At 70.9% G+C, this 922,746-nt stretch carries 815 protein-coding genes, 2 tRNA genes and 25 pseudogenes (2 of these 842 cut by a window edge); 402 read left to right on the plus strand and 440 right to left on the minus strand.

The features are described from left to right. The 10 genes from ACQEVC_RS31675 to ACQEVC_RS31720 form a co-directional block, all read right to left on the minus strand. Positions 1-1,176 carry the 5' portion of an FAD-dependent oxidoreductase gene (locus tag ACQEVC_RS31675; protein ID WP_432884894.1) on the minus strand. 804 nt of this gene lie to the left of the window's left edge, so only the first 1,176 of its 1,980 coding nucleotides appear in the window; the start codon lies at positions 1,174-1,176; its stop codon lies off the left edge, out of view. Then, complete coding sequence (locus ACQEVC_RS31680; RefSeq protein ID WP_432884896.1) at positions 1,173-1,967, minus strand: SDR family oxidoreductase; 795 nt, start codon at positions 1,965-1,967, stop codon at positions 1,173-1,175. The genes ACQEVC_RS31675 and ACQEVC_RS31680 overlap by 4 nt, the downstream gene beginning before the upstream one ends. Beyond that, positions 1,964-3,112: an acyl-CoA dehydrogenase family protein gene (locus tag ACQEVC_RS31685; protein ID WP_432884899.1), complete on the minus strand. Its 1,149-nt coding sequence runs from the start codon at positions 3,110-3,112 to the stop codon at positions 1,964-1,966. Before ACQEVC_RS31685 ends, ACQEVC_RS31680 begins: the two co-directional genes overlap by 4 nt. After that, on the minus strand, positions 3,109-6,072 hold the full coding sequence (gene aroA, locus ACQEVC_RS31690) for a 3-phosphoshikimate 1-carboxyvinyltransferase (protein ID WP_432884901.1): 2,964 nt from the start codon (positions 6,070-6,072) through the stop codon (positions 3,109-3,111). Before aroA ends, ACQEVC_RS31685 begins: the two co-directional genes overlap by 4 nt. Before the next feature lie 22 nt (positions 6,073-6,094). Beyond that, positions 6,095-6,934: an SDR family oxidoreductase gene (locus ACQEVC_RS31695; protein WP_432884904.1), complete on the minus strand. Its 840-nt coding sequence runs from the start codon at positions 6,932-6,934 to the stop codon at positions 6,095-6,097. Continuing rightward, the gene (locus ACQEVC_RS31700) at positions 6,931-7,188 is read right to left on the minus strand and encodes an acyl carrier protein (RefSeq protein WP_318396979.1); all 258 of its coding nucleotides are present in this window, start codon (positions 7,186-7,188) and stop codon (positions 6,931-6,933) included. The genes ACQEVC_RS31695 and ACQEVC_RS31700 overlap by 4 nt, the downstream gene beginning before the upstream one ends. Positions 7,189-7,217: 29 nt before the next feature. Continuing rightward, entirely contained in the window at positions 7,218-8,348 is a 1,131-nt protein-coding gene (locus tag ACQEVC_RS31705; RefSeq protein WP_432884906.1) for a radical SAM protein, read from the minus strand. 138 nt (positions 8,349-8,486) lie between these two features. Further along, on the minus strand, positions 8,487-9,206 hold the full coding sequence (locus ACQEVC_RS31710) for a Phenylacetic acid catabolic protein (RefSeq protein WP_318396977.1): 720 nt from the start codon (positions 9,204-9,206) through the stop codon (positions 8,487-8,489). A 144-nt stretch (positions 9,207-9,350) separates the two neighbouring features. Next, a complete protein-coding gene (locus ACQEVC_RS31715; protein ID WP_432884909.1) occupies positions 9,351-10,913 on the minus strand; it encodes a class I adenylate-forming enzyme family protein in 1,563 nt (520 codons plus the stop codon). Continuing rightward, positions 10,900-11,154: an acyl carrier protein gene (locus ACQEVC_RS31720; RefSeq protein ID WP_432884911.1), complete on the minus strand. Its 255-nt coding sequence runs from the start codon at positions 11,152-11,154 to the stop codon at positions 10,900-10,902. Before ACQEVC_RS31720 ends, ACQEVC_RS31715 begins: the two co-directional genes overlap by 14 nt. Positions 11,155-11,353: 199 nt before the next feature. On the opposite strand from ACQEVC_RS31720, the gene ACQEVC_RS31725 reads away from it, so the two are divergent. Beyond that, on the plus strand, positions 11,354-12,439 hold the full coding sequence (locus ACQEVC_RS31725) for an IS630 family transposase (protein WP_432884913.1): 1,086 nt from the start codon (positions 11,354-11,356) through the stop codon (positions 12,437-12,439). Between the two features lie 146 nt (positions 12,440-12,585). Here ACQEVC_RS31725 and ACQEVC_RS31730 read toward each other — a convergent pair whose 3' ends face one another. From ACQEVC_RS31730 to ACQEVC_RS31740, 3 genes are all read right to left on the minus strand, one after another. Continuing rightward, the gene (locus ACQEVC_RS31730; protein ID WP_432884915.1) at positions 12,586-13,281 is read right to left on the minus strand and encodes a hypothetical protein; all 696 of its coding nucleotides are present in this window, start codon (positions 13,279-13,281) and stop codon (positions 12,586-12,588) included. A gap of 358 nt (positions 13,282-13,639) precedes the next feature. After that, positions 13,640-14,665, minus strand: coding sequence for a sensor histidine kinase (locus ACQEVC_RS31735; RefSeq protein WP_432884917.1), 1,026 nt, complete (start codon positions 14,663-14,665; stop codon positions 13,640-13,642). Continuing rightward, positions 14,658-15,353 carry a response regulator transcription factor gene (locus ACQEVC_RS31740; RefSeq protein WP_432884919.1) on the minus strand — a complete coding sequence of 232 codons (696 nt, stop codon included), beginning with the start codon at positions 15,351-15,353 and terminating at the stop codon, positions 14,658-14,660. Before ACQEVC_RS31740 ends, ACQEVC_RS31735 begins: the two co-directional genes overlap by 8 nt. Before the next feature lie 136 nt (positions 15,354-15,489). Here ACQEVC_RS31740 and ACQEVC_RS31745 point away from each other — a divergent pair, with 136 nt between their 5' ends. Further along, positions 15,490-16,569 (plus strand): NAD-dependent epimerase/dehydratase family protein, encoded by a 1,080-nt coding sequence (locus ACQEVC_RS31745; protein WP_432884922.1) that lies wholly within the window; start codon positions 15,490-15,492, stop codon positions 16,567-16,569. Here ACQEVC_RS31745 and ACQEVC_RS31750 read toward each other — a convergent pair. After that, positions 16,541-18,031: a hypothetical protein gene (locus ACQEVC_RS31750; protein ID WP_432884924.1), complete on the minus strand. Its 1,491-nt coding sequence runs from the start codon at positions 18,029-18,031 to the stop codon at positions 16,541-16,543. The genes ACQEVC_RS31745 and ACQEVC_RS31750 overlap by 29 nt on opposite strands. A gap of 149 nt (positions 18,032-18,180) precedes the next feature. Between ACQEVC_RS31750 and ACQEVC_RS31755 the strand changes: the two genes are divergently transcribed. The 6 genes from ACQEVC_RS31755 to ACQEVC_RS31780 all read left to right on the plus strand — a co-directional run bounded on the left by ACQEVC_RS31755 (position 18,181) and on the right by ACQEVC_RS31780 (position 23,670). Beyond that, positions 18,181-18,858 (plus strand): glycosyltransferase family 2 protein, encoded by a 678-nt coding sequence (locus ACQEVC_RS31755; RefSeq protein ID WP_432884926.1) that lies wholly within the window; start codon positions 18,181-18,183, stop codon positions 18,856-18,858. Beyond that, on the plus strand, positions 18,855-19,538 hold the full coding sequence (locus tag ACQEVC_RS31760) for a TIGR04282 family arsenosugar biosynthesis glycosyltransferase (protein WP_432884929.1): 684 nt from the start codon (positions 18,855-18,857) through the stop codon (positions 19,536-19,538). Before ACQEVC_RS31755 ends, ACQEVC_RS31760 begins: the two co-directional genes overlap by 4 nt. Then, the gene (locus ACQEVC_RS31765; protein WP_432884932.1) at positions 19,535-20,257 is read left to right on the plus strand and encodes a class I SAM-dependent methyltransferase; all 723 of its coding nucleotides are present in this window, start codon (positions 19,535-19,537) and stop codon (positions 20,255-20,257) included. Before ACQEVC_RS31760 ends, ACQEVC_RS31765 begins: the two co-directional genes overlap by 4 nt. A 74-nt stretch (positions 20,258-20,331) precedes the next feature. Beyond that, positions 20,332-21,441: a molybdopterin-dependent oxidoreductase gene (locus tag ACQEVC_RS31770; protein ID WP_432884935.1), complete on the plus strand. Its 1,110-nt coding sequence runs from the start codon at positions 20,332-20,334 to the stop codon at positions 21,439-21,441. Continuing rightward, on the plus strand, positions 21,438-21,929 hold the full coding sequence (locus tag ACQEVC_RS31775; protein ID WP_432884938.1) for a hypothetical protein: 492 nt from the start codon (positions 21,438-21,440) through the stop codon (positions 21,927-21,929). The genes ACQEVC_RS31770 and ACQEVC_RS31775 overlap by 4 nt, the downstream gene beginning before the upstream one ends. A 289-nt stretch (positions 21,930-22,218) precedes the next feature. Beyond that, positions 22,219-23,670, plus strand: a complete 1,452-nt coding sequence (locus tag ACQEVC_RS31780; protein WP_432884941.1) for a glycosyltransferase 87 family protein — start codon at positions 22,219-22,221, stop codon at positions 23,668-23,670. Between the two features lie 27 nt (positions 23,671-23,697). On the opposite strand, the gene ACQEVC_RS31785 is transcribed toward ACQEVC_RS31780, so the two are convergent. Further along, a complete protein-coding gene (locus ACQEVC_RS31785; RefSeq protein WP_432884944.1) occupies positions 23,698-24,378 on the minus strand; it encodes a TetR/AcrR family transcriptional regulator in 681 nt (226 codons plus the stop codon). Between the two features lie 101 nt (positions 24,379-24,479). On the opposite strand from ACQEVC_RS31785, the gene ACQEVC_RS31790 reads away from it, so the two are divergent. Together ACQEVC_RS31790 and ACQEVC_RS31795 are read left to right on the plus strand one after the other, a co-directional pair. Further along, the gene (locus ACQEVC_RS31790) at positions 24,480-25,508 is read left to right on the plus strand and encodes a medium chain dehydrogenase/reductase family protein (protein ID WP_432884946.1); all 1,029 of its coding nucleotides are present in this window, start codon (positions 24,480-24,482) and stop codon (positions 25,506-25,508) included. 98 nt (positions 25,509-25,606) lie between these two features. Further along, on the plus strand, positions 25,607-26,170 hold the full coding sequence (locus ACQEVC_RS31795) for a hypothetical protein (RefSeq protein ID WP_432884949.1): 564 nt from the start codon (positions 25,607-25,609) through the stop codon (positions 26,168-26,170). Positions 26,171-26,174: 4 nt separating this feature from the next. On the opposite strand, the gene ACQEVC_RS31800 is transcribed toward ACQEVC_RS31795, so the two are convergent. Next, the gene (locus ACQEVC_RS31800) at positions 26,175-26,477 is read right to left on the minus strand and encodes a metal-sensitive transcriptional regulator (RefSeq protein ID WP_101365859.1); all 303 of its coding nucleotides are present in this window, start codon (positions 26,475-26,477) and stop codon (positions 26,175-26,177) included. Positions 26,478-26,602: 125 nt separating this feature from the next. Here ACQEVC_RS31800 and ACQEVC_RS31805 point away from each other — a divergent pair, with 125 nt between their 5' ends. From ACQEVC_RS31805 to ACQEVC_RS31815, 3 genes are read left to right on the plus strand one after another with little or no spacing between them, the layout of a single operon-like run. Further along, positions 26,603-26,812: a heavy-metal-associated domain-containing protein gene (locus ACQEVC_RS31805; RefSeq protein WP_318402370.1), complete on the plus strand. Its 210-nt coding sequence runs from the start codon at positions 26,603-26,605 to the stop codon at positions 26,810-26,812. A 33-nt stretch (positions 26,813-26,845) separates the two neighbouring features. Further along, a complete protein-coding gene (locus ACQEVC_RS31810; protein ID WP_432884953.1) occupies positions 26,846-27,841 on the plus strand; it encodes a hypothetical protein in 996 nt (331 codons plus the stop codon). Positions 27,842-27,855: 14 nt separating this feature from the next. Then, complete coding sequence (locus tag ACQEVC_RS31815) at positions 27,856-30,147, plus strand: heavy metal translocating P-type ATPase (RefSeq protein WP_432884956.1); 2,292 nt, start codon at positions 27,856-27,858, stop codon at positions 30,145-30,147. A 27-nt stretch (positions 30,148-30,174) separates the two neighbouring features. On the opposite strand, the gene ACQEVC_RS31820 is transcribed toward ACQEVC_RS31815, so the two are convergent. Beyond that, complete coding sequence (locus ACQEVC_RS31820; RefSeq protein WP_432884958.1) at positions 30,175-31,287, minus strand: geranylgeranyl reductase family protein; 1,113 nt, start codon at positions 31,285-31,287, stop codon at positions 30,175-30,177. A gap of 156 nt (positions 31,288-31,443) precedes the next feature. On the opposite strand from ACQEVC_RS31820, the gene ACQEVC_RS31825 reads away from it, so the two are divergent. Then, positions 31,444-31,680 (plus strand): hypothetical protein, encoded by a 237-nt coding sequence (locus ACQEVC_RS31825; protein ID WP_432884960.1) that lies wholly within the window; start codon positions 31,444-31,446, stop codon positions 31,678-31,680. Positions 31,681-31,993: 313 nt separating this feature from the next. Further along, positions 31,994-33,364, plus strand: a complete 1,371-nt coding sequence (locus ACQEVC_RS31830; RefSeq protein ID WP_432891805.1) for an MFS transporter — start codon at positions 31,994-31,996, stop codon at positions 33,362-33,364. 55 nt (positions 33,365-33,419) lie between these two features. Here the strand turns inward: ACQEVC_RS31830 and ACQEVC_RS31835 are convergent, their stop codons facing one another. Further along, the gene (locus tag ACQEVC_RS31835; RefSeq protein ID WP_432884962.1) at positions 33,420-34,016 is read right to left on the minus strand and encodes an MBL fold metallo-hydrolase; all 597 of its coding nucleotides are present in this window, start codon (positions 34,014-34,016) and stop codon (positions 33,420-33,422) included. 147 nt (positions 34,017-34,163) lie between these two features. On the opposite strand from ACQEVC_RS31835, the gene ACQEVC_RS31840 reads away from it, so the two are divergent. The 5 genes from ACQEVC_RS31840 to ACQEVC_RS31860 are packed head-to-tail and all read left to right on the plus strand — an operon-like array spanning position 34,164 to position 36,655. Further along, the gene (locus ACQEVC_RS31840) at positions 34,164-34,352 is read left to right on the plus strand and encodes a hypothetical protein (protein WP_346263139.1); all 189 of its coding nucleotides are present in this window, start codon (positions 34,164-34,166) and stop codon (positions 34,350-34,352) included. 58 nt (positions 34,353-34,410) lie between these two features. Then, positions 34,411-34,905: an Asp23/Gls24 family envelope stress response protein gene (locus ACQEVC_RS31845; RefSeq protein WP_318402384.1), complete on the plus strand. Its 495-nt coding sequence runs from the start codon at positions 34,411-34,413 to the stop codon at positions 34,903-34,905. After that, positions 34,902-35,477: a hypothetical protein gene (locus tag ACQEVC_RS31850; RefSeq protein WP_432884966.1), complete on the plus strand. Its 576-nt coding sequence runs from the start codon at positions 34,902-34,904 to the stop codon at positions 35,475-35,477. The genes ACQEVC_RS31845 and ACQEVC_RS31850 overlap by 4 nt, the downstream gene beginning before the upstream one ends. Before the next feature lies 1 nt (position 35,478). After that, on the plus strand, positions 35,479-36,030 hold the full coding sequence (locus ACQEVC_RS31855; RefSeq protein ID WP_432884969.1) for a DUF6286 domain-containing protein: 552 nt from the start codon (positions 35,479-35,481) through the stop codon (positions 36,028-36,030). Between the two features lie 22 nt (positions 36,031-36,052). Beyond that, complete coding sequence (locus ACQEVC_RS31860; protein WP_432884972.1) at positions 36,053-36,655, plus strand: hypothetical protein; 603 nt, start codon at positions 36,053-36,055, stop codon at positions 36,653-36,655. A gap of 124 nt (positions 36,656-36,779) precedes the next feature. On the opposite strand, the gene ACQEVC_RS31865 is transcribed toward ACQEVC_RS31860, so the two are convergent. The 7 genes from ACQEVC_RS31865 to ACQEVC_RS31895 form a co-directional block, all read right to left on the minus strand. Continuing rightward, on the minus strand, positions 36,780-37,382 hold the full coding sequence (locus tag ACQEVC_RS31865; RefSeq protein WP_432891808.1) for a response regulator: 603 nt from the start codon (positions 37,380-37,382) through the stop codon (positions 36,780-36,782). Between the two features lie 77 nt (positions 37,383-37,459). After that, on the minus strand, positions 37,460-38,977 hold the full coding sequence (locus ACQEVC_RS31870; protein WP_432884975.1) for a sensor histidine kinase: 1,518 nt from the start codon (positions 38,975-38,977) through the stop codon (positions 37,460-37,462). A gap of 27 nt (positions 38,978-39,004) precedes the next feature. Next, complete coding sequence (locus tag ACQEVC_RS31875) at positions 39,005-39,844, minus strand: ABC transporter permease (protein ID WP_432884977.1); 840 nt, start codon at positions 39,842-39,844, stop codon at positions 39,005-39,007. Beyond that, complete coding sequence (locus ACQEVC_RS31880; RefSeq protein ID WP_432884979.1) at positions 39,841-40,836, minus strand: ABC transporter ATP-binding protein; 996 nt, start codon at positions 40,834-40,836, stop codon at positions 39,841-39,843. Before ACQEVC_RS31880 ends, ACQEVC_RS31875 begins: the two co-directional genes overlap by 4 nt. A 149-nt stretch (positions 40,837-40,985) precedes the next feature. After that, positions 40,986-41,405: a hypothetical protein gene (locus tag ACQEVC_RS31885; protein ID WP_432884982.1), complete on the minus strand. Its 420-nt coding sequence runs from the start codon at positions 41,403-41,405 to the stop codon at positions 40,986-40,988. After that, positions 41,405-42,490 (minus strand): trypsin-like serine peptidase, encoded by a 1,086-nt coding sequence (locus ACQEVC_RS31890; protein WP_432884984.1) that lies wholly within the window; start codon positions 42,488-42,490, stop codon positions 41,405-41,407. The genes ACQEVC_RS31885 and ACQEVC_RS31890 overlap by 1 nt, the downstream gene beginning before the upstream one ends. A 134-nt stretch (positions 42,491-42,624) precedes the next feature. Next, complete coding sequence (locus ACQEVC_RS31895; protein WP_432884987.1) at positions 42,625-43,422, minus strand: SAM-dependent methyltransferase; 798 nt, start codon at positions 43,420-43,422, stop codon at positions 42,625-42,627. A 266-nt stretch (positions 43,423-43,688) separates the two neighbouring features. Between ACQEVC_RS31895 and ACQEVC_RS31900 the strand changes: the two genes are divergently transcribed. From ACQEVC_RS31900 to ACQEVC_RS31915, 4 genes are all read left to right on the plus strand, one after another. After that, the gene (locus tag ACQEVC_RS31900; RefSeq protein ID WP_432884989.1) at positions 43,689-44,894 is read left to right on the plus strand and encodes an amidohydrolase; all 1,206 of its coding nucleotides are present in this window, start codon (positions 43,689-43,691) and stop codon (positions 44,892-44,894) included. 27 nt (positions 44,895-44,921) lie between these two features. After that, positions 44,922-46,088: a DUF5937 family protein gene (locus ACQEVC_RS31905; RefSeq protein ID WP_432884991.1), complete on the plus strand. Its 1,167-nt coding sequence runs from the start codon at positions 44,922-44,924 to the stop codon at positions 46,086-46,088. Positions 46,089-46,123: 35 nt separating this feature from the next. After that, positions 46,124-47,551: a hypothetical protein gene (locus ACQEVC_RS31910; RefSeq protein ID WP_432884996.1), complete on the plus strand. Its 1,428-nt coding sequence runs from the start codon at positions 46,124-46,126 to the stop codon at positions 47,549-47,551. 268 nt (positions 47,552-47,819) lie between these two features. Continuing rightward, entirely contained in the window at positions 47,820-48,527 is a 708-nt protein-coding gene (locus tag ACQEVC_RS31915; protein WP_432891810.1) for a YceI family protein, read from the plus strand. Positions 48,528-48,563: 36 nt separating this feature from the next. Here ACQEVC_RS31915 and ACQEVC_RS31920 read toward each other — a convergent pair whose 3' ends face one another. Beyond that, positions 48,564-49,250 (minus strand): glycoside hydrolase family 11 protein, encoded by a 687-nt coding sequence (locus ACQEVC_RS31920; RefSeq protein ID WP_432884998.1) that lies wholly within the window; start codon positions 49,248-49,250, stop codon positions 48,564-48,566. A 155-nt stretch (positions 49,251-49,405) separates the two neighbouring features. After that, entirely contained in the window at positions 49,406-51,097 is a 1,692-nt protein-coding gene (locus ACQEVC_RS31925) for a cellulose binding domain-containing protein (protein WP_432885001.1), read from the minus strand. A gap of 574 nt (positions 51,098-51,671) precedes the next feature. On the opposite strand from ACQEVC_RS31925, the gene ACQEVC_RS31930 reads away from it, so the two are divergent. After that, positions 51,672-52,751, plus strand: coding sequence for an NAD-dependent epimerase/dehydratase family protein (locus ACQEVC_RS31930; protein WP_432885004.1), 1,080 nt, complete (start codon positions 51,672-51,674; stop codon positions 52,749-52,751). Between the two features lie 28 nt (positions 52,752-52,779). On the opposite strand, the gene ACQEVC_RS31935 is transcribed toward ACQEVC_RS31930, so the two are convergent. Next, entirely contained in the window at positions 52,780-54,075 is a 1,296-nt protein-coding gene (locus ACQEVC_RS31935; RefSeq protein WP_432891813.1) for a glycoside hydrolase domain-containing protein, read from the minus strand. A 545-nt stretch (positions 54,076-54,620) separates the two neighbouring features. Then, the gene (locus ACQEVC_RS31940) at positions 54,621-54,794 is read right to left on the minus strand and encodes a hypothetical protein (protein WP_432885006.1); all 174 of its coding nucleotides are present in this window, start codon (positions 54,792-54,794) and stop codon (positions 54,621-54,623) included. A 56-nt stretch (positions 54,795-54,850) separates the two neighbouring features. Here ACQEVC_RS31940 and ACQEVC_RS31945 point away from each other — a divergent pair, with 56 nt between their 5' ends. Genes ACQEVC_RS31945 through ACQEVC_RS31955 form a run of 3 tightly spaced genes read left to right on the plus strand, consistent with a single transcriptional unit; the run spans position 54,851 to position 58,130 of the window. Beyond that, positions 54,851-55,939: a Bug family tripartite tricarboxylate transporter substrate binding protein gene (locus ACQEVC_RS31945; RefSeq protein WP_432885009.1), complete on the plus strand. Its 1,089-nt coding sequence runs from the start codon at positions 54,851-54,853 to the stop codon at positions 55,937-55,939. Beyond that, complete coding sequence (locus ACQEVC_RS31950) at positions 55,939-56,586, plus strand: tripartite tricarboxylate transporter TctB family protein (RefSeq protein WP_432885012.1); 648 nt, start codon at positions 55,939-55,941, stop codon at positions 56,584-56,586. Before ACQEVC_RS31945 ends, ACQEVC_RS31950 begins: the two co-directional genes overlap by 1 nt. Beyond that, positions 56,583-58,130: a tripartite tricarboxylate transporter permease gene (locus ACQEVC_RS31955; RefSeq protein WP_432885015.1), complete on the plus strand. Its 1,548-nt coding sequence runs from the start codon at positions 56,583-56,585 to the stop codon at positions 58,128-58,130. Before ACQEVC_RS31950 ends, ACQEVC_RS31955 begins: the two co-directional genes overlap by 4 nt. A 16-nt stretch (positions 58,131-58,146) precedes the next feature. Here ACQEVC_RS31955 and ACQEVC_RS31960 read toward each other — a convergent pair. From ACQEVC_RS31960 to ACQEVC_RS31970, 3 genes and pseudogenes are all read right to left on the minus strand, one after another. Continuing rightward, positions 58,147-58,422 (minus strand): annotated as a pseudogene (locus ACQEVC_RS31960) (NAD-binding protein); the annotation flags it as partial. Continuing rightward, a pseudogene (locus ACQEVC_RS31965) lies at positions 58,391-58,630 on the minus strand (NAD(P)-binding domain-containing protein); the annotation flags it as partial. The pseudogenes ACQEVC_RS31965 and ACQEVC_RS31960, both read right to left, overlap by 32 nt. A gap of 20 nt (positions 58,631-58,650) precedes the next feature. Further along, positions 58,651-59,580 carry a helix-turn-helix transcriptional regulator gene (locus ACQEVC_RS31970; protein ID WP_432885018.1) on the minus strand — a complete coding sequence of 310 codons (930 nt, stop codon included), beginning with the start codon at positions 59,578-59,580 and terminating at the stop codon, positions 58,651-58,653. A gap of 458 nt (positions 59,581-60,038) precedes the next feature. Between ACQEVC_RS31970 and ACQEVC_RS31975 the strand changes: the two genes are divergently transcribed. Further along, a complete protein-coding gene (locus ACQEVC_RS31975; protein ID WP_432885021.1) occupies positions 60,039-61,445 on the plus strand; it encodes a lyase family protein in 1,407 nt (468 codons plus the stop codon). A 204-nt stretch (positions 61,446-61,649) separates the two neighbouring features. Here ACQEVC_RS31975 and ACQEVC_RS31980 read toward each other — a convergent pair whose 3' ends face one another. The 5 genes from ACQEVC_RS31980 to ACQEVC_RS32000 form a co-directional block, all read right to left on the minus strand. Beyond that, positions 61,650-62,837: a low temperature requirement protein A gene (locus tag ACQEVC_RS31980; protein WP_432885023.1), complete on the minus strand. Its 1,188-nt coding sequence runs from the start codon at positions 62,835-62,837 to the stop codon at positions 61,650-61,652. Positions 62,838-63,228: 391 nt separating this feature from the next. Beyond that, entirely contained in the window at positions 63,229-63,936 is a 708-nt protein-coding gene (locus tag ACQEVC_RS31985) for a type 1 glutamine amidotransferase domain-containing protein (RefSeq protein WP_432885026.1), read from the minus strand. Positions 63,937-64,399: 463 nt separating this feature from the next. Then, positions 64,400-65,416: an alcohol dehydrogenase catalytic domain-containing protein gene (locus ACQEVC_RS31990; protein ID WP_432885028.1), complete on the minus strand. Its 1,017-nt coding sequence runs from the start codon at positions 65,414-65,416 to the stop codon at positions 64,400-64,402. Positions 65,417-65,845: 429 nt separating this feature from the next. Next, positions 65,846-66,520, minus strand: a complete 675-nt coding sequence (locus tag ACQEVC_RS31995) for a response regulator (RefSeq protein WP_432885031.1) — start codon at positions 66,518-66,520, stop codon at positions 65,846-65,848. Next, positions 66,517-68,175, minus strand: a complete 1,659-nt coding sequence (locus ACQEVC_RS32000; protein WP_432885034.1) for an ATP-binding protein — start codon at positions 68,173-68,175, stop codon at positions 66,517-66,519. Before ACQEVC_RS32000 ends, ACQEVC_RS31995 begins: the two co-directional genes overlap by 4 nt. 185 nt (positions 68,176-68,360) lie before the next feature. Between ACQEVC_RS32000 and ACQEVC_RS32005 the strand changes: the two genes are divergently transcribed. After that, complete coding sequence (locus tag ACQEVC_RS32005) at positions 68,361-69,389, plus strand: Bug family tripartite tricarboxylate transporter substrate binding protein (protein ID WP_432885036.1); 1,029 nt, start codon at positions 68,361-68,363, stop codon at positions 69,387-69,389. 29 nt (positions 69,390-69,418) lie between these two features. On the opposite strand, the gene ACQEVC_RS32010 is transcribed toward ACQEVC_RS32005, so the two are convergent. From ACQEVC_RS32010 to ACQEVC_RS32030, 5 genes are all read right to left on the minus strand, one after another. After that, complete coding sequence (locus ACQEVC_RS32010; RefSeq protein ID WP_432885039.1) at positions 69,419-73,489, minus strand: trypsin-like peptidase domain-containing protein; 4,071 nt, start codon at positions 73,487-73,489, stop codon at positions 69,419-69,421. Between the two features lie 48 nt (positions 73,490-73,537). After that, positions 73,538-73,864 (minus strand): trypco2 family protein, encoded by a 327-nt coding sequence (locus ACQEVC_RS32015; protein ID WP_432885041.1) that lies wholly within the window; start codon positions 73,862-73,864, stop codon positions 73,538-73,540. A gap of 487 nt (positions 73,865-74,351) precedes the next feature. Continuing rightward, complete coding sequence (gene erm / locus ACQEVC_RS32020) at positions 74,352-75,140, minus strand: ErmE/ErmH/ErmO/ErmR family 23S rRNA (adenine(2058)-N(6))-methyltransferase (RefSeq protein WP_432891815.1); 789 nt, start codon at positions 75,138-75,140, stop codon at positions 74,352-74,354. Positions 75,141-75,709: 569 nt separating this feature from the next. Continuing rightward, positions 75,710-77,881, minus strand: coding sequence for a putative bifunctional diguanylate cyclase/phosphodiesterase (locus ACQEVC_RS32025; protein WP_432885044.1), 2,172 nt, complete (start codon positions 77,879-77,881; stop codon positions 75,710-75,712). Then, positions 77,878-78,684, minus strand: a complete 807-nt coding sequence (locus tag ACQEVC_RS32030) for an SAM-dependent methyltransferase (RefSeq protein ID WP_432885047.1) — start codon at positions 78,682-78,684, stop codon at positions 77,878-77,880. Before ACQEVC_RS32030 ends, ACQEVC_RS32025 begins: the two co-directional genes overlap by 4 nt. Before the next feature lie 267 nt (positions 78,685-78,951). Here ACQEVC_RS32030 and ACQEVC_RS32035 point away from each other — a divergent pair, with 267 nt between their 5' ends. Next, on the plus strand, positions 78,952-79,323 hold the full coding sequence (locus ACQEVC_RS32035) for an FKBP-type peptidyl-prolyl cis-trans isomerase (RefSeq protein WP_130462889.1): 372 nt from the start codon (positions 78,952-78,954) through the stop codon (positions 79,321-79,323). 109 nt (positions 79,324-79,432) lie between these two features. On the opposite strand, the gene ACQEVC_RS32040 is transcribed toward ACQEVC_RS32035, so the two are convergent. The 5 genes from ACQEVC_RS32040 to ACQEVC_RS32060 form a co-directional block, all read right to left on the minus strand. Beyond that, positions 79,433-81,286 (minus strand): Xaa-Pro dipeptidyl-peptidase, encoded by a 1,854-nt coding sequence (locus tag ACQEVC_RS32040; protein ID WP_432885051.1) that lies wholly within the window; start codon positions 81,284-81,286, stop codon positions 79,433-79,435. A 310-nt stretch (positions 81,287-81,596) separates the two neighbouring features. Then, positions 81,597-82,343 carry an FHA domain-containing protein gene (locus tag ACQEVC_RS32045; RefSeq protein ID WP_432885054.1) on the minus strand — a complete coding sequence of 249 codons (747 nt, stop codon included), beginning with the start codon at positions 82,341-82,343 and terminating at the stop codon, positions 81,597-81,599. 4 nt (positions 82,344-82,347) lie between these two features. Then, the gene (locus tag ACQEVC_RS32050; protein ID WP_432885056.1) at positions 82,348-83,640 is read right to left on the minus strand and encodes a VWA domain-containing protein; all 1,293 of its coding nucleotides are present in this window, start codon (positions 83,638-83,640) and stop codon (positions 82,348-82,350) included. Continuing rightward, complete coding sequence (locus ACQEVC_RS32055; protein WP_432885058.1) at positions 83,637-85,595, minus strand: PP2C family protein-serine/threonine phosphatase; 1,959 nt, start codon at positions 85,593-85,595, stop codon at positions 83,637-83,639. Before ACQEVC_RS32055 ends, ACQEVC_RS32050 begins: the two co-directional genes overlap by 4 nt. After that, positions 85,592-87,742 (minus strand): tetratricopeptide repeat protein, encoded by a 2,151-nt coding sequence (locus ACQEVC_RS32060; RefSeq protein WP_432885061.1) that lies wholly within the window; start codon positions 87,740-87,742, stop codon positions 85,592-85,594. The genes ACQEVC_RS32055 and ACQEVC_RS32060 overlap by 4 nt, the downstream gene beginning before the upstream one ends. On the opposite strand from ACQEVC_RS32060, the gene ACQEVC_RS32065 reads away from it, so the two are divergent. Beyond that, positions 87,726-88,247: a hypothetical protein gene (locus tag ACQEVC_RS32065; protein ID WP_432885063.1), complete on the plus strand. Its 522-nt coding sequence runs from the start codon at positions 87,726-87,728 to the stop codon at positions 88,245-88,247. The two genes, ACQEVC_RS32060 and ACQEVC_RS32065, sit on opposite strands and share 17 nt — an antisense overlap. Before the next feature lie 49 nt (positions 88,248-88,296). Here the strand turns inward: ACQEVC_RS32065 and ACQEVC_RS32070 are convergent, their stop codons facing one another. The 4 genes from ACQEVC_RS32070 to ACQEVC_RS32085 form a co-directional block, all read right to left on the minus strand. Next, on the minus strand, positions 88,297-89,613 hold the full coding sequence (locus tag ACQEVC_RS32070; RefSeq protein ID WP_432885066.1) for a hypothetical protein: 1,317 nt from the start codon (positions 89,611-89,613) through the stop codon (positions 88,297-88,299). Positions 89,614-89,704: 91 nt separating this feature from the next. Next, on the minus strand, positions 89,705-90,697 hold the full coding sequence (locus tag ACQEVC_RS32075; RefSeq protein WP_432885069.1) for a glutamate ABC transporter substrate-binding protein: 993 nt from the start codon (positions 90,695-90,697) through the stop codon (positions 89,705-89,707). Next, positions 90,694-92,055, minus strand: a complete 1,362-nt coding sequence (locus ACQEVC_RS32080) for a hypothetical protein (RefSeq protein ID WP_432885072.1) — start codon at positions 92,053-92,055, stop codon at positions 90,694-90,696. The genes ACQEVC_RS32075 and ACQEVC_RS32080 overlap by 4 nt, the downstream gene beginning before the upstream one ends. Before the next feature lie 371 nt (positions 92,056-92,426). Next, entirely contained in the window at positions 92,427-92,990 is a 564-nt protein-coding gene (locus ACQEVC_RS32085) for a snapalysin family zinc-dependent metalloprotease (RefSeq protein WP_432885075.1), read from the minus strand. 529 nt (positions 92,991-93,519) lie between these two features. Between ACQEVC_RS32085 and ACQEVC_RS32090 the strand changes: the two genes are divergently transcribed. Then, the gene (locus ACQEVC_RS32090) at positions 93,520-94,536 is read left to right on the plus strand and encodes a LacI family DNA-binding transcriptional regulator (protein ID WP_432891818.1); all 1,017 of its coding nucleotides are present in this window, start codon (positions 93,520-93,522) and stop codon (positions 94,534-94,536) included. A 113-nt stretch (positions 94,537-94,649) separates the two neighbouring features. On the opposite strand, the gene ACQEVC_RS32095 is transcribed toward ACQEVC_RS32090, so the two are convergent. After that, on the minus strand, positions 94,650-96,239 hold the full coding sequence (locus ACQEVC_RS32095) for an amidohydrolase family protein (RefSeq protein WP_432885078.1): 1,590 nt from the start codon (positions 96,237-96,239) through the stop codon (positions 94,650-94,652). 344 nt (positions 96,240-96,583) lie between these two features. Here ACQEVC_RS32095 and ACQEVC_RS32100 point away from each other — a divergent pair, with 344 nt between their 5' ends. Then, positions 96,584-97,114 (plus strand): DinB family protein, encoded by a 531-nt coding sequence (locus ACQEVC_RS32100; protein WP_432885081.1) that lies wholly within the window; start codon positions 96,584-96,586, stop codon positions 97,112-97,114. A gap of 54 nt (positions 97,115-97,168) precedes the next feature. Here the strand turns inward: ACQEVC_RS32100 and ACQEVC_RS32105 are convergent, their stop codons facing one another. From ACQEVC_RS32105 to ACQEVC_RS32120, 4 genes are all read right to left on the minus strand, one after another. Beyond that, positions 97,169-97,792, minus strand: coding sequence for a GyrI-like domain-containing protein (locus ACQEVC_RS32105; RefSeq protein WP_432885084.1), 624 nt, complete (start codon positions 97,790-97,792; stop codon positions 97,169-97,171). Between the two features lies 1 nt (position 97,793). Further along, positions 97,794-98,615: a MerR family transcriptional regulator gene (locus ACQEVC_RS32110; RefSeq protein WP_432885087.1), complete on the minus strand. Its 822-nt coding sequence runs from the start codon at positions 98,613-98,615 to the stop codon at positions 97,794-97,796. 129 nt (positions 98,616-98,744) lie between these two features. Further along, entirely contained in the window at positions 98,745-99,260 is a 516-nt protein-coding gene (locus ACQEVC_RS32115; RefSeq protein WP_432885090.1) for a GNAT family N-acetyltransferase, read from the minus strand. A 46-nt stretch (positions 99,261-99,306) separates the two neighbouring features. Next, complete coding sequence (locus ACQEVC_RS32120) at positions 99,307-100,161, minus strand: helix-turn-helix transcriptional regulator (RefSeq protein WP_432885093.1); 855 nt, start codon at positions 100,159-100,161, stop codon at positions 99,307-99,309. Between the two features lie 143 nt (positions 100,162-100,304). Here ACQEVC_RS32120 and ACQEVC_RS32125 point away from each other — a divergent pair, with 143 nt between their 5' ends. The 4 genes from ACQEVC_RS32125 to ACQEVC_RS32140 all read left to right on the plus strand — a co-directional run bounded on the left by ACQEVC_RS32125 (position 100,305) and on the right by ACQEVC_RS32140 (position 103,469). After that, on the plus strand, positions 100,305-101,393 hold the full coding sequence (locus tag ACQEVC_RS32125; protein ID WP_432885095.1) for an NAD(P)/FAD-dependent oxidoreductase: 1,089 nt from the start codon (positions 100,305-100,307) through the stop codon (positions 101,391-101,393). Positions 101,394-101,601: 208 nt separating this feature from the next. Further along, positions 101,602-102,096, plus strand: coding sequence for a SigE family RNA polymerase sigma factor (locus tag ACQEVC_RS32130; RefSeq protein WP_432885097.1), 495 nt, complete (start codon positions 101,602-101,604; stop codon positions 102,094-102,096). After that, positions 102,093-102,905 (plus strand): hypothetical protein, encoded by an 813-nt coding sequence (locus ACQEVC_RS32135; RefSeq protein WP_432885100.1) that lies wholly within the window; start codon positions 102,093-102,095, stop codon positions 102,903-102,905. Before ACQEVC_RS32130 ends, ACQEVC_RS32135 begins: the two co-directional genes overlap by 4 nt. 177 nt (positions 102,906-103,082) lie before the next feature. Beyond that, positions 103,083-103,469: a hypothetical protein gene (locus ACQEVC_RS32140; protein WP_432885102.1), complete on the plus strand. Its 387-nt coding sequence runs from the start codon at positions 103,083-103,085 to the stop codon at positions 103,467-103,469. A 307-nt stretch (positions 103,470-103,776) separates the two neighbouring features. Here ACQEVC_RS32140 and ACQEVC_RS32145 read toward each other — a convergent pair whose 3' ends face one another. Both ACQEVC_RS32145 and ACQEVC_RS32150 read right to left on the minus strand, forming a co-directional pair. Then, a complete protein-coding gene (locus tag ACQEVC_RS32145) occupies positions 103,777-104,904 on the minus strand; it encodes a Kelch repeat-containing protein (protein WP_432885105.1) in 1,128 nt (375 codons plus the stop codon). A gap of 165 nt (positions 104,905-105,069) precedes the next feature. Continuing rightward, positions 105,070-105,240 (minus strand): hypothetical protein, encoded by a 171-nt coding sequence (locus ACQEVC_RS32150; protein ID WP_432885108.1) that lies wholly within the window; start codon positions 105,238-105,240, stop codon positions 105,070-105,072. Between ACQEVC_RS32150 and ACQEVC_RS32155 the strand changes: the two genes are divergently transcribed. Both ACQEVC_RS32155 and ACQEVC_RS32160 read left to right on the plus strand, forming a co-directional pair. Beyond that, the gene (locus tag ACQEVC_RS32155; RefSeq protein WP_432885109.1) at positions 105,239-105,529 is read left to right on the plus strand and encodes a hypothetical protein; all 291 of its coding nucleotides are present in this window, start codon (positions 105,239-105,241) and stop codon (positions 105,527-105,529) included. The genes ACQEVC_RS32150 and ACQEVC_RS32155 overlap by 2 nt on opposite strands. An 8-nt stretch (positions 105,530-105,537) precedes the next feature. Further along, positions 105,538-106,482 carry a LysR family transcriptional regulator gene (locus tag ACQEVC_RS32160; protein WP_432885111.1) on the plus strand — a complete coding sequence of 315 codons (945 nt, stop codon included), beginning with the start codon at positions 105,538-105,540 and terminating at the stop codon, positions 106,480-106,482. Positions 106,483-106,700: 218 nt separating this feature from the next. Here the strand turns inward: ACQEVC_RS32160 and ACQEVC_RS32165 are convergent, their stop codons facing one another. Continuing rightward, positions 106,701-109,613, minus strand: a complete 2,913-nt coding sequence (locus ACQEVC_RS32165) for an aminotransferase class I/II-fold pyridoxal phosphate-dependent enzyme (RefSeq protein ID WP_432885114.1) — start codon at positions 109,611-109,613, stop codon at positions 106,701-106,703. Positions 109,614-109,907: 294 nt separating this feature from the next. Here ACQEVC_RS32165 and ACQEVC_RS32170 point away from each other — a divergent pair, with 294 nt between their 5' ends. Further along, positions 109,908-111,023 (plus strand): LacI family DNA-binding transcriptional regulator, encoded by a 1,116-nt coding sequence (locus ACQEVC_RS32170; RefSeq protein WP_432885117.1) that lies wholly within the window; start codon positions 109,908-109,910, stop codon positions 111,021-111,023. A 108-nt stretch (positions 111,024-111,131) separates the two neighbouring features. Then, positions 111,132-111,443 carry a hypothetical protein gene (locus ACQEVC_RS32175; RefSeq protein ID WP_318402480.1) on the plus strand — a complete coding sequence of 104 codons (312 nt, stop codon included), beginning with the start codon at positions 111,132-111,134 and terminating at the stop codon, positions 111,441-111,443. 9 nt (positions 111,444-111,452) lie between these two features. On the opposite strand, the gene ACQEVC_RS32180 is transcribed toward ACQEVC_RS32175, so the two are convergent. Next, entirely contained in the window at positions 111,453-114,731 is a 3,279-nt protein-coding gene (locus ACQEVC_RS32180) for a BTAD domain-containing putative transcriptional regulator (protein WP_432885121.1), read from the minus strand. A 285-nt stretch (positions 114,732-115,016) separates the two neighbouring features. Between ACQEVC_RS32180 and ACQEVC_RS32185 the strand changes: the two genes are divergently transcribed. The 6 genes from ACQEVC_RS32185 (at position 115,017) to ACQEVC_RS32210 (ending at position 122,154) form a co-directional block, all read left to right on the plus strand. Then, the gene (locus tag ACQEVC_RS32185; protein ID WP_432885123.1) at positions 115,017-115,892 is read left to right on the plus strand and encodes a hypothetical protein; all 876 of its coding nucleotides are present in this window, start codon (positions 115,017-115,019) and stop codon (positions 115,890-115,892) included. Positions 115,893-116,128: 236 nt separating this feature from the next. After that, positions 116,129-116,908, plus strand: coding sequence for an LLM class flavin-dependent oxidoreductase (locus ACQEVC_RS32190; RefSeq protein ID WP_432885126.1), 780 nt, complete (start codon positions 116,129-116,131; stop codon positions 116,906-116,908). Between the two features lie 780 nt (positions 116,909-117,688). Next, a complete protein-coding gene (locus ACQEVC_RS32195) occupies positions 117,689-118,075 on the plus strand; it encodes a peptidase inhibitor family I36 protein (RefSeq protein ID WP_432885129.1) in 387 nt (128 codons plus the stop codon). Positions 118,076-118,210: 135 nt separating this feature from the next. Further along, the gene (locus ACQEVC_RS32200; protein ID WP_432885131.1) at positions 118,211-118,453 is read left to right on the plus strand and encodes an acyl carrier protein; all 243 of its coding nucleotides are present in this window, start codon (positions 118,211-118,213) and stop codon (positions 118,451-118,453) included. A 598-nt stretch (positions 118,454-119,051) separates the two neighbouring features. Next, a complete protein-coding gene (locus ACQEVC_RS32205; protein WP_432885134.1) occupies positions 119,052-121,130 on the plus strand; it encodes a condensation domain-containing protein in 2,079 nt (692 codons plus the stop codon). 253 nt (positions 121,131-121,383) lie between these two features. After that, entirely contained in the window at positions 121,384-122,154 is a 771-nt protein-coding gene (locus ACQEVC_RS32210) for a ceramidase domain-containing protein (RefSeq protein ID WP_432885137.1), read from the plus strand. Here ACQEVC_RS32210 and ACQEVC_RS32215 read toward each other — a convergent pair. From ACQEVC_RS32215 to ACQEVC_RS32230, 4 genes are read right to left on the minus strand one after another with little or no spacing between them, the layout of a single operon-like run. Continuing rightward, positions 122,121-123,155, minus strand: coding sequence for a TauD/TfdA family dioxygenase (locus ACQEVC_RS32215; protein ID WP_432885139.1), 1,035 nt, complete (start codon positions 123,153-123,155; stop codon positions 122,121-122,123). The two genes, ACQEVC_RS32210 and ACQEVC_RS32215, sit on opposite strands and share 34 nt — an antisense overlap. After that, entirely contained in the window at positions 123,155-131,167 is an 8,013-nt protein-coding gene (locus ACQEVC_RS32220; RefSeq protein WP_432885141.1) for an amino acid adenylation domain-containing protein, read from the minus strand. Before ACQEVC_RS32220 ends, ACQEVC_RS32215 begins: the two co-directional genes overlap by 1 nt. Further along, entirely contained in the window at positions 131,164-142,503 is an 11,340-nt protein-coding gene (locus tag ACQEVC_RS32225; protein ID WP_432885144.1) for an amino acid adenylation domain-containing protein, read from the minus strand. The genes ACQEVC_RS32220 and ACQEVC_RS32225 overlap by 4 nt, the downstream gene beginning before the upstream one ends. After that, positions 142,500-147,896: an amino acid adenylation domain-containing protein gene (locus ACQEVC_RS32230; RefSeq protein ID WP_432885146.1), complete on the minus strand. Its 5,397-nt coding sequence runs from the start codon at positions 147,894-147,896 to the stop codon at positions 142,500-142,502. The genes ACQEVC_RS32225 and ACQEVC_RS32230 overlap by 4 nt, the downstream gene beginning before the upstream one ends. Positions 147,897-148,069: 173 nt before the next feature. On the opposite strand from ACQEVC_RS32230, the gene ACQEVC_RS32235 reads away from it, so the two are divergent. Beyond that, entirely contained in the window at positions 148,070-148,297 is a 228-nt protein-coding gene (locus tag ACQEVC_RS32235) for an MbtH family protein (RefSeq protein WP_432885149.1), read from the plus strand. 10 nt (positions 148,298-148,307) lie between these two features. On the opposite strand, the gene ACQEVC_RS32240 is transcribed toward ACQEVC_RS32235, so the two are convergent. The 3 genes from ACQEVC_RS32240 to ACQEVC_RS32250 form a co-directional block, all read right to left on the minus strand. After that, the gene (locus ACQEVC_RS32240) at positions 148,308-149,501 is read right to left on the minus strand and encodes a threonine synthase (RefSeq protein ID WP_432885152.1); all 1,194 of its coding nucleotides are present in this window, start codon (positions 149,499-149,501) and stop codon (positions 148,308-148,310) included. A gap of 2 nt (positions 149,502-149,503) precedes the next feature. Then, the gene (locus ACQEVC_RS32245) at positions 149,504-150,556 is read right to left on the minus strand and encodes a cysteine synthase family protein (RefSeq protein WP_432885155.1); all 1,053 of its coding nucleotides are present in this window, start codon (positions 150,554-150,556) and stop codon (positions 149,504-149,506) included. Positions 150,557-150,895: 339 nt separating this feature from the next. Further along, the gene (locus ACQEVC_RS32250; protein WP_432885157.1) at positions 150,896-151,747 is read right to left on the minus strand and encodes a ParB/RepB/Spo0J family partition protein; all 852 of its coding nucleotides are present in this window, start codon (positions 151,745-151,747) and stop codon (positions 150,896-150,898) included. Between the two features lie 541 nt (positions 151,748-152,288). Between ACQEVC_RS32250 and ACQEVC_RS32255 the strand changes: the two genes are divergently transcribed. Then, positions 152,289-153,266: a TauD/TfdA family dioxygenase gene (locus ACQEVC_RS32255; RefSeq protein WP_432885159.1), complete on the plus strand. Its 978-nt coding sequence runs from the start codon at positions 152,289-152,291 to the stop codon at positions 153,264-153,266. Positions 153,267-153,398: 132 nt separating this feature from the next. Here ACQEVC_RS32255 and ACQEVC_RS32260 read toward each other — a convergent pair whose 3' ends face one another. The 3 genes from ACQEVC_RS32260 to panD are packed head-to-tail and all read right to left on the minus strand — an operon-like array spanning position 153,399 to position 161,177. After that, the gene (locus tag ACQEVC_RS32260) at positions 153,399-154,334 is read right to left on the minus strand and encodes a transglutaminase domain-containing protein (protein WP_432885162.1); all 936 of its coding nucleotides are present in this window, start codon (positions 154,332-154,334) and stop codon (positions 153,399-153,401) included. Further along, positions 154,331-160,822, minus strand: a complete 6,492-nt coding sequence (locus ACQEVC_RS32265; protein WP_432885164.1) for an amino acid adenylation domain-containing protein — start codon at positions 160,820-160,822, stop codon at positions 154,331-154,333. The genes ACQEVC_RS32260 and ACQEVC_RS32265 overlap by 4 nt, the downstream gene beginning before the upstream one ends. Beyond that, positions 160,806-161,177 carry an aspartate 1-decarboxylase gene (gene panD / locus ACQEVC_RS32270; protein WP_318401047.1) on the minus strand — a complete coding sequence of 124 codons (372 nt, stop codon included), beginning with the start codon at positions 161,175-161,177 and terminating at the stop codon, positions 160,806-160,808. Before panD ends, ACQEVC_RS32265 begins: the two co-directional genes overlap by 17 nt. 267 nt (positions 161,178-161,444) lie before the next feature. Here panD and ACQEVC_RS32275 point away from each other — a divergent pair, with 267 nt between their 5' ends. Continuing rightward, on the plus strand, positions 161,445-163,043 hold the full coding sequence (locus ACQEVC_RS32275; protein ID WP_432885167.1) for an ABC transporter transmembrane domain-containing protein: 1,599 nt from the start codon (positions 161,445-161,447) through the stop codon (positions 163,041-163,043). Beyond that, positions 163,040-164,842 (plus strand): ABC transporter ATP-binding protein, encoded by a 1,803-nt coding sequence (locus ACQEVC_RS32280; RefSeq protein WP_432885169.1) that lies wholly within the window; start codon positions 163,040-163,042, stop codon positions 164,840-164,842. Before ACQEVC_RS32275 ends, ACQEVC_RS32280 begins: the two co-directional genes overlap by 4 nt. Here ACQEVC_RS32280 and ACQEVC_RS32285 read toward each other — a convergent pair. Beyond that, entirely contained in the window at positions 164,787-165,065 is a 279-nt protein-coding gene (locus tag ACQEVC_RS32285; protein WP_432885172.1) for an acyl carrier protein, read from the minus strand. The genes ACQEVC_RS32280 and ACQEVC_RS32285 overlap by 56 nt on opposite strands. A 169-nt stretch (positions 165,066-165,234) precedes the next feature. Between ACQEVC_RS32285 and ACQEVC_RS32290 the strand changes: the two genes are divergently transcribed. From ACQEVC_RS32290 to ACQEVC_RS32335, 10 genes are all read left to right on the plus strand, one after another. Then, positions 165,235-166,998 (plus strand): condensation domain-containing protein, encoded by a 1,764-nt coding sequence (locus ACQEVC_RS32290; RefSeq protein ID WP_432885174.1) that lies wholly within the window; start codon positions 165,235-165,237, stop codon positions 166,996-166,998. Then, positions 166,995-167,999 (plus strand): thiamine pyrophosphate-dependent dehydrogenase E1 component subunit alpha, encoded by a 1,005-nt coding sequence (locus ACQEVC_RS32295; RefSeq protein ID WP_432885177.1) that lies wholly within the window; start codon positions 166,995-166,997, stop codon positions 167,997-167,999. Before ACQEVC_RS32290 ends, ACQEVC_RS32295 begins: the two co-directional genes overlap by 4 nt. After that, on the plus strand, positions 167,996-169,033 hold the full coding sequence (locus ACQEVC_RS32300; protein ID WP_432885180.1) for an alpha-ketoacid dehydrogenase subunit beta: 1,038 nt from the start codon (positions 167,996-167,998) through the stop codon (positions 169,031-169,033). Before ACQEVC_RS32295 ends, ACQEVC_RS32300 begins: the two co-directional genes overlap by 4 nt. Continuing rightward, positions 169,026-170,189, plus strand: a complete 1,164-nt coding sequence (locus tag ACQEVC_RS32305) for a 2-oxo acid dehydrogenase subunit E2 (protein WP_432885183.1) — start codon at positions 169,026-169,028, stop codon at positions 170,187-170,189. The genes ACQEVC_RS32300 and ACQEVC_RS32305 overlap by 8 nt, the downstream gene beginning before the upstream one ends. Beyond that, complete coding sequence (locus ACQEVC_RS32310; protein WP_432885186.1) at positions 170,186-171,910, plus strand: AMP-binding protein; 1,725 nt, start codon at positions 170,186-170,188, stop codon at positions 171,908-171,910. Before ACQEVC_RS32305 ends, ACQEVC_RS32310 begins: the two co-directional genes overlap by 4 nt. A 60-nt stretch (positions 171,911-171,970) precedes the next feature. Continuing rightward, complete coding sequence (locus ACQEVC_RS32315; RefSeq protein WP_432885189.1) at positions 171,971-172,255, plus strand: acyl carrier protein; 285 nt, start codon at positions 171,971-171,973, stop codon at positions 172,253-172,255. 174 nt (positions 172,256-172,429) lie between these two features. Then, positions 172,430-173,794: a class I adenylate-forming enzyme family protein gene (locus tag ACQEVC_RS32320; protein ID WP_432885192.1), complete on the plus strand. Its 1,365-nt coding sequence runs from the start codon at positions 172,430-172,432 to the stop codon at positions 173,792-173,794. 49 nt (positions 173,795-173,843) lie between these two features. After that, positions 173,844-174,617, plus strand: coding sequence for an SDR family NAD(P)-dependent oxidoreductase (locus tag ACQEVC_RS32325; RefSeq protein ID WP_432885195.1), 774 nt, complete (start codon positions 173,844-173,846; stop codon positions 174,615-174,617). Then, positions 174,611-174,889 (plus strand): acyl carrier protein, encoded by a 279-nt coding sequence (locus ACQEVC_RS32330; RefSeq protein WP_432885198.1) that lies wholly within the window; start codon positions 174,611-174,613, stop codon positions 174,887-174,889. Before ACQEVC_RS32325 ends, ACQEVC_RS32330 begins: the two co-directional genes overlap by 7 nt. Beyond that, positions 174,886-175,704: a thioesterase II family protein gene (locus ACQEVC_RS32335; protein WP_432885201.1), complete on the plus strand. Its 819-nt coding sequence runs from the start codon at positions 174,886-174,888 to the stop codon at positions 175,702-175,704. Before ACQEVC_RS32330 ends, ACQEVC_RS32335 begins: the two co-directional genes overlap by 4 nt. Positions 175,705-175,960: 256 nt before the next feature. Here ACQEVC_RS32335 and ACQEVC_RS32340 read toward each other — a convergent pair whose 3' ends face one another. From ACQEVC_RS32340 to ACQEVC_RS32370, 7 genes are all read right to left on the minus strand, one after another. Next, complete coding sequence (locus ACQEVC_RS32340) at positions 175,961-176,779, minus strand: 4'-phosphopantetheinyl transferase family protein (RefSeq protein ID WP_432885203.1); 819 nt, start codon at positions 176,777-176,779, stop codon at positions 175,961-175,963. 156 nt (positions 176,780-176,935) lie between these two features. Next, complete coding sequence (locus tag ACQEVC_RS32345) at positions 176,936-177,622, minus strand: L-ribulose-5-phosphate 4-epimerase (protein WP_432885205.1); 687 nt, start codon at positions 177,620-177,622, stop codon at positions 176,936-176,938. Then, positions 177,619-179,286 (minus strand): ribulokinase, encoded by a 1,668-nt coding sequence (gene araB, locus ACQEVC_RS32350; RefSeq protein ID WP_432885207.1) that lies wholly within the window; start codon positions 179,284-179,286, stop codon positions 177,619-177,621. The genes ACQEVC_RS32345 and araB overlap by 4 nt, the downstream gene beginning before the upstream one ends. A 171-nt stretch (positions 179,287-179,457) precedes the next feature. Next, complete coding sequence (yjfF, locus tag ACQEVC_RS32355) at positions 179,458-180,456, minus strand: galactofuranose ABC transporter, permease protein YjfF (RefSeq protein ID WP_432885210.1); 999 nt, start codon at positions 180,454-180,456, stop codon at positions 179,458-179,460. 52 nt (positions 180,457-180,508) lie between these two features. Continuing rightward, entirely contained in the window at positions 180,509-181,561 is a 1,053-nt protein-coding gene (locus tag ACQEVC_RS32360) for an ABC transporter permease (protein WP_432885213.1), read from the minus strand. After that, positions 181,561-183,159 carry a sugar ABC transporter ATP-binding protein gene (locus ACQEVC_RS32365; protein WP_432885215.1) on the minus strand — a complete coding sequence of 533 codons (1,599 nt, stop codon included), beginning with the start codon at positions 183,157-183,159 and terminating at the stop codon, positions 181,561-181,563. Before ACQEVC_RS32365 ends, ACQEVC_RS32360 begins: the two co-directional genes overlap by 1 nt. A 45-nt stretch (positions 183,160-183,204) precedes the next feature. Continuing rightward, positions 183,205-184,149 (minus strand): ABC transporter substrate-binding protein, encoded by a 945-nt coding sequence (locus ACQEVC_RS32370; protein WP_432891821.1) that lies wholly within the window; start codon positions 184,147-184,149, stop codon positions 183,205-183,207. 408 nt (positions 184,150-184,557) lie between these two features. On the opposite strand from ACQEVC_RS32370, the gene ACQEVC_RS32375 reads away from it, so the two are divergent. Beyond that, on the plus strand, positions 184,558-185,541 hold the full coding sequence (locus tag ACQEVC_RS32375; RefSeq protein ID WP_432891824.1) for a LacI family DNA-binding transcriptional regulator: 984 nt from the start codon (positions 184,558-184,560) through the stop codon (positions 185,539-185,541). 278 nt (positions 185,542-185,819) lie between these two features. After that, positions 185,820-186,167: a histone-like nucleoid-structuring protein Lsr2 gene (locus ACQEVC_RS32380; RefSeq protein ID WP_318401017.1), complete on the plus strand. Its 348-nt coding sequence runs from the start codon at positions 185,820-185,822 to the stop codon at positions 186,165-186,167. Positions 186,168-186,305: 138 nt separating this feature from the next. Here the strand turns inward: ACQEVC_RS32380 and ACQEVC_RS32385 are convergent, their stop codons facing one another. Further along, positions 186,306-187,601 (minus strand): Ig-like domain-containing protein, encoded by a 1,296-nt coding sequence (locus ACQEVC_RS32385; protein WP_432885218.1) that lies wholly within the window; start codon positions 187,599-187,601, stop codon positions 186,306-186,308. A gap of 197 nt (positions 187,602-187,798) precedes the next feature. Here ACQEVC_RS32385 and ACQEVC_RS32390 point away from each other — a divergent pair, with 197 nt between their 5' ends. Further along, a complete protein-coding gene (locus ACQEVC_RS32390; protein ID WP_432885221.1) occupies positions 187,799-188,407 on the plus strand; it encodes a DUF1349 domain-containing protein in 609 nt (202 codons plus the stop codon). On the opposite strand, the gene ACQEVC_RS32395 is transcribed toward ACQEVC_RS32390, so the two are convergent. Genes ACQEVC_RS32395 through ACQEVC_RS32425 form a run of 7 tightly spaced genes read right to left on the minus strand, consistent with a single transcriptional unit; the run spans position 188,404 to position 194,555 of the window. Then, positions 188,404-189,198: an IclR family transcriptional regulator gene (locus ACQEVC_RS32395; protein WP_432885224.1), complete on the minus strand. Its 795-nt coding sequence runs from the start codon at positions 189,196-189,198 to the stop codon at positions 188,404-188,406. The genes ACQEVC_RS32390 and ACQEVC_RS32395 overlap by 4 nt on opposite strands. Continuing rightward, positions 189,195-189,575, minus strand: a complete 381-nt coding sequence (pcaC, locus tag ACQEVC_RS32400; RefSeq protein ID WP_432885226.1) for a 4-carboxymuconolactone decarboxylase — start codon at positions 189,573-189,575, stop codon at positions 189,195-189,197. The genes ACQEVC_RS32395 and pcaC overlap by 4 nt, the downstream gene beginning before the upstream one ends. Continuing rightward, a complete protein-coding gene (pcaD, locus tag ACQEVC_RS32405) occupies positions 189,568-190,500 on the minus strand; it encodes a 3-oxoadipate enol-lactonase (RefSeq protein WP_432885229.1) in 933 nt (310 codons plus the stop codon). Before pcaD ends, pcaC begins: the two co-directional genes overlap by 8 nt. Next, positions 190,497-191,948: a 3-carboxy-cis,cis-muconate cycloisomerase gene (gene pcaB / locus ACQEVC_RS32410; protein ID WP_432885231.1), complete on the minus strand. Its 1,452-nt coding sequence runs from the start codon at positions 191,946-191,948 to the stop codon at positions 190,497-190,499. Before pcaB ends, pcaD begins: the two co-directional genes overlap by 4 nt. After that, positions 191,923-192,582, minus strand: coding sequence for a protocatechuate 3,4-dioxygenase subunit alpha (gene pcaG, locus ACQEVC_RS32415; RefSeq protein WP_432885233.1), 660 nt, complete (start codon positions 192,580-192,582; stop codon positions 191,923-191,925). Before pcaG ends, pcaB begins: the two co-directional genes overlap by 26 nt. Next, complete coding sequence (pcaH, locus tag ACQEVC_RS32420; protein ID WP_432885235.1) at positions 192,575-193,360, minus strand: protocatechuate 3,4-dioxygenase subunit beta; 786 nt, start codon at positions 193,358-193,360, stop codon at positions 192,575-192,577. Before pcaH ends, pcaG begins: the two co-directional genes overlap by 8 nt. A 13-nt stretch (positions 193,361-193,373) precedes the next feature. Continuing rightward, positions 193,374-194,555, minus strand: coding sequence for a thiolase family protein (locus ACQEVC_RS32425; protein ID WP_432885238.1), 1,182 nt, complete (start codon positions 194,553-194,555; stop codon positions 193,374-193,376). 364 nt (positions 194,556-194,919) lie between these two features. Here ACQEVC_RS32425 and ACQEVC_RS32430 point away from each other — a divergent pair, with 364 nt between their 5' ends. The 8 genes from ACQEVC_RS32430 (at position 194,920) to ACQEVC_RS32465 (ending at position 204,111) form a co-directional block, all read left to right on the plus strand. Continuing rightward, entirely contained in the window at positions 194,920-195,882 is a 963-nt protein-coding gene (locus tag ACQEVC_RS32430) for an ABC transporter substrate-binding protein (RefSeq protein ID WP_432885240.1), read from the plus strand. Next, a complete protein-coding gene (locus tag ACQEVC_RS32435) occupies positions 195,879-196,730 on the plus strand; it encodes an ABC transporter permease (RefSeq protein ID WP_432885243.1) in 852 nt (283 codons plus the stop codon). The genes ACQEVC_RS32430 and ACQEVC_RS32435 overlap by 4 nt, the downstream gene beginning before the upstream one ends. After that, positions 196,727-197,575 (plus strand): ABC transporter permease, encoded by an 849-nt coding sequence (locus ACQEVC_RS32440; protein WP_432885246.1) that lies wholly within the window; start codon positions 196,727-196,729, stop codon positions 197,573-197,575. Before ACQEVC_RS32435 ends, ACQEVC_RS32440 begins: the two co-directional genes overlap by 4 nt. Then, complete coding sequence (locus ACQEVC_RS32445; protein ID WP_432885249.1) at positions 197,572-198,450, plus strand: ABC transporter ATP-binding protein; 879 nt, start codon at positions 197,572-197,574, stop codon at positions 198,448-198,450. The genes ACQEVC_RS32440 and ACQEVC_RS32445 overlap by 4 nt, the downstream gene beginning before the upstream one ends. Continuing rightward, complete coding sequence (locus ACQEVC_RS32450) at positions 198,447-200,048, plus strand: thiamine pyrophosphate-binding protein (protein WP_432885251.1); 1,602 nt, start codon at positions 198,447-198,449, stop codon at positions 200,046-200,048. The genes ACQEVC_RS32445 and ACQEVC_RS32450 overlap by 4 nt, the downstream gene beginning before the upstream one ends. Positions 200,049-200,102: 54 nt before the next feature. Then, entirely contained in the window at positions 200,103-201,563 is a 1,461-nt protein-coding gene (locus ACQEVC_RS32455; RefSeq protein ID WP_432885253.1) for a benzaldehyde dehydrogenase, read from the plus strand. 167 nt (positions 201,564-201,730) lie between these two features. Beyond that, on the plus strand, positions 201,731-202,888 hold the full coding sequence (locus ACQEVC_RS32460) for a CynX/NimT family MFS transporter (protein WP_432885256.1): 1,158 nt from the start codon (positions 201,731-201,733) through the stop codon (positions 202,886-202,888). A gap of 50 nt (positions 202,889-202,938) precedes the next feature. Then, complete coding sequence (locus ACQEVC_RS32465) at positions 202,939-204,111, plus strand: 4-hydroxybenzoate 3-monooxygenase (protein WP_432885258.1); 1,173 nt, start codon at positions 202,939-202,941, stop codon at positions 204,109-204,111. 26 nt (positions 204,112-204,137) lie between these two features. On the opposite strand, the gene ACQEVC_RS32470 is transcribed toward ACQEVC_RS32465, so the two are convergent. The 5 genes from ACQEVC_RS32470 to ACQEVC_RS32490 all read right to left on the minus strand — a co-directional run bounded on the left by ACQEVC_RS32470 (position 204,138) and on the right by ACQEVC_RS32490 (position 210,092). Next, positions 204,138-204,581, minus strand: a complete 444-nt coding sequence (locus tag ACQEVC_RS32470; RefSeq protein ID WP_432885261.1) for a DoxX family protein — start codon at positions 204,579-204,581, stop codon at positions 204,138-204,140. Between the two features lie 187 nt (positions 204,582-204,768). After that, entirely contained in the window at positions 204,769-205,119 is a 351-nt protein-coding gene (locus tag ACQEVC_RS32475) for a protease inhibitor I42 family protein (RefSeq protein ID WP_432885264.1), read from the minus strand. A gap of 45 nt (positions 205,120-205,164) precedes the next feature. Then, positions 205,165-205,998, minus strand: coding sequence for a C1 family peptidase (locus ACQEVC_RS32480; RefSeq protein ID WP_432885267.1), 834 nt, complete (start codon positions 205,996-205,998; stop codon positions 205,165-205,167). Between the two features lie 191 nt (positions 205,999-206,189). Then, the gene (locus ACQEVC_RS32485; protein ID WP_432885269.1) at positions 206,190-207,389 is read right to left on the minus strand and encodes an FUSC family protein; all 1,200 of its coding nucleotides are present in this window, start codon (positions 207,387-207,389) and stop codon (positions 206,190-206,192) included. 333 nt (positions 207,390-207,722) lie between these two features. Continuing rightward, the gene (locus ACQEVC_RS32490; protein ID WP_432885272.1) at positions 207,723-210,092 is read right to left on the minus strand and encodes an SGNH/GDSL hydrolase family protein; all 2,370 of its coding nucleotides are present in this window, start codon (positions 210,090-210,092) and stop codon (positions 207,723-207,725) included. 585 nt (positions 210,093-210,677) lie between these two features. Here ACQEVC_RS32490 and ACQEVC_RS32495 point away from each other — a divergent pair. After that, entirely contained in the window at positions 210,678-212,579 is a 1,902-nt protein-coding gene (locus tag ACQEVC_RS32495; RefSeq protein WP_432885275.1) for an exo-alpha-sialidase, read from the plus strand. Positions 212,580-212,968: 389 nt separating this feature from the next. On the opposite strand, the gene ACQEVC_RS32500 is transcribed toward ACQEVC_RS32495, so the two are convergent. Next, a complete protein-coding gene (locus ACQEVC_RS32500; protein WP_432885278.1) occupies positions 212,969-213,865 on the minus strand; it encodes a hypothetical protein in 897 nt (298 codons plus the stop codon). 184 nt (positions 213,866-214,049) lie between these two features. On the opposite strand from ACQEVC_RS32500, the gene ACQEVC_RS32505 reads away from it, so the two are divergent. Then, on the plus strand, positions 214,050-214,562 hold the full coding sequence (locus ACQEVC_RS32505) for a SigE family RNA polymerase sigma factor (RefSeq protein WP_432885280.1): 513 nt from the start codon (positions 214,050-214,052) through the stop codon (positions 214,560-214,562). Beyond that, positions 214,559-216,019 carry a hypothetical protein gene (locus ACQEVC_RS32510; RefSeq protein ID WP_432885283.1) on the plus strand — a complete coding sequence of 487 codons (1,461 nt, stop codon included), beginning with the start codon at positions 214,559-214,561 and terminating at the stop codon, positions 216,017-216,019. Before ACQEVC_RS32505 ends, ACQEVC_RS32510 begins: the two co-directional genes overlap by 4 nt. Here ACQEVC_RS32510 and ACQEVC_RS32515 read toward each other — a convergent pair. The 4 genes and pseudogenes from ACQEVC_RS32515 to ACQEVC_RS32530 all read right to left on the minus strand — a co-directional run. Next, positions 216,016-216,207: pseudogene (locus tag ACQEVC_RS32515) on the minus strand (DUF397 domain-containing protein); the annotation flags it as partial. The gene ACQEVC_RS32510 and the pseudogene ACQEVC_RS32515 sit on opposite strands and share 4 nt — an antisense overlap. Then, positions 216,194-218,488 carry an Hsp70 family protein gene (locus tag ACQEVC_RS32520; RefSeq protein WP_432891827.1) on the minus strand — a complete coding sequence of 765 codons (2,295 nt, stop codon included), beginning with the start codon at positions 218,486-218,488 and terminating at the stop codon, positions 216,194-216,196. The gene ACQEVC_RS32520 and the pseudogene ACQEVC_RS32515, both read right to left, overlap by 14 nt. 183 nt (positions 218,489-218,671) lie before the next feature. Continuing rightward, positions 218,672-218,863: a DUF397 domain-containing protein gene (locus ACQEVC_RS32525; RefSeq protein WP_432885285.1), complete on the minus strand. Its 192-nt coding sequence runs from the start codon at positions 218,861-218,863 to the stop codon at positions 218,672-218,674. Further along, entirely contained in the window at positions 218,850-219,647 is a 798-nt protein-coding gene (locus ACQEVC_RS32530; protein ID WP_432885288.1) for a helix-turn-helix domain-containing protein, read from the minus strand. The genes ACQEVC_RS32525 and ACQEVC_RS32530 overlap by 14 nt, the downstream gene beginning before the upstream one ends. A 235-nt stretch (positions 219,648-219,882) precedes the next feature. Here ACQEVC_RS32530 and ACQEVC_RS32535 point away from each other — a divergent pair, with 235 nt between their 5' ends. Further along, positions 219,883-220,248 carry a hypothetical protein gene (locus ACQEVC_RS32535; protein WP_432885291.1) on the plus strand — a complete coding sequence of 122 codons (366 nt, stop codon included), beginning with the start codon at positions 219,883-219,885 and terminating at the stop codon, positions 220,246-220,248. A 3-nt stretch (positions 220,249-220,251) separates the two neighbouring features. Next, on the plus strand, positions 220,252-220,500 hold the full coding sequence (locus tag ACQEVC_RS32540) for a flavin reductase (RefSeq protein ID WP_432885294.1): 249 nt from the start codon (positions 220,252-220,254) through the stop codon (positions 220,498-220,500). Positions 220,501-220,912: 412 nt separating this feature from the next. On the opposite strand, the gene ACQEVC_RS32545 is transcribed toward ACQEVC_RS32540, so the two are convergent. From ACQEVC_RS32545 to ACQEVC_RS32590, 10 genes are all read right to left on the minus strand, one after another. Further along, positions 220,913-221,728 carry a class I SAM-dependent methyltransferase gene (locus ACQEVC_RS32545; protein ID WP_432885296.1) on the minus strand — a complete coding sequence of 272 codons (816 nt, stop codon included), beginning with the start codon at positions 221,726-221,728 and terminating at the stop codon, positions 220,913-220,915. A 135-nt stretch (positions 221,729-221,863) separates the two neighbouring features. Then, the gene (locus ACQEVC_RS32550) at positions 221,864-222,760 is read right to left on the minus strand and encodes an ABC transporter ATP-binding protein (RefSeq protein ID WP_432885299.1); all 897 of its coding nucleotides are present in this window, start codon (positions 222,758-222,760) and stop codon (positions 221,864-221,866) included. Then, the gene (locus tag ACQEVC_RS32555; RefSeq protein ID WP_432885302.1) at positions 222,760-223,521 is read right to left on the minus strand and encodes an ABC transporter ATP-binding protein; all 762 of its coding nucleotides are present in this window, start codon (positions 223,519-223,521) and stop codon (positions 222,760-222,762) included. The genes ACQEVC_RS32550 and ACQEVC_RS32555 overlap by 1 nt, the downstream gene beginning before the upstream one ends. Beyond that, positions 223,518-224,585 (minus strand): branched-chain amino acid ABC transporter permease, encoded by a 1,068-nt coding sequence (locus ACQEVC_RS32560; RefSeq protein WP_432885305.1) that lies wholly within the window; start codon positions 224,583-224,585, stop codon positions 223,518-223,520. Before ACQEVC_RS32560 ends, ACQEVC_RS32555 begins: the two co-directional genes overlap by 4 nt. After that, complete coding sequence (locus tag ACQEVC_RS32565; RefSeq protein WP_432885307.1) at positions 224,582-225,499, minus strand: branched-chain amino acid ABC transporter permease; 918 nt, start codon at positions 225,497-225,499, stop codon at positions 224,582-224,584. The genes ACQEVC_RS32560 and ACQEVC_RS32565 overlap by 4 nt, the downstream gene beginning before the upstream one ends. Beyond that, positions 225,496-226,695: an ABC transporter substrate-binding protein gene (locus ACQEVC_RS32570; RefSeq protein WP_346257517.1), complete on the minus strand. Its 1,200-nt coding sequence runs from the start codon at positions 226,693-226,695 to the stop codon at positions 225,496-225,498. The genes ACQEVC_RS32565 and ACQEVC_RS32570 overlap by 4 nt, the downstream gene beginning before the upstream one ends. Before the next feature lie 191 nt (positions 226,696-226,886). After that, complete coding sequence (locus tag ACQEVC_RS32575) at positions 226,887-227,264, minus strand: roadblock/LC7 domain-containing protein (protein WP_318396450.1); 378 nt, start codon at positions 227,262-227,264, stop codon at positions 226,887-226,889. A 20-nt stretch (positions 227,265-227,284) separates the two neighbouring features. Next, complete coding sequence (locus tag ACQEVC_RS32580; protein ID WP_432885311.1) at positions 227,285-229,822, minus strand: sensor histidine kinase; 2,538 nt, start codon at positions 229,820-229,822, stop codon at positions 227,285-227,287. 310 nt (positions 229,823-230,132) lie between these two features. Continuing rightward, positions 230,133-230,753: a helix-turn-helix transcriptional regulator gene (locus tag ACQEVC_RS32585; protein ID WP_432885314.1), complete on the minus strand. Its 621-nt coding sequence runs from the start codon at positions 230,751-230,753 to the stop codon at positions 230,133-230,135. Between the two features lie 517 nt (positions 230,754-231,270). Continuing rightward, positions 231,271-232,563 carry a cytochrome P450 gene (locus ACQEVC_RS32590; RefSeq protein ID WP_432885317.1) on the minus strand — a complete coding sequence of 431 codons (1,293 nt, stop codon included), beginning with the start codon at positions 232,561-232,563 and terminating at the stop codon, positions 231,271-231,273. Between the two features lie 633 nt (positions 232,564-233,196). Between ACQEVC_RS32590 and ACQEVC_RS32595 the strand changes: the two genes are divergently transcribed. The 3 genes from ACQEVC_RS32595 (at position 233,197) to ACQEVC_RS32605 (ending at position 237,535) form a co-directional block, all read left to right on the plus strand. Beyond that, positions 233,197-234,261, plus strand: a complete 1,065-nt coding sequence (locus ACQEVC_RS32595) for a zinc-dependent alcohol dehydrogenase family protein (RefSeq protein WP_432885320.1) — start codon at positions 233,197-233,199, stop codon at positions 234,259-234,261. Positions 234,262-234,331: 70 nt separating this feature from the next. Next, positions 234,332-235,990, plus strand: coding sequence for an FAD-dependent oxidoreductase (locus ACQEVC_RS32600; protein ID WP_432885323.1), 1,659 nt, complete (start codon positions 234,332-234,334; stop codon positions 235,988-235,990). 90 nt (positions 235,991-236,080) lie between these two features. After that, on the plus strand, positions 236,081-237,535 hold the full coding sequence (locus tag ACQEVC_RS32605; protein ID WP_432885325.1) for an ATP-binding protein: 1,455 nt from the start codon (positions 236,081-236,083) through the stop codon (positions 237,533-237,535). A 57-nt stretch (positions 237,536-237,592) separates the two neighbouring features. Here the strand turns inward: ACQEVC_RS32605 and ACQEVC_RS32610 are convergent, their stop codons facing one another. Beyond that, a complete protein-coding gene (locus ACQEVC_RS32610) occupies positions 237,593-238,174 on the minus strand; it encodes a sigma-70 family RNA polymerase sigma factor (protein ID WP_432885328.1) in 582 nt (193 codons plus the stop codon). Between the two features lie 161 nt (positions 238,175-238,335). On the opposite strand from ACQEVC_RS32610, the gene ACQEVC_RS32615 reads away from it, so the two are divergent. After that, a complete protein-coding gene (locus tag ACQEVC_RS32615) occupies positions 238,336-239,097 on the plus strand; it encodes a zf-HC2 domain-containing protein (protein ID WP_432885330.1) in 762 nt (253 codons plus the stop codon). A 25-nt stretch (positions 239,098-239,122) separates the two neighbouring features. Here ACQEVC_RS32615 and ACQEVC_RS32620 read toward each other — a convergent pair whose 3' ends face one another. After that, complete coding sequence (locus ACQEVC_RS32620; RefSeq protein ID WP_318396399.1) at positions 239,123-239,440, minus strand: DUF6582 domain-containing protein; 318 nt, start codon at positions 239,438-239,440, stop codon at positions 239,123-239,125. A 257-nt stretch (positions 239,441-239,697) separates the two neighbouring features. On the opposite strand from ACQEVC_RS32620, the gene ACQEVC_RS32625 reads away from it, so the two are divergent. The 3 genes from ACQEVC_RS32625 to ACQEVC_RS32635 all read left to right on the plus strand — a co-directional run bounded on the left by ACQEVC_RS32625 (position 239,698) and on the right by ACQEVC_RS32635 (position 243,126). Beyond that, a complete protein-coding gene (locus tag ACQEVC_RS32625) occupies positions 239,698-240,693 on the plus strand; it encodes an aldo/keto reductase (protein ID WP_432885333.1) in 996 nt (331 codons plus the stop codon). A gap of 10 nt (positions 240,694-240,703) precedes the next feature. After that, entirely contained in the window at positions 240,704-241,288 is a 585-nt protein-coding gene (locus tag ACQEVC_RS32630) for a TetR family transcriptional regulator (protein ID WP_432885336.1), read from the plus strand. 416 nt (positions 241,289-241,704) lie between these two features. Next, the gene (locus ACQEVC_RS32635; RefSeq protein WP_432885339.1) at positions 241,705-243,126 is read left to right on the plus strand and encodes a glycosyl hydrolase family 18 protein; all 1,422 of its coding nucleotides are present in this window, start codon (positions 241,705-241,707) and stop codon (positions 243,124-243,126) included. Positions 243,127-243,292: 166 nt separating this feature from the next. Here ACQEVC_RS32635 and ACQEVC_RS32640 read toward each other — a convergent pair whose 3' ends face one another. Together ACQEVC_RS32640 and ACQEVC_RS32645 are read right to left on the minus strand one after the other, a co-directional pair. Further along, entirely contained in the window at positions 243,293-243,868 is a 576-nt protein-coding gene (locus ACQEVC_RS32640; RefSeq protein ID WP_432885342.1) for a DUF4232 domain-containing protein, read from the minus strand. A 135-nt stretch (positions 243,869-244,003) separates the two neighbouring features. After that, entirely contained in the window at positions 244,004-244,996 is a 993-nt protein-coding gene (locus ACQEVC_RS32645; RefSeq protein WP_432885344.1) for an MBL fold metallo-hydrolase, read from the minus strand. Between the two features lie 388 nt (positions 244,997-245,384). On the opposite strand from ACQEVC_RS32645, the gene ACQEVC_RS32650 reads away from it, so the two are divergent. Both ACQEVC_RS32650 and ACQEVC_RS32655 read left to right on the plus strand, forming a co-directional pair. Then, complete coding sequence (locus ACQEVC_RS32650; RefSeq protein ID WP_432885347.1) at positions 245,385-247,091, plus strand: glycoside hydrolase family 43 protein; 1,707 nt, start codon at positions 245,385-245,387, stop codon at positions 247,089-247,091. Positions 247,092-247,212: 121 nt separating this feature from the next. Then, positions 247,213-248,019 carry an SAM-dependent methyltransferase gene (locus tag ACQEVC_RS32655; protein ID WP_432885350.1) on the plus strand — a complete coding sequence of 269 codons (807 nt, stop codon included), beginning with the start codon at positions 247,213-247,215 and terminating at the stop codon, positions 248,017-248,019. A gap of 52 nt (positions 248,020-248,071) precedes the next feature. Here ACQEVC_RS32655 and ACQEVC_RS32660 read toward each other — a convergent pair whose 3' ends face one another. After that, positions 248,072-248,260 (minus strand): DUF397 domain-containing protein, encoded by a 189-nt coding sequence (locus ACQEVC_RS32660; protein ID WP_432885353.1) that lies wholly within the window; start codon positions 248,258-248,260, stop codon positions 248,072-248,074. Further along, complete coding sequence (locus ACQEVC_RS32665; protein ID WP_432885356.1) at positions 248,251-248,973, minus strand: DUF5753 domain-containing protein; 723 nt, start codon at positions 248,971-248,973, stop codon at positions 248,251-248,253. The genes ACQEVC_RS32660 and ACQEVC_RS32665 overlap by 10 nt, the downstream gene beginning before the upstream one ends. Before the next feature lie 123 nt (positions 248,974-249,096). Between ACQEVC_RS32665 and ACQEVC_RS32670 the strand changes: the two genes are divergently transcribed. Beyond that, complete coding sequence (locus ACQEVC_RS32670; RefSeq protein ID WP_432885359.1) at positions 249,097-249,405, plus strand: hypothetical protein; 309 nt, start codon at positions 249,097-249,099, stop codon at positions 249,403-249,405. A gap of 370 nt (positions 249,406-249,775) precedes the next feature. On the opposite strand, the gene ACQEVC_RS32675 is transcribed toward ACQEVC_RS32670, so the two are convergent. The 12 genes and pseudogenes from ACQEVC_RS32675 to ACQEVC_RS32730 all read right to left on the minus strand — a co-directional run bounded on the left by ACQEVC_RS32675 (position 249,776) and on the right by ACQEVC_RS32730 (position 261,967). Next, positions 249,776-250,855 (minus strand): GDSL-type esterase/lipase family protein, encoded by a 1,080-nt coding sequence (locus ACQEVC_RS32675; RefSeq protein WP_432885362.1) that lies wholly within the window; start codon positions 250,853-250,855, stop codon positions 249,776-249,778. Between the two features lie 133 nt (positions 250,856-250,988). Further along, entirely contained in the window at positions 250,989-251,360 is a 372-nt protein-coding gene (locus ACQEVC_RS32680) for a VOC family protein (protein ID WP_432885364.1), read from the minus strand. 167 nt (positions 251,361-251,527) lie between these two features. Then, entirely contained in the window at positions 251,528-252,952 is a 1,425-nt protein-coding gene (locus tag ACQEVC_RS32685; RefSeq protein WP_432885367.1) for a BNR repeat-containing protein, read from the minus strand. A gap of 118 nt (positions 252,953-253,070) precedes the next feature. After that, positions 253,071-253,385, minus strand: coding sequence for an antibiotic biosynthesis monooxygenase family protein (locus tag ACQEVC_RS32690; RefSeq protein ID WP_318396411.1), 315 nt, complete (start codon positions 253,383-253,385; stop codon positions 253,071-253,073). A gap of 29 nt (positions 253,386-253,414) precedes the next feature. Then, the gene (locus ACQEVC_RS32695; protein WP_432891830.1) at positions 253,415-254,668 is read right to left on the minus strand and encodes a beta-ketoacyl synthase N-terminal-like domain-containing protein; all 1,254 of its coding nucleotides are present in this window, start codon (positions 254,666-254,668) and stop codon (positions 253,415-253,417) included. Positions 254,669-254,784: 116 nt separating this feature from the next. Next, positions 254,785-256,056: a beta-ketoacyl-[acyl-carrier-protein] synthase family protein gene (locus tag ACQEVC_RS32700; protein WP_432885371.1), complete on the minus strand. Its 1,272-nt coding sequence runs from the start codon at positions 256,054-256,056 to the stop codon at positions 254,785-254,787. A 224-nt stretch (positions 256,057-256,280) separates the two neighbouring features. Beyond that, a pseudogene (locus tag ACQEVC_RS32705) lies at positions 256,281-256,658 on the minus strand (cupin domain-containing protein); the annotation flags it as partial. Then, entirely contained in the window at positions 256,651-257,478 is an 828-nt protein-coding gene (locus ACQEVC_RS32710; protein ID WP_432885374.1) for an SRPBCC family protein, read from the minus strand. The pseudogene ACQEVC_RS32705 and the gene ACQEVC_RS32710, both read right to left, overlap by 8 nt. A 296-nt stretch (positions 257,479-257,774) precedes the next feature. Continuing rightward, positions 257,775-259,115 (minus strand): annotated as a pseudogene (locus ACQEVC_RS32715) (acetyl-CoA carboxylase biotin carboxylase subunit); the annotation flags it as partial. 19 nt (positions 259,116-259,134) lie between these two features. Beyond that, entirely contained in the window at positions 259,135-259,749 is a 615-nt protein-coding gene (locus ACQEVC_RS32720) for an acetyl-CoA carboxylase biotin carboxyl carrier protein (protein ID WP_432885387.1), read from the minus strand. An 83-nt stretch (positions 259,750-259,832) separates the two neighbouring features. After that, positions 259,833-261,629, minus strand: coding sequence for an acetyl-CoA carboxylase carboxyltransferase subunit alpha (locus tag ACQEVC_RS32725; RefSeq protein WP_432885394.1), 1,797 nt, complete (start codon positions 261,627-261,629; stop codon positions 259,833-259,835). Then, positions 261,626-261,967, minus strand: a complete 342-nt coding sequence (locus ACQEVC_RS32730) for a TcmI family type II polyketide cyclase (protein ID WP_432885397.1) — start codon at positions 261,965-261,967, stop codon at positions 261,626-261,628. The genes ACQEVC_RS32725 and ACQEVC_RS32730 overlap by 4 nt, the downstream gene beginning before the upstream one ends. A gap of 584 nt (positions 261,968-262,551) precedes the next feature. On the opposite strand from ACQEVC_RS32730, the gene ACQEVC_RS32735 reads away from it, so the two are divergent. The 4 genes from ACQEVC_RS32735 to ACQEVC_RS32750 all read left to right on the plus strand — a co-directional run bounded on the left by ACQEVC_RS32735 (position 262,552) and on the right by ACQEVC_RS32750 (position 266,524). Further along, positions 262,552-263,343 carry an AfsR/SARP family transcriptional regulator gene (locus ACQEVC_RS32735; protein ID WP_432891833.1) on the plus strand — a complete coding sequence of 264 codons (792 nt, stop codon included), beginning with the start codon at positions 262,552-262,554 and terminating at the stop codon, positions 263,341-263,343. Between the two features lie 456 nt (positions 263,344-263,799). Beyond that, positions 263,800-264,144, plus strand: coding sequence for a TcmI family type II polyketide cyclase (locus tag ACQEVC_RS32740; RefSeq protein WP_432885399.1), 345 nt, complete (start codon positions 263,800-263,802; stop codon positions 264,142-264,144). After that, a complete protein-coding gene (locus ACQEVC_RS32745) occupies positions 264,144-265,493 on the plus strand; it encodes an FAD-dependent oxidoreductase (protein ID WP_432885401.1) in 1,350 nt (449 codons plus the stop codon). Before ACQEVC_RS32740 ends, ACQEVC_RS32745 begins: the two co-directional genes overlap by 1 nt. 107 nt (positions 265,494-265,600) lie before the next feature. Next, positions 265,601-266,524, plus strand: a complete 924-nt coding sequence (locus ACQEVC_RS32750) for a bifunctional helix-turn-helix transcriptional regulator/GNAT family N-acetyltransferase (protein ID WP_432885403.1) — start codon at positions 265,601-265,603, stop codon at positions 266,522-266,524. Between the two features lie 162 nt (positions 266,525-266,686). On the opposite strand, the gene ACQEVC_RS32755 is transcribed toward ACQEVC_RS32750, so the two are convergent. Next, positions 266,687-267,691, minus strand: a complete 1,005-nt coding sequence (locus tag ACQEVC_RS32755) for a LacI family DNA-binding transcriptional regulator (protein ID WP_432885406.1) — start codon at positions 267,689-267,691, stop codon at positions 266,687-266,689. 347 nt (positions 267,692-268,038) lie between these two features. Here ACQEVC_RS32755 and ACQEVC_RS32760 point away from each other — a divergent pair, with 347 nt between their 5' ends. From ACQEVC_RS32760 to ACQEVC_RS32775, 4 genes are read left to right on the plus strand one after another with little or no spacing between them, the layout of a single operon-like run. Continuing rightward, positions 268,039-268,965: a PmoA family protein gene (locus tag ACQEVC_RS32760; protein ID WP_432885409.1), complete on the plus strand. Its 927-nt coding sequence runs from the start codon at positions 268,039-268,041 to the stop codon at positions 268,963-268,965. Next, a complete protein-coding gene (locus ACQEVC_RS32765; RefSeq protein ID WP_432885412.1) occupies positions 268,962-269,714 on the plus strand; it encodes a cupin domain-containing protein in 753 nt (250 codons plus the stop codon). Before ACQEVC_RS32760 ends, ACQEVC_RS32765 begins: the two co-directional genes overlap by 4 nt. A gap of 32 nt (positions 269,715-269,746) precedes the next feature. Beyond that, positions 269,747-270,826, plus strand: coding sequence for a Gfo/Idh/MocA family protein (locus tag ACQEVC_RS32770; protein WP_432885415.1), 1,080 nt, complete (start codon positions 269,747-269,749; stop codon positions 270,824-270,826). Then, complete coding sequence (locus ACQEVC_RS32775) at positions 270,823-271,887, plus strand: PmoA family protein (protein ID WP_432885418.1); 1,065 nt, start codon at positions 270,823-270,825, stop codon at positions 271,885-271,887. The genes ACQEVC_RS32770 and ACQEVC_RS32775 overlap by 4 nt, the downstream gene beginning before the upstream one ends. A gap of 31 nt (positions 271,888-271,918) precedes the next feature. On the opposite strand, the gene ACQEVC_RS32780 is transcribed toward ACQEVC_RS32775, so the two are convergent. Both ACQEVC_RS32780 and ACQEVC_RS32785 read right to left on the minus strand, forming a co-directional pair. After that, positions 271,919-272,392, minus strand: a complete 474-nt coding sequence (locus ACQEVC_RS32780; RefSeq protein ID WP_432885420.1) for a nitroreductase family deazaflavin-dependent oxidoreductase — start codon at positions 272,390-272,392, stop codon at positions 271,919-271,921. Positions 272,393-272,705: 313 nt separating this feature from the next. Beyond that, the gene (locus tag ACQEVC_RS32785; protein ID WP_432885422.1) at positions 272,706-273,161 is read right to left on the minus strand and encodes a DUF5994 family protein; all 456 of its coding nucleotides are present in this window, start codon (positions 273,159-273,161) and stop codon (positions 272,706-272,708) included. Between the two features lie 943 nt (positions 273,162-274,104). Here ACQEVC_RS32785 and ACQEVC_RS32790 point away from each other — a divergent pair. Both ACQEVC_RS32790 and ACQEVC_RS32795 read left to right on the plus strand, forming a co-directional pair. Further along, complete coding sequence (locus tag ACQEVC_RS32790) at positions 274,105-274,278, plus strand: hypothetical protein (protein ID WP_318396430.1); 174 nt, start codon at positions 274,105-274,107, stop codon at positions 274,276-274,278. 90 nt (positions 274,279-274,368) lie between these two features. Then, a complete protein-coding gene (locus ACQEVC_RS32795) occupies positions 274,369-275,040 on the plus strand; it encodes a sulfotransferase family protein (RefSeq protein ID WP_432885425.1) in 672 nt (223 codons plus the stop codon). Positions 275,041-275,044: 4 nt separating this feature from the next. Here ACQEVC_RS32795 and iolC read toward each other — a convergent pair whose 3' ends face one another. The 3 genes from iolC to ACQEVC_RS32810 form a co-directional block, all read right to left on the minus strand. Continuing rightward, on the minus strand, positions 275,045-276,001 hold the full coding sequence (gene iolC, locus ACQEVC_RS32800) for a 5-dehydro-2-deoxygluconokinase (protein ID WP_432885428.1): 957 nt from the start codon (positions 275,999-276,001) through the stop codon (positions 275,045-275,047). A 120-nt stretch (positions 276,002-276,121) separates the two neighbouring features. After that, the gene (locus ACQEVC_RS32805; protein ID WP_432885430.1) at positions 276,122-276,868 is read right to left on the minus strand and encodes an SAM-dependent methyltransferase; all 747 of its coding nucleotides are present in this window, start codon (positions 276,866-276,868) and stop codon (positions 276,122-276,124) included. 170 nt (positions 276,869-277,038) lie between these two features. Next, positions 277,039-277,470: a VOC family protein gene (locus ACQEVC_RS32810; RefSeq protein WP_432885433.1), complete on the minus strand. Its 432-nt coding sequence runs from the start codon at positions 277,468-277,470 to the stop codon at positions 277,039-277,041. A gap of 173 nt (positions 277,471-277,643) precedes the next feature. Here ACQEVC_RS32810 and ACQEVC_RS32815 point away from each other — a divergent pair. After that, positions 277,644-277,754: pseudogene (locus ACQEVC_RS32815) on the plus strand (helix-turn-helix domain-containing protein); the annotation flags it as partial. Next, entirely contained in the window at positions 277,715-278,050 is a 336-nt protein-coding gene (locus ACQEVC_RS32820; protein ID WP_432885436.1) for a zinc ribbon domain-containing protein, read from the plus strand. The pseudogene ACQEVC_RS32815 and the gene ACQEVC_RS32820, both read left to right, overlap by 40 nt. 88 nt (positions 278,051-278,138) lie before the next feature. Here the strand turns inward: ACQEVC_RS32820 and ACQEVC_RS32825 are convergent, their stop codons facing one another. The 9 genes from ACQEVC_RS32825 to ACQEVC_RS32865 form a co-directional block, all read right to left on the minus strand. Then, positions 278,139-279,023 carry a biotin-dependent carboxyltransferase family protein gene (locus tag ACQEVC_RS32825; protein ID WP_432885439.1) on the minus strand — a complete coding sequence of 295 codons (885 nt, stop codon included), beginning with the start codon at positions 279,021-279,023 and terminating at the stop codon, positions 278,139-278,141. Then, positions 279,020-279,706 carry a 5-oxoprolinase subunit PxpB gene (gene pxpB, locus ACQEVC_RS32830; RefSeq protein ID WP_432891836.1) on the minus strand — a complete coding sequence of 229 codons (687 nt, stop codon included), beginning with the start codon at positions 279,704-279,706 and terminating at the stop codon, positions 279,020-279,022. The genes ACQEVC_RS32825 and pxpB overlap by 4 nt, the downstream gene beginning before the upstream one ends. A gap of 43 nt (positions 279,707-279,749) precedes the next feature. Further along, on the minus strand, positions 279,750-280,451 hold the full coding sequence (locus tag ACQEVC_RS32835; protein ID WP_432885442.1) for an ABC transporter ATP-binding protein: 702 nt from the start codon (positions 280,449-280,451) through the stop codon (positions 279,750-279,752). After that, positions 280,452-281,174, minus strand: a complete 723-nt coding sequence (locus ACQEVC_RS32840; protein ID WP_432885445.1) for an ABC transporter ATP-binding protein — start codon at positions 281,172-281,174, stop codon at positions 280,452-280,454. A gap of 64 nt (positions 281,175-281,238) precedes the next feature. Beyond that, positions 281,239-282,324, minus strand: coding sequence for a branched-chain amino acid ABC transporter permease (locus ACQEVC_RS32845; RefSeq protein WP_432885448.1), 1,086 nt, complete (start codon positions 282,322-282,324; stop codon positions 281,239-281,241). Between the two features lie 22 nt (positions 282,325-282,346). Then, positions 282,347-283,207 carry a branched-chain amino acid ABC transporter permease gene (locus ACQEVC_RS32850; protein WP_346257465.1) on the minus strand — a complete coding sequence of 287 codons (861 nt, stop codon included), beginning with the start codon at positions 283,205-283,207 and terminating at the stop codon, positions 282,347-282,349. Positions 283,208-283,241: 34 nt separating this feature from the next. After that, complete coding sequence (locus ACQEVC_RS32855; protein ID WP_432885451.1) at positions 283,242-284,507, minus strand: ABC transporter substrate-binding protein; 1,266 nt, start codon at positions 284,505-284,507, stop codon at positions 283,242-283,244. A gap of 134 nt (positions 284,508-284,641) precedes the next feature. Beyond that, positions 284,642-285,973, minus strand: a complete 1,332-nt coding sequence (locus ACQEVC_RS32860; RefSeq protein WP_432885454.1) for a hypothetical protein — start codon at positions 285,971-285,973, stop codon at positions 284,642-284,644. Positions 285,974-286,196: 223 nt separating this feature from the next. Then, entirely contained in the window at positions 286,197-286,958 is a 762-nt protein-coding gene (locus ACQEVC_RS32865) for a LamB/YcsF family protein (protein ID WP_432885456.1), read from the minus strand. Positions 286,959-287,107: 149 nt separating this feature from the next. Between ACQEVC_RS32865 and ACQEVC_RS32870 the strand changes: the two genes are divergently transcribed. After that, positions 287,108-287,815: a GntR family transcriptional regulator gene (locus tag ACQEVC_RS32870; protein WP_432885459.1), complete on the plus strand. Its 708-nt coding sequence runs from the start codon at positions 287,108-287,110 to the stop codon at positions 287,813-287,815. Positions 287,816-287,972: 157 nt separating this feature from the next. Here ACQEVC_RS32870 and ACQEVC_RS32875 read toward each other — a convergent pair whose 3' ends face one another. From ACQEVC_RS32875 to ACQEVC_RS32885, 3 genes are all read right to left on the minus strand, one after another. After that, positions 287,973-289,448, minus strand: coding sequence for a hypothetical protein (locus tag ACQEVC_RS32875; protein ID WP_432885462.1), 1,476 nt, complete (start codon positions 289,446-289,448; stop codon positions 287,973-287,975). Positions 289,449-289,555: 107 nt separating this feature from the next. Next, the gene (locus ACQEVC_RS32880) at positions 289,556-289,933 is read right to left on the minus strand and encodes a VOC family protein (RefSeq protein WP_432885465.1); all 378 of its coding nucleotides are present in this window, start codon (positions 289,931-289,933) and stop codon (positions 289,556-289,558) included. 84 nt (positions 289,934-290,017) lie between these two features. Further along, entirely contained in the window at positions 290,018-291,214 is a 1,197-nt protein-coding gene (locus tag ACQEVC_RS32885) for a metallophosphoesterase (RefSeq protein ID WP_432885467.1), read from the minus strand. A gap of 206 nt (positions 291,215-291,420) precedes the next feature. On the opposite strand from ACQEVC_RS32885, the gene ACQEVC_RS32890 reads away from it, so the two are divergent. The 5 genes from ACQEVC_RS32890 (at position 291,421) to ACQEVC_RS32910 (ending at position 296,551) form a co-directional block, all read left to right on the plus strand. Beyond that, positions 291,421-291,813 (plus strand): DUF1992 domain-containing protein, encoded by a 393-nt coding sequence (locus tag ACQEVC_RS32890; protein WP_432885470.1) that lies wholly within the window; start codon positions 291,421-291,423, stop codon positions 291,811-291,813. Positions 291,814-292,307: 494 nt separating this feature from the next. After that, positions 292,308-293,597, plus strand: coding sequence for an ABC transporter substrate-binding protein (locus tag ACQEVC_RS32895; protein ID WP_432885473.1), 1,290 nt, complete (start codon positions 292,308-292,310; stop codon positions 293,595-293,597). Positions 293,598-293,651: 54 nt separating this feature from the next. Then, a complete protein-coding gene (locus ACQEVC_RS32900) occupies positions 293,652-294,617 on the plus strand; it encodes a carbohydrate ABC transporter permease (protein ID WP_432885476.1) in 966 nt (321 codons plus the stop codon). Continuing rightward, the gene (locus tag ACQEVC_RS32905; RefSeq protein WP_432885479.1) at positions 294,614-295,513 is read left to right on the plus strand and encodes a carbohydrate ABC transporter permease; all 900 of its coding nucleotides are present in this window, start codon (positions 294,614-294,616) and stop codon (positions 295,511-295,513) included. The genes ACQEVC_RS32900 and ACQEVC_RS32905 overlap by 4 nt, the downstream gene beginning before the upstream one ends. Before the next feature lie 213 nt (positions 295,514-295,726). Beyond that, positions 295,727-296,551 (plus strand): RNA methyltransferase, encoded by an 825-nt coding sequence (locus ACQEVC_RS32910; protein WP_432891839.1) that lies wholly within the window; start codon positions 295,727-295,729, stop codon positions 296,549-296,551. A gap of 64 nt (positions 296,552-296,615) precedes the next feature. On the opposite strand, the gene ACQEVC_RS32915 is transcribed toward ACQEVC_RS32910, so the two are convergent. Further along, complete coding sequence (locus ACQEVC_RS32915; RefSeq protein ID WP_432885482.1) at positions 296,616-298,727, minus strand: MMPL family transporter; 2,112 nt, start codon at positions 298,725-298,727, stop codon at positions 296,616-296,618. A 296-nt stretch (positions 298,728-299,023) separates the two neighbouring features. Here ACQEVC_RS32915 and ACQEVC_RS32920 point away from each other — a divergent pair, with 296 nt between their 5' ends. The 4 genes from ACQEVC_RS32920 to ACQEVC_RS32935 all read left to right on the plus strand — a co-directional run bounded on the left by ACQEVC_RS32920 (position 299,024) and on the right by ACQEVC_RS32935 (position 302,561). Continuing rightward, entirely contained in the window at positions 299,024-300,325 is a 1,302-nt protein-coding gene (locus ACQEVC_RS32920; RefSeq protein ID WP_432885485.1) for a sensor histidine kinase, read from the plus strand. Continuing rightward, positions 300,277-300,921 (plus strand): LuxR C-terminal-related transcriptional regulator, encoded by a 645-nt coding sequence (locus ACQEVC_RS32925; RefSeq protein WP_432885488.1) that lies wholly within the window; start codon positions 300,277-300,279, stop codon positions 300,919-300,921. The genes ACQEVC_RS32920 and ACQEVC_RS32925 overlap by 49 nt, the downstream gene beginning before the upstream one ends. A 210-nt stretch (positions 300,922-301,131) precedes the next feature. Continuing rightward, a complete protein-coding gene (locus tag ACQEVC_RS32930; protein ID WP_432885491.1) occupies positions 301,132-302,337 on the plus strand; it encodes a cytochrome P450 in 1,206 nt (401 codons plus the stop codon). Further along, positions 302,334-302,561, plus strand: a complete 228-nt coding sequence (locus ACQEVC_RS32935; protein WP_346257448.1) for a ferredoxin — start codon at positions 302,334-302,336, stop codon at positions 302,559-302,561. Before ACQEVC_RS32930 ends, ACQEVC_RS32935 begins: the two co-directional genes overlap by 4 nt. Before the next feature lie 194 nt (positions 302,562-302,755). Here the strand turns inward: ACQEVC_RS32935 and ACQEVC_RS32940 are convergent, their stop codons facing one another. Further along, complete coding sequence (locus tag ACQEVC_RS32940; protein ID WP_432885495.1) at positions 302,756-303,607, minus strand: alpha/beta fold hydrolase; 852 nt, start codon at positions 303,605-303,607, stop codon at positions 302,756-302,758. Between the two features lie 286 nt (positions 303,608-303,893). On the opposite strand from ACQEVC_RS32940, the gene ACQEVC_RS32945 reads away from it, so the two are divergent. Both ACQEVC_RS32945 and ACQEVC_RS32950 read left to right on the plus strand, forming a co-directional pair. Next, positions 303,894-304,670 carry an alpha/beta fold hydrolase gene (locus ACQEVC_RS32945; RefSeq protein ID WP_432885498.1) on the plus strand — a complete coding sequence of 259 codons (777 nt, stop codon included), beginning with the start codon at positions 303,894-303,896 and terminating at the stop codon, positions 304,668-304,670. A gap of 33 nt (positions 304,671-304,703) precedes the next feature. Next, a pseudogene (locus tag ACQEVC_RS32950) lies at positions 304,704-304,937 on the plus strand (DUF397 domain-containing protein); the annotation flags it as partial. On the opposite strand, the gene ACQEVC_RS32955 reads toward ACQEVC_RS32950, so the two are convergent. Together ACQEVC_RS32955 and ACQEVC_RS32960 are read right to left on the minus strand one after the other, a co-directional pair. Next, the gene (locus ACQEVC_RS32955; RefSeq protein WP_432885501.1) at positions 304,870-306,741 is read right to left on the minus strand and encodes an Hsp70 family protein; all 1,872 of its coding nucleotides are present in this window, start codon (positions 306,739-306,741) and stop codon (positions 304,870-304,872) included. The pseudogene ACQEVC_RS32950 and the gene ACQEVC_RS32955 overlap by 68 nt on opposite strands. 146 nt (positions 306,742-306,887) lie before the next feature. Next, positions 306,888-308,282, minus strand: coding sequence for a PLP-dependent aminotransferase family protein (locus ACQEVC_RS32960; RefSeq protein WP_432885504.1), 1,395 nt, complete (start codon positions 308,280-308,282; stop codon positions 306,888-306,890). 49 nt (positions 308,283-308,331) lie between these two features. On the opposite strand from ACQEVC_RS32960, the gene ACQEVC_RS32965 reads away from it, so the two are divergent. After that, positions 308,332-309,213 carry a DMT family transporter gene (locus tag ACQEVC_RS32965; protein WP_432885507.1) on the plus strand — a complete coding sequence of 294 codons (882 nt, stop codon included), beginning with the start codon at positions 308,332-308,334 and terminating at the stop codon, positions 309,211-309,213. A 183-nt stretch (positions 309,214-309,396) separates the two neighbouring features. Here ACQEVC_RS32965 and ACQEVC_RS32970 read toward each other — a convergent pair whose 3' ends face one another. Further along, positions 309,397-309,576, minus strand: coding sequence for a hypothetical protein (locus tag ACQEVC_RS32970; RefSeq protein ID WP_432885509.1), 180 nt, complete (start codon positions 309,574-309,576; stop codon positions 309,397-309,399). A 72-nt stretch (positions 309,577-309,648) separates the two neighbouring features. On the opposite strand from ACQEVC_RS32970, the gene ACQEVC_RS32975 reads away from it, so the two are divergent. Beyond that, complete coding sequence (locus ACQEVC_RS32975) at positions 309,649-310,086, plus strand: RpiB/LacA/LacB family sugar-phosphate isomerase (RefSeq protein ID WP_432885512.1); 438 nt, start codon at positions 309,649-309,651, stop codon at positions 310,084-310,086. Between the two features lie 522 nt (positions 310,087-310,608). Here the strand turns inward: ACQEVC_RS32975 and ACQEVC_RS32980 are convergent. Then, the gene (locus ACQEVC_RS32980; protein WP_432885515.1) at positions 310,609-311,055 is read right to left on the minus strand and encodes a PPC domain-containing DNA-binding protein; all 447 of its coding nucleotides are present in this window, start codon (positions 311,053-311,055) and stop codon (positions 310,609-310,611) included. Positions 311,056-311,388: 333 nt separating this feature from the next. On the opposite strand from ACQEVC_RS32980, the gene ACQEVC_RS32985 reads away from it, so the two are divergent. After that, entirely contained in the window at positions 311,389-313,548 is a 2,160-nt protein-coding gene (locus tag ACQEVC_RS32985) for an amylo-alpha-1,6-glucosidase (RefSeq protein ID WP_432885518.1), read from the plus strand. Positions 313,549-313,621: 73 nt separating this feature from the next. Next, the gene (locus ACQEVC_RS32990; RefSeq protein ID WP_432885521.1) at positions 313,622-314,410 is read left to right on the plus strand and encodes an SDR family NAD(P)-dependent oxidoreductase; all 789 of its coding nucleotides are present in this window, start codon (positions 313,622-313,624) and stop codon (positions 314,408-314,410) included. A gap of 116 nt (positions 314,411-314,526) precedes the next feature. Here the strand turns inward: ACQEVC_RS32990 and ACQEVC_RS32995 are convergent, their stop codons facing one another. Further along, positions 314,527-315,006 carry a hypothetical protein gene (locus tag ACQEVC_RS32995; RefSeq protein ID WP_432885525.1) on the minus strand — a complete coding sequence of 160 codons (480 nt, stop codon included), beginning with the start codon at positions 315,004-315,006 and terminating at the stop codon, positions 314,527-314,529. A gap of 340 nt (positions 315,007-315,346) precedes the next feature. On the opposite strand from ACQEVC_RS32995, the gene ACQEVC_RS33000 reads away from it, so the two are divergent. The 3 genes from ACQEVC_RS33000 to ACQEVC_RS33010 all read left to right on the plus strand — a co-directional run bounded on the left by ACQEVC_RS33000 (position 315,347) and on the right by ACQEVC_RS33010 (position 318,850). Further along, positions 315,347-317,014: a fibronectin type III domain-containing protein gene (locus tag ACQEVC_RS33000; protein WP_432885528.1), complete on the plus strand. Its 1,668-nt coding sequence runs from the start codon at positions 315,347-315,349 to the stop codon at positions 317,012-317,014. A gap of 67 nt (positions 317,015-317,081) precedes the next feature. After that, complete coding sequence (locus tag ACQEVC_RS33005; protein ID WP_432885531.1) at positions 317,082-317,756, plus strand: hypothetical protein; 675 nt, start codon at positions 317,082-317,084, stop codon at positions 317,754-317,756. Next, on the plus strand, positions 317,753-318,850 hold the full coding sequence (locus ACQEVC_RS33010) for a hypothetical protein (protein ID WP_432885534.1): 1,098 nt from the start codon (positions 317,753-317,755) through the stop codon (positions 318,848-318,850). The genes ACQEVC_RS33005 and ACQEVC_RS33010 overlap by 4 nt, the downstream gene beginning before the upstream one ends. On the opposite strand, the gene ACQEVC_RS33015 is transcribed toward ACQEVC_RS33010, so the two are convergent. Further along, on the minus strand, positions 318,795-319,082 hold the full coding sequence (locus ACQEVC_RS33015) for an ATP-binding protein (protein ID WP_432885537.1): 288 nt from the start codon (positions 319,080-319,082) through the stop codon (positions 318,795-318,797). The genes ACQEVC_RS33010 and ACQEVC_RS33015 overlap by 56 nt on opposite strands. A gap of 48 nt (positions 319,083-319,130) precedes the next feature. Next, complete coding sequence (locus tag ACQEVC_RS33020; RefSeq protein WP_432885540.1) at positions 319,131-320,195, minus strand: glycoside hydrolase family 43 protein; 1,065 nt, start codon at positions 320,193-320,195, stop codon at positions 319,131-319,133. A gap of 297 nt (positions 320,196-320,492) precedes the next feature. On the opposite strand from ACQEVC_RS33020, the gene ACQEVC_RS33025 reads away from it, so the two are divergent. Continuing rightward, positions 320,493-321,485, plus strand: coding sequence for an NAD(P)-dependent oxidoreductase (locus ACQEVC_RS33025; RefSeq protein ID WP_432885543.1), 993 nt, complete (start codon positions 320,493-320,495; stop codon positions 321,483-321,485). A gap of 8 nt (positions 321,486-321,493) precedes the next feature. Here ACQEVC_RS33025 and ACQEVC_RS33030 read toward each other — a convergent pair whose 3' ends face one another. After that, a complete protein-coding gene (locus ACQEVC_RS33030) occupies positions 321,494-322,339 on the minus strand; it encodes a patatin-like phospholipase family protein (RefSeq protein WP_432885546.1) in 846 nt (281 codons plus the stop codon). A gap of 369 nt (positions 322,340-322,708) precedes the next feature. On the opposite strand from ACQEVC_RS33030, the gene ACQEVC_RS33035 reads away from it, so the two are divergent. From ACQEVC_RS33035 to ACQEVC_RS33045, 3 genes are read left to right on the plus strand one after another with little or no spacing between them, the layout of a single operon-like run. Beyond that, positions 322,709-323,617 carry an ABC transporter permease gene (locus ACQEVC_RS33035; protein ID WP_432885549.1) on the plus strand — a complete coding sequence of 303 codons (909 nt, stop codon included), beginning with the start codon at positions 322,709-322,711 and terminating at the stop codon, positions 323,615-323,617. Then, a complete protein-coding gene (locus ACQEVC_RS33040) occupies positions 323,614-324,510 on the plus strand; it encodes a carbohydrate ABC transporter permease (protein WP_432885552.1) in 897 nt (298 codons plus the stop codon). The genes ACQEVC_RS33035 and ACQEVC_RS33040 overlap by 4 nt, the downstream gene beginning before the upstream one ends. Positions 324,511-324,563: 53 nt before the next feature. Continuing rightward, positions 324,564-326,225, plus strand: a complete 1,662-nt coding sequence (locus tag ACQEVC_RS33045) for an extracellular solute-binding protein (RefSeq protein WP_432885555.1) — start codon at positions 324,564-324,566, stop codon at positions 326,223-326,225. Positions 326,226-326,244: 19 nt separating this feature from the next. Here ACQEVC_RS33045 and ACQEVC_RS33050 read toward each other — a convergent pair whose 3' ends face one another. Continuing rightward, positions 326,245-327,477 carry an MFS transporter gene (locus ACQEVC_RS33050; protein ID WP_432885557.1) on the minus strand — a complete coding sequence of 411 codons (1,233 nt, stop codon included), beginning with the start codon at positions 327,475-327,477 and terminating at the stop codon, positions 326,245-326,247. A gap of 131 nt (positions 327,478-327,608) precedes the next feature. On the opposite strand from ACQEVC_RS33050, the gene ACQEVC_RS33055 reads away from it, so the two are divergent. The 8 genes from ACQEVC_RS33055 to ACQEVC_RS33090 all read left to right on the plus strand — a co-directional run bounded on the left by ACQEVC_RS33055 (position 327,609) and on the right by ACQEVC_RS33090 (position 338,504). Continuing rightward, positions 327,609-328,352, plus strand: a complete 744-nt coding sequence (locus ACQEVC_RS33055; RefSeq protein ID WP_432885560.1) for an ArsR/SmtB family transcription factor — start codon at positions 327,609-327,611, stop codon at positions 328,350-328,352. 172 nt (positions 328,353-328,524) lie between these two features. Further along, the gene (locus ACQEVC_RS33060; protein WP_432885563.1) at positions 328,525-329,940 is read left to right on the plus strand and encodes an aminopeptidase P family protein; all 1,416 of its coding nucleotides are present in this window, start codon (positions 328,525-328,527) and stop codon (positions 329,938-329,940) included. A 272-nt stretch (positions 329,941-330,212) separates the two neighbouring features. Continuing rightward, positions 330,213-333,368 (plus strand): glycosyl hydrolase 115 family protein, encoded by a 3,156-nt coding sequence (locus ACQEVC_RS33065; protein WP_432885565.1) that lies wholly within the window; start codon positions 330,213-330,215, stop codon positions 333,366-333,368. Between the two features lie 229 nt (positions 333,369-333,597). Beyond that, complete coding sequence (locus tag ACQEVC_RS33070; RefSeq protein ID WP_432885568.1) at positions 333,598-334,812, plus strand: ABC transporter substrate-binding protein; 1,215 nt, start codon at positions 333,598-333,600, stop codon at positions 334,810-334,812. Between the two features lie 118 nt (positions 334,813-334,930). Next, complete coding sequence (locus ACQEVC_RS33075; RefSeq protein WP_432885571.1) at positions 334,931-336,118, plus strand: ABC transporter ATP-binding protein; 1,188 nt, start codon at positions 334,931-334,933, stop codon at positions 336,116-336,118. Next, positions 336,115-337,071 carry an ABC transporter permease gene (locus tag ACQEVC_RS33080; RefSeq protein ID WP_432885574.1) on the plus strand — a complete coding sequence of 319 codons (957 nt, stop codon included), beginning with the start codon at positions 336,115-336,117 and terminating at the stop codon, positions 337,069-337,071. Before ACQEVC_RS33075 ends, ACQEVC_RS33080 begins: the two co-directional genes overlap by 4 nt. Further along, a complete protein-coding gene (locus tag ACQEVC_RS33085) occupies positions 337,071-337,931 on the plus strand; it encodes an ABC transporter permease (RefSeq protein ID WP_432885577.1) in 861 nt (286 codons plus the stop codon). Before ACQEVC_RS33080 ends, ACQEVC_RS33085 begins: the two co-directional genes overlap by 1 nt. 135 nt (positions 337,932-338,066) lie before the next feature. Further along, the gene (locus ACQEVC_RS33090; protein WP_432885580.1) at positions 338,067-338,504 is read left to right on the plus strand and encodes a DUF4331 family protein; all 438 of its coding nucleotides are present in this window, start codon (positions 338,067-338,069) and stop codon (positions 338,502-338,504) included. Here the strand turns inward: ACQEVC_RS33090 and ACQEVC_RS33095 are convergent. The 5 genes from ACQEVC_RS33095 to ACQEVC_RS33115 all read right to left on the minus strand — a co-directional run bounded on the left by ACQEVC_RS33095 (position 338,441) and on the right by ACQEVC_RS33115 (position 344,630). Then, positions 338,441-340,636 (minus strand): AMP-binding protein, encoded by a 2,196-nt coding sequence (locus ACQEVC_RS33095; protein ID WP_432885582.1) that lies wholly within the window; start codon positions 340,634-340,636, stop codon positions 338,441-338,443. The two genes, ACQEVC_RS33090 and ACQEVC_RS33095, sit on opposite strands and share 64 nt — an antisense overlap. Beyond that, on the minus strand, positions 340,558-341,778 hold the full coding sequence (locus ACQEVC_RS33100) for a beta-ketoacyl synthase N-terminal-like domain-containing protein (RefSeq protein WP_432885585.1): 1,221 nt from the start codon (positions 341,776-341,778) through the stop codon (positions 340,558-340,560). Before ACQEVC_RS33100 ends, ACQEVC_RS33095 begins: the two co-directional genes overlap by 79 nt. Further along, a complete protein-coding gene (locus tag ACQEVC_RS33105) occupies positions 341,765-342,994 on the minus strand; it encodes a beta-ketoacyl synthase N-terminal-like domain-containing protein (protein ID WP_432885587.1) in 1,230 nt (409 codons plus the stop codon). Before ACQEVC_RS33105 ends, ACQEVC_RS33100 begins: the two co-directional genes overlap by 14 nt. Further along, complete coding sequence (locus ACQEVC_RS33110) at positions 342,984-343,244, minus strand: acyl carrier protein (protein ID WP_318396498.1); 261 nt, start codon at positions 343,242-343,244, stop codon at positions 342,984-342,986. Before ACQEVC_RS33110 ends, ACQEVC_RS33105 begins: the two co-directional genes overlap by 11 nt. A gap of 279 nt (positions 343,245-343,523) precedes the next feature. Then, on the minus strand, positions 343,524-344,630 hold the full coding sequence (locus tag ACQEVC_RS33115; RefSeq protein WP_432885591.1) for an L-dopachrome tautomerase-related protein: 1,107 nt from the start codon (positions 344,628-344,630) through the stop codon (positions 343,524-343,526). A 247-nt stretch (positions 344,631-344,877) separates the two neighbouring features. Here ACQEVC_RS33115 and ACQEVC_RS33120 point away from each other — a divergent pair, with 247 nt between their 5' ends. Further along, complete coding sequence (locus ACQEVC_RS33120) at positions 344,878-345,816, plus strand: peptidoglycan DD-metalloendopeptidase family protein (RefSeq protein ID WP_432885594.1); 939 nt, start codon at positions 344,878-344,880, stop codon at positions 345,814-345,816. A gap of 63 nt (positions 345,817-345,879) precedes the next feature. On the opposite strand, the gene ACQEVC_RS33125 is transcribed toward ACQEVC_RS33120, so the two are convergent. Next, positions 345,880-346,914: a TRM11 family SAM-dependent methyltransferase gene (locus ACQEVC_RS33125; protein ID WP_432885597.1), complete on the minus strand. Its 1,035-nt coding sequence runs from the start codon at positions 346,912-346,914 to the stop codon at positions 345,880-345,882. Positions 346,915-347,144: 230 nt separating this feature from the next. On the opposite strand from ACQEVC_RS33125, the gene ACQEVC_RS33130 reads away from it, so the two are divergent. Further along, positions 347,145-349,520 carry a M64 family metallopeptidase gene (locus ACQEVC_RS33130; RefSeq protein WP_432885600.1) on the plus strand — a complete coding sequence of 792 codons (2,376 nt, stop codon included), beginning with the start codon at positions 347,145-347,147 and terminating at the stop codon, positions 349,518-349,520. 126 nt (positions 349,521-349,646) lie between these two features. On the opposite strand, the gene ACQEVC_RS33135 is transcribed toward ACQEVC_RS33130, so the two are convergent. The 3 genes from ACQEVC_RS33135 to ACQEVC_RS33145 form a co-directional block, all read right to left on the minus strand. Then, complete coding sequence (locus ACQEVC_RS33135) at positions 349,647-351,500, minus strand: Hsp70 family protein (protein WP_432885603.1); 1,854 nt, start codon at positions 351,498-351,500, stop codon at positions 349,647-349,649. A gap of 29 nt (positions 351,501-351,529) precedes the next feature. After that, positions 351,530-352,381, minus strand: coding sequence for an SAM-dependent methyltransferase (locus ACQEVC_RS33140; protein ID WP_432885606.1), 852 nt, complete (start codon positions 352,379-352,381; stop codon positions 351,530-351,532). 97 nt (positions 352,382-352,478) lie between these two features. Further along, the gene (locus tag ACQEVC_RS33145; RefSeq protein ID WP_432885608.1) at positions 352,479-353,282 is read right to left on the minus strand and encodes a hypothetical protein; all 804 of its coding nucleotides are present in this window, start codon (positions 353,280-353,282) and stop codon (positions 352,479-352,481) included. Positions 353,283-353,673: 391 nt separating this feature from the next. Between ACQEVC_RS33145 and ACQEVC_RS33150 the strand changes: the two genes are divergently transcribed. Genes ACQEVC_RS33150 through ACQEVC_RS33160 form a run of 3 tightly spaced genes read left to right on the plus strand, consistent with a single transcriptional unit; the run spans position 353,674 to position 357,321 of the window. Continuing rightward, positions 353,674-354,135, plus strand: coding sequence for a (2Fe-2S)-binding protein (locus tag ACQEVC_RS33150; protein ID WP_432891841.1), 462 nt, complete (start codon positions 353,674-353,676; stop codon positions 354,133-354,135). Continuing rightward, entirely contained in the window at positions 354,132-355,103 is a 972-nt protein-coding gene (locus tag ACQEVC_RS33155; RefSeq protein WP_432885610.1) for an FAD binding domain-containing protein, read from the plus strand. The genes ACQEVC_RS33150 and ACQEVC_RS33155 overlap by 4 nt, the downstream gene beginning before the upstream one ends. Position 355,104: 1 nt before the next feature. Next, the gene (locus ACQEVC_RS33160; protein ID WP_432885612.1) at positions 355,105-357,321 is read left to right on the plus strand and encodes a xanthine dehydrogenase family protein molybdopterin-binding subunit; all 2,217 of its coding nucleotides are present in this window, start codon (positions 355,105-355,107) and stop codon (positions 357,319-357,321) included. Here ACQEVC_RS33160 and ACQEVC_RS33165 read toward each other — a convergent pair. Next, a complete protein-coding gene (locus ACQEVC_RS33165; RefSeq protein WP_432885615.1) occupies positions 357,289-358,644 on the minus strand; it encodes a hypothetical protein in 1,356 nt (451 codons plus the stop codon). The two genes, ACQEVC_RS33160 and ACQEVC_RS33165, sit on opposite strands and share 33 nt — an antisense overlap. 58 nt (positions 358,645-358,702) lie before the next feature. Here ACQEVC_RS33165 and ACQEVC_RS33170 point away from each other — a divergent pair, with 58 nt between their 5' ends. Beyond that, the gene (locus ACQEVC_RS33170; RefSeq protein WP_432885616.1) at positions 358,703-359,053 is read left to right on the plus strand and encodes an MmcQ/YjbR family DNA-binding protein; all 351 of its coding nucleotides are present in this window, start codon (positions 358,703-358,705) and stop codon (positions 359,051-359,053) included. A gap of 193 nt (positions 359,054-359,246) precedes the next feature. Here the strand turns inward: ACQEVC_RS33170 and ACQEVC_RS33175 are convergent, their stop codons facing one another. Next, positions 359,247-360,734, minus strand: coding sequence for an MFS transporter (locus tag ACQEVC_RS33175; protein WP_432885619.1), 1,488 nt, complete (start codon positions 360,732-360,734; stop codon positions 359,247-359,249). A gap of 328 nt (positions 360,735-361,062) precedes the next feature. On the opposite strand from ACQEVC_RS33175, the gene ACQEVC_RS33180 reads away from it, so the two are divergent. Next, a complete protein-coding gene (locus ACQEVC_RS33180; protein ID WP_432885622.1) occupies positions 361,063-361,653 on the plus strand; it encodes a TetR/AcrR family transcriptional regulator in 591 nt (196 codons plus the stop codon). Positions 361,654-361,886: 233 nt separating this feature from the next. Here ACQEVC_RS33180 and ACQEVC_RS33185 read toward each other — a convergent pair whose 3' ends face one another. The 5 genes from ACQEVC_RS33185 to fabG (ACQEVC_RS33205) form a co-directional block, all read right to left on the minus strand. Continuing rightward, a complete protein-coding gene (locus ACQEVC_RS33185) occupies positions 361,887-362,465 on the minus strand; it encodes a TetR/AcrR family transcriptional regulator (RefSeq protein WP_432885624.1) in 579 nt (192 codons plus the stop codon). A 194-nt stretch (positions 362,466-362,659) separates the two neighbouring features. Then, positions 362,660-362,986 carry a DMT family transporter gene (locus ACQEVC_RS33190; protein WP_432885627.1) on the minus strand — a complete coding sequence of 109 codons (327 nt, stop codon included), beginning with the start codon at positions 362,984-362,986 and terminating at the stop codon, positions 362,660-362,662. Positions 362,987-363,058: 72 nt separating this feature from the next. Then, complete coding sequence (locus ACQEVC_RS33195; RefSeq protein WP_432885630.1) at positions 363,059-363,529, minus strand: MaoC family dehydratase; 471 nt, start codon at positions 363,527-363,529, stop codon at positions 363,059-363,061. Continuing rightward, entirely contained in the window at positions 363,526-364,698 is a 1,173-nt protein-coding gene (locus tag ACQEVC_RS33200; protein ID WP_432885633.1) for an acyl-CoA dehydrogenase family protein, read from the minus strand. Before ACQEVC_RS33200 ends, ACQEVC_RS33195 begins: the two co-directional genes overlap by 4 nt. A 20-nt stretch (positions 364,699-364,718) precedes the next feature. After that, positions 364,719-365,477 carry a 3-oxoacyl-ACP reductase FabG gene (gene fabG / locus ACQEVC_RS33205; protein WP_432885636.1) on the minus strand — a complete coding sequence of 253 codons (759 nt, stop codon included), beginning with the start codon at positions 365,475-365,477 and terminating at the stop codon, positions 364,719-364,721. Positions 365,478-365,913: 436 nt separating this feature from the next. On the opposite strand from fabG (ACQEVC_RS33205), the gene ACQEVC_RS33210 reads away from it, so the two are divergent. Further along, positions 365,914-366,567: a TetR/AcrR family transcriptional regulator C-terminal domain-containing protein gene (locus ACQEVC_RS33210; protein ID WP_432885639.1), complete on the plus strand. Its 654-nt coding sequence runs from the start codon at positions 365,914-365,916 to the stop codon at positions 366,565-366,567. A gap of 131 nt (positions 366,568-366,698) precedes the next feature. Here the strand turns inward: ACQEVC_RS33210 and ACQEVC_RS33215 are convergent, their stop codons facing one another. After that, on the minus strand, positions 366,699-367,442 hold the full coding sequence (locus ACQEVC_RS33215) for a GH25 family lysozyme (protein WP_432885642.1): 744 nt from the start codon (positions 367,440-367,442) through the stop codon (positions 366,699-366,701). A 93-nt stretch (positions 367,443-367,535) separates the two neighbouring features. Next, on the minus strand, positions 367,536-367,925 hold the full coding sequence (locus ACQEVC_RS33220; protein WP_432885645.1) for a hypothetical protein: 390 nt from the start codon (positions 367,923-367,925) through the stop codon (positions 367,536-367,538). A gap of 460 nt (positions 367,926-368,385) precedes the next feature. Here ACQEVC_RS33220 and ACQEVC_RS33225 point away from each other — a divergent pair, with 460 nt between their 5' ends. From ACQEVC_RS33225 to ACQEVC_RS33245, 5 genes are all read left to right on the plus strand, one after another. Beyond that, positions 368,386-369,192: a helix-turn-helix domain-containing protein gene (locus tag ACQEVC_RS33225; RefSeq protein WP_432885647.1), complete on the plus strand. Its 807-nt coding sequence runs from the start codon at positions 368,386-368,388 to the stop codon at positions 369,190-369,192. Between the two features lie 59 nt (positions 369,193-369,251). After that, complete coding sequence (locus tag ACQEVC_RS33230; RefSeq protein ID WP_432885650.1) at positions 369,252-369,473, plus strand: DUF397 domain-containing protein; 222 nt, start codon at positions 369,252-369,254, stop codon at positions 369,471-369,473. 122 nt (positions 369,474-369,595) lie between these two features. Beyond that, on the plus strand, positions 369,596-370,468 hold the full coding sequence (locus ACQEVC_RS33235) for an RNA polymerase sigma-70 factor (RefSeq protein ID WP_432885652.1): 873 nt from the start codon (positions 369,596-369,598) through the stop codon (positions 370,466-370,468). Positions 370,469-370,547: 79 nt separating this feature from the next. Beyond that, positions 370,548-371,681, plus strand: coding sequence for an NAD(P)/FAD-dependent oxidoreductase (locus ACQEVC_RS33240; RefSeq protein ID WP_432885655.1), 1,134 nt, complete (start codon positions 370,548-370,550; stop codon positions 371,679-371,681). A gap of 384 nt (positions 371,682-372,065) precedes the next feature. Further along, positions 372,066-373,313: an epoxide hydrolase family protein gene (locus ACQEVC_RS33245; protein ID WP_432885658.1), complete on the plus strand. Its 1,248-nt coding sequence runs from the start codon at positions 372,066-372,068 to the stop codon at positions 373,311-373,313. 1 nt (position 373,314) lies between these two features. On the opposite strand, the gene ACQEVC_RS33250 is transcribed toward ACQEVC_RS33245, so the two are convergent. Continuing rightward, positions 373,315-374,208, minus strand: coding sequence for a LysR family transcriptional regulator (locus ACQEVC_RS33250; protein ID WP_432885661.1), 894 nt, complete (start codon positions 374,206-374,208; stop codon positions 373,315-373,317). 68 nt (positions 374,209-374,276) lie between these two features. Between ACQEVC_RS33250 and ACQEVC_RS33255 the strand changes: the two genes are divergently transcribed. Continuing rightward, the gene (locus ACQEVC_RS33255) at positions 374,277-375,434 is read left to right on the plus strand and encodes an EamA family transporter (RefSeq protein WP_432885663.1); all 1,158 of its coding nucleotides are present in this window, start codon (positions 374,277-374,279) and stop codon (positions 375,432-375,434) included. 74 nt (positions 375,435-375,508) lie between these two features. Here ACQEVC_RS33255 and ACQEVC_RS33260 read toward each other — a convergent pair whose 3' ends face one another. Continuing rightward, a complete protein-coding gene (locus ACQEVC_RS33260) occupies positions 375,509-376,159 on the minus strand; it encodes a DsbA family oxidoreductase (protein WP_432885666.1) in 651 nt (216 codons plus the stop codon). A 16-nt stretch (positions 376,160-376,175) separates the two neighbouring features. Then, positions 376,176-376,358: a hypothetical protein gene (locus ACQEVC_RS33265; RefSeq protein ID WP_432885669.1), complete on the minus strand. Its 183-nt coding sequence runs from the start codon at positions 376,356-376,358 to the stop codon at positions 376,176-376,178. 75 nt (positions 376,359-376,433) lie between these two features. Here ACQEVC_RS33265 and ACQEVC_RS33270 point away from each other — a divergent pair, with 75 nt between their 5' ends. After that, positions 376,434-376,826 (plus strand): winged helix-turn-helix transcriptional regulator, encoded by a 393-nt coding sequence (locus ACQEVC_RS33270; protein WP_432885671.1) that lies wholly within the window; start codon positions 376,434-376,436, stop codon positions 376,824-376,826. An 83-nt stretch (positions 376,827-376,909) separates the two neighbouring features. Here the strand turns inward: ACQEVC_RS33270 and ACQEVC_RS33275 are convergent, their stop codons facing one another. Continuing rightward, positions 376,910-377,770, minus strand: a complete 861-nt coding sequence (locus ACQEVC_RS33275; protein ID WP_432891844.1) for a helix-turn-helix transcriptional regulator — start codon at positions 377,768-377,770, stop codon at positions 376,910-376,912. A 128-nt stretch (positions 377,771-377,898) separates the two neighbouring features. On the opposite strand from ACQEVC_RS33275, the gene ACQEVC_RS33280 reads away from it, so the two are divergent. Beyond that, complete coding sequence (locus tag ACQEVC_RS33280) at positions 377,899-378,897, plus strand: aldo/keto reductase (RefSeq protein WP_432885674.1); 999 nt, start codon at positions 377,899-377,901, stop codon at positions 378,895-378,897. Positions 378,898-379,044: 147 nt separating this feature from the next. Here the strand turns inward: ACQEVC_RS33280 and ACQEVC_RS33285 are convergent, their stop codons facing one another. Continuing rightward, positions 379,045-379,938 carry a sigma-70 family RNA polymerase sigma factor gene (locus ACQEVC_RS33285; RefSeq protein ID WP_432885677.1) on the minus strand — a complete coding sequence of 298 codons (894 nt, stop codon included), beginning with the start codon at positions 379,936-379,938 and terminating at the stop codon, positions 379,045-379,047. Positions 379,939-380,092: 154 nt separating this feature from the next. On the opposite strand from ACQEVC_RS33285, the gene ACQEVC_RS33290 reads away from it, so the two are divergent. The 3 genes from ACQEVC_RS33290 (at position 380,093) to ACQEVC_RS33300 (ending at position 382,619) form a co-directional block, all read left to right on the plus strand. Next, positions 380,093-380,551 carry a carboxymuconolactone decarboxylase family protein gene (locus ACQEVC_RS33290; RefSeq protein WP_432885680.1) on the plus strand — a complete coding sequence of 153 codons (459 nt, stop codon included), beginning with the start codon at positions 380,093-380,095 and terminating at the stop codon, positions 380,549-380,551. Between the two features lie 508 nt (positions 380,552-381,059). Further along, entirely contained in the window at positions 381,060-382,085 is a 1,026-nt protein-coding gene (locus ACQEVC_RS33295) for a glycoside hydrolase family 11 protein (RefSeq protein WP_432885682.1), read from the plus strand. Positions 382,086-382,220: 135 nt separating this feature from the next. Next, the gene (locus ACQEVC_RS33300) at positions 382,221-382,619 is read left to right on the plus strand and encodes a VOC family protein (protein WP_432885685.1); all 399 of its coding nucleotides are present in this window, start codon (positions 382,221-382,223) and stop codon (positions 382,617-382,619) included. A gap of 16 nt (positions 382,620-382,635) precedes the next feature. Here ACQEVC_RS33300 and ACQEVC_RS33305 read toward each other — a convergent pair whose 3' ends face one another. The 3 genes from ACQEVC_RS33305 to shbA form a co-directional block, all read right to left on the minus strand. Next, a complete protein-coding gene (locus ACQEVC_RS33305; RefSeq protein WP_432885687.1) occupies positions 382,636-383,064 on the minus strand; it encodes a hypothetical protein in 429 nt (142 codons plus the stop codon). 148 nt (positions 383,065-383,212) lie between these two features. Then, a complete protein-coding gene (locus ACQEVC_RS33310; RefSeq protein WP_432885692.1) occupies positions 383,213-384,403 on the minus strand; it encodes a hypothetical protein in 1,191 nt (396 codons plus the stop codon). Then, positions 384,400-384,978, minus strand: a complete 579-nt coding sequence (shbA, locus tag ACQEVC_RS33315; protein ID WP_432885695.1) for an RNA polymerase sigma factor ShbA — start codon at positions 384,976-384,978, stop codon at positions 384,400-384,402. The genes ACQEVC_RS33310 and shbA overlap by 4 nt, the downstream gene beginning before the upstream one ends. A 212-nt stretch (positions 384,979-385,190) precedes the next feature. On the opposite strand from shbA, the gene ACQEVC_RS33320 reads away from it, so the two are divergent. From ACQEVC_RS33320 to ACQEVC_RS33380, 13 genes are all read left to right on the plus strand, one after another. Continuing rightward, positions 385,191-386,228 (plus strand): ABC transporter ATP-binding protein, encoded by a 1,038-nt coding sequence (locus ACQEVC_RS33320; protein WP_432885697.1) that lies wholly within the window; start codon positions 385,191-385,193, stop codon positions 386,226-386,228. Continuing rightward, positions 386,225-387,031 (plus strand): MlaE family ABC transporter permease, encoded by an 807-nt coding sequence (locus ACQEVC_RS33325; RefSeq protein ID WP_432885699.1) that lies wholly within the window; start codon positions 386,225-386,227, stop codon positions 387,029-387,031. The genes ACQEVC_RS33320 and ACQEVC_RS33325 overlap by 4 nt, the downstream gene beginning before the upstream one ends. Before the next feature lie 6 nt (positions 387,032-387,037). Continuing rightward, positions 387,038-387,835, plus strand: coding sequence for an MlaE family ABC transporter permease (locus tag ACQEVC_RS33330; RefSeq protein WP_432885701.1), 798 nt, complete (start codon positions 387,038-387,040; stop codon positions 387,833-387,835). A 10-nt stretch (positions 387,836-387,845) separates the two neighbouring features. Beyond that, positions 387,846-389,180: an MCE family protein gene (locus tag ACQEVC_RS33335; protein WP_432891846.1), complete on the plus strand. Its 1,335-nt coding sequence runs from the start codon at positions 387,846-387,848 to the stop codon at positions 389,178-389,180. Then, positions 389,177-390,211, plus strand: a complete 1,035-nt coding sequence (locus tag ACQEVC_RS33340) for an MCE family protein (RefSeq protein ID WP_432885704.1) — start codon at positions 389,177-389,179, stop codon at positions 390,209-390,211. The genes ACQEVC_RS33335 and ACQEVC_RS33340 overlap by 4 nt, the downstream gene beginning before the upstream one ends. Beyond that, the gene (locus ACQEVC_RS33345; RefSeq protein WP_432885707.1) at positions 390,208-391,191 is read left to right on the plus strand and encodes an MCE family protein; all 984 of its coding nucleotides are present in this window, start codon (positions 390,208-390,210) and stop codon (positions 391,189-391,191) included. Before ACQEVC_RS33340 ends, ACQEVC_RS33345 begins: the two co-directional genes overlap by 4 nt. Then, positions 391,191-392,444, plus strand: coding sequence for an MCE family protein (locus ACQEVC_RS33350; protein WP_432885709.1), 1,254 nt, complete (start codon positions 391,191-391,193; stop codon positions 392,442-392,444). The genes ACQEVC_RS33345 and ACQEVC_RS33350 overlap by 1 nt, the downstream gene beginning before the upstream one ends. A gap of 164 nt (positions 392,445-392,608) precedes the next feature. Beyond that, a complete protein-coding gene (locus tag ACQEVC_RS33355) occupies positions 392,609-394,042 on the plus strand; it encodes an MCE family protein (protein ID WP_432885711.1) in 1,434 nt (477 codons plus the stop codon). Further along, positions 394,039-395,325 carry an MCE family protein gene (locus tag ACQEVC_RS33360; protein WP_432885713.1) on the plus strand — a complete coding sequence of 429 codons (1,287 nt, stop codon included), beginning with the start codon at positions 394,039-394,041 and terminating at the stop codon, positions 395,323-395,325. The genes ACQEVC_RS33355 and ACQEVC_RS33360 overlap by 4 nt, the downstream gene beginning before the upstream one ends. Before the next feature lie 20 nt (positions 395,326-395,345). Then, entirely contained in the window at positions 395,346-396,509 is a 1,164-nt protein-coding gene (locus ACQEVC_RS33365; RefSeq protein ID WP_432885716.1) for a hypothetical protein, read from the plus strand. Positions 396,510-396,522: 13 nt separating this feature from the next. After that, positions 396,523-397,119 (plus strand): hypothetical protein, encoded by a 597-nt coding sequence (locus ACQEVC_RS33370; protein WP_432885718.1) that lies wholly within the window; start codon positions 396,523-396,525, stop codon positions 397,117-397,119. Positions 397,120-397,210: 91 nt separating this feature from the next. Next, positions 397,211-398,233: a hypothetical protein gene (locus tag ACQEVC_RS33375; protein ID WP_432885720.1), complete on the plus strand. Its 1,023-nt coding sequence runs from the start codon at positions 397,211-397,213 to the stop codon at positions 398,231-398,233. Between the two features lie 133 nt (positions 398,234-398,366). Next, complete coding sequence (locus ACQEVC_RS33380) at positions 398,367-400,226, plus strand: metallophosphoesterase family protein (protein ID WP_432885723.1); 1,860 nt, start codon at positions 398,367-398,369, stop codon at positions 400,224-400,226. Positions 400,227-400,238: 12 nt separating this feature from the next. Here the strand turns inward: ACQEVC_RS33380 and ACQEVC_RS33385 are convergent, their stop codons facing one another. Further along, a complete protein-coding gene (locus tag ACQEVC_RS33385; RefSeq protein WP_432885726.1) occupies positions 400,239-400,541 on the minus strand; it encodes a hypothetical protein in 303 nt (100 codons plus the stop codon). A gap of 168 nt (positions 400,542-400,709) precedes the next feature. Beyond that, a complete protein-coding gene (locus ACQEVC_RS33390) occupies positions 400,710-400,844 on the minus strand; it encodes a hypothetical protein (protein WP_432885728.1) in 135 nt (44 codons plus the stop codon). A gap of 24 nt (positions 400,845-400,868) precedes the next feature. Here ACQEVC_RS33390 and ACQEVC_RS33395 point away from each other — a divergent pair, with 24 nt between their 5' ends. Then, a complete protein-coding gene (locus ACQEVC_RS33395; protein WP_432885730.1) occupies positions 400,869-402,968 on the plus strand; it encodes a hypothetical protein in 2,100 nt (699 codons plus the stop codon). A gap of 277 nt (positions 402,969-403,245) precedes the next feature. After that, positions 403,246-404,271: a phosphotransferase family protein gene (locus tag ACQEVC_RS33400; protein WP_432885732.1), complete on the plus strand. Its 1,026-nt coding sequence runs from the start codon at positions 403,246-403,248 to the stop codon at positions 404,269-404,271. A gap of 10 nt (positions 404,272-404,281) precedes the next feature. Here ACQEVC_RS33400 and ACQEVC_RS33405 read toward each other — a convergent pair whose 3' ends face one another. Further along, on the minus strand, positions 404,282-405,634 hold the full coding sequence (locus ACQEVC_RS33405) for a GDSL-type esterase/lipase family protein (protein WP_432885735.1): 1,353 nt from the start codon (positions 405,632-405,634) through the stop codon (positions 404,282-404,284). A gap of 379 nt (positions 405,635-406,013) precedes the next feature. Then, positions 406,014-406,547: an SsrA-binding protein SmpB gene (smpB, locus tag ACQEVC_RS33410; protein ID WP_432885738.1), complete on the minus strand. Its 534-nt coding sequence runs from the start codon at positions 406,545-406,547 to the stop codon at positions 406,014-406,016. A gap of 120 nt (positions 406,548-406,667) precedes the next feature. On the opposite strand from smpB, the gene ACQEVC_RS33415 reads away from it, so the two are divergent. Next, positions 406,668-407,414, plus strand: coding sequence for an HAD family hydrolase (locus ACQEVC_RS33415; protein ID WP_432885741.1), 747 nt, complete (start codon positions 406,668-406,670; stop codon positions 407,412-407,414). A 21-nt stretch (positions 407,415-407,435) separates the two neighbouring features. On the opposite strand, the gene ACQEVC_RS33420 is transcribed toward ACQEVC_RS33415, so the two are convergent. Continuing rightward, on the minus strand, positions 407,436-408,386 hold the full coding sequence (locus ACQEVC_RS33420) for a diacylglycerol/lipid kinase family protein (protein ID WP_432885744.1): 951 nt from the start codon (positions 408,384-408,386) through the stop codon (positions 407,436-407,438). 75 nt (positions 408,387-408,461) lie between these two features. Continuing rightward, positions 408,462-410,375 (minus strand): molecular chaperone HtpG, encoded by a 1,914-nt coding sequence (htpG, locus tag ACQEVC_RS33425; RefSeq protein ID WP_432885746.1) that lies wholly within the window; start codon positions 410,373-410,375, stop codon positions 408,462-408,464. A gap of 307 nt (positions 410,376-410,682) precedes the next feature. On the opposite strand from htpG, the gene ACQEVC_RS33430 reads away from it, so the two are divergent. Next, positions 410,683-413,727, plus strand: a complete 3,045-nt coding sequence (locus ACQEVC_RS33430; RefSeq protein ID WP_432885748.1) for a BTAD domain-containing putative transcriptional regulator — start codon at positions 410,683-410,685, stop codon at positions 413,725-413,727. Positions 413,728-413,869: 142 nt separating this feature from the next. On the opposite strand, the gene ACQEVC_RS33435 is transcribed toward ACQEVC_RS33430, so the two are convergent. Beyond that, positions 413,870-414,319 (minus strand): SRPBCC family protein, encoded by a 450-nt coding sequence (locus tag ACQEVC_RS33435; RefSeq protein WP_432885750.1) that lies wholly within the window; start codon positions 414,317-414,319, stop codon positions 413,870-413,872. A 50-nt stretch (positions 414,320-414,369) separates the two neighbouring features. Here ACQEVC_RS33435 and ACQEVC_RS33440 point away from each other — a divergent pair, with 50 nt between their 5' ends. Continuing rightward, complete coding sequence (locus ACQEVC_RS33440; protein WP_432885753.1) at positions 414,370-414,963, plus strand: TetR/AcrR family transcriptional regulator; 594 nt, start codon at positions 414,370-414,372, stop codon at positions 414,961-414,963. Between the two features lie 129 nt (positions 414,964-415,092). Here the strand turns inward: ACQEVC_RS33440 and ACQEVC_RS33445 are convergent, their stop codons facing one another. Next, positions 415,093-416,358, minus strand: coding sequence for an alpha/beta hydrolase family protein (locus ACQEVC_RS33445; protein WP_432885755.1), 1,266 nt, complete (start codon positions 416,356-416,358; stop codon positions 415,093-415,095). A gap of 197 nt (positions 416,359-416,555) precedes the next feature. Between ACQEVC_RS33445 and ACQEVC_RS33450 the strand changes: the two genes are divergently transcribed. From ACQEVC_RS33450 to ACQEVC_RS33465, 4 genes are all read left to right on the plus strand, one after another. Continuing rightward, positions 416,556-417,479, plus strand: coding sequence for an ABC transporter ATP-binding protein (locus ACQEVC_RS33450; RefSeq protein WP_432885758.1), 924 nt, complete (start codon positions 416,556-416,558; stop codon positions 417,477-417,479). Continuing rightward, complete coding sequence (locus tag ACQEVC_RS33455) at positions 417,476-418,300, plus strand: hypothetical protein (protein WP_432885760.1); 825 nt, start codon at positions 417,476-417,478, stop codon at positions 418,298-418,300. Before ACQEVC_RS33450 ends, ACQEVC_RS33455 begins: the two co-directional genes overlap by 4 nt. Further along, positions 418,297-419,535 (plus strand): sensor histidine kinase, encoded by a 1,239-nt coding sequence (locus ACQEVC_RS33460; RefSeq protein ID WP_432885762.1) that lies wholly within the window; start codon positions 418,297-418,299, stop codon positions 419,533-419,535. The genes ACQEVC_RS33455 and ACQEVC_RS33460 overlap by 4 nt, the downstream gene beginning before the upstream one ends. Positions 419,536-419,604: 69 nt before the next feature. Beyond that, a complete protein-coding gene (locus ACQEVC_RS33465; RefSeq protein WP_432885765.1) occupies positions 419,605-420,288 on the plus strand; it encodes a response regulator in 684 nt (227 codons plus the stop codon). A gap of 70 nt (positions 420,289-420,358) precedes the next feature. Here ACQEVC_RS33465 and ACQEVC_RS33470 read toward each other — a convergent pair whose 3' ends face one another. Continuing rightward, positions 420,359-421,192: a helix-turn-helix domain-containing protein gene (locus tag ACQEVC_RS33470; protein ID WP_432885768.1), complete on the minus strand. Its 834-nt coding sequence runs from the start codon at positions 421,190-421,192 to the stop codon at positions 420,359-420,361. 510 nt (positions 421,193-421,702) lie between these two features. Between ACQEVC_RS33470 and ACQEVC_RS33475 the strand changes: the two genes are divergently transcribed. The 8 genes from ACQEVC_RS33475 to ACQEVC_RS33510 all read left to right on the plus strand — a co-directional run bounded on the left by ACQEVC_RS33475 (position 421,703) and on the right by ACQEVC_RS33510 (position 428,479). Then, a complete protein-coding gene (locus ACQEVC_RS33475; RefSeq protein ID WP_318396565.1) occupies positions 421,703-421,954 on the plus strand; it encodes a flavin reductase in 252 nt (83 codons plus the stop codon). 226 nt (positions 421,955-422,180) lie between these two features. Further along, the gene (locus ACQEVC_RS33480) at positions 422,181-422,405 is read left to right on the plus strand and encodes a hypothetical protein (protein WP_346256391.1); all 225 of its coding nucleotides are present in this window, start codon (positions 422,181-422,183) and stop codon (positions 422,403-422,405) included. Between the two features lie 10 nt (positions 422,406-422,415). After that, the gene (locus ACQEVC_RS33485; protein ID WP_432885771.1) at positions 422,416-423,462 is read left to right on the plus strand and encodes an AAA family ATPase; all 1,047 of its coding nucleotides are present in this window, start codon (positions 422,416-422,418) and stop codon (positions 423,460-423,462) included. An 88-nt stretch (positions 423,463-423,550) separates the two neighbouring features. Beyond that, a complete protein-coding gene (locus ACQEVC_RS33490) occupies positions 423,551-424,564 on the plus strand; it encodes a DUF58 domain-containing protein (protein WP_432885773.1) in 1,014 nt (337 codons plus the stop codon). 13 nt (positions 424,565-424,577) lie between these two features. Next, positions 424,578-425,537: a VWA domain-containing protein gene (locus ACQEVC_RS33495; protein WP_432885776.1), complete on the plus strand. Its 960-nt coding sequence runs from the start codon at positions 424,578-424,580 to the stop codon at positions 425,535-425,537. Positions 425,538-425,591: 54 nt separating this feature from the next. Next, positions 425,592-426,485 (plus strand): S1C family serine protease, encoded by an 894-nt coding sequence (locus ACQEVC_RS33500; protein WP_432891849.1) that lies wholly within the window; start codon positions 425,592-425,594, stop codon positions 426,483-426,485. A gap of 9 nt (positions 426,486-426,494) precedes the next feature. Next, complete coding sequence (locus ACQEVC_RS33505) at positions 426,495-427,175, plus strand: response regulator transcription factor (RefSeq protein ID WP_318396571.1); 681 nt, start codon at positions 426,495-426,497, stop codon at positions 427,173-427,175. Beyond that, on the plus strand, positions 427,175-428,479 hold the full coding sequence (locus tag ACQEVC_RS33510; RefSeq protein WP_432885778.1) for a sensor histidine kinase: 1,305 nt from the start codon (positions 427,175-427,177) through the stop codon (positions 428,477-428,479). The genes ACQEVC_RS33505 and ACQEVC_RS33510 overlap by 1 nt, the downstream gene beginning before the upstream one ends. 100 nt (positions 428,480-428,579) lie before the next feature. On the opposite strand, the gene ACQEVC_RS33515 is transcribed toward ACQEVC_RS33510, so the two are convergent. From ACQEVC_RS33515 to ACQEVC_RS33530, 4 genes are all read right to left on the minus strand, one after another. Next, on the minus strand, positions 428,580-429,320 hold the full coding sequence (locus ACQEVC_RS33515; RefSeq protein WP_432885781.1) for a D-Ala-D-Ala carboxypeptidase family metallohydrolase: 741 nt from the start codon (positions 429,318-429,320) through the stop codon (positions 428,580-428,582). Positions 429,321-429,541: 221 nt separating this feature from the next. After that, positions 429,542-431,638: an MMPL family transporter gene (locus ACQEVC_RS33520; RefSeq protein WP_432885783.1), complete on the minus strand. Its 2,097-nt coding sequence runs from the start codon at positions 431,636-431,638 to the stop codon at positions 429,542-429,544. Positions 431,639-431,767: 129 nt separating this feature from the next. Beyond that, on the minus strand, positions 431,768-432,490 hold the full coding sequence (locus ACQEVC_RS33525) for a response regulator (RefSeq protein ID WP_432885785.1): 723 nt from the start codon (positions 432,488-432,490) through the stop codon (positions 431,768-431,770). A 137-nt stretch (positions 432,491-432,627) separates the two neighbouring features. Further along, entirely contained in the window at positions 432,628-433,752 is a 1,125-nt protein-coding gene (locus ACQEVC_RS33530; protein ID WP_432885787.1) for a sensor histidine kinase, read from the minus strand. A 165-nt stretch (positions 433,753-433,917) separates the two neighbouring features. Between ACQEVC_RS33530 and ACQEVC_RS33535 the strand changes: the two genes are divergently transcribed. The 3 genes from ACQEVC_RS33535 to fmdA all read left to right on the plus strand — a co-directional run bounded on the left by ACQEVC_RS33535 (position 433,918) and on the right by fmdA (position 435,866). Further along, the gene (locus ACQEVC_RS33535) at positions 433,918-434,202 is read left to right on the plus strand and encodes a DUF427 domain-containing protein (RefSeq protein ID WP_318396577.1); all 285 of its coding nucleotides are present in this window, start codon (positions 433,918-433,920) and stop codon (positions 434,200-434,202) included. A 111-nt stretch (positions 434,203-434,313) separates the two neighbouring features. Further along, positions 434,314-434,592 carry a zinc ribbon domain-containing protein gene (locus ACQEVC_RS33540; protein WP_432885791.1) on the plus strand — a complete coding sequence of 93 codons (279 nt, stop codon included), beginning with the start codon at positions 434,314-434,316 and terminating at the stop codon, positions 434,590-434,592. Positions 434,593-434,612: 20 nt separating this feature from the next. Further along, the gene (fmdA, locus tag ACQEVC_RS33545; RefSeq protein WP_432885794.1) at positions 434,613-435,866 is read left to right on the plus strand and encodes a formamidase; all 1,254 of its coding nucleotides are present in this window, start codon (positions 434,613-434,615) and stop codon (positions 435,864-435,866) included. Between the two features lie 19 nt (positions 435,867-435,885). Here the strand turns inward: fmdA and ACQEVC_RS33550 are convergent, their stop codons facing one another. The 3 genes from ACQEVC_RS33550 to ACQEVC_RS33560 form a co-directional block, all read right to left on the minus strand. Beyond that, the gene (locus ACQEVC_RS33550) at positions 435,886-436,845 is read right to left on the minus strand and encodes a hypothetical protein (protein WP_432885796.1); all 960 of its coding nucleotides are present in this window, start codon (positions 436,843-436,845) and stop codon (positions 435,886-435,888) included. Further along, entirely contained in the window at positions 436,842-437,897 is a 1,056-nt protein-coding gene (locus ACQEVC_RS33555) for an SPFH domain-containing protein (protein ID WP_432885798.1), read from the minus strand. Before ACQEVC_RS33555 ends, ACQEVC_RS33550 begins: the two co-directional genes overlap by 4 nt. Positions 437,898-438,064: 167 nt before the next feature. Then, positions 438,065-438,766 carry an SDR family oxidoreductase gene (locus ACQEVC_RS33560; protein WP_432885800.1) on the minus strand — a complete coding sequence of 234 codons (702 nt, stop codon included), beginning with the start codon at positions 438,764-438,766 and terminating at the stop codon, positions 438,065-438,067. Positions 438,767-438,858: 92 nt separating this feature from the next. Between ACQEVC_RS33560 and ACQEVC_RS33565 the strand changes: the two genes are divergently transcribed. Beyond that, on the plus strand, positions 438,859-439,437 hold the full coding sequence (locus ACQEVC_RS33565) for a TetR/AcrR family transcriptional regulator (protein ID WP_432885802.1): 579 nt from the start codon (positions 438,859-438,861) through the stop codon (positions 439,435-439,437). A 183-nt stretch (positions 439,438-439,620) separates the two neighbouring features. Here the strand turns inward: ACQEVC_RS33565 and ACQEVC_RS33570 are convergent, their stop codons facing one another. From ACQEVC_RS33570 to ACQEVC_RS33580, 3 genes are all read right to left on the minus strand, one after another. Continuing rightward, positions 439,621-440,493, minus strand: a complete 873-nt coding sequence (locus ACQEVC_RS33570) for an ABC transporter permease (protein WP_432885805.1) — start codon at positions 440,491-440,493, stop codon at positions 439,621-439,623. Between the two features lie 67 nt (positions 440,494-440,560). Further along, entirely contained in the window at positions 440,561-441,544 is a 984-nt protein-coding gene (locus ACQEVC_RS33575) for an ATP-binding cassette domain-containing protein (protein ID WP_432885807.1), read from the minus strand. Between the two features lie 200 nt (positions 441,545-441,744). Further along, a complete protein-coding gene (locus tag ACQEVC_RS33580; RefSeq protein WP_432885810.1) occupies positions 441,745-445,095 on the minus strand; it encodes an AfsR/SARP family transcriptional regulator in 3,351 nt (1,116 codons plus the stop codon). Positions 445,096-445,304: 209 nt separating this feature from the next. On the opposite strand from ACQEVC_RS33580, the gene ACQEVC_RS33585 reads away from it, so the two are divergent. From ACQEVC_RS33585 to ACQEVC_RS33595, 3 genes are all read left to right on the plus strand, one after another. Next, positions 445,305-445,826 (plus strand): 2Fe-2S iron-sulfur cluster-binding protein, encoded by a 522-nt coding sequence (locus ACQEVC_RS33585; protein ID WP_432885812.1) that lies wholly within the window; start codon positions 445,305-445,307, stop codon positions 445,824-445,826. Then, positions 445,823-446,812, plus strand: coding sequence for an FAD binding domain-containing protein (locus ACQEVC_RS33590; RefSeq protein ID WP_432885815.1), 990 nt, complete (start codon positions 445,823-445,825; stop codon positions 446,810-446,812). The genes ACQEVC_RS33585 and ACQEVC_RS33590 overlap by 4 nt, the downstream gene beginning before the upstream one ends. Before the next feature lie 126 nt (positions 446,813-446,938). Continuing rightward, positions 446,939-447,778, plus strand: coding sequence for an aldo/keto reductase (locus ACQEVC_RS33595; RefSeq protein WP_432885817.1), 840 nt, complete (start codon positions 446,939-446,941; stop codon positions 447,776-447,778). 135 nt (positions 447,779-447,913) lie between these two features. Here ACQEVC_RS33595 and ACQEVC_RS33600 read toward each other — a convergent pair whose 3' ends face one another. The 3 genes from ACQEVC_RS33600 to ACQEVC_RS33610 all read right to left on the minus strand — a co-directional run bounded on the left by ACQEVC_RS33600 (position 447,914) and on the right by ACQEVC_RS33610 (position 450,177). Next, entirely contained in the window at positions 447,914-448,381 is a 468-nt protein-coding gene (locus tag ACQEVC_RS33600) for a hypothetical protein (protein WP_432885819.1), read from the minus strand. A gap of 84 nt (positions 448,382-448,465) precedes the next feature. Further along, positions 448,466-449,080 (minus strand): FMN reductase, encoded by a 615-nt coding sequence (locus ACQEVC_RS33605; protein ID WP_432885822.1) that lies wholly within the window; start codon positions 449,078-449,080, stop codon positions 448,466-448,468. Continuing rightward, positions 449,077-450,177: an LLM class flavin-dependent oxidoreductase gene (locus ACQEVC_RS33610; RefSeq protein WP_432885825.1), complete on the minus strand. Its 1,101-nt coding sequence runs from the start codon at positions 450,175-450,177 to the stop codon at positions 449,077-449,079. Before ACQEVC_RS33610 ends, ACQEVC_RS33605 begins: the two co-directional genes overlap by 4 nt. Between ACQEVC_RS33610 and ACQEVC_RS33615 the strand changes: the two genes are divergently transcribed. The 5 genes from ACQEVC_RS33615 (at position 450,089) to ACQEVC_RS33635 (ending at position 454,802) form a co-directional block, all read left to right on the plus strand. Continuing rightward, the gene (locus ACQEVC_RS33615; protein WP_432885828.1) at positions 450,089-450,346 is read left to right on the plus strand and encodes a hypothetical protein; all 258 of its coding nucleotides are present in this window, start codon (positions 450,089-450,091) and stop codon (positions 450,344-450,346) included. The genes ACQEVC_RS33610 and ACQEVC_RS33615 overlap by 89 nt on opposite strands. A 98-nt stretch (positions 450,347-450,444) precedes the next feature. After that, the gene (locus tag ACQEVC_RS33620; RefSeq protein WP_432885830.1) at positions 450,445-451,800 is read left to right on the plus strand and encodes a sensor histidine kinase; all 1,356 of its coding nucleotides are present in this window, start codon (positions 450,445-450,447) and stop codon (positions 451,798-451,800) included. Positions 451,801-451,873: 73 nt separating this feature from the next. After that, the gene (locus tag ACQEVC_RS33625; RefSeq protein WP_432885833.1) at positions 451,874-452,605 is read left to right on the plus strand and encodes a response regulator; all 732 of its coding nucleotides are present in this window, start codon (positions 451,874-451,876) and stop codon (positions 452,603-452,605) included. Positions 452,606-452,775: 170 nt separating this feature from the next. Then, positions 452,776-453,660, plus strand: a complete 885-nt coding sequence (locus tag ACQEVC_RS33630) for an ABC transporter ATP-binding protein (RefSeq protein WP_432885835.1) — start codon at positions 452,776-452,778, stop codon at positions 453,658-453,660. Between the two features lie 59 nt (positions 453,661-453,719). Further along, entirely contained in the window at positions 453,720-454,802 is a 1,083-nt protein-coding gene (locus ACQEVC_RS33635; RefSeq protein WP_432891852.1) for an ABC transporter permease, read from the plus strand. A 16-nt stretch (positions 454,803-454,818) separates the two neighbouring features. Here ACQEVC_RS33635 and ACQEVC_RS33640 read toward each other — a convergent pair whose 3' ends face one another. The 6 genes from ACQEVC_RS33640 to ACQEVC_RS33665 form a co-directional block, all read right to left on the minus strand. Further along, positions 454,819-455,916, minus strand: coding sequence for a CapA family protein (locus ACQEVC_RS33640; RefSeq protein ID WP_432885838.1), 1,098 nt, complete (start codon positions 455,914-455,916; stop codon positions 454,819-454,821). Between the two features lie 98 nt (positions 455,917-456,014). Then, on the minus strand, positions 456,015-456,641 hold the full coding sequence (locus tag ACQEVC_RS33645; protein WP_432885841.1) for a bifunctional 4-hydroxy-2-oxoglutarate aldolase/2-dehydro-3-deoxy-phosphogluconate aldolase: 627 nt from the start codon (positions 456,639-456,641) through the stop codon (positions 456,015-456,017). Then, positions 456,638-457,390: an IclR family transcriptional regulator gene (locus tag ACQEVC_RS33650; protein ID WP_432885843.1), complete on the minus strand. Its 753-nt coding sequence runs from the start codon at positions 457,388-457,390 to the stop codon at positions 456,638-456,640. The genes ACQEVC_RS33645 and ACQEVC_RS33650 overlap by 4 nt, the downstream gene beginning before the upstream one ends. A gap of 16 nt (positions 457,391-457,406) precedes the next feature. After that, positions 457,407-458,405, minus strand: coding sequence for a sugar kinase (locus ACQEVC_RS33655; protein ID WP_432885846.1), 999 nt, complete (start codon positions 458,403-458,405; stop codon positions 457,407-457,409). A gap of 163 nt (positions 458,406-458,568) precedes the next feature. Next, complete coding sequence (locus ACQEVC_RS33660) at positions 458,569-458,925, minus strand: ArsR/SmtB family transcription factor (RefSeq protein ID WP_432885848.1); 357 nt, start codon at positions 458,923-458,925, stop codon at positions 458,569-458,571. Between the two features lie 57 nt (positions 458,926-458,982). Next, positions 458,983-460,044 (minus strand): DUF2332 domain-containing protein, encoded by a 1,062-nt coding sequence (locus ACQEVC_RS33665; RefSeq protein ID WP_432885851.1) that lies wholly within the window; start codon positions 460,042-460,044, stop codon positions 458,983-458,985. A 411-nt stretch (positions 460,045-460,455) separates the two neighbouring features. Between ACQEVC_RS33665 and ACQEVC_RS33670 the strand changes: the two genes are divergently transcribed. After that, complete coding sequence (locus ACQEVC_RS33670; protein ID WP_432885853.1) at positions 460,456-461,730, plus strand: multidrug effflux MFS transporter; 1,275 nt, start codon at positions 460,456-460,458, stop codon at positions 461,728-461,730. 79 nt (positions 461,731-461,809) lie between these two features. Here ACQEVC_RS33670 and ACQEVC_RS33675 read toward each other — a convergent pair whose 3' ends face one another. Next, positions 461,810-462,691, minus strand: a complete 882-nt coding sequence (locus tag ACQEVC_RS33675; RefSeq protein WP_432891854.1) for a pentapeptide repeat-containing protein — start codon at positions 462,689-462,691, stop codon at positions 461,810-461,812. 319 nt (positions 462,692-463,010) lie between these two features. Between ACQEVC_RS33675 and ACQEVC_RS33680 the strand changes: the two genes are divergently transcribed. Beyond that, a complete protein-coding gene (locus ACQEVC_RS33680) occupies positions 463,011-464,216 on the plus strand; it encodes an esterase-like activity of phytase family protein (RefSeq protein WP_432885856.1) in 1,206 nt (401 codons plus the stop codon). 108 nt (positions 464,217-464,324) lie between these two features. Here the strand turns inward: ACQEVC_RS33680 and ACQEVC_RS33685 are convergent, their stop codons facing one another. Continuing rightward, positions 464,325-465,152 carry an ArsR/SmtB family transcription factor gene (locus ACQEVC_RS33685; protein ID WP_432885859.1) on the minus strand — a complete coding sequence of 276 codons (828 nt, stop codon included), beginning with the start codon at positions 465,150-465,152 and terminating at the stop codon, positions 464,325-464,327. A gap of 181 nt (positions 465,153-465,333) precedes the next feature. Between ACQEVC_RS33685 and ACQEVC_RS33690 the strand changes: the two genes are divergently transcribed. Further along, positions 465,334-465,558, plus strand: coding sequence for a DUF2188 domain-containing protein (locus ACQEVC_RS33690; RefSeq protein ID WP_432885862.1), 225 nt, complete (start codon positions 465,334-465,336; stop codon positions 465,556-465,558). 119 nt (positions 465,559-465,677) lie between these two features. Here ACQEVC_RS33690 and ptsP read toward each other — a convergent pair whose 3' ends face one another. The 8 genes from ptsP to ACQEVC_RS33730 all read right to left on the minus strand — a co-directional run bounded on the left by ptsP (position 465,678) and on the right by ACQEVC_RS33730 (position 472,451). Next, positions 465,678-467,324, minus strand: a complete 1,647-nt coding sequence (gene ptsP / locus ACQEVC_RS33695) for a phosphoenolpyruvate--protein phosphotransferase (protein ID WP_432885865.1) — start codon at positions 467,322-467,324, stop codon at positions 465,678-465,680. Next, positions 467,317-467,601 (minus strand): HPr family phosphocarrier protein, encoded by a 285-nt coding sequence (locus tag ACQEVC_RS33700; protein WP_331208454.1) that lies wholly within the window; start codon positions 467,599-467,601, stop codon positions 467,317-467,319. Before ACQEVC_RS33700 ends, ptsP begins: the two co-directional genes overlap by 8 nt. Positions 467,602-467,616: 15 nt before the next feature. After that, positions 467,617-468,657: a zinc-dependent dehydrogenase gene (locus ACQEVC_RS33705; RefSeq protein ID WP_432885868.1), complete on the minus strand. Its 1,041-nt coding sequence runs from the start codon at positions 468,655-468,657 to the stop codon at positions 467,617-467,619. Next, positions 468,654-469,103, minus strand: a complete 450-nt coding sequence (locus ACQEVC_RS33710) for a PTS sugar transporter subunit IIA (protein WP_432891857.1) — start codon at positions 469,101-469,103, stop codon at positions 468,654-468,656. Before ACQEVC_RS33710 ends, ACQEVC_RS33705 begins: the two co-directional genes overlap by 4 nt. 1 nt (position 469,104) lies before the next feature. Further along, positions 469,105-469,413, minus strand: a complete 309-nt coding sequence (locus tag ACQEVC_RS33715) for a PTS lactose transporter subunit IIB (protein WP_203856323.1) — start codon at positions 469,411-469,413, stop codon at positions 469,105-469,107. Between the two features lie 33 nt (positions 469,414-469,446). Beyond that, on the minus strand, positions 469,447-470,622 hold the full coding sequence (gene mtlA, locus ACQEVC_RS33720) for a mannitol-specific PTS transporter subunit IIC (RefSeq protein WP_432885872.1): 1,176 nt from the start codon (positions 470,620-470,622) through the stop codon (positions 469,447-469,449). A 126-nt stretch (positions 470,623-470,748) separates the two neighbouring features. Continuing rightward, positions 470,749-471,693, minus strand: coding sequence for a 1-phosphofructokinase (gene pfkB / locus ACQEVC_RS33725; RefSeq protein WP_432885875.1), 945 nt, complete (start codon positions 471,691-471,693; stop codon positions 470,749-470,751). Next, positions 471,690-472,451 (minus strand): DeoR/GlpR family DNA-binding transcription regulator, encoded by a 762-nt coding sequence (locus ACQEVC_RS33730; protein WP_346256348.1) that lies wholly within the window; start codon positions 472,449-472,451, stop codon positions 471,690-471,692. Before ACQEVC_RS33730 ends, pfkB begins: the two co-directional genes overlap by 4 nt. Positions 472,452-472,985: 534 nt before the next feature. Between ACQEVC_RS33730 and ACQEVC_RS33735 the strand changes: the two genes are divergently transcribed. The 3 genes from ACQEVC_RS33735 (at position 472,986) to ACQEVC_RS33745 (ending at position 474,585) form a co-directional block, all read left to right on the plus strand. Further along, positions 472,986-473,456, plus strand: a complete 471-nt coding sequence (locus ACQEVC_RS33735; RefSeq protein WP_432885878.1) for a ribonuclease domain-containing protein — start codon at positions 472,986-472,988, stop codon at positions 473,454-473,456. A 97-nt stretch (positions 473,457-473,553) separates the two neighbouring features. Further along, positions 473,554-473,967 (plus strand): barstar family protein, encoded by a 414-nt coding sequence (locus ACQEVC_RS33740; protein WP_432885880.1) that lies wholly within the window; start codon positions 473,554-473,556, stop codon positions 473,965-473,967. 111 nt (positions 473,968-474,078) lie between these two features. Then, on the plus strand, positions 474,079-474,585 hold the full coding sequence (locus ACQEVC_RS33745) for a DinB family protein (protein ID WP_432885883.1): 507 nt from the start codon (positions 474,079-474,081) through the stop codon (positions 474,583-474,585). Positions 474,586-474,635: 50 nt separating this feature from the next. Here ACQEVC_RS33745 and ACQEVC_RS33750 read toward each other — a convergent pair whose 3' ends face one another. Together ACQEVC_RS33750 and ACQEVC_RS33755 are read right to left on the minus strand one after the other, a co-directional pair. Then, positions 474,636-475,250 carry a TetR/AcrR family transcriptional regulator gene (locus ACQEVC_RS33750; protein WP_432885885.1) on the minus strand — a complete coding sequence of 205 codons (615 nt, stop codon included), beginning with the start codon at positions 475,248-475,250 and terminating at the stop codon, positions 474,636-474,638. Then, on the minus strand, positions 475,243-476,043 hold the full coding sequence (locus ACQEVC_RS33755; RefSeq protein WP_432885887.1) for an SDR family NAD(P)-dependent oxidoreductase: 801 nt from the start codon (positions 476,041-476,043) through the stop codon (positions 475,243-475,245). The genes ACQEVC_RS33750 and ACQEVC_RS33755 overlap by 8 nt, the downstream gene beginning before the upstream one ends. Positions 476,044-476,365: 322 nt before the next feature. Here ACQEVC_RS33755 and ACQEVC_RS33760 point away from each other — a divergent pair, with 322 nt between their 5' ends. From ACQEVC_RS33760 to ACQEVC_RS33770, 3 genes are all read left to right on the plus strand, one after another. Continuing rightward, positions 476,366-478,120, plus strand: coding sequence for a DEAD/DEAH box helicase (locus ACQEVC_RS33760; protein ID WP_432885889.1), 1,755 nt, complete (start codon positions 476,366-476,368; stop codon positions 478,118-478,120). Between the two features lie 81 nt (positions 478,121-478,201). Next, entirely contained in the window at positions 478,202-478,957 is a 756-nt protein-coding gene (locus ACQEVC_RS33765) for a class I SAM-dependent methyltransferase (protein ID WP_432885891.1), read from the plus strand. A 409-nt stretch (positions 478,958-479,366) separates the two neighbouring features. Beyond that, positions 479,367-480,722, plus strand: coding sequence for a glycoside hydrolase family 6 protein (locus ACQEVC_RS33770; protein ID WP_432885893.1), 1,356 nt, complete (start codon positions 479,367-479,369; stop codon positions 480,720-480,722). 186 nt (positions 480,723-480,908) lie between these two features. Here ACQEVC_RS33770 and ACQEVC_RS33775 read toward each other — a convergent pair whose 3' ends face one another. Next, the gene (locus ACQEVC_RS33775; protein WP_432885895.1) at positions 480,909-482,222 is read right to left on the minus strand and encodes an SGNH/GDSL hydrolase family protein; all 1,314 of its coding nucleotides are present in this window, start codon (positions 482,220-482,222) and stop codon (positions 480,909-480,911) included. Between the two features lie 344 nt (positions 482,223-482,566). Here ACQEVC_RS33775 and ACQEVC_RS33780 point away from each other — a divergent pair. Next, positions 482,567-484,671 (plus strand): annotated as a pseudogene (locus ACQEVC_RS33780) (glycosyltransferase); the annotation flags it as partial. Positions 484,672-484,891: 220 nt separating this feature from the next. Further along, a complete protein-coding gene (locus ACQEVC_RS33785; RefSeq protein WP_432885897.1) occupies positions 484,892-485,629 on the plus strand; it encodes a class I SAM-dependent methyltransferase in 738 nt (245 codons plus the stop codon). On the opposite strand, the gene ACQEVC_RS33790 is transcribed toward ACQEVC_RS33785, so the two are convergent. The 3 genes from ACQEVC_RS33790 to ACQEVC_RS33800 all read right to left on the minus strand — a co-directional run bounded on the left by ACQEVC_RS33790 (position 485,589) and on the right by ACQEVC_RS33800 (position 488,281). Next, complete coding sequence (locus ACQEVC_RS33790; protein WP_432885899.1) at positions 485,589-486,395, minus strand: AfsR/SARP family transcriptional regulator; 807 nt, start codon at positions 486,393-486,395, stop codon at positions 485,589-485,591. The two genes, ACQEVC_RS33785 and ACQEVC_RS33790, sit on opposite strands and share 41 nt — an antisense overlap. A 94-nt stretch (positions 486,396-486,489) precedes the next feature. Beyond that, positions 486,490-487,206, minus strand: coding sequence for a polysaccharide deacetylase family protein (locus tag ACQEVC_RS33795; RefSeq protein ID WP_432885901.1), 717 nt, complete (start codon positions 487,204-487,206; stop codon positions 486,490-486,492). A 73-nt stretch (positions 487,207-487,279) separates the two neighbouring features. Beyond that, positions 487,280-488,281: a glycosyltransferase family 2 protein gene (locus tag ACQEVC_RS33800; protein ID WP_432885903.1), complete on the minus strand. Its 1,002-nt coding sequence runs from the start codon at positions 488,279-488,281 to the stop codon at positions 487,280-487,282. Positions 488,282-488,559: 278 nt separating this feature from the next. On the opposite strand from ACQEVC_RS33800, the gene ACQEVC_RS33805 reads away from it, so the two are divergent. The 6 genes from ACQEVC_RS33805 to ACQEVC_RS33830 all read left to right on the plus strand — a co-directional run bounded on the left by ACQEVC_RS33805 (position 488,560) and on the right by ACQEVC_RS33830 (position 495,454). Continuing rightward, entirely contained in the window at positions 488,560-489,966 is a 1,407-nt protein-coding gene (locus ACQEVC_RS33805; protein WP_432891859.1) for an aspartate aminotransferase family protein, read from the plus strand. Next, on the plus strand, positions 489,960-490,979 hold the full coding sequence (locus ACQEVC_RS33810; protein WP_432885906.1) for an NAD-dependent epimerase/dehydratase family protein: 1,020 nt from the start codon (positions 489,960-489,962) through the stop codon (positions 490,977-490,979). The genes ACQEVC_RS33805 and ACQEVC_RS33810 overlap by 7 nt, the downstream gene beginning before the upstream one ends. A gap of 38 nt (positions 490,980-491,017) precedes the next feature. Continuing rightward, complete coding sequence (locus ACQEVC_RS33815) at positions 491,018-491,986, plus strand: UbiA prenyltransferase family protein (protein ID WP_432885908.1); 969 nt, start codon at positions 491,018-491,020, stop codon at positions 491,984-491,986. Continuing rightward, entirely contained in the window at positions 491,983-492,996 is a 1,014-nt protein-coding gene (locus ACQEVC_RS33820) for a glycosyltransferase family 2 protein (RefSeq protein ID WP_432885911.1), read from the plus strand. Before ACQEVC_RS33815 ends, ACQEVC_RS33820 begins: the two co-directional genes overlap by 4 nt. After that, positions 492,993-494,051, plus strand: a complete 1,059-nt coding sequence (locus ACQEVC_RS33825; protein ID WP_432885914.1) for a glycosyltransferase family 2 protein — start codon at positions 492,993-492,995, stop codon at positions 494,049-494,051. The genes ACQEVC_RS33820 and ACQEVC_RS33825 overlap by 4 nt, the downstream gene beginning before the upstream one ends. 296 nt (positions 494,052-494,347) lie before the next feature. Beyond that, on the plus strand, positions 494,348-495,454 hold the full coding sequence (locus ACQEVC_RS33830) for an endonuclease/exonuclease/phosphatase family protein (RefSeq protein WP_432885917.1): 1,107 nt from the start codon (positions 494,348-494,350) through the stop codon (positions 495,452-495,454). 109 nt (positions 495,455-495,563) lie between these two features. Here ACQEVC_RS33830 and ACQEVC_RS33835 read toward each other — a convergent pair whose 3' ends face one another. From ACQEVC_RS33835 to ACQEVC_RS33940, 22 genes are all read right to left on the minus strand, one after another. Continuing rightward, on the minus strand, positions 495,564-496,349 hold the full coding sequence (locus ACQEVC_RS33835) for an ABC transporter permease (protein WP_432885919.1): 786 nt from the start codon (positions 496,347-496,349) through the stop codon (positions 495,564-495,566). Beyond that, positions 496,349-497,200: an ABC transporter ATP-binding protein gene (locus tag ACQEVC_RS33840; RefSeq protein ID WP_432885922.1), complete on the minus strand. Its 852-nt coding sequence runs from the start codon at positions 497,198-497,200 to the stop codon at positions 496,349-496,351. The genes ACQEVC_RS33835 and ACQEVC_RS33840 overlap by 1 nt, the downstream gene beginning before the upstream one ends. A 26-nt stretch (positions 497,201-497,226) precedes the next feature. Then, positions 497,227-498,315, minus strand: coding sequence for an ABC transporter substrate-binding protein (locus tag ACQEVC_RS33845; RefSeq protein ID WP_432885924.1), 1,089 nt, complete (start codon positions 498,313-498,315; stop codon positions 497,227-497,229). Positions 498,316-499,020: 705 nt separating this feature from the next. Next, positions 499,021-500,130 (minus strand): zinc-binding dehydrogenase, encoded by a 1,110-nt coding sequence (locus ACQEVC_RS33850; protein WP_432885928.1) that lies wholly within the window; start codon positions 500,128-500,130, stop codon positions 499,021-499,023. 33 nt (positions 500,131-500,163) lie between these two features. Then, positions 500,164-500,718 (minus strand): aldehyde dehydrogenase family protein, encoded by a 555-nt coding sequence (locus tag ACQEVC_RS33855; protein WP_432885931.1) that lies wholly within the window; start codon positions 500,716-500,718, stop codon positions 500,164-500,166. After that, positions 500,718-501,881, minus strand: a complete 1,164-nt coding sequence (locus ACQEVC_RS33860; protein WP_432885933.1) for a hypothetical protein — start codon at positions 501,879-501,881, stop codon at positions 500,718-500,720. The genes ACQEVC_RS33855 and ACQEVC_RS33860 overlap by 1 nt, the downstream gene beginning before the upstream one ends. An 18-nt stretch (positions 501,882-501,899) precedes the next feature. Continuing rightward, the gene (locus ACQEVC_RS33865) at positions 501,900-502,139 is read right to left on the minus strand and encodes a hypothetical protein (RefSeq protein ID WP_432885935.1); all 240 of its coding nucleotides are present in this window, start codon (positions 502,137-502,139) and stop codon (positions 501,900-501,902) included. A gap of 2 nt (positions 502,140-502,141) precedes the next feature. After that, a complete protein-coding gene (locus tag ACQEVC_RS33870; protein WP_432885938.1) occupies positions 502,142-502,852 on the minus strand; it encodes an alpha/beta fold hydrolase in 711 nt (236 codons plus the stop codon). A gap of 79 nt (positions 502,853-502,931) precedes the next feature. After that, on the minus strand, positions 502,932-504,155 hold the full coding sequence (fdhA, locus tag ACQEVC_RS33875; protein WP_432885941.1) for a formaldehyde dehydrogenase, glutathione-independent: 1,224 nt from the start codon (positions 504,153-504,155) through the stop codon (positions 502,932-502,934). 158 nt (positions 504,156-504,313) lie between these two features. Beyond that, a complete protein-coding gene (locus ACQEVC_RS33880) occupies positions 504,314-505,354 on the minus strand; it encodes a Rieske 2Fe-2S domain-containing protein (RefSeq protein ID WP_432885943.1) in 1,041 nt (346 codons plus the stop codon). Positions 505,355-505,438: 84 nt separating this feature from the next. Next, on the minus strand, positions 505,439-506,437 hold the full coding sequence (locus tag ACQEVC_RS33885; protein ID WP_432891862.1) for a PDR/VanB family oxidoreductase: 999 nt from the start codon (positions 506,435-506,437) through the stop codon (positions 505,439-505,441). Between the two features lie 305 nt (positions 506,438-506,742). Next, complete coding sequence (locus tag ACQEVC_RS33890) at positions 506,743-507,417, minus strand: response regulator (RefSeq protein WP_432885945.1); 675 nt, start codon at positions 507,415-507,417, stop codon at positions 506,743-506,745. After that, positions 507,404-509,269 (minus strand): sensor histidine kinase, encoded by a 1,866-nt coding sequence (locus ACQEVC_RS33895; RefSeq protein ID WP_432885947.1) that lies wholly within the window; start codon positions 509,267-509,269, stop codon positions 507,404-507,406. Before ACQEVC_RS33895 ends, ACQEVC_RS33890 begins: the two co-directional genes overlap by 14 nt. A 98-nt stretch (positions 509,270-509,367) precedes the next feature. Then, the gene (locus ACQEVC_RS33900; protein ID WP_432885950.1) at positions 509,368-511,080 is read right to left on the minus strand and encodes a dihydroxy-acid dehydratase; all 1,713 of its coding nucleotides are present in this window, start codon (positions 511,078-511,080) and stop codon (positions 509,368-509,370) included. Then, positions 511,077-512,522: an FAD-dependent oxidoreductase gene (locus ACQEVC_RS33905; RefSeq protein ID WP_432885952.1), complete on the minus strand. Its 1,446-nt coding sequence runs from the start codon at positions 512,520-512,522 to the stop codon at positions 511,077-511,079. Before ACQEVC_RS33905 ends, ACQEVC_RS33900 begins: the two co-directional genes overlap by 4 nt. Before the next feature lie 155 nt (positions 512,523-512,677). Beyond that, positions 512,678-512,929: a hypothetical protein gene (locus ACQEVC_RS33910; RefSeq protein WP_432885955.1), complete on the minus strand. Its 252-nt coding sequence runs from the start codon at positions 512,927-512,929 to the stop codon at positions 512,678-512,680. After that, the gene (locus tag ACQEVC_RS33915) at positions 512,926-514,035 is read right to left on the minus strand and encodes a hypothetical protein (protein ID WP_432885958.1); all 1,110 of its coding nucleotides are present in this window, start codon (positions 514,033-514,035) and stop codon (positions 512,926-512,928) included. The genes ACQEVC_RS33910 and ACQEVC_RS33915 overlap by 4 nt, the downstream gene beginning before the upstream one ends. A 263-nt stretch (positions 514,036-514,298) precedes the next feature. Next, on the minus strand, positions 514,299-514,835 hold the full coding sequence (locus tag ACQEVC_RS33920; RefSeq protein WP_432885960.1) for a UGSC family (seleno)protein: 537 nt from the start codon (positions 514,833-514,835) through the stop codon (positions 514,299-514,301). 228 nt (positions 514,836-515,063) lie between these two features. Then, positions 515,064-515,384, minus strand: coding sequence for a muconolactone Delta-isomerase (locus ACQEVC_RS33925; protein ID WP_432885963.1), 321 nt, complete (start codon positions 515,382-515,384; stop codon positions 515,064-515,066). Positions 515,385-515,491: 107 nt separating this feature from the next. Continuing rightward, the gene (locus ACQEVC_RS33930; protein ID WP_432885965.1) at positions 515,492-516,247 is read right to left on the minus strand and encodes a 4-carboxy-4-hydroxy-2-oxoadipate aldolase/oxaloacetate decarboxylase; all 756 of its coding nucleotides are present in this window, start codon (positions 516,245-516,247) and stop codon (positions 515,492-515,494) included. Beyond that, entirely contained in the window at positions 516,244-516,978 is a 735-nt protein-coding gene (locus ACQEVC_RS33935; RefSeq protein WP_432885968.1) for a PIG-L deacetylase family protein, read from the minus strand. Before ACQEVC_RS33935 ends, ACQEVC_RS33930 begins: the two co-directional genes overlap by 4 nt. Before the next feature lie 479 nt (positions 516,979-517,457). Further along, the gene (locus tag ACQEVC_RS33940) at positions 517,458-518,645 is read right to left on the minus strand and encodes an LLM class flavin-dependent oxidoreductase (protein ID WP_432885971.1); all 1,188 of its coding nucleotides are present in this window, start codon (positions 518,643-518,645) and stop codon (positions 517,458-517,460) included. A gap of 216 nt (positions 518,646-518,861) precedes the next feature. Here ACQEVC_RS33940 and ACQEVC_RS33945 point away from each other — a divergent pair, with 216 nt between their 5' ends. Genes ACQEVC_RS33945 through ACQEVC_RS33955 form a run of 3 tightly spaced genes read left to right on the plus strand, consistent with a single transcriptional unit; the run spans position 518,862 to position 521,586 of the window. Then, positions 518,862-520,022, plus strand: a complete 1,161-nt coding sequence (locus ACQEVC_RS33945; protein WP_432885973.1) for an aliphatic sulfonate ABC transporter substrate-binding protein — start codon at positions 518,862-518,864, stop codon at positions 520,020-520,022. Then, on the plus strand, positions 520,019-520,858 hold the full coding sequence (locus ACQEVC_RS33950) for an ABC transporter permease (protein ID WP_432885977.1): 840 nt from the start codon (positions 520,019-520,021) through the stop codon (positions 520,856-520,858). The genes ACQEVC_RS33945 and ACQEVC_RS33950 overlap by 4 nt, the downstream gene beginning before the upstream one ends. Continuing rightward, entirely contained in the window at positions 520,831-521,586 is a 756-nt protein-coding gene (locus ACQEVC_RS33955; RefSeq protein ID WP_432885980.1) for an ABC transporter ATP-binding protein, read from the plus strand. Before ACQEVC_RS33950 ends, ACQEVC_RS33955 begins: the two co-directional genes overlap by 28 nt. Positions 521,587-521,966: 380 nt before the next feature. Here ACQEVC_RS33955 and ACQEVC_RS33960 read toward each other — a convergent pair whose 3' ends face one another. Then, on the minus strand, positions 521,967-522,449 hold the full coding sequence (locus ACQEVC_RS33960) for an NADPH-dependent FMN reductase (RefSeq protein WP_432885983.1): 483 nt from the start codon (positions 522,447-522,449) through the stop codon (positions 521,967-521,969). A gap of 1,139 nt (positions 522,450-523,588) precedes the next feature. Here ACQEVC_RS33960 and ACQEVC_RS33965 point away from each other — a divergent pair. Continuing rightward, a tRNA-Leu gene (locus ACQEVC_RS33965) sits at positions 523,589-523,672 on the plus strand. A 253-nt stretch (positions 523,673-523,925) separates the two neighbouring features. Then, on the plus strand, positions 523,926-525,227 hold the full coding sequence (locus ACQEVC_RS33970; protein WP_432885986.1) for a tyrosine-type recombinase/integrase: 1,302 nt from the start codon (positions 523,926-523,928) through the stop codon (positions 525,225-525,227). An 83-nt stretch (positions 525,228-525,310) separates the two neighbouring features. Here the strand turns inward: ACQEVC_RS33970 and ACQEVC_RS33975 are convergent, their stop codons facing one another. From ACQEVC_RS33975 to ACQEVC_RS33985, 3 genes are all read right to left on the minus strand, one after another. Continuing rightward, a complete protein-coding gene (locus tag ACQEVC_RS33975) occupies positions 525,311-525,502 on the minus strand; it encodes a helix-turn-helix domain-containing protein (protein WP_432885989.1) in 192 nt (63 codons plus the stop codon). Between the two features lie 908 nt (positions 525,503-526,410). After that, positions 526,411-527,559: a hypothetical protein gene (locus ACQEVC_RS33980; protein ID WP_432885992.1), complete on the minus strand. Its 1,149-nt coding sequence runs from the start codon at positions 527,557-527,559 to the stop codon at positions 526,411-526,413. After that, positions 527,543-528,676: a helix-turn-helix domain-containing protein gene (locus ACQEVC_RS33985; protein ID WP_432891864.1), complete on the minus strand. Its 1,134-nt coding sequence runs from the start codon at positions 528,674-528,676 to the stop codon at positions 527,543-527,545. Before ACQEVC_RS33985 ends, ACQEVC_RS33980 begins: the two co-directional genes overlap by 17 nt. A 102-nt stretch (positions 528,677-528,778) precedes the next feature. Between ACQEVC_RS33985 and ACQEVC_RS33990 the strand changes: the two genes are divergently transcribed. The 7 genes from ACQEVC_RS33990 (at position 528,779) to ACQEVC_RS34020 (ending at position 534,192) form a co-directional block, all read left to right on the plus strand. Beyond that, positions 528,779-528,850: transfer RNA gene (locus ACQEVC_RS33990), tRNA-Gly, on the plus strand. A gap of 32 nt (positions 528,851-528,882) precedes the next feature. Further along, positions 528,883-530,226: a hypothetical protein gene (locus ACQEVC_RS33995; protein WP_432885994.1), complete on the plus strand. Its 1,344-nt coding sequence runs from the start codon at positions 528,883-528,885 to the stop codon at positions 530,224-530,226. Next, complete coding sequence (locus ACQEVC_RS34000) at positions 530,223-531,143, plus strand: ParB N-terminal domain-containing protein (protein WP_432885996.1); 921 nt, start codon at positions 530,223-530,225, stop codon at positions 531,141-531,143. Before ACQEVC_RS33995 ends, ACQEVC_RS34000 begins: the two co-directional genes overlap by 4 nt. 122 nt (positions 531,144-531,265) lie before the next feature. Then, positions 531,266-531,556 (plus strand): Acb2/Tad1 domain-containing protein, encoded by a 291-nt coding sequence (locus ACQEVC_RS34005; protein WP_432885999.1) that lies wholly within the window; start codon positions 531,266-531,268, stop codon positions 531,554-531,556. An 81-nt stretch (positions 531,557-531,637) separates the two neighbouring features. Then, positions 531,638-532,279, plus strand: a complete 642-nt coding sequence (locus ACQEVC_RS34010) for a hypothetical protein (RefSeq protein ID WP_432886002.1) — start codon at positions 531,638-531,640, stop codon at positions 532,277-532,279. A 117-nt stretch (positions 532,280-532,396) separates the two neighbouring features. Then, complete coding sequence (locus tag ACQEVC_RS34015) at positions 532,397-532,792, plus strand: hypothetical protein (RefSeq protein WP_432886005.1); 396 nt, start codon at positions 532,397-532,399, stop codon at positions 532,790-532,792. A gap of 2 nt (positions 532,793-532,794) precedes the next feature. Further along, positions 532,795-534,192, plus strand: coding sequence for a terminase large subunit domain-containing protein (locus tag ACQEVC_RS34020; RefSeq protein WP_432886008.1), 1,398 nt, complete (start codon positions 532,795-532,797; stop codon positions 534,190-534,192). A gap of 8 nt (positions 534,193-534,200) precedes the next feature. Here the strand turns inward: ACQEVC_RS34020 and ACQEVC_RS34025 are convergent, their stop codons facing one another. Next, positions 534,201-535,535: an AlbA family DNA-binding domain-containing protein gene (locus tag ACQEVC_RS34025; protein ID WP_432886011.1), complete on the minus strand. Its 1,335-nt coding sequence runs from the start codon at positions 535,533-535,535 to the stop codon at positions 534,201-534,203. A 139-nt stretch (positions 535,536-535,674) separates the two neighbouring features. Here ACQEVC_RS34025 and ACQEVC_RS34030 point away from each other — a divergent pair, with 139 nt between their 5' ends. From ACQEVC_RS34030 to ACQEVC_RS34045, 4 genes are all read left to right on the plus strand, one after another. Further along, positions 535,675-537,231: a ParB/RepB/Spo0J family partition protein gene (locus ACQEVC_RS34030; protein ID WP_432886014.1), complete on the plus strand. Its 1,557-nt coding sequence runs from the start codon at positions 535,675-535,677 to the stop codon at positions 537,229-537,231. A 93-nt stretch (positions 537,232-537,324) separates the two neighbouring features. Further along, positions 537,325-538,011 carry a hypothetical protein gene (locus ACQEVC_RS34035; protein WP_432886017.1) on the plus strand — a complete coding sequence of 229 codons (687 nt, stop codon included), beginning with the start codon at positions 537,325-537,327 and terminating at the stop codon, positions 538,009-538,011. Between the two features lie 61 nt (positions 538,012-538,072). Continuing rightward, complete coding sequence (locus ACQEVC_RS34040) at positions 538,073-538,309, plus strand: hypothetical protein (RefSeq protein WP_432886019.1); 237 nt, start codon at positions 538,073-538,075, stop codon at positions 538,307-538,309. A 518-nt stretch (positions 538,310-538,827) separates the two neighbouring features. Continuing rightward, complete coding sequence (locus tag ACQEVC_RS34045; protein ID WP_432886021.1) at positions 538,828-541,281, plus strand: hypothetical protein; 2,454 nt, start codon at positions 538,828-538,830, stop codon at positions 541,279-541,281. Here the strand turns inward: ACQEVC_RS34045 and ACQEVC_RS34050 are convergent, their stop codons facing one another. The 9 genes and pseudogenes from ACQEVC_RS34050 to ACQEVC_RS34090 form a co-directional block, all read right to left on the minus strand. Then, a complete protein-coding gene (locus ACQEVC_RS34050; protein ID WP_432892123.1) occupies positions 541,282-541,641 on the minus strand; it encodes a hypothetical protein in 360 nt (119 codons plus the stop codon). A 216-nt stretch (positions 541,642-541,857) separates the two neighbouring features. Beyond that, positions 541,858-542,049, minus strand: a pseudogene (locus tag ACQEVC_RS34055) (hypothetical protein); the annotation flags it as partial. Between the two features lie 138 nt (positions 542,050-542,187). Further along, positions 542,188-543,504: an MFS transporter gene (locus tag ACQEVC_RS34060; RefSeq protein WP_432886023.1), complete on the minus strand. Its 1,317-nt coding sequence runs from the start codon at positions 543,502-543,504 to the stop codon at positions 542,188-542,190. 3 nt (positions 543,505-543,507) lie between these two features. After that, complete coding sequence (locus tag ACQEVC_RS34065) at positions 543,508-544,938, minus strand: FAD-dependent oxidoreductase (RefSeq protein WP_432886025.1); 1,431 nt, start codon at positions 544,936-544,938, stop codon at positions 543,508-543,510. 75 nt (positions 544,939-545,013) lie between these two features. Beyond that, the gene (locus tag ACQEVC_RS34070) at positions 545,014-545,487 is read right to left on the minus strand and encodes an N-acetyltransferase family protein (protein ID WP_432886027.1); all 474 of its coding nucleotides are present in this window, start codon (positions 545,485-545,487) and stop codon (positions 545,014-545,016) included. 14 nt (positions 545,488-545,501) lie between these two features. Then, on the minus strand, positions 545,502-545,828 hold the full coding sequence (locus ACQEVC_RS34075) for an ArsR/SmtB family transcription factor (RefSeq protein WP_432886029.1): 327 nt from the start codon (positions 545,826-545,828) through the stop codon (positions 545,502-545,504). 22 nt (positions 545,829-545,850) lie between these two features. After that, entirely contained in the window at positions 545,851-547,113 is a 1,263-nt protein-coding gene (locus ACQEVC_RS34080) for a M28 family peptidase (RefSeq protein ID WP_432886031.1), read from the minus strand. Then, positions 547,110-547,352 (minus strand): hypothetical protein, encoded by a 243-nt coding sequence (locus ACQEVC_RS34085; RefSeq protein ID WP_196202642.1) that lies wholly within the window; start codon positions 547,350-547,352, stop codon positions 547,110-547,112. Before ACQEVC_RS34085 ends, ACQEVC_RS34080 begins: the two co-directional genes overlap by 4 nt. A gap of 19 nt (positions 547,353-547,371) precedes the next feature. Further along, the gene (locus tag ACQEVC_RS34090) at positions 547,372-547,518 is read right to left on the minus strand and encodes a hypothetical protein (protein WP_432886033.1); all 147 of its coding nucleotides are present in this window, start codon (positions 547,516-547,518) and stop codon (positions 547,372-547,374) included. A gap of 84 nt (positions 547,519-547,602) precedes the next feature. On the opposite strand from ACQEVC_RS34090, the gene ACQEVC_RS34095 reads away from it, so the two are divergent. From ACQEVC_RS34095 to ACQEVC_RS34110, 4 genes are all read left to right on the plus strand, one after another. Then, a complete protein-coding gene (locus ACQEVC_RS34095) occupies positions 547,603-547,980 on the plus strand; it encodes an ArsR/SmtB family transcription factor (protein ID WP_432886035.1) in 378 nt (125 codons plus the stop codon). 118 nt (positions 547,981-548,098) lie between these two features. Continuing rightward, the gene (locus ACQEVC_RS34100) at positions 548,099-548,404 is read left to right on the plus strand and encodes an ArsR/SmtB family transcription factor (protein WP_432886038.1); all 306 of its coding nucleotides are present in this window, start codon (positions 548,099-548,101) and stop codon (positions 548,402-548,404) included. Then, positions 548,404-549,501 carry an ACR3 family arsenite efflux transporter gene (gene arsB, locus ACQEVC_RS34105; RefSeq protein ID WP_432886040.1) on the plus strand — a complete coding sequence of 366 codons (1,098 nt, stop codon included), beginning with the start codon at positions 548,404-548,406 and terminating at the stop codon, positions 549,499-549,501. Before ACQEVC_RS34100 ends, arsB begins: the two co-directional genes overlap by 1 nt. Before the next feature lie 281 nt (positions 549,502-549,782). After that, the gene (locus tag ACQEVC_RS34110; RefSeq protein ID WP_432891867.1) at positions 549,783-550,199 is read left to right on the plus strand and encodes an arsenate reductase ArsC; all 417 of its coding nucleotides are present in this window, start codon (positions 549,783-549,785) and stop codon (positions 550,197-550,199) included. Positions 550,200-550,215: 16 nt separating this feature from the next. Here the strand turns inward: ACQEVC_RS34110 and ACQEVC_RS34115 are convergent, their stop codons facing one another. Next, positions 550,216-550,572: an ArsR/SmtB family transcription factor gene (locus ACQEVC_RS34115; RefSeq protein ID WP_432886042.1), complete on the minus strand. Its 357-nt coding sequence runs from the start codon at positions 550,570-550,572 to the stop codon at positions 550,216-550,218. On the opposite strand from ACQEVC_RS34115, the gene ACQEVC_RS34120 reads away from it, so the two are divergent. The 9 genes from ACQEVC_RS34120 to ACQEVC_RS34160 all read left to right on the plus strand — a co-directional run bounded on the left by ACQEVC_RS34120 (position 550,560) and on the right by ACQEVC_RS34160 (position 558,609). Continuing rightward, entirely contained in the window at positions 550,560-551,723 is a 1,164-nt protein-coding gene (locus ACQEVC_RS34120; RefSeq protein WP_432886044.1) for a flavin-containing monooxygenase, read from the plus strand. The two genes, ACQEVC_RS34115 and ACQEVC_RS34120, sit on opposite strands and share 13 nt — an antisense overlap. A 279-nt stretch (positions 551,724-552,002) precedes the next feature. Beyond that, positions 552,003-552,623, plus strand: a complete 621-nt coding sequence (locus ACQEVC_RS34125) for a MarR family transcriptional regulator (RefSeq protein WP_432886046.1) — start codon at positions 552,003-552,005, stop codon at positions 552,621-552,623. Continuing rightward, complete coding sequence (locus tag ACQEVC_RS34130) at positions 552,616-553,278, plus strand: arsenate reductase ArsC (protein WP_432886048.1); 663 nt, start codon at positions 552,616-552,618, stop codon at positions 553,276-553,278. The genes ACQEVC_RS34125 and ACQEVC_RS34130 overlap by 8 nt, the downstream gene beginning before the upstream one ends. Positions 553,279-553,661: 383 nt before the next feature. Beyond that, entirely contained in the window at positions 553,662-554,612 is a 951-nt protein-coding gene (locus tag ACQEVC_RS34135; protein WP_432891870.1) for a phosphate ABC transporter substrate-binding protein PstS family protein, read from the plus strand. A 5-nt stretch (positions 554,613-554,617) separates the two neighbouring features. Continuing rightward, entirely contained in the window at positions 554,618-555,559 is a 942-nt protein-coding gene (gene pstC, locus ACQEVC_RS34140) for a phosphate ABC transporter permease subunit PstC (RefSeq protein ID WP_432886050.1), read from the plus strand. Between the two features lie 56 nt (positions 555,560-555,615). Beyond that, a complete protein-coding gene (gene pstA, locus ACQEVC_RS34145) occupies positions 555,616-556,488 on the plus strand; it encodes a phosphate ABC transporter permease PstA (protein WP_432891873.1) in 873 nt (290 codons plus the stop codon). Between the two features lie 7 nt (positions 556,489-556,495). After that, complete coding sequence (gene pstB, locus ACQEVC_RS34150) at positions 556,496-557,392, plus strand: phosphate ABC transporter ATP-binding protein PstB (protein WP_432886052.1); 897 nt, start codon at positions 556,496-556,498, stop codon at positions 557,390-557,392. After that, a complete protein-coding gene (locus tag ACQEVC_RS34155; RefSeq protein WP_432886054.1) occupies positions 557,392-558,177 on the plus strand; it encodes a response regulator transcription factor in 786 nt (261 codons plus the stop codon). The genes pstB and ACQEVC_RS34155 overlap by 1 nt, the downstream gene beginning before the upstream one ends. Before the next feature lie 66 nt (positions 558,178-558,243). After that, positions 558,244-558,609, plus strand: coding sequence for an ArsR/SmtB family transcription factor (locus ACQEVC_RS34160; RefSeq protein WP_432886056.1), 366 nt, complete (start codon positions 558,244-558,246; stop codon positions 558,607-558,609). A gap of 129 nt (positions 558,610-558,738) precedes the next feature. Here the strand turns inward: ACQEVC_RS34160 and ACQEVC_RS34165 are convergent, their stop codons facing one another. Then, a complete protein-coding gene (locus ACQEVC_RS34165) occupies positions 558,739-559,860 on the minus strand; it encodes a TIR domain-containing protein (protein ID WP_432886058.1) in 1,122 nt (373 codons plus the stop codon). A gap of 341 nt (positions 559,861-560,201) precedes the next feature. Here ACQEVC_RS34165 and ACQEVC_RS34170 point away from each other — a divergent pair, with 341 nt between their 5' ends. The 5 genes from ACQEVC_RS34170 to ACQEVC_RS34190 all read left to right on the plus strand — a co-directional run bounded on the left by ACQEVC_RS34170 (position 560,202) and on the right by ACQEVC_RS34190 (position 564,963). Next, the gene (locus ACQEVC_RS34170; RefSeq protein WP_432886061.1) at positions 560,202-560,516 is read left to right on the plus strand and encodes a hypothetical protein; all 315 of its coding nucleotides are present in this window, start codon (positions 560,202-560,204) and stop codon (positions 560,514-560,516) included. Positions 560,517-560,597: 81 nt separating this feature from the next. Further along, the gene (locus tag ACQEVC_RS34175) at positions 560,598-562,373 is read left to right on the plus strand and encodes a hypothetical protein (protein ID WP_432886064.1); all 1,776 of its coding nucleotides are present in this window, start codon (positions 560,598-560,600) and stop codon (positions 562,371-562,373) included. Beyond that, positions 562,370-562,597, plus strand: coding sequence for a hypothetical protein (locus ACQEVC_RS34180; protein ID WP_432886067.1), 228 nt, complete (start codon positions 562,370-562,372; stop codon positions 562,595-562,597). The genes ACQEVC_RS34175 and ACQEVC_RS34180 overlap by 4 nt, the downstream gene beginning before the upstream one ends. Positions 562,598-562,599: 2 nt before the next feature. Next, a complete protein-coding gene (locus ACQEVC_RS34185; RefSeq protein ID WP_432886070.1) occupies positions 562,600-564,792 on the plus strand; it encodes a phage minor head protein in 2,193 nt (730 codons plus the stop codon). Positions 564,793-564,801: 9 nt separating this feature from the next. Beyond that, complete coding sequence (locus tag ACQEVC_RS34190; protein ID WP_432886073.1) at positions 564,802-564,963, plus strand: hypothetical protein; 162 nt, start codon at positions 564,802-564,804, stop codon at positions 564,961-564,963. Positions 564,964-565,092: 129 nt separating this feature from the next. On the opposite strand, the gene ACQEVC_RS34195 is transcribed toward ACQEVC_RS34190, so the two are convergent. Together ACQEVC_RS34195 and ACQEVC_RS34200 are read right to left on the minus strand one after the other, a co-directional pair. Then, positions 565,093-565,299, minus strand: a complete 207-nt coding sequence (locus ACQEVC_RS34195; protein WP_432886076.1) for a hypothetical protein — start codon at positions 565,297-565,299, stop codon at positions 565,093-565,095. 17 nt (positions 565,300-565,316) lie between these two features. Beyond that, positions 565,317-566,243 carry a hypothetical protein gene (locus tag ACQEVC_RS34200; RefSeq protein ID WP_432886079.1) on the minus strand — a complete coding sequence of 309 codons (927 nt, stop codon included), beginning with the start codon at positions 566,241-566,243 and terminating at the stop codon, positions 565,317-565,319. 159 nt (positions 566,244-566,402) lie between these two features. On the opposite strand from ACQEVC_RS34200, the gene ACQEVC_RS34205 reads away from it, so the two are divergent. The 19 genes from ACQEVC_RS34205 to ACQEVC_RS34295 all read left to right on the plus strand — a co-directional run bounded on the left by ACQEVC_RS34205 (position 566,403) and on the right by ACQEVC_RS34295 (position 579,094). Next, positions 566,403-568,343 (plus strand): major capsid protein, encoded by a 1,941-nt coding sequence (locus ACQEVC_RS34205; RefSeq protein ID WP_432886081.1) that lies wholly within the window; start codon positions 566,403-566,405, stop codon positions 568,341-568,343. Positions 568,344-568,413: 70 nt separating this feature from the next. Continuing rightward, positions 568,414-569,241 (plus strand): hypothetical protein, encoded by an 828-nt coding sequence (locus tag ACQEVC_RS34210; RefSeq protein WP_432886083.1) that lies wholly within the window; start codon positions 568,414-568,416, stop codon positions 569,239-569,241. 8 nt (positions 569,242-569,249) lie between these two features. Beyond that, entirely contained in the window at positions 569,250-569,705 is a 456-nt protein-coding gene (locus tag ACQEVC_RS34215) for a hypothetical protein (protein ID WP_432886086.1), read from the plus strand. Between the two features lie 189 nt (positions 569,706-569,894). Next, positions 569,895-570,221 (plus strand): hypothetical protein, encoded by a 327-nt coding sequence (locus tag ACQEVC_RS34220; protein WP_432886089.1) that lies wholly within the window; start codon positions 569,895-569,897, stop codon positions 570,219-570,221. Positions 570,222-570,286: 65 nt separating this feature from the next. Continuing rightward, positions 570,287-570,832 (plus strand): hypothetical protein, encoded by a 546-nt coding sequence (locus ACQEVC_RS34225; protein ID WP_432886092.1) that lies wholly within the window; start codon positions 570,287-570,289, stop codon positions 570,830-570,832. A 97-nt stretch (positions 570,833-570,929) separates the two neighbouring features. After that, a complete protein-coding gene (locus ACQEVC_RS34230; RefSeq protein WP_432886095.1) occupies positions 570,930-571,979 on the plus strand; it encodes an N-6 DNA methylase in 1,050 nt (349 codons plus the stop codon). Positions 571,980-572,094: 115 nt separating this feature from the next. Then, positions 572,095-572,346 (plus strand): hypothetical protein, encoded by a 252-nt coding sequence (locus ACQEVC_RS34235; RefSeq protein ID WP_432886097.1) that lies wholly within the window; start codon positions 572,095-572,097, stop codon positions 572,344-572,346. A 96-nt stretch (positions 572,347-572,442) separates the two neighbouring features. Further along, positions 572,443-572,970, plus strand: coding sequence for a hypothetical protein (locus ACQEVC_RS34240; protein WP_432886100.1), 528 nt, complete (start codon positions 572,443-572,445; stop codon positions 572,968-572,970). Continuing rightward, positions 572,967-573,536 carry a hypothetical protein gene (locus tag ACQEVC_RS34245; RefSeq protein WP_432886103.1) on the plus strand — a complete coding sequence of 190 codons (570 nt, stop codon included), beginning with the start codon at positions 572,967-572,969 and terminating at the stop codon, positions 573,534-573,536. Before ACQEVC_RS34240 ends, ACQEVC_RS34245 begins: the two co-directional genes overlap by 4 nt. Further along, the gene (locus tag ACQEVC_RS34250; RefSeq protein WP_432886106.1) at positions 573,533-573,919 is read left to right on the plus strand and encodes a hypothetical protein; all 387 of its coding nucleotides are present in this window, start codon (positions 573,533-573,535) and stop codon (positions 573,917-573,919) included. Before ACQEVC_RS34245 ends, ACQEVC_RS34250 begins: the two co-directional genes overlap by 4 nt. A 67-nt stretch (positions 573,920-573,986) precedes the next feature. Continuing rightward, positions 573,987-574,370 carry a hypothetical protein gene (locus tag ACQEVC_RS34255; protein WP_432886109.1) on the plus strand — a complete coding sequence of 128 codons (384 nt, stop codon included), beginning with the start codon at positions 573,987-573,989 and terminating at the stop codon, positions 574,368-574,370. Between the two features lie 117 nt (positions 574,371-574,487). After that, positions 574,488-575,432 carry a PKD domain-containing protein gene (locus ACQEVC_RS34260; RefSeq protein ID WP_432886112.1) on the plus strand — a complete coding sequence of 315 codons (945 nt, stop codon included), beginning with the start codon at positions 574,488-574,490 and terminating at the stop codon, positions 575,430-575,432. Between the two features lie 8 nt (positions 575,433-575,440). Further along, positions 575,441-576,229 (plus strand): hypothetical protein, encoded by a 789-nt coding sequence (locus ACQEVC_RS34265; protein ID WP_432886115.1) that lies wholly within the window; start codon positions 575,441-575,443, stop codon positions 576,227-576,229. Continuing rightward, positions 576,226-576,768, plus strand: a complete 543-nt coding sequence (locus ACQEVC_RS34270; protein WP_432886118.1) for a hypothetical protein — start codon at positions 576,226-576,228, stop codon at positions 576,766-576,768. Before ACQEVC_RS34265 ends, ACQEVC_RS34270 begins: the two co-directional genes overlap by 4 nt. A 3-nt stretch (positions 576,769-576,771) precedes the next feature. After that, positions 576,772-577,038, plus strand: a complete 267-nt coding sequence (locus tag ACQEVC_RS34275; protein ID WP_432886121.1) for a hypothetical protein — start codon at positions 576,772-576,774, stop codon at positions 577,036-577,038. Continuing rightward, complete coding sequence (locus ACQEVC_RS34280; RefSeq protein WP_432886124.1) at positions 577,038-577,466, plus strand: hypothetical protein; 429 nt, start codon at positions 577,038-577,040, stop codon at positions 577,464-577,466. The genes ACQEVC_RS34275 and ACQEVC_RS34280 overlap by 1 nt, the downstream gene beginning before the upstream one ends. A gap of 11 nt (positions 577,467-577,477) precedes the next feature. Continuing rightward, positions 577,478-577,822, plus strand: coding sequence for a hypothetical protein (locus ACQEVC_RS34285; protein WP_432886127.1), 345 nt, complete (start codon positions 577,478-577,480; stop codon positions 577,820-577,822). 38 nt (positions 577,823-577,860) lie between these two features. Continuing rightward, positions 577,861-578,100 (plus strand): hypothetical protein, encoded by a 240-nt coding sequence (locus ACQEVC_RS34290; RefSeq protein WP_432886130.1) that lies wholly within the window; start codon positions 577,861-577,863, stop codon positions 578,098-578,100. Between the two features lie 286 nt (positions 578,101-578,386). Next, complete coding sequence (locus ACQEVC_RS34295; RefSeq protein WP_432886133.1) at positions 578,387-579,094, plus strand: hypothetical protein; 708 nt, start codon at positions 578,387-578,389, stop codon at positions 579,092-579,094. 200 nt (positions 579,095-579,294) lie between these two features. Here ACQEVC_RS34295 and ACQEVC_RS34300 read toward each other — a convergent pair whose 3' ends face one another. After that, positions 579,295-580,614 carry a hypothetical protein gene (locus ACQEVC_RS34300; protein ID WP_432886136.1) on the minus strand — a complete coding sequence of 440 codons (1,320 nt, stop codon included), beginning with the start codon at positions 580,612-580,614 and terminating at the stop codon, positions 579,295-579,297. 366 nt (positions 580,615-580,980) lie between these two features. Between ACQEVC_RS34300 and ACQEVC_RS34305 the strand changes: the two genes are divergently transcribed. After that, entirely contained in the window at positions 580,981-581,889 is a 909-nt protein-coding gene (locus ACQEVC_RS34305) for a hypothetical protein (protein WP_432886139.1), read from the plus strand. 40 nt (positions 581,890-581,929) lie between these two features. Here the strand turns inward: ACQEVC_RS34305 and ACQEVC_RS34310 are convergent, their stop codons facing one another. The 9 genes from ACQEVC_RS34310 to ACQEVC_RS34350 form a co-directional block, all read right to left on the minus strand. Continuing rightward, entirely contained in the window at positions 581,930-582,238 is a 309-nt protein-coding gene (locus ACQEVC_RS34310; RefSeq protein ID WP_432886142.1) for a hypothetical protein, read from the minus strand. Continuing rightward, positions 582,235-582,582, minus strand: a complete 348-nt coding sequence (locus ACQEVC_RS34315) for a hypothetical protein (RefSeq protein ID WP_432886145.1) — start codon at positions 582,580-582,582, stop codon at positions 582,235-582,237. The genes ACQEVC_RS34310 and ACQEVC_RS34315 overlap by 4 nt, the downstream gene beginning before the upstream one ends. A 16-nt stretch (positions 582,583-582,598) precedes the next feature. Further along, positions 582,599-583,303 (minus strand): peptidoglycan-binding domain-containing protein, encoded by a 705-nt coding sequence (locus ACQEVC_RS34320; RefSeq protein ID WP_432886148.1) that lies wholly within the window; start codon positions 583,301-583,303, stop codon positions 582,599-582,601. Further along, a complete protein-coding gene (locus ACQEVC_RS34325; RefSeq protein ID WP_432886151.1) occupies positions 583,303-583,455 on the minus strand; it encodes a hypothetical protein in 153 nt (50 codons plus the stop codon). Before ACQEVC_RS34325 ends, ACQEVC_RS34320 begins: the two co-directional genes overlap by 1 nt. 518 nt (positions 583,456-583,973) lie before the next feature. Then, entirely contained in the window at positions 583,974-584,342 is a 369-nt protein-coding gene (locus tag ACQEVC_RS34330) for a hypothetical protein (protein WP_432886154.1), read from the minus strand. A 448-nt stretch (positions 584,343-584,790) separates the two neighbouring features. Then, on the minus strand, positions 584,791-585,222 hold the full coding sequence (locus ACQEVC_RS34335; RefSeq protein ID WP_432886157.1) for a hypothetical protein: 432 nt from the start codon (positions 585,220-585,222) through the stop codon (positions 584,791-584,793). A gap of 69 nt (positions 585,223-585,291) precedes the next feature. Continuing rightward, positions 585,292-586,137 (minus strand): helix-turn-helix domain-containing protein, encoded by an 846-nt coding sequence (locus ACQEVC_RS34340; protein WP_432886160.1) that lies wholly within the window; start codon positions 586,135-586,137, stop codon positions 585,292-585,294. Then, positions 586,134-586,655: a DUF6879 family protein gene (locus ACQEVC_RS34345; protein ID WP_432886163.1), complete on the minus strand. Its 522-nt coding sequence runs from the start codon at positions 586,653-586,655 to the stop codon at positions 586,134-586,136. The genes ACQEVC_RS34340 and ACQEVC_RS34345 overlap by 4 nt, the downstream gene beginning before the upstream one ends. Next, positions 586,652-587,008, minus strand: coding sequence for a hypothetical protein (locus ACQEVC_RS34350; RefSeq protein WP_432886166.1), 357 nt, complete (start codon positions 587,006-587,008; stop codon positions 586,652-586,654). Before ACQEVC_RS34350 ends, ACQEVC_RS34345 begins: the two co-directional genes overlap by 4 nt. A gap of 77 nt (positions 587,009-587,085) precedes the next feature. Between ACQEVC_RS34350 and ACQEVC_RS34355 the strand changes: the two genes are divergently transcribed. The 27 genes from ACQEVC_RS34355 to ACQEVC_RS34485 all read left to right on the plus strand — a co-directional run bounded on the left by ACQEVC_RS34355 (position 587,086) and on the right by ACQEVC_RS34485 (position 611,893). Continuing rightward, on the plus strand, positions 587,086-590,001 hold the full coding sequence (locus ACQEVC_RS34355; RefSeq protein WP_432886169.1) for a phage tail protein: 2,916 nt from the start codon (positions 587,086-587,088) through the stop codon (positions 589,999-590,001). Next, complete coding sequence (locus ACQEVC_RS34360; protein WP_432886172.1) at positions 590,002-594,237, plus strand: hypothetical protein; 4,236 nt, start codon at positions 590,002-590,004, stop codon at positions 594,235-594,237. 28 nt (positions 594,238-594,265) lie between these two features. Continuing rightward, entirely contained in the window at positions 594,266-595,297 is a 1,032-nt protein-coding gene (locus tag ACQEVC_RS34365) for a hypothetical protein (RefSeq protein ID WP_432886174.1), read from the plus strand. Further along, on the plus strand, positions 595,294-596,004 hold the full coding sequence (locus tag ACQEVC_RS34370; RefSeq protein WP_432886177.1) for a hypothetical protein: 711 nt from the start codon (positions 595,294-595,296) through the stop codon (positions 596,002-596,004). Before ACQEVC_RS34365 ends, ACQEVC_RS34370 begins: the two co-directional genes overlap by 4 nt. A gap of 190 nt (positions 596,005-596,194) precedes the next feature. Then, complete coding sequence (locus tag ACQEVC_RS34375; RefSeq protein WP_432886180.1) at positions 596,195-597,163, plus strand: hypothetical protein; 969 nt, start codon at positions 596,195-596,197, stop codon at positions 597,161-597,163. Between the two features lie 68 nt (positions 597,164-597,231). After that, positions 597,232-597,540, plus strand: a complete 309-nt coding sequence (locus ACQEVC_RS34380) for a hypothetical protein (protein ID WP_432886183.1) — start codon at positions 597,232-597,234, stop codon at positions 597,538-597,540. An 877-nt stretch (positions 597,541-598,417) separates the two neighbouring features. Next, positions 598,418-598,657 (plus strand): hypothetical protein, encoded by a 240-nt coding sequence (locus ACQEVC_RS34385; RefSeq protein WP_432886186.1) that lies wholly within the window; start codon positions 598,418-598,420, stop codon positions 598,655-598,657. Positions 598,658-598,719: 62 nt separating this feature from the next. Beyond that, a complete protein-coding gene (locus ACQEVC_RS34390) occupies positions 598,720-599,799 on the plus strand; it encodes an AAA family ATPase (protein ID WP_432886189.1) in 1,080 nt (359 codons plus the stop codon). Continuing rightward, positions 599,796-600,335: a hypothetical protein gene (locus tag ACQEVC_RS34395; RefSeq protein WP_432886192.1), complete on the plus strand. Its 540-nt coding sequence runs from the start codon at positions 599,796-599,798 to the stop codon at positions 600,333-600,335. Before ACQEVC_RS34390 ends, ACQEVC_RS34395 begins: the two co-directional genes overlap by 4 nt. An 85-nt stretch (positions 600,336-600,420) precedes the next feature. Continuing rightward, complete coding sequence (locus tag ACQEVC_RS34400; RefSeq protein WP_432886195.1) at positions 600,421-600,726, plus strand: hypothetical protein; 306 nt, start codon at positions 600,421-600,423, stop codon at positions 600,724-600,726. Positions 600,727-600,952: 226 nt separating this feature from the next. Next, complete coding sequence (locus ACQEVC_RS34405; RefSeq protein ID WP_432886197.1) at positions 600,953-601,216, plus strand: hypothetical protein; 264 nt, start codon at positions 600,953-600,955, stop codon at positions 601,214-601,216. Positions 601,217-601,298: 82 nt separating this feature from the next. Then, on the plus strand, positions 601,299-601,601 hold the full coding sequence (locus ACQEVC_RS34410; protein ID WP_432886200.1) for a hypothetical protein: 303 nt from the start codon (positions 601,299-601,301) through the stop codon (positions 601,599-601,601). A 311-nt stretch (positions 601,602-601,912) separates the two neighbouring features. Continuing rightward, a complete protein-coding gene (locus ACQEVC_RS34415) occupies positions 601,913-602,911 on the plus strand; it encodes a DUF2637 domain-containing protein (protein ID WP_432886203.1) in 999 nt (332 codons plus the stop codon). Positions 602,912-602,924: 13 nt separating this feature from the next. Continuing rightward, positions 602,925-603,329 carry a hypothetical protein gene (locus ACQEVC_RS34420; RefSeq protein WP_432886206.1) on the plus strand — a complete coding sequence of 135 codons (405 nt, stop codon included), beginning with the start codon at positions 602,925-602,927 and terminating at the stop codon, positions 603,327-603,329. A 718-nt stretch (positions 603,330-604,047) separates the two neighbouring features. Continuing rightward, the gene (locus ACQEVC_RS34425) at positions 604,048-605,016 is read left to right on the plus strand and encodes a recombinase family protein (RefSeq protein ID WP_432886209.1); all 969 of its coding nucleotides are present in this window, start codon (positions 604,048-604,050) and stop codon (positions 605,014-605,016) included. A gap of 506 nt (positions 605,017-605,522) precedes the next feature. After that, positions 605,523-606,521, plus strand: a complete 999-nt coding sequence (locus ACQEVC_RS34430) for a ParB/RepB/Spo0J family partition protein (RefSeq protein WP_432886212.1) — start codon at positions 605,523-605,525, stop codon at positions 606,519-606,521. A 206-nt stretch (positions 606,522-606,727) separates the two neighbouring features. Beyond that, positions 606,728-606,868 carry a hypothetical protein gene (locus tag ACQEVC_RS34435; RefSeq protein ID WP_432886215.1) on the plus strand — a complete coding sequence of 47 codons (141 nt, stop codon included), beginning with the start codon at positions 606,728-606,730 and terminating at the stop codon, positions 606,866-606,868. 325 nt (positions 606,869-607,193) lie between these two features. After that, positions 607,194-607,454, plus strand: coding sequence for a hypothetical protein (locus tag ACQEVC_RS34440; protein WP_432886218.1), 261 nt, complete (start codon positions 607,194-607,196; stop codon positions 607,452-607,454). Between the two features lie 94 nt (positions 607,455-607,548). Next, positions 607,549-608,058 carry a hypothetical protein gene (locus tag ACQEVC_RS34445; protein WP_432886221.1) on the plus strand — a complete coding sequence of 170 codons (510 nt, stop codon included), beginning with the start codon at positions 607,549-607,551 and terminating at the stop codon, positions 608,056-608,058. Further along, positions 608,055-608,438, plus strand: a complete 384-nt coding sequence (locus ACQEVC_RS34450) for a hypothetical protein (RefSeq protein WP_432886224.1) — start codon at positions 608,055-608,057, stop codon at positions 608,436-608,438. Before ACQEVC_RS34445 ends, ACQEVC_RS34450 begins: the two co-directional genes overlap by 4 nt. Further along, positions 608,435-608,710, plus strand: coding sequence for a hypothetical protein (locus ACQEVC_RS34455; protein ID WP_432886227.1), 276 nt, complete (start codon positions 608,435-608,437; stop codon positions 608,708-608,710). Before ACQEVC_RS34450 ends, ACQEVC_RS34455 begins: the two co-directional genes overlap by 4 nt. A 3-nt stretch (positions 608,711-608,713) precedes the next feature. Next, positions 608,714-608,863, plus strand: a complete 150-nt coding sequence (locus tag ACQEVC_RS34460; protein ID WP_432886230.1) for a DUF6011 domain-containing protein — start codon at positions 608,714-608,716, stop codon at positions 608,861-608,863. Continuing rightward, entirely contained in the window at positions 608,860-609,096 is a 237-nt protein-coding gene (locus ACQEVC_RS34465; protein WP_432886233.1) for a hypothetical protein, read from the plus strand. Before ACQEVC_RS34460 ends, ACQEVC_RS34465 begins: the two co-directional genes overlap by 4 nt. Beyond that, positions 609,097-609,501 carry a hypothetical protein gene (locus tag ACQEVC_RS34470; RefSeq protein ID WP_432886236.1) on the plus strand — a complete coding sequence of 135 codons (405 nt, stop codon included), beginning with the start codon at positions 609,097-609,099 and terminating at the stop codon, positions 609,499-609,501. Between the two features lie 14 nt (positions 609,502-609,515). Next, positions 609,516-610,004 carry a hypothetical protein gene (locus ACQEVC_RS34475; protein ID WP_432886239.1) on the plus strand — a complete coding sequence of 163 codons (489 nt, stop codon included), beginning with the start codon at positions 609,516-609,518 and terminating at the stop codon, positions 610,002-610,004. A 516-nt stretch (positions 610,005-610,520) separates the two neighbouring features. After that, on the plus strand, positions 610,521-610,868 hold the full coding sequence (locus ACQEVC_RS34480) for an AbrB/MazE/SpoVT family DNA-binding domain-containing protein (RefSeq protein ID WP_432886242.1): 348 nt from the start codon (positions 610,521-610,523) through the stop codon (positions 610,866-610,868). Beyond that, positions 610,865-611,893: a tyrosine-type recombinase/integrase gene (locus ACQEVC_RS34485; protein ID WP_432886245.1), complete on the plus strand. Its 1,029-nt coding sequence runs from the start codon at positions 610,865-610,867 to the stop codon at positions 611,891-611,893. Before ACQEVC_RS34480 ends, ACQEVC_RS34485 begins: the two co-directional genes overlap by 4 nt. A gap of 99 nt (positions 611,894-611,992) precedes the next feature. Here the strand turns inward: ACQEVC_RS34485 and ACQEVC_RS34490 are convergent, their stop codons facing one another. Further along, on the minus strand, positions 611,993-613,069 hold the full coding sequence (locus tag ACQEVC_RS34490) for a tyrosine-type recombinase/integrase (RefSeq protein ID WP_432886248.1): 1,077 nt from the start codon (positions 613,067-613,069) through the stop codon (positions 611,993-611,995). Then, positions 613,066-614,289 (minus strand): hypothetical protein, encoded by a 1,224-nt coding sequence (locus ACQEVC_RS34495; protein ID WP_432886251.1) that lies wholly within the window; start codon positions 614,287-614,289, stop codon positions 613,066-613,068. Before ACQEVC_RS34495 ends, ACQEVC_RS34490 begins: the two co-directional genes overlap by 4 nt. Before the next feature lie 880 nt (positions 614,290-615,169). Here ACQEVC_RS34495 and ACQEVC_RS34500 point away from each other — a divergent pair. Both ACQEVC_RS34500 and ACQEVC_RS34505 read left to right on the plus strand, forming a co-directional pair. Beyond that, complete coding sequence (locus ACQEVC_RS34500) at positions 615,170-615,373, plus strand: hypothetical protein (RefSeq protein ID WP_432886254.1); 204 nt, start codon at positions 615,170-615,172, stop codon at positions 615,371-615,373. Between the two features lie 535 nt (positions 615,374-615,908). After that, positions 615,909-616,607 (plus strand): pentapeptide repeat-containing protein, encoded by a 699-nt coding sequence (locus ACQEVC_RS34505; protein ID WP_432886257.1) that lies wholly within the window; start codon positions 615,909-615,911, stop codon positions 616,605-616,607. A 15-nt stretch (positions 616,608-616,622) separates the two neighbouring features. Here ACQEVC_RS34505 and ACQEVC_RS34510 read toward each other — a convergent pair whose 3' ends face one another. After that, positions 616,623-617,393: a carbamoyltransferase C-terminal domain-containing protein gene (locus tag ACQEVC_RS34510; RefSeq protein ID WP_432886260.1), complete on the minus strand. Its 771-nt coding sequence runs from the start codon at positions 617,391-617,393 to the stop codon at positions 616,623-616,625. Positions 617,394-617,679: 286 nt separating this feature from the next. On the opposite strand from ACQEVC_RS34510, the gene ACQEVC_RS34515 reads away from it, so the two are divergent. Further along, positions 617,680-617,967, plus strand: coding sequence for a hypothetical protein (locus ACQEVC_RS34515; RefSeq protein ID WP_432886263.1), 288 nt, complete (start codon positions 617,680-617,682; stop codon positions 617,965-617,967). A 125-nt stretch (positions 617,968-618,092) separates the two neighbouring features. Here the strand turns inward: ACQEVC_RS34515 and istB are convergent, their stop codons facing one another. The 12 genes from istB to ACQEVC_RS34575 form a co-directional block, all read right to left on the minus strand. Next, positions 618,093-618,920, minus strand: a complete 828-nt coding sequence (istB, locus tag ACQEVC_RS34520) for an IS21-like element helper ATPase IstB (RefSeq protein WP_432886266.1) — start codon at positions 618,918-618,920, stop codon at positions 618,093-618,095. Further along, entirely contained in the window at positions 618,917-620,608 is a 1,692-nt protein-coding gene (istA, locus tag ACQEVC_RS34525) for an IS21 family transposase (RefSeq protein ID WP_432891876.1), read from the minus strand. The genes istB and istA overlap by 4 nt, the downstream gene beginning before the upstream one ends. Positions 620,609-620,769: 161 nt before the next feature. Next, positions 620,770-621,897, minus strand: a complete 1,128-nt coding sequence (locus ACQEVC_RS34530) for a carbamoyltransferase N-terminal domain-containing protein (RefSeq protein ID WP_432886269.1) — start codon at positions 621,895-621,897, stop codon at positions 620,770-620,772. Next, positions 621,834-623,237 carry a B12-binding domain-containing radical SAM protein gene (locus ACQEVC_RS34535; RefSeq protein WP_432886272.1) on the minus strand — a complete coding sequence of 468 codons (1,404 nt, stop codon included), beginning with the start codon at positions 623,235-623,237 and terminating at the stop codon, positions 621,834-621,836. The genes ACQEVC_RS34530 and ACQEVC_RS34535 overlap by 64 nt, the downstream gene beginning before the upstream one ends. Then, positions 623,216-624,439: a radical SAM/SPASM domain-containing protein gene (locus tag ACQEVC_RS34540; RefSeq protein WP_432886275.1), complete on the minus strand. Its 1,224-nt coding sequence runs from the start codon at positions 624,437-624,439 to the stop codon at positions 623,216-623,218. The genes ACQEVC_RS34535 and ACQEVC_RS34540 overlap by 22 nt, the downstream gene beginning before the upstream one ends. Before the next feature lie 534 nt (positions 624,440-624,973). After that, complete coding sequence (locus ACQEVC_RS34545) at positions 624,974-625,309, minus strand: helix-turn-helix transcriptional regulator (RefSeq protein ID WP_432886278.1); 336 nt, start codon at positions 625,307-625,309, stop codon at positions 624,974-624,976. Positions 625,310-625,338: 29 nt separating this feature from the next. Continuing rightward, positions 625,339-625,947: a GNAT family N-acetyltransferase gene (locus ACQEVC_RS34550; RefSeq protein ID WP_432886281.1), complete on the minus strand. Its 609-nt coding sequence runs from the start codon at positions 625,945-625,947 to the stop codon at positions 625,339-625,341. A gap of 79 nt (positions 625,948-626,026) precedes the next feature. Continuing rightward, on the minus strand, positions 626,027-626,884 hold the full coding sequence (locus tag ACQEVC_RS34555; protein ID WP_432886284.1) for a CU044_5270 family protein: 858 nt from the start codon (positions 626,882-626,884) through the stop codon (positions 626,027-626,029). A 96-nt stretch (positions 626,885-626,980) separates the two neighbouring features. Beyond that, the gene (locus ACQEVC_RS34560; RefSeq protein WP_432886287.1) at positions 626,981-627,499 is read right to left on the minus strand and encodes a hypothetical protein; all 519 of its coding nucleotides are present in this window, start codon (positions 627,497-627,499) and stop codon (positions 626,981-626,983) included. Beyond that, complete coding sequence (locus ACQEVC_RS34565; protein WP_432886290.1) at positions 627,496-628,137, minus strand: GNAT family N-acetyltransferase; 642 nt, start codon at positions 628,135-628,137, stop codon at positions 627,496-627,498. The genes ACQEVC_RS34560 and ACQEVC_RS34565 overlap by 4 nt, the downstream gene beginning before the upstream one ends. Before the next feature lie 20 nt (positions 628,138-628,157). After that, positions 628,158-629,576: an APC family permease gene (locus ACQEVC_RS34570; RefSeq protein ID WP_432891879.1), complete on the minus strand. Its 1,419-nt coding sequence runs from the start codon at positions 629,574-629,576 to the stop codon at positions 628,158-628,160. A 136-nt stretch (positions 629,577-629,712) separates the two neighbouring features. Then, positions 629,713-630,348 carry a GOLPH3/VPS74 family protein gene (locus ACQEVC_RS34575; RefSeq protein ID WP_432886293.1) on the minus strand — a complete coding sequence of 212 codons (636 nt, stop codon included), beginning with the start codon at positions 630,346-630,348 and terminating at the stop codon, positions 629,713-629,715. A gap of 689 nt (positions 630,349-631,037) precedes the next feature. Between ACQEVC_RS34575 and ACQEVC_RS34580 the strand changes: the two genes are divergently transcribed. Both ACQEVC_RS34580 and ACQEVC_RS34585 read left to right on the plus strand, forming a co-directional pair. Continuing rightward, positions 631,038-631,889 carry a helix-turn-helix domain-containing protein gene (locus ACQEVC_RS34580; protein WP_432886296.1) on the plus strand — a complete coding sequence of 284 codons (852 nt, stop codon included), beginning with the start codon at positions 631,038-631,040 and terminating at the stop codon, positions 631,887-631,889. Next, positions 631,886-632,089: a DUF397 domain-containing protein gene (locus ACQEVC_RS34585; protein WP_432886299.1), complete on the plus strand. Its 204-nt coding sequence runs from the start codon at positions 631,886-631,888 to the stop codon at positions 632,087-632,089. Before ACQEVC_RS34580 ends, ACQEVC_RS34585 begins: the two co-directional genes overlap by 4 nt. A 103-nt stretch (positions 632,090-632,192) precedes the next feature. Here ACQEVC_RS34585 and ACQEVC_RS34590 read toward each other — a convergent pair whose 3' ends face one another. Beyond that, positions 632,193-632,393: a DUF397 domain-containing protein gene (locus ACQEVC_RS34590; RefSeq protein WP_432886302.1), complete on the minus strand. Its 201-nt coding sequence runs from the start codon at positions 632,391-632,393 to the stop codon at positions 632,193-632,195. Between the two features lie 116 nt (positions 632,394-632,509). On the opposite strand from ACQEVC_RS34590, the gene ACQEVC_RS34595 reads away from it, so the two are divergent. Both ACQEVC_RS34595 and ACQEVC_RS34600 read left to right on the plus strand, forming a co-directional pair. Further along, positions 632,510-633,040 carry a DUF6879 family protein gene (locus tag ACQEVC_RS34595; protein WP_432886305.1) on the plus strand — a complete coding sequence of 177 codons (531 nt, stop codon included), beginning with the start codon at positions 632,510-632,512 and terminating at the stop codon, positions 633,038-633,040. Then, entirely contained in the window at positions 633,037-633,888 is an 852-nt protein-coding gene (locus ACQEVC_RS34600; protein ID WP_432886308.1) for a helix-turn-helix domain-containing protein, read from the plus strand. Before ACQEVC_RS34595 ends, ACQEVC_RS34600 begins: the two co-directional genes overlap by 4 nt. A 403-nt stretch (positions 633,889-634,291) precedes the next feature. Here ACQEVC_RS34600 and ACQEVC_RS34605 read toward each other — a convergent pair whose 3' ends face one another. The 8 genes from ACQEVC_RS34605 to ACQEVC_RS34640 all read right to left on the minus strand — a co-directional run bounded on the left by ACQEVC_RS34605 (position 634,292) and on the right by ACQEVC_RS34640 (position 647,334). After that, a complete protein-coding gene (locus ACQEVC_RS34605) occupies positions 634,292-635,392 on the minus strand; it encodes a DUF4238 domain-containing protein (RefSeq protein WP_432886311.1) in 1,101 nt (366 codons plus the stop codon). Positions 635,393-635,400: 8 nt separating this feature from the next. After that, the gene (locus ACQEVC_RS34610) at positions 635,401-636,495 is read right to left on the minus strand and encodes a hypothetical protein (protein WP_432886314.1); all 1,095 of its coding nucleotides are present in this window, start codon (positions 636,493-636,495) and stop codon (positions 635,401-635,403) included. 170 nt (positions 636,496-636,665) lie between these two features. After that, positions 636,666-637,721, minus strand: a complete 1,056-nt coding sequence (locus tag ACQEVC_RS34615) for a hypothetical protein (protein ID WP_432886317.1) — start codon at positions 637,719-637,721, stop codon at positions 636,666-636,668. A gap of 381 nt (positions 637,722-638,102) precedes the next feature. Further along, positions 638,103-638,861 carry a TatD family hydrolase gene (locus ACQEVC_RS34620; RefSeq protein ID WP_432886320.1) on the minus strand — a complete coding sequence of 253 codons (759 nt, stop codon included), beginning with the start codon at positions 638,859-638,861 and terminating at the stop codon, positions 638,103-638,105. After that, positions 638,848-640,119 (minus strand): hypothetical protein, encoded by a 1,272-nt coding sequence (locus ACQEVC_RS34625; RefSeq protein ID WP_432886323.1) that lies wholly within the window; start codon positions 640,117-640,119, stop codon positions 638,848-638,850. Before ACQEVC_RS34625 ends, ACQEVC_RS34620 begins: the two co-directional genes overlap by 14 nt. After that, on the minus strand, positions 640,119-640,910 hold the full coding sequence (locus tag ACQEVC_RS34630) for a hypothetical protein (RefSeq protein ID WP_432886326.1): 792 nt from the start codon (positions 640,908-640,910) through the stop codon (positions 640,119-640,121). The genes ACQEVC_RS34625 and ACQEVC_RS34630 overlap by 1 nt, the downstream gene beginning before the upstream one ends. Next, positions 640,910-642,700 carry a KAP family P-loop NTPase fold protein gene (locus ACQEVC_RS34635; protein ID WP_432886329.1) on the minus strand — a complete coding sequence of 597 codons (1,791 nt, stop codon included), beginning with the start codon at positions 642,698-642,700 and terminating at the stop codon, positions 640,910-640,912. Before ACQEVC_RS34635 ends, ACQEVC_RS34630 begins: the two co-directional genes overlap by 1 nt. 560 nt (positions 642,701-643,260) lie before the next feature. Next, complete coding sequence (locus tag ACQEVC_RS34640) at positions 643,261-647,334, minus strand: NB-ARC domain-containing protein (RefSeq protein WP_432886331.1); 4,074 nt, start codon at positions 647,332-647,334, stop codon at positions 643,261-643,263. 172 nt (positions 647,335-647,506) lie between these two features. On the opposite strand from ACQEVC_RS34640, the gene ACQEVC_RS34645 reads away from it, so the two are divergent. Continuing rightward, complete coding sequence (locus ACQEVC_RS34645; protein ID WP_432886334.1) at positions 647,507-647,638, plus strand: hypothetical protein; 132 nt, start codon at positions 647,507-647,509, stop codon at positions 647,636-647,638. 124 nt (positions 647,639-647,762) lie between these two features. On the opposite strand, the gene ACQEVC_RS34650 is transcribed toward ACQEVC_RS34645, so the two are convergent. Next, positions 647,763-648,047 carry an IS3 family transposase gene (locus ACQEVC_RS34650; RefSeq protein ID WP_432891882.1) on the minus strand — a complete coding sequence of 95 codons (285 nt, stop codon included), beginning with the start codon at positions 648,045-648,047 and terminating at the stop codon, positions 647,763-647,765. Positions 648,048-649,131: 1,084 nt separating this feature from the next. Between ACQEVC_RS34650 and ACQEVC_RS34655 the strand changes: the two genes are divergently transcribed. From ACQEVC_RS34655 to ACQEVC_RS34670, 4 genes are all read left to right on the plus strand, one after another. After that, complete coding sequence (locus ACQEVC_RS34655; RefSeq protein ID WP_432886337.1) at positions 649,132-650,586, plus strand: hypothetical protein; 1,455 nt, start codon at positions 649,132-649,134, stop codon at positions 650,584-650,586. A 780-nt stretch (positions 650,587-651,366) separates the two neighbouring features. Continuing rightward, on the plus strand, positions 651,367-652,209 hold the full coding sequence (locus ACQEVC_RS34660) for a hypothetical protein (protein WP_432886340.1): 843 nt from the start codon (positions 651,367-651,369) through the stop codon (positions 652,207-652,209). A gap of 2 nt (positions 652,210-652,211) precedes the next feature. Then, positions 652,212-652,985, plus strand: a complete 774-nt coding sequence (locus ACQEVC_RS34665) for a hypothetical protein (RefSeq protein WP_432886343.1) — start codon at positions 652,212-652,214, stop codon at positions 652,983-652,985. 360 nt (positions 652,986-653,345) lie between these two features. Beyond that, complete coding sequence (locus ACQEVC_RS34670; RefSeq protein WP_432886345.1) at positions 653,346-654,212, plus strand: replication-relaxation family protein; 867 nt, start codon at positions 653,346-653,348, stop codon at positions 654,210-654,212. Between the two features lie 617 nt (positions 654,213-654,829). Here ACQEVC_RS34670 and ACQEVC_RS34675 read toward each other — a convergent pair. The 5 genes from ACQEVC_RS34675 to ACQEVC_RS34695 form a co-directional block, all read right to left on the minus strand. Continuing rightward, positions 654,830-660,877: a hypothetical protein gene (locus ACQEVC_RS34675; protein WP_432886348.1), complete on the minus strand. Its 6,048-nt coding sequence runs from the start codon at positions 660,875-660,877 to the stop codon at positions 654,830-654,832. A gap of 52 nt (positions 660,878-660,929) precedes the next feature. Then, positions 660,930-663,299, minus strand: a complete 2,370-nt coding sequence (locus tag ACQEVC_RS34680; RefSeq protein WP_432886351.1) for a hypothetical protein — start codon at positions 663,297-663,299, stop codon at positions 660,930-660,932. After that, positions 663,296-668,998: a DEAD/DEAH box helicase gene (locus ACQEVC_RS34685; RefSeq protein ID WP_432886354.1), complete on the minus strand. Its 5,703-nt coding sequence runs from the start codon at positions 668,996-668,998 to the stop codon at positions 663,296-663,298. Before ACQEVC_RS34685 ends, ACQEVC_RS34680 begins: the two co-directional genes overlap by 4 nt. A gap of 363 nt (positions 668,999-669,361) precedes the next feature. Beyond that, on the minus strand, positions 669,362-669,823 hold the full coding sequence (locus ACQEVC_RS34690; protein ID WP_432886357.1) for a hypothetical protein: 462 nt from the start codon (positions 669,821-669,823) through the stop codon (positions 669,362-669,364). 430 nt (positions 669,824-670,253) lie between these two features. Further along, the gene (locus ACQEVC_RS34695) at positions 670,254-670,643 is read right to left on the minus strand and encodes a hypothetical protein (RefSeq protein WP_432886360.1); all 390 of its coding nucleotides are present in this window, start codon (positions 670,641-670,643) and stop codon (positions 670,254-670,256) included. A 362-nt stretch (positions 670,644-671,005) separates the two neighbouring features. Here ACQEVC_RS34695 and ACQEVC_RS34700 point away from each other — a divergent pair, with 362 nt between their 5' ends. From ACQEVC_RS34700 to ACQEVC_RS34715, 4 genes and pseudogenes are all read left to right on the plus strand, one after another. Then, a complete protein-coding gene (locus tag ACQEVC_RS34700; protein WP_432886363.1) occupies positions 671,006-675,169 on the plus strand; it encodes an NACHT domain-containing protein in 4,164 nt (1,387 codons plus the stop codon). Positions 675,170-675,829: 660 nt separating this feature from the next. Then, a pseudogene (locus ACQEVC_RS34705) lies at positions 675,830-676,326 on the plus strand (YfbM family protein). A 441-nt stretch (positions 676,327-676,767) separates the two neighbouring features. Beyond that, a protein-coding gene (locus ACQEVC_RS34710) for an IS3 family transposase (protein ID WP_432872245.1) occupies positions 676,768-677,972 on the plus strand; the annotation gives its coding sequence in 2 pieces (ribosomal slippage) (positions 676,768-677,059 and positions 677,059-677,972; 1,206 coding nt in all). Positions 677,973-678,811: 839 nt separating this feature from the next. Next, positions 678,812-679,744: a hypothetical protein gene (locus ACQEVC_RS34715; RefSeq protein ID WP_432886366.1), complete on the plus strand. Its 933-nt coding sequence runs from the start codon at positions 678,812-678,814 to the stop codon at positions 679,742-679,744. 62 nt (positions 679,745-679,806) lie between these two features. Here ACQEVC_RS34715 and ACQEVC_RS34720 read toward each other — a convergent pair whose 3' ends face one another. The 5 genes from ACQEVC_RS34720 to ACQEVC_RS34740 all read right to left on the minus strand — a co-directional run bounded on the left by ACQEVC_RS34720 (position 679,807) and on the right by ACQEVC_RS34740 (position 686,173). Then, positions 679,807-680,988 (minus strand): DUF6461 domain-containing protein, encoded by a 1,182-nt coding sequence (locus ACQEVC_RS34720; RefSeq protein ID WP_432886369.1) that lies wholly within the window; start codon positions 680,986-680,988, stop codon positions 679,807-679,809. Positions 680,989-681,421: 433 nt separating this feature from the next. Then, entirely contained in the window at positions 681,422-682,666 is a 1,245-nt protein-coding gene (locus ACQEVC_RS34725) for a tyrosine-type recombinase/integrase (protein ID WP_432876572.1), read from the minus strand. Next, positions 682,663-683,736, minus strand: coding sequence for a tyrosine-type recombinase/integrase (locus ACQEVC_RS34730; protein WP_432876570.1), 1,074 nt, complete (start codon positions 683,734-683,736; stop codon positions 682,663-682,665). Before ACQEVC_RS34730 ends, ACQEVC_RS34725 begins: the two co-directional genes overlap by 4 nt. 560 nt (positions 683,737-684,296) lie before the next feature. After that, positions 684,297-685,223 carry a hypothetical protein gene (locus ACQEVC_RS34735; protein ID WP_432886372.1) on the minus strand — a complete coding sequence of 309 codons (927 nt, stop codon included), beginning with the start codon at positions 685,221-685,223 and terminating at the stop codon, positions 684,297-684,299. Positions 685,224-685,465: 242 nt separating this feature from the next. Then, on the minus strand, positions 685,466-686,173 hold the full coding sequence (locus ACQEVC_RS34740; RefSeq protein ID WP_432886375.1) for an alpha/beta hydrolase: 708 nt from the start codon (positions 686,171-686,173) through the stop codon (positions 685,466-685,468). A 581-nt stretch (positions 686,174-686,754) separates the two neighbouring features. Between ACQEVC_RS34740 and ACQEVC_RS34745 the strand changes: the two genes are divergently transcribed. The 4 genes and pseudogenes from ACQEVC_RS34745 to ACQEVC_RS34760 all read left to right on the plus strand — a co-directional run bounded on the left by ACQEVC_RS34745 (position 686,755) and on the right by ACQEVC_RS34760 (position 690,221). Next, a complete protein-coding gene (locus ACQEVC_RS34745; RefSeq protein WP_432886378.1) occupies positions 686,755-687,705 on the plus strand; it encodes a hypothetical protein in 951 nt (316 codons plus the stop codon). 210 nt (positions 687,706-687,915) lie between these two features. Continuing rightward, positions 687,916-688,158 (plus strand): annotated as a pseudogene (locus tag ACQEVC_RS34750) (transposase); the annotation flags it as partial. Between the two features lie 169 nt (positions 688,159-688,327). Then, entirely contained in the window at positions 688,328-689,020 is a 693-nt protein-coding gene (locus ACQEVC_RS34755) for a hypothetical protein (RefSeq protein ID WP_432886381.1), read from the plus strand. Positions 689,021-689,100: 80 nt separating this feature from the next. Continuing rightward, positions 689,101-690,221, plus strand: a pseudogene (locus tag ACQEVC_RS34760) (IS630 family transposase). A 29-nt stretch (positions 690,222-690,250) separates the two neighbouring features. On the opposite strand, the gene ACQEVC_RS34765 reads toward ACQEVC_RS34760, so the two are convergent. Next, a complete protein-coding gene (locus ACQEVC_RS34765) occupies positions 690,251-690,925 on the minus strand; it encodes a TetR/AcrR family transcriptional regulator (protein WP_318398389.1) in 675 nt (224 codons plus the stop codon). Positions 690,926-691,136: 211 nt separating this feature from the next. On the opposite strand from ACQEVC_RS34765, the gene ACQEVC_RS34770 reads away from it, so the two are divergent. After that, complete coding sequence (locus tag ACQEVC_RS34770; RefSeq protein ID WP_432886385.1) at positions 691,137-691,769, plus strand: DUF4386 family protein; 633 nt, start codon at positions 691,137-691,139, stop codon at positions 691,767-691,769. Between the two features lie 289 nt (positions 691,770-692,058). Beyond that, positions 692,059-692,298: pseudogene (locus tag ACQEVC_RS34775) on the plus strand (IS1634 family transposase); the annotation flags it as partial. A 223-nt stretch (positions 692,299-692,521) separates the two neighbouring features. Here ACQEVC_RS34775 and ACQEVC_RS34780 read toward each other — a convergent pair. Next, positions 692,522-693,586, minus strand: a complete 1,065-nt coding sequence (locus ACQEVC_RS34780) for a tyrosine-type recombinase/integrase (protein WP_432886388.1) — start codon at positions 693,584-693,586, stop codon at positions 692,522-692,524. Further along, positions 693,567-693,707 (minus strand): hypothetical protein, encoded by a 141-nt coding sequence (locus ACQEVC_RS34785; protein WP_432886391.1) that lies wholly within the window; start codon positions 693,705-693,707, stop codon positions 693,567-693,569. The genes ACQEVC_RS34780 and ACQEVC_RS34785 overlap by 20 nt, the downstream gene beginning before the upstream one ends. A 784-nt stretch (positions 693,708-694,491) precedes the next feature. Here ACQEVC_RS34785 and ACQEVC_RS34790 point away from each other — a divergent pair. Together ACQEVC_RS34790 and ACQEVC_RS34795 are read left to right on the plus strand one after the other, a co-directional pair. Further along, positions 694,492-695,565 (plus strand): tyrosine-type recombinase/integrase, encoded by a 1,074-nt coding sequence (locus ACQEVC_RS34790; RefSeq protein WP_432876570.1) that lies wholly within the window; start codon positions 694,492-694,494, stop codon positions 695,563-695,565. Then, a complete protein-coding gene (locus tag ACQEVC_RS34795; protein WP_432876572.1) occupies positions 695,562-696,806 on the plus strand; it encodes a tyrosine-type recombinase/integrase in 1,245 nt (414 codons plus the stop codon). The genes ACQEVC_RS34790 and ACQEVC_RS34795 overlap by 4 nt, the downstream gene beginning before the upstream one ends. A 48-nt stretch (positions 696,807-696,854) precedes the next feature. On the opposite strand, the gene ACQEVC_RS34800 is transcribed toward ACQEVC_RS34795, so the two are convergent. Continuing rightward, complete coding sequence (locus ACQEVC_RS34800; RefSeq protein ID WP_432886394.1) at positions 696,855-698,135, minus strand: IS256 family transposase; 1,281 nt, start codon at positions 698,133-698,135, stop codon at positions 696,855-696,857. Positions 698,136-698,346: 211 nt separating this feature from the next. Next, positions 698,347-699,114, minus strand: coding sequence for a TetR/AcrR family transcriptional regulator (locus ACQEVC_RS34805; protein ID WP_432886396.1), 768 nt, complete (start codon positions 699,112-699,114; stop codon positions 698,347-698,349). Here ACQEVC_RS34805 and ACQEVC_RS34810 point away from each other — a divergent pair. Then, a complete protein-coding gene (locus tag ACQEVC_RS34810; RefSeq protein ID WP_432886399.1) occupies positions 699,107-699,802 on the plus strand; it encodes an O-methyltransferase in 696 nt (231 codons plus the stop codon). The genes ACQEVC_RS34805 and ACQEVC_RS34810 overlap by 8 nt on opposite strands. Positions 699,803-699,906: 104 nt before the next feature. On the opposite strand, the pseudogene ACQEVC_RS34815 reads toward ACQEVC_RS34810, so the two are convergent. After that, positions 699,907-700,222, minus strand: a pseudogene (locus ACQEVC_RS34815) (cyclic-phosphate processing receiver domain-containing protein). Positions 700,223-700,356: 134 nt separating this feature from the next. Between ACQEVC_RS34815 and ACQEVC_RS34820 the strand changes: the two are divergent. Next, the gene (locus ACQEVC_RS34820; protein WP_432886401.1) at positions 700,357-701,130 is read left to right on the plus strand and encodes a hypothetical protein; all 774 of its coding nucleotides are present in this window, start codon (positions 700,357-700,359) and stop codon (positions 701,128-701,130) included. A 123-nt stretch (positions 701,131-701,253) separates the two neighbouring features. Here ACQEVC_RS34820 and ACQEVC_RS34825 read toward each other — a convergent pair whose 3' ends face one another. Together ACQEVC_RS34825 and ACQEVC_RS34830 are read right to left on the minus strand one after the other, a co-directional pair. Further along, the gene (locus ACQEVC_RS34825; protein ID WP_432886403.1) at positions 701,254-701,715 is read right to left on the minus strand and encodes a nitroreductase/quinone reductase family protein; all 462 of its coding nucleotides are present in this window, start codon (positions 701,713-701,715) and stop codon (positions 701,254-701,256) included. Continuing rightward, positions 701,712-702,491 carry an SDR family NAD(P)-dependent oxidoreductase gene (locus tag ACQEVC_RS34830; protein ID WP_432886406.1) on the minus strand — a complete coding sequence of 260 codons (780 nt, stop codon included), beginning with the start codon at positions 702,489-702,491 and terminating at the stop codon, positions 701,712-701,714. Before ACQEVC_RS34830 ends, ACQEVC_RS34825 begins: the two co-directional genes overlap by 4 nt. Positions 702,492-702,619: 128 nt before the next feature. On the opposite strand from ACQEVC_RS34830, the gene ACQEVC_RS34835 reads away from it, so the two are divergent. Further along, on the plus strand, positions 702,620-703,258 hold the full coding sequence (locus ACQEVC_RS34835) for a TetR/AcrR family transcriptional regulator (RefSeq protein WP_432886409.1): 639 nt from the start codon (positions 702,620-702,622) through the stop codon (positions 703,256-703,258). Between the two features lie 156 nt (positions 703,259-703,414). On the opposite strand, the gene ACQEVC_RS34840 is transcribed toward ACQEVC_RS34835, so the two are convergent. Then, entirely contained in the window at positions 703,415-703,768 is a 354-nt protein-coding gene (locus ACQEVC_RS34840) for a hypothetical protein (protein WP_432886412.1), read from the minus strand. 702 nt (positions 703,769-704,470) lie between these two features. On the opposite strand from ACQEVC_RS34840, the gene ACQEVC_RS34845 reads away from it, so the two are divergent. After that, positions 704,471-705,004 carry a hypothetical protein gene (locus tag ACQEVC_RS34845; protein ID WP_432886415.1) on the plus strand — a complete coding sequence of 178 codons (534 nt, stop codon included), beginning with the start codon at positions 704,471-704,473 and terminating at the stop codon, positions 705,002-705,004. Between the two features lie 218 nt (positions 705,005-705,222). Here ACQEVC_RS34845 and ACQEVC_RS34850 read toward each other — a convergent pair whose 3' ends face one another. Continuing rightward, positions 705,223-705,735, minus strand: coding sequence for a DUF402 domain-containing protein (locus ACQEVC_RS34850; RefSeq protein WP_432886418.1), 513 nt, complete (start codon positions 705,733-705,735; stop codon positions 705,223-705,225). 131 nt (positions 705,736-705,866) lie between these two features. Here ACQEVC_RS34850 and ACQEVC_RS34855 point away from each other — a divergent pair, with 131 nt between their 5' ends. Then, positions 705,867-706,589, plus strand: coding sequence for a class I SAM-dependent methyltransferase (locus ACQEVC_RS34855; RefSeq protein WP_432886421.1), 723 nt, complete (start codon positions 705,867-705,869; stop codon positions 706,587-706,589). Positions 706,590-706,828: 239 nt separating this feature from the next. Then, positions 706,829-707,164: a DUF7710 domain-containing protein gene (locus ACQEVC_RS34860; protein WP_432886424.1), complete on the plus strand. Its 336-nt coding sequence runs from the start codon at positions 706,829-706,831 to the stop codon at positions 707,162-707,164. 381 nt (positions 707,165-707,545) lie between these two features. On the opposite strand, the gene ACQEVC_RS34865 is transcribed toward ACQEVC_RS34860, so the two are convergent. Continuing rightward, on the minus strand, positions 707,546-708,616 hold the full coding sequence (locus ACQEVC_RS34865; RefSeq protein ID WP_432886427.1) for a Wadjet anti-phage system protein JetD domain-containing protein: 1,071 nt from the start codon (positions 708,614-708,616) through the stop codon (positions 707,546-707,548). Further along, positions 708,613-711,363, minus strand: a complete 2,751-nt coding sequence (locus ACQEVC_RS34870) for a hypothetical protein (RefSeq protein ID WP_432886429.1) — start codon at positions 711,361-711,363, stop codon at positions 708,613-708,615. The genes ACQEVC_RS34865 and ACQEVC_RS34870 overlap by 4 nt, the downstream gene beginning before the upstream one ends. Between ACQEVC_RS34870 and ACQEVC_RS34875 the strand changes: the two genes are divergently transcribed. From ACQEVC_RS34875 to ACQEVC_RS34915, 9 genes and pseudogenes are all read left to right on the plus strand, one after another. Beyond that, positions 711,289-713,016: a hypothetical protein gene (locus ACQEVC_RS34875; protein WP_432886432.1), complete on the plus strand. Its 1,728-nt coding sequence runs from the start codon at positions 711,289-711,291 to the stop codon at positions 713,014-713,016. The genes ACQEVC_RS34870 and ACQEVC_RS34875 overlap by 75 nt on opposite strands. Next, complete coding sequence (locus ACQEVC_RS34880) at positions 713,013-713,810, plus strand: hypothetical protein (RefSeq protein WP_432886434.1); 798 nt, start codon at positions 713,013-713,015, stop codon at positions 713,808-713,810. The genes ACQEVC_RS34875 and ACQEVC_RS34880 overlap by 4 nt, the downstream gene beginning before the upstream one ends. A 10-nt stretch (positions 713,811-713,820) precedes the next feature. Beyond that, positions 713,821-715,437 carry a hypothetical protein gene (locus ACQEVC_RS34885; RefSeq protein WP_432886436.1) on the plus strand — a complete coding sequence of 539 codons (1,617 nt, stop codon included), beginning with the start codon at positions 713,821-713,823 and terminating at the stop codon, positions 715,435-715,437. An 835-nt stretch (positions 715,438-716,272) separates the two neighbouring features. Further along, positions 716,273-718,183, plus strand: a complete 1,911-nt coding sequence (locus ACQEVC_RS34890) for an N-6 DNA methylase (protein WP_432886439.1) — start codon at positions 716,273-716,275, stop codon at positions 718,181-718,183. Continuing rightward, positions 718,140-719,042, plus strand: coding sequence for a MerR family transcriptional regulator (locus ACQEVC_RS34895; RefSeq protein ID WP_432886441.1), 903 nt, complete (start codon positions 718,140-718,142; stop codon positions 719,040-719,042). The genes ACQEVC_RS34890 and ACQEVC_RS34895 overlap by 44 nt, the downstream gene beginning before the upstream one ends. Before the next feature lie 463 nt (positions 719,043-719,505). Continuing rightward, positions 719,506-719,664, plus strand: a pseudogene (locus ACQEVC_RS34900) (hypothetical protein); the annotation flags it as partial. A gap of 76 nt (positions 719,665-719,740) precedes the next feature. Continuing rightward, on the plus strand, positions 719,741-720,214 hold the full coding sequence (locus tag ACQEVC_RS34905) for an alpha/beta hydrolase (RefSeq protein ID WP_432886443.1): 474 nt from the start codon (positions 719,741-719,743) through the stop codon (positions 720,212-720,214). Between the two features lie 370 nt (positions 720,215-720,584). Further along, complete coding sequence (locus ACQEVC_RS34910; protein ID WP_432886444.1) at positions 720,585-720,710, plus strand: hypothetical protein; 126 nt, start codon at positions 720,585-720,587, stop codon at positions 720,708-720,710. A gap of 365 nt (positions 720,711-721,075) precedes the next feature. Further along, complete coding sequence (locus ACQEVC_RS34915) at positions 721,076-721,390, plus strand: hypothetical protein (RefSeq protein ID WP_432886447.1); 315 nt, start codon at positions 721,076-721,078, stop codon at positions 721,388-721,390. A 714-nt stretch (positions 721,391-722,104) separates the two neighbouring features. On the opposite strand, the gene ACQEVC_RS34920 is transcribed toward ACQEVC_RS34915, so the two are convergent. The 4 genes from ACQEVC_RS34920 to ACQEVC_RS34935 all read right to left on the minus strand — a co-directional run bounded on the left by ACQEVC_RS34920 (position 722,105) and on the right by ACQEVC_RS34935 (position 726,284). Then, positions 722,105-722,929, minus strand: a complete 825-nt coding sequence (locus ACQEVC_RS34920) for a carbohydrate ABC transporter permease (RefSeq protein ID WP_432886450.1) — start codon at positions 722,927-722,929, stop codon at positions 722,105-722,107. Then, a complete protein-coding gene (locus tag ACQEVC_RS34925; RefSeq protein ID WP_432886452.1) occupies positions 722,926-723,723 on the minus strand; it encodes a carbohydrate ABC transporter permease in 798 nt (265 codons plus the stop codon). The genes ACQEVC_RS34920 and ACQEVC_RS34925 overlap by 4 nt, the downstream gene beginning before the upstream one ends. A 200-nt stretch (positions 723,724-723,923) precedes the next feature. Beyond that, positions 723,924-725,282: an ABC transporter substrate-binding protein gene (locus ACQEVC_RS34930; RefSeq protein WP_432886455.1), complete on the minus strand. Its 1,359-nt coding sequence runs from the start codon at positions 725,280-725,282 to the stop codon at positions 723,924-723,926. 9 nt (positions 725,283-725,291) lie between these two features. Continuing rightward, positions 725,292-726,284 carry an alpha/beta hydrolase gene (locus tag ACQEVC_RS34935; RefSeq protein WP_432886458.1) on the minus strand — a complete coding sequence of 331 codons (993 nt, stop codon included), beginning with the start codon at positions 726,282-726,284 and terminating at the stop codon, positions 725,292-725,294. A gap of 125 nt (positions 726,285-726,409) precedes the next feature. On the opposite strand from ACQEVC_RS34935, the gene ACQEVC_RS34940 reads away from it, so the two are divergent. Beyond that, positions 726,410-727,045, plus strand: coding sequence for a TetR/AcrR family transcriptional regulator (locus ACQEVC_RS34940; RefSeq protein ID WP_432886461.1), 636 nt, complete (start codon positions 726,410-726,412; stop codon positions 727,043-727,045). A 598-nt stretch (positions 727,046-727,643) separates the two neighbouring features. Here the strand turns inward: ACQEVC_RS34940 and ACQEVC_RS34945 are convergent. Next, positions 727,644-728,357, minus strand: a complete 714-nt coding sequence (locus ACQEVC_RS34945) for a hypothetical protein (RefSeq protein ID WP_432886464.1) — start codon at positions 728,355-728,357, stop codon at positions 727,644-727,646. A gap of 94 nt (positions 728,358-728,451) precedes the next feature. Here ACQEVC_RS34945 and ACQEVC_RS34950 point away from each other — a divergent pair, with 94 nt between their 5' ends. Further along, positions 728,452-729,348 (plus strand): alpha/beta fold hydrolase, encoded by an 897-nt coding sequence (locus tag ACQEVC_RS34950; RefSeq protein WP_432886467.1) that lies wholly within the window; start codon positions 728,452-728,454, stop codon positions 729,346-729,348. A 162-nt stretch (positions 729,349-729,510) separates the two neighbouring features. Here the strand turns inward: ACQEVC_RS34950 and ACQEVC_RS34955 are convergent, their stop codons facing one another. Beyond that, positions 729,511-730,002: a cellulose binding domain-containing protein gene (locus ACQEVC_RS34955; protein WP_432886469.1), complete on the minus strand. Its 492-nt coding sequence runs from the start codon at positions 730,000-730,002 to the stop codon at positions 729,511-729,513. A 146-nt stretch (positions 730,003-730,148) separates the two neighbouring features. On the opposite strand from ACQEVC_RS34955, the pseudogene ACQEVC_RS34960 reads away from it, so the two are divergent. Both ACQEVC_RS34960 and ACQEVC_RS34965 read left to right on the plus strand, forming a co-directional pair. Further along, a pseudogene (locus ACQEVC_RS34960) lies at positions 730,149-730,655 on the plus strand (molybdopterin cofactor-binding domain-containing protein); the annotation flags it as partial. Positions 730,656-730,674: 19 nt separating this feature from the next. Beyond that, positions 730,675-731,085, plus strand: a pseudogene (locus ACQEVC_RS34965) (hypothetical protein); the annotation flags it as partial. Positions 731,086-731,443: 358 nt separating this feature from the next. Here ACQEVC_RS34965 and ACQEVC_RS34970 read toward each other — a convergent pair. Both ACQEVC_RS34970 and ACQEVC_RS34975 read right to left on the minus strand, forming a co-directional pair. Further along, on the minus strand, positions 731,444-732,547 hold the full coding sequence (locus ACQEVC_RS34970) for an alpha/beta hydrolase family protein (protein WP_432886472.1): 1,104 nt from the start codon (positions 732,545-732,547) through the stop codon (positions 731,444-731,446). Between the two features lie 45 nt (positions 732,548-732,592). Continuing rightward, positions 732,593-733,570 carry an SDR family NAD(P)-dependent oxidoreductase gene (locus ACQEVC_RS34975; protein ID WP_432886475.1) on the minus strand — a complete coding sequence of 326 codons (978 nt, stop codon included), beginning with the start codon at positions 733,568-733,570 and terminating at the stop codon, positions 732,593-732,595. Positions 733,571-733,676: 106 nt separating this feature from the next. Between ACQEVC_RS34975 and ACQEVC_RS34980 the strand changes: the two genes are divergently transcribed. The 4 genes from ACQEVC_RS34980 (at position 733,677) to ACQEVC_RS34995 (ending at position 736,189) form a co-directional block, all read left to right on the plus strand. Next, positions 733,677-734,612: a cupin domain-containing protein gene (locus tag ACQEVC_RS34980; RefSeq protein WP_432886478.1), complete on the plus strand. Its 936-nt coding sequence runs from the start codon at positions 733,677-733,679 to the stop codon at positions 734,610-734,612. Between the two features lie 321 nt (positions 734,613-734,933). Continuing rightward, entirely contained in the window at positions 734,934-735,092 is a 159-nt protein-coding gene (locus tag ACQEVC_RS34985; protein ID WP_432886481.1) for a hypothetical protein, read from the plus strand. 15 nt (positions 735,093-735,107) lie between these two features. Beyond that, positions 735,108-735,434: a hypothetical protein gene (locus tag ACQEVC_RS34990; RefSeq protein WP_432892125.1), complete on the plus strand. Its 327-nt coding sequence runs from the start codon at positions 735,108-735,110 to the stop codon at positions 735,432-735,434. Between the two features lie 5 nt (positions 735,435-735,439). Beyond that, on the plus strand, positions 735,440-736,189 hold the full coding sequence (locus ACQEVC_RS34995) for a hypothetical protein (RefSeq protein ID WP_432891884.1): 750 nt from the start codon (positions 735,440-735,442) through the stop codon (positions 736,187-736,189). Positions 736,190-736,578: 389 nt separating this feature from the next. On the opposite strand, the gene ACQEVC_RS35000 is transcribed toward ACQEVC_RS34995, so the two are convergent. Next, positions 736,579-738,150, minus strand: a complete 1,572-nt coding sequence (locus ACQEVC_RS35000) for a trypsin-like serine protease (RefSeq protein WP_432886484.1) — start codon at positions 738,148-738,150, stop codon at positions 736,579-736,581. Between the two features lie 164 nt (positions 738,151-738,314). Between ACQEVC_RS35000 and ACQEVC_RS35005 the strand changes: the two are divergent. The 3 genes and pseudogenes from ACQEVC_RS35005 to ACQEVC_RS35015 all read left to right on the plus strand — a co-directional run. After that, positions 738,315-738,824, plus strand: a pseudogene (locus ACQEVC_RS35005) (transposase family protein); the annotation flags it as partial. A gap of 850 nt (positions 738,825-739,674) precedes the next feature. Beyond that, entirely contained in the window at positions 739,675-739,800 is a 126-nt protein-coding gene (locus tag ACQEVC_RS35010; RefSeq protein ID WP_432886487.1) for a hypothetical protein, read from the plus strand. Positions 739,801-739,890: 90 nt separating this feature from the next. Next, positions 739,891-740,484 (plus strand): class I SAM-dependent methyltransferase, encoded by a 594-nt coding sequence (locus tag ACQEVC_RS35015; protein ID WP_432886490.1) that lies wholly within the window; start codon positions 739,891-739,893, stop codon positions 740,482-740,484. Here the strand turns inward: ACQEVC_RS35015 and ACQEVC_RS35020 are convergent, their stop codons facing one another. Then, the gene (locus ACQEVC_RS35020; protein WP_432886493.1) at positions 740,485-740,847 is read right to left on the minus strand and encodes a hypothetical protein; all 363 of its coding nucleotides are present in this window, start codon (positions 740,845-740,847) and stop codon (positions 740,485-740,487) included. Between the two features lie 333 nt (positions 740,848-741,180). Here ACQEVC_RS35020 and ACQEVC_RS35025 point away from each other — a divergent pair, with 333 nt between their 5' ends. Beyond that, positions 741,181-741,873, plus strand: coding sequence for a TetR/AcrR family transcriptional regulator (locus ACQEVC_RS35025; protein ID WP_432886496.1), 693 nt, complete (start codon positions 741,181-741,183; stop codon positions 741,871-741,873). Between the two features lie 171 nt (positions 741,874-742,044). Here the strand turns inward: ACQEVC_RS35025 and ACQEVC_RS35030 are convergent, their stop codons facing one another. Then, positions 742,045-742,344, minus strand: a complete 300-nt coding sequence (locus tag ACQEVC_RS35030; protein WP_432886499.1) for a hypothetical protein — start codon at positions 742,342-742,344, stop codon at positions 742,045-742,047. Positions 742,345-742,392: 48 nt separating this feature from the next. Here ACQEVC_RS35030 and ACQEVC_RS35035 point away from each other — a divergent pair. From ACQEVC_RS35035 to ACQEVC_RS35060, 6 genes and pseudogenes are all read left to right on the plus strand, one after another. Next, positions 742,393-742,794: pseudogene (locus ACQEVC_RS35035) on the plus strand (PQQ-dependent sugar dehydrogenase); the annotation flags it as partial. A gap of 429 nt (positions 742,795-743,223) precedes the next feature. Beyond that, entirely contained in the window at positions 743,224-743,673 is a 450-nt protein-coding gene (locus ACQEVC_RS35040; RefSeq protein ID WP_432891887.1) for a (2Fe-2S)-binding protein, read from the plus strand. After that, positions 743,673-744,653 (plus strand): FAD binding domain-containing protein, encoded by a 981-nt coding sequence (locus tag ACQEVC_RS35045; protein ID WP_432886502.1) that lies wholly within the window; start codon positions 743,673-743,675, stop codon positions 744,651-744,653. Before ACQEVC_RS35040 ends, ACQEVC_RS35045 begins: the two co-directional genes overlap by 1 nt. Next, complete coding sequence (locus tag ACQEVC_RS35050) at positions 744,650-746,854, plus strand: xanthine dehydrogenase family protein molybdopterin-binding subunit (protein WP_432886505.1); 2,205 nt, start codon at positions 744,650-744,652, stop codon at positions 746,852-746,854. The genes ACQEVC_RS35045 and ACQEVC_RS35050 overlap by 4 nt, the downstream gene beginning before the upstream one ends. Before the next feature lie 347 nt (positions 746,855-747,201). Continuing rightward, positions 747,202-748,359: an XdhC family protein gene (locus ACQEVC_RS35055; protein WP_432886508.1), complete on the plus strand. Its 1,158-nt coding sequence runs from the start codon at positions 747,202-747,204 to the stop codon at positions 748,357-748,359. 164 nt (positions 748,360-748,523) lie between these two features. Further along, positions 748,524-748,709, plus strand: a complete 186-nt coding sequence (locus ACQEVC_RS35060) for a twin-arginine translocation signal domain-containing protein (RefSeq protein WP_432886510.1) — start codon at positions 748,524-748,526, stop codon at positions 748,707-748,709. Positions 748,710-748,908: 199 nt separating this feature from the next. Here ACQEVC_RS35060 and acnA read toward each other — a convergent pair whose 3' ends face one another. After that, positions 748,909-751,452, minus strand: coding sequence for an aconitate hydratase AcnA (gene acnA / locus ACQEVC_RS35065; protein ID WP_432886513.1), 2,544 nt, complete (start codon positions 751,450-751,452; stop codon positions 748,909-748,911). 122 nt (positions 751,453-751,574) lie between these two features. Between acnA and ACQEVC_RS35070 the strand changes: the two genes are divergently transcribed. Both ACQEVC_RS35070 and ACQEVC_RS35075 read left to right on the plus strand, forming a co-directional pair. After that, positions 751,575-752,246 carry a GntR family transcriptional regulator gene (locus tag ACQEVC_RS35070; protein WP_432886516.1) on the plus strand — a complete coding sequence of 224 codons (672 nt, stop codon included), beginning with the start codon at positions 751,575-751,577 and terminating at the stop codon, positions 752,244-752,246. Continuing rightward, entirely contained in the window at positions 752,239-752,775 is a 537-nt protein-coding gene (locus tag ACQEVC_RS35075) for an SGNH/GDSL hydrolase family protein (protein WP_432886519.1), read from the plus strand. The genes ACQEVC_RS35070 and ACQEVC_RS35075 overlap by 8 nt, the downstream gene beginning before the upstream one ends. 9 nt (positions 752,776-752,784) lie before the next feature. On the opposite strand, the gene ACQEVC_RS35080 is transcribed toward ACQEVC_RS35075, so the two are convergent. From ACQEVC_RS35080 to ACQEVC_RS35125, 10 genes are read right to left on the minus strand one after another with little or no spacing between them, the layout of a single operon-like run. Continuing rightward, positions 752,785-753,150, minus strand: a complete 366-nt coding sequence (locus ACQEVC_RS35080; RefSeq protein ID WP_432886522.1) for a cupin domain-containing protein — start codon at positions 753,148-753,150, stop codon at positions 752,785-752,787. Positions 753,151-753,209: 59 nt separating this feature from the next. Continuing rightward, positions 753,210-754,568: an aldehyde dehydrogenase family protein gene (locus ACQEVC_RS35085; RefSeq protein WP_432886525.1), complete on the minus strand. Its 1,359-nt coding sequence runs from the start codon at positions 754,566-754,568 to the stop codon at positions 753,210-753,212. Further along, positions 754,565-755,596 carry an isocitrate/isopropylmalate dehydrogenase family protein gene (locus ACQEVC_RS35090; RefSeq protein ID WP_432886528.1) on the minus strand — a complete coding sequence of 344 codons (1,032 nt, stop codon included), beginning with the start codon at positions 755,594-755,596 and terminating at the stop codon, positions 754,565-754,567. Before ACQEVC_RS35090 ends, ACQEVC_RS35085 begins: the two co-directional genes overlap by 4 nt. Before the next feature lie 35 nt (positions 755,597-755,631). Then, a complete protein-coding gene (locus ACQEVC_RS35095; protein WP_432886531.1) occupies positions 755,632-756,435 on the minus strand; it encodes a hypothetical protein in 804 nt (267 codons plus the stop codon). A gap of 11 nt (positions 756,436-756,446) precedes the next feature. Next, positions 756,447-757,280 carry an ABC transporter ATP-binding protein gene (locus tag ACQEVC_RS35100; RefSeq protein WP_432886534.1) on the minus strand — a complete coding sequence of 278 codons (834 nt, stop codon included), beginning with the start codon at positions 757,278-757,280 and terminating at the stop codon, positions 756,447-756,449. Further along, positions 757,277-758,065 carry an ABC transporter ATP-binding protein gene (locus ACQEVC_RS35105; RefSeq protein ID WP_432886537.1) on the minus strand — a complete coding sequence of 263 codons (789 nt, stop codon included), beginning with the start codon at positions 758,063-758,065 and terminating at the stop codon, positions 757,277-757,279. Before ACQEVC_RS35105 ends, ACQEVC_RS35100 begins: the two co-directional genes overlap by 4 nt. Positions 758,066-758,068: 3 nt before the next feature. Further along, complete coding sequence (locus tag ACQEVC_RS35110; RefSeq protein WP_432886540.1) at positions 758,069-758,920, minus strand: ABC transporter permease; 852 nt, start codon at positions 758,918-758,920, stop codon at positions 758,069-758,071. Further along, positions 758,917-759,870 carry an ABC transporter permease gene (locus ACQEVC_RS35115; RefSeq protein WP_432886543.1) on the minus strand — a complete coding sequence of 318 codons (954 nt, stop codon included), beginning with the start codon at positions 759,868-759,870 and terminating at the stop codon, positions 758,917-758,919. Before ACQEVC_RS35115 ends, ACQEVC_RS35110 begins: the two co-directional genes overlap by 4 nt. Further along, on the minus strand, positions 759,871-761,451 hold the full coding sequence (locus ACQEVC_RS35120; RefSeq protein WP_432886546.1) for an ABC transporter substrate-binding protein: 1,581 nt from the start codon (positions 761,449-761,451) through the stop codon (positions 759,871-759,873). A 59-nt stretch (positions 761,452-761,510) separates the two neighbouring features. Beyond that, positions 761,511-762,629, minus strand: coding sequence for a C45 family autoproteolytic acyltransferase/hydolase (locus ACQEVC_RS35125; protein ID WP_432886549.1), 1,119 nt, complete (start codon positions 762,627-762,629; stop codon positions 761,511-761,513). A gap of 174 nt (positions 762,630-762,803) precedes the next feature. Here ACQEVC_RS35125 and rocD point away from each other — a divergent pair, with 174 nt between their 5' ends. Further along, positions 762,804-764,030 carry an ornithine--oxo-acid transaminase gene (gene rocD, locus ACQEVC_RS35130; RefSeq protein ID WP_432886552.1) on the plus strand — a complete coding sequence of 409 codons (1,227 nt, stop codon included), beginning with the start codon at positions 762,804-762,806 and terminating at the stop codon, positions 764,028-764,030. Between the two features lie 2 nt (positions 764,031-764,032). Further along, a complete protein-coding gene (locus ACQEVC_RS35135) occupies positions 764,033-764,959 on the plus strand; it encodes a MurR/RpiR family transcriptional regulator (protein ID WP_432886555.1) in 927 nt (308 codons plus the stop codon). 384 nt (positions 764,960-765,343) lie between these two features. On the opposite strand, the gene ACQEVC_RS35140 is transcribed toward ACQEVC_RS35135, so the two are convergent. The 4 genes from ACQEVC_RS35140 to ACQEVC_RS35155 all read right to left on the minus strand — a co-directional run bounded on the left by ACQEVC_RS35140 (position 765,344) and on the right by ACQEVC_RS35155 (position 767,688). Beyond that, the gene (locus ACQEVC_RS35140; protein WP_432886558.1) at positions 765,344-766,309 is read right to left on the minus strand and encodes a low temperature requirement protein A; all 966 of its coding nucleotides are present in this window, start codon (positions 766,307-766,309) and stop codon (positions 765,344-765,346) included. 159 nt (positions 766,310-766,468) lie between these two features. Further along, complete coding sequence (locus ACQEVC_RS35145; protein WP_432886561.1) at positions 766,469-766,723, minus strand: hypothetical protein; 255 nt, start codon at positions 766,721-766,723, stop codon at positions 766,469-766,471. 539 nt (positions 766,724-767,262) lie between these two features. Continuing rightward, the gene (locus ACQEVC_RS35150; protein WP_432886564.1) at positions 767,263-767,532 is read right to left on the minus strand and encodes a hypothetical protein; all 270 of its coding nucleotides are present in this window, start codon (positions 767,530-767,532) and stop codon (positions 767,263-767,265) included. 9 nt (positions 767,533-767,541) lie between these two features. After that, a complete protein-coding gene (locus tag ACQEVC_RS35155) occupies positions 767,542-767,688 on the minus strand; it encodes a hypothetical protein (protein WP_432886567.1) in 147 nt (48 codons plus the stop codon). Positions 767,689-768,223: 535 nt separating this feature from the next. Here ACQEVC_RS35155 and ACQEVC_RS35160 point away from each other — a divergent pair. Further along, positions 768,224-769,243, plus strand: a complete 1,020-nt coding sequence (locus ACQEVC_RS35160) for an aldo/keto reductase (RefSeq protein WP_432886570.1) — start codon at positions 768,224-768,226, stop codon at positions 769,241-769,243. A gap of 287 nt (positions 769,244-769,530) precedes the next feature. Here ACQEVC_RS35160 and ACQEVC_RS35165 read toward each other — a convergent pair whose 3' ends face one another. Both ACQEVC_RS35165 and ACQEVC_RS35170 read right to left on the minus strand, forming a co-directional pair. Next, complete coding sequence (locus tag ACQEVC_RS35165; RefSeq protein WP_432886573.1) at positions 769,531-769,752, minus strand: hypothetical protein; 222 nt, start codon at positions 769,750-769,752, stop codon at positions 769,531-769,533. Positions 769,753-770,025: 273 nt separating this feature from the next. Further along, a complete protein-coding gene (locus ACQEVC_RS35170) occupies positions 770,026-771,249 on the minus strand; it encodes a serine hydrolase domain-containing protein (protein WP_432886576.1) in 1,224 nt (407 codons plus the stop codon). Positions 771,250-771,688: 439 nt separating this feature from the next. Between ACQEVC_RS35170 and ACQEVC_RS35175 the strand changes: the two are divergent. Together ACQEVC_RS35175 and ACQEVC_RS35180 are read left to right on the plus strand one after the other, a co-directional pair. Further along, positions 771,689-771,863: pseudogene (locus ACQEVC_RS35175) on the plus strand (IS256 family transposase); the annotation flags it as partial. Positions 771,864-771,922: 59 nt separating this feature from the next. After that, a complete protein-coding gene (locus ACQEVC_RS35180; protein WP_432886579.1) occupies positions 771,923-772,153 on the plus strand; it encodes a hypothetical protein in 231 nt (76 codons plus the stop codon). Positions 772,154-772,183: 30 nt separating this feature from the next. Here the strand turns inward: ACQEVC_RS35180 and ACQEVC_RS35185 are convergent, their stop codons facing one another. The 19 genes and pseudogenes from ACQEVC_RS35185 to ACQEVC_RS35275 form a co-directional block, all read right to left on the minus strand. After that, entirely contained in the window at positions 772,184-772,882 is a 699-nt protein-coding gene (locus ACQEVC_RS35185) for a hypothetical protein (RefSeq protein ID WP_432886582.1), read from the minus strand. Between the two features lie 63 nt (positions 772,883-772,945). Beyond that, entirely contained in the window at positions 772,946-773,980 is a 1,035-nt protein-coding gene (locus ACQEVC_RS35190) for a methyltransferase (protein WP_432886585.1), read from the minus strand. Between the two features lie 70 nt (positions 773,981-774,050). Further along, complete coding sequence (locus ACQEVC_RS35195; RefSeq protein WP_432886588.1) at positions 774,051-774,785, minus strand: SDR family NAD(P)-dependent oxidoreductase; 735 nt, start codon at positions 774,783-774,785, stop codon at positions 774,051-774,053. A 331-nt stretch (positions 774,786-775,116) separates the two neighbouring features. Further along, positions 775,117-775,935: an SDR family NAD(P)-dependent oxidoreductase gene (locus ACQEVC_RS35200; protein ID WP_432886591.1), complete on the minus strand. Its 819-nt coding sequence runs from the start codon at positions 775,933-775,935 to the stop codon at positions 775,117-775,119. Positions 775,936-776,073: 138 nt separating this feature from the next. Further along, positions 776,074-776,715 (minus strand): hypothetical protein, encoded by a 642-nt coding sequence (locus tag ACQEVC_RS35205; protein ID WP_432886594.1) that lies wholly within the window; start codon positions 776,713-776,715, stop codon positions 776,074-776,076. Between the two features lie 50 nt (positions 776,716-776,765). After that, positions 776,766-777,359: an NADPH-dependent FMN reductase gene (locus ACQEVC_RS35210; protein ID WP_432886597.1), complete on the minus strand. Its 594-nt coding sequence runs from the start codon at positions 777,357-777,359 to the stop codon at positions 776,766-776,768. Beyond that, positions 777,356-778,591 carry an MFS transporter gene (locus ACQEVC_RS35215; protein WP_432886600.1) on the minus strand — a complete coding sequence of 412 codons (1,236 nt, stop codon included), beginning with the start codon at positions 778,589-778,591 and terminating at the stop codon, positions 777,356-777,358. Before ACQEVC_RS35215 ends, ACQEVC_RS35210 begins: the two co-directional genes overlap by 4 nt. A 121-nt stretch (positions 778,592-778,712) precedes the next feature. After that, on the minus strand, positions 778,713-779,477 hold the full coding sequence (locus ACQEVC_RS35220; protein ID WP_432886603.1) for an SDR family oxidoreductase: 765 nt from the start codon (positions 779,475-779,477) through the stop codon (positions 778,713-778,715). A gap of 31 nt (positions 779,478-779,508) precedes the next feature. Beyond that, positions 779,509-781,521 (minus strand): SDR family oxidoreductase, encoded by a 2,013-nt coding sequence (locus ACQEVC_RS35225; RefSeq protein WP_432886606.1) that lies wholly within the window; start codon positions 781,519-781,521, stop codon positions 779,509-779,511. Positions 781,522-781,525: 4 nt separating this feature from the next. Beyond that, the gene (locus ACQEVC_RS35230) at positions 781,526-782,473 is read right to left on the minus strand and encodes an aromatase/cyclase (RefSeq protein WP_432886609.1); all 948 of its coding nucleotides are present in this window, start codon (positions 782,471-782,473) and stop codon (positions 781,526-781,528) included. Between the two features lie 94 nt (positions 782,474-782,567). Beyond that, positions 782,568-783,353 (minus strand): 3-oxoacyl-ACP reductase FabG, encoded by a 786-nt coding sequence (gene fabG, locus ACQEVC_RS35235; protein ID WP_432886612.1) that lies wholly within the window; start codon positions 783,351-783,353, stop codon positions 782,568-782,570. Positions 783,354-783,399: 46 nt separating this feature from the next. After that, positions 783,400-783,672, minus strand: a complete 273-nt coding sequence (locus tag ACQEVC_RS35240; protein WP_432886615.1) for an acyl carrier protein — start codon at positions 783,670-783,672, stop codon at positions 783,400-783,402. Positions 783,673-783,724: 52 nt separating this feature from the next. Then, entirely contained in the window at positions 783,725-784,945 is a 1,221-nt protein-coding gene (locus ACQEVC_RS35245; RefSeq protein ID WP_432886618.1) for a ketosynthase chain-length factor, read from the minus strand. After that, the gene (locus ACQEVC_RS35250) at positions 784,942-786,222 is read right to left on the minus strand and encodes a beta-ketoacyl-[acyl-carrier-protein] synthase family protein (protein WP_432886621.1); all 1,281 of its coding nucleotides are present in this window, start codon (positions 786,220-786,222) and stop codon (positions 784,942-784,944) included. Before ACQEVC_RS35250 ends, ACQEVC_RS35245 begins: the two co-directional genes overlap by 4 nt. Continuing rightward, positions 786,219-786,545, minus strand: a complete 327-nt coding sequence (locus ACQEVC_RS35255; RefSeq protein ID WP_432886624.1) for a TcmI family type II polyketide cyclase — start codon at positions 786,543-786,545, stop codon at positions 786,219-786,221. Before ACQEVC_RS35255 ends, ACQEVC_RS35250 begins: the two co-directional genes overlap by 4 nt. Before the next feature lie 19 nt (positions 786,546-786,564). Continuing rightward, positions 786,565-788,034: an FAD-dependent monooxygenase gene (locus ACQEVC_RS35260; RefSeq protein WP_432886627.1), complete on the minus strand. Its 1,470-nt coding sequence runs from the start codon at positions 788,032-788,034 to the stop codon at positions 786,565-786,567. Between the two features lie 242 nt (positions 788,035-788,276). Further along, a pseudogene (locus ACQEVC_RS35265) lies at positions 788,277-788,905 on the minus strand (biotin carboxylase N-terminal domain-containing protein); the annotation flags it as partial. Beyond that, entirely contained in the window at positions 788,902-789,594 is a 693-nt protein-coding gene (locus ACQEVC_RS35270; protein WP_432886630.1) for a response regulator transcription factor, read from the minus strand. The pseudogene ACQEVC_RS35265 and the gene ACQEVC_RS35270, both read right to left, overlap by 4 nt. A 494-nt stretch (positions 789,595-790,088) precedes the next feature. Further along, positions 790,089-791,540 carry a DHA2 family efflux MFS transporter permease subunit gene (locus tag ACQEVC_RS35275; protein ID WP_432886633.1) on the minus strand — a complete coding sequence of 484 codons (1,452 nt, stop codon included), beginning with the start codon at positions 791,538-791,540 and terminating at the stop codon, positions 790,089-790,091. 130 nt (positions 791,541-791,670) lie between these two features. Here ACQEVC_RS35275 and ACQEVC_RS35280 point away from each other — a divergent pair, with 130 nt between their 5' ends. After that, the gene (locus tag ACQEVC_RS35280) at positions 791,671-792,330 is read left to right on the plus strand and encodes a TetR/AcrR family transcriptional regulator (protein WP_432886636.1); all 660 of its coding nucleotides are present in this window, start codon (positions 791,671-791,673) and stop codon (positions 792,328-792,330) included. A 393-nt stretch (positions 792,331-792,723) separates the two neighbouring features. Here the strand turns inward: ACQEVC_RS35280 and ACQEVC_RS35285 are convergent. After that, positions 792,724-793,222: pseudogene (locus tag ACQEVC_RS35285) on the minus strand (acyl-CoA dehydrogenase family protein); the annotation flags it as partial. A gap of 374 nt (positions 793,223-793,596) precedes the next feature. Further along, positions 793,597-796,251: a BTAD domain-containing putative transcriptional regulator gene (locus tag ACQEVC_RS35290; RefSeq protein ID WP_432886639.1), complete on the minus strand. Its 2,655-nt coding sequence runs from the start codon at positions 796,249-796,251 to the stop codon at positions 793,597-793,599. On the opposite strand from ACQEVC_RS35290, the gene ACQEVC_RS35295 reads away from it, so the two are divergent. Then, positions 796,240-796,623 carry a hypothetical protein gene (locus ACQEVC_RS35295; protein ID WP_432886642.1) on the plus strand — a complete coding sequence of 128 codons (384 nt, stop codon included), beginning with the start codon at positions 796,240-796,242 and terminating at the stop codon, positions 796,621-796,623. The two genes, ACQEVC_RS35290 and ACQEVC_RS35295, sit on opposite strands and share 12 nt — an antisense overlap. Before the next feature lie 54 nt (positions 796,624-796,677). Then, positions 796,678-797,064, plus strand: a complete 387-nt coding sequence (locus ACQEVC_RS35300) for a hypothetical protein (protein ID WP_432886645.1) — start codon at positions 796,678-796,680, stop codon at positions 797,062-797,064. A gap of 705 nt (positions 797,065-797,769) precedes the next feature. Here the strand turns inward: ACQEVC_RS35300 and ACQEVC_RS35305 are convergent. The 5 genes from ACQEVC_RS35305 to ACQEVC_RS35325 all read right to left on the minus strand — a co-directional run bounded on the left by ACQEVC_RS35305 (position 797,770) and on the right by ACQEVC_RS35325 (position 802,403). Further along, positions 797,770-798,141: a GntR family transcriptional regulator gene (locus tag ACQEVC_RS35305; RefSeq protein ID WP_432886647.1), complete on the minus strand. Its 372-nt coding sequence runs from the start codon at positions 798,139-798,141 to the stop codon at positions 797,770-797,772. Between the two features lie 5 nt (positions 798,142-798,146). Then, positions 798,147-798,956 carry a hypothetical protein gene (locus ACQEVC_RS35310; protein WP_432886650.1) on the minus strand — a complete coding sequence of 270 codons (810 nt, stop codon included), beginning with the start codon at positions 798,954-798,956 and terminating at the stop codon, positions 798,147-798,149. 354 nt (positions 798,957-799,310) lie between these two features. Continuing rightward, positions 799,311-799,799 carry a MarR family transcriptional regulator gene (locus ACQEVC_RS35315; RefSeq protein WP_432886653.1) on the minus strand — a complete coding sequence of 163 codons (489 nt, stop codon included), beginning with the start codon at positions 799,797-799,799 and terminating at the stop codon, positions 799,311-799,313. 8 nt (positions 799,800-799,807) lie between these two features. Then, entirely contained in the window at positions 799,808-801,055 is a 1,248-nt protein-coding gene (locus ACQEVC_RS35320; RefSeq protein WP_432886656.1) for an FAD-dependent oxidoreductase, read from the minus strand. A 400-nt stretch (positions 801,056-801,455) separates the two neighbouring features. Then, positions 801,456-802,403: an SDR family NAD(P)-dependent oxidoreductase gene (locus tag ACQEVC_RS35325; RefSeq protein WP_432886659.1), complete on the minus strand. Its 948-nt coding sequence runs from the start codon at positions 802,401-802,403 to the stop codon at positions 801,456-801,458. A gap of 103 nt (positions 802,404-802,506) precedes the next feature. Here ACQEVC_RS35325 and ACQEVC_RS35330 point away from each other — a divergent pair, with 103 nt between their 5' ends. Then, positions 802,507-803,178 carry a TetR/AcrR family transcriptional regulator gene (locus tag ACQEVC_RS35330; RefSeq protein ID WP_432886662.1) on the plus strand — a complete coding sequence of 224 codons (672 nt, stop codon included), beginning with the start codon at positions 802,507-802,509 and terminating at the stop codon, positions 803,176-803,178. Positions 803,179-803,401: 223 nt separating this feature from the next. On the opposite strand, the gene ACQEVC_RS35335 is transcribed toward ACQEVC_RS35330, so the two are convergent. From ACQEVC_RS35335 to ACQEVC_RS35350, 4 genes are all read right to left on the minus strand, one after another. After that, on the minus strand, positions 803,402-804,325 hold the full coding sequence (locus ACQEVC_RS35335) for a hypothetical protein (protein WP_432886665.1): 924 nt from the start codon (positions 804,323-804,325) through the stop codon (positions 803,402-803,404). Positions 804,326-804,341: 16 nt separating this feature from the next. After that, complete coding sequence (locus tag ACQEVC_RS35340) at positions 804,342-805,061, minus strand: hypothetical protein (protein WP_432886668.1); 720 nt, start codon at positions 805,059-805,061, stop codon at positions 804,342-804,344. A gap of 419 nt (positions 805,062-805,480) precedes the next feature. Beyond that, positions 805,481-807,061 carry an MFS transporter gene (locus ACQEVC_RS35345; RefSeq protein ID WP_432886671.1) on the minus strand — a complete coding sequence of 527 codons (1,581 nt, stop codon included), beginning with the start codon at positions 807,059-807,061 and terminating at the stop codon, positions 805,481-805,483. Next, complete coding sequence (locus ACQEVC_RS35350) at positions 807,061-807,465, minus strand: hypothetical protein (RefSeq protein ID WP_432886674.1); 405 nt, start codon at positions 807,463-807,465, stop codon at positions 807,061-807,063. The genes ACQEVC_RS35345 and ACQEVC_RS35350 overlap by 1 nt, the downstream gene beginning before the upstream one ends. 89 nt (positions 807,466-807,554) lie before the next feature. Here ACQEVC_RS35350 and ACQEVC_RS35355 point away from each other — a divergent pair, with 89 nt between their 5' ends. Continuing rightward, entirely contained in the window at positions 807,555-808,157 is a 603-nt protein-coding gene (locus tag ACQEVC_RS35355; protein WP_432886677.1) for a TetR/AcrR family transcriptional regulator, read from the plus strand. 88 nt (positions 808,158-808,245) lie between these two features. On the opposite strand, the gene ACQEVC_RS35360 is transcribed toward ACQEVC_RS35355, so the two are convergent. The 6 genes from ACQEVC_RS35360 to ACQEVC_RS35385 all read right to left on the minus strand — a co-directional run bounded on the left by ACQEVC_RS35360 (position 808,246) and on the right by ACQEVC_RS35385 (position 815,024). Beyond that, complete coding sequence (locus tag ACQEVC_RS35360) at positions 808,246-809,445, minus strand: WxL protein peptidoglycan domain-containing protein (RefSeq protein ID WP_432886680.1); 1,200 nt, start codon at positions 809,443-809,445, stop codon at positions 808,246-808,248. A 292-nt stretch (positions 809,446-809,737) separates the two neighbouring features. Further along, complete coding sequence (locus ACQEVC_RS35365) at positions 809,738-811,078, minus strand: hypothetical protein (protein ID WP_432886683.1); 1,341 nt, start codon at positions 811,076-811,078, stop codon at positions 809,738-809,740. A gap of 14 nt (positions 811,079-811,092) precedes the next feature. After that, on the minus strand, positions 811,093-812,058 hold the full coding sequence (locus tag ACQEVC_RS35370; RefSeq protein ID WP_432886686.1) for an LPXTG cell wall anchor domain-containing protein: 966 nt from the start codon (positions 812,056-812,058) through the stop codon (positions 811,093-811,095). A gap of 13 nt (positions 812,059-812,071) precedes the next feature. After that, positions 812,072-812,968 (minus strand): heme ABC transporter ATP-binding protein, encoded by an 897-nt coding sequence (locus tag ACQEVC_RS35375; protein ID WP_432886689.1) that lies wholly within the window; start codon positions 812,966-812,968, stop codon positions 812,072-812,074. After that, entirely contained in the window at positions 812,965-814,086 is a 1,122-nt protein-coding gene (locus ACQEVC_RS35380) for a FecCD family ABC transporter permease (RefSeq protein ID WP_432886692.1), read from the minus strand. The genes ACQEVC_RS35375 and ACQEVC_RS35380 overlap by 4 nt, the downstream gene beginning before the upstream one ends. Further along, the gene (locus ACQEVC_RS35385; protein WP_432886695.1) at positions 814,083-815,024 is read right to left on the minus strand and encodes a heme/hemin ABC transporter substrate-binding protein; all 942 of its coding nucleotides are present in this window, start codon (positions 815,022-815,024) and stop codon (positions 814,083-814,085) included. The genes ACQEVC_RS35380 and ACQEVC_RS35385 overlap by 4 nt, the downstream gene beginning before the upstream one ends. Before the next feature lie 459 nt (positions 815,025-815,483). Here ACQEVC_RS35385 and ACQEVC_RS35390 point away from each other — a divergent pair, with 459 nt between their 5' ends. From ACQEVC_RS35390 to ACQEVC_RS35410, 5 genes are all read left to right on the plus strand, one after another. After that, positions 815,484-816,143, plus strand: coding sequence for a heme oxygenase (biliverdin-producing) (locus tag ACQEVC_RS35390; protein WP_432886698.1), 660 nt, complete (start codon positions 815,484-815,486; stop codon positions 816,141-816,143). A gap of 723 nt (positions 816,144-816,866) precedes the next feature. After that, positions 816,867-817,754: a glycoside hydrolase family 43 protein gene (locus ACQEVC_RS35395; protein ID WP_432886701.1), complete on the plus strand. Its 888-nt coding sequence runs from the start codon at positions 816,867-816,869 to the stop codon at positions 817,752-817,754. 295 nt (positions 817,755-818,049) lie between these two features. After that, the gene (locus tag ACQEVC_RS35400) at positions 818,050-819,378 is read left to right on the plus strand and encodes an AbfB domain-containing protein (protein ID WP_432886704.1); all 1,329 of its coding nucleotides are present in this window, start codon (positions 818,050-818,052) and stop codon (positions 819,376-819,378) included. Between the two features lie 188 nt (positions 819,379-819,566). Then, positions 819,567-821,066 carry a family 43 glycosylhydrolase gene (locus tag ACQEVC_RS35405; protein ID WP_432886707.1) on the plus strand — a complete coding sequence of 500 codons (1,500 nt, stop codon included), beginning with the start codon at positions 819,567-819,569 and terminating at the stop codon, positions 821,064-821,066. Between the two features lie 167 nt (positions 821,067-821,233). Further along, complete coding sequence (locus ACQEVC_RS35410) at positions 821,234-821,377, plus strand: hypothetical protein (protein WP_432886710.1); 144 nt, start codon at positions 821,234-821,236, stop codon at positions 821,375-821,377. Positions 821,378-821,437: 60 nt separating this feature from the next. Here ACQEVC_RS35410 and ACQEVC_RS35415 read toward each other — a convergent pair. From ACQEVC_RS35415 to ACQEVC_RS35425, 3 genes and pseudogenes are all read right to left on the minus strand, one after another. Continuing rightward, a pseudogene (locus ACQEVC_RS35415) lies at positions 821,438-821,647 on the minus strand (phosphotransferase); the annotation flags it as partial. Between the two features lie 16 nt (positions 821,648-821,663). Continuing rightward, positions 821,664-821,912 carry a zinc-ribbon domain-containing protein gene (locus ACQEVC_RS35420; protein ID WP_432886713.1) on the minus strand — a complete coding sequence of 83 codons (249 nt, stop codon included), beginning with the start codon at positions 821,910-821,912 and terminating at the stop codon, positions 821,664-821,666. After that, positions 821,903-822,706 (minus strand): MMPL family transporter, encoded by an 804-nt coding sequence (locus tag ACQEVC_RS35425; RefSeq protein WP_432886716.1) that lies wholly within the window; start codon positions 822,704-822,706, stop codon positions 821,903-821,905. Before ACQEVC_RS35425 ends, ACQEVC_RS35420 begins: the two co-directional genes overlap by 10 nt. 200 nt (positions 822,707-822,906) lie before the next feature. On the opposite strand from ACQEVC_RS35425, the gene ACQEVC_RS35430 reads away from it, so the two are divergent. Beyond that, positions 822,907-823,563: a sensor histidine kinase gene (locus tag ACQEVC_RS35430; protein ID WP_432886719.1), complete on the plus strand. Its 657-nt coding sequence runs from the start codon at positions 822,907-822,909 to the stop codon at positions 823,561-823,563. After that, positions 823,560-824,213, plus strand: a complete 654-nt coding sequence (locus ACQEVC_RS35435) for a response regulator transcription factor (RefSeq protein ID WP_432886722.1) — start codon at positions 823,560-823,562, stop codon at positions 824,211-824,213. The genes ACQEVC_RS35430 and ACQEVC_RS35435 overlap by 4 nt, the downstream gene beginning before the upstream one ends. Here ACQEVC_RS35435 and ACQEVC_RS35440 read toward each other — a convergent pair. Beyond that, the gene (locus tag ACQEVC_RS35440) at positions 824,180-824,431 is read right to left on the minus strand and encodes an HAD hydrolase-like protein (protein ID WP_432886725.1); all 252 of its coding nucleotides are present in this window, start codon (positions 824,429-824,431) and stop codon (positions 824,180-824,182) included. The genes ACQEVC_RS35435 and ACQEVC_RS35440 overlap by 34 nt on opposite strands. A gap of 464 nt (positions 824,432-824,895) precedes the next feature. Between ACQEVC_RS35440 and ACQEVC_RS35445 the strand changes: the two genes are divergently transcribed. Both ACQEVC_RS35445 and ACQEVC_RS35450 read left to right on the plus strand, forming a co-directional pair. Beyond that, a complete protein-coding gene (locus ACQEVC_RS35445; protein ID WP_432886728.1) occupies positions 824,896-825,681 on the plus strand; it encodes a GH12 family glycosyl hydrolase domain-containing protein in 786 nt (261 codons plus the stop codon). Between the two features lie 325 nt (positions 825,682-826,006). Beyond that, complete coding sequence (locus ACQEVC_RS35450; RefSeq protein ID WP_432886731.1) at positions 826,007-826,159, plus strand: hypothetical protein; 153 nt, start codon at positions 826,007-826,009, stop codon at positions 826,157-826,159. A gap of 309 nt (positions 826,160-826,468) precedes the next feature. Here ACQEVC_RS35450 and ACQEVC_RS35455 read toward each other — a convergent pair whose 3' ends face one another. Continuing rightward, positions 826,469-827,518, minus strand: a complete 1,050-nt coding sequence (locus tag ACQEVC_RS35455; protein WP_432886734.1) for an arabinan endo-1,5-alpha-L-arabinosidase — start codon at positions 827,516-827,518, stop codon at positions 826,469-826,471. 970 nt (positions 827,519-828,488) lie between these two features. Continuing rightward, positions 828,489-829,271, minus strand: coding sequence for a phytanoyl-CoA dioxygenase family protein (locus ACQEVC_RS35460; protein WP_432886737.1), 783 nt, complete (start codon positions 829,269-829,271; stop codon positions 828,489-828,491). A gap of 395 nt (positions 829,272-829,666) precedes the next feature. Between ACQEVC_RS35460 and ACQEVC_RS35465 the strand changes: the two genes are divergently transcribed. Beyond that, complete coding sequence (locus ACQEVC_RS35465; RefSeq protein WP_432886740.1) at positions 829,667-830,623, plus strand: LLM class flavin-dependent oxidoreductase; 957 nt, start codon at positions 829,667-829,669, stop codon at positions 830,621-830,623. A gap of 240 nt (positions 830,624-830,863) precedes the next feature. Here the strand turns inward: ACQEVC_RS35465 and ACQEVC_RS35470 are convergent, their stop codons facing one another. Further along, positions 830,864-831,724 carry a helix-turn-helix transcriptional regulator gene (locus ACQEVC_RS35470; RefSeq protein WP_432886743.1) on the minus strand — a complete coding sequence of 287 codons (861 nt, stop codon included), beginning with the start codon at positions 831,722-831,724 and terminating at the stop codon, positions 830,864-830,866. 102 nt (positions 831,725-831,826) lie between these two features. Here ACQEVC_RS35470 and ACQEVC_RS35475 point away from each other — a divergent pair, with 102 nt between their 5' ends. After that, positions 831,827-832,759 carry an SDR family NAD(P)-dependent oxidoreductase gene (locus ACQEVC_RS35475; RefSeq protein ID WP_432886746.1) on the plus strand — a complete coding sequence of 311 codons (933 nt, stop codon included), beginning with the start codon at positions 831,827-831,829 and terminating at the stop codon, positions 832,757-832,759. A 530-nt stretch (positions 832,760-833,289) separates the two neighbouring features. On the opposite strand, the gene ACQEVC_RS35480 is transcribed toward ACQEVC_RS35475, so the two are convergent. Further along, positions 833,290-834,090: an SDR family oxidoreductase gene (locus tag ACQEVC_RS35480; protein WP_432886749.1), complete on the minus strand. Its 801-nt coding sequence runs from the start codon at positions 834,088-834,090 to the stop codon at positions 833,290-833,292. An 82-nt stretch (positions 834,091-834,172) separates the two neighbouring features. Here ACQEVC_RS35480 and ACQEVC_RS35485 point away from each other — a divergent pair, with 82 nt between their 5' ends. Continuing rightward, the gene (locus ACQEVC_RS35485; protein WP_432886752.1) at positions 834,173-834,712 is read left to right on the plus strand and encodes an RrF2 family transcriptional regulator; all 540 of its coding nucleotides are present in this window, start codon (positions 834,173-834,175) and stop codon (positions 834,710-834,712) included. A 34-nt stretch (positions 834,713-834,746) separates the two neighbouring features. Here the strand turns inward: ACQEVC_RS35485 and ACQEVC_RS35490 are convergent, their stop codons facing one another. Beyond that, positions 834,747-835,697 (minus strand): NADP-dependent oxidoreductase, encoded by a 951-nt coding sequence (locus ACQEVC_RS35490; RefSeq protein ID WP_432886755.1) that lies wholly within the window; start codon positions 835,695-835,697, stop codon positions 834,747-834,749. Between the two features lie 400 nt (positions 835,698-836,097). Continuing rightward, complete coding sequence (locus ACQEVC_RS35495) at positions 836,098-837,240, minus strand: FAD-dependent oxidoreductase (protein ID WP_432886758.1); 1,143 nt, start codon at positions 837,238-837,240, stop codon at positions 836,098-836,100. Between the two features lie 231 nt (positions 837,241-837,471). Between ACQEVC_RS35495 and ACQEVC_RS35500 the strand changes: the two genes are divergently transcribed. Next, on the plus strand, positions 837,472-838,104 hold the full coding sequence (locus tag ACQEVC_RS35500; protein WP_432886760.1) for a TetR/AcrR family transcriptional regulator: 633 nt from the start codon (positions 837,472-837,474) through the stop codon (positions 838,102-838,104). Between the two features lie 1,030 nt (positions 838,105-839,134). Here ACQEVC_RS35500 and ACQEVC_RS35505 read toward each other — a convergent pair. From ACQEVC_RS35505 to ACQEVC_RS35530, 6 genes are all read right to left on the minus strand, one after another. Beyond that, on the minus strand, positions 839,135-840,736 hold the full coding sequence (locus ACQEVC_RS35505) for a carboxylesterase/lipase family protein (protein WP_432886763.1): 1,602 nt from the start codon (positions 840,734-840,736) through the stop codon (positions 839,135-839,137). Positions 840,737-840,831: 95 nt separating this feature from the next. Next, positions 840,832-841,836: a response regulator transcription factor gene (locus ACQEVC_RS35510; protein WP_432886766.1), complete on the minus strand. Its 1,005-nt coding sequence runs from the start codon at positions 841,834-841,836 to the stop codon at positions 840,832-840,834. A 41-nt stretch (positions 841,837-841,877) separates the two neighbouring features. Beyond that, positions 841,878-842,219, minus strand: a complete 342-nt coding sequence (locus tag ACQEVC_RS35515; RefSeq protein ID WP_432886769.1) for a hypothetical protein — start codon at positions 842,217-842,219, stop codon at positions 841,878-841,880. A gap of 39 nt (positions 842,220-842,258) precedes the next feature. Beyond that, a complete protein-coding gene (locus ACQEVC_RS35520; protein WP_432886772.1) occupies positions 842,259-842,921 on the minus strand; it encodes a hypothetical protein in 663 nt (220 codons plus the stop codon). A gap of 143 nt (positions 842,922-843,064) precedes the next feature. Next, positions 843,065-843,799: an ABC transporter ATP-binding protein gene (locus ACQEVC_RS35525; protein WP_432886775.1), complete on the minus strand. Its 735-nt coding sequence runs from the start codon at positions 843,797-843,799 to the stop codon at positions 843,065-843,067. Between the two features lie 301 nt (positions 843,800-844,100). Further along, the gene (locus ACQEVC_RS35530; protein WP_432886778.1) at positions 844,101-844,223 is read right to left on the minus strand and encodes a zf-HC2 domain-containing protein; all 123 of its coding nucleotides are present in this window, start codon (positions 844,221-844,223) and stop codon (positions 844,101-844,103) included. Between the two features lie 229 nt (positions 844,224-844,452). Between ACQEVC_RS35530 and ACQEVC_RS35535 the strand changes: the two genes are divergently transcribed. Then, complete coding sequence (locus ACQEVC_RS35535; RefSeq protein ID WP_432886781.1) at positions 844,453-844,605, plus strand: hypothetical protein; 153 nt, start codon at positions 844,453-844,455, stop codon at positions 844,603-844,605. 238 nt (positions 844,606-844,843) lie between these two features. Here ACQEVC_RS35535 and ACQEVC_RS35540 read toward each other — a convergent pair whose 3' ends face one another. From ACQEVC_RS35540 to ACQEVC_RS35560, 5 genes are all read right to left on the minus strand, one after another. Next, positions 844,844-845,497 carry a vitamin K epoxide reductase family protein gene (locus tag ACQEVC_RS35540; protein ID WP_432886784.1) on the minus strand — a complete coding sequence of 218 codons (654 nt, stop codon included), beginning with the start codon at positions 845,495-845,497 and terminating at the stop codon, positions 844,844-844,846. After that, positions 845,494-846,141: a DsbA family protein gene (locus ACQEVC_RS35545; RefSeq protein ID WP_432886787.1), complete on the minus strand. Its 648-nt coding sequence runs from the start codon at positions 846,139-846,141 to the stop codon at positions 845,494-845,496. The genes ACQEVC_RS35540 and ACQEVC_RS35545 overlap by 4 nt, the downstream gene beginning before the upstream one ends. A gap of 587 nt (positions 846,142-846,728) precedes the next feature. Further along, positions 846,729-847,514: a DJ-1/PfpI family protein gene (locus tag ACQEVC_RS35550; protein ID WP_432886790.1), complete on the minus strand. Its 786-nt coding sequence runs from the start codon at positions 847,512-847,514 to the stop codon at positions 846,729-846,731. Between the two features lie 58 nt (positions 847,515-847,572). Beyond that, positions 847,573-848,286 (minus strand): DJ-1/PfpI family protein, encoded by a 714-nt coding sequence (locus ACQEVC_RS35555; protein ID WP_432886792.1) that lies wholly within the window; start codon positions 848,284-848,286, stop codon positions 847,573-847,575. A gap of 85 nt (positions 848,287-848,371) precedes the next feature. Then, positions 848,372-849,859, minus strand: coding sequence for a PepSY-associated TM helix domain-containing protein (locus ACQEVC_RS35560; protein ID WP_432886795.1), 1,488 nt, complete (start codon positions 849,857-849,859; stop codon positions 848,372-848,374). Positions 849,860-850,074: 215 nt separating this feature from the next. Between ACQEVC_RS35560 and ACQEVC_RS35565 the strand changes: the two genes are divergently transcribed. Next, positions 850,075-850,449 carry an ABC transporter substrate-binding protein gene (locus ACQEVC_RS35565; protein WP_432886797.1) on the plus strand — a complete coding sequence of 125 codons (375 nt, stop codon included), beginning with the start codon at positions 850,075-850,077 and terminating at the stop codon, positions 850,447-850,449. A 276-nt stretch (positions 850,450-850,725) separates the two neighbouring features. Here the strand turns inward: ACQEVC_RS35565 and ACQEVC_RS35570 are convergent, their stop codons facing one another. From ACQEVC_RS35570 to ACQEVC_RS35610, 9 genes are all read right to left on the minus strand, one after another. Continuing rightward, a complete protein-coding gene (locus ACQEVC_RS35570; protein ID WP_432886800.1) occupies positions 850,726-851,439 on the minus strand; it encodes a spermidine synthase in 714 nt (237 codons plus the stop codon). 262 nt (positions 851,440-851,701) lie between these two features. Next, positions 851,702-851,884, minus strand: coding sequence for a hypothetical protein (locus ACQEVC_RS35575; protein WP_432886803.1), 183 nt, complete (start codon positions 851,882-851,884; stop codon positions 851,702-851,704). 330 nt (positions 851,885-852,214) lie between these two features. After that, positions 852,215-853,363, minus strand: coding sequence for a glycosyltransferase family 4 protein (locus ACQEVC_RS35580; protein ID WP_432886806.1), 1,149 nt, complete (start codon positions 853,361-853,363; stop codon positions 852,215-852,217). A gap of 226 nt (positions 853,364-853,589) precedes the next feature. After that, positions 853,590-854,813 carry a glycosyltransferase family 4 protein gene (locus ACQEVC_RS35585; RefSeq protein ID WP_432886808.1) on the minus strand — a complete coding sequence of 408 codons (1,224 nt, stop codon included), beginning with the start codon at positions 854,811-854,813 and terminating at the stop codon, positions 853,590-853,592. Beyond that, the gene (locus ACQEVC_RS35590; RefSeq protein ID WP_432886811.1) at positions 854,810-855,874 is read right to left on the minus strand and encodes an endonuclease/exonuclease/phosphatase family protein; all 1,065 of its coding nucleotides are present in this window, start codon (positions 855,872-855,874) and stop codon (positions 854,810-854,812) included. Before ACQEVC_RS35590 ends, ACQEVC_RS35585 begins: the two co-directional genes overlap by 4 nt. Then, a complete protein-coding gene (locus tag ACQEVC_RS35595) occupies positions 855,871-856,572 on the minus strand; it encodes a sulfotransferase family protein (protein WP_432886814.1) in 702 nt (233 codons plus the stop codon). Before ACQEVC_RS35595 ends, ACQEVC_RS35590 begins: the two co-directional genes overlap by 4 nt. A gap of 3 nt (positions 856,573-856,575) precedes the next feature. Further along, complete coding sequence (locus ACQEVC_RS35600) at positions 856,576-857,634, minus strand: lysylphosphatidylglycerol synthase transmembrane domain-containing protein (protein WP_432886817.1); 1,059 nt, start codon at positions 857,632-857,634, stop codon at positions 856,576-856,578. A gap of 9 nt (positions 857,635-857,643) precedes the next feature. Further along, on the minus strand, positions 857,644-858,603 hold the full coding sequence (locus ACQEVC_RS35605; RefSeq protein ID WP_432886820.1) for a UbiA prenyltransferase family protein: 960 nt from the start codon (positions 858,601-858,603) through the stop codon (positions 857,644-857,646). 34 nt (positions 858,604-858,637) lie between these two features. After that, positions 858,638-859,666 (minus strand): NAD-dependent epimerase/dehydratase family protein, encoded by a 1,029-nt coding sequence (locus tag ACQEVC_RS35610; protein WP_432886823.1) that lies wholly within the window; start codon positions 859,664-859,666, stop codon positions 858,638-858,640. A 584-nt stretch (positions 859,667-860,250) separates the two neighbouring features. Between ACQEVC_RS35610 and ACQEVC_RS35615 the strand changes: the two genes are divergently transcribed. Beyond that, positions 860,251-860,448: a hypothetical protein gene (locus ACQEVC_RS35615; protein WP_432886826.1), complete on the plus strand. Its 198-nt coding sequence runs from the start codon at positions 860,251-860,253 to the stop codon at positions 860,446-860,448. Positions 860,449-860,660: 212 nt separating this feature from the next. Here the strand turns inward: ACQEVC_RS35615 and ACQEVC_RS35620 are convergent, their stop codons facing one another. Together ACQEVC_RS35620 and ACQEVC_RS35625 are read right to left on the minus strand one after the other, a co-directional pair. After that, complete coding sequence (locus ACQEVC_RS35620; protein ID WP_432886828.1) at positions 860,661-863,825, minus strand: RICIN domain-containing protein; 3,165 nt, start codon at positions 863,823-863,825, stop codon at positions 860,661-860,663. 285 nt (positions 863,826-864,110) lie between these two features. Next, positions 864,111-865,202 (minus strand): LacI family DNA-binding transcriptional regulator, encoded by a 1,092-nt coding sequence (locus ACQEVC_RS35625; RefSeq protein ID WP_432886832.1) that lies wholly within the window; start codon positions 865,200-865,202, stop codon positions 864,111-864,113. Positions 865,203-865,380: 178 nt separating this feature from the next. On the opposite strand from ACQEVC_RS35625, the gene ACQEVC_RS35630 reads away from it, so the two are divergent. The 4 genes from ACQEVC_RS35630 (at position 865,381) to ACQEVC_RS35645 (ending at position 870,803) form a co-directional block, all read left to right on the plus strand. Then, a complete protein-coding gene (locus tag ACQEVC_RS35630; protein ID WP_432886835.1) occupies positions 865,381-866,340 on the plus strand; it encodes a carbohydrate ABC transporter permease in 960 nt (319 codons plus the stop codon). Between the two features lie 2 nt (positions 866,341-866,342). After that, positions 866,343-867,266, plus strand: coding sequence for a carbohydrate ABC transporter permease (locus ACQEVC_RS35635; RefSeq protein ID WP_432886838.1), 924 nt, complete (start codon positions 866,343-866,345; stop codon positions 867,264-867,266). A gap of 84 nt (positions 867,267-867,350) precedes the next feature. Next, positions 867,351-868,691, plus strand: coding sequence for an ABC transporter substrate-binding protein (locus ACQEVC_RS35640; protein ID WP_432886841.1), 1,341 nt, complete (start codon positions 867,351-867,353; stop codon positions 868,689-868,691). A gap of 9 nt (positions 868,692-868,700) precedes the next feature. Continuing rightward, entirely contained in the window at positions 868,701-870,803 is a 2,103-nt protein-coding gene (locus tag ACQEVC_RS35645; protein WP_432886845.1) for a beta-galactosidase, read from the plus strand. A gap of 305 nt (positions 870,804-871,108) precedes the next feature. On the opposite strand, the gene ACQEVC_RS35650 is transcribed toward ACQEVC_RS35645, so the two are convergent. From ACQEVC_RS35650 to ACQEVC_RS35665, 4 genes and pseudogenes are all read right to left on the minus strand, one after another. Next, positions 871,109-872,767: an ABC transporter permease gene (locus ACQEVC_RS35650; RefSeq protein WP_432886848.1), complete on the minus strand. Its 1,659-nt coding sequence runs from the start codon at positions 872,765-872,767 to the stop codon at positions 871,109-871,111. Continuing rightward, on the minus strand, positions 872,767-873,681 hold the full coding sequence (locus ACQEVC_RS35655) for an ATP-binding cassette domain-containing protein (protein WP_432886851.1): 915 nt from the start codon (positions 873,679-873,681) through the stop codon (positions 872,767-872,769). The genes ACQEVC_RS35650 and ACQEVC_RS35655 overlap by 1 nt, the downstream gene beginning before the upstream one ends. A 92-nt stretch (positions 873,682-873,773) precedes the next feature. Next, positions 873,774-874,247, minus strand: coding sequence for a hypothetical protein (locus ACQEVC_RS35660; protein WP_432891890.1), 474 nt, complete (start codon positions 874,245-874,247; stop codon positions 873,774-873,776). Between the two features lie 42 nt (positions 874,248-874,289). Continuing rightward, positions 874,290-874,466 (minus strand): annotated as a pseudogene (locus tag ACQEVC_RS35665) (TetR family transcriptional regulator); the annotation flags it as partial. Positions 874,467-875,260: 794 nt separating this feature from the next. On the opposite strand from ACQEVC_RS35665, the gene ACQEVC_RS35670 reads away from it, so the two are divergent. The 3 genes from ACQEVC_RS35670 (at position 875,261) to ACQEVC_RS35680 (ending at position 879,576) form a co-directional block, all read left to right on the plus strand. Continuing rightward, positions 875,261-875,614, plus strand: a complete 354-nt coding sequence (locus ACQEVC_RS35670) for an STAS domain-containing protein (RefSeq protein WP_432886854.1) — start codon at positions 875,261-875,263, stop codon at positions 875,612-875,614. Positions 875,615-875,863: 249 nt separating this feature from the next. Beyond that, positions 875,864-876,280 (plus strand): PRC-barrel domain-containing protein, encoded by a 417-nt coding sequence (locus ACQEVC_RS35675; protein WP_432886856.1) that lies wholly within the window; start codon positions 875,864-875,866, stop codon positions 876,278-876,280. 569 nt (positions 876,281-876,849) lie between these two features. After that, a complete protein-coding gene (locus tag ACQEVC_RS35680) occupies positions 876,850-879,576 on the plus strand; it encodes an HAD-IC family P-type ATPase (RefSeq protein ID WP_432886859.1) in 2,727 nt (908 codons plus the stop codon). A 241-nt stretch (positions 879,577-879,817) separates the two neighbouring features. Here ACQEVC_RS35680 and ACQEVC_RS35685 read toward each other — a convergent pair whose 3' ends face one another. Genes ACQEVC_RS35685 through ACQEVC_RS35695 form a run of 3 tightly spaced genes read right to left on the minus strand, consistent with a single transcriptional unit; the run spans position 879,818 to position 882,464 of the window. Continuing rightward, positions 879,818-880,426, minus strand: coding sequence for a GerMN domain-containing protein (locus ACQEVC_RS35685; RefSeq protein WP_432891893.1), 609 nt, complete (start codon positions 880,424-880,426; stop codon positions 879,818-879,820). Between the two features lie 8 nt (positions 880,427-880,434). Beyond that, positions 880,435-881,790 carry an ATP-binding protein gene (locus ACQEVC_RS35690; protein WP_432886862.1) on the minus strand — a complete coding sequence of 452 codons (1,356 nt, stop codon included), beginning with the start codon at positions 881,788-881,790 and terminating at the stop codon, positions 880,435-880,437. Beyond that, positions 881,787-882,464 carry a response regulator transcription factor gene (locus ACQEVC_RS35695; protein ID WP_432886865.1) on the minus strand — a complete coding sequence of 226 codons (678 nt, stop codon included), beginning with the start codon at positions 882,462-882,464 and terminating at the stop codon, positions 881,787-881,789. Before ACQEVC_RS35695 ends, ACQEVC_RS35690 begins: the two co-directional genes overlap by 4 nt. A gap of 479 nt (positions 882,465-882,943) precedes the next feature. On the opposite strand from ACQEVC_RS35695, the gene ACQEVC_RS35700 reads away from it, so the two are divergent. Then, positions 882,944-884,410: a peptide MFS transporter gene (locus tag ACQEVC_RS35700; protein WP_432886868.1), complete on the plus strand. Its 1,467-nt coding sequence runs from the start codon at positions 882,944-882,946 to the stop codon at positions 884,408-884,410. Between the two features lie 117 nt (positions 884,411-884,527). Here the strand turns inward: ACQEVC_RS35700 and ACQEVC_RS35705 are convergent, their stop codons facing one another. The 3 genes from ACQEVC_RS35705 to ACQEVC_RS35715 all read right to left on the minus strand — a co-directional run bounded on the left by ACQEVC_RS35705 (position 884,528) and on the right by ACQEVC_RS35715 (position 885,711). Next, entirely contained in the window at positions 884,528-884,971 is a 444-nt protein-coding gene (locus ACQEVC_RS35705; RefSeq protein WP_432886871.1) for an STAS domain-containing protein, read from the minus strand. A 5-nt stretch (positions 884,972-884,976) separates the two neighbouring features. Beyond that, positions 884,977-885,228: a hypothetical protein gene (locus tag ACQEVC_RS35710; protein ID WP_432886874.1), complete on the minus strand. Its 252-nt coding sequence runs from the start codon at positions 885,226-885,228 to the stop codon at positions 884,977-884,979. Positions 885,229-885,402: 174 nt separating this feature from the next. Then, entirely contained in the window at positions 885,403-885,711 is a 309-nt protein-coding gene (locus ACQEVC_RS35715) for a BON domain-containing protein (protein ID WP_432886877.1), read from the minus strand. 846 nt (positions 885,712-886,557) lie between these two features. Between ACQEVC_RS35715 and ACQEVC_RS35720 the strand changes: the two genes are divergently transcribed. Next, positions 886,558-886,947 carry an STAS domain-containing protein gene (locus ACQEVC_RS35720; protein ID WP_432886879.1) on the plus strand — a complete coding sequence of 130 codons (390 nt, stop codon included), beginning with the start codon at positions 886,558-886,560 and terminating at the stop codon, positions 886,945-886,947. Between the two features lie 273 nt (positions 886,948-887,220). Here the strand turns inward: ACQEVC_RS35720 and ACQEVC_RS35725 are convergent, their stop codons facing one another. Beyond that, entirely contained in the window at positions 887,221-887,616 is a 396-nt protein-coding gene (locus tag ACQEVC_RS35725; protein WP_432886882.1) for an STAS domain-containing protein, read from the minus strand. A 238-nt stretch (positions 887,617-887,854) separates the two neighbouring features. On the opposite strand from ACQEVC_RS35725, the pseudogene ACQEVC_RS35730 reads away from it, so the two are divergent. Continuing rightward, positions 887,855-887,988: pseudogene (locus tag ACQEVC_RS35730) on the plus strand (two-component sensor histidine kinase); the annotation flags it as partial. Positions 887,989-888,100: 112 nt separating this feature from the next. On the opposite strand, the gene ACQEVC_RS35735 reads toward ACQEVC_RS35730, so the two are convergent. Together ACQEVC_RS35735 and ACQEVC_RS35740 are read right to left on the minus strand one after the other, a co-directional pair. Next, positions 888,101-889,471: a hypothetical protein gene (locus ACQEVC_RS35735; protein WP_432886885.1), complete on the minus strand. Its 1,371-nt coding sequence runs from the start codon at positions 889,469-889,471 to the stop codon at positions 888,101-888,103. A gap of 17 nt (positions 889,472-889,488) precedes the next feature. After that, positions 889,489-890,343, minus strand: coding sequence for an ABC transporter ATP-binding protein (locus ACQEVC_RS35740; protein ID WP_432886887.1), 855 nt, complete (start codon positions 890,341-890,343; stop codon positions 889,489-889,491). A 52-nt stretch (positions 890,344-890,395) separates the two neighbouring features. Here ACQEVC_RS35740 and ACQEVC_RS35745 point away from each other — a divergent pair, with 52 nt between their 5' ends. The 4 genes from ACQEVC_RS35745 to ACQEVC_RS35760 all read left to right on the plus strand — a co-directional run bounded on the left by ACQEVC_RS35745 (position 890,396) and on the right by ACQEVC_RS35760 (position 895,846). Then, entirely contained in the window at positions 890,396-890,995 is a 600-nt protein-coding gene (locus ACQEVC_RS35745; protein WP_432886890.1) for a TetR family transcriptional regulator, read from the plus strand. Between the two features lie 584 nt (positions 890,996-891,579). Continuing rightward, positions 891,580-892,860 (plus strand): cation:proton antiporter domain-containing protein, encoded by a 1,281-nt coding sequence (locus ACQEVC_RS35750; protein WP_432886892.1) that lies wholly within the window; start codon positions 891,580-891,582, stop codon positions 892,858-892,860. Between the two features lie 623 nt (positions 892,861-893,483). After that, on the plus strand, positions 893,484-894,662 hold the full coding sequence (locus ACQEVC_RS35755; protein WP_432886895.1) for an NAD(P)/FAD-dependent oxidoreductase: 1,179 nt from the start codon (positions 893,484-893,486) through the stop codon (positions 894,660-894,662). 287 nt (positions 894,663-894,949) lie between these two features. After that, a complete protein-coding gene (locus tag ACQEVC_RS35760; RefSeq protein ID WP_432886898.1) occupies positions 894,950-895,846 on the plus strand; it encodes an RNA polymerase sigma-70 factor in 897 nt (298 codons plus the stop codon). A gap of 133 nt (positions 895,847-895,979) precedes the next feature. Here ACQEVC_RS35760 and ACQEVC_RS35765 read toward each other — a convergent pair whose 3' ends face one another. Then, the gene (locus tag ACQEVC_RS35765; protein WP_432886901.1) at positions 895,980-896,282 is read right to left on the minus strand and encodes a hypothetical protein; all 303 of its coding nucleotides are present in this window, start codon (positions 896,280-896,282) and stop codon (positions 895,980-895,982) included. A gap of 372 nt (positions 896,283-896,654) precedes the next feature. Between ACQEVC_RS35765 and ACQEVC_RS35770 the strand changes: the two genes are divergently transcribed. Next, complete coding sequence (locus ACQEVC_RS35770; protein ID WP_432886903.1) at positions 896,655-896,864, plus strand: hypothetical protein; 210 nt, start codon at positions 896,655-896,657, stop codon at positions 896,862-896,864. 87 nt (positions 896,865-896,951) lie between these two features. Here ACQEVC_RS35770 and ACQEVC_RS35775 read toward each other — a convergent pair whose 3' ends face one another. Both ACQEVC_RS35775 and ACQEVC_RS35780 read right to left on the minus strand, forming a co-directional pair. Then, a complete protein-coding gene (locus tag ACQEVC_RS35775; RefSeq protein ID WP_432886906.1) occupies positions 896,952-898,391 on the minus strand; it encodes a dihydrolipoyl dehydrogenase family protein in 1,440 nt (479 codons plus the stop codon). A 1-nt stretch (position 898,392) separates the two neighbouring features. After that, positions 898,393-899,055: a hypothetical protein gene (locus ACQEVC_RS35780; RefSeq protein WP_432886908.1), complete on the minus strand. Its 663-nt coding sequence runs from the start codon at positions 899,053-899,055 to the stop codon at positions 898,393-898,395. A gap of 266 nt (positions 899,056-899,321) precedes the next feature. On the opposite strand from ACQEVC_RS35780, the gene ACQEVC_RS35785 reads away from it, so the two are divergent. Both ACQEVC_RS35785 and ACQEVC_RS35790 read left to right on the plus strand, forming a co-directional pair. Continuing rightward, entirely contained in the window at positions 899,322-899,900 is a 579-nt protein-coding gene (locus ACQEVC_RS35785; RefSeq protein ID WP_432886911.1) for a TetR/AcrR family transcriptional regulator, read from the plus strand. Further along, positions 899,900-901,111: a GDSL-type esterase/lipase family protein gene (locus ACQEVC_RS35790; protein WP_432886914.1), complete on the plus strand. Its 1,212-nt coding sequence runs from the start codon at positions 899,900-899,902 to the stop codon at positions 901,109-901,111. Before ACQEVC_RS35785 ends, ACQEVC_RS35790 begins: the two co-directional genes overlap by 1 nt. Positions 901,112-901,169: 58 nt before the next feature. Here ACQEVC_RS35790 and ACQEVC_RS35795 read toward each other — a convergent pair whose 3' ends face one another. Then, entirely contained in the window at positions 901,170-901,967 is a 798-nt protein-coding gene (locus tag ACQEVC_RS35795) for a helix-turn-helix domain-containing protein (protein ID WP_432886917.1), read from the minus strand. 180 nt (positions 901,968-902,147) lie between these two features. Here ACQEVC_RS35795 and ACQEVC_RS35800 point away from each other — a divergent pair, with 180 nt between their 5' ends. The 3 genes from ACQEVC_RS35800 to ACQEVC_RS35810 all read left to right on the plus strand — a co-directional run bounded on the left by ACQEVC_RS35800 (position 902,148) and on the right by ACQEVC_RS35810 (position 904,976). Further along, the gene (locus ACQEVC_RS35800) at positions 902,148-902,717 is read left to right on the plus strand and encodes a nuclear transport factor 2 family protein (protein ID WP_432886920.1); all 570 of its coding nucleotides are present in this window, start codon (positions 902,148-902,150) and stop codon (positions 902,715-902,717) included. A 208-nt stretch (positions 902,718-902,925) separates the two neighbouring features. After that, positions 902,926-903,534, plus strand: a complete 609-nt coding sequence (locus tag ACQEVC_RS35805; protein ID WP_432886923.1) for a TetR/AcrR family transcriptional regulator — start codon at positions 902,926-902,928, stop codon at positions 903,532-903,534. 356 nt (positions 903,535-903,890) lie between these two features. Beyond that, complete coding sequence (locus ACQEVC_RS35810) at positions 903,891-904,976, plus strand: DUF2293 domain-containing protein (RefSeq protein WP_432886926.1); 1,086 nt, start codon at positions 903,891-903,893, stop codon at positions 904,974-904,976. A gap of 90 nt (positions 904,977-905,066) precedes the next feature. Here ACQEVC_RS35810 and ACQEVC_RS35815 read toward each other — a convergent pair whose 3' ends face one another. After that, entirely contained in the window at positions 905,067-905,228 is a 162-nt protein-coding gene (locus tag ACQEVC_RS35815) for a hypothetical protein (RefSeq protein WP_432886929.1), read from the minus strand. Positions 905,229-905,399: 171 nt separating this feature from the next. On the opposite strand from ACQEVC_RS35815, the gene ACQEVC_RS35820 reads away from it, so the two are divergent. From ACQEVC_RS35820 to ACQEVC_RS35830, 3 genes are all read left to right on the plus strand, one after another. After that, complete coding sequence (locus ACQEVC_RS35820) at positions 905,400-906,053, plus strand: DUF1345 domain-containing protein (protein WP_432886932.1); 654 nt, start codon at positions 905,400-905,402, stop codon at positions 906,051-906,053. A 166-nt stretch (positions 906,054-906,219) separates the two neighbouring features. Beyond that, entirely contained in the window at positions 906,220-907,230 is a 1,011-nt protein-coding gene (locus tag ACQEVC_RS35825; RefSeq protein WP_432886935.1) for a mechanosensitive ion channel family protein, read from the plus strand. Between the two features lie 222 nt (positions 907,231-907,452). Next, entirely contained in the window at positions 907,453-907,581 is a 129-nt protein-coding gene (locus ACQEVC_RS35830) for a hypothetical protein (RefSeq protein ID WP_432886938.1), read from the plus strand. 97 nt (positions 907,582-907,678) lie between these two features. Here the strand turns inward: ACQEVC_RS35830 and ACQEVC_RS35835 are convergent, their stop codons facing one another. Both ACQEVC_RS35835 and ACQEVC_RS35840 read right to left on the minus strand, forming a co-directional pair. Beyond that, positions 907,679-908,554, minus strand: a complete 876-nt coding sequence (locus tag ACQEVC_RS35835) for an endonuclease/exonuclease/phosphatase family protein (RefSeq protein WP_432886941.1) — start codon at positions 908,552-908,554, stop codon at positions 907,679-907,681. Between the two features lie 136 nt (positions 908,555-908,690). Next, positions 908,691-911,684, minus strand: a complete 2,994-nt coding sequence (locus ACQEVC_RS35840; protein ID WP_432886944.1) for a BTAD domain-containing putative transcriptional regulator — start codon at positions 911,682-911,684, stop codon at positions 908,691-908,693. Positions 911,685-911,815: 131 nt separating this feature from the next. Between ACQEVC_RS35840 and ACQEVC_RS35845 the strand changes: the two genes are divergently transcribed. The 4 genes from ACQEVC_RS35845 to ACQEVC_RS35860 all read left to right on the plus strand — a co-directional run bounded on the left by ACQEVC_RS35845 (position 911,816) and on the right by ACQEVC_RS35860 (position 918,540). Then, on the plus strand, positions 911,816-913,690 hold the full coding sequence (locus ACQEVC_RS35845) for a serine/threonine-protein kinase (protein WP_432886947.1): 1,875 nt from the start codon (positions 911,816-911,818) through the stop codon (positions 913,688-913,690). Next, positions 913,687-916,275: an FHA domain-containing protein gene (locus tag ACQEVC_RS35850; protein WP_432886950.1), complete on the plus strand. Its 2,589-nt coding sequence runs from the start codon at positions 913,687-913,689 to the stop codon at positions 916,273-916,275. The genes ACQEVC_RS35845 and ACQEVC_RS35850 overlap by 4 nt, the downstream gene beginning before the upstream one ends. Before the next feature lie 42 nt (positions 916,276-916,317). Beyond that, the gene (locus ACQEVC_RS35855) at positions 916,318-916,998 is read left to right on the plus strand and encodes a hypothetical protein (protein WP_432886953.1); all 681 of its coding nucleotides are present in this window, start codon (positions 916,318-916,320) and stop codon (positions 916,996-916,998) included. A 405-nt stretch (positions 916,999-917,403) separates the two neighbouring features. After that, positions 917,404-918,540, plus strand: a complete 1,137-nt coding sequence (locus ACQEVC_RS35860; protein WP_432886956.1) for a nucleotidyltransferase domain-containing protein — start codon at positions 917,404-917,406, stop codon at positions 918,538-918,540. A 354-nt stretch (positions 918,541-918,894) separates the two neighbouring features. On the opposite strand, the gene ACQEVC_RS35865 is transcribed toward ACQEVC_RS35860, so the two are convergent. The 4 genes in view from ACQEVC_RS35865 to ACQEVC_RS35880 are tightly spaced (each overlapping or abutting the next) and all read right to left on the minus strand, a layout consistent with a single transcriptional unit that may run on beyond the window. Further along, entirely contained in the window at positions 918,895-919,971 is a 1,077-nt protein-coding gene (locus ACQEVC_RS35865; RefSeq protein WP_432886959.1) for a 2-oxo acid dehydrogenase subunit E2, read from the minus strand. Then, positions 919,964-920,986, minus strand: a complete 1,023-nt coding sequence (locus ACQEVC_RS35870) for a transketolase C-terminal domain-containing protein (RefSeq protein ID WP_432886962.1) — start codon at positions 920,984-920,986, stop codon at positions 919,964-919,966. The genes ACQEVC_RS35865 and ACQEVC_RS35870 overlap by 8 nt, the downstream gene beginning before the upstream one ends. Further along, positions 920,979-921,890, minus strand: a complete 912-nt coding sequence (locus tag ACQEVC_RS35875) for a thiamine pyrophosphate-dependent dehydrogenase E1 component subunit alpha (protein ID WP_432886965.1) — start codon at positions 921,888-921,890, stop codon at positions 920,979-920,981. Before ACQEVC_RS35875 ends, ACQEVC_RS35870 begins: the two co-directional genes overlap by 8 nt. After that, positions 921,883-922,746 carry the 3' portion of an AMP-binding protein gene (locus ACQEVC_RS35880; protein WP_432886968.1) on the minus strand. It continues 639 nt past the right edge of the window, so only the last 864 of its 1,503 coding nucleotides appear in the window; the start codon falls outside the window, past its right edge — the gene reads right to left on this strand; it ends in the stop codon at positions 921,883-921,885. The genes ACQEVC_RS35875 and ACQEVC_RS35880 overlap by 8 nt, the downstream gene beginning before the upstream one ends.

Raw genomic sequence — 922,746 nt, forward strand, 5'->3', positions numbered from 1 at the left:
GGTCAGCCCGGCCGGGCCGGCGCCGAGCACCGCGACCGCGCCGGGCCGCCCGCCGTGTTCCGCCGCCGGCACGGCCTCGCGCCCGACGGCCGGGTTGACCATGCAGGAGACCGGGCTGTCGACCAGGGAGCGGTCGATGCAGGCCTGGTTGCAGGCAACGCAGACGTTGACCGGCAGGCCCCGGCGGCTCCGGTCGACCAGTGCCGGATCGGCGAGGAACGGCCGGGCCATCGAGACGAACTCCACGGCGGTACCGGCCAGCACCGCCTCGGCCTGGGTCAGCCGGGTGATCCGGTTGCTCGCCATCACCGGTACCGTGCCGACCGCCGCCTTGACGGCCGTGGCGACCGGTACCCAGTGCCCCGGCGGCACCACCGCCTGCACGGTCGGAGTCGGCGACTCGTGCCAGCCGACCCCGACGTTCAGGGCGTCGGCACCGGCGTCGGCGAGGGCGCGGGCGAACCCGAGTACGGTCTCCCGGTCGGTGCCCCCGGCCATCAGGTCGGCGCCGGTCATCCGCATGATCACCGGAAAGTCGGGACCGACCGCCTCGCGGACGGCCCGGACCACGGCGACGCCGAACCGCATCCGGCGTACCGGGTCGCCGCCCCACTCGTCGTCGCGGTGGTTGGTCAGCGGGGAGAGGAACTGGTCGACGAGGTACCCCTCGGAGCCCATGACCTCCACCGCGGCGAAGCCGAGTTCGCGGGCCTTCACGGCGCCCCGGGCGAAGTCCCGGACGGTGCGCTCCACCTCGGTGCCGGGCAGCGCCTCCGGTAGCTGCCGGGAGAACGGGCTGAACACCGCGGACGGCGCGACCGGCCGGGGGCCGGCCAGGCCCGGCTTGGCGTACCGGCCGGCGTGGAAGAGTTGCAGGGCGAGCAGGCCACCGGCCTCGGCCACCTCGGCGGCGACCCGGCGCAGCCGGTGCCGGAACGCCGGGTCGGTCAGCACGCCGTACCCGGGGCCGCCGGCACCGGCCGGGCTCACCGCCGCACCGCCGGTGACCATCAGCCCGGCACCGCCCCGGACCCGGGCCAGATAGAACGCGGCCAGCGCCGCTCCCCCGTCGTCCCGGGTCTCCCAGCCGAGGTGCATGGCGCCCATCACCACCCGGTGCGGCAGCACCAGCCGGCCGATCCGGCCGGCCCGGATGACGTGTTCGAGGCCGCTCATACCAGCGGTGCGCTCAGGTCCTGGGTGAACGGCGGGGCGACGATCGACAGGCCGCCGTCGACCACCAGCGTCTGCCCGGTGACGTACTCGGCCGCCGGTGAGAGCAGGAAGGCGACGACGTCGGCGACCTCCTGGGCGCTGCCGATGCGGCCCTTCGGGATCCGGGGCAGCACGGTGGACAGCGGTGCCATCCCGGGGACGTTGTAGAAGTACTCGGAGGACTCGGTCTCGATGATGCCGCCGTTCACCGCGTTGACGTTGATGCCCCGACCGGCGAACTCGACGGCCATGTAGCGGACCCACGCCTCGATGGCGGCCTTGGCGGCGCCGAGGTTCGCGTACGTGGGATAGGCGCGGATGCTGCCGTAGCTGGACAGCGCCACGATCCGCCCGCCGTCGCGCATCAGCCGTACCGCATGCTGGGCGCCGAGCACGAAGGAGCGGGTGTTCATCGCGTAGGAGCGGTCGAGGTGGTGCTGCTTCAGGTCGAGGATGTTCTTGAAGGAGCTGGCCGCCGCGTTGCAGACGAAGAAGTCGAGCCTGCCGAACTCCGCCTCCACCGCCGCGAAGAGCCGGTCGACCTCCTCGGGCTGCTCGACGTCGGCGGCGACGGTGAGCGCCGTACCGCCGAGCTGGGTGATCTCCTTGCGGGTCTGCTCCGCCAGCTCCGCGTTCTTCTTGTAGTTGACCACCACCGTGCCGCCGCCCCGGGCCAGGGTCAGCGCCAGTGCCCGCCCGATGCCGCGCGAGCTGCCGGTGATCAACGCGGTCGTACCCTGATAGCTGGTCACCGGATCCCTCCCAGGATCTCTCGGGCGATCACGGTCTTCTGGATCTCGTTGGTGCCCTCTTCGAACCGCTGGGCGCGGGCGTCGCGGTAGACCCGCTCGATCGGGCTGCTCTCCCAGTAGCCGATGCCGCCGTGCACCTGGAGCGCCTTGTCGGTGACCCGGGTCAGCATCTCCACCGCGACCAGCTTCGCCATCGAGGAGAGCGCCCCGGCGTCGGGCTGGTCCGCCTCCCACCGCCGGGCGGCGTGCAGGGTGAGCTGCCGGGCGGCCTCGATGTCGGCGGCGTTCTCGGCGAGCGCGAACGACACCGCCTGACGGGCCGCCAGCGGCTTGCCGAAGGTGACCCGCCGGCCGGCGTGCGCGACCGCCAGCTCCTGGGCCCGGCGGGCCAGGCCGACGCAGGTCATCGCGACCCCGATCCGGCTCGGGGTGAGGAAGCCGCCGAGCGCGACCGCCAGCCCGGCACCCTCCTCGCCGAGCCGGTTGGCCACCGGTACCGGCGCGCGGTCGAAGACCAGGTGCGCGTGGTCGGTGCCGCGTACGCCCATGGTGTCCGGCATCGGCTCGACCCGTACCCCGGGCACCTGCCGGGGCACCATCAGGGCGACGGTGCCGTCCTTGCCGCTGGTGCCGGCGAGCCGGGCGAAGAGCAGCCAGTAGTCGCAGCTCGCCCCGAAGGTGATCAGGTGTTTCTCGCCGGAGAGGTGGTAGGTGTCGCCGTCCCGGACCACGCTGGCACGCAGGTCCGCCCCGGTGCCGGCGGTCGGCTCGGTGAGCGTGAACGCCACCCGCAGGTCCCCGGCGACCTGCGGCAGCACGAACCGCTTGCGCTGCTCGTCGGTGGCGAACTGGTCCATCGCCCGCCAGACGCCGTTGCAGACGTGCACGATCATCCGCAGCGAGGCGTGCGACATCGAGAAGAGTTCGAGCAGTTCCAGGTAGCGGCTGAAGGAAAGGCCCGCGCCGCCGTACTCGGCGGGGGCGGCCAGCCGGAGGTAGCCCCGGTCGCGCAGCTCGGTCCAGAGTTCGGGCGGGACTTCACGGGTACGTTCGATCGTCGCCGCGTACTCCTCGCCGGGTCCGCGTACGAAGGACTCGACCTCGCGTACCAGGGTCGCGAACGAGGGGTCGTCGTTGCCGGTCACTGCTCCTCCTCGCCGGGTGTGTCGCGCAGCCGCTCCCGCAGCACGAACTTCTGCACCTTGCCCACCACGTTGCGGGGCAGTTCGGGCACGGTTTCCAGCCGTTCCGGCCAGTACTGCTTGGCCACCCGGTGCTCGTCCAGGAACCGCCGCAGCTCGGCGAAGCTGACCGGCTGCCTCGGTACGACGAAGGCGCAGGCCCGCTCGCCGAGCCGCCGGTCCGGCATCGCGACGATCGCGACCTCGCGGACGGCGGGGTGGCCGTGCAGCAACTGTTCGACCTCGGCCACCGGGATCTTCTCGCCACCCCGGTTGATCACGTCCTTCACCCGGCCCGTGATCCGGACGAAGCCCGCCTCGTCGATCACCGCCAGGTCGCCGCTGCGGTACCAGCCGTCCGGGGTGAGCGCCGCCGCCGTCCACTCCGGATGGTCCAGGTAGCCGGCGAAGAGGCAGTTGCTGGTCACCTCGAAGTTGCCCTCCGCCCCGGCGGCCAGCACGTTGCCGTGCTCGTCGGTCACCCGCAGCCGGACCCCGCGCAGCGCCCGGCCGTCGGTACCCCAGGCCCGGGCGGGTTCGTCGGTGGGCGCGGAGAGCGAGCCGAGGCAGGATTCGGTGGAGCCCCACGCCCCGCAGACGGCCGCCTCCAGGGTCCGGGTGGCCCGCTCGGCGAGCGCGCGCGGCACGGCGGCGCCGGTGGCGACGAAGACCCGCAGGGCCGGCGGCGGCTTGCCGCCGTCCTCGACCGCCTCGACCAGGTCGGCCAGGAACGGGGTGGCGGCCTGCACGAAGGTGCCGCCGGTGCGGTGCAGCGCGGCCAGGGCGGCCGGGCCGTCCCAGATCGGTTGCAGCACCGCCGGGGCGCCGAGGACGAAGCCGAGCCACATCCCGTAGAGGAAACCGGTCTGGTGGGCCAGCGGCGAGGGGATGAAGAGCCGGTCCTCCGCCGTCAGTCCGAGGTGCCGGGCCTGCATGGCGGCGGCCCGGGTCAGCGTCGCCATCCGGTGCAGCACGCCCTTCGGCTCTCCGGAGGTGCCGGAGGTGAAGAGGAGTTGCACGAGGGCGTCCGGGGCGGGTGCCCGGGCGGCCAGGGTCGCGGGGTGCGGTCGCTGCCGGGCCAGCGCCTCGGCGAACCGCTGCCACCGCACCCCGCCGGTGGCGGCCGGCAGCGGGCCGGTGCCGCCGACCACGAGTACGTGGGTCACCTCCGGCGGGTCGGGCCGGTCCAGCACCGACACGGTCTCGGCGACGTACGCCCGGCCGCGGAACTCGGCGCAGATCACGAGTACCCGGGCCCGGGACCGGCGCAGCAGCGACTCGACCTCCCGCTCCCGGAAGAACGGCATCAGCGGGCAGCAGACCGCCCCGATCCGGGTGGCGGCCAGCGCGAGCACCACGAACTCGTGCCAGTTCGGCAGTTGCCAGGCGACCACGTCGCCCGGGGCGACGCCGAGTTCCAGCAGCAGGGCTGCCGCCTGGTCGGCCCGCCGGTCGAGGTCGCGCCAACTGAGCACCCCACCGGGCCGGCCCGGCGACTCGACCTCGACCACCGCGTCGGCGTACGGGCGCTCCCGGGCGTGCCGGCGGACCAGCTCGGAGACCGGGGTCGCGGCCAGCCGGGCCGGCGTGGGCAGGGCCGGCCGGCTCGGCGTACGGGTGACCCGGGAGCGGTCCACCGACATGTTCAGGCCGATCGAGTTCATCTGGTCGAGGAATTGCGGGTAGGAGATCCGGTGCGCGTTCGGATAGGTCAACCGGCTCTGCCCGCCGGCCCGGGTGGCGGCCACCGCCAGCGCCATCAGCACCCGGTGGTCGTTGAACGACGACAGGTCCGCCTCGCGCAACCGCGGGACGCCCTCGCAGACCAGCCGGTCGCCGTCCAGCCGCAGCCGCCCGCCCATCCGGTTGAGTTGCAGCATCGCCGTGACCCGGTCGGACTCCTTGAGCCGGACGTGCGCGACGTGTTCCAGTACGGTGCTGCCGTGCGCGTGCGCGCCGAGCACGCTGAGCACCGGCAGCATGTCCGGCACGGCGCGGCAGTCGACGCGTACCGGATCGAGCCTGGACCCGTCGTGCCGGACCCGGAGGAAGCCGGTCGCCGGGTCGCGCAGCAGCGGCAGCCCCATCACCCGCAGGCTGGCGAAGAGGTCGGCCTCCGGATGGTCGAGTTCGCCGGGGGCGACCGCCGGCAGGTTGCGGAACAGCACGTCGGACGGGTGCAGGGCGGTCGCGGCCAGGCCGAACGCCGCCGCGCCGACATCCGGCGGCAGGTGCACCACCGCCGGGGTGGGCCGCTGTCCGGGCTCGATCTCGAACCGCCGCCCGCCGCCGTGCACCGCCACGTGCAGGCCGAACCGCCGCATCATCGCGATCGTCAGGTCGACGTAGCTGCGCTCGTTGAACGGACCGACCACCTCGACCACGGTCGGGCCGGTCGCGAACGCGCCGACCAGCAACAGACTGGAGATCCACTGCGAGAGGGTGCCGGGGATCTCCACCCGGCCCCCGGCCGGCGGGCGGGCGGCGACCCGGATCGGCAGGAACCCGTCCGCCGACGTGATTTCCACGCCGATTCCGGCCAGCGCGTCGAGCAGCGGCCGGATCGGCCGGCGCCGGAAGTACTTCTGGCCGGTGATGGTCACCGGTGTCTCGGCCAGTGCGGTCAGCCCGGTCAGGAAGTACAGCGTCGTACCGGAACTGCCGACCGAGATGTCCGGGCGGCGCGGCCGGTAGCGGCCGCCGCGTACCAGAAAGGTGTCGCCGGCGACGGTGACCGAGGTGCCGAGGTCGCGCAGGGCCCGGATGGTGTGCTGCACGTGGCCGGCGCCGCAGCCGCCGTGGATCCGGCTGGTCCCGTCGGCCAGTGACGCCAGCATCAGCGCGCGGTGGGCGTGGTATTTCGACGCCGGTACGTCGAGTTCGCCCACCAGCGGTTCGCTCGTCCCCTTGACGACGAGACGCACGTTCCCTCCCCGCGGTATGTGGTCAGCCGGCCGTGGCGTCCGGCCGCGACGCCGTGCTGCCGGCGGCCGGGTCGACTCCGCCGAACACGGCGTGCATCCCGCCGTCGGCGTGCACCACCTGCCCGGTGGTGTGGCGGGACAGGTCCGAGAGCAGGAAGAGCACGGCCCCGACCACCCGGGCCGGGTCGGCCCGGTCCCAGCCGAGCGGCGCCCACCGCTCGTACTGCTCGGCGAGCGCCGCGAAGGTGCCCACGCCGCGCGCCGAGACCGTCTCGATCGGGCCGGCGGCCACCAGGTTGACCCGGATGCCGGACGGTCCGAGGTGCATCGCCAGATAGCGGGCGATCGCCTCCAGTGCCGACTTGTAGACGCCCATCCAGCCGTAGCCGGGTAGCGCCCGGGCGGAGTCGACGGTCAGCCCGACCACCGCACCACCGCCGGGCGCCCGCGCCAGCAGCGGCGCCAGTGCGGTGCTGAGCTGCTGGAACGAGTACGACGATGCCCGGAACCCGTCGAGCACCTCGCCGGCCGGGGTGCTGCCGAACCCTGGGCCGAGCGCCTCCGGCGGTGCGGCGGCGATGCTGTGCACCACCCCGTCCAGGTGCCCCCAGCGGCGTTCGACCGTGGCGGCCAGCGCGTCGACGCTCTGGTCGGACATGACGTCCAGCTCCAGCACCTCGGTGCGGGACGGCAGCAGCTCCGCCACCCTGCGGGTGATCCGGGCGACCCGCCCGTACGAGGTCAGCACGACCTCGCAGTTCTCCCGTTGCAGCGCGGCCGCCACGTGCCAGGCGATCGACTCGTTGTTCAGGACCCCGGTGACCAGGTAGGTGCGTTTGTCCAGGCTCAGCAGCGAGGTCAACGCGACACGCCCGCCACGATCCGCTCGACGAGTTGCCCGATCGTGACGTCAGCCAGCTCGCTGCGCGGGATCTCCACCTTGTACTCCTTGGCCACCATGGCCATCAGGTCGGCGACGTCCAGCGAGTCGATGTCGAGCTTGTCGAACTTGGCGTCCAGGGTGATCGCCTCCTCGTCGACGCCGAGGTCGATCAGCTCGGCGCGGAGACGCTCCTCGACGGCGGAGGCGGTGACGGAGGTCGATGGCGAGGACATACGCGGGCTCCTTCGGTCGGGTCGGGTGGCTAGGCCGCCATCGGTGCGCGGCGGGCGAAGTTGGCGGAGTGCAGTTGCGCCCAGTACCACTGCCGCCAGTAGCTCTCGGCCAGGTCCAGCCAGGTCTCCAGCCGGCCCACGTCGTCGAGGAACCGGTTCATGCTGACCAGCAGCCAGCTGTAGACGCCCTGGCTGTCCCGGCAGTCGGCGCAGTTGCCGGAGGTGCAGCAGAACTGGAGGGTCTGGTAGTCGGCGCCGTAGACCGCGAAGCCGTCCAGCACGGGATTGCCGTTGCGGATCCGCTCGGCGTGGTCGGGGTGGTCGACGCTGATGCTCGGGCAGACGTCGTAACCGAACTGCCCGCCCCAGTGGGTACGCCCGGAGATGAGCGTCTCGATGAAGTACGGGTGGCTGACCACGGTCTCCGGATAGGACTCCTTGACCCGCAACGCCTCGTCTAGGGTGCGCCGCTCGTTCTCGATCCGCAGCGCGTGATCGCTGCCGTGCGCGGAGTAGAAGTTGAAGGTGACCTGGTTGCCGTTGTCCCGGATCGCCCGCACGGTCGGCTCGACGTACTGGAGGCCCTCCTCGGAGAGCGCGAAGACGAAGATCACCCTCGGGTCGTTGCGGTAGTGCCCGAGCGCGGTCTCGAAGAGCCCGGAGAAGGCCGAGCCGTTCACCCGGTACCCGCGCAGGGCGTCGTCCAGCGGTCCGCCGCCGAACAGGCTGATCGCGACCGCGATGTTCTCCAGTCCGGCGCGGGGTACCGGCCGCAGCCCGTTGGTCGAGATGGTGATGTACGGCAGCCGCTCGACGAACGGCGCGATCCGCGCGGGTACCAGCGTCGGCTCCCCGCCGATCAGGGTCGCCTGGGTGACGCCCCGGGCGACGAGCGAGTCGACGAACTCGGCGATCAGCACCGGGTCCGAGGTCTCCCGGACGGCCCCGTCGAAGCCGCCCTCGAAATACCAGCATCCCTTGCAGCGGATGTTGCAGGTGGTGGTGAGGTGCACCTCGCAGGCGCTGACCCGCAGCCCCATGTCCCGGACGACCTGGAGCCGCTCGGCCAGGTCGGGGCGGCCGGCCAGCAGCGACTGGAGTTGGGCCTTCGCCTCCCGGCGGGACGGTGTCCGTGGATTGATCACGATCGGCGTGGGCATGGCACGACGTCCTTTCGGGTCCTCGGGTCCGGCTGCTCGGCGCGCGGGGTGTTCCTCCTCGACCTCCGCCCGCGGTCCGGCGTGGCCGCAAGCGGCAGGTCGGGACGCGTGCGCCGGGCGGTGTTCGGGCTGAGAGGTTCAGTCGGGCACGACGAGGCCGAGGGCGTGGATGCGCGGGGTCACGGTCTTCTCCCACTGCGCCAGCGCCTCGGCGTTGGTGGTCCTGCGCAGCCCGTACCGGACCGCCCGCTTGGCGCGCTCGGACTCCGGGGTGCCGAAGAGGTCCCGGAAGACCGGCCAGAGCCGGTTCAGCCCGGCCTGCAACTGCGCGCGCCCCTCCTCGGTGGTCGCCAGGTTGCGGCACACCCGGGCGCCGTGCGCGATGTGGATCTTCTCGTCGAGGATGATCGTTCGGACGGCGTCGGCCCAGGGCTTGTAGCTGCCCTGCGCGAACTCCTTGATCATGATCAGCGCGCTCTCCTCGCCGATGTAGGAGTAGATCCCCCGCTCGGCCCAGGTCGTGCACTGGTGCAGCCGCTTGTCCGCGAAGAGCCGGCGTTCCTCGATCGTCTGGCTCTCCATGTGCGAGGTGTCGATGCCGATCTCGGCGAGTACGCGCTTGCCGATCTTGTAGTGGTCGTACTCCTCCGCCGCGCGTTCCGCACACACCTGGCGCTCCTCGGCGTTCGGGGCCAGCGGCAGGAACATCATGGTGTAGTCGTCCCCGCCGGAGAGCTCGCCCTCCGTATTGATCATGATCTGGCTGATCAGCGCCTTCTGATAGCCGCGAGGCATGCGCTTCAGCTCTTCAGGGGTGCGGACTACGACTTCCTCGTCGTCGAAGATCTGGACTGACATGGAGAACCACCTCGCGTCGACAACCACACACTATTGGGACCAAAAAGGAATCTGCATTCCCGTCGCTAAACGTTGTTGTAACTTGTCCGCCACACCGTTTTTACAGATGTCCCCCGTTCCTCCGGACTGCGGTCGCCGTACCGCTCAGGTCAGGTGTGCGATCGCCAGTCGCTGTACCTCCGGTCGCTGGATCTTTCCGAGTGGCGTACGCGGAAAGCTGTCGACGCCGATCTCCTCGACGGCGACGAACCGGCGCGGCACCTTGAAGGTGCTGAGGTTCCTGCGCAGCGCGCCGCGCCACTCGTCGTCCCGGGCGACCGCACCGGGGAGCAGGCGGTAGACGAGCACCAGCTCCACGCCGGTCACCGGGTGCGGCAGGGCGGCGACCACCGCGTCCTCGACGCCTTCGAGCTGGGGTACGACGTTCTCGATCTCGGCCGGATAGACGTTCTCGCCGCTGACGATGACCATGCTGTCGATCCGGTCGACGATGGACAGTTCGCCGTTCTCGTCGAGATGTCCCAGGTCACCGCTGCGGACCCAGCCGTCGCTGCACCGCTGCCGGGTCAGCTCCGGCGCGTTCTCGTACCGGGTGAAGATGCTCGGGCCGCTGAGCAGGACCTCACCGTTCTCGCCCGCCGGAACGTCGCGGCCCGCCGGGTCGACGACCCGGACCTGGGCGAACGACACCGGCGCTCCGGCGGTACGCGGCTCGCCCGGCTTGCGGTCCCGCGGTTCCACGGTGGTCAGCGAGGTCATCTCGGTCATCCCGTACACCTGGTAGACCGGGATGTCGAAGGTGCTCTCGAACCGGTGGATCAGTTCCGGACTGAGCGCCGAGCCGCCGGCCAGCACGCCCTTGAGCCGGCTCGCGGCTGGTCGTTCCGGGCGTTCGACCAGGTTCGCCAGGTAGGCGTTGACCACCAGGGTCCAGGTGGGGTGGTAGCGGTCCACGTAGTGCCAGAACCGCACCATCGCCAGCTCGGAGCGTACGCAGGCGGTCCGGCCGCCGGACCAGAGCGGGGTCAGGGTCGGAAACCCCTGGCCGCCGGCGTGGAACAGCGGGACGACGTTGAGCAGGACGTCGTCCGGTCCGGCGTCCGCCCAGTGCACCATCGCCAGCGAGTTGGCGAGCAGGGCCCGGTGGGACAGCACGACCCCCTTGGGGGTACCCGTGGATCCCGAGGTGTAGACGATCTCGGCATCGCCTCCGCCTCCGCGTCCGGCCAGTTCCCCCCGGTACGCCGCGCCCCGGGCCAGGATGTCGGCGAGGACCGCCGCCTCGTCGTCGACGGATCTCCAGCACAGGTCGGCCCGCACCTGTGCCGCGGTCGACGCGGGTCCGAACCCGAACACCGGCCCGGAGTGGGCCAGGAGTGCGTCCAGTTCACCCGCCCCGGACTTCGGGTTCAGCGGCACCAGGGTGCGCTGCGCGGCGATGACGCCGAGGAACAGCAGCGCCGACAGGGGCGAGTTGTGCATGACCGTCGCGACCCGGGCCCCCGGCGGCACGTCGTACTCGTCGAGGAGCGCCGCGCAGCCCCTGGTGAAGGTCAGCACGTCCGCGAAGGTGACGGCCGGGCCGCCCTCCTCGGCCGGCAGCAGGTACGGACGGTCGCCGTACGCCGCGGCGGCGGCCGAGACGAGGTCGAGCAGGTTGGTGGTGACCGCGAGATCCGGCTCGGCCAGCGGGCTAGGCGGCGGCATGGGGTTCGCCACGTCGGGTGGCTCCGGACACGACGTCGCAGAGGCGGTTCACCGTGGGGGTGTCGAAGATGACGTCGACGACGTCCACCCCGTAGGTCGTCTCGACCCGGGTGACGATCTCCACCGCGGCGACCGAGTCCATGCCGAGTTCGATCAGATCGTCGTCCGGTCCGAGAGTAGACCGATTCAGCACTTCCACGCAGATCGATGTCATCTGTAGTTGCAGATCGCTGGTGGTCACTTAAGGCGGTCTCCATGTCATTCCACGGGGGCCACCGCGACGTTGCGACAGCGGACTTCCCTCACCTCGGGTACTGGCCGGGAACATACCGACGACTTCCATGGGCTGTCCAGGAGCGGATTATCGCGCTACCGACACCGGCACCACCTCCGTCCGGTACGCGCCTTTAATTCGTTCACGTCGATGTATAATCGAGCACATGACACGGGGGCGGGGAAAGATCGAATTAGTGCTTACCGACGAGGAACGAGCCCTGTTGATCCGGGGTGCCCGCGCGGCACACTCCACGCAGGCGTACGCCCTGCGCTGCCGGATCGTGCTGGCCTGCGCCGACGGCGCCACGAACACCGAGGTCGCGGCCCGGTTCGACGTCTCACTGCCGACGGTAGGCAAGTGGCGGTCCCGGTTCGCGGCGCAGCGGATGGCCGGGCTCGCCGACAAGCGGCGGGCCGGCCGGCCGTCGGTCGGGGCGGACCAGGTCGAGCAGGTGCTGCACGCCACGTTCGAGTCGACACCGCAGGACGCCCGGCGCTGGTCGCGGGCGTCGATGGCCGCGCACAGCGGACTCTCCCCGTCGACGGTCGGGCGGATCTGGCGGCGGTTCGACCTCAAGCCGCACGTCCAGGACGGGTTCACGCTCGCCACCGATCCGGCGTTCGTGTCCAGGGTCGTCGACGTGGTCGGCCTCTACCACAACCCACCGGACCGGGCGGTCGTGCTCTGCGTGGACCCTCGATCGCCGAGGCGGGCCGGACACCGCCGCCAGCTGGCCACCCCGGCGACGCCCCGACATCCGGTTGCGGACCTCTGGCGCCCCGGCCCGGCCAGCCGGTTCGGCACGTTCGACCCCGTCGACGGCATCGTGACCGGCCAACGGCACCGCCGTAACCGAGGCATCGCATACCGGAGGTTCCTCGTCGCGATCGAGAGGGCCGTACCCGCCGAGTTGCAGGTGCACGTCGTCTGCGACAACCAGGACCTCCACCGGACGCCGACGGTCGGAACGTGGCTGGACCGGCGCCCCCGGTTCCACGTCCACTTCACTCCGGCCGGCTGGTCCTGGCTCGACCAGGTGGAACGCTGGTTCGCCCTGGCCGTCGAGGATCTCCTCGGCCCCGGCGGTCACCCGGGCCGGCGCTCTCGCAACCGAGACGTCCGCCGATGGGTCGCCACCTGGGCCAAGAGCCCGGAACCCTTTGTATGGACCCGAACCACCGAAGACATCCGCAAGGCAGTCGCCAGATTTCTTGAAAGGACTTCCGACGCGCCGGCCACCGCCGAGTGACTGGTCAGCACGCCCGCGCGGTGCGGGCTAACCGACATGTGAGACGGCTTCGACGGTACGACCGGGCCGACACCGGGGGTGGAGACGCCGCTGGCCGGGTCCCCGGTGTGGGGACCCGGCCAGCGGGTGTGTTCGTACCTGTTCGGTTAGCTGTTGTTCCAGGTGTTGGCGACCAGGTCAGCGGCCTGGTCCTCCCACTGCGCGTACGCGTCCGGGTACGCCGACACCTGCACCTTCTGCGCCGCCACCGTCAACGGCAGATCATGCCAACCGTCAACCTGCTTCAGACCCTTCAGGAACGCGGTCGTCGAGTACTCCGGATCGGTGATCTGCTCCGGCGAACCCCAACCCGACGACGGACGCTGCTGGAACAGCCCCTGCGAGTCGTGGTCGTTACGGTCACCCAGATGACCCAGGTTCTCCAACTTCGACTCCTGAAGGCTGGTGCCGACCGCGATCACCGCGGCACGCTCGTCCAGACCAGCCTTCTTCGTCGCCTTCACAATCGCCTTCACGTTCTCGGACTGCTCACCCGACAGCGAGATCCGCGACTGCTCACCCTGCACACCACGCGGCACCAGCTTGTCCCGCGACGGCTTACCGCCCTTACGGTCCTTGTCGCTCTTACTCCTGTCACCCTTGTCGCCCTTGTCGCCCTTGTCGGCCATCACCGACTGCGACACCGGCGAACCGGCATGCTCCGGAGCGGCCTGCGCGGCCACGGCGGGGCCGGCGACAGCGCCACCGACGAACGCCAGACCAGCCACACCCAGAGCGGTCCTACGAACCAGAGAAGTCTGCTCGACGGCCGGAAGCCATCGGCTGAACAGAGTCGTGTTCATGATGGTCCACCTTCCAATCGGGGGAACAACACCCACAGGGGGCTGGGGTGTCATCGGAAATGCAACCTCGTCCCGAGACACACGCTGACGCTGGTCTCCAAGGGACAGAAGAACACCCGAGCACCTCGCAGGGGGATGCCGGTACTCGGGCGAACACCATATGTAACGACCGGCGGCCCCGGATCATTCCCGGAGACCCGACCACCAGCCCAGCTCACAGCCGGTGGCACTCAGCCGTACGGTGAATGTAACGACCGGGTGGGGCCCAGCATTCCATCCAGACGAAGTCGATCTTAGAAATCCGGAGCCAGCCGGGCGCATGATCCGGATTGCCCGGCCACGCGTGCGCCGTCCCCGATCAGGCGGCGGTGAGCCGGACGACGAATCGGCAGCCCCCAACCGTGTTCTGTACGTCGACGTGCCCGCCGTGCGCTTCGACCAGTCCGTGCACGATGGCGAGGCCGAGTCCCCCGGAGGCGCTGCCGCCGACCCCGACGCCCTGTCCGGGGGTACGCGCCGGTTCGCCCCGGAACGCGACGTCGAAGAGTCTGGGCAGGTCGGACGCGGGGATTCCGCCGCAGCCGTCCGTCACCGCCAGCCAGGCGGCGTCACGTTCCCGACCGGCCTCGACGCGTACCGTGCCGTCCTCCGGGGTGTACCGGACCGCGTTGAGGAGCAGGTTGCCGACCACCCGGGCGAGTTCCGGTTCACTGGCGACGACGGTGGGCCAGCCGGACTCGGCGGCGACGAGTCGGATCCGTCGGGCCGCCGCGAGCGGGGCGGTCGTGGCGAGCGCGTCGGAGACCACCTCACCGAGCGGTACGGCGGTCAGCGACAGCCGCAGCGCCCCGGCGTTGATCCGGGACAGCTCGAACAGGTCGTCCACGAGTCGGGTCATCCGGTCGGTCTCGGTCCGGATCCGCCGGTGGTACTCGCCGACGGTCTCCGGATCGTGCACCACCCCGTCCTCGAGCGCCTCGGCCATCGCCCGCAGCCCGGCCAGCGGGGTACGCAGGTCGTGGGAGACCCAGGCGACGAGATCGCGGCGCCCCTTCTCAAGCTGCCGTTCCCGGTCACGGGCCTGGGCGGTCCAGACCGCCGCGGCCGCCAGCCGCCGGCCGAAGTGCCCACCGACGGCGAGGCTGACCACCGCCGCCGCCGCGACCGTGATCAGGACGACCTCCAGGTCGTGCGGGGACAGGAACATCGCCTCGGCGACCACCGCCACGCCGCCGACGACCGCCAGCACGGTGACGGTGAGCAGCACGTAGAGGTGCACGGTGATCGAGGTGTGCCGCAGTCGCCGCAGCAGCAGTGCCCCGGCCACGCCGACGGCCAGCGCCGCGGCCAGCGCGATAGTAAAGATGAGTACGAGGTCACGCATGGGCTGGCTCGTACCGGTAGCCGACGCCCCAGACCGTCACGATCCGGCGGGGCTCGGCCGGATCGGTCTCGATCTTCTCCCGCAGCCGCCGTACGTGCACCGTCACGGTCGAGTGGTCGCCGAAGTTCCAGCCCCACACCTGTTCCAGCAGTTCGGCCCGGGTGAACGCCCGGGACGGATGCCGCATCAGGTGCACCAGCAGGTCGAATTCCCGCAGGGTAAGCGCGAGTTCGGTACCGCGCAGCACCGCCACCCGAGGGCCGGTACGCACCTCGAGGTCGCCGTCGGCGAGCCGCTCCGGCCGGTCCGGTGCCGGCTCGCCGCCGGTGCGGCGGAGCACGGAACGCACCCGCAGCACCAGCTCGCGCGGGGAGAAGGGCTTGCTCAGGTAGTCGTCGGCACCCAACTCCAGGCCGAGCACCCGGTCGGCCTCGTCGCCGAGCGCGGTCAGCATCACGATCGGGATGCCGTCCGGCCGGCTGCGCAGCTCGCGGCAGACTTGCAGCCCGCTCACCGTCGGCAACATCAGATCGAGTACGACCAGGTGGGGCGCCTGGCGGGCGACGGCGGCCAGCGCCGCGGCCCCGTCGCCGACGTGACTGACCTGGTAGCCGGCGTGCCGCAGATAGCGGCAGACCACGTCGCTGATGGTCCGGTCGTCGTCCACCACCAGCACGCGTTGCGTCACCACCGACCTCCCGCCGATCCCACCCGGCCAGCGTAGCCACGCCCCGGGAGGAGCCGGCCGTCCGAGATCTTGCGGGAGTCTTACGGCTGCGCCGGAACCTCCGATACACCCGTCGGCGGCGCATACCGTGACCGGAATGCGGATACTCGTCACCGGAGCCGCCGGTTTCATCGGGTCGCACGTCGCGGACCTGCTCGTCGGGCACGGCCACGAGGTCGTGGCGGTGGACGCGCTGCTTCCGGAAGCGCACGGCCCGACGGCGCCGGACTGGGCGCACCGGCACCGGCCGGTCGTCGGTGACGTCCGCGACCTCGACCTGCTGGCCAGGCTGCTGCGGGGCGTCGACGCCGTCTGCCACCAGGCGGCCATGGTCGGACACGGTCTCGACCCCGCCGACGCCCCCCGGTACGCCGGCCACAACGACCTCGGCACCGCGACCCTGCTGGCAGCGATGCACGGCGCGGGAGTACGCCGGCTGGTGCTGGCCAGTTCGATGGTGGTCTACGGCGAGGGCCGCTACCACTGCCCGGAGCACGGGGTGGTGCGGCCGGCCGAGCGACGGGCCGCCGACCTCTCCGCCGGCCGCTACGAACCGGTCTGTCCCCGGTGCGCGGTTCCGCTGATTCCGGGCCTGGTGCCCGAGGACGCCCCGCTGGAACCGCGTAGCACGTACGCGGCGACGAAGCTGGCCCAGGAACACCTGGCCGGGGCGTGGGCCCGGCAGACCGACGGGCAGGTCTGGGCGCTGCGCTACCACAACGTCTACGGCCCCCGGATGCCCCGGGACACCCCGTACGCCGGGGTGGCGTCGATCTTCCGGTCGGCGCTCGCGTCCGGCCGGCCGCCGCAGGTGCTGGAGGACGGACGGCAGCGGCGTGACTTCGTCTCCGTCAGCGACGTCGCCCGGGCCAACCTGCTCGCGTTGACCACTCCCCCACCGGATCCGGTGGTGGCGGTGAACGTCTGCTCCGGTGATCCGCACACCGTCGGCGACCTGGCCCGCGAACTGGCCGCCGTGACGGGCGGCCCCGACCCGGTCGTGGTCGGCGGCGGCAGGGCGGCCGACGTCCGGCACGTGGTCGCCGATCCCGCCCGGGCGGCCCGGCTGCTCGGCTACACCGCCCGGATCCCGTTCGCCGATGGTGTCGCCGAGTTCGCCGCCGCCCCGCTGCGGGCACCGGCGACGGTCAGGACACCGTCCACAGTAGGTGGTTGACCGCCAGCGCGGTGACCGCCTGGACCACGAGCCACCAGCGCCGCTGCCGGGCGGGCAGGTGCGCGGTGGCGACCAGCAGCCAGACCCCGAACGGTAGCCAGATCCGCTCGACCTCCGCCTTGCTCAACGCGGACAGGTCCGCGACCAGCACCGCCACGGCCGCCGCGATCGGCAGCCACACCGTCGCGCCTCCGGATCCGCCCCGGCGGCGGCACGGCCGCGCCCGGACCTCGCACCCGGCCCTGCCTGCCCGATCCTCGCACCCGACCTCACCCGCCCGGCCGTCGCGCCCGGCATCACCCGCCCGATCCTCACCCGCCCGGCCGTCGCGCCCGGCGTCACCCGCCCGGCCCGCCGGGCGTGGCCGCCCGGGCCACCCGGCCAGCACCGCGCGGCGGAGTGCCGGCCCGACCACCGGGCCGGCGGAGAGCAGTAGGGCGGCCAGGTTCGCCCAGATCCAGTACCCGTACGGGCGGTCCGCCGCCCAACCCTGGTAGTACCGCCGCACCACCAGGTGGTAGCCGTCCCACCACCAGAAGCCCGCCGCGGTGAAACCGGCGACGACGGCGGCGACCGCGAGCGCGGCCAGCACGCCGACCCCGACCCGGTCCCGGGTACGCAGCGCCAGCACGGTCAGCGCGAGCAGCCCGACGAGCACGAACCCGTACGACAGGTAGAGCGCGAAGCCGAGCAACAACCCGCCGAGGACCGCCGGAGCCCGGCCGCCCACCGCCAGCAGTGCCAGCCCGGCGGCTACCACTCCGGTGAAGATCCCGTCCGCCGAGGCGCCGACCCAGACCGCGCCGGGGAACAGCAGCAGGAACGGCCACACCGCCCGGGCCGCCTCCTCGGCGCCCAGCGCCCGCAGCGTCACCGGGACCGAGACGGCCACCGTCGCCCCGAGCAGCACACAGGCCAGCCCGGCGGCGGCGCCTCCGCCGAGACCGATCCGGTCCAGCCAGACGAAGAGCAGCAGCGCGCCCGGCGGGTGCCCGGCGGTGTGCGTGGACCACGAGTCGGGCTGGAAGTCGAGGATCCGGCCGGTGAACCCGGCCAGCATCGCGCCGACATCGGCCACCCGGGGCACCTCGTGCAGGTACTCGGCCTGCGCGGTCAGCCGTCGGGCCAGGCCGGCGGACCAGCCGTCGACCAGAGCCAGCGACAGCGTCCAGGCCAGCGCGCCGAGATAGCCGACGGCGAGCAGCCGGGGCCAGGACGCGCTCCGGGCCCAGCCGGGACCCCGCCCGATCACCAGCGCGGCGACCAGCAGCGCGGCCGGGGTGCCGGGGCCGAGGTGCGGTCGCCAGGTCGCGTAGAGCGGGGCGGCGTCGGCGTACAGGTGGACGCCCCGGGCGTTGAGCAATGCGCCGACCCCGATCGCGGCGAGGAGCAGCGCCGCCTCCACCGTGACGACGACCGCGTCGGCGTGCCGGCGTCGTACCGGCCGGTTCAGCATGGTCATGGCGACGGCCGACGATACGAGTCCGGCAGCCGGGGCGGAAGGCGATCGGGCCGGACGTCAGGAAGTCGTAAGAACCGTTGCGGCGTAAGCGATCCGTAAGCCCGCCAGGCATTCCCGGGCGGGCGGTGCGGCGCCTAGCGTCGCCGGACATGAGCACAACGATTGACGTGGTGCTGCCGTGTCTGGACGAAGCGGCCGCCCTGCCCGCCGTACTCGCCGCGCTGCCGCCCGGTTACCGGGCCGTGGTGGTGGACAACGGCTCCACCGACGGGTCGCCGGAGGTGGCCGCCGCGCACGGGGCACGGGTCGTCTCCGAGTCGCGGCGCGGCTACGGCGCGGCGGTGCATGCCGGACTACTGGCGGCCGAGGCGGAACTGGTCTGCGTCCTCGACGCGGACGGGTCGTTCGACCCGGGCGAGCTGCCCCGGCTGGTCGCACCCGTGCTCGCCGACCGGGCCGACCTCGCCGTCGGCCGCCGTCGACCGGTCTCGGCCGCTGCCTGGCCGTGGCACGCCCGGGCCGGCAACGCGCTGGTCGCGGCGCTGCTGCGCCGCCGGGGCGTACCGGTGCGGGACATCAGCCCGATCCGGGTGGGCCGCCGTACGGCGCTGCTGCGGCTCGGCGTCGCGGACCGGGCCTTCGGCTATCCGCTGGAGCTGCTGCTGCGTGCGGCGGCGGCCGGGTGGCGGATCGTCGAGCTGGACACGGCATACGCGCCCCGGGCCGCCGGCACCGCTTCGAAGGTCTCCGGCTCGGTACGGGGCACGCTGCGCGCCACCCGGGACTTCGCCGGAGTGCTGCGCTCCACCGCCGGTGCCGGCCGATGAACGTCCTGCTCGTGGTCGCCAAGGCACCGGTGGCCGGGCTGGCGAAGACCCGGCTCTGCCCGCCGGCCACCCCCCGACAGGCGGCCCGGATCGCGGCGGCCGCCCTGCTGGACACGCTCGCGGCGGTACGTGCCACCGCCGCGACCGTCCCGGTGCTCGCGCACACCGGCCGGTTCTCCGACGCGGAGTGCGCGGCCGAGCTGACGGCCGCACTCGCCGGCTGGCACCTGCTGCGCCAGTACGGCGACACCTTCGCCGACCGGCTCGCCCACGCCCACGCCGAGGTCGGCGCGGCCTTCCCCGGGATGCCGGTGTTGCAGATCGGCATGGACACCCCACAGGTCTGCCCCGGTACCCTCGCCGACGCGCTGCACCGGCTCAGCGGCGCCGACGCGGTGCTCGGGCCGGCCGCCGACGGTGGCTGGTGGGCCCTCGGCCTGCACGACCCGGCGCAGGCGGCCGCGCTCCGGCCGGTGCCGATGTCCACCGCCGACACCGGGCGGCTGACCCTGGCCGCACTGCGGGACCGGGGCGTGCGGGTCGCCGCCCTGCCGGTACTGCGCGACGTGGACGACTGGCCCGCCGCCCAGGCGGTCGCGGACGGGCTGCCCGGCAGCCGGTTCGCCGGAGCCGTACGCGCCGTCGAGGTCGCGACGGCCGGCCACCGGGCGCGCCGATGAACCGGAGCGGCTCCTCGGGTGGCTTCGACGGCCCGCTCGCACCGCCGGCCTGGCGAGACTGGCCGCCGGCCGGACGCCGTCGACCGGGTGGGTGCGGCGGCACGGTCGACACCCGCCGCGCCGAGCACTGGCTGGTGCACGCCGACGCGCCGGCGTACCCGTTGCCGGTGCGCCGCTGGCACGGCCCGCCGGAACCGGCCGTCGCACCGATCGTGGCGCGCTGCCTCGGCCCCACCATCGACCTCGGCTGCGGACCGGGCCGGCTGGCCGCCGCACTGGCCCGACGCGGCGTGGTGACGCTCGGGGTGGACATCTCTGCCCACGCGGTACGGCTGACCCGGGCCCGTGGTGCGGCGGCGTTGCGCCGGGACATCTTCGCTCCGCTGCCTGCTGAGGGACGCTGGGCACACGCCCTGCTGATCGACGGGAACATCGGCATCGGCGGTGACCCGGTGGCGCTGCTGCGCCGGTGCGCCACGCTGCTCGCCCCGGGCGGCACCGTGTTCACCGAGTTGGAGGCGCCCGGCGCCGGCCTGTGGCAGGGCCTCGCGCACGTCGCCTCGACCGGGCCGGACCGCGGCCTGCGGCGCGGGTCCGCGTTCCGCTGGGCCCGGGTCGGGGTGGAGTCGGTGGAGCACGTCGCCGCCGGCACCGGGCTGCGGGTGACGGAGCTGCTGCGCTGCCGCGGCCGCTGGTTCGCCGAGCTGGTCCGCCGATGATCCGCCGACGATCCGGAGGACCGGCTCGGCGCCCGGCCGGGCCAACCGGTCCGATCGGCCGGCTGGTCCGGTCGGTGCCGCGCCCCGAGGACTTCACCGGGCCGTCGCACTCGCCGCTGGTGGCGGCCCGGCTCGGCCGCTGGCTCGGCGTCGCGTTCGGGCTCTGCTTCGTCACCGGGCTGCTCAGCCACGCCGTCGCGCACCCGCCGGACTGGTTCGGCTGGCCCACCCGCCCGACGAGCCTCTACCGGGTGACCCAGGGTGTGCACGTGCTGTCCGGGATCGCGGCGATTCCGCTGCTGCTGGCGAAGCTGTGGAGTGTCTCTCCCCGGTTGTTCGCCCGTCCGCCGCTGCGCCGGCCCGCCCGACTGGTCGGGCACGTACTCGAACGCGTCTCCATCCTGGTGCTGGTCTGCGCCGCGTTCTTCGAACTGGTAACCGGGCTGTTCAACGTCGCCCAGTCGTACCCGTGGCGGTTCTTCTTCCCCGCCGCGCACTACGCGGTGGCCTGGCTGGCGGTCGGGGCGCTGCTGGTGCATGTCGGGGTCAAGTTGCCGGTGACCCGGGCGGCCCTGGCCAGCCGCCTCGACCGGGAGCCGGTACCCGGCCGCCGGGCCTTCCTGCGCACCGCCGCCGGCGCGACCGGCGTGGCGGTACTGGCCACCGCCGGGGTCACGGTGCCGTGGCTCCGGCACGTCTCCGCGCTGGCCTGGCGTTCGGCCGGCGGCCCGCAGGGCGTACCGGTGAACCGCACCGCGACCGCCGCCGGGATCGTCGTACCGGCCGACTGGCGTCTGGAGATCGTCTGGGCCGGCGGCCGGCACGCTCTCGGCCTCGCCGACCTCGCGGCCCTGCCGCAGCGCACCGGGCGGCTGCCGATCGCCTGCGTGGAGGGCTGGAGCGCCGTGGCGGACTGGACCGGCGTACCGGTGGCCGACCTGCTCGCCGCCGTCGGCGCGCCCGCCGGCCGCCCGGTGCGGGTCTCCTCGCTGGAGACCGCCGGGCTGTACGCGACCAGCACGCTGCCGGCGGTGCACGTCGCCGACCCGCTGACCCTGCTCGCCCTGCGGATCAACGGGGAGGTGCTACAGCCCGACCACGGGTACCCGTGCCGGATCATCGCGCCGAACCGCCCCGGCGTGTTGCAGACCAAGTGGGTGGCCCGGCTGGAGGTGCTCGGATGAGCCGCAGCGCAAGGAGCAGGGGTAAGCGGCCGGCACCGGACGGCGGGGCGGGTGGCCGGGCGGGCGGTACCGGGGCGGTCCGGATCGCCCTGGTCGTGCTCGGCACGGCAACGGCGGCGTACGGCGGATCGCTGATGCCCCGGCCCGGGCCGGTCCTCCCCTGGCTGGTCGCCGGTCCGCTGCTGCACGACGTGCTGGTCGCCCCGCTGATCGGACTCGTCGGGCTCGTCCTCGGCCGCCTGGTGACCGACCGGACGGCCCGTACCTGGATCGGTGCCGGCCTGACGGTGACGGCGACGCTGCTGGTGATCGCGGTGCCGCTGCTGTGGCGGCCGGCACCGGCACCGCCCAATCCGGGGCTCCAGGACCGGGACTACCTGGTCCAGCTCACGGTCTGGCTGGCCGTCCTCTGGGCTGGGCTCGCGATCGGCTACCGGATCCGCCGCCGCGCCACCCGAGGCCGGGTGGACGGGGAACCGGACCGGTAGCGGACGGTGACCGGGGAACCAGTTCGGCCGACCCGGTAACCGGGGACCGGGGCGGACCGCCGGGAACCGGGGCGGACCGCCGGGAACCGGGGCGGACCGGTTCCGGGACCCAGCGGATCGAGGTGGCGATGGAACAGGCCGGCGTTTCCGGCACGTTCTGCCGGTCGGAACCGTGCGTGATCAAGATTCGGTCCAGAAACGGTCGAGGAGAGATCGTTACCTTTTTGTCCTTACCGCTGCCCGGATCCCGGACGCGGGCGACCGGCTCCGCGGATTCGGAGGAAGCGCCGTGACCAGTACCTACCTGGGCGCCAACCCCGACGAGGCCGGCCATCCACCGCCGCGCCGCCAGCCGGACCCCCGCACACCGGCCCCGTCGGCACCGGCCGGGCCGCGCCGCCACCCGGACCCCCGCACACCGGCCCCGTCGGCACCGGCCGGGCCGCGCCGCCAGCCGCGCCGGCAGGCGTACCCGAGAGCCGGACTGGTGCTGCTTCCGCTGCTGGTCGCCGCCGCCGCGGTGGCGGTGCAGCAGAGCACCGGGAGCTTCTGGGGCGACCTCGCGACCTACCACGCGGGAGCCTCGGCCGCCGCGTCCGGGGACGGCGGTCTCTACCAGGCCAGCCACCGGGGTACGGACGGCATCGCGCTGGGCTTCACCTACCCGCCGTTCGCGGCCCTGCTGTTCCAGCCGCTCGTACCGCTCGGTGTGCCGGTCGCGGTCGGGGTGTGGACCTTCGTCTCGGTCCTCGCGCTACTGGCGGCGGTCCGGCTCACGCTCCGCGCCACCGGCGTGCCGGCGGAGCGCCGCGCGCTGGCGACGCTGGCCGGCGCTGCCGCCGCGCTGCCGATGTTCGCGGTCTCCGGGCACCTCCAGGCCGGCCAGGTCGGGCTCTTCCTGATGCTGCTCGTGCTGCTCGACCTGACCGGCGACCCCCGGCGCCGGTGGTCCGGCCTCGGCGTGGGGATCGCCGCCGGGATCAAGCTCACCCCGCTGGTCTTCGTGGTCTACCTGCTCGCCACCGGCCGGTTCCGGGCGGCGGGCACCGCGGTCGGCGGGTTCGCCGCCACGGTCGCGCTCGGGTTCGCCTGGCGGCCGGACGACTCGGTACGGTTCTGGACGGGCGCGCTCTTCGACACCTCGCGGGTCACCACCGACCCCCGGACGATCCTGAACCAGTCGCTGGCGGGCGCGCTGGCCCGGTTGACCGACTCCGCCGATCCGGGTACCAGTTGGCTTCCGGTGGCCCTTCTGGTCGCGGCGCTCGGGATGGCGGTCGCGGCGTACTGCGCCCGGGTCGGTGAGCAACTGCTCGGCGTTCTCGCCTGCGCGACGACCGGCGTCCTGGTCTCGCCCGTCTCGTGGCACCACCACTGGGTCTGGTGCGTACCCGCGCTGGTGCTGCTGGTCGTCCGGTCGTGGCGGCGCCGCAGCCGGCTCGGGCTCGCGGCCGCCGGCCTCACCTGGCTCGTCTTCGTCGCCAGCACGAGTTGGGTACTCGCCGGCCTGCACGGCTGGGACCTGCACTTCCGGGGTTGGGGCCTGCTCTACAGCAACCTCTACGTACTGGTCGGCCTCGCCGGGCTCGGCTACCTCCCGGTCCACCTGCGCCGGGCCGGGCGGCGCGCCCCGGCCCGCCCCGTCTCCGAGCCACCGACCGGTCTCCGACAGCGCGGCGCGTCGCTCCCGCCCGGTGCCGAACCGCTCGAACCGAGGCCGGAGCCCGGGACGAAGCTGTAGCAGTACCGAGATCGTCGACCGGTGTGGTCACGCCGTGTCGACGGCGGCGTGCACCTCCGCGGCGTAGAGCAGCGCCGGATCGAAGCTCATCCCGGTGAAATGACCGGCGACCTCCAGGCTGACCACGCCGTGCAGCCGGGTCCAGAAGGTGAGTGCCCGACGCAGCGCCGCCGACGGGGCGGGATGCCCGTCCGCCCACTGCCGGTGGGTGGCCAGGTGCCGGTCGAGAGCTGCGGCGGGCTCGCCGGCAGGTCCGCTCGGGTCGTCGCCGACGGCCTCCGTGAAGGCGTCGAGGAGCACCGACATGATGCTGGCGGCAACCGTCGTCGCCTCGGGCGGGGCGGCGTAGCCGGGTACCGGGGTGCCGTAGATGAGCAGGTAGCGGTGCGGGGCGGCCAGCGCCCAACCGCGTAGGGCGGCGGCGACCGCCGTCAGCCGGGCCGTGGCTGTGTGCTCGGATGCCGCCGCGGCCCGACAGGTGTCGGCCAGGTCGTGGTAGGCGTCCAGCACGAGGGCGGTGATCAGGTCGTCCCGGTTGCGGAAGTAGCGGTAGAGCGCAGGACCGCTGATCCCCATCTGTCTGGCGATGGCGTTGAGCGACAGCGCGGACGCGCCGGTACTGGCTACCTGCGTCCAGGCGTGCGCCTTGATCTCGTCACGGACCTGCGCACGGTAGCGCTCCCGCGGACTCCTGGCGGCCTCGTCCATGCCGGTCCCCTCGCTTGACACCACTTCAGTGAGCCCATAATACTGAAGTTAGAGGTTCTAACTACAGCTAGATGCAATCATCGCCCCTCGGAGGAGACGAGATGACAACCGATCGACGGACCGAGATCGTGCTTCCCGGCGTGGTGGCCCCGGACGGGCTACAGGTGCGCACGTCACCGATCCCGACTCCCGGCACCGGCCAGGTGGTGATCCGGATGGAGGCCACCGGCGTCTCCTTCGCCGAACAGCAGATGCGGCGGGGCCGCTACTACGACCAGCCACCGTTCCCGTTCGTCCCCGGCTACGACCTCGTCGGGGTCGTCCAGGCCGCCGGACCCGGCACCGACCCCGTGCTGCTCGGGCAACGCGTCGCGGCGCTGACCAAGGTGGGCGGCTGGGCCAGCCACGTCGTCGTCGAGGCCGCCGACGTGCTGCCGGTGCCCGCCGGGCTGGACCCCGCGGCGGCGGAGACCGTCGTGGTCAACGGCATCACCGCCTGGCAGATGCTGCACCGGAAGGCGCGGGTCCGCGCCGGCCAGACGGTTCTGGTGCACGGCGCCAACGGCGGCGTCGGGACCACGCTGGCACAGCTCGCCCGCCTCGCCGGGGCTCAGGTGATCGGCACCGCCTCGCCGCGCCACCACGACCGGCTGCGCGAGCTCGGCATCACACCGATCGACTACCACGCCGACGTGCCCGCCGCCGTCCGGAAGATCGCACCGGGCGGCGTCGACGCGGTCTTCGACCACCTCGGCGCGCGCAGCGTGTCGGACTCGTGGCGACTGCTCGCCCCCGGCGGAACCCTGGTCGCGTACGGAAGCGCCAGCACCCGGGACGACACCGGCCCGAAGCAGTTGCCGGTACTCAGGATCCTTGCCAGGGTCTGGACCTGGAACGCCCTGCCCAACGGCCGGCGCGGCTACTTCTACAACATCTGGGCCGGTCGTCCGCTGGCGAAACAGCGGTTCCGCGCCCGGCTGCGAGACGACCTCAGCCAGGTCCTGGAGGCCATGGCCCAGGGACACCTCACCGCGCAGATCGCCGCCCGGTTCCCCCTCGCCCGCGCCGCCGACGCCCTGCGCCTCGCCGAATCCGGAACCGTCACCGGCAAAGTCATCCTCACCCCCTGACCGCGGTTGCCGGCCCGGGCGCACCACCGGGGCTGGTAATGCGGAATCAACGCCGGCACGGGAACGTTGCCGGCACACCTGCGCGGTACCGTCGCTTCGTGGACCAGGCCGAGGAGGGCGCCCGGATCGGCGCCGCGTTGACTGGTTGGCTGGGCCGGCTGACGTTCACCGACCAGACGAGTGACGAGGTCACCGTGCTGCTGATCGACTCGGTGGCGGCCTGGGCCATGGCACAGGGCTGGCGGGTGTACCGGCGGGCCGCCAGCGTGATGCCGCTGCCCCCGCCGTACGAGCACCGGCACTCCATAGTGGATGTCGGGTGTGCGCGGCCGGACGGTGCGCCGGTGGTGGTCGAGGTCGACCACTCCGACCGGCAGCGTTCGGTCGACAAGCTCAGGCTGGAGGCGGCGGCCGGCCGGATCGCCATCTGGCTGCGCTGGGGCGACCGCAGATTCGAGCCGCCGCCGGCACCGATCGTGATGGTGCCGTTCCGGGTCACCTCCCGGCCGGACCGAGAGGGATCCGGGCGGCGGTATTCAAGGCTGCCGGCGACCGACCGGCCGGCGCCGGCCCACCTGGCCGGGGACGTGGAACTCGGCGAGCAGGTAGACCTCTTCCCGACCCCCGACCCGGAGGGCCGGGCCGACCCGGCCCGGAGTTGACCGGTCAGCCGCGCTTCATCAGGCGCCCGACGGCGGCCATCATCTCGGTGGCCATCTCGTCCGCCCGACCCTCGGCGGCGCCCTCGTGCATGCAGTGCCGGGCGTGCCCGTCGAGCAGCCCCAACGCGACCTTGTCCAGCGCCGCCTGGATGGCGGAGATCTGGGTCAGCACGTCGATGCAGTAGCGGTCGTCCTCGACCATCCGCTCGATCCCGCGGACCTGCCCCTCGACCCGGCGCAACCGCGCGAGCAACTGGTCCTTGCTGGCGGTGTAGCCGCGAGTCGGGGTCTCCGCAGGTGTCGTCATGCCGCAAGCATAGCTAACCCCCCAGGGGTATGCTACGGTCCTGATGTACGGATACCCCCGAGGGGTAAAGTGTCCGGCAGATACCCCCCTCGGGTATAGGCTGGGTCCGGGAAGGGAGAACTGCAATGATCACCCAGAGCTACCAGGTCAAGGGAATGACCTGCAGCCACTGCGTCAGCGCCGTCAGCACCGAGGTCGGGGCGATCCCCGGCGTGACCGAGGTGAGCGTCGACCTGGCCTCCGGTGCGGTCACCGTCACCAGCAACGACCCGGTGGACCAGGAGCAGCTCCGCGCCGCCGTCGACGAGGCCGGCTACGAACTCGTCACCTCCTGACCGTGCTCGATCCAGCAGAAACCAGGTAGCACGATGAACACCGCGACGAAGTTGGGCGCCTTCGCGCTCGGGCTCGCGACAGTGTTCGGCGCGGCGTACGGGACCGGCCAGCTCGCCGGCCCCGTACGCACCGCCGACTCCAGCAGTTCGACCGACTCCGCCCACTCCACCGGACACGGCACCGGCAGCGAGGCCAGCACCGCACCGCAGCTACCGGGTGGGCTGCTCGTCTCCGACCGGGGCTACACGCTGGCCGGCGTACCGGCCCCGGCCGGCGAGTTCGCGTTCCGGATCATCGGGCCGGACGGGCAGCCGGTGACCGGCTACGACGTGGAACACGACAAGCGCATGCACCTGATCGTCGCCCGCCGGGACCTGTCCGGCTTCCGGCACGTGCACCCGGAGATGACCGCCGACGGAACCTGGCGGGTCGCCTCGCCGTTGACCGGTCCCGGGAGCTGGCGGGCGTTCGCCGACTTCAAGCCCAGCGGCGCGGAGGCGCTGACCCTCGGGCTCGACGTCGCGGTGGCCGGCGACTTCCGACCCCGGCCACTGCCGACACCGACCCCGACCGCCGAGGTCGACGGATACCAGGTACGCCTGGACGGCGCCCTGACGCCGGGACAGACCAGCGAACTGACCCTGACCGTCAGCCGCGACGGGCGACCGGTCACCGACCTGCAGCCCTACCTCGGCGCGTACGGCCACCTGGTCGCGCTCCGCGAGGGTGACCTGGCGTACCTGCACGTACACCCGGACGGCGAGCCCGGTGACGGGCGGACGCCCGCCGGTCCCGAGATCACCTTCTTCGCCGACGTCCCCTCGGCCGGCAGCTACCGGCTGTATCTCGACTTCCAGCACGGCGGCACCGTCCGCACCGCCGAGTTCACCCTGACCGCCGGCTCGCCGGCCCAGCCCGCACCCACCGGCACCCCGGGCGGCGGTGCGACACCCGACGGGCCCGCGCCGACGGCCACCGCCGGAGCGGACGAGCCGGGGCACGGCGAGCCCGGCCACGGACACAACTAGCGCAGGAGGCAGGAATGGCACCGGCCGCCGGACGACCACCCATGGCACCCAACCGGATCGAACTGAAGATCGGCGGGATGACCTGCGCCTCCTGCGCCAGCCGGATCGAGAAGAAACTCAACCGGCTGGACGGGGTGACCGCCACGGTCAACTACGCCACCGAGAAGGCGACGGTCACCTTCGACGACACCCGTACCCCGGACGAGCTCATCGCCACGGTGGAGAAGACCGGCTACACCGCCGCGCTGCCACCGCCGCCCCGACCGGCCGACGATCCCGGGTCAGAGCCGGCGGCACCCGTCGACGAGCTGCGGACGCTGCGGACCCGGCTGCTGGTGTCGCTGGTACTGACCGTGCCGGTGATCGCCCTGGCGATGGTGCCGGCCTGGCAGTTCGACTACTGGCAGTGGCTCTCGCTCACCCTCGCCGCGCCGGTCGTGGCGTACGGCGGGCTGCCGTTCCACCGGGCGGCCTGGATCAACCTGCGGCACGGTGCCGCCACCATGGACACCCTGATCTCGCTCGGTACGCTCGCCGCGTTCGGCTGGTCGGTGTGGGCGCTCTTCCTCGGCACCGCCGGTACGCCCGGCATGACGCATCCGTTCAGCCTCGACATCGGCCCGAGCGACGGCGCCGGCAACATCTACTTGGAGACGGCGGCCGGGGTCACCCTCTTCATCCTCGCCGGCCGCTACTTCGAGGTCCGGTCCAAGCGCCGGGCCGGTGCCGCCCTGCGTGCCCTGCTCGAACTCGGCGCCAAGGAGGTCACGGTGCTCCGCGACGGCGTCGAGCATCGGATCGCGGTCGACCAGCTCGCCGTCGGCGACCGCTTCCTGGTCCGCCCCGGTGAGAAGATCGCCACCGATGGTGTGGTCGAGGACGGGTCGTCCGCCGTCGACGTCAGCATGCTCACCGGGGAGTCGGTGCCGGTAGAAGTCGGTCCCGGCGACCAGGTGGTCGGGGCGACGGTCAACGCCGGAGGGCGGCTCGTCGTCCGGGCCACCCGGGTGGGTGCGGAGACCCAGCTCGCCCAGATGGCGACCCTGGTCGAACGAGCCCAGACCGGCAAGGCCCAGGTGCAGCGCCTGGCGGACCGGATCTCCGGGGTGTTCGTACCGATCGTGATCACCCTCGCCGTCGCCACCCTCGGCTTCTGGTTCGGCTCCGGGGACGGCGTCACCGCGGCGTTCACCGCCGCCGTCGCGGTGCTGATCATCGCCTGCCCGTGCGCCCTCGGGCTCGCCACCCCCACCGCGCTGCTGGTCGGCACCGGCCGGGGTGCCCAGCTCGGCATCCTGATCAAGGGCCCGGAGGTGCTGGAGTCGACCCGGCGGGTGGAGACCGTGGTGCTGGACAAGACCGGCACCGTCACCACCGGGCGGATGACGCTGACCGAGACCCTCCCGGCCGACGGCCAGGACGCGGACGAGTTGCTGCGGCTGGCCGGCGCCCTGGAGAACGCCTCCGAGCATCCGATCGCCCGCGCGGTCGCCAGCGCCGCCGTCGAGCGGACCGGGCCACATCCCGAGGTCGGCGGGTTCGCCAACGTCGAGGGGCTCGGCGTAACCGGTACCGTCGACGGCCGGGTCGTCACGGTGGGCCGGGCCCGCCTGCTGGTCGACCGCGACCTGGAGCTGCCCGCCGCGCTCGGCGCGGCGGTCGCGGACGCCGAGGCCGCCGGCCGGACCGTGGTGCTGGCCGGCTGGGACGGCCGGGTCCGGGGGGCGCTGGTGGTGGCCGACGCGATCAAGCCGACCAGCCGCGAGGCGGTCGCCGGACTGCGCCGGCTCGGCCTCACCCCGGTGCTGCTCACCGGCGACAACCACGCGGTCGCCCGGTCGGTCGCCGCCGAGGTCGGCATCGACGAGGTGATCGCCGAGGTGCTGCCGGCCGACAAGCTCGACGTGGTCAAGCGGCTCCAGGCCGAGGGTCGGGTGGTGGCGATGGTCGGGGACGGTGTCAACGACGCCGCCGCGCTGGCGCAGGCGGATCTCGGGCTGGCCATGGGCACGGGTACGGACGTCGCGATCGAGGCCGCCGACCTGACCCTGGTACGCGGTGACCTGACCGCCGCCGTGGACGCGATCCGGCTGTCCCGGGCGACGCTACGGGTGATCCGGGGCAATCTGTTCTGGGCGTTCGCCTACAACGTCGCCGCGCTGCCGCTGGCCGCGATCGGGATGCTCAACCCGATGATCGCAGGTGCGGCGATGGCCTTCTCCTCGGTCTTCGTCGTCGGCAACTCGCTGCGGCTGCGCCGCTTCAGGCCGTACCAGGACGACCGGGCGGTCGCCGCCGGCAGATAGTCGCAGTTGGGCGCCGCCGGGGCGGGGTCAGCCGAGCAGGGCCAGCGCGGCGCGTACCCGGCGGCGCTCCAGGGTGCGGTCGAAGCTGGTCTCGCCCCGACAGAAGGCGGTGAACATCCGCCAGCCGGGCGGTGTGGCCAGGGCGGTGTGGAAGAGCCCCGGGTGCCGGGAGAAGGCGGCGAGAATCCGGTGCCCGGCCCGCATCGGCGGGACGAGCTGGTCGTGCACCGCCCGGACGTACCCGTCGAGGTCACCGCCGGCCGCCGCCGCGCCGGCCAGCGCACCGGAACGCAGCGCGAAGCTGATCCCCTCCCTGGTCCACGGCTCCAGCAGGCCGGCCGCGTCACCGGCGACCAGCACCCGGCCGTGCCGCAGCGGGGAGTTGTCGGCCCGGCACCGGGTCAGGTGCCCGGAGTCGTGCGCCGGCTCCAGGCCGGACAGGCCCAGCCGCTCCACGAACCGCCGCAGGTAGCGCCGGGTCCGCTCCCCCTCGCCCCGGGCGGCGATCACGCCGACGGTGAGCCGGTCGCCCTTGGGGAAGACCCAGGCGTACGACCCGGGCAGCGGGCCCCAGTCCAGCAGCAACCGGCCGCGCCAGCGCTGCTGGAGCGGTGCGGGGATCGGAATCTCCAGTTCCAGCCCCAGGTCGACCTGTGAGTACTCCACCCCCACCCGGCGGGCCGTCACCCCGGCCGAGCCGTCGGCGCCGACCGCCACCCGGGCACCCAGTTCGGTGCCGTCGGCGAGCCGGACCCGTACGCCGTCGGGGTCCTGCTCGATCCCACGCACCGCGATCCGTTGCCGGAGTACGGCGCCCGCGTCGACGGCCGCGCCCCGCAACCGGTCGTCGAACTCCTCCCGCCGCACCATCGTGAGCAGTTGCCCCGGCCGGTGCCGCCGGGTGAACTCCCGCCGGCCGTCGGCGGTGAACGTCACCCGGTCCACCCGGTCGTCGGCGGGTACCTCGATCCGCGCGGCGGCGGCCGCCAGCGAGGTGCCGATCAGACCACCGCCGCAGGTCTTGTAGCGCGGATGCTCGGACTTCTCCAGCACCACCGTCCGCGCTCCGGCCCGGGCGGCGGCGAACGCGGCGGAGAGCCCGGCCGGTCCAGCCCCGATCACGGCCACGTCCCAGATCACGGGTAGCAGCCTAGGCGACCGCCCGGTCGGCTCCGGGAACGGGACGCCGGCCGACGATCGTGGCGGATCCGTTACCCGGGTGCATCAACGCCGTCTCGGTGGGTAATCGCGGCCTCGCGAACTGCCCGTGCGCGGTGCGCGGGCGAGGAGGTCACCATGCAACAGCTACATCTCACCGACATCGAACAGCGGGTGTACCAGGCGGTCACCACCCTGGAGGCCCGGGGACAGGTGCCGTTCCCGGAGGCCATCGCGGAGGAGGTCGGCCTGCCACCGGACCAGTTGACGACGCCGCTGCACGTGCTCGGCGAGAAGAACCTGCTGCACCGCGAGGACTCCCCGATGGAGGGTCTGGACTTCGGTCCGCGCTGGTGCTCGCAGCACCTCACCTGAGCTGCCCGGCCGACCGGGCCGAGCGGCGGGGCGACGAACCACCGGGCAGGTCAGCGACTGTGCATTGGGGCGGTTTGCGCTAGTCTGTCCCCGGTGGTCACCGTTCGCGGCCCACGACTCGGACGCGGCACCAGTCAGCGAGGCCCGATTGAGCGCGGCACAAGGCAGTCCACCGGATCGTGCCGGCCGGCCCGGGCCGGGCGACCGGGCCGGCCCGGCAACACCGGAACCGGATCCACTGGCCGGGCTGGACGAGCGGACAGCCACCCGGCGGCGCCGGCAGATCCTGACCGTCGGACTGGTCGCCGCGTTCATGACGCTGCTGGACGTGAGCATCGTGAACGTCGCGATCCCCTCGATCGACCGGGCCATCCACGCCGACCCGAGCGATCTCCAGTGGATCCTCTCCGGCTACGCGCTGACCTTCGGCCTGATGCTGGTCCCCGCCGGCCGGTTCGGTGACGCCCGGGGCCGGCGCAACGTCTTCATGCTCGGTCTCGCGCTGTTCACCCTGACCAGCGCGGCGGCCGGGCTGGCCGAGTCGCCGGCCTGGCTGATCGCCGCCAGACTGCTGCAGGGCGCGGCGGCCGGACTGGTGAACCCGCAGGTGATCGGGCTGATCCAGCAGCTCTACCGGGGTGCGGCCCGGAGCCGTCCGTTCGGGCTGCTCGGCGCCACCATCGGCATCTCCACCGGCGTCGGGCCACTGCTCGGCGGCGCCCTGATCGAACTCGGCGGCCAGCATCTCGGCTGGCGGTTGGTCTTCTTCGTCAACGTCCCGGTCGGCATCGCCACGATCGCCTTCGCCTGGCGGCTGCTGCCGGCCGGTCCCGGACGGCGGGCCGGCCGGAAGGATCTCGACCCGTTCGGCGTACTGCTGCTGGGGATCGGTGTCGTCCTCCTGCTGCTGCCGCTGGTGCAACAGCGGCAGTGGCACGGGCCGCTCAAGTGGCTGCTGATCCCGGGTGGGCTGCTGGTGCTGCTCGGCTTCGTCGGCTGGGAACTGCGGTATCGGCGCCGTCGGGAGCCGCTGTTCGACCTGGCCCTGTTCCGGCTCCGGTCGTACTCGCTCGGCACCCTGATCGGGCTGCTCTACTTCGGCGGCTTCGTCGCGGTCTTCTTCCTCTTCACCCTCTATCTGCAGGCCGGGCTGCACTACACCGCCCTGGAGGCCGGCTTGGCGATCACGCCGTTCGCGCTCGGTTCGGCGGTCACCGCAGCACTCGGCGGCCGGATCGTCAACCGGTTCGGCCGGCCGTTGGTCGCGATCGGCCTGGCCACCGTGGCGCTCGGGCTCGGCGCCGTGATCCTGGCCCTGCACTTCGTGCCCGGGCGCGGCGCACCGCTGGCGACCGCCCTGCCGTTGCTGGTCGCCGGGCTCGGCAGCGGACTGGTGATCACGCCCAACCAGAACCTCACGCTCTCCGAGGTACCGGTCGGCCAGGCCGGCAGTGCGGCCGGAATGTTGCAGACCGGCCAGCGGATCGGCGCCGCCGCCGGCATCGCCGGAGTCGGCGCGATCTTCTTCAGCACCCTGGCCGCCACCCACGACGGCTGGTCACGGGCGTTCCGGGACGCTCTGCTGGCCACCATCGGTTTCGTCCTGGTCGCGCTGGTCGCGGCGATCGTGGACAGCTGGACCGAGCGGCCCGGCACCCCGGCCGGCCGCGGCCGCACCAGGTGACCAGCACGCGGACCGGTCCGCTGGCCGGGCGTACCGGTCCGCCGGTAGTGGTGCGTCAGGCCGTCTCGCCCGGGGTGAGCCAGCGGTAGCAGCCGGCGCTCTCCTCGGCGAGCCACCCGTGCACGCTCTGCAGCCCCCGGTCGTTGACCTGCGCGTCGTGGATGCCGTACGCCCGTTCGGGTGCGATGGCCCGGACGAAGTCGATCGCCTCGGCGGTCTTCAGCCAGGACCCCTGCACCGGTACGAGCAGCGTCTGCACCGGCATGTCCGGCCGGTGCACCGAGTCGCCGGGATGATAGACCTGCCCCTCGACGAGGTATCCGAGGTTCGGGCAGTCCGGCTGGCCGCCGTAGATGGTGGCGTGCCGACCGCCGAAGGCGCGCACCCGCAGGCCGGCGGCGGTGAACTCCTCCCCCGGTGCGACGGGGTGCACGTCGAGATCGGGGATGTCCGCCCCGGCCGGGGCGTAGACCGAGACGCCGAGGCCGGCCAGCCGCAGCACGTCGACGTGGTCGGTGTGCTCGTGCGTGACGAGGACCGCGTCGGCACCGCGCAGCGCCGCCGGCTCGCTCCAGACGCCGGGGTCGATGACCAGGACACCGCCGGAGTGTTCGAGCCGTACGCAGGCGTGGGTGTATTTGGTGAGCCGCACCCGGTCACGCTACCCGCCGCTCCCGACAGTCATGATCACGGCACTTGGAGTGACGCGGATCACACATGTCGTCGGTTCGGCAGGGTTCGAGTTCTCCGCCAGCGTGTAAGCACTGCCGACCTGCCGCACCCAGCCGGGGAGGAACGCATGTCACGCCAACAGTTCGGTTTCGTCGTCGGTTTCCTCGTCGCGGCGGTATGGGCCGTCGCCGGCTTCGGAGCGGCGGCGGGTGCCGTGCTCGCCGGCCTGGTCGGGTGGCTCGCCGTACGGGTGATCGACGGTGATCTCAGCGTCGCCGGCCTGGCCGACCGGGCGACCGCGTCCCGACGCCGCTGAGCGGTGCAGGCCACCCGCACCGGATCGACCCGGCATCGGCAGGAGATGAGGACAGGCGATGGCTGACAGCAGTACCGCCACCAAGAACGACAACCGGACACAGGCGGCCACGCCGGGCCCGATGGCCACGCCGGACGGCGGTGGACCGGCCCGGGCCGAGCTGACCACCGAGTCCGGCAAGACCCGCATCGCGGAGGGCGTGGTCGCCAAGATCGCCGGGTTCGCCGCGCGGGAGATTCCGGGCGTGCGCTCGATGGGTGCCGGCCTGGCCCGGCGGGTCGGACAGCTCCGCGGTCTCGTCCCGGGCGGCAGCGAAACCATCCGGCAGGGCGTCTCGGTCGAGGTCGGCGAGCGCGAGGCAGCGATCGACCTGGACATCGTCACCTTCTACGGCCAGAGCATCGTCGAGGTCTCCGAGGCGGTACGCCGCAACGTCGTCGACCGGGTCCAGGCGATGACCGGCCTGCGGGTCGTCGAGGTGAACATCAACGTCGACGACGTCTTCGTCGAGGGCGACCAGGACGGCGACGACGGCCAGCAGCGGGCGCGATGACCAGCCGGGCGGCGCAGAGCGGCACCAGCCGGGCGGCGCAGAGCGGCACCGACCGCGGCGGCCGGACCACCGCCGAGCCCGGCCGCGCGACGACCAGCCGCGACACCCGTAACCGCCGCACCTCGCCGCGGACCAACCCGGCGACGGCGGAGGCCCCGAACACCAGGACGGCGACTCCGCGGAGCGGCCGGGCGACCACCACCCCGGCCCCCAAGGCCACCCCGGCCCCCAAGGCCACCCCAGTCTCCGAGGCCGCCCCGGTCACCGTCGCCGACCAGGCCACGGTCGCCGGAAAGATCCGGGAGGCGGTACTCGGGGTTCCCGGCGTGACCGGGCTGACCGCCGGTACCGGCGTGGAGGTGGCCACGCTGTTTCCCGGCGGCAAGGTCGTCGGCATCCGGCTCGGGGACCCGGTCGAGGTGCATGTCGGGCTCGGGCCGGTGCCAATCGCCCCGGTGGCCGAGCAGATCCAGGTGGCGGTCCGGGGCGTACTGGCCGGCTTCGGTCAGCAGCCGTCGGTGGAGGTGGTCGTCGACGACATCGACCTGCCGGTGCCGGTGGACGGGAGCTGAGATGCGCCTGGTCAACCGGCTCGCCACCCTGCTGCTCGGCTGCGCTCTGCTGGGCGTGGGGCTGCTGCTGATCGTGGAGGTCTTCGCGGTGGCCCTGGGCCGGGAGTCGGTGGTCGTCGACCGGGCGGCCTGGTACCGCACGCTGACCGGTACCCGGCTGGAGGATCCCTGGGTGCGGACCGGAATCGTCGCCGCCGGCGTACTCGGGCTGCTGATCCTGTGGGGACAGCTGGTCCGCTGGAAGCCCGACCGGCTACCCACCCGGCTCGCCGACGGCTGGCACCTGCAACGCCGCTCGGTGGAACGGCAACTGGCGACGGCCGCGAACGCGGTACCCGGAGTCGAGTCGGCGAGCGCCCGGGTCCGCCGCGAGGGCCTCGGCTGGCGGACCCGGATCCGGGCGGTCGGCGACGCCTCGGTCAGCATGGCGGTGGAGTTCACCGTCCGGCGCGAACTGGAACGCCTCGGCGCCTCGCCGCACGACCACGTCGGCGTGCAGATGATCCGGTCGGGCAGCCGGCCACGGACCGACGTACCCCGGGTGGAGGGCTGATGCGGCAGCCTGGAGAGCCGGCATGACGAACAGCGCCATCCGGGTGCTCTGGACGGTGGTCGGCCTGGTGCTCACCGCCATCGGCGTGGTCGGGCTGATCGCCAGCCTCGGACACCTGGCCGGCGTCGACAACAACGCACCGCTGCTCTGGTCGGGTCTGCTCCGCACCTGGCGCGGCCTCGACCCGTGGGGTCTGGTCATCCTCGGCGTGCTCGGTACCTTCTTCGCCTGGCTGGGGTCGAAGCTGCTCGGCCGGGTGCTCCGGGCCCGCCGGTACCCGGTGCTGGGCGACCTCGACCTGCGGTCCGTCACCGGTCAGACCGCGGCCGCCGGTCCGGCGCTGCCCGGCGCCACCCGCGTCCGGGGTGCCCGGCTGGCCCGCGGCCTCGAACGCGACCTCGCCCGGGATCCGCAGGTCCGCCGGGCCTCGGTCACGCTGGCCGGCACGGCGCCCCGGCCGGAACTCTGGATCGAGTTGCAGCTCAACTCCCGGGCCGGGCTGACCGCCGTCCGGGAACACGTGGCGGCGGCGGTCGAGAGGTTCCGGGCCACCTCCGGGCTGGCGCCGCGCCGGCTGGAGGTGACCGCCCGGATCGACGCCGCCGGCCCGGTCCGGGTGCACTGAGCGGCCCGCCCGGCCGCACCGCCCCCGCCACGGTCGCACTGAGCCGGCCCGCCCGGCCGCACCGCCCCCGCCAGGGTCGCACCCGCCCAGCGAGTGGCCGAACACACCGTGCCGGGGCGGCGGGTCAGAGCCAGCCGTACCGGCGGGCGATGGCCACCGCCTCGTGCCGGTTGGCGGCACCGACCTTGCCGGCCGCCGAGGAGAGATAGTTGCGCACCGTCCCCGGCGAGAGCGAGATCCGCTGGGCGATCTCCTCGATCGGCGCGCCGTCCGCCGCCAACTCCAGCACGTCGGCCTCGCGGGGCGTGAACGGGCTGTCGCCAGCGCTGATCGCCTCGGCGGCCAACTGGGGATCGACGTACCGGCCACCGCGGTGGACGCTGCGGACCACGTCGGCGAGCACCTCGGCGGAGACCGTCTTCGGCAGGAAGCCCCGTACCCCGACCGCGAGTGCCCGCTTGAGGTGCCCGGGCCGGCCGTGGCTGGTGACGATCATCGTCCGGCAGCCCGGTACCTCGGCCCGGATCGCCTCGGCGACCGCGATGCCGTCCAACTCCGGCATCTGCAGGTCGAGCATGGCCACGTCGGGCCGCAGCGCCCGGGCCAGCGAGAGCGCCTGGGTGCCGGTCGCCGCCTGGCCGATCACCACCAGGTCGTCGTGCAGCCCGAGCAGCGCGGTCAGCGCGCCGCGGATCAGGTGCTCGTCCTCGGCGAGCAGGATCCGGATCTGCTCGGGCGAGCCGGCCCCGATCCGTTCGCCGTCCCGCGCGACGGGCTCCGGCTCCGGCGGTCCTGGCCGGCCGGTCACGATCGGCTCCGCTGTGCCGGGACGGAGTCGGGCTCCTCCCGGGACGGGGCCCCGCCGGACGGCGCACCGCCGGACACCGCACCGGAGCCCGCCTCGCCGGACGGCGCACCCCCGAACGGCCCACCGCCGGACACCGCACCGGAGCCCGCCTCGCCGGACGGCGCACCCCCGAACGGCCCACCGCCGGACACCGCACCGGAGCCCGCCTCGCCGGGCGGCGGCGCCGCTGCCGTCAGCGGTAACTGTGCGGTCAGCCGGAACCGGTCCCGGCCCGGTCGGGTGGCGGTCACCCGACCGCCGAGCGGCGCCAGCCGCTCGCTGAGCCCGAGCAGGCCGTTGCCGAACACCAGCGGGCCGCCGGGACGTACGCCGTCGTTCTCCATGACCAGGGTCACCAGGCACGCGCCGTCCGGCGGGTCGGGGGCGTACCGGGAACGGTCGCCGTCGGCTGCTCCGGCTCCGTCGGCTGCTCCGGCTCCGTCGGCCGCCGGCCGGCCCCGGCGCACCGAGACGGTGCAGGTCAGCGCCTCGCTGTGCCGCAACACGTTGGTGGTGCCCTCCCGGACCACCCAGCCGAGCGCGCTCTGCGCCTGCGGGCTCAGGTCGTGCCCCTCCCCCAGCACCCAGCACCGCACCCCCGCCGAGGTGAGCACGGCACGGGCGCCGGCCAGTTCCGCGTCCAGGTCGGCGGCGCGGTAACCCCGGACGACCTCGCGTACCTCGGTCAGCGAGTCCTGCGCGATCCGGCGCACCTCCAGCATCTCCTCCACGGCCCGGGGCCGGTCCCGCTTCGCCAACTGCGCGGCCAGTTCGCTCTTCAACGCCACCACCGCCAGGTTCCGGCCGAGTACGTCGTGCAGGTCCCGGGCGAACCGCAGCCGTTCCTCGGCCACCGCCAACCGGACCTGGTTGCCCCGGGACCGCTTCAGTTCCCAGAGCACGCCGAGCATCCAGAGCGAGCACCGGAAGGTGGAAAACAGGACGACGAAGCCGAAGCTCAGCATCCAGACCGACGAGCGCAGGAGATCGGCCGACGCCCCGTCGACCAGACCGATCAGCAGCACCACGAGGACGAGCCCGCCGGCTCCGCCGAAGGCGTACCGGGGTGGGGCCACGGTGCAGAGCGCGCCGAGGAAGTAGCACGAGACCAGCACCGTCACCGGCAACGTCCACCCGGCGGAGCCGGGCTGCGCGCCCGTCAGGGCGTTGGTCACCTCGGCGGCGAGGATGGTGACCAGGGTCAGCCACCCCGCCGCCACGACCAGCCGGGTGGGACGGTCCCGGCGGCCGAGGAAATGGTCGACCCCGGCCCGTACGGCGAGCAGGCAGAGCACCATGTGTGCGGTGCCGAACCCGAGTACCGCGATCCGGCCGGCCGCCGGCCAGCCTGCACCGGTCGCGTTGAACAGCGCGATCGGCTCGGTCAGCAGGACCAGATAGAGGCTGGCCCGGGTGACCAGGTCGAACCGCTCGGGCTGGCCGCGTCCGGTCCACCAGCCGACCAGCTCACGCATCCGGGACCTCCCTGCGTCCGACCTGGGCTAGCGTCGCGTGTCCCAGCGGAACCAGCGGCGGGTCGCCGAGACACCGACGGCCAGCCACAACAGTATGATCAGCGCCGGTCGCCCCGCCTCGGCCAGTACGCCGACGAAGTCGCGCGGCGCCTCGGCGCCGGTGGTGCCGACCCAGCCGAGCCGGACCAGTTCGAGCACCGGAGTAAGCGGCAGCATCTGGAACAGTCTGGCGACCCCGTCCGGGAGCGAATCCACCGATCCGGTGAAGCCCGACCCGATCATCGACAGGATCAGCACCGGCATCGTGGTGATCTGTGCGGTCTCCACCGTCCTGGTGAAGCCCGACGACGCGGCCGCGAGCAGGACGAAGACGGCACCGCCGGCCAGTACCGCGACGAGCAGCAGCGGAAGGTTGACCGGCACCGGCAGGTCGAAGAAGACCGTCGCCGCGACGACGGTGAGCACCACCTGGGCCAGGGCTAGCACCAGGGCCGGGACCGCCGTGCCGACCAGGATCTCGCCGTCGGTGACCACTCCGGTACGCAGCCGCTTGAGCACCCGCTCCTCGCGCCGGGCGACGTAGGTGGTCACCAGGTTGTAGTAGACGACGTAGAGCAGGACGAAGCCGAACATGCCGGTGGCGAGCAGCGCTCCGGTGGAGACGTGCCCGTCGCCGCTGAGGAAGGTCGAGAAGAGCCCCACCGTGGCCAGCGGCAACAGCAGCGCGGTGGTCGCGGCGGTCCTGTTGCGTAGCAGCAGGACCAGCTCCGCCCGGCCGAGCGCGCCGATCCGGCGCAGGCTCGCCCGGCCGAACCCGAGCCGCCGGACGAGGCCGCCGCCGCTGGTCGCCTTCGCCGGTGCCGTCATCGGACCTCCTCCTCGACCGATCCACCGGAATGCGCCACCGCGAGGAACGCCTCCTCCAGGGACGCGGACCGGGCGTCCAGCCCGGCCAGGTCGAGGCCGCGCCCGTTGGCCCAGCCCAGCAGCGTGGTCAGCGCGGGTTGCAGCGCGTCGGTGTAGAGGGTCAGCCGGCCGCTGGGCGCGGCCGGCGCACCGGCCGGCGGCGGCTGGGCCCCGGGCAGCGCCGGCAGCTCCGCCGGGTCGAGCCCGTCCGGCAGCGCGAAGCTGATCCGGGCCGGGTGCGCGGCCACCACCTCGGCGACGGTACCGGCCGTGACGATCCGGCCCCGGTGCATGATCGCCAGCCGGTCGGCGAGTTCCGCCGCCTCCGCGAGATAGTGCGTGGTGAGCAGGACCGTGAGGCCGTCGACGAGCAACGCCCGGACCAACTGCCAGGTGTTGTGCCGGCTCTCCGGGTCCAGCCCGGTGGTCGGCTCGTCGAGGAAGAGCACGTCCGGCCGACCCAGGATGGCCATCGCCAGATCGAGCCGGCGCCGCTCACCGCCGGAGAGCTGCTTCACCTGGGTACGCGCCCGGTGGCGCAGGTCCACCAGCTCCAGCACCCGGTCGACCGGTTGCGGTTCGGGCAGCGTACCGGCCCACATCCGGGCGGTCTCCGCCACGGTCAGGTCGGCGGGAAAGCCGCCCTCCTGGAGCATCACCCCGGTGCGCGGCCGGACCGCCGCCCGGTCCCGGTACGGGTCCCGCCCGAAGACCCGGACCGTGCCGCCGCTGGGCCGGTCCAGCCCCTCGACCAGTTCCAGGGTGGAGGTCTTGCCCGCACCGTTCGTGCCGAGCAGCGCGAACAGTTCACCCTGGCCGACCGAGAAGGAGACCCCGCGCACCGCCTCGAAGCCGCCGCTGCCGCCGTACCGTCGTCGTAGGTCGCTGACCTGGACGACGGTCGGGTCGGGCGGCGCGAGTCCCGGGTCGATGGCCGTCATCGTCTGGTTCATGGCTCGATTCTTCGGGCCACCGGTCACCGGCGGCAGTGCCACCGATCACCGCTTTCCGTGCGGGGCACCCGGTCGCACCCGTGACGAATGTCAGTCGAGCAGCGCGGCGACGGCAGCCGCCGGGTGCCGCTGCCGGCGGGCACCGAGGGTCAGCCGGCCGGGACCACCGGGACCGGTCGCGGTGGCTGGGTGGACAGGTCGACCACCCGGGCGCTGCCGACCGGCGCGTCGAGCGGTACGGCGGTGCTCTCGACCCGCGCCGAGTTCGGCACCTCCTCGGCCGGGCCCGGGGCCCGTTCCCGCACCCAGACCAGCAGGCCCACCTGGTCGCCGTCGCGGCGCTGGTCGACCCGGTCGATGCCGTCGGCCAGCGCCGACATCGCCACCCGGATCCGCAGTTCGCGGTCGCCGGGCGCCGGACTGCGCTCCAGGGTGAGGCTCAGCGCCGGAACCACCCGGGACGAGGCCGGCCCGCCGCCGCCGCGGTCCGCACCCGCGCACGCCGCCGGCGTTGCCGCCACGGTCGAGAGCACGACCATGGCGGCAACCCGGCGGCGTACGGAACGCATCAGCTCAGGTTACGCACCGCAGCGTAGAGGTTCGAGACCCCGTCACCGAAGTACGGCCCGTAGATCTGCGTCAGGTCGTTGCCGACGTGGTAACTGTTGACGCTGATCGTGTAGCCCGAGTCGCCGTTGAAGTCGGCCAACCAGGCGCCGCCACTGCCACCGCCCTGGATGGTGCAGGCCAGCTTGAGGTCGCCCCAGAGGACGTACCGGAGCGACGTCGCGCCGTCGCAGGTGATCAGATCCTCGCCGTCGAACGGGGAGTTCAGCGGGAACCCGAAGTGCCACACCGACGGGGTCGACGGGCCGTTGATCCGGATGCCCTGGCTGCCGGTGACGTCGGCGAGCCGCTGCCCGGCGTTCAGGTGCATCACCGCGACCCCGACGTCGTACGCCCGGTCGCCGTCGTTGATCCAGCCGTTGAGCGACCACAACTCCCGGGCGGTCCAGGTGCCGAGCGGCCGGTCCCCGTAGTAGTAGTCCGGGATGAAGGTCCAGTTGGTGTTCTGCCAGCCACCGCCGGAGCCTTCGTGCACGCAGTGTCCCGCGGTGAACACGGTGTTGCGGGCCTCGCTGCTGACGACCACGCCCGAGCAGTGCCAGAGCCCTCCGTTGTGCTCGTAGAGCACCTTGCCGTTGGTCAGCGACACGAAGTCGTGCCGCCACGGCCAGGAGGTACCGGTCGGGCCCGCCATCACGGACGCGTCGCCCCGGGCGGCCTTGGCCGGCCCGGCACCGGACTGGCCGTGCAGGTTGGTCGCGGCGGCGCGCGGCGGCAGACCGGCCACGGTGGTCTCACCGAGTACGGAACTCTGCGCGGTCTTGCGGAGTTCGGCGAGCGAGACGCCGTTGTCGGCCGGCCTGGCCGCCGCGATGCGCTCCTTCGTCCAGAACCGGGCGAGAGCGATCTCCGGAGTGCTGCCCAGCGCGGCGGCCTCCGGGCTGAGCTTGACCGACGTCGAGCTGACCCCGGCCGGGTCCACGGGTGCGGCCGCGGCGCCCGCCGTCGTCAGCGTCGACGACAGGACGGTGGCGGCCAGGATGACGATCGTCGCGGTGGTGGTCCGAAGAGATGGTCGTAGTCGCATGGATGTCCCATCTGATGCGAAGCAAATCAGGACCGGCTCTCGAGTGCCACACCGAAGCTATCGAGGAACGTTCATATTGTTCTGTCGCCAGAACGGCAGTGTCGGAAAACTCCCCCGGGCCGCCGGAACGTCGGTCAGGGCTTGCGGGCCACGGCGCCGTAGGCGTCGATCTGCTCGGCCTCGGAGTCGTCCGGGCGCCACTGCGTGATCGGCACCAGGCCGGGTTCCACCATGGTCAGGCCCTCGAAGCAGCTCGCGAGCTGCTCGGGGCTGCGCAGGATGTAGGGAGCTCCGCCGCTCTCCACCAGCTTGTCGGCGCCGTCGACCACCGCCGGGCTGGTGTCGCTGCCGTCCCACAGCACCAGGTGGCTGCCGGAGACGGCGGGTTCCAGTATCCGGCCCACGATGGAGCGTACGACGTCCAGGTCGGGCTCGTAGCCCAGTACGCCCATGAACATCACCGCGACCGGCTTCCGGAAGTCGAGCGCCTCGGCCGCCTTGGCGAGGATCCTCTCCGGATCGTGGTAGTCGGCGTGCACGTAGTTGGTCAGCCCCTCGGAGGTGGTGCTGGCCAGCAGGGCGCGGGCGTGCACCAGCACCATCGGGTCGTTGTCGACGTAGACGATCCGGGACTCCGGCGCGATCTGCTGGGCGACCTCGTGGGTGTTCTGCATGGTGGGCAGGCCCGTGCCGACGTCGAGGAACTGCCGGACGCCCGCCTCGGCGGCCAGGAAGCGCACGGCCCGGATGAGGAAGCGCCGGGACTGCCGGGCCATGACGACGATCTCCGGGTAGACCTCCGCGACGGCGGCCCCGGCGGCCCGGTCGGCCTGGAAGTTGTCCTTGCCGCCCATCCAGTAGTTCCAGATCCGCGCCGCGTGCGGCACCTCGAACTGCAACCTGGCAGCGAGTTCGGGATCCAGGTCGGCCATGGCCAGGCTCCAATGTGAGGGGACCATCGGGTGCGAAGACGGTGCGCAACGAGATCGACATCGTACCCGCGAGGCGGTTGCGAGTTTTTTCACCACGCCGCCGGAGTCGGGGGCGCGGGCGAGCCGCCCGGCCCTCCGGCGACGGTTACCTCCGCCGCGGCAATCCGCGGCCGCCCGCGCCCGGGCGGCCGCAGTCTCGGAGTACCTGAGGGCGCGGCACTGCTCCGACGCGCGCCGCCCCATCACCCGGTACGACGGGAGTCGCCATGTCCACCGTGTCCACCGCAAGCCCCGCGCTGGAGATCCTCTCCACCGCCCTCACCGCGCTCCGGCCCCGGATGGAGGCGGTCAGCCTCGCCATCCACGCGCGGCCGGAGCTGAAGTTCACCGAGTTCCACGCCCGGAAGCTGCTGGCCGCCTGGCTCGCCGAGTCGGGCTTCACGGTGCGGGCGCCACTGGGCGGGCTGGAGACCGCGTTCGCGGCCGAGCACCGGGGCAGCCGGCCCGGCCCGTACGTCGCGGTTCTCGCCGAGTACGACGCGCTGCCCGGCCTCGGGCACGGCTGCGGCCACAACCTCATCGCGGCTGGTGCCGCCGCGGCGGCGATCGCGGTCGTCCGCGCGCTGCCCGATCATCCGGGCACCGTCGCGGTGCTCGGCACTCCCGGTGAGGAGATGGGTGGCGCCGGCAAGGTCCGGCTGGCCGAGGCCGGGGTCTTCGACGGCGTCGACGCGGCACTGATGTTCCATCCCGGCGACCGTTCGCTGACCGCCCGCCCCGGACTGGCCGCGGCGCACCTGCGGGTCGCCTTCACCGGGACCAGCGCGCACGCGTCGATCTCCCCCTGGCTGGGCCGCAGCGCGCTGGCCGGAGCCCAACTGTTCCTCCAGGCGGTCGACGCGATGCGCCAGTTCGTGCCGCCCACCGTACGGCTGCACGGCATCGTCTCGGACGGCGGCGCGGCCCCGAACGTCGTACCGGTGCACGCCGCCGTGGACCTGTACGTCCGGGACCGGACGGCAACCTCGGTCGAGGCGCTGGTCGAGCGGGTCCGTAACGCGGCCGACGGCGCGGCGCTGGCCACCGGGACGGCCGCGGCGCTCCACGAGACCGGCCCGATGTACGCCGAACGCCGCAACAACACGGTGCTCGCCGAGCGGTTCGGTGCGGCGGTACGGGCGCTCGGGGTGGAGATCCTGCCCGGTGACCCGGCCGGCCCGGCGGGCTCCTCCGACATCGGCAACCTCTCCGGGCTGCTGCCGGTCATCCACCCGTACATCCAGATCGCCGAACCCGGCACGCCGAGCCACTCGGCGGCGATGCGCGAGGCGGCGGCGACGCCCTTCGCGCACGACCGCACCCAGATCGCGGCGACCGGACTGGCCCGGGTGGTCGCCGAGCTGCTCACCCGGGCGGAGTTGCTGGCGGCGGCGCGGGCGGAGTTCGCCGCGCAGGCCGAGGTGCGGGCCTGACGAGTTGCCGACCATACACTCACCGCCATGTCGGTTGTGATCCTCCTGGCGGGGGTGGGCCCCGACCGATTTCCCGTCGTCGTGTCACCGCTGGCCGAGCTGGCGGCGAGCCTGCACGTGCTGACCGGCCACCTCCACCATCCCGAGCACGCGTCCTGGGCGGCCGAGGTCTCCCGGGCCGCCCCGCCCGCCTTCCGGGCCGGGCTACTGCGGTTCGCACCACTGTGGACCGCGCTGCGCTGGCGGGCCTTCTATCCCGGGCTCGGCACGGCAGCACCGGCCGCGCCGCTGACCCGGCTCCCACTGCACCTTTCTCAACCTGGACCGCGCGGCCCTCACACACCGCGTCCGACCTCGCGCTCCGACGGACCGCAAGGGGAGGTTGAAAGAGGTTCACTGCACCGGTTCGCCGAACTCACCGCGTTCACCTGCGCCAGCGGCTACCACGGCTTCGACTTCGGCCGGGTGCTGCACGACCCGACCCAGGCCAGTGCGCTGCGGCAGGCCGCGTCCCGGCTGCCGGAGCCGCACCTCAGGCTCGCCGAGGACCTGTTGCGGGACCCCGAGGCGCTCCGCGCCGACGTACTCGACTTCCTCGGCCTGTGCCACCGGGTCTACTTCGGCGACCTCTGGGCCGAGACCGAGCCCCTCCTCACCCGGGCCGCGCACCGGGTGCGCCAGCGCCTGGCCGACGAGGGTCCGGCGGCCGCCCTGGTCGGACTGAGCCCGTCCACCGCGCGGACGGCCACCCCGTCGACCGGGCCGGCCCGGGTCGTCTTCGACAAGGTGCACCACGCGGTGATCAGGCCGTCCTGTACGCCGGTCCTGCTCATCCCCACCCGGTACGGCGCACCGCACCTGCTGGTGAAGAACGAGCCGGGGCTGCCGCCGGTGGTGCACTTTCCGGTCGAGGCGCCGGAGGTCGGCGTCACCCTGGCCCGCAGCCGCCTGCTGGCCCTCACCGACCCGCGTCGGGTACGCCTGTGCCGGCTGATCGCCCGGCAGGCGATGACCACCGCCGACCTGGCGGACCGGCTGTCGATGACCCGGCCCCAGGTCTCCCGCCATCTGCGGGTCCTGCGCGACCTGGGACTGGTGCGGGTGGAACGGCACGGTCGCTACGTGCTCTACGGGCTCGACCTCACGGCGGTCGAACGCATCGGGCGGGACGTGGCGACGGCATTGCAGTACTGAGGTCACCCGGGGGCGGACCCTGCGAGGATGGGGCGGTGGATCTGGAATCGGGCGCCGGGCTGCTGCACCGGCTGACGTCGTACGAGCCGGGCCGGCGCTGGGACGTGCCCGTCGACGACCCGCGGGTCCGGCACGACCTCGTGCCGAACGATCCCGGCACCCGGCCGCCACCGATGAAGGCGTACCACGGGCTGCCCGCCGTGCCGCTGCCGCGCGAGCTGCCGGATCCGGGGGTCTCCGCGACCTCGGTGCTGGCCGGGCAGCCGGCTCCGGCACAGCCGCTGGACGCCGCACAACTGGGCCGGGTGCTCTTTCTCGGCGCCGGGGTGGTCCGGGTCGCCGAGCGCGACGGGGTCACGGTGCCGTTCCGGGCGTCCGGCTCGGCGGGCGGGCGCTTCCCGCTCGAGGTCTACGCCAGTACCCGGGGCGTGGCCGGCATCCCCGACGGAGTCCACTGGTACGACGGGCGCGAGCACGCCCTGGTGCGGGTCGGCCCGGCGGCCGAGGGCGGCACCAGCACACTGGTCGTCACGGGTGTGCCGTGGCGGACGGGCTGGCGCTACGCCGAGCGGGGCTGGCGGCACCTCTACTGGGACGCCGGCACGCTGCTCTCGCAACTCGGCGCGGGGGCGGCGAGCGCCGGGCTGCGGCCGCGGCTGCACAGCCGGTTTCCGGACGCGCGGCTGCGGACGCTGGTCGGCGCCGACGGGATACACGAATACCCGCTCGCTCTGCTCTGTCTCGGGGACGGCGAGCCCGCGGTGGCACCCACCGGTCCGGCCGCCGCCGGTGAACTGCCGCCGGTCGAACTGCCGCTCTGCACCGCCGCGCAACGCGCGGGCGAGCGTGACGACCTCGGCCCGGCCTGGCCGGAGGGGCCGGAGCTGCCGGACGTACCGGCGGCGGAGTCCGTGGACGAGGTGGTCCGGCGGCGCGGCTCGCAGCGCCGGATGGACCGGCGCCGGACGCTGCCCCGCGCGCTGCTGGACTGGCCCCTGCGGGCGGCACTGCGCGGTGTCGAGGTGCCGCACTGGGTGGCCGTGCACGGTGTCGACGGGCTGTCCCCGGGGATCTACCGGTGGCCGGACCTGGAGCGTCCGGTGCGCGCCGGTGACCACCGTGCCGAGTTGCTGCGGGTCTGCCTCGACCAGGGCCTCGCCGGCGACGCGGCGTACGTCGTCATCGCGGCGACGCCGCTGGCCGGGCTGGACGACCGTGGCTACCGCGACGCGCAGTTGGCCGCCGGCCTGGTGGAGGGGCGGCTGCACCTCGCGGCGTACGCCCTCGGGGCCAGCGCCAGCGGCATGACCTTCGTCGACACGGAGATACCCGGGCTGCTCGGCGAGCCCGAGGATCTTGCGGCGCTGCTGTTCACCTGCGTGGGGGTGCCCGGGTACCGATCGCGGCGTGCCGGCGACCCCGGCGCCCCCGCGGCGTTCCGGCCGGTCACGCCCCGGGAGTAGCCGGCGACCCCGATGTCCCGAGGGCGTACCGGCCGGTCACGCCCCGGCTGCGGGAGGAGTAGCCGGCGACCTGCCCGGCCGACGCGGTCGCCCCGTGGCGCCGGCCACCCGGGTGCGCCAGTGAGGGCGCCGCTGCTACCGAAGGTGACGATCATCACGGGCGCCTCCCAGGTCAGGAAGGGAATGCCGGTCTTCTGACTACCCTGTGAAACCGGTGAGCGGGAAGATCACCGCACCGCGCAGCAGCCGTCCGGGGGGAAGCACCAGCATGACCGGCACCGCCACACGCTCCTGGCAGGGCATGACGATTCCGGCACCCGGCACCTACCTCCTCGACCCCGCGCACAAGCGGGTCGGGTTCCTCGCCCGGCACATGATGGTGAGCCCGGTACGCGGTGAGTTCGGCGAGGCGACCGCGCAGATCCTCGTCGAACCGGACCCGTTGGAATCCTCGGTGACCGCGACGATCCGGACGGCCAGCATCGGCACCGGCAACGCCGACCGGGACAAGCACCTGAGCAGCGCCGACTTCCTCGACGTGCTGCGGTACCCCACCCTCGAGTACCGCAGCACGGGGATCAGGTGGCAGCCGGACCGGAATGATTCGATCTTCTACTGGGCCCGGCTGCGTAGCCAGCGCCCGGGTCGACGCAGCGAGGTCACCGTGCCGGCGCAGGCTGACCGGACGTCCGGCCGGTTCGTGCTGACCGGAGAGCTGACCGTCAAGGGGATCACCCGACCCGTGGACCTCCAGGTGGAGTTCGGCGGCGCCCGGCGCGACCCGTACGGCCAGGACATCTTCGGGTTCAGCGCGACCGCCGAGATCGAGCGTGAGGACTACGGACTGGTCTGGAACGTGGCCCTGGAAAGCGGCGGCGTGCTGGTCGGAAAGAGCGTACGGATCGAGATCGCCGGCGAGGCCATCCGGCAGTCCGGACCGCGCATTGGGCCACGGGCCGGGTACGCCGGTGAGTGAACCTTTTTCAACCCGAACCGCTTGGGCGATGATGGCTTAGTCGCCCACCGTCAGATTCGAGTGTCCGGTGCTCTGGTACCCCTCCGTTGCGAGGATCATATAGTAGCGGAAACTGCCCAGGTTCATGCCATTGTTGGCCCACGCGTCAAAGTGGTTGCCCGTGGTTATGGTCCCGCTGCTCCTCTTCGACTGCCGGACACTCCAGAACCGAGGGAACGTCGTGATGCCCTCGACGGAGGCAGCGTTGTATCGCATCGTCAGGTAGATGTCGTACGTGCCGCCGTCGCTGGTGACTGCGCCCCTGCGAATGCCTATGGGCCGGTAGTCGCCCCAGTTGTCGACGATGATGTACTCCACGAGTGGGTTGGACGTCCACCCTTGGAGAGCCAGATAGCCGTCGGAGGTGTTGAAGCTGCCGGAGTAGCTCACGCTCCTGCGCCCGCCGCTGCTCCAGCCCTTACCACAGACGAAACTCCCGCAGTTGGTCCATGACGTGCGGTAACTTCCACCGGAGTCCAAAGTCATCGAGACCGATCCACCGCCATCGGTCCAGAACGAATAGTAGTAGCCGTCCTCCATGCCGGTTTGGGTCGTGGTGATGGTCGTCGCGGCGTTGGCAGTTCCGTGCAGCATGGTTGTGGCCGTGACCAGCCCCAAGGCGCCGGCGCCGAGGACGAAGCTCCTGCGCGTGATCGGGTTGGTGGGGGCATTGTTCAGGGCCATACTTCTCTCCTCGTTACGCTTCCCGATGTGGAGGCTGGTGAGCGGCCGGGTCGTCGGATCGGCGGTTGTCGAGAACTGCCAAAAACTGCCGGCCGATACGGTCCGGGCCCGCGACGGACGGATCCGCCACGGGCCCGGACCGGTTGGTGCTGCCGTCAGTTCGGGGCGTGCACCCCGTTGGCAGCCCAGTCCCTGGTCGCACCACGGACGTACATGGTCGACGACTGGTTACCGGAGAAGTACTGCTGGATGGAGCCGGCGAACGGCGTGCTGGAGGCGTTCCGGCCGTACACGTCGGTGTAGACCGTGGTCGGGCCGCTGTTCTGCACCTGGAAGGTGCCCGGCCGGAACTCCCGCAGGGTGCCCTTGAACGGCGAGCGCGGGTCGTCCCAGGCGAGGTTCTGTCCGGCCTGCCGGGCCTGGTTGCAGTAGTCGCCGCCCGCGAGGTCCGTGTAGCACAGGTCCACGATCCGGCCCAGGTTGTTCGGCTTGGTCGGGTCGTAGTAGCGGGACGGGTTGACCACGTAGAACAGCGGTGCGAGGCGGAAGTTCAGCCCGGACCCCGTCACCTGGAAGTCGGAGAACCAGAAGTCGTCCATGTCGGAGACGGTGAACGGCACCGGGTTGGGGTAGAGCGGGTCGTAGTGGGTGCGGCCCTCGCGGATCGCCTGCACACAGCCCGGCTCGGTGATCAGCCGGCCCAGCGAGCGGGTGTCCGACGGCGAGTCCGCCGGCACCGGGGGCGCGACGTTGATGAACGCGCCGCCGAAGCCCGGGCATTCGCTCGGGCTGAAGCCGCCGGCCCGGCCGAGCGGGATCATCGCGTTGTACCGGGCCTCGGTGACCTGGCCACCGTTGCTCGCCGTGCAGCGCTGGTTGAAGAGCAGCTCGTGGACGTTGTTGCTGAACGCGTCCGGCGAGTGGGTGCCCTGGTGGAACTTGAGCAGGGTGTCGCAGACGGCGATCGTGGTGCCCTGCGGCGGGAAGAAGCTGGTGCCGTTGTCACCCTGGATCACGTTGGTGTTGTTGACCGAGAGCACCTTGTGCCCGACGTGGTCCTCGTGCCGGTGGCTGTTCTCCGGCATGTTGTCCAGCATCACCTCGCTGGTGTAGCCGAAGGCGGGCCAGCCGACGGTGCTGTACAGGTCCGAGTTGCGCGGGTCGTCACCGTGTTCGTGACCGAAGTTACAGCCACTGGGATCCCGGGTCGGATGCCAGGTCGGATAGACCTTGCCGTCGGGGCCGTACGTCCAGTAGCGGGCGTGGATCTCGACAGAGCACTCGCCGGACCTCGGCAGGTACCCCTTCTCGTTGGCCGTGGCGATCAGGTCGTACGCCCGGCTGGTCTCCGCTCCCGCCGGCGGCAGGGCGGTGCCCCAGGTGGGGTTGCCGGGCGGCGGCGCCGAGGTCGGCGGTGGGGTGTTGGGTGGCGTCGTCGGTCCGGTGGTGGGGTTGGGGCCGGGGGCCCCGGTGCAGGCGGTGCCGTTCACGGCGAAGCTGGTCGGCGCGGGGTTGCTGCCGTTCCAGGACCCGTTGAAGCCGAACGAGACGCTCGCTCCGGTGGCAATGCTGCCGTTGTAGGTGGCGTTGCGGGCGGTGACCTGGCTACCGCTCTGCGACACGGTGCTGTTCCATGCCTGGGTGACCCGCTGGCCGGCGTCGTAGCTCCAGGTGAGCGTCCAGGAGCTGATCGAGTCGCCGACGTTGGTGACGGTGACCGTCGCGGTGAAGCCGCCCTGCCATTGCGAGCCGACCGTGTAGGTGACGCCGCAGCCGGCGGCAGCCGCCGCGGGTCCGGCGACGGTGATCGCCGCTCCGCTGGCGACGACCACGGCTGCCACGGTCACGGCTGACCACAGCCGGGACCGGGGACGGTGTAGGCGCATTGCTGGTCCTCCGAACGATGGTGGGTGGATCGACGGGGAACGTGGACCCCGGCAGGCGGGTGTGCCGGACGGCGGGGACCGGGGCCTGCCCGTCCGGTGGCGGGCGCGAGCCGCGCGGGTCACCGGAGCGGCCGGGCGGGTGACCCCGGCGGGGGTGCCGGTGTATCACCATCGATTGATTTACATCTATGTTACTGGCCGGGTCGGGACTGTCAACGCGTATCGGCCGGTCCGGTCGAAATCGGAATTGATGCAGGTAGATGTATATCGCATCGGTGGGGAGGGGGTGCGGCCACCCCGGGTCCCGGGCGCCAGCACCGACGCCCGACCGCCGTGCTCGCCTCCGCCACGGAAAATCCTCCAGGGTCCGCTTGCTGCCCGCCGGATCTCCGGTTTGTCGGCGCGATCGACGTTTACCCGCCCGCCGCGCGGGAACGGCTACCGCCATGAACGTTCGGGTGGCCGGGTGCCGACACGGTCGGCGGATCATCGGTGTACGGCGGGTCGCCGGCGGCCGGGACGGCGGGGCCGACCGGTGACGGCGGTACGGGGCGGCACCGGGTCGGGGCTGCGGGTGGTGGTGGTCGGCGCGACCGGCAACGTGGGGACGAGTCTCGTCGAGGCGCTCGGCCGGGACCCGGCGGTCGGCACGATCGTCGGGGTGGCGCGGCGGCCACCCCGGTGGCGGGCCCCGAAGACCGAGTGGGCCGAGGCGGACATCGTCGCCGCCGACCTCGTCGAGATCTTCGACGGCGCCGACGCGGTGGTGCACCTCGCCTGGCTCTTCCAGCCCACGCACCGACCGCTGACCACCTGGCGGGTCAACGCCGTCGGCGGGCGGCGGGTCTTCGCCGCAGCGGCCCGGGCCGGCGTACCGGCGCTGGTGTACGCCTCCTCGGTCGGGGCGTACTCGCCGGGGCCGAAGGACCGACCGGTGGACGAGAGCTGGCCGACCGACGGCTGGCCCACCGCCGGATACACCCGGGAGAAGGCGTACCTGGAGCGGGCCCTCGACGCCTTCGAGCGGCGGCATCCGGAGATGCGGGTGGTACGGCTGCGGCCCGGGTTCATCTTCAAGCGGGAAGCCGCCAGCCAGCAGCGTCGACTCTTCACCGGCCCGCTGCTGCCGGGCCGGCTGGTGCGGCCGGGGCTCGTACCGGTGCTCCCCGACCTGCCGGGGCTGCGGTTCCAGGCCCTGCACTCGGCGGACGCCGCCGAGGCGTACCGGCTGGCGGTGCTGCGCGACGTGCGCGGGGCGTTCAACGTGGCCGCCGAGCCGGTCGTCGACGGGCGGCTGCTCGCCGACATCCTGCGGGCCCGCCCGGTACGGCTGCCGTCCGGACCGGTCCGGGCCGCCCTCGCGCTGGCCTGGCACCTGCACCTGGTGCCGGCCTCCCCGCACCTGCTCGACGCGGTGCTCCGGCTGCCGGCCATGGACACCACCCGGGCCAGGACCGAATTGGGCTGGACACCCCGGTACACCGCCCGCGAGGCGATCGAGGAGTTCCTGCACGGACTACGCACCACCGGTGGGATGCCGACGGCACCGTTGACGCCCCGGCTGAACGGTGGCCGGCTCGCCGAGGCCGGCACCGGCGTGGGCGAGCGCCCCTGACCGGGACCCGGCGGAACCTGCCAGCCCCTCAGACCCGGGTGACCCGGACCGCGTCGGCGACGACGTAGCCGGTGCCGCTGGTCCACCGGCTCACACCCACCCGGTCGCCGTCCCCGGCGGCCAGCGTGAAGACGCCGAGTGACACCCACTGGCCACCGGTGAGGCGCTGGTTCACCCGTACGGTCTGGTTGCCGCTCGTGCTGGCGACGACGAACGGGGTGGAGTCGTTGTAGTCCGGGTTGGCCGCGTACCAGACCGAGACCTCGTAGCTGGCCGTCTCCGGGACGTTCACCCTGTACCACGCGACGTCGCTGGCCAGGACGGGGTCGGCGAAGCGGTAGTCGGCGCCGTACCGCTGGCTGGAGTAGGTGGACGTTCCCCAGTTGGCGCTGGCGGTGAACCGGCCGGCGGTGCTGTTGTCGACGATGCTGCTCCAGACCGGCGGCTGGCCGCCGCCACCGTCGGCGGAGACGTCGAGATAGTTACGGTCGATCCGGATCTGCACCCCGCCCCAGGTCTCGTAGACGTCACCGGCGTACTGGTGCAGCCGTTGGTGGTCGGCGTAGTACTCCGCCGGGCAGTACGGGCCGGCGTCGAGGTTCGCCGCGCCGTTCCACCAGGCGAACCAGAGCTGGTCCACTCGGGTGTAGGCCGGGTCGTTGTACGCGCCGCACAGGTCCGCGACCCCGGACGAGCCGCTGGAGTACATCCCCGAGAGGTAGCCGAGCGCGTGCAGCCGTTCCGTCCAGCCGGACAGGTACGACAGCACGGCGGCCTTGCACGACGCGTTCGACGGGTAGTGCTCGATGTCGTTGTAGATCGTGCTGCCGGCGAGGATGCCGAGGGCCTGTGCGGCGTTCACCGCGCTGGTCGCCCGGCTGGCGCCCTGGGATCGCGCCGTGGCCGGGTCGCTGGACATCTTCGGCGTCCGGGTGCCGCAGGGCGCCTGGCGGTCGAGTTCGATGGGGATCAGGCGCCAACCGTTGTTGGTCTGGTTGGTCACCCAGGTCGCGGTCAGGTTGGGTTGGGAGCACGAGCGGCTGGCACCGCTGATGTAGATCCCGACGGCCCGGTACGGCGAGCTGGCCCGCCAGGCGTTCATGGTGGACTGGGACGGGGCGGCGCAGGTGTCGAAGCCCCGGCCCAGGAAGGTACCGGGTTGCGGGCCGGCCGCCGCCAGCGGCGCGACCGCAGCGGCGGGTCGGGTCAGCGACCCGAGGGCGGAGGATGTCAGCGGCACCGCGTCCGGTCCGAGGGTCGCGGCGGCGAGGATCCGTCGGACGAGGCCCTCGGTCAGCGGCGTGTGCACGGCGGTGACGAGCACGCCCGCGTCCCGGACCGCGACCTGGATCGCGTCGTCCCGGGACAGCGGCGCGGCCACGGTCGCCGCGCCGGCCGCCGTGGTGGCGGCGGTCGGCAGCCGGTCCGCCGAGCGGGCGTCGATCGGTTCGAGGAGCAGCCCTGCGGTCCGCCCGACGAGTCGGGCGGGACACTCGGACTGGTCGCCCGGATGGCCGAGGTAGACGGCGGGGCGGTCGAACCGGACGCAGGCGTGCGGTCGGGCGGCGAGGTCGACGACCTGCCAGCTCTCCGGCACGGCGACCCGGTAGCCCTGGTAGCTCACCGTCCGGCTGCCCTCGGGCGCGATCGGGCCCTCGACGAGGCCGGCCCGGGCCGGCATGACCGCCATCGTCGAGCCGGCGACCACGGCCGCGAGGCCGGTCAGGCCCGCCATGGTTCTCTTCATCCGAGCCTCCTGGAGAAATCCTTACCCGAAGCCGCGATATTTGGAAAATTCTTACCAGACATCGACGCCGACCGCTAGTAGTGCTTTGGTGGGTTCGGTGGCGTTTATGCGGTGCGCTGGCCTCACGGGCTGTCGACGTCGACGCGGACGCCGGTCCAGGCCGCCCGGACAGCAACGGCCGCCCCGGAGTGGCGCAGGCGATCGAGACCGACCGCCGCTCCGACACGTGGGACCACAAAGACCACAACGAACTCCATGACCGTAACAGTGACGGCCGTCACCTCGACCGGAAGCATCTACGCAACCCAGCGGTAACGCTGCGGCAACGGCTGCGCATGTCGAGGAGAGACCGATGACAGACCTTCGGAACGCGCCGGACCGGCTCCGGGGCGGCCCCCGCCCGCCGGGCGCCCCGGGGCGGGGTACGGGTGGCCGGCGGCGGGTCACGGCGCTCGCCTGCGTACCGCTGATCGCGCTCGCCGCGGTCGGCTGTGGCCGCAACGACGGCGGAGGCGGCGATGCCGCGGCCGTGAAGTATCCGACCCGGACGATCCAGTTGATGGCGCCGGCCGCGCCCGGCGGCGGCTGGGACAGCACCGCCCGCGCACTACAGAAGACGCTGACCGACGGCAAGCTGGTCACCGAGTCGGTCGAGGTGACCAATGTGACCGGTGCGGGCGGCACCCTCGGCCTGTCCCAACTGGTGACGAAGAACCGGGGCGACGCACACCACCTGATGGTGACCGGCCTGGTGATGATCGGCGGCGTACTGACCAACAAGTCCCCGGTCAACCTCGGGCAGACCACCCCGATCGCGACGCTCACCGCCGAGCAGGAGGTCATCGTCGTACCGGCGAACTCGAAGTACGCCACCCTGCAGCAGTTGATGGCCGACGCCAAGGCCAACCCGGCATCGATCAACTGGGGTGGCGGCTCCGCCGGTGGCACCGACCAGATCCTGGTCGGACTGCTCGCCAAGGCGGCCGGCGCCGATCCGAAGGCGATGAAGTACGTCGCCTACTCCGGCGGCGGCGAGTCGAAGGCCGCGCTGCTCTCCGGTGACCTCACCGCGGCGGTCTCCGGCGCCAGCGAGTACGCCGACCTGGTCGCCGGTGGCCAGGTCCGGGCCCTCGCGGTCTCCGGCGCCACCGGCATCGACGTCGGTGCCGGCAAGCCCGCCCCCACCATCAAGGAGTCCGGGTACGACGTCGAGCTGATGAACTGGCGCGGCCTCGTCGCCGCACCGGACATCTCCGACGGCGAGCGGGCCGCCATCATCGAACTGGTCGACAAGCTGCACGCCTCGGAGCAGTGGAAGCAGACCCTCGCCGCGCAGAAGTGGGATGACTTCTACCGCAGCGGCGACGAGGCGGAGGCGTACTTCGAGCAGGAGAGCAAGCGGATCACCGAGGTCCTGACCGAGATCGGACTGGCCGGCTGATGCCGTCGGAGTCGCAGACCGGGACGGGGGCGGTCGAGCCGGCCGCCCCCGTCCCGGCGCCCCGGGGAGCCCGGATCCTCGGGGCCGTGCTGCTGGCGGGCGGGCTGTTCCTGTTCTGGACGGCGTACCGGGCCGCCGGCGGGGACTACTCGGTCTCCGGGCCGTGGCTGGCCCCGCTGGTGGTGACGACCGGCTGGGTGGTGCTGGCCGGGTGGTATCTGCTCACCCAGTTCCGCACACCGGCCCGGGTCGAGCCGACCGGCACCCTGGGCCCGGACCCCTCCCCCGGCACCCTCGACGAACCCACCACCGACCAGGACGCCACCGCGGGACGGACCGGCACAGCCGAGCAGACCGACACAGCCGAGCAGACCGGCGCGACCGAGCGGAACGCCGAGCCGGCGGCGGACGTACGCTGGCTTCCGCCGGTGCTGCTCAGCGCGGCGCTGCTCGGCTACGTGCTGCTGCTCGACCCGGCCGGCTTCGTGCTCGCCTCGGCGCTCTTCTTCGTGGCCTGTGCCCGGATCCTCGGCAGCCGGCACTGGCTCCGGGACGTCGCGGTCGGTGTGCCGCTCGCGGTCGGCGTCTACTACGGCTTCACCCGGGGACTCGACATCACGCTGCCGGCCGGGGTGTTGCCGCTGTGAACGTCTTCGGCGACCTGCTCGGCGGCTTCGGCACCGTCCTGGAGCCGCAGTACCTGCTCTACGCGGCGATCGGCGTCACCCTGGGCACCTTCGTCGGGGTGCTGCCCGGGATCGGCCCGGCGCTGACCATCGCCCTGCTGCTGCCGGTCACCTTCAACCTGGACGACCCGATCGGCACGTTCATCATGTTCGCCGGCATCTACTACGGCGCCATGTACGGCGGCTCCACCACCTCGATCCTGCTGAACACCCCGGGCGAGTCCGCCTCGGTGGCGACCGCGATCGAGGGGTACCAGATGGCCCGGCGCGGCCGGGCCAGGGCGGCACTGGCGACGGCGGCGATCGGCTCGTTCGTCGCCGGCACCATCTCGACGCTGCTGCTGACCCTCTTCGCCAAGCCGGTGGCCGCGCTCGCGGTCGAGTTCCGCGCGGCGGACTACTTCGCGCTGACCCTGCTGGCGATGGTGGCGGTCACCGCCCTGGTCGGCCGCTCGCTGGTCCGTGGCCTGATCTCGCTCTGCCTCGGCCTCCTCCTCGGCCTGGTCGGGCTCGACGAGCTGACCGGGCAGGCCCGGTTCAGCTTCGGCACCCTGGAACTGCTGGACGGCATCGACGTTGTGGTGATCATCGTCGGGCTCTTCGCCATCGGCGAGACGCTCTACGTCGCGAGCCGGCTCGGACAGTTGCCCGACCGGGTCACCCCGCTCGAACCGGCCCGGGGCGGCTTCGGCTGGCTGAGCCGACAGGACTGGGCGCGGTCGTGGCGGCCGTGGCTGCGCGGCACCGCCGTCGGCTTCCCGTTCGGCGCGCTGCCCTCCGGCGGCGCCGACATCCCGACCTTCCTCTCCTACACCTACGAGCGGCACCGGGCGAAGAACAAGGCCGAGTTCGGCAAGGGGGCGATCGAGGGGGTCGCCGGGCCGGAGGCGGCGAACAACGCGGCCTTCTCCGGGGTACTCGTGCCGCTGCTCACCCTCGGCATCCCCACCTCGGCGACCGCGGCGGTGATGCTGGCGGCGTTCCAGATCTTCAACGTGCAGCCGGGGCCGCAGCTCTTCGACAAGTCCCCGGAGCTGGTCTGGGCGCTGATCGCCTCGCTCTACGTCGGCAACGTACTGCTGCTCCTGCTGAACCTGCCGCTGATCCGGCTCTGGGTGAAGGTGCTCCAGATCCCCCGGCCGATCCTCTACGCCGGCATCCTGGTCTTCGCCACCCTCGGCGTCTACGCGGCCACCAACAGCGTGACCCAGGTGCTGATCGCGTACGGGATCGGGGTGGTCGGGTTCTTCATGCGGCACTTCGAGTTCCCGATCGCACCGGTCATCCTCGGCGCCATCCTCGGGCCGATGATGGAACTCCAGTTCCGCCGTACGCTGGTGCTCTCCAACGGGGACCTGAGCGTCTTCGTGACCCGGCCGCTCACCGCCGTACTGCTCGGGCTGGTCGTGGTGGCGGTGCTGGTGCCGTTCCTGCCCCGGATCGTCGCCCGGCTACGCGGCCGGCCGGCCACCGCGCGGCGGCTCGCCTTCGGCGAGGACGACTAGTAGGACCTTGTATCTGGGCGGTCACCGGCATCGGCGCGCCGTGCGCGGCGCCCAGGCCAACGGCCAGGTCGAGATCCTTGACGATTCCAGAAGTGGTGAACGTGGCCCGGTAGTCCCGATTGCGTAGCGCCGTGGACTTGCATGCCAGGAACGGGCTGGCGATGACGGTGGTGCCGAGCGCGTCCAGCAGCACTTCGCGCGGTACGCCGGACGCCTCGGCCATGACCGTGGCCTCGGCGAATGCCTGCAGGGAGCGCGCCGCGGTCGAGCAGTACCGACCGTACCGCGGCACCGTCGGTCGGGCCCGTCACCACTACCGGTGCGCCCGTCACTGCGGCCGTAACGTCGGTCTGAGTGTGTACGGCCGGGCCGCTCAGCGCACGCGCGCCCGCGACTGTGCGGTTCCATACGACGACTTCGCGGCCGGCAGCGGTCCAGCGAGTGACCATGGCGGCGCCCATCCTGCCCGTGCCGAGCAGGGTGACCGGGCGCTGTTCCACGTGTGCCTCCGGCAAGCCCGTCAGGCGGGGTCGGTCATGTTGCCGGTGTTGAGTGAAGCACGGTCGGGCGTCTCGGGTGCCGGGGTGTTGCCGGACGGTGTGGTGTTCGTCTGCTGCTGGTTCGCCCAGAGGGCGAGTAGGCGTAGGTTGTCATGCGAGGTGCTGCCGGGGGCGGTGGTGTAGATGAACAGCGTCTGCTCCTCGTCACCGGGCAGGGCCAGTGCCTCGTACTGAATGGTGATCGGCCCGACGGCGGGGTGCACCATGTGCTTGGTGCCGTGCGTACGCTCGTACACCTGGTGACCGTTCCACCAGGTACGAAACTCCCGGCTCTTGATTGTCAACTCCCCGACCAGCTCGTTGAGCAGGGGGTCGTCGGGGAACCGCCCGGCGTAGAGCCGCAGCGTGCCGACCACCTCGGCCGCCACGGTCGGCCAGTTGAGGAATGCCTCCCGAGCGGCCGGGTCGAGGAACACCCAACGCGTGTAGTTCCGATGCCGGGGCGGCAGGCGGGTCCAGTCGGTGAGCAACGCACGCGCCAGCGTGTTCGATGCGAGGACGTCCGTACGGCGACCGACGACGAAGGCTGGCAGGTCCATCGAGGCGATCATCTGGTGCATCGCGGGCCGGACCCGCTGGGGCGGCATCGGCGTGGCGTGACGCCGGACCGGTCGGGCCAGGTCGGCGAGGTGGGCGCGGGCGGCGGCGTCGAGCTGGAAGACCCGCCCCAGGGCGTCGAGGACTCCTTCGGAGGGGCTGCGGTGCCGACCCTGCTCCAATCGGGTGTAGTAGTCGACGCTGACCCCGGCGAGTTGGGCCACCTCCTCTCGACGTAGACCACGCACCCGTCGTCCGGTCTGGCCGGCATAGCCCGGAATGCCCGCGATTTCCGGTGTCGTGTCCGCCCGGCACTTCCGCAAGAAGTCACCCAGATCTGTACGTCCCGCCATGCCATCAATAATCGCCGTACTGGTCGTGTGATGCCCACGGTCGGGGTGGGCATGTCGTTCCCAGGTAGCGGCGGGAACGGGTCCGTGGAGCCGAGGGCCGCGTCGAGCCGCTCGACCAAGCGGGTCGTGGCTGCGGCGTTGTCGCCGCGCGCCAGGAGCTGCTTGACCAGTTCTCCCGCAGCGGATACAGCCCGGCGAACTTTGGCGGCCTCCCGCAGCCCGGCCAGTTCGAGACGAGCCCCGCGGGAGGCGCCGGTGACGAACCACGTGGCGGGCCCGGAGGCGGGATATGGCATAAGATGCCTCCTTGAGGGCATACATAGCTTCCCTCCCTAAACGGTACGCATTCCACGCCGTCGCAGAGCAGATGCCGGACATCCACCAAGCGGAGCACTACGTGGGGACGACAGGTCACCTAACCGTGAGCAAAACTCCCTCGGTACGGCAATCATGAGGGGGTGACAGTTCCGTTTCGGTCGCCGTTCTCGCTGCTGACCCAGCTCGTGGGCGATCAAGAACAGCTCGGCATCTTCGCGGCGGACGGCTGTCTGGAGAGCTGGCTGGCAGCCGAGCGGGCTCTGGCGCTCGGTCAGGCCACCAGCGGAGTCATCGAGGTCGCCGACGCCGAGGCGATCGTTGCCGCCGCATGCGCCGGCAACATCGATCACGACCGTCTGTGGGCGAAGGCTCGGACCGTCGGATACCCGATCGTCGGACTCGTACGGGAGATCGAGCGCAATCTGTCGGACAGTCTCACCGGACGCGTGCATTTCGGCGCCACCACACAGGACATCATGGATACCGGGCTCGCTCTGCAGCTCTCTCGCTCGCTCTCGGCCCTGGATCGGCGGCTGGGTGATCTCGGCGATGCCATCGCGGAGCAGACGCACCGGTACGCGCACACCGTCATGGCCGCCCGGACCCACGCGCAGCAGGCTGTGCCCACCACCTTCGGCGCCACCTTGGCGACGCTGCTTGCCCAGTTCGCCCGGCATCGCCGACGGTTGGCACAGGCGCATCCGCGGATCGCCGTCGTCTCGCTCTTCGGCGCGGGCGGGACCTCGGCGGCCCTGGGCGAGCACGCTGGCCAGATACGCGCCGACATGGCGGAACGCCTGAATCTGTACGACACCGAGATGCCGTGGCATGCCGATCGGGACGGTGTCGCCGAGTTCGGCTGGCTGTGCGCGACGATCACGGCGGCGTGCGCCAAGCTGGCCCGTAACGTCGTCGACCTGTCCCGTACCGAGATCGGCGAGGTGTCGGAGCCGTATGTCTCCCACCGAGGCGCGTCCTCGACCATGCCGCAAAAGGTGAACCCGATCTCCTCCGAGGCCATCATCGGCCTGTCCGGGGCAGCAGGGGCACTGAGCTCGTCGCTGCTACGCCTGCAGGAAGCCGGCCACGAACGCGCGGCCGGCGAGTGGCAAATCGAATGGCACGTCATCCCGCAACTGGCCGTCCTGGCCGGCAGCGCGCTCGGTGAGGCGTTGACGCTGGTGCGTGGTCTCCGCGTCGACGCCGACCGCATGCGGACGAACCTGCTCCTGGGCGGCGGCACCATCATGGCCGAGGCCCAGATGATGCGGCTCGCCGAGACCATGGGCCACGACCGGGCGCACGCGCTGGTGTACGAAGCTGCTGCGCGGACCCGTCAACGCGGCATCGCGCTGACGCACAGCCTGCGTGAGGTCGCCGAGGAGCAGAACGTGCTGCACCTGGTACCCGATCCACTCATCACGGCCGACGACTACCTCGGCCAGGCCGTTCAGAACTGCGCCCGCGCGGTGAACGCCTGGCAGCGGACGCCCGCCCTGAAGGTCCACGACATCGCCATTAGCGAACTAGCCCGCGAACGGCGTTGAACGGCGCTAGCTCGTCGCCCCTACAGGGACGGTGTTCGGCGCGGCGGCGGATGTCGCCGCCGCTGCCGGCGGGGTGCTGGCGGCCAGCACGTCGGCCCGGGCGGAGGCGGCTCCGCGGACCCACGCCTGGTCCGGACGCCGCGCAGTACCGTGCCACCATCGTCGATGCCACCGCTGGTCCATCGTCAGCGGAACGGGCAATTGTCACAGCGGCCCACCTGGCGGCGAGGGCTTTTCGGACGCGCTCTGCCGGGTGCGGACCGTATCGGTGATCGCAATTCCGGTAAGGACCGCCGTTGCGGCCAAGGCGACCACCAGCGGTGGTACGAGCAGTGCCCCCGGCGCGATGACGGCCAGCACGAGCAGCCCCACCGGCCGGTCTCGGGACACCCGCCTGAGCACGGCGTGTTCGAATTGCGCGCGCCCGACCAGGAAGAGCGCGGGTCCGCCGAGGATGACGGCCGTCCAGTCAGGTGGGGTGTGTCCGAGTGGATGTGCGATGACGAGTTCGACACCGACGGCGGTCACGACGATTCCGGCCATCATGACCATGTGGGCGGACAGCGTCGAGATGGCCAGGCGGAGCGGGTCAGGGGATGCTTCGATAGCCGTGGCAAGTACCTCCCCAGCGCGGTAGATGTAGATCCGCCAGAGCAGCACAGTGATGCCAATCGATGTCAGGAAGGCGGCGCTCTTGTCCACCGCCATGTCGTTACCGCTGAAGGTCAACGAGGTGACCAGGATCAATTCACCGAGTGCGATGATGAAGAACAGGCGATAGCGCTCGGCCAAGTGCTCGGCCACGATCCTCCACTCCGAACTGGATGAGCGGCCCAGGCCGGGCGTGGGCCGGCCGAGGGCGAATGCCACGTAGTCCACGGCCACCGCCAGCGTCCACAGCACGTCGCGCGCCGCGCCGTGCGTGACTGCCCCGACAAGCCAAGGCACGGCCGACACACTGAACCAGCACAGCGCCCGCGCCGGCCGGCGCCTCAGCTTGCGGTCCCGTAGCGCGAACAGGGTGAACAGGGGGCGACCGATCTGGATGGCGACGTATGCCCCCGCGAAGACCAGGCCCCGCTCGCCGAAGGCCGCGGGCACTGCCGCGACCAGAACGAGAGTGCCGACCAAGGTCGCGATGACCAGTACCTGGATCACCGGCCGGTGCGGGTTGTACCGGTCGGTGATTGCCACCGTGATGTACCAGATCCAACCCATGGCGAACAGCAGCACCAGCGTTCGGAACGCGCCACGCCAACTGAGATCACTCGCTAGTACGTGCGAGAGTTGGATGAGCGTGACGACGAACGCCAGGTCAAAAAAAAGTTCCAGGAAAGTCGTCCGCTGCGGCTCGCCGGGTCTCCGCAGGAGTTCGCGCGCCTCGCCTGCCATTCGTCTGCCCGTTCTGTTCGCTTCACCTCGGCATCGAAGTAGTCGTACCACGCAGTCGCTTGGTGCGGATGCGAACAAGCGCGTACTGGACGTTTTCTTGTTCCACTTCGAGGTCCCGGCGGAAGCGACAAACGGTGATCGACAGGCCAGACTACGCGGGCCAGCCGGCAGCTCATCTCCTGAGGGCCGACGAAACAGTCACCGATCCCGCAATGCGTTCAGTGCACCTGGACGACCGTTCTGCCGCGTAGGCCGTCGGCCGCAAGGCGGTCTTTCCGCAAGGCGACCGTGATCACCGGTGACCCCGAGCTCGACGTCCGGCCGAGACCGATGGTCTGGTGACCGGCAGCATCCAGATGGTCGGCGCGACCTTGTCGGTACCCCGCCACGGTCACCTGCCGTGCCCGTCGCACATCGTGAGGATGGCGTTGGCCACCGCGCCGGCCGAGGCCGGGTTCTGACCGGTGATCAACCGTTCGTCCGCGACCACGTACGGCAGCCACGGCGGACCGTGTTCGAACCGCGCGCCCAGCTCGACGAGCCGCGACTCCAGTAGGAACGGGGCCTTCTCCATCGTGCCGTACAGCTTCTCCTCCTCGTTGTCGAGAGCGGTGACCCGGCGGCCGGCGAACAGCCATCCCCCGTCTGGGTCGGTCGCGCTGAGCAAAGCAGCGGGGCCATGACAGACCGCAGCGATGACCGTCCCGGACTCCACCGCCGCAGAGAGCAGGCGGCCCATCGCCGGGTCCTGGTACAGGTCCTCCATCGGCGCGTGCCCGCCGGGAATCATGATTGCGTCGTAGTCGGCAGCATTCACCGCGCCCAGCTTCTGCGGAGACTGCCACTCCTGCGCGATGGAGTCGCAGTACTGCCCGTAGTATTTGCCATTCGGGCTCGCCGGGCTTGACTCCCGGCCGACGGGATCCAGGTTTGGTCGCCGGCCCTCGGGGGATGCGAAGCCGATGTCCGCCCCACTTCGCACGAACACCTCGTGGGGCGCCCCCATCTCTTCGGGAATGAACCCCGCCACCCTGGTGCTGCCGTCGCTCTGGGTCCAGTGATCCGCCCCAGAGAGCACGAACAGGATACTTGTTGTCATGGCCTTCTCCTCTCATTCTGGGTTACTGCATCACGCCCCCCGCAGCGGACTCACCGTCGACGAATCCCCACAGTAGTTACGACCATGCATCGCCAAGAGCGCCCGTCTCGGACCTGTCGAAATCCGGCACGCTCAGGTGGACGAGGACGAACTCAGGTTGTGCTGGTCGCCGGCCGCGTGGAATGTGCTGGGCCGGGGATACGGATTGTGGCTGGAGCCACCGCTCGACGGGGACGCGGAGATCGACTTGGACGAGGCTGCGCCGATGAGCAGGCCGAGCGTTGACTGAGTGGAGTGCGTGACCGAATGGGGTGAGAACGGTGCCGAGGCCGGGCTGACCGGGTCCCCGTGAGGTCCGCACCTGCGGTGAGGCCGGCGTAGGCCATCACCGATCGGGCGTACCGGCGCTATCAAAGTGCCCGATCGGTGATGGCCTTGCGTGACATGCGGCTCAGGCGTCAGGTCAGAACGTCACCACGGCCTTGAAGCGGACCTTGCCACTGCTGGCAGCCTCGTACGCTTCGCCGACACGCTCCTTCGAGAAGACCTCGACCATCGGCTTGACGGCTCCTCGGGCCACGAAGTCGAGGGCCTCAACGAGGTACTCCATGCCATTGTGCGCGGATCCGATCACCTCATAACCCTGAAAGGTCAGCGGCCCGGCCGGCAGCGGCATCTCGTCGGTGGCGACGCCCATCATCACGACCTTGCCCCAAGGCTTGAGGCCGTTCATGGCGTCCACGATAGCGGCGTGCGAGCTGCTGGTGTGCATGAGGACGTCAGCCCCGCCGGCCTCCTTCAGCGCCGCACCGTCGGCGACGACGTTATCGGCGCCGAGTCGCCGCGCGAGCTCCTGCTTGTCACCAGTACGGGTCACGGCAGTGACGTGGTAGCCGGCAGCCTTCGCGTACTGGATGGCGAGATGGCCGAGGCCGCCGACCCCCACGACAGCGACCTTCGCGCCAGGCTTGGGGTCAACCTTGCGCAGCGCGGCCCACACCGTGTAGCCCGCGCACAGAGTCGGAGCCGCGTCCTCGTAGGAGATGCCGTCGGGCAGCAGCACGGTGCCGTCGGCATCAGCAGCGATGTACTCGGCGAAAGCGCCGTCAACCGTGACGCCGGTCAACGTCGGGTTGGCGCAGTTGACACCGCTGACAAAGCTGACCGGGTGCTCCTCGCGGCAAAAATCGCACACACCACAGGTCTTCTGGGCCATCGGGATACCGACCCGGTCGCCGACCCTGCGCTTGGTCACGCTCTCGCCCACGGCGACGACCTCCCCGACACCCTCGTGCCCGAGGATCAGCGGAAACTCGTGGAACGACAGGGTGCCATTGGCCATCCACACATCTGTGCCACAGATCCCACACGCGCGAATCCGCACCAGCACGTCGTTCGGTCCCACCTCGGGAACAGGCCGATCCTCCAGCACCCACCCAGCGTTCGCCTCCGCGATGACTGCCGCCTTCATCTGTGACATGATCGATCCTCCTGTTGCACTGGCTTGATGCCTGTTTGCGCCGCCGCAGGTGGTGGCGGCGCTTCACTGAACCTTTTTCAACCTGAACCGCACGGCGCTCACACACCGCGTCCGACCTCGCGCTCCGACGGACCGCAAGGGGAGGTTGAAAAAGGTTCACTGATCGAGCGGCTCCCGGGACTTGGGGTCAGGCCGGAAGCCGCCTCCGTCCCGGCCAACACAACCACCCCGGACGGGTGTGCGAGGCCCTCGAACTGGCCCGGCTCTACCTGGGCAGAGCCAACCTGGGTACAGCAGACCCACCCTGGAACACCCGGGGTGGCCTCTCGACGGCGCAGACCGCACCGATGTAGAAGAGTGAGCCCTTTCCATCGTGATGTTGCAGCTCAGGGTGGGTCAGCGTAGGGGATGGTGGGGTGAGGGGCAGGGTCACGCTCCGCCGGTCCACCGGTAGCGTCGCTCCGGTCGGCCGGCGGAGCCGTACCGCAGGCTCACCCCGGCCTTGCCGGCCCCGACAAAGTGCTCCAGGTAGCGCCGGGTGCTGACTCTCGACAGCCCGACCCGGTCGGCGCACTCGGTCGCCGACAAATCGCCGTCGGTTGACCGCAGTGCCGTGGCGACCAGGTCGGCGGTCGGCTGGGTGAGCCCCTTCGGCAGTTCGATCGGGGCCGGCCGGAGCGCGACGAAGAGCCGGTCAACGTCCTCCTGGGCCACCTCTCCCGAGCCGGCCAGCCGCTGCTGGGCGGCGGCGTAGCGCTCCAGCCGGTCGCGCAGGGCGTCCGAGGTGAACGGCTTGATCAGGTAGTGCACCACCCCGCCCCGCAGTGCGGTCCGGATCGTGTCGACGTCCCGGGCCGCCGTCACCGCGAGGACGTCCACCACCACCTCGCCCTCGCGCAGCCGGCGCAGCACCTCCAGCCCGGAGAGGTCCGGCAGGTAGATGTCGAGCAGTACCAGATCGGGGCGCAGCCGGTGCACCGCGTCGAGCGCCTCCGCGCCGGTGTGCGCCACCCCGACGACGGTGAAGCCGGGCGTCCGCTCGACGAAGCCCCGCTGCACCCGGGCCACCATGAAGTCGTCGTCGACCACCAGTACCCGGATCATGCCGGCCCCCTACCGGGCAGCGGAGCATCCCGGGTCGGGTCGCGGCCGGGTGGCGCCGCCGGCCGGGCCCGGTCGTCGACGGGCGGCGCGGCCTCCCGGGCCGGGTCCGGGGCGGGCAGTGGCAGCCGGGCCCGGAACGACGCGCCGTCGACCTCGACGCTGCCGCCCCGGCGCTGGCAGATCAGCCGGACCAGTGCCAGTCCCAGTCCGTGGTGGCCCCGGGCCGGATCCTTGCTGCTGTAACCCTGCCGGAACACCGCCTCGACCAGTTCCGGGGGCACTCCCGGGCCGGAGTCGTCGACCCGGACGACGACCTCCGCGTCGACCCGGGCGAGCGCGACCTCCACCCGGCCACCGGGGCCGGCCGCGTCCAGCGCGTTGTCGACCAGGTTGCCGACCACCGTGACCAGGTCGGCGGCGAGCTGCTCGTCGACCGCGGGCAGGTCCGACTCCGGCGAGACCGCGAGCCGGACACCCTGCTCGGCGGCGAGGCTTGCCTTGGCGATCAGCAACGCGGCCAGGGCCGGGTCGCGCACCAGCTCGGTGACGTCCCGGTTCAGCTTCTCGTGCACCTGGCTGGCCCGGGTGACGTACCGGATCACCTCGTCGTGTTCGCCGAGTTCGATGAGTCCGGCGATGGTGTGCAGCCGGTTGGAGAACTCGTGCGCCTGGGCCCGCAGGGCCTCGGTGGTGTGCCGGCTGGCGTCCAGCTCGCGACGGAGCGCGGTCAGTTCGGTCCGGTCCCGCAGGGTGGTCACCGAGCCGACCCGGCGGCCCCGGACCAGCACCGGCCGGCGGTTGAGCACCAGTACCCGGTCGTCGCTCAGGACGATCTGGTCGACCCCGGTGACCTTGCCGGTGAGTACGTCCCGGAGCCGGGGCTCCATCGGCTCGGCGTGCAGCGATCGGCCCACCGGCAGGGCCGCCAGCCCGAGCAGCCGGACCGCCTCGTCGTTGACCAGGGTCACCCGGTCGGCGGTGTCGGTGCCGAGCACGCCCTCCTTGATGCCGTGCAGCATCGCCTCACGGTGCTCGACCAGGCCGGTGATCTCGCGCGGCTCCAGCCCGAGCGTCTGCCGCTTCACCCGCCGGGCCAGCAACAGCGACCCGGCCACCCCGAGCACCCCGCCGAGCAGCAGGTAGGTAAGCAGGTTGGTGAGGCCGGCCGCGAGTTGCTCGGGCAGCGTCGGATAGGTCTGGCCGACCACGATCAGGCCGAGGAATCGGCCGTCCTGTTCGTCGAGCACGGGCACGTGCGCGACCAGCGCCTTGGAGCCGTCGTCGACCACACCGACCCAGGACCGGCCGGCGAGGCCGTCACTGCTGCCGAGCACCATCGGCGATCCCGCGTCCGGGCCGGTGACCAGTTTGCCGGTGGCGTCGGCGATCAGCACGTACGTCGCGCCGGAGACCGCCCGGGCGCTCTCCGCCACCGCCGCCAGCGCCTCCTGGCCGTGCGGGTCGCCGATGCCCATCCGTACGGTCCGGTTGATCGCCGCGTTCTCCCCGACGGAGCGCAGCCGGGAGCCCTCGTTCCGGCGGAACGCCGCGTCGGACTCGGCGATCGAGACGGCCGCCACCGTGCAGACGACGAGCAGGACGATGCCGAGTTGCAGCAGCAGGAACTGACCGGCCAGGGACATCCGCTGCCGCATCGCTCCTCCTCGTCCGGTTCGTTCCCCGGGGCTGGTTCCGACGCCCTCGCCGGCCCCGCCACGGCGCCCGGCCGGCACCGGCCGGGCAACCGGGAAGCTCTCACCTGACCAGCCCCGACGTCAACCGGCAAACTGGTCCGGTCACGGGTGGTGACAACCAGGCGCCGGCCGGCCAGGATCGGCGGATGGCCCGCACGAGGTATCCGACCACGAGAAGCCTGGCCGGTGCCGTCGCCGCCGGTCTCGCCGTGGTGCTGGTCGCCATGTCGGGTTGCGCCGGACGCCTCGCCGACGGGACTACCGAACTGCGGCTGCTCGTCCCCAACGCGCCCGGCAGCGGCTACGACGTGACCGCACGCACCGCCGCCAAGGCACTGGCGGACGCCGGGATCGCCCGTGCCGTGGAGGTCTTCAACCTGCCCGGTGGCGGTGGCGTCGTCGGGCTGCGACGGCTCGGCTACGAGCGGGGAAACCCGGACCTGATGATGCTGATGGGGCTCGGCGTGGTGGGCAGCCAGTACGCCTCCGGGGCCCGGTTCACGCTCCAGGACACCACCCCGATCGCCCGGCTGATCGAGGAGCCCGCCATCGTGGTGGTGACCCGGGACTCGCCGTACCGGGACATCGGCGGGCTGATCGCGGCCTGGCGGGCCGATCCGGCGGGGGTGCCGGTGGGTGGCGGCTCCTCCGCCGGCGGACCGGACCACCTCGCCCCGATGCTGATCGCGGACGCGGTCGGCATCCCGCCCCGGCAGGTGAGCTACCGGCAGTTCGACGGCGGCGGCGACCTGCTCGCCGCGATCCTCGACCACCAGGTCGACTTCGGCGTCTCCGGCCGCAGCGAGTACGCCGACCAGATCGCTTCCGGCCAGCTCCGGGTACTCGCCGTGACCAGCGAGTTCCGGGTCACCGGCACCGACGCGCCGACCCTGCGGGAGCGCGGGGTCGACGTCGTCTTCACCAACTGGCGGGGCATCGTCGCGCCGCCTGGACTGGCCGGGGACGACGTCGCGGCGATGCGGGAGATGGTCGCCCGGTTGCACGGCTCGGCGCAGTGGCGGGCGGTGCTGGCCAAGTACGGCTGGACCGACGCGTACCTGGACGGTGCCGGGTTCGGCGACTTCCTCCGGGCCGAGAACGATCGCCTCGCCCACGCACTCGACGGGCTCGGCCTGAGCCCGGCCGGCACGTCCGGGCCGGGAACCGGCCGATGATCGACGCGTACCTCGACCGGCGGCAGGGCTCAATCGGGGGCGAGGCGGGCGAGAACGTCCCGGTGAGTGTCGATGCTCGCCCGCTGTTCGGCCGACGCCGCCGGGTGCCGGTCCAGCCAGGCGTCGAGCCGCCCGACCGCGCGGCGCACGACGTCAGCCGCCGCCCGACCCGCCCCGGCATCCTGGCGCAATCGGTGTGCCACCTGCGGTAGCAGCTCGAATGCCGTGCCGTCGTCCACCCGCACCTCGAGCCAGTCGAGCGCGACCGCCAGCACCCGGTCAGCCTCCGTGACGTCACCGAGACCCCCGTCCCGCAGCAGCGCGGCGAGCAGTCGGCCGGCACCGGAGACGCGCGAGGTATCCGAAGTCACCCGCGCGGAACCGACCTGCCAGGCGCGGCGCCGCACCGACGGCGACAGGGCACGGTCGCCGAGCACCGTGGGTAGTAGCTGGAAGATCTGGCCGGAGCGGGGGTTGGCCGCGCACCAGCCGATGCAGGTCGCGTGCAGTTCGTCCCGCACCGGGCCGTCGAGCACGTCGGCGCCGGAGAGCAGGACTCCCAGCACCCGCGCGGCCCAGCCCGGCATGCCGTCGACGGCGACCTGGCCGCACACCCGCCCGACGAACCGGTTCCACTCGGGCGTCGTCTCGGTGCGTTGCGCCAGCAGGACGCCGACCAGCTCACGGCCCGGCCGGCTCAGCAGCAACGGCCGGGACAGGATCCGGACGGCGCGGTCGGCCAGCTTCCCCCGGTCGTCCCGGTTCGCCCGGCGGTTCCTCAGCGCGCTGACCAGCAGCGGTATTGCGCTGTCGTCGAACGGGTGGGCGCCGAGCCAGTCCAGCGTCGCGGTCATCGCCGTCCGGTACTCCTCGGCGGTGAGGTCACGGCGGCGCAGCAGCGAGGTCAGTGGGTGACTGGTGTGCCGGTCGCGGGGGTGGCGACGGAGCTGGTCGAAAGTGAGGTCCAGCAGTTCGGCCCGGAGGTCCGCCGGCAGTGCCGGCTTGGCCAGCAGCGGCGGAAGCAGGTCCCGCGCCACCGTGGGGCTCGGCGTCCGCCGGCACAGCGCCAGCGCCTCGCCGACGCGCCCGCGCAGTTCGTCGGCATCGTCGTCGAGCAGCCGGGTACGCAGCAGCGCGCCCAGCACGCTGATCCGATTGGTCCGGGTCGCCTCGGGGGCGGACAGCCAGCTCAGGGTACGCCGGCTCAGCTCCGCCGACTCCTCCTCGGTGAGCCGGGCCCACGGGTCGGTCTCCAGGCGGGCGAGGTGCAGCAGGCGTTCGAGAAGCCGGCCGGCTTCCTTCACGTCTCCGTTCGCGTCGAGCCAGTCCCAGGCAAGGCGTACGGCGTGGGAGAGGTCGTCCCGGCCGCGCAGGTCGGGAGAGATCAGGTTCTCCAGCACGTACACGGCGGCGGGGCGCCGACCGTAGCCCCGGCGGTCTTCCAGCCAGCGCAGGGAGTCCTTCACCGCCTGCTTGAACACCGGGTCGGGCAGGTCCCGACCGAGGCGGTGCCGGCGGAACACGGCCTCCAGGGCGAAACTGGCGTTGTGCGGCTCCCGGGGCGCGACCCGGTCGAGCAGGAACGACGCGGTCGCCTCCAGGTCCGCGCCAGCCAGTTCCGGGCGCTGCACGAGCGGCCGGGCGACGAACGCCGCATTGCGGTGGTGGCCGTTGCGCCGCAGCCAGCCGAGGGCCCAGGCGACGAGGCGGGCGCCGTGCGGATGGCCGGGTGGCAGGCCGAGCTGCTTGCCGTGGTCGAGCAGGCTGGCGAGCACGAACGAGGCGTTCGGATGCGGGGCGTGCTGCGCCAGCCACTTGAAGGCCCGCTCGACGGTCCATTCGCCGTACGCCGAGTCGACGCCCTCCGGCGGGGACAGCTTGTGGAAGGCGTACGCGGCCCTCGGGTTGGCGACGTTGTGGCTGATCCAGGCGATCACGTACGGGTACCCGACCTGGGGGTCCAGACAGGACGCGACGGAGAGTACCCCGTCCCGGGCCTTCGGGTCGCGGAAGCGCCGCCGCAACCAGGTCTCGGCGATCGGCTCGACCAGCCGACGCGTGGCGGGTCGCCAGGTCGGCAGGCGCAGCAGGGTGTGCAGGATCCGGCCGTCCGGGTCCCGGTCGAGCAGTGCCGTCAGATCTCCGGCGTTGTCAAGGCACCACTGCTCGACGGCGGCGCCGAGCGCCTGCGCCGACTCGTCCTCGAGCGCCTCGCGCAGTCGGTGCACCGCCTCGGCCACGTGGCACAGCACCCGCTGATCGGCGAGGCCGGGTTCGAGGGTCTGGTGGAGGACGTCGGCACGGATCTTCCCCGAGCGGCGTTCGAGCAGAACCTCGGTGAGCAGGCGGTCGGCGTACAGGTGGTGCACCGTCTGGATGGTGTCGCCACGTCGGGCCAGAATTCCGGCCCCGCACAGCGAGTCGAGAAGCTCCGCCGGCGGCCACGGGGTACCGAGCGGGCTGAGGATCTCGCCGCGCCTCCCGAGTGCCGCCTTCAGCGCCTCGGCGGAGAGCGGGGTGGCCGCGGCGATCCAGGCGGCGGCGGTGAGCCGCCCGTCCGGCCTGGCGGCCGGCTCCGAGCGGCGTACCGACGGCAGCCCCAGCTCTTCCCGGTCCAGCACCTCGCGCAGCCAGCCGGCGATGTCCTGGTCGCCGAGTGGCCTCGCCGTACTGACGTCGCGCCCCGCGGCGACCTCGCCGTTGTAGTAGTTGGCGAGCAGCACCGCGATAGCCGGAATGCCCCGGCAGATCGTCATCAGGTGTTCCTCGCCCGCCTGCTGCACGGCCTGTTCGGCCAGGCTCCGCACCGTCCGCCGCAGGATGTCAGCCTGGTAGCCCGGATCGGCGCGGACCTCGATCTCCTCGAAGAGCTTCGGCGGCGCCAGCTTCCAGCGGGTCGTGTCCGGATCCAGCGCAGCCGTCCGCACCGGGCCCAGGACGGCCAGCCGCGCACCCGTGTTGAGGGCGCCGGCCCGCAACTGCCGGACGGTCTCCGCAGTGGTCTCGGCGAGCCACTCGAGGTCCTCGACAACCAGCAGCACCGGCGAGGAGAGCGGCTCGACGCACTTCCACGCGTCCTCCAGCGAGGCGCGCTGGTCCCACCGCGGCAGATGGACGACGAGCCAACCGGCGCCGTCGGCGAGCGCGGCGGTTTCCAGGCAGAGCCGGGTCTTGCCGACACCGGGTATCCCGGACAGCATCACCCCGAGCCGCCGATCCGCACCCTCGACCATCCGGGTCAGTGCGGCGAGGACGTGGCGCGGCGCGCTCGGGTGGTCGCCCGGATCCACGAACCGCAGCCGGCCGGAGGTGAGGAAGGAGTCCTCGGCCACCAGATTGTCGACGTGGTCCCCGTGCGGGATCAGGCCGGGACAGGTCTGGTTCCACCCGTCGGGGAAGACGGGGCGCGGATCCGGGTCGATATCCTCGGCCTCCAACAGGTCACGCCAGCGCTGATCGGTGACCGCGTCGAGCCTGGTGATCTCCTGCTGGCCGGCCCCCGCGCCGGAGAGCTGCTCCCAGAACACCCCGACCAGCAGATGGGAGGAGCCGGCGAAGACCGCCGCGCCGGACATCCCCTTCCAGGGGCTGTCGCCCGGCGCAGCCTCGGGCACGGTGACGTCGGGATGGAGGCGCAGCGCTTCCGGGCGCCCCCCGCTCGCGGTGTGGATCCGGCCGTTGATGTGCGAGCGGCCGCGCCAGTACTCGCCGGTGCGCGCGAGGTAGATCTCGGTGTGTCTCGGATATCCCATCGCCAGCACGCTGACCGTCGTCGCCCTCGTGAGGTCGATCCGGCCCAGCCGTACCGGCGGGACGTGCCCCGGCGGCGGATCGGCGAGCCGCAACAGGGCGAGGTCCCTGCCGTCCGGATCGCGCCACACGCAGGTCGCCGGCCGCTCCAGACCGTCGCCGCCGAGGTCGACGAAGAGAGCGGACCCGCCGTCCGGGCCGATGCCGTCGGGCGGCAGGTTTTCGAGGACGTGCGCGGCGGTGAGCACCAGTCGGTCCGAGATCCGGTATCCGGTGCCGAAGTCAGGGACGGGGTCGAGGCCGGCGTCGGGGTCGGGGGATCCCGGACGGTACGCGAAGACTCCCGTCACCCGAGCCGGTCGAGGTTCGGCATGCCGTCGCACCGCTGACGATCCTGACTAGCGCGGCGGTCGCCGCAGCCTGTCGCTCGTCTGTATCGGTTCTCCGTTGGGTGTCCGGGCATCGAGCTGGATCCGGAGGGTCTGCACGTCGCTGCGGCTTTCCGACACCCTCGCGCCGGCGGAGATCACGTAGACCTTGATGCCACCGTCCACGTCGCCGGTGCGGCTGAGCGTGGTCTGCAGCTCCAGCTCGAGTGCCGAGACCCCGAGCCGTACCGGTCCGCCCTCGGCCGCGGCGACGTTCATCGCCTCGGCCAACTCCCGACGGATCGCGCCGAGCGCGGCCGCGAGGCCGATCCCCTGGTCATCCGGCAACGAACTCATCTGCCCCCCGCACAGCTACCGCGACGATCCGTCCACTCCGCGGACATTCTTCCGCATCCGATCCGGTGGAGTCCACCGCGCGGCGATCGTGCACCTGCCTCGATGGCGCCGTCCCGGCTCCCGGACCTGACCCGGCGCAGCCGACGACGGTCCTCCACCGCGCCGCACGGCCGATCCGTCGCCGGGAAACCCGCGACACCTGACCCGGCACGCCGACGACGAGCGACCCGGACAGGACCGACTACCACCAGTGGAAGCGGACCAGCGCCATCGCGGCGAGGTTCACCATCAAGGCGACCGGCACCACCGTCTTCGCCGCCACCATGCAGCTACCGCAGGAAAACCGGCCACCTGGCCCTGTACGGCTTCCTCACCTACTGAGCACCGCCGGCCCGATGCACGACACCGGCACAGGGCGGTCGGTGCGGCCGGCGGAGTTGCCCGCCGACCGCACCGACCCGGGTGATCGGCCCGGCCGGACGCCGGCTCAGCGCCGGGCCGGATGGACCGCCTGGAACAACGAGATCCACTGCTCCGGCCAGACGTACCCGACCAGGATGTCGGCCGGCACCCGGTTCGCCCGCAGTGCGGCGTCGACCCGGCGCGCCGGATAGCCACGGTGCAACGAGGTCCGCAGCGAGCCGCCCACCCCGCTGAAGCCGAGCGCGACGAACCGCTCGTAGTCGGCGAGCTGGTGCGCCGGCAGCAGCTCCACCGCCCGACGCTCCAGGCGCAGGATGCCGGAGTCCACCCGGGGCATCGGCCGGAACCGCTCCCGGGGGATCCGGCCGGCCAGCCGCCAGTTCATCCGAGGCCAGGTTTGCACGGTACGCAGCGTCCACCGGCCGTAGTCGCCGCAGCGCTTCCGGGCGTACTCGAGCTGGGTGACGAGGGTGGCGGTGGTCAGCCGGGGGGCGTCCAGGCACCAGTCGACGATCCGGCTGGTCGAGGCGTACGGGATGTTGCCGACCACCGCGAACGGTTCGGCGGGCGGCCGGGCCGCGACGAAGTCGGCGTGCACGAGCCGGAGCCCCGGCTCGGACCGGAACTCCTCGCCGAGCCGGGCGACCAGCGCCGGGTCGATCTCGTACGCGACGACCCGCCGGCACCGCCGGACCAGCTCCCTGGTCAGCGCCCCCTGCCCGGCGCCGACCTCAAGGATCAGTCCGGCCGGATCCGGATGGGCCGAGGCGATGATCTGCGCGATGGTCCGGTCGTCGCGCAGGAAGTTCTGCCCGAGCACCCGGCGCGACCGGTCCGGCCCGGTACGCGGCACCGCCGGCCGGTCGGGCCGGTCGGGTTGCCGGCGGGCCGGCGGGTTCGCCCGGCGGGCGCCGGGACGGTTGTCTCGATTGGGATGGTGATGCGGCACAGCCGTGTCCTCCCGCCCGGGCACTCCGGGCCGGTCTGTGAGACAGGCGGGCGCGCAGCGGCCACGACCTGTCCCGGATGGATCAGGACTCGGGTGACCCTGGACGTGCGGAGATGCCGGCGCCTTACGCTCACGCGTCATCGACGGCAACGGCGTCACGCGTCATCGACGCGTACGGCGTCACAGGCTGTCGACGCGGGTGGCCCGCACCGGCCGCGACGACGCGGTACGTCGGGCGGACAGCAGGAGGGCCACGGCGCGGCGCGCCGCCGGAAGGACGGGCCTGGCGTTCGACCGCGCCGCGTCAGCGGCGTCGGCGATCGAACCTGGGTGCTCCCGCGCTCAGCCGACCAGGGCGGAGCGGCCGGCCCGAAGGCGGATCAGGAGCAGGGGCGCCCCGTCGGCGGTGCACGTCCCGGTCAGGGACCCGCGGATCAGGGCGTGGAAAGTGCCGGACACCCCACCACCCTAGCTCAGCACGTGGGGACCGGATCAACCGGTTTTCCGCCCTCCCCGACGACCATCCGGTGCAGTACGTCCGGTTCGCCGGGCCGGGCGAACCACCAGCCCTGGGCGTGGTCACAGCCCATCGAGCGGAGCAGTTGGGCCTGTTCCCGGGTCTCCACCCCCTCGGCGGTCACGGTCAGGTTGAGCCCGTGCGCGAGCGCGATCACGCTGGCCACGATCTGCCGGTCGGCGGGCGTACCGGGGTGCCCGGGCGTGAGGCCCTCGATGAACGCGCCCGCGATCTTCAGCTCCCGTACCGGGAGTCGACGGAGGTAGGCGAGGTTCGAGTAGCCGGTGCCGAAGTCGTCCACCGCGACCCGTACCCCGTGCGCGGCCAGTGCCTTCAGTGCGTCGGCCGGGCCCTGGGCCGGCCCGAGCAGGGCGCTCTCGGTCAGTTCGAGCTGCAGTTGGGAGGCCGGCAGCCCGACCTCGTCGAGGGTACGCAGCAGTTCGTCGGCGAGGCCGACGTCGTGCAGTTGCCGGGCGGAGAGGTTGACGCTGACGAACGGCGCCCGCTCGCCGAGATCCCGGTACCACCGGGCGGCCTGCTGGCAGCCGCGGGTCAGCACCCAGCGACCCAACTGCCCGATCAGGCCGATCTCCTCGGCGAGGTCGATGAAGAATTCCGGGGCGACCGGACCGTGCTCGGGATGGGTCCACCGCAGCAGCGCCTCGGCGCCGATCGGCACCCCGTCGGTGAGCCGCACGATGGGCTGGTACCGCAGCGTGAAGTCGTCCCGGTGCAGGGCCGAGCGGAGCCCGCTGGCCAGCGTCGACCGGAGCGCCTGCGCGTCGTGCCGGTTCGCGTCGTAGATCTCGTAGCGGTCGCCGCCGGCCGCCTTCGCCCAGTACAGCGCGATGTCGGCGGCCCGCATCAGATCGCTCGGCTGGCTGTGCGGGATCCGGTCGTCGGTCACCCCGATGCTGACCGAGACCGAGAGCTGGTGTCCGGCCGCCGGGATCGGTTGCCGGACCGCCGACACCACCCGCTCGGCGACCCGTACCAGCCGGGTCGGGTCCGGGTGTGCGGCGACGATGACGAACTCGTCGCCACCGAGCCGGCCGGCCAGCCAGCCGGGGTCGGCGACGCACCCGGCGAGCCGGGCCGCGACGGTACGGAGCACGTCGTCGCCGGCCGCGTGCCCGAACGAGTCGTTGATCGTCTTGAACCCGTCGAGGTCGAGGTAGCAGATCCCGACGTGCTCGTCCGGGCCGAGCCCGTCGATCAGCTCGTCGAGCCGGCGCAGCACCAGGGCCCGGTTGGGCAGGTTGGTCAGCGGATCGTGCAGCGCCTGATGGGAGAGCGCGGACTGTAGGTGGTAGCGCTCGGTGTCGTCCTGCGCCGTGACGACCAGGTGGGTCACCTCGCCGTGCGGCACCGGGGCCAGCGAGAGCCGCAGCCAGACGGTGCCGCCGTCCGGGCGGCCGAAGGCCGCGTCGAGTTCGGCGTGCGCCCGGCGGCCGGCGTGCAGTTCGTCGAGCGCCCGGCCGACCGCCGCCCGGTGACCGGACTGGACGAGCCCGGTCAGCCGCCGCCGGACCAGTTCGGCGACCGGACGGTCCAGCATCCGGGCAAGGGCGGGATTCACCTGCACGATCCGGTTCTCCGGGTCGACGACGCAGATCCCGCTGGCCGAGGAGACGAAGAGGGCCTCGAACCGCGCCTCGCTGGCCGCCCAGGCCCGCTCGGCGGTACGTCGGGCGGTCAGCACCGCTCTGATGATCGACTCCAGCTCGCGTTGCGTTCGCTCGCGCAGTGCCCGGGCGTACCCGGCGGCGACCGCGCCCAGCAGCTCGGTCCGGCCGGCGGTCTCGCCGGACGGGTGCGTCGCGGGGTCGTGACGCGCGTCGGCCGCGCCCTCGTCGGGTGGAAAGTGTGCGGCCAGGGCGGCGACGGTGGCGTGCAACGCGGCCACGTTGGTGTACCCGTCGGCGACCAGCGCGGCGCCGACCTCCCGGGCCGCAGCCGTGCCGTCGGGCGAGCCGGCCATCCGTTCGGCGTAGCCGAGCAGCACCTGCCGCAGCTCGTCCAGGCGCACCGGGACGTAGCTGATCTGGGCCATCACCCGGGCCCAGTGCTGGGCGAACTCGTCGAGGGCGGCGGACGCCGGCCCAGGCCCCTGGCCCGGCTGGGTCACCGCTTGCGTCCCACTCCGGCGTAGATGAGGGCGCCCCGGTAGCGGTCGTCGACCGTCTCGGTCGGGTCCGGACGCCAGTCCGGCAGGTTCACCAACCCTGGCTCGACCAGTTCGAAGCCGGTGAAGAAGCGCTCGGTCTCGGCCCTGTCCCGGGCGGTCAACGGCGTCGGGGTACGCCGGTACAGCTCTCTGATCTCCTCGTCCGACTCCTCGCTGGCCCCGTGCGCGCCCTGGGTGACCACGAGATAGCTGCCCGACGGCAGCCCCTCGGTCAACCGGGCGATCGCCCCGTGCGGGTCGTCGGAGTCGGGCACGAAGTGCAGCAGCGCGACCAGCAGCAGCGCGGTCGGTTGGGCCAGATCGAGCAGGCCGCCGTCGCGGACCTGGTCGAGGATGTCCTGCGGCCGCCGCAGGTCCGCCTGGAGTACGGCGGTGCGGTCGTCGCCGGCCAGGATCGCCCGGCTGTGCGCCACCGCGACCGGATCGATGTCCACGTAGACCACCCGGGCCTCCGGGTCGAACTGCCGGGCGACCTCGTGCACGTTGTTCGCGGTCGGGATGCCGGAGCCGACGTCCAGGAACTGCCGGATGCCCTGCGCCGCGAGGAACCGGACCGCCCGGCCCAGGAAGGCCCGGTTGGCCCGGGCGTACCGGACGGCGTCGGGCCAGGCCAGTTCGGTCTTCCGGGCTATCTCCCGGTCGACCTCGAAGTTGTGCGATCCGCCGAGCCACACGTCGTAGATCCGCGAGGCACTGGGGCGGTCGATATCGATGTCGTCGGGCGCCCAGTCCGGTTGTGTCACCGTCACACTCCGCCAGCTCCGTGTTCGCCGTCCCGGCCCGACCCCGGCCACCCGTACTGGCCAGCCTGGTGTCCGCGCCGGTTTCCCGAGCCGACAGCGTACCGATCGCGGACCGGTTGGCGAACCCACGGACATCGAGACACGCCACGTTCGGGCCCGGCCACGGCGCCGACGATCCGTGCCCCGACAGTGGTTGCGGCGCTCACCTGCCGCGACACTCCACCGGGTAAAGTGATCACGGTCCCGGTCCGGCGTTAAGGTACCCGGATGGAAAAGCCCACCGTGGGTCTGGTCGACGGTCCGCCGCCGGCCGACCTCGTCATCGAGGACATAACGATCGGCACGGGCCAGGAGGTCCAGCCGGGCCAATGGGCCGTGGTGCACTACGTCGGGGTCTCGTTCGACACCGGCGACGAGTTCGACTCATCGTGGAACCGCGGCTCGCCGTTCAGCTTCCCCGTGGGTGGCGGGAAGGTCATCGAGGGTTGGGACCGCGGCGTACTCGGGATGCGGGTCGGCGGCCGGCGCAAGCTGGTGATCCCGCCGCAGCTCGGCTACGGCAACCAGGGTGTCGGCAACCGGATCAAGCCGGGTGCCACCCTCGTCTTCGTGGTCGACCTGGTCGACGTGAAGTTCTGACCCCCGAGTTCTGACCCGTTCCGACCCGGCCGGGGTACGTCCGCCCGGCAGACCGGCCCCGGACGCCGTCGGCGTCCGGGGCCGGTGACCTGATCGGCCAGGTCCGCGCTCAGAAGCCGAGCGCGGTCCGGCCGCCCACCACCGGCAGGGTCAGGGTGCTCGACTTCGGCAGCACCGTCAGCCGGGTGCCGGGCAGCGGCAGCAGGGTGTACTCCTGGTCACTGGAGAAGATCACCAGTCCGAGCCGGTGTCCCGAGCGGAACACATAGTCCTTCGGCTCCATCGTCCAGCGGTAGTCGGCGAGGCGCCCCGGACGCAGCGGCTGGCTGTGCGCCTCACTGGTCCGGTTCTGCGGGTCCAGCCAGCCCCGGCTCACCACCACCGGCGCCTCGGTGGAGCCGACCGGGCCGTAGTCGACCAGGTAGCCGGTCAGGTTCGCGGCCGTCCGGTTGTCGACGGAGAGCCGTACCCGCAGCTCCGGCCGGCCCGAGATCCGTACGTCCCGGCCCAGCGCCGGGGAGGTGTAGACCAGCCGGTTCGGGTTGGCGGTGTCCGGTCCGGCCACCAGTTCGGCCGGGGTGACGGTCCGTCCCGAGTCGACCAGGCTCTGCGCGGCCCGGCCCCGCCCACCGTGCCCGACCAGCCGGCCCGGTGCGGTCGCGTCGCTCGCCGAGAGCCCCAACGACACCTCCCGGGTAGCCGGGTCCGGCCAGTCCCGGTACGTGGCGTAGACCCGGTCCTCGCGCTGCACCACGGCCCTCGGCTCGGCCATGACGTCGTTGTCGACGCCCCACAGCCAGTAGTCGAACCAGCGGTTCTCGGTCTGCTTGTAGGTCCACGAGCGCCCGTCCGGCAGGGTCACCGTGGCGGCACTGCCCGGTCCACCGTGGCCGCCCCGGTGCAGCCACAGCTTGCGCGGCACGCCGTACCGGTCGAGCTGGTCCCACCAGTCGGCGAACTGCCCGGTCTTCACGTTCCAGTCGTTGAGCCCGTGTACGACGAAGACGCTGGCCCGGACCTTGCGCGCCCCGGGCAGGTAGTCGCGCTCCCGCCAGAACCTGGTGTAGTCGCCGGTGACCCGGTCCTGTTCCTCGGTGATCTCGGCGATCTCGTCGGCACAGGTGCCCTCGGAGCGGGCCCGCCCGGCGGTGTACATGGTGAGGATGTCGGCGTCCTCACCCTGGTATCCGCCGGGTGCCACCACCAGGCCGTTGGCCCGGTAGTAGTCGTACCAGTTGCTGATCGCGGCGACCGGGATGATGGTCCTGAGCCCCTCGACGCCGGTGGTCGCCACCATGTTCGGCAGGGTTCCGTTGTAGGAGACCCCGGTCATCCCGACCGCGCCGGTGGTCCAGCCGGCCCGCACCGGTGCGCCGCTGGCGTCGTACGCCCTGGCCCGCCCGCCCAGCCAGTCGATGATCGCCTTGGTGCCCAGCGTCTCGGCCGAGTCACCGGTGGTCGGGCAGCCGTCGGAGTCACCGGTGCCGACGCTCTGGCCCAGCACCACCGCGTAGCCACGCGGCACGTAGTAGTCGTCGAGCTGGCCGGAGAGGTTCGCCTTGGCCCGCAGGACGCCCGGTTGCTCGGCCCGCCGGGCCGACGCGCCGGCCGACGAGCTCTGCGGCAGGTCGTCGACGAGAACGCTCGGATAGGGGACGTCGCCCCAGGTGTCCTTCCGGTACGGCGAGTGCTCCAGGATCACCGGCACCCGCAGGCCCTCGGTGTCGGTCTCCCGGGGCCGGGAGATGTCCGCCACCACCCGGTCACGCCGGCCGTCGTGATCGGTGTCGAGCGGGGTCTCCACCCACACCCGCTCCTCGATCGCCTCCTCGAACGAGAAGACCGGCTGGGTCATGCCGTCCTGCACGACGATGCCCGGCGGCGGCGCGGCCGTGGCGGCGCGGGCCGGTACCGGTGCCGCGACCAGGGCCAGGCCGACCGCGTACGCCCCGAGAATCCTCACGGGACCTGCTGATGGCATGGAGTTGCTCCTCTCGACCAGTCCTCGTGGGCTGGCGCCCGGTGCCGCGCTGCCGGCCCGGCGGACCGGTTGTCGCGGTCGCCGGAGCAGAGCACCGTCCCGATCGGACGGTGTGGCGCATTCCAGGGTTGTCGGAATGGTCGGGCGGGCCGCACCGAGAACGGCTGACTACGACGGAAAGAGATTGCCGATGGTGGGAACATTGACGGCCCATCCTAGATAGCTCAGCCGGATACGTCGATCGGTGGGGCCGCCGGTCAGTGAACCTCTCGCGCGGTTCAAGGAGAAAGGTTCAGTGGCCGGCCCGGATCGTCAACCGGGTCCAGGCACCGAGGTAGACACGGTCGCCGGCACCGAACGGGACCGGGCTGTTCGCGACAATCGGTGGCGTCGACGGATCGTTGAGGTATGTGCCGTTGGCGGACTCCAGGTCCACCACGGCCCAACCGTCCGGCTGTGGGAGCAGCAGCGCGTGCAGGTGGGAGACGCCGGGATCCTCGGGCGGGCCGACCAGGTCGATATCCGGGTGTACGCCTCGGGAGCGGCTGCGGCGACCGACCAGCAACTGCCGGGGTTCCAGGGTGAACCGGCGAGGCACGACGAAGCGGGGGAAGGTGAGGCGTCCAGCGTCCGTACCGCCGAAGGATCGGACGAGGTCGAAGTATTCGGAGTCGGCCTCCACCACCAGTTGCCAGCCGGCGCCCGGCCCGGACGCCTCGCTGCCGGCCTCCGGTGCGGCAACGGTCGAGGCGGAGACGACCGGCGGGGCGAGCAGGAAGTCGTAGCCGTCCTCCTCGCAGAACCGCCCCACCTGCGGGGTACCGCACACCGGGCACGGCACGGCCGGGGTGGACTCCGCCGCGGCTTCCGCTGCACCGCCCGCCGGCTCCACCGGTACGCCGACCTCCGGCGCCGGACTCGGTCCTGCGGCGCCGTCCGGAGCCGGGCCGGCGCCGCCACCGGAGATCGGTACGCCGCAGACGTCGCAGTAGTCCACGGTGGACGACTCGTGTCCCCGGGGACAGGCGGTCGCCGTCACCGGCTCACCCCTGCTCCTTCTTCACCCGCACGGTCTTCACCGACCGCACGTCGGTCAGCTCGGCGTCCAGCGCGGCCACCTGCCGCTTGAGCCGGATGGTGCCGGTCGGCGCGTCGATGACGTCGACGACTCGGCCGAGCAGCATCGCGGTCTCCTCGTGTCCCGACTCGGCGGCCAACTGCACGGCCCGTCCCAGCCGGGCGGTCGCGGCTTCCACGTCGCCGGCCTCCCGGGCCCGCAACCCCGCCTGGATCGCGGCGGCGAGTTCGGCCTGCCCGGTGTAGTGCGCCACCTGCGGGCTGATCCGGGTGGAGAGCGCGGTCTCGTCGGTCCACCTGGCCAGGATCAGCCGCTCGGTCAGCACCTGGCCGGCGGCGACCAGGCTGACCCGGGCGGCCAGCACCTCCTCACCGACCGCGTGGGGTTCGAGGATCACGGACATGTGGTATTCGCGCGTCTCCGCTCCCCACGCGCCGGTCGGATAGTCCCCGATCCGGGCGCTGACCGCGAAGCGGCGTGCGGTGAGTTCCTCCACGTGCGGGAAGACCTGCTTCACCGTCCGTACGGTGGAGCCGGCCGGACTCCAGATCCGCAGCGCGACGTCCGCCACCCGCTTGCCCATCGCGGCCGCCGTCATCGCCTGGAACGCGGCCGGCAACTGCGCCGGGTGTTCCAGCCCGTCGGCCGTGCCGAGCAGGGCCGAGGCGACGGTACGCAGCTCGCTGGCCACCCAGCCGCTGCCGATGCCCCGGCTGTCGCAGACGAACCGGCCCGCACAGACGGCCAGCATCCGGCGCAGGTCTTCGGGCGTCTCGTGCTCGTTGCGCCCGTCGGTGAGCAGAATCGCGTGTCGTACCTCGCTGGGACGGCTCGCGAAGAGCCAGTTGGCCAGGTCCAGCCAGCGGCCGATGGCGGTTCCGCCGTCGGCCCGCAGCCCGGCCACCGCCGCCTTCGCCGCTGCCCTGGTCTGCGCGTTCGCCGGCGCCATCCCCGGTTGCACCGGGTAGACCATCCGGGCGACCGCGCTCCCGGAGACCACCGCGAAGGCCACACCGTCGCGCAGGGTGTCGATCGCGACCGCCGTGGCCCGCTTCGCCTCGGCGAGCTTCGTCGGGGGCATCGCCATCGAGCCCGAAGTGTCGATCATGATTACCTGCGCCGCCGTCGGGACGGTCGCCGGATCGCGCAGGTCGGGACCGGACGCGGTCACCGTCAGAATCGCGTCCACCACCTGGCCGCCGGCCGGCAGGTACTCGTTGTGGTCCACCTCGGCGACGAACTGCGGTACCCCGCTCACCCGCCCGCTCCCCCCGAGACTGCGGCGGGCGGGAACGGCAGGACCGCGACGGCGATGTTGTCGTGTCCACCTGCCTCCGCCGCGAACCTGGTCAGGTCCTGGGCGATCGCGATCGGCGTGGCACCGCCCGGTCCCGGTACCCGCGCCGCCAACGCCGCCGCGTTCGGCAGGTAGTGCGAGAGCCCGTCCGAGCAGATCACCAGCCGCCCCGGCCGCCCCGGTTGGAACGTCACCACCTGCGGCTCGGCGTCGCTGGAGTCCGCGCCGAGCCACCGGATCAGCGCCTTGGAGGTCGGATCCTGCTCGGCGCCGGGCGGCACCGGCCGCCCGGCCCGGATCTGGCCGACCACCGAGTCGTCCACGGTCAGGCAGACCGCCTCGTGCACCGCGCCGTCCGGCCCGAGCCAGTAGGCCCGGCTGTCGCCGATCCAACCGACCGTGACCGAGCCGCCGGTGACGACAGCGGCGACGAAGGTGCAGCTCGGCGGCACCTGCCCGTCGTCGTGCAGTGCGGTCGCCCGGGCAGCCGTGGCCGCGGCCCGGCCGGAGGCCACCACGGCATCGGGCGCGGTGGCGCCGTTGCCCAGTGCGGAGAGCATCGTGGCCAGAGCTGCCTCCGCCGCCGCGTGCGCCGCGAGGTCGGCGCGGAGCGAGGTCGACACCCCGTCACAGACCACCGCCGCGATGGTCTGGCCCAGCCGGCCGACCGTGACCGCGTCCTCGTTGCGCCGCCGCCGGGCCCGGTCGGTGACGGCGGCGACCGCTCCCAGATCCAGGTCGGCACGGTCCCGGCCCACGGACGAGCGCCGTCCACAGTGGTCGCAGTGACCGGAGTCGCCGGAGGGTGGGGTACCGCAGCCCGGACATGGTTGGCCGACCGCACGGGACGAGAGCCAGCCGCCGGGTGGGCTGCCCGGGTCGGCCGGAGCCGCCGGCATGCCGGCGGCCGGGCCGGGCGACGGCGCCGCACCGGTCCAGCCGGATGAACCGGCCGGTGCGGCCGGGCCGGTCCAGCCGGGCGGGGCGGACGGTGCCGGCGGCCCGGACCAACCGGGCGGGGCCGATGGTGCCGGCGGCCCGGACCGTCCGGGCGGCGCGGGTGGTGCCGGCGGCCCGGTCCGACCGGGCGGGGCGGGTGGTGCCGGCGGCCCGGACCACCCCGGCGGCGCGGGTGGCGGCGGGTAGCCGGCCTGGCTTTCCGGTCCGGCCGGTGCGCCGGGTGGTGCGGGTGCGGCCCGGCCGGCCGCACCGGGGTGCGCGGCTTGCGGTACGAAGCCACCCTGCTCGCCCGGCTGGCTCTGGACGCCGGACGGCGTCGACGCACCCCAGCCCGGCGCACCGGACGGAGTGGCCGCACCCCGGCTCGCCGGCGGTACCGCCGCGACACCGGACGCGCCACTCCAACTCGTCGTCGCCGGCTGACCGCCCGGATCGGCGCGCCAGCCGGGGGCGGTTGGTGGAGCCGGTGCCAGGGCCCGATCGCGCCCGGCGGAACCGGGTGGTCCCGACGGTGCGGACGGGCCGGTGGGACTCGACGGCGCGGACGACCCGGTCGGACTCGACGACCCGGTGGAACTCGACGACCCGGTGGAACTCGATCCGCTCGGCCTCGACGATCCGGTCGGCCCGGCCAGCGCCTCCAGCCGGGACAGCGCGGTCGGCCCGGAGAGATCGGCCAGCCGGAGCAGTTCGGTCGACTCCGGCACCTCGACCGAGCCGGACGCCTCCACCCGGCCGGTCGGGGTCGGTCCGGCCGACCGGGGCGACTCGGCCGGAGCGAACGAGCCGGTCGCCGGGGCGGCCCAGCCGGACGACCCGGTCGCCTCCCCCAGCGGTACGCGCTCCAACTCCCGGCCGCAGACCTCGCAGTACCGGTGTGCCGGGTCGTCGGGCGCGCCGTGCTCGGGACAGGGTTTCGGCATGCTTCCGGCGGCGCCGGCTCCGACGGCGGTCACACCAGGGTCCTCGGTCGGACCGCGTTCGCGTGGTCGACCAGCGCGACCCGCAGCTCCGGGTCGCGGGAGAGCTGGGCCAGCGTCCGGTACGCCCGTTCCAGCCCGAACCGCAGGCCGCGCTCGGACAGCTCGTGCCCGAGTACCCGGGCTCCGGGGGTGGGCGCCGACCGGCTGCGTACCCAGGCCAGGGCCACCTCCAGCACCTCGATGGTGAGCCGGGTCTGCCGCTCGACGTCCAGGCCGAGCCGCTCCAGCCGGGCGGATGCCCGTAGCAGGTCGTCCGGCCCGGTGGTGCCCGCCGCCAGACCGGGCAGACTGGCCCGGACGGCGGCTACCTGCGCGGCGACGTGCTGACTCGAACTGTCCGGCACCTGGTCCAGTACGGCGAGCGCACCCGCGCGGTCGCCGACCAGGAACCGGATCCGGGCCAGCCCGAACGCGGCGCTCAGGTAGCCGTGGTCGACCCGCCACACCCGGTCGTACAGCCGGGTCGCCAGTTCCCGGTCGCCGGTGCACTCGGCGCTCACCGCCAGCGCCAGCCGGGCCGCCGGCTCACCCGGCAGGACGTCGTAGACCGCGTCGAAGGCCACCCGGGCCTCGGCCGGACGGTTCGCCGTCAAGGCCGCCAGGCCCCGGTACCAGTCCACCCGCCAGTCGAACGGGTCGGCCGCGGCCAGCCGGTCCAGGTCCGCGGCGGCCCCCGCCAGGTCGCCCCCCTCGATCCGGGCCCGGGCCAGCCGCAGCGCCACCTCCACACTGCGGACCGGCGCCGCGGAGAGCTGCCGGACCAGCTCCGCCGGGTCGGTCGCGCCGAGCGAGGCGAGGAAGCCGGCGCCCGGGTCGAGCACGTCGACCTGCGGCAGCGGCAGCGCGGCGGCGACCACCGGCGGCGCCGGGGCGATCGCACCGGGCGGGACACCGCCCCCGGCGCCCCAGGCCCGGCCCGCCACCGCCCGGCCGACCTCGCCGGCCTCGGTGCCGAAGGCACGCCGTTCGGGCGTGAACTGCCGGGACACCGCCGGCCGGGGCACACCGTCGGCGGCGGAGAGCACTTCGCGCAGTACGCCGAGCAGTTGCTCGCTCATCTCTCCGGCGCTCTGGAAGCGCCGGTCCGGATCGGGGTGGGTGGCCCGGCGCAGCAGCCGGTGGTACGACATCTCGGCCGCGAACAGCGGCGCGTCGGCCGGCTCCGGCAGCCGGTTGGCGTACGTGGTCGAGAAGCCTCGGAAGTCGAGGCTGAGCACGGCCAGCGCCCGGCCGACGGTGTAGATGTCGGAGGCGACCGAGGGGCCGAGCGTGCCGACCTCCGGCGCCTGGTAGCCGGGCGTGCCGAAGATCGCGCTGGCGCTGTCGTCGACGTGCCGTACCGCGCCCAGGTCGATGAGTTTGAGCTGCTCCTCGGCGTGGATGACGTTGTCCGGCTTGAAGTCGCAGAAGAGCAGGTTGCGGTCGTGCAGGTAGTCCAGCGCCGGCAGGATCTCGATCCCGTACGCGATCACCTCGGGCAACGGCAGGGCGCGCTGGCCGGTGTCCCGGCGCCGGGCCAGCAGCATGTCCCGCAGCGACTGGCCGCCGACGTACTCCATCACGATGTAGCCGACCGGGGTGCCGGTGCGCGGATCGGGGTGCTCCACGAAGTCGTGGATCTTGACGATGTTGGGGTGGTCCAGCTCGACCAGGAAGCGACGCTCCGCGACGGCCGAGGCCATCGCGTCCTCGTCCGAGGTGTTGATCAGTCCCTTGAGTACCACCCAGCGGTCGCTGACCGTGTCACTGACGTTGCGGTCCCGGGCGAGATAGATCCAGCCCAGCCCGCCGTACGCGAGCGCGCCGAGGATCTCGTACCGCCGGTTGATCACGTCGCCCGGGCCGAGCCGGGGTACGAAGGAGAACTGGGTGCCGCAGTGCGGGCAGAAGCCCTCGGCTCGACCGGGGCGGTCGTCCCGGCCCCGTCCCACCGGCTTCTCGCAGCTCACGCAGTACCGTCGCGACTCGGCGACCTTCGGCTCGGCCATCACCGCTGTCGCCGGGTCGCGCAGCGGCACCCGGGCGATGTCGACCAGGCCGGCGCCGAGGCCACCCCGGGACGCGCTCCGGGACCGGCTGGAACCCCGCGAGCCGGAGTTCGAGGTGCCCCGGCTCGGCATGGTGCTGCTCCCGGTCGAGGCCGGTCCCCGCCCGGTGCCGGTCGATGCCGCGCCCCGTCCGGCCGATGCCGGTCCCTGCCCCGTCGACGCCGGGCCGGGCCGGGGGCCGGTGGAGATCGGCGCCTGGCCGGGCGGCGCCCCGGCCTGCCCCGGCACCGAGCCGTGCCCGGACGGCGCCCGGCCCTGGCTCGTACCCGTGGAGACGCCCACTGCGGCGGCCGGCACCGACGCCCGGCCGGTTCCGGTCGGTACCGACGCCCGGCCCGCCCCGGTGGGCGCCACGGACCGGCCGGTACCGGCAGACGCCGCCACCTGGCCGCTAGCCGTCCCGGCCTGGCCGGTAACCGCCTGGCCGGTAACCGCCTGGCCGGTAACCGCCGGGCCGGTAACCGCCGGGCCGGTAACCGCCGGGCCGGTAACCGCCGGGCCGGTAACCGCCGGGCCGGTGTTCTCGGGTGCGGCCGTCGACCCGGCCGGTGCCCGCCGACCGCACTCGTCGCAGTAGCCGTCGGGCAGGTAGGAGCCTGGGCAACCGGGCCGCAGGCAGCGGGTGCTCATGGAACGGCTCCCTTCGCACCGGGCGCCGGGCGCTCGGTGAGATCGTTGAGATGACGCTGGTACGCGACCACGGCCCGGGTCGCCGCCGACAGATCGCACGGGCTGGTGTAGAGCAGGTCACGGGCCCGCCGGTACCGCTCGGAAAGCTCGGGGTGCTCGATCAGGCCGAGTCGACCCGCCTTGGCCCGGTACGCGTCGAGCCGCCCCCGCAGTTCGGCACGCCGCCGCAGCAGCCCGTCCGCCGCCTCGTGCGACTCGGCCATCCGGCGGCGGGCGGCCGCCACGCCGCGTTCGAGCGCGGCCAGTTCCGTGCCGACCTGGCTCCACCGGTGCTCCCGGTGCACCTGGCCGAGCTGGGCGAACTGGGCACGCAACGCCGGAGTCGGATCGGGCGACGCGTCCGGCAGCGCCGAATTGGCGATCTTGTCCTGCGCCAGTGCGTGCGTACGGGCCGTCTCGGCGGCGGCCCTGGCGAGTTCGTCCAGTTCGGTCGCCAACCGCGCGGCCCGTCCGGAGTAGCCGTCGCGCACCTCGGTCAGCTCGGCGAGCCGACCGGTCAGGGCGGCGACCTCGATCTCGAACCGCCGCAACCGGTCCCGAAGTGCGGTCGCGGTCGATCCGGTCCCGGTCGCGCCGAGCGGGTCGGCGAGCGCAGCCAGGTACGCCTGCTCGACCGCCCGGTCGAGCCGGTCGAGTTCGTCGCGCAACGACGGCGCGGCACCGGTCACGGCCGGACCGCGGGCGTCCCCCGGATCGCCGGGTCGCTCCGACCCGCTCAGCGCGACGGCGTCCGCCCGCAACCGCCGCAGCGCGTCGGTGAGCTGCCCGAACCATCCGGCGAGCCGGGACCGCGCGGCTTCAAGCCCGGCGAGTGTGCCGGCCAGCGCGGCCGCCTCGGTCTCGATCCGGCGGGCGAGTTCGGACAACCGGATCCGTTGTGCCGGTGCGGCGGCCGGCTCGTCGAGCACCGTCCCGTCGGCGTCGAGCGCGACCAGCGGGGCACCGAGCAACTCGCCGAGTTCCCGCAACTCGAGGTCGCCGGGCCGGGACCGCCGGGCACGTACCTCGCGGGCCTGGCCCAGCAGGGCGCCGAAGGCGGCGAACTGGGACCAGAGCGCGCCGGTCCGGGCGAGCACGTCGGCGCCGACCCGGGCGGTCTCGCCGATCGGCCGGGTGTCCCGCAGCAGGGCGAGCTCGGGCCGGCCGTCCAGGGCGTACATCGCGGCCGAGGCCCGTTCGTGTACCGCGCCGAGTGCGCCGAGCAGCCGGTCGACCTCGGCACGGCCCATCGGGGACGGCGGCGGCACGGTCATCGGCGCGACCGACCGCCTCTCGTGGTGCCGGCCGGCGCCGACGGGTGACCGCCGATGCCCCGCCACTGCGCCGGAGGGTCCACGAGACACGCTAGTCCCGGTAACGCGCGACCGGTGGCGCGGGCGCCGGGCCCAGCGACGTCAACCATCGGGTGTAGAGCCGGGTCCAGGTCCCGTCGGAGCGGATCTTGGCCAGTACGCCGTTGACGAACCGGACCAGTTCCGGCGCCTCGCGGGAGATCGCCACCCCGTACGGCTCGTCGCTGAACCGCGGGCCGACGACCTCGGTGTTCGGGTCCTGCGCGGCGAGCCCGACCAGGATGCTGTCGTCGGTCGAGACCGCGACGACCTGGTTCTGCTGGAGCAGCACGAGGCAGTCCGTCCAGTTGACCACCGAGACCGGCACCGTGCCCTTCTCCGCGATGTTCCGGATCGAGGTGCTACCGGCCGCCGCGCAGACCTTCTTGCCGCGCAGGTCCTCGATGGTCTGCACCCCGGAGCCACGGTTGACCAGGACGCGCTGGCCGGCGGTGAAGTACTCCGTGGAGAAGCTGACGTCCTGCCACCGCTCGCAGTTCATCGTCATGGTCCGGACCACCATGTCGACGGTGCCGTCCTTGACCACCTTGATCCGGTCGGCCGAGCTGATCGCCCGGAACTGGATCCGGCCCGGGTCGCCGAAGAGACCCCGGGCGATCTCCCGGGCGATGTCGACGTCGAAGCCGGTGAGTTGGCCGCTCCGCGGATCGCGGAACCCGAACTGGTAGTTGTTCTGGTCGACGCCGACGATCAACCGTCCACGGTCGACGATCTCGGCCATCGCGGTGCCGGACGGCATCTGCCGGGGACGGGGCAGCGTACCCGACGGCCGCAGGCTGGCCCGGGGGTTGCACGAGCCGGACGACGCCGCCGGACCGGTCGGGACGACCGCCGGATCCTGCATGCCGACCGGCCGGGGCGGGTCGGCATGCATCTGGCTGTCGGGGAGCGTCGGTTCGTCGGTGCCGCATCCGGCGAGACCCGCCGTGGCCACCACCACGAGGATGCCGGCCAGGAACCGGCCGGCGAGATGCCGGTGTCTCATCGATACTCCACAATCCGCTGCTGCATGCCCACCGCGGCCCCGATCAGCAGAACGAGGCTCAGTCCGACGATACCGATGTCGACCCCGGTCAAGGCGCGGCCGGCGCCGACCGCCTCGCGTTCGAACCGGTCTCCGTTGTGGGTGATGGCCAGGGCGAGCGCCTCGTCGAACTGGTTGAAGATGGCGGCCGTGGTCTGCTCGCCGGCGCCCACCGTGGCGGCCACCGCCTTGGCGTACTCGCCGCTGTCGTCGAGGGTCCGCACGTTGCGGTGCGCCGCCGACCACTCCCTGCTCCGGGCGATGGCGGCCTCGACCGCCTGCCGGGTGGTGTCGTCCGGAGCGGCCGCCCGGGCCTGCGCCAGCAGTCCGCCCGAGCCGTCGGCGCCGGCGAGTCGCTCCATCACGACACCGTAGTTCTCCTCGAACGCCGCGCCGTTGCCTCGGGCGACCAGGGTCAGCGCCTCGTCGGCACGTGCCTGCAAACCGGCGATCCGGGCCTCGGCGAGCAGGTTGACCTGGGCCGAACCGGAGTCCCGACTGTCCCGCAGGTTTCCGGCCGCGACCAGCGCCGACCCGGTCAGCCAGGCCACCAGCAGTACCGTGGCACCGGTGCCGACCAGCAGCCCCACGTTGAGCAGCCGGTTGGTACGCCGGGTCAGGTGGATCTGCGTCAGCACCAGTGCCGCCAGGGTGAGCAGGGCGAGCAGCACCGCCACCCAGGGGAAGCCGGCCGCCCGGTCCCGCGCCTCGTCCAGCTCGGTCGAGGCGGTCGCGTAGAGCTCCTGGGCGGCGGGCAGCAGCTCGTCGCGCATCAGGCCGGAGGCTTCCTGCAGATAGGCGACGCCCAGCGGCAGGCCCTGCCGGTTGTAGGTGCGGGCGGTTTCCACCAGCCCGCTGTAGACCGGAAGCCGGGCCGTGATCCGGGCGACCGCCGCGGCACCCCGGCTGTCGTCCGAGACCGCGGCCGAGACGACGGTCAGCGCCGAGGCCGCGTCGGCGAGGTCACGCTGGTAGCGGTCGCGCAGCGCCGGCGGTTCGAGACCGTTGGAGAGGAAGGCACTCGCGGCGGTGGCGTCGGCGTCGGACAGCGCGCGGTAGAGGCTCTGTGCCGCCACCGCCAGCTCGCCGCTGCGGGCGGTGACGCCGCGGACCAGGTCCGCGCGCTGCCGTACGCCGACGAACGCGACCACGCCGGTGAGCAGGCCCAACACGACGACCCCGGCCAGGATCGCGGTGAACCGGCCGGGCGTACGGCGCAACGGCGTGGTGATCCGGCGCAGCATGTCCGGCGGGCGGGGTTGCGGCGGAACGGCCAACCGGCCTGGCGGGACAGCCACCGCCGACCCGTGCGAACCCACCCGAAACCTCCCCAACACCGCACCGGGAACCAGCCGACCGGACGTGGCCCAGGCGGTCAGATCTTGAACGACCGGCTTCAAGGTAACCAATCGGCTCAACCGGTGGGGGGCGGCCCGCCGGTGTCGGCGACCCTACCGGCCGCCCCCGACGACCACCTCGTGCGCGGTCCACTGTAGCCAGTCGTTCGGGTCCGGAACTCCCGCCGCGCCACTCCGGGAGACCCGGCGGCCAGGGCCACCGCCAGGACCGGTCCAGGTGCCCGCCCGGACAGCAGGGCACGGCAACGGCCCGGGCGGCGCGCCGGCCCGCCCGGACCGGGAGTCGCCCCGGGCGGGCCGCGCCGGGTGCTGCGGCGCGGCCCGCCCGGCGGTCAGCCGGTGGTCCAGACGTACGTCCCGGCGACGGTCGCCGCCGCGCCGCCGGCGTACCCGGGGACGAGGCCGCCGGCGAACAGCGCGTCGACCCGGGCCGCCTCGGCCGCGCTGGGGTACGCGTTGCGGCAGGAGACCGGGGCGCTGCTGCCGGACATCAGATCCGAACAGAGTCCGGTACGCCGATCGGGCAGCCCGAGGATGTGCCCGAGTTCGTGGGTCGCGATCCGGGTCCGGTCGTACCCCTGGTTCACGGCCTGCCAACCCATGTAGACGCGTCCGGAACCGAGCCCGGTGACGTACGCCCGCGGCCAGCCGCTGTCGACGTAGATCGTCACCGTCGCCGGCGTACCGGCGACCAGCCGCACGTTGCTGACGCTGCTGTTCCAGATCTGGGCGGCCTGGGTGAAGTTGGTGGTGAACTCCCCGGCCCGGCTCGCGTCGTAGTAGACCGTGCGCACCGGCGCGGCGGTGGCCGGCGCGGCGGCGACCTGGACCCCGACCAGCGAGGTGGCCAGGGTCAGCAGGCCGAGCGTGGCCCGGAGGAGGTGGCGTCTGAGCATGACGACTCCTTATGGGAGCGGGGAAGATGAGGACCCGACGCCCTCGATCGATGCTCATTAATTTAGGTCGCCGACCCGCCGGCCGGCGCATAGCAGTTGCCTCATACCGGGCAGCCGGGCACCGCCGGGCAGCCGGGCACCGCCGGGCAGCCGGGGAGCACCGGCACGCCGGGCACACCGCTGTGGCGACCGGGCCGGTCGTGCGACCGCGGGAAGAACCGTCGAGCGCCCGGGGCGAGCGCGGGCGTGGTCCGGCGGGCCGATCTGGTGCTGCCGACCGCTCGGGGGCGGGGGTCGGCGGGCGGGCGGCAGGGATCAGCGGCGCCGACGGATCGGAGATCGACATCGGCCGGTGGACCCGAAACGTAACCTGGCCGAAGACGCGCCGTCGCGAACGTCGACCAGGGTGATAGGGCTAACCTGGATCGAACGTCCGGCGTCGCCGGCGGGGGTGGAAGGTGGTAGCGGGATTGTGCTGGCGGAGGAGAACCACGTGACCACGCCGTCGCGGACCGGGCGCCCGGCGGTGATGACCGACGTGGCCCGGCTCGCCGGAGTGTCGCACCAGACGGTCTCCCGGGTGATCAACGGTCATCCACGGGTCCGGCCGGAGACCCGGGACCGGGTGGTCCGGGCGATGGCCGAGCTGAGCTACCGGCCGAACGCGATGGCCCGGGCCCTGGCCAGCCGCCGCTCCCGGGTGCTGGGAGTGGTGAGTTTCGACACCATCCTGTTCGGCCCGGCCTCCACACTGCTCGGCATCGAGCGCGCCGCCCGGGCCGCCGGTTACGGGGTCAGCATCGTCACGCTGGAGAAGGTCGACCGCCGGGGCGTACTCAGCGCGGTCGAGGCGTTGGACGGTCAGGGTGTGGACGGGGTCATCATCATCGCTCCGCAGATGGCGGCCGCCGCCGCGCTGCACAGCCTGCCCAAGGGCATGGCGGCGGTGGCCGTCGAGGCCGGCCAGGACAGCGGACTGCCGTCCGTCTCGGTGGACCAGGTCGCCGGGGCCCGACTCGCCGTCCGGCACCTGCTCGAACTCGGACACCGCACCGTGTGGCACGTCTCCGGCCCGAGCGACTGGCTGGAGGCGGGTGACCGGATCATCGGCTGGCGGCAGACCCTGGAGGAGGCCGGCGCCGCCGTACCGCCGATCATCTCCGGGGACTGGAGCGCCCGGTCCGGGTACGCGGCCGGTACCGCGCTGGCCGGCAACCCGGACGTCACCGCGGTCTTCGTCGCCAACGACCAGATGGCGCTCGGTCTGCTCCGCGCCCTGCACGAGCGGGGCGTCCGGGTACCGGCCGACATCAGCGTGGTGGCCTTCGACGACATCCCGGAGGCGGAGTTCATGCTGCCGCCGCTGACCACCGTCCGGCAGGACTTCGACGAGGTGGGTCGGCGCGGCATGGCGACCCTGCTGCAACTGCTCGACGCCACCGGCCGGACGGGCGGGCCGGTCCCCGTGCTGCACAGCGCCACGCCGATCGAGCCGACCCTGGTGATCCGGCAGAGCACCGCCGCGCCGCCGGCCGGCCGGAGTTGACCGGGCGAGCCCGACCGGGTCGGAGGGCAGCGCACCGACACCGGCTGCGCTGACCGTGCCTGGCGGCCCGACCGGGCGGGCGGTCGCCCCGGCCGGGCCGCCGACATCGGGGGTTACGCCGCCCGGGTCCGCGCCCCGGTCGCGGCAGCGCCGTGGCAGGGGCAGCCGACAGCCGCGACCGCGCCACCCGGCGCCTCCTCGGACATCGCGGCGGCTGCCTCCTCGACCCCGCGCAGCAGACCGTCCAGCGCCGCCCGGTCGAGGTAGCGGCCCCGCACCACCACCCCGTCGATCCGCCGGGTGTTGCCGATCTCGGTGAGCGGATTCGCATCCAGCACCACCAGGTCGGCGGCGGCGCGCCGGGCGATCCGGCCGGTGCGGGCGCCGAGGAAGCTCGCCGGTTCGGCGGTCGCGGCGTGCAGCGCGGCCATCGGGCTCAGTCCGGCCTCGACCAGGAAGCGCAGCTCGTCGTGGACCGAGAAGCCCGGGAACAATCCGCAGGTGCCGACGTCGGTGCCGACCATCAGCGGTACTCCGGCCCGGTGCAGCTCGCCGACCATCCGGAGCCGGTGCGTGAACATCGCCGCCCACTCCGCGTCCTCCGCCGGAGAGCGGTCCTTGAGGTACAACTCGTCGAGGGCGTACTGCTGGCCGGCGAGCATCGGCGCGGGCAGGTAGCGGACGCGCGGGTCGGCGTACAGGTCGAGGGTGCGCGCGTTGTCCAGGCCGTGGTGCATGGCGAGGGTCAGCACCTGGCGGGTACGACGGCCAGCCAGCCGCTCGAACACCCGGCGTGCCTTGGCCGGGCTGTACGTGTGCGCGGCGAGCCATTCCACCGGGTGGATCGCGGCGAACCAGCCGCTGTAGTCGCCGGTCTCCAGCCGGATCCGTCCGATCTGGGCCCGGAGCTGCTCCTCCGCACTCGACGTGTCGATGGCGGCCCAGAACACGTGCTCGACGCTCGCCTGCCCCAGCGTGGCCGCCTCGGTGATGGGCAGTTCGTCCGGACAGTGGCCGGCGAACTCGACACCGAGCCGACGGCACTCGGCGGCGATCGCCCGGTACGCCGGCGGCGACAGCCGGGAGTAGACCTTCACGAAATCTGCCCCCTCCGCCACCACCTGGCGGACCGCCTGCCGGGCCTGCTCGGCGTCGGCCACCGAGAGCACGCTGAGCATCATCGGGTCCCAGATCGTCGGCGCACCGTCGATGATCCGGCTGCCGATCGTGTAGCGCGGGCCGAGCAGGGTGCCCGCCTCGATCCTGCGCCGCCAGTCGTGCACGGCAGCGGTGCCGGACATCTCCCGTACCGTGGTCACCCCGTTGGCCACGCAGAGCGCCGGATCGATCTGTTCGGCGTACCCGTGGGTGTGCATGTCGGCCAGGCCGGGGATCAGGAACCTGCCGCGCAGGTCGACCACGACGGCGCCGTGCGGCACCCGGACCTGGCCGGTCCGGCCGACCTCGGTGATGCTGTCGCCGCGTACCAGCACGGTCGTGTCAGGTCGGACCCGCCCGGACGCCGGGTCGATCACGGTGGCGGCGGTGAACGCGATCCCCGCGTCCGGTGCGGTGGATCCGGAGTGGCCGGACTCCCGGCCCGGGCCTGCGGTCGCCGTGCCGGCGGCCAGCGAGGTACCGGCGGTGGCACCGACGGCGAGACCGGCGACGAGCACGTTCCGGCGGGAAAGCTTCGTTGTCATACCTGGAATCGTCGCGCCGACGGGCCCGGCCGGTCACACGTCCTGCCACCCGGAGCGGGGTGGTCCCAGCTCTACCTCCGCCCGCGACCGACCGCTGTCGGCGGGAGCGGGTCCAGGGCCGCCACGGCGGTCGCGAGGCCACCCGTTCCGTCAACCCCGGTTGACAGGCGCTGCTCCGCCACGACCGCCTGCCCGGCCCGGTGTCGACGGCACTGAGCCGGGCCGGCGTCACGTACCGGGACACCCGGCGGCGGGTGGAACTCGCCCGGCACCCGCCGGCACCGAAGGATGTACCGGCGGATAACCGCTCGCCCCGCCGCCGCCGCGATGCGAAGATCACGCGGGTGTCGACATCCCGCGGTGAGCTGCTGCGCTGGCAGTTCGACCTGACCTGGTCGCTGTTCGAGTACCACCTGGAGCGGCTGGAGCCCGCCCACCTGCTGTGGCAGCCGGCCGCACATTTTTGGACGGTACGTCCGGACGGCGCCGGCCGATGGCTGCCGGACTGGTCGGACACCGAGCCGGATCCGGTCCCGGTTCCCACCGTCGGCTGGCTCAGTTGGCACATCGGCTGGTGGTGGCGCGTCACCGTCGACCACGCACGGGGACGGACCCCGCCGGACCGTACCGAGGTCGACTGGCCCGGCGACGCCGCCTCGACGGTCGCCTGGTTACGCGCCCTCCGCGCCGAATGGCTGTCGGTGCTCGACGGACTCAGCGAGGCGGACCTGGACGAGACAGCCCCGTTCCCGTGGCAGGGCGACCCGGCGCACACCGTCGCGCACATGGTCGCCTGGGTCAACGCGGAGCTGATGAAGAACGTCGCCGAGCTCGGCCAGCTCCGGCTGCTGCACGATGCGCGGGCGGCGGCCTGACCCGCTCCGCCGAGCACGGACGGTGGCGGCCGCCCGTGCTCCGGGCGGGACCGGTCACGTCGTGGCAGGAGCCACCGGATAGCGGAGGATCGTCCTCAGCTTCGCCGCGGCCGTTCGGGTCGGGTCCGACAGGTAGATCTCGTGGTGCTGCCCCGAGATCCGGTATCCGGACCTGTCGAGAAAGGCCACCAGCCGGTCGCGCGTCGCCCGCTCCTCGCGGTACGGCCCGACGTGCAGTAGCTGCGCGCTCGGTCCCTCCGCCATCCGGCGCAGCTCGACCCGGTCCACCGGCACGCCGGGCTTCTTCCGGGCGGTCGCCGCCACCACCCCGGCGACCAGTTCGGCACCCGCCTGCGGCGGCTGAAGGATCATCATCGTCCAGTTCCAGGTCGACCGGTCCTGGCGGGTCAGGTCCTGCTCCTCAGACCCCCACCACAGCCCCTCCAGCGGCGCGACGGAGTAGTCCAGCACGCCGGCCCGGCGCAGCCCGAACCGCAGCCCGTACGCGACCGCGTACAGCGCCCGCACCGCCTCCTGGTACGCGGGCCCGTCCGGATCGCCGACGCCGTCGATCGTCAGGTACGGCAACTCCGGTACGTCCACCAGCGCCGGGGCGGGGACGGCCGCGTACAGGTGGGAATAGGTCTTCTTGAGGTCCGTCCTCGGCGTGGTCGTCATCTCAGCTCAGCTCCTCGTCATCGATCGGCACGACCACCCGGGTCACCAGGTGGGCCGGCTCGGTCGTACCCGGGTCGGCCAGGTACGCCTCCCGCACCTGGCCGCACGGGCGCAGCCCGCGTTCGTGGATCCAGGCGAAGACCGCCTGGTACGTCAACGTCAGGTGTTCGTACGGGCCGACGTGCACCGCCGCCACGACCGGACCCGCCGGCAGGTGTGCGACGGCGATCCCCGGTACGGCCTCGGCGGGCTCGTCGCTCTGCACGCCGACGGCGATCCGGAGCTGGCTGCCCAGGTCGACCGGGAACAGGCCCCAGACCGGCGGCGTCCAGTCCAGGCCCGACACCCCGGCCATCAGCGTTCCGATCCCGCTGCCGACCGTCGGGCCGATCTCCTCCGGTGCGCAGACCGCGTGCTGGACCAGCAGCCGGCGGGCGGGCTCCTGCGCCAGGATCACCTCGTGCCGGAGCAGTCCGTCGGCGAGCAGGCCGCCGGTGAGCAGCCGGTCCAGGAGCTGCCAGCTCCGCTGCTGTGCGGCGATCCGCTCGGCCGTCCGGGTTCGCTCGGTGCGTAGCACCGCGGCCCGTGCCTCGTCGTCGCCGGTGAGTACCCGGGTGATCGCCGCGAGCGGGACGTCGAGGCTGCGGAGCAGGGCGATCACCATCGCGTCGCGCACCTGGTCGCGCCGGTAGTAGCGGTAGCCGGTGGCCGGGTCGACGCTCGCCGGCCGCAGCAGGCCCAGTTCGTCGTAGTGGCGCAACTGCTTGACGCTGAGTCGGCACAGCCGGGCGAACGCGCCGATCGGCAGGAGTTCCCTGGTCACCGCCTCATCCTGGACCCTCCCTCGGTGGGAGGGTCCAGCCGCCGGGCGGCAGGCTCGATCGAGTTTTCGTTACCCACGCTCGACCCGGGTGGGTGGCTCCGCGCCCCCCGGTGACGTCGCCCGGTCGGATCAGCGGTCGGTCAGGCGCTGGAAGAGGATATGGTCCTGCCACTCCCCCGCGATCTCGACGTGCGCCCTGGCGACGCCGATCCGGTCGAACCCGTTGCGCCCGAGCACCCGCTGTGACCCGGTGTTGTGCAGCAGCGTTCCGGCCATCACCTGGTGCAGGTCCAGTTCGCCGAAGGCGATGTCGAGGATCAGACCCACCGCCCGGGTCGCGACTCCGCGTCCGTTGACGGACTTCGCCACCCAGTAGCCGAGGTTCGCGGACTGTGCCGGCCCGCGCAGGATCGAGGACAGCGTGATCGTGCCGCAGATCTGCCCGTCGTACTCGATCACGCAGCCGTAGCCGGCGCCGCTCTCCCGCTCCGCCGTCGCCTGTTCGAGCCGGGCGCGCTGACCGGCGGGGGTGAAGTAGCTCTCCGGCCGGACGGGTTCCCAGGGCGCCAGGAAACTGCGGTTGGCCAGGTACGCCTCGGCCAGCGCCACCGCGTCCTCGACACCGGCGGGTCGAATTCGGATCATGGGCCGATTCTTGCAGTCGACCCTTCGGCGATCCGCCCCCGCGGAGTCAGCCGGACACGACCCGCAGGCCGTGCGGCCGGCGGCGGTGCAGCCGGTCGAGTGCGCCGCCGGTCGCCGCGTCGGCGGGCAGGTAGACCACCAGCCGCTGGTCGTCCTCGGCGGCGAGGTCGAGCATCTCGTACGCCAGGCGCAGCTCGCCCACCTCCGGATGCACCCACCGGACGATGCCGCTCGACCTCGGCAGCCCGGGCACCGTCCCGGTCCGGCGGGTGAACGCCTCCCCAGCGGCCAGGGTCAGCTCGTCGGCGAGACCCGCGACGTGCGGGTCCGCCCGGAACGGGCCCTGCTTGAGCATCGCCACCTGCTCGTCGGCGACATGGTCCCAGTCCGGGTACGCGGCGCGGGCCCGTTCGTCGGCAAAGACGTAGCGGGCGAAGTTCGGCACCGCACCGTCCAGCAGGCCGACCGGCCCTGCCAGCCGCTCGAAACCGGCGGTCCGACCGACGATCTCGTTCAGCCGGTTGAGCAGCATCGCCGGGGTCGGCTCCAGGCGTTCGAGCAGTGCCCGCACGGTGGGGCGGACGTCACGCCCGGGAACGGCGTCGCCCATGCAGCTGAAGCCGCCGCCGGACGCCTTGCTCAGCCGGAAGAGGTGGACCCGCTCGCTCGGGGTCAGCCGCAGCGCCTCGCCGAGGGCGGAGAGGACCTGCGGCGACGGGTGCCGGTCCCGGCCCTGTTCGAGCCGGGTGAGGTATTCCACGCTGACTCCGGCGAGCATCGCGACCTCGGCCCGGCGCAGTCCCGAGGTGCGTCGCCGGGGACCGGCCGGCAGCCCCACCTCGGCGGGAGTGATCGCCGTACGGCGGGACCGGAGGAACAACCCCAGCTCGTTGTCGCTCACTCGTCGAACCTAACAGCCGTACGGCGCCCGGACGGTGTCCCTGTCCCTACCACCATCGGCCCGGCCTTCCTGCCCCTCGTCGCGGCCCGCAGAGTCGGCGACGCGGAGATGCGACCGCGACCCAACTCCTCGGAAGGTGTGCTGTGGCTCCCACTGTGGCTGTGCTCGGCGGCGGATACGGCGGAATCAGCGTGGCGAAGGCGCTCGACGACGTCGCCGACGTCGTACTGGTCGAACCCCGGGACACGTTCGTGCACAACGTCGCCGCGTTGCGCGCGGCCGTCGATCCGGACTGGACGGAAAAGATCTTCATCCCGTACGACGGTCTGCTCAGCCGTGGTCGGGTGCTCCGCGACCGCGCGGTCCGGGTACACCCGAACGCGGTCGAGCTCGGCTCCGGCGGGCGACTCACGGCCGACTACCTCGTGCTGGCCACCGGTTCGCGGTCGCCGTACCCGGCGAAGCTCGACGTCGAGGAGGCCGCCGGCGCCGCCGCCAAGCTCCGGGGGACGCGTGCGGCGCTGGCCCGCGCGGGCCGGGTCCTGCTGCTCGGCGCCGGGCCGGTGGGGCTGGAGTTCGCCGGCGAAATCAAGGCGGTCTGGCCGGACAAGCGGGTCACCGTCGTCGACCCGGCCGCCGACCTGGTGTCCGGCCGGTTTCCGGAGGCGTTCCGCGCGGAACTGCGGGCCCAGCTCGACGGGTCGGGCGTGGAACTGCTGCTCGGCACGTCCCTGCGCGAGCTGCCGGAGACCCGTCCCGGTCAGCCCGGCGGCTTCACCGTGAGGGCCCGGTCGGGGGTCGGCATCAGCGCCGACATCTGGTTCCCCTGCTACGGCGGGACCGTCGACAGCGACTACCTCGGCCCGGAGCTGCGCCCGGCCCGGCACGCCGACGGCCGGGTCGCCGTCACCGCGGAGTTGCGGCTGCCCGGCCAGGAGGCAGTGTTCGCCGTCGGCGACGTCACGGCGGTGCCGGAGATGAAGCAGGCCCGGGCCGCGCAGCAGCACGCCGAGGTGGTCGCCGCGAACATCCGGACGCTGATCCGGGGCGGCGGCACCCTGGCCACATATCAGGCGGCGGCGGACGCCATCGTCCTTCCGGTCGGTCCGAGGGGCGGGGTCACCTACGACCCCGAGGTGGGCCTGCTCGGCGCCGGCCCCAGCGCGGAGCTGAAGGGCGGGCTCTTCCTCGACATGTACCTCGAACTGCTCGGCGCCGTCGCCGCGCGTTGACCGACGCCGCCGGAGCACCGTCGGCCAGCCCCCGGGACCGGACCGGAAGGGCTCGACCGGTGCTCGCCGGTGACGTCGATCCGGTGCTGCCGACGGGAGATCGGGAGGCGGTTCAGGCTCGGCCCGGCAGGCGGAAACCTCACGTCGCGATGCAACCTCGCGGGTGGGCATGCGCGTATAACCCGCATGCATTTTCGCGGAGGACCGGGTGAGTGACGGCCATGGCTTCGACGACTTCTACCGGGGCACCCGGCAACGCCTGGTCGGATTCGTGTACGTCATGACCGGCGACCTCGCCGAGGCGCAGGATGTCGTGCACGAGGCATTCGTCCGGGCCTGGCAGCGCTGGTCGACCGTGGGTCGGTACGAGGACCCGGAGTCGTGGGTACGTGTGGTCGCCACCCGGCTCGCCATCAGCCGGTGGCGTGGCCTGCGCAGCCGGATCCGGGCACACGTCCGACACGGTCCGCCCGCCCCGGTGGCCGCACCGTCCACCGAGACCCTGGAGATCGTCGAGGCGCTGCGACGGCTACCGGAGGCGCAGCGTCGGGCGCTCGCCCTGCACTACCTGTTCGGCCTGAGCGTGGCGGAGACGGCGCGGGAGACCGGCGTACCGGTCGGAACCGTCAAGGCGCGGCTGTCCCGGGGCCGCGCGACGCTGGCGAAGCTACTGACCGACGAGCCGGAAGGTGCGGTGTCATGACCGACAGGCTGGACGAGCTGGCGGGCCGACTGGACCGGGAACTGTCCACACTGTACTGGGCGGAGGCGGCCCGGATCCGACGGCGCGGTACGCGTCGGCGGATTCGTGCCGTGGCGGGCGCGACGCTCGCCGTTGTGATGCTGCTCGGGAGTGCCTGGACGCTGCTGCCGCCGCCGGTCGAACCGCGCACCGAGTTCCAGGGCGACGACATCCCGATCGAGGCGATGCTGCAACCCTCCGACGTCGGGCCGGACTTCGAGATCGACAACGCGCACACCTATCTGGCCGGGGAGTATCCGACCTGGCAGTTCGCCCAGGACGACCTGTGCCCCCGGTACGCCTCGCTGAACATCGACGCCTACCGGACGTACCTGTTCATGCGCGGCCAGATCGTGGCCAGGAAGGGCGACGACGAGGGGCACACGTACGTCTTCACCGAGGCCCGACGGTTTCCCGGCGAGGTCGCCCGGCAGGTGATGACCGACGTGACCCGGACGGTCTCGGCCTGTGCGGTCTACCGCACCACGACCGAGTACTCCTCGCCGACCCGCCCGGCCGAGGCGGAGCGTTCCGCCTCCGTGATCGACCGGAACTTCGCCGGTGAGGAGTCGCTGATGGTCCGGACCCAGATCGACCATCGGGAGACCGCCACCGGAGAGGTGTTCGACCGGCAGGTGGTGCTCGCCGCAGTCGTCCGGGTGGCCGACCTGGTCGCCGTCACGAGCTTCTACGTCGAGGATCCGCAGCGCCTGCGGGAGTTGGCGAAACACACCGCCAGCCGGCTCTGCGTGGCCACCACGGCCTGCTGACGGACGGGGTGCTTCCAACCTGACGGTCGCACAGACCAGTGCGCCGGCCGCGCTGATCGCCGCGCGTTGCCACTGCCGGTGGTGCTCGCCCACCTCGGTTAACCTGACGAAGTGTTGAAGGCCCGCAGGGTGAGCGCGTGGCGCAGCCGATACGAGATCAGTGTCCGGGACCGGGCCGTGACGACCTGGGATAACGCCTTCTGGCGCAACGGCGGCGACTTCGAGTTGGAGGGCCGGCGCTACGAGGTGCGCGGGAACGCCTGGGGAAACCGCTACACCCTGCTCGACGCGGCGGGCGGTGCGGTCGCCTCGGCGGACCGGGTCGGCCGCAAGCGGTGGACGGTCGAGGCCGACGGGCAGACGTACCACTTCCAGCGCGCCTCGCTGTTCAGCAGCGAGCAGGAACTGCACGCCGCCGGTCGCCGGGTCGGCTCGGTGCGGCAAACGAGCTTCTGGCGCGGTGACGTCGCCGCCGACCTGCCGGGCCTGCCGCTGCCGGTGCAGGTCTTCGTCGTCGGCATCGTGATCACGATGTGGAACCAGCAGGCGGCCGGCTCCGCCTGAGCTCAGGCGTACTCACCAGCGAGACGCACGCAAATTCGAGGTCGATCTGACGGAGGGCGTGCGCGTGGCTGCAGCCCTGCTGGCCAAAGGGTGCCGGTGCCGACGCGGCTGCCGACGGCGACATCAGGATCGACATCCACCCCAGCAGCCGCGACGGCGCCGGCCGGGCGCTACGACCGGAACGCCGGCGGGTCAGGACGGCCACCCCGGACTTCGGGCGTCGAAGCCGGGGATACCCCCACGTATTCGATCATCCGGGCGCGCTTATCGCCTCCGCTCGGCGTCTTTCCCTTGTCATGCACGGTGGTCACCTATGACCGGGTCGAAAAGCGTCGTTGACGTCCATCGGTGCTCCGCCGCCGCGGTTGCCGCCGCCGGGCAGGTAGATGCTGTCGCCCACGGCGACCGCCGCGCCGCCGTGCCGGGGAATCGGCATGGGCGCCAGCCGTTGCCAGCGGTCACGGCGGGCGTCGTACGCCTCCGTTTGCGGGAAGACGGTGTTGACGCCGTCGACGACGTTGCCTTCTCCGCCGAAGGTGTAGATGGTGGTCCCGATCACGGCGGTGGCGATGCCGCCTCGGGCGGTGGGCATCGAGGCCCGAGCGTTCCAGCTACCGCCGCGTAGGTCGAGGGCGAACACGGTGTCACGGACGTTGACCTGCCCGCGGTCGCGTCCGCCGACGACGAACAGGGTGGTGCCGACGACGGCACCGCCGGCGTGGTCGCGGGCCTCCGGCAGGTCAGGCAGCCGTGCCCAGCGGCGGGTGACGACGTCGTAGGAGTTCACCGTCGCCACGGTGTCCTGCAACCCGCCTGGGCCGGGAGTCAGTGTCCGCATCCCGGCGGCAAGGTAGATCTTGCTGCCGGAGACGCCGATGGCCGCGCTGCCCCGCAGGACATCGGCCGGCATCGGCGGCAGCGAACTCCATCGGTTCGTCGCCGGGTCGAACACGAAACTGTTCCCGAGCGCTTCCCAGGACGCGCCACCGGACAGCCCACCGAGGACGTACAACTTGCCACCCACGACTGCCGCGTTCGGATGGTTCATCGCCACCGGCAGCGGCGCGGACCGCCGCCAGCGGTCCCGGCGCGTGTCGTAAACCTCGACGTCGGTGACGGTGACGAGACCACCCGCCCCATCCGGCTTGATCCCACCGACCACGTACACGTCCGCACCGATCGCTACGACGCTGTGCTCCTGGCGCGGCCCGCCCGCGAGGGGCGCCAGAGCACGCCAGCCCCGCCCGTAGACCGGCGTGACGGTCGGTCCGACCGTAGGCGCCGCGGCAGCCAGGTGTGCCGCATGACCGCCCTCGACGGCTGCTTGCCGCGCGGGTGCCGCATCCTCCGAACCGGCCCGAGCCACGCCGGCCAGGACCGCGAGAGAGAGCGCAACGCTGGCGCCCACAGCGACATGAACCTGTCTCTTGATCATCAATTCCTCCATTGTGAAATCGACAATTCGTGTTCCGCCGTTCGGCGATGCGTTCGGTGGCGCGACCCGGCGACGAGTCGGCGACCTCAAAGGGGTGTCCGCGCTGGACGCGCAGGCGCATCGGACGCTCTGCCTGCGGACCGCGCTTGTGAGGCAGGCTGGTGGTCAGGGGCTGGCGTACCCGGGCAGCAGTTCCGCGCGGCCGCCGCGGTGGTGGAACTCGGCGGACGCGGCCGCGTCGGCTCGCACCGCGACCGCTGTGCCGCCTGCCTTCCGCGCCTGCGCGACGGACTTGGCCGCCTCGTCACCGACAGCCACGCGGACGTCGTCAGGCATGAGCTTCTCCCGGTTGACTGAGCAACCACTCATTCTTGTGGCTCAGGTCGTTGATGTCGCGGTCGAGGGCCTCATAGTCGAAGTGTCCACGCCGGTTGCCGGCACGGCCAATGCATTGTTCGTATTGAACGTATGCGCGGGACGCATCGTCGCCGACGATCAGGTCGGTTGGCACGCCTCCGTCCGGCGCGCCGACGTAGTCGGACGGCTTGTTCCGGTGGGCGGAGCGGTGACGCACGGTGTCGCCGTCGCCGATGCGGTCCTGGTGCGAGAAGGCGCATATCTATAATGCCTCGGATGCGGGTCACGCATATTGATAGGGTTGACCTCAACCTGCTCCCCGCGCTCATCGCCTTGCTCGAGGAGAGGCACATCTCCCGCGCCGCGCTACGCGCCGGCCTGAGCCAGCCGGCGATGAGCCGGGCTCTCCAACGCCTGCGGCGGACCCTCGACGACGACCTTCTCGTTCGCACGACGAACGGCTACCAGATCACCCCTCGTGGCGAACGGATCCTCGAACGCTTGTCGACCGCGATCCCGCAACTGGAGGACATCTTCGCCGGTGAGGACTTCGACCCCTCCACGACCGCCCAGCTGATCAAGCTCGCGGCCTCCGACTACGCTCAGGCGGTGCTCGGGCCGGGCCTCGCCCGCAAGATCGCGGCCGGCTCGCCCGGATCCACGTTGCAGTTCCACGCGTGGCACCGCGACATCCTCACCGAGGTGGAGCACGGCGCGGTCGATCTCGCCTTTCTGGGCACCCAGGCGCCGGACCAGCTACGCAGCGAACGACTATTCACCGACCGCTTCGTCTGCATGCTCTCCGCCGCCCATCCCCTCGCCGATCGGGAAGGCCTCGACTTGGAGGAATACCTTGCCTCCCGGCACCTGATCATCGACCTGGTCAACGGCCGGCAACCGGCGATAGACCGCGTCCTCGCCGCACACGGCACCCCCCGCCGGGCCGGGATGACCCTGCCCGTCCACGCCGCCGGCCCGCTCGTGCTCCCCGGCACGGACCTCATCCTGACGATGCCAAGCCGGCTCGTCGGCATCTACGCCGAGACCAGCGCGATCAGGATCCTCGACGCGCCGCCCGAGATCGACACCATGCTGTATTACATGACCTGGCACCCGCGCCTCGACTTCGACCCGGTGCACCGCTGGCTGCGCACAACCATCCGGGAGGTGGTAACCGAACTCGCCGACACCGGGGGAGTTCACCACCGTGACGGTGGCTGATCGAGTACTCGAAGCAGATCATCGGGGTTCTCCAACCCGGCGGCGGTGGCAAGAATTGCCGACCACCACCCCTGCATCGGCCAACACTGAACCTCTTTCAACCTCCCCTTGCGGTCCGTCGGAGCGCGAGGTCGGACGCGGTGTGTGAGCGCCGCGCGGTTCAGGTTGAGAAGGTTCACTCTCTGAGCCGGCATGCCGGCCGCCGCGGTCCCGCGGCTCTACTGGGCATCGCCGATCACCGCGGCCAGGGCGTCGACGGTCGCCTCGATCTGGTCGGCGGTGTGTGCCGCCTTGACGAAGAACCGCAGCCGGCCGGCGGCTTCCGGGACCGCCGGGTGCACGATCGGTTGGACGTTGATCCGCCGCTCCCGCATCCGCGCGCCGAGCCGGAGGGTCCGGGCCGAGCCGCCGGTGACGACCGGGACGATCGGGCTGCCGCCACCACCGGTCCGGACACCTCGGGCGGCGGCCCGGGCCCGGAACAGGGCGGCGTTGCGGTGCAGCCGTGCGACCGGTCCGGCGTCGGCGGTCAGCACCCGCACGGCGGCGAGCGCGGCGGCCGCGGCGGCGGGCGGGATCCCGACGCTGTAGACGAACCCGGGCGTGGTGTACCGGAGATAGTCGATTAGCTCCGCACGGCCCGCCACGTACCCGCCGCAGCTCGCCAGCGCCTTGGACAGGGTACCCATCCAGAGGTCGACGTCGGTGGGCTCCACCTGCCAGTGCTCTCCGGCACCCCGGCCGGTACGCCCGAGCACGCCGATGCTGTGCGCCTCGTCCAGATAGAGCAGGAAGCCGTACCGGCGGCGCAGCCGGACGAGTTCCGGCAGGTCGGCGAGGTCACCGTCCATGCTGTAGACGCCCTCCACCGCCACGACGACCCGCCGGTACCGGCCCGCGTCGGCGTCCAGGATCCGGCGCAGGGCGGCCAGGTCGTTGTGCGGAAAGCGTCGGCGGGTCGCGCCGGAGAGCCGGATGCCGTGCACGATGCTGTCGTGCGCGAGCGCGTCGTGCACGGCCAGGTCGTCGGGGCCGAGCAGATGGCCGAGCACGCTGAGGTTCGTGGTGTAGCCGCTCACCATCGCCAGCGCGTCCTCGGTGCCGAGCAGCCGGGCCAGCTCGGTTTCGAGTTCGCCGTGCAGCGGCCGTTCGCCGGAGGCGACCCGACTGGCCGAGACCGAGGTGCCGAACCGCGCGACGGCCCGCTGTGCGGCCTCCACCACCCGCGGGTCGGTGGCCAGGCCGAGGTAGTCGTATCCGGAGAAGTCGACCAGTTCGACTCCGTCGACCGTGGTGGTCGCGCCGAGCGCGCCGTCGTGCGCGACGAAGTACGGGTTGGGCAGGCCGAGTTCGTCGAGCAGTGCGCGGCGGTGTGCGAGGGCGGCCAGCTCCGGCAGCGCGCCGGCGCCGGGCGGGGGACGGTCCCGGGCCGCCAGCGAGGCGTGCAGGTCGGCGATGGTGGTGTCGCGGCCGAGCAGCTCCGCGGGCAGTTCGGCGGCGAGGTCGTACCGCTGTGCCAGCTTCTCCTCCAGCTCCGCCAGCATCAGCGAGTCGAACCCGAGGTCCGCGACGAGGGACTGCCCGGCGCGCAGCGAGTCGCGCGGATGGTCGCTGACCGAGGCGATCACCGCCAGCAGGTCGTCGTCGGGCGGCAGGGCCGGGGCCGGCACGCCCGCCGCCGGAGTGGGCCGGTCCCGGCCCGGGTCCGGTCCCGGAGTCACCGCCCACAGCGTCCGCCCGGACCCACCGGTGGACGCCGGTCGGGCGGCCACCGCACCGGGCCGGCCCTGGTCGAGTACGACGTGCACGTTGGTGCCGCCGAAGCCGAACGAGTTGACCGCAGCCCGCCGGAGAGCGTCCGGCGCGGCGGGCCACGGGTGGGGCCGGCCGACCAGCCGTAGCGCGCCGAGTCCCGGGGCGGGCTCCTCGCAACCGACCTGCGGCGGTACGACGCCGTGCCCGAGCACGAGCAGCGCCTTGATCAGACCGGCGATGCCGGACGCCGACATGGCGTGCCCGATGTTGGCCTTGACCGACGACACGTACGGGTCGGCGTCCTCGCCGAACACCGTACGCAGCGCGGCCAGCTCCACCGCGTCGCCGGTCGGGGTGGCCGTGCCGTGGCACTCGACGAACCCGATCCCGGACGGCTCGATCCCCGCGTCCTCGTACGCGCGACGCAGGGCCGACACCTGTCCCTCCAGGCGCGGCGTCATCGGCCCGTCGGCCCGACCGTCGTTGGCGCACCCCACCCCCCGGACCACCCCGTGCACCCGGTTGCCGTCCCGCAGCGCGTCGTCGAGCCGCTTGAGCAGCACCACGGCCGCCCCCTCGCCGAGCACGAACCCGTCCGCCCGCCGGTCGAACGGCCGGCACACGCCGGAGCGGGACAGCGCGCCGATCCGGGAGAACGCGACCAGGTTGTCCGGGACGAGGTTCAGGTACACCCCGCCGGCGACGGCCAGGTCGCAGCGGCCCGAGCGCAGGTGTCCGACCGCCTCGTGCACGGCCAGCAGTGACGACGCGCAGGCGGCGTCCACCACCAGGCTCGGCCCGCGCAGGTCGAAGACCGCGCTCACCGTGGCCGCCGCCATGTTCAACATCGAGCCGGCCATGGTGAACGCCCGCATCGGCACCACTCCGCGGACCGCCGCCTCGGCCAGCGCCGGGTCCAGCGGCTCACCGAGGTCACCGGCCGCCATCTGTCCGGCCCGGAGCCGGCTGGTGAGCAGTTCCCGGTATTCGCTGACCGAGGCGCCGACGTAGACACCGGTCCGCTCGACGGGCAGCTCCGGCAGGGCCGCGTCCCGCAACGCGGCGTCGGTCAGGGCGACCAGCAGCCGCTGCTGCGGATCGGTCACCTCCACCCGCCGGGGCGCCAACCCGTACCGCTGGCCGTCGAAGGTCCGCACGTCGGACAGGTGGGCGACCACGTCGGTGTACGCCGAGTCGGCGTGCCGCGGATCGTCGGGCCGATGCAGGTACTCGTGCCGCCAGCGGCCGGATGACACCCGCGCGGTGGCCACCCGACCGTCCCGGACCAGCGCCCAGAACCCGTCGACGTCGTCCGCTCCCGGAAAGCGACACGCCATGCCCACCACGGCGACCGCCGAACGCTCCCCCCATGTCACGTCTCAAGTAGACCGCACGGGCCTTTCAACCGGCTAACACCGGCTCGTGTCTTCGGGCCGTGCCCCGACAGTCCGGTCGACTCCGTCGGGCACATCGGGACGCGGGTCCCGCCCGGGTGGTCGACCGGGGTGGCCGGGTCTGGACGAGACCGGCTCCGAAAACCTTTTCGGGAGATATCGAGCGGGCTGCCCGATTGCCAACCCGTCTCACGAAGGGGCAAATCGCGGTGTAGTGGGCCTAGACTACAATCCTGGTTGCTCGGCCTTTTCGAAAGACGGTCCGAAAGGATTTCGGTGGTCAGACAACGCTCTCAATCAGTGACCCTGACCGACGTGGCACGGCGCGCCGGGGTCTCGGTGGCCACCGCGTCCAAGGCGCTGAACGCGCGGGACGAGGTCGCCCCGGCCACCCGCCGCCGGGTCCTGGAGGCGGCCGAGGAACTGTCCTTCCACCCCAACGCCCTGGCCAAGGGACTGATCTCGGGACGCACCCGGACCATCGGGCTGCTCACCGACGAGCTCGGCGAACGGTTCGCCTTCCCGGTGCTGCTCGGCATCGAGAACGCGCTCGGCAACGAGCAGATGTGCGTACTGCTCTGCGACGCCCGGGGGGACGTCATCCGGCGCCGCCACTACATCCGTACGCTGCTGGCCCGCCAGGTGGACGGCTTCATCATCCTGGGCGACTCGAACGACATCCGCCCCTCGCTGACCCGGGACATCCCGGTCCCGGTCGTCTACGTCTACGGCGAGTCCGACGACCCGAACGACCTCTCCGTGCTCGCCGACGACGCCGGTGGGGCACGGCTGGCCGTGGAACACCTGGTCGCCCTCGGCCGCCGCCGGATCGGGCACATCACCGGCCCGGAGACCTACCGCGCCGCCCGCGACCGGGTGACCGGCCTGCACGCGGTGCTGGCCGAGGCGGGCCTGCCGCTGGCCGGCGGCGACCCGCTCTACGGCGAGTGGTCCCAGCGCTGGGGCCGGCACGCCGGCCGGATGCTGCTCACCGCCGATCCGGAGATCGACGCGGTCTTCTGCGGCAACGACCAGATCGCCACCGGGGTCGCCGAGACCCTGCTCGACCTCGGCCGGCGGATCCCGGACGACGTGGCCATCGTCGGGTACGACAACTGGGAGGTCTTCGCCGCCGACTGCCGGCCGCCACTGACCACCGTGGACCTGAACCTGCAACAGCTCGGCGCGACCGCGGTCAAGCAGCTCTTCGCCGCGCTGGACGGCGACCGGGCCGCCGGGGTGATCCGGCAGCCCTGCCGGCTGGTCGTCCGGGAGTCGACCGGCCCGGTCGCCTCGCTCGGCGCCGCCCGTGCGGTTACCCGGACCGACGCGGTTAGCCGGACCGACGCGGCCACCCGGACCGACGCGGATACCCGGACCGACCGCGGATAGTCCCGCCGGCCGCCGCCGGCCCGGTCCGGTGGGCAAAAACCGATAACAGGGGACCCTCCCGCACCCGTCGGGGCATGCTCAGGTGGTGGGCGGGGAAGGGAGTACGGCGTGAGGAACTACGACGACGACTGGACCGAGGACCAGCGCGCGCTGTACGACGAGTGCTACGAGCTGGGTGAAGCCTGGGCCGGTGACCCGGAGACCGACACCGACGAGCTCCAGGACGTGATCAATCTCGCCGAGGCCGACGACGACGAACTGGCCGACGTCGACCTCAGCTACCCCCCGCTGGTGGACGCGGTCGCCGAGGCGACCGGTGAACAGGTGACCAGCGTGACCGCCGACCGGGACGACCCGGCTTTCCGGGGCTTCGTGGACGGTGTCCGACAGGGCGCCGAGGAGGACGTCTTCGGCCTCTGAACCGCCGGGTCAGCGCGGCAGCCGGGCCGGTACGCCGAGCACCGCCATCGCCCGCCGGTAGCGCCGGTACGCCTCGTCCGCCTCGCCGTACCGGCCGACCGCGCTCAGCACCGAGATCAGCTCCTCGTGGGTCCGCTCGTCGTACGGGTCGATCTCCAGGGCCCGCCGCAACTGGTACGCCGCCTGCTCCGGGTCGCCCCGGTGCCGGGCCAGCTCGGCCAGGGCCCGGACCACCCGCAGGTAGAGCCGGCGCATCTCCTCCCGGACCGGCAGCGCCGAGTCGTCGTACGGGTCGTCGGCCAGGAAGTCACCCAGGTAGCGCCGCTCGGCCAGCGTGAGTACGTCCTGCGCCGAGACCCGTTCCCCGCGCTCCAACCGGCGCAGCCCGAGCAGCGCCTCGGCCTGGAAGAGCTGCACGTCGAGGTCGACGTGCGTGACGTCCAGCGCGAGGCTGGCCCGTTCGGCGACCACGTACCGGTCGACCGGGCCGTGCCGGTCCGGATCCAGCACCCCACGCAGCAGCGAGAGCAGCACCGAGAGTCGATGGCCGAGCCGCTCCGGCGGCTCCCCGGGCCAGAGCAGTTCGCCGAGCTGCTCCCGGGAGACCGGTCGACCCCGCCGGGCGGCCAGGATCCGGAGCAGGTCCCGGGCCTTGCGGGACTGCCAGGCCGAAGTGGGCACGGGTCGACCGTCGACGCGTACCTCGAACCGGCCGAGCGTGCGTACCGCGACCGTCCCGGCCGCGACGGCCGGTACCGGGACCACCACCCCGATCTCGGCGAGCCGGGCGGCGGCGACCTCGGCGTCGATCCGCTCCTCCGCACTTGCCCCGGGCAACCGGCCGAGCAGTACCCGGACCCGGTCCGCGTCGACCCCCGCCCCGGCCTCCCGCAGGATCGCCCCGGCCTCCACCAGCGCCTGCCGGGCCGACGACGGGTCGTCGGTGGCGGCCGCCCGCAGCCGCAGCGCCTCGGCCAGTCCGGTCCGGTCCTGGTGCAGCCGGGCGTGTTCCTCGGCCTCGGCGGCGAGCAGCACCGCCCGGGGAAGGTCCCGCCCGGCCACCGCCACCCAGCCCAGCGCGCACCGGGCCGGGCCGCCGTCCGGGCCCGGAGCCAGCCGGACGGCCCGCTCGGCGAGCGCGGTGGCGCGGGCCGGATCCGTCCCGGCGATGACCCGGGACAGCCCGGCCAACGCAGGTACCAGCGCGATCACGTTCCCGGTCGGCTCGCTCACCTGTACCGCCTCCTGGTAGGCGGCCCGGGCCAGACTGTCCCGGCCACAGAGCAGGTGCACCCGGCCGAGCCCGGCCAGCGGCACCGCCGCGTACGCCGAGCCGAGCCGGTGGTGCAGGGCCACCGAGCGCTCGTACTCGGCAACCGCCTCGGCCAGCCTCCCGAGCCGGACCAGCGCGGTGCCCCGGACCGCCAGCGCCAGCGCCAGCATCGCCGGGTACTCGGCCTCCTCGGCCAGTTCGACGGCCTCGCCCGCCACCGTCACCGCCTCCCGGTAGCGGGCCGCGCCGGACTGTGCCACCGCCAGGTTGAGCCGCGCCCAGGCGGCCAGGCCGAGATCACCCGCGGCGTCGGCCAGCCGGACCGCCTCGGCGAGCTGTCCGGCCCCGGTCGCCCGGTCGCCGGCCAGCCGCGCGGTCAGGCCGGCCGCCACTGCGGCGGTCACCACCGCCTGCGCCGTGCGCAACGCCGAGCCGACCGGTAGGTCCGGCCTGGCCAGCGGTACGAAGCCGGCCGGCGGTACGGAGCCGGGCGGTGCCGACGGCCGGGCCGGTGCCGGTTCGCCCAACCGACCCGCGCCCGGTACGGCGGACGCCGCTGCCAACGCCCGGCGGGCCCGGTCCCGCCCCGTCGCCACGTCGCCGGAGAGCGCGTACGCGCACCCGGCCCAGGCCAGCAGCAGCGCCTCGTCGGGGGTCCGACCGGCCCCGGTGCTCGCCCGGTTGAAGACCGCGATCGCGGCCAGCGGCTCGCCCCGCAGCAGGTGGACCAGGCCGAACCGCCAGGCCAGTGCCGGGGGCAGGGCGGCATACCGGGCGGCCTGCGACCGGTACACCTCGAGCGCCGACTCGGCCGCGCCGGCGATCCGCAGCGCGTCGCCGTGCAACTGGCGCAGCGGTGCCGGGCACCGGGCCGGCGGCAGCGTACCGACGACGGCGCCGACCAGGGCGGCCTCGCCGTCGGCCAGCAGCCGCGTGCCGTACCGGCGAAGCAGCCGGACGGTCGGGTCGACCCGGCCGGCCGCCCGGTAGCCGTGCAGGGCCGGTGCCGTCAGGCCGCGCCCGGCGTACCAGTCGGCCGCCCGCACCTGCAGTGCGGCGGCCCGGGCGGGCGACAGCGGAAAGTGCCGGTGCGCCGCCTCGGTCACCAGCGGAATGGCGGGGTGCCCGGCGCCGTCCGACCGCTCGGCGCCGAGGAGACCGGCGGCGGCCAACCAGCGCAGCAGGCGACCGGTGCGGCGCGGGTCGGACCCGGCGAGGAGTTCGCAGTGCGCCGGGTCGACCCGGGCCGCCTGCCGGAGGACCCGGGCGGCGTCGGCGGGCAACTCCCGGAACACCTCGCCGGCCAGGTAGGCCACGGCTCCGGCAGCCGCGGCGGCAAGCCCGGCCGGCCCGTCGTCCCGGTCACCGAGGTCCCGCAGCGTCCGGGCCAGCAGGTGCACCAGTGTCGGCCAGCCGGCGGTGGCCCGGTGCACCGCCCGGGTCAGCGCCGGATCCGGCAGGTCGTAGCGGTCCCGCAACAACGCGGCCACGTCCACCCGGGACAGCGCGAGGTCCACCGGCCCGAGCAGGCCCAGGTCGCCGCGGCGGATCCCACCGGCGACCAGGGCCGCCGCGGGCGGGCGGCGGGTGACCACCACCAGGCGGACCCGGTCGGGCAACCGGTACGCCGCCGTCAGCAGCGCCCGCAGCCGTGGCGGTGGCAGCGGATCCACACCGTCGAGCACCAGCCACCGGTCGTCGCCGGCCGGCCCGTCGGTGGACCCCGGCAGCCTGCTCAGGTCGACCCGGGGCGGCCCGCCGTCGGTGCCGCCGAGCACGGGCGTCCACTCCGCCCTGGTGTACCAGCGGCTGGTGCCCGGGGCGAGCATCCGGCGTACCGTCGTGGTCTTGCCGTAGCCGGCCGCCGCCGCGACGAGGAGGCAGCGCCAGCCCGGCGACCACGGCGGGAGTGGTGGCGCTGTCTCCTGGACCGGCGGGTGACCAACCGGCGGCCAGATCGACGGGTGGCCGGCGGGCAGCGGCCGGATCGGCGGTTGCCGGGGCAACGTACGCAACCCTGCTACACCTCCCCCGGTAACCGGACGTGACACGGTCGGGGGCTCCGGGCGCCAGCATGTCGGCACAGAGCGGGCATATGCCAGCGAAAGTCGGAATACCGACACGGGCCGTCGGCGCGCCAGGTGCCGCCGCGGCCGCCCCGCACGGAGGTCGGGCGCCGGTGACCGCCCACCCTGATCCGGCCCTGATCGGACCCGGACCGCACCGTGACGGATCTGACCAGGCTGGACCGTGCGCCACCGCCAGCTCAGGCGGCGGGCGACGAAGGGAGATCCGCAGCGATGGCTGTCAATAACACCAGGGTTCGGCGCGGTACCGTGTCGGCCCTTGCCCTGATCATGGTGGCGGGCGCGGTCAGCACCGCCGGCCCGGCCCGGGCGGCCGACTCCGGCACCCGGGTGGCGGCCCCGGTCCGCGTCTCCGTCACCAGCGCCACGAACTCGATCGCGAGCAAGAGCGTCGTGGTCAACTGCCCGGCCGGGCAGCGGGTCTACGGCGCGGGCGGCGAGATCACCGGTGGTGGGGGCAACGTGAGCCTGGACGACATCACCCCGAGTCTCACCTTGACCAACGTGCTCGTGACCGGTGTCGAGAACGGCGCCTTCGCCGGCAACTGGAACGTGACCGGCTACGCGATCTGCGGCGTCAACACGCTCAACCTGCAACGGGTGCACTTCACCAGTCCGACCAACTCGGTCAGCCCGAAGTCGGTCTTCGCCGGTTGCCCGGCCGGCCTGCGGCTCTACGGTCTCGGTGCCGAGCTCAACGGTGCCGGCGGAAACGTCTTCCTCGACGATCTCACCCCGAACGCGGCACTGACCGGGGCGACGCTGACCGGGTACGAGAACGGCGCCTTCGCCGGGAACTGGAACATCACCGGGTACGCGATCTGCGGCAACGCCTCGGCCAACATGGTGCGCAGGGTCGCGACCAGCGCGGCCGGTTCACCGGTGGCGGCGTCGGTCACCACCGCGGCCTGCCCGGCCGGTACCCGGGCGCACGGGGTGGGCGCCGAACTCAACGGGGCGGTCGGCGCGGTGGTCATCGACGACCTGCGCCCCAACGTCGGCCTGCCCACCGCCACCGCGACCGGTGCCGAGAACGGCGCCTTCGCCGGCAACTGGACCGTCACGGCGTACGCGATCTGTTCGGCCTGACGCGACCCGTCCACGGGCTGTGCCTCCGCCCGCCCTCCGGCCGCTGGCCGGAGGGCGGCGGCCCACCACCACCGCCGGACCACGCCGACGCCGGCCGGCCACCGACCGGAGGACGACCGCCCACCACCACCGCCGCACCACGCCGACACCGGCACCGGCACCGCTGGCGGCGGCGGGACTTCGTCCGTCGCTGGACGGGACAGACAGGATGGACCCGGACCGGTAGACATACGGGCATGCGGTACGCGATATCCCTCCCGCCCGCCGGGGCGCCGGCCGACCTGGTCGACGCTGCGGTCGCGGCCGACCGGGCCGGCTGGCACGGCTTTTTCCTCTGGGACCACCTCGGCGCCGACGGCATGCCGATGCACGATCCCTGGGTACTGCTCGGCGCGGTCGGTGCCGCCACCGAACGGGTCCGGCTCGGCGCGATGGTCACCCCGCTGGCCCGGCGGCGCCCGTGGAAGGTGGCCAAGGAGGTGATCACGCTCGACCAGCTCAGCGCGGGCCGGGCGGTGGTCGGGGTCGGCCTCGGCGTCCCGGAGACCGACTTCACCGGGTTCGGCGAGTCGGCCGACCCGCAGGCCAGGGCGGCCGCGCTGGACGAGGCACTGGTGGTGCTGGACGGACTCCTACGCGGCGGCGAGGTGGCACACGACGGTCCGCTGTTCCGGATCCGGGCCCGGCTCGGCCCGGAGACCGTGCAGCGACCCCGGCCGCCGATCTGGGTCGCCGCGACCTGGCCGCACCGGCGTCCGCTGGACCGGGCCGCCCGGTACGACGGGGTGTTCGCGCTGGGCCGCGACGCGGTCGGCGGGCTGACCCCGGCACAGGTCGTCGAGGTACGCGCCGTACTCGGGCCGGACCGGGACATCGTCGTGCCGCACGATCCGGCGGTACCGGTCGAGGAGTACGCCGCCGCCGGGGTCACCTGGTTGGTGGTCGGCCCGGACACTCCGGACGGCGACTGGCTCGCCCGGCTACGCCGGCAGATCGAGGCCGGCCCACCCGCCTGATCCGGTACCTGTGCGCCAGGCTGTCCGGGTCCGGGTCCGGGTCGGGCCGGGCCGCCGGAGCCGACTGGCCCTGAGATCGTCGTGACCCGCCGGTGAAACGCACACCACAGCGGGACCAGGCAGCCGCGCGCCCGTCCGGCCTGGCCTTCGGGCCAGTCGTCCCGGTGGCCGCCGAGGGACTTCGCCGACTACGCACGGCGCTCCACCCCGAAGGGTGCCCGGCACAGCGTGAAGGGGTCGCCGGGAGCATATCCCGACCGGGTAGCGGGGTCACGTGACGCACCCGCTCACCCCGGCCCTGCCCGCCCGGCGCACCGCAGCGGCGCGCCCCGAGGTCGCCGCCCGGTGACGGCGCCGACCGACGGAACGGCTCGACGCCAGGAAGGGATCACAAAAAGGCGTTCGGGTCGCGACGGCGGACGTCGGACGGCGCCTACGCGAATGAACCTTTTTCAACCTGAACCGCGCGGTGCTCACACACCGCGTCCGACCTCGCGCTCCGACGGACCGCAAGGGGAGGTTGAAAAAGGTTCAATGCCCAGGCTGGTGCGGATTCTGTCGCGGCGGCGTCCTGAACAGGCTACCGACCCGCACCCAGAAATGCTTCCAGATGTCGCGGACAATGCTCAGTAGGTCAGAGCCAGCAGGGCCCTGACACTATCCATAGCGGAATCGAGGTACGTCTTTGCGATCCTTGGTACAACCTCCCGTCCATTAATATCGGCGGACAACGACGATACCGGGAGGTACGACATGTTCGGTTCGGCTGCTTGGTCGCGGGTGCGGCGTCCACGCTCCATTGTGCTCGCCGCCGCGATGGCGGCGGGCCTGGTCGGCGCGGTGATTCCGGGCGTGGCCAACGCGGGTCTCACCTCCGACGCGGCCGCCGCCGTCGACTGTCCATTCACCAACACGGTCTGCCTGTTCGAAGGCACCAACTACAGCGGTACGCGTTTCACGGTCAGCGTCCCCGGCCCGAGCCAGGCCTGCGTCAGCCTCGTCGACCACGGCTGGGGCGATCGGGCGAGGTCGGCGTACAACACCGGCAGCCAGAGCGCGGCGCTCTTCGCGAACGACGACTGCGTCGGCGGGCCGTACCAGCTCGCCGGCAACACCGGCATTCCGGACCTCGGCAGCTTCTCCCCGGAGAGCGTGTGGGTTCCCTGATCTAGGCGTCCCACGGATCCAGCCGAGTCGAGGCCGACATCCAGCCCGGCTCGGCTGGATCTGTGTGTGCGGTGGTTGTGCGTCGTTTCCCCCGGGACCTTGGTGGACGCCGGGCCGGAGGCCTAGTCTCCCGACATGTCGGTGCGTGACCGCCTGGAAACCGTCTTCGCCAAGTCGCTCGATCTGAAGGAGGGGGTCGACTTCGCCGCGTTACGGCAACGCGAGCACGACGAGTGGGACTCGGTGGGGCACATGAGCCTGGTGGTGGCCATCGAGGAAGAGTTCGCGGTGGATCTGGAGCCCGAGCAGATGGTGGGAATCGACAGCTTCGAAGCCGCCCTGCGCATGCTGCGTGAATTCGGCATCGACGACGGCTGACCAGACCGGTCCGGCTGCGCTGGCGACCGGTGGCACCCGCTGCGCCCGGACGCCGAGCCGGCGCGGCACGCCCGCCCCTGGGAGACGCTTCCATGTCTGCGGACGGTCGCGCCGGCAGGAGCGCGGCCGCGTTTGTGATGCCCGTGTTCCTGGACGGCGGGCCAGGTTCGCCGACGAGGGCATGCCGGTCCCGGCGTGGCAGAAAGTTCGTCCACGACTCCAGCGTTACCGGATCCCCCAGTACGGCGCGGATGCGTCCCCAAGGAGCGTTCGAATGACGGGCGCTCGAATGACGGACGTCGTCATCGCGGCGTACGGAGCCGAGCATCTCCTCGCATCGTTCTGATTCCGTCACGGCGATGCCCTTAACCCAGTCCGTCTGCGCTACCCGCATGGCCTCGTGCCCGCGGAACTGCTGCGGAAGAGGTGTGGCGCCCGCGCTGTCCGTGCCCGTCCGGCACCGGTGAACGAACCATTTTCGACCTGAACCGCGCGGCGCTCACGCATCGCGTACGACCTTGCGGCCCACCCGACCGAAAGGGGAGGTTCAAATATGTCCGACGGTGTTGGTCCGGGCCGGCCGGACTATTATCTGCCGATGTCATCATCTTCGATACGGCCGTCGCCCGGCAGCCGTCCGTTGAGGACAGCGCCACTCCAGCACGGATTCGTCCAACGGAGCTGGCTGTCGCACCGCACATACGGCCGCGACCTGTGGGAAGCGCAGCGGTTCGCTCTGACGGTGCCGCCCGCGCTCGGCCGGGCCGACGTCGCGCGGGCCCTCTCGCTGACGCTGGAGCGGCACGAGGCGCTGCGCACCACGTTCTCCGCAGACCGGGACGGCGACCCGACGCAGACGGTGTGGCCCGCCGAGCCGGTCGCGCCGCAGGAGCACACCGTCTCCACGGTCGACGACGAGGAGCAGGTCGCAGGCCGGTTACACAAGGCGCCGTTCGACGTGGCCCGGGACTGGCCCATCCGGTCCGCACTGGTGACCCGCGACGACGTCCGGACGCTGTATGTGGTGATCGCGCACATCGCTGCCGACTACGCCGCGGCCCGCATCGTCGAGGAGGAGATGACGCAGACGCTGGAGGCCTACACGGCCGGCGCGGAACCAGACCTGCCCGCCACCGGGGAACAGCCCGCCGACGTGGCGTACGCCGAACAGAGCCCGGCCGGGCGCGCGGCGGAGGAGCGCGCCCTCGTGCACTGGCGGGACGAGCTCCGCCTGCTCCCCACGGGCCTGTTGCCGGTCCCGGTGCGTCCCGAGCACGGCGGGTACGTGGAGGCCGAACTCCTCTCCAAGGCGTCGACGTACGCCATCCACCAGCTGACGAAGCGCGACGCCGTCGGTCACTCGGCGGTGTTCCTCGCCGCGCTCTGCACCGCGCTCTCCGTCCACACCGGCCAGACCGTGATCCCGCTCGGCTTCACCTGGGGCGGCCGCGACTCCGCCCGGCTCCGGCGGACGGTCGGCAGCCTCTTCCGGGACATGGTCCTACGCGTCGACCTGTCCGACCGGCCGGCGTTCCGGGTGGCGGCAGCCCGGATGCAACACCTGATCTACCGCAACGCCAAGCGGATGCGGTTCGACACGATGCGCTTCATCGAGCAGGAGATCGCGCTCGACGTGCAGCGCGGGACCCGGCTGCGGGCCGGCGCCTTCCTCAACTTCGTCCGGCTCGCGGCCGCGCCCGATGATCTGGACCGCACGGTGCCGCCGCCCGGACCGCCATGGCGGCACCCGATCCGGCGGGCGCGGGTCGCGCTGCGCTGGCGGCGCCTGCACGCCGCCACGGAGCTGACCGTGACCCGCCTGGCCGAGAGCGAGCCCTACGCGGTGCCGAACCTGTACGCCGAGGTGTTCTCCTCCGGGCCCTGGCTGCGGACCTTCGTCTCGGCGAAGGAGAGCCTGCTGCCGGCACCCGCGGCGGAGTGGCTGGTGCGCGCGGTGGACCACCTGCTCACGCGGGCCGCCCGCGACGGCGACCTGACGTTCGACCGGATGACCGAGCTGATCGGTGGCGGCACGGCCCGCGACGCGCGCTGGGTGTTTCTCGACCACTCCTGGGTGCACTGTGGCGCGGTGGAACTGCTCCTGCTCCGGCACTCCGGCGTGGCGTCGGCGCAGGTGTTGGCCGGCGGCTCCGCGGATGGCGGCGAGGCACTCACCGCACGGGTGGCCGTCCGGGATCCCGAGCTGACACCGGCGGACCTGCGCGACTTCCTGCTGTTCCACGGCGACGACCGGTACGCGGTGGCCTGCCCGGTGCGCTTCGAGATCTACGCCGACCCGGGGTCCCCGTCGTCGGCCGGCGGTGAAAGGTCGGACTGGTCCGGCCTGGTGCTGCTGGCCGCCGGCGACGGCCGGGGCGAGGGCCCGCGCCGGCCCGGCACCGCGGCGGAGACGGCCCTGCGCGACGCCGTGGCGGAGGCGAACGGGCTCACCGACGTCGACCTCGCGGCGCAGTACGTGACCGCCGGCGGCCGGCTGGAGCGGCTGCCACTGGTACTCACGGCGCTCCGCAGGCGCGGCTTCACCGGGGTACGGCTGGAGGACTTCTGGCGTCCGTCGCGGCTGGCCACCCTGGCCGCCCGACTCGCCGCCGACCCGGAGCGGGGGTCCGGCGGGTCCACGCCGGACCAGCGGAGCGCGCGGACCGCCTCGGGATAGGTCCGGTCGGCCGGGAGGACCCCTGGTACGTGTCGACGTTGCCGCCGACGCCGCACAGGTATCAGGCCTGGAGGCATCCACATCGCTGCCATATGCTCGCGTCTGCGACGGGCGGCCTCCAGTCGAACAGCAGCACCCTGCGGCCGGTCAACCGACCGGCTCGGGTGGAGCGGCCCGACGCGGACGCCATCGAGCACGGTGAGAGTGTCGTCGACCATCACCGCAGAACGTATCGCCATCCCAGGGGGATCCCGTGGACTATGTCGACTGGTACTGCGAGCGGACCGGGCCCGGCTTCTGGGGCGAGCCGTTCAACGCGGTCAGCAACATCGCGTTCCTCGTCGCCTCGGCGGCGGTGTGGCTGCTGCTGGCGCGGGGACGCGCCCGCGGCGAGCGGGTCCCGGCCAGTGTGGTGGTGCTCGCCGTCGAGATGGCACTCATCGGTCTCGGCAGCGGCGCGCTGCACACGACCGCCACCGAGTGGGGCGCCGAGGTCGACAACTGGTCCATCATCGTCTTCATCCACACCTACGTGGTCTGTCTCGCGCACTGGATGTGGGGGGTGCGCTGGCGGTACGCGTGGTTGGCCGCGCCGGCCTACACCGGCGCGGCGAGCGCGCTGCTCTGGGCGGTCGAGACGACCGCGGGCGAGACCGCCACCGTGGGCGGCTACCTGCCCGCGTTCGTGACCCTGCTCGGGTTCGCGATCGCGGTCGGCGTCTCCCGCGACCCGGCCCGCCGGGCGTCCGCCCGGCTGATGTGGCTGGCCACCGGAACGCTCACGATCGCCATCACCTCCCGCACGATCGACCAGGTCGAGCACGAGCGCGCCTGGGAGCACGGCGCCCACGTCTGCGACCGGATACCCGGCGCCGGCACGCACTTCCTGTGGCACGTGTTCACCGCGGTCACCCTGCTACTGATCACGGTGGCGCTGCTGCGCCGCGCCCGCCAGGTACGGGACTCCGGCGCGGCGCAGGATCCGGGCGGTCAGACCCGCGTCTCCGCCTCGGCAACCGGCTGAGCCATCGCGACGACGACCTTCCGGGCGCCGGTGAACGGCGCCCGGCCGTGCGCGGCGAGCATGTTGTCCACCAGCAGGATGTCCCCGGCCCGCCAGGGGAAGCTCACCGTGGCCCGCTCGTAGGCCGCGCGCAGGTGGTCGAGCACCTCCGGTTCGATCGGGGCGCCGTCGGCGTAGTAGCTGTTGGCCGGCAGGTCCTCCTCCGGCAGCTCGGCCAGCAGCCCGTCCCGGATCGTCGGCTCCAGAGTGGACACGTGGAAGAACGTGGCGTGGTTGAACCACACCACGTCCCCGGTGACCGGGTGTCGGGCGGTGACCGGGCCGATTCGGCGGGTACGGAGGCCACCATCGGGGCGCCACACGACCGTGAGCCCCGCCTGCCGGGCGTACTCCTCCAGGCGGGCGCGGTCGTCGGTCTGGAAGGAGGTCTGCCAGGGCAGCCCGAACCGGTCGCCGTAGTTGCGCACATAGCAGACGCCCCGCCGCACCAGCCGGTCGCGGATCGCCGGATCGATCAGCCGGTACACCTCCCGGACGTCGGCGAGCGGCGTCTGGCCGCCCGTCTCCGGCGCCACCACGCAGTGGAACGCCAGCCGGGCCGGCCAGGTGCTGGAGTACGACATCTCGTTGTGCACGAAGATCCGTTGGTCAGCGGGGTGGTCGGTCGAGGTGAACACGTTGCCGGCCACGTGGCTGCGCGGCGAGGAGCGTTCGTGCTCGGCGACCAGGTCGGGGTAGAGCGAGGCGAAGAACGCCTCGAAGTCCGGCACCGACGGCGGCCCGAAGCCCCGGAACAGGACCGCCCCGTGCCGATGCAGCCGCTGCTCCAGATCGGTGCGGTGGTCGGCGGCCCAGCCCCGCAGGTCGACTCCGGCCACAGTCGCGGTCACCATCAGGGGCAGTCCCCGGTCGGCCGGCGGGACCATCTCCACCAGGGCTCCGGCGCCGCTCGGGACCGGCCGCCGCCGGCCCGACACGAATCGTCGCGCGTCCATCGTCATCACTGTCTCCTCTCGGCGTCGGGCACCCTGCGCAGCGGGCGACGCCGCGCAGCGCGCAGGCCGTCCCGGGCGGCCGCGGCGAGCGCGGCAGCCTCCCGGTCGCCGTGCTCCCGTTCCCGCTCCTCCAGTACGGCGTCCAGGTCGTCCAGCCGGGCTGTGGGCTCGGCGACCACCCGCTCGAGTACGGCTTCGAGCTGCGCCAGGAGCAGCCGCACGGTCGACGGCGCGACCCGCGCGGTGTCGTACTCGGCGGAGAGGACGACACCGCGCGTGGTCCGGGCGGCGCGCAGGTTCAGGTCGACCTGGGCGGTCCCCCGGTCCAGCGGGTAGTCCACCAGCCGCACGCCGGGCAGCCGGAGCTGGTGCTCGGGCACGTTCTGGAGCACCAGCTTCACCTGGAACAGCGGCGACCGGCCCGGCCGACGGAGCGGTTTGAGCTCCTCGACCAGCCGGTCGAACGGCACCTCGTCGTGTGCGTAGTCCGACAGCGTCCGGTCCCGGACCCTGGCCAGCAGGGCGGCGAAGGTCTCCACGCCGGACAACTGCACGCGCAGCGGCAGCTGGTTGACGAAGAAGCCGATCAGCCCGGCCAGCTCCGGCTGGTCCCGCCCGGCGACGTCGGTACCGATCACCATGTCGTCGCGGCCCGTGAGCCGCCGCAGCACCAGCGCGTAGGCGGCCAGCAGCGCCATGAACAGGGTGGCGCCCGCCCGGGCGGCCAGGTCCCGCACCGCGTCCCCCAGCGCCGGCGGCAGCACCCTCGTGTCGGTCCGGCCGTCGCCGCCGGAGCCCGTACCGCCGGGCAGGTCCAGTAGGTCCGGCGCGTCCCGCAGGCGATCGCGCCATCGGTCGAGCAGGGCGGCCAGCCGCGCGCCCCGCAGCCGTTCCCGCTGCCACAGGGCGTAGTCCGGGTACTGGACGGGCAGCGCCGGAAGCGGCGCGGGCCCGCCGGCGGCCACGGCCGGGTACAGGGCGCTGATCTCGGCCAACAGCAGCTCCATGGACCAGCCGTCGCAGGCGATGTGGTGCGCGACCAGCACGGCGACGTGCTCGTCGGGGCTGACCCGCACCACCAGGGCGCGCAGCAGCGGCCCCTGGGCGAGGTCGAACGGGCGCCGGATCTCGGTGGTCGCGACCTCCCGCAGCCTCTCCTCCCGGTCCGGCTCCGGCACCTGCCCGAGGTCGGCCAGGCGGAACTCGGGCGGCAGGTCGGGCCGCACGCACTGCGCCGGCTCGCCGGTCCAGGTCGCCGGGTCGGGGAACGTGGTACGCAGCACCTCGTGCCGCCGGACGATCTCCCGCAGGACGCCTCGCAGGACCTCGACGTCGAGCGGGCCGTGCAGGCGCGCGGCGACGAAGACGTTCCACTGCACGCCCCCGTGGCCCATCTGGTGCACCAGCCAGAGCCGGCGCTGGGCAAACGACATCGGCACCCTGTCACCCGGTGCCCGGGACAGTCGCGGTACGGGTGCCCGCACCGGGTGCACCCCGACGGCCCGCTCCGGCAGCCGCCGGGCCAGCTCGGCGACCGTGGACGCCTCGAAGATGGTGCGGACCGGCACCGACCAGCCGTGCCGGCGCAACTCGGCCACCACCCGCATCGCGGCCAGCGAGTCGCCACCGGCGTCCAGGAAGTCCTCGTCCACCCCGATCCGGTCCCGGCCCAGCACCTCGGACCACACGTCGCACAGTGTCTCCTCGACGACACCACGGGGTGGGGTGGACGGCTGCCCGCCGTCCTCGGCGGGCGGCGGCAGCGCGGCGAGCGCGACCCGGTCGACCTTGCCGCTGGTGGTCACCGGGAAGGCCGGCAGGACCGCGAGGCGCGCCGGCAGCAGGTGCGGGGGCAACCGGTCCCGGGCGAACCGCCGCAGTTCGGCCGTTGACGGCTCCGGGTCACCCGCCGCCAGGTAGGCCACCAGGATGCGGGCGCCGTCGGCACCGGGTACGCCGAGCACGACCGCCTCGCGTACCGCCGGATGGCTCCGCAGCACCGCCTCCACCTCGGCCGGCTCGACCCGGACACCACGCACCTTGAGCTGCCGGTCGCGCCGGTCGAGGTAGAGGATGTCCCCGCCGGGCAGGTGGCAGGCGCGGTCGCCGGTGCGGTAGAGCCGGCCCCCCGGGACGGGCCCGAACGGGTCCGGGACGAACGCCTGCGCGGTCAGCTCGGGATCGTCGTGGTAGCCGCGCGCCAACCCCACGCCGCCCACGTAGAGCTCCCCCGGCACCCCGACCGGCACCGGTTCGCCCCGGGTGTCGAGGACGTGGGCGCGCATGTTCCAGATCGGACGTCCGATGGGGACGCCGACGGCGGGCACGGGCCGGTCGCCCGGCTCGTGGCAGGTGACGTCCCAGACCTCGGAGGTGCCGTAGATGTTGAGCAGCCGGCGCCCCGGCAGGCGCCGCCGGAACAGCCGCAGCAGCTCCGGCGTGAGCGCCTCCCCGCTGGTCACCCAGTACACCAACCGGGGAAGAGCCGCGGCGAGGTCGGCCTGGTGCTCCAGCAGCACCCGCAACAGCGTGGGCACCAGCCAGATCCGGGTCACCCCGTGCTCGGCCAGCGCCCGGACCAGCCGTGCCGGGTCGCGGACCTCCTCGTCCGGAATGATCACCGTCGGTACGCCGCGCAGCAACGGCCCGAGCAGCTCCCACAGCGAGTCCACGAAGCCGAGACTGGTCTTCTGGCAGCCGACCTCACCTGCCCCGAACGGGTACTCGTGCCACATCCAGGCCAGCCGGTTCAGCACCTGCCGGTGCGCGACGGCCACCGCCTTGGGGCGGCCGGTGGAGCCGGACGTGTGCAGCAGGTAGGCGAGCGCGTCCGGGTGCACGGCGACGCCGGGATCGGTGTCCGGCGTACCGGGCGGATCGGCGCGGTCCACCGCCAGTACGGCAACGCCGGGCGGGGGCGTCACCCGGGCCAGCCCGGACCGCGTGACCAGTACCGCCGCCCCGGTGGCGGCGAGCAGCGTCGCCATCCGGTCCGGCGGCTGCGCGGGATCCAGCGGCGCGTACACGCCGCCCGCCTTCAGCACCGCGAGCAGTGCCACGGCGGCGTGCGGGGACCGGTCGAGGCAGACCGCGACGACCTGCTCCGGTCCGGCACCGAGGGCGCGCAGGCGGTGCGCCAGCCGGTTGGCGCGGCGGTCCAACTCGGCATAGCTGATCCGCTCGCCCGCGCAGAGGTACGCGGTGGCCGCCGGCGTCCGGGCAACCTGGGCGGCGAAGAGTTCCGGCAGACTCCGGTCCACCGGCACCGGCTGTCCCGTGCCGTTCCATCCCGTGACCACGGCCTCGTAGCCGGCCGGATCGATGCTCCGCAACCGGTCGCAGCGCTGGTCCGGCTCGCGGGCCATCGCCGCCAGCACGGCCGCGTACTCCCCGGCGACGGCCCGGACCTGGGCCGGCGGCAGCTCCGCGGCGTCGTAGGACAGCTCGGCGGAGATCCGGGAGGTGGCCGGATCGACGCCGAACTCCGTCCACAGCGGGAAGTTCGTGTCGTCGAAGGTCCTGGCGTCCAGCAACGCCAGCTCGGTCACCCCCTCGAGCAGCCGGTAGACGTGGAACTGGACGAAGTTGAACGCGGTACGCAGCCGGGGCGGCTGGCCACCGGGCCCGGCCATCCGGGCCGCCGGGTACCGCCGGTGGGGCAACATCTCCCGTTCCACCTCGAACGCGTGCCGGACCAGTTCTGTCCACGACCCGGCCGGAACCGTGACGGGGACCGGCACGACGTTGAGGTACAGCCCCAGAGCACGTTCCCCGTCCCGCTCCTCCGGGCGGCCGTTGGTGACCAGACCGGTGAGAGTCGCGGGCTCGCCGGCCCGCAGGCTCATCACCCGCAGGTGCGCCGCGAACAGGACGCTCTTGACCGGCACGGCGGCCCGGCGGGCGAGACGGTGCAGCCCGTCGCCCACCTCCGGCGGGATCGACACCGGCTCGGCGTGCCGCCGACGGCGGGCCGGCGCGCGGGCGGCACCGGGCTCGGGTGCGGATGCGGGCTCGGGCTCGGGTGCGGGCTCGGGCCAGCGGGGCAGCGCCGCGCCACTCGCCCCACCCAGCGTGGCCGCCCAGTAGTCGCGGTGCGCGGCCGACTCCACGGCCGCGAGTTCGAGGCCGACGTACCGGCGGAAGGTGCTGGCCGGCACCGGTGACGCCGGCGCCGCTCCGCCGCGCAGCAGCGCCGCGTAGCTGGTGAACAGCTCGGTGAGCATCGACGCCATGCTCCAGCCGTCGAGCATCACGTTGGAGCAGCTGAACGTGGCCTGGAAGGTGTCCGGGCCGCGCAGGTGCACGTGCAGACGGACCAGGGACGGGGCGCTCCAGGAGAACCCGCGCTCCTTCTCCTGCTCCAGCCAGTCGGTGATCGCCGCCTCCTGCGCCTGCGGCGCGGCGTCCCGGAGGTCGGTCACGGCGACCGGCACCCGGCCGCCGCGGTGCACGACCTGGCGCGGCTCCCGGAACGAGTGCAGGTCGATGGAGGTACGCAGCACCGGGTGCCGGTCGGCGAGCTGGATCACGGCACTGCCGAACGCGTCCGGGTCGAATCGCCCGCGCAGGTGGAAGCTGAACACGTCGTGGTAGATCGAGAAGTCGTCCCGGTACTCGTTGTCGAAGATCATCCCGGCCTGGAGGGCCGTCAGCGGGTACGCGTCTTCCGCGTCGGGCGGCAGCCGCTCGCGCTCCTCCTCCGGGATCAGCGCGAACGGCGCGTCGACCGGCCCCGGGGACCCGGCCGGGTCGTCCTGCCGCCCGCCAGGCGTCCGGGCCAGCTCCCGCACGGTCGGGTTGCTGAACAGGTCCCGCAGGGACAGTGGCACGCCGCGTTCCCGGGCCAGCGCGAGCACCTCGATGGCGCGGATCGAGTCGCCGCCGAGGGCGAAGAAGTTGTCCTGTACGCCCACTCGGTCCAGCCCGAGCACGGCCGCCAGGACGCCGGCGAGAATCTCCTCACCCGGCGTCGCGGGCGGCACGAAGGTGCCCACGTCCGGGCGGGTGTCGCCCGGCGCCGGCAGGGCGGCCCGGTCCAGCTTGCCGTTCGCGGTCACCGGCAACGCGTCCAGCAGCATCAGCGGCGACGGGATCAGGTGCGCGGGCAGGCGCTCACGCAGGAAGTCGAGCAGGGCCGGGACGGCGGGCGCGGCACCGGGCGCCGCCACCAGGTAGCCGACGAGCTGGGCCGGGCCGGCCGGTGACACCCGCGCCAGCACGGACGCGTCCGCGACCTCCGGGTGCTCGCGCAGCACGGCCTCGATCTCGCCCGGCTCGATCCGTTGGCCGCGCACCTTGACCTGGCGGTCCAGCCGGCCGAGGTACTCGATCGCCCCGTCCGGGCGGCGGCGGGCGCGGTCGCCGGTCCGGTACAGCCGGGCACCCTGCCGTACCGCGAAGGGGTCCGGCACGAACCGCTCGGCGGTGAGGTCCGCCCGGCCGAGGTAGCCGCGGGCCAGCCCGAGCCCGCCCAGGTACAGCTCACCGGCGACACCGACGGGAACCGGGTGGAGCCTCTCGTCGAGCACGTGGACCGAGGTGTTGGCGATGGGGTGTCCGATCGGGACGGTCGGGCCCGTCGACCCGTCGCCGGCACCGTACGCCCAGGCAGTGACGTCGATGGAGGCCTCGGTCGGGCCGTAGAGGTTGTGCAGCCCCGCATCGATCGTCGCGGCGCAGCGGCGGGCGAGCTCGACGGGGAGCGCCTCCCCGCTACAGATCACGTGGCGCAGGCTCCGGCACCGCCCGGTGCCCGGCTCGTCGAGGCCGAGCTGGTCAAGGAACGGGCGCAGCATCGACGGGACGAAGTGCACGGTGGTGACGCCGGCGGTGGTGATCAGGTCGGCCAGGGCCGCCGGGTCCCGGTGCGCACCGGGATCGGCAACCACGATCTGGGCGCCGGCCAGCAGCGGCCAGAAGAACTCCCACACCGACACGTCGAACCCGAACGGTGTCTTCTGCAGCACCCGGTCGTCGGGCGTGAGCCGGTAGGTCTCCTGCATCCACAGCAGCCGGTTGAGCAGGCCCTGATGGGTGCTCATGACCGCCTTCGGCATACCCGTCGAGCCGGAGGTGTGGATCACGTAGGCGAGGTTGAGCCCGCCCGGACGACCCGGCGGCGGGCCGTCCGGTACCCCGGCCGAGCCGGCCGGAAACGGTTCCACCGCGACCCGGGGCACCCCTTCCAGGCCGGCCGGCGGCCCGGCCGCGTGGGTGAGCACGGCGGTGGCGTCACAGTCACGCACCAGGAAGGAGAGCCGCCGGGCCGGATGGCCCGGGTCCAGGGGCGCGTACGCGCCACCGGCTTTGAGTACGGCCAGCAGGGCCACCACCAGCTCGACCGAGCGCTCCAGGCACACCCCGACGACCCGGTCCGGGCCGACCCCGAGCAGCCGTAGGCGGTGCGCCACCTGATTGGCCCGCTCGTCCAGCTCCCGATAGGTCAGCCGGACCTCGCCGTGCCGGACCGCCACCGCGTCCGGAGCCCGGGCGACCTGGCAATCGAACAGGTCGACCACGGTCCGGTCGGTGTCGATGTCCGCTCCGGTGCCGTTCCAGCCGGCGACGAGTTGCTCGTGCTCCGCCCGGCCGAGCAGGCTGGCCCGCCACAGTGGACGGTCCGGGTCGGTCAGCGCGGCGGCCAGCAGGTTCCGGTAGTGGTCGGCGAACCGGGCCACCGTGGCCGGGTCGAAGATGTCGCTGTCGTATTCGACCGCGGCGGCCACCCCGTCGGCGTCCTCGGTCAGCACCAGTGTCAGGTCGAGCTTGGTGGTGCCGTTGTGCAGCGGGACACGTTCGACGGCGAGCCGGGCCGTCGAGAGCGGCGGCTGTGGTGCGTTCTGCAGGACGAACATCACCTGGAACAACGGCGCATGACTCAACCGCCGCACCGGCCGCAACTCCTCCACCAACCGCTCGAACGGCAACCCCCCATGCTCCAACCCACCCACCACCACATCCCGAACCCGACCCACCAACCCCCGAAACGACACCCCACCCGACACACCAACCCGCAACACCAACGTATTAACAAAAAACCCGATCAAACCCTCCAACTCCGCCCGCGACCGATTCGCCACCGGCGTACCCACACACACCTCACGCTGCCCCGAATACCGCGACAACACCACCACGAACCCCGCCAACAACGTCATGAACAACGTCGCACCCACACCCCGCCCCACCCCCACCAACCCCTCCACCAAACCCCGCTCCAACCGGAACCGGTGGTATCCGCCGCGACAGCTCTGCCGGGGCGGACGGGGACGGTCGGTGGGCAGTTCCAGCGCGGCCGGGGCGCCGGCCATCACCTCCCGCCAGTACGCCAGCTCACGGTCGAGCACCCGGCCGCGGAGCCGGTCGCGCTGCCAGGCGGCGAAGTCCGCGTACTGGATCGGCAGCTCCGGCAGCGGGCTCGGGCGTCCGGCCGCGAAGGCCGCGTAGAGGGTGGTCAGTTCGCCGACCAGGACCCCGGTCGACCACCCGTCGGAGACGATGTGGTGCATGGTCAGGACCAGCAGGTGCTCGTCCGCGCGCAACCGCAGCAGCGCGGCCCGCAGCAGCGGCCCGGCCGCGAGGTCGAACGGCCGCCGCGCCTCGGCGACGGCGTGGTCGAGCGCCGCCGCCTCGCGCTCCGGCTCCGGTACCCCGGTCAGGTCACGCACCTCCAGGACCGCGACGCCGCCGGTGAACTCCTGTCGGACCTGGCCGGATCGGATCGGGTACGTCGACCGGAGCACCTCGTGGCGCCGGCACACCTCGGCGACCGCGCGCCGCAGCGCCGCCACGTCCAGGACGCCTCGGGTACGGACCACCTCGTAGATGGTGTACGCGGGGCTCTCCGGCTCGTACTGGTGCAGGAACCACATCCGCTGCTGGGCGAAGGACAGCGGCGCCTCGTCGTGCCGGGCCCGGGGCACGATGCTGTCCCGGTCCGCCCGCCGCTGCTCGCGCAACCGATCCAGCAGGGCTCGGCGGTCCGGCGGCAACGCGGCGATCCGGCTGGTCCACTCGGTCACGGTGCCTCCGGGTTCTGGGCGTTCAACAGCAGTTCGACCTCTTCGTCGGTCATCCGCTCGACGGCCTCGACGAGGGCGCTGAGATCCTCGTCCCGGTCCACACCGGACAGCCGGCGCTCCACCTCGGCGGCGAGGCTCGCGACGGTGTCCGCCTCGAACAGCACCCGAAGCGGCAGGTCGACGTCGAGGCTCCGACGCAGCCGGGCCACGACCTGGCTCGCCAGCAGGGAGTGCCCGCCGAGGTCGAAGAAGCTCTCCTCGACACTGATCCGGTCCCGGCGTAGCACCTCCGCCCATACCTGGGCGACCTGGTGCTCGACCGGAGTCCTGGGTGCGACGAAGGTGCGGGATCCGGTGGTGAGGTCGGGCGCCGGCAGTGCCTTGCGATCCACCTTCCCGTTCACGTTGAGCGGCAGCGACCCGAGCGGGACGAACACGCCCGGCACCATGTACTCCGGGAGCCGGTCGCGAAGGAAGGCGCGCAGTTCGTCCCCGGAGACCGGCCCGGGATCGGCGACCACGTACGCCACCAGCCGCTTGTGCCCGGCACCGTCGTCGTGCGCGACCACGACCGTGTCCCGCACGGCGGGGTGTTCGGCGAGCGCCGCCTCGATCTCGCCCGGCTCGATCCGGAAGCCGCGCACCTTGACGAGGTGGTCGTTGCGTCCCAGGAACTCGATCGCGCCGTCGGGGCGGAACTGGCCGACGTCCCGGGTGCGGTAGAGCCGCGCGCCGGGCACCTTCGAGTACGGGTCGGGCAGGAACGTCCCCGCGGTGCGCGCCGGGTCGGACAGGTAACCCCGGCCCACACCCACTCCCCCGACGTAGACCTCGCCGGGTACGCCGACCGGGCACGGCTGGAACCGCTCGTCGAGGACGTACGCCCGCATGTTGCCGATCGGACGACCGATCGGCACGATCGGCGCCGCGTCGTCCGCGGGCGGCGATTCGCGCAGGGGCAGGTGGCACTGGTCGTCCGAGCACTCGGTCGACCCGTACGTGTTGAGCATCGGGACGTCCGGGTAGACGGCGAACCAGCGGCGGCACAGCTCCGCCATCAGCGCGTCGCCGGTGGGCACCACCCAGCGCAGCCCGCCGAGCCGCGGGCGCTGCGCGCCGAGCGTGTCCGCCTCGTGCACCATCTGGCGCAGCACGGACGGGACCACCTGGAGGACGGACACCCCCCGGTGCTCGGTCTCGGTGAGCAGCGCAGCCGCGTCGTGGGCGATCTCGTCGGGAATGATCTCCGTACAACCACCCCGGGTCAGCGCGGCGAGGAACTGCCACACCGAGACGTCGAACGACTGGGGACCGTTCTGCGCCACCACGTCCGCCTCGGTGATGCCCAGATCCCGGATCTTGGCAGTCAGGTGGTTGACCAGCCCCGCGTGCTCCACCATCACCCCCTTCGGGGTTCCGGTCGAGCCGGAGGTGTAGAGCAGGTAGGCGAGATTGCCGGGTACTGCCCGCCGGTCCGGGTCGCCGCCGTCCCGGTCCGCGGCGGCGGCCCGCAGCGCGGAGAGGCGACACAGCTCGGGCCGGTTCTCCTCGGGCAGCCCGCCGCACACCGCGCCGGCCAGGTCCGCGTACGCGTCGGCGGCGAGCACGACTCCGCAGCCGGAGTGCGCCACCATCGCGCCGAGACGGGCGGCCGGCTCGGCCGGGTGCAGCGGGGCGTAGACCCCGCCGGCCTTGAAGATCGCCAACAGGGTGACGAGATAGTCCACGTCCCGATCGGCGAGCAGGCCGACCAGCACCTCGGGCCCGACCCCGCGGTCGATCAGCACCCGGGCGAGCCGGTTCGCCGCCTCGTTCAGCTCGGCGTAGGTCAGCTCACGGTCGCCGCACCGCACGGCGATCCGGTCCGGCGTGGTCGCCGCCTGCGCCGCCACCAGCTCGTGCACGCAACGGTCCACCGGCACGCTGGACGCGGTGTCGTTCCAGTCGTGCAGGATCTGGCGCCGCTCGCCGTCCGTCAGCAGGGGTAGCGAACCAACCGGGCGGTCCGGCTCGGCGGCGGCCGACGCGAGCAGGGAGCACAGGTGCCCCACCATCCGCTCGATCCGGGCCGCGTCGAACAGGTCGGAGCTGTACTCGACGATCCCGGTCAGCCCGCCGTCGGCGGGTTCCAGCTCCAGGGTCAGGTCGTACTTGGCGGTGCCGTTGTCCACCGGTACCGACTCGGCGTGTACACCCGGCAGGCTCATCGCCGGGCGCGGTGCGTTCTGCAGGATGAACATCACCTGGAACAACGGCGCATGACTCAACCGCCGCACCGGCCGCAACTCCTCCACCAACCGCTCGAACGGCAACCCCCCATGCTCCAACCCACCCACCACCACATCCCGAACCCGACCCACCAACCCCCGAAACGACACCCCACCCGACACACCAACCCGCAACACCAACGTATTAACAAAAAACCCGATCAAACCCTCCAACTCCGCCCGCGACCGATTCGCCACCGGCGTACCCACACACACCTCACGCTGCCCCGAATACCGCGACAACACCACCACGAACCCCGCCAACAACGTCATGAACAACGTCGCACCCACACCCCGCCCCACCCCCACCAACCCCTCCACCAAACCCCGCTCCAACCGGAACCGGTGGGTGGCGCCGGCCGAGGTGCGCCGATCCGAGCGCGGGCGATCCGTCGGCAGTTCCAGTACGGCAGGGGCGCCGGTCAGCTCCGTGCGCCAGTACTCCAGGTCGGCGTCGTGCTCGTCGACGCGCTCACGCTGCCAGGCGGCGAAGTCCGCGTACTGGATCGACAGCTCCGGCGGCGCACCCTTCGACCCGCCGTCCACGCGCTGTCGGTAACCGGCGACGACCTCCTCCACCAGCAGGCCGAGTGACCAACCGTCGGCGATTACGTGGTGCATCGTGAGCAGGAACAGGTGGTCGGTCGGACCGATCCGGACCACAGCGGCGCGCAGCAGCGGCCCCGCCGCGAGGTCGAACGGCCGGCACGCCTCCTCCCGGGCCAGTCGCAGCGCCTCGGCCCACCGGTCCCCGGGCGCGATGTGCGACAGGTCGACGGTCGGGCAGGGTGGCTCGGTCTCCACCACCACCTGCATCGGCTGGCCGTCCACCACCGGCAGGACGGTCCGCAGCGCGGCGTGCCGCCGGACCGTGTCGGCCAGCGCCTCCCGCAGCGCGACGACCCGCAACGGCCCCCTGAGCCGGACGGCGAACGGCAGGTTCAGTGCCGGGCTCTCCGGCTCGTACTGGTGCAGGAACCACAGCCGCTGCTGCGCGAACGACAGCGGCGCCGGGCCCTGGCCGGCACGGCGCGGCACGGCCGGGTCCGGGGCGGGGCGGTCCGACCGGTCCGGCCCGTCGACCAACCGGGCGATACCGGCGATCGTCGGCGCGGCCAGCAGGTCACCGGCCGCCAGGTCGGCACCGAACGTGGCGCGCAGCCGTACGACCAGCCGCATAACGGTCAGCGAGGTGCCGCCGGCGTCCAGCAGGTCGTCAGTCACGCCGAGCCGGTCCACGCCCAGCAGGGAGGTGACGATGTCGTGCAGGGCATGTTCGGTCGGGGTACGCGGAGGCACCCCGGCCGGCGCCGGCCGGGCGGCGGCCGCGCGGGCGGTCAGCGCGGCCCGGTCCACCTTGCCGGTCGGCGTGCGGGGCAGGTCGGCGAGCACGACCAGGTGGGTGGGGACGAGCTGCTCGGGTAGCCGCGCCCGCAGGAACGACCGGAGCCGCTCGACGCCGTCACCCGCAAGCCGGCCCGGGTGGTCGGGCCGCTCCGTCAGGTACCCGGTCAGGACCGGATCGCCGTCCGGGCCGGTCACCGCCACCACCGCTGACTGCGACACGTCCGGATGCCGCTCCAACGCGGCCTCGACCTCGGCCGGCTCGACGCGCACGCCGCGGACCTTGAGCTGCCGGTCGGCGCGGCCGACAAGCACGAGCGTGCCGTCCGACAGCAGTCGCGCCCGGTCCCCGGTGCGGTACAGCCGGCCACCCGCGTCCGGACCGAACGGGTCCGGCACGAACCGCTCGGCGGTCAGCTCCGGCCGGCCGAGGTAGCCCCGGGCCAGGGCCGCCCCGCCGACGTACAGCTCCCCGGTGACCGCGATCGGAACGGGTCGCGCCTCCTCGTCGAGCACGTACAGCCGGGTGTTGTCGAGCGGGCGCCCGATCGGGACCGGTCCGCCGCCCGCGCCCGGCGGGCAGGCGGCGGCGGTCACGTCGCCCATCACCTCGGTGGCGCCGTACAGGTTGAACAGGCTGGCGCCGGGCAGTACCTGGTGGAACCGGTCCAGCAGGCCGCCCGGCAGCGGCTCGCCGCTGACCACCCAGTGCCGTAGCCGTGGCAGCGACCGGCCCTCGGCGGACAGCGCGTCGAGTACGACCCGAAGCAGGGACGGGACCAGCACGATCCGGGTCACGTTCCGGTCGGCCAACTCCCGTACCAGCGTGCCGGAGTCCCGCGTCGCCTCCGCCGAGAGCACCACCGTGGGGATCCCGCTCAGCAGCGGCAAGAACATCTCGGCGACCGAATCCACGAAACCGAGCGCCGTCTTGTGACAGCAGACGTCCTCCGGACCGAACGGGTGGCTGCGCCAACCCCACCGCAGGCGGTTCACCACCGCCCGGTGCGTGCTCACCACCCCCTTCGCCGGGCCGGTGGAGCCGGAGGTGTAGATGACCCAGGCGACGCTCTCCGGCCCGGCTGGCCCGGACGGACGGGAAGCAGCGGTGCCGCCCGCCGAAGCGATCTCCGGCCAGTCGGTGTCCAGCCGCACCACCGGTCCGGCGCCGGCAGGCAGGAGCGGGGCGAGCCGGTCCAGTGTGACCACCGCCGCCGGCTTCGCGTCCGCCAGCACGTCCGCCCGTCGCCCGTCCGGATGGTCCGGATCGAGCGGCAGGTACCCGGCGCCGGCCTTCCACGCACCGAGGATCGCCACGTACGCCGCCGCCGACCGTGGCAGCAGGACAGCCACCACCCCGTCCTCGGGCACGCCGTGCCCGTGCAGGTGCGCCGCCAACGCGTCGGCCCGCTCGCGCAGTTCCCGGTAGGTCAGCCGCTCGGCACCGTCGTACACGCAGACCCGGTCGGGCGTCCGCGCGGCCTGCGCGTCGAACAGTTCCGGCAGGCAGCGGCCGTCACCGGCCACCACCGGGCCGGTCCCGAGGGCGAAGATGGCGGCGAGTTCGCCGGGCGGGGGTGCGGTCAGCTCCCGTACCGACCGGTCCGCGCTGCCCGGCAGCCTGCCGAGCAGGTCGCCGAGCAGGTCGAGCCAGCGGACCGGGGTTGCCGGGTCGAAGAGCCCGGTGGCGTAGTCGAGCTCCAGGCGGAACGTGTCCGGGGTCTCGACCACGTTCAGCGCGAGGTCGAACTGGACGTAGCTGGTGGGAAACGTGACCTGTTCGACCCGCAGGCCGGTGAGCGCCGGCGGTTCGACCGGGCGGTCCAGGTTGAACATCGTGCCGACCAGTGGCGTGCGGGCCGGGTCCAGCCGCAGCCCGAGCCGCCGCACCAGGGCCGGGAACGGGTAGTCCTGGTGCTCGCCGGCATCGAGCACGGCGTCGCGGACCTGCGCGATGCAGTCACCGAGCGGCGCCGCCGGCGCGATCCGGACCCGGATGGGCACCAGGTTGGCGGACATGCCGATCATCCGCCCCCAGCGCCCGTCTACGCGCCCTGCCACGGGCAGGCCCACGACCAGCTCTCGCGCCCCGGTGATCCGGTGCAGCAGCAGCACGTACCCGGTCAGCAACAGCATGGTCGGGGTCGCCCGGTGGGCGGCGGCCACCTCGCGCAACGCCCCAGCCAGCTCCGGCGCCAGGGCGCGGGCGAGGCGTGCCCCCCGGTAGCCGCGGATCGCCGGCCGGGGGTGATCGGTCGGCAGCTCCAGGACGGGCAGGTCGCCCGCCATCCGGTCCAGCCAGTACCGCTCGGCGGCGCCCAGCCCTGGACCGGCCCCCCGCTCCAACCAGTCCCGGTACGCGCGGAACTGCGTCGGCGGCGGCAGTACCACCGGCACGTCCCGGCACGCGGCGTTGTACGCCTCGCCCAGTTCCCGCATCAGCACGCCCATCGACCAGCCGTCGGCGACGATGTGGTGCGCGCAGACCAGCAGGGTGTGCCGGGACTCCCGCTCGCGCAGCACGGTCACCCGGAGCAGCGGCCCACGGACGAGGTCGAACGGGAGACGCCCCGCCGCGGTCACCACCTCGGTCGGCGACGCGTCCGGCGGGACGTCCCGCACTGCCACCTCGACGTCCACCTCGGACGCCGGCCGGACCCACTGGTGTTCGCCCGCCGGGTCGAACACGGTGCGGAGCGACTCGTGCCGGCGCAGTACCTCGGCGAGCGCCGTCCGCAGCGCGTCGAGGCGCAGGACGCCCTCGACGCGCAGGACCGCAGTCTGGTTGTAGGCGACCGAGGCGTCGGTGTCCAGGCCGGCGAGTGTCCACAGTTGCCGCTGCGCCTCGGTGAGCGGGATCCGGTCCGGCACCGGTTCGTCGGCCGCCGGGGTCACCGGTTCCCGGGCGGGCCCGGACCGGGCGGCCGGAAACAGCAGTCCACTCTGCCGGCCCTGGCGGAGGCTCGCCGCGACTGCGGCGACCACCGCGTCGACGTCGGCGTCGGTGTGTGCGGTGGACAGGAAGCAGTTGCCGCCCTCCCTGGCGTGCACGCCGTTGTGGACGAGGTGCTGGAAGAAGAGTTGAAGGTCGGCGCCGGAGGCGAACCGGAACTGCGACCCGAACCGCAGCACCGACACCGGCACCCCGTCGGCCGCGAAGAGGTCGCCGAGCCGCTCGACCAGCCCCGCGGTCCGCTCGTTGAGATCGCGTTGCAGCTCCGGACCCTGGCGCTGGAGTTCGGTCAGCGTCGCCAGCGCGGCCGCCATGGCCAACGGATGCTTGCAGAACGTGCCGGCGAAGAAGGTGGTGCGCGCCCTCGGGTACGAGTCGTCGCCGTAGCTCCACCGGCCCCCGTCCACGGCGTCCAGGTATGCCGCCCGCCCGGCCACCGCCCCGATCGGCATCCCGCCGCCGAGCACCTTCCCGTACGCGCAGAGGTCGGCGCGGACGCCGAACCACTCCTGCGCACCGCCGGGCGCGCACCGGAACCCCGTGACGATCTCGTCGAAGATCAGCGCCGCGCCCAGCCGCTCGGTGAGCTCCCGCAACCGGCGCAGGAACTCGCCCGGTTGGACGTCCGGCCGCCGGCTCTGCACCGGTTCGACCAGCACGGCCGCCACGTCCGCCCCATTGGCTGCCAGGTATTCGAGCGACTCGGGCCGGTCGTAGTCGAGCACCACCACGTCGTCCACCACGTGCGGCAGTACGCCGGGTGCGAGCGGGGCGGGCCGGCCGCCGGCGAGCCGGCGCGGGCGTACCAGCGTCCCGTCGAAGCCGCCGTGGTACGCGCCGGTGAACTGGACCACGGTGCCCCGGCCGGTGTGGGCCCGGGCCAGCCGCAGCGCGGTCATCACCGCCTCGGTGCCGGTGTTGCAGAAGACGACCCGCTCCGCCCCGGTCAGCTCGCAGGTCAGCTCCGCGACCCGCCCGGCCAGGTCCGACTGGGCGCCGAGGTGCACACCGAGCCGGAGCTGCTGGTGAATCGCCTCGGTGACGAACGCCGGGGAGTGCCCGAAGAGATTGGTGCCCATGCCCAACAGCAGGTCGACGTACTCGTTCCCGTCGACGTCCCAGACCCGGCTGCCGGCCGACCGGTGCAGCGCGATCGGATACACGATCTCCTTCGTCGCCATCCGGAAGTCCGACAGGGCACGGTTCGCGTTGTCCGCGAGCACCGGCCGGTAGGTGGCGGCCAGCCGCTTCGAGCCGGCGGTGCGGGCGGCGTAGCTCTGCAGGAACGGGGCGAGCGCCGCGCGCCGCGCCGGGTCGTCCGCGTCGGCACCTCGCACCGTGAACGGGCGGTACGGCCCGAGGTCACCCGCCTCCACCGGCTCCGCAGGCCCCGCCTCCGCGACCGCCTCGGGCGACCCGCCGTCGGCCGCCCGGTCCACCGGCGTGGGCGCCGCGCCCTCCGGCTCCGTCGGAAGGGTGTCGCCGCCGGCCAGCACCCGCAACTGCTGCGCTATGACGTCGGCAAGCACCTCGAGCTGCCGCTCCATCAGCTTTGCCGCCGTCCCGCCGTCCGGGAGCTGCAGGGTCTGCGGCACCGCCGGGTCCCGGTGCGGCGCGCCCGCCGCCGTCGGGGCGGCGCCTCCGGCCGCGACCGGAGGCGTGTCCGGCTCCCCCGGACCTGGTTCCGCCGCCTGACGGCGGTCGGCCGGCAGCAGCGCGTCGATGTGCGCGGCGAGCGCGTCGAGGGTGTTCAGCTCCGAGATGATCTGGCGCATCCCGACGGTGATCCCGTACTCGTCGCCGACGAGTTGGGCCAGTTCGATCATGGCGATCGAGTCGACACCGGCCTGGAGAATCGGGATCGCCGGGTCCACCTGCTCGGGGCGGGCGCGCAGCAGCCGGGCCACGGCCGCGCGCAGGTGTGCGACGATGCGCTCGTGCCGCCCGGCGGGCGTCGAAGCGGTCAGCGCGGCGGGCGTCGAAGCGGTCAGCCCGCCGGACGTCGAAGCGGTCCGCGCCTCGCCGGACGTCGAAGCGGTCCGCGCCTCGCCGGGCGTCGAGGCGGTCAGCCCGGTGGACGTCGAAGCGGTCCGCGCCTCGCCGGGCTCACCCGACCCGGCGTCGGTGGGCGCGTGGTCCTCGATCCAGTACCGCTGCCGTTGGAACGGGTAGTCCGGCACCGTGACCCGGAACCGGCGCTCGTGCCGGTCGAAGCCGGTCCAGTCCACCGGAACCCCGTGCGCGTACAGCCGGCCGAGCGTGTCGAGCAGCGCGTCCCAGTCGTCGACGCCCTGCCGCAGCGACGGCAGCCACAGCGCCGGCTCGCCCCCACCGATCGGGTCGATGTGCCGGCCCACCCCGGTCAGCGTCGGGTGCGGCCCCACCTCCAGGAAGACCCGGGCCGGCGGCCGGATCGCGGCGAGCGCGTCGGCGAACCGAACCGGTTCGGTGAGGTGCGCCAGCCAATGCTCCGGGCCCGGTACCTCCCCCGGGCCGATCCGGCGCCCGGTCAGCGCGGAGTACATCGCGGTGGCCGGCTCGGCGAAGCGCTGGCGGGCCAGCACGGCGGCGTACTCGTCCCGCATCGGCTCGATCAGCGGGGAGTGGAACGGGCAGTGCCCCGGCAGCTCCTGCACCGCCGTGTCCCGGGCCCGCAGCGCCTCGGCCAGCTCGCGCACCGCTTCCCGGTCCCCGGAGACGACCACCTGGCGCGGGCCGTTGACCGCGGCGACCGCGACCGGATGGCCGCCCGCCGCCAGCACGGACCGGACCTCCTGCTCCGGCGCGAAGACGGCGGCCATCGCGCCGTCCGGGGCGACCCGCTGCATCAGCCGGGCCCGCTCGGCGACCAGCCGCACGCCGTCCTGCGCCGGGAAGACGCCCGCCACGCACGCGGCGACGTACTCGCCGAGGCTGTGGCCGAGCACCGCGGCCGGGCGCACCCCCCACGACTGCCAGAGCCGGGCCAGGGCGTATCCGAGACTGAACAGCACCGGCTGGGCCACCCGGGTGTGGTCCAGCTCGGCGGAGAGCCCGCCGTCCGGGTCGAGGTACCGCTCGACCGGGGCGTCCAGGTAGGACGCGAGCGGCTCCCGGCACTCGTCGAGCGCGGCCCGGAACGCCGGCTCGCCGTGGTACAGCGCCCAGCCCATGCCGGAGTACTGGGCCGTCTGGCCGGTGAACAGGAACGTGACCGCCGGCGGCTGGCCTGCGGCGCCGAGGATCAGCCCGTCGGTGTCGTCCCGGCCGTACCGCTCCAGGGCCGTACGGAGCTGCGCCGTCGAGGCGGCCGGCAGTGCCAGGCGGTGGGTGAAGTGCCGCCGTCCGGTGTTCGCGGTGAAGCAGTAGTCGGCCAGGTCCACGCCGGGCTCGTGGCGCAGCCGCTCGGCGTGCCGTCCGGCCAGCTCGCGGAGCGCCGGCTCGGTCCGGGCGGAGAGCGTGAGCAGGTGCCGTGTGCGTCCGCCGGCCGGGCGGGCCGGCCGGGACGGTGCCTGCTCCAGCACGACGTGGGCGTTGGTGCCACCGATGCCGAACGAGCTGACCCCGGCCCGGCGGGGCCGGCCGGTACGCGGCCACTCCCGCCGCTCCGTGTTGACGTAGAACGGGCTGTGTTCGAAGTCGATCGCCGGATTGGGATGCTGGAAGTTCAGGCTGGCCGGGATGACGCCGTGGTACACGGCCAGCGCGGTCTTGATCAGGCCGGCCACCCCGGCCGCGGTGCTCAGGTGACCGATGTTGGTCTTCAGCGAGCCGATCGCGCAGAACCGCTCGCGGGCGGTGGTCCGGCGGAACGCCTGGGTCAGCGCCTCGACCTCGATGGGGTCGCCGAGCGAGGTGCCGGTGCCGTGCGTCTCGACGTAGTCCACGGTGTCCGCGTCCACCCCGGCGAAGTCCAGGGCACCCGCGATCACGGCGGCCTGGGCGTCCACGCTGGGCGCGGTGTAGCTCACCTTCGCGTTCGCGTCGTTGTTCACGAACGAGCCCTTGATGACCGCGTAGATCCGGTCGCCGTCCCGCACCGCGTCGTCGAGCGGCCGGAGCACCACCACCCCCATGCCGTTGCTGAACACCGTGCCGCGGGCGTCCCGGTCGAAGGCCCGGCAGTGCCCGTCCGGGGAGAAGATGGCGTCCTCGTGGTAGATGTACCCGGTCTTCTGCCGCGCCTGCACCGAGACGGCGCCGGCGACCGCCACGCTGGACTGCCCGGTGAGCAGGCTCTGGCACGCCAGGTGTACGGCCACCAGCGACGTGGAGCACGCCGACTGGACGGTCATGCTCTCGCCCGACAGGCCCAACTTGTACGACACCCGGGTTGCCAGGTAGTCCTTCTCGTTGGCGACCAACCCCTGGTAGCTGCGCAGCCTGGAGCCGGTCCGGGGCAGCACCGAGAGCAGGTACGTGTTGCTGGTGGAACCGGCGTAGACCGACACGTTGCCGTCGTGGTCGCCCAGGTCGTGGCCGGCGTCCTCCATCGCGTGCCAGACGAGCTCCAGGAAGAGCCGGTGCTGGGGGTCCAGGTCCTCCGCCTCGGCGCGGGAGATGCCGAAGAACTCGGCGTCGAACCGGTCCGCGCCGGCCATCACCCCGGCCACCGGCACGAAGTTCGGGTCGGCCGGGTCCACCGGCAGGAAGTCGTACGGCTCCAACTCCTCGGGGCGGAAGACCGACAGGCATTCCCGGCCCTGTACGAGGTTGGCCCAGAACTCCGCGAGGTCGCTCGCCTCGGGGCAGCGGATCGCCATCCCAACGATGGCAATGTCGGTGGAACTCATCGCGTACCGCCCTGCCGCCGCGCCCGCAGGTCCTCGAGTCTCTCCCGTCGGTGCGCGGCGGTGGCCCCGCTGCGCCGCAGATGGGTGGAGACCCGGGGGTCGGACTGGCTCAGATGCTCCGCGAGCGCCCGCACGGTCGGGTACTGGAAGAGCTTAACGATCTCCAATTCGATCTCCAAGGTCTCGCACATGCGCTGATGGGCCCGGGCCAGCGAGAGCGAGTTGCCCCCCGCGTCGAAGAAGTTGTCGTGCACGCCCACCCGCTCCACGCCGAGGACCTCCGCCCAGATGCCGGCGAGCGTCTCCTCCAGCGGTGACACCGCGGCGGTGAACTCACCGTCGAGCGCGGGCCGCTGCCGCTCCGGCGCCGGAAGCGCGCGGCGATCGACCTTGCCGGACACCGTCCGGGGCAGCACGGGCAGGACCAGCACCACCGCGGGCACCATGTACTCGGGCAGCCGGTCCGCCACGTGGCGGCGCAGCTCGCTGGTTGTCGGCGCCGGCTCGGCCACCACGTACGCCACCAGCCGGGTCTGCCCGGTGTCGTCCGGGCCGGCCAGCACGGCGGCGTCCCGTACCGCGGGATGCCCGGCGAGGACCGCCGCCACCTCCGCCGGTTCGATCCGGTGTCCCCGCACCTTGACCTGGTCGTCCCGGCGACCCAGGTGCGCGATGTCGCCGCTGGGCAGGTACCGGGCGAGATCCCCGGTGCGGTAGAGCCGGCCCCCGGGGCGCTCGCCGAAGGGGTCGGGCAGGAACCGCTCGGCGGTGAGGTCGGGCCGGTCGAGGTACCCGCGGGCCAGCGACGGGCCACCGACGTACACCTCGCCGGCCACGCCGGGCGGCACCGGGGACATGCTGTCGTCCAGCACGTACACGTCGATGCCGGGCAGCGGGGTCCCGGCCGGCACCGCGGCGCCAGGGGTTTCCGACTCCCCGGACGGCGGGACCTGGTGGCTGGTGGCGATACCGGAGATCTCGGTGTGGCCGAACAGGTTGACCATACGAACGCCGGGGCGCAGCCGGGCGAGCCACCACTGCGGCAGGTCCGCGTGCAGCGTCTCGCTGGCGGACAGCAGCAGGCGGAGCTGGTTGTCCAGGAGCGCGTCGCGGCGCGGTGCGGGCAGCCGGTCCAGCGCCTCGGCGCTGTGCCGCCAGAACGACGGGGTGGCGGAGACGACCGTCACGCCGTGCCGCCGGATCAACTCGAAGAGCGCCGGCACGTCCGTGACGCGGTGTCGGGGCACCGGCACCACCGCCCCGCCAGCACAGAGCGGCACGGTGAGCTGCCGTACCGAGGAGGCCGCAGCGAGCGGCTCGACCAGCAGGTACCGGTCGTCCGCGGTCGCCCGCGTCCGGCTGGAGAGCGCCCGCATCTGGGCGACGAGCCCGGCGTGGGTCATCATGACGCCCTTCGGCCGGCCGGTCGAGCCGGACGTGTAGCCGACGCAGGCCACGCCGGACGGCCCGCCGGGAAACGCACGGCCGGCAAGGTCGTCGGCCGGCTCCCCGGCGATGGCCGGGCCGTCGGCGTCGAGGTCGACGACGGCCACGGTGGACGGTAGGTCCGGCGCCGGCCCCCGGGTAACGACGGCGGCGGCCGCAGCGGCACCGAGCAGGTGGGCGCGGTGCGGCGGCGGGTGGCCGGGATCCAGGGGCAGGTAACCGGCGCCGGTCTTGAGCACGGCGAGCACCGCCAGCACCTGCTCCGCCCCGGGATCGAGGAGGACGCCGACGACGGCCCCGTCCCCGATCCCGCGGGAACGCAGGTGCCGGGCCAGCCGGTTGGCGCCCTGGTTGAGATCGCGGTACGTGACCTCGCGGTCGCCGTCGACCACGGCGACCCGGTCCGGCGTGCGGGCCACCTGCGCCTCGAAGAGCCGGTGCACCAGGTCGCCGTCCGGTCGACCCGGCGGCCCGGGCCGCCGATCGCCGGCAGGGGCGAGCGGCAGTGCCGACACCCGCCGGTCGGGCGCCTCGACGGCGGCGGAGAGCAGGGCCTCCAGGTGGCCGGCTATCCGGGCGATCGTCTCCGCGTCGAACAGCGCGGTGCGGTAGGTGAGGGAGCCGGCCAGCCCTCCGTCCACCTCCGCGAGGTGCAGGGACAGGTCGAACTGCGCGGTCCTGCTCCGCAGGCCGACGGACTCGACGGGCAGCGGGCCGAGCCGCCCGCGCAGCCCCGGCCCGGCCAGCGCCATGGCCGCGAGTTCGCCACTGCCGTGCAGCCGGGCCTGCTGGAAGGTGAACGCGGTCTGGAAGACCGGCGAGACCGAGGCGTCCCGGCGTACGCCGAGCCGCGCGACCATCTCGGGGAACGGGCAGTCCTGGTGTGCGAGCGCACCCAGCACGGTGCGCCACGCGTCACCCAGGAGCTGCGCGAAGGTCGGCTCTCCCGACAGGTCCGCGCGCAGCGGCACCATGTTAACCAGGTACCCCACCACCGCGCCGAACGCCGCCCGCCCCCGCCCGGTCAACGACGAGCCGACGACGATGTCGTCCTGCCCCGTATACCTGTGCAGCAACGCCTGGTAGCCGGCGAGCAGGACGGTGAACAGCGTCACGCCGCGCTCCGCCGCCAGCGCCCGCAGCCGGGCGGTGAGTTCCGTCCCGAGCCGGAACGGGTGCACCGCGCCGGCGTACGTCCGCTCCGGAGGTCGCGGCCGGTCCAGCGGGAGCCGCAGCACCGGCAGGTCACCGGCGAGCTGTCCCCGCCAGTACGTCCACAGCCGCTCGCCCTCGGGGCCGGCGAGCAGGCGTTGCTGCCAGCGGGCGTAGTCCTGGTGCTGGACCCGCGCCGGTTCCGCCGGCCCGGTGCCGCCAGCCTGGTACAGCGTGCCCAGCTCACCGAGCAGGATCTCCAGCGACCACAGGTCGGCGGCGATGTGGTGCACGGCCAGCAGCAACACGTGCTCCCGCGGACCCCGGCGGAACACGGCGACCCGCAGCACCGGTCCGCTTTCGAGGTCGAAGGGCTCGTCCGCCTCGTCGGCCAGGGCCCGGTGCAGCCGCCCGTCGTCCCAGCCGGTCGCGTCGTGCTCCCGGAACCAGCCGTCGACGCGGTCCCGAACCACCGCGACCGGCTCCCCGCCGCGCGCCGGGTAGCTGGTGCGCAGGATCGCATGCCGGTCGACGAGGGCGGCGAACGCGTGCCGGAGGGCCGCCGGGTCCAGGTCGCCCGGGATCCGCACGGCGCAGGAGATGGTGTACGCGGCGCTGGCCGGCGCGAGTCGCTGGAGGAACCACATCGACCGCTGGCCGACGGAGAGCACGGCCTCGCCAGGACCCGCCTCGCCAGGATCCGCCTCGCCAGGATCCGCCTCGTCGGAGCTGGTCCCGCCGGAGCCGGCCTCGCCGGGGATGCCCGACGGCTCGACCAGGCGCTCGGCGAGGGCGGCGACGCTGGCGCCGTCCACGATGTCGGCCAGCGGCAGCAGGGTGTGCAGGTCCTCCTCGATGCGGTGCTGGAGCATGGTCGCGGCCAGCGAGTCGAGGCCGAGCTCGTTCAGCGGGCGGTCCAGCGGCACCTCGCTCCCGTCGACCCGCAGCACCGCGGCCGCCTGCGCCCGCAGGTACGCCTCGACGAGCCGGCGGCGGGCCGGCGGCGCGGCGGCCCGCAGCCGGGCCGGCTCGGGCGGCACGACCCGCTCGCCCGCCGCGTCCTGCTGCGTAGCCCCCTGCCCGACGAGCTGCACCGTGCTCTGCCCCACGACGGTGAGCCGCCCGGCCAGGTAGTCGGCGCGGCAGCGGTGGCGCTGGATCTTCCCGCTGCTGGTCCGTGGCACGCTGCCGGGGCGGATCAGCACCACCGCGTGCGCGTGCAGCCCGTGGGCCGCGGCGACCTCCCGGCGGACCGCGCCGGCCACCTGCTCCGGATCCACCCCGTCGCCGAGCACGGCCTCGTAGACCAGCACCAGCCGCTCCTCGCCACCGGCCTCGACCGGGAAGGCCGCACCGCACCCCGGACGGAGCACGGGATGCGCTCCCTCCACCGTCCGCTCGATGTCGTGCGGGTGGTGGTTCCGGCCGCGGATGACGATGAGGTCCTTGATCCGACCGGTGACGAAAAGCTCGCCGTCGTCCAGGAAGCCCAGGTCGCCGGTGCGCAGGAACGGGCCGTCACCGGACTCCGCCACGCGGGCGCCGAAGGTGTCCGCGGATTCCTCCGGACGGTTCCAGTAACCCCGGGCGACGCTGGTCCCGGCGACCCACACCTCGCCGACCGCACCGGCCGGGCTGGCCCCGCCGGTGTCCGGATCGACGATGCGCAGCACCTGGTCCGGCAGGCCCCGGCCGCTGCCGACGAGTGCCTGACCGGCCGGTCCGGACGCGGGCGCCACCCGGCCGCGTTCGAGTTCCGCCCGGTCGAACGTCCTGACCACCGCAGGTCCTCCGCTGACCAGCAGCGTCGCCTCGGCCAGGCCGTAGCACGGCAGGAACGCCGACCGACGGAACCCGCACGGCGCGAAGTACTCGGCGAACCTGTCGATCGTCTCCGGGCGGATCGGCTCGGCACCGTTGAAGGCCACCCGCCAGCCGCTCAGGTCCAGCTCGGCACGCTGCTCCTGGCTGATCCGGCGCAGGCACAGCTCGTACGCGAAGTTCGGCCCCCCGCTGACGTCCGATCCGGTTTCGGCAATTGTCTCCAACCACCGGTACGGCGACTGGAGAAATGTCGTGGGCGACATCAGCGTCATGGGAAATCCGGCGTACAGCGGTTGCACCACGCCGCCGATCAGCCCCATGTCGTGAAAGGGCGGCAGCCAGACCGTCGACCGGCTCTGTGCCGTGGTGCCGAAGAGCCGGCTGATGTGCTGGGAATTGTGCAGGATCTGCCGGTGACTCAGTATCGCGCCGCGCGGCTGTCCGGTCGATCCCGAGGTGTACTGCAGCAGGGCCACGGTCTCCGCGCCGATCGGCACCGCCGGGCCGGGCTCGTCCGCCTCGGGCAGCGCCGCCGTGTGGATCCACCGCAGCCGGCGCAGCTCGTCGCCGAGCCACGACTCGCCCGCCGGCACCCGGGTGGGCGAGTCGGTGAGCGCGACCGCCGCTTGGCTGTCGGCCAGGATCGCGGCCAGCCGGGGTAGGGATCGCCGACCCCGTGGCGGGTACGCGGGGACCGCGACGACGCCGGCGTATAAGCAGCCGAAGAGCGCGACGAGGAAGTCCAGTCCGGGCCGGTAGAGCAGGAGCGCCCGCTCGCCCGGCGCCGTCGTCCGGAGGAGTTCTGCGGCGACCGCCCGGGCGCGACCGGCCAGTTGGCCGTAGCTGAGGCTGGCGTCGTCCCGCCCGGCCTCGTCCCGGAAGAGGTACGCCACCTGGTCCGGCGCGCCCGCCGCGCGCTGGTCGAGGATTTCGACGAGGTGCGACCAGGCAGGCACGGATACGTCGGCCATGAAACCTTCCCCGTGATTGGGCGAACCGTGGGATACCACTCGTGTTCGGCTATGCATATGCGTTCGGGAAACGTCCCACAAGCCGTCGCGGCGAGGCCCGCCGTAACCGCCGTGCGCGACGTAGGATCCGGCGCGGTGTCATTTCACCCTTTCCACCACGGCCAGGAGGCGGCATGCCTGTTGACGACGAGACGGATGACGACCGGCGCTACACCGTGGTGTTGAACCACGAAGAGCAGTACTCGATCTGGCCGGTCGACCAGGAGATTCCGGCCGGCTGGCGGGAGGGTGGCAAGGCCGGCTCGAAGGAGGAGTGTCTGGCGCACATCCGCGAGGTGTGGACCGACATGCGGCCGCTGAGCCTGCGCCGGCAGATGGACGAGGCGCAGGGCGTGGCGTGATTTCAGCCGCTCAGTTGCGCGGGTGGTCCGCCAGCGCGGCCCGTACCGCGTCGAGGTTCGGCTCGATCACCGGCGCGGCCGGCTCCGGCACCGGTGTCGGGCCGGCCGCCAGCTCGCGCCCGGTCAGCATGACCACGACCCGTTCCGCGCGATCCACCAGCCCTCCGGCCAGTGCCGCCGCGAGTCCGGCCAGCCCGGCCGCGCCGGCCGGCTCGCTGCCCAGCCCGCCGTACCGGAGCAGGGATGCCCCGGCGGCGGAGAGCGCGTCGTCCGGCACGGCGACCATCGCACCGCCGGTACGCCGTACGGCGTCCAGGGCCAGCGCGCCGGCCGTCGGCCGGGTGACCGCGATGCCGTCGGCGATCGTCGTCGCACCGCTCGCCGGATCGCCGGGTGCACCCGAGGTGGCCGGGCCGTCCGCGCCGGCCCACGCCCGCACGAGGGGCTGGCAGTTGGCCGCCTGCACGCCGATCAGCCGGGGCAGCCGCTCGATTCCGCCACAGGCGAGCAGCTCGTCGAAGCCCTTGGCCAGCCCGGCCAGCGTGGGTCCGTCCCCCACCGGCGCGACGACCACGTCGGGGGGCTGCCGCCGGAGTTGCTCCCAGATCTCCAGGGCGACAGTCTTCTTCGCCTCGGTGGTGTACGGGTTGACGCCGGTGTTGCGGTCCAACCAGCCGAACTCCCGGGCGGCGGCCCGGGACAGCTCCACCGCGGCGCTGTAGCCGTCGGCCAGCGCGAACACGCGGGCGCCGGCGGCGCGCATCAGGCCGACCTTGTCGGGGCGGCAGCCCGTCGACACGAAGATCACCGAACGAAGCGCCACCGCGGCGGCGCCCAGCGCGGTGGCCACCGCCGCGTTGCCGGTCGACGCCGTGGTGATCGTGTCCGCCCCGGTCCGCAGGCCGCCCTCAAGGACCAGGGCCGTCGCGCGGTCCTTGTTGGAGGCGCTGGGACCGCGCGTCTCGTCCTTCACGAACAGCTCCGGTACGCCCGTCACCGCCCGCAGCCCCGGCAGCGCCAGCAGCGGGGTGCCGCCGACCGGCACCGGGTAGTGGATCGGGCCGGGGTCCACCGGGAGCAACGCCCGGTACCGCCACATCCCCGCTGGCCCGCCGTCGTCCCGCCCGGGCAGCAGGTCCGGACCGTACCGGTATTCCAGGAGTTCGCAGCCGTGCACCCAGCGGGTTCCCGATACCTGCCCCATCGTCAGCGCCCCTTGTCCGGGTGGAAGTCCGGGTGGAAGTCCGGATCGAGTTCGAGGTCGAAGCCGACCCCGTTGGCCCGGGCCGTGGCCTCCGTGGCGAGTACCCGCTCCAGCACGCCCCGGGCCGCCAGCCACCCGTCGTCGTAGAAGGTGGAGCGGTAGTTGGCGCCGCCGTCGGCGACCACCGCGACCGGGTGGCGGCCGGGGTTCCCGCCGGTGGCCAGCTTGGCGAAGGCGGCCAGCACGGCGCCGGCCGAGCCACCGACGGCCAGTCCGGTGTCCTCGGCCAGCATCCGGCTGAAGGCGAATGCCCGCACGTCGGTGATGCGGATCGCCCGCTCGAAGTGGCGGCGGTGCAGGAAGGACGACTTGCGGCTGGCGCCGACGCCGGTGAGCAGGTGGGGGGTGCCGGCGTCGGCGGTGACGACGGAGCCGTACGCGTCCACGGCGTAGATCCGCACCGCTGGTGCGGCCGCGCGCAGCCCCTCGCTGATGCCGACCAGCGTGCCGCCGGTGCTCACCGCGACGAGCACGGTGTCCAGCCGGCCACCGGTCTGCCTGACCAGTTCCTCGGCGAGGGTGTCGCGGTGGATGCCCGGGTTGGCCGGGTTGTGGTACTGGTCCGGCCAGCGCAGGCGCGGATCCGCGAGCCGCAGCTCACGCACCTTGGCGAGCCGGGTGAGCAGGTAGCCGCCGTACACGTCCGGCTCGGTCACCGGGACCAGCTCGGCTCCCTCGGCCTCCAGAAGGGCCCGGGTCGACCGCGGTACCTTCGGATCGACCACCGCCACCAGCTGGCAGTCCAGGTCCCGCAGCGTACGTGCCAGTGCGAGGCCGAGGTTGCCCGAGGTCGACTCGACGACCCGGGTGCCCGGTGCGAGTGGGCTCTGCGCATCGAGGGACGCCAGCAGCCCGAGGGCGGTCCGGTGTTTCACCGAGCCGGTGGGATTCCTCGTCTCGAGTTTCAGCCACAGCATATGCGCCGTTCCGCCGCTGCTGACGTTCAGCTTCGCGAGCGGAGTGTTCGTCCGCGCCTCCTGAATGAACCGCGGCATCACCGTTCCGGTCATTCCGCCCCTCGCTCACCACGTTCCGAACCGGGTGCCGGCAATCGCATGCTGCACTGTGCGTCGACAAGCAGAACGCCGTCGGTGAGCAGGAACGAATGGGCATCATGGATTTGCCGAATCATAATAGAACTCGATCGTGAATGACCGTCCGCCTCCGCCCGTTCAATGAATCTATCCCAACCTCCCCTTGCGGTCCGGCTGACCGCAAGGTCGGACACGGCGCGCGAGCGCGGCGCGGTTCGGGTCGAAAAGGGGCTCGATCGGCCCGTCCAACCGATCGATATTCTCAGTTGGACAGGCCGCCACCGGCGCCGGACCGGCACGTCAGGCCATGGAACGCGCCTGCTGCTCCATCTCCTCGGCGAACGTCAGCCACTCGTCCGCGCAGCGCCGGGCCAGGTCCGCCACCAGGTAGGTGCAGTGTGGCGGGATGGTCAGGACGATGTCCTCCCAACCCTCGGGGCCGGTAACCCGGGGCCAGAGCCACCGCAACAACGCCCGCCCGGACTCGGTGAACCGCAGCGACGGGTCGTTCCGCAGTCCTCGCAGGATCGCGGCCTTCTCCCGGCCCTCGGCGGCGCCGGCACCGTCCCGGGCCGGTGCCGACCGGTCTGTCCAGCCGTGGCCGACGGCAGTCGGCCGGCCCGGTGCCGGGTCGTCCGGTCCGGTGTCGCCGCCGGGCCGCTGCCGGGGCGGCACCGGGTCGTCGCCCCGGCGCATCCGCTCGCGGACGTCCCGGGCGGTCGTCGGCGAGATGCCCGCCGCCTTCGCGATCTCGCGCAACGGCGCGTCCGGGCGCTCGGCGATGATCGCGCTCGCCGCCAACCGGCCCACCGCGCCGTTCAGCGGCCGGACCCGGCCGTCCCGGCCGAGCCGACTGGTCTCCCCGGGGGCGTCATCGGTACCCGTACGGCCGCGGATGGTGCGGACCGTGGCGGCGGCGAGCCCGGTGACCGACGCGATGGCCCGGTCCGACCACCACGGGTGGGACCGGATTATCCGGCTGGCGGCGGCCTCCCGGTCGGCGAGCGTCAGCGGCAGCCCGTGCGCGATGTTCGCCTCGACGGCGGCCACGAACGCGTCCTGTTCCCCGCCGTCGAAGAACCGCACCGCGATGACGTCCTGGCCACGCCGGAGCGCCGCCCGCAGCCGGTGCATGCCGTCGACGACCCGCATCGTCCGCCGGTGGACGAGGATGGGCGGCAGAGCCGCGTCCGTATGCGCAAGCAGTTCGGTATGGTCTACGCTCTCACCGGCCAACCTCGGCGAGTCGGCCGGCAGCAACGAATTTATCGGGACCAGTTGCGTTTCCCGCTCGTCACGCTGATTCTCGTCTACCATGACGGGGCCTTCTGTTTCCATCGGGCGCTTCAGTGGCACCACGAGCGGGCTCGTGCGATCCTGCTTCAAAGGAACGACCTCCCATACCAAAGGCGATTCGTCGTCGAGATGAGAGCCGGGCACCACCCGACAACACGGCAAGGAGGAAACACACGTGGCCCTGCGCCCCGTGCAGCGCGTCACGTTGTCCCCCGTCGATGCATGCTCGCCCACACTAAACGACGGGACGCGTACTGCCGAGTAAGTTCCGAATGGCGTGCTCGTGGATGTATCACCGGTGTATGGCGAGGACGAGGCGAAACGGTTGTGAAGCCGCTCGATGCTACGTCCGGGAACCCCTCCGGCGTGAGTACGAACCGATAGTGGGAGGAGCCATATGACCACCGGATTCGCCGACGTACGCGAGACGGAACCCGTGCCCGGCCGATCGCTTCCGCTCGTCGTGGAACCCGCGTACGCTGGCTTCGATCTGGTGAAGTGGGCCGCCGACAACCGACCGGCACTCCACCGCCGCCTGGCCCGGCACGGTGGCATCCTGTTCCGCGGTTTCACGGCGGGATCCGTCGAGGTGTTCCACCACTTCATCACCGCCGCGTCGGGCGAGCCGCTTCCCTATCTGGAGCGGTCGTCACCGCGTCGCGAGGTCGAGGGGAACGTCTACACCTCCACCGAACACCCGGCCAACGAGGCGATCTTCCTGCACAACGAGCAGTCGTACAACCTCACCTGGCCGTTGCGCATCTTCTTCCACTGCACGGTCGCGCCGGCGGCCGGTGGCGCCACCCCGGTGGCCGACTGCCGCCGGGTGTACCAGCGCATCTCGGCCCGCACCCGGGACCGCTTCGCGGAACGCGGCTACCGGTACGTGCGGAACTTCGGCTCCGGGTTCGGCCTCGGCTGGCGGGAGGCGTTCCAGACCGACGACCGGGCGACCGTGGAGCGGTACTGCGAGGCCAACGGCATCGAGCATCGGTGGCTGGGCGGCGAGCGGCTCAGCACGGCGCAGGTCCGCGCGGCCGTCCACCAGCACCCGGAGAGCGGGGAGACGACCTGGTTCAACCATGTCACGTTCTTCCACGTGTCCACACTGGACCCGGTGCTGTCCCGGGCGCTGCTGTCGATGGGCCGGGACCGCCTGCCCAACAACACCTACTACGGCGACGGCACGGAGATCGAGCCCGAGGTGCTGGACGAGCTGCGTGCCGCGTACCACGCCGAAACGGTGGTTTTTCCGTGGCGCGAGGGCGACATCCTCATGCTGGACAACATGCTCGCCGCGCACGGCCGGGAGGCTTTCACGCCACCCCGGCGGATCCTGGTGGGGATGACGCAGCCGGTCCGTACGACCCCCTGACGGTCATCGACGAGCATCAGCCGAGCACCCGGGCCGGGTCGGCCGGCGATTCGCCGGTCCTGATCCGCAGGTCGGCCCGACCGGGCCCAGGTCGCCCGCCCAGGCGGGCGGTGGTCACGCCGCCGCCGGCGGTCATCCCCGCCGCACCTCGGCCGGCTCCTGCGACAGCACCGTGATGGCCGGGAAGAACGGCACACCCCGATGGGTGATGAGGTGGCCGAAGTCGCGGCTGAACGCCCAGAGCACGAACTGCAACGACCGGTTCGGCGGCCACTGCTCGGCGTCCACGGTGCCCCACCGCTCCATCGAGATCAGCAGGAACGGGTCGGCGCCCAACCACTCGCCGTCCACCTCGAACTCGACCCACTCGTGGTAGATCGGGTACGGGATGGCGATGAAACCGCCGCAGGCCCGCCGCGCGGGTATGCCACGCCGGGTGGCGATCTCCACCAGGTGCCGGGTGGCGAGCCGGCAGTCGGCCAGCCCGGTGTCCCGGACGAAGCCGAGATCGGTGGAGAGCTCGTCGGGCAGGATGTGGAACTCCAGCGCCCGAACCTCCTCGATCATCTCCAGGTACGGGCCGCCGAAGTAGTACCGCGACGGCGTACGGGTCAGGTTCAGCTTGTAGTGCCCCGGCCGCAGGGCCTCGAACGTGCCCTCGTCCGCGCTCTCTTCCAGAGTCGGCTGCAACCGGATGTCGCAGGGTCCGTCGTGACCGGGCTCGGGGCAGTCGCCGACCACCTCGATCGCGAACGTGGTCTCGACCTGCACGTCGACGAGATTGAGCGCCCGCGACCACCACCGCATCGCCGTCCGGCGCGGGCACGGCAGTCGCATGTAGAGCCCGATGTTCTCCAGGTCGTCCTTGTGGAAGCGGCGGTCGGCGCCGGTGCCACGGTGCGGCAGGCCGCACTCCACCAGGTATTCCAGCAGGGCGGGGGGAATTCCGTGCGTGCGTATCGTCCGGTCGACGCTCTCGGTGAAGCTCCGGTACCGGTCGGGCACCCTCCGGACGCAGTCCACGATGTGCGCGGCGGCGGTCAGGGTTTCCACGTCGGTGCTGCTCACTCGTCCTCCGATGGGGTCACGGCGGTGCTGGGTGCGGTGGTGGCCGCGGCGTCGACCACCCGGGCCAGCTCGGCCACGGTGGGGTGCTCGTACACCAGGTGCAGCGGCAGGTCCACGGCGAGTTCGACGCGCAGCCGGAAGGCCAGCAGGGTCACCGAGAGGGAGTCGCCGCCGAGCACGAAGAAGTCGTCCGCGACGCCGACCTCGTCGACGCCGAGCACCTCGGCGTACGCCTCGGCGACCACCCGCTCGGTGCGGGTGCGGGGCGGGCCGGGCGGCAGCCGGTGCGGCTCGCTCCCGGTCGGGACGGCGGACTCGGGCGCCGGCAACGCGGCGTGGTCCACCTTGCCGTTCGCGTTCCGGGGAATCGCCGGCAGGTTGACGAACGCGGCGGGCAGGTAGGCGGCGGGCAGCAGGCCACGCGCGTACTCGACCAGCGCCGCCGGGTCGAGCGGAGTGCCGCCGCGCCCCACCACGTAGGCCACCAGCCGGAGTGTCCCGGATTCCCCCGAGCGCGCCGTCACCACCGCGTCCGCCACGGCCTCGTGCCGAGCCAGCACGGCCTCCACCTCGCCGGGCTCGATCCGGATCCCGTGGATCTGCACCTGCCGGTCCTGTCGGCCCAGGTACTCCACCGTGCCGTCGGGCAACTGCCGGGCCAGGTCCCCGGTGCGGTACATGCGGCCGCCGGGAAGGAACGGGTCCGGCCGGAACACCGCCGCCGTCTGCGCCGGGTCGTCCAGGTACCCGCGCCCGACGCCCGGCCCGCCGACGAAGAGCTGCGCCGCGGTTCCGGCCGGTACCGGCGCCAGGTCCCGATCCAGGAGGTACAGCCGGGTGTGCGGGATCGGGCGGCCAACCGGACAACCGGCACCGGTGACGGTCGCCGGGACCCGGTAATGGGTCACGTCGTCCGAGCACTCCGTCGGCCCGTACGCGTTGACCAGGCCGGCAGCGGGATACCGTGCCAGCCATCGGCGTGCGGTACGCCCCGGCAACGCCTCGCCGGTGGAGACCATCCAGCGCAGCCGGGGCAGGTCGACCGGCTCCTGCCCGGCCACCGTCGCCATCGCGGCCAGCATCGACGGCACCGCCTCGGCGACGGTGACGTCGGTCCGGGCCAGCTCGCGCAGCAGCCGCGCCGGGTCCCGGGCGTCGTGGTCGGCCACGACGACCACCGTGGCGCCGACCATCAGCGGGGCCAGGAACTGCCACACCGAGACCACGAACGTGGACCGGGCGGTCTGCGCCACCCGGTCGGCAGCCGTCAGCCCGAGTTCGTCGATCTTGGCGTACGCGTGGTTCAGCACGCCGCGTCGCTCGAGCATCACGCCCTTCGGCGTACCCGTGGATCCGGACGTGTGGAGCAGGCAGGCCAGGCTGCGCGGGCCGCCCCGGCGTGGCGGGTTGGCCGTTAGTGGGCCGAGCGAGGTCGCGGCCCCGACGGTGATCACCGTGGGGCGGCGCGCCGGCTCCCAGTCGGCCAGCGCCTTGTCGAGCACCGGCAGGCACTCGGTGGTGCTCAGCACGAGCGGGGCCGGGCTGCGGCGCAACGCCTCGCGCAGCCGCCGGACCGGGTCGGTCGGCTCCAGCGGCGTGTAGGCCGCGCCCACCTTCTGCACCGCGACGATCGCCGTGACCAGGTCGATCCCGCGACCGGCCAGGATGGGCACGACGGTCTCCGGGCCGGCACCGGCGTCCGCGACCAGCTCGGCCAGCCGGTTCGCCCGCCCGTTCAGCCCGCCGTAGGTGATCGACTGGTCCCGGCAGACCACGGCCGCCGCATCCGGCGCCCGCTGCGCCCGGGCCTCGAACAGCTCGGCGAAGGACTGATCGAGCCGGTCCGCACCGCTCTGCGCGCCGATCGCCGACCAGGGCTCTCCGTACCGGCCGTCGGGCCGGTCGGCGAGGTCGGCCAGGCACTCGCGGTAGTACCCGGCGATCGCTGTCACCTGCTCCGGTGGCAGGTCGGTGCAGTTCAGCGTCGCGCGGATCGAGCCGGTGAGCGGATCGGCGCTGAAGTCCGCGAGCAGCGGCAGGCCGGTGCGGTCGAAAAGGTCGTCGTCGAGCACCTCGATGCCGGCCTGTTCCAGGCTGCGGTATACGTGGAAGTGGGTGAAGTTGAAGGCCGTCTCCACGACCGGCCGGTGCCGCTGCCCGCGCACGATCCGGGTCACCGGGAAGCGCCGGTGCGGCAGCTGCGCGCACTCCGCGTCGAAGACCGCACGGACCAGCTCCGCCCAGGTGCCCGTACCGGTCAGCCGGGCCCGCACCGGCAGCGTGTTGAGGAACTGGCCCAGCACCCGGTCGCCGCCGGGCACGCCGAGCCGGCCGTTGGAGACCAGCCCCGTGACGACGTCCGCCTCCCCGGTGGCCAGACTCACCGCGCGCAGATGTGCCGCCAGCAGGACGCTCTTGACCGGTACGGCGAGTGAGCGGGCCAGCGCCCGCAGGGCGGTGCCGGTCTGTTCGCTGATCGGCACCTCGACCACGTGCTGCGCCGCCGCGCCGTCCCGCGTCCAGCGCGGCAACGGTGTGCCGGCGGTCCCGGCCAGCCGGTCCGTCCAGAACTCGGCGTCCTCGGCGCACCGGGCCGCGAGCCGCTCCCGGGCGACGAAGTCGGCGTACGAGGTCGGGTGCGGTTGGACCGCCGCCGGTCGCCCGGCGAGCAGCGCCAGGTAGCGGGTGAACAGCTCGGTCAGCAGCGACGCGACGCTCCAGCCGTCGAGGACCGCCTCGTGCAGGGTCATCGTGAGCTGAAACCGGTCCGCCGACCGGCGATGGATGGCGAACCGCAGGAACGGCGGCCGGTCCCACCCGAACCGGTGCCGCTGGCCGGAGGCGCAGAACTCCGCGACCGCCCGCGACTGTTCGGCGTCCGGCAGATGGCTCAGGTCGTGCACCTCCAGCGGCACCGTCACCGTCTGGTGCACCAGTTGCAGCGGTTCGGTGTAGCCGAGCATCGCGAACGAGGTGCGCAGTGCCGGGTGTGCGTCGGTGAGCTGGTCCAGGGCCTCCCGGAAGGCGTCCACCCGCAGGGGTGCCCGCAGGTGCGCCGTCCGGGTGGTGTGGAAGACCGGCGCGTCGCGCCGGAACTCGCTGTCGAACACCATCCCCGCCTGGCCGTGGGTGAGCGGGTACGCGTCCGCCACGCCGGCCGGCAACCGCGACCGGTCCGCGTCGTCGATCAGGGCGAACGCCGGCAGTGGCCGGGGCTGGCCGCCGTCGTCACCGTCTCTGGCGACGCTGTCCAGCGCGTGGCTCAGCTCCCGGACGGTGCGGTGCTGGAACAGCTGCTGCACGGAGAGGTGGATGTTCCGCTCCGCGGCTGCGGCGCGCACCTGGATGCTCCGGATCGAGTCGCCGCCGAGCGCGAAGAAGTCGTCGTCGATGCCGACCCGGTCGACGCCGAGCACAGCCGCCCAGACGGCGCACAGGATCTCCTCGCGCGGTAGCCGCGGCGCCGCGTACGGCAGATCGGTTCCGCGCCGGTCCCCGGTCGGCGCGGGCAGCGCGGCGCGGTCCAGCTTGCCGCCACGGGTCACCGGCAGCGCGTCGAGCGCGACGAACACGGCCGGAACCATGTACACGGGCAGCCGGTCGGCCAGGAACTCCCGCAGCGAGCTGTCGGACGGTGGGCTGCCCGGCCCGAAGACGCAGTACGCCACCAGCCCGCACCCGCCGCCGAGTTCGCGCACCACGACGGCCGCCTCCCGGACCGCCGGGTGCCCCGACAGCGCGGCGGCCACCTCGGCTGGCTCGATCCGGAAGCCCCGGAGCTTCACCTGCTGGTCCGCCCGGCCGAGGTACCAGATCCGGCCGTCCGGACCGAACCGCCCCAGGTCGCCGGTCCGGTAGAGCCGGCCGCCCGGCTCGCTGCCGTTGGGTCCGTGGCCGGAGCCAGCGGCCGGATCGGGCACGAACCGGGTCGCGGTCAGCTCCGGCCGGCCCAGGTAGCCGCGCGCCACCGCCGGACCACCCAGGTAGATCTCGCCGACGACGCCGACCGGCACCTGGCGCAGCCGCCGGTCCAGGATGGCGACGCGGTAGCCGGGCAGCGGGCGGCCGATCGCCGGCGGCTCCTCCGGGCCGACCCGCTCGCCGGTGGCGTTGACCGTGCACTCGGTCGGGCCGTAGCAGTTGTAGGCGACGGTCCGCCCGGCCCGGCCCAGCACCGCGGCCAGCGGCGCGGGTAGCGCCTCTCCGGCCACCAGCAGCAGGGACGGCGGCCGCCCCGGCCCGCCGTCCTCGGCCAGCAGGCCGGCCGAGACCAGCGTCTCCAACTGGGTGGGGGTGGCGTTCACCACGTCCACCCGGTTGCGGCGGAGGTAGTCGACCAGGAGCCGGTCGTCCCGGCGCAGCGACTGCGGCAGCAGGTGCAGCGTGTGCCCGTCCAGCAGCAGGACGAGCTGTTGCACCGAGGCGTCGAAGGTCAGCGGCGCGTTCAGCGCGACGTCGCGGTAGCCGTCCAGGTGCCGGTCGTACACGGCCGCGCGCATCGCGTCCCGGAACGCGCTCACCGACCGGTGTTCGACCAGTACGCCCTTGGGCGACCCGGTCGAGCCGGACGTGTAGATCGCGTACGCCAGGTTGTCCGGACGGGCCAGCGGGGTCGGCGGGGTCACCTCCTCCTTCCGCACCTCGGACGCGACCACGTCCAGCCGGACGACCGGCATCTCGACGTTGCCGTCGAAGCCGACGGGCAGCAGTCCGGTACGGGTCAACAGAAGTGCCAGGCCCGCGTCCCGCGCCTGGAACGCGATCCGCTGCGGTGGGTCGTCCGGGTCGATCGGCGCGTAGCCGGCACCCGCCTTCTGCACGGCGAGCAGGGTCACCATCGCTTCCGTCGACGCGCCCAGGCAGAGCCCCACCAGCATCTCCGGCCCGACGCCGCGGCGGCGCAGGTAGTGCGCGAGCTGGTTGGCGCGCTCGTCGAGCTCGACGAAGGTCAGGCTCTCCTCGCCGCAGCGCACCGCCACCCGGTCGGGTGTGCGCCGCGCCTGCGCCGCGAACAGCTCGTGGAAGCAGGCGGGCTCCCGTACCCCGGCCGGCGCGACGGTGCCGAAACCGGCGAGCTGGCGCCGCTGCGCGCCGGTCAGCACCGCCAGGTCCCCGATCGGTGTGCCCGGCCGGTCGAGGGCGTCGGCCAGCAACGTGCCGAGGTGCCCGGACAGCCGGTCCGCAGCCTCGCCGTCCAGGGCGGCGCCGTTGTAGTGCAACGTCGCGGCGAGGCCGCCGGCCTCCCGCACGCAGCGGAGCATCAGGTCGTACCGCTGGGCGCAGCCGTGCACCTCGGTGAGCCGGAACGTGACCGCGCCGACGCGGTACTGCGGCTGCCCGGTCGCGTAGTCGAAGAGCACCGGCAGGTACGGTTCGCCGCCGGCCGGGTCGCCCGGTCGCCGCCACTCGGCGAGGCTGAAGTACGCGTGCCACCGGTCGATGTCGCGGTCGGCCGGGACCAGATCGGCCACGGTGCGGTCGAACGGGGTGGCCGCCCCGAACCGGACCGGTCGCGGCACGTACCGGGTCATCGGGCCGACCACATCGGACAGCTCGGGGAGGTCCCGGCCGTCGCGGGCCACCGCCACGAGCGGGTCGGTCGCCGGGTCCAGCCGCCAGAGCAGCACCTGCCAGGCGGTCAGCAGCACCGACTCGACCGTGCCGCCGGTCGCCCGGGCCACCGCCTCCGCGGCGGCCAGCGTCTCCGGCGGCAGCTCGACGTCGCGCTGGTCCGGGCTGAACGGGCCGTCCGGTGCCGGTGGTACGCGGGCGAACGGCACCGGCCGGGCGAGCGGTTCCGTGCCGTCCGCCCTGCCCGCCAGCGCCGCCCAGTGGGACCGGCCCGGCTCGCTGTCGGGCGACTGGAGCAGGTCGTCGAGCCACGCGGCCACGTCGGCGTACTGCGGCGGCGACTCGGCGTCCGGCGGCAACACCTGCGCTCCGTTGATTTCACCTGCCCCGCCGGTCAACGCGGCGTAGTGGCGTACGACGTCGCGCACCAACAGCCGCATGGACCCGCCGTCGGTACGCAGCGCGGATGCCCGGACGACCAGTCGGTGCCGGTCGGCGGCCAGCCGGATCAGGAGCGTCCGCAGCACCGGCTCGCCGGCCACGTCGAGGTCGACAGGCTCGTTGAGGGCGGCATCGAGACGCCGGCTCCGCTCGGCCTCCGCCGCCCCGGTCAGGTCGACCTCCCGCAGGTCGACCCGACCCCGGTCGGCGATCACCTGCACCGGCAGCCGCATGTTGCGCGGGACCGGGAAGGAGGTGCGCAGGATCTCGTGTTCGTCGACCACCCGCCGCAGGGCCTCGGTCAGCGCGACCGGGTCGAGCGGCCCGGTCGTCTCGACGTCGCACCGCAGGCCGCCCGGTGCGCCGGTCCGTTCGTCGAGCAGCCACCGGCTCCGCTGGATCGGTGAGAGCCCGTAGCCGTCGCGCTCCGCCTCGTCACCCGTCGAGCTCATGTCCTCGTCACCGGTCGAGCTCATGTCCCAGTCTCGCTATCCGGTTCCGTTCGTCGACGAACACGACCTTCGGCTGGAACGACTTCAGCTCGTCCTCGTCCAGCACGCCGTACGCCATCAGGATGACGAGGTCGCCGGGGTGGACCAGCCGCGCGCCGGCGCCGTTGACGCCGATCACGCCGGACCCGCGCTCGCCCTCGATGGCGTACGTCACCAGGCGCGCCCCGTTCGTCACGTCCACCAGGTGCACCTGCTCACCGACCGCGATGTCGGCGGCTTCCATGAGGTCGAGGTCCACAGTCACCGAACCGATGTAGTGCAGGTCGCTGCGCGTGACGGTGGCGCGATGGATCTTCGATTTGAGTATGGAGCGATACACCAACTGCCTCCCCGGCAACCACTTCGAAATCCACCGATTGGCACGGGCCACTTCTCCGGTGGCGGTGCGAGGACAGTAACGCCGATGCCGGGCGTCCATGAAGCGATCGTGTCGCCGACGCCGCACAGCTATCCTCCACACGTGCATCGCCATGGTGGTAAGCCGGCGCATGCGCGGGTAGCGCATTCACCTGCATCATTTTTCAGGTCCGTCTGCCGTCGACAATGGCGCCACCTGGTCGGCAGCGCGGCACTCGGTGTGGTCGCGATGGGCAGCCGCAGTTTCATTCCCGCCGCTTTCGGGATGGCGATCGACGCGATCCTGGGCGATGGCGGGCGACGGTTCGCCGGCTGGGTGTTGGTCGTCACCGCGCTCGGCGTCATCGGCGCGGCGGCCAGCGTGCTCAACCATCGGCTCGGGGTGCGGATCCGGCTGGCCGCGGGCTTCCACGTGCAGCGGCTGACCGTCCGGCACGTCGGCTGGCTCGGCGACACGCTGTCCCGGCGGATCGCCACGGGCGAGGTCGTCACGCTCTCCGGCATCGAGTCGGCGCACCTGGGCTTCAGCCTGGTGGCACTGGCCCGCGCGTTCGGCACTCTCGCCGGGATCGCCGTCGTCGCCGGCGTCCTGGTCACCCTCTCCGCGCCGCTGGGCCTGCTGGTGCTGGGTGGTGTGCCGGTGGTGATGGTCGTGATCGGCGCGCTGACGCCACCGCTGGAGCGGCGGCAGCAACGGGTGCACGAGGCGGCCGCACTGACCGCCACGGCTGCCACCGATGCGGTCTCGGGCCTGCGGATCCTGCGCGGGATCGGGGGTGAGGAGACCGTGCTGGCCGGCTATCGCGAGATCTCCCAACGCCTGCGCCGGGTGAGCGAGGCCGCCGGTCGGTTCCGCTCCGTCCTGGACGGTGCCCAGGTGCTGCTACCGGGGCTGCTCATCGTCACCGTCACCTGGCTCGGATCCAGATTCGCGCTCGCCGGCCGGATCAGCCCCGGCGAGCTGGTCACCTTCTACGGGTACGCCGTCTTCCTGGTCCTGCCGCTGGCCGCCGCCGCCGACATCGCCGGCTCCCTCGCCCAGGGGTACGTCGCCGCCCGCCGGGTCAGCGGGCTGCTGCGGCTGGAACGGGACGTCCCCGCGCCGCGATCGCCACTGGCGCCCCCGCCGGTGGGGAGCCCGCTGGCGGACCACGACTACCGGTTGACCGTCCGGCCAGGGCTCCTGACCGGGGTGGCGTGCCGCTCCGCAGCAGACGCCGCCGACCTCGGTGACCGCCTCGCCCGGTACGCCGACGGCGACGTCACCCTCGGCGGGGTACCGCTGCGCCGGCTGGCCCTGCCCGAGGTCCGCCGCCGCATCATGCTGGCCGGCTCCGACGACGTGCTGTTCGCCGGGCCCCTGCGGGACTCGCTCGACCCGCCCCGGCACACCCTGGGGGTCAGCGTCGCCGACGCGCTGCGGGCCGCCTCGGCGGAGGACATCGTCGCCGCCCACCCGGACGGCCTGGACGCGGAGGTCACCGAGCGGGGGCGCTCGCTGTCCGGCGGGCAGCGCCAGCGCATCGCGCTGGCCCGCGCCCTGGTCGCCGACCCGGAGATCCTGGTGCTGCACGAGCCCACCAGCGCGGTCGACGCGCACACCGAGGCCCGCGTCGCGGACGGGTTGCGCACGCTACGCGCCGGGCGGACCACAGTGGTCCTGTCGACCAGTCCGCTGCTGCTGGAGCGGGCGGACCGCGTGGTGCTGGTGGTGGACGGCCGGGTGGTGGCCGAGCACACCCACGCCGCGCTGCTTGCCACGAGCGCCGCCTACCGCAACTGCGTGACGCGGGGTGCCGTGGACAACGACCGGGTGATGCCGGCGTGACCGGCGACGCCCTGCCGGTCGCCACCCCGGCGGAGGCGCGGGCCGTCGTCGTCCCCGTGCTGCGTGACCGCAGGCGGGCGCTCCTCGCCGTACTGGCCCTGCACGTCCTCGCCACGCTGGCCGGGCTGGCCGGCCCGCGGCTGCTCGGCACGCTGGTCGAGTCGGTGCAGCGGGGCGGTGGGCGCGGCCAGGTGGACCTGCTCGCCGGGCTGTTCGCGGTCACCCTGCTGGTCCGTGCGCTCTGCACCCGGTCGGCCCGACTCCGCGCCGCCGTGCTGGCCGAGTTCGTCCTGGCGCGGGTGCGGGAGGACTTCCTGGCCCGCCTGCTCCGGCTGCCGCCGTCCACGGTCGAGCGGTCGTCGACCGGAGACCTGGTGACCCGGGCCACCACGGACGTCGAGACGCTGTCCGCGGCGCTGCGCCACGCCGTACCCGAGGTGACCGTCGCCGCCGCGGTGACCGGCCTGACCATCGGCGCCATGCTGCTGACCAGCCCGCCCCTGGCGCTCTGCGTCGTGGTCGGGCTGCCGCTGGTCGTCTGGAGCACCCGCCGCTACCTGCGGCGGGCGCCCGAGGGTTACCGGCGCGAAATGGCCGGCTGGGCGCGGGTGAACGCCGTGATCCAGGAAACCGCGGGCGGTGGCCGGTCGGTCGAGGCGCTGCGCCTGGCCGAGCGGCGGGCCCGGGACACCGACGAGGCGATCGCCGAGGTGAGCGCGGCGGAACGGGACACGCTCCGGCTACGCACCACCTGGCTGCCCTGTCTGGAGGCGGCCTACCTGCTGGTCCTGGTCTCGGCGCTGGTCCTCGGGGCTCTGGGCCACCGCCAGGGCTGGGCCGGCCTCGGGCAGATCGTCGCGGTCTGCGTCTACGCCTGGCTGCTGGTCGGTCCGGTGGACACGCTGGTGACCTGGCTGGACGAGGTCCAGGTCGCCGCTACCGCGCTCGCCCGGATCGCGGGCGTCGCGGTGGCCGAGCCGCCACGCGGACCCGCGCCGGCACCGAGGCCGCGCGGCGAGGCCGGCGTGCGAATCCGCGACGTGCGGTTCGGGTACGACGGCAGGGACGACGTGCTGCACGGCGTGAGCCTGGACGTCGCACCGGGCGAGCGGCTGGCGATCGTCGGGCCGAGCGGCGCCGGCAAGAGCACCCTCGGCCGGCTGGTCGCCGGGATCGACCGACCCCGCTCGGGCACCGTGCGGATCGGCGGCGTCCCGATCGCCGACCTCCCACCGGAGCTGGTACGCGGGCACGTCGCGCTGCTGCCGCAGGAGAACCACGTCTTCGGCGGCTCCGTGGCGTACAACGTCACCCTGCCCGCACCTGCCGCCGGCCGGGACGCGGTCGAGCACGCCCTGCACCTGGTACGCGCGCTGGACTGGGTACGCGAGCTGCCGGACGGCCTGGACACACCGATCGGCTCCGGCGGGATGCCGGTGTCACCCGCGCAGGCCCAACAGCTCGCCCTGGCCCGGGTGGTCCTGGCCGACCCGCCCGTACTGGTGCTGGACGAGGCCACCTCGATGCTGGACGACCGGTCCGCCCGCACCCTGGAGCGGGCGCTCGCCGACGTCCTGTCCGGACGGACGGTGATCGCGATCGCGCACCGCCTGCACACCGCCCGCGACGCCGACCGGGTGGTCGTGCTCGACGGCGGCCGGATCGCGGAGCTGGGCACGCACCGGGAGCTCGTCTCGGCGGGCGGCGCCTACGCGCGGCTGTGGGCCGCGTGGCGCGGGGACGTCAGCGCGGCCGGGACAGCAGCTCCGCCACCACCCGGCTCATCTGCCGTGGGGTAGGCGTGTCGAAGAACGACACCGGGTCGAGCGCCAGGCGGTAGCGGTCGCCGATCTCGGTCACCAGCATGACCATGCGGAAGGAATCCCCGCCGACGGCGAAGAAGTCGTCATCGGGCCCGAGGTCCGGCCGCTCGAAGACCCGCCGCCAGGCGTCCACAACCACCGTCATGACGTCGGCCATGTCTTTTTCTGGCACGCCGTCACCGGCCGCCGAATCCGCCACGCATTCCTCCCCCGAGACCGCTGGGCGCGCCCAAGGTAGCACGCCTGCGGCGGTAACGGGATCGCGTCGATGACGCTATTGACGCCGGTTGGACCCGTTCCTAAAGTCCGGCGGAGTCACGGTTATCTGGGACGGCCGCAGACTATTTTCGGGTGGGCGGAGAATGATTGTGGACGATGCGGTAGCCGTGGGCGAGGAGCGTGTTGCCTTCGCCGGCCTGCGGTCGGGCACGGCGGCGCTCACCTGGGCGCAACGCTCCTGGCGGCCGGCGTACCGGACCGGCACCGAGTTCCTCTCCGTCGACCTGCCGCTGCCCGGACAGACCACGATGGACGACATCCGGGCGGCGGTCCGACGCCTCCTCGACCGGCACGAGTCGCTGCGCACCTGCTACCCCGTCACCGGTGGCGGGGAGCGGGTACAGCGGCTGCTCGGCGCCGGGGCGTACGACCTGCGCACCGAGCGGCTGGACGGTACGGTGGGCGACGGGCCGGCGGACCGGGCGGCGGGACTCACCGCCGAGCTGACGGGTACGCCCGTCGACCACGAGCGCGACGTGCCGGTCCGGGTGGGCGTGCTGGTGCGCGGGACCCGGCCGGTCCACCTGGTGCTGGTCGTCTCCGCCTTCGCCGTCGACTGCTGGAGCATCGCCACCCTGCGGCAGGACCTCGCCGCGCTGCTACCCGGCGGCGAACCCCCCGACGCTCCCCCGCCCCGGCAGCCGGCCGGGATGGCCGGCTGGGAGCAGTCAGCCGCGGGTGCGCGGACCCAGGAGGAGGCGCTGGAGTTCTGGCGCGACCGGCTGGCGGAGATGCCACGGACGCTCTTCCCGGTCTCGCCGGAGTCCCCGGACCCGGCGGCCGACCCGCACTGGCTGTGCCGGTTCGACTCCACTCCCACCGCGGTGGCCTGCACCCTGTTGTCGACCCGGTACCGGGTGAGCACCGGGCACGTCCTGCTCGCCGGTCTCGCGGCGGTGCTCGGCGCCCACAGCGGCGTCGCCGCCTGCCCGCTGGGGCTGATCGTCAACAACCGGATGGCCGACCCGGCCGCGGTCGGCTCGGCGATGCTCTACATGCAGGAGGGGATCTGTGCGGTACCGCTCGGCGACGCCTCGTTCCGCGAACTGGCGCTCGCCTGCCGGTCGGCGGCGATGGCGGCCCACCGGTACGCCCGCTACGACCCCACTGCCAGAGACGCGGCCCTTGCCCGGGAGGCGCTGCGCCGGGGAATGGTCCCGATGCGGAGCTGCCTCGTCAACGACACCCGCCGGCCGGCGACGTTCCTGGCCGACGGCGCCGCGCCCGAACTCCTCCGGTCACCCGAACTGGCCGGCGAGGCGGCGTGCCGCTGGCAGCCGTACGACATGAACCTGCCCGGCGTCGACCTGTTCGTCACGGTGCTCAACCGGGCGGACACCGCATCCCTCGCGGTGCTCACCGACACCCGCCAGGTGTCCCGCACCGACGTCACGGCCCTGCTGCGCGGCCTGGAACTGGTGATCACCCAGGCGGCCGTGGACGACCTGCGCCTCACCGACGTGGGCGCCCTGACCGGGCTCGGCCCGCCCGCCGCGCTGTCCACCTGGACGTTCGTCGAGCGGAGCTGGGTCAATCCGTCCTCTGTGGAGCGCTGCCTACGGGCGACCGCCGGCACCGCCGACGTGCTGGTGCTGCCGGCCGACGACGGCGGGCGGCGGTCCCTCGTCGGATACGTCGGCCTGCCCGTCGGGGCGCCCGTGCCTGACCTCGCCGATCTGCACGCGCGCCTGACCCGGGCCGTGGACGGCGTCCGTGACGCGGTCGCGCCCGGACACTACGTGGTCTGCGCCGGCGCGCCGCAGGACGGCGGCTCCCCCGGGGCCTGGCGCCGGCTTCCGGTGCTGGCCGAGGGATCAGGCCGCGAACCGGCGCTCGCCGGGAGGCCGGGATGAGCACGCCCGAGGCGCTGGTCCGCGGCGCCGTCGCCCCCGGCCCGGACGCGACGACCAAGCCGGAGGCCGCGACCAAGCCGGAGGCCGCGACCAACGCGGAGGCCGTCGCCTCCGCTGATGCCCTCGCCACCGAGGACCTGGACCTGCTGCTGACCATCCGCCATTTCGAGCGGAAGCTGCTCGCCCTGTTCGCCGCCGGGCACATCCCCGGCACCACGCACACCTGCCTGGGTCAGGAGTACGTTCCGGTGGCGATGCGCCCGTTCCTCGCGGACGCGTTCGTCTTCAGCAACCATCGCGGGCACGGGCACTATCTGGCGAAGTTCGACGACCCGGCCGGCCTGCTCGCCGAGATCACCGGACGCGCCGGCGCCGTCTGCGGCGGCGTCGGCGGCAGCCAGCACGTGTATCGCGACGGGTTCTGCTCGACCGGCGTGCAGGGCGAGAGCCTTCCGGTGGCCCTGGGGGTCGCCATGCACCGGCGGACCAGCGGCCGGTACGGCCTCGTCGCGGCCTACATCGGCGACGGCACCTGGGGTCAGGGCGTGGTCTACGAGACGCTCAACCTCGCCGCCCTGTGGCGGGCACCGCTTCTCGTGCTGGTGGAGAACAACGGGATCGCCCAGACCACTCCGATCGAGCGCCACCTGTCCGGCACCATCGCGGGGCGGGCCGCCGCGTTCGGCGTCCGGTACGTGCCGATCGACACGAGCCACATCCCGGAGATCCGCGACCGGCTCGCCGAGCCCGTCGCCGCGACCCTCCGGGGCGAGGGGCCGCTGGTGGTGGAGTTCACGACGGCCCGGCTCGGACCGCACAGCAAGGGTGACGACACCCGCCCGCCGGAGGTGGTCCGCAGGTTGGCCGAGCGCGACTGGTGTGCCCAGTACGCCGCGCGGTGTCCGGCCGAGTTCGAGGCCGCCGACGCGCGGGCCCGGGACCGGATCGAGACGGTGGCCCGCGACGTGCTGGCCCGCCCGCTGGCCGGGTGGCCCCGGTGAGCGCCGGACGGGTGGCCCCGGTGGGCGCCGGACGGGTGGCCGAGCGGCTCACCGCGGCCCTGCACCAGCTCTTCGCCGACGACCCACGGCTCTTCCTGCTCGGGCAGGACGTGCTCGACCCGTACGGCGGCGCCTTCGGCATCACCCGTGGCCTGTCCACCCGCTATCCGGACCGGGTACTGGCCACGCCGATCAGCGAGGGCGCGATGAGCGGGGTCGCCGCCGGGCTGGCGCTCGCCGGGGACCGGGTGCTGGTCGAGGTCATGTTCGGCGACTTCGTGACGCTCTGCTTCGACCAGATCGTGAACTTCGCCGCCAAGTCCGTCACGATGTACGGCCAGCGGCTGCCGATCGCCATGGTGGTGCGCTGCCCGGTCGGCGGCAACCGCGGGTACGGGCCGACGCACAGCCAGAACCTGCAGAAGCACTTCCTCGGCGTACCCGGCCTGGCGCTGTACGAGCTGTCCGCGTTCCACGACCCGCTGGACGTGTTCACCGAGATGTTCGCCCGGCGGGAGCCCTGCATCTTCTTCGAGGACAAGGTGCTCTACACGACGCCGGCAGCGCGTGACGGGGCGGCGGACGACCTGTTCCGGTACGAGCTGCTCCCCGGCGCCGGGACGTGGGCCCGGGTGTCCATCATGGATGGCGGTCGACCGGACCAGCTCCTCATCGCGCCGGGTGGCGTGGCGCCACGGGCGCTCGCGGCGATGCGGCAGGCGTTCGTCGAGGACGAGTGCGTCACCGAACTGCTCGTACCGGCCCGCCTGTACCCGGCGGACGTGGGGCCCGTACTGCCGCTCACCTCCGGGGTACGCCGGATCGTGGTGGTCGAGGACGGCGTGGCCGGTGGCGGCTGGGGCAACGAGATCGCCGCCCACCTGCACGACCGCCTCTGGGGCGTGCTGCCCGAGCCGGTGCGCCTGGTCCGGCCGGACTGCGGGGTGATACCGGCCGCACCGCACCTGGAGCGTCGGTTCCTCGTCCAGGACGAGACGATCCGTGCCGCCCTGCGGGGGGAGAGCCATGGCTGAACTGGCTGTGCCGACGCTCAATGCGAACGACACCTCGTACCTCCTCACCGAGTGGCTGGTGCCCGACGGCGGCCGGGTCTCCGCCGGCGACCCGGTGGCGTTGATCGAGACGTCGAAGGCGCTGGCGGACCTGGCCACCGAGACGACCGGCTACCTCCGGCACGCCGTGGTCGCCGGCACCACCTGCGAGCCCGGCCAGGTCGTCGCCCACGTGCACGCCGAGCTGGCCGCCCCGACCGACACGCCGGAGCCGGCGGGCGGGACCGGCAGCGCGGAGGCGGCCGCCCCGACCGAGACGCCGGAGCCGGCGGGCGGGACCGGCAGCGCGGAGGTGGCTCCGGTCGTCAGCCGGGCAGCCGCGGCGTTCCTGGCCGAGCACGGCATCCCGATGGCGGCCGTCGCCGCGCTGGGCAAGCGGGTGGTCAAGCTCTCCGATGTAGCAGCGCTGGGCGCCGGCGGCCGGGACGGGACCGGCGACCGCCGCCAGATCTCGGCACACCAGCGGGCCGTCGCACGGACGGTCGCCACCTCGCATGCCACGATTCCCAGCGCGTTCGCGGCGGCCAAGGTGCAGGCCGCGCCGCTCCTCGCGGAGCTGCGCGAGATCGGCGGACGGCAGGGCGGGTTCATCGGCATCCCGGAGCTGGTGGTACGAGCGCTGGCGCGACTGCACGCGGAGTGGCCGCTGTTCTACGCCACCGTGCACGACGACCTGAGCCTGACACTCGCCGCCACGCCCGACATCGGCGTCACGGTCGACGTCGGCGGCGGGCTCTACGTCCCCGTCCTCCGGGAGGCGGCCGCGCGGACGCTGGCGGACATCTCGGCCACCCTGATGGACTTCCGGGCACGTGCCCGCCGCCGCACGCTTCGGGAATCCGATCTCCAGGGCGGGAACATCACCCTCTCGCTGCACACCGATCCGGGGATCGTGCTGGCCCGACCGATCGTCTTCCCCGGCCAGACCTGCACCGTCACGCTCTGCGCCCTACAGGAGGAGGTCTACCTCGACGAGGATGGCGTGGCCCGCACCCGGCCGTTCTTCCACCTCGGCATCACCTACGACCATCGGGTGGTCAACGGCCGGGAGGCCACCGCCTACCTCACCGCGATCGGCGCCCGCCTGGCGGCGGGAGCCGGCGAGGAACCGGCGTGACGGCGCCCGCGGACGCCACCGCAGGCGACGGCGCCACCGTAGTGCACCACAGCTTCCAGGATCGGCAGGCCCACATGTCGTCACGTGCTTACAGTGGTTCGAGAGACGGCGTGGGTACCCGCACCCTCGCCGAGTGGTTCGCCCACGGGCTACACGGCGGCCACGATCGCATCGCGCTCCGCATCGGTCGCGCCAGTTGGACGTACGGTGAACTCCACGACCTGGCGCTGTGCTGGGCGGGCACCCTGGTCCGCCGGTCCGGGGGAAGCCCCGCTGCGGTCGGTGTGCTCGCGTCCCGCACGATCGAGGCGTACGCCGGGATCCTCGCCGCGCTGTACGCCGGGGCGGTGGTGGTGCCGCTCCACCCCGGTTATCCGCCCGAGCGCACCGCCGCGATGGCCCGGGAAGCCGGCGTGGGCATTCTCATCGCCGACGGCCGGGGAGTGACGGTCGCCGCCGACGGTGCTGGCCCGCTCGCCGGACTGCCCGTACTGGTGCCCGATCCGGCGGTCGTCGCGGCCGGACGACCGCTGCTGCGCCCCGACCCGGCGGCGGCGTTGGCCGATCCCGTGGCCGTCGACCCCGGCGGCGTCGCCTACGTGCTGTTCACGTCCGGGTCGACGGGTCGCCCCAAGGGCGTACCCGTGACGCACGCGAACATGGACTGGTTTCTGGAGTACAACCAGGCGCGTTATGGCATCACCCCCGACGACGTGCTTTCCCAGACCTTCGACATCACCTTCGACCTGGTGATGTTCGACCTGTTCATGGCTTGGAGCGCGGGTGCCACCAGCGTGTGCACGACGCCGCACGCGTTCGCGAACCTGCCCGACTTCGTCCGGAACCACGGCCTGACCGTCTGGTTCTCGGTGCCCAGCGCCGTGCGCCTCGTCCACCGGGCCGGGGGCCTGTCCGCGAACAGCATGCCCTCGCTGCGGTGGAGCCTCTTCTGCGGTGAGCCGTTGACCGCCCGCGACGCGGCGGACTGGCAACAGGCCTCCGCCGGCTCGGTGGTGGAGAACCTCTACGGGCCGACCGAGCTGACTCTCGCCTGTACCGCATACCGGTGGAACCCGCAGCGTTCGCCGGCGCTGTGCGTGAACGACGTCGTGCCGATCGGGACGGTCTACCCCACGATGGAGGGCGTCCTGTTGGGCGCGGACGGTAATCTCGCGGCGGACGAGGGCGAGCTGTGCGTCACCGGACCGCAGATGTTCCCCGGATACCTCGACCCCGCGGACGACGCCGGCCGGTTCCTCGACCATGACGACCGTCGCTGGTACCGCACCGGCGACCTGGTACGCCGTGCCGGTACGGCCGGACTCGCCTACCTGGGCCGGATAGACCAGCAGATCAAGATGCGCGGCTACCGTATCGAGCCGTCCGAGATCGAGGCCGCGGCGCGGCGGGAACTCGGCGTGTCGGGTGCGGTCGTGGTCGGGTTCACCACGGCTACCGGCGACGTCGAACTGGCGCTGTTCTACCTCGGCGCACCGATGGCGCGGAAACAGATCATCGACGGCCTCCGCGCCACCCTGCCGGACTTCATGGTGCCCCGGCGGCAGTGGCGTCTTGACGAGTTTCCGCTGAACGACAACCGAAAGGTCGATCGCCGTGCCCTCGTGGGGTTGGCCGAGAAGTTGGCCTCCGACCACCCCACGGCCGCCGGCCACGGCCGCTACGACATCCCGAACCAGGATTCACCCGCCCGTGCGCGGTAGGTCGTACCGCACCGGAGCGCACGACGGGCAGCAGCACGCGACGAACGCGGAGGAGACTTCATGACGACAGCCGAGCCGGGTGTTTCGGAACGCGTCCGAGAGTACGTCGTCAACAGATTCCTCCTCGGCGACGACGACGGACTGTCAGACACCGCCTCGCTGCTCGAGCAGGGGATCGTCGACTCCCTCGGGCTCGTCGAGCTGGTGCTCTTCGTCGAGGAGACGTTCGGACTCTCCCTCGGCGAGGAAGAGGTGACCAACGGGAACCTCGACTCGATCGAGCGGATCAGCAGGCTGGTGGAGGCGAAGATGGGGCTCTCACCCGACGGACACGGCCGTGGTTAGCGCCGGCCGAGGACGTCCGCCGACGGCACCACCCGGACGGACGGGTCCTTCCACGGCGGCGCGGGTCGGTGACGTGCGTCGGTCCGGCGCCGGGTGGTGAACGTGTCGACCTCACGCCCCACCCCGGACCTGTCGGGTGGCCGGGTCGGGCATCCGGCACGAGACGGAGCAGGTATGGAACCGGCGGTCGGGACCGGAGCGGGTCTGGTGTTCCTCGAACGGCTGCGGGCGTACGCCGGGGCACAGGCGTTCGTGCACGGCGACGAGCCACTCAGTTACCGCACTCTCGGTTCGATGGTGGACGAGTGGGTGGCCTATCTGGAGTCCGAGTCGATAGGCCCTGGTGACGTCGTGATGCTCGAAGGAGTCTGTTCCCCGGAGGTGGCCGCCGCATTGCTGGCGCTGGTCATCCGGAGGGCCATCGTCGTCCCGATCACCCCGAGCCCGGTGGAGGGTGTCGGCACCTACCTCGACGTCGCCGAGGTGGAAGTGGTGATCAGTGTCGACCGGCACGGCGACCGGGTCTCGCGGAGGACCGGGCGGGTGGCCACGAACGGGCTCCACGAATCGCTGCGGGCCACCGGCAGACCCGGCCTGGTCCTGTTCAGTTCCGGTACCTCGGGGCGGACGAAGGCGACGGTTCTCGACTTCGCGAGGCTGCTGATCCGCTACCACACCGTAACCGGACGCGGCCGGAGGACGATCTTCTTCCTCAACCTGGACCACATCGGCGGAATCAACACGCTGCTGCACACGCTGAGCTCCGGAGGAACGGTCATCACCGTCCCCGACCGGTCCCCGGACACCGTACTCGCGAGCATCGTGCGGCATGGTGCGGAGATACTGCCGACGACACCGACGTTCCTGAACATGCTTCTCGCGGTCGGCGCGCACCGGCGATTCCGCACGGACACCCTGGAACTCGTCACGTACGGGACCGAACCGATGCCGGACCGGACACTCGAACTTCTCCGCACCGCGCTCCCGGGGGTACGCCTGAAGCAGACCTACGGGCTCTCGGAGTTGGGAATCCTCCCCACGAAGTCGAAGGCGGACGGCAGTGGATGGATGAAGCTCGGCACCGCCGGCTTCGCCCACAAGATCGTGGACGGGGTCCTGTGGATCAGGTCGGACACCGCGATGCTCGGATATCTCAACGCCGGGGCGGAATTCGACGAGGAGGGATACTTCAACACCCACGACGTCGTGGAGACCGACGGGGAGTACCTCAGGGTGCTGGGACGACGTTCGGAGATCATCAACGTCGGGGGCGAGAAGGTCTATCCCGCCGAGGTGGAGAACGTGATCCTCGGAATTCCGAACATCGCCGACGTCACCGTCAAGGGGCGTCCCAGCCCCGTCACCGGCATGGTGGTGACGGCGATCGTCCACCTCCAGCACGACGAGGACGACCGCAGTGTCCGCCGCCGGGTACGCGAGTACTGCCGCGGCCGCCTGGCCCCCTTCAAGGTGCCCGCACTCGTCACCGTGTCCCGGGAGGCACTGCATTCGGCGCGCTTCAAGAAGGCCAGGGGATAGTCGCGTCCAGCGCCGACGACGGCGAGCCGGTAGGAAGGGAGTCAAGGGCGTGAGCACGTCGCTTGGGCAGCTCGGAGCCGACCGGGCCGGGGAGGGCTCGACGGGCCGGTTCGCGGTCGTCACGGGAGCCAGCCGCGGCCTCGGTGCCGAAGTCGTCCGTCGCCTGCTGGCCGAGGGGTGGAAGGTCGCCGCGCTCAGCCGCTCCAGCAGCCCGTCCATCGAGGAGGCCGCGGCGAGGCACCCCGACGCGTTCTGGTGGCACTCCCTCGACCTCGGGAACCCGGCCGAGGTGCGCGCGCCCATACGCGAGGCGTACCGCCGCTTCGGGCCGGTCGACCTGCTGCTCAACAACGCCGGTGTCACGCACGAGGAACTACTGCTCACGACGCCGACCTCGGTGATGGAGTCGCTGGTGACGACGAACCTGGTGGGTGCGATGGCGGTAGCTCAGGCCTGCGCCCGCCTGATGATCGGTCGAGGTGGGGTCATCGTGAACGTGTCGTCCGTCAACGCCGTCCGGGGCGTACGAGGAGTGTCCGCGTACGCGGCGAGCAAGGCCGGGCTGGACGGGTTCACCCGGGCGTTGGCTCGGGAACTCGGGCCGCTCAATATCCGCGTCAACTCCGTCGTGCCGGGCTATTTCGACAGTGACATGACGGCGCGGATGCCGCCGGAAGCGCGTGAGCGGATCCGCCGCCGCACCCCGCTCGGCCGGCTGGCGAATGTCGCGGAGATCGCAGACGTGGCGCTCTTCCTCGCGTCTCCCGCGGCGGCTTTCGTCACGGGACAGTCCCTGGTTGTCGATGGAGGTTTCACGTGTTGATCCGGAAGGCGATCGCCGAAACCGTGGTGCGGCAGGTCCACGGGGTCCTTGAGGACAACGGTGCCGAGGCGGGATCGGTCGATCTTGATGCCAGCCTCGTGGAGCTGGGCTTCACCTCGCTGATGCTTGCGGAACTGCTCGTCAACCTGGAAGCCGAACTGGAGGTGGACCCGTTCCAGGAGACGTCCATCTCAGACGTCGGCAGCGTCGGTGAGCTGGTCGCGGCGTACGAGACGGCCCACGCCCGGACGGCCGGAGTGACCGGGGAGTGACAGCCGACCTGGGCCGGAGCACGGCGGCGGTGCGAGTACGGCGCCTGGTCGGGCGCGCGGACCCCACTCCCGACACGTCGGCGCTCTCCACCCTGGTGCTGCTGCACCACGCCGCCGGGTCCGCGGAGAGCTTCCGCCCGATCCTGCCGTACCTGCCGGCCGACTGGACGATCCTCGCACCTGAGCTGCCTGGCCGGGTGGCCGCTGGCGGCCACGTCGGGGTTGCCAGCCTCATGGAGGCCGTGCACACGCTGGTACCGCTTCTCGTCGAGGAAACCGTCAGGCCGTATGCGGTGTTCGGGCATTGTCTGGGCGCCGTCCTCGGGTACGAACTGAGCCACGCACTCACCCGGCATGGCCGCCCACCCGTGTGGCTGGGCGTTTCCGGCAGCCCGGCACCGCATGCCGCCGCGGGAAACCTGCGACACGTGGTGCGGCAGTGGAATCCGTCGGGCCTGCTGGAGTTCGCCCGCGCACTCGACGGCATCCCCGACCGCACCTGGCAGAACGCGGCGCTCACCGAGCGGATCCTGCGTACCTTCGGCGCGGATCTGCGCCTCATGGCCGATCATCGCCCGCCACTGGTCGAACCGCTTCCCGTGGCCGTGTCCGTCTTCGGCGGTGACGCCGACCCCTTTGTGACCACCACCCAGATGGGTAGCTGGACCAGCATGGGCAGCCCACCCGCCACCGTGCACCTGTGGTCAGGCGGCCATTTCTACCTGTACGAGCAACCGGCCGAGGTCTGCGCCCGGATAGTGGACGACGCCACGACAGCGGCGATCCGCCGCCGTGCGCGGGACGACGGCACGTGACTCCGCCCGCGCGGGGTCTGGGCGCGTCCTTCCGGAGAGCCAGGGCGACCGGTGCGGCGGAACTGGACGGGCACAGCCGGGTGAGCGCCGCACTCGGCGATGCACCGGAACGGACACGGTGCGGGCCGGACCGGACATCGGCGTGCGGACCGGGCCGGACATCAGCGTGCAGACCGGGCCGGACATCGGCGTGCGGACCGGGCCGGACATCAGCGTGCAGACCGAGGCGGACATCGGCGTGCAGACCGGGCCTCGTTCAGACCGGGTCGGGCATCGGGCGGCCGGCCGCGAGCGATGCCGGGAACTCCGCCCGGCTGATCCGAACCCGCAGGCTGGAGAGCACCGCGACGGCGGCGGTGTAGTCCGGGCCGGCGTCGATGTCGTGCAGCTGCACCGGCCCGTCGAGGGGACGCTCGGCGGCCCAGTCGACCAGCCCGGCCGGCTCGTCCGGCGGGGTCAGCGTGATCCGGTTCATCGGTACGGCCAGCCCGTGCCCGGTCGCCTTCAGCAGCGCCTCCTTGCGGGCCCAGTACCCGAAGAAGGCCCGCCGGGCGGACTCCGCCGGCTGCTCGGTCCACCAGCGCAGTTCGGCCGGCGACAGCACGCTACCGCTCAACGCGGCCACGTCGGTACCGTCGGTCAGCTCCTGCACGTCCAGGCCGACCGGGTCGTTGGCCACCGCGACGGCGACCCACTCCCCGGAGTGGGTGAGCGAGAAGTCGAGCTTGGTGGCGGGTCGGTCGACCACCGGCTTGCCGTGCCCGGCGCCGCAGTGCCGGCAGTGCCGGGAGAAGCCGAGCCGCCCGGCCGGCACACCGAGGTAGTGCCCGAGCAGCATCCGCACCCCGACGTGGGCGGCCTGGTAGCGGTCCCGGTCGGCGACCCGCCGGAACCGGGCGTGCCGCTCCCGCTCCTCGTCGTCGAGCACGTCGAGGCCGGCCCAGTGCGCCGGACCGATCGGCAGCCGCCACACCTGGCACTCCCCCGGCACCGGCGGCACCGGGACGCCCGCCCCGGCACGCGTCGGGGCGGCCGCCCCGGGCAGGTCGTCGGGCGGGCGACGGGATCCGGTCAACTGGCACCACCAGGGGTCGTGGGTGGACGGCGGGCACGGGCGCGCCCGCCCGGGGACATTCTGGCGCGAGCATGCCAGTCCGGCGGTCGGCGCACCAACCCGGGGGCGGGCGCGCGGGCCGCCGGACCGCCCCGACCTCTCCCGCCGACCCGGACGTCAACGCTGGCCGTAGACCCCCTGGTAGCGCTCGTAGAGGGCGTCGATGTGCCGGGGCTCGATCGGCACCAGCGGGCCGCCGGTCCGGGCGATGTGCACGGTACGCGCGACGTCCTCGCACATCACCGCCGCCTTCACCGCCGCCTTGGCGCTGGCCCCGATGGTGAAGACCCCGTGGTTGCGCATCAGCACCGCCGGTGAGCGGTGTCCCTCCAGGGTGGCGACGATGCCCTTGCCGATGTCGTCGCCGCCGATCAGCGCGAACGGACCGACCGGGATCTCCCCGCCGAACTCGTCGGCCATGGCGGTCAGCACGCACGGGATCGCCTCGTCCCGGGCCGCCCAGGCGGTGGCGTACGGGCTGTGTGTGTGCACGACACCGTTGACCTGCGGCATGTGCCGGTAGACGTACGCGTGGGCGTCGGTGTCGCTGGACGGCGAGTGGTTGCCGTCCACGACGTCCCCGTCCAGGGTCGTCACCACCATCGACTCCGGGGTGAGGTCGTCGTACGACACCCCGCTGGGCTTGATCACCATCAGGTCGGCGCCGGGCACCCGGGCGCTGACGTTACCGCTGGTCCAGGTGACCAGCTCCCAGCGGGTGAGCTGCTCGTGCAGCCGGCACACCTCCTGACGGATCCGGGCGACGGCGTCGCTGATCGTGCCGGTGAGTCCGCCGCTGGTCATCGGCGCACCTCCTCGCGTAGTGCGTGCAGCCGGTGCAGCACGTCGTTACCGCCCCGGCCGAAGTAGTCGTGCAGCCGCTCGTACTCGGCGTAGAGCCGGTCGTACACGTCGGCGCTGGCCGGGTCGGGCTGGTAGACGCCCCGCCGGACCTTGCCCATCGCGGCGGCCGCGGCGGTGACGTCCGGGTACGCCCCGGCGGCCACCGCGGCGTGGATCGCCGAGCCCAGCGCGGGCCCCTGGTCGGAGTCGATCACGGACAGCGGCCGGCGCAACACGTCTGCGTAGATCTGCATCAGGAAGGTGTTCTTGAGCAGGCCGCCGGCGACGATGAACTCGGTCACCGGCACCCCGGCGTCGTCGAAGGCGGCGACGATGGTCCGGGTGCCGAAGGCGGTCGCCTCGATCAGGGCGCGGTACTGGTCCTCCGGCCGGGTGGCCAGGGTCTGCCCGACGATCACCCCGGAGAGGTCGTGGTCGACCAGCACCGAACGGTTGCCGTTGTGCCAGTCCAGCGCGACCAGCCCGTGCTGGCCGGGGCGCTGCGCGGCGGCCAGCTCGGTGAGCAGGTCGTGCACCCCGATCCCCCGCCGGGCCGCCTCCTCGGCGTAGCCGGCCGGTACGCAGTGCTCGACGAACCAGCCGAAGATGTCCCCGACGCCGCTCTGCCCGGCCTCGTAGCCGAGCTTGCCGGGCACGATGCCGTCCTGCACCACGCCGCACATCCCGGGGACCTCGGCGAGGGTGTCGGCGACCATCACGTGGCAGGTCGAGGTGCCCATGATCGCCAGTAGCTGACCGGGCTCGACGGCGTTCGCGGCGGCGGCGGTGACGTGCGCGTCGACGTTGCCGACCGCCACCGCGATCCCGGCCGGCAGCCCGGTGACGGCCGCCGCCTCCGGGGTCAGCCGGCCGGCCAGCCCGCCGAGCGGGGCGAGCGGGTGGGCGAGCCGGGTATCCACGAAGTCGGCGAAGTCGGGGTGCAGCGCGGCGAGGTAGTCCCGGGACGGGTACTGCCCGTCCTGGTGGATGCCCTTGTAGCCGGCGGTGCAGACGTTGCGGGTCTCCTCGCCGCAGAGCTGCCAGATGATCCAGTCGGCCGCCTCGATCCACCGCTCGGTCCGGGCGTACACCTCGGGGTCCTCGGTGAGCACCTGGAGCGCCTTGGCGAACTGCCACTCCGCGGAGATCCGGCCGCCGTACCGGGGCAGCCACGGCTCGCCGCGCTGCTCGGCGAGTTCGTTGATCCGGTCGGCGTGCCGCTGCGCGGCGTGGTGCTTCCACAGCTTCGGGTACGCGTGCGGCCGGTCGGCGAGCCCGGGGACCTCGTTCAACGGGGTGCCGTCGGCGAGGGTCGGCAGCACGGTGCAGGCGGTGAAGTCGGTGCCGATCCCGATCACCGCATCCGGGGCCACCGAGGCGGCCGAGAGCGCCTTGGGCACCGCCTCGCGCAGCACCGACCGCCAGTCCTCCGGCATCTGCAGCGCCCAGCCCCCGGGCAGTTGGGCCCCGGTCTCCGGCAGCAGGTCGTCGATCACCCCGTGCTGGTACTCGTGCACCGCCGAGCCGAGTTCGGCGCCGTCCGAGACCCGGACCACCACCGCCCGGCCGGAGAGCGTGCCGAAGTCGACACCCACCACGTACCGGTCCGCACCGTTAGCGCTCACTCGTGTCCCTCCTGGACTTTCTCTGTATTCCCTCGCCGGCCGCCCGCGCCCGGTGGACCGGCTCGCGGCGCCCCGGCGGAGCCCCCGCTACCCGCCAGCCAACCATGGTGTTAGCGCTACCACCAGGCCGGGTCCGGTCGACCGGTGCCCGCCGGAGCGGGCGGGTCACGCCTACGTCTGCCGCCGGGTCACGGTGCGTTGCAGCACGATGAACACGAACAGCAACACACCGATTACGATCTTGGTCCACCAGGAGCTGAGATCGCCCTGGAAGGTGACGATGGTCTGGATGAGCCCCAGCACCAGCACCCCGAGCACCGTGCCGACCAGGTAACCCGAGCCGCCGGTCAGCAGCGTGCCGCCGATCACCACGGCGGCGATCGCGTCGAGTTCCAGGCCGACCGCGTGCCCGTTGTTGCCGGAGAGCATGTAGAAGCTGAGCAGCAGCCCGCCGAGCGCAGAGCAGAACCCGCTGATCGTGTAGACCGCGATCCGGGTACGCCCGACCGGCAGGCCCATCAGCAGCGCCGACTGCGGATTGCCGCCGATCGCGTACGTGTTGCGGCCCAGCCGGGTGTAGCCGAGTACGTAGATGCCGATCGCCACCACCACCAGCGCGATCACCACACTGATGGAGATGAAGAAGCCGCCGAACCGGATCCGTTGCTGGGCGACCGAGGTCCAGAACGGGTCGTCGATGGTGATCGACGAGGTGCTGATCGTGTAGCAGAGCCCGCGAGCCAGGAACATCCCGGCCAGGGTGACGATGAACGGCTGGATCTCGAAGTAGTGGATGATGCAGCCCATCGCGAAGCCGAGCAGGGCACCGAGCAGCAGCACCAGCGGCAGCACGAGATACGGTGACCAGCCCCGTTCCTCCAGCAGCGAGGCGGAGAGCATCGTGGTCAGCGCCACCACCGAGCCGACCGAGAGGTCGATGCCACCGGTCAGGATCACGAACGTCATGCCGACCGCGACCACCAGCAGGAACGCGTTGTCGACGAAGACGTTGAGCACCACCTGGGTGTCGGAGAAGCCCTCGTAGCGCAGCACTCCGGCGCTGTACATCAGGATCAGCAGGGCGGAGGTGGCCAGCAGCGGAAGGTACTTCTGCTGCGGGCGCAACATCCGCGCCCGACCGTTCGCGACGGTACCCGGAACGGCGGTCATGCCCCCACCTCGATTCGCTCACTCCGCTCGCTCGTGCCGGCACTCCGTTCGCTCATGCCGGCACCTCCACCTTTGGCTGCTCGCGCTCCGGAGCGGGCGGCAGTGGTGGTTTCCGGCGCCGGCCGAAGACCTTGGCCCGGAAGGCCGGCGACTGGAGCAGGCAGACGACCGTCACGACCAGCGCCTTGAACAGCAGGGTGGTCTCCGGCGGGATGCCGATGGTGTAGATCGTGGTGGTGAGGGTCTGGATGATCAACGCGCCCAGCACCGTGCCGCCGAGGGAGAACCGGCCACCCGCCAGTGACGTACCGCCGATCACCACCGCCAGGATGGCGTCCAGCTCGATCCAGAGGCCGGCGTTGTTGCCGTCCGCGCTGGAGACGTTGGAGCTGATCATCAATCCGGCGACCCCGGCGCAGAAGGCCGCGAAGACGTACCCGGTGAAGATGATGCGGCGGGCGTGGATTCCGGCCAGCCGGCTCGCCTCGGCGTTGCCGCCCACCGACTCGATCAGCAGGCCGAGCGCGGTACGCCGGGTGAGCAGCAACGCCAGCCCGAAGACCAGCATCGCGACCAGGATCGAGAACGGCACGGTCAGCCAGTAGCCGCCGCCGATCAACTTGTACGGCGAACTGTTGATCGTGATGATCTGCCCATCGGTGATGAGTTGGGCCAGCCCCCGGCCGGCGACCATCAGGATCAGGGTGGCGATGATCGGCTGGATGCCGAACTGTGCCACCAGAAGCCCGTTCCAGGCGCCGAGCAGCAGGGCCAGCCCGAGGGCGACTCCCACCGCGGCCAGCACACCGAGCACGCTGTTCTGGTCACCCAGCTCGCTGATCCGCAGGCAGGCCAGCGCGCCGCAGATGGCCACGACCGAGCCGACCGAGAGGTCGATACCGCCGGTGGCGATCACCAGGGTCATGCCGAGCGAGACCAGGATCAGTGGCGCCCCGAATCGCACGATGTCGATCAGGCTGCCGTACAGGTGCCCCTGGCGGACGTCGACGACGAAGAAGTCGGGGGTGAAGAACAGGTTGCTGACCAGCAGGACCACCAGGGTGAGCACCGGCCAGAAGAACCGGTGCCGTACGAGGTTGGCCATCACACCTCCTCCCGGACGACGACCACGTCCGGATCGTGCGGGCGGCCGGCCGCGTCCGGTGGCGCGCCGCCGTGGCCGCTGGCGATGATCGCCATGATCCGGTCGGCGGTCACCTCGTCGTCGTTGGCCAGTTCGTCGACCATCTGCCGGTCCCGCAGTACGGCGATCTTGTGGCTGAGCCGGAGCACCTCCTCCAGCTCGGCGGAGATGAAGAGCACCGCCATCCCGCCGTCGGAGAGCGTGACCACCAGCCGCTGGATCTCGGCCTTGGCGCCCACGTCGATGCCCCGGGTCGGCTCGTCCAGGATCAGCAGCCGCGGTTCGGTGATCAGCCAGCGGGCCAGCAACACCTTCTGCTGGTTGCCGCCGCTGAGCTGACCGACCAGCGCCTCCGGGTTGGCCGGCACGATGCGCAGCGCCTTGACGTACTTGTCGACCAGTTCGTCCTGCCGGCGCCGGGGCAGCGGACGGGACCAGCCCCGGGCGGCCTGGAGGGCCAGGATGATGTTCTCCCGCACGGTGAGGTCGGCGACCAGCCCCTCGGTGCGCCGGTTCTCGGAGCAGAAGGCGATGTCCCGGGCCATCGCGGTGCGCGGGCCGCGCATGGCCACCGGTTCGCCGTCCACCTTGAGCTCCCCGGAGTCGGCCCGGTCCGCGCCGAAGAGCAACCGGGCCACTTCGGTACGCCCGGAGCCGAGCAGCCCGGCCAGCCCGACCACCTCGCCGCGGTGGATGGACAGACTGAACGGGGCGACCGCGCCGCCCCGGCCGAGCCCGGCCGCCTCGACCACCGGCCGGCCCCGCTCCAGCGCGGCCAGCGAGCGCCGGGGCTGCTCCTCCAACTCCTCCAACGCCGCGAGTTCCTTGCCGATCATCGCGCTGACCAGGTCGAGCTGGCTCAGCTCCCGAGTGGCGTACTCACCGACCCGGCGACCGTTGCGCAGCACGGTCATCCGGTCGGAGATCTCGTAGACCTGGTCGAGGAAGTGGCTGACGAACAGGATCGCCATGCCCTCCTCCTTGAGTTGGCGCATCACCCGGAAGAGCTGCCCGACCTCGTCGGCGTCCAGGCTGGAGGTCGGCTCGTCCAGGATCAGCACCTTGGCGGAGATGTCGATGGCCCGGGCGATCGCGACCATCTGCTGCACCGCCAGGGAGAGACTGCCGAGCGGGGCCGTGACGTCGACGTCCAGCCCCAGCCCGTCGAGCAGTCGCCGGGAACGACGCCGCAGCTCGCTCCAGTGGATGGCGCCGAAGCGACGCGGTTCCCGGCCGATGTGGATGTTCTCCGCGACGGAGAGGTTGGCGCAGAGGTTGACCTCCTGGTAGACGGTGCTGACCCCGGCCTGCTGCGCCTGCAACGGGCCGGCGAAGCGGACCGGGGTGCCGTCGAGGACTATCTCGCCCTCGTCCACGTCGTACACCCCGGTCAGCACCTTGATCAGTGTCGACTTCCCGGCGCCGTTCTCACCCATCAGCGCGTGCACCTCGCCGGGGAAGAGCCGGAAGTCGACCTCGTCGAGTGCCCGTACGCCGGGGAACCGTTTGCCGATGCCGGCCATGGTCAGGATCGCCCGGGGCTCCCCCGACGTCTCCATCCGCCCTCCTCCGTCCGTCGCGTCGTCGCGGTGCGGGATCCTCGGCTAGTACTGCCGGCTCGGCAGCGCGGCCTTGGCCTGTTCCTGGGTGAAGGTGGTCTCCTCGGTGACCACCCGCTCCGGCACGGTTTCACCGGCAACGACCTTCTTCACCAGATCCATCAGCTGTGGGCCGAGCAGCGGGCTGCACTCGACGATGAAGTTGATCTTGCCGTCGGCGAGCGCCTGCATGCCGTCCTTCACCGCGTCGACAGTAATGATCTTGATGTCGACACCCGGCTTCAGGCCGGCGCCCTCGATCGCCTCGATCGCACCGAGACCCATGTCGTCGTTGTGCGCGTAGAGCACGTCGATGTCCTTGTGCGCCTTGAGGAAGGCGTCCATGACCTCCTTGCCCTTGGCCCGGGTGAACTCGCCGGTCTGCGAGGCGACCACCTTGAACTTCGGGTCCGCCTTGATGACGTCGGCGAAGCCGGACTTGCGGTCGTTGGCCGGCGCCGACCCGGTGCTGCCCTGCAACTCCACGATGTTCACCGGCTCGGCCTTGCCCTGGTATTCGGCGACCAGCCACTCGCCGGCCTTCTTCCCCTCAAGCACGAAGTCGGACCCGATGAAGGTCTTGTACAGCGTCTTGTCCGGGGAGTCGATCGCCCGGTCGGTCAGGATGACCGGGATCTTGGCGTCCTTCGCCTCCCGGAGCACGGTGTCCCAACCCGACTCCACCACCGGCGAGAAGGCGATCACGTCGACCTTCTGGGTGATGTACGACCGGATCGCCTTGATCTGGTTCTCCTGCTTCTGCTGCGCGTCGGAGAACTGGAGGTCGATCCCGGCCTCCTTGGCGGAGTCCTGGATGGACTTGGTGTTCGCGGTACGCCAGCCGCTCTCGGCGCCCACCTGCGCGAAGCCCAGCGTGATCTTGCCGTCGTCGTTTCCGGAGCCGCTGCCCGCGCCGCCGTCGCCTCCACAGGCGGCCAACGCGGTCACCATCAGTCCGCCGAGTACAACGGCGGAGACCTTTTTCAGCACCGTTTCCTCCTCGCCTGGGAACATCGTTGTCTGTCGTAGTTACCGTTCACACGCAAGGCCGGCCGACGCCCCTCGCCACCGTCTGCGCGATGCCGGAGGTTGCCGGATTCGGCCCAGTCTGCCACGGAGAACGCCGACCTTCAGGGCACGCCGGACGATCCACAGGGCTTCCTGTTTCGTGAGTGTTAACGTTCTCATGCCGGCCGTCAAGGGGTACTTCCGGCGACGGTATGGATCCGTGATGCTGGAAGTCGCCGGACCTCCACCGCCAGACGGCCGGCCGAGACGAAGGAGCGGCCGTTGACTGCTGACCGTATCGACGCCGGTGACCAGCCCGGCGGCCCGCCGCCCCGGACCCGGGGCTCGGTGATGCGCGACGTCGCGCGCCTGGCCGGGGTCTCCCACCAGACCGTCTCGCGGGTCCTCAACGACCACCCGAACGTCCGGCCGGAGACCCGCGACCGGGTGCTCGCGGCGATGCGGGCGCTGAACTACCGGCGCAACTCGGCGGCCCGCACCCTGGTCACCCGCCGGTCCCGCACCCTGGGGCTGATCGCCTTCGAGACCACGCTCTTCGGCCCGGCCTCCACTCTGTACGGCCTCGAACAGGCCGCCCGGGCCGCCGGCTACTTCGTCAGCGTGGCGAGCGTACGGACGCTGGACCGGGAGTCGGTGCTGGACGCGGTCGACCGGCTCTGCGAACAGTCCGTGGAGGGCATCGTGGCGATCGCCCCGCAGAGCAGTGTGGGCACCGCCCTGGCCCAGGCACCGGCCGGGCTGGCGGTGGTCGGGGTGGGTGGCGGTGGCGAACACGTGCCGACGGTCTGCATCGACAACTCCACCGGCGCCGCGATGGCCACCCGGCACCTGCTCGGACTCGGGCACACCACCGTGCAACACATCGCCGGCCCGCCCGACTGGCCGGAGGCGCGGGACCGGACCGACGGCTGGCGGGCGGCGCTACACGCCGCCGGCGCCCCGGTGCCGGCACCCCGACCCGGTGACTGGAGCGCCCGGGCCGGCTACGAGCACGGCCGGCTGCTCGCCACCGACCCGACGGTCACCGCGATCTTCTGCGGCAACGACCAGATCGCCCTCGGCGCGCTGCGGGCACTGCACGAGGCCGGCCGCCGGGTGCCGGACGAGGTCAGCGTGGTGGGCTTCGACGACGTACCGGAGTCGAGCTACTTCCTGCCGCCGCTCACCACGGTCCGGCAGGACTTCGCCGAACTCGGCCGGCGCAGCCTGGAGCTGCTGATCGAACAACTCGAAAGCGGCGTCCGGACCAACCGCCGGGTCTCGTTGACTCCCCGGTTCGTCGCCCGGGCCAGTTCCGGACCGGCGCCCGGCTGAGCGGCGCGACCGGCAGCGCCGGCACCGGAATGCGTACGGCCGGATTAATCGAGATAGCGCGCCCGGCCCGCAATGACAGCCTCCCACCTGCCGGGGCGGTGCTCCGGCGGCATACCACGGAAGCCTTACCCGGCCGGGATACCGCGCGCGCCAACGCCAGAACTAGAGTCCCGGCGGATGCCGCCGACGCGCGAGAAATAGCCAATGTCTTGCAGAATTGGCATGCGATCAGTCAAACTCGACACCTAGCAATAAATGTTCACGAGGAGTAATCGACCATGGCGAAGCAGGTAATCACACTTCTGACCGACGACCTCGACGGCGGCGAGGCCGACCGCACTGTCGAGTTCGGCCTGGACGGCGTCAACTACACGATTGACCTGTCGGATAAGAACGCCGGCAAGCTCCGGAAGGCGCTGGACGTTTACATCCACGCGGGCAGCCGGGTAGGACGCGGCTCGGTCGAAAGCCGTCGGTCGGGTCGGCGTGGCGCCGCCACGAGCCCGACGCGAAGTGACCGCGACCTGAACCGCGCCATCCGGGAATGGGCCGTGCAGAACGGCTACGAGGTTTCCGAGCGGGGCCGGATTCCGTCGAACGTGGTGCAGGCGTACAACAGCCGGTGAGCGGGCGGGGGCCGGGTGCGGCGTCCCGATTCCCGGCCGGTACGCCCGGCCGGAATGGGCGCCGACCCAGCCACCCGCCGGGTGTCACCGGCGACGATCGTCGCCGGTGACACCCGCGTTGCTGCCGCGATGGCCGGGTCACCGCCCGCCGCTGCTCGACGACGGGGTCGGCGACGCGGCCGGCTTGTCGGCGGCCGGCGGTCCCCCGTTCGCCGGTCCGCCGTTCGCAGGCCCACCCGGAGCCGGTGACGCCGGCTTGAGGTCGGCCGGCACCGGCAGGGCGCTGCCCTTGACGAACTCGTCCCAGCTCACGTTCCAGGCGGTCCAGCCGTTGCCCTGGTCGAGGGTGACCTCGGTGCCCTTGATCGTGACCAGGTCACCGATCCTGGTCGTCTCCATCAGCCACTCCGCGTTCGCGTCCGACACGTTGGTGCAGCCGTGCGAGACATTGGCGTACCCCTGGTCACCGACGGACCACGGTGCCGCGTGGATGAACTCGCCACCCCAGGTCAGTCGCTGCGCGTTCGAGACGGTGACCACGTAGGGGTCCGGGGACCCCGTGGTGTCGAAGACCGTCGACTCGTGCTTCTCCATGATCACCATCTTGCCGCTCGACGTCGGGGTGCTGCTCTTGCCGAGGCTGACCGGGATCTTCTTGACCAGCACGTCGTCCTTGAACACCGACATCTGCTTGGTGGCGTTGTCGATCTCCAGGAAGACCCGGTTGCCGATCTTCGCGGTGCCGGAGCGGTCGGTGTCGCCGAAGCTCCCTCCGCCCATCGGTACCCCGTCGAGCGCGGCCCGGACAGTGACCGTCGTCCCCGGCCGCCAGAAGTCGGGAGCGCGGTAGGAAACCTGCCGGCCGTTCTCGTCCCACGACCAGACGCCCGGCTGCGGCGGGTCGGTGCTGACCAGCAGCCGTCGCTGGATCCCGGCACGGGCGTCCTTCGGGACGTCCGAGTCGAATGACACCGTTATCGGCATCGCCACGCCGTAGGTCTGGTCACTCTGCAGATTAAGGTTGGTCACGGTCCGCTTAGCCGGTTTGTCCATGGTGCTGAAGGTCGTCTTCTGGGTGACCGCCTTCCCGGCGTCATTCTTCGCGGTTACCTCGGCGGTGTAGGTCTGCTTGTTCGCCAACGCCTTGCTCGGCATCCAGCTCGTACCATCGGCGCGCATCGCGCCCTCGACCCGGGTGCCGGCGGCATCGGTCACGACCACGTTGGCGACCTTCCCGTCCCTCACCGCGGTACCGATCTCGACGCTCGTCGGCAGATCCCGGCTATCCGGTGCGGGGGTAATCGCCAGCTTCGGTGGCGGCGGTGCCGGCCGGCCGACCCGCTCAAGCGGATTGCCCGTACAGCCCGCCAGAACCAGTGGTATGGCGGTCATCACGAGCATCACCAACAACACCGCTCGACGCCTCAGTACCATGCTCCCCCCACCCCATTCCCTCCGCTCCTGTCGCGAGACTTTCGCCCCGGATGGTCACGCCGCGTCGCGGCGAGAACCGCCATTACCCGGGGAATCGCCGCTCAACCAAGGGGTAAACCCCGGCGGTGCGGTGGTTTTCCTCCGACCCGCACCCACCCGGGCCCCCCGGGGTGGGTGGTTTCTGGCATCCTGCTCGGATGCAGCAGATCGACCTCGGCCTACCGACACCGCTCGACTGGGAGGTCGCGCCGCCCGACTGGGCACGCGACGGCATCACCGGGCTCACCGTCAGCGCACCGGCCCAGACCGACCTCTTCGTCGACCCGACCGGCGGCGAGCCCGTGCTCTCCGCTCCCCGGCTGCTGACCGCGGCACCCGAGGACGACTTCCAGTTCTCGGCCCGGGTCAGGGTCGGCTTCGCCGGCAGCTACGACGCCGGCTGCCTACTGCTCTACTCCGGACCCCGGCACTGGGCCAAACTCGCGTACGAACGCTCACCGCAGGGCGCCGCGATGGTGGTGTCGGTGATCAGCCGCGACGTCTCCGACGACGCCAACGGATTCGTGGTCGACGACGCCGCCCCGCTCTGGCTGCGGATCTCCCGACTCGGCCCAGCCTGGGCGTTCCACGCCAGCACCGACGGGACGTGGTGGGAGTTCGTCCGGCATTTCCGGCTCGACCCGGCAGCGACACCGCTGCGGTTCGGCCTTTCGGCGCAGTCGCCGACCGGCGCCGGCTGCCCGGTCTGGTTCGACCGGATCAGCTTCTCCGCCACCCGCCTGGCCGACCTGCGGGACGGCCGCTAGCGCAGTTGACCGCCCCGCAGGTCCTCCTCGATCCGCTTCGCGGTGGCGAGCAGCGGCGGCAGCAGCTCCTTGCGGATCACCTCGGAGCTGCCCCGGCTGGCGTGCGCGGAGACGTTCAGCGCCGCGATCACCGCGCCGTCGGCGTCCCGGATCGGCGCCGCCAGGGACCGCAGCCCCTCCTCCAGTTCCTGGTCGACGATCGCGTAGCCCTGGTTGCCGATCCGGTTCAGGATGGTCCGCAACCGCGCCGGATCGGTGACCGTACGCCGGGTGAGCGGGCGCAACTCGGCGGTGTCGAGATAGTTGTCGAGCCACCTGGCCGGCTGGGCGGCCAGCAGTACCCGCCCCATCGAGGTGGCGTACGCCGGGAAACGGGTGCCGACGCTGATCGCCACCGTCATGATCCGCTTGGTCGGCACCCGCGCCACGTAGACCACCTCGTCGCCGTCGAGCACCGACATCGAGCAGGACTCGTGTACCTCGGCGACCAGGCTCTCCATGTGCGGCTGGGCCACCTCGGGCAGGCTCAGGCTGGACAGGTACGCGTACCCGAGTTCGAGGATGCGGGCGCGCAGCGAGAAGAGCCGCCCGTCGGTACGCATGTAACCCAGCTCGACGAGGGTGAGCAGGAAGCGTCGGGCCGCCGCCCGGGTCAGTCCGGTCGCCCGGGCCACCTCGCTCAGGGTCAACTGCGGGTGATCGGCGTCGAACGCCCGGATGACCGCGAGTCCCCGCTCCAACGACTGGACGAACTCACCGGTCCGGGCCGTCTCCTCGGTCACCTCGGTCACCCGTCCTCCTGCCGCAGAGTCTCCTGGGCGACCTTGAACGCCCGGTTCGCCGCTGGAACGCCAGCGTAGACGCTCACCTGGAGCAGGACCTCGCGGACCTCCTCCCGGGTCAGCCCGTTGCGCAGCGCGGCCCGGACGTGCATCGCCAGCTCCTCGTCGTGGTGCAGAGTGGCCAGCACGGCCAGGGTGATGCAACTGCGGGTACGCCGGTCCAGCTCCGGCCGGGTCCAGATCTCGCCCCAGGCGTACCGGGTGATCAGGTCCTGGAAGTCCGCGGTGAACTCGTCGGTGCCGTCGACGGCGCGGTCCACGTGCGCGTCGCCGAGCACCTCGCGCCGGACCGCCATGCCGGCCGCGTGCCGCTCCCGGTCATCCATCCATCCGCTCCTTCCACCCGCTCCGCTCCGGCCGCTCGGCCCCGCCCCGCTCGGCCCCGGTCGACGCGGACCCGGTCGACGCGGACCCGGTCGACACCGTCCCGACCGCGTCGGTACCGGTCGACGCGATCCCGGTCGGCATGGCTCCGGCCGGGTCGGCTCCGCCGCCGAGGTGGTCGAGGATCAGCCGGCCGACCCGGTCCGGCTGCTCCACACTGGCCAGATGGGCGGCGTCGCCGACCACCCGCAGCCCGGCGCCGGGAATCCGGTCGGCCAGCACCCGGGCGTGCGCGATCGGAGTCGCCGGGTCGTTCGCACCCGCGACCACCAGGGTCGGCGCGGTGATCCGGGCCAGGTCGTCGCGCAGGTCCATCTCGGCGATCGCCTCGCAGCAGCCGGCGTACCCCTCGGCCGGGGTCGCGGCGAGCATCGACCGGTACGCGGCGACCACCTCCGGCCGGCTCGCGGCGAAACCCCTGGTGAACCAACGCCCCACCACCGCGTCGGCGACCGCCTCGACTCCGCCGGCCCGGGTCGCGGCGGCCCGGTCCCGCCAGCCCTGGGCCGGGCCGAGCCGGGCCGAGGTGCAGAGCAGCACCATCCGGTCGATCCGGTCGGGTACGTTGGCGGCCAGCCACATCCCGACCATCCCGCCGAGGGAGAGCCCGGCGTACGACACCCGGGGCAGGTCGAGGTCGTCCAGCAGCCGGAGTACGGCGTGCCCGAGCTCCGCGATCGTGTACGGGCCGGCCGGCACGTCCGAGTCGCCGTGCCCGAGGTGGTCGTACCGGACCACCCGGTGCTGCCGGGTCAGCGCCGGCAACTGCGGCTGCCACATCGCTCCGGAGGTGCCGAGCGAACTGCCGAGCACCAGCACCGGCGCGTCGGCCGGTCCGTCGACCCAGGCGTGCAGCCGGGATGTCATGTCGAATTCTCCGATTTCCGGTCCGCCCCGGAGGCCCGGTAATCCCGGAGCGCCCGGTCGACGAAGGTGCCGGCCGAGCCGAGCCAGTTGGTCGGGTCGAGCGCCTGGTCCAGCTCCCGCTCGGCGAGGTGGGTCCGGACGGCCGGGTCGGCCAACAGCGCGGCCCGGAAGTCCGGTGCGGTGACGGCCCGGGCCACCACGTCGTGCGCGTCGGCCCGGCCGAGCGCCGGGGCGAGCCGGGCGGCGACCGCCTCGGCGAGTACCCGGCCGCCGAGCGCGTCGAGGTTGTGCCGCATCCGCTCCGGGCGCACGTCGAGCCCGTACAGCAGCCGGGCGGTCCGGGCGGCCGCCCCGCCGGCCAGCCGGAGCAGGTCGAGCAGCGGCTCCCACTCGGCGTGCCATCCGCCGGTGGCCCGCTCGTGCTCCTGGACGGCGGTGGCGAAGAGCGTGCCGACCAGGTGCGGCCCGCGCCGGGCGGCCGCGCCGAGCAGCACGGCGTCCACCGGGTTGCGCTTGTGCGGCATCGCCGACGAGCCGCCCCGGCCCGGACCGCCGCCCTCGGTGACCTCGGCCACCTCGGTCTGGGCGAGCAGCCCCACGTCCAGGCCGACCTTGCCGGCGGCCGCGAGCAGGCTGCCGAGCGCGGCGGCCAGGTCGAGCAGCGGTTGCCGCCGGGTGTGCCAGGGCAGCCGGGGCGCGGCGAGGCCGAGCCGGGCGGCGAACCGGTCGGTGACCTCCGGTCCGGCCGGGCCGAGTGCGGCCAGCGTGCCGACCGCCCCGCCGAGCTGAGCCGGCAGCGCGGACCGGGCGGCGGCCAGCCGGGTCCGGGCGTCCAGCAGGGCGAGCAGCCAGCCGGCGGCCTTCAGCCCGAAGGTGGTGGGCGCGGCGGCCTGGCCGAGGGTACGGGCCAGCAGCACGGTGTCCCGGTGCCGGTCGGCGAGCCCGGCGGCGGCGTCGAGCGCGGCGTCGAGCTGGCGCAGCAGCGGCTCGCCGGCCCGGTTGGCGACCAGGACCAGTCCGGTGTCCAGCACGTCCTGGCTGGTCGCGCCGTGGTGCACCCAGGGCCGGGCGGCGGCCGGTACCGCCTCGGTGAGCCGGCGGACCAGCGGCACCACCGGGTTGCCGGCGGCGTCGGCTCCCTCCGCGAGCGCGGCGGGGTCGAACCGGTCCGGACGGCACCGCTGCGCGATCGCCTCGGCGGCCGGCTCCGGCACGACGCCGCACTCGGCGCCGGCCTCGGCGAGCGCCCGCTCCGCGTCGAGCAGCGCGGTCAGCAGTGCCCGGTCGGTGAGTTCGACGTCCACCTCGGCGGCACCCGAGAGCCCGCCGAGCAGCCCGCCACGCGCCCAGGTCACCGAGCCGCTGCCGGCGACGGGTGCCCCGATCGCCGAGCCGCTGCCGGCGCCGTGCGTCGGCTCCGGCTCAGACCGCGAAGAAGACGGTTTCATCCGGGCCCTGAAGGTGGATGTCGAACCGGAGCCCGTCCGGGGCCGGTCGGGCCACCAGGGTGGCGCGGCGGGCCGGGTCGACCGTGCCGAGCACCGGGTCGGCGGCGTTCGCCGCCTCCTCGTCCGGGAAGTAGAGCCGGGTCACCAGCCGGTGCAGCAGGCCACGCGCGAAGATCGACAGATTGAGGTGCGGTGCCTCGGCCTCGCCGTCCGGGCCGGGCAGGGCGCCGGGCTTGAGGGTACGGATCTCGTACCGGCCGTCGGCGTCGGTGGCGCTGCGGCCGAAGCCCCGGAATCCGGGTACCGCCGGCGGCCGGGCTCCCCGGGGATCGTCCGGATGGTCGAACCGGCCGTCCGGGTCCGCCTGCCACGTCTCCACCAGCGCGTCCGGCACCACCGCCCCGGCGCCGTCGAAGACCTGTCCGCGGATCCAGATCGCTCCGGGGGTACCCTCCGGCACCACGTCCGGGCCGTCCGGCCAGAGCAGGCCGATGTGCAGGTACGGCCCCACCGTCTGCGCGGGTGTCGAGCCGAGCGGCGGCGGGTCGAGTGCCGCCGTGGCGGCCGGCGCCGCAGCGGGGTCGAAGGTCCGGCCGGTACCGAAGGTCGGGGTCAGGTCGGGGTGCTCAGTCATCGTCGTCGCCGTCCTCGAAGGGAGTGGCCTCCCGGCCGCGCAGCACCAGGTCGAACTCGAAGCCGAGCGCCCACTCCGGCTCGGTCACCGAGTGGTCGTAGCGGGAGATCAGCCGATCCCGGGCCAGCGGGTCGCGGACCGAGTTGAAGACCGGGTCCTGGAAGAAGAGCGGATCGCCGGGGAAGTACATCTGGGTGACCAGCCGCTGGGTGAACGCCCGGCCGAAGAGGGAGAAGTGGATGTGCGCCGGCCGCCAGGCGTTCGGGTGGTTCCGCCAGGGATAGGCGCCCGGTTGGATGGTGACGAACCGGTAGTGCCCGTCGGCGTCGGTCAGCGTCCGGCCCACCCCGGTGAAGTTGGGGTCGATCGGTGCCGGCCAGTTGTCGCCCGCGTGCCGGTAGCGTCCAGCGGCGTTCGGCTGCCAGATCTCCACCAGGGTGTGCGGCACCGGCCGGCCGTTGCCGTCCAGCACCCGGCCGTGCACGATGATCCGCTGGCCCTGCGGTTCCCCGGCGTGCTGCCGGGTCAGGTCGTGGTCCAGCTCGCCGAGCCGGCCCTCACCGAGCAGCGGCCCGGTGACCTCGGTCAGCCGCTGCGGCAGCAGGGCCAGCGGCTGCTTCGGGGCGCGCAGGTTGGTGGAGCCGTAGTCCGGGAAGAGCATCGGCGGGTGGGTGTCCGGGTCGTCGTGCCGGTAGCGGGGCAGCGCCAGCCCGCCGGGGCGGGCCGATCCGCCCGCCGGCAGGTCGGGCTCGGCGGAACGGATGTGGTCGGTGGTCATGGCCGTCCTCCCGTCAGGCTTCCAGTACGACGGCCAGGCCCTGGCCGACGCCGATGCAGATGGCGGCGAGGCCCAGCCCACCACCGCGGCGGTGCAGTTGCCAGGCCAGCGAGCCGAGGATGCGCGACCCGGAGGAACCGAGCGGATGGCCGAGGGCGATCGCCCCGCCCTGCGGGTTGACGATCTCGGGGTCGAGTTCCTTCCACTGCGCCAGGCAGGCCAGCGACTGGGCCGCGAACGCCTCGTTCAGCTCCACCACCGCCAGGTCGGACCAGCCGACGCCGGCCCGGCGCAGCGCCTCCTCGGCGGCGCGTACCGGGCCGATGCCGAACAGTTGCGGCTCGATGCCGACGACCGCGCGGGAGACGATCCGGGCCAGCGGGGTCCGGCCGGCCGCCTCGGCCCCGGCCCGGTCGCCGAGCAGCACTGCGCTCGCCCCGTCGTTGAGCGGCGAGGAGTTGCCGGCGGTCACCGTGCCGTCGGACCGGAACACCGGCTTGAGCCGGGCCAGCGCCTCGGTACTGGTACCCGGGCGCATGCTCTCGTCGGTCTCCAACTCGGTGCCGGGTACCGCGCTGACCTCGTCCGCGTACGCCCCGTCGGCCCATGCCCGCGCGGCGAGCCGCTGACTGCGTACGGCGAAGGCGTCCTGCTCGTCCCGGGAGATCCCGTACCGCTCGGCGAGGATCTCGGTGCACTCGCCGAGCGAGGCGGTCCACTCGGGCGGCATCGCCGGGTTGACCATCCGCCAGCCGAGCGTGGTGGAGTGCAGGGTCTCGTGTCCGCGCGGATAGCCGGATTCGGGCTTGGGCAGTACCCAGGGGGCCCGGGTCATCGACTCGACGCCACCGGCGACGCAGATCGACGCGTCGCCGACCGCGATCGCCCGGACCGCCCCGATCACCGCCTCCAGGCCGGAGCCGCAGAGCCGGTTCACGGTCGCGCCGGGCACCGTCGGCGGGAGCCCGGCGAGGAGGACGGCCATCCGCGCCACGTCCCGGTTCTCCTCGCCGGCGCCGTTGGCGTTGCCGAGCAGCACGTCGTCGATCCGGGCCGGGTCGAGGTCGGGGCTGCGCCGGGTCACCTCCCGCAGCACGTGCGCGGCAAGGTCGTCGGGGCGTACCCCGGCGAGGCCGCCGCCGTACCGGCCGATCGGGGTCCGTACGGCGTCGAGGACGTACACGTCGTTGGTCACCATGTCTCCTTACTGCCGGGATCGCCGGGTCGGCCCGACGCTACCGGCGGCGGGACGCTGGTTCGTCAGGTGCCCCTCGTCGCGTCCGGTCCACCGATCAGCACACGTTCGACATGCGGACTCCCGTGCTTATGACGAACGTAATCCCCGTCCCCCCGATCCGTCAACGAGGTCCCGGTGCCGCTCGGCGCACCGCTCGGCGACGTTGCGGAGAAGTTGCGGGGCGCTTGTTGACGTGAACTCGGTCACTGTGCCAACGTTCCAAATGAGAACATTCGTTCGGCTAGCGACCACCACCCCCCGAGGCTCCTCCGTGAGCCATTCAGCCCGGTCCCGACAGGACCGCCGGACGCCGGGAGACCCGATGCGCCGTCTCGCCGCCACCACCACCGCCCTCGCCGCCCTCCTCGCCGTCGCCGCCTGCGGCTCCTCCTCCGACGACTCGACCGGGGGCGGCTCCGGCGGCGTGGCCAAGGTGAAGGTCGGTGCGATCCCCATCGTCGACGTCGCCCCGCTGCACCTGGGCAACAGCAAGGGCTTCTTCAAGGAGCAGAACATCGAGGTCGAGGTGGTCAACACCACCGGCGGCTCCATCGCGGTGACCGGCGTGGTCAGCGGGCAGTTCGACTTCGCCTTCGGCAACGTCGTCTCGCTGATCACCGCCCGCTCGCAGAAGATCCCGGTCAAGGCGATCACGGTGGGGAACTCCTCCACCGGCAAGCCCGGCGCGGACTTCGGCGGCGTCGTGGTGCCGCCGGACAGCCCGATCACCGACGCGGCCGGCCTGGCCGGCAAGAACATCGCGATCAACAACCTGAACAACATCACCGACACCACCACCCGGGCGTCGATCCGCAAGGCCGGCGGCGACCCGTCGAACATCAAGTGGACCGAACTGCCGTTCCCGGAGATGCCGGCTGCGGTGATGGGCAAGCGGGTCGACGCGGCGATGGTCGTCGAGCCGTTCTTCACCATCGCGCAGAACCAGGGCGCCCGGGTCGTCGCCTACAACTTCGCCGAGGCCATCCCGAACATGACGGTCGCGGCGTACTTCTCCACCGAGCAGACCATCAACCAGAAGGCCGATCTGACCAAGCGGTTCAAGGCCGCGATGGACAAGTCCCTGAAGTACGCCCAGGAGCACCCGGACGAGGCCCGCCAGGTGTTGCAGACGTACACCCAGATCGACCCGGCGGTGGCTGCGAAGATCACCCTGCCGGCCTGGCCCGCCGAGATCAACCGTGACTCGGTACAGACCCTGGCGGACCTGATGCTGAGCGACGGGCTGATCAAGGAGAAGGTCGACGTCTCGGAACTGCTCCCGTGACCCGAGCCGCCACCGTACCGCCGACCGCCGCGACCGCACCGGCCCCGGCCGGCCGGTCCGGCGGGACCGGTCGGCCGCGCGGCGACACCGCCCTGCTCGGGTTGCTCGGCTTCGCCGCCTTCCTGCTCGTCCTGGAACTGGTGCCCCGGCTCGGGCTGGTCTCGGCGAACTACCTGCCGCCGACCAGCGAGATCGCGGTCGCCCTCGGTGAACTGCTCGGCGAGTCCCGGTTCTGGACGGCGGTCACCGACACGCTGCGCGGCTGGTTCCTCGGCCTGGCGATCGCGGTCGCGCTCGGCGTTGTCGTCGGCTTCGTCCTCGGCACCGTGCCGGTGCTGCGCGAGTTCACCGCCTCGACCGTCGAGTTCCTCCGGCCGATCCCCTCGGTCGCGCTGATCCCGCTCGCCGTGCTGCTCTTCGGCACCGACCTGCGCTCCGTGCTGCTGCTGGTGGTCTACGCGGCGTTCTGGCAGGTGCTCGTCCAGGTGCTCTACGGCGTCCGGGACGTCGACCCGGTCGCCCGGGACACCGCGTACACCTTCCGGCTGGGCCGGTGGGCCCGGATCCGGCACCTGCTCTGGCCGACCGCACTGCCGTACCTGCTCACCGGGGTCCGGCTCGCCGCCGCCGTGGCGCTGATCCTGGCCATCACCGCCGAGCTGATCATCGGGGCACCGGGGCTGGGCAACGAGATCAATCGGGCCCAGTCCGGCGGCGCGGTCGACTCGATGTACGCGCTGATCATCGTCACCGGCCTGCTCGGGGTGGCGGTCAACGTACTGGCCCGACAACTCGAACGCGCGGTGCTCTCCTGGCACCCCTCGGTACGCGGCGAGGGCACCCGGTGAGCGGTGGCGCGTTCGGCCGGCAGCGCTCGGGCACGGGGCGGCGGATCGTGGTGACCCTGGGTCGGGCCCTGTGGTGGACCGCCGCCGTCTTCGGCCTGCCGTTCGGGCTGCTCGCCCTCTGGTGGGTGCTCTCGGCCGACAGCGAGACCTTCTACCTCCCCCCGCTGTCGGAGATCCTGGCCAGCTTCGACGACGTCTGGTTGCGCAGCGACCGGCTCCGCGCGGACGTGCTGCCGAGCCTGCTGCGGCTCACCGCAGGATTCCTGCTCGCGGTCGCCGTCGGTGTCGGGATCGGCGTGCTGATCGGCTCCTTCCGGCGGGTCCGCGCGTTCTGCGAACCGGTGCTGGAGTTCCTCCGGGCCATCCCGCCGCCGGTGCTGGTGCCGGTGCTGATGCTCTTCGCCGGCTTCGGCAACACCATGAAGGTGCTGGTGGTGCTCTCCGGCTGCGTCTGGCCGATCCTGCTCAACACGGTGGAGGGGGTGCGGGCGGTCGACGAGGTGCTCACCGAAACCTGCCGCTGCTACGGCATCCGCGGCCCGGCCCGGCTCTGGCACCTGGTGGTCCGGTCCGCCTCCCCGCAGATCGTCACCGGGCTGCGCCAGGCCCTCTCGGTCGGCATCATCCTCATGGTGATCAGCGAGATGTTCGCCGCGAACAACGGGCTGGGCTTCACCATCATCCAGTTCCAGCGGACCTTCGCGGTCACCGACATGTGGACCGGCATCCTGCTGTTGGGCCTGCTCGGCTTCCTGCTCGCCATGCTGCTGCGGCTCTTCGAGCGGTCGGCCCTGCACTGGTATCTCGGCCTCCGGCACTCACAACGCGACGATGGGCACCGATGAACTCGACAGATCTCCCCCAGGGCGGCGCCGCACCGCTGCTCGACGTCCGCGCGCTGCGCAAGGTCTACACCGGACGCGGCCGGTCGGTCGAGGCGGTCCGGGATCTCACCTTCTCCGTCGGTGCCGGAGAACTCGTCTGCGTGGTCGGCCCCTCCGGCGCAGGCAAGACCACCCTGCTCAAGTGCATCGCCGGCCTACTCCCGCCGACCTCCGGCGACCTGGTCCTGGAGGGTGCCCCGGTGCAGGGTCCGCCGCCGGGCATGGCCGTGGTCTTCCAGGAGTACGGCCGCAGTCTCTTCCCGTGGATGACCGTGCAGCAGAACGTCGAGCTGCCACTGAAGCAGAAGAAGTCCCTGAGCCGGTCCCGCCGCCAGGAACTCGTGCACACCGCGCTCGCCGCCGTCGGCCTCGCCGACGTGCCGGGCGCCTACCCGTGGCAGCTCTCCGGCGGCATGCAGCAGCGGGTGGCGCTGGCCCGGGCGGTGGCGTACGAGCCGCACATCCTGCTGATGGACGAGCCGTTCGCGGCGGTCGACGCGCAGACCCGGGCCGACCTGGAGGATCTGGTCCGGTCGTTGTGGCAGCGGCTCGGCGTGACCATCCTGTTCGTCACGCACGACATCGACGAGGCGGTCTATCTCGGCCAGCGGGTGCTGGTGCTCTCCGGGTCGCCGACCGTGGTACTCGACGACGTGACGATCGACCTGCCGGCCGAGCGGGACCAGCTCGGCACCCGGTCGTCGGCCCGCTTCGCCGAACTGCGGGCCCAGGTGTTCGGCCAGATCCAACGGGCCAAGAGCGGCTGGACCACCGACCCCGGCCCAGTGGACGCCCCGACCGACACGCCACCACGCCAGCCGTCCGGTACCCGATGACCACGGTCCGGGACGCCACCCTGGCGGTGTTGCGCCGGTACGGCGTGGACCGGGTCTTCGGCAATCCGGGCTCGACCGAGGTGGCGTTCCTGGCCGACCTGCCCGACGACCTGACCTTCGTACTCGCCCTGCACGAGGGTTCCGTGGTCGGGATGGCCACCGGCTACGCGCTGGCCACCGGGCGGCCGGCGGTGGTGAACCTGCACACCACGGCGGGACTCGGCAACGCCGTCGGGGCGCTCGCCACCGCCCGGGTCAACCGGGCCCCGCTGGTGGTGCTCGTCGGGCAGCAGGACCGCCGGCACCTGGCCGCCGAGCCGTTCCTCGCCGGCCGGCTCGACCAGCTCGGCACCCCGTACCCGGTCTGGGTGGAGCAGCCGGTGCTGGCCCAGGACGTGCCGGCGGCGGTACGCCGGGCCTGGCACGAGGCGACCCTGCGTCGCGGCCCGGCCCTGGTGGTGGTGCCGATGGACGACTGGACCGCCGAGGTGGACCCGTCGCTCGGCCGGGCCGCACCGGAGCAGGTCCGCGCGCCGGCACCCGGACCCGGTCCCGCCGTCGACGAGTTGGCCCGGCTGGTCGACGCGGCGACCGCCCCGGTACTGGTGGTCGGCGCCGGAGCGGACGAACGGGCGGCCTGGGACGCGTTGACCGCACTGGCGGAGCGGATCGGCGCGCCGGTCTGGCAGGAGGCGTTCGGCGCCCGGGCCGGATTTCCGCAGCACCATCCCCGGTTCGCCGGTCACCTGCCGGCCGCCCGGTCCGAGCTGCGCGCCACGCTGGCCGGGCACGACCTGGCCCTGGTGGTCGGCACCGCCGCCTTCCGGCAGTACGTCTACGAGCCTGGCCCGCTGCTGCCGGCCGGCCTGACCGTCGCGGTGGTCTCGGCCGAGCCGGAGGAGGTGCACCGCAGCGAGGCCGACCTCGCGGTGCTGGCCGACCCGGCCGTCTGCTGCGCGGCCCTGGCGACCCGGGTGGCGCACCGGGACCGTCCCGCGCCGGACCGGCCGGACCCGGACCCGGTGCCGCCACCGGCGCCCGGCGAGCCGCTCCGGGCGGCGCACGTCTTCGCCGCGCTGGCCCGGCGGCTGCCGGCCGACGTCGTACTGGTCGAGGAGACCCCGTCCACCCGGCCGGACCTGCACCGGATGCTGCCGGCCCGGCAGCCGCGCGGTTTCGTCAGCGCGGCGATGGGCGGCCTCGGGTTCGGGCTGCCCGCCGCGGCCGGACTCCGGCTCGGCGACCCGACCCGGCCGGTGGTGGCGATCCTCGGCGACGGCTCCTCGCTCTACGCCGTCCAGGGGCTGTGGAGCGCCGCCCGGTACGGCTGCGGCGTGCTCTACGTCGTGCTCTCCAACGGCCGGTACGCGGTGCTGGACCAGCTCACCGCGCAGTACGGCGGCAAGCCGCCCTGGCCGGCGTTCGACGAGGTCGACGTGCACGGCCTGGCCCGGTCGTTCGGCTGTCCCGCCCGGCGGATCCGGACCCACCCGGAACTCCTCGCCGTGCTGGACGAGGTGGTGCCGACCCTCGCCGACCGGACCGAACCGCTGCTGCTCGACGTCGCCGTGAGCCCGAAGCCGCACTTCGCGCCCTGATCCCCGATCCGCCCAACGAGGCGGCGCACCGCCACCACCCCAAGGAGGTTTCCCGTGACTCTTCTCGACTCGGCCGACTGGCACGGCAGGATATACAGCGACGGTTGGGTCCGGGCCGACGGCGGCGACGCGGCCGTGCGGGAACCGGCCACCGGCGACGAGATCGGCCGTACCGGCATCGCCAACGCCGCCGACCTGGCCCGGGCCGCCGCCCGCGCCGCACAGGCCCAGCGCGACTGGGCCGCGACCCCCTACGACAAGCGCGCCGCCGTGCTGCGCAGGGCCGGGCAGTTGTGGGAGGAACACGCCGCCGAGGTCGGGGACTGGATCGTCCGGGAGACCGGTTCGGTGCCGCCGAAGGCGACCCTGGAGACGGACACCGCCGCCCAGGAGTGCTACGAGGCGGCGGCGCTCGCCTCGCACCCGCTCGGCGAGATCATCCAGAGCGCGCAGCCCCGACTCAGCCTGGCCCGCCGGCTGCCGGTCGGGGTGGTCGGGGTGATCTCGCCGTTCAACGTGCCGATCATCCTCGGGGTCCGCTCGGTCGCCCCGGCGCTGGCCCTGGGCAACGCGGTGGTGCTCAAGCCCGATCCGCGCACGGCCGTCACCGGCGGGGTCGCGGTCGCCCGGATCTTCGAGGAGGCGGGCCTGCCGCCGGGGGTGCTGCACGTGCTGCCGGGCGGGCCGGAGGTGGGCGAGGCGCTGGTCGCCGATCCGCACGTACGCCTGATCAGCTTCACCGGCTCGACCTCCGCCGGCCGCCAGGTCGGGCAGGCCGCCGCCCGGCACCTCAAGCGGGTACTGCTGGAACTCGGCGGCAACTCGGCGCTGGTGGTCCTCGACGACGCGGACCTGGACCTGGCGGTCTCCGCCGGTGCCTGGGGTTCGTTCCTGCACCAGGGGCAGATCTGCATGACCACCGGCCGGCACCTGGTGCACGAGTCGCTGGCCGACGAGTACGTCGACCGGCTGGCCGAGAAGGCCGCGCACCTGCCGGTCGGCGACCCGGCCCGGGAGCATGTCGCGCTCGGGCCGATCATCGACGAACGGCAGCGGGACAAGATCCACTCTCTGGTCACCGGCAGCGTCGACGCGGGGGCGACCCTGGTGACCGGCGGGACGTACGAGAACCTCTTCTACCGGCCGACGGTGCTCTCCGGGGTCACCCCGGCCACCCCGGCGTACGCGCACGAGGTCTTCGGTCCGGTCGCCCCGGTACTGCGCTTCGGCGACCTGGACGAGGCCGCGAAGCTCGCCGCCGACAGCGAGTACGGCCTCTCGCTCGGTATCCTGAGCCGGGACGTGATGAAGGCGATGGCCTTCGCCGAGCGGGTACCGAGCGGCATCGTGCACATCAACGACCAGACGGTCAGCGACGAAGCGGTCGCCCCGTTCGGCGGGGTTGCCGCCTCCGGCAACGGGCCCCGGCTGGGCGGGCCGGCGGCCAACCTCGCCGCGTTCACCGAGACCCAGTGGGTGACCGTGCAGGGCGACATCACGAGGTACCCCTTCTGAACCGCGAGTCTCCGGTCCCCGGCACCCGGGCCGCCGAGCCGGGCGGCGACGCAGGTTCGGGGGCTGCGGGCGGCGACGCGGGCCCGGGGCCTGCGGGCGGCGACGCGGGCCCGGGGGCTCGGGGCAGCGGCGCAGGCCCGGGTGCTGCGGGCGGCGGGCGGTTCGGGATGGGCCGGGGCGGCTGGCTGACGCTGCTCGGGGTGGTCCTGCTGGCCCTGAACCTGCGGGCGGCGATCGTGGCGGTCCCACCACTGCTGCCCGAACTCCAGGTCGACCTCGACCTGGGCCGGAGCGCCGCCGGGCTGCTCACCGCCCTGCCCGTGCTCTGCTTCGGGCTGCTCTCCCCGCTCGCCGCGCTGCTCGGCCGCCGGATCGGCATCGAGCTGGCACTGCTCGCCGCGATGCTCGGCATCGTGCTGGGCAGCCTGACCCGGACGCTGCCACACGCCGGTTGGATGCTGCTCGGGACCGCGATCGTCGGCGCCGGGATCACCGTCGGCAACGTGCTGGTGCCGAGCGCCGTCAAGCAGCACTTCCCGGGTCGGCCGGGCCTGGCGACCGGGTTGAGCACCGCCTCGATGACCACCGGCGCGACGGTGGCGGCGGCGGTGAGCGCGCCGCTGGCGTACGCCCTGGGGTGGGGTTGGCGGGGTTCCCTGCTGGCGCTGGGCGCGTTCGCCGGGGTCGCGGCGCTCGGCTGGCTCCCCCAGGTGCGCCGCCGGCACATCGCACCGGCCGCGAAGCCGCAGCAGTCGAGCGGCCGAATTCTGCGCTCGCCGGTCACCTGGCAGGTCGCCGTCTTCATGGGGACCCAGTCGATGCTCTACTACGCGATCCTCACCTGGCTGCCGAGCCTCCTGCGGGACCAGGGCGTCGAGCCGACCCGTGCGGGCGCGGCGCTGGCGCTGTTCAACCTGCTCGGGATCGGCACCGCGCTGGTGGTGCCGACGCTGGCGGTCCGCCGGCCCGACCAGCGCGGGCTGGCCCTGGTGGTCTGCGCCGGCTGGGCGGTCGGGGTGCTCGGTCTGCTGGCCCTGCCCTCCTGGTATCTGCTGTGGACGGTGTTGGCCGGGCTCGCGCAGGGCGCCGCACTCAGTCTCACCCTGATCCTGCTGGTGCTCCGGGCCCGGACGCCCGAATCGGCCCGGCAGCTCTCCGGCGCGGTGCAGTCGGTCGGCTATCTGATCAGCGCCTCCGGGCCGGTGCTGGTCGGTGCACTCCGGGACGTCACCACCGGTTGGGGCCTGCCGCTCGCCGCCCTGGCGGTGGTGACGGCGGTGATGGCGGTGAGCGCGCTCGGCGCGGGCAAGGACCGGCAGGTGTGAGGAACCGGTCCGGTGGTTCGGGAAAGTCGCGAGAGGTCGGGGAGTGAGTGATGCGTACCCAGGTCGGGATCGTCGGGGCCGGGCCGGCGGGTCTGCTGCTGTCGCACCTGCTGCACCGGGCCGGCATCGGGTCGGTGGTGCTGGAGTGCCGCAGCCGGGAGTACGTCGAGCAGCGGATCCGGGCCGGTGTGCTGGAGCAGGGCTCGGTCGACCTGCTCCGGAGTTGCGGGCTCGGTGCGCGGCTGGACCGGGAGGGGCTCCGACACGAGGGCATCGAGCTGCGCTTCGGCGGTGCCGCGCACCGGATCGCGATGACCGAGCTGACCGGGCGGGCGATCACCGTCTACGGCCAGCAGGAGGTGGTGAAGGACCTGATCGCGGCCCGTACGGCCACCGGCGGCGACCTCCGGTTCGAGGTCGCGGACGTACGCCTCGACGGGCTCGACTCCGACTCGCCGGTGATCCGGTTCCGGCACCAGGGCCGTGCCGAGGAACTGCACTGCGACTTCGTCGCCGGGTGCGACGGCACGCACGGGGTGAGCCGGCCGAGCGTGCCGGCCGGCGAGCTGACCGAGTACGACCGCAGCTATCCCTTCGCCTGGCTCGGGGTACTCGCCGCGGCCGCCCCGGCCACCGAGGAGCTGATCTACGCCCACCACGACCGGGGGTTCGCGCTCTACAGCATGCGCTCCCCGGAGATCTCCCGGCTCTATCTCCAGGTCGAGCCGGAAACCGACCTCGCTCAGTGGCCCGACGGGCGGATCTGGTCGGAGCTGCGCACCCGGCTGGAAACGGTCCCGGGTTGGACGCTCAACACGGGGCCGATTCTGGAGAAGAGCCTCACCGGGATGCGGAGCCTGGTGGTGGAGCCGATGCGGTGGCGGCGGCTCTTCCTGGCCGGCGACGCGGCGCATATCGTGCCGCCGACCGGCGCCAAGGGAATGAACCTGGCGCTGGCCGACGTCACGCTGCTCGGCGACGCGTTCGCCGCCTTCTATCGGGAGGGTCGGGACCACCTGCTGGACGCCTACTCCGACACCGCGCTGCGTCGGGTCTGGCGTGCCCAGCACTTCTCCTGGTGGATGACCTCGCTGCTGCACCGGCTGCGGACTGACGATCCGTACGAGGCGAAGTTGCAGCTCTCGACGCTGCGCTACGTCACCTCGTCCCGGGCGTACGCCACCAGCCTGGCGGAGAACTACGTCGGTCTCCCCGAGGTCTGATCAGGAGGCGGTGCGGCCACGTCCGATCAGGGGGCGGTTGCGGCCACCGTACTGGGCTCCTGGGCCACGCCCCGGCGACGGGCGAGCGCGGCGTCCAGTGACCACCGTCCGGCGCCGAGGGCGGCGACCAGCAGGAAGGACCAGCAGAACAGGGCCGCGGTCTCGCCGCCGTTGTTCAGCGGCAGCAGCCCGTCGGGCTGGTGCACCACGAAGTACGCGTACGCCATCGAGCCGGAGCAGATGATCGCGGCGGCGCGGGTGCTCAGGCCCACCAGGACCAGCAGTCCGCCGACGAGCTGGATGAGGGCGGCGTACCACCCGGGCCAGGTGCCGATCGCGACCGCCTCGCCGCTTCCCCGGTTACCGCCGAAGATCCCGAAGAGGGAGGCGGCGCCGTGCAGGGCGAACAGCAGGCCGAGCACGATCCGGAACAGCGTGGTGACGACGTCGGTGACTCGGGCATTGGACATGGGACTCTCCTTGCGACTGGCAGGAATAGCTGTTGGGTCCCACGGCAGAGTCACGCTATCCATTTACATTGACGGCTGTCAATAGCCCCTCAATGGGCCTTTCTCGGCTCCCCTTGCGGTCCGTCCTGACCCGCAGGTGAAAGGCGCGGTAAACGCGCCGCGCTGCGCAAATTGGAAAAGTTCCATTTCAGCCGGTCGGCGACGCGACCGGTCCGGCGCCCGTGACGTGAATGGTAACCTCGAACCGCCGCGCCGCGCGCTCCCCCGGCTCCCAGCCGCGCAGCAGCACCAGCCGCAGCGCGGTCCGGCCGGTCCCGGTGGCGGTGAACCGCAGTTGCCGGGTCCCGGCGCCGCCCAACCCCTGCTGCCCCGGCCGGAACGCGTCCCCGGCCGGAGCGAGCACGGCGGTGTCCACCGCGTCGAGCTGCCACCGGTAGCCCGAACTGGGCGTCTCGGTGAGCTGGACGACCACCAGGTCCCCGGGCGCCGCCGGGTACGACCGGCCGGCGTCCGCCTCGGTCAGGTCAACGCGTGCCATGCCGGTCTCCGATCCCGGGTGCGGTGGGCGGCCCGCTCCGGCCGGTCAGTGCGGCAACTCCACCGCACAGCACGCCTCTCCCTCGTTCTGGAGCAGGCCGCCGAAGTCGCCGCGCTTCATCTTGAACCGGCCGTCCCAGCCCCACGCCGCACCCCAGGAGTTCTGGAACAGGTACGCGTCCTCGGACTCGATCCGGTCGAGCATCAGATAGCAGTGCCCGCCCGCTCCCTTGCCGGTCGGCTTGACGAACCCGTTCTCGTCGGGGTTGAACATGTCGGCGGTCCACGCGGTGCCCACCACGACCGAACCCTGGTTGTCGATCCATTCGTCGATCTCCGCCGTGGTGTGCGCGAACGCGAACGCGGCGAGCCGGCCCCGCTCCCGGACGGCGAGCGCGCCGGACCGGACCGTCGAGCCGTTCTCCTTGCCGGGCTCGCCGTCGATCACCTTGGCCTCGTAGTAGAGGGCGTGGCCGTCGGCGTTCTGGTACGTGCCGGCCACCGGCATCGCGTCCACCCAGCCCGCCCAGCCGAACCCGACACAGTGCCCGGTCTGGCCCTGGTCGAGCTGGACGGTCAACTCCCAGGCCGGCGCCTTGTCCCGCGCCGCCGCCGGGGCCACCGTCGGCTGCCGCTGGGTCCGCAGCCAGCGCCAGAAGACCAGGTACGCCCGCCAGTCGGAGAAGTACGCCGTCTCGGTGAGCACCTGTTCCACGGTCATCTGCCGGATCGACTCGGCCGGCTCGGCGATCTCCAGCAGGCGCGGGATGTCCCAGTCCCGCGGATCCGGCCGGTAGAGCCGGCCGAGCAACTGCGGACCGGGGATGCTGCTCGCGCTCGTCTCCGGCGGATCCACCGCGAAACGTCTCTGCTGCTCCATCGACTCGCCTCCGGCCGGGCCCTGACGGGCGGGTGGACACCGACGGCGTCAGGCCCAGCCCGGACATCGCCGCAGAACCCGTCCCGTAGCCGCCGCGGCACCCATTGTGCGCCCTGGGCACAATTCCGTGGGCGTGATCCGGCGAGTCCGCCGACCTGACGGCGTGTCACCGGGCGTCGTCGTACACCGTGTCACCGGGCGTCGTCGTACGCCGGTCGGGCCCGCTCGCCGTTGCGGGCCGCCCGCCGTACCGCCCGGGCGGCCTGGCGGCTCGGGCAACCGGTGGCCCGGACGACGTCGGCGGCGGAGACCCGCAACTGCGTGACGAGCGCGTCGCCGAAGTTGTGCAGCCCTTCCCGGCGGGCCCGTCCACCCTGCCGGGCGGCAACCAGGGCCCGACGCCGGGTGGCCCCGGTGTCCCGCCCGGTACGCGCCTGGCGGTGCAGTTCCCGTACCGCACTCGCCAACATCTCGACCGCGTCGGGCAGGCAGCCCGGGATCGGCTCCCGGTAGTCGATCACGGTCACCGCCCGCCGGGCCAGGTCGCGGGCGCCCTCGATCACCCGGGTCAGTTCTGTCACGCCCCGGGCGTAGTGCTCGAACTCCTGCCGCCGACCCCACCGCAGCGGCGCGAGCCTGACCACCTCCGCCGCGCCGCTCACCGCTTCCCGCAGCCGCTGTAGGTCCGACTCGATCCCGCGCAGCCCGTCCAGCGCCCGAATCGCCCGCTCCGCGTCCCGCGTCCGCAACGCCACCCCGATGTCCTGGAGCCGACCGACGAGGATGGCGAAGACCGGCCCGGCCGCCCGGTTGACGACCCGGATCGGGTTCAGCGGCAGCAGCAACGCGACCACGACCAGCCCCACCGCACTGCCGGTCACCGCGTCGACGATCCGGGGGATCTCCAGATTGCGCTCGCTGGACGAGAGGGTCGCGATCAGCACGGCCGTACCGCCGACCTGGCTGACGATCGTCCCGCCCCGACCCACCAGGCCGAGTGCGACGCCGACGGCCAGGGTGACGATGACCGCGGTCTGCCACGGTCCACTGCCGATGAGAAAGATCAATAAATCGCCGATGACGATACCGAGGCCCACTCCGGCCAGCAGCTCGACCGTGCGCCGGGTGCGCTGACCGATAGCGGCGACGATCGTGCCGACCGCTGCGGTCGGCGCGAAGACCGGGTTCGGATTGTCCAGCAGATTGTGCGCGATCCACCAGGAGAGCCCGGCCGCGATCCCCGCCTGCACCGCGATCACCGCGATGACCTCCAGTTGCCGCACCCGCAACTGGGTGGCCCGGCGGCCCTCGTACCGGGCCCGACCGGCGGTTCCCCGAAGCCGGTGGACGGCTGCGGCCAGCGGCGACCGGTAGTGGGGGCGGGGCGGCATGCCGGCGAGTACCCGGCCCGGCTCCGCGCAACCGCCGGACCCGTCATGATCGGGGTACCGCCGGCAGGTGCCGGTCACCCGGGCGGGTCGACCGTTCGCCAGTTCCTCCCGTCGGCCGAGCGCAGGATCACCTGACCATCGTCGACCAGGTACGAACCGAACCGTCGACTGCTGTCCGCGCCGGTCGTGGCAGCGGGCAGACCTGGTCGTCCGGCTGGTACTCCCGCGCCTTCATCACCCGGGTTTGGCGGACGGAACGGCGCCCGCTGACGCGTCATCTCCTCTCGCAGCAGCTCTCCGGCTCCGGGCAAGCAGGAAGACCACAGGCGGCACTCAGCGGAGTGTGCCGAGGTCGATGGCCTCGGCCATCGCGCGGTAGCCCGCGTCGGACGGGTGCAGATGGTCGCCCGAGTCGAACGGCGGGTTGATCCGCTGCGGATCCGCCGGGTCACGCACCACCGCGTCGAAGTCGACGACCGCGTCAAAGTCGTCACTCGTACGGATGAACTCGTTCACGGCCTGCCGCACGCCCTCTCGCCTCTCCGTGTAGGAGCGCCACCCCTTGATCGGCGTGATGGTTCCGACGACGACCCGTAGGCCCTGTGCGTGTGCCTGGGCGGCGATCTGCCGCAGGGCGAGTTTCAGGGTCTCCGGGTCGAGGTGTTCGAGGTTGAGGATGTCGTTGACGCCCTCGAGCACGATGACCGTACGCGCCCCGGACGTGGTCAACATGTCCCGGGACAGCCGGGCGAACGCGTTCGGGCCACCGATCCCGGCTCCGGTGCTGCTGTCCAGGATCCGGTTGGCGCTGATGCCGCTGTTCACCACGCCGAGCGTGGTCGGTCCCGGCTTGGCGGCGAGCCGGTCGGCGAGGACGTCGGGCCACCGCAGGTTCGCGTTGACGGTCGACTTGTCCCCGTCGGTGATCGAGTCGCCGAAGGTCACCACCGTGCCGCGAGCGGAGGTGGACCGGACGTCCACGCCTGCCGCGTAGTACCACGACGTGGTGGGCTGGGTGAAGGCGGTGCCCTGCTCGTCCGCCGCGTGGTCGCCGTCCGCAGCGATGAACGACGTCTGGTAGGAACGCGGGTGCTCGGTCACCGGGCCGGACGGCGCCGGGGTGTAGACGGTCACCAGCAGGTCCCCGTCTGCCGGCACGGCAAGGGAAACCGGGTCGCTGAGCACCTCACCGCCGGTGGGGATGGTCACCGACGGCGCGCCGCCGAAGGTCAGCTCGCGCATCGTGCCGGGGACCGCTTCGGGCGCGTCGGGCCTGGTCGCCACCGCCAGCGTCGCCCGTCCCATCAGGACCGGCGCCGTGCCGAGCGCGTTGGACAGGCGCACGCGAGCCGCGTCGCCACCCACGCTGGTGTGCACCACGTTGCGGATCGAGTGGTTCGGCATGCCCTGGTCGGTACCGGGCGTCGTCCGCGCCATCGCCGTCTGCCAGGTGCCGACCCAGGTGCCGGGCCGGTGGCCGGGCGGGCGGCTGTCGAGCTTGTCCAAGTCGACGACCGCCGCCATGGCCTGGTAACCGGCGTCCTTCGGGTGTAGGTGGTCGCCGGAGTCGTACTCCGCCCGGAGTCGGTTCGGCGCCGTGGGGTCCCGCAGCGCGACGTCGAAGTCGGCCACCGCGTCGAACGCGCCGCCGTTGCGGATGAAGTCGTTGACCGCCTGCCGCACCCCTTCCAGTTCCTCGGTGTAGTTGCTCGACCCGCCGAACGGCGTGAGCGTGCCACCGGTGACCCGCAGCCCCTTTGCCTTGACCTGAGCCGCTACCTGGCCCAGCGCCGCGATGATCTTCGACGGCTCGTGGTGCTGCGGCTGGCCGCCGATGTCGTTGATTCCCAACAAGACGATCACCGAGCGCGCACCGGTCGCGGTAAGCACGTCACGGTCCAGCCTGGATAGCGCGTTGGGATTCCAGGTGCTGTTGAGCAACCTGTTCGAGCTGATGCCGGCGTTGAGCACGCCGAGCCGCGTCGGCCCAGGCGCGGCGATCAGCCGGTCGGCCAGGTAGTCCGGCCAGCGGTGATTCGCGTTCCGTTCCGAGTTGTTCCCATCGGTGATCGAGTCGCCGAGCGTGACCACCGCGCCCTTGGCGCGTCCCAGGACGTCGACGCCGCTCACGTACGGCCAGAAGGTGATCGTCTCGGTGAATGCCGCGCCGGACTCGTCGGCCGCATGATCACCGCTCGGCGACAGGTACGAGGTCTGGTTGGCCACCTGGTGATAGGTCACCGGCCCAGACGACACCGGGGTGTACACGCTGACCAGGAGGTCGCCATCTTCGGGTACGGCAAAGGAGGTCGGATCGCTCAGTACCTCGCCACCGGCCGGGATGGTCACCGACCGCGCGCCGCCGAAGGTGAGCGCTCGCATCGTGCCCCTGACCGCGTCCGGCGCATCGGGCGCATCGGCGACCGCGACCGTCACCACGTCCATCCGCACCGCAGCCGTGCCGAGGACGTTGGTCAGCGAGACCCGCACACCCGAACCACCCACGCTGGTGTGCACGACGTTGCGGATCGTCCGGTCCGCGTATCCGGTGGGGAGGTCGGGGACGATGCCGGAAGCCGAGGCCGCCCAGGTGCCGACCCAGTCACCCGGCGGTGCCGTCGACTGGCTCTGCTGGCCGGTCGCGAAGGCCGGGCTCGTCATGGTGAGCACCAGCGCGAGGACGGTGCCGGTGATTGTTGTCATTCTGCGGACGTAAGACATGGGATCTCCTCACGATCACGAACGAGTTTGCCCCCGACCTTGATCGCGGTCAACAGTCCCCTGGCTCGCTGACCGGTCACGACTCAGCCTGTTCCTCGAGTGCGCCACGAGCCCGGAGGGGGATCGACGCAGGCAGATCACCAGACCTGTCGTTTCCATAGCGGGAAGGGGTTGTGGGCCATTGGACGCCACTTGGCGGGAGTGATGTCGGACCACCTCGGGCTGGGATTGTTCGAAGCGCCTCGGCAGGGACATGTCGACCAAACCGGCCCACGAGTTGTCCGGAGGGCTTGCGGTGTCCGAGGTCGGACGTAGGATGTCCGGAGCTGGCGCCTCACCAAGGCCGCGCCGATGCGCCGGAAGGACGACGGCTGTCCAATACGGATCGGCGGACGTCCACCAACGTTTCGAATGCCTGACGAGAGGTGGGCGATACGGGCAGAGCTCGGGGTGATCCGGCAAAGCTCGGGATGATCCGCGAGGGCAACAGGTGCGACATCCGGCACTCCGGCTCCACCTGCCGTCCGGCACGATCCGCCCAGCGGTGACCACTGGAGGTATCGCTTCATGACGAGACAAAGAAACAGCCCAAGACGCCGTCGACTGTTGTCCACCGTGGTGATCGCGGCGATGGCCGCTGCCTTGCTCACCACCGGCACCGCACACGCCGCCGAGCCGTACCACGAGGAACGGGCGGTCTACACGGCGAACACGGACGGGTATTCCTGCTTCCGGATCCCGGCGATCGTGAAGGCCACCAACGGGGACCTGCTGGCGTTCGCCGAAGGCCGGATCAACAACTGCGACGACAGGGGCGACATCGACCTGGTGCTGAAGCGGTCCCACGACGGCGGTCGTACGTGGGGGTCGCTCCAGGTCGTGTCGCGTGGCAACGGCGACACGCACGGCAACCCGATGCCGATCGTAGACGAACGCACCGGTCGGGTCCTGCTGTTCACGACCCACAACCCGGGCACCGGAAGCGGTGGACGCGATCCGTACCTACAGGTCAGCGACGACGACGGAGCGACCTGGAGCGCGCCCCGGAAGATGACCGAGCTGATGCTGCCGGAGTGGACCCACTGGTACGCCACCGGCCCGGTACACGCCATCCAGCTCAACCGCGGTCCGCACGCCGGGCGGCTGGTGATCAGCGCCAACCACGAATCCGCCGGCCCCGACGGGCGGCCCATCGCCGGCATCCACCTCGGGTACAGCGACGACGGCGGCGACACATGGCAGCTCGGCGCCAGCGCCGGTGGCGCCAGCGACGACATCTTCGTCAACGAGTCGACCCTCGTGGAACTGACCGACGGGCGGATCTACGTCAACGTGCGGGAAGCCGGGACGGCTGAGGGCACGCGGGCGTACGCGATCTCCAGCGACGGCGGCCGCAGCTACGACGCGCCGTTCCAGATGGTGCCCGAGCTGACCATGCCGGTCGTGCAGGCGGCGTTGCTGCGCCTCACCGCCACCGACGAAGGTGACGCGCGGGACCGCATCCTGTTCTCCGGACCCGCCAACCCCGGTAAGCGTGAGGCCCTGACGATCCGGTCCTCGTACGACGAAGCCCAGACCTGGGAGACCTGGCAGGAAGGCAAGGTCATCAGCTGGGGTCCGGGCGGGTACTCCGACCTGGTCAAGATCGAGACCGATCCGGTCACGGGGCCCGTGGCCGGAGTGCTGTACGAGAGCGGCGTGGCCGCCCTGTACGAGGTGATTCAGTTCGTCAGGTTCAACGAGGCGTACCTCGACACCCCGAACGGTCCGCCGCCGAGCCTGCCGCCGCCACCGGAGCCGGGACCGACGACTCCGGACGCGGCACCGCGCTACGACAACACCGCCTACGTACGCGGCGACGCAACGCTGGGTAAGGGGCGGTACGGCAACGGGCTCGCGCTCGACGGTGTGGACGACCACGTGGAGGTGCCATACAGCCCGGGCGTAGACCTCGAGGACGACCAGTTCACGATCATGACGTGGTTCCGGTACACCGAAACCACCGGCAGCATCGTGATCTGGTGGTTCTACCAGGTGGGCACGGGAGCTGCGCAGATCTGGCTGCGGGCCGAACCGGCGAGCAACCGCATCCGGGGTGTCGTCGGCACCGGCCAGGGCGACGCGAACATCACCATCGCGGGCGCATACAACGACGGGCTCTGGCACCACGTCGCCATGCAACGAACGGCGACCAGGGTCACGGTCCTCATCGACGGCGCCACCGTCGCCGACCTGGCCGCTCCCCGCGGCTCAGTGACCACCGGCAGGGAGTTCGGCATCCGCAGCGTCTACCTGGGCCGACGCGTCGACGGCCTCAACAACCCGTTCCGGGGCGCCCTCGACGAGTTCCGCATCTACGGCCGCGCCCTCACCGCCAGGGAACTGCGGGAGATCCGGGAGCACAACGTACCCATCGCCGGGCAACTCCGGCTCCGCCTTCCGTTCACCACCATCGATCCCTGCCGGTAGCTGCCGCATCGGTGCCCAAGGCGGTACGCAACCACCTCTCGAACCCACTCGTCTGGTCGGCGCCGGTGACCGGAGCCAGCCGAGTCGTAGGGGCCCGGGAACACGGACTGGGCCGGCGATGACCCTGGTCGCCGGCCCAGCCGGACGGCGGGGCCAGCCGGACGGCGGGGCCAGCCGGACGGCGGGGCCAGCCGGACGGCGGGGCCAGCCGGCGGGCCAGCCGCTCCGCCGAGCCGCCTGGACCAAGCCGGAGGCGCGCACCTGATCACCACCACCCGACCACTCGACCACATCCGTCGATGGTCACGATGACGACGCCGACACCAGTACCGCGCCAAACGTCCCGACTACCAGCGAAGACAACGAATCGACCAGCTACGACCGGAGTACTAGTCGACGGAGAGGTCGGCGCAGCCGGTCTCGTCCGGCAGCAGCGGCCGCAGTCCGACCTGCCAACGGTCACCGCCGGAGGTCCACGGAGTGCGGGCGTTCGCCTTGGCGGCGGCGCCCAGCAGTGCGGTCGCCTCGGCGCCGCGTACCTCGACGCAGCCCTGGTCGAGGCCGGACGAGGGCGGTGACCCCGGCAGCGCCGGGCCGGGCCAGACGATCTCCGGCGGGGCGGCCAGCCCGTTGCCGTCCGCGCGCCACGGGATCGCCACCGCCGCGACCGCCTCGGCCTGGTACGGCTGCGGCTGGTCGACCCTGTCCTGCCCCAGCGTCCCGGCCAGATCGGTGAGCGCGGCGAGCAGCTTCTGCAACTCTGCCCGGGCGGTACGCTGCGCCTCGGTCAGCCCCGACGCGTTCTGCCCACCCTCGGAGAGTGCGTACACCTCCAGCTTGTCCGTGCCGGCACCAGACGAAATGGTGAACCGGGTCGACGGGACATCGGTGACGGACGGTCGGCCGAGATCGGTGGCGGTGCCGACCCCGGCGGCCCGGGCCTGCTCGACCAGTTGGTCGACCTGCTCCGGCGTCAGCCGCTGCTGCTGGAGGTTCGGCAGCGCCGCCCCGGGATAGATGGCGGGCACCGGCCCCTCGGTGATGACCCGCCCGTCCGCATAGATGGTCACCATCGGCACCCGGGTCAGCCGGGAGGCCGGCGCCACGAACCCGCCGATCTGCTCCACCCGGAGCACCACACCGTTCGGGTCGGCGGGACCGGAGTCACCGCCGGATCCCCCGCCCGGTCCGTCCCCGCCCGTCCCCGCACCCTCCCGGGCACAGGCGGCCACCAGCAGAAGCAGTGCGCCGACACAGGTTATCCGGACACCTCGCCACGTTCTCATGTCAATCAGACGGGCCGGTGCCCCGGTCGGTTCCACGTCATCCGGCCGTCGCATGATCGAAGCCAACCCGATTCGCGGCCCGGTCATGCGGACGTTCGTTCGCCGGTCCGGGGATATTCGCCGCGCGGCGCACCCACCCCGATCCGTACCGGCCGGCGTGTGGTCGGTTGGAGGGAAGGTGGAGATGAACGCCGAGAAGGCATTCAACGCGTACCTGGCCGGCGGGCTGGCCAGGTGGTCACGCATCGCGTTCCTGCTGACCGGCGACCGGCACCTGGCCGAGGACCTGGTCCAGATCACCTTCGAGCGGGTCGCCCGGCACTGGGAGCGGGTCGTGGCCGGTGGCGACCCCGACCCGTACGTGCGGCGGATCATGCACTCGCAGCACGTCTCGCTCTGGCGGCGGCGCTGGCGCGGCGTGGAGCTGTGGTCCCGCCCGCCCGAGACGCCGGTCGACGATCCGGCCGCCGCGACCGACCGGGCGGTCGTCGTCCGTCAGGCGTTGGCCCGGCTCGCGCCCCGCCAGCGAGCCGTGCTGGTACTGCGGTACTTCGAGGACCTCACCGAGGCCGAGGCGGCGAAAGTGCTCGACTGCTCGGTGAACACGGTGAAGAGCCAGACCCGGGACGCCCTCGCCCGGCTGCGGTTACTCGCGCCGGAACTGGGTGAGCTGGTCGGTGGAACGGAGCTGAGATGACGGAACGACTGCGTGATGTTCTCGCCGAGGTCGGCGACTCGATGCCACCGGCCCGGCTGACCCCGGACGTGTGGCGGCGCGGCCGGCGCGCCCGGCGGCGGTCCCGGCTGCTCCGCTCCGGCGCGGCCGCGCTGGTGGTGCTGGTGGTCGCGGTGGCGCTGCCCTGGGGGCTGAGTCGGCCGTACCCGCTGCCGTTGACCGTCGGTGACGGCGGCCCGGCCGTGCCGGCGCGACTGTCGCTGCCGTGGATGTGGCAGGCGACCGTGCAGATGGATCCGCCTGGACCGGCGTCGGTGCTCTTCGGCGGCGACTCGATCGGCCTGCGCGGCACCGACCTCTTGGACAGTGAAGGCAAGCTGGCCGTGGTCGGCCGGGACGGCGACTACCGGATGCTGCTCTACGCCGGGTGGGATACCGTCGCCGCTGGGGAGAACGCGCTGCTGGCCCCGGACGGCACCCGGGTCGCCCAGTCCTTTCTGCAGGGCTCCGGCTTCGACAACGTCGACGGCCTCACAATCGTCGACCTGACGACCGGCCGGAGTACCCAGCACGGCGCCCGGCACGGCACCGGCTGCTGCGAGCCGCTGGCCTGGGTACCGGACGGCACGTCGTTGCTGGTCGCGGTCTCCGGTCTTTCGGAGGTCGTCGATCAGCGGACCGGGATCATCCGGCAGCCGGAGCGGCTGGCACTGCTCGACCTGGCCACCGACGCCCTGCTGCCACTGCGCGACTTCACGCCCGCGCAGGCGATCCGGACCGCGTCGCGCGCCGCGTTCGCCCCGGACGGGCAGACGATGGCGGTGACCGAAGGCAGCACGGTGCATCTGGTCGACCGAAGCGGCAGGGTGCGCTGGTCGGCTGAGCTGGGCGACCGGACGTACCTGGCCGGGACGGGCGCGTTCACTTCGGACGGTACCCGGATCGCGACCGTCACCCTCGACGGCTGCCTCGACGAGTGCGACGAGGCGGCGTTGGCGACCCGGCGATGGAGCCTCGGCTTCCTCGACGCCGCGACCGGCCGCCCGCTGCCCGGCGCCGGGTTCCCCGTCGTTACCGGCCAGGCCGTGCGGGCGTTGGGCTGGGCGAACGGCCGCGAGCTGGTGGTGCTGCGCTACGAGCCGGAGCGCGGCGCGTACAAGGCTCGTGATCGGGGCTGGAACGACACCGGCTGGTACGAGACCGGCCACGTCACCCTGCTCGCCCTGGGCCCGGACGGCTCGACCCGTACCCTGATCGACCCGCCGGACGACGTGCTCACGATGGACGTCGCGCAGGACCTGCTGACCGCCGGCCGGTTCGGCGGTCCGTCGTCGACCGCCGCCATGTTCCCGGCCCGCGGCGTCATCTGGGTGGCGGCGGTCCCGCTGGGCTGCCTCGCCGTGGTGGTCGGGCTCGTGGCGCTGGCCGTGGTGGCCGCGGTCCGCCGTCGGCGCCGTGCCCGGAGGAATGCTGCCTAGCGCCGGCTGGCGGCGAGGCCGACGAAGGCACGCCACGCCGCCGGCCCGAAGGTCAGCACCGGGCCCGCCGGGTCCTTGCTGTCGCGGACGGCGACCACGCCGGGCAGGTTGTCGGCCACCTCTACACACCCGCCACCGCTGGCGCCGCTGCGGGTCGACTTCCGCCACCGGGCCTTACCGAGGTGAAGGCTGGCTCTCCACTTCCTTCAGGATGACGCCACCAGTGTCAGGTGCTACCTTCCACAGCCGTACGGTCTCGTCCCAACTGCCGGTGGCGAAGGTCCGGCCGTCGGGGCTGAACACCACGCTCGTGACCCGGTCGGTGTGCTCGGTGAGGGTCGTGATGGTCCCGCCGGTGGCGACATTCCAGAGCCGTGCGGTGTTGTCGGCGCTGCCGGTGGCGAGGGTCTTGCCGTCAGGGCTGAACGCCACGCTGGTGACCGAGTCGGTGTGGCGGGCGAAGGTGGTGATGGTCTCGCCGGTGGCCAGGTCCCACAGCCGCGCGTCGTCGGCGCTGGCGGTGGCGAGGGTCTTGCCGTCGGGGCTGAACGCAACGTCCACGACGTTGGCGGTGTGCGCGAGGGTGGTGGTGGTCCTGCCGGTGGCTACGACCGACAGTTGTGCGCTCTTGCCGGCGCTGGCGGCGATGGCGAGAGTCTTGCCGTCGGGGCTGAACACCACGCGCACCGCCGAGTGGCTGACGCCGGCCAGGGTGGTGACCGTCTCGCCGGTGGTCACGTCCGACAGCCGTACGGCGTCGCCCCAGCTACAGATGGCGACGGTTTTGCCGTCGGGGCTGAACGCCACGTCCCCGACGGTGCCGGTGCCGGGGAGGGTGACGGTGGTCCTGCCGGTGGTCACGTCCCACAGCCGTGCGGTCTTGTCGTTGCTGGCGGTGGCAAGGATTCGGCCATCGGGACGGCTGAACGCCACGCCGTAGACCGGCCCTTGGTGGCCTCGGAGAGTGGCGGTGCTCCTGCCGGTGGCGACGTCCCACAGCCGCGCGGTGTCGTTCGGCCCGGTCGTGGCGACGGTTCTGCCGTCGGGGCTGAACGCCACGCCGTTGACTGGTCCGAGGCCGGTCAGCGTAACGGCGGCCTGCGATCGGTCTGGCACGAAGATCCATAACCCGGCGGCGACGATCGCCAGTACGAGGGCGGTGGCGCCGCCGATGGTGGCCTTGTCCCGGCCGGTTCGGGGCGGCCAGCGCGGCCAGCGCACAGCGGCAGCGTCGAAGATGGTGTGCTTTGTCTCCAGCTCACCAGGGGTGATGGCGAGCGCCGTCGGATAGGCGTTGTCGTCGGTGGTCGGGGTTCCGGTCAGTACCGGGGGCGGAGCGTCGGCCGGGGGCGGAGCGTCGGCCGGAGCAGCCGGGGCTACCGGCGGCGGTTCGATGGGTGCCGGCGTCGCTGCTGCTGGCGGGGTGGGTTTGGTTGGCGGGTGGGTGCTGGTGGTGGTTGGGGTGTGGAGGGCGCCTTCGGCGACGACGAGTTCGGGGTGGTCGAGGGCGGTGGGGGCGATGCGGAGGGTGCGGTGCAGTAGGGAGGCGGTGAGGGGTACCCGGGAGGAGCCGCCGACGAGGAAGATGCCGGCGATGTGTTGTCTGGGTAGGCCGGTGTCGCGCAGCAGTGTGGCGGTGAGGTCGACGGTGCGGTCGAGGTGGGGGCGGGCCGCTGTTTCGAATTCGTCGCGGGTCACGTGGACGACGGTGTCGACCAGCGGGATGTGCAGGTCGGCGGTGGTGTGTCGGGACAGTTGTTCCTTGGCGGTACGGGCGTCGCGCCACAACTGTTGGTGGGCGCGTTGGTCGGTGGGGGTTCGCGGCCACTCCAGCCGTCCCCAGGCATCAGCGGCGGCGGTGGTCATTGAGCGGGCGTGGGTGACGATGGCGGCGTCGAGGTCCAGGCCGCCGACGTCGTCCAGCCCGGCGGTGGCGACCACCTCCAGCCCGCCTGCGGTGCGGCGGACGATGCTGACGTCGCAGGTGCCGGCACCGAGGTCGTAGACGACGAGGCAGCGGCCGACGGGCAGGTCGCGGCCGAGGACGTGGGCGAAGTACGCGGCTGCGGCGACCGGTTCGGCGACGAAGGAGCAGTCGCCGATTTGTGCCCGGTCAGCGGAGGCGGCCAGGATGCCGAGCCGGGTATGGCTCCACCCGGCGGGGTGGGTGAGCACCACCGCGTCCGGTGGCCGGCCGGCGACCCGGCGTGCCTCGACGCTGATTCGGGTCAGCACGGCGGCGATCGCGTCGGTGACCGTGACTTCCCGTTCGGCGAGCCAGATGACGTGGTCGTCGATCCGCCGTTTCGGGTTGGCCTCGAAGCCCGCGGGGTGGGCCGACGCGGCCCGTTCGGCGTCCGTCCCGGTGAGCAGCGGCCCGGTACCGGGGCCGGCGTACACCCCGGACGACAGCAGCGGCGACGCGTCGAACAGCAACGGCCTCGCCCGTCCGTCCGGACCCGCGAGCATCGCCACCGTCGACGAGGTACCGAAATCGACCCCGAGCCGATATCCACCCAATGCCACGCGATCACCCTATGGCAATGCCTCAAGGTCCCATCGAGGAGTTGCCCGGGGCGGCGCTGAAGCCGCTACTGTCGAATGCGATAGCAACCAGCTCAAACGCCACCGAGCCGTGGCCACCAGCAGGGCCTAGCCCTGCCTGGCGGCGAGGCCGACGAAGGCTCGCCACGCCGCCGGCCCGAAGCTCAGCACCGGGCCCGCCGGGTCCTTGCTGTCCCGTACGGCGACCACGCCGGGCAGGTTGTCGGCCACCTCGACACAGTTGCCGCCGCTGGTGCCGCTGCGGGACGACTTCCGCCACCGGGCGTTACTGAGGTCCATGCTGGCTCTCAATTTCCTTCAACAGGACGAGCGACAGGCTCTCCGGCAAGGCTACGCCGCGCACACCCTCCCACCGGGTGAGGAGCGTAGCGATGCTCTCCTCGTCGTCGACGATGGAATCGGCGAGCTGGTTTTCCATGCTTCCCACCCAGCAGCCGTCGGCGGACCTGGCCAGGGAGAGCTGCCCGTTGAGGCCGACGTGCAGCCCAGCGTCGGCGGGGATCAGGTGCAAGTGGACGTGGGGCAGTTCGGCCATCCGCAGCAGGTGCCTGTACTGCTCGGCCATGATGGCGTCCCGGACACGCAGCGCCGATTCTTCGAGGACGGCGATCAGCAGGGGTGGCTGGTCGCGGGTCAGGATCTCCTGCCGTTCGAGGCGGGACGCGAGCAGCTTCTCCAACTCCGCCTCGGGCCGGGTGGGTTCGAGGCGCAGCACCGCGCGGGCGTAGTTCTCGGTCTGGAGCAGGCCGGGGATCAGGCTGGGGTGGTAATTCCGGAGCTGCTTGGCGGTGCGCTCGGCGTCCAGCCAGCGCTCCAGCCAGGAGGGCTCGCTGAACCGCTGTGCCTTCTTCAGCAACCGCACGAACAGGCCGCCGGTCTCCAGGATCTCGTCGGCGCGGGTGGCGTACGGCATGTCGATCGCTCGGGTACCGGTCTCCACAGCGGAGACAGTCGAGGCCGAGTAGTTCGTCCGCTTGCCGAACTCGTCCTGCGGCATGCCGCGCAAGGCTCGCTGCCGGCGGAGCTGGTCGCGGATGAAGGCGAAATCATCCTCGTGTTCCATCGGACCTCCAGAACTCTGTCTAGATCACCAGGCGTTCGCCAGGCGCCGCCGCCGGCTCAGCAGACCTGCGCCGTGACCTGCTCGATCGCCTTCCGAGCCTAGTGCCGTCCACAGCAGAGTGTCACTCAGCAGAACTGCTCGGTGACCGCCAGGCGCCCGGGTGGAACTCGCCCCGGGAGCCGGTCTCGACCCCCCACCGGGACCGGCTCCCCTCCAACTCCCCGAGGCGGTTGTGATGAAGAGGCTGCTCCGGCACCTGACCGGACCACGGCCCTACCACCGCCGGGACTGGCGCCGGCTCTGGCGGTACTGCCGCTGCGGTTGGCGCTGGCGCTGCCCGGATTCCCTCGAACTGGTGCCCACGCCTTACCAGCCGCCGCCCCCGGTCGAGTTGACCGAGGTGGAGCGGGCCGAGATCGGTACTCTGTCGGCCACGCCGCCACCCGTCAACCCGTCCCCGCCGCCGGCCCGGGCTCGGGCTCGGGCCGGCAACCGTCGGCCCGAATGGGACGCGCCCACCCGCTCACATCTGGCGAACGGCCGCGCCGGCGGGCTGACGCCCGCGCAGGATTACCGCGCTCGGCACGGTACGCGGGTGTGACCGGTGATCGGCCCGCAGGAACGTTGGCGTAAGCACATCCCGACGCACCCGTCGTACCGGTGCCGCAGGTGCGCCAGCCCCTGGCCCTGCCAGTCCGCCCGACTGGCGCTGGCCACCGCGTACCGCAACGACCGGGTGGGCCTGATGGTGTACCTCGGCGCGCATCTCGCCCGCGCGCTGCGCGAGCTGCCCGACACACATCCCGCGCTGCTCGCGGGGCAGATCCTCTACTGGGTGCCCCGCCGCCGCTGACCGCCTCGGCGGTGGACGCCGTCGCCGACGATCCACCGATGGTCACCCGACCGGCCCGCCCCGGGTCGCCGCCTCCCCTTCGGCGACCCGGGGCGGGCCCCTGAGCGGCGCCGGTCGGTGCCGCGCAAGCCGGGTGCACAGGCGGGGCAGCTCGACAGTCTGCGAAACAGGTACCTCGGTCCGGAGCGCCTCCTCCCCCACCCTCAAAGGACGCCGACCTCCAGCGCGGTCTGGGGCAGCCAGCGCTCCTGAAGGATGGGACAAGGATGGGACGTGGTGGTCCGGCGGTCGACCGTAGCGCTCCGGTCGACCGCCGGACCGGCCAGCCGGATCGGCGGGTCCTGCGGTCTGCCGCCGGGGAGGAAGCGGCCGCGTCGGCCCCGACCCGCCGCCCGCTGGCGCGGGGAGATGGTCAGTTCACACAGCCCCGGCCCGGCCGCCGGCCCCGGGTGGAGACGAACTGGTACGACAGCGAGGCGAAGGCCGGGTCCTTGGCGAGTTCCCGGAACCCCTCCAACTGGTTCGGGGAGAGTCCGGTGGCGAGCAGCCGGGGTTCGAGCTGGCGGGAGTTCGTCTCGTGCAGCGAGGCCCCGGTCGAGCCGCCCGGCCAGCTCTGCGAGTGGGTGATGGTGTCCACGTCGGTCAGCCCGGCCAGCACCATCTCCGTGTGCACGTCCTGCGCCCAGGCCAGGTCGGCGCCCCGGTCCTGAAGGATGCCGAGGGTCGCCTCCATCACCTGCTGGAAGAGCTTCGCCGCGTCGTCGGTCGGCGCGGCCAGCACCCGCAGCCCGGCGGTGCAGTCGAACTCCTCGACCACCAGGGCGCCGCCCGGGGCGAGCGCACCGATCAGCTCGGCGAGTACCCGCCGCCGCTCCGGCAGGTGCAGCAGGACCAGCCGGGCGTGGATGACGTCGAACGGGCCGCCCTCCGGCGCGCCGGTCCGGACGTCGTGCTGGCGTACGACGAGGTTTCCCTCCGGCTCCAGCCGGGACGGTTCGATGTCGGTCGCGATGACAAGTCCGGTGGGTCCGACCATCCGGGCCATGTGCCGGGCGATCGAACCGCCGCCCGCGCCCAGCTCCCAACACCTCGCGCCGGGGGTCAGCACCGGGGCGAGCCGCTCCGCCGTTATCGGATCGAGGAACGACTCCAGCGCCCGCATCTGCGCCTCGGCCTCCGGAGAGCGGTTGTCGAACGCGTAGCTGCTCTTGACAGGGGTGGCAGTCACGATCGGTACCTCCTTCGTGATGATCTGTGACGACAATCCGGGCACGCGTCATCGCGCGTCAGCACCGGAGGAACGTGGGGGTACCGGTGCCGACACGGAGTCAGCGCTGCGACGAACGTCGGGATCCGACGGTTCTCAGGGTGCGGATGAGGAAGAGGATGTGGTTGGGGCGGACCTGGGGTCTGCCGAGGGGTCGGAATCAGGCACGAGCGTGCCCGGGCCTCCCGTTGGCCCGGAGCGGGCGGAGTCGGGCCCGGTCGGGGCCGTGGACTCCTGGCCGGACGGGACCGGTCCGGTCCCTGCCGGCGTGGCCGCGCCCGCCACACTGAGTACCGCCTCCACCGGGGCGGGGTCGGCGCGCACGGCGGCCGTCGAGTCCGCGAAGACCAGCCGGCCGTAGTCCAGCACCGCGATCCGGTCGGCGACCTCGATCGCGTGCTGGAGCTGTTGTTCGACGAGCAGGATGCACAACCCGGCCCCGGCGAGCCGGGTCACGAGTTCCCGGACCCGGGCCGCCAGGTCCGGGGCGAGCCCCTCGCCCGGTTCGTCGAGGAGCAGCACCCGGGGCTGGGTGAGCAGGGCCCGGGCGATGGCGAGCATCTGCTGCTCCCCGCCGGAGAGCTGGTTGCCCCGGTGGCCCAACCGCTCGGCCAGCCGGGGCAGCAGTTCCAGGACCCCGGGGACCGTCCAGTTCGGACCGGACCGCGACCGGCCACGGCGGCGCAGCGAGGCGGCCAGCGTCAGGTGCTCGGAGACGGTCAGCCGGGGAAACACCCGGCGCCCCTGCGGCACCAGCCCGACACCGGCCCGGGCGACCCGGTGCGCCGGCTTGCCGGCCAGGTCCACGCCGTCGACCGAGACGATTCCCCGGTACGGCCGCAGCAGGCCGGCGACGGCGTGCACCAGGGTGCTCTTGCCGGCGCCGTTGCGGCCGACCAACGCCTGCACCGTACCGGCCGGCACCTCGAGGTCGACGTCGTGCAGCACCGTACCGCCGTCGTAGCCGGCGCGTAGGCCCTGCACCCGCAGCATCACCGCACCGCCTCGGCGTACGCCCGCCGGACGGCGGGTGCGTTGCGGATCTCGTCCGGCTCGCCGCTGGCGACCAGCCGGCCGTCGTGCAGCACGGTGACCGTGTCGGCCAGCGCGTACACCAGGTCCAGCCGGTGCTCCACCAGCAGCACCGACACGTCCCGGGGCAGTTCCGCCAGCAGCTCGGCCAGCCGGTGCACCTCCACTCCGGAGAGTCCGGCGGCCGGCTCGTCGAGCAGCAGCAGGCGGGGACGGCCGGCCAACGCCATCGCGATCTCCAGTTGGCGCCGCTCGCCGTGCGACAGGTGCGCCGCCGTGGTCGACGCCGTGCCGGCGAGTCCGACCCGGTCGAGCAGGGCCAGCGCGGGCTCGCGCAGCCGCCGCCGGAACCGGTTCCGGGAGCGTACGCCCCAGAACCCGCCGGCCTGGTGCCAACCGGCGACCACGACGTTCTCCAGTGCGGTCAGCGACGGCCAGACGGCCGGACGCTGGTGGATCCGGCCGATCCCGATCCGGGCCCGCCGGGCCGGGCCGAGCCGGGTGATGTCCCGGCCGGCGAAGCGGATCCGCCCGCCGTCGACCCGGGTCGCCCCGCCGATCAGGTCGAGCAGGGTGGTCTTGCCGGCACCGTTCGGCCCGATCAGGGCGTGCCGCTCGCCGTCGGCGACCCGGAGGTCCACCCGGTTCACCGCGATCAGCGAGCCGTACCGGCGGACCACCGCCTCGGCCGTCAGCAGTGGCGTCGTCGCGAGTGCCGTCATCGCGTCTCCCCGCTCGTCGGTGCGGCGCCGACGGGTTCGCCCCGGGACGGGCGGCCCTGGATTCCCGTCCCGGGGCGATCCCCCGGCCCGGTCCGGCCCCGCGAACGGGACCTGACCAGGTTGGCGAGTTCGGTCGAGAAACCGGCCACGCCACGGGGGAAGAGATAGGCGGTCAGCACGAAGAGACCGCCGAGCAGCAGCGGCGCGTACCCGGGCAGCAGGCCGGAGAGCCAGTCCCGTACCGCGATCACCAGGGCGGTACCGACGATCGCGCCGCCGATCGACGCCGCACCACCGATCACCACGCCGAGCAGCAGCAGTGCGGAGACGTCGAAGCCGAAGTCGGCCGGCGAGACGTACTGCTGTGCGGTGATCAGCAGCGAGCCGGCGACCCCCGCCACCGCCCCGGCCCCGACGAAGGTCACCGCCAGGTAGCCGGTGACCCGGTGTCCGGAGGCCCGGGTCCGCGCCTCGTCGTCCCGGCTGGCCCGCAACAGCAGCCCTGCCGGCGTACGCAACAGCATCACCATGGCCGCTATCACCACCCCGACGACGACCAGCGTGTACAGATAGCGTGCGCGGTCGCTGGCCAGCGGAGCCATGCCCCAGACGGGCTGGATCGCCGGGATTCCGGCGAGCCCGTCGGTCCCTCCGGTGACCGAGGTCCACCGACCGGCGGCGGTCACCGTCAGTTCACCGATGGCCAGGGTAATCATCAGGACGACCACGCCTCGGGCGTACACCACCAGCGGCACGGTGAGAAGGGCGAACAGCGCGCCGGCCGCCGCCCCGGTGAGCACCTGCACCACCCCGACCGACGAGACGTGCATCGCGACCAGGGCGCTGGCGTACGCACCGGCGGCGTACGGCCCGGTCTGGCCGAGCGTGGGCAGCCCGGCCAGCCCGGTCAGCAGCGCCACGCTCACCCCGACCAGCCCCAGTACCAGGGTGCGGGCGAAGAGCGAGGTGGTGTAGGCGTCCACGGACCAGGGCACCGCGACGGCGACGGCGAGCAGTCCGGCTCCCCCGGCCCGGACCAGCCAGCGCCGGGCGGCCGGGGTCACGTCGTACCCCCCGGGCGCAGCCGCAGGAACCGACCGGGCAGCCCGCGGGCCCGGACGGCGAGCACCAGGGCCATCGCCGCGAAGAGCAGGAACGGCGCGGCGGTCGGCGCCAGCGCGACGCCGAGGCTCTGGATCTCGCCGACGGCTAGGGCGGCCAGCAGGGTGCCCTGGACCGAGCCGAGGCCGCCGAGCACCACCACGACCAGCGAGAGCAGCAGCACGGTGTCGCCGGTGGTCGGTGCCGGGCCGATGATCGGCGCGCCGAGCACCCCGGCGGCACCGGCCAGCGCGCCGGCCGCGGCGAGCACGCCGAGCCGGATCCGGGCCGGGTTCACCCCCAGGCAGGCGACCATGTCGGCGTCGTCGACCGCCGCCCGGACCAGCATCCCGGCCCGGGTCTTGGCCACCGCCAGCCAGAGCAGCACCGCGATGACCGCGGCCACCCCGATGAAGACCAGCCGGTACGCCGCGTACCGGTGCCCGGCCACCTCCACCGAGCGGTCCAGCGCGGCGGGGATCCGCACCGGAAGGCTGTCCGGACCGAACGCGGTGACCAGCAGGGCGCCCCCGGCCAGCGCCACTCCGAAGGTCAGCAGCGCCTGGGTCAGGTGGTCACGCCGGGCGACCGGCGCGAGCAGGCCCGCGAGCAGGCCTCCCGCACCGGCCGCCGCCAGCGTTCCCACGCCCAGGGCGAGCAGCAGGCTGCCCCAGCCGCCGTCCAGCAGCGCCGCGGCGAGGTACGCGCCGATCGCGTACAGCAGCCCGTGCGCCAGGTTGAGGATGTTGGCCACGCCGAAGCAGAACACCAACCCGGACGCCGCGACGAAGAGCAGCAACCCGTAGGCGACACCGTCCAGAGCCGGGATCAGGTACGGGTCGACCGGGCCGAGGACCCGCGCCGATTGGAGCATCATCCGCCCACGGTCGCCAGGTCACCGACGACGGTGTTGGAGAGTGCGCGCCCGTCCTGCCGGACCTGCCGCAGATACCACTTCTGCACCGGCGAGTGCGTCTCCTTGGAGAACTGCCAGGTGCCGCGCGGGCTGTCGATCTGGCCGAGCCCGGCGATCGCCTTGTTGATCTCCTCCGGGGTGGGGTTGTCGCCGGCCGCGCCGATCGCCTTGTCCAGCACCGCCGCCGCGTCGTAGGAGGCCATCGCGTAGGTGGTGGGCGAACCGTCGTGGTTCTCCTTCCAGGCCGCCACGAAGGAACGGTTCTCGGCGTTGTCCAGGTCGGGCGAGTAGTTGAGTACGGAGTAGATGTTCCGGGCCGCCTCGCCCTGTGCGTTCAGCACGCCGCCCTCGGTGAGGAAGCCGGCGGCGTAGAGCGGCAGGTCCTTGATCTCCGACTGGGCGTACTGCTTCACGAAGTCGACGGCGGCGGTACCGGCGTAGAAGGTGAAGACCGCCTCGGCACCGGATGCCTTGATCTTCGCGAAGTACGGCAGGAAGTTGGTGGTCTGCGGGAACGGCGTCCAGAGGGTCTTGCCGTCCGGGTTGGCGAGCTTGCCGCCGATCTCCTTGAAGGTGTCGGTGAAGCCGCGCAGCTCGTCCCAGCCGCCCTGGTAGTTCGGGCCGATCGCGAAGACCTCGCCCTTGACGTTGTCCCGGACGTACTCGGCGATCGCCGCGCCCGGCTCGTCGGAGAGGTAGGAGGTGAACCAGGACCGGGAGACGTCCTTCAGCCCGGGGTTGCCGTTGGAGCCGACGAACGGGATCTTCGCCTCGGCGAGCACCGGGGCGACCCCGGCCACCGAGCCACCGCCGACGATGCCGGTGAGCGCCTGCACCCGGTCCTGTTTGATCAGCTTCGTGGCGGCGGGTACGGCGGTCTGCGCGCCGTTACCCTCGTCGGCGACGATCAGGTCGACCTTGTGGCCGCCGAGCTTGCCGTCGTGCATCCGCAGGTAGAGCTCGAAACCGTCGCGGATCTCCGTGCCGACCGCCTCGTAGGTGCCGGAGAGCGAGGCGAGCAGACCGATCTTTATCGTGCCCGGCGTGCCGCCGGCGTCGTCGCCGCTGTTGCAGGCGCTACCGGCCACGGTCAACCCGAGGGCGAGCAGCGCGCCGGTCAGGGCGCGACGCCGGCTCGTACCGGTGGGGAAAGGCATGACTTCTCCAGTCGAGGGGTGAGGAAGGTTGTGGGGAAGGTGTGGTCGTGGGGTGGTGGCCGCCGGGCTGGCGGAGCCGGCGGAGGGTGGTGCCGGGACGACGACTTTCGCGGGAGGCCGGCCCGGGCCACCGGGCGGTGCGGCGGCACGGTGTGTCGGAACTGGCTCCGGACATCGGGGCCGCGCCGCCGTCAGCGTCCCTGCGCCACCGCGGCGCGGGCCGCCGGCGTCAGTACGTCTCCAATCCGGTTCGCCAGTTCCGTCATCTCGTAGGAGACCTTGCCGACGTCGCAGGTGGGCGCCGCGAGGACCAGCAGCGAGGCACCGTCGTTGAACGCCATCGAGAACATGAAGCCGCCCTCGAGCTGGGTGACGTTGGAGATCACCGCGCCCGCTTCGAAGAAGCCCGCGGCGCCCCGGAGCAGGCTGACCAGGCCGCTGCCGGTGGCCGCGAGCTGGTCGGCCCGGTCCGGTGGCAGGTTCCGGGTGGACGCCACCATCAGGCCGTCGCTGGAGATGGCGATGGCGTGGCTGACCTCCGGGGCCCGCTCGACGAAACTGTCCAGCATCCAGCCGAGATCTCGTTGGTTCACGTAGTACTCCCTGTCGCGTCGCTTGTCGCCGAGGCGTTCACCAGCTTGGGACGGCGGGCGGCCACGCCCCGGGCGTAGGCGGCCATCGCGTTGGCCACCTCGGCCGGGTCGCGGTGCTCCGAGACCGGCTGCTGTTCGGGTGGCGGGGCGACGCCGCCCGGCACGAGGTGCCGCTGCGGCTGACGGATCGGGAGCCCGGACGGGGTGGTCCCGGAGATGTCCGGGTTGGCCAGCCCGGTGGCGGCCCGCCACCCCTCGTCGCCCCGGGTCTGCCAGCCCGTCGTGCCGTAGCCACCGTTGGATCCGCCGGTCCCGTTGGACGCACCGACCGGCGGGCCGACCGGTTCGGGACTGACCCCCACTGGGCTGCTCGCGCCGTTGCCCGTGGGCGCCCCGACCGGAGTGCCCGACCGGTCGGTACGGAACCAGTTGTTGACCTGCTCGAAGATGACCAGTTCCTGGGTCGGGTCGTCGCCCCGGTCGGCCCGCTGGGCCGCCGGCCGGAAGACCGACCCGGACGGAAGCGCCCGCTCCGAGGTCGGCCGGCGGGCCGGGCCGTTCGGGGTGACGGTCGACGAGGAGACCGGTACGGCGGTGCCGCGTGCCCGGCCCTCCTGCATCGTCGACAGCCGGCCGGGCGCCAGCAGTTGGCTCTCCGGCGGCACGGGGCGGATCAGCGTCGCCGGCAGCGAGATCTCGGCGATGGTGCCGAGCTTGGGACCGGGCCGTAGTTCGACCGCCACCCCGAGCCGACCGGCGAGTTGGCCGACCACGACCAGACCCATCGCCCGGACCGCCGCCACGTCGGTGGCCGGTGGCCGGGCCAGCAGGTCGTTGAGCTGTGCCAGCCGTTGCAGCGAGAGCCCCACACCCTCGTCGCTGACCTGCACGATGACCCGGTCGCCGAGGCTGCGCGCGGTCACCCACGCCTCGGTCTCCGGCGGCGAGTACGCGGTCGCGTTGTCCATCAACTCGGCGAGCAGGTGCACCACCTCGTCGACCTTGTCGGCCGCGACCGCCACGTCCGGGTCGACGACGCCGATCCGGACCCGGGTGTAGTGCTCGATCTGCGATAGCGCCGCCTGCACGACCTTCTGCATCGGTACGTCCTCGTGGCGTACCCGCCCGACGCCCACACCGCCGAGCACGAGGAGGCTGGCGTTGATCCGTCCCATCCGGGTCGCCAGGCTGTCCAGGGTGTAGAGCTGCTGTAGCCGTTCCGGGTCGGTCTCGTCCTGCTCGACCTTGTCCACCTGGGCCAGTACCGCGTCCACCAGCCGCTGCTCGCGGCGGCTGAGGTGGACGAAGATGTCCGCGGTGTTCGCCCGCATGACCGCCTGCTCGGCGGCGGTCCGCACGGCCGCCTGGTGTACGGCGGCGAACGCCTCGCCCACCTCGCCGATCTCGTCACCGCTGGACGCCTCCAGGGTGGAGGCGGAGGCCCGGGCGAGGGCCTCCGGATGGATGCCGGCGCTGTCCAGGCTGCGCAGTTCGGCGACCATCGCCGGCAGTTCGGTGTACGCCACCGCGTGCGCCGCGTCCCGCAGTCGGCGCAGCCGTCGGGTGATCTGCCGGGCGACCGCCCAGGTGACCAGTACGGTCAGCAGCAGCGCGACCGCCATCGCGGCGCCCTCGGCGACGGCCCGCCAGCGTTGCTCCACCCGGGCCGTGTCCACCTCGGCCAGCACGGCGGAGTCGACCCGCTGCTGCACCTCGAACAGCCGGGCGGCCCAGCCCTGGGTGGCGCCGATCCAGGCGTTGGTCTCGACCTCCAGCGGGGCGCCGATCTCGGCCCGGGAGACCTGGTCCTGGAGGCGTTGCAGGGTGAGCGCCTCCTTGCCGCTGCCGGCCTGCTCCCACCAGACCTGCCACTGGCCGGGGGCGAGACCGAGGAAGGCCAGGCTCGATTCGGTGAAGCCGGTCCGGGCGGCGGTGATGTCCTGCTGCATCGCCGGGGTGAGCTGGCCGGCGGCGATCGCCCGCAGCACCGCCACCTGTTGCTGGCCGAGCGCCTCCGCGGTCTTCGACAGTGCGGCAGCGGCCCGGATCCCGTCGGCGACCTCGGCGGAGACGACGCCCTGGGCGATCGACTCCCGGTACGCGAGCAGGTCGGCGATGACGATCCGGTAGCTGAACGTGGTGGCGGAGACGGCCGCGTGCGCAGCGGTACGCACCTGGGTCCGCAGCGGCGACAGGTCGGCCAGCGCGTTGTCGATCCGGGCCAGTACGCTGCCCGGCCCGGCGGCCGGCTCGGGGGCGAGCGCCCGTTGCCGCTGGTAGCGCGCGACGATCTCGTCGGTGGCGGCCGCCTGCCGGGCGTAGGTGTCCTGCTGCCGGGGCGTGGCGGCGGTCAGCAGGTCGGCCGCGGCCGCCCGTTCCCGCTGGAGCTGGTAGGCCAGCCGGCCGGCCTCGGCGCCCAGTTGGGCAAGTACGCCGAGGTCGCTGGCCTGCTCGGCCTGCCGGGCGCTGTCTGCCAGCGCCAGTCCGGCGAACCCGACGACCGCCACCAACGGCGCGGCCACGATGATGCGCATCCGAGAGGCGATCTTCCAGCCGCGTCGGCGTACGGGCTGGGGTCGGGCCGCGTGGGATCGGGTGGTCGAGGCCAAGACTGACTCCCACGGCTCGTCATCGAGGAGATCTGCATCTTGCAGTTAGCAAGTCCCATTGCGCCGGACCGGCGGGGCCGGGCAACAGGGTTAACCGTGGTACAAACAGCTCGTACCACTATCTGTACCCGCCGATGAACAGGCAGTTACTTCCGCAGGCAGCGATACCCGGGAGGCTGGTCGACGCGCTCGCCGACCCGCGTCTGCTGGTGCACAACAGTCAGGTGAGAGCGGTTCAGTGCCGGTGGCGCAGCGCGCCGACCCGGCCTCGCCGGTGGGACTCGGCGAAGGGCCGGCGGGCCTCGCCGGGCGGCCGGCGCGACTCGGCCACCGGCTGCCGGGACTCCTCCACCGACCGCGGGTCGTCCGGGTGGCCGGCGTCGTCGCCGTGCAACCGGTGCACCTGCGCCGCGAGGCGGTGTGCCTCCTCGGTGAGCCGGTGCGCCTCCTCCGGCCGCCGGTCGGACGCCGCCGGGAAGTGCACCCGCAGCATCTGGTCGATCAGATCCCGCAGCTCGTCGATCGCGTCCACCACGGACTGTCGCTCCCCGACGGTGGACTCGGGGTCGGCCCTGGTCGGGTCCACCCGGCCGGCCACGGCGCCGCGCGGCCCGCGCCGTCCGTCCGCGGCGATCTGCTCGACCGCCACCTGCGGCCAGAGCGCGGTGAGCAGACCTCCGGTCCCGAGTACGTCGTCACAGCGCACGGCAAGCTCCTGGCTGCCGTACCGGCGGCCCGCCTCCACCGCCGCCACCGTCTCCCGGCTGAACCGCACGCGGTCGGCGAGGGCGCGCTGGGTCAGCCCCTTGCGGGTACGCCAGCGGCGCAGTTCGCGCTGGAACTGTCGGGTGGCCATCGACTCAGCGGTACCTGACGACGCAGCGTCCATTTGCTCACCTTCGTTGGTCAGCGATCCGATCACTCGCACCAGATCATGAGACGCGCAGCGCAGATCATGACCCGGCATTTGCCGGGGCCAATTCTTACCTCCGCAGCGACGGGTGTGAAGCCTTACGCGCCACCTATCGTTGACGGTAAGTGAAAAACCTCGCACGCCGATCTACTTGACGGTACGAAAACGATCTACGAAGGAACGGACCACCACCGGTTGCCCGGATTCATCCCTTCCGCCGAGAGCGGCGAATGGCGACACTCCGCAATCATCGGTCGGAGACCGGCGACACCGGTCATCCATCGATGTGACGATGTCGATCGATCCCTGGCGGCTCATTGACAGAGCGTGATCCGAGTCGGCGAGATCCGACGCACCCGGTCCGGCGTACCCGGATGCCTGACCCGGCCCCGCCGTCAGCCGGGCCGGTATCGACGGGCCGGGACTCGGGACGCGAATTAGCCGGTCGGCACGGGATCGGCTAGGCGGCACGGGCGGTAAGCGCGTCCGGTGGATCTTCCTGTCGTTCCCTCGGCGCACTGCCGATATCGACGACCGCGGGCAGCACCCGGTGGGCACGGAACGCGACATTGGGCTTGTAGGTACTTACGTGACCCGGCACCAGACGCAGCCCGGGAATTGCCTCCGCGAGCCGTACGAGCGCGATCCGGGCCTCGAGGCGGGCGAGTGCGGCACCGATGCAGAAATGCGGACCGTAACCGAAGGAGAGATGGTCCTTGACGTCCTCCCGGTCCGGATCGAACCGATCCGGACCGGTGAACGTCGCCGGGTCGCGGTTCGCGGCGCCGATGAGGAGCAGGCACCGTTGCCCGGCGGGGATGGTGACGCCGCCGATGGTGACCGGTCGCAGGGTCACCCGCAGCCAGCCGTCGATGGCGGGACCGAACCGGAGCGCCTCTTCCAGGAAGGCCGGGACGCTGGCCGGGTCGTCGGCGATGCGTTCCCACCGTCCCGGCACGGACAGCGCCTGTTCCAGGCCGTGGGCGAGGAGTCCGGCGGTGGTCTCGTGGCCGGCGACGAGCAGGTTGAACGCCATGGAGGCGACCTCGGCGACGGTGAGGATCTCGTCGTCGCCGTCGCGGTAGCGCAGTGCCCGGGAGACGAAGTCGTCGCCGTCGAGGTCGCCGTCGGCGCGCTGGCCGACGAGGTCCTGGCAGTAGTGCCAGAAGTCGAGCAGGCCCTGGGCGAGGCGTACCTGTTCGGCGGGGTCGGGTTGGCCCCAGACGAGGGCGATCTGCCCGTCGGCCCACTGCCGGATCCGGGCCACATCCCGGTCGGGTACGCCGAGGATGTCCAGCACCACCAGCAGGGGCAGCAGGGCGGTGAACTCCGGGATCAGGTCGACGACCTCGCCCCGGCGGGCGGTGACGGCGTCGACGAGTTGGTCGACCCGGCGCCGCACGATCGGCCCGTACTGGGCGGCGACCCGGGGGCCGGTGTTGGCGAAGGTGGCCCGCAGCGCCCGCCTGGTGCGGGTGTGCACCGGGGAGTCGGCCGCGGCCGTCGTCGCTGGTACGTCGAGCCGCATCACGATCGCCAGCGCCTCGGGACACATCTCGTAGACCGGGGCCAGGGTGAGGGCGTTGCCGAAACTGTCCGCGTCCCCGAACGCCTGCCGGACGTGCTCGTGCCGGCTGATCAACCACATGCCCAGGTCCTCGGCGTAGTGCACGCTCTCCGGGCGGTCCAGCAGATCTCGCCACACCGTGGCCGGGTCGGTCAGATAGGTACCAGCGAACGGGCTGAGTTCCATGGCCGCCTCCTGGCCCACGCTCGGGCGCTGTCGTAGGGTTCCGATGGCAGGGCCCCGGTGGCAATAGTTGGCCCACCGGGAATGAGTTGCCCCGTAACTCCCAACGACATCTGGAATCTCACGATGCGCTGCGACAGACGGTAAGTCAAGGTATTGGCTTGTGCCATTGTATTGGCGCTCCGGCGCGACGTCGGCCACGCCCGGCGGGAGGCCGGCAAGATGCCAGATTGCAAGTTGCCACCTGCACCTTGCTGCCTGGTCACGCCCACTGGTCGACCGTCACGCCGCGTCACCGACCCCGATCCGGGTCACGTCGTGCGTCGCGGTCTCCGCGTCCGGGCCCGGTGGACTGGGACCGCCCCCAGCGGACCGGATAATTGCGGTGAAAGGGTGCCGGTTGAGCGATCGTTTGGGTAGATCGTCGCCAATACTAAATGTTCACTGATGTGTAACCACTCACCTCGACGACCCGTCAGGTCCACGTTGGCCAGACGACGAACCTCTCTCGACCTCCCCGTGCGGTCCATCCTGACCAGCGCCGCTCCTGAGTTCGATCCGGTCGAGCCGGGCCCCCTCTCCGTCGCGAGCCGACGGCAGGGGCCCGGCCGTGTCCGGGGGTCCTCGCGTGTGAGGATGATCGACATGCGGGCGGTGGTGTTCGAGGAGTTCGGCGGGCGGCCGGAGCTGCGTACCGTGCCCGATCCGGTGCCGAGCCCTGCGGGCGTGGTGATCGAGGTCGGGGCGACCGGGCTGTGCCGCAGCGACTGGCACGGCTGGCAGGGGCACGATCCGGACATCCGCCTGCCGCACGTGCCGGGGCACGAGTTCGCCGGTGTGATCGCGGCGGTCGGTCCGGCGGTGCGCGGCTGGCGGCCCGGTGACCGGGTCACCGCCCCGTTCGTCTGCGCCTGCGGCACCTGCCCCGCCTGCCTCGCCGGGGACCAGCAGGTCTGCGAGCGGCAGACCCAGCCCGGCTTCACCCACTGGGGCTCGTACGCCGACCTCGTCACGGTCGAGCACGCCGACGTGAACCTGGTCCGGCTCCCCGACGAGCTGAGCTTCGCCGCTGCCGCCGCGCTCGGCTGCCGGTTCGGCACCGCGTTCCGGGCGGTGGTCGCGCAGGGCCGGGTGGCCGCCGGCGAGTGGGTGGCGGTACACGGCTGTGGCGGGGTGGGACTCTCCGCGGTGATGATCGCGGTGGCCTGCGGCGCCCGGGTGGTGGCGGTCGACGTCAGCCCGGCCGCGCTGGAGCTGGCCCGCCGGTTCGGTGCCACCGTCTGCCTGGACGCCGGCACCCTGCCCGCCCCGCAGGCGGTGGCCGGGGCGATCCGCGAACTGACCGGCGGGGGCGCGCACCTGTCGCTGGACGCGCTGGGCAGCGCGCCGACCTGTGCCGGGTCGATCGAGAGCCTGCGGCGCCGGGGCCGGCACGTGCAGGTCGGGCTGCTGCCGGCCGCGAAGGGGCACCCGGCGGTGCCGATGGACCGGGTCATCGGGTACGAGTTGGAACTGCGCGGCAGCCACGGGATGGCCGCGCACGCGTACCCGGAACTGCTGGCGCTGGTCGGCGCCGGGGTGCTCCGACCCGCGGAACTGGTCACCCAGACGATCGGGCTGGCCGAGGCGCCGGCGGCGCTGGCCACCCTGGACCGGCCGCCGGTCGGCGGCATCCGGCTGATCCAGCCGAATCGGGTCTGACCGCCCGAGGCTACCGGCGGGTCGCTATCGACGTTCGTCAAGGCCCGTTCCGGATGCTTTCATTGGTGCCATGGCAAACCCGGTGATCTTGACGGTCGACGACGACCCGGCGGTGTCGCGCGCGGTGGCCCGGGACGTACGGCGGCGCTACGGCGACCGGTACCGGGTGGTCCGCGCCTCCTCCGGCGAGGAGGCGCTGACCGCGCTGCGCGAGATCAAACTCCGTGGCGACCAGGTCGCGGTGCTGCTCGCCGACTACCGGATGCCGCAGATGAACGGCATCGAGTTCCTCGAAGCCGCGATGGACCTCTTCCCGACGGCCCGCCGGGTGCTGCTGACCGCCTACGCGGACACCAACGCGGCGATCGACGCGATCAACGTCGTCGACCTCGACCACTACCTGCTCAAGCCCTGGCATCCGCCGGAGGAGAAGCTCTATCCGGTGCTGGACAGCCTGCTGGAGGCCTGGGCCGCGACCCCGGAGGCCGCCCCGGACGAGGTACGGGTGATCGGCCACCGCTGGTCCGCGCCGTCGTTCGAGATCCGCGACTTCCTCGCCCGCAACCTGGTGCCGTACCGCTGGCTGCTGGCCGACGAGCCGGAGGGCGGGCGGCTGCTGACCGCCGCCGGGGCCGACCCGGCCGACGTGCCGGTGGTGATCACCGTGGACGGCAGCGCGCTGGTCAAACCGACCGAGGCCGAACTGGCGGACCGGTGCGGGCTCTCCACCACCCCGGCCGCCGACTTCTACGACCTGGTGGTGGTCGGCGGTGGCCCGGCCGGACTCGGCGCGGCGGTCTACGGCGCCTCCGAGGGGTTGCGGACGGTGCTGGTCGAGCGGCAGGCGACCGGCGGTCAGGCCGGGCAGAGCAGCCGGATCGAGAACTACCTCGGCTTCCCGGACGGAGTCTCCGGATCGCAGCTCGCCGACCGGGCCCGCCGGCAGGCGCTGAAGTTCGGCGCCGAACTGCTGACCGCCCGGGACGTGATCGGGCTGGAGGCGGCCGGGGCGACCCGGCTGCTCCGGTTCAGCGACGGCTCGTCGATCGCCGCCCACACGGTGGTGCTGGCCACCGGGGTCTCCTACCGGCAGCTCTCCGCACCCGGGCTGGCCGACCTGACCGGCCGGGGCGTCTTCTACGGCTCGGCGTCGACCGAGGCGCCGAACTGCGCCGGTCAGGAGGTCTACATCGTCGGCGGGGCGAACTCGGCCGGGCAGGCGGCGGTCTACTTCGCCCGGCACGCCCGCCGGGTGCACCTGCTGGTACGCGGCCCCGACCTGCACCGCTCGATGTCGCACTACCTGATCGAGCAGATCGAACGGATCGACAACATCGAGGTGCACCCGCATTCCGAGGTGGTCGGCGGCGAGGGCACCGACCACCTGGAGCAGCTCGTCATCTGCGACAACCGGGCCGGGCAGCAGAGGACCGTGAAGGCGTCCTGGCTCTTCGTCTTCATCGGCGCCGAACCGCGTACCGACTGGCTGGCCGACGTGGTGGCCCGGGACGCCCGGGGGTACGTACTGACCGGGCTGGACCTGAGCAGCGACGGCCGGCGGCCGGCCGGCTGGTCGCTGCCCCGCGACCCGTACCCGCTGGAGTCGAGCCTGCCCGGGGTATTCGCCGCCGGGGACGTCCGGGCCGACTCGATCAAGCGGGTCGCCTCGGCCGTCGGCGAGGGTGCGATGGTGGTCTCGCTGGCCCACCAGTATCTGGCGGCGCAGTGAAGCTATCTGGCGGCGCAGTGCAGCTCTCTGGCGGCGCAGTGCAGCTCTTTCGGGCGGGAGACGGCTCACGAACACGAATCGGGTGACGAGATGACCGGATCGGACGAACGGCTGGCGATCGAGGAACTGCGTACGCTGTTCCTGTTCGAGTCGCTGGACGAGGAGAAGCTCGGCTACATCCACGAGCACGGCCGGGTGCAGCGGCTGCCGGCCGGGGCCGACATCTTCGTCGAGGGCGCCGAGGCGAGCTGCTTCTACGTGCTGCTCGACGGCACCGTCTCGCTGATCCGGATGGTGCAGGGCGACCGGGTCGAGATCACCCGCACCGACCAGCGCGGCGTGTACGGCGGGGCGACCCAGCCGTACCTGAACGAGCAGCGGGTGCAGACCTACCTGAACGGGATGCGGGCGATCACCGACGTGACGCTCTTCACCCTGCCGGCCGAGGTGATCAGCACGGCGATGCGGCGCTGGTTCCCGATGGCGATGCACCTGCTGGACGGGCTCTTCATCGGCATGCGGACCACCCAGACCGTGGTGGGCGAGCGGGAACGGCTGCTGGCCCTCGGCTCGCTGTCGGCCGGGCTGACCCACGAGCTGAACAATCCGGCCGCCGCCGCCGTCCGGGCCACCTCGGTGCTCCGGGACCGGGTCGCCGGAATGCGGCACAAGCTGGCCATGATCGCCGACGGCCGCCTCGACGGGGAGCGGCTGCAACGCCTGGTCGAACTCCAGGAGGCCGCCGTCAAGCAGGCCGCCACCGCGCCCACCCTCTCCCCGCTGGAGACCAGCGACGCCGAGGACGCCCTGGCCGACTGGCTGGACGAGCACGACGTCACCGGCGGCTGGGACCTCGCCCCGACGCTGACCGCCGGTGGGATCGACGTGCCCTGGCTGGAGCAGGTCGGCACGGCGGTACGCCCGGACGACCTGGAGCCGGCGATCCGGTGGCTCACCTACACCGTCGAGACCGAACTGCTGCTCGGCGAGATCGACGACGCGCTGAGCCGGATCACCGGGCTGGTCGGGGCGGCGAAGCAGTACTCGCAACTGGACCGGGCCCCGCACCGGACGGTCGACGTGCACGACCTGCTCGACGCCACGCTGGCGATGTTCAACGCCAAGGTCAAGCCCGGTGTCCAGGTGCTGAAGGAGTACGACCGCAGCCTGCCGGCGATCCCGGTCTACGCCGCCGAACTCAACCAGGTGTGGACCAACCTGGTCGACAACGCGCTCTACGCGATCGGCGAGGAGGGTGTGCTGACCGTACGCACCGGGCGGGACGACGACTCGATCGTGGTGGAGATCGTCGACACCGGACCGGGCATCCCGGCCGACGTCCGGTCCCGGATCTTCGAGCCGTTCTTCACCACCAAGCCGATCGGGGACGGCACGGGGTTGGGGCTGGACATCTCGTACCGGATCGTGGTCAACAAGCACCACGGGGACATCCGGGTCGAGTCCGAGCCGGGGGGTACGACTTTCCGGGTCTGCCTGCCGATCTCCGGGCCCGAGCCCGGCGCGGTGGAGGCCGCGCTCTCCTGATCCGGTGGCCGGCACCGCGCCGGTTCCGGCGGCGGGCCGCACGGTCGCGCGGACGGGTCAGCTCGTCGAACGGAGCCGGCGGCCGGAGCCGTCGGCGCGGATGGCCGCGACCAGGTCCTCCCGGGCCCGGGCCACCCGGGACCGGATGGTGCCGACCGGGCAGTCACAGACCTCGGCCGCCTCGGCGTAGCTCAGCCCGGCCACCTGGGTGGCGACGAACGCCTCCCGGCGGTCCGGCGGCAGGTCCGCCAGCAGCCGGGCCAGTTCCACGGCGCCCTCGAAGCCGGTGCTGCCCCGGGCCAGCTCGGCGTCGGCGGCGAGTTGCCAGTCCGGCAGCGACGCGACCCGGGGACGGCGCATGGCGGTCCGGACGTGGTCGACGCAGGCCCGCCGGGCGATCGAGAGCAACCAGGTCTTCGCCGACGACCTGGCCGCGAAGCGGGGCAGTGCGCGCATCGCCCGCAGGTAGGTCTCCTGGGCCAGATCCTCCGCCTCGCCGGCACCCACCAGGTGGGAGACGAACCGCTGCACGTCGTGCTGGGTCGCCTGGATGAAGGCGGCTGCCGCCGAGCGGTCGCCGGCCTTGGCGGCCAGCGCAAGCCTGGTGATCTCGTCGCTCTCGACGCCGGAGGGAGGCATGCCCCAAAGCTACCGGTACCGGCGGCCGCCTCGAATACCCCCGGTGGGCATCTGATCGCCGAACGGGTCGATCATGCTGGTGAGCCCCGGTCGAGCAGGGCCGGCAGCAGAATGCTTACCCCCGGGGGAACCAGCGGACCGTCAGGCCCGACTATGAGTGTGTGCGGTGCGAACAGTATCGAGAAGCCCTGTCGGCCCGGCTGGACGGCGAGGAGGATCCGGTCGAGCGGGCCGGGGTGGACCGCCACCTCGCCGGCTGCGCGGAGTGCCGGAGCTGGCTGGAGAGCGCGACGGCGCTGAACAGGCTCGCCCGGACCAGCGTCGTACCGCCGCCGATGGAGATCGACGACCGGCTGCTCGCGGCCGCTCCCGGACCGGGGCGGGCGGCCCGGCTGGCCAGTACGCTCCGGGTCGCGCTCGGGGTGGTCGGCGTCGCCCAGTTCCTGCTCGGCGCGGCCCAGATCGCCGGCATCGGCTCGACCGGCCATCCGCACGGCCTCGAGGTCGTGCTCGGCGGCGGCCCCGACCACCTGTGGCACGAGTCGGCAGCCTGGAACGTCGCGCTCGGCGCCGGATTCGCCTGGATCGCACTTCGCCGTACCCGGCCGCTGGGTCTGGTGCCCACGCTGACCGCGTTCGTCGCCGTGCTGACCCTGCTCTCGGTCAACGACGCGATCGCCGGCCGGGTCGACCCGAACCGGATCCTCAGTCACGGGCTGATCCTGGCCGGCTATCTGATCATTCTCGGCCTGTCCCGCCCGTCGATCGAGTCGGGCGAGCCGCCGTCCCGGCACGGGCAGCGGACCGGGCCGGGCTGGCGGGCGACGTTCGAGGAGGAGCCGGCACCGGCACCGCCGCGCCTACGGCTGGTCCGGGCCCGGCCCGGGACGGCCCAGGCCCATACCCACCACCGGGCGGCCTGACCGCACCGGGCGATGCCCGCGCCGCTCAACCGCGTGAGCTGCGTCCGCCGTGTGCCGGGTTCGGCGTGTGCGGACGCTTGCCCAGTTGCCGCCAGTCGGACTCGGCGACCTGGATGTCGTAGTGCTTCGCCGCCGCGAGGATGTTCGCGAACGCCTGGTCCCGCTCGGCGTCGCTGACGTCGTGCGTCTGGTCGAACCGGGCGATGGCGTTGCGCACGTGCGACGCGTCGGTGAGCGGCTCCTTGCGCTTGCCCGGGAAGGCGAACGCGCTGTCCGGCAGTTCCCGCGACTGCTTGCTGCTGATCACCCCGTGCTGGTCGACGGGCTTCCAGGTGGTCTTCATGGCGTCCTCCTGATGAGCGGTCTCCCCCACCGAAGTTCTCCTACCCCTGCCCCTGACCGATAACCGGCTGATCGGGCCACCGACGCGTTGGGGTGACAGAATTTGGATTCTGTCATCCGTTAGTCCATACTTGGTGAAGCGGCGACGCTCGGCCCGGCCACCGGCCAGCCTGGAGTCGCCGGATACAGACATCGCCGGAAACCGGCAGTCGGTCCACCGGATCAGCGGGACCGGCACACACGAACAAGGAGCAGAACATGGAGAACCGGACACTCGGCAGCAACGGCCCCACGGTCTCCGCCCTCGGCCTCGGCACGATGGGGATGTCCGACCTCTACGGGCCCGCCGACGACACGGAGAGCGTCGCGACGATCCACTCGGCCCTGGACGCCGGGGTCACGCTGCTGGACACCGGCGACTTCTACGGCGCCGGGCACAACGAGATGCTGCTCGGGCGCGCACTGCGCGAACGCGAGCGCGACCAGGTCGCGATCAGTGTCAAGTTCGGCGCGCTCCGCGACCCGCAGGGCGGCTGGAACGGCATCGACGGCCGCCCCGAAGCGGTACAGAACTTCCTCGCGTACACCCTGCGCCGGCTCGACACCGACTACGTCGACGTGTACCGGCTCTCCCGGCTCGACCCGGCGGTGCCGATCGAGGAGACGGTCGGCGCGATCGCCGAGCAGGTGACCGCCGGCCGGGTACGCCACATCGGCCTCTCCGAGGTCGGCGCGGCGACGATCCGGCGGGCCCAGGCCGTACACCCGATCGCCGACCTGCAGATCGAGTACTCGCTGCTGTCCCGGACCGTCGAGGCGGAGATCCTGCCCACCTGTCGCGAGCTGGGCATCGGCGTGACGGCGTACGGGGTGCTGTCCCGAGGGCTGCTCAGCGGGCACTGGACCGCCGACCGCCAGCTCTCCCCCGGCGACTTCCGCTCGTTCAGCCCCCGCTTCACCGGCGACAACCTCCAGGCGAACCTGCTGTTGGTGGACGCGCTGCGCGAGGTCGCGCAGGCTCGCGGGGCGACCGTGTCGCAGGTGGCGATCGCCTGGGTGCTCAGCCGGGGCACCGACATCGTGCCGCTGGTCGGGGCCAGGCGCCGGGACCGGCTGGCCGAGTCGCTCGGTGCGCTCGACCTGAAGCTCGACGCCGACGACCTGGCCGCCATCGAGCGGGCCGTACCGGTCGACTCCGCCGCCGGCGCCCGCTACGCCGCCCCCCTGATGGAGCACCTGGACAGCGAACGGTGAAATAGTGCCCATGGCCGACTCGACGCTGACCCCGGAACGAATCCTCGAAGCGGCGGAGGAGGTCCTCCGCCGCTTCGGCCCAGCCAAGGCGACCGTGGTGGACGTCGCCCGGGCGCTGGGAGTGAGCCACGGCAGCGTCTATCGGCATTTCGCCAGCAAGACGGCGTTGCGCGAGGCGGTCGCCGACCGGTGGCTGGAGCGGGTGCACGCGGACCTGCCGGCGGTGACCGCCAGTACCGCACCGGCGCCTGAGCGGCTGCGGTCCTGGCTGCACACGCTGCACGGTGCGAAGCGCGTGACGGCGCTCGACGACCCGGAACTCTTCGCCACCTACATCGTGCTGGTCGGCGAGGCCAGTACGGTGATCGCCGCATCGCTGGACGGGTTGGTCACGCAGCTCTCCCGGATCATCGCGGACGGGGTCGCCGACGGCGACTTCGCCGTCGACGACGTGCCACGAGCCGCCCGGGCGGTGCTGCACGCGACGGCACGGTTCCACGATCCGACGCACAGCGCCCAGTGGGCCGACCCGGAGATCGAGCAGCAGCTCGACGCCGTCTGCGACCTGCTGCTCGACGGTCTCCGGCCGCGCTGAACCGCCGCCCGGCCCGGCACCCTCCGTCCCGGCACCGAACCTGGTGGGCACACTGTCGAGCTGCCCCGTCCGTGCGCCCGGCAAGGAGCACGGCGGGCCTCGGTCCGCCCAGACACTCACTCACCACGGGCCGGACGGGGTCGCCGCCGGGCGACGGCGGGACGGATGCCCGCCGAGCGACGCGCGGCGGTCCCATTCACCCGACCAGGCGGGGGCCTTCGGCTCACCTGAAACGGTGCATTGACTTTATTAGTTAACTTTCCTAATGTTTCAGCAACTCAGCAACATCGATCCCGATCCCGCTTCGCCCGGTGCCGGCGCCGAACCTCGCTGCCGCCGCGCCGGTCCCGCAGCGACCCCCACCCCCACCAGGTCGGATCGAGTCGTTGAGGCGCCTGCGACAGAAGGGAACGCCGATGTCACCCACCCTGAGCGCCGAGCGGGTCCGCCGGCCGGGACGCCGCCCCGGCATCCGGTCCAGGTTGTTCACCGGAGCACTCGCGCTCGCCACCGCCGCGACCGGCACGGCCGTCGCGCTCGCACCGCTCTCCCCCGCCGAGGCCGTCGTGCTGCCCGACAACTTCAAGAGCGTCGGCTACCTGCCGAGCTGGGCCGGCGACGTCAACGCCATCCAGTACAACAAGCTGACCCACATCAACTACGCGTTCGTACTACCGAACGCGAACGGCACGCTGCGGGCCGTGGAGAACCCGAGCAAACTCTCCTCGCTGGTGTCGCGGGCGCACAGCAGCAACGTCAAGGTGTCGATCGCGATCGGCGGGTGGAACAACGGGGACGACTCGGCCTTCGAGGCGCTGGCGTCCAACGCCGCCAGCCGGACCACGTTCGTGAACAGCGTGATCAGCTTCGTGACCCAGTACAACCTGGACGGTGTCGACATGGACTGGGAGTACCCGGACCCCGGCACCTCGGCGAACAACTTCAGCGCGCTGATGCAGCAGCTCAGTGGGCAGCTCCGCAGCCGAGGCAAGCTGCTCACCGCGGCGGTGGTCTCCGAGGGCGGTACCGTCAACGGGGTGCAACCGGCCGTCTTCGGCTACGTCGACTGGCTGAACATCATGGCGTACGACGGCGGCAGCCCGCACGCCAACTACGACTGGTCGATCAACGCGGTGAACGGCTGGAAGTCGCGCGGCCTGCCGGCCAGCAAGGCCGTGCTCGGCGTACCGTTCTACAGCCGGCCCGGCTACTACACTTACTCCGCACTGGTCGCGATGGACCCGGCCAACGCCAACCGGGACTGCACCACGGCCGGCGGGGCGCAGCAGTGCTACAACGGCATCCCGACGGTGAAGCGCAAGACCCAGTGGGCGATGGCCAATGCCGGCGGGATGATGAACTGGGAGTTGTCCCAGGACACCAACAACGCGACCTCGCTGGTCAGCGCCATCTATGACACGGTGATGGGCGGCGGCACCCCGCCGCCGAGCGGCCGGACCGGTCAGATCACCGGCATCGGCGGCAAGTGCGTCGACGTCGCGGCGGCCTCCACCGCGAACGGCACGGCGATCCAGCTCTACGCCTGCAACGGCAGCGACGCCCAGCGCTGGACGGTCGGCACCGACGGCACTCTGCGGGCGCTCGGCAAGTGCGCCGACATCACCGCCGCCGCGACCACCAACGGCGCGAAGGTGCAGCTCTACGACTGCAACGGCACCGGCGCGCAGGTGTGGCAGGCGCAGAGTAACGGCACCCTGCGCAACCCGGCCTCGAACAAGTGCCTGGACGCTACCGACAACAGCTCGGCCGACGGCACCCGGCTACAGATCTGGGACTGCTTCGGCGGCGCCAACCAGGTCTGGCGACTTCCGGCCTGATCCCGGCACCGCATCCGGCCCGGTCGCCACAAGCGGCCGGGCCGGATGGTGTCCAGCCGGTCCTGTCCCGCGCCGCCGCAGAGGTCCACCGCAGAGGTCCACCGCCAGACGCTCACCGCCCGCCAGACGCTCACCGCCCGCCCGACGCTCACCGCCCGCCAGACGTTCACCGCCAGACGTTCACCGCCAGCCGGCCGGTGCTGCCCAGGTCGATCCCGCCACGCGGCGCGACGAGTTGGGCCGGTGAGCCGGGTGCGGGCGTTATCTCCAGGTAGCTCGCGTTCGTGGCCGGCTCGGTGGACTCGGTGACGGTGTTCCGCCAGAGCACCCGGGCCCTCGCCGTCTCGCCGGGCTGCAGCACCACCGGCCGGGGCGGCACGTCGTAGCTGTCCGGGCTGCTCACCGGCGCCGACCCGTTGCCGACCGTGACGTCGAGCGCCCGCCGCTCCTGGTCCAGCACCCGCACCGCCGGATAACCGTCGAGCCGGTACGGAGCCGTGCCGCAGTTACGCAGCTCGATCCCGAGTGCCCGTAGGCCGAGCGCCGGCTCCACCTCACCGGCGGTGATCAGGAAGCCGTCGGGGCACTCGACGGCGGTCGGCGCCGGATCGGCGGTCAGGGTCGGCTCCGGTATCGGCGGCCTGCTCGGCGTACCGCACGCGGCGAGCAGCGCGGCCGCGCCGAGCAGTGTGCCGAGCCGGCGCATCCGTCCGGGGCGGGACGGCGGGATGCCGATCGTCATGCGTTGCCTTCCTGACCCCTCAGGGGGTCTCGTCGAGTGCGCCGCCGGCTCCTGTCGCGGTACGGGCAGGCTGCTGACCAGGAACGATATCAATCCCGATATCGCGGATGGCCGGATGCGTGCGCGTGGCACCGGTCAGCCGAAGGTGTAGCCGGTCAGGTACTCCGGAACGACGATCCGGCTCCTCGGCGCCGCTCGCCGGATCGCCGTGAGCATCGCCTCGAACCGCGGCCGGTCGGCCGGCGCGATCGGCGGCGGATTCCGCAACTCGGTCTCGAAGTTGTCCCAGTGCACCGGCACCACGATCTCCGGATAGTCCAGCGCCGCGAGCAGCCGGGGCAGGTACTCGTGGGTGGAGGTGCTGGCGGCCATCGCGATCATCGCGATGTCGGGCCGCAGCCCGGTCACGTTGCGTTCCACGAAGTCGCTGGCGCCCATGAAGAAGACCGCCGGACCGTCCTTGACGGTCACCTGGAAGGCGAGGGTGTCGCCCTCCGGCAGGTCGGCGACGGTGGCGGGCTTCGGCGGCCGGCTCAGCCGCACTCCGGGGATGCCGATCGAGTACGCCGCGTTCCGGCTGTGCAGCGAGGCGACCACCTCGACGGTGTAGTCGGCGAAGTCGAGCACCTCGCCGCCCTTCACCAGCCCCAGTTGCCCGGACGGGATACCGGAGGCCAGGCCGAGCTGGTACGTCGTCATGGTGCCGAGCACCCGCGCCCCGGTCGTCGTCGCGATGTGCGGTACGTCGTTGAAGTGGTCCCAGTGCGAGTGGGTGACCAGTACCGTCTCGGGCCGGCCCACGTGTTCGTCGACGGCGGCGGTGGCCACGGTCAGTGGGGTGGCCAGGTCCGCCCCGCCCTCGAAGAGCCCGGTCTTGTACCGGCTCAGGTACGGGTCGACCAGTACCGTCCGGGTGCCGATGTCGATCCGCCAGCCGGCCGTACCGAACCAGCGGAACGTCGCGGCACCGGCACCCCGCGACCTGGTGCGTTCGGCCGGAGCCGGGCGTGGCGCGGCGACGGCGGCTCTCCCGGGTCCCGGCGAGGCGGTGGCGGCGAGCCCGGTCGCGGCGGCACCGACGGCGGCGGTCCGGAGCAGGCCCCGGCGGTCGAGTCGAGTTTCGGGCATGAGTTTCCCCTCCGATCGGGCCCGGCCGGGTGTGCGTGCGCCTGAGCAGCGCCGGCACGCCCCGACCGGGCGGTCGAGTGCGGAAACCCAATCACCGGCCGACCCTCGCCGTCCAAGACCATCGGGGCGATCCGCCGATATCCTTTCGGATATCAGCACTGGTAGCGGCGGTACGGTGCGCCGTCGCCGGCTGGGAAGATCGTCGGAGGGTCACACCGATCCGGCCCGCCCGGCCGGCCGGACCCGGAACGGGTTGCGCGGCGATCCCTCCGGACCGACCCGCCGCGACCGAAGTCTCACCTGCGGGATCCCCATTCCCGGATGTTGATGTGCATGATTGCGGTTGGCTGACGCCGGACGAGGACTCCGGCCACGGGGAAGGGACGACATGACATCCGCGAGAACAGAGCCGGGGGCCGTGCTGCGCGAGCAGGGCCTGATCCGCAATCCGGTGTTGCCGGGCTTCCACCCGGATCCCTGCATCCTGCGGGTCGGTTCCGACTACTACATCGCGACCTCGACCTTCGAGTGGTATCCGGGGGTACGCCTGCACCACTCCACCGACCTGGTGCACTGGCGACCGCTCGGCGGCATCCTCACCGAGCGCCGGCTGCTCGACCTCGGCGGTGCCGGCGACTCGGCCGGGGTCTGGGCACCCGACCTGAGCTATCGGGACGGCGTGTTCTATCTCGTCTTCACCGACGTGTCGAGCTTCGCCGGTGGCTACTGGGACTCGCAGAACTACCTGACCACCGCCACCGACCTGGCCGGGCCGTGGTCCGACCCGGTGGCGCTGCACGCGCGCGGCTTCGACCCGTCGATGTTCCACGACGAGGACGGCAGCAGTTGGCTGCTTTCCATGGCCGCCGACTGGCGCCCGGGACGGAACCGGTTCGCCGGCATCCAGCTCCAGCGGTACGACCGGGCGGCCGGCCGGCTCGTCGGCGAGGAGCGGATGATCTTCGAGGGTACCGCCGCCGGGCTGACCGAGGCGCCGCGCGTCTATCGCAAGGACGGCTGGTATTACCTGGTCACCGCCGAGGGCGGCACCAGTTGGACGCATCAGGTCACCGTCGCCCGGTCCCGGGCGCTGACCGGCCCCTACGAGGTGGCGCCCGGTGGACCGCTGCTCACCTCCGCCGGACGCCCGGACCTGGAGTTGCAGAAGGCCGGGCACGGCAGCCTGGTGTGCACGCCGGACGGGCAGTGGTTCATGGCTCACCTGGTGGCCCGGCCGTACTCCCCGCTGGGCCGGTGCGTGCTCGGGCGGGAGACGGCGATCCAGTCGGTGACCTGGGACGAGGCCGGTTGGCCGCGCATCGACGGTGGCATTCCGGCCGAGACCGTGCCGGCACCGGCCGGCGCGACGACGTCCGGCCACCGTCCGGCGGGGACCGCCGGGGACCGGCCCGAGGGGTACGTCGCGCGCGACGACTTCGACGGTCCGGCGCTGGGACCCGACTGGTCGACCCTGCGCCGCCCGGCCACCCCCGACTGGGTACGGCTCGACGCCCGCCCGTCGCACCTGCGCGTCTACGGCGGGCAGTCGCCGGTGGGCCGGCAGCGGCCGAGCATCGTCGCCCGCCGGGTGACCGCCAAACACTGCGTGCTCGACGCCACCATGGAGTTCCGGCCGCGCACCTTCCGGCAGCTCGCCGGCATCACGGCGTACTACAACAGCGGCAACTGGCACTACCTCTACCTGAGCGTGGACGACGATGGCCGTCGGGTGCTGGACGTGCTCTCCTGCGACACCGGTCGACTGGTCGAGCACCCCGGCTGCCGCGTCGACGCGACCGGGGTCGACCGGGTACGCCTGCGCGTGCACCTCGACGGCCCGCTCGTCAGGTTCGGCTACTCGTTCCGCTCCACGTCGGAGCGAGCCGAGCCCGGCGACGAGTGGCAGGGACTCCCCGCCGCGCTGGACGCGACGATCCTCTCCGACGAGTACACGTCGAGGAGCACCGGCGAGGGCGAGCCGGAGGCGTGGGGTTTCACCGGCGCATTCGTCGGGCTCTGGGTGCAGGATCTGGGTGCCGACGGCGCGTACGCCGACTTCGACGTGGCGACGTACCGGACGGTCGAGCCTGGCTGATCCGCGCATCCGGCCCGCGCGCCGTCCGTCCACGATGGTCAGAGACCCCACGGAGGGAGCTACCGGACTTCCTATAGGATCCCACGGGACACACGGAGGAGACCTTCCGGAAGAAGGATTCATGGCGGACCAGGGACGGCCGGCTTCTCCCGGCGTCGACACCTCGAAACCGAGCATCGCGCGCGCCTACGACGTGGTGCTCGGCGGTAAGGACAACTTCGCGATCGACCGCGCGGTGGTCGGCGAGATGCTGAAGATCGTGCCGCAGCTTCCGGAGGTGGCGGCCTACAACCGGCAGATCCTCAGCCGAGGGGTCCGCTATCTGGTGGAAGAGGCCGGGATCCGGCAGTTCATGGATCTGGGTTCCGGGCTGCCGACCCGGGAGAACACCCATCAGGTGGCCCAGCGGTCGGCGCCCGACGCCCGGGTCGTCTACGTCGACAACGATCCGATCGTGCTGGCCCACGGCCGGGCCCTGCTGGTGGAGAACGAGAACACCACCGTGGTCACGGCCGACCTGCGGGACCCCAAGTCCTTGCTGGCCGACCCCGAGGTGCGCCGTCTCATCGACTTCTCCCAGCCGGTCGGCGTGCTGCTCGTCGGCATCCTGCACCACCTGCACGACAGCGAGGACCCGAAGGGCGTCGCCCAGGCGTACATGGACGCGGTGCCCTCCGGCAGTCACCTCTTCATGACCAGCTTCTGCGCGTCCTTCCCGGAAGCGGCCGAGCTTGAGGAGACGTACCTCAGCGTGCTCGGCACCGGCCGGTTCCGGACGCTGGAGGAGCTTCAGGGGTTCTTCGGCGATCTTGAGATAGTCGAGCCGGGTCTGGTGCCGCTGCCGGAATGGCGGCCGGAGACTCCCGTCGACCACGATCTCACGGTGGCCGAGTTGCTGATGGCCGGCGGCATCGGCCGGAAGCGCTGATCCTCGGCGGAAACGCCGGCCGGGACGGGCGACCGGCGCACCTCCGGTGCGGTCAGCGCGTCGACAGGCCCTGGACGAAGCCGCGCCACGCCGCCGACCCGAACACCAGCGCCGGCCCCTGCGGGTCCTTGCTGTCCCGTACGCCGACCATCCCGGGCAGGTTGCGGGCCACCTCCACGCAGTCTCCGCCGTTGTTGCCGCTGCGGGTGCTCTTGCGCCAGACGGCGCCGGTCAGCTCCATGACGTCGCTACCTTCTTGATCAGCTCTAGTGACTGGTCCACCGGGAGGGCGTAGCCCCGGATCTGCTCCCATCTTCCGACGAGGGTAGCAATCTCGTCGGCCCCGTCGACGATTCGCGCGGCGAGCTGGTTGTCCGCGTGACCCACCCGCCGGTTGTCCGGCAGGTCGGCCAGCGTGAACGGCCCGCCGTAGCCGGGATACATGCCGACCCGGGTCGGCACCACCTGGAGCTGCACGTTCGGCAACTGCGCGCAGGCCACGATCCGGGCCAACTGCTCGGCCATCATCGGCCTGGCCTCTTCGGCGCCCCGCTCGATCACCGCCTGGTCGAGGACGGCGGTGATCAGCGGCGGGCGCTCCTTGGTGAGGATGGACTGCCGGTCCAGCCGGGCGGTGACGAGCTGGTCCACCTCGTCCGGGGTGAGTCGCTCACCGGCCAGGGTGGCGCGGGCGTACGCCTCGGTCTGGAACAGTCCTGGGACGTACGCCGGTCCGAACCAGCGGAGGGCGATGGCGCGGCGCTCGATCTCCAGCCAGTCGCGGAACCAGGCCGGTGCCGTGCCGTCCCGGACCAGTTCCTCCCACATCTCGACCAGCAGCCCGCCCGCGCCGAGTTCGGCGTCGACCGCCCGCAGGTTGTCGAGCCCACCCCGATGACTCGATTTCGCTACCGAGGCTACGGCCTGGTCGTCCAGGGTGGAAGGAGAGCACACCCGGCCGGATCCGGAAAGCCGAAACAACCAAAGGACGGGCGGGTGTTGCCGACGGGGGCGGTGTCGGGGCACTGGAAATATCACGACGCCGCCCCCGTTTCCAATTCGGCGACGGGAGACGAGATGAAACGACCACACCGGATCAGTCCGCAACACCGACGGGACTGGCGTCGACTGTGGCGGTACTGCCGCTGCGGCTACCGCTGGCGCTGCCCCGACTCGGTCGACCTGGTGCCGATGCCGTACGCCCCGACGGTGCCGCCGCTGGGCCGCGCCGCCGCGTACCCGGAAGCCGTCCGGGTGTCGGCGGTGCCGCCGGCCCGGGTCCGGGCCGGCAACCAGCGGCCGGTCGGCCGGACGTCGGGCCGGAACGCCCGGCTGGCGGCCCCGCCGGCCGCCCGGTCGCGACATGCCGGACGCGTGCCGAGCTGAGCGGGCCGTGCCCGGCACGGTGACGGCAGCGGCCGAACTCTGCTGCCTGATAGGAGTACGGACCGGCTCACCCCCCGGGGCGGCCCGACTCATGGTGTTGCGCCGGTACGGCGAGCTTCCGGGGGACTGCCCGATTCCTCGATTGGATCCCACCAGATTGAAGCACCTTCCACCTGAACCGACATCAACTCCGGCCATGACGGACCGCACGGGGAGGTCGAAGGGGTTCACTGGTGAACGGCTCGCACGAACGACCCACCTGCCCCGGGTCCTGCCCGGGACAGGTGGGTCGGGTCGAGACGCCGGCGGTCGCGATCGACACGGTTCGGATGAACAGTCCGGAACCGGTGCGCGGCGCCTCGCGCTGCGGTCAGCTCGCGACGCAGCCCGGCGTCAGCCCGGCGCCACTGCCGGTGCCCTGGAAGCCGAACTCCGTCGACTGCCCGGCGGTGATCCGTCCGTTGTAGCTCACGTTGGTGAACTGGACGGCACCGCTGCTGCCGCTGCGCTGAGTGTTCCAGGAGTTGGTGATCGTGGTGCCGGACGGCAGGGTGGCGTTGACCGTCCAGCCGGTGGTGCCGGCGGAGCCGGCGGTGACCCGTACCGTCGCGACGAAGCCGCCGTTCCAGGAGTTCAGCGAGACCGATGCGGTGCAGCCGGCCGGCGGGTTCGTCGGCGGGGTGCTGGGACCGCTGGTCGGCGGGGTGCTGGGCGTGGCCGTGGGGGTCGGGGTGGTGCCGCCGTCGGTGAGGCTGCCGGGCACCGCCAGCAGGGCGTTGTACCAGGTGGTGGCCATCTTGCTGTAGCCGGTCGCGTTGGGGTGCACGCCGTCGGCCAGGTCGGCGGTGGTCAGCGCGGCGTACATGTTGACCAGGTAGACCTGCCGGCCGGCGTTCGCCCGGGTCTGCACGATCTGCGGGATGGCCGCGTTGAAGCTGCGCACCTGGGCGTCGGTGCTCGCGGACCCGGCCGGGACGATGGTGGCGACGAACAGCTTCGCCTCCGGCGCGGTGGTGGTGATCCGGTCGATCAGCGCGGCCAGCCGGTTCGGGGCGTTGGGCAGGTCGCGGTTCTGGAAGATGTCGTTGGTGCCGATGTGCAGCAGGATGGTGCGCGGCTGGTAGGTGTCGAGCCAGTTGACGATGTTGGCGTCGATCTGGTCGATCCGCCAGCCGGAGTGGCCCTCGTGGTCACGGTCGCCGAGGCTCGCCGGGCCGTTGGCCTGGGAACCGACGAAGTCGACGGTGTAGCCACCGGCGACCACCTTCTGCCAGAGGTCGATCCGGTATCCGCCCGGCACGTTGAAGCCGTCGGTTATCGAGTCGCCGAGTGGCAGCACCGGGACCCCGGCCGCCGCCTCCACCCGATGACCGGTGTGCAGCAGGATCGCCACGGTCGCCAGTACGGCCGCCAGCAGCGCACCGGCACACCGGCGCATGGTCGCCGACATGGGCAGTCACCTCCAACGCATCCATCGACTTCGATCGAATCCATTGAATGTGCCGACGTGGGCACCCCGACGGTCAGGCGCGCGCCTGAGCGGCGAACGCGCCGTCAGGTGCGCCGAACGGGCGAGCGGCGGGTCACTTCTCCTGGAGTACGGAGAGCACGTTGCCGGCCGGATCGGTGAACCAGGCGATGTCCGGCCCGTTGCCCCGGGCGATGCCCTTCTCGTCCGCCTCGATACCCTCGTACCGCTCGAACCGGACACCCCGGGCGATCAGCTCGTCGACGGCCCGGTCGATGTCGTCCACCGGGAAGTTGAGGATCGTGAAGCTCGCCGGAGTGTGCCCCGGCTTCGGATAGACCAGCACGTCCCGGCCGCCGGCCAGATGCAGCCGCAGCAGGCCGTATTCCTCGGAGACCCGGAGCCCAAGCGTCTCGCCGTAGAACTCCTTCGCCTTGGCCACGTCGTCCACCGCGAAACCACTGAATGCCTCGGTGTCCCTGAACACGACTCCCCCTCCGCCAGCCGGGCCACGCTGCGTCCAGCTCACAACCTACGCCGACGGTCCGACACCCACCGGGAAAGTGGCTTCGGGGCCGCCGGAGTCGCCCGGTGTCGCCGGGTTGTCGCTCGTCGGGTCGCCCGGGGTGCCGGTCTGCCGCCTGCCGCCTGCCGTCAGCCGAGCCGGAAGTCGACCACCCGGATCGGGGACGGCGTGGTGCCACTGGAGGCGCGCTGGTAGAGGATCGACAGCACCCCGTCGCTCTCCACCCGGGTCCGGTCCACGATCACCTCGCCGAAGGCGTTCAACCCGGCGCCGTCGAAGCGTACGGTCCAGTCGGTGTAGCCGCTGGCCCGGCTGGCGGTGACGATCCGGCCGTACGGCAGCACGACGTAGGCGTTGTCGGCGGCGTCGAGCACGATCTGGGAGCGGCCGGTCGCGTTCAACGGCACCGGGATCTCCGTCTTGCGCCAGGCCCCGGACGAGTCGCGGAACAGGTGGAAGGCCCGGCCGTTGGCCCGGCGTGCCGAGGCGTACGAGGTGACGCACGAGGTGAACCGGCCGGGCACGTAGCTGATGATCACGTGCGGGTTGCCGGTCGAGTCGACGTCCTGGCTCTCCTGGTTGATCAGCCCGTAGTTCGGCGGCAGCGGATCGACCACCAGCCCGGGACTGGTGATCGACACCAGGTTGCCGGAGTTGGTGGTCCCGACGGCCGTTCCGGCATTGTTGCGCCAGGTCCGTCCCTGGTCGTCGCTGTAGACGTACCCGGTGTCGTGGTTGGTCAGGCCACCGCTGTTGCAGGTGACCGCGGAGTTGCCCTCCCGCCAGGTGAACGCGGCGTGCAGCCGGCCGCCCGGACCGTAGGTCAGCCCGTGCAGGTACATGTTCCGAGTGGTGCTGGTGGCGCCGTTCGCGCTGTACGAGCCGGTCGCCGACTGCCAGCGGCCGAGCCGGCGCCAGGTGGAGCCGTCGTACTCGGCGAGTTCGTTGGTGCCGTTGCCGGAGCGCCCGGTCCGGTAGCTGAACTGGAGCCGGTTGCCGGGCGCGACCCGGAACTGCGGGTACGTCATCGCGCCCAACCCGACCCCGTCCAGGCTGCGCTGCACCGCACCGAACCGGCTGGCCAGCCAGCTCCGCGAGCCCGGCGCGGAGACCAGCCCGGCCTCGGACTTGACGTAGTGGATCTCGCTGTCGTGGGTGTCCATCGCGACGTGCAGCCGGCCGTCGCCCGGGGATATGCCGAGGGCGATGGAGTTGTGCGAGTCGTTGGTGGTCAACCGGTGCGGCAACTGGAGGGTCTGCCACGCCCCGGACGGCAGTTGCCGGCGGGCGAGGACGGCGTTGCGGGTCGAGGTGTACCAGGCCGCGTACTGGTAGCCGGCGTGGCTGACGATGCCGTCGCCGTACGAGTTGTTGTTGACCAGCCCGTCGTAGGAGACGAAGTAGAGCGCGCTCGGATCGAGCTGGGTGTCGCCGAGCCGGGTCACGCCCGGGGCCGCCGCGACCGCCGGGCCCGGCGGGACCGCCGCCGCGACGACGACCCCGAGGACGAGTGACGCCGCCAACGCGGCCCGACGGGACGACGGGACGGGCATGGCTTCTCCTCGCGCCGGGCGCCATCGGGCGCTCCCAGATGAATGGATTCAACTTACATCCGCATCCATCGATCTGAAAGCCATCGGTCACGCCCACCCGGCACGAGGGTGGCCGGCGTCAGCGGCGGCCGGCCGAGGTCTCCTCCCGGACCACGAACCGGATCGACCTGGCCTCGGTGATGCAGGCGCGCAGCGGTGCGGCCAGCTCACGGTGCCCGGGGCTGCGCTCCCACGCCTCGAAGTGGGCCAGCGACTCCCACTCGCTGGTGATCAGCCACTGCTCGGAATCGCTCGACGCCTCGCAGACCTGGTCCACCAGATGCCCCGGCACGCCTTCGGCGACCTGGTAACGGATCTGCTCGTACGCCTTCAGGAAGTCCTCGGTGCGCTCGCGCGGCACCCGGATCAGGAACAGCACCCTGGCCTTCGACATCCCGGTCCTCCTCTGCAAGCTCCCCCGGCCTACGCCGGGCCGCGCCGGACCACCACGGCGCTGTTGAAACCGTCAAATCCGCGCGCCCCGACCAGCGCCACGTCCACCCACCGCGATCCGGACTCCCGGACGAAGTCCAGCTCGCAACCGGGCGCCGGACGGTCCAGCCCGGCGGTCGGCGGCAGCACCCCGTGCCGGATGCCGAGCAGCGCGGTCGCCACGTCCAGCGCCGATCCGCCCTGGTGTGCCCGGCCGGTCAGCGGCTTCTGCGTGGTCACCGGCGGCGGCCGCGTCCCGAACACCGCCCGCAGCGCCTCGGCCTCGCTGCGGTCGTAGCGGGGCACCCCGAGCGCGTCCGGAAAGACGACGTCGACCTCGGCCGGCGCCACCCCGGCCCGGTCGAGGGCGAGCCGGATCGCCCGGGCGTACTGCACCGGGTCTCCGGCGGCGAGCCGGTCGGTGTGCCGGGCGTCGTGGCTGGCACCCCAGCCGGCCACCTCGGCATAGCCGCGCACCCCCCGGGCCCGGGCGTGCGCCAGGTCCTCCACCACGAAGACCGCTCCGCCCTCCCCCGGTACGTAGCCGCTGGCCGCCACGTCGAACGGCCGGTACGCCAACGCCGGCTCCGGGCAGGTGCTCAGCAGTCCGCTCCGCATCTGGCAGGTCAGCGCGTACGGGCTCAGCGGGCACTCGGTGCCGCCGGCCAGCACCACCGGAGTACCGCGCCGGACCATCCGTACCGCGTGCGCCAGGCTGTCCAGCCCACCGGCCGACTCGGCGGCCAGCACCCCGCACGGGCCCTTGAACTGGTGCCGGATCGAGAGTTGACCGACGCTCGCCGCGTAGAACCAGGCGATCGACTGGTACGCCCCGACGGTCCGGGCCGGGCCGCGCCAGAGCCGTTGCAGCTCCCGCTGCCCGAAGAGGTTGCCGCCGGAGGAACTGGCCAGGGTCACCGCGTACCCGTAGGGATCGTCGGCCGTCTCCGGCAGTCCGGCGTCGGCGAGCGCGAGCCGGGCCGCCGCGAACCCGAGGTGCGTCCACCGGTCGGTCTGCACCAACTGCCGGTTGTCGGCGTAGTGCAGCGCGTCGAAGTCGGCCACCTCGCCGGCCAGCCGGCTGGGATAGCGCTCCGGGTCGAAGAGGGTGATCGGGCGGATCCGGTTCTGCCCGGCCAGCACACACTTCCAGTGCGCGTCGGCGCCGATCCCGCTCGGCGCCACCACCCCGATCCCGGTGATCACCGCCCGCCGTACCCCGTCCCCGCCCGCCCGACCGGTCACCGGTCCGCTCCGATCCGCCCGGCGGGTCGTCGGCCCGGCGTTGTCCGCCCCGCCGGTCACCACTGCGACGCCATCCACCGCGCGAGTCGCCGACCCGGCGCCATCTGCCCCGCCGGTCACCGGTCCGGCCCGTCGAAGCGGGTGAAGACCATCGCCGACTGGAATCCGCCGAAGCCGCTGCCGACGGAGAGCGCCACCCGCACCGGCAGTTCCCGGGCGGTGTTCGGCGTGTAGTCCAGGTCGCACTCGGCGTCCCGGTTGGCCCAGTTCGCGGTCGGCGGCACCACGCCGTGCGCGATCGCCAGTGCGCAGGCCGCCATCTCGATCGCGCCGATCGCCCCGAGCGAGTGCCCGACCATCGACTTGATCGAGCTGATCGGCACCCGGTACGCCGCCGCACCCAGCGCCCGTTTGAAGGCGGCCGTCTCGTGCCGGTCGTTCTGCCGGGTGCCCGAGCCGTGCGCGCTGACGTACGACACGTCCGCCGGATCGCACCGGGCCTGCGCCATCGCGTCGTCGATGGCCAGCGCCATCTCGACCCCGTCCGGACGCAGCCCGGTCATGTGGTAGCCGTTGCTCCGGTTGGCGTATCCGGCGGCCTCGCAGTAGACCCGCGCCCCGCGCCGTTGGGCGTGCTCCGCCTCCTCCAGGACCAGCACGGCGGCGCCCTCGGCGAGTACGAACCCGTGCCGGTCCCGGTCGAACGGCCGCGAGGCGTGCGCCGGATCGTCGTTGTCCGGCGTGGTCGCCTTGATCGCGTCGAACGAGGCGACCGTGACCGGGGAGATCGGACTGTCCGACGCGCCGGCCAGCACCACGTCCGCCTCTCCGTCCTCGATGAGCTGCTGGCCGTAGCCGATCGCGTCGATGCCGGAGGTGCAGCCGGTGGAGACCACCTGGGCCGGACCGTGCGCACCGTGCCGGCAGGCGACGTCGGCGGCGAGACTGCTCGGCATCAGGGCCTGGTAGAGGAACGGGCCAGCCCGGTTCGGGTCCACCAGCCAATCCGCACCGGAGTCGCTGACCTGCACGTACTCCCGCTCCAGCCGCATGGTGCCGCCCACCGCCGAGCCGAGCACCACTCCGGTGCGCTCCCGCAGCGCGTCGGTCAGCTCCAGCCCACTGTCCGCCAGCGCCTCGATCGAGGCGGCCAGCGCGAACTGGACGTACCGGTCGGCGCGCTGTCGCTCGGCGACGCCGAGGCCGGCCCGGACCGGATCGAAGTCGCACTCGGCGGCCACCTGGGAGCGGAACGGTGACGGGTCGAAGAAGCTGATCCGGCGGGTCGCCGTGCGCCCGGCGGTGATGGTCGCCCAGAACTCGTCCCGGGTCGCCCCGCCCGGCGCGACCACTCCGATCCCGGTCACCACGCTGCGGCGCCGGGTCACGGCCCGGCCTCCGGCCCGGCGGCCACCGCGCCCGCCGCCGCCCGATCCGCGCCGTCGGGCCGTGCCACCCGTTCCGCGCCACTCGGGTGTACCACCCGTTCCACGCCGTCCGGCCGTACCACCCGTTCCACGCCGTCCGGCCGTACCACCCGTTCCACGCCGTCCGGCCGTACCACCGGGACACCGGCCCCGGGCCGACCGGCCGCCGGGTCGGTGTCGGACGGTTCGGTGTCGACGTGTCCGAGTTCCGGGCGCGGGGCCAGCGGACCGAGCTGGAAGACCACCTCGGCGGGTTCGTCGGCCACGTTGCGCAGCCGGTGCCGGACGTTCACCGCCACGTACAGCGCCTCCCCGGTGCCGACCGGCACCGGCTCGTCGTCCAGGTCCACCACGATCGCGCCCCGAGCGACATAGAGGAACTCCTCGCTGTACGGGTGGTAGTGCTCGGCGATCCGCTCCCCGGGGGCGAGGTTCGCCACCCCCAGGAAACCCGACCCGCTGCCCACGGTGCGGGGACCGAGCAGTACCCGGATTTCGCCACCTCGGCGGCGGTCCGGGGCGATGTCGCGGGCGGCCACCAACCGGCGGCCCGGCTCACTCATCGCCGGCCCCGGCGGTCGACGCGGCCGGTGCCGGCGTGGTCGCCTCCAGCTCGGCGGCGATCCGCTCGATCCGGTCCCGGATGATGTCCAACTGGACCCGGCTGTTCGTGTTGATCCGGTCGGTCATCTGGGCGGTGGTCACCGGCGCCGTCGGACGCATCTCGAAATCCTGGGTCCAGGTCATCCGGGTGCCGCCCGGCACCTCGGCGTAGCGCCAGTGGATCCGCATGTACTCGAACGGTCCAGTCTCGACCCGGTGGGCGTGCACCTCCCGGCGCACCGGATCGGCGGTACGCTCGCTGACCCAGCTCCAGGTGACCCCGTTCTCGTCGGGATACATGGTCAGCCGGAACCGTACGGTGTCGCCGCGCCGCTCGATGATCTCCACCGACTGGTACTCGGTGAACAGCCCGGTCCAGCCCGCGACGTCGTTGGTCAGCTCCCACACGAGCGGCAACGGGGCCGCGATCAGCACATCGTTCTCGGTGTGGCCCGGCCGGCCCGCCCCGGACGCGGGAGCCGCTGCCGGCTCGTACTGGTGGGCCACCAGCTCGGCCACCTCCGCGATGCTGAGCCGCCCGGCCTCCTCGGGAAGCTGGACCCGGTAGCGGTCCGCCACGACCGCCTGCAGTTCGAGCAGCGCCAGCGAGTCCATGCCGAGTTCCTCCAGCGAGGCGCTCGGCGCGGCGGCCGCGGCGTCGGCGTCCAGCCCGCAGTGCTGGACCAGGATCGCGGTGATCTCCGCCGCCGTCACCGGCCCCGGAACCGGCTCCCGCTGGGTCGGCCCGGTCCACGTCGGTTCCTCGTGCCTCACACTCATCTGCTCCTCCTCGGATGGTTGGCGGTCGTGGGTAGGGCGCTCCGCGCGACGGCAGGGACGGCCGGAACGGCAGCGGCGGCGGCTTCGGGAACGGCAGGGGCAGGAGCGGGTGAGCCTTCAGGAACGGCAGAGCCTTCAGGAACGGGTGAGCCTTCAGGAACGGGTGAGCCTTCAGGAACGGGTGAGCCTTCAGGAACGGGTGAGCCTTCAGGAACGGCGGGGCCTTCGGGGAGGGCGAGGGCTTCGGGGAGGGCGGAACCGGACCGGATCGGGCCGGGCGGCGATTCGGCGGTGCCGAGCAGCCGGTCGACCAGACCGGTCGAGTACCTCGCCTTCCGGAAGCCCGCGTCGTCGAGTACCCGGCGCAGGAACGGGATGGTGGTGCGTACGCCGGGCCCCTCGATGTCGAACTCGTGCAGCGCCCGTTCCATCCGGCCGAGCGCCAGATCCCGGTCCGGCGCCCAGACCACCACCTTGGCGAGCAGCGAGTCGTAGTACGGCCCCACCAGGTAGCCGGGGTAGCCGTGCGTGTCCACCCGGGTGCACGGCCCGCTCGGCGGGACGAACCTGCTCAACCGGCCGGGGGTTGGCGCAAACCCCCGGTCGGGGTCCTCGACGTTGACCCGGCACTCCACCGCGACCCCGGAGATCCGGACGTCTTCCTGGCGGAGCCGCAGCGGCACCCCGGCCGCGATATGCAACTGCTCGTGCACCAGGTCGACCCCGCTGATCATCTCGGTGACCGGATGTTCGACCTGGATCCGGCAGTTGACCTCGATGAACGAGAACCGTTCGGCGTCGTCGACCAGGAACTCGAAGGTCCCGGCCCCGGTGTACCCGGCGCGCAGCGCGCCGCCCAGCGCGGACTCGGCGAGCGCGTCGAGGGTACCGGCCGACAGCGCGGGCGCCGGGCCCTCCTCGACCAGCTTCTGGTGCCGCCGCTGCACCGAGCAGTCCCGGGTGCCCAGGTGTACGCCGTTGCCATATCCGTCGCAGAGCACCTGCACCTCGACGTGCCGGGCCTGGACGAGATACCGCTCGAGGTAGACCCGGTCGTCGCCGAAGACGGCCTGCGCGGCGATCCTGGTCCGCTCGTACGCCGCGCCGAACTCGTCGGCCGACCAGACCACCGTCATCCCGCGTCCACCGCCTCCGGCGGCACACTTGATGATCACGGGATAACCGATCTCGTCGGCGACGTCGCGCGCCCTCGCCGCCGTCTCGACGGTCGCCAGGCTGCCCGGTGGCAGCGGCAGCCCGGCCTCCCGCATCAGCGCCCGGGCTCGCGCCTTGTCGCCGAGTGCGAGCATCACCTCCGGCGACGGTCCGATGAAGACGAGCCCGTTGTCGGCACAGATCTCGGCGAAGTCGGCGTCCTCGGAGAGGAACCCGTAACCCGGGTGCACGGCCTGTGCCCCGGTCCGGCGGGCCGCCTCGACGATGGCGGCGGCGTTGCGGTAGCTCTGCCGGGCGTCCGGCGGCCCGATGCAGACCGCCTCGTCGGCCAGCCGGACGACGGCCGAGTCCCGGTCCGCGACCGAGTACACCGCCACGGTACGTACGCCCAGCTCACGGCAGGCTCGGGCCACCCGGAGCGCGATCTCGCCGCGATTGGCGATCAGGATCTTCTCGAACATCGCCGCACCGTCCTGGAAGTCACGCGGGTAGCAGGGCGATCAGTGGCTGCCCGAACTCGACCGGCTCGCCGTCCCGGACGAGCACCTCGGCGACCCGGCCGGCCTGGTCGGCGACCACCTCGTTCATCAGCTTCATCGCCTCGACGATGCAGACCACCTGACCGGGCTCCACCTTGTCCCCGACCTCGACGAACGGAGCACCGCCGGGTTCGGCGGCCCGGTAGCAGGTGCCGACCATCGGCGCGACGACGGTCCGGCGGCCGTCACCGTCGGCCACCCCGTCGACGCCGCCGGTCGACGCGGTACGGGTGGCGGCGTCCGCCGGGGCGTGGCCGGGTGCGCCGGCCGGTCCCGGCGAACCGGGTACGCCGTGCCACTCGATCTCCAGCACGGTGTCGCCGCTGCGCAGGTGGATCCGGCGTACGGGTCCGGCCGTCTCGGCCAGTAGCCGGCCCGCCTGCCGGCGCAGCGCGGCGAGTTCCGTCCCCCGGTCGGCCGGCACGGCCGGTTCCGTCCGCCGGTCAGCGGGCACGGCCGGTTCCGTGCCCCGGTCGGACTGCGTGGTGGCGTCGCCCGGGTCCCGCGCGCCGTCCGGGCGTACCGGCCGGCTGTCCGGGACGTCCGGCCCTGGCACGCGTCCGTCGCCGGTGCACCGCTCTCCCGCCGCCGGTCGCGCCGGTCCGGCCGGGCCCGGCTGTTCGGGGATCGCCGCGGCGGTCACTCCGGCCCCGCTTCCGACGGCAGCACGCTGGCCGCCGCACCGTACCGGCGGAAACGCCGCCGACGACGCCGGACCAACTCCGCGGCGGGTACCTCGAGCAGCGGCGCCAGGTTCTCCAGCAACGCCCGGCGGAGCAGTCGGGCCGCGCCGGCGGGATCCCGGTGCGCACCCCCGGTCGGCTCGGCGACGATCTCGTCGGCGACCCCGAGCCGCAGCAGATCGGGTGCGGTCAGCCGGAGCGCGTCGGCGGCCTGCGGCACGGCCGCCCGGTCGTGCCAGAGGATCGCGGCACAGCCCTCCGGGCTGATCACCGAGTAGACCGCGTTGCGCAGCATCAGTACCCGGTCCGCCACGGCCAACGCGAGCGCCCCGCCGCTGCCGCCCTCGCCGATGATGACCGCGACGACCGGGATCGGCAGTCCCGTCATCGCGAGGATGCTCTCGGCGATCGCGGCGGCCTGACCCTGCTGCTCGGCCTCCACCCCCGGGTAGGCGCCCGGCGTGTCGATCAGCGTCACCACCGGCAGTCCCAGGCGGGCGGCGAGTCGCATCACCCGCATCGCCTTGCGGTAGCCGGCCGGGCTGGCCATCCCGAAGTTGCGGGCCCGCAGCTCCCTCGGCTGGTGCCCCTTCTGGTGCCCGACCACGGCGACGTACCGGTCGCCGAGCCGGGCCAGCCCGGCGACGACCGCCGCGCAGTCGACACCGAGCCGGTCACCGTGCAGCTCGACGAACCCGTCGAAGGCGGTGGCCAGGTAGTCCAGCGTGGTCGGCCGGCCGGTGTGCCGGGCGGACCGGACGATCCGCCAGGCGTCGGTCCAGTCGTCCGGGCCGGTGTCCCCGCGCCGCGCCCCGGCAGCCGGGCCGGCCGCGGCGCCCGACAGGCCGTTCGGCGGCGGCAGCGCTCCGGTCGCACGGTCCGGAGTCGACGCCGTCCGGGCCGGACGGCCCAGGGCCGGGGCGGCAGCGGCGAGCAGCCAGCGCAGCCTGGCCCGCAGCGCCCGCCGCTCCACCACCATGTCGACCTGGCCGTGCCGGAGCAGGAAGTCGGTGGTCTGGAAGTCGGCCGGCAGCGTCTGCCGGATGGTCTCCCGGATCACCCGGGGACCGGCGAAACCCAGCCGGGAACCGGTCTCGGCGAGCACGATGTCGGTGCAGGTCGCGAAGGACGCGGCCACTCCGCCGTAGGTGGGATCGGTGACCAGGCTGACGGTCAGCAGTCCCGCCTCGCGCAGCGCGGCGATCGCCTGGCTGATGGTGGCCATCTGCATGAGCGCCAGCACGCCCTCCTGCATCCGGGCGCCACCGGACGCGGTGACCAGCAACAGCGGCAGGCGGTTGGTCAGGGCGTGCTCGGCGGCCCGGGTGATCAGTTCCCCGGTGACCGAGCCGAGACTGCCGCCGAGGAACCGGAAGTCCATCACGGCCAGCACCAGGCCGTACCCGCCGAGCGTCGCGGTACCGCAGAGCACCGCCTCGGCCAGGCCGGTCTCCGCCCGGGCGGCGGCGAGCCGCTGCGGGTACGGCATCGAGTCGACGAATCCGATCGGGTCGACCTGGGTCGCCGGGCCGGGCAACTGCCGGAACGTGTCCTGGTCGACGAGCTGGGCTATCCGCTCGGGCGCGTCCAACCGGCGGTGGTCACCACACTCGGGGCAGACGTCGAGGTTGCGCCGCAGCCGCTTGCGGTAGAGCAGCGCCGGGCAGGAGCGGCAACGTGTCCACGGCTGCTGGTCGAGGTCGGCGGTGCCGCGCCGGCGCGGGATGGTCCCGGTCGGCGTAACCCCGGTCATCGCCGTACCCCCGGGTCGGTCGGGGCGTCCCAGCGGTAGAAGCAGCGCGCCATGGCGTCCGCCGGCACCCGCCAGTTCGCCAGGTACGGCGTGACGTGCGGGGCCAGCCGCTCGCTGACCCGGACGAACTCGGGGTGTCGGCGGGCGTTCTCCACGGCGGCGGAGCCCGGACTCTCCGTCTCGATCAGGTGCACGTACAGGTCGTGCAGCCGGTAGAGCGAACGGTGCCGTACGCCCACCAGTCGGGGCAGCTCAGTCCGGTCCGACTCGGCGAAGATCTGCGCGACCTGTCCTTCGGCGGCCGGCACGACCTTCGCGACGATCAGTGAGCGATCCATGACGCAGCCTCCCTGGGCGATTCCGCGATCCGGATGGGTGACACCGGCACCCGGCCGCGACAAGAGCCTCTCCCCCGGCTTCTCCCCCGACTGCGACCTCGTCCGAACGACTGGTGACCACCCTGCCCACCGGGTGTCAACGGAATGTCACCCGATCGCGTACGACTGCTCCCCGACACGGTGACGCTCTGGTGACGGCGGTCCGGCACAATGCCCGCCCGTGCCGGGGCAGAACGGCTCGGACGAAGCGCTGCGGCGACCGCCCGCGACCACTTATGCCCAGCTCAGGGCCGTTGTGCAGGGACCGAACGGCCAGGTCGGATTGCCGACCGGCGGATTGACCGAGCGTAACGGCGATTGATAACGTTCGTCACGCTTTGCGGTGTCGGTGCCCGACCGGGCACGACGCCCCCCGAGCGGCATCGGCATACCGGAGAGCTGGGCGGGGCGGTCCGGGCAGGGCGGACTTCGGGACACGGGTTCCGGGTGCAGGAGGGTGGGCCGTGACTCCTGACGAGAGCGAGCCGCGCGACGGGGCACGCCGGACACCGGCCCATCCGTCACCGCGCCAGTTCGGCCGGACGATCCACCTGTTCCTGCTGGACGGCTTCAACCTGCTGCACGACGGGACTCCGGTGGTGGTACCCCGTGGCCTGCAACGGATCATCGCGCTGGTCGGGTTGCGGCCGGGCGCGACCCGGGCACACCTGGCCGGTCTGCTGTGGCCGGACACCCCGGAGGAGCGGGCGATGTCCTCCCTGCGTACGGCGCTGTGGCGGCTGCGTCAGGAGGGCAGTTGCCCGGTGCTCACCACCGGCGACACGGTTCGGCTCGATCCGGCGGTACGGCTGGACATCGACGACCTCGTCCGGGCCGCCGAGCGGGTACGCGACGGCGGCGACCCCCGCTGGGCGGCGAGGATCCGTGGCGCGGGACGGCACGACCTGCTCCCCGGCTGGTACGACGAGTGGGTGCTGCTGGAGCGCGAGCGGCTGCGCCAGCTCCGCCTGCACATGCTGGAGGACATCGCCCGGGGTCACCTGCACGCCGGGCAGCACGGCGAGGCGTTGCAGGCCGCTCTCGAGGCGGTCCGCGCCGAACCGCTGCGGGAGACGCCGCACCGCCTGATCGTCGAGATCCACCTCGACGAGGGCAACGCGTACGAGGCGCTCCAGGCCTTCTACGTCTACCGTGACCTGCTGCTCCGCGAACTTCAGCTAGAGCCGTCCGAGACGATGTCCGCCCTGCTCAGTGACCTGCTCGCGCCCATCGCCCGGCCGAGGGGGGCCCGTCTGTCGGGTGCACGGCCGTCGCCGGGGCGTGCGGAGGCGTACCCCGACCGGTCGGCGCTGCCGGCGATGCCGGTGCGGCGCTGATCCCCGGCCCCGCGTCACCCGCACGGCAGCCGGTCTCTCCGCCGCTGCGGCACGGCGCCGCATCCTGGCACGGCGGCGCATCCTGGCACGGCGACGGGCGGCACGGCGGCGCATCCTGGCGCGGCGACGGGCGGCACGGCGGCGCATCCTGGCGCGGCGACGGGCGGCACGGCGGCGGACGGCACAGCGGCACAGCGGCACAGCGGCACAGCGGCGCATCCTGGCGCGGCGGTGTCACCGCGGCGTCACTGGGAGACGACGACGGCGCCGGCGGTCGGTGACGGTCGGGTGACGTCCGCGCCGGCATGGTGATCGAGCCCGATCGGACCGCCGGCAGGTTGTCCGGGCCGCACCTGGTCCGGAGGCCCACCGGACCCGGGTCCGGGGCGGCCAGTCCGCCCGGCGGTTCCGTTCCCTCCCCAGCCTGACGGCGAGAGCATCCACCGAAGGAGTCCAATGAATCGCGTACTGATCGTGGGCAGGATCGTCCCGGGCACCGAGGAGGAGATCGCGAAGATCCTCGCGGAGTCCGACAACACCGACCTGCACACCGTCACCGGTGTGCGGCACCGCTCGCTCTACCACCTCGACGATCTCTGCCTGCACCTGATGGAGACCGACGACTCCGCGCCGGCCCGGTTGGAGCAGGCGAACCGGCATCCGCTCTTCGTCGACGTGCAACAGCGGCTGGGTGCGTACATCTCGCCGTACTCGCCGAACTGGCGGTCGCCGCGCGACGCGATGGCGCGGTGCTTCTACCGCTGGGACGGCCCGGACGCGACGGCCGCGGAAGGGACCTGATGCGCACCAGCCCGATGCACGTGATCGTCATCGGTGCCGGTACCGGGGGCATGTGCCTGGCGCACGGCCTCCGGCGGGCCGGCATCAGCGTCGCCGTCTACGAGCGGTACCGCGACCGTGGCGACGGCCTGCTCGGCTACCGGGTCGGGATCAACCCGACCGGCTGCCGTGCGCTGCGGGAGTGCCTGCCGCCGGAGCTGTTCACCACGTTCCTCGCCACCTGCGCCCAGGCGCCCCGGTATTTCAACGTGCTCACCGAGCAACTGCACCGCACGGCCTCCTTCGCGCTGCGCCCCGAGGCCGACCCGACCAGCATCGACCAGTCGGTCTCCCGGATGACGCTGCGCCAGGTGCTGCTGACCGGCATGGACGACGTGGTGCACTTCGGCAAGACGTTCACGCACTACGCCCAGCACGACGACGGCCGGGTCACCGCGTACTTCGCCGACGGCACCTCGGCCACCGGGGACCTGCTGGTCGCCGCCGACGGCACGCACTCCGCGGTACGCCGGCAGTACCTGCCGCACGCCGAGGTCAGGGATGCCGGGAGCATCAACATCGCGAGCAAGATCCCGCTGACCGAGCAGACCCGTAGCCTGCTCACCGAGGAGATGCACCGGGGCATCTCGCTGATCTTCGGTGCCGGCGGCGTGATGGGCGTACTGCACGTCATGGAGTTCAAGTGGGACCGGCGCGGCTCGGTCAAGCCCGGGGTCGGGGTCACCGACGCCCGGCTGATCGGGCAGTGGCCCGGGCTGCTCTTCGACAACACCCGGGACTGCATCAACCTGATCATCTGGAGCGCCGCCGACCGCTTTCCGTCCGATGTGATGGAGTTGCGCGGCGAGCGCCTCGCCGAGGTCGCCCGGGAGCTGACCCGGAACTGGCATCCGAACCTGCGGGAGTTGCTGCGGCACAGCGACACCGGCAGCGTCATCCCGATCAAGGTCGCCACCTCGGTACCGGTCGAGCCCTGGCCGAGCAGCAACGTGACCCTGCTGGGCGACGCGATCCACACCATGACGCCGGGGCGGGGGGTGGGCGCCAACACCGCGTTGCGGGACGCCGCGCTGCTGCACCGGCAACTGGTCGCGGCGGCGGCCGGCGCCAAGCCGTTGCTCGGGAGCATCGCGGACTACGAGACGGAGATGATCCGGTACGGCTTCGCCCGGGTCGCCGACTCGCTGCGGACCAACGGCACCAACGGCGACGACCCGATCTACAAGCCGGTCATCGGCCGGTTCGCGATGCTGGCCGCGCGCGGATATTTCAGTGTGACCAGCCGGCTTCCGCCGCTGCGCCGCCGGTTCGTCGACGAGTTGTACAACTACCGGGGCGCGGAGACCTGACCGGCCGCCCGACCGGGCCGGCCCGGCACCCGACCTGGGCTGAACTGCCGTCGGACCGAAGCAGGCAAGACTCTTGACATTGGCAAAGGTTTTGTTGAAATAGGCATATGGCTTCCCCGCTGACACCCCAGGCGAGCGCGGTACGCGACTTCAACCGCTTCTACACCCGGATCATCGGCGTGCTCGACGAAGGAATGGTCCACACGCCCTTCTCGCTCACCGACGGCAGGGTGATCTACGAGCTGGCCCAGCGCCCGGCCACCGAGGTGCCGGCACTCCGCCGCGAGCTGGGACTGGACCCCGGCTACCTGAGCCGCATCCTGTCCCGGTTCGCCGCCGACGGGCTCGTGGAGCGCAGCCAGTCACCGGTCGACGCCCGCCGGCAGGTGGTCACGCTGACCGAGGCCGGGCGGGCCGCGTACGACCTGTTGAACCAGCGGACCCAGACCGAGATCGAGAGCCTGCTCACCCGGCTGGCGGTGGCGGACCGGAAACGGCTGGTCGAGGCGATGCGCACGATCCGTAGCCTGCTCGGCGAGGCGGTGCCGCCCCGGGCGTACCTGCTGCGGCCGATCGGGCCCGGTGACCTCGGCTGGGTGGTGCACCGGCACGGCGTCCGGTACGCCGAGGAGTACGGCTGGGACGTCACCTTCGAGGCCCTGGTCGCCCGGATCGTCGCCGAGTACGTCGAGGGGCGCGACCCCCGCCGGGAGGAGGCCTGGATCGCCGAGCTGGACGGCGCGCCGGTGGGCTGCGTCTTCTGCGTCCGCCGGGACGACGAGGTGGCCCAGTTGCGCCTGCTGCTGGTCGAGCCGGAGGCCCGGGGGCTGGGCATCGGCAGCCGGCTGGTCGACGAGTGCCTGCGTTTCGCCCGCCGGGCCGGTTACCGCGAGATCATGCTCTGGACCAACGACGTACTCACCGACGCCCGGCGGATCTACGAGAAGGCCGGCTTCGAGCTGCGCGAACAGGCTCCACACCACAGCTTCGGCCACGACCTGGTGGAGCAGACCTGGGGGCGACGGCTCTGAGCGGTCGACCGGCTCACCGGGCGGTCGACGCCGGCAGGGCGCCGAGTTCCTCGACCACCCCGGTCAGCCCCTCGGCGCCGTGCCGCCGCTCGATCCGCCGGATGGCCGGCACCGCTCTCACCCACCCGGCGCACCCCTGACGCGACAGCCGCCCCGAGCGGGTCAGCACAGCGCGGGCGTACTGTCCCGGACGACCACCTCGGCACGGATCCGGCGCAGTCGGGGCCGTTCGGCCCGGGGCTGCATGACGAGTTCCAGGGCGGCGGTGCCGACCTCCTCCAGCGGCAGTCGCACCGTGGTGAGCGACGGCGTGACGTCCCGGAGCGTGACGATGTCGTCGAAGCCGGCCACCGCCATCCCGCCGGGCAGCGGTACCCCGTGGTCGCGCAGCGCCGAGATGGCGCCGACCGCCATGACGTCGTTGACCGCGAAGACGCAACCGGCCCGGAGGTCGCGGGCGAGCAGCTCCCGCATGGTGGCGTAACCGCCGTCCCGGGTGAAGTCGCCGTACGCCACCTGCGTCCTCGACAGCGTGACACCGCCGTCGGCGAGCCCGGCCTGGAACCCGGCGAGCCGGTCCCGGGCGGTGAGCAGGTGCCGCGGCCCGGCGAGTACGGCGAACCGCCGGTGCCCCAGCTCGACCAGCCGCCGGGCGAGCAGTCTGGCCCCCTCCCGGTTCTCCAGCAGCACCGTGTCGATCGGCAGGACGTGCTGGCTGATCAGCGCGACCCGGGCGCCCTCCTCCTCCAGGATCCGCAACTGGGCGCCGAGCCGGTCCCGCAGCGCCCGGTCGGCGGTCCGGCTGCCGGCCAGGATGACGGCGCGGGGCCGCTGGCCGCGCAGGGTCGCCAGGTAGTCGAGTTCCCGCTCGGTCCGGCCGGTGGTGCTGTACATCATCACGATGCTGCCGTGCCGCTCGGCGGCGCGCATCACCCCGGCCGCGATGGACGAGAAGAACGGGTCCGCGATGTCGTGTACCAGCAGCCCGACCACGTTCGTGCGGCCCCGGGCCATCGCCTGGGCGGGCGCGTTGGCGGAATAGTTCAGCGCGGCGGCGGCGGCGAGCACCCGGTCCATCAGATCCGCCCGCACCTGTCGGGTGCCGCTGCCGTTGAGCACCCGCGACGCCGTCGCCACCGACACCCCGGCCTCGTGGGCCACATCCATCAGCGTGACGGTTCCGGACGATCGCTTGATCATGGTGGCTGCCCCGAGAAGCTGGTCGGTGTGGCGTCCGGGCCGGCGACCCCCGCCCGGCATCCGCACCCTACCGTCGGGCCGGCGCGATCCGGTCCACAGTGGCGTCCCGGCCGGTTACCACCGCACCGCCCGGCCGGTGAGGGCACCGGAGCCGCCCGCTCCGTGTCGCCGCCCCGCACAGGTCGAGCGGCCGGCACAGGGTGCGGAGTGGCCGCCGAAAGTCTTTCGGGCCGTGCTGGATCTTGACGTTGCAGATGGAAGGCGGTTAGCTCGGGAAAGCGGTTACCGCACCCCCGAAAGGCACCGTCGCTTCCATGACCTCCGCGTCCCACACCACCGGCCGGCTCACCGTCACCCACGAACACGGCCGTCAGGTCGTCGTCAACGCGGACGGCGTGGACATCGCGACCTACGTGTACGACCCCCCGACCCCGGCCTTCGAGTCACCCAAGCCGTACCTGCACCCGCTGCGTACCCTCGACGGTGCCCTGGTCTCGGCGTACCGGCCGAACGACCACCGGTGGCACAAGGGGCTCCAGATGACCATCTCGCACCTGTCCGGGCAGAACTTCTGGGGCGGCAACTCGTACGTGCACGGCGAGGGCTACCTCGTGCGGGACAACGTCGGCCGGATGCGGCACGACGCCTTCGACCTGGTCGACGCCGGCCCGACCGAGCTGACCCTGCGGGAGTCGCTGACCTGGATCACCTCGACCGCCGAAGACTGGGTCGCGGAGCGGCGGGAACTGCGGATCCACGGGGTGGACCCCGGACGCGGCACCTGGATGCTCGACTTCCGTACCGAACTGCGCAACATCCGGGGCGCGGAACTGCGGGTCGGCAGCCCGACCACGCACGGCCGGCCGAACGCCGGCTACACGGGGTTCTTCTGGCGGGGGCCGCGCGGCTGGACCGGTGGCGAGATCATCACCGCCGACGGCGGCGGCGGCCCGGAGACCATGGGCCGGCAGTCCCCGTGGTTGGCGTACACCGCCGAGCACGACGAGGTCGACGGCGGCGGCACCGTCCTCGTCTTCGCCGGCACCTCCAGCGCGGCCGTACCGCTGAAGTGGTTCGTCCGCAACACCCCGTTCCCGGCCGTCAACCCCTCGCCCGCCTTCGACGAGGAGGTGGTCCTCGCCCCCGACGAGACCCTCCGGCTGACCCACCGGGTGGTCTTCGCCGACCGGGCCTGGCAGCGGGCCGAGATCGAGGCGTTCGCCGCGGAGTACGCTCCGTGACCGCCGACGACGGCACACCGCCACCCTTTCCCGGCGCCGTCGGCATCACCAACCTGCGGGTCTATCCCTGGCAGACCGACGACGGTCTGCACGGCGGCACGCCGCACGTGCACCTGTGCTGCACCGAGTGCTACGTCGTGGTGGGCGGCCAGGGTCGGCTACAGACCCTGACCCGGCGGGGTTTCGAGGAATCGCCGCTGGCCCCGGGCGACGTGCTCTGGTTCACCCCGGGCACCATCCATCGGGCGGTCAACGACGACGGCGCGCTCCAGGTCGTCGTGATCATGCAGAACAGCGGGCTGCCGGAGGCCGGCGACGCGGTCCTCACGCTGCCGCCCGAACAGCTCGCCGACGTGGCGACGTACCGGCGGGCGGTCTCGCTGACCGGGCCGGACGGATCCGACCCGCCCTCGGCCGAACGGGCCCGGGCCCGCCGCGACCTCGCCATCGAGGGGTTCGCCGGACTCCGCCGCCGGTGCGCGGCCGGCGACACCGCCGCGCTCGACGACTTCTACGCGGCGGCCGCCGCCCTGGTACGCCCGCAGCTCGACGCCTGGCAGGAGCGCTGGGAGCAGGGGCCGGCCGCGGTGAGCCGGCAGACCGGAGCACAGCTCGACGCGCTGCGGCGCGGCGACCACAGCCACCTCGCCGGTGCCACCGTCACCCGGATCGTCCAACCCGAACAGACGACGCTCGGCATGTGCGGCTTCCTCTCCCCGTACGACCCGCTCCGCGCCCGGCGCGACTGAGCACCCTTGCACCACCTCGCTAAGGAGCACCTGTGGAACCCATCCGCGTCGCCGTGGTCGGGACCGGAAACATCGCCCGGCTGCACGCCGAGGCGCTGCGGCAACTCGGCGACGAGGTACGCCTCGTCGGTGCCGTCGACACCGACGCCGGCCGGCTGTCGGCGTTCTGCGACCGGTACGACGTACCGGCCCGGCACCCCGACGTGGCCAGCCTGCTGGAGAAGGAGCGGCCCGAGCTGGTACACGTCTGCACCCCGCCCGGCTCGCACCACCAGCTTGCCCTCGCCGGTCTGCGGGCCGGCGCCAACGTGCTGGTCGAGAAGCCGCCGACGCTGAACCTCGGCGAACTCGACGAGCTGGCCGAGGCGGAGCAGCGGTACGGGACAGCGCTGGCCACCGTCTTCCAGCACCGGTTCGGCACCGGCGCGCTGCGGCTGCGCGCCCTGCTCGCCGCCGGGGTGCTGGGCCGGCCACTGATGGCGGTCTGCCACACCACCTGGTTCCGCCCGCAGTCCTACTTCGACGTGGAGTGGCGCGGGCGCTGGGACACCGAGGGCGGCGGCCCGACGATGGGCCACGGCATCCACCAGATGGACCTGCTCTGCGCGATCCTCGGCGACTGGACCGAGGTCTCCGCCCTGGCCCGGCAGCAGGCCCGGCGCTCCGAGACCGAGGACCTGAGCATGGCGCACGTCAGCTTCGCCAACGGCGCGGTGGCCAGCGTGGTGAACAGCCTGCTGTCGATCCGCGAGGAGAGCTACCTGCGGTTCGACTTCGAGCGGGCCACGGTCGAGGTGACCCACCTGTACGGCTACGGCGACGACGACTGGCGGATCACCCCCGCACCGGAGTACGCCGAGGAGGTGCTCGCGGCCTGGCGGACCGGCGCGGCCGGGGTCCGCAGCAGTCACCAGGCGCAGTTCGCCCAGGTGGTCCGGAGCCTGCGTGCCGGTACCCCGCCGCCGGTGACCTCGGCGGATACCCGGCGGACGATGCGACTCGTCGCCGGGGTGTACGCGTCGGCGTTCACCCGCAGACCCGTCCGGCCGGACGACCTGGGTGAGCACTCGCCGTTCTACCGGCGGATGCAGGGGGACGGACCGCGATGGTGAGCAGTCCACTGGTGCCCACCGCGGCCACACCGCCACCGGCCGTGCCCGTCCCGGCGGCCCGGCCGCCGCTGCCCGCCGCCGTCCCGGCCCCGGGCGGGGCCACCGGCGGTCCGGGCAACGGGTTGGCCGTCACCCACGATGTCGGCCGGTCGGTGCGGGTCGGCTGGCGCGGCGCGGAACTGTTCCACTACGTCTACACCCCGGCCGAACCCCGGGAGGAGGCGCCGCGACCCTACTTCCACCCGCTGCGGACCCTCGCCGGCAACATCGTCAGCCTGTACCGGCCGCACGACCACCTCTGGCACAAGGGGCTCTGCTTCGGCATCTCCCACTTCGGGCCGGACAACTTCTGGGGCGGGTCGACCTATCTGCGCGGCCAGGGGTACCGCAAGCTCGACAACATCGGGGTGGTCGAGCACCTCGACTTCCCGGCGCTGCGCTGCGACCCCGACGCCGTACGCCTGGTCGAGCGGCTGCGCTGGGTGGGCCGGGACGGCCGCCCGGTGGCCTCGGAGCGGCGGCGACTGGCGGTGGCGGTGTGGGCCAACCAGAGCGCGTGGCGGCTGCGGTTCGAGACCGTACTGCGCAACGACGGCGACACGGTGATCACGATCGGCAGCCCGACCACCCAGGGCCGGGACAATGCCGGCTACGGCGGACTCTTCTGGCAGGGACCGCGCTCGTTCCGGGGCGGCCGGGTGGTGACCCCGACCGGAGTCGGCGCGGACGAACTGATGGGCTGGCGGGGTCCGTGGCTCGGCTTCGTCGGCCGGCACGACGGCATGGGGCCGGCCGAGACCCTGGCATCGACGCTGGTCTTCCGGGACGATCCGGCGAATCCGGGCGCACCCACCCGGTGGTTCGTCCGCACCGAGCCGTACGGCTGTCTCGGCCCGGCCCCGTTCTTCGACCAGGAGTACCCGTTCGCGCCCGGCGCCGAGCTACGGCTCCGCTACGACGTCGTGGTCGCCGACGGCGAACGGGACCCGGCCGGCTGCGCCCGGTTGGCCGAACGGGCCGGCGCGACCGAGTTGCTGACCGACCCGGCCGGGGACAGGTGATGCTTGCCGGGCGGCGAGGGAGCACGGTCGGTCAGCGTCGTGGCGTGAACCGCACGAAGGGGATCCGCCTGCCCACCTCGCGGTAGTCCGACACGCTCCCGTCCACCTCGAAGCCCATTATCTTGCAGAGCCTTCGGGCGGCCGCAGGGTGACGCGGCGCGTACCGGGCCATGATCTCCGCGCCCGCGTAGGCGGGAATCGGCACGGCGGTCACCTTGAGCGTCCGGTTGCCGACCTGGATGGCGGCCTCCGGGGTCTTCACGACGTTGCGGTACCAGTCCGCGCGCTTGCCGAAACCGGAGGCTGCCACATAGCCGTGCTCGTCGTGTTCGACGACCTCGACGACCGCCTGCCGGTGGCTGCCGGAAAGCCGGCCGACGTGGCTGAGCAGCATGACCCGATCGCCCAGCAGCCGGCCGAGCCTCATCCGGTAGAGCCAGATCGGCAGCCGCCACAGCCGGCGGCGTAGTCCGGTCGGCGGCTCCGGCCTTCGAATGATCTCCATGCTCCGGTCCGTTCTGAGGTCGCTGGTCGAATCTCGGGCGGTCGCCTGGCGAAATGAGCCTGGGAGCCCGCCGACTCGCACACGGCGGTCCTGCCGGTCCGCCCCGACCTGGATCCTCCGGGACACCGGACGGATTCGCCAGCCTCGCCTGCCGTCGCCGGGCGGGACTGCGCGAAGCGGTCGGACTGACCGGTCCGGACCTGCCGCCGGGCTGGCCCTCGCCGACCGGGGCGGCTCGCCGGCGGCGACTGCCGAACCGCCCCCGGGTCGTGCACCACCGGGCGGGCCGGCTCCGGCGGGTCCCGGCCGTACCTCAGCCGACCGATAGCACCTCGGCGAGGATGGCCGGTGCCCGCATGGTGTTGGTCGGATCGGCTGCCGTGGCCATCGCCCGCTCGGCCACCGCGGCCGTGCTGCCGGGTGGTACGACGAGCAGGTCGAGCTGCTCTCCACGGTCGGTGGTGGCGATCAGCAGTGCGGCATCGAGCGAGCTGAACCAGCCCACCCGGACGATGTCGTCGCCGGCCGCGAGTCGGCGGAACCGCACGTCCCACGCGCCGCTGTTGAGTACCACGTTCCGGATCCGTCCGTAGCGGGCGGAGAGAGCCAGCACGAGTCCGGGGAGTTCAGCCACCGGATCCCAGGACCGGGGCCACCAACCGCCGTCCAGGACCGCCCGGCGGGCTCGGGCGGGGGGAAGCGACACTCGGGGGGACGAGGGCGGTGTCGACGGAACCCTCGTCTCGCGTTGAGCTGCGGTAAGCATCATCAGCCATCCTTCGGTCCAGGGGTGAGGTTGCGGGAGTGCTCGGCCGGCGGCTGCTGTTTTCGTCGGCGAGCCGGCCCGCCGGGCCGATGCGCTCCGACGGTTCCGCTACCAGGGCGGTCGATCAGTATCGGCGGGCTCGGGACGGCCTCGCCCTGGCAACCGGATGCCGGCGCTGCCCGGCAGTTCCTCGGGCGGGCTCGCCCGGGTTAGCCGACGGTGGCGGAATCCTGGGCCTCGAACCGAGGCCCAGGATCCCGTACCGTCCGACCCGGGCGGCTGGCGTGCTGAGCCCGGGCCGGTGCTGTGGGGGCCGCCGGATGCTCGGCGGTCGTGATGGCGCGAGCCGCCGGGCCGGGGCGGGTGGCGAGAGAGGCTTCCGCGGACGACCGGCCAGGGGGCTCAGAGGGCCGCTTCGGTGCCGTTCGACCGCGCCGGGCTGCCGAACCTTGTCATCGCTGGACCCTCATCTCGGCGGTGGTGCACGGAGTCCGTAAACCCGTAGCGCCGGGGTCCAGGGGAACAACCTCAGCCTAGCCCCGAACCAGATTCCCCGTACGCCCGCAATGTCGGAATTCGTCGTCGGCCGGAGAACGGGTCGGCCAATGCCACCTCCCCTGCGATCGGGGGGTACGCGCCCGGGCGCCGGGTGTGGCCGTGCCGCGCGCCCCGGCCACCGGATCCGTCGACCGTCGCTCCGGCCGGCCCGGTACGGCACACCGTCGCCTCCGGAGGATCCACGCCGCCCATCGACGCTCCGGCACGGCGTACTGTTTGAGGTTGGCCCGGCAACGCGCTCACCCGAACGCGACGGAACGTCGGCGGTCAGCACAGGCCGGATCAGGCTCGATGGCAGACCGGCGGCTGCCATCGGCGACGAACCGGACAAGATCCGGCCCGTGATCTACGGCAGCTGACCGAAATCGCGTGCGAGGAGAGAGAACAAGTGGAAATCGACAAGCTGAAGATCATGGAATGGTTGCGCGGTCGCGGTCAGAATGTCAGGGCCGACTGGATCGACCGGGAGCTACCGGACCGGGTCGACACCGTCCGTCACGCGGGCCTGCTCGCGACGCTCGGCCTCGATCCCGCCGACCTGGCGGACCGGCCAGCACCGTGAAATCGCGTCCGGCCGGTCGTTCCGCCCGACCGGCCGACGCTGTTGACTGGGACGGGACGGGACGGACGGCTGGGACAGGGAGGCGGCGAGGTGCGGGTCATCGGGGTGGGCTTCGGGCGTACCGGCACCAGGTCGACGAAGGAGGCGCTCGAACTGCTCGGCTTCGGCCCGTGCCACCATATGGCCGAGCTGTTCGAACACCCGCGGACCATCGGTGACTGGCTGCGGGCGGCCCGGGGTGAGCCGGTCGACTGGTCCAGGCTGCTGGACGGCTACCACAGCACCGTGGACTGGCCGAGCGTCTACTTCTGGCGGGAGCTGATCGAGGTCTACCCCGAGGCCCGGGTGCTGTTGACCGTACGCGACCCCGAGCGCTGGTACGACAGCGTGCGCAGCACCATCTACCGGTCCCGGACCATGGACCCGGAGTCCGCGCCGCCGGGGCTGCGCCAGGCGTTCGAGACCCATCCGGAGCTGTTGGACCAGCCGAAGCTGACGGAGGCGCTGATCTGGCAGGGCACCTTCGGCGGCCGGTTCGACGACCGGGAGCACGCCCTGAAGGTCTACGCGGACCACGTCGCGGAGGTGCGCGCGACCGTACCGGCCGAACGGCTCGGGGAGTTCGACGTGGCGCAGGTCTGGGAGCCGCTCTGCGGGTTCCTCGGCGTCGACGTGCCGGCGGAACCGTTCCCACTGCTCAACACCACGGCCTCGTTCCGGGAGCGGCTCGCGGACCCGGCCGGGCTGCGCGTCGAGCCCTGACCGGCTAACCGACCGGGTGACGGGGCTCGGCCAGCAGCTCGTCGACCTCGGCACTGGTCGGCATCGCGGCGGAGCAGGCGAACCGGGACGCCACGAGCGCGCCGGCCGCGTTGGCGAACCGGACGGTCCGGTCCAGCGGCCAGCCGGCGAGCAGCCCGTGGCAGAGCGCGCCGCCGAAGGCGTCCCCGGCGCCGAGCCCGTTCACCACCTCGATCGGCACCGGCGGCACCTCGACCAACTCGTCGGCGGTCCGGGCGAGCACTCCGGCCCGGCCCTGCCGCACCACCGCCAGCCGTACGCCCCGGGCGAGCAGCGCCTCGGCCGCCGCGTGCGGCTCGCGCTCCCCCACGGCGGTGGCGCACTCGTCGAGGTTGCCGACCACGACGGTGGCGTACCGCAGCGCCGACTCGTACGCCGCCCGGGCATCCTCCCGGGAGGACCAGAATCCCGGCCGGTAGTCCAGGTCGAGGACGGTGTTCGGGGCACGCCCCCGGGCGCCGAGGGCGGCGAAGTGCGCGTCCCGGCTCGGCAGCTCGGAGAGCCCGGTGCCGCTGAACCAGAAGACCCCGGCCGCCCGGATCGCGGGCAGGTCCAGTTCCTCGGGGCGGATCTCCAGGTCCGGCGCCTTGGGATAGCGGTAGAAGTAGCTCGGGAAGTCGTCGGGCGGACAGATCTCGCAGAAGGTGACCGGGGTCGGCAGCCCGGCAACGGCGCTCACCCAGCGGTCGTCCACGCCGAAGTCACGCAGCGCGCGGTGCACGTAGTCGCCGAACGGGTCGGCGCCGGTCCGGGTGACCATGGCGACCCGCCGGCCGTGCCGGGCCGCCGCCACCGCGACGTTGGTGGCGCTGCCACCGAGAAACTTTTTGAACGTCTCGACGTCGGGCAGCCGGGCGTTGGTCTGGAGCGGATAGATGTCCACCCCCACCCGCCCCATACTGATCACCTCGAACGAGGTCACCGAATCATGTAACCCCGCTGCGTCCCGGACGGTCAATATCTGTCGGACCCGCAACGACGGCCGGGCGTGGCTGCCGCCCGTCGGGCCGCGCTCCGGCGGCGGAGCACGACCCGTCCGGACTCAGCGGTCCATCAGCACGAAGACGCCCCAGCCCAGATATTCCCGCTGGTATCTGACGTGCCGGGCGGCAGCGGTGTCGAGTTCCGCGCGCAGTTCGGCGTGGAGCTCGTCGTCGGGGTTCTCGTCGAGCCAGCGCCGGAGGTTGAGCCACTGTGCCGCGGCGTAGCGGTCCCAGCTGTCCTGGTCGGCGAGAACCATCTCCACCACGTCGGCGCCGAGCGCGGCGAATCGTTCGACCGTCTCGGGCAGCGGCAGGAAATCGTCCCGGCTGGTCGCGTGGCACGCCTCTACGCACGCCTGGTCGGCCGGCTCGCGCCGCCAGTACGGTTCGCCGACCAGCATCATCCCGCCGGGGCGGAGGCTGCGGCGCAGGAGTGCGACGGTGCCGGGGACTCCGTCGCCGATCCAGGTGGCGCCGAGGCAGGCGGCGACGTCGACCGGGGTGTCGGCGACGTACCCGGAGGCGTCGCCGTGCACGAACTCGACCCGGTCGGCGACGCCGAGTTCGACCGCCCGGGCCTCGGCCCCGGCGAGGAACACCGTGCTGATGTCCACCCCGGTGCCGATCATCCGGTGGTCGCGGGCCCAGGTGCAGAGCATCTCGCCGGAGCCGCAGGCGAGGTCGAGCAGCCGGGCGGCGGGCGGGAGCCGCAGCACCTCGCCCAGGGTGGCGAGCTTGGTGCTGTCGAACGGGTTGTGGATGCGGTGGCCGCTCTCCCGGATGGTGAAGCTACGCGGTAGGTCCACTCCTGATATTCCTTTCGTGCGAAGAGGTGATGAGGATTGGTGCGGTCGTCCCGGAGTTGCCGCTCGGGGCGGGCAGGACCCTCATGAAATGCACCTCTTCGCACGTCTGGACCAGCACGGACGCGGCAGACGCTAGGTCGGCCGCCGTACGCTGTCCAGCGGTTTTCGGCTCACTTGGCGAAGATCTGGGACTCGTCCCGGAACGCCTTGAACTCCAGGGCGTTGCCCGCCGGGTCGCGGAAGAACATCGTCCACTGCTCCCCCGGCTCGCCCGCGAACCGCAGGTACGGCTCGATCACGAACTCGCCGCCGCCGGCCCGGATCCGGTCCGCCAGGGCGTGGAAGTCGTCGATCGAGAGGATGAGCCCGAAGTGCGGCACCGGTACGTCGTGCCCGTCCACCGGGTTGCGCCCCGCGTCGGCCTGCCGGGCCGCCGGTACGACGTGGGTCACCACCTGGTGGCCGTAGAAGTCCCAGTCGACCCAGGCGTCCGCCGAACGTCCCTCGGCGAGGCCGAGCACGCCGCCGTAGAAGGCGCGGGCCCGGGCCAGGTCGTCGACCGGGATCGCCAGGTGGAAGCCGGGACGGGTGGCCATGGTCATCGGATTCCTTCCGTGGATACTCCGGCTTTCAGGCCGGAGAGGAAACGGCACCCTTGCGGAGCGGAGCTGGGCGGGGATAGCCGATCCGCCGCCAGGGCGGATAGGCGTCTACCCGCGAGCGTCACCGCAGGGCTTACCGGCTGGTGCGTTAACGTGTGAGCGTGTCCAGGACCGTGAAGCGGGCGTTCAAGTACCGCTTCTACCCGACCGTGGCGCAGGCAGCGGAGCTGTCGCGTACGTTCGGATGCGTCCGGAAGGTCTACAACCTGGCCCTGCGGGCCCGTACCGAGGCGTGGGTCCTGCGGCGGGAACGGATCACCTCCAACGCCACCAGCGTAAGCTCTGCTCGACCTGTGGCGTTCTTGCTGAACGGAAGCCGCTGGACGTGCGGACGTGGACCTGCCGATGCGGCACCATCCACGACCGTGACGTCAACGCGGCCCGCAACATTCTGGCGGAGGGGCTCTCCGTTACGGCCTGTGGAGCCGGTGTAAGACCTCAACGGGCGGACGCCCGGACGAGGCAGTCGGTGTCGAAGCAGGAAAATCCAAGGGCGACCAAGGGAATCCCCGCCCTTTAGGGCGGTGGAGGATGTCAACGTCTGCTCCTCTCCGCGGCGGCGGCGTACCCGGCCGCTGCTGCCATCCAAGCATGATCTTGTCTCCGGTCTAACCCCGCCGCCACCGCGGCTCGACGACGCGGAACCGTACCGGCTTGCCCGGGGCGGCCTGGGCGACCTGCGGCAGGTCGTCGGGGTGCAGCACGCCGATCACCGGGTAGCCGCCCATGGTCGGATGGTCGGCGAGGAAGATCACCGGCGAGCCGGCCGCCGGCACCTGCACCGCGCCGAGGACGACGCCCTCGCTGCGCAGTTCCCCGTCGATCCGCCGGGGCAGCGCGGGCCCGTCGAGGCGTACCCCGATCCGGTTGCTGAGGGTGGAAACCCGGTAGCAGTCGGCAGCGAGGACGCGTACCGCGTCGTCGGTGAACCAGTCGGCCCGGGGGCCGAGCAGGACCCGCAGGGTCAGCTCCTCGGCCAGGGCGCCGGTCGGGGCGACGTCGACCGGGGCGGGCGGCCCGGGCACCTCGCCCAGCGGCAGCCGGTCCCCGACGGCGAGCGGTGCGGGGCCGAGCCCGGAGAGCAGGTCGGTCGACCGGCTGCCGAGTACCGGCGGGACCGCGATCCCGCCGTCGAAGGCGAGATAGCTGCGCAGCCCGCGTTGGGCGGCGGCCACCTCGACGTGGGCTCCGGCCGGCACCGAGACCGGGGCCGACCAGCTCGCCGGGCGCCCGTCCACGGTGACCGGCGCCCAGGCTCCGGTCACCGCCACGGTGCCGGCCTGGTCGACCCGCACCGCGACGCCGGTGACGGTCGTCTCGATCGTCGCCGCCCCGGGCGGGTTGCCGACCAGCCGGTTCGCCAGCAGGTGCGCCGGCAGGTCGAGGGCGCCCGATCGGGGTACCCCGAGGTGCGCGTGTCCGGGCCGGCCGAGGTCCTGCACGGTGCTGAGTACGCCGGACCGGACCACCTCGACGAAGCGTCCCTCGGTCATGCCGGCGCCTCGCCGCGCCCGGCGCCGTGCCGCTCCCGCGCACCGGTCCGCCCGTCCCGCCCGCCGACGGCGTCGACGTCCCGGAACCGGACCCGGGCGCCCGGGGTGAGCAGGGCGACCGGGTCCCGGTCCGGGTCGAAGAGGACCAGGTCGGTGCTGCCGAGCAGTTGCCAGCCGCCGGGCGAGTCCCGGGGGTAGATTCCGGCGTAGCCGCCGGCCAGCGCGACCGAACCGGCCGGTACCCGGGTCCGGGGCACCGCCCGCCGGGGCAGGTGGTATCGCTCCGGCAGGCCGGTCAGGTAGCCGAAGCCGGGGGCGAAACCGCAGAACGCGACCCGGTATTCGGGAGCACTGTGGATCCGCCTCACCTCCGCCTCGGTGACCTGCCAGTGCCGGGCCACCTCGGCCAGGTCGGCGCCGTCGTACCGGACCGGCACCTCGACCAGCGGTCCGTCCGGCGGCCGGGCCGGGGTCGGCCGCCAACCGGCGAGCCGCCCGGCCAGCTCCGCCGGGTCGTCGAGCCCGTCGACGAGCACGGTGAGTTCACCGGGTACGACGTCCTGCACGCCGGCCAGTTCGCCCCGGTCCCGCCGCCGGTGCAGTTCGGCGACCAGCGCGGCGGTGTGCGCCGGCTCGGTCACCTCCAGCAGCAGCGCACGCAGTCCCACCGGAATGATCCGCACCGTCGCACACTCCCCGTCGTACCGGTTCACCGCCCGAGCCAACTCACAGCCCGAGATACGAGCGCCGTACCTCGTCGGAGGCGGCCAGCTCGTCGGCCGGGCCGGACATCACCACCTCGCCGGTCTGCAACACGTACGCCCGGTCGGCCAGTTCCAGCGCGGCCCGCAGGTTCTGTTCGACCAGCAGCATGGTGGTGCCGGCGCGGCGGATCTCGGCCAGCACCTCGAAGATCATTCTGGTGAACTTCGGTGCGATGCCGAGCGACGGCTCGTCCAGCATCAGCAGCTTCGGCCGGCTCATCAGCGCCCGGCCGAGCGCCACCATCTGCTGCTCGCCGCCGGAGAGGGTGCCGGCGCGCTGCCCGGAGCGCTCGGCGAGGACCGGGAAGAGGTCGTAGACCCGGGCCAGGTCGGCCTCCCGCTCTCCGGCGGTGCGGTGGTAGCCGCCGAGCAGCAGGTTCTGCACCACCGTCTGGTGGCCGAAGAGCCGCCGTCCCTCCGGCACCAGCACCGCGCCCCGGCGCGCGATCCGGTACGCCGGTAGCCCGCTGACATCCTCGTCGAGGAAGGTCACGCTGCCGCGTACCGGGCGGTGCAGCCCGGAGACCGCCGCCAGCAGGGTGCTCTTGCCGGCCCCGTTCGCGCCGACCAGCGCCACCAGTTCACCCGCCTCGACCCGTAGATCGACGCCGCGCAGCGCGACGACCCCGGCGTAGTCCACGTGGAGATCCCGCACGGTCAGCATCTACAGCGCCTTCCCCAGGTACGCCTCGACCACCGTCGGGTCGTGCGCGACCTGCTCCGGCGTACCCTCGCTGATCTTCTGCCCGTAGTGCAGCACGACCACCCGGTGGCAGAGCGGCATGATGACCTCCATTACGTGTTCCACCATCAGGATGGTGACGCCGCCCCGGTTGATGGTGCGGACGATCTCGACCGCCTCGCGCGCCTCGGTCGGGGTCAGCCCGGAGAGCACCTCGTCGAGGAGCAGCAGCTTCGGCTCGGTGGCCAGCGCCCGCCCCATCTCCAGGCGCTTCTTCCAGGCGGCGGTGAGCGACGCGGCCGGCGAGTCGAGCACCGGGCCGAGCCCGGTCAGCTCGGCGACCTCGCCGGCCCGCCGCCGGGCGTCGCGCAGCCGGGGATGCCGGGCGAACGCCGCCGTGCTGAGGTTGTCCAGCACGCTCATCGAGCCGAACACCCGCATGAGCTGGAAGGTACGCCCCACGCCGGCCCGGGCGGCGCGGTGCGGCGGCCAGCCGGTGACGTCCCGGCCGTCGAACTCCAAGCGGCCGGAGGTGGGCCGCTGGGCGCCGGCCACCATCGAGAAGAGCGTGCTCTTGCCGGCGCCGTTGGGCCCGATCAGCCCGACGATCGCCCCCTGTTCCACCTCGAAGCTGACGTCGCGGTTGGCCCAGAGGCCGCCGAACCGGCAGGAGAGGTTGTCGATCCTCAGCAGCGTCCCGGTCATCGCCCCACCTCGTCGGACCCGTCGGGGCCGTGACCCGGCCACCCGCTGTCCCCGCCGCACCTGGTCACGACTTCACCTCAGCAGACCCGGCCGGCTCCGGAGCGGCTTTCCCGGCACGGGTACGACGCAGCCGCCGGGCGATCGGCGCCCAGAGCCGCTGCCCGATGGCGAGCAGGCCGCCCGGCTCGGTGATCGAGACCAGCACGATCAGCGCGCCGTAGAGCAGCAGGTCGATCGAGCGGCCGCTGCCGGAGAACTCCTGTCGGGTGACGTCCTGGACGAAGACCAGCACCCAGGCGCCGAGCAGCGGCCCCCAGAACCGGCCGACCCCGCCGAGCACCGCCATCAGGGTGAACGACACCGACAGGTCCAGGCCGAGCCCGGAGGGCGGGTCGACGAAGAGCACGTACATCACGTAGTAGCCGCCGGCCAGCGCGGTGACCGCGCCGGAGAGCGCCGCGGCGGCGAGCTTGTACCGGTGCACGTTGATCCCGACCGCCGCCGCGGCCTCCTGGTCGTCCCGGATGGCCCGGACGTAGTTGCCGGCCCGGCCGCGCAGGAAGAGCCAGACCGCCAACGCGGCGAGGCAGAAGAAGCCGAGCGCCACGTAGTAGTACGGCCGTTTGTCCAGCAGCGAGAACTGGAGGTTGGCCAGGGACTGCTCCACGACCGGCAGTTCCCAGCCGTTCGCCTGGCCGAGCCCGGGCAGGTTGGTGACCAGGATGAAGACGATCTCGGCGACCGCGATGGTCGCGATGGAGTAGTAGTGGTGCCGCAGCCGGAAGCAGGGCCAGCCGACGGCGGCGGCCAGCAGCGCGGCCAGCGGCAGGGAGAGCGCGATCGCCAGCCACGGCGACCAGCCCTGCCGGACCAGCAGTGCGGTGGTGTAGGCGCCGGTGCCGAAGTAGAGCGCGTGCCCGAAGGAGATCTGCCCGGCGTAGCCGCCGAGCAGGTTCCAGCCGGTCGCCGCGATCCCGAAGGTCAGCGCCAGGATGCCGATGTTGTGTGCCGCCGAGTCCGCGAAGACCAGCGGGTACGCGGCCAGCGCCGCCAGGATCAGCATGGCGGTGCTCCAGGACGGCAGTCGCCGCGCCGCCGCGACGGGCAGCCGGGCCGGCGAGGGCCGGTCCAGTACGGTCGGGACGCTCATCGTCCCCCCTCGATCGGATTGGTCATCTGGTTCCCAGCAGTCCCTGCGGTCGTAGCAGTACGACCACCAGATAGAGGGCGAGTGCGGCGGCGAGGGTGTAGCTCGGGGCGTACAGCCCGACGACGCCCTGGGCGACTCCGACCAGCAGGCCGGCCAGGGCCGCCCCGGTGATGCTGCCGAAGCCGCCGAACGCGACCACCACGAAGGCCATCAGCACGAAACTCACCCCGGCGGTGGGCGAGGCGGAGTAGGAGTTCATCAGCAGCGCTCCGGCGACGCCGGTGGCCAGGCCGGCGATCACCCAGCAGAGCGCGTACATCTTGCGGGGGTCGATGCCCATCAGCGAGGCCGCCGCCGGGTCCTCCCCGGCGGCCCGTACGGCGCCGCCGAGCCGGGTCCGGTTCATGAAGTACGCGACCGCGCCGGTGGCGAGCAACGCGCCGACCGCCATGATGACCTGCGGTCCGCCGATCACCACCGGGCCGATCTCCCAGCGCAGCCCGGCGGCCCAGGGCCGGGGCACGGTCCGGGTGTTCGGGGTCCAGAGGAACTGGGCCAGCCCGCGCAGGAACACCTGCAACCCGAAGGTGACGATGACCTGGGCCAGCGGGGACTTGCCGAGCACCCGGCCGACCGCGCCGAAGTACATCAGCGCGCCGGTGAGCGCGATCGACACCCCGGCGAGCGGGATCGACAGCAACGGGTCGAGGCCGAGCAGCGACCAGGCGAAGAACGAGGTGTACATGCCGAGCATGACCATCTCACCGTGCGCGAAGTTGATCACGTCCATCACGCCGTAGATGAGGGTCAGGCCGACCGCGACCAGCGCGAAGACCGCGCCGATCAGCAGCCCGTTGACCACCGATTGGAGCAGGTCGGTCATGTCGTCTCCCCCGGGTGCCCGCCGGTCCCCCGGCTCACTGCTGGGCCCGGTTCATCGGCCAGATCGGCGCGACCGAGGAGAGGTCGGCCGGGAAGACGACGCGGTACTTCCCCTCGATCATCTGCTCCACCACCCCGGCGGCGCCGGTGTTCTGTCCCTTGTCGTCGAAGGTGATCCCGGTCCACGGCATGATCGTCTTCTCGCCGGGGATGTCCAGCCCGCGCAACGCGTCCCGGATCTTCGCCGGCTCGACCGACTTGGCGGTGTCGATCGCCTGCGCCAGGGCCAGTACGGCGGTGAAGGCCCGCGCCGAGTTCTCGGTCATCGGTGCGCCGTACCGCTGCTGGAACAGGTCTGCCACGGTCTTGGCGGCCGGCCGCTTCTCGGCGATCTCGCCGGACCAGGCCGCCCGGGTGGACGCCCCGTTGGCCAGTGCCCCGAGCCCGGTGGCGAACGCCGGATCGGCGAACCCGGTGCCGTAGGCGAGCAGCGCCGGCGGATAGTAGTTCAACTGGTCCAGCGTCTTCATCAGCTTGATCGCCGCGTCGGTGTACGCGAGCACGAAGAGCACGTCCGGGCTCTTGCTGCGCACCTGCGCCACCTGGGACCCCAGGTCGGCCGCGGTCGGGTCGAACCCGACGTTGACGGTGACCGGCAGGCCGGCCTCGGCCGCGACCTTCTCGGTCACCCCGGCGCCGTCGTTGCCGAACTGGTCGTTGCTGTGGAAGACGCCGACCGAGCGGACCTGGGCGCCGGCCGCCTGCCGGGCCTTGAGATAGTCGAACATCGACCGGGCGAAGGTCTCGTCGGTCGGCCCGGTCCGGAAGAACCATTTGAAGCCCCGCTCGGTCAGCGCCACCGACGAGGACGCCTCGTTGACGAACGGTACGCCGAGCCGCTCGGCCCGCTGGCTGGCGGTCAGCGTCACGCCGGACTGGTACGAGCCGATCACCGCGGCCACCTTCTCGCCGGTGACCAGCCGGTCGACCTCCCCGGCGCCGACCTCGGGCTTGCCCTGGGTGTCGCCGGTGATCAGCTTCACCGGTGCGCCGCCCAGCCCGGGCAACCCCTTGCCGGGCCCGAGCGGCAGGTCCAGTCCGGGATGGTCGTTGTTGATGATCTCCACTGCCAGCTCGGCACCGTGCAGCACGTCGGTGCCCTGGGTGGCGTTGGGCCCGCTGAGCGGCCACAGTCCGGCGAGCTTGACCTCGTCGGTCGCACCGGCGCCGTCGGACCCGCCGCAGCCGGCGAGCGCGGCGGCGAGGACGACAGCGGCCGCGATGCTGGTGATCTTGCGCATGGTGAGGCCTTTCTAGGCGAAGACGATGACGAAGGCCCGGCGCCGTCCTTCTCGGGGCGCGCGACGGGGTCTTCGGGATGGAGGTGTGCCGGCCGGGCCCGGGGGTTGCCGGCACCCCGGTCCCGGCCGACGACTCAGGAGACGGCCGCGCCCGCGGCCTTCACCAGGGCGACGGTCTGCTCGATGGTCTGCGCGCGGTCGGAGGCGAACGGCGCGTCGATGATGTCCAGCGGGTTCTGCGGATAGACCAGCGAGGAGATGTGCAGGTGCCCGCCGGGGACGTCGGTGGCGCCGAGGGCGAGCCGGAGCCGGTTCGACCGGTACATGCTCTCGTTGGAGAGGTAGTTTCCGCCGCCGCCGGCCTGCGCCTGCGCGTCCGGTGACGGGCCGTTGTCGTGGCAGGAGACCTTGGTCGGGTCCGGCCGGGTGTTGCCGGTCCACTCGCAGATCCGCGGGTTGAGCGCGGTCGGCCAGGGCGTCGTGCCGGCGTCGATCATCTGCTGGTACGGCAGGGTCGTCTCGATGAACTCGGGGTTGGTGGCCGGCTGCGGCCAGTCGGTCACCTGCGGGACGAGTTCGGCGGTGCCCTCGTTGTTGTTGTCCGGGCTGCCGCCGCGCCAGGCGCCGGCCCACTGCTCGATGGCCATCCGGGCCCGGCCGCCCTGGCTGATCGTCATGATCAGGTCGGCGCGTTCCCGGCTGTTCCGGGTCAGGTGCGGTCCGAAGGCGTCCTCGACGTAGCCGAGGTCGAAGCCGCTCCAGGTCACCGGCAGCGAGACGGCCTGGATCTGCACCGTCCGGTCACCGACCTGGAATTCCTGCCCGTCCAGTTGCAGCGCCGAGGCGCCGGACGGGTTGGACCGGCGGATCTCCCCGTTGAGCTGGTACGGGTCGAAGCCACTGACCAGCACCCGGGTCACCGAGCGGCCGGTCGAGAAGTCGGTCGAGGAGATGCCCCGGGAGGCGTACTCGAAGGTCTTCAGCAGGTTCGCCCGGGCGGTGTCGGTGAGCCGGAACCGGGGCGTCCACTGTCGCAGGTCACGGGTGGCGGTCAGCCGCGACCAGTAGAGCGGTCGGTCGTCGTACCGCTCGATGCTGCCCATCCAGCGCTTGCCCTGGGCGCGCTCGACGGCGGTCCGCCACAGCTCGGCACCACGGGACCTGAGCAGGTTGTCGGCCTGGCTCACCGACCGCACCCCGCACAGCTCGGCCGTGAGCCGGGTGACGAACGGGGTGAAGCCGCCGACCTCGATCAGTGTGCTCGGCACCTGCACCCCGCCCGGCTGGGCGGGCGTGTCGATCCGGGTCTCCTCGTACGTCGTCGGGCGGGTGCGGTCGTGGCACTCGCCTGTCGGTCCGGCGTGCCCGGCGGGCTGCGCTGCGGCGGTGCCCGGCATCAGCAGCAGGGCGGCACCGATACCGGTGGCGGTGATCAGCCTCAGCCGGCCACGTACACTCTGGGTCAACTTCTGCACATCCAAGGTGATCTTCGACCTTTCCTCGATAGCCGCGCCGGTTCCGGATCTGGAAGGCCAACCGGAAGGTGGAGCCGGCGCATCACTTGGTTGAGGCGGCCACCCGCGGCATCGGGCGGCAGCCGTTGAGGTGCGGGAGCCGGTGACCGTCGGCCGGGTGGCAGCCGGGCCGACGGTCACCGATCCAGCGGTCGTGCTGGTGGATCCCGGAAGGTCAGACGAACGAGGCGAGGCTGACGCCCGCCTCCTGCAACGCGGTGCGCACCCGGCGGGCCAGTTCGACCGCCCCCGGGGTGTCGCCGTGCACGCAGATCGAGCGGGCGCGTACCGACACCGGAGCGCCGTCGACGGCGGTCACCTGCCCGGTGGTGGCCATCTTGACGCAGCGCCGGGCGACCGCGTCCGGATCGGTGACCAGCGCCCCTGGACTGCCGCGTTTCGCCAGGCTGCCGTCGGCCTGGTAGCCACGGTCGGCGAACGCCTCCCGGACGGTCTTCAGCCCCACCTCGTCGGCCTGGCGCAGCAGTTGCGAGCCGGGCAGGCCGAGGATCGGCAGACTCGGGTCGTACGCGGAGACGGCGGTGACCACCGCGGCGGCCTGCGCCTGGTCGGTCACGGTGCGGTTGTAGAGCCCGCCGTGCGGCTTGACGTACCGGACCCGGCCGCCCTCGCTACGGGCGATCCCGTCCAGCGCGGCGAGCTGGTAGAGCACGTCGTCGGAGAGCCGGTCGGGCTCGATGTCGATGGCCCGGCGGCCGAAGCCGGCCAGGTCCCGGTAGCCGACGTGGGCGCCGATGGAGACGTCCCGGCTGATCGCCTCGGCGCAGACCCGGCGCATGATCGTCGGATCGCCGCCGTGGAAGCCGCAGGCGACGTTCGCGCTGGTCACGACGGAGAGCAGTGCCATGTCGTCGCCCAGCTGCCAGACCCCGAAGCCTTCGCCGAGGTCACTGTTCAGATCGAGGATGACCGACATCGCACCTCCTGGGGGACTGTGGTGAACGCCGTGAGTTCAGATTGGCAGACTGTTGAACAATCCGTCAATGGTCATGTTGACTTGTAACCTCGTCGTATCATGGACCTTCTCTCGATTGTGGGCCCGACGGCATGAAGGACAATGACCGCGTGACGTGGCTGGCGAAGCTCCAGGACGACCGCTCTCTGATCACCCGGGCGAGCACCGCGCAGCGGGTGGCGGAGATACTGCGGGCGCGGATCACCGAAGGGGCCCTGCTGCCGGGCACCCGGCTCTCCGAGGAGATGATCGGGGCGGCGCTCGGGGTCTCCCGCAACACGCTGCGGGAGTCGTTCCGACTGCTGATGCACGAACGGCTCGTCGTGCACGAACTCAACCGGGGCGTCTTCGTCCGGGTGCTCGACGTGCAGGACGTGGTCGACATCTACCGGGTCCGCCGGGTGCTGGAGTGCGCGGCCATCAGCAACGCCGGCAACAGCTCCACCGAGGCGATGGAGGCGCTGGAGGCCGCGCTGGTCGAGGGCGAGCAGGCGGCGGCGCAGCAGCGGTGGTTCGACGTCGGCACCGCCAACATGCAGTTCCACCAGGCCATCGCCGGCCTGACCGGCAGTCCCCGGATCGAGGAGATCATGCGGCAGGCGCTGGCCGAGATCCGGCTGGCGTTCCATGTGATGGCCGCGCCGCAGACCTTCCACCAGCCCTATCTGGAACGGCACCGGGAGTTGCTGGAGCTGATCCGCGGCGGCGAGGTGGAACGGGCGCACGCCGCGCTCGACGACTACCTGCGCACCGCCGAGCGGCAGCTCGTCGACGCGTACGCCGACGGAGTGCCGGAGAGCGTGGCCGCACGCCGCTGAGGCCAGGGTCCCCGCCTCGGCCACCGTTGTCCTGGCGCGGGCGGATGCCCGATGAGCGCGAGGCCACGGAGCCATCAGGATGACTCCGTGGCCTCACCGTCGGACCACGACGCCCGCGCGGGTGGAACCGCTGCGTCGGCGTGGCCGGGGAAGGCGGTCAGACGGTGTGCAGCGCGTACACCCCGGCGTCGGTGCCGACTCCGGCCGTCCCGCCGAGGGCGGACCACGCGCTGCCGTTCCAGCCCGCGACGTGGTTCACCGCGACCCCGCCGGCCCGGGTGAAGAAACCCCCGGCGATCAGGCGGCCATCGTGGACGGAGAGGGCCAGCACGATGTCCTCGGTGCCACCGCCCAGCGCGGACCACCCGGAGCCGTCCCACCGGGCCAGGTAGTTCGCCGCCGCCCCGCCCGCCTGGGTGAACGTGCCGCCGACGACCAGCGCCGCGCCGAAGACGGTGAGGGCCCGCCCCTCGGCGTTCAGCCCTGCTCCGAGGGCGGCCCACCCGCCGTCGGTCCATTCGGCCACATAGCCGGCGGCGGTGCCGCCGGCCTGGGTGAACCCACCCGTGGCGACCAACGCGCCGTCGAAGACGGCCAGCGCCAGCACGTCGCCGTTGAAGCCGGTGCCGAGCGTCGACCACGCACTGCCGGTCCACCGGGCGATCCGGTTGGCCGCGGTGCCGCCGGCCTGGCTGAACCCGCCGCCGACGATCAACGCGCCGTCGTGCACGGTCAGGTCCCAGACCGAGGGTACGTCCACCCCGGTGCCGCCGGACCCGGCCAGTGGCCACCACTCGGCGCCGTCCCACCGGGCGATGTGGTTGACCGCCACCCCGCCGGCCCGGAGGAACTGCCCACCGACGATCAGGTCCCCGTCGAAGACGGTCAGCGCGTCGACGAAGTCGAGCGAGGTGGTCATCACCCCGGTACCGGACGAGCCGGTCAACGGCGACCAGGTGGTGCCGTCCCAGCGTGCGATGCCGTTCACCCGTACCCCGCCGGCGGTGAGGAAGCTGCCGCCGGCGATCAGGTCGCCGTCGTAGACGACCAGTGCGGTGACCGAGCCGTCCGGCCCGGCGCCCAGCCTCGACCAGGCGGAGCCGTTCCAGGTGGCGAGGCGGTCGACCGCGGCGCCGCCGGCCTGGGTGAAGTTGCCGCCCGCGTACAGGCCGGGGGCGGCAGCCGCCCGGGTCTCGCCGGCCGGCCAGCCGAACGCGGAGGTCTGCCGCAGTACGCCGAGGTCCCGGGTCGAGCGGTGCAGCACCCTTCCGGTGACGTCCCGGATCAGCAGTCGGATCGTGCCGGCCGCCCCGGCGGGCAGCGGCAGCGCGACCAGGTTCGCGCCGGTGTCGAGCACCCGGTCGGCCACCAGCGGGGTGTACCGCCCGGCGTTGCCCCGGGAGACACTCAACGCCGCACCGGGCCGCCCCGGCCACCGGACGGCGAGTTGCGGTGTCTCGACCTCCCCCGCGGCGGGCAGCAGCGTCGCGTACAGCGCGTGATCGGAGGCGGCCGGCAACGACGGAGCGGTCGCGGCGGCCGACCCCTGCGGCGCGGCGCTCCAGGCACAGATCGCCGCCAGTGCGAACACGCAGAGTCCCCGCCGTAGGGTGGATGTGCCGAATACGGACATGCGCGCTCCCTCTGCCGGGTCCGCCCAAATCCGGTCGGATCCTGCCAGGGAAAATACACCAGCATCAATCTCTGGGCAATTCGACCACCACCCGCCGGACGCCCGGGTCAGGCGCGGCGGGTCGGGCGGTCGAGCAGGCAGAACTCGTTTCCCTCCGGATCGGCCAGTACGACGAACGGCTCGGTCCCGCGCTGCCCCACGTCCACCCGCCTCGCACCGAGAGTAACCAACCGTTCGACCTCCGCAGCCGGGTCGCCCCGGTCCATCCCGAGGTCCACGTGCAGCCGGTTCTTGCCGACCTTCTCCGGCGCCGTGGGTTGCAGCCAGATGCTCGGTGCCGTGATCGGCGCCTCGTCCGGAGGCCACAGCTTCGCGCTGCCGTCGTCCCGTGGCTCGATCCGGTAGCCCAGCACCTCGGACCAGAACCGGGCCATCAGGTCGACGTCGCGCACGTCGAGGGTCCACTGGGCGATGCGACTGGTCACCGGGCCACCTCCGGAATGGTCGAGATCCGTCGGTGTGACTCCTACCCCGAAGTGTCGCGCGTCATACCGGGGCGACCGGGCGGCTCACGGGCGGCGCAGCGTCAGCAGGGTGATCTCGCTCGGTGCGAAGATCCGCAGCGGTGGCCCCCAGAAGCCGGTGCCGCGACTGGTGTAGAGCCGGGTCCGGTCGCCGTGTCGGGTCAGCCCCCGCACGGTCGGCTGGTCGAGCCGGACCAGGAGGTGGAACGGCCAGATCTGCCCGCCGTGGGTGTGTCCGGACAGTTGCAGGTCGACGCCGTGCGCGACCGCCGCGCCGACCTGCTTCGGCTGGTGGGCGAGGAGCACCACCGGCAGGTCCGGGTCGGCCCCGGCCAGCGCGGCGGCGTGGTCGGGACGGTGTCCGGGGCGTCCGGAGGAGCCGGCGGTCGCGTCGTCCACCCCGGCCACCACCAGCCGGGAACCGTTCCGCTCGACCACGAGGTGCCGGTTGTGCAGCGGCTCCCACCCGAGGTCCCGCATGTGGTCGAGCCAGCCCTGCGCCTCGCCGAAGTACTCGTGGTTCCCGGTCACGTACGTCCGGGCCAGCCGGGCGCGCACCCGCCCGAGCGGCGCGGCCTGGGCCCGGCGCTGCGCGACGGTGCCGTCGGCGATGTCACCGGTGTGGCAGACGATGTCGGCGTCGAGGTCGTTGACGGCGGCGACCACCCGCGCCGACCAGCCGGCCCGGTCGATCGGCCCGTAGTGGGTGTCGGTCAGCAGGACGATCCGGAGACCGTCCAGCCCCGGGCCGAGTCGACCGATCGGCACCTCCACGCGGCGGACCCGGGGCAGCCGCATGGCCTCGACGTACCCCCAGGCGAGCAGCACCACCGAGACGACCGCGACCGCGGCGGCGGTGATCCGGGACCGGCCCGGGTCGGCGACGCCGCCGACCGCCAGCCCGGCCCGCAGCAGGTTGCCGAGCGCCGCCCAGACGAAGAGCACCCAGACCACGCCGAGCAGGGTGTCGCCGGTCCGGGCCGCCCAGTCCCGCCCCCGGCCGTGCCCGAGGTACATCAGCACCGGAAACGCGGCGAGGGCCACGGCGAACAACGCCGTGCCGGCGGCGAAGAGCGGGGTGGGCCAGTGCGCGCCGGCGGCGAGCAGCGTCCACCAGGGCACCCCGAACAGCAGCGCCAGGACGGCGGTCAGGGTCAGGCCGAACAACAGTGGTCGCAGCAACCGCCGGGCGGGTGCGACCGGTACCGCGGGTGCCGCGGGTGCCGCTTCGCTGGCTGACACAGCGGGGAACTCCTCAGCTCGGTCGGCGGGAACCCCGGGTACGCCGACGACGTCGCCGCCCCGGGTGGGTGCAGCATGACACGGGCGGCGCCGCATCGACCACGTTGCTGAGCCCGCCCACAGCAAAGGGGTGTTCCGCCGGGCCGGCCTAGGATTGGTGCGGGGACATATGCCCAGGCCGACGGGGCGGGACGGGAGGACGATCGATGTCGAGCAGACCCGAGTCCCGGGTCGAACGTCAGATCCGCGAGGCCCAGGAGCGCGGCGAGTTCGACAACCTCCCCGGGGCCGGCAAGCCGCTACCGGGACACGGCGGCACATACGACGAAAACTGGTGGATCCGGGACTGGGTACGCCGGGAGAACCTGACCGACATCGGGCCGGCCTCGCTGCGGATCCGCAGGGAGGCGGAGCAGTTGCCGGAGCGGCTGGCCCGGGAGTCGTCGGAGCCGGCGGTCCGGGCGATCGTGACCGCGCTCAACGAACGGATCGTGCTGGCCCGGCGCGGCCTGGTCGACGGACCGCCGGTGGTGCTGCCGACCTTCGACGTCGAGCGGGTCGTCGAGACCTGGCGCCGGCAGCGGGGCGTCAGCGGCTGACCCCCTGCCGACATCGGGACCCGGCGGACAATTCGACGGACCATTCGACGTCACTTCCGCCTGGGACCCATCGGTGCCGATACCGCCACATTAGCTATCCCTACGGTCGCCTTGTCGACCCGACCAACGGGTAAAGACATTGCGTCGGCCGTCGCTGAGTCCGGGTATCTGCACCGCTCTATCGGGATCGTCCAGCGAGGCGAGCCAGCGGCCGGGTCATAACCCGGTTCACGGCGAGCCTCCGTGTATCCCGTGTGTATCGTGGATCCGGCTTTCCGGGTCTCCCTCGCTGGTCACACGGCATACACGGAGGCGCTGCATGAACCGTTTTATCCACTTTGCAGTTCAGCTCCCCTAAGGCGTTGTCACGTCGTTGACAGGGCTGTAACCCGCGTGTACGTTCCCTGCAAGTCGCGACGCCTATCCCACCCTCCCCGGGGCGCGCCACTACGCCGTGCAATGTCAATGTGGACACCGAAAGGTGGGACGCGCATATGAGAAAGTACGGAGTCGCCGGTGCCGCCCTCGCGCTCGTGCTGGCCGTGGTGACGGGGTGCGGCGGAGGCGACGACGAGGGCGGCAGCGACGGCGCCGTCACCGGCGAGATCACGGTGCTGACCCAGCGCATCGACATCGTCGACACCGTCTTCCAGGACTACAAGAAGAAGTTCGAGGCGAAGTACCCCGGCACCACGGTCAAGTTCGAGGCGATCACGGACTACGAGGGCGAGGTCCGGATCCGGATGAACACCAAGGAGTACGGCGACGTGCTCCTCATCCCCAACTCGGTCACCGCCGACCTGCTGCCGACCTTCTTCGAGCCGCTCGGCACGGTGGCCGAGCTGGAGAAGAAATACCGCTTCGTCCGCACCGAGCAGCGCTTCGAGGACAGGGTCTACGGCCTCGCCATCACTGGCAACGCGCAGGGCTTCGTCTACAACAAGAAGGTGTGGCAGCAGGCGGGCGTCACCGCGCCGCCGAAGACCCCGGAGGAGTTCCTCGGCGCGCTGGCCGCGATCAAGGAGAAGACCGACGCGATCCCGCTCTACACCAACTACAAGGACAAGTGGCCGCTGGGCCAGTGGGAGGGCAACCGCGGCGGGATCAGCGGCGACCCGGACGCGGCGATCAAGCTGGCCAAGGACGACGCCCCGTGGGCGCCCGGCAAGGAACACCACATCATGGACTCGCTGCTCTTCGACGCCGTACAGCGCGGGCTGACCGAGCCGGACCCGACGACCACCAACTGGGAGCAGTCCAAGGGCATGCTCGGCACCGGCAAGGTCGGCACGATGATGCTGGGCTCCTGGTCCATCGTGCAGATGCAGGGCGTCGCCACCGACAAGGCGGACATCGGCTACCTGCCGTTCCCGACCCAGGTCGACGGCAAGTTCCACAGTGTCATCGGCGGCGACTACAAGAACGCCATCAACGTCAACTCGAAGAACAAGGCGACCGCCCGCGCCTGGGTCGACTGGTTCGCCGACGAGTCGAACTACGCCGTCGACCAGGGCGGGGTCTCACCGGTGATCGACCAGGCGATGCCGGGCACCCTGGCCGACCTGACCGCCGCCGGCACGGAGTTCATCGAGTTCAACCCGGCGCCGAAGGGCGAGGAGGGGCTGGCCGAGAAGATCGGCAACGCCGCCGAGGTCGCGCTCTTCGACGGCACGTACCGGCAGCGGATCGTGGACGCGGCGCGCGGCGCGAAGAACGAGACCAAGGATCAGATCTTCGCCGACCTGAACGGGAAGTGGGCGGAGACGAGGTCGAAGGTCGGGTAGCGGCCGGCACGACGACGAACGGCCCGGTCCGACCCGGAAGGTTTGTGTCCCTGGATGGCAACTCCGCCGAACACCGCGAGTCGGTTCTCCGGGTCGACCGGCGCACTGCTGCGGCAGCGGCTCGGACCCACCGGCCCGCGCCGTCCGGTGCCGCGCCGGCGGAAGACCCTCACCCCGTACCTCTTCCTGCTCGTGCCGGTGGCGCTGCTCGCGGTCTTCACCTACGTCCCGGTGCTCAACATGTTCGGCTACAGCGTCACCTCGTGGAACGGCCTGAGCCCGAGCAAGGAGTTCGTGGGCGTCGACAACTACGTCGAGATCGCGACCCGCCCCGAACTCTTCGAGGTGCTCCGGGTCAGCCTCTACTACGTCGGCGCGTCGGTGCTGCAGATCGCGCTGGCGCTCTACTTCGCCACCGTGCTCAGCTTCAACGTCAGGTTCCGCAACCTCTTCAAGGGCATCATCTTCTTCCCGTACCTGATCAACGGCGTCGCCATCGCGATGGTCTTCCTCTACTTCTTCCAGCCCGGCGGCACCCTCGACTCGGCCCTGCGGGTCTTCGGGCTCGGCGACCTGTCGGAGCAGTGGCTCGGCGACCCAGACGTGATCAACTACTCGCTCGCCGGTACGTCGATCTGGCGCTACCTGGGGCTGAACTTCGTACTCTTCCTCGGCGCCATCGGGTCGATCCCGGCCCAGCTCTACGAGGCGGCCGAGATGGACGGGGCGAACCGCTGGCACCAGTTCCGCTACCTGATCCTGCCCGGCATCCGGCCGATCGTCGGACTGTCGTTCATCCTGGCGGTCTCGGGATCGCTGTCGGTCTTCGAGATCCCGTACATCATGACCGGCGGAGCGAACGGCAGCGAGACGTTCGTGATCCAGACCGTCGACATGGCGTTCAAGTACTACAAGGTCGGGCTGGCCTCGGCGATGGCCGTCGTACTCCTCCTGATCATCCTGCTGCTCACCTGGATCCAGCGCCGGGTGGTGCCCGAGGAGAAGGTGGACCTGTCGTGAGCCTGCCCGCCCTCCGCTCCCCCGACACACCACCGCGGCGACGGGCCCGGGCCGCCACCGGCCCGGGTACGCTCGGCGCCCGGATCGCGCTGACCCTCAAGTACGCCTCCCTCGTCGTCGCCTCCCTCGTCGTGCTGGCGCCGCTGCTGGTGCTGCTGATGGCCTCGTTGAAGACCAACGAGGAGTTCATCAACGGCGCGCCGTTCGACCCGCCGGGGAACTGGTTCAACCTCGACAACTACGTCACGGCGTTCACCCAGGGCGGCATGCTGCGGGCCTTCGTCAACACGTCGATCATCCTGGCCGTGTCGCTGGCCGGTACCGTGCTGATCGGCTCGATGGCGGCGTACGCCCTGGACCGGTTCGAGTTCCGGTTCCGCCGGACCATCATCCTGCTGTTCCTGCTGGCCACCCTGGTGCCCGGGGTGACCACCCAGGTGGCGACCTTCCAGGTGGTGGAGAATCTCGGCCTGTTCAACACCAGGTGGTCGGCGATCGTGCTCTTCCTCGGCACCGACATCATCTCGATCTACATCTTCCAGCAGTTCCTCCGGGGCATTCCCCGGGACCTGGACGAGTCCGCCGCGATCGAGGGCGCCAGCCACCTCACGATCTATTTCCGGATCATCCTTCCCCTGTTGAAGCCGGCGATCGCAACCGTCGTGATCATCAAGGGGATCACCATGTACAACGAGTTCTACATCCCGTTCCTCTACATGCCGGACCGGGACCTCGGGGTCATCTCCACCTCGCTGTTCCGGTTCAAGGGACCGTTCGGGGCGCAGTGGGAGGTCATCTCGGCCGGGGTCATCCTGGTCATCGTCCCGACGCTGATCGTCTTCCTGCTGCTCCAGCGCTTCATCTACAACGGGTTCACCAGCGGCGCGACCAAGTGACCGAGCCACGGCCCACCGGACACGACACGCTGGTCGCGGTACTGCCGTCGTAGGCCCGCGACCGGCCGGCGGTATCGTCGTCCGGTGCGTGCAGACGGCGTCGGCCGGAGCCCGGCCGGCCGGCCCGGGACCTCCGCGCGGACCAACTCCCCCGACCAAACCAACTTCTCCGGCCGGACCGGCCCGACCGAGCCGGCGCGGGCGGCGAGGACGCTGCGGGTCACCACCCGCAACGCCAGCTTCCAGCAGTGGTCGGCTCTGTTGACCAACCGGACGAAGCGGCAGCGGGCCGGCGAGTTCCTGGTGCAGGGTGTCCGGCCGATCAGCCTGGCGGTACGGCAGGGCTGGCCGGTGCACGCCCTGCTGCACCCGGACGGGGTGCCGCTGTCCCGGTGGGCCCGGGACCTGCTCGACCAGACCACCGGCAGCCGGGTCGCGGTCGCCCCCGACCTGCTGCGGGAACTCGGCGGCAAGGACGAGGACCAGCCCGAACTGGTTGCCGTGGTGGGTCTGCCGGCGGACCGGCTGGACCGGATCCCGACCGGGCCGGACGCGCTGGTGGTGGTCTTCGACCGGCCCACCGCACCGGGCAACATCGGCACGCTGGTCCGCTCCGCCGACGCGTTCGGCGCCGCCGGGCTGGTGGTGGTCGGGCACGCCGCCGACCCGTACGACCCGAGGGCGGTCCGGGCCAGCACCGGCTCGCTCTTCGCGATCCCGGTGGTCCGTACCGGGTCGCACCGCGACGTGCTCGACTGGGTGACGTCGCTGCGCGGGCGCGGGCTGCCGGTGCAGGTCCTCGGCACCGACGAGGCCGGCGAGGTGGAGATCGCCGAGCACGACCTCACCGGCCCCACCGTGCTGCTGGTCGGCAACGAGACCTCCGGGCTCAGTGCCGCCTGGCGGCAGTCCTGCGACCGGATGCTCCGGATCCCGATCGCCGGTTCGGCGAGTTCGCTGAACGCCGCGACCGCCGGCACCGTCGCGCTCTACGAAGCGGCCCGGCAGCGCCGTGCCCGACCGGCGCCGCCCGGTTGACCTCCCTCCCCCCCGTGCCGGAGGGGGTCGGCCGGGCGACGCCGGCAGTCGGCGGCAGCACCGGTCAGCGCGACACCACGGCCGCCGGGACCGGATCGACCGGTGTCGGCGCGGCCGGCGGCGCCGCGCGCCGGGACAGCCGGCCCGGCCACCAGGTGGCGGGTCCGACCGAGAGCGCCAGCGCCGGAATCAGCAGGCTGCGCACCAGGAACGTGTCGATGAGTACGCCGACCGCGACGATCACCCCGGTCTGCACCGACGGCACCAGCGGCATCACACTCAACGCGGCGAAGGTGGTCGCCAGCACCACCCCGGCGCTGGTGATCACACCCCCGGTGACCGTCAGCGCGTGCAGTACGCCCCGCCGGTGCCCCAGCACGGCGACCTCCTCCCGGGCCCGGGTCATCAGGAAGATGGTGTAGTCCACGCCCAGCGCGACCAGGAACAGGAACGTCTGCAACGGCAGCGCCACCCAGAGCCTCGGGTGGCCCAGCGCGTCGAGGATCAGCCCGGCCGCACCCAGCGCGGCGACGTACGACAGCACCACGCTGGCCATCAGCAGCAGGGGCGCGACCAGAGCCCGGAGCAGCACCACCAGCACGAGGAAGACGACGAGCAGGATCAGTGGCATCACCACCCGGTCGTCCCGGGCGGTGACCCGGTCGGTGTCCAACTGGTACGCGGTCTCGCCGCCGACCAGCGCGTCGGCGCCGGGCACCGCCCGCAGCGCGGTACGCAGCCGGTCGACGCTCTCCTTCGCCCCCTCGGTGCCCGGGTCGTCGACCAGTACCGCCGGAATCCGTACCCACCGGCCGTCGGCGGAGCGCTCCGCCGGGCCGACCTCGGCGATTCCGTCGACGCCCCGGGCCACCTGGGCCACCTGGCCGGCGCTGCCCGCACCGGCCACGATCTCCGCCGGCGCGAGCTGGCCGGCCGGCCAGTGCGCCTCGACCATCCGTTGACCGGTGACCGAACCGACCTCCCGGGTGAAGAACTCGTCACCGGGCAGGCCGATGCTGAGGTTGCCGATCCCGAGCACGAGTACCCCGAGCGCGAGCGTGCTGCCGATCCAGGTGGTCCTGGGCCGGCGGCCGACGAACCGGGCCACCCGGGCCCAGCCACGGTGGTCCTCGGCGACGTCGTGCCCGGCCAGCCCGGCGGTGTAGCGCGGCACGAACGGCCAGAACACCCAGCGGCCGAAGAGCACCAGCACCGCCGGCAGCAGGGTGGACATCGCGACCAGGGTGGCGGCGATGCCGACCGCGCCGACCGGGCCGAGACCCCGGGTCGACGGCAACTCGGCGGCGAGCAGGCAGAGCAGCCCGGCGCCGACGGTGGCGGCCGAGGCGCACATCGCCGGGAAGGAGCGGCGCAGCGCCAGCGCCATCGCCTCGTGCCGGTCCTCGTGCCGGCGCAACTCCTCGCGGTAGCGGGCCACGATCAGCAGCGCGTAGTCCACCCCGACGCCGAGGACCAGCACGGTCAGGATGTTCTGGCTCTGGAAGTCGACGGTGAGCCCGCCGTACTCGGCGAGCAGGTAGACCACCGCGCTGGCCACCTGACTGGCCAGCCCGGCGGTGAGCAGCGGGATCAACCAGAGCACCGGACTCCGGTAGGTGACCAGCAGCAGCAGCGCCACCGCGCCGATCGTGGCGAACAGCAGCGTGCTGTCCATCCCGCCGAACGCGTCGAAGAGGTCGTCCTCGGCCCCGGCCGACCCGGTCAGCGCGGTACGCAGGCCGTCCGGCCCGCCGTCGCCCAGCCGCTGCCGGATCTCACCGACCGCCGTCGACTGCGCCTCGTCGGTGCCGGCGAGCGGAAAGGAGAGCAGCAGCGCCCGGCCGTCGTCGCTGGGCAGTTCGGGCGGGACGATCCCGTCGACCGCGTACCGGGCGAAGGTCGCCCGGTCGGCCGCGACCCTGGCCCGGTCGGCCTCGGTGAGGCCGGTGTCCCGGGCGTACACGGCGACCGCGACCAGGGCGTCCGGTCCGGGGAACGCGGCCTCGGCCCGCGCGGCCGCCCGGCTCGCCTCGGCGCCGCCGGGCAGCGCGCCGAGATTGTCGTTTTGCTGTACCTCGGTGAGCTTCAGCGCGAGCGGGCCGACGACCGCGGCGACGACCACCCAGAGGGCCAGCATCGCGAACTTGGCGCGCCGACCGGCGACGACGCCGGCCAACGAACCCTTGCCAACCGCCCCTTGCGGTCCGGTGGACCGCGAGGTCGTACCCGGGGCGCGAGCGCCGCGCGGTTCAGGTTGGAAAAGGTTCAATCGGTGCCTGGCCATGGCATGTTCCTCCCGGAACCTGGTAGGGCTGCTGGTTCGACCGGCTTGCCGTGGCGGGCATCCGGCCCGGACCGGTCATGCCATCGATCCAACGGGCTGGCGGGGCGGGCGGCAGGGGTGACACGTCCCGAACGACGGTGGTCGTAGCACCACAGATCGGAGTCGGACGGGTCGACCAGAATGGGCCCATGGACCCCGCGACCACCACCCGGCTACCACCGGGGCTCCGGCGCCGGCTCATCCAGGCCGGCCAGGCGCTGCTGCTGGCCGTGCTCTCGGTGGGCGCCAACATCGCCCTGCTGGTGCTCTCGGTGCTCTCCCTCGCCTTCACCGTGCTCGGTGCGGGCTTCCTCGCCTTTCCGGCGGTGACCGCCGCGGTACGCGATCTCGCCGACCTCAACCGCCGGATCGCGGGGCGGTGGACCGGCCGGGAGGTGCCGAGCCCGTACCGGCCGCCGCCGGAGCGGATGACCGTCTGGGCCCGGTACCGGTGGGTGGTGACCGATCCGGCCACCTGGCGGGACCTGCTCTGGCTGCTGGCGTCGATACCCGTCGGGCTGGTACTCGGGCTGCTGCCGGTCTGCCTGGTGGTCTACGGCCTGGAGGGGCTGCTCGGGGTGCCGGTGCTGCTCTGGGCCCTCGACGTCTGGTACGGCTACGGCGCGGTCTGGCCGGCCGACACCCTCGGCAAGGCGCTGCTGGGGGCACCGCAGGGTGCCCTGATCCTGCTCTTCGGCGTCTACGTCGGCGACCTGATCCACCGGATGCATGCCGGCTTCACCCGGGCGCTGCTGGCACCGACCCCGACGGCAGCGCTGCACCGGCGGGTCCGGCAGCTCACCGAGACCCGCTCGCAGGCCGTCGACGCGCAGGCCGCCGAGCTGCGCCGGATCGAGCGGGACCTGCACGACGGGGCCCAGGCCCGGCTGGTGGCGCTGAGCATGAGCATCGGGCTCGCCGAGGAGCTGATGCGCCGGGATCCGGAGGCGGCCCAGCGGCTGATGGCCGAGGCCCGGGAGGCCAGCGGGCAGGCCCTGGGCGAGCTGCGGGACCTGGTCCGGGGCATCCATCCGCCGGTACTCGCCGAACGCGGGCTGGCCGGTGCGCTCCGGGCGCTCGCGCTGAAGCTGCCGCTGCCGGTCGAGGTCGACGTCGAACTGCCGGGCCGGCCGCTGGCCCCGGTCGAGTCGGCGGTCTACTTCACCGCGGCCGAACTGCTGGCCAACGTCGCCAAGCACAGCGCCGCGCGCAGCGCCTGGCTCCGGCTGCGGCACGGGGACGGTCGGCTGGTCATGGCGGTCGGCGACGACGGCGTCGGCGGGGCCGACCCGGTCGGGGGCACGGGCCTGCGGGGGATCGAACGACGCCTCGCCGCCTTTGATGGCACGATGTTCGTGGCCAGCCCGCCCGGCGGGCCCACGACCGTGACCATGGAGCTGCCGTGCGAGTTGTCATCGCCGAAGACCTCGCCCTGCTCAGAGACGGCTTGACCCGGCTGCTCCAGGCGTTCGACTTCGAGGTCGTCGCCGCGGTCGACAACGGACCGGCGCTGCTGCCGGCGCTGCTCGACCACCGCCCCGACGTGGCGGTGGTCGACGTACGGCTGCCGCCGACCTTCACCGACGAGGGGCTCCAGGCGGCGATCGAGGCGCGTACCCGGATCCCGGGCCTGCCGGTCCTGGTGCTCTCCCAGCACGTCGAGCAGCTCTACGCCCGGGAACTCCTGGCCGACCGGACCGGTGCGATCGGCTACCTGCTCAAGGACCGGGTCTCCAACGTGGGCCAGTTCGTCGACGCGGTGCGGCGGGTGGCCACCGGCGGCACGGTGATGGACCCGGAGGTGATCGCCGAGCTGCTGGCCAACCGCTCCGGCGCCGAGCCGCTGCACGCGCTCACCGCCCGGGAGCGGGAGGTGCTCGGCCTGATGGCGGAGGGGCGCTCCAACGCGGCGATCGCGGGCCGGCTCTTCGTCACCGAGAAGGCGGTCAGCAAGCACATCAACAGCATCTTCAGCAAGCTGGGCATGCCGCCGTCGGAGGACGACAACCGGCGGGTGCTGGCCGTGTTGGCGTACCTGAACGCCTGACGGGTCAGCGGCGGTCCGGCACGGGCCGGCGGACGGAACCGGGTGGACGATCGTCCAATGTGACCAATGGAATTGATCAGTGTAATTCGCTACTATCCGCCATCAGTGCCTTACCCGGCGCCAATGGTCCGATCGTACTGATCACCACGGGTCAAGCCGATCGTCACCAACCGTCGCGCCGACCGCGCCCGCTCGACGGAGGGACCCGAGATGACGGACAGCCGGCGGGCGACCGCCCGCCCGTACCCGTTCGCCGCCCCCGACCGGCTCAACCTCGACCCGCTCTACGCCCGACTGCGCCGCGACGAGCCGCTGATCCGGGTGCGGCTGCCGTTCGGCGAGGAGGCCTGGCTCGCCACCCGCTACTCCGACGTCCGGACCGTGCTCGGCGACGCCCGGTTCAGCCGCGCCGCGGGGGTCGGGCGCGACCAGCCCCGGACCATGCCCCGGCAACCGGAGCTGGGCATGCTCGGGATGGACCCGCCCGACCACACCCGGCTGCGCCGGCTGGTGGCGAAGGCGTTCACCGCGCGCCGGGTGGAACTGCTCCGGACCCGTGCCGAGGAGATCGCCGACGGCCTGGTCGACGAGATGGTCAAGGCCGGTCCCCCGGTCGACCTGGTCGAGCACTTCGCCACCCCGCTGCCGATCCAGGTCATCTGCGAGCTGCTCGGCGTCCCGTTCGCCGACCGGGACAGGTTCCACACCTGGTCGGAGGCGATCGTCTCGACCACCTCGCTGAGCCCGGAGCAGATCCAGGAATACCTGGACAGCCTCTGGGGCTACATCGGGGAGCTGGTCGCGGTCCGCCGCCGGGAGCCGATCGACGACCTGCTCGGCGCGATGGTCCGGGCCCGGGACGAGAACGAGGACCGGCTCACCGAACAGGAGCTGGTGCAGCTCGCCGCCGGCCTGCTCGCGGCCGGGCACGAGACGACCGTGACCCAGATCCCGAACTTCGTCTACGTACTGTTGGAGAACCCGTCGGAGCTGGCCCGGCTGCGCTCGGATCCCGCGCTGATCCCGAGCGCCGTCGAGGAGCTGATGCGCTACGTGCCCCTCGGCGCGGCGGCCGCCTTCCCCCGGTACGCGACCGAGGACATCGAACTCGGCGGCGTACTCGTCCGGGCCGGTGAGCCGGTACTCCCGGCGGTCGGCTCGGCCAACCGGGACGCCACCGTCTTCGCCGACCCGGACCGGCTCGACCTGGGCCGGGAGGTGAATCCGCACGTCGGCTTCGGCCACGGCGTGCACCACTGCGTCGGCGCGCAGCTCGCCCGGATGGAGTTGCAGGTGGCGATCGGCACCCTGATCGGCCGCCTGCCCGGCCTGCGGCTGGCGGTGCCGGAGTCGGAGGTGCCGTGGAAGAGCGGCCTGCTGGTACGCGGACCGCTCGCGCTGCCGGTGACCTGGTGAGCACCGCCTGGCGGGTCAGCGTCGACCCGCACCGCTGCATCGGCTCGGGGATCTGTGCCGGCATGGCGCCCGGGCACTTCCGGCTCGTCGACGGGTTCTCGACCCCGCTGGCCGAGACCGTCGACCCGGCCGACCCGGTGGTCGACGCGGCCGAGTCCTGCCCGGTCGAGGCGATCCTGGTACGGGACGCGAGCGACCAACGGCTCATCGCCCCCGAGCCGTGACGGCCGGCCGCGGCGAGTCCTGACGCCCGACGGCCCTCGACCCTCGACGCTCGTCGCGGCCTGCCTCGACCGGGCCGCCGAGCTGGTCGGGAAGGTCGCGGAGACGCCCAGGTCGTGGCACGCACCGTCCGGCGCCGCGCGGCGCCGGACGGTGGGGTCGGCCCGGACGACAGCCCGCCCCGGGACGGACCTGCTCAGAGGAGCGCGTCGACGGGGGTCCTGATGAAGTCGAGCAACGCCTGGTTGATCTCGTCGGCATGGGTCCACGGAATGCCGTGCGGTGCACCCTTCAGGGTGACAAGCTGGCTGTTCGGCATCGCCGCGTGCATCCGCTGCCCGGTCACCGGATAGGGCAGTACCCGGTCCGCGTCGCCCTGGATGATCAACGCCGGTACGTCGATCCGGGGCAGGTCCTGGCGGAAGTCGGTGAGCCAGGCGGGAATGGAGGCCAGCGTGCCGATCGGCGAGGCGCTCACCGCCACGTTCCAGTTCATCCGGACCACCTCCTCGCTGACCCGCTTACCGAGGTTCTCGTCGAGGTTGTAGAAGTCGTTCAGGAACGAGCTCTGGTACTTGGCCCGGTCGGTGATCACACTCTGCATGAAGCCGTCGAAGAGGCTCTGGTCGATACCTTCCGGGTTGTCCTCCGTCTTGAGCAGGAACGGCGGGATCGGCGAGACGAAGACGGCCCGGTTCACCCGGGCGGAGCCGTAGTTCGAGATGTAGCGCGCCACCTCGCCGGTGCCCATCGAGTGGCCGACCAGTATCGCGTCGGTGAGGTCCAGCTCGTTCATCAGGATGCTGAGGTCGGCGGCGAAGGTGTCGTAGTCGTATCCCACCGCCGGCTGGCTCGACGTGCCGAACCCCCGACGGTCGTAGGTGATCGTCCGATAGCCGGCGTTGAGCAGCGGGTTGATCTGTTTCTCCCAGGCCGCCCCGCTGAGCGGAAAGCCGTGGATGAGCACCACCGGCTGCCCGGCGCCATGATCCTCGTAATGCAGATCGATGGGCGCGGAGTTCTCCACGCCGACAGTCAGATAGGGCACCCGACTCTTCCCTTCCCCCGTGTTCGCCCGCCGGGCGCGGCGGTCGCGTCGGCCGGCAGCACGACCGCGGCGAGCCGGCGCCGCGATGCGGCGAGCCGCCATGTCTCGGTGAAACGCCGCGCCCTGGCAACAATTGCGCTAATTGTCGAATTTGCCGGCCTCGGCCAGCCTATCGAGTCCACCCTCGCCACACCGGTGGGATGGCGATATTCGCCCACTGCGCCGTCAGCCGCCGGGCGGCGATATTCGATGGTGGGCCCGGCGGGCCCGGCCTAGGGTGGCCGCGATGACGCTTGCACACGATGTCGCCGGAGACGGCCCCGCCGTCCTGCTGCTGCACTCCTCCGTCTGCGACCGCCGGATGTGGGACCCCCAGTGGCCCGCCCTGCGCGACGCCGGCTACCAGGTGATCCGCTGTGACTTCCGGGGCTTCGGCGAGACCCCCGTGCCGGACCGCCCCTACGCCGAGCCGCAGGACGTGCGCGACCTGCTGGATGCGCTCCGGATCGACCGGGTGGCACTGGTCGCCGCCTCGTTCGGCGGTCGGGTGGGGCTGGAGGTGGCCGCCCGGTGGCCGGACCGGGTGGAGACGCTGGCGCTGCTCTGCGCCGGCATGCCGGGCCACGTTCCCGGCCCGGAGCTGCGGGCCTTCGGCCGACGCGAGGACGAGTTGCTCGAGGCCGGCGACGTCGCGGGCGCCGTCGAACTCAACGTACGGACCTGGCTCGGGCCCGAGGCCGACGACGTGACCCGGGATCGGGTACGCGAGATGCAGCGGCACGCCTTCGAGGTGCAACTCGCCGCCACCGAGGAGGTCCCGCGCCTCGACCTCGGCGAGCCCGACCTCGGGAAGATCACCGCACCCTGCCTCGCCGTCTCCGGCCGGTACGACCTGCCGGACTTCCGGCAGATCGCCGCCCGGCTGCCCGGACTGCTGCCGGAGGCCCGGCACCTCGAACTCCCCTGGGCCGGCCACCTGCCCAGCCTGGAACGACCCGCCGAGGTCACCGCCCTGCTCGTCGACTTCCTCGGCGAGACCCGGCCGCGCTCCGCCGCGCGCTGACCCGCCCCGGCCGCTGACCCGCCCGGCGGCAACTGCGCGGAGGTCGCCGACAACCTGCCGGGCCGGATGCTGGTCCGGGACGGCGAGGACCGCCCGGGACCGGTGCCGGCGTTCCCGCCGGGCGTCTGGCCCCGCCTCGTCCGCGACATCGCCGTACCCTGTCCGGCCACCCGGCCATCGTCCAAAAGCTACTGGTGCCTCACCGCGACGGCCGCCCGCCGAGCCATGCCGCGGGCCAGGCCAGCAGCAGGAGAAAGGGGTACGTGAACAGCGTGTCGACCATCACCCGGCTGAGCGGTGGATGGGCGTACCAGTCGAAGATCCAGAGCAGCAGCGGGCTCGAAAGCATGCCGGTGGCGACGACAACGGCGACGGCCGTGCCGCGGCCGCCCAGCCGGGTGGTCGCGGCCAGCGCCGCCTCGATGGCGAGACCGGCGGCGAGGCAGCCGCCGACCAGCGTCACGAACCAGATCTCGGGGTTCTGCTCCCAGTAGGCGAAATGGCCCGGAGTCCCCCACGGCAGTTCGAGGCCGTTGTCGTCGGTCTGGTCGAACCCGGCGACGGCGAGGCCGACGAAGCCGGCGACGACACCGGAGACCGCCTGCGCGGCAAACGCGGCACCACGCCGACGGGTCCACAACCCGGCCAGCAGGCCCGCCACGGGCAGGAGCTGCCAGGCGTACCGGCCCGTCCAGTAGGGAATCGGACGGTCGAACCCGGCAACGAGCGGGTAAGCCGTCATCGCCGCACCCAGCAGGGCGCCGAGCAGCAGTACGGCGGCGAGAGCGACCGCTGACCGGCGTGCCGGCGTGGCCGGCCGCCCTGCGGTCGGTGTGGCGACTGCCCCAGCCGGCGGGGCGGCCTCGGCAGCCGGCGGGGCCGCTGCCACCGGAGAGGCGGCCCCCACGGCGGGCGGCACCGTCGCTGCGGTCGGCGGCACGACCGCCGCCGCGCCGGCCTGGACCGGGTGGGTCTCGACCGGCAGTGCCGGACGAGGCTCGGCCCCGTCCTCTTCGGACAGGGCTCGGAGGCTGCCGTGGGCGACGACCAGCTCCGGCTGGTCGATGACCGTCGGTGCCACCCCGAGTGCCCGGTGCAGCATGGTGGCGACCAGTGGGATCCGGCTGGCCCCGCCGACCAGGAAGACCCCGGCCAGTCGGTCGGCGGTGACGCCGCTGGCGACGAGCGTCGACGTGGTCAGGGCCACTGTCCGGTCCAGCAAGGGCCGGGCCAACTGCTCGAACTCCTCGCGGGTGAGGTGGATGTCGCGGTCCAGTCCAGGCAGGACGATCGGCGCCGCGGCGACCCGGCTGAGTTGTTCCTTGGCCGCCCGCGCCTCCTGCTGCACGAGCTGCCGCCAGCGAAGCGCGCCGAGCGCGGTGCCGTGCGCCGGGGCCTCGATGCCGGCGTGGGCGACCATCCAGTCGACGATCGCGGCGTCGACGTCCACCCCGCCGACGTCGTCCAGCCCGGCTGTGGCCAGCACCGCCCAGCCGCCGTCGGCCGTCCGCCGCACCGCGCTGACGTCGAACGTCCCGCCCCCGAGGTCGTACACCATGAGGGTGTCGCCGGGCTTCACCCGGTGGCCGAGTACCTCGGTGAAGTACAGCGCCGCGGCGACCGGCTCGGCCACCAGCCGGACCCCGCCCAGCCCGGCCCCGGTCGCGGCCTCCGCGAGTACCGCGCGACGCCGGACACCCCAACTCGCCGGGTGGGTCAGCACCACCGGCCGGGGTACGGTGCCGAGCGCGCGCTGCGCGGTCTGGGCCACCCGGGCGAGCACCGCGCTGACTGCCGCTGCGACCGGTGTCTCGACATCGCCCAACAGCAGTGTCCCGTCGTCGACCCGGCGCTTGGGATTGGGTTCCAGGCGGCCGGGGTCGAGCCGCGCGCCACGCAGCGCGTCGTGACCGACCAGCAGGTGACCGTCCGGCTGCGCCAACACCGCCGAGGGCAGCAGCGGCGACGCGTCGAAGAGCAGCGACTCGATCCGGTCGCCCGGCATCCGTAGCGCGGCCACGGTGTGCGAGGTGCCGAAGTCGATGCCGAGTGCGGCTGGCGTGGCGAACACGCAACGGACGGTATCAATGAAACTTCCGCAACCTCCCCTTACGGCGCCTCGGACCCGAAGGCGTTCGTCCGGCGTCGTCAACTGGCCGGAGCCGCGCCGCTCGGGTGACCGCGGACCGCCGTCGCTCGGTGTGCGCGGTCCCCGGCTCAGCGGGTACGGAGGGCGCGGGCCAGCCGGCGGACGGCCTCGTCCATCAGTTCGGGCGGGGCGGCGGCGTAGCTGAGGCGCAGGTGTGGGGCCGGAGGCTCGGCGGCGTACCAGGGGCGGCCGGGAAAGACGACCACCCCCTGGGCGGCCGCGGCGGTGGCCAGCGCGACGTCGTCGGTGCCCTCGGGCAGCCGGGTCCACAGGTGCATGCCACCACGCGGGACCGGCTGCCCGGCGAGTTCCGGGAGGTGCCGACGGAGCGCGGTCAGCAGCGCCTCCCGGCGATTCCGCAGCGCGGTGCGCAGGGCCCGGCGGTGCCGTGCCCAGGCGGGTGCGCTGACGAACTCCAGGGTGGCCTGTTGCAGCGGACCGGCCACGAAGAGGTCGTCGCGCAGCCGGGCGGTACGCAGCCGGGCACCGGCCGGGCCACGGGCGCCGATGGCGGCGACCCGCAGTCCGGGAGCCGTCGACTTGGTCAGTGAGCGCAGGTAGACGACGTGCCCGTCGGGGTCGTCGGCGGCCAGCGGCGGTGGGGGTTCCCCGTCGATGGTGAGGTCGCGGGCGTAGTCGTCCTCGATCAGGAACGCCCCGGCGTCGCGTACCGCCTCGGCGACCTGAGCCCGGCGGTGGGCTGCCAGTGTCGCGCCGTGCGGGTTGGCGTACAGCGGCTGGCAGTAGCACAGCCGGGCGCCGGTACGGGCGAACGCGGCGGCGAGCTGGTCGGGCCGTACGCCGTCGGCGTCGGCGGGTACCGGCACCACCCGCAGGCCGGCCGCCTGTGCGGTGGCCAGTGCGCCGAGGTAGGTCGGCGACTCGACGAGCAGGGTGTCGCCGGGAGTGCTGAGCGCGCGCAGCGCCGTCGACAGCCCGGCCTGTCCGCCGGGACAGACGACCATGTCGTCGGCGCGCAGTCCGGCCCCGGCCTCCCGGGCGAACCAGGCGCGCAGGTCCTCGCGCCCCTCGGCCGGTCCACGCTGCCAGGACGCGGGTTGCCGGGCGGCACGGGTGAGCGCGGCACCGAGCGCGGCGGTCGGCTGGAGATCGGCGTCGAGGTACCCACCGGAGAGCGGGATCGCGCCGGTTGGCGGTAACGCGAGTAACGCCTGCATCTCCTCCTCGCCGGGCCGGCGGGGCCCGAGCGCGACGGTCTGCCAGGACAGGTCGGGTGCGGGTGGACGTTGCGGCGGGGCGGCCACGAAGGTGCCCTTCCCGGATCGCGCCTCGACCAGCCCATCCGCCACCAGTTGCCGGATCGCCCGGGCCACGGTGACCGGCGAGGCACGGTGCCGGGCGGTCAGGTCGCGTACCGAGGGAAGCCGCGTGCCGGGGGCCGCGACAGCCACGAGGTCACGCAGATCTTGGACAACGCGTTCGGCAGCGTTACCGTGGTTCATGAAAGGTCAGAGTAGCGCTACTGCCAAGACCACGGTAACAGCGGATCGGGTGGTCGGCCTCGTCCTCGGCGCCCTGGGCGTGCTCGCCTTCAGCATGTCGCTGCCGGCCACCCGGGTCGCGGTGCGACAGCTCGACCCGTGGTTCGTCGCCTTCGGCCGGGCCGTCGGCGCGGCGCTGCTGGCATGGGCGTACCTGCGGGTCACCGGCGCGCCACGCCCGACCCCCGGCCAGTGGCGGCGGCTGTCGATCGTCGCCCTCGGCGTCGTCGTCGGCTTCCCGATGTTCACCTCGCTCGCGCTCGTCACCCAGACCTCCGCGCACGGCGCGGTCGTCATCACGGTGCTGCCCGCGATGACCGCCGTCTTCGCGGTACTGCGGGCCGGCGAGCGTCCCCCGCCGCTGTTCTGGGTCGCCAGCGCCGCCGGGCTGCTGGCGGTGCTCGGCTTCCTCACCGCCAGTGGTGCGGTGCAGGGTGCCCTGTCCCTGGCCGACCTGTTCCTGCTCGCGGCGGTCGTGCTCTGCGGCCTCGGGTACGCCGAGGGCGGCGCGCTCGCCCGCGAACTGGGCGGCGCCCGGACGATCTGTTGGGCCCTGCTGCTCTCGCTGCCCGTCACCGGGCCCGTCACGGTCGTCGCCGCCCTGGCCGATCCGCCGCACGCCGGCACCGTGGCCTGGTCCGCGTTCGGCTACCTCGCCCTGGTCTCCATGTTCCTGGGTTTCTTCGCCTGGTACGCGGGCCTGGCCCGGGGCGGCATCGCACAGGTGGGCCAGATCCAGCTCGCGCAGCCGGTGCTCACCCTGGTCTGGTCGGCGCTGCTGCTCGGCGAGACCGTCACCCCGGCCTCGATCGGGGCAGCGCTGGTGGTGCTGGGCTGCGTCGTGCTGATCCAACGCACCCGGCCTCGGGTACCGGCCGTGGTCGGCCGATGACAGCGAACTGGGAGGGATGGCGGCGTAGCGCCTCCGGCAGTCCGATGTGGGGCGCCGTGGGAGGCGAGCTGAGTCGACGCTGAGCAGAGCGGTCGCCCGGGCACGGCGGCGCAGCCGAGACCGAGCCCGGGCGGCCGGTCGGCTCCCCGGGCGGAGCCGCCGGACCTGTCCCGTGCACCGTCGTCACGCGTCCCGGCCGGGAGCCGCGAGCAGTTGGGCGAGTTCGTGGCCCGGGGCGCTGAGCCGGGCGGCGATGTCGTGCCCGTGGATGGGTTCGTGGCTCTCGGCCGTCACGTCGACCCCGAGCCGGGACAGCTCCTCGGGCGGCAGCGACCGGACCAGCCCGCTCGCGACGGAGCGCACGAGACCTAGCTGCCACTCGACCGGTGATCGCACGGCGCCTGGTCCGGACGCGAGCGGCCGTATGCTGACCGGATGCGAATCGCCTTCGGCGCCGACGACGAGAACGAGGCGACCAGAGCGGTGCTCGACTACCTGTCCGGGCTCGGCGAGGTGGTCCGGGTGGCCGGGGACGATCCGTGGCCCAGGATCGGCGCGGCGGTGGGCCGGGCGGTGACCGAGGGACGTGCGGACTTCGGCGTCGTGATGTGCTGGACGGGTACCGGCACCGCGATCGCGGCGAACAAGGTCCCGGGGGTGCGCGCGGCACTCGCCTGGGAGCCGTGGATCGCGACCGGCGCGCGGCTCTGGAACGACGCCAACGTGCTCGCGCTGAGCCTCAAGCGACTGGCCCCCGACGTCGCCGTCGAGGTCGCCCGGGCGTTCTTCGAGACGCCCCGGCCCGATCCGGACGAGGCGGAGAACATCGCCCGGATCTCGGAACTGGAGCCGGGGCAGAGCCCTTCGCGGTGACCCGGGCCCGTCGACCGGCGACCCGCACCCCCTCCAGCGCACCGCCCAGCCGGTGTCCCGACCGGCCGCCGTCGAGCAGTTCCTCGGGGTGTAGACGTGGCTGGCCGAGTTCCACCTCCGGGCCCCAGCCGCGCAGGATCTCGATCCCCCGGGCCATCAGGGTGGGGTCCGGGGTGCTGCCCGGCGACACCACCCGGACCCGGTCGCCGGGGACCAGCGCCCGGGCCCGGACCGGCGTCCGGTTTCCGCGCGGTGCCGCCTGGGCCGGCTGGACGGCGGTACCGGCCAGCACCGTGCCACCGGCCGCGACCGCTCCGGCGCGGAGCATGTTCCGGCGGGACAGTGCCGCACCGCCTGGCCTCGGAATTTTCGTGTCGACGAACCCGGGATCTCGCCTCGGCGTCCTCTCCGTCGTGACGGGACCCGGCGTTTCGCCGCCGGTACCCGTCGGACGACACCGATGCTATTGATCGTCCACAAGGGATCCCTCCGGTCCCGGCGGCGGCCGGAGCGGTACGCCGGTCAGCCGTACGCCGTGCCGGTCAACATCGCCACCCCGGTCTCCGGGTCGACCCGCTTGGCCAGCCCCGCCGCGACCTCGGTGACCATCACCTCCAGGGTCGGCCACACCTCGCCGCGCAGCAGGTGGCCGCCGACCGTACCGCCGTCCCGGCGGCCGAGCACGGCGTGCACGTGCAACGCCGGCTCGCCGTGCAGTTCGGCGATGTCGCCGACCAGGGAGAGCACCTCGACCTGCTCCGGTACCGGTATCCGCAGGTAGTCCCGGGCCGACCGGTCGAAGTAGCCGACCTCGGCGCCGGCGAACCCGCCCACCGCGGTCACCTGCGCCGCGCGGATGCCCCGGCGCCGGGCCACCTCGTTGACGCCTGCCACCGCCTCCTCGCCGGCCTCCACCGCGATCACCACCACCCGACGGCCGTCGGTGGCGGCCAGTTCGACGTCACGCATCTCCCACCTCCTTGTCTCCATTCCCCCTTCCTGCCCGCCGGACCGGCAGGCATGCCCGCCGGCGCCGGCCGCCGCGGTGACCGTCTCCGGCCCCCGTGGGTCAGCCGGGATCCGGCCGCACCCGGCCCTGGCCGAGCGTTTCGGGGGTCGGGCTGGACCGGCGCCCGACCAACCCCGTCCGGCGGCGCAACCGCGCCGAATTCTCCCGTCGGGTACGGGACCGGGACAGGCCGAGGGGCTCGTTCCCGCGTTCGGCACCGGGGCCGCCCCGGGGCTGCCTAGGCTGGCATCGACAGGATGGCCACGCTTCTCGTGCGGGCGAAGGGGGCTGCCGTGACGAATGTTGTCCGGCGTCCCACCCCGGCCGACCCGACACCGGGTGTGGTGACGAGCGCCAACGCCCCGAGTTCGGTGGTGCGTACCCAGCCACCGGAGTTGGGCCCGGACGCGGTCGCGGTGGTGGAGGGCCGGTCGTTCATGGTGAGCAACGCCGCCGGGGACGTACCGGTCGGCACCATCGGCGGCCTGGTGCACGACGACACCCGGCTGCTCAGCCAGTGGGAGCTGACCCTGGGTGGAGCGCCACTGCTGATCCTCAGCTCGGGACTGGTCGACGACGACTCGGCGGCCTTCTTCCTGACCAACTCGGACCTGCCGCACGTGCCGACCAACAGTGTCGGGGTGCGCCGCCAACGGTTCATCAGCGACGCGATGCAGGAGCGGATCGAGTTGGAGTGCTTCGCCAACGAGGTGCAGTCGGTACAGCTCCGGTTGCGGGTCGGCACCGACTTCGCCGACCTGTTCGAGATCAAGCAGCGGGTCCGGGACCGCTCCGCCAGCATCACCCGGGACCACTCGACCGACGGCTCCCGGCTCTGCTTCACCTACCGCAACGCGGACTTCACCGCGGTCACCGACATCCAGGTGTCGCCGCCGGCGGACCGGGTGGAGGAGAACGACCTGATCTGGGACCTGCACCTGGAACCGGGACTCAAGTGGGAGGCCGAGGTGACGGTGGCGCTGCCCCGGCGGCCGACCGAGCTGCCCTCGCTGCACCGCCGGTTCGGCCAGGGCTTCGACCTGGTCGGCGAGGACCCCACCCATACCTGGCAGGAGGACTGTCCCGACCAGGATCTGGACTCCGACCTGCTGAACCGGGTACTACACAAGTCCAAGATGGACCTGGTGGCGCTGCGGATCGAGCAGAACATCGGTGACGAGACCATCGTGCTGCCGGCCGCCGGCCTGCCCTGGTTCCTCACCGTCTTCGGCCGCGACTCGCTGGTCACGGCGTACCAGTCGCTGTCGTTCGGGCCGCGACTCGCCCGGGGCGCCATCCGGTCCCTCGCCAACTACCAGGGCACCAAGCTGGACGACTTCCGCGACGAGGAGCCGGGGAAGATCCTGCACGAGGTACGCAGCGGCGAGCTGACCCGGACCGGCGAGAAGCCGCACAATCCCTACTACGGGACCTCCGACGCCACCCAGCTCTGGCTGATCCTGCTCTCCGAGTACTGGCGCTGGACGCTGGACGACAACTTCGTGCGGCGGTTCCGGGACAACGTGCACGCCGCGCTGCACTGGATCGACCACTACGGCGACCTCGACCAGGACGGGTACGTCGAGTACGCCACCCGCTCGCCGCAGGGGCTGGGCAACCACTGCTGGCGGGACTCCGCCGACGGCATCGCCTACGCCGACGGCACCATCCCGGTGCTGCCGATCGCGACGTGTGAGATCCAGGGCTACACCTACGACGCGAAGCTCCGGATCGCCGAACTGGCCGCCGGCCCGCTGGGGGATCCCGAGCTGGCCGAGCGGCTGCGCGCCGACGCGTACCAGCTCCGGGAGCAGTTCAACCGGGACTTCTGGATCGACGAGCGGGGCGGTTACTACGCGATCGGCCTGGACGGGGACAAACGTCCGATCGACTCGATGACCTCCAACATGGGGCAACTGCTCTGGAGCGGTATCGTGCCGCCGGAGCGGGCCAAGGTGGTCGCCGGCCAGCTCCTCTCCGGGCACATGTTCTCCGGCTGGGGCATCCGGACCACCTCCACCCAGAACCGGTGCTACAACCCGATCGGTTACCACAGCGGTACGGTCTGGCCGCACGACAACTCGCTGATCGCGCACGGCCTGGCCCGGTACGGGTTCCGCGAGGAGGCGACCCGGGTCATCGTGGCGATGCTGGAGGCGGCCGACTTCTCCGCGCACCGGCTGCCGGAGGCGTTCGCCGGGTACGACCGCTCGTACGGGCGCAAGCCGGTGCCGTACCCGACCGCCTGCACCCCGCAGGCCTGGGCCAGCGCGGCCCCGCTGCTGTTCGTGCGTACCCTGCTCGGGCTGGACGCCCGGGACGGTCAGTTGCTGGTCGACCCGCACCTGCCGGCGGATTTCGGCCGGATCAGGTTGAGCCGGATGCAGGCCTTCGGCAAGCGCTGGGACCTGGAGGCGACCGGCGACCAGGGTCACGTACGGCTGACCCGGTGAGTGTGGCGCCGCCGGAGAAGGCAGATACCGAGCGTACCTGCGGATCACCGTTCGGTGATGAGAGAGTGACCTCATGACCGGAACGAACGCCCCGGGCAGCGGAGCCGGCCTGCTCGGCGACAAGGTCGCGCTCCTGATGGGCGCGGGTCGCGGCATCGGCGCGGCGGCCGCCCGGCTGTTCGCCCGCGAGGGTGCCGCCGTGGTGCTGACCGCCCGCACCGAGTCCGAACTCGCCGATGTGGTCGGGGAGATCCGCGACGCCGGCGGGACCGCCGACTACGTGCTCGCCGACCTGACCGACGGGGCCAGCATCCAGGCGGCAGTGGAGAGCGTGATCCGGCTGCACGCCCGGCTGGACATCGCCTTCAACAACGGCGGCGTCTCGATCCCGCAGACCCCGATGGTGAACGCGACGGAGCAGAACTTCGACCTGGTCACCTCGGTCAACTACCGGGGGCTGTTCCTCTCGTTGACGGCGGAGATCCGGGCGATCCGGGCCACCGCCGGGTCGGGGGCGATCGTCAACGTCAGCAGCGTCGGCAGCCTGCGCGGCGCACCGGGACTGGGCCCGTACGCGGCGACGAAGCGGGCCGTGAACAGCCTCACCGAGACCGCCGCCGCCGAGTACGGCCCGGAGGGCATCCGGGTGAACGCCATCGCCCCGGGCACCACCATGACCGGGGTGATCCGGCAGTGGGCCGATGACGAGCCGGCCGCCGTCGAGCGGCTCAACGCGCTCACCCCGCTGCGCCGGGCCGCCGAGCCGGACGAGATCGCCGCGGCGGCCGCCTGGCTGCTCAGCGACCGCGCTTCCTTCGTCACCGGCGTCTGCCTGCCGGTCGACGGCGGTCTCCGCGCCTGAGCCCCCGCCGGGGCGACGCCGCCCGGAACGGCTCAGCGCAGCGCCACGGCTCAGCGCAGCGCCACGGCTCAACGCAACCGCAGCACCACAGCTCAACGCAACCGCAGCACCACAGCTCAGCGCAGCGGCAGCACCGAGTCGGAGAGCCGGCCGCGCGGGCGGTAAACCACGCACATCACGGTGCGGTCGCCGTCCGCCCAGGTCTGCTCGGTCGGCAGGATCGGATAGAAGTCGAGGGTGCCGCCGTCGCGGTCCGGCCAGCGCCGCTCGAAGTAGCCCCGGCAGCCCCGCCAGGCGAAGTCCGCCAGCCGGGCACGGTCCCACGGCCCGTCATCGGCACGCAGGAACCCGTACGACTGGTTGTCGGCGCCGGACTCGCACGGTTCGTACCGGACGACCACCTCGGCGGCCTCCCGGGAGTACGCCGGGTCGGAGAAGCACTCCCCGCCCTCGATGTTCAGCACGCCACCGGTCTGCGCGGTGACGAAGGTGTCCCCCTTGACGATCGGCGGCGAGACCGCCGGTTCGATCGCGGCGAGCGCCGCCAGGGTGGCGACGGTGGCGACCACCGCCCAGCGGCGGGACGGCAGTTTCATCGTGCTCCGTAGGTTCGGCGGTCGGGGTGGTCGGCGGGTCGGGCGGTCGGCGCGGATGCCCGGCCGCCGCGCGGGCGAGGGACTCGGGCCGGTGCCGCCGGCATGGTAGGTGGGCCGGGGTGAACGGTCGGTTCCCGGGCGATGGACGGGCGGTCTCCGCACGGTGAAGCCCGGCACCGGGCACGACGTGTTGATCATGAATTAACCCGCTGGCCAGGCCCGTTCACCCGGTGGCCAGTCAACGGCCGACCGCCGGTCGTCCACCTCTGGATGAATGCGCTTGGCCACCGGCTGCGGGCCGGCGGCCATACCCACTTTCACCCGAAAGGTGATCCCTGTAGTGAGTGACGTCAAGAGACCCTGGATTGCGGGCTCCCGGCGGGCCAGGCTTGCCGCTATCGGTGCCGCCGCCATGCTCGTCGGCGGTTTCGCAGTCAGCCCGGTGGCGTTCGGTGACGCCGCACCGGGCAAGTACCCGGCGGCCGAGATCCACCGGCCGTCCCCGATGCCCGACCGCATCATCCTCACCCCCACCACCACCCCGGCCACCACTCAGCGGGTGACCTGGCGGGCCGAGGCCACCCCCGAGTGGGCCCAGGCCGAAATCCTGGAGGCCCCGGCCGCGCTCGGCAGCGTGGCCCCCGCCGAGGGCGCTGTCTCCGTGGTCAAGGCAATGTCGACCAAGTCGGTCAACACCTCCCTCGGGTACGCCTCGACCTACCACACGGTGGAGTTCGTCGGCCTGAAGCCGGGCACCCGGTACACCTACCGGGTCGGCGACGGCACCAACTGGAGCGCCTGGACCGACTTCACCACGGCCACTACGGACGCCAAGCCGTTCTCGTTCATCTACTACGGCGACGCGCAGAACTATCTCGACTCGGCGCTGCCCCGGGTGTTCCGGCAGGCGTTCGCGGACCGCCCACAGGCCAAGCTGATCGTCAATGCCGGTGACCTCATCGACTCCGCGAACAGCGAGGAGCAGTGGGGGCAGTGGTACCAGGCCGGCGGCTTCATCGACGGCCAGATCAACAACCTCTCGATCCCCGGTAACCACGAGTACAGCGGCGGCACGCTGTCACAGTTCTGGACGCCGCAGTTCCCGTACCCGGACAACGGGCCGGCGGGCTGGCCGGCGGAGCTGGCGAAGACCGCCTACACCGTCGACTACCAGGGTGTCCGGTTCATCGGCCTGAACAGCAACGTGCAGGGCATCCCGGACGTGATGGCCGCGCAGACCGCGTGGCTGGAGGGGCTGCTCAAGAACAACCCGAACAAGTGGACCGTGGTGACCTTCCACCACCCGGTCTACTCGACGGCCGAGGGCCGGAACAACCCGGTGGTCCGGGCACAGTGGGGCCCGCTGTTCGAGAAGTACGGGGTCGACCTGGTGCTCCAGGGCCACGACCACACGTACGGCCGGGGCAGTGTGGCCTCGTCCCGCCAGTCGGTGACCGTGCACGACAGCACCGTCTACGCGGTGTCGGTCTCCGGCGGCAAGATGTACGACGTCGACGGCTCGGTCTGGACCGACAACAGCGCCGACATCATGAGCAAGGCCGAGGACAAGCAGCTCTACCAGCTCATCGACGTCACCGGCGACAGCATCCGCTACGAGGCCCGGTACGCCAACGGCCAGCACCACGACGGTGTCGTGATCCGGAAGAACGCGGCCGGCGAGCGCACCGTCAACGAGCTGCGTACCCCGGAGAACACCGTCGGCGAGCAGGCCAAGGTCAACAAGACCATCGTCGAGGCCAAGGGCAAGGTCCGGGTCAACGCCTACGGCTACGACCCGGGCGAGGAGGTCACCGTCTACCTGCGCAGCACGAAGGACGGCGCGGGCAAGAAGGGCGTCTTCATCGGCTACAAGAAGGCCGACGAACTGGGCCGGCTCGTGTACAGCTTCGCGCTGCCGCCGTCGGCGAAGAAGAACACCACCCACGTGGTCTACCTGGACAGCGAGAACCAGCAGATCACCAGTCCGGTCATCACCGTGACGAAGTAGTTCCCGCCGCCCCGGACCATCGCCACCGTGCGGTGGTCCGGGGCCGGTTCGTACGTCAGGAGACCTCTTGATCGCCCGCATCCCGTCGCCGGCCGTCGCGCTCGGCCTGGCCGGCCTGGCCGTGCTGTCCGCGCTCGCGGTCCCGGCGGCCCCGGCCGCCGCACACCCGTTCGGCCCGCCCTCCACCGCGCGGATCAGCGTGCACGGCTCCCGGGTCGACCTCGCCTGGCTCGCCGCCGAGGACGACTGGGTGGCGCTCGGCCAGTCGCTCGGCGCCTTCGAGGACCCGCGCCTCGGCGCGGTCGCGACGAATCTGACCGGGGAGCAGAAACTCCAGCGCTCGCCCCGGGTGCACGACTACCTGCTGGAGCGGATCTCGGTGCGGCAGGCCGGGAGCCCGTGCCCGGGCCGGCTCGACACTCTGGACCGGCTGCTCGACGAGGGCGCCCGGCTCACCTTCGACTGCCCGGCCGAGGTGGTCGACCTCGACGTCACCGTCGGCGCGCTGACCGACCTCAACGAGGCGTACCGGACGATGCTGACCAGCCAGACCCCGGCCGCGCCGGACCGGGCGCTCTTCACCGCCGCCGAGCAGACCCACCGGGTACGTTTCACGCCCGGCGCGGGCGGCCTGCCGGCCAGCACCGTACGCACCCTGGCCGGCGTCGGCGCCGCCCTGCTCGTCGGGGTCGTCGCGCTGGTGGCGGTACGGCTGCGCCGACGCGCCCGGAGCCGGTCGTGACCGGGTTCGAGGGCCGGTTGGTCGCCCTCTTCGACGGCCGGGGAGTCTTCTGGCTCGCCCTGGTGGTGGCGCTCGGGGTCGGTGCCGCGCACGCGGTCGCCCCGGGCCACGGCAAGAGCGTGACGGCGGCGTACCTGGTCGGCACCCGGGGCCGCTACCGGGACGCGGTCCGGCTCGGCGTGATCGTGGCGGCGATGCACACCTTCTCCGTCCTGGTGCTGGCGCTCGCCTGGGTCGGACTCAGCGGCGCCGCGAGCCTGGGCACCAAGACGCTGACAGCCTGGATGCAGGTGGCGGCCGGGCTGCTGGTGATCGGCGTCGGCGCACACCTGAGCTGGCGGCACCTGCGCGGCCATGGGTCGCACCACAGCCACGGGCACGGGCACGGAGATGGCCATGGCCATGGCCACGGCCACGGCCACGGGCACGGGCACGGGCACGGCCACGGCCACGGCCACGGGCACGGCCACGGCCACGGGCACGTCCTCGTCGGGCACGGGCACGGGGCCGTTCCGGTAGCCGACCATGCTCACGGACACGACCACGGGGACACGCTCCCGCGCCAGCACGGCCACGGGACCACGCACCCCAGCCACCACGGGCACGGGGACGAAGGCGGACACGAGGACGGGCACGGGCACGGGGACGAAGGCGGACACGAGGACGGGCACGGGCACGGGGACGAAGGCGGACACGAGGACGGGCACGGGCACGGCGGTGCGCCGGGGCACAGGCATCGGCACGACGTACCGGCGCCGACCGATCCGTGGTCCCGGCGCGGGTTGACCGTGCTGGCCCTCTCCGGCGGACTGCTGCCCTCGCCGTCCGCGTTCCTGGTGCTGGTCAGCGGCCTGCTGACCGGCCGGGCCCTGGACGCGCTGGTCCTGGTGCTCGCCTTCGGCATCGGGATGGCCGGCACGCTGACCGGGGTCGGCGTGATCACGATCCGCGGCTTCGCGCTGCTGACCGGGACGGCCCGGCGCTGGCCGGCGGCGGCGACCGCGACGGCCTGGCTGCCAGCGGTCGCCGGGATCGCGGTCAGTCTCGGCGGCTGCCTCTACCTGGTCGCGGCGATCTCGGTGCTGACCGGCTGAGCTGGAACGCGAGGTCGGACTCGGGCTCGACGCCGGTGGTCCGTAACACGCGCATCGCGGCGCCTCGCGCGGCCGCCGCGTCGAGCAGGGCGGTCTTGCCCACGCCTGCCTCGCCCCGCAACACCACCGCGCCGCCGGAGCCATCGCGAGCCCGCACGATCACCTCGTCGAGTCCGCTGATTTCCGCAGATCTCCCGTAAGCACGAACACCTGCTGTAGGCAGTTCGGTCACGCTGGGACGCCCTCGTGGTGAAGGCGTCCCAGCGGGCCGTACGGAGGTTTACGAGTCGCCGGAGGGCCCGACGATCGAGGTCCCGGTGCGGACCGGGACGCCGGGGTTGGGGGTGCCGTCGGAGTTCCAGCCGATCTTCTGCGCCCGCGTGGTGCGGGTGGTGCCACAGCCCTGGCTGGCGGACGAGTTGGCGTGGTACACGATCCACGTCTCCGCGCCGTCCGGTGACCTGACGAAGGAGGCGTGGCCCGGGCCGTAGACGCCGTTCGCGTCACTGCGCTGGAAGATGGGCGTCGACCTCTTCGTCCACGAGCCGGCGGACATCGGGTCGCCACCGGTCCAGGTCAGCGTGCCGAGCTTGTAGTCAGGCGTGTTGCAGGAACTCGCCGAGTACGTCAGGAACGTCCTCCCGCCGTTGTACACGGCGTACGGGCCCTCGTTGACCGCACCGCCCTGCCGCTCCCAGGACAGTGTCGGGGACGAGATCCGTACGCCGTTGCGCGAGACCTGGGTCGGCGACGACATCGGGGCGATGAACAGCCCCTGTTCCCCACCCCGGAACGCGGAGTAGACGAAGTGGTTCACCCAGCCGTTGAACCGGACCACACTGCCGTCGATCGCCCACCCGTTGTTGGGCTCCAGGTTGAGGATGCCCCGGTAGGTGTACGGCCCGAGCGGGTCGGTGCCGTTGCTCTCGAGCACGCCGGTCCGGCGCTCACCCTGGCCCGGGGAGGCCTCCGCCGAGAAGTAGATGTACCACCGGTTGTTGATCCACTGGATGTCCGGTGCCCACATCGTGCAGCAGCCGGGCCCGGGGGCGAGGGTGAACACCGTCCGCTCCGCCGCGTTCTTCAGGCCGGCCATGGTGGACGACGTGCGCATGACGATTCTCGAGGACCACGTCGTGGCGATGTAGTACCAGTTGCCGTTGGTATACACGATCGACGGGTCCGCACTGTTGGGCGTGCCGACGAGGGGGTTGATGAACGAGGGCCCGGGTGCGGCGAGCGCCGGGGAGGCGGGGATGGTTGCCCCCAGGGCCGACACGAGTACGGCGACGACGGCGGTGGTCAGCAGTCCTCGCGCCGCCTTCGGTCTGTGGATCGTGATCATCGCGGTTCCTTCCTTGGGGTCTGCGTCCGGGGATGAGCGGGCCGCCGCCTGAGACCGACCGCGCACGCACTGTCGACGAGGAGGCGATATCGATGCCGGTGCTTCCCGTGCCAGCCAACTGTGAGCGCTAACATGGGCACCTGTCAAGGTCTCGGCATCGGGCCGATCAGTCGTCCTGCGGTCTTTAGCAGGGAGAAGCTACGGTAGCGAGATCGGTGACGCCCAGGGTGTCGATGTTCCTGCCAGGGCGCTTGTTATCGCTCACATGATCTGAGCGGCCCGCTGATCCGACGCGATGTGCTGACCGGTCCGCTCGGGGGGCATGTCACCCGACAGGCGACTCGGCCTGATTCGGGGTCGACGGCGCCACCCGCCCACCTACGCTGCCGGACGGGGCAGTTCGTACGGGGGGAAGCGCCGATGGCGGAGACGCAGCGGGTGGCCGTACTCGGGCTGGGCGGCATGGGCCAGCCGATGGCGGCCAATCTCGTCCGGGCCGGCCTGCCTACCGTGGTCTGGAACCGCCGGCCGGGGCCGGCCCGGCAACTCGGCGAACAGGGGGCCGAGGTCGCCGACAGCCCGGCCGACGCGGTACGCCGGGCCGACGTGGTGATCACGATGGTGACGGACGGGGACGCGATCCGGGCCATCGCGCTCGACCAGGGCATGCTGGCCGCGATGGCCGAGCGCGCGATCTGGGCGCAGATGAGCACCATCGGGGTCTCCGACACCGAGCGGATCGCCGGGCTGGTCCGCGAGCAGCGTCCGGACGTGGTCCTGCTGGACGCGCCGGTGGCGGGCAGCCGTGGCCCGGCGGAACGGCGTCAACTGGTGGTGCTCGCCTCCGGCCCGGAGCAGGCCCGTGGGCGGATCGCCCCGGTCTTCGACGCGCTCGGGCAGCGGACCGTCTGGGCCGGTCCGGTCGGGGCCGGCTCCCGGCTCAAGCTGGTCAACAACATGCTGCTCGCCTTCCTGGCCGAGGGGATCGCCGAAGCGATGGCGCTCGGGCACTCCCTCGGCCTGGACCGGGCGGCGGTGCTCGGCGCGTTGCAGGGCAGTCCGCTGGTCTCCCAATGGGCGGCCGAGAAGCTGGAGCGGATCGGCCGGGACGAGTACTCGGCGCAGTATCCGCTCTCCCTCGGGCTCAAGGACGTCAACCTGGCGCTGTACGAGGTCGACATCGACCGGTTCCCGGTGGCCAACAGCCTGGCCGCGCAGTGGCAGCGGGCCGTCGAGCACGGGCTCGGCGACGAAGACATCACCGTGCTGGCCCGGGCGCTCCAGCACTGAGCGACCCGTCAGGCCCAGAACCGGGCGACGTCGGCGGCGCGGGCCCGGCCGACGGCCCGGCCGGCACGCGCGGCGGGACCCCGGGTCGCCGGGGACAGCGAATTGCCCCCGAACGCCGCGACCGATGCCTCGTCGGCGTGCACCACCAGCACCTCGGCCGGACGCAGCCGCTCGATCTCGTCGGCGAGGTCGCCCAGCGGTGCGGTCGCGTCGGACATGCCGGGTCGGATCACGAGTACCCGGTCACTGCCCTGGGCGAGATCGGCGTTGGTGCCCGAGCGGACACCGCCGTCGACGTACCGCCGGCCGTTGATCGTGGCCGGCGGCCAGATCCCGGGTACGGCGCAGCTCGCGGTGACCGCGTCGACCAGGTCGACCCCGGAGTCGCGGGTGAAGACCGTCAACTCGCCCGTTCCGGCGTCCACCGCCGGCACCAGTACGGTCCGGTCCGGCCAGTCCGGGCGCGGCAGCCGGGCGGCCACCACCGCACGCCGGGTCGCTTCCTCGACCGTCGGCACTGCCAGCGCCCACGCGGCGATCCGCTGCTGGGCGTCCTGCGGCGAGGTAGCCCCGGCCGTCGCCTCGGCACGCCGGGCCGTCAGGTCGACGAGATCGACGGTGACCTCGATCTCGCTGGTACCCGGATCGAGCTGCCGGTCGAACAGGGTCGCCAGGTCGGTGCCGCTGGTGATCTGCGCCGCGACGGTCGAGCCGGCCGAGGTGCCAACGACGACGTCGGCCTCGACCACCGCCGGTCGCAGGTCCGGGACCTCGTCCCGGATGCCGAGCAGTACGCCGAGTTCCCAGGCGATGCCCGCCACCCCACCCCCGGCGAGAACGAGCGCCCTTCTCACGATGCTTCTCCGATCAGCGGCTTCTTGATCAGGAGAATGTATCCGGCACCATCAGCGGGTTACCCACGTGATGCCGACACTGCCAGCGACTCGGGCGGACCTGCGTCGGCTCGCGGGCATGGATCGACCATCCCGGGACACTAGCCGGGATCGGCCGGGTGACCAGCCCCGACGACGTACTGCCGAAGGCCGCCGGGGCGGGGCTGGCCGCACTGCTCAACAGGGATTTCCGACGGCATCGATCCACGTCTTGACGCTCATCAGGGTCGACTCTAGGTTTACCCGGATGTAACAGCCGACTTCCGCCAACTGTCGCGATCCATCGTGTTCACGCGTCGCATCCGGCGGGACTGAATGGGGTGGGCCGGCTTGTCGTGGTGGGACCGGGTACGGCGGGACCGCATACTGCTGCTCGCCACACTTCCCGGCGTCGCGCTCCTCCTGACGTTCCACTATCTACCGTGGCTCGGCAACGTCATCGCGTTCAAGGACTACCAGCCGTACGTCGGGATTCTCGACAGCCCGTGGAGCGGGCTGGCGAACTTCCGGATCATCGTCAGCGGCGACCCGGCGTTCCTGAACGCGCTGACCAACACCCTGGTCATCACCCTGCTCCAGGTGCTGGTCGTCTTTCCGGCCCCGATCGCCCTCGCGCTGCTGCTGGACAGCCTGATGTCGCAGCGGCTCAAGCGGACCGTGCAGAGCATCCTCTATCTGCCGCACTTCCTCTCCTGGGTGATCGTGGTCGCCATCTTCATGCAGTTGCTCGGCGACGGCGGGCTGCTCAACAACTTCCTCCGGGACCACGACCTCGGCACGGTCAGCATCGTCAACAATCCTGACGCATTCTTCGCCCTGGTCACCGGCCAGGTGCTCTGGAAGGACGCCGGCTGGGCAACGATCCTCTTCCTGGCCGCCCTCTCCCGGATCGACGGCACGCTCTACGAGGCGTCCGCAGTGGACGGTGCCAGCCGCTGGCGGCAACTGTGGCACATCACCCTGCCCGGGCTGCGCGGTCTGATCGTGCTGCTTTTGATCCTGCGGCTCGGTGACGCGCTGACCGTCGGCTTCGAGCAGATCGTGCTCCAGCAGCCGGCGGTCGGGGCGGACGCCAGCGAAGTGCTCGACACGTACGTCTACAACAACGGCATCCTCGCCGGTGACTGGGGGGTCAGCGCCGCCGTCGGGCTGGTCAAGGGCCTGGTCGGACTGCTCCTGGTGCTCGGCGCCAACCGGCTCGCGCACCGCTTCGGAGAGCAGGGGGTCTACCAGCGATGAGCAACCGGCCGACCATCGCGGGTGTCACGGTCGCGTCGAGGCCGGTACGCGCGCTGAAGGGCGTGATCCTGGCGGTCTGCTGCGCGGCGGTGGTCGTACCCTTCCTCGGGATCGTCTCCACCAGCCTCGCGACGCACGAGCAGATCACCCGGGACGGCGGCTTCGTGCTCGTCCCCGACGAGGTCAGCTTCGCCGCGTACGCCGCGATCCTCTCCGGTGGCGTGGTGACCCGGGCGACCCTGGTCAGCCTCTTCGTCACCGTCGCCGGCACGGCGTTGAGCATGGCCACCACCATCCTGCTGGCGTACGGGCTGAGCCGCCCCCGGTCGGTGGCGCACCGGCCGCTGCTGATGATCGTACTCTTCGCCCTGCTCTTCGCCCCCGGCATCATCCCGAGTTACCTGGTGGTGAAGAGCCTCGGGCTGCTGGACAGCTACTGGGCGCTGATCCTGCCGGTCGCAGTCAACGCGTTCAACGTGATCATCCTGCGGGCGTTCTTCATGGACCTGCCCCGGGAGGTGATCGACAGCGCCCGGATCGACGGCGCCGGCGACCTCGCCATCCTGTTCCGGATCGTCCTGCCGCTGAGCAAGGCCGTACTCGCGGTCATCGGGCTGTTCTACGCGGTGGCGTACTGGAACGCGTTCTTCAGCGCCCTGCTCTACCTGAACGACACCGCGAAGTGGCCGTTGCAGCTCGTGCTGCGGACATACGTGGTCAACCAGACCCAGCTCGGCGTCGACCAGCTCGGCTCGGCCGGCGCGGCACTGCCGCCCCAGGAGGCGATCCAGATGGCCATCCTGGTGCTCTCCGTCGTCCCTGTCCTCGTCGTCTATCCCTTCGTGCAGCGGCACTTCACCAAGGGTGTACTGATCGGCGCGGTCAAGGGCTGAAAAACCGCTCCTCCTCCCCCGATTCCCGCAGGCGTTACGCCAAGGAGCAAACGATGACCAGTGAACCGGCGATCGGCCGCCGACAATTCCTTACCGGTGCGCTCGGCACCGCCGCCATGATCGCCAGCCCGGGACTGCTCGCCGGCTGCGGCGACGGCGGCACCACCACCGGCGGCGACCGGAACCAATCCAGCGGCTCGGCCAGGCTGCCGAACTACACGCCGTACACCGGGGTCACCCCGGACCTGAAGGGCAACCGGCAGGGCCTGCTGGACGCCTTCCTGAAGTACCCGGAGCCGCCGGTGCGGGCCACCGACGGCCCGCCCGGCGACGGCGGCGAACTCTCCGCCTTCGTCCTCACCAACTCGCCGGTGCCACCCGCGGTCGGGCAGAACCCGTTCTGGCAGGAGATGAACCGGCGGCTCGGCGTCGACCTGCGGTTGACCATCGTGCCCAACGCCGACATGCCGACGAAGTTCGCCACCCTGGTCGCCGGGGACGACCTGCCGGACGTGATCGTGCCGGCGCTGTACACCCCGAACGGCCTGCCCGCCGGTACGGCGAACCTGCCGGCCTGGCTCGCCGCCAAGTGCCAGGACCTCACCGCGTACCTGAGCGGCGACGCGGTGCGGGAGTATCCGTTCCTGGCGAACCTGCCCACCGACGCCTGGCGGGACTGCCGCTACAACGGCGGCATCTACGGCCTGCCGGTGCCCCGCGGCATCGGCGGCACCCTGATGATGCGCCGGGACGACCTGTTCAAGCAGCTCGACGCCAACCTCCAGCCGGGCAGCTTCGCCGAGTTCCGGGACGTCTGCCGCAAGATCACCGACGCCCAGGCGAACCGCTGGGCACTGGCCCAGGCTCCGCTCGACTTCGTCCGGCAGATGCTCGGCAACCCGTGGCGGTGGAAGCTGGAGGGCGGCAAGCTGGTCAGCGCGTACGAGAGCGAGGAGTTCGGCCAGGCGCTCGCCGACACCGCCCTGCTGGTCAAGGACGGCGTGGTGCATCCGGACAGCTTCACCAACAACGCGCCGACGAAGAAGTGGTTCAACGCGGGCAGCGCGATGATGATCATCGACCGGTACACCGCCTGGCCGCAGTTCTTCGCGGAGAACATCGCCGGGCCCGACTTCGACATCGGCGGCATGCGCCCGCCCCTGCACGGCGGCGGCGGGTTCGCGGCCACCTGGCAGGCCCAGGCGACCAACAACTTCACCGCCTTCAAGAAGGCCGACGAGGGTCGGATCCGGGCGCTGTTGAAGGTCTGCAACTGGCTGGCCGCGCCGTTCGGCACCGAGGAGTGGCTGCTGCGCCGGTACGGCGTCGCCGGGGTGCACTACCGGATGGAGGGCGGCGGGCCGGAGCTGACCCAGGCCGGGGTGAGCCAGACGGTACTCGGGATCCGCTACATCGTGGACGCCCCCGACGTGATCTTCGTACCCGGCGAGGCCGAGGCGACCCGCAAGTCGTACGAGTACCAGAAGTCGATCATCCCGACCGCGGTGAAGGATCCGACCCTCGGGCTGTTCTCCGACACCTGGTCGCGGCGGTCCGGGCAGCTCGGCACGATCGTCAACGACGCCCAGATGGACATCCTCAGCGGGCGCAAGCCGGTCTCGGCCTGGGGCGACATCCTCAAGCAGTGGCGTAGCACCGGCGGCGACAAGGTGCGGGGCGAGTTCGAGGAGGCGATCGCGAACAGCAGCGACTAGGGGCCGGGTCGGCGCGGGGTCAGGGGCTGGCGGGGCGGTCGTGCACGGCCCGCCGGACGAGTACCGGAAGCAGCGATGCGGCGAGCAGGAAGATCGCGGCGACGAGCAGCCAGCCGACGGTGCCGTACCTGCCGACGGCGACGGTGAACAGGGCGGGTCCGAAGATCTGCACCGTCGCCGTCGCCGCCTCGGCCAACCCCTGGTACGCGCCCAGCGCCCGTTCCCGGGCCAGCCCCAGCGACAGCGCCCAGCTCGACGCGACGTACCCGAGTTCACCGGCGAGGTGTGCCAGGGCCGCGACCACCACGACGGTGACCGCGACCGCGCCGGCCCCACCCGCCGTGGTGGCCAGCAGCAGGCAGCTCGCCGCCAGCGCGACGCCCGAGCAGACGGCCGTCCGGGTGGCCGACGCCGGCGTGCGGGCGAGCCGGGTGGCCGGCACCTGTCCGGCGGCGATGCCGACCGAACTGATCACGACCACGATGCCGCTGAGCACGAGCGGCAGCCGGGTCGACTCCGCGATCCAGAGCGGCAGGCCGGTGGAGAGCATCGCCCAGCAGAGCGAGAAGAGTGCGACGACGGCGGTGACGCCGACGTACGGCAGGTCGCCGAGGGCGGCCCGGACGTTCGCCCGGACCAGCCGGGTCGGGCCGCCGGCCCGGCGGCCGGGCACGGTCGCGGTGATGGCCGCGAAGACCGCGAAGGTGAGCGAGTTGGCGGCGACGGCGACGGTGTAGCCGACGGGTCGGTCCACGGCGAGTACGGCTGCGCCGAGGGCCGCACCGGCGGCGTAGCCGACGTGTTGGGCGACCCGTTGCCGGGCCAGTTCCCGCACGCGCGCCCGGTTGTCGCTGACCAGCGCCGCCACCAGGGCGGTACGGACCGCGCTGCCGCCGTTGGCGAGCGCGACGAAGGCAACCGTGACGACGAGGAAGCTCCAGACGCCGTCCACCAGGAGATAACAGGCCATGCCGCCGGTCCGGACGACGGCGATCACGACCAACACCCGGCGCGGATCGTGCCGGTCGGCGAGGGCGCCGAGCGGTACGGCCGCAGCGAGGCCGAAGGCGGCGGCGACCGCCATGCCGACGCCGACGGTCCCGGCGGGAATGCCGACGATCCGGGTGAGGTAGAGCGCCCAGATGGTGAACCACATGCCGTCGCCGAGCGCCGCGACACCCCGGCCCCAGAGCAACCGTCGCAGCCCACCGGCGGTCGCGTCGTCCGTCTGCTGACCGTTCATGGTCACCATTGCCGACACATCCAGCACCTTTCATCGAATCCTGAAATGTGAAGGTAACGATGACCCACCCGGCTCGCAACCGGAGTTCAGCAGATTGTGAATGGTGCTAGGCTGCCGCTACTGACCGGAGGAGGGCACGCGTGACCGGCTGGGTGGACCCCGACGACCCGACGCTGGCCGCCGCCACCTCGCTGGCCCGGGAACTCGCCGACCCGATCCGGCTGACCACCCTGCAGTTGCTGGCCGTCGAGGGTCCGCACACCATGAGCCAACTCGCCGAGGCACTGCGGGTCAGTCCGCCACGGCTGGGCAACCACCTGGCCCGGCTGCGCGCCCGGGGACTGGTCACCGCGCAGCAGCGCGGACGGCACGTCGTCTACCGGCTGGCCAGCCCGGACACCATCGAGGTGCTCACCGCGCTGGCCCGGCACGGCCGCCCGGACTCCCCCGGCCCGCGCCCCGCCCGGCCGCCGTCCCCGGCGGAGATCGCCCGCACCTGCTACGACCACTGCGCCGGCCGGCTGGGCGTCGCGATCTTCGCCACGTTGGTCCAGCGGGGCGCCCTGCTGCCGCCTGACGGGCAGCACGACGAGTTGCGGCTCGGCCCGGACCCGGCCGCCTTCGGCGACCTCGGCGTCGACCCCGACGCCGTGCGACCCGGGCGCCGCAAGCTCGCCGCCGCGTGCCTCGACCGGAACCACCGGCTGCCGCACCTCGGCGGGGTGCTCGGTGCTGAGGTGCTCGACGCGCTCGTCGCCGCCGGACTGGTACGCCGCGAGGACGGCGAACGGGCCCTGACGCTCACCGACACGGGTGCCCGGAAACTCCCCGCCCTGCTACCGGGCTTCCCCGGCCCGCCCGCTGACGGTCAGTTCCGGAGCTGACCACCGCCGGCCCGAGCTGTCTTCGGACACCTGCCGGAACCCTCCACCGCCGTCCCGGTACGTCCGTAGGGAGTTCCCGGGACGCCCTTGCGGCACCACGGCACGGCGGCAAAAGTGAGGTCCAGTAGGCGAACCCGCCGGCCGTACGGCCGCATCGGCGAAAGGGCCAGGCATGTCCGAGCGCGTTCCCGCCACCAGTAGTCACGACCTGCCGGTGCCCCCGGCCCTCGCGGAATTCATGCTCGGCGGCTGGGCGCCGACCGAGGCGCCGGTCCGGGCGGATCCCGGGGTGGCCGGCTGGGCGGCGAAACGGCGGGCCCGGCTGGCCGGGATGTTCCCCGGCGAGCACCTGGTGATCCCGGCGGGCGGTCCACCGGTACGCAGCAACGACCAGTACTTCCGGTTCCGGCCCGGCTCGGACTACACCTGGCTGACCGGGGACGGGGACCGGGGCGGCGTGCTGGTGCTGGATCCGGCGGGCGAGGCGACGCTCTACACCGACGAGCCGCCCCGGCCCGGCACGGCCGCGTACTGGACCGACCGCAATGCCGGCATCGTCTGGAACGGTCCCCGGGCCGACCTGACCACCCTGGGCGAGGCGCTGGAGATCCGCTGCCGCCCGATCGGCGAACTGGCCGCGGCACTCGGCTCGGCCGGCCGGACCCGCCTGAGACGTACGGTCGACCCGGCCGTGGACACCCTGGTGCCGGTGACGGATCCGGTCGCCGACGCCGATCTCGTGGTGGCCCTGGCCGACCTGCGGCTGGTCAAGGACGAGTGGGAGGTCGGGCAGCTCCAGCACGCCGTCGACGTCACCGTACGCGGCTTCGAGGACGTGGTCCGGGCGATGCCGGCGGCGCTGGCCGGCGGCGGTGAACGGTGGCTGGAGGGCACCTTCGCCCGGCGGGCCCGGTCCGACGGCGAGGAGGTCGGCTACCAGCCGATCGTGGCGGCCGGCGCGCACGCGGCGGTGCTGCACTGGAACCGCAACACCGGCCCGGTACGCCCCGGCCAGTTGCTGCTGCTGGACGCCGGGGTCGAGGTCGGCACCCGGTACACCGCGGACGTCACCCGGGTGCTTCCGGTCGACGGCCGGTTCAGCCCGCTCCAGCGGGACGTCTACGAGCTGGTCCGCCGGGCGAACGACGCGGCGATCGGGCAGCTCCGGCCCGGGGCGATGTTCCGGGACTACCACTGGGCGGCGATGGCGGTCTTCGCCGCCGGCCTGGTCGATCTGGGTCTGCTGCGCTGCTCCCTGGACGAGGCACTGGATCCGCAGCGGCAGCTCTACCGCCGCTGGACGCTCTGCGGATCCGGGCACATGCTCGGGCTGGACGTGCACGATTGCTCCCGGGCCACCACCGCCCGGTACGTCGAGGGCGAGTTGCAGGCCGGCATGGTGCTGACCGTCGAGCCGGGACTGTACTTCCAGCCGAACGACGAGCTGGTGCCGGCCGAGTTGCGCGGGCTGGGGATGCGGATCGAGGAGGATCTGCTGGTCACCGAGGACGGCAGCCAGAACCTGTCGGCCGCGCTGCCGCGTACCGCCGACGACGTCGAGAGCTGGATGTCCGGGCTGACCGGCTGAGCCGGAAATTGCCCGGCCGAATTGCCGCGCAAGCGGCCGGGTACCACTGAACCATGTCACCGGCAAACCCGAAATCTTTCGGGTCGGCCCGCCACCCGTAACCCACCGTCTGTCGATGGCTTCGCTCGGTACGCGCATTCGTCCGCGCCCCGCCTCGCGCGCTCTTGACCCTGCATCGATACGTGTTTAGATTTCCTTTCCGGAACACTTCCGAAAAGTTTCGCACGTACGTTGTCCGGTCATACCCACCCCCTTACGGTCCGGAGCGCGGAATGAGCAGGTCCACCACCCCCGCCGGCCCGCCGGCACCCGTCCCCCGCCGACACACCGGCCCGAAGGCCTGGCGAATGCTGTTGTCGCTGACCCTCGCCGTCACGGCCACTCCCGCCCTCGCCTCCTCCGCCACCGCCTCCGGCGGGCGCGGCGCCGAGGCCGGGCGCGACCCCGCCGGCTTCATCTCCACCCGGGCCAAGCCGGGCAGCCTGCCCCTGGTCGAACGTGCCCGGGCCGCGACGCTGGTGGTCAGCGCCGACGACCATCCCGGCGTGGTCCGGGCCGTCGGTGACCTGCGGGACGACGTCGAGCGGGTCACCGGGGTACGCCCGGCGGTCGTCACCGACCAGGTGCCGAGGCAGGGCGAGGTCGTGCTCGTCGGCACCATCGGGAAGAGCCCGCTGATCGACCGGCTGATCGCCGCCCACAAGCTCGACGTACGCGGCATCGCCGGCAGGTGGGAGACCTCGCTCCAGCAGATCGTGGCCAACCCGCTGCCCGGGGTCCGCCGCGCCTTCGTGATCGCCGGCAGCGACCAGCGCGGCACCGTCTTCGGGACGTACGAGGTGTCGAAGCAGATCGGCGTCTCGCCCTGGTACTGGTGGGACGACGTGCCGCCCCGGCGCAGCGACGAGTTGCACGTGCTGCCCGGCAGGCACAGCCAGGGCACTCCGGCGGTGAAGTACCGGGGCTTCTTCATCAACGACGAGAACCCGGCACTGGGCACCTGGGCGCCGAACTTCTTCGGCCCCGGCCTGGCCCCCGGCCACCCCGGCGGCTTCAACCGGCACTTCTACGCCAAGGTCTTCGAGACCATGCTCCGGCTCAAGGCGAACTACCTCTGGCCGGCGGTCTGGGGCCGCGCCTTCGCCGAGGACGACCCGGCCAACCACGCCACCGCCAAGGAGTACGGCGTGGTGATGGGCACCTCGCACGAGGCGCCGATGATGCGCGGCATCGAGGAGTGGAACCGGCACGACGACGGCGGCACCGACCCGTACGGCGGGAACGGCGAGTGGAGCTTCCGGCGCAACTCCGCCGCGTTGCAGGAGTACTGGCGGGACGGCATCGAGCGGATGGAGGAGCAGGACTTCGAGGGCGTGGTCACCCTCGGCATGCGCGGCAACGGCGACGTCAGCCTGCCCGACGGCGACGGCATCGAGCTGATGGAGAGCATCATCGCCGCCCAGCGGCAGATCCTCGCCGAGGAAAGCGACCGCGAACTGCCCGACATCCCGCAGGTCTTCACGCTCTACAAGGAGGTCCAGCGCTACTGGGACCGGGGCATGCGCCCGCCGGACGACGTCACCGTGGTCTTCTGTGACGACAACTGGGGCAACATGCGGAAGCTGCCGGACCAGAGCCTGCCGGCCCGCCCGGGCGGCTACGGCATGTACTACCACTTCGACTACGTCGGCGGCGGCCGCAACTACAAGTGGGTCGACACCATCAATCTGGCCAGCACCTGGGAGCAGCTCCACCTGACCTACCGCTACGGGGTGGACCGGCTCTGGGTGGTCAACGTCGGCGACATGAAGAACGAGGAGCTGCCGCTGCAACTCTTCCTCGACTACGCCTGGGACCCGGACAGCCTCCCGATCGAGAAGCTCGACGACTGGCAGCGGGAGTACGCGGCGCAGAACTTCCCCGACCGGTACGCCGGGGAGATCGGCGAGATCCTGCACGAGTACGGCCAGCTCCAGGCGCGGCGGAAGCCGGAGCTGTTGAACCGCCGGATCACCCTGGACCCGGCGAAGGACCCGGCCACCGACTCCTCGGCGGTGGTCTACACCGACACCAACCCGTACAGCCTGACCGCCTACCAGGAGATGCGCCGGGTGGTGCGGGAGTGGGCGGAGCTGGCCGAGCGGGCCGAACGGATCCGGGCAAGGCTGCCGGACGGCTACGACGACGCCTACTACCAGCTCGTCTACTACCAGGTGGCGGCGTCGGCGAACCTCTACGCGCTGCGCGAGGCGCAGTTCACCAACCTGCTCTACGCCGCGCAGGGCCGAGCCGCCACCAACGCGATGGCCGACCTCGCCCAGCGACACTTCGACACCGACCAGGCGATGTCCGACTACTACCACAACACCCTGGCCGGGGGGAAGTGGCGGGGCTTCCAGACCCAACCCAAGATCGGGTACGGCGACGTCGCGCGCTACGGCCCGAACGCGCCCTGGCAGCAGCCCGAACTCAACAACCAGGCGCTGCCGGACGCGTTCTACCCGCACCTGCGCCGGATCGAGCTGCCGGCGACCGCCGAGTTGGGTGTGGCGATCGACGGCTCGGAGAAGTACTGGCCGGCCGAGCCCGGTCCGGCGGTACTGCCGACGTTCAGCCCGTACCAGAGCCAGCCGGGACAGTACATCGAGGTCTTCAACCGGGGTTCGGTGCCGTTCGACTACACGGTCCGGGCCGGCGCACCGTGGTTGAAGCTCAGCCGGTCGGGCGGCCGGGTCACCGACCAGGCCCGGATCGAGGTCCGGGTCGACTGGCGGCACGCGCCGCGAGGCGCCACGACGGTCCCGATCACGGTCGCCGGGCCGGACGGCGCCAGCGTGCTGGTGCAGGCCAGGGTGCACAACCCGCAGGGGCTGCGCCCGCGCGGCCACGTCGAGGCGAACGGCTACGTCTCGATCCCGGCCGGGCAGCACACCCGGGCGGTGAACACCGGCGGGGTGTACTGGAAGCGGATTCCGGATCTCGGCCGGACCGGTGACGGGCTGACGCCGTTCCCGGTCAGCGCGGCCAGCCGGACGCCGGGCGGGGACAGCCCGCGCCTGGAGTACGAGCTGACGTTGACCTCGGCCGGCCCGGTGAAGGTGTCGGCGTACCTGTCGCCGCGCAACAACGTGCTGCCGACCGAGGGGCTGCGCTACGCCGTCTCGATCGACGGTGCCGCTCCGCAGGTCGTCAACGTCACCACCAGTACCGGAGCGAACGACACCTCGATGAACCGGCAGTGGGAGCGGAACACCTCGCAGAACGTCAACGTCACCACGACCACGCACACCGTGGACGCGCCGGGCGTACACACCCTGAAGTTCTGGATGGTCGACCCGACCGTGGTGGTACAGCAGCTCGTGGTGGAGACCGCCGAGCTGCCGTACAGCTATCTCGGCCCGCCGGAGAGCCGGCGGATCGGCCACTGAGGATCCACCCTCGTCGCACCTGCGCCATCGGCGGTCCGCCCCGGCCCGGACGGGTCGGGGCGGACCGCTCACACACATTGAAACTTTTCAACCCGGCCACTACGACGCACGCTCCCGACCTCCCGCTGCGGCCACGACCGACGCGGCGGGAGGTTGAAAAGGTTCATCAGGCAGCACAGACAGAACGCGCGACATCATAGGATCGCCGAACCGAGAGAGAGGAATGCCCATGCGTCGAAGCCAACGCCGGCTGTTCGCCGCCACGGCCCTGACCGCGTTGAGCCTGGTCGCCGCCGCCTGCGGTGCGCCGGAGGCCGCCGCGCCCGGACCGACCGGGGGCGCGGTGCCGGACAAGCCCGGCTCGCCGGTCGTCCTGAACATCCTCGACGTCGCCGGCAACCTGCAACTCACCCAGTCGATGATCGACGACTTCGTCGCGAAGAACTCCGACACGGTGTCGAGGGTGACGTACTCGAAGTCGCCCTCGCCGGAGCTGGTCGGCAAGGTCAAGGCCCAGCAGGACGCGAACCGGGTCGAGATCGACCTGGTGCTGACCGGTGTCGACGGGCTCGCCGCCGGCATCGACCAGAACCTCTGGACCCCGCTGCTGCCCACCCACGCCGACCGGCTGCCGGGAATGGCGAACTACCTTCCGGGCGCGGCCGCGATGCAGAAGCTGGCCGGCGACCACGGAGTGACCATCACCTACTACCCGTCCGGGCCGCTGATCGAATACCTGCCGTCGAAGGTGCCCAACCCGCCGACGACCGTGCAGGGGCTGCTCGAATACGCCAAGGCCAACCCCAACGCGGTGCAGTACGCCCGCCCGTCGAACTCCGGCCCCGGCCGTACCTTCCTGATGGGCCTGCCGTACCTGCTCGGCGACTCGAACCCGAAGGACCCGGTGAACGGCTGGGCGAAGACCTGGGCGTACCTGGCCGAGCTGAACAAGTACGTCCGGCTCTATCCGTCCGGCACCGGGGAGACGATGAAGAACCTGGCCAACGGTTCTGCGAAGATCATCGTCTCGACCACCGGCTGGGACATCAACCCGCGAGTGCTGGGCACCGTGCCCGCGGAGGCGAAGATCGGCACGCTGGAGGGCTTCCACTGGGTCACCGACGCGCACTACGCGGTGGTGCCGAAGGGGGTCTCGACGGACAAGCAGGCCGCCGTCCTGGCCCTGTTGAACCACATGCTGACCCCGGAGCAGCAGGCCAAGGCGTACGACCAGGGTTACTTCTATCCCGGTCCGGCGATCAAGGACGTGCCGCTGTCGATGGCGCCGCAGGCCAGCCGCGACGCGATCGAGAAGTACGGCCGGCCCGAGTACGAGCAACTGATCGCAAACAACCCGCTGGAGGTACCGCTGGACGCCAAGGCGCTGGTCGAGGCGTTCAGCCGGTGGGACCGCGAGATCGGCGGCGCAAAGGTGAGCAAGTGAGTGCGAGGAGCGAGCCGGGTTTGCGAGCCCCGCAGTCACGAACGAAAGACGGCCAAGTGAGTGCGAGGAGCGAGCCGGGTTTGCGAGCCCCGCAGTCACGAACAGAAGGCGGGAACGCGTGAGTTTCGCCGAGTTGCGGTTGGAGGGCGTGACGCGGAGCTTCGCCGGCCACGACGCGTTGACCGACCTGGACCTGACGGTCCGGCGCGGGGAGTTCATCGCCCTGCTCGGGCCGTCCGGCTGCGGCAAGTCCACCGCGCTGAACTGCCTCGCCGGCCTGCTCCCGCTGACCAGGGGCAGCATCTGGTCCGACGACACCCGGCTCGACACGGTACCGGCCGAGAAGCGCGGCTTCGGCATGGTGTTCCAGAACTACGCCCTCTTCCCGCACATGTCGGTACGCCGCAACATCGCGTTCGGCCTGCAGATGCGCCGGCTGCCCCGGGCCGAGATCCGGCGGCGCACCGAGGAGGCCATCCGGCTGGTACGGCTGGAGGAGCACGCCAGCAAGCTGCCCGGACAGCTCTCGGGCGGCCAGCAGCAGCGGGTCGCCATCGCCCGGGCGGTGGTGCTGGAACCGGCGCTGGTGCTGATGGACGAGCCGCTGTCCAACCTGGACGCGAAGCTGCGGCTGGAGATGCGTACCGAGATCCGCCGGCTGCACCAGTCGCTCGGGCTGACCACGGTCTACGTCACGCACGACCAGGAGGAGGCGCTCTCCCTGGCCGACCGGCTGGTGGTGCTCCGCGAGGGGCGGGTGCAGCAGGTCGGCACCCCGGAGGAGCTGCACACCCGGCCGGCGAACTGGCACGTCGCCGACTTCATGGGCTACCGCAACCTGCTGCGGTTGCGGGCCGAGCAGGGCGGCGGCCCCGAGGTGGTGGTGACCGGCCAGGGCATGCGGCTGGTCGGCACCCCGGTCGGGCCGGTGGCCGCCGGTGCCGAGGTGATCGCCGGGGTTCGTCCCGAGGACCTGCGGATCACCGGTCCGGACGAGGGCGTACCGGCCACCGTGGAGGTGGTGGAATACCAGGGCCGAGAGGTGGCGGTCGAGGCGCGTACCGCCGAGGGCGTGCAGTTCAACCTCCGGACCGACCAGCGTCCGGCACTGGGTGAACGGATCGGGATCGGGGTGGATCCGGTCCGGCTGCTGGTCTTCCCGCTGGCTGAGCCGGCCGGGCGGTCCGGCGACGGACCGGCACCGGACGGGGCGGCCGGGGCGCCGGCGGACGAGCCGGCCGGCACACCTGTGGAGGATTCCGGCGACGCGCCGGTGGACGAACCGGCCGCCGGAGGCTCCCGGTGAGCGCCACCGAGAGCCCGCCCCGGGCCGCTGAGCCGACTGACGGGCGACCGGCCGAGCGGCGGCCGCCGGGCCGGACCCGGGTGGCGTTGCGGCACCGGCTGGCCGAACGCGGCATCGACCGGCAACTCCTGCTGCTCGCCCCGGCCGCGCTCTTCATCCTGGTGCTCTTCATCTACCCCTTCGGGTACGGCGTCGGGTTGTCGTTCCAGCCGACCCAGGGCGGACCGTTCGCCGCGTACCAGGAGTTCTTCTCGGATCCGTACCAGCGGGACACCATCTGGACGACGCTGCGGCTGTCGCTGCCGGCGGCGCTGCTCAACGTCGCCGCGTCGGTGCCGATCGCCTACCGGATGCGGGGGCGGTTCCGGGGAAAGCGGCTGCTCACCACCGTACTGGTGGTGCCGATCACCCTCGGCACGGTGCTCACCGCGCAGGGGCTGCTCAACTTCCTCGGCCCGACCGGATGGTTCAACCGGATCCTGCTCGGCGTCGGGCTGGCCGACGAACCGGTCCGGCTGACCAACAACTACTGGGGGGTGTTCTTCTCCATCGTCATCACCGGCTTCCCGTTCGCCTTCCTGCTGGTGCTGTCGTACCTGTCGGGCATCGACCCGTCGCTGGAGCGGGCCGCCGCCACCCTCGGCGCCGGCTGGTGGCAGCGGTTCCGCCGGATCACCCTGCCGTTGCTGGCGCCCGGGCTGGCCACCACGTTCTGCCTCACCTTCGTGCTGGCGTTCAGCGTATTCCCGTCGGCGGTGCTGGTCGGTGACCCGGCCGGCACCACCAGAGTCATCTCGATCGCCGCCTACGAAGCGGCCTACGTCCAGTACGACTATCCGATGGCCGCCACCATCGCGGTGCTGATGGGACTGGTCGAACTGCTGGTGATCGCGGCCGTACTCGGCTGGCGGGCCCTGCTCTACACGGGGTCGACGGCGGGAGGGAAGGGCTGATGAGTTCGGTTAGCGCCCCGGTGCCCCGCCGTCGTCGCCTGGTCGCCCGACCGGCGGCCTGGCTGATCTGGGGCGTGGTGGCGTTCTTCTTCGTCAACCTCGCCGGTGTGATCGGCTCGGTGCTGGTCAGTTCCTTCGGCGACCGCTGGTACGACACCTGGCTGCCGCAGGGCTACACCACCCGGTGGTACGGGCAGGCCTGGCAGGAGTTCGGCCTGTTCCAGGTGCTGCTGGTGACCCTGGAGGTGTCGCTGCTGGTGGTCGGCATCTCGGTGCTGGTCGGGGTGCCCGCCGCGTACGTGCTGGCCCGGCGGTCCTTCCCCGGCCGGCGGCTGCTCTACCTGCTGTTCCTGCTGCCGATCCTGATGCCGCCGATCACCTACGGCATCCCGCTGGCCACGGTGCTCTACAAGTACGGCTTCGCCGGGCACCTCTCCGGGGTGGTACTGGCCAACCTGGTGCCCTCGGTGCCGTTCGTCATCCTGACCATGACGCCGTTCATCGAGCAGATCGACCCGGCGGTGGAGCGGGCCGCCCGGATGTGCGGGGCGGGCACCCGGCAGATCTTCGTCCGGATCCTCGCCCCACTGCTCACCCCGGGCATCCTGGCCGCCTCGATCCTGGTACTGGTGCGGACGGTCGGCATGTTCGAGCTGACCTTCCTCACCGCCGGGCCGGACTCCCAGACCCTGGTGGTGGCGCTGTATTACACGATGTCGGCGGCGGGTATCCGGGCGCAGCAGTCCATCGACGCGATGGCGGTGATGTACACCGCGATGATGCTGGTGCTGCTGGTGGTCGCACTGCGGTTCGTCAATCCGACCCAACTCGTCGCCCGGGTCCGGGAGGACGTCGACTGATGGGTTCGTCGCGGCCCGGGCCGGCAGTTCGACCCCGGGTCGCGGCGCCGTCGGCCAATATCGCAATAACGCGTAAAGCGGGGCGAATCACCTAGTAGACAGGAGTCCTAGCTGCTTCGCACGCCAGGAGTATCCGTGTCGCATCACCTCGACTCCCCGCTCGCCCTCCAGGACACCCGGCTCGATCTGACCGACCAGTACGTCTTCCCGGGCGAGAGCGGGACCGTCCTGGTGATGAACCTGAACAGCTCGACGGCCGGCAAGGACGCCAAGCCGGGCTTCCACCCCGAGGCCCGGTACGAGTTCAAGGTCCACCTCGACGGCGCGACGGTGGAGAACCTCAGCTACCGGATCACCTTCGACGAGCCCCGTCTGTGCACCCAGGTCTACAGCGTGCCGGACGGACATCCCGGCCGACCGCCCCGTCAGCAACCGGCCGCCGGCGCCGAGCCGTCCGGAGTCAGCCGTCCGAGGCCGAGCACGGGCGCGGCGAGCGGCGGCGCCGACGGTCAGTCCCGGAACATCCCGGCGAGCACCTCGGCGGTCCGGGCCGGGTTGGTGGCGACGAAGTAGTGATCGCCGGGCACCATGTGCAGGCTGGCGATCCGGTCGACGGGGATCCGGGCGGTGACCGCGTCCCGGGTGCAGAGCCCGTCGTCGGTGCCGAGCAACAGGTGCACGGCCCGGGACCGCACCCCCTGGAAGCCGTCCGGGGCGAGCGCGATGTCCCGGCGGAACCGGGGCAGCAGCAGTCGGGTGATCTCCTCCGAGGTGAGCGCGCTGGTCGGCAGCAGCCCGGTGCTGCGCAGTCCGGCCAGCAGGGTCTCGTCGTCGTCGGAGACCAGCGCCGGGCGCTGCGTGCCGGGCAGCATCGGCGGGGCGGAGAGGACCACCTGGGCCCCGGCCAGCCCGTCACCGGCGGCGTCGGCCACCGCGGCGGCCAGCACCGCACCGAGGCTGTGCCCGAACAGCACCGCACCGTCCGACAGGTACGGCGTGCCCGCCCGCCACCAGGCGTCGGCGGCGTCGCCGATGGTGGCCCCGTCCCGGTAGGTCGCCTCGCCGGCCACCACCCGCCACGAGCCGGGCAGATGCCGGGCCAGCCGGGTGAACGCCCCGGAGGAGCCGCCCGCGTACGGGATGCAGACCAGGGTCCGGCCGGGACCGTCGCGGAGTACCCGCATCCGGACCGTTGCCCGCTCGCCGGCCCGGCTGCGGAGCTGGAACCGGGCGAGCTTGCCGGTCGAGGTGGTCGGCAACGCCTCCACCACCTCGACCACCGCGGGACGCTTGTGCGGCGGCAGCCCGGCCCGGAACGCCGCCCGGGCCGCCCGACGCAGCACGCCCGGGTCGACGCCGGAAGCCGGCACCAGGTAGGCCACCGCCTGCTCCAGCCCGGCCTGGTCCCGCGCACCGACCACCGCACACTGGGCGAGCCCGTCGAGGTTCCGGACCGCCGCCTCGACGTCGAGCGGCGAGACCTTGTAGCCGCCGATGTTGATCAGGTCGTCGTGCCGGCACAGGTAGCGCAGTTCCCCGTCCGGGTCCTGCCGGACGATGTCGCCGGTGTAGGCCCCGCCGTCGGCGAAGGTACGTGCCGCCGACTCGGGACGGTCCAGATATCCGGCGGCCACCGACGGGCCCGCCACGTGCAGCCGGCCCTCCGTCCCGTCCGGCACGACCCGGCCGGTGTCGTCCCGGACCGTCACCGTCGTGCCGGGCACCGGCGTACCGGTCGAGCCGGGCTGACTGCCCCGGGTGGCCAGCACGATGTGCAGTACCTCGGTCGCGCCCAGCCCGTTGACCAGCGGTACCCCGAAGATGCCGGTGAACTCGGCACAGAGCGATGCCGGCAGGTGCTCCCCCGCCGACACGGCGAGGCGCAGCGAGCCGAGGTCGGGAGCACCGGTCGGGTCCGCCGGGTCGCCCTGCCCGGCCCGGTCGAGCAGCGCGGCGTAGACCCGGGGCACCGCGCAGAGCACGGTCGGGCGGTACCGGGCGATCGTCGCGGCCAGCCGGTAGACGTCCGGCGGTCCCTGGTTGAGCAGTACGCCGGCCCCGGCGGCGAGCGGAAAGAGCAGCGAGTTGCCGAAGCCGTACCCGAAGGAGAGCTTGGCGGTGGAGAGCACCAGGTCGTCGGGGCGCAGGTCGAGGATCCGGCCGAAGCCGTCCAGCACCCCGGTCACCCCGATGCCGTTGTGCAGTACCCCCTTCGGCTTGCCGGTGCTGCCCGAGGTGTACTGGATCAGCAGCACCTCGGACGACGGCTGACCGACCGGCGGCGGTGACGGTGGCCCGCCGGGGGCCAGCCACTCCGGGCCGCCCCGGGGCAGCCCGAGGCCGGCCTGGTCCGCCCGCGCGCCGCCCGCCTCGTCGGCGTGCAGGAACCCGGCCCGACAGTCCTCGGCGATGAAGTCGAGTTCCGCACCGGTCAGCATCGGGCTCACCGGCACCGCCACGGCACCCCGCCACCACAGTGCCAGGATCGCCACCGCGGTCGGCAGGTCGTCGTCGGCCACCACCAGGCCCCGGGTGCCGGGGCCGATCCCGGCCTCGCCCAGCCGCGCCGCGTAGCCACGCACCGCGCGGTACAGCTCCGCGTAGCCGAGCCGGCCGCCCGTGCCGGTCAGGTACGCGATCCGCTCGCCCCGACCGGACGCGAGCGCTCGCCCCACCAGCCGCTCGACGAGGTTGGCGCTCCCCATGATGAGACCTCCAGGATGGCTGCGTTGCCGGACGGTTCGATCGCCATCGCGAACAGGCTCGCCGGCGCCGGGGCGCTGGCGCAGTACGCGACGGCACAGGCCGCCGCCAGCAGGCCACCGGCCGCCCCGAAGTCGCCGAGCGACGCTTCCAGGTGCCAGACCGGCCGGGCGGCACCGTTGGCGAGTGCCTCGACCAACTCGGTGTCGACGGTGGAGACGATCGTGCCGACCGGCCCGGGCGGTGGACCGCCGACCGGCGCGTCACGCTCGGGCGCGCGGCGGTCGGTCGGTGCACCGGCGGGCGGTCCGGCCGCACTGCCCGATCCCGCGGGGCGGGCGGCGCGGACCAGGGCGCGGCACTGGGCCGCCAGGTCGGACGGGTCCAGGCTGGTCCGGCGGAACCGTCCGAGCCGGATGCCCGGCTCATCGTCCCGGCCCGGCGACACCGCGAGACAGGCCGCGCCCTCGGCCGCGTCGAACCCGTCGGCGAGTCCACCGAGGCTCCACCGGCTCACCGTCGCCGAGCCGCCGACCAGGGCACGGGCCGCCTCGCCGTCGGCGAGCAGCCGGGCCGCCTCGACCAGCGCGCTCAGGCCGGCCGCCGTACCGCCGGTGATCGTCTCGTTCGGGCCGTCGAGCCCGAGCCGGATGGAGACGGTCGCGGCCGGTCCGTTGAACGCCGAGGCGGGACCGATGATCGGGCTGCTCAGCCCCGGCTCCAGGGTGGCGGCCTCGACGCAGATGGTGGCGTACTCGGCCAGCCCCGCACTCGAACTGGCCCAGAGCACCGCGGCCGGACCGGCCTGGACGGGGTCGACGAGTGACGTCGCGAGCCACGGGTCGGGCGGATCGTCGGGCCGGGCCGTACCGGCGTCGGCCGCCGCGGCCAGCGCGAGCAGGGACTCGGGGGGCAGGGCCCGCAGTCCCCGGCCGGCGACGGCGGCCGGAATCCGGGGCGCGACCGGGGCGTGCGTACGCCGGTCGAGCGGGGCGAGGTCGGTGTCCGGGGCCGCGAAGCGGCGTACCGGCGCCGGCGGCACGGGTGCCCCGTCGACCAGTCGGGCCAGCTCCGCGACGTCGGCCACGCCGGGCAGCCGCAGCCCCAGGCCGCGTACGGCCAGGCATTCCTCAACCGGCGGCACGATCGTCCTTCCCGAGCAGTACGGTCGAGACCCCGCCGCCGAAGCCGAACGCCTGGCTCAGCACCACCCCGACCGGGGCACGCCGGCCGGCCGGCTCGACCAGGTCGATTCCGCCGCAGGCCGGGTCGGGTTCGATCAGCGTGACGTTGCCCGGCACCAGGTCGGCGGCGAGCGCCTGCACCGCGATGATCGCCTCCAGGGCGGCGGCGGCCCCCTCGGCATGCCCGAACTGCCCCTTCACCGAGGAGACCACCGGTCGGCGGCGCCCGGCCAGCGCCTTGGCCACCGCCCGGGCCTCGATGCCGTCACTGGCCTGGGTGCCCGTGCCGTGCGCGCAGACCCAGTCGACGTCGTCGCTGGTCAGCCGGGCGCGATCGAGGCAGCCGTGGATGGTCGACACCAGACCGTTGCCGTCCGGGTGCGGTTGGGTGGGGTTGTGCGCGTCGGCCGCGGCGGCGCAGCCGAGTAGCCGGGCCAGCGGCCGCCCGCCCCGGGCCGCGACCCGGTCGGCGCGTTCCAGGATCAGCGCTCCGGCGCCCTCGCCCGGGATGGTGCCCCGCCGGTTGACGTCGAACGGCCGCACGGTGTCGACCGCGAGAGCGCGCAGCGAGGTGAACATCGCGAGGATCTCCAGGGACAGTTCGGAGACCCCGGCGCAGACCGCGACGTCGACCTCGCCGGTCGCGACCGCCCGGGCGCCGGCGGCGATCGCACTGTTCCCGGCCGCGCAGCCGGGCGCGAACAACACCGTCGGGCCGGTGACGGCGACCACCTCGCGAAGCGTGTCCAGCAGCGCGTCCGGCCGGGCCCAGGCCCGACCCGGCACGTCCAGCCGGCCTGTCCCGATCCCCCGGTCCAGGATCGGCCGGGTGGCCATCACGGTGCCGGCGAAGACGCCCAACCGATGCGCCCGGCTCCGTTCCGGCACTCCGCCGTGCCGGAGCGCCTCCAGCGCGGCGACGGCGAGGAACCGGCCGGCCAGGGACTCGTGGCCGGGCACCATCGCGTCAAGGTCCGCGACCGCGCCGGCCGGCACCTCCGCACCGCAGCGGGCCGGATAGCGGGACATGTCGAACCGGGTCACCGGGCCGGTCAGCACCCGCCGTCCGGTCACTGCCGTCCAGAGCGCGTCCGCGCCGAGGCCGGCGGCCGAGACCGCGCCGACTCCGGAGACCACCACGGCCGGGCGGCCGTCCCGGGTCCGGTCACGGCCCAACGGAGATGCCCCGATCCCGGAGTACGGCGAGGGTGTCGCCGAAGTCCTGGAGCCCGGCCGCCTCCTCGTCGGTCAGCCGTACGCCGAGCTGCCGCTCGATCCGGACGACGAATTCGACCTTCTGCACGGAGTCGATCCCGAGGTCTTCGTAGAACGCCGCCCCCTCGGTGATCTCGTCCGGGTTGACCTCGAAGATCTCCGCCGCCAGGTCCCGCAGAACGGCGGCCGACACCCTGTCTCGCTGTGCCAAGTCCGGCTCCCTTCCCGATCACCGCTCGCCACGTTTCGTGGAACTTGCGGGTGGGCTCACAGTGAAGTTTTCCAGGAAGGAAACGACGCGGGAATCGCTTGAGATGCGACCAAAGAGCTTGTTCGCGCCGGCCGAATAGCTCGTTACCATAGCCCGATCAGGTTGGTCCGGAACGGAAGACCCGGTATCCCCGACGGACGATCTTTCCTTGTCGGACGATGGTCGGTTCCGGTGTCGACATTGTCGTTGATCACTGGTAGGTGATCGAATACCCGCCGATCAGGGCAGCAGCGCCACCGGGCCGGCGTCGATACCGACCCGGAACAGGGCGTACGGCCGGCGTCGCCGGTCGACCCCGCCGGAGTAGTCGGCCTGCCGGTGGAGTTGGTTGGCGGTGACGTAGAGATATCCGTCGGCGCTGACGGACATGGTGTCCGGCCAGAGCAGGCGAGGGTCGCGTACCAACGCCTCGAACCGGCCGTCCGGGTGCCGGCGCAGGACGGCGTTCTGCTCGTACGCGGTGAGATAGACCCGGCCCGCGTCGTCACTCTCCAGCCCGTCGGAGCCGGACCCCTTGTCCCCCTCGTCCCGGACCGTCGCCGCCACCTCGGCGTCGTCCAGGGACCGGTCGACCAGCGCGTCGGTCGAGACGCTGTAGAGCCGGCGGGAGGCGAGCGGGCAGTAGTAGAGGCGGCTGCCGTCGGCCGAGATCGCGATCCCGTCGGAGCCCATCGAGACCGGGCTCGGCGGCCCGTCGGGCGGGCAGACCAGGAACGGCCGCCCCTCGACCAGCGGCCGGAACGTGGCCAGCGGTTCGGCCTTGGTGGACGGGTGGTCGTTCAGCCGGCGCCAGGCCGTCCCGCTGGCCAGGTCCACCACGACGATCCCGTTCGGACCGGAGTTGGACGAGTCGGTGAGGAAGGCGACCCCGGCAGAGCGGCGGCGCAGGTCGAACCGGACGTCGTTGAGATACGAGCTGGGCAGCGCCACGTCGGCGGGGAACACGATGGTCTGGGTGACCAGGTCGGTGTCGAGGTCGACGCAGACCAGTTTGGGACCGCCGGTGCGGGTCGGCCGGAACTTCGGGCTGCCGGTGTCGAGCACCCAGAGCCGGTCGGTCGGGTCGACCACGACGCTCTGCACCGAGACGAAGGCACCGGCGTCGTCGTCGCCGGCCGGGCTGTTCCAGTCCTGGTCCGGATAGGGCACGCAGGCCCCGTCCCGCAGCTCGGCGACGGTGGCGTCGACCTGGTCTCCCCAGCGCGGGAAGTTGACGAAGATCCTTCCCTGCCGGGAGACGGTGACCCCGGTGGGCATGGCACCGGAGAAGGTGTGCACGGTCTCCAGCCGGCCGAGCGGCTCTTCGCTGGTCAGTTCGTCGCTCATCCGGCCCCCCCGTGGCCCGCCCGGATAGGAGCGGCCGAGTCCGCGACCGGCTCGGCCACCACGCCACTGTAAACCGAACAACGCTGCGGAATACCTGAATAGCAGGATTTGCCGCTGATATCCGACTGCTACTCTGAGCTCCGTTCCCAGGCACAGTCGCACATCTATGTAGGAGTCTTTCCAACAGCGCTCACGATTGGTTAAATACCTTCAACTTTTCGCCTCGCCTGCGCCGAAGGGCCCTTCGATGAAGACCGGATACGCACGTAGCCTGGCCATCCTCACCGCGACCGCACTCGCCGCCCCGATCCTGCTGACGGCCACTCCCGCCAGCGCCGCGACGGTGACGGTCGACAACACCACCGCCGACCGCTTCACCGCCAGCGCCAACTGGGGTACGTCCACCTGGTCCGCCGACCGGCAGGGCCCCGACTACCGGTACGCCACCCCCGACACCACCGCCAGCGACGTGGCCTGGTTCAAGGTCAACGTCCCCAGCGCCGGCAATTACCTGGTGGAGGTCTTCTACCCGGCCGACCCCGGCTACAACAACGCCACCCCGTTCGTCGTCGCCACCACCAGCGGCAACCAGAGCGTCCCGGTCAACCAGCGGACCAACGGTGGCCGGTGGGTCAGCCTCGGCACCTTCCCGCTCGCCGCCGGCGACTACAACGCGGTCGGGGTCAGCCGGTGGACCAGCGGCACCGGTTACGTGGTCGCCGACGCGGTCCGGATCACCACCGCCACCGGTGGCGGCACCAGCTTCTCCCTGCCGCTGCCCCGCACCGCGCTGCCGCGCAGCGAGTACGACGACCCGCACCACGACTATCCGGCGATCGACCTGCCGGTGCCGACCGGCACGGCCGCGTACGCCGTCCGGGCCGGCACCGTGGTCCGGATCAACGACAGCAGTTGCGGCCAGGGCATCAACCTGACCGGCACCGACGGGGCGATCTACACGTACTGCCACTTCTCCGCCTGGTCGGTGGCGTCCGGTGCCACCGTCACGGCCGGGCAGCGGATCGGCTCGACCGGCAACACCGGCAACTCGACCGGCCCGCACCTGCACTTCGGCATCCGGACCGGCAGCACCAGCCGCTGCCCGCAGAACTTCCTGCTCGCCCTCTACGACGGCGTCACCCCGCCCGCCGCCAGCAGCCTGCCCACCAGCGGTTGCAGCTACTGAGCTGTCCGGAAAGGCCCCCGCTCGTCGTCTTCGTAGCGGGGGCCTTCCCGACCAGCACGCTCCTCAGCGCTTGCGGGCGACCAGGATGTCGCGGACGATCGCCTGGTCGACCCGGTGGGCGAACTCCAGGTACGGACCGTCGGCCAGCACCTCCAGGCCGGCGTCGGCGAGGACCCGGGCCGCCTCGTCCCGGCGGGCCACCTGGGTGTTCCAGGCGATGCCGAGTGCCCCACCGGGCCGGAGCAGGTCGACCCAGACCGGCACCGCCTCGGCGAGCAGGGCGAGCGGGCTGCGCGCCAGCCCGTGCCCGGCGCTGCGGCTGCCGTGCTGTACGCCGTACGGGGCGTCCGTCACCAGTAGGTCCTGGCTGCCGGGCCGGAAGAACTCCGCACTGCGGACGGTGTCCACCTGCACCACGTCCAGCCGCTGGGTCTGGCCCGCCCGGTAGGACTCCTTGTCGGCGGCGAGGTCGACCTGCAACCGCCGGGCCACCACCTGCCGGTTCCGGCGCACCGGCCCGGACTCGGCCCGGTGCTTCACCCGCTTACGCTTCAACCAGGTCTGGATGTACGTCGAGTACGCCTCGAAGTCCTTCTGGTCGCGATCCACCCCGGCGGCGTCGTACCCGTACATCAGCGCCTGGTTGAGGGTGGTGCCCCGGCCGCAGAGCGGGTCGAGCACCCGGAACTTCCGGTCCAGCATCTGCGGGGCGAAGTCCGAGGCGAGCAGCGTCACGTTGAGCAGCAGCTTGGTGAACTGCTCGTTGGTCTTGCCCGGATACTTCGGGATGGTCAGCAGGTCGTCGTCGAACCGGTCCAGCCGGCGCAGCTCGACCGGCCGGAGCAGTCCGCCGGTGACCTCGAACAACACGTAGATCGACGACAGGTTGGCCAGGTACGCGACGTCGCGTCCGTCGAGCTGGTCGGCGGTGAAGGTGACGTAGCGGACGCCACCGAGCACGGTCTCGGCGATGTCGTGCAGCCGGCCGCCGAGCACGGCCCGGTCGAAGGCCGCCAGCTCGGCCCGGGTCAGCGTCACCGAGGCGTCCGCGTAGACGCGGTTCGACGACGGAGAGATCAACAACGCGTACTGGCTCATCTGTCCTTCCGGCAATTCGCACGCTTGCGACCGGTAGATGCTAGTCGGCGCTCCGCAGCCGCCTCCGTCGAGGTCAGCCGGGGTGTCGGTACGGCGGCGGATACTTGCGGCAGTTGATGGATGACCCGCCGCCGCGCAGCGGGTTAGCCTTCCCCGATGATCTATGCCGACTGTTCCGTTCCGGGCCCGTTCCCGGAGCCGACCACCCCCGAGTCCGGCAGGTGACGTCGATGAGATTGACCGCGTCGAGAAGACGGAAACTCGCCACCCTCGCCTCGGTGGCCCTGACGGCCGGACTGCTGGCCCTGGCCCAGCCCAGCCCGGCCGCCGCCGAGCCCGAGGTGGGCAGCGCCCGGCTCGTCCCGCTCCAGGTCACCGGCCCGGCCAGCGAGCGGCTCAACCTGATCCTGCTCGGCGACGGCTACACCGCGGCCGAGCTGCCGAAGTTCCACGCCGACGTGGACCGGCACATGAACGTGCAGTGGAGCATCGAGCCGTACCGCAGCTACCGGAACTACTTCAACGTCTACGTGATCGAGATCGTCTCCGGTGAGTCCGGCATCCGCTGCGACCCGGACGACGATCCGCCGGACCCGGACCGGATCACCCCGCTCGGCCTGCACTACGCGGACGGCTGCACCAACCCGCTCGCCCGGGGCATCACCTTCCAGCCGTACGGCACCCAGGCGCTCAACCGCTATCTCCAGCAGCTCGTCGCGCCGCTCGGGGTGACCGCCAGCAACCGGCAGATCCTGGCGATCGCCAACACCGACACGTACGGCGGGATCGGCGGCACCAACGCGACCACCTCCGGCAGCGCCCCGCAGGGGCCACTGATCAGCCCGCACGAACTGGGCCACTCGCTGGGACAGCTCCAGGACGAGTACCCGTACTCCAACCGCCCCGACCCGGGCGGGCCGTACTGCACCGACGACTGCGCCGAGCCGGACTCGCGGCACCACACCCGGCTGACCGAGCAGCAGATGGTCGAGCAGCAGGCGAAGTGGTGGCGCTGGCTCGGCGAGGAGAGCGAGTCCGGCGGCACGATCGGCCGCTACGAGAGCGGCATGTACGCCACCTCGGGCGTCTGGCGGCCCAGCGAGCACTCCATCATGCGCTGGATCGGCTTCTACTACGACCAGGTCAGCCGGGAGATCATGACGCAGCGGATCTCCGGCCGCCGCAACACCAACGCGATGACGCTCTCCGCCACCCCCACGGACCGGGCGGTCGGGCGCACCGACGTGCTCTGGGTGGAGACCCAGCATCCGGTCTACCACGAGCTGGACGTGCGCTGGGCGGTCAACGGGGTCGCGGTGCCGGACACCCACAACAGCCGCAACCTGGAACTCGCCGACCTGGACGTCCGGCCCGGCGACGTCGTACGGGTGACGGTGTCGGATCCCACCGAGTTCGTCCGGGACCCGGCGATCCGCAACGGGCCGGCGCTGACCCAGAGCCGGCAGTGGACGGTCGGCGCCGAGCCGAGCCCGCCGTCGGAGGTGGACGTGGCGTTCACCGCCTCGACCCAGACCGACGAGCGCGCGGTAGGCGGCGAGGACGTGGTGTACGTCGAGACGACCCACCCGGTCGACCGGGTACTGGACGTGACCTGGCGACTGGACGGCACGGTGTTGCCGAACCCGCACAACAGTCGCAACCTCGACCTGGGTGCGCTGCGGCTGGCTCCGGGCAGCTACCGGCTCACCGCGACGGTGACCGATCCGGCCGCTCCCGGCGGGGACTCGGAGACCCGCACCTGGACGGTCGACAACCTCGAGGCGGGCACCACGGCGACCCTCTCGCCGCCGGTCACCACGCTGCCGGGCGGCACCCCGCACCACGTCTACTTCGAGCGGTTCACCATGGGGCTGGAGCCGACCGACGACCGGCCCGGGTTCACCGTCGGCGAGTTCCGGCTCGACCGGGACGGCTGGTTCAACTACTTCGGCTGGCCGGACGCCCCGGCCGGTACGCCGTTCCTGTTCACCCCCACCGGCACGGTGGTGAAGTCGCTGGTCTACGGCAACCTCGGCTCGGGCGGGCTCTCCAAGGCGGTCTTCGAGGAGACCGAACCGGGCTACGGCACGCACACCGTCGAGCACCGGGCGATCGACGCGGCCGGCAACATCGGCTCGGCGGACGAGTTCCGGGCCACCGTGCTGCCGGGTTCCTCGCCGGCCTGCACCCGGACGATCTCCGGTGCCCGGGCCGGCAACCTGACCGTCGCCACCGGGGTGACCTGCCTCAAGGACGCCTGGGTGGCCGGCCGGATCACCGTACGCCCCGGTGCCTCGCTGATCGTCTCCGGCGGTGAGATCTCCGGCGGGATCAGCACCGACCGGGCGGTCGCGGTGCAGATCTTCGGCGCGACGGTCAGCGGCGCGGTCCAGATCAGCGGCAGCACCGGCACCGTGGCGAGTGTCGGCAGCACGTTCAGCGGCGCGGTCCGGCTCGCCGGCAACGCCGGTGGTGAGCACGGGCTGGCCATGGCCGGCAACCGGATCAGCGGCCTGCTCTCCTGCACCGGCAACGGGCTGGTGGCCGACTTCGGGGTACGCAACCAGGTCCGTGGCCACGCCTCGGGCGAGTGCACCGGGTGGTGACGGTGACCGGCTGATCGGCCCCGGGCCGGTGGTGGGTGCCTCGGGTTACCACCACCGGCCCGGCCGTCCGGCGGGCATGCCGTCCGGCGGGGAGACGCCGTCCGGCCGTCCGGCGGGAAGACGCCGTCAGGCGTGGTCGCGCCAGATTTCCCGCAACGGCTCGATCCCGGCCGCCGGGTCCAGGTTGAGCACCGCGGCCCCGAGCCGGTAGGTGTAGCGGTCGGTGGGCTCCCAGTAGATGCCGGGCCGGTCGCTGGCGGCCCTGAACTCCACGTACGCCTGCAGCGGCCCGCTGCCGGCCTGCTGGCTCACCTCGCCGGAGAGTTCGAGCACTCCGCTGTACCGGTCGATGACGCCGTCGGAGATCTGGGTCCGATAGTCGTCCGGCGAGTGGTTCGGCAGCCCACGGGGGGCGCCGGAGTTGTAGAAGTACCCGATCCAGTCGTTGCCCTGACACCGTACGACGGCTCTGAAGTTGTCGTCCGGCATCTCCAGCCCGGTCTCGTCCCGGTGCCGCGTCGCGTCGCCCGACCGCTCGCACCTGTCGGCCGCGGCGATGAACCTCCCCGCGAACTCGCGCAGGTCGCTGTCGTCGCCGAAGGCCCGGGTGGGGGAACCGGTCCGCCACCAGATCACGCCGCCGACGGCGGCCAGCGCCAGCACGACCACCGCCACCGCCCCGGCCACCACGGCACGACGGCGCCGCCGGGGCACGGTACGGCCGGCGGCACCCCACGGCGGCGCGGACGCGCCGGGCAGCGGGCCCGGCACCGGCGCGGACGCCCCGGGCGGAGTCGGGGGCACGCCGGAAAGCGGGGTGGGCGCGCCGGGCGGAGTCGCCGAGCCGGCGTGCGGATTCGGCGTCTCGGCGTGGCCGGCGACGCCGACCGGCTCCCTGATCGCCATCGCCGGCAGGTGCAGCCCGCCCTCGGCCACCACGAACTCGGGCTGCTCGATCGCGACCGGCGCCATCTCCGAGTGCTGGTGCAGCAGCGTCGCCACCAGTGGGATCCGGGTCGATCCACCGACCAGGAAGACGGCGGAGACCCGCTCCCGGTGATCCCGGTGGTAGTTGTCCAGGGTCTGCACGGCCAACCGGACCGCCCGGGTCAGCACCGGTCGGGCCGCCTGCTCGAACTCCTCCCGGGTAACGTGCACGTCCCGGTTGAGGATGGGGAGGTGCACCGAGGCCGTCGGCTGGCGGGAGAGCATCTCCTTCGCCGCCTTGGCGTCGTCCCAGAAGAGCCGGAAGTCGCGGAGGTCCTCCGGTCCGGCCGGAACGGTCAGCCGGCGCCAGCGTTCCGGATCGCTCGCCGCCACGGCCGCGCCGATCCGCTCCACCACGATCGCGTCGAGGTCCACTCCGCCGAACGCGTCCATGCCGTCGGTCGCCACCGTCTCGAAGGAGCCGGGCGTCCGGCGTACGACGCTCACGTCGAAGGTGCCGGCGCCCAGGTCGAAGACCATGATGGCCTGGCCCGGCGCGAGTTGCCGCCCGAGCACCCGGACGAAGTACGCGGCGGCGGCGGACGGCTCGTCCACCAGCCCGACCCGGGGCAGTCCGGCGAGGGCGGCGGCCGAGTGCAGCACCTGTCGTCGGGCCGGTCCCCAGGTCGCGGGATGGGTGATCGTCACCGTTGCCGGCGCCTGCCCGGCCGCGCGGACCGCCTCGGCGTAGACCCGCCGCAACCCGGCCGCGACCAGCTCGGCGATCGGGTACGCCCGCGCGCCGAGCAGCAGTTCACCCGCGTCGACCATCCGCTTCGGATTCGGCTCGTAGCGGGCCGGGTCGACCCGCGCACTGCGCTCGGCGTCCCGCCCGACGAGTATCCGGCCGTCGGATGTGGCGAAGACGGCGGAGGAGAGCAGCGGCGAACCGTCGAACACCAACGGCCGGACCCGGCCGTCCGGCCACCGCAGCATCCCGACCGTGTGTGAGGTCCCGTAGTCGACAGAAAGCGCGAAGCTGAGGCCCGTCACGGCACCGGAGTCTACGAGACCCGGCAGGCTCAGGGCCGGCGCAGCACGCCACCGTACTCGTAGAACCGGGTCTCCTCCGCGCCCCTGCCCAGGTACGGCCGGAGCGCCTCGTCGACCGGTGCGAGCGGCGGCTGGGTCGGGTCGGGACGCCAGGTCTTGACGTCGACCAGCCCCGGCTCGACCGGCTCGAAGTCGCGGACGAACTCCGCCACCTCGTCGACCATACGGTTCTTCCAGGTGATGCCCATCTTCTTCACCATCGCGTTGCCGGCGTCCACTCCGGCCCGGTCGGTGCCGGCGAGCTGCGAGTAGCCCAGGTAGCTGTCCGGGGCCATCGCCTCGCGCATCACCGCGAGCAGGTGGCGGACCTTGTCGTCGTCGACGATGGAGTGGGTGACCGAGAGCAGCAGCACCGCGACCGGCCGGGAGAAGTCGATCATCTTGCGGACGTCGGAGTCGGCGAGGATCCGCTCCGGCTCGGTGACGTCGGCGGCGATCACCCGGGTCGTCTCGTCGTCGGCCAGCAGGGCGCGCCCGTGCGCCAGCACGATCGGGTCGACGTCGACGTAGACCACCCGGGCCCCGGGCTGGAACTGCTGCGCCACCTGGTGCACGTTCGCCTGGGTCGGCAGCCCGCTGCCCAGGTCGAGGAACTGCCTGATGCCCAGGTCGCGGGCGAGGAACCGGACCGCCCGGTAGAGGAAGAGCCGGTTCTCCCGGGTCACGTCCAGGCTGGACGGGTACTGCGAGTTGACGAACTGCACGGCTGCCCGGTCCGCCGGAAAGTTGTCCTTGCCGCCGAGGGAATAGTCGTACATCCGGGCCGAGGTCGGGACGTCGATCGGAAAGGCGGGGTAGCCTCCGTCGTTTGGCGCGGTCACGAGATCAGCTCCGTACGGATCGAGGGGGACGGATTACCAGCGTAGCGGCTCCGTCGACCCTCCCTTTGCGAGCGTTGGCCCGGGCGCGTGTCGCGGCTCAGCGGCCGCAGCCCACCCGGTGCCCGGCGAGGGCGATGTCGTCGATCCAGAGGTCGAAGTGGTCCGGGGTGGGGCCGCCCTGGTAGAGCTGCCAGCCGATCTTCACCGTGTCGGCGCGGGGCAGGACGAAGTCGACCGGGTTGCCGCCGTGCTCGGTGGTGCTGACCGTCATCTCGGGCTGGGCGACGCCGTCGATCCAGACCGCGACCCGGTTGTCGGTGGCGTCCCACTGCCACTCGAAGCACTGCCACCGGTCCTCCACGGTGGGCGCGGACTCCCGCCAGTTCGTCCAGTCACCGGTCGGTCCGCCGTCGGCGCCGACGCCCCAGTACGACCCGCCCAGCGGTGGCGCCCACTGGCCGCCGATCGGCCGGACCACCTCGGCGCTGCCCGGGCCGGTCGCCTCGACCAGGGTGAAGTGCGCCCAGTCGGGGGCGGTCGGGAAGGCGTCCACCTTCAACCGGATCCGGCCGTAGAAGCTGTTGCCCGGCGCGGCGAAGTCGTCCACCTTGAGGAAGGCCCGGCCGTTGCCCTCGGTGTGCACCCGCAGCACCTTGTCGTGCCGCTGCCGCTCGACCGTCAGGATCCCGTCCTTGGTGTCGATGCCCCAGGCCAGCGAGGCGGCACCGCCGGTGGGCAGCCGTTCGAAGTCCTCGCAGAACAGCAGCGTGCGGGGACCGCAGCCGCCGGGCGGGCCACCGTGCCCGGCCTGCCCGCCGCCGGCCTGTGCGGCGCCGCCGCTGGCGAGTACCGCAGCGGCGGTGAGGAGGATGAGGGGAAACCGTTTCGTCAGCCCGACCATGGCGCAAGAGCATGACAGATATCGATGGATGGCGCCACCCGGGTACGCCCGACATCCCGCCGACTCCATCGACATTGACGATCATCTTTGGTTTACTGGAGGGCCCCGGCCGTGGTCCGGTGCCCCACCGCACCGCGCGTACGCGTACGCGCCCCGCACCGGCCGGTGGCACGTCCGGAGGTGTGCTATGAGCAGTGGGTCCGGATCGGACTCGCCCCCCGTCGACGTCCTACCCTCCGGGGTGTCCCGGCGCGGTGTGCTGCACCGGACGGCGGTCGCCTCGGCCGGGCTGGCCGTCGGCGCGGCAGCCGGGCCGGCGGTCGACACCGGGCTGGCGGAGCCGGCCGGCGCGGCACCGGCGCCGGAGCCGGCCGGCGCGGCGACCGTCGAGATAACGGTGGCGGTCAACGGCCGCACCGAGCGGCTGCGGATCGACTCCCGGGTCACCCTGCTGGACGCGCTGCGCGAGCGGCTCGGGCTGACCGGTTCCAAGAAGGGCTGTGACCGGGGCCAGTGCGGCGCCTGCACGGTGCACGTCGACGGTCGACGGGTGCTCTCCTGCCTGACCCTGGCGGCGGCCACCGCCGGGCGCCGGGTCACCACCGTGGAAGGACTGGCCGACGGCGACCGGCTGCACCCGGTGCAGCAGGCGTTCATCGACTGCGACGCCTTCCAGTGCGGGTTCTGCACCTCCGGGCAGATCATGTCGGCGGTGGCCCTGCTCGACGAGGGGCACACCGGCTCGGACGAGGAGATCCGCGAGCACATGTCCGGCAACATCTGCCGCTGCGGGGCGTACGAGAACATCGTGGCCGCCGTCCGGACGGCCCGGCGGAGCGGGGCGGACCGATGAGGCCCTTCGACTACCGCACCGCACAGAGCGTGTCGCAGGCCGTCGCCGGCGGCGGAGCCGGCATTGCCTACCTGGCCGGCGGGACCACGCTGGTGGACCTGATGAAGCTGGAGGTGATGACCCCCCGCCAGGTGGTGGACATCAACCGGCTGCCGCTGCGCGGCGTCTCGGCCGACCGGGAGGGGCTGCACGTCGGTGCGCTGGAACGGATGAGCGACGTCGCCGGGCATCCGCTGGTGGCCGGTGAATATCCGGTGATCGCCCAGGCCCTGCTGCACAGCGCCTCGCCGCAGTTGCGCAACATGGCGAGCATCGGCGGCAACCTGTTGCAACGGGTCCGCTGCGGCTACTTCCGGGACACCACCACCGGCTGCAACAAGCGCCGGCCCGGCTCCGGCTGCCCGGCGGTCGACGGCGAGAACCGCGGCCACGCCATCCTCGGCACCAGCGACTCCTGCGTCGCCACCCACCCCAGCGACCTGGCCGTCGCCCTGGTCGCGCTGGACGCACGGGTCCGGCTGGTCGGCCGGGGCGGGACCCGGGACGTCCGGCTCGCCGACTTCTACCTGCTGCCCGGGGACACCCCGGACCGGGAGCACGACCTGCGCCCGGGCGAACTGGTCACCCGGGTCACCGTGCCGCCGCTGCCCTGGGCCACCCGGTCGGCGTACCTGAAGATCCGGGACCGGCAGTCGTACGAGTTCGCCCTCGCCTCGGCGGCGGTGGCGCTGGACCTGCGCGGTGGCCTGGTCCGGGACGTACGGGTGGCGGTGGGCGGGGTCGGCACCCGGCCCTGGCGGCTGCCGGCGGTGGAGGACGCGCTGCGCGGCAAGGCTCCCCGGCCGGAGGTGTTCGAGGCAGCCGCCGCCCTGGCGGTCGAGGCGGCCCGACCGCTGGCGCACAACCGGTTCAAGACGACGCTGGTCCGGCGCACCATCGTGCGCGCCCTGACGAACCTGGTGGGTTGAGATGAGCGGCGCTGCACGGACGGTCTCGGTCAACCGGGTCGACGGCCGGCTCAAGGTCACCGGTGCGGCCCGGTACGCCGCCGACCAGCCCGTCGAGCGGCTCGCGCACGGCTACCTGCTGCTCAGTACGGTCGCCCGGGGCACCATCCGGGCGATGGACGTCGCCGCCGCCGAAGCCTCCCCCGGCGTACTGGCGGTCTACACGCCGTTCCGCTCGCTGGCGCTGCTCGGCAGCGGCACGCCGTTCAGCGTCGGACACGGTTGGCTGCCGTTGCAGGACACCGAGGTGCGCTATCACGGGCAGGCGATCGGGCTGGTGGTGGCGGAGACGTTCGAGCAGGCCCGGGACGCCGCCGCGCTGGTCCGGTCCGACTACGAGGTCCGGCCGGCGGCGGTCTCCTTCACCGACGGCATCCCGGGGGCCACCGATCCCGGCCCGATGATGGGCGAGCCCGCCCGGCTGGAGTTCCTGGCCGACGGGGTCGGCTCGATCGACGACGCGCTGGCGGCCAGCGAGGTGACCGTCTCCGGCACCTACCAGCAGCCGGGCAAGCACCACAGCGCGATGGAGCCGCACGCCTGCGTCGCCGCCTGGCAGGACGGGGCGCTGACCCTCTACACCGGTACGCAGAGCGCCTCGCTGACCGTCGGCGCGATGGCGGCGGCGCTCGGCGTCGAGGCGGCGAAGGTGCGGGTGGTCAGCCCGCACGTCGGGGGCGGCTTCGGCAACAAGATCGCCACCTGGGCGCATCCGCTGCTCGCCGCCGCTGCCGCGCGTACGCTCGGTCGGCCGGTCAAGGTGGTGCTGACCCGGGAGCAGACCTTCACGATCAGCGGAAACCGTTCCGCCGTACGCCAGACGGTGCACCTGGGCGCCCGCCGGGACGGCACCCTGGTCGCGGTCAAGCACCAGGTCTGGGCCAGCCAGTCCAGCTCGGGCGGCATCTTCGAGAGTTCGGCGCACACCACGTCGCGCTATCTCTACAAGACCGAGAACCTGCACCTGGAACAGAAGATCGTCACGCTGGACGTGCCGCCGCCGACCTGGATGCGGGCGCCCGGCCAGGAGTCCGGCTCGTTCGCTCTGGAGAGCGCGCTGGACGAACTCGCCGCCGAACTGCGGCTGGACCCGGTCGAGCTGCGGCTGCGCAACTACGCCACGGTCTATCCGGGGCGGAACGTACCGTGGTCCAGCAAGCACCTGGACGAGTGCTACCGGGTCGGCGCCCAGCGGTTCGGCTGGGCCCGCCGCAACCCGACCCCCGGCGCCGTCGTGCAGGGCGAGTGGCTGGTCGGGATGGGGATGGCCACCGCCAACTATCCCGGCGAGCGGTTCCCGGCCTCGGTGAAGGTACGGTTCCTGCCTGACGGCGACGTATCGGTCTCCAGCGCCACCGCCGACCTCGGCACCGGGATGTGGACGGTGCTGGCCGTGCTCGGCGCGGAGGCGCTCGGCCTGCCGGTCGCCCGGATCCGCAGTGACCTCGGCGACTCCACCCTGGCCGCCAACATCGGCGCGTTCGGCTCGGGCGCCACCGCGAGTACCGGTCCGGCGGTGGCCGCCGCAGCCGAGGCAGCGATCACCACGCTGATCACACTCGCGGTGACCGACGAGCGGTCGCCGCTTGCCGGGGTGCCCGCCGCCGACGTCCGGTACGACCGGGGCGACCTCGTGTCCCCGGACCGGCGGATCGGCTTTCCGGAGCTGCTGCGCGCGGTCTCCTCGGCCGGCGTCGAGGCGACCGGCACCGCGGCACCCGGCCCGGAGCACGGGAAGCACGCCTTCACCTCGTTCGGCGCGCACTTCTGTGAGGTCCGGGTCAACCGGTGGACCGGCGAGCCCCGGCTGAGCCGGATGACCACGGTGATCGACGGCGGGGCGATCATCAACGCCAAGACCGCCCGCAGCCAGATCATCGGCGGCGTCGTCTTCGGCATCGGTCAGGCGCTGCTGGAGGGCGCCGCCGTCGAGCCGGAGACCGGCCGAATCGCCAACGGCAACTTCGCCGACTACCTGCTGCCGGTGAACGCCGACATCCCCCCGATCGACGTGCACTTTCTCGACCACCCGGACCTGCTGTTCAACCCGCTGGGCGCGCGCGGCATCGGCGAACTCGGCACGGTCGGGGTCGCCGCCGCGATCGGCAACGCCGTCCACAACGCCACCGGGCGGCGGATCCGCGAGCTACCGATCACCCTGGACAAGCTGCTCGACTGAGGACGGCGTCTCGACCGAGGAGGACGCCCTGACCGAGGAGGACCCGCCGGCCGGGGACGGTGCCGGTCGGCGTCGCCGCCGGACGAGCAGCACCGGCAGCCAGGGAGCGGCGCCGAGCAGCACCAGCAGGGTGAGCAGCGGCAGCCGCCACCAGCCGGAGGTCTGCGCCGGCAGCCCGGCGGGCGGCTCCGCCACCCACGGCCGGGCCGTCTTCGACCAGGCCAGGAAGGCGTCGCCGATCGGCACCGCGCCGAAGGCGTACCGCTTGGACCACGGGGTCTCCAGGGGTACCCCGGCCAGCTCGCCGTAGTTCGCCAGCGCGCCGGCCAGCGCGGCGTCGCCCTGGACCTGCGCCGCGCCCAGCGTCACCACGGTCGCCGAGAGGCTGACCCCGAGCAGCAGCGGGCCGGAGTCGACGTCACCCGGGCCGGAGGTACCGGCCGGATACTCCCGGACGGCCGGGCCGAGCCCGAGCGGCGTGGCCACGAACCGGTCCCGGAAGCCGAGGTACTGCTCGCGGGCGAAGCCCGGGTCCACGTCGACCAGGAAGCGCAGGATCATGCTCTGCGAGGTGGCCCGGGCACCCTCGGCCGGTGCCCCGGTCGCCGGATCGACCCGGTGCGGCAGCAGTCCGGTGGCCGGGTCGAGCCGTTGGCGTACCCCGGCCAGCCACCGGTCGACGGTGTCGCCGAACCGGGCGGGCAGCAGTGTGTCGTGCAGCCGCAGCGAGGCGACCGCCACGGTGGAGTCGACCGGCCAGGCCTGCTCCGGGTACGCCGGCAGGTAGGGCGACACCGACGCGTCGAAGGCCGCACCGAGCGCGACGGAGTCGTCGGTGAACCGGGCCAGCTCGGCCGGATCCCGTGACGTGCCGGGTTGCAGGCTCAGCACCCCGCCGCGCAGCCAGTTGGACCAGCCCCGGTAGAAGACGCCGTACGACGGGGTGAGGTCGGGGCTGAACGGCGCGCGGCCGGCCGGTGAGTCGAGACGGTCCAGTGCCCAGCGGGCCTCCCGCAGCGCGGTGCCCCGCTCGGCCTCGGGCTGGCGCAGGCCGAGTTCGACCCAGCTCAGCCCGTAGAGGGTGTGCAGGAAGAAGTAGCCCTCGGGGAAGAGTCGCTGTGCCGCCTCCCCGGCGCCGCCGGTCAGCTCGGCGCGGAGGAAGGCGAGCTGGCGACGTACTCCGGGCGGGTCGGCGGTGGGACCGGCGGTGGCCGGCACGACCAGCCGGACTGCCCCGGTCGCCGCGCCGGCCGTGACCACGACGGCGAGCAGGAGGTACGACCAGCGCAGCACCCGGCGCGCTGTCGTCGATCTTCCGAACACCCCGCCGAGGGTAGGTCGTCTGTCAAGATGGGACGACCGATCCGCAGGGAGGACGCTGGTGACCTGGGCCGAGATGCTCGCCTACTGCCTGGCCAAGCCGGGCGCCTGGCAGGACGAGCCGTGGGAGGGCGACGTGGTGATCAAGGTGGGGCCGAAGATCTTCGCCTTCCTCGGCCAGGAGTCTCGGGCCAGCGTCGGCGTGAAGTGCGGCCCGAACCGGGACGTGGCCGACGAGTGGCTGCACCGGTTTCCGGAGGACGCCTCGGTGATGGCCTACATCGGACGGTCCGGCTGGAACACCCTGCGGCTCGGCGCCGGAATCCCCGACGACGAGTTGCGGGAGGCGGTCGACGCCTCCTATTCCGCGGTCGTCGCCAAGCTGCCGAAACGCGACCGCCCGACGGTCTGACGCCCTGACGCCCTGACGCCCCGACGACCTGATGTCCTGACGACCGTCCCACGGACCTGACGACCGTCCCACGGACCTGACGACCGCCCGACGGCCCCGACCGCCGCAGCGGGAGGCCGTCGGGCGGGCCGATCCGGGTCAGCCGGTGGCGGGCGCGGGCAGTGCCGGCCCGGCGATCCCGGCGGGCACCGGGTCAGCCGTTCGCGGGCGCCGGCAGCGCCGGCCCGGCGATCCCAGCGGGGACCGGGCTGTCGGCCCGGACCGGCTGGTCGGGTTCCGACCGGCGGAGTTCGCGCACCTCCCGGCGACCGGAGGGCACCAGCAGCGCCGCCACCATCGCAGCCAGGGAGAGCACGGTCAGCATCGCGAAGCCGTGCGTGAAGCCGGCCTCCCGGGGCAGCCCGCTCGGCTGCGGGTTGGCGGTGACGACGCTGCTCATCACCGCCGCACCGATCGCGCCGCCGATGGTGCGGATGTTGGCGTTCATCCCGGTCGCGGCCCCGGTCTGGCTGGCTGGGACGTTCCGGACCACCAGGTTGGTCATCGAGGAGAAGGCCAGGCCGATGCCGAGGCCGAAGAGGCCGGCGGCGAACCCGATCTGCCAGCGCGCGTCGTGGGCGAAAACCAGGCAGGCGCCGGAGAGCGTACTGAGCGCGGTGCCGGTGGCGAGTTGGGCCCTGGCGCTGAACCTCGGCTCCAGCCGCCCGCTGACCAGCCCGGCCACGAACATGGTGACCAGCATCGGCAGCATCAGCAGGCCGGCGGTGGTGATGCTGGCGCCGAAGCCGTAGCCGGCGCTCGTCGGCGCCTGCACGAACTGCGGCAGGAAGGCGTAGATGGCGAACATGGCGGCGCCGTAGAGCAGCGCCACGAGGTTGGTCGTCCAGACGCCGGGGTGGCGCATCATCCGCATGTCGATCAGCGGGTTCGCCGAGCGGCTCTCCACCACGATCCAGCCGACCAGGCCGGCGACGCCCAGGGCCAGCAGGCCGAGTACCCGGCCGGAGCCCCAGCCCCAGGCAGGGGCCTTGCTCACCCCGAGCAGCAGCGCGACCAGCCAGCCCGCCAGGAGTACGGTGCCGGGCCAGTTGATCCGGCCGGCGGTCCGGACCGGCGACCGGGGCACGAACAGGTACGCCGCCAGCGCGGTCGCCGAGACGACGATCAGCGGAATCCAGAACAGCCAGCGGTAGTCGAGCGCGCTGACGATCGGTCCGGCCGCCACCACGCCGAGTCCGCCGCCGACGGCGATGATCGCCGACATCGCGCCGATCGCCGAGGACATCCGGCTGGCCGGGAACTCGTCCCGGATGATCCCGAACGAAAGTGGGAAGACGGCGCCGCCGACGCCCTGCACGACCCGGGCCAGCAGCAGTACGCCGATGTTCGGGGCGAGCGCGGCCACCAGCGAGCCGACGGCGATGGCGACCAGCGAGGCGACCAGCATGCGTTCCTTGCCGACCATGTCGCCGATCCGGCCCAGGATCGGCGTGAAGATCGACGCCGACAGCAGGTACGCGGTCAGTACCCAGGTGACGGTGTTCGGCGAGGTGTTCAGGTCGTGCTGGATCGTCGGCAGTACCGGACTGATCAGCGACTGCAACATCGCGAAGAAGCCGGCACCGGCGGCGAGGACGGCGAAGGTCGCCCGCCGGGAGGTGGGACGGATGAACCGGGTCACGGATGGATCTCCAAAGTGTTGGTGCTGCGGGGTCCGGGCGGGCCTCGCCGGCCGGGCTTGGCCGATCGAGGGAACTCCGGCCGGTACTCGTTCCGGTCGGTACTCGTTCCGGTCGGGCCGGGTGGTCCGGTCCCGGCCGTCCGCGTCGGGCGGACGGTCCGGTTCGACCCGGGCTGCGCGCGTCGTTCCGGTCGATCGCGCTGCCGGGCCCACCCGAGGTACGGTATGCGGAGGCACGACTCCGGTATTCAGAGTTCCGGAGGGGTGCCTCCGCATAACGTAGCGGAGGGATGCCTCCGCTTGCAACCGGAACGGGGTGACGCGCGCCATGACCAGCTCCGGTTCGGCGTCCGCAAACCTCGCCCGCCGTCCCAAGCGGGCGGATGCGCGGCGGAACTACGAGGCCCTGGTCTCGGCCGCCCAGGAGGTGTTCGCCGAGCACGGCGCAGCCGGCTCACTGGAGGAGGTGGCCCGGCGGGCGGGAGTCGGCATCGGCACCCTCTACCGGCACTTCCCCACCCGGCGCGACCTCTTCGAGAGCCTCTACCTGGACGAGGTCGAAGCACTCGGCCGCACCGCCGCCGAACTGGCCGACCAGCCGCCCTGGGACGCGCTCGCCGGCTGGCTGCGCCGGTTCGTCGAATACACGGTGACAAAACGGGCGCTCGCCGAGGAGCTGTCCCACGACTCGGAGTTCTTCCGGAACTGCCGGGTCGAGATCTACACGGCCGGCGAGCCGCTGCTGGCCCGGGCCCAGGCCGCCGGGGTCGCCCGGGCGGACGTGAGCTTCGACGACACGGTGCGACTACTCAGCGGCATCACCAAGGTCCAGTACGCCGACCCGGGGCAGTTGGACCGGGTACTCGGGATCGCCCTCGACGGACTGCGCGCCCCCGGATGCAGTACCCCGGGCCGATAGCGGACTGCCGGGCCAGTCCCGGACTGCGTACCCGGGCCGCCCAAGATCCTTGGCAAGTTAAGGTCCGCAGCGAACCACAGTTCGCCAAGAATCTTGGCGCGCCGGGACACGGGGGCGGGGCGGGGGGACGGCGTTCGCACAGCCGGGCGGGTGTGAACCGATCGAAGGCAGCCGAAGACCGCCGGTCGCAGGCGGTCCGGCCGACAGCCGGCCGACCGGCTCCGGACAACAGGTCAGGATCGGGGGGTGGCGAGGCGGCGGATCGCGGCGGTCAGGGCCGGGCCGTCGAGGTCGGCGCCGGTGACCAGGGCCTGGAGCATCGCCCCGTCGAGCAGCGCGACGACCGCCCTGGCCGCCTCCGCGCCGAGCTTCGGTTCCAGCAGGTCGCGGAAGCCGTGCAGCCAGGCCTCGGCGAGCGGGCGCAGGGCCGGATCGCGGGCCGCCGCAAGGTAGAGGTCGTACTCCAGCCGGACCCGCTGCCGGTCGGTCAGGTACTCCTCGACCAGCCCGATCAGGGCGTCCGGAAGGTCCTCGGCGGCGTCGAGTCGGCCGGCCCAGGAGCGCAGCTCCGCGCGGAGCGCCTCGGTTGCCAGGGCCAGACCGGCGGCGACCAGGTCGTCCAGGGTCGGGAAGTAGTAGGTGGTGGCGCCCAGCGGCAGGCCGGCCCGGGCCGCGACGGCCCGATGGGTGGTCCGCGCGATGCCCAGCTCGGCGATCACCTCGATAGCGGCGGCGGCCAGCGCCGCCCGGCGCGCCTCCGGGTCGCGGTTGCGCTGAGGGCGACGGCCGGGCGATGCGCCACTCCCACCCACGCCCGACCCGGAAGTGGCCGTCGGGTCCGGCGACCTCGACCGCCGGCCGGGCGATGCGCCACTCCCACCCACGCCCGACCCGGAAGTGGCCGTCGGGTCCGGCGACCTCGACCGCCGGCCGGGCGATGCGCCACTCCCACCCACGCCCGACCCGGAAGTGGCCGTCGGGTCCGGCGACCTCGACCGCCGGCCGGTCAATGTGCCAATCCCCCGCCCACGTTGAGCACCACGACCCCGGCGACGATCAGACCGATACCGGCGATCTTGGTCAGGGTGACCGGCTCGCCGAGGAAGGTGGCGCCGATGGCGACGATCGCCGCCGTGCCCAGTCCGGACCAGATGGCGTAGGCGACGCCGACCGGCACCTGCCGGACCGCCTGGGAGAGCGCCACGAACGAGACCAGGTAGCCGGCGAGGCAGGCCACCGTCGGCCAGAGCCGGGTGAACCCGTGGGTCGCCTTGAGGGTACTGGTGGCGAAGACCTCGGCACCGATCGCCGCGAACAGGAACAGGTACGCCACCACGACACCCTCCGAACGGTCTTGTACAGAAGTACTAGTACGACTGTACAAGACCGCTGCGGGGCGGACGGATCAGCCCGGCTCCTCCTCCGCGTAGAGCCGGGTGACGGTCTCGGCGACGCAGCACGGCTTGCCGCCCCGCTCCGGCTCGACGGTGACCCGGGTGACCACCTGCACCCCGCCGCCGGGCACCGGATCGACCTGGAGCAGTTCGGCGCTGACCCGGACCGCCTCGCCGGTACGCAGCGGCGCGGGGAACCGCACCCGGTTCAGTCCATAGTTGATCCCCATCCGGATCCCCTCGACCCGGTAGAGGTCGCGTACCAGCACCGGCAGCAGGGAGAGGGTGAGGAAGCCGTGCGCGACCGTGGTGCCGTACGGGCCGGCTGCCGCGCGCTCCGGGTCGACGTGGATCCACTGGTGGTCGCCGGTCGCGTCGGCGAACGCGTTCACCCGGTCCTGCTCGATCCGGTGCCACGGGCCGGGTCCGAGCTGCTCGCCGACCGCTCCGGCGAGGTCCGTCAGCGAGGCGAAAGTCCTCATGCCAGGTGCCCTCCGAGCTTGGTGTAACCGCGGAGCAGGTCCCGCGAGATGATCAGTCGTTGCATCTCGTCCGTGCCCTCGAAGATGCGCAGCAGCCGAACCTGCCGGTACCAGCGCTCGATCGGCAGCTCCCGGGTGTAGCCCATGCCGCCGTGGATCTGCATCACCCGGTCGACCACCCGGTTGACCATTCCCGCGCCGTAGAGCTTCGCCATTGAACTGGCGTGCCGGGGATCACTCCCGGTGTCGACCGTCCAGGCGGCCCGGAGCACCAGCCAGCGGGCCGCCTCCAGCTCGGTCTCCGAGTCCGCGACCATCCACTGGATCGCCTGGTTGGCGCCGATCGGCCTGCCGAAGGTCTGCCGGGTGTTGGCGTACTCGATCGCCATCCCCAGCGCGCGTTCGGCGATGCCCAGCGCGTGCGACGGGATGATGTAGCGCCCCTTGCCGATCCACCGCATGCCGAGGGTGAAGCCCTGGCCCAGCTCGCCGAGGATGTTGCGGTGCGGCACCCGTACGTCGTCGAAGACCAGCGACGCCGGCCCGCCCTCCCCCATCGTCTGGATGGGTTCGGACTTCCAGCCCATCGCCCGGTCCACCAGGAACGCGGTCGCGCCGCCGTCGTGCACCCCGCGGTCCGGGTCGGTCACCGCGACGACGATGGCGAAGTCCGCGTCGTTGCCGTTGGTGATGAAGGTCTTCTCCCCGTTCAGCACCCAGTCGTCGCCGTCGCGCCGGGCCCGCAGCCGGATGTTGGCCACGTCCGAACCGGCGCCCGGTTCGGTGATGGCGAAGCAGGAGACCCGGTCACCCTCGATGGTGGGGATCAGGAACTCCTCACGCTGCGCCGCGTCGGCCTCGAAGAGGATGTTGTCCGCCTCGCCGCCGAACCGGAACGGTACGAAGCTGCGCCCGATCTCGGTCCAGATCAGCGACTGGGTGACGGCGGGCAGGGCCATCCCGCCGTACTCCTCCGGGGTGTCCAGCCCCCAGAAACCGAACGCCTTCGCCTTGAGCTGGAGTTCCCGCAGCTCGTCACGGCGCAGCCCGGGCTGGTGGGCCCGTTCCCGGCGCAGCACCTCCGACTCCAGCGGCATCACCTCGTTGCGGATGAAGGCCCGGGCCGTGTCCCGGATCGCCCGCTCCTCGTCACCGAGCGAGAAGTCCATGGTGTCGTCCTCCCCTCGGGTTAGCGCGCACCACCGTTGACGTAGAGCGTCTGGCCGCTGACGTAGGAGGCGTCGTCGCTGGCCAGGAAGGCGATCACTGCCGCGACCTCCTCCGGCTGGCCGACCCGGCGCAGCGGCGTCTGCTCGGCGGCGTACTTCTGGTGCTCGGCCGGGGTGGCACCGACCCGCTCGGCGGTGGCCGCGGTCATCGCGGTGGCGATGTACCCCGGCGCGACGGCGTTGACGTTGATGTTGAAAGGGCCGAGTTCGATCGCGAGGGTGGCGGTGAGCCCCTGCACCCCGGCCTTGGCCGCCGCGTAGTTGACCTGGCCCCGGTTGCCGAGCGCGGAGCGGCTGCTGAGGTTGACGATCCTGCCGTACGACGCCTTCACCATGTGCCGCTGTGCCGCCTGACAGCAGTGGAACATGCTGGTCAGGTTGGTGGTGATCACCGCGTCCCACTCGTCGGCCGGCATCTTGAACAGCAGGTTGTCCCGGGTGATCCCGGCGTTGTTCACCAGCACGTCGAGCCGGCCGTACGCCGCGACGACCTCGTCGAAGGTGGCCGACACCGCCGCGCCGTCGGTGACGTCACAGCCGTACCCGGTGGCCTTTCCGCCGGCCTGGACGATCTCGTCGGCGGTCTGCCGCGCCCGCTCGACGGCCAGGTCGACGACGGCCACGGTGGCTCCCTCGGCGGCCAACCGCCGCGCGGTGGCCGCCCCGATCCCCTGGGCCGCACCGGTGACGACGGCGACCCGGTCGGCGAATCTGCCCACGTTGCACTCCTCGCTGGTGGATTCGGGTGACCTGGAGGGGCGTCTTCGCGCGAAGCGCCGCCCTTCCGGCACCGGGCCGGCGGTGTCCCGGCCGTTGCCCGCTAAACTAGCGCTGGAAGTTTTTCCGCGCCAGTCCCCGACCGTCTGGGCCAGTCCGTGCCAGTCCCCGACCGTCTGGGCCAGTCCGTGCCAGTCCCCGACCGTCTGGGCCAGTCCGTGCCAGTCCCCGACCGTCCAGTCCCCGACGGGCCCGGACGCCGGTGCCCGGCCCGGCAGCAGACCAGAAACACCGGCCCGGCCCGGCAGCAGACCAGAAACACCGGCCCGGCCCGACAGCAGACCAGAAACACCGGCCCGGCCCGACAGCAGACCAGAAACACCGGACGGGTCCGGCCCGCGAGCGGATCCGGGCATCGAGAAGAAGGGCGAACCGAGCATGCCGCGACCCCGCCAGGCCCTGTTGAGCCGGCAGCGGATCGTCGACGCCGCCGCCGCGCTCATCGACGCCGAGGGACTGGAGGCGCTCTCCACCCGCCGGCTGGCGACCGAACTCGGCGTACGCGGGCCGTCGCTCTACAACCACTTCGCCACCAAGGACGAGATCCTCGACGCGGTAGCCGATTCGATCACGGCGAAGGTGGACGTCTCCTACTTCGCCACGCACGACTGGCGGGACGCACTGCGGCTGTGGGGGCACTCCTACCGGCAGGCGCTGGCCGCGCACAGCAACATCGTGCCGTACCTGGCCCAGGGGCCGGGGCGGCGGCCGGCGGCGCTGGCCATGGCGGACGCGGTCTACGGCGGGCTGGTCAGGGCGGGCTGGCCGCCGGCCCGGGCCACCCACATCGGTGCGCTGATGCGGTATTTCGTCGCCGGTTCGGCGCTCGGCTCGTTCGCCCGAGGCTTCGTCGAGGACCCGCAGCTCTACGCCGCCCGCTATCCGCATCTCGGTCAGGCACACCGGCTCGCGGAGCACCAGCAGAGCGTGGACGAGGGCGCCTTCGCGCTCGGGCTGGACGCGCTGGTCGACGGGCTGGCCCGGACCTACGAGCGGATCGTCGGCCCGCTGCCACCGCTGCCGAAGAGCTGACCGGCGCCGAAGAGCTGACCGCTGCCGAAGGGCTGACCGGCGCCGAAGAGCTGACCGCTGCCGGAGGGCTGACCGGTGTACCCGTCGCGGCCGGGGGTTCGCCGCGACGGGTACACCGATCCGGTCGGCTCTCAGGTGTTGTTGGCCAGGGCCAGCAGCCGGTCCCGGGCGCCGTTGAACCAGTCCCGGTCCACCGCACCGGAGATGCCCGGCACGCTGCCGGTCGAGGTGTACTGCCACATCGTGTAGAAGCCCCAGCCGGCGGGCAGGGCGCCCGGCGCGCTCGCCCAGCGGGCGATCCACAGCGGACTGGTGCTGGCGAAGCCGGAGTAGTTGCCGGTGCAGGTGCTCCACCAGCTCGTGGTGGTGTAGATGACGGCGTGCCGGCCGGTACGCGCCCGGTAGGTGTTCAGGAAGTCCCGGATCCAGGCGACCATCCCGCTCTGGGACAGTCCGTGGCAGCCCGCCTCCAGGTCGAGTGCGCCGGGCAGGGTGAGGTTGTCGCGCGACCAGGCGCCGCCGTTGCTGGCGAAGTAGTTCGCCTGGGCGGCGCCGCTGGACGCGGCCGGGCGGGCGAAGTGGTAGGCCCCCCGGATCACTCCGGCGCCGTGCGCGGCCGGGTAGTTGGTGTTGAACCGCGAGTCCTTGAAGGTCGTGCCCTCGGTGGCCTTGATGTAGGCCCACTGGATGCCGGCGTTTCGCACGCTGGTCCAGTTGATCGCACCCTGGTAGTGCGACACGTCGATGCCGGGGGTCGTCGCCGCCTGGGCGGGGGCGGCGGTGACCACGAGCGTGGCGGCGACCAGCGCGGCCACGGTGAGCACGGAGCTGAGCAGGTGTCTCGGGCGGGTGGCCCGGCTTCCGGAGTCGCTCATCGATCCTCCCGATGGGGGTGTGGAGGGTATCGACGCCCATGGTTGGAGATATCTGTCTATGATCACAAGTGGTTACGAAGTTAATTTTCGCCATCAGTCCGGAGACTCTTCGGCACAGCGTCCGTCGTGGCCAGCCCGCAGCGCGCAGCGCCGGCCACCGGGCACCAGCAGGTCGCAGCAGACCCGATGGCGTACGTGCGGCGCGTCCTCCGCACAGACCGTGGCCTCCCCCGCCTCGATCTGCGACAGGAATCCGAGCGACCGGGCGAGCGCGTACGCCAGGTCGACCGCCCCGGCCAGGTCGGCGCTGGTCGCGGGAAGGTGGATGACGTACCGGGGTGCCGGGGCGTCCCGCCCGCTGGATGCCGAGGCAACGTCCCGGGGCAGCGGGTCCAGGACCCGGTCGGCAATCTGGTTCGGTGGCCTCCGGCGCTTCCCCGGAACCGGGCCGCCGATCGTTCTCAATAGGCGTACTGGACTCACGCTGATTCCTCTCGGGAGAACTGTTCGGGCATTGGAAGGGGCGACCCGGTCCGATTGCCGAGCGGGCCGGGTCGCCCCGCCCTGACACCGCAGCCTTTCCGGCGGGTACGGCACCAGGGCTGCCGAGGTATGGAACGGTCGATTGAGTAATGCGCGGGGTCGCGCCCCGCCACCTTTCCGTGATAAGTATTCGACAAGTCGGTTCGGAGCCGGGATCGAGAACCGATCCCGACGCTCTAGTGGAGACCCGACGAGGTCCGGTAGTGCGGCTGCCACCCGCGACGCCCGCCCTCGTCACCTTCTCGGCTGTTGGCCCAGCCACGGTTGCCGTGCTTGCACCGGAGTTCTCCGGGGGCCGGTGATCACCCTTCACCCGGAGACCACGTTTCCAGCGGCTCCGGGACTGGTGCAAGAGACACCAATTCCCTGGCTGCGACCAATCGCGTCCGAAAGGTGGATCATGCCGGCGAGAAACGAATCCTTCGTGCAGACGTTGCGCGCCCAGTGGCTCGGGCAGCAGATGCGCAAGTTGCGCGAGCAGCGCGGCTTCACCCTGAAACGAGCCGCCGAGTTCCTGGAGCGCGAGTTCTCGTCGGTCGCCCGCTGGGAACGGGCCGAGTGGCCGTTCCGGCGCGGCGTCGTCGTCTCACTGCTCGACCTCTACGGTGAGCACGATCCGCGTACCCGGGCGCACTTCATCCAGCTCGCCGAGGATGCCTGGCGGACCGACCGGTGGGACGACGACTACGACGAGATCGTCGACTCGTCCTTCATCGACTTCCCCTGGCTGGAAACCCGGGCGGAGCAGATCTGCTCGTTCGACGCGATGCTGATGCCGGGACTGATGCAGACCCCGGAGTACGCCGAGGAGGTCATCCGCAACGCGGAGGGAAAGCGGGCGACGCCGTTCTCGGTGGCCAAGTGGATGCAGTTGCGGCTGGACCGGCAGCGGGTGCTGGAGCCCGACTTCGGGGTCACCGTCTCGGCGGTACTCGACGAGAGCGTGCTACGCCGCCCGGTCGGCGGCCCGGCGCTGATGCGCGGCCAACTCAAGCACCTCGGCGAGCTGCTGCGCCGGCCCAATGTGGACGTCCGGGTGCTGCCCACCACCGTCGGCCTACACCCCGGCCTCGACGGCTCGTTCTGGCTGTTCAAGATGCCGAAGCCCTACCCCGAGGTGGCCTACGCGGAACACCTCGGCGGCCGGCTCTTCATGGAAGCGCCGAAGTCCAAGCGCTACGCGGAGGCGTACGCTCAATTGCAGTAGATGGCGCTCGACCCGAGCGGGTCGGCGAGGCTGATCGCGACGATCGCGGAGGAGTTGTGATGAGCGAGTCCCTGCCGGCGGTTGCCTGGCACATCAGCACGAAGAGCGCGAGCAACGGCGGAAGCTGTGTCGAGGCCGGCCCGCTGCTGGACGGCTCCGGCCGGGTCGCCGTACGGCACAGCAAGGCACCGGACGCGGCGGTGATCGTCTACACCCGCGAGGAATGGGACGCCTTCCTGGCCGGTGCCAAGGACGGCGAATTCGACTTCCCACCCGCCTGATCCCGATCCCGCACGGGACATGAAGGGGTCAAGCCCAGGATCGCGGCTGCGCTGAGCCGGTGCCCGCGCTCGCCGCCACGGGCACCGGCCAGGTGTGGGTTCCGTGAAGATATGTTGTGGGCGTGACCCAGGAGCGGCTGGAGCGGTTCGAGGCCAACCGCCGGCGCCTGTTCGGGGTGGCCTACCGGCTGCTCGGTGAGGCGTCCGAGGCCGAGGACGTGGTGCAGGACGCCTACCTGCGCTGGGAGCGTAGCGACGCCGTGGTCTCGCCCGAGGCGTGGCTGACCAAGGTGGTCACCAACCTGTGTCTGGACCGGCTCACCTCGGCGCGGGCGCAGCGGGAGCGTTACGTCGGGCCGTGGCTGCCCGAGCCGGTCGGCACCGGCGGCGGCGCGCTCGACCCGCTGGAGACTGTCGAGCAGCGGGAGTCGCTGTCGCTGGGCATGCTGGTGCTGCTGGAGCGGCTCACCCCGCCGGAGCGGGCGGTGTTCGTACTGCGTGAGGCGTTCGGTCACAGCCACCGCGAAATCGCGGAGATCCTGGAGGCGAACGAGCCGCACGTCCGGCAGTTGTACCGGCGGGCACAGCAGCATGTCGCCGAAGCGCGCAAGCGGTTCACCGTCCCGCCCGCGCAGGCCCGGAAGCTCCTGGAGCAGTTCCTCGCGGCCGCCCTGGGCGGCGACGTGCCGGCGTTGGAGCGGATGCTGGCCGAGGACGTGGTCGCCTGGGCCGACGGCGGCGGCAAGGCGCCGGCGATGCGGCGCCCGCTGGCCGGCCGGGCGGAGGTCCTGCGCTACCTGCTGATCCTGGGCGGTTACGCGCAGCGGATCCGCATGACGCCGGACGTGGTGAACGGGGAACCCGCCCTCGTGCTGTACCTGGACGGCCAACTGGCCGGGGTCACCGTCCCCGAGTTCGACGGCGACCGCATCGTCGCCCTCCGCACCATCACCAACCCGGACAAGCTGGCCTTTTTCGCGAGGCAGAACATCTGATTGTCCCTCTGGGCGCGTTGTCACGAATCGCCACCGTCTCCCGTTCAACCCGTGTCGGACGACCGAGGGAGAACGTTTCATGACAACGACACCGCGCATCGCGGTCCTGGGTGCCGGCTACACCGGCGTGATGGCCGCCAAGCTGCTCGCCAAGCGCACCGGCGCGACCGTCACGGTGGTCAACAACCGCGACCGGTTCGTGGAGCGGATGCGCAACCACCAGCTCGCCACGGGCCAGCAGGTGCGCCACATACCACTGCACGAGCTGTTCAAGGGCACGGGCATCCGGCTGATCGTCGACCGGGTCACCCGCATCGACACCGAGGGGCGGCAGGTGGAGCTGGCCGGCGGCACCGAACCGGTCGGCTACGACCTGCTGGTGTACGCGCTGGGCAGCCACGCCGACCTGGACGCCGTACCCGGCGCGGCCGAGCACGCCGTCGCGGTCGCCGTCGCCGAGCAGGCCGAGCGGCTGCGTGACCAGATGCGTACCGCCGGCACGGTCGCCGTGGTCGGCGCCGGGCCGACCGGTCTGGAGACGGCCACCGAGCTGGCCGAGACCTACCCGGACCGGACGGTGCGGCTGGTCACCGGCGGAGCGCTCGGCGAGGCGCTGTCCGAGCGCGGCCGGGAGTACCTGCACCGCGCCCTCGACCGGCTCGGCATCCAGGTGTCGGAGCACGCCAGTGTCGCCAAGGTCGGCGCGGAGGGCCTGCTGCTGGAGGACGGCCGGCAGGTCGCCACCGACACGGTGGCGTGGACCGCCGGCTTCACGGTGCCGGAGCTGGCGCGCAAGGCCGGATTGGCCGTGGACGACCACGGACGCATGCTGGTGGACGGTACCCTGCGCTCGCAGTCGCACCCGGAGGTGTACGGCATCGGGGACGCCGCCGCCGCGCACACCCGGGACGGGCAGGTGCTGCGGATGGGCTGCGGGCCCGGTGGGCTGGCGGCGGCCTGCGCGGTCCACGCGATCACCGGCCGCCTGGCCGGGCGTACTCCCGAACCGCTGCGGGCCAAGGCCGACGCTCTGTGCATCAGCCTCGGCCGATGGGACGGCCTCCTCCAGCCCACCGACCTCGACGGCAATCCGCGCGGGAAGGTGCGCACCGGCCGCCCGGTGGCGCTGCTCAAGAGGGCCGTCCTGCACACCACCGGGTCCTACAACCTCCGCTACCCTTCCCTGGCCCTGGCCGCTGCCAGGCAGGGCTGACGCTTCCGCCCCGGATCCGTCGACCGCTCGACGGATCCGGGGCAGGACGTGATTCCCGCAGCCGCGTAGGGAGCCGCCGCAGCAAATGCGTCAGGCGCCGCGCGCCCGGCACCACCACCACGACCGGGCCCGCTCCCTCGCGCCCGGCCCCTGTGTCGGAAGGCCGTGCGGGATTGCGCGTATGGCTCCGGACGCGGAGAAAGGCGTCCTACGCTCTGGACAGATGAGGCCGGGTACCCCCGGCTGGCCTAGCACAAGCCGGGCGGCGCCTCACCGAAGATGGCCCTCGGAAGGCAGGAACCGGGGCGTGCCATTTGTCTGCGGTAGGCGGGCACAGACCACCCGCTCGCCCTCAAGGGCGTGCCAGGCAGAAGGGAGGCCCGCATGGCCGTCAAGACGGAAGCGCGAACGGGCGCCGCAGAAGTGCGGCCATTCAAGATCGAGGTCTCCGAGGCGGACCTTGAGGATCTGCGCGCGCGCATCAGAGCCACGCGCTGGCCGAACAAGGAGACCGTCGATGATGACTCACAGGGCGTGCCGCTCGCGCTCATGCAGGACCTCGCTCGCTACTGGGCGAACGACTACGACTGGCGAAAATGCGAGGCACGGCTGAAGGCCCTCCCCCACTTCGTCACCGAGATCGACGAGCTGGGCATCCACTTCATCCACGTTCGCTCGAAGCACGAGGACGCGCTCCCGCTGGTCGTCTGCCACGGCTGGCCCGGGTCGATTATCGAACAACTGAAGATCATCGGCCCGCTCACGGATCCGACGGCGCACGGCGCGAGCGCGTCGGATGCCTTCCACGTCGTGATCCCGTCGATGCCCGGATACGGGTTCTCCGGCCAGCCGACTACGACCGGCTGGGATCCAGTGCACATCGGGAAGGCCTACGTCGAGCTGATGAGGCGTCTCGGGTACACACGGTTCGTCGCGCAGGGCGGCGACTGGGGAGCGATCGTCGTCGACGCGATGGCCGGCGGCCGAGCCGACCCGGCGGCCGCCGAGCCGGCGCCACCGGAGCTGATCGGCATTCACACCAACATGCCCGGCGCGGTTCCGCCGGACCTCTTCCTTTCGGCCTTTGCCGGCAGTCCGGCACCGGACGGTCTCTCCGACGAGGAGCGGAGCACGTACGAGCAACTGCTCACGTTCTTCGGGGCGCACGTGGCGTACGGGCTGATCATGGGGACGCGTCCGCAGACGCTCTACGGCCTGGCGGACTCACCCATCGATCTCGCAGCGTTCATGCTCGACCACGGCGACGGGAGCAGTCAGCCCGGCCTGGTTCAGCAGGTACTCGAGGGACGTCTGCAGAAGCCGAGCGACCTCACGCGCGACGACATCCTGGACAACATCACGCTCTTCTGGCTGACCAACACCGGGGTGTCCTCGGCGCGGCTGTACTGGGAGAACAAACTCCCCTTCTTCGCTACCAAGGGCGTGACGATCCCGGTCGGCGTGAGCATCTTCCCCGACGAGATCTACCGGGTTCCGCGAAGCTGGGCGGAGCGGGCCTACCCCAACCTCGTCCACTACGAGCGGCACGACCGGGGAGGGCACTTCGCGGCCTGGGAGCAGCCGCAACTGCTCTCGGAAGACATCCGCGCGACGTTCCGACCGCTGCGCTAGTCTAGGCCGGGTCGCGGTCGGCGTGGCCCTGTCCGGGCCGGCCGGCACGGTAGACCTCGCAGGTCAGGTTGACCAGTTCGGTGAGGTGTGCCGGAGGGTCGTCCTTCCACCAGGCGAGCCAGACCGGGATCGGTTGCGCGTCCCGTACGGCGCGGTAGGCCACCCCGGGCCTGGGGTTCTGGTTGGCGGTGGCCTCCGAGGTGATGCCGACGGCCTGTCCGGCGGCGATCAGGGTGAGCCATTCGTCGACACCGTGCGTGGTGCGGATCGCGGGCGGCGCCGCACCCGGCTGCCACAGCGCGGGCGTGGTGGTGCCGGTACGACTGTCGATCGCGACGGTGTACCTGACGATGTCGGCTAACCGCACCGATCGCCGCCGCGCCAGCGGGTTGTCGGTGGCCACGGCGGCGTACCGGGCCTCCACCCCGACCAGGGCGGTGTCGAAGCGGGGATCGGCCAGGGGCCGACGGATCACGGTGACGTCGGCGGTCCCCTCGCTGAGCCCTCCGGTCGGGGTGTTGGACTGCACGAACACCAGCGGCATCCCGGGGTGGGCGGCAAGCCAGGTCTTCTGTAGCCGCCGGGTGTGCTTGCCCAGCGCTGCCCAGGCGTAGCCGACCCGCAGCTCGGTGCGGGACTCCTCGACGATCCGTTGCAGGTGGGCGACCTCGTCGAGCACCCGGCGCGCACCGGCGAGGACTCGGCTGCCCGTAACGGTGAGCGAGACGCTGCGGGTGGTCCGTTGCAGCAGACGGGCACCGAGCGCGGCCTCCAGCGCGGTGACGGAGCGGGAGACGGCCGCCTGGGAGACCCCCAGCGCCGCCGCCGCGTCGGTGAAGGTCCCGGTGTCGACCACCGCGACGAGGGCGCGGAGCTGACGCACCTGGACATCCATACGCCAAGCGTATAGGTACGACGGCTGATGCATTTCTCGTATCGATCGGCGCCGTCGACACTGAAGCCATGACCATCGAGAGCCCGGGCGGACCTGCCGACCGCCCCATCTCCGCATCGGCCGCCATCGGCCGCAGGTCGATGCTGCGCGGGATCGCCACGATGATCGGCAGCGGCGCGAGCAACCAGGTCGGGGCCGCCGTGGGTGCGCACGCGTTCGGCACACTCGGGCCGGCCGGCGTCGTGGCGGTGCGGCAGTTCGTGGCGGCGGCGGTGCTCTGGCCGGCGGCACGTCCGAACCTGCGCCGCTTCACCTGGGCGCAGTGGTGGCCGACGCTGCTGCTCGGGCTGGTCTTCGCCACGATGAACCTCAGCCTCTACACCGCGATCGACCGGATCGGGCTCGGCTTGGCCGTCACCCTGGAGTTCCTCGGGCCGCTCGCCGTCGCGCTGGCCGGCTCACGGACCCGACTCGACCTGCTCTGCGCGGCGGGCGCCTGCGTCGGCGTGTACGTGCTGGTCCTGCCCGGCCCGGCCAGCGACTACCCGGGGGTGGGACTCGGCCTGCTCGCGGGGGCGTGCTGGGCGGCGTACATCCTGCTCAACCGGCTGCTGGGCACCCGCCTGCCGGGTCTGGAGGCGCCGGCGGCGGCGACCCTGGTGTCGGCGACGCTCTACCTGCCGGTCGCGGCGACCCTGCTCGCCCGGGGACACCTGCACGGCACCGCGATCCTCTACGCGGTCGCGGCGGGCGTACTCAGCTCGGTCGTGCCGTACGCCGCCGACCTCGTCGCCCTGCGTACCGTTCCGGCCCGCCTCTTCGGGGTGTTCATGAGCGTGCACCCGGTGCTCGCCGCGCTGGCCGGAACCGTGATCCTCGGTCAGCTCCTCGACCTGCACGAGTGGGCGGGAATCGCCGTCATCGTGACAGTCAACGCCGTGGCGGTGTACTCCGCGTCGGCAACTCGGGACCCCCTCACCAGCCGCCGTGCCGGGCTCGGAGAGCGGTCGACGGACGCCAAGCCCGGAGAGCGGTCCACGGACGCCAAGCCCGGAGAGCGGTCCACGGACGCCAAGCCCGGGAAACGGTCGACGGCGCCGGATCGCCCGTGGTCAGCGGCGCCGCATGGCGTACCAGGCCGCGCCGGCCACCACGACGGCCAGCGGCACGAGGCAGCAGACGAGGGTCAGGAGATGCCACGGCTTGATAGCGCCCATGCCGGGTGACCCTAGTCGACTCCCCGCGCCGGGTCCGGCCGACACCCGCCGACCGGACCCGATATGCACAGTGGACGCACGGGTCAGCGGGCGCCGGCCGCCGAGTCCTGGTAGGCGGTGCGCAGCGCGGAGAGGAACGCCTCGGTCGGCTGCGCGCCGGAGATGCCGTACTTCCGGTCCAGCACGAAGAACGGCACGCCGTTGGCGCCGAACGCCCGGGCCTGCCGGATGTCCGCCTCGACGGCCTCGGCGTACTCGTCGCCGGCCAGCACCCGGCGGGCCGCCTCGGCTGGTACGCCGACCTCGGTGGCGAGCCGGACCAGGGTTTCGGGGTCGTCGACGTTCTCCGCCTCGATCAGGTTGGCCCGCATCAGCCGCTCGTGCAGCTCGGTGCCGCGCCCGTACTGCCGGGCCAGGTGGGTCAGCCGGTGCGCGTCGAAGGTGTTGGCCATGATCGACTGGTCGAGGTGGTAGTCCAACCCGTCCTCGGCGGCGAGCGAGGTCACGTGCTCCTGCATCGCGGCGACCTGGGCGGCCGAGGCGCCGAGCTTGGCCCGCAGGGCCTCCGGCACCGGCCGGGGCTCCCCCTTCGGGTACGACGGGTCGAGCTGGAAGCTGCGCCAGACGACCTCGACCTCGTCGGCGTGCTCGAACTGCCCGAGTGCCGTCTCCAGCCGCCGCTTCCCGAGGTAGCACCACGGGCAGACGATGTCGGACCACACTTCGAGTTGCACTGATCTTCTCCTCGTTCTACCGGCAGGTTCCGTCCGAGCACACCGGGGCGTCCTCGCCGGCGGCGAGCATCACCAGACCCGGGACCGCCGGAAGCGGTGCGGGCTTTGTCGGCTCGTCACCTGGTACGTCCGGTTCGGCGGCCGGTCGGGCAGCCGACCCGGCTGCCACCATTTCCGCCTCCGACCTGGTCAGACTCATCGGGGCTCCCTAGTTACTCCTTGTTAGTAACCTAATTGTGCGTCAGTATCATGCCAGCGGTAAGGAGGCACTTCCATGTCGGCTACGCACACCCGTGTGCCCTTCACCCCGGACGCCGACGGCGACTGCCCGGTTCGGGAGGTGCTGGACCGGGTGGGCGACAAGTGGAGCGTGCTGGTCGTGGTGCTGCTCGGTCGGGGTACCCACCGGTTCACCGAGCTGCACCGGGCCATCGACGGCATCAGCCAGCGCATGCTGACGCTGACCCTGCGCGCGCTGGTCCGGGACGGCCTGGTCAGCCGTACGGTGCACGCCAGCGTCCCGCCCCGGGTCGACTACGCGCTGACCGACCTCGGCCGTACCCTGCTGGTGCCGCTGGTCGCGCTCGACGAGTGGGCCAGCGCACACCGCGACGACATCCGCGCCGCCCGGCGCCGGCACGACGAGGCTGCCTCCGGACCGTCCTGAGCGGCCGGACGGTCACCCCGACGCGGCCGGCAGTTCGGGCTGAACCGACCGGCTGCCGCCGGCACCAGGTCCGGTGGACCGCCTCACCGTACGGCCGCTCCGGTGGTCCCGGTGGGAAACTCCTCGATGCCGAGTACCCGCAGCAGCTCCAGCCGTTCGCGGGCCTCGGCGTCGGTCGGGGTGAGCACCAGCAACTGCTGGCCCTGGTCGGGAGTGACCAGGGTCTCGCAGTCCATCAGCAGCCGACCCACCCGGGGATGCACGATGGTCTTGCGGTCGACGCGCCGGACCGCCACCTCGTGCTCGGCCCAGAGCCGGCGGAAGTCGGCGCTCGCGGCCTGGAGCCGCTCGACCAGCCCGGTGACCGTGGGGTCGCCGGACCGGCGACCGGCGGCCGCACGCAGGTCGGCCACGATCTGACGGCCGTGGTACTCGCGCTCCTCCGGCGGGTGGACGGCCCGGGTGGCCGGGTCGGTGAACCAGCGGTACACGGCGTAGCGCCGGTCGCCGGAGAAGGCGGTGTGGTCTCCGGTCAGCAGCACGGCGGCCCGGTTCTGGGCCAGCACCTCCCCCAGGTCGGAGAGGACCAGGGCCGGGGTGTCGCCGAGCAGGTCGAGCATCCGCAGCAGGCCGGCGCGGGCCAGCCGGGCCACCCCGTCGGCGGGCGGGGGCCGGTGACCGGCCAGGTGGAACAGGTGGTCGCGCTCGTCGTCGGAGAAGCGCAGGGCCCGGGCCAGCGCGCCGAGCAGTTGGGTCGAGGGCTGGCTGCTGCGGCCCTGCTCCAGGCGTACGACGTAGTCGACCGACATGCCGGCGAGCATCGCCACCTCTTCCCGGCGCAGTCCGGCGGTGCGGCGGCGGGGGCCGTCGGCGAGGCCGACCTCGGCCGGGCGGATCGCCTCGCGGCGGCGGCGCAGGAAGTCGGCGAGTTGGTCACGCTGCATCACCCCATGCTCCCTCGCGGCCGGCGATCCGATCCAGGGAGCCGCGCTCCCACGATGAACGCTCCGCTCCCGCGGGGCCGGCTCCGGGCGCAGGGTGGGTGAGGACATCGACGACGAAGGAGAACGCGATGCAGACACGAACCCTGGGCAGCACCGGCCCGGCCGTCTCCGCGCTGGGTCTGGGCGCGATGGGCATGTCGGGCGGGGCGTACGGTCCGGCCGACCGCGCGGAGAGCATCGCCACGGTGCACGCCGCGCTGGAGGCGGGCGTCACGTTGATCGACACCGGCGACTTCTACGCCATGGGCCACAACGAGTTGCTGCTCGCCGAGGCGCTGCGCGGCCGGGACCGGGACAGCTACCGGCTGAGCGTCAAGTTCGGCGCGCTGCGGGGGCCGGGCCATGTGTTCGGCGGGCAGGACAACCGGCCCGAGGCGGTGAAGAACTTCCTGGCCTACTCGCTGACCCGGCTGGGCACGGACCACGTCGACATCTACCGCCCGGCCCGGCTGGACCCGGCGGTGCCGATCGAGGAGACGGTCGGCGCGATCAAGGAGATGATCGACGCCGGTTACGTGCGGTTCGTCGGACTCTCGGAGGTGGACGCCGCGACGATCCGCCGGGCGCACGCCGTGCACCCGATCGCCGACCTCCAGATCGAGTACTCGCTGCTGTCCCGCGCGGTGGAGGCGGAGATCCTGCCGACGTTGCGGGAGCTGGGCATCGGCCTGACCGCGTACGGCGTCCTCGGCCGCGGCCTCATCTCCGGGCACTGGAGTCCCGGCCACGTCGCCGGTCCCGGCGACCTCCGCGGCTTCAGCCCGCGGTTCTCCAGCGGGAACGTGGAACACAACCTCGCCCTGGTCGAGGCGCTGCGGCGGATCGCCGGGACGTTGGACTGCACCGTCGCGCAGTTGGCCATTGCCTGGGTGGCCGCACAGGGCGGAGACATCGTGCCGCTGGCCGGTGCCCGTACCCGCGAGCGGCTGGCCGAGGCGCTGCCCGCGATGGAGCTGAGCCTCAGCGCGGACGACCTCGCCGAGATCGACAAGGCGGTGCCGCTGGGCGCGGCGCGCGGCGACCGGTACCCGCCCGCGTTCATGTCCAGCCTCGGCGTGGGGAACTGACTCCGGCTGGCGTGGGGAACTGAGTCCGGCTCCGGCGGGCCCGCTCCGGTGCGGTCCCGCCGGGGCGCCAGCCGGCGCCCTCGGCCACGCTCGCAGAGCAACCGGTGCTGAACCGGCCTGAGTTACCGGTCGGATCCCCGGCGCAAGTTACCGGTCGGAGCCGCCGAACTCGACGCCGGTCGTCGTGATGTCCAGTGCGTGCAACTGCTCCGAGTCGGCGACCACGTCGATGCCGATGATCCGGCCGTCGCGGACGATGAAGCTGAGGGCGAACCGGATCTTGCCCCGCAGCACCACCACGGCGCCCGGAGCGCCGTCGACGACGGCCGTCCGCGCGGCATCGGCCCGGCCGGCGAAGAAGCCGGCGATGTCCTGCGCGCCGCGCAGTTCCGCGCGACCGCCCAGCCGGACGGCGGCGCTGTCGGCCCGCATGACCACGTCCGGGTCGAGCAGGGTGAGCAGCGTGCTGACCTCGCCGCCGCGCGCGGCGGTGAGAAAGGCGTCGACGATCTCCCGCTGGCGCGGCAGGTCCGCCTCCGGGGTGGCGGCATCCGCCTGGACCCGCCGGCGGGCCCGGCTGGCGAGCTGCCGGGACGCGGCGGGGCTGCGCCCGACGATCGGGGCGATCTCGTCGTAGGAGACCGCGAACAGGTCGTGCAGGACGAAGGCGAGCCGTTCGGCGGGGGTGAGGGTTTCCAGCACGACCAGCAGCGCCAGGCCGACCGAGTCGGCCAGCATCGCCTCCCGCTCCGGGTCGGCCTGCTCGGAGGTGGCGACCGGTTCGACGGTACGGGCGTCCAGCGGGTCCTCGCGGCGGGAGCCACGGGACCGGAGCATGTCCAGGCAGATCCGGCCGACCACCGTGGTCAGCCAGGCGCCGAGGTTGTCGACTCCGGTGGTGTCGGTCCGGCTCAGCCGCAGCCACGCCTCCTGGACCGCGTCGTCCGCCTCGGCCGACGACCCGAGCATCCGGTACGCCACGGCGCGCAACTGCGGCCGGTTCGCCTCGAACCGTTCGGCCAGCAGGTCCTTCTCAGTCACGGTAGAGCCCTCACTTCGCCGTTCCTTGCCCGCATTGTGAGCCATGCCACGTTTGTCACAGCTCGCTCCCCGGGTTCGTCAACACAGCGACGGACCAGACCGGGCCGGTGTGACAGCGGCACCGGCCAGCATCAAGATCGTAAGGGAGACAGTCATGCAGGCACGGATCAACAACCCCGCCGCGCTCCTGCCGGAGGCGGTCAAGGCGGTCAACCTGCTCTACAAGGAGACCCACTCGGTCGGCCTGCCGGCGTCGACGCTGGAACTCGTACACCTGCGGGCCAGCCAGATCAACGGGTGCGGCCCGTGCGTGGACAGCGGCGCCCGGGCCGCGAAGAAGAACGGCGAGACCGACGAACGGCTCTTCGCGGTGGCGGTCTGGCGGGAGACCCCGTACTTCACCGACGCCGAGCGTGCGGCCCTGGCCCTCGCCGAGGCGGCCACCCGGCTCGCCGACCGGGCCGACGCCGTGCCGGACGAGATCTGGGAGGAGGCGGCCAAGCACTTCAACGAGCGGGAACTCGCGGCCCTCGTGCTCTGGATCGCCACCACCAACTTCTTCAACCGGATCAACGTCACCACCCGGCAGCAGGCCCCGCAGAACTGGGGCTGACCGCGCGCATCGTCCGGTCCTGACCAGCACTCGCGGGTGGCGGCCGGGCCGCCACCCGCGTTCCTCCTCCGAGCCCGCTCCCGCCCCGTCCGACCGCGACATGGTCCGGAAGTTCTCCGTAACTTTCGGTCACACCCATCCGGATCTCGGGTACCCGACTGTCATTCCGGCCGACGAGCCGCTGCCCCGACCGGTCAGCCGACACACTGACCTGCTGAAACAACCTCAGAGCGAATCGCTACCAGCCGAGGGTTTCCGCAATATTTCCGGGAAGCGTTGACATGTGACCGGAACCCGACCAATACTGTCGCCATCGGCAGACCTTCACCACTGTCGATGGCTCACCACCACGTTCCGCTCCTCCGGTTGTCGACCGCGCGACGACCGGCCCACCACCACCGCGCCGTACGACGCTGGCGCCCGGTGCCCGTTGCCGGGGGCTGACAGCCCTGCCGGGTCGTACCGCGCCGCTGGCCCCCGCCAGCCACCACGAGGAGGAAGCAGCTAGATGAACGACACGCACCACACCCCCACCAGACCGAGAAAGCGCCGCATCCGGCTGCTCTTCGGCGCCGCCTGCGCCGTGGCGCTGGCGGTCAGCGGCACGGCGCTGGCCCCCAGCGCGCACGCCGAGGCCGACCGGCAGGTCTGCTCGAACAGCACCGGCACGCACAACGGGTTCTACTTCTCGTTCTGGAAGGACAGCGGCGACGCCTGCATGGTGCTGCGCGAGAACGGCCGGTACTCCAGTTCGTGGAGCAGGAGCACCAACAACTGGGTCGGCGGCAAGGGCTGGTCCAGCGGTAGCCGGCGGACTGTCAGCTACTCGGGCACCTACAACCCGGGCAACAACAACACCTACCTCGCCCTGTACGGATGGACGCGGAACCCGCTCATCGAGTACTACGTGGTGGAGAACTTCGGCAGCTACAACCCGAGCAGCGGCGCCACCCGGATGGGCACGGTAACCACCGATGGTGGTACCTACGACATCCTCCGCAGCCAGCGGGTCAACCAGCCGTCGATCGACGGCACCGCCACGTTCTACCAGTTCTGGAGCGTCCGGCAGCAGAAGCGCAGCAGCGGTACGATCACCTTCGGCAACCACATGGACGCCTGGGCCCGCGCCGGCCTGAACCTCGGCACCAGCTGGGCCTACCAGGTCATGGCCACCGAGGGCTACCAGAGCCAGGGAAGCTCCGACATCACCGTCCGGGAAGGCGGCGGAGGTAACCCGGGGCCCAACCCCACCACCCCGCCGCCGGGTAGCGGCAACTGCTCGGTCAGCGTGAGCCGGGCCGACGAGTGGGACGACCGGTTCAACACGACCTTCTCGGTCAGCGGTGCCAGCAACTGGGTTGTCAGCATCCGCACGAACGGCAGCCAGAGCTTGCAGAACAGCTGGAACGCCTCGGTCAGCGGCACCAGCGGCACCCTCACGGCGCGTCCGAACGGTAACGGCAACAACTTCGGCATCACGCTCTACAAGAACGGCAACAACACCACACCAACCGCGAGCTGCTCGACCGGCTGACCCTGGGTGTGGGGTGGGTACGGTGCCGCCGGTGTTCGGGAGCGCGGACTGACCCGAACACCGGAGCACCACCCCTGTGGCGCGGCGGCCGATGGCCGCCGCGCCACACTGCTGTTTCCGGTTAGGCTCCCCGGCATGACGAGGATCAGCCAGATCTCGCTGGGGGTGATCGACGACAAGCGCGCCGGGGAGTTCTGGCGGCAGGCCCTCGGCTACGTACGGCGACCACCGCGATACGAGGGTGACGACTGGATCGTCCTCGCGCCTCCGCCCGGCGTCTCCGGCAGCGCCATCGCGATGGACGCCAGCGAGAGCCCTGCCGAACGGTTCCCCCGGATCCACCTCGACCTCCAGGTCGACGATCGCGACCTGGACGAGGAGGTCGAAAGACTCGTCACGCTCGGCGCACGGCGGGTCGACTGGCCGTACTACCCCACTGACGATGGCCCGGAGCCACCGGGGACCCGCCTCCGGTACGTCGTACTTGCCGACACCGAGGGTAACGTCTTCTGCGTCGAGGAGCGCGCCGGCTGACCCCCGCGGCACCGCCTCAGCTCGTCGGCCTGGCGGTCCCGGCGAACATCCGTACGGCGGCGACCACCAGCAGCACCAGGCTGGCCAGGTAGAAGAGCCCGAGCGAGGCGAGACTCACCAGGACACCCAGCCCGAGCAGTAGCACGGCGGCGACCGTCAGCGGTAGCCGGGCGGCCCCGGTGCCGAGCAGCGGCATCGCGCAGATCAGCACCGGAACCAGCAACAGCAGCGCCACGCCCCACCCCTCGGCCTGCACGAGGGGCTGCCGCACCTCACGAACCCCGATCATCGGGTGGGCGGCCCCGCTGTCGTAGGTGGCCTCCACGATGGTCGTGACCGGCAGGAACAGCAGCAGGGCGCCGGCCGCCACCGCCAGCAGGAACGCGGCCAGCAACCATCGGATGCCGGGCCGGGCCGGCGAGGGCAGCGACGTTGCCCGATCCATCGTCATCCTCCGGGCTGGGTCGGTCGGATGCGTCGGGCGGCGATCCCGCCACTGTCCGCCAGACTACCTCCGGCCATCGATCCCTTCTGCCGCGAGTGGCCGCTCGGCGAGCTTGTCCGGGCAGGACGTGGTCACCCTCGGGGCCGGGTCAGTCGGGTGGGCAGAGCAGCACGCAACCGCCGCTGGGCAGCAGCGGCAGCCCGGACGGCAGCAGCGACGGCAGCACGGGTACCGGCAGCGGCAGTACCTCCCGGCGCGACGGGCTCGCCGGTGGCGGCTGCGCCGGACCGGACCGCACCGTCGGCGGTGCCGCATCGCCAGGGGAACGCGCCGGAGCCGGGGTACGCCCGGCACCCGGTGTCGGTGGCACCGGTCGGACCGGAGGAGTCTCACCGGTAGGCGCCTCCGACCGGTCCGCCGACCCGGGCAGTCCGAGCCGGACCCGCTCGATCTCGGTACGCAGCCGCCCGGCCTCCGCCGAGTCGCGGATCTCGGTCACCTGCACGGCCGCACGGTCCAGTTCCGCGCGTGCCTCGGCGTAGCGGCGCTCCGCCACCGCCTCCCGGGCGAGTTGGATGGTGTGCTCGGCGGCGCGGACCGCGGACCGGTCCGGATAGACCGCCGACGCGACCGGCCAGAGCGGGCTGGTCGGCCCCGCGTGGTTGACGCCGAGCCCGAGCAGGGCGGTCACGACCACACCGACCACGCTGGACAGGACGAGTCGGCGGACGAGCGGGCCGGGGCGCACCGGTGGGCGGGACGGACCCGGTCGCCCGGCGGGTTCCCGCGCGGAGCCGGCCGGACCGGCACCGGGGCGACGTCCGGCCGGCGGCCGGCTCGCCGAAGCACCGGGACCGGGTCGGCGGACCGGGACTGCGGTACGGGGCGGGCGGATGCCGTCCGGGCCCTGTCCGACCTGCCGAGGCGTGGTCAGGGCGAACGCGGTGTCGAGGTCGAGCGCCGGCAGATCGGCGTCGAGTTCCGCGCGCCAGGCGGTGAGCAGCCCGGCCAGCGGGTCGTCGCCGACCGCCGACGCTCCCCGTCCCAACGTGTCGAGCAGCAGGTCGTCCGCCGCGACCACCGCCGGATCGGGAACGGCCGACGGATCGGAATCGGCCGACGGATCGGGAACGGTCGTCGGATGGAGGTGAAGGTCGAGGTCGAGGTCCGGGCCGGTGGGCTGGTGCGGCTGGGCCGAGGACCGGCGCGCCGCTGCCCGCTCGGCACTCCATCCAGACTCGCCGTCCCGGCCGGTCAACGTCCCATCCCGCCCCGGCACGGCGCCGCCGCGCTCGTCCGTACCGTCGTCTCGCTCTGCACCGCTTCGTAGCGTACTCACGCGGCGACCTCGTCCAGGGCGGTGCCGGCCAGCGCGCGGAGCCGGGCCAGGGCGCGGGACTGGGTCACCCGGACCGCGGCGGCCGACATTCCCACGATCAGGCCGACCTCGTCGGCGGTGAGGCCGACCGCCACCCGGAGCAGGACGATCTCCCGGTGCACCTCGGGCAGCCGGGCCAACAGCGCGGAGAGCCGCCGGGCGAGGTCGGTGGCGACGGCCCGCTGTTCGGGGCCGGGTTCGGCGTCCGGCTCGTCCGGCAGCGGACCGTCGGTGGTGACGGCCGAGTCGCGGATGGCGGCCCGCTGCGCGTCGGCGACCTTGTGCGCGGCGATGGTGTAGAGGAACGCGGAGAACGGCCTGCCCTGGTCCCGGTAGCGGGGCAGCGCCCGGAGCACCGCCAGGCAGACCTCCTGGGCCACGTCGTCGGCGGTGGCGTACGCGCCGCCGATCCGGCCGAGCCGGGCCCGGCAGTACCGGACCAGGCCGGGGCGGACCTCGGTGAGCAGTGCCGCCGTCGCCTCGGGGTCGCGTCGAGCCGCGCGCGCGACAAGATCTGTCTCGGGTGCTGCGGTCATGTATGCGGTCGCACCTTCGTCGGGGCCACACCTTCGTCCGGCACCACGCCTGGAGTTACCGGCGGGTTAACCGCACCGTAGCGGGAGCCGCCCGATAGCACCACCGGCGGGGTGCGGTTCTCCGACGTCGCGCCGGCGGCTCACCGACGTACCCACGGAAAGTGGTCGAAGAATTACCGGCCACCGCTGTTACGCACGGCGCGCCCCGCGCGATGTCCACCAGAGACGGCGGTGGACGGACGGTCCGCCGGAAGCTGCGGCGGGCGGGTGTGCGGATGGGCGTCGAGGTACGGGTCGAGGGGCTGACGAAGTCCTTCGGCGGGCAACCGGTCTGGTCCGACGTCAGTCTGACCCTGCCGGCGGGCGAGATCTCGGTGCTGCTCGGCCCTTCGGGCACCGGCAAGTCCGTCTTCCTCAAGACGCTGGTCGGGCTGCTGAAGCCGGACCGTGGGGCAATCTGGATAGAGGGTCAGGACCTCCCCCGGCTCTCCGAACGTGCCCTCTGCGAGGTCCGCAAGCTCTTCGGCGTGCTGTTCCAGGACGGCGCGCTGTTCGGCTCGATGAACATCTACGACAACGTCGCCTTTCCGCTGCGCGAGCACACCCGCAAGTCGGAGTCGCAGATCCGGGCGGTGGTGCACGAGAAGCTGGAGATGGTCGGGCTGCTCGGCGCGGAGCGGAAGCTGCCGGGCGAGATCTCCGGCGGCATGCGCAAGCGGGCCGGGCTGGCCCGGGCGCTGGTGCTGGACCCGCAGATCATCCTCTTCGACGAGCCGGACTCCGGGCTCGACCCGGTCCGCACCGCGTACCTGAACCAGCTCATCATCGACCTCAACCAACAGACCGGTGCGACGTTCCTGATCGTCACGCACGACATCAACACCGCCCGCACGGTGCCGGACAACATCGGGCTGATCTACCACGGTCACCTGGCCATGTTCGGGCCGCGCGAGATGCTGCTCTCCAGCACCGAGCCGGTGGTCCGGCAGTTCCTCAACGCGCAGCGGATCGGCCCGATCGGGATGGCCGAGGAGAAGGACTCCGACGAGCTGCGCGCCGAGGCCGAGGCCGGGGTGGAGCTGCCGCCGCTGCCGCCGATCCCGCTGCAACTCGCCCCCTCGGACGGGCGGCCCCGCGCCGCCGAGCAACCGCCGGGCCGATGGTGCGAGGAGCACGGTGTCACACCCCCGGTCGGCTCGTTCCGGGGCGTACAGGGCAGCGTGTGGCAGCCGACCGAGGCGCTGCGATGAGCGCGCCGACCGGCACCGGCCAGACCGGCGGCCCGACCCGGGTGGCGGCCGGGCTGCGCGGCCCCGGCTACTTCTTCGCCTTCTGCCTCGACGCGCTGCGCGGGCTGTTCCGGCGGCCGTTCCAGGTCCGCGAGTTCGTGCAGCAGGCCTGGTTCATCAGCTCGGTGTCGATCCTGCCGGCCGCGCTGGTGGCAATCCCGTTCGGTGCGGTGATCGCACTACAGCTCGGCTCCCTGGTACGCCAGCTCGGTGCCCAGTCGTTCACCGGTGCCACCTCGGTGCTGGCCGTGGTACGCGAGGCGAGCCCCATCGTGACCGCGTTGATCATCGCCGGGGCGGGCGGCTCGGCCATCTGCGCCGACCTCGGTGCCCGGAAGATCCGCGAGGAGCTGGACGCGATGGAGGTGCTCGGCATCGACCCGGTGCACCGGCTCGTGGCGCCCCGGATCGTCGCCGCCGCACTCGTCGCGGCGCTGCTCAACGGGCTGGTCAGCGTCGTCGGGGTGGCCGGCGGCTACTTCTTCAACGTGGTGATGCAGGGCGGCACCCCGGGGGCGTACCTGGCGAGTTTCCAGGCGCTGGGGCAACTCTCCGACCTGGCCGTCGGCGAGGTGAAGGCGGTGCTGTTCGGTGCGGTGGCCGCGCTGGTGGCGTCGTACCACGGGATGACGGCGCGAGGCGGGCCCAAGGGGGTCGGTGACGCGGTCAACCAGAGCGTCGTACTCACCTTCATGCTGCTCTTCGCGCTGAACTTCGTGATCACGGCGGTCTACTTCCAGCTCGTGCCGCAGCGGGGGATGTGAGGGCCGATGCTGCGTACCCTGGACAACCTCGGCGACCAGCTCGCCTTCTACCTGCGGGCGTTCGCCTGGACCCCACGGGTCCTGCACCGCTACCGCCGCGAGGTGGTGCGGCTGCTCGCCGAGATCAGCTTCGGTCGCGGCGCGCTCGCGGTCGCCGGCGGCACCGTCGGGGTGATCTGCTTCCTGACCTTCTTCACCGGCACCGAGGTGGGGCTCCAGGGCTACCAGGCGCTGGACCAGCTCGGCAGCAGCGCGTTCACCGGGTTCATCTCGGCCTACTTCAACACCCGGGAGATCGCCCCGCTGGTCGCCGGGCTGGCGCTGTCGGCGACGGTCGGCTCCGGCTTCACCGCCCAGCTCGGCGCGATGCGGATCTCCGAGGAGGTCGACGCCCTTGAGGTGATGGGCGTGTCCTCGCTGCCGTTCCTGGTCACCACCCGGATGATCGCCGGCTTCGTCGCCGTCATCCCGCTGTACGTGATCGGCCTGCTCTCCAGCTACCTGGCCACCAGAGGCATCGCGGTCTTCTACTTCGGACAGTCGGCGGGCACCTACGACTACTACTTCCACCTCTTCCTGCCCCCGGTGGACGTGCTCTGGTCGTTCGGCAAGGTACTGGTGTTCAGCGTGATCGTCGTGCTGGTGCACTGCCACTACGGCTACCACGCCAGCGGCGGGCCGGCCGGGGTCGGGATGGCGGTCGGCCGCGCCGTGCGTACCGCCATCGTGGCGATCAACATCGTCGACTTCTTCCTGTCGCTGGCCATCTGGGGCGCGACCACGACCGTACGGATCGCGGGGTGAACAGGTGAGCATGGAGCATCGCGGGTCGCCGCTGGGCCGGCGCGTCCTCGGTCTCGTCTTCGTGGTGGTACTCGGCGCGGCGCTGTCGCTGGCCGTGTTGCAGTACCGCAAGGTCTTCACCCCGGTCGCCTGGGTGACCCTCTACACCGCCCAGACCGGGATGCAGCTCAACCCCGGTGCCGAGGTGAAGCTGCGCGGCGTACCGATCGGCGAGGTACGCGAGGTCGGCAGCGACGGGGCACAGGCCCGGCTGCGGCTCGCGCTCGACCCGGACCGGATCGGGCAGGTACCGGCCGACGTCACCGCCCGGCTGCTGCCGAAGACCCTCTTCGGCGAGCGGTACGTGGCGCTGGTCCCCCCGGCCGGCTCCACCGCCGCTCCGCTGCGGGCCGGTGCGGTGATCAGCCAGGACCGCAGTCGCAACGGCGTCGAGTTGGAACGGGTACTCGACGAGGCGCTGCCGCTGCTCCAGTCGATCCGGCCGGACAAGCTGGCCAGCACGCTCGCCGCGCTGGCCACCGCGCTGGACGGTCGCGGCGAGCAGCTCGGCCGGACCCTGGAGACGCTCGACACCTACCTCAGCGAACTCAACCGCGAACTGCCGGCGCTCACCGAGGACGTCCGGCGGCTCGCGGCGGTGCTGGACTCCTACGACGCGGCCCTGCCGGACCTGCTGGCCATTCTCCGGGACGTCACCCCGACCGCGCGGACCGTCGCCGACCAGCGGACCCAGCTCGCGGCCTTCCTCGCCGAGTCCACCGACGCCGCCGACGTGGGCCGGCTGTTCCTGGACCGGCACGGTGACCAGGTGATCCGGCTCGGCGAGCTGGGCCGGCCGGTGCTGGAGTTGCTGGCCGCGTACGCCCCGGAATATCCGTGCCTGATGCAGGGGCTGGTGCGGGCGCAGCCGCGCGCCGAGGAGGTGTTCCGGAACGGCCGGATGCACGTGACCCTGGAGGTCACCCGGGACAACGGCGCGTACCAGCCCGGCCGGGACGCCCCGGCGTACGGCGCCTCGACCGGCCCGCAGTGCCGGGAACTGCCGAACCCGACGCCGCCGGCGCCCGAGGTGCGGATCGAGGACGGCTACGACCACGGCGGCTCCCGCCCCGGCCCGGTCAAGCTGCCGGTCGGCAAACCACCGGCCGGCACGGCCACCGCCACCGGTGGTAACCCGTCCGCCGGCAACCCACCGGCAATGGGATCCGCCGGCACGGAGGAGGAACAGAACCTGCTCAAGCCGATCATCGGGGCCGCCACCGACACCCTGCCGGTGCAGGTACCCGACATCGCCGTCCTGCTCTGGGGTCCGCTGCTGCGCGGAGCGGTGGTGAACGTCAAATGAGACGGGTACCGGTCGGACCGCTGGTCAAGCTGGTCGCGTTCGCCGCGGTGACGCTGCTGCTCACCGGGCTGCTCGGTCAGGCGCTCGGCTCGTTCTCCTTCGGCGGCACCAGCTACCGGGCCCGGTTCACCGACGTCACCGGCCTACTGCCCGGCGACGACGTCCGGATCGCCGGGGTCCGGGTGGGCCAGGTCGACGGGATCCGGGTGGTGCAGGACAGCCTCGCCGAGGTCACCCTGACGCTGACCGAGGAGGTGCCGCTGAGCACCACGGTGCGGGCGAAGATCCGGTACCGCAACCTGGTCGGCCAGCGGTACGTCGCGCTCGCCGAGGGCCCGGGCGGCGGAGCGCCGCTGCGCCCGGACGGACTGATCCCGATCGGCCAGACCACTCCGGCCCTCGACCTGACCACGCTCTTCAACGGCTTCCGGCCCCTCTTCACCGCGCTGACCCCGGAGGACGTCAACAAGCTGGCGTACGAGATCATCCAGGTGCTACAGGGCGAGGGCGGCACCGTGGCCAGCCTGCTCGCGCACACCGCCTCGCTGACCAACACCCTCGCCGACCGGGACGCGGTGATCGGCCGGGTGGTGACCAACCTCAACTCGGTGCTGGCCACCCTGGACTCCCGGGACGCCGAACTCGACCAGACGATCCGGTCGTTGCAGCAGTTCGTCACCGGACTGGCCGGTGACCGGGAGGCGATCGGCGCGGCGCTGGTCAACCTCGGCAAGCTCACCGGCAGCACCGCCGCGTTGCTCGCCGACGCCCGGCCGGCGCTCGCCGCCGACGTGACCGAACTCGGCGAACTGGCCGGCACCCTCAACCGGAACGCGGCGGTCATCGACGGCACCCTCGGCCGGCTGCCCGACCGGTACGAGGCGCTGACCCGGGTCGCCTCGCACGGCTCCTGGCTCAACCTCTTCGTCTGCGACTTCGACGGCCGGCTGGCGCTCGGCGGGCAGGGCGTCAACCCGGCGACGTTCAGTTCCCAGGCCGCCCGCTGCGCCGGATCAGGAGGTGCCCGGTGAAACCGTTCCGGGAGCGCAATCTCGTCGCCGTCGGCGCGGTCGGGCTGGTGGTGCTGACCGGCCTGCTGCTGACCGCGTTCCGGCTGGACGACCTCTCCGCACTCGGCAACCCGGCGTACGCGGCGGCGTTCCGGGACGCCAGCGGGCTGGCCGAGGGGAACGAGGTCCGGGTCGCCGGGGTACGCGTCGGCGAGGTGACCGAGGTCGACCTGGCCCGGAACGGCACCGGCCCGTACGTCCGGGTGCGGTTCCAGATCGACGACGGTGAGCTGCGGCTCGGCCGGGACACCGGCGCGACCATCCGGATCAAGACGGTGCTCGGCCAGAAGTATCTGGCGCTGACCCCGGCCGGGCCGGGCCGGCTGGCCGAGGACGCGGAGATCCCGCTTTCCCGCACGGCGTCGCCGTTCGACGTGATGCAGGCGGTCACCGGGCTGGCCGGCACGCTCGACGAGATCGACACCGCCCAGTTGGCGACCGCGTTCACCACCCTCGCGGAGACCTTCGCCGACACGCCGGGCAGCGTGCGTTCCTCGCTGGACGGGCTCTCCCGGCTCTCCCGCACGGTCGCCAGCCGGGACGCCGAGCTGCGCGAGCTGCTGGAGCGGGCCCGGAGCGTCACCGACGTACTGGCGAACCGGGACGAGGAGTTCCGCCGGCTGGTCGCGGACGGGACGCTGCTGCTCGACGAGGTGCACCGACGGCGGGACGCGATCCACGAGCTGCTGGTCGGCACCCGGGACCTGTCGACCCAGCTCTCCGGGCTGGTCGCCGACAACCGCGCCACGCTGGAGCCGACGCTGCGCCAGTTGCGCGGGGTGGTGGCCACCCTGCAACGCAACCGCGACGACCTGGAGCGGACGTTGCAGACGATGGGGCCGTTCCTCGACGCGTTCACCAACGTGCTGGGCAACGGCCGATGGTTCGACTCCTATCTTCGCGGGCTGCTCCAGCCGTACGTGCCGACGGGAGGTCGCTGATGCGCCGGTTCCTCGCTCCGCCGAACCGTCGGCGGGCGCTGCTCGCCGCCGGGGTGACCGTGGTGGTGGCCGCCGCGGCCGCGTTCGTGGTGCTGCACCAGGGCACCCCGCAGCGTCGCCTCGTCGCGCACTTCGCCCGGGCGGTCGGCATCCACCCCGGCTCCGACGTACGGGTGCTCGGGGTGCGGATCGGTGAGGTCGTCTCGATCTCCCCGGCCGGTCGTACCGTCCGGCTGGAGCTGCGCTACGACGCCCGGCACGACATCCCGGCCGACGCGTCGGCGGTGATCGTGCCGCCGAGCCTGGTCAGCGACAGGTACGTCCAGCTCACCCCGGCCTTCTCCGGCGGTGCCCGGCTGCCCGACGGCGCGGAGCTGCCGGTGGACCGGACGATGGCGCCGATGGAGATCGACGACATCTACCGGGCGCTCGACGAGTTCAACCGGGCGCTCGGGCCGGACGGCGCCAACGCCGACGGCGCGCTGGACGACCTGCTCGGCACCGCCCGGGCCAACCTGGCCGGCAACGGCGACAACCTGCACGACACCCTGGACGGGCTCTCCCGGGCCCTGGACACCCTCGCCGACGGGCGGCAGGACCTGTTCGGCACGGTGGCGAACCTGCAACGGTTCACCACCGCGCTGGCCCGCAGCGACCAGCAGGTGCGGGCGTTCAACTCCCGGCTCGCCGACGTGGCCACCCAGCTCGCCGCCGAACGGGGCGACCTGGCCGCCGCGCTGCGCAACCTGGCTACCGCGCTCGGCGAGGTCACCCGGTTCGTCCGGGACAACCGGGCGGTGCTGAAATCCAACGTGGACGCGCTGGCGGACGTGACGAACGTGCTGGTCCGACAGCAGAAGGCGCTCATCAAGATCCTGGACGTGGCACCGCTGACGCTCTCCAACCTGAACCTGGCCTACAACGCCCGGTCCGGCACCCTGGACACCCGGGACAACCTGCTCGGACCGTACGACCCGGCGGCATACGTCTGCGCCACGCTGGCCGACGCGCTGCCGGCGCCGAAGGTGCCCAAGCGCTGCTTCGAGCTGGCCGAGACCCTCAACCTGAAGCGACTCCCGCTGCCGGAGGAGCTGCGCAAGCTGCTCAACCTGCCGCCCTCCGGCAAGCCCGCACCGGCGGTGCCGCAGCCGCCGGCCACCGGCGACGGTAAGCCGGCACCCGCACCGGGGACGCCGGGGCCGGAGGTGTCGCTCGACCGCACGCTGGGCGGCATCCTGCGAGGTCTCCGATGAGCCGGCCGGTCTTTCCCGAGGCTCGTCCGACGACCCGGTTCAGGGGCGGGCGGACGGTGCCGCGGCTCGGGGACGGGCGGACGGCGACCCGGCTCAGGGGCGGACGGACGGCGCCGCGGCTCGGGGACGGGCGGACGGCGACCCGGTTCGGAGGCGGGCGGACGGTGCCGCGGGCGGTCGCGGCGCTGCTGGCGGCGACGGTCGGGGCGACCGGCTGCAGCGTCCCGAACCTGGCCGACCTGCCGCTGCCCGGCGGGGCACCGGACGGGCCGGCGTACCAGGTCACGGCCGAGTTCACCGACGTACTCGACCTGGTGCCACAGGCATCCGTCAAGGTCAACGACGTCACCGTCGGCAGCGTGCGGGAGATATCGCTGCGCGGCTGGACCGCCCTGGTCCGGCTCGACATCGACCGGACCGTGACGCTGCCCGGCAACGCCACCGCCGCGGTCCGGCAGACCAGCCTGCTCGGCGAGAAGTACGTCGCGCTGGCCGCCCCGGTCACCGAGCCACCCGCCGGGCAGCTCGCCGACGACGCGGTGATCCCGCTGGCCCGGACGAAGCGGTCGGCCGAGGTCGAGGAGGTGCTCGCCGCGCTCGGGCTGCTGCTCAACGGCGGCGGGCTCGCCCAGCTCAAGACGATCAACCAGGAACTCGCCGCCGCGTTGCAGGGTCGGGAGCCGGCCGCCCGGGACGCGCTGCGCCAGTTGGACAGCTTCGTGACCGGGCTGGACCGGCAGAAGGCGGATCTGGTCCGCGCGGTGGACGCGCTGGACCGGTTGACGGATCGGCTGGCCCGGCAGCGGGCCGTGATCGGTGACGCGCTCTCCGCGCTCGACCCCGGCCTGACGGTGCTGGCCGAGCAGCGGGAGCAGCTCAGCGAGGCGGTGACCGCCCTCGGCGAACTGGGTCGGGTGGGCGCCCGGGTGGTCACCGAGAGCCGGGAGGACCTGGTGGCGAGCGTGAAGGCCCTGCAACCGACGCTCGAACAACTCGTCCGGGCCGGCGACGCGCTGCCGAAGTCGCTCGACTTCATGCTGTCGTACCCGTTCCCGCCGAACGTCACCGGGGCGATCGTCGGCGACTACATCAACCTGTCGCTCACCGCCGACCTGGACGCCGCGACCATCCTGTCGAACCTCTTCTCCGCCAAGCCGGTGGCGAAGCCGCCGTCGAAGGGCGGGACCCGGCCCGGTGGCACCAGCGGCAACCGCCCGGGTGCGACCGGCGGCGGGCAGCGCCCCGGCGGCAGCGACGACGGGCGGCCGGGCGGGGTCGGTCCGCTGCTGCCCGGCGTACTGCCACCGATCTGTCTGCCGGTCGGCGGGCTGCTGCCGATCGACTGGCTGCCGCCGCTGCTGCCCGAGTGCGAGCTGCCGCCCGGCTGTGAACTGCTCCGTCCCGGGTCGCTGCTGCCGCCGGGCGGGCTGCTGCCACCTGGTGGTGTGGTGCCGCCGGGCACCATCTTCCCGCCCGGCACCAAACTGCCGCTGGGCGCCATCCTCTCCCCCGGCTGCCTACTGCCGCCGCCGGACGGGGCGACGAACGGGCGGACCGGCGGGCTGCTCGACGTACTCGGCGGGGGGTTGCTGCGATGATCGGACGTACCGCCCGACTCCAGGTACTCGCGTTCCTGGTGGTCAGCGTGCTCGGGATCAGCTATGTCGCGGTCCGCTACGTCGGACTCGGCGACCGGCTGCTCGGCCACGGTTATCTGGTGCACGCCGACTTCGCCGACTCCGGGGGCATCTTCCCGAACGCGTCGGTCAGCTACCGGGGTTTCCCGGTCGGCCGGGTCGAGGCGGTCGACCTGCACGACGGGGCGGTCCGGGTCACCCTCCGGCTGGACGAGGGGATACGCGTACCCGACACGCTGCGGGCGGTGGTCTCGCAACGTTCCGCCGTCGGTGAGCAGTACGTCGACCTGCGCCCCGAGCGCGACACCGGCCCCTACCTGCGGGACGGTTCGGTGATCCCCCGGGACCGCACCGGCACCCCGCTGGCCCCGGAGACCCTGCTGGCCAACCTGGACGCGCTGGTCCGCTCCATCGACCCGGACGACCTGGCGGTGGTGATCGACGAGTTGGGCGTCGCCTTCGAGGGCAACGAGGCGGCACTGCGCCGGATCCTCGACGCGAGCGGCGCGCTGCTGGCCGAGGCGACCGTACGGCTGCCGGAGACCGTGACGCTGATCCGGGACGGGCGCACGGTGCTGCGTACCCAGCAGGAGTCCGCCGCCGCGCTGCGTCGCTGGGCGGACGGGCTGGCCCGGCTCGCCGAGACGGTCCGGGCGGCCGACCCGGACCTGCGGCGGATCCTCGCCGACGGGCCGGCCGCGGCCACCGAACTGGTCGGCCTGCTGCGCGACCTGGACCCGTCGATCGGCACCCTGCTGGGCAACCTGGTCGCGGTGAACGGGGTGGCTGCCCGGCGGCTGCCCGGCATCGAGCAACTGCTGGTGGTCTATCCGCTGGTGGTCGACGGCGCGTTCACCGTCACCCCCGGCGACGGCACCGTGCACTTCGGGCTCGTGTTGAACGTCGCCGACCCGCCCGCCTGCGTCTACGACGGCTCCACCCGCTGCACCTCGGCCGAGGCGGCCCGCGGTTCCAGCGTCCGGGGCAGCGCCGCGGCCCCCCGCCCCGGCGGCACGGACCCGGCGCCGCCCCGCCCCGGCGGGCCGGCGCTGCCGGAGTCGGACGAGCCGGCCGGGGGCGCCCCGCCGGTCTCCCCCGCCACGGTCGCCGGCTACGACCCCGCGACCGGGGTCGCGCTGGGCCCGGCCGGCAGCCCACTCTCCTTCGGCTCGACCGGTGGGCAGTACCAGCTCGCCGGCGACCAGTCCTGGAAGCAACTCCTACTCGCCGGCCTCGCGCCGTGACCGACCCGAGGAGCCGACCGATGCGCAGCGGTGAGGAACGCAGGTTGAAACTGGTAAAGGGCACGACAGCGGCCGATCCGGCGACTCCGGCCGTACCCGCGCAGGCACCCGCCGAGGGACGGGGCCCGGCCGGCGGGGCACGCCGGTCGGGCGACGGGACGCGGCAGCCGGCCCGGGGCGGGCGGGCGGCGACCCGGCGTACGGTGACCCGGCGGGTGCCGGCCGCCAAGGACCCCGTGCAGGAGATCCTGGAACGGCTCGACCAGGAACCGGTCGACAGGCCGGGCAGCGGGGAGCCGACCGCGACAGGCGGGACGACCAGGACCGACGAGCCGATCTCCACGGACGAGCCGGACCCGACCGACGAGCCGACCGCGACGCACGGGGCCACCGCGACGGACAGGGCGGCCACGACCGACGGGGCGACCGCGACCGACAGGGCGACCACGACCGACAGGGCGACCACGACCGACGAGCCGGACACGACCGGCACGGCGACCCGCATCGGCAAGGCGACCAGGACCGGCAAGGCGACCAGGACCGGCAAGGCGACCAGGACCGGCGAGGCGGGCTCGACCGGCAAGGCGATCCGCATCGGCAAGGCGACCAGGACCGGCGAGGCGGGCTCGACCGGCGAGGCGACCAGGACCGGCGAGGCGGGCTCGACCGGCGAGACGGCGGCGGGACGGGGCGGGCCCGGGCGGCGGCTCGGGACGACGGTCGCGCTCGTCGCCGCGCTCTGTGCGGCACTCGCCCTGGCCGGTGTCTTCGGCTACCAGTGGTGGGAGGACCGGGCGGTCGAGCGGGCCCACGCGCAGGCCCTGGCCGCCGCGCGGCAGACCACCGTCAATTTCGTCTCGGTCAGCGCGTCCAGTGTGGACAGCGACCTCCAGCGGATCACGGCCGGTGCCACCGGCGAGTTCAAGGAGGAGTTCGTCCGGGGCCAGGCCAAGGTGCGGGAGGCGGTGCTGGAGAACAAGGTCGAGTCGAGGGGTACGGTGCTGCGCGCCGGCCTGCTCTCCGGCGACCGCCGCCACGCGGTGGTGCTGGTGGCGATGGACGCGACCGTCAAGAACGTGAACGCCCCGGACGGGCGGCCCGCGCACTACCGGATCCAGGTCGACCTGACCAGGGAAGGCGACTCCGACACCTGGCTGGTCGCCCGGCTCCAGTTCGTCGGCTGAGAGGAGTACTCCGATGCGATCGTCCATCGCCACGCTCGCCCGACGGCTGCGCCCCGGGCGTCGTACCAGCGAAGAGCCGGCGGCCGACGGCGCGGAACGCGGCCCCGAGCCTGCCCCGGCACGGCGCCGCCGGTACACCGGCAGCCGCCTGCACCTCGCCCTCGCGGTCGCCACCGTGCTCGCCGCCGCCGTGGCCGGCACCGCCTGGTACGCCCACCACCAGGCCGAACAACGCGACTCCGCGGTACGCCAGGCGCTGGCCACCGCCGGTCCCGCCGCGAAGGCGATCTTCTCCTACGACTACCGCAGCTTCGACGCCAGCGTGGCGAACGGAGGCGCCTTCGTGACCGGCCCGTTCGCCGACGAGTACGCCGAGACGACCTCGGCGCTGAAGTCGACGGCCGTCTCCGAGCAGGCGGTGGTGCTCGCGGAGGTCTCCGCCAGCGGGGTGATCCGGGCCGAGTCGGCCGAGGTGGAGCTGCTGGTCTATCTGAACCAGTACCGGCGCAACGCCAACACCGACGGCGAGAAGGTCGACCAGAACCGGGTGGTCCTCGAACTGCGCCGGGTCGGCGGGGAGTGGAAGGTGGCCCGGGCCACCGCCATCTGATCCACACCGGCCGGCCCCCGGGGAGGCGCCCGACGCCGGGAACATCCGCGCCGCCCGGGAAATGTCGGTCCGGTGTTGCAACATCGAGGGCGTGTATTTCGTGTACCGCTCCCACTACGAGGGGCCGCTGAGCAAGCATGTCCGCCATCTGCCGGGGGTAGGGGTGCTGGACTGGTTCCGGCGGGGCTGGACCGTCGAGGACCCGGAGCGGTGGATCGAGGACCAGCTCGGGGTCGACGTCTACGGACTGAACTCGATCTTCGAGAAGGCGGCGCAACGGCACCTCGCCCCACCACGCGACTGGCAGGAACTCCGCGACCTGCTGCGCGAGCACCTCTACCTCGAGGGTGACCCGGAGACCCACCTCCGGGTCACCGAGCACTCCGTGCGGGCGTACACCGACGACGACGAGGTCGAGTTGGCGTACTTCTTCTTCGACGACGAGGTGCCGGCCGCCGCGCCGGACCGGCTGGCCTACCTGTTCCAGTCGTGGCCGCTGCCCGCCGAGGTCACGGCGCCGGACGGGCCCGGTGCCGCGTTCGTGCCGGCGGTGCCCACCCAGCAGGTGATGCCGCCCGCCGGAGGTGCCGGTGCCAGCTACGCGGTGCTGCTGACCTTCTACGACGGCGCGTCGATCGCCACCACCCCGCCCCAGGTGTTTCCCGGGGTACGCCTGCCGGGGCTCGCCGCCCGGCTCCGCGACGGGCTCGTCGCACCGGGCGAGCCCGATCCGGACTGGCCGCCGGAGTTGCAGGTGCTGGCGGCCCTGCTCGATCCGGCGGACGAGTCGATCGAGCCGGCGTTGCGTCGAGCCAACGAGTGGCCGGGCTTCTACCGGACGATCTGGAAGCCCTGGCCCGACCTGCCCGACGACGCCGACGACCCGGATCCGGTGGCCGCCCGCCGGGCGGCGCTTCCGCCGATCCCCGCCGACCGGCACCCGGACCGGTCGCTGCTGCTCGTCTCCGCGCACCTCGCCCAACTCGCCATACACACCGACGAGGTGTTCGGCTTCCAGCAGTGGTTCTTCTTCGACGACCTGTGGGCGGGCAGTCATCCCCACCTCGCCCAGTCCATGCTGCGCTACGCAAGCCACTGGGACCCGTTCGGCTGACTCCACCGGTTCGGACCACGGTCGCAGGCGTCGGGACGGCGGCGGCCCGACCGGCGGACGGCGGGGCCCTGCCGGTCTTCGCCCGCCGGGCAGCGGATGGTTGACTGTCCGCGATGACGGAAGATCACGTGCGATGACGGAGTACTCCGCACCGCTGCTCTGCGAGCCGTACCTGCTCGATCCGGACCCGGACGGTGTCTGGGTCGCCTGGCACACCGAGGAGCCCGGCACCGGCGGGTTCGTGCTGGTCGGCTCGGAGGTGGCCGGGATGTCGCCCCGGCAGGCCCGGGACGCCGCATCCGGCGACCAGCCGTCCGGCCCGGGGTGGCGGCGGTTCGTGGCGGAGAGCCGCCCGCTGTCGCGTACCCGGGAGGACGCCGAATCCCGGGTGCCGGGCCGGAGCTATCCGACCGTGACCCGTCGACCGGTGTACCGGCACCTGACCCGGGTCACCGGGCTACCGCCCGGCCGTACGCCGTACCGGGTGGTGGCGCTGCACGGTCCCGGTCGAACCACGGTCACGGCGGCGTACTCGCTGGCTCCGGCGGCGCCGTCCGGGGCGGGGGTACGGCTGCTGCTGACCAGCGACCACCAGCTCAAGACGATGACGGCGGCCAACCTGGAGAAGGTGGCCGAGACCGTCGGCGTACGGCTGGACGGCGTGTTGATGGCCGGCGACATGGTCAACGTCGGTGACCGGGCCAGCGACTGGTTCGACTCCGCCACCGGTCCGGCCTTCTTCGCCAGCATGACCGGGCGGGCGGAGACACCGATCGCCGGCCGGACCTACCGGGGTGCGCCACTCCTGCCGCACACCCCGATCTTCCCGGCGATCGGCAACCACGAGGTGATGGGCCGGTGGTCCGAGACCGCCAGCCTGGACAGCCAGTTCAACGACCCGCAGCCCCGGGAGGCGGCCCGCGAGCGACGCCGGGCGGGCGGCTCGACCGGGTCGGGCGGCCCGGACGGCTCCGCCGGCCCGACCGGCTCCGGCGAGGACGAGCACGCCGGCACGGACGCAGACGAGCACGCCGGCACGGGCACGGACGAGCACGTGGACACGGACGCAGACGAGCACGCCGGCACGGGCACGGACGAGCACGTGGACACGGACGAGGCGGAACTCGGCCGACGGTCCTGGGACGTCACGACCTACGAGGAACTCTTCCCGTACCCGCGCAGTGCGGCGGGTGGTCCGCGCTGGTGGTCGCGGACGATCGGCGAGGTACACCTGGTGACGCTCTTCGTCACGTCGATCTGGCGACCGCACGTGCCGGTCGGGCGGGGCAAGTTCCAGGAGGACGTGGCCGACCTGGCCCACCCCGAACGGTGGGGGCACGGCCAGTTCATCTTCGAGCCGGTGCACCGGGGCTCCGCGCAGTACCGCTGGCTGGAGCAGGAATTGACCTCGGCCGAGGCCCGCGCGGCACGTTTCCGGGTGGTGATGTTCCACCATCCCAGCCACGGGCTCGGCGGCAACTCGGCACCGCCGTACACCGATCCGGTGCGGACCGTCGAGCGCGACCCGGCCACCGGGGCGGTCACCGCGGTCCGGTACGCGTATCCGCTGGCCGAGGACCACATCCTGCGCGACCTCGAACCGCTCTTCTCCGCCACCGGAGTGCACCTGGTGCACAACGGTCACGCGCACCTGTGGAACCGGTTCCGGAATCCGGCCGGGGTCAACTGGCTGGAGACCTCGAACGTCGGCAACAACTACGGCGCGTACGACGTGTCGTCCGGTGCCGCCCGGCAGCTACCGGCGGGGCCGGACTACGTCCGGCAGGGTGATCCGGGCGGGCTGGCGCCGGTCGTCCCGACGATCGCGCCGCTGACCGGGCCGACCGGTACCCCACTGCCGTACGTGGCGAGCGACGACATCACGGTCTTCTCGATCCTCGACTCGGGCGCCGGAGTGGTCCGGTCCTACCGGTTCGACACCCGGGACCCGGACGCCCCGGTACTGCTGTTCGACGAGTTTCCGTTGGCCTGATCCGGGCCGCCGTCAGTCCGGCGGCTCCGGGGTCGCCGTCTGCCCTGAACCGGCCGTCTGCTCCGGGGCCACCGTCTGCTCCGAGGTGCGCCGTTCCAGGAACGAGTCCGGCGCGGCAGCCGCCTCGGCGATCCGGCGATCCGACTCCGTCGTCCGCGGGTCGGACTCGGCCAACGCCGCCGCGCCCGCCTCGCGCCGATCGGACTCGGCCAGCACCGCCGCGGCCTGCGCCTCCGGGTCGTCGCTGCCCACGGACTCTTCCTCCGGGAGCAGGTGGGCGCGGTTCTCGACCCGGTCACTCGGCTCTTCACTCATGTCGTGATCCATACCCGAAGCGTTCCACCGCTACTCGCCGGAACTTCCCCGGGCCGCCGAACGGGCCTCGCCGGAACCCGGGCGCCCGTCACACCACTCGCCCAATATGGCGACCTGACGAGTTGCGGGTTGAATATGACTTTTATGCCTTGGCAGGGGGTCCGTCGATCAGGTGCGGGCCGGTCTCCTGCCCAGACGCATCACCGGCACCAGCACGGCACACAACACCAGATTCGGATCATCAAACGAAGGATCGGACCAGCTGGAACCGCTGACGGTCGTCGCACTGGGCACCGTCGGCATCCCGCCCTCGGTATCCTCTTGTTTGTGTCCGACGGCGATAGTGTTGTCGCGGTGGTGTTGACCGCGTTGGATGTGGAGTATGAGGCAGTCTGCGCGCATCTGAGGGATCTGCGAAAGCGACGCCATTCGGCCGGGACAATCTTCGAAGTCGGTGCTCTGCCAGGTTCACAGGTTCAGGTCGCGGTGGCGATAACGGGCGAGGGCAACACCGTCGCGAGTGTGCTTGCGGAGCGGGCGCTCGCGACGTTCAAGCCGGCCGTGCTGCTGTTTGTCGGGATCGCGGGTGCGCTCCACGATGATCTTAGGCTCGGTGACGTGGTGGTCGCGACCCACGTATACGCCTATCACGGCGGACGGGCGGAGACGGATGGGTTCCATGCCCGTCCGCGTAGCTGGGAGGCACCCCATCACCTGGAGCAGCTCGCCCGGCACGTAGCCCGGAGTGTGCGGCGAGTCGGGCCGCTCGACGATGGCGCAGCGGATCAGTCACCGAGCGTCTGCTTCAGGCCCGTGGCCGCAGGTGAAGTCGTACTGAACTCCCGTACGTCACCGTTGGCCAAGCAGATAAATCGGCATTACAACGACGCCGCCGCGATCGAGATGGAAAGCGCCGGCGCCGCCCATGCCGCGCACCTTAACCGAGCGACGGCAATGGTAATTCGTGGCATCAGCGATCTCGCCGATGGGACGAAGTACGAGACCGACCGGTCTGACTGGCGCAAGGTCGCATCCGCGAACGCGGCCGCGTTCGCGGCGGCGTTGATCCGCGAGCTACCGGTCGACGCGCCGCCGAGCACACCGGGGCCGCGGCAGGCAGGCCAGATGGAGCTTCCCGTGCTGGAGTCCGTCACGTCCGCGATCCCCAGCAGCCTGGTGCAGCAGTCGGATGTGATCGACGAGCGGATTCCGGCGGAGCGGATCGTTGACCGGCCACGAGACCTCACTGGCGCCGCCTTGGACTCTGGGCCGTTCAGTGCCGATCCGGGTGCCGCGGCGGGCAGGTCGTCCCGGTTCGCCATCGGAGCCTTCGCTCGGCGGAAAGTGGCGATCGCCCTGGTGGCGTCCGCCCTGGCGTTGGCCATCACCGCCGTCATCAGCCTGGTCCTGCTGGGCAATCGGGTAGCACCTAGGTCCCGACCTCCGGCAGACCCGCCGTCGGCAACCTACCCCGATGCTGCCGGACCGGCCGCGATGACGGTTCTCACGGGTCATCAGAAGGCCGTCAACGGGGCGGCGTTCAGCCCCGATGGAGCCATCCTTGCGACCGCCAGCCGGGATGGCACCACGATCCTGTGGAACATCACCAGGCCGGAACAGCCCCGACGTGTCGGTCTGCTCCCCGGTCACACAGGGTACGTCTACGGTGTGGCCTTCCACCCCGACGGCCGGACGCTGGCCACCACTGGTGCGGATCGGACGCTGCGTCTATGGGACGTGACGGATCCCGCCGAGGTCCCGCCACCCCGGGTTCTGCGAGGCCACAGTGGCACCGTCTACGGTGTCGCGTTCCACCCCGACGGTCAGACCCTGGCCACCTCCAGCGCGGACCGGACCGTCATGCTGTGGAACACCGACGCGCCGAATGGCTACGGCCCAGTTGCCGAGTCCGACGGTGGCCATGCTGACGCCGTCTACGCGATCGACTTCAGTCGCAAGGGTGGGCTCCTGGCCACTACCAGCCGAGACCAGACCGCCATCCTCTGGAGGATCAACGGCACAGCTGCACCACGTCGCGCCGCTACCCTCGCTGGACATACCGACTTCATCGACGGCGCCGGCTTCAACCCTGACGGGAAGCTGCTGGTTACCGCGAGCAGGGACCGGACCGCGATCTTGTGGGATGTCAGCGACTCCGGATCGCCCCGTAGGGTCGCCACCCTCAAGGGTCACACCGGAGCGGTGGTCGACGCCAAGTTCAGCCCGAGCGGCAGGACTGTGGCGACCGTCAGCGCGGATCGGACGATCCGGCTGTGGAACGTCGGCGAACCGGCCCGGCCCGCGTATGTGGCTACCCTTCGTGGCCACACCGACGAGATCCACGCCTGTGCCTTCAGCCCGAACGGAGAGCTTTTGGCCACCACCAGCGCGGACCGCACAGTGCGACTCTGGCGGGTCGCTGACTGATGCTCTGCCCATGGCGGCCGTTCGTCGGGCTCATGGTCCGCCAAGGCAGTGGTGGAGCGCTCTCCTCAGGACGAGAGAGCCTAACCCGAGCGCCTGCACGTGCTGCCCGGTCCCGCTCCCGTTGCTCCACTGTGACTGGACGTCCCACAGCGGCATGCGGACACGGGTTGCCCTTCTCACACACACTCTTTCACCAGGCGGAGGAGCGTGTCGGCGAGCCCAGGGCCGCGCTCGAACGCAGGTGCGCGGGGAGACCAGCGGGCACGAACGTGACGGCGTGACGGTGGCGACCTCGGCGGAGGATCGACTCGGGGCCGAATGGCGGGCCGAGTGCGATGCCTGGATCACGGACCGGCTCGCCGAGCGGGGCATCACCGGCACCGGTCCGGTGCACAACGTTCGGGTCCGCGCCTGGTCGATCGTGCGACGGCTGGAGACCAGCGCCGGCCGGACGTGGTTCAAGGCGAACGTGCCGAGCAACGGCTTCGAGGCGGCCGTGATCGAGGCGCTGGCAGCCTGGGTGCCGGAGCTGGTCGTGCCGCCGCTGGCGGTGGATCGGGACCGGGGCTGGCTGCTCGGGCCGGACGGCGGGCCGATCCTGCGGGAGATGACGGCGGAGCGGCCCGATCCGGTCCGCTGGGCGGAGCTGCTGCGGACGTACGCCGCGCTGCAACGTGCGGTGGCCCCGCACGCCGACCGGCTGGTCAGGCTCGGCGTGCCGGACCTGCGGCCGGCGCGGATGCCGGCCGCGCTGGCCGGACTGCTGGCCGATCCGGCGGTCCGGCTTGCCGAGCCGCACCGGGCCGCCCTGGTCGCGCTCCTGCCCGAGTACGACCGCTGGTGCGCCGACCTGGCCGGCGACGGGCTGCCGGCGTCGATCCAGCATGACGACCTGCACGACGGCAACGTCTTCGTCGGCCCCACCGGGATGCGCTTCTTCGACTGGGGCGACGCCGGCCTGGCCCACCCGTTCGGCAGCCTGCTCGTCGCGCTGAACGTCGCCGCCGACCAGCTCGGCGCCGACCCGGCCGGTCCGGAGCTGTCCCGGCTCCGGGACGCCTACCTGGAACCCTGGACCGACCTGCGGGACCGCGCCGACCTGCGCCACTCGGTCCGGTTGGCGCTGCGGGTCGCGAAGGTCGGCCGGGCGGTCTCCTGGCAGCGGGCGCTACGCGGCGCGACCGCGCCCGACTGGCAGCGGGCCCTGGGCGGGCCGGCGCTGATCGCCCCCGAGCACACCACGGCACCGGCCGCCTGGCTGGAGACTCTCACCGAACCCGACCCGGATCAGCCGGCGAACTGAACGATCCGGGTCACTGCCGGAAGAGGCGGGTCGGGACGGCATCGGCGAGCATCCGGTAGCCGACCGGGTTGAGGTGCAGGTGGTCGCCGGTGTCGGCGACCGGCAGCAGTCGACGGGGGTCGGCCGGATCCCGTACGGCGCGGTCGAAGTCGATCACCGAGTCGAACCGGCCGCTGCCGCGGATCCACCGGTTGACCGCCTGGCGGGTGGCGTCCCGGATGCGGGCCGGGTCGTCGTATTCGGGGTTGCCGCCGAACGGGGTCAGGGTCACGCCGTACACCCGGATGCCCTGTGCGTGCGCCCGGGTGACGATCTGGTCGTACGCGGTGATCAGGTCGTCGGTGACCGCCCGCTGGGCCGCCTCGGTGGCCTCGGCGGTGCCGATGTCGTTGATCCCCTCGAACACCACCAGCCAGGTGACGCCGCTCTGCGCCAGTACGTCCCGGTCCAGCCGGGCCAGCGCGTTCGGCCCGAGCCCGTCGTTGAGTACCCGGTTGCCCCCGGCCGCCTGGTTCGCCAGCGCGACGTCCCGGGTCGGGCGGTACGCGTGCAGCCGCGCCACGAGTTGGTCGGGCCAGCGGTCGTTTCCGTTGGTGGTGGAGCCGCGCCCGTCGGTCAACGAGTCACCGAGCAGCACCGCGACCCTGGTGCCGGGCCCGGCCGGCACCTCCAGCCCGCTCAGGAAGTACCAGTGGTCGACCGGGGTGGCACCGGGCAGCCTCGGTTCCGCGACGTGGTTGCCGCGCAGCAGGTAGGAGGTGGTGCGGGAGCCGGGGTGCGCGGTGATCCGGTCCGACGCCTGCCCCTGGGCGAGATAGAGCGTCACGGTGAGGTTGGCGCGGGCCGGCACGGAGATGTCGACCGGGTCGGAGACGATCTGCGCACCGACCGGGACGGTCACCGACGCGCGCCCGCTGAAGGTGACCGGCCGCGCGCTGCCCGGCAGGATCGCACTGACCCCGGCCCGGCCGCCCTCCGGCAGCGCCACGGTGGCGGCGGTGACCGGCAGCGGCGCCCCGCCGAAGGCGTTGGAGAGGCGCAACCGGATCCGTGACCCGGCCGCCGACACCCGGATGGTCTGCCGCAGCGTGCTGTCGGCCAGCACCCGGTCGTCCTCGCTGAACGGTGCCGGCGGCATGTTGTCCGGCTCGGCGAGCTGCGGCATCGACGCCCAACTCGTCGCCCAGCGCTGCACGGCCGGGCCGGAGTGGCGATGGCCGGTCCGCTGCGGCGCGAGGTCCTCGCCGGGACCGACCGGCTCCGGCTGGTCGGCACCGTCCGAGGGGTCGCTCGCCGGCCGGGGTGTGGCCACGGCCGCGCCCTGGGACGAGCCGGCGACGAGCAGGGCGGTACGGATTCCCACCGTCACCAGGCTGAGCAAGGCCACCTCCGGCTCGTGTCGGGTCCTCCCGGCGTCCGCTGCGGGAGGTCGGGCGCGGGCGGGTTCGGCTGCGGACCAATATAGGGTCCGGCCGGGCGCGTGCCCTCGGGTGCCGGCAGGGCAACTCCGTCGGCGCCTATCTCTGCACCGACCTGGCCTGCTCACTCCACCTGCGCGGAAAGCTCACTCCACCTGCACGAAAAGCTCACTCCACCTGCACGGAAAGAAGGACGCCGGCGGCGCCTCGACGAGGCCATCACGCTGCCGGAGAAGATCGAACGCAGCACGGCCAGCCTCGCCGCCTTCCTGGGCCGGGTCCGCGGCTGACCCCGGCCGACGCCGGTCGGCCGACCCGGCGGGATCAGGAGCCGCGGCCCGCCCGGGACCGCTGGGAGTTGCCCTTGAGGTGCCGCCCCAACTCCCGGGCGATCTCCCGGTTGGCGTCCCGTTCGGCCAGGGCCTGGCGCTTGTCGTACGACCGCTTGCCGCGCGCGACGCCGAGCTCGACCTTGGCCCAGCCGTCCGAGAAGTACAGCGACAGCGGCACCAGGGTCAGGCCGGGATCGTGGATCCGGTCCAGGATCTTGTTGATCTCCACCCGGCGCAGCAGCAGCTTCCGCATCCGCTTCGGCTGGTGGTTCGTCCAGGTCCCGTAGGCGTACTCCGCGATGTGCAGCCCGTAGAGCCAGAGTTCGCCGTCGCGCTCCTGGGCGAACGCGTCGACCAGCGACGCCTGCCCGGCCCGCAGCGACTTGACCTCGGTGCCGCGCAGCACGATCCCCGCCTCGTACGTCTTCAGGACCGCGTACTCGTGCCGGGCCTTCTTGTTCGAGGCGATGAGCCTGCGCTCGCCTTCCCTGGACGCGACGACCTCCCCAGCGTCTCGACCCGGCATCCCGGGCCGCCCGGCCCCACCGAGCAGCCAGACTATACGCAGAGGTCAGCACCGGATCGACGGATTTTCCCCGCCGCTGTCGGCGGTCGGCACCCCCAAGCCGGATGGGACAATGTCGCGATGCCAGCCGCCGGCCGTACCCACATCCTCTTCGACTTCTTCGGCACCCTGGTCGACTACTCGGCCAGCCGCACCGAACAGGGCTACCCGGGCTCACACGCACTGCTCCGGCACCTCGGCGCCGACCTGGGCTACCCCGAATTCCTGACCGCCTGGTCGGGGGCCTGCGCCGGGTTCGACCGGCGCAGCGACGAGGACGAGTCCGAGTTCTCGATGACCGAGGTCGGCACGGCGTTCCTGACCGACCTCCTCGACCGGCCACCGGCACCGGACGACGTCGACGCGTTCGTCCGGGAGTACGTCCGCGAGTGGAACACCGGCGTGCACTACTCCGCCGCCGTCTCCGACCTGGTACGCGACCTGCACCGCGACCACCGGCTCGCGGTCGTCTCCAACACGCACCAGCCGGGTCTGGTCCCCGGCCACCTCGCGGCGATGGGACTCGCGCAGTACTTCGACGCCGTCGTCACCTCGGTCGAGCTGGGCTGGCGCAAACCCCACCCCCTGATCTACGCCACCGCCCTCGACACCCTCGGCATCGACGCCGGCTCGGCGGTCTTCGTCGGCGACAGCTACGGGCCCGATTTCGTCGGACCCGAGCGGGCCGGGATTCCGGCGTACCTGATCGACCCGGACCGCCGGGCACCGGTGCCGGAGGCACGCCGGCTCGGCTCGATCCTCGACCTGCCGGCCCGGCTGCGGACCCGGCACGCCGACGGCGACCGGCTCGCCGGCTCAGCCCGGTGAGCCGCGAGCGCCGGGCTCGGGTCAGGACCCGTCCCCGGGTACGCAGACCGTCAGCGCGCCGGGGGCGATCCGCGCCTTCAGCCGGCTGACGCGGTCGCGGGCGCCGCCGTCCAGCTCGTAGGTCATCGGCTCGGCGAACCGGACGTTGATCTTCCGACCCCGGGTGATCCGGACGAACGGCGAGGAGTCGGACCGCCCGACCGCCATCCGGCCGAGCGTGCGGGCCCAGTCCAACACCCCGCTGGCGGTCGCCACCCCCACCTCCAGGCAACCGTCGTCGGGACGGGCGTCGTCGAAGGCCGGGATGCCGCCGGTGATCGTGCCGACGTTGCCGAAGAGTACGCAGCTCGCCTCCCCCTCGAACCAGTCCGCGCCGTCCACCCGGATCCGCATCCGGGTGGCCTCGCTGCGGACGTGCCGCAGCCCGGTCCAGACGTACGCCAGCCGGCCGAGCCGGTCCTTCAGGTCGCGGTCGGCGTCCCGGATCAGCTCACCGTCGAAACCCGCGCCGGCCATCACCGCGAAGTGCTCACCGCCGAGCCGCCCGAGGTCGATCCGCCGGCGCGGCCCGGTCAGCCCGATCCGGACCGCCTCGGCGAGATCCTCCGGGATGCCGAGGTTGGTGGCGAGCAGGTTCGCGGTGCCGGCGGGCAGGATCGCCAGGGCGGCGTCCGAGCCGGCCAGCGCGTCGGAACAGCGCTGCACCATGCCGTCCCCACCCCAGACGAAGATCAGCTCGGCTCCCTTGCCGAGCGCCTTGCGTACCTTCTTCGGCGCCTTGCGGCTTTTCGGCACCTCGTACCAGAGCAGGTCCTCGATCCCGGCGCCGCGCAGCCGGGAGCGGAGTTCGTCGAGCCCGCCGCCGAGGGACTTCTTCCGGTGCGCGACGACCGCGACCCGGGCCACCTGGGCCGGGGTCACGGCCGGTCCGGGCGTCGGGGCGGCGGCCGGCTCGGCAGTTGTCGTGCTCATGGCGCTGCTCTTACCCAGCGGCCCGGGCCGCCAAGCGGTGCCTGGCGTCCCGGGCCGTCCGTGCCGCGGCCGGGATCAGAGGGTACGGGCGAGCCGCTCGGCGAGCAGCCGGGTGAACCGGGCCGGGTCGCCCAGTTCGCCGCCCTCGGCGAGCAGCGCCATCCCGTACAGCAGCTCGGCGGTCTCGGCGACCGTCGGGTCCTCCTTGCGCTGCCCGTACGCCTCCCGCAACCCGGTCACCAGCGGGTGCGTCGGGTTGAGTTCCAGGATCCGCTTCACCGCCGGCATGTCCTGGCCCATCGCCCGGTACATCTTCTCCAGGGTCGGGGTCATGTCCTGGGCGTCACCGACGATGCAGGCCGGTGAGGTGGTCAGCCGGGACGACAGCCGCACCTCCTTGACGTTCTCCGCGAGTTGGGTGGTCAGCCAGCCCAGCAGGTCGGCGAAGTCCTTCTCCTGCTGCTCGCGCTCCGCGCCGGTGCTCTCCTTCTCCTCGTCGGTGTCGAGGTCGACCTGCCCCTTGGCGATCGACTGGAACTTCTTGCCGTCGAACTCCGGCACCGAGGAGACCCACATCTCGTCGATCGGGTCGGTCAGCAGCAGCACCTCGTAGCCCTTGGCCCGGAACGCCTCCATGTGCGGCGAGTTCTCGATCATGGTGCGGGACTCGCCGGTGGAGTAGTAGATGTCGGTCTGCCCCTCCTTCATCCGCTCCACGTACCCGGCGAGGGTGGTCAGCTTCTCCGGGTCGTGGGTGGAGGCGAACGAGGAGATCTCCAGGATCGTCTTCTGGTTGTCGAAGTCGTCGAGCAGGCCCTCCTTGACCGCCTTGCCGAACTCCGACCAGAAGGTCTGGTAGCGCTCGGCGTCGCTGGCCTGCATCTCCTTGACCGTGGAGAGCACCTTCTTGACCAGGCGACGGCGCATCAGCTGGATGTGCCGGTCCTTCTGGAGGATCTCCCGGGAGATGTTCAGCGACAGGTCCTGCGCGTCCACCACACCCTTGACGAAGCGCAGGTATTCGGGCATGAGTTCCTGGCAGTCGTCCATGATGAAGACCCGCTTGACGTACAACTGCACGCCGCGCTTGGCGCCGCGCATGTAGAGGTCGAACGGTGCGCGGGACGGGATGAAGAGCAGCGTCTCGTACTCGAAGGTCCCCTCGGCCCGCATGTGGATCGTCTCCAGCGGGTCGGTCCAGTCGTGGCTGAGGTGCCGGTAGAACTCCTTGTACTCGTCGTCCTTGACGTCGTCCTTCGAGCGCGCCCAGAGCGCCTTCATCGAGTTGAGCGTCTCGATCTCGGTGGTCGTCTTGCCGTCGCTGTCGGTCCGCTCGACCGCCATCCGGATCGGCCAGGCGATGAAGTCCGAGTAGCGCTTGACGATCTCCCGGATCTTCCACTCGGCGGTGTAGTCGAAGAGCTGGTCCTCGGAGTCCTCCGGCCGGAGGTGGAGGGTCACCGAGGTGCCCTGCGGGGCGTCGTCGACCGTCTCGACCGCGTAGGTGGCCCCGCCGTCGGATTCCCAGCGGGTCGCGGTGGACTCGCCCGCGCGTCGGGTCAGCAGCGTGACCTTGTCGGCGACCATGAAGCTGGAGTAGAAACCGACCCCGAACTGTCCGATGAGATCCTGCGAGCCGGCCGCGTCCTTGGACTCCTTGATCTTTTCCAGGAGTTCCGCCGTGCCGGACTTGGCGATGGTGCCGATGAGGATGATGACCTCGTCCCGGGACATCCCGATGCCGTTGTCCCGGACGGTGAGCGTACGCGCCTCCCGGTCGACCTCGAGCCAGATGTGCAGGTCGGACGTGTCGACCGCCAGCTCCTTGTCGGCGAATGCCGCCAGCCGCAGTTTGTCGAGCGCGTCCGAGGCGTTGGAGATGAGTTCCCGCAGGAAGATGTCCTTGTTCGAATAGATCGAATGAACCATCAGCTGGAGTAGCTGACGCGCCTCGGCCTGGAACTCGAAGGTCTCGGTTCCGGTGCTCATGTGACCCTCCACGAAAATGCCCAGTGCGCCGACAGGGAGCGACGCCGGTGATCCTGGCCCACACCGGGGATACGTTCCGGATAGCCGGCGCCATACTAAATGACCCCGGCCCGGCGACAACCTGGACCCGGTGCTACCTGCCGGTCGGGTTTTGCTCGTCGCGGCCGGCGCCGCCGTCGGTTCCACTGCGATGTGGGACACCCGGGCCGTCGAATCCGCGGCCGCCGGCCGCTGTGTGATCCTTGAACCGGTCGTCCAACCCGACCACCGGGCAGGGTTGCCCCGAGCAGGCGGAGGTTCGCGGACGGTGCTGGAGTTTCGGCTGCTCGGCGACATCGACGTCCGCGTCGACGGGCACCGGATCGAGGTGGGCCCGGCACGACAGCGCTGCGTCCTGGTCGCGCTCCTGGTCGAGGCGAACGAAGTGGTCTCCGTCGACCAACTGCTGGACCGGGTCTGGGGCGACCGCCGCCCGCAGCGGGCCCGCGAAACGCTCTACAGCTACCTCTCCCGGCTCCGCAACCACCTCTCCCCCGCCGGAGACGTCACGGTGCTGCGCAGGTCGGCCGGTTACCAGTTGACCGTCGAGCCGGACGCCGTCGATCTGCACCGCTTCCGGGGGCTGGTCCGGCAGGCCCGGAGCACCCTGGACGACGCCCGGGCGCTCGGGCTGTTCGACGAGGCGCTCGGGCTGTGGCGGGGCGAGGCGTTCGCCCACCTGGAGACGCCGTGGCTCAGCGCCCTGCGTACGGCGCTGGGGCAGGAGCGGTTCGCGGCCGAACTCGACCGCTGCGACATCGCGCTGCGCCAGGGCCGGCACGCGGCGCTGCTGCCGGAGCTGAGCCGGCGGGCCGGTGAGCATCCGCTGGACGAACGCCTCGCCGGGCAGCTCATGCTCGCGCTGTACCGCAGTGGACGGCAGGCGGACGCCCTGGAGCACTACAGCCGGCTCCGGCACCGGCTGGCCGACACCCTGGGCGTCGACCCCGGACCGGAGCTGCGCCGGCTGCATCTGCGGATGCTGCACACGGACCCGGAGCTGGCCAGCCCGTCCGGCGGCGGCATCGAGGCCGCCCCGCCGGTGTCGAGTCCGCCCCGCCCGCACCAACTGCCGCCGACCGTCGCCGACTTCACCGGTCGCGGCGACGCCGTCGGCCGGCTGGAGACCAGCCTCACCGGTCCGGCCGACCGGCTGCGGGTCGTCGCGCTCTCCGGGCCGGCCGGCGTCGGCAAGTCCAGCCTGGCCTGGTACGTGGCGCACCGGCTGCGCCGGGAGTACCCGGACGGGCAGCTCTACGCGGACCTGCGGGGAAGCTGGCCGGACGCGGCCGACGCGTTCGCGGTACTCAGGCGCTTCCTTCGGGTACTCGGCATCCCCGACAGCCTGCACAGCGACAGCCTGGAGGAACGCGCCGGCCAGTTCCGGGACGCGGTGCACGAGCGGCGGCTGCTGGTCGTACTCGACGACGCCCGGTCCGCCGCGCAGGTCCGGCCGCTGCTGCCCGGTGGCGCCCCGGGCGCGGTCATCGTCACCAGCCGGGCCCGGCTGACCGGGCTGGAGGGGGCCGCCCACCTGGGGCTGGCGACCTTCGCGCCGGACGAGGCGATCCAGTTGCTGGAGCGGATCGTCGGGCCGGACCGGGCCCGGACCGAACCCGCGGCGGTCGCCGAGATCGTCCGGCTCTGCGGGTACCTGCCGCTGGCGGTACGCATTGCCGCGGCCCGGCTCGCGGCCCGGCCGCACTGGCGGCTCGGGCAGCTCGCCGAGCGTCTCCGCGACGAACTCGGCCGGCTCGACGAACTCGCCACCGACGATCTGGAGGTGCGGGCGAGCCTCGGGCTCAGCTACCAGGCCCTGGCCGAACCGGCCCGCCGGATGCTCCGGCTGCTGAGTCTGCTCGACGCGCCCGACGTGCCGGCCTGGACCGGCGCCGCGATGCTCGACGTGCCGCCGGCACAGGCGGAGATCCTGCTGGAGTCGCTGGTCGACGCCTGCCTGCTGGAGCTGCTCGACCCGTCCGGCGGTGAGCCCCGGTACGGGATGCACGACCTCGTCCGGCTCTTCGCCCGGGAACGGGCCGCCGCCGAGGAGTCCGACGAGGTCCGGCGGGCCGCACTGGAGCGGGCGTTCGGCGCCTGGCTGACCCGGGCGGAGGCGGCGGACGAGCGGCTGCCGGGCCGGACGCTGGCTCGGATCTCCGGTCCGGCCCGCCGCTGGCCGCCGGCCGCCCCGGCTGAACCGGTGGAGGACCCGGTCGGCTGGTTCGACCGTGAGCGTCCGGCGCTGGTCGCCTCGATCCGGCAGGCGGCCGGGCTCGACCTGGCCGAGCTGGCCTGGAACCTCGCCGCGACGACGCAGCCCTGCTACGAGTTGCGCGGCATGCACGACGAGGCGCGGCAGCTCCACCAGGCGGCGCTGCGGGCCTGCCGGCGGGCGGGGGAACGGCGCGGCGAGGCGGTGCTGCTGCGCAACCTCGCCGACCTGTGGACCTCGCGGCCCGGCACCGAACTGCGGGACAAGCTCGACGCGGCCGAGGCGGCACTGCGGATCTTCCGGCTGGTGGACGAGCCGCGCGGGGTGGCGGACGCGCTCTGGCTCTGCGCGGACGTCTACCGGGTGACCGGCCGGCACCAGGAGGCAGCGCCGCTGCTCGCCGAGGCGCTGTCGATCTCGGCCGCCGCCGGTTACCAGCTCGGCGAGTGCCACGCGCTGGCGCAGCGCGCCATCATCAGCCGGGAGCAGGGGCGCGACGAGGTCGCCCGGGAACTGGGTCACCGATACCTGGACCTCGCCCGGCGGATGGGGGCGAGCCGGGACGAGAGCACCGCGCTGACCGTGCTCGGCCTGACGTACGGGGACCTGGACCGGCCTGAGCCCGGCCAGGAGTACCTACGGCAGGCGGTGGCGGTCGCCCGGGAGACCGGCGACCAGGTGCAGGAGACGTACGCGCTGGCCCGGCTGGGTCAGCTCTACGCCGTAATCGGTCACAGGTCCGCCCGGCACACCCTGGCGGTGGCGCTGGCCCGCAGTCAGGCCGACGGGCTGGCATTCGGCGAGGCGATCTCGTTGATCGGGCTCGGCGAACTGGAGCTGATCGACGGCCGGCCGCGCCGGGCGGTGGCGTTGCTGCGCCGGGTGCTCCAACTGCTCGGGGAGGCGCGGTTCCACTTCATCCGGGCACGGACGCTGACCGTGCTCGGGCACGCGTACGCCAGTGTCGAGGACAACCCGGCCGCCGCGTCGGCGTGGTCCGCCGCGTACGCGCTGTTCCGGCAGATCGACAACGAGCCGGCGGCGAGTCGGGTGGCCGCGCTGCTACCCGGGATACCGGTCCAGCGGACCCTGCGCTGACCGGCGGCCGGCCGGACCGCTCCGACCGGCCGCTGCCAGGTCGACGGGGCGGGCGCGAATCAGCCGGCGCGGGCGGCCGTGGCGGCGGCATGCGCGAATCAGCCGGGGCGGCCTGCTGCCAGGTCGACGGGGCGGGCGCGGATCAACTGGGGCGGGCGGCCGTGGCGGCGGCGTGCGCGGCGAGGCCCGCCGCGACCTGGCCGATGAACCGGCCGAGTGCCCGGCGGTAGAGCCAGCCGGTGCCCGGCACCTTGGCGGCGAAGGTGGAGTGCCAGCGGATCGCGGTGCCGCCGCCCTCCGGAGTGAGGTCGACGTCGGCCCGGTAGTCGCGCAGCGGCAGCCCGGAGAGGAGTTCGTAGCTGAACCGGCGGTCCGGTACCCGCTCGACCACCCGCTCCCGGCTGGTCACCCGGCCGGTCCGGAAGACCCGGATCGCGCCGACCCCCTCCGGCTCGTCCGCGCCGGGGCGCTCCAGCTCGAAGGAGCCCAGCGGTGACCAGCCGGGCCAACCGGCTCCGTCGACCAGCAATGCGTAGACCACCGCCGGGCTGGCCGTGGTGTGCACCCGTACGTCGATCTCTTTCCGCGCCACGTCGCACTCTCCTCACTGCTGTACCAAGTGGTACATGTACCGTACGGTACATGGCTGGTGAAGCACGGGAGCAACTGCTGTCCCGCGTCGTGGACCGGATGGCCGAACAGGGCGCCAGCGCGCCGAGCCTGCGCCGGTTGGCGGCGGACCTCGGCACCAGCCACCGGATGCTGATCTACCACTTCGGCTCCAAGGAAGGGCTGCTGGTCGAGGTGGTCCGGGAGATGGAGCGGCGCCAGCGGGAGGCCCTGGCCACTCTCGAGTTCGACCCGGCCGACTCACCGGCCGAGATCATCCGGAGCATGTGGCGCCGGGTCTCCGATCCGGCACTGTGGCCGTACGAACGGCTCTTCTTTGAGCTGTACGGCCAAGCGGTGCAGGACCGTCCGGGCACCGGCACCCTGCTCGAAGGGATCGTGCAGAGCTGGCTGGACCTCAACGTCGAGCTGGCCGCCCGGCGTGGCGTACCGGCCGAGCTGGCCCGAACGCACGCCCGGCTCGGCTTGGCGGTGATCCGGGGACTGCTGCTCGACCTGCTCGCCACCGGCGACCGGGCCGGCACCGACGCGGCGTTGGATGCCTTCGCCGTGGGATACGAGGCGGGACTGCCGGTGCCATCGGCGACGGCGCCTGGCTCGCCGTAACGCTGATCGTCTGATCGGTTTGTTCTCGGTGCCCTTCGAGCGGGCCGGATGCCGGACGGAAGGCCGCCTACACCTACGGCACCCACCTCGGCGTCGATTTCACGGCCACGCTCTCCAAGACGTAGGAGGCTAGGGGCGCACGAAGGTGACGTCGGGGTGCCGGGGCGACGGGTTCCACAGCAGCGGCTGCGGCTGCCCGCGCAGGTGCTGGTCGAAGAAGGCGGTGAGGTAAGCCTTCAGCGAGCCGACGATCCGGTCCGGGGCCACGGTGCCGATCGATCCCTCGACCAGCCCCGGCGGCAGCGGGAACGCCCCGGCGAGCTGCGACAGCAGTGCCTGGTGGTCGGTGAAGGTGAAGTGCTCCCCCTCGGCCACATAGAGGTCCAGTTTCCAGCCGGTGGAGTGCGCCCAGAAGTCCGCCCAGTCCCGGGCGTGCTGGTGGGTGTGCGGCGCCCCGGCGCTCTGCCCCGCCCCCATCAGCAGGAACGGCCGGTCCAACCCCTGGTGTACGACGTCGCCGAAGTCCCCGGCCGAGAAGCTGTACGCCAGGCTGCCGTCCATGTCCACCCCGGCGTCCAGCCGGCGGTCCACCAGCATCGTCTCGGCGGTGGTGAAGCCTCCGGCCGAGTGGCCGAACATGCCGACCCGGGACAGGTCCAGTGCGGCGCCGAGGCCGTGCGGCAGCCGCCGGTGCCCGGCGTCCGGGTTGCCGCCTCGGGCGAGGAGGGCGAGCCGATCGAGGACGAACCGGGTGTCCCGGACCCGGGTCTCGAGCATCCGGTGGTTGAGTTCGGTCGGGTCGATCTCGGGTAGCCGCTGCGTCTCGACCCGGCCACCGGGAAACTCGACCTCCGGCGTCTCGTACGTGTGGTCCACCGTCACCACCACGTACCCCCGGCTGGCCAACTCGGTCGCCAGCATGGTGCCGTGCGCCCTGGCTACGCCTCCTCCGGGCGAGAAGAGCACGACGGGGTGGCCGCCGAGCCGGGGACGTACCGGCACCCCGGCGCGGGCGTGGGTGGCGATACCGGCCCAGTCGACCTGACCGGCGGCCAGCCCGAGCTGCGCGTCGGTACGGTCGGCGAACCGCTGCGCGGCCAGCGGCGGGAGGTAGAGCGTCGGCTGCCCGCCGTGGGCGGTCAGCGCCGGGTACCAGAGGCTGACCATCAGTTCTCTCGGCCGACCTGCCACCCACGGGTCAGGGCGCTCGGCGTCGACCAGGTGCAGTTCGGTGCTGCCGACCGGGTACGCCCCGGTCGGTTGGGGCAGGCTGAGCCGCAACGGTGGTGCGGGTGCCCCGGTCCGGGCGAGAGCGGTCGGCGCGGCGGCCGGCACCGAGACCACCAGCAGCGCCACGAGCCCACCGAGCAGCCAGCGTCGGGAAGGTATTCGCATGACGGAAGACTGGCCCGCGCGGGTACCCGGGCACATCTGTCGAAGGTGGTCAGCGGAACCCGGAAAAATCTCAGGGTTGCCCCCGTCCGGCCGAGGCGGTGACGCTGCTCCGGACTGTTCGACAGCGGCCTCAGTCTCGGGGATGACAGTCCCGGGCCCGATGTGCCCACCTCGGCTCCTGGGCCATTCTTCGGGCCATGATCGAGGTATGTGACCTGACGAAACGCTATGGGGACACGGTCGCCGTCGACGGGCTCTCCTTCGGGGTGAAGCCCGGCCAGGTGACGGGTTTCCTCGGCCCGAACGGGGCAGGCAAGTCGACCACGATGCGCGCCCTGCTCGGACTGACCCGACCGACCCGGGGTGCGGCGCTGATCGGCGGTCGGCCCTACCGGGAACTGGCCGAGCCGTTGCGGCAGGTCGGAGCCCTGCTCGAAGCGAGGGCGGTGCATCCGGGGCGGACGTCGTACCATCACCTGCTGGGGCTGGCCCGCAGCAACCGGATTCCGGAGACCCGGGTCCGGGAGGTGCTCGAAACGGTCGGCCTGGAGAGCGTGCCTCGGCGACGCGCCGGCACCCTCTCCCTCGGCATGGCCCAGCGGCTCGGCGTCGCCGCGGCGCTGCTCGGCGACCCGCCGGTACTGCTGCTCGACGAGCCGGTGAACGGGCTCGACCCGGAGGGCATCCGCTGGATCCGTGACTTCATGAAGCGGTTGGCCGCAGAGGGTCGGACGATCCTGGTCTCCAGCCACCTGATGAGCGAGATGGCACTGACCGCCGACCACCTGATCGTGGTCGGCAAGGGTCGACTGCTGGCGGACAGCTCCCTCGAAGCGTTCATCGCCGCCAATTCGCGTTCCTACATCCGGATCCGTACCCCCGAGCCGGAGCGGCTTCGGGACGTACTGGCCGGGGCGGGTGTCCGGGCCGACACCGGTACCGATGCGATGTTGGAGGTGACCGGTGTACCGGTCGAGACCGTGGGCGCGCTGGTCGCGCAGAGCCGGGTGACGGTCCACGAGGTGAGCGTGCAGTCGGCGTCGCTGGAGGAAGCCTTCATGCGGCTCACCGCCGACTCGGTGGGCCATCGGGCGGAGCGGTCGACCGGAGGGACGCAATGAGCATGGCAACCACCGGATCGGCCGTCGGATCGGCCTCCGCGCCGGCCACCGCCTCGGCCCTCGGATCGGCAATCGCGTTCGAATGGACCAAGGCCCGTACCCTGCGGTCCTCGCTCGGGTCCCTGGTGCTGTGCTTCGTGGCGAGCGTCGGCATCGCCCTGCTGTTCGGGATGGTGTTGCGCGGCGCGTACGACGGGATGAGCCCGGAGGGGAGGGCGTCGTTCGACCCGGTCGGGTCGGGATTCAACGGTCTCCGGCTCAGCATGATCGCCTTGGTCGTCTTCGGTGTGCTGCTGACCAGCGGCGAGTACGCCACCGGGACGATCAGCTCCTCGCTGGCGGCGGTACCCCGGCGTGGTGTGTTCTACACCGCGAAGGTGGTCACCGGGACGTCGATCGCGTTTGTCGTCGCCGCCGTCGTCACCCTCGGCACGTTCTTCACCGCGCAGGCGGCCATCGGCGGTGCGCACAACGCGGCCGTCACCGACGACGGCGTGCCCCGGGCGATCATCGGTGCCGTCCTCTACCTGACGTTGGCGTGCGCGTTCTCGATGGGGCTGGCGACCATGCTGCGCAGCTCGGCCCTGACGCTGGGTATCCTGGTGCCGATCTTCTTCATGGGTTCGGAGATCCTGAACAACCTGCCGAAGGTGCGTACCGTGGCCCAGTTCCTGCCCGACGCGGCCGGCAGCATCATCCTGCGCCGGGAACCGCCCGACGATACTGTCCTCGGCCCGTGGACCGGGATCGGCGTGCTGCTGCTGTGGACGCTCGCGGCCGTACTCGGCGGCTATCTGAGCATGCGGCGCCGGGACCTGTGAGCTGGGTCGACCGGCCAGGTCACCGACGACTGGTCGCGCTGGACTGCCTCGGCGCGGCCGGTTACGTCGGGGTGCTCCTGCTGCTGCGGCACACCCAGGGGTACGCCCCGGCGGAACTGCCCGGCTGGGCGGCCGATGCGCTCACCGCCGCGATCGGGCTGCCGCTGGCCGTACGGCGGCTGTGGCCGTTGCCGGTGCTGGCGGTGGTCCTGAGCGCGTCGGTGCTGGCGCTGCCGCTCGGGGTGCTGACGGACCCGTTCCTCGGCACGGCGGTGGCGCTCTACACCGTCGGGGTCGCCGCAACGGGGCGGCGGTGGGCGCTGGCCGCCGTCCTGACGGCGCTCGGGATCGCCGGAACGGTACCGTCACGCCCCGCCAGCGGCGTGCACGCGTACTGGTGGCAGGAGGGGCCGGGCCTGATCATCATCGGTTGGCTGCTCGTTGGCGGCTCGTGGCTGCTGGGCAGCGCCGTCCAGCAGCAGCGGACCACCGCGGCCCGGGCGGCCGAGCAGTTGGCCCGGTCGGCGGTGACCACGGAACGGTTGCGGATCGCCCGGGAGTTGCACGACATCGTCGCGCACAGCGTCGGCATCATCGCGGTCAAGGCCGCGGTCGCCAACCACGTGGTCCGGACCCGACCTGCCGAGGTGGCCGATGCGCTGCGGGTCATCGAGGAGACCAGTCGGAACGCCCTCGTCGAGATGCGGCAGATGCTCGGGGTGCTGCGCTCGGAGGCGTACAGCGACGGGTCGACGACGCAACGGCCGGCGGACGGGGCAGCGCCGGAGCTGGCACCGGCGCCGGGGCCGGCGGGACTTTCCGCGCTTGCCGAGCGGGCGGCGGCCTCCGGCGTACGGGTGGAGTTGACGATCGACGGTGTGGAGCAGGTGTCCGAGGCGATGGGGTTGACGATCTACCGGATCGTGCAGGAGTCGTTGACGAACGCCGCCAGGCATGCGGCGCCGACCCGGTGCCGGGTGGCGGTCGAGGCGGTCGGAGCCGAGGTACGGATCCAGGTCACCGACGACGGGCGCGATGGCGGTACCCGTGAGGCCGGTGGGCAGACCGGTGCCGGACTCACCGATGCCGGGCACGGCCTGACCGGTATGCGGGAGCGGGTCCTGATGTACGGCGGGCACTTCGCCGCCGGGCCACGGCCGGAGGGTGGTTATCGGGTCACCGCCCGGATCCCCTTTCGCCGGGTCGGCGATCGATCCAGGGACGGCCATGAGTGAGCGCAGCGAGCGAATCAGCCAGCCCTGTCCCAGGACTCGTGCCGCCGACGAGCGAACCGAGGAGCGGGCATGAGTGATGCCGTCCGGGTGCTGGTTGCCGACGATCAGGCGCTGCTGAGGGGCAGCTTCCGGGTCCTGATCGAGGACGAGCCGGGCTTCGTGGTGGTCGGCGACGCGGACACCGGTCACCGGGCGGTGGAGCTTGCCCGGCTGACCGCTCCCGACGTCGTACTGATGGACGTCCGGATGCCCGAGCTGGACGGAATCGAAGCCACCCGAAGAATCTGCGGTTCGCCGGAGACGGCAAAGGTCCGGGTGTTGATGCTCACCATGTTCGATCTCGACTCGTACGTCTACGCCGCGTTGCGGGCCGGGGCGAGCGGCTTTCTGCTCAAGGACACCCCGCCGAGTGATCTGTTGTCGGCCATCCGGGTGGTCGCCGCCGGTGAAGGCCTGCTGGCTCCGTCGGTCACCCGGCGGCTGATCGCGGAGTTCGCCCGCAACCACGAGCCGGTCGGCCCGTTCGGCGGGCGGATGGCGGACGTCACCGGACGGGAACGGGAGGTCCTCGTCCTCGTCGCCCGGGGGCTCTCCAACGCGGAGATCGCGCAGCGGCTGCGGGTCAGCCTCGCCACCGTGAAGACCCACGTCAGCCATCTGCTGACCAAACTCGACGCCCGCGACCGTACCCAACTGGTGATCGCCGCGTACGAGTCGGGACTGGTCTCCCGACGGACAGGGTCGACAAGTTGATCTCACACTAGCTTGCTGATCGAGCTGCCCGAGCCGTCGCATCGGGTGCTCTTGATCCACACAGCGCCGGTCAGATCCACTTCTCTGCCACTTCCTTTATCAACTCGGCGGACTGCTGCCACGGAAGGGCCTCGCTCCGAACGGCCTCCCATGCCCGCTGTAGTACCGCCAGGTCCTCCGGGTCTTCGATCACCTGCCAACTCAACTGGTTGTCGAGGTAGCCAGTCTCGGTCCGGTCCCGCGCTGTGGCGATCGCGAATGGTCCGTTCAGTCCCGGATACGCGCCGGCCGATATCGGAACGACGTGTAGCCGCACATGCGGCAGGGCGCATGCGGCGAGCAGCGCGTCCAACTGTTCACGCATGACAGCCGGCCCACCGACAGGGCGGTGCAACAGCTCCTCGTCGAGTACGGCCGTGAGGTCCACCGGATTGTCCCGGGTCAGCAACGTCTTGCGGGCGAGGCGCATGGTGAGCCGGCGCTCCGCCTCCTCAAGGTTGGTCAAGCCCGCCTCGGTCAGCACCGCTCGGGCGTACGCCTCGGTCTGCAACAGGCCGGGCACGACCAGAGCCTGGAACGACCGCAGCGACACCGCCCCCTCCTCGGCGGTCCACCAGTCAACGAACCACGGCGACGAGCCGAGGCGGACGGCGAGGCGGCCGAGCGCGCCACCGGTCTGTAGGGCGCCGTCGACGGCAACCCAGAAACCGGGCGGTGGTTTGCGACGGCCGCTTTCGATCATGCCGATGGTGGAGGCGGCCCACGGAATATGGCGGGCCAGATCCTCCTGCGTCATTCCGCGCGCATCCCGGGTCAGTCGCAACTCGTCGAGCAGATAGCGAATTCGATCATCCATAATCACACCGTCCTCACAGGTCCGACCGGCGCGCCACACACCGAACACGATGTGCCCTGAGCAACCACAATGCGGCGCGATGCCTTCCGAGGATAGGGCCGGTCGGGCCACTGTGGAAGGGAGGCGCCCCCGCTCGAAACCAATTCCGGGAAGGTGACTGAAGGCCGGGCGAGGGCTGCCGCGGGGGTGGCGCCGGAAGGGAACAGGGAATCCGGGCGCCGCCCCCGCTTCCATTTCCGAGAAAGGAGGAAACGATGATTCCGGTGGGTCGAACAAAGCCGCGCCATCGCCGGGACTGGCGGCGGCTCTGGCGGTATTGCCGATGCGGGTTTCGCTGGCGCTGCCCGGACTCCGTCGCACTCGTCCCGAGGCCGTATCCGCCGCCACCGCCGCCGCGCGTCCGTGCCGCGAACAGCCGGTTCCCGTTCCGGACCTCGCCGACCGGCTCGCCCGAGATCGGCCGCGTGGGTGCGACCCCGGCGCAGACCCGCCGGGCGGACCGGGGCGGCCGGGCGGGACGCCGGCTGCGATGAGCCGGTACGAGTCCGGCGGCACACCGTGACCCGGCCGATCTTCGCCCGCCGCCGCCCGCACACCCACACCCGCCCGCTCTTCCTCTGCCGCGCCTGTGGGGCGAAATGGCCCTGTCAGCCGGCCCGACTCGTCCTGCTGCATATGTACCGGGACGACCGGCAAGGACTGCGGCTGCATCTCGCCCGCACGATGCTGACCGCCCTGGCCGACCAGCCGGACAGCGACGCCCTCACGCTGGCCGTGCATTTCCTCGGCTGGCTACCCCCGAAGAACTGACGCCTCATCACCCGACCGGCCCGCCCCGGGTCGCCGCCTTCCCCCATGGCGGCCCGGGGCGGGCCCGTCCCCACTACTCGGCGGGCGCCCGCCGAGGGCGAACCGACCTTCGGCTCCTTTTCGGTCCTGCCTGATGTCATGGCTTCCATCGGGCGCCCGGTTCTCCACTCTCCCCTGATCCGGGCGCCCGCCCTGAGCACCAACTTCGACGGAAGGAACAGGGACCATGCGGATCAAGCGGATCGCCGGACTGACCCTCGCCGGTGCCGCGGCCGTCACGGCCGTCGGCATCGCCACGGCGGCGTACGCCGACGACCCGGCCGGCTCGGAGAAGACCGTACGGATCGTCACCGAGAACAACGGCAACGTCTTCGGCACCTCGACCGACGTGGCCGAGGACTGCCCCGAGAAGAACGGCGGCGCGGCCACGCCCGCCGAAGCCGGCCTGTGAGGTACCGCCGATGAGCATCACCGCTGCCGGGCCGGAGGCGGCACGCGTCCTGCCGGAGGCGCCGCACATCGCGCTCGAACAGGCGATGTTCGAGGTCAAGCGGGTGATCGTCGGGCAGGACAGGTTGGTGGAGCGGCTCTTCACCGCGTTGCTGGCCGACGGGCACTGCCTGCTGGAGGGCGTACCGGGGGTGGCGAAGACACTCGCCGCGCAGACCCTGGCCGTCGCGGTGGGCGGGAACTTCTCCCGGATCCAGTTCACTCCGGACCTGGTGCCGTCGGACATCGTCGGTACCCGGATCTACCGCGCCTCCTCGGAGAGCTTCGACGTGGAGCTGGGTCCGGTGATGGCGAACCTGGTACTGGCCGACGAGATCAACCGGGCGCCGGCGAAGGTGCAGTCGGCGTTGCTGGAGGCGATGGCCGAACGGCAGGTCTCGATCGGCGGCCGGAGTTACCCGGTGCCCGAGCCGTTCCTGGTCCTCGCCACCCAGAACCCGATCGAGTCGGAGGGGGTCTACCAGCTACCGGAGGCACAACGCGACCGGTTCCTGCTGAAGATCCTCGTCGACTACCCCACCGACGACGAGGAGCTGGGCATCCTCTACCGGATGGGCACCACCCGGCCGGAGCCGCGCACCGTGCTGGACCCGGCTCGGCTGCGCGCCCTCCAGGAGCAGGCGCGTGGGGTTTTCGTGCACCACGCCATCGCCGAGTACGTGGTGCGGCTGGTGGTGGCCACCCGGCACCCGGACCGGTTCGGCGCGGGCGACCTCTCGGCGCGGCTGGCGTACGGGGCGAGTCCGCGGGCCACCCTCGGGCTGGTCGCCGCCGCCCGGGCACTGGCCCTGCTGCGGGGCCGGGAGTACGTGCTGCCGGCCGACGTGACCGAGCTGGCGGTCGACGTACTGGCGCACCGGCTGGTGCTGTCCTTCGACGCGGTCGCCGACGGGATCTCGGCGGAGTCCGTGGTACGCCGGCTGGTCGCCGCGGTACCGCCGCCGCAGATCGCCCCGCAGCAGGCGGAGCAGCCGCATCAGGCGGAGCGGGCGGCGTGAGTCGCCGCCGACCGGGCGGGCGTGGCGGGCGACGGTGGTCCCGCCGCCCGCCCCGCCGGACGGACCGAAGGAACAGGAGACGCGCGCGATGAACGAGGGATACGCCACGGTGCACCAGCTCGCGCCGCACCGCCGGCTGCGCCGGCTGGAACTGGCGATCACCCGGCGGCTCGACGGGCTGCTGCACGGTCAGCACCTGGGCCTGCTGCCGGGGGCCGGAAGCGAGCTGACCGGCAGCCGGGAGTACCGGCCCGGCGAGGACGAGGTGCGCCGGATGGACTGGGCGGTGACCGCGCGTACCGGGGTGCCGCACGTCCGGGAGGTGGACGCCGACCGGGAACTGACCACCTGGCTGCTGGTCGACTCCACCCCGAGCATGGACTTCGGCACCGCCGAGCTGGAGAAGCGGGAGTTGGCGGTGGCCGCCACGGCCGCGATCGGCTACCTGACGGCCAACTTCGGCAACCGGCTCGGCGGGCACCTGCTCGGCGCGGACGGGATCCGGCGCTTTCCGGCGCGTACCGGTCGGGAGCACCTGCTCGGCCTGCTGCACACGCTGCTGGCCGCGCCGCGCGGCCCGGCCGGGTCCCGGCCACCGGCGCTGGCGGAGGCGCTGGCCGGGCTGCACCGCGCGGCGCCGCGCCGGGGCCTGGTGGTGGTCGTCTCCGACTGGCTCGACGGGCTGCCGGAGTCCGCCGGCGACCCGACCGGCCGGGACGCCGCCGACGAGCGGCCGGAGTGGGAGGCCGAGCTGCGCCGGCTCGCCGTCCGGCACCAGGTGCTGGCGGTCGAGGTGACCGACCCGCGTGAGCTGGAGTTGCCGGACGTCGGGCTGATCACGTTGGTCGACCCGGAGAGCGGGCGGCGCCGCGAGGTCTCCACCGGCAGCCGGCGGCTCCGCGAGCGGTACGCCGAGGCGGCGCGTCAGCAGCGGGCACTGGTCCGGGCGGCACTGCGCAGGGCCGGTGCGGCACACCTGGCACTGCGTACCGACCGGGACTGGGTGACCGACATCGTTCGGCACGTGTACGCGCAGCGCCGCCTCGCGGCGGCGGCCCGTACCCCCGGCCCGGCCGGCGGTCCGAGCGGCGGCGCGGCGTGAAGGAGGAGGAACGATGACGCTGGAGAGTCCGGGCCGGCTGTGGCTGCTGGCCGGGGTGGTGGCGCTGGCCGTGGCGTACCTGGTGATGCAGCGCCGCCGCAGCCGGTACGCCGTCCGCTTCACCAACCTGCGCCTGCTGGACCGGGTGGCGCCGAGCCGGCCCGGCTGGCGGCGGCACGTGCCGGCGAGCCTCTTCCTGGCCATGCTGGGGCTGCTGGTGGTCGGCTTCTCCCGCCCCACCGACGAGGTACGGGTGCCGCGCGAGCGGGCCACCGTGGTGATCGCGGTGGACGTGTCGCTGTCGATGCTCGCCGACGACGTACCGCCGGACCGGCTCAGCTCGGCGAAGGCGGCGGCCCGGGAGTTCGTCGACGGGCTGCCCGAGGAGTTCAACGTCGGGCTGGTCGCCTTCGCCGGCAACGCCTCGGTCTTCGTCGCACCGGGTACCGACCGGCAGATGCTGGACGCCGGCATCGACCGGCTGGCCGAGGGCGGCACCGGGCAGCAGGGCACCGCGATCGGGGACGCGATCGCCACCGCGCTGGAGACGATCGCCACCCTGGACGGGCAGGCCGCCGAGGATCCGCCGCCGGCCCGGGTGGTGGTGCTCTCCGACGGCGCCAACACCTCCGGCAGCGATCCGGAGGAGGCGGCGGCCGAGGCGGCGAGTGCCGGGGTACCGGTGGACGCCATCGCGTTCGGCACCTCGGACGGGGTGATCGAGCAGGGCAACCGGCCGATGACCGTACCGGTGGACGGCGAGACGCTGCGGATGGTCGCCGAGCGGACCGGTGGCGGCTACCACGAGGCGGGCAGCAGCGACGAGCTGCGGGCCGTGTACGCCGACATCGGCAGCTCGGTCGGTTACACCCTGGAGCGGCAGGACGTCTCCGCCCGGTTCATCGGGATCGGCCTGATCCTGGCGCTGCTCGCCGCCGCCGCGTCGATGTTCTGGTTCGCCCGGATCCCCTGACCGGGCAGGTATTTCCACAGTGGAGGGAGTGGCGGAGAGATGGAGCACGCAGAGATGACGGCGGCGCCACCGGGACTGGGCCGGCCCCGGGGACCGGGCTTCGTCTCCCCGGCGCTGGACGCCTGGCCGGCGCCGGTCACCCCGGTCGGCGTACCCGATGGGGGGCCGGCGGCCGGCGCGGCGCGGTGGCGGCGGATGTTGCTGGCCGGGCTCGCCGTGGTGGCGCTCTCGGCCGCCTCCGGCGCGCTGGCCGGCGGATACGTGGCGGCGGACGAGCCGCCACCGGCGGCGGAGTTGGCCGGTCCCCCGCCGGCCACTCCGTTGTCGCCGGCGCCCGCGCCGAGCGGCGGAGCGGTGCCGAACGACCTGATCGGGGCCGCGGCCACCGCGCTGCCGGGGGTGCTGTCGGTGCGGGCCGGCCGGGCCGGCGGATCCGGCTTCGCCGTCGACGAGCGGCACGTCATCACCAACAGCCACGTGGTGGCCGGCGCCACCACGGTGAGCGTGGTCGGCCAGGACGGCCGGCGGCTGGCGGCCGAGGTGGTCGGCCGGGACCCGGGCAGCGACATCGCGGTGCTGCGGGTCAGCTCGGCCGGAACGCTGCGGCCGCTGCGGCTCGCCGCCGCCGACGTCCGGGTTGGCGAACCGGTGCTCGCGGTCGGCTCCCCGCTGGGGCTCTCCGGCACCGTCACCGCCGGCATCGTCAGTGCGCTGGACCGGCAGGTACGACTCGGCAACAGCGGTGCCCGGCAGAGCGCGATCCAGACCGACGCCTCGATCAACCCCGGCAACTCCGGCGGACCGCTGGTGAACGCCCGGGGCGAGGTCGTCGGGGTGAACACCGCGATCGCCACCCTGGACGGCAGCGGCAACATCGGCATCGGCTTCGCGATCCCGATCGACCGGGCCCAGCGGGCCGCCGAGCGGATCATCAGGAACGGCGGATAGCGTCGGATCATGCGGTTACTGGTGGTGGAGGACGAGGAGGACCTGGCCGACGCGGTGCGGCTCGGCCTGGTCCGTGCGGGGTACGCGGTGGACGTCGCCGCCGACGTCGCCGGAGCGTACGAGCGGTTGGCGGTCAACGCGTACGACCTGATGCTGCTCGACCTGAACCTGCCCGATGGCGACGGGTTCGCGGTCTGCCACGCGATCCGCCGGGGCGAGGTGCCGGTCGAGGGCGGCAGCGACCTGCGGGTACTGATGCTCACCGCCCGGGGTGCGCTGCACGACCGGGTACGCGGGCTGGACGAGGGCGCCGACGACTACCTGGTGAAGCCGTTCGCCCTGGCCGAACTGCTGGCCCGGGTACGCGCGCTGCTGCGCCGGGACTCCGGCGGCGGGTCGGCGGTGTTGCGGGTCGGCCCGCTCCACCTCGACGTGGCCCGGCAGGAGGCCAGCCGGGACGGCACCCGGCTGCACCTGACCCGCAAGGAGTTCGGGGTGCTGGAATACCTGATGACCCGCCCCGGTCACGTGGTCTCGGCGGAGGAGCTGCTGGAGCACGTCTGGGACGCCAACGCCGACCCGTTCACCCAGACCGTCCGGGTCACCGTCGGCACGCTGCGCCGCAAGCTCGGCGGCGAGGCGATCGAGACCGTCGTCGGGCGCGGCTACCGGCTGCGGGAGACGGCGTGATGTCCGAGCCGGAGGTCCTGGTTTCGGGCGACGGCGTGACGTCCGGGCCGGGGACACCGGCTGCCGGAGGCGGCGTGCTGTCGACGCCGGGCCGGCGGTTGCGCCGCTGGCTGCCGTTCGTGCAGTCGATCCGGTTCCGGCTCACGGTGCTCTATTCCACGCTGCTCTTCGCGCTGGCCGGGGCCGGACTCGCCGTCACCTACCTGGCGGTGGAATACAGCACCAACCCGAAGCCGATCACCAACCAGTACGAGGCGGACGTGGTGAAGCACGGCAGGACGGTCGGGACGCTGACGGTGGCCGAGGTGGACGAGATCGAGTCGGAGGTCAACTTCCGCACCCTGGAGACGTTGCGCAACTACTCGCTGATCGCGCTGGCCGGGCTCTTCGTGGCCAGTCTCGGCATCGGCTGGGTGCTCTCCGGGCGGGCGCTGCGGCCGGTGGGCGCGATCGCGCGTACCACCCGGGAGATCCAGGCCACCGACCTGTCCCGGCGGATCCGGCTGGCCGGCGCCCGGGACGAGCTGCGCGAACTCGGCGACACCATCGACTCGATGCTGGACCGGCTGGAGGAGGCGTTCCGGACCCAGCGCCAGCTCATCGACGACGCGTCGCACGAGTTGCGCAGCCCGCTGGCGATCATCCGGGCCAACCTGGACGCCTCGCTGCTCGACGCACCGGACGCCACCGACGCGGAGCGGGTCCGGGCGGTCGCGGTCATCGACCGGGCCACCAACCGGATGTCCCGGCTGGTCGAGGACCTGCTCGCCACGGCACGCCGCCGGGCGGACGCGCTCGCCGACACCGACGTACTGCTCGGCGAGGTCGCCCGGGAGGCGGGCGAGGAGTTCGCCGCGGTCGCCGCCGCCCGTCAGGTCAACGTCGCGTACGACGTCAGCCCCGACCTGCTGCTGATCGGCGACCACGACGCGCTGCGCCGGGCGGTCGGCAACCTGCTCTCCAACGCGGTACGGCTCTCCCCGGCCGGCGGCACGGTCACGGTGGCGGCGGGGCGGATCGGCGGCTGGCTCTGGGTCGGCGTCGCCGACGAGGGACCGGGGATCGCCACCGCCGACCAGTCCCGGGTGTTCGACCGGTTCTGGCGCGGGCGGGCCGATCCGGCGGCCGGGTCCGAACGGCGTACCGGGCTGGGGTTGGCGATCGTCCGGCAGATCACCGAGTCGCACGGCGGGCAGGTGGCGCTCTTCTCCTCGGTCGGCCGGGGCAGCACCTTCGTGCTGTGGCTGCCGGCGGCGGACCGCACCGACGACGCCGAGCCGCCGTCGTCGGATCCGCTGACCTGATCCCCTGCGGCGCGGGCGGGGCCCTTCCGGGTCGGAAGGGCCCCGCTGTCAACGCTGGGCCGCCGCTGCCCGTCGCGCGGACGGGCGTCCGGCGGCGCGGTCAGGAGACGCCGCAGGAACTCGCCGACCAGGTACGGATCGGATCGTGCGCCACGTGGGTGTGGTCGCTGTGTCCGGGGTAGCCGGGGCCGAGGATCTCCCGCCAGCCGTGGTTGCGGGCCTGCTGGGCGAGCCGGCACAGGCTGTGCGGCGAGACGCCGAGATCGACCGCGTCGCCGTAGAGGTGCCGGCTGCTGGGCGACCCGCCGACGGCGTTGTTGCAGGCGTGGCTGCGGAACGCGCTGGTGACCCGGATCCGCTGGTCGCCGAGGGCGTGCCGCATGGCCTGGAGCTTCCACATGTTGACCAGGGCGTTGAACCGGGCGGTCGCGGCCGGGACCGCGCCGCCGGACCAGTCCGAGTTGCAGTTGTTCAACTCGGCGTAGGTGAAGTTGATCGGGGTGCAGTCGTCGTCCTGGAGCGCGTAGATCCGGTTGAACGTCTGCTGGCCGGCGATGCCGTCGGCGCCGAGCCCGTACGCCTGCTGGAAGCGGACCACCGCGGCCCGGGTGGCCGGCCCGAAGACGCCGTCGAGGACCAGTACCGAGTTGTAGCCGGGGTAGCCGGCGACCCGGATCTGCAACTGCCGTACGTCCTCACCGGACATTCCCTCGGAGAGGGTCCGGCCCCAGGTGTAGCAGCCGTCGGCCTGGGCGGGGCCGGCGGTGGTCACGGTGGCGACGAGGGTGGCCGCGGCCGCCATGGTGAGCGCCGCGAGGATTCTGACGGTACGTCTGAACAAGGGGTCCTCCATACCGAGCGGGGGTTTGAATATCGACGAGGATGGCTGCTAGTCGATCACAAGTCAATATCTTCCGATGACCTTTTGCGATACGGCAGTTTCCTTCACCCGTCGGAGGCACCCCGTTCACCGCCCCGCCGCCACCGGATCCTGGTGGCGGCGGGGCGGTGCCGGACCGGAGCCCGGGCGGCTACCGGAGCCGGACCCCGGAGCCCGAGCGGCTACCGGAGCAGGGCCGGGACGGGTTCCGGCGGTGCCGGCTCGGCCTCCCGCACCTCGATCCGGGCGTGCAGCCGGCGCAACGGCCCCGGAGCCGACCAGTTGTACCGGCCGAGCAGGGTCATGGTGGCCGGCACCAGCAGCATCCGGACCACGGTGGCGTCCAGGGCGATCGCCAGCACCAGGCCCAGCCCGATCGCCTTGATCGGGGCGAAGCCGCCGACCAGGAACCCGGCGAAGACCACCACCAGCAGCAGCGCCGCCGAGGTGACGATCGCACCGGTCCGCTGCAACCCCTCGGCCACCGCCCGCTGCGGATCGGCGCCGGCGAGCCAGCGCTCCCGGATCCGGGACAGCAGGAACACCTCGTAGTCCACCGAGAGTCCGAAGGCGATCGCGCCGACCAGTACCGGCACGGTGAGGTGGGTCGAGTCGAGCCGTACCGTGCCGAGCAGGCCGGCCAGGTGGCCCTGTTGGAAGACCCAGACCACCGCCCCGAGCGCGGCACCGAGGCTGAGCACGTTGGTCAGGACGGCCTTGATCGGCAGCAGTACCGAGCCGGTGAGCGCGAAGAGCAGCGCCAGGGTGGCGAGCACGACCACCAGGACCGCCCAGGGCAGCCGGTCGGCGAGCATCTGGCGGTAGTCCACCAGCCGGGCGGCGTCGCCGGTGACCACCACCTCGAACGGCGCGGGCAGCGCCCGGATCGCGGTGACCGTGTCCCGGGCCGCCGCCTCCTCCGGCGGTGCGGCCGGCGCCGCGCGCAGTACGGTCAGCCCCGGACCCGCCGGCGCCGCCTCGACCCGGGTGACTCCGGGTACCGCGGCGACCCGCTCCTGCCACCGGGCCAGCTCCGGATCGGTGGACGGCGCCGAGGCCAGCACCACGATGTCGCTCGGGGCGGTACGGTCCGGGAAGTGCGTGCCGAACGCGTCCCACATCTGCCGGGTCTGGGTGCTGGTCGGCAGCAGCCGGGGGTCCCCGGTGGACAGCCGCAGATCCAGCACCGGCACGGCGAGCGTACCCATCACCCCGACCGTGGCGACCAGGGTCAGCACCGGCCGGCGCTGGACCAGCCCGGCCACCCGGGCGAACACCCCGACCTTGGTACGCGGCTTCGCCGCCGGGATCCGCCGGCCCACCAGCACCAGCAGCGCGGGTAGCAGGGTGAGCGCCGCCAGCATGTCCACCGCGACCACGGCGGCACCGGCCAGCCCCATCGAGCGGAGGAACGGGTCCGGGAAGACCAGCAGGCCGGTGAGCGCCACCGCCACGGTCAGCCCGGCGAACAGCACGGTACGGCCGGCGGTGGCCACCGTCCGGGCGACCGCGGTCGGCACGTCCGGCGCGGTGACCCGCTCCTCGCGGAACCGGCTCACCATCAGCAGCGCGTAGTCGACCGCGAGCCCGACCGCGAGCATCGTGGTGACCTGCACGGCGTAGACCGAGACGTCGGAGACGAGGCTGAAGGCGTAGAGCAGGCCGAAGGTCCCGCCGATGCCGACCACGGCCACCAGCAGCGGCAGCCCGGCCGCGACCAGGCCGCCGAAGATCAGCAGCAGCAGTACCAGCACCACCGGCATGCTCAGGGCCTCCGCCCGGGCCACGTCCCGCTGGGCCTGCGAGTTGAACTCCTGGTCGGTGATGGGCCCACCGCCGACCACCACCGACGGCGCCTCGATCCGGTGCAGCCGGGCCGCCGCCGCCTCGGCCGCCTCGGTCTCGTCGTCCCCGGGAGTCAGGGTGACCGAGATCAGCAGTGCCTGCCCGGTTGTCGTCGACGGGATCGGGTCGGAGACCTCGGCGATGCCCGGCATGGTGCGTACCTCGGCGATCGCGGCGGCGGCGCTGGCTCGGACGGCCGGATCGGTGGCGGGTCTGCCGGTGACGACGGCGGTGATCCGGACCGGCTCGGGCGGGGCGTCGGCCAACCGCTGCTGGGCGACGTCCGACTCGCTGCCCGGCACGCCGCCGACGTCGGAGACCAGGCGGTCGAACACTCCCACTCCGACCCCGAACCCGCCGACCAGGACGGCCAGCCAGAGCAGGAGTACGACGACGGGACGCCGGATGGCGTACCCGGTGATCAGACGTGACATGGCGTTCTCCAATATGGACCTCCCGCCTCCGGGAGCTGCCATGATGGTGGTCCGGGAGGCGGTCGCGCCGGATCGCCGTACGGAGTGGATCTCCGGTCCGCCGCGCGGGTGGGATCGCCGCCGGGCGGCTCACTCCACGGAGCGAGCCGCCGCCGGACCGACCTCCCCCGGTACACCGAGATCGCCGGGCAGCACCAGACCCGACTCGTACGCCAGCACCACCGCCTGCACCCGGTCCCGCAGCCCCAGCTTGGCCAGCAGGTTGCTGACGTGCGTCTTCACGGTGTGCTCGCTGACGAAGAGCGCGGCGGCGATCTCGGCGTTGGAGAGTCCCCGGGCGACCTGGCGCAGCGTCTCCGTCTCCCGGGTGGTGAGCACCGCCAGCCGGCCCGGGGCGGGATCGGGCCGGGCCGGACGGCCCCGGGACACCACGTCGGCGATCAGCCGCCGGGTCACCGTCGGCGCCAGCAGTGCCTCACCGGCGGCCACCACCCGGACGGCGTTGACCAGCTCCTCCCGGCGCATGTCCTTGAGCAGGAAGCCGCTCGCCCCGGCCCGCAGCGCGTCGTAGACGTACTCGTCGAGGTCGAAGGTGGTCAGCACCAGTACCCGGGCCGACGTCTCGGCGCAGATCCGGGCGGTCGCCGCGATACCGTCCATGTTGGGCATCCGGATGTCCATCAGCACCACGTCCGGGCCGAGTTCGCGGGTCCGGTGCAGCGCCTCGGCGCCGTCGGCGGCCTCGCCGACCACCGTGATGTCCGGCTGGGCGGCCAGGATCATGCCGAAGCCGTCCCGCACCAGTGCCTGGTCGTCGGCGATGAGCACCCGCAGTGTGGATCGCTCGGACATCGGCCCTCCCCCGTGCTGACCGGCCCGCCGGCACCGCACCGACGCGGTCCGTCCGTCGTGTCGCCACCGTCACCACGGCCGGTCCGGCGGTCCGGCGATGGCCGGTCGGCCGGCAGTGCTCCGGTGGCGGTGCGTGCCTACCGTAGCGGCAGCGTCGCCGCGACGCGGAACCCCGTGCCGTCCGGCCCCGGTCCGGTGCTGAGGGTGCCGCCGACCGCTGAGACCCGCTCCCGCATGCCGACCAGCCCGAGCCCGCCCGGCCGGCCGTCGCCGGACGGCCCGCGACCGTCGTCGCTCACCTCCAGCCGGAGCGCGGCGTCGGCCCAGTCCATCCGGACCCGGACCGCGCCGGCCCGGGCGTGCCGCAGCGTGTTGGTCAGCGACTCCTGCACGATCCGGTACGCGGTCACGCCCAGGTCCGCCGGCACCGGTCGCCGCTGCCCGTGCTCCTCCAGGGTGGCGAGCAGGCCGGCCCGCCGGGCGCTCTCGACCAGCGGCCGTACCGCGTCCAGGTCCGGCACCGGCGCCCGGGCGGGCCCGTCCGAGCGGAGCACCCCGAGCGCCCGGCGGAGCTGCACCAGTGCCTCCCGGGCGGTGCCGGAGATGGTGTCGAAGACCTCCTCGGCCTTGTCCGGATCCGACCGGACCACCACCGGCCCGGCCTCGGCCTGCACCACCACCAGGCTCATCGAGTGCGCCAGGATGTCGTGCACCTCCCGGGCGATCCGCTCCCGCTCCCGGGCGGCGGCGGCGTCCTGCTCCTCGGTCAGCCGGTGGGCCCGCTCCTCCAGCATCGAGATCCGGTCCCGGCGTGCCCGGGCACTGGTGCCCATCGCGTACGCGACCAGGAACGCGATCGCGGTCGGACCGAACGAGAGCACCTCGTCCTTCGGCACCACCGAGATGGCCACCCCGACGAGGGTGCCGACGACCAGGACGACCCGGTGCACCGGCGGGCAGATCGAAGCGAACGTGTAGGTGGCGACCAACTGTGCGGTCGGCACGTTGCCGAGCGCGCCCGCCAGGGCCAGCCAGGTGGTGCCGACCCCGGTCACGGCGGTGACCCAGAACGGATAGCGTCGACGCCAGACCAGCGGGGTCGCGTTCAATCCGGCGAGCAGGAACACCCACCACTCGGTGCGCTGGTGGGTGAACGCGTTGATGATGATGATCAGATAGCAGGCGATCGCCACCAGCGCGTCCACCACCAGCGGCGGCCTGGACCGTCCCCACTCGGTCAGCCGGTCCCAGCACGCGCGCATCGCCCCAGTATCCGGGCCCGGTCCGCCGAGCACCTCCCTCCCGGGAGCGAGTTCCGGCCATCCGCGGAGCACCCACTGCGAGCTGCGGCACCGGCACCGTCCCGGCCCGGTGCACCGTCGGGCCGGCCGGGTGGCGGCCCCGGGCGGCCGGCATAGTCTGGGGACATGCCGAAAGCCATCTGGAACGACCTGGTCATCGCGGAGAGCGCGGACACCGTCGTGGTCGAGGGCAACCACTACTTCCCGCGTACGGCCCTCCGCGACGATCTGGTGCGGGAGTCCGACACGCACACCGTCTGCCCCTGGAAGGGCACCGCGTCGTACTACACGCTGGAGCACGAGGGCCGGCGCAGTGTCGACGCCGTCTGGTACTACCCCGAGCCGAAGCCGGACGCCGAGATGGTCCGGGACCGGGTCGCCTTCTGGAAGGACGTCGAGGTCGTCGACTGATCCCCGCCGTCCCGGCCGCACCCCCGACCGTGGTGCCGGACACCGGCACCGAAAGGCGCTACTTGCGGCAATAGCCTGCGAAGTCGCCGCACCGGGCCCGATCCTGAACCCGTGGCGACGTACGAGTACCGGTGTCCCCGGGACGGGATCTTCCCGGCCCGGTTTCCGATCGGGCGGGCCCCCGCGGGGATCCGCTGTGTGACCTGCGCGGCGGAGGCCGTCCGGGTCTTCTCGGCGCCGTCGCTGCGCGCCATGCCGCGGCCGCTGGTCGCGGCCCTCGACCGGGCCGGCCGCAGCGCCGAAGCACCGGAGGTGGTGACCCGGGTTCCCGGCCGACGCGGCGTGGCCCGGCCGGTCCATCCCGGGCACGCCCGTCTGCCACGACCCTGACGGGTGAAAGGGAAGCCGCGATGCCCGAGCTGTTGTTTCCGCTGGACTCGACGAAGAAGTTCACCGAGCAGGAGTTGCTCGGCCACAACCGGTGGCATCCGGAGATCCCGCCGGTCGTCACCGTCCGGCCCGGCCAGTCGTTCCGGGTGCACTGCCGGGAGTGGTTCGACGGCGCGATCCACAACGACGACTCGGCCGACGACGTCCGGGACGCGCCGCTGCCGATCGTGCACGCGCTCAGCGGCCCGTTCTCGGTCAGCGGCGCCGAGCCCGGCGACCTGCTGGTGGTCGACATCCTCGACGTGGGGCCGATCCCGCAGGAGGACTCGGGTCCGCTCGCCGGGCAGGGCTGGGGCTACACCGGCATCTTCCCGAAGCAGAACGGCGGCGGCTTCCTGACCGACTACTTCCCGGACGCGTACAAGGCGATCTGGGACTTCAACGGGCAGCAGGCCACCTCCCGGCACGTTCCCGGGGTGACCTTCACCGGGATGATCCACCCCGGGCTGATGGGCACCGCGCCGTCGGCGGCGCTGCTGGCGAAGTGGAACGAGCGGGAGGGAGCGCTGCGGGCCACCGACCCGGACCGGGTACCGCCGCTGTCGCTGCCGCCGCTGCCGGACGGGGCGATCCTCGGCTCGCTGACCGGCGGCGACTTCGACCGGGTCGCGGCGGAGGCGGCCCGGACCGCGCCGCCCCGGGAGAACGGCGGCAACCAGGACATCAAGAACATGACCAAGGGGACCCGGGTCTTCTATCCGGTGTACGTCCCCGGTGCCAATCTCTCGGTGGGAGACCTGCACTTCTCCCAGGGCGACGGTGAGATCACCTTCTGTGGCGCGATCGAGATGGGCGGCTTCGTCGACCTGCACGTGGACGTGATCAAGGGCGGGATGACCACGTACGGGGTGTCGGAGAACGCGATCTTCCTGCCCGGGATCGTGGCTCCGCAGTACAGCCAGTGGCTGGCCTTCTCCGGCATCTCGGTGACCACGGACGGGGAGCAGCGCTACCTCGACGCGCAGCTCGCGTTCCAGCGCGCCTGCCTGCACGCGATCGACTACCTGACCCGGTTCGGCTACAGCCCCGAGCAGGCGTACCTGATCCTCGGCGCCGCCCCGATCGAAGGTCGCTTCTCCGCAGTGGTGGACATCCCGAACTCCTGCGCGACGGTCTACCTGCCGACCGCGATCTTCGACGTCGACGTGCGCCCCTCGGCTGCCGGGCCGACCCGGGTCAGCCCGGGCCAGGGCGCCCCGAAGTCGACCTTCTGACTCCGCCGGGGACGCGCTGTCAGCGACGGCGGCGACGACGTTGCGTCGGGTGCCGCGAGGGGTCGGTCGGCACGGACGCCGGCTCGACCAGGCGCAGCCGCCGGGTGGCCGGGCCGACGGTCAGCCGCTGCCCCCAGGCCATCGTCAGGTGGTCGGTCTCCAGCCCGTCGGCGAAGACCACCAGCCGTTCCCGTTCCGCGACGACATCCAGTGTCTCGTCGGGGCCGAGTCGCCCGGCGGTCAGCGACGCGCCGGTCGCCGGGGACGGCCACGCCTCCCGGACGAACCAGCACAGTGCCGGTTCGTCCGGCGCCGGCAGCGGCGGCGCGGCGGTGCGTTCCCGGGCGATCGAGGCGCACCAGCCGGTGGCACCGGTCCCGGTGCCGACCACCAGCCCGGAGGAGGACTGCCGTTCCCGTCGGCCGTCGGCGGTGGAGAGCAGGTAGCGCGCGGACTGGTGGCCCGGGTGCCCCGCGTAGACCTCGTTGAGCCCGATCAGCTCCTGGCCGTCGTCGAGCGCGGCCCGGACCATGGTCCGCTCGCGGACCGGACCCCGCCCGGCGACCACGGCGGGCAGCAGCCGGCTGACCGCCTCCGGCCCGAACCGGACGAGTACGCCCGCGTTCTGCCCCGGCTCCGGGTCGACCCCGATCACCGGCTGCCCGTCGAGGTACTTGGCGACGTTGGCGACCAGCCCGTCCTGGCCGACCGCCACCACGATGTCCTCGGCCGCGAACGGGAACCGGGTCAGGTCGTCCCGATCCACCTGACCGCGCCGCCAGTCCGTTGGGATGGCCGCCCCGACGGTGGTCAGCGCCGCCTGGAGCGCCTCGTGCCGGGTCACCACCTCGGACAGGTCGCGCCCGCGCTGGCGCAGGTAGTAGCCGGCGGCCGCCCGGGTGCCGTGGTGGGCCAGCAGCTCGTCCAGTTCGCTGCGCCGGCTCACCACGACGACCCTCGGCGCGAGGGTGGCGCTCACCGGGACAGCCGGCCCAGCAGGCCGGTCAGCACGTCGGGGGTGACGGTGAGCTGGCCGATCTCGGGAAGGTGCCCGGCCACCTCGCGGAGTGCGAGCGCGTGCAGCACCTCCGGCGGCAGGTCCCGGTACGCCGCCAGTCGGGCCGCCTCCGCCTCGGCCTCGGCGAGCCCGACCACGCGTACCCCGTCGGCCTTGGCCCCGGCGAGGATGCGCTGCTTCTCCGCCTCGGCGGCGGCCAGCACCCGGGCCCGCTCGGCGGCCGCCGCGTTCGCCACCTTCTCCCGCTCGGCCTTGCCCTGGGCGACCGCCAGCTCGGCGGCGGCCTCCAGCTCGACCTTGCGCCGGGAGTTGGCGCCGTGCTGCTCCACCAGTTGCTGCTCCCGGCGGGCCAGCTCGATCTTGTTCTGCAACTCGTTCTCGGCGATCGCCCGCTCCTGCTCGACCGCCTGTGCCCGCCGGGCGTAGGTGGCCCGGTCGGCTTCGACCTGCACCGTCTCCCGGGTCGGCGTCTGGAGCGCCCGCTCCATCTCCGGTTCGGGCCGGACCGCCACCACTCGGGCGCTGACCACCGAGACACCGACGTCGGTCAGCCGGGCCTCGTCGCGCAGTGCGGCCGTGACCGCCTCGCGGATCGCGGCGATGTCGGTGAGCGCCTCGGCCAGCGGCACCCGGGCCAGCAGGTCGAGCGCCGGCTGCTGGGCCAGCTCGGCCAGCAGCGTGGCGACCTGGTCGAGCGGGCGGGCCCGGGCGACGCCCTTGTGCGGGTCGACCGAGAAGTCCAGCCGGCTCGCCGCCAGCGCCGGGTCGGCGATCCGGTACGTCACCGTCGCCTGCACGGTGACGTCGGCGAAGTCGCTGGTCCGGGCGTGGAACAGCAGCGGCAGCTCGCGGTCGTCGACCGGCACCTCGCTCAGTACGCCGACCAGCGGCCGGTACCAGAAGGACTGCCCGACTCCCTCGTGCCGCACCCGGCCCCGCACGGAGTGCCGGACCCACGTGGTCGGCGCCCCGCGCAGGTGTCGCAGGAACAGCCGCCTGGTCACGTCGGCCATGACGCACCTCCCCTGTTTTCGTCGCCACGACGATAAAGGGAAGATCTATTTCGCGTCAAGTCGCCGATAAATCGGGGTCGGTGCGCCCCGCCGACCTGGCACAACGGCTCGGCGGAGGCCGCGGAGGCCTTGCCGCAGGACGTGTGACCGGGACGGCCGGGACCGGCTCAGGCGCCGGCGAGTTGCGGATAGAGCGCGGTCAGGTCGGCCGAGAGTCCGGCCTTCACCCGCCGGGTGACGTCGTCGGCGAGCACCTCGAAGGCGCCGGCCTCGACGCCGTCGAGCGCCTGCCGGGCCACGTCGTCCGGTGCGACCTTCGGCGCGTCGACGTGCGCGGCCATGTCCGTGTCGACGTACCCGACATGCACCCCGGTCACCCCGACCCCCCTGCCGAGCAGTTCCAGCCGCAGCGAGTTGCTCATCGACCAGAGTGCCGCCTTGGAGGCGGCGTACGAGCCGGACATCGCCACCCAGGAGAGCACCGAGTGGATGTTGAGGACGTGACCGCCACCGGCGGCGACCAGGCCCGGCACGAAGGCCCGGGTCACGGCGAGCGGACCGAAGAAGTTCGTCTCGAACTCGCGCCGGACGTCCTGCACCGGCGAGTCGAGGAAGTTCGCGGCGACCAGGCCGGCCGCGTTGTTCACCAGGATGGTGACGTCGGGCGCCTGCCGGGCGGCCTCGGCGACGGACTCGGAATCGGTCACCTCCAGGGCCAGCGGGACGACGTCCGGGCTGGTGACCGTACGGGGATCCCGGGCGGTGGCGTAGACCTTGCGGGCACCCCGGGCCAGGGCCTCGGCGGCGATGGCCCGGCCGAGCCCACGGTTGCCACCGGTGACGAGTACGACGGCGTCTTCGACCTGCATGATGAGACCTCCGAGGAGTAGAAAACCGATCGGTTTCCACCACCGTAAACCGATCGGTTTCCAGTCGCAAGTCACCGGGGTACGCTGCGAACATGACCTCGACCACCAACCAGGCGACGCCCCGGGACCGGCTGCTGCGGGCGGCGGCCGAGCTGTTCCACCGAGAGGGCATCGCGACCACCGGGGTGGAACGGCTCTGCCAGGTCGCCGGGGTCTCCAAGCGGACCATGTACCAGCTCTTCGAGACCAAGGACGCCCTGGTGGCGGAGAGCCTTGCCGCGTGCGGCCCGGCGGTGGTCGCGGCACACCTGCCGGACGAGACGTCCGGACTCGGCCCCCGCGACCGGATCCTCGCCGCCTTCGCCTACCTGGACGAGCTGTCCGGGTCACCGGAGTTCCGGGGCTGCCCGTTCCTGAACACGGCGGTCGAACTCCGGGACCCCCAGCACCCGGCCAGCGTGGTCGCCCGGGACTACAAGCAGCGGCTGACCGACTTCTTCGCCGGCCAGGCCCGGCTCGCCGGTGCCCGCGACCCGGAGACGCTGGCCAGGCAGCTCACCATCGTCTACGACGGGTCGGCCAGCCGGGCCGTGACCCAGGGCGCCGGACTGGACGGGCTGGCCGCGCTCACCGCCTCGGCACTGCTCGACGCCCACCTCGGCGCCGCCTGAGCCGCCACCCGCCCGCGACACCATCGCCCCGCCCGCACGCCTCCGGCTCCCCGGCGGCAGCGACCGGGGCCCGCCGCCCGCGCGCGCTCCGGCCCGTACCCGCAGACGTGCGGATACGGGCCGGATCCCCCCGTACGACCCCCGCGCGCTATCCCCCGGCGCGCGGCGGTACACGGTCCGCTGTCAGCGGCTCAGCCGCTGGTAGCGCCGGACGGCCAGCGGCGCGAAGATGGCGATCAGGAGCAGCGGAAAGCCGACCGCCAGGATTACCGGGTGCTGCGCCGCCCAGGAGTCCCCACCGGTCCCGGGATTGCCGAACAACTCCCGGCTGGCCGCCACCGTCGCCGACAGCGGATTCCACGACGAGATCGCACCCAGCCAGTCCGGCATCAGGTCCGGTGCGACGAAGACGTTGGAGAGCGCGGTCAGCGGAAAGGCCAGCGGAAAGACGATCACCCCGACCGTGTCCGGGTTCGGCACCATCAGGCCGAGGAAGATGCCGACCCAGGTGAGCGCGAGCCGCAGCAGCAGGATCAACCCCACCGCGGCGAGGGCGTCGAGCAGGCCGTTGCGCCACTGCCAGCCGACCAGCAGCCCGCAGACCACCAGGATGGTCATCTCCAGCAGCGCACGGAGCAGGTCGGCACCGGTACGCCCGGTGACCAGCGCGGTCCGGGCCATCGGGATGGACCGGAACCGGTCCACCACACCCCGGCTGACGTCCATGGCGATGCCGCTGGCGGTGGCGCCGAGGCCGTACAGCATCGTCATCACGAAGACCCCCGGCAGGAGGTACTCCCGGTAGTTTCCCGCGCCGGACGCCATTCCGCTGCCGAAGACGTAACCGAAGACCAGCACGAACATGATCGGCAGGCTGAAGTAGATCACGATCTCCTCGGGCGACCTGATCACGTGTGCCATGTTCCGGCCGGTCATCACCCAGCCGTCGGCCACCGCCCAACGGAACCGGGCCAGCGGGCCGGCCGCCCGCCCGGCGGTCCGCCCGACCGGGGACACCTCCGGCGTCCGGTGCTGCGCCTGCAACGTACTGGTCATGCCGTCACCTCGAACCGATCGTCGTCGTACCCGCCCGGCCGGTCCGTCCGGCCCGCGCCCCGCCCGGTCACGCCGGCACCCCCGCCGAGGTCGGCCGCGCCGCCGCGGGCTGGTGCCCGGTCAGGTGCAGGAATGCCTCGTCGAGGGTCGGCCGGCGCAACCCGATGTCCTCGACCGCGATCCCGGCGTCCCGCAGCGCCCGCATCACGTCGCCGAGCGCCGCCACCCGGTCCACGACCGGGGCGCTGAGCTGCCGGATCTCCGCGTCGAGCGTCACCGGCCCGGCGGAGGAACGTTCGACGATCCCGGCGGCGGTGCCGAGCTCCGCCGCGTGCCGGACCACCACCTCGATCCGGTCCGCCCCGATCCGCGCCTTCAGTTCGGCCGAGGTGCCCTCCGCGACCACCCGCCCGGAGTCGACCACCAGGATCCGGTCGGCGAGCTGGTCCGCCTCGTCGAGGTACTGGGTGGTGAGCAGCACCGTGGTGCCGTCGGCGACCAGGCTCCGCACCGCGGACCAGAGCTGGTTGCGGCTGCGCGGGTCGAGCCCGCTGGTCGGCTCGTCGAGGAAGAGCACCCGGGGCGTCATGATCAGGCTGGCCGCCAGGTCCAGCCGGCGGCGCATCCCGCCGGAGTACTCCGCCGCCGACCTGCCCGCCGAGCCGGTCAGCCCGAACTGCTCCAGCAGCTCGTCCGCGCGGCGCCGGGCCGCCCGCACCGACAGATGGTGCAGCCGACCGAAAAGGATCAGGTTCTGCCGCCCGCTGAGCACCTCGTCGACCGCCGCGTACTGCCCGGTCAACCCGATCACCCCACGGACCAGGTCGGGCTGGCGAACCACGTCGTACCCGGCCACCCAGGCCCGGCCGGCGTCGAAGCGCAGCAGCGTGGAGAGGATCCGGACCGCCGTGGTCTTGCCGGCGCCGTTCGGTCCGAGCAGCCCACACACCGTGCCGGCCGGCACACTGAGGTCGAATCCGTCGAGGGCCCGGGTCGCGCCGTACCGCTTGTGCAGTCCCTCGGCCACGACCGCTGATGTCTGCGTTGTCATGCCCCGACGGTCGCCGGCCGCGCTGACCGGCCACGCACCGATCGCTGACGACCCCACTGACCGGCCACGCACCGATCGCTGACGACCCCGCTGACCGGCCACGCAGTGATCGCTGACGGCCCCGCTGACTCGCCCCGCGCCGCCGCCCGGCGCCCCGCCGCCGCTGGCGTCTCGTCCGCCGCTGGCGCCGTCGCCTCCGGTCAGGCTCCGTCGAGCGTCGCCAGCGCCTCTTCCCGGGTCAGGGCCGCACCCCGGGCCAGCACGCGCTGGTACGCCGGGTCGCCGAGCCGGGCCCGGGTGGCCGCGGCAACCGGCGCGGCGCCGATCGCCCCGGCGCTGCCGACACCGCCCTGCAACACCGAAATGGCGCCGAGCAGCCGGCCTGCGCGCTCGGCGTCGCCGCTGCGGAGCACCGGTCCGACCAGGCCGTCGACCGCGATCGTGAGGGTACTCAGTTCCCAGACCCCCACGGTGGCGCGCAGCACCTGACGGAAGCTGGCCTGGGACCCGACCGTGTCACCGATCGCCGCCAGGATCTGTCCCAGGGCGACGAGCGCGGCGAGCCGGATCCCCTCCGCCCCGAACCAGCCGGTCGGGCACTCCGCCAGCGCCTGCTCGCACAGCCGGCGTGCCCGGCCCAGGTCGCCGCGCCGCCGGGCGATCTCGCCGAGCCCCAGGTGAGCCGCGGCGAGCAGCTCCGGCGCCCCGGCCGGCGGGGCCAGCTCCACCACCCGCTGGTAGTCACCATCCGCCCCTTCCAGGTCGTCGACGCTGAGCCGACCGTCCCCCCGGGTACGCAACAGCTCGGCCATGTCGAGCATCGAGCCGAGTTCGTCGGCCAGCCGTAGCGCCTCGTCGACCAGTTCCGTGTGGGTGTGGTCCCGGCGCCGGTAGGCCAGCTCGGTCAGGATCGTCAGCACCAGGATGGTCCCCCAGCGCTCTCCGATGGCCCGGAAGTCGGCCAGCGCCTCGCCGAGCTTGGCGTGCGCCGCCTCGTACCGGCCCTCGAGCATCCAGACCATCCCCAGGCCGAGCGCCCCCAGCGCCCGGCTCCACGGGTCGGTGCCGAGCAGTCCGGCCCAGCCTTCCGGGGTGGCGAGCAGGGTATCCACCAGGTCCGGCGGTGGACCGTTGGCCACTCCGGACAGATAGAGCAGAAACGGCTGCCGGGGCGGCCGGCCCAGGCTCCACAGGATGGTGGCGGCCGGCTCGACGCCCTGCGGGCCCGAACCGTACCCGCCGAGCGAGGCGTGCAGCAGGCAGAGCGCGTACTCCTCGGCGAGGTCGGGTGGCGGGGTGCCGTCGAGCTGCTCGACGAGCTGGGCCGCCAGTGCCGCCCCCTCACCCCGCAGGCCGCGCAGCCACCAGTAGAACGACAGCGCGGAGACCAGCTTCAGTGCGGTCGCGACGTCCGCGGCGGCCATCGACCGGCGCAACGCGGCGTGCAGGTCGTCGCGATAGCCGTCCAACCGGCGCAGCCAGTCCAGTTGGTCCGCGCCCCGCAGCCGCAGGTCGCCGGCACGGGCCAGTTCGAGGAAGTACGCCGCGTGCGCCCGGCGCAGGTCGTCCGCCTCGCCGGCCTCGGCCAACCGTTCGGCACCGAACGCGCGCACCGTCTCCAGCATCCGGAAACGCCCGCCCCCCGCCTCCACCAGGGACTTGTCCACCAGGCTGGAGAGCAGGTCGAGCACGTCCGCGTCGAGCGGCCCGCAGACCCGCTCGACGGCATCCAGGTCGGCACCGCCGGCGAAGACCGTCAACCGGCGCGCCAGCCGTTGTTCGGCCTCGTCCAGCAGGTCCCAGCTCCACCGCACCACCGCGCGCAACGTCTGGTGCCGGGGCTGGGCGACCCGGCTGCCCCGGGTCAGCAGCCGGAACCGGTCGTCGAGCCGGGCCGCGACCTCGGAGACCGGCAGTGCCCGCAGCCGGGCCGCGGCCAGCTCGATGGCGAGCGGCAGGCCGTCGAGGGTACGGCAGATCCGCAGTACCGCGGGGAGGTTGTCGGGACTGACGGCGAATCCCGGCGACACGTCGGCGGCCCGATCGGCGAAGAGCCGGACCGCCGCGTACGCCGGGGCCGCCCCGGCGGTCGTCTCGGCCGGTGGCAGCGCCAGTCCGGAGACCGGGCACAGTGCCTCGCCGGTGAGCCCGAGCGGCTCCCGGCTGGTCGCCAGGACCCGCACCTTCGGGCAGGCACCGAGCAACCGGGCGACGAGCCGGGCGGCGTCGGCGACCAGGTGCTCGCAGTTGTCCAGCACAAGCAGCAGGTTCCGCTCGGCGAGCGCCGTGATCAGCCGGTCGGCGGCGTCCCGGGGACCACCCTGGCCGCGCAGCGCGGCGTCCCGCAGGTTCAGCGCGGCCAGTACCGCCGAGGCGACGTCCGCGCCCGCGGTCACCGCCGCGAGTTCGACCAGGTAGACGTCACCGGGTTGCTGACCGGCCGCCTCGATCGCCAACCGGGTCTTGCCGGCGCCGCCGGGACCGTGCAGGGTGACCAACCGCGCCTCACCGAGCAGCTTGCCGACCCGGCCCAGCTCCTCCTCCCGCCCGACGAAGCTGCTGAGCTGTCCGGGCAGCCCGGCGGCCGGTCCGGGCACCCCGGCGTCAGCCGCGGGCACCCCGGCGCCCGGACGGGACACCTCGGCGACCGGACCGGGCGGCCCGCCGACGGGGGCCGCAGCGCCGACCGGCACCGGACCGGTGACCGTCTCGGCGGGCGCCGGACCAGCGGCCGCATCGGCAGGCATCGGACCGGCGGGCACCCGCCGGGACTGGTCGGGGCGGCGCCCGGCCGGGAGCAGGTCGGGATCGTCCCGCAACACGGCAACGTGCAGCGCGGCCAGCTCCGGCGACGGGTCGGTGCCGAGTTCCTCCGCGAGCAGCCGGCGGGCCTCCTCGAAGGAGGCCAACGCCTCGGCCCGCCGGCCACCGGCGTGCAGGGCGCGGATGAGCTGGCCGCGCAGTCGCTCCCGCAGCGGGTACGCCGTCACCAGCTCGCGCAGCTCGGCCACGGAGGGTCCCGGCCCGGCAAGGTCGAGTTCCGCCGCCACCCGGTCCTCGACGGCAGCCAAGCGCAGCTCGTCGAGGCGGACCGCCTGGGCCCGGGCGAACGGCGCCTCCCGGACATCGGCCAGCGGCTCCCCGCGCCACAGCCGCAACGCCGCGCGCAGCAGCTCGACGGCGTGCCGCCGGTCACCACCGGCCAGCACGCGCTGACCGTCGGCCACCAGCCGGGTGAACCGGTGCAGGTCGACATCCTCCGGATCCACCGCGATCCGGTATCCCGCCGGATGGAACTCCACCAGTGGCTCCGCCCCGTCGACGCCGGCGAGCACCTGGCGCAGCCGGGAGACCTGGGACTGCAATGCGTTCGCGGCCCGGGCCGGCGGGCTGTCGCCGTACAGCCCCTGGATCAGCCGGTCCGCCGAGACCACCCGGTCGGCGTCGAGGAGCAGCAGCACCAGCAGGGCGCGCAGGCGCGGTCCACCGACGACGAGTCGCCGGCCGTCACCCGCGTACACCTCGGTCGCGCCCAGGATGCCGAACCGCATGGCGTCGATTGTCGCCCACCCCCACCCGGCGACCGCCACACGCTCGGCCGGGGCGGCGGGGCGAGCGGTCACGCACCGTCGCGCCGGAGGGGTACGAGGGGATACGCAGTGCTGCGAGTTGCTTTGCGTATTTCAACCCCTTGCCGCCTTGGTATAGCTAGTTTGGGAATGTTCATCCGCGACTCGATCCCACCGAGGAGGCCGGAAGGATGGATGCCGAGGTCAACCTCCGGGTGGACGGGGCCGATCACCGGCTGACCGTCGACACCCGGACCACCCTGCTGGACACCCTGCGGGAGCGGCTGGGCAACACCAGCCCGAAGAAGGGCTGCGACCACGGGCAGTGCGGCGCCTGCACGATCCTGCTGGACGGGCGGCGGGTGAACAGTTGCCTCGCCCTCGCGGTGGCACACGACGGGGCCGAGATCGTCACCGCCGCCGGCCTGGCACCCGACGGCGGACTGCATCCGATGCAGCGCTGCTTCATCCAGTACGACGCCTTCCAGTGCGGTTACTGCACGCCGGGGCAGATCGTCTCGGCCGTGGCGATGATCCGGGAAGCCGAGGCGGGCTGGCCGAGCGCGGTGACCGTGGACGGTGCACCGGCCGGCGACGGGGGTCGGGCGAGGCTGGACGCCGACGAGATCCGGGAACGGATGAGCGGCAACCTCTGCCGCTGCGCCGCGTACGCGAACATGGTGCCGGCGATCCAGGAACTGGTCCGGCGATGAGGCCCTTCCGGTACGCCCGCGCCGACGACGTGACCACTGCCGTCGCGCTGCTCGCCGACTCGCCGAACGCCGCCTTCCTCGGCGGCGGGACCAACCTGGTCGACCTGATGAAGCTCGACGTGGCCACGCCGGACCTGCTGGTGGACGTACGCCGGCTCACCTCCGACCAGGTCGAGGAGCTGCCCGGCGGCGGAATCCTGATCGGCGCCGCCACCCCGAACAGCGAGCTGGCCGCGCATCCGCTGGTCCGGGGGCGCTATCCGGTGCTCTCCCAGTCGCTGCTCTCCGGCGCCTCCGGCCAACTGCGCAACCTGGCGACCGCCGGCGGAAATCTGCTGCAACGCACCCGGTGCGTGTACTTCCAGAACGTCACCACCCCGTGCAACAAGCGGGACCCCGGCACCGGCTGCTCGGCGATCGACGGATACCACCGCGAACTCGCGATCCTCGGCACCTCGCCGGAGTGCATCGCCACGCATCCGTCGGACTTCGCGGTCGCACTGGCCGCGCTGGACGCCACGGTGCACACCGAGGGTCCGGCCGGCGCGCGGCGCATTCCCATGGCCGAGCTGCACCGGCTGCCCGGCGGTGAACCGCACCGGGACACCGTGCTGGCACACGGTGAACTGATCACCGCGATCGAGGTGCCGGCGCTCTCCTTCGGCACCCGGTCCCGCTACCGCAAGGTACGCGACCGGGCGTCGTACGCGTTCGCGCTGGTCGCGGTGGCGGCGGCGGTCGACGTGGCGGACGGGACGGTCCGGGACGTCCGGATCGCGCTCGGCGGGGTGGCGCACAAGCCGTGGCGGGCCACCCGGGCCGAGGAACTGCTGCGCGGCGGCCCGGCCCGGGAGGACCGGTTCCGGGCGGCCGCCGAGGCGGAACTCACCGAGGCCCGGCCGCTGCCGGGCAACGCCTTCAAGGTGCCGCTGGCCCGCAACACCCTGACCCGTACCCTGCTCGACCTGGTCGACGGGCCCGCCTGACCTCGGCTCCCCCGGCGCCGCCACCTCGACGGCCGGTACGCCGGCGCGAGTAGGTTGATCTGGAGGAACACCGCACCGCACCGGCCCGCACCCCCGGGCCGGACTGGACCGCAGGAGATCAACCAGATGAACGCAGAGCCGACCGTGCCGACCCTTCCGCTGGCGAACGGTGCCCGGATACCGCAGCTCGGTTTCGGGACCTGGCCGCTGTCCGACGCCGAGGCCGAGCGGGCCGTCGCCGAGGCGATCGGGGTCGGCTACCGGCTGATCGACACCGCCTACAAGTACGGCAACGAGGTCGGCGTCGGCCGTGGCCTGCGCGCCTCCGGGGTGCCCCGGGAGGAACTCTTCGTCACCAGCAAGCTGAACGGCGAGTGGCACGGTCGGGACAGGGTGCGGGAGGCGTTCCAGGACAGCATCGGCAAGCTCGGCGTCGACTACCTCGACCTCTATCTGATCCACTGGCCGATGCCCTGGCAGGACCGGTACGTCGAGGCCTTCCTGGGCCTCTCCGACCTGCTCCGGGACGGCCGGGTACGGGCCATCGGGCTGTCCAACTTCAAGCCGGCGCACATCGACCGGATCCGCGCCGCGACCGACGTGACGCCGGACGTCAACCAGATCCAGTTGGACCCGACGCTGACCCGGGACGCCGCCCGGGCGTACCACCGGGAGCACGGCATCGCCACCCAGTCCTGGGGGCCGATCGGGCACGGCGGCGAACTCCTCGCCAACCCGGTGGTGACCGGGCTCGCCGACCGGTACGGCCGGACGCCCGCGCAGGTCGTGCTGCGCTGGCACCTCGACCTGGGACTCGTCCCGATCCCGAAGACCGCCTCGGCGGACCGGATGAAGAGCAACATCGACGTCTTCGACTTCACGCTCGCCCCGGAGGACGTCGCCGCGCTCTCCGCGCTCGACCGGGGCGAGGCGGCGGCCACCGACTCCGACACCACCGGACACTGAGCCGCCCGGTCGGGCCAGGCAAGGCCATGACCTGACCTGGCCCGGCCCGGCCCCACCGGCGACGAGGCAGCGCATTGGCACCCGGTCACCCGTCGGGCATCCGGCGGCACCCGGACCGCGAGACACCCGCCCTGATTACGGCAGTTCCATCGTCTCCGCGACGGCGATCTCGGAGAGTGCGGCGGCCAGGTAGTCGCCGGCGCCTCCGCCGGTGACGGCGAGCAGGTCGGCGACGAGCAGTGGGGCGTGCCGGGCCACCGCCGCCGGATCGGCCGGCGGCGCCTCGTCCGCCAGCTGGTGTACGCCGAGCGCGCCGGTCAGCAGCAGCGCCAGCACCCCGACGTCCAGCCCCGGCAGCCAGCCGGCGTTGCCCCGGGCACACCGGACGAGTACGGCCTGCACGTCCTCCCCGGCCAGCCCGTCCGGGTGCGCCTGCTCCAGCAGCAGTCGCAGTACCGCGCCGAGCACCAGCCCGACCTGTTCGGCGGGGAGCAGGGCCAGGTCGCCGGCCGCCTCGTCGAGCGCGTCCGGATCCTGCGCCCGGACCGCCTCGACGGCACGGACGGTGGCCTGCGTGATGGCCCGGGGCACCGGTGGGGTCATCGGCACATTCAACCGGACGTACCCGCACCGGCCCGGTCCCGGGCACCCCCGCAGCCTGGCCGGCGGGACGTCACCGGCGGGACGTCAGTCGCCGGTCAGCAGTTGGTCGAAGGTCGTGGTGAGCCGGAACGGGTCGGCGGCCTCGGCCGGTTCGCGGCGGGCGACCTGCTCGGCGAGTTCCCGGGCGGCCCTGTCGATCCGGCCGCGCAGCGTGCCCTGGGCGCTGCCGCCGGCCCAGTCCTCCGGCGCGGCGAAGACCGAGGTCGGCACGACCACCGCGCGCAGATAGCTGAACATCGGCCGCAGCGCGTGTTCGAGTGCCAGCGAGTGCCGGGCGGTGCCGCCGGTCGCACCGATCAGCACCGGCCGGTCGACCAGGGCGTCGTCGCCGAGCACGTCGAAGAACGCCTTGAACAGCCCGCTGTAGGAGGCGTTGAAGATCGGGGTCACCACGATCAGCCCGTCGGCGGCGGCGACGGTGTCCAGGGCCCGCTTGAGCGCCTCCGGCGGAAAGCCGGCGAGCAGGTGGTTCACCACGTCGTGGCCGAGGTCGCGCAGCTCGACCACCTCGGTCCGGACCGGCACACCCCGGCGGTCGAGTTCGGCACCGGTGGCCGAGGCGAGCTGGTCGGCGAGCAGCCGGGTGGAGGACGGCACCCGCAGACCGGCCGAGACGACCACGAGGGTCCGGGCCGTCATCGGACCGCCTCCGGCTCGGCCGCCGCGTCCCGCTCGGCCTTCATCGACGCGTGCGTCGGTGCCTCGGGTACGTGCGCGGGGCGGAGCGCGGCGAACTCCCGCCGCAGCACCGGTACGACCTCCTCGCCGAGGAGGTCCAACTGCTCCAGTACGGTCTTCAGCGGCAGTCCGGCGTGGTCGACCAGGAAGAGCTGCCGCTGGTAGTCGCCGACGTAGTCCCGGAAGGTGAGGGTGCGGTCGATCACCTGCTGCGGGCTGCCGACGGTCAGCGGGGTCTCCCGGGTGAAGTCCTCCAACGACGGGCCGTGCCCGTAGACCGGCGCGTTGTCGAAGTACGGCCGGAACTCGCGTACCGCGTCCTGGGAGTTGCGCCGCATGAACACCTGGCCGCCGAGGCCGACGATGGCCCGGTCGGCGTCGCCGTGGCCGTAGTGCGCGAACCGCTGCCGGTAGAGGCCCACCATCCGCTGGGTGTGCTCCTTGGGCCAGAAGATGTGGTTGGCGAAGAACCCGTCGCCGTAGTACGCGGCCTGCTCGGCGATCTCCGGGCTGCGGATCGAGCCGTGCCAGACGAACGGCGGGATCCCGTCCAGCGGCCGGGGCGTCGAGGTGAACGACTGCAACGGGGTGCGGAACTTGCCCTCCCAGTCGACGACGTCCTCCCGCCACAGCCGCCGCAGCAGGTCGTAGTTGTTGATCGCCAGCGGGATGCCGTTGCGGATGTCCTGCCCGAACCACGGGTACACCGGTCCGGTGTTGCCCCGACCCATCATCAGGTCGACCCGGCCGTCGGCCAGGTGCTGGAGCATGGCGTAGTCCTCGGCGATCTTCACCGGGTCGTTGGTGGTGATCAGGGTGGTCGCGGTGGAGAGCAGCAGCCGGCTGGTCCGGGCCGCGACGAACCCGAGCATGGTGGTGGGTGAGGAGGGCACGAACGGCGGGTTGTGGTGCTCACCGGTGGCGAAGACGTCCAGACCGACCTCCTCCGCCTTCAACGCGATGGCGACCATGGCCTTGATCCGCTCCGCTTCGGACGGCTCCCGTCCGTTCGTCGGATCGGTGGTCACGTCACCCACGCTGAAGATCCCGAACTGCATCGCCAGCTCCTCACTCGGTCCCGGGCGCCAGTCCCCGGATCGCCCCGCACAACATACTTGCCGAGTCAACTATTCCGCCCGCCGCGCCGGCGAGCTGGGCCACCGGTGGTGGGACAGCGACGCCGGCATCCAGCGGGAGAACTGGGGCGGCGAGATCGCCACCGAATAGCGGCGACTCGACGGAGTTGGCCGATCACCACGGGTGATTTCCGCCATGCCGGCAGGTCGAAGATGCGCGGGACGCGGCGGATACGTTATTCATGTCGGGTGAAGGCTGGCAGCGAACGACGGGACGACGCGGCGCCGACAGGCGGACCGGAGAACGAGCCGGCGCGCCCCTGGGTCCGCCCCGGGCCGACCCGGCAGGAGCGCCGGCGGGACCTCTACCTGGGCCTCTCGATGGCCGCGCTCGGCCTGCTCAGCGTGGTGCTGTCGAACAGCATGGGCAGCTTCCCGCTCGGCACCCCGCCGTCCTGGCCCGAGCAACTGGTCTGGGCGGTCGCCGGCGGGCTGCCGCTGATCTGGCGGCGTAGCCATCCCGAGGTCAGCGCGGTGGCGCTCGCCGCGATCTTCATCGCCGCCCAGGTCCGGCACATCCCGGAGATCTGGGTCGCGTCCGCGGCGCTCTTCATCGCCATCTACAGCCTCGGCGTCTGGGGGCGGGACCGCCGGCAGGCCGCGCTGATCAGGATCGGGATCGTCGTCGCGATGTTCGGCTGGCTGGCGATCGCGGCGGGGATAAGCATCGCGTCGGTGGAGTCGGACTTCCCGGGCGCGGCCGGCCCGATCTCCCCGCTCGTCGCCGCCGCCATCACCAGCGTGCTGTTCAACACCGCCTTCTTCCTGCTCGCCTACCTGCTCGGCAACCGCACCTGGACCTCCGCGCTGCGGCAGCACGAGTTGGAGACCCAGGCCGAGGAGCTGCGCCGGTCCCGGGCCGAGAACGCCGAGCGGGCGGTCACCCAGGAACGGGTACGCATCGCCCGCGAGCTGCACGACGTCGTCGCCCATCACGTCTCGGTGATGGGCGTGCAGGCCAGCGCGAGCCGGCGGGTCATGGATAAGGACCCGGACAAGGCCAAGACCGCGCTCGCCGCGGTGGAGCAGAGCGCGCGTACCGCCGTCGACGAGTTGCGCCGGATGCTCGGGGTGCTCCGCGACGCGGGCGCCGCCGACGGGGCCCTCGGCTACGGGCTGGAGCAGGTCGACAGCCTGCTCCAGGGGGCCAGGGACGCCGGACTCGCCGTCGAGTACAAGATCTACGGTACGCCGGTGCCGGTGCCGGAGTCGGTCTCCCTGGCCGGCTACCGGGTGGTCCAGGAGGCGATGACGAACACCATCAAGCACGCCCGGGCCAGCGCGGTCGACGTACGGATCCGGTACCTGCGCCGGGAGGTCGAGGTGGAGGTGACCGACGACGGCCGTACCGGGCTGGCCGCCGTACCGGGCCGGTCCACCGGGGGCGGTGGGCTCGGCCTGATCGGCATGCGGGAACGGGTCGCCGCGCACGACGGCAGCCTGGAGGTGGGTGCCCGGGCCGGCGGCGGTTTCCGGGTACGGGCCCGCTTCCCGATCGCCCCGGCCGGTGCCGCCGGCGCCTCCCCCGCGACGGCGACGGCGTGACCGGGCGCAGCGCCGGTCCCGGCCGGTCCGCCCCGGCGGCTCGGCGGGACGACGAGCGAGCGGAGCAGTGGTCATGACGGAGCCGAACACCCCGATCCGGGTCCTCCTCGCCGACGACCAGCACCTGGTCCGGGCCGGCCTGCGGATCATCCTGGAGACGGAGGAGGACTTCGAGGTGGTCGGCGAGGCGGCGGACGGCCGCCGGGCGGTCGAACTCGCCCTGGCGCAGCGGCCCGACGTCGTCCTGCTGGACGTGGAGATGCCGCATCTGGACGGGTTGGCGGCGACCCGGCGGATCGTGGCGGCCACCGGGGCGGACGGGCCGGCGGTGCTGATCCTGACCACGTTCGACCGGGACGACTACCTGTTCGCCGCGCTCCAGGCCGGGGCCAGCGGATTCCTGCTGAAGAACGGCTCACCGGAGGAGCTGGTCGAGGCGGTGCGGATCCTCGCCCGGGGCGACGCGCTGCTCGCCCCGCAGATCACCCGCCGGGTGATCGCGACCTTCGCCACCCCGGCCGGAGCGGTCGCACCGAACACCGGCCAGCCCGGCGCGGGCGGCGGGCCGTCCGAGCTGGACCGGCGCCGGCTGGCCGAGCTGACCGAGCGGGAACGGGAGGTACTGGTGCAGCTCGCCGGGGGCGCCTCCAACGCCGAGATCGCCGCGCGGCTGCTGCTCGGCGAGGCGACCGTGAAGACGCACGTCTCCCGGGTACTGATGAAGCTCGGGCTGCGCGATCGTACCCAGGCGGTGGTCTTCGCGTACGAGCACGGGGTGGTGACCCCGGGCGGTGCCGGCGGCTGACCGGCCCGGCCGCCGGGCGCGGTGCCGGCTCGTCCCGGCGGCGCACCGCGCGGTAAGTGGATCATCCTTACGGTTCCGCCGCGCGACGGACGTCAGCGGAGCCCGGCCGGACTAACGTCGTCCCCGCCGGTGCGGGGTGTGCCGGCGGAGGACCTGGTGAAGGAGGCCGGATGCTGCGCGTGGCGTCCGTCGATCGGTCGTTCGGCGGCCGGAGAGTGCTCGACGACATCTCGTTCGAGGTGGTCCCGGGCCGGATGACCGGGTTCGTCGGGGCCAACGGTGCCGGCAAGACCACCTCGATGCGGATCATCCTCGGCCTGCTCGCCGCCGACGCCGGCACGGTGACCTGGCACGGCGAGCCGGTCAGCCGGGCCGTCCGGCAGCGCTTCGGCTACATGCCCGAGGAACGCGGCCTGTACCCGAAGATGAAGGTCCGGGAACAGCTCGTCTACCTCGGCCGGCTCTACGGGCTGACCGCGCCGGCCGCCCGGCGCAGCGTCGACGACCTGCTCGACCGGATCGGTCTGGCCGAACGGGCCGACGATCCGCTGGAGAAGCTCTCCCTCGGCAACCAGCAGCGGGCCCAGATCGCTGCGGCGCTGGTGCACGACCCCGAGGTGCTGATCCTGGACGAGCCCTTCTCCGGGCTCGACCCGATCGCCGTCGAGGTGATCGCCGGGGTGCTGCGGGAGCGGGCCGGCCGAGGGGTACCGGTGCTCTTCTCCAGCCACCAGCTCGACGTGGTGGAGCGGCTCTGCGACGACCTGGTGATCATCGCCGCCGGGGCGGTACGCGCCGCCGGCAGCCGCACCGACCTCCGCACCAGGTACGCGACCCCGCGCTACCAGCTCGTGCTCGACACCGACGCCGGTTGGATCCGCGACCTGCCCGGGATCTCCATCGTGGACCTCGACGGCGCACGGGTCGTGATCGAACTCGCCGATCCCGACGACGACCAGGCGGTGCTGCGGGCGGCCCTCGCCCGGGGCCCGGTCCGCGCCTTCGGCCCCATTGTCCCCTCGCTCGCCGAGATCTTCCGGGAGGTAACCCAGTGACCGCGCTCGCCCCGTCCCCGACCCGGCAGCAGGCCGGACCGGCCGCCACCGGTACCTCGCTGTGGAGCGCGACCAAGCTGGTCGCCGGCCGGGAGATCGCGGTCAAGCTCCGGGACCGGGCGTTCCTGATCGGCACCGCCCTCTTCCTGGTGATCGCGGCGGGCGCCACGGTGCTGCCGGCGCTCTTCGCCAACGACAGCTCGACGGTGGCCGTGGTCGGCTCGGCGGAGGCCGGCGGCATGCTGGACCGGGCCGGTATGGAGGTGGTGGCCGCCACCGACGTCGCGCAGGCGGAGCAGCTCGTCCGGGACGGTGAGGTGGACGCCGCGGTGGTGCCGGGGGACGGGGCCGGCGGCATCCGGGTGCTGGCGATGGACCGTACGCCGGACTCGGTGGTCCGGGCGCTGAGCAGCGCTCCCCCGGTGCAGCTCCTCGACCCGGACGCGGTCGACCCGGTGCTGGCGTTCCTGGTGCCGATGTCCTTCTCGATGGTCTTCTTCTTCCTCTCCATCACCTTCGGCGTACAGATCGCGCAGAGCGTCACCGAGGAGAAGCAGACCCGCATCGTGGAGATCCTGGTGGCGGCGGTACCGGTCCGGGCCCTGCTCGCCGGCAAGGTACTCGGCAACGGCGCGCTCGCGTTCGGTCAGGTGGTGCTGATCGCGCTGGTCGCGGTGGTCTCCATGCAGGCCGTCGGCGGCGACACCGGACTGCTGGGGCAACTCGGCCCGGCGATCGCCTGGTTCATCCCGTTCTTCCTGGTCGGCTTCGTGCTGCTGGCCTCGCTCTGGGCGGTCACCGGCGCGCTGGTCAGCCGGCAGGAGGACATCAGCGGGGCGTCCGGCCCGGCCCAGTTGGTGATCATGGTGCCGTTCTTCCTGGTGATCTTCCTCAACAGCAACCCGACGGCGATGACGATCCTCTCCTACGTGCCGTTCTCCGCGCCGACCGCGATGCCGCTGCGGCTCTTCTTCGGCGACGCCGCCGCCTGGGAGCCGGTGCTGGCGCTGCTGCTCCTGCTCGGCGCCGCCGCGCTCTGCATCATGCTCGCCGCCCGGCTCTACGAGGGGTCGCTGCTGCGCACCAACGGCAGGACCTCGGTGCGGGCCGCGTGGGGGGAGCGGGAGACCCGGGTCTCCTGAGCACCCCCGGTCGGGATCAGGATCGTTTCGCGGCGAGGCCGGAACAGCGCCTCGCCGCGGCGATCCGGTCCTCGATCCGCTCCCGGGCCGCCCCGGAGACGAGTACCGGCTGACCGGTCCGGGAGACCGTGGCGGGCAGGAACTCGTTGCGGATCACCGTACGGCCCCGGACGGTCAGCCGGAGCACTCCGGAGTCGGTGCTCTTCGAGTCGCCGTACCAGAGGAAGTTGCCGAGCCCGTAGTGCAGGTACGTCCGGCCGAGCCAGCCGTCGGCGAGCAGGGTGTGCGCGTGCGTACCGAGCACGATGTCGGCGCCGGCCCGGGACATCCGGCCGGCGAAGTTCCTCATCTCGCCGCTCGGGCAGGAGTTCCCCTCGATCCCCCAGTGCATGAAGACGATCACCAGATCGGCCTGCTCCCGGGCGGCCCGGACGGCGGCGGTGGCCCGGGCGGTGTCGAACGCCATCGCCACCCCGGGCCGGGTCGCGGTCGGCTTCCACTGCCCGGCCAGCTCGTGCACCTGCGACATGCCGAGTACGGCGATCCGCACCCCGCGCACCGTGGTCAGCCAGGGCGCGTACGCCGCGTCGGCATCGCGGCCCGCGCCGAAGACCGGGAAGTCTGCCTCCGCCGCCGCGTCGAGGGTGTCCGCCAGGCCCACCTGCCCGTAGTCCAGCACGTGGTTGTTGGCGACCGAGGCAGCGTCCACTCCGGCGGCCCGCAGCGCCGCGTAGGCGCTCTTCGGTGCCCGGAAGTGGAAACGCTTCGGCTGCGGGGTGCCCCGACCGGTGACCGCCGTCTCCAGGTTCAGCAGGGTCAGGTCGGCGTCCCGCAGGGTCGACGCGATCCGGCCGAACGCCGTCTCCGGCTCGTCGAGCAGCCGCAGCGTACGCCCGGTGAAGTGGACGTCACCGGCGAACGCCAGCCGCAGTTCGACCGGCCCGGCCGGGGTCGGTGTCGCCGCCGGGCCGGTCGGCGCCGGAGCGGGTGCGCTCGCCGAGGACCCGGGGGTCGCCGGACCGGTGTCCGGCTCCGCAGAGCATCCGGCCAGGACGGCCCCGGCCGTGACCGCCGCCAGCATCGCCCGCCACGCCCGCACCGCGCCGCCGCCCATCCGGCGAGGGTACGCGGCGGCAGGCCGGCACGCCGCCCGGCGACCGGTCACGGACGGCGTGTCGACGTTCCCCGCTCGGTCGACGCCCTCCCCCAGGGTTACCGGCGGACGAGCCGGCCGAGCAGGTCGAGTTGGCGGGAGTCCTGCAACGCGGAACCGACCGCCACCACCCGGGCACCGGCCGCGAGGAAGTCCTCGGCGTTGTCGGCGTCCACCCCGCCGGTGGCAACGAACTTCACCGCCGGGAACGGGCCGCGCTGGGCGCGCAGCCAACCGGTGCCGAGTTCGCTGGCCGGAAACGCCTTGAGCCAGGTGTGCCCGGTGCGCAGCGCCTGGCCGATCTCCGAGGAGGTGGCGACTCCGGGCAGGTGGGCGAGACCGAGCCGGGAGCACTCGGCGGCCACCTCCGGGTCGTACCCGGGTGCGACGGTGAAGACCGCGCCGGCCTCGTACACCGTGTGCACCTGTTCCGGGGTGAGCACCGTGCCGGCGCCGACCGGCCGGTCCCGCTCCCGGCCGGCGGCGATGGCGGCGTGCAGCGAGGGCAACGCGTCCGGGCTCTGCACCGGTACCTCGACCACGTCGATGCCGGCGTCCCAGGCCCGCTGGCAGAGTTCGACGGTCCGGTCCGGGTCGAAGCCACGGAGGATCGCCATCACCGGCTGGCTGGCGAAGAGGCTGTCGAAGAAGGCCGTCGAGGGGTTGGGCACGGTCGCTCCGTTCATGATCGGTGTTCTCCGGTCCAGCCGAGGTCCCGGGAGATCGCGGCGCAGGTTCCGGTCAGCTCCGGCAGGTGTTCGCGGAGCCGCTCCAGCGGGGCCAGGGCGCGCAACGCGGTGATCGACACCGCGCCCGCCACCCGGCCCCGGGCGTCCCGGACCGGTACGGCGACGCAGCTCACGAAGTCCTCGAACTCGCCGTCGTCCTCGGCCCAGCCGCGCTCGGCGATCCGGGCCAGCTCGGCCCGGAACTCGGCCGGGTCGGTGATCGAGGTGTCGGTGTGCCGGGGGTAGGTCAGCCGGGCCAGGAAGCGTTCCCGGGCCGGCTCGTCGAGGTGGGCCACGATCGCCTTGCCGACTCCCGAGGTGTGCGGGTCGACCCGCTGGCCGACCCGGGACCGCATCCGCAACGCCCCGCGACCGTCCACCTTGGCCACGTAGACGATCTCGTCGTCGACGAGCTGGGCGAGGTGCACGGTGTGGCCGTACCGGTCGCCGAGCCGGACCAGGTGCGGGTGGGCGACCGGGTGCAGGTCGAGCTGTTCCACCGCGTGCTGCGCGATCGCCACCATCCGGAACCCGATCGTGTAGCGGCCGCCGACCGGGCGGGCGAACCCGCCCCGTTCGAGCGTCTGCACCAGCCGCAGCGCGGTCGACTTGTGCACACCGAGGTCGTCGGCGATCTCGCCGAGCGAGCGGGGCCGCTCGGCGAAGAGTTCGATGATGCGCAGTGCGCGCTCGACGGTCTGGGACATCGTCGTACTCCCCGGCTCAGGCCGGGCCGGTGGGCCGGTGCCAGTCGTCCGGCGTGATGCCCAGGACCGCGCAGATTGTCGGCACCGGTGGCAGTTCGGCGAAGTCCGAGACGGAGCCGAGCGCGGCACCGGCGACCAGGTGCCCGAGCCTCAGCCGGGCGGCGGGGTCGAGGCCGCGCAGCGCGCCCGAGAGCCAACCGGCGGCGAACGCGTCGCCGGCACCGACCGGCTCCACCACCTCGACCGGCCGGGCCGGCTCGCCGGTCACCCCGTCGGCGGAGAACGCGACCGCCTCCACCGCACCGTTCTTCACTACCAGGGTGCCGGGCCGGTCGACCAGGGCGCGGACGTCCTCCGGCTCCTTGACGTCCCAGAGCCGCGCCGCCTCGTCCAGCCCGACGAAGACCACGTCGGCGGCCTGGGCCAGCCGGAGCAGTTCGGTGGCGGCGGTGGAGAGGTCAGGCCAGAGCGCGGGCCGGTGGTTGACGTCGAAGGAGACCAGCCGCCGTCCCGCCGGTCGGGTGCTCATCAGCCGCTCGACCAGCGCGCGGCAGCTCTCCGAGAGCGCCGGGGTCACGCCGCTGAGGTGCAGCACGGCCGCCGGCACCGCGTCGACCCGGGCCGCGTACCCCGGATCCATGCTGGCGGCGGCGGAACCGCGCCGGTAGTAGTAGACCTTCGTGCCGTCCGGGCCGGGGTCCTTGAGGTAGACGGCGGTCGGCCGGGTCGGGTCGACCTCGACCAGCGAGGTGTCCACCCCGGTTGCCCGGACCTGCCCGACGACCAGCTCGCCGAGCGGGTCGGCACCGACCCGGCCGGCCCAGCCGGCCCGGTGGCCCAGCGCGGCGAGGAACATCGCGACGTTGGACTCGGCGCCGCCGGCCCGGAGCACGAAGGTCGACTCGGCGTCCAGCCGCCCGCCGGGGGTCGGGGTCACCATCACCATCGTCTCGCCGACGCAGACCGCGTCGAGCGCCGTCGCCGGTTCGGCGTCGGTCGTCCTGACCGGGCTCACCGCACTCCCCTCCGTTGCATATGTTGCAACTGCCGCCTCATCATCTGCACCCACCGCTGGACCCAGGCTAGATCACCGACCGCGGGACCGCGACAGCCGGCGCGGGTGGAGCACCGACGAGTGGCGAGGAACACTGCCCGGTCGGGTGCTCGGCGGCACGGGTTCAGTCGTGGTCCGGTGCGCCGGTGAGGTGGTGGTCGGCGGCGTACAGCACCTCGGCGACGAGCCGCCGGACGTGGCCGCCCCGCGCCCGGTAGACCGCCCGCCGGCCGTCCCGCCGCACGCTGACCAGGCCGGCGAGCAGCAGCTTCGCCAGGTGCTGGGAGACCGCCGGCCGGGCCGCCCCGACGGCCAGGGCCAGGCTGCCCACGTCGTACTCGTCGTCGCGGAGCAGCCACAGCAGGCGGAGCCGGGTCGGCTCGGCCAGCATCCGCAGCGCGGTCACCGCCGTCTCGATCTGGGCGTCGGTGGGCAACTCCTGCCCGTTGCCGGCGGCCGGTGCCTCGTCGGGTGCGTACACGAGCACCTAGTCTGCGGTCGGCGCGCCGGCCGCGTCCACTTCGCCCCGGCCCCCGGGTCAGTCGGCCGGAGTCAGGGGGCCCAGCCAGCGCAGGTGACCGTCGACCCGGAGCAGCGGTACGACCACGCCGTCCGGACCGTGCATCGCCAGCTCGCCGCGCGGATCGGCGACGTGCCCGCCGTGCGGCGCTGACGGCGGCTCCTGCCAGACGTGGTAGAGCGGGCCGCCCTCCCCGATCGAGTCGATCGCGTGGTCGAAGGCCGCCCGCCGAGCGGCCGGAACGTGCATCCGGGTCGCCGCGTGGAACACCACCCTCGGCTCACCGGGTGGCAGGCCGCGGCCCAGTGCCGGGCAGACCTGCACCGCGTCACCGGCGACGACGGCGGGCGGCTCGGTCGCCACCGCATCGAGGGCGGCGTCGAGCAGCGTCGCCGCGTCCTGGTTCTCCGGCCAGACCAGCGCCCGCAGCCAGCGCCGCGCGTGCGCGTCGGTGACGTCCACCGGATTCAGGTCCACCCCGGTCCGGCTGGCGATCGGCGGTACGTCGTCCAGGTCCGGCAACGGCGTGCGGCCCAGCCACCGGCTGTCCAGGGTGACCGTGGCGTCGACGGGTCCGAACACCCGGTCGCCGACGAGGTAGCGGTAGCGGTCGACGTAGAGGTGGATGCCGGCGCTCGACCCGACCTCGACCAGGTGTACCGGGCCGGCGCAGCGCTGCCCGATCACCCAGAGCGCGTACCGCAGCGCGACCGCCCGGCGTACGACGTTGGTCTGCACCAGGCGGGTACGGACGAGTTCGCCGAGTTCGGTCCGGTACCGGCGGCAGAAGTCCCGCAGCACCGGTCCGGCGTCCGCCGGCTCGGCGGCTGACGGGCCGACCAGCGACGGGTAGAAGTCGCGCAGCGGATGCCGTACCCCGGCCAGCAGCAGGTAGTGTGCCGCCCCGAAGAACAGGTACGACGCCTGCTGCCCCGGCCGCCGGCCGGTCAGCAGTTCGAGAGTCGACCGGTCCCCCGCCACCACGGGACAGAGCGCCCGGTAGAGCGGGGAGGTGGTGAAGGTCGCCGGCGCGACGGCGAAGTGTTGCTCAAGTTCGTCGATTTCCCGCGCCGTCGCCATGTCCCTCGTTCCCCGTCCACCGGGTAGTCCACGTCCACGTCCACGTCCATCGGGCAGTCCACGTCCACGTCCACCGGGCAGTCCACGTCCGGCGATCCGGGGTCGGGTCCGCCGGCCACGTCCGGCGGTCCGGGTTCGGGTCCGCCGATCCGGTCGCCATCCGAAGCTACCCGGGTGGTCCGGAAAGCCGCTGCGGTGAGGTTGCGGCCCGGTCGTACCGGTTGCGTGCCAGGGGTGCGATTCTGCCGGGTCCCGGACGTCGTACCAGTATCGGGCCCGTGGCGGGCCGGCGGATGTGAGCTGAGGCACCGTTTGATCAAGCGGGAATGTGCCGGAGCGCCAGCGGTTGGAGGCAGGTGTGATCTTCGCTGTCCGCGTCCAGACCCACGACCACCCGCTGGGAAGGCTCTCATGACCGCCACCGCCACGCACGTCGAGGCGTCCGGGCCACCCGCCACGCCCGGCGACCTGATGACCGGGCGGGAACGGCTGCGGCTCGTCCTCGTACTCGGGTCGTTGATCGCGATCGGGCCGTTGACGATCGACATGTACCTGCCGGCGCTGCCGGCGATCACCGCCGACTTCCGCACCGCCGAGGCGGCGGTGCAGTTGACCCTCACCGGCACCCTTGCCGGGCTCGCCGTCGGCCAACTGCTGATCGGCCCGCTCTCGGACGCGGTCGGCCGGCGGGTCCCGCTGCTCGCCGGCCTGGTGCTGCACGTCATCGCCTCCGTGCTCTGCGTCGTCGCCCCGAACATCGGGACGCTGGGCGTGCTGCGGGTGTTGCAGGGGCTCGGCACCGCCGCCGCCTCGGTGGTGGCGATGGCCGTGGTACGCGACCTGTTCAGCGGTACCGCCTTCGCCAAGATCTTCTCCCGGCTGATGCTGGTGATGGGCGCCGCCCCGGTGCTGGCACCCACCCTGGGCAGCGCGGTGCTGGGTTGGACCGACTGGCGCGGGGTCTTCATCGCGCTGGGCGTGTTCGGGATCGTCCTGGTCACCCTCGCGCTGTTCAAGCTGCCCGAGACGCTGCCGGTGCACCGGCGGCGCAGTGGCGGCGTACGCGGCACCGCCCGGGTCTACCGCTCGCTGCTGCGGGACCGTACGTTCGTCGGGCTCGTCCTGGTCGCCGGGCTGGCGATGGCGGCGCTGTTCGCGTACGTCTCGGGCTCGTCCTTCGTCTTCCAGGAGGAGTACGGCCTCGACGAGCAGCAGTTCGGAATCGTCTTCGGCGCCGGCGCGGTGGGCCTGATCGCCGCCTCCCAGCTCAACGTCCGGCTGCTGCGCCGGTACGCCCCGCAGCGGATCCTGGTCACCGCGCTGACCGTCGGCGCGCTGGCCGGGTTCGCGCTGCTCGCCTTCGCCGCGACCGGATTCGGTGGGCTGCCCACCGTGCTGGTGTCGCTCTGGGTGGTGCTCGCCGCCTCGGGCCTGGCCATGCCGAACGCACCGGCGCTGGCGTTGAGCCGGCACGGTGAGGCGGCCGGCACCGCGGCGGCGCTGCTCGGCGCGGTGCAGTTCGGCATCGGCGCGCTGCTGGCGCCGCTGGTCGGCGTGCTCGGCAACGGCAGCGTCGGGATGGGTCTGGTGATCGCCGGCGGCATGGTCGCCGCGCTGACCGTGCTCTTCCTGGTGGTCCGCCCGGCCCGCCTCGCCCCCGCCCCCGAGGTCGCCACCGCCCACTGACCCCTACCCCTACCTCCGCCCGCTCGCGGATGTCGGTAGACCTTGACGACTTGTGGTGGCTCCCGCAACGACAAAGTCGTCAAGGTCGGCCGCTACCGCTACCGCTACCGCGACCGCTACCGGCGTCGCGAGGGCGGGGGCGGGGGCGCGGGTGGTGGGAGGGGGCGATGGTCAGGCGCCAGTGCGCCGGGTGATGCAGGGCCGGCGGCAGGCCGGTCCGGACGTCCCCGGCCGCCGCGTCGACCTGGGCCTGGGTGAGGAAGAGGCTGCCGGTCAGGTCGGCACCGCGCAGGTTGGCGCCGCGCAGGTCCGCCCCGGTCAGATCGGCCAGGGTCAGGTCCACACCGCGCAGGTCGGCCCCGATCAGGTACGCCCCGCGCAGGTTGGCGCCGGCCAGGTCGGCACGGCGCAGGTCGGCGCCGATCAGCTCGGCGCCCCGCCGGTCGGTTCCCTTCCGTCCGCCGCGGGACCGGATCTGCTCGCTGGCCCGCAGCAGCACCTCGTTGACGGTCCGGCGGTGGGTCGCGACGTCCAGGGCGACGAGCGAGGACGGATCGCCGTCGGCGAGCCGTTCGGTCGCGGCGAGGGCGGCGGCCAGCTCGGCGTGCAGCGGTTCGGCCGGGCGCAGCGCCAGGGCCTCGGTCAGATACCAGAGCAGTTCGTGGAGCTGCCGCACCACCGGGAACACCTCGAACATCCCCGCCGCGATCTCCGGGTCGGCCCGCCAGTCCCGTCCCTGGTAGGTGACCTGGGCGACCTGCTGGCCGGCGCCGAAGCAGTCGAAGACCGTACATCCGGCGAAGCCGCGCTCCCGCAGGTCACGGTGGATGCCGCAGCGGTGGTCGGGCCGGAGGTTGGGGCAGGCCCGGCCGGCGGGCTTGTCGATGGCGAAGTCCGACGAGGCCGCGAAGGCCGGCACCACGCAGCACAGCCCGAAGCAGCGCTGGCAGTCGGCGCGCAGCTCACGCCGCCGCCCGGCCCCCGCACCCGGCCGGGCGGCCGGGCTGGTCGGGCTGGCCGGGCTGGTCGGGGCTGACGCGGGCTCGGAGGTGCCGGACACGATAGTTGATCTCCAATAAGCGGGCCGGTCGGCGGGCCCGCACGCCGTCCAGCCGGGCCCACCTCGTCGTTGAGCTGGGTGAAGGGTACCTACCGGGCAGCCGGGGCCGAGGACGTCGGGCGGCCGCCGGAGCGTTTCGGTAATGAGTGCCTGGTGGACAGCCCGCATTAACCGGCCGCACCTAGCCTCCCCAGCGAGTTCCGCTACGAAAGAAGGACCGATGGGAATAGTGAAGCGGGTCGGCATGGGTGTCGCGGTGGCCGCCCTGGCGATCACCGTGCCCGGGGTGGCCTCTGCCACCGACCGGAGCACCTGGGACCGCGCCGAGTTGCTGAAGTTCGCCGCGCTGCCGGCCGAGACCTTCGTGCCGGGCAGTGAGCCGTCCGGATCCCTGCTCGGCGGTACGCCCAGCAACGGCGTCGTCCCACCCTTCGCCGACCAGCCGGTGCAGGGCTTCAGCGGCGTACTGCGCAACAGCGACGGCAGCTTCGACGTGCTCTCGGACAACGGGTTCGGCAACAAGGGCAACAGCGCGGACTTCCTGCTCCGGATCCAGCGGGTCGGCCCGGACTTCGGCTCCGGCACCGTCGACGTGCTCGGCGGGATCACCCTGACCGACCCGGACGGCAAGGTGCCGTTTCCGCTGACCCGCCCCGACCGGGTACTCACCGGCGCCGACTTCGACGTCGAGTCGATCAGCCGGACCGCCGACGGGACGTACTGGATCGGCGACGAGTTCGGGCCGTGGCTGCTGCACTTCGACCGGGCCGGCCGGCTGCTCTCGGCTCCGGTGGCGCTACCCGGGGTCTTCGCGCCGGAGAACCCGACCCGGGGCGAGACCCCGGCCAACCTGAACAGCAGCAAGGGTTTCGAGGGCATGGCACAGTCCCCGGACGGGCGTACCCTCTACCCCCTGCTGGAGGGCACCGTCGCCGGCGACCCGGCCGGCACGCTGCGGCTGCACGAGTTCGACATCGCCGCGAACGCGTACACCGGGCGGCGCTGGACCTACCTGCTGGACGCGCCGGGCAACGCGATCGGCGACGCGATCGCGGTCGACAAGGACCGGTTCCTGATCATCGAGCGGGACAACGGCGAGGGGGCGACGGCCAAGGTCAAGAAGATCTACCTGGCCGACCGGCGGGACCGTAACCGCGACGGCCAACTCGACAAGACGCTGGTCGCCGACCTGATGGATATCGCCAACCCGAAGCGGGTGGGTGGCTTCGGCCGGACCTTCACCTTCCCGTTCCAGACCATCGAGGACGTGGTGATCCTCGACGACCGCACCATCGCGGTGCTCAACGACAACAACTTCCCGTTCTCCAACGGCCGGGTGCCGGGGCAGCCGGACGACAACGAGTTCATCGTGCTCACGCTCGACCACGAGCTGGACGCCGACAAGCGGGTGCTGCGCCGGCACTGAGACCGCGCCGGCCCGCCGCCGTCCGGTGGCGCGGGCGGGTGCCGTGCGTGGACCGCGTACGGCACCTCGCGCCGCCCGGCGGCGGGCCAGCTCGCCGAGCCGGCGGGGTCAGCCGGCGGCCGGGGTGGCCGGCTCGGGTTCGCCCTGCGGCAGCGGCTCGCCGGTCTCCAGCAGCGTCTTGAGGCTGGAGAGCAGCTCCGGCCAGCCCTCGCTGACGCTGTCGAGCACCGGGCTGCCCGGGGCGAAGCCCTCGTGTACGACGGTCAGCCGCACCGCCCCGCCCCGAGGCTCGATCTCGAAGGTCACCTTGCTGCGCGGCTCCTCGGCCAGCTTGGCCACCTCGGCCGGATCCGTCCCGTACGCCCTGGCGAACTCCGGGCTGAAGTCGTGCCAGGCGTACGACAGCCGGCGGTAGGGCTCGGCCTCCAGCACCACCTGCTCGGGGCCGGGGACCCGTACGCCGTTGTGCACCCAGACCATCTCCGAGCCGACCTGCCAGTCGGTCTCGAAGGTGACCCCCCAGTACCGGCTGGTGAAGGCGGGATCGGTCAGCGCCTGCCAGAGTCGTTCCGGAGTCGTGTTGATGTGGCTCGTGTAGACGAATTCGCGCTCGCCCATGGGTTTCTGCTCCAATGCCCTCTTGAGGTCGGCGAGTGCGTGCACCCGCCCCCGGTCGTACTGGTTGATCCAGCGGTCCGCGATGGCGTTGATCGGCTCGGCGTTGAGGTAGTGCAACTTCTCCCGGCCACGCCAGAGCGTGGTGACCAGGTTGGCCGCCTCCAGCACCGCGAGGTGCTTGCTGACCGACTGCCGGGTCATCGCGAGCCCCGCGCACAGTTCCCGGAGACTCTGCCCGTTACGGGTGTTCAGGCTGTCCAGCAACCGTCGGCGACTGCCGTCGGCAAGCGCCTTGAACACCTCGTCCATCCCCGTCATCCCCCAAACATGCAGCCAACTGGTTGCCTGAACCATAGGCAGCCATACGGCTGCATGTCAACTGCCCCGGCGATCACCGCGACGACCCCGCCGAGGATCTCCGCCGGCAGGACCAGTGGTTTCCGATTCCGCGTTCCGGGTAGCTCTCCCTCCATAACCGACAGTCGAGCAGGAGGAACAGATGGCAGCACGGACGCAGTACCACGTCGTTCCCGAGGCCAACGGCTGGAAGGTGGAGCACGGTTCCACGGTGGTCGGCCACTACGACACCAAGGAGAGGGCGCTCGGCGCCGGCCGTGACGCGGCCAAGTCGAACCAGCCGAGCCAGGTCGTCGTACACAAGCAGGACGGCCAGATCGAGACCGAGCACACCTACCGCGACGACCCCTTCCCACCCGCTGGCTGAGAGCAACCGCCGGAGGACGACGGCACCGGATCGGCACCCTCTCCGGCGGAGTCCCGCGCAGTCGGCCCACGCCAGCACCGCCGGCGTGGGCCGATTCGCTCCCAGGTGACGTCGCGGGGTCAGGCGACCGCCTTGCGGGCCCGCTCCGGGTCGTCGGCGTCCAGCGCGAGCCGGGCCAGCCGGGCACAGTCGGCGTAGCTACGCCCGGCGAGTGCCGCCCGCACCGGGGCCAGCGAGCGTCCCGACATCGACAGGCTGGTCATCCCGAGGCCGACCAGGACCGGGGCGAGCAGCGGGTCGGCCGCCGCCTCGCCGCAGACCCCGACCGGCTTGCCGGCAGCACGTCCGGCGGAACCCACCTCGGAGATCAGGCGCAGCAGGGCCGGCTGCCACGGATCCAGCAACTCGGCCAGCAGACCGGACTGCCGGTCGGCGGCGAAGGTGTACTGGCTCAGATCGTTGGTGCCGATGCTCAGGAAGTCGACGACCTCCAGCAGTTGACCGGCGCGCAGCGCCGCCGCCGGCACCTCGACCATCACCCCGGCCCTGGGCAGTCCGGCGGAGTGCACCGCGTCGGCGAACTCGGCCGCCTCGGCCCGGGTGGCGACCATCGGTGCCATCACCCAGACCTCCGCCCCGGTCTGCTCGGCCGCCCGGGCGATCGCCGCCAACTGGGTCCGCAGCAGTTCCGGGCGCTGCCGGACCAGCCGCAGCCCGCGTACCCCGAGCGCCGGGTTCGGCTCCTCGGCCTGGTGCAGGAACGGCAGCGGCTTGTCGGCACCGGCGTCCAGGGTGCGGATCACCACCCGGCGCCCGGCCAGTGCCGCGAAGACCTCCCGGTACGCCTCGGCCTGCTCGGCCAGCCCCGGTTCCCGGCTCCGGTCGAGGAAGAGCAGTTCGGTGCGGAACAGCCCGACACCCTCGGCGCCGTCCGCCGCCGCCAGGTCCCGGGCCGAACCGATGTTGGCCAGCAGGGCCACCGGGTGCCCGTCCGAGGTACGCCCCGGGCCGGAGACCGCCGCCACGGCTGTCCGGTGCTCCCGGTCGGCCGTCTCGGCGGCGGCCACCTCCGCCGGGTCCACGTCCACCCGGACCAGCCCGGTCGCGCCGTCGACCAGCACCGGGGTGCCGTCGGCGAGGTCCCGGGCGCCGGAGCAGGCGACCACGGCGGGCAGCCCGAGCGCGCGGGCCAGGATGGCGGTGTGGCTGGTCGGGCCGCCGGACTCGGTGACCAGCGCGACCACCTGCTCCGGGTCCAGGTCGACGGTGTCGGCCGGGGCCAGGTCCCAGGCGGTGAGCACGTACCGGTGCCCCGGCGAGGGCACCCCGGGCATCGGCCGGCCGAGGCAGACCGCCACCGCCCGGTCGCGCAGGTCGTCCAGGTCGGCGACCCGCTCGGCCAGGTATCCGCCGGCCGCCTCGAACGCGGCGCGGTGGGTGGCGAAGGCCGCGTCGATGGCGTGCGGCCCGTCCGACCCGGCCAGCACCTTCTCGCGTACGGCGTCGAGCAGCACCGGGTCCTCGGCCATCATCGCCTGCGCCCGGAGTACGTCGACCAGGGTCTTCTCCCCCGACCGGTCGGCCCGGCGGTTCAGCTCGGCGACCACCTCGCGCAGCGCCGCCACCGCCCGGTCGGCCTCGGCCGCCGGATCGGTCACCGGGGCGGGTGCGGGCAGCGCCGGCACCCCGGCGACCCGGAGCACCGGCCCACCGGCGACTCCCGGGCTGACCCCGATGCCGTGCAGCGGCCCGGCCGGCTCAGGCATCGGCCGGCTCCTCCGCGTCCAGGTCCCGGGCGAGCAGCTCGGCGAGACCGTCCAGGGCCGCCTCGGCGCCCTCGCCGTCGGCCTCCAGCACCACCTCGGTGCCCTGCTTGGCGCCGAGCGAGAGCACCGAGAGCATGCTGTTGGCGGGTACCGCCCGCTTCTGCCCGGTCCGGATGGTCACCGGAACCGGCGCGGCCCCGGCCGCCGCGACGAAGAGCGCCGCCGGGCGGGCGTGCAGGCCGCTGGCGGAACCGACCGTCACCGTACGCGTAGCCATGATGGCCTCCCTCTCTCAGGGTTCGATCGTGACCTTGATGGCCTCGCCCCGGGCGACCACGCCGAAGGCGTCGATGGCCCGCTCCAGCGGAAGCCGGTGGGTGATCAGGTCGGACACCGGCACCGAACCGGTGGCGATCAGGCGCAGCGCCTCGGCGTTGTGCGCCGGGCTGGAGCCGTTGGCGCCGACGATGGTCAACTCGCGGTAGTGCACCAGGTTGGAGTCGAGCGAGATGATCGGGTTGTCCTTGGGCAGCCCGCCGAAGAAGCTGATCCGGCCCTGCCGGGCGGCCATCTGCACCGCCTGCTCCTGTGCCGCGCCCGAGGCCGCGGCGGTGATGATCACGTCGGCGCCGCGCCCGTCGGTCAGCTTCAGTACCTCGTCGACCGGGTCGACCTCGGCGCCGCAGATCGCCGCGTCCGGACGCACCAGCGCCGCCGCCATCTCCAGGCGCTCCCGGTTCAGCTCGACCAGGAAGACCCGGGCGGCACCCCGGGCCCGGGCCAGCCGGACGTGCAGGCAGCCGATCGGCCCCGAGCCGACCACCACCACGTCGTCGCCGGGGCCGACCCGCGCCAGCTCCTGCCCGTTGAGTACGCAGGCCAGCGGCTCGGCCACCGACGCCTCGGCGAACCCGACCCCGTCCGGGATCCGGTTCAGCCCGTCCACCGCCAGCACCTTCGCCGGGACGACCAGGTACTGGGCGAAGCCGCCCTCGTAGTGGTAGCCCATCGACTCCTGGTTGGGGCAGACGGTCATCCGGCCCCGCCGGCACTCCGCGCAGGTGCCGCACGGGATCGCCGCGATCACCTGCACCCGGTCGCCGGCCGCCCAGCCGGTGACCTCCGGCCCGGTCTGCACCACCTCGCCGGCGATCTCGTGCCCCATCACCCGGGGCGGGTGGATGTGGTGGTGACCGAACTTCGAGATCTTCACGTCGGTGCCGCAGGTGGAGCAGTTGCGTACCCGGATCTTGACGTCGCCCGGGCCCGGGCTGGGCTCCGGAACGTCTTCGATGCGTACGTCGCCGGGGGCGTGGAATCGAACGGCCTTCATGGGTTGCTGTCCTCCCGTACCGGCGTGAGCAGGGCCAGCACGTCTTCGGGGTCGGTGGCCTCGCGCAGCGCGCGGGCCCGGTCGGTGTCGAGCAGGATCTCGGCGAGGCTGGCCAGCAGCTCGACGTGGCCGTTGCCGCGGGCGGCTATCGCCACGCAGACGGTGACCGGCTGGCCGCCCCAGTCGACTCCGGCCGGAAACCGGAGCACCGCGAGCGCGTCCCGGTGCACCAGGTCCTTGCCGGCGAGCGTGCCGTGCGGGATCGCCACCCCCTCGCCGACGTAGGTGGAGACGGAGCGTTCCCGGGCGAGCATGGTCTGCACGTACTCCGGGTGGACCGAGTCGATGTCGACCAGGGCCTCGCCGCAGCGGCGGATCGCCTCGTCGCGGTCGGCGGCCACCTCGGTCAGCCGGATCGCCCGCCGGTCGAGCAGGTCTCCGGTCAGCTCAGCCACTGACCTCACCACCGGACTCGATCGCCTTGACCACGGCAGTCACCGCCGGGTCGCCGAGGAAGACCTGGAACGGCACGACGATCTTGTCAGGGGCGGCGGCCCGGGCCCGGGCGGCCAGCCCGTTGTGCGTGATCACCACGTCGGCGTCGCCCGGGATCGAGTTGACCGGGGTGTGCTCCACCGTGACCGAGTACTTCTTGAGCTGCTTGCGAAGTTGGCTGGCGAGCATGACGCTGCTGCCCATCCCGGCGTCGCAGGCGACCACGACCTTGTGGATGTCCTTACCGTTGATGCTGCCCATGGCGGTGCCCCTCTCGTTCGTACGGTGGTCCGGTCAGCTCTCGGCGGTGGCGGACCGGGCCACGGCCGGGCTGGTCTCGCGGTCGCGGCCCTCGGTGGTGGGTTGGGCCGGTGTCGGGTCGTCGGTCTCGCCGCCGGTGACCTCGTCGACCTTCGGCTCGCCGTTGAGCTTGCCGAAGCCGAGCAGCGCCGAGGCGACCACGAAGGAGACCGCGGTGGCGATCAGCACGCCGAGCACCATGCCGAACCAGCCGCCGCGCGGGGTGACCGCCGCGTAGGCGAAGATGCTGCCCGGCGAGGGGGTGGCGACCAGACCGGCGCCGGTGATCATGAAGGTGCCGACTCCGGCGGCGCCACCGGCGATGGTGGCGAGGATCAGGCGCGGCTTCATCAGCACGTACGGGAAGTAGATCTCGTGGATGCCGCCGAGGAAGTGGATGATGCCGGCCGCCGGCACGCTCGGCCGCAGCGAGCGCGGCCCGAAGAGGAAGAACGCGAGCAGCAGGCCGAGGCCCGGGCCGGGGTTCGACTCGATCATGAACAGGATCGACTTGCCGGTCTCCTGCGCCTGCGCCACCGCCAGCGGCGACAGTACGCCGTGGTTGATCGCGTTGTTCAGGAAGAGCACCTTGGCCGGCTCCACCAGTACGGACGCGGCCGGCAGCAGGTTCTGCCCGATCAACCAGTCCACTCCGCTACCGGCCCAGTCGCTGAGCCGGCCCACCACCGGGCCGGCCAGCCAGACGCCGAACAACGCCATGCCACCACCGACGATGCCGGCGGAGAAGTTGTCGACCAGCATCTCGAAGCCGGGCCGGATCCGGTCCTCGACCAGGCGGTCGAAGAGCTTGATCAGGTAGGCGGCGGCCGGCCCGATGATCATCGCGCCGAGGAACATCGGGATGTCGGCGCCGACGATCATGCCGACGGTGGCCACCGCGCCGACCACCGCGCCGCGCTGGCCGTGCACGATCCGGCCGCCGGTGTAACCGATCAGGATCGGCAGCAGGCTGAAGATCATCGGATCGACCAGCTTGGCCAGGTCTTCGTTGGGCAGCCAGCCGGTCGGGATGAAGAGCGCCGTGATCAGGCCCCAGGCGATGAACGCCCCGATGTTGGGCATGACCATTCCGGCCAGGTGACCGCCGATCCGCTGGACCTGGGCTTTGAAGCCGCTGCCCTGGACCTCCGGGGTGTACGACACGGCCATGAGGGGGACTCCTTCGCAGAGGTTGGCCCGCGTTACCGAACGCGGCCCGGTTCGGATGTCATGCCGTCGGCTCCGGGGGTCGGCCGACGTCCGGGATGCTGTCGCTGTGTTGCTGGCATGACCGGCTCACCCCTGCGGCAGCAGCGGCCGGACCAGGTCCGGTCGGGGGTGGAGTCGGACGGTGTTCCGGACCAGGTCGCCGGGGCCGGGCATCCGGCTGCCGGGCAGGCTGACCGCGGCGGCGCCCCAGGCGAGCCCTTCGGCGAGGGCGTCCGGGCCGCGCGCGCCGGCCGCCAGGAACCCGGCCAGCAGCGCGTCGCCGGCCCCGACCGTGCTTTTCGGCTGCGCCACCGGCGACTCTCCGGTGACCACGCCCGCCGCGTCGACCAGCACCGCGCCGTCGGCGCCGAGGCTGGCCAGCACGGTGCCGGCGCCCCAGCTCCGGAGCCGGGCGGCGGCGTCGACCACGTCGCCGAGGGACCGCAGCGGGGCGCCGACCGCCTCGGCCAACTCCTCCCGGTTCGGCTTGACCAGCGCCACGCCGGCCTCGGCGGCAGCCCGCAGCGCCGGTCCGCTGGTGTCCACCGCCAGCCGCACCCCGGCGTCGACCAGCCGGGCACAGAGGTCGCCGAAGGCCGCCACCGGCAGCCCCGGCGGCATGCTGCCGCAGGCCACCACCCAGTCGGCCGAGCCGGCCGCCGCCAGCACCGCCCTGGTGACCTCGGCGAACTCCGGCCCGGTCAGGACCGGGCCGGACTCGTTGATTTTGGTTACCGTGCCGTCCGGCTCGGCGAGGGTGATGTTCGACCGGGTACGGCCGGCGATCGGCACCACCAGCAGTTCGACGCCCTCGCCCTCCAGCAGCCGGACGAGCTGGGCCCCCTCCTCGCCACCGACCGGCAGCACGGCGCGGGACGGCACCCCGTTGGCCAGCAGGGCCCGGGAGACGTTGACACCCTTGCCGCCCGGGTCGAGGTGTGCGGAGGAGGCCCTGATCACCTCGCCCCGGACCAGCAGGTCGATCTCCATCGCCCGGTCCAGGCTGGGGTTGAGCGTGACGGTGAGGATCATGCCCGCACCACCCGTACGCCGGCCGCCTCGACGTCGTCGGCCAGTTCCTCGTCGACTCCGTTGTCCGTGATCAGCAGGTCGAGGTCGGCCAGGGTGCCGAACCGGGCCAGGTAGTCGTTGCCGATCTTGGTGTGGTCGGCGAGCAGTACCACCCGGCGGGCGGCACCGATCATCGCCCGCTTCACCGCCGCCTCGGCCGGGTCCGGGGTGGTCATCCCCCGCTCGACCGAGCAGCCGTTGGTGCCCATGAAGGCGACGTCGACGTAGAGCTCGGCGAGCGGGCGCAGTGCCCAGTCGTCCACCGTGGCCAACGTCTTGCCGCGCAGCCGGCCGCCGAGCAGCAGCACCGTGAGGTTGGGCTTCAGCCCGAGCGCGGAGGCCAGCACCGGAGAGTTGACCACCACGGTCAGCTCGCGGTCGGAGGGCAGCAGGTGCGCCAGCCGGGCGGTGGTGGTGCCGGCGTCGAGGATGACGGCACCCTCGTCGGGCAGCTCGGCCAGCGCCGCCTTGGCGATCCGCTCCTTCTCGGTGATGAGTACGGCGTCCCGGGCGGCGAGTGCGGGCTCGAAGCCGATCCGCTCGACCGGGATCGCGCCGCCGTGCACCCGGCGAAGCACGCCGGCCCGCTCCAGCACGGTCAGGTCCCGGCGGATCGTCTCCGCGGTCACGTTCATGCCCTCGGCCAGCGCCATCACGTCGACCCGGCCCGCCTCGCGGGCCAGACGCAGGATCTCCTGCTGACGTTCCTCGGCGTACATCTGTTGGATCTCCCGCCCGATTGCTTTTGCTTGCCTTCTGTTTACGCCCGTTCCTGTGGGCAGTCAACATCCAGCCGTAACAGTTTGGTCATCTGGTCACCGCAGCAGGGCCTGATCCAGGACATTCCGCCCGAGCTGGCATCGGCTTCCTCCCGAGCCGCCGCCCAGTTGGACTGCGTTGCGGCTGCCTGGGCAACGCCGGAACCAAACCGACAGGGATCTCCGTTTGTGTGGTTTCGCCGAGCCATGTCCGGGGCCGGAACCGGCCACCGCCCGGGTCGGATGTCCGGAGCGCACCGACCGTCCCCGACCCCGATCCCGATCCCGGCGGCGACGCGCTGATCGTCGGCAGGGAGCGCTGATCGTCGACGGGGAGCGCAGTGATCGTCGGTGCGGAGCGCAGTGATCGTCGGTGGGAACAGCCGGTGGCGCATCGATTAACTTCACCGCCAGCAGCTACCGGCGGGGACCTCGGCTGTCGAGGATGGAGCTGACCCGCACACCCCGCGGGCTCCGTCCGAACTGGAGGACACCTTGGCCGTATCCGCCGCTCCCCGCTGGACCGTCCGTCCCGTCCCGGCCACCCCGGCCCGGGCCCACCGGTTCCTGACCAGCTTCGCGATGCTGGTCACCCTGGTCGCCGGCCTGCTGGTCGGACCGGCCGTGATCGCACCGACCCGGACCGACTCCGCGTCGGCCGCTGTCTACAGCTCGTGCACCATGGCGCGCTGTGCGGACGCCCGGGCCGCCCGCAGCGGCTGGGCGAGCCGGGGCTTCCCCACCGCCCGCAACTGGTACTCGTGGAGCGGCGGGCTCTACAACTACGCCGGTGGCCAGCACTTCAACCGCGAGGGCCAGTTGCCGGCCAACGCCACCTACTACGAGTACGACGTCTACCCGCGCAACCGCGGTGCGGCCCGGGACGCGTACCGGATCGTGGTGAACAAGGCGACCGGGGCGACCTGGTTCACCCCGAACCACTACACGGACTTCTACCGGCTCTGACGACCGCACCGGACGCCCGGCCTCCCGCCCTCGGCGTACCGTCGCCCTGGCAGCAGCAGCCGTCCGGTCGGGAGGCCGGACCGACCGAGGGACCACCATGCCCGACCAGTCCGACCCGGTAGTTCCGCCCTGGCTGACGGTGTCGGCCGACCCGCCGGCCCGGGACTCCGCCGTGCTCGCCGGGGCCGGAAGCCGTACCCGGGCCGCCCTGTTCACCGAGTGGGCGGCCCGGCTGGACTTTCCGGACTACTTCGGTCGGAACTGGGACGCCTTCGAGGAGTGCCTCACCGACCTGGTCGCGGAGCGGCCCCGGACACTGGTGGTGACGGACGCGGCGGAACTGCTCGCCGACGAGCCACCGGAGCAGCTCGGCATCCTGCTCGGCGTACTCGACACGATCGCGGCCGGTGCGGCCGACCCGACCGCCGGGCCGGCGTTGCGGGTGCTCCTGCACCCGGGTCCGGCCGATCCCGACGCCCTCCGCCGCCGGATCGGCGCCGCGCTCGCCTGATGGCGCGGGCGTGGGTGGCCTCGACTTCCCACGAGTCGGGTCCGCCGACTCTCCGTGACTCCGGTCCAGCGACGACGGGCCGTGTCACACCCGGCGCCTAGCATCCGGACCGTGCGCGACGACCGTTTCCAGCTCCCGGCCGACGCCGACGAGCGGACCGTCCTGACCTGCTTCCTCGACTGGCACCGGGAGGCGCTGGTCCGCACCTGCGCCGGGCTCTCCGACGAGCAGTTCCGGCGGCGCGCGGTCCCCTCCTCCGATCTGACCCTGCTCGGCCTGGTGCGGCACCTGGCCGGCGTCGAGCGTTGGTATTTCCAGGCGGTGGTCGCCGGGAACTTCCCGGGCAGTCTCTACACGGCGACCGATGACGACGACGAGGACTTCAACGACCTCGACTCCGCCACCGGCGAGAGCGCGTTCGCGATCTGGCGGGCCGAGGTCGCGCAGTCCCGCCGGATCGCCGCCGAGCGTCCGTTGGGGGCGCTGGGCACCCACCCGGTCACCGGTCAGGCCCTCTCGCTCCGCTGGGTGCTCAACCACATGATCGACGAGTACGCCCGGCACAACGGCCACGCCGACCTGATCCGGGAGGCCATCGACGGGCAGGTCGGCGAGTAGCGGCATGGCCGGGCGCTGCCTTCCGGGCCGTTGCGCCGCGGCCGGCTCGGTCAGCGAGGTCCCGGGTCGGCCAGCAGTGCGGCGACGGTGCGGGCCATCACCGCCCGGGCCTGCTGCACGCCCAGCCCGAGCCCGTCGCGCAGCATCGACCAGCTCGGCCACATGCTGCTGGCCACCAGCGCGTGCACGAGTTGCTCCCGGCCGGCGCCGGCCCGGTCGAGTTCGTCGGCGAACAACTCCTCGACCTCGGCGCGGACCCGGTCGACGTGCCTGAGGCGCTTGCGGCGCAACGCGGCGGAGACCGGCTCCCGCAGCTGCGCGGCCCGGGCGGCAGGCGCGATCAACTGGAGCAGCCGGGCCCGCTGCCGGCAGTACGCCTCGACCCGCTCGGCCAGCGGCAGCGCCCGGGAGATCGGCCGGTGGGCCGCCTCCTGCTGCCGGAGCACCTGCTCGCCGCTGGCCTCGACGAGGGTCTCCATGTCCTTGAAATTGGTCCAGAGTGTCCGCAGCGACACCCCGGCCCGCTCGGCGATCCGCTCACCCGTCGGCCGGAGGTCACCCTCGCCGATCAGCGCGAGGTGCGCCTCGACGATGGCCGCCCGGGAGCGTTCCGCCCGCGCGTTGCGCCCGTCGACCCGGACCGCCGGTGAAGCCCGGTCAGTCATCGGCCGGCCGTTCGAGGTCGCGCTGCACCCGGTTCATCCCGTGCAGCCAGCGGTCCGGGTCGGCGGCCCGCCGGGTGTAGTACGTCGCCACCTCCGGATGCGGCAGTACCAGGAACCGGTCGTCGGCGAGTGCCGCCACCACCAGCTCGGCGACCTGCTCGGGGGTGACCGCCCCGGTGGCGAGCAGGGCGGCGCCGGGCCCCTCGCCCCGCTCCAGCATCGGCGTGCGGACCCCTTGCGGGCAGAGCGCCTGCACGACGATGCCCCGGTGGGCGTAGCTCGCCCGCAGCCACTCGGCGAAGGCCACCGCCGCGTGCTTGGTGACCGAGTACGGGGCGGCGCCGAGCAAGGTGAGCAGACCCGCCGCCGAGGCGGTGACGAGGAGCCGGCCACGCCCGGCCGCCAGCCAGTCGGGCAGCAGTTCGCGGGCGGCGTACACCTGGGACATGGTGTTGACCCGCCAGGCGTGCTCCCAGGTCTGGTCGGCGGCGTCCAGCCCGCCGGTGCCGGGCACTCCGGCGTTGGCGCAGAACAGGTCGATCCGGCCGAACCGGTCCCGGGCGTACCGGACCAGCGCGGCCACCCCGGCGGCGTCGGCCATGTCGGCGGGGAAGACCTCGCCGCCGATCCGGGCCGCGACCGCCCGGGCAGCGTCGGCGTCGAGGTCGTTGACCAGCACCCGAGCGCCCTCCGCGGCGAACCGGGTGGCCAGCGCCGCGCCGATGCCGGAACCCGCCCCGGTCACCACCACGGCCGCGCCGGGCAGGACGAAGCCACGACTTTCTGCATTCACGATGCAGATACTACCCCGACCCCGACCCCGCCGCGGCCTCCCCCGACCCCGACCCCGCCGCGGCCTCCCCCGGCCAGTCGATGCGCTGAAGGGCTGGGCCCGGCAGGCAGACGGCCAGTCGATGCGCTGAACGGTCGGCCCGGGAGCCGATCGGTGCGCCGGCCACCGGGCGGACCGTTCCGCCGCCGATCGGTTCGGCGCCGGGGCGCCGCCGCACGATGGCGCCGCCGGGCGACGAGAAAGCCCGCCCGGCGGGCGGTGGCCGGCCGGGATCCGCCGGTCGCCGCATCGCCCGGTTCGGCGTGGTGAAAAGCTGATGGGTATGAGTTCCGACAGCGCACCACCCGCTCCGCCGGTCAGCACCAGCCCGAACGACCCCGGCGACGACTCCGGCACCTTCGCGGACCTCGGGCTGCGGACCGAACTCCTGGACGCGCTCGGCACGCTGGGTTACGAGGAGCCGACCGCCATCCAGCGGACCGCCATCCCGCCCCTGCTGGCCGGCCGGGACCTGCTCGGCCAGGCCGCCACCGGGACCGGCAAGACCGCCGCTTTCGCGCTGCCACTGCTGCACCGGCTGCCGGACGAGCCGCGCTCCGGGGCGCCGGCGGCGCTGATCCTGGTGCCGACCCGGGAACTGGCCGTGCAGGTCTCCGAGGCCATCCACCGGTACGGCCGGAACCTCGGCGTACGGGTGTTGCCGATCTACGGGGGCCAGCCGATCGCCCGGCAACTGCGGGCGCTGGACGGCGGGGTGGACGTGGTGGTGGCAACCCCGGGACGGGCGCTGGACCACATCGCCCGGGACACCCTGCGACTGGCGGGCCTCGGCACTGTGGTGCTGGACGAGGCGGACGAGATGCTCGACATGGGTTTCGCCGAGGACATCGAGGCGATCCTGCAACACGTACCCGAGCAGCGGCAGACGGTGCTCTTCTCCGCCACCATGCCGGCCCGGATCGACGGGATGGCCCGGCAGTACCTGCGGGACCCGGCCCGGATCGAGATCGGCCGGCAGCCCGCGCCGACCGGCACCGCCCCGCTGGTCCGGCAGACCGCGTATGTGGTCGCCCGGGCGCACAAGCCGGCCGCCCTCGGCCGGGTACTCGACGTCGAGGCGCCGACCGCGGCGATCGTCTTCTGCCGCAGCCGGGAGGAGGTCGACCGGCTGACCGAGACCATGAACGGTCGCGGCTACCGGGCCGAGGCGCTGCACGGCGGGATGACCCAGGAACAGCGGGACCGGGTGATGGGCCGACTCCGGGCCGGTACCGCCGACCTGCTGGTGGCGACCGACGTGGCCGCCCGGGGGCTGGACATCGAGCAGCTCACCCACGTGGTGAACTACGACGTGCCATCGGCTCCGGAGTCGTACGTGCACCGGATCGGACGGGTCGGCCGAGCTGGCCGGCAGGGGGTGGCGATCACCCTCGCCGAGCCCCGGGAGCACCGGATGCTCAAGACCATCGAGCGGACCACCGGGCAGCGGATCTCGATCGACAAGATCCCCACCGTGGCCGACCTGCGGACCCGGCGGTTGGAGATGACCCGGGCGGCGCTGCACGAGAGCCTGCTGGAGGACGACCTCGAACCGTTCCGGGTGATCGTGGAGACCCTCACCGACGAGTTCGACGTGATGGAGGTGGCGCTGGCGGCGGTGAAGCTGGCGCACGAGTCGGCGGGCGGCGGTCCGGTCGACGAGGAGGAGGACATCCCGCAGGTGGCGTTCCGGACCGACCGGGACGGGCGGGCCCGGCGCGACGGTGGCCGGGACGGTGGCCGGGACGACCGGCGCGGCGGCCGGCCCCGCTCCGGCGACATGGCCTGCCTGTTCATCGGGGTCGGTCGGCGGGCCGGCATCCGCCCGCAGGACCTGGTCGGGGCGATCACCGGCGAGACCGGGGTCAGCGGCCGGGAGATCGGCTCGATCGAGATCGCCGACCGGTTCTCACTGGTCGAGGTGCCGAGGTCGGCGGCGAACGAGGTGATCACGCGGCTGCGGCAGAGCACCATCAAGGGCCGCAGGGCGACGGTACGCCGGGACCGGGAGGTCGGCAGCGACCAGCGCGACGGCTGAACCGAGGTGCCAGCGGGTGCGCGGGAACGCGCCCGTCGGCACCGGCCGGTTGGACGGAACTCATCGGAGGAGGGGTGGTGGGTGGACGGGGCAGATCCGGACCGCTGGTCGGCGGTCGCGGCCGGCTGGGCCGAACTGTGGGGCGGCTTCGCCGAGCCGGTCTGGCGGGTCGTCGTGGCGGCGAGCGGCATCGGGCCCGGTTCCCGGGTGCTCGACGTCGGCTGCGGCGGTGGTGACCTGCTCGGATATCTCGACCGGCTCGGCGCGGTGACCGCCGGGGTCGACCCGGCGCCCGGCATGGTGGCGCTGGCCCGGTCCCGGGTGCCCGCCGCCGACCTCCGGGTCGGCGACGCCGAGCGGCTGCCCTGGCCGGACCACACGTTCGAGCTGGTGACCTCGGTCAACGCCGTGCAGTTCGCCGAGGACACCCTGGACGCGCTGGCCGAGTGCGTCCGGGTCACCCGGCCCGGTGGCCTGGTCGCGATCGCCAACTGGGCGGAGGGCCGGCACAACGACCTGGACACCGTCGAGCGGGCCGTCGCGGACGCCGCCGGCGAGGAGCCGCTGCCCGACGGCGAGTTGCGGCAGCCCGGTGGCCTTGAGCGGCTGCTCGCCGACGGTGGGCTCGACGTGGTGGCGGCGGGGCTGGTCCCGGTCCCCTGGTACGCGCCCGACGACGACGCGCTGGTACGTGGCGTGCTACTCGGCGAGGACCCGGAAACGATGGCCGCCACCGCGGCGACGGTGCGCGACGCCGCCCGCCCGTTCCGGCAGCCGGACGGCGGCTACCGCCTGGACAACGCGTTCCGGTACGCCGTCGGCCGTACCCCCGGCTGACCGTCCGGCCGCCCTGAGCCGATACGTCGGCATCCGGCGAGGGCCGTGGCGCGTCCTCGCCGGGCGGCCGCCGGTCCGACTTGCCCAGGGCAGGGCGCCTGCTGTGCGGGTACCGGAGCCGATCGAGCGGCGCGGCTGCCGACCGTCCGGTACGGACGCTCCGGGTGTCCCGATCATCCTGCGTCCGGCCCGTCCCGGAGCGGTGAACCTTTTTCAACCTGAACCGCACGGCGCGCACGCACCGCGTCCGACCCTGCGGTCCGAGGGACCGCACGGGGAGGTTGAAAAAGGTTCAGTGACCGGACGACAGCGGCGCCCCGGCGACCGGGCGGACCAGATAGTACTATCAATTCATAGTCATCAATAGCTGTCCCCCCGGACGGCTGGATCTCGCGGGGTGAGCGAAACCATGAGACTGCCGCTACCCGTACCCGCGTCGGCGGGACCGCGTCGGGCCCTGACCATGCTGACCGCGCTGGCCCTGCTGGCCGGCTCCGTCTCCTCCCCAGCCCGCGCCGCCGAGGTCGAGAGAGGTCCGGTGGACAACCCGTATGTCGGTGCGACGGCGTACGTGAACCCGGAGTGGTCCGCCCGGGCCCACGCCGAACCGGGCGGGGCGGCCGTCGCCGACCAGCCGACCGCGGTGTGGCTGGACCGGATCGCCGCCATCGACGGCACGCCCGGCCGGATGGGGCTGCGCGGCCACCTGAACACGGCACTGGCGCAGGGCGCCGACCTGGTGCAGCTGACCCTCTACAACCTGCCCGGGCGGGACTGCAACCGCCGGGTCAGCTTCGGTGAGCTGGCCATCGACGAACTCGACCGGTACCGGACCGAGTTCGTCGACCCGATCGTGGCGATCCTCGCCGACCCGAGCTACGCGGGGCTGCGGATCGTCACCGTCGTGGAGCCGAACTCGCTGCCCAACCTGGTCACCCACACCTCGCCCCGCCCCGCCGCGACCGCCGGCTGCGACCGGGTCAAGGCCCAGGGCAGTCACCTCGCCGGCATCGGCTACGCCCTGGCCCGACTGGCCACCGTGCCCACCGTCTACGCCTATCTGGATGCCAGCCACCACGGCCAACTCGGCTGGTCGACGGACGGGGCCGCGACGGCGGCGCTGCTGCACCAGGCGGCCACCACCGCCGGCAGCACTCCCTCGGCCGTGCACGGTTTCACCGTCAACGTCGCCAACTACTCGGTGCTGCGCGAGCCGTACCTCGACGCCGACGACGTGGTGAACGGCCAGCCGGTGCGGGAGACGGCCTGGATCGCCGGCAACGCCTACGTCGACGAGTTGCCGTACGCCCAGCAACTGCGCCAACTGCTGGTCGCCAGCGGCTTCTCCGCCCGCGTCGGCATGCTGGTCGACACCTCGCGCAACGGGTGGGGCGGCCCGGCCCGGCCCACCGGCCCCGGACCGTCGACCGGCGCGGAGGAGTACGTCGAGGCGGGCCGGACCGACCGGCGCGGCTACCTCGGCAACTGGTGCAACCAGGTCGGCGCCGGACTCGGCGTACGGCCGGTCGCGGCGCCGGAGGCCGGCATCGACGCGTACGCCTGGATCAAGCCGCCCGGCGAGTCCGACGGTGCCAGTGACGTGCTCGGGGCGAACCGGCCGTACGAGCCGATGTGCGACCCGACGTACCGCCCGCACCTGTTCCCCACGGTGACCAGCGGTGCGATGCAGAACGCCCCACCGGTCGGCGAGTGGTTCCCGGCGCACTTCCGGCAACTGCTGTCCAACGCGTGGCCGCCGCTCTGACCGGCGGGGCACCGGACGCCAGCACCGCCGTACGCCCTGCGCGGCGGTGCTGGCGTCACGCTGCGGCCCGGTCACCGCGATCCGCACGCCGCCCGGCCGGGGCAGCCGGGTGGGCTCACCGCCCGGACGTGTTCGTCGCGCTTCGCGTCGGTCATCGTCCGTCCCTCCTGGAGGTGGCGGCTCGGCTCAGCGCAGCGCCCTGGCGACCGCGGTCGCGATCAGCTCCGCCCCCGCGTCGTTGACGTGCAGCCGGTCACCGGCGTCGAACTCCGGTCGCAGTGCGTCCGGGTCCGCCGGGTCGGCAAGGAGCCGGTCCAGGTCGACCAGGGCGTCGTACCCGACACCCGCCCGGAGCGAACCGTTCACCCGGTCCCGGACCGCCTCGTTCGGCGGGGTGTCGTAGCCGAACGCCCCCTTCCACGGCGGAATTGTCAGGCCGACCACCTGGATCCCCCGCCGGTGCGCGGCCCGGACCAGCGCCCGGTGCCCGTCGACGACGTCGGCGGCGGTCACCACCGGCGAGGCGCCGCAGCCGAAGTCCGGAAAGCCGCCCCCGCCGATGTCGTTCGTGCCGAGCAGGACGACCACGGCGCGCACGCCCGGCTGGCCGAGCGCGTCCCGGTGGAACCGGGTCAGCCCCCGCTCGCCGTAGCAGGGCGAGTCGGCGAGCAGCTTGTTGCCGTTGATCCCGACGTTGGCCACGCCCAGGCGGCGACCTCCGGCGACGAGACGCTCGGCCAACTGGTCCGGGTACCGGTTGTCGGCACCGGGGCTGCTGCCGTGGCCGTCGGTGATGGAGTCGCCGAACGCGACCACCGTGCCCCAGGCGGCGTCCCGACCGTCGGATCCGCCCCGACCGGCCCGCCGGGGTGCCGGCCCGGAGACGTCGACGCCGGTCAGGTAGTACCACGAGTGGCTGGTGGCACTGCCGAACACCTCGGCGCCGGGCTCCGTTCGCCGGTCGCCGGTGGCCCGGTAGGTGGTGGTGAGGGCGCCCTGGTGGAACGTGGCCGGCCCGGTCCCGTCGGCGAAGTAGAAGGTGACGGCCAGCCGGTCCAGCGCCGCGACTCCGAGGCGCACCGGGTCGGATACCACCTCGGCCCCGGCCGGGACGGTCACCGACGACCGGTGCTGGAAGGTGAGTGGCCGCAGGGTACCGGACCGGACCGTGGCGCCACCGCCGGAACTGCCGACGCTCGCACCGGCCAGCCGCAACGGCTGCGTGCCGTACCGGTTGGAGAGCCGGACCCGTAGTGTGGTGCCGCCGACGCTGACCCGCACCACCTGCCGTACCGACTCGCCGGTGAAGCCGTCGACCGACCAGTTGGGCCCGTCCCAGTCGTTGCCCGGCACCGGGTGGTGCACGCCGGCCGCCCAGGCCGCCGACCAGTCCGCCGTCCCGGCCGCCCCGGCGGCGCCGACCGGTACGGCCAGCACGGCCAGCACGGCCGCCGTCACGATCGCGGCCGCTGCGAGGCCGCGTGCTGTTGGAGATCCCACGGTACTTTCCTCTCCTCCGATGGTTCGTCGATCCGGCGTCCGGTGCCACCGGCCTCGACGCCAGCTACTCTGCGGGGCGGGCCTTACGGTTCGCTTACGCACCGACGGTCACCCGATGGTCGGTCCCGGCTGTCCCGGTACCTGTGCGACGACGCACCGCCGGGCACGCTCGGCTCCCCCTCGACGGCACCGGTGCACCGTGCCGGGGACGACCCATGTTCTGTTCACCGTCCGCCGAGGACCGCCGCCGTCGCACTGGGTAATCCAGGCCGGTTCCAGAAATTGCGGTACGCCGATTGCTACCGTTTACCGGCCCGCCGGGAAAAAGGGGGTGACCAGGCGCATTGTCTCCACTCGACCACACCGTCGACCCGCAATTCGCGCGGGTGTCGGTCATCGTCCCGAACTACAACAAGGAAAAGACTCTCCGGGCCTGTCTCGGGGCGATCTACGCGCAGACCCGGCCGGCGGCCGAGGTGATCGTCGTCGACGACGCGAGCACCGACCGGTCCCGGCAGATCGCGGCCGAGTTTCCCTGCACCCTGCTGGCGTTCCCGGTGAACCGGGGCGTCTCCGCGGCCCGGAACGCCGGGGCCGCCCGGGCCGGCGGGGACCTGCTGTTCTTCGTCGACTCGGACATCGCGCTGGCGCCCGACGCGCTGGCCGGGGCGGTGGCCGAGTTGCGGACCCATCCCGGCTGCGGCGTCGTACAGGGGATCTACGACCTGACCCCCCTGTTCGCGGACGGGCCGGTCGAGTCCTACAAGACGCTCTTCGAGCACTTCTGGCGGCGCCGCGACGTCGGGGTCACCGCGATCACCATGTTCGCGCTCACCGCCGTCCCCCGGGCGGTGTTCGAGCTGGTGGGCGGCTTCGACGAGCGGCTGCGTGATGCCGAGGACATCGAGTTCGGCACCCGCCTGCCAACGTCGTACGAGATCCGCACCAGCGACCGGGTCCTGGGCCGGCACGACGACGTGGACCGGTTGGGGCCGTACCTGTCGGAGCACTTCCGCCGGGCCCGGACGTACGCCGGGGCGGTCGTCGCGGCGCGCTGGGCGCCCGGACCGGCGCCGTCCACTGCGGAATCCGCCGACCGGCGGGCGCCGCACCGGATCGACCTCGGCTCGGTGGTCGGGCTGCTGGGCAGCGCCCTCGCGGTGGCCGGGCTGGCGCTGGCCGCCTGGTCGCCGTGGCTGCTGCCGGTGCCGCTGGGCGGGCTGGCCGCCTTCCTCGGCGCGGACCGGGCGCTGCTCGGGTTCGCGCTCCGGCAGCATGGGGCGGGCTTCCTGCTCTTCGCCACCGCGATGCGGTTCCTGACCCACCTGACCGAGTTCGCCGGGCTGGCGCTCGGGCTGGGTCGGGCACTGCTCCGGCGCCCCCGGTCCGGCCCGGTCGCCCCACTGGCCCCGGAGTCGACCCGGTGACCGGCTCGACCGGACCCGTCGGCCCGTCGGGCTCGACCGGTTCGACCAGTTCGGTGGGCGCGGTGGTCGAGGCGGTGCGGCGCGCGGTCGAGCGGCGGTCCGGTTGGTGGCGGCGGGTCAACCAACTGCTGGTCGTGGTCTTCGTGCTGGCCCTGACGGTCGGGCTGGTGCTGTTCCTGCGGGCCCAGGACTGGACGCCGGTGCGCGCACTGGCGCAGCGGCTCGATCCGGTCCAGGTCGGACTGGTACTCGGCGGCGCGCTGCTGATCAACTCGGTCGGGCTGCTGCTCGGGTACCACTCCTGGCAGGCGCTCTTCGTCGATCTCGGCGCGGCGGTGGACCGGTGGACCGCCGCCCGGCTGTTCTTCGTCGGGTTCCTCGCCAAGTTCGTCCCGGGCCGGTTCGTCGCGCTGCCGGTGCTGCTCCGGCTCGGCAAGGAGATCAACGTCGGGGCGGTCCGGCTGGCCGGCGTCTTCCTGCTGAGCTGGGTGGTGGTCGCGCTGACCGGGATGACCGTCGGCCTCGCGGCCGGACCGGCGGTGTTCGACCGGGCGGCCGGGTGGATGCTGCTCGCCGTACTCCCGCTGGTGGCGCTCTTCGTCCGCCCGGACCTGCTCAACCGGGGACTCGCCGGGACGGCGCGGCTGCTGCGGCGGCCACCGCCGCAGGTCAGCGCGTCCCGGGCCGGCATCCGACGGGCGATCACCACACAGTCGCTCTCCTGGGTGATCTCCGGGCACCACCTCTGGCTGCTGGCGGTGACCGCCGGCGCCCCACCGCTGCGCTCCTACCTGGTCTGTGTGGCCGGCTTCGCCGCCGCGACCGTGGCCGGGTTGCTGGTGATGGTCGTCCCGGACGGGCTCGGCGTCCGGGAGGCGGTGCTGATGGTGGGGCTGGCCACCGTGATGCCGGTGTCCGTCGCCGCCCCGGTGGTGTTGACCAGCCGGCTGGTCTGCGCGGTCAGCGAGGTGGCGGTCGGCGCGGGTGGGCTGCTGCTCGCCCAGTACGTCCACCGGCGCCGGCTCGGCCTCCGCAGGGCTGTCGACCCCGCGCTGACCGGCTGACCCGACCTCCCTTCCGGCCGGTCCGCCGGCCAGGAACATCGATAGCGTCATTCCCGGATCGTCCGGGATCCGTCCCACGTCGAGAAATGTCGGTGACACCATGTCGAATGCGTTGGTCCGTGCGGTGGCGCGGCTGATCCGAGTTCCGGTACGGGTGCTGGTCCGATCCAATCCGAGAATGAACAGGGCGTGGTGGAACGCGCAGTACGCGTTGGGGTTCTGGCGCTATCTCGACGACATGTCCGACGGGAACATGCCGCTGTCGCTGATCGAGACCTGGGCGCCCCGGCCGACGATCCTGGACCTGGGCTGCGGCACGAGTGCGAACCTGCCGCTGGCGCCGGGTCGCTACCGGCACTACCACGGCGTGGACCTCAGCTCCCGGGCGATCGAGGCGGCTCGGGCGCTGGACCGGCCGGACACGTCGTTCGAGGTGGCCGACATCCGCACCTTCGACACCGCGCGGCGGTACGACGCGATCCTGCTCCGGGAGGTCGTCTACTACCTGACCGAGGCCGAGGCCGCCGACCTGCTACGCCGGCTGCCCGCGATGCTGACGCCCCGGGGCCGGATCGTCGTGCAGATCTACCACGAAGCCCCTGCCGAGGAGTTCGCCCGGGTCGTCCGGGCCTGCGGCCTCTCCGTCGCCGAGGAGGTCCCCGCGCGCCTCGGGGACAGTCCTGCCGGTGCCTTCTTCGTCCTCACCGGCCCGGAGGCGACCGGACGGGCCGGTGGCTCCAGGCGCGGCGGATCCGCCGGGTTGGATTCCGCCGAGCCGGTCGTCGAGCCGGGTCACGTCCAGTCGGGCCACGCCGAACCGGGTCACGCTCCTTCGAGCCGCGCCCGGTCGGGCCGTGCCGAGCCGGTCTCCGGGATCAGACCGGGACCCGCCGCTCCCACCACGGCCGCACCGTGACCGGTTCGCTGCGCAGCAGCCGCCGGTGCAGGTCCTGGAGCCGGTGCCCCGGCTCCACCCCGAGCCGGTCGGCCAGGGTGACCCGGGCGTCCTCGAAGGCGGTCAGCGCCTCGGCCCGCCGCGAGGTCTGGCCGAGGACGACCAGCAGCAGTTCCCAGAGCCGCTCCCGCATCGGCTGCTCGGCGAGCATGCAGCGCAGCTCGGAGACGAGGTTCTCCACGTCCCCGAGGAGCAGCCGTACCCCGGTGGCCTCCTCCACCGCGTCCTGACGCAGCTCGGTGAGGCGGATCCGTTCCGCCTCGGCCAGCGGCCCGGCCGCCTCCTGGAGCGCCAGGCCGGACCAGCGGGCCAGCGCCTGCTGGAAACTGCCGAGCGCCCGGGACAACTCACCCTGGGCCCGGGCCGCCCGGGCCACCCTGACGTCGTGCTCGAACCGGGTGACGTCGACCGCGAACGCCGGGATGTCGAGGGTGTATCCCGGCCGGGTCGAGCGGAGCACCCGGGCCAGTGCCGGCGGCCGGCCGGGATGCTCCAGCACCCGGCGCAGCCGACCGATGTAGGTGTGCACCATGTTCTCCACCGAGTCGGGCCGGCGCCCGTTCCAGACCGCGTCGACGATCTGCGGCACCGACATCACCATCCCGCAGCGCAGCGCCAGTACGGCGAGCACCTCCCGCTGCCGGGGAGTGCCCAGGTAGAGGTTGGTGCCGCCCCGTTCGGCCCGGATCGGGCCGAGCAGCAGGATCTTCAGGTCGTCTTCCGACATCTTCGTTTCCCCCTAGACAGGCATCGCTGCTTCCCCCCGCACGGCCGGGCGGCACTGCCCGGCGTCGTCGTACGACAGAACGGCACGTCGTCACCTACCGGTCGGCACCCGGTACGACGAACCGCAGTCCCCGGTCGATCAGCCGGGGCAGCACGGCCTCCAGAGCCGCGACGGTCTGTGACCGGTCGCCGCCGCCGTCGTGGCAGAGCAGGACGTGCCCGGGTCGGCTCCGGGACAGCCGCCGGACGATCCGGTCCACTCCGGGGCTGCGCCAGTCGCTCGGGTTGACCGTCCAGTCCACCGGCACCAGGCCGAGATCGGCGGTGGTCCGCAGTACCGTCGGCGACCAGTTGCCGCCGGGCGCGCGGAACAGCCGGGGCGTGATCCCGACGGCGTCCTCGATCCGCCGCTGCGCCGCCACGATCTCGGTACGCAGCCGCCGCGCCGGCAGCGCCGCGAACGGCTGCGGATGCGACATCGAGTGGTTGCCGACCAGGTGGCCGGCGTCGCGGATCCGACGGGCCAGTTCGGGGTGCTCGGCGACCCGGTCGCCGATCAGGAAGAACGTGGCCCGGACCCGGTACCGGTCGAGCAGGTCCAACATCCGGGGCGTCCACTCGGGATGTGGCCCGTCGTCGATGGTCAGCGCCACGCTGTGCCCGGCCACCCCGAAGACCGGCCGGTGCCGGTCGCCGAGCATCGGCCGGCGGCACCGGAACTGCTGGGCCCGGAGCGCGAACAACAGGTAGTGCAGCGCCTGGGCCGAGAGGTATGGCCAGGAGATCCGCCCGGTGCCCGGCTCCGCGGTCATCGCCGCCCCGCCTCGTCCGGGCCGGGGTTCCGCCGGACCGGAAGCCGCGCCCGCTCGGCGATCGACGACCCGTTCATCGCGGCGATTTCGCGTCGGCCACCCGGGCCGGGCCGAAGTCCCGGTCCACCAGGTGCCGCAGCCCTCCGACGACGGCACCGGCGACGACGGCCAACTGGACGAGCAGGTGCACCCCGTAGAAGAAGATCGCGAAGCCGGGGCCACGCCGGCGTACCACGAAGCGCAGCAGTCCCGGGTCGGCGGCGACGAAGAGCGCCAGCAGGGCGAACGGGACCGCCAGCAGTACCGGGGCGTAGAGGCCGAGCGGAAGGGTCAGCGGCACGAGAGCGGCACCGAGCAGCCCGGCCGGGGTGTTGGCTCGGATCCCGGCCGGCCCGCGCTCGGCCCGGGCGACCGGGACGAGGAGCTGGGAGCGGCCGAACTGCTTGCGCAGCAGCCGGCCCAGGTGGCTGTCGTCGTCGTGCCGGCAGACCACCGTGTCGGTCAGCACGATGCCGTACCGGTCGCCCATCCGGTCGCCGATCTCGACGTCCTCGGAGGCGCGCAGCCGCTCGTCGAATCCGCCGACGTCGGTGAAGACCGCCCGGCGGATCAGGCAGACCGCGAAGAGTGTGGTGCGGACCCGGCCGACGTGGCGCAGCCGCCAGTAGTGGCCGTGCAGCAGCCGGTACGCCTCGACCGGACCGTCGTCGAACAGTGGCCGCAGCGCGTAGATGCCGTGTACGCAGGCGACGTCGGGCTGCTCGGTGAGGATCGCCAGGGCGTTGCCGAGGGCGTCGGGCTCGGGCGCGCAGTCGGAGTCGACGAAGAACAGCAGCTCACCGGTGCTGGCCCGGATGCCCCGGTTCCGGGCGGCCGCCGGTCCGGTGTTGTGGTCGGTGACCAGCAGCCGGCACGGGAACTCGGCGGCGATCTCCCGGGTGTCGTCGGTGCTGGCGTCGTCGACGACGACGACCTCGGTGACCGGGTGCCGTTGGGCGTAGACGGCCGCCAGGCACGCGCGGAGAGTCTTCGAGCCGTTGTGTACGGGGATGATGACCGACACCGTCGGCGACATGTTCGCCCACCTCAGCGGGATTGCGGGACAACCGTCCGGGACATTGACATTCCGAGATCTACTCCGTCGCGACCAAGCTATCCAGTCGGTTGTCGACTGGCAAGCGTTGCCTTACGTAGTCAAGGTTGCGTACAGCACCGGTCCAGAGAAGATCCCGTACCAATCGATAGCGTCACGACATGCCCAATCTGGTCAGCCTGTCCGATTGCGATCGACTCACCGTTCGCGAGGTGCACGACCTCTATCGTCGTTACGTCAACGCGAGCCAGGTCAGCCTGATGACCTCGTTCGGGTTCGGCCGGGAATTGGTCGACCACGCCGAAGGCGCACACCTGGTGCTCCGCGACGGCCGCCGCGTCCTCGACCTCACCGGAGGCGTGGGCGTACTCAACCACGGCCACAACCATCCGCGCATCCTGGCCGCCCGGCAGCGGTTCGCGTCTCAGCGGCGGATGGAGGTGCACAAGACGTACTTCTCGCCGTACCTGGCGGCGCTCGGCCACAACCTGGCCCAACTCCTCCCCGGTGACCTGCGGATGTCGTTCCTGCCCAACTCGGGTGCGGAGGCGGTCGAGGGGGCGGTGAAGCTGGCGTACAAGTACCACGGCGGCCGGCGCGGCACCATCCTGCGGGCCGACTGCGGGTTCCACGGAAAGCTGCTCGCTTCAGGTGGGCTGACCGGACAACCGTCGTTCAGCTTTCCCACCATTCCCGGCATAGTTCCATTTACCTATGGGAATCTGGACTCGGTCCGGGAGGCCGTCGAGGCACATCCCGGCGATGTGTACGCTCTCATCGTCGAGCCGTTCAGCGCCTCCACCGTGACATGGTGCGATGAAGATTTCCTCCGTGGCATTCGGGAGATGTGCGACCGGCACGACATCGTGCTCATCTTCGACGAGATCTACACCGGTTGGGGTAAGACCGGCAGCCTCTTCTACTTCATGCGGTATCCGGGGCTGGTGCCGGACGTCCTTACCACATCCAAGTCATTCGGCGGTGGAAAGTCATCGATTTCTGCATTCGTCGCGCGGGAAAGGGTGTTCCGGAAGGCGTACGACAACCTCACCGACGCGCTTCTGCAGAGCACCAGCACCACCTACTACGGGATGGGCGAGGAGTGCGTCACCGCGCTGGAGGCGATCAACATCGTGGTGGAGGACGACTATCCGGCCCGGGCCCGCGAGCTGGAGCGGGTACTGGAACCGGCGTTGAAGCGGCTGGCCAAGGAGTACCCGGACGCGGTGGGCCGGGTCGCCGGGGCGGGCGCGCTCTGGGGCGTACAGATCGACGGCGGCCCGAAGATCCTCGACCTGGTCGCCCGGCTAGCCCCCGCCGGGATGGCCCGGGACCCGAGGTTCAAGGCGAAGCTGGTCACCTGCGCGGTGATCAACGCGCTCTACCGGGACCACGACATCTTCACCTACTACACCCTCAACGGCCGCAACCCGCTGATCCTCGGGCCGTCCCTGGTCACCGACCCGGCCGACGTGCAGCGCGCCACCGACGCGCTCGGCGAGGTGCTGGAGCAGGGCCTGGCCAAGCTGGTCACCCGGTTCGTCGCCCAGAAGGTGGGGTCCACGCTGAACCCTTTTCAACCTGAACCACGCGGCGCTCACGCACAGCATTCGACCCTGCGGTCCGACGGACCGCAGGGAGAGGTTGAAAAGGGTTCACTGTGGTGATCACCGTGACCGGGGCGGCCGGGATGCTCGGCTCCCGGCTGGTCGAGCGGCTGACCGCCGACGGGCACCAGGTGTGCGGGGTGGATCTGCGCTCGGATCCCGGCGTCACCGTGGTCGGCGACATCCGGGATCCCCGGGTGATGGACCGGGCCACCGACGGTGCGACGGCGGTACTGCACTGCGCGGCGGCGCTGCCCAGCTACCCGGCCGCGGAGATCCGTTCGATCATCGTGGACGGCACCGGAAACGTGCTGCGGGCCGCCCGGAAAGCCGGGGTGGACCGGGTCCTGCACGTCTCGTCGACCGCCGTGTACGGGCTGCCCCGCCAGGTGCCGACGCCGGAGGAGCACCCCCGGGAGCCGGTCGACACGTACAGCGCGGCGAAGGTGGCCGCCGAGGAGATCGCCGAACGGTACCGGGCCGGTGGTCTGCCGGTCGCGATCCTGCGGCCGAAGACCTTTCTCGGGCCGGGCCGGATGGGGCTGTTCGCGATGCTCTTCGAGTGGGCCGAGGAGGGCCGGAACTTCCCGGTGCTCGGCCGGGGCGACGTGCGGATCCAGATGTTCGCCGTCGACGACCTGGTCGACGCGGTGCTCACGGTGCTGGCCGCGCCGGACGAGGTGGCCGACGACACCTACAACCTCGCCGCGGAGCGGTTCCGCACCCTGCGCGAGGACTTCCAGGCGGTGCTGGACGCGGCCGGGCACGGCAAGCGGGTCATCGGGGTGCCCGCCCGGCCGGCGCTGTTCACCCTGGAGCTGCTGGATCGCAGCCGGCTCTCCCCGGTGTACGGGCGGCTGCTGCACAAGCTCCGGCACGACTCCTACGTGAGCATCGACAAGGCCGCCGAGCGGCTCGGCTTCGCCCCGAAGCTGTCCAACGAGGACGCGATCCTGCGCACGTACGAGTGGTGGCGCGCCGAACGCCACCTGGCGCGGCCGTCGCGGGACGGGCGGACCAGCCGCGACCCGTGGCGGCAGGGCGCGCTCTCCCTCGCGAAGATCTTCTTCTGATCGGAGTCGAAGGTGTCTTCTGCTGATCGGAGTCGAGGGTGACCGCCGTCGAGACCGTCGTCGAGACCGCCGTACCGGCCAGCCCGGGGCGCAGCCTCCGGGTCCCCCGGCTCGCCCGGCAACTCCTGGTGCTGACCCGACCCGGCCACGCGGTCAAGAACCTGCTGGCCGTACCGCTGGCGCTGCTCGACACGCCACTCTGGACCGGGTCGGCGGTGCTGCGTACCGGCTGGGCGGTGCTGGTGTTCACGGTGGCCGCGTCGACGATCTACGTCGTCAACGACATCGTGGACCGCCGGCTGGACCGTACCCATCCGGTCAAGCGCCACCGCCCGGTCGCCGCCGGCCTGGTCCCGGTGCCGCTGGCCTGGCTGCTCGCGGTCGGGCTGGCCGGGCTGCTGCTGGGGCTGGTGCTGGTCGGCCCCGAGCTGCCGTGGTGGCCGCTGGTCGGCTACCTCTGCCTCAGCGTCGCCTACAGCCGGTGGCTCAAGCACCTGCCGATGCTGGACATCTGCGTGGTCGCCGCCGGCTTCGTGCTGCGGGTCCTCCAGGGGTACGCGGCCACCGGGGCGGCGCCGTCCGGGCTGCTGCTCACCGCCGTCTTCGCCGGCTGCCTGGTGCTGATCCTCGGCAAGCGACGGCACGAACTGGCCGCCGCCGGGTCGGCGCACCGGCCGGCGCTGGCCGGCTACAACGTGCTGCTCGCCGACCACCTGCTCGGGCTGAACACCGCGCTGGCCAGCACCACCTTCCTGCTCTACCTGAACACCGACGCGCCACTCGGGCACTGGCGCCCGGTCACCCTCGCCGTGGTGGTGCCGCTCGGGCTGCTCGCCGCGTTCCGCTATCTCCAGGCCGTCCTGGTCCGGCAGTCCGGCGGCGACCCGATCCGGGCCCTGCTGCGGGACCGGATGATCGTGGCCAGCGGCGTGCTGATCGGCGCCACGCTGACCCTGGCGGAACTCGGTGCCCGCTATCCCAACCTGGTGAACTGGATGGAGAAATGAACATACCGCTCGTCTCGGTCATCGTGCCGAACTACAACTACGCCAGGGCACTCGGGCTGTGCCTCGGCGCGCTCCGGGCCCAGACCTATCCGAACCTGGAACTGATCGTGGTCGACGACTGTTCCACCGACGACTCGGTCGCGGTCGCCGAGTCGTACGGGGCGCGGGTGCTGCGTACCCCGACGAACTCCGGACCGGCGGCGGCCCGCAACCTCGGGGCGGCGAACGCGCGCGGCGAGATCCTGTTCTTCGTCGACTCGGACGTGGCCGCCAAGCCGGACGCGGTCGCCAACGCGGTCGAGCTGCTCAGCGCCGACCCGCAGATCGGGGCGATCTGCGGCAACTACGATCCGGTGCCGCTGGTCCGGGACAGCCTGCTGGAGGAGTACCGCTGCCTCCAGCAGTCGTACTGGCTGATCGCCGACGAGGGGCGGATCATGACCCTCTACACGGCGCTGCTGGCGATCCCGGCCCGGGTCTTCGCCGAGATCGGGCCGTTCAACCCGAGGCTGCGGGAGACCGAGAACGCGGACTACGGGATGCGGCTCGCCCAGCGGTACCAGATCTGGCTCTCGCCCCGGGTGCGCGGCGTGCACGACCACGACGCCGACCTGGGCGTGCTGATCCGCAAGGTCTTCACCCGCACCGCACTGCACATCCCGATGTACGCCCGCAAGCCGGAGTTCCCCGGCGGGCTGAGCAGCGGGCCACGCGCCTGGGTCAGTGTCGCCGCCCTGCTGACCGTGCTGACGTGCGCGCTGCCGGTGCTGTTCGGCCCGGCGTTCCTGGCGGTGCCGCTGGCGACCCTCGCCGCCTGCCTCGCCGGTGACCTGCCGATGTACCGGTTCGTCCGCCGGGAGCGCGGCGTGCTGTTCCTCGGCTACTTCGTCGCGATGCACTTCTTCCTGAACCTGGTGATCGCGGTCGCCGCGATCTCCGGGGTGGCCGCCTGGCTCGCCTCGGGCCGGTTCCGTGGACTCTACGACCGGCCGGAGGTGGCCACCCGATGACGGTGAACGGTACGCGGCCGGGCGACGGCCCGCTCGTCTCGGTGATCGTGCCAAACTACAACTACGCCGAGTCGCTGGACCTCTGCCTGCGGTCGATCCTGGACCAGACGTATCCGAACGTCGAGATCCTGATGGTCGACGACTGCTCGACGGACCAGTCGGTGGCGGTGGCCGAGGCGCTCGGCGTACGGGTGGTGAGCACCGGCCGCAACGGCGGCTGCGGCCGGGCCCGCAACATCGGCGCCGCGCACACCAGTGGCGAGCTGATCTGCTACGTCGACTCCGACCTGGTGCTGGCCCCGGACGCGGTGACGAACGCGGTACGGCTGATCCTCGGCGACCGGCGGATCGGCGCGGTCTGCGGGATCGAGGACCCCGAGCCGCTGCTGCACGACACCGCGGTGGCCCGGTACCGTGGCCTGCAGTATCACTACTGGTCGATCAGTTCGGAAGGTGACGTGTCGTTCCTCTTTCCGGCCGTCTGCATGCTGCGCCGGCACGTCTTCGAGGAGATCGGCCCGTTCAACCCGGGGCTGCGGCACACCGAGGAGGTCGACTACGGCTACCGGTTGAGCCGCCGCTACCGGCTGGTGCTCACCTCGCTGGTCCGGGGCCGGCACGACCACGACCACGAGCTGCGCGGGCTGCTGCGCAAGCTGTTCCACCGGGGACGGCTGCGGATTCCGCTGTACGCCCGGGCCCGCCGGTTCGGGCAGGGGTTCGAGACCGCCGCCCGGGCCTGGGGCAGCCTGGCCGCGTTCGGCGTACTGCCCGCGCTGGTGGTGCCGCTGCTGCTCGGCCTGTGGGGGCTGGTCGTTCCGGCCGGGCTGCTCGCCGCCTCGCTGGCCTGCGACGCCGGCATGTACGCCTTCGTCCGCCGCCGGCACGGCGTACCCTTCCTGGCCTTCTTCGCCGGGCTGCACTTCCTGGTCAACGTCACCATCACCGCCGGGGTCGCCACCGGCGCGGTGCAGTGGCTCGCCTCCGGCACGTTCCGCCGGCTCTACGACGCCTCGTTCCCGGTCGACCCGACCCCGCTGCGGGGTCCGGCGTGACGATCGCCGCTCCCGGCAGCGACGGGCTGCTGCCCGGGGGGCCGGCCACCGGCACTCCGGGCGCCGCCGACGCACCGGAGACCGGCGCCAACCCGGCGGCCGGTGACACGGCGATCGCCACCGGCGCAGCGCCGACCAGCGGCACAGGGCCGGCGAGCGACACGGCGACCGTCGCCGGCACCGGGTCGGCCGTTGGCACACCGTTGAACCTTTTTCAACCTGAACCGCGCGGCGCTCACACACCGCGTCCGACCTCGCGCTCCGACGGACCGCAAGGGGAGGTTGAAAAAGGTTCATTGATCGGTGCGGAGCCGGCGGCCGATGGTGCCCGGCCGGGCCGGACCCGGCGCGGCTGGCGGTGGTGGCTCTACACCGGACTGGTCGCCGCCGGGGCGCTCTGGCTGGCCTTCACCGTGGCGCACCTGGTGCTCAGCGGTCGGTGGTGGCTGTGGCTGGCGGTGGACGCGGTGCCGCCGCCGGCCTTCCTCGGCGTACCGCTGCTGTTGGCCGGGGCCGCCGCGCCGTGCCGCCGGTCACGCCGGCCGGTGGCGCTGCTGGCCGCCGCCGCGCTGCTGCTCGGCGGGCCGCTGTCCGGGCTGAACCTGCGCGGGCTCTCCGACGGTGACGGGCCGGCCCCGGCCGACGCGGTCCGGGTCTTCAGTTGGAACACCGGGTACTGGGACGAGGGCGGCCAGACCGCCGGGATGTACGCACTGCTCCGGTCCGCCGATGCCGACGTCTACCTGCTCCAGGAGTACTGGTACGAGCACTCCGCCGGGCCGGGCGAGGCGGAGTCGGCCCGGCTGCGTGCCGAGTTCCCGGGCTTCCACGTCGCCGTCGCCGGCGAGTTGGTGACGCTGTCCCGCCATCCGATCCTGCGCCGGCTGCCGCTGGACGCCCCGGACATGCCGCCGCCGCTGTGGGGCACGACGGAGCAGTGGCGGTACAAGGTGCTGCGTACCGATCTCGACCTCGGGGCGGGGCGGGTGCTGTCGGTCTACAACCTGCACATGCCGGTGCAGTTGGTGCCGGACCACAGCCCGCTGGGCGGGGAGTTCTACCGGGTGATCCGGCAGCAGCACGCGCAGCGCGAGCCGCAGTGGCGGGCGCTGGCCCGGGACGTGGCGGTCAATCCGCATCCGATGCTGCTCGCCGGTGACCTCAACACCAGTCCGGCAATGGGCGACCTGGCCAAGCTGCCCGACCGGCTGCGAGACGCCAGCTACGCGTCCTCGGCGCGTTATCCGGCGACCTGGTCGGACGGGTCCGGCTGGCCGCGCTGGTGGCGGCTGGACTGGGCTTTCGTCTCGACGGCGGTCCGGGTGCACTCGTACCGCTTCGGCGGGTCGACGAACGGCACCTCCGACCACCGCCCGCAGCAACTGGTGGTCTCGCTGCGGTAGTGCACCGACCCCGTGGTTCTACTGAACCTTTTTCAGCCTGGACAGCGCGGTGCGTCGCCCCGACTCCCACCTACGGCCACGACGAACCACAGGGGAGGTGGAAAAGGGTTCACTGTTTGGCGACGGAGTCGTGCCAGGGAATGACGAGTCGTTTCGCGGTGGTGACCGCGAGATACAACACCGAACCCAGAACAGCGAGGATCACGATCACCGCGAACAACGTCGGCGCGTCCAACGAGTTCAGACTCGACACCACCAGATAACCCAGACCCTCACTACCACCCAGGAACTCACCCACGATCGCACCGATCACCGCGAACACGATCCCCACCTCCGCCCCCGCGAAAATGTACGGCAACGTCGACGGCAACTCCAGATCCCGAAACGTCGCCCACCGCGACGCCCCCAACCCCCGCATCACATCCCGATGACCCCGATCCACCGACCGGACCCCCAACAACACATTCAACATGATCGGAAAAAACGCCAGGATCACCGCCATCACAATCTTCGACGTCATCCCGAACCCGAACCAGATCACGAAAATCGGCACCAACGCCACCTTCGGCACCACCTGAAACGCCACCATCGCCGGCTGCACCGCCCGCTCCAACCACACCATCCGACCCAACACCGCACCCAACGCCGTACCGACCAACAACGCGATCACAAACCCGAGCAACACCTCCACCAACGTCACCCGCACATGCGCCCACGTCGCCGGATCGTCCAACATCCCCACCAACGACCGCCCCACCTGCAACGGCGCCGGCAGGATGAACTCCGACACCCCCACCACCGACACCGCGAACTGCCACACCCCAAGAAACAACAACAGCAGAATCGGAGAACTGATCCACGGCAGCAACCGGCCGACACCCTCACGCTCACCCATCAGGACTCCTCGTCCAGTTCCAACCGCAGCCCCCGCACAACCCGCTGGAACCCCACCGACGCCTCGGTATCCACCGACCTCGGCCGCTCCAGAGACACCGACGTCACCGACCGGATCCGACCCGGACGCGGCGTCAACAACACCACCCGATCCGCCAAAAACACCGCCTCCGAAATCGAATGCGTCACGAACACCACCGTCGCCCCCGTCGCCGCATGAATCGACTGCAACTCAAGATTCATCTTGTCCCGCGTCAACGCATCCAACGCCCCGAACGGCTCATCCATCAACAGAATCGACGGCCGCGAACTCAACGCCCGCGCAATCGCCGCCCGCTGCCGCATACCCCCCGACAACTCCCGCGGATACGCCCCCTCGAACCCCCGCAACCCCACCAACTCGCAAAGCTCCTCCGCCCGCGCCACCCGACCCTTCCGATCCACCCCCCGCAACTTCAACGGCAACCCGATATTCTCCGCAATCGTGAACCACGGAAACAGATTCGCCTCCTGGAACACCAACCCGACCTGCCTGAGCGCCTCATCATTACGCGACGCACCCCGCCAGATCGACTGCCCATTCGCCGTCACCGACCCCGACGACGGCGGCAACAACCCCGACAGGATCCGCAACAACGTCGTCTTCCCACACCCCGACCGACCCACCAACGACACGAACTCACCCCGCCGGATCGACAGACTCACATCCCGCAACGCCTCGACCCGACCCCGCCGCGCCTGATAAACCTTGTTCACCCCGACAAGCTCAAGCTCCACCGACCCCAACTCCAGCCGCGAGGAGCCCGCCGTCACGGCCGTCGCGTTCTCTTCCACCGTCGCCTCTCGGGTCACGTCGATTGGATCCCGGCCGGCCGTGCTCAGGAGACGGTCGGGGCGTAGTCGGCGTTCAACCACTGCACCGGGTCCTTGCCGGCCGGAACGAGCCCGGACTTGACCATCTCGTCGTACGTCGAGCGCCAGGTCTGCGGGTTGGTTCGTACCACCTTGTCTGCGCCGTCCACCGTCCACGACTTCACGAAGAGCTTCAGCGCTTCCACCGCGACTCCCGGGTCCTTGAAGGACGGGACGTCGTGCTTGCTGCCGATCAGCCGCAGCGTTTCCGTGAACCCGTTCTTCTCGTCGTCGACCATGAACGTGATCGCGTCGGCGATCGCCTGGAGGAACTTGCGGACCTTGTCCTGGTTGCCTGCCTCCGCCAGTTGCGACTTCGAGGTCGCGTACGCCTGGCTGCCAGCCGCGATCACCGAACTGGGCGCGAACGCCACCGCGTCCGGTTGCTGTTGCAGCAGGGAGAGGGAGGTGTCCAGCGAGACGATGTAACCGTCGATCCGGCCCGACTTCACCAACTCGAACACACCCGGCGCCAGCCCCACCACCTGCCGCTTCACCGAATCCCTCGGAATCCCCGCCGAAGCCAGCACCAGATCCAGGGTCTTCTCGCTCGTCCCACCCGTCGACGGCAGACCCATCGTCACACCCCGGAAATCCTCCGGCTTCTCCAACGGCTTCCGCCGACTCGACATGAACCGCAGCAGACCCTGCTTCTCCACCCCACCCAGATTCACCAGCGGAGCATTCTTGTCCGAGATCGCGGTGATCGTCTCGATGTCACCGAGCTTCGTCAGCAGGGCCGAGCCGGCCAGTACGGTCTGGATCGCCGGCGGCGAACCCTGGGTCACCTGGAACTTGACGTTCAGTCCGTGCTTGGCGAAGTGACCGCCGGTGTCGGCGAGCAGTTCCGGCGCGTTGGAGATGCTCGCCAGCGGGATGACGCTGAGGAAGGTCAGCTCGGACGAGCCGCCGCCGGAGCCGCCGCCGGCGGCCGAGTCGTCGCCGCACGCCGCCAGCAGCGGCGCGCCGATTCCGAGCGCCACCGTGCCGAGAAAGGCGCGGCGGCTCTGTGGGAGTGCACCTTTTTCGACCTGAACCGCGCGGCGCTCACGCACCGCGTCCGACCCTGCGGTTCGTCCGACCGCGAGGGGAGGTTGAAAAGGGTTCAATCGCAGGAGCCCGCTGTTCCGGGGAGCCGAAGTGGCCATTCGCTGTCTCCTATGTGTCGGGTGCCCGCGAACGGGCAGCGAGCCGTCGGAGATCCGGGTGCGGGACCTGCGCCCCCGTGCGGGACGGGACGACGGCTGTGCTGATCTTCCGGGAGAACTACGGGCGTCGACGCGGCACGGACCACTGTCGACGGTCGGCTGGGCGTCCTCCGTGCGAGGGCGACCGGTGCCCAGGTGATGCGTGCAAGAGTCATTCCTGGTGTTGCCGCCGCCCCTGATCGTGTCGGCGCCCACCGGCGCTCCGCGACACCCCAGGTCGACCTGGATCCCCTGACGTTCGTCACACGTTACGTCCCGGTTAAAATATGAAACGGCGTGCAGCCGGTCGATACGCAAATGACGGGCCGGCACCGCCACTCCGGGTCGGTCCGGCTACGTCATTTGACCCGGCCGCCCCGCACCCGCCTCGGTGCACCTCGGCTCGCGGTCCGTCGTGGCCATCGGCCCGCCCCAACTCCGCGGCAACCGGAGCCGCGGGAGAGACGGGGCGAAGGCGCCGCGCCGTCCGGGTTGATCTCAGGCAGTGCTCAACCGCCGGCGGCTACCTACCGAGGAGTTGCCGGATGGCTCAACTCCCAGACCTCGTCGGGCTCAGTCCAGGTCGGCGACCTCCACCACGGCCCGGCCGACGATCTCGCCCCGGTCCAGGGCCGCGTACGCGGCCGCCGCGTCGGCCAGGCCGTACCGTCGGGTGATGACCTGGCCGGGCCGGATCACCCCCTGCGCCACCAGGTGCAACAGCGCCGGCATGTCGGTACGGGCCCGGGCGCCGTACGAGCCGAGCACCTGGAGCTTGCGCCGGACCAGCCGGGTGATGTCGATCCGCCCGGTCACCCCGGCCGGGGCGATCCCCACGATCACCGCCCGACCGCCGTCACCGAGCAGGTCCAGGGCCAGTTCGAAGGTCTCCGGCCGGCCGAGCACCTCGAACGCCACGTCGACACCCCGACCGCCGGTGATCTCGGCGATCCTGGCCCGGACGTCCTCCCGGGCGGCGTCCACCAGGTGCGTCGCGCCGAGTTCGGCCGCCGCGGCGAGCTTGTCCGGGCTCCGGTCCACCGCGATCACCGTGCCGGCGCCGCTGGCCCGGGCGAGCGGCACGATGTTGGAGCCGACCCCGCCGACGGCGACCACCGCCACGGTCTCGCCCAGCCGCAGCCGGGCCACGTTGTGCACCGCGCCGTAGGCGGTGAAGACGCTGCACCCGAGGACCGCCGCGTCCCGCAGCGGGAGGCCGTCCGGCACCCGGAACACGGCGGTGGCCGGCACGACGGCGTACTCGGCGAGGCCGGCCATCGAGTACATCCAGACCGGGGAGCCGTCCGGGCGGGCCAGCCGGGTACGCCCGTCGTAGAGCGTGCCGCGCAGCCGGTTGTACGCGAAGAACGGCTCACAGAGATCCTCGTGCCCGCGTACGCAGTGCCGGCACGCGCCACAGGGCATGATGAAGCTGCCGGCGACCCGGTCCCCGTCGGCGAAGCCGGTGACCCCGGCCCCGGTGCCCCGGACCAGCCCGGAGACCTCGTGTCCCAGCACGGCGGGGGTGGGAAAGGCCACCTCGCCCTTGATCACGTGCAGGTCTGTGTGGCAGACCCCGCAGGCGGCGACCTCGACCAGCACCTCCCCGGGCCCCGGTTCCGGACGGGCCAACTCCGCCAGGCGCAGTTCCCCCGACGCGCCGGTCAGTACCACAGCTTTCACGGGTCACCCCTTTCGTCTGGTACGCGCGCCGGCTCAGGTCGAGGTCGGGAAGCTCAGCGGTGCCGCCTCGACCGTCGCCGTGCCGTACGGCCAGCGTGTCGTCACCGCCTTGGCCCGGGGTGTAGAAGCCGATCCCCTCTGGACCGTGCACGTGCCGGTCCCCGAAGAGCGAGTCCTTCCAGCCGCCGAACGGGTGGTAGGCCATCGGCACGGGAATCGGCACGCGCCCTTGAGCGGTTCGCCGACGCCGCAGGCGTACTCGATCACCTCCAGCCCGCGCTGCACCTCACCGAGCGCGTCGGAGCGGACCTTGCCGTGCTCCTCGGTGATCGGCCGGGCGAGGTCGCCGGCGCGCCGATCCACCAGGTCCCGGAACCGGAACAGGATCCGGGTCCGGGCCGCGACCGACGAGTCGGCCCAGCTCGGCGCCGCGTCCGAGGCGGCCCGGACCGCCGCGCCCACCTCGGCCGGCCCGGCCAGCGGCACCTCGGCGCGCCGCTGTCCGGTGGCCGGGTTCCACACCGGCGCGGTCCGCTCGACCGGCGCGGCCGACCAGATGCCGCCGATCCAGTGCCGCAGCGGCGCCATCACCGGCTCCCGCCGGCCTGTGCCGGCGCGGCTCCGGTGGGCGCCGGCTTCTGGAGTTCCAGCGCCACCACCTGCCGGGCGGAGAGTGCGAGCAGTGGATGGGCGCCGACCGCGACCAGCTCGTCGAAGCCCTCGGCCAGCAGCGCCCGGCGCTCCGGATCGGTCAGCTCGGCCGCGCCGACGACGGCGGCCCGGTTCCGGACGAACTCGGACCGGAAGCCCGGGTTCACGATGATCTGGTGCAGCAGCCGGTTCAGGGTGAAGCTGCTCGGTTCGGGGAACCTGTACCAGCGGTAGTCGGTCTGGGTGAAGACGTGCCCGCCGTAGCGCGGCACGGTCGGCTCCGGCGGCGGGGCCGTGGCGGCGAGCGGCGGGAGGAGCTGCACCACGCCGTGCCCGTGGTGCGACAGCGCCTGGTAGGAGAGCATCGACGCGGGCAGCTCGCCGGTGACGCCGAGCATCACGAACCAGGTGAGCAACTCCCCCTCCCCCACCTCGTCGAGCTGCACCGGCGTCAGGTCCAGCAGCTCCTGCCAACGGCCGGCGCCGACCTCCTGCAACACCCACCTGTCGAAGGAGAGCTGCGGGTCGTGGTAGCGGGCGGTGCCGGGGAAGTGCGACATGCCACCGCTGGCGAGTACGGCGACCCGCTCCGGCCGGGACGCCAGCACGTCGGCGATCGCCCGGCCCAGCGCGTAGCAGCGGCGCGGGCTCGGCAACGGTGGCAGGTAGACGTTGACCAGCAGCGGCACCACCGGAATCGGCCGGTCCCCCAGGACGTACACGAGTGGGGTGAGGAAGGCGTGCCCGAGGGTGCCCTCCTGGGAGAAGGTCATGTCGAAGTCGCGGGCGACCAGCCCCTTGAGCAGGTCCACCGCGAGATCGGTGTGCACCGGTACCCTCCGGTGCGCCCGCCCGGCGTAGTCGGCCTCGGCGTGCTCGCCGACGAAGACGGTGAAGGTCGGCGCCGCGCCGAGCCAGAACGTCTCCAGGTGGTCGAGGCCGATCACCAGCAGGACGTCCGGCGACGTCTCGTCGAGTACCCGGCCCAGCCGGTGCAGCGCGTCGGTGCCCCGGTCGAGCTTCTCCAACTCCTCGTTCTGCGGCCGGCTGATCAGCTGCGGCGCGTGGACGGCGGCGGCCGCCGCGACGATCTCAGCCATGCCGGCTCCCCGATCTGCTCATGTCACGGTCCTTCCTGTCGGTCCGCCGGTGTGGTGGCCCTCCGGGTGCCCGTCCAGCCAGTCCCACATCGCGACCGGGTCCCGGTCCCGGTGCCGGGCGCCGCAGAAGCAGGTACCGGTGAGGTCGGTCGACCCCGGTGTCCAGGTGGCGGAGAATCCCTGCGCCAGCGGCCGGGCTCCGGTCGTCGGGTCCGGTCCGGCCGCTGCCGCCCGGTCCTCCCGGTGCGAGTCGGCCATCGTCAACCGCCCAGTCGCAGCAGTGCCTCGGCGAGCGCCTCGGGCGCGGTCACCATGGCCTCGTGCCCGGTCGACAGCTCCAGCACCGGCCAGCCACGCTCGCGGGCCCGCTCGGCGTACGGGGTGAAGACCCGCATCCAGTCGACGCACTCCACGTAGGCCCCGGGCACCTTGTCGACGGCGGCGCCGATCCGCAGCGGTTCGGTGTAGCTGCGCCACGGATGCGGGGTCAGTCGCGGGGTGAGCCAGGCAAGGTCGTCCGGTTCCGTGACGCCGAGCACCTGGAGCGAGCGCGGCGGGATCAGCCAGCCGTGCCCGGCACCGGCGACCGACTCCCGGTAGTGCCCGGCGATCCGCTCGGGCAGCAGCCCGATCCCGGACTCGCCGTCGGCCGGCAGGAAGGCGTCGAGGTAGATCCGCCGGGCCACCTTCGCCGGCCGCCGGTCGGCGACCCCGGTGACCACCAGCCCGGCGTAGCTGTGCCCGACCAGCACGACCTCGCCGTCGGTGTCGGTCTCGACGTCGATCGTCCGGACCACATCCTCCACGTGGGTCTCCAGCCCGACCAGCGGGTTGACCAGGTGTGCCCGGTCGCCCACCCCGGTCAGCGTCGGGGTCAGCACCTCGTGGCCGGCCGCCCGCAGCAGCGGGGCGACCCGCCGCCAGCACCAGCCGCCGTGCCAGGCGCCGTGCACCAGGACGAAGGTGCTCATGCCGGCCCCCCACCCTGCTCGCCGGCGTGCCGGTGGACACCGCCGGTCGCGGGGGCACCGGGCTGTCCGGTGCGCGCGATCACGCCGGGCTCCCGACCAGGCCGTGCGGGTCGATGACGTACTTGCGGGCCGCGCCGCCGTCGAACTCCGCGTAGCCCCGGGGCGCGTCGTCCAGCGAGATCACGGTGGCTCCGACGACGTCGGCGATCGAGACCCGGTCGTGCAGGATCGCCATCATCAGGCTCCGGTTGTAGCGCATCACCGGGCACTGGCCGGTGGTGAAGGAGAGCGACTTCGCCCATCCGGTGCCGAGGCCGAGGCTGAGCGAGCCGCGCCGGGCCGGCTCGTCGACCGCGCCGGGGTCCTCGGTGACGTACAGCCCGGGGATGCCGATGGCACCGCCGGCGGCGGTCAGCTCCATCAGGGAGTTCAGCACGGTGGCCGGGGCTTCCCGGGTCGCCCCGGCGCCGTGGCCGCGCGCCTCGAAGCCGACCGCGTCGACCGCGGCGTCCACCTCCGGTACGCCGAGAAGCTGCTCGACCTGGTCCACCGGATCGCCCAGCGAGACGTCCACCGCCTCGAAACCGGCCCTGCGGGCCCGGTCCAGCCGGTCCGGGATCAGGTCGCCGACGATCACCACGGCCGCGCCGAGCAGCCGGGCACCGGCCGCGGCGGCCAGCCCGACCGGACCGGCCCCGGCGACGTACACGGTGGACCCGGGCCGGACTCCGGCGGTGACCGCGCCGTGGAAGCCGGTCGGGAAGATGTCCGAGAGCATCGTCAGGTCGAGGATCTTCGCCATCGCCCGGTCGCGGTCGGGGAATCGGAGCAGGTTCCAGTCCGCGTACGGCACCATCACGTACTCGGCCTGGCCGCCGACCCAGCCGCCCATGTCGACGTAGCCGTACGCCGACCCGGGGCGGTCCGGGTTGACGTTCAGGCAGATGCCGGTCTTGCCCTCCTTGCAGTTGCGGCACCGGCCGCAGGCGATGTTGAACGGCACCGAGCAGAGGTCCCCGACCTTGACGAACTCGACGTCCCGGCCCACCTCGACGACCTCGCCGAGGATCTCGTGCCCGAGTACCAGGTTGCGGGGCGCACTGGTCCGGCCCCGCACCATGTGCTGGTCGCTGCCGCAGATGTTGGTGGTGACCACCTTGAGGATCACGCCGTGCTGGCACTGCCGGCCGACGTTGGCCGGATGCACGCCCGGCCCGTCCCGCAGTTCCAACGTCGGGTACGGGATCTCCTGCACCTCGACCCTGCCCGGCTCGACGTACGCCACCGCCCGGTTGCCTGCCATCGCTACCCTCTCCCGTCGTCTCGTCGTCCGCTCGTCGTCCCGCGCCGCCGGCCCTTCGTACCGTCCCGCGCCGCCGGCCCTTCGCACCGTTTCTCCCGGGTTCCCCGGCCGCGCGCCACCGTCGCCAGCGCGCGCCGCCCGTCCTTCCCGCCGGGCGGCTACCGGGCCGCCGGTACCCGCCCGGCCGCCTCCTCCTCTGCCGCCTCGGCGGCCAGCATCTTCTGCAGTACCCGCCGGCCCCGCAGCGCGGCCAGGTCGGAGCGGATGCTCGACTCGGCCACCCGGCGCCGCTCGGTGGCGTACATGACCTCCTGCACCTCCAGCGCCTGCACGTCCTCGGCCATCACCGAGAGCTGCTGCTCGTGCTGGAATCTGGTCAACTGCTCGTCGTCGATGGCATAGTCCCGGGCCAGCGCGTAGAAGTCGTGGCACTCGTGCTCGGTGGCCGGGGTCATGCCGTAGAGGACCTTCATGTGGAAGCCCTCCGGCTCCTCGGTGCCGGTGGCGGCCAGCCGGATGTTCAGCACGAAGATTCCCGGTGGGTGGAACTCGCCGTCCTGCCAGCGGTCGACCAGTCCGGTCAGCCCCATCGACTTCTCGTAGAAGGGCGGCGCCTGCACCCCGATCATGCGGCGCTGGAAATAGACCTTCGGCCCGGCGGTGGTGACCTCGATCGGGGTGGCGGCCACCGCCGCGTTGCCGATCGTCGTCGGGTGCAGGAAAGTCTCGTGCGACAGGTCGAGCAGGTTCTCCACCAGCAGCACGTGCCGGGCCTTCAGCGGCAGTACGCCCCTGACGTGTGTCCAGTTCGGATCGGTCAGCCAGGAGGTGTCCGGCAGCTCCGACTCGTCGGCCCGGTCCGGGTCGCCGGGCCAGATCCAGACGACGCCGTCCCGTTCGAGCAGCCGGAACCGCCGGGCGGCGGCCCGGGGCATGTCCTGCTGCTCGGCGACGCCGACGCAGGCGCCGGTGCCGTCGAACCGGTAGCCGTGGTAGTTGCACTCCAGCACGTCACCGTCGAGCCGGCCGAGGGAGAGCGGGAACTTCCGGTGCGGACAGCGGTCCTCGAGGGCGACCGGGGTGCCGTCGCTCAGCCGGTACAGGCAGACCGGGTTCCCGGCGATCCACCGCTGGGTCAACGTACGCCCGACCTCGCCGGACCAGGCGGCCAGGTACCAACCGTTCTGCACGTGTGGCATCAGATCTCCTTGACAGTCTCCGGGATGCCCCGGGCGGGACCCGGGTACTCCCACTTCGCCGACGGCGTCACAGTGGCCACGGGCTCAGAGGTCGAGGACGAGGCGGTCGCCACGGGCCCGGGAGACGCAGATCATCATGGTGTCGCCGGCTTCCCGCTCTTCCTCGGTCAGCAGCGAGTCCCGGTGCTCCGGCACGCCGTCGAGCACGGTCGTCTCGCAGGTCCCGCAGATCCCCTCCGTGCAGGAGGAGAGGACGTCGAGGCCGGCCCGGCGCACCGCGTCGAGGATGCTGCACCCGGCCGGCACCGGGACGGTCAGCCCGGACGCCCGGCAGACCACCTCGATGTCCCGGTCCGGCCCGTCGCCGGGCGGCTGCTCGACGGCGGTGAACCGTTCGACCCGCAGGGTTCCGGCCGGCAGCGGGCGGCAGCGGGCCTGCATCGCGTCGATCAGTCCGACCGGTCCGCAGCAGTAGACCAGGGTGCCCGGTGCGGCGTCGGCCAGCACCCCGGCCAGGTCGAGCGGGCCGGACCTGTCCTCGGGGCGGATCCGTACCCGGTCGCCGTACCGGGCGAGTTCGTCGAGGAAGGCCATGCCGGAGCGGCGTCGTCCGCCGTACCACAGCGTCCAGGGGCGGCCGGCGCGCTCCGCCGCGTGCACCATCGGCAGTACCGGGGTGATGCCGACGCCGCCGGCGACGAAGACGTACCGCTCCGCGTCGACCAGCGGGAAGTTGTTCCGGGGGCCGTGCAGGATGAGCGGGGTGCCCTCGACGGCGTGCTCGCACAGCCAGGCGGACCCGCCACGTCCGGCCGGCTCCCGCAGTACGCCCAGCCGCCAGCTCCGGTCGTCGGCCGGGTCGCCGCAGAGCGAGTACTGCCGGACCGCTCCGGTCGGCAGCAGGACATCGACGTGGGCACCGGGCGTCCACTGTGGAAGCGGCTGGGTCGCCGGTCGGGCCAGGGTCAGCTCGACGACGTCGTCGGCGGCCATCCGGCGGCCGACGACGGTGACGTCGATCGCCTCTGCCGGGCCCGGCACCCGGGAGGTGTCCGCCACCCGGGCGGGCGCTGCTGGTCCCACCGCCAACGAAGTCCCTCCCCGGCCGGCAGGGGAGCCTTCCTCCCCCGGCACAGAACGTTTCCGACCCGGGCGACGCGTCCGTACCCCGCACCCTCGCCGGGGCTACGGCGGACCGCTACGGGAGTCGAAAGAGTTCATGGCGAGACTAGGTCGGCCGAACGGCCACGGGCCTCACGCGAATGACGGCACCCGCCGGACACTCTGTAGCAGTCCGGCTACGTCATCCGTCGCGTTCGGGCGGCAGTCGGGCCCGCATTCGGGGCCGCGCCCGCGTCCGCGTGGCTGTCCGCGCCCGCTGTTCGGCGTCAGTCCGCACCGGGTGGCGGCACCAGCCCCTCCCGGATCGCGACCAGCGCGGCCTGGGTCCGGGACGAGAGGTTGAGCTTGCTCAGCACGTGGCTGACATGGGTACGCGCGGTCCGTTCGCTGATCACCAGCTGCTCGGCGATCTGCTGGTTCGACCGCCCCTGCGCGACCAATGCGAGGATGTCCCGCTCCCGTGGGGTGAGCGCGGAGAGCCCGACGTCCCGGGAGACCATCTGCCGGGTCAGTCGACGGGTCACCGCCGCGTCGAGGTGCACCTCGCCCCGGGCGGCCGCGAAGATGGCCTGCATGACCTCCTCCGGCTCGGCGTCCTTGAGCAGGTAGCCGGCGGCGCCGGCCTGCAACGCCGTCTGCACCCGCTCCACCTCACCGAAGCTGGTCAGCACCACCACCCGCACCTCGGGGTGACGGCGGGCGATCTCCCGGGTCGCGGCGATCCCGTCCATCCGGGGCATGACCAGGTCCATCAGTACCACCTCGGGCGCCCGCTGCTCGATGGTCAACCGGGCGATGCGGTCGAGCGCCTCCTGCCCGTCGCCGGCCTCGGCGATCACGTCGATCCCGTCCACCACCTCGAGGTAGGCGCGCAGGCCACGGCGTACCACCGCGTGGTCGTCCACCACCAGTACGCCGATCCGGGCATCACGGTCGGTCAAGCCGGCTCCTCTGCTCGCGGTCGCCGGCACCGGGTTCGGCGCCGGCCAGCAGTCGGGGGAAGGCGGCCCGGACCCGGAACCCACCGCTGGGCAGCCGGCCCGCCTGAAGCGACCCGCCCCACCGCTGGGCGCGTTCCTTCATCGACACCAGACCCAGCCCCAGGGTGTGGTTGCCGCGCCGGCCGTCGCCGCACCCGTCGTCGCGTACGTCGAGTTCGAGTCCCTCGCCGGTCGGGCCGGTGACCCGCAGCCGAACCCAGGCGGTCTCCGCCCGGGCATGCTTCACCACGTTGTTCAGCGCCTCCTGGACGATCCGGTACAGGTCCTCCTGCGCCTCGGTCGGCACACCCTCCAGCGACTCCGGCAGCGCGATCCTGATCCGCATCCCGGTGCGTGCCTCGGTGGAGCGCACGTGCATCCGGAGCACCTCCAGCAGGCCGGCGTCGACCAGCTCGGCCGGGCGCAGCTCGAAGATCAGGTCGCGGAGGTCGGCCAGCGCCGTCCGGGAGAGGGTGATCAGCTCGTCGGCGATCGGGCCGAGGTCGCCGGCGAACTCGGGTGCCCGCTGGTTGATCCTGGCCCGCAGCGCGGTGGACTGCATCCGCATCGAGAAGACCCGCTGCACCACCGAGTCGTGCAGGTCCCGGGCGAGGCGCTGGCGTTCCTCCCGGCGTACCTCGTCGCGGGAGGCGGCGAGCAGCCCGGCGTAGTCGACCGCCATCGCGGCTTGGTCGGCGATGGCGGCCAGGAACTCCAGTTCGGCCGGGCCGGGGTCCTCGCCGGGGGTGAAGAAGGCGTTCAGCACTCCGACACAGGAGTCCCGGGCCGACAGCGGCATGCTGACGAAGCTGTCCCAGTCGACGGCCCCCATGATCTCGTGCAGTGGTTCCCAGGCGGGATCCGACATGATGTCCGGCTTGCGGTGCAGTACGACGACCGGCTCGCACCGCACGGCGGCCTCGAGCATCTTGAGTTCGGCGCCCCGGCGACGGCACTCGGCGAGCTTCTCGCTGAAGCCCGCGATGTCGAAGAACCCGGCCTCGCCCATCATCCGCAGTTCGCGCTCCTCGCCGTGCAGGGTGAGGATCTGCACCGCGGCCAGCCCGGTGGACTCGAAGACCGCCCCGGCCAGCGCGTCGAGGGTGGCGCTGAGCTGGCCCGCGTCCGCGACGCTCGACGCGGCCCGGGCGACGGCGGCGAGCCTGCGCTGCTGGCGGCGGGTCTCGGTCAGGTCGGTGATCGAGACGACCACCCGCCGGGCGCCGTCCACCTGCACCCAGGCGGCCCGGTACCGCACCACGCGCCGGACCCCCGCGCCGTCCAGGCTGACCCAGGCGTCGTGCGGACCGGGCTCCCGCCCGGCGAGCACGTCCACGAGCCCCCGACCGGGACGGTCGGCGAACCCTTGACCGGCACGGTCGACAAGCCCCTGACCGGCACGGTCGACAAGCCCCTGACCGGCACGGTCGACAAGCCCCTGACCGGCACGGTCGACAAGCCCCTGACCGGCACGGTCGACAAGCCCCTGACCGGCACGGTCGACAAGCCCCTGACCGGGATCCACGAGCGCCTGGGCGGGGAGGTCGCTGTCGTCTTTGTACTCCGTCGGTGCCGGGCGGCCCGGCGGGGCGTCGTCGAGGGGGGCCAGCTCCCACGGCCAGGGCCGGCCGAGCAGCGCCGACGCCGGCTCACCGAACAGGCTGGCGGCGCCGGGACTGAGCCAGACCACCCGGTGCCGGTCGTCCAGCAGTGCCAGCCCGCCGGCCGCGACCCGTCCGACGGCCTGGAGCAGCGCGAGTTCGGGGCCCGGGGCGGCGGGCCCGGTCCGGGCTCGCGGAAACGCCGTCGTCATGGTCCGTCCTGCCCCGCCGGCCGACGATTGCCGTGCTGACCAGCGATAACGTGGTTCGACCAGGATATGGCGAGCGTCAAGTGCCCACCGCCGCCGGCTCAGGGCCCGCCGCCGCTGCCGGCGGTCGGTTGCGGTAGCCGGCCGCCGAGGGTGGCGCCCTCGGTCAGCGGACCGACCTCCCGGGCGTACACGTCGAGCCAGCCGCAGCCGACGGCCGGGACAGGCAGCGGGAGGCGGTCCCGGCGCGCGGCCAGGATCTCCTCGTCCACCAGCAGCTCGACGCGGCGTTCCCGGACGTCGACCAGGATCTCGTCGCCCTTCTCGACCAGCCCCAACGGGCCACCGGTCGCCGCCTCCGGCGCCACCTCGCCGACCACCAGCCCCTTGTTGACCAGGCCGGATAGCTGTCCGTCGGTGATCACCGCGACGTGTTCGCCCAGGCCCGCGCCGTCCAGCGCGAAGACGAAGGCGGAGGTCAGTCCCATTCCGGGCGAGCCGCGCAGACCGAGCCCGCGCAGCACCAGCACCTCGCCCCGGCGTACCTCGCCGCGCCGGATCGCGGCCAGCCCCTCCTCCCGGGAGGTGAAGACCCGGGCCGGTCCGCGGAACCGCAGCGGGGCGTCGTCGGCGACCGTACGCTTGATGATCGCTCCGTCCGGCGCCAGCGAACCGCGGACCACGACGATCGCCGGATGTCGGGCCAGCGGGTCGTCCAGCGGCCGGATCACCTCGGGGTCGGCCACCCGCACGTCCGACAGCAGCTCGCCGAGCCGGGGGCCGGTGACGGTGGGCGCGTCCAGCCGGAGCAGCGGCGCGAGCTGCTTGAGCAGTGCCGGGGTGGCGCCCGCGTCCTCGAACTCGTCGACGTGCCGGTCGCCGTTCGGCTTGACCCCGGTCAACAGCGGTACGTCGGCGGCCAACTCCTCGAAGAGGCGCCAGATGTCGACGTCGCAGCCGGCCTCCACCGCCACCGCCTGGAGGTGCTTGAGACAGTTGACCGATCCGCTGACCGCCAGGATCGCGGTCACCGCGTTGCGGAACGCGTCCGGGGTGAGAATCTGCCTCGGCCGGACGTCCTCGTCGACCAGTTCGACGATCCGGGTACCGGCCCGGTGCACCGCCCGCCACATCCGGTCGCCGTTGGCCCGCACCGGGGTGCTGCCGGCCATCGCCATCCCGAGCGCCTCGCAGGCGATGTGCATCGAGTTGGCGGTACCCATCCCGGCGCAGACCCCGGGGCCGCCGATCGCGCACTCGCTCATCTCGCCGAGTTCCGCCACGGTGAGCCGCCCGCTGGCGACGTGCCCGGCCCGCAGGAAGATGTCCTCGAAGTCGACGTGTTCGCCCCGGTACCGGCCGGTCGCCTGGTAGCCGCAGGCCACCACGATGGTCGGCAGGTCGAGCCGGGCGGCGGCCATCAGGTGTGCGGGCGCGGTCTTGTCGCAGGAGGCGAGGCAGACCATGCCGTCGAGCTGGGCTCCCTCGACCGCCACCTCGATGTCGTGCACCACCAGGTCGCGGCTGGGCAGGATGTACTGTCCGGCCCGGCCCGCGCTGGTGATCGCGTCGCTCGGTGCGGCGGTGCGTACCTCGAACGGCACGCCGCCGGCCGACCTGATCGCCGCCTTGAGCGGCGCGACGATGCCGTCCAGGTGGCTGAAGCAACTGGCCAGCCCGGACGAGCTGTTCACGATCGCGACCTTCGGCTTGACCTCGTCCTCGGCGCTCAGCCCCATGGCCCGCCACTGGGCCCGGCGCATCGCCCACCGGGTGGTGCCCGGCTCGAAGTTGCTGCGCAGCGGCCGGGTCATCGCGGTGCCCCGGCGGCGGTGCGGGGACCCTCCGGGCCGCCGCCGCCGTCGGCGGATGCGGATGGGGCGGATGCGGCGACCGGGTCCGGCGGCAGGTCGGTGCCGAGATAGGCGCCGTCGTCGGCCAGCCGCTTCTGCAGGGTCGCCACGTCGACGTCGCGCAGCGGCACCCCGGCCGAGAGGGCGAGGTCGGCGGCGGTGCCGGCGGCCTGGCCCATCGCGAAGCACGGCCCGGTGACCCGGGCCGAGGACTGGCCGCGCTGGGTCATCGAGGCGCACCGGCCGGCCACGAAGAGGTTCTGCACCACCTGCGGCAGCATCATCCGGTACGGGAGCTGGTTAAACCCGCGTGAGGCCAGGTCGGCGCGGGGGAACCGGAACTCGACGTCCCCGGCGACGTGTGCCTCCACCGGCCAGCCGTTCACCCCGATGGTGTCCGGGAAGTCGACGCAGTCCAGGATGTCGTCCTCGGTGAGCTGGTACGGCCCGACGATCCGCCGGGTCTCCCGAATGCCGATCTGGGGCGAGAGGTCGACGACGTACGCGTCCTCGAAGCCGGGGGTGTGCTCCCGGATGAAGGCGAAGGCGTCGCGTACCTGCCGACGGCCCTGGATCTCGCCGTGGGTCAGCCCGTCGACGTCGGTGCCGTCCACCGCGCTGCCGTCCGGGTTGCTCAACTGGGTCAGGTTGGCCCGCCACTCCAGCGGATTGCGCTGCGGCCGGACGATCGGCTTCTTGCGGGGGAAGGTGTGCGTGCCGGCCCGTTCCGCCTCGTCCATCAGCCGGGCGACGGTCGTCCACGCCTCGCCGGCCCGGCCCGCGTCCACCCCGTTGATCCGGAACATCAGCGACGGATAGAGCAGGTTCGGCGAGACCTCGTACGGTGCTCCGGACCAGGCGGCCAGGTCGCCGTCGCCGGAGGCGTCGACGAAGACCCGGCCCCGGATGGCGCTGCGGCCGGACTTCGACTCGACGATCACCGCGTCGATCTCGGTCGGGCCGGCCATCGACACCCCGACCGCCATGGCGTGGAAGAGCAGCCTGCCGCCGCCGGCCAGCACGAGGTCGTCGGCGGCCATCTTGTACGCCGAGATGTCGAACGCCTGCGCCATGATCCGGTCGGCGACGGACAGGTGCGGGGCGTTGAGCCCGTCCATCCGCTCCAGCCGGTCCAGCAGTTCGTCGGCGAGTCCCCGGATCACCCGGCGGTGCTCGCCGTGCACCCGGGCGTGCAGCCCGCAGAAGGTGCTCAGCCCACCCATCGTGCCGGCTCCGCCGAGGAAGCCGTACCGCTCCACCAGGATCGTCGAACGGCCGGTCCGGGCCGCCGCGGCGGCGGCCATCAGCCCGGCCGGGCCCCCGCCGACCACCACCACGTCGTACTCGCCGCGTACCGGGGTGGCGCGTTCCGGTTCGCGGATCTGGGACTCTCGGGATGCCATGGATCGCCTTTCACGCGGGTGGTACTGGCCGGGGCTCTCACCCCGTGGTGGCCACGCCGGTCGGGTGGCGGGGGTGGGCGCCCACCGCCACGGTGCGGACCGCCGCCGAGTTCGTCGCGGTCGCCGCCGAGTTCGTCGCGGTCGCCGCCGAGCCTTCAGTGCTCGGCGGGGAGTTCCACCCGGCCGACCCGGTAGCCGGTGCCCTCCAGCGCGCTGCCCAGGATGGCCTCCATGACCGGGGCCGGGACCAGGCACTCGGCGCAGGCGTTCTCGGTGGCGGCGACCCGGAAGGTCACCGCGCCGTCCGGGCCCAGTTCCCAGGCTGCGGCGTAGCCGTCCCGGGCCAGTACGGTCACGATGTCGGCGAACGCGGCGTCCAGGGCCGGATCCTTCTGCTCAGTGCTCATCGCGCATCCTTCACTCGGGCGGTGGCCGGGCGACCACCGCGGGGTCCGAACGTCTCGGCCACCGCCGAGACGCCCGCGTTGGAGGCACCGGCGACGACGACCAGCACCGCGTCCGGGGAGTTGAGCACCCGGACCTGGTCCGTCTCGCCGTCCAGTACCGCGTCCGGGTGGTCCCGGGGAATCCGCCAGCGGGTGTTCCGGGAGACCGCGCCCTTGCCGACCGCGTCCAGCGAAGCCCTGCTGTGCACCGCCCTGTCGAACAGCGCCCGGCGTACGTCCGCTTTGGACAGCCCGGCTCGGGCCAGCAGGTGCGCGTGCTCCGGCCCCAGTACGACGCAGGCGCTGATCGTCTCGTGCACCAGGGCGCCGGTCCGGGCGACCGTGTTGGCGAGGTCGCCCAGCAACTGGTCCGCCTCGATGGTGTGCCGGGCCTCGATGTGCACGATCGAGCGGACCATCATCGCGGTCACCGTGCTCTCTCCCGGCGGGAAGCCGAGTTCGGCGTGCAGCGCAGGCCAGGGACTCTCCTCCTCGTTCTCGGCGATGCAGCAGGTGTACTTCGCCGGGGTCCCCTGGGTGGCCTGGTCGAGGACGTGCGGGCGGAGCCCGAACGCGTTGATCGCAGTCAGCCGGATCGCCCGGCCGATCGTCGCGTTCGCCCGGAAGCCGGAGCCGAAGATGTTGCCCCGGCTGTTGATGCCGAGCCGCTCCCGGGCCGGTCCGTTCACGACCAGCATGGTGCCGTTGCCGGTGGTGCTCTGCCAGATGCCCTTGCCGGCGTACCCCTCCTCGGTCAGCGCCGCCCAGGCGGCCAGCACCACCGGGAAGTACTCCGGACGGCAGCCGGCCATCGCGGCGTTGACCGCGGCGAGCCGTACCGAGCAGGTCCGGTTGAGGTGCGGCATCGCGAAGACGGTCTCGTCCGGGTCGGCGTCGACCTGGGCGAGGAACTCGGCGAGCAGGCTCTCCGAGCAGGGCACCACCGGCAGCCCGTCGGTCCAGCCCTGGTCGTAGTAGTGCTCGATAACCTGCCGCGCCGAGACCGGGTCGAACGCGGTCGACACCGCTGCCGGATCCGGGGCCACCGGGGCGGTCGGGGTCGACACGTCCGCCGCCGGACCCGGGATCGCCCCCGGGACGGCCGGGATCGCCGCCGGAACAGCCGGAGTCGCCCCCGGGACAGCCGGAGTCGCCCCCGGGACAGCCGGGATCGCCCCCGGAACAGCCGGGATCGCCCCCGGAACAGCCGGAGTCGCCCCCGGAACAGCCGGGATCGACGCCGGGACAGCCGGGATCGACGCCGTTTCCGGGGCCGGCGGCGCGGAGCCGTCCGGGCCGCCGCCGGCCCCGGGACGGGCAGCGGCGGTGGTCACTGCTCCACTCCCAGGATCCGCAGCAGCCGGGGCAACATCTCTCGCACCCTCTCCTGTACCTCGGGCAGCGTCAGGCTCGCCACCGGATGCGGAACGGTCACGTACTCGAACCCGGGGAACCCGAGCGCCTTGGCCATCGCGTCGGCGGGCACCCGGAAGGCGTCGGTGCAGACGCTCACCGTCGGGATCCCGGCGCGTTCGAGCAGAACTCCGTCGGCCAGACTGGCCGCGCTGCAGGAGCCTCAATCGCCGACCGCCGCGACGGCGAAATCGCACTCCTGCACGATCCGCTCGATCTGGGTCTGCTCGACCGGCGTACCGAAATAGGGCTTGGTGTAGAGAACCACCTCGCGTACGCCGTATCCGCGCTTGAGTTGTTCGCCGACTTCCTGTAACAGGACCGCCGCATTCGGCTTGGTATTGTTCAACAGGCCGAGAGTGCGGCCGCGTAATGTGCCCGGCCGGGGGGCCAGAGTGGTGTTCGAGGTGAGATCGCCGTTACCGGTCGGGTCGATCAGTGGTTCGAATGCCATCGTGGTGACGATCCTCCCGGATTCCGTGATGCCGCCAGCCGCCCTGTCCCGTCGGGTAGAGGAACCTGTCAGGTAGAAAATAGGGAAGCCGGCGGGGGCGGGTCGATACGCAAATGACGGGCCGGCCTGGCCGGTCGGGACGGGTCCGGCTACGTCATTTGACGCATCCGGCCGCCCCGACCCGACCCGAGGACCCGAATTGCCGGGTACGCCCCGGTGGACCGGCGGCTATCCGGCCGTACCGGGGACGGCGGCCGGCCCGGGCGGGACCTTGCGTTCCTGCGGGTGCACCGCCAGCGGCTGGATCTCGATCTCCAGCCACGGGAACATCGGCAGCGACGACAGCGCGTCGTGCAGCACCGTGGCGTCCTCGGCCTCGTACAGCCCGATCGCGTGCTGGGTGCCTGGCACCCGCCAGAGCCGGCGCAGGATGCCCGCGTCCCGCAGTTGCTGCGCGACCTCGCGCTCGCGTGGGCGCAGTTCCTCGCGGAGCCGGCGGGACTCCTCGTCGGCCGGCATCCGGTTGAGCTGCCGTACCAGAAACTCCATTCGGCGGTGGCCTCCTCGGTGCGGCTCGCCGCCCGGCGGTCGCGGGAGTCCGCGGCCGGCCGGGCGGGGCGAGCATGGGCTGGTCGGGGCGTGCGGTCCGGTACCGGTCAGGCGGGGTCGGTGGACCCGGCGCCGGTCGCGGCCGGGTCGGCACCGGTGGTCGCCGTGTCGCCCTGCTCGCTGGCGTCGACGTACCGGACGCCCAGCCGGTCCAGCAGCGGGCGGAGGTTGTACATGTCCAGCCCCAGCACGCCGTCGGCGAGTTGCCGGCGCTTCTCCTCCTCCTTGGCCTCGCGCTCGGCCCCGGCCGCGGCGACCTCCCGGGCCCGTTCGCGCGGCACCACCACGATCCCGTCGTCGTCGGCCACGATCGCGTCGCCGGGGCGCACGTAGGCGCCGCCGAGCACGATCGGGACGTTCACCGAGCCCGGGCTCGCCTTCACGGTGCCCTGCGCGGAGACCGCCCGGGACCACACCGGGAACCCCAGCTCGGTGAGCGCGGCCACGTCGCGGCAGCCGGCGTCGATGACGAGGCCGAGGACGCCCCGGGCCCGTAGCGAGGTGGCCAGCAGTTCGCCGAAGGCACCGTCCGTGTTGGGCGAGGTGAAGGCGACCACGAGTACGTCGCCGGGCCGGGTCTGCTCGACCGCCGCGTGGATCATCAGGTTGTCGCCCGGTTGGGCCGAGACGGTGACCGCCCGGCCGGCGATCCGGGCGCCGGGGTAGATCGGCCGGAGCAGGTGCCCGAGCAGCCCGGTGCGGCCCTGGGCCTCGTGCACCGTCGACACGCCCTGCCGGGCGAGCTGGGCGACGGCGTCGGCCGGCGGTGCGGCGTCGGTACGGACGATGATGTGGCCGGTCACAGCAGCTCGCCTCCGACCACCGGAAAGACCCGCTGGTACGCCTCGGCGTGCGTGATCGACCGGTCGCCGCCGTTGCGGACCGCCTGCACCCCGCGCCGTACGCCGAGATCGGTGTAGTACGCGACCAGGTGCCCCTGGGCGCCCATGATCCGCATCGCCTCGACCTTGCGCTCGAAGACCGGGCTGATGTCCAGCAGCAGGTTCGGCACGAAGCCGCACTGCTCGGGCTGGTGCGGCTCGAACTGCAACACGTTCGGTGCGCCGATCGGCCGGCTGTCCCGGTCGTGCCCGGCGGCCTGGGCCACCATCCGGGCCCGGAGCACGATCTCGTGGGTCAGCGCGTGGTCCAGGTTGTACGGGTCCTTGGTCGGATGGGTGATGATCACGGCCGGGTTGACCCGGCGGATGGTCGCGACGACGCTGTCGTAGAGGTCGTCCGTGGCCCGCAGCGGGTAGTCCCCGGCGTCGAGGAACTCGATCTCGGCGCCGAGCACCTTCGCCGCCCGGCCCGCCTCGTCGCGTCTCGCCTCCTTGACCCGCTCCAGGGTCATCCCGGGCTGCTTCCACAACCCCTGGGATTCGCCCTTCTCACCGAAGGTGAGGCACAGCACGTGGACCTGCTGGCCCCGGGAGGCGCCGAGCGCGATGGCGCCACCCGCGCGCCAGACAAAGTCGGCGGCGTGTGCGCTTACCACGAGGATCGGACCCCGCCCGATCGGAGACGCTGTCATCGACAATCCTTTCCGAGCGGTTCCGCGAGTACGTCGGTACGTCCCCGAGCGGAAGCCGCAATGCTTGTCGGAGGCAGACCGATCATAGGTGCGGGCAACACTATTGCCAATAACATTGTGAACAATCGCGGCGGGCGGGGCGTACCCAAAGTCGCCGGAGTCCGGCGGAGCCGGACGATGCCCGGATAGACGACGGAACGGTTTTCCGGAATGGTGGCGCGGGCGCCGGGAACGTCACGGCCGCTATCCGGTGACCACCCGCCACCTCCCCCGGCACACCACGACGAGCGGAAACCCGGCTGCCGCCGACCCCGCCGATCACCCGACGGACGGCGTGCCCGCGGCGGACACTGCCGGCCCGCTCATCCACCGGCATGCGCCCGCCGCCGGTCGTGCCCGGCCACCGCCGCCGGTCGTGCCCGGCCACCGCCGCCGGGCACGAGGCGGGGTCGGCCGGACTGCGGCCGACCAGCGGTCGCTCACCGGCCGGCGCCGCCCGGGGTGCCGGCGGCGCCGTTCGACGTCGAGGCCGCGAACGGCACCTCGGCAACCGGTGCCGACGCGTCACCGGCCGGATGCTGCCACAGCCCGCGCCGGCGCAGGATCGGCAGCACACCCTCGCCGACCCAGTACGCCTCCTCCAGGTGCGGATGTCCGGAGAGGATGAACTCGGTGATGCCGAGGGCGTGGTATTCGGCGATCCGGTCGGCCACCTCCTGGTGGCTGCCGACCAGTGCCGTACCCGCACCCCCGCGCACCAGCCCGAACCCGGCCCAGAGGTTGGGCGACACCTCCAGCCGGTCCCGGGAACCGCCGTGCAGTGCGAGCATCCGGCGCTGCCCCTCGGACTCGCTGCGACCCAGTCCGGCCTGGACGGTCGTGACGCTGGAGTCGGCGATGCCGTCGAGCAGCCGCTGCGCCTGTGCCCAGGCCGCCTCGGCGGTGTCTCGCGCGATGACGTGCAGCCGGATACCGAACCGGAGTTCCCGACCGGCCTCGGCGGCCAGCCCCCGGATCCAGGCCAGCTTCCCGGCCACCTGCGCGGGCGGCTCGCCCCAGGTCAGGTACACGTCGCTGTGCCGTACCGCCACCGGGCCGGCGGCTTTGGAGGAGCCACCGAAGTAGATCGGCGGGGTGGGGTCGGGCAGCCGGTTCAACCGGGCCTCCTCGACCCGCAGGTGCTCCCCGGTGTGGCTGACCGTCTTCCCTCGCCACAGCGCCCGTACGACGTGCAGGAACTCGTCGGTACGCGCGTACCGGGCGTCCTTGTCGAGGAAGTCGCCGTAGCCGCGCTGCTCGTGCGACTCCCCGCCGGTGACCACGTTGAGCAGCAGACGGCCGCGGGAGAGCCGCTGGAAGGTCGAGGCCATCTGGGCGGCCAGGGTCGGCGAGGTCAGGCCGGGCCGGAACGCCACCAGGAACTTCAGCCGCTCGGTGAGCTCGGTGAGCATCGCGGTGGCCAGCCAGGCGTCTTCGCACCAGGCGCCGGTGGGGGTGAGCGCGCCGACGAAGCCGAGTTGTTCGGCGGTCCGGGCGATCTGCCCGAGGTACGCCACGGTGGCCGGCCGGGCGCCTCCGGCGGTACCTGCCGGCAGGCCGTGCCCGCCGCCGACGATGTCCCGGCTGTCGCCGTAGGTCGGCAGGAACCAGTGGAAGGTGAGGGTCATGGTGTCTCTCCGGTGAGGCTGCGCCCGGGTCGCGGGCGGGACAAGGTAGGCGTCGGCGGACCGCGGCGGTTGCGCACCGGCCGGTGCCGCCGTTCCGATCTCCGATCCCGATACCCTATCCATAAATCCTATCGGTTTAGTAGGCTAAGCCACCCGGCCCGGCCACGCCGGGCCGATGCGGCCGGCCGGATCTCACACCCTTCCAGGAGCATCCCGATGTCCCACCGCACCCTCAGCCCTCCCCACCCCCGCCATCGGTCCGAAGACACCACCCGCCGGTCGCAGGGCGGTGGCCGCCGATCCGACGACGGTGCTCGGCGGTTCAAAGCCGGTGGCCGCCGATCCGACGCCACCCGGCGATCCGACGCCACCCGGCGATCCGAGGACGCCGGCCGCCGCCGGCCCACCAATCCGATCCTCCGCTCCGCCCGCCGACCACGTTCCCTCCTCGCCGGCCTGCTCGCGCTGGCGCTGGCGGCGACCGGAGCGATCGCCGGATGCGGCGACGAGAGCGCCGGCGCCGACTCCGGCGAGTTGCGCGTCGGCTACCAACGGTTCGGCGGACTCAGCCTGGTGAAGGCCCGTGGGGAGGCTCCGGACGCGAAGTGGTCGCTGTTCGAGAGCGGACCGGCGCTGACCGAGGCGCTCAAGGCGGGAGCGATCGACATCGGCCAGGTCGGCGAGGCGCCGCCGGTCTTCGCCGCGGCCGGAAAAATCAAGTTCCAGATCATCGGTACGTCGGAACCGGTGCCGCAGGGCGAGGCGGTGCTGGTCAAGGAGGCCAAGGGCTTCCGCAGCTTCGCCGACCTGAAGGGAAGGACGGTGGCCCTGAACAAGGGGTCGAACGTCAACTGGCTGCTGGTCAAGCTCCTGGAAGCGCACCACATGACACTCGGGGACATCAACGTCAAGTACCTCAAGCCGGCCGAGGCGCGTCCGGCGTTCGACAACGACCAGGTCGACGCCTGGATCATCTGGGACCCGTACTTCGCGCTGGCCGAGCAGCCCGGGGTGAAGATCCTGGCTGACGCCACCGGGCTGGCCAGCAACCGCGAGTACATACTCGTCTCGCCGGAGGCGCTGGAGCGCAAGCCCGACCAGATCCGGAAGTTCCTCGGGACGTACCGCGGCGTCACCGACTGGGGTATCGCCAACCCGGAGCAGCGGACGAGGATCCTGGCACCCGAGCTGAAGATCGACGAACCGACCACCGCCCGTGCGCTGGCCCGCAGCGCCAAGCCGCTCGCCCCGGTGACCCCCGAGATCGGCGCCGAACTCCAGGCGATCGCGGACGGCTTCACCACACTGGAGCTGATCCCCGAGCGGGTCGACATGGTGTCCCTGGTGGACGACCGGTTCGGCGAGGTGTTCCGGTGACGGACACCCTGGTCGAACAGCCCACCCGGTCGCCGGCAGCCCCGGCCGGCACCCCGCGGTCCGACCGCAGATCGGGACCGGGCCGACGCTGGCGGCGCGCCCTCACCCCGGTCGCGCTCCTGCTGAGCTGGCAGGCGGCGTCCCAGACCGGACTACTGCCTCCGGAGAAGCTCTCCGCGCCGAGCGCCGTGGTCGAGACCGGCTGGCGGCTCGCCCGGGACGGCACCCTCGGCGTGCACCTGCTCGACTCGCTGACCCGGGCCGGCATCGGGCTGGCGGTCGGCGGCACACTGGCGTTGGTACTGGGCGCGATGGCCGGCCTGCTCCGGCTCGGCGACGACCTCGTCGACCCGCCGGTGCAGATGGCCCGGATGCTGCCGCACCTCGGGCTGGTGCCGTTGCTGATCATCTGGGTCGGAATCGGCGAGCCGCTGAAGATCACGCTGGTGGCCCTCGGCGCGTTCTTCCCGATCTACTTCAACACGTACGCCGGGATCAGGGACATCGACGAACGCCTGGTCGAGGCGGCCCGTACCTGTGGACTCGGCCAACTGGCCCGGATCCGGCACGTCGTACTCCCGGGCGCGCTGCCGTCACTCTTCCTCGGCCTGCGGCTGGCCCTCGGCGCCGCCTGGCTGAGTCTGGTGGTCGGTGAGCAGGTGAACGCGCAGACCGGGATCGGCTTCCTGATGATGGAGGCCCGCGAGTTCAGCCAGACCGACGTGGTCCTGCTCGGCCTCCTCGTCTACGCGCTACTCGGCCTGCTCTCCGATCTGGCGCTGCGGATGGCGGAGAGGAGGACGCTGACATGGCGACGCGGACTCCAGGCGGTCTGAGCACTGCCGCCCGGCCGGTCGTCACCGCGCACGGGGTGCGCCGGGCGTTCGGTGAGACGGTCGTCCTCGACGGCGTCGACCTCGCCATCGCGCCTGGTGAAGTGGTGGCGCTGCTCGGCGGCAGCGGCTCCGGCAAGAGCACCCTGCTGCGCATCCTGGCCGGGCTCGACCCCGAGGCGACCGGTGAGATCACCCGGGCGGGCAGCCAGGCGGTGGTCTTCCAGGAGCACCGGTTGCTGCCCTGGAAACGGGTGGCCGACAACGTCTCACTCGGCGTGTCGGGCCCCGGGGTACGGCAGCGGGTCGACGCCGCGCTCGCCGAGGTCGGGCTCGCCGAGCGCGGCCGGGCGTGGCCGGCCGAACTCTCCGGCGGCCAGGCCCAGCGGGTCGCCTTCGCGAGGGCGCTGGTCCGCGAGCCGGTACTGATGCTGCTCGACGAGCCGTTCGGGGCGCTGGACGCGCTCACCCGGCTGAAGATGCAGACCCTGTTCGGTCGGCTGCACGCCGAGCACCGCTTCGCCGCGCTGCTCGTCACGCACGACGTGGACGAGGCACTGCTGCTGGCCGACCGCACCCTCATACTCGACGACGGACGCATCGTGGAGGACGCACCAGTACCGCTGAGCCGGCCCCGTGCCCCCGACCATCCCGGCTTCGGTCCGCTGCGCCGGCACCTGCTCGACCGGCTCGGCGTACGCCCGGACCAGGCCGGCGGCGCGGGCACCTGACCGGCCGGTGCCCACCCTGCCGGCCGGCGACCGTACCCGGGACGGCGGCCCGGCAGCCCGTACGCGACCGGGAACTATCCGGAGGACGCCCGGTTCCACCACACCGGGGAGATCGGTCCGGCATGCCGGACCGGCCACGGAGACCACGGCGTGGACGGTGTGCCCGGACCGACGGCCACAACCGCGACGCGCCCCGGCGGGCCCGGACCGATGACAGCGACCAGCGCGTCGACCCACCTGTCCGGACCGATGACAGCGACCAGCGCGTCGACCCTGCGGCCTGGGTCGGCGACGGCAACCGGCGCGCCCGGACCAGTAGGGCGGTGATCGGGCGGCCTCGTAGACGTCGGATCGGAGCCGGCCGGCGGCGAACCAGCGCGTCAGGCTCGGACGGGCAGCGTGGCGGCATAGCCGGCGGCCAGGTCCGGGTCGCCGAGGCCGGACTCCGGCACCGCCAGGCCGGGTCGCACCTCGGCGCCGAGCTCGGCGAGCAGGCCGCGCAGGTGCCGCTCCGACTGGGCGGCCTGGGCCGGGGTGGCGCCGACGGTGACCGGCACCGCAACCACTCCGGCCAGCCCCTGGTAGGGCAGGTGGTCGAGGAAGACCTTCAGCACTCCGGTGTAGCTGCCCTTGTAGGTCGGGGTCGCCACCACCAGGACCCGGGCCGCCCGCGCCGTGGCCACGCCGTCCGCCACCCCGGAATCGTCGGGTACCAGCAGGGCCGGCCCGTACTCCGCCAGGTCGAGAACGACCGGTGGCGTGGCGCTCTCCCGCCGGACCACCTCCTCGGCCACCGAGACGGCGAGCCGTCGGGTACGCGACCCAGGTCGCGGGTTACCGGAGATGACGACGATCTCGCTCACGTGTTCCTCCGTCCGGCGCCGCGTCCAGCGCCTCGTCCGGTGGCCGGTGTCGCCCGGCCGTCCACAGCGGTCACCCTGGCGCCGGACACGGCCACCCCGGGGCGGTCGGGGTGTTGGTGCGCAGGCACCCAGGAATCCTATCTATCCGATAGGTTAAAGGGGTACTGGGGATGCCCACCCACAGAACCGCGGACATGACAGGAACCGTCCACCGGTCTCCTCCCGGCCAGGCCGGTGGCTGTCGAACTGCGGCGTCGAGGTGGCCGAACGCGTCGCCGCACCCATCCCCTCGGCCGGAACGGGCAGAGCCGGTTGGCACCTTCGCCACCGGCGGAAGCCGGCCGACTCCCGGCACCAGCCCCGGTGGCCGGACCCTCCAGGACGCCGTACTCGACGGCGGCTGACCTGGCTGCCTGGCGGGTGTTGAGCGGATCGCGCCCGGCGGCCGCACGATCATGCTCGTCGAGCCGGCGGCCAACAGGCACGTGAGACATCCCCATGATCCGTCGCCATTGACACACCCTCAGCACGGAGGGTTACCCCCCGTCGGCGTGGTCACGTCGCCACGCCCAGGCTGTCATACAGACAGGGCAGCGGTAACGTCGAGTCCGACCAACTGGCCGGGATAACCGAGTTGAGCCACCCCGAGCAGGGTGCTGGCGGCGGTGAACGCCGGGGCGAGCGGGGAGCCCGGAAGCGCCGCCAAACCTCGGCAAGCACGTGCCGGTCCGCGCTGACGACATAGATCACGGTACGGACCCCGTGTGCCGGGCCGACACCCATCGAACCGAGCGCGATCATGGTGTTCACGGCGACCTGATCCACCTGTGCGCCGACGTCACCCGGACCGACCGGAACACCTCCGGCGTCCAGCGGGCACTGCTCCGCCAGGTGGGCGGTACTCCCCGCCGGGACAATCGTGACATGGCGGTAACCGGGAGTAACATGCAGGGCCATCCGGGTTGCTGCGGGAGACCATCATGTCGCCGAATTCTGCGGGTAGTGAGTCCCCGGATGGCTAGGGGTATGCCGCCGTGCGTGATCCATCGGTGCCGTGTACAGTTGTCCCCCGTGCGGCGCCGCAAGCGGCCGACAGGCGAGATCATTCGCCCCGGCCGTCTTTAGGCGACGTAGTGCAGGTCCGGGTGGCGGAATGGCAGACGCGCTAGCTTGAGGTGCTAGTGCCCGTATAGGGCGTGGGGGTTCAAGTCCCCCCTCGGACACGATCTTGATACCCACGATAGAAGGCCGTTGACCTGGCAGAACTCAGGTCAGCGGCCTTAGTCGTTTTCGGAAGTCCTGCCGCCATGGGAACAGCACGGGAACATCGAATTCCGCGAATGGCGCAGTAGGGCATTTCCGGGAACATTGCCCTCCCGAGTGTCGTACGGCTACGGTCCCACTGTTGCGCATATAGGTGCGCCTGGCGGCATGGCCCCGTGACCGGCCATGGCCGCCTGTTCACGTGGAGGACGAGTGGCATCGACCGAGAGAAGACCGTCGAAGGACGGCAAGACCATCAAGTGGCGGGTGAAGTGGCGGACCGGCGGCGGAAACGGACCGTCTGACGGCGAGACGTTCGGGACACACGCCGACGCCGTGCGCTTCAAGGGGCTGGTGAACGCCAACGGCCAACACCGGCCCCCGGCCGAGCAGCTACACGCCTACGGCTTCGGCTACCTCGCACCGTCCGCCCCGACGCAGCCCGGGCCGGCGCCTGAGGAGACGGTGACGTTGCGGGCGTACGCCCTGACGTGGCTCGAAACTCTCACCAGGCCGAGCCGTGAGACGAAGCGGAAGTACCGGGAGCGGCTGGAGAAGCACGTCTTCCCCGCGCTCGGCGACGAGCCGATCGCCAACATCACCCGAGGCATGCTCCGGCGCTGGCAGTCGTTTCTGCTCGAAACCCTGTCGCCGAAGACGATCGCCAACATCCGAGGCGAGACCCTGTACCCGCTCTTCCGGGCAGCCTGTCTGCCCGGCGAGAACCGCGAGCCACCGGTGTGCACAGACAACCCGCTCGACGGCCTACCGCTGCCCGAGGGGCCTCGCTACGAGCCGGACATCCTGGAGACGCCGGACGACGCGGCGATCCTGCTGACCGCAGCGTATGAGGTGGATCCCGAGGCCGCTGACCTCCTGCTGACCAAGCTCGCGTGCGGGTTCCGGTGGGGCGAGGTTGCCGCCCTGCCGCCCCGGGCGGTCCGGGGGCACCTGGGTACCGTCGAGATCCAGCAGGTCCTTCGCAAGGTCGAGCGTCGGTGGGTCGTCGAGCCCAAGCCGAAGACCAAGAACGGGTACCGGCAGGTGCCGTTGCACCCGCTGGTGATGCAGGGCGTCGTGAAGCCGCGCGTCGAGAAGGGCTTGCCGTTCCTCTTCGTCGCGCCGCGCGGCAACCACTGGCGCTACGAGGACTTCTACGACTGGCGCTGGGTCAAAATCCGCAACCTCGCGCAGTCCCGCGGACTCCGAGGGCACCTGACGATGCACGGCCTACGCCACTCGTTGCTGACGCTCCTCGCCAACGGCGGCTTGGAGTTGCCCGGCTTGACCAACGTGGCGGGCCACAAGCAGGTGTCGACCACCATGGACCTGTACGTGCACGAGACGACCGCGCACCACGAGCCGGTTCGACGGATCGTAGGTGGCTTTCTGGAGGCCGGCATCCGTGCGGGTGAGGCTCAGCGGGTCGCCGGGGTCAACCGGGGCCTGGAGATCCGGGGCCGACGCCACCGGCGGGTCAGGCAGACACCCGACGCCTACCTCGACGCCGGGTAGCGGCATTCGGGGGCTGTCGGGTCATCGAGGATCACCCGACAGAAGCGGGCGGCGAGCCAACCGGCTCGCCGCCCGCTTCGGGCTCACCGCCGCCGCGAGCCTCCCGGCGTTGCCGGCGTCCGCTTGTAGGCGCTCGCCAGGTCCTCGTCAGTGAATCGAACGAGTCGACCGAGCCGGTGGCATGAGATGCGCCCCTTGGATACCCAACGCCGCAGGGTGGTCTCCGCGATGCGCAACTTCTCGGCAGCCTCGGCGTACGTGTATTCCCTTCGCACCTGCTCCTACCCCCAACGGCCCCACGGATCGATCCGCTAACTATAGTCATTGCGGCCGTACAGCGAAGTCCCGAGAGCACGATGCAGCGTCGTCGACGAGAGGCGTAGGACACCTCCAGGTCACCGCCCCAATATCACGTCACGCCCCGGGAATTGGTCTCTGCCCAGCGCTTCCGTGACGGGAGTCATGTGGCTAGAGTTACGACATCGTGGTCGAGTTCGTACGAATGTTCTAATTCGGCCGCCTGTCGAGGGGCTCGCCCTGACCCCCTCTTCAATCGTTACGTATTGCAGTTGGAGGCAGTGGGACGCGTTACCGGGGCGTCAGGCTGATCGCTCACGCGGGGGGAAAGATGGCATTCGTCTCACCGGGAAGCTGTATCCCGTCGAGGTCTAACGCTCCCGTCTTGGAGGTGGCCGCCGCCGCCCTCGGATGGTCGGGTCTCGTCGTTCCCGACCTGTCCCTCCTTGGCACCAGGGTCTCAGTGGTTGCAGAACTGGACTTGACTGCTCACGAGTGGCGGCTGGAACACCGGTGTGCCCAGCCACTACTAGACCCAGACGACTTGTCAGTCTGGGAGTGGCCGCAAGGCCGCGGCATCTTTCCTCCGTCCGCGGTCTCGATAACTGGCGTGTTGGCCTACCGCGGTCGGTCAGCCCTTGAAGCGCTGCGCAGCGCTCGTAAGTGGCGAGGTTTCGCCGCTACCGCTCTGCTGCTGACGCAGGGCGTAGAGGCCGATCAGGACCTCTTGATCGAGTGCACCTACTCGGGCGTCGCCGTAGTTCAGGAGCAACAGACTGAGGCAACCGTGGTGCAAGCGGGCCAGCCTGGCCGCTTGGCAACTGCTCGACGGACGACCTTGGATCGCTGGGTGGAGGAGCAGTTGTACGGCTGCCTGTTGACCCAACTACCTGACGCGCTCCTTTAGCGTCGCGGGCTCTAGCGCCTCCAGCCATCGCCCCAGGAAGGTTGGCGGCTCCCACTTATCAGTGCTGCTCTCCACGTCGTAGTGGCGGAACTGGGCGTTCTGACAGCGCGCCCGCCAACTTTCGGTCCGGGATGCCCTGGTCGACCCTGGCGACAGGAGGCTTTTCCGGAGGTCGAGTAGAACCTCCAGGGAGTGCCTGAACGCGAGCCGCTCCTGCTCGGGCCAGGGATGGATCGCGAGCATGCTCAGCGGCCGAGTTCGACAGGCATCGCAGTCACACTGCCACAACACATCGTCGGGGTCCGCTTGCGCGGCCAAGGCGATCTTGTCGACGCTGATGAACGAGAGACACTCCTTCACGATCGCGGCAATTTGCGGATCTTGACCCCCACCACCGCCGCCGCTCTGCTGCGGGTAGAGATGGCGCAGGCTGGTGGAGGTTCCGACGGCAGCCGCGAATGCGCCCAGGCACAGTGCCCCGAGGGCAGAGACGTCGCAACGTAGAAGCATCACCGGGACGGAACAGTTGATCAGGCGCAGCAGCGAGGGAACGACGTGCTTCAGGCCCAGCGGATCGGCTGGGTACTCGAGGATGATCGCGACCGGTACCCCAACCTCGTCCACACACGACACCAACGTGTCTCGGGCTTTCGCAGAGCGCAGCCAGGAGAGGTGAAGTGGAAGAAGCGCGATCGCGTCGCCGAGTCCACTGGCCCGGCTCAGGATGTCCTGCAGTCCGGCTCTGTCTCCATCGCCGATATATCCAGAGTCGGTAAGGACTGGGAGGCCGAGCTCTCGCTGGTATCCGATCCAGGTGTCGTTGAACGGCGTTCGAGCGTCGACGCGGTTGGCGCCCGCGTATCGGGCCGCATCGAGCAACATTGCCTGATCAAAACCGGTCTGCTGGAGGTGTCGTCCGACACGGTAGACCTGGGACAGCGCCTCCCCGCTGCGGAAGTTTCCCCTCCGTGCGGTAACCACAAGACCGCTGCCGTTCTGTTGCGCCAGCTTCGCTGCATCAAGCCCTTCGTCCGAATAGCACTGAATAAGTAGCGCCTCATGAAATCTTGCTATTTGTTGAGGTAACGCGTTGCCGCCCGCTTTGGCGGAGTCATGCAAGTTCACCATCGGCGCCCTTCCTGTATCCCGACACACCGTCGATACGGTGGGTCAGGTAGTGGCGCGCGAAGGGGTCCGGGAGCATGAGTGCAGTGGATGCAACCTTGTCGGTTGCTCTGCCCATGACGTCCAGATGGGTGTCGACCACGTTCATCATCAGTTGCGGCGTCTCCTCGACGACAGTGCCGGGCTCGACCTTCGCCCAGCCAAGCTGGTTCAGCTTGATCCGTAGCGTTCGATGCAGCTGTTCCTGAATCACCCCGAGACGCAGTCCCTGCTGGATCAGGGCGGCCATGGACATACCCCAAGTGATCTTGAGTTCCAGCAGACGACGGAAGTCCCGAGCGGTCATCCCGTCGAGATGATCACGGAGAACGGCACGGGGAGCCAGCAGTTCTCCAGCAAACTCGAAGGCGTCACGCTCGACCGAGTCTTCCCCAGTTGCGACATGCCACCCGTGTAGGACTAAGTGGCCAAGCTCGTGCGCGACACTCAGCCGCTGACGGTCACCTGGCAGAGCGGTGTTCACGATAATAATCGGCCGACGTTCGGGAAGGTTAAGACTCACTCCATCCTGGGCATCCGTGCCAAGATCTCGGCACAGCACGACAACCCCGAGTTTTTCGACCAAGCCAATCAGATCATCGAGGGGCTCGTCCTCAACGCCGATCAAGCTCCGAATGTACTGGGCAGCCTCGGTCGGGGTGTACCTCGGTCCGGGTAGCTGGGGCAATTTCAACTCAAGCTTGCCGGGCAACTCCTCGGTCAGTCGCGTGACGGACAGACTGACCAGGTGAGTGAGCCCTTCGATACGTTTTGTGGTCGTTGCAGTGAGCTTGCTGCTCCGCCGTCGGTGATGGATGCACGATACGCCGACACCAAGGCGTGGCTCCCGAATGGTCAGGAGTTCTGGAGGAACCTCAAGGCGCTCGGCGAGCTGAGCGAGCTGTTCGCCCTCCAGGTCCAACTGTCCACTTTCGATCTTGGACACCGAGCCCTGGGAGATGTTCGCCCGAGCTGCAAGTTCGACTTGCGTCCAGCCCCTCGCCTGTCGAACCACGGTGACGGCGGCTCCGTTGCCTCGCAAGTTGCCCCCTCCCTTGAATCTGCTTGGCGACAGTAGCACAGCCTGCAAAAAATATTCCTAGTTGATTCCCAGATCATTCCCAGTCCGGCATCTCATCCAGTCTGCCTATACGGCTACAATCCTCTATTGCGTTTACGCATTGCGCTGGAAGTGCTGCTGGTGGCACGCCGCCGTTCCACGGTGGAGGCCCAGGTTCAAATCCTGGCCGGCGCTCAACGCCCGGCCACAGGGGAAGGTGGTGAGGGGTGTTCCACGGCTCCATCCCGGCTGATCTGCGCTCGATCATCTACGAGCACGCCGACTCGTGGCCCGACACCGATCTGTACGTCGGCTGCTCCGGGAACTTCACCATCGAGCGCACCTTGCACGCCCGGCCCGGTGAGCACCGGCCGATCCACGGCAACGACGTCCAGGCCTACTCGAGCGCCCTCGGCTGGTGGCTCGCCGGCCAGCCGCTCGACTACCGGCTCAAGGACGAGCACCGCGACGAGTTGGCCTGGCTGGAGCCGTACCTGGTCACCTCGACGGACACGCTCGCCTCGCTGATGCTCGGCACGCGGTTCCTCCAATTCATCGGCCGGTCCGGCGTCTACTACGAGCGGATGGTGCGCGCCACCGTCGGCCAGTTCCCGACCATGCACGCCAAGACGGTCGCGAAGCTCACCGCGCTGACCGTGCGCCTCTCGTCGTACTACTGCGGCGACGTGCGGGACTACCTCCGCGACCTCGTACCCGACGGCGCCCCGGTGGCGATGTTCCCGCCGTTCTACGCCGGGGACTACGAGAGCCAGTTCGCGCCGATCGACGAGTACTTCGACTGGCCGGCGCCGAGCTACAACGAGCTGGACGAGGACGGCAAGGAAGAGATCATCGGCGCAGTCCTGGACCGGCCACACTGGATCCTCGGCCTGCACATCGCGCGTGACGAGCTGCGCCCATGGCTGCGCGGCGTCGTCCAGACGTCGAACCGCGGCCTGCCGATCTACGTCTACGCCTCCTCCGGCGCCCGGCGGGTCGTCCGCCCCGCCCAGCAGGTCGCGCCGATCCTCATGCCGAAGATCGGGCCCGCCGAAGACCTCGGCGACCGGATGCGGCTGCACATCCTCAACGGCGGCCAGTTCTCGGCGATCCGGAGCCAGTTCATGAGCAAGACAATCCTGCCCGGCTCGCCGCTGCTCGCCTGCGGCGTCAGCGTCGACGGCCGGATCATCGGCGCGTTTGCGTACCTGCCGCCGAAGTTCGACCCCGCCACCGCCTACCTCATGTCCGACTTTCCGGTGTCCTGGACGAGATTCCGCCGGTTGGCAAAGCTGATCGTCATGGCGGCCGCGAGCCGGGAAGCACAGCTGCTCCTCCAGCGTTCGCTGTCAAAACGGCTCACCGGCTGGTCGACGACGGCGTTCACCGACCGGCCGAACAGCGCCAAGTACGGCCGTGGCATCCCCGGCGTGAAGCTCCAGAAGCGCAGCGAGCCGGCGGCCGACGGCATCCACCGGTACCAGCTCCAGTACGGCGGGCCGCTCGGCGACTGGACGCTCGACGAGGCGCTGGCCGAGTGGAAGCGCCGCCACGGGAAGGACACGCGATGACCGACCTCGACGAGCTGCCCCTGGACCCGCGGCTGATCTCCTGCGACCCGCGCGAACTGACGCTGCTGGAGGTCAACGCGCGGTACATGCGCAAGGAGCAGTACGACCGCCTGGTGGCCAACATCCGGCGTGACGGGTGCCTGACCAGCACGCCGCTGGTGTGGCACGACGTCGACGGCGACCGGAAGGTGGTGCTGTCCGGCAACCACCGAGTCAAGGCGGCGATCGACGCCGGCTTGCCCGAGGTCACGGTCATGGTCGTCCAGCAGAAGCTGTCGCGCTCCCGACAGGTCGCGCTCCAGCTGTCGCACAACGCCATCGCCGGCGAGGACGACCCGGCCACGCTCAAGCAGCTGTACGAGAAGCTGGACGACGTCGACTGGCGGGCGTACTCGGGCCTCGACGACAAGCAGCTCGACCTGCTCGCGCAGGTCGACCTGGAGGGCCTGTCCGAGGCGAACCTCGACTTCGCCACCGTGCAGCTGGTGTTCCTGCCGCACGAACTCGACGGGGCCCGCGCCTCGTTCGACGAGGCCCGCAAGCTCGTCCAGGCCGACGCCCGCTGGATCGCCGGGTACGTCGACTACGAACCCACCCTGGATGCGCTCGCGACCTCCCACGGCGCCCACAACGTCGGCAACGTGGCCACCGCGCTCGGCCTGATCCTCGCGGTGTTCGAGCGGCACCTGGGCGAGCTGCGCGACGGTGTCTGGTACGACCCGGAGGCCGGCGAGCCGATCGGCAACGCCAACCGGCTCGTCCCCATCGAGACGATCCTGGAGACCCGCTCGATGCCCGCGGACGCCGGCTCCGTCCTGGCCCGGGCCGTCGACCGCATGGTCCGCAAGGGCGACGTACCCGCCGACCAGCGCTGGCGCGCGCTGGAGCTGTTGGCCGCCGACTACCTGGCCGGCTGAGCCACCTCGAACCCCGGCGGACCTGACCACCGGTCAGCCCGCCGGTCCCGCACACCCGGCGCCACCAGGCGCATGATCGAGACGGCCGCAGTCGAGCACCGCGACCGCATGGGGAGGACAGGATGAGCAGCAGCACCGCCCCCGTCGACGACCTGTACGCCGGCCTGAACGAGCGGCAGCGCGCCGAACTCGACCGCCGCTGCGACCACCACCCACCGGCCGACCTCGCCACCGTCGAGCAGCACGGCCGGTGGCGCGGCGCTATCAAGGTGTTGATGGCCGAGGCGATGCGCAGCCTTCCGCCCGGCCGGGAATCGTCCCTCGTCCTCACCGCGCTCGACGACGCACTGATGTACGGCAACGCGGCGATCGCCCGACCCCCGATGCCCGGTGGACGACCCGCAGGCCACTGAGTACGGGGCGGCCCGGCCGGACTTCCCCACCGGCCGGGCCGCCCGCACCACCGCACAGCAGCGCAGCAGGAGGAGGTGACCGTGAGCGAACCGGCGATCCTCCCCTGGGACCGGCAGCCCCGAGAGCCCGAGAGGGCGTACGCGTACTTCGGGCTGTACCGCGAACTCGGCCGGACCCGCACCGTCGCGAAGGTCGCCGCCGAGGTCCACAAATCCCGGGATTACCTCCACAAGCTCGCGAGCACCTGGCGGTGGGTGCAACGGGCGCAGACGTGGGACCGCGAGCAGGACCGGCTGTACGGCGAGGGCATGGCCGAGCGGCGCCGGGACATGGCCGACCGGCACGCCCGGATCGCGGGAGCGCTACAGGCGAAGATCGTCGCCCGGTTGCAGGCCCTGGACGCGTCGAAGCTGACCCCGGGCGACATCGCCCGCTGGCTGGAGGTCGCGACCCGGGTCGAGCGGCTGGCCCTCGGGCTGCCGGACTCGACGACTGCCCACACCGGACCGGACGGCGGCCCGATCCAGGCCGAGGTCAACGGGATGAGCGAAGAGCAGCGGACCGAGTTCTTCCGGGCGCTGGTCGCGGAGGCGCAGAACCGCGCCGGCATGGCCGCGCGGGACGGCGGCGACGGGCCCGACGCGGACGGCCTGGACGGCAACGACGAGGACGGCGAGGACGGCGAGGAGGCGGCCGATGCAGCGTCGGCGCCGCCGGAGTGACGGGGAGGTGTGGATGGTGGTCGAGGTGCGTGCCCCGCGTTGGGCGGTGTGGTGCGTCGCGGTCGGCTCGGTGCTGATCGGCGTGGCCGCCGTGGCGGGCGTGTGGGTGGCGGTCCGGTGAGTCGCGGGCTGCGGTCGGCGCGGCGCGTCGTCGGCCACGAGCGCGGCCGGCCGTACAGCGCCGGCCGGACCGTGCCGCCCCCGGCGCCGCCGGTCCGCCGGGACTGGGGGGCGCTCGACCAGCAGCCGACTCTGCCGCCCGTCGACGCCCCGCGCCCTGCCCCGCTCGGCCGGGCGCAGCGCCGGTCCCTCCGGCGTCGGGCGTGCGCGTGGCGGCTGCTCCTCGGCGGCTGGTTCGCGTTCACGGTGCTGGTGCTGTACCTCGGCGTGCGGTGGTTCGGCATCGCCTCGGTCTGCTGCCACCTGGTGACCGTGGCCGTGCTGTTCGCCCTGGCGTGGTGCGCGAGCGTCGACCTCCGCGACCAGGAGCGCGAGATGCGGGACGGGCGCTGACGATGCTGCTGGCCTACCCGGACCCGGCGCTGATGTCCGACGTCGAGCTGGCCGCCTACCTGCGAGCGGCCACCGAGGCGCAGGAAGCCGTCCGGTTCGACTGGCCCCGCCACGCCCGGCCCGAGCAGCTGGAGCCCGACAGGGCGTACCGGATCTGGATGCTCCTCGCGGGCCGCGGCTTCGGCAAGACCCGGACCGGCGCCGAGACGGTCCGGAAGTGGGCCGACGCGAAGCCGGGCGGGCACTACGCGGTCATAGCGAAGACGCACCGCGAGGTCTACAACGTCTGCTTCACCGCTCGCCGGGCCGGGCTGCTCGCGGTCATCCCGCCGAAGGAGATCGCGACGTTCAACAAGAGCGAGCCGTATCTCCAGCTGACGAACGGCGCGGTCATCCGCGGCTTCGGCGCCCAGGATCCGGACACGCTGCGCGGCTACGACTTCGACGGCGTCTGGTGCGACGAGTACGCGGCCTGGCCAATCCAGTCGGCGCAGGGTGTGTTCGACATGGCCTGGTTCTGCATGCGCGAGGCCGAGGCGCCGCACATGGTCATCTCGACGACCCCGAAGCCGCTGCCGCACGTGAAGAAGCTGCTGACCCGGGCCGCGAAGCAGCGCCGTAAGAGGCAGCCCCGGGTGGTCATTACGCGCGGCCGCACGCTCGACAACGCGGCGAACCTCAGCCCGGAGGCGCTGGAGGAGCTGCTGGAGCAGTACGGCGGCACCCGGCTGGGCCGGCAGGAGTTGGACGCCGAGCTGCTGACCGACATCGAGGGCGCGCTGTGGAAGTCGGCGTGGATCGAGGCCGGACGCGTCGACAAGGACGACGTGCCGACCCTGGTCCGGACCGTGGTGTCGGTCGACCCGGCGGACACGGTGTCGGAGACGAGCGACGAGACGGGCATCGTCGCCGTGGGCCGGGGCGAGGACGGCGACCACTACGTGCTCGCGGACCGGTCGATGAAGATCGCCGGTATGGCCGCCGCCCGGCGGATCTGGCAGTGCTACATCGACGTCGACGCCGACGTGGTGATCTACGAAGGCTCGTCGGCGTGGCTGCGGGACATCCTGGTCGACGCCTGGATCGCGATGCAGAAAGAGGGCCTGCTACCCGGCGGTGACCCGCCGCTGGACGTCGTGCAGGCCCGGGTGAGCAAGCGGGTACGCGCCGAGCCGGTCGCGGCCCGGTACGAGGTCGACCCGCCCCGGGTGCACCACGTCGGCGCGTTCCCGCCGCTGGAGGATCAGCTGACGACGTGGACGCCGGAGTCCGGCGACTCGCCCGACCGGCTCGACGCGCTGGTGCACGGGGTGACGTACCTGCGCAGCAAGGAGACGCGCCGCGCCGTCGTGGCATCACCTCTTGGCCATCGGATGCGCCCATCGACGGGCCCGCTGTGAGGGGCAAGTCAGGCGGGCGTGCCCGGAAGCACCTCAACGCCAGCACTCCGCGCCCAGCGGCTCAGTTCGTCGCGCCAAGACAGGTGCCAGCAGGGAAGGCGGATAGCGCCCTCTGGCGTAACGCCTTCGGCCTCGGCAGCACCAAACCCTTGAAACAATTCACTGGCGAGGCGGTAGGTCGTCGCCACCAGACCCGCCCCTCCAGCGCTCAGATCGTCGATGTCGGCGACAGCCTCGGCAACCGGGGGCTCGCTCACGAGCTCTCTGCCTACCGGCTCGTTGTGCCAGCCGACGTTGGCAACCAGCGCTACGGGCACCTGGGACGTCGCCGGCCAGATAGTCGCTCTGACGGTTGCCAGACCTCCGGCCGCCGCTTGGTCACGCGCGTGGCGAGCCAGAACATTGAGGCCGGTGCCGATGGTGACAGTCAGCCACTGGTTGTCAACGAGCTTGCACGCTCCGTCCTCGACCTCCGGCCGGGACTCCATTTTCGCCCCGCCGAACACGCCGCTACCGCTCTCGTGCAGCTCGCATGCGAGACGCGAGTGCGGCTGGCTGGGCTTCATCGACCCGGTGCCTACCAGGCAGCGTCGACGCACTGTCGAGCGATGGAAGGTGCCCAGCCGGATGCCGAAGGCACCCACTTCTCGGGTGGCGTTGCGCAGCTGGAACGCATGGAGCGCGGCGCTATCGATTGGGGCGGAACCTGGCAGGTCCGGTACGAGGGTGACGACGGCGAACACCTCGTCGGGCGCGAGACGCTGCACGAAGTCGGCTTCGATCTGGGCGGTCTCCTCGACCCGGTTCGCGAATCCGGCGAATCGCGCCCGGTATGCCTCGGCTACCTCGCCCTCCGACAACCAGACGGTCTCGGTACCGATCCGCCTGGGATACAGCATCGCCTTGTTCTGCGCGATGTACGCGTGCGGCGCGGTCGCCGACCGCGCAACCCAGATGACGAGGAAGCCGGTGCCGGGCCGCTCGGGATTCTCGACCGGAATGATGTCGAAGGTTGGCGTCGGCTGAACGTTTGCGACGACCGTCTGCCGGAGTCTGCGCCGCTCGTCGTCGCCGATAGCGACGCCGGTATCGGCTGCTGCGCGGCCTTGGTCATCCTCGTCGATCCCGAGGACAAGGATGCCGCCGCTGGCGTTGGCGAGTGCAGCGACATCGCCCGACAGCGCCTTTCGGCCCCGATCGCCGCTGTAGGTATCGCGCTTGAAGTCCAGGTCGGGGCCTTCGGTTGTGTCCGGAATAAGGCCCTTCACCTGCGCATAGGTCAGTGTTTCATCGATCGCACCGCCGAGGAGCTGTTCGAGACGGCGGTTCCGGAGCGTAGGCATGCGGTCGATCGTGGACCGCCTTGTCAACGGAGTCCAACGCGTTTCAGTACCCAGTCTTCAACTGGCGCGTAGATGATCATCATTGATACAATGATTATGTACGGCAAATGCCGTTCACGTGGAAAGGAAGGCTCTACCCATGGCTGGAACAGCCACCAAAACGCGGCGCGCGAAGAACGCGCCGTACCTCGCGGACATCGATCCGCGCGACCTGCTGGCCAACCCGCGGAACGTCCGCGCACAGCACGGCGACCTGACCGAGCTGACCGCGTCCATCGCGGCCCGGGGCGTCCTCCAGGCCCTGCTCGTCGTTCCCGAGGAGGGCGGGCACCTCATCGTCGCTGGCCACCGGCGGGCCGCCGCAGCAGCAGCGGCCCTGGAAGCCGACACGTGGCCGGAAGGGCTGTCGCCGACCGTGCCGTGCCTCGTGCGGCCCGACCTGGCCGGCGTCCCCGCCGATCAGGTGGTGTCGATGCTGATCGAGAACGACCAGCGGGCCGACATCACGGCATCGGAGCGGGCCCTGGCCTACTCCCAGCTGGAGCTGTTCGGCCTCGACACGACGGAGATCGCCCGGCGTACGGGACGCACCCTCAAGCACGTGACGAACTCGTTGCGGCTGGTCGGGCTCGGCGAGACGGCGACGGCCGCGGCCGACGCCGGCAAGCTGACCCTGGAGGACGTCGCCGAACTCGCCGAGTTCGAGGACGACCCGAAGGCGATGAAACGAATCCTCCAGGACGTCGACACGTCGTGGGGCGTCAAGCACAAGGTGAGCGAGGAGCGGCGTAAGCGGGAGACCGACGCTGCGGTGGCGAAGCTGCGCGCCGAGCTGGAGGCAGCCGGCGTGACGATCGCCCGGAAGCCGAAGGGCTGGCCGTGGAACTGCCGGGAAGCCCTCGTGACCGAACTGCGGACGGCCGACGACAAGACAATCGACCCGTCGAAGGTCCAGGCGAAGCCGGGGTTCGCGGCCTTGGTCACCGAGGGCTACGGCAACGCCCGTGCCGAGATCATCTGCCTCGACCCGGAGTCCCACGGCTACAAGCGCGTCGGGCACACGTACTACAAGAGCCCGGCGAAGATCGCCGAGGAGGAGCGGGCCGCCGAAGCGCGAGAGCTGCGGAAGGTGCAGCTCAGCGACGCGCGGGGTGTGCGTGAGCGGTTCCTGGTCGAGAGGTTCGGCAACGCCAAGGTCGTGAAGGGTCTCCTCGTCGAGGCGGTCCGGGCGACGGTCGAGAAGCCGATGTTCGTGCGCGGCGGCGACGCGGACCTGATCGAGGCCCTGGCCGGCGGCGACATCAACGAGACGGCCAGTGCCGGGCAGGACCGGTTGAACCGCCTGCTCGTCGCGATGTGGATCACCGCCGAGGAGCACAACTTCAACGAGCTGTGCGGCGTGCGTCCCTGGGGCTGCAACCGGGAGCGCGCCGTGGCATGGCTGGACCGGCTGGCCGAGGCCGGCTACACGCTGTCCGAGATCGAGGCGACGATGCGGACCGAGCTGGCCGCGCCGGAGGTCGACGAGGACGAGGAAGACGTCGACGACGAGGACGCCGCCGACGAGCCGGAGGCCGAGGACGAGGAGCCGGAAGCCGAGCACGGCGAGCCGGACCCAGAGGACGACGAGCCGGAAGCCGACGGCGGCGAACGCGACACGGACCCTGGGGCGGACGAGCCCGAGGTTCAGGCGTGACGAAGCCGTTCTTCGTCCTGCTCGCGATCCAGGACAGGAACAACCGGGCGGCGGCCGTGATGGCCGCCGCCCGGCGGGTCGAGGAGGAGAGCCATGGACATCGTTGACCTGGTGCGGGCCACCTGCCCCGACTGTTCGGCAGAGGTCGGGCAGCCGCACGCCGATCGGTGCGACACCGCGCAGTGCCGAGTGACGGGGATGCGTCGCTGGGGTTGCCAGGAGAACGACCCGCACCACTGCGGGACCGACGCCTGGCGTGGCGACTGGTCGGGCCACCGCGAGTGCCGTGAGTTCGGCTGGCACGTCCGGTGGGACTCCGGGGCGAACCGTTGGGCTCGTTGCTCGCCGGACGTCCCCGGGTCCGGCCCCGACCTCGACCGGCTGTACGAGCAGGCCCGGTGGGACGTCGACAGCCAGCGGTGGGTACAGCGCCGGGCCTCGCTGTTCAGCCGGTCGACGCGCGGCGGCCGACCGAACCTGGAGGAGACGGCCCAGACGTTGCGGCGCTGGTGCGACGCCGCCGGGTACGCCGTGGTAGCCGAGCACCTAGGCGCCCGGGGCTGGGCGTCCGCCGTCGCCGACCTGACCGAGGGCCGCGCCGACGTGGTGGCGGTGCCGTCCGTCGACGGGCTCGGCGAGGGTCAGCAGGTGTTCACCCGGATCACCGAGGTCCGCCGTGCCGGCGGCACGGTCGTCGGACCGGGCGTGCAGCTGGCCGGCACGAGCCTGCTCCTGTCGACGACCCTGGCCGAGCCGCCGGCCAAACGCACCCGGAAGTAGAGAAAGGGTTCACGTGGAGAAGTTGATCGTTGCGTGCCCGCCCCGAAACATCAACGAGTTGATGACTGGGATGGGACTACCCTGGTGGACGCCGACGACCGAGCACACGCTGGCGCAATGCCAAAACGAGGCCTGCGGGACGGACGTATGGATCGGGCCGAAGCAGAAGGCGGTGGTCGACGCCTACCCGGGGCACACGGTGAAGCTGTGCATGGCGTGCGGGCTGTTGGAGCAGCAGCGGCGCGGCGGCGGGGTCGTCGGCCACCTCGGCGGCGGTGGCGGGACGCCCCGGACATAACCGGGTTGTGGTAGTCCGCCTGGCGGACTAGCCGGAGGGGCGGGTCACGGCGATGCCGGGACCCGCCCCTCGCGTGTGTCGCAGTCCGGCCCGACCGGCTCCGGGCGCACGTCCGGGCACATACGGCAGCGGATCACGAGGTGCCCGCCGCAGAACACGGCCACCAGGAGCGGACCGCCTGGGTCACCGAGCCGCCCTTGTAAGCCGTGCCCATTTCCGCACCCGGATGACTCGTCGCCGACCAGCTCGCGCACCGGCCGGCCCGGAAAGCCAACCACGAGCGGGTCGACGCGGGACCGCTCGATCACGTTCGAGAGGTCCGACGGCTATCGATGGTCTCCCCGACAGCGTCTCAATGCTACGCCGGTCGGACCTTGTGGCGCAGTATGGCTAGGCTCGCGACGCCGGCCCGCCGCGGTCTCCGTTTGCCGCAGCTGCATCCGTTCGAGGGAGCCATGATCGAGAGTCCTCAGTACGCAACGCTCCGGATGAGTCTGCGGTCTCCGAGGGTGGCCGTTGTGTTCGACGGAGGAGACGACCAGTGGCACTTTTGGGCGCGCGTCGCTCTGCGCGCTTGCACCAATGTCTGGGGTGGTCGGGGATTCATCCTCGTACCGCATCGTGATGGCGTGGTGCATCCTGAACTGCTGACAGCGATACGGATGTACGACCCCGACTATGTGGTGACTCTCCAACGCACCCTGGGGTTGATGGAGATGGCAACACCCGGGTCGATTAACTGCCGCCTTGACGGCGAGCTGCTAGAGGGCGAGGCACGGGCGCAGTTTGTTTCAAGGAACGGCGAGCAGCCGCTGGGATCTGCAATGGACGATCGGGCGCGGGAGCAGGTTGTCGGGGTGTGTTCGCCTCATCGCAGGCGCCAGATCGACACCGTCGACGATTGGGATGAGGACGTCATCACCCTGACCGCAGACGGCGAGGCAACACGACTTACGAAAGTTGCCGACATGCCTAACGCCAACGTGGACGTATGTCTCGCGGCTCCGCCGGATCTGGGGGGCCTTCTCGGCGTGGCCGTGGCTGCCAGGTGCGGCGTTATCGACATGCCGAGGATCGGTGGCGATCTGGGTTTGGAGGAAGTGGACGCACGCAAGCTGGCCTGTTGGTCGCTGGCACCGAGCCGCCTGCTCGGTGATCTACCCGCCGCCCTGGTATGGCTTCCAGATGCCGATCACAAGATGGATCCTGACCTGACCGCCCTCAGCACGGCCTTCGACTCGACGGAACGCGCGCTGACTTTGATCCGGCGAGGCTTCGAACGGCGGCCTACCTTACTTTCAGTAGGCGATGCACCGGAGGACTTTGCCCTCTCTTATATACACCAAAGGCTTTACGGCAACGGCCTCTGGCTACCCCTCTCCTGGTGGACGAATGACGGACAGACCGACAGCCTCATCAATTATGCGCTCCGTAGAGTCATCTGGACTCCTGTCCGAACGGGGGAAGGAGTTGCTCTGCATAGCACTTCTGTCAACGGTACCGAGCTTGACGCAATTGCCACCGATCTCCAGGCGCCGGTAGCCTGGTCCGGCGATGACTTCGAGCGGACCGCTCAGCAGTGGAAGAAGGCTGTTGTCGTCGGGACGACGCGTTGGCTACCTGGAGGAGTTCATCATCTAGCGGCTAGCGACAGATTTGATCAGGATTTCGTCATACCTGTTACTCGCAATGATGCTGGCGATGTTGGAATGGTTGCACCATGCCCACCTCCGGCACTTTCTGCTGAGCTCGTCGAATCTTGGTCGATGCATTGGCAGGTCGACATCGAGCTGACCGAGGTTGCGGCCCCCCGCGGGCGAGGCATCGACGGGCATAGCCTGCTCGCGCAGGGCCAGGACTCTTACCTGACGTGGATCCGCAGCGGCCGTGATGGCGTTGTCTACGAGTCCGGCCGATTCGATTTTGTTGCTGGGGGCACGCCGCCGATGGCCAGACTGGCACGGCCCCGTCTACGGGCTCCGAGCCTAGCGACCTGGGCCGACCTCATGGCGCGTCAAGACGGAAGGCGGATGAGGTTCTCCGCAGCGGGGCGCCGTGTGGAGCTGATGATAGGTCTTACTGGAGACCGTATCGGGTTGGCGGCCCAGTTCGCCGGGCCCCTGCTACCCGTCTTCAGAGCATTTCGGGCGGGCAAGAAGGACACTGTCGCGTTCGAGGAAGGCGAGGGATTCGCCCTCCCTACTGGGGCCGGGGATCAACTCTGGGAGGGCTACTTGACCTTCGCGGGCATCCTGCGTTACGGCGGCTCGACCGACGAACAGCAGGCGCTCGATTTCCGCCAAAGCATCGACAAGCTGCTAGAGAAGGGCATTCTGCGCAGAGGGCTTATTCTCGGCTGTGCGCAATGCAGCAGGCCCGCATTTGTGAGTATCGGTGATCTAGCGCAAGTAAATGGCTGTCCCCGTTGCTCAGCGCGCAACAATCTATCGCAAGAGCGATGGAAGCAGCCACAGGCCGAGCCTCGCTGGTATTATGATCTACACCCGACATTTCGAGAACACGTGGTTCAGGACGGCGACGTACCCCTGCTGCTATCACATCACTTGAGATCGGAGGTACGTAGTTACATCGATGTCGCCGAGATGGAACTCATGAACGCGGACTCCGGTTCTCTCGCAGAAGCAGATCTGATCGCGCTGAGCGACGGTCAGATCATAACTGCAGAAGCAAAACGACCGGGATTTCTCGGCAATGGCCGCAAACTACGTGATGCGGTTGCCAAGCGGGCGCTGCTTGCGGAACAACTCCAAGCCGACCAGATCGTACTTGGCACTGCCGATTCAACCTGGCAGCAAACCAGCATAGATGCACTGCGGTCTGCGATCGCAGACCGCAGGTGGCCAGTTGTTGCCCCACGTGCCCGCCTGATAACTGGGCTTGGGACGGACAGCGTCCAGGACGTTGAGCTTGACACCGGAACTGGAGAGCTCATGCCTTGGTCTCGACGTTGACTACGTTGTTCGTCTCTGCCCGGTTTCGCTAGCTCGTAGCTCTTCTGCCGCTTCGGATGCTGTCATTTCCCCGGACGAAACGCGAATGGCGATCGACAACCGATGTGTGAAGCCCCTCGGCGTCGTGATCCTGATTGCCGCCTCGTCCGGTGTCAGGCCAGCCCCACGCAGCGCGGCGGCAACGCGGGCCGAAATCCCCGGGTGAACGTCCAGCCACTCTTCCACCTCCTGCGGAACAAACCAGTACTTCGCCCACTCGCGAGCCTGCGCCTCCGCTCTTTGCACGAGTACGTGTCGGGGCCGGCGGCGAAGCTGCTGCTGTTCCTGCGCCTCGGCGCGGTATAGGAACACCTTCGCCATCTCCGACGGTGCGGAGGAGTCCCCCCGGGGTGTTCGCCGCTGCCGCTCAGGTCGGGGCCGGAGCGTTCGGATGCCGGTCGAGGACGGCCGCACCTGTCGGGCGAGCGGCCGGCCCGGGGCAGGTTCACGCGCGCCGGAGCTCTCGCGGACGTGAGCCCGGACGCGCTGGGCCACCGGATATCGGACCGTAGACGAGGCGCTCTTGACGAACTCCCCGATGTCTCGCAACGCGACCAGCACTGTCTTGCTGTCCACCCCGAGTTCGTGCGCCAGTTCGTGCACACGGATGATGGGTGTGTTGGGGCTCGGCCTGGCTGGTATTGGCAATTCGTTCAACCGACTCTCCAAACGCGAGTGCTGCTGATTTGGGAGCGTACCTCGCACACGCGTTCGGGCGAAATCGGCCACGGTCGGAGCCCGAGGGAGACGATTTCGCCGTCGCCTTCAGTGCGGCCAGCGCGCTCATACCGATCTCTTCGCAGTCGGCCGCCGGCACCGATGACCGCCAACCTGATGATCGACTCCACGGGTATTTGTACGGCAGACTCAGTCCGTTCTGGCGCCGCTGCTGCTGACGTTTATACGCGCAGAGGGGAGAGCTGCATCCGCACCAAGATCAGTTATAGGAGGGGGCGTTTCGGCTTTGACGAGGACCGCAATTGCCGCGATGCAGCAGATGGCGCCGATGGCGCTGAGGACGGGCGTGTAGCCGTCGGCACCGTGGAGCAGGGCGGCGGCGGCCAGCGGGGTGGAGGCTCTGGCGACAGTCACAGGCGCGGCGAGGACGCCGGCGATGGTGGCGTAGGCGGTGGTGCCGTAGCGGTCGGCGAGGAGTGCGGGTGCGGCGAGGCTGGCGACGCCGAACCCGAACCCGAAGGCGGTGACGGCGACGATGGCGCCGATCCGGCTGGTGGCGACCAACGGCAGGCAAAGGGCCGCTGCGGCTTGGATCCCGAACACGGTGGCGACGAGGGAGGTCATCCGGACCCGTTGTTGCGCGCCGGTGAGGACAAGGCGGCCGGTGACCGACAGCACGCCGAGTAGTCCGGCGACGGTGGCGGCGAACGTGGCGGGGTGTCCCTGGTCGGTGAGGAACCCGACCAGGTGAAGGGTCATGGTGCTCATCGCGGCGCTGTGGGCGATGAACGCGATCGCGAGGAACCAGAAGCGGCTGTCGTGAAGTGCGGCCCGCACCACTGCGGCCCGTACGGCCGGGGAGGTGTGCGGGGCGGTCGCGGCCGCGCGTGGCGGTTTGCGGACGAGGATGGCGTGCAGCGGCAGGGTGATCACGCCGTAGATGCCGGCGAGGATGAGCAGTGCGGTACGCCAGCCGTGGTGTGCGACGAGTTGCCCGGTCAGTGGCAGGAAGATGGTGCTGGCGAAGCCGGCCACGACGATCATCGCGAGCAGTGCTCGGGGTCTGCGTGCGGGTTCGAACCAGGAGACGATGACGGCGGTCGCCGCCTCGTAGAGGGCCATCGCCATGGCCAGCCCGATGCCGACGAGTACAACGTAGAGCTGGGTGACGGTACGGACCTGAGACCAGGCGACGAGGAGACCGGTGGCCAGTAGTGAGCCGGTGGTCATCAGTGCCTGGCCGCCGTGCCGGTCGAGCCATCTGCCGACGGGGACGGCTACGAGCGCCCAGGTGAGGACGGAGGCGGTGAACGCCCCGGTGACGGTGGTGGTGGAGGCGTGTAGGTCGGTGGCCATCGGGTGCAGGAGGACGGCGAAGGCGTAGTAGAGGGTGCCGTAGCCGACGGTCTGGGTGATCGCGAGCGCGGCGACGATCTGCCAGCCGTGGAACCGGGTCCGGCGGCCACCGACAGGTAGTTCGGTGGCCACCGGCTCGGTGGTGGGCATCGGTCAGCTGCCGCAGCAGCCGCCGGCAGACTCGGTGCTGGGTGTGGTGGAGACGTCGACGAGGGCCAGTGGTGCGGTGAGCAGGCCGCCGGCGATACCCGTGGCCAGGCCGCGTCCGCTCGTCGCCGGAACCGTCGCGACCGCCGGATCTCCACAGCAGCCGCCGCCTGCGGCGATGGTGTCATCGCCGACGATCGGGTTGCTGTTGCAGACACCGGTTTCGGGCAGGTCGAGCTGGACGTCGCGAGCCGCCGCCCAGTCACCCGCGAGAGCGGCGACAACGGAACGCGCCTGCTCGTAACCCGTGGCCATCAGGAACGTCGGGGCGCGTCCGTAGCTCTTGACCCCGATGCCGTAAAAGCCGGGTTCGGGGTGGCTGAGTTCATCGACGCCATGCGGGGGCACGGTGCCGCAGGAGTGTTCGTTGGGGTCGATCAGCGGGGCGAGGGCCCGGGTGGAGCCCATGATCGGGTCCAGGTCGAGACGCAGCTCGGTGGCGATGGAGTGGTCGGGCCGGAACCCGGTCGCCGACACGATCCGGTCCACCATCACCGTCCGGGTCCCGTCCGACACCGCCACCCCGCCCTCCGGTGTCGGGGCGAGCTGGTGCACGGAGAAGCCGGTGATCAGGTCGATGCGCCCGGCTTCGACGTGTTCGCGCAGCCGGGTACCGAGAGCCCCGCGGGCTGGTAGGGCGTCGGCGGTCTCGCCGCCGTAGGTGCGGGCCGGGCTGCTAGCCCGGATCGCCCAACTGACCTTCGTCGTAGGTACCTGCTCGGCAAGTTCGGCCAGGGCGAGGAGGGTGTTCACGGCGGAGTGGCCGGCACCGACGACCAGGACCCGCTGCCCGGCGAACCGGTCACGGTCGGCGCCGAGCACATCGGGCAGAGCATGCTCGATCGCTCCGACGGCGGTGGCTTCTCCGTGGGCGGGGATGCCGGCGGCGCCGAGGACGTTGGGTGTGCTCCAGGTGCCGGAGGCGTCGATGACCGCGCGGGCGAGCAGGTCTTCGCCGGACGCGAGCCGGATCAGGAACGGGGTGTCTTCCCGGCCGGCGGTGCGGAGTCGGTCCAGGCCGAGCCGGGTCACGGCGACCACTTGTGTGCCGTACCGGATGTTCGGCTTCACCGTGGGCAGGTCCGCCAGCGGTCGCAGGTAGTCCGCGACGAGTTCGCCGCCGGTCGGCAGTACCTCAAGGTCGGGCTCGACCCAGCCGGCGTCGCGCAGCAGTCGGGCGGCGGCCTGGTCGACGTTGTACCGCCACGGCGAGAACAGCCGCACGTGCCCCCACTGGGCGACGGCTGCGGCCGGGCCGTCACCGGCCTCCAGGACGGTGAACGGCAGCCCGCGCTCGTGTAGGTGGGCGGCGGCGGCCAGGCCCACCGGGCCGGCACCGATCACGACCACGGGCAGGTCTTCCATACGGTCGTTCATGACAACTCCTCTATCTTGAAAATACTCGAAATAGCAGGTCGGGCGGTGCCATTGCCCTGGATAGGGGCTGGTGGGTCAGGTGATGGCGGGGCTGCGGCGTTCGATCAGGATGACGTCGCGCCACTTGTCCCGGTGGCGGCCGATCCGCTCGCGGATGCCGATGATCCGGAAGCCGGCCCGTTGGTGCAGGGTCAAGCTGGCCGCGTTCTCGGGGAAGACGCCGGACTGGATGGTCCAGATCCCGGCGGCCTCGGTTGAGGCGATCAACGCGTCGAGCAGTGCCGCGCCGACCCCGTTCCCCTGCGCGGCGGGGTGGACGTAGACGGAGTGCTCGACGACCCCGGCGTAGACGGCTCGGCTGGACACCGCCGAGACAGTCACCCAGCCGATGACGGCGCCGTCGTCGTCGACGGCGACCAGACGATGATCGGCCAGCTTGCCGGCGTCGAACGCCGCCCAGGTCGGCGCCTGAGTCTCGAAGCTGGCGTTGCCGCCGTCCATTCCGGCCTGATAGATCGCCAGCACCACGTCGGCGTCGGCAGGCTCCATGGCACGGATCCGCATCAGCAGCCCCCGATCGGCGCCGGGGCCGGCTTGCCCATGACCACGTCGGCGGCGGAGGGAAAGCAGTTGATGCAGGCGGCGTTGATCCGGTAGTGGCGTGCGGTGCCGACCTGGTCGACGAGGACGAAGCGGACGTCGGCAAGGATCCTCAGGTGCTGCGACACCGTCGACTGCGCCCGCCCGACCGCCGCGACGATCTCCCCGACGCTCATCGGCCGGCCCTGCCGGGCCAGATACTCCACGATCTGCACCCGGCTCGGGTCGGCGAGGGCCCGGAACCAGGACGCGTACTCCTCCGCGACCGACCGGTCCAGCAACTCCGCCACCGTCACCCACCTTCATCAACCTCTATCGTTCATCGCCGATAGACGATTCAAATCTAGCCGGAGTGCGGGCGGCGAGCCACACGGTTGCGACGACGAGCTGCGTAATGGCCGTCAGGGTGCCTGGCTCAACTCGGTCGGGCGTGTCGGCCGGGCTGTGGTAGCCGGCCATCCCAGCGCCGATACCGATCGCCGCAAAGCCCAGCCCGGCGTAGCGGCGGTTGTCTGAGGCGACCGGTCCCGCGACGAGGGGTACGCCAGTGTGCCGGCCGGCCTGGTCGAGGAGAGCGAGCAGCCCGTGCGCGGGCCCGCCGGCTTCCACAGCGGCGGCCTGATGCAGGTGCCCGGCCCCGTCGACGTTGATCACCAGCGGATCCACGCCGGCCTCGGCCAGGCGGCTGGCGTGATGGGCGGAACCGAGCGCGCCGACCTCCTCCCCGTCGAGCAATGCCACGGACACGCCCACCCCCTGAGGCAGGCTGGCGGAGAGAACCCGGGCGGCCTCCAGGATGACCGCGACGCCGCTGGCGTTGTCGGCCGCAGCGGGCTGCCGCAGGCCGGGATGATCGCCGACACCGTCGAAGTGCGCGGTCAGCAGCAGCTCCACGTCCCCCGATGCGGGCCGGAGGCGGCCGTGCAGGTTTCCGGCCGTGACGTCGGCGCGGCGTATCGGTGTGTTGCCCACGAACCAGCCCGCGCCGGACAGGGCCACCTCGGTGACGGCGTGGTGGGTCGCGGCTGCCAGGGTGAGGACCGGCAGCGGGCCAGGAGTCGGACCGGCCAGCATCGTGAACTGCCACCCGTCCGCGTCGACGTTGCGCGGCAGCAGCAGCCCGGCCGCCCCGTGGGCGTGGCCGTACGCGTCGAACAAGCTCATCCCGGCCGGCACGACGAGCCACCGGCCGGTCGGATCGCCCGTCCCTGCGACGCCCAGTGGCCCGCGTCGGGGGGCGGTGAGGTCGGCGGAGGCGAGGTGTAGCGAGACCTCACGGCCGAACGACAGGTCTCTCGCGGTGGTCCCGTCGTCGAACCGCACGGTCGGCGCGGTGTAGATGTCGGGCACCGCCCGTACCGGAAAGGGGTCGGTTTCGACGGCCGCGCCGACGTCGGTCAGTTGTCCGGCGAGCCAGGCTCGGGCGGCGATGTTGCCCGGCGTGCCGACGCGGCGTCCGGTGAAGGCGTCGCCGGCCAGCGTGGTGACGGTCGCCGTCAGCCGGTCGGCCGACACCGTGTCTAGGGCCGCGTCGAAGGCGGCGTCGATGCCGGCTCCGACGGTCGGGCCGGTCATCCGCAGCATCCTTGTCCGGTGGCGACCGCGTCGGCCTTCGCGGCCGGGGCGCAGCAGGAGTTGGCGGCGACGGCCGCCGCCGGGGTGCCGCAGCAGGTGCCACCCGTGCTGTCGGCGGGGTCGGGCAGGGCGATGTTCGTGGACTGGGCCGGGTTGCCGCAGCAGCCGGTGGAACCGGCCACGGTCAGCGCGGCGGTCGGATCGCCGGCGAAGCCTCCGGGGCTCTCGTTGACGGTCATGGTGGTCCTCCTCTGGTGTTCAGCGGGGCAGGGTCAGCGGGTAGATGTCGGTGTGGCTGCGGTCGTAGCGGCGGCGGGCGCGCTGTTCGGCGGTGGTGACCTCGGCGCAGCCGTCGCAGAACCGGACCCCCATGACTGGGGAACGACGCCGGAAAAGGCAGAGCACGGCTTCCTCCTCACGCGGAGACTGTCTCGACGTTCTTCGAATCAGAGAGTTGCACGTTGATTCGAGATCTGTCAACCTAGACGTATGTCGAAGCAGACGCCGGTGCTCAGCCTGACCGACCTCAACGCCGGAGTGCCCTGCTGCGCGCCGATCAGCGAGCAGCGGATCCCGGCCGAGACCGCCACCGTGCTCGCCCCGGCCTTCAAAGCGCTCGGCGACCCCGTGCGCCTTCAGCTGATGTCGATGATCGCCTCGGCGCCCGCCGGTGAGATCTGCGTCTGCGACCTCACCCCGGCGTTCAACCTGTCCGGGCCGACGATCTCCCACCACCTCAAGACCCTGCGCGAGGCCGGACTCGTCGACGCCGAGCGCCGAGGCACCTGGGTCTACTACCGGGCGCGGCCGGGGCTCATGCGGCAGCTCGCGAGCCTGCTCGAAGTCGGGATCCCGGCCAGCGCGTAACCGGCCGACATCCTCGGCACGCCAGGGAGGCTGTCGGGTCGCATCGCGGTGGCCCGTACATCTGATGTTCACTCTGGCCGGCTGGACGAACGGCAGTCACGAATGGTTACATCAGGGCGTGCTGATATCAGATGCGCCTGATGTGATCAGGTTGTTGGCCGACCCGCTCCGGGCGCAGATCGTCGACCTCCTCGCCCAAGGGCCGGCGTGTACCTGCCACCTGGTCGCCGACACGGGCGCGAAGCAGCCGAACATCTCCGGGCACCTGCGGCAACTGCGGGACGCCGGCCTCGTCGTCACGGAACCACACGGCCGGTTCACCTACTACCGGCTACTGCCCGACGCCCTGGAAGCAGCCGCGGCCCAGCTCACCGACCTCGCCGCCCGCGCGCGGACCAACGCCGAATCCCGCCGGGAGTGCTGATGACCACCACCCCTACCGCCGACGCGGCACCTGCCGTCGTCGGCCGGCTGTCCCGCCTCGACCGGTTCCTGCCCTTCTGGATCGGTCTGGCGATGGTCGCCGGGCTCCTGCTCGGCCGACTCATCCCCGGGCTGAACACCGCCCTGGAAGCGGTGAAGATCGGTGGAATCTCGCTGCCGATCGCCGTCGGCCTGCTGGTCATGATGTATCCGGTGCTGGCCAAGGTCCGCTACGACCGGCTCGACACCGTCACCGGCGACCGCCGCCTGCTGATCTCCTCCCTCGTACTGAACTGGCTGATCGGCCCGGCGATCATGTTCGCCCTGGCCTGGACCTTCCTCGCCGACCACGCCGAATACCGCACCGGCCTGATCATCGTCGGACTCGCCCGCTGCATCGCCATGGTGATCATCTGGAACGACCTCGCCTGCGGCGACCGCGAAGCCGCCGCCGTCCTCGTCGCCCTCAACTCCGTCTTCCAGGTCCTCGCCTTCGGCGTACTCGGCTGGTTCTACCTGTCGGTACTGCCCGACTGGCTCGGCCTGTCCGGTGCGGAATTGGCTGTCTCCGGCTGGGACATCGCCCGCAACGTGCTGATCTTCCTCGGCATCCCGCTGCTCGCCGGATACCTCACCCGACGGTTCGGCGAACAGGCAAAGGGCCGCACCTGGTACGAGGGACAGTTCCTGCCGAAGATCGGCCCCGCCGCCCTGTACGGGCTGCTGTTCACCATCGTCATCCTGTTCGCCCTGCAAGGCGACGCCATCACCAGCCGACCGTGGGACGTCGTCCTGATCGCGGTCCCGCTCCTGGCGTACTTCGCGATCATGTGGGCCGGCTCCTACGGCCTCGGCCGCGCGATCGGACTCAGCTACGAGCGGACGACGACGCTGGCCTTCACCGCGGCCGGCAACAACTTCGAGCTGGCCATCGCGGTGGCGATCGGTACGTTCGGCGTCACCAGCGGCCAGGCCCTCGCCGGTGTCGTCGGACCACTGATCGAGGTACCCGTCCTCGTCGCACTCGTCTACGTCAGCCTCGCCCTGCGCCGACGTCTGTTCCCGGCCTCACCCGCCGAAGCGAGAAGCCCGTCATGACGATGATCCCGCACCCGGTGTGCAACGACGCCACACCGGCTCGCCGGGCGTCCGTTGGGGTGAAGGACGACGTCACTGTCCACCTCGGCTCCGAAACAGTCGGCCGTCACATCAACGAGCCCTACGTCCCGCACTTCCGTACGGCGCGGCTGGATCAGCACCTGCCCCCGCTGCCTGAACGCGATGCCGCGCGCCGAGACACCGTCTCGGCCGAGCCCACCGCAACCATCGGCGACGGCCCGTCGCGCCGTCCTCACCGCCTGATCTCGAAGGAGCTGATCATGTCCGACAAGCCCACCGTCCTGTTCGTCTGCGTCCACAACGCCGGCCGCTCCCAGATGGCCGCCGGCTGGCTCCGCCACCTCGCCGGGGACACGGTCGAGGTCCGCTCCGCCGGCTCGGCACCGGCGAACCAGGTCAATCCCGCCGCCGTCGCGGCGATGCGCGAGGTCGGCATCGACATCACCGACCAGACACCGAAGAAGCTCGAGTGGGAGACCGCCGAATCCTCCGACGTGATCGTCACCATGGGCTGCGGCGATGCATGCCCAGTCTTCCCGGGCAAACGCTACGAGGACTGGCAGCTCGACGACCCGGCCGGCCAAGGCGTCGAAGCGGTCCGCCCGATCCGCGACGACATCCGGGGTCGGGTCGAGAAGCTGGTGGCCGAGCTGGCGGCCGGGCGGCCAGCACGCTGAGCCTGCTGCTGGTTGTTCAGCAGCAGGTGAGGAGGTACGCCCGGAGGTCGTCCAGGACCCCCATGACGCCATCGCGGTCGGCGCGGTAGAGCACGATCTTGCCCTCCCGGCGGGAGGTGAGGATGCCGCCGCGTCGCAGCAGCGTCAGCTGTTCCGAAGCCGTGGACTGTCCGATGCCGGCCCGCTCGGCGACCTCACCGACCGACAGCTCCGCACCCTGGGAGAACAGCAGCATGATGCGTTGACGGGACGAGCTGGCCAGGGCCTTGAGGAACTCGTGGGTCTTCTCCGACAACTCCGGCGGGCCGCCATCCTGACCGCCGCTCGCGCCAGGCCGTGCCCTGGCCGCCTCCTGGCTGCTTGGTTCTGCCATGCCATCAGCCTAGAACAAAACGTCATATCGCGATTTCGCGAGATGACGATATGATCGGCCTCATGAACATCGAATCTCGGCCCGTGGTCATCGTCGGTGGCGGCCAGTCGGGTCTGGCAGCCGCCCGCGCGACACAGCAGGCAGGACTGCGTCCCCTGGTGCTCGAAGCCGCGGACAGGGCCGCAGGGTCCTGGCCCAGCTACTACGACAGCCTGACTCTCTTCTCCCCCGCCCGATACAGCGGCATGCCGGGCATGCCGTTCCCCGGTGATCCGGATCGTTACCCGGTTCGGGATGAGGTGGTGGCCTACCTCGAGCGTTACGCCGCCAGCCTGGACGCGGAGATCCGCACGGGCACCCGGGTCGAGACTGTGCAACGGGGCGAGGGCGCCGGCGCGGGGTTTGTGGTGCGGACCGTCGGCGGCGAAAGCATCGAGGCCGCCGGGCTGGTGGCCGCCAGCGGCTCCTTCGGCAACCCGTACCTGCCCGTCCTGCCTGGTCACGAGGAATTCGCCGGCGAGGTGCTGCACGTGGCGGCCTACCGTGACCCGAAACCGTACGCCGGCAAGCGCGTCGTGGTGGTCGGGGCCGGCAACTCCGCAGTGCAGGTCGGCTACGAGTTGGCCGAGGTCGCGACCGTGGCCCTGGCGACCCGGCAGCCGATCCAGTTCGTCCCGCAGGTCTACGGCGGCCATGACCTGCACCACTGGCTTGACGTCACCGGGTTCGACTCGCTGCCACCGGCATGGTTGGCGCATTTCGTCAGCCAGACACTGGTGCTCGACACCGGCATCTACCAGGACGCGATGACCTCGGGCCGGCTCGCACGGCGGCCGATGTTCACCGCGTTCACGCCCGAGGGTGTCCTGTGGCCGGACGGGACGTCAGAGAAGGTCGACGTGGTGATCTTCGCGACGGGGTACCGGCCCCACCTGGACTACCTGCGTCCGCTCGGCGCTCTGGACGCGTCCGGTGCACCCCTGCACGCCGGAGGCGTCTCGGTCACCCACCCCGGGTTGGTCTACGTGGGGCTGGAATTCCAACGCTCCTTCTCCTCCAACACGCTGCGGGGCGTGGCCCGCGACGCTGAGCACGTGACGGCGCCACTGGCCGCCTATGCCGGCGGCGCCGCTGCCCTGGTCAGCACCTGACGGTCGCCACCACCCGGCCTGCCGTCAGGTCCCACTGCCGGCAGGTGTGTTTCAGCCTTGGTCGCCGGGCCCCGGCTCGGCGACCAAGGACTCGTTGTCCCGGGAGGGACACACGTGCGGCTCGGGATGGCACCCCGACCGTCGCTTCGAGCGAACCCGCCACCGTCCGCTACGTTGACACTCGAAGATAACTCAGCCATTATTGACTCAATGGATACTGAGGGATCTTCGTTAGAGTTGCGGGCACGGGTGCATGCCGCGTTGGGCGAGCCTGCCCGGTTGGCGATCGTCGACACGCTCATGCTGGGCGACGCCTCACCCGGCGAGGTTGGCGAGGCGCTACAGATGCCGACGAACCTGGTCGCCCACCATCTGAAGGTGCTGCACGACAGCGGTCTGGTTGTCCGGGCCCGGTCGGAGGGCGACCGGCGGCGCACCTATCTGCGACTCGTCCCGGAAACCCTGGCAGTGATCACGTCGTCGCCCGTTCCGGCAGCCGCTCGGGTGGTGTTCGTCTGTACCCACAACTCGGCTCGCTCGCAGCTGGCCGCCGCCCTCTGGGCAACCCGCAGCCAGGTGCCGGCGGAGTCGGCGGGCACGGAGCCGGCCGAACGGGTCCACCCCCGAGCGATGCGGGTGGCCCGCCGGCACGGCCTACACCTGGATCCGGCCCGCACCGCACACGTCGATGACGTGGTTCGGAACGACGACCTGGTAATCGCGGTGTGCGACAACGCGCACGAGCATCTGCCCGCCCCTATCCGACCGCGGCTGCACTGGTCAGTGCCGGATCCGGCCCGCGCCGACACCGACGACGCGTTCGAGGCCGCGTTCGCCGACATCGCCGCCCGCATCGAGCGGCTTGCACCCATCCTGCCCACTGGAGGCGACCATGACTGACCTCACCGCGAGCCGCCGCGCCGACGTCTCGATCGACCAGCAGCTCGCCCTGCACACCGCGGCCGTACGGCTCGGCGACGAGTTCAGCGGCATCTACGGCACCGAGACGATCGAACGGTTCCTGTACACCAGCTACGACCAGTTCGCGTTGGCCAGTACGGTCCCGCACTTCCTGCCGCTGCTCGCCGAGCGGTTCGCCAGGCAGCGGCTGCACGCTCTGGCCCGGGTGGAGGGCCTGCACCAGGATGGTCGTCCCGTTGTGCTGTTCCTGTGCGTGCACAACGCCGGGCGCAGCCAGATGGCGCTGGGGTTCTTCCAGCACCTGGCCGGTGACCGCGCGGTTGCCTGGTCCGGCGGTTCCGAACCCGGCATGGAGGTCAACGCCGCCGCGGTGGCCGCGATGGCCGAGCGCGGTATCGATATCTCGACCGAGTTCCCGAAGCCGTGGACCGACGAGGTGGTCCGCGCCGCCGATGTGGTGGTCACGATGGGTTGCGGGGACGCCTGCCCGATCTTCCCCGGCACCCGGTACGAGAACTGGGACCTCGACGACCCAGCCGGCAAGACCGCAGAGCAGGTGCGACCGATCCGCGACGAGATTGAGCGCCGGGTCCGCCGCCTCCTCGACGACCTCGCGGTACCCGCCAGCCGCTGACCCCTGCACCGACGGCAGGAAGAGCCAATGAGACGGCCCTTCGCTCTTCACCATTGTCAGGCGCCGCGCCGGCGTCGGGCCGGTTTGGACAGTGATTGGCCACTGTCTAGTTCCACTTGCCCGGGCGCCGCATGTCGTCGCTCGGCCGCAGGCGAAGAGTGAACTAGGAATGAACGGATAACGACAACAAGTGAACCGACACGGCCTCTGACCTGGTGATATAAACGGGTCTTTATGTTCATGCTGCGTTCACCTAGCGGCAGAGCCCGGATCACATAAACAGCTTCTTATGGGCCGTGTCGGCGGGTTGCCGTCGACCTCGTGGGAGCGTCCGGCAGGGACACTGCCGGACCGTCTGAAGAGGACGAATTGTGATCAAGACAATGCGTGGACTGGGCGTCGCGTCAGCCGCGCTGGTCCTGACGGTGGGCTTGGCCGCCTGTGGTGGCGGCGACAACGACACAGCGGGCGGGGATACCGCGGCCGAGTTGTCCGGTGAGGTGAAGGTCGACGGCTCCAGCACGGTGGGCCCGCTGAGCAAGGCTGCGGCGGACCTTTACGCCGAGGAGCAGGCGAAGGTGAACGTCACCGTCGGGATCTCCGGCACCGGTGGCGGATTCAAGAAGTTCTGCAACGGCGAGACGGACATCTCCGACGCCTCCCGTCCGATCAAGGACGAGGAGAAGAAGGAGTGTGACACCAAGGGCGTCAAGTACGTCGAGCTGATCGTCGCCAACGACGCCCTGTCGGTGGTCGTGTCCAAGGAAAACACCTGGGCCGACTGCCTGACCGTGGCGCAGTTGAAGAAGATCTGGGAGCCCGGGTCGAAGGTCGGCAACTGGAACCAGGTGGACCCGAAGTTCCCCAACGAGCCGCTGAAGCTGTTCGGCGCGGGGACCGACTCGGGCACCTTCGACTACTGGACCGGTGCGATCAACGGCGAAGAGGGCGCGCACCGCACCGACTACACCCCGTCCGAGGACGACAACGTCATCGTCCAGGGGGTCAGCGGCTCCAAGGGTGGCCTCGGCTACTTCGGGTTCACCTACTACGAGGAGAACGCCGACAAGCTGAAGATCGTCAAGGTCGACGGCGGTGCCGGATGTGTAGAGCCCAGCGTCGCCACCGCCCAGGACAACTCCTACAAGCCGCTGTCCCGGCCACTGTTCATCTACGTCTCCGACAAGGGTGTGGCGAAGCCGCAGGTCAAGGACTTCGTCGACTTCTTCATCGCCAACATCGACGAGGTGGTCAAGGAGGCCAAGTTCGTGCCGCTGACCGAGGCGCAGAAGGCCACCCTGAAGTCCGAGTACGACTCGCTGCCGAAGGCCTGAGATTCGTGGTCACGATTCCTGGTCCCAGCGTCCCCGCCGCCGCCGTGCGGCGGGGGCGCCGCCGCCCCGGTGAGAAGGTCATCGAGACCCTGCTGGTCATCGCGGCGATCGTGTCGATCGCCACCACGATCGGCATCGTGGTGTCCCTGGCGGTGCCGACGGTGGAGTTCTTCGGCGAGGTCAGCATCGTCGAGTTCTTCACCAGCTCGCAGTGGACGCCGCTGTTCGCCGACAAAAACTACGGTGTCGTGCCGCTGCTGGTCGCGACCCTGTGGGTGACCGCGATCGCCACCGTGATCGCCGTACCCCTCGGGATGGGCGCGGCGATCTACCTGTCGGAGTACGCCCGTTCCGGCACCCGCCGGCTCCTCAAGCCGGTCCTGGAGGTCCTCGCCGGCATCCCGACTGTGGTGTACGGGTTCTTCGCGCTCACCTTCCTCAACCCCGGCCTGGTCGAACTGTGGCCCGGCGCCACCAAGCCCGAGTTCCAGAACCTCCTGGTTGCCGGGATCGCGATGGGCATCATGATCGTCCCCACTGTGGCGAGCCTGTCCGAGGACGCGATGAGCGCGGTGCCGCACAGCCTGCGGGAGGGCGCCTACGCCCTCGCCTCGACGAAGATGCAGGTCGCCACCCGGGTCGTCGTCCCGGCCGCGTTGTCCGGGATCGTCGCCGCGATCGTCCTCGGCGTGTCCCGGGCGCTGGGCGAGACGATGATCGTCACCATCGCCGCCGGGTTGAAGACCGCCGGCATCCCCGGGTCGCCTATCGAGGGCGCGGCGACGATGACCGGCTACATCGCCGGAGCGGGCCAGGGCGACCTGCCGGTCGACTCCCTGGACTACCTGACCATCTTCGCCGTCGGCGCGACCCTGTTCGCGTTCACGTTCGTGCTCAACGCCATCTCCATCCGCCTGGTCCGCCGCTTCCGTGAGGTGTACGAGTGAGCACCACAACGGCCCCGACCCCTGCCCCCCGCACCGGAAGACGGGACGCCGCCCAGGTGGCGGCAGAACTGACCGGCCGCCGTACCCGGCCCGGCGAGGTCCTGTTCAAGCTCGCGCTGCAGTTCTGCCTGCTGGTCGCGTTCGCGTTCCTGATCGCGCTGATCACCTTCGCCGTCTACAAGGGCTGGAACCGGCTCGACCCCCGGCTGTGGGAGAACATGCCGACCGGCCGGGCCTCCCGCGCCGCACAGGCCGGCGTCCAGTCCGCGATCACCGGGACCCTGTGGGTGATCGGCCTGACCGCGCTGATCTGCCTGCCCGTCGGGATCGCCTCCGCGATCTACCTGGAGGAGTACGCCGACAACACCCGCTGGTACAACCGGCTCCTGGAGCTGAACATCCAGAACCTCGCCGGTGTGCCATCGATCGTGTTCGGCATCCTCGGCCTCGGCCTCATCGCCCGGGTCCTCGGGCTCGGCTTCACCGTCATCACCGCCGCGATCGTGCTGTCCTTGCTCGTCCTCCCCACGGTGATCATCGCCTCGCGGGAGGCGCTGCGGGCGGTGCCGCAGTCGATCCGGCACGCCTCCTACGCCCTCGGCGCCACCCGATGGCAGACGACATGGCGACAGGTGCTGCCGGCCGGGGTGCCCGGGATGGCGACCGGCGCGATCCTCGCCCTGTCCCGCGCTCTCGGCGAGGCCGCCCCGCTGATCCTGCTCGGCGCGGTCACCTTCATCCGCTTCAACCCCGAGAGCCCGCTGTCGAGCTACACCACCCTGCCGATCCAGATCTACAACCTGATCAAGGAACCGCAGGCCGAGTTCCAGGAACTCGCCGCCGCCGCGATCGTGCTGCTGCTGGTCATCCTCCTGCTGATGAACTCCGCCGCGATCCTGATCCGCAACCGGTTCCAGAAGCGCTGGTAGCCCGCTGATGAGCAGCCCCAATCCGAAGGACTCCGCTGTGAACGACGCCTCCGTCAACACCCGGCCGCAGCCCGGGCCGGTGACCCTCACCATCCCCGACCCCGCCCCCCGCAGGAGGGACAAGAGCGAGCCGGTGCTGATCCTGCAGAACGTGTCCGTCTTCTACGGCGACTACCAGGCCGTGCGTGGCGTGGACATGAACATCGGCCGCAACGAGATCACCGCGCTGATCGGACCCTCCGGCTGCGGCAAATCGACCGTGCTCCGGTCACTGAACCGAATGAACGACCTCATCCCCGGCGCCCGGGTCGCCGGCCACATCGCCTACCACGGCCAGGACCTCTACGCCCGCGACGTCAGCCCCATCGACGTCCGCCGGCTCATCGGCATGGTCTTCCAGAAACCGAACCCGTTCCCCAAGTCGATCTACGACAACATCGCCTACGGCCCCCGGATCCTCGGCTGGCGGGTCCCCGACATGGACGCCCTGGTCCAACAGGCCCTGATCCGCGCCGCGCTCTGGGACGAGGTCAAGGACAAGCTGAAAACCTCGGCCCTGGCCCTGTCCGGCGGACAGCAGCAGCGGCTGTGCATCGCCCGGACCATCGCCGTACGGCCCGAGGTGATCCTCATGGACGAGCCGTGCTCCGCACTCGACCCGATCGCCACCGGCAAGATCGAAGATCTGATGCACGAACTGTCGCACGACTACACGATCGTCATCGTCACCCACAACATGCAGCAGGCCGCCCGGGTCTCCCACCGCACCGCGTTCTTCACCGCGGAGGTCGACCAGGCCGGTGAACGCCACGGCCGGCTCGTCGAGTACGACGACACCAACAAGATCTTCACCAACCCGACGGAGAAACGGACCGAGGACTACATCACCGGACGATTCGGCTGATGCCCGAAACCAACAACCGGGAAAACGTCCCCATGCAGCCCCAGGCCGGCAACCCGCCGGCCTGCCAGCCGCTGACCCCGCGCACCGTCCGCGCCCGGTTCCTCCTGCTCATCGTCGACCCCGACACGGTCGGCTCCAAAGCTGTGGCCGCCGCGTTGCAGGACCGGCAGATCGACGTCGTCTGCACCGACGACCCCGCCGACGCGATGCTGCAAGCCGGTGCGCTGCTGCCCGACGCCGTCCTCACCGCCGCACAGGTGCCGCCCATGAGCGGGTCCGCGATCGCCCGCGCCCTACACACACACGGCTGCATCCCCACCCTCGTCGGCGTCGGCGAGCACGACGGCCCCGAAGCCAGCCTCGCCCTCGCCCTCGGCGCCACCGCCTGTGTCCCCCGCCCATACCGGGTCGCCGACATCCTTCCCATCCTCCGCTCGATCAGCCCCGAAACCGCCGCCGACTTCCAGGCCGCGATCCAGGTCGGCGCCCTGCGCCTCGACCCCGCCGCCGTCGAGGTCCGCCTACGCGGCCGACGTATCGACCTACCTCTGCGCGAGTTCCAACTCCTGCACCTGCTCATGCTCCACGCCGGCAGGGTCGTCACCCGAGCCCAGATCAACCAACTCGTCTGGAGCCGCGACGACGAAGCCTCCAACACCCTCAACGTCCACATCCGCCGGCTCCGCACCCGGCTCGGCGACGACCTACGAGACCCGAAGATCATCATCTCCGTCCGCGGCCTCGGCTACCGCCTCGACACCCCCGACCACCAAGCAGGCTCTTGATCGGCGTCACTCGCTGTTCACTCCGCAGTCATTCGACCACCGCCGACCAGTTCCTAGACTCGCCTCATGCCCGCCGCCGACCAGGCCACACCGCCCACCTGCACACCCGGACCAGCCCACCCGCCCCTGGCCCGCGCGGACGCCGAACAGATCGCCCGACTCCTCAAAGCCCTCTCCGACCCCACCCGACTCCAAATTCTGTCGATCATCGAGGCCACGCCGACCGGCGAGGCATGCGTCTGCGACCTCACCGACGCGTTCACCATGACGCAGCCCGCGATCAGCCACCACCTCAAAATCCTCGTCGACGCCGGAGTGCTGGACCGGGACAAGCGAGGGAGCTGGGCCTGGTACTCGCTCAGGCCGACGCAGCTCGAACCCATCCGGCACCTGCTGCCCGGACCCCAGTTCCTCCAGCCGCTAGCGGCGTAGGTTCTGTCTCGCGGATCATGGAGATCGCCAGTGGACCCCGGGTGGCTCCGCGATCTGACGAATCACGAGAGGGCTGCGCTGGCGCCGCTTGCTGCCGGTCAGGGTGTTCGTGGTCTCGACAAAACCGACCTAGCGAAGCACGCCCTCGCGCTGGAGCACCTTCCGGATCTCGTCGAAGGCCGGACGAATGTCGCCCTTGGGAAAGCGGATCTGACCCAGCCCCGAGATATTGGAGAACTCCTCGCACCCATCCTCCAGCAGCACGATCGCCTTCGTGAAGCCGAGCCGCCCCTGGAAGAGCCCTACCTCGTGGACGACGTTCTCCCTGGCTCGCACCTTCCCCTCGGCGGTCTCGTCCTCCGCCGTCATCAGGAGGAAGGCCATTCGGGCGTTGTCGAGCATCTCCGAAAGGCGCTCCTTGGTGCTCAGCCCGGCGGTCGGCTGACGGTCGAACACTTCCCACTCAAGACCCTCGTCGGTGAGCCACACGCCAAGCCGCAGGTACTCCTTCGACCTCCCGCCGTGCCCGATGAACACCTTGCCGCCCAGCTGCACCATCACCGCCTCCACGCTCGAATCGGCCGCCTGGAGGTGCCGTCCCAACCTCCCGCAGACCTCAGCCAGCCACCGCGCTGCCTTGTAGGGGGATCGTATGTACAGCGCTTCGGCAGTTACTTGCTGATGGCCGGCCACCTGCCAGCCACCCTCCGCAGCCTGCATGTCCCGAACGGGGAATCGCCCGGCGGTGACGTTCATGAGCGAGGCCGCGAGCTTGCCGACCCCGGGCAGCGAGATCCGCTGGAGCTCCTCCAGGTTCTCCCTGAGGTACTCGTCGTGCGGTGGCTTGATCCGCGCCCCGGCGGAGCGCGCCTGCTGGATCAGCGCGTCTATCGGACCCCTCGCGGCATCAGACACCACACGAGAGGGTCCCAGATCAGGGTTTCCGGCCAGAGTCTCGATATACGCGACGACCTCGTCGGAGTCGTACGGCTTCCAGTCGCCGACCGTTCCGTGGAGCATGCCCAGGAACCCCCACTCGCGGCTGAACATGTGCCCGGCAGGTGGTGCCTTGAAGTCCGCGTAGTAGACGTTGGCCTGGTAGCCAAGGCTGGACTTGGACCACGACCTGCCGACCTCCTCGGCGGCGGACTCCAAGGCGGACAGCATCTCGACGTCAAGGTCAGATTCGCGGTCGGCCAGTGAGCCCGCGCCGGCCGCAATCGACAGGAACTCCGCGCTCAGATCCGTCATCACCGCAGGATACTCGGGGCGCGCCCGGAGGCCTGGGGTGCCATCGACAACCTCAAGCCCTCGGCGGGCACATCGGCAAGTGGAGCGCCAAGACTCGGTAATCTTGAAGCGGCCACCACCTCGAGCCGCTCCAATCGGTGTTCCCTCATGGCGATCATCAATCGAGCCACCAGTGGAACATGACCCATGTCCCACTGGTGGCTACTATGCTGCGCCCGCTGGAGAACCCTGTGAGCCGCGCCGGTCCAAGCAGGACGCGGACGATCATCACGTCGAGCTGTGCTCAACGAATCGGGGTGGCGGTCTGTACGGCCGCAATCAGCATTTCTATGCTGCTACCTATGGCCAGCCTGATCGAGATCGTCGTAGTGCTACTCGCGGTCGCCCGCCTCACCAGGCTCGTCACCGCCGACCAGGTCACACGCAGGGCCCGCGAGGTGATCGTTCGGCGACTGCGCGACGGTAGCCCACTTGCGTACCTCGCGTTCTGTCGCTGGTGCCTGTCAGTGTGGATCGCCTTCCCGGCGGCTGCGGGCTGGTGGGCTCTCTCTGTCGTCCCCCGCTGGTCCGGACACTGGTGGGTCGACGTCGCCTCCGTCGCCTTGGCCCTCTCGCACGGGACAGGTCTGCTGGTGCGCGCCGAGCCGGAGGAGTAGGCGATGGCGTGGTGGGGCACGAGGCCAGATGGGAGCAGCGAGGTCGGGAAGGCAACCGCCGTAGTCGCCTCGGCTGCCCGGATGCGCTACGAGTCCAGCGGCACGATCCGCAAGGTCACGAAACAGGAGTGGCAGGAGGAAGCCTGGCGCCACTATGAGGAGTGCGGCGAGCTGGCCTACCTCGTGGACCTGATCGCCAAGGCGATGGGCCGCGCCCGGCTGTACATCACTGAGATCGACGACAGCGGGCGCCCCGTTGAGTCCCCGGACCAGGCACCAGCCGGCGTCAACGACGCGTTCCTCGGCGGACCCTCTCAGCAGTCCGAGTTGCTGCACGATGCCGGCATCCAGCTCGGGGTGCCCGGCGAGTGCTACCTGATCGGCGAACCCGAGCGCGATGCCGACGATAGGGCCACCGACCGGGAGACGTGGTTCATCGCGTCGAACGACGAACTGGTGGAGCGGTCCGGCAAGTACGTGCTCGACCAGGGCAGCGGCCCGCGCGAACTCGTCGAGGACGAGACGGTCATTGTGCGGATCTGGGCGCCAAGCCCACGTAAGCACGCGCTCCCGAAGTCGCAGGTGCAGGCCAACCGCAGGGTGCTGCGGCTGATCGAGCGGCTGACGCAGTACGTCCAGTCGCAGATCGACTCCCGGCTCGCCGGGGCCGGCATCCTGTTGATCCCGAACGAGCTGACGTTCGCCGCAGCCGAGTCGGAGGAGAACCCAGAGGACGGGGTGTCGTCGTTCCTGGCGGCGCTCACCGAGGCGATGACCACCGCGGTGCGGGACCGCGACTCGGTGGCCGCACTCGTGCCGATCGTCGTGCAAGGCCCCGCCGAGCACCTGGAAAAGGCGCGGCTACTCAGCTTCGCCACTGAGCTGTCCTCAGCCGTGCCGTCGATGCTCGATGGCGCGATCCGGCGACTCGCGCTCGGCCTCGACGCCCCGCCGGAAATGCTGCTCGGCATGACCCAGGCGAACCACTGGGGCGCCTGGATGACCGACGAGGCGACGATCAAGTACCACGTCGAGTCAAAGCTGGAGCTGTTCTGCGCGGCGCTGACGCAACAGATGCTGTGGCCGGCGCTGGAGGGCGTCGTCGACGATCCGAAGCGGTGGGTGGTCTGGTACGACACCAGCGAGCTGACGCAGACTCCGGACAAGGGCGCCGACGCGAAGGACCTGTACGCGGCCGGCGAGTTGTCCGGAGATGCGTTGCGCCGGGAGACCGGATTCGGTGACGAGGACAAGCCAACCGACGAGGAACGGGAACTGCGCAGGCTTCTGGAGATCGTCCGCACGGTGCCGGCGTCGGGGCCGCTGCTCGTGCAGCGGCTCCTGGAGGTCGCCGGGGTGTCCGTCACCGTCGACCCGGCCGCTCTCGCCCCAGCGCCGCCGCCGGCCGACCCGCCAGTCGGCGAAAATCCGCCGACGAACGATCCGCCGGACGGCGATACCGAGGACCGTGGCCCGCCCGAGCAGAACGCGATCGCCGCCTCCGCGGCCGAGCAAGGCGAAGCGTTCGTCGCCGCCTGCGAAGTGCTGGTGCTGCGGGCTCTAGAGACAGCTGGAAAGCGGGCGGTCGGGCGCCAGCGATACCAGCACAGCCAGCTTCCGCCGTGGGAACTGCACAGCGTCCAGCAGGCGACACCGGTGTCCGTACCGCGGCTGCTCCAAGGGGCGTTCGCGACGGTGCCGCACGTCGCGTCACGCCTCGGCGTCGACGCGGAGAAGTTGACGGCCGCCCTAACCGGATACGTCGGTGGGCTGCTCCTGACCGGCGAGAAGCACGACCCGGCCGAGCTTCGCGAGCACCTGATGGTTACAGCGCGCGGAGAGCTGGTGCCGGCGTGACCGCCCCGACCGCGCCCGCTCTTGACCTGGTTGAGATGTCCGGCTGGGCGTGCCAGCGATCTGGTCGCGGCAAGGGCTGCGCGCGGCTGCTGTGGCACGAGTGCCGCACCTGCGGCTGGCACGGCGACCTGTGGGACGGCGATCAGCCGCCGATGACCGACCTCGCGCACGTCTGCGACCCGGTCGACGTCGACCGGCACCAGCGGATCTTCGGCAGGGAGTGATCATGATCGACAACGACCCGTGGCTGCCGCTGCGCCTCGACCACGAGGCGCGGGTGGTGGCCGCCGAAAAGCGGATGGAGGCCGCAGCGAAGGCGGCGCTGCGCGCGTGGCTCCGGGCGGCGCGTGCCGTAACGCTGCCGGCGCTCACCGCCGCCGCCCTGCCGCCGGACCCGTCGGCGCTGGCCGGCACCGGACAGGCGTGGATGGACGCGATGACCATGCACCTGCTCCCCGAAGCCCAGCGGACATTCCTGGCCGGCGTCGTGGACGCCGGCGGCGACGTCGAGCTGGTGCGCGTCGCCCAGATGAAGGACGAGTACCTACAGGCGTTGCCGAACCGGCTGACGGGCGTACCCGACAGCGCGTGGCAACAGATCACCGCAGTGGTCGTCGACCTGACTGCCGAGGGTGCGAGCGTCCCCCGGATCCGGGACGCCATCGAGGAGATCCTGGGCAACCGGTCGTGGACGGATCGGGCGGTGACGATCGCCCGGACGGAGACGATCGGCGCGTACAACGCGGGCACGCTGACCGCCTGGCTCACCGCCGAGCAGGCGCTCGGCGAGAAGTTGGACAAGGTGTGGGTGGCCACCCACGACGAGCGAACCCGCGACGACCACCGCGACGCGGACGGACAGCGGATCGCCCTAGATGGCGTGTTCATGGTCGGCGGGACACCGCTCCGGTTCCCGGGTGACCCGGCCGCACCGGCCGGGCAGGTCGTGAACTGCCGCTGCACGATGATCGAGGTGGAGGCGGAAGAGCCCCTGCCAGCGGTCCCTGAGCACCCCTGGCCCCGGCGTGACCGGTCCAGCGGGTTGGAGATCACGGTGACAGCGGCGGGAGCCGCGGAAGGTGGAGCCATGGCGACGTGGAAGGGCGTGCTGGCGCCGCTGGGTGCGAAGTCGGGCGACCGGCGCATCTTCGCGGCCGATGGCGAGTGGAGCTTCCGGGAACTGCCGCTGCCGCTGCGGTGGGCACGCGAAGACGCCCCGGGGCATGAGGGCGCGGTGACGATCGGCCGGATCACGGTCGGCGAGGTGCAGAAGTCGAAGCTGACCGGTGTCGGCGACTTCATTGACGCCGTGCCGGAGCTGGCGGAGGCGATGGAACTCCTCCGCGCCGGGGTGCTGTTCCCCAGCGTCGACCTCGACGACTTCGAGTTCGTGTACACGGACGCGAAGGGCAAGCCAATCGAGGAGATGTCCGACGAGGAGTGGGACGCGTTCATCGACTCGGACGAGGAGCCGTACGTCACGGTGACGAAGGGACGGGTGATGGCGGTGACGCTCGTCGGGACGCAGGCGTTCGTGGAAGCCCGGCTGGAGCTGGTCGACGACGACACCGCCGACGACGAAGCGCCCGCAGACGAGGCGCCGAAGGAGGAAGAGGCGGTCGTCGCGGCCGGCACGACGAAGCAGGCGGCGCCTGTGTACCCGCCAAAGGCGTGGTTCGTCGACCCGCAGCTGGCCGAGCTGACGCCGATCACCGTCACGGCCGACGGGCGGGTGTTCGGCCACCTCGCGGACCGGGACTGCCACCTGTCGTTCCTCCAGGGCGGGCAGTGCGTGCTGCCGCCCGACGAGGGCGGATTCGACTGGTTCCACCGGCCGGAAGTCCTGACCGCCGAGGGCGATCTAGTGGCGGTCGGGCACATCACCGCCGGCACTGGGCACGCCGACCTGGCGGCCAGCGCGGCGAGCGCGGTCGCGCACTACGACGACACCGGTACGCAGGTCGCGGTGGTCCGCGCCGGCCGCGACGAACACGGCATCTGGATCGCCGGGTCGCTGGTGCCGGAGGTCAGCGAGGAGCAGGTGCAGCTGTTGCGCCGCTCACCACTGTCCGGGGACTGGCGGTGGATCGGCGGAGCCCGACAGCTCGTGGCGGCGCTGTGCGTGAACGTCGGCGGGTTCCCGGTGGTCCGGGGCCGGGCGTCGGGTGGACGGGCGTACGCGATGGTCGCCTCCGGCTGGTCCGGGTGGCGGTCGTCGTCGCCGACCCGCCACCGCGGCGTCGGGATCGCGTCGCCGGCCGTGCTGGAGGCGGTGGTGCGCCGGGCGGTCGTGGCCGGGCTGACGGCCGAGCGGGAGCGGGTCGGCACCGTGGCGGCGGCCGAACGGATCGCGGCGTCGATCGGCCGGGACCGTACCGCGGTCGTCGCGGCGTTGGCCGCCCAGGTGCATGGCGAGTAGGGAGGGACGATGGGCTGCAACTGCGGCGCCAAGCGCCAGAAGAGGGTGTACGTGCTGTCGTACGAGGACGGCAGCGGCCGGCGGTCGAGCGAGCACACGTCGAAGACGGATGCGGTGATCGCCGATGTCCGCAACGGCGGCGGCGGCGTGATCCGGCCGGTCGACAGGTAACTGGCGCGAGGGCTACCAGTGGCGTTGGAGGCGGGGCTCCACGTGGAGTTGTCCCTGGTCAGAGCGTTGCCTGCTGGGACGGATGCCGGAGGGTGGCTAGCCCTCCGGCATCCGCCTGCCGTACCGTTGTTACAAGAACAATCCCATTACCGCTGAGATCGGGGTTCCAGCCCACGCTCCCAGCAGAGCGACCGAGGCGGCGGCCACCGTCACGATCGCGATGAAGCGGATGGTTGTTGACCAGCCGCCGGTGATAGCGGCCTGCACCGTCGACCACATGCTGTGGTCAGCCTGCGGTGCAGGCCGGTTTCCATCGGGCACGTCGTGCTCACACACTGTGCCGCTCCTCTCCTTCACACGGAGTCCGGCTCCGTGACCTTCTTCCCGGCCTTCTTCCGGCCGGTGGTCTTCTTGAGCTTCTTCGGCTGGGCTGAGGAGTTCCTGTGCGCCTCCGCGCCTCGCCGCGCCGCCTTCGCGGTCGCGCGCTGCAACTCGGCGCGCGCTGCCTGGCTGTACGGAGCGGCCAGTGCCCGGTGCCAGACCGCGCGCAGGCCCGTCGGAGAGCGGGCATCCGCGACAAGCTGCCGGTGCTCCAGCAGCAGCGGGCCACCGTCGTCTGCCTTCTGCTCCTTGAGTTCCCTGTAACCGCGCTCCGCTGTGCGCTCCGAGATGCCGTACCAGGACTGGGCTCGCTCAACCGCCATCGAGAAGGTCGGGTTCTTCGTCGTCTCGGACAGCATGATCAAGAACATGGCCTTGCCCGGCATCGAGAGCCGATCCACGAGCCCGGTCGTCCAGTACGTGTGCGGAATGGTCAGGTAGCCCTTGCCGACCGTCGTGGCATCGGCGCCGGGCCGCGTCCATGCCGCGCCCGAACCGTCCTCCAGCTTGGGGCGGACGAGGATGCCACGTCCCTTGCTCTCCCGGATCACGAGGTTGCGCTTCTCCAGCGCCTCGAAGGCCCGTCCCACGTTCTGAGGGCTCCACCGGTCGCCCGGGGCACTCAGCATCCGGGCCCACACCGCGAGCGCCAGGGGATTGTCGTTGTCGAGAACGGGCTCCAGCCCGTGCAGGAGCAGGAAGGCATCCAGGGCGCGCTCCTGTCTCGCCGTCACCATGGCCGCGAGCACCGACGCCCGGGCTGCACCACGATCGGGACGCTGGACGAACACCTTGCGCAGCGGGGCATAGCCCCGCTTGGCGCCTTCCAGTAACCGGGAGCGGGCATCAGGGCCGTCAAGTGGATCTTCATCCTTGACGTCAGCGAACGGGTTGCTCATGGGCCGGAACACTACCGCATCCCGTCATGTCGAGATGCGCTTCGTTCCGGTGATAGCTGCTCCGCTGGGTGCCAATATGAGAAGCTATGAGATGCCGTATGGGACGCTAGCTGAGAGACCACTGCGAGACCAACTACCTAGGTGACTGGACGCCCAACCATGTGGGTTTCAGGGGCGGTTATCCGCAGGCCGGAATCTTTCCGAGGAGTCCCAGAGGCCGAGGGGGCAAAACGGGCAAGAGGCCAGGGCGGCGAACCGAGCGCTCCGGCTAGCGAAGCTCTGCCGTGTCGCCATGATCAAGGGTTGGCGCCTCTTGGGCTACGCTGTGGCGGTACTGCCGATGCTGGCTGCGGGCCGGTCGGGATGAGATCCCTTCCGTGCGCTGAGGAGCCACCGGTGGAGTTCGAGATCCCCGAGAGCCTGGACGGCCTCGACCTGGATGCCCTGTCCCAGCTGGAGACGAACGCCGTCGCGGCGTTCGATGGGTTGCGAGACGACCCGGCCTTGGACAGCGCCGGGCTGACCCGCCTGCGGGAGCTGGCCGCGTTCGTGAAGTCGGTCCGCACCCACCAGCAGCAGATTGAGCAGGCGGCTCGTCAGGTCGCGAGCGAGTTGAGCGATCTCGACGAGGCTGTGCACGGCGAGCCGGAGGATGAGGTGGTGGACGGGGACGATGCCGAGGCGATGGCATCGCCTGAGGACGAATCCGACGACGCCGGTGATGGGCCGGCCACCGCTGACGAGCCCGCCCCAGTCGCGGCGCCGGAGCCTCAGCCGGCGGTCCTGGCCTCGCTCACTCGGCGGGCGGCGGCCCGGCAGACGAAGCCGCGCGTTGGGCGGAGCGGCCTTTCGGCGGTGGTGAAGGCGGCGGCTGACGTCCCTAATGTTCCGCATGGGCATCAGTTCGGTTCGGTCGAGGAACTGGCGGCGGCCTTCGACGAGAAGTTCGCCGGGTTCCCGCAGGCGGTCGGGGTGGCGACGCGCATCAAGCAGAACGTCGCCAGGGTTGAGCTGCCCGTCGACCAGGCGCTCGTCGCCGGTGGCGGGCGTACGGACTTTGACCTGGTGGAGCACGCTGCGTCGGAACAGCGTCTCCAGGGCGGCAACCTGGTAGCGGCTGGCGGTTGGGGTGCCCCGTCGGAAACGCTGTGGGACCTGTGTGAGGGGCTGGAGACCACCGAAGGGATCCTGGACCTACCCGGGTTCGCGGTCCCACGCGGCGGTGGCGTGAGGTACCCGAACAACCTCGACTTCCGGGACTTCTACTCGGCAATCGGCTTCGTGCAGACCGAGGCCGACAGCATCGCCGGCACGGACAAGCCGGCGTACCGCGTGCCGACTCCCACTTTCGCCGAAACGCGGCTTGAGGTCGACGGGGTCCAGATCGAGCACGACATCGTGCAGAACGCCGTGTGGCCGGAGCTGACCCGTGACGTCGTACGCCGGGCGATGACCGCGCACGAGCACAAGATCAATGCCCGGGTAATCGCCCGGATGGCAACCGCACCGGCACAGTCGACGGCGTTCACGCTCACGCTCGGCGGTGATGTCGACGGCGACGAGACGACCACCGCGGTCCTCGGCGCGCTGGGCCTGGCATCGACCGACTACCGGTACCGGTACCGGATGGGCCGCGGCCGGCTGCTGGAGTGCGTGGCACCGCAGTGGCTCATGGAGTGGATTCGCGCTGACATGGCCCGCCGCGCCGGGGTTAACTACTTCGACATCACTGACGAGCAGATCAACGGCTGGTTTACCCGGCGGGGCCTGCGCCCGCAGTGGGTGGTCGACTGGCAGGACGGTTACGTCAACCAAGGTGGCGCCGGGTTCGGCGGGACGACTGCCCCGGGCCAGTGGCCGGCGCATGTCGACTTCCTGATCTACGCACCCGGCACGTGGGTCAAGGGCTCGAAGCCGATCATCGACCTGTCGGCGGTCTACGACTCGACCCGGCTGCGGGAGAACGAGTACATCGCGCTGTTCACCGAGCAGGCGACGTTGCTGGTGAAGCGCTGCTACGTGTCGTACAAGGTGACGGTGCCGCTGTGCCCGACCGGTGTCACCGGGCAGACCGTCGCGTTCGACTGCGCTGCCGCCTGAGCTACCCGTTGACGGGGCCGCGCCGCTCCCCCTGGTGCGGCGCGGCCCTCCAGCCGTTCGGAGGTGACGGGTGACTCAGCCCCTCGTGTATGTGAGCGCGCCGAGCACGACGCCGTACAGGTACGGCCTGTTCAGCGCGGCGGCGGTGGTGGATCCGGCGGACCAGCGTGAGTTCCAGGCCGGCGTGGAGTGGGAGCCGGTGTGCGTGGACGCTCCGGCGGCGACGACCAGCTCGGCGGCGTCGGACCCGTCGCGGCCCACGAAGTCGTTGTCGGTCGGGGTGTCGAAGGTGACGGCCTCGCCGGTCCTGCGGCTGTACGCGGGTGTGGAGGCCGACCTGACGGGCCGGGACGACCACCTGGAGCGGGCCCGGACCGCGTTGGGCCTTGTCGAGCAGCAGTCGCTGGAGCACTACGCGTGGACGGGCTCGGCGGGCAACCGGCCGAGGCTGGCCGATCCGGCGACGCCGATCCTCGCGGGTTCGGACGCGTCGCCCGTCTCGCTGGCCACCGCGGTCGGACTGCTGGAGGAGCACATCAGCGACCGATCCGGAGTCCTCGGTGCGCTGTGGGTGCCCCGGAAGATCGGGGCGCATCTGGCGGCAGCGGACCTGACGCGGCTGGAGAACCCGCGGATGGTGGCGCCGCTGGGCAACCCGTACGTCTTCGCGCATACCAACGGGGCTGGTCCGGCGGGGGCGGCGGCGTCCGGTGAGGCGTGGCTGTACGGGACGGGACCGGTGATGGTGCGCCGGTCGCAGGTGACGATGCCTCGCCTCGCCGAGGCGCACGACCGGACGACGAACGATGTGTTCGCGATCGCGGAGCGGTTCTACACGATCGGGTGGAGCTGCACGGTCGTGGCGGTGAAGGTCCAGCTGCCGGCCGAGCCGGCGTAGGAGGAGAGATGGCCCCGACGATCTACCCGGAGGACCGGGCGGACGCGAAGAACCTGGCGCAGCGGCTGCTGGACGCGGCCGGTCCGGAGCGGCGCGACGAGGTGCGAACGACGAGCGATGGCCCGGCGGGTGTCGGGTTCGAGGTGCCCGAGGACCTGGTGGAGAAGGTACTCGGGTACGAGCTGGTCGACCTCGACGAGGACGAGCCGGCGAGCGATGAGCCTCCGGCCGAGCATCCGGCGGCCGAGGAGCCCGCGGCCGCAGAGCCGCCGGCCGGCTCCCCGGCGGCCGAGGAGCTGGCGGTGCCGGCCGCGTCTGAGGAGAGCACCGTGGCGGCGGAGGCCGCTGAGGAGAAGACGTCGGCCGGGGACGGGGCCGGCGAGTTCGAGGTGAGCGCCAAGCCGGCCGGTGGTTCCTCCCGGCCGGTGAAGGCGAGCCGGGCGCGTGCTGGCCGGAGCACCTGACCCCGGATCTCGCGTCGGACACCCGCCGCCCCCGCTGGCCACTTCCCCGGCCGGTGGGGGCGGTGTCGTCTGTGTGACCTGCTACACGGCTCAGAGCGTACATATTTTGTGTACGAGTGGTGTCTTCTCGACATACAATGAATATGTACGCAACGCCCCACCACTCAACACGGAAAGAAGGCAGAACACATGGAACAGCGAGTGCGGGACCTCCTCGGCGAGTACGGCGTGACCGTCGCGGCGATCGATCCGCGCGACCTCGCCACCCAGCTGGCGATCCGGCTGGCCGAGGCCGAGCGGGCGTTGGAGACCGCAGCCGGCGAGGTGCAGAAGGCGACGGCGCGCGCCGTCGAGCTGGCGACGGCGCGCGACCTGCGGACGACGACCCGGGGATCGCTGATGGCGGCCATCGCCGACCGGGCGGCGGAGTTCGACGCGGCGCTGGTGCGGGTCGCAGAGCGGCGCGACGCCCTGGCGCTCGTCGCCCAGGCGACGCAGGGAACCGCGAGCAACTGAGGTAGCCGATCGCGCGCCGGCCGGGCTTCCGGCCGGCGCGCCGTCATTTCCAGAGGGGGGAAAGCATGAAGGTCACGAAGGCCGACATGGTCGGGCTCGCGGCGCTGGTGGACGTCCTCGGTGCGTACGGCAGGGTGACCGACGTCGACGACGAGCTGGCGCACCTCACGGTCGAGTTGGCGGGCGTCGCGTATCGGTTCCTGGTGGAGGACGGCAACGTGCTCGGCGTCGACGAGCACCAGGTGATGCTCCTGTCGGTGCGCGGCCCGGACGCGAGGGTCCCGGCGTCGGCAGTGTTCGTCGAGGAGACCGCCGGGTCGTACGCGGTGCCACCGAGGGTCGCCGAACGGATCGTGAGCCTGTTCCACGGGCACGGGGTTTGCCAGGCGTGCCAGGCGGACTGGCACACCAGCTGCCGGCGACAGGCGGCCGACGGGACTTGCCGCTGCCGGTGCTCGGTGCACTGGGCGCTCAGCCGCGTACGAGCGACGTTGGGACCACTCCCGGACGTGACCCGGGCGGTCAGCGAGACCGGAGCAGTGAGCGAGGCGGCAACGAGCATCCTGCTCCCCCGGCGAGCCCTCCAAGCCGCCACGCGAGAAGACACGTAACGAGCCGGGCGCGGCAAGCCTGCCGTGCCCGGAGCCACGCGCGCCCCCCGCAGCCGTACGGCTGCGGGGGGCGCTGCCATTCGAGAAGGAGGATCTGATGAAGACGGAGGCGCGGCGCACCACGGTGGTGCCCGACAGTCCTCGCCAGCACGCGTGGAGGATCGCGGAGGCGGTCGACGAGGCGTGGCACGGCCACTTCGGCGGCTCGCGCGTCGAGATCCCGATCAGCGTGGTCGCCGCCCTGGCCCTCGTCGAGCAGCGCGATCCGGAAGGGCCCGACCTGGCGGACCTGTTCCTGCGGTTCGACCAGCACGGCTTCGCGGCGTTGCTGCGCAACATCTGGTGCAAGTTTGCAATCGTCCGGCCAGACCTATTGCCTCGGACGAAACCGCTGTGGGAGTGGCTGGACGAGGACGACCTCGACGACCATTTGCTCCGGGCGGTGCACGCGACCGGCCAGGCGGCGCTCAAGAAGAGGCAGTTGCAGCTGACCGGCGTCGCCTGGCGTCGGGAGGAGGTAGACCTGCTCGGCAGCGTGTTGCAGGCGATGCGGTCGCGGTCGGCACGGGGCGGGTTGGGCCAGTTCCTCACGCCGGTTGACGTGGCGGAGACGATCGGGTCGATATTGCACCCGGCCGTGACCGGCGATCACGAGGGCGAGGAGTTCGCAGGCGGCTTGCTTGTGGCTTCGGAGGGCGCGCGGGTGATGGAGCCGTGCTGCGGTACCGGGACGATGCTGCTCGGCGCCGCGAAGGCGATGCGGCAGCAGGGCCACGATCCCGCGAAGAACGAATGGTGGGCCAACGACATCGACTGGCTGGCGGCTGCCTGCTGCGCGGTCAACATGCACTGCTGGGGCCTCGGTCCCCGGGTGGTGATCGGGTGCGGCGACGGCCTGCTGAACGACTGGATGCGGGAGGCGCTCGACCAGCGGCAGGCGGCGATCGACGAACTGCTCGGGCTGTGGGAGGTCGCGCGGAAGATGGCGACCCTTCGGCGTCTGCTCGACCTGCCGACCCCGGAGGACCCGTTGACGCGGCACATCCGGGAGGCGGCCACGAAGATGCCCCCCGAACCGAGGCCGGCGCCGCCGCACTCGTCGACCTTCGACCCCGACGCGGCGTACCGCCAGGCGCGGCTGTTCTGAGCCGTCCTGTGTGATCCGCTCCACAGCCCGGGTCGTACATATTTTGTGTACAGTGCGAGTGATCTTCGCATACAATGTCTTTGTACACATTGCCGCACTTCGCCTGGAGAGAGAGATGACGCGAAGCGTCCCGCAAGTGGTGTTCGTCGAGCCGGACAGCTCCGACCCCCAGCCGTGGAACAGCCTGCGCTGCGGGCGATTCAACTGCCTGGACAAGGACAACCACTGCAAGCACTGCGGGGCGCACGACGCCGACCCGCACGAGCCGGACTGCAAGCACGCGGACGAGCCGTTCGACGAGTGCGACGCCCGGCCGGCCGACCCGGAGGACCGCGAGGAGGTGACCGAGGAGACGACCGGCCGGTAGACGTTTGGCCGGAATATGTACGGCCGCAGTGGTGGACAGCGGCCGGACAGCAATAGAGAGTCATTGAGCGAGACCCGAGTTCACGTGGAGGTAAACATGGGTCTTCGTGCACTGCTCGGCGTCGAAGACGTCGGCGGCACGTATCGGGCGCGGCACGTCCACTACGACGGCAGCCCCGATGTGATCGTCCCCGCCCTGACGGCGCTCGTGCACAACGTGCTCGACCACGACCGGGCGGCGGCGGCTGACCACCTGCTGCGCACCAACTGGCGGCGGCTGTACGCCCTGCCGGGCACGGGCGTGACGGGCGAGCTGGTCGGCACTCCGATCGAGTCGGGACCGGAGCCGGAGACGGGCCAGATCGGGGTGACTTCGCCGGGCGACCGCGAGTGGGCCTACCTGTTCGGCGGTCACCGGCTGCACGTCTACCTGGGCCTGTGGCCGGAAACCGGCCAGAAGCAGTGGGAGCCGTGGGCGTGCTGGTCGGTGAACGAGCTGCCGGACGTGTCGCGGGTGGAGCTGCTGGACGTGCGGAAGAGCGGCGCCTGGACGGCCTGGCGGGCGAGTGATTACCGGAAGTACATGTCGGCGGTAGCCGAGGCATACGGGGAGGAACGGCGATGACGGTGTATGGGGTCGACGGTGGACGTGCGTTGGTGGGGCAGTTCGGCCCGTTCGCCGGCCACTGGGTCGCCCGGCCGGTCTGTCTGGAGGGGCAGCCGAGTTGGACGCTCGGCCAGCTGTGGCTGATCTGGGACCGCACGTTCGCACGGGACACCGCCGGGTTCATCCGGGCGCTGCGCTGTCACGACTGGTCGGTCCTGTCCTGCGACTGGCCCGCCTCCGGCGTGATCCCGAAGGGCTGGCGGGCATCGCTCCAGCCGGACGGCCGGGAGGAGTACGGGCACGTGGTCGGTATGGGCCGGACCTTGCCGTACTACTACCGCTGCGACATCGTGCGGGGGCAGATGGGGTTGAACGGCCGCCGGCCGGGCCCGGCGCTCCTCGGCGAGACGTACTCGTGGGCGTACCTGTGGGAGTCCGGGTTGCGGGCGATGCACGTCTACACGGAGGCGGCCGGGCAGTGGGTGCACGTGGCCACCCTGCCCAACGGCGTGTGGGCCGACCTGACCGAGGAGATGATGCTCGACATCGAGGCGCGGCGCGGTTGGCTGGAGCGTGCAGCGTGACGGTGGAGACCACGAAGCGGTCGGGTCTGCCGATCCGCGTCGACGAGCTGCGTCGCGGCGACCACGTCGTGTTCCTCGCCCACGTCGTCGAGGTCCTGGACGTTGCCCGGCATCCGGACTTCGACACCGCGCTGCAGGTGATGCTGCGGCGAGTGCCGGAGGGCAAGCCGGTCTCGACGTTGCTGGCGATGGGCCACCTGGTCATGGGCATGCACCTGCCGAGACGGGTTCGGATGCGCTGCCACCTGTGCGGGCGGCCGATGCTGGTCGACGTCGACGTGGCGCTCGGATCGCCGAGGCGGGCGCTGTGCACACCGTGCAGCGTCCCGGTTGTCGGTCAGACGGTGCTGATGCGAGCCATTCAGCCGAGGCGCCACAACTAGTCGGGGCGTAAGGATCGAGGGTCGTGCCCGTGGGGGGCGCGACCCTCGTTCATTGTGGAGGATCGGCGTGGAGCCCCTGACGACCTTTGAGAGCCATGTGGCCGGACGCAACGCGCGGGTTCGGATCTACCCGGACCGGATCGAGTGGTCGCAGCCAGGTCGGACGAAGGTGGCGAACGTGCTGCTGATCGTCCTGGCGGTGTACACCGTCGCTCTGTCGCTGCTGGTGAAGTCCTGCCGGCCACGGTTCGCCGAGCAGGGCCGGCAGATGCTCGCGATGCGCTCGGTGCAGTCGGTGGCGAGCGAGCGCGCCGGTCTGCACACCGCCGTGGTGGTGTCGGCCGGCGGGAACGCGATCGGGTTCCGGGTGCCGCACAACGCTGCGCCGGGCATCGAGCAACTGCTTCGGGACCTGGTGCTGGGCACGCACCCCGCCGCCGTCCAGCGATGAGCGGTCCGGGCGGCGCTCGTGTCCGGCATGGACGGGGCGCCGCCTGGGCTACGCTGAGCGGGTAGCGCCGCTGGCTGCGGGCCGGGCACCTGGACTCTCCGCGTTGAGGATGTGCCGATGCCTGCGGTGTGTGATACCCCTGTTCGCGGCAAGATGCTGCGCGCCACGAAGCTCGACGTGTGTGGTAACCCGGTCCTCGGGGCCGGTGGCTGGCCATTGCACGTGGTCACGAAGGGCTTCGTCACGGTCGAGTACGCCCCCGAGATGGACGAGGGCGAGGAGATCGACCAGAAGGACGCGAACGGCGAGTCTGCGGTTTACGAGCCTGGCCGGCGGCGGATCAAGTTCTACAACCTGACGGTGACGGCCTGCCGGGTCGACCCGGAGCTGTACACGATGTTCACCGGGCACTCGGTCGTCCTCGACGAGGATGGCCTGGCGACCGGTATGCGGATCACCAGCAAGGTGAACCTGACCTCGGCGGTGGCGCTGGAGCTGTGGTCCGGAACGCAGCTCAAGAAGTGTGCCGGCGGGGCGACCCCGCGGCCCCGGTTCGGGTACTTCCTGCTCCCGCAGATCATCGACGGGCACGTCACGGACTTCACGATCGAGAACAGCGCGGCGACGTTCACGCTGACCGGAAAGGCGATCGAGGGTGAGGGTTGGGGCGTCGGCCCGTACGACGTCTACCTCCGCTCGACCGGTGTCGGGAAGTTGACCGAGCCGATGGGCGAGCGGGACTTGCTGCACATCGACTGGACGACGCTCCCGCCGCCCGCTCCGACGTGCGGGATCACCGAGCGCCCGCCGGACGGCACGCTCGCCGAGCTGGCCACGGACGCGACCGGGATGAGCGCCGAGTTCACCGCGACGTTCGTACCGCCGGGCCCGCCAGTCCACGGATACACCGTGGATTGGGGTGACGGAGTGGTGTCGCCCGGCCCGGCTGTGGCGGCGAAGGTGTCCCACCAGTACGCCGAGGCCGGGGTGTACCTGGTGACGGTCACCGACACGACGACCGGCGCGCAGCGCTTCTCGTCGGTCGCTGTCCCGTTCGTGTAGGGGTCGGCGTGACGCAGCCGGCCCGGACCGGCCCGTGCGCCTGGCCACTGAACACGGTCGGCTGCACGGGCTGGGCCGACGTGGGAGAGGCGATCAAGACGACAGCGACCGCCGTCGCGACAGAGGTGTTGTGGGGCCTGTCCGGTCGCCGCTTCGGCCTGTGCTCGTTGATGGTGCGGCCGTGCCGGCGCAGCTGTCCGGACGGGTACGACTTTTGGCGCCTGGTGCCGTACCTGCCCGCCCTGCCGTACGGCTGGCTGGGCGTGTCGTGGTGCGGCTGCTCCGGGCCGGGCTGCTCGTGCTCCGGCCGGCTCTGCGAGGTGGGCCTGGCGGGCCCGGTCGCCGCCGTGACGGAGGTCCGCGTCGACGGGGAGGTGGTCCCGCCGGCGGCGTACCTGGTTCACGACCGGCGGTGGCTGGTCCGGATCGACGGCGAATGCTGGCCGGAGTGCCAGGACTTCACCGCGGCCGACGACGAGGCGGGCGCGTTCGTGGTGACGTACCAGCGCGGGATCGCGGTGTCGCCGGCCGGGCAGGTGGCCGCCGGGCAGTACGCGTGCGAGCTGGCGAAGGCGATCGCGAACGACAACACCTGCCGGCTGCCCCGGCGGGTGCAGTCGGTGGTGCGCCAGGGCGTGCAGCAGTCGTTCCTCGACCCGGCGCAGTTGGCGAAGGACGGGATGACCGGGCTGCCCGAGGTGGACGCGTGGCTGCGGGTGGTGAACCCGAACCGGCTCCCTCGCGACACCGTGGTGTGGTCGCCGGACATCCAGCGCGGCAAGAGGAGGACATCGTGACGGTGCCGCTGACGCCGGTCGACGAGGTGGCCTGGCCGGTCGCCGTGGCACTGCGTACCGCCGTGGCGGACGAGTTGGCCGCCGCGTTGGGCGGGAAGCCGGCCACCACGGCGGTCGTTCCCGGCCGGGACGTGGCGATCGACGACTGCTGCAACGGGCAGGCGTGGGTCCGGATCGTGCGGGTGTTTCCGACGGACCCGGGCGAGTTCCCGCAGGGCCGTACGACGTCGGTCACCGAGGGCTGCGACCAGGGCGCGTTCTGGGCGGTGGAGTTGGGTGTCGGCACGGCGCGGTGTGCGCCGAGCCAGGACGACTTCGGCAACCCGCCGACTGCGCCGGATCAGGAGCGGGCGGCGATGGTGCTCGCCGACGACGCCGGCCGGATCCGACGGGCTGTGATGCGGCGGCTGCCGGAGACGGCGACGGTCGAGGAGGTGTTCGTCGGCGAGCAGACGAGCGTGGGACCGTCCGGCGGCTGCGTCGGGCAGGAGTTGCTGGTGACGGTGATGACGAGCGTGTGTATCGGGGACGAGGGGTGAGCGATGCCGAGACTCGGTGAGTTCGTGACGGTGCGGGCGCTGGTGAACATGCCGGGCGTCAACGCCGGTGAGGTGCAGGTGTTGGAGTGGACGGCTCGGCTGGCGAAGCTGGTCCGGATGGGCCGCTATGAGCTGGTCGAACCGGAGGAGCCCCCGACGGAGCCACCGCCGGACGAGCCGGAGGAGCCACCGACGGAGCCTGACGGTGAGGTGACGGCGGCCGTCGACAAGCCGCAGCCGGCCGAGACGAAGCGGGCGCGTCGGCGCTGATGGCGCTGGTCATCAAGGCTCGCGTCGACCTGTTCCAGGGCGAGGTGCGGCAGCTGCTCACCGGCGCGATCGGGCCGGTGGTGTCGTTCGTCCGGTCGGTCGCCCGGCGGGTCCGGACCCGGGCGGTGTTGAAGTGCCCGGTGGACACCGGTCGGCTCCGGTCGGCGCACCGTGAGGAGGTTGGTGTGCGTCGGGGCCAGGTGTACGGGTTCGTCGCCAACGACGTCGAGTACGCCGAGATGGTGCACGACGGGACAGGTCCGCACATCATCCGGCCCCGGCGACCGGGTGGGGTGCTGCGGTTCGAGAAGGGCGGCGAGGTGGTGTTCACGACGCACGTGAACCACCCCGGTACCAGGGCGCAGCCCTGGCTGCGTGAGGCGATGGAAGAGGTGGCGGTCCCGGCGGGGTTCCGGATCGTCCGTTGACAGGGGAAGAGATGCGGGAGTTCACGACCAGCGCCAAGACGGCGCAGAGCACCGACGGGAAGCTGCCCGACGTGCCGTTCCGGCTCGACGGGGTCGACATGGTGTGCCGGGCGCCGAAGGATGCCCAGCTGGCGTACCTGCTGGCGGCGGCATCGTCGAGCCGGGCCCAGGAGGACCAGGTGGCGGCGATCCTCGACTTCTTCGAGCAGACGTTGGACCCGGCGGGCCTGCGGGTGTTCAAGAAGCGGCTGCTCAGCACCGAGGACGAGTTCGACTTCAGCGACGCGATGCGGATCTTCGAGGGCGTGTGTGAGGAGTGGTCCGGCCGCCCTACTGGGTCGGGCAGCGGCTCCTAGACCTCGCGGTCAAACGCTGGCCCGAGTTCCACGGCACGATGCTCCTGCGTACCGGGCGGGAGCCGTTGGCGCTGCCGCTGCCGTCGCTGCTTGACGTGATCTACGCCTGGTGGGTCGAGGGGGCGACGGAGAAGGACACCGCGCGGTTCCACCAGCAGCTGACTACGCCGCCCCCCGGCGCCGAGTTGGAGGGCCGCGAGGAGTGGTCGGATAAGGAGACGGACGACTCGTTCGAGCAGGCGTTGGGCAACATGCGGAGTGCGGCCAGCGCGGCGTAGACCCAGCCTGAGATGCGGCAAGGCGGTCAGGCACAGTTGCTGCTGGCCGAAGCGTTTGTGTCGGGAGCCGGCGAGCCGGTGCCGGTCGACCTCAGCCCACATGGCGGGGACGCTGCGGCAGCGGCACGCGAATTCCTCGACCGGCCGGCACCGGCACAGCGGCTACCGGCGTGATGTATGGTCGCCACTGGACGGGCCAGGGATTAACCGCAGGCTGCAGTCACCCGACAGACCGGCCCCCGCATACTCCGTTGCTCTGTGTCTATGCCGCCCTGAGAATGTTTCCATGATTGCCGAATCGTACTACTGGCGTCGCGATCTTTACCGGTCCGCTGCGGAGCTACGCCGCAAGGAAGTGCAGCAGTACTGGTCTGACGCCTCAGTCGCGCTGCTGGAGAAGGCCCTCATGATCGGCTCATATTCAGTAAGACGGCTCATGGACTCAAACAAGCTCCCCAGAGCATATGCCGAACGCACAATTCCGGCTGTTGCCCTGTCACCGCTGCCGATCAACAAGCGACGATACCGGTATACGCCACCGATCGACCTCCCGATCGCGAGCGAGATGTTCGACTTCACAAGCGGGAACAACCAGACCATCAAGGTCGGCTTCTTCTTAAACCAGATCATCCACAGCCACACGCTGCTTTATGGCGTCTCGGACGAGGACTCAACCACCCGGGTTTTCATTCTCGTATCCTCGGACAAGGACCGCTGGAGCCATTTACGCTGCTTCTGGGTAAAGGATGTAGCGCTCCTGTTTGAGCACGCCGCCCTCTTCGACATGACAATATGGAAAACCATTTGGTCCGAGGCGGATCAGGACTGGTTTCAGGACGGTGCTGGTCAGCTCAGTGACCAATGGGATTTCGCCAAGCCGGAGGCGATTACCGAATCACTCGTTCGCCTTACTCGAAAGCAGAAGGCTGGGCCGAATTTGCGCCTCGCCCTGCGCCGAATTCAGGAGGCCATAGACGAGGCGGAAGAGAACTAGCCAGGCAGTGCCTTTGCTCGGCGGGCAGCAGAACGCCAGCTCACAGATCCCGGCGAACGCGAACCTTTGCGGGCAATATCCTCTTCTGCCGCCATCTCGGCGCGCCACCCCAGCCGAAGCCGTCACGCTTCGTGACCGACGTCGATGGCGGTGGATGTCCGGAACTGCCGATGTGAGGACCCGCGCATTCGTTGAGCTGGCTATAACTTGGTCTGGTGCGCGGTGACAATGCATTTCAGGGCAGCTGCCATGGCAGACCAGTCCTGGTTCGGTAACGGGCCGCCGTGCGCTACGGCTGCCCGGACCTTGCGGCGATAGTTATCTTGGACCTTCTTCTTGTTTCGCTTGTCGACGAAACGGGCCTCGTGCTGGCCAGGGTCGCGGTGGTGGGGAGCCAGATCCATCAACAGCGTGACATTGTCGTCACCGCGGATTGTGTCAGATCCGAGATACGTCTCGACACACCCGGAGATTCGTGCATTTCTCGGATCTCCAGTCGACTGTTGCCGACCTTCGAGAGGCGGGAGGCGGACGAGCAGAGCGTCGGATACTGGCACAAGCGGAAACTGCATGATGACGATGTTCGGTGGCAGCGCGACAGCCTTGAGTTGCTTCAAGGCATCACTCGCGGCGCCATCGTCGTCGAATGCTGCGACGATGCGGTTCGTGATGCCTGCTGCAGCGAATGCTTTCACGGTGTTGACCAGCGCTCCTGCGCTGCCCTCGGATCTGGCGCGGGGGTCGAGGAATCGCACGAGGTCGGTTAGGTGTGGAAACAGCAACTTAAGGCCGGCGCGAAGGAACTCGGCGTCGGTGCTGCCCTCGGTCAGTACGACAATCGGTGATCTGGCCGACGATTCGGCTGTCCACCGTTCTTGAGCGACCGATGGCATGGTGTCCAGTTCGTCCTTAACAAGCCAGCCGTCATGCACCAAGTCTGAAACGTTCAGAATCACCCCGATGTCAGGCACAGCGTGAGTCACAAGCCGCAGGCGGTGCCATCGGGCATATTCTGATTCATCAGGAATCAGGTTCAGCAGCCACTTTCCTGATCCGATGACGGGCTCCTGATCAGGGGGTTCGAACACAGTTTTTCTTTGTGTAGCGGCTACTGACGCTATCGCCTTGAGCCAACGATCAGTGTCAAGCTCGGCGAGTGCAGCCCGTTCAGCCTCCCAGCGTTCGACCCACTCTGGATGTATTCTGCCCATGCCTTCGAACCAAGGCGGACTGTCAAAGTTGTCGCCGATCGATTGCCTCAGAACCTCGAGTGCAGAATCGATGTCGAAGCCGAGGATGTCGAGCCGGTCTGCGATCAGACGTCCGGTGGCCTTGTACTCGAAGAACTCGACGTCATAGTCAGGCTTGTCACCGAGCGCGTAGCGAGTTGAAGCTCGCCCGATCGAGGCGGAGTACATTCGGTCCTGAAACAGGCAAATGAGGTCATTCGGCACCATGTCCTTGAAGAAGAATAATGTGAACGGTCCGGCATTCAGTTCACCCCAACTGCCCATGGTCATCTATTTTGGGCTTCATCCCTTCGGCGCGCGAGCGGGTTTCGTCTCCTCTCTGACGCCGAACCACAACGTCGCGATCAACGAGCGGGTCGGTGCACTGTCATGCCGCGATCCGCGCGCTACGCAGGGTCACAGGGAGGCGGTCTGACCAGCGCCCGAACACGCCGATGAGCAGCGGCGGTCACGGTGTCACTCCGGCTGCTTGGCCTAGTCGGGAGAGTCGGCTGTCGGATGGGGTCCATTCCCACGGCGCGACTGTGGTACCTCCCACCAAATGATCACCCTGCATGATCTTGTTAGGGGACTGCGCCACCCGGCGCGCCCTCTAACCGGCTCGCCCTAGCAGACCACTATCTCTAACCTTGATCGATGGCTTCGCAGAGATTGGGTAGGGGTCTTCGGGACCAGCTCCGTGTTCATCAGGTCTTTGCCGAACGTCACTACTGGGAGCGGCTGCGCAGTCCTGGTCTCGTGCTGCCCGCCGCGACGCCGGTCTGCGACGACCCGGTGCCCAATCCGCCGGCGCTCTCGGAGCTCCACTGTCCGATCTGCGCGTTGAAGAAGCCGTTCGAGGAGTTCAGCGTGGAGCACGGCCCGCAACGGGGTGGGCAGTCCCGCCTCGGCGCCGACGTAGTCGCGGTCCTGACGTGTCGCGCCTGCAACAACGGCAGCGGCCGAGGGTACGAAGCGGAGGCGGCCTCGATCGCGCCCGTCAACGAGCCGGCCGAGTTCACTGAGGAGGAGCGGGCCCACCTCCACCGTCGACGCGTGGAACTGGAGAAGATCGTCGGCTTCGAGGTAAGCGTGCTCCCGATGGCATTCCTTCTCACCGACCTCAAGGCCGCCTTCACAGTTGCGTTCGCGACGCTCGGCTACCGCTTCGCGCTGGCCCCGGAGCTGCGCGACATCCGCCAGGCGATTACCAAAGGCACCGAGCCCGATCCCGCGCGGATGCAGATGATTCACTTCAGGGAAGGCAGCCCTGTGACCGGCGGGATCGTGCTGGAGGTCGCCGCCCCGGCCCCCTGCATCATCGTGGCGTCTTCCACCGGCACGGGGGTCGTCCTGCCGATGCCCGGCGCGGCGGTAATCCCGCCGCCGATGTCGCTGACCCACCTGGTCGCCCGCCGCTACGAATGGCCTGAGACCGCCGCACATGCCAAGGTCAACGAGGTTGCCCGAGCTTACCGTCTCGGCACGCTATTCCACGGCGACCTCTGCCATCGCCACCAGTTCCCGACCGACATGGCAATCATCCGGCCCTGTAGCACGAAGTAGGGCGACCCCGGCCGGGGTCGCCCTACGCGGTTCGGTGCAGCTACCGCAGGTCGCGGTCGCCCCGGAAGGTGGTGCCGTGCGGTGGCCGGTACTGCTGGGTCTGTTCCAGGTCGACCTGCCCGGTGACCTGCTCCTTGAGCTGGTTGACGCGCGGCCGCACGATGCCGAAGTACACGAGGACGTCGGCGAGTGCGGCGACGGCCAAGGTGACCTCGGCGATCGCGTCCTCGGTGATGGGTACCCAGCCGACGGCGGCGAGGGCGACCAGGACGGCCTTGACCGCAACCGAGACGACGACGCCGACGCCGGCCGGGTTCGTGTTGGTGGGGCTGCTGGGGATGGTGCTCATGCGGTACCTCCGAGTTGCTGGATCTGGGCCTTGAGCCCGGCGTTCTCGGCGAGGAGCCGGTCTCGTTCGACGGTGACGTTGGCGCGGGCGGAGAGTTCGGTTCGCAGCTGGCCGACCTCGGCGCGCAGCTCGGCGATGGTGGCGTTGGCCGATGCCATCTGGCGTTCGGCGCCGGCCAGCTGCATCTCCATCCGCGTGAGGGTGCGCTCCGCGATCTGGTTGGCGTAGTCGGCGAGGGTGACCCGCTGGGTGCCTCGGCTGAGCGCCCAGGTGATGAGTCGGTCGACGACGACGCCGGCGATGGAGCCGCCGCCGATGAGCGCGGCGATCAGGCCGGCGTCCATGGTGGAAGTCCCTCGGTCAGAAGATGTCGCGTCCGAGCAGCAGCACCGAGTAGGTGTGCCGGCCTGCGACGCCGTCCACCGCGATCCGGCCTTGGCTCTGCTCGGCGCGCACCGCGGCCTCGGTCTTCGGGCCGAAGTCGTTGTCGATCGAGAGCTTCTGCCCTCGGGCGTTGCAGAGGCCCTGGAGGACGCCAACGCTGGCGCCCTTGGCACCGCGACGCAGAGTGGGCAGGTCCATGATCAGCTCCTTCGTCCAGGTGGGCTTGGTAGTGCCGCCGCCGCTGCCGCCGCCGATCTCGGCCTGCACCTTGCCAGCGGTCAGGGTCCGGGCCGCGGCCCGGCTCAGTTCGACGTGCAGGTGGTCCCGGTGCGGGTTCTCGCCGTCGTAGTCGCGCCACCCGGCGTTCGGGTACGAGCCGGACCAGACGTGGCGGTTGTAGATGACGAGCTGGATGCCGAGCTCCTTGGAGTTGGCGACCAGCTTGTCGGCGAGTGGCTGAGCCCATGAGGCGCCGACCGGCACCATCAGGTCGTCGGCGCGGCCCTCACCGTGCAGAGAGGTTGTCTTGCTGCCGGCGATGCTCCGGCAGTTGTAGATGCCGCCGTTGCGGCCACCCCGGGAGCCGTACGCCCCGAGGTACCAGCTCATGAGTGCCTTGGCGCCCGGTGTCGGGCCGCTGCTACAGGACTTCGCGGGCTCGTATCCGACGTGCAGCGCCATCAGGCTGCTCCCGCCGGCTCGTCGACGGCCGTCGCGCCCGCGTACGGCGCCACGTAGCTCAGGTCAGCGGGGTCGTCGACCTCGCTGGGATTCGGATCGGGCGCGGACGGGTCGATGACGTCTGCGGTGTCGGGCGTAGGCGTGTCCCCCACGTGTGCCTCCTCGGTACGAGCACCTGCCGTGGATGCGGCGGTGCTGTGCGTGCCGGTGGCTGTCGGGGCGGACTTGATCAACGGTAGCGGCCACGGGTGACAAATGGCGGCCGGGGGCCGGCGCCCGGTCGTCCCGGCCGGGCGCCGGCCTGCCCAGAGTCGGCGCAGCGGCTACCCGTTGCGCGCGCCGGCCCTCTGGGCTTCCGCCCGCGCGCCGCGATCGAGAGCGCGGGGCGGACGTGGACCGCACGGCCCCGGGAGGACATAACCGGGGCCGTGCGGCGGGCAACCGCGCCGGCATGACCGTGCGGCGACGGTGCCCGTTTGTGGGGCGGGCGCACCTCGAGAGGGTGTTGAGGTGCGCCCGCCGGGGGGCCCGGCCGGGGCTCCAGTGCACGGGACCATCCCGTGCTCCGGCCGGGAGCCGGACCACGCGTCTCCACCACGGGGGAAGCCGAGACGCGTGGCGTTCGACCCATCGGCCACCGCACTGCGGGTGGCGGCGGCCGATGGGGGCATCAGGTGCGCCAATGGAAGACGAGATCGCTGTCGTTGGACGCAACTCGGACCTGGCGGATCAGCAGTTCCAGCGCCGATTGCATGAAGAGTGGCGCGACGTCGCGGATGGTCGCTCGTTCGCCCGCGGCAGCGATGGCGCGTTCCTCGACGATCTCTGCGCGCAGAATCGTCTCGCGGCAGCCGTGCGGGCAGTGGTAGGTGCGCGGGCGTGGGGCGCCCAAGAAGCTCGGTGCCTGGCTCGGCGCCATCGGGACGTCGCAGGCGTGGCACCAGAGCAGGTTCCTCAGCAGGTAACGGTCGTTGCTCGGGTGGAGCGAGGTGAAGTCGGGGACCGTGGTCGTCGGCTCCTCGGGCTGGGCGCCCGTCATCGCGCGGGCCTCTGGCTGTCGAGCCAATCGGTGGTGGTGTGGCGTCGGCTTGCGTTGGGGGCGGTGCCCGGTAGGGCGGAGGCCGCTTGCCGGCCGGCCTCCGCCCCACCAGGAGCCGGCGCGGTCGGGGCGGTGGCCGACAGCACCACCCCGTCTGTCCGCGCCGTCGGCGGCATCCCGAGGCTGGCGGCCGGAGGGCGCGGGCACTCCCCTGCGTCGCGCGTAGCCGCCTGCGTGGTGGATGCCGCCGGTTGGAGGTAGTTGCGCGGGTCGACGTTGGCCGCCTGGATGACGTACCACGCGTTGACGCCGATGCGGCACCCCGCCCGGCCACAGGCGCATCTGCCGGCGGAGTCTGGCCGGTGCACCTGGAGGTGCTCGACCGCCATGGCGAAGACACCGGTACCACGTAGCGACGGGAGCGGTGGGAGATGGTTGAGGCTGATCGTCACAGGGACCGCCGGACATTGCGCAGTTCGACGACCGTGCCCGCCCATCGGATGTAGGTGCAGGGCCACGCTTCCGCGCACCACTGGCAGTGGCGGGGACCGTCGTTGGACACGATGAACGGCCAGCGCCGGACGAAGCGCATGTCGCTGAGGTCCGGCCGGTGCACAACGTGGAGGAGTTCGGCGTAGCCGACGCGCTGAGCGTTGCTGTACCAGGTGTGCGCCCCGATTCCGGGCACATGCTGCTCGGCGAGCGGCTGTGTGGCTAGGACCTGTCTCGGCCCCGGATCTACACCTGCTCCGGCGAGAGCCAGGCCGACGGCTGGCGTCAACGGCCTCGGGATGTTGCCAGAGTCGTCCATGGGTGCCCCCAGGGGTACGGGTCTCGGGTAGCGGATCACGTGCAACACCAGCAGTGATCGGGTTGTCACCGTGCTGGTGTTATTGGCGACCGTAGAAGCCGAGCCGTCCCCGAGGGGAGGATGTTGCACGATGTTGCATCAAACTTCGTCGTCGAGATCCGCGAGCGCGGAGGTGATCAAGCTACGGGCGTCGCGGCCGTACACCGCAGATGCCGCAAAGCGCTCGAATGCCTTGGCGTAAACCGCGATCTCCCGCGGCTGCGTGAGCTTGATTTCGGCCGAGATGGTCTCGATGAGCACGGCGCTGTCGTCGAGGATCCAGAAGTTGTTGATCGGGAGGAAGCTGTGAGCGGCACGGGTCGGGATGATCCCGAGATGAACGCGCGGCAGTGCGGACGCCGCGAGTAGGCGGTCCAGTTGGCCGACCAGGACACCGGGCGGGACGACTCCGAGCCTCAGCGCGGATTCGCAGATGACGAGGTGGAAGCGTCGCTCGCCCCGGTAGAGGATCTGCTGGCGTTCCATGCGCGCCTCGACACCTGCCTCCACGTCGGGGGGCAATCGGTGGAATTCGACGAAGCTGGTCAGGACGGCTGCGGCGTACTCCGCAGTCTGGAGGAGGCCGGGGATGAACATCGGCTCGAACACACGGAAGTGCCTGGTCTCGCCCTCGAAGCGAACGCTTTCCTTCTGGCGGCGCCTGGTGCCGGAGCGGAGTTGGCGGCGCCACTCGACGATCAGTGTGTCGATGGAGCGGACAGCGGCCACCAGATCCTGCTCCTGATCTGGGGTGTTGCAGAGCCGGCACCAGGTGATCACGTCGGTTTCGGATGCGTTGATGACCCCATGCTCCAGCTTGGAGATCTTCGTGTAGTGCCAGCCGGCGGCGGCGGCGAGCGCCCTGCCCGTCAGGCCAGCGTCAGCCCGGATGTCCCTGAGTCTGACACCCAGCGCCTCGCGGGCCTGACGGGCAAGCGTGCTCACCGCGAGGCGAGGCGGTACTGGGCGTACGGCGTCGCCTGCGGCCAGAGCTGGTCACGAACGGCGCGGTAGGCCGACACCAGTCGCGGGTCGTCGACCACCGCGTAACCGGCACCCCGGCCGTCCGGATGAAACAGGCTGAGGAGGAGGTTGTCGTCGTCGAAGAGCCAACAGTCCTCGGCGGGCAGACTGATCCCGGCCGTGGCCCTGCGTGAGAGGTACCTGACCTCTTCCCCGGCGGCGATGTTCGCCGGATCCATCTCCAGCGCCCAGCGCATGTAGTCGGACAGCGGCTCCGTCACGATCCTCAGGCGCTGGATCCGCGTACCACCACCCGCAGCACCGCGCACGAAGGACAGCCAGCCCTCACGCCAGGCGTAGTCGTCAGGAATGCCCTGGCGCCACTTCGCGAAGGGTTCGTCCTCCTCGACGACGCGGTAGGTGTCACGGAGTTCCAGGTGCCAGGCTCGCGTTGCGTGCCGGAACAGCGCCTCGAACTCGCTTCCGGTCGGTCGCCTCATCCCGCCACCAGGCTCCTCATCTCCGAGGCAGGCACCTCGACGCAGGACTCGTGCGCCGGCATGTCCATCTGGGCGAGTGTGGTGTCGTCGCTGACCCGCGCGCCCTGGATGACGTAGTTACCGGTCGCGGTGACGCGCACGATCGGTGCCACCACCTGGGTCACTCTCCCGTCGAGACCGCTCTTCGCGAGGTGCGTCATCAGGGTTGGCGGCACTTCGACCACGGTCGTGCTTTCCGTTTCTTCTCCTGCGAGGAGTGCGGCATCGGCCACCCGCCAGCCCTGGACCACGTAGCTGTCGCGGTCGGTCGCGTACAGCGTCGGGGACTGTCCGCCTGTCGACTCCTTGCCCAAGAACGTTAACCGCATCCCTTTGCCTCTCGCCGATAGTTGCACGTTGTTGCCCGGACTCCGATCGTCGACCCCTCAGGGTGCAACGTCAAGCGGGTCGATACGACGCCTTGCCTCTATACGGCTACGGTCCACTACTGCGGCCGTACAGAGGGGCCTACGCTGATCATGTGGCACTCGGGCGCGCGTACATCGAGATCGTCGGCGACGTGAGGCGCTTCGGGCCTGACCTGCGCAAGGGCCTGCAAGCGGCGTTCAAGATTGGGTCGATCGGCACGATCGCGGCGTCGGCGACCACCCAGCTCGTCGGCCTGGCCGGCGCTATCGCCCAGGTCGGCGGGGCCGCCGTCGCGATCCCCGCGGCCATCGCGGTCGGGGCGGCCGCGATCGGTGCGCTGAAGCTGGCCACGTCCGGACTCGGCGACGCCCTGTCGGCGGCTGCCTCCGGCGACGCGAGGGCGTTCGCCGACGCCATCAGAAACCTGTCACCGCAGGCGCAGCGCCTCGCCCGAGAGTTCGAGGCGGTGTCGCCAGCGCTGCGGGAGATCCGGACCGCCGCGCAGGATGCGTTCGCTGGCCCGATCGTCGGGCAGATCAGCGCCACCGCGGCGGTGCTGTCCGGACCGCTGCGCGCCGGTCTCGCCGACATCGCCGTGTACTACGGCCTCGCCGCCCGTCGCGCCCTGGAGTTCGCGCGGGAGGCGACGACCGTCGACGCGCTGCGCGCGGTGCTCGACACAGCCCGGATCTCGGTCGCCAACCTGAGCCTGGCGACCGGGCCGCTCCTGGCCGGATTCCGGGACATCGCCGTGATCGCACTACCCACGATGGAACGGCTGTCGGTCGCGGCCGGCGACGCCGCCACCAGGTTCGGGCTGTGGCTGTCGTCCGTGTCCGCGTCCGGCGCGGCGAACGCCGTCCTCGAGCGCGCCCTGGGCGTCCTCTCCCAGCTCGGCCAGATCGCCCGAAACGTCGGCGGGATCCTCGCCTCGGTCCTCGGCGCCGCCGCCGAGGCGAGCGGCAACGCGCTCCTGACCAACCTCGTCAACGCCACCGCGGCCGCGCAGCAGTTCCTCGCCTCGGCGGAGGGCGGCACGGCCCTCACGGGGATCTTCACCGCGCTGGCCACCCTCGCGTCCGGGCTGGCGCCGGTGTTCGGGACGTTGGTGGGGATCATCGCCAACTCGCTGGTGCCCGCGCTGCTGCCGATCGCGCAGGCGATCGTGCCGGCGTTGCAGGCCCTGGCGAACGGACTCGCCCCGGCGATCTCGGCGCTCGGATCGGCGCTCGGTCCGGTGTTCGCGGCGCTGTCGACCGGAGTCCAGGCCCTTGCGCCAGCGCTCGGTCCGATCGGCCAGGTCATCGCCTCGATCGCGCTGGCCATCGCGCCGCTCCTGCCCGTCGTCGGCCAGCTGATCACCCTGCTGATCGGCCCGCTCGCGCAGGCCCTCGCCGCGCTGGGCCCACTGATCGGGCCGCTGGTGTCGGCACTGGCGCCAGTCCTGCTCCAGATCGGGCAGACGCTCAGCGCGGTCCTCGCCCCCGTCGCGCAGCTGCTCGCTGAGCTCTTCACCGCGCTGGGCCCGCCGCTCGGGCAGATCGTCGCGGCGCTGGGTGCCTCCCTGGCGCCGGTCCTCGACGCGCTCGGCCCGCTGATCGTGCAGGTGGTCACCGCGCTGATGCCGCTGATCCCGGCGATCGTGTCGCTCCTGCCGCCGGTCGTCGAGATCGTGGTGGCGCTGACGCCGCTGATCGAGTTGGTCGCCCAGCTCGCCGGGGTGTTGGTCGCGGTCGCCGCGCCGCTGATCAAGGTCGCGGCGCTACTGGTGTCCTTCCTCGCGTCGCGGGCGGTTGTGCCGGTGATCCAGGCGCTCGCCGCAGCACTGGAGTGGGTGCTGTCGCCGCTGTCCGGTGTCGCCGACTGGTTGGGCCGGGTAGCCGCTTGGCTGAACGCGATCGACTGGGCCGCCGTGGGCTCGGCAATCGGCGGCGCGTTCTCGTCGGCGTGGAACGCCGTGGTCGGCTTCTTCTCCTCGATCGGCACGTGGTTCGCCGAGCTGCCGGGGAGGATCGGTGCCTTCCTGGCGAGCCTGCCGCAGATGCTGTGGGACCTGTTCACGTCGGCGGCGAGGATGGCGCTGGAGGCGCTGGGCATGGGCATCGGCCTGATCCTCTACGCGGTGACGGTGCTGCCGGGCCAGATCCTCGCCGGGGTGCAGCAGCTACCGACGCTGCTGGGGAACCTGTTCAAAGCCGCCGTGGACCGGGCCTGGTCGCTGTTCACGGCCGGGGTCAACGCCGTGGTGTCGTTCGCGACGGCGCTGCCCGGCCGGATCCAGTCGGCGCTGGCCCGGCTCGTCAGCATCATCTCGTCGACGTTCACCAACGCGGTCAGCGCCGGCCGGAACGCGGCCGTGTCGGGCTTCAACTCGATCCTGACGTACATCTCCGGAATCCCGGGCCGGATCACCGGGTACGCCGGCCGGTTCCTGTCCGCCGGCTCGGGGCTGATCAAGAAGCTCGTCGACGGGCTCCGGAACGTGCCGTCGCTGGGCAGCATCGCGTCGGCGATCACCGGCACGATCCGGTCTCAGCTCAACAAGATCATCGGGGCGATCAACTCCGGGATCAGCCGGGTCGACGCGATGCTGCCGGGCTCCTTGCCCCGGATCCCGTACCTAGCCAACGGCGCGATCCTGCGCCGGCCGACGCTGTTCGTCGGCGGCGAGGCCGGCGACGAGGTGGTGATCCCGCTGACCCGGCCGCGCCGGGCGCGCGAGCTGGCCGAGCAGTCCGGCCTCCTGGCGCTGCTCGCCGGACAGATGGGGCAGGGCGGCGGCACGCCGATCACGTTCGACCGGGGCGCGATCTCCGTGACGTTCGAGGGCGTGGTGCCGACCCGCGAGCAGGCGCTGGAAGCCGGCCGGGCGGTCGGCGAAGGCGTGTGGCAGACCTTGGCCCGGCGAGACGTGGCCACGACCGTGAGGACGATCTGAGTGGGCGAGTACAACCCGGACCGGCCGTACGTGCAGGGGATGCAGTGGGCGCCACTGCTGGCAGATGCCGTGCTGCTCGACACCGCCAGCGAGATCGGATACACCTTCAAGTCGCTCCTCGGGCAGGATCTGTTCGACGGGCTCAAGCGCGTGCGGGTACGGTCCACCGCGCCGCCGCCGGGCCGCCCGACGCGCAAGGAGTTGCTTGTCAACCTGTGGGCGGCGGAGAACGTCGGCGGAACCGGTCCGATCCGCAAGCTGCTGATCCCGTGCAGTTCAGGCGAGCTGGTCACCGCCGCAGCCCTCGACGGTGGTGCCGGGTCGCCGCCCGACGCGGTCCACAACCCATCGGACCCTCGACACATCATCCTGACCGGCCCGAACGCCGCAGCCCGGTTCTGGTTCGCCACCACGTCTGCCCAGGTGACCGGCGCGTTGCGGTACCGGCGGATCCTCGACGTCTCGGTGCTGTACGTGATGTCGGGTCCGTTCGCGGATCTGGCGCCGGCAGTGACGCTTGGCCTGGAGCGGCCGTCGATGGCACTGAACTGGGTGATGGACGAGACGCTGACCGGGCCTGCTCTGCACTCCGAGGCCACCACGCCACGCCGGGCCCGACTCGGGGAGCTGAACCCCTGGTGGTCGACGCTGGAGGCGCCGCAGACAACGAGGACCCGGTTGCCGTGGCACCATGCCGGCAACCGCTCACCGACGTCGGGCCTGTCAGCGCTGGCGGCGGCCGGCGGAACGAACATCGCGGTGCGGATCCAGACCAGCGCGGCGGCTCCGGCAGGCGGGGTGTTCCAGCTGCACTACCTGGCGTTAGAGATCACGTACGGCGAGGAGAGCAGGGTCGGTGGCGGCGGGCTCGACATCTCCTTCGGCGCTAGCATGGTCAACGGCTACTACTACGAGGTCCCGGTCGTCCAGCTGTACAACTTCGGCTACGACGTGTCGCTCGGCGCGGGCACCCAGTACGCGGTGACGGTGGGGCAGGCGTACTCGGGACAGCTGTCGGTGGCGTCGCCAGTGCCGGTGCCGATCGCACGTCTCGGGTCCATCGAGCCGCTGCCGACGCACCGCGGCGTGCTCCTACGGAAGACGCTGCGCGAGGGTGCGACACCGACAACGGAGACCGTCAGCGAGCTCCCGGCGGTTGTCCTCTACTCCGGGGAGTCCGTGCCCGGCATCGTCGACACCAGCTCGCACGCCTACCTCGGCCAGGCGATCGGGACCCTCTACAGCCGGTATGGCCCCGGGGCGACGATGCAACGGATCATCGACGACGCACCCGGAACGTTCGTGTGGGCCCGGTTCTACGCGCGCCACCTCCCTGGCACTCGGCATCCGCTGACGCTGTATCAGATGGACCCGGCGAACCCGGAGCTGGCGTTGCCTCCGGAGGCGACGATCAGCGTGGACGAGTTCGACGCGTTACCGGAGTTGGCCGACGGCTGGAGGGAGGTGACGCTGCGGCTCGACCCGCCGCTGGTCACGTCCGGATCGGGTGGGCACACCTGGTGGGCGTTCTACAGCCAGGCGAGTGACGAGGTCCCGTGGCAGGTAGTCGGCGCCGACGCGGCACCCGGCACTCTGAACGGCGGGACGGAGGCCGAAACGGGCTATGGAGGGCTGGCTGCGTTCGCCACCGTCGACACCAACGATGACGTGTCGGCGGACTTCACGCTGATGTTGGCGCAGGAGATGGACCTGGTTGCCGGCTTCGCTGTCGAGGCGGCGGTACAGCCGCTCGCCGTCGTCGACGAGCAGTGCGCCCGGCCGGTCGACGCGATCCCGACCGGCATCCACTACCACCGGCTGTCGTGGGACGCCATCAACAGCGGGGTGGTCGCCGGCTGGGGCTCTTACGAGGTGCAGCGCCAGGACGACACCATGGACGCTGGCACGTGGGAGACAATCGCCCTGGTTGGCGAGCCGAACATCACGGCGGTCGACGACTTCGAGGCCCGCGTGGGTGTCGAGTCTCGGTACCGAATCCGGATGGTGCACCGGATCGGGATTCCTGGACCCTGGTCCGAGCCTGTCGCGGCGTCGATCCCGGCGCCCGGGGTGACCGGCACCGCGGTGGACATCGGCGTGCTGATCCTGACGAGCAACCACCACCCGGCGGGAAACCTGGCGTACGTCATGCGCTGGGACCGCACAAGTACGGAGGAGTTCGCGTTCCCGGAGGCGGGGCAGGTCGAGCTGCAGACGATGTTCGACCGCGACTTCCGGACGGCGGCCCGGCCGCTGGAGCGCGGCGGCGTCGAGTTCACCCGGACGCTGCTGGTGAACGCTGCGGCGGTTCCGCCGCAGACCATGGACGCCGGATTCCGCGGGCTTCGGGATCTCGCCTGGGACAGCGTTCCGTACGTGTGTGTGCGGGACGAGCTGGACAACCGCTGGCTGTCGACGCTGCTGGTGCCGTCTGGTTCGGTGCGGCGATCTCGGAAGCGCGGCCACCTGAGCCTGGCGCAGGTGACGGTCGTGGAGGTGACGAGTACGCCGGCACCAGTAGACGGCGGCCCGGCGCCCTGCGAGGGCCTTCGACCGGAGGGCACCACCGCGATGGCCTCTGCGGAGTCGGACTCCGCCATCACCAGCTGGAGCTCAACGGTCATCGACGACCGGTTCGCCCGCGAGGTTCTGCCGGGCGGGTGGGGCAACACGACCATGCCGGGCCTGCCCTGGGCGGTCGAGGCGGGACCGCCGCAGGACACATCGGTGACCGGCGGCGCCGGCCGGATCATCCTCGCGGAGCCGCGGAACGCCAACCCGTACTTCGAGGCGGGCACCGCCAACTGGGCGGTGTTCGGCGGGACGTTCGTGCGTTCGACCGCTCAGGCACATCAGGGCGCAGCGTCCGGCCTCCTGACGCCGGACGGGGTAACGGCGGTTGCCCGGGTCGAGTCAAACCAGGTGCCCGGCGCTCTGCCGGGCACCAGCTGGCGCGGTGTCGCCTGGGTGTGGTGCGCGGTGGCCCGCACCGTGGGGCTGTCGATCAACTGGGTCGACTCGTCCGGTGTCTACCTGAACACGTCGACCGCCAGCCCGGTGGCCGTGGTCGCGGGGACCTGGACACTGCTGACGTTCACGGCGAGCCCGACGAACCCGGCGACAGGCCGGGCCACTCTGAACGTGAGAATGGACGGCACTCCCCTGGCAACACACCTGCTGCACGTCGACGAGGCGGCGATCGGGCCATCGCCGACGGAGAAGGTGCTTGCCACCGGACCGGACAGCGTCGACATCGATCTGTTGGCGCGGGTTCGGATCGACCAGATGCCGGTGGGCCAGGCGGTCAACGCATACCTGCACGGCCGGTACGTCGACGGCGACAACTTCTACTCCGCCCGTCTCGCGTTCCGGCCGAACGGTTCCCTCACGGTTGGGTTGGAGAAGAGGGTTGGCGGAGTCGTTGACGTCGTCGCCCCGCAGGAGGAGCAGACGGACTGGCAAGAGGAGCCGGTGCCGCTGGTGCCCGGCGACTGGTACTGGCTGCGCATGCAGATCCGCGGCTCGATCCTCCGGGCGGCAGCTTGGCAGGACGGCACGTACTGGCCGGGGTGGACCGTGCAGGAGGTCGACGAGGACCTGGCCGGCGCCGGCCGCGCCGGGCTCCGTGCGGCGGCCGGGTCGGGGAACGGAAACGCGAGCGTGCGGCTGGAGGTTGACAGCTTCCAGGTGTCGACGCTGATGTCCGATGTCGACGTGCGCGTAGAGCTGCGGACCTCCGGTGACCTGTGGGCCGTGGGGATCGAACGGTACGCGCAGACGAATCCGGAGTCGATCTCGTCCGGCTGGGACATGGTCTGGTCCGAGGCGTTCTCGTGCTTCGAGGTGTTCGACGCCGGGGTGTCCTACGTCTGCACGGAGGACGAGCTGTTCGGGGTGGTGCCCCGTCAGCGCCGTTGGCTACGCGCCACCTACACGCTCGACGACGGGGATGGCCTGGCCCGGGTTGACATGTACACCTCGCTCGACGGAACCGACTGGACGCTGGTGTTCAGCGGTACGGACACCTCGGAGCCGCTCGACCTCGACCCGGGCTACTTCTCGCTGTACGCCGACGGTGCCGTGACCGTCTGCCGGGTGGAGATCCGCAACGGCATCGACGGGCCGCTGATCGTGGCGCCCGACTTCGAGGCACAGCCACCGGGCACGAAGGAGTTCGTCGACGAGCTGGGCGCCGTGTGGGAGGTGGACGGCGTTGGTATCTGCGGCCCCGCTTGACCTGCCCCCAGACATCGGTCAGCGCTCCGTGTCGTTCCGGTTCGGCCTGGTCGACGGCAGAACCGGGATCCGGCGGGGCCCGCTGACGCCGCTGCGCGGGACCACTCCGAGCCTGAGCCACGACGTCACGGCCACGATCGTGCGCCGGGTATCTGGGGTGACGCTCGGGGCGACGGACGCGGCCCGGTTGAACCCGCTGACGGACCGGGTGGAGATCTCCATGGTGATCGGCGGCCGGGCGCGAAGCGTTTATCCGCTGGGCAGGTACATGATCGCCGACAGCGTGGAGATGGTGCGCAGCGGCGGCGCGACCGCGCCGCTGACCCTGTTCGACGAGATGTTCATCGTCGATCAGGAGCTTGAGACGGGGTTCGACGCCGCCGGGCAGCTCGTCGACCAGGCTGTGGGCCGGCTCCTGGACGGGCTGCCAATCGGCGAGGTCGAGATCGACTCAACGGAGCAGCGATCGGTGAGCTCCTGGTCGCCAGGCACATCGCGGGCCATGGCTCTGCGGGATCTGTCGCGGCAGGGCGGCTACTTCCTGCCCTGGTTCGGGCACAACGGCCGCCTGCGGCTGCGGCGGGCGTTCGAGCCGGCGGCTCAGGCGCCGACGATCGACCTGGACGCGTCGCGCCGGGTGGTGCGCAACTCGGTGTCGAGGCTGTCGGACCTGCTGACCGTTCCGAACCGGTTCGTCGTGGTCAGCAACGATCCCGGATCGCAGGCGGCGCCGGTCGTCGGGACATACGACGTGCCATCGTCGGCGCCGCACTCGATCACGCGGCGCGGGATCGTGCTGCCGAAGGTCGTGGAGGCGCAGCTGCCCACCCAGGCCCAGGCGACGGTGTACGCACGCACGCTGGGGATCCAGCAGACGATCTACGAGTCGGTGGAGCTGAGCGCGCCGCCGGACCCGCGGCACGACGGGTACGACGTGATCCGGTGGGACGGGCTGCTGTGGCTGGAGACCGGCTGGACGATGGCGCTCGCGCCCGGCGGGGAGATGCGGCACACGCTGCGGCGGGCGTACCCGAACACGGACGGGGATGATCTCGCGTGAGGGATCGGTACGACCAGCTGCCGGTGAAGGCGATCGCCGAGGCGGTACTGGAGTCCCTGGCACGCCTCGGGCTGATGTGGCGGCTCCGGCCGGCAACGGTGGCCAGCGTGGAGACCGACGGGACGCCGCATGCGATCTTCGACGGCGACACCGTGCCGATCCGTGTCGTGTCGATGGTGGGGCCGGTGGCCGTCAACGCCCGGGTGATGGTGATGACGTCGCCGCCGTCGGGGAACCACATCGTCGGCTGGGCCGGGCCACCCGCGCCCGGCGGCGGCCCGGATGGGCTGGCATTGGCGGAGGCGAACTCGGCGGCCGTGACGGCGCAGACGGTTGTGCTGTCGGTGCCGATGATCCTCCGGGCCCGGACGGCGTACCGGGTGGAGCTGGGTGGCGGCGTTGCCGGGTCGACGGCCGCCGTCCAGCCGCTGTTCCGGTTGTTCCGGGCCGGCGCGGTGCCGCTGCCGCTGGGTGAGTTCTACCGGTATCCGGTCTTCGGTGGCCCTGTGGCGAACTGCGACGGGACGCGGTACATCAGGCGGGTCGCAGACACGGACCTGCCCGCGACGATCCAGTTGACGCTGGAGGCGGTGGCGGGCTCGGGCACGACGGCGACGCATGTAGGCGCGGTGGGCCGACCCAGGTTCTTGCAGATCACGGCGTGCGGTGAGGCGGCGAAGTTCCCGCACGCAGTGGCGGTGACGTAGCCGGCCGCAGATGCAGACAGCCCCGGACCGCGATCCGGGGCTGTCTGCGTTCACGTGGAGACACCAGCATAGCCGGCCGTTCGCAAGCCGGGCAAAGCGAACTCTTGGCGTACATACATTATTGACGCCAAGATCACTCGTCCTATACAATGTCTTTGTACGTCTCGCCCGTTCTGAACAGGAGGGAAACATGCCCAGACCCTTACTCCTGGCCTGGGGCCAGGACTTCGTTGACGAGGTCTTGGACCACCTCGACCCCGACGTCGACCTGGACGTCACGCTCGGGGCACCGACCCCGGACCAGTGGCGGCAGGCCCCGCTCGTGCTCGCGGACACCCGAGCGCTCGCCGGTACGCACCACCTGCCGGCCCACGCGCACCTGGTGCTCATCCTCTCCGGTTCGCTGGCCAGCGAGCGGGCGGCCCGGCACCTCGCCTCGGCGCGGGAGGTCTTCCCCGGCGTCGATGTCCACGCGTGGCCGAACGGCGCCGATGCGGTCCGGACGCTGGTCGCGGCGGCGAGCGTCGCCGACCGGCGGCCCGAGGTCCGCGTCGGCGTCATCGGCGGCCACGGCGGGGCCGGCGCCACGACGCTCGCCGTGGCCCTGGCCATGGCGGGGATCCACGACGGCCGCCGGACTCTGCTCATCGACGCCGACCCGCTTGGCGGCGGGATCCACCAGCGCATCGGGCCCGGGGTGGTGAACGCCCCGGGCGGACTGCACGTCGTCGAATGGGACGAGCCGTCGCGGGTCGCCGGCCAGGACTGGCCCGCGCGAACGCTCGCACAGGTCGCGGCCGAGGTGAAGGTCGTCAACCTGAGCCGCGCGCTCGACGCCGGACAGCTGGCTGCCGCCGCGATGTGCGACCTGGTGTTCGTGGTGGCGGCGGCGGAGCGCAACGAGCGCGCGACGCGGCGTGTGCTGTGTGAGCTGACCGAGAGCGGTATCCCGTTCGCGCTCATGCCCTTCACGAGGCACCCGGTGGTCGAGTACCTGGTGGCGGACTTCGCCACGCCGACCCCGGGACAGATCCCGTTCCACCCGCGCTCGCTCAACGCCGACGGCAGGGTGCAGTACCTGCCTGGCTGCCCGCTGCTGACCCTCGCGGGTGAGCTGCTGGCCGAGGTTCCTGCCCTGGCCGCCGCTGCGGCGGTGTGATCGTTCCCGCGGTTGGTGCCGTACATTGACCTTGTATGGCGCCCCGTGGGAGGAGAGGAACGATGAAGGTGAGCAAGGCCCAGTTGAGGGTTGCGGTCCGTTCGCTGGCCGACAACCTGATCGAGGACGGCCCGATCTCGCTGCCGCCCGTGGTGGGGCTCAAGGAGATCGGCAGGATGTTCGACGTCAAGGACAACACCCCGTACCAGTGGCGGTCGAAGGGCGTGCTCCCCAAGGAGGACGGCGAGGTCAGCAACAATCCGGTGTGGAAGGTGCCGACGATCTACGCCTTCGCGGAGCGGACGAACCGCACGATCGTGTGGGATCCGTGGGGTATCAAGCAGGAGCCCGACGAGCCCGAAGCCAAAGCAGCGTGAGGGTATGAGCACGCCCGAACCCATTGCGGCCCTACATGCCGGGTGTAGGGTGCCGGAAAACGTCTCGACCCCGCCAGGCGGTCATCTGGCGGGGCCGATGGAGACGTACCCGGATCGGAAAACGGGTCGCACGCGCATCGTACGCCAGTTCGGCGTGCGCTGCGCTGGCGGCGCTGCACAGAGAGGCCGCCTGCATGGTCGACCGGTGGACGGTCGAACGCGCGGTCAGGGACCCGACATGCACGTTGGATCCACCTGGCCGGCAACTCGTCCTGACGCTACTCACGTGGGCGGACTACGCCACGGCGACGATTCCCGAGCGGTTCACGCCGAGCCTCAGCGACCTGGTGCAGGGGACCGGACTCGCCCGATCCACAGTGGCCGACTGGCTGAACAAGCTGGAGAAGCTGGGATGGGTGATCCGGCTGAGGCCAACGGTCGCGGCTGCTCGATCGAAGAAGGCTCGGACGGTGTATCAGCTGACCGTGCCGTCTGGTCTGTTGAGCGGACTAGCCGAGCGCCGGTCTGGTCCGCCACCCGGACCAGACCGGACGGACCGGAAGGCTGGTCCGGCACGCGGACCAGCCGCGCCCGATTCGCCCCGGTCTGCTGGTCCGGGGGACGGACCAGTGATGGCGGGTTCTAGTCCGGGTCGCGGACTTGAACTGGTCCGCCAGGCGGACACTTCTGGTCCGCCAGGCGGACTCAATCCAAACAGGAAACAGGACCTACCGGTTGGCGGCGGCACGCTCGCCGACCACCGGTACGTCGAGGGGCCAAACGGCTACTGCGCCTTCACCGGATGCGTTAAGTCAGCCCCGCTGCACGGCCGTCGCCTGACGGTCGTGCCGGAACCCGGAAGGAGAGTGATCGGCGAGTGACCATCCTGCTCGCGACTGTCGAGGTCGCACAGTGCGACCCCTGCGGCGGGGTGCTGCTGCCCGCTGGCGACGACTGGCGGCACGAGACGGAGACCGGCGAGTGCGCCCAGTTCGGTACGCCGGTGATCTGCCGGCACGACGACTGCGGCTTTCCGGCCGCAGTCGGTGGCCTGGCCTGCCCGGGCCACTCGGAGCTTTCGTATGCTCCGGGTCTATACGGCCGCAGTCGTGTTTAGTAACCGTATAGAGTCTATGTAGATTCGTTCACGTGGAAAGGGACGAAGTGAGTTCAAGGTTCATGCCCGCAAGTCGAAAGAAGGCCAAGGCCCGGGTGGCGCTGGCTGGCCCCTCCGGGGCAGGCAAGACCCTGACCGGCCTCAAGCTGCTGTACACGCTGACCGGGGCGCAGACGATCGCCGACGGGTTCGAGCGCATCGCGTTCATCGACACCGAGCGGGACTCGGCGGACAAGTACGCGGTGAACCCGACGCTGCCTGGCGTCGGGGACATGACCCCGGACGAGGCCGGCGGGTACGGCTTCATGAAGTTCTCGCCGGTCAAGTACGACCCGAGGCAGCTCGTCGAGCTGATCGACGAGGCGGCCCTTGCCGGCTTCACCGGCTTCATGCTCGACTCCGCGTCGCACTACTGGTTCGGGCCGGGCGGCATCCTGGAGCTGGTCGACCTGTTCGCCCGAAACCACGGCGGCCGGTCGATGGACGGCTGGAAGGACGTACGACCGATCGAGCGGGCGTACATCGAGGCCCTGATGAGCTTCCCGGGGCACGTTGTGGTCGCCATGCGTTCGAAGCAGCGCTACGAGGTCATCGACGGCAGCGACGGCCGGAAGAAGGTCTCCAAGCTCGGCATGCAGCCCGACCAGCGCGACGGGTTGGAGTTCGAGTTCGACGTCGTTGGCGACATTGACCAGGACCACTACCTCCGGATCACGAAGAGCCGGTGCGACGCGCTGGCCGACGAGGTGATCCACAAGCCGGGCGCCGAGCTGGCGCACCAGCTGCTCGACTGGCTGGAAAACGGCGAGCCGCCGAGGGACCCCGACTGGCCGAAGGCGCTGGCGTCGTGCGGCTCGCGCGAGGACCTGGCGGTGCTGTGGCAGAGGGCGCAGCGTCTCGGGAAGACGCAGACGCTTCGGGCGGCGTTCAACGCGCGGGGCGCCGAGATCGCGGCCGCAAGGAATGCACCGGGCCTGCCGACGAGCCAGCTCGACCGGGCGCTGGTCGAGGCGGCGAGTGCGGCTCCGGCCGATGCGGCCGAGGCGACTGCCGCCGAGAGCCCCGCGGATGCCCGGCGCGCGGCACAGGCGACCGACCGCCTGGAGCGCACGCCGGTCGACGTCGAGGCGGTGATGGCGTGACGGATCAGCTCCCGGAGGCGGTCACCCTCACGGCGGTGCTCAAGGCGCTGGCCGACGAGGTGAAGAAGGCGTACGACGCGGCGCGGGTCGCGGCGGACGACCAGCTGGTGCGGCTGCACGACCAGCTCGGTGTGACGAGCATCGAGGTGCGGCTTCCGGGTTACAGCGGAGCGGTGGCGCAGGTGACCCTGTCGCTGCCGGAGCCGGGGTACGCCATCAACGAGGCCGGGCTCCTCGCCTGGTGCAAGCAGGAGCACCCGACCGAGGTCGAGGTGTCGACGCCGAAGGCGGTGGAGACGGTGCGGCCGGCCTGGCGCAAGGTGCTGCTCGGCCGGATGCAGGTCGAGCAGGACGGCACGGTCGTCGACCGGGAGACGGGTCGGGTGCTGGACTTCGTCACCGTCGCCGAGCCCGCTCCCCCGTCGACGCGGCTCACCTGGAAGACGGGTGGCCGCGACGAGGTTGCGCGGGCGTACCGGGACGGTCGGATCCCGCTCGGCGAGTTGCTGGCGTTGTCGTCCAGGTCTGAGGAGTGAGTGACGCGGGGCCAGGCTGAACGATGTTGATCTTCGACCTGGCCCCGCTTCACACTGAGGGTGTCCGATCTGTGAGGGGTGTGAGGTGACCATCAGCGCGACGCTCGTGCAGGACGGCGTGGTCGACGTCGAGGCGTTCGCCTCGGCGGTCCGCGCCGGGACTGCGGTGGGCGTATGCGGCTGCGGTGGCCCGCTGCACGGCTCGACGGAGCGGGGCGGTGGTCTGCTGTGGCTGACGACCCGGTGCCGGGCCTGCGGCGCGGAGAAGACGTCGCCGGGCGGCCGGGCGCTGGCTCGGCCCGAGGCAGCGCGGCCGGCGCCGCCGGCATGGCTACTGGAGGCTGCGGCGGAGCTGGAGTCGCGACGGTTCCCGGAGTCGGACGCAGCCTGACGGCCTCGCCCGCTCACAGCCCGTCTAAGCCGGCCCGGGCCACCTCCTCACTCCCCTATCCGACCGGAGCCGTCCGGCGATCTCCGTGGATGGGACCAGCCTCGACACCCGCCGTGTGACCCGCTCCACAGCCCAGCGTGTACATAAAACCTGTACGGCAAGATCGTCTCTCGCCTACAATGTCTATGTACAACATGCCACCCCTTCCCCGCACTTGGAGTCCACTTTGATCACACACCTGGACGTCATCGAGAAGGCGCTCAAGCAGGCCATGGACGAGGCCAACCTGGAGATGGTCGCCGGAGAGCACGGCGAGCGCCCGCTGCACGCCTCGGACGGCGAGGTCATCGAAATCGAAGAGATCCAGACGCTCGAATTGGGCGGCTTCATGACGCGCAACCGGGGCGTCGCGCTCCGGTTGAGTGACGGCAGTGAGTTCACCGTCGAGATCAAGGCGTACCGCGCGCCCCACGGCGGCTGGCGCGAGTGAGCACCCGGCGGGCGCGCTCGATGAGCGCGCCCGCCGGCCCGTACCGACCCCTTCCGCACCGCCCACCCTGGAGGAACCGACCATGACCGCCCTCATCCTGCTCTGCACCCAGCGCATTGAGATCCCGACCTTCAACGCCGAGTTCGTCCCCGAGCAGGACGGCGGCCCGTGCTTCGAGCGGGCCGTCGCCAAGCTGACGATCGAGCACGGCGACCGCTGCGGGCACGACGGGCTGTGCCTCGTCGACACGGAAACCGGCGAGGCGATCGAGCCGTGGAACGAGGAGCAGTGGTTCTGCCGCAACCACCTCTGGCAGTACGAGCAGGCGGTGCTGGCCTCCGGAACCGACGCGGGACGCGCAGCCGAAACGCTCGCCCTGCTGTGACAACCAACCAGGGCCGCCCGGAGCGCCGGGCGGCCCACAACCCATTGGAGGACCAAGAAGTGACAGACGACGATCCGTTCGGTCCGCCGGCCGAGCCGCCACCGGAGACGGTTCGGCACGGCGCGGCAACCCTACGGGCGGCACTGCCGCCGGCACTCGCCGCGGTGGTTCGTGACGGCAGCGGGCCTGCCGCGCCGGCAGCCGGGTAGGCGCCGGCAATGGTTCACGTGGAGAAGATCGACACGGCGCCGCGGAGACGCTGGCGCTGGGGTCGACGGGCTGCCCCCGATGCCGGGCACACGATGCCGGGCATGGCGACCGCCCCGACGCGCCCGAGCAAGGGGGCGTGGATCGTGGCGTGGATCGCGTTCGTTGCTGGCATTGCGGCGTCGGTGGCGGCGAACATCGCGCACGCCGAGTCGACGGCAGGCGCACGGTTCATCGCCGGTTGGGCACCGATCGCGCTGCTCCTGACGATCGAGGTCATGATGCGGGTGCCGGCGCCCCGCAGTCGGTTCCTCGGCTTCCTGCGCTACCTCGGCACTGTGGTCGTTGCCGGCGTTGCCGCCCTCGCCAGTTACCGGCACATGGTGGGCTTGGCGTTGGAGTACGGCGAGGACGAGCTGACGGCGAAGACGCTGCCGCTGTCCGTCGACGGCCTGGTGGTGGTGGCGTCGATCGCGCTGCTCGTCCTGGCCGACCAGCGCCGCGCCGCAGCACGCTGGCACGCCGCTGCCAGCGTGATGCCGATGCCGGCGGCGCCGGTCGTCGGGCCGGCACTGGCGTCGCCTGCGGTTGCCAACCCGGACCCGGCGCCGCCGCCCGCGCCGCTGCCGCCCGCCGGCCCGATGCCGGGCCCGGACCCGATGCCGGAGCCGGAGCCGTTGCCGTTGCCGTTGCGGGACCGGGTGCCACTGCCGGACCCGGACCCGATGCCGGACCCGGAACCGATGCCGCTGCCGGCGCCGCCGGCCGCCGTGGTGGAGCCGCTGCCGTTGCCGAGCCTGGAGCCGGTCGTGCCGCCGGAGCCGTGGCCCCGGCAGGACGGCGGCGGCGCTGAGCCGTTGCCGTTCGACTTCGGGCCGGAACTCTCCCGGCTCGACGACGAGACCCGGCAGCTGTACCGGCAGGCGTACCGGCGGTACCTGGACTCGGTTGCCACCGGGGTGCCGTTGACCGGCGACAAACTCGGCCCGATGTGCGGGCGCGGCGAGCGGTGGGGCCGAGAGCGGATCAAGGAAGTCAAGGCCGCGCAGCAGCGTACGGCCGGACCGAAGGAGCTGGCGGCGTCGGCCGCCGGCGCAAGTTAAGGAGGAGCGAGACATGGTGTCGATGGCAATGGTGCAGGCGGAGCGGGCCGCCGGATTTCCGGAGCACCCGTACGCGTGGGTGATCACCCGGGACCGGGAGCACGAGCTGTACGGCAGGACGGAGTCCTCGGTCGGAGTCAGCGGGCCAGGGCAGGCAACCGACGAGATGCTGGAGCGGGCTCGGACGGAGGGCCGGCGGTGGCGGGTCCTCGACGAGGGCGACATCGACGAGGGCGCCATCTACGACGGGAAGAAGGTCGACCCGGCCGAACGGGGCGTGGTGTACGAGGGACTGATCTGGACCCGCAACGAGCCGGGGTCGGAAACCGACTTCGGACCGCTGGACGACTACGGCGCGCCGAACTTCGGGTGCACCGACATCCAGTACCTCGAAGGCAACAAGTTGGTCTCGCTGTGATGGCGCACCGTACGGCCGCAGTGGTCTAATGAGACCGGTCTGATCGGCGCTCGCCGGTCAGACCGTGGGGTGGGCTTGGTGGCTGTCGGGGGACGGATCATCCGGCCCGCCCCGTAATCGCGATACGAGTGGACGAGCCCGGCGCCTCGGGGAGGGGCGCCGGGCTCGTGTCGTTCTCTGCCCGACTGACCGACCTGGGAAGATTCGTACGGTCAGCCGGGCACCCCAGGCTCGTTGTAGGGTTTCTCGCCAGCCTGCCCCATCAGACGGGCCGCCGCTCTATGAGCTACCAGCGCAGTCAACTTCCCGACTGCTTGCTCACCACACATGCACCGGTAGGTAGCACAGTGCTATGGGCCACTGCTACCGTATAGACGCGTCTAGGCAAACCTGAACGGCGCGTAGGGTATGAGACTCAACAGCAGTGAAATTGACCATGGCACGGTAACCTCCCATGCCGTGGTCAGAGGTGACGCCAAGAGACGTCGCCGAACACGCGAGTTGACCAGGGACGGAGCCGGTTGTGGGTACGGAGTTGGATGCCTGGTGTGGGGCCGGGCGATCCGCCGACCGCACGCGATCGCGCTCCTTTGCCGCCACCCGCACGTCGCCGCCAGCTGGGCGGCCTGAGTGCGGTCGCGGAGACAGACGCCTAGCCAGGCTCACACGGGCCTGTCCGAGGGCGTGGGCGCTATGTCGTTGACCCAGGGACCGGGGAATGCGTTGCTACGGATATGACGAGACGGGGAGACACATCGTCCCCCACGAGGCTGAGGTCATCAAGGAGGTGGTCAGGCGGCTCCTGGGCCCCGAGAGCATGAGGTCCATCGTCGCCGACCTCCGGAAACGCGGAATCCTCACGTCCGCTTCCCGGCCCTGGACGCAGCAGTCGCTGTCCAGGCTGTTGCGGAACCCGCGGCTGGCCGGCTTCAAGACGTACCTCGGCGAGATCGTCGGCAAGGGCGAGTGGAAGCCGATCCTCGACGACCCTGATGAGTACCAGAAGCTGATGGATCTGCTCGGCGACCCGTCGCGCAAGCAGCCTGGTGCCACGAACGTGCGGAAGTACCTGTTGAGTGGCGGCTTCCTGGTGTGCGGCTTCCCGCTGCCAGATGACGACGGCGACGGCACCCACGCCTGCGGCAAGACGCTGTACACCCAGCCCAGCAACAGCGGCAAGCGCGGCTACGTATGCCGTTCAGGCAGTCCGAGCTACGGGTGCGGCCGGATCCGCATCGCGGCGGAGAACCTGGAGGAGGAGGTGACCGTGCGGGCCCTCGCCCGCCTGGGGTCACCGAAGGTTCGCGCCCGGCTGGAGGCGGCTGTCGGCGCCGTGGCGCTCGGCACCGAGCACATCGCTGCGGCGGTGGAGGCGATCGAGGAGCGGCTGGAAGAGGCCGGCAAGGCTTACGCGCAAAGGGAAATCAGCCTCTCGACGCTCAAGTCAATCGACGCGGGCGCGCGGCAGGAGCGGAAGAGTCTGATGGACAACCTCAAGCAGGCGGAGAGGTTGCGAACACTCCCTGCGACCACACCGGACGCTCTGGCGGCGTGGTGGGTCGACGCTCCACTTGAGAGGCGCCGCGATCTCCTCGCGCTAGTCCTCGAACGGGTAGTAGTGAAGCCCGCAACGCGAGCGGGTGTCATCCGTTTGGACCTTGATCGACTGGAATTCGTCTGGAAATGAAGGAGAGTTCCGGTCATCGTAACGACCTGGGTAGGTTTGTGACCTGTCGCGGGTAGTCGTCCCAGGTTTACGATCAGCTAGGTCTTAAGAGTGCATTAGGCGTCGGTCCGACTGTGGGAACACGGTTGGACCGTTCGCGCATCTACCTTCGGCTGAGGCGGGGCAGTGAGTCGCGGCAGAGACATCGATGTTTTGAAGCTGGCGCAAAGGATTGCAGCGGAGCTGGAGTCCGGAAGGGTTGACGACGTCGACATGGACGATGAGACCGTGGGCCGGGTGGCCGCCATGCTGGCCCCGGGGACGCCAGTCATCCACAGGCAATCCCGCGCGTCTCTCGAATCGCGACTCGGCGCTCGCCAGCGGGCCTCGCTTTCGGCCTAAGTTTCCAGCGAATATTCAGCCTTTTCACAGAGTCACCCGTACATAAAATATTGACGCCAAGATCGCTCGCCCTATACAATGAACATGTACGACACGCGTACACCGTTCACTGTGGAGGAACGATCGTGGTTGCCAAGAAGCCGACCCTGCGGACCATTCCGGTCGACAAGATCGAGCCCGACCCGGACCAGCCCCGCAAGCAGTTCACCGAGGACGAGCTGACCGAGCTGGCGGCGTCGATGGTGGCGATCGGCCAGCTCCAGCCGGTCGCGGTGCGCAAGACGGCGGCACCCGGCCGGTACCGCCTGGTCGTGGGCGAGCGGCGCTGGCGGGCCGCACAGCAGGGCGGCATCGAGACGCTGGCCGCGATGGTGTGGGAGATGGACGACGAAGCGGCGTTCATCGCGCAGGTCGCCGAGAACGTGAACAGGGCCGACATGACCCCGATGGAGGAGTCGCACGCCTACCAGCGACTCGCGGCGGCCGGGTGGGAGGTCGAGGCGATCGGCAAGGTGTTCGGGAAGTCCTCGGCGTACGTCGGGTGGCGGATCGACCTGCGGGACCTGATCTCCGACCTCCAGGACCTGGTGGCCAAGGGCCAGATGTCGGTGAACGTCGCCTGGTACGTGTGCCGCCTGTCGGCCGACCAGCAGCGGCGCTTCCTGGTGCGGTGGGCGCGCGGCGAGTTCAAGTCGGCGCGCGACGCCGAGGAGTTTGCGAAGGCGTGCAAGGTGGCTGAGGACCAGGGCGGGTTCTTCGACATCGACGAGGCGGCGCACACGGACGAGGAGCGGGAGAAGGTCGCCCAGGAGCGGAAGAAGGTCGTCGGCAAGATCGAGCGGCTGGCGAGCGCTGGCGAGATTCTGCAGGAGCTGTCCCAGCTGGACCCGGAGGACCTGGCGAGGATGCTCGCCGGAGCACAGGGTGGCGTCGCCGCCTACCGGCAGCGCGTCGACGACCTCAAGACGCTCGCGGGCAGGGTGTCGGCGAAGCTGCGCAAGGCACAGGCGATCGCGGCGTCGGCGACCGTTGAGATCGACCCCGCGGTGGTGGTGGAGGTGCCTCGCGAGCTGATCGACCTGACCCCGGTGCCGGACGTGGCTGAGGTCGCCGTCGCCGGGTAGGCGCCGGCCGGGCCCGTACGCTCCGCGTGCCTCGCACGCGGGGCGTACCTGTTGGTGAGTCGATGGGGTGTACCGGCGCAGTGGTGATAGCTATGCTCCCGAGCTGTGGAGCCTGTTCACGTGGGAGAGCCGGCCGACCACCGCGGCCCGCCGAGGCGGGCCAGCTGATGCCGGTGGTGGGTCCGATCGAGCTGCCGCCTTGCGGGGTGTGCAGGCGAACGCAGGTACGGGTACGCCGTGGCGAGGCGGATCCGGTGGTGGTGTGCCTGGCGTGCGACGGTGGGCCGCTCGTCGACCAGGCCCGTGCCCAGCTGGACGAGCGGCAGCGACGGGCGCTGAACCTGTGACGGGCGGCGGCGTGTGTTTGAGTGGCTGCGGCGGCGGCGCTGCCTGCGGTGCGACGGTGACGTCGCGATCCTCCGGACTGGACCGCACGGCTCCCTCATCATCGACGCCGACCCGCACCCAGCCGGCGACGTGCGGCTGTGGCGCCAGTCCGACGGCTGGATGGCGCGGGTGATGGACCTGGACGAGCTGTATACCCACGGCGGACGGACGTACATCGCACACCAACGCACCTGCCGACGCTCTGACCTCGGAAAACGGGACTCAGCGTGATCGCTATCTGTACGGCCGCATTTGCATAGGGAGGCGTATATAGATACAATGTTTATGTACAACCTCCATCTTCTGAAGGCCATTCGCGCACGCGGTGTCGTCACGCTCACCTGGGCGTGGCCGATCCCGCGCACGCCTGTGACCCTGAGGGAGGCGAAGCGGCGAGCACAGGCCGAGCTGTACTGGCAGGCGCGGATGTCGAACGCGGTCCCGCTCGGACCGGTGACCTACTGGGTCGCGTCCCGGGCGGTGTTCGAGGACTACGCCGGACCGGCGCTCGTCGCGGAAGTACAGGCAGCCCAGCTGCCAACGTAGGAGACGGATCGATCGGGAAGGGGACAACTGTGCCTGCAAGGTATACGGCCGCAGTGCCATGCTGCGGACTACTACGTTCCGAAGGGGACATCGGATGAGTCGTGAGGATGCCGTCCACGCTGACGCGATCCGACGGCTACGCACCCAGGTCCCGACCTTCTTCAGCACCCGGGACACCGCGACCCACGCGGTCGCCGCCACCGCAGCGGAGATCGGCCTAGAGCTGCGGCCCGCAGATGTGCGCGCCCTGGCGCTCGCCGTGGTCGACGCGATCGAGAAGGGCAGCGAGCTACGCGGCGTCGAGTTCGCGTACGGCCTGGTCGACCGAGAGGTGAACGAGACCTACCAGGACCTCATCGCTCCGGCGACGGCGGCGGCTGCGGTCGACCCGGCGTACAGCGCGGTGCTCGCCGCTCACCAGCAGTACGTCTCGGGAATGGCGAGGCTGCGGAAGCGGCTCGGTGACTCGCTGCTCTACATCGGACGAAAGTGGCTCGGCGACACGCACCCCGTCGTCGAGGCCCCGCCCGTGGTGGCGCTGAACGCCCCGGCCGGCGCGGCCGAGGCCCGCGAGCGGGTAGCCGTTCGGGCGGGCTCGGCATGACCGCCGACGTCGGCCTGGAGGAGACCGAGGCCGACCGGGCGTACGAGGCAAAGCCGGACTGCTGCGTGGACTGCGACGAGATGCTGGCCGAGGCCGGCGACCTGTCGGAGTTCGAGCAGGAGGCGGCTGAGCGGGGGCGGCGGGTCCGCGCCGCCCTCGCCGAGGTCGCTCGCTGGGCGGCCCGCGTCCTCGAGGAGCTGGGCCGGGTGATCCGGGTGGCGACGAAGGCCCTCGGGGATCTGTTCCGGCAGCTGTTGCCCGCCTGGCGTCGGGCCGCCGCTTGGGCGCGGTCGGTCACCGAGGCCCGACGGGTGCGGCTCCGCGCTCTGCACGTCGACCACCGGCGGCGGCTGCGCCACCGACGGCGGCGCGAGCGGTGAGCACCACGAAGAGCGACGCGGCGCGGGAACGGGCACTGGCCCGGGCCCGCGCCGAGCGGCGGGAGTCGGGGGCCGGGCTGCCGCCCGGGCGGGATCGGCCGGCGGTGAGCGGTCCGGTCCGTGGCCCCGCGCCAGTCGATGACGGCGTGGCGACGCTGGCCGCCCGCTACCTGGTCGACGGCTACGAGCCGGACGAGGTGGCGGAGCGGCTCGGTGTCGACCGCGCCTGGTGCCGGCGGATCGCCCGCCGGTTCAGTGGAGGGGGTGACTGACCCATGCCCGATGAGGTGGCGGTCAACGAAGAGCCGGTCTACTGCTGGGCCTGCCGGCGTCGGCTCCGGACGCCGAAATCGCGCGCAGAAGGCGTTGGCCCGGTGTGCGCTCGGCGACTACGGGCAGCGGCCCAGGCCGAGGTGTCGGCATGAGCGCCGTCGTGCGGATCGGCGATGAGCTGTACGTCCCGGTGGTGACGGCAGGAGCGCACCTGCCGTTGCCGCCGCTGCCCGACGCCGACAGCGGACAGGTGATGCAGCTGGAGCTGATGAGCATCACCGGCCCGCCCCGGGTCGTCGCGGCGGCGGCCGAGGCGCTGGCCGCCCACCTCGAAGAGCTGATTCCCATGATCACGAAGCTCTACGACCACACCCGAGGAGGGTGAATGCAGCTGTTTACGGGCCGCTACCAGCGGTTCAGGCCCGACCAGGGCGCCCCGGTCCGCACGACCGTCGGCGCCCCGCGCTTCCGGCTCCCGTACGAGATCGCTGGCGAGGCGCGGCTCCTGATGCCGAGCTTCGCGATGCTCAAGCTCGACGAGGAGCCGTACCGGGCCATCTACCGCGAGCGGTTGGAGACCGGCGGCGTCGACGCGATCCGCCGGCAGCTCCGGACGATCGCCGTCGCGGCCGGTGCCTCGCAGCTCGTCCTGCTCTGCTTCTGCGACCTGACGGTGGCTCCCCCGAACAACTGGTGCCACCGGCGGATGTTCGCGCAGTGGTGGCAGGAGCGGACCGGCGAGGAAGTCACCGAACTCGCCGAGCAGGTCCCACCGTCCCTATTCGACTGACCCAAGGAGTTCACGTGGAACTGACCCTTGAAGTCCCGGCGCCTTCGCGGCCGCCGGGCGCCACAGCAGAGGAGCACCCGGTCGACCGTGTGGTGTTCTCCGGCGAGTGGCTGATGTACGACGGCCCGGACGGCGTCCGGTTCCAGTCGGGGTACGCCGGCCGCCTGATTGACCGATGGAACGGCTGGGCTGTCTGGGAGTGCACCCGGGAGGTCGCCGCCGCCGTGGTGACCGACAACGAGATCGCGCGCCGGCACACGCGCGGCCTGCTCCAGGCACAAGGCATGCAGGAGCCGGCGCTGAGCCGCGCGCTCGACGCCGACGTCTGTGAGATGTCCTGGGACGGCGACGTGATCGTGGTCGACCGCAGGGCCTTCGGCGAGGATGCGCAGTTTCTGCGGATCGGGCCGAACGAGCGGGGGCTGTACGTTGTGATGGGCCAGATCTGGACGTGGGACGACGTCCCGATCAGCCTCGTCGACACGGTGCACGGCGCGGACTGACCGTAGCCGTACAGCTGGGGGTCGGCGCGGTGCGCCGGCCCCTTCGCTGCACTTAGGATCATCGATGTTCCCGGCGGGAACATGGGCGGGAACAGAGGGCTACAAGCGGCCACAATGGGCTACGGCTGGACACATCCTGACCAGGCTCGATAAGATCGCCGCAGGTCACCGCGCCCGATCGTGGGGGTTCAAGTCCCCCCTCGGACACAGATTTTCCGCGCGCATGCGCAATACGCCGTACAGGTGTTCAAGTCCCCTTGAACACTCCAACTACTGCCTGGCGTGGCACGTGCCGCCATCTTCCCGGCCGGCTCCGCCCTGGCACATCGAAGTGACCCAAGCGGCGCTGACGTCACTGCGGGTAGTCGCCGCGCCGGGGCGGCGGTGGTCGCGATGACCGCCTCCGTGCCGCCGGTAGTTCCCAAGGCGATTCCCCGAGGCGCCACCGATCCAGGACCATTGGGTCGGGCGCGACGGCCGCTTCCCGTGCCAGCCTCGGATTCCCATCTCGCACGAGTGACCGACACCGTCTACGCGTTGAGCGCGGTCGACAAGAGCGGCCGGATCGCCGATCGCAGCATCGTCCAGGTACTTGATTGGGTACCGGGAGCCCGCCTGGACGTACGCGAGCGGGCCGGGATGATCGTGGTCCGTGCGGCGCTCGATGGTGTCCATCGCGTCGACGATCGCGGTTACCTGCTTCTGCCGTTGGCGGTGCGTCGGTGGTGCCGGCTCGGGGCCGGGGATCGTGTTCTGCTTGCCGCCGACCCCACCAGCGGTGTGCTGGTGGCGCATCCCCTGGCGACGCTCGACCGGCTGCTGGCTGGCGTGCACGAAGCCGTGGCGGGGGGTGAGGTGGCGTGAGTCAGAGCGTCGCCGGCCGGCCCGAGTTGGAGGCCGCCCGGCTGCTGCTTGAGCGGATGGGCATCTCCCCCGCCGATCTGCTGGAGGTGCGGCCGGCCCGTCCGGCGGCTCCGACGTTCGCCGAGTACGTGCCGGTCGTCGCCGCCGCGGTGTCGCCAGGCACCCGTCGGGCGTACGGCACCTACTGGAACCGGGTGGTGCAGGCATGGGGTGACCGTCGCATCGACGAACCCCTTCCATCCGAAATCGAGCAGCTACGCGCCCAGGTGCAGGCCAACGTGGTGGCCCGGCGCAACAACCAGGGCGGGCGGTCCGCGGCCGAGCACACCGTGGCGGCGCTGCGCTGCCTGTACCGGCGGGCGGTTGCGGACGGGTACCTGGACGCGGCCGACAACCCGGCGTTGAAGGTGAACAAGCCACGCCGTCTGCCGAGTACACGTCGGGCGATCGGCGATGCCCGTCTGGCGGAGATCAACGAGGTCGCGGTCCGTACGGGTGATGACCCGGGTCTGGACGGTCTGCTGATCCGGCTGCACACCGAGACTGCCTGCCGCCGTGCCGGGGCGCTGGCGCTGCGCCCACGGGATCTGGATACCGACGAGTGTCTGATCTTCCTGCGGGAGAAGGGCGGCACGTCCCGGTGGCAGCCGGTCTCCCCCACGCTGATGCGGCACCTGCTCGCGCATCACGCGGAACGGAGTGACGGCGACCGGAACGGCTGCCTGCTGCGTTACCGCGATGGCCGCCCGCTGACCTACCGGCGGTACGACTCTCTGTGGGCGCGGATCGGGCAGCATCTGCGGTGGGTGCACACCCAGCAGATCAGTACGCACTGGTTGCGGCACACCACGCTGACGTGGGTGGAGCGCGGCTACGGTCATGCCGTGGCCCGCGCCTACGCCGGCCACACCGACGGCGGTGGCAGCGGTGCGACAGCCACGTATGTGCGGGCGACGCTGCAGGAGGTCGCGATAGCGTTGGCTGCGTTGACCGGCGAGGACCATCCGCTCGCCGGGGAAGGCTAGATCGTCCGGTGGCCTCCCTCAATCTCATGAGGGAGGCCACCGGATTCCCTGTGCGGAGCCGCAGTAGGCAAGTTTCAGCAGCGCCCCACGTGGTGCTGTTCAAGCCGAAGCGGAATCGTCCTCAGTTGGATGACCGGGTGTGTCGCCGTCGGTTCCGGCCAGGGGGTGCGGTTCGCCGGTGAGCGCGGCCAGAGCAGCGGCGACTTCCTGGACTTCGGCGCGCACGTAGGTCATGGTCGTGCCGATGTCGTTCTTGCCGCTGTGGCCGGCGTAGGCGCGGGCCACCGCGTAGCTGCAGGTGCGTTCGACCCAGGTCAGGGTGGTGTGGCGCAACCAGTGGGTGCTGACCTGCTGCGCCGCGACCCAGGGCAGGTGGCTGCCGACGCGGTGCCACAGGTGGTCGTAGCGGCGGTAGGTCAACGGCCGGCCGTCGCGGTAGCGCAGCAGGCTACCGTTGCGGTCGCCGTCGCCCCGCTCGGCGTGATGGGCCAACAGATGCCGCATCAGGGTCGGTGAGACCGGCTGCCAGCGGGAAGTACCACCCTTTTCTTGTAGATAGATCAGGCATTGGTCTGGATCCAGATCTCGTGGACGCAGTGCCAAGGCCCCACCTCGGCGGCAGGCGGTCTCCAGGTGCAGCCGGATCAGCAGGCTGTCCAGGTGCGGGTCGTTGCCGGTGGTTGCCGCGATGTGGATGATCGCGGCCAGCTGCGCCTCGGGGATGGCGCGTCTGGTGCTGGCCAGGCGGCGGGGCTTGGCGACCTTGGCCGCAGGGTTATCGACCTCTCGGATCAGTCCATCCATGACCGCGTGCCGGTAGAGGCAGCGCATAGCGGCTATCAGGTGTTCGGCCGCAGTGCGGCCACCGCGGGCGTTACGGCGCACGACCACCCCGCCGCGGACCTCCTCGGCCAGCCGCTTGATCTCCAACGGCGTCGGCTCGGTAATCCGTCGGGTGCCCCAGTGCTCACAAATCCGTTGCCAGTACGAGTTGTACACGCGGCGGGTACCGGGTGAGACGGCCTCGGCGACCTGACGGATGTACTCGTCGAACGTCGGCACCGCCACGGGCGCTGCCGACGTTTCGGTAAGCAGTTGCTCAGGGGTGATACCAAGCTGTTTCAGCAGGCTGCGTAGCGTCTCCAGCGCGACTCGTTGTTCCATCGGCCCGGTCATCGGCTGGCCCCGCCGTCGTCTGGCTGGCGGTAGCGGACGACCATGTCGTCCAGGGTGGCCATCGGGACTACCAGCAGCTCGTTTCGTCGCGGGTTCGCGGCGAGGAGCACTCGATCTTTGGCGGCGATGCGACACTCGCGGCGTACCGCCAGGGGTAGCCGTAGATGGCCACGCGGGTCGATGCGGACTTCACGACCGGTACGGGCCACCACGATCGGGCCAATCGGGCCAGGCTCAATCACCAGCTCGACCGCATAACCGACCGCCCAACCCATGAACTTCACCGTTGAACGATCGGCCAGCCGTCCATCGCGGTCAACGGGCGTAACCACGCAGCGAGTCCCGGTGCCGTCCGCAGCGCCTGGCAGCTCCGGTATCGGCAGTCCCAGCATGGGCCGCAACCGGCCCGGTTCGCCGGCGCGGACGGCGATCTCGGTGCCCGTGCTCGTGCGCCGCGGCAAGGGCGGATTGACGCTCCCGAGCGGTGCGTCGTCGCGATCGTGCCAGACGGAGGGGCGGCCTCTGTCCGGAGCCGTAGCACTGGGGCCCGCCGGCTGTCTATGTTCGGGTCCCGCAGCATCGAACTGAGCGCGTGGCGTGTCGCGGTCAGTCATGGCAGCTACTGCTGCTGAAGAACAGAAGGTCGACGCTGTAACTCGGACCGTTGTCGGCAGCGGGCCAGCCCTGCCGCGCCGCCTCGGCTCCGGCTTGGACGCGTAGTAGAGGAACTGATCCCCGTCGCCGAGGGCGGTGACCGCGACGATCTGCAGGACGTGAGTCAGGCCCGCGGCGCGGGCCGGCAGGAGTTCGTCGAGGTACTCGAAATTCGTCGTGCGGCTGGTGTGCGACGGGGGCCATCGCAGGACGACGAGGCTGACCGGTTCGGTGGTCGTGTCGAAGTCGGCGATTGTGCTGGGATCGGCGATGGCCAGGTATGAGCGGTACGTGCCGGCGGTGGCGTGTTCCAGGTGTGGGTCGCTAACGAGGTCGACGACCGCGTCGCCGCGTGGGCTGTACACGAGGATGAGTCGCCGGGCCAGCCGCGACGCAAGGCGGGCGCAAGGGTCGGCGGTGGACCCGTCGTCGCGGTCATCGAGTCGCCAGACGGCGATGGGTACATCGCCGCTGAGGAAGATCGCGTCGCCGTGGATGCTCGGTGCAGCGGTGGATGGGTTCGGGCGGGGCAGGTCGCCGGGGACGGAGTTCGGCAGAGCAGTCATGTGCGGGTAGCTCCCGCGCTGGCTGACCGTGTTCGCACCTACGAATGGCCCCGGAATGACGGCTCACAACGCGGTCATCCACGGGCCGGTACCCAACAGCGCCCAACAGGGCGCCGTCTGTTGGGTGCTGTTGGGCGGCCCTACCCAACAGCGCCCAACAGCGTGCGCAGTCTGTTGTTGGGTGGCTCTACCCAACAGTTGATCATCGTTGACCCAACGGCCCGCCGTGTACTGGCGGTTGGTAGCCAACGGGCAGTTCCGGTGGTGGACACTCGCGCTGCCTCCGTCGAGACGGTCACTTTGTATGCCTGGTCGACGAGACGGGGTGTCGGTGCGGACTCTGGCCTCGCGAAGACCCCGGCGCCGGCTGCGTCCGGTTCCCCAGTCAACGCTACCCAACAGGCCGGTGAGCTGCGAAGTTGGCCTTCGCGCGGGCCTTTGACGACAACGGCGGCTGCTATTGGCTATTGGGCGGGCATGGCCATTGAGTAGGCCCCCAACAGCTCCCGGCGCAGGTTCGCGCGCTGATGGACCGTTGGGTCGACGCGCACGGATAGGGGCTGACGAGGTGCGGTGCCGTTTGCCTCGTGAGGTTGACATGTCTGCTCGATCTTGGCCGTCCTCGCCGCTGGCTGCGGCGGAACGCGCCTTCATGCTCCTGGTTCAGCCGCCCACGTACGTCGGGTTCGATGGCCGCGCATTCAATGGTTTGCCCGATGACATCCTGCCGTTGGAGCGGCTACAAGCAGCCCCTGCTGCTGTCGCCGCAGACCGGCATTGAGGTGCGTGATGCCGTGTGGCGTGAACTGGGCATTCGCGCTCGCCGGGACGGCCCGGCCTGGTCGCACGTAAGGCCCGGGACGCCGAGTCTGACATCCAGTTGATCCACACCGACGCGCCCGACCCGATCGCGCCGATCCACCCGTGGGACCACCCTGACCTGGTACTGGCCCGCGCCGTCGCGGTCGGTGTGTTCGACGCCGACGAGGCGAACCTGATCGCCGCTTTCCGCCTCGACAACGCCACTTTCGCGCAGGCCGCGGCCGGTCTCATCACCTCGGGCTTGGCCTGTCATGGCGGCTGAAGGCCGGACGTCGGCTTCGGGAAGCCATCCGCGAGGGCGAACCCGCGTTCGTGCCGTTGCGGCCTCGCCCGCGCCGCCGTCGTCGCGCGACCCAGCCGCGAGTCGGCGCGACTTGACAACGCGTCGCTGCCGTCCAACAGCGATCACCGCGGTCCAACAGCGCACAGCCGCCGCGCGAGAGCGCGCCGCTGCTGCCGATGGCGCGACTCAACATCTGGTCGCGGCGACCCAACAACGAACGGCGCCGACCCAACAGCGAGTCGCTCCCCGCGGAGGCGACCCAACAGCGACACGCTGTTGGGTCGCTGTTGGGTTCGGGTGTGGCGGCGGGCGTCGTGTTGGCCACCCAACAGCGGGCCTTTGTGGGCAAGACATCGGACCGAGAAGCGGCCGGTGTCGGCGCCCCGGGGATCGGGGCGCGGCCGGCCTAAGTGACCGTGTTCGCACTGTGGCTGCTGTCGCTTGGGCGCATCTGTACGAATGCGCCGGCGTGTGGTCCGGGAGGGCGGACGATCGCCTCGGCTAGCGTGCGGAGATGACTGTGCGGTCGTCCCGTCGGAGTGGTGGCGCTCGTTGGCGGGCACCGGTGAAGCCCAGGCCGCCGTCGTCGCTGGACCTCGCAACCGCGGATGATCATGCTCTGGGCGATGAGGCGACGTTCCGACGACTGGGCTTTTTCGATCTTGACATGTCTGCGCAGTCCGCAGATGGTGTCGAGTTCGAGCAGTGTCGCTTCAGGGGCTCGGACCTGAGCGGTGGCCATCTTGACGGTGGGACCTTCACCGATTGCCTGTTCGAGCGTACGAACCTGGCGAACCTGCGGGCGGAGAAGTCTTCGATGCTCCGGGCGCGGTTGTCTGCCAGCCGGATGACGGGGCTGCACTGGATCAACGGGGCTGTGCGGGACGTGACGGTCTCGGAGTGTCGGCTCGACTTGTCTTCGTGGCGGTTTACGGACTTCGCCAGCGTGGTGTTCGAGGGCTGCAATCTGACGCAGGCGGATTTTCAGAACGCGGATCTGAGCGGGGTGCGGTTCACGAACTGCGACCTGACGGCGGCCCAGTTTTCGCAGGCGACGATGGCGGGTACGCGGTTTGCCAACTGCAACCTGGCTGGGATCGGCGGTGTGACGAGCATGAGCGGGGCGGTCATCGCTCATCAGGATCTGATCGCTCTGTCGTACACCCTGGCGGCGGCGCTGGATATTCAGATCGAGGATGTCGGCGGCGAGTAGTGATGGTCGCGCATCCTACGGACGCAGGTCGAGGGCGTCCTTGCTGACGAGGTAGGGGCCGATCTGCATGTGCCGCAGGTCGGAGCGGGCCAGAACGGCGAGCGCCTCGCCCGCCGTGCGGACGATGGGGTGTCCGTGCAGGTTCAGCGAGGTGTTGAGCAGGACTCCGCGGCCGGTGCGGTGTTGGTAGGCGGTGAGGATACGAGCGAGGCCGGTGTCAGCGTCGTCGGGGACGATCTGCGGCCGGCAGGTGAGGTCGGCGGGGTGCAGGGCGGCGATTATCTGCGGCACCGCTGTCGGCTGGGCGGGGAAGGCCATCATCATGTAGGGGCTGTCGATCTGTTTGGGGTTGTCGAGGTAGTCGTGTTGGCGGGTGGCGAGGATCGCGGGGGCGAACGGCATCCAGAAGTCGCGCCGCTTGACGAGGCGGTTGAGTACGCGGGGTAGGTCGGCGTTGCCGGGGTCGGCGAGGATGGATCGGTTGCCGAGGGCGCGGGCGCCGAATTCCATGCGTCCGGCGCACCGACCGACGATCTCTCCCGAGGCGAGGAGGTCTGCCATGGTCTGCTCGACGTCCGGCGGCCGGTGAACGTGGTAGCTGGTGTTGGTGAGGGCGTCGGTGGCCTGTTCGTCGGTGATGTCGTCGCCGAGGTAGCAGTCGCCCAGTGGCTCAACCAGGCGGTGTCCGGCGGTGTTCGCGCTGCTGAGGTAGAAGGCTCCGATGGGCAGGCTTTCGTCCCCGCAGGACGGGAATGCGGTGTTCTCGCCGGGTTGTTCTGGCCCCACCTCTCCAGATAGTTCAGGCCCCACTGGTGTTGGCGGGGTGGCACTCCGGCCCGTGATGGCCCCACATGTTTGTCGATGATTGATGCGTTCCGTTGGGTGTTCTGGATTGTTTTGGCCCCGGTTGGGTGGGCGCGGCGGCGTGTAGGGGTAGGCAGTGGCCGTTAGCGTTGCGGGGAACCGGGCCGGTCTGGGCTCCTTCCCGACAGTTGAAGCCTGGACGGCCCGGTGCTTGTTGCCCGGGGCGGTGGTGACGGCCTTGCCGCAGTGCGTGTGTGACGATGCGGTCGTGGACAGGTTCGAGGGCGATGCGTGGCTGGACTGGTGGGCGAACGCGTCGACCTGCTTGGCGAGCTTCGAGATTGCGGTCAGGATCGACGCTGTCGATGTGGGCTGGCGGGCTCAGGGCAGGCTTCGCCGCGAGGAGGACCGTGAGGGGTTCGAGTTCTTCTGCGGTCTCGACCCGGTCTTCATGCTGCGGATCGGCGAGGACAGCACGATTGCGGTCAGCGCGACGCCGTCGCCGGAGTCCGTCATGTTCACGTTGGCGGAGTATGCCGAGGATGGAGCGGGATAGGCGGCGGGGCCGGTAGCGGGCTCGCGCGTTGGTCCCGGCGTGGATGAGACGCTCGATGTGTTGTGGTCGCCGGCGACCGGCGGTGTCTGTTGGATCCGTGGTGAGCTGGGGTGGACGGGTCTGGGTCAGTCGCCGTGGCGGCTGGTGGTGGTGCGCAGCCGGAATGAGTCAGTGCCGGTCTCGATGATGTTGGCGTTGAAGGTGAGCCGGTCGACGATCGCGGAGCAGAGTCGCGGGTCGGTGAAGGTGCGTTTCCACTCGGAGAACGGGGCGTTGGAGGCGACCGCGACGGCGCGACGTTCTTCGCGGTCGGTGAAGATCTGGAAGAGCAGTTTGGCGCCGGCTTTGTCCAGGTCGAGGTAGCCGAACTCGTCGAGGCAGAGTAGGTCGACCCTGCCGTAGCGGGTGAGGACTTTGGTCAGTTGCCGGTCGTCGGCGGCCTCGGCGAGTTCGTTGACCAGGTTCGCGGTGGTGGTGTAGCGGACCTTGAGCCCGGCTTCGGCGATGGCGGTGCCGATCCCGATGAGCAGGTGGGATTTGCCGGTGCCGGAGTCACCGATGAGGCAGAGTGGCTGTCCGGCGCGCACCCAGGCCGGGGCGGCCAGGGTGTTGACCACTTCCGGGGTGATGTTGGGGTTGGCGGCGAAGTCGAAGTCCTCCAGCCGCTTGGGCCGGGGGAAATTCGCATCACGGACCAGCCGCTGCTTGCGGCGCTCTTCGCGGTGCGTGCACTCGACGGCGAGCAGATCGGACAGGAACTCCTTGTAGGTGGCCCGGTCCCGCAGTGCCTCGTGGGCGAGTTCGTCGTAGCTGTTCCGGACGGTTGGCAGGTGCAGCAGCCGGCAGGCTTCGTCGATCGCGGCGTCGACCGGGTCGTGGCCGGGCGCGGTCGCGCGGACACGCTGCGGGCGGACGAACGCCGGCGCGGTGGCCGGGACGGTGGCGGTGCTCATGCGTTGCCTTTCGGAGTTCGGGATAGCAATTGGTCGTAGACCGCCACCGACGGGATCGGGCGGGTGTCTTCGGGCAGGGCCACCGGTCGGCGCGTGGGCAGTGAGATCACGGTGGCGTACTCGTCGTCGATGTCGCCGCCCTCGGCTGCCGCGCCGGGCTCGACCGCATCGGCGGTATCGGTGCTGGTGTCGTCCACGTCGTGGGCTGGGACAGGGGCGTCTGCGTCGTCATCGCGGTCGGCCTTGCGGGCCTCGATCGCGACGACGTCCGGGCTTGTCGACCCGGCCTCCAGCGCGGCGGTGATCCCGGCCAGCACCGCTGTGGCGGGCATCCGCCGGTGCAGCAGCAGCACCTCGACCAACGCCCGGGTGCCGTGCGCCTCACCGTGCGCGGCACGCGCCGCAGCCCAGAACGCGTCATGCACTGCGGTGAACGTTCCCTCGGCGCGGGCCTGCGCCAGGGCCGTCGACCCGGCGAAGGCGCCAGGCTTGGTCAACAAGATCTCCAGGTAGTGGTCAAGGTCGTCGCGGTAGTGGTAGCGGCGGGTGATCCGTGGATGGCGGGCCACCACCTGGTGGCGGTCGAACACCACCAACTCGTTGGCGCGCAAACTGACCCGCACTTGCCGACCGATGAACCGGGCCGGCACCGAGTAGTAGCTCTGCCGCACCACGATCCGCGAGTCCCGCCGGACGGTCGGTGTCAGGGTGATCCCGCAGTCGAAGTCCTCGGCCGGCAGCGGCGTCAACCGGTCGGCCTCCACCGCGAAGTTGAACCCGATCGTGACCGGGCTGCCCAGCAACTGCCTGCCGTCCTCGGCGGCGTCGATGGCCGCGATGCGTTCGTTGAGTTCGGCGAGCGTGTCGACCTCGGGCACCGGGACCAGGTGCGTGCGGCGGAACCGGCCACCTTCCTGCTCCACGCCGCCCTTTTCATGCGCGCCGTCCACGCCGGGCAGGCAGTAGAACGCGTCAAACCCGTAGTGAGAGCGAAACGCCACCCACCGCTGCGACTCGATACGGGTACGGCCGAAGCAGACACGGTTGACGGCGGGTTTGAGGTTGTCGTACCGGATATGCCGGGTCGGCACCCCGCCGAGGACCCGGAACGCCTCGACGTGACCCTCCATGAACGCCTCCTGCGCCTCGGAGGCGAACACCCGGTGCACCGCCTTGCCCGAGTACGACAGCCGCAGCGTGAACAAGTGGCACTTCACCGGCTCCCCAGCCAGGCGCACCCACACATCGGCGAAGTCGACCTCGGCCTCAGCGCCCGGTTCATGCAACTGCGGCACGGTGCCCTCCAGATGCCGACGCGCCTGCCGCGCCTCGGCCTCGATCTCGCCACGGCGCCGCGCCACGTACTCGGCCACCGTCGAGTACGCCGCGGCGTCGAAGCCGTGCTCAACCCGCAGCCGCACCCGGATCCGTTCCACCGTGTGCCGCTGCTTACGAGGCGCGCGCAGATCCTCCCGCAGCATCGCGTCGATCCAGTCCTTCGCCGGCGCCAACACCGACGGCCGGCCACCCGAACGCCCCTTACGCGGCGGCGGCACCGCCGACGACAACGCCTGCCGCACCGTGCGCCGATGCACACCATGCCGCTCCGACAACTCCCGCACCGACACCTGCGGATCCAACCGCCGATCACGACGGATGCGCTCGAACACCTCGACACGCGACAGCAATCCCGGCCTCCCGACATGACCGACGCCCAAGCGTCGCATCACAAGACAGACAGAAGCCGCATCCACCTCTAAAACGGCGTGTCACCGCACCACGACGACCTCCCGGGGCCAGAACTTTCCAGAACATCGTTAGACACCCATCACTGTCTGGTGGGGCCACTTCAATCCAGAGCAGACATCGGCACATCTACCCAGATCACGGACATGGGGCCTGAACTATCTGGAGAGGTGGGGCCAGAACAACCCAGCGAAAACAGGAATGCGGCGAAGGTGCGGACCTCGGGTAGGGCGGCGATGCGCTGGTTGGCCTTGACGTTCATGAAGACGCCGCCGCCGGCGAGGACGTCAGGGATGCTGGTGTGCTCGATGGCGGCGGCGGTCCAGGCGCGGAGCAGGTCTTCGGTGAAGAGTTGGAGGCCGGCGAACACGTCGTCGAACCGATGTCCGTGGAGTTGGGCGGCGATGGCGGGCCAGGACTGTTCCAGGCTGGCGGCCGTGTGGCGGACGAACCTGAGCCGGCTGGCGTCGAGGGTGAGGTAGCGGGCGTAGATGCTGGCGATCTCGACGGCCCGTTCGGGGTTGGCGTACGGGGCCATGCCCATGAGCTTGTACTCGTCCTCGGGTGGGGTGAAGCCGTAGGCGTGGGTGGTCCAGAAGTAGAGCAGGCCGATCGAGTTGCGTAGGTCGGTGCGGGCTATTTCGTGGTGGTGGCCGTTGTGCCAGAGGGAGACGGTGGCGCAGGCACCGTCGCCGAACCCGTCGCAGGTCAGTACGAGATACCGCTTGTGGGGGTCGGCGCGGAAACCGTAGTAAGCGGTCGCGGCATGGGTGAGGTGGTGGTCGGTGAAGCTGACGGGCGCCGTGATTCCCAGGTCGGCCAGGTGTCCTCGGATCCGGTTCTGCATGGCCGGGGACTCGTCGGCGAGCAGCGCAGTCTCCTGCTCCGCCGCGTCGGGCCGGCGGTGGAAGGTGCCGAGTCGGCGGAGGAACTCCTCACGCGGGCAGTGCTCGGTGGCGCCGGATCGGGATCCATAGGCGACATGGGTAATGTCGTCGGGCTTGGCGCCGAGGTGGTCGAGGCAGGCGGTGACGGCCTGGGTCGGGAAGCCCATGTAGCCCTTGGCGCCGGTCAGCCGTTCTTCCTGCACGCAGTACAAGAGCCGTCCCGGGTGCCCGATGGCGGCTGCTGAGTTCGCGCCGGCGTGAAGGCCGAGAATCAAATCTGTCACGTGGCTGCTCCGGTCGGGGTGGCGGTGGGGACGCCGAGCGTGGCGGTCAACCACTCCCATTCCGCGATCTTCAACTCGGCGAGGGCCTTGAGGTCGTCTGCCCGGTTCTCGGACAGCCGCGGTAGGACGGGTGTGACGTTCTGGACGAACCAGGCGGCGAGCGCGTCGTAGAGGCCGGCGACATCCGGTCTGGCGAAGCGGAAGGCACGGCGGAACGGAGCGGCGTCGAGCAGGCCCGCGCCACGGATGTGCCGTTCGGTGACGGTGCCGGGGATGACCAGGAGCCGGCTACGGGCCATGAACTGCGGTATGCGATGGCGGCCGAAGCGTTCGATGGCAGCGAGTTCCAGTCGCAGTCCTTCAAGGGTCTGCCAGGGGTGCCAGAGGATGTAACTGGCGACGGTGGTGATGCGAGCCGTATCCGCTGCCGCTACCACCTGATGCAGGTGGTCGAGGTCTTGGCGTTTGCCGTAGAGTCGGTGCAGCGTGTCGGGGTTGAGCGACTCGGCGCCGATCAGGATGACGTCGACACCGGCCGCGGCCAGCACGATCAGGATGTCCGGGTCGAGGGTTTCGCTGCGGATGTTGAGGCTGATCCGCAGCCGTCCGGCCAGGCCACGTTGGTGCAGCTCGTCGAGCAGCTCGGCCGCGCGTTGCGCGCAGGCGGCGCGGGTGCCGCCGAAGTCGGTGTCGGCGAACGCGAACCGGGTCGCGCCGGTCAGGTGATGCAGGTGTGCGATGTCGGCGACCGCTGCGGCCATCGGCAGCCGGGTCCAGCCGCCGCCGATGTCGGCGTTGTAGGCGCAGAAGGTGCACCGGCTGCGGCAGCCTCGGCTGGCGCTGACCGACACCACCGCGTCGGGCTGGTACGGCACATCCGCGTCGGTGAGTGCGGTCAGCGGGGTGTGACCGGTCAGGTGGGCTGCGGCGTCTGCCATCACGGCGGACACTGTCGCGTTGCTGATCGCTGTCGGCTGCTGGCCGAGGCTGATGGTGTGGTCGACGGCCTGGTGGTGGCGTAGCTCGGTGGCGGCGCTGGTGGCCAGGGGGCCGAAGCCGACGACCGGGATCTGGTGCCGGGCCCGGGTCGCGGCCAGCTCGTCGGCGATGCTGCGTAGTCGTGGCCCGTAGGCGTCGGAGGTCCACAGGTGGACCAGCAGCACGTCGAAGGGCCCCTGCTGGGTGATCACGTCATCGAGGGCGGTGGCGCGGCGGGCGCGGTAGTAGGCGTCGAGCAGGGTGCTGTGGTGGCCGGCGGCTCGCAGGTGGGCGTGCAGGGCGAGGGCTTCCCCGTCGACGTGGCGCTGTTTGAAGTGCAGGTCGGACAGGGCGGGCGCGTAGAGCAGTACCCGCGCCCGGGGACTCGGGCTGGTGGGGGTCAGCGTTCGCAGCGCCGGCACGGGGTGGGCACCTCCCCTCGGAAGGCGGCGAGGATCGGGGAGGTGAACCAGACCTCGTCCAGGTTGTCGGTGAGCAGGTTGCCGCACCGCTGGGCAGGATTTTCGACACCGAAGATGCAGGGGTACATGTCGGCGCGTTGGTCGACGGCGAAGCCGATCGACCCGTTGCCGCAAGGTTGCCCGGGATTGACGGTCTCGATCCCGACTCCGTGCGCGTCGGCCAGGCGGGCACACTCGGCGCGCAGCTCGTCCATGATCTCGGAGTCGGAGAGTGTCAGGTCGCGGCTGGAGCGTCCGACTGGCTTCTGCGGGAAGAACTTGAACTGGCGACAGCCGTGCGTGATGCCGACCTGGACGACCTGCTCCAGCTCGCCGAGGTTGATTCTGTTGACGACGGTGTTGATGACCACGTCGCAGAACTCGCTGATCCGGTCGATTCCATTCAGGGTGCGGGCGAAGGAGCCGGGAGCACCGCGGATCAGTTCGTGGGTGGCCGGCGTGCCGCCGTCGAGGGACACCTGCACGCTACCGATGCGCAACTGTCGTAGCCGGGCGATGACACGCTCGGACAGGACGGTCGCGTTGGTGCTGACCCCGAACCCCATCCCCCGGTCCAGGATCTCTTCGGCGATGGCGAAGAACCCGTCACGCAGGAGGCTTTCTCCGCCGGTGACGTAGATGTCGAGGACCCCGTAGTCGTCGAGCTTTTCGACCAGTGACAACCAGGTCGGGACGTCGAGGAGGAAGTCGTCGGCTTGCGGGCCGCCGGAGCAGTAGCAGTGCAGGCAGCGCTGGTTGCAGCGGGTGAACGGCTGCAGGTGGACCCACAGCGGTTTCAGTACCGGCACGGTGGGGGTCTGGGCGGCGATCCGCGACGCGACCTCGTCGATGTCGTCCGTGTCGACCGGCTCTGCCGGGGCGTCGACCGGCACGAGGATGCCTTGCGCGAGGAGTTCTCTGGTGTGGTGCGCCCATGCGGCCGGGTCGATTCCCAGGCGGGACTGGGCGTGTGCCGCTTCGGCTTCGCTGAGTTGGGTCGGCCGCGGGGTCTGGTGGAGCAGGGTGAACGCCGTTGCGGCGGGCGGCAGTCGGTGGATGCGGCGTGGGTTGGTGTTCCAGGCCAGCGCGCCGAAGTGTTCGTGACGCAGCCGCAGGCCGGTGGCGGTGCCGAGGGTGGGCGGGATCTGCGGTGGTTCGGGCATGGGGCATCTCTCCGAAGACCGAAGGCGCGGGGCGCCGGGCGTGGCGGGGGGTGCCCGTCCGGCGCCCCGACTTTCAGGAACGTTGGCTGTCAGCCCGGCTTCGGGCCGTGCCGGGCCGGCGTGTCAGGGCAGCCGCTCGGTCGTGGCGACGGTGCCGGAGTAAGTGCGGTGGCCCAGTGACAGGGACGCGTCCCCCACCGACGTGAAGCTCCTGACCGTCTCCGAGGATCCGTCGGTCGCGCTCGCCCCGCCTCGATCGCTTCCACCGAGCGGTGACGCTGTCTCGGTCATTCCCGTGACGGCCGGGTTACCTGGTCCCATTCGATCCTCCTCCTTGAGTGGAAGGTGACGGGACTGTTGTCTCGTCCGCCTTCATTAGCTCCTGCGTCACCACCGGGCACCAGGGTTACGATTCGTACAGATGCACTGCCGGAATTGTTGTACGAATAGGGACAGTCTTGCGTTTCGCCAATGGGCAGCGACGAGCGGCACAAGGCGGTATCGGCGACCCTGTGAGCGATTCATTGGAAGCGACTACTGTGCCGGGGCGACGCTTCCGCGACGACGTCGGCCGTCGCTGGCCTCCCGCAGTTTGTCCACGGCCGGCCACAGGTCCAGCAGCTCACCCCCTGTCTCCAGTACCTCGTCGCACATTCGCGCGAAGTCTCGGCTGGGCCACCGCTCGGCGCGTTCCACCGCGCCGACGGTCTCCGGGCTGTGGCACACCAATCGCGCAAGGCCGTTCTGTGACAGTCCTCGGCGCAGCCGGAAATCACGCAGCCGGGCACCGAATAGGTCACGCGGTGACCGTTCCGGTGTCAGCACTTTCAATCGACGCGCCATTGTCTTCTTCCTTACCGCAACGGCCATCAGCGTGCGGCCGGCTCGGCCGTGGGTGGTCAGTCGGTTTCGTCGTCGACGCCCGAGGCCGGGCGCCACATTAGGCAGACGCGGCTGCCATTGGGCACCTCCACGGTGCAGGTCGGGGTGTAGCCGAGTTGCCGGTAGAACTCGCGGGCCGAATTCGCCGCGGCGTCGGCGTAGGTTGGAATGTCCGCCCGGTCGAGCTTGGCGAGGTGGTGCCGTACGAGGGCAAGGCCACGACCGCGTCCCCGCAGGCCGGGCGTCACCGCGACGAACGCCAGATGCTCGTAACCGTCGGGGGCACGGTGGTCGTCGAGCAGCTTACCCAGCGCCGCGAATCGATGACAGCTGCTGCCGGCGACAGTGCACAGCCGCTGCTCGTAGTCCAGCGGTGAGGGCAGCGGTCGGTAGCGGTCGAACCAGACGGCAACAGCGGTGCCGTCGCTGATCGCCTCGACGGTGCCGTAGAACAAGGCGTGTTCGAGATGGATACGAGCGACTTCGCCGAGGATTGTCCGCCGCTGCCGCCGGTCGGGGACGAGCCACGCCGCCTGGTCGAAATCGCACCATGCGTCGGCAATCAGCCGGGCGCAGGCGTCGACGTCGGCCGGCTCCGCCCGCACGAATCTTGGTAGATCGCTCACCAGATCACCACGCCTTCGGGTCTGTCTTCTTCTCCAGGGGCGCCCACGTTCGTCGCCGTCGGGTAGGTCGCCGGGCCGATCAGCGGCCGGGGCGCGATCGCCGGCCATGCGTGAAGAGCTGGTATTGGAACAGCGACGGCGGCTGCGTATTGACCGTTTCCTGATACGCGAGCAACGCCCCGGTGTCGTGGTCGAAGACCAACGTCGTGGTCGACCCACCGTTGGTCACCGTCACGGCGAAGCCAGATCGTCCGGCGATGTCGGTCACGTCGCCGTCGTAGCGCAGCCGCGGGATGGGGGCCAAGACACGCAGGACTGCGGCCCGCTGCCGTTGGTCCAGGTAGTGCGCCCGGTGGATGTTCGCGACCGCGGTGACCAGCGCGTTGGGCCCGCTCTGCGGGGGCACAATCGTGAGCAGTTGTGCGGCGAGGGCGCCCGGTTCGCTTGGAATCGGCTCGGGCAGTTCCGGGGCGAGGCGCCCGGGAAGATACTCCTCCCCTGTCGCGTCAGCCCGCCGAAACGCCGCCAGATCTTTCGCGCCGGGCCGGCCGGTCAGCCCGGCCCGGTCCGGAAGGCGTCGCTCGACGATCAGGCCGGAGCCGTTCGGATGCCGCCACTGCTCGGACTCAACCCGGGCCAGCACGTTCCCGGCCCGCGCCCACTGGTGCGTGTGCACGTATGTGTAGGGGCCTCTGTGTGCGTCGTCGGGCGTGGCCGCGAGCCGGGCGGCGAGGGCAGGGAGACGATCCCGGGCGGTAACGGGTGTCGGCGCCGTAGCCGGCGACGGCCCTGCGGAGGCGACGGCGTGAGCCGGCGTCGGCGGCTGAGACGGCCGGGCGATGACCGATGTCACGGCGACCAGGGCCAAGACCGCTCCGGCGGCCAGCACAGCGACAGTCGAGCGGCCGTATGGCGCAAGCGTTGATCTGCTGCTCACGATTCCCTCTCCTTGTTTGCGGGGACGGTGCTTGAGCGGGTGTCGATACGGCGGGCAGTTCGGCCACACCGATATGCCGAGACGAGGGCCTCGCCGTCAGCGGCGGGTCCTCTTCGGGCTCGGGCCACGTTCGAGACCCTCAAGCTGGGTCAGCGCATTGCGCAGCTGCCCGGCAGCGAGCGTGACGAGGACCCGGCCCATCACGTCGCCAGTCCCGGTCTCCCAGGAGTCGGAACGGGCCGCTGGCAGCGCGAAGACGTGCTCAGTGAGGAACAGGGCCGTGCGGACGTAGCGGGCGGCGGCGACGGAGCTCTCCGCCCACCGCAGGCCGACGTCGGTTGCCTGCTCGACGTAGTGAATCTCGACGGGGAGTAGGTGCTGCGCCGCGTCGAGATGGTTCGCCGCCTCCGTGAGGATGCTGCGCAGGTGGCCTTGCGCACTGAGATGCCGGACGGCGATACGCGCGCACTGGGCCGCGACGTCGGCGCGGGTGGCAGGCCCGGTCCCGGTAAGCCGAGGGGTCGGGTCGGTTGCCCAGTTGCCAGTTTCGGCCGTTGGCCCCCCGGCCGACTGCGAGGTCTCGTCGACCGCCGGCGGACGCGCGGTCGTGCTCACCGCTCCGCCCCGTTCTCGCCTGTCGGTGACGATGCGGGCGGATGCAGGTGCATGGGCCAGATCGGCGGACCGCCTTCTGGTAGGTGCAGCGGGCCGTCGCTGTGGTAGCCGTGTCGTTGGTACAGGGCCCGGTTGCGGCTGTTGCTGGCTTCCAGGTAGGCGGGTAGGGCGAGGCTGGCCAGATGGGTGTGGTGGTAGCGCAGCAGGGCGCTACCTATCCCCTTCCCCTGCTGCGGTGGGGCGACGGCGAGGAAGGCCAGGTAGTAGTGCGGCCAGGTCGGGTGGTGCTCGGCGAAGGTGTCGGCGAGCAGGTCGAAGCGGTGCCGCCACCGGCCGCAGGCGGCGGCGAGCCGTCCGCCGTCGCCGGGTTCCGGCATCGGGTCACGCAGGTCGTACCAGAGCGCGACTCCGCCGATCTCGCTGCCGGCGCGGACGGTGTCGACGACCCCATATTCGAGAGCGTGCTCTATCCAGACCCGGAAATAGTCGCGGTAGATGGTCCGGCGGGCGGACTGGTCGGGGACGAGCCAGTCCGCGACCGGTCCGTCGTGGAACGCGTCGGCCAGCAGGTCGACGAGGCGGTCGTGGTCGGTGCGGGCGGCGCGGCGGATCCCCGCCGGCGATGCGGTGCTGGTCATCGAAGCAGCGCCTCTCACTGTCAACTCCGGGTGCGGGCCGCAAACGGCGTACCGGCGGGGCGGAACGCGGTGGCGCTGTGCGCGCCGAGGCCGATCGCCTCGTACACCTGGGGTTTGGTCGTCCTCAGCACCAGCGCCCAGCCGGCGCCGACGGTCGCGGCGACGGCGTAGGCGGCGGGGAACATCCACCGCAGCGGCGAGGTGGGGCCGACGCCGAGGAGGGTGGCGAACTCGGCCAGGGTCACCCACACCACGACGGCGAGCAGGAGCGTCGCCAGGCCGGGGGCGACCTGCCGGTGCCACATCGGCTCGCCGTGTCGATGCCGGGCGAAGTAGCCGACGACGGCGGCGGAGGTGCCGGTCATCAGGAGCAGCACACCCAGCCCGCCGGTCACCGTGACCCAGAAGAACAGGTGCACGATCGGGTCCGCCCCGGCGATCGCGTAGCCGACGAGGACGGCCAGAGCAAGTGCGGTCTGGATGATCGAGCCGCCGCCGGGCGCGCCACTGCGGCGGCGAGTCCGCCCCAGCCAGGCCGGCAGCACACCCTCGCGGCCCAGCGCGAAGGCGTAGCGAGCGACGGTGTTGTGGAAGCTGAGCAGTGCCGCGAACAGACTGGTGATGAACAGGATCTGCCCGACCGTCACCACGGTCTGCCCGACGTGCGGTGCCACCAGGTAAAAGATGAGGTCGGTGCCGTCGCTGGTGGCTGCGGCGACGATGCGGTCCGGGCCGGTGGCCACCGACATCGCCCACGCGCTGGCGCCGTAGAGCAGACCGGTGACGACGACCGCGATGTAGGTGGCGCGGGCGATCGTCCGACGCGGGTCCCGGGTCTCCTCGGAGAAGACGACGGTGGCTTCGAAGCCGACGAACCCGGTAATCGCGGTGACCAGCGCGGCACCGATTCCGGCGCCGATCAGATGTGCCGGTGACAGTGTGGCCAGGCTCAATCCGGCGTCGGACGGGTGGGTGACCATCACCGCGTCGAAGACGACCACGACACCGATCTCGGCGGTGAGCATCACCGCGAGCACCCTGCCGTTGAAATCGACCCGCGACAGCCCCAGCACAGCCACGACCAGCCAAGCGACCAGGGCATACACCCACCAGGCGAGATCGACGCCGAGGCGGGGGTTGACGAAGTCAGCGGTAACCGCGCCGAACCCGCCGTAGAGGCCGATCTGCATCGCGTTGTAGGCCAGCAGGGCGACCATCGCCCCGGCTACACCGGCGGGTTTGCCGAGGCCGTGGGTGATGTAGGTGTAGAACGCGCCCGCGTTGAGGATGTGCCGACTCATCGCCACGTAACCGACCGCGAACAGGGCCAGGATCGCCGCCGTCGCCAGATAGGCGACCGGGATGCCGGTGACACCAGTGATCGCGTACCCCGTGGTCGCGCCGCCCGCGACGACCGTCAGCGGCGCGGCGGCGCTCATCACGAAGAACACCACCGCGGGTACGCCGAGACGGTTCGCCGCCAGAGTGGAGGTGACAACGCTGGCTCGGGCAGGTGGACTGGTCACAGGACGGCTCCGAAAGTTGTGGGGGTGGATCAGCAAGAGGGGGTGAAGGTCACGTGCGGTGGGACAGCACGGCGGTACCGATTGCGGCCTCGGTGTGCGCGAGCAGTTCCCGCATCGGCGGCCAAAGGCGGGAGACGACATGTCGCAGGTAGGCGTAGGTGGCCGGATTGGCGCCGTCGAGCAGCCACTTGTCCAGGCCGGTGGCTACGGTGAGTCCGGCCAGGCACGCGCGCTGAAAGTCCAACGGCATGCCGTCACGCAGTCGCATCGACAACGACAGCCACGGCCACGCCGCCTTGTTCATATCCGTCGGCACGAAGGTCGTAACCGTCGGCGCCAGAAAGCGACGAGCGGACACCGCCTTGAGGTGACCCGCTCGCACCAGCCGGCCGGTGACCTGCGTCCGCGCCTCCTGGGAGAGGTACTCCAGCCATGTCCGCACCCCGTGCCGCTCTGCCTCCCGAACGAGCGCGTCCAGCACCGTGTGCGACAACGCGTCATCGGGAGGGGTCCGATTGACCACCACCAGGACACCGTCACGGATCTCGACACGCTGGGCGAACATCAATTCGCCTACCAGCGCCGCAGCCAGCCCTATCTCGATCGCCCGTGCGTGTAGGCGAGGTCGACCGTCGACGTCGTGGTGAGCCAGGCGGAAGAAGTCATCAGCGAGCACGAGTCCCACGCCCCTTCACGACTGATAGACACGTTCGGATAGGTGATGGACGCCCGCCGCCGCCCATCCCCGCGACTGCTGGTGGGAGTGCAGGTCGGCTAGGCGAGTGCCAACTTGGTCGGCACCGCCCACCTCGACAGGCATCAAGGTGCGGCTGTATAGCGGTTGCCAGGCCGGCTCGGGTTCAGCCGCCGTTCGGAGCAGGCCACGGAGCTTCAGAGCGTCGCGGGTCGGGCACCACGCTGCCGCCGCGTCCGCAAGACTCAAGTAGTAGCCATAGGGCGAGCGATGACTACACCTCTTGACTCCCGCTCTGAGCGACCAGAGCGGCAGGGCGTAGCTGTTGCAGATGAGCAGACGCCTGAGCGGGTGAAGATTGTCCGGGCAGCCCTTGCTGCCGGTCACTCGGGCACGTACCTCTGTCGCCTGGGGACGGAACGGCCGACGAGGTCGACCGACGTCAGACCCTTGCGCCGCACCTGGGCATGGCGGGCAGACCGCCATTCTGATGTCGACGATTCCGGGATGACTTGGCATTGACAGGCTCATGCGTCCCCTCCCGGTCGTGTCTGCGGATCCGTCAGCCACCATGTGTGACCCGACAGCTCTAGTCGGCTAGGCGCGCCTAGTCTTACAGCTTCGACTAGATCGAGACAAGTTGTCTTGGGTAGTCTGTTTGGACGTGGCATGCTGTCCCGATGCCGAACTGGCCCACCCTGCGACGCAGGCGGCTCGCCCGCGAGCTGAACGTCCTGCGCGGGTCCATCCACATGACAATCGAAGAAGCTGCAGCTAACGCGGGGATCTCACCCTCACACCTGTCCCGGGTTGAGCGCGCTCTCGTCGGCGTCCGGGTGCCCGTCGTACGGGCGTTGCTGATGACGTACGGCGCTGACGCGCCAACGGTGGCCAACCTCGTGGAGGTCGCCCAGACGGCTACACAGCGTGGCTGGTGGCATCGATATGCGGGCAGCATCCCTGACGACTACGCGACATACATCGGGTTCGAGTCGGACGCGTCGCGGATATGGAACTTCGAGTTGATCTCGATTCCAGGGCTGATCCAGACCGAGGGGTACACCCGTGCGATCCTGCGCGGTGGCGTGGCTCGTCTCACGGAGGAGGAGATTGAACGGCGGGTCGAGGTCCGGATGCGCCGACAGTCCCTTCTGCATCGCGACGACCCACCCGCCCTGTGGGTCGTTCTCGACGAGGCCGCTATCCGTCGACAGGTTGGCGGCCCACAGACCATGGTGGAGCAGATGCAGCAGCTTGGCACGATCGCGAACCTGCCGCATGTGGACGTCCAGGTGATTCCGTTCGAGACCGGCGCCCATCCCGGGACCCCTGGCTCGTTCGTCGTCCTCGGCTTCGCCGATCCTGCGGATCGGGATGTCGTCTACATCGAGACCATGGCCGGTGATCTCTATCCTGAAGGAGACGCGGACGTCCAAGCGGCAGTTCAAGCGTTCGATCGCTTGAGGGCGATGGCGCTGAGCCCGAACGACTCGGCGTCGCTGATCCAGGACGCAGTGAAGGAGCTTGCATGATCGACTTTAGCTACGCTACCTGGCGAAAGAGCACGAAGACCCAACAGAGCGGCCAATGCGTCGAGGTAGCGTGGGTAGGCGAGGTAGTCGGCGTACGCGACTCCAAAGACCCCCACGGCCCAGTGCTGGTGTTCAAGAAGGGAGAGTTCGCTTCCTTCCTGCACGGCACGGCGAGGGGCGAGTTCGACGATCTTCTCTAGCGCCGGAAATGCGTTTGAGTTGACTGCTCCCATCGGCGCAGTGACGCCTGGCTCGGGCGACAGCCACCGAGCCAGGCGCACACCTGCTCACGTTCCGGGCTGATCACAGATCCACAGACTCGCCTCGACCGGGCCCCAGCAGGAACGCCCGCCACTGCGAACGCGTGAACCGGAGCGCCCCGCCGTCGGGATTCTTCGAGTCGCGCACCCCGACGCCATCAGGCAATGACGCCACCTCCACGCAGTCGCCGTTGAGACTCGCCGAGCTCTTGCGCCAGACCGGGCGTCCGGACCCATCTGTCATGTCGACTCCCTTCGTTGCGTAGGATCGAGACTGCCACAAGGCGACCCGTTCGACTAGTCGTCACGCTCGACTAGGCTTGATCGACAGGTGGCGACAGAACGGACACTCTGATGCAGATGGATGAGCTGATCGACCTGCTACGCAGCGCGCGGCAGTCGGTGTTCCGGCTCGAAACGTTGAGTTCCTACACCGCGGCCGGCGAGGCGGAGCTGCTCCGCGCCTTCGAGGAAGGGCTACCGCTCCCGCCCCGCGATCCTGACACCGATCCGTGGCTACGGATGGTCGCGGACAGCGTGCGAGACGGCACGTCCTGGAGCCGGGTTCACGTCCTGGACCGTCCGCTGTCGGACTACCTTCGATTCGAGCTACTGGGCTATCAGGGCAACGTTGCCGCTGGCGAGGATGTCCGCATCGCGGAGCGCGCCACGCACCCCGAGGCGTTGAACTCCATGACGCGCGACTTCTGGCTGCTGGACGAGGCTCTCGCCGTGATCATGGAGTACGACCACGAGGGCCGACGGTTGGCCATGGAGCCAACCAGGAAGGTGAGCGGCTTCGTCGGGCAGCGCGATCTCGCGATGCGCTACTCCGTTCCGTTACTGGACTACTTGCCGTTGGTCCAGGACGAGATACGTAGATCCTGGTGAGCGCCGCGACGGACGACCGGGCAAGGCTTGCCGCCCAGTTACGTGAGCTACGCGAGGACGCGGGCCTGTCGACCACGCGGCTCGCCGGGTTGTTGGGTTGGTCGCAGTCGAAGGTTTCCAAAATCGAGAACCGTCGAACGAAACCATCCGTCGCCGACGTCCGAGCATGGGTGGCCGCCACAGACGCGCCAGCCGACGTCGCTGCCGAGCTGGTGAACATCGCAGAGTCCATCCAGGTAGCGGCGATCATCTGGGACAGCACGCTGGCCGGTGGACGCGCCGAACATCAGCGGACCATCGCCCGGCTCCTTGCCGACGCAACGCAGATGCGGGTCTTCCAGAACTCTGCCGTGCCGGGCCTGCTCCAAACCGCCGAGTACGCCCGGAATGTTTTCGCCCTCGCCGACGTCTTCGGAATCGGTGACACGGCGAAAGCAGCCGCAGCGCGGATTGAACGGCAGGCAGCACTCTACGAAGCTGGAAGACGGTACGAATTCCTCATCTCGGAGGCCGCACTGCGATTCTCCCCAGTGGCGTCCGACGCACTTGCCGCGCAATACGACAAGATCCTGTCGGTCTCGACGCTCTCGAGCGTGAACGTGGCAATTCTCCGAACCGGCGCCCGACCCTCGGCGGTCCACGCACACCCGTTCGTCGTCTACACCATGCCCGATGACACCACCTTCGCGACCATCGAGACCTACACCCGCGAGCTGACACTGACTGATCCCGAGGAAATCACCGTCTATCAGCGGGTCTACGACAACCTCCTCGCGGACGCTGTGACCGGCGACCAGGCTCGTAGCCTCTTGACCGACCTACGGTCCGAGGCCGTGGGCTCGATGTGATGTCTCGGCACACCGCCACGCGCCGAGGGCGCCGACAGCGCTGCGACGACGGACGTGCGGACCGTCTCCTCGCCTCGCGGCACTTCGTGCAACTGCATCACGGACCAGGTGACCGCTGCCGTAGCCGTAGCTATCGGGCGTAATGGCTGGCGCAGAGGAAGGTACGGCTTCATGCAGGAAGCTGCATCGGGGTCAATCGGCTTCTCACGGGTCGGCTCTGCCTTAGCGCTGCAGGACCGGCTGATGCGTTCGGCCGGTGACGTTGTGTGACGAGTGACCATGTACGACGAGCGGCTCGACTCCCGCGTCTGCCGATGAGAGTTCGTTGGAGAATTGCCGAGGGGATTGGAATGTTCAGCCGCCAAATTGGCTCTCAACCTGGCTCGTCAGCGGCTCGCCGCAGCTAATTCTTGCGAATGCGGGTAGGCCGACGTGGCGATGGCGGTTTCTGCAACTCGCGGCTCATTACACTACGACCATCACAGAGGCTGATCAGGTTGCCTACCGGAGGAAATTCCAACGTGCGAAACGAAGGGTGCTGGGGATGACTCGCCACCCAGCCGAAGGCGTTGCTGATGAGCTGCTCATTTAGAGTTGCTGCAGCCTCCTGGGCGTCAGCACCGGTCAAGCGTAATATGCTGCCGTGCTCCGCTTCCACGCGTCCCAGGCACAGTATGGAGCGAGGGGTCAACGGCAGTACGATTCCGTCGGCGAGCTCAAGGCCTGATGGCCGCGATGGATAGAGGTGGATAATCGTGCGATGTTCCTTACCGCGCTTTCGGCTTCGGCGTTCGTCCCGCGCCGCCTGCTGGCGGGTACGCCCGCACTCGGGTAGGTGATTGACCCAATCATCGCCGACGTCAACAACGACGGGCTCATCACATGTCAACAGCAGGGGCTTATCGAGATTGATGACGGTCACCGGCCACCCGAGCAGATGCGGATACAGACTCTCCGCCAGGCGTCCCAGAAGACGGATATGTTCATTCTGGTGCGGGATTACGCGGAGATCTCGTCGGTCTTCGTCGCTCAAGATGCTGCCTGCCCGGATCTTGACATACAGGTCTGCCAGGAGTTCGCTCTCGCGACGCCGCCGAGGTCCTCGTACAAGCTGGAAAGACAGAAATTGTGCGAGGGTGGCCAAGTCTGCACCCGATAGCGAGCCGGGTCCCTGGAAGGGGCTCAAGAGTTTGCTGAAGACCTTTGATGCCGGTCCTTCCACGAGGGCCAAAGCTTCTTCCATGCTGGAATCGTATTCGCCATCCTGAGCCAAGAAGGTGTAGAAATCGGTGATACCGAGATCATCGATTTTGCGGACGCTCGCGGTCCCCGTTTCACGGTCGCGGACGAGTAGCTGGCCCTTATGGCCTGAGAAGTTCTTCAGATAGAACCTTGGCACCGTGTGATGCACGCTACCGACTTTGCCGGCGCGATCAACGCTCGCGGCCCACCGTTCAGCCGATTGCTGCGCCTGCGCAGGGCTCGCGTACCAGGTCTTTTCCACACTGCTCCTCAGCGAAGCCGCATTCCTTGTTCGTCTGGCAGAGCACCTCGGAGCGAGCTACCATCCCTAGGCGGAGCTGTTATAGTCGTCGGGCGGGCTGCTTGGGAGTTCAAGCGTGCCGTGGCCTCAAACGGGGGGTGATTGTTTAACCAGAGCAGCCCTGATAGCTCGGGCGGCATGGTCCAGCGGGGTGGGTGCGCGAGGTTGATGGTCCGGTCGCCGATGAATGTGTCACCGGGGTTAAACTGGAATGTGATGACGGCTTGGCCGGCAATCAGGCGGTCGACATCGTCTAGGTCGACGCCGGTGAAGCGGTGTGCGCCGACGGCCACGACCAAGGGCACGTCGTACCGCTCGGCGATAGCGGCGTACTTCCGGACCTTACCATCAACTTCTCGGCGGAGCCGCTCCGCAGTGACCGGGCCGGCGATTCCACTCGGCGCCTCGAAGAATGCGTACGGGGCGTTTGGTGAGTTCAAGGGGCCGAAGCGGTTGGCGCGAACGACGAAGGTGTATCCGTGCGCGTGGACGGACGACGTCAACGGTGAGCGAAGCAGGCGGGATCGTAGCTCCTTGACGAGCTTCTTAGCCGTGCCCGCGTCGGGCGGCCGGGGCGGTCCGTTGGGGGATCCAGCAAGCGCAACAACAACACCGACGGGAATCTTGGCGATGAGTTGGTTGAGGGACTGCCACCCCCGGATGCGGCCGTAGGTCTCCTTGGATGGCTGGTCGGTGTGCACCTCGACGAACATCGCCGGACTGCCGTCCTCGTTCAACGCAGTCCAATCAGGCGTCTTGCCGTCGAACTCGCGTTCGTACACGACGTCGTAGCCAGACGTTCGGAGGGCCGCGCCTGCGGCAAGCTCGAAGATCGACGGCCAATGGCTTTCGTCCAGCCATAGCTTTCCCTCGAACATTTGGGCGTCGGCGGCTGGCAGCAGAGCGAGCTGCGCATCGAGCCATAGCCGCCAGGGCTCGTACTGCTCCAGCGTTGCGATGTCGTAGGTCAGTGGCCGACCAGATCTGGGGCGGTTGGCGTACCTGGCCTGCTGCGCTGCTACGAAGTCCGGGCCGAATCGCCTCTTCAACTCCACGCGTTTCATTATCCGTAAGGTCAACGCGGTTATCCACTCCGATCCGAGATCCAAGCTTGGCCGCCTTGCCTGTGGCGCACTGTCATGCCGCAATCAGCTCGTTGCGGAAAGTCATGACGAGCTCGGTCGCGCGGCTCGCGAACACGCCGATGAGAGGGCAATCGGCGGAGCGTAAGCGCTCAAAAGACGTAAAAGGAGTAGCTGGAGGGGCGGCTTCGTTCGTAGATGGCACGCAATCGAGGCTGCCTGACCTCGGGCAGCCTGGCCAGAACGCTGAGGAAGATCTGTCCGTCCGGTTCGAACCGGTAACCCGGGAGCAGTGCCGGCGGGGCCTCCGGCGGGATCGGGACCGATCGCCTCACCGGCTTCTGTGGTCGGTGGAAGGCGAGGTGCCGCCAGGTATCCCAGGCCAGCGGCACAGGCTTCATCGGTGGGGCTACCGGCCACGGTTCGCCGGTTTGCGGATGTTCCGGGATGAGGGCGAAGTCGCCGTCGGCATCCGGAAGGCCGGGTCCAGCCAGGACCAGGGTGCGCCCCGGCCCCAGGCCGACCGGACCGACGAGACGGTCGAGAACGGGCTGAAAGATTTCGGCGACTTGGCGTTCCGGAATCTTCATCGGGTCGCCGCCCGAGGCGGCCAGCAGGTGTGCCAGCGCCGAGGCCACGGCGGCCGCCCACATCGGATTCCAGCCACCGCCGGGTTCGCACGGCGGGACACCGGGCCGTTGATCGATCAGGTCTGCCCAGTCGAGCATCGGGTGCGGGCCGGGAGCGTCGTCTGTCACGCATGTGGTGAGTGGGTCCAGCCAGGTCGCCTGCCGCAGGCCACAGTCGTCGACCCGAATAGCCACCCGTGTGTCGCAGGTGACGCAGACCATGTTGGGCTCGCCGCCGTCGAGGCCGCAGCATGCGGAGTCGCCGACCAGTGCCGGGGCGATGATGGCGCCGCGGATGTCCCCGGGGGTGAGTAACACCCGGCCGACTGGCCCGGTGGAGACACTGAACCTCGGCGCGTACCAGCCGAGCGCCTCAATTTCACCGGCGTCGAGGTCGGCCCACCGGCGCCATGGCGGACCGGACGGCAGCGGATCCACCGCGAAGGTACCGGGCTCCAGGGCCGGGGGTAGTGAACCCGGCCCGTTCCCGTACTTCTGGTCCGCATGAACGGGCAAGGCCACCCTCGACACTGGAACCGTCAGAATGGTTCCGCAGCCCCGGCAGCCGAAAACCGTCATGCATCCCCCGCGTCGACTGAGGCAATCTAGTTTGCCGGCTCAAATCGCCGGTCGAGCTGCGCGGCGCTCGCAGGCTTTCTGCCGCCGCCCGGCGCGCCTTGTTACCCAGAGTCGGTATCCGCCGGGTACGCCTCTGGCCGTCTACCGTCACCTACTCATCCCGCGCAAGATAGCAAGGCCGTCCGCGGCCCGCATGCGACTTCCTGTACCAGCGGACGGCATCCTCAACTGCCGCGATCCGCGCACTACACCGGGTCACGTCGAACTGGCCTGGATGCCGTCCGGGCCTGCGCTGATCTCCAGCGAAACGGGGGGGAACCTCATAGCGGCAGCGCAGTCCCGCGCTGGCAGAGGTTGAGGCGTCGTGTCGACCTCGGTTGGTCAGCAGTCGTCGAGCAGCTGGCGCAGTGCGGCAGGCAACCGCGGTGTGACGCCGGTGCGCTGGGTCAGCGTCGCCAGGTTGGCGTACCACATGTTGCGGACCGCCGCCGCCGGCTGATGCAGCAGTTCGGACATGCGCTGCTCGAGAAAGGTGATGTCGCCGGGTATGCGGGCGCGGGTATTGCGGCGGCTGCTGGGGAAGTCGGTCTCGGGCAGTAGGCGCTCTCGGGGAATCCAGGCGAGTCGTTCGTCGCTCATGGCAGCGTTGACGGAGAAGTAGCAGCCAAGCGCTGCGGCGCGGTCGATCTGTTCCCGGGTTCCGTTGAACCAGTGCAGGATCGCGCCGGCGTGAGGACGGCGGGTCAGCGCGTCGAGCAGGTTACCGGCGCGGCCAGTGCTGTGCAGCGACAGCAGCAGCGGCTTGCCTGCGCAGACATCGAGGATGAGGTCGAGTGCGGCGAGCTGGGGGGCCAGAGCGGTCTTGCGGTCGAGGCCGATCTCGCCGATGACGACGTGCTCGGTGGCGGCGCGGCGGATGCCGTCCTCGGTGACGGCCGTGACGGCGGAGGCGACGCCGGGGTGAGCACCGTAACCCCAGAGAATCGTGGGGTCGCTGCGGCGGACGGCGAAGCGGCCTTCGGCCGGGCTGCGAGTCATCGCGAAGATGATCGCGCCGTTGAGAGCGGCGATCTGTGGACCGGTGACGTCGGGTGCGATGTGGGCGTGGCAGTCCAGCGGTGGCAGGTCAGATGGTGACACGGGCGAGCTCCTCCAGCCCTCGCTCGCACAGTGCGAGCACGGCGTCGAAGTCGGTGTGCGGCGGCCACAGGCCGGACGCGATGACGCGGTATTCGTCGAAGCCAGCGCCGGTGGCATACGTCCAGGCGGCGATGTCGTGGCGGCGCAGCCGCAGAAGCCGTTCGCGGGTGACACCGGTAAGCGTGCGGACCAGGTAGACGGTGGTGTCGGGTCGCTGCGCGGCGGCGAAGGCGCCGCGGCGCACGAGGCAGGCGATGCACAGGCCGCAATTGAGGTTGGGGTTGCCGCCGGGCAGCCGACCGGCATTGGGCTTGGCGCATGACAGGGTGGCAGCGGCCAGATTCAAGTCGTCGGTCGAGTCGGGGCGTAGCGCCGCAGCGACCAGGTCGCCCTTGGTCATGGTGGCGTACGGGTTGCTGACGGTCATGCCGTCTAGCGGCAGCGCGTTCAGCAGCAGTTGCAGCGTGTGAAAGGTCCACGGATGCGTGGAGCGGGTGGTCAGCGGGCCGCCGCGCGAAGGCTCCAAGGGCGGGTTGATGCTGGTGAAGCCGTTCTCCGGTACGAGAATGCGAGTGGCCCGATGCCCGGACGCGACGGCGACGGCCATCGCCATGAACAGCAGGGACCGGGTACGCGGGGTCGCTTCGCGGGTGGTGGTCATCGGCCGCAACGCATACCGCAGGTAGGTGGTGTCGGGTTGCCGCTGCTGTAGGCCGGCCTTGACGGTGTCCTGGGCTCGGCGCACGGCGGTGGAGCTGTCGCGGTGGCCGAGGAAAAGGGTCGTGGCCGCCCGGTCGAGGTGCAGGAGGGCGCCGCACAGCGAGTCGAGTCCGCCGGAGAGAAGGCTGACCGCCTCTACGGGGGCAGCCAGGATGTCGGGCCGGTGGTGCGCGGGTGTGGGGCGGGCGGGGACCGTGTCAATGCACCAGATGTCGCCGGACAGCCAGTGCAGCAGATCCGCCAGCCGGTTCAGGTTATCTTCGGTCCAGAGATCGGGCTGCTCGAGGTGGACGACGAGGTGCAGGTCGCGGCGCATGGCCAGCTGCGGACGCGATACGGTGCGGTCGGCCAGGTAGGCGGCGGCTACCAGGCGCAGGAGGTCCTTGGCCGCAGGGGCGGCCGGACCCAGTTCGGTCATGGACCAGCCGATCTCGGTATGCAGGGCGGCGGTGCGGCCCGGTTTGGCGGGCCACGGGTAGGTGTGCGCGTCGCCGTGGGTGGCCTGGGTGCCGTCCGGCAGCAGTTCGACCGTAGTCATCAGCTGTCTCGCATCCGGAAGACGGAGAACACCTTGTGCGCGAGCATGGCCGCGGAGGAGACGAAGGCCTGGGCGGTCAGCTTCGCCATGTTCGGCAGCTTCATCGCCTTCACGCTGGCACGCAGGTACTTCTTGGCCTTGTCCTCGATCTGTTTCGCACGCTGCGGCGTGATGGTGTCAGTGCGCCGCTGGGAGGTCAGTTCGACCAGCACCTGTTCGTAGGCCAGGTGCTGCAAGAACAGCTCCATCTGCTCCGTCGTGGTCAGCGGCTCCTTGGCCTTCTGGATCTCCACCATGGTCCGCAGCGTCGCCGCGCGCAGCGCGACCTCGTCCGGGTGACTCGGCGCCCCGAGGAGCGTGTCGACGATGTAGGCGCATTTCGCCCGGGCCGTGGGCAGGCTGTCGAGGTGGCGCAGATCGAGACCGAGTTCGGTCAGCGTCGCCCGGTCGCCAGTGCGCAGAGCGGAGGCGCCGGCGACCGCGGCGGCGCCGCGGGCGCTCTGCCTGCCCAGGTTACGTGCGCCACCTCCGCCGGCCGAGCTGCTGGACCCGCCCCCGCCGCCACCTGCGCCGCCGGAGCGTTGAGGGCGCAGTGAGGCCAGCGGGTATGACGACGCTGCGGACACCGGCGGGGTCGTCTTCGCCAGCGCCTGCATGAAGGCGTCGACGAAGTCCTGGACCTGCGCGTCCGACGGGCCGGACTCGCCTGCCGCGGCGGCGTCGCCGTACGCGTCGTGAGCGGCGTCCCACGGCTGTGACCCGCTGCCGCCGTACGCGCCCGACGTTCCCACTAGCGGCGCGGCCCGGTCAGTTCTTCACGCGCCGCCGCTACGACATCGGCATCCAGCCCCTCGGTGGCGACGATGGCGTGCAGCACACCGGTCATCCCGACCAGGTACGGCACGTGGTGGGCCTGCAGCCGACCGATCACCGCCGGCTGGCTCAGCAGCCGGGTCACCACGTCCGTCAGCTCCCGGTCCGTCTGCCCGATCGCGGTCAGTGACGCGATCACCGACTCAGGCTCGGACAGCCGGGTGAGCTGCTCACTCAAGCCTTCGGCAACGGTCTGCCGGTCGGCGGGCTCCAGTTCCGCGAACTCGTGCAGGGCCGCGTTGCGCGTGGCATCGGAGCTGTCGGCCAGCGCCTCGATGACCTGCATCAGCGCGCCGGTGACCGCGCCGCCGAACCGCACGTCGCTCAGCAGCGTCGCCGCGACGCTGAGGTACCGCTCAACCTGCGGGTCAAGTCCGTCGAGTGCTGGCTCGCTGCCCGCCCACGCCTTGGTCTCCTCCCGCACGTCGGCGGGCTGGGCACCGTCGCCGCGAGCCCAGCGCTCCCACTCGGCGATCAGCGCGCGGCGTTCGGCGTTGGCCTTCTGGCTCAGCAGCTTGAATGCCTGCAGGTGCCTTATCTCCAACAGGTACAGCTTGAGCAGCACTGCCAGATCCAACTCGGCACCGCCGGCACGGGCGAGATGCTCACGGACGGCAAGAGCGTTGAGGAACCGTTTGATCGCTCGTGGGCTACGCCAGACATCGGCGCCGAGTCCATGGGCGATGCGAGCGGCCAAGATCAGATGCTCAGCTGACGGTCCGGTGGCGTCGTCGCCGGCAACCACGTACGGCGCCCGGCCCTGCAGCCGACGCTGGCGAGCTGCCTCGATGACCTTCTCGAACGCCTGCGTGGTGAGTTCACCGGCATTCTTGCACATCAGCAGCGCGATGTACGCCTCCGCCTGCTCCAGCGACAGCACCGGCAGGGAGACCGGAAGCTGGATGATCTTCTCGGTGTACAGCTTGGCGAAACCGCCTTTGGCCGTGCTTTCGAGGTGTACCCCGATCGCCTCGCGGATCAGGTCCTCGTCGGCGGCCAGGACGAACGCCATCCCCTTCACCGACAGGAACAGCTTGATGGCCTCCAGCGTCGCCATGATCGTCGGCGGCAGACAGCGGTCGAGATCATCAACCAGGACGACGACCTTGCGGATGCCGTCGACCTCCTTCAGCAGCGCCTCGAACGCCTCCCGGAAGCCCGCCATGCCCTGAGCGCCGGCCGTACCCTGCGCATCGGACTCGTCGGGTTCTTGCTGCTTCGGCTTGGGCGTCAGCGCCTCGATCAGCCCCTCGAAGTTCGGCGACATCGTCACCGCGCTCGACACCAGGACTTGCGCAATCCGCCCCCAGGCGATGCGTCGCCGCAGGTCACCGAGCCGCGCCACCAGCTTCTCGCGCTTCGACGGCTCGATGTCCGGGACGGACTCCACGCGGCTCTGCAGTTCATCGAGGACCTGAGCGATCAGCGTGCCGCGCAGGTCCTCCGCGTTCTCGAACTCCCACGGATCGATGCGGACCACGACCACGTGGCCTTCTCGTTCCAGCCGTGTCGCGATGAGGTTCAGCGCGGTGGATTTCCCGCCGCCCCAGGCGCTGTGGATCCCGACGGTCACCGGGTCCAGCCCGCCCGCGGTGACGGCCTTCGTTACCACCTCGGCTACCGCGTCGAAACCGAGCAGGTCAAAGATCGCCGGGTTGTCATCGAACAGCGGCGCGGCGAAGTCCGCGCGGGATCCGGTGGCGGTCACCCACACTCCATCATGATCACTCAGTGCATCGACAAGGAGCCAGCATAGTAGTCAGACGCAGGTCGGCCTTCGCGGCTATCCCCACGCGAGTGGAGATCGCTCCTCGGGCACGCGGTGCGGACGACGGCGCTGTTACTTTGAGCGATCGGGTGCTGTGGTGCCGGCTCTGCCGATGGGCACGGGCCTGGATGCGAAGGTTGTCCTAAAGTATGCAAGATTCTGCCTGGCGTGGGGCACCGCGTCGGCGCTGCGCCACCTCATCGCGGCGTTGCAAAATTGGACACTGCTTGCCTAATCTGCTGCCCCGGGTTCACTTCGTCGGCTGCACAGAAGGCTCGGTGGTGGGGCTGGTGGTGCTCGGCATTGGAGACCGGACGAGCTCGGCCTGGACAGCAGACGGCCCCTATCGCGCCATACTCGTCGCATCGGTTGTAAGCTGAGGGTTCGTGGCCGGGACTGATCGTCGCCAGTATGGCCGCCCGGCCACAGATCCCCGCGACCGTACGATCACTGACTCGCCTCCGCCGGGCCCGCCTCAACTTGGCCGGCCGACAATCCGTCTATTGGAAGTCAAACCGGTACAGGCCGTGCTTGCTTGACATGTACAAGCCGTCGCCATCCGGGACGGTGGCGACCTGATTGAGGGTGGCGTTGACGCGCATCGCGCTGTGCGGGTCGCCGTCGCTGGTCCATACACGGACCGTGCCCTCGATGGTCCACAGCGCGAGCCAGCGTCCACCGGGACCGGCGATCAACCGTCCGTTTTCACTCTGGAGGCCCGTCACCAGGACGCGCCGAGCTCCCGACGCGGGATCCCACAAGGTCACTTGTCGCTCGTCGGTATCGGACCCGAGGGTGGCAATCCAGTCGCCCTTCGGCGAGATGAGCAGCCGGTCCAGTCCTCCCTGACATCCTGTGTCGAGGGCTATGCGCTGAATTCCGGTGGCCACGTCCCAGACACGTAGGATCGGGTCGCGAGGGCTGGACTCGTCCTTGTAGTAGGCGGCGCCGATTGTCGCGAACCAACCGCCGGGCCCGAGGGCCAGTTGCTGCACGCCGCGCGGGTGCCCGCTGTCGACGACGAGCCGCTGCTCCCCGGTGGTGGCGTCCCAGATTTGTACCGTGCTGTCCACCACGGGATGGCCCTCTCCGAGCCGGACTGCTTGGCCGACGGTGGCGAACCAGCCTCCGGCGGCGTCGACGGCGATCTGTCTCACTCCGTGCGGATGGCCGGTGTGCACCGAGAGTCGTTGCCTGCCAGTGGCGGTATCCCAGAGGCAAACAGTCTCGGACGACAGGCCGTAGGGAACTCCCAGTGTCGCCAGCCAACTTCCGTCTGGGGAGATGACAAGGCTGTTGATGATGTCGGCGAAGTGCCTGGTGCCAATCCCCAGGCGCTGGACTCCCGTGGCGGGGTCCCAGATCCGCACCGTCGTGTCGCGTAGGGCACCGTGCGTCGCTATCCACGTGCCGCCGGGTTTGACGTACACCCGCAGACTGCCCTCCGGACGCTGGCTGACAAACGAGGTTCGTACCGCTCCGGTCGCCGCGTCTAGCATGCGGACGCTCCCGTCGGGAGCACCGACGGCGAGCCAGTCGCCGTCCCGCGCCGGCGCCAGGGTCAGGATCGCGTCGAAACGGTCTGGTTCGGACGCAGGCCCGGCAGTCAGTGCCGCCTCGATGGCCCAAATCCGCACCAGCGGATCGCCCCCGCCTACGAACATGTGGAACCCCGACGTAATGAGGTGGCGGCTGTCCGGCGTAAACAACATGGTGCGGACGCCTTTAGGATGATCAGTGTCAATTGTGCCGCGGAGTTCGCCCGTTGCCGCATCCCAAAGACGAACAATGCCGTCGCCCGCGTCGTCCCGATAGTCGTACTGGATGTCGTACTCTGCGGTAGCGAGCCAGCGGTGGTCGGGCGATGCAGCGACCAGGCCAGCACCACGGGGATGGCCGGTATCGATCGACTTCATTAGCGCCCACGTGGTGCCGTCCCAGATGTCTACCCATGGACCAGCCGGACCGTCGGGGCTGCGGCTATTTGTGGCGACCCATCTGCCGTCTGGGGCCGCGATCATGTCTATGACCGCACCCGGACGATTGGTCTCGACGGTCCGTCGTGTCCAGGTCTCGGTATCCCAAACCTGCAGGAGATGCTTTCCGTGGTCGACGACGCCCACGGCGAGCCACCCACCCTCGGGCGCGATCGCCATTGCTCCGGTCAGACGCTCGGCGTCCACGTCTATGGAGCGGCGCAGCGTGCCTGTGGAACACTCCCAGACACCGATCTTGCAGTCGCTCTCGCTGGTGACCCCGGCCGTGACGATCCAGGTGCCGTCCGGGGCGATTAAGGGCTGCCAATTCCGATGCTTGGGACCTGCGTCGACGGTCCACAGTAACGTCCAGCTGCGGGTGTCCCAGATCTGCACGGCCGGACTCTGACCGATGCCGATCGTCGCGGCCCGGTCTCCGGCCGACAGTTGCTGGAGGCCGTTCCGATGGACAGTAGCGAGTTCGTGCCGCAGCTCGCCGGAGCTTGTGTCCCAGATGCATACGACTGGGTCTGGGTCGCCGTACCCGGAGGCCGTGGCGATCCAGCTGCCGTCCGGCGCCAGCGCCATGGCCGTCGGGGTGTGGCGTCGCTCGCTGCCGAACGACTGCCGCCGCATGCCGGTCGCCACCTCCCACACCTGCGCCTGCCCGCTTGCAGTGAGCGTGGCGAGCAAGGCGCCGCCGGCATCGAGGGCAATCGTGGTCGGGCTACTCGCGTCGGGCATCGTGAACGTGCGCCTCAGTGCTCGATGTGGCTCGTCGAGGGGGCGCCATCGGCTGAGTAGCCGGGGGCCGTGTGTACGCGCGCGGAACTGGGCGGCGAGACTGGCGATTTCCGGGACGGTCTCCAGCCGGTCAGCGAGGATGTCGCCCAACGCGTGGGCCGGCTCGATTGGTTCGAGTAGGTGGGCGTTCCGGCGTACCACCGTGGCGAGTGCCCGAGCTACCGGGGCGTCGACTTGGGCCAAGTCCGCCTCCAGAGCGGCGGGCCCACCCCGTTGAAGGCGTCCGGTCGCCCACCGCAGGTCGGTGACGAGCCGTTCGGCCTCGGCGAAACGGCCCGCCGCCACCAAGTGTCGGACGACATTAGCCCAGAGGTACGTATTGCGGTCGGGCAGATTCCACCAATCCCCGGGCTCGACGAGACTCCGCGCCGCCTCAATCAGGGCGTCATGGATCATCCGGAGTCGGTCAGCGCCGGCGCGCGTACGCAGGTACTGCAGCAGCACGTCGTGCACCCGGATCGCGGGCGGGTCGTGTCGCATACCGCTGATCAGCGAGGCGTCAAACAGGGCCTCGCAGAGCCGCTCGACGTCGAACGGGTCGAGCCCGCCGGTCGTCGCCCAGAGCAGGTTGAGCACGACGCAAGGAATCTCGGCGTCCGCCGGAAAGACGCCCAACTCGAGATACCGATCGACGATGGCGTCAGGGAGCATGCTGATGCTAGCGGCGACGGAGGCGGTCACGAGCTGGTCGCGGTACCCCTCATCGGCAAGCGCTGGGCGGTCCAGCGCGGTCGGCCCCGCGGCGCGCAGCCGCTCAGCCACAGCCCTCGCCGCCTGGGTCGGCTCCCGGCCGCCGCCGGCCTGCCGCGCGATCGTGCGGTTGGTTAGATTCAGCAGTAGCGGCCACCGCCCAGTCAGCGCGACGAGTTCGTTGACGACGTCGGTCGAGAGATTTTTTACGCCGCGCGCGACGAGCGTGGCCGCCTCCCTGGCTGTCATCGGCGGTACGTCGATGACAGCCCCGAACGACAGCGCGCCGAGGCGCCTTCGTGCCGTCACGAGCCGCCGGCAGTCCTGGCCGCCGAGCAGGAAGGGCCTAATCTGGTCTTCGCGCCAGGCATCATCTATAACGAGCAGCACGGGCCGGGCCAACGCGTCCACTGCCGCCCCAAACCGAAAGCCCGCCTGCTGCGGGTCCGACAGGGCTGGCCGTACCCCGGTCAGTTGCTCCGTCAGATCGTTGAGTCTGAGCGCAAGATCCGTACCACGCACTTCTTGGCCCAAGTCCGTCCATAGCACGCCGCCGGTAAACCGGTCTCGGATCCGCATGTCGACGCAGGCGTCTCGCACCAGCGTGGACTTGCCGAAGCCGCCCGCCCCGTACACAGCGGTCACAGGTACCGGCGCGGACCCGGGGGCCAAGACCGCATCGAGTATGGCGGCTGCCAGGGCGGTCCGATGTATCGTGCCGGGCGCTACGGGCGGCACCATCCACGGATGCTTCGGCAACCTGCCCGACGGACCGCCTGCATCTGGGACAGGCTGGGCGGCCTCGACAAGGGCGTTCCAATAGCTGCGGCCCTGCCGGCCCGGCCCGTCGCCGGCCCAGGCCGACCACACCTGCACCAAAGCCCAGACCTGGTCCGCGTCCCTCGGCGCACGGCCCGGCTCGTTGAGCCAGTCGCCGATCCGCCGGGCATCCACGCCGCCCGCGTGATATGACCGATCGGCCTCCGTCGCTGCCGCTCGTCGCGACCAGGGCCGGCCGGCAGCCTTGCGGGCAGCGACCCCACGCACCTCCAGGGCTCGCAGAGCCTCCTGCAGCCGGCGCAGCCCTCGACGTTGCTCGGGCACCGCCGCTCCTTGACGCTCGTGCCCGCATCGCCCTCAGCGGGCCATGCGGGCGCCCGTCTGGACATGCAGCTTAACCTGGCCGCCGCCCGCACTGCCCGCAAGCCGTTTCCGCATCTGTCGCTCGTGCTGATCCTCGTTACTGCAACCGCTGCCACGAAACGAGGAGCACTTCATGTCACCACGTCACCGCAGACGCCGCAGCCGCCGCGCCCGGCGTCGACTCACTCTGGCAGTCGTCGCCGGCGCCCTGTCCGGAGCCTGCCGGGCCCTGGTCGACTGCCTGCTCGAGCATCTCACCCTCTGATGGCCTCCCTCCGGGTCGGTAATGGCAGTCATCCAATTCCGGCGACCGGGCACTTGCCCGGCCGCAGCGAAATCGCGGCCGTTCCGGGTCTCGCTGAGCTTGCCCCGATTTGATGGAGCGGTGGTTACCTGCTGCCGGTTGGCGCAGGGGTGGCGATAGCTGACTCGGCCAGGTCGCGTTGGTGGGTATGCCAGGCGGTTTCGTACTCGTCGGGGCTGAGGTAGCCGAGTTCCTTCTGGATGCGGCGGTTGTTGTACCAGCCGTCGATGTAGGCGAAGATCGCGATCTCGGCCTCGTCGCGAATGCGCCAGCTCGTGCGGTGAACGAGTTCGATCTTCAGAGTGGACCAGAAGTTCTCCATGAGGGTGTTGTCGTACGAGTCCCCGACAGAGCCCATCGAGGGCAGGATCCCGTTGTCCTGTAAGCGTTCGGCGAAGCGGAAGGACGTGTAGTTGACAGCCGCGGTCGCTGCGGAAGATCACCGGTCTGGTCGGGCGTCGTGACGCGATGGCGTTGGACAGGGCTTCGGCGGGCATGTCGGTGCGTAGGTGGTCGTTCCTCGCCCACCGCACCTGCACGGCCGTGGCCGCCACGTAGTCGCTCAACGCCCCGAAGCTTGGTGGCCATCGCGCGTAGCCGCGGGTAGGCGACGCCCAGCGCGTACAGGTTCGCCTCGCCCCGCTCGGCGCGGGCCAGCTCGCACAGGTGCCGCCAGGCCCGGCCCCTCGCCTCGGGCTTGGTGCTTCCGCGGAGCAGGTGGGCGCGGAAGTCGAGCATGGCCAACGGCACTGGCGGCGCGTCCGGGTCGATCGCGGTGCTCGGTACGGTCAGCCTGACCCCGGTGATGCTGAGCGTTTCGATCCGGCCGAGCACCGTGTGGTCGGCGCGCTTCTTCCTCACCGGGCGAGCATCGGTGCCTGGCTGCGAGTCAATCGGCTTTGGCAAAGCGGGCACGGCGCGTCATGTCCTCCCAATGGCACGCGATGGCTGTTGCGGGACCCCGGGGCCGCCGAGGGCGGCGGCGCGGGACCGGCCAACGCCGACCGGCGATACGGCTCCCGGCGCTACGGACATCGCAGGGAACCGAACAGGCATACGAGAACGGCGGGACGGGAGCCACGCTTCTTCACTCGACGCCCCCGCGCCGCGAGCCATCCCGAACCCCGTTCCGCCCATCAATGGCGGCCCGGCACGAGCCCGCCGAGCCGACCTTTGTCACGAGCGTACGCGGAACCCGCCAAGATTTTTTCGGCCGAGATGGCAAGTTGGGGGTCGGCCAGTTCCCCCTTCTATCAGTAGGGGCCGATAACGGCCTCCGGCCGCGGGTGGTTTCGGCTTCGACCCCGCAACGTCTCGCATCGATCCTCGCGGCGGCCACGTTTGCGTGTGCGCCCGTTCACTCGGAGGTTTGCCCTGGTCAGCTCGACTGTGTCCACATGCGACGTCGTCCGGTCCGCCTCTCGGGGGCGGCCCGCGTCTGTTCCTGGAGGTCTATGAACATCATCTTCTCTCTGTTTCTGATCGTGCCGGCGGGTTGGCTGCCGGTGCCGCAACAGGCCGGCTGCCCAGAGGCGCCGGCGACCCGCGCGGTATGCGGGGTCGCCGACGCGGTTTCCTGGGTCACCGGGTTGCCGGCCCGCGTCTGGCATTCGGCGGTGACCGGCTGGCCGTGGCTGCTCGCCGTGGCCGCTGTCGTGCTGGTGCTCGCGCTCGCGGCTTGGGTGGCGCATCGGGCGGCGTGGCGGCGCGCAGTCGCGGGCGGCTACTGGGTGCGGGTCATCCCGCCCCGGCTGGTCGACCCGGGCCATGCTGAGGGCGGCTGGCGGCTCCTCGCTGGTCTTGCCTGGTCGGCCCGCAAAGGCTGGTGGCGGCTGGCCAAGCCACCCCTGGCGTTCGAGGTGTACCAGCGTGAGGGCCGGCTGACCGCCGGGTTGTGGCTGCCCGGCTGGGTGCCACGCGCGACGGTCATCGACGAGATGCGGCGGGTGTGGCCCGGCTCGGTCCTGGACCGCACCGACCCGCCCACCCTGCACGACGGTGGCGGGCAGCGGGTGGCCGGGGTCCGGCTGCGTGCCGATCGTCCGGATACCGGTGCGCTGGTGGACGACACCCGGATGGCCGGCACACCGGCTCGGGGTGCGTTCGGCGGTGATCGGCTCCAGGCGGTCTTTGACGCGCTCGGCAGGCCGGACGGACCGGCGCTGCTGCAAGTGCTGGTCCGCCCGGCCCCCGTGGCGCGGTTGACCGCGCTGGATCGGGCCTCCCGGTATCCGGCCACTCCGCGCAAGAAGCCGTCCACGGTCGTTCTGGACCGCGTGCTGGCGCTGCTGTTGGGTGCGATCTGGCTCGTGTTGGACGCGATCACCGAACTGGTCAGCACCGGCCGCCGGACGCCCAGCCACCACCACGGCAACAGCCACGGCGGTGACGGGTTGCGGCGGGTGGACCCGGTGCGGGCCAAGGCGATGCGGGAGGCGGCCGAGAAACTGGCCGGCGGCCCGCATGTGATCGCCGCGGTCCGGGTGGGCGTATCCCGACCTGGTGGCGGGTTCGCCCGCGCGGCGGCTCGCTCCGCCGGCTACGGGTTCCGCACCGTGGCCCGGCATCTGTTCCCGGTACGGATGCGTTCCGCCGCAACGCTATTGGACCAGCGGCGAGCCCGCACCGGGGAGTGGCTGCTGCTGTCCACCGCCGAGCTGGCGGTGCTGGCGCATCTGCCCGCCGACCCGGCCCGGCACGGGTTCGACACCACAGCGTTGCACCGGCCCTGGCCGGCCGGCGCGAGCCGAGCCGACCCGGAACGACGCACCCGGCGTACTGCGGGCTGGACCCGGATCGGCTGGACCGGCAGCACCGGCCCGGACGCCACCGACGGCGACCCGGACGAGCACGACCCCAACCACGACAACACCAACGACGACGAACCACCACCACTGGAGGCGGCATGACCAGCCGACAACCGAAGAAGAAGACGACGACACAGGTGGGGGGCGCTGCGGCGCCCCCCACGCCGTCCCGGCGCCAACCGGCCAGATTGCGGCTGGTCCCGCCGGACTCGCCACGCCGGCAGGCCGTGAAGGCGCTCGGCGTGGCGCCCCTCGGGCACCCGGTCCTGATCGGGCTGTCCCCCGAAGACGCCCGCCACCACGTGCACATACCGGGCCCGACCGGCACCGGAAAGTCCACCCTGCTGATCAACCTCGCTATCGCCGACGCCCGAGCGGGGCGTGGGGTGGCGGTGTTCGACCCGAAAGGTGACCTGACCCGAGACCTGCTCGACCGGCTCCCCGCCTCGGTGGCTGGACGCCTCGTCCTGATCGACCCGGATGAAAAGGCAGCACCGGCCGCGCTGGACCTGTTCGACCTCGGCTCCGACCCGGAGTCCGTGGCCGACCAACTCGTCGGCGTGATGGCCAAGGTATGGGCGCAGTACTGGGGGCCACGCACCGACGACCTCGCCCGCCACGCCGTGCTCACCCTGGCCCACCAGCCCGGGGCGACCCTCGCCGACCTGCCCACCCTCCTCGCCGACACGGCGTACCGGCGGCGGCTGGTCGGTACCATCCGGCGCACCCTCGGCCCCGTCGAATCTGCTGGGCTGGCCGCGTTCTGGGCCTGGTACGACACGCTGACGCCGGCGGCGGCCTCGGTACAGGTTGGCCCGCTGCTGTCCAAACTGCGGGCCGTACTCTCGCGACGGTTCGCCGCGGAGCTGTTCGGCACCGGGGGTGTCCACGTTCCGGCTCACCGATGTCCTCGACGGCGGCGTGCTGCTGGTCCGGCTACCACCCACCCTGGGGGACGACACGGTACGGCTGACCGGGTCACTGTTACTCGCCGCGTTGCTGCACGCCGCGTCCGGACGGGCCGACAAACGCGAGGCGGACCGCCTCGACGCCTCACTGATTCTGGACGAGTGTCAGGCGTTCCTGCACCTGCCGATCGGCGTCGATGACGCCCTGGCACAGGCGCGGGCGTGGCACCTGTCCCTGGTCCTCGCGCACCAGCACCTCGGACAGCTCACCGGCAAAATGGCGGCGGCGATCGACGCCAACGCCCGCAACAAGGTGCTCTTCTCCCTCTCCCCGCGCGACGCGCGGGACCTGGCGCACCACGTAGCGCCGTACTTCGAACCGGAGGACCTGGCCCACCGCGACGCGTACGGCATCGTCTGCCGCCTCGTCATCGACGCACGCGACGGCGAACCGTTCAGCCTCAACACTCGACCCGCCCCACCCACCTGGCCCGGTCGCGCCGAGGAACTCCGCGCGGCGGCCCGAGACCGGGGCCTACCAGCCGTTGAACGCCACGCCATGGCGCAGGCAAAGCAACTCGGCCCGAACGCCCCACCCAAGACGGCCGGGCAACCCGCCTGGCCAACGCACCCAACCAGCAACCCAACGCACGACCTAACGGAGGCCGCCGATGAGCACACCAACCCAACGAACCCAACCGAGCACCCAACGGACCCAACGCGCGGCGCGGACGTTCCCGCCACGTCACCAGCGACCCCGGTACCGGTGCCACCGGCACCAACCCACCGCAAACCCGCTTCCCGTAAAGGAATCTAGCCATGCTTCGCTTACCACACTTCATCGTGGCGCCCGAAGTCGTCGAGCTGTTCGGCGGCGAAGGCGCCGCCCGTAGCCTCCTGGCCGAGACGTACAGCGCCTACCCATGCGCGGTATGCGGCAAAACCGGTCAACTCGACACCGACACCCCGGCCACCGTCCTGGTCACCATCTACGACCAAGGCATGGGACCACTGGTAGTGCGCCTGGCCCACCCGGACTGCTCCAAGTCCGGTGTGGTGCTCGTGCTCCACGCACCCACACCGACCGGTCAGCTCAGCCTCCCGGCAATGGCCTGGCTCCGCCAAGGCGAGCCACCGTCCGTGGTGGTCGTCGCCCCCCGCGTCTCCGCCCGGAACATCGCCAACGGCGGTGACCTGACCGACGTGATCCTGTCCGGGCTGCTCAACACCGGATTCACCCTGCTCGCCGAACCGAACACCACCCTCGATGCGGCCCCGGGCCGGGTGCACGTCACCTTCGGCACCGGGCAACGCATCACCATCACGACCTCCGACGGCACCACGCTGTACGACGGCAGCCTCCCAGTGCCCGACGGCTGGACAGAACTGGCCCAGTACACCGGGCTCCTCGGCGTCGTCGTGGTACGGGGCCTCGACCTGCTCGACCCCGACCGAGACCACCACGCCGACCTGCACGCCGCCATCGCACGCGGCGCGGCGGTCGGCATCGCCGTCCAAGTCGACCCCCGCCCACGGCCCGAACCAACCCAACCGGCCCTCCCACCGAGCAACCAAACCTGGAGACGATCGTGACTCAGCTGAACCTCACCCCCGCCGCTACCACGCTGCTGCGCGGCAACGACCCGACCCCGACAAACCGGGCCGACCCGACGCTGGCAGACCTGATGGGGCTGACAGACCTGTCGGGTCTGTCCGGCCCCGGCACGGCCAAGCTGTCGGCCCTGACAAATCCCAGCGTGGTCGACCTGTCCCACCCAGCCACTCCGTTCGATGCCGACGGAGGTAATCGGGTTCGACTCGGACCCTCCCTCAGAGGGTTACCCGGAGACTCCCCCGTGCGGGACACGCCGAGTGAACCTCCACCCGCCAACCACCCAACAGCTCAGGTCAACCCATCTGACAGGCCGACCCGCGACAGGGGGGACTGATCCCATGGGAATCACACAAACGGCGACGCAGTCACGTATCTGGGCGCTCACCCACGCCCCCAGAGGCGGCATCGACGTAGCCAGCGAACTACGCCGCCTCATGCCTCGCGACCGGTGGCTCCTGGAACTCCTGCACGAGCACCAGGTGTTCACCACTGAACAGATCGCAGCCCTCGGCTTCGACCACCTCCACACGGCACGCAACCGGCTCGTCCTGCTCAACCAACGCGGCCTCCTGGCCCGCTTCCGCGACGGCGTACGACCCGGCTCCCAACAATGGCGCTGGACCCTCGACCTGATCGGCGCGGCCTACCTCGCAGCCCGCAACGACGAACCAGAACCCAAAACGGCAGTGATCCGGCGCCGCATAAACCGCCTGGCGTCCTGGCCGGGCCTGGCCCACCAGCTCGGCACCAACGGATTCTTCGTGGACCTGGCCGCGCACGCCCGCCACACGACAGGCGCCCAGCTGGGAGTGTGGTGGTCCGAGCGCACCTGCCGCACCGTCACCGGCGAACTGGTACGCCCCGACGGGCACGGCCTGTGGACCGAGGACGGACACACCTGCTCTTTCTGGCTTGAGTACGACCGCTCCACCGAAAAGGCCCACCAGGTCACGGCCAAGCTCGACGGGTACGCCGCGCTACACAGAGCCACCGGCCTGGACCACACGGTGCTGTTCTGGCTGGACAGCCCCGGCCGTGAGGCATCACTCCGGGCACGGCTCGCCGCGCACCCGGCGGTCACCTCCGGCACCCTCGCCGTAGCCACAGCTGGCAGCGGCACCGAACACCCCGCCGGGCCGGTCTGGGCGCCGCTGGAGGCCACCGACCGCGTCCGGCTCGCCCACCTCCAACCGCCCAGCACCTGAACCACACCGAACAACCACACCAACGAAGTCCCGCCCATCCGGCAGCGTCCCACACCCATCCGTGCGCGGCCGTCGCCGAACGGGCACAGGGCCGGCACGCGCAACCGTTGCCGGCCCCGCCGGTCCATGGTGCCCGGGCAAGGATGGACAAGACAGTGACGGAGCCTCTGGCCAGGCTCCTATGTGAACCGCCCTGGGTTCTGTGGAGTCTCTACAAGATCCGGGGCGATTCAATGAGGTCACAACCGCCGCGTCCGGTGAGTGCATGTGAGTCCCGTACCGGCACGGCCGACAGATCCGGTTCAAGACCCGAAGTCAGTCAGAGCAAGGGTCAGACCGACCGGTACGGGACTCACCTACATCCTCACTGTCAGAGCATCGCCGTGTGCCTTCATCGACCGACTGGCTGCCGCCGCCTACTCATCAACGCAATGCCTATCCCGCTTTCGGCAGGTATGGGAGATACGCATGTTCAGATCCGGCCATACCGATCGCCGCCATCACTCGCGCGGCTTACCGACGGTCCGCATCAGTCCATCGCGAGCCGGCGAGACGATGAGTGGCCGGGACGCGTGAGGTCCACGGCCACCCGAGGGTGCGTTCCTGACGCCAGGTGGCTACGTGAGCCCGTGCAGGTGTCGCCAGCTTTGGGCTACCACCGGTTCCGGCGTCCATCGCCCATCGACGTCACTCTGATTGATTACGTCGAGGAGCTGCAGGATGCGGGCGGTGCGTTCTGGGTCGGATCCCGTCACCGCGCACAGTTCGACCAGTTCCTCGGACGTCACAGGGCCGGCATAGTCGATCAGGCCCTGGAACGCGTCGCCTGCGTCGGAGTCAGTTCGCAGTCCGGTCGCTTCGACGAACTCGGCTGCCCCTTCGACAGTTGCCAAATACGCGGTTACCTGGGCGCACACCTTGCGAGTGCTGGTGTACTCACGGGCCTTGCCGGCGGCCAGGTCCAGCAGCAACGGCCAGCCGCCGGTCACGGCCATGAGTTCGGCCTGGCTGGTCGCGTCGGTGAACGCCTTCATGAGTTCGTTGTCCGACAGCCACCCACGTAGGCCGATGTCGGTGGCCCTGCGCAGGGTGATTATGTCGTCGTTGCTGACGGCGAAGCTCGGGCCGGTCAACACGTCGAGGATGCCGGGGGCGTTGGCGTCGACGAGGACTGCCACGGTGCGGGTTGCGCCGGCTGTGGGCTGGATTTGCATCGCTTTGACGACGGTGTCGAAGACGGTGTCGGATTTCGCGGTGAGCAGCTGACTCAGGACGACGTGATGCCGGCCTCCGGCCTCACCGCCGCGCAACGCCTTTCCGTACGTCTGAGGCCTGGTCGTCACCGACAGCTCGAACCGGGCACCGAATCCTTTCCGGGAGTGCTCCAGCAGGTCACCCACCCGGCTGACGCCGGTGGCGCGGGTGCCGGCGATCACCCGTACGGCGCTGCCGGAGGTGCGGCCGACGATCCGGGACAGCTGCTGCTCGGTGCACGGGGAGATAAGTCCGTCATCGAGGTGGCCGCGTGCCTCTTCGGTGGACAGCTTTGTCACCGTGGTCCGCCACTGGGGACTGCAGAGCTCCTCCCAGATCTCATTGGTCGAGCCGAGCAGCCGCAACACGTTCGTGGAACGTAGCCGCCACCGAGTGCCGGCCGTGACGGCCAGGACGCCGAGGTCACGCATCTCGTCCAGCAGGGACCGGAACTCGCCGGGGCCCTGTCTGGCGAACCCGGCCGGCCACCAGCCCTGGCATTCGTGGCGCAGCTGTGAGGTCGTCATGGTGTAATCGGCGCCATGCTCGAGCGCAGCATACGCGACGACCAGGGCGATGAGCTTGTACCGGGAGTCCAGGTCGAGGGTGAGATGGACGGTCTGCCGGACCTGCTGCTTCAGAGACTCGGAGCCGAGGACGTGGTCGAGCTGATCCTCGTCGATCCAGTAGTAGGGGCCGGCGCGACGGCGCGCCAGCGCTGAGGAGACGAGGGCCTTACCGACCAGTTGCAGCAGCTTCGGCTGGTAGTTGCAGTAGGCGAGGACCCGGTGGATCAGCTCGTCGGACTCGAACCGGATCCCAAGGGCTTCCATGGGGGTGAACAGCAGCTGGTACGCCGGTTCCGGGCTGAGCGGACCGACCGCGATTTGCTCGCCCAAGTGGGCACCAGCCAGCGGCTGGTTCGGCAGGTGAGCGAACCGTTGCACCTGGTGCAGGCCTGCGAATACCGGCTTGCATCGGCGCCCGGTCTCGTCGCGCAGGTTGCGTAGGTGGGTGACGTGCTCGAAACCGAGTTCAGCGTCGGCGTCGAAGAACCCGTCGCATTCGTCGATGAGCAGCAGCATCCGCCGGGTCGGGTCCTCGTCCAGCCAGGCGGTGATTGCGGTAGTGACGTTTTTGATCGGGTCGCGGGTCTTCTTGTGTGGGAAGATTTTGAGGTCGGTCAGCTTCTCGGACAGTTCGTCCCATAGCGTCAGCGGGTTGACCTTCGTGCCGATGGCGTTATGCAGGGTTACATAGACGGGCTTGTGCTCGGGGACGCGGGCGAACGCCCGCGCGGCGTCCTGTAGCAGCGCCGTTTTGCCGAGTTGCCGGCCGCCGTAGAGCAGGTTCACGCCGTGCGGATGGATGATGTCGGCGCGTTCGGAACGGCGGCCGAAGAACATCTCCGACGGCAGCGCCACGGACCCGTCCGGGGCGTACGGGTTGGTCGCCGCGAACGGCAGCAGGGTCCGGGCGGTGGCCATGAACTGGCCGCTGCCGTGCAACGCAAGGTGGAGCATGGCGATGTCGTCGACGACGATGACCGGCTTCTCTCCCCGCTGCGCGCACATCAGTGCCAGCTCGGTGCGCTGGTCGGCGGTCACTGCCGCAAAGAGCAGCACGATGACCGGGTGATCGGTGCCGGGGTCCTGGGCGATCCAGCCGAACAGTGCCGTCACGTCCGGCTCTCCCCAGCAGAGCATGATTCGCTGACGTTCCCCGGCGGACGGGCTGAACTGCGGTACGCCGGGGGTCTCCCCGATGCGGCGTACCCCGGTCAGGTCCCACCAGGCGCGGCGGGAGCTGGCCGTCAGTTCCCGCAGCGGCTGCATGCTGGCGAACTCGATACCGGCCAGCCGCAGAGCCGCCATCAGGGTGCTCTTCTGCACGTTGTTGTGCCGGATGTTGCGCATGTCCAGCCACATCTGCAGCGTATCGGCGGTGGCCCGCTGCGCGGCGGACAGGCTGGTCACTCCCAGCGACGGGTGCGGTTTGCCATGGCGCACTGCGTTGACCATGCTGCGGGTGATACCGCCGGCCGCCTGGGTGGTGAGTTGCAGGAACCGGTGCAGGTCGTCGGACGGCTCGGCTGTCGGCGGTGCCTCCCCGTGAATTGCGGCGAGCAGATACTCCTCGGCGGTGGCCAGGTCGCCGGCATCGATGCGGGCGTAGATCGATGTCAGCCGGTTCTGCCGCTCAGGGCTGGCCGGGACTTCGTTGTCGGCCCGTTTCCGCAGGGCCTCCTGTGCCTCGTGCAGGTGTTGCGGCAGCCGCGACTGGACGTCGAGTAGCCGGCCGCGGAACTCGCTGAGGTTGTGGTTCTGCGGCGAGCCGCTGATCCGACTGAGGTCGGCGGCGGCCAGGACGCTGTTAATGGCGGTGCTGGCGTTTTCGTCGAGTTGGCCGAGCCGGCTGGCGCGGGCCACGTAGCTGGACACGTCGCGGTGCAGGGTCGTCAGTTCCTCGAAGGTCTGGGCAGCCGCGTTCGCGAGACGGTCGTGCATGGCCCGAGTCAGGGCCGGATCGGTGACCGCGTCGATGATCATGGCGGCCGTGGCGTAATTCTCACCGGCCAGCCGCTGCGTGAACGCATCGTCCCAACTGGTTTCAACCGCGGTGAAGACATCGTTGACGGTGACGGTGCGGGCGGGCACGCCATCGGCGGTGAACGGCAGCGCCGTGCAGCGCAGTAGCTCCTGGTGGAGTACCACGTCAGGGTCACGGTCCGGACCGGACGGCTTGCGACCGTCGAGCATGCCGACGCTGCCTCGCATGCTTGTCAAGCACGCCTGTGCGGCCTCGGCCTGCAGCATCCACGGCGTCTCTGCGGCCGCCGCGATCAGCTTCTGCAGTTCGTGTTCGGCTGCCGGCCACTGTGCCAGGACGTCGAGGCGCAACTTGGCCAGATCGGCGGGCACGGAACCATGGGCGGCAGCCTGGTTCGCGCGGACAGCATCGACCCAGGCGCGGACGGTGGCTACCGAACGGTCTGCCATCTCCTTGAGCTTGCGCCGCTGCTGTCCCTGCAGCGGGCGGCTGCTGCCCGAGCGCAGCTGGGCGTCTTCTCGGTTGAGCAGGTCGTCGAGGTACTGCCGCTTGGCGAACAGGCGCAGCTGCTCGGCGACCGTCTCGATCTCGGACCGGCGGTCGGCGGCGGCGATCGCGAGGATCCGCCCGATGACGCCAGTCGGCGCCCACCACATGTCGAGGATCTGGCTGGCCCGGACAAAGTCCAGGCTGCGGGGCCGGTTGATGTCAGATTGGGCGGCCTCGACGGTCATGGCGATGTCGTTGTCGGCGCCGGCGATCGGTGTGAGAGCGGCGAGCACGTCGGGGCTGTACAGGCGGCGTTTCGCCGTCGCGGTCCCGATCGTGTCGGCGATCGCGGCCAGGGCCGGAAGCTGGCGCAAGGACTCGGCGATCATCCGGGCGCTTTGACCGGCCCCTGCGTCGCCGGTGACGAGGCAGGCGCGGACGGTCCCGGCCAGCAGCAGGATCTGCATGGCGGTGTCGCTGGATGCCGGGTCGCCCTGTTCTGCCTCCAGCGCGGTGCGCAGTGCGCCGGCCGTCGGGGAGGTATCGCTGCGCGCGGCGTCGGCGAGGGCCAGGATGCGCAGCGCGTCGGCGCGTCGGCGGTCGCCGCACGCCGTGGCGGCGTGGTACGCCAGGTTCAGCCGTCCGGCGCCGAGCATCTGCCGGACAAGGTCGCGTCCTGCGGCGTTGTCGGCGGACGTGTCCTGCTCCGCAGGTTCGCGTTCGACGGAGGCCGTGCCCGCCGTGGCAGGCTCATCCCCGACGACGGGTGTGCCCTCGGTGGTGGGGATGTCGCTGGTGGAGGGCACTGCTGTGGCCGCGACGGCCGGCTGCTGCGGCGCGTCGGGGACGGCCACCGGAGCCGGCGCGGCGGTGGTGACCGGTTCCTGTACGGGCGCGGGATCCTCGGTAGCCGGCGCCAATTTGGAGGCGCGCTCGTCCTCGGCTGCGGTGTCTGCGGCCGGGGCGGCGCTGTCAGTGATCTGCAGCTGCCCGCCGACAGCAGGCAGCCGCAGGGAGGCAATGTCGTCGGGCAGGTGCTGCTCGATGCTGGCGAGGGCGGCGGGTAGCGCCTTGATGTCCTTGGCAGCGGCCGCGTCGATCAGGTCCAGCAGTGCCAGCAGCCCGGTAGCGTGATCCTGCTGTTGCGGCCCCCATACGGGCATCTGCTGCAGGTCGGCGGCAAGCGTCACCGCTGCGCCGATCCGGTCACGTTCGCTGTCCGGGCCGGTGAGCCGGCTGATGTCGGCGATCCTGGCCCTCTGACTGTGGAGGTCAGCGGTGGTTGACAGTGCCGCGAGCAGATACTCGACGGTCGCCTCCGCAGGCATAAACTGATCAGGTCCGCTGAGAAGGTCACGCACCTGGTCGGCGACCTCGATGAACGCGGCAACCGGGTCCAGATCCCGCCGGTGCGGGATCCCGCCGCGGTGCAGGACTTCCGTGAGTGCCCTCGCGGCCTGTTGGGCCTGCGCCTGTAGGTTCAGCAGGTTTGCTGCTGCGGCGGCCGGATCGGGTCCGCTGCCGGCTGTGCCGGTGCCGGGTACGCAGACGGGGTTGACGGTTTCACCAGACACGGTGTCGAATCCTTCGGTTGTCGGTTCGCTGTCCGGCAGGGGCGGCGCTGTCACACCGAGTTCGGTGTCACCATCGCTCTGGTCGTCGACGGTGTCCTCACCGCTTTCCTCGTCGGCGTGCATCTCGTCGTCGTGTGGTGCTTCGTCGGTGGCCGGCCGAGCGTGAGCGGCAGCGACCTGCGCCCACACGTCCTCCAGACGCCGGCACGCTGCGGTGATGTTGTCCACGGCCAGCTGCGGCCAGTCCGGGTGGCCTACTGCGGAATTCAAGCCGATCCGCAGCGCAACCGTCATGCCCCAGGACGTCGGGCCGTGACAGATCAGAGCCAGCCGCAGGGAGTTGATCTGGCTCGGGTCGCCGGTCAGCGTGTCCCGCAGCGCGTTCTCGCGCTGCTGCTCGTCTCCGCCGTCTTTGTGCCACTCGGCGTCGACACGGTCGGCGACGCGGTGAGTGAGGAAGCGGGCTGCCTCGTCGCGCTTGAGTTTCGGCCATTGCCGAAGCCTTGCCAGCCCCATGCGGGCCGCTGTGGCGGTGGGCCGCCGCGCGGGCGGGACTCCGAGGTCGGTCAGGAAATCGGTCCGGCCGGGTGGGGGCACTTGCCACACCAGGCTGGCGAACTGCTCACCGCTGAGGCATTCGAGCGCTGCCCCGATCGGGTCGCCGAGCTCGTCGAGCTCGCCGAATAGCGCGGGGATCGCTTCATCGCGGGCCGAAGCAAGTTCTGGGCTGACGTGGATGCAGTGGTCGGCACAGGTACGCGGGTGCCGGCGTCGGCGGCGTCGTGACTCGGAAGCCATCGCGGAAGGCCTCACTTTCCACAGTTCTCTGCTGAGGTGAGCGGTGCGGGGGTCAGGCAGGGTGGTAATGCGGGTCTGCCGCGAGGTGCAGTAGACCCGCGGGATCGCCGGAGCCGCGGAGCTGGCCGCGGACGAACGTGTAACCGGTTGGCAGGGTGGTGTCAGCGTCCGGGCCGTGCACCTTCAGGGCCCATACGGCGTAGGCGTTACGGGCGGCGTCGCTGGCCTGGTGCCCGGGCGGCAGTAGCCGCCGGAACGGGGGCACCCAGTGCTCGCGGACCTGGCCGGCGAGGACGTCGGCCCTGGCGGTGTGCTGGTAAGCGCCACGCCGGGCGGTGTTGTCGGGCCACCATACGAACACGTCGGGTCCGCCGCTTCCGGGCCGGTCAGGGCTGCCGGTGCCGGGTTCCTTGGTCAGCCTTCCGGCGTCGACGAGACGGTCGCAGGTGTAGATGACCTCCCACATCAGCGGTGGAGCGACCAGGTCGGGCCCGAATAGCGCGGCGAGCAGCTGCGGCCCGGTGAGCCGTCGGGCTCCGAACGCGCCGAGCGCGCCGTGGCGCCGCAACGCGGCGATGATCAGCCCTCGCAGCTGGGCAACACCGCGGTGCCGTTCCGGTGTTCCGGCCGGGAGCGGCGCCTGAGGCTCCGGCGGGGCGTCGGGTTCGGCTGGTGGCTGCTCGGCGCCGATCGCGGCGGCGAGGATGGCGGTGTTGGCGTCCCACCGGTACTGGTCGCCGTACGGCAGCGGCTGGTCGAGCAGGGTGGTGGTGGCGCTGATCCGGATGGCGTTATGGGCGATCGCCACGGTGACCTTGATGCCGGGGTAGAAACTCCACGGCCAGCTGATTCCGGTCAGGGTGGTGCCGTTACGGCTGATCTGCTGGATCTGTTCGGTGTCGTCGAGGAGTTCACCGTCGTGGTGCAGCTGCATGATTAGTGGCCCGTCGGCGAGGACGTCCGCCGCCTGCCCAGCCAGAGGCAGTTCGCCTGCGTCCCAGTGACTCTCGCGTAGCGCGACGGTGTACACCACCAGGCTGTCGCGGACGACTACGAGACCGGACAGGTCCTCACCCTGCTCCTCGGCCGGCGTGTCCTGCTCGGCAGGGGTGTCCTGCTCGCCGGCGGGAACACCGTGTCCGGCCGGCGGGTCGGACGGTGCCCACTGCTGAGCGCCGGGGAGAGGCCCGGATCCGGGCTGGGCCTGCTCGGTACCGTCCGGGACACCGGACTGATGGCCGAGGCCGAGCGGAGTCCGCGGATCAGTGGCCAGCACCGCCGACGGCACCGGTTCCCGCGCCGAACGCCACAGGCCACCGGCCTGCCACACATCGTCGACGCGCAGGTGCACACCGCCGGGCAGGAGACCGTCGGTTGCCGCCGCAGTCAGGTCCGCCGCGGCCAGGTTGGTGTGCACGACCACGTCGGCGGCGCTGGCGAGCTCGAGCGGGTCCGCGCCGACGCTGTCGACATCGGTGCGGGAGGCCAGCAGCGGCCAGACGCCGGTGTAGCGCGGCTGCGGGCCGGCGCGGCGAACGGTCGCGATGACGTCGTCGACGTCTGCGGCGCTCAGGCCCGGCCAGCCGTCACGGCGGCGCTGTTCGAAGCGGTCCCGGCTGATGGTGTACCCGTGCCAGCGGCGCGGCGCACCAGCAGCGTCGAGCAGCCGGTCGATGGTATCGAACGCTTGATGCAGGGCGGCGGTGAGGACCTGCTCATCGCCGGGGTCGGTGAGCAGACCTCCGAGTGGTCCGCCGAGCAGCAACGGCCGACCTGGGCCGAGCAGGTGGGCGGCGTACAGGGCAACATCGTCGCGGCCGCCGACCCCGGACGGGTAGTGCACCGGCCCAGTCAGGTGGCCGCGGGCGTCGAGCACCGATCCACGGCGGCGCAGCCGGTCCAGCTCGATGTACTCGGCGGCGGTGAGTGGGGCACCGAATGCCTCGACGTCCAGGATGATCCGTTCGACGCCGGCGCGGGTGCCGCCGGGTTCTTCCTCCCCAGGCGGGCCGCCGGACAGCGACGCGGGTGCCCAGCCGTCGTCATCGACCGCGGGGTCAGCGCCGTAGCGGGCGACGACCTCGGCCAGCAGCGACCGGCGTCCACCACGGTCGATGTGCACAAACGTGCCGACCGGCAGCACAGGCCGCTTCTGCTGTTCCGCGCAGACTTGGACAAACAGGTCCGGGGCGAGGACCTCGGCGCGGTAGCCGTGGGTGTCGAGGTCGAAAGCGAAATGCAGTGCGTTGAACGCGGTGCAGGTGTGCAGCGGGGCCCGCCGGACCTCGGCGACCCGGGTCAGGTAGGCAATGATCCGGTCCCGTAGCGGGCCCGGGACGGCGTCGGGGCCGTGCAGCAGTTCCGGCACGAACAGCGGCTCGTCATGGAACGGACGCCACACCGTCGTGCTAACCGTGGTCATCGAGCCCTCCTCCCGGCCGCCTGGGCGCGGGCGGCGTCACGTTCGGCGTAGCGGCGCAGCCGCCACACCCGGCCGTCACCGGCGATATCGCCTCGGCTGGTCAAGTCGGTAACGGCTTCCTGTACGTGGCTGACCTGGATCCCGGGGTCGACGCCACGCAGCCGGTGGTACAGCAGCCGTGGCCACAGCGGCCGTCGGCGGCCGTCGGCGGCCAGGTACGTCTCGTCGCCGTGCAGAACTCGGTGGATCATGCTGACGGTTAGGCCGCGGTAGTTGTCCCACAGTAGCGACCGCACGTACCGCTGGACCGCTTCCCGGTACGGGGCCGCATCCCGGCGCGCGGCGGGCCGCGGCCGGGGTGTGTTCAACGCGTCCAGCAGTGCCGGCAGCGGCGCCTGGTCGTCGCTGGTTGACCAGCAGGTGGAGCAGCGGCACGCCGCGGTGGAGCAGACACCGTCGGGCAGCACCACCGCACCGGTCAGGGAGAAGTAGCCGGCGAACCCCGTGTTGGCGCACACACCGGCGTCGTACCAGGCCCCCAACTCCCGCAGTTCGTCGGTGAGGCGGGCACGGTGACCGGTCATCCGGCGCAGATAGTCGGCCGGGAGGGTGCCGCTGCCGCGCGCCCCGACCGCAATCAGGGTCCGGTTGTTCCCCGCCTGGGATACGTCGACGACGCCGATGTCGTGCAGCGTCGCTAGGACCGCCCACGTCTGGGCCGGGTCGTCGGCGACAAGCCGGTACCCGCATACCTGGGCGGTCAGGGCAGCGTGGACTGCGGTCATCCGGTGCCGGCCCGGCGCCGCGCCGGCGAGTGTAACCAGCGCGCTGGCAACGGCGGTGAGAGTGTGGTCGTCGCAGCGGGCCGGGTCGTCGAGTGGGGTGATCGTCACCGTCGCGGGGAAGTCCCCGTTGTCGTCGACTGCCCCCGTTTCGGCGAGGACCGCGAGGGCCCGCACGACCGCCGCCCGGTACTGCGACACCGTGCCCACCCGGCGGGCGTCGTCACGGTTCAGCCTGCCGGCGGCCAGGTCGGATCCCACGCAACTGTCGCTGACTCGGTCGGGGTCCAAGACCCCGCCAGTACGGGCCGCGGTCAACACCGCCTGCCCGACGGTGCGCAAGGTTGCTGCCGGCAGCCCTTGCGCGGCCATCCACGCCACGGTCCGGAAGCCGCGGCCGGAGCCCAGCGCCAGCCCGGCCGATGGTGCGGTCACCTCGCCCGGCGGCCGGCCAGCCTGGTCTCGGCCGGCCCGGCCGAGCTGCTGGTACAACGCGGCTAGGTCGGTCGGCGGGGACACCACGAACACGCAGCGGATGTCGCCGCGGTTGACGCCCAGCCCGAACGCGCTGGTCGCCACGATCAGCAGCGGTGCGTAGCCGTCCTCATGCTTGGCCGGGGCGTCACGGAACTCGGTGAGCACCGCCGCCTTCTCCGCCTCGGACAACCGGCCGTGGAAACGGCGGACCCGCTGCACGCCGTCACCGACGAACTCGCGTAGGTGTGCGTAGACCGCGTCGACCTCCTTGACCGTCAGGCAGTAGAAGATCGCGTGTTCGTCACACGCCGCGGCGACCGCCTCGGTCAGCCCGGCTACCGCGTTCGGGCCGGCCGTTTTCATCGCCCGCCGGTAGATCGCCAGCTCCGGCCGCAGCGGGTCAGCTGCGACCGTTACCAGCACCTCCCTCGCTGCAGGGGTGGCGGGCAGGCCGAACAGGCCTGTCCGTAGCCCTTCCCGGACCGCCCGGTTCGCGGTCGCGGTGACCGCGGTGACCCGCACCCCGTGCCGGGACCGCAACTCGGCGAGCAGCCGGGCGGCGCGGCGGAAGCTGGGCCGGAAGTCGTCGCCCCACTGCACGAACGTATGCGCCTCGTCGACGGCGACCCGCCGCAGGATCCCGGTCGCGGCGGCGGTGCGCAGCAGCTCCTGGAAGCGGCGGTTCCCGAGCCGTTCCGGGGACACGTAGACGAGCTTGATGCCGTGATCGCCGGTGCCGGTGAGCTGCTCGGCGACCTCGGTCTTTCCACGCCGGCTGTTCGACTCGGCCATCGGCCCGACTAGGGCACGGACCGCTCCGCCGACGGTGGCGTTCAGTTCGAGGGCCTGGTCGGCCATCAACGCGATCAGCGGCGACACGACCACGGTGACACCCGGCAGCGCCAGCGCCGGCAGCTGAAACGTGTACGACTTACCGAACCCGGTCGGCAGCAGCGCCAGCACATCCTTACCGTCAGCGACTGCCGCGATCACCTGCTCCTGCTGCGATTTCAACGCCAGCGGCGTGTCGGAGAACCGCAGGTAGCCGCCGATCGCGGCGCACCGGTCGGCCAATAGCCGTCCCAGCGTGCCATCGGCGCGGGCTACGGCCTCCTGCTCAGGGGTCAGCTGCGCCTGCCGGATCTTGCGGGTAGCCGGCAGCAGCGTGTGCTCCGTGAGCGCATCCGGCTTGCATAGTTCGTCGACCCGGTCGGCGGTGACCAGGTCGTTGTCGCCGAGGAACCGCCAGATCCTGGTCCACCCGTCGGCCATCGTCGTCAGGTTGCCGCCCGCCGCTTCGTCGGTGTCCGGGTCGGCGACCAGCAAGCCCGGCTCGAGGGACTCCAGGAACACTCGGCGGTAGGCGCGGCGCAGCGCGGTTCGCCCGGCGAGTTTCCGGTCACTGATCACGACCACGCCGCGGTGCTTACGCGACCGGATCAGCCGGCCCACCGCCTGCCGCAGATCCATCGCCGCCAGCGGCAGGTAGTACGACTCGGTCGCTAGCCGGTCCGGGTCCGCAAGGCCGGCCTGCTCTGCACGGCGGGCGACAGAGGCCCGCCGAGCGGCGATGATCGGGTCGGCGAACGGCGCGAACGGCAGCTTGTTGATCCACACCAGCGACAGCCGGTCGGCCGGGAAGTCGACACCCTGCCACATGCCGCGGGTCGCGACGCAGAACCCGCCGGTGTCGGCGAACGCCCGCGCGGCCCGCACGTTGCCTAGCAGCGGCGCCGAGGTCACCGGCACCCCGACCACCTGTTCCTGCAACCGAACGGTGATCGCGGCCGCGGCCTTCGTCGCCGTGGTCAGCACCAGCGCGCCACCGGTGAAGGCCTGCTGCTGCGGCGCCTGCGGATCGGGTCGGATGACCTCGCGTGCGTAGCCGGCCAGCTGATGCGCGACGGTGCGGATCGCACCGTCGCTTTGTTCGGCCCAGCTCGGGAAGTCGGTAAAACAGACCAACCGGGCCTGCTCGGCCAGATTGAACGGTCCCGGCAACGCGTGTACGTCGACGGACGAGTCGAGACCGAGCCGTTCCCGGATGTAGTCCCATCGGCCTGCCACCTGCAGCGTCGCCGACACGTAGAAGATCCGGGCGAACCGCTGCCGAACTTCCAGCCACTGCGGGTCACGGGCCAGGTCAATCGGAGCGGACGCGAGCGAGAACCCGTACCGGCGCGCGGAGACGTTGACTCCGGCCAGGTCATGCTCAACCGTGTACACCACTCGGTTACCCAGGTCCGGGCCCATCCACGGGAACAACCCGTCAGGGCCGAGGTCCTCCTCGCCGGCGCCGAGGTCCTCTTCATCAACGCCGACGGCACCGGCGATTTCACCATCTTCGGCGTCACTGTCCACCTCGGCTGCGGCGCCGGGCCCGCCGTCGGCTCCCAGATTCCGATCGCCTTCTCGGCCGAGAATGCTGCGGGCATCAGTCACGATGCGCTGGGCCGCGTCCGTGAGCTGCGCGACCCGGGCGACCAGCGACCCAGCCCGTTCCTTCTCCCACCACGACACCGACTGCATCCGCGGTGTCTGCAGATGCGTGACCAATTGCCGGTGCACCTGTTCCGCGACGAGCCCGATGGTGTTCAGCCGCGACAACAGTTGCCGGGCCGGCCGGTCACCGCCCAGCCCACCGAATGGGCTGGCCAGCGTCGCCGCACGGCTGCCGGGCTCCCCACCGGCGACGTCGAACACCGCCTGCCCCGCCCGCGGCAAAATCTCCGTGTCTAGGTGCCCCTCCAGCTCGGCGACCGCCGCGCGCAGCCGCGGCGGCACATCCGTCTGCTCATCGGCCCAGCGGCGCAGCTCCGCAGTAAGATTCTCCAGAAGCCGGTACTCCACGACCGCGCTGGCAGCGCCGGTAACTGCCTGCTCGAGCGCATGCGCCTCGTCGACGATCAGCAGCGTGCCGTCATCGAACACGTCCGGCCGGCTCATCAGCAGCGCATGGTTTGCGATCACCAGACGATGCCCGGCCAGCGCCTCGGCCACCGAGTCTGTCATCGCCGCCAGCGGCGAACCCGACCTGCGGCCGTAGTCGTCGCCGTCCTGGCTGACACTGCGCAGCCACGAACCGAGCACCGGCCCGTAGGCTGCGCCAATGTAGTCGGCCAGGAACATCGGCACGTCCACCGGGTCCGCGCTACGCGCCAGCCACCCCTGCGGTGCGGTGGCCGCAGTGATCAGCCTCCGGGTCAGGTAGACCAGCAGCTCACGGAAACCGGTCTGTACGGCGAACCGCGGCCGCCCACTCCGGCCCCGGCTTGGCCCGGTCTGCGCGGCGGCGGCAGCGTCGGTGAGCGAAGCGACCAGGGCACGCAACGACAACCGGTTCGAGGCCCCCTTGACCAGGTCCGCTGTCTGTTCCAAACCGTCGATCACGCTGGCGAGCCGATCGATGTCCGTACCCAGCTGCGTCTGCAACGCCTTGGTGTACGTCGCGATCACGGCGCGGCGCCGCAGGTCGCCGTCCAGCCACTGCAGAGCGGTTGCCAGCACCGCAAAACTCTTTCCGGTGCCGGTCGGCGCTTCACACAATGCATCCCGGCCGGCGCGGATCTGCCCGGTCAGCAACGCCGCCATCTGCTGCTGCGCTGCCCGCCGTTCCACCGTCCCGGTCGCGGCCGCCTGCGCCAGCGCGTGCGGGTCGACGTCCCCGCCTAGCCCGCGGACCGTGTCCGGCAGCCGCAGCACCGGCCGGGGACGGCCACGCCGCACTGGCTGATATCCGCTGGTCGGATCGAGATCGGCCAAGGCGTCAGCGAGGATCTGCGCCACCGTCACGTCATCGAAGGACGGGCGCGGCACCGGACCGGGCAGCAGCGACGTGAGCAGGTCCCAGGCCACGCTGCCGGCACCGACCGCGCACAGCAATTCACGGACGTCGGCGTCCCAGCCCTGCACCGCTACAGCCGCCTGCCGTAGCAGCCGGGCGGTCAGCTCGGCATCGTCGGAAGCGTCATGCCAACTGAGCCCGGACCGGTCGACGCCAACTTCGTCGGCGAGATCCGCGAGACGATGAGAACCGGCGTACGGCCATACTGTGTACGCCAGGTAAAGCGCGTCTACCCGCCGAGGGCCGTGCAACAACGGCTGCCCAATTCGGGTCGCCGCTTCGTCCAGCATCGGGAAGTCGCTACCGACGCCGTTATAGGCGACCAGGACGTCCGCGTCGTCGATGTACCGGCGCAGCCCATCCAGTACCTGTTCCGGGTCGACCGCGTGCTGCGCGTACTGCTCTCGGACGTCAGCCGACCGTAGCTGCTGCTCCCACTGCAGGTCCGGGAGCCTGACCCAGGAGGTGAACGCCGGTTGGTTAGCGCACCACAACCGGTCAGCGGATAGGCGTACCGCGCCGATCTGAAAGATCCGGCGGTCACCTTGCGGATGATCTGCACTGGCCCGGACAACGGCCTCCACGTCAACGATCACCGCGCGTAGCGGACCGGGCCGTCGCTTCGCCCTCGTCGGCTGGTCGGCGGGCGTGGAGTCACTGGCTACCGAGAGCACACCATTGTGGTCGTGGATTAGACCTGCGGAGATAGCCCTGGACACGACGCTCTGAACACGGGAAGCCGGCGTCCCGGGCCATCGCTGCTGGGCAGCGGACACCAGGATGCTGCTGACGCACGGGCCGATCTGCTTAAGTAGCTGCTGAAGCTGCAGCTCGCGGGTACCTACCTTGCTCGTAGAACCACCCCGTTCAGTCGGTACGGAACCTCAAGTCCCTCACGGCTTGTGCCGTCGCTCGTGAGGGTGCCGTTGTTTGCGCCGCTAGGCACTGACAGTTCTTCGTCATGTCGGTTGGAAGTCGCCGCGCTTCAGGCGATTGACATGCAACTGCGGTGTGGCCAACATGGCAACTGGACCGGCCGGATGCCGGGCGCGGCTACGTCCTGAGGCACGCAACGACTCCGTAGGCCTCTGCACGGCCGGGGCCCTAATCGACATGACCGCCGACGCCAGCGAGCGGCACCTCACCGAAGTGCGTTCCAGGCCGCGCGCGAGTACGCGATCCTCGGCGCCATCCAGCGCGGCGTGTGGAGCCGAGCTAGCGAAGACGGAGTCGCAAGACAGCATCACCGATTTCTGCTGCAATGTCCCATCCGCCAGAACGTCGACCAAGATGATCAGGTCAGGCGCGTCCGGGTCCTCCGGGCTGTCGATAACCGGATTCCGCTCGACCGCAGCCGTAACCTCCGCCAAGAACTCGATCAGCCTCGTCGTCCTCTGCAGCGCATCCTGACTGCGATCCACGCCCCTTGGACCCCCTGCTTCACCGGGAAGGCAAGGCAATAGACTGCGGCGCGCCCGGCCAAGAACACAAGAGCCTCACAGTGATCACGACATGAGTGAGTGGATAGGGTCGTCGTTGGTCATTGAGCCGCCTGCTAACCAGTTCCTTGCGCTTGACAGACGGCAGCACGTGCCGGCATCCCGGATTGAGACCCCGTGGCCATGTCATCAGTCACAAAGATCAACATGACGACAGGCACAGGACCACCTGCCCCGAAATCCCTCGTCAGTGAGACGGAGCACCGCGTACGGCACGCTCGGGCCACACCTCAGGCGCGTTTGCGCGCAGATCGCGGCGGATTCAGACGGGAACGGGACAGGGCGACGTGCGCTGTTCGAAATCGAACGCCACTTCCGCGGCCGCGAAGCCCGTCATACCAGGTGGTGGCGCTCAAGCTGGCGGGTCGGGCTGAATAGCGTCAAGCGCGTCGAGTGCCGCCAGCTCCAGGCGCAGGGACTCCTCTTGGTCGGCACAGCTGCGGTGGTCGACTGACAATCTGTCGATCAGGAAGCGGGTAGTGACGAGACTGCGGTCCAGGCAATCGCGGATGAATTCCAGATCGCCGTCGGTCAACGCCAGCTCAAGGTGGGCGTCCCGCGGTGGCCAGCCCACCGGACCCCGACCACGCTCCGGGTGGCTCGCGTTGGCGTCCCACCCCAGTTGGCGAAGCCGGAACGCCTGGGCGGCCACGGACTGGTCCCCGTCGACGTTCTCAATCGCGTGGATGTTGTCGAGCACGGCATCGATGGTCAGCCACTGCGCGACGCCTACGTGCGCCACAGCACCCCCTCACGCTCCGGTCGTTCCTCGTGCTGCCCGGTCCAACCGGGCTGCTGACGAGGCTGGCAGGCGGCGCCAACACGGGACAGCCTCAATAGTTCTCGGACGACGAAATCACTGGCCACTTCGGCATGTCACGTCGTCAAGCCGAGACTGCCGTCATGGCCGGGCGCCTGACCGCATGGTGGCGCTCCGGCCCACGGTAGCCCCTCGCGAAGATGTCGCCCACCTCCTGAATGAACGCGAGCGCGGACAGCGGCAGATGCGGATGCCAAGATCGTTGCACAACCGCTGAATGTGCTGGCTGCTGTCCGAGTGCGCGCTTTGCTCGTGAGGTTGTATCCGCCTCGTACACTGCCGCGGTGAGTCGACGTGATCGGGTGCAGTGGCAGCGTTACTGGCGCAAGCTGGGGAGCAACGGTACTCAGGAGGAAGCGTCGGCGGCCCACGCAGTGGGGTTGGCCAGTCAGGCCGGCCTCGTGACAACCGGAGAGGCCGCTGCTGCCCGGTGCGCTGTTCTTCTCGCACCCCCGGGGGCTGGAAAGACCTACGAGCTGGAGTCGCTAGTCGACGGCTGGACGGGCGCCCGCCGGATTTCTTTTGGCGCGCCAGGTGACGACGGCCGGCTGCTGCGGGCGATCGACGATGCCGTGGACGCACTCGCTCCTTCCACGTCCTCGACCGGGCCGCTGTTGGCGCTCGACAGCCTCGACGAGGCCTCTCTGGGTGTTTCCGCGCTGACCGAACTGATCGCCGATATCGCCAGGCGGCTGCCCCGCAACGCACACTTCGTCCTGGCGTGCCGGAGCGCGGGCTGGCTTCCCTCCGTGGAGCACGTTCTCCGAGACCGGCTCGACGACGTCGAGATGTTCGCCCTGCAGCCGCTGACGCCCGACGACATCGTGCTCTATGCCACGGCCGCCGGAGTGGACGGCGACGCATTCCTACGTGCGCTCCGCGACTCCGGCGTGGCTGATCTGGCCGGCAGCCCGCACACCTTGTCCCAACTAATGGCGGAATACCGCGCCGCGGGTGACGACGGGTCGTCGCTGCCCGGGGGACAGCGGGAACTGTTCGAGAGGACCTGCCGTCGCTTGGTGACGGACTCCGACAGCCGGCGGCATCCGTTGCGCCCGGCAGACGTCGATCCGCTGCTGGCAGCCGCGCGGCATATGGCTACGCTCAGCCTGTTCAGCGGTCGCCCGTACTTCACTCTGTCCGACGTCCCTGGTCCAGTGCATCTTACCCGCACGGACTGTGCCGCAGACGTGACCGCCGAACAGTTCGCTACGGTCTTGAACACCGCATTGTTCGACACCGCCGGCCCAGAGCGGCTCGCCTTCTACCACCAAACCGTCACCGAGTTCCTGGCAGCCCAACATCTGATCGACACCGGACTGTCGCTGGAGCGGCTCCACCCACTGCTGCACGGGCGCGGCGGGCGACTCGCGCCCCAGGTACAGGCGGTCGCCGCGTGGCTGGTCGCACTGAAGCCGCAATACTTCGGCGCTCTGCTCAACCACGACCCCGAGGCGTTTCTCCGTAGCGGGGTCGAGATCATTGATCCCACCTACCGGCGCGTCCTCGTCGACCGGCTGCTCGATCTCGCCCAGGGACATGAACTACTCCGGATCGCCGACCTTGATGTCGGCGGGCTGCGCTATGACGGCCTTGAGGAGCGGCTCCGAGCGGTGCTCGCCGACCTGTCCAGCAGCATGGATGCGAGCTATCTGGCGATCCGAATCGCTCGGCAAACCGGTCTTCGCTCGCTCAACGACGTCTTGGTCGCCACCGCCCTCGACGTCAGCCGGCCGGTGCCCACCCGCAACGCGGCGGCACTGGCCAGCCTCGATCTCGTGCCGCCCACTGGCGCCGATGCATTGCTGACACTGGCTGAGCCACACCTGTCGGCCGATGACCCCGACGACGAACTGTTCGGGGTCGGCCTGCAAGCGCGTCTCGCCGCCGGGATCCCGCTGCCGGCGCTGTTGCGACAGCTCCGAGCACCGAGCAACCCCGACATCATCGGGAACTACTGGTCGTTCCTCCAATTCGACCTGCCCCGCAAGTTCCATGAAGGAGACCTGTCTACCAATGACGTTCGGGAATCGCTGCTTTGGACAGCGGCCATAGAGCCATCGCGCGGTGCCCCACAGAGCGGCCGTAAGACCCTCTGGGGCGCTACCGATGAGCTGTGCGACGCCATCCTCATCGCCGGAATGCGTCAGCTCGCCGAGATAGAGGTCCGTGACGCGATGGCCGCCTTGGTCGCGCGACGGCTACGAAACCTCCGACCTGTGCTGCGCCGCAGGCAGAACGCACCGCTCCGGCTCACCGACCGGGTCCGCCGTGACCTCGTCAGCGCAATCCGAAACCACGATCTGCAGCGCCACGAGGTGTTCGGTCTCGCTCGATCCGGCTTAGTTGGTCGGGGCGATCTGACCTGGTTGCTCGCAGACGCGATGCGCGCCGAGACCGTTGAGGCCGCACAGCACTGGTCTGCTTGGCTAGTCTTGGCCTACGACCCCAGCGCTGCGGAGCACCGTGCCGCTCTGGAGCAAGTCCCGCCCAACACGCCACTGTATGAGGCGGTCGTCAAAGGGCTCCTGGAGCCACCCAGTCTGCCGGACGATGAGGTCGGCAGTGATGATGCCCCGGACGCCGAAGAAAGCGCGACGCCTCTTACCGAGGCTGACCTCAAGAGTCACCTGACTGAGTCGTTGAGCCTCGATGCGAGTCAGGCGTTCCACTCGTTCGGCTACTGGGCACAGTTTGCTCCTGGGCCACCGTTCTCCAGGGACCACACCACGCTGCGGGTGGTGGACCTACCGGGCTGGTCCCTGGCCGGACAGACGCTACAAAACGCGGCGCTCGAAGCGGCACAGCGCTACTTGGAGGCCACACAGGCTAACGGCGCAGATCTACTGGGCACCCAGCAGTACAACACAGGCGCCTTCTCTGCCGCACGAGCGCTCGTCCTTCTCTCGGAGCTGGGCGAAATTCCAGTGCTACCGAACTCCCGGTGGCGGTTCTTAGCGCCGGTCCTGGTTCGAGGGCCCTACGTCTCGCAGGATGACGCGACGCTCGTACTCCCGTTGCGCTGGCTCTACAGCAAGGCCCGCGAAGCACTACTCGACGCCACCGAACGGGAAATGCGCGGCCGACCCGAATTCGCGCAGTTCCCGTTACGCCGGCTCCGGCCGATTCTCGACCCAGAGGCCGTTCCATGGCTCCGGCAGCTGATCACCGATCCTGACACCGATGCCGCTGCGGCCGCTGTCGCGTGCGAGATCCTGACCAACGTCAATCCTAAGACTGCGATTGGCTTGCTACGCGACACCGACAGCAGCCTCGGCACAGATCAACGGCGGCACCTCGGCGCCGCGCTCCTCACCCACGACGGACCTCCCTCCTGGCCGACAATCCGCGAGCTGATGGCAGCGGACCGGGCGCTGGCCGGCGACATCCTCGGCGACATCGCCGAGCATCGCGAAGGACTGAAGCGACCCCTCGACGAAGCCGCCACGCTGGAGCTGTGGCAGGTCATGAACGAACTGTTCGCGCCGGCCTCGGATCCTGAGGTTCGTGGAGTTCACACTGTGAGCCGTCGGGAGAGTGCCGCGAACATGCGAGACGGCCTCCTGCCTGCACTCGCCAACCGGGGAACCCCGGAGGCGGTTGCCGCCTTGCAACGGCTCGCGGACGAGCATCCGTCCGAAGCCAGCTTCCGGCGGCTCGTAGCGCTGGCGAAGGCCGCACAAGCCCGCTCCGACTGGCAACCACTGCCCCCATCTGAAGTCTCCGGACTCATCAAGGAGTACAAGTCGATCCCTAACCGGGAGCCGTTTTCACTTAGCCTCTGGGATGTCTCGGGCCTCCTGGTCGGCGTGGTTGCCGCCGCCCTGATCTCCGCCGCGATCTGGGGCAGAGATGGCTTCGAGGTCGCGCAATCGTGGCTTTTTGCCGCAGTTGTCGCGGCACTCGGAATAGTCGGCTGGTCCAGAAGCCGACTTCCCGGCTCTCTCTCGGGCACGCCCGCCAAGACCGTCAGGCGCTTCCTTCAACCGGCGCTGTTCTTCGTGGGCGCGACCGTGCTTGGCCTGCTTGTCGTCTGGTTTGTGCAAAGCCGTGACCATGTCGGCGCGGCGACCGCCTCTCAACCCGCCGGGCCGACCTCTCCAATGTCGCCCAGCGAGCCAGAACCCACGGCCTCGCACCAGCTGACGCCGCCGGTCCAGATCGCTATCTCATCCAACGAGACAGCACCGGGCAGCACTCTGACAATTCAGGGCGAAGGCTTCTGGCCTGGCGAAACCGTGCGGATCGAACTGACCGAAGGCAGCGGCCTCACCCACTTCAGCGGCCCCTACTTCCCGGGCGATCCCACCGCCGACGCCGACGGCATCCTGCCACCCACAGCGCTAATCATCCCGGAAGGGATCTGCTGCTCCGGGGCCACGGTCCGCGTGCACTTCACCGGACGTACCAGCCACCGCAGCGCCGACCACGTGTTAACGCTGCGGTGAGCCTCGTTGTTCTCGGGATGTCGGCAATGAAGCGCCGTACACCGATGATGGTGGAGCGAGAAGCGAGGACGGTGCCCATGCCGGCGGACGAGCGGCAGCAGGCAGTCAATGGTTGAGCGCACTGTTCTCGGCGCGACCGGACGGCAATCCAGCCAACGCAGGGAACGCTGCGTAGCGAGCGCAACGCGGCAGTTGAGTGCGTCGTAGACTTCCGCCGCTGCCAACTCGCTTCCTCCGCCGTCGCTGGGATGAGTCACGAGGCGACGAGTTTGACGGTTGGGGACGCTCCGTCTGGTACTTCGAGGTCGATGAGGATGGCTGGCCCGTTCGGCAGATCGAGGTGTACGCCAACGGGCCGGTTCTCCGCTACGGACCTGGACATGAGGAGGACCGGTACGGGGGTTTGGGCCAGGTGAGCCCTGATGACGGGACCAAGGTATGGAAGACCTTACACCATTGCGCGAGACGTCTTCGAGCGTGTCTGGGACTCAGCCGGCGAGTAAGATCGAGACCTACGGTGACATCAGCGCTAACCACCAGGCTGCGTTCCCTGCAGCAGACATCCGGATGTCCCGGTGGGCGGAGGGCCGGGGCTGTTGTACCAGCTTCTGGGCGCCTGTCGGCGTGCTCGCGTTGTGGTGGTAGTAGTTACGTGTGGGCATGGAGTTGATCGGTCGTCGGCTGTCGAGCGACGAGTTGAGCGCGGTGTTGAGCGATCCGGCGGCTGTGGGTCCGCTGCTCTATGGCGATCTGGACGATGACGATGCGGAGATGCCCGATCCCGAGTTGGACCTGGGTAAGTCCTGGCATGGCGTTCACTACCTGCTCGCTGGTTCTGCCTGGAGTCTCGGTGACGGCGCGGCCGGTGCGGCGGTCCTCGGTGGTGCCGAGATCGGCGAGGACGGTGGCTATGGTCCGGCCCGGCTGCTCAGCCCGGATGCCGTCCGCACCGTCGCCACCGAGCTGGATGGGCTGGATGTCGAGACACTCGCGCCGGTTATGACGCGGATGCGATGGCGACCGCCGAGATCTACCCGCTTGGCTGGGCTGATGACGGCGTCCAGCTCAACAACCTGATCGGCAATTTCGTCGAGCTGCGCCGGTTCTATCGGGCGGCAGCCGACAACGGTCAGGCGGTGCTCCTCGCCATCACCTGACGCGCCATGAACGGGATCGGCGAACGTAGCGGGACGACTGTCCAACGACATCACCTTGCTCACCGCCGAGGCTCGCACGCTCAGCTCAGTCTCGGCTGGCGACGGCAGCTCGGCCACGAAGCGTGACGACTCCGGCTGGGTTGGCGCGCACGGTCGGCGGCAAATCCGTGCCTCTGATCTTGTGGTCCTGCGTTCCTGGATCCCGCCAAAATTGGGTCCAGGTTCCTGGTCAGCCCGGGGCAGTCAGCCAAGCTCGCCCACCTCGGTCTGGGCAGCAGACGCGACAGCACCGACCGGTCCGCTGGGTCGGGATCCGGACGGCTGACCTGCCGACGCAGGACCGCAACCTGGTGTCGCAGCACAAGGGGGAGTTGCTCCCTGATCTTGGACACTTGAGACTGGGATCGTGATGGTCCTGGTGGACAGGAGTCCTGGAACACGATGGTGAACAAGCACTACCCGGCCCAGTTCAAGGCGGATGCGGTGGCGTTGTACCGGTCTCGGCCGGGCGCGACGATCGCGCAGATCGCTGATGACCTCGGGGTCAACCGGGAGACATTGCGTAGCTGGGTGCGTGCCGACGATCAGCAGCGCGAGACCGGCCGGCCGCCGGGGGTGTCGGCGTCGGGGCGGAAGCCGGCTTCGGTCGAGGATGAGAATGCCGAACTGCGACGGCGGGTCCGCGAGCTTGAGGAAGAGCGGGATATTCTGCGCAAGGCGGCCCGGTATTTCGCCGGGGAGACGCGCTGGTGAACCGCTTCCAGTTCGTCGCCGATCACCAGCAGCGCTACGGCGTGAAGCGGTTGTGCCAGGTCCTGGGTGTGGCCCGGTCGAGTTTCTACTACTGGCGGTCGACCGAGGCCGACCGTGCCGCTCGCGACGCCGCCGACCGCGCGCTTGCCGGACAGATCAAGACCGTGCATGCCGCGTTCGACGGCACCTACGGAGCGCCGCGGATCACCGCCGAACTCCGTGACAGGGGCATGCGGGTCAACCGCAAGCGGGTAGCCCGGGTGATGCGCCGCTTCGGCGTACGAGGACTTCGGCTGCGCCGGCGCACCCGGACCACGATCGCGGATCCGGCCGCGGCGAAGGCCCCGGATCTGATCGGTCGGGATTTCACCGCTCCGGCGGCGAATCGCCGCTACGTCGGCGACATCACCTATCTGCCGGTCGGTGACCGCGGATTTCTCTATCTGGCCACCGTCATCGATCTGCATTCGCGCCGCCTGGTCGGGTGGGCGATCGCCGACCATATGCGCACGGAGTTGGTCCTCGACGCCCTCAACGCCGCCCAGCGCACCCGGGCAAGCCTCGACGGAGCGATTCTGCACACCGACCACGGTGGGCAATACACGTCTCGGGCCTTCGCCGCCGCCTGCGCCGCGGCCGGCGTCCGGCAGTCGATGAGCGCGGTCGGCAGCTCGGCCGACAACGCTGCCGCCGAATCGTTCAACGCCACCTTCAAACGCGAGACCCTGCAAGGCCGCCGCGCCTTTACCAACGAGCACGAAGCCCGCCTCGCCTCGTTCCGCTGGCTCCACCGCTACAACACCGTCCGACGGCACTCCCGCCTCGGACACCGATCCCCGATCGCCTACGAAAACACCGCAGCCACAATCGATATGCTGGCCCCAGCCGCATAACCCCCGTGTCCAAGATCAGGGGTCAAGCCCCAGGATCTCGACCTACTTGGACCGCTCGCCGCGCAACCCAAGCACGATCAACTGCATGACCTGACACAAAAGCAGATACCCACACGACAGGATCATGGACGGTCAGCATGGCCATCAACACACGCCCGACACCACACAAACCGCACTTCACAAGCCATGACCGAGTTTCCGAGCGGTACAGGCCGGGCAGGATCGCGTCAACCTGGCGCGAGGGCGACAAGCAGCATCGCCTGTGACATGCATCACGGCATCTCGTGGGTCTCCACGGTTGATCATTGCATCGATCGAGGTCAGCGCCGAACATCAGCCTCGAGGCCTCGCCTAGTGGAACAGGATGCCGCAACTGTGTCGGGGATATCGCATTGCCTGAATACGGCGATACACCTAGCCTTGAAGCGCCATGACTATCTCGTCAAGGATTTGGGGGGTCTTCTCTAGTGCGCTTCCGCTTATCATCTGTCGCCGCTGTCGCGGTTCTCGTTTCAGTGTTTCTAGTCGATCCAGCAATCGCATCCACACCAGATGCCGGAAATGGCGTCGAGGTCACGTCCAAGCAGGCACGTCCCGACAGGCCCAGAGTAGCCACCGCTAAGGCTGCAGCCAAGGGTGTCGGGGACTGCGCCGCGTCACTGCAGTCGTACCTGGCAGCTGCGGCCAGGCGGGGCGAGGAAACGGTCGGCTGTCTCACCGTCGCCGATTCGAACGATGTAGCGACAACAGCACGGCCGTCGGTCGCACCCCCCAACGTATGGTGCCGGGAGCTGGGTGAGACAACCTACTGGTGGTATACCCGTACCGATGCCTGCCTGGTGACGGTACACACCTACACCCTGTACAACGCGAGTACGGGTGGAGTTATCGGCCGGGCCATCATCGACGTTACCCACGAAATGGAACTGTCTGCGACAAGTGGTCAGTTCGACGAACACGTGACCATGACGCTGGTTTCACAGACAACACCATTAATTACTGCTGTGCTGGTCACCCTCACGGCTTCATGTTCTGGCGGCTGCACGGCCACGGACTCAAACGCGTTCGATGGACCAGCGACTCTCACCTTGGGCGCAACAGTAGACGGCTGGTTCACGTACGAGAACGAACCCGACCCGGGCCCGGACTACTTCAACACGAACTACACGATTTTTTCCATTGCGCCCGGGGCCACTCCGATCGACCCCGAGGACGATTATCCGGGCCCTTTCGGGATGCGATGCGACTCCACCGTCGGCGCAAGTACGGGATGCGTATTCGCGGACTACCGCCCAGATCTGGAACTGTCCCAGGTCACGCACGGCGCATCCGCGACCATGGTGCTGTGGGCGCAACTGTTCCTGCCTGACGAGTGGGGCACTCCCGACGCGCCCCTGACAAGACTTGCCGACACGCAGCAACAAGATCGGAACCGCGACATTATCTGCGACAGTACGTTCGTTGCCGACCCCAACCCGTCGACAGATCCGAACTACCCCCTCAGAGACAGCTGCGATGAATACGCGTTCGCGGCCAGCCGTCAAAGTGGCGCCATGCTCGGCCAGAGAGGAGCTGACTGCGCGGAGGTCCGACCGTTCTTACAGAATGGGACCTGGTACGTCACGTCGTGGTCGGACGGCACCGAACGATGCGTGCGAGGACATGTTCCGCTCGGCGAAAATAGAGCGGCCGGAAATGCCCTAAGTACACTCACCACTCAGATGAGGATCTTAGACGGCGAGGAATACACGGTTACAGTTTACGCCGACTAATTCAAGCAGCAGACGAACAGCGGCAGGGGCTGGGGACGCACGTTCACCAGCCCCTGGGCAGCTTATCTGCGCTGTGGTCGGGGACCCGACGGTCGAGAAGCAGGTGCTTTCACCACCCGGGTCCGGGCGCCCGAGTGTAGGTCTCCAAACAGTGCAGCTTGCCGTTCTACCTCGGACGGCGGCGGTTCCGGCAAATAGGACAGGTCCAGCTCCGGCGGCGACGGCCAAGCCGCCCGCTGCCGCAGGTGCAGAAGCGCGTACATCGCGGATCGTGGCGGGAGCACCAACGCCGCATGTACCGCCATAGCCGCCGCACGGCGTCTCAGTCGTCGTTGACGCTCCTCGGTGGACAGGCCAGCGGAGCGCCGCAACGACACTTCCCCGCTGCTTTCCGCCCCGGTTCCCTCCGCGATCAGGACGCGGATTCGCATCCCGAGCGCCTCGTCGTCGCGGAGGATGGAGGGCTCTTCATTCCCATCGCGGTGCAGCGCATCCCCCAGATCGCGGTCTCCCAACAGGTCCGCCATCGTCAGCATCCGGGACGCCAAACCCCTGACGGCCGGCCATAGATGTTCGTCTGCGGCGCCGGCAACGGCCGCCGAAACGAATGGACTACCGATCAGTTGTGCCCGCGCCCGGTCGGTCTCTGGAACTAGAGGTGTTGGCAACAGCGGCAACACCGGCGCGCCGGGCAAGGGCTTCCGGAAGTCTGCGGCATCGAACGTAATTCCGAGGACTTCCGCAGCCAGCAGCAGACAGGTGGCCAGGCGCCCGCCCAGCCGACTGCGATCACCCAGCAGGCCGACCCTTGCCAGGTTCGGAACCAACCGATCCGGGTCAGTACCGCCACGTTGCTCAGGCGTTCCCGCCTCGAATCCGGTGACTACCTCACCGTCCTCCGCGTAGGCAAAATGGACCATCGCGTTTCCGGACCGCATCACAGACACAGCCCTCGTCCCGGCAGAAGCGCGTCGCAGCACCTCCGTGCGACCGCCCTCGACACTAAGCACCTCCGTCGTAAAGACCGAAGGCCCTGCCCGCCCAACTCGCACGATCGGTTGATAAAGATATTCAGGAGAGAGCAGCTTCAACGCCTCTGAAGACCGGTAGAGCCGGATCAGCTGCGGATCGCCGCCGAACGCGGCGATGAGCTCGCGCTCCGCCCGATCGAGCACAAACATCATGCACAGTGACTCGTAGTCATCCGCCCAGCGGAACCGCTCTGCATTTAGGATAGTTGCCACACCGATCCTTCCATCGGCTCATCGGACGTCACGAAGAGTGGCGCCGGGGTGCCCTCCCTGCCACAGCTGTGCCGTCGGCCAACGTCCCCGCCGCTACAGCGCCCGGCCACCCCCATTTGCACCATAGCCCGGTTCGGGTCGTGGCGCGGCTGGCGTATCGCTACGCCCCGCTGACGAACCACCCCGACGTCCTCGCATCGATCCAAGTCAGCCAGCCGACCCAGGAATCTCCCTTCGAGAACCTCCCGGCTGCGCCGGGGATACAACAGTGAGGTCGACCCGGGGCGCCCTGCCGGCGTTACCGCCGGTGGGTTTCCCCGAGCCGCCTCCCGAACCCGGCGTGCACGGAAGTGTGTCGATTTCCGTGTTTGGGCCCGTGGTGTGATCGAATGCACTCATCTCGGCATTATGCAGGTAATCCTTGTCAAGTTGATCATGATGCTTGTTGGTCGAGGCCATCGAGGAGCCGGGTGAACAGGTCGGCGCGGTGGGTCTGGTTGTTGGCGGCGGCGTGGTCGTGCTGGCGTTGCAGGGTGGGCCGGAACTCGATGCTGGTTTGGAAGAAGGTGCAGGTCTCGCAGATGGCTTCGAAGGCGCAGTCGAGTTCGGGTGGGCGGGTGCAGTAGCCGTTGCCGAGCAGGCGGTGGTGTTCGCGGCGAAGTTGGGCCATGCGGGGCCCGATGGTGTCGGCGGGTAGGGGTTTTCCTTGCTGGTAAAGGGATTCGACCTTTTCGGTGACGGCGAAGTATTCGTCGGCGACGGTGCGGTTGGCGATTTTGGCGTAGCGCAGGGTCATGTCGAGGCTGCGGTGTCCGAGGAGGGCGGCGATGGCTTCGAGGGTCATGCCGCGGTTGATGGCCTGGGTGGCCAGAGTGTGCCGGAGTTGGTGCGGGTGGATGTGGGTGAGACCGGCTGCGGTGCCGGCTTTGTTGATCAGCCGGGTGACGGTGTGCCGGTCGAGCGGGCGGCCGTTCTCGCGGGGCAGCAGTAGCGGGTTGTCGGCGTGGACGTGGACGTTGCGGTAGTCACCGATCAGGGTGACCAGGTGCGGATGCAGGGGCAGGTAGCGGTCCTCGTGGAGTTTGCCGACCGGGACGTGCAGCCAGTGCGCGGCGCCGATGAGCACGATCGCGTCGGCTTGCAGGGCGGTGAACTCGCCGACGCGTAGCCCGGTGCGCAGCAGCACTTCGACCACGACACGGGTGAGCACGCGGGGCTGGGTTTGGGCGGCTCGTAGCAGTTTCGCCGCGGACGCGTCGTCGAGGGCCTTTGGCAGGGGGTGGTCCTGTCGCGGCAGGTCGGCGGGGATGATCGGGATCCGGGCGGGAGCTTCGGGCCAGTCCCAGTCGCTGATGCGGACGAAGAAGATGCGCAGGGTGCCGAGCCGGTGCGCGAGGGTCGCCGGGGTGAGCTTGTCGGTGCGGTAGCCGGTTCTGGCGGTGAGCCAGGTGCGGAAGCCCTCGATGTGCCGGCGGTGGATGTCGGCGACGTGGCGGACCTCGGGTGCCTGCTCGACCAGGAACGCGGCCAAGGATCGCAGGGCCAGGTCGGCGCTTTTCACGCTGCCCGGCCGCAGGATGCAGGTCAGTTGGTCGAGGTAGCGGCGCATCGGTGTCACCATGTCAGGGATCTCGGTGGCGAGCTGGTCCCAGCCGGGGAGCTGCCGAGGGCTGCTCACCGTCCCCCCTCGATCAGGCTGACGCCGTTGCGGGGCAACGGTTTTCCGGAGAACAGTTGCGCGTCGATCACCTCGGCGGCCCGCCGGTATTGCGAGGCCAGCCAGTCGTCGGCCAGGTGCAGGTAGATGCGGGTGGACTCGATCGAGGCGTGCCCGGCCTGGGCCTGGACCGCCTCCAAGGCCATCCCGGCCTCCCGCAGCCGGGTCAGGCAGGTGTGCCGCAGCTGATGGCAGGTCACCGTGTCCAGCCCGGCCCGCTGCCGGGCCGAGTCCAGGATCTGATCCAGCCCAGCCGGTGACAGTGGCCGGCCCCGGCGAGGGCCTTTCAGCACCACGAACAGCCGGTCGGTGGCGATGCCGGGCGGGCGTTCGTGGTGCAGGTAGGCGGCCACGGAGGTGAAGAACCGGCCGGAGACCGGGATCTGCCGCTGATGGCCGCCCTTGCCCTCGGCGATGAACACCCGCCGGGCAGCGACCTGCAGATCGTCCAGCCGTAGACCGAGGACCTCACAGCGGCGCAGTCCACCCAGCACCATCGCCTCACACATGGCCCGGTCCCGATGCGTGCGCAACGCCGCCAGCAGCGCATCCACCTGAACCGGAGACAGAATCCGCGGCAGGGTGCGTGGCGTGCGTACCAGCGGCACGCCCTGACGGGGTCGCTGCCGTTCGCGGCGTGTCGGCAGGCCTCGGGGCACCGGGTTCGCCTCGACATCACCGCGGGCCTGCAGGAACGCGAACAACCCGGACACGCTTGACAGCCGCCGCCGGACCGTCCGGGCCGACACGCCAGCGCCGTCACCGGCGGCCTGCAACCGCCGTGCCGGGCCGCCGGCATACTGCGCGGTTACGAACGCCAGAACGTCGGCCGCGACGACCCGACCCGGCGCCTTACCGACCACGGTGAAGAACACCTTCAGGTCATACGCGACCGCGACCACAGTGTTCGGCCGCGACCGCACCGACAGGAACTCCAGATAGGCGTCCAGCAACGGCATGCCGAACCGGACAACAAGATCACCAGCCGCGGTCCTCGACCGCCTCAGCACAAGATCGACCCAGACGGACATGCAGGAACCTCTCCATCGAACCCACCACCAACACCGGCAATGGGTCAACGACGATTACCTGCATATCAAGCACAACCGTGCGCCACACGCCAGCCGGAGTCGTGACCCTCTGTGACTTGTAGACGACTTGTTACCGCGCCCGCTCTGCGGCAGAAGAGGACGTCCGTGACGATGACTCCTCAATTGTTCGGATTGCAGCTATTTGCTTCGCATATTGACGGCAACAGCGCCGAGTAGGCCGAGCACGCCGATCATTCCGACGACACAGCACAGCAAGCCCAATAAGGCAGTGCCTAGTCCCTCCACGTCCGTGGCATAGGTCAACAGCGCCTGGCTGGCATGACCCCCGCACGGCCTCCCCGCAAGGCAGGTACGCGGCGGTGTATTCCCCCAGAACGCGACTTGCCGCTACGGCGGTGCGCCCCACCCGCAGCGGCAGATCCGGATGCGTGATCTCGGACTACTGTAGCGCTCGATTCAAGGACTTTGAAGTGCGAGTTGTGAAGATCAAATGCTGGACCGCCTGATTCATTTGCACCCGGGCTGAATCAGGGTCGCACTTACGCCTCAATGCGCAACCAGGCATCCTCGGCGCGGAGCCATAAAGTCCCGTCGCGGCCTTGGCCACATCGCAAGACAACTCGACCGGGCACCTCAACCTTTCGCCGTTCCACCGCAGCCCAGGACCCGTCGATCAACTCAGCGCGAACCACCTCGGTCGAACCCTTGTTGTGGTCTCGTCGAGTCAGGATGGCGTGGTGACCACGAACCGCTAATCCGTCCGGAGACTGGACAGGACTGGACCAACTGGCTACCTCACCAGTCGAGGGGGTGATCCGTGTTAAGAAAGTGCCCCCTTCGCCGGGTCTGGAGTACCAGGCCAGCCACACTTGGTCTCCTTCTGTGGCAGCACTGAACCCCGCTAATGGCCATTCTGGAAGGCGTCCATCTGGCGTCCAACCAATCTGTCCCTGACCGTTCCATCCGGCAAGCCCGGCCGCAGAGTGGGGATGGCTGCCATAGATGCCTTCATCGCCGTAGGCGGTCCAGATTGAACCGTCACGGCCCGTCACTAGGACATCGATGTCGTCACCAATGCAGAACCGGTCCTCCACCGCGCCTTCCGAAGAATACACAACCGCGTTCGGCTCCCATGATCCTTCTTCGCTCTTGCGGGCGCGACCATTCGCGATGAGGAGACGGCCGCCGGACATGAAGGCAATGTGACTCGGCCTCAACGGGATCGCTCTGATAGTGCGATGATGTATCGACCCGTCAACCTGACGGACAACGAGCACGCCGTCGAAGGGCACCTGGGGTCCCCAGCCAACCCAACCCGCTATGTAGGGAGACTGGCTCAGTTGCCGTTCAGAGACGAACAGCACTGCGAGCTCCTGCGACGGACCCACCGTCCACCACAACGGACGTCCCCACAGCCGAGTATCAGCGGCGGCCGGCTTCCACACTTGCTGCATCGCGACCGCCACCACGTCCTCCTATACAACGTACCGCGAACCACGGAGAAGCGTACGGGCCGCAGTGGCCTCGGTCGTACCATGGGGCACCGTGTGGTCGAGAGGGCGAGCAAGCATCCCGAGAGCACCGTCATCGGCACGACCGGACGTCCTCGCACCCTGCGGACCACCGCTGGCGGCTACCGAGAGTGACGGGAGCTCTGACACTGGCACGCACGGTCAGCGGCAGATCCGTGCGCTGGATCACGGCGGGTTCAGACCGAGGGCGGCCATTCTCGGGTCATCGCAGCGATGCGGTCCGCCACAGCAAGCGGGTCCACCAGCTGGTGCAGATGCCGGCCGGGGATGTGGTCGATGACCCACCCACGTTGACCCGCATCCTCAGCGACCGGCTCGTACGGTGGGCCGAACAGCAGATAGCCGCACGGCCGGTCATCCCAGCCGATCGGGGTGGGCACCAGTTCCTCGTAATAGCGCAACGGAAGCCGAGGCTGCTCGGCCGACACCGCCCTACGCGTCTGCGCGTCCGGAAACATCGGTTCGACGTCCGACTCCTCCCACCACGCCGTCCACTGCGGCAGCCGACCATCAACCGCTTTCGGACGCAGAAAGTCCAGCAACTCAGGCGGCGCGACGGGTGTGGGTCCGCGACGCGACGGCAAGGCCGCATCCACGAACAGGCAGCCAACCACCTCCCGCAAGGCTGCCTCCACGATCACCGGCACGAAAAGACCCGCGTTGCTGTGCGCCACGATCACGACGGGCTGATCCTGGGGCAGTTGGTCGATCGCTTCGCTGACCGTCTCGGCGACGGACCGCCAGTATGGCGGGCCGGTTCCCGCGACCCCGACGAGCGACGGCACGATGACGACCGCCCCCGAGCCCTCCAGTCCCCGCGCTGTCGGCGCCCATGTCAGAGGCCCGACCGACGGACTATGCACCAGAACGAACCCGGCACTCATGAACCACACCCTGCACGATCCCGGCCTCCCGTCACCACCCCGACCCTCACGCTGACCGCGAACAGACGATCGTGCCGGCAAGACGACCAGCCTCATGGTGCACGGCTTCCGCTCTTCGGCATGAGCGCGCAGCTCCACGTGGCAGCACCAGCAGCCTCGGCCGTCACGCAACGTTACTTGACATCCGGCGCGATCGGGCTGCGGTGGGGCCAGGTATCGCCGTCCTGGTGGAGTCGAGCCAAGTTCATCCGTCATAGCCACTACAACCCGTTGGCGGCACCCCGACAGCGGCGTGTCGCAATTGGCCGAGGAGCGTCGCTGGGTTGTGATGCCGTGGTGACCATCTTCTCCGCGATCACCCGGACCGACCCGTCGCCGGCGGCGCACGGAGACGGGCAGTTCAAGTTCTGGACCGGGTCTCGGGGCCGTACTGGGATCAAGTTCGCGACCTGATCGAGGATTGGTTCTCTCGCCTGTGCCCGGACGCCCAAGCCGACGTCAGGGGCCGGCTGAGGTCGAAGGACGACAGGCAGGTCCGCGGGGCGTTCTTCGAGTTGTACCTGCACGAGTGCCTGCTCCGGATGGGCTATACGGTGACGTGCCACCCGGTGCTCGAGGGGACGAGCCGCCGGCCGGATTTCCTGGCCGAGAAGGATGGACGGCCGATCTATATCGAGGCGCGCTCGGCATCCGCCAGCGACGTCTCCGTCGGCGCGACGGCGCGGGTCAACGCTGTGTACGAGTCGCTCAACAGGCTGGACAGCCCCAACTTCTTCCTCTGGATCGAGGTCGTGAGGCAAGGTCCCGGTCCGCTCCGCGCCAAGCCGCTACGCGGTCGCCTGGAGAGATGGCTAAGCGGGCTCAACCCCGACAACTACGCGCTGGGCAGGCGCCGCGACGACCTCCCTTCGCACCGCTATGAGGAGAAGACCGGGGGCGACGACGTGGGCTGGATCATCGAATTCTGGGCCATTCCTAAGTCTCCCGAGGCGCGCGACAGGGAGGGGGTTCGCCCCCTCGGGATCTACGGGGGGAAGGCGACATGGGTCCACGACGGGGACGGCATCCTCGGAGCGCTGAGCGACAAGGGCGCGGCCTACGGCCCGCTCGGCGCGCCGTTCATCGTGGCGGTCGCTTCGAGCAGCATGTCTCTGGGCGACCACGACGTGAAAAAGGCCCTCTACGGCACCGAGATGTTGCAGATCACCACCGCGACAGATGGCACAGAGTCGCACGCCTACGTCCGCGAAGCCAACGGCTACTGGTACCCGGGCGACCACTGGGAGCACCGCGCAGTGTCCGCCGTGCTCGTCGTCAAGCAACTCCACCCCGCGTTCGTCGGCAACCAGCGGCACACAATCTGGGAGCACCCGGACCCGGACCACGCGGTGGAAGCGCTGCCGCTGTGGCGCCGGTCCGTTGCCGGCGCCGACGACCGGATCGAGTTCGTCGACCCGCGGCGCACCCAAGCCGACTGGTTCGGCCTCGGCGACCCCTGGCCCGTCGGCGAGCCCTTCCCTCGTCAGGCCTGAGTAGTCGACGCTGTACTTCCGTCGAGGCGGCAGGGCAGCGCGGGGCCTTCCTGTTACCGGCCAACGACACGGTCGCCAGACTGTCCCGACGGGTTGCGTCCATGGGAGTGGTGTACGACATGCCTGGTCACGGGCGTGTCGTGGAGTAGAAGACGGCCATCGTGAAGATCCTTTGAGACGGCTAAGTCAAGATCAAAGGAGAGCACCACGATGGCCGTACCCGAGCCTACCGACCCTGCCGGCTTCCTTCGTGAGCACCTCGCGTCGGCGTCACCGGACCTGCTACGAGACATGGTGAAGACGTTCGCGGAGGCGTTGATGTCCGCCGAGGCGGACGCGATCTGCGGCGCACCGTACGGACAACGCAGCGACGAACGCGTCAACTCTCGCAACGGCTACCGGAGCCGGGAGTGGGACACCCGGGCCGGAACGATGGAGCTGGCGATCCCGAAGCCCGCCTGACCAGCATCGACACCGACGGAACCGACGACACCAACAACCCACCCATGCCCATCGCCGCATAAGATCAACACCGGATCTCCTGATGGTCGTCTTCTACACCACGACCATGGACGTGACCGTCCGACGAAGCCGGTGTTGGTCACGTCGCTAGGCTCCGCTGATGCGTCCGGAAACCGTTCTCGAACAGACCAACTGGCGAGGCTTGGCACACAGCCACGGGCCAGCCTGGCCGGAGACGCCGCGACTCCTGGCGGGGTTACTGACCGGTGACCGTGACGACGCGCGGCGGGCTCTCTCCCATCTGTGGGAGGAGTTGTTTCACCAGGGCACCATCTACGAGGCGACACCCGCGGCGGCCCGGTTCGTCGCCGTGGCGCTGGCCGACCCGCGGGTCCGGGCCCAGCCCGGCCCCACCCGCGAATACGGTGACGGACCGCTGCGTGCCGCACTGCTGCTCTGGCTGTCCCAGCTCGGATACGCGATGGGTGTCCAGTGGCGGGAATGGTTCGGCGATGACGCCGCCGGCGGCGAGAACATCGGCGGTCCGCTCCGCCCGATGCGGCCGCGACTCTACGCCGTGGTCACCGCCTGCCTCGACGATCCCGACGAGAACGTGCGCGACGCAGCCCTCATCGCCGCCGTGAACCTGGCCTCTGCACCCGAACTCACCCCGCACCGCGCCGCACTGTCTGCCCGCGTCCGAGCCACCATCGCCGCCGACCCGCACTGGTGTCACACCGAAACCGCGGTGCTCAACCTGCGTTACTGGGGTGAGCACGACCTTCTTTGGACGGAGCCCGCGGAGCTGGCCTACGAGCCGCAGCAGGGCACCTACGACGACTCCCCTTTCTAGTGCTCTGCACGGGGGTCCGCCGGGGTGGCCGCTGTCGCGATTGGATGTACGCGACATCCGATCCGACCGCTGGAGGCAAGGTGGCCGAGCCTGTCCGTGTGCGCAGGTTGACTGATCAGGAAGGCAGAGGCTGCAGCAGATCGTGCGCCGGGGCAGCACCAGTTCGGTGCGTTACCGGCGGGCGATGATGCTGCTGGCCTCGGCAGGCGGCAACCGGGTCCCGGCGATCGCCCAACTGGTCCAGGCCGACGAGGACACCGTCCGTGACGTGATCCACCGGTTCAACGAGATCGGCCTGGACTGCCTGGACCCTAAGTGGGCGGGAGGTCGTCCCCGCCTGCTCAGCCCTGACGACGAGGACTTCGTCGTCGCGACGGCCACCACCCGACCGGCCAAGCTTGGCCAGCCATTCACCCGCTGGTCCCTGCGCAAACTCGCCGCCTACCTGCGCCGAATTCACGGCAGGATGATTCGCATCGGCCGCGAGACCCTGCGTCGCCTGCTGGCCCGCCGCGGTGTGACGTTCCAGCGGGCCAAGACGTGGAAGGAGTCACCGGACCCCGACCGCGACGCCAAGCTCGACCGGATCGAGCAGGTCCTCGACCGGTTCCCGCATCGGGTCTTCGCGTTCGACGAGTTCGGGCCGCTCGGGATCCGCCCCACCGCCGGAGCGGACTGGGCCGAGCAGGGCCGCCCGCAGCGGCTGCCGGCCACCTACCGCCGCACCCACGGTGTCCGGTACTTCCACGGCTGCTACTCGGTCGGCGATGACAGGCTTTGGGGCGTCAACCGCCGCCGCAAGGGCACCGCGAACACCCTGGCCGCGCTGAAGTCGATCCGCGCCGCCCGCCCCGACGGCGCGCCGATCTACGTGATCCTGGACAACCTGTCCGCGCACAAGGGCGAGACGATCCGCCACTGGGCCAGGAAGAACCGCGTCGAGCTGTGCTTCACCCCGACCTACGCGTCCTGGGCCAACCCGATCGAGGCCCACTTCGGCCCACTGCGGCAGTTCACCATCGCCAACTCAGACCACCGCAATCACACCGCCCAGACCCGGGCACTGCACGCCTACCTGCGCTGGCGCAACGCCAACGCCCGCCACCCCGACGTCCTGGCCGCCCAACGCCGTGAACGCGCCCGCGTCCGCAGCGAGAAGGGCATCCGCTGGGGCGGACGTCCACTCACCGCAGCGGCCTGACCAACCGGCGAACGTATGCGGCCAGAGCACTAGGCGGAGGCTCTCAGGGGCTCGAGGGCGGCCAGGACGAGGTCGAGGCCGAAGGTGAACTCCTCCGCCGGGTCGTAGCCGGCAGCGACGAGCGCCGCGGCCGACTCGTTGAGGTAGGGGAACTCCTCAGGAGGAAGCTGGGGCAGGAAGACGTCCTCGGTCATGTCCGCGAGCTCGTCGGCGGTGTCGAACGGTAGGCTGGCTTCCTGCAGGGCGAACCCGTAGACGTAGCTGTCGAGCAACCAGTTGGCGTGCGTCGCCATCACGACCGAGAAGCCGGCCCTGCGCAGGCAGGCGGTGACCGCTTCGCGGTGGCGCAGGTTCGCGGGCCCCGGCGATGTCCGCGACTCCATCAGGCCGATCGCCCACGGGTGGCGTGCGAGAACCTGCCGGGCGGATGCCGACCGCCGTCGCATCGCCGACTGCCAGTCGGTCTGCTCGGGCGGGAGCTCGATCTCCTCGAACACTACGTCGATCATGGCGTCCAGCAGCTCTTCCTTGCTGGCCACGTAGTGGTAGAGCGACATCGCGCCCGCGCCGAGGACGCCGGCCAGCCGGCGCATGCTCAGCCCGTCGACCCCCTCGCGGTCGGCGAGCCGGATCGCCTCGACCACCACCCGCTGCTTGCTCAGCCCCGCGTCCGACGCGACCTGGCGTTGCTCCCTGGTGGCCACAGGTCTCCTCGCTCCCTCGCACGGCTTGACAATCGTACGTCGTACGCCCATAGTACGGCGTACGACGTACGGTGTACGAGCCATCATGGACCAGCTTAGGAAGCCGGAGAAGCCTCGAATGAGTGCGGCAGCGACAACGACGGGTACCACCCCGACCCGAGCGCTCCGAGAGCGGGTCGTCGGCGCGACGGCGATCGCGTTGACAGCGTCGGTGGCGATCCAGAACGCGGTGGTGGTCTGGGCCGGAGCGCCCGCCTACGGGGACCCGATCAAGGAGGTGCTCGCATTCCACGCAGAGAACCGGTTCGCGGTCGCGATCGCGGTCGGCCTGGAGGCGCTGAACCTGCCGCTGTTGCTGGGGTTCGTGACCGGTCTCCACGGGCTCGTCGGGCGCCGCGGGGGTGTGGGCGCGGACTGGTCGCGCCTCGCGGTCGCCGCGGGCGCGACTCTCTCGGCGGTCTTCGCGCTCTACGCCGTTCTGTGGAACGGAGTCGTGCTGTCCGCCGGCGAGCTCGCTGAGCCGAGCCCGGCGTTCGAGCTCGCCTGGCAGCTGCATGCAGCAGCGTTCGCGCTGGCACTGCCGGCGCTCGGCACCACCTTCATCGGCGCTGCGCTGGCGGCGCATACGAGCGGGCTGACGCCGCGGTGGCAGCGTCTGCTCGGAGTGGCCGGGGGAGGCCTGCTGCTCGCCGCCGGGGCGGCCAACCTCGCGATCGCGGACGGCTCGGCGTTCCTGTTCGTGGGGATGCCCGGCTACGCCGCCTGGCTCGTGTGGCTGCTCGCGACCGGCGTACGGCTGATGCGCGCTCGAACAGCCGACCGTCCCGACAACGCGTCGGCCTAGGACGAGGAGGAACGAAGGCCCTGTCACACCCGGATGTTCATGCCCGCAAGCAGTTCGCAGAGTCAACGCGGACCCCGGACCCGGCCGCCCTGCGCCCGGTTCTCGAAGGTGAGATCGGGGAAACTGCCGGATTTCCCGGGCGTGATGGAGCATCGACACAGTCGCCTAGCCGGGGCGCCCGAGCCGGCGCGAGTCTGCGGAGTGCCCTGCCCGCCTGGCTCGTCCCTGGCCACCGGCCGATGTCCACCGCGTTGGCCCCTTGCGTGCTGAGTACCCCGTCGAGCCCCCACGGCCGATCTACCACCACAGCCGCGAGTCGATCGAAGCACACCCGACCATCGTGTTCGCAGCCCTGGCCGTGTCCCGCTGGATCGAGAACACCACCGGCTGGAGCATCAAACGCTTCGTCACCACCACCCGCCGCTACCGGACGATCGAGGTCCAGGCAGGGCCGCACACCATCACCGCCGCCGACCCTATCCCCGACCACCTCCGCGCCGCACTCGACGCGATCCGCGGCACGCACTAAATGAGCCAAGTCGGGTCACCGGGCAAGTGGTGTCCGTCAACGACTACCGATCCGGGCATCGCACGGCCAGGGTGCGCCGTACCGACACCGAGGACACCTTCACGCAGTCGTGGGGCGAGGGCTGGTCGGCCTGTCAGGGATGCGCCGACCTGATCGAGGCCCGCGACCTCTACGGGCTGATCCGCCGCGTAACGGACGTACCTCACCGGAGCGTGCTGCCTCTTCAACCCTCTTGGTCATCGCCGGCGGTCATGACCCGGGACGCGCGGCCAACAGCGGCAGCCAATGGGTGTGGTTGGCCGGTCATGGCGGCGAGTGCGGTGGCGACGGCCTGTAGGTCGGCTTTGATGTATGTGGTGGTGGCTGGGCCGGTGGAGTCGGTGTGTCCGGCGTAGGCGCGGGCGATGCCGTAGCCGTAGTGGCGTTCGACCCAGGTCAGGGTGGTGTGGCGTAGCCAGTGGGTGGAGATGCCTTGGGTGGCCACCCACGGCAGCTGTTCGCCGATGCGTTTCCATAGGTGGTCGTAGCGGCGGCTGGTGATCGGCCGGCCGTTGCGGTAGCGCAGCAGCCGGTCGGTGGGCAGTACCGCGCCACGGGCGCGGGCGTGTTCGTCGAGGTGGGCGGCCAGGTCGAGGGTGATCGGTTGCCAGCGCAGGGTGGCGCCCTTCTCGGTCAGTCGCACCAGCCCGCGGTCGGTGTTCAGGTCGGTCAGCCGTAGCCCGAGTGCGCCGCCACGGCGGCAGGCGGTCTCGGTATGCAGACGTAGTAGCAGGGCGTCGAGGATGACGTCGTTGCCGCTGGTGCGAGCAGCGAGGTTGATCTCTTCGAGTTCGTCGGGGGTCAGGGCACGGCGGGTGCTCGGTAGTCGGCGGGGCTTGACCACCCGGTGGGCGGGGCTGGCGGCGGCGTCGATGAGCCCGTCGGCGATGGCCCGGTTGTAGATGGCGCGTGCGGCGGCGATGACGAGTTCGCCGGCGTGGCGGCCGCTGCGGCTGTTGCGTCGTGACCGGGCGGTGGCCGCGGCCTGTTGCTGCATTGCCTCGATGTCGCTGGCTGCGACCGTGTCCAGGGGACGGTCGCCCCATGCGGCGGCCATTCGGTGCCAGTAGGTGCCATACGTGCGGCGGGTGCCCGGCCCGGCCGCGGCGACGACTTGGGGCAGGTACTCGGCCAGTGTCGGCAGGCCCGGACCAGGTTCGGCCTGCAGATCGGCGACGGTGACGCCCAGATGGGCCAGCATCTGCCGCGCAGTAGCGACGCGGGCGGGATCAGCCGACACGACGACCACCGATCGCCTGGGCGTGGAGGTCGGTCAGCAGCCGTGTGACGGTACTGGCCGGATGGATCACCAGCAGATCGTGGGCGACCAGAGCGGCGAGCAGCAGTGGCTGCCCGGCAGGATCGCGCACATCTGCCGTGCGCTGGCTGGTAACGGCAGTTCCCCTCGGCTGCCCACCGCGTGTTGTCCGGCTGGCGCTGACGCGATCACCAGCATTCCGCCGTGCGGATGGATGTCGATGCGGTGGCCCGTCGGCCAGCGCAGCGCCCCCAGCGGGCTGCGTTCGGTCACTCGACCGGATCGGTCCGGACGCGCCATGCCGATCACGACCTCGTCCGGTGCGGCGGTCGCTGGCGGACGTGGTGCGGATAGCGCCGGCATCGGCGCCGGACCGGGTCGCGGTCTGTCGGGAAGCGGGGTCGGAATGAGCACGCCGATGAGTCGCTCGCGGTCGCGGCGGCGGGTTGGTGTCATGACCGGTCCAACCGCGGAAGCTTCGCAACGCGCCGACGGCGACGCACAACCCGCCGACGCCCAGGATCATGTGTTATCGCAGGTATGCAGGGCAGATACCAGTACAGGATAGAATCTGGTTCATGCCTGGTGGAACTCCACCAAAACTGGTGTCCGAGGGGGGAGCTGAACCCCCACAGTCCGTACGCATGCGCACTCGGAGTGCGCATGCGCTGATACTACAGCTTACCGAAGTCGCGGTCGTCCTCGGGCTCTCCATTGTGCTCGGCAGCCCGGCTCCCATACGCCTGCAGGCCGACCGCCAGCTCCGATTGGTAACGTTGCGTAACGATCGGCTATCCGCTGGCGGGCGACCCAGCGTCCGCTTCTGCTTGATATGCAGGTAATCGTCGTTGACCCATTGCCGGTGTTGGTGGTGGGTTCGATGGAGAGGTTCCTGCATGTCCGTCTGGGTCGATCTTGTGCTGAGGCGGTCGAGGACCGCGGCTGGTGATCTTGTTGTCCGGTTCGGCATGCCGTTGCTGGACGCCTATCTGGAGTTCCTGTCGGTGCGGTCGCGGCCGAACACTGTGGTCGCGGTCGCGTATGACCTGAAGGTGTTCTTCACCGTGGTCGGTAAGGCGCCGGGTCGGGTCGTCGCGGCCGACGTTCTGGCGTTCGTAACCGCGCAGTATGCCGGCGGCCCGGCACGGCGGTTGCAGGCCGCCGGTGACGGCGCTGGCGTGTCGGCCCGGACGGTCCGGCGGCGGCTGTCAAGCGTGTCCGGGTTGTTCGCGTTCCTGCAGGCCCGCGGTGATGTCGAGGCGAACCCGGTGCCCCGAGGCCTGCCGACACGCCGCGAACGGCAGCGACCCCGTCAGGGCGTGCCGCTGGTACGCACGCCACGCACCCTGCCGCGGATTCTGTCTCCGGTTCAGGTGGATGCGCTGCTGGCGGCGTTGCGCACGCATCGGGACCGGGCCATGTGTGAGGCGATGGTGCTGGGTGGACTGCGCCGCTGTGAGGTCCTCGGTCTACGGCTGGACGATCTGCAGGTCGCTGCCCGGCGGGTGTTCATCGCCGAGGGCAAGGGCGGCCATCAGCGGCAGATCCCGGTCTCCGGCCGGTTCTTCACCTCCGTGGCCGCCTACCTGCACCACGAACGCCCGCCCGGCATCGCCACCGACCGGCTGTTCGTGGTGCTGAAAGGCCCTCGCCGGGGCCGGCCACTGTCACCGGCTGGGCTGGATCAGATCCTGGACTCGGCCCGGCAGCGGGCCGGGCTGGACACGGTGACCTGCCATCAGCTGCGGCACACCTGCCTGACCCGGCTGCGGGAGGCCGGGATGGCCTTGGAGGCGGTCCAGGCCCAGGCCGGGCACGCCTCGATCGAGTCCACCCGCATCTACCTGCACCTGGCCGACGACTGGCTGGCCTCGCAATACCGGCGGGCCGCCGAGGTGATCGACGCGCAACTGTTCTCCGGAAAACCGTTGCCCCGCAACGGCGTCAGCCTGATCGAGGGGGGACGGTGAGCAGCCCTCGGCAGCTCCCCGGCTGGGACCAGCTCGCCACCGAGATCCCTGACATGGTGACACCGATGCGCCGCTACCTCGACCAACTGACCTGCATCCTGCGGCCGGGCAGCGTGAAAAGCGCCGACCTGGCCCTGCGATCCTTGGCCGCGTTCCTGGTCGAGCAGGCACCCGAGGTCCGCCACGTCGCCGACATCCACCGCCGGCACATCGAGGGCTTCCGCACCTGGCTCACCGCCAGAACCGGCTACCGCACCGACAAGCTCACCCCGGCGACCCTCGCGCACCGGCTCGGCACCCTGCGCATCTTCTTCGTCCGCATCAGCGACTGGGACTGGCCCGAAGCTCCCGCCCGGATCCCGATCATCCCCGCCGACCTGCCGCGACAGGACCACCCCCTGCCAAAGGCCCTCGACGACGCGTCCGCGGCGAAACTGCTACGAGCCGCCCAAACCCAGCCCCGCGTGCTCACCCGTGTCGTGGTCGAAGTGCTGCTGCGCACCGGGCTACGCGTCGGCGAGTTCACCGCCCTGCAAGCCGACGCGATCGTGCTCATCGGCGCCGCGCACTGGCTGCACGTCCCGGTCGGCAAACTCCACGAGGACCGCTACCTGCCCCTGCATCCGCACCTGGTCACCCTGATCGGTGACTACCGCAACGTCCACGTCCACGCCGACAACCCGCTACTGCTGCCCCGCGAGAACGGCCGCCCGCTCGACCGGCACACCGTCACCCGGCTGATCAACAAAGCCGGCACCGCAGCCGGTCTCACCCACATCCACCCGCACCAACTCCGGCACACTCTGGCCACCCAGGCCATCAACCGCGGCATGACCCTCGAAGCCATCGCCGCCCTCCTCGGACACCGCAGCCTCGACATGACCCTGCGCTACGCCAAAATCGCCAACCGCACCGTCGCCGACGAATACTTCGCCGTCACCGAAAAGGTCGAATCCCTTTACCAGCAAGGAAAACCCCTACCCGCCGACACCATCGGGCCCCGCATGGCCCAACTTCGCCGCGAACACCACCGCCTGCTCGGCAACGGCTACTGCACCCGCCCACCCGAACTCGACTGCGCCTTCGAAGCCATCTGCGAGACCTGCACCTTCTTCCAAACCAGCATCGAGTTCCGGCCCACCCTGCAACGCCAGCACGACCACGCCGCCGCCAACAACCAGACCCACCGCGCCGACCTGTTCACCCGGCTCCTCGATGGCCTCGACCAACAAGCATCATGATCAACTTGACAGGGTCCGTAACGCGAACGGTGGTTTCGGCATCTTTGGTTAGTAGGTCTCGGCGTCCGGCCAGCGGTCACCGAATGTGATGGCGAAGGCGTTGATTACTGGCTTCCAGCGCATCGTCCATCGGGTGCGACCGGTCCCGGTGGGGTCCAGGCTACGGGTCACAAGGTACAGGCACTTCAACGCGGCCTGCTCGGTCGGGAAGTGCCCGCGCGCGCGAACCGCTCGACGGTAGCGGGCGTTCAGCGATTCGATGGCGTTGGTCGAACAGAGCACCCTCCTGATTTCGGTGTCGTAGTCGAGGAACGGAATGAACTCGTTCCACGCGTTCCGCCAGAGCCGGATCATCGCCCGGTACTTACTGCCCCATTTCTCCTCCAGGTCGTCCAGGGCTGCCAGGGCGGCGTCGGCGTTCGGTGCGGTGTAGATCGGATTGATGTCCCGCTTGATCGCGTCGGCGTCGGCGCGGGACGTCAGCCGAAACGTGTTGCGAACCAGGTGAATAATGCATGTTTGCACGATCGCCTGCGGCCACACTGCCTCGATCGTGTCGGGCAGTCCTTTCAGCCCGTCGCAGACGACGAAGAACACATCTCGTATGCCGCGGTTCTTCAGATCGACCAGGACACTCATCCAGAACTTCGCACCCTCGCCGCCCGTGCCGGCCCACAGGCCCAGGACGTCCTTGCGGCCGTCCACAGTGACCCCGATGGCCGCGTAGACCGGCCGGTTGGCGACCTGGCCGTCTCGAACCTTGACCACGATGGCGTCGATGAACACCGCAACGTACACCGCGTCCAGAGGCCGTGCCGACCATTCGGTCATTTCGGCGACGACCTTGTCGGTGATCCGGGAGATTGTCTCTTTCGACACCGACGCGCCGTAAATCTCCGCGAAATGCGCGGAGATCTCGCCGGTCGTCATGCCTTTCGCGTACAGCGACAGCACGATCTCGTCGACTTCGGTGAGCCGGCGCTGCCGTTTCTTGACGATCCGTGGCTCGAACGTTCCTTCCCGATCCCGGGGCACATCAATCCGCACCTCGCCGGCAGCGTCCGAGAGCACCGTCTTGCCTCGGCTGCCGTTACGCACATTCGTCGACTCGCGTCCCGGCTCGGCCTTGTTCTTCTCATGACCGAGGTGCTCGGTCATCTCCTCGTTCAGCGCCGTCTCGAGAACATTCTTAGTAAACAGCTTCAACAACCCGTTCGGGCCGGTCAGCTCCAACCCCCGCGCCTTGGCCTCGGCCACCATCGCCGCCGCAGCGGCCTGCTCCGGCGTCAACCGCCGCCCCGGATCATCGACCTTCTTCTGTGGACTCACAACGTCCGATGTCATCACTCACAGTGCCCATCCCGCCGGACCTCAGCCCGGCGTGTCGGGCCGAAAACACCGCCCGCGGCACAGTCCCACTTGACAAGGATTACCTGCATAATGTCGAGATGGGGATGCTTCCGGTGAGTGGCGCGGGGTGGGTTGTTTGCCGTCGCGGTCGCCGGATGAGACTGACCGGTCGGTTTGGCCGCCGTGCTGGTCAGTGTTCGAGTGACCCCGGACGATCGTGCTGGATGAGGAACTGATGGACGAGACCGTCGGTGAACTCACGGGGCACGGGTTGCCCGGTGACCAGGACCCGGTACTGGATGGGGCCGAGGAGTTGGTCGAGTGCCAGATCCAGATTGGTGTCGGGGGGTAGTTGGCCACGCTGGACGGCTCGCAGCAGGGGGAGACGATCACGGGCGCGCTGCTGGCTAAGGTGGTCGGTGCGTAGCCGGGTTGCCAGATCCGGGTCGTGTTGGGCCTGCCCGACGAGTGCACGGAACACGGCACCGGCGTCGGAGCGGGTCAGGAAATCGGCCAGCCTGCTCAGGTGGGTACGCAGGTCGAGGCCCAGATCGCCGTGGTCGGGTGGGGTCAGATGCTGCGCCATGTCGTCGGTGAAGGCATCCATCAGGATGTCCACCTTGGACGACCACCACCGGTAGATGGTCTGCTTGGCGACTCCGGCTCGTGCGGCGATGCCCTCGATCGTCACCCCCGCGAACCCGCGTTCGACCAGCAGATCGTCGGCGGCTTCCAGGACGGCTTGCCGGGCTTGTTCGCTGCGTCCGTACCGGTTTCCGTGATGCGCGGCCCGGCCAACGACCGCATCACCGTCGGCCGACGGGTCGACGGTCGGCACCGCGGTGTTGCCGGTTGTGTGTCGCGGGTCGCGTCGCACGGATTGCCCTCCTTCGCCGAGCGAGCATACCCAACCGTAGACAAGACGAAACGTGGCGTCTACCGTAACGATGGTGTCCACAACACTGCAGAGTCCATCAGTCCGTGCCGTGCTCGACCGGCTGTTCGCCACCGCCGCGCACGATGACGACCGACCACCACCGCCGCTCTCCGGCTCGCCCACCTCGGCCACCGCCCTGCAGCGCGCCGACGCGTTGCAGGACTTCTACCTGCCGATCTCCGCGCAGGGCGGCGATCTGCTCTACGCGCTGGTTCGCGCCAGCCGGCCGACGACCGTCGTGGAGTTCGGTACGTCGTTCGGGATCTCCACCCTGTACCTCGCCGCGGCGGTCGCCGACAACGGCACCGGCCGGGTGTTCGGCACCGAGTTGAACCAAGCCAAGCTCACCGCCGCGCGGGCCAACCTCGACGAGGCCGGCCTCGCCGACCGGGTGACCATCCTGCCCGGTGACGCCCTGGACACCCTTGCCGACATCCCCGGACCCATCGGTCTGGTGCTGCTGGACGGCTGGAAGGATCTGTGCCTGCCGGTACTTCGGTCGCTCGAACCGCGGCTCGCCTCCGGCGCACTCGTCGTGGCCGACGACATCAACCTCCCCGCCATGGCCGACTACCTCAACTACGTTCGCGACCCGACCAACGGCTACATCAGCGTCGCCTTCCCCGTGGAGGACGGTCTGGAGATCAGCTGCCGGGCTAGCGACACCACACAGACAACCGGCCCGCCCGTGCACGCTCGCCAACCATGAGCGGGATTCAACCCGGATCTCTAACTCCAGGACACCGAGCACCCTGTCATGCCGCGAATCGCGCGGCTCGCCAGGACCCGTCTTGCTCTACCGTTGACCACCGGTTACCCCGAAGTTGCGGGGCCCCTTTCGAGATAACCGACGTTTGTCGAGCCGGAGGCGACGTGGACCCGGTAGCCCCAGTGCCGCAGTACCTGGGCGATCCTCGTAGGCGGCCCGTTCCAACACCTCCACGACCGGCCAGATCGTGTCGTCCCCACCCAGGTCATGGTCCAGCCACAACTCGTCCAACCGGCGATCTCGGTACCGGTCGAGGAGCGCGACCCCGGCGGCACTGGTACGGGCCACCTCCGCGCTGCGCCCATCAACGAAGGAGCGGAGATCGTCTACCAGAACCGCCCTGGTCTCGCTGGCACCCATGAGCTGATGATGCCTGGAGTCGCCGTGATCCGGCGTCCGGATCTCCCCGGAGGCGGCACCGTCTGGTCCCGACGCGACACACCGCCGGGACGTCTACGCTTCACCGCGTGCCGGTGGGGTTTGGAGTGAGTCTCGTGGTCCGCGACCAGACGATGGACCCGACTGGGATGCTGGCGACGCTGGCCGCGGACCTCGACGCCAACGGGATCGAGGTTCTTCGAGTCGACAACGTCGTTCGCTTCACCGCAGACGAGCTGCGCGACCTGTCAGTCCTGGCAGCGCCGCTGGCCGCGTGGTGGCAGCAGCAGCACGAACCATCGACGGCCGGTGAGGTAGCGCTGCGGTTCGTCGGGCCGAGCGGCGTCACCGAAATGACCTACAGCAGGCCCGACCTGGCCGTTGAGTACGTCCGGCACACGATCGAAGTCGAACGCGGCGAGCCCTACGCGCCCGGTGCGGCTCCCGGTCCGATGCGTCGACTCACGGCACGGCTGATACGTCGGAGCCGGACCGGCTTCACCGCCTCGGAGCTGTCGATCCACGACGAGGGCGACATCCTGCGCATAGCCCTGGCGCGACGCGAACTCGACGATCGACCCCGCAGCATGCAGTTCCAGGCATTCAACCCGGAGCATGACGACTACGACCCCGGCGACGACAACGGCTACTGCCTCGTCAACGACGGCGTACCGGTTTACGGCGCGTTGATCGCGCTCCGGCTGACCCGTAGCACCCTGAGCCTGCGGCTGACCCGTGAAGCCGCACGAGCATGGCGAGCCCGCTCAACGACCCTCACGATCAGGCTCCACCTCACAGACCAGGAGATCGAACAACCGCGCCGGCAGCTACAACGCCTCTTCTCCTCCCGAAACGCCCAGCCTCCCGCTCCCACACTCCACCTCGGATAACCGATCGCACGATCGGCGCAGCCTGTGCCGCGATCCCCACCGCTGACGCAAGGCCACCTGCCCGGATCTGCCGATGAGCGGACGCTGTGTCGGATGATCGTCTGTGTGTCCACTTGATCACTTTCAGTCGAAGTCGATTCGCATCAGCCTGCTGGCGGCCCAGTCCTCCAATCGGGTCGGCCTGATGGTGCCAGGGTCGTGAGGCTGGTTGAGGTCGTCGACGATGGCCGCGATCACCGCGGCCCGTTCCGTGGAATCGGTGACGGTGGTCGCGTGCGCCGGCAGGTCCGCTCTGATGCCATTCTTGAGGTGGAAGGTGAAAGCGGGGTTGGCTCGTAAGTTCGCGTACCAGCTGGTCGCGCCTCCGCCCGCTCCGCTGCAAAGATAGGTTGCGCCGTTGGCGCGGTAGAAGAAGATCTCAATGCGGCGGGGTCGTCCGGTACGCCGCCCGGTGGTGGTGATGTCCACGATTCGTTCGCGGGTTCCGGCCGCAGGCGTGATCTCGATGGCGCGCCGGATCTCGTGCGGCAGGTGCGCCAGCGGGTCAAGCGCGCGGCGCTCACCATGCTGGTCTGCGGGGTTCATGCGGCTTCCTTCTGTAAGGCGGGGCCGAGGAGCAGCCCTCCGTCGATGACATACTCGGCGCCGGTGATGAAGGCCGCGTGCGGCGAGATGAGGAACAACAGCAGCGCAGTGATGTCGGCGGGCTGCCCGAGTCGCGGGACGGCGAACGGCTCGGGCGAGTAGAAGTCGGCGATCGGGGCGTGGCTGCCGGCCGCCGGCTCGGTGATGAACGGGGTGGCGACAACGCCGGGGTGGATGGCATTGACGCGGATGTTGTCGCGGCCCAACTCAAGGGCAGCGGTCTGAGTGAGCCCTCGGACCGCCCACTTGCTGGCGACATAGGGCGAGTAGAAGGCAGTACCGCCGATGCCCATGGTGGAGGCGATGTTGACGATTGCTCCTCCGCCCGCGCGCCGCAGCGCCGGTGCGGCCGTCTTAATGCCGAGGAAGGTGCCGGTGAGATTGATGTCGAGGATGCGAGCCCACGTAGCCCGGTGGGTGGACTCGATGAGGGCCGGCGGGTTCTGCACCCCGGCGTTGTTGACCAGGACGGTGAGCGCACCGAAGGCCTTCTCGGTCTCCGCGATGGCGGCGGCCCACGACTCCTCCTGGGAGACGTCGAGGTGGACGAAACGCGCCCCGCCTCCCAGCTCGGCAGCGAGGCCGGCGCCGCGCTCGGCATCGATGTCGCCGATGACGACGTTGGCGCCTTCGGCGTGCAAGGCGCGAACGTGGCTGGCTCCCTGCCCACCGGTGCCGCCGGTCACGAGTACGGTCTGATTGGCGAAGCGGGGCATCTGATCCTCCGAGTGCGAGCGAGAGACGACAACCCGTAGGGCCGGGTGGTGAGTCAGGCGACTCACCTTGCCGAAGCTACGCTCCGGCGAGTGGTGAGTCAACCCACTCGCCTCGCTATGATGGGCGCATGACCCCAGCGCCATCGGCCTATCACCAGCGCGTGGCGCAGGAGAAGCGTGCGCTCATCGTGCAGGCCGCTACTGAGCTTTTCCTCGAGTTGGGCTACGACCGGGCATCACTAGCGCGTGTTGCCGAGAGCGCCGGGGTGTCGAAAGCGACGCTGTTCAAGCAGTTTCCGACCAAGGCGGCATTGTTCGATGCCATCGTCATCGACTCGTGGGCCGAGAACGACGTCGCAGACGTGCCGCCCGCCGGTGACCTGACGGCCGGCCTGACGGTGCTCGGCCGGCGCTACGCGACGCTGTTGAGCCAGCCGGAGATGACGGACCTGTTCCGCATCGTCATCGCCGAACTGCCACGCTTTCCCGAACTGGCCAAGGTGCATTTCTCACGCGGCAAACTGCCATACTTCGAGTCCGTCCGGATCTACCTCATGACCGAGCGCGACGCGGGGGCCGCGGACATCGCTGATCCGGAGATGGCCGCTACGCAGTTCCTCGGGATGATCTCCAACTACCTGTTCTGGCCGAGTCTGGTGCTCCCGGACTGGACGGTGACCCCTGCCCGCACGACCTCGGTTGTGGACGAAGCCGTCCGCACCATGGTTGCGCGGTATGGCACCGATGTTGACCGTCCGGGCCCGTGAGTTCGTTACCGCATCTGCCGCCGACCGTGCGCACCACCCTCAGCCGGAGCGGTTACGCTTCGTGACCCGCGTCGTTGACCGTGCACATCCGGAACTGCCGATGTGGGGATGTCCTGTCTGGTTGGCTCGGCGGCGTTCCGACACGAGCGGTAGGACTCAGGCTTTGGGCGCCACCCGGACGACGCTCGCTCCCATCACGCTTCCGCCGCCCTGACGTACGGAGGTGATCAGATTGTAGTAACCAGGCAGCGCGTCCGCAGCGATTGAGATGACACTGACGGGGCGTTCGTCTGCCGCGCCGGATGGCCGCACCAGCGGAGCCTCGCCGGATGGCCGCACCAGCGGAGCCTCGAACGTTACTTCTCCCGAAGCGGGCTGAGCCTTGCCCCTCGCGGCGCTCTTCAGGTCACCGACACCCATATAGGGGCCGGTCAGACGCGCGGCCAGTTCGACCTGCGAGGGTTTCGCGGCGGGGTCGTTCCCCGGCTTGACGATCCAGTGAACCGTCACGTGCTGGCCAGGCTGGTAGACCGTGTCGACGTCCTTGCTATCGCAACACGTGTACGTCGTTGGGGTGCTTGCCGTGGTTGTCGACGGCCCGAGGCCACAACCCGATAAGACTGGTGGAACCAGGCAGGCAACAACCACCAGCCGCCACGCTCTCATGAGCATGATCGTAGCCCCACGAACTCAACAGACTCGCATACCTCGTGTCTCCCATGGTCCACAGCAGGCCCGGCAGACAACACTGCACGACCGGCAGGCCTCGACCGCATGACCGGATTTGCCGCGCTCCGCGCGTCCGCGCCGTTGCAGTTGCAGTTGCAGTTGCAGTTGAACGGTCGGGACCGGGCCAAACCGTTTCGGGAGCCCGCTCATTGTGAGCGGGCTCACGGAGCCTGGCCCGGCTCGAACGGTGCTGCCACCCCTGGGTTCAGTGACGCGCGGTACCGGCGCCGCGCGTTGGGAAGGCCGGCCTCCAAGCGTAGTGCGCCCTCGGCTCAAGGGGTGTCCGACTCTGCTGCTCTCGATGCGCGCCGCCCAGGCTGGGACCATCATGTCCGGTGGCCGGCGCTTCCGGTACACCAACCGTGCCGGGCCGAGCATCCGCGCATAGCCCCAAGGAATGCGCGCGCCACCCAGCCGGAAGCCGTCATAGACCCGAGACCGGACCGTGGTCGTAGATCAACACAATCCTGCGACCGTCGGAGCATGGCCGTTCAAGCGCCGACGATCGCGCAGCGGACCTCCGCTTCGCTGACCACCGCCCTGCTGCTCCTGACCGGACTGACCTCCTGCACACCCGAGATCAAAGCCATCACCGGCCTAACTGTGGACACTGACGGACGGCCGCTCGCGGCTCTGGCTTGGTGCGCGGACCAGCCGCCGGACGTTATAAGTCTCCGTGCCGAGAAAGACCTGGCTTCGCCCTCCCCGTCCGGGCCGACGCCGTCCGCGAACTGGCCGGAGTGGCGGTACGACGTGCAGCGCGACGCGACCTCACCGGCCACCGTGCACCTGACGGGCTTCCCACCCGAACCGACCCCTGACCCGCACGCAGTCTTCCAAATACGCGGAGTCACCAGCAACAACAGCTTCACCTCCCACTCGGTGACCTTCCGGCTCCCTGAACTGTCCGGCCTGCAACCCGGATCGATCCTGATCACCACCATCGAGACCAACGAAGAGGTACAGAAGAGCATCTCCCTCGACGAGTTCGCGCGCCTGGCAAGGGACGAATGCTGAACTCCTGCACCGGGCTGCAACACGGCTATACCCCTCGTGGCCATCGATTTACATGAGCGGAATGGCCGTGACGCCTGTCTTCCTCGCCCCGTGATCACGCGCGCGGATCTGCCGCCGTCCGTGCGCGCCACCAGCAGGCCGAGCCATCACGCTTCCTGACCGGCGTCCATTTGCTGACGGAAGGGCAGCACTGGCGATGAGCGCGGGGCGCCCAGTCCTCACGCCTGTTGAGAGAACAGCTGCCAACCGCGCTCCTGCCAGGGCTCGTCCCTGCGCCGGAGTGCCCCAGCACGGTCCTCCGCCGTGGACTGTGCGACCTTTGCCTCATCTGCGCTCATCCAGCCATCGCGGCACGCCTGCTCGTACTCATCCCAGTCTTCGATCTCGACACGCGAATCCCGCTCGTGCAGCACCGGATCGAGTTCGAGATCGACATACCGCCAGCCCGCTTCGGTAACCTCCGGCGGGAGGCACACGTCGATTTCAAGCCGTCGATCAGCAGGATCGTCAACCCACCACGCCACCCACGGACGGCCCGCCGCGAGCAACACCACGACGGGTAGCGAAAGAACGCCACTGTCATGCGGAGCACCCCATGGCGAACCGGCTACGCCCCGCAGCCACGTCCCGTCCCGGTCTCGAAGGACCAGCTGAAGATCAAACCAAAAGACGCCTCCAGGGCGTTTCACTTTGGACAGACGTACGCTTGCGCCGTTTTGATTCGCGTCCATGGGAGCACTCTAGGAACAAGCGGAGTACGCCGGGCTGCGCCGGCATCCATCAACCCCACGACGGCTTGGCCAGGTGGCCACATCTGCCGCTGCTCGCGCAAACGAAATCGGAGGCAGCAAATCGTGACCGAGTGGACCAACGACAGGGCCATCCAACGCTGGGCAGCGATGCCCCGCTCGGTGTTGGAGCAGACAGCACTCGACGGCGACTTCGCCAAACGTCACCTGATCAACCCCGTCCTGCTGCGCATGCTCGGCGACCTGACCGGGCGGCGGGTGCTCGACGCCGGCTGCGGCAACGGCTACCTCAGCCGGACCTCGCCGGACGGGGCGCCACCGTCGTCGGCGTCGAACCCGGCCCGTCGCTGTTCGACTTCGCCATTGAGCAGGAAAGCATCGCACCGCGAGGCATCCGGTACGTCCATGCCGACCTGTGCGACCTGCCGGACCTCGGCGGGCCGTTCGATGCCGTGGTCGCCAGCATGGTCCTACCCGCCATCCCGGACTGGACCGGCGCGATGCGCGCCTGCGTACACGCGCTCAAGCCGGGCGGACTGTTCCTGTTCACCGTCAACCACCCCTGCTACGAACAGCTGCGGCCCACCTGGCGCGAACATGGCGAGTACCGCACCCACCGCTACCTCACCGAGCACGAGATCCCCGGCCCCAACGGCGTCGACTTCCACCGCACCCTCTCCACCTACCTCAACCAACTCACCAGCCTTGGCTGCCAGCTAACCGAACTGGCAGAACCCGGACTCGACCCCGACGCCGCCGTCGACGGCCCCGACGGCATCGACGCCTACGTCCACCTACCGAACTTCCTCATCGTCGCCGCCCAGCGAACCACCTGAAAACAATCCTGCCGCCACCGGCCGACGGGCAGGAAAGGCAGCCCATGCCGGAGGCGTCGCCTCTGCGCGCCACGGGGTGTGACCGTCGGCCTGGCAGAGCGTCCGTATCTGCCGCCAACCGTGTGCCATCATGAGCCAGGGCCGTCACGCTTCGTGGCGTACCCTCCGTGCCGGCCGACGTCCGGAACTGTCGATGAGCGGATACCTCATAGGGCGGCGGCCTGCCATGCTCAGCCGTGATGAGTGATAACGCGAAGTTGATGCCGGGCGAGGAACGTCAGCCGACACTGACCCAACGTTCACCTGAACGAACCACCATGTGGGTCTTCCACGGAAACCATGCTCGTTACGCTTCAGGACTCTTCGAGACCTTGGACGCCGGACTCACCTGGGCTGCCGAACACAAGCTCACGGGCACCATGACTGAGTACCGCGTTGGAGGCACCTACGACGTCGCTGTTGAGGAGGGACGTTTCAGACCCTCGCGGGCCCACCACGGCAGCCCGGACCACGTTGCCGGCTTTTCGCCGGGTCTGCGCCACATCCATCTAGCAGACGGGCACGCCGACGATTAGGCATCCGGACATGCCGCCGACCGGGCGCGCAGGCAGACGACGAGCGGTCACGCTCCGTGTTCGGCGTCCCATGGTGCCTGGCATCCTGAAACTGTCGATGAGCGTGCACCCGATCACCGGTGGATGGAGGACACACACCAGCTCCGGTGCCGCCTCCCAGCCCTCAGCCAGCCCACATCACCAAGCCGACACGCAGGGCGAGAGCAGAGGCGTCCTCACCTGCCTGGGCCGTTCACAGCCAGCCAGATGACTGCCGCCGTCCGATGCCAGCGCGTTCAGACGGTACCTTCCCAAGATCCGGCAAGATCTTCTGGTTCGAGCCTATCGGGTAATTACACAGAGCCCGGGTTGCTCCCACCGCGGCGGCAGTGCCCCAAGGGGTCAGCGCAAGTCTGCAATCCAGCTGTCAACCGTGTGGCCGAGCATCCTGGCCGACGCGGCCTCCTGTGGGATGCGCAGCCCTCTAACCAGCAGAACTTCGACCGTCGCCGCTGGTTTGCCCAGCCAGCTCGCGAGCTCGATGGCCCGGTGCGGGTCAACCGGCCTCTGCCCTGGTTGCGGAAGACCTTGATCGAGTAGCAGTTGGTAGAGTCCGTGGGCTGGGCGTACAGGAGGTAGCTTCTCGACGGCGGCCGACACGGCGGCCGATGCTGGGATGCGCAGCCCGTCGGCGTCGAGGTCGCCAAAGTAGGCGACGTCGCGCACCTCGGGTAGTTCGCCGATGCTGAGCACCGATGCCTCGAAGGCCGCGCCCGCACCCCATGCGATGTGCCCGACCGCACTGGAGGCGGCGGCCAGCGCCCTGCGCAGGGAGTCGAAGGTGTCGGCGTTCTCGACGACCAGCAGGATTGGGCCGTCGCCGATGCGGCGGACGGGAAGCGGCGGATGGGATCGGAAGGTGCGCAGCATTCGCAGGGTGAGACGGTCCGGTCCGAACAGCGACGTGCCCAGCAGAGCGTCGAGTCGCTTCTCGTACCCGAACAGATCCAGGGATCGCTCTCGCAGGGGCAGGACGTCGTTGTCCCGGCCGTGGTCGCGCAGCCAGGTGTTCACGACTTGGAGCACGCCGACCTGCCCGACGGTGAGCCGCGCCGTGGCCGCCCAGGCGAGCTCCGGGCGCCACGGCACCGCCAGGGCGAGGGCGGCGGCGGACATCGTTGCCGTTGGCTGAGACATCGTCAGCCTCGCCGGCAGCGGCGGTTCGGCCGTTCGGTCGAGGTTCCTCGACGTCGTCACCATGCCGGCCGTGGCCAGTACGGCGATCGTGGCGGCAAGATCAGCGCGGCGGGTCGGCCGGGTGGCTGAGGCCGGGTCAGCGCGGGCGAACAGCGGCCAGAGCTCGGCAAGCGTGATGGTGCGCCTGCCCCAGGCTTCAAGCTCGGCGGCCAGCCGCGCGGCGCGCGGGCTCAGCGGATGGTCAGCTGGCGACGCGAGGGGTGTCCCGATGCTCATACGGGCCTGCGGTAGACACGCGTGGCGGTGACCGTACCCAACGCCGTACCGCTCGGCGATAGGTCGTTGTCAGGGAACGGCTCGGGCAGTTGGCGGCGCACAACCTCGGCGACGCGAATGTGTTTCAGTCCGGCCCGCAGGTCGGCGTCGTTGCGCATCCTCACCCACAGGGGGAAGGCCGACAAGGCGCGATCGTCGGACAGCCCGGTCGTGTACACCAGTTGCACGCCGAGCGCCGCCGCGACGCCTTGTTGCAGTTCCAGCAGGTATTCGGCGCTGGCCTTGCCGATCGGGTTGTCCAGGAACAACACGCCAGAGTGCCGGGCCCGAATCTGGCCGCGTTCGTTGGCCCGGAGGGCCGCCATCGTGCAGTAGAGCACGATGGCGGCAGTCAGCTCTTGCCCACCGGAGAACACCTCGTTCATGTTCTCGATCGGCACTCGTTCGTCACGCAGGACCGCGTCGGGTTTGAGGAGGTCGACGAGGAAGCCCTTCGGCACGGCTGCCTCGATGCTGCGCAGCAGCAGAGCAAGGCCGTCCCGCTTTGGTGCAGGTGCGCTGCCGGCCCGTCCGGTGGCCGTAGCGGACAACTCGTCCACGACCTCACCGACCCGGGCGGTGAGCAGGCTCGGATCGGGTTCGGCGAAGCGAATGCGCAGGAACTCTTTGCCTTCCCATTCGCCCAGACCGGCGGGCAGTTTGGAGAGCCGGGATGCGGTTCGCAAGGTTTTGAGCGCGCCGTCGACGAGCGCGGCCAGTCGGTCGACGATCAGCTTGCGGTGCCGGCTGGCGGAGTCGAGGTCGCTGGTGAGGGTGGCCAGGCGCTGTTCGAGTTGGGTGGCGAACTCGCCCGCGCGGGCCGCCAGCTGTTCCCGGGCGAGGCCGACAAGGGCGCGCCGGGCGACGTTGGTCATCGCCTCGAACTTCGGTTCGCTGGCCAGACGCACCGCCACGTCGACGAGCCGGATCACCTCCTGATGCGCGCTCCGTTCGGCTGCCATGGTCTCCCGCAGCCTTTCCTGCGCTGCTGCGGCGGCTATGCGGGCTTGCTCCGAGGTGCCGGCGTACGGTTCAACAAAGCCGGTATCCAAGTCAACGTCGGGCTGGTCCAGCCGGGCTGCCAGGGGCTCACCGACCGCACCGAACGCACGGGTCGCCTCGCCGGCGTCGCCAGCGCGCTGTTGCAGGCGAGTTGCCTCGGCGAATGCCTCCTCGTAGCGTTGCTGGCCGGCCCGCTGCGCAGCGATCGCTGCCGTCAGCAACTGCCGGCCGTGCTCAACACTGGTGGGCCGGCGTTCCTCGGGCAGCTGGATCCACACGTTGCGGTTGTCCGACGGTGTCACCGCTTTCAGCTCTCCGGTGACCACACCGACCTTCTCTTTGGCGGCGCTCATGGCTTCGTCGCAGCGAGTCCGTTCACGCTTGGTTCGCGCGATGGCGGCTTGCCGACCGGCCGCATCCGCGCCGTCCGGACTTCTCAGCAGCTCCGATGCGCGGGCGATGTCGTCCGGGTCGTGGCCGTCGACGTCGGCTCGGAGCCGTGCCGCATCGGAGTCCGCGGTGTCGGCTGCGGCGCGCAGGTCTTGGCCAACCTCGACCGCGGCGTAGGCGGCTGCCGCAGCCTGATAGGCGGAGCGCAGCATCGGGATGTCGTCGGCTGGCACTGTCGCGGCGTGCTCACCGGTGGAGGTGACAACGTCGCCCATTTCGGCACGGTGACGCTCGGCACGGGCGCTCGCGTTCTCGGCGGCCAGTGCGGCCTCGGTCGCCTGCTCCTGCGCTCGGTCGCGTTGTTGGGTCAGTTCTTCGGCGGTCCGCTCGCCCAAGGTAATCGCATCGTCGATCTCGGGCAGTCGCTTGCGCTGCTCTTCGGTAGCCGCTACGGCTGTCGCGAGCCGGTCCAGTTCCCCCGCCCGGTCAGCGGCGACCCGTTCGACCGGGCGAAGATCTCGGAGTTCGTCCTCAATCCGTTCACAGAGCGTCGCAGCCGCCTCGGCTGCTGCAACGGCGATTCCGTCGGCTTCCTCGGCATCCGCCAGCTCCTGCTCACGGGTGGTAAGGGTCTCGCGTAGCTCGTCGAGCCGTCCAGCAGGACAACCTCGCCGCCAGGCGGCCAGCTCAGTCTGAACCTCCCGAAGGCTCGTCAGCGTGGCGGTGACAGAGTTGATCTCGCTGCCGCGGAGTTCCATCGTCTCGCGGAGTTGGCCACGTTTAATCTCCGCGGCCTCGGCATCGAACAGCGCCGGGTTGGGCTGCACGACGAACTGCTCGCCGACGCCCTCGGCCGGATCGAAACCGGGCTGCTCGGCGGCGGTGGTCAACATGCGGGCGCCGGTGCCGACGGCCACTGCGGCGGCCGGGAGCAGTCGCGCGGCGTTCAGCGCTTGGCGGGCGGCGGGCATGGCGGCGGGGTCGACGATGACGACGCCGTCGGCCAGCTGCGGATGCGCTTCGATCACCTGGCCGCGCTCGGCGGCGGGCACGTTCTCGGCCAGGTAGCGCCAGCCGGCGTGCGCCCCGACACCGGCGGCTCGCAGGGCTTCCAGGCTCGCCTCGACCTCGACGCGCGGCGGGAGCAGGCCGCCATCGCCGAGCGCGTCGAGCAGGCGCTGGTCCTCGCGCTGAGCGTCGCGTAGCTCGTCGAGCTCCAGCCCGCGTCTCACGTCGTCGTCGTGCAACCGCTCGGCCAGCGCGTCGGCGCTGCCGTCCAGCATGTCGATGTCGACAGCATCGGTGGACAGCGCCACCTGGACGAGCTCGTTCGCGGTCAGCCGGGCGGCCGGGTCGAGGACAGCTTGAAGATCCCGATTGGCATCCTCGTGGCGACCGCGAGCGACGCTCAACGCCTCGCGTGTTTTCTGAGCGGCCTTCGCTGTGTCACGAACGGCGCTCTTCGCACCTTGGTGGAAACAGTGAGTGATGTCGGGTTTGCTCAGCGCGTCAAGGCGCTGGCCTGCACTGCACCGTTGCACGATCTCGACAACCGCAAGACGCAGGTCCAGACCGGGGACTTTTCCGTCTACCATATGAGCGAGCTAGCGCTGAACGCCATCGATCTGGTCACCCTGGCGATGGACTTCGACGCGGGGGCTCCGCCCGAGCGTATTGAAACTGATCTTTCCTGCTTTGTCGCTCGTCAGGCACCCGACCATGACGAAGCCGAACACCGACGGGTTGCCCGGTGGGTGCTGGAGAACCTGCTCAACGTCGGCTCGACCGACCGGGGCTTCCGCGCGGTGTACGGCATGACCGCCGGCGATGGCAGCTACAGCCGCTACGCGTTCGACTTCAAGCTGCTGGAAGAGGTCTCTGGGCTGGACGGCGGGATCTTCCTGCGGGCCACGAACGAGGCAGTCAACGTGCTCGTCGGTGCGCTCGAAATCGACATCGAGTCGGCCCAGATCGCCGCGGACCTGCGCTTGGAGACGCTGATCCGGCGCGGCCGGCTGTCCGACGCTCAGGCTGCCGCCCAGGCCGCCCGCTACCGGACCATTCAGTACGGGGAGAAGCTGCGCCGGCGTCTGGAAGCGACCGAGCGCGATGTGCGCACCGTCGACTGGCTGCACGAGATGCCGCAGTTCATCGCCGAGGCGATCGAGCACATCGAGGCCCGCTACAAGGCGGAGAACGCGATTCTCGTCAACATCACCGAGGCGCGTGACACCGCCGATACCGCGGCCCGCAAGCTGCAGGCCGCCCAACTGGTCGAGGTCGTCCGTGACTGCCTGCGCCGGCATGAACAGTTGCAGGCAGCGTTGCAGGGTGCGGGTCGGCGGTTCCGGGCGCAGCAGGACCGGCAGACGTTCGCCCCGGGCAGCGCCGGGGCAGCCTTGGATCTGCACGCCCAGTTACTCGTGCCGGTCCTCGCGCTGCCGGTCGCACATGCCGACGATGTCCTCGCCGCGTATTTCGTGCGCGGCGTCGGCGTGCGGGTTCCGCCGGCGCTGCGCCTGGTCGACCTGTTCACCGCGCTGGTGACCGCGCCGACCGAGCGGGAGCTGCTCGGCGGCGAGATCGAGGACCCCGATCTCGACGAGGTCGTGGAGGAACCCGCCTTCCCGGCCGAGTGCTACGAGCTGCTCGACGAACTGCTCGATCTGGATGTGGAAGCGCCGCGGAGGCTGTCCGGCCTGCTGGAAGAGGCCCGCACCCGGCACCCGGAACTCGCCGCGCTCGTCGTGGTCCGGGTCATTGCGCTCGCCGCGCAGGAAATCAACCCGGCGATGCGTCATCAGGCATCCAGCGTCTTTATCGCCGTCGACGATGGCACGCCACTGCACGATCCGGAGTACGGCGGAGCCGACCTCCTCGTGGCGCGTGCCGCCATCGAGCGTGTGTACGCCGCCGACCGCCCTGTTTCTCGCATCTCGACGTCGGTACCGGAGGAGGATGCCGCGTGACAACCGCAGCGCAGCTCACGGCAGATGCGGCCCGGCTGGTTGGCTACGGGTTCCGACCCAAGCTCGTACCGGCCCGCGATGACACGTACCGCGACCTCGTCCTGCGCGCCCGCACCGATGACGACTTCGCGGCGGCGGTCCAGGCGGTCGCTACGGGACTCGACCTGGTCGTCCTGGAGATCAGCGACCGCAGCGGCATTGTGGTCGGCTCCACCGAGGACAGCGTCTTCGCGGTGAAGATGACCGACTACGCCCGCCGCACCGGAGGCGAGGGCAAAGCGTCCGAGCGGGTCCTCCACGCCCTGGCCCACCTAGGCACGGCGACGTTGGCCTTTCCTCGGCCGGCCGACCTCGCCAACGAGACCTATCTGAGTCGGATCACCGTCGACGGCGTCGAGGCGTTCGTCCGTGAAGCGGCCGGCCGTCTCGCTGAGGCGGCCGTCGAAACCGACACCGCGGACGTCGCGCCCGATCAGCCGGGGCTGGAGGCAGCCTGGCGTGTCTACACCCGGCGGGCACGAACCGGCAGCACCGGCGACGGCCGCAAACTGGCCAGCAGCACGACGGGAATCGTGAGCAAAGCGCTGACCTTCCTGGCCGATCAAGGACTTCTCGTGCGCACCGGCGATGAACGCCGCGGCACCTTCCGCACCACACCCCGCTACCGCACCCAGGTCCGCGAGGCCGGCGTGGTGATGTTCGAGGAGCTGCTCCGGCTCGGGATCACCGAGATCAGCGACGGCACCGGGACCGTCACGGTCGGCTGGACGGCCGAGTCGCTGGCGCAGCTGTAGGGAGAAGACGATGTACGAGCTCAACCGCGTCCGGTTGTTCTGTGTCGGCCCGCGCGGGGCCCGGTACACGGACGTCACGCTGGACCTGTCCGGTGTCGGGCAGATCATCGCCGGGCAGGGCAGCCTGTCCAGTACGACCGTGCGGCGCCCTAGTCCGTACAGCCTGCTGCTGCTGGAGAACGGCGGAGGCAAGAGCGTGCTGCTCAAGCTGCTCTTCTCCGTCGTGTTGCCGGGCCGGCGCAACGCCGTCGGCGGGTCGGCCGCGGTGATGGAGAAGTTCGTCCTCGGCGACGACGCCGCGCACGTCGTCCTGGAATGGATGCATGTCCGCACCGGTGACCGTGTCATCACCGGAAAGACGCTGCAGCGGCGACGGAGCGGCTCGGCCGCCGACCGTCTGGCCGAACACTGGTGGTCGCTGCGCCCGCACCACGGCGTGGAGATCGAGACCCTGCCGTTCACGGCCGACGGCCGGCGGCTGCGATTGGAGGGGTTCCGCGAGGCGCTGCAGGAGATCGATCGCGCGGCACCGATCACCCAGCTGACCTGGGTCGGCGCGGAGGTAGGCGCCTGGGCCGACCATTTGCGGGACACCGGGATCGAACCGGACCTGTTCGGGATCCAGCGACGGATGAACGCGGACGAGGGCGACGCGGCCAGCGCGTTCAAGTTCAAGTCCAGCCGGGAGTTCGTCGAATGGCTGCTGAAGATCGTCCTCGACGCCGAGGACGCGGTGAGCGTCGCGGGAAACTTCGACATCTACGCACGAACGGTCGGCGATCGGCACGCGATGCTGCTGGAGCGTGACTTCGCGGCTGGTGCTGTGGCGGCGTTGCGGCCGGTGGCGGACGCCCACGAGCGTCATCGCGCCGCGCGCACCAGCCGCGAGAGCGCCGTCCACGACGGGACCGCGCTGCTGCTGCGCGTCCGGGCTCGGGAGGCGGCCGAAGCCGAGTCCACGCAGCGGTTGCGCCAGCTGGCCAAGGATGCCGCGGCGACTGCCACTGCCCGGGAAGGCGACCGCGATCGGGCGCGCGACGTCGTCAACGAGACCCGCCGACAGACGTTCGTCCTGGAACGCGCCGACGCTCAAGAAGCGCATGATCAGGCGAAAGCTGGGCGTGACGCCGCCGATGCCGACCTGCGCGGATGGGCGCTCGCCGACCTGATCGAACGCAAAACCGCGGCCGAGCAGAAGTCGGCCCGGCTCGCTGAACAGATCACCCAGGCCGAACGTGATGCCCGGCCGGCGTTGGACGCACGCGACCGGGCTGCCGGTGCGTTGCTGAGCAAGCTGCACGCCGAGGCAGCAGCCGCCCGCGATGAGCGAGATCGACGGAACGAGCTCGCGGCGGCGCGCCTGGGCAACGCCGCAGAATTAGACAAGGAAGGTAGACAAGCGCTCGTCGAGGTCGAACAGCAGCGGGCCGAACAAAAGGCGATCATGAAAGAGGTCGCTAACAGCCGGGCGAAGGTGGAGGCCGCTGTCACGGCGGGCCTGCTCGCGGCGGGCCAGGGCGTGGCGGAGGCGGCGTCCGAGGCGCAGGAGACTGCCAGGATTGTCGCCGAGCGGATAAAACAGGGTGAGCAGGCACACCACGGTGGGGACAGTAGCGCGGGAATGTGACAGAGAATACGGCCGCAGGTTCATACTAAACTTGCGAACGGGGGACGCCGGTGCGGCCGTTCTTGCCGCACGCTTCGGGCCCAGCCTCGGCACCCTCGACCAGCCAGCCTTACTCCCGCCGCGCTCGTCGCCGGCGCAAGCATTCCCAACTCGGTCCGCGCGTAGGCGCACTTCGCGGGCACGGTAGTGCCGTTTGCCCTGGCTCACCATCTCGGCGGGGGAAGCAATGACCAGCCAGCAAGGGCCGCCCATGCCGGTCAATCCTGAATTTACACAGTCAGCCTGCGGGGCCGAACGCGCCAAGATCATCTGGTTTGAGCCCAGCGGGTAGATCGGACGTATGTGGACCGGATGTGGCACAACCCCAACCGCCTTCACCCTGTTCAGCGGCCGATCGTGACACTATCGGCCGTACGCCGACGCCTGTCCTGACCGGTTTTGGTGCTGGTCACCCCGCCGCTGCGCCGTCAGCAGGGAGAAGCTGACCCCGGTGAGGTCCTCGGAGAGTGCCCAAAGGCGGCGCGCGACGTCCGGATCTTGGGCGGCCTTGGAACGGCCGACGAGCTTCGGGGCGCCGCGTACTCCCCCGAAGCCGCCCGGGCCTGGGTAGCTGTTACCCGGGATGTCGGCCGTGGGGGCGTACAGCGTGGGTAGCGCACCCTCGGTGTCGCTCTGCGCGAAGGGGCGGAAGACGGTGTCCAGAACGCGGTCGAAGAAGGGTGCATCGCTGCCGATGTGATCGAGCAGATTCGTGGTGGCCAGGCGGGGGTGAGCGGCGGTCGCGATGACCGGGGAACCGACCGCGGTTGTGCTGGCGTGGCTGGTGATCTGACGGATGTCGAGTGGGCTCGGCTGGAGCCGTTGCTGCCCTCCATGGCACCCCAGCGGGGGAGAGCAGTGGGAGAAGCTGAAGGCGCTGCCGAACGTCCTCTACTCGGATGGCGTGACATGGGCGCGATACAGCTACGGCGACCTCGCCGGTCCCGAGGTTGAACTGGAGGGAGATCCGTTCGACATCCGGCAGCCTCTGCGGACTGACGGATCCGGGTTCGAGGCGCTCATCCAGCAGTTTCTGCTGTGGGAGCCGGAGCAGCCCCGCACCCTTCCGCAGCTGATCAACATGGTGGCTGGCCTCTGCCGGTTGCTCCGGGACGAGGTCACCGCCATCCTGGGCGATCCCACCCGGGACGTAGCCCACGAGGAACTCTCCTTGCTCGCGGCCGACTGGCGCGACCTGCTCTTCCCCGACCTCGACGACCTCGGCTTCTCCGACGCCTATGCGCAGACAGTGACCTTCGCCCTGCTACTCGCACGAGTAGACGGGATCGCCTTCGAGCAGACACCCCTTCACGAGATCGCCCGCCTGCTCGGCAAGAAGCACTCACTGATGGGCCGTGCCCTGGCGGTGCTGACGGACAACGAAGCTGCCGACGAACTGCGCATAATCCAAACTCTGCGCCGGGTGATCGGCTGCATCGACTGGAACGTGCTCGATGACGGGCGGACAGACGTCCACGCGGATCTCTATGAGCGGTTCCTCGCGGCATACGATCCAGCCCTGCGGCGACGCAGCGGCTCGTACTACACCCCCAAGCCGGTTGCCGCTGCCGTGGTCGACTTCGTCGATGAGATCCTCACGGTCCGCTTCGACCGCTCCTGGGGCCTCGCAGCTGACGACGTGCTCGTGGTCGATCCGGCGATGGGCACCGGAACGTTCCTCGTCGAGGTGCTGAGATGCGTGTCGGACACCATTGACGAGAGACAGGGCAAGGGAGCGAGGGCACCCCGACTTCGCGAGTTCTTCCAGGACCGTCTCGTCGGCTTCGAGATCCAGGCTGCGCCCTACGCCGTTGCCGAACTCCGCCTTCACCAGGCGATGCAGGTCCAGTTCAAGACCGAACTGCCCGCCTCCGAGGTTCGTTTTCTCACCGATGCGTTGGAGGACCCGGTCAAGCAACAGGGTCGGCTGCGAGCCGCGTACCGCGTCATCGAGCGGGCTCGGCAGGAGGCCAACCGCATCAAGCGGGACGTACCGGTGATGGTGGTCATCGGCAACCCGCCACACGTCGAGAACAGCAGGGGCCGAGCTCCCTGGATCGAGGAACGCCGGAAGGTGCCCCTGCTTCCCGGCGCGTCATCCGGCCGTCCGTCACTCGACGAGTTCCGCGTCCCTGGGGGCGGCAGGTACGAGTCGGACCTCTACGGCCTGCCGTGGTGCTTCTGGCGCTGGGCGCTCTGGAAGGCGTTCGAGGCTCACCCCACCGAGCCCCAAGGAATCGTCGCCTTCGTCACCCCGTCGAGCTTCCTCAAGGGCAAGTCCTTCGAGGGCATGCGCGAGTATCTGCGGCGAACCTGCGACGAAGGTTGGATCATCGACCTGTCCCCGGAGGGAAACCGGCCCCAGCAGGACACCCGGGTGTTCGGCCCGGAGGTGGGGCGGCAGTTGTGCGTGGCAGCGTTCGCACGCTACGGGCAGGGCGATCCGGACAGGGCAGCGACCATCCACCGCATCTCGCTGACCGGCACCAGGCAGGACAAGCTGGCTCGGCTGAAATCGCTGCGGCTTGCCGACCCGGAATGGGCGAGGAAGGGCAGATTTCCTGACATTGGCGCGGGGCGGTGTGTACAGGGTTGCACCTTCCGTAGCGGCATGTGGTCCAGTGGACTTACGTCCCGATCCCTTGAGGAAAGGTCCCCTGCTCATGCATTCGTCCTTCATGCCACCCCGCCAGGTCAAGATCGGTGACGCGGCAGCCTTCGCCGGCAGCACGCCACGGGCGATTCGCCATTACCACGAGATCGGCCTGCTGCCCGAGCCTGAGCGGGGCGGTGATAACCGCCGCCGCTACGGGTACGAGGACATGATCCGCCTGCTGTGGATTCGCAAGATGGCCGACGCCGGGATCGCCCTGGACGACATCCGTGACGCCTTTACCACCGGCACGGCTTCCGCCGGTGCGGACAGCGGAGACGGTATCGCGGGCATCCTGGAGCGGTTGGAGGAAACCCTCGCCGAGCAGGAGGCGGAATTGCGGCGGCAACGGACCGCCGTGCAGCGGATGCGCACCGAAGGCAGCCGGATGGGCCTGCTCTCCGACTTCGTCACCGAACGCCTCAAGAGCCTGCCCGAAGGCTCCCTGCGTCAGGCGGACCTGGACACTCTGCTGGTCACTGAGCGGATCTTCGGCCCGCTCGGCGCGGCCGTCCAGGCCACCCGCTTCGTCGCCCTGGCCACGCATCCCACTCTGCGGGAGGATTCCGACCGCATCGATGCCGCCGAGGAGGCACTCGATGACAGCGTCGCCGTCGATGATCCACGGGTGGCTCAAGTGGCCGCCGAGCGGCACGCCTTCGAAAGCGCCCTGCAGGCCGTCATCGAGGAGTCCGGCCTGGATAAGGACGACGATGCCCTCTTCGACGCCTGGGACACTTTGCACCCAGCTACCGCCGACCACGGCGAGGACGAGGCCGACCTCAGCTCTGGCAGGCGGGAGATGAGCGTACTTGAAGCCGTCGGCAAGATGCCCTACGACTTCTCCCCAGCCCGCCTGCGCTGTATGGAACTGGCCGTAGAGCTATCCGCCCAAGACTCTCCCGCTACCTAAAACACGGCCTAGGCGAGCGTGGCGATGATGCAGACGGCGTCGCGAACGGCGTCCTCGGTGAGGTTGCCGAAGCCCAGTACGAGTTGCGGTGGCGTACTCGACCTCTCGGCCTGAGAGCCGCTCATCCCGTACAGGCCGATCCGCCGCGCCCGTGCCCGCTCGGCGCCATCATCCGCACCGGCGCGCGACCGAACCGGCTGCACTTCGTCGGTCCCGACCTGGCGCCGATTTCCGACGGAGACACGTATTGTGCCTGCACTGCTACCCTCCGGTCCGGGGAGGGGTATCGATAGCTACGGAGGTACGAGTCGACCCGGCACTGCTTGAGGCGAAGGCCAGCGTGGCGGCCGAGCTGCGGGTGGGCCTCGACCGGGAGTTGACGGATGTGGAACCGGACCAGCCAGGTGGCCCGGGAGTTGCGCGGCTGGCAGAGCGGGACCGCACTGGAGAACCTGCTGCACTGGTGGGAGGACGACCTGGGCAAGCTGCGACAGCGGCTGGACGCGCTGGCCGAGGGCCTACGCACACCGTCGTACTGGTCTCCGGCACCTGCACCGGACTCGACAACATGCGCGGGCAGATCGACCGGGCGGCCGAGGTGCAGCAAGCGGCACAACAGATCGGCGGCCCGACGACCGGCGGCGTCTCGGTGATCGCCTGGCTCGGCTACGACGCTCCCGGGATTCGACACCAGTGCGATGGGTACCGGACACGCCGAGGCCGGCGCCCCGGCCCTGGACAGCTTCGTCAACGGCCTGAACGCCGCACACGATCCAGGGCCGAGCCACACCACGGTGATCGGGCACAGCTACGGCAGCGTGGTGGTGGGCGAGGCGGCCAGCCGAGGCGACGGCCTGGCCGTACACGACATCGTGACGGCCGGCAGTCCCGGAATGTCGGTAGGCACCGCCGGAGAACTCCAACTCGATCCCCGGCACGTCTGGGCGGGCGGCGCGGCGGACGACCCGATGACCGGCGCGACGGGCAGCATTCCTGGGGTGCACGACAACGAACCGACCGACCAGGACTTCGGCGCCAACCGCTACCAGGTGGACACCTCCGGGCACAGCGGCTACTGGACCCCGGGCAGTGAGAGCCTGAAGAACCAGGGCCGGATCGTGCTCGGCCTCCACGACCAGGTGACTCTCGATCACGGGCAGTCGCCACGATGAGGGTACGAGCCGCAGTGGTGGCGGCCTCCGCCGTGCTGGCGGTCCTCGCCGGCTGCTCGGGGGCGGACAACGGGAAGGATCCGACGGTGCAGAGCCAGTCGAGAGCGGACGTCGAGGCGGGGACCCGCGCGCACCTCGGTGCCGCCACGGAGGCGATCGGCGAGGGCAGCCCGGATCCGGCGCCGTCCGTCAGACCGGCACCCTGCGATGGGTACCGTGACGACGCCGTTTCCACGTCTCCGGGTTCAGCCACGTGACGCTCCCCGTCGAGCGCCACACCGTGGTGCTGGAACGGCTCCGCGACGAGTAGACCGCGAAGGGGTATGAGCTCAAGAACTTCCGGGTCCTGCCCGCGGGCGCCGGTGCCGAGTTGGATCTGGTCAACCCCGCCGACGGCTTCCAGTTCTCCTGGACGACCTCGGGTGACCGGGTCTGGATCGCCCTGATCGTGATGTCCCCCTGCGTCCGCTCGCCGGACGGCAAGTACCCGGGCTGACGGAGGTACCCGGCCGAACGGTCGGATCAGCCGGAGCCGACGGTTGCCACCCGCTCTTCCGCCAACGCACCCGGCCGCGCGATCTGTCAACAACATCGCTGCTCAAATTCGACAAGCCCGGCCGTCACCGTACGAATCTGTACGGGCGCGGTCAGTCGACCTATCCTGGTGGGACCCCTCGAAGCGGGCGGTCGGTCGGGAGGTGGCCGATGGCGTCATCTGCACCACCGGCTCGGTCTCTCGGCTGGATCCGCCGGACGATGTGCCTGCTCACCCTGCACTCCCACGCGGAGCTGCCGCATCTGACAGCGACCGATCCCGCCAACCCGTGCCGCCGACAGCCTCGCTGCGACTGTGGTCGCACCTTGCTGCCCGCCCGGACCGTGCACGACTACGGCGAGGCCGGCGACGGGGACCGGCTCTGTGAGCGCGTCAAGGTCTGCGGTCGGTGCGGGCACGAGGAGCGGTGGCTCACGCACACGACGCAGGGCCTGCGTACCGTCCCGCTCCGGGAGGTGCCGGCGCACCGCCGTCGGGGCTACGACATCTCCGACTGCCAGTACGCCTTTCTCTGCGTGGTCTGCGGCGACATCGCCCGGCTCGACGAGCACCACGACTGGCACACGGATTGGTGGGGACGGAAGTGCCGGCACTGCGACCTGACGTTCTACGACGACTGAGTCTGTTCAGCGCTTGCGGGTTGTGTCGGCGGGGCTGGAAGGGCGAACGGCGCGAACCGGCTCGGCAGGGGTAGGGAGTCGCCACGCCGTTGCGCCGCCGAGTCGTCCATCCATTGAACCTTTTTCAACCTGAACCGCGCGGCGCTCGCGCCCCGCGTTCGACCTCGCGGTCCACCGGACCGCAGGGGGGGTTGAAAAAGGTTCATTGTGTTCGGCCACATCCGCGTACCGTCTGCTGATGGCCGGTTTGGCGTCGGCGAGCCCGGCAGGCCGCCGATGATGCGGGTGGACCTGAACTGGTGGCACGTGCAGGAGTGCCGGAGTACGTTGCGACCCTCGTTTGCGGCGTCAGGGCATCAACAAGCTCCATGATCCCAGGCGACATAGTGACCGCGCTGGTGATCAGGACTTTCGCCACCCGCCCCCACGCGATCCGCTTCCGCAGGTCGTTCAGCTTCTCCAGGGCAATCTTGGTCTTGGAGCAGCCAATGTCGAAGTACTAGCTGACGATCTCACCCTGGTCGGCAATGGTCCGGTCTGCCAAGTCGAGTTGCCATCCAAGACGCCCTGTGCGGCTTCTCCTCGATGACTGTGGTCCTGGGTTGGGAGTCGGCAGCGAGGGCGGCTTCGGTCGCGGCAGCTTGGCCTGCCGGGTCGTTGAAGCAGTCGGTCGGCCAGATGCGATGGAACCTCCAGGTTGTGAGCCTCGGGCAGTCACTTGACGGCTCCTTGCATCAGCGCCTTGACGAAGTTGCGCTGGAAGATCAGGAAGATCACCAGCGAGGGCAGGATGATCAGCAGGGATCCGGCGCAGAGAAGCACGATGTCGGTGCCGTACTGGCCCTGGAAGGCGCCCAGCCCGCCGGCCACGGTCCGCTTCGTCGGGTCGTCGACGAGGACGAGGGGCAGCAGGTACTGGTTCCAGCTGGCGAGGAAGAAGAGCACAGATAGTGCGGACCATGCCGAGGTGGCGAGCGGCAGGTGGATGCGGCGGAACGTCTGCCAGGTGTTGGCGCCGTCGACTTTCGCGGCTTCGGTGAGCGCGGGCTCGGCGCCGAGAAAGTGTGCGCGCATCCAGAAGACGCCGAACGGCATGAGCAGTCCGATGAGTGGCAGGACGATCGCCAGCCGCGTCCCGAGTAGTCCCATGCTGCGCAGGTCGTAGTACAACGGGGTGATCAGCGCCTCGAACGGCAGGGTGAGTCCGACGAGGAGAAGACCGTAGATCGCCTTACCGAAGGGCACGTTCAGCTGAGCGAGGGCGTAGCCCGCGGCGGTGGCCATCGCGACCGTGGTCGGTACGACGCCAAGCACGATGAGGGTGCTCGAGCGGAACAGCGCGACGAAGTTCGCCGCGCTCCACGCGTCGACGAAGTTGTGCCAGTGCGGGTCGCTCGGCCAACTGAGGCCTTGCGGCGTGCTGCCCGGCGCCGCCAGTGCCGTGGTGAACATACTCAGCAACGGCACCACGGCGAACAGCATCAGCGCGAGCAGGATCCCAGTGCGCGTTACTCGATGGGCGAGGCCCGATGTGGTCATTTCTCCCTCCCGAGACGCTGGATCGGCCAGATGACCACCAGCACGACGACGGCCAGGAACACCGCGAGCGCCGAGGCCTGGCCGACCTGCTGCTGCAGGAACGTCAACCGGTAGATCTGCACGCCGGGCACCATCGTCTGGTAGCCCGGACCGCCTTGCGTCGCGACCTGGACGACGTCGAAGCTCGCCAGCGCGGCGATGATCGTGAACGTCGCGCACACGACCAGTTCGCGCCGCAACCCGGGCAGCGTCACGGCGAAGAACTCACTGACCGGCCCGGCCCCGTCCAGCCGGGCCGCCTCGTACAGCGCCGGGTCGATCTTGCCGATGCCCGCGAGCAGCAGCACCGTGCAGAAGCCGAGCATGACCCAGACCCCGATCACACCGACCGCGGGCAGAGCGAAAGTGAAGTCACCGAGCCAGGCCCGCGTGTACTGATCGAGGCCGACCGCGCGCATGACCTGATTGACCAGGCCGTCTGAGGAGTACATCCACGTCCACGCGATACCGGCCGCGACCAGCGGAAGCACCTGCGGGACGAACAGTACAACCCGGGCGGTGGTGCTGAACGCGCCGGGCTTCAGTTCGCGGATGAACGACGCGGCGACCAGACCGAGCCCGACCGGCAAGACCGTGTAGAACACGACGAGGACGAACGCGTGCACCACGGATTGCAGCAGCTCCGGCTGGGTGAAGATCGCTTTCCAGTTGTCCAGTCCGGCTGGCGTCGCCGGCCCGATGCCGTCCCAGTCGTAGAACGAGTACTGCACGGACTGGAGCATCGGGAACAGCACGAAAACGCCGTACATTCCCAACGCTGGCGCAACCCAGAGGAGCGCGCTCCAACTCCGCCGTCGGCGTGCGGATGGGCGCCGTACGGCGGGTTGTCGTGCCGCAGGAACGCTCGACGGGTCGGTCGTAGCCGAAGCCTGCCGCATCGCCTCCGGGGTCGGGACGGACGGCACCACACCACCCCTGGATCGGCTCGCCGCGATCATCGCCCGAGATCGCGCTCGTAGTCGGACTGCACCTTGGTCGCGAACGCCTCGGGCGTCGTCCTGCCGGCCAGCAGCAGCTGCGTTTGCGGTATGAGGCTGTTGACGTGGATCGAAACCGTCGCATCAGCCATGAAGCCAACCAGCCTGTTGCTCTTCAGCAACTCCTGGAACGCGCTGACGGTGGCGGCGACCGCCGACCCCTCGGGCGCGGTCGGAGCTGGCGCGTCCGACGGGCCCGCCGGCACCAGCCCGCCGAGGGTGACCGTCTCCTGCCGCGCCTGCCGGTCCGTCTGCACGAAGTCCAGGAACGCGGCCGCCACGTCTGCGTTGGGTGACTTCGCCGGGATCCCCAGGTTTGCGGCGGCGGTCATCGCGTACGACGGCCCACCGGCAACGCCGGGCGGGAACAGGAAAAACCCGAACTGACCGGGTCCGGTCTTGTCGAGTCCCGGAGCCTGCCAGTTGCCGCTCGGGAAGAACACGCCGTTGCCCTTGACGAACTCGGCCGGTGCCCGGGTCTGGTCGATGTCGTTCACGTCGGCCGGCAGGTATCCCGCCTTTCCCCAGCGTTGCAAGGTCGTGCCGGCCTTGACCGTCGCCGCAGTGTCGATACTCGCGCCGGGCTTGGTGTAGTTCCAGTCCTGGACGGCTTGCGCGTCACCGGCGTACGACATCACCAGGTTCTGCAGCGGATAGACGCTGCCGCCGTCCTTGCCGTTGGTCATGATCGGCTGCAGCCCGGCGTCCTTCGCGGTGGCGAGCAACTGCTCGAACTCGGCGACGGTCGCCGGTGGCCGCGTCATACCAATCCGCTGCGCAAGCGCCTTGTTGTAATACACCCCGGTCAGACCAAAGCCAGCGCCCGCAGCGTACAACGAGCCTGTCCCCCGCTGTGTGCCGTCCGGGCCGACACGGGTGGAGTCGAACTGCGACTGCGGCCACTCGTTCCACCCATACGCCTCCGCATACGGGTCAAGGCTGATCAGCAGGTGGTCCTTGGTCAGGTTGCCGAGCTGCGGCACGCGGACGAGGTCGGGCACGTTGTTCCCGGCGAGAGTACGCGCGATGGTCGTGGTCAAGGTGGCGTAGTCCTGGTTCTCCACCTTGACGGTCACGTTGCTGTACTTGGCGCGAAACAGCTTGCCGAGAGCGGTGTAGAACGGGACGTCGACGCCGCTGGTGACGAGCAGCTTCAGGGTGACCGGTTCGCTGCCGGCACCGGTGGAGACCGGCTTGGACGGCACCGGGCCGGCGTCGGAGTTGCCGCCGGGCGCACAGGCGGCCAGCAGCAGGGCAGCCGCCGCGGCGACGCCGGCCGCCCGGAAGGTTCCGCGGTAATGGGTCAGCGATCGCACGAGAAGTCCTTAAGGCTCGATGGTGTGGGTTGACTGGAACGCGCGGCGTACGGCGTCGCCAGCCTTGCCAACGGCGTGATGCGCGTCGGTCATCACGGCGAACATCTCGAAGAAGCCATGGATCTGCCCCGCGTACTCGGTCAACTCGACCGGCACGCCGGCCGCCTCCAGACGCCGGGCATAGTCCTCGGCCTCGCGGCGGAGAAAATCGTGTTCGGCCGTGATGATCGTCGCAGGAGCGACACCGCGCACGGATTCAGCGTGCAGCGGGGATACATACGACGCCTTAAGGTGTGCTGGGTCGGGAACGTACGTCGCCCAGATGTACTGGAGCCGACGGTAGCTGTTGGCGCCGAAACCCGACCGGCCCGCGAAGGTCTCGTACCGCCGCCGGAACGCGACCTTGTAGTCGGTGTTCTCGACGCTGTCGAGTGCCGGGTAGACGAGGAGTTGGGCGGCTAACCGAACGCCTTCGTCACGCGCTTTGAGCGCGGCCGCCGCGGCGAGATTGCCGCCCGAACTGTCCCCACCGACGGCCACGCTGCCGAAGTGGTGGCGTGCCCAGGTGACGGCCGTCCACGTGTCGTCGAAGCCGGCTGGAAACGGGTGCTCGGGCGCGAGCCGGTAGTCGATGGACAGCACCCCGCACGCGGCCCGGTTCGCGAGTGCGCGGGCGACGCCCTCGGCGGTGTCGAGGTCTCCGTGAATCCAGCCGCCGCCGTGCGCCCAGACCAGCACCTCCTGTTCGGCGCCCGTGGGCAGATAGAGCCGAGCCGGTACGCCGTCCGCGTCAACCGGCTCGACAGCGGCCACCGGCGCCGGCTCGCCAGTCACGGCCAGGACCTTCGCGCGTGCGTCCGCCCGCACGGCCGCGATGTCGGCGGCCCACGGGTCGGGTGATGACCCGGAGCTGTCCAGGAAGGCCTGAACCTGCTCGTGCGGCCGCAGCGGAGTGTCTTCCTCGCGGACGACCGAGGTTCCCCGCTGGAAAGCTGCACTCATTCGATCGCGCCTCTCGCCACAGTTCAGACTGAGCACTCAGTCTGTTTCGCAGAGGTTACCGAGTACTCAGTCTGTTTGTCTATGCTTGACGGCGACCCGTCCCCACCATCGCGAGGAGATCAACCGTGTCCCCTGCCCAGAAGCCCAAGACCTCAGCGAAGGGCCTAGAGACACGGGACCGCATCGTCGACGTGGCCGTACGATTCATCGCCCGCAACGGAGCGCGCGGCACCAGCCTCGCCGACATCGCGGCCGAGGCCGGCGTGTCACAGACCGGGCTGCTCTATCACTTCCGCAGCAAGGAGGCCCTGCTCAACGCCGTCATGGATCGCCACCTGGCCTTCTCCGAGGAGTGGCTGTGGGGCGACGGACCCGACCCCGGCATCAAGATCGTCGACATCATCGCCAAGCACGTGGCCAACTGGCCCAGCCAGCACGACGGCAAGGTGGCCAGCCTGCTCGGCATGAACATCGTCGTCCTCGGCGAAAACGTCAGCCCCGACACCGACCTCCACCCACGACTGGTCGATGGCTACCGAACAACGATCGACCGCGTGACAGCGACCCTGCGGTCCGCACAAGAGCGCGGCGAGATGCGGAAGGACATCGACCCGCAGCTCAAGGCAATGGAGATCATCGCTTTCTGCTACGGCCTCGAGGCCGCGTGGTTGGTGGACCCGACGATCCCGGTCGCCGCGGCAGCCGCCCAATGGGCGGCACAGCAGACCAGGCAGTTGGCGACCGGGTCGGCGACGTCCTGACGGCACGCCCCCGGGAGTCCGGCACTCATCGAAATGTTCACGGGTCCGCGCTGCCGGCGAGCAATGTCCCCCCGCGAGCGACATGACGTCCGAAGACTGGTGACGCCGCTCAGCCGAGGTCGGTCCGGCCCATGGCGACGGCACCAGGCAGGAAGGATGCCGGGATACCGGCGCCGAACAGGTAGGCACCCCTCTGCGTCAAGCGGCCGCGGCGGGGGTTGTTCTGGGCTGGGGTGTGGCGGGCGGGCAGTCCTCTCTTGAGCCTCTCACCGCCCCGGTGACCGGCGGGGACGCACGCCAAATGAGAGCCACACCAACCTACGGTGGGCAGCCGCGATGAGAGCGAACCCACCGGTCACCTCGACCAAGCCTGGCGGGCTGCGGTCGTACCAGCTAACAGGTAGCCGCGATCCGCGCCTTACGTACGCAAGCAGGCCGGGTTGCCGTACGGACATGCCCGAAGATGCTGGTCATGTGTCCGCGCTCGAAGGTTTGCCTGGCCTACTCGATGAACTGGCGAGCACCCTTGGCCGCATGGATGGCGGCCCGCGGCGCACCGCGCCCGATCACCGATCTACATGGAGTCTGTTGGAGGTGGTCAAGCCGATTCGGGCGGCTGAATGCCGAGCAACCGCAACAGATACAGTGCCTGCTCCGTCGCCGTGACCACCTGGGTGGGGCGCAGGGGAAGCCGGGACGCGACGACCGTGTAGAGCTCGTCGCCCACGATCGCCCATCGGGGGACGCGTCCGGTCAGGTGGGCGGCGCGCAGCGCGGGATCGGCAAGTTGGTGGGCGAAGTACGGTTCGTCGACGATGAACCGGAACTTCCGGAGGAACTCGTCCTCCCCGGCCCGGCGTCGGCCGATGTTCCGGCGGCGCTGCACCGCGGTGGCGGGATATGATCTTGGCAGCCGTACCACGGTGAAGACGCCGTCTCCCTTCGACTTTTCCACGCTGCCGCCGAGTCCGTCACGGGTCCAGGACAGTTCGCCAACCGTGATCGGCAGTCCCCGCAGGGTCTTGACGGCGGCGAACCGTACGGTGACCGCGTCCGGTTGCGTCTGTTGCGGTGTCCAGGGCCACGCAGCGCGTTCGGCAGCAGGTGACCAGCCGTTGCGGGCGCACCACCGGTATAGCGAACGGCCCGCGGCCAGCCGCCATCCGATCAGCCCGGCCGCCACGAGACCGAGTACGAGGACGACGAGCCCGATGGCCGACGCGACGCCTACGCGGTGAACCAGTGATCGGATCGCGATCTGGTAGCCGGCCAGGCCGCAGCAGACCAGGCAGAGTACGAGCAGGACCCGCACCCTGGCCGGAAACTCGCCAGGTAGCCGGCGGTGGTCTCGGACAGCCCGAAACACCGATGGCCCGCGTTCGGGGTCGACGGGCGTCACGATCGGGATGGTAGCGGCCATCCGCCCGTCGGTTCAGCGTGGCGACAACGCCCCACCAGCCCCACCGCGACTCGGTCGAGCTCTGGGTCCGATTCCGGGTGCCGACGACAACTCCCACCTGTGGGCCGAACAGTTCGGTATCGGGCCGCCGCTGGTGCTCTGTCACGGCGGTCCGGGCCTGTGGGACTACCTCGACCCGGTCGCCCGGCTGCACGACAGTACCCGCACCACCCGATGGGACCAGCGCGGCTGTGAACGCTCGCAGCGGCGCGGTCCATACAGCGTCGCCCGTTTCGTCGCCGACCTCGACGCGGTACGCGACCATCTGGCCGGACCGCGAATGGCCCTGATGGGCCACTCGTGGAGCGCGCATCTGGCGTTGCGGTACACCATCGAACATCCCGAACGGGTCAGCCATCTGATCTACGTGTCCGGGACCGGCATCGACCCCGAACGCGGCCGGCATCCGCACTACAAGCGGAATCTGAGGCCGCGGCTCGGGCAACATCTGGACCGGTGGGAGGCACTCAGCGCCCGTACCCGCACGCCCACGGAGGAACGCGAATGGGCGGTACTGCAATGGTCGGCCGACTTCGCCGACCACGGCAGCGCACTGCAACACGCCGAACGCATGGCCACCCCATGGCTGGGCATCAACCACGACTGCAACCAGGCCATCAACGCCGAGGTCAGGCAAGAACTCGGCCACAACGACCTCGCGACGCGGTGCCGGGCGCTCGAACTGCCCGTGCTGATCATCGACGGAACCGAGGACATCCGTCCCCGCTGGGCCGTCGACTCGCTGCATCAAGCGTTGGCCAACAACCAACGCATAAGCCTCGCCGGATCCGGTCACTTGCCATGCGTTCTGCACCGCGTCGAAGCCAACCGCTACGCAGGGTGAAAAGGCTCGATGGCATGTTCGGGCGACTGCGCCGGACCGGCTGACCTTCTCGACCGGCCGCCGTACTCGCCGACCAAGCCGCCGTGCCGGAACCCGCCTCCGGCACGGCGGCTGCCTGCCGGCAACGGTAGCCCGACTCGGCCGCCCTGACTGACCGGCGGCTCAGCCGAGCGAGCAGGGCGTCCCGTTGAGGGTGAACGAGGACGGGCTGCCGGTGCCACCGGTGTGGGTGGCCACGAACCCGATGGCGATCGCGGCGCCCGGCCCGATGATGACGTGGTCGTCGAGGCCACGGGCCGTGACCTCGCCACTGAACGGCGAGTACACCGCGTTCCAGCCGCTGGTGATGCGTTGTCCGGCGGGCAGCGGGAAGTTCAGCACCCAGGAGGTGATCGTGGTCGCGCCGGTGTTGGTGATGGTGATGCTGCTCGTCAGGCCGGTGTCCCAGGTATAGACCGAGTAGCGGACGTTGCATGCGGCCCCGGTCGGCGCGGCGGTGCTGGCCGGCGGAGCCGTGCTGGCCGGCGGGGCGCTGCTGGGCGGCGGCGGAGCCGTGCTGGCCGGCACGGTGGCCGGCGCGCTGGCACCGTCCAGGGCGGCGGTCAGCGTTACGGCCGCTGCGGCGACACCGAGAAGGCTGCTCTTCAGTCTCATGGTGGCTGCGATTCCTCCGGAGATTGGCGTACAGCAGCGCAGCGGAACGAGGGGCGCCAGTCGCCGCTGATCGTCCGGTTCGCCTCGCGAGCACCAACGCTAATCGATCACCTTCGATTGTCAAGCCTTGCGGCCCCCGCCCACCCGTGCTGACCTGCAAGATCAGGTTGGAAAAGGCTCTGGACGGGCGGGCAACCCTGCGGACCGCGAGCCAGGAGATCGGCACCGGCACCTACACCGTGCTGACTCAGGTCGCTGCCGATGGGCTCGGCGTACCGCTCGGCCACGTCACGACGCTGCTCGGCGACACCGAGTTTCCCCGTGCGTCGATCTCGGCGGGTTCGTCCACGATGCCGAGCGTGGTCGGTCCGGTGGATCAGGCGGCGAGGACCGCGCGAGACACCGTGGTACGTCTCGCCGTCGCCGACCCCCATTCCGATCTGTATGGCGTGCCGGCCGAGGAGGTCGTCGTGGAGGACGGTCGGCTGTACGCCCGAGGCGACCGCCGTCGTCGTGACACCTTCCGTGGCGTCATGCGTCGCCGTGGCAGCGTGCTCGAGGTGCAGGGCGAAAGGCGGAACGTACCCGGACACACGTCTGGAGCAGTGTTCGTGGAGGTCCTGATACGGCCACGGGTCGGCGCGTTGAAAACAGCTCGGACGTGGCGGTCCGGTCACGGTGGTGGCCCACAGCATGGGCGGCCCAGTCCTGACCCGGGTGGCGCAGCAGGTTCCCGAGTTGGTGGCGCACGCGGTGTACGTCGCCGCGGTCATACCAGCGTCGGGCAATGCGCCCGGGCCCGTACTTCACGCTGCCAGAGAACGCGGAGGCGCTGGTCCTGTCCGCGCTTCGAGGCGATCCCGACCTGATCGGGGCGCTGCGACTCGACCTCGCCTCGAACGACCTCGCCTATCGTCAGCAGCTTCGCGACGCGTTCTACGGCGATGTCGCCCCGATCGTCGCCGACGCCGCCCTGGGCCTGCTGACCCCGGACGCCCCGGCCGGCATGATGCGCGGCACCACCGAGCTGACCCGCGGCGGCTGGGGCTCCGTACCCCGTACCTACGTCCTCTGTGCGCGTGACATGGCGATCCTCCCGGCCCTCCAACGGCTGTTCATCGCGGAAGCCGACGCCGCCTTCCCGCAGAATCCGACCTCCGTCGTGACGCTGGGTGCCTCACACGCGCCGTTCCTGTCCATGCCTGCCGAAGTAGCGAAGATCGTCGGAGAACTGGGCCGAGCCCTGGGAGCGATTGGGGAAGCGTTCAAGCGTGCGGGTGGTGGTGCAGCAATGAACCTTTTTCAACCTGAACCACGCGGCGCTCACACACCGCGTCCGACCTCGCGCTCCAACGGACCGCAAGGGGAGGTTGAAAAAGGTTCAATGGTTGTCACCCGCCTCACCACCCGCCGCCTCACGAACTGGCTCGTATCACTGGGCTTACTTGGAGTCGACCCGTCCGATCGCGTTGGCTCCGGTCGTCAGCGCGTCACGCGCCTGCTGCCAGGCGGGATCCCGGCGGTCGAACGCGGTGCGCAGGTAGGTCGAGGTCAACCGCCCGACCGCGGCGACCCGCAGTGGGTTCTCATCGGTGGTCAGGACGGAGTCGTATCCGCAGATTCCACCGAGTTGGTGCTCCCCGTCGAACACGGTGAGCAGCGACTTGGGACCCGGCGAGAGGAAGTACGCGTCCATCCGCCAGCTCGCGCCCAGGTCGGTGAAGGTGGTGGAGAGGTCCTTGTCGCCCGCGACGACGAGTGCCGGCGTCCGCATCGTGGAGAAGTCTGGGGCGTTCAGGGCGGGGTAGAGCTCGGCCACCTGGTCGTGCAGCGCATCGCCGCCCCGGCCGGGCGGGGCGATCATCACACCCGTTCTGATCCGGCGGTCGGCGAGGCTCACCTTCCGGCCGCCCTGGGACGGATCGTCGAACTGCATGCCCAGCAGCAGGCCAACGGTGTGCCCGCCCAGCGAGTGGCCCACCGCGGCGACCTTGTTTCGGTCCAGGCGCCCGGCAAGCTGCGGCACGGCCTTCTCGATCACGTGGAGCTGGTCCAGGATGCGGGACATGTCTTCGGCCCGCGCCCGCGCGTACAGGGGTGCATCTGGGTCATCGGCGTCACGCAGGCCCAGCGACATCGCGTCCAGGAAGGTGGGCTGGACAACCACGAAGCCGTGCGAGGAGAAGTAGTCGACGATCGGACCGTAGCCGAGGTGGGAGTTGAGGAAGTTCACCTGACCGTGGCCGTGGGCGAAGAGGATGATCGGCAGGTTGCGTCCGGTCACCGGGGCGGAGACCCGCACCTCCAGAGGCGCGGCACGGCGGGGCGCTGGCAGCGTTACCGGGCTGACCGAGATGATCCGACCGGGCCCGCCGGGATGACCGGCGCTGACCCGATCGGTGCCTACCGTCGCCTCGGCCACATTGGCCCCGACCGCAGCTACACCACCGACCGTGACCAGACCCATCCCGGCCGACAGCACCGTTCGCCGCGACATCCCGGCCGACCCGCCGACGGAGTCGGCCGGATAACTCGATTCACTCATGATGGTGTTCCTTTCACAGTTCTAGGCCGCAATGTCGCGAGTCGGTCAGGCTCGAACGCTGGTCAGCGAGAGGCTGTCGTTCCACAGGTCGTCCGCGCGCACGGTGTCGTAGGACTCGTCCGACGAGCGGATGGCTGTGCGCCCGGCGAAGTACTGACCCGTGGTGCCGGCCAGTTCCGGCGCGGTCGCGAGCCAGGCGAGCGCACTGCCCGACTCCGACGCGGAGTAGATGTTTGGCGTCACCGCCCGGCGCAGTAGCCACGTCAGGCGGGGCAGGACGTGCCGGGAGACGAACCGCACCGGGGCGGGCAGCGAACGTCCCAGACTCGTGCCCAACACCATGCCGGGGTCGAAGGCGTTGGCGGTGACGCCGTCAGGCAGGCGGCGGGCCAGGGCGTAGGTGAAGTAGATGTTGGCCAGTTTGGAGGTGCTGTAGCGGCGCTGACCGGCGATGAACGCGTTGTCGCCGACGGCCGACGGCGCGAGGATGCCGCGGGCCAGGGCTTCCGCGTTGCTCCACGCGGGGGCCGGGCCGACCTTCAGCGCGGCCGGGTCGTGGGTGCCGCTAGAGACCACGACAACGCGTGCGGGCGCCTGCAGCACCGGCAGCAGCTCGTTGACCAGTACGAAGTGGCCCAGGTGGTTGACCCCGAAGGCGGATTCGAAGCCGTCGGCGGTCAGGGTCAGGCGGGTCCCCATCTGTACGCCGGCGTTGCACACCAGAGCGTGCACCCGAGGGATCTCGCCGGACTCCACGCGGGCGGTCAGCCCGCTGGCGAACGCCCGGACCGAGGCGAGCGACAACAGATCCATCGCCATCGCCTCGACCGTGTTGCCCGCTGCGGCGCCGGCAATCAGGGTCTCGACGGCGACCTGGCCCCGGCCCGCGTCCCGGACCGGCAGCACCACGTGCCACGGCCCGTTCTGCGACCTCAGAATCGCGGTGGCGGCTGCGAAGCCGATGCCGCTGGTTGCGCCGGTGATGACAATCGTCCGGGATCCGTCCATGAACTGATGTGACATTCGAGCCAACTCCTCGGGCTGCCGACGCGGCGTGGTTCCAGTCTGGGCAACCGTGGCTGGACGCTGAATACTTGTCCGTCCATATTTTTTGCGCGAGAGTGTCAGCATGCGCAATGACCAGCTGTCCGAGGTGTTCGACCTCGTCGAGATCCGAGGTGTCGTGGCCGGCGGGTTCGCGGCGCGTGGCCCGTGGGTGGCGCGGTCGCCTTGCGTGGACTCGCTGAAGCTCATCGCCATGGTGTCCGGGCACGGCCGGCTGCTCACCGACGGCATCGACGAGGCGATCGAACTCGCACCGGGCGACGTCGCCATCCTCACCAACCGGTCATGGCTGCAACACGAGGGCGGCACCGGCGCCGGACCACGCCGGCAGATCGGGCCCGAGGAGAACTTCACCGGCCTCACCGAGGCCGACCGCAGCACCGACGACATCGTCATCGGCACCGCCGTGGACATCAACCCGGCCGGCCGCGAGCTGCTGCTGCAGACAATGCCGCCGGTGGGACACGTCCGGGCGTCGGCCGCGACCAGCATGCGTGGCCTCCTGGACCAGCTGTTCGACGAGGTCGCCGGCAACCGCACCGGCTCCGCGTTCGCAATCCGGCAATACGCCCAGCTCCTCGTGCTCTCAGCCCTCCGCGCCTACCTCGACCAGGCCGAGGTACCGCCCGGATGGCTCCGGGTGCTGACCGACGAACGGCTGCGCCCCGCCCTCGAACTGATGCACTCCGAGCCCGGAAAGCCGTGGGGCCTGGAGGATCTGGCGTGCGCCGCCGCGATGTCACGCTCCTCGTTCGCCCGGCATTTCCGGGCGGTGGCCGGCGTCCCGCCGCTGACCTACCTCAGCCGCTACCGGATGCTCCTGGCGCAGCGCGCCCTGCGCGGCGCCGACGTGCGCGTCGGTTCCCTCGCGGTCGACCTGGGCTATGCCTCCGAGGCCGCATTCAGCACCGCGTTCAAACGAGAGACCGGAGAATCGCCCCTGCGCTACCGGCACCGCGCACGCAACGAGCGCCCCATCCCCCACGGCGCAGCCGTGTAATCAATCACTCGGCGCAGGGGGCACCATGCGCCGCTCGGCGGAAGGACCTCTCGCTCCGACATTGACAGCTACGTACGTCATCGCAAGATTTGCGCGTCGCCGGCTGACCGGTCATGCGGCGGGACTCGGCGTGCCGGCGGTGTGCCGGACCGTGCTGATCGGCGTGCGATTGGTCCGGCTCTGCCCTATGGAGCGGCAAGCCGGCCGGAGCGCCAGGTACCGGGCTGGGTAAACTCGATGATGTTGTTGCATAGCTGTGGCACCGATCTTGGTGATGGCGGCACCCCAGCGCCCGATCAGAGCATTGTCGGCCTTGCGGCAGTGACCGTACCGACCGAGTACGTGCCGATCGTCGCCGCCGCGGTGTCGCCTGGCACTCGTCGGGCGTACGGCGTGTACTGGAACCAGGTGGTGCAGGCATGGGCGGACCGCCCCATCGACGAACCCCTCCCTTCCGAGATCGAGCAGCTACGCGCCTAGATCCAGGCCAACGTGGTGGCGCGACGCAACAACCGGGGCGGCCGATCCGCGGCCGAGCACGTGGTGGCCGCGCTGCGCTGCCTGTACCGGCGGGCGATCGCGGACGGGTCCCTGGACGCGGCCGACAACCCGGCATTGAAGGTGAACGAGCCACGCCGCCTGCCCAGGACCCGGCGAGCGATCGGCGACGCCCGCCTGGCGGAGATCAACAAGGTGGCGGTCAGCACCGGCGACGACCCGGGCCTGGACAGTCTGCTGATCCGCCTGCACACCGAGACCGCCTGCCGCCGCGCCAGGGCGCTGACGCTGCGCCACGGGACCTGGACACCGACGAGTGCCTGATCTACCTGCGGGAGAAAGGCGGCACGTCCCACTGGCAGCCGGTCTCCCCCACACTGATGCGGCACCTGCTGACCCACCACGCGGAACGGGGTGACGGCGACCGCGACGGCAGCCTGCTGCGCTACCGCGACGGTCGGCCACTGACCTACCGGCGGTACGACCATCTGTGGGCACGCATCGGGCAGCACCTGCGGCGGGTGCACACCCAGCAGATCAGTACGCACTGGCTGCGACACACCACGCTGACCTGGGTAGAGCGCTCCTACGGTCATGCCGTGGCCCGCGCCTACGCCGGCCACACCGACGGCGGCGGGAGCGGCGCGACGGCCACGTATGTGCGGGCGACTCTGCAGGAGGTTGCCATAGGCGCCAGATCCGCGAGGCGGTCGAGCGGGCCCGGCCCGACATCGCGCCCCCACTGGTCGCGCTACGCCAGGCGACCGCGAACATCCTGCGTATCAAATCCGGCTGGCCATTCGCGTTGGGACAACTCGCGGTCGAGGCCCACAGCACAGGTCCAGGTCGACGTATTCGACGCCTGTGACCAGGTGTTCATGCGGGCACAGCAAGCCGGGATCGTCCAGGCTGACGCTGACCTGACCTGGACCCGCCAGGTCTACATCGCACTAATCAGCGAGACCGCACACGGCGTGTTGGGCACCGGCGACGCGGATCCCGACACGCTCGCCGCCCGTATCATCTACACCCTTTTGTACGGGGTCTCCGGCCGTCCAGGGAAGACGACAGATCGATGAGAACAGCGCCGAAACCGGTGAGGAATCTCCGAGCATCCGAGGTCAGATGTCCGAGCGCCGCCCCTAGCCCGGTGCACGTCGGGCAAGCGCGGTAGTTTGATCACGTTGGTGTGGTCCAGGTGATCACCGAGCGAGGGCGCCGTCCCCGCCCCTGGTCGGGGCTGACGGGGACGGGTGGCGTGTTCGGCCCTCGACGGCGTGTGCGGGCCTCGTCACCTTCGGCTGTGGGAGGTTTGCAGCCTGATCACCAGGACAACTCCCACGGCGAGCAGGCCAGATCGGCCGCGATGATGCCGGCGGGTCCGAATCCGGTGGTGGGGGGCTTGGCCCGGCGGTGGTGTTGGCTGGGTCAGCGCTAGTGGTCACCAGGGCCGCTGTGCGGGTCGTGGTCACCAGAGTGGGCCGTTGTGGTGGCCAGGGCGAGCCGTGGCACCGGTGAGGGTGCAGTTCTGGCGGGACAGGTCCAGCTTCGATCCCTTGGTCAGGCAGGCCGCGATCAGGTGAACCTGCTGGCCGTAGCCACGGCCCTGCACGGAGGTCACGTCCCCGTCCGGGTCCACCTCGCAGGGGTTGTTGTCGGTGCACTGTTCGCCGGCGTCGTTGTGGGTGTTGTGGATCCCCATGACCATGGTGCCGTCGGGGGCCAGCAGCGCCGAACCGGATGTACCGTGCCAGGCGGCGCAGTCGTCGCTGGTGGCGTAGCGGATCGAGTCGTCCTGCTGGTAGCCGCCCTCCCGCAGGTGCGGGACCACGGCCTCGGCGGTGCAGGTCAGGCGCCGGCTGGTGTAGGCCATGGTCAGCGGGTCGCCCGCGCGCACCGGGATGGTGGTGAGCCGGAAAACCTTCGCGCCCTCCGCCCGCAACTGCGCGTAGGTCTTGTCCAGACGGTAGAGCGCGATGTCGGTACCGGTCATCGTCGCGTACACCAGCCGGTTCGCGCGGGCGGTGGTCTGGGGGTAGCCCTGACGGTCGGCGATGGCCACCTCGCGATCGGCGGGCTGGTCCACCAGCGCGATGCCGGGCGCAGGCCGCTCTCCCTGCACGCAGTGACCGTTGGTCAGCATCAGTGCCGGGTCCCTCGGCCGGGAGGCGGGGGTGCGGACCACGGAGCCCACACAGCCGTACAGCTCCACCGCGCCTTCCACGTTCGGGATCCGGTCATCGGGTGGCACGTCGGTGCCGGTGATGATGCCGTTGATCCAGTCGGTGTGCCTGGTGACATCGGTGTACAGCGTCGGCGCCTGGTCACCGCTGGGGCCGCTGACCACACCGACCAACGCCCACTCGTCGCCGTCGCGGACCAGCGCGGGCCCGCCGGAGTCCATGTTGCTCGCGGCGACGCTGCCGTCGCGGCTGCCGACGCACAACTCTCCGCTCGGTTCGGCCACCGGACACGCCGAGATCGGCTGCACCACGGTGTCCGCCTCCCGCAGCCGCGTGGGGAAACACTCAGGGCTGCCGCTGTCGTCGCAGGTCATGCCCCAGCCCATGATGCGGACGGGCGTGTTGTCCAGTGGCGTGGTCGAGGCGATCCGCACGGGCTTGGCCCGAACCGGGGTCCGCAGGTGCAGCAACGCGAGGTCCTTGCCCCAGAAACCCCCCTCATCGTGGTTAGTCGCCAGCCGGTAGTAGTGGTCGACCTCGGCAACCTCGCCGCCTGAGGTGGTGTCCAGCGACCCGACCCGCACCCTCCAGCCACGCGGGACCCCCACCTTCGCGTTGGTCGGGTTCTTGCCCGCGCAGTGGCTGGCGGTCAGTACCCATTGCGGCGCAAGGACCTCCACCCCACATCCGTGTTTGTCCGGGCGCGGTGGCGCGGGAAACGACGGCTGGAACGAGCCCATGAACGAGTAAGCCTGGGTTGATTCGGTGCCACCCACGATGGCCTGCGCCGGAAAGGCGGCCAGCAGGGGTGCGGTCAGCGCGAGCACGACACCAAGCAGCAGAGAACGACTTCGCATGCTCCTCACCATCCTCGGTCGATGTCCACGTAGCGCGATCACCGTGCAACAGTCTTGACACAACCACCCGAGAACGACCCTAGGATGTCTTGTTGCTCGCTCGGCGTCCTTTATGGAGGACCGGGCAGGATGGGCGGTGCAGGTGATCAGGTCAGCCGTCCGGAGTGGTCTTCCCGTTCACCGGTCTGCAACCAGCCCAGTTCCGCAGGCTGGTCCGCCTGGTGGCCGGCGGTAACGCGATCGCCGACGGACGGCCGGGCAGGCCGTGCGCGCTGTGCCTGGCCGACCGGGTCCTCCTGCGGCCGTATACTGCCGAACCAACCTGACGATGCGCCAGATCGGCCCGCTGTTCGGGCGTCGCACTCCGTCGCACACCAGGTCGTCGACACCCTCGGCCCGCTCCTGGCACTCGCCCCCGTCCGACGGCGACGGGTCGACCAGATCGCCATCATCGACGGCACCCTGGTCCCGACCAGGGATCACCGCCTGGCCGCCCCGAGCAGGAACTACCGCTACCCGACCAGGGTTCACCGCCTGGCCGCCCCGAGCAGGAACTACCGCTACTCGGCCAACCTGCAGGTCGCCATCGACACCCACACCCACCTGGTCATCGCTCTAGGCGCCCGCAGCCCGGCAACCGCAACGACACTGTCGCCTACCGCACCTCCGGCATCGACCAGCAGCACCGGGATGCCCGGGAAGACGTCCACGGGACCGAGGACGGCCATGCCTTCACCGCAGACAACCCAGTGCTCCGGGAAAGTCGTTGCGGGTGCCCACATTTGGGTGGTTGGAGTGGACGCGCCCGATGGTGGAAGGCGGGACGGGCACGTGGTCGGGGCCGCGATGGGCGCGGTGGTGGTTGGCTGCCGCTCGTACACCGCGATCGGTGAATGGGTTGCTGACCTGCCCGATGAGGTCGCGACGAGGCTCGCCGTCGTTCCGGCACGCCGGCCGTCCGAGGCGATGATCCGCAGGCTGTTGCAAGCTATTGACCCTGCCGGCTGTGCGTAGTGATCGCCGTCTGGCTGACCCGGCCGGGAGTTGGCCGCATAGTTGTCACTGCCGACGCGCTGCATTGTCAACGAGACCACGTCACCTACCTGGCCGCCCGCGGCGCGCACTGGATCCTGACCGTGAAAGGCAACCAGCCTCACCTGCACGCCCAGTTGCGCGCCTGCTCTGGCGGGCTGTGCCGGACGGCCACCGCGACACCGACCGCGGTCACGGCCGCGCGGAGATCCGCACCACCAAGGTCCTAACCCTCGCCAGCGGCATCGACTTTCCGCGCGCCGCACAAGCACTGCGGATCCGGCGCCGCCGTCGCACACTCGATCAGCCAAGGCGCTGGACGACCGAAACCGTCTACGCGATCACCGATCTGCCCGTTACCAGGCCAGACCCGCGCAACTGGCCGGCTGGATCCGCAGCCACTGGTCGATCGAGAACAAAGTCCACCGGGTCCGCGACGTCACCTACGACGAAGACCGATCCCAGGTTCGTACCGGCACCGGAGCGCAAGTCATGGCCGCCCTGCGCAACGCCGCCATTAGCGCGCTACGGCTGGCTGGCTTCGCCAACATCGCCGCCGCCAACCGCCACCACGGCCGTGACACCAGCCGACCGCGGGACTTGTTCGGCATCACCTGACGACCTTGCCGCAGCCCGAAGAACCGTGCCCGAACCCGTGGCGAAGTCACCTGCCCAGACTTTGTCGGTGGCAGGCGGCAGGATCGCCTCATGACGGAGTACGGGCCACAGTTCTGGGACGAACACGCGGCTAGCTTCGACGAGGAAGCTGACCACGGCCTACGAGATCCCGCCGTGCGCCAGGCCTGGCAACAGCTGCTGCTGCCACTACTGCCCACCGCACCAGCCACGGCCATCGACATCGGCTGCGGCACGGGCAGCCTCTCGGTGCTATTGGCCCAAGCCGGACACCACGTCCACGCGGTCGACAGCGCTCCCCAAATGCTCGACCTCGCCAGGCGCAAGGCGGCCGACACCGGCGTCGCGGTGGCCTTCATGCAGGCAGACGCCGCACATCCGCCATTCGCGCCTTCATCATTCGACGTCGTACTGGCCCGCCACGTGCTCTGGGCCCTACCCGAACCCGATGCAGTCCTGACGCGATGGATCAGCCTGTTACGGCCCCATGGGCAGCTCATACTCATTGAGGGGCGCTGGTCAACCGGTGCCGGACTGCCCGCCAAGCACTGCCGATCACTCGTTTTGCGTCACCGGCGGCGGGTCGACGTCCGAATGCTCAACGACCCAGCGCTATGGGGCACAAAGATCACCGACGAACGATACCTACTCCTCAGCCACCACTGATCACCAACGCAGCACCACACCGGCCGGCCGAACCGACACGAGCTCGGTCACCTTCAGACCGAACTGGACACCCACCACGACATTGCCGAGGCCCTGGCAGACAACCCTCTCCGCGTGAACGGCCAGATCCGATTCGAGATCGGACGACGTATCGACTACATCTTCGTCCGCGCCGATCAATGGGGCCGACGCTTGGCATAACCAGGTCAACAAAAGGCGGGTATCAGAGGAGAAGGGTCCGATCGGAAGCGTGGGCGATGGCTCGATGTCACCCCGACGGATGCCGCCGGTGACATTCTCCAACTGAGGCTCATGCCTCCGCCGGCTGAGCCAGGCAAAGAACTCGACGATCGCGTCGGTCATCGGGCACCCTCCCTACCGGGTCGTCCGCTCGGCTCGACGGCGGCGAAAGGTAGCGCGGCGGCCAGCGGTTAGCTGCGTGGGCAAGCTCACCGAGCGCGGGCATCACCCCGACGAGGATGCCCACGCATCACCTGGCAAGGACGAGGTTGGTGGCCGTCGTCGCCGGCCGGCGCCGCCGTACCGGCAGGTTCCTGACGGTCGGGTGCCGGTGACCGTGGGCAGGGCGTCGTGAGTTCCGGGTGAGATTGGTTGCGCGTCACCGGCATATCGCTAACAGTGCGGCGTTATCGCCGCTATTGGCGCTACTGCGCCTCTATTGTTATCGTTGCTAGCGTGGAGCGGGATCTCACGCGTGAGCGGATCATCAAGGCGGCGTCCGACCTGCTCGCTGAGGGTGGACGGGAGGCGGTGTCGACCAGGGCGGTCTGCGCCGCAGCGGGGGTGCAGTCGCCGACGCTCTACCGGATCTTCGGGGACAAGAACGGGCTACTCGACGAGGTCGCCAGCCACGGATTCGAGAGCTACCTGGCCGACAAGACGGCTCTGGCGCAGACCGACGACCCGGTCGAGGATCTGCGGCGTGGCTGGGATCTGCACGTCGGTTTCGGTCTCGCCAACCCGGCCTGCTACTCGCTGATCTACGGCGAGGCCCGGCCGGGCGTCCAATCGCCGGCCGCCCAGCGCGCCTCCGCCGTGCTCGCCAAGAAGGTCAAGCGCATCGCCGAGGCGGGCCGGCTGCGGGTTGGCGAGGAACGGGCCGCCCACTTGATCCACGCCGCGGGCTGCGGCATGACGTTCACGCTGATCTCGCTGCCGGAGGAGGAGCGCGACCCGGCGCTGTCCATAATGGCCCGCGAGTCGATCATCGTCGGCGTCACCACTGACGGGCCCGGCGCCGCCGGGAACAGTCCGACCAGCATCGCGGTGGCGCTGCGTGCCGTCGCGCCGCAGCTGACCATGCTCACGGCCGCCGAGCGCGGCATGCTGACCGAGTGGATGGACCGCGCCGCCGCAGCGGACCAGTGAGCAGCAGGCGACCATGAACCTTCTTCGCGCGTGCCGGCGCCACCGCCGGTGACGTGATCCCGTTGCCGAACGGACTCCGCTTCGGCGCCATTCCCCTTTGTGGCACCGCTGCTGGCTGACAGCCGAGGGGTTGTGCGGCCGCGATCAGGCCAGGTCTAGCGCCGCTACCAGTCAGGCGTTGCCAACGACACGCGACTGCGTTATCGTCGCCATGTTGGCATCGCTAACACGGAGGAGTGGAACTTTGCCTCGTTCCGTCCCGCTGAAGGCGTGCACCATTGCGGCGCTCGGCCAGTCGACCTTCGTGGCCGGCTGCTCGGCCACCACGCCCGCACCCGGCAGCGGTTCCGGGGCTAGCTCGTCGCAGCCGGTGATGACGGGAGGGCTCGTGCCCGCACGGATCACGAAGGTGGCTTCCGGGCTGAAGATGTCGTGGAGGCTGGCGTCCCAACCGGACGGTTCGGTTCTCATCTCCGGCCGCGCGTCCGGTCAGATCCACCGCATCCCGCCGCGCGGCGAATGCCCGACGCCGGTCGGTGCGGTACCCGGGTCACCCGGAGCGCCGAGGGGAGTCTGTTGGGCCTCGCCACCTCGCTTCGATTCGCTGAGGACCGCGCCGTCTACGGCTACGTGTCGTCGTCGCCGACCAACCGGGTGGCGGCCTTGCGTATCGCCGAAGGCCTGCGCTCGCTCACCCAGGAACGCGTCGTGCTCGATGGGATCCAACCCGTCAACCGGCACCACGGCGGCCGCCTGCGCTTCGGCCTCGATGGCAACCTCTGGATCGGCACCGGCGACGCCTTCGAACCAGAGAACGCCGCCGGCCAGACCACTCTCAACAGCACAATCCTACGCATCCGCCCCGGCAGCGGCGGCCCCGACGACAACCCCACCGACACGGCGATCTACTCCAGCCAGCACCGCAACGTCCAACGGCGGCAACGGCTCTGGCAACTGCCCGTCAGCAGCCCCTCCGGCGCAGGAGAACCGATCGCCCACTACGTCGGCGAGTCCAAGCGCATCCGCACCATCGAGGTCGCCCCGGACGGAGCCTTCTGGATCACCACCTCCAATACCGATGGGGCGACCTGGGACGGCACCCCACCCACCCCGACCGGGCAGCGATCGCATCCTCCGCATCGAACTCAATCCCGCCCCGACTCCTTCCGAGAGGTGAGTAGCATGTCCGGCGAAGAATCCTCCTCGGCGTTCGCGCCGACCAGGCGCACCGTCATCAAGGCGGGTGTGGCCATCACCACCGCCGCAGCAACACCAGCGCTCGCCTGGCCTGGCGAGGGTGAGGCCGCCGTCGAACCGCCCGCCGCAGTCGCGAACCCGGTACCGGTATCGCTGAAGATCAATGGCCGGGTACATGAGCAGACGCTCGAACCGCGGGTGACGCTGCTCGATGCCCTGCGTGAGCGGATCGGTCTTACCGGCACGAAGAAGGGCTGTGACCGCGGCGAGTGCGGGGCCTGCACGGTGTTGGTGGACGGGCGGCGGATCAAGTCGTGCCTGACTCTCGCGATCATGCAGGAGGGCCATGACATCACCACGGTGGAAGGCCTGGCCCGCGGTGACGATTTGCATCCCGTGCAGGATGCCTTCATCCAGTACGACGGTTTCCAATGTGGTTTCTGCACCCCCGGCCAGATCATGTCGGCCGTTGCCTGCATCGACGAAGGGCACACCGGATCCGACGACGAGATCCGCGACTGGATGAGCGGCAACATCTGCCGCTGCAGCTGCTACCCGAACATCGTGGCCGCTGTCCGCCAAGCCGCTAGGGAGATGTCCTGATGGATGGTTTCGCCTACACCCGCGCCGACCAGCCTGAGACCGCGGTCCGCCTGGCCGCCCAGCCGCGGGCGGACTTCATCGCCGGTGGCACCGACCTGCTCAACCTGATGAAAGACAGTGTGGAGCGCCACAACCACTTGATCGACATCAACTCGTTGCCGCTTTCCGGGGTACGGGAGACCGGTGGCAGGATCGAGCTCGGCGCGCTGAGCCGGATGAGCGACGTGGCCGTCCATCCGGCCGTTCGCCGCGGTTTGCCGGTGCTGTCGCAGGCACTGCTGGCCGGCGCCTCGCCGCAGCTACGCAATATGGCGTCGATCGGCGGCAATCTGCTGCAACGTACCCGATGCTGGTACTTCCGGGACGCCACCATGCCGTGCAACAAGCGGGAGCCGGGCAGTGGTTGTCCGGCCATCGAGGGCCTGAACCGGTGGCACGCCATCCTCGGCGGCAGTGACCACTGCATCGCGGTTCACCCTTCGGACCTGGCGGTGGCCTTGACCGCCCTGGGTGCAACGGTGCACACCCTGAGCGTCGATGGCCCGCGCAGCATCCCGGTGGCCGACTTCTACGTGTCTCCGGGGCACACCCCGCATGTGGAGACCGTCCTGCGCCCGGGTGAGCTGATCACCAGAGTCGACGTACCCGTGACCGAGCTGGCCGCCGGCTCGCGGTACCTGAAGGTGCGAGACCGGGCGACGTTCGAATTCGCCGTGGTCTCCGTCGCGGCTCTGGTCCGGATGGGCGGCGGCGTGGTCCGCGAGGTCCGTCTGGCGTTCGGCGGCGTCGCCACCAGGCCCTGGCGCTCCGTTGCGGCCGAGCAGGCCCTGATCGGGCGGCCGCTGGACGAGGTCGCGATTCGGGCCGCGGGCGCGGCGCTGGTCCGTGACGCCCAACCACGGGAGCACAACGCCTTCAAGGTTCCGCTGGTCCAGCGGGCCCTGTCCGACATCCTCAACCAGTTTGGGAGGAACCGATGAGCGCTTCCGTGGTCGGCCGGCCGATCGCCCGGGTAGACGGCGTCGCTAAGGTCACCGGAGCCGCCCGGTATGCCGCGGACGCCGACGTTGCCGGGGTGACCCACGCCGTTCTGGTCATGAGCGCTGTCGCGCGTGGTCGCATCACCGCCCTCGACACCGCCGCCGCGGCGTCCTACCCCGGGGTGCTCGGCGTCTTCACCCACCAGAACCTGCCCCGCCTCACCGTCCCTCCCGCGAACATCACCGCCGGCTTCTTCAAGCGCTTCATACCCGTGCAGGACGACCAGATCCGGCACGCCGGCCAACCCGTCGCGATCGTGGTGGCGCAGACCCTGGAACAGGCCCAGGAGGCGGCCACCCTGGTCGACGTGACGTACCAGGCCGAGACGCCGAAGGTCGTGCTCGCCGACGGCATGGACGAGGCGTACGTGCCGCCGCCCGGCGCTGACGGCACCAACGACTACGTGCGCGGCGATGTCATCGCCGGGTTGGCGAAGGCACAGGTCAGGGTGGAGGCCACGTACACGACTCCGCTGCAGCACCACAACGCGCTGGAACCGTCGGTCACGGTCGCGGCCTGGGACGGCGACCGGCTGACCGTGCACGAGTCGGCCCAGGGCATTTCCCTCAGCCAGAACTCGCTCATGCACGCATTCGGGCTGCCCGAGGAGAACGTCCGGGTCATCTCGAAGTACGTCGGCGGCGGGTTCGGTGCGAAGGGCCCGGTATGGCCGCACACCCTGCTCACCGCGGCGGTTGCCCGGCAGGTCGGACGGCCGGTCAAGCTGGTGTTGTCGCGGGCGCACACCTACACCTCGAACGGTCACCGCGCGGAGACGCATCAAACGCTACGGGTGGGCGCCACCCGTGACGGTCGGCTCACCGCGCTTGAGCACATTGTCACGCAGCAGGTGTCGCGCACCGAGGAGGCGATGTTCAACAGCTCGGAACCAATCCGAATGCTCTACACCTGCCCGAACCTGCGGTCGACACTACGGGCCGTCCGCCTGGACCTGCCGACGGGCTCCTTCGTCCGTTCGCCGGAGGCCGCGACCAGTCACGCCCTGGAGTCCACGCTCGACGAGCTGAGCTACGCGGTGGGTATGGACCCGGTCGAACTCAGGCTCCGCAACTGGTCGGCCGTCAACCAGGAGACCGGCGAACGCCACGGCAGCAACTTCCTTCGTGAGTGCTACCGGCGGGGCGCGGAACGCTTTGGCTGGTCGCGCCGCAACCCCCGGCCCGGTTCCATGCGCGACCGTGACGGGCTGATCGGCTGGGGCATGGCCACCGCCGCACACACCGCGGGCAACCGCCCGGGAGCGGCGGCCTCCGTGACAATCACCCTGGACGGCACCGCCCAGATCCGATGCGGCACCCAGGACCTCGGCACCGGCACGTACACGGTGATGCAGCAGGTCGGCGCTGAGGTGCTCGGTCTGCCGCTGCGCGGGGTCGATTTCGATCTCGGCGACACGAACTTCCCGGCGGCGTGGTCGTCCTCGGCGTCGGCGACCGTGCCGGGCGCCGGCGGCGGCGTCGTACGCGCCGCGACCACGGCCCGCAACCAGGTGATCGCCGTCGCTGTGGCCGACTCGGGCAGCCCGCTGCACGGCGTCCCACCCGATCGGATCAGCGTCGCGGATGGAGTTCTGTTCGTCACCGACCGGCCCTCGCGGCGCATCAGCTACCGCGAGGTGATGCGCCGCCATGGCACACCGATCGCGGTTACCAGCAATCCGGTCCCCTCGCCGTTGGGCTACTCGGTCGGTGCGGTCTTCGTCGAGGTCCACGTCGCCCCCGTACTGGGGCGGGTCCAGGTACGCCGCATCGTCGCCGTCTTCGACCCCGGCCGCGTCCTCAACCGGCGAACCGCCCGCAGCCAAGCCATCGGCGGGGCCATCTGGGGAATCGGGTTCACGCTCACCGAGCACACCCTGGTCGATCCGCACCTGGGCCGCGTTGTCACCCCGAACCTGTCCGGCTACCTCGTACCCGTCAACGCCGACGTGCCGGACATCGACGTCAGCTTCATCGACCAGCCCGACCCGGCCAGCCCGGCGCTCGGCGCCCGCGGCTTCGGCGAGACCCCGATGACCGGGGTGACCGCCGCCATCGGCAACGCTGTGCACCATGCCATCGGCCGCCGCATCCGCGACCTTCCGATCACCCAGGACAAGGTCATCGCGGCGATGTCCTGACCACGCAACGAGACGCAGAACCTGCTCGCGTGGTGATGCCCGGTCCGGCGGTTCACCGACGATCACCTCCGGACCGGCGTATCGCATGCGGGTTCGGCCGGCTACCGCCCGGCCGCCCGACCACGGCATCAGCCGATGCCCCCGTGGCTACAACGAGGACGTCGGCCGGCTGCTCGGATCGATCGCCGGGGAGCGGCTCGGTGTGACCGAGGTTCGCTTCGCCTACGGGGAGCCGCTGATCCCACCGGGGTTCCGGGCATCGGCGCACATCGACGGCCACACCGCGCTGTCCGGCGTGACGTTTGCCGGTTGCCCTGTGACCGACGGCCTTGAAGGAGGGCATTCGCGTGCTCGATATCGCAGAGCAGCTGAACCTATGGCACGGCGCGGGCCGCGCCTTTGCCGTGGCCACGGTGGTCGGCGTGTCTGGGAGCGCACCACGTGGTCCGGGCGCGGCGCTGGCCGTCGACGTCGACGGCGAGGCCGTTGGCAGTATCTCGGGTGGCTGTGTGGAGGGCGCGGTCTACGAGCTGTGCCAGGAGGTGCTGAGCACCGGGCGGCCGGCGTCAAAACGCTTTGGTTACAGCGATGCCGACGCCTTCGCCGTCGGACTGACCTGTGGTGGCCTCATCGACGTCTTCGTTCAGCAGGTCCCACCCGGCGCCTCGGCCGGGATGGACGCCGCGCTGGCCTATCTCCGCTGCGGCACTTCGGTCGCCCTCGTGCGCTGCATCGCCGGACCCGACGGTCTGCTCGGCGCCACTGTCGCGGTCACGACCGACACGAACCACGGCTCGTTCGAGCGCCCTGAGCTGCAGCGAGCAGCCCTGCTGCACGCGCGCGCCATGCTGGACACCGGGCGGACCGGCCAGGTGGTCCTCGCGCTGGACGGCCGCCCCTGCGACCCGGGCGTGCAGAACGCGGCGACATTCTTCGTGGAGTCGTACGTGCCCGCGCCTCGAATGATCGTCTTCGGGGCCATCGACTTCGCGGGCGCGGTCGCCCGCGCCGGCAAGTTCCTCGGCTACGACGTCACCGTCTGCGACGCCCGCCCAGTGTTCACCACCGAGCGCCGGTTCCCCGACGCGGACCGCGTGGTGGTCGACTGGCCGCACCGCTACCTCAACGCCGAGGCCGCGGCCGGCCGGTTGGACCCACGGACCGTACTCTGCGTGCTGACCCATGACGAGAAGTTCGACGTGCCACTGCTGGAGAGGGCGCTGCGCACGCCGCTGGCCTACGTCGGTGCGATGGGCTCGAGGCGTACCCACCTGGAGCGGCTGAAGCGGCTGCGCGAGATCGGGCTGACCGAGTTGGAGATCAACAAACTGCGCTCTCCCATTGGCCTGGATCTGGGCGCGCGCACCCCCGAGGAGACCGCGATCGCGATCGTCGCGGAGATCGTCGCCTGCCGTCGCGGCGGCGGTTGCCTGCCGCTCAGCGACCACGACGGACCGATCCACCACGACCACCCGATAGGCAATGAGGAGCAGCCCGCAAGATAGGCCGACTGGCAGGACGGTGACTGGCTGCGGTCGCGACAGTTAACCAGGATATTTACCAGGTTCTCATATCGCCCCAGGATGCGCGACCTCACCGTGAAACGCTTAACTTTTGCAGAGCAAATCGAGTATTCAGCTTCCGTATATGAGGAGATGACAAGGACGTCATGGATTCTGGATCCGCTTCACACTCTCGTCGTGGTGTACTGCGAGCCGCTGCTGTCGGCGCAGCAGTGCTGGTGCCGGGCGCAACGCACTCTGAGCGGGGCACGTCGGACAGGTTCAGACCGGGGCGACCGGTTCTGCTGCGCGCGGGGACGGTTCTAACGATGGACAGCAGGCTCGCGTACTGACCGACGCTGATGTCCTGGTCAAAGACGAGCATATCGCTGCGGTCGGTCACCGTCTCGCAACGCCCGCCGCGGGCAGGTACGTCGTCTGCCTCCTCCGGCCGGCCACGATCGGTGCGTTGCCGGTTCCGCACCTGACGAGGGGTATAACACGGATTGGCGAGGATCGCCGCGACCGCGCGAGGCCGACAAGGCGACGTGCTCAGCGGCGCGTTCCGGCCAACCGGTCCAGGACCAGCCGCAGGAGCCCACCGCCTCGGTAGATCTCCCGTTCCCGGGCGGTGTCCAGCCTGACGACCACCTCGAACTCCCGTTCGTCCGCTCGAACCCTGACCGTCGATGCGAAGTCCACTTCGGTCAGACCCCCGATCGTGATCACCTCGCGCCCGGTCAGGCCGAGAGTCCGCGCATTCTCGCCCGGGCGGTACTGCAGCGGCAACACCCCCATGCCGATCAGGTTCGACCGATGGATCCGTTCGAACGACTCGGCCAGGACGGCGCGCACGCCCAACAGTGCGGGACCCTTCGCGGCCCAGTCGCGAGATGACCCGGTTCCGTACTGCGCGCCGCCGAGCACGACCAGGGGCACGCCAGCGGCGCGATAGGCCATGGCGGCGTCATAGATGGTGCGCATCTGCCCCTGCTCGGCGAGACTCAGCGTGTAGCCGCCTTCGACGCCTGGTACGAGGTGGTTGCGTAGCTGAACGTTCGCAAACGTGCCTCGGACCATCACCTCGTGGTTGCCGCGCCGGGAGGCGTAGGTGTTGAAGGCGTGCCGCCGTACTCCGCGGACCGCGAGGTACTGTCCGGCCGGGGAGTCCACCGGGATCGCTCCCGCGGGTGAGATGTGGTCGGTGGTGGTCGAGTCGCCGAGCTTCACCAGGACCCGGGCGCCCTGGATGTCTGTGACCGGATTCGGTTCCGTTCCGTCCACGAATGGCGGGCGTCGGAGGTAACTGCTGTCCGCGTCCCACGCGAACCGGTCGCCCCCGGCCTGGCCGAGGTTCTCCCACCGGGTGTCCCCGGTGAAGACGGCCCGGTAGGCCGCCGCGAACATCTCCGGCGTGACCACGGACTCAATGATCTTGGTGACCTCGTCCGGTTCGGGCCAGAGTTCGTGGAGAAAGACCGGTGTCCCGTCCTGGTTGTAGCCGACCGGGTCGCGGGTCAGATCGATCCGCATCGTGCCGGCGAGCGCGTAGCTGACCACCAGCGGCGGGGAGGCGAGGTAGTTCAGGCGGACGTCGGGACTGATCCGCCCGGCAAAGTTCCGGTTGCCGGACAACACCGAAGCCACGGTGACTCCCCTGTTCCGTACGGCTTCCTGGAGTTCCTCGACAAGCGGGCCGGAGGCGCCGATGCACGTCATGCAGCCGTACCCGGTCAGGTGGAATCCCAGTTCGTTCAGGAACGGTGTCAGCCCGGCGGCGTCCAGGTAGTCGGTCACCACCCGCGAGCCGGGTGACAGTGTCGTCTTGACCCACGGCTTGCTCCGCAGCCCGCGTTGGACGGCGTTGCGAGCCACCAGGGCCGCGGTGACCATCAGCGGTGGATTCGAGGTGTTCGTGCAGGACGTGATCGCCGCGATGCCCACAACGCCGTGTTCGGCGCCGGAGCGGCCCTCGGCGGCCAGTTCGGCATCAAGGGCCGGAGTCACGGCGGACAAGGCGATTCTGTCCTGTGGACGGCGCGGCCCCGCCAGCGACGGTGACACGGTGCCCAGGTCGAGTTCGATCGTCCTGGTGTAGTCAGCGACGGAGTCCGGCTGGTGCCACAGTCCTTGCTCCTTCGCGTACGCCTCGACGAGCGCCACCTGCTCGGCGGGGCGGCCGGTGAACCGCAGGTACCGGATCGTCTCCTCGTCGATCGGGAAGTACGCACAGGTCGAACCGAACTCCGGGCTCATGTTCGCGATGGTCGCGCGGTCTGGAAGCGACAGCCTGCGCACGCCCTCGCCGTGGAATTCGACGAAGGTGCCGACGACTCCGTGTTCGCGCAGCAGTTCGGTGATCGTGAGCACGAGGTCGGTCGCGGTCGTACCGGCCGGCAGCGCGCCGGTGAGGCGAACGCCCACCACCGGCGGCAACAGCATCGTGACGGCTTCGCCCAACATGGCCGCCTCCGCGTCGATGCCGCCGATGCCCCATCCCAGCACCCCGAGCCCGTTCACCATCGTGGTGTGCGAGTCGGTACCGAGGCAGAGGTCGGGAAACGCCCAGTCGCCGTCGGTCATCACCACCCGTGCCAGGTGCTCCAGGTTGACCTGGTGCATGATTCCTTTCCCCGGCGGCACGACGGCGAAGTTTCGCAACGACGTCTGCGCCCACCGCAGGAAGCGGTAACGCTCGGCGTTGCGCTCGTACTCGAGGTCGACATTGCGTTCGAAGGCTGTCGAGCTGCCGAACACGTCGGCGATCACCGAGTGGTCGACCACGAGTTCGGCCGGTATCCGCGGGTTGACCAGATCCGGGCGCTCGGCGACGTCCCGCATCGCCGCGATGTCCGCCAGGAGGGGCACTCCGTTGGTGTCGTGCAGGAACACCCGTGACGGGCGCAGGTCGACCGCGGTGGCGAACGACCGCTGCGATCCCCAGTCCAACACCGCCTCGATCTGGCTGCGCGGGACGCGGTGGTGGCGCAGCAGGTTCTCCAGCAGGATGCGGATCGTGTAGGGCATCCGGGGCGTCACCAGGTCGGCGATCCCGACGATACGGTAGCGGTCCGGCCCGACAACCAGCTCCGACACTCGCGCTCCCTTCGGACTTCAGGTTATAACCTTGGAGGGTAGTAGCTTCCTGCTGCGAGGCAGCATGGATTGAGACCGGTTCAACAGGTTATAAGCTGTCCGGCGGGAGGAGCACCGAAGCGGTGGCCGACACGTATCCCACCAAGAGCGATTTCGCGTACGCCCTGGTGCGCGACAAGATCCTGACGAACGAGTACGGCCCCGGCGCGGTGCTCAACCAGACCGCCCTGGCCCGCGAACTGAAGATAAGCACCACTCCTCTGCGTGAGGCGCTGCGCAGGCTCAAGTCGGAAGGACTCGTCGAACTGGACGCCCACCGCGATGCCCGGGTGACCGCCCTGTCTCCAGAGGAGGCCCGGGATCTGCTGGAGATGCGACGGGCGCTCGACCCACTGGCCGCCGCGCTCGCCTCGGAACGCCGAGCCAGGTCGGACATCGCGGCGATGCGTGCCGCGTTCGACCGGCTCGACCCGCTGCCGGACCGTCCCGACCGGGCTGATCTCGTGGCTCACCGCGCGTTCCATCGCGCCATCTATACCGCCTCGCACAACGACGTACTCATCACCACCCTCGACGGGCTGTGGGAAAAGGCCGACCGCTACCGCCTGGTCGGTCTGCGGGGCGGACGCGACCAGCCCGAACGCGACGAAACAGCGGCCGAGCACCGCGCCATTCTCGAAGCGGTCATCGCGGGCGACGGCGAACTCGCCGCGAAGGTCATGCGCGAGCACATTGGCGGCAGCCTTGGCGCCAAGGCGGTCTCCCGCCTGGGCGGGAGTGGCCCGCGTGGCTGACGTGATCTTGTTCGGCGACAGCATGCTGGCGCGGTTCACCAAGCCGCACATCCAGCACCTGGAGCGCGAAATCGGACCGGACACGACCGTGTTCAACTGCGCCGCCGGCGGCTGGGACAGTGCGGACGGGGCTGTCCGCGCCGCCGTCCTCGGCCGGCTGAACTGGTCAGTCGTGGTGCTCTCATTCGGCGCCAACGACTGCGCGCCGTGGAAACGTGTGCCGCTCGACCAGTTCACCTCGAACGTCGCGGCGGTATTGTCAGCGTTCGGCAACGCCCGACCGGTGGCGTTCCTGCCACCGTCGATCCGCGAGGTGAACCGGCCCGGCCTCGGTACACGTACCAACCGCGAGCTTGACGCCTACCGCGACGTCCTGCGGGCCGCCGTCGGTCCCGGCGCCAGCCTGGAAACAAGCGCCCACATCGACGTGGGCGGGCTTGACGACGACGGCCTGCATCTCACCGCAGACAGCTACAAGCTACTGATTCCCGCGCTCGCACGCGTCGTGTCAGCACGGGACGAGACGTGACAGAAAGGCTCAGGCCCGGTCGTGCGCCGACAGGTGCGCGAAGGTCTGCCCGGTCGCGATGATCGTGCGCGTGACGTACAGCCCGCCGTAGATCCAGAAAATCCGCATGGTTCCAGAGCCACGGTTGACGAAGCGATGCGGGACACCGGCAGGCACCCAGGTGTTGACACCCACGTCCACGTCGAATTCGTCGTCGCCGATGGTGACGGTGGCCTCGCCCTCGAGCACCAGCACGCACTCTTCCACGTTGTGCGAGTGCAACGGTATGCCGGTGCCCGGGGCGAAGCTGGTCACCCCGGTGGTCATCGACGGCTGCGTCGCGTTCCACTTGCCGATCAGCGGCAGGGTGGCCACCCCTTCCCCCCGGTCGAACACCTCGACCTCGTCCGGCCGGATCAGCAGGCACGGTGCTTGCGGGATGTGTCCCACGGACGCTACCTCCCTTCCTCGGTCCACCAGGTCCTGATGTTGACGAACTCACGAATGCCTGCCGCGGCCAGTTCGCGGCCGTAACCGCTGCGGCCGACGCCCCCGAAGGGCAGCCGTGGATCGGATGCGACCACCGCGTTGACGAAGACCGAGCCCGAGCGCAGCCGCTGTCCCAACGCCCTCCCCGCGGCGGCATCCCGGGTCCACACGCTCGCACCAAGGCCGCCCCGGGCGTCGTTGGCCAGTCGCACGAGGTGGTCCACGTCGTCGGCGGGTACGACCACCGCGACCGGACCGAAGGTCTCTTCCGTCCACACGGGCATGTCCGGTGTCACGTCGGTCAGCACGGTCGGGACGTAGAAGAAGCCGTTCCTGTCCAGTCGACGGCCACCAGTCAGCACCGTGGCTGCCGATCGCGCGACCTGGTCCGCGAGGCGCACCACGAGGTCCTCTCGCGCGAGCGGGCCGATCTGGGTCGCCAGGTCGGTCGGGTCCCCCAGCACCAGGGCGTCGACGGCGTCGGCGAAGGCCGCGCGGAACGCGTCGAAGACTGGACGGGCGATGATGAATCGCTTGGCGGCGATGCAGCTCTGGCCCGCGTTGGCGAAGCGGGCCCGGACCCCGGCGGCGACTGCCGCGGGCAGGTCGGCGTCTGCCATGACGATGAACGGATCGGACCCGCCGAGTTCCAGCACGGATTTTTTGATCGCGCGACCCGCGTGCGCGGCGATGGCCGAACCGGCGCGCTCGCTGCCGGTGACCGTTACGGCATCGATGCGCGGGTCGGCGATCATGCGCGCGACGGCGTCGGGGGTGTCCGGCTCGGACAGGAGTACGACACCGAAGACCCCCGAGGGCAGACCCGCCTCGGCGAACACGTCGGCCAGGGCCATCGCGCACCCTGAGGTGTTGGGCGAGTGCTTGAGCACGGTCGCGTTCCCGGCCAGCAGCGCCGGCGCGGCGAACCGGATCACCTGCCACAGCGGGAAGTTCCACGGCATGACCGCGAGCACCGTGCCGATCGGCTCGTAGCTGACCCAGGCGTTAGGGGTCACCCGCTCGTCCGCGAGCATTCGGTGGCCGTGGTCCGCGTAGAACTCACAGGCGACGGCGCACTTCTCGACCTCGGCGGCCGCCTCAGCCAGGGGCTTACCCATCTCGGTGGTGATCAACCTGGCCAGTTCGTCCTTGCGGCGCCGCAGAACCGACGCCGTCCGCGACAACACCACCGCACGATCAGCCTGTACGGCCCAGGCCGCGCGGGCCGAAGCGGCCGTGGCCAGGGCGGTCTCGACCGCGTCCGCATCCGCGGTTTCGTACGTGGCGATCGGCTGACCGGTCGCCGGATTCACCGTTGTGATCACGCCAGCGCCCCCAGCACCGCCTTGGTCACCGACCTGGTGCCGCTCGACGCGGTCCCGTCGGGGTTCAGACGTATGGCGCCGCTGCGCAGTGCCTCGCGGACCGCGTCACGGATCTTGTCACCCGCCGCCCGTTCGTCGAGGTGGTCCAGCATCATGGCGGTCGCCAGGATCTGGCTCAACGGGTTGGCCCGGTCCTGGCCTGCGATCCCGGGTGCGCTGCCGTGGATCGGTTCGAAGTACGCCCGCGAGTCGCCGATGTTGCCGCCCGGGCAGAGGGCCACGCCCCCGATCGTGCCGCCGCCGAGGTCGCTGAGGATGTCGCCGAACATGCTCTCGGTAACGATCACGTCGAAATGCTCGGGGGACATCACCAGTGCCTGCGCGGCGGCGTCCACGTACTGGCACTCGGGCTCGATGTCCGGGTACTCGGCGGCGACTTCGAGGAACACGCTGCGGAAGAAGTACATGCTGCGCAACACGTTCGCCTTGTCGACGCAGGTGACCCGGCGTACGCCGTCGCCTGGCGCGCCTGACCGATTACGGGCCAGCTCGAAGGCGTACCGGGCGATGCGTTCGCAGCCGGTCCGCGTGACCATGAGGGTGTCGGTCATCGCGTGGTTGTTGCCGACACCCTTGCCACGCGAGGCGTAGAGCCCTTCCGTGTTCTCCCGGACGATCACGTAGTCGATGCCGTCGTCGACCCGCAGGGCCGACCGGACACCGGGCAGCAGAGTGATCGGCCGGACGTTGGCGTACAGGTCGAGCCCGTTGCGCAGGACCCCGCCGAGCAGCCCGGCCTCGGTGCCGTCGGGTAGCCGGACCTCCGGCAGGCCGACCGGTCCCTTGAGCGTCGCGTCCGCTTCCCGGATAACGGCCAGCCCGGCCTCGGACATGGCGGAGCCCGAGGCGCGGTAGGCGCCGGCACCGCCGTGGACCTCGATGAGTTCGATCGGGAAGTCGGCGACGGCGTCGAGTACGGCGAGCGCCGAGTCGACCAGTTCGGGACCGATGCCGTCGCCCTTGATCACCGCGACTTGGTACTTCCTTGCGGACAAAGGAATCTCTACCTTCCGATCAGCTCGCCGAAGAACTTCCGCACCGCGGGCAGGACGCCCGTTCCGCGGTGTGCCACGCCGTCGACGATGTCGAACCTCACGGTGATCCCGTTGGCCTCGAAGTTGCGCCGCAGGGTCTGCAGTCGCTCTATCCGGGTCAGGCCGGTCTTCTCGCAGCCGTCCATCCAGTTCGAGTCCCCAGGGTTGTTGATCTCGAAGGTGTCGGTGTCCTCGCTGCCGATCACCATGTGTACGGGCACGCGCCGAACCGCGTCCATGTCGATGGGCTTGCCGAATCGCTGCTCGAATTCCTTGGTGCCCAGCCACCACGGCAGCGAGTCGTCCAGCTGGGTGATCCGGCCCGGTGCGCCGATCGACGCCGCGGCGAGCCGTTCCGGGTGCAGGAAGAGGAATCGGTGGGTGAACTGGCCGCCGCCGGAGAACCCGTGCAGGTAGAAGCGTTCCGCGGCGACCGGGTAGCGGGCGGCGACCTCTTCTACGATGGTGAGCAGCATGTGGTCGAAGCGGATGCCGCGGTAGGAGATGAACTTGAAGTTGTGTACGTCGTCCGGGTCGATCAGGCCAGCGGGGAAGATCGGTGCCAGGATCACGGCGCCGTACTGGTCGGCGAAGTCCCGCATCGCGGTCCGGTACTTCTGTGCCGTGCGGCCGGTTCCGTGCTGCATCACCACGAGTGGAGCCAGTCTGTCGTCCGGCAGGTTACGCGGAACGTGCAGGCAGTAGTGCAGCCGTGGGTCGACCTGGGACGCGAAGACCGGCGTGGAGCCGTAGGTGTAGAGCACGCTGGTCATGTCAGCTTTCCTCATCGTTCGTGATCGCCTGCGAATGCGGCGCGGAGTTCGGCGACCTGTTCGGGATGCCAGCCGGGTCCGGGCGCGGATGACAGCAACATCTCGGTGTACGGATGCTGCGGCCGGCGTAGCACGTCCGCGGTCCGGCCCTGTTCGACCGCCTGTCCCCGGTACATGACCAGGATGGAGTCGGTGACCTTGCCGACCACGGCGAGGTCGTGCGAGACGAAGACCAGGCTGACCCCGGTGTCCGCCCGGATGTCGGTCAGTAGGGCCAGGATCTGTGCCTGCACGGAGACGTCCAATGCCGATGTCGCCTCGTCGAGCACGAGCACCGCCGGGTTGACCGCGATCGCCTTGGCGATCGCGACCCGCTGCCGTTGGCCACCGCTGAGCTGGTGCGGACGGGACGCCAGCAGCCGCGAGGCCAGCCCGACCCGGTCGGTTAGCTCGGCGATCTTCGCGTCCACCGCGGACCTGTCCGCGAGGTGCCGGTGGAGGACGTCGCGGAGCGCGTTTTCCACCGTCAGCCGGCGGTCCAGCGACCCGTACGGGTCCTGGAAGACCATCTGGATCTCTCTTGCCCGCCGCAGCCGCGCGGCGCGGCCCCGCTCGCCCCATTCCCGGATCCGGCCGTTGAACTCGATCGTGCCCGCGTCCGGACGGGTCAGGCCGACCAGCATGCGGGCCAGGGTGCTCTTGCCCGAGCCGGACTCGCCGACAAGTCCGATGGCCTGCGCACCGCCCAGGCTGAAACTCACGTCCCGGACCGCGACGATCCCAGGGGCGCGGCGGGTGGCCCCGAACGTCTTCGTCAACCCGCTGACCCGGATCACCCCGCTCATCGCCGGGCCTCCGACGGGTCGCGTTCGGGCAGCAGTGGCACGGCCTCGGCCAACGCCTTGGTGTACGGATCGACCGGGTTGGCGAGGATCGTGCCTCCCTTCTGGCTATCCACAATGGACCCGTCCTTCATCACGTAGACACGGTCGCAATACGCAGCGGCGAGGTGCAGGTCGTGCGTGATGAACAGCACGCCCATCTCCCGCTCCCGCTGTAGGCGCCGCAGCAGGGCCAGTACTTCGGCCTGTGTCGTCACGTCGAGCGCCGAGGTCGCCTCGTCGGCCAGCAGCAGTCGGGGTGCGATACTCAACGCGGCCGCGATCACCACACGTTGCAACATCCCGCCGGAGAGCTGGTGCGGATGACACCGCGACAACCTTTCGGTGTCCTTCAGGCCGACCTCGACAAACAGCTCGGCGATCCGGGTCCGGGCTTCGGCCCTGGTCATCCCGTGGACGTGGACGAGTCGCTCGGTGGCCGAGTCGCCGATCCGACGCACCGGGTTGAGCACCGACCGGGGCTCCTGGAAGATCATCGCGGCCATGGTCCGCCGGACCCGACGCACCACGGCGGGATCGGTCACGTCGTTCCCGCAAACCCTGACGCTGCCGGACATCCGCGCGCCGTCGGGCACAAGCCGCAGCGCCGCGCGCGCCGTCGTCGACTTGCCGGAGCCGGATTCTCCGACCAGGCCGACCGTCTCACCCTCGGCGACATCGACCGACACGTTCCGAAGGATCTGGTGATCCCGTACGGACAGCTGAAGGTTCTCGATGGAGAGCAGCATCTGTCAGGTCCTCACCGCGAGCTTGTCCGACAGTCGGACGCCGACGACGTTCGTGGCCACCACGACGATCGCGATCGCCAGGCCGGGGATGAGCGCCGGCCCGGCGAACCCTTGGATCACTCCGGCGCGTCCCTCCTGGACCATCAGGCCCCACTCGGAACTCGGCGGCTGCGCACCGAACCCGAGGAAGTTCAACGCCGCCAGGCTCAGCAGCCCTTCGCCGAAGAGCACCACCAGGTACCCGACGAGCGTCGGCATCAGGTTCGGCAGTACGTACCGGGTGCACAGCTGGATGCCGCCGACGCCCTGCAACCGGTAGCCGTCCACGTACGGTCTGGACAGCTCCTCCAACGCGATCGCCCTGGTGAACTTGGCGACCAGCGGGGCGAAGGCAAGACCCATGCCGATCACGGCGGTCGCCGGGCCACGGTCGAACACCGCGATCACGAGCACGACGAAGAGCAGACCGGGGAACGCGAACATCACGTCGGTGACCCGGGCCAGCACACTGTCCACCCATCCGCGCTGCCACGCGGCAACCACGCCGATCAGCACACCGACTGCCGTGGCGAACGCCAACAACGCGATGGCGCCGAGCAGGCTGGGCCGGGCGCCGTGGATCACCCGCGACAAGATGTCCCGACCGAGCTGGTCGGTGCCGAGCCAGTGTGCGGCACTCGGCTGCTGGTACAACACCGAGAAATCCGTGGCGGACGGGTCGTACGGCGCTATCCAGTCGGCCGACACCGCGGCGGCGACCGCAATGCCGAGGATGCCGAGGCAGATGAAGAACAACCACGGTGCCGTCCTGCGTGCGCTCGCGACCGCGACCGGCCTGTGCGTTTCGATGGTCACGACCGGTCACTCCCCGCCAGTGTGCGGGGGTCCAGCAGCGGATAGGCCAGATCGACCAGGAGGGTGACGACCATGTAGCCGATCACCATGTACAGCAGGGTCGCCTGCACCACCGGGAAATCGTGGGTGTTGATGGCTTCGACCAGCAGTCCGCCGACCCCGTTGAGGCCGAACACGCTTTCGATCACCACCGTCCCAGCCAGCATGCCCGCCATGACCAGGCCGCACATCGTGACGACCGGGCCGAGCGAGTTGCGCAGCACGTGCCGTACGACGATCTGGCGTGTGGTAAGTCCGCAGCTGCGCGCCGCCTCGACATGGTCGAGGGTCTGCTGTTCTGTCATCGTCTGTCTGGTCACCCGGCTGATCAGGGCGATCGAGCCGAGTGCCAACGCGATGGCGGGCAGCGTCAGGTGGTAGAGCCGGCCGGTGAGTCCCTCGCCGTCACCCGCGACCGGGAACCACCGCAGCCGCACCGCGAACACCGCCACGAGCACCAGGCCGATCACGAAGTTCGGCACCGAGTTGACGAACGTGGTGAATCCGGTGACCGCCGAGTCGAGAGCGCTACCCCTGCGCAGTGCGGAGAGCACACCGAGCCCGACCCCGATCACGACGAGCAGCACCGAGGCCATCGCGACGAGGGTGAGCGTCATCGGCAGCCGCGACGACAACAGGTCGGACACCGGCTGTTGGTAGTACATCGACGTGCCGAGGTCGCCGTGCAGTACGCCCGTGGCCCACCGGGCGTACTGCGTCCACAACGGCTCGTCCAGGTGGTACTCGTCGCGCACCGCGGCGATCTTGTCCGGCGTGAGGTTTTCGGGGTTGCCGATCAGGAACGTCACCGGATCGCCCGGCGCGACGTACATGCCCGCGAAGATCACGAACGAGCTGATGACCAGAGTCAGCACCAGGCCACCGAACCGCCGCAGGAGTGCCGTGGTCATCTATGCTCCCTTGGCCCCGAGATCGGCTGCCCACGGGTAGTACCGGTAGCAGCCCGAGGCGGGCACGCCGGTTACCTTGTCGCCGAGCACGACCGTGGACGGGCTCTGCACCACGGAGATCCACGGCATCGTGTCGGCCCACCGGTTGGCCAGGTCGATTGCCAGTGCGGCGCGCTGGCGGTCGTCCAACGCGGCGCGGGCCTGGCTGATGAGCTGGTCGTACTCCGGGTCCTTCAGGATCCACTGGACCGTCGATGTGGACGCGCCGTTCTTGTAGAACCCGACGGGGTCGTTCTTGGAAATGAAGTAGTCGTCGGTGTACAGGTCGGCCTTTTGGCGGGCTTCCCTGCTGCTGTAGTAGTCGCCGTACTGCTGCGTCGGGATCTGCACGATGCTCGCCTCGAGGCCGATCTTCTTGGCTGCGTCGACCACCGCGTTGGCGATCACGTTCCGGGCCGGAGTGGTGTCGCTGGCGACAACGATTGGCTGCTTGGCGGGCACCTCGGCGACGAGCCTCTTCGCCGCTTCGATGTCCTGCTCGGATGGCGCGGCCGGCGAGCCGCCCAGCGTGTCGTAGGCGGCACGGAAGGTGTCCACCTCGTAGCCCCAGGCACCCGGGCCGACCGGCTCCTTCGCGGGCTGTCCGAAGCCGGCGAGCGCGGCACGGGAGACGCCCTCGCGGTCGAGCGCGAGTGACAACGCCTTGCGTAGCCGGGCGTCACTCAGTCCGCCGCGTTCGGTCACCATCAGGCTCCACACGCGGGTGTCCCGGCCCTGGCTGACCGTCGTGGTTCCACCGGTCGCCAATCGCGTCGCTGCGGAAATGTTCTCCAGGTACGCACCGTCGGCCGCGCCCGTGACGAGGGAGTTGACCAGAGCATCGTCGTCAGCCCAGCGGAAGGTGATCTTTGCGGCCTTGGCCGCGCGGCTGGTGTTCCAGTACCTGTCGAACTTCGACAGCACGATTTGGCTGCCGGAGTTCCACGACTGCAACCTGAAGGGTCCGGAGCACGCATCGGTGCCGCGCGGCGTACCGTAGGTGGCGCCCTGCGACTCCACGGCCCTGCGCTCCAGCACGACCCCCGCGTCACCCGCCATCGCCTGGAGGAACACCGCGTCGGCCGCCTTGAGTGTGACGGTGACCTGGTTGTCACCGGTCTTGGCGATCGACGTGACACCGGTGAACTCGTCCGACTCGTTGGCGCCGTCGGCCGCGTGCCGCTGAAGGCTCCAGACCACGTCGTCAGCGGTCATCGCGGCGCCGCTGTGGAACGTCACGCCGGCCCGGATGGTGAACATCAGCGTGTTCGGGCTCGTCCACTCGTACTTTTCGGCCAGGCCGGGCTTGATGGTCAGGTCGGGCTGCAGCTGCACGAGGCGCTCGCAGACGTTCGCCAGGATCAGGTCGCTGTTCGCGCCCGCGGCGTCGTTGTCCAGGTCGAGCGTGGCCGGTTCCTTTGCCATCAGCCACGTCGCCTGGTCGATGGCGCCCGCAGCGGGCGGCGTGCTGTCGACCAACCGGATGTTCTGCTTGGCTTCGGTGGACGTCGGCGGTTGGCCACATGCGGCGAGCAATGCCACGGCGGCGCAGGGTACAGCGATGAGCCTGCGAGGTAGACCAGGTCCGGGCATGACGTCTCCTACTCGTAGAGGTTGAAAGGCAGAAGTTCGTAGGGGTGCTCACACGGGGTGCCGGGTGCGAAGTAGTACTCGCCCGTGGTCAGGTCGACGCAGCTGGACAACAGCGTCGACCAACGCATGACCTCGGGCAGGCGCTCGTCGGCGTGCGCGCACAGCGAGTCGGGGTATCCGAGGTGGTCTGACATGGCGGTGCGGACGGCGGATCGCACGTCAGCGGGCTTTTCGGCGGCGGCGGCGGCCGCAAGCCCCTGCCGTGCCCTGGGTACGCGCAGCAGCGAGTCCGGTGACATCGGCCGGTGTGTCGCCGCAAGCTGCGCGGGGACGAAGGCCTGGTAATGGTTACCGTGCACGAGCAGACCGTCGGACGGGTACTCCCAGCCGATCGGGCCGGGGGTGGTTTCCAGGTCGATGGAGAATCCCTCGCGATGGGTGAGCAGCGCGTTGCTCGCGATGTGGGCCTTGGTGGAGACGAGGACCCGCAAGGCGTCGGAGATGCTCGTCGAGTCGAGTACCAGCCGGCGGATCACGGTCTGGGGGATGCCGACCGAGTCGTCGAACCGGCCGCCGAGGCCGTTGGCGTTGAGCGCCAGGCCTGCGGAGTTGGCGCCGTGCCTGCCGAGCTGGCCGGCCTCGACCTGCATGATCACCGTCGGCTTCGGCGGCTGCACGATGCGCAGGATGACGACGGTGTGCGCGACCTCGTGTCGCCAGTCCCAGTTCTGCCCGCAGTAGACGTGGCCGTCGCCGGCGGCGGCACCGGTGAGGGAGAACGAGGTGCACCCGTCCACGTCGTCCATCGGGTCGGTGCGGCCGAAACCGCGGTCGTAGACGATTTCGCCGCGGCAGTTGAGGGTGACGATCTCGGCAATCGACACGCTCGCGCCGTCGGCGATCCCGGTCATCTCCTCGAAGAGGCCGGGGAACTCGTCGGCGATCAGCCGCTGCCAGGGGCGGGCCAGGTCGAGCACCTCGGGCCACGTCAGACCGCTCTGGTGCTCGAACGCCCGGGCGTAGTACGCGATGGCGTCCGCGATCAGGTCGGCTGTGGCCTGCCCGTACTGCGTGCCGCGGTCCAGCGCCGACGTCCCGGAGATCTCGATCGTTCTGAGACTTGCCATCGGTGGAAACGTCCTTTCGATCGTGCGAGCCGGCCGGCGACCGTCAGTAGCTGTCACTACAGGTCTTTCGTTCCGTGCAGTGTTCGCTACAATGTAGCAACGACTACGCGCTAGTCAATGGGTGAAATTTTCGCTACGCCCAGACCTCGGCCAGTGGCATGAACAGGAGTTCCCTTGACCGCGACAGCCGACGAGATCCGCCGCGCCGAAGCCAGTACCGCACCCAACTACCGACCGCTCCCGGTCGTACTGCACGAAGGCCACGGCGCCTGGCTCACCGACATCGAAGGACGTCGGTATCTGGACATGCTCTCCGGATACGGCGCGCTGAACTTCGGGCACACCGATCCGGAGCTGCTCGCCGTCGCGCACGAACAGCTCGACCGGCTGACCCTCACCAGCAGGGCCTTCCACAACGACCGATCGGCCACCTTCTGCGCGGAATTGGCCGAGTTGGCCGGTATGGAGATGGCCCTGCCGATGAACACCGGGGCCGAAGCTGTCGAGACCACGATCAAGACCGCGCGGAAGTGGGGCTACCAGGTCAAGGGCGTACCGCAGGACCGAGCGAAAATCATCGTGGTGGACGGCAACTTCCACGGCCGGACCGTCACCATCGTCAGTTTCTCTGACGACCCCCGGGCGACCGCCGAGTTCGGCCCCTTCACCCCGGGCTTCGTCCGGGTCCCGTTCGGCGACGCGGACGCACTGCACTCAGCCATCGACGACCACACCGTGGCCGTCCTGCTCGAACCGATCCAGGGCGAACGCGGTGTCATCCTCCCTCCCCCGGGCTATCTGCGGACGGTACGGGAGCTGTGCACCGCGCACGACATGCTGATGATGGCCGACGAGGTCCAATCAGGACTGGGCCGGACCGGCCGGACGTTCGCCTGCGAACACGCCGAGGTCGTGCCGGACATCTACGTCCTCGGCAAAGCCCTCGGCGGCGGCATCCTGCCGGTATCCGCGGTGGTCTCCCGACGTGACGTGCTCGGCGTGTTCCGGCCCGGCGAGCACGGCAGCACGTTCGGGGGAAACCCGCTCGCCTGTGCGGTCGGCACCGCCGTCGTCCGGCGTCTCAAGACCGGTGAGCCACAACGACGTGCCTCCGAACTCGGCGCGGTCCTCACCAGCGCACTCTCCCACTTGCCCGCCTCCGAGGTGACCGAGGTCCGGACCATTGGCCTATGGGCGGGGGTCGACCTCACCACGGGCGACGGCCGCACGGTCTGCGAAGGCCTGTTGAAGCGGGGCGTCCTCGCCAACGCCGCTCATGGACGCACGATCCGGCTCAGCCCACCACTGGTGGTCTCGGAGGACGACCTGCGTTGGGGTGTCGAACAACTCGCCAAGGTACTGGCACGACAACCCGGCGTAGCGGCACCTGCTAGGTTGTAGCGGTGACTACAGGCGAGCGGCAAAACAAATCCGCGGCTGCGGACGAGCTAGCCAGCCTTTCCCTGGCGGAACGAATCGCCGCCCGGGTGGCCACGATGAGCCGGGCCGAGCGTCGAGTCGCCGAGTTCCTGCGCACTCGCGGCTCGGACGCCATATTCGCCACCGCGCAGCAGATTGGCGCGGCGACCCAGACCAGTGACGCAACCGTGGTGCGCACGGCCAAGACCCTGGGATACTCCGGCCTGCAGGAGCTACGGCACAGCCTCGGCAAACAGGTCGTCGCCGCGACCAGCCCCCTAGCCCAGCTGCGTAAACGCCTGGAGCGGCCCGGCTCGCAGGCCACATCCCTACTGTCGCAGGTATTCGCCGAGGCGACCGACCGTCTCACCGAGACCGCCCGCCGGATGGCCGACGCCGACTTCGACCTCGCCGTTGAGGCCATCGCCAACGCCAGGGAAGTGATCGGGATCGGCGTCGGGCCATCCGAGCTGACCGCGCGCTATCTCGAGTTGAAGCTAAACCGGATGGGCAGACCCGCTCGATCCACCGGCGCGACCGGGTTCCGTCTGGCCGACGACCTGCTTACCCTCACCGGTGAGGACACGCTCGTGCTGTACTGGCCCACCCGGCTGCGCAATGAGATGGAGGTCGTGCTCGACCACGCCCAAGCCGTGGGCGCGCGTACGGTGCTGATGTCCGACTCGCTCGGCCCGCTGATCGGAGACCGGGTGAGTGTCGTACTGCCCGCCGCGCATTCGGCAGGAGACATCGTGGGCGAAGGAATGACCACCCAGGTCCTCACCGACGCCGTGTTGGCCGGGGTGCGAGCGCACGACGAACGACGGGCGACACGGGCACACGAACTACTGACCGATCTGCGGACCTCGCTGAGCCAGGTCAACGGCCCGAGCCAGCGGCGCCGCCGCTGAGAGGGCAGTCCGGCACGGAGTCCATCAGCACACAGCGAACCTTTTTCAACCTGAACCACGCGGCGCTCGCGCCCCGCGTTCGACCTCGCGGTCCACCGGACCGCAGGGGGAGGTTGAAAAAGGTTCAGTGATCATCCCAGCGCCCCGACAGGATCAGCCGTTCATCCGAGTAGCGTCCACCATCGGAGCATCACCTCACACGCTTCTCGAACACGCTCTTACTGGGCGTTCAATAATGAACCTTTTCAACCTCCCCTTGTGGTTCGACGGACCGCAGGGTCGGACGCGGTGCGTGAGCGCCGCGCGGTTCAGGTTGAAAGGTTCAATGTCTGGGTTGGGTTCGGCGGACTTGGTCAGTCAGGCGGCGAGCCGGACGTGTGGCGGCTATCGACCCACCCGTCCCGGTTGAAACCGGATCGAGGTGCCAGCTTCGTTCCAGAGATCGTGTCTCATTGAGGGAACTCGCCAATAGTAGATAACCCCGGCGATCAGGAAAAAATGCGCCAGGCTATACGCGTTGCTGGCCACTCGGCCCCGCTCTGATTCACTCAGCTCCGCCAGTGCCCGACCGGCGATGAGCGCGGCGTTCTTGAAATAGAGCCACCACAGGCACACCGCTACGGTGAATGCGAGCAACGCGGCCAGCAGAACCGGCCCATGCGTCACCGCCGACCTGGCCCCCGCTCCCGTCGAGAACAGGGACTCGCCGAGCGCGATGATCAGCACCAGACCATGCCGTTCGGTGAAGTGGCTGGCGCTGCGCAGTCGCCACCCGCTGACCACCGAGGCGACGAAACCACCGCTGAAGTCGATCACGAAGGCGCCTGCCCAGAGCAGGGTCTGCGCGGTGCCGCCGAACATGGCGCCGAGGACGAGGGGTGTCCAGGCGAGGACCGCGGTGATCGTGAAGATGCGCAGGGTGGTACGCATTTGCCGGTCGCCCTTCGCGGCATGGAAATAGAGGGCGATGTCCAGTCCGCGCAGCACGATGTAGGCCAAGGCGAGGATCAGGGGTGCGTCCAGGATTCCCGGGCCGTACTGCCAGGCATCGCGTATCACCAGGGCGGCCACGAAGATGGCCGCCATCGCCACGACCGTGCCGGCGGGGATCAGTCCGATGTCGGCGCGGACCTGGTTAGCCAGCCAGGTGTAGGTCGTCCAGGCCATCCAGAGCAGTAGCAAAAGGATGAGCCCCTGCGCCAAGCCGAGCGGTGTGGGTGCCGGCTTCGCCATGTACGACAGGATCTGGGTGAGGGCGAAGATGAACACGAGATCGAAAAAGATCTCAAACGAAGTGACCCGGTGTGTCTCATCGGTCAGGATGGGCCGGGATCGGACGATCCGCTTCATATCCCTATCTTCTTGGCCATCACCTCGGTCCGTCGTGAGATCCGCTCATTTGCGTCGGCGACGTTCCTCCGCCTCAGCCACGATCTTCCGGCTGCCCTCGTACGAGCAGACAGCCAGCGCGACGGGCCACAACACCACGGCAATGCCCGTTCGCGAACGCTACGGAAACCCGGAGCCCTTCGGCTCGAAGATCTGGATCGGATTTTGCCCGGCCTTGGCCGACGCGTGGCTGATCGCCTTGGGCCGGCCGTCGGAGCCGTGCCAGCCGCCAGCGGCGTCCCGCAACGCCCCGAACTGGATCGTGGCGAGTCCCTCCACCTCGTCGACGAGGCCGTAGAGGTCGGACATCCCCATCGCGCCGAGTCCGAGCGCGGAAACCTCCGGTCCGGTACGGCCGAGCGTACGCGTCTGCATGTCAACACCTGTCTTGATTGTCGTGCCGACCAAGTCCCAGAGAACGGATGACAGATTCCACCCTTGCAGGCCCGACGTCAGCGGTGCCCTGGCGCGGTTGGCGGCGAGGCCCTCCTTGGGGACCCGTAGACCCCAAAGGCGTGCCAGGCCATGCCGCCTTTCTCCACGCGTCGAAGCGGTCGAGCGCAGTGGTGTGCGGCATCAACCGATTCAAAGGTCACCGCGCCGTCGCGACCCGCCACGACAAGGCGCTGTGCGCTACCGGGCCGTCCTGCACATCGTCACGATCAACGAATGGCTATCCGCCAACTTCTGGAACGGGCCTGTTTACTGGGAGGAGTTTGTCCAGGGTGATCGGTAGGTCTCGGATGCGGACGCCGGTGGCGTGGTAGACGGCGTTCGCGATCGCCGCTGCGGCACCGACGATGCCGATCTCACCGACGCCCTTGGTCCGCATCGGGTTGACGTAGGGGTCATCCTCCTCGATCCAGTGCCGTCGAACCTGTCCAGCGCCTGGCCGATGGCCGGGGTGGTGGCGGTCATCGCGGCCCCCCGGCCAGATCCAGCAGGGTAGTCACCATGGTGTTGCAGGTCAGCGGCACCTTGAACGCGTTGCCCGGCAACGGCCGGGCGTCGGCGAGTTCGGCCTCGACGGCCTGGTGGAACAGTTCCTCGTCGGCCGGCCCACCGCGTAAGAGTTCCTCGGCTCGATACGCTCGCCACGGCTTGTGCGCCACCCCGCCCAGCGCGATCCGCACGTCACGCACCACCCCATCCGCCAGGTCGAGCGCGGCGGCCACCGCGACCAACGCGAACGCCTACGACGCCCGGTCCCGGACCTTACGGAAGTGCGAGCGGGCGGCGAACGGCAGCGGCGGCAGGTCGACCGCGGTGATCAACTCACCGTGCTGAAGCACCGTGTCTCGCTGCGGTTCCGGTCCGGGCAGCCGGTGGAGTTCGGTCATGGGGATAACCCGTCCGTCGGTACGGACCGTCGCGTCAACCTGAACCGCGCGGCGCGCACGCACCGCGTCCGAGGCTGCGGTCCGACGGACCACAAGGGGAGGTTGAAAAGGTTCATTGATGCGGTGCGGATGCGTGGTGGAGCCGGTTCCACTGCTGCCGCGCTGCCCTGGATAGGCGCCAGAGCGAAGAGGATCGTGCAACCACGCGAGAGGATCTCGCTAGCCCAGCGCTCGCGGCGCTGTTTTCCTGGAGATACCGGAACGCGTCACGGACTCCGGGGCAGTCACCACGAAACGAGAGGAGGGTAATGGACGGCGACATGTACCTCGACGACGAGCAGTTACGGACGGTGTCCTCGGTGCGGTGCGAATAGTCCGATCCACAGGGATCGGTGACGTCTTTTCCATCGTCCGGTCGGGTTCACGGCTCAGCACGTCGAGTCGACTCCTTCCCGCCGCGCGGGTCCACCAGCGCCAGCCAGCGCAACAGCAACCAGCGTTGTTCCACGCCGCACTCATTACAGAGGAGAAACAAATGCGGTATCGCACCTTGGGTCCTACCGGTGTCCAGGTCAGCACCCTCGCGCTCGGCGCGATGAACTTCGGTGCACTCGGACGCACCACCCAGGACGAGGTCACCGCCATAGTCGACGCCGCCCTCGATGCCGGGATCAACCTCATCGACACCGCCGACATCTACAGCGACGGCGAGTCGGAAGAAATGGTCGGGAAAGCCATCGCCGGCCGCCGCGAAGACATCGTGCTGGCCACGAAGGCGGGCCTGCCGATGGGCGAGAAGCGCAACCATCAGGGCAGTTCACGCCGCTGGCTGGTCACCGAGTTGGACAACAGCCTGCGCCGCCTCGGCGTCGACCACGTTGATCTCTACCAGATCCACCGGTGGGACCCGACCACCAGTGACGAGGAGACACTGTCAGCGTTGACCGACCTACAGCGCGCGGGAAAGATTCACTACTTCGGCTCCTCGACCTTCCCCGCCTACCGCATCGTGCAAGCGGAGTGGGCCGCCCGCGAGTATCACCTGAGTCGCTACGTCACCGAGCAACCCAGCTACTCGATCCTGCAGCGCGGGGTCGAAACCCATGTGCTGCCCGTGACCGAGCAATACGGCCTCGGTGTGCTGGTATGGGGACCACTGGCCTCGGGCTGGCTGTCGGGCGCGGTCCGCGAAGGCCAGGAAATCGCTACCAACCGCTCAACCTTCTGGCCGCAACTCTACGACACCTCCATTCCGTCCAACCGGGCCAGGTTCGACGCAGTCGAGCAGCTGGCCAAGGTCGCCGACGAAGCCGGCCTGACCATGATCCAGCTCGCACTCGGATTCGTCACTACGCATCCGGCCGTAACCAGCGCGCTCATCGGCCCCCGCACGCTGGACCACCTGCACTCGCAACTCGCCGCCGCGGACACCGTGCTCTCCGCCGACGTGCTGGACGCGATCGACGCGATCGTCACCCCCGGGACTGACCTCGCCCCGCAGGAAAAGACCGACACTCCGCCCGCCCTCCTCAACCCATCGCTACGCCGCCGCTGATCGCTCACGTACAAGTGGCCGCCAGCCACGGACGGGCATTCCGCGCTGAAGGACGCGCGCAGCGAGCGACCCACCCGACGTGCCAAGGGCACACCTCTCGACACCTCAAAACGACTGACGCAGCGGAGGAACCGTGCCGCAGCCGCAACGCCAAGCCCTTGATCACGGCGAATTGCTCACGGCGTCCCTCGCTACCCATTTCGAATCGGTTGCCGCAGCAGATATGAACCCACAGGTGACATGACTGGTCTGGTCGTGGAAGATCGTCGGCGTTCGCCGCGCCGCGCTTACGAGTCGGCGGGCTCGAGGTCGAGCCCATCCACCACCGCTGGCCCGGTCGGCAGCAGGTCGCCCATGGTGAGTCGCTGAAGGAACTGGCGGCGGCTGCGATCGGCGGCCTTGTTGACGGGGATGTCCCCGACGCCCGTGTAGTCGACGGTGGTCCGGAACGGGCGAGCGCCAGTGGGAAGGCCCACGACGCGTACGACCTCGTCGGCGACGCCCTGCACGTCCGGCGCGCCAGCCCAACGACGCGTGCCGCGCCCACCCCGGCGTGGTGCCGGTGGCACTCCGACGGCGTGGAGGCCCGTATCGGGGCAGAACGTCCACATGCGAGTAGTTGCCGCCAGGGCTACGGACGCCACTGCGCCGAAGCCCTCATCGATATGGCCATGCTCCGCCGCGGCGGAGCATGGTCACCACTACCAGGCCGGGCGTGAACCACCACCCACGAGAACGTCAGGAGATCCTATCTTTGGCGTCGGCCACGCCGTGGCCGCCCGTCAGCCGCCACCGCCACCGCCGCCGGGTGAAGCCCCGGTGATGGCCTGCGTCTGCTGTCCGGTGATCTCCTGCAGCGGTATGTCGTCGTAGTTGCTGAGGACGACGCCGACCCACCCGGTGTCCGGGTAGATGCTGTAGTAGGTGGAGCTGCCGGGGTGGGGGCCGCCGCGCCCGATCTCCCACTGGCCTTCGACGATGTGGGCTGTCGGCCCGTAGGTGGTGAACCCCGGGGAACCTCGGAAGTTGGGGGCCTTGACCGAGGTGTACACGTCGGCCCAGGCCGGGTCGAGCACGGTGCCGTCGTACAACGCTTCCGCGAACCGGACCATGTCCGGTGCGGTGACGAACCCGCCGTCTGGGACGAAGTTGCGGGCATTGTTCTGGCCCGCCATGCCCGGGTTCGGGCTGTCCTTGTCCAGGTTGCGGACGGCGTCCACCCGGCTGCCGTCGGCCTGCTTCATGTACGAGCGCGCGATGTGTTCGTCGGCCAGCCACTGCGGCCTGGTGTAGTACGCCGAGCCGGTCATGCCGCAGCGTGCGAAGACATGCTCGTGCACGTAGTCCCAGAACGTCATGCCGGTCACCGCCTCGACGATCTGCACGACGACATCCGCACCCCAGCCCGGTTTGTTCGAACCCGCGCCGGGGACAGCCACCAGCTTCGCCTGCCGGGTGTACTGCTGGTAGTACTCTTGCTGCTCCTCCTTGCTGTGGAAGATGCGTTGGTAGTCGTGCTCCGGGAAGGACAACCCGGAGGTGCCGATGAGCAGGTGGTGGATGCGCACCTGCTCAGCGATCTCCGTGGCGAAACCGGTCAGGTAGGTGCCCACCGTGTCCCACAGCTTCACCTTGCCCTGCTGCGCCAGGTGCACAATGGACAGGCTGACGAACGGCCCGCCGTAGAGGTTGAACGCGACACCTTCGTGGTTACGGATCCCCTTCTCCTTGTCGGCCATGCCGTAGCTGCGCGACAGCACCGTCCGGCCGCGACGCGACAGCATCACCACTCCGGAGAACTTGTCCTCGGCGGCCAGCTTCGCGATGTACCGGTCGTAGGCGCCGCCGGGACGGGTGGCCGGCGGGATGTCGGCGTCGGTTGGGGCGGTGTCGGCCCGGCCGAGCCCGGCGCCCACCAGCGGCCCGGCCGCCACGCCGGCGGCCGCCACCCCGCCCCAGCCGAGCAGCCACCGCCGGTCGATACCACGTACCGAATCCGAGTCCATGATCACGGTCCTTTCTTGATCGACAATCTGACCGTTGATGTGCTGTGGTCCCCGCCTGCACTGAACCCGGAAGACCGTTGCGGTGGCGTATGCGAATTTCGGTATGCCCGCGACACACTCGATCTGGTATAGACATGCCGGCGACGTACCGTCAGCCAGCCGACCGACCCGTCCGGCCGCGTCACCGCCTCGGTCTGTGCCCCACACCGGCAGCCGAACGTCGCGTGCTGGTCGGCCTCGTCGGGCGGTATGAGGTGCGGGTCGGTGGCAGGGCGGTCCGGGTCGGCGGAGATCCGGCCAGAGTAGCTAGGTCGCGGTCTCCAGATCGACCAGCATCACCACAACCACCACGTCGCAGGTCGAGCACAGCAGCCGATACCGGTTGAGCTGGTCCGTCTCCCTAACCAGCCCGCGCGTGTGCCCCTGGTGGCCACTGTCGGCGAGTCGGTTGAGGCGCCACCAGAACGAGCAAGCCGCGCTCAAGTGCGTCTACAGGGCGTTGATGAGCCTCGACCCCCGGCGCCGGCCGCCGGCGATGGACCATGCGCTGGAAAGCACCGTTGAACGCGTTCCAGATCGCCTTCGAGGGCCGGCTCACCCCGGTCAACCACTGACCACCTCAACAACCAAGATCAGCCGTTAACTTGACACTCCCGTCCACGGCAACGAGACGGTGACCGCCCTCGCCGGGCTGAGCGACGCGCTGCAACGGATCCACCGCATCGACGAAGCCATCGAATGGCAGCGCAAAGCGGCAGAGCGCTACGAGGCGGACGGCAACTATCGGCGGGCTGCCAAGTCCTGGCGCAAGATCGACGCCTTACGCCAGCAGGCCCCCTGCCCAGGGCTGAGCCGACACCCCACGCTGTGCCGCCTGCTCTCCGGCCCGCTCGCTGTCAGGTGAGTCGTGATAACCGGGGCGTCCGTGTACCCCCTACGACGACGCGAGTGGCCCGACGAGGCTGGTGTGGTGCTGGTAGCGGGCACCGGCACCGGTGTCGCCGCTGCCCACCTGTTCGAGGATCGGCTCGATCACCTCGGCGATGTGGGACACCGCTTCCTCCTCGGAGGCCCACTCGGACAGCAGGAAGACGCTGGTGCCGTCGACACTGATGTGGAAGTTTGCGGCGATGGCTCCGGGATAGTCCCGTTCCTCGCCCTCGGTCGCCTCCTCCGAGGCGAGCAGGCCGTCGACCCATCCACGCGCCGCCTCGTGGTTCTCCATCTTGAAGATGGCGGCCGGGAAGCACCGGGCCACGGGGGCCGGGCCGGTGATTGCGCCGCCACGCACCACCCGGTATAACCGGTACCGCTGCGGCTCGGGGGACTGGACGCCGGGGATGCCCCATCCCGGTGTGGGCGGCCGCGAGACACTCCCCTCGTCCCGCAGCGATGCGCTCAACGCCTCGTCCGACGACCACTGGGCGTACGTCAGCACCGACTCGCCGTCGGTGCTGACGAAGCAGTTGAGCGAGATTAGGCGGGACGGCCACTGAATGGCCTGCCAGTGCGCGACGATCGCCTCCGCCAGGGCCCGCTGACGTTCGGGCCCCCGCGTGATCACCTCGGCGACGAGCACGGTCGTGACATCGGGGCGGTTGATGACCGGCTGTACGGCGGACGGGGTGGACATCCTCGACTCCTCGGGTGTGGTGGCCGGATTCTCGCGGTGCACGACGTACGACGACCCTGGCGGTCAGCGGTCCTTGTGGCCCACGACCAGCACGTCGTCCGGCGTGTTCGTGAGCCCGACCGTCTCCGGGCGAAAACCCGCCTTGGCCAGCCAGCCGTGGCACTCCTCGACCGAGTACTCGCGGCCGCCCGCAGACCAGACCAGCATGCTCAGGCTCGCCAGCACCGCGTTGAGCGGTGGGTTGTCCCCGCCGACCATCGGGTCGTAGACGAACACCGCTCCCCCGGGCTTCACCGCCCGGTACGCGTTGTGCAACAGCCGAATCCGGTCCTCCTCGCCCCAGTTGTGCAGGATGTGACCGAAGATCAGCACATCGGCCTCGGGCAGCGGGTCGGTGAAGAAGTCCCCGCCGACGAACGAGACCACGTCCGCGGCGCCGAGCCCGGCCATGTGCCTGGTGAACGCCGGCTCCAGCGGCGGCAGGTCGAAGACGGTGGCGGTGAGGTGCGGGTTCCTGGCCACCAGTGTCCGGGCGAAGTTGCCCCGGGCACCTCCGACGTCGACAACCGAGTGGTACGGGCTCCAGTCGAGGTCGCTGATGCACAGCCCGATCGGGGTGTTGAACATGTCCATGCTGTCCAGGAAGGCTTCGGTGGCCGCCTCGTCCCGGTACAGCGAGTCGTACGGGTTCCCCTCGACGGCGGCGCGGTTCTGCGGCTGTCCGGTACGCAGCGCGGTGGCGAGGCCGTCCCAGGCGGGGTTCAACTCGCTGGCACAGAACCGCAGGTAGCCGCCGATGTATCCGGGCCGGCCACGAACCAGGTATCCCTCGGCGGCGGGAGAGTTCCGCAGTCGCTCGTCCTCATGTTCGAGCAATCCCAGGTTCGCCAGGGCGAGGAGGAAGTCCCGGGCGCCCGGCATCCGGAATCCGAGGCGTTCGGCGAGCTGCTCCGGGGTCGCCGAGGTGCCCGACAGCTCGCTGAACAGGTCGGCCTCCACGGCGGTGACCAGGATCTTCGTCTGCCAGTGGCCGGTCACGATCGCCATCACCGGCCCGGGGCCGACGGACATAGGCGGCTCGGTGTGCGCGGAGTTCATGTGGTTGACGCCTCCTCGGGACAGGTCGGGGCCATACGGAAGATGCGGGAACCCCTGGCGACGGCTTCGCCTACCAGGGGTACGGGGTGCCGTCGTAGTTGCGAAACGTCCCGGTAACGCCGTCGCCGGACAGCGCCAGCCGGACGATGCCGGCCGCTCCCTCGGCGGGATCGCCGGCGCCGGGTGGGGGTGGGCCGCCGCCGAACCCGGTGGCGCGCAGTCCGGGGCAAACCACGTTGACGGTCACGCCGGTGTCGCGCAGCTCGGTCGCGTAGAGCACGGTGACGGCGTTCAGCGCCGCCTTCGACGAGCGGTACGCCAGCGGAGTGAGGGCGGCCCAGGGCGCCGCGGGGTCGGTCATCGTGTGCATCGCGCCGAGCACGCTGGTGACGTTCACGATCCGGGCCGACGGCGCACGCCGCAGCAGCGGCAGCATCGCGTTCGTGGTCGCGATGACGCCGAAGACGTTCGTCTCGTAGGTGGCGCGGACGTCGTCAACGCCCGCCTGGGACGGCGGCGCGAACCCGGCCGCGATGCCCGCGTTGTTGACCAGGATGTCCAGCCGGCCGGTGGCGGTCTCGATCGTCTTCGCCGCCGCGGCCACGGAGTTCGCGTCGGTGACGTCAAGCTCTACCAGTTGGACGGTCACGCCGTCGGCGGCCAGCGTGTCGACCGCGGCCTGTCCGCGTCGGCTGTCCCGCGAGCCGAGCAGGACGTGCACGCCGGCCTCGGCGAGCTGCTTGGCGACGTGGTACCCGATTCCCGTGTTGGCGCCGGTGACCAGCGCGACCGTCGCCGCTACCACTGCACGGACGACGTGAGCAGGGCACGCGGAGCACACCTGGTCCGGAGGCGCACCTCACCGCTGGGGAGGATGAGTCGCGGCTCCGGCAACCGCCGGTCCCTCCGTACCTGCCGGGATTCCACCTGCGGGGAGTTCATGTGGTGCGAGCCTCCTCGGGATCATCGCCACCGGGGCAACGAGAAGAGCCCTTCCTGGGACGCGAAAGGGACTGGTGAGTTCGGCGGAAAAGCCCTACGTCCGACCGGGGCGCCTTCGATGCTATGTGTTCGAGAGGGTGGGCCCGGTCAGGACGCATAAAGGGATTCGTCAATTCTTTGTGAAGCGTCCCGCGTCAGCGGGACAGCAACTCCTTGGTGATGCGGTCCAGCCGCAGCGCCTTGTCCCGATCGAAGCCGCCGCCCTCGATGCCGATCCGCCGACCCTCGACGATGGCGCTCAACGGTTCCGGCGGCGGGTCGTCCAGTGCCGCGACGATGGGCACGATGCTCTTCGCCACCGGCTTGCCGAACCGCCTCATCGACTCGATCTGCGCCGCGGTCGGCGGGTCGTACTCACCGGCGAAGCTGGTCGCCGTGCTGCCGGGGTGGAGCAGCACGTACCGGATGGGACTGCCCGGGTGCCGCTCGGCGAAGGCGACCCCGAGCAGGTCGTTGAGCCTTCCGCCCTGCATCAACGCGTTGACGCCCTGATAGCCCCGGGTCAGTTCGAGGTCGTCCCACTGGATCTCGACGGGGTTTGGGCCGGGCCCGGCCACGTTCATGATGACGGGACTGCTCGTCTCCGCCAGGGTGTCGGCCAGGCCGTGTCCGAGCAGGAACCGGCTCAGGTAGAAGAGCGCGAACGTGTGCTCGAATCCGTCGGCGGTCACCGTGCGCCTCGAATTGAAGTAGCGCGCGCAGAGCACCAGCGCGTCCACCGTCGGGAACTTCGCCTTGATCTCTTTGACGACCCGATCATTCTCGCCGATCAGGCTCAGGTCCGCAGGGACCACGAGCCCCTCCCCGCCGACATCTCCGGCGGCGTCGAGAACTTCCACCCCCTTCGCCGCGTCCCGGCCGACGATGACGACGTTGTCGCCGCGGCGTCGATAGGTGACCGCGAGCGCGGCACCGATTCCGTCGGTCCCACCAGTTATCACGATGGTCTTCACGGACGATCTCCTTGAACGGCCTGAGTCAACCCGGTCGGTACCTGCACGGGCATCCTGGCCGCCGGCCGCGAACGTCCACACGCCAGCATCGTACCGGGAGGCTCAGGAAACTGTACTTACAAGTTCAATATTTCCGGTCTACGCGCGTCCCGTCACGCTTCCGTGCAGGTGGTACCGCTTGAAGCCGATCGGGCGCACGCCCGGCGTGGCATTGCTGATCCGCAGCGTCGTCGCCCGGGTGGACCCGGCGAGGAACACCTCATGTGCCTCGTCCGAGGTCCACTCCGCATAGTTGAGCACCCGACTGCCGTCGGTACTGACGTGGAAGTTGGCGGCGAGCAGGCCCCGGTTCCGGTCGGGCGGCGCCTGCTCGATCGAATCGGCGATGGAGTCGATGATGTGCTCCTGCCGGTCGGGGCCGTCGACGTCGAACGTCGCGATGACCACACAGGTGGGCGGGGTGTCGTCCCGAACGACGCTGCGCCCGAGTCGGTACTCGACCGGGCCCGCCCCCGACGCGCCGTGCAGCGACCGGATCGTCCTCCGGTCCGACCTGTCCAGGCAGCGGGTGTACGCCAGGACGGTGTCCCCCCGCACGTCGAGGAAGCAGCTCGACGAACGGATCTCCGCCGGCCACGTGGTACCGGCCCACCGTCGCCCGAGGCTGTCGAGCAGGCGGCGAGCCGCCTCGGCGTCCGGCACGTACCAGGTACTGACGAAGGCAACCGGCGCGTCGGTCCGGCGTACGTCGGGCATGGCGGTCGAGATCGGCAGAGTCACAGGTTCTCCCGGTTCGGTGGAGGGCGGCCGGCGTGGTGTCCGGCCCGGTGTCAGCGCCGGTACGGGCGCCTCGTCCGTGCGTCGCGCAGTGTCACGGCCCACCAGTGCACCTGGTCCAGCAGGGCCTTCGCGGCGGCCTCGCACTCCCCGGTCCGGTACGGGCGGCCGTGCCCGTCGAACCGCGTCCACGCGTCGTGGAAGCTGACCGACTCGCGCACGGTCACCGCGTGCAGTTCGGCAAAGACCTGTCGCAGGTGTTCGACGGCGCGCAGACCACCCGACATGCCGCCGTAGGAGACAAAGCCGACCGCCTTCGCCGCCCACTCGTCGAGAAACCAGTCGAGGAGGTTCTTGAGCGCGGCCGGGAAGCTGTGGTTGTACTCGGGTGTGACCACGACGAACGCGTCACCGGCGGAGAGCCGGGCGGACAGTGTGTCCCGTGCCGTCGCGACACCGGTGGCCGGCTGCTGGCCACTCGCCGGCATCACCAGCGGCAGCGGGTGGTCGAGCAGATCGACCACGTCGACGGCCATGTCCGCGCGCGACATGACCTGGCCGACGAACCAGTCGGCCACGGTCGGGCCGAGCCGACCGTCCCGGACGCTGGCGATGACGACGACGAGCTTGATCGGGTTGTCCGTCACATTGGGACCTTTCGTCGGATCGGAAGGGTTCGTCGATGCCGGATCCCGGTCAGCGCGACGAGCAGACCTGCCGCGCCGACCACGGTGATGAGCAGCAGCGCCGGCCGGTCGCTGCCGAAGGCCGTCCGCAGCAGCGCGACGAGTGGCAGCACGACGACGGCCCCGATCTGGACAGCGGCCTGGTACAACGACACCGCCCGCGCCCGGCCCTCGACCGCGACACCGGCCGTGGCCTGCATGTTCAACGCGGCGAAGGAGAGTACGAACCCCGCCTCGACCAGCAGCAGGGCCGGCAGGGTCGTGGTCGGGTACGCGTCCACCCACGGCCGCCAGAGATAGTAGACCGGGGCGAGGAACGCCGCGAGCGCACCGAGGGCGATCAGTCGGGCGGCGCCGAACCGGGCGACCATCCGTCCGGCGAACGGAACGGTCAGCACCAAGGGTACGCAGGCCGGAAGCAGTGCCAGCGCGGTCTGCCAGGGCCGCCAGCCCAGCTCGTCCCAGATCTGGAAGGTGACGAGCAGCAGCAGGCTCTGGTACGTGCCGTTGAGCGTGGCCGCACCGAGTGCGGACCGGACCAGCGCACCGTCCCGGACCGCAACCGTCCGGGGTACGACGTCGCGGGGCGGGTCGGGTGGGAGTACCCGCAGGCCGAACAGCAGAAGCACCAGCGCCACCGGGGCGGGGAAGAGGAACGTCCAGTGCCAGCCCGCCTCCAGGAGCACCGCGGACAGCAGCAGGCCGACGGTGAACCCGGCCGCGCCGAACAGACCGTAGATCGACACCGCACGGCGGTGCTGCGGCCCGCCGGCGAAGGTGGTACCGATGATGGCCAGCCCGGTCGGGGCGGTCAGTGCGACACAGAATCCCTTGACCACCCGGGTGGCGATCAGTATCGCGATGTCGTCGGAGAGACCGCCGATCACCGAGGCAGCGGCGAAGACGAGCATCGCGGCCAGATAGGCGCGGCGGGCACCCCGGTGGGCGGTGATCCGCCGGCCGAGCGGGAGCAGCGTCGCGAAACCGACCGCGAAACCGCTCATCAGCCACTGCACGGTCGGCAGCGACAGGCCGAGATCGGCGCCGATCGACGGCAGCGCGACGAGCACCACCGACACCTCGATCGAGTCCAGCACCATGTTGCCGGAGAGGATGACAAGGATCGCCCACGAGCGCCGGTCCCAGCGGACCGGTCGCGTGCCGGTGCCCGGGGCCGGGATGGCCGTACTCATGTCGGTGGACACCTCCCTCGCTCGTCGGTACCGGTACCGGTGCCTGTTCCCTCAGACCCTCCAGTTCGGTCAGGTGGTCGAACACCGCATCGCTGGTCACCGTGTCCTCCTCTTCGGCCCCTCACCAGGCCAGCCGCAGACCGGTCGCGGTGCCGTCCTCGCTGACGAACGTGGCCGTCGGGCCGTCGTCGCCGAGGGTCGCCAGCAGTACCGGGATGCGCGCGCCCTGCTCGGGCGTGAGGATGCCCCGGTGCTCGTTGATATCGGTGGCGACGAAACCCGGGGAGACCGCGTTGACCAGGATCCCGGTGTCGCGCAGCTCGTTGGCGTAGGTGATGGTGACGGCGTTCAGGGCCGCCTTCGAGGTGTTGTAGTCCAGCACCACCGGGAAGACACCGGGCGGGAACAGACCTGTCGGATCGGTCCGTTCGGCGGCGTACGCCAGCGATCCGAGCAGGCTGCTGACGTTCACGATCCGGCCGGACGGGGAGCGCCGCAGCAACGGCAGCACCGCGTTGGTCACCGTGACCACGCCGAACACGTTCGTCTCGAACGTACGCCGCACCTGGTCGGTCGAGGTCTGGCTGGGCGGCGTCGGTGGACCGCCGGTACCGGCATTGTTCACCAGCACGTCGAGCCGCCCCGCCTCCTCGTCGATGCGTTTGGCCGCGAGGGCCACGGACGACTCGTCGGTGACGTCGAGCCGTACGAAACGGGCGTCGAGGCCCTCGGCGCACAGCTCGCGCTCGGCCGCCTGTCCCCGGCTCTCGTTGCGCGCCCCGAGGTAGACGCACATTCCCAGCGCTCCGAGTTGTCGGGCAACCGCGCGGCCGATCCCCTTGTTCGCCCCGGTGACCAGCGCGACGCGGGTGCTGCTGGAGGTCATGGCTTCCTCTCGACTCCGGTGGATGGATGGGTCACTGACCGAGCAGGGTCCCGCCGCTGGCGTCGATGAACGCGCCGGTGATCCAGCGGGCCTCGTCGGTGGCGAGGAAGGTGACGACGTCGGCGACGTCCCCCGCGTCGCCGACCCGGTTGAACGCGGAGAGCCGCGCCATCTGCTCCACCACCTCGGGCATGCCGAAGACCGCGCTGCCGTTGTCGGTGATGCCGGGTGCCACCGTGTTGACGGTGATTCCGCGCGGGGCCAGGTGCCGGGCGAAGTGCAGCGAGATCTGCTCGATCGCGCCCTTGGTCATCGCGTACACGGCCTGGTCGGGGTTTGCGCAGCGGGTGAGACCCGAGGAGATGTTGATGATCCGCCCGCCCTGCGGCAGCAGGCTCGACGCGCGTTGCACGATGAAGAACGGCGCCCTCGCGTTCACCGCGAAGTACCGGTCGAACTGCTCCGGCGTAATGTCCTCCGGTGGGACGCCGGCCGGCGCGGTCTCGGCCGCGTTGTTCACCACGATGTCGAGCGTGGTGTCGCCGGTACGCTCCTTGAGTCCCTCCTCCAGCGCCAGAAACAGATTGTGGACGTCACCCGGTACGCCCAGTTCGGCGCGGACCGGGAAGGCCCACCCGCCGTCGGACTCGATCGAGGTCACGGTCTCCAGCGCCGCGTCCTCGTTGGCCGCGTAGTGCACGGCGACCAGGGCACCCTCCCGGGCGAGCCGCTGGGCCGTCGCCCGGCCGATACCCCGGCTGGAGCCGGTGACGAGTGCGGTCTTGCCGTTGAGCCTGTCCATGGTGGAACTCCTGTCAGTCGAAGCGGATCGGTTCGTCCGGTCGCCCGGGGCCGGAGTTCCCGACCCGGTGCGGACATCGGACACCGGGGTCGTCTCCTGGATGTCGAGGCCGCTGATCATCCGAGCGAGGTGGCTCCGGACGGCGTCGATGCCCATCAGCTCGGCGACGGTGTCCCGCAGCGCGTCCGTCTCGGGGCCCCCGAACAGCAGGAGTGCCTGTGCCCGGATGTTGGTCAGGACTCGCGTCCCGACCGGGTGCCGGTCGTCGTGGTACGAGTCGAGGACCTCGTCGCCCGCGCCGCCGGTCACCCGGGCGGTGAGCTTGCCGCCGAGGTTGATCGCGTCCTGGAGGCCGAGGTTGAGCGCCTGTCCGCCGATCGGCATCTGAACGTGCGCGGCGTCACCGGCGAGCAGGATCCGGCCGAGGCGGTACCGGCTCACCTGGCGGCTGGTGTCGTCGAAGCGGTTGAGCCACCGCGGTACGCCGTGACCGATGTCCTCGCCGGTCACCTCCGCCCAGGCGGTGACCACCTCGGCGAAGTCCGGGACACCGGCACCAGCCCTCGGGTGGCGACCGTGACGACGCACCATGAGTCGGGTGGTGCCGTCGGCACGGCGGTACGCGGTGACGACGCCGTTGGGCAGGCGCTGGAGCCGTCGGTCGGGAATGTCGACCCCGGTGACGTCGGCCCGCAACATCTGTCGGGTGGCGTCCACGCCGGCCAGGTCGTACCCGGCCAGTCGCCGCACCGTGCTCCGTTCCCCATCGCAGCCGACCAGGTACGCGGCGCGCAGCCGGCACGGTCTTCCACCGGGCACCCGCACGTCGACCTCCACCCAGTCGGTGTGCCGGGTCAGTCCGGTCACCGCGTGCCCGCGTCGTACCTCGGCGCCGAGGTCGGTGACCCATTCCTGGAGCACCGCCTCGACCCGGGTCTGCGGACACTCCCATTGACCGGCGAACGGGTGGCCGGAGGTGGCCGCCGCCAGGTCGAGCCGGATCCCGCCGAAGTGGCCGGACCCGCCGCCGGGCAGCGGGCCCAGCCTGTCCAGCACCCCGCGCTCGGCGAGCAGGGCCATCGTCCGGGCGTGCAGGATCGACGCCCGGGATTCGGTCGTCGGCGCGGTGAGCCGCTCCAGAGTCACGGTCCGGACGCCGCCGGTACGCAGCTCGCCCGTGAGTGTCAACCCGACCGGCCCCGCCCCGACGACTATGACGTCGGTGTCCAGTGCGCCGTCCACCGGCTCAGCGCCTAGCTTCCGCGTACTTTCTGGCGTGGTTGAGGGTGGCACCGCTGTTGTTGCCAAGCGCCTCCCGGACGAACGCCCGAGCCTCGGCCAGGCCGGCGTCGGGTCCGAGGATTCGGCCGATGTTCTCGGTGTTGATCATCACGGTGTGCTGCGAGGTGGCGGTGGTGATCCCCGGTTCGTCCTCGGTGAACTCCCAGTAGCCCGTGTGCAGCGTCATCAGCGCGGGCAACATGATCTGCTTGTACGCGATCCGCCGGTGTGGAAAGCACACCCGCACGGATTTCGTGGTGTGCGTGGACCCGTCCCGGGTACGGGTGTCCATCTCCAGGACCTGCAGGCCGAGGGTCGCCTCGGTCAGCTCCACCCGGGCAACGTGCGGCAACCGGTCGGCCCAGAGCTGGGCTTCGTTGATGAAGTCGTAGAGGTCCTTGGCCGATCCCTTGACCTGGACGCTGTCCTCGAACGAGAGGAGCCGGTCCGCCGCACCCGCGGCCAGTTCCAGGTTGGTCTTCAGCGAACCCAGCTCCGCCCGGCTGTTACTGTCCACCGCCTGGGAGATCCAGGCCACCCCGTCCGGGTCGTCGTCGATCGCCCGGTACCGGTGCAGCAGCCGCAGCCGGGTGTCCTCCTCGCCGAGCGGCTCGATGATCCAGGTACCGCTCATCTCGGCCACCGGCGGCGCCGACACCTCTTGGCGGAACTCGATTCGCATCGCCCCGGGGTCGAGTATCCGGCGCGAGGACCAGCTCTTGACATCGTCGTTGGCCGTGGCCCAGATCCGGATCCGCTCCTCGTTACCGTCGCGCTCCAGGTAGTCCACGTACACCGAGGGCGGGAACAGCCGAGGCCAGTTCTCCACCTCGGCAAGCAGCCGGTACACCTCGGTGCCGGCGGCGTGCACGGTGACCTCGTGCTCGACCTCGCACGCCTCGTTTCGGGTCACATCGGTCTCCTCTCGTCAGAAGCCGTGGCGGGCACGGCGGAAGTCAGCGACACGGCCAGAGGTAGCGGGACACGGACGGGTGTCGACGGCACGATCAGAAGTTGCCCAGGCCGCCGCAGACGTTCAGCGCCTGCGAGGTGATCGACGCCGCCGTGTCCGAGGCGAGATAGCCGACCAGGCCCGCGACCTCCTCCGGAGTGGAGTACCGGCCGAGCGGGATCTTCGCCGTGAACCGCCGCATGATCTCGTCGGTAGTGGTGCCGTGCGCTGCGGCGTACCCCTGCCGGACCCGCTCGGCCATCGGCGTCTCGACGTAGCCGGGGCAGACGGCGTTGACGGTGATGCCGGTCGGCGCCAGCTCGTTGCCGAGCGCCTTCGTGAAACCGACCACCCCGTGCTTGGAGGCGGAGTACGGCGCGCCGAGGACGACACCCTGCTTGCCTGCGGTGGACGCGATGTTGATGACCCGGCCGGAGGCCCTGGCCCGCATCCCGCCGGTGGTCAGCACCTCGCGTGTCATCAGGAAGACGCTGTTCAGATTGGTGTTGATCACGTCGAGCCACAGCTCGTCGGTGATCTCGGCGGTCACGCCGCCGCCGCTGCGGCCGGCGTTGTTGACAAGCACGTCGATCGGCCCGAACCGGTGCACGGCGGCCCGCACCATGCTCCGGATGTCCTCCGGGGAGCGCACGTCGGCAGCAGCGCCGTCCACGTCGTACCCCTCGTTCTGGAGTTCCTTGACGGTGCCCGCCACCCGGTCCGTGGTCCGGGCGCAGAGAAAGACCCGCTCTCCCCGCCCGGCGAAGAGCCTCGTCACGGCCAGACCGATTCCGCTGGTCGCGCCGGTGACGAGCACGACCTTCGACGTCTGTTGATTCATGTCCACTCCTCGATGTGGGTTGGCCGGCGAGTGCGACCGCGTCGACTCAGCCCGCGCTAGCAAGCCGGCCGCGCACCAGCTCCACCAGTGCGCGGGGGGTGTGTTCGCCGGAGAGCGCGTCGTCGTCGAGCCTGATGCCGTACTCGCGCTCGATCCGACCACCGGTCTCCAGCAGTGCCAGCGAGTCGTAGCCCAGCTCGTCGAACGAGATGTCGAGAATGTCGCCGTCGAGGTCGATGCTCTCGTCCGAGCCGGCTCCCTCGCGCAGGATCCGCTTGAGGTCCTCGTCGTCGAACGAGCCGGCGGGTACCGTGGCCATCTCCACACTTCCTTTCGTCACGTCGGTTTCGGTTGCCCGGGTTCCGGATCTCTCACCGGTCGACCTGGCGCACCACCATCGCGGAGTTGAACCCGCCGTGCCCGCGCGCCAGAACCAGCGCCGCGCGCACCGGGAGCGCGCGCGGGCCCTCCTGGACCAGGTCGATGTCGTACTCGTCGGCGACGTGTACGTGGACGGTCGGCGGGATCACGCCGTCGCGGATGCTCAACAGTGCCGCGGCCAGATCGAGTGGCGCCGCGCCGGAGTACAGCCGTCCGGTCATCGTCTTCGGCGCGGTGACGGGTACCCCCCGGGGCCCGAAGACGGCGGTGATCGCCCCCGCCTCGACCCGGTCCGGTTCCGGTGCCCCGGCGGCGTCGGCGAAGACCACGTCGATGTCGCCCGGTGACGCGTCCGCGTCCCGCAGCGCCAGTTCGATCGCCCTCCGCAGTCCGCCGGCCCGGTGGCTGCCCGGTCGGGGGTCGAAGGTCGCGGCGTACCCGGAGACCTCGCCGTAGACGTTGACGGCACCACGCTGCCGGGCATGGTCGGCGTCCTCCAAGACCAGCAGCGCACCACCCTCGCCGGGCACGTACCCGCAGGCGGCGGCGTCGAACGGCAGATACGCCCGGTCCGGGTCCCCGCTCAGGCTCAGACGCCCGCTGGCGAACTGCGCCACCCAGCCCCACGGGCAGATCGAGGCGTCCATCGCACCGGTCACCATCAGCGGAGTGCCCTTGCGCACCTGGCGTCGGGCCTGCGCGACGGTGTCCAGTCCGCCGGCCTGGTCGCTGACCAGGACACTGCACGGTCCCCGCATACCGTTGCGGATGGAGATCTGCCCGCTGTTGACCGCATAGAACCAGGCGAAGGACTGGTACGCACTGACGTACTGGCCTCCCTTGCTCCAGAGCGCCTTCAGCTCGTTCTGCCCGAACTCGAACCCGCCGGAGTGGCTGGCGGTGGCCACACCCATCTCGAACTCGGACACCTCGTGCGGCACGATCCCCGCGTCGGCGAACGCCCAGTCGGCGCCGACGAGCGCGAGCCGCGTCATCCGATCCGTCTGCGGCAGCAGCCGGTTCGGCAGGTGCCGCTCTGCCTCGAACCCGGCGATTTCCCCGGCGAGCCGGGCCGGGTACGACGACGGGTCGAACCGGCTCACCCGGCCGATGCCACTGCGGCCCGCGAGGGTCGCCGACCAGTACTCCTCCAGCCCGAGGCCGTTGGGTGCGGCGATACCGAGCCCGGTGACGACGGTGGAGACGCTCACCGCGGATCCCGATCAGGTCGGGCGAGCACCATCGCGCTCTGGAATCCGCCGAAACCGCTGCCAACGGAGAGCACCGCGTCGGTCCGCCAGCCGCGGGCGACCAGCGGTACGTAGTCGAGGTCGCATTCCGGGTCGGGAGTGTGCAGGTTGGCCGTGGGCGGTACGGCGTGGTGGGTCATCGCCAGGACTGAGGCGGCGATCTCGATCGAGCCGATAGCGCCGAGCGAGTGCCCGACCATCGACTTGATCGAGCTGACCGGCACCGCGCGGGCGTGCTCGCCCAGGCTCCGCTTGAACGCGGCGGTCTCGTGGCGGTCGTTCTGCTTGGTGCCGGAGCCGTGCGCGTTGACGTAGTCGATCTCCTCCGGGTTGATCCGTGCCTCGGCCATGGCCAGTCGAATCGCCTCGGCCATCTCCCGGCCGTCCGGCCGCAGCCCGGTCATGTGGAACGCGTTGGAGCGGGTGGCGTAGCCGGCCACTTCGGCGTAGACGGTGGTGCCGCGTGCACGGGCACTGCCCAGTTCCTCCAGCACGAACACGGCCGCCCCCTCGCCAAGTACGAACCCGTTCCGGCTCGCGTCGAACGGCCGGGACGCGTGCTCGGGGTCGTCGTTGCGCGGCGTGGTCGCCTTGATCGCGTCGAAGCAGGCGACCGTGATCGGCGAGATCGGTGCGTCCGTGGCACCGGCGATCATCACGTCGGCGGCACCGTCCCTGATCACCTCGGTGGCGTACCCGATCGCGTCCAGCCCTGACGTGCAGCCGGTCGACACCACCGTGCTCGGCCCCTCGGCACCCACCGTCCAGGCCACCTCGGCCGCGAACGAACTGGGTACCAGGTAGTTGTAGAGGTGCGGCACCGCGTACTCGTGGTCGACCAGGTCCAGCCGGCCACCGTCGCTGACGGTGCGGTACTCCTGATCAAGGCCCATCGTCGCGCCGACCGCGCTGCCGATGGTCACGCCGGTGCGGTGCGGGTCGAGGCGGTCGAACTCCAGTCCGCTGTCGATAATCGCGTGCCGCGCGGTCACCACCGCGAACTGTGCCGCCCGATCCATCCGACGAATCTCCTGCGGACGCAGGCCGGACAGTTCAGCGTCGAAATCCACCTCGGCGGCGACCTGTGACCGGAACGGCGACGGGTCGAAGAACGAGATCCGCCGGGTCGCGGTACGCCCGTCGGTGAGCAACTGCCAGAAGTCCTTCACGCCCGACCCGCCCGGGGCGGTCACGCCGATGCCGGTGATGACGACCCGCCGGTCGCCGGCCGGGGTCACGCCGCCTCCCAGTGGTAGAAGCGCCGGGCCATCGCGTCTGCGGGCGATCGCCAGGTGGCCGGGTCGTACGCCGCGATGAACGGCCTCAGGTCCTCGCTGATCGAGATGAACCGGGGCTCGGTCTTCGCCTTCTCGATCCGTTCACCGCCGGTGGCGTCGTCGAAGTCCTGGAGGTGGAAGTAGAGGCCCCGGTAGGAGAAGAGCTGACGGCGGCGGGTGCCCATCAGGTGCGGCATCGAGGTGTCGTCGAACGCGCCGAAGAGGCGGGCGACCTCATCGGCCGAGTCGGGTGCCATCCTGGCCACGATCAGGGTGCTGTGCATGATGTCCTCTCGTGAAGGGTCAGCGGGCATGCCCGAACCAGCGGTCCAGTGCCGTGGGCAGGTCGTGGTGGCTGCCGGGGGCGAGCCACGCGATGTGGCCGTCGGGTCGTACGAGTACCGCCGTGGTACCGGCGAGCGTGGTGTGTTGAGCGACGGTCGGCGCGGTCGCGGTGACGATGTCGACCCGCCGGCGCCAGCGCGACGCGCGGGACCGCAGCACCGCGTTGTCGTTGAGGTCCAGCAGTAGGCCGCGGCCCCGGCGGAGCAGTTCGGTACTGCTGGTCCGACGGATGCCGACGACCATGTCTAGGTGCGGCATCCGCATTCCCAGCAGGGGATTGGCGCCGTCACCGACGTCGTACCGGATGTCCAGCCCGCTCACCTTCGCGGCCAGATGCCGGCTGACCTCCTCATACCCGATCAGCTCGGAGAGCACATCCCGCAGCGGCTGCACCTCGGCGCCGCCGAGGATGAGCTGCCCCTGCGCCTGGGTGTTGGCGAGCAGCCGCCGGCCGACCTCGTGGCGTTCGCTGTGGTACGTGTCCAGCAGCGATTCCGGCGCGGTGCCGTTGACCACGGCGGCCAGTTTCCAGCCCAGATTGACCGCGTCCTGGACGCCGGTGTTCATCCCCTGACCACCGGCCGGGAGGTGCACGTGTGCGGCGTCCCCGGCGAGCAGCACCCGGCCGCGCTGGTACTCGGTGACCAGGTGGGTGGCGTCGCCGAAGGCGCTGACCCAGACCGGCTCAGCGTGCGAGATGTCCAGGCCGGTGAGCCGCTTCCAGGTGTCGGCCACCTCCTCGAAGGCCGGTGGGGCGGTTCGACGCTGTGGCGGCGCGCCGCGTTCGCCGACGATGATGCGGTGAATCCCGTCCGACAGCCGGGCGACCATAACCATTCCACCGGCGAACTGCTGCCCGCTCATCCTCGGCTCCAGCTCGACGCCGCGCAGGTCGGCGAGGAACAGTTCGGTGGTGGCGGCGGTACCCGGGAAATCGAATCCGGCGGCGCGGCGAACCGTGCTCCGGCCGCCGTCGCAGCCGACCAGGTACGAGGCACGTAGGACCTGCTCACCTTCGTCGCTCCGGACGTTGACCGCGACACCGGTCCGGTCGTCAGCCAGCCCGACGAGCTCATACCCTCGCCGGATGTCGGCGCCGAGCTGGACAGCCCATCCCTCCAGGACCCGCTCGGTCTCCGACTGCGGGACGGTCCGGGCCGCCTCGTGGACGTTGCCGAGGATGCCGATGTCCAGCGGGAGCCCACCGAAGTGGCCGTCCGTCGTGGTCTGAATGTCACCGAAGCGGCGCAGCAGCCCGCGCTGGTCGAAGACCTCCATCGTCCGGACGGTGAAACCGATTCCTCGCGACTCCCCGGTACGCTCACAAAGGCGCTCCAGGACGATGACGTCGATCCCGGCCAGGCGCAATTCGCCAGCCAACATAAGACCGGTGGGCCCTGCTCCAACAATGATGACCGAAGCGTCCATAAGCCTCTCCCGACTCACATGGGGGTACGCGTGCAGTTCCCGGGTGTGACGGCTCGCGATAGATGCACAATTTCCTGTAGGGGCGGACACTGGCGGACGTGGTCCGGAAAACAGCTCCAGGAGATGCTTTTATCCTGTTGGATTGCACGGTTCGAGGCAAGCGGCCGACGTCAAAAACATGCGCAGAGGAATGTCAGGGGATTGTCAAATCCATGCGGTCTCGATCTGATAGATCATGGGGCCGTGCCGTCCCGTCCGACGAGGAACTCGCAGGTACCCGCGCCGGCGTCCCCGCCTCCCGCGGGATCGCCTTCGACGCGGCGTAGAGCTACGCGGTCTGTGCCGGGGTCAGGAACGGCGCGGGTGCCTCCTCGACCAGCTTTTGGTTCCGGCGTTGGAGCGTGCGGTCCCGGGTGGACACGACCACCACGTTGCCGTGCCGGTCGGTCAGGCACCGCGTCTCCACGTGCCGGGGCCGGTCGAGGTAGCGCTCGACGAAGCAGTCGCTCCGGCCGAACCCGGCGCCCCCCCCTCGCGGACCGCGGACTCATAGCATCCCGGGATCTCGTCGACCGTACGAGTCCCCCTGAGTCCAGGTCCGCCGCCGCCGAAGGCGGTCTTGACCGCGGCCAGGACCTTGTCGATGTCGAGATAGCCCGCCTCGGCGGTGTCGCCGCCGAGGCGTTCGCTGCGGCCAGTGGCACGTACGGGGCTCCCGGTCCGAGTCCGCGTAGACGGCCACGCTGGCGATCACGTCATCCCGGCACGCGCGGGCGGTCCGGACCGCGATCTTCCCCCGGTTGGCAATAAGTACCTGGGCACGCTGGTCCCCTTCCCCTGGTCCCCTGTTCGGGCAGCGGAAGCGGTTCAGCGGATCCGATCGGCGCCGCTGAACTGGAAACCGATCCCGTGGACGGTACGGATCCAGTTGCTGCCGATCTTGCTGCGCAGTGAGCTGACGTGGGTGTCGATGGTGCGGCTGCCCCGGGAACTGCGGGCGTGCAGCGTCGAGTCGCCCCAGACCTCGGCCATCAGTCGCTCCCGGCTGAGCACGTTGTCCGGGTTGCTCGCCAGGTGGTAGAGGAGGTCAAACTCCTTGCGGGTCAGGTCCACCGGCTCGCCGTGCATCCGTACGTCCCGGGACGCGGGGTTGATGCACAGCCCGTCGATCGAGAGGTGGCCCAGCCGGGCTCGGGGCTGTCCGGGACGGCGGGACCGGCGCATGACCGCCTCGATGCGGGCCAGCAGTTCCCGGAACTCGTACGGCTTGTCCAGGCAGTCGTCCGCACCGGCCTGTAGCACCAGTACCCGGTCGACACCAGCACCGCCGTCGGTCAGGGCGATCACGGGTGTCTGGCTGTGCGCCCGGATCCGCCGACATACCTCAAGCCCGTCAATGTCCGGCAAATCGACGTCGAGAACGACCAGTTCGGCGTCCTCGTACGCCTCGAGCGCCGTCGCCCCGGTGCTGGCGGTCCTCGTCCGGTAACCATTGCGCGCCAGATCATCGCCGAGCGGCTTGATGCTTCGCGTCTGCTTCTCGACAACGAGAATTTGCATGAGTTTCCCCGTCCGATTCGCCTTGCCCACAGAAGCGATGCAAGCTCGGAGCGGCCACCGCACTGGTGAGTGTCGGAGCCGCCGGGCCGTCCGCCCCTGCGCCGCATCCCAGTTGCAGTCCCGGAATCGCTTCCGAAACTTGCTAATCGATCTATACACGTCTTTTTGTGGCTCCAGCAACCCTTCTATGAAAGATCTCACATATACCTATACGGGGGCCAAATATGTCAAAAGTGTTACGACTCCCTCTCGGTGCGAGGTCACTGCATTGGTTCTCATCCCCGGCGACCGCGGATCGATCACGCAAGATTGGCCACGCCGGGCCGGCCGTCTCGACGGCGCCCGCAGGCGGCCGGAGCGGGCCAGATGGGATCCGGCCCGCTCCGCGTCACTGAACCTTTTTCAACCTCCCCTTGCGGTTCGACGGACCGCAGGGTCGGACGCGGTGCGTGAGCGCCGCGCGGTTCAGGTTGAAAAAGGTTCACCGATGACCACTACGCGCCCGTGGACACCTTGGCCGAATCGGACGGACCACCTGTTGTGGCGGCCTGTTCCTCCGGCCGACCGGGCAGCAACGTGCTGCCGGCGAGGATGACCAGGACTGCGGCAAAGACCCACCAGTACACGCCCTGGAAGCCGCGCATGGCGTCCTCGCCCGCCGTGTCCACGATGACCGCGACCACGGCAATGCCGATCGAGGCGCCGAGCTGGTTCAGCATGTAGAGCACCGAGCTGCCCTGCGGTACCTGGTGACCGGGGAGTGTCCGGTAGAGCGATCCCATTGTCGGCGCGGCGACGAAGCCGAGCCCGACGCCGATGACGAACGCGGTTACTCCGGACCAGACCGGATCGGTGTCCGCCCCGATCCGGGTGAAGGCAAACGCGCTCAGGGCCGCCACGACCGCTCCACCCTGGGCCAGGCCCCGCGCACCGAGCCGGTCGCTGAGTCGCCCCGCCACCGGCATGGCCAGGACGGAGCCCAGGCCCATGGGCGCCACCAGCAGCCCGGCCACGAGCGCGCCGTCCCCCTGGCCGTGCATCTGCTGGTAGTAGAGCGGCAGCACGAACAGCACCGAGAACGTCACCACCCCGACGAGCCCCTGCACGCTGACGCTGGCGGAGAAGCTCCGGCTCCGGAACAGGCGTACGTCGATCAGTGGTGGCCTGTCGCGTACCCGCAGCGCGTGCACCACGTACCCGGTGAGCAGAACGATGCCGAGCACCAGCGGTACGAGCACCGGACCGGACGCGAACTCACCGGTATGGGCCACCTGGGTCAGGGCCAGGATCAGCGCCGCCACGGCCGGACCGCTCAACGTCAGCCCGATGAGGTCGAGTCGGTTCCGCGGCTGTTCAGCGTCCGGCGTGTCGACCGGGATCACCCGCAGGGCGAGCAGGAACGCGACCACACCGATCGGGAGGTTGACCAGGAACATCCAGCGCCAGCCGAAGCCGTCGAGGACGACGCCGCCGAGCACCGGGCCGAGCACCGGGCCGAGCGGCAGGACCGCACCCATCAGGCCCATGACCCGCCCCGCCCGGCGCGGGCCGGCGGCCCGGGCCAGCAGCGTGAGCACCAGCGGGTCGAGAATGCCCGCGCCGACACCCTGCAACAGCCGGAACACGATCAGGCTCTCGATGTTCCAGGCCAGCCCGGAGGTGAGGGAGCCGAACAGGAACAACAGCAGGCCGAACAGCCACAGTCGGCGGGCACCGAACCGGTCGACCGCCCAGGTGGTGACGGGGATCGTGACGGTCAGGGCGAGCAGGTAGCCGGTGGAGACCCAACCGATCGTGCTCACCGAGGTGACGAACCTGTCGGTGAGGGTGTCGACCGCGACCGCGACCATCGTGCCGTCGAGGATGCCCATGATCCCGCCGAGCAGGACCACGCTGATGAGTCGCAGCAGTGCGGGGTCCAGCTTGTCGTCACGCGCTTGCGTCATCGAGGTCTCCGGGTAGGTGAGCATGATTGAACTGGCAAGTTCAAGTTAATGCTCCACCTGGTACCAAACAAGCTCGTTCACACAACTGAACCAGATTGTTCAGTATGAAAGCTGCAGGTACGCTACCCGCGTGACCGACGCGAGGGCCCTGGCGACTTCCGAACGGAAGGCCCCACGTGGACGCATCGACAAACGGCGAGCCATCCTGGACGCCGCCTTCACCGTGTTCTCCCGTCAGGGCTACGCGCAGGCGTGCGTCAACGAGATCGCCAACGAGGCCGGTGTCGCCAAGCCCACGGTCTACAACCACCTGACCGACAAGGCCAACCTGTTCCGGCACGCGATCGAGGCGGCGGCCGAGAGCCTGACGGCGGAGAACCTGGCCGCGGTCGAACGGCTCGCCGAGCGCCACGACGACCTGCGCACGACGCTCGAAGACGTGGCCCACGAACTGCTGCGGGTCTACTGCGACGAGCGGTCGTGGTCGCTGCGCCGGCTGCTCTACGCCGAGATCGCCCGCTTCCCCGACCTCGTCGACCTCGAGCCGGTGGACGGCTCAGCCACCGTCGCCCGGGCACTCGCCGACCGGTTCGCCCGGCTCTCACTCGCCGGCCGACTGCGCCTGACCGATCCGGACCAGGCCGCGAGACAGTTCTTCGGCCTGCTGACCGGCCCGGTGGAGATCCGCGCGCGGTTCGGCACCCGCCCGGTGCCGGACAGCGAATCGCGGGAGATCGTCGTGGCCGCAGTCGACACCTTCCTCCGGGCCTTCGCCGCTCCGACGGCATAGGTCGGCATCCGGTGATCGCGCAATTTGCGGCTCGACACCATCCGGCCGAGCACCCAGGGCGTCGTGGCCTGGTAGCGTTCGGCGCTTCCCGGCCCGCCCGTACCTCCGCCGAGGACGCTCGGCGACAACCTGGATCTGCGTCATCGCCCGGTGCGACCCCCGCTTCCTCGGCCGGCCGTCCTCCTGCTGGTCTCTGAAGAGGCTGCGCGACTACCTCGATCGACTGTCTGGCGTTGTTCTAGCCGGAAGCTCCGGCTGGGCCTTCTCGGTGTGGTCGGTCAAGACAGGATCCCGACGTACCCGTCGGTCCCCTGCACGCGGATCCGCTGCCCGTCCCGGATCAGCCTGTGGGGTTCCAAACCCTGTCAGCCGCGGTCGGTGACGGCGACCTCCTCGTCGCTGGTGGGCCGGGTAGTCGTTGAGCAGCACCTCCCGGTCGGCGTCGGGCGTGCCGAACCGGCGGCGGATGTCGCCGTAGCGCACCGCGATGGTCAGTGCCGCCTTGGTGGCCGCTGACGCGGCGCCGCCCACGCTCACCCGGCCGCGGGCCAGGGTGCCGAGCATGGTGAAGAAGCGCCGGGAGTCGTTCTCGATCGGGCTGGAGTACGTGCCGTCCTCGGCGACCTGACCGTACCGGTCCAGCAGCATGTCCCGCGGGACCGTCACGTGGTCGAAGCTGAGCCGCCCGTTGTCCACCGAGCAGGCCGACCTTGGGCCCGGCGTCGCCGATGGTCACGCCGGGCAGCGGGCTACCGTGCGCGTCGCGGATCGGGACCAGCCACGCGTGTACGCCGTGCCGCCGCCCGTTGGTGATCATCTGCGCGAAGACTACCGCCATCCGCTCGTCCCGGACCGCGTTGCCGATGTAGTCCTTGCGGGCCGCCTCGTGCGGCTCGGTTGCCCGCGCGGACCGCTGAACTGCTACGCCCGCGATGCCGCACCGAAATCTATGGAAATAGCCGATCCTGGCGACCGCTCGTGTGGGGTTGCGGTATCGATCTCCCCTCGGACACAGATTTTCCGCATCAGTGAACCCTTTTCAACCTGAACCGCGCGGCGCTCGCGCCCCGCGTTCGACCTCGCGGTCCACCGGACCGCAGGGGGAGGTTGAAAAGGTTCAGTGCGCAGTATCACCGAATAGTTGCGGGACGGTAGTGCCAAGGCGCTGTGGCCGGTCGACACCGCATCCGACCGAGTCCGCAGGCGGTCGACGCGATGCTCGCCAGCGCCAGTCCGGCGGCCGCCCTGACGCCGAGCAGAGGCCGCTTAGGGCTCGGCGGTCAGCGCGGACACGCGGGTGCGTAGTCTGGCGGCGTCAGGATGGCCGACCTCGTCGAGGATTGCCAGTGCTCGTTGCCAGGTCCTTCGGGTCGCCTCGTCGTCGCCGGCGGCTTGATGCGCTTCGCCCAGGTGGGTCAGCTTCACGGCTTCCTGCTGGCGGTTGCCGAACTCGTGACACCGTTCGACGGCGCGCTGGTAGTGCTCGATCGCGTCCCGGTGGCGTCCGAGTTTGAGATGCGCATGGCCCAGGCTGTCCCAGACGTCGGCCATGTTGGGCAGTTCGCCAAGCTCGGCCAGCTCGGCAAGGGCTCGTTCACAATGGACGATGGCTAGTTCGTGGTCGCCGAGTAGCGTGTGGTACCAGCCGACGGCGCTGCGAGCCACTGCCTGAAGGACCTGGTGTCCGGTCTCGCCGGCGGTCTCCAGAGACAGGCGGGAGGTCCGCAGGGCGTCGGCGTAGCGGCCTTCCTGCTCGGAGACCCAAGCCTGGTACAGCTGGGCGCGGATCATGCTGTTGTGGTCGCCAGCCTCGCGGTAGAAGTGCAGTGCCCGCTCGACGTGGCCATGGGCCTGGTCAGGCAGGCCCATCTGGAAGGAGGCGTGGGCGAGGTTGCGATAGATGTCCGCCTGCCCGAGTACGTCGCCGCGGCGGCGGGCGGCACCCAACGCGGCCTGCTGCATGGTGACCAGTTGCCGCCAGAGTCCGCGCCAGCCCAGGAAAGTCACTAGTAGCCAGCACATCTGCTGTATGTGGTGGTCGAAGTCACTGTCGCGGTTGTGGTCGATGACCATCAGTAGCACGGGCAGCTCGGTGGTCAACCACATCCTCGCCGCAGCGTGGTCGGCGAAGGTTTCCGGGACCACACCGTTGTGGGGCAATGGTGGCGTGAGGTTGTCCCTGATGTCTGGCAGCCAGCTGTCGGCGGCGTACACGGACCGCAGGTAATGATCGAACATGCGGTCCCGCACGGCGCGGCGCTCGGGCTCGGTGTCGGTGGCGTGCGCCAGTTCGGCGGCGTAGACGCGCAGCAGGTCATGGAAGACGTACCGGCCGTGCGTGTGTTCGGTGAGCAGATGGGCCGCGGTGAGTTCGGACAGCGATCGGCGCACGTTCGGTACCGGCAGGCCGGCGAGGCTGGCGGCGGCGGCCGCGCTGATGTCGGGACCTGGATGCAGAGCGAGCTGCCGGAACAGGCGTGCAGCGGGTGGGGTCAACGCCTCGTACGACCACGAGAACACAGTCCGCGCGTCTGTGGCTGGGTCGTGGCTGGCCAACGCATCCAGCCGGCCCTGTGTGTCGGCCAGCTCGGCGGCGAACGCCGCCAGGTCGAAGCCGGGATTGGTGGCGGCGCGGGCCGCGACCAACGCCAACGCCAACGGCAGACCGGCGCAGGCGCGGATGATCTCCTCCACGGCGTCCGGTTCGGCCGCCACCCTCTCGGCGCCCAGCCGACCGACGAGCAACGCTCGCGCCTCGGGCTCGCCCAGCACGTCCAGCCGTACCGGCCGCGCACCGTCGGTGGCGACGAGGCCATCGAGCCGGTCGCGGCTGGTCACGACCACCATGCTGCTGACCGCGCCTGGCAGTAGCGGCCGCACCTGGTCCGCGTCACGGGCGTTGTCGAGCACGATGAGCATCTGGCGGCCGGCAAGACGGCTTCGGTACAGCCCGGCCTGGGCCTGCGCGCTCGTCGGGATCCGGTCCGGCGGGACCTGCAGCAGCTCCAGTAGTGTGCGCAGTGCCTCGTCCGGCCTCATCGCCCGGCCTCCGGGCTCGAAGCCACGCAGGTTCAGGTAGATCTGTCCGTCGGGAAACCGATCCCTTACCCGGTGCGCCCAATGCACTGCCAGCGTGGTCTTCCCGACCCCGGCATAGCCACCGATGGCGGTTATCACCACGGTGGACGAGTGGTCGTGGACCGGGCCCAACAAGGCGTCGAGTTGGGCCAACGGCCCTGCCCTGCCGGCGAACCCCACGACGTCGGCCGGTAGCTGCGTCCCCGACGTCGCCGGTCCAGTCCCGACGGGAGCCACCGGGTCGGAAGGATCGTCGTGACTGGTGGCTGCGATCGCACCGATCGGGGCCAGTTCGGGATCCTGTCGCAGGATCCGCTGGTGCAGCAAGCGAAGCGCCGGCCCCGGGTCGCAGCCGACATCGTCGACCAGCCGATCGCGCAGCGTCCGGTAGTGGGCCAACGCGTCGGCCTGCCGGCCACAGCCGTACAGTGCGAGCATCAGCTGCCCGGCGACCCGTTCATCCAGCGGATGCTCCACGACGGTAGAGGAGAGCCGCGGCAGAAGACGCGCGTACTCGCCATGCCGCAGCAGCACGTCGTTGTGGTCCAGGATGGCCGCTGACCGCTCGGCTTCGAGGCCTATGGCGACTCCGCGCAGCCAGTCGCTGTCGAGGTCCGCGAACGGTGTGCCGCGCCACAGACCCAACGCCTCGCGCCACAAGGCGTCAGCGCGGTCATCGTCAGCGGCCGCCCTCGCCTCGCGGGTCATCGCCCGGAACAGGTGCATGTCGACCGCCCCAGGGTCGACCTCCAGCGCGTAGCCGCGCGACCGCCGTACCAGCGGACAGCCATCCGCGCCGGCCAGCACACCGCGTAACCGCGACAGATACGAATGCAACGTCAACCGGGCACGCTGCGGCGGGACCCCGCTCCAAAGCCGATCCACAAGCTCGTCGATCGAGACCGCAGCGCCGAGGTCGACGAGCAACGCCGCCAGTACCGTGCGCTGTCTGGCGTGTCCGAGCCTGACCGGCCCCCGCTCGCCGTGGGCCTCCACCGGCCCGAGTACCCGAAATCTCATTACCCCGCCCGCCCCGACCCCCTGTCGGCTGACCATCCGGAGAGTACCGGCACGCGCGAAGCGGCCAAACCGCCATACGCCGCGTATCCGTACCGTACCGCCGCCGCGATTGCGGCCGACTTGGTGAGAGTAGCGCGCGAGCTGCGCATTCATATTTTTCGTCAGGTGCTGTTCAATCGTCGTCCGGCATGGTGACGGTCGAGGCGGGGCCAGATCCGGTCTCGCCACCGCAACGTGCGAGGAGAACTCTTGAAGCTCCGACTACTCGGCGCGGCTGTCGCCGGAATCCTGGGAACCGGCCTGCTCGCCGCACCGTCGCAGGCGGCCGTCAGCCACTGTGAGGGCCTTTACGTCGACTCGTTGGCCCGCGCCCACGGCTGTTTCGACCCGTACGGCGATCACATCCTGGCGACGGACCGGTACGCCGACGGCATGCGTGCGGTCGTGGAATGGCAGACCAACTACGGGCGTAGCGGGGAGTGCCACGACGCGAACGGTGCCGACAACGGACAGGTCGACTGCAACTACAACATGCGCGAGGACGGGCTGGTCAGGTTCCGGACCGTGGTGCGTGATGGTTCGGACGGGCGGAACCACTACATCACCGCCTTCAGCCCCTGGCTGTCCATCGACTGACGGGACTGCCCTACGAGATTCCTGGTCCTGGTCTCCGTGACGTGGACGGTGCCGCCCTCACACGTCACGGAGACCAGGAATCTGGGCTGAGGCCGAGCGGTAGACCGGTGCTCAGCGAGAGTGGCCGGGGTGGCGTACGAGGCGACACCGGCGACAAGGTATATAGACAGGGTTGGGCCTTCGGTCGTGCTGGTTTAGTCACCTTCGCTCGTGCCGAAGGCCCTTCCCCATGTCACGCCTCCACCCCGTACCCCATGATCATCAACTTCACCTGGCCCCTGAGCCCCTTATTTACCAGGCTCTCAGGCTGGGGTCGCTCTTGGTGGCGGCGCGCCTGCTGGTTGCGGGCAGCGCGCTGCCTGTGAGTGCCGCGAGTACGACGGTGCGATCGACGGAGAACCGTTGGGCCGGAACGCCGGCCAAGTCATGCCCGTCGGCGTGGTCGCGGACTGTCGCGTAGAACTCGTTGCGGCTGACGAGCGCTTTGAGGGTACGCAGGTCGGATGGGTCGGCGCGTGCGCGATTGACGTAGTTACGGACGGTCCTGTAGCACTCGCCGCTGCCGATCGGACCCGACCTCGACCAGCACGCCCAGTCGGTGCAAACAGTACGTCTACGCAGGCTTCGACGAGGTCTACGTCCAGCAGATCGGCGCCGACCAGGACACGTTCTTCGCCGACTAGGAGATGGAGATCTTCCCGACGTTCAGCTGACCTCTGGAACGCCCTGGGTCAGCGCCGCTTGGACGATGCGGACGGCCTCGGTGGTGTCGATGCCGAGGCCGGCGATGACGGCGGCGTACTCGGCGGCGGCGCGGCTTGCCCGTTCGCGTCCCTGCTCGCCGGCTGCGGACACGAACGAGCCGGCCGGGCCGCGGGTCTCGATCAGCCCCGCCTTCTCCAGTTCCCGGTAGGCCCGGCCGACCGTGTTGACCGCCAAGCCGAGGTCCGCGGCCAGGCGGCGGATGGTCGGCAGCCGGGTGCCCACGGCCAGCGTGCGTTCCTGGATCTGCCCGGCTAGCTGGGCGCGGAGCTGTTCGAACGGTGGGACGGGCGAGGCCGAGTCGATGACGATCATGCGGTTCACCGGGTGCTGGGGCCGTGCTGGGCCGCCAGGGCGCTCCGCCCGTCCCACGCCGTGATCAGGGCGAGCGCGATGACGCTCAGGATTATGAAGACGAGCCAGCCCGTGTTCCACGGATCGAGCCCGGTGTCGAATACCGACACGACCGGCAGTGACCACACCACGGTCGGTACGGCCACCTCGCGGGCGTCCTCGACGCGCATGAGGAAGTCGGCCTTCAGCGAGCCCTCGTCGTCGGCCACTACCGGGTGGGTGAGTACATGGCGCAGTTGGACCGCCGTACCGACCGCGACCCCGCACAGCCCGATGAGCAGGATGACCGCCGCGTACCTCGCGGCGCCGTCCCGCATGGTCAGCGCCGCGATCGCCAGCACTGCCGCGCCCGCGTACGTGATCGCCAGCAACGCGGCCCGCGGCACGCCGAGCACGGTTCGCCAGCCGGGCCGGACGGAGTGGGTCGCCCGTCGCGGCAACTCCGCGCCAGCCTGCTGATCGACCCGCCGCACCCACCGGTCCAGCAGCGACAGGCCCAGCACCAACCCGGCCACCAGCGCCGTCAGCACCGCCAGCGCCCAGCGCCGCTGCGTCCCGAACCCGTCATCCGCGGGACGGATCGGCAAGGCGGAGACGTAGACGAGGGCAGTTGCGCAGAGGAACGCGGCCGGCAGAACGGCAGCGGCCAGCCGCGCACGTCGCCGGACCGCCAGGCGCGCCGCGAGCATCGGTGTCGGCGTGACGTCGGCCAGGCCGCGCGCGGCCAACCACAGACGGGCTATCTCAAGCTCCGTCGAACGCACCTTCCTCGGCATGGCGGCCTCCCCAGCTTGTCGCAAGTTATGTCTCACTATCTTGAGACAAGACTTGCGCCAAGTCAATTGTGGTCCCGGGCGAAGTACTCGCCCGGTGGAACGCCAGCCGAGCCGGCTTCGACCTGCTCCGCAAACGAGTCTTGCTGGCCCACTGACCTGAAGATCAATCACTCTTCACGGGACAGAACCGAGTTCGAGCGCCAGATGTCGCTCGTATCGAGCGCCGCGCTCGGCGAGGCCGAGTCCGTATCGGGGAGTTTCAGAGCTACCCTCAGGCTGGCTGTGGGTCGGCTCGCCGCCACGGTCTGCCGTCCGGTGGCGACCGGGAACGCGGTCAGCCACGCGACGGGCGCCTCAGGCAGACCGCTGCACGCTGTCGCCGCTGCGGAGGCGGTCCAACTCGGCGAGGTACATCGCCTGCATGCGGTCATGGTGCCGGACCAGCAGCATGATTTCCTCGACGCTGTAGCCCTCGATGAGCCGCTCCGCCCGCTCGGCGAACCGCTCGTACGGTCGCTCCAACTCGGCGGTCCGCTCCGGCCGCAGGGTGACGATCACCCGCCGCCGGTCCGCCGGATCGCGCTCGGCCGTGACGTAGCCGGCCTGCTGGAGCCGGCGGAGCATGCTGGTCACGGCCCCGGTGGTGAGGTTGGTCCGCTCGGCGACCTGCCCCGCGGTGGCGGATCCGACGTCCGCCAGGAAGTCCAGGCACTCCAGGTCGCTCACGGTGAGGCCCAGCCGGTCCGCGATGGCGTACCGGAACACCATGGACAGCCGCGAGGTCTCCCGCCCGGCGCGCATGAGGTCGGCGATCGCGGACGCACGGGCCGGCTCGTGGGACATGCCCGCAATCATGCCTCCGGTACGGTGACCCGGTGCAGCCGAGGTAACACGCGGGTCAGCACCCAGTGCGGTGCGGCCGCGCCCCCGGTGAGGCGGCGCATCAGCCCGGCGGCGGTGTCGACAGCCCGGAAGGCGTAGGGCACCATCTCGTCCTGGTAGCCGGCAATCGCCGCCTCCACCGGCGTGCCGCTCGCCCGGGCCTCGACGAGCCTGTGGCCGAGCAGGGCGGCGTCGCGGAGCGCGGTGTTGCCGCCGTGAGCGCCGAACGGCGGCATGACGTGCACGGCGTCGCCCATCATCGTCGCCCGGGGCACCGCCCACCGGCGCGGGCGCCGGCCGGTGGCGAAGAGGTTGAGCACCGTGGCGTCCAGCTCGGCCGTGTCGACCAGCCGCCGGATGAGCGGGTGGAAGTCCGCACTCATCCGGGCGGCCAGCTCCCGCAGCGCCAGCAGGTTCCCGCGGACGCCGATGGGCACCTCCTCCTGCCGGAGCAGCAGTCCCCACATGACGTAGTCGTCGCCGGTGGGCGCATAGCTGCCCGGGGCCAGGCGCGCGAACGCCTCCCGCGGGCTTTCGCCGAACCGCATGGAGGTGAAGAAGAAGGCGCGGCCCGGCCGGTCGGCGATGGCCAGGACCCCGCTGGTACGCAGCGCGTCCGGGATGACGCTCTCGCCGTTGCGCCGCAGGGGCGACCGGCCGTAGATGCCCGCCATCGGGGTGTTCGCCGGGCCTGCGTCCGGCATGAGCTGCTCGCGCAGTGCCGAGCCGACGCCGTCCGCGCCCACGACGACGGTCGCCGCGACGGCCCCGCCGTCGGTGAACCGCAGCCGCAGCCCGGCCGGACCGCCGCTGTCCACCGCGACGGCGGCCTTGCCGTAGTGGATGCGTCCGTCCAGCCCGGACTGCAGGATCGACCGCAGGGTCAGCCGGTCGACCTGGCGGGTCGCGTGCGGCTCGTCCTTGAAGGTGATGGTGAATGCGTCCCGCAGCCGGCTGTCGGTGAAGCGCAGGTGCCCGCCGGGCTCGTCGCCGGTGGTCAGCGCCAGGCGGTACAGCGGGCGGGGCAGGCTCTCGCGCAGCGCCTCCAGCCCGTACCTGTCGAGAATGATCCGGTAGCCCTGCTGCCGGACGAAGGGGCCCGGGTCCCGCTCGTAGACGTGCACGTCGATGCCGGCGCGCATCAGGTACTGGGCAAGGCAGAGGCCGGAGAGGCCGGCGCCGGCGATTGCCACCGAGAAGTCAGTCGATATGCCCATGCGATTATCTTAATGACTAAGATGATTTGGGCAAGGCCGCCAGCGTGCCACGGTCCACCAAGCCGCCCGGCCGGCCACCTCGGACCGGTCCGCCGGTGTGGCCCGGTGCCTGGCCCCACCCACGCCGTAAGGACATCGCATCCATACTCGATCCCGGCGCAGGCCCAGCCGTTCGCGACAGCACCCCGCCGTTCTGACTTCCCCACCGATCTCTCGAACGAGACGCTGGCACCGGCCGGGGTGGCTCTCGAACTCACCGAAATTGATCAAGATTGCCCACCGGCACCCGGCTCCGAGACAGACCGACAGGATCCCGTTCTCGCGGATCTAATCATCGCGCCCGATGCCCACGGATACGGGATCAGCCGCCCCTCCAGCCGCGCGGTGCGCGGATCGCGGCTTACATCGTGATGGCCGATCCGGAGGGAAACGAGTTCTGCTTGGACTGAACGACGGGGAACTTCACCCCGGTGAGGTCTTCGGAGACGGCCCACAGCCGCTGCTGGACGACTACCTCGTACGACTCCGGGCTGGAGGTGACCAGCCGGGGGTGGCCCATGACCTCGTTGCGCCCGCCGGGACCGTAGTACTGGCCGCCGAGCACGGCGGGGTCGGTGGCGGCGCGCAGGGTCGGCAGCGCGCCCATCGCCGGCGTTTGGGTGATCAGCGGCGCGAGCCAGGTGAGCGGAAGCCGGAGGGCGGCGGGGGTGTTGCGGGCGAGCTCGGTGCTAGACATGCCGGGGTGCGCGGCCACCGCGACGGCGGTGCCGTGCGTGGCGAGCCGGCGCTGCAGCTCGTACGTGAACATCAGGTTGGCCAGCTTGGACTGACCATAGGCAGCGACCCGGCTGTACGACCGCTCCCACTGCAGGTCGTCGAAGTGGATCGCGGCGCGGATGCGGTGGCCGGTGCTGCTGACCGTCACCACGCGCGAGCCGGGCACCGGCAGCATCAGGTCCAGCAGCAGCCCGGTGAGCGCGAAGTGACCGAGGTGGTTGGTGCCGAACTGCATCTCGAAGCCGTCCCGGGTGGTCTGCTTCGGGGTGTACATAACGCCGGCGTTGTTGATCAGCAGGTCGAGCCGGTCGAGCCGGGACCGCAGCGCCGCCGCCGCGGTCCGGACGGAGTCGAGCGAGGTCAGGTCCAGCGCCTGCACGGTCACGTCGCCGGTCATGCGGGCCGCCGCCCGCTCGCCCTTCTCGACGTTGCGCACGGCGAGCACCACGGACGCCCCGCGCTCGGCGAGCGCCTTGGCGGTCTCGTACCCCAGTCCGGTGTTGGCCCCGGTCACCACGGCCACCCGCCCGCGCTGGTCCGGAATGTTCGCCGTCGTCCACTTCTCGCTCATGTCAGGCTCCCCACTAACTAACGTACCGAAGGTATCTTGTGTTGCCAACGTTAAAGTACTTTCGGTACGTTGTCAACGTACCGCAGGTACTTAAGTTAGGCTGGTGATCGTGACTTTCCAGCGGGCGCGAACCCAAGAGCAGCGGGAGATCCGCCGACGGGCGATCCTCGACGCGGCGTCGGCGATGCTCGACGAGATGCCCGTGGCCGCGGTCACCCTGAACGAGCTCAGCCGCCGAGTAGGCCTGGCGAAGCCGAACGTGCTGCGCTACTTCGAGTCTCGCGAGGCGGTACTGCTGGAACTGCTGGACCGCTACCTGCAGGAGTGGCTGACGGAACTGGCAGGCGAGTTGGCCGCCGGCATCGACGAAAATCTACCCATGGCCGAGCGAGCGGCGGCGGTGGCCGAGATCCTCAGCCGCTCACTCGCCGGCCGCGTGGTGCTGTGCGACCTCTTCGGCGCGCAGGGCAGCGTCCTGGAACACAACGTCTCCGTCGAGGTCGTAGCACGTTACAAGCGCGCCTCCCTGGGCCGTCTGACAACCATGACCGCCCTGATGCAGAAGTACCTGCCGGAGCTGGGCGAAAACGCAGCACTGTTCAGCCTGCAAACCATGGTCATGGCCGGCGCGCTGTCGGCGTACGGCACACCCCCACCCAGCCTGCGGGCGGCCTACCAGGCCGAGCCCGAGCTGGCCCGCTTCCACTTGGAGCTGAAGGACTACCTGAAGCTGGCCCTGACCGCAACCCTCCTGGGCGTACTCCCCCGCCGCTGACCTGCGGCCAGGCGACCGGCCGGTGGATGACCCTGTAGGGTGCCGAAACTCGGTCATCCCCTGTGAGCTGGGCATTCGTTGGGTGCACACCGCTCGTTCGCGCACGAGGCTGAACATGTTCAACCTATACGCCATTTTCTGGAACGCGTTCAGGTCGATCGCTTCTGCTGTCAGCGTTGCAGCCAGAACGCCAGTTCAGCGAGCATGGCCGAGTTATGGCACTCTACAGGGTGCGGCAGCGTTTGGCGTGCGCCTCGGGCGAGACGGAGCCGACCGAGAAGACGCCGTTGTTGTTCCGGCGTACCTTGACGTGCTGGTAGCGCAACCCGCGCAGCCGGGCCACCTGTTCGTCACTCAGCCGCTGCCGTACCTCCCGGGTCGGGCAGAGCGCGGCGGCGATCCGCATCGGCGCCGCACCCAACCGGACGAGCTGCACGTGGTTGACGCCGCCGACCTCGTACTCCAGAGCCAGGTCGAACGAGTACGCGCCGTCGGCGGTGTCGAAGAGCGCGCTCAGGTTGACCTTCCGGTCGGCGCCGACCTCGATCCGGCGCTTCTCGAAGAATCCCGGACCGTCCTGCCGGCCGTCCATCGGGCGGGCCCGGGGAGCGGCGGCGTCCAGGTTGAACCGGAAGGTGAGGGAGCTGCCACCCTCCGAGCGGAACAGCATCGCCAGGCCCAGTGGCATGCACTCCCGGACGATGTTGACCGGGCGCGCGTTGTAGATGGTCACCGGCTCCGGGCCGGTGTTGGTCACCGAGAAGTGCAACTCTCCACCGCCGACCATGAACGCGCCCCTGTCGACGAGGCCCTGCCAGCCGAGCTGCCTGGTCAGCAGCTCGGGATGTCGGCTCAGCGACTCGGCGGAGAAGGCGTAGTCGTTGGCCTGGCTCGGTGCGGTGAATCCGTAGAGCGAGATTCGGAGCGCGTCGCCGCCGTCGCCGGTGAGCGGCTCCCGTACCGGAACGGGGCACCCCTCGGCGCTGCTGGTCGGTGCCGCCGAGGGCGCGGCATCGGCCGGGGCCGGCGGCTCGTCGGGAGGTGTCGGATCGCCCTGGCAGGCGGTGACGAGCAGGACGACCCCGGCGAGCAGGGCACCGATGGTACGGAACAGCCGGCGCTCCGACGTCGTACGACTCAACGTCACAGTTCCTCCTCAGCCGTCATCGGGCCTCGCCACAGTCACCAGCCGGTTGCTCCAGTTGGTTGTGGATCGTGGGCGTCGGGCCCGGCGGCGCCGACGGGGCGGCGTCGAGCCGGGTCAGACCGTCGCCGTCCAGCCGCCAGTGCTGGCCCGTCTCGGTGAAGACCAGCGAGAGCCGGGTGTAGACCAGCGGATTCTCCGGGTCGTCGGCGAAGACCCGACCGTCCGGCGGCGCGAGTCGGAACGTCACGATCGTGCACGGTGCGACGGTGCCGAGGTCGTCGCCGACGAGCCCGGGCGTCCCGGTCAGCGGGCCGAGCACCCGGACCTGTTGCAGGGGGACCGGGGCCCGGTTCTGCACCGACACGTCGAGCCCGTCCGGCAGTACGCTGCTGTTCGTCTCTCCGGCCCGGGCCAGCAGCGTCACCCGGGAGCTGTAGACGCGCTGTTCCCGCAGCCTCGCGTAGTCGTTCAACTCGGCCTGCTGCTCGTTGAGCACCCGCTGCTGGCGCCAGGCGTCGGCGGAGACGACCAACGCCGCCGCCGAGATCAGCATCGCCACCCCGGCGACAACCGCGCCGATGGTGGCCGCCCGGGCCTGCGCCCGGGCCGCCGCCAGCATCTCCGGCGAGGGCTCCACACCGGTCGTCCGGTCGACGGCCGGAAGGTGCAGGCCCTGCGCGGTCCGTTCCCAGCGAACGCCGGGGAGCTGTCGAGGATGCGGCGGTGGATCAAACAATCGCCCTCCGGTCGCCACTCTCGGCTGACGAGCCGGATCCTATCCGTGATCGCGCCGCCCGGGCTATCGACCGATCGGGCGAGACGGACCGGCTCGCGCCGCGGTAGTCAGCCCCGTTCGTCGGGGCGCCGACGCTCCACCAGGCAGAAGATGTTGCCCTCTCCCAGGGGCACCGCGCCATCTCCGCGGCCCCACGCGGGTCTGCGGATCTCGGTCACTTTGTCGCCCTGCCACCTGGAAGGGGGCACTCCCATGGCAACGCCCGGCCCCGACCAGGCGCTGGGCCTGGTACACCGCCTCTCCCCCACCACCGTCGGTGAACGCGTCGGTATCCACCCATCGCTCGTAGCGACCATCCTCTCGCTACTGCCCGGGCCGTCGAGGCACATTCTTCGTCGATGCCGAGCCAGCGCTGCCGTCTACCGCCTCGGTCGGGCGGTCGACAGGTCACCTCCGCTGGTCGCTGTCTCAATGGCGTCGACGGTGGACTGCACGCTCTGCTGTGGGACCGTCTGCACGGCACGTGCCGCACGCGGAATGGTCAGCGCAACGAGGAAGGCGATCGCGGCGACGCCCGCCGAGGCGAGGAATGCCGTGACGTAGCCAGACTCCGTCGGCACCGTCGAGGACGGCGCAGCGGAGTTGGTCAGTACGACCGCGGCCAACTGCGCGCCGAGCGCGCCGCCGACCGTACGCAGAATGGTGTTGATGCCGGACGCGACTCCCGTCTGGTGGCTGTCGACGGCGCCGACAACAAGCGCGCCGAGAGAGGCGAACGCGAAGCCGTACGCGGCGCCGAGGATCGCGCCGGCAAGGTAGAACTGCCACCGATGGTCGTGTGCGACCCCGAGCAGGCCGAGCCCGGCGGCCGCCAGGACGGCACCGATCTGGAAGGTCGTGCGGCTGCCCGTGCGCTTGGACAGGCGGGCGCAGACCGGCGCGGCGAGGATCATGAGGAGCGCGGTGGGCGCCATGAGCAGCCCGGTATCGGCTGGGCTGTCGCCGAACCCGTAGCCGAGTCGGGACGGGGTCTGGGAGTACTGCGGAATAATGGTGACCGCGGCAAACATGCCGACGCTGATCACCACGGCGGCGATATTGGCGCCCAGCAAGGTTGGTTGACGCAGTAGTCGCATGTCGACGACAGGTGCCACCGCGTGGAACTCGACCGCGACGAAAGCAACCCCCAGGACGAGGCAGACCACGAAGGTCGCCACGACGGGAACGGAAGCCCAGCCCCACGAGCGTCCCTGGCTGATGCCAAGCAGCAGGCTGACCAATGTCGCGGCCAGCAGCACACCGCCGAGGACGTCGGGGCGTCCGCGGTCGACGACTGCCGACCGGTCCGCGGGCAGAAAGGCGGTACCTACGAGAGCGACGCCGGCCAGCACCACGCCGAGCCAGAACAACGAGGGCGTACCGATCGCGGCGACGATCGGGCCGGCAACGACCATGCCGAGGGCCCCGCCGACGCCGAACATGGCGCTTAGGGCCGCGACCAGGGCGTTCAGTGTGGCCGGCGGCGCGGACAGCCGAGCCAGACCGAACGCGACCGGGAAGACACCACCGGAGAGTCCCTGCAAGACCCGGCCGGCCAGGAGCCCAGCGAACCAGCCTGCGTGGTCGCTCACCGCGGCCAACACGCTTCCGAGCAGCAACGCCGACAGGCCCACACAGAGGACGCGACGGTGGCCGTACAGATCACCGAGGCGCCCCGCGATCGGGGTAGCGACCGCGACCGCAAGCATGAACGCGGTGAGCAACCACGTCGCCGTCGTGGCGCTCACGGCCAACTTCCGACTGAGGACGGGCAGGGCCGCGACCACGATGGTCTGGCAGACGGCGACGGCGAGGGATGCCAGCAGCAGGGTCGGGGTGGCCAGCCGACGGCCAGCCCGGTCCGGCGTACCGGTGATTTTCGTGGCCACAGTGTCTGTTCGGCCTTTCGCACGTCGGACGAGAAACGCGACGGCGGTGGTGAGCCCGAGGATTACCCACATCACGCGCCGCCTGTCGCGGGTTCATTGCCGTGCAGCCGATCGAGGGCCCAGGCTCGGGCCCTCGCGTGGTCGTCGACCGCGAGGGTCGGGCAGCCCCACATCTTGTCCGCGGCGCGGATCGCCTTGGCGTTGTGTTGCTGGGCCTCGGCGGAGACCACGAACGCCAGACCCACACATCGCGCACCGAGCCCACCCCGCAGCCGCTTGAGCATCCGGATCCGCTCGGCCACGCCGGGCAGCGTGCGATCACGCGCCGCGGACGGCATACGCACGATCGCGGCGAAGGGCTCGCCACGCTCGATCGCGGCCCCCAGCGCGTCCCCGATAAGCCCCTGCGCCTCCCGTACCGGCAGCGACGAGGCATCCACCTCTACCAGCGGCCATGTCTCGACCTGGTCAGCCATCCGCCCTCGCCTCACTTGTTAGGTGAGGCAACCCTAACATCATTTGTGACCGCCGGTCACTATGTGCGTGGCGAAGTAGGCTCACCAGGATGCGCGACACGCGAACCAAGCTCGGCCGGCCGGCGCGGCTCAGCCGCGAACGAATCGTGTCCGCCGCGCTCGGATCCGACCTGAGCACGCTGACCATGCGGGAACTCGCCACCCGGCTGGAGGTCTCGCACTCCGCGCTGTACCGGTGGGTCGCCGATCGCGACGAACTGTTCGACCTGATCAGCGAGGTCATGGTCGAACGCATCCTCCCCACGACCGCACCCACCGCCGACAATTGGCGAGGCTGGCTGGCCGACCTGGCCTGGGCGATGCACGACCAGTTCCTCGCAGTACCCGGCTACGCCGCACACGTGGCCCGACCACACCGGCACAATCCCGAATCCTTCGGCCGCCTACGTGACTGCGTCATCGACGCCTTCCTCGCCGCAGGCGCGACCCCGGCCATGGCCGAACAAAGCTGGTACGTCTTCGGCCTCAGCGTCGTGCAATGGCTCGGCAACCAACCGGCCCACCACGACCTCGGACCCAGCGAGCCGCGCTTCGACCTCTTCCTCGATGTACTTCTGCGCGGTCTCCCAGCCCACACGCCCGCCGAGCACCCGCACCGGCGAACCCGCCGCACAGCCGGACCACCCGGATGATGTGCGACCTCGAAACTGCTGTGACAGGGCGCGCCCGCCAAACGCATCGACCGCAGGACCCGCGCCGGGGCGCAACGGAGGGACAGGGTCACGCCTCCGTTGCCTCCGCCGTACCATCGGGTTCACCGTCGGCCCGGTCGGCACCCGTCTGGTTGACCGTGTCGGCGCCGACCCCGTCGGTGGCGGGGTGTGCCTCGCGGGCGGCGAGCACGGCCTGGACCGTCTCCCTGACGATGGCGGCGACCTGTACCGCCTGCTGGTCCACCGCCGCCTTGCGCCGCCGCCGACCACGGACGCGCCACAGCACCCACAGCACGGCGAGGACGGCCACCAGCAGCAGCACCAACTGGGACCACGGGATCGACCAGGTGGCGGCCGAGTCGTTCGCCAGTGGGGTCTCCGGGGCGAACACGTCACCGTCACGGGTAGGGACAGGGCGCAGCTCGACCCGGCCGGCCGTGCGGAACGTGGGCCAGACGTCCGGGACGTCGACCGAGAACGTCAGCGAGTTCGCCGGCAGCAGCTCCGGCATCCGTTCCAGCACGACCTCGCGTCCCGGGAAGCCGAGCCGCCCGGGCACGGCGACGAGCTGTTCGGCACCGAGACGGACGTTGCCGGTGTTGGTGACGGTGTAGGTGACGCGTGCGTCGCCGGGCCGCAGCGGATTGGTCGTACCCGAATAGCTGATCCTGACGTCCGAGATCGTCAACTCCGGGCGCAGCTCACCTCCGACCCGCACGTACATCCGAGTACCGAGGCGGCGGTCCACGACCACGGCCCGGCCCTTGTTGTCGGTGCCCGGGGAGCGGTACGAGGTGACGATGCCGCCGGTGTGGTCGCCGTTCTCGGCCCCGGCCGGCACCACCATCGTGAACGGGACGTCGACGAACTTCTTCGGCGGTACCTCGATGACGGCGGTGTCGAGCACGATCCACCTGCCCACGTCGGTGGGCTGCTCGCCGGCGGGTAGCAGGTCGAGGGCGCCGCTGGACGTGGTGCGCGCGTCGCTGGCGTAGACCGCCAACGTCAGCGGCTCCGCACCGAAGTTGCGTACCCGGATGCTGTCCTCGATCCGCTGGCCCGGGACGATGTCGTAGGAGAAGTTCGGCCGCTGCGGCTTGCTGTCGGTCGGTGTCGGCCGCACCGACCAGGTCAGTGTCGGATCGTCGGCCTGGGCCCTGGGCTGAACCGCGCCGGCGACCGCCGGTCCGGTCGGCGCGAGAGCGCCGGCAACGGCGAGCGCCACGGCGAGCAGGACCCGCCCGGCGCGCCAGCCGCGACGGTGCACCGTCCGCCGCTGGGCGCAACGTCGAGTCTCCTCCGGTGCGCCTGCGGGCACGCGGGTCCGCAGGACCGGGGCGGCGGTGGACCGACCGGTCGGCCGTCTGAAGGGTGACATACTCGGGTCTGTCCTGTCATGACTGGTGTTCAGTGAACCTTTTCAACCTGAACCGCGCGGCGCTCACACACCGCGTCCGACCTCGCGCTCCGACGGACCGCAAGGGGAGGTTGAAAAGGTTCAGTGGTGAGGGGCGGGCGGCCGGGACCCGGCTCCATCGGGTCCCGGCCGCGTCCATGCGCTACGAGAGCGCGGTGATGGTGAGGGTGGTGGTGTAGCTGCCGGACGCGGTCCCGACCGGTAGGCGCAGGTCGAGATCGGCACCGATGCTGGCGGTACCGCCCCCGTGGCCGCTGGGCGCGGCGGCCAGGGTCGACGACTCGGAGAGCCCGCCTCCGCCGCCATCGAGGCTGGACGTGACCGCCCCGCCGGCCACGGCGCCGGCGCCCGCCGTGAGCACCCGCGGGCTCCATCCGAGATAGCTGCCGGGGAGGCCACCGGTGAAGTCGGAAACCTGCCCGGAGACCGACCACTCGGGGCCGCTCTGCCGGGTGTCGGTGACCGAGATCGGGTCGATGGCACCGGTTGCCTGGAGGTAGGTGCCCTGGTCGGTGGTCTCGCCGAGGTTCACCGCCCGGTCACCGTCGATGCTCCACAGGAACTCGCCCGGCTCCGTGACCTCCGGCACCGTGACGCTGATGGCCTGCTCGCCGTCGGCCGGCCCCGGGTTCCCCACACCTCCCTCGTAGCTGACGGTCAGCGCACTCGGCGCCTTGTACGGGTCGGCCGTCCCACCACTGCTGTACCAGTACGACGTCAGCCCGGTCTCGTAGTGGAAGTCGACCCAGCTACTCGGCCAGGAGCCCCACCCCGCGTTGGTGCGGTTCTGCGGCGTGCCGCCGGAGCCGGCCGGCGGCTCGTACTCGACACCGGCGTAGTCCGGCGTGACGGTGAAACCGGTGCCGTTTCCGGCGTCCACGCCCGACAGCTTGGCGACCACCACACCCGGCACCGGGTCCAGCGGGACCTTGACGTTCGGATTCTCCATGGACGAGCCGTAGCCGAACAGGGTGGCCACCATCTGTCCGGTGCCGTCGGTGCCGACCGTCACGACCGGATTCTCGATCGTGAACGGCACCAGTCCGCCGTAGAAGTTGACCGAGAGCCGTCCGGTGAAGCTCAGCGCCACCTCACCGCTGTCCGAGTCCACCGTGCCGGTGCCGCCGCTCCACACCACCTCCTGGTTGGCGGCGTGGTTGGCGGCGCCGGCGCACTTGTTCGCCCAGGTCGGCGCCGCGCCGTCCTTCAGGACGGTCACGTCGCCCGCGCTGGTCTGGTAGCTGGCCTGGGTGCCGTCGGACGCTCCGGCGGACAGGTAGTTACAGCCGCCGAAGGGCGGTGCGGACTGCACCTCGGTGCTCAGTCCCCACCGCAGGGTGGCGTCGTCGATCGTCTGCGGAGCCGCCGACGCGGGCGCGGCGCCCACGGCGAGGGTGCCGGCGACGACCGCGCCGGCCACGGCGAGCGCGGCGAGTCGCCGACCCGGGCCAGGCGGGCGCGCCGGGTGGTCGAGGGTTGTCATGGACGGGTACCTCCTCATTGTGCTGGTGATACAGGTGGAGTGGAGTCGGTGGGGCCGGGAGAGCGCCGGCGACGCCGCTGCCAGAGCCCCCCGCCGGCGAGGAGGGCGACGACAAGGCCCGCGGCGATGACCAGAGCGGGCAGGCTCACCCCGCCGGTGCTGCGGACAGACCGGGTACTCACGGCCACGCCGCCCGGATCGCTGTTGCCGTCCGGGCCCGGGACGAGGTCGGTGGAGTCCGCCGGACCCGCCTGCGGGCCTCCGGTGGGCGTGCCGGTCGACCGGGCTGCCGCCGGACGGGAGGCATCGCCGGCGGACGGTGCGGCGCCGTTGCCAGCCGTCGGCGGTGGGGCCGCGGGCGCCGCGCCGCCGCCGGCCCGGAACGTGATCGGAGCGAACTTCTCGTTCGTGGCGCTGGCCACGCCGTGCGCGCCGATGGTGAAGACGCCGCACCGGACCTTCCGGCAGTCGTAGCTGCGGTTCTTGCCGTCGGGCGTGGTGGTCGTGAAGGTGGAGCCGAAGATTCGCAGGCTGGTCTTCCAGTTGCCGTCGCCGTCCATGTGGACGTCGGTCGCCTCGCCGGACGCCCCACCGGCGGTGAACGAGACCAGGCGCATGGCACCGCTGCCGTCGTCGCGGGTCCCGGCATCGCCCGCCTGGCCGGGATACACGTACGTGACGCCGACGGTGCCGTCGTTGTTCCTGGAGTTACGGATGCTCGGCCCGAATCGCTCGGCGTCGGCGACCCAGCCGAAGAAGACGTACACGCCGCCGAAGACGTCGACGCCGGGGGCGTGCGGCGGGACGAGGTAGTTCTTGCCGGTGACGGTGACGGTGCTGACCCGGTCGGCCGGCAGCGCACCGGGCGACACGGTCAGCGACGGACTCTTGGCCTGCGCGGCGGTGGCGGCGGCGGGAGCCATCGTCAGCGCCGCGGCGAGCGCGAGGACGGGTACGACACGGGCGGCGCGGGACATCATGGCTGCTCCCATCTCAGATGGTCGATGCTGCGGTGGTGTTCGTCGCCGCCGGAGCGGCCAGGTTCGCGGTACCCGGACCGTCGCGGCGGGGTACGACGAGCACGGCACCGGTACGGGGATGGCGCAGCACCTCGATCGGGTACTGGTAGACCTCGGTGAGCCGCTCGGCGGTCAGCACCTCGGCGGGTGGTCCGGTGGCGATCACCTGGCCGGCGGAGAGCACGGCCAGCGTGTCGGCGTACGCCGCGGCCAGCCCGAGGTCGTGTAGGACGAGCAGCACGGCGTCGCCTCGGCCGGCGCGGCCCCGGGCCATGGCGAGGATGCGCTCCTGGTGTCCGATGTCGAGCGAGGCGGTCGGCTCGTCGAGCAGGAGCGCGGCGGGTTCCTGGGCCAGGACCCGGGCGAGCGCCGCCCGGGAGCGTTCCCCGCCGGAGAGCGAGGTGTAGACCCGGTCGGCGAAGGCGGCGACGTCGGTCTCGGCGAGGGCGGCGGCGACGACCTCGTCGTCCCAGTCCTCGGCCGGTGTTCCCGCCCAGGGCGCCCGTCCCATCCGCACCACCTGGCCGACCGTGAACGGGAACGAGATGTCCACGCGTTGCAGCAGAACTCCGCGGCGCAACGCCAGCTCGGCGGCGGACCACGAATACAGCGGGGCGTCGCCGACGGTGACGGTGCCGCTGTCGGGCGGATGGTCTCCGGCCAGTACGCCCAGCAGGGTGGACTTGCCGGCGCCGTTGGGCCCGACCACCGCCAGCACCTCCCCGGCCCGGACGGCGAGGTCGACCCCACGCAGCACCGGCGCGCCGCCCAGCGACAACGACACGTCCCGGGCCTCGATCACGACGGCACCCTCGGGTGACTGTTCCGGCACCCGGGCCCGACGCCGCCACAGTCCGTCGAGGACGGTCATGCCCAACCTCCGGCACGGGAACGGGCGCGCATCAGCAGCCAGAAGAAGAACGGGCCACCGACCAGCGCGGTGAGCATCCCGATGGGCAGGTCGGCATAGTCGACCGCGGTACGCGCCACCAGGTCGGCCAGGGTGAGCACCAGTGCCCCGCCCACCGCACTGCCCGGCAGCAGCGAACGGTGGGACGGGCCGATCGCCATCCGGATCAGGTGCGGCACCACGAGCCCGACGAAGGCGATGATCCCCGCGAACGCCACGCCCGCGGCCACCATCAGGGTGGTGAGCACGATCGCGGTCAGTCGGAGGCGTTCGACGTGGACGCCGAGGTGCCGTGCGGCCCGCTCGCCCAGCGCGAGCAGGTCCAGGCGGCCGGCGAGCGTCCACGTCGCGATCAACCCGGCGATCACCAGCGGGGCCACCGCCTGCACCTGGCTCCAGCGGCTGCCGTTGAGGCTGCCGAGCTGCCAGAACACGATCTGCTCGCGGGCGGCGGTGTCGCCCAGGAACACCAGGTAGGCGATCAGCGCGCTGGCCACCGCGTTGACGGCGATGCCCATCAGCACCAGGGTGACCACTTCGGTCCGGCCACCGCGTCGGGCCAGTCCGTAGACGATGATCGTGGTGACGAGGGCCGTGACGAACGCGGCGGCGGGGATGGTCATCGGTCCGAGGAATGCCCAACCGAAGACGATCACCGCGCAGGCGCCGACACCGGCACCGGCGGAGACGCCGATCACCCCCGGCTCGGCCAGCGGGTTGCCGAAGATGCCCTGCATCACCGCACCGGCCACACCCAGCCCCGCCCCGACCAGCAGCCCCATCATCAGGCGCGGGAACCGGATGTTCCAGAGCGCGGCCTCGCCGTTGGGATGGGTCGGCAGGTCACCGAGTGCGAGTCCCAGCCGGTGCAGCACCGAGCCGACCACCTCGCCGGGCGGCACGTGCAGCTGGCCCGCTCCGGCGGAGACCAGCAACGTGCTGCCGAGTGCGACCAGCAGCGCCACTGTCACGACCGTCGCCCGCCCGGTACGCACCGGGCTGAGCGCGAGTTCGTCGGCCGTCGGCGCGCCGCGTCCGGGCGGCCGTTCGATCGACCGGGGTGTCGGCACCGCGCTCACGGACGGGCCGCCGTGCGGTAGATGGCCTCGGCCAGTGCTTCGAGGGTCGCGGGGAACTGCGGCCCGAAGCTGAGGACCTGGTAGTCGCTCATGTCGACCACGCACGAGCGGGCGCCGGCGGGAGTGTCCGCGATGCCCGGCAGTTGCCGCAGCCCGTTGATGCCACCGACCGACTCCAGGCCCTTCGTCATCATCAGATAGAGGTCGGGACTGGCCTTCACCAATCCCTCGGCGTTGAGCGGCCGCATCCCCTTCAGGCCGGCCTCGCTGGCCACGTCGATCCCGCCGAGGTCCTGGATCAGACCGTCCGCGCCCGAGCCCTCGCCGAACCAGTAGTAGACCCCCGCGTTCCCGCGCAGGTAGAGGAAGACCATCCGCAGCCGACGTGCCGGATCCGCCGGCGCGAGCGCGGCGACCCGCGCCTGGGCCGCCTCGGTGTCGGCGCGCACCCGCGCGGCGAGCTGCTCGCCCGCCTGCGGCACCCCGAGCGCTTGGGCGACCGCCTGGATCTGCGGGCCGATCAGGTCACGGGAGCGCCGGTCGCTCATGATGATCACCGGTATCCCGGAGTCCCGCAGCTGGAGCTGCACCTCCAGCGGGCCGATGCTGTAGTCGGTCAGTACCACCGACGGCCGCAGGTCCAGGATGGCCTCGCCGTTGAGTTCGTGGCCGTTGTGGGTCACCAGGGGCAGATGCATCAGTTCGGGGATGCCGGTCGACACGTCGCGCCCGACCAGCCGGTCCCCCAGCCCGAGGGCGTACACGGTCGTGGCGAGCGTGCCGTACGTGTCGAGCGCCAGGATCCGACTGGCATCGGTGACCGTCACCGACTGCCCCGTGATGTCCGGGTAGACGACCGGCAGTTGCGGCTCGGGATCGGTCGCGATCGGCTCGATGCCGGGTTGCGACCGCGCCGTCGCCGGGCGCTTGCACTCCAACCTTCCGTCGCCGGCCGTCGACCGATCCGAGCTGGCCGGTGCACCGAGGGCCGAGCACGCCGCGAGCAGCGTCAGCGAAAGCACTCCGCCGCAAACGCGTGCCGCCGCCCGACGGGCTCGCTTCGCCAGCATCTCCGCGCCACCCACGTGACCACCACCTGTGATAGGAACCCGCGCTACGCCATTGGCGCCGGGAGCGACGCGACAAGCGGCGGAAGTTAGGTAAGGCTTACCTTGCTCGGTATCCTCGCCGGCTTCCCAGGGCGCGTCAAGAAGGTGGCCGGTAGCTCACAATCCGGCGTCCGATCTGCGTGGATGGGACCCGAGATCAACCACCCGGATCGGAGCCGAAGCCCACCGCCGCATCACGATGCGCGGACACCGGCGGACGAGCGGCCGGCGGCGGATCCTCCTTTCCGCCGGTTCCGCTGGCACTTACATAGCTTAGGCTTACCTAACATGAGGTACGACGTGGGACTTGCAATGAAGCTGCGGGAACTGACCCGGGCCGATCACGCGGCGGCGCAGAGTACGGGATACTTCGACGCGTTGCTGGCCGGTCGCCTCGACCCCGCCGGGTACGCGGCCCTCGCCGAACAGCTCTACTTCGTGTACGAAGCCCTGGAGGAGGCCGCCGAGCGGATGCGCGACGATCCGCTCGCCGGCCCGTTCGTCTCCGACGAACTGCACCGGCTGCCGTCTCTGGCGGCCGATCTGGCACACCTCCTCGGCCCCGACTGGAAGGACAGGATCAGCCCGAACGGGACCACTACCGAGTACCGGGAACGCCTCCGCGAGGTGGCCTTCACCTGGCCGGCAGGATTCGTCGCGCACCACTACACCCGGTACCTGGGCGACCTGTCGGGCGGTCAGATCATGCGCCGGGTACTGCGCCGCGCGTACGGCCTCGGCGAGGCCGGCACCAGCTTCTACGCGTTCCCCGATCTGGAACCCCGGGCGTTCAAGCAGCACTACCGACAGTTGCTGGACGAGGCGCCCTGGGACGCCGTCGAGCAGAACCGGTTCCTGGACGAGGTCTCCCGCGCGTACCGGCTGAACACGGCAATGGTGGATGAGCTGGGTCGCAGCGTACTGCCGCAGCGACCGGAAGCCGCGTGACCCCGTCACCCCCGATGCCGTCGCCGCGATCACCGGCAGATGAAGAGCGACCACACCGGCCCCTGGGACCAGGGGCGCGGCCGGTACGACCCGGTGCCCGCGATCGCGCTGACGAGCCGGCGTGACCTCAGTATGAACGAGCGTGTTCGATTGCTTGACACGTCCTGATGTGATCGCTAACACTTGTCCGCAACACGAACTTAACGAACAGAACACCTGGCGCCTGTGTCAGCTTGGCGCGCCCGAGCTGCCCGCACAGCACTATCCCACCGCGCGCTGTGAAGTACGACCTCTCGGTCTGGTACAAGTCGACCACCACCGCCAACGCGATCACGCTGTCCCGAACCGAAGGTGGATGTTAGCGCTCACATAGATGGCGGTTGCGGGCGTGATGCAGAACCGCTCAAGGGAGGGGGCTCGTACCGGGATCCTGCAACGTCGCCCACTGCCGACATCGTGTCTGTGTCATGGACTGCGGCAACGCCAACGTTTGGCGGCCGGGTCGTTGGATGTCAACCGCTGTTCGACGACTGTGCCAAGGGGCCACGCGCCGACATCCGACAGGCCTGCGCACGGCACACGCTCACCGAGGTCAGGCAGTGCTGTTCGGTCGGCACGACGCCTCGAACGGGGACAGCGAGGCGGCGATCACTTCGATATGGCGTACGAGAACCGCTGGCAGTTTCAGGCTCGCCGGTCCGGGTTCGACCGTAAGGAGACAACATGAGGTTCTGGAAAGAACGGACCGCGACACGCGCCCGCCGGCTCGTTGCGGTGGTCGGCGTCGTCGCGTTCGTCCTCGGCGGCCTCGCGCTGCCGCGGCCCGCCTCGGCGGCTACCACGCTGATCTATACGACGTTCAAGGGTGACGGGGCGGCGGACCAGGAGTTGTGGGTCTATCAGTCCACCAACGGGGGCACGAGCTACAGCGTCCTCTACGACACGAACTTCCGGGGCCCGACAGGGGTGCTCCGCGATCCGAGCATCATCAAGCGCGGTAGTACCTACTACGTCGCGTACACGTGGCAGTCCTGGACGACGAACTCGACCTACTTCGCCGTCGCGCGCAGCACCGACCTGCGGAACTGGACGAACATCGCGACCGTCCCGTCGGGCATCTCCAGCACCCGCAACGTCTGGGCGCCGGAGTTCTACGTCGAGGGCAGCACCGTCCGGGTCATCGTGAGTGTCCGGCAGACGACGAACTCCAGCGGTTTCCGGCCGTACGTCTACACCGCCCAGAACACGGACCTCACCTCGTGGAGTGGCCCGCAGCAGATGAGCGGTCTCGGCTACAACTACATCGACACCTACGTCGTGAAGTCCGGCAGCACCTACCACGCCTTCACGAAGAACGAGACCACGAAGTACATCGAGCGATGGACGAGCAACAGCCTGACCAGCGGCTGGGCCCGCCAGGGAACACTGTGGAGTTCCGGCTACGAAGGTCCGTCCCTCGTGCGGCTGGACAACGGCCAGTACCGGATCTACATCGACAAGTACACCAACGGTGGTATCTGGACAGCGACGAGTTCGAACCTCACCTCGTGGACCGGTCTGAGTTCGGTGGGCTGCTCCGGCTGCCGCCACGGCACGGCAATCCCGAAGTGACCTGACGAGTCGCAGTCGTCAGTCGGCCGCAACATCCGGGACTGGCTTGCGACCCCGGGCGCGCCATGAGCACGTCCACCGGCGACCTTGCCCCCACGGGGAGAACCTTTCAATGGAAGGAGAACATGCCGTGACCGACACCTCGCCTCACATCTCCGGGAGGCCGTCGCTGGGCCGTTCATCTGCCCAGCGGGCCGCCACGGCAGCACCGCTCGGTGCAGGGACCGGCGCGTCGCCCGCGCCGGTCGTCACGTTTCGGCGTGTAGTCGCGTACCTCGCCGCGGCTTTGGTTGCGGTGACGGCGGGGCTGGTGGCCGGGGCGGGTACGCCGGCGCAGGCGGCGAATCCCCTCGTGCAGCGGTTTGCCGCAGACCCGTCGATCCTGGTGGCCAACGGCCGCATGTACATCTACGCCACGGACGACCAGTCCAACAGCGGCACGTACTGGGACTCCAACGCGTGGCGGCTGTTCTCGTCCACCAACCTGACCAGCTGGACCGATCATGGCGCGCCGTTGTCGGTCAGTACGTTCAGGTGGGCTACCCAGTACGCCTGGGCGCCGTCGGCGGTACTGCGCAACGGCACCTACTACTTCTACGGGCCGGTGGACCGGACGAAGATCGGTGTGGCCCGGAGCAGCTCGCCGACCGGCGGGTTCAGCGACGCGCGCGGCAACCCCCTGATCGAGCGGGGTCGGGACGCCAACACCGGCGACGAGCCGATCGACCCGATGGCGTTCGTGGACGACAACGGTCAGGCGTACCTGTACTTCGGCGGCGCCCGCGCCCCGAGGGTGGTCCGGCTGAACTCGGACATGATTTCGACGTCCGGGTCGATCCAGACGATCTCGATCACTGGCGGCGGCGGTCAGTTCGCCGAGGCCGGGCACATGCACAAGCGGAACGGGACGTACTACTACTCGTACTCCACCGGGTGGCCGGGGCAGATCGCCTACGCCACGTCCAGCAACCCGCTCGGCCCGTTCACCTACCGCGGCGTCATCCTCGACTCCGTCAACATCAACACCAACCACCACTCGATCGCGCAGTACAACGGTCGGTGGTACATCGCCTACCAGCGCAACCTCCGCTCCGGCGGCGGCAACTACAAGCGGTCCCTGGCCATGGAGTATCTGAACTACAACTCCGACGGCACCATCCAACGCGTCGCGCAGACCAGCACCGGCGTCGGCGGCAGCACTCCCACCACGCCGGTCAACCGGTTGCAGTCGTACAACCTCACCGACCGGTACGTGCGGCACGTCGACCACGACGTACGGATCGACGCCAGCGTGAGCCCGGCGCAGGACGCGCAGTGGCGGCTGGTGCCAGGGCTGTCGAACGCGGCCAACGGCTATGTGTCGTTCGAGTCGGTGAACTTCCCGGGCTACTACCTACGGCACGCTGACTACGACTTCTCGTTGGCGCAGAACGACGGCAGTTCCACGTTCAATGCGGATGCGACCTTCCGTCGAGTGGCTGGGCTGGCCGACTCGGCGGCGGTGTCGTTCCAGTCGGTCAACTTCACCGACCGGTACATCCGGCATTCCAACTACGTGCTCCGGCTGGATCCGGTCAGCACCGCCACCGACCGGGCCGACGCCACCTTCCGAATCACCAGTTAGCTCGGTCGTCCGTCCAGACCGACCCCGCAGCCCGACCGGGCCCGTCACTCGGCCGGCCACCACCGCCACGTCAGAAGGTGAGGCGACGGGGGCCAACGCACCACGTGGCGACGTCCGCCCACCGCATGCGTCGCTTCGCTATGTCGAAACACGTGCGTTCGACCGTCGAAAGGACCCGCATCATGCGCATGCGCGCACGATCCATGGTCACCGCGTTGGTCACCGCTGTCGCTCTCAGCGTGACCATGGTGGCCGTATCCACCCCGAGCAGCGCCGCTGTCGGCGCGTCGTTCCAGAACCCCATCGTCGGTACGCCCAACAGTGCCGACCCGTGGCTCGGCTACTACAACGGCAACTACTACTACACGGCAACTACCTGGACAGGGAACATCTACATCCGTAGGTCGTCGACTCTTGGCGGACTGCGGACCGCGCCGGAGACCCGGGTGTTCACGATGTCGCAGCCGAACGCGACATCGAACATGTGGGCGCCCAGTATGCACCTGCTCAACGGCCCGAACGGGCAGCGCTGGTACCTGTACTACTCGGCCGGTCCGAGCTCGTGCTGCAGCGGGCAGCGTCAGCATGTGCTGGAGAGCGCGGGAACCGATCCGATGGGTCCCTACACCTATCGCGGCCCGCTCACCCTGATGCCGAACAACGGCTGGTCGATCGACGGCAGCGTCATGACGGTCAGCGGCGTGAACTACTTCGTGTTCTCCGCGTTCAACAACAACTCCGGATTCGAGAACGGCGGCCTGCAGAGCCTGTACATCACGCGCCTGACCAACCCCTGGACGCCCGCGGCGTTGGGGACGCTGATCTCCGAGCCCACACACTCGTGGGAGCGCCAGGGTAACCCGGTCAACGAAGGCCCCTACGTGCTGCAACGCGGCGGCCGCACGTTCCTCACCTACTCGGCCAGCTACTGCGGCACACCCGACTACAAGATCGGGGCGCTTGAGCTGACCGGCTCCAACCCGCTGAGCCGCAGTTCGTGGACCAAGCTCGCCAACCCGCTCTTCCAGCGCAACGACGCCAACGGCGTGTACGGTCCCGCCCACCACTCCTTCTTCAAGTCGCCCGACGGCACGGAGGACTGGATCGTCTACCACGCCAACTCCTCGTCCTCCCAGGGATGCGGCACCACCCGCACCAGCCGCGCACAACGAATCTCCTGGAACCCGGACGGCACACCCAACCTCGGCCTTCCCGTCTCCACCTCAACGGTCCTGGCCGGACCGTCCGGCGAGCTGAACAACGCGGGCGCGGTGCCCGTCCAGCGGCTGCAGTCATTCAACTTCCAGGACCGCTACGTGCGGCACCAGAACTACGCCGTCCGGATCGACCCGAACGTCAACCCAGCACTGGACGGGCAGTTCCGGGTGGTCCCCGGACTGGCGAACAACGGATCCGGGTACGTGTCGTTCGAGTCGCTGAACTTCCCCGGCTACTACCTACGGCACAACAACTACGTACTGAGACTGGAACCGAACAACGGCTCGACAACGTTCAGGGACGACGCCACCTTCCGTCAGGTAGCCGGACTGGCGAACTCGTCCTGGTCGTCGTTCCAGTCCTACAACTTCCCCGACCGCTACGTCAGGCACAGCAACTACGAGCTCCGAATCGACCCGATCAGCAACGACGCGGGCCGCGCCGACGCCACGTTCCGCCGCACATCCTGATAGACCGACATCACGTTGCGGCGCGGTTCGCCGTAACGTGGCCGTGAAGACGGCCACCGCATGATCATCAATGAACCTTTTTCCACCTCCCCCTGCGGTCCGACGAGCCGCAAGGCCGGACGCGGTGTGTAACGGCCGCGCGGTCCAGGTTGAGAAAGGTTCAATGGTTGACGACGACCGAAGATCGTGCGGTGGCCGCAGGCCACGGGGCCGCAACGACCGACGCGGTCCGCAGCGTCGACGCGGCGCGCGACGTAACCCTCGCACCGGCCCAAACCCACCCCCGACGGCTGCTGTCGGTCAACGAATGACGTGCTGGCCGGCACCGTCGTCGTCAGCCTGGTTCGCGCACGCCGTCCAAGCGGTCACGGCCAGCCGCAGGCCCGGCACATGGGGGCGGCGTCCAGCGTCGGCTGGGAGGTCGCGTAGAAGTGGTCGGTGGTGTCGCCCGGTAGCAGGAGCCACACGGCGGGCGAGGTCATATGCCCCGGTCGCCCGCGCAGAGGTCGCCGAAGTCGATCACGCCGCAGAGTGTGCCGTCGGCGGTGAGGACGTTGGCCCGGGTGCAGGTCGGCGTGCAGCCGTTAGCGCCGCCGGTCAGCGCGGCGCTCCGGCAAGCAGGCGCCGCGCCTCGCCCGCGCCGATGTCGGTACGCGCGCCGCAGAGCGGGTTGGTGCAGTAGAGCACGTGCTTCGTCCGGACCCGGAACAGCGGTACGAAGAAGAGGCTGAACCGGGTGATATCACGCACCAGCAGCATGCTGCCGGACTGCCCGCAGACCCGGCAGGCCATCGGAACCAGCCCCAGCCGCTCCGACTTGGTGCGCAGACCGAAGATCAGAAACATGTGGTACCCCTGTTCGCCTGGATCGCGTCCGGTGTGGGTGCGCGGACTCTCCCATGGTGATACCCCGATGACAGCCGGCTCAGCCCCGGACGGTGATCCGGGTGGCCCGGGTCCTGGCCACCCGGATCGCCCTGGGGGCCGTACGGGGTGCTGTGCACGAGGGCCTCGCGACCCTCGGCCGAGGCGAGGCGCCGCGCACCACACACCGGTCGCCGAGGTGGGCAGCCGAAGGCGAAGAAGGTGATGGAGAGCACCAGCGCCGCGGCGGTGACAATCCGTCCCGTCTTGGCGAGTCCGGTGACGATCGAGGCGTGGTTGTCGCCGGTGCGGTCGTACTCCTCCTTCATCCGGGCGAGCAGGAATACTTCGTAGTCCATCGACAGGCCGAAGGCAACCGCGAACATCAGCAGCGGCATCGCGGTGTCGGTCAGACCCGTCGCGGTGAATCCCAGGGGGCCGGAGAGGTTTCCGTCCTGGAAGATCCAGACCATGAGGCCCTCCACGGCGGCGAGTTCCGTGGCGAGAGCCAGGCCGGCGGCCGCCGCGTCCGGGGCGTCGACGTCACCACCGTCCGCCGTGACGACGAGCAGGATGTTGGGCGTGCCGGCGCCGAACTCGTCTTCGAGGAGTTTGCTCGCCCGCGCGGAATCCAAACTCGGATCGTCGAAGCCATCCGTCGACAGGCTGCCGAAGACCCCGCCGCCGAGGACGACGGTCAGCGCGAGCACGACCAGCGAACCGAACAGGGTCAGCCGGGCGCGTCGGACGACCAGCCTTCCGAGCGCAGTGAACATGACGGCCTCCTCAAAGGCCCGGTCGGTCCGGACGCCTGCCGATGAAGTCTGGAGCCGGACACACCCCGGTGCCCTCGGAGCGGGGTGCCGTTGCCGTCCCTCCCTGGCCGGGACAACGGCGGTCGGCTCCTCCCCCGGCAGGAGGTGCCCAGGCACCGTGGTCGGAATCGACGGCACCGGTACTGACCTATATTCCTGGCATGCCCGCACCGCTACGTGACCGCGACGAGTTCGTGATCGGGGCGGCCGAAGACCGGCGACGCATCGCCCGGGACCTGCACGACCTGGTGGGGCACAGCTTCAGCGTCGTCCTGCTGCACCCGTCCGGGGCACGGATGATCCTCACCTCCTCGCCCACCGAGGCTGCGGAGGCCCTGCGGCAGGCAGAGGTCGTGGGCCGCAAGGGCATGGATGAACTGCGCCAGGCACTGATGCTCATGCACCAGGGCTCCCACTCGCTCACCCCGTTCGATCCCGGCGAACTCGAACACCTGCTCGGCACGTACCGCGACGCCGGGATGCGCATCGAGATCGACGTCGCCGGTGACATGGCGGGCGTGTCGGCGGCACCCCGCATCGTCCTGCACGACGTGCTCCGCGAGGCCCTCACCAACGTTGCCAAACACGCCCGTTGTCCGCAGGCCACGATCCAGATAGGCATCGACCGCGACCAGGTCGACGTACGGGTCGAGAGCGCACTCGGTCCGACCTCCCCGCGCTCCGACAGCGGCATGGGACTGGCCGGACTCGACCACCGGGTCGCCGCCATCGACGGAACCTTCCAGGCCCGGCCCGACCGGGAACACTGGGTGCTCCGGGCACGGCTGCCCCGCCGCCTCGCCGGGGCCTCGGCGTGATCCGCGTACTCCTGGTCGACGACCAGCCGATGGTCCGCGCCGGCCTCGGCCTGATCCTGCGCACCCAGCCCGACATCCAGGTCGTCGGAGAATGCGACGACGGCACCGACGTCGTCCACACCCTCTCCCAGTGCTCCCCCGACCTCGTCTGCATGGACGTGCGCATGCCCGGCGTGGACGGCGTCGAGGCAACCCGCCGACTACGGGCCGCCGCCGGACCACCCGTCTGCATCCTCACCACCTTCGGCGACGAAGAGGTGCTCTGGTCCGCCGTCGACGCCGGCGCGGCAGGATTCGAACTGAAGTCCGCCACCCCCGAGAACCTCATCGAGGCAGTCCGCACGGTCGCCTCCGGCGGCACCTGGATCGACGGCACCCTCCTCGGCCCCATCCTCGACTCCTACCGACAGTCGGCGCGGCCGACGACCCACTACGAAACCCGGCTCGACGCGCTCACCGAACGCGAACTCGACGTCCTCCGCCTGATGGCCCGCGGCGCCTCCAACCGGGAAATCGCCGAACGACTATTCCTCGCGGAAACCACGGTCAAGACCCACGTCGGCTCCCTCTTCAACAAACTCGGCGCCCGCGACCGCGCCGCAGCCATCGTCTTCGCCTACGACGCAGGACTCGTCCGCCCACGCGGATGAGCGAGCCTCGCACGTGGGGGCGCCGCGAAAATCCGCGCTGGCGATGCATCGAAGCTTCTCGGCCGATCGACCAGTACCGCGCCCGCCGCCTGCCCGGCCGCCGCCCGGCCGATCCGGGCGTCGAAGTAGGGGGCGTCGCCGACGACGACGCAGTCCTCGACCGGTACGCCCGGCCGGGCCGCCGGGCGCCGGAAGATCTCCGGCTCCGGCTTGGCCACCCGCTAGACGGCCGAGTCCAGCACCGCGTCGAGGAGGCCGGCCAGGCCCGGCGTGGCGACGACCTGCGCCGCCCGGCCGCTGGAAGCCGATGGTGAGCGGCTCGCCGGTGAAGGTGGCGTCCACCGCCACCGGCAGGCGCGAGCTGTGCAGTTCACGTCCAGGTGTGACCCCCCACGGTTGGTGGTGCAGTGGTGGCACCCGTACGGGTGTGGTCGGTACCCGGCTTAAGCCGAACGGGTACTCGACCTCTCAGGCTGCGCCCCGAGCAACGTGCGGGCCCGGCCGCGGGGTACGCGGGGCCGGGTGACCGAGACTGACGACATTCATGGGTACCGATATTGCGAGGCCGCGGCGGCAGCTCTAACATCGGGACAATACCGCATTGACGTTCGTGAACGGCTGGTATGTCGTCGAAACGCTTCGACGAACGTCGTGCGGTGCAGACCTCCACGATTGGACGGACATGCGAAGACGGAACCTCGCGCTCTCCCTGGTCGCTACGGCTGCCATCACGATGGCAGCCGGCATCCCCACCGCGCTCCCGGCCGGCGCGGCCACCGGTGCCGGAGGCGGCCCGATCGCGCCGCCGACCAACAGCATCCCGGCGGACGCGGTGTGGGTCGCCTCCGGCCAGTGGGACAACTGGACCAGCGGCAGCTACACGCTCTACAACAACCTGTGGGGCAGCGGCGCCGGCTCGCAGACGATCTGGGCACGCAGCTACCAGAACTGGGGCGTGGAGGCCAACCATCCGCGCACCAGCGGCGTCAAGACGTACCCGAACGTGAGCCGGACCCTCAACCGCACGCTGAGCTCACTGAGCTCGGTAACCAGCTCGTTCAACACCACCGTCCCCGCGGACGGTGACTTCGCGGCGACATACGACATCTGGGCCAACAACCACGCGTACGAGGTCATGATCTGGACCAACTTCCAAGGCGCGGTGGGTCCGATCGCGGAGTCCTACGACGCCAACGGCGCGGTGCCCAACTACCGGAACCAGAACATCGGCGGCCACACCTGGAACGTCTACCGTGGCTCGAACGGCGCCAACGCGGTGTTCTCGTTCCTGCGCACCGGCGACACCAACTCCGGCAACATCAACCTGCTGGCGATCATGAACTGGCTGCGCACCACCGGCTGGTGGGCCGACGTGACCGTCGGCGAACTCCAATACGGCTTCGAGATCTCCGGCACTGCCGGCCGCTCCGACTTCGTTGTCAACAACTACACGCTCGACGTCCGCTAGTACCTTGACCAGGAGCCTTGAGATGTTGGGGCCAGACTGCCCGGGTGGCGGGTTGGCCCCAGCGTCGTGGTCGTCCGCCGCCCCGACGTCCGGGCCGCCCAGCGACGCGGACGTCGGGGCGGTGGACGAGCGGCCCGGTCCTGCACTACCCCGTCATCAATAACGAAGCAGAAGCGTGTCACCGACCCCAGCCGTCGCCCGACGAGCGCGTCGAGGGCCGGCCGTGCCACCTAGGGGCGTCGTCGAGGCCGTCGGTCACTGCGGCCAGATCTGGCAGAACCAGAACTGGTGCGGGAGGCACCGTCTTCGCCGGCGCCGATTTTCCGTGGACCCGTTCGAGCTGCTCAATCCGAGTCTTCGGTGGCGCCGCCTCGTTCATGACGCTCAACGACACCCGCCGTCCTTCTACCGGATCCGTGACAACGAGCTGCTGATGTTCGGGACGAGCTACCGCAAGCACAACAACGAGTACGGGTGACCCGCGCCGGGTCGACGTCCGGCGACCTCCAAGGCCCCCTGGTCCCAGGAGGACGTCGTCATCACCGAGCACACGGGGTACCCGATGCTCTGCCACACGTTCGCCGACCAGGAGCACCGGAGCTGCGTGGGCATGATGGCCCTGCGCAACAACCTGAACGGATCCAACAACCGCACCGAACCTCACGAGATGAGGGAGACCGGGCGCGACCCGCGACGTACCCCGGCAGCGGACCGACCTCGTCGTCGCCGAGGTCGTCGACTGGTCCGGGGCGCCCGTCGGCCGGCGCGAGCGCCCCGGAGTGGTCGGTCAGTAAACGAACGGCCAACCGGCCGAGTCGTAGCCGATCAGGTTGATCCCGAGGAACGAGGCACCGTTGTTGGCGTAGTAGTGGTAGACGAGCACCTCACTGTCGGTGTCGGCGAACACCGCCTGGTGGCCGGGCCCGTGGATGTTGCCGTGGCTGGCCAGCACCTGAGTGCCGCCACCAGCCGTCATGGCGGTGCCATTGCGGTCCACGAACGGACCCGTCGGGCTCGTCGACCGGCCGACCATGATCCGGTACGTGCTGGACGCGCCCTGGCAGCAGCGGTCGAACGACACCCACAGGTAGTAGTAGGAGCCATGCTTGAACATGTATGGCGCCTCGATCGCTCCACCGTTGCGCCCCGCGATGCTGCGCACCGTCGTGTCGGACCGCTTGCCGGTGGAGGAGTTCAACGCGACCAGCTTGATTCCGGACCAGAACGAGCCGAAGCTCAGCCACCATCGCCCGGAGTCGTCCACGATCAGGTTCGGGTCGATCGCGTTGAAGTTGTCCGACGTGTTCGACTCGATGACCAGGCCCTGGTTGGTCCAGCTACCCGAGGCGCCGGTGCTGCTGGTGGCCAAGAAGATCGCGGAATAGTTGGACCCGAACGTCGACGCCGAGTAGTACAGGTAGTACCGGCCGTTGTGGTACGAGATGTCGGGCGCCCACAGGCTTCGTCCGCCCCCCGTGTACGGCGTCGTCCACGAGGCGCCGTTGGGGAACACGGAGCCGGCACTGCGGAACGCCGTCCGGTCCGTGGACGTCGTCAATGGAATGTTGTCGCCCGTCTGGGCCACGATGTACCCGCCACTCGACGTCTTCACCATCGTCGGGTCGTGCGTGCCCGTGGCACCCGATACCGCTCCCGGGTTGGGATAGGAGGACGGCGGGGTGGTCGGCGTCGCCGCAGGCATCGGCCGCGGCGCGCTGGGCGGGCTCGACCCGGTTGGAGCGGCCTGCGCGTTCACCGTGATGGCGTTGGTGGCCAGCAGCGCGAAGGCCAGCGCACCTGCGGCCATGGTGCGCCAGCTCACCCGAGGTCTGGACATACTTCCTCCGTTACGGCATGGGCCTCGTGTTCCGGACGCCAGGAAGGGACGGCGGTCACTCCGGCTGCACGGCTCGACACGTGCAGTGAGCGCAGCAGGGGGAAACGATCGTCACACAAAGCCAGGACAGTTATATGACTGTCGATGTTAGCGCTCACTTCGTTGGAGCTCAAGACTTGTGGACCGAGACCACCTACCGAGGTCGCGAGCAGCCAACCCCGCCCGACAGGTGTGCACGACAGTCTGTTAGCGGTCACACTGCCGATGCCCCTCTTGGTCAGGACGGCGGCTGACGGCGTTCCCGGCGGTCGTGGGTTCTGGGCCGGCTTGTCCGCTGAGGCTGTCGAGCTTCTCGTCGTCCCTGGTCTCCACCGGAGCCTTCGCCGGGTTCGGTTCCTGTGCTGTGCCCAAACCCGTCACACCTGCTGTGAGCTGGAAATTTCCGGCTCGGGCTGACGATCGTCGGTACGGGCACGGTTGCTGTAGCTGGAATGATCCGCCTGTTCAACGGTTGGGGTTGTTGATCCGCAGCGACGAAGCGCTGCTGATCGAGGCCCTCGCCCTGCGGCACGAGATAGCGGCGCTACGCCGCCACATTCACGGCCGGCCGCGGCCGTCCTGGCCGGACCGGGCGATCCTGTCCGCCCTCGCCCGTCTGCTGCCTCGCCGGCCACGGGCACACCGGATCGTCACTCCGTGGCATCACTGCCAGCCCTGCCGGGCAGTGGGTGACCCAGCAAGCCCGCAACCGCCTCATCGACCTCGGCGAGCACGTCAACCGTTTCCGGTTCCTCATCGCGACCGCGACGCCGAGTACATCCCCGCCCTCGACGCCGTGTTCACCGCCGAAGCGATCACGGTAGTCAAGACACCGCCCCGCACCCCGAGGGTCAACTGCTTCATCTGTGGATGCGGATCGTGCTGGCTGGCCGAGCAGCGGAGCCGCAGGTCGGGTGTTGCGATGGGACTGTCAGGCGTTGTGCAGGGCGGCGCGGATGGTTGCGCCGACCGGGGACGGCTCGACGTCGGTGACGCGAAGGAGGTAGGGGTCGAGTATGAAGTCGTAGCTCGGATAGAGCGGCGGTTGCGCCATGAAGCGGGGGCGCTCGCCGTGGTGCGGCTGGGCCGCGTGAACCAGGAACGGGTGGCACAGGAAGACGTCGCCAGCGTGACCGGTGGCTAACGTGACGGGTCGGCGCTTCGAGGCCGCCGCCACGTCCGAGCTCAGCTTCATCATGGGAGCGCCGTGTTCGCCGTGACGGGCGAGGACTTTCGGCACGTCCATGTGCGACCCGACCCGGATCCGCGTCGGTGCGTCCTCTTCGCCCACATCGGTGAAGAGGAACAGCATGAGGAGTGCTCGACCACGGGTGTGCACGTTCACCCGGTAGCCGGACTCGCCGGGCGGTTGGTAGCTGGCTTCGATATGCCATCCGGCGTCGTCGGGTTCCTCGGCGTGCGGGAACCGCAGGGGGAAGGAGCCCAGCGACCTGCGCGGCTGCCATCGTCCCCGCCCGACCAGCGCGTCGAACGCGTCGTGCAGCACCGGGGTGTTCGCCGCTGCGCGGAAGGGTTCCTGCGCCATGTCACCCACCCAGTACACCGGTCTGGTCCAGGTCGACCGGTCGCCGGGCACCGCGTCGATCTGTGCCCACAACAGGTCGGCGCAGGCAGCGGCGACATCGGCCGGCACCGCTGCCTCGACCTTGATGAACCCGTCGGCCATGAAACGCCGAATCGATTCGCTGTCCACCAGTTCAACCTGACCGCCGGGCGCCCTCCCCGTCAACAGATATTCCGGACCGAGGCATAGGTCGGCTCGGTGGATGCGGTACCGGGAAATAACAGAAAATGTCGTTCGGTTCAAGCTGGAGTCGACGACAGACACGAAGCGACGTGAAGAATATGGAACGTGGACGCACTACTTTCGGCAAGAGCGGGAGCCGGGGGGTCGGGTCCGCAATAATCGGGCCCTCGTCACATGTTCACTGCCCCGGAAAGGCGGCCTCCATCGCACTCTGCCTCGAACGGAAACGAGCAGGGCGGACGGGCGGCTACCGAACGTGATCGTTCGGTCAGCGCGCCCGGATCTGGCATGAACCGGAAACCGCCGCCGCCGTGCCGGGCCCACGCGGCTACGGTGCTGCGATGGTGGCTCTGCGGGTGCGGCGGCGGCTCGGCGTGATGTTCGACCGGCATCGGCGGCCGGAGGATCTGGTGGCGTTCGCGCGGGCTGTCGAGGCGGCCGGTGTCGACGACCTGTGGCTGGTCGAAGATCTCGGCTCGGCCGGCTCTGTCGCCTCCACGGCGATCGCGCTCGCGGTGACCGAGCGGATCCGGGTGGGTATCGGGGTCGCACCGGTACCGCTGCGTAATCAGGCGTTGCTGGCGATGGAGCTTGCCACACTCGCGGGTGTCTACCAGGGACGGCTCGTGGCCGCCGTGGGGCACGGCAAGCGGGACTGGATGCCGAAGCTCGGCGCCGCCACCGACCCGGCGAACAGGATCGCCCTGTTCACGGAGACGATCAGGGCACTCCGGTCGCTGCTGCGTGGGGACACCGTGAAACTGCGGGGCCGCGCCGTACACCTCGACGGGGTGCACCTGGCCCACCCGCCGACGGTCCCGCCGCCGGTCGTCTCCGGCGTGCCTGGCGCCCAGTCGACGGAGCTGACCATCCTGCGAAACAACACCATGCACTACCTGTCCGGGCAGGTGGCCGACGGCACGATCATCAGCGAAGGGCACGGCCCGGCGGCAATCGCCTCGGCGCTGTACTACATCGAAGCGGGGCGTGAGGCGTTCGAGACGACCTGGCCGCACGAGGTGATCGTTTTCGCCCTGCACCACGTCAACGACGACCCGGACCAGGTCCACGCGGCGACCACGGAGGCCGTCGAGGAGCGGGCCAGGAACCTCGGCGTCGGGATCGAGGACGTGTTCCTGGCCGCGGGCACCGCCACCACCACGGCGCAGCGGGTGCACAGCCTCTGGGATGCCGGCGCCGAAACCGTCGTGTTACGGCCGATCGGCGCCGACCCGTTGAACCAGCTCCGCGCCTCCCTCACCGCGCTACAGCAGATCGGCGACCGGCCAGAGCCATAGCCGGTACCCCCACGGCCACCACCTGGCCCTCGGACGGCGACGGACGTCTGCCAGTCCGTTAGGACGGTATCGGCGGTCGGTACCGTTCGGACCCGTCGTTGTTCTACGGTCGGGACTCGGCTCGCCATCAGTCTTCCCGCACTGACCCGGCTCGGGACCAGGCCTGTCGGATCGTGCCGTAATCGATGACGACGATGCACCGCTGCAACTGGACCTGGGACAGCGGCAGGCAGCATCCGCTCATCGGCGGCATTGATGCCGGTCGACGAGGGTCTGGGTGCCCAGGACGACGGCGAGGGCGAGGCGTTCGGCGTCCTCGCTGCCCGGCTCGGCGGTGTAGACGGTGATGCGGAGATCGTCGAGGGCGACGACGAGCGTGTCGCAGTCCAGGGTGATGCGTCCGACCGCCGGGTGGTCGACGACCTTGCGTTTCGACGGGTCGGACAGCGGCGGGGCCTGGGCGTCCCACAATTCTGCGAAGCGGGGGCTCTTGGCGGCCAGTTCGGCGATCAGCCGGCGCAGCGCGTGGTCGCCGGGGTAGCGCGAGGCGGTCAGGCGCAGGTCGGCGACGAGCCGGGCCTCATGGTCGGCCTGCTCGACCGGGGTGTGCACGACCCGCGTGGGCAGGCCGGCGAGGTTGCGCCAGACGGTGTTGCGTTCCAGGCCGCGCCAGGTCGAGGTGTCGCCCATCAGGGCGTCGTAGGGCGCGTTGGCCAGCACCAGCGTCCAGCTCGCGTCGTAGACGACCACCGGGGTGTGTGCGAGCCGGTCGAGCAGCCGCTGCACGCTCGGGGTGACCCGCGACGGCACCACGTCCAGGCCGGGTGCGGCGTGCCCGGCCAACCGGTACAGCAGGTCACGTTCGGTGTCGGCCAGGCGCAGGGCCCGGGCCAGAGCCTCCACCACCTGCGCCGAGGGTGCGGTCGCGCGGCCCTGCTCGAGCCGGGTCAGGTAGTCGGTGGAGATGCCGGCGAGCACGGCCAACTCCTCGCGGCGCAGGCCGCTGGCCCGGCGGCGCCGCCCGACCGGCACGCCGACGTTCTCCGGCGCGACCCGGTCGCGCCAGCGGCGCACCGTACGGCCGAACTCCCACGCTTCCACACGTCCAGTCTGCGCGAGCCCGAAGGAGGTTGTCCTGGCCCTGGCAGTCCTACGAAAACCGCACGACTGCCTGACGCCGCGCCGGGCCCGCAGCCTGAGGCCATGACGTCCACCGAACCCGGAACCGTACTGATCACCGGCCCGACGCGTAACCTGGGCCGCCACACGACGCTCGCCCTCGCCGAGCGACGCGCCGACCTGCTGCTGGTCGGCCGCGCCGGGCCGGACCTGACCGCGATCGCAGGCGAGGCCCGCGCCCGCGGCGTGCGGGTCCGCGAGATCGGCTGCGACCTGTCGCGCCTGGCCGACGTCCGCGCCGCCGCGGCCGCCGTACGCGACCTGCTCGCCTCCGGCACCGTACGCCCGCTGCGCGCCCTGGTCGCCAACGCCGGTGCCATGTCGGCCGACACCCGCCGGGCCTCCGTCGACGGCTACGAGATGACCTTCGCCGTCAACTACCTGGCGCACGCGCAGCTCATCGGCGACCTGCTCGACTCGTTCACCGCCCCGGCCCGGGTCGTGCTGGTCGGCTCGAACACCTACAGCGCCAACGTGTGGCGCCGGATGCTGCACGTGCCGCAGGCCAGCTGGGCCGACCCGGTCGAACTCGCCCGTCCCGCAGGCGGCGACACGAACCCCGGCATGACCGAGGCCGGGACCGCCTACTCCAACGCGAAGCTGGCGATCCTGTACTACGCCCACGAGTTGCAACGCCACGCCGGCGCCGGAATCAACGTCTCGGTGTTCGAGCCCGGCTGGATGCCCGGTACCGCGCTTGGCCGCGGCGCTCCCGCGGCGTTCCAGGCGATCGGCCGCGCTCTGGGCCGCGTTCCGGGTGTGTCGACCCCGCAGCGCTCGGGGCCACTGCTGGCCGCGATAGCCGTGGACGAGAAGTGGGCGCACTTGCGCGACGGCGCGTTCGTGGTGAAGACGAAGCCGACCGACGTGCAGCCGGTCGCCCTCGACCGCGACCGGGAGCGGCGTCTGTGGGCGGCCACCGCAGAACTGCTGGAACGGGCGGACGCGGCGCGATAGCCCTGATCTTGAGCGTCCGCGGTTCCGACGACGCCCGATGCCGTCGTCACCACCACCTCATCACTGGCTCGACCGGATCGAGCAGGGCCTCCGCTCGGACGAATTCGTCGCCTACGAATCCGTACCCCCCACCAGGAGAACCTGTTCCGGCCTGGAGGCGAGTTCGGGCCGGACGCGGCGGCGGTCTACCAGGACAAGGTCGCGGCGTTGGCGTCCACGATCAACTCCGCCGGGCCGGCTCCGGTCGGTCTGCAGGAGGTCGGTGATCCGGACGCGTTGCGGGACCTCGTCACGGCCCTGCACGGGCCCGGCACACCGTCACGTCCGCACATGTCGACACCCGTCGCCGATCCGGGTGGCGGTCGTCAGCCGACTACCGCTGGAGGTCGCCGTGGATGTCGCGGCGTTCTCGGCCGACCTCGGACCGGTCCACGTCAACGACAGCGGTGCCCCGGCTCTACGGCGATGGAACGTGGCGCGCTCGCGGTGCACGTCAACACCGGCGGCGACGGTCTGCTGTTCGTCACCTGTCACCTGAAGTCGAAACTGTTGGTCCTACCCGGCCCCGCCGGGTCGGATGTGTGGTCTTGTCGCTGTCCCGCGAGCCATTCGTCGAAGGTGGTCGGCGCGATGCGGGCCCCCTCGCCGGGCAGCAGCACGGTGCCGGCCATCGTCGGGCCGAAGATGGCCGACCACGTCGGCACGAGCTTCACCGTGTGGCCGCGCGTTTCGTTGGTGCGTCGGGCCATGTCGACGAGGTCCTGCGGCTCCGGGCCGGCGACGTCGGCGTAGCGCCCTTGCGGCTCGCCCGCCGCGATCTCGGCGAGAATGTCGGCGACGTCCTGCGGCGCGATCGGCTGCACGAGCAGCGGCGCGATCGTCGCGACGCCGTCGCGCTCGGTCCAACCCGCGACCATCGCGGCGAAGTCGTGGAACTGCGTGGCCGGGACGATCGTCCACGGCAGCGGACCGGCAGCCACGAGCCGCTCCTGCTCACGCTTGCCAGCGTAGTGTGCGTTGCCCTCGACGCGATCGATCCCGACGATGGAGAGCAGAACGTGGTGTCGGACACCGGCCCGCTCCCCGGCGGCAAGCAGGTTCCGGGTGGCGGTGCCGAAGTACGCCACCGTCTCCGCGTGGCCGGTAGCCGGCCCGTTGGTGACATCGATGACCGCATCGACGCCGGCGAGGGCGTGGTCGAGCCCGTCACCGGTTGACAGATCCACGCCCAGCGAACGGCTGATCCGCACGACGGTGTGTCCGTCCCGTTCGAGGGCGGTGACGGTGAGGGCACCGATGTTCCCGGTCGCCCCGGCGACTGCGATTCGCATGGCACTCTTTCCTCTCGCTCGCTACCGGGCCGACCGTATCTCGGACTCAGCAGATCCGCAATATCCGCGATATGCTGAGGCTGTGAAGCTGCCTGTGAGCACCGAATGGCTGTTGCACTGCGCCACGACACTGGCGCAACTCGACCCCGGAGCCAGCGCGTCAGCCGCGCAACTCGCGCAGTACTACGACCTCCCGGCGGCCTATCTAGCCAAGCAGCTACAAGATCTCGTCAAGGCCGGCGTGCTGACCGCGACGACAGGTCCACGCGGCGGGTTCCGGCTCGCGCAACCGGCGTCCGAGATCACGCTGCTGCGGATCGTGGAGGCGGTCGACGGCACCTCCCCGCCGTATGAGTGCCGCGAGATCCGCCAGCGAGGACGGGGAGCACTCCCTCCCGAGGAGTGCCAGAACACCTGCGTCCTCGCGCAGAAGATGGCCGAGGCGCACGATGCGTGGCGGCGCAGCCTCGCCGACGTTTCGCTCGCCGACATCATCGCCACGCTGCCCCCGACAGCACCGGCCCGCACCCGATCCCGCCTCACGCCTACCACGGGTTCCACGCCGTCGCACCGATCGCCGGGATCAGATGCCGCCGACCCGCCGCCTCGGCCAAGTCGATGACCGTGTCACTTCGGTCAAGGCTGCATGACGAGCACTAGTCAGCGACGTGCATGACGATCTTACCGTGGCGTTTGGCCGTCTCGAGCGCCTCGTAACCTGAGCGCGTCTCAGCGAGGGGCAGCACGCGGTCCAGCACTGGCCTCAACCGGCCGCTATCGACGAACTCGGCGATGGAACGCAACGCGTTCTGCTTGGGCTCCACGACGAAGTACACCCCACGAACGCCATACCGGGCTGCTTCCTGCTCGTCGGGTGGGGTGACGAGGGAGACCAGGACACCACCCGGTCTCAGGACCGACCAGGACCGCGACTGCGTGGCCCCTCCAACAAGATCAACGACCACGTCCACGTCGCGAATGTGATCCTCGAAGCGGTCGTGCGCATAGTCGATGACCTGCTCGGCACCCAGACCCTCGACGAATTCCAGGTCGGCCGCCGCCGCCGTGGCGCTCACCCGAGCACCGAGACCGGCCGCGAGTTGCACCACGAAGATCCCCACGCCGCCGGCACCGCCCTGCACCAGCACGTGCTGGCCGGCCTGCAGGTCGGCGTGGTCCACCAGTGCCTGCCAGGCACTCAACGCAGCCAACGGGAGCGCTGCGGCGTGGTCGTGGTCAACGGTGGCGGGTTTGGCCGCCAGGACGGCTGCGGGTAGGACGACGTACTCGGCCGCCGCGCCATCGCGGGTGAAAGGGATCAAGCCATAGACGGCCTCCCCCTCGGCAGGGCTTTCCACCCCCGCCCCGCACGCCGCGACGACTCCAGAGAACTCGTGCGACGGAATGATCGGCGTGCGCGCGGGTCCTGTCCCGTCCGAGCTGTGCGTCCAGGTTGCCGGCCAGCTGAGCTCATGGGGTGTCATCGAGGCGGCCTTCACGGCCACCAACACCTCACCAGGCCCCGGCTCCGGCCGCGGCGCCTCCTCGTACACAAGTTGCTCCGGCCCGCCCCTGGTGTGGGCTCTCACGGCGTGCATCGTGCTCATCCGACGACTGCTCCTTCCGACCGCGTCCGATTAGCCCGCCGGCCGCCCCTGCGGATAAACCACAGGCCAACCCCCGCATTATCTGACGGTTCGGCAGCCACCTGCCGGATTTCCGCAACCCTGCCCCCGACATCGAGACCCTGCAGCATGCTGATGCCGTCTGCGCCGCGCGAGAATCAGGCGCCCTGACCCGCAACCGCCGCAACGGCCAGCCCTCCTGCGCCAGGCCGACGATCAATGCAAACGTGCTCACGCCGAGCGCCGACACCTGGGACCCAACACGCACTTCTGGCTCCGCCGACCGTGCGTGTCGTGGTCCCAGCGCACCGGCGTAGCGCTCAGTCTGCAGACACGATGGTCGAGCGGCTTCGAGCACTAGCCTCGGACGAAAGCCCTGCGGCTACGGCACCCGTGAGGTCTGCTTGTCGTCTGTGTCCATGCCGAGCATGACGTAAGGCGTGCCCTCGCCGAACAGGAGCTTGTGGCCTTCGGTGCCTTCGGCGGCGGCCGCGGTGCTGCGGCGAAACATGGCCTGCTCGTAGGCGGTGATGGCGGCTTCGACATCGTCGGGGTGCGCGGCGATGGCCTTGGCGAGTTCGGAGCCGTCGTACATGGCCAGGTTGGCGCCCTCGCCGTCCGGGGCCGTGAGGTGGGCGGCGTCGCCGAGCAGGGTCACCCCCGGCACCCGATCCCATCGGTGTCCGATCGGCAGGGTGTAGAGGGGGCGCAGAACCGGCGGGGTGTCGCTGTGGGTGATCAGCGCGGTGAGCTCGGGGGCCCAACCCTCGAACTCCTGCGCGATCCGTGCGGCGGCTGCGGCAGCATCGGTGAAGTCGATGGTGGCGAACCAGTACTGCGGCTCGGTCACAAACACGTAGTTGTGCAGAGTGCCGTCCCTCTCGCGGTGCGCCAGAAGGCCTTTTCCCGGCGCGAGGGCATACATCGCTCCCTGGCCGACCGCGTTCGCAGTGGCGGGGTGCCGGCGCTCGCTGTCGAACAGGTGGGTTTCGACGGCCGACATGCCGGTGTACTCGGGGGTGGCGTCGGACAACAGCGACCGGACCCGTGACCAGGCGCCGTCCGCGCCGACCAGCAAGCTGGTGACAACCGTGCTGCCGTCGTCGAAGGTCACCTCGTGGCTGCCCTCGCCGAGGGCAGCCACGCCGCTGACCCGGTTGCCCCACTTGACGCTGCCGGCGGGGAGGGAGTCGAGCAGGATCTGGCGCAGGTCGCCGCGGAGGATCTCGGGGCGCCCACCAGTGCCGTCATCGGGCTGGTCGGCCAGGACGGTCCCGTCCGGGAGGAGGAACCGGCTCGCCTGACGGCCCTCCAGGACGAGGCCGCGGAACTCCTCGATCAGGCCGGCCTCCTGCAGAGCCAGTTGGCCGTTGTAGTCGTGGATGTCGAGCAAGCCGCCCTGGGTGCGCGCGGTCGGGGAGGTCTCCCCCTCGTAGACCGTTGCCGGGATGCCGTGAACGTGCAGGACGCGGGCCAGCATGAGGCCGCCGAGGCCGGCGCCGATGATCGTGACGGGAGCGGGCATGGTGCTCCTCCAGGGTCAAGCGCGCCGACGGACGCCGGCACGGCAAGGGAAGTGGTGTGGATGCGCGAGTGGCCCGCGTCGTCCTGGTTACGAGCGGTCCGGTTGTGGCAGTTCGGCGACGCGCTCATACAGGTCGAGACGCACCCCTTAGTCTCTACCACGGAATCTGACCCGGTTTCTTTACCAGGTTACCTTACCGGGTAAAGCTAGCACGTCGAGGAGTCGTTGCACATGCCCAATCGAGGAGACCGTGGCGGGTCGAAGACCCGGGCGCACATCGCTGATGTCGCGACCGGGCTGTTCCTGGATCGCGGCTTCGACAACGTCACGCTCGTTGAGGTCGCCGCCGCGGCGGGGGTGTCGAAGATGACCGTTTTCACCTATTTTGATCGTAAAGAAGACCTTCTGCTTGACCGTCTTCCCGACGTGGTCGAGATCGCGCGGGCTGCCGTCCGCGAGCGGGCGGACGATGTCGGCGCTGTCGAAGCGATCCGTCGGACCCTCCTCGCCCTCACCGAGGAACGGCACGGGCTCTCCCTCCTGGAGGAGGGGATCGAACCGTTCATGCGGGTCGTCATGGCGGCCCCGACGGTGATCGCACGCCTTCGCGTGTTCGAGCACGAGATCGAGGCGGCGCTGGCCGAGGAACTCGAATCCGACAAGCGCTTCTCCGGGGACAGTGCGCTCATCGCCGCGCTCGTTGTCGCCGCGTACCGCATCGTCGCCGTCGCGACCGTCCGACGCCGGCTCGCCGGCGACGACCTCGCCGAGATCGCGACGGCCCATCAACAACGATTGAACCAAGCGTTCGACGCGATCGAACACGGCATCTCAGCCGCACCCCGACCCATAGCTCAGCTATGACACCGTCGACCACCGCGGAAGCGACGGACACCACCGGATCGCGGTTCAGCACCTCGACCTGTTGATTCCGCACGGACTGCGCTCGACACACTGACCTGGCAGATCCGGAGCCCGTCGCCTCTGCCAATACGGCAGCAGACAGAGCAGGCCGCTGCGGCTGACCACAACGCCGGCTTCACCGCGAGGTGGCTCCCGCTCGGGCGCACAGAGCCAGCCCGATCGCCCAAGCGCCGACCGCAGCGGCAGACCGCGCCGGGCAGGCCGCTGCGGTCAGCCCCCTGACTGTTCGACGACATCCGTGCCGCGCACGAGGCGCGCGCTGCTCGGCGCCGGCTTCCACAACTTTGTACGCCCCGACCCTCGCCCTCGCGCATCGCCCCGCTGGGCAGAGGTAAGCCTTGGGCTGAGAAGGAATCAACACGCCCGTCCGGCACCCTGACCTCCGCACGAGCGGGCGCCACTCGATTAGGTGAAGTGCAGATAAGCACACTCATGCCGAGATCGGTGTGTTCTCCGCTGCGGCGCGTCTGGCCAGTCGGCCACGACCACCAGGGGAACGAGTCTGGCGACCGTAGTCGTCTCCGGGAAGGTACTCGATGTGCTGATCCGGAGGTGCCCTCTTGCGCGACGACCCCACCGGTGACCGCTATCGCAACGGGTCCAGCATGTTGGCGTAGCAGCCGACCGAGGGCGCGGAGGGCATCTGGTGGACCGGCAAGCTCCAGCTCATCTCCGCTCGCGGAAGGACGGCAACGCCAATGATCATCCATCGGCGCGTGTTCCTCGTTCCTCACCTCGGCGCATCTCACGTCTCTGGTACCGACCATCCCAATATGCCGCCGACCGGGCGCCCCGGCCCCAGTCGGAGCCGTCATGTCCCGTGGCTCGTCTCCGGGGCGGGCCGACGCCCGGAACTGGCTCGATGAGCGTGCGCCCAGCGTTGGCCACTACCGACACGCGTCGTCCGGCAGTCACGGGCGCAACCCAGGCCGGTCATTGGCGATGGCGGCTCACCCCTTCGCGGTGACGGTCAGTCGTCGATGGCGTGCCAGAAGGCGCACTGGTGCGCGCTGGCGGCGTTCACCGGAGCGATGCCGTCGGGGCCGGTGCGGAGTTCCTGGGAGCGTGGGGCGTCCGGGTGGGCCGGCGCCCAGCGTGGGGCGTTTCCGTTGGGGTTGCCGGTGCGTGCGAATCGGGTCCAGTAAGCGATCATGGTGGCGGCCAGTGCCCGCTGGGGTGGGGTGTGCGGCACGATGTTGCCGTTCCAGTCGATGGGTTTTCCGGCGATGTCGAACAGGTAGGTCAGCTCGGCGGCGTGCCCGGCGCCGTCGGGCATCGAACCCGGGGGCACCGGCGCATAGGGCGGAGCGGTTCGGTCGGCGAACCGGTAGGCGTAGGTGGGGGTTTGGGCAGCGAACCCGCGTGCGTCGCGTAGCTGCGGGCAGGCCATGCTGCGGTCGGTGTCCAGCGTGGCCCAGGCCAGCGCGGGGCTGTCGTAGTCGGTCAGCGGGTAGCGTTGCCGCACGTGCCGGGCGTGTGCGCCGAACGCCTGCTCGGTCAGGGTGTGGAACCGCTGCTCGGTGATCGGCTGGTCGGGCAGTTCGGACCAGGCGGTGACGAACCGGGCCTCGTCCCGGGTGTGCCCGGTGAGCACCGGCACCCTGTGGAACGCTCCGGCCGCCACCGCTGCGCCGGGATTCAGCGGCAGCGTGGCTGTGCCGGACGCCGGTGCGCCGAACTCGGTCATCCTGCCCAGCAACGCCTCGGCCGGCAGGTCGCGAAGGCAGTGCAGCGCAGCGGGCCCGGCCGGGCAGCCCAACTCGGTCGCCGCGGCGGCGCCGGCCGCCACCACATCGTGGCGGGATGGCCAGTACGAGCGCGGGCCGGCCACCGGGGTGGTGAATCCTGGCCCGATCGTCCAGCCGGGGAACGAGCAGCTACCGCTCTGCAGGATCACCCTGTCGAACAGGCCGGCCGCGCGCGGCGAGGTCAGGTGGGCGCAGGCGTCGATGCCGCCGGCGGACTCGCCGAACAGCGTCACGTTGCGCGGGTCGCCGCCGAACGCGGCGGCGTTGCGACGGACCCAGCGCAGCGCCGCCTGCTGGTCCAGCAGCCCGAACGAGCCCGAGTCGGCGAGGCCGGGATGGCCGAAGAAGCCGAACACACCGAGCCGGTAGTTGACGGTCACCACCACGACGTCGCCACTGCTGACCATCCGTCGCGGGTCGACCTCGTTGCCGGTGCCTCCGAAGTTGCCGCCACCGTGCAGCCACACCATGACCGGCTTGGGCCCGGACCTGTGGCGCGGTGCGGTGACGTTCAGGTATAGGCAGTCCTCGCTGCTGTTCTGGATCTCGCCCGGGGCCTGCCGGCACGGCAGCGCGGGCTTACCCGCGTCCCGCACACCCGACCACGGCCGCACCGATCCCGGCGCGCGCCAGCGCAACTCACCGACCGGCGGCGCCGCGTACGGCACACCGAGAAACCGGCGTACTTCCTCCTCCACCACCCCACGCACGAGCCCGGAGGTGGTGCGCACCGTCCTCTCCGGCGCCCCGCCGGCACCCACCGACGGCACCACGAGCCCCACCGTCGCCACCATGGCAACCGCGACCAGCCTCCACCGGACCACCGCCGCCCTCCCTTCGATCGATCCTTCGCCGGGCATGCCGCATCACCGGAGCCGTTCACCTTGATTCCGGCGCGCCCAGCCTTGCCGTACTGTTCTCAGCCTTCTTCGAACCAGCGTGCGGCCAGTAGCGCGAGCTGGGTACGGTTCTCGCGCTCGAACCGGCGCATGAGCCGGGAGACGTACTGCTTCACGGTCGCCTCGCTCAGGTAGAGGCTGCGTCCGATGGCCGCGTTGGACAGGCCGGTGGCCACGAGCCGGAGGATCTCGCGTTCGCGGTCGGGCAGTTCCGGCATGGGTGGTCCGGCCGGCTTGCGGTCGGGGGTCTCGGACGCCGGCGAAGAGGTCGAGCTGTACACCTCGATCCGGGTCACCGAGTTGCCGCCCGTGCTCGTGCCGGTCAGTCCGCGCCGTGCGACGTCGCGCAGGTCGGCCACGGCGCGGCGGGTGGACGTGTCGCGGGTCGACCCGACCAGTTCGTCGGTGCGCAGAGCCACGATGGCCAGCGCCCGCCTGGCCGCCTCCAGCGTCCCCGACGGCGTGGCCTCCCCCTGGTCGGGCTGATCCGGCACCCCGACCGCCAAGGTCGGGCGCCGGACGCGGTCCTCCCGGGCGTCTCGCAGGTGCAGCGTCAGGGCGATGAGCACACCGATGAGGAACGGAACGGACGCGGCCAGTATGGCCGTCGCCACCGGCACCCCGGCCCGGATGCTCACCGCCACCACGCCAGCCGAGCCCAGCGCCAGGGCAGCGGTCCCGGAGGCGACCGTGATCCAGGCACTGGCGTGGCGGTACAGGTTCAGCGCACCCATCGTGACACCCAGGGATATCCACGGAACGGCGCCGCTGTAGACGAGTTCGGCCAGCCGCGGGTCCAGCAGAGTGGAGCCCAGCGCCACGACCGCGACGGCGCCGGCCCAGAGCACCGGCCGGCGGGGCGCCAGGAATCCGAGCGCGGTGACGCCGAGCTGCACCCCGGTCATCGCCACGATCACCGGCGTCGCGGCGGGGATCGCGGCGACGCCGATGACCATGCCCAGCAGGGCAGCCGTGGCCAGTCCGACGACCCGCCACGCCACCTCCCCGTCGAGGTGTTTTCTCACCGCGCCCGCCTTCTCGGTTGATGGTCTCCGGCCCGCACACCTCAGTGCAGGCCCGCCGCCGCGAGATCCTCCCGGACCGCTTTCACCATCCGCCGGAAGCGCATGCTGAGCCAGACGAAGATCACCGGTCCGCCGTTCGCGGTGTAGGCGGCGCCGAGTGTCTCCTGGGTCAGCACCAGGCGGTGCGCCTCGGCATCGATCCGCACGGCCACCCGCAGGCGCTGCGAGATCAGGGTGTTCGTCACCGGTTTCCCACCCTCGCTGGCGACCGCGCTCAGCGGGCCGCTCTGTTCCCACAGGTAGTCCCGGCTCTCGAAGGTCTGGCGGACCTTCGCCAGGACGTGCTCCGGCTGGGCGTCGGCGCTGAGCTGTACGCGCGTCATCGGTGGTGCGCTCCCTGTCCTTGTCGCCGGACGGTCTTGTCAGCGGATGTCCATGTGGGGCAGACGCAGCGCGGCGATCACGCACAGCGTGCTGACCCACGCGATCACGCATGCGGTTGCCAGCGACCACGGCAGATAGCCGTAGGAGCCGGGGGCCGCCACCCCGGCCAGGCTCTCCACCGCCGCACCGGGCAGCCAACGGGGCACGTGCGCCGAGTACCACTCGCCGAGGATCGGCGCCAAACTCACCGGTACGAGCGAGATGAGGCCGGTGCTGACCACCGATGCGACGGCCGAGCGGAGGAGCACCGCGAAGCCCGCCGCCAGCAGACCTTGTACCGTCATCGAGGCCCCGACCAGCAGCACGATCGCGCGGATCAGTCCTGGATCGGTCAGCGCGAGTGGCTCAAGCCCACGGAGCGCGAGCACGCCCTGGGTCGCCGCCACCGACATGACCGACGCCAGAAGGCCGACGAGCAGACCGCCGGCCGCGATCAGGACCAGCTTGACCGCCAGGATACGACCGCGACGTGCGGTGGCGACGAAGGTGTACTCGCCCATGCCCCGAAACTCCGACGCGACGAAACTCGCCGCCAGGAACACGAACGCCCAGGTGGTCAGGCCGGAGCTGTAGAAGATCACCGAATACCTGTTCTCCGCCTGCGCGTCGGCGATGGCGGAACGCTCGCCGACCACGGTCATGAAGACTCCGACCCCGACACTGACCAGCAGGATCAGGACGATCCCGATCGGGGTCGACCGTAGGGCCCGCATCTTCCGCCACTCGGAACGAAGGGTCGCCCCGAAGCCGGGCGATGCCGCCGCCGGGGTGTACGCCGCGCCGCTCACCGCCTCGGCCCTCCGGTCACACCGGCGCGGTACTGGGCCGCGCCTGCGGTAAGGCTCAGGTAGGCGTCCTCCAGGGACGTGCCCTCCGCCAGGTCGCCGATGTCGAACTGACCCAGCAGCCTTCCCGCGCCGATGACCACCACCCGGTCCGCGGTCTGCTGCATCTCGGCCATCAGGTGGCTGGAGATCAGCACGCAGCGACCGTCCGCGGCGAGCCGGCGCACGAGCTGGCGCACCCACCGCACACCGTCCGGGTCGAGCCCGTTCACCGGCTCGTCCAGGATGAAGGTGCCCGGGTCGCCCAACAGGGCTGCGGCGATGCCCAGGCGCTGTCGCATGCCCAGCGAAAGGGCAGCGATCCTCCGGGATGCCGCCGGGGCCAGCCCTACCTCCTCCAGCAGTTCGTCGGCGCGCCTGTCGGGCAGCCCTCCGGCGGCTGCCAGCCAACGCAGGTGAGCCCTGGCGGTCATCCCCCCGGGTGCGCTACGCGCGTCGAGCAGGACACCCACGACACGCTGTGGGGCGCGGTGTTCCCGCAACGGGCGCCCGTCGATGGACGCGGTGCCGCAGGTCGGTCGGTCGAGGCCGACGACCATCCGCATCGTGGAGGTCTTGCCCGAGCCATTGGGTCCGACGAAGCCGGTCACCCGCCCGTCGGGCGCCATCAGCGTGAGGTCGTCGACCGCGGCGACGGCTCGATGTCGTTTGGTGAGGCGGAACGTTTCGATCACCTCGCCACTGCACCAATACGCAGGCCAGCCCCGCTAGCAACCTTCGTCTGCGGCACACGTCACGAAGGTCGGTTAGGCCTCGAAGTACCAGCCCGGCAGGGCTTGCCCGGCCCAAGCCCTCTGCCACCACGTCGCTTGATCCCCCTGAAGCCGACGCCGATCCCCGCTGGCGGGTCGTCGCTCGAGGCATCCTCATCTGGCTCGCCGGTCCCCCGCTGCACCGCGTACGGCGCGGGCCACGTCGCCGACGCACTCGGTCAGGCCCTCGCCACCAACCGGCTCGGTGGCGACGACATCCTGCTCACCAGCAGCGGCGGCAGGCGGAGCAGTCGGCCAGGTGGATGTCGGTGGCGGCGCGTTCGGTCGGGCTGTCCTCGCCGTCAAGGCGAGCCGAAAGGGACTCCCGGAACTGTTCAGACCCCATGCACCGGTAGTCGGCCGGCGACGACGCCCGGTTCCCGGCAATCACCGTCAGGTGCGGGACACCGGCGGCAACTCCGGGAACGATCGGCGGACCGTTCCGCCCCGACCCAGGCTGCGGGCGATCGCCCTGACCGGTGTCCCTTCACGCGACGCGCTCCCCGAGGAGCGCTCAGTTCCCCAGGTTCAGGCTTCACCGTCGGACCTCGACGGCGGCGTTCGAGGTTGGCCCGGTGTTGCTGGAGATCTTCGACCTTGCTGGGAACTGTTCCGGACGCTATGACGACCGTCCGGACGAGCCGGAGTGTGACCATCGCCGTGGCCAGATGCTGGCAGATGTTGGCGGGCCGGCCACTTTCCCGCGCCGTAACGGACGCTGGTTATGAGTGAACCTTTTTCAACCTGAACCGCGCGGCGCTCACGCACCGCGTCCGACCTTGCGGTCCGCCGGACCGCAAGGGGAGGTTGAAAAAGGTTGTGCCGCGGACCGATACCGACGGCGATGCGCACTGCTCTTCCGCCGATCTCGTCGCCACGTCCTGTCATCCCGTCGGCGAGGCCCCTGCGTCAGGCGCCGGCACCGGCCGTGCCGCCGACCGACCTGCGATCGATCGGGCTTCCCCCTCACCACAGCGTGCGCCAATAGTCCCAGAACCGCTGCCCGATCAGACCGGCCAGCAGGAACATCCAGAGCATGACGGCCACGGTGTGGTAGCCGACCGCCGTCGAAACCGGCCCGCGTAACCGGGCCGGCACCGGCAGGTACGCGCGGTACAGGTTGTAGAGCGTGACGTACCAGAACAACACGATCATGACCACCCAGACGACCATGCAGTACGGGCACAGCGCACCAATCCGGTAGAGGCTCTGGAAGAACAACCAGTGCACGAAGAGCACGCCGAAGACCGTGCCCGCCTGGAGCCCCAGCCAGCACCACCGGGGCAGCACCGCGCCCGTGAGGACGACCACCCCGAGTGTGGTGACCACGACGAACCCGGCCACGCCGATCAGCGGATTCGGGAACCCGAACACCTCGGCCTGTGGCGTGGACATCACCGAGCCGCAGGAGAGCACCGGGTTGATGCTGCAACTGGGCCGGTACGCCGGGTCGGCCAGGACGTGGAACTTCTCCACGGCGAGGGTGAACGCGGCGGCGCCACCGAGCACACCGCAGACGGCGAGCACCCAGCCGACGATCCGGATGGCGAACGGCACCGCCTCGGTCCCCCCGTCGGGTGGCCCGGTGTCGACCGGCGCTGTCGCCGTGGAGACGTTCACTTCGTCAGGGCCGCGTCGACGGCCGCCCGCAGACCGGCGTACGTCGGCTGCCCCTCGAAGCGCTCCCCGTTGACGAAAAACGTCGGCGTGCCCTGTACGCCGACCGCGATGCCGTCCTCGCGGTCAACCCGGATCCGTTCGGCGACCGCCGGATCGGCGACATCGGCCCGGAACCGATCCAGGTCCAGCCCGACGGCGCGGGCGTGCTCCTCGAACATGGCCTGCTGACTCTCCTGCTTCCCGCCCCAGGACTGCTGCGTCTCGAACAGCCTGCGGTACATCTCCTCGAACCTGTCCTGCCGGGCGGCGGCTTCGGCGGCCCGCGCGGCGTTCTCGGCGTTGGCGTGCGAGGAGAGCGGGAAGTTGCGTACCACGTAGGTGATCCGGCCCGCGTACTCGGCCCGGAGCTGCTCCACTCCCGGATAGGCGGCGCCACAGGAGGGACACTCGTAGTCGAGAAACTCCACCACCGTCACCTGGGCGTCGGAGGCCGAGGTGAGCCGGTGGCTCTCCGGCCGCACCAGCCGTTCAGCGGCGGCCTGGCCGGCTCCGTCCTCGGTGTTGCGCACCACGACGAAAAGCACCGTCAAGCCCACGAGGATGGCCACGAGAAGGCTCAGCGTGATCTTGGCGTTGCCACTCATGCCCCGCCGACGCATGGCCCTGGCCGCCCTCTCGCCGCTGGTGCGCAGGCGGTCCTTGCCTGCCTTCGAGCGCCCGGCTGCGGGGGTCCGGTTCCGGGATCGCCCGCCGGTGTTCTTGGGCACTCCAGGTCTCCTCTCCGGAGGTCTCCCAGTACCGGCATGGCACGCCGTACCGGTGTCACGGCCAGCCGGGGTCGATGCCTCCGGTCCGGACGGACGCCCGGGGCGGGCGTCCCGTGTCTAGTCGTCCCGAACCGTCCGTGGGTTCCCGGACCGCCGGAGCCGGTGACCGCGGTCGCACCGCTCGCCCGGACCTGCCTGCCGTCAGACCTCCGGCGTAGTGGACATCACCGAGTTCAGGACGAACAGTCCACAGTCCGTTCGCACCCCCGCCAGTGGGACCGGACACGCGGCAGCGGCAGCCGGGCGGACCGGAGACGTCGTGGGTTCTGGCCGGCGAGCCGGGCCACCGCCTCGGCGGTCTTCAGCGCCTCGGTGTCGGCGGTGCGTGATGAGTCGTCCCTCGTCCACCGCGTGATCGGGATTCGCCCTCGGCGGGCAGGGAATATGCACCAGCCGCTGACGGGCTACCGGGCCGCGTCGGCGAGCAGCTTCAGCGCCAACTGCTGGAGTTCCGGTCCGGCCCGCTCCGGACTGCCGGTGTCGTAGGGCGGCTGCGGGTCGTACTCGACGGCGAGTTGCAGCGCCTGGGCAACCCGCTCACCGGCCAGCCGGGCGGCGAGGCGCAGAGCCATGTCGATCCCGGCGGAGACACCGGCGGCCGTAATGATCTTGCCGGCCTCGGCCACCCGCTCCGGCACGACGACAGCCCCGAACTGCGACTCCAGATAACCACGCGACGCCCAGTACGTGGTGGCGCGCACGCCCCGCAACAGGCCCGCAGCACCGAGCAGCAGCGAGCCCGTGCACACGGAGGTCGTCCAGCTCGTGCCCCGGTGGATCCGGCGGATCCACGCAAGCGTCTCGGCGTCGCCCATCGCGCCGAGGACGCCACGGTCACCGGCCCCGGGGACCACCAGCACGTCCGCCGCCGGCACCTGTCGCAGCGACCGGTCGGCGGTCAGCGCCAACACCCTGGTGTCGGTGCGTACCGGACCGGGCCGTTTGGCGACGGTCACCACCGACACGTTCGGCACCCGGCACAGCACCTCGTACGGGCCGACGGCGTCCAGCGCGGTGAACCCGTCGTAGAGCAGGATCGCGATCCGCACCCGCCGTCCGGGACCAGCGTCGCCGGCAGGCTCCCCGGCACGACCGGGTGCGGCCAGCGCGGCGGATCCCAATCCCACGCCGAGGCCACCCGCCACGGCGGCCCGCAGTACCGCCCGTCGGCCCTCGTCCCACCGCGTCATCGAAAACTCCTTCCCTGGTCCGCCGCAGCGGCTCGGTCCTGCCACCGGTGGGCGGATGTCAACGGCGCCAGACGGTGCCGCGCCGCTCGTACTCCATTACCTGCTCGACCTGCACGGCGAGGTCGGCGCCGAGGAACCGCTCGACGAGCCACAGCGCCAGGTCGAGGCCGGAGGTGATGCCACCGGCGGTGACGAGATCGCCGTCGTCGACGACCCGGGCCTCGGTGACGACCCCGCCCTGGGCGCGCAGGTCCTCGACCGCCCTGTGGTGGGTGATGCACGGCCGGCCCGCGGTCAGGCCGGCCGCGGAGAGCAGCATGGTGCCGGTGCAGACCCCGGCGATGGTCAGCCCGCGTCGCCGGGCGGCGGCGATCGCGGCCGGCACCACACCCCGCTGGATCTCGTACAACACCCCCGGCGTGTCGGCCCGCCGGTAACCACCGCCGGGAACGAGCAACACGTCCGCCTCGCGCGGCGCCCACCGCCCCACCGGCCCGACCTGGCTGCCATGGAAGGCGGCGACCGGACTGTCGCCGTCCACAGTCACCATGCTGGTGGTGATCGCCCCACCCAACCCCTTCGCCATGCCGAACACCTCGATCGGGGCGACGAAGTCCAGCTCCTCGACACCGCCGAACGTGACGATCTGCACCCGCAGCGGTCGGGTGGGGGTGAAAGCCGGCGCCGCCGAGGCGCTTCCCGGCGTCAGTACCGCACCGCCCGCGACCGCTCCGGCGGCGACCGTGGCTCGAAGAACATCCCGGCGATCCATCAGCTACTCCTCATCGTGGTGGTGGCCATGTCACATCGACTCGCGGAGGTAGTCGTCCAGCAATACGGAAAAAGTTCCGGACCGGTCAGCTTCCGGCCGGCGCCGGTGAGGTCGGCATCGCGGTGTCGCGCCGCCGGCGTCGGCGTACCGCCGCGACGATCAGATCGACGACGAGGAAGCCGGCCAGGGACGCGCCGAACATCGGCAGCGCCCAGCCGAGCAGGAAGACCGTCGGCAGCCCGACGACGATCGCCCAGGTGGGCAGCCCCCACCATGCTCCCCGGGCCACCGGCGGCGCGCCGACGATCGCCCGGCGGTCGGCCCGGGTGGGCCGGCGCTGCCACCACATCCGGTAACCCCAGAAGATCACGCAGAGCAGGCCGACGGCGAGCGCGGCCAGCAGGATCTGGTTGACCGGGCCGAACAGCACACCCATGTGCGCCATGATGCCCAGGCTGCTCAGCTTCGCCAGCAACGGCCAGTCGGCGAAGTCGTTGCGCGAGACCACGGTGCCGGCGGCCGGATCGACCGCTACCCCGTCCTTGCGGACCGGCCAGACGTCGTCGACCTGGGTCACCGTCCACGCCGACGACGCGTCCGCCGGCACACCGATCTCGACCGGCCCATCGAGCCCGTCGGTCCGGGCGACCCGCAGCACCTGGTCGATCGCGGACGGATCCATCGCAGGCGCGCCGGCCGGGCCACCGCCGTGGTGCCCGCCGCCGCTGTCCGGAGCGGCCGCACCGGTCAGGGACGTGGACAACGCCGGTTGACCGGCATCGAGCGCGTCCAGGGCCAAGCCGAAGTGTGCACCCGCGTACCGCGACCAGGTCAGCCCGGTCGCGGAGAGGATCAGCAGCCCGACCAGCAGCCAGATGCCCGTGCTGGCGTGCCAGCCCCGGGTCCGCCGTACCCCCTTGCCTGCGGCCAGGTCCGGCAGCAGCAGCCGGCGCGCCCTGCCCCGGGTGCCCCGCTGCCGGCGCCACCACAGCGCGATACCGCCCAGCGCGATGATCCACAGCCAGCTCGCCGCCAGCTCCGAGTAGTGCCGCCCCACCACGCCCAGGTGCAGGTTACGGTGCAGGTCGTCCAGCCAGGTCGTCAGCGGCGTGGACCCGAACCAGGTCGTCAACTGGCCCTTCACCTGCCCGGTGTACGGGTCGACGTACACGGTGTGCTGCTTCTCCCCCAGCTCCGGCACGTTGAACACGACCTTGGTGGTCCTGCCCTGCTCACCCGGCGTGACAGCCGACAGCGTCCCCTCCGGATGAGCCGCGACGGCGGCGGCCACCTGCTCCGACACCGGCCGCGCCGACCGGCCGTCCGCCTCGGCCCGCAGCTCCGTGCTGTACACCACCCCGTCCAACTGCGGACTGATCGTGTACGCCAACCCGGTCAACGCTGCCACCATCAGGAACGGTGCGACCAGCACCCCGGCGTAGAAGTGCAGCCGCAGCAACAACGGACCCAACCCGTGCGCCCGGCGGCCGGACGCAGCCGGCGCGGCGGAGGCCGCATCGACTGTCGGCGCGGGACCGGCCGAGCCGGTGGCCGCGGCAGAGGTGACGGACATGACTACTCCGATCAGATCCACAGCCGGCACGGGAGCGCCGACGTCCTTGCAGTAGTCGTCACCCGTAGGGGGTTAGTTCCGCCGATGTTTCGAGCCGCCAGGCTGGTTCTTAGCGGCCACCAACTGAGCAAGGCGTCTGGAGCCAGAACTCGCGGATCGCCAGGTTTGTGAAGCGGTCATTCGGCAGCCGGACGGCGCCGGTAGCTCCGGCTCCGGTGTGGAACTTCGACCGGTGGGTAGGCGACAAGCCGCGTCTGGAGCGTCTCGAATTCAAGGTCATTCCGGATTCGCAGGCGCGCGTCGATGCGCTCAACAACGGTGAGATCGACCTGATCGGCGGCCCCTACCTGGCCCCGATCACGCCGGTCGAAGCGAAGTCCCTGGACGGCCGCGACGACGTCGAGCTGCTCACCGGCGCCCCGGACGTCTCGATCATGCTCGGGTTCAATCCCGACGGCCCGGCCGGTGACAAGGCCCCTACGTCAGGCCGTCGGCAAGGCGATCGGCACCGCCGCGATGCTGTTCCTGGACTACGCCGAGCCGGCCCGGCGGGTGTTCCCGCCGGGTGTGCCGGTACTGACAAGGCGTGACCAGGCTACCGCCGGAGGAACCACAAGTTTCGCTGGCGCATCCTGCCCGAGTCGCAGCGGGCGGTGGCCGAAGCCACCGCCCGCCCCGTCCTCGACGCCGGGAAACCCGGCGAAGAAGTCCGGCGTCAGATCAGCCGCGGCCGGGAAAGTCCGCGGGAGCCTGTCGGGCTCACGCAGCAGGAGGCTGCGGGTGGAAGACAGCCGCGGTGGAGTCCGTCCCAGTCCGCAGGCGGGTTCAGGAAGGGCTGCGGGCTGCGTCGGGCCGCCCGGCCAGGGCTACCGACCCGCGACGTAGACGGTGTTGGCGGCCTCGCCACCCGTCAGATGGTTGGCGAACCTGACGACGTGTGCCCGCGCGGTGGGGAACACCTCGGCGAGCGTGGCGGTGAAATCATCATCGGGCGGGTCGTCCGACCAGAGCGCGAACACGCCGCCTGGCCGGAGGTGGGCGGCTAGGCGACGCAGCCCGGCGGGGGTGTAGAACACTTCGTGGCTCGGGTTCAGGACGTGTCGCGGTGTGTGATCGATGTCGACCAGGATGGCATGGAAACGTCGACCGGGCGTCTGGGGATCGAGACCGGCCGGGTCGTTCACCAGGGCGAAGAAGTCACCCCGCACCAGACGACAGCGCGGATCCTCGGTGAGCCGTGCGGCCAGGGGCAACACACCCTGCCGATGCCAGGAGATCACCTCGCCGAGCGCCTCGACCACGGTCAGTGTCCGTACCCGCGGGTCGTCCAAGACGGCGCCGGCGGTGTACCCGAGACCGAGACCGCCGACGACAACGTCGAGGTCAGCCTCGTGCAGCTCGGCCAGGGCGAGCCGGGCGAGTTCGACCTCGGCCACCGTGAACAGGCTCGACATCAGGTACTCGTCGTCGAGCTTCACCTCGTAGACGTCGACGTCGAGGGCCGGGTCCAGCCGTCGCCGCAGGCTGATGGCGCCGATCGGTGTTTCGCGCCAGTCGATTTCCTCGAAGCGGCGACTCATCGGCGGTCTTCCTTTCTGCCTGCCCTGCGCTCGCCGGCTGCCTGCCCTGCGCTCGCCGGAATGCGGATGCAGATCATGTTGCGTCTTCAGTGACCGGCGCAGTACGCCGATGCCCTTGCTCACCCTCGCCGTGCACTGCGGGTGGGGGCGGACCGGGCCAGTTCTTGGGCGGCCGTCCAGACCAGCAGCGACGACTGTAGCCGGGCCCCCCAGCCGACGGGTGTGGCGCGGACACCGAGGCGGGCGCCACACATCGCCGCCGTCATGGTGGCGGTGATCCCTCCCGGCCGTGCGCGAGCAAACCCGCCGCCACGGCTGCGGCCGGCTCGTCCGGATGGGTGAGGAAGATCGCCAGTGCCACGGCGAGCGGGCGGACCGCCGGGTGGTGACGATCGAACCGCTGCGCCAGCCGGTCAGGGTCGAGCCGCTGCCCCGCCAGAGACACGACGCTCTGCAGCGCGTGGACCGTCTCCGGACGCCGGGCATGGCTGGCGAGGATGACGCCGAGATCATCCGGCCGGAGCGGACGCCGACGCAGCCCCGCGTCGCGATTGCCACCGCGACGGCCTGGACGGCGGCGACGTCGGTCGCCACGGCGTCATCATTGAACCTTTTTCAACCTCCCCTTGCGGTCCCTCGGACCGTAGGGTCGGACGCGGTGCGTGCGCGCCGTGCGGTTCAGGTTGAATCCCGGGTGACCCCCAGTTCAGCGCCAGACGGCCACACCGTCCCCGTTGACCGGGAACCCGGACGGCAGGGCAGGCAGGTGGATCCGTCACCGTACTGGGCGGGCGGCTCGATCCCGCACCATTGTGAACAGCTTCTCGTGCTCGTCCAGGCTTCGCTCGGCCGCGAAGAGTTCCCGCGCCTCGCGGGCCTTGGCCTCCCGCCGGTCCGCCGGGGTGGCCCCCTGCTCCAGGATCGCCCGGTACAGCGCGTCCGGGTCGCGGAGCGGGACTATTGAGCCGAACTGCGTCGCCTGGACGGGATACCGCCCGCCGGGCAGGTCGGTGGTCACCGACGGTACGCCGCACATCATCGCCTCGGCCTGCACGATGCCGAACGACTCCGCGTTGGACGGCAGTGCGAACACGTCGATCGAGGCGTAGAAGTCATCGATCTCCTGGCCTCGTAGCTCGCCGAGCACCTCGACGCGGTTGTCCGCGCCGATCTCCGCCCTGATGTCCGCGAGGTTGTTGCCGCCCATCACGGTCTCGTAGTTGCCGCCGATCAGCAGCCGGGCGTCGGGGTCGGCGATCCGGCGGAAGGCCCGGACGAGGTAGGGGATCCCTTTGTCCTCGACGATGCGGCCGAGGAAGCCGACGTGCAGCCCGCCGGTGCGGCGGTAACGCGGCTGGCCGCCACGGCGGTCGAGACATGGTGCGGCAATAGAGCGGAACTCCCGCCCCTTCATCAGCGGCCAGAACTTCGACGCATGGGCCTGGTCCTCGCTGTAGGCGACCACCGCCGCGGAACGGCGGATCGCGGCCCGGGACGTCGCGTCAGACACGGCGACCGCGATCCGGCTCAGCCCGCCAGGAGGCAGGTACAGGTCGATGTGCACCATGCTCACAATCGGGGTGGGCCCGGCAAGTCTGGCCACCAGCGCGGCCTCGGCCATCGGCAGGTTTAGGTGGAGCAGGGCGGAGCGGCGGACGATCCGGGCTACCTCGAACGGGTACGCCGGGCTGATCTGCGTCCGGGAGATCCGGCCGAGCACCGGTGACCGGTAGACATCCACCCCATTGATGGTCTCCCGGCGCGGGGTGGACCGGTCGTGCTGGCTGGCCACCACCGCCACCCGCCAGCCACGCGCCGCCATCCCCTCGGCGACGGTACTGGCCGTGTGGGTCAGGCCGCTCATGTACGGCAGGTAGTAGGTCAGCGCGACGGTGAGATCGTACCGTTGGTCTGGGTTGTTCATCGACAGGGCGTCCTTTCCCGACAGTTTGAAATCGACACGACGACGAGCTTCCCGCTGAGGTCCGAAAAGCCGCCCTGGGACACAGAGGGAACCGCCCGAAGGCGGATGGTCAACTGGCCGCGATCGACGCGCGGTGTGGCGACGGTGTCGGCGAAGGGCTTCTCCCCTCCCCCTCTCAGCCAGGTGGCCCCGAGCCCAAGATGTGGTTCGCGCGATTCTTCAGGGCTCACCGCCGGACCACCTCCGCGTACGCCTGCAGAGTGCGGGCGGCCGCCGTATCCCAGGAATGGCGGCCGAGGATGTACCGGCGGGCACGGTCACCCAGCCCCGGGTCGTCGTCGCTCAGCACCCGGAGCAGCGCGGCCGCCAGTTCGTCTGGATCGAGTGTCCCGGTCCGCACGCACGCCCCCTCCGCGCTACCGACCACGTCCGGGTCGAACCCGGGGCCGACCACCGCGCGGGCCCGCAGCGCCATTGCCTCCACGGCGGCGAACCCGAACGGCTCGTACGTCGACGGGAAGACGCACGCGTCGGCCGCCACCACGTGGGCACGGAGTTCCTCGGTGTCCAGGTACCGCCCGAGTACGTGCACGCGCCCGGCCAGCCCCGCGTCCTCGACCCGCTCGCGCAGCCGCTGGTCGATGGAGGTGTCGTCGGGCCAGCCGGTGCCGGCCAGGATCAAGGTGACGTCGGCGCCATCGGCGAGCGTCCGACGGACCGCCTCGATCAGCTCGTTCACTCCCTTGTGTGCCCCGTACCGGCCGGCGAACATGATCATCCGTCGTCCGTCCGGGATCCCGTACAGCGCCCGGACCTTGTCCCGTACGGCGCCGCGTTCGATGTCGTCCGGGCATTCCATCCGCCATGCCTTCCCAGGGCCGTGTGAAACCACGGCGATGTCGTCACGGCCGGCCAGGTGGGGAATGCCAGCCACGGTGTGCGTCGACGGAACCATGATCAACCGAGCTCGACGACTCAGCGCCCGGTTCAGGGTCCGTCCGAGCGCGGCGACCGGGCCCCGGCCCCGATCCCGGAAAAAGATCTCGGCTGAGTGCACGTGATAGCAGACCGGCATCCGAAACAGGACGGCACAGACCAGACCGGCTGGCGCACACATCCAGTCGTGCACCGCGACCAGGTCGACCTTCTCCCGGGCGTGCAGCCGGCGGGCGTACCAAGCCCCGACGATGTTCAGCCGGGCGACCGCGGCCATCATCCCGATTCGGGACCGCGGCAGTGCGGTTCGTGCCCATGGCGGCGTGACCAACACCCGGCGGACGGTCGCCTCGTGGTACTGGAACACGCGCTTCAGGCGGTGGTGCCGGGACGCGCCCACCAGATGGACCTCGGCATCCTGGGAGGCCAGGGCACCGAGCAACCCCTCTATGTAGGTACCGATCCCGCCAAACGGATCGGGCGGCGCGCCGGTGGAGACGATGACGATCCTCAAGTCACCCTGCCTTTCTGATCATCCGGAACGACCACCCGGAACACCTGGGCCGCATGGTCGGAGAAGGCCTCGCCGCCGCTGCCGAGCCGATAGTCGAGCGCGGTCAGGTCTCCGGTCGTGAACAGCCAGTCGAGCCGCCACAGCCGAGGCAGTGGATAGTCGGCGGCGGGCCACGTGCCAGGCGGCGCGAGAGACCCCGTGGGGACATGCACCCGGATATCGGCTCCGGGCGGGGACAGCTCCATCCAGGGCGAGTTGAAATCACCGGCCAACACGGCCGCGTGGGGGTTTCCAGCCAGATCGGCGCGCAGCTTGCGTAGTTCGCGGAGCCGCCAGACGCCCTGCTCCTTGAGTGCCCGATAGAAACCGCCACTCAAGGGGTTTCCGCTGATCCGGAAGGGCACCGGTAGGTGCACGTTGTAGAAGGAGACTACGCGCCCCCCGACCCGGATGTCGGTACGTTGCGCCTTGGTCCCCTTTCTGAACCATTCCATGCCCGTACCGGGAACTGGATGGTGGTACGCCGCGACGATGGGCAATCGGGACAGCGTGACCAACTCGCCCTCGACCGACATCTGGTAGCCAGGGAACTCCGTGCGGAGCCGGGCCGACTCGTCGATACGGAGCGGCTCCCCCCGCCGATAAACGTATTCCTGCAAGAGATAGATATCGGCGTCCTGCTGGCGCAGGAAGGCGTAGAAGGCGTCCTCGTCGTTCACCATCTCCCAGTAGTCCGTGTTCCAGGCGAAGACCTTGACCGTGCTACCTCCGGGGCCGCCGGTAGCCGTGTCCGCACACGCCGGGCCATAGCCTGCCAACTGAGTCCCGGAAAGCAGCACCAGAACCAGGACCACCGAAAGCCGACAGCGCATCTGCCGCGCGAACGGCACAAGCGAGAGAAAGAACAGTGGCACCGTCACCACGGCAAGCGGTGGCGTGGCCTCGAAGATGAACCACGGCCACCAGCGGCCGACGAGCAGAACATGCAAGAGGAGGAACGTGGTCCATGCCGCCGTGGCCGTGACGAGGAGCCGTGTTCCCCTGCCCCAGAGGCCCTTCACCGTGTCCGGGTCAGGAACCGCGACAGTGCCTCTCTTCCGAAGCCACGGCCACGGCCACTGGCGATCTCCACTGTGGTGCTCTTCAGGGGAAACGGCTCCGCCGGCACCGGAACACCGAGAAACTCGCACAGTGGTCCCCATTCATCACGGATATCATAAATGAGCAGACGATCAGCGGGGACGGTCTCGATGACCTGATCCGTGTGTGCCTGAAATTGCTCGACGGCGCGTTCTGGTTTCCCTTCGGCCACCAATTTCAGGGCCTGGCCTTCGAGCGTACGCTGAAACAGCTCAATCAGTGGGGCAAGGTCCGTACCGAGCGTCGACGACACTCGTATGGCACCCCTGCCGTACCACGTGTTTATGTGCCGTCGCCGCTTGAGCAGTGTCCTTTGGATACTGCTTATCCATTGCTCCGGGTCGCGTACCGTGTGGACGACTTTCACCTCCGGGCAGTACTCGACAAGTCGCCGCCAGCAGGGCGTGACCGGCTCGCACACCATTGACTTATAGCAAGCGAATATCTCCTCCCAGTTCGTCGGTTTGCCTTCAACGGCCCCGAGTAATGGCCGGATCAGCCGGGGATTCCTGAATACCTCCCCGGCCTCAAGACACGGCCCGAAGCCGAGTTGCACCAGCGCGGTAGTGAGGGATGTCGTCCCCGTCCGGCCGTACCCGGTACCTATGACGTGCATCATTGCCTACTCCCTGGTAAGCGATCGGGCAGGTGACGTTTGAGCTGCCCCTCGTCTGGCTGTCACGAAGCGAGTCCCGGCCAGCACTCCCAGCACTCCGAGGGTCGCGATCACATGCCCCAAGGTGGTGACGAACCGGCTCAGCAGCAGCAGTACGATGAGGTCCGGGCCACTGACCAGGACGCCGAGCGTGAGGCCGAGCACGACCTCACGCACGCCGAGGCCGGCAGGTGCCTGCGACAGCGCTCCGGCGATCGCGCTGAGGACGAAACCGCCTATGCCAAGCGTCATCGCGGATGCGGGAGGTGCGCCGAGGGCGACCGCGAGGATCACCGCGTGCGTGCCGTTGCAGCACCACCCGAGGACGTTGAGTGCGACCACCCCCATAGTGGTCCTACCGGTGGGCAGCACGATCTCGTGTTCACCACGTCGCAAGATGCGTTGCCCGAGGCCGAGCAGCCTGGTGAGCAGGCGTGGCACCAGGATGACCGCACCGGCGGCGGAGAGCACGAGCGGCACCGACAGCCACCACATTGGATTGCCCGCCGCCAGGTGCGGAACCGCCACCAAGCCGACGATGCCCCCGCTGAGCATGGTCATAACGAGCGTGATCAGACCAGCCGCCATGAGCCGGGACGCTGGCGCTCCGACCCTCCTCGCGAGCGCGGCCTGCACGATCGGGGGCCAGATCCCGCCGGGAAGATAGACCGTCACTCCTGACAGGAAGAACACCCAGGCCGCATCCGAAATCGTGAGTCGTACACCGGTGCCGGCTACCAGCAGTCGCCACCCGAAGAATCCCGGAGCCGTTCCCACCACGGTGAATCCGACCGCGAGACCGACGGCGCTCCAGCCCACAGAACTCAGACTCTCGCCGAGCCCATTTCGTACACGCCAGATCTGCCAGAACAGAAATACGACGACGATCGAATAGATGATGGTTCGGAGGACCTTGAGCAGACACCGACGGCCGTTCGGTGAATTCGTCACTACCGCACCAGCGTCCCCGGCCACCGGGCACCGATCGGCAATCACCGAAGAGTAATCCTCCATCGGGGCGGCCACGTCGGCTCCTCACGGTAGACGGATTGCGTTGATGGAGGGGACCTTGGTCACGAGTACGAGTGCGCCGATCGCGCAGACCCAGCTCCCGATGGACACGATGAGGGCACGGTCCCGCAGGAGCAACCCGACCGGGTCACCGCCTTCCTTCAGCACCAGAACCACTTGGAGGTACCGGAAGAGCGTGTACAGCACGAAAGGCAAGGAGATCAGCAGCACCTCCTGTCTGTACGGTGCGGTCGGCGCCTCGGTGGCCAGGTACGTCAACGTGGCGGCGAGACAGAGCACGCTGGCGACCAGCAGCAGATGGTTCAGGAATTCCACCGAGTAGCCACGGAGCGAGGGGCGGTGCTCAACTCCGACCTCCATCAGTTCGTACCGGCGTTTTCCGAGGATCAGCAGGAGCGATCCGGAGAAGACAGCAATGAGCAGCCAACTGGATGCCGCGACGTCGGTGGCCAGGTATCCCTGAACGACCCGCAACACGAACCCACCGGAGATCGCGCCCATTTCGATCAACGGCACATGTTTGAGGCCGGCGGTGTAGGCGAGGTTCAGACCCAGATATCCGAGTATCGGCCAGGAGCTGCCGTGCGGCGCGAACGCGAACAGCAGGCCCAGACCGCCGGTCAGCACTGCGCCGTACAGGACGAGCGCGGTGACGGAGAGCCGGCCAGCCGCGATCGGGCGGCGGCTCTTTCCCGAGTGCAGTCGGTCGAGGCGCCGGTCGACCAGGTCGTTGACGAGGTAGACGACGGCGGCGGCGAGGATGAACGCCACGATGGACCAGGCCACGCGCTCGAGAGCGGACCACGACCACGCCTCCAGGTCCACCAGCGCAATTGGCACCACCAGCACGTTCTTGGTCCAGTGCGCCGGCCGGGCCAGCCGGAAGAGGTCCATGACCTGCCGCCCTACACCGGCCCGCTCCCGCTTGACGGGTTGCTCCCGTTTGGTGGGTTGTTCCCACACAACATTGACGCTGTCCACGCGGCCCCCGCCTGCCTTAGAAGAAGACTCTCGCCAACGACAGGGCTCCCTGGCGCCAGGCGTCCCGGCTGGTTCGGCCTACACCCGCCGGGCGCTGTTGGCACCACCAGTCATAAGAGCGCAGAATCGCGTCCTCATTGGAGAACCGTGGCGAGAATCCGAGTCGTTCACGTGCCTTGTCGATGGACACGTACGAGTCAATCAGCAGTTTGTGTGCCAGCCGGCGATAGACCGGCGAGAGGTGGCTACGCTCCAGCAGCCGCAGAAGCGGCAGGGCAGGCCGTACCGGCAGCGATACAACACGCTTACCGTGCCCCGCGGCATCGAGTACCGACTGAAATGCGGCGCGCAGCGTCCCGAACTCGGCGGCACCTAGATTGTAGGTATCGCTGGCGGCCTCGTCGGGTGCCGACAGCAGCAGCATGATGAACTCGACGAGGTCCTCCACGGCGAGCATCTGACTCAGAATGTCGCCGCGCCCGAGAACGGGAAAGTTGCGGCCGTCCGCGGCCCATTCGAAAAGCATCGCGAACAGGCCCATGCGACCGGGGCCGAGAAAGGTCTTCGGGCGAACAATCGACACGCACATTCCAGTGTCCCGAAATTCCTCCGCGATCTCCTCCGCCTCCGCCTTGGCCCGGCTGTAGGCGTCCACCGGCCGGCGCGGATGGGTCTCCGAAGTCGGCACCTCTAACGGCAGGCCGTAGACCGCGGCCGAGGAGACATGGATGACACGAGGCACATCGGCGGCCCGGGCGGTCCCGAATACATTGCGGGTGCCGTCGACGCTGATTTCCCGGAGCCGTCCCTTCGAATAGCTCGGCAATCCGCTGGCACAGTGCACGACGGCGGTGGCACCGGAGAACAGATCGGTCAGGAGCACCTGATCGCCGATGTCTCCGGTCGTGTGCTCCACGCCGTTCGTCGGCTCCGCAGGCGCGCGTAGGTCGACGCTGTGAACCTCATATCCCGCACGCGCCAACCGGCGAACCAGATTGTCCCCCAGCATTCCGGATCCGCCTGTCACCACGATCCGATCGCCCACCGAATCACCCCCTTCTTATGCCGAATTGAGTTGTTTTGCTCGCGGCGGCACAGTCCCACGGCATGTACGGTTCACGAAAAGCCACCGGACGTCTCTGGTGGGCCACGCACGTGCCCTGAGATAGCCACGCATTGCGGCGACTACGTCAGCTCGCATCACATTAAGACCGATGAACGAGGGATGATCTTCCCGTGGCACTGGTTTCCTTGTGTCCACGGGCGCAGCTTCCGCCTCGGCCGATTTCTCACCGGATCGGCCAGGCATTCGATTTTCCCAGTGTCGACGCTTGCCCCCACGACCTTCCGTGCTGCCGTCGCCGCAACGGCGACAACAGAGGAGCGATCGCGAGCAAGCTGCGCCGCGTCAGACTGTTGTCTGATCTTCACGTGGATGATCGGTTTTGGTCGAATCTCATCAAACCGTCTCCTTATATCTAAGATCTTTGGAGTACGCGACAGTCGCATGCGCCAACTCCGATGAACCGAGCACATTGAAGCACACCACACGGCTGTTTCAATCTGGCTTCACCCGGGAAAGTAGTTGTTTTGACTCTGCCTCTAACCGGAAATATCCCTGACCACGACGTGAATCTGCCGGTGCCGGTCGACCGTGTTGATCAGGTTCCGGAACGACTCACGGCGACAATTGCCGTCGAGTCAGCGATCATCAGGGATCGCTGGCCGCAAGAGTTTCCTGCGGGAGCGAAGTCCTCGGCGCCACCCGCCCTGCGGCGCTGCGTTGACGAGTTGGACAAGCTCGCGATGGATGTCGTCGGTCGCTGAATCTGGGATCTGGCCCAAATTTCGTGATCAGGCCTGACCCCTGTGGTGTCTGGTCCACCGAACCTTTTTCAACCTGAACCGCGCGGCGCTCACACACCGCGTCCGGCGAGCCGGTGGAGATCCGGCTACCGGTGCGACGGTTCTTCTGCGACACGCCGGTATGCCCCGCGCGCACGTTCGCTGAGCAGAGCCACACCGGTCGGGGGTGCCGCTTACCGGGTTCGGGTCTCCACCCGGTAGGTGCGAGTTTGCGACCCGTCCTCGCTGGTCACGGTGACCAGCCAGGTGGGGCGGCGGGCCGATCCGGTCCGCCCGATGCGGACGGTGGCGTACGGGTCGTTGGCGGTCGCGGTGACCACGGCTCGGTCGGGGTGGGCGGCGGTGACACGGTAGTCGGCGCGGGCCGGGTCGAAACCGGCGAGCGGTCTGCCGTCTACCGCGAGCGCGGACAGCACGGCGTCTGACGAGGTGCCCGGCGCCTTGGCGAGGACCTCGATCTCGCCGAGCGTCAGGTATCCGCCCGCGCGGGGCGTAAGCACCACGCACACGCCGGTCGTGACGCCCGCGGCCACCGGGACGTCGACCGCCGGCGTGCCGTCGGTGCCGACCGCCACCTCCCCGCTCGCGTCAGCGCACGTGCCGTCGGCACCAAGCACCTGTACGCGCAGGCTCTGGGCCAGGCCGCCACCATCCGCGCTGTCCCGGTAGAAGTGGGTCACCACGCGGGTCACGTCAACCGGCCGGGGCAGCTTGATCGTGATGGTCTCGGACGGGTTCTGGATGCCGGACTTCCAGTTGGACCAGGCCTTTTCCGCGGTCGCGCCGTTGCGCAGCCCCGCCGGCGAGTAGCCGCCCTCGGTGAAGGTCGCGGTCACCGACGCACCGTCCACGAGCGCGGCATTGGTCTGCCCCGGCGCCGTGACCTGCACCCGGGCGGTCGCCGGGAGCACGGCGCCGTCGACCACACGCGCCACACCGGTCAGCGTCGCCACGCCGGCTCGGTCGAACGCGCCGGGTGGCGCCGGATCCCAGGTCACGGGCAGGGATGCCCGGCCACCGTGCGCACCCAGCCCGACCACCGTCGCCGGCAGTTCGGGAACCCCGCCGGTGTACGTCTTGGCCCGTCCCGGTTCCGTCGCGGTGAACCTGTCCACGGCGACCTTCGCTGTCGCCGCGACCCGGTTGCCGAGGACATCCGTCGCTATGCCGCGGACGGTGACCACGTCGGGCTTGCGCCACGCTGCCGGCGGCGGGTCCTGCCAGGTCACCGGCAGGGCGCGCCGGGCGCCGCCGCGCAGCACCGCCGTCACGGTCTCCGGCAACACGGGCGTACGGCGGGGCACGGTGTAGAGCTCGGCTGTCTCGGTGCTGGCGACCACCTCGTCCAGCGCCGCCCAGCGTTGGTTATCCGCGCCGGTCGGCTGCCAGAGCGAGACCGGGCTGCCGTCGGCGGTGGCGCCGCCGGACACGTCGAGCACGCGCCGGCCGGCGATGTTGACGAAGGTGTACGTGCCGTCACCGGTCGTGGAGAGAATCCACCGGGCACCGTCGTCGGGGCGGGTGGTGGCGTCCTCCAGCACGGTAACCGTGCCGCGCACGGCGAGCCGCTGGCCCGTGCCGGCGTTGACGATGACGTAGCGATCGCGGTTGCCGGTACCGCGGCCCAGTTCGCAGACGTACCAGAGCTGGTCAGGGCGGTCCGTGTCGGTCGTGCGCAGCACCGCCGACTCACCGCCCGCGGAGGGCGCCAACGACCGTCCGCTCTGCACACCCTGCAGCCGGTACGGGTGGTCGGCCCGGATGTGGTCCGCGTCGGCGGCCACGCCGGAGACGCCACTAACCAGGAACGTCGTGACCGACTCGCCAGGCACGGCGAGCGTGGCGGAGCGCCCCTTGACCCGTACCGCGTTGCCGCGCACGAGCTTTCCCTCCGCGCTGGTCACCACGGGCGTGACGGTGGCACCGGGGCTCACGTGGGCGAAGCGGGACAGGTCCAGCGTCACGGGGTGCGAATCGGCGTCGGCGTTGACATGCACCACGACCGCGTCCCGGCCGGACCTCTTGACCGCCGCGATACTCGCCGGGTCATCCACTTTGACCAAACGGTCACCCGGGCGGATGTGGTGGGTGAAGTTTCGGATCGTGTCGAACTTGGTGTTCGTCCTGATCGGACAGGTAGCCAGGGTGTCAGCCGCCGTGCAGGTGAACGGCACGTGGATGCTCCCCCACTGCAGGTTGCCCTCGGCCACCATGTTTTCGGCGTCCTCGACCGGCTGCCACAGCACCCAGGCCGAGGGCTCCAACTCGCGCAGGTCGTCGATGATCCGGCGGGCCATACCCAGGCCCGAGTCCATGCTCGTGAAGTCGTTGCCCCAGCTGCCCTCGACCTCGCTCATCCACAGCGGACGCCCTTCGGCCTTGGCCACGTCCCGGGCGGCGGTGCGCTGCCCCGTGCCGTACGTGTGCACGTTGAGCTGGGCGACCGCCGCCTGCGCGTCGGCCGGGTAGCCGTACCAGTCCTGCAGGAAAATGCCGGGGTTGGTCTCGTCCGGCGCCGACACCGCCGCGCCGGTCGACGCGGTGGCGAGCCGGCGATGCAGCGCCAGTAGCACCTGCGCCTGCAACGTGGGCCCGACGTGAGCACCCTCCTGCCGCCCGCCCGTGGGCCGGCCGTCCGGGCCGAGCGTGGTGCGCCAGTACGGGGTGTTCGGCTCGTTCAGCGGGTCGATGGTGTCGAACTCGATGCCGTGTGCCCGCTCGATATGCTCGGTGACCCGCACGAGGTAGTCGGCGAACTCGTTCACCCGGTCCGCCCGGATCTGGTCGGCGTTGGGGTCGAAGCCGCCGGAGACGTACCCGCTGACGGTCTGGAACCACGGCGGCGAGTTGCTGAACGCCTCCCAGGTGTCGACCCGATCCTTGATCTGGTCGATCCACCAGCGCTGGTTGGCGTCGGCATCCCACTCCCAGTGGTCCGGGTTGTCCGGATCCCACCACTCCTTGTCGCCGGGCCCGTACGCCTTCGGCGCCTTCCAGAACCCAGGCACCGCGCCGCCACGGCGCAGGTAGTCCGGGACGGTGGGCGCGTTGCCGCCGCCGATGTTGTACCGGGCGATGTTCAACCGCAGGCCGTCCTCGCCGAAGAGCAGGTCGACCAGCTTGTCGCGGACCTCTTCCGGGTACCCGCCGGTGGCGTTCGCGAACCAGACCAGGCTGGTGCCCCAGCCTTGGAACGACTGCTGCTGGTACGACGGGTCGATTCGGATCGTCACCCCGTCCGGAGCGGTCGCAGACGCTGGCTCAGCGGCCGCTTGCGGCGCGGCGGCGCTCGCCGTCAGCGCCACGCCGAGTGTCGCGGCAGCCGTCGCGCTGGCCACCCGAGTCACGCTACGTCGAGCCGTCATTGCACGCCCTCCGATCCCACACCCGGCCGCTAGCGTGCCGCCACGCCGCCCTAGACGTGATGGACTGATCAACCGGACCCTGGCTGATGGCCACGGCTACCGGGCTCGACATCGATGGTTGCGTAAACATCGATGCCGTCAAGTTAACATGTTGGCGTAACCACGCAAAGGGTGCCCGAAAGCGCACGTCATCGCGCCGCAACAGCGTGGCCCGTCGACTCATCCGCAAACGGACTGAGGCGCCACCGCTCCCTGCGATCAGCGCTGTGGGGCCGCAGTGCTGGAGCGGACCACGAGCCGGGTCGGCACGAGGTCTGTGCCTGGGTCGGCGGGCTCGTTGCGGATTTGCCGCAGCAGTGCCTGCACACAGCGGCGACCCACTTCGGCGAAGTCCTGGTGCACGGTGGTCAGCGGGGGAAGGTACGCGGATGCGTCCGGGATGTCGTCGAAGCCGACCACGCTGACCTGTGCCGGCACCTGACGGCCCCGCTCGTGCAACGCCCGCAGCACGCCCAGCGCCATCTGGTCATTGGCCGCGAAGACGGCGGTGCAGTCGGGCTGTTCGACCAGGCGCAGGCCGGCCCGGTAGCCGGACTCGGCGGACCAGTCGCCGCGCTCGACCGGTGGCACGGGGCGGCCCTCGGCCTCGAGCACCTCGCGCCACGCTTTGGCGCGCCGTTCGCTGGCGAACGACTCGACCGGGCCGGCCACATGCCAGACGGTGCGATGACCCAGATCGAGCAGGTGGCGTACGGCTTGACAGGCGCCGTCGGCCTGATCGGTGTCGACGACGGGGTAGCGGTCGCCGGCGTCCGGGTCCACGACCACGGCGTGCACGCCCGGTGGGAGGGCCACGGTGTTGGTGTCGAGAAGGTGGATCTCGATGATCACGATGACACCGTCGACGGCGAGCTCCCCCATCCTCGTGAAGGCACCGAGCACGTTGTCCTGGGTCGGCGCGCCCAGGGGGATCAGGGTGGTCGCGTAGCCCTCTGTCGCAGCGTGGGTGGCGATGGCCTCGACGGTGCGGCTGTTGCCGGTCGAGGAGAGGTTGAACAGGATCACGCCGATGGTGTTGAACCGGCCGTAGCGCAGGGCGCGGGCGGCACTGTTGGGTCGGTAGCCCAGCTGCCGCATCGCGTCGAGCACCTGCTGCCGGGTCGTCTCGATGACCGCGGAGTCGCCGTTGGAGACCCGGGACACGGTCTGGGACGAGACGCCCGCGAGCCGAGCCACGTCCGCCATGGAGACCCGCTGCTTGCGGCGTCCACCGGGTATCCCGGAGCCGCCGCGTTGGGCGCCACCGGCCGGGACGACCTGTGGTCGATGGCCTCGAGTGTCTGCATCCATCGTCGCTCCCGCCTGCGATGTGCCCACAGCAAAAGCCCACGCGGCGCATCCGAGCCGTTACTTGACGGTCGTGGTGACGGATGCCACGATACCGCAACGCAAGTTTGCGTAAACATCACCATCTCCGCCGCACGTGGTGCTCAGCGCCACACAGTAGACCTCTGACTGCGATGTTTACGTGAACATCACGTCCAGGTGCCGGACGGGAAGGAGCGCGCCGATGCCTACGGCAGGGCGCACACGCCGCTCACGAAACCAGAAATCGGCAACCGCCAGCCGGCGGTCCTGGGTCGGTTGGCAGTTCACCGGACCGTTCATGGCGGTATTCGCGCTGGTGTTCCTGGCGCCGATCGCCTACTCCCTGTACCTGAGCGTGTTCCGGACACAGTTGATCGGGGGCACGACGTTCGTCGGTCTGGACAACTACACCAGGGCGCTGACCGACGGGCAGTTCTGGTCGGCGTTCGGCCGGGTGGCATCCTTCCTGGCGGTGCAGGTGCCAATAATGCTGTTTCTGGCGTTGTTGATCGCCCTGGCTATCGACAGTGGGCGGTTGTACGGGTCCGGGTTCTTCCGGATTTCGGTGTTCCTGCCGTATGCGGTGCCCGCAGTGGTCGCCACCCTGATGTGGGGCTTCATGTACGGCAGTCAGTTCGGCCTGGTCGGCAACCTCAACGAGACGCTCGGGATGTCACTGCCGGACCCGCTCTCGCCGGACCTGATCCTCGCCTCGATCGGCAACATCGTGACGTGGGAGTTCGTCGGCTACAACATGCTGATCCTCTACTCGGCGCTGCGGGTGGTGAACCCGTCCCTGTACGAGGCTGCGCAGATCGACGGAGCGGGCCAGTTACGGATCATCACGGCGATCAAGCTGCCGGCCCTGCGCGGCCCGCTGCTCATCGCGACGATCTTCTCGATCATCGGCAGCTTTCAACTTTTCAACGAACCCAGCATCCTCAAGACCTTGGCGCCGAATTCCATCACCACCTACTTCACGCCGAACCTCTACGCCTACTCGCTGTCGTTCGCAGGCCAGCAGTTCAACTACGCGGCCACGGTCGCGATCGTCATGGGCGTGATCACGATGATCGTCGCGTACCTGGTCCAGCTGCGCGGCATGCGGAAGGCGGTCTGAGCATGGCCACCACCTCCATGACCGAACCGACCGCCTCGGGCGTGTCCGCGCACCGCGCACTGACGGTTCGCCGGCAAGCCCAACGGCGGGGCAAGAGTGTCATGCTGACCGCCCTCACCGGCCTCGTGCTGATCTATGCGCTGCTACCGCTGGCCTGGCTGGTGATCAACGCCACCAAGACCCAGCAGGGACTGTTCGACTCCTTCGGTCTGGCTCCGGCCGCGGACTTCGCCTTGTTCAGCAACATCGCCGACACGTTCACCTACGACAACGGCATCTTCACCCGCTGGCTGCTGAACACCCTGCTGTACGTGGCGCTCGGTGCCGGCGGCGCGACCCTGCTGGCGGCGCTGGCCGGCTACGGGCTGGCGAAGTTCGAATTCCCGGGCAAGAAGGCGGTGTTCGCGGTGGTCATCGGCGCGGTCGCGGTGCCGGGCACCGCGCTGGCTGTGCCGACCTTCCTGATGTTCTCCAGTCTGGGTCTGACCAACACGCCGTGGGCGATCATCATCCCGTCGCTGGTCTCGCCGTTCGGTCTCTACCTGATGTGGACGTTCGCCAACGACGCCGTGCCCAACGAGCTGATCGAGTCAGCGCGCGTTGACGGCGCCGGGGAGTTCCGGACGTTCTTCTCGGTCAGCGCACCGCTGCTGGCCCCCGGGACGGTCACTGTCCTGCTGTTCAACGTGGTCGCCACCTGGAACAACTACTTCCTGCCCCTGATCATGCTGAAGGATCAGAACTGGTATCCGCTCACGATCGGTCTCAACTCCTGGAACAAGCAGGCCGCCACGGCGGGCGGCGAGACGGTCTTCAACCTCGTGATCACGGGTTCCTTGCTCACCATCGTGCCGCTGATCGCGGCGTTCCTGATGCTTCAGCGGTACTGGCAGTCCGGTCTGGCCAACGGAAGCGTCAAGGGATGACCTGCACCGCGCCCGACACGACACGACACGACACGACACGACACGACGATAAGACATTCCCAAATACCCACGAAGGGAACCGTCATGATGGTCATACGACGCCGAACGTTGTTGGCGAGCGCGGTTCTTTCCGCGTCGCTGCTGGTCACCGCGTGCGGATCCGGTGATGACGGCGATTCCGGCGGACAGTCTGCCGGCGCCTCCGACGCCGACATTCAGGCCGCCCTGGACGCTGGCGGCAGCATCACCGTGTGGGCCTGGGAGCCGACCCTCAAGCAGGTCGCCACCGACTTCCAGGCCAAGTACCCGAAGGTCAAGGTCAATCTGGTCAACGCCGGTACCGGCAACGACCAGTACACCGCCCTGCAGAACGCGATCAAGGCCGGCTCCGGTGTGCCGGACGTCGCCCAGGTCGAGTACTACGCGCTGCCGCAGTTCGTCCTCTCCAAGGCGCTGACCAGTTTGCACGGGTACGGCGCCGACAAGCTGCAGGGCACCTTCACCCCCGGCCCGTGGAACGCCGTGCGACCCGGCGACGGCGTCTACGGTCTGCCGATGGACTCCGGTCCGATGGCGTTGTTCTACAACAAGGAGGTGTTCGACAAGCACGGGCTGAAGGTCCCGACCACCTGGGACGAGTACGTCGCCGAGGCCGGGAAGCTGCACAAGGCCGACCCGAAGGCCTACATCACCAGCGACAACGGCGACGCCGGCTTCACCACCAGCATGATCTGGCAGGCGGGCGGCAGGCCGTACACGGTGGACGGCACCAAGGTGGGCATCAACTTCGCCGACCAGGGCACCCAGAAGTTCACCGCGACCTGGCAGAAGCTCATCGACGGCAAGCTCCTCTCACCCGTCACCGGCTGGAGCGATGCCTGGTACAAGGGGCTCGGAGACGGCACCATCGCGACCCTGGTGATCGGCGCCTGGATGCCCGCGAACCTGGAATCCGGCGTCAAGGCCGCTAGCGGCAAATGGCGCGTGGCACCCATGCCGCAGTGGGAGGCCGGCGGCAAGGTCACCGCCGAGAACGGTGGTAGCTCGCTGGCAATCCCGGAGCAGGGCGCCAACAAGACTCTCGCGTACGCCTTCCTCAAGTACGCCACGGTTGACCAGGGCGCCCAGACCCGGGCCGACGGCGGTGCCTTCCCCGCCACCACCGCGCAACTGAACTCGCCGGGGTTCCTGAACAAGGACTTCCCCTACTTTGGCGGTCAGAAGGTGAACCAGGTCCTCGCCGAGTCCGCCGGACAGGTCGCCTCGAACTGGTCCTACCTGCCCTTCCAGGTCTACGCCAACAGCGTGTTCGGCGACACCGCCGGCAAGGCGTATCTCGGCGGGACCAGCCTGCAGGACGGGCTGAAGGCATGGCAGGACATCTCCATCAAGTACGGCCGGGAACAAGGGTTCACCGTCCAGTAGCGCCCCCGGTTGCCGTCCGGCCGCCACGCTGCGACCGGACGCCCGTGTTCACGTGAACATACGCAGCTTCGTTGGGAGTTCGTCGTGAGACAACACCGCGGTCACCGATGGCTACGCTGGCCCTCCGACCCCAGCCGGGCGCGCCTGGGGTTCGGCGCCGACTACAACCCCGAGCAATGGCCCCGCGACACATGGCACGAGGACGTGCAGGCAATGCGGCGGGCCGGCGTGAACATCGTCTCGCTAGCGATCTTCTCCTGGGCCCGACTGCAGCCCGCAGAAGATGAATGGGATTTCGCCTGGTTGGACGAGGTGATGGCCCTGATGCACGCCCACGACATCGCGGTGGACCTGGCCACCGCCACCGCGTCGCCGCCGCCCTGGCTGACCTCCAGGCACCCGGAGATCCTGCCCGTCGATCGCGACGGCCGCACGCTCTGGCCCGGCGGCCGGCAACACTGGCGGCCGACCTCGCCGATCTTCCGCTACCACGCCCTTCACCTGACCAGCAAGCTCGCCGAACGGTACGGCGCCCACCCCGCCCTGGCCGCGTGGCACATCTCCAACGAGCTTGGCTGCCACAACGTCTATGACTACTCCGACGACGCCGCCGCGGCGTTCCGCACATGGCTACGCGCCCGATACGACACCCTCGACGCGCTGAACCACGCCTGGGCCACCACCTTCTGGTCCCAGCACTACAGCGACTGGACCCAGATCCTGCCGCCTCGCCTGGCCGCTTCCTACCCGAACCCCGCACAGCAACTGGACTTCAAACGGTTCTCCTCCGACGCACTCAAAGATCACCTGCGTGCCGAACGCGAATTGCTGCGGGAGCTGACTCCCGACACCCCGGTCACCACCAACTTCATGATCATGGGTGGGATCAGCGGCATGAACTACGCCGACTGGGCTCCCGAGGTCGACTTCATCGCCAACGACCACTATCTGGCGCCCGGGCCGCAGGCATACGACGAGCTCTCGTTCTCCGCCAACCTCACCGGAAATCTCGCCGAAGGCCAGCCCTGGTTCCTCATGGAGCACTCCACCAGCGCCGTCAACTGGCAGCCGGTCAACGTCGCCAAGCACCCCGGCCAGATGGCAAGGGACTCGCTCACCCACGTCGCCCACGGCGCCGACGCGGTCTGCTTCTTCCAATGGCGTCAGTCCGCGGCTGGCGCCGAGAAATACCACTCTGCGATGATCCCGCACGCCGGCCAGGACAGCGACGTCTTCCGCGCCGTCACCGACCTCGGCGCCGCCCTGCGCGACCTGGCGCCGGTAGCCGGCACTGTGCGCGGCCGCGCCAAGGCCGCCATTGTCTTCGACTGGGAGTCCTGGTGGGCCGCCGAACTCGACTCCCACCCCACCGATCGACTCCGCTACCGCCAGGAAGCACTGGACTGGTACACGGCGTTCCTCAACATCGGCATCCGCGTCGACGTCGTCCCCGCCACCGCCCCGCTGGAACACTACGACCTGCTCATCGCCCCCATTCTCCACGTTATCCCCAGCCCCCTCGCCGACCGGCTGGCAGGATTCGTCACCGGCGGAGGCCACCTGGTCACCACCTACTTCTCCGGCATCGTGGACGAACACGACCGGGTCTGGCTCGGTGGGTACCCCGGTGCGCTACGGGACGTGCTGGGCATCCGGATCCAGGAATTCGGCCCACTGCTCGACGACCAGTGCGTCATGCTCGACAACGGCACCACCGGCACCCTGTGGACCGACCACATCGAAGTCACCGAGCCCACCACCGAGGTCCTGGCCTGGTACAAGACCGGAGACCACGCCAGCCGGCCGGCGATCACCCGACGGACCGCAGGGGCCGGTTCCGCCGCCTACGTCTCCACCCGACTCGGACCACAAGCCCTGTCCACCGTTCTGGCCGACCTGGCCGACCGGGCCGGCGTCCACAGCGAACTACCCGAAGGCTTGCGCGGCCGCGTAGAACTGACCGTGCGCGGGCCCTACCGTTTCCTCATCAACAGAACCAACACACCGATCGACACGACCAGCGTCCCCGGCGAACGCGTCAACGCGGACACGGCGTTACTCGAGGCTGACGGCGTTCTGGTGGTGCGTCGTCCGTCCGACGAGGCCGGCTAGGTTCTGCCTCGCGGATCACGGATCTCGCTGGCCTAGGCCCTTCGCCGTACCAGGCGATCTGAGTAGGCACGAGTGGACCGTGCGGGCGCTGCCGCTGTCGACACAGCCCGTTCGTGGCAGGCGGTGGCGGGATCATCGGGAGGTCATCAACGCGATCTGCTGGGCGGCATCGGCCCGTCCGTGGCCATACCAGCACCGTCGCATGCTCAAGGGCAAGCGCATTCACAGGCTTGCTCGGACCACCAACTCGCCTTCCGCGCTGCGCGGGCCGAACGGCCAGCCCACGCAGCGACGGTGTCATCCCATCAGGCGGTGCTGGTCAGGTCGCGTCGGCGGAACGCGGCCACGGCCGCCTGGGCGACCGCGGCGGCGAACACGCTCAGGATGAGTACGGCGGCGATGCTGACCTCGTCGAGCGGGTACTCCCCGATGTGTTCGAACGGCGACAGGCGTACGGCGCCGACGGGGATATCGAGGATCGGTGCGAAGAAGCCGACGATCAGGGCGTATCCGAGGACTGCCCAGATCGCCGGCAGCAGCCGTGGCGCGGCAGCGTACAGGATGGCGGCGGCGGTGAGGACGAGCCAGACCGCCGGGGTGTGGGCGAGATGGCCGATGATGAGGTCGCCGACCAGTCCGGCGTCACCGGTGCTCACCGCCGCGCCGATCCCCATTCCGGCGCCCGCGACCAGAAGCAGCCAGGGCACGCCGACGGCGGCGACGGCGAGGTGGCTGCCGATCCAGGCGGAACGGCTGACGGCGGTCGCGAGGACGGGCTCGGTACGGCCGCCGGTCTCCTCGCCGCGTAGGGCGTGCACGGCGAGTATGGCGAAGATCGCGACGGTGAACGCCATGGTCAGGCCCATCAGGCCGAGGAAGCCGGCCAGCATGTCCTGCGAACCTCCCATCACCGCCACGAGATCTTCGGGCGCGTTCTCAAAGCCGTCGAGTATCGGCTGGGTGAACGATCCGTAGGCGAGGCCGCTGACGAGCAGAGCGGCGCTCCAGCCGATCAGGCTGGCCCGTTGCAACCGGAAGGCGAGCGCGAGCGGACCGGCCAGCCAACCGGCGGCGCGGGGAGAGCCCGGGCGCGGCGGGATCAGGCCCGCACCGAGATCGCGGCGCGCCGACAGCGTGTAACCCACGGCGGCGGTCGCCACCGCGAACGCCAACGAGATCACCAATGGCCACCAGCGGTCGTGGACGTACGACGCGGTCTGCTGGGACCAGCCGATCGGCGACAGCCAGGACAACCACGAGGGACCACTACCCTGGACCGCCGCCATGTCCCCCAGGCCGCGCAGCAGGAACGCGGCACCGAGGACGGCACCGGCTATGCCGCCAGCCGCCCGAGGGTACTCCGACAGCTGGGCGGTGACCGCCGCGACCGCCGCGAAGGCCAACGCCGCGGCGCCGATGGCGGCACCGAACAGCAGCGACCCGCCCACGCCGTAGCCACTGGCGGCCATCAGCACACCGACCAGCAGCGCGACCAGCACGCCCATCGCGGCGGTGAGGGTCAGCGCGGCGGTGAGCTGGGCATGCCGGCCGACGACATTGGCGCGGACCAGTTCGGCCCGGCCGCTGCGCTCCTCCGCGCGGGTGTGCCGGACGACGGTGAGCAAACCCATCAGTCCGGCGCCGACGAACATGTAGAGCCCGTACTGGCCGGCGAGGAACCGCTCGATGGTCAACTCGTCGAACCCGAAACCGGGTCCGCCGAACACGGCACCCGCCGGGCTGCCGGAGAACGCGCTCAGCCCTTCGAGGTCCTCCGGGCTCTGGACGACGCCACCGATCGCGGTCGAGTAGTAGGTCATCATCAGCGTCAGCCCGAGCGTCCAGGCGGGGAACCGGATCCGGTCGCGCCGCAGCATGAGCCGCAGGAGCGTGCCGGTACCGGTGAGCACCGTCCCGTCGGAACTGGCGGAACGCGTCGGCGGGTCGACGGTCATGGTGGCCATCACGCCACCTGCCCGGCAGCGTTGTGACCGAGCCGGTCGTCGTAGTGGCGCAGCAGCAACTGCTCCAGGGTCGGCGGGCGGGCGGTCAACCCGTGCACACCGAGTTCGGCCAACTGCCGCACCACCGCGGCAAGGTGGTCGCCCTCGACCTCGAAGCGGACGTGGCCGTTCTCGGCCCGCAGGTCGTGTACGCCGGCCAGGCCGGCGAGCGCGTCGGCGGGACGATCGACGATCGCCTCGACCGAGGTGCGAGTCAGGTGACGCAGCTCGGCCAGCGAGCCGGTCTCGACGATCCGGCCCTGCCGGATGATCGAGATCTGGTCGGCGAGGACCTCGACCTGGGCAAGGATGTGGCTGGACAGCAGGACGGTCCGGCCGGCGGCCTTGGCCTCGCGGATGCAGTCCTGGAACACCGCTTCCATCAGCGGGTCCAGCCCGGCGGTGGGCTCGTCGAGCAGGAGCAGCTCGACGTCGCTGGCCAGCGCCGCGATCAGGGCCACCTTCTGCCGGTTGCCCTTGGAGTAGGTCCGGCCCTTCTTACTCGGGTCCAGATCGAACCGTTCACACAGCTCGTCCCGCCGGGCCGGGACGGTGCCGCCGCGGAGCCGGGCGAACAGGTCGATCGCCTCACCGCCGGTCAGATTGGGCCACAGCTCCACGTCACCGGGTACGTAGGCGAGCCGGCGGTGCAGCGGCACCGCATCCGTCCACGGATCGCGGCCGAGCATGCGGATCTGGCCGGCGTCCGCCCGCAGCAGTCCGAGCAGGATCCGGATAGTAGTGGACTTGCCGGCGCCGTTGGGGCCGAGGAAGCCGTGCACGTGGCCGGTATCGACCGTCAGGTCGAGACCGTTCAGCGCCTTCACCCGGCCGAAGGACTTGTCGAGGTGTTGGATGTCGATAGCAGCAGTCATGGTCGTATGTCCCGTTCGAAGGCAGCCCAGAACAGTCTCTGGGCAACGTGTCGTCGGATGGTGAGGAGAAGCCCCGCGCGGGGGCGTGGTAATTACCGTGCGGCCGTGGCCGCGTCACCATCCGACGGCGGATCCGGGACATACATCAGGTAGTCGTCGAGCATCGACCGGTCGACAAGCAACCCCTGGCTGAACAGTTCCAGGGCGGGCAGGGTGATCTCCTCCACGTACCGGCGGAACTGCGTACGGAACGACTCAGGCTCCGCGGTCGCGCCGTGCACGGTGAACCACAACACCATGCCACCCGCCGCCTGGTAGGCCAGGTAGCGCGTACGGGCAGACCGGTCGCGGCTAGGCCGGATCACCCCGGCCGCCTCCCCCGCGGCCAGGTACTCCTCGGCGTCCGCGGTCATCTGCTCGATCAGCGTCACCGCCAGGTCCCCGCCGGCCTGCAGGCTGCGCAGCAGATACCGCACCACCGGTGCGAACCGCTCGACCTCGGCCAACTGCGCCATGAACATCGCCGCCGTGCCGTCGGTCAGCGTCTTCGTCTTCTGCTCGCGCATAACCGCCAAGGCGTACTCGTCGCAGACGCGACGCAGCCCGTCCTTCGAACCGAAGTGGTGCACCACCAAGCCGGCGGTCACACCCGCATCCGCGGCGATCGACCGCAGCCCCGCACGGAAGCCGTCACGCCCGAACCGCTCGATGGCAGCATCGCGGATCCGATCAGCGGTCAGGACGTCACCAGCCCCGCCCACCGAAGCCACGTCGGCCGATGCCATACCAACACATTAAACACTCGTTCAATCCGGCGCAACGGCGGAAGCGGCTGCGCTCGCTGGAGGGCAAGGTCGCGATCAACACGGCAGTACCACCCACCTGGCTGACCACGGTCCACCACGACCCGCCAGAAGCGAGCCCTGCCTGGACCGAGATCAGCACCAAAATCTCCAGCTGCCGTAGCCGCCCTTCCTCCGCACTCCGGCGCTGCGCCCCCCAGGGCCACCTTCGCCAGCCACTTCAAAGGGAGGCGAGCGACGATCGGTAGCCCGGTCCAGAAGCCGCCATAGCAGGAGTTGCCCGGCCGGATAGACACCAAACGGCGCTCACTTCCTGGAACTCCCTGCGCCGTCTGCTTCGGCCGATCAGAACCGCGACATCTTGCCCGCTGCCCGCAGGCTTGGACTGCGGGGCGACGTTGGCGCGGGCCGTCGGTGGTTCACTTCGTCGCCAACGCCGACCGGCCCCGTTGTCACCCACCCCTCCGGCAGGCTCCGGGGCAGGACCTCCACCCTCCAGCCCGTACGGCAAGGACCAACTGAAACACGCGCTCTTGTCTGAAACGCCTGTCCGCTTGCCTCCCGGCCTAGCTCGCCTGTCACAGGACTGACACCTGCCCGCGGAGGGATCGCCACATCGGATGGATAACTTGGCCCGATACGACGAGGCTGGCCGATCCCCACCCGGCGCTGCCGCCTGCGGTCATCCCCAGCCCATTGCTGGCACACCGAACGGGAACTCACCCGGCGTGATCGCACACCGGGGCGTATGGCCTCCCGATTCCCATGGAGGAACCATGACACTGATCATCACTACCCGTCGGCTGCCCGACGCGGCGATCGCAATCCAACCCGACGGTGCCATCACCTCGGCCAACGCATCCAAACTGCAGGACCGGGTTACCGCGGTGCTGGCCGCCACGAAGCCCGACAGGATTCTCGTCGACCTTCGTGCGGTACCGGCGATCGACGACGCGGGCGTGGACGCCCTGAGGTCGGGCTACACGGCCGCCGCCGCGTGTGGCGCCGCTCTCGTGGTCGTTGAGCCTCACCCCAGTGTCTACGAACACCTTCGCACGCGCGGTCTCACCGCTGTGCTGCCCCGACCCGCACCGGGGGAGGCGCAGCACCAGGTGAACGGCGGCGCCTGACCGGCCTCTTTGCGCCCAGGGCACGATGCCGTTGCGGATGCTCACCCGCCTTGGGGAGGCGCTTGCACGCACCGCCGCCATCGGGCGGCTAAGCAGGCGCCCGCCCGCGTGGTGGCTGAGCGGATGCCGGAGGGTCTGCAAGGCTGTCGTCACCACGCAGGCTGCCCGGGGCCCACCTGGCACTCCGTGCGCCTATCAAGATGGCGTCTCTGCGACCGGGAAAGTACCGAGGAAGGCAAGGAGGACACCATGGCGCACGAGGGCAAAGCCTCCCTGGTCAGGCTCAGCGATTCCGGGCAGGTCCTGGCCGACCCGGCCGAGGACATCCGAGACCGGAAGGTCCGCGATCGCGACGGTAACGACATCGGCAAGGTGGAAGACCTGCTGACCGACGGGGAGCGCCACAAGGTCCGCTTCCTACTCGTCGAGCAGGGCGGCATCCTCGGCATCGGCGCCACCCCGTTGTTCGTCCCTGTCGACGCCGTCGCCCGTGTCGACGACGACGCCGTCTACGTCAACGAGTCCGGCGAACGGGTTTCGGACGCGCCCGGGTATGACCCGTCCCTGCTCGACGGGCCCGACTTCGAGAGCCTGTACGGCCACTACGGCGACGCCCCCTTCTGGGCGCCCGGGTATGTCTACCCCGGCTACCCTTACTACCGCTGACCCCGCCTGGCGACTACTCAGGTCGGCGACCTCGTCGGCATCGGCAGGCAAGGATCGTCAGCCAATCACTGAACCTTTTTCAACCTCCCCTTGTGGTCCGCCGGACCGCACGGTCGGACGCGGTGCGTGGGCGCCGCGCGGTTCAGGTTGAAAAAGGTTCACTCGTACGAGGACGGCATCCCGAGGCAATCGTCGCGTCCTGGCCCAAGGGATGTCTGAAAGTCGCCCGATCGAGTGCGTACCACCATTTCGCTGAAGCGCTGACCGTGGCTGACTACGGTCAAGCCAACGGGCACGGTAGCGGACGTGTACGTAGTGACAGGGCATTTCTCATAACCACGACCGTTGCAGCCATCACCCGCCATCAGCAGCCGGATGGTGGTCGGGTGGATCCATCACCAATCCGAGCGAATGCGGATAACCTGTCGATAGGGGCAGCTCCGAGTGGCGCGCTCAGCACTGGGGGCGACCATCAGTGACCTGGGCCGCCCAACACAGCCACGTCCCCGACCAGCCTGTCGGTAGCCCCTGGTTCGGTCGGGATCCCTTACGAGGTGAGGGAGTTGACGATGGGATCGGATGAGCCGCCCACCTCGCCGGACAATGTCCACCACAGTGTGTCCGCCCACGAGGTCGTGCTGTTACTCGGGACGGATCCGCACCACGGGCTGACTGGCGCGGAGGCTTCGCGCCGGCTGAAGCGATTCGGGCCGAACACGCTTCCCACCGCCGCACGCGGCGGTGGGCTTCGACGGATCCTGCGTCAGTTTCACAACCCCCTGATCTACGTGTTGATCGCCGCCGGGGTGGTCACGGCGGTCTTGGGCGAGTTTGTCGATTCCGCAGTGATCTTCGGTGTGGTCCTGGTCAACGCGGCGATCGGCTTCGTACAGGAGTCCAAGGCCGAGGCCGCGCTGGACAGCCTGCGAGCGATGGTACGCACCCAGGCGCGGGTGATCCGCGACGGCCGTGTCCAGTCGGTGCCCTCGGAGGAACTCGTGCCGGGTGATCTGACCGTGCTGGAGGCGGGCGACAAGGTCCCGGTCGACGTGCGCCTGGTCCGGTTGGCGCAGTTGCGGATAGACGAGTCGGCGTTGACCGGCGAATCCATGCCGGTCGTCAAGGACGAGGCGGTACTACCCGCGGCGGCACCGGTGGCAGACCGTCGCAACATGGCGTACTCCGGCACGCTGGTAACAGCCGGTAGCGGCGCCGGCGTCGCCGTGGCGACCGGCCCGGAGACGGAGTTGGGACAGATCCACCGCCTGGTCGGGGCGGCCGAGACGCTGGCCACGCCGTTGACCCGCAAGCTCGCCCGATTCAGCAAGGTCCTGACGGTGGTCATCCTCGCCCTGGCCGCGGTCACGTTCGGGATCGGTCTGCTTCGCGGCCAAGAAGTGGTTGGCACGTTCACGGCGGCCGTCGCCCTCGCGGTGGGTGCGATTCCGGAAGGGCTGCCAGCGGCGGTCACCATCACCCTGGCCATCGGGGTGACCCGGATGGCACGGCGGCGAGCCGTCGTCCGCCGACTGCCGGCGATCGAGACGCTCGGCAGCACCACGGTGGTCTGCTCCGACAAGACCGGCACGCTGACCGAGAACCAGATGACGGTACGGACGGTGTGGACCGCGGACGGCCAGTTCACGGTCACCGGCGCCGGCTACGCACCGGACGGCGAACTGCGAGACGGCCAGGGTGCGGCGGTGACGGCAGCGGCCAGTCAAGCCCTGTGCTGGAGTCTGCTCGCGGGTGCCGGCTGCAACGATGCCCAGCTCCACCGGGAAGGGGACGAGTGGGTGCTCATCGGTGACCCCACGGAGGCGGCGATGCTGGTCGTCGCCGCCAAGGCCGGCCTCGACCACCACGAAGTCACCACCGGTTACCCCCGAATGGGCACGGTCCCCTTCAGCTCCGAGCGTCAGTACATGGCGACCCTGCACGAGGAGCCGAACAGCGGCGGCCGGGTGGCTCTGGTCAAGGGCGGCGTCGAGCGGATCATCGCGTTGTGCCGTACCCAAATGGGCGCCGACGGGGCCAACCGGCGACTGGACGTAGACGCCGTCCTCAACGCCGCCGAGAGTCTCGCGGGTCAGGGGCTGCGGGTGCTGGCCACCGCCATGAGCAGCGACGTGGACACGGACGCGGAACACTTCGATGAGCAGACGCTGGCCGGCGGCCTGGTGCTGACCGGGCTGCAGGCAATGCTCGATCCGCCCCGCTCCGCCGCGGCGCCCGCAGTACGCGCGTGTCACACCGCCGGTATCGCGGTCAAGATGATCACCGGGGATCACGGGACGACGGCCACCGCGATCGCCGACCAGCTCGACATCCTCGGCGAGGAGCGTGACGCCAGGGTGCTGACCGGCGCGGACCTGGACGCACTACCGGACGAACGGTACGCGGAGGCGGTCGACCGGGCCCGGGTGTTCGCCCGGGTCTCGCCGGAGCAGAAACTTCGGCTGGTCGAGACGCTTCAGCAACGCGGCCATGTAGTGGCCGTGACCGGGGACGGGGTCAACGACGCACCCGCCCTGCGCCAGGCCAACATCGGCATCGCCATGTCCCGTGGCGGAACCGAAGTCGCCAGAGAAGCCGCCGACATGGCGCTCACCGACGACGACTTCGCCACCATCGAAGCCGCCATCGAGGAAGGCCGCGGCGTCTTCGACAACCTCACGAAGTTCATCGTGTGGACCCTGCCGACGAATCTCGGCGAGGGTCTGGTCGTACTCGTGGCCATCCTGTTCGGTACCGCGTTACCCCTGCTGCCCACCCAGATTCTGTGGATCAACATGACCAGCGCGGTCCTGCTCGGCCTGATGCTCGCCTTCGAACCGAAAGAGGCCGGCATCATGCGACGCAAGCCCCGCGACCCGGCCCGCCCCCTGCTCACGGGCGCTCTTCTGGTGCGCATCCTGCTGGTGTCAGCACTGCTCGTCGCAGGCACGTGGTGGCTGTTCAACTGGGAACGGGACCACGGCGCCAGCGTCGCCGAGGCACGCACCGCCGCACTCAACCTGTTCGTCGTCGTCGAGGCGATCTACCTGTTCAGTTGCCGGTCGATCACCCGGTCCGCCTGGCGTATCGGCCTCTTCTCCAACCGTTGGATCTGGGCCGGCCTGACCCTGCAGTCCATCGGCCAGGTCGCCATCACCTACGTGCCCGCCATGAACAGGATCTTCGACACCGCTCCGGTCCACGCCGACGCGTGGCTACGCATCCTCGTCCTGGCCGCGGCGACGGCTACCGTGGTCGCCGTCGACAAACGGCTTCGCAGGCCGCTCCTACAGGTCTGATCCACCGCTACCGCCGCTGATCGCGTCCGGCAGGAGTGACACGTCCGACCGGCAGACGCTCAACGCCCGGCAGATCGTCGGTCACGCTCGTGCGTCGGCCGCCGCGGCCGATGCACGAAAGGCAGTGAGGGTACCAAGCGTTGGCCTCCCGAGACGGCAACGTCCCGCGAGAGTCGCTATCGCTGGCTATGAAGGCCGGCAAGTTCCGCCAGCGAGGTCACTCGGCCGTTGTAGCAACGGCCTATTGGCCAACGACGAGGCTCGCGTAATCGGCGGCGGTCGCCGGCAATTCGGACAGCGAGCCGTCGGCGCGGGGAACGCCGACGGGCTGCCCGGCGCGGGTGAACGACACGGCCGTAACACCGGGCTTGGCGGCGAGGGTGCAGACGATCTGCGCGAACGCGAGGATCTGGTCGCTGCGGCCGGTCTCGTCCAGGGCATCGGTCAGTTCGACCGTGGCCCGGCTACCGCTGAGCTGAACGCCGACGACGATGTCGTTGCCGAGCAGCGCGCTGGTGAGGCCCTCGCGTTGTTCGACGTCGGTGGGGCCGGCGAGCAGGGCGTCGACGAGTTCGTCGACGCCGGGTTGAGCGTCGACGAGTTCGTCGACGCCGGGTTGAGCGTCGACGTGGCGGGTGACGGCGACGAGTTCGCCGTCCCGTACCAGGTACAGACGCGCCGGGACGGCGCCGACGCCTGGAGCGGGATCCGGCGGTGTCGGGGTCGCCCACACGTGCGAAACCCCGTTGGGTGGATCCACCTCCCGGGCGGTGTCCTCGGCCTGTACTCCGCAGCCGGCGACGACGGCCGCGAGCAGCAGTGGCAGCGCGGCGGCCCGGCGGAATCCGATGGGGGCGGTCACGGGTTCGTCCTGCCCAGTTCGACGCGGAAGCGGGCGCCGCCGCCGGGCCGGTCGGTGACCGTCGCCTGTCCGCCGTGCGCGGTGGCGTGCCGGGCCACGAGGGCGAGGCCGAGGCCGGTGCCGTCGCTGTCTCCCCTCGCGCTGGCGGCGCGGCCACGTACGAATCGGTCGAAGATGTCGGCGCGGTCTTCCGGTCGTACGCCGGGGCCCTCGTCGTCGACCTCCAGGACGAAGAGGTCGGGTGTCTGGCTGAGGCGCACGGCGGTCGGGCCGCCCCCGTGCCGTTCGGCGTTGTCGAGCAGATTGCTCAGGATCTGGCTGAACCGGCGCCCGTCGACCGACCAGGTAGGTGTGCTCCCGTCGACCACCTGCACCACCTCCGGCGGCAGGCCGCGGGTGTGGCATTCCTCGCGCGCCAGCTCGGCGACCTCGACTGGTGTGCGCTGCGGAGGCCGGTCGTCGCGAGCCAACTCCAACAGGTCGGTGACCAGCCGCTGGAAGCGGGCCACCTCGTCGGAGAGCAGGGTGACGGCGGTCGCGGCACGGTCGTCGAGGCGCGGGCGGTGCCGGTCCAGCACGCTGGCAGCGGCGGACAGCGTCTGCAGCGGCGAACGCAGCTCGTGGCTGATGTCGGCGGCGAACCGCCGATCCCGTTCCAGGCGGGCGGCAAGCTGGTCGACCATCTCGTTGAACGATGTCGTCAACCGTTCGAGATCGGGTTCCGTGGCCGGGTCGAGACGGGCGCCGAGGTCGCCGGCGGTGATCTCGCGCGCGGCAGCGGTGACCGTGTCCAGCGGGCGCAGCACGCGCCGGGTCAGATACCAGCCGAGTCCGGCGCCGGCCGCGGTCGTGCCCGCTGCCACGAAGGTGAGCACCAAGGCGAGGGTGCGCAGGGTCTGGTCGAGCTCGCGCATCGAGTCGACGACGTAGAAGCCGGTATCGGACGGCAACGGGACGCCGACGACGACGGCCGGGCCGCTGTCGGTACGGACCCGCTGCATCCCGACCTTGCCCTGCTCGACCAGCCGCTGCAGCCCCGGCGGTATCGCGTCGGTCAGGCCCGCGTCGGCGGCGCGCGCGTACCAGCGGCTCTCCCGGCGAAGCAGGGCTCGTCGGGTGTTACCGGTGTTGAGGGTGCTGAGCACGGCCGAGATGTCGGGCGGCTCGGTAGCCAGGCCGGCGTGCACGACCCCGGCGTCAAGGTACGCCGAGCGCAGGGCACCGCGTTCGCGGCCGGCCATCAGCGCCTGACTGGTGAACTCGTACGTGAGGGCGGCCATCGACGCCGACAGGGCGAAGGCGCCCGCCGCGAAACCGGCGGCGACCCGGGTGCGCAGGCCAGGGCGTCTCATCTGAGCAGCTTGTAGCCCATGCCGCGGACGGTCACCAGATGCCGTGGCGCCGTCGGGTCGTCTTCGATCTTCTGCCGCAGTCTGCCGATGTGCACGTCGACGAGGCGCTCGTCCCCGTACGCGTACTCCCAGACCCGCTCCAGCAGTTGTGCCCGGGACAGCACCCGGCCGGGATGCTCGGCCAGCTCACACAGCAGCCGGAACTCGGTGCGGGTCACCGCCACCGGCTCGCCCCGCAGGGCCACCTCACCGGCCTCCGGCCGGATCTCGAGGTCCTTGAAGACCAGCGCCGGCACGGCCGAGACCGTGCTCGCGCGGGCCCTGCGCCGCAACGCCCGCAGCCGCGCGGACAGTTCCTTCACCGCCACCGGCTTGACGACGTAGTCGTCCGCGCCAGCTCCCAGCGCCGCCACGATGTCGTGCGTGTCGTCGCGCGCGCTGACCACCACGATCGGCACGTCGTCGCGAGAACGCAGTTGCCGGATGCATTCGAAGCCATCGAGGCCGGGCAGCATCAGGTCGATGAGCACCGTGTCGGCGGGAGCGCGTCGCTGCTCCCGAAGTCCTTCCTCCGCCGTCGCCGCGCCCCGGACCGTGTAGCCCTCGTCTTCCAGCCCAAGCGTCAACGACAGCCGGATACGATCATCGTCCTCGATCAACAGCACCTGTTCCATCGCTAAATCATGCCCAGCCGCACAACCGTAGGCACTTCGGCACGCGTCTTGGCGGTTTGTCACGGGACTGTCACACAACCGCCGAGGTACCGCCATACCCCGATCAGACGCTGGATCCACTCCCGAAAACAGCACCTACACAACGCGGAGGCCGTCGTTCACCCAGGCGATCGGCCGCGCGGACCATTCCGTACCCACACGCCCTCCCCGCGGAACATCGCCGCCTCCGACGGCGTCCGGACACGGAGCCGTACCGGGCTTGCACCTGTACTCGTCGACGCTCTGCACGGCACCGGCCGCCACGATCCGGCTACGGAACCATGCGAGCGGCTGCTCCACCCGACGACGTCGGACTGCCGTCTGCCGAGTACGCCCGACACCCGCATCGCCGGCCAGCGCCGTCGGACGACCGACTCGCCGGACGGAAACGCCACGGCCGATTCGGCGTAGTCCTCGGACGAACGGGGTACCGGCACGCCATGGCGACAACCGATACCGCGCCAACGCCAGCGCGGAACAGGACCTTCTTCGGACAGCCGCCACTGCTGGCAAACCTGTTCGGTGTCGAACTCTGGGAGCGGTTCTCCTTCTACGGCATGCAGGGCATCCTGCTCATCTACCTCTACTACGCCAGTGCCGACGGCGGCCTCGGCATCAACCGTGACACCGCCACCAGCATCGTCGGGGCATACGGCGGGATGGTGTACCTGTCCACGGTGCTCGGCGCGTGGCTGGCCGACCGGTTGTTCGGTGCGGAGCGGGTACTGTTCCACAGCGCCATTCTGGTCATGGCTGGGCACGTCTGCCTGGCGGTGCTGCCCGGCCTGGTCGGTGTGGGGATCGGCCTGATCCTGATCGCGTTCGGCAGCGGCGGGGTGAAGGCCACCGCCACGTCGTTGGTCGGCACGCTCTACGCCGAGGGCGACGATCGTAGAGACGCCGGGTTCTCGCTGTTCTACCTGGGGATCAACCTCGGCGCACTGTTCGGGCCGCTCGCCACCGGTCTGCTGCAGAAGACTGCCGGCTTCCACTACGGGTTCGGCCTTGCCGCGGTCGGCATGGCGGCTGGTCTGACCCAGTACGCCCTCGGCCGCCGGCGGTTGACCGGCGCCGCGCGTGAGGTGCCGAACCCGTTGCCGACCGCTCGCCGGCCCCTCGTCGCGGCAGCCGCCGCCGTCGTGATCAGTCTCGTCGCCGTGGCGGCGTTCACGGGGCTGCTGCCGGCACGGCGGCTGTCGGGCATCGTCGTCGTGCTCAGCGCCGCCGCCGCAGTAGCGTACTTCGTGGTGATCCTGGCCAGTAGGGTGATCACCGGAACCGAACGGCGGCGGGTCATCGCGTTCATCCCGATGTTCGTCGCCAGTGCCGCGTTCTGGTCGCTGTACCAGCAGCAGTTCACCGTCGTGACCATCTACTCGGACACCCGACTGGACCGCCGGATCCTCGGCTGGGAGATGCCGGTTTCCTGGGTACAGTCGATCAACCCCGTCTTCATCATCGTCCTCGCGGGCCTGTTCGCGGCCCTGTGGACCAGGCTCGGCCCTCGACAACCATCGGCCCCGGTCAAGTTCGCCACCGGCACGGCCGTGATGGGCGTGGCGTTCCTGCTGTTCCTGCCACTTGCCAGCGGCGGGCCGAACAGCGCACCGCTACTCGCACTGGTCGGCATCCTGCTCGTGTTCACCATCGCCGAGCTGCTGCTGTCGCCGGTCGGCCTCTCCCTGTCCACCAAGCTCGCACCCCGGGCCTTCCACACTCAGATGGTCGCGCTGTTCTTCCTCTCGGTGGCCCTCGGCACCGCCATGTCGGGCACCCTTGCCAGGTACTACAGCGAGGATCAGGAGGCCGGCTACTTCGGCGTCCTCGGCGGCACCGCCATCGTGCTCGGCCTGATACTCGCCGCCCTCAGCCCGCTCGTGCGCCGGCTCATGAGCGGCGTCCGCTGACCATCGCTGTCCTTAGTGGATGGGGTGTCAGCTCAGTGGCACCACCACGCGGACCTCCGCGAGCGCCGAGGAGCAGCACACCCGCACCGGGTGAGAGCAGGCCGGCGGTGGCAATGGTCAACCGTGACATTCGCGAGCCGCTGCCTGGCTCGACACCTCAGTTGACTGGGTCTCCGGACTGGTTGCTGAGGTCTGCGGCATCAGGATCTCGTCGCGACCAGGTATGTCGGCGAGGCCGAACAGGCCGAGCAGCCCGGTCGCCCATAGCTGCCGGTGCGGGAACGGGGCAAGGTTCTCCAACCTCAGGACGCTACCGCTCACCGCAGCGGCCTGGTGACATCGAACCAGCTCACCCATGCCGGAGGAGTCAATGAACGACACGTTCTGCAGGTCGAGCACGATGGCCGACGGGTTGTCCCGGGTCAGCACGTCGGTGATCGCGTCGCCGATCTGCCCCACGGTGGCCAGGTCGATCTCGCCGGACAGCAGAAGCCGGACGCCGGAGTCAGTGTGCTGTTCAATGATCGAGATGGTCGCTTCGGGCTGCCCGCGGTCGTTCATAGCGCTCACGTCCCGGTCTCCGGTGGCCTCGTCAGGCCGCCGAGGTCGTCGCACGTCTTCCGCAGCGTCTGCCGTCGGAACGACAGGATCCGGCCGGTGAAGACCGATGCGACCCGCGAGTACGCAATATCGCCCTCGGCATGCTCGTCCTGGTTCAGATAGAACAGCTCGACAACCTTGGTAGTTGTCTGCCGCAGCTCGGGCAGCAACCCCATCGTCCCGGTCACGTGACAGGCGGAGCCAAAGAAGTCGATCATATATTCATCGGCCCGTGGCTGTCCTCCCGCGCGACCAGGACCACCTCCCAGGAGTCCCGTTCGGGCCAGGGTGAGGCCAGCAATACCCGCCCCACAAATGATCGCCTGCACAGTTCCTCCCTGCCACCAGGTGCAGCCACCCCTGCATCAGGTGCGGCCACTCCCCGGAATCGGCTAGATGCCGGCCAAGTCGTCCCCGTCGGACGACTCGAGCGCGTTACAGACGTCGACGATGCCGATGGTCTGCCACGCCAGGCCGCCAGCAACGAATATCAACTCCGCCGTTTCGACCCGGCCGGTGAGGATCGCGACAGCGTTCTGCACCTCGACGGCGATGTCCTGCAGACGGGTCCGCTCGTCCTGGACCAACCGCGCCACGACTCGGTCAGCGAGCAGCTCGTCCTCGTGCGGTCGAGGCACCTGGCGGTGGGACGGCCGGCCAGACCAGGAGCCGTCATCGGGAAGCGGCCACAGCCCCGTCATGGCGCGCTCCGAACGCGCTCCACCCGCCCCGGCGCAACCGGAGGTGCCGCAGGCGCTGGGCGCAACACCTGCTCCACGCGGGCGATCCGCGATCTCCGCCGCAGCCGTGGTGTTGGCACGCGAAGGGTGAAGCGGGCACGGCTTCGCAGCGGATGCCGGTGCACGTCCCGCAGCGGGGCGCCACCTGCCGCGTCGGTCGGCACGCACCGGACCATGCCAAGCACCAACTGATCCGGGCGCAACCGCACGACCTCGTCTGGCGCCGCCGCCGCACGGCACGTCAGGTCCAGCGGCCGGTGAGATCGATCTCGATCACCGGCATCGCTACGGCCGCTGGTTGCCCACGTAGTCACCGCGTCCCTCCTGTCGTCGGCCGGTACTCAATCCAGCCTCGTGCAGCGATATGGAGAGGCTTACGCGGGCCTATGACAGTCTCGTGACAACAACCAGCTACGACGGCAGGTCCCGTCCTGCCGCGTCCGTGCCGCCAGCGCCGAAGCGGGTGTCGAGCGCTTCGGTTTCCCGCTTCCGGCGGCCCGTACCGCCACCGTCTACCTCAGAGCACGGGCGGTTGGGCAGGCCCGACCACTGAACCTTTTTCAACCTCCCCTTGCGGTCCGTCGGAGCGCGAGGTCGGACGCGGTGTGTGAGCGCCGCGCGGTTCAGGTTGAAAAAGGTTCACTGCTGTCCGGCTCGGCACCAGCGTCCCTACGCGTGATGTTCGGCACGGGAGCGCGCGTCAGCCGGCGGCACGAGCGTCATGGAACTGTCATACCTCCGCCGAACTGCCGCGAAGACCAGCAGGCAGGCTGATCCTGCACACCTGAGGTCGCGGAGGAGGCATCGATGTCCGAGGACGCGAGTGCCATTGGCGGCGGACGCCGCGACGGTACGGCAACCGTCTCGACAATCGAGCTGGCGGTCGCCGGTTGGCTCGACCATTCGGCGGTACCGACGGTCAATGCGACGTTCGACGCGGCACTCGACCGCAAGCCGGAACGGATCGTACTCGATATGGCGCACTGCGAGTACGTCGACGCTGCCGGAATCGCGTTGTTACTCGAGGTGCACCGCCAGATGCGACGCACCGGCGGCATGTTGGAGTTACGGAAACCGTCACCACGACTGTGTCGCCTCCTCGAGATCGCCCGGGTTGACCACGTGTTGCGGGTCGATGCCGCCGCGGAGGCGCAGAGTAATGACGGCGGATCGAAAGCGGCCAACCCTTCAACCTGAACCGCGCGGCGCGGCTACCGGCGCCGGGCTTGCTCGACGCGGGGGCGCCCGGGTCCTGGCCCTCGGCGCGGTCGCCCCCGCGGTCGGTTTCGGATGGTTGCTGACCGCGGTACCGGATGTGCTTGCCGGCCGGGAGCGGAGGTTCTCCTTCGCCTGGGCCCCGGCGCTCAATCTCGAGGTTCGGTGCGTGGCGGGACCGGCTCGAACCGATGCCGGCCCCGCCACGCGCCTCCTGGGGGGTGAGCAGGGCATAGTGGGGTGCGCGCCGACCTGTCAGCCGGGCGGTCGGGCCACACCCATGGCGGCCTCCGGTGCGCCGCCGCCGCGTGGTGGTCCGGACTCGATCTGGAGTACGTGATGGACGCGCGCGATCTCGAGAAGCCGGCACAGCCGAGCCGACAGACCTCGCAGTTCGAGGGTGCCGCCGGCGCGCCGACTGCGCCGGTGCAGGTCGAGCAGGAGCACGATGCCGGCGGCGTCGACGTAGTCGCAGCGCGCCACGTCGAGCACGATCCGGTCCGGCCTGCGCCGGAGCGCCACGTCGAACATCACCCCGACCCGCGGCACGGCCGTCTGGTCGAGCCGGCCGGTGACCGCCAGTTCGATCATCGAGGCGGCCAGCCGGGCGCCCCGGCACCCGCCGTCCGTCCCGCTGTCGTACCCGGCCATCGGCCCTCCTTTCGCGAACTCGACGCTTTCGCGAACTCGACGCGACACCAGCCTGCCCACCGGCTTTCGCGGTCGTTTCGCAGACACATGACAGTTCCGTGACAGTCGCCGGCATCTCCGTGACAGTCGCCGAGACGTGGGACACCAGCCCTACGCGGCAGGCCGCCGCCATCAGGCGGTGCGCTCCGGTTCCACACGCCGGAGTCCGGGGTGACCTCACCGCCCGGCGTGACTCGGCACCGAGCCCGATTTCGCCCAGCTCAGCACGTCGTTCAACGCCATAATCGACCAGCTTGCCGGATCGAGCGGGACCGAAGGCTCGCCGCCGACGTCAGCCAGGAACTCCGCTCGCCGACGCCGACACTCGCCGCCCCAGGGCAGTTCCCTGCCGAGCCGAGCCGACTCGGCCGGCCCTGTCCCGCGACCTGATCGAAGCCGCGGGCGGCGCTCGCCCCGGAAGTCACCCCCCGCATGGCCGTGGGGGCTATCGCGCGAGGCGGCGCAACGCGCGAGGCGCGAGCAGGAGAATCCACAGGCCGGCGCAGATAGCGCCGCTGGCGATGACGGCCGGTTGCGGCCCGTCCCAGGCTCGCACGATCCAGTACGTGGGCAGCGGCGCGAACGCCCACCCGGCCGCTCCAGCCAGCCACCAGGCGGCGAGCGGGGCGTAGCTGGGCACGCCGAGCGCTTTGACGGTGGTGACGCCGTCGACGCGGTTACCGGCCACGGCCAGCACGGCGAGGGTGAAGGTCGGGGCGAGCGGGATGGCGAGCAGGCAGGCGCCCCATGCGGACGCGGGGACCTGCCCGGACAGCGGCGCGGCGACGGCCAGGCCGGCCGCGGCGAAGCCGGTGACGAGGGTAAGCCGGTAGCCGAGGTAGCGGCGCAGGCCCAGCGGCGAAACCCGGATGGCGTGCAGCGCCCCGTCGTCGCGGTCGTCGAGGATTATCAGCGCGCCGATCATGCCGGCGATGACGGGAACGTGTACGACGATGGCGAGCAGTGTGCTGACCGGCAGGTAGCCGGTGAGGTCGAGGCCGTGGACGCGTTCGGCCCAGCCGGCCAGGGGTGGCAGCGCGTAGCGCAGGACGAGGCCGAGCAGCAGCGGGCTGGCGGCGATCGGCACGATGATCGCCTCGCGGGTGACGTTGGCCAGATCGGCGCGCAGGTAGGAGGGCCGGCCTCGGGCGGTGGGTCGGCGGCGGGTGGGTCGTGTTCGGTGTGGGTCGGGTCCGGCGATGGCGTGGACCGCGTAGGCGATGGCGGCGGCGGTCCACAGAGCGAGGTAGCCGAGCAACTGCCACGCCGGGTAGCTGGCGACGCCGCGCAGCAGAGCCAGCGTGCCGGTGGTGGGGACCGCGTACCACGCCGGCCCGGTGAACAGCCCGGCGGCGACGGCGAGCGGCACGGCGAGGAGCGGGGCGAGCGGCCACGGCGCGACGGTCAGGAAACCCATGACGGTACGGCGGCGCGCGGCCATTCCCACGCCAGCCGCGAGCAGCAGCAGGGCGGTCAACGCGATCACGCCGAGCGACACCAAGTGGCCCGCTGCGCGGGCGGCCAGCAGAACCGGTACGGCTGCCAGCACCGTGAGTATCCACAGTGGCGTGATCCTGGCCGCGACGAGACCGGCGGGTCGGGCGGGGCTGACGGCGAGGGCGGCGGTGATCCCGGTGGCCCGCTCGGCGACGGTGAGGGCGCCGGCGACGAACGTGCCGACGGTGGCGACCTCGATGAACAGCAGGTACGGCGCGGTGGCCGGCAGCACGGCGGCCATGACGGTCCACGGCACTGCGAGGCCGGCCACGAGGGCGGGAACGTGGTGCCGTGCCTGCACCAGCCACCCGGTGCGCATGAGCACACCGCTGACGGTCATAGCGTGCCGCCGGTGACGGCGACGAAGACGTCCGCGAGGGACGCCTCCCGGGTGTGGATGGTCCGTACGGTGCCGGTGGCCAGAATCTGGCGTAGCGCCGGGTCGGCGGTGCCGGCGTACTCCTGGCTGTGCAGGGTGCCGTCGGTGACGTATTCGACGGCGACGGTTGCCGTGCCATGGGCCATCCGCAGCGCGCGGGGTGTGTCGATCGCGGCCAGCCGACCGTGGTGGATGAACGCGACCCGGTCGCACATCTCGTCGGCGGTGGCCATGTCGTGCGTGGTGAGGAATACCGTGCGGCCGGCGGCGGCCTGGGCGGAGATGATCGACCGGACTCCGGCGGCGTGGGTGGGGTCGAGCCCGGAGGTCGGCTCGTCGAGGAAGAGCAGGTCCGGTTGGTGCAGGATTGCCCGGGCCAGGTTGAGCCGCATCTGCATGCCTTTGGACAGCTCACTCGCACGCCGGCCGGCCACCTCGGTGAGCCCGACCGCCGTGAGAGCTTCGTCGACCGCCGCGGTGGGCAGCCGATGCAGGCCGGCGAAGGCGGCGAGGTTCTCCCGGGCGGTGAGCCTCGGATAGTGGGCCGGCAGCTCGAACCCGACCCCGATCCGCTGGTACAGGTCGGTACGCCATTCGCGGACCGGCCGACCCAGAACCACCGCCCGGCCGTGGTAGGCCGCCAACTGGCCGGTCAGCACCCGCTGGGTGGAGGACTTCCCGGCGCCGTTGGGGCCAAGGAAACCGAACACCTCGCCGGTTCCGACGGTGAAGTCGATACCGGCCACGGCATCCGTGGCCGCGCCCGGGTAACGGACCCGCAACCCGATGACTTCGATGGCAGTTTCCCGCATGCCATGAGTATCTGCATGGCATGCAACCTTTCGTCAAGTGTAAGATTTGCCCGTGACCGATGGACTACGCGAGCGCAAGAAGCGCCGCACCCGCCGGGCGCTGGCGGACGCGGCGTTGCGTCTGTTCGCCGAGCGCGGGTACGAGCAGACGACGGTGGCGGAGATCGCCGCTGCCGCGGAGGTATCCACCCGCACGTTCTTCGCCTATTTCCCGACCCGGGAGGACGTGGTCTTCGCCGACACCGACGAGCGGATCGCGGTAATGCGCGAGACCCTCGCTGGGCTACCCGCTGGCACCCCGCCGACGCGGGCTGTCCACCGGATGGTGGAGCAGGTGTTCGCCACCGACGGCGGCATGTTCGGCCCGGCCCGGGCCACCCGTACCACGCTGGTGCTGACCCGCCCCGAACTGCGCGCCAAGGCCCTGGAACGGCTGTTGACAGCCCAGCAGATCTTCACCGACTGGCTGCGCACCGCGTACCCGAAGCTCGACGCCGTGGCGGCGGCGACCGTCAGCGGCGCGCTGATGGGCGGCCTGGTCGGCGCCGCCCTGGCCAGCCTGGACCGCGGCGACCCACCGGAACGCATCCGCGCTGAACTGGAACGCGCCGTCACACTGGTCGACCGAGGACTGACCGCCATCGACGAGTGACCGCAAGTTCGAGCGCACTCCCGGGTTCGACAGCACCGACATCTCGGCCCATCGCTCGGAGAGTCTGTTCGCCACCGATGTGCGGGTGTTCATCGGCGGCGGCAGCACCGGCACCGCCGATGGCACCAAGGCCACACATTCGGGCTACTCGCCTTCGTCACCTGGTCGAGAGGCGCGGCGAGACCACGGTCGCGCAGGTTTGTCGCCGTCGCGCCGCGGATCGAACCGACGTCGACCGCCGCCGGGCGCTCGCGCTACACGAACGCACCCGCCGATTCGACCCTGCCGGAGGAAACGACGAGGCACCGCGCCAACTCGGCGTCCCCTAGTTCCCCGCGCGATCGTGGCATCGGCACCGACGTCGAGGCCAGCATCATCACCACCTCCCTACACGTCGGCCTGAAAGTCCCCGATGTCTGGGGTCAAAGCGGTCAGCCGCCATATCGGCAAGATCCTCGCCGTCCCACCCGGGCGGCACCCTCCCTCTATCGGTGTCGGGATAGGCGGCCCGGTAGGTTGTTGCCCTGGTGTGCCGGGAAGTCTGGTCGGCGTCAGGATGACCATGCCGATCGACGGGAACCTCGATGTACCTGTTGCTGATCTTCGCGGCGGTGCTGCTGCTGGCGGTGCTGCTGTCCGCGCTCGCCCACCGGACGGTGCTGTCCACGGCGGTGCTGTTCCTGGTCGCGGGCTTCCTCGTCGGTGACGGCGTGTTCGGCCTCGTCCATGTCACCGCGCAGTCGCCGGTAGTGGCGTCCCTGGCCGAACTGGCCCTGTTCGCGGTGCTGTTCACCGACGGCATGCGGGTCGGTTGGACCGACCTGCGCGCGGCGTGGCGGCTCCCCGGCCGCGCGCTCGGCTGGGGCCTGCCACTCACCTTGCTGGTCACCGCTCTACTCGCGCACTACATCGCCGGCCTGGACTGGCCCGAATCGCTACTGGTCGGCGCGATCCTCGCGCCGACCGATCCGGTCTTCGCCGCCGCACTGGTCGGCAACGAGCGGGTGCCCGGGCGGTTGCGACACCTGCTCAACGTCGAATCCGGCGTCAACGACGGACTCGCGCTGCCGTTCGTGGTGGTCCTGCTCGCCATCGCCGCGAACGAGGACGACCTGCATCTGACGACGCTCGGCACCGAACTGCTGCTGGGCATCGCCATCGGCATCGCGGTGCCATGGATCGCGATCCGGCTGGAACGCACCCGCTGGTTCGCCGTCTCCCCGCAGTACCTGCCCCTCAACGCCGTCGCCATCGGCCTGCTCGTCCTCGCCCTGGGCCAGGCCACCCACGCCAACCTCTTCCTCGCCGCGTTCGCCGCCGGCATCACCGTGGCCACGATCGGCCACCAACAACGAGAGGCGTTCGAACACTTCGGCGAATTGGTGGCCGAAATCCTCAAGCTCGCCGCGCTGCTGGTGTTCGGCGCACTGCTCTCCCCGGCGTTCTTCGCGGACATCGCCGGAACCGGCTGGCTGTTCGCGATCCTGGCCCTGGTCGCGGCCCGCCCGGTCGCGCTGTGGATATCGTTCCTCGGCGCGAAACTCGACCTCCGCGAGCAACTGGCCGCCATGTGGTTCGGCCCGAAGGGCTTCGCCTCGGTCGTCTACGGCCTACTCCTGTTAGCCTCCGGGATCGCCGTGGCCGAGGAGGCGTTCGGGCTGGTCGCCCTCACCATCGTGCTGAGCATCCTCCTGCACTCCTCCACCGACGTCATCGTCGCCCGCGGCTTCGGCCCGGATCTGCTGCCGACCTGGCAGCAACGCCTGGAAACGCGCGGCCGCCGGCTACTCAACCGCGGTCAGCCCCAACCGTCCGAATCTGAGCCGGATCCGCCTACCGGCCGGTCCGGCAATGGAACCGCATGAAGTTCCTGACCATTGGTCCCCGGCTCTGTGCACACCAACCCGCCAGCCCAGGCCGGTTCGAACAAGACCGAACTGCCCGACCTGATCGCCCCAGCCGGCCGAGAGCCCTCGGAGCCACGCTGTCTCCGTTGCTAGCTCGCCCCACCACCGGTACATACGGCGAACACGACACCCGCGTCAGGCCACGAGTTGGCCAGCCGCAGCCGGTGTACCAGGTGAACATAGCCAGCCGACAGCCTGAAAGCCGCCCGATCGAGTTGGTACCGCCAATCCGCTGAAGCGCGCTGAGCGTAGCTGACTACGGGTCAGGCCGATGGGTACGGCAGCGGACGGATACGTCGTGACAGGGCTTTCTCTCATACGGCGGCCGGTGCAGCCCATCAGCCGCGTGCGGCTCATGGGCGTCAGAAGCCCAGAGCGGTTCATCGCGGCGCGGTGCTGCGCCTGGCCGCGGTCGGCGTCGGGTCAGCACTGGGTGACGTCGGTGACGCCGAACGGTCGCGTGCCGAGGGCCGGGCTGCGCGGTGACCTGTCTCACGCCTGTCACAACGGTCGCTCGGGCGGTGTCTTGTGGCGGAACCCTCTGGGGATGAAGGAGGCACCAAATGACTGGGAAGACCGGTGTGGTGGTGGTCGGCGGCGGGTACGCGGGCGTGATGGCGGCCAATCGCCTGACGCAGCGCGACGACGTGACCGTGACGCTGATCAATCCGCGCCCGCGTTTCGTCGCGCGGCTTCGCCTGCACCAACTGGTGGGCGGGTCCCACGACGCGGTCGTCGAGTACCGGGAAATCCTGGCCGAGCGGGTCCGGCTGGTGGTCGACACCGTGGCCAGGATCGACGCGGCCGGACGCAACGTGACGCTGGTGAAGGGCGGCACGGTGGGTTACGACTATCTGATCTATGCGGTGGGCAGCGAAAGCACTGATTGGCGTACGCCGGGAGCAGCCGAGTTCGCCTACCCGATCGCCACCTTGGAAGCGGCGCAGCGGTTGCGGTCCGTCCTCGCCGCCGCGCCCGCAACGGCCGCGGTGACGGTGGTCGGCGCCGGTCCGACCGGCATCGAGACCGCCGCCGAGTTGGCGGAAAAGGGTCGTCGGGTCGCCCTGGTCTGCGGCGGAGTACTCGGTCCGTACCTGCACCCGCAGGCGCGACGCACCGCTTCCAAGCGGCTGGCCAAGCTCGGGGTGACCGTACTCGACGGCCCTGACACCAAGGTCACAGCGGTGACGCCCGACACCGTACGGCTCAGCGGCGGTCGCAGGCTGCCGAGCGAGGTGACCATCTGGACCGCCGGGTTCGGCGTGCCGGACCTGGCCGCCCGCAGCGGGCTGAGCACCGACGCCGTGGGGCGGCTACTCACCGACGAAACGTTGACCAGCGTCGATGACGAGCGCGTCGTCGCGGCCGGGGATTCGGCGGCACCGTCGAACCTGCCGTTCCGGATGAGCGCCTATGCCGCGGGTTGTCTGGGCGCGCACGCCGCCGACACGGTGCTCGACCGGATCACGGGCGAGCGACCCGCACCGGTGAGTGTGCTCGCCACCGCCATGTGCGTCAGCCTGGGGCGTCGTGTCGGCATCTACCAGCTGGCCAACAAGGACGACATCGCGATCAGGGTCTACCTCGGCGGCCGCCCGGGCGCGAAGCTCAAGGAGTACTCCTGCGAGGCCAGCGTCAAGCATCTGGCGGTCGAGGCACGCAAGCCTGGTTCACACAGCTGGCTAAAGAACAACAAGCGGCAGCAGATGCTGCAGGCCAACCGTGGCCAGGCCCGGACCACTGCTGAACGGGCAGTCTAGCGATACATGAGCAGTTCGGTCGATCGTCAATGAACCCGGGATAGCACGTCGTGCAGCGGCCTGATCGCGGCGCCGCTGCACGCGTGCGCCCCCGCAGCGGCTCCGAAAGCGATGGATCGCCGGCAGCTTGGCGTGTCACAGCCGTACGCCGACCGGTGTCCCACGCTCCATCACCGCAATGCGGGTCGGTCGGATCGAACGACTACCACCGAGAGAGGACCGTGCTGGATTCACCCCCTCGCAGGACATCCGGCAACGGGCCAGCCGGGAAGGGAGAGAGCCGAGACATGGGCGACCACGCCATCGACCCGGCGACCGAGACGTTCGTCGCCCACCGCAACCTACTGTTCACCGTCGCCTACGAGATGCTCGGATCGGCGGCCGACGCCGAAGACGTCCTCCAGGAAGCCTGGCTGCGCTGGGTCAAGGTCGACCTGGGACGAGTACGGGACCAGCGCGCCTACCTGGTCCGCATCACGACCCGGCAAGCACTCAACCGGCTGCGCACGATGAAGCGCCGCAAAGAAGCCTACGTCGGTCCCTGGCTGCCTGAACCACTGCTCACCGCGCCGGAGATCGCCGAGGACACCGAACTCGCCGAGAGCATGTCGATGGCGCTCATGCTCGTCCTGGAGACGCTGTCACCGACCGAACGCGCCGTCTTCGTGCTACGCGAAGCCTTCGATATCAGCTACACCGAAATCGCCGCCGCCGTCGGCAAGAGCCCCGCCGCCGTCCGCCAGATCGCCCACCGCGCCCGCCAGCACGTCGACGCCCGCCGCCCCCGCCAGGTGGTCTCCCCGAACGAAACCCGAACGGCTCTGGAATCGCTGCAACGCGCGCTCGAAACCGGGGACCCACAGGTCCTCCTTGACGTGCTCGCGCCCGACGTGGTCCTGGTCGCCGACGGCGGCGGCGTCAAACACGCCGCGCTGCGGCCAGTCACCGGCGCCGAGAAGATAGCTCGCTTCTTCGTCAGCGGCCTCGGCAAGCTCGAAGCCACCCTCACCAGCAACACCACCCTGGTCAACGGCAACTCCGCACTCGTCCTCCGCCTCGACGGCGAAATCGACGGCATCCTAGCGGTCCGCGTCGAGAACGCCCGGGTCACCGGCCTCTACTACGTCCGCAACCCGGCAAAACTGACCCGAGTCACATCCGAAATCCCGCTCACCCTGCGATGAACCCCAGACGCGAAGACAGCACCGTCACCACCGACTTCCCCGAGTACCCGCACACGGCTCGTCAACCGGTGACAGCCCTCGCACCGGTCGACTGCATCGGGGCCCGGGGCCCCGGGCGCCGATGCAGCGAGCACTACTGCTCGATGTCCGAGAACAGGCCCTCGAAGGTCACCTGCGTGCCCTGGAGGCCGCCGAAGACAGCGCCGGCTGCGGGGGTGGCGACCGCCGCGGAGGCGTCCTCGTAGCTGTCGAAGTACAGGTCGAGGGTCCGGTACGCGGGCGTGGGCGTGCCGTCCTCCTTCGGCCACACCTTGGCCGACTCCACCCGCTGAAGCTTCGGGAACGTCATCGCGGCGGCCAGCACCTCGGCGTAGGCCTTCTCGAACTCGTCCGGGTTCGCGGGGTTGTCGACGATCAGCGTGATCTTGGTAGGCATGATGTTCTCCTTGCTCGACGTTGCGTAACGAACGTTCTGTCTACGGCAACACTAGACGGCAGCGATTCCCGTGAGCGCTGACAAGATCATCGAGCCGTCGGCACCACGACAGTGGTCTTCTACCGGCACGTCCGCACCAAGGACGACCTCATCGTGGCGTACCTGAAGCAGCCGCGCTGCCGGCGAGCGGAAGGGCGTCAGCGCGGCCCTCACCGCCGGCGGGGGCGGTGTCGACAAGACCCTGCAGCTCTCGCCGAAGCGATCGGAGCGGTGGGCGTGCAGTCCCGGCTTCCGCGGGTGCCCGTTCGTCACACCGCCGCCGAGTAGGCCGAGCCCGCCGGTCCCGTGCGCCGTGCAGGCGGCTCGGCCGGCGTGCTGACGTCCGTCCGGGAGACACTCGTCGACACGCACCGAGCCTGGCACCCGAAGACGTACGAGGAGCTGATCGAGCCGCTCGACCTGACCGACCGGGCCGCCGTCGCGGAGGCGCTGCTGGTGCTCCGCGTTGGCGCCATGGTCGCCGGCTACCTCGGTGACCCGCGGGACCGGCCGGCTCGTACCTGCGGGGAAGCCAGGCGGTGATTCGCTCCGCACGTCGCCGACCGGCCACCGGGTTCACTCCTCGTCCCGACCGTGAACAGCGACGGGACGAGGAGACCACAGCTCACGTCAGCGACCGTACGCTTCGAGCAGGCGGAGCCAGACTTCGCTGACGGTGGGGTAGGCGGGTACGGCGTGCCAGAGCCGGTCGAGGGGGACTTCGCCGACGACGGCGATGGTGGCGGCGTGCAGCAGTTCGGCGACGTCGGGGCCGGCGAGGGTGAAACCGACGATCACTTTGCGGTCTTCGTCGACGACCATCCGGGCGTGGCCCTGGTAGCCCTCGGCGTGCAACGCCGAGCCGGCCACCGCGGCCAGGTCGTAGTCCAGGACCCGGATCCGCAGCCCGGCCGCCTCGGCAGTGGCCGCGGTCAGCCCGACCGAGGCGATCTCCGGCTCGGTGAACACCACCTGCGGCACCGCCCGCTCATCAGCCGTGGCGGCGTGCCGCCCCCACCGGTCGTCCTCGACGTTCTCACCCTTGGCCCGGGCCACGATGACATCACCTACCGCGCGGGCCTGGTATTTGCCCTGGTGAGTGAGCAGCACCCGCCGGTTCACATCACCCGCGGCATACAACCAGCCACCACCGGCCAGCGCCCCGCCTTCGTCAACGACCCGCAACGTGTCATCGACCGGCAACCAGCCACCGGGCTTGAAACCGATCCGGTCCAGGCCGATGTCCTGGGTGTTCGGGGTACGACCGATCGCCACCAACAGCTCATCGGCCTCCACCTGCCCACCATCAGCCAGGGTCAGGTGCACGGTGCCGTCGCTGTCGCGGCTCACCGCCACCGCCTCAGCACCCACCCGCACCGATACCCCCGCCTCCTGCAGCGACTCGGTGACGAGTTCACCGGCGAACGGCTCAGCCAGCGGCAGCACTCCATCCCGGGCCAGCACGGTCACCACCGAACCGAGGCTCGCGTACGCGGTGGCCATCTCGGTGGCCACCACGCCCCCACCGATCACCGCAAGCCGGCTCGGCACCTCGGTCGCCGCGGCCGCCTCCCGGCTCGTCCACGGCTTCGATTCAGCCAGGCCGGTGATGTCCGGGAGTAGCGCACCACTACCGGTCGCCACGACCACCGCGTGCCGGGCCGTCAGCGTGGTGATGGCACCGTCAGCACCGGCGACCTCGACGACCCGTTCCGAGCTGATCCGGCCCTGGCCACGGAACAAGGCGATCCCCGCCGAGTCCAGCCAGGACACCTGGCCGTCGTCCTTCCAGTCCGAGGCGAACGCGTCGCGGCGGCGCAGCACCGCTGCCTTATCCAGGTCACCGGTCACGGCCTCACGGGCACCAGGCAGCCGGCGCGCTGCCCGCAACGCCGATGCGCTGCGCAGCAACGCCTTGGTCGGCATGCACGCCCAGTACGAGCATTCCCCACCGACCAGTTCGCGTTCCACGACGGCGGCGGTCAGACCGCCCTGTACCACCCGATCGGCGACGTTCTCCCCCACCGGCCCCGCACCGAGCACGATCACATCAAACGTCGCGGCACTCATGTCAGTTTCCCTTCGCCGCGCGGCCCAGCCGGACAGCCGAGACGAGGAAGAAGATCGCACCCGGAATCGCGTAACCGACCGCGTTGGTCAACGCCGGGTCCGCCGCCGAGGCGGCCGCGAAGAACGAGCCACCGGCCAGCACAGACAGGCCACCACTGAAGATCATCGGCCACTGGCCGCCCATCCTGCGGCGCCTGACCGCCACGATCAGCTGGATCAGACCGGCGACCACCGCCCACGCGCCCCACACCCGCAGCACGGCCGGGATGCCGGAGGCGGCGGCGACGGCCAGACCGATGGCAGCGAGCGAGCTGACCGCGATGTTGAGGTAGAGCAGGGCCGGCGAGTCCGTGCTGCGCGACGCCCGGGCATCGACCACAGCGGCCGCCACGTCGAACAGCGGGTACAACACGAACAACGTGCCCACCACCGGGTTGAGCTCATCCGTGATCGCGAACATCACCCCAGCCCAGACGATCGCGAACACGAAACGCACGAAATACAGCCGCCGCAGAGCAGCCGCCGTCGACGAGATACCGGGCGCGGCAACGGTGATCATGATCATCCCTTCGTCGGTTCCTGAGGCCACCGCAACCAGCGTCAGCCGCGGAACCGGAACACCACTCCTGAAGAACGAACGTTCTGTCGCATCCAACGATGACACCCGCGATCCGCTCTGTCAAGACGGAACGTTCTGTCCGCTACGGTGAGCGGTACGGGTCGCAGCGAGACGGAAGGGTGGCCGTCCGAAGCGAAGTTCCGGCTGTCAACACGGCGACGAGGGCCTTCGGGCCAGGAGAGCAAGACCGGCTGGGTCGACCGGTACCGCTACGCGCTCGGCGATCGGTCCGAGGCCCGCCAGGCGGGCGGTCGTCTCCCCCGTGACCCTAAATACCTTAGGTTTCTAGCTTCATGGCGTAGGATGTGGGCATGGGACGAGCGAACCTGACCCCGGCGGTCGTCATCGCTGCGGCGGCGGAGCTGGCGGACCGGGATGGGTTCGACACGATCACCCTGTCGGCGCTGGCCCGCCGGTTCGGGGTGCAGACCGCGAGCCTCTACTCCCATGTCCGCGACCGGTCCGCCCTGCTCGACGGCGTGCACGAGCTGGCACTCGGCGAACTCGCCGACCGGATAGCGATGGCCATCGGCGGCCGCTCGGGACGAGACGCCCTGATCGCTCTCGCCGACGCGCATCGCGACTATGCCCGCCGGTTCCCCGGCCGCTGGACCGCTCTGCAACGCCCGGCGGCGGCATCGACCGTCGACTCCGACGCGGCCGGCCACCTTGTCCGGCTCACCCTGGCGATGCTCCGGGGCTACCAGCTGCCGGAGACCGAGCTCGTGCATGCCACCCGACTGCTCGGCGCGACCATCAACGGCTTCCTGGCGCTCGAGGCGAACGGCGGCTTCGGGCACCGCGAGCCCTCGCCGGAGGTCTCCTGGCGGCGGGCTCTGGACGCGCTCGACACCGTCTTCCGCGACTGGTCGACCGAAGGGAATTCCTGATGCAGGTCCTCGCCGAACTTCTTCGCGGCGTCGCCGAGGTCGAGGTCACCCCGCGCGGCCTCCGGCCGCACCGGCTGCCCGCCTGGGTACGGGAGCAGTTCCCGGACGGGCAGCTTCTCTCGATGGAGAGTCAGCCGTCCGGCGTACGCATCGTGTTCCGAACGGCGGCGAACTCGGTCACCCTGGTGACCCACCCCACCTGGATCGCGTACGCGGGCGCCGAGCGACCACGGGGGCGCATCGACGTCTACGTCGACGGTGAGCTCGCCGTCCGGGACACACTCGACGGCGGCGACCGGATCGAGGTCGACCTCACCAGTGGCCGGACCGCCTTGCACCTCGGGGAGGCGCACACGACCGCGGTTTCCGGTCTGCCCGACGGCCGTCACCGGATCGAGATCTGGCTGCCGCACAACGAGAGCATCGAACTGATCAACCTGTGGGCCGACGCCCCGATCGAGCCGGACGACGCCGGCCTGCCGCTGTGGGTGCATCACGGCAGCTCGATCAGCCACGGCTCGAACGCAGTCGCGCCCAGCGAGATCTGGCCGGCCGTCGCCGCCCGCCGCGCCGGTGTCGAGCTGCGCAATCTCGGCCTGGGCGGCAGCGCGCTGGTCGATCCGTTCCTGGCCCGCGTGATCCGCGACGCCCCGGCCGACTACATCAGCATCAAGCTCGGCATCAACGTCGTGAACCTCGACGCGATGCGGCTACGGACCTTCGTCCCCGCCGTCCACGGCTTCCTCGACACGATCCGCGACGGCCACCCCGACGTACCGCTGCTGCTGATCTCGCCGCTGTTCTGCGGGATCCACGAGAACAGCCCGGGCCCGGGCGCGATCGACCCGGCCTCGATCGGCAGCGACCAGGTGCGTTTCATCGCGACCGGAACACCCGAGGACGTCACGCTGGGGCGCCTGACGCTCCAGGTGATCCGGCGCGAGCTGCGCTCACTGGCCGACCGTCGCACGGCCGACAAGAACCTGCACTACCTGGACGGCACTTTCCTGTACGGCTCAACCGACGCTGCGGAGCTCCCGCTATCCGACGGCTTGCACCCGAGCCCCGCCGCCCACCAGCGGATCGGCGCCCGGTTCGCCGAGTACGCCTTCACCGACGCCGGCCCGTTCCGCCCGATGAACGAACCCGCGCCGGAACCAACCCGCCCGCAGGAGCAAGGCCATCGCGTCAACGGAAAGGGATCGGTGTGACCTCCCGCAGGCATCCTACCGCCAGGCCTGACCGAGCCCGGGGCCTCGTCGGGGGCGGTCAGGCAGTGTCGCGCGGGGTGTAGAGCATGACCCAGTGGTCTCGTTCGGGATCGTGCAGGACTTCGGTGTCGAAGGTCAGCCATCCGCGGCTCGGGTGGCGCAGGCGCTTGACGGCCGACCGCCACGCACCGACGGCGCCCTGCTCCCAGAGATCGCGAAAGGCGGCGTTCTCCTCCCAGAGCTCGGCCCGCAGCGACTGGAGGTACTCGTCATCGGGATACCGGCTGAGCGCCGACCGCAACTCCGCGGTCGACACCCGCGCCAGTTCCTCAGCACCGTCCTCGCCGAGCACCTCAGTGACCGCCGCAGCGGTGAAGCACTGATAGACGATGTTGCGCCGGAACCGCCCGGTAGCCGATAGCTGCCCGAAAAGCTCGGCTGCGGCGGCGTTGCAGGCCAGCACGTCGAGACGTCCGTCGTGGATGCTGACCGGCATGGTGGCGTCGAGGGTGCGGAGCAGACGGAGGAAACCCGGCCGGATCTCGGCATCCGGCGACTCCGGCTCGGGAGGCAGCTCGCCGGCCAGCCGGAACAAGTGATCTCGCTCAGCGGCAGCGAACTCGAACGCGCGCGCCAGCGCCGTGAGGACCTCACGTGACGGACGCTGGGCGCGGCCCTGTTCCAGACGCGTGTAGTACTCGACGGAGATCCCGGCACGATCGGAGAGCTCCTGCCGCCTCAACCCCGGAACCTGCCGTCGCGACGTCCGCGCACCGCTGGTGGACTCTAGCGGTGACACGGCCGCTCGCCCACGACGCAGGAAGCGGCCCAGTTCCGCCGAATCAGCACCGTTCATCCGGGCAATGATGCCCCCACCGTACGTGGGTCCCGCGGTGACCGTCGCGGGCATGGCCCTCCTGGTACCAGGCGTGACGCGGTCTCCCCCGATCGGCGGTGGACCGCATACCCTCGACCAGGTGCAGAACAGGACGCTACCCGGCAAATCCGGGCATTTCTCACCACTCGGGAACGGCAAATGCCTGATATGAAGCAGACGCCCGCAGCTGGATCCGCACTGCGGATCGCCCAGCATTTCATCACCGCCGTCGAGGCGAAGGACCTGGACGCCGTCGCGGAAGCCCTGGCGCCCGACGCCCAGCAGCTCTTCATGCACACCAAGAGGACCAGGTACGGCGATGGCGCCGCCGCCATCGTCACCGGCGAGAACCGGAGAGCGGTCTGCGTCGCCTATCTCAAGGGCCGGCACGAGGTCCTCGCGTACACCGAAGGCTTGATGGGCAAATTCGACCCGCTGCGCTGGAGCGACACCGAATGGTCGGTGTCCCCGGACGGATCTCAGGTGTTCTTTCGCGGAAAGGGGAACATGGTCGTCGCGCGCACCGGCAAGCCGTACCGCAACCATTACGTCACCATCTTCGACATCAACGACGGCAGGATCGTGCGAATGGCCGAATACGCGGACGCGTTCGCGTACGCCGGCCTCCGGATTCGACCGAACGGCGCGGAACTCCGGTCGTTCCTCCGCGCCGCCGGCCGTCTCCTTTCGTTCACCCGACCGCCTCGACCAAGGGTCAGGCCGCGTTGATGTTTGCGGACACGTCGCCGACCCCGGCGCGCTCGACGGCGGTCAGCTCGAGCGCGGCACCGACGATCAATGCGGGGAGTTACTCGACGGTGCGGGCGCTGCCGATCCGGGCGACCACGACCGGCCGCCCGAGCGGCCCTCGGCGAGTTTGACCGCTTCCACGAGCGCAGACTGGTAGACCGAACGTTCTATTCGCTAGAATAGTCGCATGACGCGCAGCGAAACCGAAACCCGGCCCTCCGAGGCGCGGCTCCGACTGCTCAACACCGCAATCCGGATCTTCTACGCGGAGGGCATCCACGCGGTCGGTGTCGACCGGATCATCGCCGAGGCGAAGGTCACCCGGGCCACCTTCTACCGGCACTTCCCCAGCAAGGAGGACCTCGTGCTCAGCTACCTGCGCGAGGTCCACCAGATGGATCGCAGCGCGGTCGACGCGGCGATCGCCGCCAACCCGTCGCCGGTCGACGCCCTCGTGGCCGTGGCGAACTCCATCGCCCAGGGCATCCAGTCTCCCGGATTCCGCGGATGTGCCTTCCTGAACGCCGCCGCGGAGTACCCGGACTCCGGTCATCCGGTGCACCAGCAGATCATCGCCCACCGGCAATGGTTCCTGGACCGTCTCACGATGTTGATGGCGCAGGTCGCGGAGGACTCGTCGGATGCCGCCGCGCGCCACTTCGTCATGCTGCGCGACGGCGCCATGGCGGCCGGTTGCCTGTTCGACCCGGCACTGGTGTCCGAGACCTTCCTCCGCGGGATCGAAGGACTGGTCCGGATCCACGGCCAGCGCCAGCCGACCGATTCCGCGGGCTAGCTGCGATGCGCACCCGAACTCGACACACGAGCCTGACCTCGAAAGCTCGCTGAATGGCGTAGCAAGGGCCATCGGCCCGTCCCACGCTCCGTGCAGGCCATCCGCGTCCTTCACACCGCCGAAGACACCCGCCACCCACGACGAAGATGGCTCAGTAGTGGCGCTGGTGGACCGCGGCGGGGTTGAGGCCCAGGCCTCGTTGGGATGGATGAACCGGAACCCCCTCTCGCCGCGGAGCCGACCTGCCAGCTCGCGACGGTGCCCGCCGCACGGGCCGTGCACCCTGACGCCCGGCGACACCACGGCGCCGCGCCGGTCGCCAATTCCGTCGGCTACATAGCTATCCTCGCGAAGTCATGTCTACTCCCCCGCCCCCGCCTGACGGGCAGCCGACCGGCTCGAAGCTGGAGCGGCGTGTCATCACCGCCGCGCAGGCCGCGTTGGCCCGCCATCGGTATGTTTCGCCGCTCACCCTGCTCAGCGCGCTCGGTTGGCTTCCGGGCAACATGGTGGACCGATGGCGACAGGGCCGTGTTCCGGAGTTGGAGCGGAGTGCGGCAGTGCCGCCGTCACGGCTGCTGGAGGCGCTGGAGATCCTCGGTCGTTGGGCCCGAGACGAGGGACTGCAGCCGGACGAGGTCGCCTACCTCGCCGCGACCCGCGACCGCCACCCGCTGCGCTTCACCACCGACGGCGATCCCGACATCGAGCGGGCATATCGGACACACTGGGCCTCGAACACGCTCTCCGAAACCGCCCGGGCGCGGCTGGTACAGCGGCAGAGCACGCCGCCCGACCTGGTGGTGCACTCGGCGGTCACCACGTGGACCTGCGCCGAGTGCGGAGAGACCGGAGAACTACTCGTCTCCGAGGACGCGCAGACCCTCTGCCTGACCTGTACGGACCTGGATCATCTGGTCTTCCTGCCCGCCGGGGACGCGGCGATGACCCGACGAGCGAAGAAGGCCAGCACCCTGTCCGCCGTGGTGTTGCGCTTCAACCGGACCCGGAAACGGTACGACCGGCTGGGATTGTTGGTGGAACCGGCCGGGCTGGACAGCGCCGAACGGCAGTGCCTGGGTGACGAGGCCGCGCGGCTACGCCGCCGCGAGCGAGACCGCGAACGCCGGGCAGATCAGGACGTGGCGTTGACGGCCCGGATGGCCGAGGAGATCCTTCGACTCTTCCCAGGCTGTCCAGCGTCCCGAGCCGAGGCGATCGCCGGGCACACCGGGCTGCGTGGCAGTGGCCGGGTCGGGCGGTCCGCGGCTGGCCGCGCCGTAGACCAGGACGCGATGACCCGCGCGGTCATCGCCTCGATCCGGCACGAGGACACCGAGTACGACCAACTGCTGATGGCCGGCATCCCGCGCGCCGACGCACGGGAGCGGATCCGCACCGACATCGACCGCGTCCTTACCGCCTGGCGCACCAACGCCTGATGACCGCCGGCTGTGCCCGATGCCGCAGCTACCGCCCGCGACGGTCAACTCGGAACGTGCACGTTTCCCGCCCGGTACTGGCTGTTGGTGCTACTTCTTGTATTTCCCCGGGTCGACGCCTATGAGGGTGACGAGCTGACGTGTGGCTTGATCGAAATTGCAGGCTGTCATTGAACCTTTTTCAACCTGAACCGCGCGGCGGTGCTTCGGAGGTGGGTGTTGATCAGGCGGCGGGATCTCGTTGACTGTCATCTGAGATCGATAGGCTGTGCCGGCTGACGGCGCTGCCACCGCCGTGACGCCGACAACAACGGCGGCTGAGACAGGTCCCGGGACAGGTCACCGGTACCGCGAGCCGACCGATCCGGACGGAGCGCGGCATGGCTGGCCGGCCTTCCTCCGACCGCCTGGAATCCTGAGCCCATGGGTCAGGTCGAAATACGAACGCCGGACCGGATCCTCTCCGTCCGGCGCCTGTCGATCTCGCTGGCCGCCGGCGCCGTCGTCGCCGTGGCTGTCGCGGTGCTCGGGTTCCCCGAACTGTTTCCGCTGGTCGGTTGGAACGTGGCCGCCACCGTCGTGCTGGTCTGGGTCTGGCGGATCAGTTGGCATCAGGGGCCGGAGGGCACCGAGCGGCTCGCCGAGGAGGAGAGCCGGTCACGCTCCACCGACGGCGGGGTGCTGATCGCCGCAGTGGCCAGCCTCGGCGCCGTGGCCTGGGCCCTCGTTCACTCGTCAAGCAACCGGGACGCGCTCGCGGTCACCCTGGTCATCGTGAGTGTGCTCACGGCGATCCTGTCCTGGGGATTGATGAACACCGTATTCGCCCTCAAGTACGCACGCATGTTCTACCTTGAGGACGGCGGGATCGACTTCAAGCAGAGCGAGCTACCGGCCTACAGCGACTTCGCCTACCTGGCGTTCACCGTCGGCATGTCTTTCGCCGTGTCGGAGAGCGAACCGGCCAGTACGCGGATCCGGAAGACCGCCCTCGGCCACGCGCTGCTGTCCTACCTGTTCGGCACGGTCATCCTCGCCGCAGCCGTGAACCTGGTGACCGGCCTGGGCGGATCCTGATCAACTGGGCTTCATACCGCAAGACCCGGCGGCACGGTCGGTGCACGGAGGCGCGGCCGTTGGTGATATGTGCCCCGTCCCCCGCCGCTCGGTGTCAAGCTGATGCGGTACCACGGAGTGAGGAGCCGCGAAGGATGGGGACCAGGACCGCAGCGGACGGGATCCCTTGCGCGCAGCGTTGATCGTGCTGACCGCGGTCGGCGCGGCCGTGGTGGTGGACCTGTTGACCGGCGTGCTGGTCCGCCGGTTCGCCCGTGGCCGCTACCAGTGGCTGCTGACCCCACTGCGCCAGGCCTGCCGCCGCCCGACCACGGTGGTGCTGCTGCTCGCGGCGCTGTACTTCGCGCTGCCACCGGATGGGAACGAGTGGGTCCGCGTTGTCCGCCATGTCATCCTGCTGCTGCTGATCGCTAGCGCCGGGTGGCTGGTGGTCAAGGCGCTGCACGTTGCCGAGGGCGTCGCGTTCAGCCGGCTGCCGGGCGAGACGGTCGTCGACCGCAGGATCCGCCGTGCCCGTACCCAGATCCGCCCGGTACGCCGGCTGACGTCGGCTGTCGTCATAGTGGTGGCGGTCGGTCTGATCCTGGTCACCTTCCGGCCCGTACGCTCGTTCGGGCTCACCTTCTTGACCTCGGCCGGCGTGATCGGCGCGGTGATCGGCCTGTCCGCCCGGACCGCGCTCGGCAACGCATTCGCCGGCATCCAGGTCGCCTTCGCGGACAGTCTGCATGTCGACGACGTGCTGGTGATAGACGGCGAATGGGGACGGGTCGAGGAGGTGAAGCTGACCAACGTGGTGATCCGGCTCTGGGACGACCGGATGCTCGTCCTGCCCACCACCTACTTCACCGAACACACCTTCCAGAACTGGACGCGGAACGAGACACGGGTGGTCGGCGAGATCCGCATCCACCTGGATCACACCGCCGACCTGGACGACCTCCGACAGGTGACCAGACGGCTTGTCGAGTCGTCGCCGCTGTGGGACCAGCACCAGTGGGTGTTGCAGATGGTCGACGCCACCCCGCAGACCGTGGTCATCCAGGTCCAGGCCTCCGCCGCAGACGGGCCGAGCGCCTGGGATCTCCGCTGCGACCTGCGCGAGGGACTGATCCATTACCTGCGGAACACCCATCCGCAATGGCTGCCCCGCACCCGTGGCGAGTACCAGCCCTGAGGTCCGGCCGGCCGGCTATTGCGCTCGCTCGCTGCCTCAAGACGTTTGCGAGTCCCCGGCCGCTCGCTGCCGAATGGTAGCGCCAAACACGGCGGCGCCTGGCGGTCGTCGCGACCACCGACGAGTTCCTCCAGTGAGTGTCTGAGACGGGGCTATGGGACTCGCTGGCGGGTAGCTGCGGCGTTGTTGGTGCCGTGATGACCGCGACATGAGGCGGCGCCGGTGCGGGCTGTGATGGTGACGGCACTCGCGGCCGCCGCATGCGCCCTCGACGCCGCTGTCCACGCCTGGGACATCGCCGTGGTGACCGGCCAGCCGACACCGCTGACCGTCGCACTGGCCGAACGCTGAACGGTACCCCTCCCGGTCAGCGCCGGCAACGAGTCCTGCCCGACCCGCTCCACGCGGGAGCGGGAGCGGGACTCGTGGCCGGCGGAAGGCGAGCGCGTCAGTTCTGGATGGAGAACGTCGCGACGACACCGTTGTGGTCGGACTTGGTGCCGCCGACGATGTCATAGCCGGTCATCCACATGAGCTGGTACTCCGGCAGCCGCTTCCAGAAGTAGACGTAGTCGATGTGCCGGTTGCCGTGCGTCCCGGTGCCCTTCTCGCCGTAGAGGTTGTAGCTGGAGCGCAGGTTCGGCAGCTCGTTGGCCTCGAAGACCTGCCACGGGAACTTCGCGTACCCGTAGCTCCGGTCGGCGCTGAAGTCGACATTGAGGTCACCGCTGACGATGACCTGGCCCTCGCCCTGCTTGTCGACCGCCAGGTCCCTGAGGCCCTGGAACTGCGCCTCGGCACACCTGGTGCGCGGCAGGTCCTCCGGCCGGCCGGCGGTTTCGATGCTGGCCACCGCGTGGGCGTTGATCTGGGTCACGGTGCGGCCACTGGCCTTGTGCCGGTACTTGACCCAGTTGTTGTACCGCGCGGGCGGCACCTCGCCCGGACCGTTGGTGTCACACACGAAAATCGAGCCCTTATCGAGTACGTCGAACATGCTCTTCTTGGCGATCAGCGCCTCGCCAGCCTGGTTGGTCCCGCCCGGCGCGTACAACCACCAGCCGTTGTCGGCGGCCCAGCTCTCCAGGAAAGCCTTGCGGTTGCCGACCTCGTTGAGACCGACGAGGTCCGCCTTGGACGCGATCAGGTTCAGGTCGTGCACGAAGTCGGCCTGGCCCAGTCCGTGGTGGATGTTCAGCGTCGCCGCCTTGAAGGCCACGTTCGCCGCGGCCGCCGGAGTGGCCAGCGGCAGGGCCGCCACCAGCGCGACTGCGCCCGCGAAAGCGCCCAGGGCGCGGAGAGACCAGTGTGTTGTCTTGCGCATCGACGTCCCTTCGCACGAAACCGCCGTCGGTGGCGGCCAGCGCACGCTATCGATTCGAGTCGACGCCACGCCGAACAGCGGGGAACAGAAGATGGACCGGCCCGCGTCGACCGGCGGCCGAGGATGCCGCCCCGCATCAACCGAGGAACGACGGGAGTTGCAGCGCCGCCTCCTTCAAGTTCAACCCGTCGAGGATGGCCTGCCACTCCGCCCGGTACGCCGCGGCGGCGCCGTCGTCGCCGGCCGCCGCGCTGACCCGGTCCAGCCGAGCCAGCACCCGGGCGGCCTGGGGGCGGGCCCCGATCCGCCGGCACAGTCCCAGGGCACGCCGAAGCGACGCCTCCGCGTCCGCCCACCGGCTCTCGGCGGCGGCCAGGTCCCCCATGGAACGCAGCGTTTCGGCGAGCCCGTCGCGGTGCCCGATCGTCTCGTGTCCGGTCAGCGCCCGGTCCAGTCGCCGCGCCGCCTCCGGCAACCTGCCCTCGCGAATGTCGACATCGGCGAGCGCCTGCTCCAGATACGCCGTGCCGAGGTCGTCGCGTAGCCGCACGCTGACCTCCATCGCTTCGGCGAGTGCCTGTCGCGCGCCACCCAGCTCTCCGACGTCGGTCAACGCCAGCCCGTAGTGGTAGCGGTGCAGCGCGTCCCGCAGCGGATGGACGGGGGCACCGCTGATGGTCAGCGCCTCCGCCAGCAGCGGCACGGCCCGGCCGGGGTCGCCCATCTCCCAGTACGCGAAGCCGAGGGTGGCCAGGCTGTCGCGTCGGAGCTGCCCGGGCAGCTCCGGGTCCCGGGCCGTACTCACCGCCCGGGCCAGCCAGTCGAACGCCTCCCCGGACGGCCCGGCGCGCAGCGCCGCCAGGCCGGTGTTGGTGAGCGCACGTACCAGCAGTTGAGGGTCGTCGATCCGGCGGGCCACCGCGAGCTGCTCTGCCGCGATGGCGGGCAGTTCGGCGTACCGGTCCCGGCCGAGGCAGGCGGCGAAGAGTTCGCCGAGCAGTCGGGCCCGGAGCGGATCCGCGCCGGAGGCGGGTACGCAGGACAGAGCGAGGCGCAGCACGTGCTCCAGGTCGTCGTCGTAGGAGCGGAGCCGGAGGAACCCGGACAGCCGCAAGGCGAGCCCGCCGGCCAGGTCCGGCAGGTCGGCCCGGCCCGCCTGGCCGACCGCCGCGACGAGTCCGGCGCGTTCGGTCTCGAACCAGGCGAGCGGGTCGGCACGGAGGGCCCGCTGACCGCTGTTGACCATCGGCCCGGACTCCCGGTTCCGATCCGCCTCTGGAGTGGCGAGCAGCTCGTCGGCCTCGCCGGCCAGGGCGAGCCAGCCGCGCAGCAGCCGCGCCAGTGCCTGCTCCCGGTCGGCCGGCTCGTCATCGACCGTGAGCCGCTCCCGGGCGTACTCGGCGACCAGGTCATGCAGCCGGTACCGCTGCTGCCCCACGGCGTCCCGGCCGAGCGGTTCGACCAGGTGTACGTCGGCGATCTGGTGCAGCAGCGTAAGCGCCCGTCCGTCGGTGGTGTCCAGCAGCGCCTGGGCGGCCCAGCGCGCCGAGTCGGTGGTGCTGAGCAGCCCCAGCCGTCGCACCAGCCGCCGCGCCTCGGCGGGCAGCGCCCGGTAGCTCAACGCGATGCTGGCCCGGACGTCGAGGTCGCCGACGGCCAGTTCGTCCAGCCGGCCCCGTTCCACCGCCAACCGCTGCCGCAGCTCGTCGACGGTCTCCTGGGGCCCTACCGCCAGCCGGGCGGCGGCGATGCAGAGCGCCAGCGGCAGCCCGCCGCAGAGCCGCGAGATCTCGCGCGCCGCTTCCGGTTCGGCGGCGATCCTCGCCTCGCCGACAGCGTCCGTCAACAGCCGTACCGCGTCCTCCGTGGACAGTGCGGGTACCGGGACCCGGGCGGCGCCCAGCATCGCGGCCAGTTGTCGCCGGGAGGTCACTATCGCGCCGCTACCGGCCGATCCCGGCAGCAACGGCCGTAGCTGCGCCTCGTCGGCCGCGTCGTCCAGGACGGCCAGCATCCGGCCCCGGGCCAGGTGGCTGCGGTACAGCGTCACCCGCTCCTCGGGATCGTCCGGGACATCACCGCCCGCGACGCCCAGCGCCCGCAGGAAACGCTCCATGATCCGGTACGGATCTGCCGGCGCGTCGTGGCTGCCCCGCAGGTCGGCGTAGAGTTGCCCGTCCGGGAAGGCCGCGCCCAGCCGGTGACCTGCCGCCAGCGCCAGCGCGCTCTTGCCGACCCCGCCGGGACCGGTCAGGAGCACGACCGGGGCGGAGGTCGGATCCGGGGTGGTCATCCGCCCGAGGATCCGGTCGAGCAGCGACTCCCGGCCGGTCAGCGCCGGCGCCGGCGGAAGCTGCCTCGGCACCGGACGCGTCCGCTGCGTGCCCGCCCCGGCCAGCGGTTCACCGAGCAGGATCCGCTGTTGTGTCGCGCGCAGCGACGGCCCCGGCTCCAGTCCCAGGCCGTCGGCGAACCGCCGGTAGGCGCGGCGGTAGACCGCGAGCGCCTCGGCGCGCCGGCCCAGGCCGGCCAGCGCCGACATCTGCTGGCGGTAGAGCCGCTCCGCGTACGGATTGTCGGCGAGCAGCGGCTCGACCTCGCGCAGCACCGTCTCGTAGTCCGCGAGTCCCAGCACGGCGTCGAGCTTGGCCTCGGCCGCACCGAGCCGCTCGCCGTGCAGGGCGTCGCGGAGTCGCCCGCTGTCCGCTCCGGCGACGTCGGCCAGCGCCGGGCCGCGCCACAGCGCCAGCGCCTGGTCCAGCAACGCCACCGCGGCGGTGTGGTCCCCACCCGAAGCGGCCGCACGTCCCCGGTCGGCAAGGTCGCGGAACTCCGTCAGGTCCAGACGATGTCCACTCAGGCGCAGCAGGTACCCGGTGGGTCGGGTCTCGATCAGGTCCGGGTCCGCGGCCCGGAACCGGCGGCGCAGGCCGCTTATCAGGTTGTGCAGCTGGGCCCGGGCGGAGCCGGGCGGCTGCTGCCACAGCCGGGTGATCAGCACGTCCGCGGGGAGCAGCTTGCCGGCGTCGAGCAACAGGCTGGCCAGCACCAGCCGTTCCCGCCCGCTGCCGCTGGGCAGGAGCCGCCCGTCGTGTCGGACCTCGACGGGCCCCAGGATTCCGAACTGCACGGGCCATTGTTACCGCACCTCGCCCAGATACTCACAACTCGCTAACAAGTGGCGGATCCACACCCGAAAGATCCGTTAGCTTGACGGCGGACGCGGCCAGGGCGGAAGAGATCGGGTGGATCAGGGTGTCGATGGACGGGGGGCCCGGGTACGTCGGTCCGGCGGACGCACCGGACCGGTACGAACTGGTGCAACGGCACGCGGCGGGTGGCGAGGGCGAGGTGTGGCTGGCCCGGGAGCGCCACGGCGCCGACTCGTTCTCGTACGCCGTGAAGCTGATCCGGCTCGACGACGACTCGGCTGCCGACCGGCAGTTGGAGGAGTTGCGGCTCCAGGCAGCCCTGCTGACCCACCTGGAGCATCCGGCGCTGGTGAAGGTGAAGGAGGTCTTCGTCGGCGCGCCGCCGCATCCGGCCGGGCACCAGCCGGATGCGGCGGGCCGGCGGCTCTACTTCGTGATGAAGTGGATCGAGGGTCCCAGCCTCCAGACGGCGCTGGAACGCGGTGACGTGCGCGGGCTCGACGTGCTGGCCCCGCTACAGCAGGTCGCCGAGGCGATCGACTACCTGCACAGCGGTCGGGACACCAGCGCTGCCCCGGTACTGCACCGCGACATCAAGCCGGCGAACATCCTGCTCGCCCCCGACGGCCGGGTCTACCTGGTGGACTTCGGGCTGGTGCGCCTGCGCAGCACCGATCGCACGTCGCGGATCTTCGGCACCGCTCCGTTCATGGCACCGGAGTCGCTGGCCCGAGGCGAGTACACCCCCGCGACCGACCGGTTCACCCTCGGCGCCACCGTCTACTACGCGATCACCGGAAACCCACCGCTGCCCGGTGACCCGGCGGGAATGGTGCAGCGGCTGACCGCGGCGCTCGGACCGGGCCAGGATCGGCAGGTGCGGGGCATCGTCGCAATGCTCGCGGTGCAGCCGGAGGCCCGGCCGGCGAGTGCGGCGGCCTGGGTCCGGGCGCTGCGTACCGCACCGCCGGAGACGTCGGTCGGCTCCGGGGTTCCGGGGGGCGGCGCCGTCGGACCGGGATCATCGGCCGGTTCCGTGCTGCCCGAGACGTCGTTCGGGCCCGCGCCGCCGGTCTCGCCGGCCGCCGCCCCGGCGTCACCCGGCTATCCGATGCCGCCGGGCTCGACGGGTGGCGTCCGGCCGACGTCGCCACCACCGCCGTCGGGCTATCCGATGCCGTCCGGTCCGAGCGGTGGCACCGGGCCGGTGTCGTCACCACCTCCGTCGGGCTATCCGATGCCGCCGAGCAGCCCGGGGGGTCCACGGCTCTCCCCTGCCGCCGGTGGTTTCCTCAGCACCCCGCCGCCGAGGAAGAAGCGCAGCAAGGCACCGCTGATCGTCGTCGGCGTGCTGCTCTTCTCCCTCGTCGCCTGCTGCGTCGGGATATACCAGGCCTCGCCGGACGGGGACCTGTTCGGGGCGGGGCCCGGCGCCACCCCCACCCGGTCGTACGACAGGAGCAAGCCGCCGCCACCGATCACCGCGCTACAGCCGGCGCTGGTCACAGCCGCCGACATCACGGCCGTGCTGAAGGCCCGTCGCGAGGTCATCCGTCCCCGGGACGCGGACGACTCCCTGCAGGGCGGGCTCGCCGCGTTGAACCTGTGCAGCGGCGGGAGGGTCACCACGAACGCGATCGGCGCCAGCGAGACCAACGGCTTCGACGTCAACACCGGAAGCTACCCGAACGTGGACTCGGCGGTCGCGGGCTTCTACGCCGACGAGGCGGACGCCTTCTTCGACGCGGTCCGGACGAAGGCCGCGGGATGCGAGAGGTGGTCCGAGATGCAGGTCCCGAAGCTCGGTGACGAGGCCCTCGGCATCTTCACCGACACCGGGCAGTACTACGACATCGCCATCGTCTTCGTCCGACGCGGGCAGGTGGTCATCGAGGTAGCGGTGAAGGGCAGGGGTAGATACCAGTCCGACGCGATCCAGCTCGCCACCGCGATGGCCAAGCGACTGCCCAAGGGTGGGGCATGACCGACGCGGTCCTGCTGATCGGCGCCCCGGACGGGGAACGGCGGGTCACCCCGGAGGACGGGGCGCTCCGGGTCGGCCGGGACCCGCTGTGCCGGATCGTCGTCGACGACCCGCGCGTGTCCCGGGAGCACCTGGAGCTGCGGTACCAGGCCGGACGCTGGCGGATGCGCGACCTGGGCGGTCGGAACGGCACCTACACGCCGGCCGGTCGGGTCTCCGAACTGGACCTGACCGGGCCGGTGGAGGTCCGGCTCGGCGGGTTCGACGGTCCCCGGCTCACCCTGCGACCGGCGTCGGCACCGACATCGCCGCAGGTCACCCCGCCACCACTCGCGCCGCCACCGCCGACCACGGCCGCCGTGGGCACGCTGCCGGGCCCGCGCGGCACGGGCACGCCGCCGGGTACGCCGAGCACACCGGCCGGCATGCCCGGCACACCGTCGGGCATGCCGGCCGGAGGTACGTCCGGCGTGGGCACGCCACGGTTCGAGGCTGGGCGGGTACCGTCCGCGACGTACCAGGCGGCTCGGCGGACCCGGATCGGCCGCGCCCCGGACAACGACATCGTCCTGGACGACCTGCTGGTGTCGCGGTACCACGCGGAGCTGCTCCGCACCCCCGCCGGCCTGAACCTGGTCGACCTCGGCACCCGCAACGGCACCTTCGTCAACGGCCGCCGGGTCAGCACCGCCGAGCTGCGCCCGGGTGACCTGCTGTCGTTCGGCCGGCACCAACTCGTCGTCGACGCCGCCGAGCTGCGCGAGTACGTCGACGCCGGGCGCGTCTCGCTGCACGCCGACGGACTGGGCGTCACCGTGGCAGGCGGCAAGCGGCTGCTCGACAAGGTCAGCTTCGCGTTGGACGAGTGCAGCCTGCTCGCCGTGATGGGTCCGAGCGGGGCGGGCAAGTCGACCCTGCTCGCCGCGTTGACCGGCTACCGTCCGGCCAACGAGGGCACGGTCAGCTACCAGGGCCGCGACCTGTACGCCGAGTACGACGAACTGCGGCACCGGATCGGACTGGTGCCGCAGGACGACATCCTGCACTCGGCGCTGACCGTGCGCCGGGCCCTGCGGTATGCCGCCGCGCTGCGGTTCGGGCCCGACGTGACGGGCGCGGAGCGGGAGCGGCGGGTCGGCGAGGTGATCGACCAGCTCGGTCTGACCGGTCAGGCGGACCAGCGGATCGACACTCTCTCCGGCGGTCAGCGCAAGCGCACCTCGGTCGCGCTGGAGCTGCTCACCGAGCCGTCGCTGCTCTTCCTCGACGAACCCACCTCCGGGCTCGACCCGGCGCTGGACCGGGACGTGATGACCAGTCTGCGGGACCTGGCCGACCGGGGCCGCACCGTCGTGGTGATCACCCACAGCCCGCTGCACCTCAACGTCTGCGACCGGGTGCTGGTGCTCGGGCGGGGTGGCAAGGTCGCCTACGTCGGACCGCCCGACGGGCTGCTGCGGTTCTTCGGCGCCCGGGAGTACGCCGACGTGTTCAAGCAGGTGGCCGACGACCCGGACGGCTGGGCCGCGCGCTATGCGGCCACGCTGCCGCCCCGGCCCGCCGCCGTCGGACCGGACGGGCCCGGCAACCGTTCGGGACAGGCCCGACCGGCACAGGCCCAACCGGCGCACGACCAACCGGCACAGGCCCAACCGGCGCACGACCAACCGGGACAGGCCCGACCGGCACAGGCCCCCCAACCGGCGCACGACCAACCGGCGCAGGCCCGACCGGCCGACGCCCAGCCGGCCCCGGCGCAGCCTGCGCGGCAGAGCTGGCGGCGGCAGTTGACGATCCTCACCCGGCGGATGGCGGCCGTCACCCTGGCGGACCGGACGTACGCGGCCCTGCTGCTCGGCCTGCCACTCGGGCTCGCCGCGCTGCTGCACGTGATCCCCGGTGGCGCCGGCTTCACCCGGTCGGCCTCCGGGCCGAGCCTCGAACCGGCACAGCTGCTCGTCGTGCTGATCATCGGTGGGATCTTCGTCGGGCTCGCCGGCGGCATCCGGGAACTGGTCCGCGAACGTGCCATCTACCGGCGGGAACGTGCGGTGGGGCTGGCGCCGAGCGCGTACCTGGGGTCGAAGCTGCTGGTGTTCGCGCTGGTGACCGCGGTCCAGGCGGCGCTGTTCGTGGTGGTCGGCCTCGCCGGCCGGCCCGGGGCACCGCGGGCACTGGCACTGCCGTGGCCACTGCTGGAGCTGATCGTGGTGGTCTGGCTGACCGCCCTGACGGCGGCCGTGCTGGGACTGCTGGTCAGCGCGTACGTCTCCACCGGGGAGCAGACCATGCCGATCCTGGTGGGGCTGGTGATGGCACAGCTCGTGCTCTGCGGCGGACTGTTCGAGGTGGTCGACCGCACCGGGGTGGAGCAACTGTCGTGGTTCGCACCCGCCCGGTGGGGGTACGCCGCCGCGGCGGCCACGGTCGACCTCCGTTCGCTGACGGTCAATCCGTCCGCGGACGCGCTGTGGCGGCACACGACCGGTGCGTGGTGGTGGGCGATGGGTGTCCTGGCGCTACAGGGCGGCGTGCTGACCGTCGCCACCCGGTGGGCGCTGCGGCGCCACGAACCGGGGCGCTGACCACGGGGCAGCGGAGTTCGGAACTGAGGAACGGGGGAATCGGTGGGCCGCCGCAAGGACAACTCGATCGACGTCGCTCAGCGCGAGGGGTGGGCCAACGCCTGCCAGTTGTACGAACACCTGCACGCCGGTGGCGCCCTCGCCGCGCTCCCTCCGGGGCCGGTGCGACTGAACCGGGACGAGGTGGCGCACGCCGAAGCCGTGCTGGGCTACGCCCGCTTCTACGGCACGTCGGTGTCGTACCGCAGCAGCAGCACGCTGCTGCTCGGGTCCGCGACGTTCGTGGCGGCCGGGTTGGCGGCGAACGCGATGGCCAACTCCTCGGCGCGGCGGCGCGCCGAGGCATCGGCGGCGGCCCAGTGGCGGGACCACGCGCACGTCCGGACCATACTCACCAATCAGCGTCTGCTCTGCGACTACCGGGGCCAGTGGCTGAGCTTCTGGCATCAGGGCGTGGTGGAGTTCCAGGGCGACATGGGGCAGTGGTTGTTCGTGCTGCGCTACGAGGTCGGTGACCCGATCATGCTGCACGGTCCGGCGGCGCCGTGGTTCGCGGTGAGCGCCGCGCACCTGGTGTACGGCCAGCAGGGCCTGCGACTGCCGGCCCTGGCCGCGATCGCCTGGTCGGTGTCGGAGGCGGCGGCGCACCGGCGGCGGGCGATCAGCGGTGAGATCGCCCCCGACAGCGGTCCCGACGGGCCTCGGGCACTGCCGGCGCCCTGAGCGGGGCGACTGGTGTCCTGGACAGGCTGAGAGATCAACGCCGCGTATCGGCGACAGCCGGGTCTTGTCCAAGAGGGTATGTCGGGTGAGTCGCGTTCAACTGACAACCGTCGACGGAAACCCGTTTCCCGGCCAGCCTTGACAGTACGTGGCAACGCCACCGTGGATCGGCCGTTGACAAACCGACGGTGGCACGTCGATGTCCGAGGACCACGACACATGGCCGAACGGAACGAGGTTGAGCACAATGCGTCGCCCAGGGCGGAAACCACTGAGATCCGCTACACTTCGCTCGCCCGTCCGTCGGGAGCAGGCGCTGTGCACCGAGTGATCGGGCGACCACAGTGGACGGGCGTTTGAGCCCTCCGCTCTCCAACGCCTTAACGCCTTCGCAAAGGAAGCCGAATGGCCGCGATATCAGCCGAGTCGGAGTTGTTGATGCTGCTCAGCAGACAGCAGATAACAGACCCGCAGATAGCCCGTGTGCGCGAAATCCTCGGTCAGGACGAGCCGGGTCTGGACTGGGGACGGATCGCCGGTCAGGCGGCTCAACACCGCGTCGCCGCCCTCGTGGGATGGCATGGATGGCGCCTATTGACCAGTGCGGCGGTGGCTGGCTTGGACGCCGCCGTCGTGTCGCTTCTCTACTCCGCTTACCGGGACACCCGGCGGAGCAACGAACTCATGCTGGACGAGATCCAGGCGATCAGCGAGGCCGCTGCGGCACGGGGCATCACCGTGCTCATGCGCAAGGGCGGCCATCTGGCCTTCGCGGTCTACCAGGAGCCGGGCCTGCGGCCCATGGGCGACCTGGATGTCCTCGTCACCAGAGCGCAGGCGCCCGCCCTGGTGGAAGTGCTTGAGCGATTGGGCTATGTGGAGGGAAACCCAACAGAGACCGACATCGTCCCGCTGAGCAAGCGGGACCGGGCGTTCTGGCGCCTGTACGGCAGCGACCTACCCAAGTTGAACAAGCTGACCGGGCAGTTCGACCGCCCGATCATCAGCGTGGACGTCAACGTGTCGCTGGCGCTGCCCGGTAAGGGGTACGACGTTCCGGTCAGTGCCGTCCTGGCGCACGCTCATCGGCACCGGTACGGTGACGTCTCGTTCCTCGTGCCATCCCCCGAGGACGCGGTCATCGACCTGGCCGCCCATATCTACAAGACCTCGACGACACTCCGGTTCATGAACCGCGGCAGCAAGCACCGGCGTCTGATCAAGTACGTGGACATCGCCGAACTCGTGCGCTCGGCCGGACAGGACTTCCCATGGGACCTGTTCCTCAAGCGCGTCGACGAATACGCGGTCGCCGGACCCGTGTTCTACGGGCTCGCCCACCTGCAGATGCTCTTTCCGGACGTCATCCCCCCGGACGTCCTCGCCGCACTCCGGCAACAGTGCCCGGAGCCGGAGCGCCTGCTTACCGAGTACGGCCAGTGGGACCTGCCACAGCCGCGTGTGTGGCAGCAAGACTTTCTCACCCGGTTCTTCGACCCGGCCACCGATCGCGACCTGCCTGCCTCGAAGTCACTCGTATGACGACAGGAGGCGCCTGAGCGACTCCGCCCAGGCGCCTCCTGCTGGCTACCGGCTATTGGCAGGCCTTCGGACCGCCGACGATGTCGTCCAGTTCCTCGTCAGCCATCTCGCGGATGTCGACGCCGTCGAACTCTACCTCGGTCATGTGGGTTCACCCCCTTCCGGCATCATCGCGTGGCTTGGGTTCGTCTCCACCGCGGCGGCGTTCGAACCCGCAGTCGAGTCGACGCGTTCGACCTGCCGACTCCACTATGGATCCGGAATACCGAAATGGAGGGTGGATGCCACAGGATACCTCCGATATGCCCACGAAGAATGCCGCGTCGGCCGCGTTCAACCGACGACCGCCAGCGGTCATCCGCCCGACTCCAGGTCAGCCTTGACCGCATGCAGGAACGCCACCGCCGACCGGCCGTTGACGAACCGATGGTCGTACGCCAGACCGAGATGGAAATACTCACTGCTCGTGACCGAACCGTCATCATGAAGTATCAACTCACGCTGCATCGAGGCGAGAGACAACGCACACATGTGTTCCGGAAAGATGACCGGCTGTGCGTACACGATATCGGCGTCCGTGTGTATCGCGAACGCGATGTTCGACCCGGTCAGATCTGCCTCGGTGAAATCGCCACGCATCGCGGCAAGCCGGAACCGTAACAGATCGGCCGAGATGTCCCGCAGCGACCGGGTGTCGGCGTCGGCGACGACCGGCAGGTAGAGACCCTTTCCCACGTCGATCGTGACCCCGACGTGCGCCCCCGGCCGCACGGTCACCGTCTGATCGTCCGCCGCGTGCGCGAAGAACAGCCGGAACTGCTTCCGTCGCGCCGCGATCGCCTTGACGACCAGTTCCGGGACGCCGAGGAAGCCGACGGTCGCCGCCTCGTCACGCAGGCGCTGTTTCAGCCGGTCGGCGACCACCTTCACGACCGAGTAGGCGGCGGGGATCTCGCGATGCGAGGCGGACACCGTACGGGCGACCCGTCGCTGGGCAGCCGAGACGGGCACCCGCTCAACTGCGGCCGGCCCCGCCTGCCCGGCGACGAGTTGCTCGATGTCCGACCGCGAGATGACCACCTTGCCGATCGACCGTACCGTCTCCTCCGCGACACCGTATTCGACCATGAGCTGCCGGGCCGGCCGGGTGATGGTGATCGGATCCGGGTCGGCGTTCCGCTGCGCCTGCACTGGACGGTCGTCCCTGGCGACGGTTGCCACCACCTCCCCGGGGCGGCAGGTTGCGGGCGCGTGGATCCGTTGCCACAGGGTGCCGGCCTCCTCCGCGACGAGTTCGTGTGCCGCCTTCGAGGTCTCCACCAGAGCCACCGCGGCGCCCGCACCGACCGACGCCCCATCATCGACCAGCCACTCGAGAAGCGTGTACTCCTCGTCGGTCGCGTTGAGCCGGGGAAGGCGAATGTCACCCACCGGCGACCGCCGTCACCATGGCGCGGATGTCGTCTTCCTGGACCAGCACCGCACGCTCGAGATGGGGGGCGGCCGGGATGGCGCGGGATGGCGCGTGGAGCAGTTGGACGGGCTGGGACAGCAGCTCCCACATATTCTGGTGGATGGTGTGGGCGACCTCGGCCCCCCACACCCCGCCGGCCGTCGCGTCCTCGACGACCACCACCCGCCGGGCCTGGGCGACGAGTGGGGCCAGTGGCGTGGGGTCGAACGGGTAGAGCCGGGACGGCACCACGGCCCGCACCGCGATCTCGGCGCTGAGGTAGGCACCGCGCATCGCGCCGAGGACCCTGCCGGTGAGGCCACCCGGTGCGATGACGACGACGTCCACCGCGTCCACCCCGTGGATGCCCAGCACGGCGAAGTCGCAGTCGCCGCCGATCCGTGCACAGTGGAACAACTCGTCTCCGGTGGCCGCACCGAACCGCCGCCGGCCGTAGAGCACCTTGTCCTCGAAGTACATCGCCGGGGCCGCGGAGTCGAGGATCCGGGCCAGCGTGGCGTGCCCGTCGTGCACCGGGCTCATCTCGTAAACGGCGAGGTTGGGGATCCCCACGAAATGCTTCTGGAGGCTCTGGCTGTGGGTGGGGCCGTATCCACGGCGGCCTCCCGTCGGGCACCGGATCACCACCGGCATCCGCACCGACTGGCCGTACATGCTGACCACCTTGCTGGCGAGGTTGACGATCTGGTCGAAGCACAAGGTGGCGAAGTCGGAGAACATGATCTCGACCACCGCCTCCCGGCCGCGCAGGGCCAGGCCGACCGCGAAGCCCAGGATCGCCTGCTCGCTGATCGGCGTGCTGAGTACCCGTCCGGGATGGGCGGTGGAGAGCCGGCGGGTAACGCCGAAGGCGCCGCCGTACGGGTCGAGGATGTCCTCACCTATCAGGAAGAGATCCGGTCTCTCGGCGAGCAGGGTGGCCAGGCCGCGGTTGAGGTTCTCCCCGACCCGCTCCACTGCCCGGTCATCCACGGCCGGCACCGATCAGCGGCCTGGCGAGTACGTCCTCGACCACAGCCCGGATTCCCGCGGTCGCCGCGGCATCGAGCCGGTCAACCTGCTCGGGAAACGCCGCGCGGTAGTGCGGGTACCAGTCACGCCCGGCGATGGCGTCGAGTTCCGCCGAGGTGCGGGTGTCGTCCCCCTTGCTGTGCGGCCCGAGCCGTACCGTCTCGAACTCGACCACCAGCGGCGAACCGTCCTGGCGTACCTCGGCGACGAGCGGCGCGAGAGTGGTCCGGATGCCACCGACGTCGATACCGGTCACCTTGGCGTGCCGGATGCCGAAGGCGGCACACCGGTCGGCGATGGTACCGGCCATCTGTGCCGGCGTCGGGGTGGACTGGGCGATCCCGTTGTGCTCGACGACGACGACCATCGGTACCCGCCAGAGGGCGGCGAGGTTGAGCGCCTCGTACACCACTCCCTCGCCCCAGCTACCGTCGCCGGCGTAGACCACCGAGAGCGACGCCGTGCCGGTGCGCCGCATGTCGAAGGCGGCACCCACCGCGACCGGTACCAGTTGCCCTTGGATTCCGGTGGACATGAACCCGGCGCGGCGGATGTGCTGTGAACCGCCCGCGCCGGCACACACCGCACCTTCACGGCCCGCGAGCTCGGCGAGCAGGCCGGCCGGATCGTCGTACCTCGCCAGATAATGCCCGTGTCCCCGGTGGTTGCTGAACACCTCGTCGTCGCGACAGAGCAGGGACTCGACCGCGACCGGGATGTACTCCTGGCCCAGGCACGTGTGTGTGGTGCCCCTGATCAGTCCCCGGCCGAACAGGTCGAGTACGGCGCGCTCGAAGCGGCGGATGGACAGCATCGCCCCGAGCTCGGAGTCGGCCAGCGGGCACAGCGGCAGGCTCTCAGGCACGGGCGACCTGCTCGCCGACCAGGAGGTCCCGGGCACGCGCGGCGAGCGCCGCACGGTCTATCTTGCCGTTCGCGGTGTGCGGCAGCGCGTCGACGTCGTGACACAGCCGCGGCACCATGTATCCCGGCAGGATAGCGGCGATCGGTCGACGGATGTCGAGGCCCGGAGTACCGACATAGAACACCGCCAGTTCGGTCCGCCCGGCTGCCTCGAACGCCACCGCGACGGCACGTTCCACCCCTGGCAGCCGCCCGACGTGCCACTCGACCTCATCCAGCTCGACCCGGTAGCCGCGGACCTTCACCTGCCGGTCCATCCGGCCGAGATAGCCGAGTTCGGCGCTGGCGAGCTGTCGGACGCGGTCGCCGGTGCGGTACCACCGCACGCCGTCACCGTCGTAGAAGCGCCCCTGGTCGTCGGCGGGGTCCAGGTATCCGGGGAACGTCTGCGGCCCGGTGACGCACAGCTCGCCTTCGGTACCATCGGCGCCGTCCCCAATGATCCGGTACCGGAGATGCGGGTACGGCGTCCCGATGGGAACGACACCGTGCACGGCGAGTTCGGCGGACTGGTCGGAGAGCCGATGCGCGGAACAGGCGATCGTCAGCTCGGTCGGGCCGTACAGGTTTTCCACTATGGATCCCGGTGCGGCCCGCTGCCAGTCCTGGGCGTCTGTCAACCGCAGCGCCTCACCGCAGAACAGGCTCCACCGCAGCGTCGGCATCGCGCCGGGAGTCAGCCCGCCCCGGCGCCGTACCACCTCGATGGCGCTGGGCACGGAGAACCAGAAGGTCACCCGCTCGGAGGCCAGGAATTCCGGCAGCGCGGTGAACACCTGCGGCGGCGTGGACACCAC

Source organism: Plantactinospora sp. CA-294935, assembly GCF_050936445.1.
Taxonomy (GTDB): domain Bacteria; phylum Actinomycetota; class Actinomycetes; order Mycobacteriales; family Micromonosporaceae; genus Plantactinospora.

Bases quoted from the DNA above. Each gene is read 5' to 3' on its own strand.
- ACQEVC_RS31700 (WP_318396979.1), bottom strand. From the start codon at position 7,188: ATGTCCTCGCCATCGACCTCCGTCACCGCCTCCGCCGTCGAGGAGCGT.
- ACQEVC_RS31705 (WP_432884906.1), bottom strand. From the start codon at position 8,348: ATGCCCACGCCGATCGTGATCAATCCACGGACACCGTCCCGCCGGGAG.
- ACQEVC_RS31710 (WP_318396977.1), bottom strand. From the start codon at position 9,206: ATGTCAGTCCAGATCTTCGACGACGAGGAAGTCGTAGTCCGCACCCCT.
- ACQEVC_RS31715 (WP_432884909.1), bottom strand. From the start codon at position 10,913: ATGCCGCCGCCTAGCCCGCTGGCCGAGCCGGATCTCGCGGTCACCACC.
- ACQEVC_RS31725 (WP_432884913.1), top strand. From the start codon at position 11,354: ATGACACGGGGGCGGGGAAAGATCGAATTAGTGCTTACCGACGAGGAA.
- ACQEVC_RS31730 (WP_432884915.1), bottom strand. From the start codon at position 13,281: ATGAACACGACTCTGTTCAGCCGATGGCTTCCGGCCGTCGAGCAGACT.
- ACQEVC_RS31735 (WP_432884917.1), bottom strand. From the start codon at position 14,665: ATGCGTGACCTCGTACTCATCTTTACTATCGCGCTGGCCGCGGCGCTG.
- ACQEVC_RS31745 (WP_432884922.1), top strand. From the start codon at position 15,490: ATGCGGATACTCGTCACCGGAGCCGCCGGTTTCATCGGGTCGCACGTC.
- ACQEVC_RS31750 (WP_432884924.1), bottom strand. From the start codon at position 18,031: ATGACCATGCTGAACCGGCCGGTACGACGCCGGCACGCCGACGCGGTC.
- ACQEVC_RS31755 (WP_432884926.1), top strand. From the start codon at position 18,181: ATGAGCACAACGATTGACGTGGTGCTGCCGTGTCTGGACGAAGCGGCC.
- ACQEVC_RS31760 (WP_432884929.1), top strand. From the start codon at position 18,855: ATGAACGTCCTGCTCGTGGTCGCCAAGGCACCGGTGGCCGGGCTGGCG.
- ACQEVC_RS31765 (WP_432884932.1), top strand. From the start codon at position 19,535: ATGAACCGGAGCGGCTCCTCGGGTGGCTTCGACGGCCCGCTCGCACCG.
- ACQEVC_RS31775 (WP_432884938.1), top strand. From the start codon at position 21,438: ATGAGCCGCAGCGCAAGGAGCAGGGGTAAGCGGCCGGCACCGGACGGC.
- ACQEVC_RS31785 (WP_432884944.1), bottom strand. From the start codon at position 24,378: ATGGACGAGGCCGCCAGGAGTCCGCGGGAGCGCTACCGTGCGCAGGTC.
- ACQEVC_RS31790 (WP_432884946.1), top strand. From the start codon at position 24,480: ATGACAACCGATCGACGGACCGAGATCGTGCTTCCCGGCGTGGTGGCC.
- ACQEVC_RS31800 (WP_101365859.1), bottom strand. From the start codon at position 26,477: ATGACGACACCTGCGGAGACCCCGACTCGCGGCTACACCGCCAGCAAG.
- ACQEVC_RS31805 (WP_318402370.1), top strand. From the start codon at position 26,603: ATGATCACCCAGAGCTACCAGGTCAAGGGAATGACCTGCAGCCACTGC.
- ACQEVC_RS31810 (WP_432884953.1), top strand. From the start codon at position 26,846: ATGAACACCGCGACGAAGTTGGGCGCCTTCGCGCTCGGGCTCGCGACA.
- ACQEVC_RS31815 (WP_432884956.1), top strand. From the start codon at position 27,856: ATGGCACCGGCCGCCGGACGACCACCCATGGCACCCAACCGGATCGAA.
- ACQEVC_RS31825 (WP_432884960.1), top strand. From the start codon at position 31,444: ATGCAACAGCTACATCTCACCGACATCGAACAGCGGGTGTACCAGGCG.
- ACQEVC_RS31830 (WP_432891805.1), top strand. From the start codon at position 31,994: ATGACGCTGCTGGACGTGAGCATCGTGAACGTCGCGATCCCCTCGATC.
- ACQEVC_RS31840 (WP_346263139.1), top strand. From the start codon at position 34,164: ATGTCACGCCAACAGTTCGGTTTCGTCGTCGGTTTCCTCGTCGCGGCG.
- ACQEVC_RS31845 (WP_318402384.1), top strand. From the start codon at position 34,411: ATGGCTGACAGCAGTACCGCCACCAAGAACGACAACCGGACACAGGCG.
- ACQEVC_RS31850 (WP_432884966.1), top strand. From the start codon at position 34,902: ATGACCAGCCGGGCGGCGCAGAGCGGCACCAGCCGGGCGGCGCAGAGC.
- ACQEVC_RS31855 (WP_432884969.1), top strand. From the start codon at position 35,479: ATGCGCCTGGTCAACCGGCTCGCCACCCTGCTGCTCGGCTGCGCTCTG.
- ACQEVC_RS31860 (WP_432884972.1), top strand. From the start codon at position 36,053: ATGACGAACAGCGCCATCCGGGTGCTCTGGACGGTGGTCGGCCTGGTG.
- ACQEVC_RS31870 (WP_432884975.1), bottom strand. From the start codon at position 38,977: ATGCGTGAGCTGGTCGGCTGGTGGACCGGACGCGGCCAGCCCGAGCGG.
- ACQEVC_RS31875 (WP_432884977.1), bottom strand. From the start codon at position 39,844: ATGACGGCACCGGCGAAGGCGACCAGCGGCGGCGGCCTCGTCCGGCGG.
- ACQEVC_RS31880 (WP_432884979.1), bottom strand. From the start codon at position 40,836: ATGAACCAGACGATGACGGCCATCGACCCGGGACTCGCGCCGCCCGAC.
- ACQEVC_RS31885 (WP_432884982.1), bottom strand. From the start codon at position 41,405: ATGCGTTCCGTACGCCGCCGGGTTGCCGCCATGGTCGTGCTCTCGACC.
- ACQEVC_RS31890 (WP_432884984.1), bottom strand. From the start codon at position 42,490: ATGCGACTACGACCATCTCTTCGGACCACCACCGCGACGATCGTCATC.
- ACQEVC_RS31895 (WP_432884987.1), bottom strand. From the start codon at position 43,422: ATGGCCGACCTGGATCCCGAACTCGCTGCCAGGTTGCAGTTCGAGGTG.
- ACQEVC_RS31900 (WP_432884989.1), top strand. From the start codon at position 43,689: ATGTCCACCGTGTCCACCGCAAGCCCCGCGCTGGAGATCCTCTCCACC.
- ACQEVC_RS31905 (WP_432884991.1), top strand. From the start codon at position 44,922: ATGTCGGTTGTGATCCTCCTGGCGGGGGTGGGCCCCGACCGATTTCCC.
- ACQEVC_RS31915 (WP_432891810.1), top strand. From the start codon at position 47,820: ATGACCGGCACCGCCACACGCTCCTGGCAGGGCATGACGATTCCGGCA.
- ACQEVC_RS31920 (WP_432884998.1), bottom strand. From the start codon at position 49,250: ATGGCCCTGAACAATGCCCCCACCAACCCGATCACGCGCAGGAGCTTC.
- ACQEVC_RS31940 (WP_432885006.1), bottom strand. From the start codon at position 54,794: ATGCTTCCGGTCGAGGTGACGGCCGTCACTGTTACGGTCATGGAGTTC.
- ACQEVC_RS31945 (WP_432885009.1), top strand. From the start codon at position 54,851: ATGACAGACCTTCGGAACGCGCCGGACCGGCTCCGGGGCGGCCCCCGC.
- ACQEVC_RS31950 (WP_432885012.1), top strand. From the start codon at position 55,939: ATGCCGTCGGAGTCGCAGACCGGGACGGGGGCGGTCGAGCCGGCCGCC.
- ACQEVC_RS31970 (WP_432885018.1), bottom strand. From the start codon at position 59,580: ATGGCGGGACGTACAGATCTGGGTGACTTCTTGCGGAAGTGCCGGGCG.
- ACQEVC_RS31980 (WP_432885023.1), bottom strand. From the start codon at position 62,837: ATGGCAGGCGAGGCGCGCGAACTCCTGCGGAGACCCGGCGAGCCGCAG.
- ACQEVC_RS31985 (WP_432885026.1), bottom strand. From the start codon at position 63,936: ATGACAACAAGTATCCTGTTCGTGCTCTCTGGGGCGGATCACTGGACC.
- ACQEVC_RS31990 (WP_432885028.1), bottom strand. From the start codon at position 65,416: ATGTCACAGATGAAGGCGGCAGTCATCGCGGAGGCGAACGCTGGGTGG.
- ACQEVC_RS31995 (WP_432885031.1), bottom strand. From the start codon at position 66,520: ATGATCCGGGTACTGGTGGTCGACGACGACTTCATGGTGGCCCGGGTG.
- ACQEVC_RS32000 (WP_432885034.1), bottom strand. From the start codon at position 68,175: ATGCGGCAGCGGATGTCCCTGGCCGGTCAGTTCCTGCTGCTGCAACTC.
- ACQEVC_RS32005 (WP_432885036.1), top strand. From the start codon at position 68,361: ATGGCCCGCACGAGGTATCCGACCACGAGAAGCCTGGCCGGTGCCGTC.
- ACQEVC_RS32015 (WP_432885041.1), bottom strand. From the start codon at position 73,864: ATGAGTTCGTTGCCGGATGACCAGGGGATCGGCCTCGCGGCCGCGCTC.
- ACQEVC_RS32035 (WP_130462889.1), top strand. From the start codon at position 78,952: ATGGAAAAGCCCACCGTGGGTCTGGTCGACGGTCCGCCGCCGGCCGAC.
- ACQEVC_RS32060 (WP_432885061.1), bottom strand. From the start codon at position 87,742: ATGCCGAGCCGGGGCACCTCGAACTCCGGCTCGCGGGGTTCCAGCCGG.
- ACQEVC_RS32070 (WP_432885066.1), bottom strand. From the start codon at position 89,613: ATGACCGTGCCGCCGCCGTCCCCGATGGGCCGTGCCGAGGTCGACCGG.
- ACQEVC_RS32075 (WP_432885069.1), bottom strand. From the start codon at position 90,697: ATGAGACACCGGCATCTCGCCGGCCGGTTCCTGGCCGGCATCCTCGTG.
- ACQEVC_RS32085 (WP_432885075.1), bottom strand. From the start codon at position 92,990: ATGCTCAGACGCCACCTCCTCCGGGCCACGCTCGGCCTGCTGACCCTG.
- ACQEVC_RS32090 (WP_432891818.1), top strand. From the start codon at position 93,520: ATGACCGACGTGGCCCGGCTCGCCGGAGTGTCGCACCAGACGGTCTCC.
- ACQEVC_RS32095 (WP_432885078.1), bottom strand. From the start codon at position 96,239: ATGACAACGAAGCTTTCCCGCCGGAACGTGCTCGTCGCCGGTCTCGCC.
- ACQEVC_RS32105 (WP_432885084.1), bottom strand. From the start codon at position 97,792: ATGACGACCACGCCGAGGACGGACCTCAAGAAGACCTATTCCCACCTG.
- ACQEVC_RS32115 (WP_432885090.1), bottom strand. From the start codon at position 99,260: ATGATCCGAATTCGACCCGCCGGTGTCGAGGACGCGGTGGCGCTGGCC.
- ACQEVC_RS32135 (WP_432885100.1), top strand. From the start codon at position 102,093: ATGACCGACAGGCTGGACGAGCTGGCGGGCCGACTGGACCGGGAACTG.
- ACQEVC_RS32145 (WP_432885105.1), bottom strand. From the start codon at position 104,904: ATGATCAAGAGACAGGTTCATGTCGCTGTGGGCGCCAGCGTTGCGCTC.
- ACQEVC_RS32155 (WP_432885109.1), top strand. From the start codon at position 105,239: ATGAGCTTCTCCCGGTTGACTGAGCAACCACTCATTCTTGTGGCTCAG.
- ACQEVC_RS32150 (WP_432885108.1), bottom strand. From the start codon at position 105,240: ATGCCTGACGACGTCCGCGTGGCTGTCGGTGACGAGGCGGCCAAGTCC.
- ACQEVC_RS32160 (WP_432885111.1), top strand. From the start codon at position 105,538: ATGCGGGTCACGCATATTGATAGGGTTGACCTCAACCTGCTCCCCGCG.
- ACQEVC_RS32185 (WP_432885123.1), top strand. From the start codon at position 115,017: ATGGCTGTCAATAACACCAGGGTTCGGCGCGGTACCGTGTCGGCCCTT.
- ACQEVC_RS32190 (WP_432885126.1), top strand. From the start codon at position 116,129: ATGCGGTACGCGATATCCCTCCCGCCCGCCGGGGCGCCGGCCGACCTG.
- ACQEVC_RS32200 (WP_432885131.1), top strand. From the start codon at position 118,211: ATGTCGGTGCGTGACCGCCTGGAAACCGTCTTCGCCAAGTCGCTCGAT.
- ACQEVC_RS32205 (WP_432885134.1), top strand. From the start codon at position 119,052: ATGTCATCATCTTCGATACGGCCGTCGCCCGGCAGCCGTCCGTTGAGG.
- ACQEVC_RS32215 (WP_432885139.1), bottom strand. From the start codon at position 123,155: ATGACGATGGACGCGCGACGATTCGTGTCGGGCCGGCGGCGGCCGGTC.
- ACQEVC_RS32225 (WP_432885144.1), bottom strand. From the start codon at position 142,503: ATGAGTTCCACCGACATTGCCATCGTTGGGATGGCGATCCGCTGCCCC.
- ACQEVC_RS32230 (WP_432885146.1), bottom strand. From the start codon at position 147,896: ATGGCCGACGTATCCGTGCCTGCCTGGTCGCACCTCGTCGAAATCCTC.
- ACQEVC_RS32235 (WP_432885149.1), top strand. From the start codon at position 148,070: ATGCCTGTTGACGACGAGACGGATGACGACCGGCGCTACACCGTGGTG.
- ACQEVC_RS32240 (WP_432885152.1), bottom strand. From the start codon at position 149,501: ATGGGGCAGGTATCGGGAACCCGCTGGGTGCACGGCTGCGAACTCCTG.
- ACQEVC_RS32245 (WP_432885155.1), bottom strand. From the start codon at position 150,556: ATGCCGCGGTTCATTCAGGAGGCGCGGACGAACACTCCGCTCGCGAAG.
- ACQEVC_RS32250 (WP_432885157.1), bottom strand. From the start codon at position 151,747: ATGCGGGTCGTCGACGGCATGCACCGGCTGCGGGCGGCGCTCCGGCGT.
- ACQEVC_RS32255 (WP_432885159.1), top strand. From the start codon at position 152,289: ATGACCACCGGATTCGCCGACGTACGCGAGACGGAACCCGTGCCCGGC.
- ACQEVC_RS32265 (WP_432885164.1), bottom strand. From the start codon at position 160,822: ATGAGCTCGACCGGTGACGAGGACATGAGCTCGACGGGTGACGAGGCG.
- ACQEVC_RS32275 (WP_432885167.1), top strand. From the start codon at position 161,445: ATGGGCAGCCGCAGTTTCATTCCCGCCGCTTTCGGGATGGCGATCGAC.
- ACQEVC_RS32295 (WP_432885177.1), top strand. From the start codon at position 166,995: ATGAGCACGCCCGAGGCGCTGGTCCGCGGCGCCGTCGCCCCCGGCCCG.
- ACQEVC_RS32305 (WP_432885183.1), top strand. From the start codon at position 169,026: ATGGCTGAACTGGCTGTGCCGACGCTCAATGCGAACGACACCTCGTAC.
- ACQEVC_RS32315 (WP_432885189.1), top strand. From the start codon at position 171,971: ATGACGACAGCCGAGCCGGGTGTTTCGGAACGCGTCCGAGAGTACGTC.
- ACQEVC_RS32320 (WP_432885192.1), top strand. From the start codon at position 172,430: ATGGAACCGGCGGTCGGGACCGGAGCGGGTCTGGTGTTCCTCGAACGG.
- ACQEVC_RS32345 (WP_432885205.1), bottom strand. From the start codon at position 177,622: ATGACCAGCGGCGGACTCACCGGCACGATCAGCGACGCCGTCGCCCGG.
- yjfF (WP_432885210.1), bottom strand. From the start codon at position 180,456: ATGACCGCCGTTCCGGGTACCGTCGCGAACGGTCGGGCGCGGATGTTG.
- ACQEVC_RS32360 (WP_432885213.1), bottom strand. From the start codon at position 181,561: ATGGCCAACCTCGTACGGCACCGGTTCTTCTGGCCGGTGCTCACCCTG.
- ACQEVC_RS32365 (WP_432885215.1), bottom strand. From the start codon at position 183,159: ATGGAGACGTCGGGGGAGCCCCGGGCGATCCTGACCATGGCCGGCATC.
- ACQEVC_RS32370 (WP_432891821.1), bottom strand. From the start codon at position 184,149: ATGGTGACCGCGTTGGCCGCCTGTGGAGGCGACGGCGGCGCGGGCAGC.
- ACQEVC_RS32375 (WP_432891824.1), top strand. From the start codon at position 184,558: ATGCGCGACGTCGCGCGCCTGGCCGGGGTCTCCCACCAGACCGTCTCG.
- ACQEVC_RS32380 (WP_318401017.1), top strand. From the start codon at position 185,820: ATGGCGAAGCAGGTAATCACACTTCTGACCGACGACCTCGACGGCGGC.
- ACQEVC_RS32385 (WP_432885218.1), bottom strand. From the start codon at position 187,601: ATGGTACTGAGGCGTCGAGCGGTGTTGTTGGTGATGCTCGTGATGACC.
- ACQEVC_RS32390 (WP_432885221.1), top strand. From the start codon at position 187,799: ATGCAGCAGATCGACCTCGGCCTACCGACACCGCTCGACTGGGAGGTC.
- pcaC (WP_432885226.1), bottom strand. From the start codon at position 189,575: ATGGATGACCGGGAGCGGCACGCGGCCGGCATGGCGGTCCGGCGCGAG.
- pcaD (WP_432885229.1), bottom strand. From the start codon at position 190,500: ATGACATCCCGGCTGCACGCCTGGGTCGACGGACCGGCCGACGCGCCG.
- pcaB (WP_432885231.1), bottom strand. From the start codon at position 191,948: ATGAAACCGTCTTCTTCGCGGTCTGAGCCGGAGCCGACGCACGGCGCC.
- pcaG (WP_432885233.1), bottom strand. From the start codon at position 192,582: ATGACTGAGCACCCCGACCTGACCCCGACCTTCGGTACCGGCCGGACC.
- pcaH (WP_432885235.1), bottom strand. From the start codon at position 193,360: ATGACCACCGACCACATCCGTTCCGCCGAGCCCGACCTGCCGGCGGGC.
- ACQEVC_RS32430 (WP_432885240.1), top strand. From the start codon at position 194,920: ATGCGCCGTCTCGCCGCCACCACCACCGCCCTCGCCGCCCTCCTCGCC.
- ACQEVC_RS32445 (WP_432885249.1), top strand. From the start codon at position 197,572: ATGAACTCGACAGATCTCCCCCAGGGCGGCGCCGCACCGCTGCTCGAC.
- ACQEVC_RS32450 (WP_432885251.1), top strand. From the start codon at position 198,447: ATGACCACGGTCCGGGACGCCACCCTGGCGGTGTTGCGCCGGTACGGC.
- ACQEVC_RS32460 (WP_432885256.1), top strand. From the start codon at position 201,731: ATGGGCCGGGGCGGCTGGCTGACGCTGCTCGGGGTGGTCCTGCTGGCC.
- ACQEVC_RS32465 (WP_432885258.1), top strand. From the start codon at position 202,939: ATGCGTACCCAGGTCGGGATCGTCGGGGCCGGGCCGGCGGGTCTGCTG.
- ACQEVC_RS32470 (WP_432885261.1), bottom strand. From the start codon at position 204,581: ATGTCCAATGCCCGAGTCACCGACGTCGTCACCACGCTGTTCCGGATC.
- ACQEVC_RS32475 (WP_432885264.1), bottom strand. From the start codon at position 205,119: ATGGCACGCGTTGACCTGACCGAGGCGGACGCCGGCCGGTCGTACCCG.
- ACQEVC_RS32480 (WP_432885267.1), bottom strand. From the start codon at position 205,998: ATGGAGCAGCAGAGACGTTTCGCGGTGGATCCGCCGGAGACGAGCGCG.
- ACQEVC_RS32485 (WP_432885269.1), bottom strand. From the start codon at position 207,389: ATGCCGCCCCGCCCCCACTACCGGTCGCCGCTGGCCGCAGCCGTCCAC.
- ACQEVC_RS32490 (WP_432885272.1), bottom strand. From the start codon at position 210,092: ATGACAACAATCACCGGCACCGTCCTCGCGCTGGTGCTCACCATGACG.
- ACQEVC_RS32495 (WP_432885275.1), top strand. From the start codon at position 210,678: ATGACGAGACAAAGAAACAGCCCAAGACGCCGTCGACTGTTGTCCACC.
- ACQEVC_RS32500 (WP_432885278.1), bottom strand. From the start codon at position 213,865: ATGAGAACGTGGCGAGGTGTCCGGATAACCTGTGTCGGCGCACTGCTT.
- ACQEVC_RS32505 (WP_432885280.1), top strand. From the start codon at position 214,050: ATGAACGCCGAGAAGGCATTCAACGCGTACCTGGCCGGCGGGCTGGCC.
- ACQEVC_RS32510 (WP_432885283.1), top strand. From the start codon at position 214,559: ATGACGGAACGACTGCGTGATGTTCTCGCCGAGGTCGGCGACTCGATG.
- ACQEVC_RS32520 (WP_432891827.1), bottom strand. From the start codon at position 218,488: ATGCTCGCGGGTCCGGACGGACGGGCGAGGCCGTTGCTGTTCGACGCG.
- ACQEVC_RS32525 (WP_432885285.1), bottom strand. From the start codon at position 218,863: ATGGACCTCAGTAACGCCCGGTGGCGGAAGTCGTCCCGCAGCGGCACC.
- ACQEVC_RS32530 (WP_432885288.1), bottom strand. From the start codon at position 219,647: ATGGAACACGAGGATGATTTCGCCTTCATCCGCGACCAGCTCCGCCGG.
- ACQEVC_RS32535 (WP_432885291.1), top strand. From the start codon at position 219,883: ATGAAGAGGCTGCTCCGGCACCTGACCGGACCACGGCCCTACCACCGC.
- ACQEVC_RS32550 (WP_432885299.1), bottom strand. From the start codon at position 222,760: ATGCTGCGGGTGCAGGGCCTACGCGCCGGCTACGACGGCGGTACGGTG.
- ACQEVC_RS32555 (WP_432885302.1), bottom strand. From the start codon at position 223,521: ATGACGGCACTCGCGACGACGCCACTGCTGACGGCCGAGGCGGTGGTC.
- ACQEVC_RS32565 (WP_432885307.1), bottom strand. From the start codon at position 225,499: ATGATGCTCCAATCGGCGCGGGTCCTCGGCCCGGTCGACCCGTACCTG.
- ACQEVC_RS32570 (WP_346257517.1), bottom strand. From the start codon at position 226,695: ATGCCTTTCCCCACCGGTACGAGCCGGCGTCGCGCCCTGACCGGCGCG.
- ACQEVC_RS32575 (WP_318396450.1), bottom strand. From the start codon at position 227,264: ATGCTGGACAGTTTCGTCGAGCGGGCCCCGGAGGTCAGCCACGCCATC.
- ACQEVC_RS32580 (WP_432885311.1), bottom strand. From the start codon at position 229,822: ATGCGCATCATCGTGGCCGCGCCGTTGGTGGCGGTCGTCGGGTTCGCC.
- ACQEVC_RS32585 (WP_432885314.1), bottom strand. From the start codon at position 230,753: ATGGCCACCCGACAGTTCCAGCGCGAACTGCGCCGCTGGCGTACCCGC.
- ACQEVC_RS32590 (WP_432885317.1), bottom strand. From the start codon at position 232,563: ATGGAACTCAGCCCGTTCGCTGGTACCTATCTGACCGACCCGGCCACG.
- ACQEVC_RS32595 (WP_432885320.1), top strand. From the start codon at position 233,197: ATGATCGACATGCGGGCGGTGGTGTTCGAGGAGTTCGGCGGGCGGCCG.
- ACQEVC_RS32600 (WP_432885323.1), top strand. From the start codon at position 234,332: ATGGCAAACCCGGTGATCTTGACGGTCGACGACGACCCGGCGGTGTCG.
- ACQEVC_RS32605 (WP_432885325.1), top strand. From the start codon at position 236,081: ATGACCGGATCGGACGAACGGCTGGCGATCGAGGAACTGCGTACGCTG.
- ACQEVC_RS32610 (WP_432885328.1), bottom strand. From the start codon at position 238,174: ATGCCTCCCTCCGGCGTCGAGAGCGACGAGATCACCAGGCTTGCGCTG.
- ACQEVC_RS32620 (WP_318396399.1), bottom strand. From the start codon at position 239,440: ATGAAGACCACCTGGAAGCCCGTCGACCAGCACGGGGTGATCAGCAGC.
- ACQEVC_RS32625 (WP_432885333.1), top strand. From the start codon at position 239,698: ATGGAGAACCGGACACTCGGCAGCAACGGCCCCACGGTCTCCGCCCTC.
- ACQEVC_RS32630 (WP_432885336.1), top strand. From the start codon at position 240,704: ATGGCCGACTCGACGCTGACCCCGGAACGAATCCTCGAAGCGGCGGAG.
- ACQEVC_RS32635 (WP_432885339.1), top strand. From the start codon at position 241,705: ATGTCACCCACCCTGAGCGCCGAGCGGGTCCGCCGGCCGGGACGCCGC.
- ACQEVC_RS32640 (WP_432885342.1), bottom strand. From the start codon at position 243,868: ATGACGATCGGCATCCCGCCGTCCCGCCCCGGACGGATGCGCCGGCTC.
- ACQEVC_RS32645 (WP_432885344.1), bottom strand. From the start codon at position 244,996: ATGCCCGAAACTCGACTCGACCGCCGGGGCCTGCTCCGGACCGCCGCC.
- ACQEVC_RS32650 (WP_432885347.1), top strand. From the start codon at position 245,385: ATGACATCCGCGAGAACAGAGCCGGGGGCCGTGCTGCGCGAGCAGGGC.
- ACQEVC_RS32655 (WP_432885350.1), top strand. From the start codon at position 247,213: ATGGCGGACCAGGGACGGCCGGCTTCTCCCGGCGTCGACACCTCGAAA.
- ACQEVC_RS32660 (WP_432885353.1), bottom strand. From the start codon at position 248,260: ATGGAGCTGACCGGCGCCGTCTGGCGCAAGAGCACCCGCAGCGGCAAC.
- ACQEVC_RS32670 (WP_432885359.1), top strand. From the start codon at position 249,097: ATGAAACGACCACACCGGATCAGTCCGCAACACCGACGGGACTGGCGT.
- ACQEVC_RS32675 (WP_432885362.1), bottom strand. From the start codon at position 250,855: ATGTCGGCGACCATGCGCCGGTGTGCCGGTGCGCTGCTGGCGGCCGTA.
- ACQEVC_RS32685 (WP_432885367.1), bottom strand. From the start codon at position 252,952: ATGCCCGTCCCGTCGTCCCGTCGGGCCGCGTTGGCGGCGTCACTCGTC.
- ACQEVC_RS32690 (WP_318396411.1), bottom strand. From the start codon at position 253,385: ATGTCGAAGGCCAGGGTGCTGTTCCTGATCCGGGTGCCGCGCGAGCGC.
- ACQEVC_RS32710 (WP_432885374.1), bottom strand. From the start codon at position 257,478: ATGAGTGTGAGGCACGAGGAACCGACGTGGACCGGGCCGACCCAGCGG.
- ACQEVC_RS32725 (WP_432885394.1), bottom strand. From the start codon at position 261,629: ATGACCGGGGTTACGCCGACCGGGACCATCCCGCGCCGGCGCGGCACC.
- ACQEVC_RS32730 (WP_432885397.1), bottom strand. From the start codon at position 261,967: ATGGATCGCTCACTGATCGTCGCGAAGGTCGTGCCGGCCGCCGAAGGA.
- ACQEVC_RS32740 (WP_432885399.1), top strand. From the start codon at position 263,800: ATGAATCGCGTACTGATCGTGGGCAGGATCGTCCCGGGCACCGAGGAG.
- ACQEVC_RS32745 (WP_432885401.1), top strand. From the start codon at position 264,144: ATGCGCACCAGCCCGATGCACGTGATCGTCATCGGTGCCGGTACCGGG.
- ACQEVC_RS32750 (WP_432885403.1), top strand. From the start codon at position 265,601: ATGGCTTCCCCGCTGACACCCCAGGCGAGCGCGGTACGCGACTTCAAC.
- ACQEVC_RS32755 (WP_432885406.1), bottom strand. From the start codon at position 267,691: ATGGATGTGGCCCACGAGGCCGGGGTGTCGGTGGCGACGGCGTCGCGG.
- ACQEVC_RS32760 (WP_432885409.1), top strand. From the start codon at position 268,039: ATGACCTCCGCGTCCCACACCACCGGCCGGCTCACCGTCACCCACGAA.
- ACQEVC_RS32780 (WP_432885420.1), bottom strand. From the start codon at position 272,392: ATGGAGATCATTCGAAGGCCGGAGCCGCCGACCGGACTACGCCGCCGG.
- ACQEVC_RS32785 (WP_432885422.1), bottom strand. From the start codon at position 273,161: ATGATGCTTACCGCAGCTCAACGCGAGACGAGGGTTCCGTCGACACCG.
- ACQEVC_RS32810 (WP_432885433.1), bottom strand. From the start codon at position 277,470: ATGACCATGGCCACCCGTCCCGGCTTCCACCTGGCGATCCCGGTCGAC.
- ACQEVC_RS32820 (WP_432885436.1), top strand. From the start codon at position 277,715: ATGCGTCCGGAAGGTCTACAACCTGGCCCTGCGGGCCCGTACCGAGGC.
- ACQEVC_RS32825 (WP_432885439.1), bottom strand. From the start codon at position 279,023: ATGACCGAGGGACGCTTCGTCGAGGTGGTCCGGTCCGGCGTACTCAGC.
- ACQEVC_RS32835 (WP_432885442.1), bottom strand. From the start codon at position 280,451: ATGCTGACCGTGCGGGATCTCCACGTGGACTACGCCGGGGTCGTCGCG.
- ACQEVC_RS32840 (WP_432885445.1), bottom strand. From the start codon at position 281,174: ATGACCGGGACGCTGCTGAGGATCGACAACCTCTCCTGCCGGTTCGGC.
- ACQEVC_RS32845 (WP_432885448.1), bottom strand. From the start codon at position 282,324: ATGAGCGTCCCGACCGTACTGGACCGGCCCTCGCCGGCCCGGCTGCCC.
- ACQEVC_RS32850 (WP_346257465.1), bottom strand. From the start codon at position 283,207: ATGACCGACCTGCTCCAATCGGTGGTCAACGGGCTGCTGATCGGCGCG.
- ACQEVC_RS32855 (WP_432885451.1), bottom strand. From the start codon at position 284,507: ATGCGCAAGATCACCAGCATCGCGGCCGCTGTCGTCCTCGCCGCCGCG.
- ACQEVC_RS32865 (WP_432885456.1), bottom strand. From the start codon at position 286,958: ATGTCGGTCATCCTCGATCTGAACAGTGACCTCGGCGAAGGCTTCGGG.
- ACQEVC_RS32875 (WP_432885462.1), bottom strand. From the start codon at position 289,448: ATGTCCGTATTCGGCACATCCACCCTACGGCGGGGACTCTGCGTGTTC.
- ACQEVC_RS32890 (WP_432885470.1), top strand. From the start codon at position 291,421: ATGTCGAGCAGACCCGAGTCCCGGGTCGAACGTCAGATCCGCGAGGCC.
- ACQEVC_RS32895 (WP_432885473.1), top strand. From the start codon at position 292,308: ATGAGAAAGTACGGAGTCGCCGGTGCCGCCCTCGCGCTCGTGCTGGCC.
- ACQEVC_RS32900 (WP_432885476.1), top strand. From the start codon at position 293,652: ATGGCAACTCCGCCGAACACCGCGAGTCGGTTCTCCGGGTCGACCGGC.
- ACQEVC_RS32920 (WP_432885485.1), top strand. From the start codon at position 299,024: ATGGACCCCGCGACCACCACCCGGCTACCACCGGGGCTCCGGCGCCGG.
- ACQEVC_RS32930 (WP_432885491.1), top strand. From the start codon at position 301,132: ATGACGGACAGCCGGCGGGCGACCGCCCGCCCGTACCCGTTCGCCGCC.
- ACQEVC_RS32945 (WP_432885498.1), top strand. From the start codon at position 303,894: ATGACGCTTGCACACGATGTCGCCGGAGACGGCCCCGCCGTCCTGCTG.
- ACQEVC_RS32960 (WP_432885504.1), bottom strand. From the start codon at position 308,282: ATGAACCACGGTAACGCTGCCGAACGCGTTGTCCAAGATCTGCGTGAC.
- ACQEVC_RS32975 (WP_432885512.1), top strand. From the start codon at position 309,649: ATGCGAATCGCCTTCGGCGCCGACGACGAGAACGAGGCGACCAGAGCG.
- ACQEVC_RS32980 (WP_432885515.1), bottom strand. From the start codon at position 311,055: ATGCGTGACGTCGAACTGGCCGCCACCGACGGCCGTCGGGTGGTGGTG.
- ACQEVC_RS32990 (WP_432885521.1), top strand. From the start codon at position 313,622: ATGACCGGAACGAACGCCCCGGGCAGCGGAGCCGGCCTGCTCGGCGAC.
- ACQEVC_RS32995 (WP_432885525.1), bottom strand. From the start codon at position 315,006: ATGAAACTGCCGTCCCGCCGCTGGGCGGTGGTCGCCACCGTCGCCACC.
- ACQEVC_RS33020 (WP_432885540.1), bottom strand. From the start codon at position 320,195: ATGATCACGATCCACAGACCGAAGGCGGCGCGAGGACTGCTGACCACC.
- ACQEVC_RS33040 (WP_432885552.1), top strand. From the start codon at position 323,614: ATGAGCAACCGGCCGACCATCGCGGGTGTCACGGTCGCGTCGAGGCCG.
- ACQEVC_RS33045 (WP_432885555.1), top strand. From the start codon at position 324,564: ATGACCAGTGAACCGGCGATCGGCCGCCGACAATTCCTTACCGGTGCG.
- ACQEVC_RS33050 (WP_432885557.1), bottom strand. From the start codon at position 327,477: ATGGTGACCATGAACGGTCAGCAGACGGACGACGCGACCGCCGGTGGG.
- ACQEVC_RS33060 (WP_432885563.1), top strand. From the start codon at position 328,525: ATGTCCGAGCGCGTTCCCGCCACCAGTAGTCACGACCTGCCGGTGCCC.
- ACQEVC_RS33065 (WP_432885565.1), top strand. From the start codon at position 330,213: ATGAGCAGGTCCACCACCCCCGCCGGCCCGCCGGCACCCGTCCCCCGC.
- ACQEVC_RS33070 (WP_432885568.1), top strand. From the start codon at position 333,598: ATGCGTCGAAGCCAACGCCGGCTGTTCGCCGCCACGGCCCTGACCGCG.
- ACQEVC_RS33085 (WP_432885577.1), top strand. From the start codon at position 337,071: ATGAGTTCGGTTAGCGCCCCGGTGCCCCGCCGTCGTCGCCTGGTCGCC.
- ACQEVC_RS33095 (WP_432885582.1), bottom strand. From the start codon at position 340,636: ATGGGGAGCGCCAACCTCGTCGAGCGGCTGGTGGGGCGAGCGCTCGCG.
- ACQEVC_RS33115 (WP_432885591.1), bottom strand. From the start codon at position 344,630: ATGAGCGACGAACTGACCAGCGAAGAGCCGCTCGGCCGGCTGGAGACC.
- ACQEVC_RS33120 (WP_432885594.1), top strand. From the start codon at position 344,878: ATGAAGACCGGATACGCACGTAGCCTGGCCATCCTCACCGCGACCGCA.
- ACQEVC_RS33125 (WP_432885597.1), bottom strand. From the start codon at position 346,914: ATGAGCCAGTACGCGTTGTTGATCTCTCCGTCGTCGAACCGCGTCTAC.
- ACQEVC_RS33130 (WP_432885600.1), top strand. From the start codon at position 347,145: ATGAGATTGACCGCGTCGAGAAGACGGAAACTCGCCACCCTCGCCTCG.
- ACQEVC_RS33145 (WP_432885608.1), bottom strand. From the start codon at position 353,282: ATGGTCGGGCTGACGAAACGGTTTCCCCTCATCCTCCTCACCGCCGCT.
- ACQEVC_RS33155 (WP_432885610.1), top strand. From the start codon at position 354,132: ATGAGGCCCTTCGACTACCGCACCGCACAGAGCGTGTCGCAGGCCGTC.
- ACQEVC_RS33160 (WP_432885612.1), top strand. From the start codon at position 355,105: ATGAGCGGCGCTGCACGGACGGTCTCGGTCAACCGGGTCGACGGCCGG.
- ACQEVC_RS33180 (WP_432885622.1), top strand. From the start codon at position 361,063: ATGACCAGCTCCGGTTCGGCGTCCGCAAACCTCGCCCGCCGTCCCAAG.
- ACQEVC_RS33195 (WP_432885630.1), bottom strand. From the start codon at position 363,529: ATGAGGACTTTCGCCTCGCTGACGGACCTCGCCGGAGCGGTCGGCGAG.
- ACQEVC_RS33200 (WP_432885633.1), bottom strand. From the start codon at position 364,698: ATGGACTTCTCGCTCGGTGACGAGGAGCGGGCGATCCGGGACACGGCC.
- ACQEVC_RS33210 (WP_432885639.1), top strand. From the start codon at position 365,914: ATGCCGCGACCCCGCCAGGCCCTGTTGAGCCGGCAGCGGATCGTCGAC.
- ACQEVC_RS33215 (WP_432885642.1), bottom strand. From the start codon at position 367,442: ATGAGCGACTCCGGAAGCCGGGCCACCCGCCCGAGACACCTGCTCAGC.
- ACQEVC_RS33225 (WP_432885647.1), top strand. From the start codon at position 368,386: ATGCCGGCGAGAAACGAATCCTTCGTGCAGACGTTGCGCGCCCAGTGG.
- ACQEVC_RS33230 (WP_432885650.1), top strand. From the start codon at position 369,252: ATGAGCGAGTCCCTGCCGGCGGTTGCCTGGCACATCAGCACGAAGAGC.
- ACQEVC_RS33240 (WP_432885655.1), top strand. From the start codon at position 370,548: ATGACAACGACACCGCGCATCGCGGTCCTGGGTGCCGGCTACACCGGC.
- ACQEVC_RS33245 (WP_432885658.1), top strand. From the start codon at position 372,066: ATGGCCGTCAAGACGGAAGCGCGAACGGGCGCCGCAGAAGTGCGGCCA.
- ACQEVC_RS33250 (WP_432885661.1), bottom strand. From the start codon at position 374,208: ATGGATGTCCAGGTGCGTCAGCTCCGCGCCCTCGTCGCGGTGGTCGAC.
- ACQEVC_RS33255 (WP_432885663.1), top strand. From the start codon at position 374,277: ATGACCATCGAGAGCCCGGGCGGACCTGCCGACCGCCCCATCTCCGCA.
- ACQEVC_RS33265 (WP_432885669.1), bottom strand. From the start codon at position 376,358: ATGAGTCTGACCAGGTCGGAGGCGGAAATGGTGGCAGCCGGGTCGGCT.
- ACQEVC_RS33270 (WP_432885671.1), top strand. From the start codon at position 376,434: ATGTCGGCTACGCACACCCGTGTGCCCTTCACCCCGGACGCCGACGGC.
- ACQEVC_RS33275 (WP_432891844.1), bottom strand. From the start codon at position 377,770: ATGCAGCGTGACCAACTCGCCGACTTCCTGCGCCGCCGCCGCGAGGCG.
- ACQEVC_RS33280 (WP_432885674.1), top strand. From the start codon at position 377,899: ATGCAGACACGAACCCTGGGCAGCACCGGCCCGGCCGTCTCCGCGCTG.
- ACQEVC_RS33290 (WP_432885680.1), top strand. From the start codon at position 380,093: ATGCAGGCACGGATCAACAACCCCGCCGCGCTCCTGCCGGAGGCGGTC.
- ACQEVC_RS33295 (WP_432885682.1), top strand. From the start codon at position 381,060: ATGAACGACACGCACCACACCCCCACCAGACCGAGAAAGCGCCGCATC.
- ACQEVC_RS33300 (WP_432885685.1), top strand. From the start codon at position 382,221: ATGACGAGGATCAGCCAGATCTCGCTGGGGGTGATCGACGACAAGCGC.
- ACQEVC_RS33305 (WP_432885687.1), bottom strand. From the start codon at position 383,064: ATGGATCGGGCAACGTCGCTGCCCTCGCCGGCCCGGCCCGGCATCCGA.
- shbA (WP_432885695.1), bottom strand. From the start codon at position 384,978: ATGACCGCAGCACCCGAGACAGATCTTGTCGCGCGCGCGGCTCGACGC.
- ACQEVC_RS33320 (WP_432885697.1), top strand. From the start codon at position 385,191: ATGTCCACCAGAGACGGCGGTGGACGGACGGTCCGCCGGAAGCTGCGG.
- ACQEVC_RS33325 (WP_432885699.1), top strand. From the start codon at position 386,225: ATGAGCGCGCCGACCGGCACCGGCCAGACCGGCGGCCCGACCCGGGTG.
- ACQEVC_RS33330 (WP_432885701.1), top strand. From the start codon at position 387,038: ATGCTGCGTACCCTGGACAACCTCGGCGACCAGCTCGCCTTCTACCTG.
- ACQEVC_RS33335 (WP_432891846.1), top strand. From the start codon at position 387,846: ATGGAGCATCGCGGGTCGCCGCTGGGCCGGCGCGTCCTCGGTCTCGTC.
- ACQEVC_RS33340 (WP_432885704.1), top strand. From the start codon at position 389,177: ATGAGACGGGTACCGGTCGGACCGCTGGTCAAGCTGGTCGCGTTCGCC.
- ACQEVC_RS33350 (WP_432885709.1), top strand. From the start codon at position 391,191: ATGCGCCGGTTCCTCGCTCCGCCGAACCGTCGGCGGGCGCTGCTCGCC.
- ACQEVC_RS33360 (WP_432885713.1), top strand. From the start codon at position 394,039: ATGATCGGACGTACCGCCCGACTCCAGGTACTCGCGTTCCTGGTGGTC.
- ACQEVC_RS33365 (WP_432885716.1), top strand. From the start codon at position 395,346: ATGCGCAGCGGTGAGGAACGCAGGTTGAAACTGGTAAAGGGCACGACA.
- ACQEVC_RS33370 (WP_432885718.1), top strand. From the start codon at position 396,523: ATGCGATCGTCCATCGCCACGCTCGCCCGACGGCTGCGCCCCGGGCGT.
- ACQEVC_RS33380 (WP_432885723.1), top strand. From the start codon at position 398,367: ATGACGGAGTACTCCGCACCGCTGCTCTGCGAGCCGTACCTGCTCGAT.
- ACQEVC_RS33385 (WP_432885726.1), bottom strand. From the start codon at position 400,541: ATGAGTGAAGAGCCGAGTGACCGGGTCGAGAACCGCGCCCACCTGCTC.
- ACQEVC_RS33390 (WP_432885728.1), bottom strand. From the start codon at position 400,844: ATGCCGACGGTGCCCAGTGCGACGACCGTCAGCGGTTCCAGCTGGTCC.
- smpB (WP_432885738.1), bottom strand. From the start codon at position 406,547: ATGCCGGGTCGAGACGCTGGGGAGGTCGTCGCGTCCAGGGAAGGCGAG.
- ACQEVC_RS33415 (WP_432885741.1), top strand. From the start codon at position 406,668: ATGCCAGCCGCCGGCCGTACCCACATCCTCTTCGACTTCTTCGGCACC.
- ACQEVC_RS33420 (WP_432885744.1), bottom strand. From the start codon at position 408,386: ATGAGCACGACAACTGCCGAGCCGGCCGCCGCCCCGACGCCCGGACCG.
- htpG (WP_432885746.1), bottom strand. From the start codon at position 410,375: ATGAGCACCGGAACCGAGACCTTCGAGTTCCAGGCCGAGGCGCGTCAG.
- ACQEVC_RS33440 (WP_432885753.1), top strand. From the start codon at position 414,370: ATGGCTGGTGAAGCACGGGAGCAACTGCTGTCCCGCGTCGTGGACCGG.
- ACQEVC_RS33445 (WP_432885755.1), bottom strand. From the start codon at position 416,358: ATGCGAATACCTTCCCGACGCTGGCTGCTCGGTGGGCTCGTGGCGCTG.
- ACQEVC_RS33450 (WP_432885758.1), top strand. From the start codon at position 416,556: ATGATCGAGGTATGTGACCTGACGAAACGCTATGGGGACACGGTCGCC.
- ACQEVC_RS33455 (WP_432885760.1), top strand. From the start codon at position 417,476: ATGAGCATGGCAACCACCGGATCGGCCGTCGGATCGGCCTCCGCGCCG.
- ACQEVC_RS33465 (WP_432885765.1), top strand. From the start codon at position 419,605: ATGAGTGATGCCGTCCGGGTGCTGGTTGCCGACGATCAGGCGCTGCTG.
- ACQEVC_RS33480 (WP_346256391.1), top strand. From the start codon at position 422,181: ATGCGGATCAAGCGGATCGCCGGACTGACCCTCGCCGGTGCCGCGGCC.
- ACQEVC_RS33485 (WP_432885771.1), top strand. From the start codon at position 422,416: ATGAGCATCACCGCTGCCGGGCCGGAGGCGGCACGCGTCCTGCCGGAG.
- ACQEVC_RS33490 (WP_432885773.1), top strand. From the start codon at position 423,551: ATGAACGAGGGATACGCCACGGTGCACCAGCTCGCGCCGCACCGCCGG.
- ACQEVC_RS33495 (WP_432885776.1), top strand. From the start codon at position 424,578: ATGACGCTGGAGAGTCCGGGCCGGCTGTGGCTGCTGGCCGGGGTGGTG.
- ACQEVC_RS33500 (WP_432891849.1), top strand. From the start codon at position 425,592: ATGACGGCGGCGCCACCGGGACTGGGCCGGCCCCGGGGACCGGGCTTC.
- ACQEVC_RS33505 (WP_318396571.1), top strand. From the start codon at position 426,495: ATGCGGTTACTGGTGGTGGAGGACGAGGAGGACCTGGCCGACGCGGTG.
- ACQEVC_RS33510 (WP_432885778.1), top strand. From the start codon at position 427,175: ATGTCCGAGCCGGAGGTCCTGGTTTCGGGCGACGGCGTGACGTCCGGG.
- ACQEVC_RS33520 (WP_432885783.1), bottom strand. From the start codon at position 431,638: ATGTCACGTCTGATCACCGGGTACGCCATCCGGCGTCCCGTCGTCGTA.
- ACQEVC_RS33525 (WP_432885785.1), bottom strand. From the start codon at position 432,490: ATGTCCGAGCGATCCACACTGCGGGTGCTCATCGCCGACGACCAGGCA.
- ACQEVC_RS33530 (WP_432885787.1), bottom strand. From the start codon at position 433,752: ATGCGCGCGTGCTGGGACCGGCTGACCGAGTGGGGACGGTCCAGGCCG.
- ACQEVC_RS33535 (WP_318396577.1), top strand. From the start codon at position 433,918: ATGCCGAAAGCCATCTGGAACGACCTGGTCATCGCGGAGAGCGCGGAC.
- fmdA (WP_432885794.1), top strand. From the start codon at position 434,613: ATGCCCGAGCTGTTGTTTCCGCTGGACTCGACGAAGAAGTTCACCGAG.
- ACQEVC_RS33555 (WP_432885798.1), bottom strand. From the start codon at position 437,897: ATGGCCGACGTGACCAGGCGGCTGTTCCTGCGACACCTGCGCGGGGCG.
- ACQEVC_RS33560 (WP_432885800.1), bottom strand. From the start codon at position 438,766: ATGCAGGTCGAAGACGCCGTCGTACTCGTCACCGGTGGCAACCGTGGG.
- ACQEVC_RS33565 (WP_432885802.1), top strand. From the start codon at position 438,859: ATGACCTCGACCACCAACCAGGCGACGCCCCGGGACCGGCTGCTGCGG.
- ACQEVC_RS33570 (WP_432885805.1), bottom strand. From the start codon at position 440,493: ATGACCAGTACGTTGCAGGCGCAGCACCGGACGCCGGAGGTGTCCCCG.
- ACQEVC_RS33575 (WP_432885807.1), bottom strand. From the start codon at position 441,544: ATGACAACGCAGACATCAGCGGTCGTGGCCGAGGGACTGCACAAGCGG.
- ACQEVC_RS33580 (WP_432885810.1), bottom strand. From the start codon at position 445,095: ATGCGGTTCGGCATCCTGGGCGCGACCGAGGTGTACGCGGGTGACGGC.
- ACQEVC_RS33585 (WP_432885812.1), top strand. From the start codon at position 445,305: ATGGATGCCGAGGTCAACCTCCGGGTGGACGGGGCCGATCACCGGCTG.
- ACQEVC_RS33590 (WP_432885815.1), top strand. From the start codon at position 445,823: ATGAGGCCCTTCCGGTACGCCCGCGCCGACGACGTGACCACTGCCGTC.
- ACQEVC_RS33595 (WP_432885817.1), top strand. From the start codon at position 446,939: ATGAACGCAGAGCCGACCGTGCCGACCCTTCCGCTGGCGAACGGTGCC.
- ACQEVC_RS33600 (WP_432885819.1), bottom strand. From the start codon at position 448,381: ATGACCCCACCGGTGCCCCGGGCCATCACGCAGGCCACCGTCCGTGCC.
- ACQEVC_RS33605 (WP_432885822.1), bottom strand. From the start codon at position 449,080: ATGACGGCCCGGACCCTCGTGGTCGTCTCGGCCGGTCTGCGGGTGCCG.
- ACQEVC_RS33615 (WP_432885828.1), top strand. From the start codon at position 450,089: ATGGCCTTGATCCGCTCCGCTTCGGACGGCTCCCGTCCGTTCGTCGGA.
- ACQEVC_RS33610 (WP_432885825.1), bottom strand. From the start codon at position 450,177: ATGCAGTTCGGGATCTTCAGCGTGGGTGACGTGACCACCGATCCGACG.
- ACQEVC_RS33625 (WP_432885833.1), top strand. From the start codon at position 451,874: ATGACGGAGCCGAACACCCCGATCCGGGTCCTCCTCGCCGACGACCAG.
- ACQEVC_RS33630 (WP_432885835.1), top strand. From the start codon at position 452,776: ATGCTGCGCGTGGCGTCCGTCGATCGGTCGTTCGGCGGCCGGAGAGTG.
- ACQEVC_RS33640 (WP_432885838.1), bottom strand. From the start codon at position 455,916: ATGGGCGGCGGCGCGGTGCGGGCGTGGCGGGCGATGCTGGCGGCGGTC.
- ACQEVC_RS33645 (WP_432885841.1), bottom strand. From the start codon at position 456,641: ATGAACGGAGCGACCGTGCCCAACCCCTCGACGGCCTTCTTCGACAGC.
- ACQEVC_RS33650 (WP_432885843.1), bottom strand. From the start codon at position 457,390: ATGTCCCAGACCGTCGAGCGCGCACTGCGCATCATCGAACTCTTCGCC.
- ACQEVC_RS33665 (WP_432885851.1), bottom strand. From the start codon at position 460,044: ATGGCGACGGCGCGGGAAATCGACGAACTTGAGCAACACTTCGCCGTC.
- ACQEVC_RS33670 (WP_432885853.1), top strand. From the start codon at position 460,456: ATGACCGCCACCGCCACGCACGTCGAGGCGTCCGGGCCACCCGCCACG.
- ACQEVC_RS33680 (WP_432885856.1), top strand. From the start codon at position 463,011: ATGGGAATAGTGAAGCGGGTCGGCATGGGTGTCGCGGTGGCCGCCCTG.
- ACQEVC_RS33685 (WP_432885859.1), bottom strand. From the start codon at position 465,152: ATGACGGGGATGGACGAGGTGTTCAAGGCGCTTGCCGACGGCAGTCGC.
- ACQEVC_RS33690 (WP_432885862.1), top strand. From the start codon at position 465,334: ATGGCAGCACGGACGCAGTACCACGTCGTTCCCGAGGCCAACGGCTGG.
- ptsP (WP_432885865.1), bottom strand. From the start codon at position 467,324: ATGCCTGAGCCGGCCGGGCCGCTGCACGGCATCGGGGTCAGCCCGGGA.
- ACQEVC_RS33700 (WP_331208454.1), bottom strand. From the start codon at position 467,601: ATGGCTACGCGTACGGTGACGGTCGGTTCCGCCAGCGGCCTGCACGCC.
- ACQEVC_RS33705 (WP_432885868.1), bottom strand. From the start codon at position 468,657: ATGAAGGCCGTTCGATTCCACGCCCCCGGCGACGTACGCATCGAAGAC.
- ACQEVC_RS33715 (WP_203856323.1), bottom strand. From the start codon at position 469,413: ATGGGCAGCATCAACGGTAAGGACATCCACAAGGTCGTGGTCGCCTGC.
- mtlA (WP_432885872.1), bottom strand. From the start codon at position 470,622: ATGGCCGTGTCGTACACCCCGGAGGTCCAGGGCAGCGGCTTCAAAGCC.
- pfkB (WP_432885875.1), bottom strand. From the start codon at position 471,693: ATGATCCTCACCGTCACGCTCAACCCCAGCCTGGACCGGGCGATGGAG.
- ACQEVC_RS33730 (WP_346256348.1), bottom strand. From the start codon at position 472,451: ATGTACGCCGAGGAACGTCAGCAGGAGATCCTGCGTCTGGCCCGCGAG.
- ACQEVC_RS33740 (WP_432885880.1), top strand. From the start codon at position 473,554: ATGCCCGACCAGTCCGACCCGGTAGTTCCGCCCTGGCTGACGGTGTCG.
- ACQEVC_RS33750 (WP_432885885.1), bottom strand. From the start codon at position 475,250: ATGACTGACCGGGCTTCACCGGCGGTCCGGGTCGACGGGCGCAACGCG.
- ACQEVC_RS33760 (WP_432885889.1), top strand. From the start codon at position 476,366: ATGAGTTCCGACAGCGCACCACCCGCTCCGCCGGTCAGCACCAGCCCG.
- ACQEVC_RS33770 (WP_432885893.1), top strand. From the start codon at position 479,367: ATGAGACTGCCGCTACCCGTACCCGCGTCGGCGGGACCGCGTCGGGCC.
- ACQEVC_RS33785 (WP_432885897.1), top strand. From the start codon at position 484,892: ATGAACAGGGCGTGGTGGAACGCGCAGTACGCGTTGGGGTTCTGGCGC.
- ACQEVC_RS33790 (WP_432885899.1), bottom strand. From the start codon at position 486,395: ATGTCGGAAGACGACCTGAAGATCCTGCTGCTCGGCCCGATCCGGGCC.
- ACQEVC_RS33795 (WP_432885901.1), bottom strand. From the start codon at position 487,206: ATGACCGCGGAGCCGGGCACCGGGCGGATCTCCTGGCCATACCTCTCG.
- ACQEVC_RS33800 (WP_432885903.1), bottom strand. From the start codon at position 488,281: ATGTCGCCGACGGTGTCGGTCATCATCCCCGTACACAACGGCTCGAAG.
- ACQEVC_RS33805 (WP_432891859.1), top strand. From the start codon at position 488,560: ATGACCTCGTTCGGGTTCGGCCGGGAATTGGTCGACCACGCCGAAGGC.
- ACQEVC_RS33820 (WP_432885911.1), top strand. From the start codon at position 491,983: ATGAACATACCGCTCGTCTCGGTCATCGTGCCGAACTACAACTACGCC.
- ACQEVC_RS33825 (WP_432885914.1), top strand. From the start codon at position 492,993: ATGACGGTGAACGGTACGCGGCCGGGCGACGGCCCGCTCGTCTCGGTG.
- ACQEVC_RS33835 (WP_432885919.1), bottom strand. From the start codon at position 496,349: ATGGGTGAGCGTGAGGGTGTCGGCCGGTTGCTGCCGTGGATCAGTTCT.
- ACQEVC_RS33855 (WP_432885931.1), bottom strand. From the start codon at position 500,718: ATGGCGCCGCTGCGGCACTGGATCGGCGGCATCTGGTCGGCCGCGCCG.
- ACQEVC_RS33860 (WP_432885933.1), bottom strand. From the start codon at position 501,881: ATGGCTGAGATCGTCGCGGCGGCCGCCGCCGTCCACGCGCCGCAGCTG.
- ACQEVC_RS33865 (WP_432885935.1), bottom strand. From the start codon at position 502,139: ATGGCCGACTCGCACCGGGAGGACCGGGCGGCAGCGGCCGGACCGGAC.
- ACQEVC_RS33870 (WP_432885938.1), bottom strand. From the start codon at position 502,852: ATGAGCACCTTCGTCCTGGTGCACGGCGCCTGGCACGGCGGCTGGTGC.
- fdhA (WP_432885941.1), bottom strand. From the start codon at position 504,155: ATGGCAGGCAACCGGGCGGTGGCGTACGTCGAGCCGGGCAGGGTCGAG.
- ACQEVC_RS33880 (WP_432885943.1), bottom strand. From the start codon at position 505,354: ATGCCACACGTGCAGAACGGTTGGTACCTGGCCGCCTGGTCCGGCGAG.
- ACQEVC_RS33895 (WP_432885947.1), bottom strand. From the start codon at position 509,269: ATGACGACGGCGTTTCCGCGAGCCCGGACCGGGCCCGCCGCCCCGGGC.
- ACQEVC_RS33900 (WP_432885950.1), bottom strand. From the start codon at position 511,080: ATGACCCGGCCGCTGCGCAGCAACTTCGAGCCGGGCACCACCCGGTGG.
- ACQEVC_RS33905 (WP_432885952.1), bottom strand. From the start codon at position 512,522: ATGGCATCCCGAGAGTCCCAGATCCGCGAACCGGAACGCGCCACCCCG.
- ACQEVC_RS33910 (WP_432885955.1), bottom strand. From the start codon at position 512,929: ATGAGCACTGAGCAGAAGGATCCGGCCCTGGACGCCGCGTTCGCCGAC.
- ACQEVC_RS33925 (WP_432885963.1), bottom strand. From the start codon at position 515,384: ATGGAGTTTCTGGTACGGCAGCTCAACCGGATGCCGGCCGACGAGGAG.
- ACQEVC_RS33935 (WP_432885968.1), bottom strand. From the start codon at position 516,978: ATGACAGCGTCTCCGATCGGGCGGGGTCCGATCCTCGTGGTAAGCGCA.
- ACQEVC_RS33940 (WP_432885971.1), bottom strand. From the start codon at position 518,645: ATGACCCTCACCTTCCACTGGTTCCTGCCGACCTACGGCGACAGCCGG.
- ACQEVC_RS33945 (WP_432885973.1), top strand. From the start codon at position 518,862: ATGTCCCACCGCACCCTCAGCCCTCCCCACCCCCGCCATCGGTCCGAA.
- ACQEVC_RS33955 (WP_432885980.1), top strand. From the start codon at position 520,831: ATGGCGACGCGGACTCCAGGCGGTCTGAGCACTGCCGCCCGGCCGGTC.
- ACQEVC_RS33980 (WP_432885992.1), bottom strand. From the start codon at position 527,559: ATGGTGAACTTGCATGACTCCGCCAAAGCGGGCGGCAACGCGTTACCT.
- ACQEVC_RS34000 (WP_432885996.1), top strand. From the start codon at position 530,223: ATGACCGACCTCGACGAGCTGCCCCTGGACCCGCGGCTGATCTCCTGC.
- ACQEVC_RS34005 (WP_432885999.1), top strand. From the start codon at position 531,266: ATGAGCAGCAGCACCGCCCCCGTCGACGACCTGTACGCCGGCCTGAAC.
- ACQEVC_RS34020 (WP_432886008.1), top strand. From the start codon at position 532,795: ATGCTGCTGGCCTACCCGGACCCGGCGCTGATGTCCGACGTCGAGCTG.
- ACQEVC_RS34025 (WP_432886011.1), bottom strand. From the start codon at position 535,535: ATGCCTACGCTCCGGAACCGCCGTCTCGAACAGCTCCTCGGCGGTGCG.
- ACQEVC_RS34030 (WP_432886014.1), top strand. From the start codon at position 535,675: ATGGCTGGAACAGCCACCAAAACGCGGCGCGCGAAGAACGCGCCGTAC.
- ACQEVC_RS34035 (WP_432886017.1), top strand. From the start codon at position 537,325: ATGGACATCGTTGACCTGGTGCGGGCCACCTGCCCCGACTGTTCGGCA.
- ACQEVC_RS34040 (WP_432886019.1), top strand. From the start codon at position 538,073: ATGACTGGGATGGGACTACCCTGGTGGACGCCGACGACCGAGCACACG.
- ACQEVC_RS34050 (WP_432892123.1), bottom strand. From the start codon at position 541,641: ATGGCGAAGGTGTTCCTATACCGCGCCGAGGCGCAGGAACAGCAGCAG.
- ACQEVC_RS34060 (WP_432886023.1), bottom strand. From the start codon at position 543,504: ATGCCCACCACCGAGCCGGTGGCCACCGAACTACCTGTCGGTGGCCGC.
- ACQEVC_RS34065 (WP_432886025.1), bottom strand. From the start codon at position 544,938: ATGAACGACCGTATGGAAGACCTGCCCGTGGTCGTGATCGGTGCCGGC.
- ACQEVC_RS34070 (WP_432886027.1), bottom strand. From the start codon at position 545,487: ATGGAGCCTGCCGACGCCGACGTGGTGCTGGCGATCTATCAGGCCGGA.
- ACQEVC_RS34080 (WP_432886031.1), bottom strand. From the start codon at position 547,113: ATGACCGGCCCGACCGTCGGAGCCGGCATCGACGCCGCCTTCGACGCG.
- ACQEVC_RS34085 (WP_196202642.1), bottom strand. From the start codon at position 547,352: ATGACCGTCAACGAGAGCCCCGGAGGCTTCGCCGGCGATCCGACCGCC.
- ACQEVC_RS34095 (WP_432886035.1), top strand. From the start codon at position 547,603: ATGTCGAAGCAGACGCCGGTGCTCAGCCTGACCGACCTCAACGCCGGA.
- arsB (WP_432886040.1), top strand. From the start codon at position 548,404: ATGACCACCACCCCTACCGCCGACGCGGCACCTGCCGTCGTCGGCCGG.
- ACQEVC_RS34110 (WP_432891867.1), top strand. From the start codon at position 549,783: ATGTCCGACAAGCCCACCGTCCTGTTCGTCTGCGTCCACAACGCCGGC.
- ACQEVC_RS34115 (WP_432886042.1), bottom strand. From the start codon at position 550,572: ATGGCAGAACCAAGCAGCCAGGAGGCGGCCAGGGCACGGCCTGGCGCG.
- ACQEVC_RS34130 (WP_432886048.1), top strand. From the start codon at position 552,616: ATGACTGACCTCACCGCGAGCCGCCGCGCCGACGTCTCGATCGACCAG.
- ACQEVC_RS34135 (WP_432891870.1), top strand. From the start codon at position 553,662: ATGCGTGGACTGGGCGTCGCGTCAGCCGCGCTGGTCCTGACGGTGGGC.
- pstB (WP_432886052.1), top strand. From the start codon at position 556,496: ATGAGCAGCCCCAATCCGAAGGACTCCGCTGTGAACGACGCCTCCGTC.
- ACQEVC_RS34155 (WP_432886054.1), top strand. From the start codon at position 557,392: ATGCCCGAAACCAACAACCGGGAAAACGTCCCCATGCAGCCCCAGGCC.
- ACQEVC_RS34160 (WP_432886056.1), top strand. From the start codon at position 558,244: ATGCCCGCCGCCGACCAGGCCACACCGCCCACCTGCACACCCGGACCA.
- ACQEVC_RS34165 (WP_432886058.1), bottom strand. From the start codon at position 559,860: ATGACGGATCTGAGCGCGGAGTTCCTGTCGATTGCGGCCGGCGCGGGC.
- ACQEVC_RS34170 (WP_432886061.1), top strand. From the start codon at position 560,202: ATGGCCAGCCTGATCGAGATCGTCGTAGTGCTACTCGCGGTCGCCCGC.
- ACQEVC_RS34175 (WP_432886064.1), top strand. From the start codon at position 560,598: ATGCGCTACGAGTCCAGCGGCACGATCCGCAAGGTCACGAAACAGGAG.
- ACQEVC_RS34185 (WP_432886070.1), top strand. From the start codon at position 562,600: ATGATCGACAACGACCCGTGGCTGCCGCTGCGCCTCGACCACGAGGCG.
- ACQEVC_RS34190 (WP_432886073.1), top strand. From the start codon at position 564,802: ATGGGCTGCAACTGCGGCGCCAAGCGCCAGAAGAGGGTGTACGTGCTG.
- ACQEVC_RS34200 (WP_432886079.1), bottom strand. From the start codon at position 566,243: ATGAGCAACCCGTTCGCTGACGTCAAGGATGAAGATCCACTTGACGGC.
- ACQEVC_RS34205 (WP_432886081.1), top strand. From the start codon at position 566,403: ATGTGGGTTTCAGGGGCGGTTATCCGCAGGCCGGAATCTTTCCGAGGA.
- ACQEVC_RS34215 (WP_432886086.1), top strand. From the start codon at position 569,250: ATGGCCCCGACGATCTACCCGGAGGACCGGGCGGACGCGAAGAACCTG.
- ACQEVC_RS34220 (WP_432886089.1), top strand. From the start codon at position 569,895: ATGGAACAGCGAGTGCGGGACCTCCTCGGCGAGTACGGCGTGACCGTC.
- ACQEVC_RS34225 (WP_432886092.1), top strand. From the start codon at position 570,287: ATGAAGGTCACGAAGGCCGACATGGTCGGGCTCGCGGCGCTGGTGGAC.
- ACQEVC_RS34230 (WP_432886095.1), top strand. From the start codon at position 570,930: ATGAAGACGGAGGCGCGGCGCACCACGGTGGTGCCCGACAGTCCTCGC.
- ACQEVC_RS34235 (WP_432886097.1), top strand. From the start codon at position 572,095: ATGACGCGAAGCGTCCCGCAAGTGGTGTTCGTCGAGCCGGACAGCTCC.
- ACQEVC_RS34240 (WP_432886100.1), top strand. From the start codon at position 572,443: ATGGGTCTTCGTGCACTGCTCGGCGTCGAAGACGTCGGCGGCACGTAT.
- ACQEVC_RS34245 (WP_432886103.1), top strand. From the start codon at position 572,967: ATGACGGTGTATGGGGTCGACGGTGGACGTGCGTTGGTGGGGCAGTTC.
- ACQEVC_RS34260 (WP_432886112.1), top strand. From the start codon at position 574,488: ATGCCTGCGGTGTGTGATACCCCTGTTCGCGGCAAGATGCTGCGCGCC.
- ACQEVC_RS34275 (WP_432886121.1), top strand. From the start codon at position 576,772: ATGCCGAGACTCGGTGAGTTCGTGACGGTGCGGGCGCTGGTGAACATG.
- ACQEVC_RS34280 (WP_432886124.1), top strand. From the start codon at position 577,038: ATGGCGCTGGTCATCAAGGCTCGCGTCGACCTGTTCCAGGGCGAGGTG.
- ACQEVC_RS34285 (WP_432886127.1), top strand. From the start codon at position 577,478: ATGCGGGAGTTCACGACCAGCGCCAAGACGGCGCAGAGCACCGACGGG.
- ACQEVC_RS34290 (WP_432886130.1), top strand. From the start codon at position 577,861: ATGCTCCTGCGTACCGGGCGGGAGCCGTTGGCGCTGCCGCTGCCGTCG.
- ACQEVC_RS34295 (WP_432886133.1), top strand. From the start codon at position 578,387: ATGATTGCCGAATCGTACTACTGGCGTCGCGATCTTTACCGGTCCGCT.
- ACQEVC_RS34300 (WP_432886136.1), bottom strand. From the start codon at position 580,614: ATGACCATGGGCAGTTGGGGTGAACTGAATGCCGGACCGTTCACATTA.
- ACQEVC_RS34305 (WP_432886139.1), top strand. From the start codon at position 580,981: ATGGCTTCGCAGAGATTGGGTAGGGGTCTTCGGGACCAGCTCCGTGTT.
- ACQEVC_RS34310 (WP_432886142.1), bottom strand. From the start codon at position 582,238: ATGAGCACCATCCCCAGCAGCCCCACCAACACGAACCCGGCCGGCGTC.
- ACQEVC_RS34315 (WP_432886145.1), bottom strand. From the start codon at position 582,582: ATGGACGCCGGCCTGATCGCCGCGCTCATCGGCGGCGGCTCCATCGCC.
- ACQEVC_RS34320 (WP_432886148.1), bottom strand. From the start codon at position 583,303: ATGGCGCTGCACGTCGGATACGAGCCCGCGAAGTCCTGTAGCAGCGGC.
- ACQEVC_RS34330 (WP_432886154.1), bottom strand. From the start codon at position 584,342: ATGACGGGCGCCCAGCCCGAGGAGCCGACGACCACGGTCCCCGACTTC.
- ACQEVC_RS34345 (WP_432886163.1), bottom strand. From the start codon at position 586,655: ATGAGGCGACCGACCGGAAGCGAGTTCGAGGCGCTGTTCCGGCACGCA.
- ACQEVC_RS34375 (WP_432886180.1), top strand. From the start codon at position 596,195: ATGCCCAGACCCTTACTCCTGGCCTGGGGCCAGGACTTCGTTGACGAG.
- ACQEVC_RS34390 (WP_432886189.1), top strand. From the start codon at position 598,720: ATGCCCGCAAGTCGAAAGAAGGCCAAGGCCCGGGTGGCGCTGGCTGGC.
- ACQEVC_RS34410 (WP_432886200.1), top strand. From the start codon at position 601,299: ATGACCGCCCTCATCCTGCTCTGCACCCAGCGCATTGAGATCCCGACC.
- ACQEVC_RS34415 (WP_432886203.1), top strand. From the start codon at position 601,913: ATGGCGACCGCCCCGACGCGCCCGAGCAAGGGGGCGTGGATCGTGGCG.
- ACQEVC_RS34420 (WP_432886206.1), top strand. From the start codon at position 602,925: ATGGTGTCGATGGCAATGGTGCAGGCGGAGCGGGCCGCCGGATTTCCG.
- ACQEVC_RS34425 (WP_432886209.1), top strand. From the start codon at position 604,048: ATGCGTTGCTACGGATATGACGAGACGGGGAGACACATCGTCCCCCAC.
- ACQEVC_RS34440 (WP_432886218.1), top strand. From the start codon at position 607,194: ATGTACAACCTCCATCTTCTGAAGGCCATTCGCGCACGCGGTGTCGTC.
- ACQEVC_RS34445 (WP_432886221.1), top strand. From the start codon at position 607,549: ATGAGTCGTGAGGATGCCGTCCACGCTGACGCGATCCGACGGCTACGC.
- ACQEVC_RS34450 (WP_432886224.1), top strand. From the start codon at position 608,055: ATGACCGCCGACGTCGGCCTGGAGGAGACCGAGGCCGACCGGGCGTAC.
- ACQEVC_RS34460 (WP_432886230.1), top strand. From the start codon at position 608,714: ATGCCCGATGAGGTGGCGGTCAACGAAGAGCCGGTCTACTGCTGGGCC.
- ACQEVC_RS34465 (WP_432886233.1), top strand. From the start codon at position 608,860: ATGAGCGCCGTCGTGCGGATCGGCGATGAGCTGTACGTCCCGGTGGTG.
- ACQEVC_RS34470 (WP_432886236.1), top strand. From the start codon at position 609,097: ATGCAGCTGTTTACGGGCCGCTACCAGCGGTTCAGGCCCGACCAGGGC.
- ACQEVC_RS34490 (WP_432886248.1), bottom strand. From the start codon at position 613,069: ATGACCGGGCCGATGGAACAACGAGTCGCGCTGGAGACGCTACGCAGC.
- ACQEVC_RS34495 (WP_432886251.1), bottom strand. From the start codon at position 614,289: ATGACTGCTCTGCCGAACTCCGTCCCCGGCGACCTGCCCCGCCCGAAC.
- ACQEVC_RS34505 (WP_432886257.1), top strand. From the start codon at position 615,909: ATGACTGTGCGGTCGTCCCGTCGGAGTGGTGGCGCTCGTTGGCGGGCA.
- istB (WP_432886266.1), bottom strand. From the start codon at position 618,920: ATGAGCACCGCCACCGTCCCGGCCACCGCGCCGGCGTTCGTCCGCCCG.
- ACQEVC_RS34530 (WP_432886269.1), bottom strand. From the start codon at position 621,897: ATGGGAGTGGTTGACCGCCACGCTCGGCGTCCCCACCGCCACCCCGAC.
- ACQEVC_RS34540 (WP_432886275.1), bottom strand. From the start codon at position 624,439: ATGCCCGAACCACCGCAGATCCCGCCCACCCTCGGCACCGCCACCGGC.
- ACQEVC_RS34545 (WP_432886278.1), bottom strand. From the start codon at position 625,309: ATGGCCGTTGCGGTAAGGAAGAAGACAATGGCGCGTCGATTGAAAGTG.
- ACQEVC_RS34565 (WP_432886290.1), bottom strand. From the start codon at position 628,137: ATGACCAGCACCGCATCGCCGGCGGGGATCCGCCGCGCCGCCCGCACC.
- ACQEVC_RS34570 (WP_432891879.1), bottom strand. From the start codon at position 629,576: ATGAGCGCCGCCGCGCCGCTGACGGTCGTCGCGGGCGGCGCGACCACG.
- ACQEVC_RS34580 (WP_432886296.1), top strand. From the start codon at position 631,038: ATGCCGAACTGGCCCACCCTGCGACGCAGGCGGCTCGCCCGCGAGCTG.
- ACQEVC_RS34585 (WP_432886299.1), top strand. From the start codon at position 631,886: ATGATCGACTTTAGCTACGCTACCTGGCGAAAGAGCACGAAGACCCAA.
- ACQEVC_RS34590 (WP_432886302.1), bottom strand. From the start codon at position 632,393: ATGACAGATGGGTCCGGACGCCCGGTCTGGCGCAAGAGCTCGGCGAGT.
- ACQEVC_RS34595 (WP_432886305.1), top strand. From the start codon at position 632,510: ATGGATGAGCTGATCGACCTGCTACGCAGCGCGCGGCAGTCGGTGTTC.
- ACQEVC_RS34610 (WP_432886314.1), bottom strand. From the start codon at position 636,495: ATGAAACGCGTGGAGTTGAAGAGGCGATTCGGCCCGGACTTCGTAGCA.
- ACQEVC_RS34615 (WP_432886317.1), bottom strand. From the start codon at position 637,721: ATGACGGTTTTCGGCTGCCGGGGCTGCGGAACCATTCTGACGGTTCCA.
- ACQEVC_RS34625 (WP_432886323.1), bottom strand. From the start codon at position 640,119: ATGACTACGGTCGAACTGCTGCCGGACGGCACCCAGGCCACCCACGGC.
- ACQEVC_RS34645 (WP_432886334.1), top strand. From the start codon at position 647,507: ATGTCACCACGTCACCGCAGACGCCGCAGCCGCCGCGCCCGGCGTCGA.
- ACQEVC_RS34655 (WP_432886337.1), top strand. From the start codon at position 649,132: ATGAACATCATCTTCTCTCTGTTTCTGATCGTGCCGGCGGGTTGGCTG.
- ACQEVC_RS34665 (WP_432886343.1), top strand. From the start codon at position 652,212: ATGCTTCGCTTACCACACTTCATCGTGGCGCCCGAAGTCGTCGAGCTG.
- ACQEVC_RS34670 (WP_432886345.1), top strand. From the start codon at position 653,346: ATGGGAATCACACAAACGGCGACGCAGTCACGTATCTGGGCGCTCACC.
- ACQEVC_RS34675 (WP_432886348.1), bottom strand. From the start codon at position 660,877: ATGGCTTCCGAGTCACGACGCCGCCGACGCCGGCACCCGCGTACCTGT.
- ACQEVC_RS34680 (WP_432886351.1), bottom strand. From the start codon at position 663,299: ATGACCACGGTTAGCACGACGGTGTGGCGTCCGTTCCATGACGAGCCG.
- ACQEVC_RS34730 (WP_432876570.1), bottom strand. From the start codon at position 683,736: ATGTCCGTCTGGGTCGATCTTGTGCTGAGGCGGTCGAGGACCGCGGCT.
- ACQEVC_RS34740 (WP_432886375.1), bottom strand. From the start codon at position 686,173: ATGAGTGCCGGGTTCGTTCTGGTGCATAGTCCGTCGGTCGGGCCTCTG.
- ACQEVC_RS34745 (WP_432886378.1), top strand. From the start codon at position 686,755: ATGGGCTATACGGTGACGTGCCACCCGGTGCTCGAGGGGACGAGCCGC.
- ACQEVC_RS34755 (WP_432886381.1), top strand. From the start codon at position 688,328: ATGCGTCCGGAAACCGTTCTCGAACAGACCAACTGGCGAGGCTTGGCA.
- ACQEVC_RS34790 (WP_432876570.1), top strand. From the start codon at position 694,492: ATGTCCGTCTGGGTCGATCTTGTGCTGAGGCGGTCGAGGACCGCGGCT.
- ACQEVC_RS34825 (WP_432886403.1), bottom strand. From the start codon at position 701,715: ATGAACCCCGCAGACCAGCATGGTGAGCGCCGCGCGCTTGACCCGCTG.
- ACQEVC_RS34830 (WP_432886406.1), bottom strand. From the start codon at position 702,491: ATGCCCCGCTTCGCCAATCAGACCGTACTCGTGACCGGCGGCACCGGT.
- ACQEVC_RS34835 (WP_432886409.1), top strand. From the start codon at position 702,620: ATGACCCCAGCGCCATCGGCCTATCACCAGCGCGTGGCGCAGGAGAAG.
- ACQEVC_RS34845 (WP_432886415.1), top strand. From the start codon at position 704,471: ATGGCCGTTCAAGCGCCGACGATCGCGCAGCGGACCTCCGCTTCGCTG.
- ACQEVC_RS34850 (WP_432886418.1), bottom strand. From the start codon at position 705,735: ATGGACGCGAATCAAAACGGCGCAAGCGTACGTCTGTCCAAAGTGAAA.
- ACQEVC_RS34860 (WP_432886424.1), top strand. From the start codon at position 706,829: ATGAGTGATAACGCGAAGTTGATGCCGGGCGAGGAACGTCAGCCGACA.
- ACQEVC_RS34865 (WP_432886427.1), bottom strand. From the start codon at position 708,616: ATGAGCATCGGGACACCCCTCGCGTCGCCAGCTGACCATCCGCTGAGC.
- ACQEVC_RS34885 (WP_432886436.1), top strand. From the start codon at position 713,821: ATGTACGAGCTCAACCGCGTCCGGTTGTTCTGTGTCGGCCCGCGCGGG.
- ACQEVC_RS34890 (WP_432886439.1), top strand. From the start codon at position 716,273: ATGTCGAGTGGGCTCGGCTGGAGCCGTTGCTGCCCTCCATGGCACCCC.
- ACQEVC_RS34895 (WP_432886441.1), top strand. From the start codon at position 718,140: ATGCATTCGTCCTTCATGCCACCCCGCCAGGTCAAGATCGGTGACGCG.
- ACQEVC_RS34905 (WP_432886443.1), top strand. From the start codon at position 719,741: ATGGGTACCGGACACGCCGAGGCCGGCGCCCCGGCCCTGGACAGCTTC.
- ACQEVC_RS34920 (WP_432886450.1), bottom strand. From the start codon at position 722,929: ATGACCACATCGGGCCTCGCCCATCGAGTAACGCGCACTGGGATCCTG.
- ACQEVC_RS34935 (WP_432886458.1), bottom strand. From the start codon at position 726,284: ATGAGTGCAGCTTTCCAGCGGGGAACCTCGGTCGTCCGCGAGGAAGAC.
- ACQEVC_RS34950 (WP_432886467.1), top strand. From the start codon at position 728,452: ATGGTAGCGGCCATCCGCCCGTCGGTTCAGCGTGGCGACAACGCCCCA.
- ACQEVC_RS34955 (WP_432886469.1), bottom strand. From the start codon at position 730,002: ATGAGACTGAAGAGCAGCCTTCTCGGTGTCGCCGCAGCGGCCGTAACG.
- ACQEVC_RS34970 (WP_432886472.1), bottom strand. From the start codon at position 732,547: ATGAGTGAATCGAGTTATCCGGCCGACTCCGTCGGCGGGTCGGCCGGG.
- ACQEVC_RS34975 (WP_432886475.1), bottom strand. From the start codon at position 733,570: ATGTCACATCAGTTCATGGACGGATCCCGGACGATTGTCATCACCGGC.
- ACQEVC_RS34980 (WP_432886478.1), top strand. From the start codon at position 733,677: ATGCGCAATGACCAGCTGTCCGAGGTGTTCGACCTCGTCGAGATCCGA.
- ACQEVC_RS35000 (WP_432886484.1), bottom strand. From the start codon at position 738,150: ATGCGAAGTCGTTCTCTGCTGCTTGGTGTCGTGCTCGCGCTGACCGCA.
- ACQEVC_RS35010 (WP_432886487.1), top strand. From the start codon at position 739,675: ATGGCCGCCCTGCGCAACGCCGCCATTAGCGCGCTACGGCTGGCTGGC.
- ACQEVC_RS35015 (WP_432886490.1), top strand. From the start codon at position 739,891: ATGACGGAGTACGGGCCACAGTTCTGGGACGAACACGCGGCTAGCTTC.
- ACQEVC_RS35020 (WP_432886493.1), bottom strand. From the start codon at position 740,847: ATGACCGACGCGATCGTCGAGTTCTTTGCCTGGCTCAGCCGGCGGAGG.
- ACQEVC_RS35030 (WP_432886499.1), bottom strand. From the start codon at position 742,344: ATGAGAACCGAACCGTCCGGTTGGGACGCCAGCCTCCACGACATCTTC.
- ACQEVC_RS35045 (WP_432886502.1), top strand. From the start codon at position 743,673: ATGGATGGTTTCGCCTACACCCGCGCCGACCAGCCTGAGACCGCGGTC.
- ACQEVC_RS35050 (WP_432886505.1), top strand. From the start codon at position 744,650: ATGAGCGCTTCCGTGGTCGGCCGGCCGATCGCCCGGGTAGACGGCGTC.
- ACQEVC_RS35060 (WP_432886510.1), top strand. From the start codon at position 748,524: ATGGATTCTGGATCCGCTTCACACTCTCGTCGTGGTGTACTGCGAGCC.
- ACQEVC_RS35095 (WP_432886531.1), bottom strand. From the start codon at position 756,435: ATGACCAGCGTGCTCTACACCTACGGCTCCACGCCGGTCTTCGCGTCC.
- ACQEVC_RS35100 (WP_432886534.1), bottom strand. From the start codon at position 757,280: ATGAGCGGGGTGATCCGGGTCAGCGGGTTGACGAAGACGTTCGGGGCC.
- ACQEVC_RS35105 (WP_432886537.1), bottom strand. From the start codon at position 758,065: ATGCTGCTCTCCATCGAGAACCTTCAGCTGTCCGTACGGGATCACCAG.
- ACQEVC_RS35115 (WP_432886543.1), bottom strand. From the start codon at position 759,870: ATGACCACGGCACTCCTGCGGCGGTTCGGTGGCCTGGTGCTGACTCTG.
- ACQEVC_RS35125 (WP_432886549.1), bottom strand. From the start codon at position 762,629: ATGGCAAGTCTCAGAACGATCGAGATCTCCGGGACGTCGGCGCTGGAC.
- ACQEVC_RS35140 (WP_432886558.1), bottom strand. From the start codon at position 766,309: ATGAAGCGGATCGTCCGATCCCGGCCCATCCTGACCGATGAGACACAC.
- ACQEVC_RS35145 (WP_432886561.1), bottom strand. From the start codon at position 766,723: ATGCAGACGCGTACGCTCGGCCGTACCGGACCGGAGGTTTCCGCGCTC.
- ACQEVC_RS35155 (WP_432886567.1), bottom strand. From the start codon at position 767,688: ATGACCGAACTCCACCGGCTGCCCGGACCGGAACCGCAGCGAGACACG.
- ACQEVC_RS35160 (WP_432886570.1), top strand. From the start codon at position 768,224: ATGCGGTATCGCACCTTGGGTCCTACCGGTGTCCAGGTCAGCACCCTC.
- ACQEVC_RS35170 (WP_432886576.1), bottom strand. From the start codon at position 771,249: ATGGACTCGGATTCGGTACGTGGTATCGACCGGCGGTGGCTGCTCGGC.
- ACQEVC_RS35185 (WP_432886582.1), bottom strand. From the start codon at position 772,882: ATGTCCACCCCGTCCGCCGTACAGCCGGTCATCAACCGCCCCGATGTC.
- ACQEVC_RS35190 (WP_432886585.1), bottom strand. From the start codon at position 773,980: ATGAACTCCGCGCACACCGAGCCGCCTATGTCCGTCGGCCCCGGGCCG.
- ACQEVC_RS35215 (WP_432886600.1), bottom strand. From the start codon at position 778,591: ATGAGTACGGCCATCCCGGCCCCGGGCACCGGCACGCGACCGGTCCGC.
- ACQEVC_RS35220 (WP_432886603.1), bottom strand. From the start codon at position 779,477: ATGACCTCCAGCAGCACCCGCGTCGCGCTGGTCACCGGGGCGAACAAG.
- fabG (WP_432886612.1), bottom strand. From the start codon at position 783,353: ATGAATCAACAGACGTCGAAGGTCGTGCTCGTCACCGGCGCGACCAGC.
- ACQEVC_RS35240 (WP_432886615.1), bottom strand. From the start codon at position 783,672: ATGGCCACGGTACCCGCCGGCTCGTTCGACGACGAGGACCTCAAGCGG.
- ACQEVC_RS35255 (WP_432886624.1), bottom strand. From the start codon at position 786,545: ATGCACAGCACCCTGATCGTGGCCAGGATGGCACCCGACTCGGCCGAT.
- ACQEVC_RS35260 (WP_432886627.1), bottom strand. From the start codon at position 788,034: ATGGACGCTTCGGTCATCATTGTTGGAGCAGGGCCCACCGGTCTTATG.
- ACQEVC_RS35270 (WP_432886630.1), bottom strand. From the start codon at position 789,594: ATGCAAATTCTCGTTGTCGAGAAGCAGACGCGAAGCATCAAGCCGCTC.
- ACQEVC_RS35275 (WP_432886633.1), bottom strand. From the start codon at position 791,540: ATGACGCAAGCGCGTGACGACAAGCTGGACCCCGCACTGCTGCGACTC.
- ACQEVC_RS35295 (WP_432886642.1), top strand. From the start codon at position 796,240: ATGCAACGTCAACCGGGCACGCTGCGGCGGGACCCCGCTCCAAAGCCG.
- ACQEVC_RS35305 (WP_432886647.1), bottom strand. From the start codon at position 798,141: ATGATCGTCATCGACTCGGCCTCGCCCGTCCCACCGTTCGAACAGCTC.
- ACQEVC_RS35310 (WP_432886650.1), bottom strand. From the start codon at position 798,956: ATGCCGAGGAAGGTGCGTTCGACGGAGCTTGAGATAGCCCGTCTGTGG.
- ACQEVC_RS35315 (WP_432886653.1), bottom strand. From the start codon at position 799,799: ATGTCCCACGAGCCGGCCCGTGCGTCCGCGATCGCCGACCTCATGCGC.
- ACQEVC_RS35320 (WP_432886656.1), bottom strand. From the start codon at position 801,055: ATGGGCATATCGACTGACTTCTCGGTGGCAATCGCCGGCGCCGGCCTC.
- ACQEVC_RS35325 (WP_432886659.1), bottom strand. From the start codon at position 802,403: ATGAGCGAGAAGTGGACGACGGCGAACATTCCGGACCAGCGCGGGCGG.
- ACQEVC_RS35345 (WP_432886671.1), bottom strand. From the start codon at position 807,061: ATGTGGGTAATCCTCGGGCTCACCACCGCCGTCGCGTTTCTCGTCCGA.
- ACQEVC_RS35350 (WP_432886674.1), bottom strand. From the start codon at position 807,465: ATGGCTGACCAGGTCGAGACATGGCCGCTGGTAGAGGTGGATGCCTCG.
- ACQEVC_RS35355 (WP_432886677.1), top strand. From the start codon at position 807,555: ATGCGCGACACGCGAACCAAGCTCGGCCGGCCGGCGCGGCTCAGCCGC.
- ACQEVC_RS35365 (WP_432886683.1), bottom strand. From the start codon at position 811,078: ATGACAACCCTCGACCACCCGGCGCGCCCGCCTGGCCCGGGTCGGCGA.
- ACQEVC_RS35370 (WP_432886686.1), bottom strand. From the start codon at position 812,058: ATGATGTCCCGCGCCGCCCGTGTCGTACCCGTCCTCGCGCTCGCCGCG.
- ACQEVC_RS35375 (WP_432886689.1), bottom strand. From the start codon at position 812,968: ATGACCGTCCTCGACGGACTGTGGCGGCGTCGGGCCCGGGTGCCGGAA.
- ACQEVC_RS35390 (WP_432886698.1), top strand. From the start codon at position 815,484: ATGAGGTACGACGTGGGACTTGCAATGAAGCTGCGGGAACTGACCCGG.
- ACQEVC_RS35395 (WP_432886701.1), top strand. From the start codon at position 816,867: ATGAGGTTCTGGAAAGAACGGACCGCGACACGCGCCCGCCGGCTCGTT.
- ACQEVC_RS35405 (WP_432886707.1), top strand. From the start codon at position 819,567: ATGCGCGCACGATCCATGGTCACCGCGTTGGTCACCGCTGTCGCTCTC.
- ACQEVC_RS35420 (WP_432886713.1), bottom strand. From the start codon at position 821,912: ATGTTTCTGATCTTCGGTCTGCGCACCAAGTCGGAGCGGCTGGGGCTG.
- ACQEVC_RS35425 (WP_432886716.1), bottom strand. From the start codon at position 822,706: ATGTTCACTGCGCTCGGAAGGCTGGTCGTCCGACGCGCCCGGCTGACC.
- ACQEVC_RS35430 (WP_432886719.1), top strand. From the start codon at position 822,907: ATGCCCGCACCGCTACGTGACCGCGACGAGTTCGTGATCGGGGCGGCC.
- ACQEVC_RS35445 (WP_432886728.1), top strand. From the start codon at position 824,896: ATGCGAAGACGGAACCTCGCGCTCTCCCTGGTCGCTACGGCTGCCATC.
- ACQEVC_RS35455 (WP_432886734.1), bottom strand. From the start codon at position 827,518: ATGTCCAGACCTCGGGTGAGCTGGCGCACCATGGCCGCAGGTGCGCTG.
- ACQEVC_RS35465 (WP_432886740.1), top strand. From the start codon at position 829,667: ATGGTGGCTCTGCGGGTGCGGCGGCGGCTCGGCGTGATGTTCGACCGG.
- ACQEVC_RS35475 (WP_432886746.1), top strand. From the start codon at position 831,827: ATGACGTCCACCGAACCCGGAACCGTACTGATCACCGGCCCGACGCGT.
- ACQEVC_RS35480 (WP_432886749.1), bottom strand. From the start codon at position 834,090: ATGCGAATCGCAGTCGCCGGGGCGACCGGGAACATCGGTGCCCTCACC.
- ACQEVC_RS35490 (WP_432886755.1), bottom strand. From the start codon at position 835,697: ATGAGCACGATGCACGCCGTGAGAGCCCACACCAGGGGCGGGCCGGAG.
- ACQEVC_RS35495 (WP_432886758.1), bottom strand. From the start codon at position 837,240: ATGCCCGCTCCCGTCACGATCATCGGCGCCGGCCTCGGCGGCCTCATG.
- ACQEVC_RS35500 (WP_432886760.1), top strand. From the start codon at position 837,472: ATGCCCAATCGAGGAGACCGTGGCGGGTCGAAGACCCGGGCGCACATC.
- ACQEVC_RS35515 (WP_432886769.1), bottom strand. From the start codon at position 842,219: ATGACGCGCGTACAGCTCAGCGCCGACGCCCAGCCGGAGCACGTCCTG.
- ACQEVC_RS35520 (WP_432886772.1), bottom strand. From the start codon at position 842,921: ATGACCGTGGTCGGCGAGCGTTCCGCCATCGCCGACGCGCAGGCGGAG.
- ACQEVC_RS35530 (WP_432886778.1), bottom strand. From the start codon at position 844,223: ATGGGGTCTGAACAGTTCCGGGAGTCCCTTTCGGCTCGCCTTGACGGC.
- ACQEVC_RS35545 (WP_432886787.1), bottom strand. From the start codon at position 846,141: ATGAGTGGCAACGCCAAGATCACGCTGAGCCTTCTCGTGGCCATCCTC.
- ACQEVC_RS35550 (WP_432886790.1), bottom strand. From the start codon at position 847,514: ATGACGCGGTGGGACGAGGGCCGACGGGCGGTACTGCGGGCCGCCGTG.
- ACQEVC_RS35555 (WP_432886792.1), bottom strand. From the start codon at position 848,286: ATGGATCGCCGGGATGTTCTTCGAGCCACGGTCGCCGCCGGAGCGGTC.
- ACQEVC_RS35560 (WP_432886795.1), bottom strand. From the start codon at position 849,859: ATGTCCGTCACCTCTGCCGCGGCCACCGGCTCGGCCGGTCCCGCGCCG.
- ACQEVC_RS35570 (WP_432886800.1), bottom strand. From the start codon at position 851,439: ATGAGTCGCCGCTTCGAGGAAATCGACTGGCGCGAAACACCGATCGGC.
- ACQEVC_RS35580 (WP_432886806.1), bottom strand. From the start codon at position 853,363: ATGAACAACCCAGACCAACGGTACGATCTCACCGTCGCGCTGACCTAC.
- ACQEVC_RS35595 (WP_432886814.1), bottom strand. From the start codon at position 856,572: ATGATGCACGTCATAGGTACCGGGTACGGCCGGACGGGGACGACATCC.
- ACQEVC_RS35625 (WP_432886832.1), bottom strand. From the start codon at position 865,202: ATGGATGCAGACACTCGAGGCCATCGACCACAGGTCGTCCCGGCCGGT.
- ACQEVC_RS35635 (WP_432886838.1), top strand. From the start codon at position 866,343: ATGGCCACCACCTCCATGACCGAACCGACCGCCTCGGGCGTGTCCGCG.
- ACQEVC_RS35640 (WP_432886841.1), top strand. From the start codon at position 867,351: ATGATGGTCATACGACGCCGAACGTTGTTGGCGAGCGCGGTTCTTTCC.
- ACQEVC_RS35650 (WP_432886848.1), bottom strand. From the start codon at position 872,767: ATGGCCACCATGACCGTCGACCCGCCGACGCGTTCCGCCAGTTCCGAC.
- ACQEVC_RS35655 (WP_432886851.1), bottom strand. From the start codon at position 873,681: ATGACTGCTGCTATCGACATCCAACACCTCGACAAGTCCTTCGGCCGG.
- ACQEVC_RS35660 (WP_432891890.1), bottom strand. From the start codon at position 874,247: ATGCGCGAGCAGAAGACGAAGACGCTGACCGACGGCACGGCGGCGATG.
- ACQEVC_RS35670 (WP_432886854.1), top strand. From the start codon at position 875,261: ATGACACTGATCATCACTACCCGTCGGCTGCCCGACGCGGCGATCGCA.
- ACQEVC_RS35675 (WP_432886856.1), top strand. From the start codon at position 875,864: ATGGCGCACGAGGGCAAAGCCTCCCTGGTCAGGCTCAGCGATTCCGGG.
- ACQEVC_RS35680 (WP_432886859.1), top strand. From the start codon at position 876,850: ATGGGATCGGATGAGCCGCCCACCTCGCCGGACAATGTCCACCACAGT.
- ACQEVC_RS35690 (WP_432886862.1), bottom strand. From the start codon at position 881,790: ATGAGACGCCCTGGCCTGCGCACCCGGGTCGCCGCCGGTTTCGCGGCG.
- ACQEVC_RS35695 (WP_432886865.1), bottom strand. From the start codon at position 882,464: ATGGAACAGGTGCTGTTGATCGAGGACGATGATCGTATCCGGCTGTCG.
- ACQEVC_RS35700 (WP_432886868.1), top strand. From the start codon at position 882,944: ATGGCGACAACCGATACCGCGCCAACGCCAGCGCGGAACAGGACCTTC.
- ACQEVC_RS35705 (WP_432886871.1), bottom strand. From the start codon at position 884,971: ATGAACGACCGCGGGCAGCCCGAAGCGACCATCTCGATCATTGAACAG.
- ACQEVC_RS35710 (WP_432886874.1), bottom strand. From the start codon at position 885,228: ATGATCGACTTCTTTGGCTCCGCCTGTCACGTGACCGGGACGATGGGG.
- ACQEVC_RS35715 (WP_432886877.1), bottom strand. From the start codon at position 885,711: ATGACGGGGCTGTGGCCGCTTCCCGATGACGGCTCCTGGTCTGGCCGG.
- ACQEVC_RS35720 (WP_432886879.1), top strand. From the start codon at position 886,558: ATGTCCGAGGACGCGAGTGCCATTGGCGGCGGACGCCGCGACGGTACG.
- ACQEVC_RS35725 (WP_432886882.1), bottom strand. From the start codon at position 887,616: ATGGCCGGGTACGACAGCGGGACGGACGGCGGGTGCCGGGGCGCCCGG.
- ACQEVC_RS35735 (WP_432886885.1), bottom strand. From the start codon at position 889,471: ATGCGCACCGGGTGGCTGGTGCAGGCACGGCACCACGTTCCCGCCCTC.
- ACQEVC_RS35740 (WP_432886887.1), bottom strand. From the start codon at position 890,343: ATGCGGGAAACTGCCATCGAAGTCATCGGGTTGCGGGTCCGTTACCCG.
- ACQEVC_RS35750 (WP_432886892.1), top strand. From the start codon at position 891,580: ATGTACCTGTTGCTGATCTTCGCGGCGGTGCTGCTGCTGGCGGTGCTG.
- ACQEVC_RS35760 (WP_432886898.1), top strand. From the start codon at position 894,950: ATGGGCGACCACGCCATCGACCCGGCGACCGAGACGTTCGTCGCCCAC.
- ACQEVC_RS35765 (WP_432886901.1), bottom strand. From the start codon at position 896,282: ATGCCTACCAAGATCACGCTGATCGTCGACAACCCCGCGAACCCGGAC.
- ACQEVC_RS35775 (WP_432886906.1), bottom strand. From the start codon at position 898,391: ATGAGTGCCGCGACGTTTGATGTGATCGTGCTCGGTGCGGGGCCGGTG.
- ACQEVC_RS35785 (WP_432886911.1), top strand. From the start codon at position 899,322: ATGGGACGAGCGAACCTGACCCCGGCGGTCGTCATCGCTGCGGCGGCG.
- ACQEVC_RS35790 (WP_432886914.1), top strand. From the start codon at position 899,900: ATGCAGGTCCTCGCCGAACTTCTTCGCGGCGTCGCCGAGGTCGAGGTC.
- ACQEVC_RS35795 (WP_432886917.1), bottom strand. From the start codon at position 901,967: ATGAACGGTGCTGATTCGGCGGAACTGGGCCGCTTCCTGCGTCGTGGG.
- ACQEVC_RS35800 (WP_432886920.1), top strand. From the start codon at position 902,148: ATGCCTGATATGAAGCAGACGCCCGCAGCTGGATCCGCACTGCGGATC.
- ACQEVC_RS35805 (WP_432886923.1), top strand. From the start codon at position 902,926: ATGACGCGCAGCGAAACCGAAACCCGGCCCTCCGAGGCGCGGCTCCGA.
- ACQEVC_RS35810 (WP_432886926.1), top strand. From the start codon at position 903,891: ATGTCTACTCCCCCGCCCCCGCCTGACGGGCAGCCGACCGGCTCGAAG.
- ACQEVC_RS35815 (WP_432886929.1), bottom strand. From the start codon at position 905,228: ATGACAGTCAACGAGATCCCGCCGCCTGATCAACACCCACCTCCGAAG.
- ACQEVC_RS35820 (WP_432886932.1), top strand. From the start codon at position 905,400: ATGGGTCAGGTCGAAATACGAACGCCGGACCGGATCCTCTCCGTCCGG.
- ACQEVC_RS35835 (WP_432886941.1), bottom strand. From the start codon at position 908,554: ATGCGCAAGACAACACACTGGTCTCTCCGCGCCCTGGGCGCTTTCGCG.
- ACQEVC_RS35845 (WP_432886947.1), top strand. From the start codon at position 911,816: ATGGACGGGGGGCCCGGGTACGTCGGTCCGGCGGACGCACCGGACCGG.
- ACQEVC_RS35850 (WP_432886950.1), top strand. From the start codon at position 913,687: ATGACCGACGCGGTCCTGCTGATCGGCGCCCCGGACGGGGAACGGCGG.
- ACQEVC_RS35860 (WP_432886956.1), top strand. From the start codon at position 917,404: ATGGCCGCGATATCAGCCGAGTCGGAGTTGTTGATGCTGCTCAGCAGA.